This window comes from Pedococcus sp. P2_F6 (assembly GCF_056403675.1).
The window spans coordinates 113,831-1,031,196 of record NZ_JBFUEZ010000001.1 but is presented as its reverse complement, the minus strand read 5'-3'; the positions used below and the strand labels follow the sequence as shown (position 1 = coordinate 1,031,196).

853 protein-coding genes, 10 tRNA genes, 3 rRNA genes, 1 other RNA gene, 7 pseudogenes and 3 riboswitches (2 of these 877 running past the window's edge) are annotated in these 917,366 nt (G+C 70.1%); of the genes and pseudogenes, 392 read left to right on the top strand and 482 right to left on the bottom strand.

Features of this window, described 5'->3' with window-relative positions; all coding sequences use genetic code 11:
- From murG to AC1DWP_RS04805, 17 genes are all read left to right on the top strand, one after another.
- Positions 1-1,066, top strand: partial view of an undecaprenyldiphospho-muramoylpentapeptide beta-N-acetylglucosaminyltransferase gene (murG, locus tag AC1DWP_RS04885; RefSeq protein WP_477613309.1) — the 3' portion only. It extends 53 nt beyond the left edge of the window; 1,066 of the gene's 1,119 nt are visible here — the last part of the coding sequence; its start codon lies beyond the left edge, outside the window; the stop codon is at positions 1,064-1,066.
- On the top strand, positions 1,063-2,499 hold the full coding sequence (gene murC, locus AC1DWP_RS04880) for a UDP-N-acetylmuramate--L-alanine ligase (protein WP_477613308.1): 1,437 nt from the start codon (positions 1,063-1,065) through the stop codon (positions 2,497-2,499). Before murG ends, murC begins: the two co-directional genes overlap by 4 nt.
- On the top strand, positions 2,496-3,257 hold the full coding sequence (locus AC1DWP_RS04875; protein ID WP_477613307.1) for an FtsQ-type POTRA domain-containing protein: 762 nt from the start codon (positions 2,496-2,498) through the stop codon (positions 3,255-3,257). Before murC ends, AC1DWP_RS04875 begins: the two co-directional genes overlap by 4 nt.
- Before the next feature lie 314 nt (positions 3,258-3,571).
- Entirely contained in the window at positions 3,572-4,804 is a 1,233-nt protein-coding gene (ftsZ, locus tag AC1DWP_RS04870; protein ID WP_477613306.1) for a cell division protein FtsZ, read from the top strand.
- A gap of 67 nt (positions 4,805-4,871) precedes the next feature.
- Positions 4,872-5,597, top strand: a complete 726-nt coding sequence (gene pgeF, locus AC1DWP_RS04865; RefSeq protein WP_477613305.1) for a peptidoglycan editing factor PgeF — start codon at positions 4,872-4,874, stop codon at positions 5,595-5,597.
- The gene (locus AC1DWP_RS04860; RefSeq protein ID WP_477613304.1) at positions 5,594-6,301 is read left to right on the top strand and encodes a YggS family pyridoxal phosphate-dependent enzyme; all 708 of its coding nucleotides are present in this window, start codon (positions 5,594-5,596) and stop codon (positions 6,299-6,301) included. Before pgeF ends, AC1DWP_RS04860 begins: the two co-directional genes overlap by 4 nt.
- 83 nt (positions 6,302-6,384) lie before the next feature.
- A complete protein-coding gene (locus AC1DWP_RS04855) occupies positions 6,385-6,864 on the top strand; it encodes a cell division protein SepF (RefSeq protein WP_477613303.1) in 480 nt (159 codons plus the stop codon).
- 42 nt (positions 6,865-6,906) lie between these two features.
- Positions 6,907-7,194 carry a YggT family protein gene (locus tag AC1DWP_RS04850; protein WP_477613302.1) on the top strand — a complete coding sequence of 96 codons (288 nt, stop codon included), beginning with the start codon at positions 6,907-6,909 and terminating at the stop codon, positions 7,192-7,194.
- Positions 7,195-7,312: 118 nt separating this feature from the next.
- A complete protein-coding gene (locus AC1DWP_RS04845) occupies positions 7,313-8,605 on the top strand; it encodes a DivIVA domain-containing protein (protein WP_477613301.1) in 1,293 nt (430 codons plus the stop codon).
- Between the two features lie 211 nt (positions 8,606-8,816).
- Positions 8,817-9,656 carry a TraR/DksA family transcriptional regulator gene (locus tag AC1DWP_RS04840; RefSeq protein WP_477613300.1) on the top strand — a complete coding sequence of 280 codons (840 nt, stop codon included), beginning with the start codon at positions 8,817-8,819 and terminating at the stop codon, positions 9,654-9,656.
- The gene (gene lspA / locus AC1DWP_RS04835) at positions 9,629-10,210 is read left to right on the top strand and encodes a signal peptidase II (RefSeq protein WP_477613299.1); all 582 of its coding nucleotides are present in this window, start codon (positions 9,629-9,631) and stop codon (positions 10,208-10,210) included. Before AC1DWP_RS04840 ends, lspA begins: the two co-directional genes overlap by 28 nt.
- Entirely contained in the window at positions 10,203-11,126 is a 924-nt protein-coding gene (locus AC1DWP_RS04830) for an RluA family pseudouridine synthase (RefSeq protein ID WP_477613298.1), read from the top strand. Before lspA ends, AC1DWP_RS04830 begins: the two co-directional genes overlap by 8 nt.
- A 144-nt stretch (positions 11,127-11,270) precedes the next feature.
- Complete coding sequence (dnaE, locus tag AC1DWP_RS04825) at positions 11,271-14,882, top strand: DNA polymerase III subunit alpha (protein ID WP_477613297.1); 3,612 nt, start codon at positions 11,271-11,273, stop codon at positions 14,880-14,882.
- Positions 14,883-14,943: 61 nt separating this feature from the next.
- Complete coding sequence (locus tag AC1DWP_RS04820) at positions 14,944-17,109, top strand: S9 family peptidase (RefSeq protein WP_477613437.1); 2,166 nt, start codon at positions 14,944-14,946, stop codon at positions 17,107-17,109.
- A 71-nt stretch (positions 17,110-17,180) separates the two neighbouring features.
- Positions 17,181-19,379 carry an ATP-binding SpoIIE family protein phosphatase gene (locus AC1DWP_RS04815; RefSeq protein WP_477613296.1) on the top strand — a complete coding sequence of 733 codons (2,199 nt, stop codon included), beginning with the start codon at positions 17,181-17,183 and terminating at the stop codon, positions 19,377-19,379.
- 243 nt (positions 19,380-19,622) lie between these two features.
- The gene (locus AC1DWP_RS04810; RefSeq protein WP_477613295.1) at positions 19,623-19,820 is read left to right on the top strand and encodes a hypothetical protein; all 198 of its coding nucleotides are present in this window, start codon (positions 19,623-19,625) and stop codon (positions 19,818-19,820) included.
- 134 nt (positions 19,821-19,954) lie between these two features.
- Positions 19,955-20,725 (top strand): alpha/beta hydrolase family protein, encoded by a 771-nt coding sequence (locus AC1DWP_RS04805; protein ID WP_477613294.1) that lies wholly within the window; start codon positions 19,955-19,957, stop codon positions 20,723-20,725.
- A 491-nt stretch (positions 20,726-21,216) separates the two neighbouring features.
- Here AC1DWP_RS04805 and AC1DWP_RS04800 read toward each other — a convergent pair whose 3' ends face one another.
- The 7 genes from AC1DWP_RS04800 to rhaI form a co-directional block, all read right to left on the bottom strand.
- On the bottom strand, positions 21,217-21,849 hold the full coding sequence (locus AC1DWP_RS04800; RefSeq protein ID WP_477613293.1) for a LutC/YkgG family protein: 633 nt from the start codon (positions 21,847-21,849) through the stop codon (positions 21,217-21,219).
- Positions 21,846-23,351 (bottom strand): lactate utilization protein B, encoded by a 1,506-nt coding sequence (locus AC1DWP_RS04795; protein ID WP_477613292.1) that lies wholly within the window; start codon positions 23,349-23,351, stop codon positions 21,846-21,848. Before AC1DWP_RS04795 ends, AC1DWP_RS04800 begins: the two co-directional genes overlap by 4 nt.
- Positions 23,348-24,091: a (Fe-S)-binding protein gene (locus AC1DWP_RS04790; RefSeq protein WP_477613291.1), complete on the bottom strand. Its 744-nt coding sequence runs from the start codon at positions 24,089-24,091 to the stop codon at positions 23,348-23,350. The genes AC1DWP_RS04795 and AC1DWP_RS04790 overlap by 4 nt, the downstream gene beginning before the upstream one ends.
- Positions 24,091-25,122 (bottom strand): LacI family DNA-binding transcriptional regulator, encoded by a 1,032-nt coding sequence (locus AC1DWP_RS04785; protein WP_477613290.1) that lies wholly within the window; start codon positions 25,120-25,122, stop codon positions 24,091-24,093. The genes AC1DWP_RS04790 and AC1DWP_RS04785 overlap by 1 nt, the downstream gene beginning before the upstream one ends.
- 71 nt (positions 25,123-25,193) lie before the next feature.
- Positions 25,194-26,621: a rhamnulokinase gene (locus AC1DWP_RS04780; RefSeq protein ID WP_477613289.1), complete on the bottom strand. Its 1,428-nt coding sequence runs from the start codon at positions 26,619-26,621 to the stop codon at positions 25,194-25,196.
- 3 nt (positions 26,622-26,624) lie between these two features.
- Positions 26,625-28,661: a bifunctional aldolase/short-chain dehydrogenase gene (locus AC1DWP_RS04775; protein ID WP_477613288.1), complete on the bottom strand. Its 2,037-nt coding sequence runs from the start codon at positions 28,659-28,661 to the stop codon at positions 26,625-26,627.
- A 52-nt stretch (positions 28,662-28,713) separates the two neighbouring features.
- Positions 28,714-29,880 (bottom strand): L-rhamnose isomerase, encoded by a 1,167-nt coding sequence (gene rhaI, locus AC1DWP_RS04770; RefSeq protein WP_477613287.1) that lies wholly within the window; start codon positions 29,878-29,880, stop codon positions 28,714-28,716.
- 282 nt (positions 29,881-30,162) lie between these two features.
- Here rhaI and AC1DWP_RS04765 point away from each other — a divergent pair, with 282 nt between their 5' ends.
- From AC1DWP_RS04765 to AC1DWP_RS04740, 6 genes and pseudogenes are all read left to right on the top strand, one after another.
- Positions 30,163-31,677, top strand: a complete 1,515-nt coding sequence (locus AC1DWP_RS04765; protein WP_477613286.1) for a sugar ABC transporter ATP-binding protein — start codon at positions 30,163-30,165, stop codon at positions 31,675-31,677.
- Positions 31,674-32,738: an ABC transporter permease gene (locus tag AC1DWP_RS04760; RefSeq protein WP_477613285.1), complete on the top strand. Its 1,065-nt coding sequence runs from the start codon at positions 31,674-31,676 to the stop codon at positions 32,736-32,738. The genes AC1DWP_RS04765 and AC1DWP_RS04760 overlap by 4 nt, the downstream gene beginning before the upstream one ends.
- On the top strand, positions 32,735-33,775 hold the full coding sequence (locus AC1DWP_RS04755; RefSeq protein ID WP_477613284.1) for an ABC transporter permease: 1,041 nt from the start codon (positions 32,735-32,737) through the stop codon (positions 33,773-33,775). Before AC1DWP_RS04760 ends, AC1DWP_RS04755 begins: the two co-directional genes overlap by 4 nt.
- A gap of 13 nt (positions 33,776-33,788) precedes the next feature.
- Positions 33,789-34,775 (top strand): annotated as a pseudogene (gene rhaS, locus AC1DWP_RS04750) (rhamnose ABC transporter substrate-binding protein); the annotation flags it as partial.
- A 40-nt stretch (positions 34,776-34,815) separates the two neighbouring features.
- Positions 34,816-35,148 carry an L-rhamnose mutarotase gene (locus tag AC1DWP_RS04745; RefSeq protein ID WP_477613283.1) on the top strand — a complete coding sequence of 111 codons (333 nt, stop codon included), beginning with the start codon at positions 34,816-34,818 and terminating at the stop codon, positions 35,146-35,148.
- Between the two features lie 4 nt (positions 35,149-35,152).
- Positions 35,153-37,420, top strand: a complete 2,268-nt coding sequence (locus tag AC1DWP_RS04740) for a family 78 glycoside hydrolase catalytic domain (RefSeq protein WP_477613282.1) — start codon at positions 35,153-35,155, stop codon at positions 37,418-37,420.
- A 48-nt stretch (positions 37,421-37,468) separates the two neighbouring features.
- Here the strand turns inward: AC1DWP_RS04740 and AC1DWP_RS04735 are convergent, their stop codons facing one another.
- Positions 37,469-38,383 carry a L,D-transpeptidase family protein gene (locus AC1DWP_RS04735; protein ID WP_477613281.1) on the bottom strand — a complete coding sequence of 305 codons (915 nt, stop codon included), beginning with the start codon at positions 38,381-38,383 and terminating at the stop codon, positions 37,469-37,471.
- 35 nt (positions 38,384-38,418) lie between these two features.
- Positions 38,419-39,675, bottom strand: a complete 1,257-nt coding sequence (locus AC1DWP_RS04730; RefSeq protein WP_477613280.1) for a YibE/F family protein — start codon at positions 39,673-39,675, stop codon at positions 38,419-38,421.
- Positions 39,676-39,852: 177 nt separating this feature from the next.
- On the opposite strand from AC1DWP_RS04730, the gene AC1DWP_RS04725 reads away from it, so the two are divergent.
- From AC1DWP_RS04725 to AC1DWP_RS04715, 3 genes are read left to right on the top strand one after another with little or no spacing between them, the layout of a single operon-like run.
- Positions 39,853-41,820 (top strand): APC family permease, encoded by a 1,968-nt coding sequence (locus tag AC1DWP_RS04725; protein WP_477613279.1) that lies wholly within the window; start codon positions 39,853-39,855, stop codon positions 41,818-41,820.
- Between the two features lie 4 nt (positions 41,821-41,824).
- Entirely contained in the window at positions 41,825-43,270 is a 1,446-nt protein-coding gene (locus AC1DWP_RS04720; RefSeq protein ID WP_477613278.1) for a sensor histidine kinase, read from the top strand.
- A complete protein-coding gene (locus AC1DWP_RS04715; protein WP_477613277.1) occupies positions 43,267-43,941 on the top strand; it encodes a response regulator in 675 nt (224 codons plus the stop codon). The genes AC1DWP_RS04720 and AC1DWP_RS04715 overlap by 4 nt, the downstream gene beginning before the upstream one ends.
- Positions 43,942-44,042: 101 nt before the next feature.
- On the opposite strand, the gene glnA (AC1DWP_RS04710) is transcribed toward AC1DWP_RS04715, so the two are convergent.
- Entirely contained in the window at positions 44,043-45,467 is a 1,425-nt protein-coding gene (glnA, locus tag AC1DWP_RS04710; RefSeq protein WP_477613276.1) for a type I glutamate--ammonia ligase, read from the bottom strand.
- Between the two features lie 132 nt (positions 45,468-45,599).
- Between glnA (AC1DWP_RS04710) and AC1DWP_RS04705 the strand changes: the two genes are divergently transcribed.
- On the top strand, positions 45,600-46,076 hold the full coding sequence (locus AC1DWP_RS04705) for an RDD family protein (protein ID WP_477613275.1): 477 nt from the start codon (positions 45,600-45,602) through the stop codon (positions 46,074-46,076).
- A gap of 29 nt (positions 46,077-46,105) precedes the next feature.
- Here AC1DWP_RS04705 and AC1DWP_RS04700 read toward each other — a convergent pair whose 3' ends face one another.
- Together AC1DWP_RS04700 and AC1DWP_RS04695 are read right to left on the bottom strand one after the other, a co-directional pair.
- Positions 46,106-46,711, bottom strand: a complete 606-nt coding sequence (locus tag AC1DWP_RS04700) for a PadR family transcriptional regulator (protein WP_477613274.1) — start codon at positions 46,709-46,711, stop codon at positions 46,106-46,108.
- Entirely contained in the window at positions 46,708-47,547 is an 840-nt protein-coding gene (locus AC1DWP_RS04695) for a DUF4097 family beta strand repeat-containing protein (RefSeq protein WP_477613273.1), read from the bottom strand. The genes AC1DWP_RS04700 and AC1DWP_RS04695 overlap by 4 nt, the downstream gene beginning before the upstream one ends.
- A gap of 138 nt (positions 47,548-47,685) precedes the next feature.
- Between AC1DWP_RS04695 and AC1DWP_RS04690 the strand changes: the two genes are divergently transcribed.
- The 6 genes from AC1DWP_RS04690 (at position 47,686) to AC1DWP_RS04665 (ending at position 54,414) form a co-directional block, all read left to right on the top strand.
- Entirely contained in the window at positions 47,686-48,600 is a 915-nt protein-coding gene (locus tag AC1DWP_RS04690) for an ATP-grasp domain-containing protein (RefSeq protein ID WP_477613272.1), read from the top strand.
- A 109-nt stretch (positions 48,601-48,709) separates the two neighbouring features.
- Positions 48,710-49,969, top strand: a complete 1,260-nt coding sequence (locus AC1DWP_RS04685) for an ABC transporter substrate-binding protein (RefSeq protein WP_477613271.1) — start codon at positions 48,710-48,712, stop codon at positions 49,967-49,969.
- Between the two features lie 134 nt (positions 49,970-50,103).
- Positions 50,104-51,063, top strand: coding sequence for a carbohydrate ABC transporter permease (locus tag AC1DWP_RS04680; RefSeq protein WP_477613270.1), 960 nt, complete (start codon positions 50,104-50,106; stop codon positions 51,061-51,063).
- A 7-nt stretch (positions 51,064-51,070) separates the two neighbouring features.
- Positions 51,071-52,003, top strand: coding sequence for a carbohydrate ABC transporter permease (locus AC1DWP_RS04675; RefSeq protein ID WP_477613269.1), 933 nt, complete (start codon positions 51,071-51,073; stop codon positions 52,001-52,003).
- A gap of 2 nt (positions 52,004-52,005) precedes the next feature.
- Positions 52,006-53,373: a GH1 family beta-glucosidase gene (locus AC1DWP_RS04670; RefSeq protein ID WP_477613268.1), complete on the top strand. Its 1,368-nt coding sequence runs from the start codon at positions 52,006-52,008 to the stop codon at positions 53,371-53,373.
- A gap of 18 nt (positions 53,374-53,391) precedes the next feature.
- Positions 53,392-54,414 (top strand): LacI family DNA-binding transcriptional regulator, encoded by a 1,023-nt coding sequence (locus AC1DWP_RS04665; RefSeq protein WP_477613267.1) that lies wholly within the window; start codon positions 53,392-53,394, stop codon positions 54,412-54,414.
- An 18-nt stretch (positions 54,415-54,432) separates the two neighbouring features.
- Here the strand turns inward: AC1DWP_RS04665 and AC1DWP_RS04660 are convergent, their stop codons facing one another.
- From AC1DWP_RS04660 to AC1DWP_RS04640, 5 genes and pseudogenes are all read right to left on the bottom strand, one after another.
- Positions 54,433-55,167: a DUF4191 domain-containing protein gene (locus AC1DWP_RS04660; protein WP_477613266.1), complete on the bottom strand. Its 735-nt coding sequence runs from the start codon at positions 55,165-55,167 to the stop codon at positions 54,433-54,435.
- A 19-nt stretch (positions 55,168-55,186) separates the two neighbouring features.
- Positions 55,187-56,224, bottom strand: coding sequence for a lipoyl synthase (gene lipA, locus AC1DWP_RS04655; protein WP_477613265.1), 1,038 nt, complete (start codon positions 56,222-56,224; stop codon positions 55,187-55,189).
- A gap of 170 nt (positions 56,225-56,394) precedes the next feature.
- Positions 56,395-57,048 carry a DUF6198 family protein gene (locus tag AC1DWP_RS04650; RefSeq protein ID WP_477613264.1) on the bottom strand — a complete coding sequence of 218 codons (654 nt, stop codon included), beginning with the start codon at positions 57,046-57,048 and terminating at the stop codon, positions 56,395-56,397.
- Positions 57,045-57,692 (bottom strand): lipoyl(octanoyl) transferase LipB, encoded by a 648-nt coding sequence (lipB, locus tag AC1DWP_RS04645; RefSeq protein ID WP_477613263.1) that lies wholly within the window; start codon positions 57,690-57,692, stop codon positions 57,045-57,047. The genes AC1DWP_RS04650 and lipB overlap by 4 nt, the downstream gene beginning before the upstream one ends.
- Positions 57,693-57,702: 10 nt before the next feature.
- A pseudogene (locus AC1DWP_RS04640) lies at positions 57,703-58,442 on the bottom strand (Type 1 glutamine amidotransferase-like domain-containing protein).
- Between the two features lie 69 nt (positions 58,443-58,511).
- Between AC1DWP_RS04640 and AC1DWP_RS04635 the strand changes: the two are divergent.
- The gene (locus tag AC1DWP_RS04635) at positions 58,512-60,041 is read left to right on the top strand and encodes a protein kinase domain-containing protein (protein WP_477613262.1); all 1,530 of its coding nucleotides are present in this window, start codon (positions 58,512-58,514) and stop codon (positions 60,039-60,041) included.
- On the opposite strand, the gene AC1DWP_RS04630 is transcribed toward AC1DWP_RS04635, so the two are convergent.
- From AC1DWP_RS04630 to lpdA, 3 genes are read right to left on the bottom strand one after another with little or no spacing between them, the layout of a single operon-like run.
- Complete coding sequence (locus AC1DWP_RS04630) at positions 60,038-60,949, bottom strand: TIGR01777 family oxidoreductase (protein ID WP_477613261.1); 912 nt, start codon at positions 60,947-60,949, stop codon at positions 60,038-60,040. The genes AC1DWP_RS04635 and AC1DWP_RS04630 overlap by 4 nt on opposite strands.
- Positions 60,950-60,975: 26 nt before the next feature.
- Positions 60,976-62,892, bottom strand: a complete 1,917-nt coding sequence (sucB, locus tag AC1DWP_RS04625; protein ID WP_477613260.1) for a 2-oxoglutarate dehydrogenase, E2 component, dihydrolipoamide succinyltransferase — start codon at positions 62,890-62,892, stop codon at positions 60,976-60,978.
- A gap of 15 nt (positions 62,893-62,907) precedes the next feature.
- A complete protein-coding gene (gene lpdA, locus AC1DWP_RS04620) occupies positions 62,908-64,299 on the bottom strand; it encodes a dihydrolipoyl dehydrogenase (protein WP_477613259.1) in 1,392 nt (463 codons plus the stop codon).
- Positions 64,300-64,514: 215 nt separating this feature from the next.
- Between lpdA and AC1DWP_RS04615 the strand changes: the two genes are divergently transcribed.
- Positions 64,515-64,850, top strand: coding sequence for a hypothetical protein (locus tag AC1DWP_RS04615; protein ID WP_477613258.1), 336 nt, complete (start codon positions 64,515-64,517; stop codon positions 64,848-64,850).
- 82 nt (positions 64,851-64,932) lie between these two features.
- The gene (locus AC1DWP_RS04610; RefSeq protein ID WP_477613257.1) at positions 64,933-65,154 is read left to right on the top strand and encodes a DUF5302 domain-containing protein; all 222 of its coding nucleotides are present in this window, start codon (positions 64,933-64,935) and stop codon (positions 65,152-65,154) included.
- Positions 65,155-65,245: 91 nt separating this feature from the next.
- Here the strand turns inward: AC1DWP_RS04610 and AC1DWP_RS04605 are convergent, their stop codons facing one another.
- Positions 65,246-66,748: a leucyl aminopeptidase gene (locus AC1DWP_RS04605; RefSeq protein WP_477613256.1), complete on the bottom strand. Its 1,503-nt coding sequence runs from the start codon at positions 66,746-66,748 to the stop codon at positions 65,246-65,248.
- Between the two features lie 96 nt (positions 66,749-66,844).
- Between AC1DWP_RS04605 and gcvT the strand changes: the two genes are divergently transcribed.
- The 3 genes from gcvT to AC1DWP_RS04590 are packed head-to-tail and all read left to right on the top strand — an operon-like array spanning position 66,845 to position 69,420.
- Complete coding sequence (gene gcvT, locus AC1DWP_RS04600) at positions 66,845-67,951, top strand: glycine cleavage system aminomethyltransferase GcvT (RefSeq protein WP_477613255.1); 1,107 nt, start codon at positions 66,845-66,847, stop codon at positions 67,949-67,951.
- Positions 67,952-67,986: 35 nt separating this feature from the next.
- Entirely contained in the window at positions 67,987-68,502 is a 516-nt protein-coding gene (locus AC1DWP_RS04595; RefSeq protein ID WP_477613254.1) for an OsmC family protein, read from the top strand.
- A gap of 9 nt (positions 68,503-68,511) precedes the next feature.
- Positions 68,512-69,420 carry an LLM class flavin-dependent oxidoreductase gene (locus AC1DWP_RS04590; protein ID WP_477613253.1) on the top strand — a complete coding sequence of 303 codons (909 nt, stop codon included), beginning with the start codon at positions 68,512-68,514 and terminating at the stop codon, positions 69,418-69,420.
- On the opposite strand, the gene AC1DWP_RS04585 is transcribed toward AC1DWP_RS04590, so the two are convergent.
- Entirely contained in the window at positions 69,417-71,039 is a 1,623-nt protein-coding gene (locus AC1DWP_RS04585) for an ABC transporter ATP-binding protein (RefSeq protein WP_477613252.1), read from the bottom strand. The genes AC1DWP_RS04590 and AC1DWP_RS04585 overlap by 4 nt on opposite strands.
- A 23-nt stretch (positions 71,040-71,062) precedes the next feature.
- Here AC1DWP_RS04585 and AC1DWP_RS04580 point away from each other — a divergent pair, with 23 nt between their 5' ends.
- Positions 71,063-71,278 (top strand): hypothetical protein, encoded by a 216-nt coding sequence (locus AC1DWP_RS04580; RefSeq protein ID WP_477613251.1) that lies wholly within the window; start codon positions 71,063-71,065, stop codon positions 71,276-71,278.
- 37 nt (positions 71,279-71,315) lie between these two features.
- On the opposite strand, the gene AC1DWP_RS04575 is transcribed toward AC1DWP_RS04580, so the two are convergent.
- Complete coding sequence (locus AC1DWP_RS04575) at positions 71,316-71,897, bottom strand: DUF3043 domain-containing protein (protein WP_477613250.1); 582 nt, start codon at positions 71,895-71,897, stop codon at positions 71,316-71,318.
- 97 nt (positions 71,898-71,994) lie between these two features.
- Here AC1DWP_RS04575 and AC1DWP_RS04570 point away from each other — a divergent pair, with 97 nt between their 5' ends.
- On the top strand, positions 71,995-73,359 hold the full coding sequence (locus tag AC1DWP_RS04570) for a M20/M25/M40 family metallo-hydrolase (protein WP_477613249.1): 1,365 nt from the start codon (positions 71,995-71,997) through the stop codon (positions 73,357-73,359).
- Positions 73,360-73,391: 32 nt separating this feature from the next.
- Positions 73,392-74,645 (top strand): saccharopine dehydrogenase family protein, encoded by a 1,254-nt coding sequence (locus AC1DWP_RS04565; RefSeq protein WP_477613248.1) that lies wholly within the window; start codon positions 73,392-73,394, stop codon positions 74,643-74,645.
- A gap of 114 nt (positions 74,646-74,759) precedes the next feature.
- Here AC1DWP_RS04565 and nadA read toward each other — a convergent pair whose 3' ends face one another.
- On the bottom strand, positions 74,760-75,965 hold the full coding sequence (gene nadA, locus AC1DWP_RS04560; protein ID WP_477613247.1) for a quinolinate synthase NadA: 1,206 nt from the start codon (positions 75,963-75,965) through the stop codon (positions 74,760-74,762).
- A 64-nt stretch (positions 75,966-76,029) separates the two neighbouring features.
- On the opposite strand from nadA, the gene AC1DWP_RS04555 reads away from it, so the two are divergent.
- Positions 76,030-76,809, top strand: coding sequence for a maleylpyruvate isomerase N-terminal domain-containing protein (locus AC1DWP_RS04555; RefSeq protein WP_477613246.1), 780 nt, complete (start codon positions 76,030-76,032; stop codon positions 76,807-76,809).
- Positions 76,810-76,821: 12 nt separating this feature from the next.
- On the opposite strand, the gene AC1DWP_RS04550 is transcribed toward AC1DWP_RS04555, so the two are convergent.
- The gene (locus tag AC1DWP_RS04550) at positions 76,822-77,043 is read right to left on the bottom strand and encodes a hypothetical protein (RefSeq protein ID WP_477613245.1); all 222 of its coding nucleotides are present in this window, start codon (positions 77,041-77,043) and stop codon (positions 76,822-76,824) included.
- A gap of 139 nt (positions 77,044-77,182) precedes the next feature.
- On the opposite strand from AC1DWP_RS04550, the gene AC1DWP_RS04545 reads away from it, so the two are divergent.
- Both AC1DWP_RS04545 and erpA read left to right on the top strand, forming a co-directional pair.
- Positions 77,183-78,349, top strand: a complete 1,167-nt coding sequence (locus AC1DWP_RS04545; protein ID WP_477613244.1) for a glycerate kinase family protein — start codon at positions 77,183-77,185, stop codon at positions 78,347-78,349.
- A 96-nt stretch (positions 78,350-78,445) separates the two neighbouring features.
- Positions 78,446-78,838, top strand: a complete 393-nt coding sequence (gene erpA / locus AC1DWP_RS04540; RefSeq protein WP_477613243.1) for an iron-sulfur cluster insertion protein ErpA — start codon at positions 78,446-78,448, stop codon at positions 78,836-78,838.
- Positions 78,839-78,923: 85 nt separating this feature from the next.
- Here erpA and AC1DWP_RS04535 read toward each other — a convergent pair whose 3' ends face one another.
- The gene (locus AC1DWP_RS04535) at positions 78,924-79,649 is read right to left on the bottom strand and encodes a flavodoxin family protein (RefSeq protein ID WP_477613242.1); all 726 of its coding nucleotides are present in this window, start codon (positions 79,647-79,649) and stop codon (positions 78,924-78,926) included.
- 72 nt (positions 79,650-79,721) lie between these two features.
- Here AC1DWP_RS04535 and AC1DWP_RS04530 point away from each other — a divergent pair, with 72 nt between their 5' ends.
- The gene (locus AC1DWP_RS04530; RefSeq protein ID WP_477613241.1) at positions 79,722-80,708 is read left to right on the top strand and encodes a carbohydrate kinase family protein; all 987 of its coding nucleotides are present in this window, start codon (positions 79,722-79,724) and stop codon (positions 80,706-80,708) included.
- 10 nt (positions 80,709-80,718) lie between these two features.
- Complete coding sequence (aat, locus tag AC1DWP_RS04525; protein WP_477613240.1) at positions 80,719-81,408, top strand: leucyl/phenylalanyl-tRNA--protein transferase; 690 nt, start codon at positions 80,719-80,721, stop codon at positions 81,406-81,408.
- A gap of 10 nt (positions 81,409-81,418) precedes the next feature.
- Here aat and AC1DWP_RS04520 read toward each other — a convergent pair whose 3' ends face one another.
- Both AC1DWP_RS04520 and AC1DWP_RS04515 read right to left on the bottom strand, forming a co-directional pair.
- Positions 81,419-81,676, bottom strand: a complete 258-nt coding sequence (locus AC1DWP_RS04520) for a sulfurtransferase TusA family protein (RefSeq protein ID WP_477613239.1) — start codon at positions 81,674-81,676, stop codon at positions 81,419-81,421.
- The gene (locus AC1DWP_RS04515) at positions 81,673-82,866 is read right to left on the bottom strand and encodes an aminotransferase class V-fold PLP-dependent enzyme (protein WP_477613238.1); all 1,194 of its coding nucleotides are present in this window, start codon (positions 82,864-82,866) and stop codon (positions 81,673-81,675) included. The genes AC1DWP_RS04520 and AC1DWP_RS04515 overlap by 4 nt, the downstream gene beginning before the upstream one ends.
- A 62-nt stretch (positions 82,867-82,928) precedes the next feature.
- Between AC1DWP_RS04515 and ctaC the strand changes: the two genes are divergently transcribed.
- From ctaC to AC1DWP_RS04490, 5 genes are all read left to right on the top strand, one after another.
- Positions 82,929-83,858, top strand: coding sequence for an aa3-type cytochrome oxidase subunit II (ctaC, locus tag AC1DWP_RS04510; RefSeq protein ID WP_477613237.1), 930 nt, complete (start codon positions 82,929-82,931; stop codon positions 83,856-83,858).
- Positions 83,858-85,654 carry an aa3-type cytochrome oxidase subunit I gene (gene ctaD, locus AC1DWP_RS04505; RefSeq protein WP_477613236.1) on the top strand — a complete coding sequence of 599 codons (1,797 nt, stop codon included), beginning with the start codon at positions 83,858-83,860 and terminating at the stop codon, positions 85,652-85,654. Before ctaC ends, ctaD begins: the two co-directional genes overlap by 1 nt.
- Positions 85,655-85,657: 3 nt before the next feature.
- Entirely contained in the window at positions 85,658-86,059 is a 402-nt protein-coding gene (locus AC1DWP_RS04500; protein WP_477613235.1) for a cytochrome c oxidase subunit 4, read from the top strand.
- Between the two features lie 326 nt (positions 86,060-86,385).
- Entirely contained in the window at positions 86,386-87,618 is a 1,233-nt protein-coding gene (locus AC1DWP_RS04495; RefSeq protein WP_477613234.1) for a L,D-transpeptidase, read from the top strand.
- Between the two features lie 182 nt (positions 87,619-87,800).
- Complete coding sequence (locus AC1DWP_RS04490; protein ID WP_477613233.1) at positions 87,801-88,616, top strand: DUF6299 family protein; 816 nt, start codon at positions 87,801-87,803, stop codon at positions 88,614-88,616.
- A 76-nt stretch (positions 88,617-88,692) separates the two neighbouring features.
- Here AC1DWP_RS04490 and AC1DWP_RS04485 read toward each other — a convergent pair whose 3' ends face one another.
- The 5 genes from AC1DWP_RS04485 to ctaE form a co-directional block, all read right to left on the bottom strand.
- Positions 88,693-89,034, bottom strand: coding sequence for a metallopeptidase family protein (locus tag AC1DWP_RS04485; protein ID WP_477613436.1), 342 nt, complete (start codon positions 89,032-89,034; stop codon positions 88,693-88,695).
- A gap of 171 nt (positions 89,035-89,205) precedes the next feature.
- The gene (gene qcrB / locus AC1DWP_RS04480) at positions 89,206-90,972 is read right to left on the bottom strand and encodes a cytochrome bc1 complex cytochrome b subunit (protein ID WP_477613232.1); all 1,767 of its coding nucleotides are present in this window, start codon (positions 90,970-90,972) and stop codon (positions 89,206-89,208) included.
- Complete coding sequence (gene qcrA / locus AC1DWP_RS04475; protein ID WP_477613435.1) at positions 90,969-92,042, bottom strand: cytochrome bc1 complex Rieske iron-sulfur subunit; 1,074 nt, start codon at positions 92,040-92,042, stop codon at positions 90,969-90,971. Before qcrA ends, qcrB begins: the two co-directional genes overlap by 4 nt.
- A gap of 205 nt (positions 92,043-92,247) precedes the next feature.
- Positions 92,248-93,033 (bottom strand): cytochrome bc1 complex diheme cytochrome c subunit, encoded by a 786-nt coding sequence (gene qcrC, locus AC1DWP_RS04470; RefSeq protein ID WP_477613231.1) that lies wholly within the window; start codon positions 93,031-93,033, stop codon positions 92,248-92,250.
- A 55-nt stretch (positions 93,034-93,088) separates the two neighbouring features.
- On the bottom strand, positions 93,089-93,754 hold the full coding sequence (ctaE, locus tag AC1DWP_RS04465) for an aa3-type cytochrome oxidase subunit III (RefSeq protein WP_477613230.1): 666 nt from the start codon (positions 93,752-93,754) through the stop codon (positions 93,089-93,091).
- 96 nt (positions 93,755-93,850) lie between these two features.
- Here ctaE and AC1DWP_RS04460 point away from each other — a divergent pair, with 96 nt between their 5' ends.
- A complete protein-coding gene (locus AC1DWP_RS04460; RefSeq protein ID WP_477613229.1) occupies positions 93,851-94,303 on the top strand; it encodes a response regulator in 453 nt (150 codons plus the stop codon).
- Positions 94,304-94,308: 5 nt separating this feature from the next.
- Complete coding sequence (trpD, locus tag AC1DWP_RS04455) at positions 94,309-95,424, top strand: anthranilate phosphoribosyltransferase (protein ID WP_477613228.1); 1,116 nt, start codon at positions 94,309-94,311, stop codon at positions 95,422-95,424.
- On the opposite strand, the gene AC1DWP_RS04450 is transcribed toward trpD, so the two are convergent.
- The 4 genes from AC1DWP_RS04450 to AC1DWP_RS04435 form a co-directional block, all read right to left on the bottom strand.
- Entirely contained in the window at positions 95,425-96,846 is a 1,422-nt protein-coding gene (locus AC1DWP_RS04450; RefSeq protein ID WP_477613227.1) for a pyridoxal phosphate-dependent decarboxylase family protein, read from the bottom strand.
- Between the two features lie 86 nt (positions 96,847-96,932).
- Positions 96,933-99,506 carry an SCO7613 C-terminal domain-containing membrane protein gene (locus tag AC1DWP_RS04445; protein ID WP_477613226.1) on the bottom strand — a complete coding sequence of 858 codons (2,574 nt, stop codon included), beginning with the start codon at positions 99,504-99,506 and terminating at the stop codon, positions 96,933-96,935.
- A gap of 156 nt (positions 99,507-99,662) precedes the next feature.
- Positions 99,663-99,947 carry an Lrp/AsnC family transcriptional regulator gene (locus AC1DWP_RS04440; RefSeq protein ID WP_477613225.1) on the bottom strand — a complete coding sequence of 95 codons (285 nt, stop codon included), beginning with the start codon at positions 99,945-99,947 and terminating at the stop codon, positions 99,663-99,665.
- A 53-nt stretch (positions 99,948-100,000) separates the two neighbouring features.
- On the bottom strand, positions 100,001-101,734 hold the full coding sequence (locus AC1DWP_RS04435; RefSeq protein ID WP_477613224.1) for a DEDD exonuclease domain-containing protein: 1,734 nt from the start codon (positions 101,732-101,734) through the stop codon (positions 100,001-100,003).
- Positions 101,735-101,909: 175 nt separating this feature from the next.
- On the opposite strand from AC1DWP_RS04435, the gene AC1DWP_RS04430 reads away from it, so the two are divergent.
- Both AC1DWP_RS04430 and AC1DWP_RS04425 read left to right on the top strand, forming a co-directional pair.
- Positions 101,910-102,131 (top strand): hypothetical protein, encoded by a 222-nt coding sequence (locus AC1DWP_RS04430; RefSeq protein WP_477613223.1) that lies wholly within the window; start codon positions 101,910-101,912, stop codon positions 102,129-102,131.
- A 20-nt stretch (positions 102,132-102,151) separates the two neighbouring features.
- On the top strand, positions 102,152-103,492 hold the full coding sequence (locus AC1DWP_RS04425) for a hypothetical protein (RefSeq protein WP_477613222.1): 1,341 nt from the start codon (positions 102,152-102,154) through the stop codon (positions 103,490-103,492).
- Here AC1DWP_RS04425 and AC1DWP_RS04420 read toward each other — a convergent pair.
- Positions 103,465-104,877: a hypothetical protein gene (locus AC1DWP_RS04420; RefSeq protein ID WP_477613221.1), complete on the bottom strand. Its 1,413-nt coding sequence runs from the start codon at positions 104,875-104,877 to the stop codon at positions 103,465-103,467. The two genes, AC1DWP_RS04425 and AC1DWP_RS04420, sit on opposite strands and share 28 nt — an antisense overlap.
- Positions 104,878-104,901: 24 nt before the next feature.
- On the bottom strand, positions 104,902-106,704 hold the full coding sequence (locus AC1DWP_RS04415; RefSeq protein ID WP_477613220.1) for an AMP-dependent synthetase/ligase: 1,803 nt from the start codon (positions 106,702-106,704) through the stop codon (positions 104,902-104,904).
- 128 nt (positions 106,705-106,832) lie between these two features.
- Between AC1DWP_RS04415 and AC1DWP_RS04410 the strand changes: the two genes are divergently transcribed.
- The 7 genes from AC1DWP_RS04410 (at position 106,833) to AC1DWP_RS04380 (ending at position 112,177) form a co-directional block, all read left to right on the top strand.
- A complete protein-coding gene (locus AC1DWP_RS04410) occupies positions 106,833-107,183 on the top strand; it encodes a hypothetical protein (RefSeq protein WP_477613219.1) in 351 nt (116 codons plus the stop codon).
- 81 nt (positions 107,184-107,264) lie between these two features.
- The gene (locus AC1DWP_RS04405; RefSeq protein WP_477613218.1) at positions 107,265-107,711 is read left to right on the top strand and encodes an SRPBCC family protein; all 447 of its coding nucleotides are present in this window, start codon (positions 107,265-107,267) and stop codon (positions 107,709-107,711) included.
- Positions 107,712-107,742: 31 nt separating this feature from the next.
- Positions 107,743-108,975, top strand: coding sequence for an ArsA family ATPase (locus AC1DWP_RS04400; RefSeq protein ID WP_477613217.1), 1,233 nt, complete (start codon positions 107,743-107,745; stop codon positions 108,973-108,975).
- Positions 108,968-109,477, top strand: coding sequence for a hypothetical protein (locus AC1DWP_RS04395; protein WP_477613216.1), 510 nt, complete (start codon positions 108,968-108,970; stop codon positions 109,475-109,477). The genes AC1DWP_RS04400 and AC1DWP_RS04395 overlap by 8 nt, the downstream gene beginning before the upstream one ends.
- Positions 109,474-110,430, top strand: coding sequence for an ROK family glucokinase (locus AC1DWP_RS04390; RefSeq protein WP_477613215.1), 957 nt, complete (start codon positions 109,474-109,476; stop codon positions 110,428-110,430). Before AC1DWP_RS04395 ends, AC1DWP_RS04390 begins: the two co-directional genes overlap by 4 nt.
- Complete coding sequence (locus tag AC1DWP_RS04385) at positions 110,427-111,419, top strand: ROK family glucokinase (RefSeq protein ID WP_477613214.1); 993 nt, start codon at positions 110,427-110,429, stop codon at positions 111,417-111,419. The genes AC1DWP_RS04390 and AC1DWP_RS04385 overlap by 4 nt, the downstream gene beginning before the upstream one ends.
- A complete protein-coding gene (locus AC1DWP_RS04380) occupies positions 111,416-112,177 on the top strand; it encodes an endonuclease/exonuclease/phosphatase family protein (RefSeq protein ID WP_477613213.1) in 762 nt (253 codons plus the stop codon). The genes AC1DWP_RS04385 and AC1DWP_RS04380 overlap by 4 nt, the downstream gene beginning before the upstream one ends.
- 40 nt (positions 112,178-112,217) lie before the next feature.
- Here the strand turns inward: AC1DWP_RS04380 and AC1DWP_RS04375 are convergent, their stop codons facing one another.
- Positions 112,218-112,820 carry a hypothetical protein gene (locus tag AC1DWP_RS04375; RefSeq protein ID WP_477613212.1) on the bottom strand — a complete coding sequence of 201 codons (603 nt, stop codon included), beginning with the start codon at positions 112,818-112,820 and terminating at the stop codon, positions 112,218-112,220.
- A 48-nt stretch (positions 112,821-112,868) separates the two neighbouring features.
- Positions 112,869-113,612, bottom strand: a complete 744-nt coding sequence (locus AC1DWP_RS04370) for an alpha/beta hydrolase (RefSeq protein WP_477613211.1) — start codon at positions 113,610-113,612, stop codon at positions 112,869-112,871.
- 115 nt (positions 113,613-113,727) lie between these two features.
- Between AC1DWP_RS04370 and AC1DWP_RS04365 the strand changes: the two genes are divergently transcribed.
- The 4 genes from AC1DWP_RS04365 (at position 113,728) to AC1DWP_RS04350 (ending at position 117,337) form a co-directional block, all read left to right on the top strand.
- A complete protein-coding gene (locus AC1DWP_RS04365; protein WP_477613210.1) occupies positions 113,728-114,678 on the top strand; it encodes a lysophospholipid acyltransferase family protein in 951 nt (316 codons plus the stop codon).
- Positions 114,679-114,691: 13 nt separating this feature from the next.
- The gene (gene macS, locus AC1DWP_RS04360) at positions 114,692-115,963 is read left to right on the top strand and encodes a MacS family sensor histidine kinase (RefSeq protein ID WP_477613209.1); all 1,272 of its coding nucleotides are present in this window, start codon (positions 114,692-114,694) and stop codon (positions 115,961-115,963) included.
- Positions 115,960-116,646 (top strand): response regulator, encoded by a 687-nt coding sequence (locus AC1DWP_RS04355; protein ID WP_477613208.1) that lies wholly within the window; start codon positions 115,960-115,962, stop codon positions 116,644-116,646. The genes macS and AC1DWP_RS04355 overlap by 4 nt, the downstream gene beginning before the upstream one ends.
- Before the next feature lie 124 nt (positions 116,647-116,770).
- Entirely contained in the window at positions 116,771-117,337 is a 567-nt protein-coding gene (locus AC1DWP_RS04350) for a glycoside hydrolase family 19 protein (protein WP_477613207.1), read from the top strand.
- Positions 117,338-117,415: 78 nt separating this feature from the next.
- Here AC1DWP_RS04350 and arr read toward each other — a convergent pair whose 3' ends face one another.
- From arr to AC1DWP_RS04330, 4 genes and pseudogenes are all read right to left on the bottom strand, one after another.
- On the bottom strand, positions 117,416-117,868 hold the full coding sequence (gene arr, locus AC1DWP_RS04345; protein WP_477613434.1) for an NAD(+)--rifampin ADP-ribosyltransferase: 453 nt from the start codon (positions 117,866-117,868) through the stop codon (positions 117,416-117,418).
- Between the two features lie 111 nt (positions 117,869-117,979).
- A pseudogene (locus AC1DWP_RS04340) lies at positions 117,980-118,336 on the bottom strand (putative immunity protein); the annotation flags it as partial.
- 53 nt (positions 118,337-118,389) lie between these two features.
- The gene (locus AC1DWP_RS04335; RefSeq protein WP_477613206.1) at positions 118,390-119,022 is read right to left on the bottom strand and encodes a dihydrofolate reductase family protein; all 633 of its coding nucleotides are present in this window, start codon (positions 119,020-119,022) and stop codon (positions 118,390-118,392) included.
- A gap of 21 nt (positions 119,023-119,043) precedes the next feature.
- A complete protein-coding gene (locus AC1DWP_RS04330) occupies positions 119,044-119,490 on the bottom strand; it encodes a phage baseplate assembly protein V (RefSeq protein WP_477613205.1) in 447 nt (148 codons plus the stop codon).
- Positions 119,491-119,749: 259 nt separating this feature from the next.
- On the opposite strand from AC1DWP_RS04330, the gene AC1DWP_RS04325 reads away from it, so the two are divergent.
- Both AC1DWP_RS04325 and AC1DWP_RS04320 read left to right on the top strand, forming a co-directional pair.
- The gene (locus AC1DWP_RS04325; RefSeq protein ID WP_477613204.1) at positions 119,750-120,112 is read left to right on the top strand and encodes a YciI family protein; all 363 of its coding nucleotides are present in this window, start codon (positions 119,750-119,752) and stop codon (positions 120,110-120,112) included.
- A 136-nt stretch (positions 120,113-120,248) separates the two neighbouring features.
- Positions 120,249-120,578: a VOC family protein gene (locus AC1DWP_RS04320; RefSeq protein WP_477613203.1), complete on the top strand. Its 330-nt coding sequence runs from the start codon at positions 120,249-120,251 to the stop codon at positions 120,576-120,578.
- Between the two features lie 35 nt (positions 120,579-120,613).
- On the opposite strand, the gene AC1DWP_RS04315 is transcribed toward AC1DWP_RS04320, so the two are convergent.
- On the bottom strand, positions 120,614-121,129 hold the full coding sequence (locus AC1DWP_RS04315) for a nitroreductase family protein (protein WP_477613202.1): 516 nt from the start codon (positions 121,127-121,129) through the stop codon (positions 120,614-120,616).
- 181 nt (positions 121,130-121,310) lie between these two features.
- Between AC1DWP_RS04315 and AC1DWP_RS04310 the strand changes: the two genes are divergently transcribed.
- Entirely contained in the window at positions 121,311-121,649 is a 339-nt protein-coding gene (locus tag AC1DWP_RS04310; RefSeq protein ID WP_477613201.1) for a DUF4760 domain-containing protein, read from the top strand.
- Positions 121,650-121,711: 62 nt separating this feature from the next.
- On the top strand, positions 121,712-122,107 hold the full coding sequence (locus AC1DWP_RS04305) for a nuclear transport factor 2 family protein (RefSeq protein ID WP_477613200.1): 396 nt from the start codon (positions 121,712-121,714) through the stop codon (positions 122,105-122,107).
- Between the two features lie 40 nt (positions 122,108-122,147).
- Here AC1DWP_RS04305 and AC1DWP_RS04300 read toward each other — a convergent pair whose 3' ends face one another.
- Positions 122,148-123,386, bottom strand: a complete 1,239-nt coding sequence (locus AC1DWP_RS04300; protein WP_477613433.1) for an MFS transporter — start codon at positions 123,384-123,386, stop codon at positions 122,148-122,150.
- A 147-nt stretch (positions 123,387-123,533) separates the two neighbouring features.
- On the opposite strand from AC1DWP_RS04300, the gene AC1DWP_RS04295 reads away from it, so the two are divergent.
- The gene (locus AC1DWP_RS04295) at positions 123,534-124,454 is read left to right on the top strand and encodes a patatin-like phospholipase family protein (RefSeq protein ID WP_477613199.1); all 921 of its coding nucleotides are present in this window, start codon (positions 123,534-123,536) and stop codon (positions 124,452-124,454) included.
- A complete protein-coding gene (locus AC1DWP_RS04290; protein WP_477613198.1) occupies positions 124,451-124,798 on the top strand; it encodes a hypothetical protein in 348 nt (115 codons plus the stop codon). Before AC1DWP_RS04295 ends, AC1DWP_RS04290 begins: the two co-directional genes overlap by 4 nt.
- Positions 124,799-124,881: 83 nt before the next feature.
- Here AC1DWP_RS04290 and AC1DWP_RS04285 read toward each other — a convergent pair whose 3' ends face one another.
- Positions 124,882-125,133, bottom strand: coding sequence for a hypothetical protein (locus AC1DWP_RS04285; RefSeq protein WP_477613197.1), 252 nt, complete (start codon positions 125,131-125,133; stop codon positions 124,882-124,884).
- Positions 125,134-125,224: 91 nt separating this feature from the next.
- Between AC1DWP_RS04285 and AC1DWP_RS04280 the strand changes: the two genes are divergently transcribed.
- Positions 125,225-129,037, top strand: coding sequence for a DUF7379 domain-containing protein (locus AC1DWP_RS04280; protein ID WP_477613196.1), 3,813 nt, complete (start codon positions 125,225-125,227; stop codon positions 129,035-129,037).
- 24 nt (positions 129,038-129,061) lie between these two features.
- Here AC1DWP_RS04280 and AC1DWP_RS04275 read toward each other — a convergent pair whose 3' ends face one another.
- Positions 129,062-129,478 (bottom strand): hypothetical protein, encoded by a 417-nt coding sequence (locus AC1DWP_RS04275; RefSeq protein ID WP_477613195.1) that lies wholly within the window; start codon positions 129,476-129,478, stop codon positions 129,062-129,064.
- An 87-nt stretch (positions 129,479-129,565) separates the two neighbouring features.
- Positions 129,566-131,977, bottom strand: a complete 2,412-nt coding sequence (locus AC1DWP_RS04270; protein ID WP_477613194.1) for a glycoside hydrolase family 31 protein — start codon at positions 131,975-131,977, stop codon at positions 129,566-129,568.
- Positions 131,978-132,057: 80 nt separating this feature from the next.
- Here AC1DWP_RS04270 and AC1DWP_RS04265 point away from each other — a divergent pair, with 80 nt between their 5' ends.
- Both AC1DWP_RS04265 and AC1DWP_RS04260 read left to right on the top strand, forming a co-directional pair.
- On the top strand, positions 132,058-133,410 hold the full coding sequence (locus tag AC1DWP_RS04265; RefSeq protein ID WP_477613193.1) for a class II 3-deoxy-7-phosphoheptulonate synthase: 1,353 nt from the start codon (positions 132,058-132,060) through the stop codon (positions 133,408-133,410).
- Positions 133,411-133,514: 104 nt separating this feature from the next.
- The gene (locus tag AC1DWP_RS04260) at positions 133,515-134,588 is read left to right on the top strand and encodes a threonine aldolase family protein (RefSeq protein WP_477613192.1); all 1,074 of its coding nucleotides are present in this window, start codon (positions 133,515-133,517) and stop codon (positions 134,586-134,588) included.
- On the opposite strand, the gene AC1DWP_RS04255 is transcribed toward AC1DWP_RS04260, so the two are convergent.
- The 3 genes from AC1DWP_RS04255 to AC1DWP_RS04245 all read right to left on the bottom strand — a co-directional run bounded on the left by AC1DWP_RS04255 (position 134,576) and on the right by AC1DWP_RS04245 (position 138,874).
- Positions 134,576-135,445 (bottom strand): DMT family transporter, encoded by an 870-nt coding sequence (locus tag AC1DWP_RS04255; RefSeq protein ID WP_477613191.1) that lies wholly within the window; start codon positions 135,443-135,445, stop codon positions 134,576-134,578. The genes AC1DWP_RS04260 and AC1DWP_RS04255 overlap by 13 nt on opposite strands.
- 35 nt (positions 135,446-135,480) lie before the next feature.
- Positions 135,481-137,472, bottom strand: coding sequence for a Stk1 family PASTA domain-containing Ser/Thr kinase (pknB, locus tag AC1DWP_RS04250; protein ID WP_477613190.1), 1,992 nt, complete (start codon positions 137,470-137,472; stop codon positions 135,481-135,483).
- A gap of 82 nt (positions 137,473-137,554) precedes the next feature.
- Positions 137,555-138,874, bottom strand: a complete 1,320-nt coding sequence (locus AC1DWP_RS04245; protein WP_477613189.1) for a lytic transglycosylase — start codon at positions 138,872-138,874, stop codon at positions 137,555-137,557.
- A 231-nt stretch (positions 138,875-139,105) separates the two neighbouring features.
- On the opposite strand from AC1DWP_RS04245, the gene AC1DWP_RS04240 reads away from it, so the two are divergent.
- The gene (locus AC1DWP_RS04240) at positions 139,106-139,489 is read left to right on the top strand and encodes an Rv2175c family DNA-binding protein (protein WP_477613188.1); all 384 of its coding nucleotides are present in this window, start codon (positions 139,106-139,108) and stop codon (positions 139,487-139,489) included.
- A 34-nt stretch (positions 139,490-139,523) separates the two neighbouring features.
- Here the strand turns inward: AC1DWP_RS04240 and AC1DWP_RS04235 are convergent, their stop codons facing one another.
- Complete coding sequence (locus AC1DWP_RS04235) at positions 139,524-140,609, bottom strand: polyprenyl synthetase family protein (RefSeq protein ID WP_477613187.1); 1,086 nt, start codon at positions 140,607-140,609, stop codon at positions 139,524-139,526.
- A gap of 94 nt (positions 140,610-140,703) precedes the next feature.
- Between AC1DWP_RS04235 and metF the strand changes: the two genes are divergently transcribed.
- A complete protein-coding gene (gene metF / locus AC1DWP_RS04230; RefSeq protein WP_477613186.1) occupies positions 140,704-141,642 on the top strand; it encodes a methylenetetrahydrofolate reductase [NAD(P)H] in 939 nt (312 codons plus the stop codon).
- A 24-nt stretch (positions 141,643-141,666) separates the two neighbouring features.
- Here the strand turns inward: metF and AC1DWP_RS04225 are convergent, their stop codons facing one another.
- Positions 141,667-142,938: an MFS transporter gene (locus AC1DWP_RS04225; protein ID WP_477613185.1), complete on the bottom strand. Its 1,272-nt coding sequence runs from the start codon at positions 142,936-142,938 to the stop codon at positions 141,667-141,669.
- 102 nt (positions 142,939-143,040) lie between these two features.
- Between AC1DWP_RS04225 and AC1DWP_RS04220 the strand changes: the two genes are divergently transcribed.
- Positions 143,041-143,361, top strand: a complete 321-nt coding sequence (locus tag AC1DWP_RS04220) for an ArsR/SmtB family transcription factor (RefSeq protein ID WP_477613184.1) — start codon at positions 143,041-143,043, stop codon at positions 143,359-143,361.
- Between the two features lie 25 nt (positions 143,362-143,386).
- Here AC1DWP_RS04220 and AC1DWP_RS04215 read toward each other — a convergent pair whose 3' ends face one another.
- Entirely contained in the window at positions 143,387-144,211 is an 825-nt protein-coding gene (locus tag AC1DWP_RS04215) for an HAD-IIA family hydrolase (RefSeq protein WP_477613183.1), read from the bottom strand.
- Positions 144,212-144,334: 123 nt separating this feature from the next.
- Complete coding sequence (locus AC1DWP_RS04210) at positions 144,335-144,859, bottom strand: YbaK/EbsC family protein (RefSeq protein ID WP_477613182.1); 525 nt, start codon at positions 144,857-144,859, stop codon at positions 144,335-144,337.
- 327 nt (positions 144,860-145,186) lie between these two features.
- On the opposite strand from AC1DWP_RS04210, the gene AC1DWP_RS04205 reads away from it, so the two are divergent.
- The 6 genes and pseudogenes from AC1DWP_RS04205 (at position 145,187) to AC1DWP_RS04180 (ending at position 152,563) form a co-directional block, all read left to right on the top strand.
- Complete coding sequence (locus AC1DWP_RS04205; RefSeq protein WP_477613181.1) at positions 145,187-145,531, top strand: DUF6504 family protein; 345 nt, start codon at positions 145,187-145,189, stop codon at positions 145,529-145,531.
- Positions 145,531-146,001, top strand: a complete 471-nt coding sequence (locus tag AC1DWP_RS04200; protein ID WP_477613180.1) for an SAV_6107 family HEPN domain-containing protein — start codon at positions 145,531-145,533, stop codon at positions 145,999-146,001. Before AC1DWP_RS04205 ends, AC1DWP_RS04200 begins: the two co-directional genes overlap by 1 nt.
- Positions 145,998-149,885 (top strand): annotated as a pseudogene (locus tag AC1DWP_RS04195) (DNA polymerase III subunit alpha); the annotation flags it as partial. The gene AC1DWP_RS04200 and the pseudogene AC1DWP_RS04195, both read left to right, overlap by 4 nt.
- 47 nt (positions 149,886-149,932) lie before the next feature.
- Positions 149,933-150,715, top strand: coding sequence for a methyltransferase domain-containing protein (locus tag AC1DWP_RS04190; protein WP_477613179.1), 783 nt, complete (start codon positions 149,933-149,935; stop codon positions 150,713-150,715).
- 19 nt (positions 150,716-150,734) lie between these two features.
- Complete coding sequence (dinB, locus tag AC1DWP_RS04185; RefSeq protein ID WP_477613178.1) at positions 150,735-151,985, top strand: DNA polymerase IV; 1,251 nt, start codon at positions 150,735-150,737, stop codon at positions 151,983-151,985.
- Between the two features lie 176 nt (positions 151,986-152,161).
- Complete coding sequence (locus tag AC1DWP_RS04180; protein WP_477613177.1) at positions 152,162-152,563, top strand: DUF3040 domain-containing protein; 402 nt, start codon at positions 152,162-152,164, stop codon at positions 152,561-152,563.
- 110 nt (positions 152,564-152,673) lie between these two features.
- On the opposite strand, the gene AC1DWP_RS04175 is transcribed toward AC1DWP_RS04180, so the two are convergent.
- Both AC1DWP_RS04175 and AC1DWP_RS04170 read right to left on the bottom strand, forming a co-directional pair.
- A complete protein-coding gene (locus AC1DWP_RS04175; protein ID WP_477613176.1) occupies positions 152,674-153,159 on the bottom strand; it encodes a DUF456 domain-containing protein in 486 nt (161 codons plus the stop codon).
- 24 nt (positions 153,160-153,183) lie between these two features.
- Positions 153,184-153,405: a DUF7455 domain-containing protein gene (locus AC1DWP_RS04170; RefSeq protein WP_477613175.1), complete on the bottom strand. Its 222-nt coding sequence runs from the start codon at positions 153,403-153,405 to the stop codon at positions 153,184-153,186.
- A 326-nt stretch (positions 153,406-153,731) separates the two neighbouring features.
- Here AC1DWP_RS04170 and AC1DWP_RS04165 point away from each other — a divergent pair, with 326 nt between their 5' ends.
- The gene (locus AC1DWP_RS04165) at positions 153,732-155,906 is read left to right on the top strand and encodes a DNA gyrase/topoisomerase IV subunit B (protein WP_477613174.1); all 2,175 of its coding nucleotides are present in this window, start codon (positions 153,732-153,734) and stop codon (positions 155,904-155,906) included.
- Positions 155,907-155,961: 55 nt separating this feature from the next.
- Here AC1DWP_RS04165 and AC1DWP_RS04160 read toward each other — a convergent pair whose 3' ends face one another.
- From AC1DWP_RS04160 to AC1DWP_RS04125, 8 genes are all read right to left on the bottom strand, one after another.
- Complete coding sequence (locus AC1DWP_RS04160) at positions 155,962-157,035, bottom strand: LacI family DNA-binding transcriptional regulator (RefSeq protein WP_477613173.1); 1,074 nt, start codon at positions 157,033-157,035, stop codon at positions 155,962-155,964.
- A gap of 20 nt (positions 157,036-157,055) precedes the next feature.
- Complete coding sequence (locus tag AC1DWP_RS04155; RefSeq protein ID WP_477613172.1) at positions 157,056-157,280, bottom strand: hypothetical protein; 225 nt, start codon at positions 157,278-157,280, stop codon at positions 157,056-157,058.
- Between the two features lie 25 nt (positions 157,281-157,305).
- Positions 157,306-158,208: a carbohydrate ABC transporter permease gene (locus AC1DWP_RS04150; RefSeq protein WP_477613171.1), complete on the bottom strand. Its 903-nt coding sequence runs from the start codon at positions 158,206-158,208 to the stop codon at positions 157,306-157,308.
- Position 158,209: 1 nt separating this feature from the next.
- Complete coding sequence (locus AC1DWP_RS04145; RefSeq protein WP_477613170.1) at positions 158,210-159,262, bottom strand: carbohydrate ABC transporter permease; 1,053 nt, start codon at positions 159,260-159,262, stop codon at positions 158,210-158,212.
- Between the two features lie 153 nt (positions 159,263-159,415).
- Positions 159,416-160,699: an ABC transporter substrate-binding protein gene (locus AC1DWP_RS04140; protein ID WP_477613169.1), complete on the bottom strand. Its 1,284-nt coding sequence runs from the start codon at positions 160,697-160,699 to the stop codon at positions 159,416-159,418.
- A 178-nt stretch (positions 160,700-160,877) separates the two neighbouring features.
- Entirely contained in the window at positions 160,878-161,867 is a 990-nt protein-coding gene (locus tag AC1DWP_RS04135; RefSeq protein WP_477613168.1) for a sucrase ferredoxin, read from the bottom strand.
- The gene (locus AC1DWP_RS04130) at positions 161,864-164,311 is read right to left on the bottom strand and encodes a DNA gyrase/topoisomerase IV subunit A (protein WP_477613432.1); all 2,448 of its coding nucleotides are present in this window, start codon (positions 164,309-164,311) and stop codon (positions 161,864-161,866) included. The genes AC1DWP_RS04135 and AC1DWP_RS04130 overlap by 4 nt, the downstream gene beginning before the upstream one ends.
- Positions 164,312-164,377: 66 nt before the next feature.
- Entirely contained in the window at positions 164,378-165,016 is a 639-nt protein-coding gene (locus tag AC1DWP_RS04125; RefSeq protein WP_477613167.1) for a nitroreductase family protein, read from the bottom strand.
- Between the two features lie 127 nt (positions 165,017-165,143).
- Here AC1DWP_RS04125 and AC1DWP_RS04120 point away from each other — a divergent pair, with 127 nt between their 5' ends.
- From AC1DWP_RS04120 to AC1DWP_RS04095, 6 genes are read left to right on the top strand one after another with little or no spacing between them, the layout of a single operon-like run.
- Positions 165,144-165,683 carry an RNA polymerase sigma factor gene (locus tag AC1DWP_RS04120; RefSeq protein WP_477613166.1) on the top strand — a complete coding sequence of 180 codons (540 nt, stop codon included), beginning with the start codon at positions 165,144-165,146 and terminating at the stop codon, positions 165,681-165,683.
- Positions 165,680-167,128, top strand: coding sequence for a beta propeller repeat protein (locus tag AC1DWP_RS04115; RefSeq protein ID WP_477613165.1), 1,449 nt, complete (start codon positions 165,680-165,682; stop codon positions 167,126-167,128). Before AC1DWP_RS04120 ends, AC1DWP_RS04115 begins: the two co-directional genes overlap by 4 nt.
- 55 nt (positions 167,129-167,183) lie before the next feature.
- Complete coding sequence (locus tag AC1DWP_RS04110; protein WP_477613164.1) at positions 167,184-169,850, top strand: bifunctional acetate--CoA ligase family protein/GNAT family N-acetyltransferase; 2,667 nt, start codon at positions 167,184-167,186, stop codon at positions 169,848-169,850.
- 60 nt (positions 169,851-169,910) lie between these two features.
- Positions 169,911-170,576 carry a DUF5998 family protein gene (locus tag AC1DWP_RS04105; protein WP_477613163.1) on the top strand — a complete coding sequence of 222 codons (666 nt, stop codon included), beginning with the start codon at positions 169,911-169,913 and terminating at the stop codon, positions 170,574-170,576.
- A 46-nt stretch (positions 170,577-170,622) separates the two neighbouring features.
- Positions 170,623-171,771, top strand: a complete 1,149-nt coding sequence (locus tag AC1DWP_RS04100) for an alkaline phosphatase family protein (RefSeq protein ID WP_477613162.1) — start codon at positions 170,623-170,625, stop codon at positions 171,769-171,771.
- 11 nt (positions 171,772-171,782) lie between these two features.
- On the top strand, positions 171,783-172,457 hold the full coding sequence (locus AC1DWP_RS04095; RefSeq protein WP_477613161.1) for a thymidine kinase: 675 nt from the start codon (positions 171,783-171,785) through the stop codon (positions 172,455-172,457).
- 43 nt (positions 172,458-172,500) lie between these two features.
- Here AC1DWP_RS04095 and sepH read toward each other — a convergent pair whose 3' ends face one another.
- Positions 172,501-173,742 carry a septation protein SepH gene (sepH, locus tag AC1DWP_RS04090; protein ID WP_477613160.1) on the bottom strand — a complete coding sequence of 414 codons (1,242 nt, stop codon included), beginning with the start codon at positions 173,740-173,742 and terminating at the stop codon, positions 172,501-172,503.
- A 127-nt stretch (positions 173,743-173,869) separates the two neighbouring features.
- Between sepH and AC1DWP_RS04085 the strand changes: the two genes are divergently transcribed.
- Genes AC1DWP_RS04085 through AC1DWP_RS04075 form a run of 3 tightly spaced genes read left to right on the top strand, consistent with a single transcriptional unit; the run spans position 173,870 to position 176,509 of the window.
- Positions 173,870-174,505, top strand: coding sequence for a trimeric intracellular cation channel family protein (locus AC1DWP_RS04085; protein WP_477613159.1), 636 nt, complete (start codon positions 173,870-173,872; stop codon positions 174,503-174,505).
- 4 nt (positions 174,506-174,509) lie between these two features.
- Entirely contained in the window at positions 174,510-175,637 is a 1,128-nt protein-coding gene (locus AC1DWP_RS04080; protein WP_477613431.1) for a ferrochelatase, read from the top strand.
- Entirely contained in the window at positions 175,622-176,509 is an 888-nt protein-coding gene (locus AC1DWP_RS04075) for an inositol monophosphatase family protein (RefSeq protein WP_477613158.1), read from the top strand. Before AC1DWP_RS04080 ends, AC1DWP_RS04075 begins: the two co-directional genes overlap by 16 nt.
- A 33-nt stretch (positions 176,510-176,542) precedes the next feature.
- Here the strand turns inward: AC1DWP_RS04075 and AC1DWP_RS04070 are convergent, their stop codons facing one another.
- A complete protein-coding gene (locus tag AC1DWP_RS04070) occupies positions 176,543-176,728 on the bottom strand; it encodes a hypothetical protein (RefSeq protein ID WP_477613157.1) in 186 nt (61 codons plus the stop codon).
- Between the two features lie 346 nt (positions 176,729-177,074).
- Here AC1DWP_RS04070 and AC1DWP_RS04065 point away from each other — a divergent pair, with 346 nt between their 5' ends.
- From AC1DWP_RS04065 to AC1DWP_RS04045, 5 genes are all read left to right on the top strand, one after another.
- Positions 177,075-177,374 carry a DUF4193 domain-containing protein gene (locus AC1DWP_RS04065; RefSeq protein ID WP_056920802.1) on the top strand — a complete coding sequence of 100 codons (300 nt, stop codon included), beginning with the start codon at positions 177,075-177,077 and terminating at the stop codon, positions 177,372-177,374.
- Positions 177,375-177,458: 84 nt separating this feature from the next.
- Entirely contained in the window at positions 177,459-177,953 is a 495-nt protein-coding gene (gene dut, locus AC1DWP_RS04060) for a dUTP diphosphatase (RefSeq protein WP_477613156.1), read from the top strand.
- 49 nt (positions 177,954-178,002) lie between these two features.
- Positions 178,003-178,764 carry a DUF3710 domain-containing protein gene (locus AC1DWP_RS04055; protein WP_477613155.1) on the top strand — a complete coding sequence of 254 codons (762 nt, stop codon included), beginning with the start codon at positions 178,003-178,005 and terminating at the stop codon, positions 178,762-178,764.
- An 8-nt stretch (positions 178,765-178,772) separates the two neighbouring features.
- Positions 178,773-179,192: an OB-fold nucleic acid binding domain-containing protein gene (locus tag AC1DWP_RS04050; protein ID WP_477613154.1), complete on the top strand. Its 420-nt coding sequence runs from the start codon at positions 178,773-178,775 to the stop codon at positions 179,190-179,192.
- Positions 179,182-179,901, top strand: coding sequence for a DUF3159 domain-containing protein (locus AC1DWP_RS04045; protein WP_477613153.1), 720 nt, complete (start codon positions 179,182-179,184; stop codon positions 179,899-179,901). The genes AC1DWP_RS04050 and AC1DWP_RS04045 overlap by 11 nt, the downstream gene beginning before the upstream one ends.
- Before the next feature lie 40 nt (positions 179,902-179,941).
- Here AC1DWP_RS04045 and AC1DWP_RS04040 read toward each other — a convergent pair whose 3' ends face one another.
- On the bottom strand, positions 179,942-180,625 hold the full coding sequence (locus AC1DWP_RS04040) for a potassium channel family protein (protein ID WP_477613152.1): 684 nt from the start codon (positions 180,623-180,625) through the stop codon (positions 179,942-179,944).
- A 26-nt stretch (positions 180,626-180,651) separates the two neighbouring features.
- Positions 180,652-181,320, bottom strand: coding sequence for a potassium channel family protein (locus AC1DWP_RS04035; protein WP_477613151.1), 669 nt, complete (start codon positions 181,318-181,320; stop codon positions 180,652-180,654).
- A gap of 55 nt (positions 181,321-181,375) precedes the next feature.
- On the opposite strand from AC1DWP_RS04035, the gene AC1DWP_RS04030 reads away from it, so the two are divergent.
- From AC1DWP_RS04030 to acnA, 3 genes are all read left to right on the top strand, one after another.
- Positions 181,376-183,409 carry an APC family permease gene (locus AC1DWP_RS04030; RefSeq protein ID WP_477613150.1) on the top strand — a complete coding sequence of 678 codons (2,034 nt, stop codon included), beginning with the start codon at positions 181,376-181,378 and terminating at the stop codon, positions 183,407-183,409.
- The gene (locus AC1DWP_RS04025; RefSeq protein WP_477613149.1) at positions 183,406-184,704 is read left to right on the top strand and encodes a class I SAM-dependent RNA methyltransferase; all 1,299 of its coding nucleotides are present in this window, start codon (positions 183,406-183,408) and stop codon (positions 184,702-184,704) included. The genes AC1DWP_RS04030 and AC1DWP_RS04025 overlap by 4 nt, the downstream gene beginning before the upstream one ends.
- Positions 184,705-184,878: 174 nt before the next feature.
- Complete coding sequence (gene acnA / locus AC1DWP_RS04020; protein WP_477613148.1) at positions 184,879-187,686, top strand: aconitate hydratase AcnA; 2,808 nt, start codon at positions 184,879-184,881, stop codon at positions 187,684-187,686.
- Between the two features lie 89 nt (positions 187,687-187,775).
- Here acnA and AC1DWP_RS04015 read toward each other — a convergent pair whose 3' ends face one another.
- Both AC1DWP_RS04015 and AC1DWP_RS04010 read right to left on the bottom strand, forming a co-directional pair.
- Complete coding sequence (locus AC1DWP_RS04015; protein WP_477613147.1) at positions 187,776-188,348, bottom strand: DinB family protein; 573 nt, start codon at positions 188,346-188,348, stop codon at positions 187,776-187,778.
- Positions 188,349-188,486: 138 nt separating this feature from the next.
- Positions 188,487-188,774: a hypothetical protein gene (locus AC1DWP_RS04010; RefSeq protein WP_477613146.1), complete on the bottom strand. Its 288-nt coding sequence runs from the start codon at positions 188,772-188,774 to the stop codon at positions 188,487-188,489.
- 578 nt (positions 188,775-189,352) lie between these two features.
- On the opposite strand from AC1DWP_RS04010, the gene AC1DWP_RS04005 reads away from it, so the two are divergent.
- The 3 genes from AC1DWP_RS04005 (at position 189,353) to AC1DWP_RS03995 (ending at position 191,667) form a co-directional block, all read left to right on the top strand.
- On the top strand, positions 189,353-190,732 hold the full coding sequence (locus AC1DWP_RS04005) for a hypothetical protein (protein WP_477613145.1): 1,380 nt from the start codon (positions 189,353-189,355) through the stop codon (positions 190,730-190,732).
- A gap of 84 nt (positions 190,733-190,816) precedes the next feature.
- Positions 190,817-191,101: a TfoX/Sxy family protein gene (locus tag AC1DWP_RS04000; RefSeq protein WP_477613430.1), complete on the top strand. Its 285-nt coding sequence runs from the start codon at positions 190,817-190,819 to the stop codon at positions 191,099-191,101.
- 272 nt (positions 191,102-191,373) lie between these two features.
- Positions 191,374-191,667: a hypothetical protein gene (locus AC1DWP_RS03995; RefSeq protein ID WP_477613144.1), complete on the top strand. Its 294-nt coding sequence runs from the start codon at positions 191,374-191,376 to the stop codon at positions 191,665-191,667.
- A gap of 153 nt (positions 191,668-191,820) precedes the next feature.
- Here the strand turns inward: AC1DWP_RS03995 and AC1DWP_RS03990 are convergent, their stop codons facing one another.
- The 4 genes from AC1DWP_RS03990 to AC1DWP_RS03975 all read right to left on the bottom strand — a co-directional run bounded on the left by AC1DWP_RS03990 (position 191,821) and on the right by AC1DWP_RS03975 (position 196,253).
- Entirely contained in the window at positions 191,821-192,675 is an 855-nt protein-coding gene (locus AC1DWP_RS03990; RefSeq protein WP_477613143.1) for a carbohydrate ABC transporter permease, read from the bottom strand.
- Positions 192,672-193,826 (bottom strand): carbohydrate ABC transporter permease, encoded by a 1,155-nt coding sequence (locus AC1DWP_RS03985; RefSeq protein WP_477613142.1) that lies wholly within the window; start codon positions 193,824-193,826, stop codon positions 192,672-192,674. The genes AC1DWP_RS03990 and AC1DWP_RS03985 overlap by 4 nt, the downstream gene beginning before the upstream one ends.
- A 97-nt stretch (positions 193,827-193,923) precedes the next feature.
- Positions 193,924-195,168: a sugar ABC transporter substrate-binding protein gene (locus tag AC1DWP_RS03980; RefSeq protein ID WP_477613141.1), complete on the bottom strand. Its 1,245-nt coding sequence runs from the start codon at positions 195,166-195,168 to the stop codon at positions 193,924-193,926.
- Positions 195,165-196,253, bottom strand: a complete 1,089-nt coding sequence (locus tag AC1DWP_RS03975; protein WP_477613140.1) for a LacI family DNA-binding transcriptional regulator — start codon at positions 196,251-196,253, stop codon at positions 195,165-195,167. The genes AC1DWP_RS03980 and AC1DWP_RS03975 overlap by 4 nt, the downstream gene beginning before the upstream one ends.
- A 187-nt stretch (positions 196,254-196,440) precedes the next feature.
- Here AC1DWP_RS03975 and AC1DWP_RS03970 point away from each other — a divergent pair, with 187 nt between their 5' ends.
- On the top strand, positions 196,441-198,534 hold the full coding sequence (locus tag AC1DWP_RS03970; RefSeq protein WP_477613139.1) for an amylo-alpha-1,6-glucosidase: 2,094 nt from the start codon (positions 196,441-196,443) through the stop codon (positions 198,532-198,534).
- Between the two features lie 66 nt (positions 198,535-198,600).
- On the top strand, positions 198,601-200,469 hold the full coding sequence (dxs, locus tag AC1DWP_RS03965; protein ID WP_477613138.1) for a 1-deoxy-D-xylulose-5-phosphate synthase: 1,869 nt from the start codon (positions 198,601-198,603) through the stop codon (positions 200,467-200,469).
- On the opposite strand, the gene AC1DWP_RS03960 is transcribed toward dxs, so the two are convergent.
- The 6 genes from AC1DWP_RS03960 to AC1DWP_RS03935 form a co-directional block, all read right to left on the bottom strand.
- Positions 200,441-202,303, bottom strand: a complete 1,863-nt coding sequence (locus AC1DWP_RS03960; protein WP_477613137.1) for a helix-turn-helix domain-containing protein — start codon at positions 202,301-202,303, stop codon at positions 200,441-200,443. The two genes, dxs and AC1DWP_RS03960, sit on opposite strands and share 29 nt — an antisense overlap.
- Before the next feature lie 28 nt (positions 202,304-202,331).
- Entirely contained in the window at positions 202,332-203,096 is a 765-nt protein-coding gene (locus AC1DWP_RS03955) for a 3-hydroxybutyrate dehydrogenase (RefSeq protein WP_477613136.1), read from the bottom strand.
- A gap of 183 nt (positions 203,097-203,279) precedes the next feature.
- Positions 203,280-205,448 (bottom strand): 3-hydroxyacyl-CoA dehydrogenase NAD-binding domain-containing protein, encoded by a 2,169-nt coding sequence (locus AC1DWP_RS03950; RefSeq protein ID WP_477613135.1) that lies wholly within the window; start codon positions 205,446-205,448, stop codon positions 203,280-203,282.
- Positions 205,445-206,662 carry a thiolase family protein gene (locus tag AC1DWP_RS03945; protein ID WP_477613134.1) on the bottom strand — a complete coding sequence of 406 codons (1,218 nt, stop codon included), beginning with the start codon at positions 206,660-206,662 and terminating at the stop codon, positions 205,445-205,447. Before AC1DWP_RS03945 ends, AC1DWP_RS03950 begins: the two co-directional genes overlap by 4 nt.
- A gap of 198 nt (positions 206,663-206,860) precedes the next feature.
- Positions 206,861-208,033 (bottom strand): HRDC domain-containing protein, encoded by a 1,173-nt coding sequence (locus AC1DWP_RS03940; RefSeq protein WP_477613429.1) that lies wholly within the window; start codon positions 208,031-208,033, stop codon positions 206,861-206,863.
- A gap of 190 nt (positions 208,034-208,223) precedes the next feature.
- A complete protein-coding gene (locus AC1DWP_RS03935) occupies positions 208,224-208,811 on the bottom strand; it encodes a DUF3000 domain-containing protein (RefSeq protein WP_477613133.1) in 588 nt (195 codons plus the stop codon).
- A 78-nt stretch (positions 208,812-208,889) separates the two neighbouring features.
- On the opposite strand from AC1DWP_RS03935, the gene AC1DWP_RS03930 reads away from it, so the two are divergent.
- Both AC1DWP_RS03930 and hemE read left to right on the top strand, forming a co-directional pair.
- The gene (locus AC1DWP_RS03930) at positions 208,890-209,714 is read left to right on the top strand and encodes an EamA family transporter (RefSeq protein ID WP_477613132.1); all 825 of its coding nucleotides are present in this window, start codon (positions 208,890-208,892) and stop codon (positions 209,712-209,714) included.
- Between the two features lie 18 nt (positions 209,715-209,732).
- Positions 209,733-210,767: a uroporphyrinogen decarboxylase gene (hemE, locus tag AC1DWP_RS03925; protein WP_477613131.1), complete on the top strand. Its 1,035-nt coding sequence runs from the start codon at positions 209,733-209,735 to the stop codon at positions 210,765-210,767.
- Positions 210,768-210,802: 35 nt separating this feature from the next.
- Here hemE and AC1DWP_RS03920 read toward each other — a convergent pair whose 3' ends face one another.
- Entirely contained in the window at positions 210,803-211,783 is a 981-nt protein-coding gene (locus AC1DWP_RS03920) for a DUF4349 domain-containing protein (RefSeq protein WP_477613130.1), read from the bottom strand.
- A 127-nt stretch (positions 211,784-211,910) separates the two neighbouring features.
- Here AC1DWP_RS03920 and hemG point away from each other — a divergent pair, with 127 nt between their 5' ends.
- The 3 genes from hemG (at position 211,911) to AC1DWP_RS03905 (ending at position 215,278) form a co-directional block, all read left to right on the top strand.
- A complete protein-coding gene (gene hemG, locus AC1DWP_RS03915; RefSeq protein ID WP_477613129.1) occupies positions 211,911-213,392 on the top strand; it encodes a protoporphyrinogen oxidase in 1,482 nt (493 codons plus the stop codon).
- 4 nt (positions 213,393-213,396) lie between these two features.
- Positions 213,397-214,110, top strand: coding sequence for a hydrogen peroxide-dependent heme synthase (hemQ, locus tag AC1DWP_RS03910; RefSeq protein ID WP_477613128.1), 714 nt, complete (start codon positions 213,397-213,399; stop codon positions 214,108-214,110).
- Positions 214,111-214,294: 184 nt separating this feature from the next.
- A complete protein-coding gene (locus tag AC1DWP_RS03905; RefSeq protein WP_477613127.1) occupies positions 214,295-215,278 on the top strand; it encodes a type IV toxin-antitoxin system AbiEi family antitoxin domain-containing protein in 984 nt (327 codons plus the stop codon).
- A gap of 48 nt (positions 215,279-215,326) precedes the next feature.
- Here the strand turns inward: AC1DWP_RS03905 and msrB are convergent, their stop codons facing one another.
- Complete coding sequence (gene msrB, locus AC1DWP_RS03900; RefSeq protein WP_477613428.1) at positions 215,327-215,755, bottom strand: peptide-methionine (R)-S-oxide reductase MsrB; 429 nt, start codon at positions 215,753-215,755, stop codon at positions 215,327-215,329.
- 137 nt (positions 215,756-215,892) lie between these two features.
- Between msrB and AC1DWP_RS03895 the strand changes: the two genes are divergently transcribed.
- Together AC1DWP_RS03895 and AC1DWP_RS03890 are read left to right on the top strand one after the other, a co-directional pair.
- Complete coding sequence (locus AC1DWP_RS03895; RefSeq protein ID WP_477613126.1) at positions 215,893-218,043, top strand: ATP-dependent DNA ligase; 2,151 nt, start codon at positions 215,893-215,895, stop codon at positions 218,041-218,043.
- The gene (locus tag AC1DWP_RS03890; RefSeq protein ID WP_477613125.1) at positions 218,043-219,227 is read left to right on the top strand and encodes an alpha/beta hydrolase family protein; all 1,185 of its coding nucleotides are present in this window, start codon (positions 218,043-218,045) and stop codon (positions 219,225-219,227) included. The genes AC1DWP_RS03895 and AC1DWP_RS03890 overlap by 1 nt, the downstream gene beginning before the upstream one ends.
- Positions 219,228-219,262: 35 nt before the next feature.
- Here the strand turns inward: AC1DWP_RS03890 and AC1DWP_RS03885 are convergent, their stop codons facing one another.
- Positions 219,263-219,979, bottom strand: coding sequence for a dihydrofolate reductase family protein (locus tag AC1DWP_RS03885; RefSeq protein WP_477613124.1), 717 nt, complete (start codon positions 219,977-219,979; stop codon positions 219,263-219,265).
- A 49-nt stretch (positions 219,980-220,028) separates the two neighbouring features.
- Between AC1DWP_RS03885 and zapE the strand changes: the two genes are divergently transcribed.
- The 4 genes from zapE to AC1DWP_RS03865 all read left to right on the top strand — a co-directional run bounded on the left by zapE (position 220,029) and on the right by AC1DWP_RS03865 (position 222,803).
- On the top strand, positions 220,029-221,030 hold the full coding sequence (zapE, locus tag AC1DWP_RS03880; RefSeq protein ID WP_477613123.1) for a cell division protein ZapE: 1,002 nt from the start codon (positions 220,029-220,031) through the stop codon (positions 221,028-221,030).
- A 93-nt stretch (positions 221,031-221,123) separates the two neighbouring features.
- On the top strand, positions 221,124-221,315 hold the full coding sequence (locus AC1DWP_RS03875; RefSeq protein ID WP_477613122.1) for a hypothetical protein: 192 nt from the start codon (positions 221,124-221,126) through the stop codon (positions 221,313-221,315).
- Between the two features lie 64 nt (positions 221,316-221,379).
- Entirely contained in the window at positions 221,380-222,342 is a 963-nt protein-coding gene (locus AC1DWP_RS03870; protein WP_477613121.1) for a polyphosphate kinase 2 family protein, read from the top strand.
- Positions 222,343-222,428: 86 nt separating this feature from the next.
- Positions 222,429-222,803: a VOC family protein gene (locus tag AC1DWP_RS03865; RefSeq protein ID WP_477613120.1), complete on the top strand. Its 375-nt coding sequence runs from the start codon at positions 222,429-222,431 to the stop codon at positions 222,801-222,803.
- Here AC1DWP_RS03865 and AC1DWP_RS03860 read toward each other — a convergent pair.
- Complete coding sequence (locus AC1DWP_RS03860) at positions 222,800-223,138, bottom strand: hypothetical protein (protein ID WP_477613119.1); 339 nt, start codon at positions 223,136-223,138, stop codon at positions 222,800-222,802. The two genes, AC1DWP_RS03865 and AC1DWP_RS03860, sit on opposite strands and share 4 nt — an antisense overlap.
- Entirely contained in the window at positions 223,138-224,784 is a 1,647-nt protein-coding gene (locus tag AC1DWP_RS03855; protein WP_477613118.1) for an acyl-CoA dehydrogenase family protein, read from the bottom strand. Before AC1DWP_RS03855 ends, AC1DWP_RS03860 begins: the two co-directional genes overlap by 1 nt.
- A gap of 32 nt (positions 224,785-224,816) precedes the next feature.
- Between AC1DWP_RS03855 and AC1DWP_RS03850 the strand changes: the two genes are divergently transcribed.
- The 5 genes from AC1DWP_RS03850 to AC1DWP_RS03830 all read left to right on the top strand — a co-directional run bounded on the left by AC1DWP_RS03850 (position 224,817) and on the right by AC1DWP_RS03830 (position 227,040).
- Entirely contained in the window at positions 224,817-225,977 is a 1,161-nt protein-coding gene (locus tag AC1DWP_RS03850; RefSeq protein ID WP_477613117.1) for a YihY/virulence factor BrkB family protein, read from the top strand.
- Between the two features lie 32 nt (positions 225,978-226,009).
- A tRNA-Gly gene (locus tag AC1DWP_RS03845) sits at positions 226,010-226,082 on the top strand.
- A gap of 22 nt (positions 226,083-226,104) precedes the next feature.
- A tRNA-Cys gene (locus tag AC1DWP_RS03840) sits at positions 226,105-226,175 on the top strand.
- 66 nt (positions 226,176-226,241) lie between these two features.
- Positions 226,242-226,313: transfer RNA gene (locus AC1DWP_RS03835), tRNA-Val, on the top strand.
- Positions 226,314-226,662: 349 nt separating this feature from the next.
- Complete coding sequence (locus tag AC1DWP_RS03830) at positions 226,663-227,040, top strand: hypothetical protein (protein WP_477613116.1); 378 nt, start codon at positions 226,663-226,665, stop codon at positions 227,038-227,040.
- A gap of 7 nt (positions 227,041-227,047) precedes the next feature.
- Here the strand turns inward: AC1DWP_RS03830 and AC1DWP_RS03825 are convergent, their stop codons facing one another.
- Positions 227,048-229,438: an FdhF/YdeP family oxidoreductase gene (locus AC1DWP_RS03825; RefSeq protein WP_477613115.1), complete on the bottom strand. Its 2,391-nt coding sequence runs from the start codon at positions 229,436-229,438 to the stop codon at positions 227,048-227,050.
- A 233-nt stretch (positions 229,439-229,671) separates the two neighbouring features.
- Between AC1DWP_RS03825 and AC1DWP_RS03820 the strand changes: the two genes are divergently transcribed.
- Both AC1DWP_RS03820 and AC1DWP_RS03815 read left to right on the top strand, forming a co-directional pair.
- On the top strand, positions 229,672-230,340 hold the full coding sequence (locus tag AC1DWP_RS03820) for a hypothetical protein (protein ID WP_477613114.1): 669 nt from the start codon (positions 229,672-229,674) through the stop codon (positions 230,338-230,340).
- A 117-nt stretch (positions 230,341-230,457) separates the two neighbouring features.
- Positions 230,458-233,100: an ATP-binding protein gene (locus AC1DWP_RS03815; protein ID WP_477613427.1), complete on the top strand. Its 2,643-nt coding sequence runs from the start codon at positions 230,458-230,460 to the stop codon at positions 233,098-233,100.
- Between the two features lie 309 nt (positions 233,101-233,409).
- Here the strand turns inward: AC1DWP_RS03815 and AC1DWP_RS03810 are convergent, their stop codons facing one another.
- The 4 genes from AC1DWP_RS03810 to AC1DWP_RS03795 form a co-directional block, all read right to left on the bottom strand.
- Positions 233,410-234,816: an alkaline phosphatase PhoX gene (locus AC1DWP_RS03810; RefSeq protein ID WP_477613113.1), complete on the bottom strand. Its 1,407-nt coding sequence runs from the start codon at positions 234,814-234,816 to the stop codon at positions 233,410-233,412.
- Between the two features lie 528 nt (positions 234,817-235,344).
- Positions 235,345-235,683, bottom strand: coding sequence for a hypothetical protein (locus AC1DWP_RS03805; protein ID WP_477613112.1), 339 nt, complete (start codon positions 235,681-235,683; stop codon positions 235,345-235,347).
- 96 nt (positions 235,684-235,779) lie between these two features.
- Positions 235,780-236,463, bottom strand: coding sequence for a hypothetical protein (locus AC1DWP_RS03800; RefSeq protein ID WP_477613111.1), 684 nt, complete (start codon positions 236,461-236,463; stop codon positions 235,780-235,782).
- 168 nt (positions 236,464-236,631) lie between these two features.
- On the bottom strand, positions 236,632-237,024 hold the full coding sequence (locus AC1DWP_RS03795) for a hypothetical protein (RefSeq protein WP_477613110.1): 393 nt from the start codon (positions 237,022-237,024) through the stop codon (positions 236,632-236,634).
- 387 nt (positions 237,025-237,411) lie between these two features.
- On the opposite strand from AC1DWP_RS03795, the gene AC1DWP_RS03790 reads away from it, so the two are divergent.
- The 3 genes from AC1DWP_RS03790 (at position 237,412) to AC1DWP_RS03780 (ending at position 239,399) form a co-directional block, all read left to right on the top strand.
- Positions 237,412-238,038: a hypothetical protein gene (locus tag AC1DWP_RS03790; RefSeq protein ID WP_477613109.1), complete on the top strand. Its 627-nt coding sequence runs from the start codon at positions 237,412-237,414 to the stop codon at positions 238,036-238,038.
- A gap of 7 nt (positions 238,039-238,045) precedes the next feature.
- The gene (locus AC1DWP_RS03785) at positions 238,046-238,591 is read left to right on the top strand and encodes an RNA polymerase sigma factor (protein WP_477613108.1); all 546 of its coding nucleotides are present in this window, start codon (positions 238,046-238,048) and stop codon (positions 238,589-238,591) included.
- A 112-nt stretch (positions 238,592-238,703) separates the two neighbouring features.
- Complete coding sequence (locus AC1DWP_RS03780; RefSeq protein ID WP_477613107.1) at positions 238,704-239,399, top strand: hypothetical protein; 696 nt, start codon at positions 238,704-238,706, stop codon at positions 239,397-239,399.
- Here AC1DWP_RS03780 and AC1DWP_RS03775 read toward each other — a convergent pair.
- Complete coding sequence (locus AC1DWP_RS03775; protein ID WP_477613106.1) at positions 239,360-239,500, bottom strand: hypothetical protein; 141 nt, start codon at positions 239,498-239,500, stop codon at positions 239,360-239,362. The two genes, AC1DWP_RS03780 and AC1DWP_RS03775, sit on opposite strands and share 40 nt — an antisense overlap.
- Before the next feature lie 247 nt (positions 239,501-239,747).
- On the opposite strand from AC1DWP_RS03775, the gene AC1DWP_RS03770 reads away from it, so the two are divergent.
- The 3 genes from AC1DWP_RS03770 to AC1DWP_RS03760 all read left to right on the top strand — a co-directional run bounded on the left by AC1DWP_RS03770 (position 239,748) and on the right by AC1DWP_RS03760 (position 246,331).
- On the top strand, positions 239,748-243,377 hold the full coding sequence (locus AC1DWP_RS03770) for a BTAD domain-containing putative transcriptional regulator (RefSeq protein WP_477613105.1): 3,630 nt from the start codon (positions 239,748-239,750) through the stop codon (positions 243,375-243,377).
- Positions 243,378-243,450: 73 nt separating this feature from the next.
- Positions 243,451-244,866, top strand: coding sequence for an FAD-binding oxidoreductase (locus AC1DWP_RS03765; RefSeq protein WP_477613104.1), 1,416 nt, complete (start codon positions 243,451-243,453; stop codon positions 244,864-244,866).
- Positions 244,867-244,957: 91 nt separating this feature from the next.
- Positions 244,958-246,331, top strand: coding sequence for an FAD-binding oxidoreductase (locus AC1DWP_RS03760; protein ID WP_477613103.1), 1,374 nt, complete (start codon positions 244,958-244,960; stop codon positions 246,329-246,331).
- Positions 246,332-246,387: 56 nt separating this feature from the next.
- On the opposite strand, the gene AC1DWP_RS03755 is transcribed toward AC1DWP_RS03760, so the two are convergent.
- Positions 246,388-247,065 carry a DUF4386 family protein gene (locus AC1DWP_RS03755; RefSeq protein WP_477613102.1) on the bottom strand — a complete coding sequence of 226 codons (678 nt, stop codon included), beginning with the start codon at positions 247,063-247,065 and terminating at the stop codon, positions 246,388-246,390.
- A gap of 374 nt (positions 247,066-247,439) precedes the next feature.
- Here AC1DWP_RS03755 and AC1DWP_RS03750 point away from each other — a divergent pair, with 374 nt between their 5' ends.
- Positions 247,440-248,369: an anti-sigma factor RsbA family regulatory protein gene (locus AC1DWP_RS03750; RefSeq protein WP_477613101.1), complete on the top strand. Its 930-nt coding sequence runs from the start codon at positions 247,440-247,442 to the stop codon at positions 248,367-248,369.
- Positions 248,370-248,382: 13 nt separating this feature from the next.
- Here the strand turns inward: AC1DWP_RS03750 and AC1DWP_RS03745 are convergent, their stop codons facing one another.
- Both AC1DWP_RS03745 and AC1DWP_RS03740 read right to left on the bottom strand, forming a co-directional pair.
- Positions 248,383-249,738, bottom strand: a complete 1,356-nt coding sequence (locus AC1DWP_RS03745; RefSeq protein ID WP_477613100.1) for a sensor histidine kinase — start codon at positions 249,736-249,738, stop codon at positions 248,383-248,385.
- A gap of 5 nt (positions 249,739-249,743) precedes the next feature.
- Positions 249,744-250,442 (bottom strand): response regulator transcription factor, encoded by a 699-nt coding sequence (locus AC1DWP_RS03740; protein ID WP_477613099.1) that lies wholly within the window; start codon positions 250,440-250,442, stop codon positions 249,744-249,746.
- 86 nt (positions 250,443-250,528) lie between these two features.
- On the opposite strand from AC1DWP_RS03740, the gene AC1DWP_RS03735 reads away from it, so the two are divergent.
- Entirely contained in the window at positions 250,529-250,840 is a 312-nt protein-coding gene (locus AC1DWP_RS03735; protein ID WP_477613098.1) for a PepSY domain-containing protein, read from the top strand.
- A gap of 223 nt (positions 250,841-251,063) precedes the next feature.
- Positions 251,064-251,714, top strand: coding sequence for a hypothetical protein (locus AC1DWP_RS03730; RefSeq protein WP_477613097.1), 651 nt, complete (start codon positions 251,064-251,066; stop codon positions 251,712-251,714).
- Between the two features lie 54 nt (positions 251,715-251,768).
- On the opposite strand, the gene AC1DWP_RS03725 is transcribed toward AC1DWP_RS03730, so the two are convergent.
- Positions 251,769-252,077, bottom strand: a complete 309-nt coding sequence (locus AC1DWP_RS03725) for a hypothetical protein (RefSeq protein ID WP_477613096.1) — start codon at positions 252,075-252,077, stop codon at positions 251,769-251,771.
- Between the two features lie 197 nt (positions 252,078-252,274).
- On the opposite strand from AC1DWP_RS03725, the gene AC1DWP_RS03720 reads away from it, so the two are divergent.
- The 7 genes from AC1DWP_RS03720 (at position 252,275) to AC1DWP_RS03690 (ending at position 259,650) form a co-directional block, all read left to right on the top strand.
- Entirely contained in the window at positions 252,275-253,096 is an 822-nt protein-coding gene (locus tag AC1DWP_RS03720) for a COG4705 family protein (protein ID WP_477613095.1), read from the top strand.
- Positions 253,097-253,194: 98 nt separating this feature from the next.
- Positions 253,195-253,587 (top strand): hypothetical protein, encoded by a 393-nt coding sequence (locus AC1DWP_RS03715; protein ID WP_477613094.1) that lies wholly within the window; start codon positions 253,195-253,197, stop codon positions 253,585-253,587.
- A gap of 107 nt (positions 253,588-253,694) precedes the next feature.
- A complete protein-coding gene (locus tag AC1DWP_RS03710; protein WP_477613093.1) occupies positions 253,695-255,089 on the top strand; it encodes a glycoside hydrolase family 3 N-terminal domain-containing protein in 1,395 nt (464 codons plus the stop codon).
- A gap of 89 nt (positions 255,090-255,178) precedes the next feature.
- Complete coding sequence (locus tag AC1DWP_RS03705; protein ID WP_477613092.1) at positions 255,179-257,890, top strand: winged helix-turn-helix domain-containing protein; 2,712 nt, start codon at positions 255,179-255,181, stop codon at positions 257,888-257,890.
- A gap of 118 nt (positions 257,891-258,008) precedes the next feature.
- Entirely contained in the window at positions 258,009-258,698 is a 690-nt protein-coding gene (locus tag AC1DWP_RS03700) for a hypothetical protein (protein ID WP_477613091.1), read from the top strand.
- An 8-nt stretch (positions 258,699-258,706) separates the two neighbouring features.
- Complete coding sequence (locus AC1DWP_RS03695; RefSeq protein ID WP_477613090.1) at positions 258,707-259,393, top strand: DUF2306 domain-containing protein; 687 nt, start codon at positions 258,707-258,709, stop codon at positions 259,391-259,393.
- Positions 259,390-259,650 carry a hypothetical protein gene (locus AC1DWP_RS03690; protein ID WP_477613089.1) on the top strand — a complete coding sequence of 87 codons (261 nt, stop codon included), beginning with the start codon at positions 259,390-259,392 and terminating at the stop codon, positions 259,648-259,650. The genes AC1DWP_RS03695 and AC1DWP_RS03690 overlap by 4 nt, the downstream gene beginning before the upstream one ends.
- On the opposite strand, the gene AC1DWP_RS03685 is transcribed toward AC1DWP_RS03690, so the two are convergent.
- Together AC1DWP_RS03685 and AC1DWP_RS03680 are read right to left on the bottom strand one after the other, a co-directional pair.
- Positions 259,641-260,564, bottom strand: coding sequence for an NAD(P)/FAD-dependent oxidoreductase (locus AC1DWP_RS03685; protein WP_477613088.1), 924 nt, complete (start codon positions 260,562-260,564; stop codon positions 259,641-259,643). The genes AC1DWP_RS03690 and AC1DWP_RS03685 overlap by 10 nt on opposite strands.
- Positions 260,561-261,226, bottom strand: coding sequence for a hypothetical protein (locus tag AC1DWP_RS03680; RefSeq protein WP_477613087.1), 666 nt, complete (start codon positions 261,224-261,226; stop codon positions 260,561-260,563). The genes AC1DWP_RS03685 and AC1DWP_RS03680 overlap by 4 nt, the downstream gene beginning before the upstream one ends.
- 128 nt (positions 261,227-261,354) lie before the next feature.
- On the opposite strand from AC1DWP_RS03680, the gene AC1DWP_RS03675 reads away from it, so the two are divergent.
- The 3 genes from AC1DWP_RS03675 (at position 261,355) to AC1DWP_RS03665 (ending at position 263,702) form a co-directional block, all read left to right on the top strand.
- Positions 261,355-261,855, top strand: coding sequence for a hypothetical protein (locus tag AC1DWP_RS03675; protein ID WP_477613086.1), 501 nt, complete (start codon positions 261,355-261,357; stop codon positions 261,853-261,855).
- 230 nt (positions 261,856-262,085) lie between these two features.
- The gene (locus AC1DWP_RS03670) at positions 262,086-262,478 is read left to right on the top strand and encodes an STAS domain-containing protein (protein ID WP_477613085.1); all 393 of its coding nucleotides are present in this window, start codon (positions 262,086-262,088) and stop codon (positions 262,476-262,478) included.
- Positions 262,479-262,676: 198 nt separating this feature from the next.
- Entirely contained in the window at positions 262,677-263,702 is a 1,026-nt protein-coding gene (locus AC1DWP_RS03665) for an ATP-binding protein (protein WP_477613084.1), read from the top strand.
- A gap of 29 nt (positions 263,703-263,731) precedes the next feature.
- On the opposite strand, the gene AC1DWP_RS03660 is transcribed toward AC1DWP_RS03665, so the two are convergent.
- On the bottom strand, positions 263,732-264,814 hold the full coding sequence (locus AC1DWP_RS03660; RefSeq protein WP_477613083.1) for a hypothetical protein: 1,083 nt from the start codon (positions 264,812-264,814) through the stop codon (positions 263,732-263,734).
- A 175-nt stretch (positions 264,815-264,989) separates the two neighbouring features.
- Here AC1DWP_RS03660 and AC1DWP_RS03655 point away from each other — a divergent pair, with 175 nt between their 5' ends.
- The 6 genes from AC1DWP_RS03655 (at position 264,990) to AC1DWP_RS03630 (ending at position 269,556) form a co-directional block, all read left to right on the top strand.
- Positions 264,990-266,135 (top strand): sensor histidine kinase, encoded by a 1,146-nt coding sequence (locus AC1DWP_RS03655; RefSeq protein WP_477613082.1) that lies wholly within the window; start codon positions 264,990-264,992, stop codon positions 266,133-266,135.
- Positions 266,132-266,770 carry a response regulator gene (locus AC1DWP_RS03650; protein ID WP_477613081.1) on the top strand — a complete coding sequence of 213 codons (639 nt, stop codon included), beginning with the start codon at positions 266,132-266,134 and terminating at the stop codon, positions 266,768-266,770. Before AC1DWP_RS03655 ends, AC1DWP_RS03650 begins: the two co-directional genes overlap by 4 nt.
- A 207-nt stretch (positions 266,771-266,977) precedes the next feature.
- Positions 266,978-267,715: a GAF and ANTAR domain-containing protein gene (locus tag AC1DWP_RS03645; RefSeq protein ID WP_477613080.1), complete on the top strand. Its 738-nt coding sequence runs from the start codon at positions 266,978-266,980 to the stop codon at positions 267,713-267,715.
- A 54-nt stretch (positions 267,716-267,769) separates the two neighbouring features.
- Positions 267,770-268,522, top strand: a complete 753-nt coding sequence (locus AC1DWP_RS03640) for an ANTAR domain-containing protein (protein ID WP_477613079.1) — start codon at positions 267,770-267,772, stop codon at positions 268,520-268,522.
- A gap of 25 nt (positions 268,523-268,547) precedes the next feature.
- Positions 268,548-269,129: a 1-acyl-sn-glycerol-3-phosphate acyltransferase gene (locus tag AC1DWP_RS03635; RefSeq protein ID WP_477613078.1), complete on the top strand. Its 582-nt coding sequence runs from the start codon at positions 268,548-268,550 to the stop codon at positions 269,127-269,129.
- A 1-nt stretch (position 269,130) separates the two neighbouring features.
- Positions 269,131-269,556 (top strand): DUF2237 family protein, encoded by a 426-nt coding sequence (locus AC1DWP_RS03630; protein WP_477613077.1) that lies wholly within the window; start codon positions 269,131-269,133, stop codon positions 269,554-269,556.
- Positions 269,557-269,579: 23 nt separating this feature from the next.
- Here the strand turns inward: AC1DWP_RS03630 and AC1DWP_RS03625 are convergent, their stop codons facing one another.
- Together AC1DWP_RS03625 and AC1DWP_RS03620 are read right to left on the bottom strand one after the other, a co-directional pair.
- Complete coding sequence (locus AC1DWP_RS03625; RefSeq protein ID WP_477613076.1) at positions 269,580-269,966, bottom strand: DUF1801 domain-containing protein; 387 nt, start codon at positions 269,964-269,966, stop codon at positions 269,580-269,582.
- A 43-nt stretch (positions 269,967-270,009) separates the two neighbouring features.
- Positions 270,010-272,103: an ATP-binding protein gene (locus tag AC1DWP_RS03620; protein ID WP_477613075.1), complete on the bottom strand. Its 2,094-nt coding sequence runs from the start codon at positions 272,101-272,103 to the stop codon at positions 270,010-270,012.
- A gap of 216 nt (positions 272,104-272,319) precedes the next feature.
- Here AC1DWP_RS03620 and AC1DWP_RS03615 point away from each other — a divergent pair, with 216 nt between their 5' ends.
- From AC1DWP_RS03615 to AC1DWP_RS03595, 5 genes are all read left to right on the top strand, one after another.
- The gene (locus AC1DWP_RS03615) at positions 272,320-272,886 is read left to right on the top strand and encodes a SigE family RNA polymerase sigma factor (RefSeq protein WP_477613074.1); all 567 of its coding nucleotides are present in this window, start codon (positions 272,320-272,322) and stop codon (positions 272,884-272,886) included.
- Positions 272,883-274,169 carry a hypothetical protein gene (locus AC1DWP_RS03610; protein WP_477613073.1) on the top strand — a complete coding sequence of 429 codons (1,287 nt, stop codon included), beginning with the start codon at positions 272,883-272,885 and terminating at the stop codon, positions 274,167-274,169. The genes AC1DWP_RS03615 and AC1DWP_RS03610 overlap by 4 nt, the downstream gene beginning before the upstream one ends.
- Before the next feature lie 67 nt (positions 274,170-274,236).
- The gene (locus tag AC1DWP_RS03605; protein ID WP_477613072.1) at positions 274,237-274,776 is read left to right on the top strand and encodes a 2Fe-2S iron-sulfur cluster-binding protein; all 540 of its coding nucleotides are present in this window, start codon (positions 274,237-274,239) and stop codon (positions 274,774-274,776) included.
- On the top strand, positions 274,773-275,768 hold the full coding sequence (locus AC1DWP_RS03600) for an FAD binding domain-containing protein (RefSeq protein WP_477613071.1): 996 nt from the start codon (positions 274,773-274,775) through the stop codon (positions 275,766-275,768). The genes AC1DWP_RS03605 and AC1DWP_RS03600 overlap by 4 nt, the downstream gene beginning before the upstream one ends.
- Positions 275,765-278,023 (top strand): xanthine dehydrogenase family protein molybdopterin-binding subunit, encoded by a 2,259-nt coding sequence (locus tag AC1DWP_RS03595; RefSeq protein WP_477613070.1) that lies wholly within the window; start codon positions 275,765-275,767, stop codon positions 278,021-278,023. The genes AC1DWP_RS03600 and AC1DWP_RS03595 overlap by 4 nt, the downstream gene beginning before the upstream one ends.
- Before the next feature lie 18 nt (positions 278,024-278,041).
- Here the strand turns inward: AC1DWP_RS03595 and AC1DWP_RS03590 are convergent, their stop codons facing one another.
- Positions 278,042-278,455 carry a nuclear transport factor 2 family protein gene (locus tag AC1DWP_RS03590; RefSeq protein WP_477613069.1) on the bottom strand — a complete coding sequence of 138 codons (414 nt, stop codon included), beginning with the start codon at positions 278,453-278,455 and terminating at the stop codon, positions 278,042-278,044.
- A 188-nt stretch (positions 278,456-278,643) separates the two neighbouring features.
- Here AC1DWP_RS03590 and AC1DWP_RS03585 point away from each other — a divergent pair, with 188 nt between their 5' ends.
- A complete protein-coding gene (locus tag AC1DWP_RS03585) occupies positions 278,644-279,048 on the top strand; it encodes a hypothetical protein (RefSeq protein ID WP_477613068.1) in 405 nt (134 codons plus the stop codon).
- 19 nt (positions 279,049-279,067) lie between these two features.
- Here AC1DWP_RS03585 and AC1DWP_RS03580 read toward each other — a convergent pair whose 3' ends face one another.
- The 4 genes from AC1DWP_RS03580 to AC1DWP_RS03565 form a co-directional block, all read right to left on the bottom strand.
- Positions 279,068-279,505, bottom strand: coding sequence for an SRPBCC family protein (locus tag AC1DWP_RS03580; protein ID WP_477613067.1), 438 nt, complete (start codon positions 279,503-279,505; stop codon positions 279,068-279,070).
- A gap of 140 nt (positions 279,506-279,645) precedes the next feature.
- Complete coding sequence (locus AC1DWP_RS03575; protein WP_477613066.1) at positions 279,646-280,467, bottom strand: ABC transporter permease; 822 nt, start codon at positions 280,465-280,467, stop codon at positions 279,646-279,648.
- Positions 280,464-281,366 (bottom strand): ATP-binding cassette domain-containing protein, encoded by a 903-nt coding sequence (locus AC1DWP_RS03570; RefSeq protein WP_477613065.1) that lies wholly within the window; start codon positions 281,364-281,366, stop codon positions 280,464-280,466. The genes AC1DWP_RS03575 and AC1DWP_RS03570 overlap by 4 nt, the downstream gene beginning before the upstream one ends.
- An 82-nt stretch (positions 281,367-281,448) precedes the next feature.
- Positions 281,449-282,609 carry a DUF4185 domain-containing protein gene (locus tag AC1DWP_RS03565; protein WP_477613064.1) on the bottom strand — a complete coding sequence of 387 codons (1,161 nt, stop codon included), beginning with the start codon at positions 282,607-282,609 and terminating at the stop codon, positions 281,449-281,451.
- Between the two features lie 67 nt (positions 282,610-282,676).
- A riboswitch (cobalamin riboswitch) is annotated at positions 282,677-282,918 on the top strand.
- 139 nt (positions 282,919-283,057) lie between these two features.
- Between AC1DWP_RS03565 and AC1DWP_RS03560 the strand changes: the two genes are divergently transcribed.
- Positions 283,058-285,487 carry a ribonucleoside-diphosphate reductase subunit alpha gene (locus tag AC1DWP_RS03560; protein ID WP_477613063.1) on the top strand — a complete coding sequence of 810 codons (2,430 nt, stop codon included), beginning with the start codon at positions 283,058-283,060 and terminating at the stop codon, positions 285,485-285,487.
- Complete coding sequence (locus AC1DWP_RS03555; RefSeq protein ID WP_477613062.1) at positions 285,484-286,539, top strand: ribonucleotide-diphosphate reductase subunit beta; 1,056 nt, start codon at positions 285,484-285,486, stop codon at positions 286,537-286,539. Before AC1DWP_RS03560 ends, AC1DWP_RS03555 begins: the two co-directional genes overlap by 4 nt.
- A 21-nt stretch (positions 286,540-286,560) precedes the next feature.
- Here the strand turns inward: AC1DWP_RS03555 and AC1DWP_RS03550 are convergent, their stop codons facing one another.
- Together AC1DWP_RS03550 and AC1DWP_RS03545 are read right to left on the bottom strand one after the other, a co-directional pair.
- On the bottom strand, positions 286,561-287,547 hold the full coding sequence (locus tag AC1DWP_RS03550; RefSeq protein ID WP_477613061.1) for a magnesium transporter CorA family protein: 987 nt from the start codon (positions 287,545-287,547) through the stop codon (positions 286,561-286,563).
- Between the two features lie 39 nt (positions 287,548-287,586).
- A complete protein-coding gene (locus tag AC1DWP_RS03545) occupies positions 287,587-288,012 on the bottom strand; it encodes an OsmC family protein (RefSeq protein ID WP_477613060.1) in 426 nt (141 codons plus the stop codon).
- A 164-nt stretch (positions 288,013-288,176) separates the two neighbouring features.
- Between AC1DWP_RS03545 and AC1DWP_RS03540 the strand changes: the two genes are divergently transcribed.
- The 4 genes from AC1DWP_RS03540 (at position 288,177) to AC1DWP_RS03525 (ending at position 292,257) form a co-directional block, all read left to right on the top strand.
- Positions 288,177-288,818 (top strand): CBS domain-containing protein, encoded by a 642-nt coding sequence (locus AC1DWP_RS03540; RefSeq protein ID WP_477613059.1) that lies wholly within the window; start codon positions 288,177-288,179, stop codon positions 288,816-288,818.
- Between the two features lie 25 nt (positions 288,819-288,843).
- The gene (locus AC1DWP_RS03535) at positions 288,844-290,499 is read left to right on the top strand and encodes a GAF domain-containing sensor histidine kinase (protein ID WP_477613058.1); all 1,656 of its coding nucleotides are present in this window, start codon (positions 288,844-288,846) and stop codon (positions 290,497-290,499) included.
- A 58-nt stretch (positions 290,500-290,557) separates the two neighbouring features.
- Positions 290,558-291,505 (top strand): universal stress protein, encoded by a 948-nt coding sequence (locus AC1DWP_RS03530; RefSeq protein ID WP_477613057.1) that lies wholly within the window; start codon positions 290,558-290,560, stop codon positions 291,503-291,505.
- 98 nt (positions 291,506-291,603) lie between these two features.
- Positions 291,604-292,257, top strand: a complete 654-nt coding sequence (locus AC1DWP_RS03525; protein ID WP_477613056.1) for a response regulator — start codon at positions 291,604-291,606, stop codon at positions 292,255-292,257.
- On the opposite strand, the gene AC1DWP_RS03520 is transcribed toward AC1DWP_RS03525, so the two are convergent.
- Entirely contained in the window at positions 292,235-292,690 is a 456-nt protein-coding gene (locus AC1DWP_RS03520) for a pyridoxamine 5'-phosphate oxidase family protein (protein ID WP_477613055.1), read from the bottom strand. The genes AC1DWP_RS03525 and AC1DWP_RS03520 overlap by 23 nt on opposite strands.
- Positions 292,691-292,814: 124 nt before the next feature.
- Between AC1DWP_RS03520 and AC1DWP_RS03515 the strand changes: the two genes are divergently transcribed.
- Positions 292,815-293,324, top strand: a complete 510-nt coding sequence (locus AC1DWP_RS03515; RefSeq protein WP_477613054.1) for a pyridoxamine 5'-phosphate oxidase family protein — start codon at positions 292,815-292,817, stop codon at positions 293,322-293,324.
- 130 nt (positions 293,325-293,454) lie between these two features.
- Positions 293,455-294,045 carry a hypothetical protein gene (locus tag AC1DWP_RS03510; RefSeq protein ID WP_477613053.1) on the top strand — a complete coding sequence of 197 codons (591 nt, stop codon included), beginning with the start codon at positions 293,455-293,457 and terminating at the stop codon, positions 294,043-294,045.
- An 83-nt stretch (positions 294,046-294,128) separates the two neighbouring features.
- On the opposite strand, the gene AC1DWP_RS03505 is transcribed toward AC1DWP_RS03510, so the two are convergent.
- From AC1DWP_RS03505 to AC1DWP_RS03470, 8 genes are all read right to left on the bottom strand, one after another.
- On the bottom strand, positions 294,129-294,896 hold the full coding sequence (locus AC1DWP_RS03505) for an SDR family NAD(P)-dependent oxidoreductase (protein ID WP_477613052.1): 768 nt from the start codon (positions 294,894-294,896) through the stop codon (positions 294,129-294,131).
- Between the two features lie 103 nt (positions 294,897-294,999).
- On the bottom strand, positions 295,000-295,911 hold the full coding sequence (locus AC1DWP_RS03500) for a hypothetical protein (RefSeq protein WP_477613051.1): 912 nt from the start codon (positions 295,909-295,911) through the stop codon (positions 295,000-295,002).
- A gap of 3 nt (positions 295,912-295,914) precedes the next feature.
- Positions 295,915-296,598, bottom strand: coding sequence for a hypothetical protein (locus AC1DWP_RS03495; protein ID WP_477613050.1), 684 nt, complete (start codon positions 296,596-296,598; stop codon positions 295,915-295,917).
- The gene (locus tag AC1DWP_RS03490) at positions 296,595-297,638 is read right to left on the bottom strand and encodes a trypsin-like serine peptidase (RefSeq protein WP_477613049.1); all 1,044 of its coding nucleotides are present in this window, start codon (positions 297,636-297,638) and stop codon (positions 296,595-296,597) included. Before AC1DWP_RS03490 ends, AC1DWP_RS03495 begins: the two co-directional genes overlap by 4 nt.
- Positions 297,639-297,858: 220 nt before the next feature.
- Positions 297,859-299,205: an HNH endonuclease signature motif containing protein gene (locus tag AC1DWP_RS03485; protein WP_477613048.1), complete on the bottom strand. Its 1,347-nt coding sequence runs from the start codon at positions 299,203-299,205 to the stop codon at positions 297,859-297,861.
- 184 nt (positions 299,206-299,389) lie between these two features.
- Positions 299,390-300,037: an FMN reductase gene (locus AC1DWP_RS03480; RefSeq protein ID WP_477613047.1), complete on the bottom strand. Its 648-nt coding sequence runs from the start codon at positions 300,035-300,037 to the stop codon at positions 299,390-299,392.
- Positions 300,034-301,188 (bottom strand): LLM class flavin-dependent oxidoreductase, encoded by a 1,155-nt coding sequence (locus AC1DWP_RS03475; protein WP_477613046.1) that lies wholly within the window; start codon positions 301,186-301,188, stop codon positions 300,034-300,036. The genes AC1DWP_RS03480 and AC1DWP_RS03475 overlap by 4 nt, the downstream gene beginning before the upstream one ends.
- 99 nt (positions 301,189-301,287) lie before the next feature.
- Positions 301,288-302,442: a CapA family protein gene (locus tag AC1DWP_RS03470; RefSeq protein ID WP_477613045.1), complete on the bottom strand. Its 1,155-nt coding sequence runs from the start codon at positions 302,440-302,442 to the stop codon at positions 301,288-301,290.
- 35 nt (positions 302,443-302,477) lie between these two features.
- Between AC1DWP_RS03470 and AC1DWP_RS03465 the strand changes: the two genes are divergently transcribed.
- From AC1DWP_RS03465 to AC1DWP_RS03415, 11 genes are all read left to right on the top strand, one after another.
- A complete protein-coding gene (locus AC1DWP_RS03465; RefSeq protein ID WP_477613044.1) occupies positions 302,478-303,503 on the top strand; it encodes a chorismate-binding protein in 1,026 nt (341 codons plus the stop codon).
- A gap of 7 nt (positions 303,504-303,510) precedes the next feature.
- Positions 303,511-304,353, top strand: a complete 843-nt coding sequence (locus AC1DWP_RS03460; RefSeq protein WP_477613043.1) for an aminotransferase class IV — start codon at positions 303,511-303,513, stop codon at positions 304,351-304,353.
- A complete protein-coding gene (locus AC1DWP_RS03455; RefSeq protein WP_477613042.1) occupies positions 304,350-304,841 on the top strand; it encodes a TIGR02611 family protein in 492 nt (163 codons plus the stop codon). The genes AC1DWP_RS03460 and AC1DWP_RS03455 overlap by 4 nt, the downstream gene beginning before the upstream one ends.
- A 143-nt stretch (positions 304,842-304,984) precedes the next feature.
- Positions 304,985-305,061: transfer RNA gene (locus tag AC1DWP_RS03450), tRNA-Val, on the top strand.
- Positions 305,062-305,224: 163 nt separating this feature from the next.
- Positions 305,225-305,977, top strand: coding sequence for a dienelactone hydrolase family protein (locus AC1DWP_RS03445; RefSeq protein WP_477613041.1), 753 nt, complete (start codon positions 305,225-305,227; stop codon positions 305,975-305,977).
- A 1-nt stretch (position 305,978) separates the two neighbouring features.
- Positions 305,979-306,239 (top strand): DUF6295 family protein, encoded by a 261-nt coding sequence (locus AC1DWP_RS03440; RefSeq protein ID WP_477613040.1) that lies wholly within the window; start codon positions 305,979-305,981, stop codon positions 306,237-306,239.
- 3 nt (positions 306,240-306,242) lie between these two features.
- Complete coding sequence (locus tag AC1DWP_RS03435; protein ID WP_477613039.1) at positions 306,243-306,584, top strand: hypothetical protein; 342 nt, start codon at positions 306,243-306,245, stop codon at positions 306,582-306,584.
- Positions 306,585-306,651: 67 nt separating this feature from the next.
- Positions 306,652-308,031, top strand: a complete 1,380-nt coding sequence (locus AC1DWP_RS03430) for an FAD-binding oxidoreductase (protein ID WP_477613038.1) — start codon at positions 306,652-306,654, stop codon at positions 308,029-308,031.
- Positions 308,032-308,093: 62 nt separating this feature from the next.
- A complete protein-coding gene (locus tag AC1DWP_RS03425) occupies positions 308,094-309,347 on the top strand; it encodes a class I SAM-dependent methyltransferase (RefSeq protein ID WP_477613037.1) in 1,254 nt (417 codons plus the stop codon).
- Entirely contained in the window at positions 309,347-309,766 is a 420-nt protein-coding gene (locus tag AC1DWP_RS03420) for a VOC family protein (protein ID WP_477613036.1), read from the top strand. The genes AC1DWP_RS03425 and AC1DWP_RS03420 overlap by 1 nt, the downstream gene beginning before the upstream one ends.
- 68 nt (positions 309,767-309,834) lie before the next feature.
- Positions 309,835-310,554 (top strand): VOC family protein, encoded by a 720-nt coding sequence (locus tag AC1DWP_RS03415; protein WP_477613035.1) that lies wholly within the window; start codon positions 309,835-309,837, stop codon positions 310,552-310,554.
- A 54-nt stretch (positions 310,555-310,608) separates the two neighbouring features.
- Here AC1DWP_RS03415 and AC1DWP_RS03410 read toward each other — a convergent pair whose 3' ends face one another.
- Both AC1DWP_RS03410 and AC1DWP_RS03405 read right to left on the bottom strand, forming a co-directional pair.
- Entirely contained in the window at positions 310,609-312,597 is a 1,989-nt protein-coding gene (locus AC1DWP_RS03410) for an acyl-CoA dehydrogenase family protein (protein ID WP_477613034.1), read from the bottom strand.
- Positions 312,594-313,298 carry a TetR family transcriptional regulator gene (locus AC1DWP_RS03405; RefSeq protein ID WP_477613033.1) on the bottom strand — a complete coding sequence of 235 codons (705 nt, stop codon included), beginning with the start codon at positions 313,296-313,298 and terminating at the stop codon, positions 312,594-312,596. Before AC1DWP_RS03405 ends, AC1DWP_RS03410 begins: the two co-directional genes overlap by 4 nt.
- Before the next feature lie 88 nt (positions 313,299-313,386).
- On the opposite strand from AC1DWP_RS03405, the gene AC1DWP_RS03400 reads away from it, so the two are divergent.
- The 4 genes from AC1DWP_RS03400 (at position 313,387) to AC1DWP_RS03385 (ending at position 318,195) form a co-directional block, all read left to right on the top strand.
- On the top strand, positions 313,387-314,700 hold the full coding sequence (locus AC1DWP_RS03400; protein ID WP_477613032.1) for an acetyl-CoA C-acetyltransferase: 1,314 nt from the start codon (positions 313,387-313,389) through the stop codon (positions 314,698-314,700).
- Positions 314,700-316,043: a 3-oxoacyl-ACP reductase gene (locus tag AC1DWP_RS03395; RefSeq protein WP_477613031.1), complete on the top strand. Its 1,344-nt coding sequence runs from the start codon at positions 314,700-314,702 to the stop codon at positions 316,041-316,043. Before AC1DWP_RS03400 ends, AC1DWP_RS03395 begins: the two co-directional genes overlap by 1 nt.
- A 16-nt stretch (positions 316,044-316,059) precedes the next feature.
- Positions 316,060-316,908: a MaoC family dehydratase gene (locus tag AC1DWP_RS03390; protein ID WP_477613030.1), complete on the top strand. Its 849-nt coding sequence runs from the start codon at positions 316,060-316,062 to the stop codon at positions 316,906-316,908.
- A 66-nt stretch (positions 316,909-316,974) separates the two neighbouring features.
- A complete protein-coding gene (locus tag AC1DWP_RS03385; RefSeq protein WP_477613029.1) occupies positions 316,975-318,195 on the top strand; it encodes an FUSC family protein in 1,221 nt (406 codons plus the stop codon).
- A 47-nt stretch (positions 318,196-318,242) separates the two neighbouring features.
- On the opposite strand, the gene AC1DWP_RS03380 is transcribed toward AC1DWP_RS03385, so the two are convergent.
- From AC1DWP_RS03380 to AC1DWP_RS03370, 3 genes are all read right to left on the bottom strand, one after another.
- Positions 318,243-318,773 carry a GNAT family N-acetyltransferase gene (locus tag AC1DWP_RS03380; protein WP_477613028.1) on the bottom strand — a complete coding sequence of 177 codons (531 nt, stop codon included), beginning with the start codon at positions 318,771-318,773 and terminating at the stop codon, positions 318,243-318,245.
- Positions 318,774-318,777: 4 nt separating this feature from the next.
- Entirely contained in the window at positions 318,778-320,967 is a 2,190-nt protein-coding gene (gene katG, locus AC1DWP_RS03375) for a catalase/peroxidase HPI (protein WP_477613426.1), read from the bottom strand.
- Positions 320,968-321,091: 124 nt separating this feature from the next.
- Positions 321,092-321,502: a Fur family transcriptional regulator gene (locus AC1DWP_RS03370; RefSeq protein ID WP_477613425.1), complete on the bottom strand. Its 411-nt coding sequence runs from the start codon at positions 321,500-321,502 to the stop codon at positions 321,092-321,094.
- Between the two features lie 212 nt (positions 321,503-321,714).
- Between AC1DWP_RS03370 and thrS the strand changes: the two genes are divergently transcribed.
- Both thrS and AC1DWP_RS03360 read left to right on the top strand, forming a co-directional pair.
- Entirely contained in the window at positions 321,715-323,700 is a 1,986-nt protein-coding gene (gene thrS / locus AC1DWP_RS03365) for a threonine--tRNA ligase (protein WP_477613027.1), read from the top strand.
- A gap of 6 nt (positions 323,701-323,706) precedes the next feature.
- The gene (locus AC1DWP_RS03360; RefSeq protein ID WP_477613026.1) at positions 323,707-324,276 is read left to right on the top strand and encodes an HIT family protein; all 570 of its coding nucleotides are present in this window, start codon (positions 323,707-323,709) and stop codon (positions 324,274-324,276) included.
- On the opposite strand, the gene AC1DWP_RS03355 is transcribed toward AC1DWP_RS03360, so the two are convergent.
- Both AC1DWP_RS03355 and AC1DWP_RS03350 read right to left on the bottom strand, forming a co-directional pair.
- Positions 324,173-325,093: a hypothetical protein gene (locus tag AC1DWP_RS03355; RefSeq protein ID WP_477613025.1), complete on the bottom strand. Its 921-nt coding sequence runs from the start codon at positions 325,091-325,093 to the stop codon at positions 324,173-324,175. The genes AC1DWP_RS03360 and AC1DWP_RS03355 overlap by 104 nt on opposite strands.
- A complete protein-coding gene (locus AC1DWP_RS03350; protein ID WP_477613024.1) occupies positions 325,090-325,578 on the bottom strand; it encodes a hypothetical protein in 489 nt (162 codons plus the stop codon). Before AC1DWP_RS03350 ends, AC1DWP_RS03355 begins: the two co-directional genes overlap by 4 nt.
- A gap of 47 nt (positions 325,579-325,625) precedes the next feature.
- Between AC1DWP_RS03350 and AC1DWP_RS03345 the strand changes: the two genes are divergently transcribed.
- From AC1DWP_RS03345 to pdxS, 6 genes are all read left to right on the top strand, one after another.
- Complete coding sequence (locus tag AC1DWP_RS03345) at positions 325,626-326,060, top strand: thiol-disulfide oxidoreductase DCC family protein (RefSeq protein ID WP_477613023.1); 435 nt, start codon at positions 325,626-325,628, stop codon at positions 326,058-326,060.
- Between the two features lie 12 nt (positions 326,061-326,072).
- Positions 326,073-326,687 (top strand): phosphatidylinositol phosphate synthase, encoded by a 615-nt coding sequence (gene pgsA, locus AC1DWP_RS03340; RefSeq protein WP_477613022.1) that lies wholly within the window; start codon positions 326,073-326,075, stop codon positions 326,685-326,687.
- A 13-nt stretch (positions 326,688-326,700) separates the two neighbouring features.
- Entirely contained in the window at positions 326,701-327,663 is a 963-nt protein-coding gene (locus AC1DWP_RS03335; RefSeq protein WP_477613021.1) for a phosphatidylinositol mannoside acyltransferase, read from the top strand.
- On the top strand, positions 327,660-328,847 hold the full coding sequence (locus tag AC1DWP_RS03330; protein WP_477613020.1) for a glycosyltransferase family 4 protein: 1,188 nt from the start codon (positions 327,660-327,662) through the stop codon (positions 328,845-328,847). Before AC1DWP_RS03335 ends, AC1DWP_RS03330 begins: the two co-directional genes overlap by 4 nt.
- Positions 328,847-329,434 (top strand): hypothetical protein, encoded by a 588-nt coding sequence (locus AC1DWP_RS03325; RefSeq protein WP_477613019.1) that lies wholly within the window; start codon positions 328,847-328,849, stop codon positions 329,432-329,434. The genes AC1DWP_RS03330 and AC1DWP_RS03325 overlap by 1 nt, the downstream gene beginning before the upstream one ends.
- 93 nt (positions 329,435-329,527) lie before the next feature.
- Positions 329,528-330,451, top strand: a complete 924-nt coding sequence (gene pdxS, locus AC1DWP_RS03320) for a pyridoxal 5'-phosphate synthase lyase subunit PdxS (protein ID WP_477613018.1) — start codon at positions 329,528-329,530, stop codon at positions 330,449-330,451.
- A gap of 74 nt (positions 330,452-330,525) precedes the next feature.
- Here pdxS and kynU read toward each other — a convergent pair whose 3' ends face one another.
- Genes kynU through AC1DWP_RS03305 form a run of 3 tightly spaced genes read right to left on the bottom strand, consistent with a single transcriptional unit; the run spans position 330,526 to position 333,090 of the window.
- Positions 330,526-331,761, bottom strand: coding sequence for a kynureninase (kynU, locus tag AC1DWP_RS03315; RefSeq protein ID WP_477613017.1), 1,236 nt, complete (start codon positions 331,759-331,761; stop codon positions 330,526-330,528).
- 56 nt (positions 331,762-331,817) lie between these two features.
- The gene (locus AC1DWP_RS03310) at positions 331,818-332,489 is read right to left on the bottom strand and encodes a GNAT family N-acetyltransferase (protein WP_477613016.1); all 672 of its coding nucleotides are present in this window, start codon (positions 332,487-332,489) and stop codon (positions 331,818-331,820) included.
- 49 nt (positions 332,490-332,538) lie between these two features.
- Positions 332,539-333,090: a GNAT family N-acetyltransferase gene (locus AC1DWP_RS03305; protein WP_477613015.1), complete on the bottom strand. Its 552-nt coding sequence runs from the start codon at positions 333,088-333,090 to the stop codon at positions 332,539-332,541.
- A gap of 66 nt (positions 333,091-333,156) precedes the next feature.
- On the opposite strand from AC1DWP_RS03305, the gene pdxT reads away from it, so the two are divergent.
- The 10 genes from pdxT to AC1DWP_RS03255 all read left to right on the top strand — a co-directional run bounded on the left by pdxT (position 333,157) and on the right by AC1DWP_RS03255 (position 343,309).
- Positions 333,157-333,765, top strand: coding sequence for a pyridoxal 5'-phosphate synthase glutaminase subunit PdxT (pdxT, locus tag AC1DWP_RS03300; RefSeq protein ID WP_477613014.1), 609 nt, complete (start codon positions 333,157-333,159; stop codon positions 333,763-333,765).
- The gene (locus AC1DWP_RS03295) at positions 333,762-334,523 is read left to right on the top strand and encodes a YebC/PmpR family DNA-binding transcriptional regulator (RefSeq protein ID WP_477613013.1); all 762 of its coding nucleotides are present in this window, start codon (positions 333,762-333,764) and stop codon (positions 334,521-334,523) included. Before pdxT ends, AC1DWP_RS03295 begins: the two co-directional genes overlap by 4 nt.
- A gap of 113 nt (positions 334,524-334,636) precedes the next feature.
- Entirely contained in the window at positions 334,637-335,188 is a 552-nt protein-coding gene (ruvC, locus tag AC1DWP_RS03290; RefSeq protein ID WP_477613012.1) for a crossover junction endodeoxyribonuclease RuvC, read from the top strand.
- Positions 335,185-335,787 (top strand): Holliday junction branch migration protein RuvA, encoded by a 603-nt coding sequence (gene ruvA, locus AC1DWP_RS03285; RefSeq protein ID WP_477613011.1) that lies wholly within the window; start codon positions 335,185-335,187, stop codon positions 335,785-335,787. The genes ruvC and ruvA overlap by 4 nt, the downstream gene beginning before the upstream one ends.
- A gap of 3 nt (positions 335,788-335,790) precedes the next feature.
- A complete protein-coding gene (gene ruvB / locus AC1DWP_RS03280) occupies positions 335,791-336,894 on the top strand; it encodes a Holliday junction branch migration DNA helicase RuvB (protein WP_477613010.1) in 1,104 nt (367 codons plus the stop codon).
- 232 nt (positions 336,895-337,126) lie between these two features.
- Positions 337,127-337,426: a preprotein translocase subunit YajC gene (yajC, locus tag AC1DWP_RS03275; protein WP_477613009.1), complete on the top strand. Its 300-nt coding sequence runs from the start codon at positions 337,127-337,129 to the stop codon at positions 337,424-337,426.
- Positions 337,427-337,438: 12 nt separating this feature from the next.
- On the top strand, positions 337,439-339,241 hold the full coding sequence (gene secD, locus AC1DWP_RS03270) for a protein translocase subunit SecD (protein WP_477613008.1): 1,803 nt from the start codon (positions 337,439-337,441) through the stop codon (positions 339,239-339,241).
- A complete protein-coding gene (gene secF, locus AC1DWP_RS03265) occupies positions 339,238-340,413 on the top strand; it encodes a protein translocase subunit SecF (RefSeq protein WP_477613007.1) in 1,176 nt (391 codons plus the stop codon). The genes secD and secF overlap by 4 nt, the downstream gene beginning before the upstream one ends.
- Before the next feature lie 46 nt (positions 340,414-340,459).
- Entirely contained in the window at positions 340,460-340,990 is a 531-nt protein-coding gene (locus AC1DWP_RS03260) for an adenine phosphoribosyltransferase (RefSeq protein ID WP_477613006.1), read from the top strand.
- A gap of 9 nt (positions 340,991-340,999) precedes the next feature.
- Positions 341,000-343,309 carry a RelA/SpoT family protein gene (locus AC1DWP_RS03255; protein WP_477613005.1) on the top strand — a complete coding sequence of 770 codons (2,310 nt, stop codon included), beginning with the start codon at positions 341,000-341,002 and terminating at the stop codon, positions 343,307-343,309.
- Between the two features lie 25 nt (positions 343,310-343,334).
- On the opposite strand, the gene AC1DWP_RS03250 is transcribed toward AC1DWP_RS03255, so the two are convergent.
- A complete protein-coding gene (locus AC1DWP_RS03250; RefSeq protein ID WP_477613004.1) occupies positions 343,335-345,029 on the bottom strand; it encodes a DUF349 domain-containing protein in 1,695 nt (564 codons plus the stop codon).
- A gap of 3 nt (positions 345,030-345,032) precedes the next feature.
- The gene (locus AC1DWP_RS03245) at positions 345,033-345,851 is read right to left on the bottom strand and encodes a peptidylprolyl isomerase (protein ID WP_477613003.1); all 819 of its coding nucleotides are present in this window, start codon (positions 345,849-345,851) and stop codon (positions 345,033-345,035) included.
- A 45-nt stretch (positions 345,852-345,896) separates the two neighbouring features.
- Between AC1DWP_RS03245 and AC1DWP_RS03240 the strand changes: the two genes are divergently transcribed.
- The 3 genes from AC1DWP_RS03240 to AC1DWP_RS03230 are packed head-to-tail and all read left to right on the top strand — an operon-like array spanning position 345,897 to position 349,204.
- Positions 345,897-346,598, top strand: a complete 702-nt coding sequence (locus AC1DWP_RS03240; protein ID WP_477613002.1) for an MBL fold metallo-hydrolase — start codon at positions 345,897-345,899, stop codon at positions 346,596-346,598.
- Positions 346,595-347,950 carry a histidine--tRNA ligase gene (gene hisS, locus AC1DWP_RS03235; RefSeq protein ID WP_477613001.1) on the top strand — a complete coding sequence of 452 codons (1,356 nt, stop codon included), beginning with the start codon at positions 346,595-346,597 and terminating at the stop codon, positions 347,948-347,950. Before AC1DWP_RS03240 ends, hisS begins: the two co-directional genes overlap by 4 nt.
- Positions 347,951-347,956: 6 nt before the next feature.
- Positions 347,957-349,204, top strand: a complete 1,248-nt coding sequence (locus AC1DWP_RS03230) for a 4-alpha-glucanotransferase (RefSeq protein ID WP_477613000.1) — start codon at positions 347,957-347,959, stop codon at positions 349,202-349,204.
- On the opposite strand, the gene AC1DWP_RS03225 is transcribed toward AC1DWP_RS03230, so the two are convergent.
- Complete coding sequence (locus AC1DWP_RS03225) at positions 349,184-349,807, bottom strand: hypothetical protein (protein ID WP_477612999.1); 624 nt, start codon at positions 349,805-349,807, stop codon at positions 349,184-349,186. The two genes, AC1DWP_RS03230 and AC1DWP_RS03225, sit on opposite strands and share 21 nt — an antisense overlap.
- On the opposite strand from AC1DWP_RS03225, the gene xerD reads away from it, so the two are divergent.
- The 10 genes from xerD to AC1DWP_RS03175 all read left to right on the top strand — a co-directional run bounded on the left by xerD (position 349,806) and on the right by AC1DWP_RS03175 (position 359,246).
- Positions 349,806-350,756 (top strand): site-specific tyrosine recombinase XerD, encoded by a 951-nt coding sequence (gene xerD, locus AC1DWP_RS03220; protein WP_477612998.1) that lies wholly within the window; start codon positions 349,806-349,808, stop codon positions 350,754-350,756. The genes AC1DWP_RS03225 and xerD overlap by 2 nt on opposite strands.
- 217 nt (positions 350,757-350,973) lie before the next feature.
- A complete protein-coding gene (locus tag AC1DWP_RS03215) occupies positions 350,974-351,789 on the top strand; it encodes a ParA family protein (protein ID WP_477613424.1) in 816 nt (271 codons plus the stop codon).
- A 118-nt stretch (positions 351,790-351,907) separates the two neighbouring features.
- Positions 351,908-352,786, top strand: coding sequence for a segregation and condensation protein A (locus AC1DWP_RS03210; protein ID WP_477613423.1), 879 nt, complete (start codon positions 351,908-351,910; stop codon positions 352,784-352,786).
- Positions 352,779-353,447, top strand: coding sequence for an SMC-Scp complex subunit ScpB (gene scpB, locus AC1DWP_RS03205; protein ID WP_477612997.1), 669 nt, complete (start codon positions 352,779-352,781; stop codon positions 353,445-353,447). Before AC1DWP_RS03210 ends, scpB begins: the two co-directional genes overlap by 8 nt.
- A complete protein-coding gene (locus AC1DWP_RS03200) occupies positions 353,444-354,430 on the top strand; it encodes a pseudouridine synthase (protein WP_477612996.1) in 987 nt (328 codons plus the stop codon). The genes scpB and AC1DWP_RS03200 overlap by 4 nt, the downstream gene beginning before the upstream one ends.
- Positions 354,431-354,466: 36 nt before the next feature.
- Positions 354,467-355,549, top strand: coding sequence for a prephenate dehydrogenase (locus tag AC1DWP_RS03195; RefSeq protein WP_477612995.1), 1,083 nt, complete (start codon positions 354,467-354,469; stop codon positions 355,547-355,549).
- A gap of 51 nt (positions 355,550-355,600) precedes the next feature.
- The gene (gene cmk / locus AC1DWP_RS03190) at positions 355,601-356,305 is read left to right on the top strand and encodes a (d)CMP kinase (RefSeq protein WP_477612994.1); all 705 of its coding nucleotides are present in this window, start codon (positions 355,601-355,603) and stop codon (positions 356,303-356,305) included.
- Between the two features lie 148 nt (positions 356,306-356,453).
- The gene (der, locus tag AC1DWP_RS03185) at positions 356,454-357,911 is read left to right on the top strand and encodes a ribosome biogenesis GTPase Der (protein ID WP_477612993.1); all 1,458 of its coding nucleotides are present in this window, start codon (positions 356,454-356,456) and stop codon (positions 357,909-357,911) included.
- Between the two features lie 102 nt (positions 357,912-358,013).
- Positions 358,014-358,087 (top strand) — tRNA-Pro (locus AC1DWP_RS03180).
- Positions 358,088-358,265: 178 nt separating this feature from the next.
- Positions 358,266-359,246, top strand: a complete 981-nt coding sequence (locus tag AC1DWP_RS03175; RefSeq protein WP_477612992.1) for an NAD(P)-dependent alcohol dehydrogenase — start codon at positions 358,266-358,268, stop codon at positions 359,244-359,246.
- A 53-nt stretch (positions 359,247-359,299) separates the two neighbouring features.
- Here the strand turns inward: AC1DWP_RS03175 and AC1DWP_RS03170 are convergent, their stop codons facing one another.
- Both AC1DWP_RS03170 and AC1DWP_RS03165 read right to left on the bottom strand, forming a co-directional pair.
- Positions 359,300-360,067, bottom strand: a complete 768-nt coding sequence (locus tag AC1DWP_RS03170) for a class I SAM-dependent methyltransferase (protein WP_477612991.1) — start codon at positions 360,065-360,067, stop codon at positions 359,300-359,302.
- Positions 360,064-360,732, bottom strand: coding sequence for a DUF2461 domain-containing protein (locus tag AC1DWP_RS03165; protein WP_477612990.1), 669 nt, complete (start codon positions 360,730-360,732; stop codon positions 360,064-360,066). Before AC1DWP_RS03165 ends, AC1DWP_RS03170 begins: the two co-directional genes overlap by 4 nt.
- 74 nt (positions 360,733-360,806) lie before the next feature.
- On the opposite strand from AC1DWP_RS03165, the gene AC1DWP_RS03160 reads away from it, so the two are divergent.
- Together AC1DWP_RS03160 and AC1DWP_RS03155 are read left to right on the top strand one after the other, a co-directional pair.
- A complete protein-coding gene (locus tag AC1DWP_RS03160; RefSeq protein WP_477612989.1) occupies positions 360,807-362,372 on the top strand; it encodes a glycosyltransferase family 2 protein in 1,566 nt (521 codons plus the stop codon).
- A gap of 28 nt (positions 362,373-362,400) precedes the next feature.
- The gene (locus AC1DWP_RS03155; protein ID WP_477612988.1) at positions 362,401-362,850 is read left to right on the top strand and encodes a YdeI/OmpD-associated family protein; all 450 of its coding nucleotides are present in this window, start codon (positions 362,401-362,403) and stop codon (positions 362,848-362,850) included.
- Positions 362,851-362,887: 37 nt separating this feature from the next.
- On the opposite strand, the gene AC1DWP_RS03150 is transcribed toward AC1DWP_RS03155, so the two are convergent.
- Positions 362,888-364,045: a MalY/PatB family protein gene (locus tag AC1DWP_RS03150; protein ID WP_477612987.1), complete on the bottom strand. Its 1,158-nt coding sequence runs from the start codon at positions 364,043-364,045 to the stop codon at positions 362,888-362,890.
- A gap of 86 nt (positions 364,046-364,131) precedes the next feature.
- On the opposite strand from AC1DWP_RS03150, the gene clsA reads away from it, so the two are divergent.
- The 10 genes from clsA to gcvP all read left to right on the top strand — a co-directional run bounded on the left by clsA (position 364,132) and on the right by gcvP (position 373,023).
- Positions 364,132-364,716 (top strand): cardiolipin synthase ClsA, encoded by a 585-nt coding sequence (gene clsA / locus AC1DWP_RS03145; protein ID WP_477612986.1) that lies wholly within the window; start codon positions 364,132-364,134, stop codon positions 364,714-364,716.
- The gene (locus AC1DWP_RS03140; RefSeq protein WP_477612985.1) at positions 364,713-365,705 is read left to right on the top strand and encodes a DUF881 domain-containing protein; all 993 of its coding nucleotides are present in this window, start codon (positions 364,713-364,715) and stop codon (positions 365,703-365,705) included. Before clsA ends, AC1DWP_RS03140 begins: the two co-directional genes overlap by 4 nt.
- On the top strand, positions 365,702-366,034 hold the full coding sequence (locus AC1DWP_RS03135) for a small basic family protein (RefSeq protein WP_056920954.1): 333 nt from the start codon (positions 365,702-365,704) through the stop codon (positions 366,032-366,034). The genes AC1DWP_RS03140 and AC1DWP_RS03135 overlap by 4 nt, the downstream gene beginning before the upstream one ends.
- A 50-nt stretch (positions 366,035-366,084) precedes the next feature.
- Entirely contained in the window at positions 366,085-366,780 is a 696-nt protein-coding gene (locus AC1DWP_RS03130) for a DUF881 domain-containing protein (RefSeq protein WP_477612984.1), read from the top strand.
- A gap of 73 nt (positions 366,781-366,853) precedes the next feature.
- Positions 366,854-367,240 (top strand): glycine cleavage system protein GcvH, encoded by a 387-nt coding sequence (gcvH, locus tag AC1DWP_RS03125; protein WP_477612983.1) that lies wholly within the window; start codon positions 366,854-366,856, stop codon positions 367,238-367,240.
- A gap of 110 nt (positions 367,241-367,350) precedes the next feature.
- A complete protein-coding gene (locus AC1DWP_RS03120) occupies positions 367,351-367,806 on the top strand; it encodes an FHA domain-containing protein (protein WP_477612982.1) in 456 nt (151 codons plus the stop codon).
- A 60-nt stretch (positions 367,807-367,866) separates the two neighbouring features.
- The gene (ftsR, locus tag AC1DWP_RS03115) at positions 367,867-368,568 is read left to right on the top strand and encodes a transcriptional regulator FtsR (RefSeq protein WP_477612981.1); all 702 of its coding nucleotides are present in this window, start codon (positions 367,867-367,869) and stop codon (positions 368,566-368,568) included.
- A 19-nt stretch (positions 368,569-368,587) separates the two neighbouring features.
- Positions 368,588-369,085, top strand: coding sequence for a bifunctional nuclease family protein (locus AC1DWP_RS03110; protein ID WP_477612980.1), 498 nt, complete (start codon positions 368,588-368,590; stop codon positions 369,083-369,085).
- A 213-nt stretch (positions 369,086-369,298) separates the two neighbouring features.
- Positions 369,299-369,889, top strand: a complete 591-nt coding sequence (locus tag AC1DWP_RS03105) for a MerR family transcriptional regulator (RefSeq protein WP_477612979.1) — start codon at positions 369,299-369,301, stop codon at positions 369,887-369,889.
- Positions 369,890-369,960: 71 nt separating this feature from the next.
- Positions 369,961-370,068: riboswitch (glycine riboswitch) on the top strand.
- 72 nt (positions 370,069-370,140) lie between these two features.
- On the top strand, positions 370,141-373,023 hold the full coding sequence (gcvP, locus tag AC1DWP_RS03100) for an aminomethyl-transferring glycine dehydrogenase (RefSeq protein ID WP_477612978.1): 2,883 nt from the start codon (positions 370,141-370,143) through the stop codon (positions 373,021-373,023).
- Between the two features lie 37 nt (positions 373,024-373,060).
- On the opposite strand, the gene AC1DWP_RS03095 is transcribed toward gcvP, so the two are convergent.
- Positions 373,061-376,138, bottom strand: coding sequence for an AAA family ATPase (locus AC1DWP_RS03095; protein ID WP_477612977.1), 3,078 nt, complete (start codon positions 376,136-376,138; stop codon positions 373,061-373,063).
- Positions 376,135-377,319: an exonuclease SbcCD subunit D gene (locus AC1DWP_RS03090; RefSeq protein WP_477612976.1), complete on the bottom strand. Its 1,185-nt coding sequence runs from the start codon at positions 377,317-377,319 to the stop codon at positions 376,135-376,137. Before AC1DWP_RS03090 ends, AC1DWP_RS03095 begins: the two co-directional genes overlap by 4 nt.
- A 189-nt stretch (positions 377,320-377,508) precedes the next feature.
- Here AC1DWP_RS03090 and AC1DWP_RS03085 point away from each other — a divergent pair, with 189 nt between their 5' ends.
- The 3 genes from AC1DWP_RS03085 (at position 377,509) to AC1DWP_RS03075 (ending at position 380,346) form a co-directional block, all read left to right on the top strand.
- Entirely contained in the window at positions 377,509-378,990 is a 1,482-nt protein-coding gene (locus tag AC1DWP_RS03085; protein WP_477612975.1) for a glutamate-cysteine ligase family protein, read from the top strand.
- A gap of 178 nt (positions 378,991-379,168) precedes the next feature.
- Complete coding sequence (locus AC1DWP_RS03080; protein ID WP_477612974.1) at positions 379,169-379,714, top strand: hypothetical protein; 546 nt, start codon at positions 379,169-379,171, stop codon at positions 379,712-379,714.
- Positions 379,711-380,346: an RES family NAD+ phosphorylase gene (locus AC1DWP_RS03075; protein WP_477612973.1), complete on the top strand. Its 636-nt coding sequence runs from the start codon at positions 379,711-379,713 to the stop codon at positions 380,344-380,346. Before AC1DWP_RS03080 ends, AC1DWP_RS03075 begins: the two co-directional genes overlap by 4 nt.
- A 69-nt stretch (positions 380,347-380,415) precedes the next feature.
- Here AC1DWP_RS03075 and AC1DWP_RS03070 read toward each other — a convergent pair whose 3' ends face one another.
- Positions 380,416-381,036 (bottom strand): histidine phosphatase family protein, encoded by a 621-nt coding sequence (locus tag AC1DWP_RS03070; RefSeq protein ID WP_477612972.1) that lies wholly within the window; start codon positions 381,034-381,036, stop codon positions 380,416-380,418.
- A gap of 25 nt (positions 381,037-381,061) precedes the next feature.
- Here AC1DWP_RS03070 and AC1DWP_RS03065 point away from each other — a divergent pair, with 25 nt between their 5' ends.
- Genes AC1DWP_RS03065 through AC1DWP_RS03055 form a run of 3 tightly spaced genes read left to right on the top strand, consistent with a single transcriptional unit; the run spans position 381,062 to position 382,893 of the window.
- Positions 381,062-381,907 (top strand): PhzF family phenazine biosynthesis protein, encoded by an 846-nt coding sequence (locus AC1DWP_RS03065; protein WP_477612971.1) that lies wholly within the window; start codon positions 381,062-381,064, stop codon positions 381,905-381,907.
- Complete coding sequence (locus tag AC1DWP_RS03060) at positions 381,907-382,446, top strand: DUF1697 domain-containing protein (protein ID WP_477612970.1); 540 nt, start codon at positions 381,907-381,909, stop codon at positions 382,444-382,446. Before AC1DWP_RS03065 ends, AC1DWP_RS03060 begins: the two co-directional genes overlap by 1 nt.
- Positions 382,447-382,893, top strand: coding sequence for an OsmC family protein (locus tag AC1DWP_RS03055; protein WP_477612969.1), 447 nt, complete (start codon positions 382,447-382,449; stop codon positions 382,891-382,893).
- Here the strand turns inward: AC1DWP_RS03055 and AC1DWP_RS03050 are convergent.
- From AC1DWP_RS03050 to tdh, 3 genes are read right to left on the bottom strand one after another with little or no spacing between them, the layout of a single operon-like run.
- Positions 382,890-383,459: a dihydrofolate reductase family protein gene (locus AC1DWP_RS03050; RefSeq protein ID WP_477612968.1), complete on the bottom strand. Its 570-nt coding sequence runs from the start codon at positions 383,457-383,459 to the stop codon at positions 382,890-382,892. The two genes, AC1DWP_RS03055 and AC1DWP_RS03050, sit on opposite strands and share 4 nt — an antisense overlap.
- Before the next feature lie 9 nt (positions 383,460-383,468).
- Complete coding sequence (locus AC1DWP_RS03045; protein ID WP_477612967.1) at positions 383,469-384,677, bottom strand: glycine C-acetyltransferase; 1,209 nt, start codon at positions 384,675-384,677, stop codon at positions 383,469-383,471.
- 4 nt (positions 384,678-384,681) lie between these two features.
- Positions 384,682-385,719, bottom strand: a complete 1,038-nt coding sequence (gene tdh, locus AC1DWP_RS03040; RefSeq protein WP_477612966.1) for an L-threonine 3-dehydrogenase — start codon at positions 385,717-385,719, stop codon at positions 384,682-384,684.
- A 94-nt stretch (positions 385,720-385,813) separates the two neighbouring features.
- Here tdh and AC1DWP_RS03035 point away from each other — a divergent pair, with 94 nt between their 5' ends.
- Entirely contained in the window at positions 385,814-386,434 is a 621-nt protein-coding gene (locus AC1DWP_RS03035) for an L-threonylcarbamoyladenylate synthase (RefSeq protein WP_477612965.1), read from the top strand.
- Between the two features lie 42 nt (positions 386,435-386,476).
- Here the strand turns inward: AC1DWP_RS03035 and AC1DWP_RS03030 are convergent, their stop codons facing one another.
- Entirely contained in the window at positions 386,477-387,334 is an 858-nt protein-coding gene (locus AC1DWP_RS03030) for an aldo/keto reductase (protein ID WP_477612964.1), read from the bottom strand.
- A gap of 226 nt (positions 387,335-387,560) precedes the next feature.
- Here AC1DWP_RS03030 and helR point away from each other — a divergent pair.
- Positions 387,561-389,733 (top strand): annotated as a pseudogene (helR, locus tag AC1DWP_RS03025) (RNA polymerase recycling motor ATPase HelR).
- Here the strand turns inward: helR and AC1DWP_RS03020 are convergent.
- The 6 genes from AC1DWP_RS03020 to AC1DWP_RS02995 form a co-directional block, all read right to left on the bottom strand.
- Positions 389,720-392,110, bottom strand: coding sequence for an ATP-binding cassette domain-containing protein (locus AC1DWP_RS03020; RefSeq protein WP_477612963.1), 2,391 nt, complete (start codon positions 392,108-392,110; stop codon positions 389,720-389,722). The pseudogene helR and the gene AC1DWP_RS03020 overlap by 14 nt on opposite strands.
- A gap of 78 nt (positions 392,111-392,188) precedes the next feature.
- The gene (locus AC1DWP_RS03015; RefSeq protein ID WP_477612962.1) at positions 392,189-392,596 is read right to left on the bottom strand and encodes a VOC family protein; all 408 of its coding nucleotides are present in this window, start codon (positions 392,594-392,596) and stop codon (positions 392,189-392,191) included.
- Between the two features lie 5 nt (positions 392,597-392,601).
- Positions 392,602-393,051, bottom strand: a complete 450-nt coding sequence (locus AC1DWP_RS03010) for a helix-turn-helix transcriptional regulator (protein ID WP_477612961.1) — start codon at positions 393,049-393,051, stop codon at positions 392,602-392,604.
- A 125-nt stretch (positions 393,052-393,176) separates the two neighbouring features.
- Positions 393,177-393,518 carry a single-stranded DNA-binding protein gene (locus AC1DWP_RS03005; RefSeq protein ID WP_477612960.1) on the bottom strand — a complete coding sequence of 114 codons (342 nt, stop codon included), beginning with the start codon at positions 393,516-393,518 and terminating at the stop codon, positions 393,177-393,179.
- Between the two features lie 140 nt (positions 393,519-393,658).
- Positions 393,659-394,765, bottom strand: a complete 1,107-nt coding sequence (cax, locus tag AC1DWP_RS03000) for a calcium/proton exchanger (RefSeq protein ID WP_477612959.1) — start codon at positions 394,763-394,765, stop codon at positions 393,659-393,661.
- Positions 394,766-394,849: 84 nt separating this feature from the next.
- On the bottom strand, positions 394,850-396,508 hold the full coding sequence (locus AC1DWP_RS02995) for an HAD family acid phosphatase (protein ID WP_477612958.1): 1,659 nt from the start codon (positions 396,506-396,508) through the stop codon (positions 394,850-394,852).
- A gap of 172 nt (positions 396,509-396,680) precedes the next feature.
- Between AC1DWP_RS02995 and AC1DWP_RS02990 the strand changes: the two genes are divergently transcribed.
- The 4 genes from AC1DWP_RS02990 to AC1DWP_RS02975 all read left to right on the top strand — a co-directional run bounded on the left by AC1DWP_RS02990 (position 396,681) and on the right by AC1DWP_RS02975 (position 400,835).
- Complete coding sequence (locus AC1DWP_RS02990; RefSeq protein WP_477612957.1) at positions 396,681-397,175, top strand: GNAT family N-acetyltransferase; 495 nt, start codon at positions 396,681-396,683, stop codon at positions 397,173-397,175.
- Between the two features lie 330 nt (positions 397,176-397,505).
- Positions 397,506-398,690 (top strand): D-alanyl-D-alanine carboxypeptidase family protein, encoded by a 1,185-nt coding sequence (locus AC1DWP_RS02985; protein ID WP_477612956.1) that lies wholly within the window; start codon positions 397,506-397,508, stop codon positions 398,688-398,690.
- An 81-nt stretch (positions 398,691-398,771) separates the two neighbouring features.
- Positions 398,772-400,334 carry an MFS transporter gene (locus AC1DWP_RS02980; RefSeq protein ID WP_477612955.1) on the top strand — a complete coding sequence of 521 codons (1,563 nt, stop codon included), beginning with the start codon at positions 398,772-398,774 and terminating at the stop codon, positions 400,332-400,334.
- 141 nt (positions 400,335-400,475) lie between these two features.
- Complete coding sequence (locus tag AC1DWP_RS02975) at positions 400,476-400,835, top strand: RNA polymerase-binding protein RbpA (protein WP_179423005.1); 360 nt, start codon at positions 400,476-400,478, stop codon at positions 400,833-400,835.
- 77 nt (positions 400,836-400,912) lie between these two features.
- On the opposite strand, the gene AC1DWP_RS02970 is transcribed toward AC1DWP_RS02975, so the two are convergent.
- From AC1DWP_RS02970 to kdd, 11 genes are all read right to left on the bottom strand, one after another.
- Complete coding sequence (locus AC1DWP_RS02970; RefSeq protein ID WP_477612954.1) at positions 400,913-401,446, bottom strand: FxsA family protein; 534 nt, start codon at positions 401,444-401,446, stop codon at positions 400,913-400,915.
- Complete coding sequence (locus AC1DWP_RS02965) at positions 401,431-402,216, bottom strand: polyprenol monophosphomannose synthase (RefSeq protein ID WP_477612953.1); 786 nt, start codon at positions 402,214-402,216, stop codon at positions 401,431-401,433. Before AC1DWP_RS02965 ends, AC1DWP_RS02970 begins: the two co-directional genes overlap by 16 nt.
- Complete coding sequence (gene lnt / locus AC1DWP_RS02960; RefSeq protein WP_477612952.1) at positions 402,209-403,849, bottom strand: apolipoprotein N-acyltransferase; 1,641 nt, start codon at positions 403,847-403,849, stop codon at positions 402,209-402,211. Before lnt ends, AC1DWP_RS02965 begins: the two co-directional genes overlap by 8 nt.
- 417 nt (positions 403,850-404,266) lie before the next feature.
- Entirely contained in the window at positions 404,267-404,677 is a 411-nt protein-coding gene (gene kal / locus AC1DWP_RS02955) for a 3-aminobutyryl-CoA ammonia lyase (RefSeq protein WP_477612951.1), read from the bottom strand.
- Positions 404,674-405,522, bottom strand: a complete 849-nt coding sequence (gene kamE, locus AC1DWP_RS02950) for a lysine 5,6-aminomutase subunit beta (RefSeq protein ID WP_477612950.1) — start codon at positions 405,520-405,522, stop codon at positions 404,674-404,676. Before kamE ends, kal begins: the two co-directional genes overlap by 4 nt.
- Positions 405,519-407,108, bottom strand: a complete 1,590-nt coding sequence (gene kamD, locus AC1DWP_RS02945) for a lysine 5,6-aminomutase subunit alpha (protein WP_477612949.1) — start codon at positions 407,106-407,108, stop codon at positions 405,519-405,521. The genes kamE and kamD overlap by 4 nt, the downstream gene beginning before the upstream one ends.
- A gap of 83 nt (positions 407,109-407,191) precedes the next feature.
- Positions 407,192-408,835 (bottom strand): amidohydrolase, encoded by a 1,644-nt coding sequence (locus tag AC1DWP_RS02940; protein ID WP_477612948.1) that lies wholly within the window; start codon positions 408,833-408,835, stop codon positions 407,192-407,194.
- A gap of 9 nt (positions 408,836-408,844) precedes the next feature.
- Positions 408,845-410,050, bottom strand: coding sequence for an acetate/propionate family kinase (locus tag AC1DWP_RS02935; protein WP_477612947.1), 1,206 nt, complete (start codon positions 410,048-410,050; stop codon positions 408,845-408,847).
- Positions 410,050-412,107 carry a phosphate acetyltransferase gene (pta, locus tag AC1DWP_RS02930; RefSeq protein WP_477612946.1) on the bottom strand — a complete coding sequence of 686 codons (2,058 nt, stop codon included), beginning with the start codon at positions 412,105-412,107 and terminating at the stop codon, positions 410,050-410,052. The genes AC1DWP_RS02935 and pta overlap by 1 nt, the downstream gene beginning before the upstream one ends.
- A gap of 10 nt (positions 412,108-412,117) precedes the next feature.
- Positions 412,118-414,565 (bottom strand): phosphoketolase family protein, encoded by a 2,448-nt coding sequence (locus AC1DWP_RS02925; protein ID WP_477612945.1) that lies wholly within the window; start codon positions 414,563-414,565, stop codon positions 412,118-412,120.
- A gap of 53 nt (positions 414,566-414,618) precedes the next feature.
- Positions 414,619-415,671 carry an L-erythro-3,5-diaminohexanoate dehydrogenase gene (kdd, locus tag AC1DWP_RS02920; RefSeq protein WP_477612944.1) on the bottom strand — a complete coding sequence of 351 codons (1,053 nt, stop codon included), beginning with the start codon at positions 415,669-415,671 and terminating at the stop codon, positions 414,619-414,621.
- Between the two features lie 86 nt (positions 415,672-415,757).
- On the opposite strand from kdd, the gene AC1DWP_RS02915 reads away from it, so the two are divergent.
- The 4 genes from AC1DWP_RS02915 to AC1DWP_RS02900 all read left to right on the top strand — a co-directional run bounded on the left by AC1DWP_RS02915 (position 415,758) and on the right by AC1DWP_RS02900 (position 419,788).
- On the top strand, positions 415,758-417,203 hold the full coding sequence (locus tag AC1DWP_RS02915) for a KamA family radical SAM protein (protein WP_477612943.1): 1,446 nt from the start codon (positions 415,758-415,760) through the stop codon (positions 417,201-417,203).
- A gap of 86 nt (positions 417,204-417,289) precedes the next feature.
- Positions 417,290-417,901 (top strand): biotin transporter BioY, encoded by a 612-nt coding sequence (locus AC1DWP_RS02910; protein ID WP_477612942.1) that lies wholly within the window; start codon positions 417,290-417,292, stop codon positions 417,899-417,901.
- A 34-nt stretch (positions 417,902-417,935) separates the two neighbouring features.
- On the top strand, positions 417,936-418,427 hold the full coding sequence (gene ybaK / locus AC1DWP_RS02905; protein ID WP_477612941.1) for a Cys-tRNA(Pro) deacylase: 492 nt from the start codon (positions 417,936-417,938) through the stop codon (positions 418,425-418,427).
- Between the two features lie 137 nt (positions 418,428-418,564).
- A complete protein-coding gene (locus tag AC1DWP_RS02900) occupies positions 418,565-419,788 on the top strand; it encodes a glycoside hydrolase family 15 (protein ID WP_477612940.1) in 1,224 nt (407 codons plus the stop codon).
- A 5-nt stretch (positions 419,789-419,793) separates the two neighbouring features.
- Here the strand turns inward: AC1DWP_RS02900 and AC1DWP_RS02895 are convergent, their stop codons facing one another.
- On the bottom strand, positions 419,794-420,216 hold the full coding sequence (locus AC1DWP_RS02895; RefSeq protein WP_477612939.1) for an Lrp/AsnC family transcriptional regulator: 423 nt from the start codon (positions 420,214-420,216) through the stop codon (positions 419,794-419,796).
- 48 nt (positions 420,217-420,264) lie between these two features.
- On the opposite strand from AC1DWP_RS02895, the gene AC1DWP_RS02890 reads away from it, so the two are divergent.
- Positions 420,265-421,260, top strand: coding sequence for a 5'-3' exonuclease (locus AC1DWP_RS02890; RefSeq protein WP_477612938.1), 996 nt, complete (start codon positions 420,265-420,267; stop codon positions 421,258-421,260).
- Between the two features lie 145 nt (positions 421,261-421,405).
- Here the strand turns inward: AC1DWP_RS02890 and AC1DWP_RS02885 are convergent, their stop codons facing one another.
- The 7 genes from AC1DWP_RS02885 to AC1DWP_RS02855 form a co-directional block, all read right to left on the bottom strand.
- The gene (locus AC1DWP_RS02885) at positions 421,406-424,237 is read right to left on the bottom strand and encodes a DEAD/DEAH box helicase (protein ID WP_477612937.1); all 2,832 of its coding nucleotides are present in this window, start codon (positions 424,235-424,237) and stop codon (positions 421,406-421,408) included.
- A 10-nt stretch (positions 424,238-424,247) separates the two neighbouring features.
- Positions 424,248-425,168: a diacylglycerol/lipid kinase family protein gene (locus tag AC1DWP_RS02880; protein WP_477612936.1), complete on the bottom strand. Its 921-nt coding sequence runs from the start codon at positions 425,166-425,168 to the stop codon at positions 424,248-424,250.
- 9 nt (positions 425,169-425,177) lie between these two features.
- A complete protein-coding gene (gene tatC / locus AC1DWP_RS02875; protein WP_477612935.1) occupies positions 425,178-425,984 on the bottom strand; it encodes a twin-arginine translocase subunit TatC in 807 nt (268 codons plus the stop codon).
- A 32-nt stretch (positions 425,985-426,016) separates the two neighbouring features.
- Positions 426,017-426,304, bottom strand: a complete 288-nt coding sequence (tatA, locus tag AC1DWP_RS02870; RefSeq protein WP_477612934.1) for a Sec-independent protein translocase subunit TatA — start codon at positions 426,302-426,304, stop codon at positions 426,017-426,019.
- Positions 426,305-426,376: 72 nt separating this feature from the next.
- Positions 426,377-426,688 (bottom strand): hypothetical protein, encoded by a 312-nt coding sequence (locus AC1DWP_RS02865; protein ID WP_477612933.1) that lies wholly within the window; start codon positions 426,686-426,688, stop codon positions 426,377-426,379.
- Positions 426,689-426,698: 10 nt separating this feature from the next.
- Positions 426,699-427,712, bottom strand: a complete 1,014-nt coding sequence (locus AC1DWP_RS02860; protein ID WP_477612932.1) for a helix-turn-helix transcriptional regulator — start codon at positions 427,710-427,712, stop codon at positions 426,699-426,701.
- Positions 427,709-428,698, bottom strand: a complete 990-nt coding sequence (locus AC1DWP_RS02855) for a helix-turn-helix transcriptional regulator (protein ID WP_477612931.1) — start codon at positions 428,696-428,698, stop codon at positions 427,709-427,711. The genes AC1DWP_RS02860 and AC1DWP_RS02855 overlap by 4 nt, the downstream gene beginning before the upstream one ends.
- 34 nt (positions 428,699-428,732) lie before the next feature.
- Between AC1DWP_RS02855 and AC1DWP_RS02850 the strand changes: the two genes are divergently transcribed.
- The gene (locus AC1DWP_RS02850; protein ID WP_477612930.1) at positions 428,733-429,896 is read left to right on the top strand and encodes a DUF3866 family protein; all 1,164 of its coding nucleotides are present in this window, start codon (positions 428,733-428,735) and stop codon (positions 429,894-429,896) included.
- 33 nt (positions 429,897-429,929) lie between these two features.
- On the opposite strand, the gene AC1DWP_RS02845 is transcribed toward AC1DWP_RS02850, so the two are convergent.
- The 3 genes from AC1DWP_RS02845 to pafA form a co-directional block, all read right to left on the bottom strand.
- Positions 429,930-430,316, bottom strand: a complete 387-nt coding sequence (locus AC1DWP_RS02845) for an FKBP-type peptidyl-prolyl cis-trans isomerase (protein WP_477612929.1) — start codon at positions 430,314-430,316, stop codon at positions 429,930-429,932.
- Positions 430,317-430,374: 58 nt separating this feature from the next.
- Positions 430,375-431,325: an FKBP-type peptidyl-prolyl cis-trans isomerase gene (locus AC1DWP_RS02840; RefSeq protein WP_477612928.1), complete on the bottom strand. Its 951-nt coding sequence runs from the start codon at positions 431,323-431,325 to the stop codon at positions 430,375-430,377.
- A 105-nt stretch (positions 431,326-431,430) separates the two neighbouring features.
- Positions 431,431-432,798 carry a Pup--protein ligase gene (gene pafA, locus AC1DWP_RS02835; protein ID WP_477612927.1) on the bottom strand — a complete coding sequence of 456 codons (1,368 nt, stop codon included), beginning with the start codon at positions 432,796-432,798 and terminating at the stop codon, positions 431,431-431,433.
- Positions 432,799-432,862: 64 nt separating this feature from the next.
- Between pafA and AC1DWP_RS02830 the strand changes: the two genes are divergently transcribed.
- From AC1DWP_RS02830 to AC1DWP_RS02810, 5 genes are all read left to right on the top strand, one after another.
- A complete protein-coding gene (locus AC1DWP_RS02830) occupies positions 432,863-434,422 on the top strand; it encodes a coiled-coil domain-containing protein (protein WP_477612926.1) in 1,560 nt (519 codons plus the stop codon).
- Positions 434,415-435,608 (top strand): hypothetical protein, encoded by a 1,194-nt coding sequence (locus tag AC1DWP_RS02825; protein WP_477612925.1) that lies wholly within the window; start codon positions 434,415-434,417, stop codon positions 435,606-435,608. The genes AC1DWP_RS02830 and AC1DWP_RS02825 overlap by 8 nt, the downstream gene beginning before the upstream one ends.
- 76 nt (positions 435,609-435,684) lie before the next feature.
- On the top strand, positions 435,685-436,677 hold the full coding sequence (locus AC1DWP_RS02820) for an NAD-dependent epimerase/dehydratase family protein (protein ID WP_477612924.1): 993 nt from the start codon (positions 435,685-435,687) through the stop codon (positions 436,675-436,677).
- Positions 436,678-436,807: 130 nt separating this feature from the next.
- Entirely contained in the window at positions 436,808-437,743 is a 936-nt protein-coding gene (locus AC1DWP_RS02815; protein ID WP_477612923.1) for an alpha/beta fold hydrolase, read from the top strand.
- Positions 437,744-437,792: 49 nt separating this feature from the next.
- The gene (locus AC1DWP_RS02810) at positions 437,793-438,428 is read left to right on the top strand and encodes a peroxiredoxin (protein ID WP_477612922.1); all 636 of its coding nucleotides are present in this window, start codon (positions 437,793-437,795) and stop codon (positions 438,426-438,428) included.
- Positions 438,429-438,524: 96 nt separating this feature from the next.
- On the opposite strand, the gene prcA is transcribed toward AC1DWP_RS02810, so the two are convergent.
- The 4 genes from prcA to dop form a co-directional block, all read right to left on the bottom strand.
- On the bottom strand, positions 438,525-439,346 hold the full coding sequence (prcA, locus tag AC1DWP_RS02805) for a proteasome subunit alpha (protein ID WP_477612921.1): 822 nt from the start codon (positions 439,344-439,346) through the stop codon (positions 438,525-438,527).
- A complete protein-coding gene (gene prcB / locus AC1DWP_RS02800) occupies positions 439,343-440,170 on the bottom strand; it encodes a proteasome subunit beta (RefSeq protein ID WP_477612920.1) in 828 nt (275 codons plus the stop codon). The genes prcA and prcB overlap by 4 nt, the downstream gene beginning before the upstream one ends.
- Complete coding sequence (locus AC1DWP_RS02795; RefSeq protein WP_056914404.1) at positions 440,167-440,373, bottom strand: ubiquitin-like protein Pup; 207 nt, start codon at positions 440,371-440,373, stop codon at positions 440,167-440,169. The genes prcB and AC1DWP_RS02795 overlap by 4 nt, the downstream gene beginning before the upstream one ends.
- 69 nt (positions 440,374-440,442) lie before the next feature.
- On the bottom strand, positions 440,443-441,960 hold the full coding sequence (gene dop, locus AC1DWP_RS02790) for a depupylase/deamidase Dop (protein WP_477612919.1): 1,518 nt from the start codon (positions 441,958-441,960) through the stop codon (positions 440,443-440,445).
- A gap of 153 nt (positions 441,961-442,113) precedes the next feature.
- Between dop and AC1DWP_RS02785 the strand changes: the two genes are divergently transcribed.
- The 3 genes from AC1DWP_RS02785 to AC1DWP_RS02775 all read left to right on the top strand — a co-directional run bounded on the left by AC1DWP_RS02785 (position 442,114) and on the right by AC1DWP_RS02775 (position 446,288).
- On the top strand, positions 442,114-443,103 hold the full coding sequence (locus AC1DWP_RS02785; protein ID WP_477612918.1) for a ribose-phosphate diphosphokinase: 990 nt from the start codon (positions 442,114-442,116) through the stop codon (positions 443,101-443,103).
- Positions 443,104-443,121: 18 nt separating this feature from the next.
- Positions 443,122-443,529: a DUF3054 domain-containing protein gene (locus AC1DWP_RS02780; protein WP_477612917.1), complete on the top strand. Its 408-nt coding sequence runs from the start codon at positions 443,122-443,124 to the stop codon at positions 443,527-443,529.
- 86 nt (positions 443,530-443,615) lie between these two features.
- Positions 443,616-446,288, top strand: coding sequence for an AMP-binding protein (locus AC1DWP_RS02775; RefSeq protein ID WP_477612916.1), 2,673 nt, complete (start codon positions 443,616-443,618; stop codon positions 446,286-446,288).
- On the opposite strand, the gene AC1DWP_RS02770 is transcribed toward AC1DWP_RS02775, so the two are convergent.
- From AC1DWP_RS02770 to AC1DWP_RS02755, 4 genes are all read right to left on the bottom strand, one after another.
- Complete coding sequence (locus tag AC1DWP_RS02770; RefSeq protein WP_477612915.1) at positions 446,215-447,063, bottom strand: sterol desaturase family protein; 849 nt, start codon at positions 447,061-447,063, stop codon at positions 446,215-446,217. The two genes, AC1DWP_RS02775 and AC1DWP_RS02770, sit on opposite strands and share 74 nt — an antisense overlap.
- A gap of 54 nt (positions 447,064-447,117) precedes the next feature.
- On the bottom strand, positions 447,118-448,857 hold the full coding sequence (arc, locus tag AC1DWP_RS02765; RefSeq protein ID WP_477612914.1) for a proteasome ATPase: 1,740 nt from the start codon (positions 448,855-448,857) through the stop codon (positions 447,118-447,120).
- A 93-nt stretch (positions 448,858-448,950) separates the two neighbouring features.
- Positions 448,951-449,997 carry a tRNA (adenine-N1)-methyltransferase gene (locus AC1DWP_RS02760; RefSeq protein ID WP_477612913.1) on the bottom strand — a complete coding sequence of 349 codons (1,047 nt, stop codon included), beginning with the start codon at positions 449,995-449,997 and terminating at the stop codon, positions 448,951-448,953.
- An 11-nt stretch (positions 449,998-450,008) separates the two neighbouring features.
- Complete coding sequence (locus AC1DWP_RS02755) at positions 450,009-451,121, bottom strand: site-2 protease family protein (RefSeq protein ID WP_477612912.1); 1,113 nt, start codon at positions 451,119-451,121, stop codon at positions 450,009-450,011.
- A 59-nt stretch (positions 451,122-451,180) separates the two neighbouring features.
- On the opposite strand from AC1DWP_RS02755, the gene metH reads away from it, so the two are divergent.
- From metH to AC1DWP_RS02735, 4 genes are all read left to right on the top strand, one after another.
- The gene (gene metH, locus AC1DWP_RS02750; protein WP_477612911.1) at positions 451,181-454,978 is read left to right on the top strand and encodes a methionine synthase; all 3,798 of its coding nucleotides are present in this window, start codon (positions 451,181-451,183) and stop codon (positions 454,976-454,978) included.
- Between the two features lie 495 nt (positions 454,979-455,473).
- Positions 455,474-456,025, top strand: coding sequence for a SigE family RNA polymerase sigma factor (locus AC1DWP_RS02745; protein WP_477612910.1), 552 nt, complete (start codon positions 455,474-455,476; stop codon positions 456,023-456,025).
- Complete coding sequence (locus AC1DWP_RS02740) at positions 456,022-456,954, top strand: hypothetical protein (RefSeq protein ID WP_477612909.1); 933 nt, start codon at positions 456,022-456,024, stop codon at positions 456,952-456,954. Before AC1DWP_RS02745 ends, AC1DWP_RS02740 begins: the two co-directional genes overlap by 4 nt.
- A gap of 114 nt (positions 456,955-457,068) precedes the next feature.
- Positions 457,069-457,914 carry a RecB family exonuclease gene (locus AC1DWP_RS02735; RefSeq protein ID WP_477612908.1) on the top strand — a complete coding sequence of 282 codons (846 nt, stop codon included), beginning with the start codon at positions 457,069-457,071 and terminating at the stop codon, positions 457,912-457,914.
- 15 nt (positions 457,915-457,929) lie between these two features.
- Here AC1DWP_RS02735 and AC1DWP_RS02730 read toward each other — a convergent pair whose 3' ends face one another.
- Entirely contained in the window at positions 457,930-458,655 is a 726-nt protein-coding gene (locus AC1DWP_RS02730) for an HAD family hydrolase (protein WP_477612907.1), read from the bottom strand.
- A gap of 126 nt (positions 458,656-458,781) precedes the next feature.
- On the opposite strand from AC1DWP_RS02730, the gene AC1DWP_RS02725 reads away from it, so the two are divergent.
- Positions 458,782-459,633 carry a PAC2 family protein gene (locus AC1DWP_RS02725; protein ID WP_477612906.1) on the top strand — a complete coding sequence of 284 codons (852 nt, stop codon included), beginning with the start codon at positions 458,782-458,784 and terminating at the stop codon, positions 459,631-459,633.
- A gap of 130 nt (positions 459,634-459,763) precedes the next feature.
- Positions 459,764-460,447, top strand: coding sequence for an alpha/beta fold hydrolase (locus AC1DWP_RS02720; protein WP_477612905.1), 684 nt, complete (start codon positions 459,764-459,766; stop codon positions 460,445-460,447).
- Positions 460,448-460,486: 39 nt separating this feature from the next.
- Here the strand turns inward: AC1DWP_RS02720 and mshC are convergent, their stop codons facing one another.
- Genes mshC through AC1DWP_RS02700 form a run of 4 tightly spaced genes read right to left on the bottom strand, consistent with a single transcriptional unit; the run spans position 460,487 to position 463,813 of the window.
- On the bottom strand, positions 460,487-461,734 hold the full coding sequence (mshC, locus tag AC1DWP_RS02715) for a cysteine--1-D-myo-inosityl 2-amino-2-deoxy-alpha-D-glucopyranoside ligase (protein ID WP_477612904.1): 1,248 nt from the start codon (positions 461,732-461,734) through the stop codon (positions 460,487-460,489).
- 22 nt (positions 461,735-461,756) lie between these two features.
- On the bottom strand, positions 461,757-462,527 hold the full coding sequence (locus AC1DWP_RS02710; RefSeq protein WP_477613422.1) for an SCO1664 family protein: 771 nt from the start codon (positions 462,525-462,527) through the stop codon (positions 461,757-461,759).
- Between the two features lie 38 nt (positions 462,528-462,565).
- Positions 462,566-463,105, bottom strand: a complete 540-nt coding sequence (locus AC1DWP_RS02705) for a DUF3090 domain-containing protein (RefSeq protein ID WP_477612903.1) — start codon at positions 463,103-463,105, stop codon at positions 462,566-462,568.
- A gap of 9 nt (positions 463,106-463,114) precedes the next feature.
- Positions 463,115-463,813, bottom strand: a complete 699-nt coding sequence (locus AC1DWP_RS02700) for an MSMEG_4193 family putative phosphomutase (protein WP_477612902.1) — start codon at positions 463,811-463,813, stop codon at positions 463,115-463,117.
- A gap of 58 nt (positions 463,814-463,871) precedes the next feature.
- Between AC1DWP_RS02700 and corA the strand changes: the two genes are divergently transcribed.
- Positions 463,872-464,852 carry a magnesium/cobalt transporter CorA gene (gene corA / locus AC1DWP_RS02695; RefSeq protein ID WP_477612901.1) on the top strand — a complete coding sequence of 327 codons (981 nt, stop codon included), beginning with the start codon at positions 463,872-463,874 and terminating at the stop codon, positions 464,850-464,852.
- Positions 464,853-464,899: 47 nt separating this feature from the next.
- On the opposite strand, the gene AC1DWP_RS02690 is transcribed toward corA, so the two are convergent.
- Both AC1DWP_RS02690 and AC1DWP_RS02685 read right to left on the bottom strand, forming a co-directional pair.
- Positions 464,900-465,757, bottom strand: a complete 858-nt coding sequence (locus tag AC1DWP_RS02690) for an undecaprenyl-diphosphate phosphatase (protein WP_477612900.1) — start codon at positions 465,755-465,757, stop codon at positions 464,900-464,902.
- A gap of 61 nt (positions 465,758-465,818) precedes the next feature.
- Complete coding sequence (locus AC1DWP_RS02685; RefSeq protein ID WP_477612899.1) at positions 465,819-466,877, bottom strand: LLM class F420-dependent oxidoreductase; 1,059 nt, start codon at positions 466,875-466,877, stop codon at positions 465,819-465,821.
- Between the two features lie 64 nt (positions 466,878-466,941).
- Here AC1DWP_RS02685 and AC1DWP_RS02680 point away from each other — a divergent pair, with 64 nt between their 5' ends.
- The gene (locus AC1DWP_RS02680) at positions 466,942-467,880 is read left to right on the top strand and encodes an aldo/keto reductase (protein WP_477612898.1); all 939 of its coding nucleotides are present in this window, start codon (positions 466,942-466,944) and stop codon (positions 467,878-467,880) included.
- Between the two features lie 4 nt (positions 467,881-467,884).
- On the opposite strand, the gene AC1DWP_RS02675 is transcribed toward AC1DWP_RS02680, so the two are convergent.
- Positions 467,885-468,220 carry a hypothetical protein gene (locus tag AC1DWP_RS02675; RefSeq protein WP_477612897.1) on the bottom strand — a complete coding sequence of 112 codons (336 nt, stop codon included), beginning with the start codon at positions 468,218-468,220 and terminating at the stop codon, positions 467,885-467,887.
- A 39-nt stretch (positions 468,221-468,259) separates the two neighbouring features.
- On the opposite strand from AC1DWP_RS02675, the gene AC1DWP_RS02670 reads away from it, so the two are divergent.
- Positions 468,260-468,445: a DUF5703 family protein gene (locus AC1DWP_RS02670; RefSeq protein ID WP_477612896.1), complete on the top strand. Its 186-nt coding sequence runs from the start codon at positions 468,260-468,262 to the stop codon at positions 468,443-468,445.
- Between the two features lie 33 nt (positions 468,446-468,478).
- Here AC1DWP_RS02670 and AC1DWP_RS02665 read toward each other — a convergent pair whose 3' ends face one another.
- A complete protein-coding gene (locus AC1DWP_RS02665) occupies positions 468,479-469,258 on the bottom strand; it encodes a hypothetical protein (protein WP_477612895.1) in 780 nt (259 codons plus the stop codon).
- Between the two features lie 90 nt (positions 469,259-469,348).
- On the bottom strand, positions 469,349-470,680 hold the full coding sequence (locus AC1DWP_RS02660) for a M20/M25/M40 family metallo-hydrolase (RefSeq protein WP_477612894.1): 1,332 nt from the start codon (positions 470,678-470,680) through the stop codon (positions 469,349-469,351).
- Positions 470,681-470,829: 149 nt separating this feature from the next.
- Between AC1DWP_RS02660 and AC1DWP_RS02655 the strand changes: the two genes are divergently transcribed.
- Positions 470,830-470,916: transfer RNA gene (locus AC1DWP_RS02655), tRNA-Leu, on the top strand.
- 46 nt (positions 470,917-470,962) lie between these two features.
- Here AC1DWP_RS02655 and AC1DWP_RS02650 read toward each other — a convergent pair.
- Both AC1DWP_RS02650 and AC1DWP_RS02645 read right to left on the bottom strand, forming a co-directional pair.
- Positions 470,963-471,733, bottom strand: coding sequence for a hypothetical protein (locus tag AC1DWP_RS02650; RefSeq protein ID WP_477612893.1), 771 nt, complete (start codon positions 471,731-471,733; stop codon positions 470,963-470,965).
- A 116-nt stretch (positions 471,734-471,849) separates the two neighbouring features.
- Entirely contained in the window at positions 471,850-472,251 is a 402-nt protein-coding gene (locus AC1DWP_RS02645) for a hypothetical protein (protein WP_477612892.1), read from the bottom strand.
- A gap of 243 nt (positions 472,252-472,494) precedes the next feature.
- On the opposite strand from AC1DWP_RS02645, the gene AC1DWP_RS02640 reads away from it, so the two are divergent.
- Both AC1DWP_RS02640 and AC1DWP_RS02635 read left to right on the top strand, forming a co-directional pair.
- Entirely contained in the window at positions 472,495-473,598 is a 1,104-nt protein-coding gene (locus AC1DWP_RS02640) for a beta propeller repeat protein (protein WP_477612891.1), read from the top strand.
- Between the two features lie 133 nt (positions 473,599-473,731).
- The gene (locus AC1DWP_RS02635; protein WP_477612890.1) at positions 473,732-473,914 is read left to right on the top strand and encodes a hypothetical protein; all 183 of its coding nucleotides are present in this window, start codon (positions 473,732-473,734) and stop codon (positions 473,912-473,914) included.
- A gap of 57 nt (positions 473,915-473,971) precedes the next feature.
- Here the strand turns inward: AC1DWP_RS02635 and AC1DWP_RS02630 are convergent, their stop codons facing one another.
- The gene (locus AC1DWP_RS02630; RefSeq protein ID WP_477612889.1) at positions 473,972-474,934 is read right to left on the bottom strand and encodes an anti-sigma factor RsbA family regulatory protein; all 963 of its coding nucleotides are present in this window, start codon (positions 474,932-474,934) and stop codon (positions 473,972-473,974) included.
- A 213-nt stretch (positions 474,935-475,147) separates the two neighbouring features.
- Here AC1DWP_RS02630 and ald point away from each other — a divergent pair, with 213 nt between their 5' ends.
- Both ald and AC1DWP_RS02620 read left to right on the top strand, forming a co-directional pair.
- Entirely contained in the window at positions 475,148-476,266 is a 1,119-nt protein-coding gene (gene ald, locus AC1DWP_RS02625; RefSeq protein ID WP_477612888.1) for an alanine dehydrogenase, read from the top strand.
- A 38-nt stretch (positions 476,267-476,304) separates the two neighbouring features.
- Positions 476,305-477,894, top strand: a complete 1,590-nt coding sequence (locus AC1DWP_RS02620) for an ATP-dependent DNA ligase (RefSeq protein WP_477612887.1) — start codon at positions 476,305-476,307, stop codon at positions 477,892-477,894.
- Positions 477,895-478,088: 194 nt separating this feature from the next.
- On the opposite strand, the gene AC1DWP_RS02615 is transcribed toward AC1DWP_RS02620, so the two are convergent.
- The 4 genes from AC1DWP_RS02615 to AC1DWP_RS02600 all read right to left on the bottom strand — a co-directional run bounded on the left by AC1DWP_RS02615 (position 478,089) and on the right by AC1DWP_RS02600 (position 480,551).
- Entirely contained in the window at positions 478,089-478,829 is a 741-nt protein-coding gene (locus tag AC1DWP_RS02615; protein ID WP_477612886.1) for a hypothetical protein, read from the bottom strand.
- Positions 478,826-479,455, bottom strand: coding sequence for a hypothetical protein (locus AC1DWP_RS02610; RefSeq protein WP_477612885.1), 630 nt, complete (start codon positions 479,453-479,455; stop codon positions 478,826-478,828). The genes AC1DWP_RS02615 and AC1DWP_RS02610 overlap by 4 nt, the downstream gene beginning before the upstream one ends.
- Before the next feature lie 227 nt (positions 479,456-479,682).
- Positions 479,683-480,123 (bottom strand): hypothetical protein, encoded by a 441-nt coding sequence (locus AC1DWP_RS02605; RefSeq protein WP_477612884.1) that lies wholly within the window; start codon positions 480,121-480,123, stop codon positions 479,683-479,685.
- Positions 480,124-480,125: 2 nt separating this feature from the next.
- The gene (locus AC1DWP_RS02600; RefSeq protein ID WP_477612883.1) at positions 480,126-480,551 is read right to left on the bottom strand and encodes a hypothetical protein; all 426 of its coding nucleotides are present in this window, start codon (positions 480,549-480,551) and stop codon (positions 480,126-480,128) included.
- Between the two features lie 172 nt (positions 480,552-480,723).
- On the opposite strand from AC1DWP_RS02600, the pseudogene AC1DWP_RS02595 reads away from it, so the two are divergent.
- From AC1DWP_RS02595 to AC1DWP_RS02575, 5 genes and pseudogenes are all read left to right on the top strand, one after another.
- Positions 480,724-480,984, top strand: a pseudogene (locus tag AC1DWP_RS02595) (ATP dependent DNA ligase); the annotation flags it as partial.
- Between the two features lie 28 nt (positions 480,985-481,012).
- Positions 481,013-481,501, top strand: coding sequence for an SMI1/KNR4 family protein (locus AC1DWP_RS02590; protein ID WP_477612882.1), 489 nt, complete (start codon positions 481,013-481,015; stop codon positions 481,499-481,501).
- Between the two features lie 136 nt (positions 481,502-481,637).
- Positions 481,638-481,826, top strand: a complete 189-nt coding sequence (locus AC1DWP_RS02585) for a hypothetical protein (protein WP_477612881.1) — start codon at positions 481,638-481,640, stop codon at positions 481,824-481,826.
- A 45-nt stretch (positions 481,827-481,871) separates the two neighbouring features.
- Positions 481,872-482,639: a HipA family kinase gene (locus AC1DWP_RS02580; RefSeq protein WP_477612880.1), complete on the top strand. Its 768-nt coding sequence runs from the start codon at positions 481,872-481,874 to the stop codon at positions 482,637-482,639.
- A complete protein-coding gene (locus AC1DWP_RS02575) occupies positions 482,636-483,016 on the top strand; it encodes a DUF3037 domain-containing protein (RefSeq protein ID WP_477612879.1) in 381 nt (126 codons plus the stop codon). The genes AC1DWP_RS02580 and AC1DWP_RS02575 overlap by 4 nt, the downstream gene beginning before the upstream one ends.
- Here the strand turns inward: AC1DWP_RS02575 and AC1DWP_RS02570 are convergent.
- The 6 genes from AC1DWP_RS02570 to AC1DWP_RS02545 all read right to left on the bottom strand — a co-directional run bounded on the left by AC1DWP_RS02570 (position 482,998) and on the right by AC1DWP_RS02545 (position 487,931).
- Positions 482,998-483,825, bottom strand: a complete 828-nt coding sequence (locus AC1DWP_RS02570) for a TrmH family RNA methyltransferase (protein ID WP_477612878.1) — start codon at positions 483,823-483,825, stop codon at positions 482,998-483,000. The two genes, AC1DWP_RS02575 and AC1DWP_RS02570, sit on opposite strands and share 19 nt — an antisense overlap.
- A gap of 19 nt (positions 483,826-483,844) precedes the next feature.
- Complete coding sequence (locus tag AC1DWP_RS02565) at positions 483,845-484,564, bottom strand: TSUP family transporter (protein ID WP_477612877.1); 720 nt, start codon at positions 484,562-484,564, stop codon at positions 483,845-483,847.
- Positions 484,564-485,337, bottom strand: coding sequence for a sulfite exporter TauE/SafE family protein (locus AC1DWP_RS02560; RefSeq protein ID WP_477612876.1), 774 nt, complete (start codon positions 485,335-485,337; stop codon positions 484,564-484,566). Before AC1DWP_RS02560 ends, AC1DWP_RS02565 begins: the two co-directional genes overlap by 1 nt.
- Before the next feature lie 92 nt (positions 485,338-485,429).
- Entirely contained in the window at positions 485,430-486,602 is a 1,173-nt protein-coding gene (locus AC1DWP_RS02555; protein WP_477613421.1) for an SPFH domain-containing protein, read from the bottom strand.
- 11 nt (positions 486,603-486,613) lie between these two features.
- Positions 486,614-487,081: an NfeD family protein gene (locus tag AC1DWP_RS02550; RefSeq protein ID WP_477612875.1), complete on the bottom strand. Its 468-nt coding sequence runs from the start codon at positions 487,079-487,081 to the stop codon at positions 486,614-486,616.
- Between the two features lie 31 nt (positions 487,082-487,112).
- A complete protein-coding gene (locus tag AC1DWP_RS02545; protein ID WP_477612874.1) occupies positions 487,113-487,931 on the bottom strand; it encodes an ABC transporter ATP-binding protein in 819 nt (272 codons plus the stop codon).
- 32 nt (positions 487,932-487,963) lie between these two features.
- Between AC1DWP_RS02545 and AC1DWP_RS02540 the strand changes: the two genes are divergently transcribed.
- Both AC1DWP_RS02540 and AC1DWP_RS02535 read left to right on the top strand, forming a co-directional pair.
- The gene (locus AC1DWP_RS02540; protein WP_477612873.1) at positions 487,964-488,731 is read left to right on the top strand and encodes a hypothetical protein; all 768 of its coding nucleotides are present in this window, start codon (positions 487,964-487,966) and stop codon (positions 488,729-488,731) included.
- Between the two features lie 41 nt (positions 488,732-488,772).
- A complete protein-coding gene (locus AC1DWP_RS02535) occupies positions 488,773-490,551 on the top strand; it encodes an NAD(P)/FAD-dependent oxidoreductase (RefSeq protein WP_477612872.1) in 1,779 nt (592 codons plus the stop codon).
- A gap of 22 nt (positions 490,552-490,573) precedes the next feature.
- On the opposite strand, the gene glgA is transcribed toward AC1DWP_RS02535, so the two are convergent.
- A complete protein-coding gene (glgA, locus tag AC1DWP_RS02530) occupies positions 490,574-491,782 on the bottom strand; it encodes a glycogen synthase (protein WP_477612871.1) in 1,209 nt (402 codons plus the stop codon).
- 62 nt (positions 491,783-491,844) lie between these two features.
- Here glgA and glgC point away from each other — a divergent pair, with 62 nt between their 5' ends.
- The gene (glgC, locus tag AC1DWP_RS02525; protein WP_477612870.1) at positions 491,845-493,098 is read left to right on the top strand and encodes a glucose-1-phosphate adenylyltransferase; all 1,254 of its coding nucleotides are present in this window, start codon (positions 491,845-491,847) and stop codon (positions 493,096-493,098) included.
- Entirely contained in the window at positions 493,095-493,913 is an 819-nt protein-coding gene (locus AC1DWP_RS02520; RefSeq protein ID WP_477612869.1) for an LLM class F420-dependent oxidoreductase, read from the top strand. The genes glgC and AC1DWP_RS02520 overlap by 4 nt, the downstream gene beginning before the upstream one ends.
- Positions 493,914-493,956: 43 nt before the next feature.
- Here AC1DWP_RS02520 and AC1DWP_RS02515 read toward each other — a convergent pair whose 3' ends face one another.
- Both AC1DWP_RS02515 and AC1DWP_RS02510 read right to left on the bottom strand, forming a co-directional pair.
- A complete protein-coding gene (locus AC1DWP_RS02515) occupies positions 493,957-494,151 on the bottom strand; it encodes a hypothetical protein (RefSeq protein ID WP_477612868.1) in 195 nt (64 codons plus the stop codon).
- 10 nt (positions 494,152-494,161) lie between these two features.
- The gene (locus tag AC1DWP_RS02510; RefSeq protein ID WP_477612867.1) at positions 494,162-494,959 is read right to left on the bottom strand and encodes a hypothetical protein; all 798 of its coding nucleotides are present in this window, start codon (positions 494,957-494,959) and stop codon (positions 494,162-494,164) included.
- Between the two features lie 204 nt (positions 494,960-495,163).
- Here AC1DWP_RS02510 and serB point away from each other — a divergent pair, with 204 nt between their 5' ends.
- The 3 genes from serB to cphA are packed head-to-tail and all read left to right on the top strand — an operon-like array spanning position 495,164 to position 500,167.
- Positions 495,164-496,387: a phosphoserine phosphatase SerB gene (gene serB / locus AC1DWP_RS02505; RefSeq protein ID WP_477612866.1), complete on the top strand. Its 1,224-nt coding sequence runs from the start codon at positions 495,164-495,166 to the stop codon at positions 496,385-496,387.
- A 16-nt stretch (positions 496,388-496,403) separates the two neighbouring features.
- A complete protein-coding gene (locus AC1DWP_RS02500; protein WP_477612865.1) occupies positions 496,404-497,273 on the top strand; it encodes a cyanophycinase in 870 nt (289 codons plus the stop codon).
- A gap of 38 nt (positions 497,274-497,311) precedes the next feature.
- Positions 497,312-500,167: a cyanophycin synthetase gene (gene cphA / locus AC1DWP_RS02495; protein WP_477612864.1), complete on the top strand. Its 2,856-nt coding sequence runs from the start codon at positions 497,312-497,314 to the stop codon at positions 500,165-500,167.
- A gap of 6 nt (positions 500,168-500,173) precedes the next feature.
- On the opposite strand, the gene AC1DWP_RS02490 is transcribed toward cphA, so the two are convergent.
- The 3 genes from AC1DWP_RS02490 to fabG form a co-directional block, all read right to left on the bottom strand.
- On the bottom strand, positions 500,174-502,432 hold the full coding sequence (locus AC1DWP_RS02490; protein WP_477612863.1) for a tetratricopeptide repeat protein: 2,259 nt from the start codon (positions 502,430-502,432) through the stop codon (positions 500,174-500,176).
- A gap of 45 nt (positions 502,433-502,477) precedes the next feature.
- Positions 502,478-503,236, bottom strand: a complete 759-nt coding sequence (fabI, locus tag AC1DWP_RS02485; RefSeq protein ID WP_477612862.1) for an enoyl-ACP reductase FabI — start codon at positions 503,234-503,236, stop codon at positions 502,478-502,480.
- 62 nt (positions 503,237-503,298) lie between these two features.
- Entirely contained in the window at positions 503,299-504,009 is a 711-nt protein-coding gene (gene fabG, locus AC1DWP_RS02480) for a 3-oxoacyl-[acyl-carrier-protein] reductase (protein ID WP_477612861.1), read from the bottom strand.
- A 122-nt stretch (positions 504,010-504,131) separates the two neighbouring features.
- Here fabG and AC1DWP_RS02475 point away from each other — a divergent pair, with 122 nt between their 5' ends.
- Both AC1DWP_RS02475 and AC1DWP_RS02470 read left to right on the top strand, forming a co-directional pair.
- Positions 504,132-504,452, top strand: coding sequence for a DUF3099 domain-containing protein (locus AC1DWP_RS02475; RefSeq protein ID WP_477612860.1), 321 nt, complete (start codon positions 504,132-504,134; stop codon positions 504,450-504,452).
- Positions 504,452-504,661 carry a hypothetical protein gene (locus tag AC1DWP_RS02470; protein ID WP_477612859.1) on the top strand — a complete coding sequence of 70 codons (210 nt, stop codon included), beginning with the start codon at positions 504,452-504,454 and terminating at the stop codon, positions 504,659-504,661. The genes AC1DWP_RS02475 and AC1DWP_RS02470 overlap by 1 nt, the downstream gene beginning before the upstream one ends.
- Positions 504,662-504,707: 46 nt before the next feature.
- Here AC1DWP_RS02470 and moaA read toward each other — a convergent pair whose 3' ends face one another.
- Complete coding sequence (gene moaA / locus AC1DWP_RS02465; RefSeq protein WP_477612858.1) at positions 504,708-505,754, bottom strand: GTP 3',8-cyclase MoaA; 1,047 nt, start codon at positions 505,752-505,754, stop codon at positions 504,708-504,710.
- A gap of 32 nt (positions 505,755-505,786) precedes the next feature.
- On the opposite strand from moaA, the gene AC1DWP_RS02460 reads away from it, so the two are divergent.
- The gene (locus tag AC1DWP_RS02460; RefSeq protein WP_477612857.1) at positions 505,787-506,581 is read left to right on the top strand and encodes an SURF1 family cytochrome oxidase biogenesis protein; all 795 of its coding nucleotides are present in this window, start codon (positions 505,787-505,789) and stop codon (positions 506,579-506,581) included.
- Positions 506,582-506,600: 19 nt separating this feature from the next.
- On the opposite strand, the gene AC1DWP_RS02455 is transcribed toward AC1DWP_RS02460, so the two are convergent.
- The 10 genes from AC1DWP_RS02455 to AC1DWP_RS02410 all read right to left on the bottom strand — a co-directional run bounded on the left by AC1DWP_RS02455 (position 506,601) and on the right by AC1DWP_RS02410 (position 518,071).
- Positions 506,601-508,469, bottom strand: coding sequence for an ABC transporter ATP-binding protein (locus tag AC1DWP_RS02455; RefSeq protein WP_477613420.1), 1,869 nt, complete (start codon positions 508,467-508,469; stop codon positions 506,601-506,603).
- Between the two features lie 165 nt (positions 508,470-508,634).
- Positions 508,635-509,423 carry an enoyl-CoA hydratase/isomerase family protein gene (locus AC1DWP_RS02450; protein ID WP_477612856.1) on the bottom strand — a complete coding sequence of 263 codons (789 nt, stop codon included), beginning with the start codon at positions 509,421-509,423 and terminating at the stop codon, positions 508,635-508,637.
- Entirely contained in the window at positions 509,420-510,145 is a 726-nt protein-coding gene (locus AC1DWP_RS02445) for a sirohydrochlorin chelatase (RefSeq protein ID WP_477612855.1), read from the bottom strand. Before AC1DWP_RS02445 ends, AC1DWP_RS02450 begins: the two co-directional genes overlap by 4 nt.
- A gap of 10 nt (positions 510,146-510,155) precedes the next feature.
- Positions 510,156-511,442 (bottom strand): uroporphyrinogen-III C-methyltransferase, encoded by a 1,287-nt coding sequence (gene cobA, locus AC1DWP_RS02440; RefSeq protein ID WP_477612854.1) that lies wholly within the window; start codon positions 511,440-511,442, stop codon positions 510,156-510,158.
- Positions 511,442-512,800, bottom strand: coding sequence for a sulfate adenylyltransferase subunit 1 (locus AC1DWP_RS02435; RefSeq protein ID WP_477612853.1), 1,359 nt, complete (start codon positions 512,798-512,800; stop codon positions 511,442-511,444). The genes cobA and AC1DWP_RS02435 overlap by 1 nt, the downstream gene beginning before the upstream one ends.
- Complete coding sequence (gene cysD, locus AC1DWP_RS02430; protein WP_477612852.1) at positions 512,800-513,732, bottom strand: sulfate adenylyltransferase subunit CysD; 933 nt, start codon at positions 513,730-513,732, stop codon at positions 512,800-512,802. Before cysD ends, AC1DWP_RS02435 begins: the two co-directional genes overlap by 1 nt.
- On the bottom strand, positions 513,729-514,496 hold the full coding sequence (locus AC1DWP_RS02425; RefSeq protein WP_477612851.1) for a phosphoadenylyl-sulfate reductase: 768 nt from the start codon (positions 514,494-514,496) through the stop codon (positions 513,729-513,731). The genes cysD and AC1DWP_RS02425 overlap by 4 nt, the downstream gene beginning before the upstream one ends.
- Positions 514,493-514,696, bottom strand: coding sequence for a hypothetical protein (locus tag AC1DWP_RS02420; RefSeq protein ID WP_477612850.1), 204 nt, complete (start codon positions 514,694-514,696; stop codon positions 514,493-514,495). The genes AC1DWP_RS02425 and AC1DWP_RS02420 overlap by 4 nt, the downstream gene beginning before the upstream one ends.
- Positions 514,693-516,369 (bottom strand): nitrite/sulfite reductase, encoded by a 1,677-nt coding sequence (locus AC1DWP_RS02415; protein ID WP_477612849.1) that lies wholly within the window; start codon positions 516,367-516,369, stop codon positions 514,693-514,695. The genes AC1DWP_RS02420 and AC1DWP_RS02415 overlap by 4 nt, the downstream gene beginning before the upstream one ends.
- Before the next feature lie 100 nt (positions 516,370-516,469).
- A complete protein-coding gene (locus tag AC1DWP_RS02410) occupies positions 516,470-518,071 on the bottom strand; it encodes an ABC-F family ATP-binding cassette domain-containing protein (protein ID WP_477612848.1) in 1,602 nt (533 codons plus the stop codon).
- Between the two features lie 151 nt (positions 518,072-518,222).
- On the opposite strand from AC1DWP_RS02410, the gene ypfJ reads away from it, so the two are divergent.
- Positions 518,223-519,149: a KPN_02809 family neutral zinc metallopeptidase gene (gene ypfJ, locus AC1DWP_RS02405; RefSeq protein ID WP_477612847.1), complete on the top strand. Its 927-nt coding sequence runs from the start codon at positions 518,223-518,225 to the stop codon at positions 519,147-519,149.
- A gap of 11 nt (positions 519,150-519,160) precedes the next feature.
- On the opposite strand, the gene AC1DWP_RS02400 is transcribed toward ypfJ, so the two are convergent.
- The 13 genes from AC1DWP_RS02400 to AC1DWP_RS02340 all read right to left on the bottom strand — a co-directional run bounded on the left by AC1DWP_RS02400 (position 519,161) and on the right by AC1DWP_RS02340 (position 530,395).
- Positions 519,161-519,526, bottom strand: a complete 366-nt coding sequence (locus tag AC1DWP_RS02400; RefSeq protein ID WP_477612846.1) for a hypothetical protein — start codon at positions 519,524-519,526, stop codon at positions 519,161-519,163.
- A gap of 19 nt (positions 519,527-519,545) precedes the next feature.
- Complete coding sequence (locus tag AC1DWP_RS02395; protein WP_477612845.1) at positions 519,546-520,145, bottom strand: acVLRF1 family peptidyl-tRNA hydrolase; 600 nt, start codon at positions 520,143-520,145, stop codon at positions 519,546-519,548.
- Positions 520,079-520,408, bottom strand: a complete 330-nt coding sequence (locus AC1DWP_RS02390) for a metal-sulfur cluster assembly factor (RefSeq protein WP_477612844.1) — start codon at positions 520,406-520,408, stop codon at positions 520,079-520,081. Before AC1DWP_RS02390 ends, AC1DWP_RS02395 begins: the two co-directional genes overlap by 67 nt.
- Entirely contained in the window at positions 520,405-520,932 is a 528-nt protein-coding gene (sufU, locus tag AC1DWP_RS02385; RefSeq protein ID WP_477612843.1) for a Fe-S cluster assembly sulfur transfer protein SufU, read from the bottom strand. The genes AC1DWP_RS02390 and sufU overlap by 4 nt, the downstream gene beginning before the upstream one ends.
- Entirely contained in the window at positions 520,932-522,230 is a 1,299-nt protein-coding gene (locus AC1DWP_RS02380; RefSeq protein ID WP_477612842.1) for a SufS family cysteine desulfurase, read from the bottom strand. Before AC1DWP_RS02380 ends, sufU begins: the two co-directional genes overlap by 1 nt.
- Before the next feature lie 29 nt (positions 522,231-522,259).
- Entirely contained in the window at positions 522,260-523,018 is a 759-nt protein-coding gene (sufC, locus tag AC1DWP_RS02375) for a Fe-S cluster assembly ATPase SufC (protein WP_477612841.1), read from the bottom strand.
- A 24-nt stretch (positions 523,019-523,042) separates the two neighbouring features.
- Positions 523,043-523,399: a non-heme iron oxygenase ferredoxin subunit gene (locus tag AC1DWP_RS02370; RefSeq protein WP_477612840.1), complete on the bottom strand. Its 357-nt coding sequence runs from the start codon at positions 523,397-523,399 to the stop codon at positions 523,043-523,045.
- A complete protein-coding gene (gene sufD, locus AC1DWP_RS02365; protein ID WP_477612839.1) occupies positions 523,396-524,598 on the bottom strand; it encodes a Fe-S cluster assembly protein SufD in 1,203 nt (400 codons plus the stop codon). Before sufD ends, AC1DWP_RS02370 begins: the two co-directional genes overlap by 4 nt.
- Positions 524,595-526,016 (bottom strand): Fe-S cluster assembly protein SufB, encoded by a 1,422-nt coding sequence (gene sufB, locus AC1DWP_RS02360; protein WP_477612838.1) that lies wholly within the window; start codon positions 526,014-526,016, stop codon positions 524,595-524,597. Before sufB ends, sufD begins: the two co-directional genes overlap by 4 nt.
- Positions 526,013-526,810, bottom strand: coding sequence for a helix-turn-helix transcriptional regulator (locus AC1DWP_RS02355; RefSeq protein WP_477612837.1), 798 nt, complete (start codon positions 526,808-526,810; stop codon positions 526,013-526,015). Before AC1DWP_RS02355 ends, sufB begins: the two co-directional genes overlap by 4 nt.
- Before the next feature lie 59 nt (positions 526,811-526,869).
- Positions 526,870-529,908: a helix-turn-helix transcriptional regulator gene (locus tag AC1DWP_RS02350; RefSeq protein WP_477612836.1), complete on the bottom strand. Its 3,039-nt coding sequence runs from the start codon at positions 529,906-529,908 to the stop codon at positions 526,870-526,872.
- A 13-nt stretch (positions 529,909-529,921) separates the two neighbouring features.
- Positions 529,922-530,116 (bottom strand): hypothetical protein, encoded by a 195-nt coding sequence (locus AC1DWP_RS02345; protein WP_477612835.1) that lies wholly within the window; start codon positions 530,114-530,116, stop codon positions 529,922-529,924.
- Between the two features lie 105 nt (positions 530,117-530,221).
- Positions 530,222-530,395, bottom strand: a complete 174-nt coding sequence (locus AC1DWP_RS02340; RefSeq protein WP_477612834.1) for a hypothetical protein — start codon at positions 530,393-530,395, stop codon at positions 530,222-530,224.
- A 168-nt stretch (positions 530,396-530,563) separates the two neighbouring features.
- Between AC1DWP_RS02340 and AC1DWP_RS02335 the strand changes: the two genes are divergently transcribed.
- The 6 genes from AC1DWP_RS02335 (at position 530,564) to AC1DWP_RS02310 (ending at position 535,368) form a co-directional block, all read left to right on the top strand.
- Positions 530,564-531,274: an ABC transporter ATP-binding protein gene (locus AC1DWP_RS02335; RefSeq protein ID WP_477612833.1), complete on the top strand. Its 711-nt coding sequence runs from the start codon at positions 530,564-530,566 to the stop codon at positions 531,272-531,274.
- Entirely contained in the window at positions 531,271-532,044 is a 774-nt protein-coding gene (locus AC1DWP_RS02330; protein ID WP_477612832.1) for an ABC transporter permease, read from the top strand. The genes AC1DWP_RS02335 and AC1DWP_RS02330 overlap by 4 nt, the downstream gene beginning before the upstream one ends.
- Before the next feature lie 235 nt (positions 532,045-532,279).
- Positions 532,280-533,203, top strand: coding sequence for a COX15/CtaA family protein (locus tag AC1DWP_RS02325; RefSeq protein WP_477612831.1), 924 nt, complete (start codon positions 532,280-532,282; stop codon positions 533,201-533,203).
- Between the two features lie 39 nt (positions 533,204-533,242).
- Positions 533,243-533,431, top strand: coding sequence for a hypothetical protein (locus AC1DWP_RS02320; RefSeq protein ID WP_477612830.1), 189 nt, complete (start codon positions 533,243-533,245; stop codon positions 533,429-533,431).
- A 54-nt stretch (positions 533,432-533,485) separates the two neighbouring features.
- Positions 533,486-534,067 carry an ArsR/SmtB family transcription factor gene (locus AC1DWP_RS02315; protein WP_477612829.1) on the top strand — a complete coding sequence of 194 codons (582 nt, stop codon included), beginning with the start codon at positions 533,486-533,488 and terminating at the stop codon, positions 534,065-534,067.
- The gene (locus tag AC1DWP_RS02310; protein WP_477612828.1) at positions 534,064-535,368 is read left to right on the top strand and encodes an MFS transporter; all 1,305 of its coding nucleotides are present in this window, start codon (positions 534,064-534,066) and stop codon (positions 535,366-535,368) included. Before AC1DWP_RS02315 ends, AC1DWP_RS02310 begins: the two co-directional genes overlap by 4 nt.
- On the opposite strand, the gene AC1DWP_RS02305 is transcribed toward AC1DWP_RS02310, so the two are convergent.
- Complete coding sequence (locus tag AC1DWP_RS02305) at positions 535,355-536,305, bottom strand: heme o synthase (protein ID WP_477612827.1); 951 nt, start codon at positions 536,303-536,305, stop codon at positions 535,355-535,357. The two genes, AC1DWP_RS02310 and AC1DWP_RS02305, sit on opposite strands and share 14 nt — an antisense overlap.
- A gap of 163 nt (positions 536,306-536,468) precedes the next feature.
- Between AC1DWP_RS02305 and tkt the strand changes: the two genes are divergently transcribed.
- Genes tkt through pgl form a run of 6 tightly spaced genes read left to right on the top strand, consistent with a single transcriptional unit; the run spans position 536,469 to position 545,046 of the window.
- Positions 536,469-538,628, top strand: coding sequence for a transketolase (gene tkt / locus AC1DWP_RS02300; protein WP_477612826.1), 2,160 nt, complete (start codon positions 536,469-536,471; stop codon positions 538,626-538,628).
- Positions 538,629-538,634: 6 nt separating this feature from the next.
- The gene (gene tal, locus AC1DWP_RS02295) at positions 538,635-539,780 is read left to right on the top strand and encodes a transaldolase (RefSeq protein WP_477612825.1); all 1,146 of its coding nucleotides are present in this window, start codon (positions 538,635-538,637) and stop codon (positions 539,778-539,780) included.
- Positions 539,777-541,456, top strand: a complete 1,680-nt coding sequence (locus AC1DWP_RS02290; protein ID WP_477612824.1) for a glucose-6-phosphate isomerase — start codon at positions 539,777-539,779, stop codon at positions 541,454-541,456. The genes tal and AC1DWP_RS02290 overlap by 4 nt, the downstream gene beginning before the upstream one ends.
- Positions 541,453-542,997 carry a glucose-6-phosphate dehydrogenase gene (zwf, locus tag AC1DWP_RS02285; protein ID WP_477612823.1) on the top strand — a complete coding sequence of 515 codons (1,545 nt, stop codon included), beginning with the start codon at positions 541,453-541,455 and terminating at the stop codon, positions 542,995-542,997. The genes AC1DWP_RS02290 and zwf overlap by 4 nt, the downstream gene beginning before the upstream one ends.
- Before the next feature lie 55 nt (positions 542,998-543,052).
- A complete protein-coding gene (gene opcA, locus AC1DWP_RS02280; protein ID WP_477612822.1) occupies positions 543,053-544,315 on the top strand; it encodes a glucose-6-phosphate dehydrogenase assembly protein OpcA in 1,263 nt (420 codons plus the stop codon).
- Positions 544,312-545,046: a 6-phosphogluconolactonase gene (pgl, locus tag AC1DWP_RS02275; RefSeq protein WP_477612821.1), complete on the top strand. Its 735-nt coding sequence runs from the start codon at positions 544,312-544,314 to the stop codon at positions 545,044-545,046. The genes opcA and pgl overlap by 4 nt, the downstream gene beginning before the upstream one ends.
- Before the next feature lie 64 nt (positions 545,047-545,110).
- Here the strand turns inward: pgl and AC1DWP_RS02270 are convergent, their stop codons facing one another.
- The 11 genes from AC1DWP_RS02270 to AC1DWP_RS02220 all read right to left on the bottom strand — a co-directional run bounded on the left by AC1DWP_RS02270 (position 545,111) and on the right by AC1DWP_RS02220 (position 556,033).
- Positions 545,111-545,461, bottom strand: coding sequence for an RNA polymerase-binding protein RbpA (locus AC1DWP_RS02270; RefSeq protein WP_091782702.1), 351 nt, complete (start codon positions 545,459-545,461; stop codon positions 545,111-545,113).
- A 113-nt stretch (positions 545,462-545,574) separates the two neighbouring features.
- On the bottom strand, positions 545,575-545,820 hold the full coding sequence (gene secG / locus AC1DWP_RS02265) for a preprotein translocase subunit SecG (protein ID WP_477612820.1): 246 nt from the start codon (positions 545,818-545,820) through the stop codon (positions 545,575-545,577).
- 74 nt (positions 545,821-545,894) lie between these two features.
- Complete coding sequence (gene tpiA / locus AC1DWP_RS02260; protein ID WP_477612819.1) at positions 545,895-546,701, bottom strand: triose-phosphate isomerase; 807 nt, start codon at positions 546,699-546,701, stop codon at positions 545,895-545,897.
- 76 nt (positions 546,702-546,777) lie between these two features.
- Positions 546,778-547,986: a phosphoglycerate kinase gene (locus AC1DWP_RS02255; RefSeq protein ID WP_477612818.1), complete on the bottom strand. Its 1,209-nt coding sequence runs from the start codon at positions 547,984-547,986 to the stop codon at positions 546,778-546,780.
- Positions 547,987-548,006: 20 nt separating this feature from the next.
- Positions 548,007-549,011 carry a type I glyceraldehyde-3-phosphate dehydrogenase gene (gene gap, locus AC1DWP_RS02250; protein WP_477612817.1) on the bottom strand — a complete coding sequence of 335 codons (1,005 nt, stop codon included), beginning with the start codon at positions 549,009-549,011 and terminating at the stop codon, positions 548,007-548,009.
- Between the two features lie 153 nt (positions 549,012-549,164).
- The gene (locus AC1DWP_RS02245; protein ID WP_477612816.1) at positions 549,165-550,337 is read right to left on the bottom strand and encodes a nucleotide sugar dehydrogenase; all 1,173 of its coding nucleotides are present in this window, start codon (positions 550,335-550,337) and stop codon (positions 549,165-549,167) included.
- 51 nt (positions 550,338-550,388) lie between these two features.
- Positions 550,389-551,369: a DNA-binding protein WhiA gene (gene whiA, locus AC1DWP_RS02240; protein ID WP_179422770.1), complete on the bottom strand. Its 981-nt coding sequence runs from the start codon at positions 551,367-551,369 to the stop codon at positions 550,389-550,391.
- A 127-nt stretch (positions 551,370-551,496) separates the two neighbouring features.
- On the bottom strand, positions 551,497-552,432 hold the full coding sequence (locus AC1DWP_RS02235) for a gluconeogenesis factor YvcK family protein (RefSeq protein ID WP_477612815.1): 936 nt from the start codon (positions 552,430-552,432) through the stop codon (positions 551,497-551,499).
- Between the two features lie 76 nt (positions 552,433-552,508).
- Entirely contained in the window at positions 552,509-553,459 is a 951-nt protein-coding gene (gene rapZ / locus AC1DWP_RS02230) for an RNase adapter RapZ (RefSeq protein WP_477612814.1), read from the bottom strand.
- 28 nt (positions 553,460-553,487) lie between these two features.
- Positions 553,488-555,458, bottom strand: coding sequence for an excinuclease ABC subunit UvrC (uvrC, locus tag AC1DWP_RS02225; protein ID WP_477612813.1), 1,971 nt, complete (start codon positions 555,456-555,458; stop codon positions 553,488-553,490).
- Between the two features lie 122 nt (positions 555,459-555,580).
- Positions 555,581-556,033: a Rieske (2Fe-2S) protein gene (locus AC1DWP_RS02220; RefSeq protein ID WP_477612812.1), complete on the bottom strand. Its 453-nt coding sequence runs from the start codon at positions 556,031-556,033 to the stop codon at positions 555,581-555,583.
- Between the two features lie 300 nt (positions 556,034-556,333).
- On the opposite strand from AC1DWP_RS02220, the gene AC1DWP_RS02215 reads away from it, so the two are divergent.
- The 5 genes from AC1DWP_RS02215 to AC1DWP_RS02195 all read left to right on the top strand — a co-directional run bounded on the left by AC1DWP_RS02215 (position 556,334) and on the right by AC1DWP_RS02195 (position 561,326).
- The gene (locus AC1DWP_RS02215; RefSeq protein ID WP_477612811.1) at positions 556,334-557,461 is read left to right on the top strand and encodes a branched-chain amino acid ABC transporter substrate-binding protein; all 1,128 of its coding nucleotides are present in this window, start codon (positions 556,334-556,336) and stop codon (positions 557,459-557,461) included.
- A gap of 114 nt (positions 557,462-557,575) precedes the next feature.
- Positions 557,576-558,562: a branched-chain amino acid ABC transporter permease gene (locus AC1DWP_RS02210; protein ID WP_477612810.1), complete on the top strand. Its 987-nt coding sequence runs from the start codon at positions 557,576-557,578 to the stop codon at positions 558,560-558,562.
- A complete protein-coding gene (locus tag AC1DWP_RS02205; protein WP_477612809.1) occupies positions 558,559-559,689 on the top strand; it encodes a branched-chain amino acid ABC transporter permease in 1,131 nt (376 codons plus the stop codon). The genes AC1DWP_RS02210 and AC1DWP_RS02205 overlap by 4 nt, the downstream gene beginning before the upstream one ends.
- Positions 559,682-560,617: an ABC transporter ATP-binding protein gene (locus AC1DWP_RS02200; protein ID WP_477612808.1), complete on the top strand. Its 936-nt coding sequence runs from the start codon at positions 559,682-559,684 to the stop codon at positions 560,615-560,617. The genes AC1DWP_RS02205 and AC1DWP_RS02200 overlap by 8 nt, the downstream gene beginning before the upstream one ends.
- Positions 560,607-561,326 carry an ABC transporter ATP-binding protein gene (locus AC1DWP_RS02195; RefSeq protein WP_477613419.1) on the top strand — a complete coding sequence of 240 codons (720 nt, stop codon included), beginning with the start codon at positions 560,607-560,609 and terminating at the stop codon, positions 561,324-561,326. The genes AC1DWP_RS02200 and AC1DWP_RS02195 overlap by 11 nt, the downstream gene beginning before the upstream one ends.
- Before the next feature lie 98 nt (positions 561,327-561,424).
- Here AC1DWP_RS02195 and uvrA read toward each other — a convergent pair whose 3' ends face one another.
- Positions 561,425-564,565: an excinuclease ABC subunit UvrA gene (gene uvrA, locus AC1DWP_RS02190; protein WP_477613418.1), complete on the bottom strand. Its 3,141-nt coding sequence runs from the start codon at positions 564,563-564,565 to the stop codon at positions 561,425-561,427.
- Positions 564,566-564,811: 246 nt separating this feature from the next.
- Here uvrA and AC1DWP_RS02185 point away from each other — a divergent pair, with 246 nt between their 5' ends.
- Together AC1DWP_RS02185 and AC1DWP_RS02180 are read left to right on the top strand one after the other, a co-directional pair.
- Positions 564,812-566,626 carry a glycoside hydrolase family 15 protein gene (locus AC1DWP_RS02185; protein WP_477612807.1) on the top strand — a complete coding sequence of 605 codons (1,815 nt, stop codon included), beginning with the start codon at positions 564,812-564,814 and terminating at the stop codon, positions 566,624-566,626.
- Entirely contained in the window at positions 566,623-567,399 is a 777-nt protein-coding gene (locus AC1DWP_RS02180; protein ID WP_477612806.1) for a maleylpyruvate isomerase family mycothiol-dependent enzyme, read from the top strand. The genes AC1DWP_RS02185 and AC1DWP_RS02180 overlap by 4 nt, the downstream gene beginning before the upstream one ends.
- Here the strand turns inward: AC1DWP_RS02180 and AC1DWP_RS02175 are convergent.
- The 3 genes from AC1DWP_RS02175 to AC1DWP_RS02165 all read right to left on the bottom strand — a co-directional run bounded on the left by AC1DWP_RS02175 (position 567,396) and on the right by AC1DWP_RS02165 (position 569,574).
- Positions 567,396-568,070 carry a response regulator gene (locus AC1DWP_RS02175; protein ID WP_477612805.1) on the bottom strand — a complete coding sequence of 225 codons (675 nt, stop codon included), beginning with the start codon at positions 568,068-568,070 and terminating at the stop codon, positions 567,396-567,398. The genes AC1DWP_RS02180 and AC1DWP_RS02175 overlap by 4 nt on opposite strands.
- A 224-nt stretch (positions 568,071-568,294) precedes the next feature.
- Positions 568,295-568,945, bottom strand: coding sequence for a response regulator (locus tag AC1DWP_RS02170; RefSeq protein ID WP_477612804.1), 651 nt, complete (start codon positions 568,943-568,945; stop codon positions 568,295-568,297).
- Positions 568,942-569,574, bottom strand: a complete 633-nt coding sequence (locus AC1DWP_RS02165; RefSeq protein WP_477612803.1) for a sensor histidine kinase — start codon at positions 569,572-569,574, stop codon at positions 568,942-568,944. Before AC1DWP_RS02165 ends, AC1DWP_RS02170 begins: the two co-directional genes overlap by 4 nt.
- 232 nt (positions 569,575-569,806) lie before the next feature.
- On the opposite strand from AC1DWP_RS02165, the gene AC1DWP_RS02160 reads away from it, so the two are divergent.
- Positions 569,807-570,679 (top strand): EamA family transporter, encoded by an 873-nt coding sequence (locus AC1DWP_RS02160; RefSeq protein ID WP_477612802.1) that lies wholly within the window; start codon positions 569,807-569,809, stop codon positions 570,677-570,679.
- Here the strand turns inward: AC1DWP_RS02160 and AC1DWP_RS02155 are convergent.
- From AC1DWP_RS02155 to AC1DWP_RS02110, 10 genes are all read right to left on the bottom strand, one after another.
- Complete coding sequence (locus AC1DWP_RS02155) at positions 570,668-571,672, bottom strand: TerC/Alx family metal homeostasis membrane protein (protein ID WP_477613417.1); 1,005 nt, start codon at positions 571,670-571,672, stop codon at positions 570,668-570,670. The genes AC1DWP_RS02160 and AC1DWP_RS02155 overlap by 12 nt on opposite strands.
- Positions 571,673-571,942: 270 nt before the next feature.
- Entirely contained in the window at positions 571,943-572,287 is a 345-nt protein-coding gene (locus tag AC1DWP_RS02150) for an MmcQ/YjbR family DNA-binding protein (protein ID WP_477612801.1), read from the bottom strand.
- Positions 572,284-574,392 carry an excinuclease ABC subunit UvrB gene (gene uvrB / locus AC1DWP_RS02145; protein WP_477612800.1) on the bottom strand — a complete coding sequence of 703 codons (2,109 nt, stop codon included), beginning with the start codon at positions 574,390-574,392 and terminating at the stop codon, positions 572,284-572,286. The genes AC1DWP_RS02150 and uvrB overlap by 4 nt, the downstream gene beginning before the upstream one ends.
- A gap of 58 nt (positions 574,393-574,450) precedes the next feature.
- Entirely contained in the window at positions 574,451-575,641 is a 1,191-nt protein-coding gene (coaE, locus tag AC1DWP_RS02140; RefSeq protein WP_477612799.1) for a dephospho-CoA kinase, read from the bottom strand.
- A gap of 32 nt (positions 575,642-575,673) precedes the next feature.
- Positions 575,674-576,030, bottom strand: a complete 357-nt coding sequence (locus AC1DWP_RS02135; protein ID WP_477612798.1) for a hypothetical protein — start codon at positions 576,028-576,030, stop codon at positions 575,674-575,676.
- A gap of 123 nt (positions 576,031-576,153) precedes the next feature.
- A complete protein-coding gene (locus AC1DWP_RS02130) occupies positions 576,154-576,618 on the bottom strand; it encodes a PPOX class F420-dependent oxidoreductase (RefSeq protein WP_477612797.1) in 465 nt (154 codons plus the stop codon).
- Between the two features lie 58 nt (positions 576,619-576,676).
- Positions 576,677-577,459: a DUF4184 family protein gene (locus tag AC1DWP_RS02125; RefSeq protein ID WP_477612796.1), complete on the bottom strand. Its 783-nt coding sequence runs from the start codon at positions 577,457-577,459 to the stop codon at positions 576,677-576,679.
- A 128-nt stretch (positions 577,460-577,587) separates the two neighbouring features.
- Positions 577,588-578,211 (bottom strand): hypothetical protein, encoded by a 624-nt coding sequence (locus AC1DWP_RS02120; RefSeq protein ID WP_477612795.1) that lies wholly within the window; start codon positions 578,209-578,211, stop codon positions 577,588-577,590.
- Positions 578,171-579,529: an ATP-binding protein gene (locus AC1DWP_RS02115; RefSeq protein ID WP_477612794.1), complete on the bottom strand. Its 1,359-nt coding sequence runs from the start codon at positions 579,527-579,529 to the stop codon at positions 578,171-578,173. Before AC1DWP_RS02115 ends, AC1DWP_RS02120 begins: the two co-directional genes overlap by 41 nt.
- A 30-nt stretch (positions 579,530-579,559) precedes the next feature.
- A complete protein-coding gene (locus AC1DWP_RS02110; RefSeq protein ID WP_477612793.1) occupies positions 579,560-580,243 on the bottom strand; it encodes a response regulator in 684 nt (227 codons plus the stop codon).
- Between the two features lie 242 nt (positions 580,244-580,485).
- Here AC1DWP_RS02110 and AC1DWP_RS02105 point away from each other — a divergent pair, with 242 nt between their 5' ends.
- From AC1DWP_RS02105 to AC1DWP_RS02085, 5 genes are read left to right on the top strand one after another with little or no spacing between them, the layout of a single operon-like run.
- Positions 580,486-582,285, top strand: a complete 1,800-nt coding sequence (locus AC1DWP_RS02105; protein WP_477612792.1) for an ABC transporter substrate-binding protein — start codon at positions 580,486-580,488, stop codon at positions 582,283-582,285.
- 9 nt (positions 582,286-582,294) lie between these two features.
- The gene (locus AC1DWP_RS02100; protein WP_477612791.1) at positions 582,295-583,329 is read left to right on the top strand and encodes an ABC transporter ATP-binding protein; all 1,035 of its coding nucleotides are present in this window, start codon (positions 582,295-582,297) and stop codon (positions 583,327-583,329) included.
- The gene (locus AC1DWP_RS02095; RefSeq protein WP_477612790.1) at positions 583,326-584,408 is read left to right on the top strand and encodes an ABC transporter ATP-binding protein; all 1,083 of its coding nucleotides are present in this window, start codon (positions 583,326-583,328) and stop codon (positions 584,406-584,408) included. Before AC1DWP_RS02100 ends, AC1DWP_RS02095 begins: the two co-directional genes overlap by 4 nt.
- A gap of 6 nt (positions 584,409-584,414) precedes the next feature.
- Positions 584,415-585,488 carry an ABC transporter permease gene (locus AC1DWP_RS02090; protein WP_477612789.1) on the top strand — a complete coding sequence of 358 codons (1,074 nt, stop codon included), beginning with the start codon at positions 584,415-584,417 and terminating at the stop codon, positions 585,486-585,488.
- Between the two features lie 10 nt (positions 585,489-585,498).
- Entirely contained in the window at positions 585,499-586,458 is a 960-nt protein-coding gene (locus tag AC1DWP_RS02085) for an ABC transporter permease (protein WP_477612788.1), read from the top strand.
- A gap of 121 nt (positions 586,459-586,579) precedes the next feature.
- Here the strand turns inward: AC1DWP_RS02085 and rpsA are convergent, their stop codons facing one another.
- Complete coding sequence (gene rpsA / locus AC1DWP_RS02080) at positions 586,580-588,088, bottom strand: 30S ribosomal protein S1 (RefSeq protein ID WP_477612787.1); 1,509 nt, start codon at positions 588,086-588,088, stop codon at positions 586,580-586,582.
- Between the two features lie 152 nt (positions 588,089-588,240).
- Between rpsA and AC1DWP_RS02075 the strand changes: the two genes are divergently transcribed.
- Positions 588,241-589,056, top strand: a complete 816-nt coding sequence (locus tag AC1DWP_RS02075; protein WP_477612786.1) for a class I SAM-dependent methyltransferase — start codon at positions 588,241-588,243, stop codon at positions 589,054-589,056.
- A gap of 111 nt (positions 589,057-589,167) precedes the next feature.
- Here the strand turns inward: AC1DWP_RS02075 and pgfA are convergent, their stop codons facing one another.
- A complete protein-coding gene (gene pgfA / locus AC1DWP_RS02070; protein ID WP_477612785.1) occupies positions 589,168-590,166 on the bottom strand; it encodes a cell envelope lipid trafficking protein PgfA in 999 nt (332 codons plus the stop codon).
- A gap of 141 nt (positions 590,167-590,307) precedes the next feature.
- Between pgfA and AC1DWP_RS02065 the strand changes: the two genes are divergently transcribed.
- Together AC1DWP_RS02065 and AC1DWP_RS02060 are read left to right on the top strand one after the other, a co-directional pair.
- Positions 590,308-592,107 (top strand): hypothetical protein, encoded by a 1,800-nt coding sequence (locus AC1DWP_RS02065; RefSeq protein WP_477612784.1) that lies wholly within the window; start codon positions 590,308-590,310, stop codon positions 592,105-592,107.
- Positions 592,104-593,315 (top strand): acyltransferase family protein, encoded by a 1,212-nt coding sequence (locus AC1DWP_RS02060; RefSeq protein WP_477612783.1) that lies wholly within the window; start codon positions 592,104-592,106, stop codon positions 593,313-593,315. Before AC1DWP_RS02065 ends, AC1DWP_RS02060 begins: the two co-directional genes overlap by 4 nt.
- A 6-nt stretch (positions 593,316-593,321) precedes the next feature.
- Here the strand turns inward: AC1DWP_RS02060 and AC1DWP_RS02055 are convergent, their stop codons facing one another.
- On the bottom strand, positions 593,322-597,446 hold the full coding sequence (locus tag AC1DWP_RS02055; protein WP_477612782.1) for an alpha-(1->3)-arabinofuranosyltransferase domain-containing protein: 4,125 nt from the start codon (positions 597,444-597,446) through the stop codon (positions 593,322-593,324).
- Positions 597,443-598,204 (bottom strand): class I SAM-dependent methyltransferase, encoded by a 762-nt coding sequence (locus AC1DWP_RS02050; protein ID WP_477613416.1) that lies wholly within the window; start codon positions 598,202-598,204, stop codon positions 597,443-597,445. Before AC1DWP_RS02050 ends, AC1DWP_RS02055 begins: the two co-directional genes overlap by 4 nt.
- Positions 598,205-598,289: 85 nt before the next feature.
- On the opposite strand from AC1DWP_RS02050, the gene AC1DWP_RS02045 reads away from it, so the two are divergent.
- Positions 598,290-599,468 (top strand): glycosyltransferase family 4 protein, encoded by a 1,179-nt coding sequence (locus AC1DWP_RS02045; RefSeq protein ID WP_477612781.1) that lies wholly within the window; start codon positions 598,290-598,292, stop codon positions 599,466-599,468.
- On the opposite strand, the gene AC1DWP_RS02040 is transcribed toward AC1DWP_RS02045, so the two are convergent.
- From AC1DWP_RS02040 to polA, 3 genes are all read right to left on the bottom strand, one after another.
- Complete coding sequence (locus AC1DWP_RS02040) at positions 599,456-599,659, bottom strand: hypothetical protein (RefSeq protein WP_477612780.1); 204 nt, start codon at positions 599,657-599,659, stop codon at positions 599,456-599,458. The two genes, AC1DWP_RS02045 and AC1DWP_RS02040, sit on opposite strands and share 13 nt — an antisense overlap.
- A gap of 95 nt (positions 599,660-599,754) precedes the next feature.
- Positions 599,755-601,392 (bottom strand): MmpA family trehalose lipid delivery protein, encoded by a 1,638-nt coding sequence (locus AC1DWP_RS02035; protein ID WP_477612779.1) that lies wholly within the window; start codon positions 601,390-601,392, stop codon positions 599,755-599,757.
- Positions 601,393-601,403: 11 nt separating this feature from the next.
- On the bottom strand, positions 601,404-604,076 hold the full coding sequence (gene polA, locus AC1DWP_RS02030) for a DNA polymerase I (protein WP_477612778.1): 2,673 nt from the start codon (positions 604,074-604,076) through the stop codon (positions 601,404-601,406).
- A gap of 103 nt (positions 604,077-604,179) precedes the next feature.
- Here polA and AC1DWP_RS02025 point away from each other — a divergent pair, with 103 nt between their 5' ends.
- Positions 604,180-604,572, top strand: coding sequence for a PaaI family thioesterase (locus AC1DWP_RS02025; protein WP_477613415.1), 393 nt, complete (start codon positions 604,180-604,182; stop codon positions 604,570-604,572).
- Between the two features lie 27 nt (positions 604,573-604,599).
- On the opposite strand, the gene AC1DWP_RS02020 is transcribed toward AC1DWP_RS02025, so the two are convergent.
- The 3 genes from AC1DWP_RS02020 to AC1DWP_RS02010 form a co-directional block, all read right to left on the bottom strand.
- Entirely contained in the window at positions 604,600-605,190 is a 591-nt protein-coding gene (locus AC1DWP_RS02020) for a GNAT family N-acetyltransferase (RefSeq protein WP_477612777.1), read from the bottom strand.
- Between the two features lie 190 nt (positions 605,191-605,380).
- Complete coding sequence (locus AC1DWP_RS02015) at positions 605,381-605,911, bottom strand: N-acetyltransferase family protein (RefSeq protein ID WP_477612776.1); 531 nt, start codon at positions 605,909-605,911, stop codon at positions 605,381-605,383.
- 2 nt (positions 605,912-605,913) lie between these two features.
- Positions 605,914-606,525, bottom strand: a complete 612-nt coding sequence (locus AC1DWP_RS02010) for an ANTAR domain-containing response regulator (RefSeq protein ID WP_477612775.1) — start codon at positions 606,523-606,525, stop codon at positions 605,914-605,916.
- Positions 606,526-606,869: 344 nt separating this feature from the next.
- Between AC1DWP_RS02010 and AC1DWP_RS02005 the strand changes: the two genes are divergently transcribed.
- Positions 606,870-607,685 (top strand): hypothetical protein, encoded by an 816-nt coding sequence (locus AC1DWP_RS02005; protein ID WP_477612774.1) that lies wholly within the window; start codon positions 606,870-606,872, stop codon positions 607,683-607,685.
- 66 nt (positions 607,686-607,751) lie between these two features.
- On the opposite strand, the gene AC1DWP_RS02000 is transcribed toward AC1DWP_RS02005, so the two are convergent.
- On the bottom strand, positions 607,752-608,153 hold the full coding sequence (locus AC1DWP_RS02000) for a hypothetical protein (protein WP_477612773.1): 402 nt from the start codon (positions 608,151-608,153) through the stop codon (positions 607,752-607,754).
- A gap of 322 nt (positions 608,154-608,475) precedes the next feature.
- On the opposite strand from AC1DWP_RS02000, the gene AC1DWP_RS01995 reads away from it, so the two are divergent.
- Entirely contained in the window at positions 608,476-609,435 is a 960-nt protein-coding gene (locus tag AC1DWP_RS01995; RefSeq protein WP_477612772.1) for a sulfotransferase family 2 domain-containing protein, read from the top strand.
- A gap of 37 nt (positions 609,436-609,472) precedes the next feature.
- Here AC1DWP_RS01995 and glfT1 read toward each other — a convergent pair whose 3' ends face one another.
- A complete protein-coding gene (gene glfT1, locus AC1DWP_RS01990) occupies positions 609,473-610,414 on the bottom strand; it encodes a galactofuranosyltransferase GlfT1 (protein ID WP_477612771.1) in 942 nt (313 codons plus the stop codon).
- Positions 610,415-610,581: 167 nt separating this feature from the next.
- Here glfT1 and AC1DWP_RS01985 point away from each other — a divergent pair, with 167 nt between their 5' ends.
- From AC1DWP_RS01985 to AC1DWP_RS01950, 8 genes are all read left to right on the top strand, one after another.
- Entirely contained in the window at positions 610,582-611,481 is a 900-nt protein-coding gene (locus tag AC1DWP_RS01985) for a glycosyltransferase (RefSeq protein ID WP_477612770.1), read from the top strand.
- Positions 611,478-612,671: a UDP-galactopyranose mutase gene (glf, locus tag AC1DWP_RS01980; protein ID WP_477612769.1), complete on the top strand. Its 1,194-nt coding sequence runs from the start codon at positions 611,478-611,480 to the stop codon at positions 612,669-612,671. Before AC1DWP_RS01985 ends, glf begins: the two co-directional genes overlap by 4 nt.
- The gene (locus AC1DWP_RS01975; protein ID WP_477612768.1) at positions 612,668-614,635 is read left to right on the top strand and encodes a glycosyltransferase; all 1,968 of its coding nucleotides are present in this window, start codon (positions 612,668-612,670) and stop codon (positions 614,633-614,635) included. Before glf ends, AC1DWP_RS01975 begins: the two co-directional genes overlap by 4 nt.
- A complete protein-coding gene (locus AC1DWP_RS01970; protein ID WP_477612767.1) occupies positions 614,632-615,507 on the top strand; it encodes an ABC transporter permease in 876 nt (291 codons plus the stop codon). The genes AC1DWP_RS01975 and AC1DWP_RS01970 overlap by 4 nt, the downstream gene beginning before the upstream one ends.
- Positions 615,508-615,509: 2 nt before the next feature.
- A complete protein-coding gene (locus AC1DWP_RS01965; RefSeq protein ID WP_477612766.1) occupies positions 615,510-616,238 on the top strand; it encodes an ABC transporter ATP-binding protein in 729 nt (242 codons plus the stop codon).
- Positions 616,235-618,235 carry a DUF6541 family protein gene (locus tag AC1DWP_RS01960; protein ID WP_477612765.1) on the top strand — a complete coding sequence of 667 codons (2,001 nt, stop codon included), beginning with the start codon at positions 616,235-616,237 and terminating at the stop codon, positions 618,233-618,235. Before AC1DWP_RS01965 ends, AC1DWP_RS01960 begins: the two co-directional genes overlap by 4 nt.
- Positions 618,236-618,286: 51 nt before the next feature.
- On the top strand, positions 618,287-618,586 hold the full coding sequence (locus tag AC1DWP_RS01955) for a three-helix bundle dimerization domain-containing protein (RefSeq protein WP_477612764.1): 300 nt from the start codon (positions 618,287-618,289) through the stop codon (positions 618,584-618,586).
- Positions 618,587-618,778: 192 nt separating this feature from the next.
- Positions 618,779-619,510, top strand: a complete 732-nt coding sequence (locus AC1DWP_RS01950) for an AfsR/SARP family transcriptional regulator (protein ID WP_477612763.1) — start codon at positions 618,779-618,781, stop codon at positions 619,508-619,510.
- On the opposite strand, the gene AC1DWP_RS01945 is transcribed toward AC1DWP_RS01950, so the two are convergent.
- The 21 genes from AC1DWP_RS01945 to AC1DWP_RS01845 form a co-directional block, all read right to left on the bottom strand.
- The gene (locus AC1DWP_RS01945) at positions 619,471-619,830 is read right to left on the bottom strand and encodes a protease inhibitor I42 family protein (protein ID WP_477612762.1); all 360 of its coding nucleotides are present in this window, start codon (positions 619,828-619,830) and stop codon (positions 619,471-619,473) included. The genes AC1DWP_RS01950 and AC1DWP_RS01945 overlap by 40 nt on opposite strands.
- A gap of 5 nt (positions 619,831-619,835) precedes the next feature.
- Positions 619,836-620,267, bottom strand: a complete 432-nt coding sequence (locus AC1DWP_RS01940; RefSeq protein ID WP_477612761.1) for a hypothetical protein — start codon at positions 620,265-620,267, stop codon at positions 619,836-619,838.
- Between the two features lie 31 nt (positions 620,268-620,298).
- On the bottom strand, positions 620,299-620,511 hold the full coding sequence (locus AC1DWP_RS01935; protein WP_477612760.1) for a hypothetical protein: 213 nt from the start codon (positions 620,509-620,511) through the stop codon (positions 620,299-620,301).
- Between the two features lie 39 nt (positions 620,512-620,550).
- Entirely contained in the window at positions 620,551-621,555 is a 1,005-nt protein-coding gene (locus AC1DWP_RS01930; protein ID WP_477612759.1) for a C1 family peptidase, read from the bottom strand.
- Positions 621,556-621,798: 243 nt separating this feature from the next.
- Positions 621,799-621,881 (bottom strand) — tRNA-Leu (locus AC1DWP_RS01925).
- Positions 621,882-621,983: 102 nt separating this feature from the next.
- Positions 621,984-623,435: a pyruvate kinase gene (gene pyk / locus AC1DWP_RS01920; protein WP_477612758.1), complete on the bottom strand. Its 1,452-nt coding sequence runs from the start codon at positions 623,433-623,435 to the stop codon at positions 621,984-621,986.
- A 93-nt stretch (positions 623,436-623,528) separates the two neighbouring features.
- Entirely contained in the window at positions 623,529-624,983 is a 1,455-nt protein-coding gene (locus AC1DWP_RS01915) for a glutamate synthase subunit beta (protein WP_477612757.1), read from the bottom strand.
- Positions 624,976-629,520: a glutamate synthase large subunit gene (gene gltB / locus AC1DWP_RS01910; RefSeq protein ID WP_477612756.1), complete on the bottom strand. Its 4,545-nt coding sequence runs from the start codon at positions 629,518-629,520 to the stop codon at positions 624,976-624,978. The genes AC1DWP_RS01915 and gltB overlap by 8 nt, the downstream gene beginning before the upstream one ends.
- Before the next feature lie 138 nt (positions 629,521-629,658).
- Positions 629,659-630,519, bottom strand: coding sequence for a prolipoprotein diacylglyceryl transferase (lgt, locus tag AC1DWP_RS01905; RefSeq protein WP_477612755.1), 861 nt, complete (start codon positions 630,517-630,519; stop codon positions 629,659-629,661).
- 14 nt (positions 630,520-630,533) lie between these two features.
- Positions 630,534-631,100 (bottom strand): hypothetical protein, encoded by a 567-nt coding sequence (locus AC1DWP_RS01900; RefSeq protein ID WP_477612754.1) that lies wholly within the window; start codon positions 631,098-631,100, stop codon positions 630,534-630,536.
- A gap of 168 nt (positions 631,101-631,268) precedes the next feature.
- Entirely contained in the window at positions 631,269-631,691 is a 423-nt protein-coding gene (locus AC1DWP_RS01895; RefSeq protein WP_477612753.1) for a hypothetical protein, read from the bottom strand.
- 90 nt (positions 631,692-631,781) lie between these two features.
- Positions 631,782-632,561 carry a DsbA family protein gene (locus tag AC1DWP_RS01890; protein ID WP_477612752.1) on the bottom strand — a complete coding sequence of 260 codons (780 nt, stop codon included), beginning with the start codon at positions 632,559-632,561 and terminating at the stop codon, positions 631,782-631,784.
- Positions 632,558-633,148 carry a DoxX family protein gene (locus AC1DWP_RS01885; protein ID WP_477612751.1) on the bottom strand — a complete coding sequence of 197 codons (591 nt, stop codon included), beginning with the start codon at positions 633,146-633,148 and terminating at the stop codon, positions 632,558-632,560. The genes AC1DWP_RS01890 and AC1DWP_RS01885 overlap by 4 nt, the downstream gene beginning before the upstream one ends.
- 2 nt (positions 633,149-633,150) lie before the next feature.
- The gene (gene trpA, locus AC1DWP_RS01880; protein WP_477612750.1) at positions 633,151-633,969 is read right to left on the bottom strand and encodes a tryptophan synthase subunit alpha; all 819 of its coding nucleotides are present in this window, start codon (positions 633,967-633,969) and stop codon (positions 633,151-633,153) included.
- Positions 633,966-635,237 carry a tryptophan synthase subunit beta gene (trpB, locus tag AC1DWP_RS01875; RefSeq protein ID WP_477612749.1) on the bottom strand — a complete coding sequence of 424 codons (1,272 nt, stop codon included), beginning with the start codon at positions 635,235-635,237 and terminating at the stop codon, positions 633,966-633,968. Before trpB ends, trpA begins: the two co-directional genes overlap by 4 nt.
- A complete protein-coding gene (gene trpC / locus AC1DWP_RS01870) occupies positions 635,234-636,025 on the bottom strand; it encodes an indole-3-glycerol phosphate synthase TrpC (protein WP_477612748.1) in 792 nt (263 codons plus the stop codon). The genes trpB and trpC overlap by 4 nt, the downstream gene beginning before the upstream one ends.
- Positions 636,026-636,150: 125 nt before the next feature.
- On the bottom strand, positions 636,151-636,411 hold the full coding sequence (locus AC1DWP_RS01865) for an HGxxPAAW family protein (RefSeq protein ID WP_477612747.1): 261 nt from the start codon (positions 636,409-636,411) through the stop codon (positions 636,151-636,153).
- 64 nt (positions 636,412-636,475) lie between these two features.
- Complete coding sequence (locus tag AC1DWP_RS01860) at positions 636,476-637,072, bottom strand: Trp biosynthesis-associated membrane protein (protein ID WP_477612746.1); 597 nt, start codon at positions 637,070-637,072, stop codon at positions 636,476-636,478.
- Positions 637,069-638,622, bottom strand: coding sequence for an anthranilate synthase component I (locus AC1DWP_RS01855; RefSeq protein WP_477612745.1), 1,554 nt, complete (start codon positions 638,620-638,622; stop codon positions 637,069-637,071). The genes AC1DWP_RS01860 and AC1DWP_RS01855 overlap by 4 nt, the downstream gene beginning before the upstream one ends.
- On the bottom strand, positions 638,619-639,032 hold the full coding sequence (gene hisI, locus AC1DWP_RS01850) for a phosphoribosyl-AMP cyclohydrolase (protein ID WP_477612744.1): 414 nt from the start codon (positions 639,030-639,032) through the stop codon (positions 638,619-638,621). Before hisI ends, AC1DWP_RS01855 begins: the two co-directional genes overlap by 4 nt.
- A 32-nt stretch (positions 639,033-639,064) precedes the next feature.
- Positions 639,065-639,583 carry a hypothetical protein gene (locus AC1DWP_RS01845; protein ID WP_477612743.1) on the bottom strand — a complete coding sequence of 173 codons (519 nt, stop codon included), beginning with the start codon at positions 639,581-639,583 and terminating at the stop codon, positions 639,065-639,067.
- A gap of 376 nt (positions 639,584-639,959) precedes the next feature.
- Between AC1DWP_RS01845 and AC1DWP_RS01840 the strand changes: the two genes are divergently transcribed.
- Both AC1DWP_RS01840 and AC1DWP_RS01835 read left to right on the top strand, forming a co-directional pair.
- A complete protein-coding gene (locus AC1DWP_RS01840) occupies positions 639,960-641,456 on the top strand; it encodes a cobyric acid synthase (protein ID WP_477612742.1) in 1,497 nt (498 codons plus the stop codon).
- A 261-nt stretch (positions 641,457-641,717) separates the two neighbouring features.
- Positions 641,718-644,402 carry a P-loop NTPase fold protein gene (locus AC1DWP_RS01835; RefSeq protein WP_477612741.1) on the top strand — a complete coding sequence of 895 codons (2,685 nt, stop codon included), beginning with the start codon at positions 641,718-641,720 and terminating at the stop codon, positions 644,400-644,402.
- 25 nt (positions 644,403-644,427) lie between these two features.
- Here the strand turns inward: AC1DWP_RS01835 and AC1DWP_RS01830 are convergent, their stop codons facing one another.
- Positions 644,428-646,170: an ABC transporter ATP-binding protein gene (locus AC1DWP_RS01830; RefSeq protein ID WP_477613414.1), complete on the bottom strand. Its 1,743-nt coding sequence runs from the start codon at positions 646,168-646,170 to the stop codon at positions 644,428-644,430.
- A gap of 35 nt (positions 646,171-646,205) precedes the next feature.
- On the bottom strand, positions 646,206-648,035 hold the full coding sequence (locus tag AC1DWP_RS01825; protein ID WP_477612740.1) for an ABC transporter ATP-binding protein: 1,830 nt from the start codon (positions 648,033-648,035) through the stop codon (positions 646,206-646,208).
- A 69-nt stretch (positions 648,036-648,104) separates the two neighbouring features.
- Between AC1DWP_RS01825 and AC1DWP_RS01820 the strand changes: the two genes are divergently transcribed.
- A complete protein-coding gene (locus AC1DWP_RS01820; RefSeq protein WP_477612739.1) occupies positions 648,105-648,749 on the top strand; it encodes a TIGR03085 family metal-binding protein in 645 nt (214 codons plus the stop codon).
- A 22-nt stretch (positions 648,750-648,771) separates the two neighbouring features.
- Here the strand turns inward: AC1DWP_RS01820 and hisF are convergent, their stop codons facing one another.
- Complete coding sequence (gene hisF, locus AC1DWP_RS01815) at positions 648,772-649,545, bottom strand: imidazole glycerol phosphate synthase subunit HisF (protein WP_477612738.1); 774 nt, start codon at positions 649,543-649,545, stop codon at positions 648,772-648,774.
- 31 nt (positions 649,546-649,576) lie between these two features.
- Between hisF and AC1DWP_RS01810 the strand changes: the two genes are divergently transcribed.
- The 4 genes from AC1DWP_RS01810 to AC1DWP_RS01795 all read left to right on the top strand — a co-directional run bounded on the left by AC1DWP_RS01810 (position 649,577) and on the right by AC1DWP_RS01795 (position 653,137).
- Positions 649,577-650,158 (top strand): nucleoside/nucleotide kinase family protein, encoded by a 582-nt coding sequence (locus tag AC1DWP_RS01810; protein WP_477612737.1) that lies wholly within the window; start codon positions 649,577-649,579, stop codon positions 650,156-650,158.
- A 63-nt stretch (positions 650,159-650,221) separates the two neighbouring features.
- Entirely contained in the window at positions 650,222-650,797 is a 576-nt protein-coding gene (locus AC1DWP_RS01805; RefSeq protein WP_477612736.1) for a DUF5655 domain-containing protein, read from the top strand.
- A gap of 1 nt (position 650,798) precedes the next feature.
- Entirely contained in the window at positions 650,799-651,917 is a 1,119-nt protein-coding gene (locus tag AC1DWP_RS01800) for an FUSC family protein (RefSeq protein WP_477612735.1), read from the top strand.
- Positions 651,918-651,940: 23 nt separating this feature from the next.
- Positions 651,941-653,137, top strand: coding sequence for an MFS transporter (locus AC1DWP_RS01795; RefSeq protein ID WP_477612734.1), 1,197 nt, complete (start codon positions 651,941-651,943; stop codon positions 653,135-653,137).
- A gap of 5 nt (positions 653,138-653,142) precedes the next feature.
- On the opposite strand, the gene AC1DWP_RS01790 is transcribed toward AC1DWP_RS01795, so the two are convergent.
- From AC1DWP_RS01790 to ribD, 8 genes are read right to left on the bottom strand one after another with little or no spacing between them, the layout of a single operon-like run.
- Entirely contained in the window at positions 653,143-653,652 is a 510-nt protein-coding gene (locus tag AC1DWP_RS01790; RefSeq protein WP_477612733.1) for a PH domain-containing protein, read from the bottom strand.
- The gene (gene hisG / locus AC1DWP_RS01785; RefSeq protein ID WP_477612732.1) at positions 653,649-654,494 is read right to left on the bottom strand and encodes an ATP phosphoribosyltransferase; all 846 of its coding nucleotides are present in this window, start codon (positions 654,492-654,494) and stop codon (positions 653,649-653,651) included. Before hisG ends, AC1DWP_RS01790 begins: the two co-directional genes overlap by 4 nt.
- A 14-nt stretch (positions 654,495-654,508) precedes the next feature.
- Positions 654,509-654,772 carry a phosphoribosyl-ATP diphosphatase gene (locus tag AC1DWP_RS01780; RefSeq protein WP_477612731.1) on the bottom strand — a complete coding sequence of 88 codons (264 nt, stop codon included), beginning with the start codon at positions 654,770-654,772 and terminating at the stop codon, positions 654,509-654,511.
- The gene (ribH, locus tag AC1DWP_RS01775; RefSeq protein ID WP_477612730.1) at positions 654,769-655,254 is read right to left on the bottom strand and encodes a 6,7-dimethyl-8-ribityllumazine synthase; all 486 of its coding nucleotides are present in this window, start codon (positions 655,252-655,254) and stop codon (positions 654,769-654,771) included. The genes AC1DWP_RS01780 and ribH overlap by 4 nt, the downstream gene beginning before the upstream one ends.
- Complete coding sequence (locus tag AC1DWP_RS01770; RefSeq protein WP_477612729.1) at positions 655,251-656,477, bottom strand: bifunctional 3,4-dihydroxy-2-butanone-4-phosphate synthase/GTP cyclohydrolase II; 1,227 nt, start codon at positions 656,475-656,477, stop codon at positions 655,251-655,253. The genes ribH and AC1DWP_RS01770 overlap by 4 nt, the downstream gene beginning before the upstream one ends.
- Complete coding sequence (locus AC1DWP_RS01765) at positions 656,474-657,178, bottom strand: nicotinamide mononucleotide transporter family protein (protein ID WP_477612728.1); 705 nt, start codon at positions 657,176-657,178, stop codon at positions 656,474-656,476. Before AC1DWP_RS01765 ends, AC1DWP_RS01770 begins: the two co-directional genes overlap by 4 nt.
- A complete protein-coding gene (locus AC1DWP_RS01760; RefSeq protein ID WP_477612727.1) occupies positions 657,175-657,777 on the bottom strand; it encodes a riboflavin synthase in 603 nt (200 codons plus the stop codon). Before AC1DWP_RS01760 ends, AC1DWP_RS01765 begins: the two co-directional genes overlap by 4 nt.
- On the bottom strand, positions 657,777-658,802 hold the full coding sequence (ribD, locus tag AC1DWP_RS01755; RefSeq protein WP_477612726.1) for a bifunctional diaminohydroxyphosphoribosylaminopyrimidine deaminase/5-amino-6-(5-phosphoribosylamino)uracil reductase RibD: 1,026 nt from the start codon (positions 658,800-658,802) through the stop codon (positions 657,777-657,779). The genes AC1DWP_RS01760 and ribD overlap by 1 nt, the downstream gene beginning before the upstream one ends.
- A gap of 121 nt (positions 658,803-658,923) precedes the next feature.
- Positions 658,924-659,052: riboswitch (FMN riboswitch) on the bottom strand.
- Between the two features lie 214 nt (positions 659,053-659,266).
- Here ribD and AC1DWP_RS01750 point away from each other — a divergent pair.
- Complete coding sequence (locus tag AC1DWP_RS01750) at positions 659,267-660,697, top strand: HNH endonuclease signature motif containing protein (RefSeq protein ID WP_477612725.1); 1,431 nt, start codon at positions 659,267-659,269, stop codon at positions 660,695-660,697.
- Between the two features lie 43 nt (positions 660,698-660,740).
- Here AC1DWP_RS01750 and rpe read toward each other — a convergent pair whose 3' ends face one another.
- The 23 genes from rpe to efp all read right to left on the bottom strand — a co-directional run bounded on the left by rpe (position 660,741) and on the right by efp (position 684,447).
- Positions 660,741-661,397, bottom strand: coding sequence for a ribulose-phosphate 3-epimerase (gene rpe, locus AC1DWP_RS01745; RefSeq protein WP_477612724.1), 657 nt, complete (start codon positions 661,395-661,397; stop codon positions 660,741-660,743).
- A gap of 82 nt (positions 661,398-661,479) precedes the next feature.
- Complete coding sequence (locus tag AC1DWP_RS01740) at positions 661,480-662,532, bottom strand: LLM class flavin-dependent oxidoreductase (protein ID WP_477612723.1); 1,053 nt, start codon at positions 662,530-662,532, stop codon at positions 661,480-661,482.
- Between the two features lie 42 nt (positions 662,533-662,574).
- A complete protein-coding gene (locus AC1DWP_RS01735; protein ID WP_477612722.1) occupies positions 662,575-663,135 on the bottom strand; it encodes an N-acetyltransferase family protein in 561 nt (186 codons plus the stop codon).
- 5 nt (positions 663,136-663,140) lie between these two features.
- Positions 663,141-664,679, bottom strand: a complete 1,539-nt coding sequence (locus AC1DWP_RS01730; protein WP_477612721.1) for an RsmB/NOP family class I SAM-dependent RNA methyltransferase — start codon at positions 664,677-664,679, stop codon at positions 663,141-663,143.
- On the bottom strand, positions 664,672-665,610 hold the full coding sequence (gene fmt / locus AC1DWP_RS01725) for a methionyl-tRNA formyltransferase (protein ID WP_477612720.1): 939 nt from the start codon (positions 665,608-665,610) through the stop codon (positions 664,672-664,674). Before fmt ends, AC1DWP_RS01730 begins: the two co-directional genes overlap by 8 nt.
- Entirely contained in the window at positions 665,610-666,155 is a 546-nt protein-coding gene (gene def, locus AC1DWP_RS01720; RefSeq protein ID WP_477612719.1) for a peptide deformylase, read from the bottom strand. Before def (AC1DWP_RS01720) ends, fmt begins: the two co-directional genes overlap by 1 nt.
- Before the next feature lie 89 nt (positions 666,156-666,244).
- Positions 666,245-668,293: a primosomal protein N' gene (locus AC1DWP_RS01715; protein ID WP_477612718.1), complete on the bottom strand. Its 2,049-nt coding sequence runs from the start codon at positions 668,291-668,293 to the stop codon at positions 666,245-666,247.
- A 26-nt stretch (positions 668,294-668,319) separates the two neighbouring features.
- Positions 668,320-669,540, bottom strand: a complete 1,221-nt coding sequence (gene metK, locus AC1DWP_RS01710) for a methionine adenosyltransferase (protein ID WP_477612717.1) — start codon at positions 669,538-669,540, stop codon at positions 668,320-668,322.
- Positions 669,541-669,622: 82 nt separating this feature from the next.
- Complete coding sequence (coaBC, locus tag AC1DWP_RS01705) at positions 669,623-670,882, bottom strand: bifunctional phosphopantothenoylcysteine decarboxylase/phosphopantothenate--cysteine ligase CoaBC (RefSeq protein WP_477612716.1); 1,260 nt, start codon at positions 670,880-670,882, stop codon at positions 669,623-669,625.
- Positions 670,883-670,923: 41 nt separating this feature from the next.
- Entirely contained in the window at positions 670,924-671,187 is a 264-nt protein-coding gene (rpoZ, locus tag AC1DWP_RS01700; RefSeq protein ID WP_140737392.1) for a DNA-directed RNA polymerase subunit omega, read from the bottom strand.
- A gap of 67 nt (positions 671,188-671,254) precedes the next feature.
- Positions 671,255-671,839: a guanylate kinase gene (gmk, locus tag AC1DWP_RS01695; RefSeq protein ID WP_477612715.1), complete on the bottom strand. Its 585-nt coding sequence runs from the start codon at positions 671,837-671,839 to the stop codon at positions 671,255-671,257.
- On the bottom strand, positions 671,836-672,153 hold the full coding sequence (mihF, locus tag AC1DWP_RS01690) for an integration host factor, actinobacterial type (RefSeq protein ID WP_179420118.1): 318 nt from the start codon (positions 672,151-672,153) through the stop codon (positions 671,836-671,838). Before mihF ends, gmk begins: the two co-directional genes overlap by 4 nt.
- A gap of 240 nt (positions 672,154-672,393) precedes the next feature.
- Positions 672,394-673,248 carry an orotidine-5'-phosphate decarboxylase gene (gene pyrF / locus AC1DWP_RS01685; protein ID WP_477612714.1) on the bottom strand — a complete coding sequence of 285 codons (855 nt, stop codon included), beginning with the start codon at positions 673,246-673,248 and terminating at the stop codon, positions 672,394-672,396.
- 2 nt (positions 673,249-673,250) lie between these two features.
- Positions 673,251-674,207: a dihydroorotate dehydrogenase gene (locus AC1DWP_RS01680; protein ID WP_477612713.1), complete on the bottom strand. Its 957-nt coding sequence runs from the start codon at positions 674,205-674,207 to the stop codon at positions 673,251-673,253.
- Positions 674,207-675,112, bottom strand: a complete 906-nt coding sequence (locus AC1DWP_RS01675; protein WP_477612712.1) for a dihydroorotate dehydrogenase electron transfer subunit — start codon at positions 675,110-675,112, stop codon at positions 674,207-674,209. Before AC1DWP_RS01675 ends, AC1DWP_RS01680 begins: the two co-directional genes overlap by 1 nt.
- Positions 675,109-678,474 carry a carbamoyl-phosphate synthase large subunit gene (carB, locus tag AC1DWP_RS01670; protein ID WP_477612711.1) on the bottom strand — a complete coding sequence of 1,122 codons (3,366 nt, stop codon included), beginning with the start codon at positions 678,472-678,474 and terminating at the stop codon, positions 675,109-675,111. The genes AC1DWP_RS01675 and carB overlap by 4 nt, the downstream gene beginning before the upstream one ends.
- Positions 678,474-679,742: a glutamine-hydrolyzing carbamoyl-phosphate synthase small subunit gene (carA, locus tag AC1DWP_RS01665; RefSeq protein WP_477612710.1), complete on the bottom strand. Its 1,269-nt coding sequence runs from the start codon at positions 679,740-679,742 to the stop codon at positions 678,474-678,476. Before carA ends, carB begins: the two co-directional genes overlap by 1 nt.
- Entirely contained in the window at positions 679,739-680,398 is a 660-nt protein-coding gene (locus AC1DWP_RS01660) for a PH-like domain-containing protein (protein ID WP_477612709.1), read from the bottom strand. Before AC1DWP_RS01660 ends, carA begins: the two co-directional genes overlap by 4 nt.
- Positions 680,395-681,684, bottom strand: a complete 1,290-nt coding sequence (locus tag AC1DWP_RS01655) for a dihydroorotase (RefSeq protein ID WP_477612708.1) — start codon at positions 681,682-681,684, stop codon at positions 680,395-680,397. The genes AC1DWP_RS01660 and AC1DWP_RS01655 overlap by 4 nt, the downstream gene beginning before the upstream one ends.
- On the bottom strand, positions 681,684-682,700 hold the full coding sequence (locus tag AC1DWP_RS01650) for an aspartate carbamoyltransferase catalytic subunit (RefSeq protein ID WP_477612707.1): 1,017 nt from the start codon (positions 682,698-682,700) through the stop codon (positions 681,684-681,686). The genes AC1DWP_RS01655 and AC1DWP_RS01650 overlap by 1 nt, the downstream gene beginning before the upstream one ends.
- Positions 682,697-683,341, bottom strand: a complete 645-nt coding sequence (pyrR, locus tag AC1DWP_RS01645) for a bifunctional pyr operon transcriptional regulator/uracil phosphoribosyltransferase PyrR (protein WP_477613413.1) — start codon at positions 683,339-683,341, stop codon at positions 682,697-682,699. Before pyrR ends, AC1DWP_RS01650 begins: the two co-directional genes overlap by 4 nt.
- Before the next feature lie 131 nt (positions 683,342-683,472).
- Positions 683,473-683,886 (bottom strand): transcription antitermination factor NusB, encoded by a 414-nt coding sequence (gene nusB, locus AC1DWP_RS01640; protein ID WP_477612706.1) that lies wholly within the window; start codon positions 683,884-683,886, stop codon positions 683,473-683,475.
- A complete protein-coding gene (efp, locus tag AC1DWP_RS01635; protein WP_477612705.1) occupies positions 683,887-684,447 on the bottom strand; it encodes an elongation factor P in 561 nt (186 codons plus the stop codon).
- 251 nt (positions 684,448-684,698) lie between these two features.
- On the opposite strand from efp, the gene AC1DWP_RS01630 reads away from it, so the two are divergent.
- Positions 684,699-685,667, top strand: coding sequence for an aldo/keto reductase (locus AC1DWP_RS01630; protein WP_477612704.1), 969 nt, complete (start codon positions 684,699-684,701; stop codon positions 685,665-685,667).
- Positions 685,668-685,741: 74 nt separating this feature from the next.
- Here AC1DWP_RS01630 and AC1DWP_RS01625 read toward each other — a convergent pair whose 3' ends face one another.
- The 12 genes from AC1DWP_RS01625 to AC1DWP_RS01570 form a co-directional block, all read right to left on the bottom strand.
- The gene (locus AC1DWP_RS01625; protein ID WP_477612703.1) at positions 685,742-686,614 is read right to left on the bottom strand and encodes a peptidase associated/transthyretin-like domain-containing protein; all 873 of its coding nucleotides are present in this window, start codon (positions 686,612-686,614) and stop codon (positions 685,742-685,744) included.
- Between the two features lie 82 nt (positions 686,615-686,696).
- Positions 686,697-687,770, bottom strand: coding sequence for a 3-dehydroquinate synthase (aroB, locus tag AC1DWP_RS01620; protein WP_477612702.1), 1,074 nt, complete (start codon positions 687,768-687,770; stop codon positions 686,697-686,699).
- The gene (locus AC1DWP_RS01615; protein WP_477612701.1) at positions 687,767-688,300 is read right to left on the bottom strand and encodes a shikimate kinase; all 534 of its coding nucleotides are present in this window, start codon (positions 688,298-688,300) and stop codon (positions 687,767-687,769) included. The genes aroB and AC1DWP_RS01615 overlap by 4 nt, the downstream gene beginning before the upstream one ends.
- The gene (gene aroC / locus AC1DWP_RS01610; RefSeq protein ID WP_477612700.1) at positions 688,297-689,520 is read right to left on the bottom strand and encodes a chorismate synthase; all 1,224 of its coding nucleotides are present in this window, start codon (positions 689,518-689,520) and stop codon (positions 688,297-688,299) included. The genes AC1DWP_RS01615 and aroC overlap by 4 nt, the downstream gene beginning before the upstream one ends.
- Positions 689,521-689,557: 37 nt before the next feature.
- Positions 689,558-690,253, bottom strand: coding sequence for a prepilin peptidase (locus AC1DWP_RS01605; protein ID WP_477612699.1), 696 nt, complete (start codon positions 690,251-690,253; stop codon positions 689,558-689,560).
- Entirely contained in the window at positions 690,250-691,068 is an 819-nt protein-coding gene (locus AC1DWP_RS01600) for a shikimate dehydrogenase (RefSeq protein ID WP_477612698.1), read from the bottom strand. Before AC1DWP_RS01600 ends, AC1DWP_RS01605 begins: the two co-directional genes overlap by 4 nt.
- A complete protein-coding gene (mltG, locus tag AC1DWP_RS01595) occupies positions 691,061-692,242 on the bottom strand; it encodes an endolytic transglycosylase MltG (protein ID WP_477612697.1) in 1,182 nt (393 codons plus the stop codon). Before mltG ends, AC1DWP_RS01600 begins: the two co-directional genes overlap by 8 nt.
- Positions 692,239-692,754, bottom strand: a complete 516-nt coding sequence (gene ruvX, locus AC1DWP_RS01590; protein WP_477613412.1) for a Holliday junction resolvase RuvX — start codon at positions 692,752-692,754, stop codon at positions 692,239-692,241. The genes mltG and ruvX overlap by 4 nt, the downstream gene beginning before the upstream one ends.
- A gap of 20 nt (positions 692,755-692,774) precedes the next feature.
- The gene (gene alaS, locus AC1DWP_RS01585) at positions 692,775-695,519 is read right to left on the bottom strand and encodes an alanine--tRNA ligase (protein ID WP_477612696.1); all 2,745 of its coding nucleotides are present in this window, start codon (positions 695,517-695,519) and stop codon (positions 692,775-692,777) included.
- Positions 695,520-695,631: 112 nt separating this feature from the next.
- Positions 695,632-695,946 carry a DUF6167 family protein gene (locus AC1DWP_RS01580; protein ID WP_477612695.1) on the bottom strand — a complete coding sequence of 105 codons (315 nt, stop codon included), beginning with the start codon at positions 695,944-695,946 and terminating at the stop codon, positions 695,632-695,634.
- 5 nt (positions 695,947-695,951) lie between these two features.
- Positions 695,952-696,335, bottom strand: coding sequence for a DUF948 domain-containing protein (locus AC1DWP_RS01575; protein ID WP_477613411.1), 384 nt, complete (start codon positions 696,333-696,335; stop codon positions 695,952-695,954).
- Positions 696,336-696,373: 38 nt separating this feature from the next.
- Positions 696,374-697,708: a replication-associated recombination protein A gene (locus AC1DWP_RS01570; protein WP_477613410.1), complete on the bottom strand. Its 1,335-nt coding sequence runs from the start codon at positions 697,706-697,708 to the stop codon at positions 696,374-696,376.
- An 82-nt stretch (positions 697,709-697,790) separates the two neighbouring features.
- Here AC1DWP_RS01570 and AC1DWP_RS01565 point away from each other — a divergent pair, with 82 nt between their 5' ends.
- The 3 genes from AC1DWP_RS01565 (at position 697,791) to AC1DWP_RS01555 (ending at position 701,669) form a co-directional block, all read left to right on the top strand.
- Positions 697,791-700,016 carry an MMPL family transporter gene (locus AC1DWP_RS01565; RefSeq protein ID WP_477612694.1) on the top strand — a complete coding sequence of 742 codons (2,226 nt, stop codon included), beginning with the start codon at positions 697,791-697,793 and terminating at the stop codon, positions 700,014-700,016.
- The gene (locus AC1DWP_RS01560) at positions 700,013-700,762 is read left to right on the top strand and encodes a GNAT family N-acetyltransferase (protein WP_477612693.1); all 750 of its coding nucleotides are present in this window, start codon (positions 700,013-700,015) and stop codon (positions 700,760-700,762) included. The genes AC1DWP_RS01565 and AC1DWP_RS01560 overlap by 4 nt, the downstream gene beginning before the upstream one ends.
- Before the next feature lie 82 nt (positions 700,763-700,844).
- A complete protein-coding gene (locus AC1DWP_RS01555; RefSeq protein ID WP_477612692.1) occupies positions 700,845-701,669 on the top strand; it encodes an alpha/beta fold hydrolase in 825 nt (274 codons plus the stop codon).
- A 22-nt stretch (positions 701,670-701,691) separates the two neighbouring features.
- Here the strand turns inward: AC1DWP_RS01555 and AC1DWP_RS01550 are convergent, their stop codons facing one another.
- From AC1DWP_RS01550 to AC1DWP_RS01535, 4 genes are all read right to left on the bottom strand, one after another.
- Positions 701,692-702,120: a VOC family protein gene (locus AC1DWP_RS01550; RefSeq protein ID WP_477612691.1), complete on the bottom strand. Its 429-nt coding sequence runs from the start codon at positions 702,118-702,120 to the stop codon at positions 701,692-701,694.
- Positions 702,117-702,653 carry a helix-turn-helix transcriptional regulator gene (locus AC1DWP_RS01545; RefSeq protein WP_477612690.1) on the bottom strand — a complete coding sequence of 179 codons (537 nt, stop codon included), beginning with the start codon at positions 702,651-702,653 and terminating at the stop codon, positions 702,117-702,119. The genes AC1DWP_RS01550 and AC1DWP_RS01545 overlap by 4 nt, the downstream gene beginning before the upstream one ends.
- Positions 702,654-702,675: 22 nt before the next feature.
- The gene (gene aspS, locus AC1DWP_RS01540; protein ID WP_477612689.1) at positions 702,676-704,505 is read right to left on the bottom strand and encodes an aspartate--tRNA ligase; all 1,830 of its coding nucleotides are present in this window, start codon (positions 704,503-704,505) and stop codon (positions 702,676-702,678) included.
- A gap of 90 nt (positions 704,506-704,595) precedes the next feature.
- Positions 704,596-704,904, bottom strand: a complete 309-nt coding sequence (locus AC1DWP_RS01535) for a YchJ family protein (RefSeq protein WP_477612688.1) — start codon at positions 704,902-704,904, stop codon at positions 704,596-704,598.
- Here AC1DWP_RS01535 and AC1DWP_RS01530 point away from each other — a divergent pair.
- On the top strand, positions 704,903-705,115 hold the full coding sequence (locus tag AC1DWP_RS01530) for a hypothetical protein (protein WP_477612687.1): 213 nt from the start codon (positions 704,903-704,905) through the stop codon (positions 705,113-705,115). The genes AC1DWP_RS01535 and AC1DWP_RS01530 overlap by 2 nt on opposite strands.
- Positions 705,116-705,200: 85 nt before the next feature.
- Here the strand turns inward: AC1DWP_RS01530 and AC1DWP_RS01525 are convergent, their stop codons facing one another.
- From AC1DWP_RS01525 to infC, 39 genes are all read right to left on the bottom strand, one after another.
- Positions 705,201-705,863, bottom strand: coding sequence for an NUDIX domain-containing protein (locus tag AC1DWP_RS01525; protein ID WP_477612686.1), 663 nt, complete (start codon positions 705,861-705,863; stop codon positions 705,201-705,203).
- On the bottom strand, positions 705,860-707,566 hold the full coding sequence (locus AC1DWP_RS01520) for a CTP synthase (protein WP_477612685.1): 1,707 nt from the start codon (positions 707,564-707,566) through the stop codon (positions 705,860-705,862). Before AC1DWP_RS01520 ends, AC1DWP_RS01525 begins: the two co-directional genes overlap by 4 nt.
- An 11-nt stretch (positions 707,567-707,577) precedes the next feature.
- Positions 707,578-708,717 (bottom strand): glycosyltransferase family 4 protein, encoded by a 1,140-nt coding sequence (locus tag AC1DWP_RS01515; protein ID WP_477612684.1) that lies wholly within the window; start codon positions 708,715-708,717, stop codon positions 707,578-707,580.
- The gene (gene murJ / locus AC1DWP_RS01510; RefSeq protein ID WP_477612683.1) at positions 708,714-710,366 is read right to left on the bottom strand and encodes a murein biosynthesis integral membrane protein MurJ; all 1,653 of its coding nucleotides are present in this window, start codon (positions 710,364-710,366) and stop codon (positions 708,714-708,716) included. Before murJ ends, AC1DWP_RS01515 begins: the two co-directional genes overlap by 4 nt.
- Positions 710,367-710,379: 13 nt before the next feature.
- On the bottom strand, positions 710,380-711,207 hold the full coding sequence (locus tag AC1DWP_RS01505) for a hypothetical protein (protein ID WP_477612682.1): 828 nt from the start codon (positions 711,205-711,207) through the stop codon (positions 710,380-710,382).
- 5 nt (positions 711,208-711,212) lie between these two features.
- Positions 711,213-712,154, bottom strand: coding sequence for a copper transporter (locus AC1DWP_RS01500; RefSeq protein WP_477612681.1), 942 nt, complete (start codon positions 712,152-712,154; stop codon positions 711,213-711,215).
- Positions 712,151-713,335 carry a putative cytokinetic ring protein SteA gene (steA, locus tag AC1DWP_RS01495; protein WP_477612680.1) on the bottom strand — a complete coding sequence of 395 codons (1,185 nt, stop codon included), beginning with the start codon at positions 713,333-713,335 and terminating at the stop codon, positions 712,151-712,153. Before steA ends, AC1DWP_RS01500 begins: the two co-directional genes overlap by 4 nt.
- A 111-nt stretch (positions 713,336-713,446) precedes the next feature.
- Positions 713,447-715,180 (bottom strand): DNA repair protein RecN, encoded by a 1,734-nt coding sequence (recN, locus tag AC1DWP_RS01490; RefSeq protein WP_477612679.1) that lies wholly within the window; start codon positions 715,178-715,180, stop codon positions 713,447-713,449.
- A 55-nt stretch (positions 715,181-715,235) separates the two neighbouring features.
- Positions 715,236-716,198 carry an NAD kinase gene (locus tag AC1DWP_RS01485; RefSeq protein ID WP_477612678.1) on the bottom strand — a complete coding sequence of 321 codons (963 nt, stop codon included), beginning with the start codon at positions 716,196-716,198 and terminating at the stop codon, positions 715,236-715,238.
- A 25-nt stretch (positions 716,199-716,223) separates the two neighbouring features.
- The gene (locus tag AC1DWP_RS01480) at positions 716,224-717,030 is read right to left on the bottom strand and encodes a TlyA family RNA methyltransferase (RefSeq protein WP_477612677.1); all 807 of its coding nucleotides are present in this window, start codon (positions 717,028-717,030) and stop codon (positions 716,224-716,226) included.
- A complete protein-coding gene (locus AC1DWP_RS01475; RefSeq protein ID WP_477612676.1) occupies positions 717,027-717,338 on the bottom strand; it encodes a hypothetical protein in 312 nt (103 codons plus the stop codon). The genes AC1DWP_RS01480 and AC1DWP_RS01475 overlap by 4 nt, the downstream gene beginning before the upstream one ends.
- Positions 717,335-718,120, bottom strand: coding sequence for a hypothetical protein (locus AC1DWP_RS01470; protein WP_477612675.1), 786 nt, complete (start codon positions 718,118-718,120; stop codon positions 717,335-717,337). Before AC1DWP_RS01470 ends, AC1DWP_RS01475 begins: the two co-directional genes overlap by 4 nt.
- Before the next feature lie 48 nt (positions 718,121-718,168).
- Entirely contained in the window at positions 718,169-719,182 is a 1,014-nt protein-coding gene (locus tag AC1DWP_RS01465) for an HAD-IIA family hydrolase (protein WP_477612674.1), read from the bottom strand.
- Between the two features lies 1 nt (position 719,183).
- Entirely contained in the window at positions 719,184-719,930 is a 747-nt protein-coding gene (locus tag AC1DWP_RS01460; protein ID WP_477612673.1) for a tetratricopeptide repeat protein, read from the bottom strand.
- A 445-nt stretch (positions 719,931-720,375) separates the two neighbouring features.
- A 5S ribosomal RNA gene (rrf, locus tag AC1DWP_RS01455) occupies positions 720,376-720,492 on the bottom strand.
- 78 nt (positions 720,493-720,570) lie between these two features.
- A 23S ribosomal RNA gene (locus tag AC1DWP_RS01450) occupies positions 720,571-723,683 on the bottom strand.
- 352 nt (positions 723,684-724,035) lie between these two features.
- Positions 724,036-725,561: ribosomal RNA gene (locus AC1DWP_RS01445) — 16S ribosomal RNA — on the bottom strand.
- The 16S, 23S and 5S rRNA genes sit together here, the layout of an rRNA operon.
- A gap of 692 nt (positions 725,562-726,253) precedes the next feature.
- Positions 726,254-727,516 (bottom strand): tyrosine--tRNA ligase, encoded by a 1,263-nt coding sequence (tyrS, locus tag AC1DWP_RS01440; protein ID WP_477613409.1) that lies wholly within the window; start codon positions 727,514-727,516, stop codon positions 726,254-726,256.
- Between the two features lie 63 nt (positions 727,517-727,579).
- Positions 727,580-728,242, bottom strand: coding sequence for a DNA-3-methyladenine glycosylase (locus AC1DWP_RS01435; RefSeq protein WP_477612672.1), 663 nt, complete (start codon positions 728,240-728,242; stop codon positions 727,580-727,582).
- Entirely contained in the window at positions 728,206-728,958 is a 753-nt protein-coding gene (locus AC1DWP_RS01430) for a succinate dehydrogenase/fumarate reductase iron-sulfur subunit (protein WP_477612671.1), read from the bottom strand. Before AC1DWP_RS01430 ends, AC1DWP_RS01435 begins: the two co-directional genes overlap by 37 nt.
- Positions 728,955-730,877 (bottom strand): fumarate reductase/succinate dehydrogenase flavoprotein subunit, encoded by a 1,923-nt coding sequence (locus AC1DWP_RS01425; RefSeq protein ID WP_477612670.1) that lies wholly within the window; start codon positions 730,875-730,877, stop codon positions 728,955-728,957. The genes AC1DWP_RS01430 and AC1DWP_RS01425 overlap by 4 nt, the downstream gene beginning before the upstream one ends.
- A gap of 10 nt (positions 730,878-730,887) precedes the next feature.
- Positions 730,888-731,703: a hypothetical protein gene (locus AC1DWP_RS01420; RefSeq protein ID WP_477612669.1), complete on the bottom strand. Its 816-nt coding sequence runs from the start codon at positions 731,701-731,703 to the stop codon at positions 730,888-730,890.
- A 1-nt stretch (position 731,704) separates the two neighbouring features.
- The gene (locus AC1DWP_RS01415) at positions 731,705-731,995 is read right to left on the bottom strand and encodes a hypothetical protein (RefSeq protein WP_477612668.1); all 291 of its coding nucleotides are present in this window, start codon (positions 731,993-731,995) and stop codon (positions 731,705-731,707) included.
- 104 nt (positions 731,996-732,099) lie between these two features.
- Complete coding sequence (argH, locus tag AC1DWP_RS01410; RefSeq protein ID WP_477612667.1) at positions 732,100-733,527, bottom strand: argininosuccinate lyase; 1,428 nt, start codon at positions 733,525-733,527, stop codon at positions 732,100-732,102.
- The gene (locus tag AC1DWP_RS01405) at positions 733,524-734,036 is read right to left on the bottom strand and encodes an arginine repressor (RefSeq protein ID WP_477612666.1); all 513 of its coding nucleotides are present in this window, start codon (positions 734,034-734,036) and stop codon (positions 733,524-733,526) included. The genes argH and AC1DWP_RS01405 overlap by 4 nt, the downstream gene beginning before the upstream one ends.
- 4 nt (positions 734,037-734,040) lie before the next feature.
- Positions 734,041-734,994 carry an ornithine carbamoyltransferase gene (gene argF, locus AC1DWP_RS01400; protein WP_477612665.1) on the bottom strand — a complete coding sequence of 318 codons (954 nt, stop codon included), beginning with the start codon at positions 734,992-734,994 and terminating at the stop codon, positions 734,041-734,043.
- The gene (locus AC1DWP_RS01395) at positions 734,991-736,196 is read right to left on the bottom strand and encodes an acetylornithine transaminase (RefSeq protein ID WP_477612664.1); all 1,206 of its coding nucleotides are present in this window, start codon (positions 736,194-736,196) and stop codon (positions 734,991-734,993) included. Before AC1DWP_RS01395 ends, argF begins: the two co-directional genes overlap by 4 nt.
- A complete protein-coding gene (gene argB / locus AC1DWP_RS01390) occupies positions 736,196-737,140 on the bottom strand; it encodes an acetylglutamate kinase (protein ID WP_477612663.1) in 945 nt (314 codons plus the stop codon). Before argB ends, AC1DWP_RS01395 begins: the two co-directional genes overlap by 1 nt.
- Entirely contained in the window at positions 737,137-738,288 is a 1,152-nt protein-coding gene (gene argJ, locus AC1DWP_RS01385; protein WP_477612662.1) for a bifunctional glutamate N-acetyltransferase/amino-acid acetyltransferase ArgJ, read from the bottom strand. Before argJ ends, argB begins: the two co-directional genes overlap by 4 nt.
- On the bottom strand, positions 738,285-738,695 hold the full coding sequence (locus AC1DWP_RS01380) for an ACT domain-containing protein (protein WP_477612661.1): 411 nt from the start codon (positions 738,693-738,695) through the stop codon (positions 738,285-738,287). Before AC1DWP_RS01380 ends, argJ begins: the two co-directional genes overlap by 4 nt.
- Positions 738,692-739,750, bottom strand: coding sequence for an N-acetyl-gamma-glutamyl-phosphate reductase (argC, locus tag AC1DWP_RS01375; RefSeq protein WP_477612660.1), 1,059 nt, complete (start codon positions 739,748-739,750; stop codon positions 738,692-738,694). Before argC ends, AC1DWP_RS01380 begins: the two co-directional genes overlap by 4 nt.
- A gap of 780 nt (positions 739,751-740,530) precedes the next feature.
- Positions 740,531-741,268: an SDR family oxidoreductase gene (locus AC1DWP_RS01370; protein ID WP_477612659.1), complete on the bottom strand. Its 738-nt coding sequence runs from the start codon at positions 741,266-741,268 to the stop codon at positions 740,531-740,533.
- A complete protein-coding gene (pheT, locus tag AC1DWP_RS01365; RefSeq protein ID WP_477612658.1) occupies positions 741,265-743,820 on the bottom strand; it encodes a phenylalanine--tRNA ligase subunit beta in 2,556 nt (851 codons plus the stop codon). Before pheT ends, AC1DWP_RS01370 begins: the two co-directional genes overlap by 4 nt.
- Positions 743,820-744,926 carry a phenylalanine--tRNA ligase subunit alpha gene (pheS, locus tag AC1DWP_RS01360; RefSeq protein ID WP_477612657.1) on the bottom strand — a complete coding sequence of 369 codons (1,107 nt, stop codon included), beginning with the start codon at positions 744,924-744,926 and terminating at the stop codon, positions 743,820-743,822. The genes pheT and pheS overlap by 1 nt, the downstream gene beginning before the upstream one ends.
- Before the next feature lie 338 nt (positions 744,927-745,264).
- Positions 745,265-746,380: a sensor histidine kinase gene (locus AC1DWP_RS01355; RefSeq protein WP_477612656.1), complete on the bottom strand. Its 1,116-nt coding sequence runs from the start codon at positions 746,378-746,380 to the stop codon at positions 745,265-745,267.
- Between the two features lie 10 nt (positions 746,381-746,390).
- Positions 746,391-747,179, bottom strand: coding sequence for a TrmH family RNA methyltransferase (locus AC1DWP_RS01350; RefSeq protein ID WP_477612655.1), 789 nt, complete (start codon positions 747,177-747,179; stop codon positions 746,391-746,393).
- Positions 747,180-747,241: 62 nt separating this feature from the next.
- Positions 747,242-747,628 (bottom strand): 50S ribosomal protein L20, encoded by a 387-nt coding sequence (gene rplT / locus AC1DWP_RS01345; RefSeq protein ID WP_140737333.1) that lies wholly within the window; start codon positions 747,626-747,628, stop codon positions 747,242-747,244.
- Between the two features lie 77 nt (positions 747,629-747,705).
- Positions 747,706-747,900, bottom strand: coding sequence for a 50S ribosomal protein L35 (gene rpmI, locus AC1DWP_RS01340; protein WP_179422513.1), 195 nt, complete (start codon positions 747,898-747,900; stop codon positions 747,706-747,708).
- A gap of 72 nt (positions 747,901-747,972) precedes the next feature.
- Positions 747,973-748,833 (bottom strand): translation initiation factor IF-3, encoded by an 861-nt coding sequence (gene infC, locus AC1DWP_RS01335; protein ID WP_477612654.1) that lies wholly within the window; start codon positions 748,831-748,833, stop codon positions 747,973-747,975.
- A gap of 354 nt (positions 748,834-749,187) precedes the next feature.
- On the opposite strand from infC, the gene AC1DWP_RS01330 reads away from it, so the two are divergent.
- Positions 749,188-749,571 (top strand): DUF1844 domain-containing protein, encoded by a 384-nt coding sequence (locus AC1DWP_RS01330; protein WP_477612653.1) that lies wholly within the window; start codon positions 749,188-749,190, stop codon positions 749,569-749,571.
- Positions 749,572-749,620: 49 nt separating this feature from the next.
- On the opposite strand, the gene AC1DWP_RS01325 is transcribed toward AC1DWP_RS01330, so the two are convergent.
- Positions 749,621-750,898: an MFS transporter gene (locus tag AC1DWP_RS01325; protein WP_477612652.1), complete on the bottom strand. Its 1,278-nt coding sequence runs from the start codon at positions 750,896-750,898 to the stop codon at positions 749,621-749,623.
- A 143-nt stretch (positions 750,899-751,041) separates the two neighbouring features.
- Here AC1DWP_RS01325 and AC1DWP_RS01320 point away from each other — a divergent pair, with 143 nt between their 5' ends.
- Positions 751,042-751,371, top strand: coding sequence for a DUF952 domain-containing protein (locus tag AC1DWP_RS01320; protein ID WP_477612651.1), 330 nt, complete (start codon positions 751,042-751,044; stop codon positions 751,369-751,371).
- A 13-nt stretch (positions 751,372-751,384) separates the two neighbouring features.
- On the opposite strand, the gene AC1DWP_RS01315 is transcribed toward AC1DWP_RS01320, so the two are convergent.
- The 12 genes from AC1DWP_RS01315 to AC1DWP_RS01260 all read right to left on the bottom strand — a co-directional run bounded on the left by AC1DWP_RS01315 (position 751,385) and on the right by AC1DWP_RS01260 (position 764,412).
- Positions 751,385-752,104, bottom strand: coding sequence for an SseB family protein (locus AC1DWP_RS01315; RefSeq protein ID WP_477612650.1), 720 nt, complete (start codon positions 752,102-752,104; stop codon positions 751,385-751,387).
- On the bottom strand, positions 752,101-752,838 hold the full coding sequence (priA, locus tag AC1DWP_RS01310) for a bifunctional 1-(5-phosphoribosyl)-5-((5-phosphoribosylamino)methylideneamino)imidazole-4-carboxamide isomerase/phosphoribosylanthranilate isomerase PriA (RefSeq protein ID WP_477612649.1): 738 nt from the start codon (positions 752,836-752,838) through the stop codon (positions 752,101-752,103). Before priA ends, AC1DWP_RS01315 begins: the two co-directional genes overlap by 4 nt.
- Positions 752,835-753,260: a hypothetical protein gene (locus tag AC1DWP_RS01305; protein ID WP_477612648.1), complete on the bottom strand. Its 426-nt coding sequence runs from the start codon at positions 753,258-753,260 to the stop codon at positions 752,835-752,837. Before AC1DWP_RS01305 ends, priA begins: the two co-directional genes overlap by 4 nt.
- Positions 753,257-753,895 (bottom strand): imidazole glycerol phosphate synthase subunit HisH, encoded by a 639-nt coding sequence (gene hisH, locus AC1DWP_RS01300; protein WP_477612647.1) that lies wholly within the window; start codon positions 753,893-753,895, stop codon positions 753,257-753,259. The genes AC1DWP_RS01305 and hisH overlap by 4 nt, the downstream gene beginning before the upstream one ends.
- Positions 753,892-754,518 carry a hypothetical protein gene (locus AC1DWP_RS01295; protein ID WP_477612646.1) on the bottom strand — a complete coding sequence of 209 codons (627 nt, stop codon included), beginning with the start codon at positions 754,516-754,518 and terminating at the stop codon, positions 753,892-753,894. The genes hisH and AC1DWP_RS01295 overlap by 4 nt, the downstream gene beginning before the upstream one ends.
- Positions 754,515-755,156: an imidazoleglycerol-phosphate dehydratase HisB gene (gene hisB / locus AC1DWP_RS01290; RefSeq protein ID WP_477612645.1), complete on the bottom strand. Its 642-nt coding sequence runs from the start codon at positions 755,154-755,156 to the stop codon at positions 754,515-754,517. Before hisB ends, AC1DWP_RS01295 begins: the two co-directional genes overlap by 4 nt.
- On the bottom strand, positions 755,153-756,286 hold the full coding sequence (locus AC1DWP_RS01285) for a histidinol-phosphate transaminase (RefSeq protein ID WP_477612644.1): 1,134 nt from the start codon (positions 756,284-756,286) through the stop codon (positions 755,153-755,155). The genes hisB and AC1DWP_RS01285 overlap by 4 nt, the downstream gene beginning before the upstream one ends.
- 7 nt (positions 756,287-756,293) lie before the next feature.
- Positions 756,294-757,640: a histidinol dehydrogenase gene (gene hisD / locus AC1DWP_RS01280; RefSeq protein ID WP_477612643.1), complete on the bottom strand. Its 1,347-nt coding sequence runs from the start codon at positions 757,638-757,640 to the stop codon at positions 756,294-756,296.
- Positions 757,641-757,683: 43 nt separating this feature from the next.
- Positions 757,684-759,204 carry an MFS transporter gene (locus AC1DWP_RS01275; RefSeq protein WP_477612642.1) on the bottom strand — a complete coding sequence of 507 codons (1,521 nt, stop codon included), beginning with the start codon at positions 759,202-759,204 and terminating at the stop codon, positions 757,684-757,686.
- 17 nt (positions 759,205-759,221) lie between these two features.
- Positions 759,222-762,251, bottom strand: coding sequence for a bifunctional [glutamine synthetase] adenylyltransferase/[glutamine synthetase]-adenylyl-L-tyrosine phosphorylase (locus tag AC1DWP_RS01270; RefSeq protein WP_477612641.1), 3,030 nt, complete (start codon positions 762,249-762,251; stop codon positions 759,222-759,224).
- 81 nt (positions 762,252-762,332) lie between these two features.
- Positions 762,333-763,670, bottom strand: coding sequence for a type I glutamate--ammonia ligase (gene glnA, locus AC1DWP_RS01265; protein WP_477612640.1), 1,338 nt, complete (start codon positions 763,668-763,670; stop codon positions 762,333-762,335).
- 91 nt (positions 763,671-763,761) lie between these two features.
- The gene (locus AC1DWP_RS01260; protein ID WP_477612639.1) at positions 763,762-764,412 is read right to left on the bottom strand and encodes a TetR/AcrR family transcriptional regulator; all 651 of its coding nucleotides are present in this window, start codon (positions 764,410-764,412) and stop codon (positions 763,762-763,764) included.
- A 187-nt stretch (positions 764,413-764,599) separates the two neighbouring features.
- Here AC1DWP_RS01260 and AC1DWP_RS01255 point away from each other — a divergent pair, with 187 nt between their 5' ends.
- A complete protein-coding gene (locus AC1DWP_RS01255; protein ID WP_477612638.1) occupies positions 764,600-765,301 on the top strand; it encodes a hypothetical protein in 702 nt (233 codons plus the stop codon).
- 987 nt (positions 765,302-766,288) lie between these two features.
- Here the strand turns inward: AC1DWP_RS01255 and AC1DWP_RS01250 are convergent.
- The 3 genes from AC1DWP_RS01250 to AC1DWP_RS01240 all read right to left on the bottom strand — a co-directional run bounded on the left by AC1DWP_RS01250 (position 766,289) and on the right by AC1DWP_RS01240 (position 770,657).
- On the bottom strand, positions 766,289-767,839 hold the full coding sequence (locus tag AC1DWP_RS01250) for a phytoene desaturase family protein (RefSeq protein WP_477612637.1): 1,551 nt from the start codon (positions 767,837-767,839) through the stop codon (positions 766,289-766,291).
- A gap of 54 nt (positions 767,840-767,893) precedes the next feature.
- On the bottom strand, positions 767,894-768,172 hold the full coding sequence (locus AC1DWP_RS01245) for a hypothetical protein (RefSeq protein ID WP_477612636.1): 279 nt from the start codon (positions 768,170-768,172) through the stop codon (positions 767,894-767,896).
- Positions 768,173-768,344: 172 nt separating this feature from the next.
- Positions 768,345-770,657 (bottom strand): immune inhibitor A domain-containing protein, encoded by a 2,313-nt coding sequence (locus tag AC1DWP_RS01240; protein ID WP_477612635.1) that lies wholly within the window; start codon positions 770,655-770,657, stop codon positions 768,345-768,347.
- A 253-nt stretch (positions 770,658-770,910) separates the two neighbouring features.
- On the opposite strand from AC1DWP_RS01240, the gene panB reads away from it, so the two are divergent.
- The 4 genes from panB (at position 770,911) to AC1DWP_RS01220 (ending at position 774,807) form a co-directional block, all read left to right on the top strand.
- The gene (panB, locus tag AC1DWP_RS01235; protein ID WP_477612634.1) at positions 770,911-771,789 is read left to right on the top strand and encodes a 3-methyl-2-oxobutanoate hydroxymethyltransferase; all 879 of its coding nucleotides are present in this window, start codon (positions 770,911-770,913) and stop codon (positions 771,787-771,789) included.
- Between the two features lie 152 nt (positions 771,790-771,941).
- Positions 771,942-773,009: a M36 family metallopeptidase gene (locus AC1DWP_RS01230; RefSeq protein ID WP_477612633.1), complete on the top strand. Its 1,068-nt coding sequence runs from the start codon at positions 771,942-771,944 to the stop codon at positions 773,007-773,009.
- Between the two features lie 61 nt (positions 773,010-773,070).
- The gene (gene fgd, locus AC1DWP_RS01225; RefSeq protein WP_477612632.1) at positions 773,071-774,078 is read left to right on the top strand and encodes a glucose-6-phosphate dehydrogenase (coenzyme-F420); all 1,008 of its coding nucleotides are present in this window, start codon (positions 773,071-773,073) and stop codon (positions 774,076-774,078) included.
- Between the two features lie 102 nt (positions 774,079-774,180).
- Complete coding sequence (locus AC1DWP_RS01220; protein WP_477612631.1) at positions 774,181-774,807, top strand: class I SAM-dependent DNA methyltransferase; 627 nt, start codon at positions 774,181-774,183, stop codon at positions 774,805-774,807.
- Positions 774,808-774,892: 85 nt separating this feature from the next.
- Here the strand turns inward: AC1DWP_RS01220 and AC1DWP_RS01215 are convergent, their stop codons facing one another.
- Positions 774,893-775,081 (bottom strand): methionine aminopeptidase, encoded by a 189-nt coding sequence (locus tag AC1DWP_RS01215; RefSeq protein ID WP_477612630.1) that lies wholly within the window; start codon positions 775,079-775,081, stop codon positions 774,893-774,895.
- Between the two features lie 50 nt (positions 775,082-775,131).
- On the opposite strand from AC1DWP_RS01215, the gene map reads away from it, so the two are divergent.
- Both map and ppgK read left to right on the top strand, forming a co-directional pair.
- Positions 775,132-775,995 carry a type I methionyl aminopeptidase gene (gene map / locus AC1DWP_RS01210; RefSeq protein ID WP_477612629.1) on the top strand — a complete coding sequence of 288 codons (864 nt, stop codon included), beginning with the start codon at positions 775,132-775,134 and terminating at the stop codon, positions 775,993-775,995.
- Positions 775,996-776,038: 43 nt separating this feature from the next.
- The gene (gene ppgK / locus AC1DWP_RS01205) at positions 776,039-776,812 is read left to right on the top strand and encodes a polyphosphate--glucose phosphotransferase (RefSeq protein WP_477612628.1); all 774 of its coding nucleotides are present in this window, start codon (positions 776,039-776,041) and stop codon (positions 776,810-776,812) included.
- Positions 776,813-776,934: 122 nt separating this feature from the next.
- On the opposite strand, the gene AC1DWP_RS01200 is transcribed toward ppgK, so the two are convergent.
- From AC1DWP_RS01200 to AC1DWP_RS01175, 6 genes are all read right to left on the bottom strand, one after another.
- Positions 776,935-778,506 (bottom strand): hypothetical protein, encoded by a 1,572-nt coding sequence (locus tag AC1DWP_RS01200; protein WP_477612627.1) that lies wholly within the window; start codon positions 778,504-778,506, stop codon positions 776,935-776,937.
- Positions 778,482-779,306, bottom strand: coding sequence for an ABC transporter ATP-binding protein (locus AC1DWP_RS01195; RefSeq protein WP_477612626.1), 825 nt, complete (start codon positions 779,304-779,306; stop codon positions 778,482-778,484). The genes AC1DWP_RS01200 and AC1DWP_RS01195 overlap by 25 nt, the downstream gene beginning before the upstream one ends.
- An 18-nt stretch (positions 779,307-779,324) precedes the next feature.
- Complete coding sequence (locus tag AC1DWP_RS01190; protein WP_477612625.1) at positions 779,325-779,537, bottom strand: hypothetical protein; 213 nt, start codon at positions 779,535-779,537, stop codon at positions 779,325-779,327.
- Positions 779,538-779,594: 57 nt separating this feature from the next.
- Entirely contained in the window at positions 779,595-780,254 is a 660-nt protein-coding gene (locus AC1DWP_RS01185) for an MBL fold metallo-hydrolase (protein WP_477612624.1), read from the bottom strand.
- A gap of 51 nt (positions 780,255-780,305) precedes the next feature.
- Positions 780,306-780,703: RNase P RNA component class A (rnpB, locus tag AC1DWP_RS01180), an RNA gene on the bottom strand.
- Positions 780,704-780,919: 216 nt separating this feature from the next.
- Positions 780,920-782,368, bottom strand: coding sequence for an RNB domain-containing ribonuclease (locus tag AC1DWP_RS01175; protein WP_477612623.1), 1,449 nt, complete (start codon positions 782,366-782,368; stop codon positions 780,920-780,922).
- Positions 782,369-782,442: 74 nt separating this feature from the next.
- Here AC1DWP_RS01175 and AC1DWP_RS01170 point away from each other — a divergent pair, with 74 nt between their 5' ends.
- The 3 genes from AC1DWP_RS01170 (at position 782,443) to AC1DWP_RS01160 (ending at position 785,210) form a co-directional block, all read left to right on the top strand.
- Complete coding sequence (locus AC1DWP_RS01170; protein ID WP_477612622.1) at positions 782,443-783,192, top strand: YaaA family protein; 750 nt, start codon at positions 782,443-782,445, stop codon at positions 783,190-783,192.
- Positions 783,193-783,208: 16 nt separating this feature from the next.
- Positions 783,209-784,306: an SLC13 family permease gene (locus AC1DWP_RS01165; protein ID WP_477612621.1), complete on the top strand. Its 1,098-nt coding sequence runs from the start codon at positions 783,209-783,211 to the stop codon at positions 784,304-784,306.
- A gap of 70 nt (positions 784,307-784,376) precedes the next feature.
- Complete coding sequence (locus AC1DWP_RS01160; protein WP_477612620.1) at positions 784,377-785,210, top strand: CHAD domain-containing protein; 834 nt, start codon at positions 784,377-784,379, stop codon at positions 785,208-785,210.
- Positions 785,211-785,245: 35 nt separating this feature from the next.
- Here the strand turns inward: AC1DWP_RS01160 and AC1DWP_RS01155 are convergent, their stop codons facing one another.
- The 11 genes from AC1DWP_RS01155 to AC1DWP_RS01105 form a co-directional block, all read right to left on the bottom strand.
- On the bottom strand, positions 785,246-786,436 hold the full coding sequence (locus AC1DWP_RS01155; RefSeq protein ID WP_477613408.1) for an O-succinylhomoserine sulfhydrylase: 1,191 nt from the start codon (positions 786,434-786,436) through the stop codon (positions 785,246-785,248).
- Between the two features lie 5 nt (positions 786,437-786,441).
- Entirely contained in the window at positions 786,442-786,870 is a 429-nt protein-coding gene (locus tag AC1DWP_RS01150; RefSeq protein ID WP_477612619.1) for a rhodanese-like domain-containing protein, read from the bottom strand.
- Between the two features lie 76 nt (positions 786,871-786,946).
- A complete protein-coding gene (locus AC1DWP_RS01145; protein ID WP_477612618.1) occupies positions 786,947-788,119 on the bottom strand; it encodes a bifunctional RNase H/acid phosphatase in 1,173 nt (390 codons plus the stop codon).
- Positions 788,120-788,122: 3 nt separating this feature from the next.
- Positions 788,123-788,914, bottom strand: a complete 792-nt coding sequence (locus AC1DWP_RS01140) for a zinc ribbon domain-containing protein (RefSeq protein ID WP_477612617.1) — start codon at positions 788,912-788,914, stop codon at positions 788,123-788,125.
- Positions 788,860-789,720: a Nif3-like dinuclear metal center hexameric protein gene (locus tag AC1DWP_RS01135; protein WP_477612616.1), complete on the bottom strand. Its 861-nt coding sequence runs from the start codon at positions 789,718-789,720 to the stop codon at positions 788,860-788,862. Before AC1DWP_RS01135 ends, AC1DWP_RS01140 begins: the two co-directional genes overlap by 55 nt.
- A 1-nt stretch (position 789,721) precedes the next feature.
- Positions 789,722-789,794: transfer RNA gene (locus AC1DWP_RS01130), tRNA-Val, on the bottom strand.
- 171 nt (positions 789,795-789,965) lie between these two features.
- Positions 789,966-791,765 carry an ATP-binding protein gene (locus AC1DWP_RS01125; RefSeq protein ID WP_477612615.1) on the bottom strand — a complete coding sequence of 600 codons (1,800 nt, stop codon included), beginning with the start codon at positions 791,763-791,765 and terminating at the stop codon, positions 789,966-789,968.
- Positions 791,766-791,934: 169 nt separating this feature from the next.
- The gene (locus tag AC1DWP_RS01120; RefSeq protein ID WP_477612614.1) at positions 791,935-792,405 is read right to left on the bottom strand and encodes a peroxiredoxin; all 471 of its coding nucleotides are present in this window, start codon (positions 792,403-792,405) and stop codon (positions 791,935-791,937) included.
- A 22-nt stretch (positions 792,406-792,427) separates the two neighbouring features.
- Positions 792,428-792,853, bottom strand: coding sequence for a DUF3052 domain-containing protein (locus tag AC1DWP_RS01115; RefSeq protein WP_477612613.1), 426 nt, complete (start codon positions 792,851-792,853; stop codon positions 792,428-792,430).
- Positions 792,854-793,027: 174 nt separating this feature from the next.
- Complete coding sequence (locus AC1DWP_RS01110; protein ID WP_477612612.1) at positions 793,028-794,488, bottom strand: PH domain-containing protein; 1,461 nt, start codon at positions 794,486-794,488, stop codon at positions 793,028-793,030.
- On the bottom strand, positions 794,485-795,006 hold the full coding sequence (locus tag AC1DWP_RS01105) for a PH domain-containing protein (protein WP_477612611.1): 522 nt from the start codon (positions 795,004-795,006) through the stop codon (positions 794,485-794,487). The genes AC1DWP_RS01110 and AC1DWP_RS01105 overlap by 4 nt, the downstream gene beginning before the upstream one ends.
- Positions 795,007-795,069: 63 nt before the next feature.
- Between AC1DWP_RS01105 and fdhD the strand changes: the two genes are divergently transcribed.
- The 3 genes from fdhD (at position 795,070) to AC1DWP_RS01090 (ending at position 799,803) form a co-directional block, all read left to right on the top strand.
- Positions 795,070-795,897, top strand: a complete 828-nt coding sequence (gene fdhD, locus AC1DWP_RS01100) for a formate dehydrogenase accessory sulfurtransferase FdhD (protein WP_477612610.1) — start codon at positions 795,070-795,072, stop codon at positions 795,895-795,897.
- 148 nt (positions 795,898-796,045) lie between these two features.
- Complete coding sequence (gene aceE / locus AC1DWP_RS01095) at positions 796,046-798,811, top strand: pyruvate dehydrogenase (acetyl-transferring), homodimeric type (RefSeq protein WP_477612609.1); 2,766 nt, start codon at positions 796,046-796,048, stop codon at positions 798,809-798,811.
- A 104-nt stretch (positions 798,812-798,915) separates the two neighbouring features.
- Positions 798,916-799,803 (top strand): NAD-dependent epimerase/dehydratase family protein, encoded by an 888-nt coding sequence (locus AC1DWP_RS01090; protein ID WP_477612608.1) that lies wholly within the window; start codon positions 798,916-798,918, stop codon positions 799,801-799,803.
- 53 nt (positions 799,804-799,856) lie between these two features.
- Here the strand turns inward: AC1DWP_RS01090 and AC1DWP_RS01085 are convergent, their stop codons facing one another.
- Positions 799,857-800,990: a glycerophosphodiester phosphodiesterase gene (locus AC1DWP_RS01085; RefSeq protein WP_477612607.1), complete on the bottom strand. Its 1,134-nt coding sequence runs from the start codon at positions 800,988-800,990 to the stop codon at positions 799,857-799,859.
- 126 nt (positions 800,991-801,116) lie between these two features.
- Here AC1DWP_RS01085 and AC1DWP_RS01080 point away from each other — a divergent pair, with 126 nt between their 5' ends.
- From AC1DWP_RS01080 to fabF, 5 genes are all read left to right on the top strand, one after another.
- Complete coding sequence (locus tag AC1DWP_RS01080; RefSeq protein WP_477612606.1) at positions 801,117-802,313, top strand: PucR family transcriptional regulator; 1,197 nt, start codon at positions 801,117-801,119, stop codon at positions 802,311-802,313.
- A 142-nt stretch (positions 802,314-802,455) separates the two neighbouring features.
- A complete protein-coding gene (locus AC1DWP_RS01075) occupies positions 802,456-803,424 on the top strand; it encodes an ACP S-malonyltransferase (protein WP_477612605.1) in 969 nt (322 codons plus the stop codon).
- Between the two features lies 1 nt (position 803,425).
- Positions 803,426-804,445, top strand: a complete 1,020-nt coding sequence (locus AC1DWP_RS01070; RefSeq protein ID WP_477612604.1) for a beta-ketoacyl-ACP synthase III — start codon at positions 803,426-803,428, stop codon at positions 804,443-804,445.
- Between the two features lie 96 nt (positions 804,446-804,541).
- Positions 804,542-804,790 carry an acyl carrier protein gene (locus AC1DWP_RS01065; RefSeq protein ID WP_056923461.1) on the top strand — a complete coding sequence of 83 codons (249 nt, stop codon included), beginning with the start codon at positions 804,542-804,544 and terminating at the stop codon, positions 804,788-804,790.
- Positions 804,791-804,905: 115 nt separating this feature from the next.
- A complete protein-coding gene (gene fabF / locus AC1DWP_RS01060) occupies positions 804,906-806,150 on the top strand; it encodes a beta-ketoacyl-ACP synthase II (protein WP_477612603.1) in 1,245 nt (414 codons plus the stop codon).
- A 122-nt stretch (positions 806,151-806,272) separates the two neighbouring features.
- Here fabF and AC1DWP_RS01055 read toward each other — a convergent pair whose 3' ends face one another.
- The 3 genes from AC1DWP_RS01055 to AC1DWP_RS01045 form a co-directional block, all read right to left on the bottom strand.
- Complete coding sequence (locus AC1DWP_RS01055) at positions 806,273-806,893, bottom strand: hypothetical protein (RefSeq protein WP_477612602.1); 621 nt, start codon at positions 806,891-806,893, stop codon at positions 806,273-806,275.
- Positions 806,894-806,987: 94 nt separating this feature from the next.
- Entirely contained in the window at positions 806,988-807,503 is a 516-nt protein-coding gene (locus AC1DWP_RS01050) for a DUF3145 domain-containing protein (RefSeq protein ID WP_477612601.1), read from the bottom strand.
- 128 nt (positions 807,504-807,631) lie between these two features.
- Entirely contained in the window at positions 807,632-808,087 is a 456-nt protein-coding gene (locus tag AC1DWP_RS01045; protein WP_477612600.1) for a hypothetical protein, read from the bottom strand.
- Positions 808,088-808,219: 132 nt separating this feature from the next.
- Here AC1DWP_RS01045 and AC1DWP_RS01040 point away from each other — a divergent pair.
- The 3 genes from AC1DWP_RS01040 (at position 808,220) to AC1DWP_RS01030 (ending at position 809,303) form a co-directional block, all read left to right on the top strand.
- A tRNA-Ile gene (locus AC1DWP_RS01040) sits at positions 808,220-808,296 on the top strand.
- A 177-nt stretch (positions 808,297-808,473) separates the two neighbouring features.
- Complete coding sequence (locus AC1DWP_RS01035; protein WP_477612599.1) at positions 808,474-808,917, top strand: helix-turn-helix domain-containing protein; 444 nt, start codon at positions 808,474-808,476, stop codon at positions 808,915-808,917.
- On the top strand, positions 808,866-809,303 hold the full coding sequence (locus AC1DWP_RS01030; RefSeq protein WP_477612598.1) for a GtrA family protein: 438 nt from the start codon (positions 808,866-808,868) through the stop codon (positions 809,301-809,303). The genes AC1DWP_RS01035 and AC1DWP_RS01030 overlap by 52 nt, the downstream gene beginning before the upstream one ends.
- Here the strand turns inward: AC1DWP_RS01030 and AC1DWP_RS01025 are convergent.
- The 3 genes from AC1DWP_RS01025 to AC1DWP_RS01015 form a co-directional block, all read right to left on the bottom strand.
- On the bottom strand, positions 809,222-810,346 hold the full coding sequence (locus tag AC1DWP_RS01025; protein WP_477612597.1) for a hypothetical protein: 1,125 nt from the start codon (positions 810,344-810,346) through the stop codon (positions 809,222-809,224). The two genes, AC1DWP_RS01030 and AC1DWP_RS01025, sit on opposite strands and share 82 nt — an antisense overlap.
- On the bottom strand, positions 810,343-810,789 hold the full coding sequence (locus tag AC1DWP_RS01020; RefSeq protein ID WP_477612596.1) for an acyltransferase: 447 nt from the start codon (positions 810,787-810,789) through the stop codon (positions 810,343-810,345). Before AC1DWP_RS01020 ends, AC1DWP_RS01025 begins: the two co-directional genes overlap by 4 nt.
- A gap of 429 nt (positions 810,790-811,218) precedes the next feature.
- On the bottom strand, positions 811,219-811,341 hold the full coding sequence (locus AC1DWP_RS01015; RefSeq protein WP_477612595.1) for a hypothetical protein: 123 nt from the start codon (positions 811,339-811,341) through the stop codon (positions 811,219-811,221).
- A gap of 330 nt (positions 811,342-811,671) precedes the next feature.
- Here AC1DWP_RS01015 and AC1DWP_RS01010 point away from each other — a divergent pair, with 330 nt between their 5' ends.
- The 4 genes from AC1DWP_RS01010 (at position 811,672) to AC1DWP_RS00995 (ending at position 815,002) form a co-directional block, all read left to right on the top strand.
- Positions 811,672-812,412, top strand: coding sequence for an amino acid ABC transporter ATP-binding protein (locus AC1DWP_RS01010; RefSeq protein WP_477612594.1), 741 nt, complete (start codon positions 811,672-811,674; stop codon positions 812,410-812,412).
- A 104-nt stretch (positions 812,413-812,516) separates the two neighbouring features.
- Positions 812,517-813,359: a glutamate ABC transporter substrate-binding protein gene (locus AC1DWP_RS01005; protein ID WP_477612593.1), complete on the top strand. Its 843-nt coding sequence runs from the start codon at positions 812,517-812,519 to the stop codon at positions 813,357-813,359.
- 99 nt (positions 813,360-813,458) lie between these two features.
- On the top strand, positions 813,459-814,124 hold the full coding sequence (locus AC1DWP_RS01000) for an amino acid ABC transporter permease (RefSeq protein ID WP_477612592.1): 666 nt from the start codon (positions 813,459-813,461) through the stop codon (positions 814,122-814,124).
- Positions 814,121-815,002, top strand: a complete 882-nt coding sequence (locus AC1DWP_RS00995) for an amino acid ABC transporter permease (RefSeq protein WP_477612591.1) — start codon at positions 814,121-814,123, stop codon at positions 815,000-815,002. Before AC1DWP_RS01000 ends, AC1DWP_RS00995 begins: the two co-directional genes overlap by 4 nt.
- A 79-nt stretch (positions 815,003-815,081) precedes the next feature.
- On the opposite strand, the gene AC1DWP_RS00990 is transcribed toward AC1DWP_RS00995, so the two are convergent.
- From AC1DWP_RS00990 to dnaG, 3 genes are all read right to left on the bottom strand, one after another.
- Positions 815,082-815,154, bottom strand: a tRNA-Asn gene (locus AC1DWP_RS00990).
- Between the two features lie 86 nt (positions 815,155-815,240).
- Positions 815,241-815,756 (bottom strand): hypothetical protein, encoded by a 516-nt coding sequence (locus tag AC1DWP_RS00985; RefSeq protein ID WP_477612590.1) that lies wholly within the window; start codon positions 815,754-815,756, stop codon positions 815,241-815,243.
- Positions 815,756-817,702, bottom strand: a complete 1,947-nt coding sequence (gene dnaG / locus AC1DWP_RS00980; protein ID WP_477612589.1) for a DNA primase — start codon at positions 817,700-817,702, stop codon at positions 815,756-815,758. Before dnaG ends, AC1DWP_RS00985 begins: the two co-directional genes overlap by 1 nt.
- Positions 817,703-817,901: 199 nt before the next feature.
- Here dnaG and AC1DWP_RS00975 point away from each other — a divergent pair, with 199 nt between their 5' ends.
- The 3 genes from AC1DWP_RS00975 to AC1DWP_RS00965 are packed head-to-tail and all read left to right on the top strand — an operon-like array spanning position 817,902 to position 821,574.
- Positions 817,902-818,960, top strand: coding sequence for an extracellular solute-binding protein (locus AC1DWP_RS00975; protein ID WP_477612588.1), 1,059 nt, complete (start codon positions 817,902-817,904; stop codon positions 818,958-818,960).
- Between the two features lie 14 nt (positions 818,961-818,974).
- Positions 818,975-820,540: an ABC transporter permease gene (locus tag AC1DWP_RS00970; RefSeq protein WP_477612587.1), complete on the top strand. Its 1,566-nt coding sequence runs from the start codon at positions 818,975-818,977 to the stop codon at positions 820,538-820,540.
- Positions 820,537-821,574, top strand: coding sequence for an ABC transporter ATP-binding protein (locus AC1DWP_RS00965; protein ID WP_477612586.1), 1,038 nt, complete (start codon positions 820,537-820,539; stop codon positions 821,572-821,574). The genes AC1DWP_RS00970 and AC1DWP_RS00965 overlap by 4 nt, the downstream gene beginning before the upstream one ends.
- A 40-nt stretch (positions 821,575-821,614) precedes the next feature.
- Here the strand turns inward: AC1DWP_RS00965 and AC1DWP_RS00960 are convergent, their stop codons facing one another.
- From AC1DWP_RS00960 to AC1DWP_RS00950, 3 genes are read right to left on the bottom strand one after another with little or no spacing between them, the layout of a single operon-like run.
- Positions 821,615-822,844 carry a deoxyguanosinetriphosphate triphosphohydrolase gene (locus AC1DWP_RS00960; protein WP_477612585.1) on the bottom strand — a complete coding sequence of 410 codons (1,230 nt, stop codon included), beginning with the start codon at positions 822,842-822,844 and terminating at the stop codon, positions 821,615-821,617.
- A 9-nt stretch (positions 822,845-822,853) separates the two neighbouring features.
- Positions 822,854-823,537: a YdeI/OmpD-associated family protein gene (locus AC1DWP_RS00955; protein ID WP_477612584.1), complete on the bottom strand. Its 684-nt coding sequence runs from the start codon at positions 823,535-823,537 to the stop codon at positions 822,854-822,856.
- A complete protein-coding gene (locus AC1DWP_RS00950; RefSeq protein ID WP_477612583.1) occupies positions 823,455-824,861 on the bottom strand; it encodes an APC family permease in 1,407 nt (468 codons plus the stop codon). Before AC1DWP_RS00950 ends, AC1DWP_RS00955 begins: the two co-directional genes overlap by 83 nt.
- Before the next feature lie 80 nt (positions 824,862-824,941).
- Here AC1DWP_RS00950 and pdxR point away from each other — a divergent pair, with 80 nt between their 5' ends.
- Positions 824,942-826,378 carry a MocR-like pyridoxine biosynthesis transcription factor PdxR gene (gene pdxR / locus AC1DWP_RS00945; protein ID WP_477612582.1) on the top strand — a complete coding sequence of 479 codons (1,437 nt, stop codon included), beginning with the start codon at positions 824,942-824,944 and terminating at the stop codon, positions 826,376-826,378.
- A 4-nt stretch (positions 826,379-826,382) separates the two neighbouring features.
- Here pdxR and dusB read toward each other — a convergent pair whose 3' ends face one another.
- Positions 826,383-827,612 carry a tRNA dihydrouridine synthase DusB gene (dusB, locus tag AC1DWP_RS00940; protein WP_477612581.1) on the bottom strand — a complete coding sequence of 410 codons (1,230 nt, stop codon included), beginning with the start codon at positions 827,610-827,612 and terminating at the stop codon, positions 826,383-826,385.
- Between the two features lie 38 nt (positions 827,613-827,650).
- Between dusB and AC1DWP_RS00935 the strand changes: the two genes are divergently transcribed.
- Positions 827,651-828,490, top strand: coding sequence for a sulfurtransferase (locus AC1DWP_RS00935; protein ID WP_477612580.1), 840 nt, complete (start codon positions 827,651-827,653; stop codon positions 828,488-828,490).
- A gap of 25 nt (positions 828,491-828,515) precedes the next feature.
- Here the strand turns inward: AC1DWP_RS00935 and AC1DWP_RS00930 are convergent, their stop codons facing one another.
- The 7 genes from AC1DWP_RS00930 to AC1DWP_RS00900 all read right to left on the bottom strand — a co-directional run bounded on the left by AC1DWP_RS00930 (position 828,516) and on the right by AC1DWP_RS00900 (position 835,515).
- Positions 828,516-829,124, bottom strand: coding sequence for a response regulator transcription factor (locus tag AC1DWP_RS00930; RefSeq protein ID WP_477612579.1), 609 nt, complete (start codon positions 829,122-829,124; stop codon positions 828,516-828,518).
- The gene (locus AC1DWP_RS00925) at positions 829,121-830,365 is read right to left on the bottom strand and encodes a sensor histidine kinase (protein ID WP_477612578.1); all 1,245 of its coding nucleotides are present in this window, start codon (positions 830,363-830,365) and stop codon (positions 829,121-829,123) included. The genes AC1DWP_RS00930 and AC1DWP_RS00925 overlap by 4 nt, the downstream gene beginning before the upstream one ends.
- 59 nt (positions 830,366-830,424) lie before the next feature.
- Positions 830,425-831,228 (bottom strand): ABC transporter permease, encoded by an 804-nt coding sequence (locus AC1DWP_RS00920; RefSeq protein WP_477612577.1) that lies wholly within the window; start codon positions 831,226-831,228, stop codon positions 830,425-830,427.
- Positions 831,225-832,160: an ABC transporter ATP-binding protein gene (locus AC1DWP_RS00915; RefSeq protein ID WP_477613407.1), complete on the bottom strand. Its 936-nt coding sequence runs from the start codon at positions 832,158-832,160 to the stop codon at positions 831,225-831,227. The genes AC1DWP_RS00920 and AC1DWP_RS00915 overlap by 4 nt, the downstream gene beginning before the upstream one ends.
- A gap of 108 nt (positions 832,161-832,268) precedes the next feature.
- Positions 832,269-833,534 (bottom strand): hypothetical protein, encoded by a 1,266-nt coding sequence (locus AC1DWP_RS00910; RefSeq protein WP_477612576.1) that lies wholly within the window; start codon positions 833,532-833,534, stop codon positions 832,269-832,271.
- Positions 833,531-834,046 (bottom strand): SigE family RNA polymerase sigma factor, encoded by a 516-nt coding sequence (locus AC1DWP_RS00905; protein ID WP_477612575.1) that lies wholly within the window; start codon positions 834,044-834,046, stop codon positions 833,531-833,533. The genes AC1DWP_RS00910 and AC1DWP_RS00905 overlap by 4 nt, the downstream gene beginning before the upstream one ends.
- Before the next feature lie 65 nt (positions 834,047-834,111).
- The gene (locus tag AC1DWP_RS00900) at positions 834,112-835,515 is read right to left on the bottom strand and encodes a glycine--tRNA ligase (protein ID WP_477612574.1); all 1,404 of its coding nucleotides are present in this window, start codon (positions 835,513-835,515) and stop codon (positions 834,112-834,114) included.
- Positions 835,516-835,628: 113 nt separating this feature from the next.
- Here AC1DWP_RS00900 and AC1DWP_RS00895 point away from each other — a divergent pair, with 113 nt between their 5' ends.
- The 6 genes from AC1DWP_RS00895 to AC1DWP_RS00870 are packed head-to-tail and all read left to right on the top strand — an operon-like array spanning position 835,629 to position 840,451.
- On the top strand, positions 835,629-836,831 hold the full coding sequence (locus tag AC1DWP_RS00895; RefSeq protein ID WP_477612573.1) for an aminotransferase class I/II-fold pyridoxal phosphate-dependent enzyme: 1,203 nt from the start codon (positions 835,629-835,631) through the stop codon (positions 836,829-836,831).
- An 18-nt stretch (positions 836,832-836,849) separates the two neighbouring features.
- On the top strand, positions 836,850-837,134 hold the full coding sequence (locus AC1DWP_RS00890; protein ID WP_477612572.1) for a DUF6703 family protein: 285 nt from the start codon (positions 836,850-836,852) through the stop codon (positions 837,132-837,134).
- Positions 837,135-837,187: 53 nt separating this feature from the next.
- Complete coding sequence (locus AC1DWP_RS00885; RefSeq protein WP_477612571.1) at positions 837,188-838,144, top strand: metal ABC transporter substrate-binding protein; 957 nt, start codon at positions 837,188-837,190, stop codon at positions 838,142-838,144.
- Entirely contained in the window at positions 838,141-838,974 is an 834-nt protein-coding gene (locus AC1DWP_RS00880; RefSeq protein ID WP_477612570.1) for a metal ABC transporter ATP-binding protein, read from the top strand. Before AC1DWP_RS00885 ends, AC1DWP_RS00880 begins: the two co-directional genes overlap by 4 nt.
- Positions 838,971-840,035 carry a metal ABC transporter permease gene (locus tag AC1DWP_RS00875; RefSeq protein ID WP_477612569.1) on the top strand — a complete coding sequence of 355 codons (1,065 nt, stop codon included), beginning with the start codon at positions 838,971-838,973 and terminating at the stop codon, positions 840,033-840,035. Before AC1DWP_RS00880 ends, AC1DWP_RS00875 begins: the two co-directional genes overlap by 4 nt.
- The gene (locus AC1DWP_RS00870; RefSeq protein WP_477612568.1) at positions 840,032-840,451 is read left to right on the top strand and encodes a Fur family transcriptional regulator; all 420 of its coding nucleotides are present in this window, start codon (positions 840,032-840,034) and stop codon (positions 840,449-840,451) included. Before AC1DWP_RS00875 ends, AC1DWP_RS00870 begins: the two co-directional genes overlap by 4 nt.
- A gap of 27 nt (positions 840,452-840,478) precedes the next feature.
- Here the strand turns inward: AC1DWP_RS00870 and AC1DWP_RS00865 are convergent, their stop codons facing one another.
- The 3 genes from AC1DWP_RS00865 to AC1DWP_RS00855 are packed head-to-tail and all read right to left on the bottom strand — an operon-like array spanning position 840,479 to position 842,276.
- Positions 840,479-841,261 carry an isoprenyl transferase gene (locus AC1DWP_RS00865; RefSeq protein WP_477612567.1) on the bottom strand — a complete coding sequence of 261 codons (783 nt, stop codon included), beginning with the start codon at positions 841,259-841,261 and terminating at the stop codon, positions 840,479-840,481.
- Positions 841,258-842,094, bottom strand: coding sequence for a DNA repair protein RecO (gene recO / locus AC1DWP_RS00860; RefSeq protein WP_477612566.1), 837 nt, complete (start codon positions 842,092-842,094; stop codon positions 841,258-841,260). The genes AC1DWP_RS00865 and recO overlap by 4 nt, the downstream gene beginning before the upstream one ends.
- Positions 842,095-842,147: 53 nt before the next feature.
- The gene (locus tag AC1DWP_RS00855) at positions 842,148-842,276 is read right to left on the bottom strand and encodes a hypothetical protein (protein ID WP_477612565.1); all 129 of its coding nucleotides are present in this window, start codon (positions 842,274-842,276) and stop codon (positions 842,148-842,150) included.
- 114 nt (positions 842,277-842,390) lie between these two features.
- Between AC1DWP_RS00855 and AC1DWP_RS00850 the strand changes: the two are divergent.
- Both AC1DWP_RS00850 and AC1DWP_RS00845 read left to right on the top strand, forming a co-directional pair.
- Positions 842,391-843,019: pseudogene (locus AC1DWP_RS00850) on the top strand (alpha-ketoglutarate-dependent dioxygenase AlkB).
- Positions 843,020-843,189: 170 nt separating this feature from the next.
- Positions 843,190-844,677, top strand: a complete 1,488-nt coding sequence (locus tag AC1DWP_RS00845; protein WP_477612564.1) for a hypothetical protein — start codon at positions 843,190-843,192, stop codon at positions 844,675-844,677.
- 63 nt (positions 844,678-844,740) lie between these two features.
- Here the strand turns inward: AC1DWP_RS00845 and leuA are convergent, their stop codons facing one another.
- Entirely contained in the window at positions 844,741-846,486 is a 1,746-nt protein-coding gene (leuA, locus tag AC1DWP_RS00840) for a 2-isopropylmalate synthase (protein WP_477612563.1), read from the bottom strand.
- A gap of 222 nt (positions 846,487-846,708) precedes the next feature.
- Between leuA and AC1DWP_RS00835 the strand changes: the two genes are divergently transcribed.
- On the top strand, positions 846,709-847,521 hold the full coding sequence (locus AC1DWP_RS00835) for a hypothetical protein (protein ID WP_477612562.1): 813 nt from the start codon (positions 846,709-846,711) through the stop codon (positions 847,519-847,521).
- On the opposite strand, the gene AC1DWP_RS00830 is transcribed toward AC1DWP_RS00835, so the two are convergent.
- Genes AC1DWP_RS00830 through AC1DWP_RS00815 form a run of 4 tightly spaced genes read right to left on the bottom strand, consistent with a single transcriptional unit; the run spans position 847,500 to position 851,140 of the window.
- The gene (locus tag AC1DWP_RS00830; protein WP_477612561.1) at positions 847,500-848,519 is read right to left on the bottom strand and encodes a 1-aminocyclopropane-1-carboxylate deaminase; all 1,020 of its coding nucleotides are present in this window, start codon (positions 848,517-848,519) and stop codon (positions 847,500-847,502) included. The two genes, AC1DWP_RS00835 and AC1DWP_RS00830, sit on opposite strands and share 22 nt — an antisense overlap.
- 40 nt (positions 848,520-848,559) lie before the next feature.
- On the bottom strand, positions 848,560-849,213 hold the full coding sequence (locus AC1DWP_RS00825; RefSeq protein ID WP_477612560.1) for a GntR family transcriptional regulator: 654 nt from the start codon (positions 849,211-849,213) through the stop codon (positions 848,560-848,562).
- A gap of 32 nt (positions 849,214-849,245) precedes the next feature.
- Positions 849,246-850,532: an MFS transporter gene (locus tag AC1DWP_RS00820; protein WP_477612559.1), complete on the bottom strand. Its 1,287-nt coding sequence runs from the start codon at positions 850,530-850,532 to the stop codon at positions 849,246-849,248.
- A complete protein-coding gene (locus AC1DWP_RS00815) occupies positions 850,529-851,140 on the bottom strand; it encodes a helix-turn-helix domain-containing protein (RefSeq protein ID WP_477612558.1) in 612 nt (203 codons plus the stop codon). The genes AC1DWP_RS00820 and AC1DWP_RS00815 overlap by 4 nt, the downstream gene beginning before the upstream one ends.
- 121 nt (positions 851,141-851,261) lie before the next feature.
- Here AC1DWP_RS00815 and AC1DWP_RS00810 point away from each other — a divergent pair, with 121 nt between their 5' ends.
- The 3 genes from AC1DWP_RS00810 (at position 851,262) to AC1DWP_RS00800 (ending at position 854,941) form a co-directional block, all read left to right on the top strand.
- A complete protein-coding gene (locus AC1DWP_RS00810) occupies positions 851,262-852,158 on the top strand; it encodes a GNAT family N-acetyltransferase (protein ID WP_477612557.1) in 897 nt (298 codons plus the stop codon).
- Between the two features lie 5 nt (positions 852,159-852,163).
- Entirely contained in the window at positions 852,164-852,808 is a 645-nt protein-coding gene (locus AC1DWP_RS00805; RefSeq protein WP_477612556.1) for a GNAT family N-acetyltransferase, read from the top strand.
- Between the two features lie 141 nt (positions 852,809-852,949).
- Positions 852,950-854,941 carry an acyl-CoA dehydrogenase family protein gene (locus AC1DWP_RS00800; RefSeq protein ID WP_477612555.1) on the top strand — a complete coding sequence of 664 codons (1,992 nt, stop codon included), beginning with the start codon at positions 852,950-852,952 and terminating at the stop codon, positions 854,939-854,941.
- Between the two features lie 72 nt (positions 854,942-855,013).
- On the opposite strand, the gene AC1DWP_RS00795 is transcribed toward AC1DWP_RS00800, so the two are convergent.
- The 7 genes from AC1DWP_RS00795 to AC1DWP_RS00765 form a co-directional block, all read right to left on the bottom strand.
- Positions 855,014-856,048 carry an aspartate-semialdehyde dehydrogenase gene (locus AC1DWP_RS00795; RefSeq protein WP_477612554.1) on the bottom strand — a complete coding sequence of 345 codons (1,035 nt, stop codon included), beginning with the start codon at positions 856,046-856,048 and terminating at the stop codon, positions 855,014-855,016.
- A gap of 44 nt (positions 856,049-856,092) precedes the next feature.
- Positions 856,093-857,793 carry a BCCT family transporter gene (locus AC1DWP_RS00790; RefSeq protein ID WP_477613406.1) on the bottom strand — a complete coding sequence of 567 codons (1,701 nt, stop codon included), beginning with the start codon at positions 857,791-857,793 and terminating at the stop codon, positions 856,093-856,095.
- Positions 857,794-858,146: 353 nt separating this feature from the next.
- Positions 858,147-859,130, bottom strand: a complete 984-nt coding sequence (gene era / locus AC1DWP_RS00785; protein ID WP_477612553.1) for a GTPase Era — start codon at positions 859,128-859,130, stop codon at positions 858,147-858,149.
- Positions 859,127-860,449, bottom strand: a complete 1,323-nt coding sequence (locus AC1DWP_RS00780) for a hemolysin family protein (protein WP_477612552.1) — start codon at positions 860,447-860,449, stop codon at positions 859,127-859,129. The genes era and AC1DWP_RS00780 overlap by 4 nt, the downstream gene beginning before the upstream one ends.
- 10 nt (positions 860,450-860,459) lie before the next feature.
- Positions 860,460-860,927, bottom strand: coding sequence for an rRNA maturation RNase YbeY (gene ybeY / locus AC1DWP_RS00775; protein WP_477612551.1), 468 nt, complete (start codon positions 860,925-860,927; stop codon positions 860,460-860,462).
- Positions 860,905-861,954 (bottom strand): PhoH family protein, encoded by a 1,050-nt coding sequence (locus AC1DWP_RS00770; protein WP_477612550.1) that lies wholly within the window; start codon positions 861,952-861,954, stop codon positions 860,905-860,907. Before AC1DWP_RS00770 ends, ybeY begins: the two co-directional genes overlap by 23 nt.
- Before the next feature lie 81 nt (positions 861,955-862,035).
- Positions 862,036-862,407, bottom strand: coding sequence for a histidine triad nucleotide-binding protein (locus tag AC1DWP_RS00765; protein ID WP_477612549.1), 372 nt, complete (start codon positions 862,405-862,407; stop codon positions 862,036-862,038).
- Positions 862,408-862,558: 151 nt separating this feature from the next.
- Between AC1DWP_RS00765 and AC1DWP_RS00760 the strand changes: the two genes are divergently transcribed.
- Both AC1DWP_RS00760 and AC1DWP_RS00755 read left to right on the top strand, forming a co-directional pair.
- Entirely contained in the window at positions 862,559-863,107 is a 549-nt protein-coding gene (locus tag AC1DWP_RS00760; protein ID WP_477612548.1) for a SigE family RNA polymerase sigma factor, read from the top strand.
- Positions 863,104-864,246 carry a Gmad2 immunoglobulin-like domain-containing protein gene (locus tag AC1DWP_RS00755; RefSeq protein ID WP_477612547.1) on the top strand — a complete coding sequence of 381 codons (1,143 nt, stop codon included), beginning with the start codon at positions 863,104-863,106 and terminating at the stop codon, positions 864,244-864,246. The genes AC1DWP_RS00760 and AC1DWP_RS00755 overlap by 4 nt, the downstream gene beginning before the upstream one ends.
- A 5-nt stretch (positions 864,247-864,251) precedes the next feature.
- On the opposite strand, the gene AC1DWP_RS00750 is transcribed toward AC1DWP_RS00755, so the two are convergent.
- From AC1DWP_RS00750 to hrcA, 3 genes are read right to left on the bottom strand one after another with little or no spacing between them, the layout of a single operon-like run.
- Positions 864,252-864,995: a 16S rRNA (uracil(1498)-N(3))-methyltransferase gene (locus AC1DWP_RS00750; RefSeq protein ID WP_477612546.1), complete on the bottom strand. Its 744-nt coding sequence runs from the start codon at positions 864,993-864,995 to the stop codon at positions 864,252-864,254.
- Between the two features lie 15 nt (positions 864,996-865,010).
- A complete protein-coding gene (gene dnaJ / locus AC1DWP_RS00745) occupies positions 865,011-866,135 on the bottom strand; it encodes a molecular chaperone DnaJ (RefSeq protein ID WP_477612545.1) in 1,125 nt (374 codons plus the stop codon).
- A 55-nt stretch (positions 866,136-866,190) separates the two neighbouring features.
- Complete coding sequence (gene hrcA / locus AC1DWP_RS00740; RefSeq protein WP_477612544.1) at positions 866,191-867,222, bottom strand: heat-inducible transcriptional repressor HrcA; 1,032 nt, start codon at positions 867,220-867,222, stop codon at positions 866,191-866,193.
- A 148-nt stretch (positions 867,223-867,370) separates the two neighbouring features.
- Between hrcA and AC1DWP_RS00735 the strand changes: the two genes are divergently transcribed.
- Positions 867,371-868,255, top strand: coding sequence for a DUF3097 domain-containing protein (locus tag AC1DWP_RS00735; RefSeq protein ID WP_477612543.1), 885 nt, complete (start codon positions 867,371-867,373; stop codon positions 868,253-868,255).
- Positions 868,256-868,441: 186 nt separating this feature from the next.
- Positions 868,442-868,930: a DUF4870 domain-containing protein gene (locus tag AC1DWP_RS00730; protein ID WP_477612542.1), complete on the top strand. Its 489-nt coding sequence runs from the start codon at positions 868,442-868,444 to the stop codon at positions 868,928-868,930.
- 30 nt (positions 868,931-868,960) lie between these two features.
- Here the strand turns inward: AC1DWP_RS00730 and hemW are convergent, their stop codons facing one another.
- Entirely contained in the window at positions 868,961-870,187 is a 1,227-nt protein-coding gene (gene hemW, locus AC1DWP_RS00725; protein ID WP_477612541.1) for a radical SAM family heme chaperone HemW, read from the bottom strand.
- A gap of 268 nt (positions 870,188-870,455) precedes the next feature.
- Between hemW and AC1DWP_RS00720 the strand changes: the two genes are divergently transcribed.
- Positions 870,456-871,250: a tyrosine-protein phosphatase gene (locus AC1DWP_RS00720; protein WP_477612540.1), complete on the top strand. Its 795-nt coding sequence runs from the start codon at positions 870,456-870,458 to the stop codon at positions 871,248-871,250.
- A 45-nt stretch (positions 871,251-871,295) separates the two neighbouring features.
- Here the strand turns inward: AC1DWP_RS00720 and AC1DWP_RS00715 are convergent, their stop codons facing one another.
- The 3 genes from AC1DWP_RS00715 to AC1DWP_RS00705 form a co-directional block, all read right to left on the bottom strand.
- On the bottom strand, positions 871,296-871,766 hold the full coding sequence (locus tag AC1DWP_RS00715) for a hotdog fold domain-containing protein (protein ID WP_477612539.1): 471 nt from the start codon (positions 871,764-871,766) through the stop codon (positions 871,296-871,298).
- Positions 871,767-871,810: 44 nt separating this feature from the next.
- A complete protein-coding gene (lepA, locus tag AC1DWP_RS00710; RefSeq protein ID WP_477613405.1) occupies positions 871,811-873,646 on the bottom strand; it encodes a translation elongation factor 4 in 1,836 nt (611 codons plus the stop codon).
- A gap of 90 nt (positions 873,647-873,736) precedes the next feature.
- Complete coding sequence (locus tag AC1DWP_RS00705) at positions 873,737-875,002, bottom strand: MFS transporter (protein WP_477612538.1); 1,266 nt, start codon at positions 875,000-875,002, stop codon at positions 873,737-873,739.
- Positions 875,003-875,128: 126 nt separating this feature from the next.
- On the opposite strand from AC1DWP_RS00705, the gene AC1DWP_RS00700 reads away from it, so the two are divergent.
- The 5 genes from AC1DWP_RS00700 (at position 875,129) to AC1DWP_RS00680 (ending at position 880,180) form a co-directional block, all read left to right on the top strand.
- Positions 875,129-876,037: a M48 family metallopeptidase gene (locus AC1DWP_RS00700; RefSeq protein ID WP_477612537.1), complete on the top strand. Its 909-nt coding sequence runs from the start codon at positions 875,129-875,131 to the stop codon at positions 876,035-876,037.
- The gene (locus AC1DWP_RS00695) at positions 876,034-877,011 is read left to right on the top strand and encodes a phosphotransferase family protein (RefSeq protein WP_477612536.1); all 978 of its coding nucleotides are present in this window, start codon (positions 876,034-876,036) and stop codon (positions 877,009-877,011) included. Before AC1DWP_RS00700 ends, AC1DWP_RS00695 begins: the two co-directional genes overlap by 4 nt.
- Before the next feature lie 64 nt (positions 877,012-877,075).
- Positions 877,076-877,558 (top strand): type II toxin-antitoxin system PemK/MazF family toxin, encoded by a 483-nt coding sequence (locus AC1DWP_RS00690; protein ID WP_477612535.1) that lies wholly within the window; start codon positions 877,076-877,078, stop codon positions 877,556-877,558.
- Positions 877,559-877,568: 10 nt separating this feature from the next.
- Positions 877,569-879,554, top strand: a complete 1,986-nt coding sequence (locus tag AC1DWP_RS00685; RefSeq protein ID WP_477612534.1) for an HNH endonuclease signature motif containing protein — start codon at positions 877,569-877,571, stop codon at positions 879,552-879,554.
- 20 nt (positions 879,555-879,574) lie between these two features.
- Positions 879,575-880,180 (top strand): type II toxin-antitoxin system PemK/MazF family toxin, encoded by a 606-nt coding sequence (locus AC1DWP_RS00680; protein ID WP_477612533.1) that lies wholly within the window; start codon positions 879,575-879,577, stop codon positions 880,178-880,180.
- A 187-nt stretch (positions 880,181-880,367) separates the two neighbouring features.
- Here the strand turns inward: AC1DWP_RS00680 and rpsT are convergent, their stop codons facing one another.
- The 5 genes from rpsT to AC1DWP_RS00655 form a co-directional block, all read right to left on the bottom strand.
- Entirely contained in the window at positions 880,368-880,628 is a 261-nt protein-coding gene (gene rpsT, locus AC1DWP_RS00675; RefSeq protein ID WP_477612532.1) for a 30S ribosomal protein S20, read from the bottom strand.
- A 222-nt stretch (positions 880,629-880,850) separates the two neighbouring features.
- On the bottom strand, positions 880,851-881,825 hold the full coding sequence (holA, locus tag AC1DWP_RS00670) for a DNA polymerase III subunit delta (protein ID WP_477612531.1): 975 nt from the start codon (positions 881,823-881,825) through the stop codon (positions 880,851-880,853).
- A gap of 31 nt (positions 881,826-881,856) precedes the next feature.
- Positions 881,857-882,333 carry an XdhC family protein gene (locus tag AC1DWP_RS00665; protein WP_477612530.1) on the bottom strand — a complete coding sequence of 159 codons (477 nt, stop codon included), beginning with the start codon at positions 882,331-882,333 and terminating at the stop codon, positions 881,857-881,859.
- 15 nt (positions 882,334-882,348) lie between these two features.
- Entirely contained in the window at positions 882,349-884,607 is a 2,259-nt protein-coding gene (locus AC1DWP_RS00660) for an ATP-dependent DNA helicase (protein ID WP_477612529.1), read from the bottom strand.
- 118 nt (positions 884,608-884,725) lie between these two features.
- Positions 884,726-884,956: a hypothetical protein gene (locus AC1DWP_RS00655; protein ID WP_477612528.1), complete on the bottom strand. Its 231-nt coding sequence runs from the start codon at positions 884,954-884,956 to the stop codon at positions 884,726-884,728.
- Between the two features lie 155 nt (positions 884,957-885,111).
- On the opposite strand from AC1DWP_RS00655, the gene AC1DWP_RS00650 reads away from it, so the two are divergent.
- Positions 885,112-888,009 carry a helix-turn-helix transcriptional regulator gene (locus AC1DWP_RS00650; RefSeq protein ID WP_477612527.1) on the top strand — a complete coding sequence of 966 codons (2,898 nt, stop codon included), beginning with the start codon at positions 885,112-885,114 and terminating at the stop codon, positions 888,007-888,009.
- Between the two features lie 71 nt (positions 888,010-888,080).
- Entirely contained in the window at positions 888,081-890,717 is a 2,637-nt protein-coding gene (locus AC1DWP_RS00645) for a DEAD/DEAH box helicase (protein WP_477612526.1), read from the top strand.
- Positions 890,718-890,729: 12 nt separating this feature from the next.
- Here AC1DWP_RS00645 and AC1DWP_RS00640 read toward each other — a convergent pair whose 3' ends face one another.
- A complete protein-coding gene (locus AC1DWP_RS00640) occupies positions 890,730-891,176 on the bottom strand; it encodes a GNAT family N-acetyltransferase (protein WP_477612525.1) in 447 nt (148 codons plus the stop codon).
- Between the two features lie 44 nt (positions 891,177-891,220).
- A complete protein-coding gene (gene hflX, locus AC1DWP_RS00635; RefSeq protein ID WP_477612524.1) occupies positions 891,221-892,672 on the bottom strand; it encodes a GTPase HflX in 1,452 nt (483 codons plus the stop codon).
- A 73-nt stretch (positions 892,673-892,745) separates the two neighbouring features.
- Between hflX and AC1DWP_RS00630 the strand changes: the two genes are divergently transcribed.
- Positions 892,746-893,381: a class I SAM-dependent methyltransferase gene (locus AC1DWP_RS00630; protein WP_477612523.1), complete on the top strand. Its 636-nt coding sequence runs from the start codon at positions 892,746-892,748 to the stop codon at positions 893,379-893,381.
- Here AC1DWP_RS00630 and ggt read toward each other — a convergent pair.
- The 14 genes from ggt to AC1DWP_RS00560 form a co-directional block, all read right to left on the bottom strand.
- Positions 893,378-895,219, bottom strand: coding sequence for a gamma-glutamyltransferase (gene ggt, locus AC1DWP_RS00625; protein WP_477612522.1), 1,842 nt, complete (start codon positions 895,217-895,219; stop codon positions 893,378-893,380). The two genes, AC1DWP_RS00630 and ggt, sit on opposite strands and share 4 nt — an antisense overlap.
- Before the next feature lie 114 nt (positions 895,220-895,333).
- Positions 895,334-896,197, bottom strand: coding sequence for a diaminopimelate epimerase (gene dapF, locus AC1DWP_RS00620; RefSeq protein ID WP_477612521.1), 864 nt, complete (start codon positions 896,195-896,197; stop codon positions 895,334-895,336).
- Positions 896,190-897,173 (bottom strand): tRNA (adenosine(37)-N6)-dimethylallyltransferase MiaA, encoded by a 984-nt coding sequence (gene miaA / locus AC1DWP_RS00615; RefSeq protein ID WP_477612520.1) that lies wholly within the window; start codon positions 897,171-897,173, stop codon positions 896,190-896,192. The genes dapF and miaA overlap by 8 nt, the downstream gene beginning before the upstream one ends.
- On the bottom strand, positions 897,124-897,753 hold the full coding sequence (gene def, locus AC1DWP_RS00610; RefSeq protein ID WP_477612519.1) for a peptide deformylase: 630 nt from the start codon (positions 897,751-897,753) through the stop codon (positions 897,124-897,126). The genes miaA and def (AC1DWP_RS00610) overlap by 50 nt, the downstream gene beginning before the upstream one ends.
- A 55-nt stretch (positions 897,754-897,808) precedes the next feature.
- Positions 897,809-899,329, bottom strand: a complete 1,521-nt coding sequence (gene miaB, locus AC1DWP_RS00605; RefSeq protein WP_477612518.1) for a tRNA (N6-isopentenyl adenosine(37)-C2)-methylthiotransferase MiaB — start codon at positions 899,327-899,329, stop codon at positions 897,809-897,811.
- A gap of 33 nt (positions 899,330-899,362) precedes the next feature.
- Entirely contained in the window at positions 899,363-900,013 is a 651-nt protein-coding gene (locus AC1DWP_RS00600) for a regulatory protein RecX (protein WP_477612517.1), read from the bottom strand.
- A 61-nt stretch (positions 900,014-900,074) separates the two neighbouring features.
- Entirely contained in the window at positions 900,075-901,136 is a 1,062-nt protein-coding gene (recA, locus tag AC1DWP_RS00595) for a recombinase RecA (RefSeq protein ID WP_477612516.1), read from the bottom strand.
- Positions 901,137-901,372: 236 nt separating this feature from the next.
- Complete coding sequence (locus AC1DWP_RS00590) at positions 901,373-901,843, bottom strand: GNAT family N-acetyltransferase (protein ID WP_477612515.1); 471 nt, start codon at positions 901,841-901,843, stop codon at positions 901,373-901,375.
- A 26-nt stretch (positions 901,844-901,869) separates the two neighbouring features.
- A complete protein-coding gene (locus AC1DWP_RS00585) occupies positions 901,870-902,739 on the bottom strand; it encodes an ABC transporter permease (RefSeq protein ID WP_477612514.1) in 870 nt (289 codons plus the stop codon).
- A complete protein-coding gene (locus AC1DWP_RS00580; protein WP_477612513.1) occupies positions 902,736-903,581 on the bottom strand; it encodes an ABC transporter permease in 846 nt (281 codons plus the stop codon). Before AC1DWP_RS00580 ends, AC1DWP_RS00585 begins: the two co-directional genes overlap by 4 nt.
- Positions 903,581-904,516, bottom strand: coding sequence for an ABC transporter ATP-binding protein (locus tag AC1DWP_RS00575; RefSeq protein ID WP_477612512.1), 936 nt, complete (start codon positions 904,514-904,516; stop codon positions 903,581-903,583). The genes AC1DWP_RS00580 and AC1DWP_RS00575 overlap by 1 nt, the downstream gene beginning before the upstream one ends.
- Before the next feature lie 64 nt (positions 904,517-904,580).
- Positions 904,581-905,612 (bottom strand): nitronate monooxygenase, encoded by a 1,032-nt coding sequence (locus AC1DWP_RS00570; RefSeq protein WP_477612511.1) that lies wholly within the window; start codon positions 905,610-905,612, stop codon positions 904,581-904,583.
- The gene (locus AC1DWP_RS00565; RefSeq protein WP_477612510.1) at positions 905,609-905,830 is read right to left on the bottom strand and encodes a DUF3046 domain-containing protein; all 222 of its coding nucleotides are present in this window, start codon (positions 905,828-905,830) and stop codon (positions 905,609-905,611) included. The genes AC1DWP_RS00570 and AC1DWP_RS00565 overlap by 4 nt, the downstream gene beginning before the upstream one ends.
- A gap of 44 nt (positions 905,831-905,874) precedes the next feature.
- The gene (locus AC1DWP_RS00560; RefSeq protein WP_477612509.1) at positions 905,875-906,267 is read right to left on the bottom strand and encodes an MmcQ/YjbR family DNA-binding protein; all 393 of its coding nucleotides are present in this window, start codon (positions 906,265-906,267) and stop codon (positions 905,875-905,877) included.
- A 373-nt stretch (positions 906,268-906,640) separates the two neighbouring features.
- Here AC1DWP_RS00560 and AC1DWP_RS00555 point away from each other — a divergent pair, with 373 nt between their 5' ends.
- Both AC1DWP_RS00555 and AC1DWP_RS00550 read left to right on the top strand, forming a co-directional pair.
- Positions 906,641-911,452 (top strand): ATP-dependent helicase, encoded by a 4,812-nt coding sequence (locus tag AC1DWP_RS00555; RefSeq protein WP_477612508.1) that lies wholly within the window; start codon positions 906,641-906,643, stop codon positions 911,450-911,452.
- Between the two features lie 30 nt (positions 911,453-911,482).
- Positions 911,483-912,355 carry a DNA-formamidopyrimidine glycosylase family protein gene (locus AC1DWP_RS00550; RefSeq protein ID WP_477612507.1) on the top strand — a complete coding sequence of 291 codons (873 nt, stop codon included), beginning with the start codon at positions 911,483-911,485 and terminating at the stop codon, positions 912,353-912,355.
- 42 nt (positions 912,356-912,397) lie between these two features.
- Here the strand turns inward: AC1DWP_RS00550 and AC1DWP_RS00545 are convergent, their stop codons facing one another.
- The 4 genes from AC1DWP_RS00545 to rimO form a co-directional block, all read right to left on the bottom strand.
- Entirely contained in the window at positions 912,398-912,697 is a 300-nt protein-coding gene (locus tag AC1DWP_RS00545) for a helix-turn-helix domain-containing protein (RefSeq protein WP_477612506.1), read from the bottom strand.
- A gap of 244 nt (positions 912,698-912,941) precedes the next feature.
- Positions 912,942-913,436, bottom strand: coding sequence for a CinA family protein (locus tag AC1DWP_RS00540; protein ID WP_477612505.1), 495 nt, complete (start codon positions 913,434-913,436; stop codon positions 912,942-912,944).
- Positions 913,433-914,098 (bottom strand): CDP-alcohol phosphatidyltransferase family protein, encoded by a 666-nt coding sequence (locus tag AC1DWP_RS00535; RefSeq protein ID WP_477612504.1) that lies wholly within the window; start codon positions 914,096-914,098, stop codon positions 913,433-913,435. Before AC1DWP_RS00535 ends, AC1DWP_RS00540 begins: the two co-directional genes overlap by 4 nt.
- A complete protein-coding gene (rimO, locus tag AC1DWP_RS00530) occupies positions 914,092-915,600 on the bottom strand; it encodes a 30S ribosomal protein S12 methylthiotransferase RimO (RefSeq protein WP_477612503.1) in 1,509 nt (502 codons plus the stop codon). Before rimO ends, AC1DWP_RS00535 begins: the two co-directional genes overlap by 7 nt.
- A gap of 32 nt (positions 915,601-915,632) precedes the next feature.
- Here rimO and AC1DWP_RS00525 point away from each other — a divergent pair, with 32 nt between their 5' ends.
- Positions 915,633-916,841: a dipeptidase gene (locus tag AC1DWP_RS00525; RefSeq protein ID WP_477612502.1), complete on the top strand. Its 1,209-nt coding sequence runs from the start codon at positions 915,633-915,635 to the stop codon at positions 916,839-916,841.
- Between the two features lie 8 nt (positions 916,842-916,849).
- Here AC1DWP_RS00525 and AC1DWP_RS00520 read toward each other — a convergent pair whose 3' ends face one another.
- On the bottom strand, positions 916,850-917,366 hold the 3' portion of the coding sequence (locus AC1DWP_RS00520) for an ion channel (protein WP_477612501.1). The gene runs 146 nt beyond the window's last position; only the last 517 of its 663 coding nucleotides appear in the window; its start codon lies off the right edge, out of view; its stop codon occupies positions 916,850-916,852.

The following is a 917,366-nucleotide window of genomic DNA, read 5'->3' as shown; positions in this document are numbered from 1 at the left end:
TGGTCACGTCTCGCCCCTCCTGGCCCTCGCCGACTGCCTGCGCCGACGTGACCCCGAGGTCGTCATCACCGCTCTGGGCACGGAGACGGGCCTCGAGGCGCGGCTGGTACCCGACCGCGGGTACCCGTTGATGACCGTCCCCAAGGTGCCGCTGCCCCGCAGGCCTTCCGCTGACCTGCTCCGCCTCCCCGGCAACCTGCGCGCGGCGGTCGCGGCCGCCGAACGGGCCATCGAGCAGTCCGGTGCCCAGGTGGTCGTCGGCTTCGGTGGCTACGTCTCGACCCCCGCCTACCTCGCAGCCCGTCGCCGACACGTCCCGATCGTCGTGCACGAGCAGAACGCCCGCGCCGGTCTGGCCAACCGCGTCGGCGCCCGGATGACCCCTTTCGTGGCCACGACCTTCGCGAGCACGAAGCTCGCCCACGCGACCGCGATCGGCATGCCCCTGCGTCGCGAGATCGCCCAGCTCGACCGCGCCGCGGTGCGCCCGGAGGCTCTGGCCCACTTCGGGTTGGAACCACACTGGCCGACGGTGCTCGTCACCGGTGGCTCGCTCGGGGCGCAGCGGCTGAACACGACGTTCGAGGCGCGGTCGGCGACCCTGCGGGCGGCGGGCGTGCAGGTGCTGCACCTCACCGGTGCCGGCAAGGAGTTCGTCGCCGACAACAGCGGAACGGGCGCGCCCTACGTCGTCGCCCCCTATGCCGACCGGATGGACCTCGCCTATGCAGCGGCCGACCTGGTGGTCGCCCGCGCGGGCGCCAACACCGTCTGTGAGCTGACCGCCGTGGGGCTGCCGGCCGTCTACGTCCCGCTGCCCATCGGCAACGGCGAACAGCGGTTCAACGCCGCCGACGTGGTCGCCGCCGGTGGTGGCCTACTGGTCGAGGACGCTGCCTTCACACCCGCCTGGGTCGACAGCACCCTGGTGCCCCTGGTGTCGGACCGCGACCGGATCGACGCCATGGCCGCTGCCTCGGCAGCAACGGGGGAGCGCGGCGCCGACGAGCTCCTGGCTGACCTTGTGGTTGCTGCCTTCACGGATTCCCTTGCGCGGCAACGATGAACGGCTCCAACGAACGCTTCGACTTCACTGAGCCCGTGCCTCCTCTGGGCGACCTCGGCTCGATCCACTTCATCGCCATCGGTGGCGCTGGCATGTCCGGCGTGGCACGCGTGATGCTGGCCCGGGGGTGCGCGGTCAGCGGCTCCGACGCCAAGCAGTCCCCGGTGCTCGCCGCCCTCGCCGCGGAAGGCGCCGAGGTGCACGTCGGCCACGACGCGGCATACGTCGAGGGCAAGGACACCGTGGTCATCTCCTCGGCGATCCGCGAGTCCAACATCGAGCTGGCGGCCGCCCGCGCGGCGGGCCTGCGCGTGCTGCACCGCTCACAGGCCCTCGCGAGCACCATGGCCGACTCGCGGCGCGTGGCCGTCGCGGGGGCCAACGGCAAGACCACGACGACCTCGATGCTGACGGTCGCGCTCCAGCACTGTGGCGTCGACCCGTCCTTCGCGGCCGGCGGTGAGCTCGCCAAGCACGGCACCAACGCGCACTGGGGCACCGGCGAGGTGTTCGTCGCGGAGGCCGACGAGAGCGACGGTTCGTTCCTCGTCTATCGACCCGAGGTGGCGGTCGTCACCAACGTGCAGCCGGACCACCTCGACTTCTACGGAACCTTCGAGCGCGTGCAGGAGGCCTACACCGCGTTCGCGGCGTCGATCCTCGAGGGTGGACTGCTCGTCGCCTGCCAGGACGACCAGGGGTCCCGCGAGCTGGCGCTGGCAGCGCGAGCGGCAGGCAGGCGGGTGCTCACCTACGGATGGTCGAGCGAGGCCGACGTCGTCCTGCGCGACGAGGTGTTCCGCGGGCTGATGGGTCGGGTCACCGTCACCGGACCCGACGGCGTCGCGCGGAACCTGCGGATCAACATCCCCGGTCGCCACAACCTGCTCAACGCCGCTGCCGCCTACACCGTGGCCGTCGACGGCCTCGGCCAGGACCCCACCCGCGTGCTGGACGGGCTGTTCGGCTTCACCGGCACCCGGCGCCGGTTCGAGCCCAAGGGCTCGGCGGCCGGTGTCTCGGTGGTGGACGACTACGCCCACAACCCCGGCAAGGTCGCGGCCGTCGTGGGGACGGGCGCGGACCTGGCCGGCGAGGGGCGGCTCGTCGTCGTCTTCCAGCCCCACCTCTACTCGCGTACGCGTGACTTCGCCCGCGAGTTCGCGGCGGCGCTGCTGCCCGCTGACGTGGTCGTCCTCATGGAGATCTATGCCGCGCGGGAGGACCCCATGCCGGGCGTCTCGTCCCAGCTCGTCGCCGACGCGTTGCGTGAGCTGCGTCCGGACGCGGACGTCATCGTCATCCCGTCCTGGTCGGCCGTGGCCGAGCACGTGGCCGGTCTGGCCCGCGAGGGGGACCTCGTCATCACGGTGGGTGCCGGGGACGTGACGATGATCGGGCCCGAGATCCTGCGCGCCCTCGGCCAGGCATGAGCCGCCATCCCGGGTCCAGCGGTCGCGTGGGTCGCACGGGCCTCGCGTCGTCCCGTGCGCGGTTCCAGCGCCGGGCCCACGAGGTGCGCCAGCGCCCCCTCCGGCTGCTCGGGTATGCCGCCGCCGGCCTCGCGGTCGTGGTGCTCCTCGGGTGGGTGGTCGGGTTCAGCCCGGTCCTCGCCGTCCGCACCGTCGAGGTGGTCGGGGTCCCCGACGCGGAGGTCGCAGCCATCAGGGCCATGGCCAGGGTGCCGCTGGGGGAGCCCTTGGCGCGGGTCGACAGTGCCGCCGTGGCCGCCCGGGTGGCCGAGCGGGCCACCGTGGCGGACGTCTCGATCGAGCGGTCCTGGCCCAGCACGCTGGTCATCCACGCGAGCCCGCGGCAACCGTTCCTCGTCGTCAAGAACCCTCAAGGTCAACTACAGGTTGTAGATGAGACAGGGATGGCCTATGCCCAGGTCAGCACCCCTCCGCGGGGCGTCCCGACCGTCAACGCCGCGACGACAGCCGCCCTGTCCCGGGATGCCCTCGCCGCTGCGGTCAGCGTCCTGAAGGCCCTCCCCGCGGCGACGCAGAAGCGGGTCACCAACATCACCGTCAGCAGCGCGAACCTCGTCACGCTGAGGATCGGCCGGACCTCCGTGGTCTGGGGCGGAGTCGACGAGCCGGAGCGCAAGGTGGCGATCATGACCGCGCTGCTCAGGTCGCGGCCGGCCCTGATCGATGTCAGCGCTCCCAGCACGCCTGTCACCCGCTGAGGGCGACACCCGCAGCTCGTGACAGACTGTGGCCTGTGGGGCTGAAGTGACGGGTGTGACAGACCGTCCGACGACCCTGCGGAAATCTGCTGAATCGGGTGAATCTGTGCTGCGACACGCGGTCGATCAGGTTGCCTGCGACCCATGTGACGCATAGCGTCGGCGACACCGAAACGTAGGCATCTGGACGCGGATGAGGGTAACCCTCAACTTGACGTCGAGGGACAGGCGATCGGTCGACGGGCACCACCACGGACTCGTCTGCACCCAGCGACGACCATCACCAAGCACCGCATTCAGGAAGGCCCACCGCCGTGGCAGCACCACAGAACTACCTGGCCGTCATCAAGGTCGTCGGCATCGGCGGAGGTGGCGTCAACGCCATCAACCGCATGATCGAGGTCGGCCTCAAGGGCGTCGAATTCATCGCCATCAACACTGATGCGCAGGCGCTGCTGATGAGCGACGCGGACGTCAAGCTCGATGTCGGTCGTGAGCTCACCCGCGGCCTCGGTGCCGGCGCGGACCCCGAGGTCGGCAAGAAGGCCGCCGAGGACCACGCCGAGGAGATCGAGGAGGTGCTCAAGGGCGCCGACATGGTCTTCGTCACGGCAGGTGAGGGTGGTGGCACCGGCACCGGTGGTGCACCGGTGGTCGCCAAGATCGCCAGGGGGCTCGGCGCCCTGACGATCGGTGTGGTGACGCGTCCGTTCACCTTCGAGGGACGTCGTCGCGCCAACCAGGCGGAGACCGGCATCGCCAACCTGCGCGAAGAGGTCGACACCCTCATCGTCATCCCCAACGACCGGCTGCTGTCGATCAGCGACCGCACGGTCAGCATGCTCGACGCGTTCCGCTCGGCCGACCAGGTGCTGCTGTCCGGCGTCCAGGGCATCACCGACCTCATCACGACACCCGGACTGATCAACCTCGACTTCGCCGACGTCAAGTCCGTCATGCAGGGTGCCGGTTCGGCCCTCATGGGCATCGGCTCCTCGCGCGGCGACGACCGGGCCGTCCAGGCCGCTGAGCTCGCCATCTCCAGCCCGCTGCTCGAGGCCAGCATCGACGGCGCCCACGGTGTGCTCCTGTCCATCCAGGGTGGCAGCGACCTCGGTCTCTTCGAGATCAACGAGGCAGCGCGACTGGTGCAGGAAGCGGCCCACCCCGAGGCCAACATCATCTTCGGCGCGGTCATCGACGACGCCCTCGGCGACGAGGTGCGGGTCACCGTGATCGCCGCAGGCTTTGACGGCGGCGCCCCCCTCAAGCGCGAGAACGACCGCGCGATCGGACAGATCCAGGGTTCGTCGCGCCCGGCCCAGCAGCCGGCGACCCCTGCGCCCGTCCCGCAGGCCGCTGCCCCGGTCGCCGAGACGCCCAGGTTCGAGCCCGTCGCAGCCCCCGTGTCGCGCGACGCCCCCGTGCAGACGTCGCAGGCAACGCCGGTCGAGCCCGCGGCGCAGCGCGAGCCCGCTGGCCGCCCGCCGCGGACCGTCACCTTCGACGAGGGCGACGACCTGGACGTGCCCGACTTCCTGAAGTGACGACACGCTGAGACCACGCCGACAGGGGCGCCGGACGACTCCGGCGCCTCTGTCGTAGGTTGGGGCGGTGTTCTACTGGCGCGCGCACTCCGGTCCCGTGCAATGGGCCTTCACCGACCGCGAGGGTGGCGTCAGCGGCGGCGACTTCGACTCGCTCAATCTGGGCGGCCACGTTGGGGACGAGGTCGAGGCTGTCGAGGAGAACCGTGCTCGGGTCGCGAAATCCTTTGGGGTGCAACGTGATCGCCTGTTGTTCATGCAACAGTGCCACGGGAACGACGTCATCGTCGTCGACCGGGAGTGGGGCTCGGAGGGACCGCCTCCGGCGGACGGTGTCGTCACCGCCACCCCGGGGTTGGCCATCGCGGTGCTCGTGGCCGACTGCACCCCGGTGCTGCTGGCCGACCCGGTCGCCGGCGTCGTGGGCGCCGTGCATGCCGGTCGGCCGGGGATGATGTCCCGCATCGTCGAGTCCGCGGTGCGGCAGATGCGCGACCTCGGTGCCCGTGACATCAGCGCCGTGGTCGGGCCGTCGGTCTGCGGCCGGTGTTACGAGGTCCCCGCGGGGATGCGCGCCGCGGCCGCGGAGGTCGCACCCGAGTCGTCCGCACGGTCGTGGTCAGGCACGCCCGCCATCGATGTCGCCGCAGGGGTGGTCGCCCAGCTGGTGGCCAATGACGTCGGGGTGCAGTGGGTCCCGGGGTGTGCCCGTGAGGACGCACGGCTGTTCTCCTACCGCCGCGACGGGCGCACCGGTCGCTTCGCGGGGGTCGTCGTGGCCGGGGTGCCGTGAGCAGCGGCGAGGCGCGTCGCGCCGAGCTCGCCGACAACCTCGCCCGGGTACGCGAGCGCATCGATGCGGCGTGCGCCCGGACCGGACGGGACCCGTCGGACGTCGCGCTGGTCGCCGTGACCAAGTTCTTCCCCGCCAGCGACATCGAGCTCCTCGTGGAGCTGGGCGTCACGGCGATCGGGGAGAACCGCGACCAGGAGGCCTCGGCCAAGGTGTCCCAGCTGGCCCGGCGGCACGACGTGGAGGTCCACTTCATCGGTCAGCTGCAGACCAACAAGGCAGCGTCGGTCGTGTCCTATGCCGACGTGGTGCAGTCGGTCGACCGCCCCAAGCTCGTCGCCGCCCTCGATCGCGCGGCAGCCGCCCGTGGTGTCCGTCCCGCCGTCCTGGTCCAGGTCTCCCTCGACGACCCACCCGACAGGGGAGGGGTCGAGCCGCAGGCTGCCGAGGCGCTGGCCGACCAGGTGGCCGGCTGCGACCACCTCGACCTGCGTGGCGTGATGGCGGTCGCGCCGCTCGGGGCCGACCCCGCGCACGCGTTCGCCCGCCTGCGCGCGGTGGCACACGGCATACAACAGGCGCATCCGCAGGCGACCTGGATCTCCGCGGGGATGAGTGGAGACCTCGAGGCTGCGGTGGCGCACGGAGCGACACACCTGCGTGTCGGGAGCGCAATCCTCGGTTCTCGGCAGTCACACCGGTAACTTCTGTTGCGAAGACGGCGATGACGCGGGCAAGGCGTGGTCGTGAACGGACAGTAGGCACTGAACCCAAAGGGAGCTCGCACATGGCTGGGGCGCTGCGCAAGACGATGGTGTACCTCGGGCTCGCCGAGGATGACGAGCGCTACGACGGTTACGACGAGTACGACTACGACGAGCCCGGCCACCAGGAGGCCCCGGCGGAGCGTTCGGCCGCCGTCACCCCGCTGCCGCAGCGCACCCCCGTCGCCCGGGTCGTCCGCGACGTCGAGGTGGGTGCGCTGAACCGCATCACCACGATCCACCCGCGCACCTACAACGAGGCCAAGAACATCGGCGAGAGCTTCCGCGACGGCACGCCGGTCATCATGAACCTGTCCGACATGGACGACTCCGACGCCAAGCGCCTGGTCGACTTCGCGGCCGGACTGGTCTTCGGACTCCACGGGCAGATCGAGCGGGTCACCTCCAAGGTGTTCCTGCTGTCGCCGTCACACGTCGAGGTCTCGGCGGAGGAGGGCCCCGCGGCCCCCACGGCGGCCCGCGGCCTGTTCAACCAGAGCTGACCCACACAGCCAACACCAAACCTCCCATGGCAGGGTGAGCCCATGCTGCTGGGTCAGAACATCGTCGCGAGCACCCTTCGCTTCGTCGTCTTCCTCTTCTTCATCATCCTGCTGGGACGGCTGGTCCTGGACTGGGTGCAGGCCTTCGCACGCGACTGGCGTCCCCGCGGCGCGATCCTCGTCGTGGCGGAGCTCGTGTACACGATCACCGACCCGCCCCTGAAGGCGCTGCGCAAGATCATCCCCCCGCTGACGCTGGGCACCCTGCGCCTCGACCTGGCGTTCCTGGTCCTGATGCTGCTGACCAGCCTGGCGTTGAGCCTGTTGTAGTCGCCCACTTTCCGACGAGCCACATCCTGGTCCGCGCCGCATCCTCTAGGCTGGCGCGTGACCCATTCTCTGGGATGCTTTACCTGCACTGCTCATGCCAGCCAACCGAGGTGACTACATGACGCTCACGCCTGAGGACGTCCTCAACAAGAACTTCACGCCGACGCAGTTTCGGCGTGGCTACGACGAACGCGAGGTGGACGACTTCCTCGACGAGGTGGTCGCCGAGATGCGTCGCATCGTCAAGGAGGGGGATGACCTCCGTGACCAGCTGAACGAGTGCCGGCAGACCAAGGGTATGCCGGTCGTCGCCAAGGCCGACCCCAACGCCGCCGCTGCCAAGGCAGCGGATGCCAAGGCCGCCCAGGAGGCGGAGGCGAAGGCCACCCGCGAGGCCGAGGAGCGCCTGGCGGCCATCACGGCCAAGGCCGACGAGGCAGAGAAGGCAGCCCAGGAGCGGGTGGCTGCAGCCATGGCCCGCGCCGAGGAGGCCGAGAAGACGGCGCAGGCCCGCGCCGAGGAGGCCGAGCAGGCCGCCCAGGGTCGCATCTCGGACACCGAGAAGGGTGCCCAGGAGCGCGCGCAGGCCGTCGAGGCCCGCGCCAAGGAAGCGGAGCAGCGGGCCGCCGAGGCTGAGCAGCGGGCTGCCGAGGCCCAGCAGCAGGTCGAGGAGGCCCAGCGCCAGGCCGAGGAGGCCCAGCGCCAGGCCGAGGAGCTCCAGCGCGCCAACGACGAGCAGACCAAGGCCCTCGAGGCCGCCCGGGTCGAGGCGGCGCAGGCGACGCAGGCAGCCCAGGCGGCGCCCATCGTTGCTGCGGAACAGGGCCACGCCGCGGCCGTGGGTGCCGGGGTCGGTGGTGGCGCCAGCGCTGCCGCCCTGCTCGAGATGGCTCAGCGACTGCACGACGAGCACGTCGGCCAGGGCGAGTCCACCAGGGACCGCTTGATCTCGGAGGCACAGGCACGGCACGACGAGCTCATCGGCGACGGCCAGAGCAAGCACGACGAGCTGATCACGGTCGGCCAGAACAAGCACGACGAGCTGCTGTCCGTGGGTCAGTCCCGCCACGACGAGCTCCTGGCCACGGCGCAGTCCCGGCACGACGAGCTCGTCGGCGAGGCGACGACCAAGCACGAGCAGTTGATCACGGAGGCCCGTGAGCGCTCGACCGGCATGGTCCACGAGGCGCAGCAGAAGAAGGCGCAGATCCTCGAGGAGCTCGGTCGCGAGCGCAGCATGCTCGAGAAGAAGATCGACGAGCTGCGGACCTTCGAGCGCGACTACCGCGCACGGCTCAAGAACTACATCGAGGAGCAGCTCGCCGACCTCGAGCAGATCGGTGTGGAGCCTGCCGAGGCCGGCGACGACGAGGGCCAGACGCAGGACGAGGACGGCTCCGACAACCGGTAGGAGGCCTACCTCCGGCTACAGGCAGCAGTGCACGACAAGAGCGCCCACCGCATCGCGGTGGGCGCTCTCTCGCGTTCTGGGAGCCCCGCGGTCCAACGGTTTTGGCTCCGACCGCGTTTTGCCGTTGAGTACGCAGCGCCAAGCGCTTATCCTCACCGCACCTGTGCGCGCTCGACTGGGAGCGCCATGCGACCGAGGGGCCTGGCACACCATGGTTCAAAAGGCGAGAGCTGCAACGAAGTCCGCATCAGCGAGCAAGGCTTCCAGCGCGACCAAGACCGCCCCCGCGAAGAAGGCCGCGCCGGCCAAGAAGGCCGCGCCCGCCAAGAAGGCCGCGCCCGCGAAGAAGGCCGCGCCGGCCAAGAAGGCCGCGCCCGCGAAGAAGGCCGCGCCCGCGAAGGAGGCCGCGCCCGCGAAGAAGGCCGCGCCCGCGAAGAAGGCCGCGCCCGCGAAGAAGGCCGCGCCCGCGAAGAAGGCCGCGCCCGCGAAGAAGGCCGCGCCCGCCAAGAAGGCCGCGCCCGCCAAGAAGGCCGCACCCGCCAAGAAGACGAGCGCGGCACCTGTCAAGAAGGCCGCACCCGCAAAGAAGGCCGCACCCGCCAAGAAGACGAGCGCGGCACCGGTCAAGAAGACCAGCGCCGCCACCAGGACCGCCCCCCGGTCCCTGCGGGTCCGTGACGACGAGTCTCCGTGGACGGCGAAGGAGCTGCGCGAGATCCGCACCGCGATCGAGGCCGACGTCGCGCACCTGCGCCAGGAGATCACCGTCGCCGAGGCCGATCTGGTCGGGCTGATGCGGGACGCCGGCGACGGCGCCGGGGACGACCAGGCTGATGCAGGAGCCAAGACCTTCGAGCGCGAGCAGGAGATCTCGCTGGCCAACAACGCCCGCGAGATGCTCGACCAGAACCTCCACGCCATCGAGCGGCTCGACAACGGCAGCTACGGAATCTGCGAGTCCTGCGGCAACCCGATCGGCAAACTTCGCCTTCAGGCCGCTCCTCGTGCGACCCTATGCGTGACATGCAAGACGAAGCAGGAGCGCCGCTGATCGCGGCCGACGAGTCCCCCTCCACCACCAGACCCGCACCAGAGCGCCGACGCCTCTTCGGCCTGATGGCCGCAGCGGCCCTCACGGCCTACCTCGCCGACCAGGCGACGAAGGCGTGGGCCCTGGACCACCTCGACCCGGGCGCACCCGTCAACGTCGTCGGGGAGTTCATCCGGCTCAACCTGATCCGCAACGCCGGCGCCGCGTTCTCCATCGGGAACGGCGCCACCTGGGTGCTCACCCTGATCGCGTTCGCCGTGCTGGTCGTCATCATCCGCACGGCCCGCCGGATCGGGAGCCGCGGCTGGGCCTGGGCGCTGGGGCTGCTGCTGGGCGGGTCCCTCGGCAACCTCACCGACCGGATGGTTCGCGAGCCCGGTCCCGGACGCGGACACGTCGTGGACTTCATCGACTACTTCGGCCTGTTCATCGGCAACATCGCCGACATCGCCATCGTCGGCGCCGCCGCAGCCATCGGGCTGCTGGCCCTGCGCGGTATCGGTGTCGACGGCAAACGCCCCCACCACGGACGACATGAGGCCGCAGATGACTGACGCCAGAACCCTTTTCGTCCCGGACGGGCTCGAGGGGGAGCGTGTCGACGCTGCCCTGGCCCGGCTGTTCGGGGTCTCGCGCACCAAGGCCGCCGACCTCGCCTCCGCGGGTGACGTCCAGGTCAACCACAAGCAGGCCGGGAAGTCCGACCGCGTCAGCGCGGGCGACCTGCTCGAGGTGACCCTGCCGGCCAGCGAGCAGAGCCCGACGCTCAAGGTGATCGCCGAGCCGGTACCCGGGATGAGCATCATCCACGATGACGACGACCTGGTCGTGGTCGACAAGCCCGTGGGGGTGGCGGCCCACCCGAGCGTGGGCTGGACCGGCCCGACGGTCGTCGGCGGCCTGGCGGCGGCCGGCTACCGCATCGCCACCAGCGGGGCGAGCGAGCGGCAGGGGATCGTCTCGCGCCTCGATGTCGGCACGAGCGGGCTGATGGTGGTGGCCAAGTCCGAGTACGCCTACAGCGTCCTCAAGCAGGCCTTCCGCAGCCGCAGCGTCGACAAGAAGTACCACGCCCTCGTCCAGGGCCTGCCCGACCCGGTCGTCGGCACGATCGACGCACCGATCGGCCGACACCCGAACCACGACTACAAGTTCGCGGTGATGGAGAAGGGCAAGCCCAGCGTCACCCACTACGAGGTGATCGAGGCATTCCGGGCCGCCTCGCTCCTCGACATCCACCTCGAGACCGGCCGCACCCACCAGATCAGGGTGCATTTCTCCGCGCTGCACCACCCCTGCGCGGGCGACCTCACCTACGGCGCCGATCCCACCCTGGCGTCCCGCCTCGGTCTCGAGCGGCAGTGGCTGCACGCCGTGGGGCTCGGCTTCGACCACCCCGGAACCGGCAAGTACGTCACCTACGAGAGCCCCTACCCGCCTGACCTGGCCCAGGCGCTCGAGCGTCTCTGAGCCGCCCCTGCGGGCGCTGACGTATGCCGCGGGGCCGGCTCGGCGGCATACCTGAGCGTGGTGGGGGAGGCGTCGGGAACCCGCCGCGACACGGGGTCCCGACACGCCGAGGGGCAGTCGGTGGGGAGGCTTAGGATCGTCTCGATGTCCTCCCAGCCCGGCTCCCGCGCCTCTTCCACCACCTCGAGCGGCAACGACTCGTTCGTCCACCTCCACGTGCACACCGAGTACTCCATGCTCGATGGCGCGGCGCGGATCGGTGACCTGTTCACCAAGGCCGCGGAGATGGAGATGCCGGCCCTGGCCACGACGGACCACGGGTACGTCTTCGGGGCCTACGAGTTCTGGAAGAAGGCCCAGGGAACGGGCGTCAAGCCGATCATCGGGGTGGAGGCCTACGTCACGCCGGGCACCCACCGCACCGACAAGACGAGGGTCAAGTGGGGCGAGGACCACCAGGGCGGCGACGACGTCTCCGGGTCGGGTGCCTACACCCACATGACGCTGCTGGCCCGCAACAACAACGGCCTGCACAACCTCTTCCGGCTCGACTCCCAGGCCAGCCTCGACCAGGTCTACGCCAAGTGGCCGCGCATCGACCGCGAGCTGCTGGGCCAGTACGGCCAGGGGCTCATCGCGACGACCGGGTGTCCGTCGGGCGAGGTGCAGACCCGCCTTCGCCTCGGCCAGTACCGCGAGGCGCTGCAGGCGGCGTCTGACTTCCGCGACATCTTCGGCAAGGACTACTACTTCGCCGAGCTGATGGACCACGGCCTCGACATCGAGCGGCGGGTGCAGAAGGACCTGTTGCGCCTGGCCCGCGAGCTCGGTCTGCCCCTGGTCGCGACCAACGACCTGCACTACACGACGCGCGAGGACGCCAAGGCGCACTCCGCCCTGCTCTGCGTCCAGTCCGGCTCGACCCTGATGGACCCCAACCGGTTCAAGTTCGACGCCGACGACTTCTACCTCAAGAGCCCGGCCGAGATGCGCCACACCTGGCGCGAGCTGCCCGAGGCGTGCGACAACACCCTGCTCATCGCAGAGATGTGCGACATCTCGTTCACCGAGGACGAGGGCCGCTACATGCCCCGTTTCCCTTGCCCCCCAGGGGAGAACGAGGAGTCGTGGTTCATCAAGGAGGTCCAGCGAGGGCTGGTCGAGCGGTTCCCGGGCGGGGTCCCCGACTACGCCACCAAGCAGGCCGCTTTCGAGACCGACGTCATCGTCTCCAAGGGCTATGCCGGCTACTTCCTCGTCGTCGCCGACTTCATCAACTGGGCCAAGGAGAACGGCATCCGGGTCGGTCCCGGTCGTGGCTCGGGTGCGGGGTCGATGTGCGCGTACGCCATGAAGATCACCGACCTCGACCCGATCCCGCACGGCCTGATCTTCGAGCGGTTCCTCAACCCCGAGCGACCCTCGCTGCCTGACTTCGACGTCGACTTCGACGAGCGCCGACGCGGTGAGGTCATCAAGTACGTGACGGACAAGTACGGCGCCGACCGCGTCGCCCAGATCGTCACCTACGGCACCATCAAGGCCAAGCAGGCCGTCAAGGACGCCGCCCGGGTGATGGGCCACCCGTTCGTCGTGGGGGAGCAGCTCACCAAGGCGATGCCGCCCGACGTCATGGGCAAGGGCGTGCCACTGGCCGAGATCTACAACAAGGAGCACAAGCGCTACAACGAGGGCGGCGACTTCCGCACGCTCGTCGAGACCGAGCCGCACTTCAAGGAGATCGTCGACACCGCGCTCGGCCTTGAGGGGCTCAAGCGGCAGTGGGGGGTGCACGCCGCCGGCGTGATCATGTCGAGCGAGCCGCTCATCGACGTCATCCCGATCATGCGGCGGCTGCAAGACGGCCAGGTCATCACCCAGTTCGACTACCCGAGCTGTGAGGCGCTCGGGCTGGTCAAGATGGACTTCCTCGGCCTGCGCAACCTCACCATCCTCGACGACGCCATCGACAACGTGGTGGCCAACCGTGGCGAGGAGATCGACCTCGACGCGCTGTCCAAGGACATGACCGACAAGGCCACGTTCGACCTGCTGGCGCGCGGCGACACCCTCGGGGTCTTCCAGCTCGACGGCGGCGGCATGCGCACGCTGCTCAAGCTGATGCAGCCAGACAACTTCGAGGACATCTCCGCGGCCCTCGCGCTCTACCGACCCGGTCCGATGGGGGTCAACGCCCACACCAACTTCGCCCTGCGCAAGAACGGCAAGCAGGAGCTGACGCCGCTCGACCCCCAGCTGGCGGGCAAGCTCCAGCAGGAGATGGTCGACGCCCTCCTCCCGATCCTCGGCACCACCTACGGCCTGGTGATCTACCAGGAGCAGGTCATGGAGATCGCCCAGAAGCTGGCCGGCTACACCCTCGGCAACGCCGACCTGCTGCGTCGCGCGATGGGCAAGAAGAAGAAGGAAGTCCTCGACGCGGAGTACGTCCCGTTCTCCCAGGGCATGAAGGCCAAGGGGTTCAACGAGGCCTCGATCGCGGCACTGTGGGGCGTCCTCGTGCCGTTCTCGGACTACGCGTTCAACAAGGCGCACACCGCCGCCTACGGCCTGGTGTCCTACTGGACCGGGTACCTCAAGGCCAACTACCCGGCCGAGTACATGGCTGCCCTGCTGACCAGCGTGGGCGACGACAAGGACAAGTCCGCCCTTTACCTCGGTGAGTGCCGCCGGATGGGCATCAAGGTGCTGCCCCCGGACGTCAACGACTCGGTGGCTCGCTTTGCCGCGGTCGGCACCGACATCCGCTTCGGCATGCAGGCGATCCGCAACGTCGGCCACAACGTCGTCGAGGCGATCGTGGCCGCGCGCGAGGAGAAGGGCGCCTTCACCTCGTTCAAGGACTTCCTGTCCAAGTGCCCGGCCGTGGTCTGCAACAAGCGCACCATCGAGTCGCTGATCAAGGCCGGCGCCTTCGACGGGCTGCAGGAGTCACGCCAAGGGCTCTACCGCGTGCACGAGGACTTCGTGGACAACTTCGTCGACATCAAGCGCCAGGAGGCGATCGGCCAGGACTCGCTGTTCGGGTCCTTCGGCGACGATGCAGCAGGGGAGTCCGTCGACTTCTCCGTGCTACCCACCATTCCCAGCGTCGAGTGGGACAAGAAGACCCTCCTGCAGTTCGAGCGCGAGATGCTGGGTCTCTACGTGTCCGACCACCCGCTGTTCGGCATCGAGCACGTGCTCAGCTCCCATGCCGACACCTCCATCGCGAGCCTGATGGGGGAGGACGGCAAGCCCGAGGGAGCCAACGTCACGATCGCCGGGCTGATCACCGGCCTGCAGGTCAAGCGCACCAAGAAGGGCGACCTCTGGGCGATCGTCACGGTCGAGGACCTCGAGGGCGCGATCGAGTGCCTCTTCTTCCCGAGCGCCTACCTCACGGTCCAGCATGCGCTCACCCACGACGCCGTCGTCGTCGTCAAGGGCCGGGTGAACCGGCGCGACGACACCCCGACCATCTTCGCGTCCGACCTGACGCTGCCCGACATCTCAGAGGGGCCGCGGGGCCCAGTCGTGGTCACCATCGACACCAACCGGGCGACCCAGACCAAGGTCGAGGAGCTGAAGTCGGTGCTGTCGTCGCACCCCGGCTCCACCGAGGTCCACGTCCGACTGAGCCAACCCGGTCGCTCGGTCCTGATGAAGCTCGAGGACTCCTACCGGGTCAACGCCACGGAGGCGCTCTTCGGCGACCTCAAGGTGATCCTCGGCCCGCGCTGCCTGGCCGGCTGAGGCCACCACGTAGGGTGCGAGCGTGACCACGCCTGAGGCAACCCCACCAACCACCGCGCCCATGGTGAGTGGGACGCCTGTGCCGACGGGACCCGCCCCGGCCCCCCCTCGGGCGGAGCAGCGCGAGAGCACGCGGGAACACCACGGTGACGTCGTCGTCGACCCCTACGAGTGGCTGCGTGACAAGGAGGACCCGGCGGTGCGCGCGCACCTCGAGGCGGAGAACGCCTACGCCGAGGCGGTGACCGCCGACCTGCAGCCACTGCGCGACGCGATCTTCGAGGAGATCCGCTCCCGCACCCAGGAGACCGACCTCTCGGTCCCGGTCGCGAGCGGCCCCTGGTGGTACTACTCCCGCAGCTTCGAGGGCTCGCAGTACACCGTCGAGTGCCGCGCCCCGAGGGTCGAGGGCGCGCCGCGACCGATGCCCGAGCCCGGCTCCGAGGTCGAGGGCGAACAGATCCTGCTCGACGCGAACGCCGAGGCGGCGGGGCACGACTTCTTCGCACTCGGGGCGCTCACGGTGAGCCCGGACCACCAGCGCCTCGCGTATGCCGTGGACACCGAGGGCGACGAGCGGTTCGCCTTGCGGGTCAAGGACCTTCGCACGGGCGACGTCATCGACACTGCGGTCGACGAGGTGGGTTACGGGTGTGTGTTCTCGCTCGACGGCCAGCACCTCTTCTACACGCGGGTCGACGAGACCTGGCGCCCCCACCAGGTCTGGCGACACGAGGTCGGTACTCCCACGGCCGCTGACGTCCTCGTCCACCATGAGGAGGACGAACGCTTCTGGATGGGCGTCGGGTCCTCCCGGGACGACCGCTGGCTGATGATCGGCCTGGGTTCGAAGACGACGTCGGAGGTCCGGATCCTCGACGCAGCCGACCCGACGGGCGAGTTCCGCGTCGTCGCGCCCCGGTGCGAGGGTGTCGAGTACGACGTGGAGCCCGCAGGAGACCGCCTGCTGATCGTGCACAACGCGGACTCGATCGACTCCGACCTGGCCTGGGCCCCGCTCGATGCCACCTCGGCCGACCAGTGGCAGACCCTGATGCGGGCCGAGCGGGGGGAGCGGTTCCAGGGCATCGACGCCTTCGACGACGTGGCAGTGCTGTCGCTGCGCAGGGACGGGCTGACCGCCCTGCGGGTCCTCGACCGCGACCCGGCTCAGGCGTCGGGCTTCGCCGGGCACCACGACCTGCAGTTCGACGAGCCGGTCTACTCGGTCGGGCTCGGCGACAACCCCGAGAGCGCCTCGACGAGGCTGCAGGTCGTCTTCGAGTCGATGGTGACGCCCAAGACGGTCTACGACTACGACGTCGTCAGCCGAGAGTTCGAGCTGCTCAAGCGACAGCCAGTACTCGGCGACTACGACCCGACGCAGTACGAGCAGCGGCGCGAGTGGGCGACCGCGGCGGACGGCACCAAGGTGCCGCTGTCGCTGGTCTACCCCGCCGGCACCCGACCCGACGGAGCCCACCCGGGGCTGCTCACGGCCTACGGCTCGTACGAGATCTCGTCCGACCCCTACTTCTCGGTGGCCCGGCTGTCGCTGCTCGAACGCGGCTTCGTCTATGCCATCGCGCACGTTCGCGGGGGTGGCGAGCTCGGACGGGCGTGGTACGACGAAGGAAAGCTCGCGACCAAGAAGAACACCTTCACCGACTTCGTCAGCTGTGCTGAGCACCTCGTCGAGAGCGGCTGGGTGGCACCGGATCGACTGGTGGCAGAAGGCGGTTCGGCTGGTGGCCTGCTCATCGGTGCAGCGGTGAACCTTGCGCCCGCTCGCTTCCGTGCCGTGCACGCCGCCGTCCCTTTCGTCGACGCCCTCACCACGATCCTCGACCCCTCGCTGCCGCTGACGGTGGTGGAGTGGGAGGAGTGGGGCAACCCGCTGGCCGACCCCGAGGTCTACGGCTACATGAAGTCCTACTCGCCGTACGAGAACGTGCAGCACGCGGCATACCCGGCGGTCCTCGCCACCACGTCGCTCAACGACACGCGGGTGTTCTTCACAGAACCGGCGAAGTGGGTTGCCCGCCTGAGGGAAGCCACGACGAGTGACCCAGCCCAGCGCCCCGTGCTGCTGCGCACCGAGATGGTCGCGGGCCACGGGGGCAAGAGTGGGCGCTATGACGCGTGGCGGCAGGTGGCCTGGGAGTGGGCTTTCCTCATCGACCAGGTGGACGCCGTGACGAGGAACTCCCGATTCAGTCTGAAATGACCGTGTCTCAGCACCGGTGGGGGCCCTACCCTTTCGGATAGAGCGATCCAGGTCGGACAGAGGCGGAATGCGTGGGTGAGGGCCGAACGCGGGAGGCGCGTCGTCTTGCTGCCCACAGCGACTGGGCCGCCACGCCTCTCGGGGCTCGGTCGCTGTGGCCACCGCAGCTCGAGGCCGCCTGGGAGATCGCCCTGGAGTGTCCGCTGCCGGTGGCGCTGCTGTGTGGAGCCGACCTCACCATGCTCTACAACGACGCCTTCCGCGACCTCTTGGGCAGCAAGCACCCGTCGGCGTTCGGACAGTCTGCGCGCACGGTGGTCGCGGAGATCTGGGACGACCCCAGGGTGGGTCCGCTGCTGGAGCGCACCTTTGCCGAGGGCGAGTCGTTCCTCGACGAGGGCAGCGAGCTGCGGCTGGACCGCGGGCGAGGGTCGGTTGCCGGCCACGGCACCGGGTCCCAGGGTGGGTCCCGAGACGGGTCCCAGGAGGGGCCGGACGACGGGACCGACGTCGGCTACTTCCTGCGGAGCGGGTCGCCGGTCCTGGCCGAGGACGGGAGCGTGCTGGCGGTCCTGCACGTCATCGTCGAGACCACCAGTGCCATCGGGCGGGCGCGCGCCGTCGCGAAGCTCGCCGCCCAGCTCGCTGTCGCAGTCACCGTGGACGACGTGTGCAAGGTGGTCCTGCGCCAGGCGATGGTGGCCTTCGACGGGCTGTCCGTCTCGATCTGCCTGCCGTCGCCGGGGCCGGCCTCGTGGCGGATGGCGCGACGCCACCGGATCGAGCAGCTCTCGCCCGACGAGGAGCGCTTGCCGCTGATCTGGTCCGAGCTCGGGGAGGACATGTCGGCGACCATCGCCCAGGCGATCGCGCGCGGCGAGCCCTACCTGTCCGACAACGGCGAGATCGTGGCCGTGCCGACCAAGGCGGGCGGAAGGGACTCGGCGCTCGTCATCCAGCGCGAGGCCGCTCCCGTGCCGCACGACGTCATGGCGGTGCTCGCGCCTTTCCGTGAGCTCGTGGGGGATGCCCTGGGTCGGGCCGTCGTCTATGACGCCGAGCGCACCACGGCAGAGCTCCTCCAACGCACGCTGCTGCCCCCCAACCTGCCGCAGTCCGACGCGATCAGCATCGCCGCTCGCTACGAGCCGGTGTCGGAGGGGACGGTGGCCGGCGGAGACTTCTACGACTCGTTCTTCCTCCCGGATGGCCGGCTGGCCGTGGTCATCGGAGACGTCGTCGGGCGGGGCGTCATGGCAGCCACGGTCATGGGCCAGGTGCGCGCCGCCGTGCGGGGCGCGGCCCTGACCAACAGCGAGCCGGCCTCGGTCATGAACGCCCTCGACCGTGTCGTCTGGGACCTGGACGCCCTGTGGCCGGCGTCGATGCCGCTCGGCTCGCCCCGGGCCAGACCGGGGATGGCCTTCGGTGGCGAGCTGTTCGTGACGATGCTCTACGGCACGGTCGACCCCGAGACGGGCGACGTCGTGCTGGCCAGCGCAGGCCACCCGCTCCCGGCACTGCTCTTCGGCCATGCCTCCCGCGAGGAGGGTCAGTCGCGGGCGATGCTGTTGACGGTGCCCGTCGGTCCGCCGCTGGGGATCGAAGGGGTACGGCCGGCACACCACCTCACCCTCGGCGTCGGCGACATGCTGGTCTGCTTCACGGACGGCCTTCTCGAGCGGCGCGGTGAGGCCTTCGACGAGGGCGAGGCCCGGCTGCTGGAGGTGTTGTCCGACATGCCGCCCGGCAGCCCGCGCAGTGTGGCGCAGCACGTCATGGACTCGATGCTGCAGACGTCCGGCCAGGAGGATGACTGCGCAGTGCTTGCCGTCGGCCGCTCACCGGCGGGGCACCGGCGGGCCGCGATCGTCGTCCCACCCATGCCGGAGTCCGTGCGTGCCGCTCGGGACTGGGCGCGCGAGCAGCTGACCGACTGGAACGTCGGCGACGGGGACCAGCACACCGTCGTCACCGGGATCTCCGAGCTCATCACCAACGCCGTCCTGCATGCCGGGACCGAGTCACACCTCACCATGGACCTCGACACCGGGATCCTGGCCGTGACCGTCGCCGACAGTGGCAACAGGGGCGAGCCGCTGTTGACCGGCGCGGAGCCCATGGCAGTCCGCGGCCGGGGCCTGTCGCTCGTGCGCGCCATCGCCGACGCCTTCGGAGCCCACCGGACCTCGGCCGGATCCACCGTCTGGTTCGAGGTGGCCGTCGAGCTGGTGGGGGCGCAGTCCACCGCCCAGGGTTGGGCCGGCTGATCCGCCCACGCGCGGGCCGGCTCCGGGCCGCGGGTGAGGTTCGTACGACTCCGTGGCCCGGACCAGCCGGACTCGTCCCGATTTGGTCGGGAGTGGCCGATCGTCCGTTCGGACATCGCTCGGTGACCAACGAACGAGACCGCCCGCACCGGCGCGCCGCCAACGCCTTGCCTGCGGCATCGTTCATGCTGCGCGTCAGAAGGATCGCCCGGACGAGTGCTCGTCCTGAACGGTGAAGGGTCGATGGATATGTGGCAACGGCTGCTCGAACGGTTCGTCCCCCTCATGGACGAGGACGTCTCGTCGCTGGACCGACGTGACGGTGTGGGCACCTCGAACGACTCGGCTCCTGCGCTGCCCCGTCGCGTCGGTGCTGCCGCGGCGCCCGTCAGCCACATCCGCACGGCGTACGAGGGACGGATCAGCCCCCTGACCTCCTGAGGTCCCGGTCAGTGCACCGTGGCCGGCGGCTCGCCGAACCGGTTGGTGCCGGGACTCTGACCCTCTCGTTGCTTGGCCCGTCGATGTTCTCACGCCCCGAGCAGCGCGGCGCGGTCCCTCGGGAGTTTGAGAGCATGGGCACCGTGCCCGAGTCGGTGTGGTTCCCCAGTACCAGCGGACCGCGCCTTGCCGGCGTCATCGACCAGCCCGATGGGCCGGTCCGGGGTTGGGGCGTCTTTTCCCACGGCTTCACCTTGGGCAAGAACAGCCCCGCGGCCAGCCGGATCTGCAAGCAGCTGGCCCTCGAGGGCATCGGGATGCTGCGGTTCGACAACCTCGGGCTCGGTGACTCCGAGGGTGACTGGGGCGCCGGGTCGTTCTCGCACAAGGTCGCGGACACCGCCCAGGCGGTGCGGTTCATGAACGAGTCCGGTCGCCAGGTGCGGCTCCTGGTGGGGCACTCCTTCGGGGGCGCGGCGGTGATCGCGGCGGCCCACCACCTCGAGTCCGTGCGCGCGGTGGCGAGCATCGGAGCGCCGTACGAACCAGGGCACGTGGAGCACAACTACGACGCCCTCGTGGAGCGGATCCTGGCCGACGGGGAGGCTCCGTTCCTGATCGGTGGCAAGGCGCTCGTCCTGCGCCGGCACTTCATCGAGGACGTCCGGGCGGTGGACCTGCGCGAGCAGATCAGGACCCTGCGCCGGGCACTCCTGGTGATGCACTCCCCGACCGACAACACCGTGGGCATCGCGAACGCGAGCGAGATCTTCCGGGCCGCTCGGCACCCACGCAGCTTCGTGTCACTCGAAGGCGCCGACCACCTGCTCACCGGCAGGAACCAGGCCAAGCGGGCGGCCCGGATCATCAGCGCGTGGGCCGACCCCTACCTGGTGGAGCGGTGACGACGCCCCGTGACCTCGGCACCCTCGTCCTCGTTGTTCCTGTCACCGAGCCAGCTCGGCCATCGACGGAAAGGACGGACCGGACATGTGGCAGCGACTGATCGAGCGGTTTGTGCCCCTCCGGGAGGACGAGCCCTCGGGCCTCGACCGACTTGACGGCGTGGGCCGCGTCAGGTGCCGAGCGCTTCCGCGCGAACCCCACGCGCTGCTCGGGGCGCAGGAAATCTCGGGCCACACGACCCTGAGGCACGACCCTGAGACGTGGTGAGAGGTGCCTACGCCCCCTGGCCCCCTGTTGCGTAGGCACCTCTCTTCCCCGCACCAAGATTCCTCGCGGTGAGCCCTTCAGACCATAGTCAGTTTGAGCCATTTGCCCACCCATCGGGAGGAGGCATCATGGTTGATTCGGCCCTTTCGGCGATGGTCCCCACCCTGAGGGTCCCCGGCGTGTGGGTCCCCGGTGTGGGCCCGGTGTGGGCCCGGTGGCGGGATCAGCCGGCCAGGACGACGACCAGGGTGCGGGGCCCGTGGACACCTTCGACGCGGTCCAGCTCGATGTCGCTCGTCGCCGAGGGTCCACTGATGAAGGTGAGTGGGGCCCTCGGGTCCACCCGGCCCAATCCCTCGGGAACCGTCTGCACGATGTCGGCCGTCCGGACGACGCAGACGTGGGTATCGGGGACCAGGGTGATGGCGCGGCGCCCGCAGAGGGGCCCGGCGTCGAGGACGATGGTGCCGGTCTCGGAGATCGCGACCACGGACCCGGTGACGACCGCGGGGATGCGGTCGAGCGCTCTGGCGTCCAGGGATCCGTCGTCCACGACGACGTCGGCCAGCCACGAGGTCCACTCGCGCGGTGTGCCGGCAGGAGTGACGGCCTGTCCGATCTCGAGGGAGGCCAACGCGTTCGCGACCGCCTGTCCGATGGAGTCGTCGTCGTCCGCGCCGACGCGGACGACGGTGGCCTTGTAGTCCTCGAGCCGGTCGACGAGCTGGAGGACGAGCTCAGGTGCGCCGGCGGCATACGCGCCCTGCGTGCGGTAGGTGCGAGTCACCGGCGGTGCTGACGGGTCCTCGCCGAGGGCGCCGCGGATGCGGGCCAGCACCTCCTCGCGGGCGGTCACGACGAGCTCCCACGGGTGCGGGTCCACCAGTCGCGGAAGGACTCGGCGGGCGGGCTGGGTGCGTCGCGCGAGGCGGTCCACCCGCTCAGTGGCGGAGGGAGTGGGATGAGGGTCTTTCCTTTTCGTATGCCGTGTCGTGCCAGCGCCGCGGCGCGTCCCGCCTTCGCGAAACGCCGTTCGTCGGCCATCGCCCAGGCGGCGGCCTTCATGACGGCGGCCTCGGGGCTGGGGAGTCGGTGGTTGTCGGCATGGGCCTCGGTGTGCTCGGCGCGCAGCTGGACGAGCATGTCGGGGATGTTGATCTTCACCGGGCACACGTCGTAGCACGCCCCACAGAGCGAGGAGGCGTACGGCAGCGAGTCGTTGGGGTCGTCTCCGCCGGTCAGGCCGGTCAGCAGCGGCGTCAGGATGGCGCCGATCGGGCCGGGGTAGACCGAGCCGTAGGCGTGGCCGCCGGTGCGTTCGTAGACCGGGCACACGTTGAGGCAGGCCGAGCAACGGATGCAGTGCAGAGCGGTACGTCCCAGCTCGTCGGCGAGCGCGCGGGTGCGGCCGTTGTCGAGCAGGACCAGGTGGAACTCCTGGGGTCCGTCGCCGGGGGTGACCCCGGTCCAGGTGGAGGTGTAGGGGTTCATCCGCTCGCCGGTGGAGGAGCGGGGCAGGAGCTGGAGGAAGACCTCGAGGTCGCGCCAGGTCGGGACGACCTTCTCGATCCCCATCACCGTGATCAGGGTTTCGGGCAGCGTGAGGCACATCCGCCCGTTGCCCTCGGACTCGACCACGGTGAGCGTGCCGGTCTCGGCGACCCCGAAGTTCGCGCCGGAGACCGCGACCCGAGCCCTCAGGAACACCTCGCGCAGGTGGGTCCGGGCCGCGGCCGCGAGCACCGCCGGCTCGTCAGTCAGGTCCGGGTCGACGCCGGGCATCTCGCGGGCGAAGATCTCGCGGATCTCGGCCCGCCCGCGGTGGATCGCCGGGACGAGGATGTGCGACGGCTTGTCGTGGCCGAGCTGGACGATCAGCTCGGCCAGGTCGGTCTCGTGGGCGGTGATGCCTGCGGCCTCGAGGGCCTCGTTGAGCCCGATCTCCTGGGTGGCCATCGACTTGACCTTGACGACCTCGTGGGCTCCCGTGGCACGGACGAGGTCGGTCACGATGCGGTTGGCCTCGGCGGCGTCGCGCGCCCAGTGGACGGTGCCGCCCCTTGCGATGACGTTGGCCTCGAGCTGTTCGAGCAGCTCGGGCAACCGGGCCATCGTGTCGGCCTTGATCGCGGAGCCGGCGTCGCGCAGGGCCTCCCAGTCCGGCACCTCGGCCACCACGCTGGCCCGCTTGGCCCGGATGGTGGAGGTGGCGTGGGCGAGGTTGCGCCTCAGCTGAGTGTTGGCCAGCGCGTCTCGGGCCTCGGCGGGAAACGACCGGTCGCCGGTCAGGTGGCCCACGGCGGTGTCGGCGGCGGGGCCGCGCACCCGGCCACCCGGCATGCCGAGGAAGGTGCTCATGCGGTGCTCGCCAGGATCTCGGCGAGGTGCACCGGGCGTACGCCCGTCTTGAGGCGGGAGAGGCCGCCGCCGATGTGCATGAGGCAGGAGGAGTCACCGGCGGTGACGACCTCGGCCTTGGTCGTGAGGACGGAGGACATCTTGTCGGCGAGCATGGCGGTGGAGGTCTCGGCGTTCTTGACCGAGAAGGTGCCCCCGAAGCCACAGCACACGTCGGCGGCGGGCAGCTCGACCAGGTCGATGCCGCGCACCGCGCGCAGCAGGTGCAACGGGGCTTCGCCGACTCCCAGCAGGCGCAGGGAGTGACAGGTGGGGTGGTAGGTCACCCGGTGCGGGTAGGAGGCCCCGACATCGGTCACACCCAGCACGTCGACGAGCAGCTGCGATAGCTCGAAGGTCTTCGCCGCGACCGCCTCCGCTCGCACGGCGAGCGCCTCGTCCCCGCCGCGTCGCGCGATCGCGGCGTGCTGGTGGCGCACCGAGCCGGCGCACGACCCGGAAGGGGCTACGACAGCTTCGCAGCCGTCCGCGAGGGCCTGCTCGAAGACGTCGACGTGGTGGCGGACCAGACCCACCGCGTCACGCTGGTAGCCGGTGTTGGTGTGCATCTGGCCGCAGCAGGTCTGGGCCTGGGGGAAGACGACCTCGTGACCGAGCCTCTCGAGCACCGTGACCGTGGCGCGACCCACGTCCGGGAAGAGAACGTCTCCGAGGCACGTGACGAACAGCGCGATCTTCATCAGGCGCTCCTGCGGGCGGCAGCAGTGGAGGCGCGGGCCACGAGCTCGGGCTGGAAGACCACGTGTTCATGCTGGTGGTCATCGCCCCGCTCGGCCTCATCCAGCAGCAGTCGGGCAGCGGTACGCCCGAGCAGCTGGCGAGGCTGCGCCACCGAGGTCAGTGGCACCGCAGCGGCGGCGGCGTACTCGATGTCGTCGTACCCGACGATCGCAAGGTCGTCGGGAACCCGGACCCCGCTCTGGGTCAGGTGCTGGAGCAACCCCAGTGCCAGCAGGTCGTTGGCGCAGAACACGCCGGTGGGGCGTCGGCTCCCTGACAGCCCGAGGAGCTTTTCGCCCGCCCGACGACCCTCGGCGATGGTCAGACCGTCCGTTCGGATCCAGGTCAGGGTCTTTTCCTCCAGACCCGCGTCGGCGACGGCCTTGAGCGCGCCGCTGTGGCGGTCGGCGACCTGGGGGATCTCGGCCGGACCGCCGACGTAGGCGATCCGTCGGTGACCGGCCTCGAGCAGGTGGCTGACGGCGAGCTCGCCTCCGGCGAGGTCGTCGACGCCGACGGAACACCAGTCGTCCGAGGAGGCCGGTGCCCGGTCGACGAGGACGACGGGAACGCCGGCATCGCGCAGTCGGCGCAGTCTGGGATTGGCGTAGTCCATGGCGGTGATGAGCACTCCGCGCACGCGCAGCTCCGTGAGCTGTTCGAGGTAGTGGTCCTCCCGGTCGGCGTCCTGGTCGCTGTTACAGATGAACAGCGCGAGGCCCTCCGCTTTCGCGACCTCCTCGATCCCCCTGGCGACATCGGTGAAGAAGGGGTTGGACGCGTCAAGGACGAGGTAGGCGAGGGTCCGGCTCCGCCCGGCGGCCAGCTGTCGAGCCGACGCGTTGGGCACGAAACCGAGCTGGGCGATGGCCGACTCGACCTTGGCCCGCGTGGTGGGGCGGACGGAGGATGGGCGGTTCAGCACGTTGGAGACCGTGCCGACGGACACGCCCGCCAGGGTTGCGACGTCCTTGATGCTGACTGATGCCATGTGACCTCCCTTCGGGGTTGCAACGTACCGTGCGGCTCTCCGTCCTTACTGCGTCTGACACACGCTCGAGGTCACGAGGGCCAGTAGTGCTGTATGCCCTCGGTGCGAGCAAGGGTCGCCCGGATCTCTTCCAAGGACCGCGGCGCCGCCCCGTGGGCCCGGGCCTGCACGAGCACGTTGCCCAGCGCCGTCGCCTCGACCGGGCCGCCGGTCACCGGGACGCCGGAGAGGTCGGCCGTGAGCTGGCAGAGGAGCCGGTTCTGGCTGCCGCCGCCGACGATGTGGATGGTGCCGACATCACGGCCCGCGAGGTCAACGGCTTGGTGGACGGTGCGCGCGTATGCCGTGGCGAGCGAGTCGAGGATGCACCGCGCGATGGCAGCGGGCGTCCGGGGCGCCTCGTGGCCGTTGCGCGCCGCTGCGTCGGTGATGCGTGCAGGCATGTCACCGGGCGGGAGGAACTGGTCGTCGTCGACGTTCACGACGGGCCCGTGGGGCGCCAGGGTCTCCGCCTCGGTGAGGAGCGAGTCCAGGTCGACGGCCAGTCCCGAGGACTGCCAGTGACGAATGGACTCCTGCAGCAACCATAGGCCGCCGACGTTGCGCAAGAAGCGGGTTCGACCGTCGACACCGCCCTCGTTGGTGAAGTTCGCGCGTTGGCTCTCCACCGTGAGCACCGGCTTGTCGAGCTCGATCCCCACCAGCGACCACGTCCCACTGGACACGTACGCGAAGCCCTCGTCCGTCGCTGGCACCGCGACGACGGCGGACGCGGTGTCGTGCGAGCCCACTGTGGTGACGACCGTGCTCGCTGAGAGCCCCGTGGCTACGAGCACCTCTGGTCGAAGCCGTCCCCTCGTCAGGCCGGGGTGCTGCAGTGGTGGCAGGGCGGTCGCCGGAAGCCCCAGGAGATCGAGCAGCTCAGTCGACCAGGCGCCAGTACGCACGTCGAGCAGACCCGTGGTGGAGGCGTTGGTCACCTCGGTCGCCAGCTCCCCTGTGAGCCAGTAGGCAATCAGGTCGGGAAGCAGGACGACGTGTGCGGCCCTGTCCCACAGCTGCGAGTGCCGCTCCGCAGCGAGCTGGTAGATGGTGGTGAACGGAAGGTGCTGCAGCCCGTTGATGGCATACAGCTGTTCGGGACTGGCCCGGGCGTGCACCTCGTCCAGAACGGCCTCGGTGCGGCCGTCGCGGTACGAGATGGGTTCGGCGAGCAAGTGCCCATCAGCATCGAGTAGCCCGTAGTCGACGGCCCACGTGTCGATGCCGATGGACTCGACGTCGGGGAACTGGGCAGCCAGCTCGGTCAGCCCGGTGAGGACCTCGTCGAAGAGCCCGGTGAGGTTCCACCGCAGATGACCACCCTGCATCGCCGCTCCGTTGGCAAAGCGATGCAGGGTGTGCAGTTGGGTCCGGCCGCTGGCCGGGTCGACGACGCCGGCCATGACCCGGCCGCCGGAGGCGCCGATGTCGACGGCGCCGAACACCCTGGCTGCCATGGTCTAGCGCAGGAAGGCGTTGGCGACGCCGGAGTCGACGGGGATGTGCAGGCCGGTGGTGTGGCTGAGCTCGTCGGAAGTCAGGACAGCGGCTGCGTTGGCCACGTGCTCGGGAAGCACCTCGCGGCCGAGCAGGGTGCGCTTGGCGTAGTAGGCGCCCAGCTCCTCCTCCGGGACCCCGTAGACCTCGGCGCGCTTGGCGCCCCACCCGCCCGCGAAGATGCCGCTGCCGCGGACCACCCCGTCGGGGTTGATGCCGTTGACCTTGATGCCGTGCTCGCCGAGCTCTGCGGCTAGGAGCCTCACCTGGTGGGCCTGGTCGGCCTTGACCGCGGAGTAGGCGATGTTGTTGGGGCCGGCGAAGACCGAGTTCTTGGAGGAGATGTAGAGGATGTCGCCACCGAGCTTCTGGGCGATCATCGCGGCGGCGGCGGACTTGGAGGCGAGGAAGCTGCCCTTGGCCATGACGTCGTGCTGCAGGTCCCAGTCTGCCTCGGTGGTCTCGAGCAGCGGTTTGGAGATCGACAGGCCGGCGTTGTTGACGAGCAGGTCGATGCCGCCGAAGGCGAGCAGCGTGGCGTCGACGGCGGCCTGGACGGCATCTGCGTCGGTGACGTTCGCCTGGACGCCCACGGCGACGTCGGTGCCGCCGATCTCGGCCGCGGCTGCCTGCGCCTTGTCGAGGTCGAGGTCGGCGATGACGACGCAGGCTCCTTCGGCGGCGAGCCGGGTCGCGATGGCCTTGCCGATGCCGGACGCCGCCCCTGTGACGAGCGCGATGCGCCCGGCGTGGGAGCGGGGCTTGGGCATGCGCTGGAGCTTGGCTTCCTCCAGCGCCCAGTACTCGATGCGGAACTTCTCGGACTCGTCGATGGGGGAGTAGGTGGAGACCGCCTCGGCGCCGCGCATGACGTTGATGGCGTTGGTGTAGAACTCGCCGGCGACGCGGGCGGTCTGCTTGTCCTTGCCGTAGGAGAACATCCCCACCCCGGGCACGAGGACGATGGCGGGGTCGGCGCCGCGGATCGCGGGGGAGTCGGGGGTGGCGTTGCGGTCGTAGTAGCCCTGGTACTCCTCGCGGTATGCCGTGTGCAGCTCGGCCAGGCGGGTGACGATCTCCTCGGTGGTGGCGCTGGAGGGGAGGTCGACGACCAGGGGCTTGACCTTGGTGCGCAGGAAGTGGTCGGGGCAGGAGGTGCCGAGCTCGGCCAGCGGGGCGAGCTTCTCGCTGGCCAGGAACTCCAGGACGACGTCGGTGTCGCTGAAGTGGCCGACCATCGCCTTGTCCTGGGACGCGACCGCGCGCAGGTGGGGGGCGAGGGCTGCGGCCTTGGCGCGGCGCTCGGACTCCGGGAGGGCGGCATACCCGGGCACCTGGGCGCCGAAGGGCTCGGCCTTGCCGTGCGTGCTGAGGTAGGCCTCGGCGGTCTGGATGATCCACAGCGAGTTGGCTTCGGCCGCTTCGCTCGTGTCGCCCCATGCGGTCACGCCGTGGCCACCGAGGATGGTGCCGACCGCCTGAGGGTTCGCCTTCTTGATCGCGGCGATGTCGAGGCCGAGCTGGAAGCCGGGACGGCGCCAGGGCACCCAGACCACCTTGTCGCCGAAGATCTCCTTGGTGAGCTGCTCCCCGTCCTTGGCCGTCGCGATGGCGATGCCACTGTCGGGGTGGAGGTGGTCCACGTGAGCCGCATCGACCAGACCGTGCATGGCCGTGTCGATCGACGGGGCGGCGCCGCCCTTGCCGTGCAGGCAGTAGTCGAAGGCGGCGACCATCTCGTCCTCGCGGTCGACACCCGGGTAGACGTCGGCGAGGGAACGCATGCGGTCGAGCCGTAGCACGGCCAGGCCGGACTCCTTGAGCGTGCCGAGGTCGCCACCGGAGCCCTTGACCCAGAGCAGCTCGACCTGCTCGCCGGTCACTGGGTCGGTCTCGGTGCCCTTGGCGGAGGTGTTGCCACCCGCGTAGTTGGTGTTCCTCGGGTCGGCGCCCAGGCGGTTGGAGCGGGCGATCAGGTCGGAGACGGCGGGGTTGGTCATCGGGGTCCTTGTGGTTCGGTGGTCGGTCGCGGTGTTGTGGGAGGACGAGAGGTCAGGCGCCCCAGCCGGATTGGGTGCCACCGACGCGGTCGGCGGCGATCCGGTCCTGGTAGCCGGTGCCGGCGTAGGCCTTCATGGGGTCTGCCGGAATTCCCCGGCTGGCCCGCCAGTCGGCGAGGTCGGGTCGGACGTCGGTGTAGAAGGCGTCCATGAGGATGCCGTTGGCCCCGAGTACGTCACCCGCACGCTCCGCCTCGCGCAGCGCGTCGCGGTCGACCAGCAGGGCTCGGGCGGTCATCTCCTGCACGTTGAGGACGGAACGGATCTGGCCGGGGATCTTCTCCTCGACGTTGTGGCACTGGTCGAGCATGAAGGCCACCTCGCTGCCCTCGCCGTACCCGCCACCGCGGACCACCTCGTAGATGATCCGGAAGAGCTGGAACGGGTCGGCAGCGCCGACGATGAGGTCGTCGTCGGCGTAGAACCGCGAGTTGAAGTCGAAGGAACCCAGGCGCCCGAGCCGCAGGAGCTGAGCCACGATGAACTCGATGTTCGTGCCGGGGGCGTGGTGGCCGGTGTCCAGACACACGGTGGCGCGCTCGCCCAGGGCAAGGCAGTGGACGAGCGAGGTGCCCCAGTCCGGCACATCCATGGCGTAGAAGGCCGGCTCGAAGAACTTGTACTCCAAGACCAGCCTCTGGTGCTCGCCGAGCCTGTCGTACACCTGCTGAAGGGAGTCGGCGAGGCGGTCCTGACGGTCGCGCAGGTCGCCTTGGCCCGGGTAGTTCGTCCCGTCGGGGAGCCAGATCTTGAGGTCGCGGCTGCCGGTCGCATCCATGACGTCGATGCACTCCAGTTGGTGGGCGATCGCCTTGGCGCGGATGCGCTCGTCGACGTGGGTGAGGCTGCCGAACTTGTAGTCGTCGTCCTGGAACGTGTTGGAGTTGATCGTGCCCAGCCGCAGGCCCAGGTCGCCGGCGTATCGGCCCAGCTTCTCGTAGTCGTCCACCCGGTCCCACGGGATGTGCAGGGCCACCGACGGCGCCAGTCCGGTGAGGGCGTGCACCTGGGCGGCGTCGGCGAGCTTTTCCTCGATGGTGCGTGGCGTCCCTGGGGTGCTGAAGACCTTGAACCGCGTTCCCGAGTTGCCGAACGCCCACGAGGGCAGCTCGATCGCCTGCTGCGCGAGCTGACCCGCGATGTCGCCGAAGTTGACCATGACGCTCTCCGTTGAATGTCGATCGTTGTAGCGCGAATGAAAGGCCGGAATGAAGCGGTTCAGCCAGACCATAGCGACTTCGTGGGCTACGCACAAGCGCCTGGCGGGTGCTGTTGTCCCGGCTCTGGGGCTGCATCTGTCGCATGAGCGACGCGTAAATAGGGGCGTGGGGCGCCGCGGAGCTGGACTGTTCCTTCTCGAGGGCACAAGACCCTTGACGTCGTGATCGAGTAACGCTACCTTCGGCATATTGAAACCTTTCAAAGAGGAGGGGTGGCCGCCGTGGGCGAACATCGTGAGGACCCGGTCCTCGACCTGCGCGACGTATCGAAGTCCTTCGGGCCGGTCGTTGCGCTGCGTTCAGGGAGCCTTCGGGTGAGCGGTGGGTCGATCCACGCGCTGGTGGGGGAGAACGGGGCGGGCAAGTCGACGCTCGTCAAGGTGGTCGCCGGGGTCCACCGGCGGGACGCGGGCGACTTCCTGCTCGGCGGCGAACCGGTGGACTTCGGTTCCACCGCGGAGTCCAAGGCCGCCGGCGTGGCGGTCATCTACCAGGAGCCGACCCTCTTCCCAGACCTCTCCGTGACCGAGAACATCTTCATGGGACGGCAGCCCGTCGGGCGCGGTCGGCGCATCGACCGCGCGGCCATGTTCCAAGAGGCCAAGGAGCTCTTCGCCGGCCTCGGTGTAGAGATCGACCCACGCCGGCCGGCTCGTGGGCTGTCCATCGCGGACCAGCAGATCATCGAGATCGCCAAGGCGATCTCGGTGGATGCGCGGCTCCTCATCATGGACGAGCCGACGGCGGCGCTGAGCGGGGTCGAGGTCAGGCGTCTCTTCACCGTGGCTCGGCGACTGAGGGACGAGGGTCGCGCACTGGTCTTCATCTCCCACCGCTTCGACGAGGTCTTCGACCTGTGTGACCAGGTCACGGTGATGCGGGACGGCGAGTACATCGGGACGCGTGCGATCTCGGAGACGAGTGTCGACGAGATGGTCTCCCTCATGGTCGGTCGCGAGGTGACCGACCTGTTCCCCAAGACGCCCGCGGTGATCGGCGAGCCCGTGCTGAAGGTTTCGGGACTCAACTCGGCCGGGGTCTTCCACGACGTGACCTTCGAGGTCAGGGCCGGCGAGATCGTCGGCCTCGCGGGCCTGGTCGGCGCGGGACGCAGCGAGATCGCACGGGCCGTTTTCGGCGTCGACGGCTACGACTCTGGGACGGTCACGCTCAACGGCCGTGCGCTCCCGGCCAAGGACCCGCGTTCAGCGATCCGTGCCGGCCTGGCCTTCATCCCCGAGGACCGCCGTCAGCAGGGCCTGGTGACCCAGGCATCCGTGACGCACAACGTGGCCGCCGTCATTCGGCACACGCTGACCAAAGGTGGCCTGCTCACCAGGGCCTTGGAGAACCGCGCGGCCACGCCGTGGGCAGACCGGCTCGAGGTCAAGACCGGTGCCCTCGACATGAACGCGAGCACGATGAGCGGCGGGAACCAGCAGAAGGTCGTCATCGCCAAGTGGCTGGCGACCAAGCCGTCGCTGCTCATCATCGACGAGCCGACCCGCGGTATCGACGTCGGCACCAAGGCCGAGGTCCACCGGCTCCTGTCCGAGCTGGCCGGGGAGGGACTGGCCATCCTCATGATCTCCTCCGAGCTGCCCGAGGTGCTCGGGATGGCCGATCGGGTCCTCGTCGTGTGCGAGGGCCGGATCACGGCCGACATCCCCCGCGAGGACGCGACTCCGGAGAACGTCATGCGCGCCGCCACCCACAGCCTGGAGCTCCAGCGATGAGCGAGACCACGTCGACGACGCAGGACCACGTCCTCGAGGCGCTCGTCCAGCCCAGCCACCTCACTCCGCGCCAGCGCGCGGTCAACACGCTCTTCAGGTCCCGCGAGTTCTCGATCTTCCTCGTGCTGCTGGTCGTCATCGCGGCAGCCACCGCCAAGACCCCCAGCTTCTTGTTCAGCGGCAACGGTTGGCGCGACCTGCTCCTCACCCCCGCCATCCTCCTGCTGCTCGCGGCGGGCCAGGCAGTGGTCATCATCACCCGCAACGTGGACCTGTCCGTCGGCTCCGTCCTCGGACTGACCGCCTACCTGACCGGACGACTGTTCGTGGACAACCCCGGACTCTCGATCGTCGCCGTGGTCGCGGCGGGGGTCGTGGTCGGGTGCCTGCTGGGTCTGGTCAACGGCGTCCTTGTCGGGTTCGGCAAGGTGCCCGCCCTCGTCATCACGCTGGGAACGCTCTACATCTACCGAGGCGTTGTGCTGACGTGGGCCGGGGCAACCCGCATCAACGCGTCCGACATGCCGCCACAGTTCCTCAAGCTCGGGACGCAGCAGATCCTCTCCATCCCTGTGCTCTTCATCGTCGCTGTCCTCGTGGTGGCCGCTGCCGGCTATTACCTGCACACGGCGCGCGGCGGCCGGGAGCTCTACGCGATCGGCTCCGACCCGGATGCGGCCGTCCTCTACGGGCTCAACGTGCGACGTCGGGTCATCGGGGCGTTCGCGGTCAGTGGAGCCCTCGCCGGCCTGGCCGGTGTCGTCTTCGCCGCCCGTTACGGCACCGTCAGCTCGGACGCCGGCACCGGCATCGAGCTGCAAGCCGTGGCCGCCGTCGTCATCGGGGGAGTGGCCATCTTCGGTGGCAGTGGATCGGTCTGGGGCGCGGCCATCGGAGCGCTCCTTCTGGTCACGATCAACCGCGCCCTCCCCATCCTCGGGATCCCCGACTTCTGGCAGAGGGCAGTCGTCGGTGGCCTCATCCTCAGCGCCATCGTGCTGGACCGCGTTCTCGCGGCACGGCGAGCCCGTCTCCTGATCGAAGCGAGGGATGAGTCATGACCCGCACCTACAAGGCCTGGTCCAAGCCGCTGTGGCAACGGATCCTGCTCACCCGCGAGATGGCGATCGTCGCCCTCCTGGTGCTCGTCGTGATGTACGCGTACTCCAACGTCCCCTATTTCGGGTCGAAGCTCACCATGACCTACCTGCTGCTCGACGTGGCACCTCTGCTTCTCATCGCCCTCCCGATGACCCTCGTCATCATCACCGGGGAGATCGACCTCTCCGTCGCCAGCGTCGTGGGGTTGAGCAGCGTCCTCGTCGGAGTCCTCTACCAAGCAGGCGTCCCACTGGCTCTGGCAGCCCTCGTCGCATTGGTGGCCGGCGCCGTGTGTGGAGCAGTCAACGGCTTCCTCGTCGCGTACGTCGGCCTCCCGTCCCTGGCGGTGACGATCGGAACGCTGGCGTTGTACCGGGGACTCGCGGTCGGCCTGCTCGGGACCACCGCCGTCACCGACTTCCCCGCGTCCTCGCGTGACCTCGCCACCGCGGAGATCGGCAGCACCGGCGTCCCGCTCATCATCGTTCCGTTCCTCCTCCTGGCCCTCGGGTTTGTGCTCCTGCTGCACTTCTCGCCCTTCGGCCGAGGGGTCTACGACACCGGACTCAACGAGGAGGCCGCCCGGTTCACCGGGGTGAACGTCCCACGGACGAAGTTCCTCCTGTTCGTGCTCGCCGGAGCCGTGTCGGCGTTCACAGGGGTCTACTACACGTTGCGCTTCGGCAGTGCTCGCGGTGACAACGCCACCGGCCTGGAGCTCCAGGTCATCGCCGCAGTCCTCCTGGGTGGCGTCTCCATCTTCGGAGGGAAGGGCAAGCTGCACGGCGTCATCGCCGGCGTCCTGCTCATCGGCGCACTGTCCAGCGCCCTCCGACTTCAGAACGTGACGGTGAACGTCATCAGCATCATCATCGGCGTGCTTCTCGTGGCCTCGGTGATCTCCACAAGTGTCCTGGCGTGGTTCTCCACCGTCGCTGCCAGGCGAAGCAAGACGGGCCTTGGCCCCAGGACAGCCCAACAGTCGTCAGCCCTCTAGAGAAGGAACCTCCATGAAGAACCGTTCAAGGCAGTTCGCGGCCGTCGTCGCGACGATTGCCACCACAGCGCTGGCGCTCACCGCCTGCGGCAAGGCCGATACCCCCGGAGACGCAGGCACGTCTGGGTCGGCCTCATCCACGAAGCTCAGTGTCACCTTCATCCCCAAGAACCTCGGCAACCCCTACTTCGAGACGAGCGACGCCGGCGGCAAGAAGGCCGTCGAGGAGCTCAAGGGCACCTTCCAAGAGGTGGGGCCGCAGGCCGCGAGTCCGGACGCGCAGGTCCAGTACATCAACACGGCTGCCCAGCAGCACGCCAGCGCCATCGTCATCTCGGCCAACGACCCGAAGGCCATCGGTGACGCCCTCGACCAGGCCAAGAAGGCCGGCACGAAGGTCGTGACCTTCGACTCGGACACCGACCCGCAGTACCGGGACATCTTCGTCAACCAGGCGAACGCTGACGGCATCGCGAAGGTGCAGGTCGACATGGTCTCCAAGCTCATCGGTGACACCGGGGAGATCGCGGTCCTCTCGGCGAGTGCGAACGCGACCAACCAGAACGCCTGGATCGCAACCATGAAGAAGGAGCTGGCGGCCAGCCACCCCAACATCAAGCTCGTCGATGTCGTGTACGGCGACGACGAGGACCAGGCCAGCTTCGACAAGACCGCAGCCCTGCTGCAGTCGCACCCCAACCTCAAGGGCATCGTGTCGCCCACGACGGTCGGTATCGCGGCAGCGGCTCGCTACCTGTCCACGTCGGACAAGAAGGGCAAGGTCGCGATCACCGGCCTGGGCACCCCCAACCAGATGCGCGAGTACGTCAAGGACGGCACCGTCAAGGAGTTCGCCCTCTGGAACCCCGAGGACCTCGGATTCCTCGCCGCCTACGCCGCCGCCTCGCTCGCCAAGGGCGAGATCACCGGCAAGGAGGGTGACAAGTTCACCGCTGGCAAGCTCGGCGAATACACCGTCGGCAAGAACGGTGAGGTTCTCGCCTCGCGCCCCCCGSCCGACTGCCCTCCCAGGAGGCACGATGGAGCGTGTGTGCTTCCGGCTCCAGGTGAAGCCGGACCGAATGGACGAGTACGCACAGCGGCATGCCCAGGTTTGGCCGGAGATGCTCCGAGCGCTCTCGCTCAGTGGGTGGAACAACTACTCACTCTTCCTGGGCGAGGATGGGATTCTCATCGGGTACTTCGAGACGCCGTCCATGTCGGAGGCGTTGGCGGGCATGGCTGCCACTGAGGTCAACGCTCGTTGGCAGGCCGAGATGGCTGAGTTCTTCGAGGACCTCGGGGACGCACGTCCTGACACCGGGTTCCTGCGACTCCGCGAAGTCTTCCATCTCGAGGACCGGCGGGGCTGAGCAGATGACCCACGACTGGTCCGCTGAACTGATCGCCCCCGATGAGGACTTCGCCGGAGCCCCGTTGCTGCGCAAGGAGTTTGCGCTCGACGACGGGCACGGCGACGTGGTCGCCGCGACGCTTCACGTCACCGCGCACGGAGTCGTCGAACCGACCATCAACGGAACACCGGTCTCCGACGAGGTACTCACCCCCGGCTGGACCAGCTATGAGTGGCGCCTGCGCTACCGCAGCTACGACGTCCTTCCGCTGGTGTCCCCCACGACCGTGCTGGGGCTCGCGCTGGGCAACGGCTGGTTCCGTGGGCGGTTGGGGTGGAGTGGCAAGGGCGCGTTCTACGGCTCCGAGCTCGCCGGCCTCGCGGAGCTGCACGTCGAGTTCGCGGATGGGCACCAGCAGGTCGTGAGAACGGACGCCACCTGGCAGGCAGGTCCGTCCGCCACGCTGGCCAACGACCTCTACGACGGCCAGACCATCGATGCCCGGCTGGAGTCGTCAGACTGGACACTGCCGGGAGCTGCTCTCGAGGGTTGGTCAGGGGTGCACACGGTCACTCATGACGCTGCCCGACTCGAGCCGTACATCGGGCCTCCCGTCCGCCGTCAGGAGGTCGTGGCACCGGTGAAGGTGTGGACCTCCCCGTCCGGGGCCACGTTGGTCGACTTCGGACAGAACCTCGTCGGATGGCTTCGCTTCACGGTGCAGGGTGAGGCGGGCGGCGAGATCACGGTCCGCCATGCGGAGGTGCTCGAGAACGACGAGCTCGGCACCCGGCCGCTGCGCAGCGCGGAGGCGACCGACCGTTTCATCCTCAGTGGGGGAGTGGACACCTTCGAGCCCACCAAGACCTTCCACGGTTTCCGGTATGCCGAGGTGTCGGGTTGGCCGGGCGAGCTGACCACCGACTCCCTCGAGGCCGTGGTCGTGCATTCGGAGCTGAAGCCGACAGGGACCTTCGAGTGCTCGGACGACCTTCTGAACCAGTTGCACCGCAACGTCATCTGGGGCCTGAAGGGCAACTTCGTCGACGTCCCGACCGACTGTCCCCAGCGCGACGAGCGGCTGGGCTGGACCGGTGACATCGCCGCCTTCGCCCCCACGGCGGCATACCTGTATGACGTGTCGGGCTTCCTCTCGAACTGGCTCGTCGACGTCGACCTGGAGCAGAGCCACGCCGAGGGCATGGTGCCGTTCGTCGTGCCGGACGTGCTCAAGTACATGGAGATCCCGGCGGACTTCCCCGACCCCGACAGCACGGCGATCTGGAGCGACGCAGCCGCGTGGGTTCCGTGGGCGCTGTGGCAGGCGTACGGAGACCGCGATGCGCTCGCCCGCCAGTACCCCGCCATGACGGCGCACGCCCGGCGGGTCGAGGGATTGCTGTCCGACACCGACCTGTGGGACACGGGCTTTCAGTTCGGCGACTGGCTGGACCCGCAGGCGCCGCCGGATGCCCCCTTCGAGGCGCGTGCCGACAAGGGCGTTCTGGCGACCGCGTGCTACTACCGCACCTTGCGCCAGGTGTCCGCGACGGCCGAGATCCTCGGCAATCCCGACGACGCGGGCTACTTCTCGGCACTTGCGGAGCGGGTGCGCAGCGCGTTCCTGAAGCACTATGTCACCGACGGCGGCCGCGTCCTGAGCGACTGTGCCACCGTCTACGCCCTCGCCATCGAGTTCGGTCTGCTCGACGGGGCCGACCGCCAGGGTGCGGGCGACAGACTCGCAGAACTGTTGCGGCAGAACGGTTTCCGCATCTCGACCGGGTTCGCCGGGACGCCCTTCGTGACGGACGCACTGACCAACACGGGGCACCTCGACGACGCCTACAACCTGCTCCTCGAGCAAGAGTGCCCGTCCTGGCTGTACCCGGTCACCATGGGTGCCACGACGGTCTGGGAACGGTGGGACTCCATGCTCCCGGACGGCACCATCAACCCCGGCGAGATGACGAGCTTCAACCACTACGCGCTGGGGGCCGTGGCCGACTGGATGCACCGGACGATCGGTGGCATCGCCCCCCTCGCCCCCGGCTACGACAAGGTCCTTGTGGCGCCGCGGCCCGGCGGTGGCCTGACCTGGGCCAAGGCGGCTCTCGTGACCAGGCACGGAACAATCTCGACCGACTGGCGTCTAGACGACGGACAGCTGCTGCTGCGCCTCACCGTGCCCGAAGGCGTGCAGGCAGAGGTGCACATGCCGGACGGCGCGCGCCAGACGGTCGCCGCCGGCAGACACGAGGTCCCGGCGTCACCTCGCCCGGCGCGATGACGCCCAGCGTGGAGGTTCTCCGGATCGGCCTCCACGTGAGGCTGGACCTCAGAGCTTGAGCTGGGCCGCATGCCCCATGACCACGACGGGATGCGACTCGGGAGCGAGGTGCAGCAGGAGGTAGCGCACACCCTCAGCGGGGAGGGAGACGCAACCGTGCGTGGGACCGTCGTGGTCGACATGTAGCCAGATGCCACCGCCGCGTCGGTCGCCAAGAGGTCGTGACTGGTCGAGGGGCGACCGGCCGGGCACGCGGTTGTAGTCGACGGCGATGACGTAGTCGAACGCGTCCGCCGTCGAGTCCCCGAAGCCCGGCTGCTTGGGAGGAGGCTCGAACGCTGCCGACCGGTGGTAGGGCAGCTGGGATCCGGGATTGGCCTTGCGCCCGCCTGCCGCGCTGAGGGTGAAGGTGCCGACCGGCGTCTTGAGGTCGCCTTCGACGTGGCTGGTGGCCCAGCCCCGTTTGCCGACGTGTCCCTGCCAAGCGGCCACGAGCATCCAGTCCGCTGCCGCGCGCTCGTAGAACTCGACGGTGGCCACACTCGACGTCGCGGTCGCTCCACGAACCACCACCACCTGTCTGGTGCGTCCTGCAATGGTGCTGCGCGTCCGTGCGCCGACAGGGAGGGTACGCGGGGCGGCTGTGGTGGTGGAGGGGGTGGGGGAGGCGGCCGGGTCAGGGACCGCGGAGCCTGCTCCACTCGCCGACGTTCCGGGCGAGGGGGTGTCCTGGGGCCCGTTGGCGGCTGCCGGTTGCTCATGCTGGCCTGCCGGCCCGCTCAACGGGCCGATCCCCATGGTCGCGAGGCCAGCCAGGCCGAGAGCCGTCCCCAGCGCCAGCATGGTCACGGTCGCGGCCAACCGCTCGATGCGCGGTGGGTACCTGCGTGGTGTGCGGTGTGAGCCGGCATGGCTGGCAGCGCGGGCCTGTCGGCCTGCGCTGGAGCGGCTGCCACCCGACATGCCGCGAGTCTACGGCCGCCTCCTCGTGAACTTCGTCAGCCTGCGGATCGCCCCGGGACCACGTTCGCGTGCGGGGTGGTGGCCGCAGTCGCGCCGGCTTGGAGGGAGCGGACGACGAGGGTGGCGAGTGCGGTGGTGACCGGGACGGCAAGGACCAGGCCGATGCCGCCGGCCATCGTGCGTACGATCTCCTCGCTGATGTCGGAGCTGGTCAGGATCCGCGCGACGGGCTGGTTGACCAGGCTGATGAGCAGCAGGACCGGCAGAGCGGCGCCGGCGTAGGCGAACACGACCGTGTACACGGTGGAGGCGATGTGGTCGCGCCCGATGCGCATCGCCTGTTGGTACAGACGCAGCGGCGGCATGTTCGGGGCAGCGTCGTACAGCTCCCAGACGGCGGAGCTCTGCGTGATCGTCACGTCGTTGAGGATGCCCAGACCGGCGAGGATGATGCCGCAGGTCAGCAGGTTGCGCAGGTCGATCTGCTGGGCCACCTGTTGCAGGGCCGCGTTGTCCTCACTGCTCACACCGTTCAGGTGCGCCTGTGCCACTGCCAGCGTGCCGACGCCAGCGGTGATCCCCAGGCCGGCGAAGGTCCCCAGCAGTGCGGTCGTCGTGCGGGCCGAGACGCCGTGAGCCAGGTACAGCACCACGATCATGATGGCTGCGGAGGAGAAGAGGCCGACCGCCACCGGACTGCGCCCATCGAGCAGCGCAGGCATGAGGTACTTGACGACCACGGCGCCGGCGACGGCGAGGCCGACCAACGACCGCAGGCCCCGCCACCGGGCGACGGCGATGACGGTGAGGCCGAAAGCGACCGCCAGCCACGTCAGGGGAGCGCCGCGCTCGATGTCGTAGAAGGTGTAGGGAGATCCCTCTCCTTCGCCGGGGACCTTGAGCACCACGAGGCCGATGCCACTCCCCGCACGTCTCGCATCGGGGGGCAGGTCGACGGTGACCTCGGATCCCTTCTCCGGGCCGGTGCGGATCTCGACCCTGGCCCGTCCACACTTGGCGGTCGCTGGATCCTTGGTGATCGCGGTGTCAGGTGCCCCGAACTGGTCACAGTCCAGGGGGGCGATCGAGGTGACGGTGCCGTGGAGGTACTCGACGCCGGCCACGGCGCTGTCGCGCACGGCCGGACGGCCCTCGCCCGTGGGACGCAGGACCCACATGCCGGCTGCCGTCACGACGGCGATGACCAGGACGGCGGCGCCCAGCGCGACCCGCATCCACACCGGTGTCGGCGGGTGAGCGCTCGTGTTGGTATGCCGGTGGGAGCCTGCCATGGGTACCTCTCTCGTGGATCGCACTGCGCACCTTATGCGCTGAGGCTGGCCCTCGCCGCATGCCCTCCCTGAGCGCACGGGGGGCTGGGCCAAGAGGCCGTCAAGATTGCCGTCGCGCGCGCTAAGGATGCGTCAAGAGCCGGGGCCGCGCGGTCGCACCGGTGTTTCAGTCGGGTCGTGACCGAACTGCTGCGCATGCCCAAGCGCCTCCTGGTGGGCCGACCACTGCTGAGCTCCCAGATGGGGGAGACCCTGCTGCCGAAGAAGCTGGCTCTGCCCGTGTTCTGCAGCGACCCGCTGTCGTCCAACGCGTACGCCACCGAGGAGATCCTCCTGGTTCTGAGCATTGGTGGGCTGACCCTGCTGCACCTCACCCCGCTCATGGCCGCCGGAGTCGTGGTCCTACTCGTCGTCGTGGTCCTGTCCTACCGGCAGACGTGTCACGCCTATCCCAACGGCGGCGGAGCGTATGCCGTCAGCCGGGCCAACCTGGGGCGAGGCGCGGCCCTCGTGGCGGCCAGCGCCCTGCTCGTCGACTACGTGCTCACCGTCGCGGTGTCGGTGGCGGCAGGAGTGGCCAACATCGTCTCCGCGATCCCGGCGCTCGCGCCCCACGCCCTCACACTGTCCGTGGTGCTGGTGGCCCTGCTCGCCCTGGTCAACCTGCGCGGGATCAAGGAGTCCGGAGCCGCGTTCGCCGTCCCCACCTACGGGTTCGTCGCCTGCGTCCTCGTCATGCTCGCCCTCGGGATGTACCGGACCGCGAGCGGGGCGCCACCGGTCGCTGAGTCCGCACCACTCGGCATACACGCCGAGAGCCACGCCTCAGGGTTGCTCGTGCTTGCCCTCGCGCTCCGAGCCTTTGCCTCGGGCTGTACCGCGTTGACCGGCGTCGAGGCCGTGAGCAACGGGGTGCCCAACTTCAAACGACCCCAGAGCCGCAACGCCGCCGACACCCTGGCGATCATGGGGGTCCTGACCATCGTGATGTTCGTCGGCCTGACCGCGATGGCCCTGATCGCGAAGGTCCACGTCGCTCATGACCCCAGCATGCTCACCGGTGCTCCTGACGGGTACATCCAGAAAACAGTGATCGCCCAGATCGCTGGTGCCGTCTTCGGTGGGGGCAGCATCGGCTTCTACGCAGTCCAGTCGTTCACGGCTGCCATCCTCGTCCTGGCTGCGAATACCGCGTTCAACGGTTTCCCGATCCTCGCCTCGCTGTTGGGGGAGGACGGCTACCTGCCGCGACAGTTCGCTCGTCGCGGGGACCGGCTCGTGTTCTCCAACGGAATCGTCATCCTGGCGCTCTTGGCGGTCGGTCTGTTGTGGGCCTTCGACGCGAACACCACTCGCCTGATCCAGCTCTACATCATCGGGGTGTTCGTCTCCTTCACCCTCAGCCAGGCCGGGATGGTTCGGCACTGGCAGCAGCTGTTGGTCGGACCCGGAGCGCCCCGGGACCGGGCACGTACCAGGCGCAAGCTGGTGATCAATGCCGTGGGGGCTGCCGTGACCGGGTTGGTGCTGGTCATCGTCCTGGTCACCAAGTTCACCCACGGTGCCTGGCTGGTCGTGGTCGCCATGCCCTTGCTCATCGCGCTCATGACGCTCATCCGCAGGCACTACCGGACGGTGGCCCGAGCGCTTCGCCCGGCCGCTGGCGGGGTGGTCCTCCCTGCCCACATCCACACCCTGGTGCTCGTGTCGAGGCTGCACGCACCCACGCTGCGCGCGCTGGCGTTCGCCCGCGCGACCAGGCCGGCGAGCCTCCGGGCCGTCACGGTGCGCACCAGCGCTGCCGATACAGAACGACTGACTGCGCAGTGGATCGAGCGCGACATCCCGGTCGAGCTGACCGTCCTGGACTCACCGTTCCGCGACATGACCCGCCCCGTGGTCGAGCACGTCCGCGAGCTCCTGCGCGACCATCCCCGCGACGTCGTGTCGGTGTTCATCCCGGAGTACGTGGTTGGTCGGTGGTGGGAACAGCTGCTGCACAACCAGAGTGCACTGCGGTTGAAGGCTCGCCTCCTGTTCGAGCCCGGGGTCATGGTCACGTCAGTGCCCTGGCAGCTCTCCGCCGACCCCCCGGTCGAAGGGGAGGACCTGTCCCTGTCCCGCGACGCACGTGTGTCACGCTGAGGACATGCAGCGGGCCGCGCGGGACGCAGAGCTCATCGTCCCCCTCCTTCCTGCAACCGTGCCACCGTCGCGGGTCATCGGCCTGTCACGACGGCGGCTGCTCATCGGCCTCGGCCTGTGCCTCGTCGGGCTGCCACTGCTCACATGGGTGATGGTGGGGCTGCGCGGCTCCGGGACCGGTGAGAGCGTGCTGCTGATCTACCTGTTGGCGGTCGTGGTGATCGCCGTCGTCGGCGGGATGCTGCCGGGTCTGCTCGCGGCGGTCGGCGGCTTCCTCCTCGCGAACTGGTTTCTCACCCCACCGTTCCACACGTTCACGGTCGGCGAACCCGCAGCCCTGGCCGACCTCGTGGTGTTCGTCCTGGCCGCCGCGATCGTCAGCGTCACCGTCGAGGTCGGTGCACGGAACCGCGCGAAGGCGGAGCGAAACCGGCTCCAGACCCACATGGTCGCGAACCTGAGCTCGGCCGAGATGCAGGGCGTCAGCGTGGAGCGGGTGCTCGACCAGGTGCGCCAGCTGTACAGCATGAGCACCGTGGTCCTCGCCCCGCACACCGACGTCCAGCGGCCGGTGGCATCCGTTGGTCCCACCCCCCACGGGTCGCCGGTGCTGTCGATCCCAGCGTCTGACTCGTTGAGCCTGCTCGGGTACGGCCGCCCCGTGTTCGCCGAGGACCGTGTCCTGCTCCAGGCCCTGGCCGGGACTGCCGGCCGTGCGTGGGAGACCGCGCGCCTCGCCGAGGAGGCCAGTCGAGCCGAACAGCTCGCGCAGACCGACCGGGTCCGATCCGCGCTGCTGACAGCCGTGGGGCATGACCTGCGCACGCCGCTGGCGGGCATCAAGACCGCCGCGTCGGGGCTGCGGCAGCCCGACGTGGCCTGGGAGCCGGGCGAGCAGGACGAGCTGCTGGCCACCATCGAGGACGGCGCAGACAGGCTCGCCGCCCTCGTGGACAACCTGCTGGCGATGAGCCGCCTCCAGGCTGGCGCGTTGTCCGTGCACGCTCATCCCGTGGATGTCGAGGAGGTTGCCTCCCGCGCACTGATCGGCCACGACCCCCACTGCGTCGCCCTCGACATCGCGGAGGGACTGCCACCCGTCATGGCCGACGGAGGCCTGCTCGAGCGCGTCCTGGCGAACCTCGTCGACAACGCCGTCCGGTACACCCCCGAAGGGGGCCAGGTGACCGTCGCTGCCCTGCCGGCCCCCGACCCCGCAGTCGTCGAGATCCGGGTGAGCGACCAAGGACCCGGCGCCGACCCGACGAGCTGGGACGAGATGTTCGTTCCCTTCCAGCGCCTCGGCGACAACACTCCTGGCGGGGTCGGGCTCGGTCTGGCGATTGTCCGCGGCTTCACCGAGGCGATGAGCGGAACCGTCAGGCCATCTGTGACTCCCGGCGGCGGCCTGACCATGACCCTCCTGCTGCCGGCGGCGGCCACGCCGTGACCACCGTGCTCATCGTCGAGGACGACCCCCAGCTGCGCCGGGCGCTGGCGATCAACCTGCGCGCCCGCCACTACGACGTGCGCGCCGTGGCCGACGGAACCTCGGCCCTGAACGCCGCCGCAGCCGAGGTGCCCGACATCGTCATCCTCGATCTCGGGCTGCCTGACATCGACGGGGTCGACGTGGTCAGCGGCCTGCGTGGCTGGACCGACGTGCCGATCATCGTGCTCTCCGCGCGGGACGGCCAAGGGGACAAGGTCGACGCACTGGACGCGGGCGCGGACGACTACGTCACCAAGCCGTTCGGCATGGACGAGCTCCTGGCCCGGTTGCGCGCGAGTCTGCGACGAGCGGCTCCGGCCGAGGACGCGCCCACCCTTCTGGCTGGCGCCCTGGTCATCGACCGACGGGCCAAACGCGTGACGCGATCAGGACAGGATGTGCGCCTCACGCCGACCGAGTGGCACCTGCTCGAAGCCCTGGTGCGCGACCCGGGCAAGCTCATCCCCGGCCGTCAGCTGTTGCAGGAAGTGTGGGGGCCCTCCTATGGCGACGAGACCAACTACCTGCGCGTCTACATGGCGACGCTCCGGCGCAAGCTCGAGGAGAACCCTTCCGCGCCGCGCCACCTGATCACCGAACCCGGACTGGGCTACCGCTTCGAGCCGTGACCGGTCCCCGCGCCAGTGAGACCGCTGCTCAACGATCTCCTCGGACAAAGCAGAACGGCGGCTKATCTGCTGGTGCAGATCAGCCGCCGTTCCTCGCTCGCTCAGATATCGAAGTACATCTCGAACTCGTGCGGGTGCGGGCGGAAGCGGATCGGGTCGACCTCGTTCTTGCGCTTCCACTCGATCCAGGTCTCGATGAGGTCCTTGGTGAAGACGTCACCCTCGAGCAGGAACTCGTGGTCGGCCTCGAGGGCGGCGAGCACCTCGGGGAGCGAACCGGGCACCTGCGCGATGGCGTCGTGCTCCTCGGGCGGCAGCTCATAGAGGTCCTTGTCCACCGGCTCCGGGGGCTCGATGCGGTTCTTGATGCCGTCCAGGCCGGCCATCAACATCGCGGAGAACGCGAGGTAGGGGTTGGCCGACGGGTCCGGCACGCGGAACTCGACGCGCTTGGCCTTCGGGTTGTCGCCGGTGATCGGGATGCGGATGCACGCCGAGCGGTTACGGGCCGAGTAGACCAGGTTCACGGGCGCCTCGTAGCCGGGCACCAGGCGGTGGTAGGAGTTCACCGTCGGGTTGGTGAACGCCAGCAGCGCCGGAGCGTGCTTGAGCAGTCCGCCGATGTACCAGCGGGCCAGGTCGGACAGGCCGCCGTAGCCGCGCTCGTCGTAGAAGAGCGGCTCGCCGTCCTTCCAGAGCGACTGGTGCGAGTGCATGCCCGAGCCGTTGTCGCCGAAGATCGGCTTCGGCATGAAGGTGACCGTCTTGCCGCCGTCCCACGCGACGTTCTTGACGATGTACTTGAACTTCAGCACGTCGTCCGCGGCCTGCTTCAGCGTGTTGAAGCGGTAGTTGATCTCCTGCTGGCCGGCGGTGCCGACCTCGTGGTGGGCGCGCTCGACCGAGAGGCCGGCGGCTTCGAGGGCCAGGGTCATCTCGTCGCGCATGTCGGCGAAGTGGTCGGTCGGCGGGACGGGGAAGTAGCCACCCTTGTAGCGGGTCTTGTAGCCCTTGTTGCCGCCCTCCTCCTCGCGCCCGGTGTTCCAGGCGGCCTCGACGGAGTTGATGTAGTAGTAGCTGGCGTTCTGCTTGGTCTCGAAGCGCACGTCGTCGAAGACGTAGAACTCGGCCTCGGCGCCGAAGTACGCGGTGTCGGCGATCCCTGTCGACTTGAGGTAGGCCTCGGCCTTTGCCGCGATGTTGCGCGGGTCGCGGGAGTACTCCTCGCCGGTGAACGGGTCGACGATGGAGAAGTTGAGGATGAGCGTCTTTTCCTTGCGGAACGGGTCCAGGTACGCGCTCGTGGGGTCCGGGATGAGCTTCATGTCGGACTCGTGGATGGCCTGGAAGCCGCGGATCGAGGATCCGTCGAACATCTGCCCTTCCTTGAAGAACTCCGCGTCGAGGCTCTTGGCGGGCACGTTGAAGTGCTGCATCACGCCGGGCAGGTCACAGAACCGCACGTCGACGAAAATGACGTCCTCGTCCTTGATGAACTTCAGGACCTCGTCAGCATTGCTGAACAAACCAACCTCCTGTGGTGGGGCGGGCGAATCCGCCCATGGCTCAACTGGTGTCGGCGTCGACCCTAACGGGTGGGGATTTCTCGGCCATGACCCGAATGTTTCGCCGGTGTTACGCGGACATAGGCTTTCCGCGTGGTCGACCGCAAGGACATCGGTTCGTGGCTCCAGGGGCCGGGTTCACGCTCAGGCGCGCCCGCGGCATACCCCGGTGAGCGTCTGGGTATGCCGCGCGAAGGCGCCGGTTCGATGGGCCGGTTCGGGCGCCGCCTGGTGGGCGTCGTCATCGACTGGACCGCCTGCCAGCTGATCGCGGCGGCGCTGTTCCACGTGCCGCTGCCGTTCAGGGGAGTGGCCTCGGGGACCGACACCCTCATCCTGCTGGCGATCTTCGCCCTGGAGAACCTCCTCCTGCTCAGCACGACCGGCTACACCCTCGGCCACCGCATCGTCGGCCTGCGCGTGATGTCCCTCGACGGTCGCACGCCCAGGCCCACCCAGGTGCTGGTGCGCACTGTGCTGTTGTGCATGTTCCTGCCCGCGATGTTCTGGGACAAGGACGGTCGCGGCCTGCACGACAAGGCGGCCGGCACCCTCCTCGTGCGCAGCTGACCGACCGGCAGGCTCAGCCGGCCGGTCGGTCAGCGCCGGGTGATGACGTCGCGGATCCGCCCCGTCGCCTCGGCGAGGATGTCGATGATCTCGCGGCTCTGGTCGCTCGTGAGCCCGTGCCGTTTCCACGCGCCTCGCGCCTCGGACCGCAGCTCGGCAACGGCCTCCTCGAGATCGCGGATCGCCTTGGGGTCGCTGCCCTTCCAGCCTTGCCACGGCTCCGGGCCACCGACCGGTGTCGCCGTGCGGCGGGCCTCCTGTGCCGCGGCCCTGAGCTCGGCGCGCAGGTCCTTGGTCTGGCCACGGACGCGCGAGCGCACCTGTTCGGCGAGCTCGCGCACCGACAGGTCGAGATCGGACTCGAGGCTGGACAGGTCGTCCCGGCGTGCCCGGACCTCCTCACGGCCGGCCTCGGTGATCCGGTAGATCGCCTTGCGACCCTCGTCGGACCGCTGCACAAGGCCCTCCTCCTCGAGCTTGGCCAGCCGCGGGTAGACGGTGCCGGCACTGGGGGAGTACAGCCCGTTGAAACGGTGCTCGAGGTCTTGGATCACCTCGTACCCGTGCCGGGGACCCTCGTTGAGCAGGGCCAGCAGGTAGAGGCGGAGCTGGCCGTGCGCGAAGACGGGGCTCATGCGGACGCCTCGTCCGAGGGCGCCGCCGGGCTCGCCTTGAGGACCACGACATTGCCGGAGACGGCGTTGGCCTTGAGGCGCAGGCTGCCATCGCCGTCGGTGAGCCGGTTGCCGGGTTGGCGTGAGTGCTTGTGGATGGTGTGGCCGTCGATGACGACCTGGCCCGATGCGGTGTTGGCCGTGACGTCGTAGCCACCGTGCGGCGCACGGACGGTCACGTCCCCGGAGACCGAGTTGGACTTGATCGTGGCAGCGCCGTTGACCAGGTCGAGGGCCACGTCGCCGCTGACCGTGCTGATGCTGACCTCGGGCACGTCGCTGTGCTGGGCGGTCACTGCACCGGACACGGAGTGCACCTTGAGCGGGCCGCGCACGTTGCCGCACTCGACCTCGCCGCTCACGGTGTTGACGTCGACGGGGCCGACGATGTCGTCGATCGTGATCGAGCCGGAGACGGTGTTGGCCCTGGCGCCCGCCCGCATGCCGGCGAGCAGCCCGCTGGCGCTCACCGTGCTCACGGAGGTCTCGGCGTCCTCGGGGATCGAGATGCTGATCGCGACCCGGTTGCGCTCGAGGCCGTCGAAGGCCTGACGCACCCGCTCCAGGATCCGGGTGGAGTCCACGCCGTGGGTGATCTTGAGCTTCGTGCCGTCCCAGGTGACCTTCACCGGCATGCCCTCGACCTTGGCGATCTCGACCCGCGCCGTGGGGGAGTCGGCGTGGGTCACGACGTCGACCCTGCCGCCGACGATCGCGACGCTGAGCCGGCGGACCCGCTCGCCCTCGCCGCCGATGTCGAGCACCCTGGCGCTGTCGATCGACCATTCCTCGCTCATGGGATGTCCTTTCGTTGAGGGGTCATCTCGCGCTATATCGCGTTGTTGAGACTCACGTTATATCGCGTATGCCGCGAGGGCAAGTCCCAGTGCAGGGTGATCCTTCGGGCCCTCATCACGCCTGAGACAATCCCTTCCGTGACGAGCCACCGCATCGCCCTGTGCACCTGGTCCGACCCGTCCTACGTCGACCCGGAGCCACCGCAGATCGCTGAGGCGTTGCACGCCCTGGGTGTTGCCGCCGAGGTGGTCGTGTGGCACGACGAGGCTGACTGGGCATCCTTCGACCTCGTGGTGATCCGTTCGACGTGGGACTACTTCGACCGCCTCGACGAGTTCCTCGAGTGGGCCGACCGGGTTGACTCGGTCTCGCGAATCATCAACAGCCCCACCATCATTCGCTGGAACTCGCACAAGGGCTACCTCTCGGAGCTGGGCGAGGCCGGCATGCCCGTGCTGCCCAGCCTCCCCCTCGCGAAGGGGGCCGCCCACCCGGTCGACCGGATGCTCGCCACCGGCTGGGCCGACGTCGTGATCAAGCCGGCGGTCGACGGCGGCGCAAGGGGCGCCCTCAAGGCGCCGGCCGGCTCGGCCGAGGCGGGCGCACACCTGGGGGCGCTGGTCGCCGCCGGCGACACGATCGTCCAGCCGTTCGCCCCGAGCGTCGAGCTGGGGGAGACGTCACTGTTCTTCTTCGGCGGCGAGTTCTCCCATGCCGTGCGCAAGGTGCCCAAGGCGGGCGACTACCGCGTGCAGGCGCTGCACGGTGGCTCCGAGGAGGTGCACGAGCCGAGCCCGGCGGAGCTCGACGTCGCGGCCCGGGCGATGGCCCTGGCCCCGGACGAGCTGGTCTACGCGCGCGTCGACCTCATCGACGTGGATGGTCAGCCGACGCTGATGGAGCTCGAGCTGATCGAACCCGACCTGTTCCTGCGCCTCGCGCCCGGCTCCGTGACGCGCTTCGCGGCGGCCGTTGCGGCAGCGGCGGCGTCGGCTGGTGCGCTAAGGTCACGGAATGATTACGAAATGAGAACGCTCCCACGCAGGTCTTGACCGGGCGGCGCCTGCGGTCCCACGCTGGCCGGGAGCGCTCCCATAAGGGGGCCCGACGAAAGGTGCAACGGTGCACTCACGCTCTCGCTGGCTGGTTACCGCAGCCGCAATGATCGCTACGGCCGCCCTCACCGCCGCCTGCGGTGGCGACGACGGCGGCTCTTCCTCATCCAGCGGCGAGAAGATCACGCTGCGGGTGAGCACGTTCGGCAAGTTCGGCTACACGGACCTCTACAAGCAGTACATGAAGGACCACGCGAACATCACGGTCGTCGAGACCGCCGAGGGCGACCTCGGCAAGTACAACACCCAGCTCATCCAGCGCATCGCGGCCGGCTCGGGTGCCGGGGACGTCGTGGCGATCGAGGAGGGCCAGGTCGTCAACTTCCTCCAGAGCGCCGACAAGTTCGTGAACCTGCAGAAGTACGGCAGCAACGAGCTGAAGGACAACTGGTTGCCGTGGAAGTACTCGAACGCCACGACCGCGGACGGTGCGACGACCATCGGCCTTGGCACCGACGTCGGTGGTTTGGCCATGTGCTACCGCAAGGACCTGTTCGAGAAGGCCGGGCTGCCCACCGACCGCGTCGAGGTCGGCAAGCTCTGGCCCACCTGGGACGAGTACATCGCCACCGGCCAGAAGTACCAGGCCGGGATCAAGGACCCGAAGTCCCACTTCGTCGACAGCGCGACCAACACCTACAACTCGATCCTCATGCAGTCGGGTGACCACACCTACTTCGACCGCAGCGACAAGCTCGTCGTCGACAGCAACCCGGCCGTGAAGTCGGCCTGGGACGAGTCCCTCAAGATGGTCGACACTGGCCTGTCGGCCAAGCTCAAGGCGTTCTCGCCGGAGTGGAACGCCGGGTTCAAGAACGGTTCGTTCGCGACCCTCGCCTGCCCCGCGTGGATGACCGGCTACATCAAGGACCAAGCGGGCGCCGAGAACACCGGGAAATGGGACATCACCACGATCCCCGGCGGTGGCGGCAACTGGGGTGGTTCCTGGCTCGGCGTCCCGACGCAGAGCAAGCACCAGAAGGAGGCAGTCGAGCTTGCCAAGTTCCTCACGACCGGCGAGAGCCAGCTGGCGGCGTTCAAGGCGGCCGGAAACCTGCCCTCCAATCCCAAGCTCTACACCGAGGCAGCCCTCAAGGACGCCAAGAACGACTACTTCAACAACGCGCCAGTGGGAGAGCTGTTCGTGGCCGGCGCCGCCAACCTGAAGCCGGTCTACCTCGGCGCCAAGAACCAGCCTGTCCGTGATGCCGTGGAGAACACCCTGCGCGCCGTCGAGGGCGGTCAGCGCACCGCGGCAGCCGGCTGGACGGAGGCCGTCGCGGCCGCGCAGAAGGCAGCCAAGTAGCCGCGACCCCGCGGCACACCCAGCTGCGGTCGGGTGTCGGCGCTCTCGCGAGCCGGCACCCGACCGCCACCACCCTGCACGACCACACCCAGCACGACCGCACCCCAGCACGACCGCACCCAGGAAGGAGAGCCGTGACCACCACCACCCCCGACCGGGCCGTCGGCACCGCAGCGCCGGTGACCGGTTGGCGGCAGCGGCTCCGGCGAGCGGACACCCGCCTGTCGCCGTATGCGATGGTCTCGCCGTTCTTCATCCTGTTCGGGATCTTCGGCCTCTTCCCGCTGCTCTACACGGCCTGGGTCTCGACCCACGACTGGAGCCTGCTCGCCGGCGACCAGGGCTGGCTCGGCCTCGGCAACTACAGCGAGCTGATGCAGGACAAGGACTTCTGGAACGCCATGCTCAACACCTTCGGGATGTTCGTGGTGGCCACCGTCCCCCAGCTCGTCCTCGCCATGGTCCTGGCCCAGATGCTCAACTCGCGGCTGCGCGGGGCGACCTGGTGGCGGATGGGCATCCTGCTCCCGAACGTCACCTCGGTGGCCGCGGTCGGGATCATCTTCACGATGATGTTCAGCCGGGACTTCGGGCTGTTCAACTGGATCCTCGGCCACGTGGGCGTCGACCCGATCGCGTGGCAGGACCACCGGTGGTCGTCGTGGCTCGCCATCTCGACCATGGTCGACTGGCGCTGGACCGGCTACAACGCCCTGATCCTGCTGGCTGCGCTGCAGTCGGTGCCCACCGAGATCTACGAGGCCGCCCGGATCGACGGGGCGAACGGCTGGCGGACGTTCTGGTCGATCACGGTCCCGATGCTGCGCCCCACCCTCATCTTCGTCTCGGTGGTCGCCACGATCGGTGGCACCCAGCTGTTCACCGAGCCACTGCTGTTCAACCCCGGAGCGAACTCGATCGGGGGCGGCACCACCGGCCAGTTCCAGACGGCCGCGATGTACCTCATCCAGCAGGCCTTCACGGGCCAGCGGTTCGGGTATGCCGCGACCATCGCCTGGGTGCTCTTCCTCTTCATCGCGGTGTTCTCAGCCGTCAACGTGCTGCTGCTGCGGCGCATCCGGTCGGCGGAGTGAGGCGACGATGACCCAGATCCAGCTCCCCGCCGCGTTGCCCCCCGCCGTCCCCGAGGTCGAGGCGCCCAGCGCCCGCAGAAGTCGGTCGCTGGCCCGGCTGGCGGCCCAGAGCACCGGCGCCACTCCGGCGAGCAAGCTCGTCTACCTGTGCCTGGCGATCTCCGTCCTGCTGTCCGCCGGGCCCCTCTACTACATGGTCGTCATGGCCTCCCGGCCGAACAGCGACATCACCTCGGTGCCACCGCCGCTCACGCCAGGCGACCAGCTCGGCACCAACGTCTCCCGCGTCTTCGCCAACCAGGACGTGATGTTCGGCCAGGCGATGGTCAACTCCGTGCTGGTCGCGGGAGTGGCCACCATCTCGGTCGTGGTGCTGTCCGCGCTCGCTGGCTTCGCCTTCGCCAAGCTCCGCTTCCGCGGACGAAATGCGTTGCTGCTCATCGTGATCGGGACCATGATGGTCCCGGTCCAGCTGGGGCTGGTCCCGCTGTACATGTTGATGGGCAAGCTAGGGCTGGCAGGCACCCTGCCGTCGGCACTGCTGCCCTTCCTGGTGAGCGGGTTCGGGGTCTTCATGATGCGCCAGTACGCCGCGCAGGCGATCCCCAACGAGCTCATCGAGGCGGCCAGGGTCGACGGGGCGTCGACGTTCCGGATCTTCTTCTCCGTCGTCTTCCCGATCCTGCGCCCCGCCGCAGCGGTGCTCGGGTTGCTGACCTTCATGGAGCGCTGGAACGACTTCCTCTGGCCCTACCTGACGCTCGACGCCGAGCACCCGACGGTGCAGGTCGCGCTGTCCCGGCTGTCGGGTGGCTACTACACCGACCAGGCGCTGGTCATGGCCGGGACCCTGCTGGGGACCCTGCCGCTCGTCATCGTGTTCATCGTGTTCGGCCGCCAGATCATCGGCGGCATCATGCAGGGCGGAGTCAAGGGATGACCATGCCGATCCACCACAGCCCACTGTCGCGCGGCGACTTCCCCGACGACTTCGCCTGGGGCGTCGCCACCTCGAGCTACCAGATCGAGGGGGCGACGTCCGAGGGCGGCAGGGGACCGTCGATCTGGGACACCTTCGCGGCCACGCCCGGGCGAGTGGTCGGCGGTGACAACGGCGACGTGGCGGTCGAGCACTACCACCGCTACGCCCAGGACGCGGACCTCATGGCCGGTCTGGGCGTCGACGCGTACCGCTTCTCGATCGCGTGGCCACGGGTGCAGCCGCACGGATCGGGTCCGGTGAACCAGGCCGGGGTCGACTTCTACAGCCGCCTCGTCGACAGCCTGCTGGAGCGGGGCATCACGCCGTGGGCCACGCTCTACCACTGGGACCTGCCACAACCACTCGAGGACCTGGGGGGCTGGCCGGCCCGCGACACGGCATACCGCTTCGCGGAGTATGCCGCGCACGTCGCCGACGCCCTCGGCGACCGGGTCAAGCACTTCATCACGCTCAACGAGCCGTGGTGCTCTGCCTTCCTCGGCTACGGCAGCGGGCGGCACGCGCCCGGTCGGGCCGACGGCGCCGACGCCCTGGCCGCCGCGCACCACCTGATGCTCGGGCACGGGCTGGCGGTGCAGGCGCTCCGCGAGCGGGTGCCTGACGCGCAGGTCGGGATCACCCTCAACCTCTACCCGGTCGCCGGTGCCCACGACGGGCACGGCGTGGACGACGCGGTGCGCCGGATCGACGGCCTGTCCAACCGCTGGTTCCTCGACCCGGTGCTGCGGGGCTCCTACCCCAAGGACGTGGTCGAGGACGTGGCCCACGTCAGCGACCTCGCGTTCGTCGCCGAGGGGGACCTGGAGACCATCAGTGCCCCGCTCGACTTCCTCGGGGTGAACTACTACACCCGGCACGTCGTGGCGCCTGGAGGATTCCCCGGGTCGGGCGTCGTCGACTTCACCGACCGCGGGTTGCCCACCACCGCGATGGGCTGGGAAGTGGACGCCGACGGGCTCTTCGACATCCTCACGAGGGTGACCCGCGACTACGGCGACCTCCCGCTCGTGATGACCGAGAACGGTGCCGCCTTCGACGACGAGGTGGCCCCCGACGGCACCGTCCACGACCCGCGCCGGATCGACTTCCTCGCAGCCCACCTCGAGGCGGCCGCGCACGCCGTGGGGGCGGGCGTCCCCCTGAGGGGCTACTTCGCCTGGTCGCTGATGGACAACTTCGAGTGGGCCGAGGGCTACGCCAAGCGCTTCGGCATCGTGCACGTGGACTTCGAGACCCAGGAGCGGACCGTCAAGGACAGCGGACGTTGGTATGCCGCGTTCCTCGCCCGTGACCGCACGCAATACTGACCCCATGAGGCACAGCTCGTGAGCAGCGGCACCGGCCAGCCGACCCTCGAGGAGGTGGCGGCCCGCGCAGGGGTGGGACGCGGCACCGTCTCGCGGGTGGTGAACGGGTCGCCTCAGGTGTCCGAGCGCACCCGCGTCCGGGTGATGCGGGCGGTCGACGAGCTCGGCTACGTGCCCAACATGGCGGCGCGCGCCCTCGTGACCCGCCGGACCGGCGCCATCGCCCTGGTCATCAGCGAGCCGGAGGAGCGGATCTTCGGGGAGCCGTTCTTCGCCGGCGTCGTCCGCGGCATCACCACCGTGGTGGGGGAGGCGTCGCGACAGCTCGTGCTCGCCCTCGTGCAGACCCGCGAGCAGGTCGACCGCCTCGACACCTACCTCACGCCCCAGCACGTCGACGGGGTGCTGATGCTCTCGGCCCACGACGCGGACACCCTCCCGGGCCGGCTCCAGGGGCGGGGCCTGCCCATCGTCTTCTGTGGCCGCCCGGGACAGCCCGGGGAGATGAGCTACGTCGACGTGGACAACACCGGCGGCGCGCGAGACGCGGTGACCCACCTCGTGTCGAGCGGTCGCAGGGTGGTCGCCCTCATCGCGGGACCGCAGGACATGATCGCCGGTCGCGACCGCCTCGACGGTTACCGCCAGGCCCTAACTGAGGCAGGCCGGGAGGTCGACGAGTCGCTGGTCGAGGTCGGCGACTTCAGCGAGGTCAGTGGTGCCGCGGCCATGACCGCACTGCTCGAGCGGCGTCCTGACATCGACGCGGTGTTCGCGGCCAGCGACCTCATGGCGCTGGGCGCCCTGCGGGTCCTGCGCGAGGCCGGTCGTAGGGTGCCCCAGGACGTGGCCATGGTGGGCTTCGACGACGGCCCCCTGGCAGCGGTCGCGAACCCCCCGCTCACGACGGTGCACCAGCCGATGGAGCAGCTCGGCCGTGAGATGGCGACGATGTTGCTTGCGCAGATCAGCGCTGGGGGGGTGTCCACCCCCGAGCAGCGGGTCCTCGACACGTCGCTGGTCGAGCGCGCCTCGGGCTAGAACCAGGGTCGGTGGGGACTACCGGCCGCGCATGGCCTTGCGGTCGACGCGCGCCCGCATCGGGTCCATGCCGGCGGGGATCGGCGGGCGCAGGCCACCGAGGGACTTGAGGCGCTTGTTGACGGCCGACACCTCCTCCTTGGTGAGGACGGGCTTCATCCGGGTGAGCTTGCCGGTGAGCTTGCGGATCGACACCTCGTCGGCGCCGTCACCGACGACGATCGCGGTCACGGGAACGCCGGGTGCGACGCGCTCGACCTTCTTGCGCTCCTGCGTGAGCAGCTTGGTGCGACGGGCATCGGGGCCCTCGCCGATGAGCACGATGCCGGGGCGACCCAGAGCCCGGTAGACGAACGCCGCACCCGCGACGTCCTCGGGTCGAGTGCCACGTGCACCGTCGACGGCGACCGGCTGCTGGTCGAAGTACCAGCCGCGCCGCAGCGAGCCCAGAGCGGCCCCAGCGGCTCCGGGCTGGCCCTCGAGGGAGCGGTAGGCCGCGCGCTCGGCCATCCGGGACAACACGAGGGTGGCCGCGAGCAGAGCCAGCGGGAAGGAGAGGACGAGGGCGTACTTCCAGTGACCGACGAGCACGCCGATGCCCGCGCCGACGGCGAGGACGGCCAGGAACGCGAGCAGCATCCACCACGGGATCGTGGGGTCGGCCTTGCGCGATGCCGTGAAGACCTGGCGGACCTGGGCGAACCGGCCCGGCTTCTTGGGCGTGTCCGACTGCTGCTTTTCCTTGCGGGCCATGAGGGTCAGGATACGGGTGTCAGGCGGGGGCGCCCAACACGCCCGGCTGGCGTGCGGCGAGGAGGGAAGAGGCCTCCTGGCGGGCGGGGTCACCGGCGGCCTCGGCGAGGTGCTGGAGGTGCTCGGGGATCTCGCGACCCCACTTCTTCATGGCCGTCGCCCAGAGGCGTCCGGCGCGGTAGGACGAGCGCACCAGGGGGCCGGCCATGACGCCCTTGAAGCCCATCTCCTGGGCGACGTCGCTCCAGTGCACGAACTCCTCGGGCTTGACCCACCGGTCGATCGGGTGGTGCAGCTTGGAGGGGCGCAGGTACTGCGTGATGGTGAGGATGTCGCAGCCCGCGTCGTGCAGGTCGGCGATCGCCTGCTCCACCTCGTGGTCCTGCTCACCCATGCCGAGGATGAGGTTGGACTTGGTGACGAGCTCGGCGTCGCGGGCCATGGACAGCACCTTGAGCGACTTCTCGTAGGTGAAGGCGGGCCGGATCTGCTTGAAGATGCGCGGCACGGTCTCGAGGTTGTGGGCGAAGACCTCGGGACGCGCGTCGAACACCTGGCCCACGAGCTCGGGCTTGGCGCCGAAGTCGGGGGGCAGGATCTCCACACCGGTGTTGGGGTTCTTGGCGTGGATCTGGCGGATCGTCTCGGCGTAGAGCCAGGCGGCGCCGTCGGGCTGGTCGTCGCGCGCGACGCCGGTCACGGTCGAGTAGCGCAGTCCCATCTGGGCCACCGACTCGGCGACCCGCCGAGGCTCGTCGCGGTCGAGTGACTCGGGCCGGCCGGTGGCGATGTCGCAGAAGTCGCAGCGGCGGGTGCAGACGTCACCGCCGATGAGGAAGGTGGCCTCGCGGTCCTCCCAGCACTCGAAGATGTTGGGGCACCCGGCTTCCTGGCAGACCGTGTGCAGCCCCTCGGTCTTCACCATCGAGTGGAGCTTGGTGTACTCCGGGCCCATCTTCGCGGTCGTGCGGATCCACTCGGGCTTGCGCTCGATCGGCGTCTCGGCGTTGCGCGCCTCGACGCGCAGCAGTCGGCGGCCCTCGGGTGCGATGGTCACGAAGACTCCCTTGCCCTCTCGGTGGTGCGCGTGCCCTGTGCAGCGACCCGGTCGGGTCGTCCGGTATGCCGTGGGGCACGGGTGCGCCCGGAGGTCACCGGGCGTCCCTCAAGGGTACGCCTGCCCTCGGAGGACTTTTCCCGCGCCTCACCTCCGGGAGGGGTGGCGGGTCAGGCCGAGACCTTGCGACTGTGGAACAGCGCCCGGGTGAGCAGGTCCACGGTCGGCCCGACCAGGATCGAGACCAGCAGGGTGCCCGGCCCGACGGCCGCTCCCAGGGACCAGCCGCCCACCGCGCTGACCGCCTGCAGCACGGTGTAGCTCCACTTGAAGGGCAGTGGCGGGTCGAACGAGATCGCAGCCGCCTCCGCCGGGCCGGCACCGGTGTGCGACGCGAGGTAGCCGGCCACCCCCAGCGACAGCAGGGCGAACGCCGCCGCCAGCTCCACGAAGCGGGGTCCCAGCGTCGTCGGGGTCGGTAGGACAGGGAGCAGCACGTTGACGGTGGCCCCGACGACGACCATCTGCACGACCGTGCCCACTCCCGGTCGGGTGCCCCGGCTCCAGGCCACCCCGATGAGCAGGATCCCCGCCCCGACGTTGACGACGACGAAGGGCAGCCCGGAGGCCTTCGTGAGGCCCGAGATCAGGGTCGAGTAGCCGTCGGAGCCGAGGGCCGCGTCGAGGAGACAGGCCACTCCCGCGCCCAGGACCACGCACGAGAGCACCAGCTGCACCAGGCGTCGTGACAGGGCGGCGGGCGTGGAGCCCTCGGGGGCGACCGACGTGTCCGCGGTGGTCGGGTGCCGGTCGGCGGCCCTCACGCGCCCGAGGCGAGGACGTCGAAGAGGTGCTTCTCGGCATACGGGAGGACGTCCTGGACGGTGACCACGCGCCCGGCTTCGCGGCTGATCGAGCTCACCCCGGCGTCCTCGATCCCGCAGGCGACGATGTTGTCGGCCCACGTGAGGTCCGCGTCGCAGTTGAGGGCGAAGCCGTGCATGGTGACCTGTCGGCTGACTCTCACGCCGATGGCGCCGAGCTTGCGGTCCGGACGACCACCAGGGGCGTCGTCGGCCAGGGCCCAGACGCCACTGCGACCCTCCACCCGCGTCACGTCCACGCCGAAGTCGCGGCATGTGCGGATCATGACCTCCTCGAGGCGGCGCACGTGGGCCACGACGTCGATCGGGACACCGTGCAACCGGACGATCGGATAGCCGACCAACTGACCGGGCCCGTGCCAGGTGATCAGCCCGCCCCGGTCGACGTCGATGACCGGGGTGCCGTCGAAGGGCCGTTGGTGTGCCTCGGTGCGCTTGCCCGCGGTGTAGACCGCGGCGTGCTCGAGCAGCAGCACCGTGTCCTCCGCACCCTCGACGACCGCGGCGTGCACCTCACGCTGGTGGGCCCAGGCAGCCTCGTAGTCGACGAAGTCGGGGGCGAAGCCCACGTGCTCGAAACGCATGCGGGTCAGCCTACGCCCGAGGGAGACGGCGGGTTTCCAGACGCTCCTCGACGGCTCCCGCGGCGCTACCAGCGTCGCGACTGACGATGAACGCAGCCTTTCCGTCCCGCTCGGTGACCGCCTCGACGAGCTCGGTGTGGTGGTAGACCAGCCCGACTCCGTCGTCCGTGCAATGGGTCGTCGGCAGCGTGCCGTCAGCCACGAGGCGGTGCACGAGGGGGCGCCGGCGTTCCTCGGAGTCGTAGTGCACGCCGTTGCCGTACGGCAGGAAGCCCAGGCCGTTGGTCACCGCGCGGAGCTCGGGGCCGAACGAGTCGGTCGTGCCCCCGGCATACCAGCAGATCGAGCCGGCGGAGACGCCGGCGAGGACCACTCCCGCCTCCCAGACCCGGCGGAAGACAGCGTCCAGCTCGTGCACCCGCCAGACCGCGAGGAGGTTGGCGACCGACCCGCCGTTGACCCAGACGACGTCCTGGGACAGGAGGTGGCCCTCCACGTCGTCGAGGTTCGGCATGGGGAACAGGTGCAGGTTCGTGACGGCGAACCCGGCCGCCCGTCCCGCCTCGTCGACCTCGGCGGCGAAGCTCCGCTGGTCCCCGCTAGCCGTGCCGAGCACGGTGACCTCGGGGGTGCCCTCGGCGCCGGAGAGCGCGACCGCGTGGTGCACCAGGGCGTCGAACTCGAACGGCTGCGCTGGGCCATGCGGTAGCCCCCCGAGGTGGCAAGGATGGTCGGCTGGTCTGCAGGCATGCCCCGACTCTAGGAGGGGCCTGTGGACAACTCGCAGGGTGGTGTCGCTGGACTGGGCATAGTGGCGCGATGAGCACCGAGAGCGCTGCGACGCGGCCAGACGTGCCCGGCTACCTACTGGGCGAGCTCTTGGGGCGCGGGGGATCCGGCATCGTGTGGGCCGCGACGCGGAACAGTGACGGGGCGGCTGTGGCCGTCAAGGTGGTGCCGGTCGGCCAGTCCGACCAGGCCGACTCGCTGGCCCGCGAGCTGGCCGTGCTGGCCAGGGTCGACGTCGAAGGGCTGGTCGCGTTCCACGAGGCGGTCGGATTGCCGGGTGAGCCTGCCGCGGTCGCGTTGGTGCTCGACCGGGTGCGCGGTGGTTCCCTGGAGGGCCTCGTCCGGGCGCGCGGCCACCTGAGCGTGGGGGAGTCGGTGACGATGCTCGCTCCGGTCGCCCGAGCCCTGGCGGGCCTGCACGGGCTGGGCGTCGTGCACGGCGACGTCACCCCGGCCAACGTCCTGGTCGAACGCACGGGGCGACCGCTGTTGGCCGACCTCGGGGTCGCCTCGTTGGTGGGCGAGCTGCCGGGGGAGCTCTGGGGCACCGAGGGCTTCGTCGCGCCCGAGGTCCTCGATCGCGGCGTGGTCACCGCCGCCTCCGACGTGTATGCCGTGGGTGCGCTCGCCTGGTGGTGCGTCACCGGCTCGCCGCCGGCCCCGGTGGCGCTGCGTCGACCCCTCGAGGAGCTTGCGCCCGGTCTGCCGCCCGCGTGGTCCGAGATCACGTTGCGTGCACTGCACAGCGACCCACACGCCCGCCCCACCGCTGCTGAGCTGGCCCTGACCTACTACGACTCGGCCCCGTGCGAGCCGCTCCGACTCGTGGTGGGCAGCGACGAGACGTCACTGCTGACCCAGCGCCTGCGGCAGTCCGGGGCGGCAACTCCGGTCGATGGCGCGGAGCGGCGCTCTCGTGAGCCGAGTCGGGCTCCTGCGCTCTGCACCCTGCTGGTGCTGGCTGTCGGACTCGGCTGCGGCGGACTGATGGCCGGCGGCCGCCTCGCCACGCCCGACTGGGTCCACCGGTCGCGAGACGCGGCCGCCCCTTCGAGCGCCTCGCGCGACGGGCTGCTGCCCGTCTCCGCTCCTGGCGCGACGGGTGCGCCGACGCAGGCGGGAGGGGGCGGCGTCTCCCGCGCGCGGCGGGACCTCGCGGCGGACCCGACCGCCCCGCAGACCGATCCACGCGGACTGATGTCCGCACTGGCGAGGTTGCGGGCCGAGGTGACGATGTCGAGGTCGGCCGCGGCACTCGCCCGCCTGGACGTCCCCGGCTCCGCCGCCATGGCCCAGGACACCGCGCTGCTGCGGGACCTCGACACCTCGGGCCAGTCCTGGGAGGGCGTGGCGCTGACAGTGACGTCGGCCCGCACCGTGAGGCACACCGCGACCACGGCTGCGGTCGACGCGGTGGTGGGGACGGCGGCATACCGGGTCGTCGACACCGCGGGTCGGGCCCAGACCCGCCCGGCGGTCGCGGGCGAGGAGCTGCGCTACCAGCTGAGGTGGACGTCCGGACGGTGGCTGGTGGACAGCATCACGGGCGACACCCTCTAGGGCCGTTGGGACAACACCCAACGTAAGGCGGACTCGACCGTCGGGTCCTGGTGGACGAAGCCGGACTCGGTGAGCCTCGCGGGAACGGCGCGCTTGCTGGTGAGCACCTCGTCGGAGAAGCCGCCGAGCACCAGCTTGATCCCGAAGGCCGGGGCCGGCAGCAGGGCGGGCCGATGGATCTGGCGGCCCAGCTCCCTCGCGATGTCGAGCTGGTGGTCAGGGTGTGGTCCGACGAGGTTGACCGGCCCCTCGATCTCGGGGCGGTCGACGAGGTGGGCCAGGCCGCCCACGGTGTCGCGCAACGAGATCCACGGCCACCACTGACGCCCGTTGCCCAGGGGGCCGTTGATGCCGAGCCTGGCCAGCGGCAGCATGCGCGAGAGTGCACCGCCATCTGGCGCGAACACCAAGCCGGTGCGGGTCGTGGCCACCGACAGACCGGCCGCACGGGCCGGCTCCGCTGCGGCCTCCCACGCCCGGACCACCTCGCTGAGAAAGCCTTCGCCGGGAGCGGACTCCTCGGTCAGGACCTCGTCCCCGCGGTCGCCGTAGAAGCCCACGGCCGCGCCGCTGACCAGGCGGACTCGCTGACCCTGCGCGGCCAGGGTCGCCAAGGTGGTGGCGATCGTGGTGGTGCCGTCCACGCGGGAGGCCAGGATCTCCTGCTGGTAGGCAGGGGTCCACCGCCTGTCCCCGACACCCGCGCCGGCGAGGTGGACCACGGCCGTCACGCCGCGCAGGGCAGACGGGTCGAGGCGACGGTCGGCCGGGTCCCACTGGACCTCGTCCGGCGCGGAGGGAGCCCGCCGCACCAGGTGGACGACCTCGTCGCCGCGCCCCCGCAGGAACGCCGACAGCGCGCTGCCGATCAGTCCGGAGGCACCGGTGATGGCAACACGCTGCGGCATCTGCTGAACCTGCTCGACCGACTCCGCTACAGACCGAGGTCGGACTCGAAGTTGCCGTCCTCGAGACGCGACTTCATCGTCGTGAGGAAGCGGGCGGCATCGGCACCATCGACGACGCGGTGGTCGTACGACAGCGCGAGGTAGACCATCGAGCGGATCGAGATCGTCTCGCCGCCGTCACCGTCGGACACCACGACCGGGCGCTTGACGACCGCACCCGTGCCGAGGATGGCGACGTTGGGCTGGTTGATGATCGGGGTGTCGAAGAGCGCTCCGCGACTGCCGGTGTTGGTCAGCGTGAAGGTGCCGCCGCCGAGCTCGTCCGGGCCGATCTTGTTGGTGCGGGTGCGCTCCGCGAGGTCGGCGATCTTGCGGGCCAGCCCGGCGATGTTGAGGTCACCGGCGTCCTTGATGACCGGCACGAGCAGGCCGCGCTCGGTGTCGACCGCGACGCCCAGGTTCTCGGTGCCGTGGTAGGTGACCTCGGTGCCCTCGACGCTGGAGTTGACCGCCGGGTGGGCCTTGAGGGCCTCGACGGCCGCGAGTGCGAAGAACGGCAGGAAGCTGAGCTTGGTGCCCTCACGCTGCTCGAACTCGGTCTTGGCCTTGGTCCGGAGTCGGGCGATCTTGGTGACGTCGACCTCGACCACGGTGGTCAGCTGGGCCGACACCTGCAGCGACTCGACCATCCGCTTGGCGATGGTCTGCCGCAGCCGCGACATCTTCTCGGTCGTGCCCCGCTTGGGCGAGACCGAGGCGGCCCCACTGGATGCAGCCGGTGCGGACGTGGCTGCTGCGGCCGGCGCCGGGGTGGAGGCTGCAGCGGGGGCGGGCGCGGCAGCGGCCTCTTCGGCGGCCTTGGCCGCGTCGAGGACGTCCTGCTTGCGGATCCGTCCGCCGACGCCGGTGCCCTTGAGGGAGCCGAGGTCGACGTTGTTCTCGGATGCGAGCTTGCGCACCAACGGGGTGACGTAGGCCGAGGCATCGGTGTCGTCGGATCCCGAAGCAGCAGGGGCCGGCGCCGGGGCCGGCGCCGCGGCGGGGGCAGGAGGGGCCGGGGCCGCGGCGGGAGCCGGGGCTTCCTGGGCAGCGGGGGCCTCCTGGGCGGGGGCTTCCTGCTCCGGGGCCTCCTGCTCCGGGGCCTCCTGGGCGGGGGCTTCCTGGGCCGCGGGCGCCTCCTGGGCGGGGGCTTCCTGTGCAGGAGCCGAGCTGCCACCAGAGCCGCCGATGATGGCCAGGTCGCCACCCACGGGGACGGTGTCGTCCTCCTGGACGAGGATCTTGGTCAGCGTGCCTGCGACCGGCGAGGGGATCTCCGTGTCGACCTTGTCGGTCGAGACCTCGAGCAGTGGCTCGTCGACGTCGACACTGTCGCCCTCGGCCTTGAGCCACCTGGTGACAGTGCCCTCGGTGACGGACTCACCGAGCGCCGGCATCTTCACGGTCTCGCCACCGGACGCCCCGCCCTGGCTGCTGTCGCCCTGGCTGCCTTCACCGGACTGCTCGGGCTCCGAGGTCGAGGCCTGCGGGGCCTGCTCGGTCGACGGAGCCTCGGCCGGCGGCTCGTCCGAGCCGGCGGAGGCCTGCTCCTGCGAGGGCTGCTCCCCAGCGTCCTGCTGCTGGTCCTGCTGGTCCTGCTGCTGGTCCTGCTGCTGGTCCTGCTGGTCCTGCTGCTGGTCCTGGTCGCCGCCACCGGAACCCTCCGAGCCGTCGCCGATGACGGCGAGGTCGGCACCCACCGGGACGGTGTCGTCCTCCTGGGCGAGGATCTCCTGCAGGACGCCAGCCACGGGCGACGGGATCTCGGTGTCGACCTTGTCGGTCGACACCTCGAGCAGTGGCTCGTCAACCGCCACCGTGTCGCCGACATTCTTCAGCCAGCGCGTCACGGTGCCTTCGGTGACGGACTCACCCAGGGCTGGCATGGTCACGCGTTCAGACATCTGCTCGTTCTCCTATTAGTTGTGCGCGTGGAGCGGCTTGCCGGCCAGAGCCAGGTGGGCCTCGCCGAGCGCCTCGTTCTGGGTGGGGTGGGCGTGGATCAGGGAGGCGACGTCGGAGGGCAGGGCTTCCCAGTTGTAGATCAGCTGGGCCTCGCCGATCTGCTCACCCATGCGGGCGCCGATCATGTGCACGCCGACCACCGGGCCGTCCTTCTCACGGACCAGCTTGACGAAGCCCTGGGTCTGGAGGATCTGGGACTTGCCGTTGCCACCGAGGTTGTACTCGTAGGTCTCGATGTCGGCGTACTTCTCGCCGGCCTGTGCCTCGGTGAGCCCGACCGAGGCGATCTCGGGGTCGCAGTAGGTGACCCGCGGGATCCCGAGCTCGTCGATCACTGCCGGTGACAGCCCGGCGATCTCCTCGGCGACGAAGATGCCCTGGGCGAACCCGCGGTGCGCCAGCTGGAGGCCGGGCACGATGTCACCCACGGCATACACACCCTCGACTCCGGTGCGCAGCCGCTCGTCGGTGGTCACGAAGCCGCGGTCCAGGGTCACGCCGGCCTCGGCGTAACCGAGCCCCTCGGTGACTGGTCCCCGGCCGACGGCCACCAGCAGGAGGTCGGCCTCGATGGCGCTGCCGTCCTCGAGCGTCACCGACACGGTGTCACCGGACTGGGTCGCCCCGGCGAACTTCACTCCGGTCCGGAACGCGATCTTGCGCTTGCGGAACGACCGCTCGAGCGTCTTGGAGATGGCTTCGTCCTCAGCGGCGACGAGTCGGGGCAGGGCCTCGACGATGGTCACCTCGGAGCCGAACGACTTGAACACCGACGCGAACTCGACGCCGATGACGCCGCCGCCGAGCACCACGACCCGCGGGGGGACGAAGTCGAGGGTCAGCGCCTGCTCGCTGGTCATGATGCGGCCGCCGATCTCCAGCCCCGGCAGGGACTTGGCGTAGGAGCCGGTGGCGAGCACGACGTTGCGACCGCGGACCTGGCGGCCGTCGACCTCGACGGTGGAGCGGTCGACCAGGCGACCGACGCCCTCGACCAGCTCGATCTTGTGTGCCTTGGCCAGGCCCTGCAGGCCCTTGTAGAGACGGGCGATGACACCGTCCTTGTAGGCGTTGACGCCCGACATGTCGACCGACTCGAAGGTCGACTTCACCCCGAAGTGCTCGCCCTCGCGGGCGGTGTCGGCGACCTCGGCGGCGTGCAGCAGCGCCTTGGTCGGGATGCAGCCGACGTGCAGGCAGGTGCCGCCAAGCTTGCCCTTCTCCACGAGAGCGACCCGCATCCCGAGCTCGGCCGCCCGGAACGCGCAGGCGTAGCCGCCACTTCCGCCTCCGAGGATCACCACGTCGTACGTGGTCTCGTCGATGGCCTCGGCGTCAGCCGGCATGCTCGCTCCCTTGCGTCGTGTGCGTCGGATTGTCGCGTCGCTCACGGGTCGCGGTCAGGTCGTGGCCGGTCCGGGATCGACACAGAGCATCTTGTCACTGATTGCACACCGAGGCGCAAGCAGGTCGACCGATGGTCCGCAGGTCAGGGGGCTGCGGCGGTCCAGTGCCCCGAATGGCGTCGGATCGAAGGACCGCTCCCCGTATCGTTGGCACCATGGCGTGGTGGAAGCGGAGCGGCAAGCGCTCGGACCGGGGACCCTCCGACGGGCCCAACATGGCCGTGGACCAGCAGGCCGTGCGCAAGCACCTCACCGAGTTCGCCACGAGCCGCAGGGGTGTCGAGGCCTATGTCGAGCCGCCGACCAACGTCACTGCCACCACGGTGATCCTGATCGCCTACGACGGCGAGTGGACCCGTCGGGCAGCGGGGTCCCGCGACGCGGCCTTCGCCCTCGCCCGCAGCCTCGAGGTGCCCGTCTACGACGTGCTGCAGACCGGCTACCCCAACAGGATGCGCGAGTGGAACTCGCGCCAGCGCAAGAAGCAGTGACCGTATGCCGCGCGGCTGGCAGAGTGGGCACAGACCTGCGGGCCGGAACCGGCCCGTTCAGCACCGAGAAGCAGGAGGCACCATGGCCAAGTCCGGTGACGCAAGGAAGTCTGGGGAACAGAAGCCCGGGGGGCAGGGACCGAGCGAGGAGATGAAGCGCAAGTTCCGCGAGGCCCTCGACAAGAAGCAGTCGCACGCAGGTCGCGACGTGTCCGACGACACCGAGCACGGCAAGGTCGACCACGCGCAGGCGGCGGCGACGACGGCTACGCAGCAGATGTTCCGCCGCAAGAGCGGCGGCTGACCGCGCCCGGCTCCCGACGCCAGCAGCGCAGTGAACGCCGGAGGGGCCCGTCCGATGTGGACGGGCCCCTCCGGCGTTCCAGCATTTGCTGTCAGCCGGCGTAGTCCTCGACCAGCCGCAGGAGGGTGCCGACGCCGTAGCCGGTGGCGCCCTTCGGCGTGTAGCCCCAAGGCGAGCCCTCGTTGTACGACGGTCCGGCGATGTCGACGTGCGCCCAGGGCGTGCCCTTGGTGACGAACTCCTGGAGGAAGAGACCGGCGGTGAGCATCCCGCCCCACCGTTCGCCCTTGTGGGCGAGGTCCGCCACGCCCGAGTCGAGCTGGCTGCGCAGGTCGGCGGGCAGGGGCATCGCCCAGGCCGCCTCGCCAGCGGCCGCAGCTGCCCCGCCGACCCGGTCGCGGAAGGCGTCGTCGTTGGCCATGATTCCGGCGACGCGGCCACCGAGGGCGACCATCTGCGCCCCGGTGAGGGTCGCGATGTCGACGATGGCGTCCGGCTTGGCCTCGCCGGCCAGGCAGATGCCGTCACCCAGGACCATCCGTCCCTCGGCGTCGGTGTCGAGGATCTCGACAGTGGTGCCGTTGCGCATCGTCACGACGTCGCTGGGGCGCTGAGCGGTGCCGCTCGGCATGTTCTCCGCGAGGCAGAGGTAGCCGGTGACCTTGACCGGCAGGCCGAGCTCGGCCGCGGCCAGGACGGTTGCCGCGACGGCCGCGGCTCCGGCCATGTCGGACTTCATCGTGAGCATCCCCGTGGCGGGCTTGAGGTTGAGGCCGCCGGAGTCGAACGTGATGCCCTTGCCGACGAGCGCCACCGAGGCTGTGGCCTTCGGGGGGTTCCACGTCAGGGTGACCATCCTCGGCGGGTTGACCGAGCCCTGGCCGACGCCGACGATGCCGCCGAAGCCGCCCTTCTCGAGCGCCTTCTCGTCGAGCACCTTGATGGTGACCTTGGCGGTCGCCGCAGCGTTGCGTGCCTTGACGGAGTCTGCGAACGACTGGGGGAAGAGCTGGTTCGGGGGAGTGTTGACCAGGTCTCGGGCGTAGGCCTTGGCATCGGCCAGGATGCCCGCTCGGGTGGCAGCGGCCTTGACCGCCTTGACGCGCGCGTCGGACGTGGCGACGGTGACCGTGGTGATGCCCTTGGTGGGCTTGGCAGCGGGGCCTCGCACGCCGGCATACCGGTAGGCGCCGAGCGCAGCGCCCTCGGCCACGGCGGCGACGGACTCCGCGCCGGTGGTCGGCAGCGCGACGACGACCTTGGCCGCGTTCTTGAGCGACCTCGATGCGGCCCCGGCAGCGCGCCGCAGCACCTCGTGGTCGAACGAGGCCGTGCGGGCGGTGCCCTTGCCCAAGCCGGTGAGGACCACGCGCGGTGCGGCGACGCCCGGCACCGCGGCGATCGTGAGCACCTCGTCGGCGGCACCCGTGGCGTGCAACGCCGCGAGCTGCGCCGCGACATGGGTGGCGGCGGCGCGCGGCAGACCGTGGCCTGCGGCCAGGGCGGCCTTGCCGTCGGAGTCGACCGTGGCAAGGACGAGGGCGTCGGCCTTGAGGTCGTGGGCGGGGCGGTCGGAGACGTTGACGGTCGTCACGTACTCATCCTTCGTATCGGGGCTGGTGGCACCTGCTGCTGCGCAGGATAGCCGTGCCGTGTGAGGTGCAGGTGGAGGGGCGGTAGCGTTCGGAGCATGAGCGACGGAGCCCTGAAGACCTCACCCCTGCACGACCGGCACGTGGCCCTCGGGGCCAAGATGGCCGACTTCGGCGGCTGGGAGATGCCCATCGAGTACCCCGGTGGCGGGGTCGTCCGCGAGCACTCGGCGGTGCGCACCACGGTCGGCATCTTCGACGTCTCCCACCTCGGCAAGGCTCGCGTCTCCGGGCCCGGGGCCAAGGACTTCGTGAACTCCTGCCTGGCCAACGACCTCGACCGCATCCACGAGGGCAAGGCGCAGTACACCTTGTGCTGCAACGACTCCGGGGGGGTCGTCGACGACCTGATCGCCTACCTGCGCAGTGACGACGACGTCTTCCTCATCCCGAACGCGGCCAACACCGGCGCCGTCGTCGAGCTGCTCGCGGCGGCCGCCCCCGAGGGCCTGACGGTGGAGAACCTGCACGAGGGCTACGGCGTCATCGCGGTCCAGGGCACCAAGAGCGACGAGGTGCTCGCGGCGCTCGGCCTCCCCACGGGGCACGAGTACATGTCCTTCGTCGAGACCGACTGGAACGGCCATCCGGTCATCGTCTGCCGCACGGGCTACACCGGTGAGCGCGGTTACGAGCTGGTGCCGGCGTGGGAGGTCTCGGCCCAGCTGTGGGACGCCCTCATCGAGGCGGCGGCGCCGTACGACGGGCTGCCCTGCGGCCTGGGGGCGCGGGACACCTTGCGCACCGAGATGGGGTATGCCTTGCACGGCAACGAGCTGTCCCCGTCGATCACGCCGGTCCAGGCACGGGTCGGCTGGGCGGTCGGCTGGAAGAAGGAGGCGTTCTGGGGTCGTGAGGCACTCGTCGCCGAGAAGGCTGCCGGCCCCGCGCGGGTGGCCTGGGGCCTGCTCGCGACCGGCCGCGGCATACCTCGGGCGCACTGCGAGGTGAAGGTCGACGGTGAGGTCGTCGGCGAGGTGACCTCGGGGACGTTCAGCCCGACGCTGAAGAACGGCATCGCCCTGGCGCTGCTGGCGCCGACCGTCGCCGCGGGCGACGAGGTCGTCATCGACGTCCGTGGCCGCGAGGTGACGGCCACGGTCGTGAAGCCGCCGTTCGTGCAGGTCGACGTCCGCGAGGACTAGGCCTGCGCACGCACGAGACTCACAGGGGATCGGGTATGCCGGACAAGGACTTTCGCGGACACGTGTACTCCGCGCGGGTCGAGTGGAGCGGGTCCACCGCAGGGGGCTACCGCGCCTATCCACGGGCCCACACGGCGTGGACGCCGCCGGCGACCGAGGGGTTCGACCTGAGTGCCGACCCGCACTTTCGTGGTGACCCCGACCTGCCGAACCCCGAGCAGCTGCTCGTCCTCGCAGCCTCGTCGTGCCAGCTGCTGTCGTTCCTCGCCGTCGCTGCCCGTGGCGGCGTGGACGTCATCGGCTACGCGGACGACGCGTTGGGGGAGATGCCGGCCGACCTGGTGCCTCAGCGGATCACGCGGATCGTGCTGCGGCCGGTCGTGACGGTCGCGGCCGGGACCGATCCGGCGCTGGTGCTGCGGATGACCCACGAGGCGCACGACCAGTGCTACATCTCCAACTCGCTGACCACCGAGGTCGTCGTCGAGCCCGAGATCGTCATGGCCGGAAGCACTGCTCGCGCGCATCGGACTGTCGGGGGTCAGGCGTAGCTTCGCAGGATGAGATACGGGTTCGTCGTCCCGTTCGCCGACGCCCGCGAGTTCGCCGAGGTGGCGGCGCTCGGTGAGCAGCACGGCTGGGACGCCGTCTTCACCTGGGAGAGCCTCTACGGCGAGCACGCCTGGGTGACCCTGGCCGCCGCGGCGATGCAGACGTCGACGATCCGGCTGGGCACCTTGCTCACGCCGGCCAGTCGACACCGGCCGTGGGATCTCGCGTCGATGGTCAGCTCCGTCGACCGCCTCAGCGGTGGCCGTGTCGTCATGTCGGTCGGCCTCGGTGCGCTGCACCCCGGCTGGACCCGGTTCGAGCCCGACGAGGGCCGGGCGGTGCGGGCGCAGAAGCTCGACGAGTCGCTCGCCGTCTACCGCGGGCTCCTGTCGGGCGAGCCGTTCACCTACGACGGGGTCCACTATCCGGTTCGGCCCGTACGTCGGGGCGCTCCGCCGCTGCCGCCGCCACCGGTCCAGCGACCGCATCCACCGGTGTGGGTGGTGGGGGCCCACCTGCCGGGCCGACACAGGCAGCCGTCGCTGGAGCGTGCCGCGCGCTGGCAGGGGGTGCTCCCGACCGTCGCGGTGCCCGGCGCCCAGCCGGGCAGCCCACACCTCACCCTGGAGTCGGTGGCCGAGGTGCTCGGTGTCGTGCGCCGGCTGCGAGAGGACCAAGGGCTGCCGTGGGAGGGCTACGACGTGGTCATCGAGGGCGACAGCACGGGCGAGTTCGTCAGGTCGGCGGGGACCCCGCACGAATGGGCCGCGATCGGCGCGACGTGGTGGATCGAGAGCTGGTGGAGCGTCGCCCCCGGTCCGGCCGGGCTGGCCGAGATCCGCCACCGCGTGGAGGCCGGTCCGCCGAACCAGCCGGCGACGGTCCAGCCGACGACGAACCTGCCGACGACGAACTAGCCGACGACGTCGGAGACCCGCAGCAGGGGCAGTGGATGCATCACCTTGGCGACCTGCGGCGCGAACGCCGGTGAGTCACCCAGGATGCGACTCGCGGGACCGTCGGCGACGACCTCTCCTTCGGCGAGGATGACCACCCGGGTGGCGACCTCGGCCGCCAGCTCCACGTCGTGGGTGGCCAGGATGACGGTGTGGCCGCCGAACGCCAGTTCCGTGAGCAAGGAGGTCAAGCGAGCCTTGGCGGGGTAGTCCAGCCCGCGGGTGGGCTCGTCGAGCAGCACCACCTCGGTTCGGCGAGCCAGCACCAGGCTCAGCGCCACGCACATCTTCTGGCCCTCGGAGAGCTGGGCGGGGTGGCGGTCGCGGGCCAGCCCCGGGACGAGACGCTCGAGGACGGCGGCACTCGACCCCGGTGGCAGGGTGAACACCGCGTCGTTGGCGGTGAGCTGGTCGTCGACGGGGGAGTCCGTCAGGAGGGCGCCGGGGTTCTGCGGCGCGAGGGCCGCGTGACCCGAGAGCGTGGCCCGTCCGGACGTCGGCTGCAGGGTGCCGTCGAGCGCGCCGAGCAGGCTCGACTTGCCAGCACCGTTGCGGCCCATCAGGACGACCACCTCACCCGCACCGACCTGCAGGGTCACCGAGCGGAGGGCGACGACCTGCCCGCGGACCAGGCTGAGCCGGCGCACCTCGACGCGCCCCTCGACGCGTCCCGCTACGCGCCCCTCGACGCGCCCCTCGACGCGCCCCTCGACGCGCCCCTCGCCGGCCTGCACTTCGGTCATCGCGGCAGCGTCCTCGAGGGAAGCCCGCAGGCCACGAGCCTGCCGGCGGGCCGACCGCACGGAGAGGGGCACTGGAGTCCAGCCCAGCCGGAGGCCGAGCTCGACCACGGGAGGGCGGATGGACGACCGGGCCATCGCCGTCTCGGGATCGAGCGGGCCGGTCACCCGACCCGCCTCGACGAGCAGCACGGAGTCGGAGTGGTGCACCACCCTCTCGAGGCGGTGCTCGGCGACGACCACGGTGATGCCGACGTCGTGGACCAGGCGGTGCAGGATCGCGAGGACCTCCTCGGCTGCCACGGGATCGAGCGCCGACGTCGGTTCGTCGAGGACCAGGACCCGGGGCCCGGCAGCTAGAGCCACCCCGATGGCCACTCGCTGTTGTTGCCCACCGGACAGGTCGACCACGCGACGGCCTCGGAGGTCCGCGAGGCCGAGCAGGTCGAGCGTCTCCTCGACCTGTCGCTGGCCGCCGTGCGGGTCGTCCGCGCGCGGCCGCACGCCTGCGGCGATGACGCTTTCCACCGTGCCTTCGACCAGCCCGGAGGCGGGGTCCTGTCGAACCAGCCCCACGACGGCGCCGCCTTGGTCGGCGCCCGCGCCGAGCGGGTCCATCCCGTCCACGAGCACCCGGCCGGTCCGGATGGCTTCGGAGCCGCCGCGGGAGTCGAAGCCCTCAGGAGTCGTCGCGTCGCCCAGGCACCGCAGCAGGGAGGTCTTGCCTGATCCGGTCGGGCCGACCACGAGGACCAGCTCACCCTCGGGAATCGTGAAGGAGGCGTCGCGCAGGGCCGGCTCCCCGGCATACGCGATGGTCACTGCCTCGAACACGATCACGGGCCGAACCCTAGAGTGGAACCATGAGCGATGCGTGGACCTGGACCTACCTCGACGGCGAGGGCAACGCCATGACCGGCGACGAGCTGGTGACGACCGCGTTCCCGTCGCAGTCGGACGCCGAGAACTGGTTCGGCGAGTCGTGGCACGAGCTCACCGACCTCGGTGTCGACGCGGTCAAGCTCTTCCACGAAGGCGCCCTCGTCTACGGGCCGATGAGCCTGCGCGCCGCGGAGTAGGTGCAGACCAGCTGCCCAGGGGCAGCCCCACAGCCGCTCAGACGGGGAAGTCGCCGCGCTTGACCAGGGCCTTCGGCATGCGCGAGCGCCGGAGCTGGAAGCCGCGCATCACGGCGTACATCGCCAGGCCGCGACCGACCTTGTCCTCACCGAACTTGGCGACGAGCAGCTTCTTGAGCCTTCGCCACATGAGGAAGCCGTCGATGGCGGCGGCCAGCAGGAGGCCGTAGACGCCGATCGAGACGGCGGCGAACACGGCCGGGATGCGGATGAACGACAGCGCGAGCACCACGATCATGACCGGCAGCATGAACTCGCCGAGGTTCCAGCGGGCGTCGATGTAGTCCCGTATGTAGCGACGCACCGGTCCCTTGTCGCGAGCGGGCAGGTGGGCCTCGTCGCCCGTGGCCATCGCGGCCCGCTGCTTGAGCTGGGCCTCGCGGCGCTTGACCTTGTCGGTGTCGCGTGCGGCCTTGCGGTCGGTGACCACCAGTGGGCGCCGGTTGGCTGCCTCCTGGTCCTTGCGCTTGGGCGTGGGCCGGTTCTTGGCTCCCTCGCGGGGGGCATGAGTGACCGATGCGGTCTGCTGCTCGTTCAGGGTCTTGTTACGTCCAAACACGAGTTCACTGTATGCCGTGTGGTCACCTTCCCCGGAATCGCGGGCCCCGGGGGTGACCCCCGAGGTGGCCCCGCAGCCACGCGTTAGGCTCCCCGTCGTGACCGACGACGTGCTGACGACCGACCAGATCTCCGCCCTCAAGACCACTGTCGCGGGCCTCATGCCGAGCCTGCGCAAGGACCTCGAGGACCTCACCCGCATCCCCAGCGTGAGCCTCGACGCGTTCGACCAGGCCCACGTCGAGGCCAGTGCCCAGGCGACCGCCGCGCTGCTGCGGGCCGAGGGGCTCGACGTCGAGATCGTGCGCGAGGGAGGTCGCCCAGCGGTCATCGGGCACATCGACGGGCCCGAGGGTGCGCCCACGGTCATGCTCTACGCCCACCACGACGTGCAGCCGCCCGGTGACGAGAAGGACTGGGACAGCCCGCCGTTCGAGCCCACGGAGCGTGACGGCCGTCTCTACGGGCGCGGCGCAGCGGACGACAAGGCCGGCATCATGGCCCACCTGGCCGCCCTGCGCGCCCACGCCGGCAACCTGCCCGTCGGAGTCACCGTCTTCGTCGAGGGGGAGGAGGAGATCGGCTCCGACTCGCTGCCGACGTTGCTGGAGAAGCACGGCGAGAAGCTGCGCGCCGACGCCATCGTCCTCGCCGACTCCACCAACTGGGCCATCGGCGAGCCGGCCCTCACCACCACCCTGCGCGGCCTGATCCGCGTGGTCGTCACGGTGACGACCCTGGACCACGGCATCCACTCGGGCATGTTCGGAGGGGCCGTCCCCGACGCGATCACCCCGCTCATCCGCATCCTGGCGACGTTGCACGACGATGCCGGCGACGTCGCGATCGCCGGGCTCAAGTCCGGCAAGGCCAGCGACCTGGAGTTCGACGAGACACGGCTGCGTGAGGAGTCCGGCCTGCTCGACGGGGTCGAGGTCATCGGCACCGGCACCCTGCTCGACCGCATCTGGACGAAGCCCACTGCCACCGTCATCGGCATCGACGCACCCTCGGTCGCCAAGTCCTCCAACACCCTGGTGCCCACTGCGAGCGCCAAGGTGTCGATCCGGCTGGCCCCCGACGAGGTGCCCATGGAGGCGTATGCCGCGGTGCAGCGTCACATCGCCGAGAACACCCCGTGGGGCGCGAAGGTCGAGGTCCACCTCGACGACCAGGGCGCCGGCTTCGACGCCGACGCCAACGGTCCCGTCTATGACCAGGCACGCGCGGCGTTCACCGACGCCTGGGGAGTCGAGCCGGTCGACATCGGCGTGGGCGGCTCGATCCCCTTCGTCGCGTCGTTCGCACAGAAGTTCCCCGACGCAGCGATCCTCGTCACCGGTGTCGAGGACCCCGACACGCGCGCCCACGGCGCCAACGAGTCGCTGCACCTGGGGGAGTTCGAGAAGGTCTGTGTCGCCGAGGCCGTGCTGCTCGCGCGGCTCGGCGCCATGCCCCGCTGAACCCTCCCGACCCTAGCGAACGGAAACTCTTCATGAGCGAAGCATCGAACGCCACCCGGACCCACGACCTCGTCATCTTCGGGGCCACCGGCTTCGTCGGCCGGCTCGTGGCGGAGTACCTGGCCGAGCACGCACCGGAGGGTGTCCGGATCGCCCTGGCGGGCAGGTCGCGCGAGCGCCTGGAGGAGGTCCGAGCCGGGTTGCCGGCTCGCGCCCACGACTGGCCGCTGCTCACCGCTGACGTGGCCGACGCGACGTCCTTGCAGCAGCTGGCCCGGTCCACGACCGCACTGGCCTCCACGGTCGGCCCCTACCTGCGCTACGGCATCCCGGTCGTCCAGGCGTGCGCGGAGGCGGGCACCCACTACGCCGACCTCACCGGCGAGGTCCTGTTCGTGCGCAAGGCCATCGACGCCGTCGACACACGAGCCCGCGAGACCGGCGCGCGCATCGTCACGGCCTGCGGCTACGACTCGATCCCGTCCGACCTCGGTGTGCTGTTGCTGCACGAGCGCGCGGTTGCTGACGCCGCCGGTGGTCTGCTCGACACCACACTGCACGCGAAGTCCAAGGGTGGCCTCAGCGGCGGCACGATCGACTCCTCGCGAGCGCAGCTGGAGGCGGTGGGTGAGAATCGGGCCCTGGGCAAGGTCCTCTTCGACCCCTATGCCCTGAGCCCGGACCGGGCGGCCGAGCCCGACCTGGGCAAGGAGCGCGACCCCAGGTCGGTCTTCGCCGACGCCGAGACCGGCGAGTGGGTCGGGCCGTTCGTCATGGCCGGTTTCAACACGCGAATCGTGAGGCGCAGCAATGCTTTGCGCGACCACGCCTATGGTCGGCGCTTCCGCTACCGCGAGGTGAGCGCCTATGGCAGGGGGCTGAGCGGGCGCCGCCGGGCCACCGTCTTCACCGCCGCGATGGGGCTGGCTTTCGCAGGTCTGGCCAACCCGCGCACCCGTCCGATCTTCGACCACCTGGCACCGTCGCCCGGCGAGGGTCCCAGTGAGCAGAACCGCCGGTCCGGCTGGTTCTCCATGAAGATCCGCACCACCACCGAGACGGGGCGGCGCTACCTCGCGACGGTGTCGGCCCAGGGCGACCCCGGGTATGCCGCGACGGCGGTCATGCTGGGGGAGTCCGCTTTGTGCCTGGCCCTGGACGGCGACCGGCTTCCCCCCGGTGCCGGGGTGCTCACCCCGGCCACGGCGATGGGCGATGCACTGGTCGACCGGCTGCGGTCGCGCGACTTCGTGCTGACCGTGGACGAGCTGACCGACCGCCCCTGAAATCTCAGGTCGGGCTGCCCGTCCACGGAAACCGGTGGTGCTCTGCCGGCTAGCAAATCCCTGCGAACCATCCAGTATGCGCGGGGATGCCTGCGGTCGGCTCCGTCAGGAGGACTAGTCCTTGGAGGTCTCTCCCGGGAGGGCCAGCATCTGGTCCAGGGCCACCCGCGCGAAGTGGGCGACCTCGTCGTCGACCTTGATGGCGTTGACCACCCGACCGGCCACCAGGGACTCGAGTGCCCAGACGAGGTGGGGCAGGTCGATCCGGTTCATGGTCGAGCAGTAGCAGACGTTCTTCTCCAGGAACGAGATCTGCTGTCGCGGGAAGAGCGCGCCCAGCCGCCGCACCAGGTTGAGCTCGGTGCCGACCACCCACTTCGTGCCGTCGGGGGCGGCAGCGATGGTCTGGATGATCTTCTCGGTCGAGCCCACCTCGTCCGCGGCCTCGACCACCTCGTGCTGGCACTCGGGGTGGACGATCACCTTCACGTCAGGGATCTCGCGACGAGCCTGCTCCACGGCGGCGAGGCTGAACCGGCCGTGCACGGAGCAGTGGCCGCGCCACAGGATCATCGTGGCGTCCTGGAGCTCCTGTCGGGTCAGGCCACCCATCGGCTTGTGGGGGTCGAACACCACACAGCCGTCGAGCGAGCCGCCCAGGTCGCGCACGAAGGTGTTGCGACCCAGGTGCTGGTCGGGCAGGAAGAGCACCTTGCCGCCGTCGCCTGCCTGGTCCAGGGCCCAGGTCAGCGCCGTCTTGGCGTTCGACGACGTGCAGATCGTGCCGCCGTGCCGACCGGTGAAGGCCTTGATGGCTGCTGAGGAGTTCATGTAGGTCACCGGGACGGTCGCGTCGGCCACACCGGCCTCGACCAGGTCGTCCCAGCAGTCCTCCACCTGCCGGATGGCTGCCATGTCGGCCATCGAGCACCCGGCGGCGAGGTCGGGGAGGATCACGGTCTGGTTGTCGCCCGTGAGGATGTCGGCGGACTCGGCCATGAAGTGCACGCCGCAGAAGACGATGTAGGGCGCCTCCGGCCGGGCCGCCGCGTCCTTGGCCAGCTTGAACGAGTCACCGGTGACGTCGGCGAACTCGATGACCTCGTCGCGCTGGTAGTGGTGTCCCAGCACGAAGACCTGGTCGCCCAGCGCCGCCTTCGCCGCGCGAGCGCGCTCGACCAGTCCCGGGTCGGACGGGGCCGGCAGGTCGCCCGGGCACTCGACCCCGCGCTCGGTGTGCAGCTCGGTGCCACGTCCGAGGACGAGCAGCGGCAGGGGACTGGTGGGCCGGGAGTCCGACTGCGTCACAGGGGTGCTCACGGCTCGATCGTATGCCGTGAACGACCGGACCTAGGCGGGCGGTCCGTGCCCTAGGGTCGCCGCCATGGACGACGCGGACCTCGTGGAAGCACTGCTGGCAGCCACGACCGCCATGGTCGGCACGATCCGGGCCGCCGACCCGCAGGCCTCCGTGCCCGCTTGTCCGGGCTGGACCGTCACCGACCTCGTCGACCACCTGGGCCGGGTGCACCTGTGGGCGGCGCACTGTGCGCGCACCGGTTCGCAGCCGGACCCCTACCCGCGACGTGACCGCGAGCAGCCGCTGCCCGACTGGTATGCCGCGTGTGCCGAGACGATCGTGACCACTCTGTCCGGGCTGCCGGCCGAGCACCCGGCGTGGAGCTTCTCGGCGGTGCCGGGACACCAGGACGTCCGGTTCTGGCGACGCCGGCAGTTCCACGAGACGACGGTGCACCACGTCGACGCGCTCCAGGCGCACGGTGTGCTGCCGACCGCCGGCCTCGTCGACACCGTCCCCGCACTGACGACCGAGCAGGCAGCCGACGGGGTTGCCGAGGTCTTCGAGGTGATGGCGCCGCGGAGCCTGGTCCGACACGCCGACCGGCCGCCCCTGGAGGTGATCCCGGCCGCCGAGCCCATCGCCTTCTCCTGCACAGACACCAACGCCTCGTGGACCGTGCGCGTCGTCGACGGCGCCGTCCGCGTCCACGACAGCGTGGCGCAGGAGGCGGTCGCCCGGGTCAGTGGACCGGCGTCGCACCTCTACCTTGCGCTGTGGCACCGCGCTGACTCAGCGGTGCTCGTGACCGACGGGGACGAGGCTGCCGCCCGCCGGCTCCTGGGTGCTGCGTTGGTGCCCTAGGGGTGGAAGGGTCTAGAGCGGGTGGATCTTGCTGCTGGACATCGCCACGCTGACGGTGTTCTCACCGAACTTCACGTGGATGCGGTCGCCGGTGATCTTGACGACCGATCCGAGCCCGTGCCGGTCGTGGGTCACCCGGTCGTTCACTGCGAAGTCCGGGATGTCCGGCACCGGAGCTGCCCGGAACGGGCTGTTCGGCAGATGCGGTTTCTTGGCGGGCTGACGGGGGCGCATCCATCCATTGTGGACCTGTTTTGCCCCTCTGGCCTCCACGGCGAACAGGAATCCGCCCCGCTCGTGCTCAGCAGCCCGGAAGAATGGGAGCCAAGAAACCCGCCGTGGCACTCGGCGCCCGGGCTGGAAGGATGGGCGCGTGCACGTCGTCATCGCGCCGGACTGCTTCACCGGCACCCTCACCGCCCAGCAGGCCGCCAGGGCCATCGCCCACGGGTGGGCTGCCACCGCCCCGCACGACCTGCTGACCCTGCGTCCGCTGTCCGACGGGGGTCCGGGCTTCCTCGATGTGCTCGCGTCGGCGCTCCCCGAGGCGCAGACCTTGGCCGTGACGGTCGCCGACCCGCTCGGTCGCGACGTGCCGGCCGCGATCCTGATGACCGGCACGGACGGTGACCGCACGGCATACCTCGAGTCGGCGCAGGCGGCAGGGCTGCACCTGCTCTCAGCCGACGAGCGGAACCCCGCGGTGACCAGCACGTGGGGAGTCGGCCAGCTCGTCGACGCTGCCCTGCGCGAGGGCGCCAACCGGATCGTGGTCGGCCTCGGCGGCAGCGCGACCAACGACGCCGGCGCGGGAATGCTCGCGGCACTCGGCGCGGGCGCACCCCAGGACCTCGCGCGGGGTGGGCTGGCCCTGGCCGATATCTCGGACGCGGCCCTCCCGGCGCTCGCGGCCACCCGCGAACGCTTCCGCGGTGTCGACCTGGTCCTTGCCACCGACGTCGAGTCGCCGCTGCTCGGGCTCCAGGGCGCCAGCGCGGTGTTCAGTCCGCAGAAGGGGGCCTCTCCCGAGATCGCCCAGGCCCTGGAGGGGGCGCTCGGGCGGTTCGTCGAGGTGGTCCGTCGCACGCTACCGGAGCAGACCGACCTGTTGACCGGTGCGGGCCGCCGCCTCGACAAGGCGCCCGGCGCCGGCGCAGCGGGGGGCCTCGGCTACGGACTGTCCCTGCTCGGGGGCACCAGGGTCAGCGGGGTGTCGGAGGTCCTCGAGGCGGTGGGGTTCAGAGACCTCCTGCGGGCGGCCGACCTGGTCGTCACCGGGGAGGGCTGCTTCGACTGGCAGAGCCTGCAGGGCAAGGTCGTGGCCGGGGTAGCCGCCATGGCGCTCGAGACGGCGACGCCGAGCGTCCTCATCGCCGGCCAGACCCTCGTGGGTCGCCGTGAGGCGATGACCCTCGGGCTGTCGGGCAGTTACGCCGTGGCGCAGACCCCCGCACAGATCGAGGCTGCCATGTCCGATCCGGTCGGAACGCTCTCGGCACGCGCTGCCCGGGTGGCGGCCACCTGGTCCCCCCGGAGCTGACCACGACGTACAGTGGGGGGTGCGCGGGGAACATTTCGCGAGAACCGCAGGTTGGCACTGGTGGCCGACCTCCACCGACATGAAGGACTCATCATCATGAGTGTTCAGGACCAGACCGCCCCGGCGACGACCGCCGACGCGACCGAGGCGCCTGCCGAGGCCACGCACGGCGTGCTCCTCACCGACGTTGCTGCCGCCAAGGTCAAGTCCCTGCTCGAGCAGGAGGGCCGCGACGACCTGCGCCTGCGCGTCGGCGTGCAGCCCGGTGGCTGCTCGGGCCTCATCTACCAGCTCTACTTCGACGAGCGCACCCTCGACGGTGACCTCGTGCGCGACTTCGACGGTGTCGAGGTCGTCGTGGACCGGATGAGCGCCCCCTACCTCGTCGACGCGAGCATCGACTTCGCCGACACGATCGAGAAGCAGGGCTTCACGATCGACAACCCCAACGCGGGCAGCTCCTGCGCCTGCGGCGACTCTTTCAGTTGATCGAGCACGGCAGCTGATCACGCACAGCAGCTGAGCAACGCCGAGGGGCCCGTCACCACTGGTGACGGGCCCTCTCGCGTGTGGTCTAGCGGTACTCAGGGTTGGGGTAGTCGAACCGGGCGCCCGCGTCCCACTCGGTGCGCTGGTTGCCGCCCACCGGGAAGCCACCCGCCGCCTTCAACATGGCCGCCAGGTGCATGAGGTTCCACGTCATGAACGTGGTGTTCCGCTGGGTGAACTCGTTCTCGGGGCCGCCGCTGCCCGGGTCGAGGTAGGACGGACCGGGTCCCGCCTCGCCGATCCACCCGGCGTCCGCAGCCGGTGGGATGGAGTAGCCGATGTGCTGGAGGCTGTAGAGGATGTTGGACGAGCAGTGCTTGATGCCGTCCTCGTTGCCGGTGATGATCGCGCCACCGACCTTTCCGTAGTAGACGTACTGACCTGCCGCGTTCGTCATGGATGACCCCGCATAGAGCCGCTCGATGACCTGCTTGGTGATGCTGGAGTTGTCGCCCAGCCAGATCGGGCCCGCCACCACGAGGATGTCCGAGTCGATGATCCGGGCAAACAGGGTCGGCCACTCGTCGCGGTCCCAGCCGTGCTCGGTCATGTCGAGGTAGACGCCGGTCGCGATGTCGTGGTCGACCGCCCGGATCACCTCGACGTCGACTCCGTGCTTGCGCATGATGGCGGCGCTGATGTCGACCAGCCCCTGCGTGTGGCTCCGCTCCGGAGACCGTTTCAGCGTGCAGTTGACGAAGGTCGCGCGCAGGGCGCTGAAGTCGAAGGCACCGATCTCGGGTTCGCTCATGGAGGTGACTGTGCCGTGTCACAGGGCCAGCAGCAACAGTCATTCGGTGGATGGCACGGTAGGTTTCCCAGAGTGCAGATAGCCATCACGGGTTCCATTGCCACCGACCACCTGATGACCTTCAAGGGCAGGTTCCGCGACAGCCTCGTCGTGGAGCAGCTCGACAAGGTCTCTTTGTCATTCCTCGCCGACGACCTCGAGGTGCGCCGCGGGGGCGTGGCCGCCAACATCGCGTTCGGCATGGCCAACCTCGGCCAGCGCCCGATCCTCGTCGGAGCGGTCGGTGAGGACTTCGGCGACTACCGCAGCTGGCTCGAGCGGCACGGGGTGGACTGCGCATCGGTGCACACGTCCGAGTCCAAGCACACCGCACGCTTCGTCTGCACGACGGACGAGGACATGGCCCAGATCGCGACCTTCTACGCCGGCGCGATGAGCGAAGCAAGGGCCATCGAGCTCGGCCCGATCGCCACGCGTGTCGGCGGGCTCGACCTCGTGCTCATCGGTGCCAACGACCCCGAGGCGATGCTGCGCCACACCCGCGAGTGCCGCTCGCGCGGCATACCGTTCGCTGCCGACCCCAGCCAGCAGCTGGCCTTCGCCGACGGCGCGACGATCCGCCAGCTCATCGACGGTGCCGACTTCCTGCTCACCAACGAGTACGAAGCCGCGCTCACCGAGCAGAAGACCGGCTGGAGTGCCGAGGAGGTTGCCGACCGGGTGCACACGCGCGTCATCACGCGGGGCAAGGAGGGCGTCACCATCGAGTGCAAGGGGGAGGACCCCATCGAGGTGTCGGTGGCGCGCGAGGTCCGGCGCGCCGACCCGACCGGAGTGGGCGACGCGTTCCGCGCAGGTTTCCTCACCGGTCTGGCAGCCGACCTGGGGCTGCGGCACGCCGCCGAGCTCGGGTCGATGCTGGCGACCTACGTCATCGAGACGGTGGGCACCCAGGAGTACACCCTCGGCAAGGCGAGCTTCCTCCAGCGGCTGGCGGACGCGTACGGCCAGGAGTCGGCCGACGCCATCGAACCCCACATCGCCTGCATCGCGCCGTAGGACGCCACCGGTGGCGACCGACCCGGTCGAGCCCCTGCCGACCACGTGGGAGTTCGACCTCAGCGAGGTGGAGGACGGCGAGGACATGGTCGCGGTCGGGGGCGACCTGCGGGCTGGGACCCTCGTCGAGGCCTATCGCAGCGGCGTCTTCCCGATGGGCCTGGGCGAGCACGGTGCCAGGCCGCTCGGGTGGTGGTCGCCGGATCCCCGCGGCGTGCTGCTGCCCGGTGGCGTCCACGCCAGTCGGTCGCTGCAGAAGTCGTTGCGGCGCTTCGAGATGCGGGTGGACACCGCCTTCCGGCAGGTCGTCGACGCGTGCGCCGACCCGCGCCGGGACGGGCGATGGATCACCGAGGAGATCGCCGATGCCTACACCGAGCTGCACGCTCTGGGATGGGCCCACAGCATCGAGACGTGGCAGGACGGTGAGCTCGTCGGCGGGCTCTACGGAATCACCGTCGGCGGGCTCTTCGCGGGCGAGTCGATGTTCCACCGCGTGACCGACGCCTCCAAGGCGGCCGTGGTCGCCACCGCGGGCTACGTCTTCGCCGACGGCGACCCGCGACGGCTGATCGACGTGCAGTGGGCCACCGACCACCTGCGCAGCCTCGGGGTGGTGACGGTCTCGCGACGCGACTACCTGCGCCTGCTCGAGGACGCCGTCGCCCTGGCGCCACCGACCTTCGGCGCCGCTTCCTGAGGCCGAGGCCTCAGGACACCAGCCGGACCCGGTATGCCGCGTGGTCACCGTCCGTGGGCACCTCACCGAGGTAGTCCTGGCCGCGCATCCGGCACCACGCGGGGATGTCGGCCCTGGCCGCCGGGTCCGTGGCCCACACCTCCATCACGGCTCCGGGTGCCGCGTCCCGTGCGGCCTGTGCCAGGCGGATGACGGGCAGGGGGCAGCGCAGGCCACGTGCGTCGACGACGAGGGGCGGGGACTCCGCTCCGTCCCGGGGAGGGCTCACAACCGGTGTGCTCCGAGCTCGGCGCGGACCGAGGCGACCGCGTCAGCGATCACCTCGCAGAAGGCGTCGACCTGGGCCGCGCGCTCGGGAGCGACCGCCGCGAGGGGCACCGTGATCCGCACGTTGCCGTGCGTCAGGGCACCCATCGCCGCGAGGACGTGGCTGGGTTCGAGCGTGCTGGCCGTGCACGCCGAACCCGAACCCACCCCGAAGCCGCGCCGGTCGAACTCGCGGACGAGCGCCTCGCCGTCGGCGTAGAGGGCCGAGAACGTCACGACGTGGGGGAGTCGCACGGTCGCGTCGCCCACGACCTCGACGTCGGGAACGGCTGCCGCGGCGGCCCGGATCCGGTCCACGAGCGTGAAGGTCTCGGCCGCGTCGGACTCGCGCGTCGCCTCGGTCTGTTGCCAGGCCTCCGCGGCGGCAAGGGCAAGAGGCACCCACGGGGTGTGTCGGGTCGGGCCGCTGAGCGCCGCGTCGGGGTCCGGCGCGCCGGGGAGCAGCCACCGGGCGCGCTCGGGCAGCACGACCACCCCGAGGCCGCCGGGACCGCCCCAGGACTGGGCATCGCCCGCAAGGGCGTCGTAGGAGGTGGGGCCGGCCATCCGGCCCAGCGAGGCCTGGGCGTCGACGGCGAGCGGCAGCCCGGCCTCCTGGCAGAGCGCCCAGGCGCGGTCGAGCGGCTGCACGGTGCCGACCTCGCCGTTGGCGTGCTGGAGGGCAGCAGCGACGGTGCCGGGGGCTGTGATCGCCCGGGACCACGCCTCGAGGTCCACCCGACCAGCCCCGTCCACCCCGACCGTGGCGAACAACGCCGGGTCGCCGGCGGAGTCCGCGCAGTGGCGGCCCGGGACCAGCACTGCCGAGTGCTCGACCGCGGAGGCGACCACGCGCGCTCCACGACGGCGCGCGGCATACCTGAAGCCCTCGACCATCCAGCGGACGGCGGTCGAGCCGTCGGGGGCGAAGGCCACCTCGGAGGGGCGGACCTGGAGTCCTGCCGCGAGCACTTCACGGGCCTGGTCGAGCAGGCGGCGCGCGGCCCGCGCCTCACGGTGAAGGCGTCGCGGGTCGGCCCACCCTGCATCGATCGCGGCGACGAGGGTCTCCCTGGCGCGGGGGTGCATGGGGCCGGGTGCCGCATCGAGAAACGCGCGGTCGGAACCGTCGTCCGGGGAGGGGTTCGCCACACCCCGACGTTAGTCCCACCCTGACCGGACGACACGCACTCGCTGGAGTAGGGTTTGGCGCGATGGCCCATCACTGTCTCGAAGAAGGTGCACCGTTGCGTCAGCACGACGTCTCTGCGCCGCGCCCACACAGGCGGCGGACTGCAAGCAGGAGATCGACCACGGCTCTCGGGCTGTCGCTCGTGGCCCTCACCCTCTCGGGGTGTGCGGGGCGCGTGCAGGACGGTTTCCTCCCCCGTGCGGTGACCGAGGGCGGCGAACGCGTGACCTCGCTGTGGAACGGCGCGTGGATCGCCGCGCTCCTCGTCGGCGCCCTCGTCTGGGGCCTGATCGGCTGGTGTGTCGTCGCCTACCGCCGGGCCAAGGACGACACGGGTCTGCCGGTGCAGCTGCGCTACAACGTGCCGATGGAGATCCTCTACACGATCGTCCCGGTGTTCATGATCGCGGTGCTCTTCTACTACACCGCGCGTGACGAGGCCGCCCTGCTCGACACCTCCAAGCACCCGGACGTCGTCGTCAACGTGGTGGGCAAGAAGTGGAGCTGGGACTTCAACTACGTCAACGAGCAGACCTACGAGAGCGGCACGCAGGCCGAGCTCACGGGGGAGCCCGGCACCGAGAAGAACCTGCCGACGCTCTACCTGCCGGTCAACAAGCGCACCGAGTTCGTGCTGACGTCGAGGGACGTCATCCACTCCTTCTGGGTCCCGGCATTCCTGCAGAAGCTCGACATGATCCCGGGGCGGGTCAACAAGTTCCAGGTCTTCCCGACCGAGACCGGTGACTTCAAGGGCAAGTGCGCCGAGCTGTGTGGCGCCTACCACTCGCAGATGCTGTTCAACGTCAAGGTCGTCGACCAGGCCGCCTACGAACAGCACATCTCCGAGCTCAAGGCGCAGGGCAACAGCGGTCAGCTCGACAACAGCCTGAACCCCGCCAAGGTCATGGACGAAGACCAACACCTCATCCCGAGTGCAGGGGGCAACTGATGGCAGCGGCAACCGAGTCCACCTCGGCCGGGACGTACTACCGTTCCACCGAGGCGACGGCGACCCGCCGGCTCACCAAGGGTCAGACGGTCGTGAAGTGGGCGTCGACGACCGACCACAAGGTCATCGGCAACCTCTACTTCATCACCTCGTTCCTCTTCTTCATGTTCGGCGGCGTGCTCGCCCTGCTGATCCGTGCGGAGCTGTTCCAGCCCGGACTGCAGGTCGTGGACAACCCCGACCAGTTCAACCAGCTGTTCACGATGCACGGCACGATCATGCTGCTGCTGTTCGCGACGCCGTTGTTCGCCGGGTTCGCCAACGCCCTCATGCCGATCCAGATCGGCGCCCCTGACGTCGCGTTCCCGCGGCTGAACATGTTCGCCTACTGGCTCTACCTGTTCGGTGGCCTGATCGCCTCCGCAGGCTTCCTCACCCCCTCGGGGGCGGCGTCGTTCGGCTGGTTCGCGTACTCGCCGTTGTCGGACGCCTCAAACACCCCCGGCCTCGGTGGTGACCTGTGGGTCTTCGGTCTCGCGCTCGGTGGTTTCGGCACCATCCTCGGTGCCGTCAACTTCATCACCACGATCATCTGCATGCGCGCGCCCGGCATGACGATGTTCCGCATGCCGATCTTCACCTGGACGATCCTGGTCACCAGCCTGCTCGTGCTGATGGCCTTCCCGGTGCTCGCATCGGCCCTGCTGGCGCTGGGTGCAGACCGCAAGTTCGGGGCCCAGATCTTCGAGGCCGACAACGGCGGGCCGATGCTGTGGCAACACCTGTTCTGGTTCTTCGGCCACCCAGAGGTCTACATCATCGCCCTGCCCTTCTTCGGCATCATCTCCGAGATCCTGCCGGTCTTCTCGCGCAAGCCGATCTTCGGCTACAAGACGCTGGTCTTCGCGACCATCGGCATCGCGGCCCTCTCGGTGACCGTGTGGGCCCACCACATGTACGCCACCGGCCAGGTGCTGCTGCCGTTCTTCGCAGTGATGACCATGTTGATCGCGGTGCCCACCGGCGTGAAGTTCTTCAACTGGATCGGCACGATGTGGGGCGGAAAGCTGTCCTTCGAGACACCGATGCTCTGGGCGGTCGGCTTCCTGGTCACCTTCCTCTTCGGCGGCCTGACCGGCATCATCCTGTCCAGCCCGGCGCTGGACTTCCACCTCTCCGACAGCTACTTCGTGGTGGCCCACTTCCACTACGTCGTGTTCGGCACCGTGGTGTTCGCGATGTTCGCCGGCTTCTACTTCTGGTGGCCGAAGTTCACCGGGCGGATGCTCGACGAGACGCTGGGCAAGATCCACTTCTGGATGTTGTTCATCGGCTTCCACACGACGTTCCTGATCCAGCACGTGCTGGGTGTCGACGGTATGCCGCGTCGCTACGCCGACTACCTGCCCGAGGACGGCTTCACCTGGGAGAACCAGGTGTCCACCTTCGGTGCCTTCCTGCTGGCCGCGTCGACGCTGCCGTTCCTCTACAACGTCTGGAAGACCTGGCGCACGGCGCCCTTGGTCGAGACCGACGACCCGTGGGGTTACGGCGCCTCCCTGGAGTGGGCGACGTCCTGCCCGCCGCCGCGTCACAACTTCGACGTGCTCCCGCGGATCCGCTCCGAGCGCCCGGCCTTCGACCTGCACCACCCCGAGGCGGCGCCGCTCGGTGGGGTGCACGCCGACCCGGACACCCTGACTCGGATCATGGCCGAGACCCGCACGTCCGAGCACCACGCGACGGGCGAGTTCGACGAGCACAAGCACCCGCGGTTCCACGAGGAGCGTGACTGACCCGTGAAGATCGAGTACAAGCTCTTCGTCATCCTGGCTGCCTTCTTCGCCCCCTTGGGGCTCATCTACGGCATCTTCACCCACTGGCGGGAGCCGGTCGGCCCGGCAGGGCTGTTCCTGTCCGCCGGTCTCGGCGCCATGATCGCCTTCTACCTGTGGGCCACGGCGCGGCGCCTCCCGGAGCGGCCCGAGGACAACCCCAGCGGCGAGATCTGGGAGCAGGAGGGCGAGTACGGCTTCTTCAGCCCGCACTCCTGGTGGCCCCTGGCCCTCGCCGGAGCGTCCGCCCTGTGCTTCCTCGGCCTGGCCGTCGGCTGGTGGCTGTTCATCATCGGGGCGGGCTTCGGGGTCGTCGCCCTGGTGGGCTGGACCTTCGAGTACTTCAAGGGCCCGCACGCCGTCTGACGGCGCTCCATCGACAGCTCGGCCGGGCGTACCACCCCTCGGGGGGGTACGCCCGGCCCTTCGTCGTGTCAAGGCACCCATCCCGAGCAGGTAGACTGCTGCCAGGTCCGCGCAGGGGCGGACCTCTTCCAGGGGGCTCGGCTCCAGGGGGCTGGGCGCGGGATCGTGATCGCCCGGCCAGACACAGCTGCATAGCCAACCAATGAGGGCTGCCCGGCGTCTGTTCGGGTGACGGGCATCGTCGGGGCACCATCCGACCGGTCCAGCCGCACACGAACAAGTCACGCACAGGGCGCCACGGTGGCGCAGAGCACAGGAGCACACACGTGGTGGGTAGGACACAGGGGTCACGACGACTGGCCACGGCCTTGGCCGTGGCCGCGTTGGCGGGGGTGACCGTGCTGGCCGGGTGCTCAGGCGCCGTGGACAGCCCGAGCACCGACAACGTCGCAGCCAGCTCGAGCAGCAGCTCGTCCTCCTCGTCGGCGACGCCCACTCCCGCGGAGCTCACGATCAGCCCGGCCCAGGACGCGACCGACGTGCTGCCCACCGAGCCCGTCGTGGTCAAGGCCACCACCGGTTCGCTCGGTGAGGTCGCCGTGACCGACGCCAACGGCGCCACGGTCGCAGGCGCCCTCGGTACCGATGGCTCCTGGACCTCCAGCGCGCGACTGGCACCCAGCGCGTCCTACACCGTCACCGCGAAGGCAACGGGTCCGGACGGCACGCCGTCCACGACGACCTCCACGTTCACCACCCTCAAGCCCAAGGTCACGGCCACCTACGGCATCCTCAACTCGGGCGAGACCGTGGGCGTCGGCATGCCGGTGAGCATCCAGTTCGACTCCGCGGTCGCCACCGCGAAGCTGCGCGGCGAGGTGGAGAAGCTCGTCAAGGTCACCACCTCACCCAAGCAGGCCGGCGCCTGGGGCTGGCTCGACAACCGCCAGCTCATGTGGCGGCCCGTGAACTACTGGAAGCCCGGCACCAAGGTCACCATCAGTGCCCCCCTCACCGGCGTCCAGACCGGCGAGGGCAAATGGGTCGGCAACGACGACTCCGCCAGCTTCACCATCGGCTCCTCGATGGTCTCCACCGTGGACATCAAGCGCCACGTCATGACCGTGACCCGCGGCGGCGCCGTGATCAAGACCATCCCGATCAGTGCCGGGCGCCCGGGCCCGCAGACCGAGACCCGTTCCGGCATCAAGGTGATCATCCGCAAGGAGGGCACCGTCGTCATGGACTCGACGACCATCGGGATCAAGAAGGGCGAGCCCGGCTACTACAAGATCACCACGCAGTCCGCCATGCGCGTGACGTGGACGGGGGAGTACCTCCACTCCGCGCCCTGGTCGGTCGGAGCACAGGGCAGCGCCAACGTCAGCCATGGCTGCGTGAACATGTCCCCCGCCAACGCCGCCTGGATGTACGCCAACTCCAAGGCCGGCGACGTCGTGAAGTTCACCGGCTCGTCCCGGCAGTTCCAGCCCTCTGAGGGCATCGGCGTCTGGCAGTACTCGTTCGCCGGCTGGAAGGCGCAGAGCGCGCTCGCCTGAGCGGCGTCCGAGGGCCCCCAGGGCGTCCTCCGGGTGTCGTCGCGCCGCTCGTCGACGGCAAAGGCTTGGTCGACCGCGAGCAATTTCTTGGTCAAGCATGCAACCGCGAGCCGGTCGGGTGGAGTCAATCCGGGTGTGACCATCCACTGGGGCATGGTCCATCACACAGCTGGGGGATCCACATGTTGTTGATGTCTCGCTCCGCCCTGTCCGCCGCCGCCGCACTGCTCCTGGTGCCGGTGCTGGCCTCCGCCGCCACCGCGGCACCCGCTCCGAACGACACCGCTGCCAAGGCAACCGTCGTCTCGGCCCTGCCCAGCACCTTCGAGCAGGACACCACCGGCGCCAAGACCGATGCCACCGATGCCGCGCTGAACGCGCAGTGTGGAGCGCCGTTCACCAACGCCAGCGTCTGGTTCCGCTACACCGCCGCGACTGACGGTGGCGTCATCGCTGACATGTCGGCCTCCAGCTATTCGGGCGGCTTCATGGTGACCGAGGGCGATCCCGCTGCCGGCAACCTCGTGGCGTGCGGCCCGACCACGGTCGGATTCGCAACCACGGCCGGGCAGACCTACTACGTCGTCGCATTCAGCGACACCACCGCCGTCGGCGGGAACCTGGTCGTCACCTTCGACAACGCCCCGCCGCCGCCGGAGGCGACCATCACCGTCAACCCGCGGGGAGTGGCCAACAAGGACGGCTCGGCGACTCTCAGCGGGACATACTCCTGCACGAACGCCGACGACTTCTTCAGCGACATCGAGGGCACCCTCACCCAGCAGGTCGGCCGGGTCAAGATCAACGGCTTCTTCTTCGTCAACCCCATCCAGTGCGACGGGGCGACCCACACCTGGTCCGGCACCGCCTACAGCGACAACGGCCTCTTCAAGGGCGGCAAGGGTGCGAGCGTGACCTTCGCGTTCGCCTGTGGCGTCTTCGAGTGCGCGGTCGGCTACGCCGAGCAGACGGTCCAGCTCAGCGGCGCGCGGAAGTAGCTCCAACGCACCACCGGTGCCGTGTCCTGTGACCGGGGCACGGCACCTGCGCGTCGTGGGGTGCGCGTGGCAGGGCTCACCCCCAGCCGAGGTCGTGCAAGCGAGCGTCGTCGATCCCGAAGTGGTGCGCTATCTCGTGCACCACGGTCACGGCGATCTCGTCGAGGAGGTCCTCGCGGTCCTCGCACATCCGGGTCAACGGGCCGCGGAAGATCGTGATCCGGTCAGGCAGCGCCCCCGCCCAGCCGTCACCACGCTCGGTGATGGGGGTCCCGTCATAGACGCCGAGCAGGTCGGGGTCGTCCGGTGGCGGTTCGTCCTCGACGAAGAAGACGACGTTGTCCAGCAGCCGCATCAGCTCGGGAGGCACGGCGTCGAGGGCGTCGCCCACGGCCACTTCGAACTCGGCTGCCCCCATCTCGACCACGGGGCCAGCCTGTCACGTGAGGGCCGCAACGCCGAAACACCCCCGGCATCGGTATGCCGCCCGCTCGCGGCCGCACGCGAGGCGTGGGTGGTGAGCGGGCGGCATACCCGGGGGTGTTGGCCTGAGAGGCTCAGGGAGCCTCTGGTGGGCTTGTGACGGGCCTCAGGGACGCTTGGGGGGCTCCCTGCGCGAGCTCTCGAGGGCCGGCCGCGACTCGTCGCTGCTCGGAGCGGCCTCGATCGCCTCGTGGCCATGGCCGTCGTGGTGTGCCGCGGCCAGCTCGGCCGGCGTCACCGGGTTGATGCTGTCGGTGAAGTAGAACCGCGACAGGGCCGAGCGGGCCTTGTCCTTGCGGGCCGTCGGTGAGGCGACGCCGTGGGCGTCGGTTCCCGCCTCGAGCAGCAGGACTTCGTGGTCCTCGTGCTGGACGAGGTTCCAGCGGGTGAACTCGTCGAGCGGCTCGTGCTGCTCGAAGAACTTCCCGTCGGCGGTACGCACGATGCGTCCGGTCTCGCGGCCGTGCAGGACCAGGTCGCGGTCCTTGCGCTGCAACGACAGGCAGATGCGCTTGGTGACCCAGAAGACGATCGGTGGCGCGATGAAGAAGGCTGCCCGCAGGGTGTGGGTGATGTCGTTGATCGACAGGTGCAGCTTGATCGCCATGAGGTCGTTGCCCGCGGCGAACATGAGCACGCCGTAGGCCGTCAACGCTGCCATGCCCAGCCCTGTGCGCGTGGGGTTGTTGCGCGGCCGGTCGAGCAGGTGGTGCTCGCGGTGGTCGCCGGTGACCCACTTCTCGAGGAACGGGTAGGCGCCCATCAGGCCGTACATGACCGGGATCAGGAGGATGGCGCCGATCATCACGTTGAACGAGAACGTGAAGCCGAAGGCGGTGAACTCAAGCCAGCCGGGCAACAGACGCAGCGCGCCGTCGGCGAAGCCCATGTACCAGTCGGGTTGGGCTCCTGCCGTGACCGGCGAGGGGTCGTAGGGACCATAGGCCCAGATCGGGTTGATGGTGACCAATCCAGAGATCAGCGAGATGACGCCGAAGACGATGAAGAAGAAGCCACCGGCCTTCGCGGCATACACCGGCATGACCGGGAAGCCGACGACGTTGTCGTTGGTGCGGCCGGGCCCGGGGAACTGGGTGTGCTTGTGCACGAACACCAGCCCGATGTGGGCGGTGAACAGTCCGACCAGGATCGCCGGGAGCAGCAGCACGTGGATCGAGAACAGGCGGGGGATGATCGCCTCGCCGGGGAAGGGGCCGTCGAACAGCGCGAACGACAGGTAGGACCCGAGCACGGGCACCGAGCGCATGAAGCCTTCTGCGGCGCGAAGGCCGGTCCCGGAGAGCAGGTCGTCCGGCAGGGAGTAGCCGGCGAAACCCTCGATCAGGGCCAGCATCGACAGGATGCAGCCGATCACCCAGTTGATCTCACGCGGCTTGCGGAAGGCACCCGTGAAGAACACGCGCAGCATGTGGACCGACAGCGCGACGATGAACATCAGCGCCGCCCAGTGGTGGATCTGGCGGATGAGCAGACCGCCGCGGATGTCGAAGGAGATGTCCACCGTCGACCGGAACGCCTCCGACATCGTGATGCCACGCAGGGGCAGGTAGCTGCCGTCGTAGACGACCTGACCGGCGCTGGGGACGAACCAGAAGGTAAGGAACGTGCCCGAGAGCAGGCAGATGATCAGGGAGTACATGGCGACTTCGCCGAGCATGAAGGACCAGTGCTCGGGGAAGACCTTCTTCATGAGGTAGCCGACCGGCTTGGCCGCTCCCGTGCGGTCGTCCAGCCAGCCCGCCACGCCCCCGACGGCCTTCAGGCCGGGGTTGGTGGGCTCCTCGGGCTGGGGGTCGTCCCTGCGGAGGCGGTCGATCGGGTCGCGGCCGGTCGGGTTGCGGTCGGTGCTCATGCGGAACCACGCTCCCAGAAGCTCGGACCGACGGCCTCGCGGAACGGGGCGTCGGCGATCAGGTAACCCTGCGCGTCAACGGTGATCTTCAGCTGCGGCAACGGACGCTTGGCCGGCCCGAAGATGACCTTGCAGTCCTGCGTCACGTCGAACGTCGACTGGTGGCAGGGACAGAGCAGGTGGTGCGTCTGCTGCTCGTAGAGACCAACCGGGCAACCGACGTGGGTGCAGATCTTGGAGTAGGCGACGATGCCCTCGTGGCCCCAGTCACGCTCCTTCTGGGGCTTGATGTCCTCGGGGTTGAGGCGCATCAGGAGCACGGCGGCCTTGGCCTTGTCCTCGAGCACGTGCTCGGAGTCCTTGATCGACTCGGGGAGCACGTGGAAGACCGAACCGATGGTGACCTGATCCGCCCGGATCGGGGTGCGCTCGGGGTCGCGGACCAGCCGGTCACCCTTCTTCCACATCGTGGTGGAGAGTTGGTTCTTCGGCAGGGGACCGAGCCCGCCCACCAGCGGCAGCAGGATCGCCAGCGGCGGCAGCGCGAGGGCGCCGACCAGCGAGAACTTGATGAGCGGGCGACGGCCGAGCTGGGCCTTGTCGCCGCCGTCCATGAGACCGGTGACCACCCGCGTGCGGTCCTCGTCCTTGGCCCGCAGGGGGTGTCGCTCCTCGACCGACTCGACGTCGGGCATCAGGGTCTTGGCCCAGTGGACCGCCCCGACACCGCAGCCGAGGAGGGCGAGAGCCATCGTCACGCCGAGGACGACGTTGTAGATGCTTGCGTTGCCGATGCCGGGGATGAATCCCGACCGCTCGGGGTCGATCGCGAAGTAGGCGACGATGAACAGCACCGTGCCCAGGCTGGAGAGGCCGAAGAGCGCGGCGACCTGCTTCTCGGCCCGTTTGGCTGACTTCTCGTCGAGGTCCGACATCCGCGCGGCGTGCGGCGGCAGGCCCGGGTTCTGGAAGTGCGCCGGAAGGCCGCCGGTGCCCTCGACATGGCCCTGGTCCAGCCGGACCGCAGTGGAGCCGTAGCCGTCGCCGTGGCCGTCGCTCTGGCCGGCCATGTGGCCAGCGCCGTGGCCGTCGCTCGTGCCGACGACCGCGCCGTGCGGCGTGTCGTGTTCGCTCATCGTGTCGTCGATCCTGTCGAGTCGCGGTGGTCAGTTCCAGTGTCGCCCCGGGCGATGGTCTGGGCCAGAGGGTGTGACCGACCCGTCATGGCCGTGTGTGCCCTCTGTGCCCTCTGTGCCCTCTGTGCCGTCGGAGCCATCAGGCGGCCTTCCGGCCGAGCCAGACGGCGAAGCCGACCATGATGCCGAGCCCGAAGATCCAGGCGAAGAGCCCCTCGGACACGGGGCCGAGGTTGCCCAGCGCCATCCCGCCGACGTTCTCCTGCTCGTCGACCGCGTGGAGGTAGGCCACGATGTCGTTCTTGGACTCCGGGGAGATGTTGTCGTCGCTGAAGACGGGCATCGACTGGGGGCCGGTGACCATGGCCTCGTAGATGTGCTTGCCCTCGACGTTGTGCAGGCTCGGGGCGTACTTGCCGCGGGTCAGGGCGCCGCCGGAACCGGCGAAGTTGTGGCACATCGCGCAGTTGACACGGAATAGCTCGGCGCCGAGGGCGACGTCGCCCCCTTCACCGTTGGTGTACTCGGCCTCGGGGATGGCGGGTCCGGGGGCCAGCGACGCGACGTATGCCGCGACCGCGGAGATCTGGTCCTGCGTGAACCGGACCTGCTCCGCGCGGGGGGCCTGGACGTTCGGCGCAGCCATCGGCATGCGGCCGGTGCCCATCTGGAAGTCCACGGCAGCGGCGCCGACGCCCGGAAGGGCCGGACCGGCCTTGGTCCCCTGGGCCTGCAGCCCGTGGCAGGTCGCACAGTTGGCGAGGAAGAGCTTCTTGCCGTCCTCGACGGTGCTGGCGGCTGCCGTGGCGGCGTCGGCCTTCTTGGGCGCGAAGGCGGAGTAGGCGACCCCGGTGAGGATCAGGCCCAGGAGCAAGAGCAGGGCGATCGCGGCCGGGTGGCGACGGCGGGCGGCCAAGGCGTTCACAGTGCGGTCCTGTCGATGGAGGCGGGCAGGGCGGGCTGGGAGGTCATCGTGCCGGTCACTTCAGCAGGTAGATCGTCGCGAACAGCGCGATCCACACCACGTCGACGAAGTGCCAGTAGTACGAGGTCACGACCGCGCCGGCAGCCTGGGCGTGGCTGTAGTGACGGGTCGTGAAGGTGCGCCCGATGATCAGCAGGAAGGCCAGCAGGCCCCCGGTGACGTGCAGCGCGTGGAAGCCGGTCGTGAGGTAGAAGACCGAGCCGTACGCGGTGGAGGAGAGGGAGATGCCCTCGTGCACCAGCTCGGAGTACTCGAGCACCTGACCGGAGACGAAGATCGCGCCGAAGATGTAGGTGAGGACGTACCACTCGCGCATGCCCCAGCTCGGGACGGCGAGGAGGCTGGCGTCGCCGCGGTGCGGTTTGCCGTGCTCGGCCGCGTGGACGCCGAGCTGGCACCAGACCGACGAGACGACGAGGACGATCGTGTTGATCGTCGCGAAGGGCACGTTGAGCACCCCCGTCGACTCCTTCCACAGCTCCGGCTCCACCGAGCGGATCGTGAAGTACATCGCGAAAAGGCCCGCGAAGAACATCAGCTCGCTGGAGAGCCAGACGATGGTGCCCACCGACACCATGTTGGGTCGGGACACCGGCCCGTGGCCGGGGATGCTGCCGGCTGAGCGGGCGGGTTCAGAGGTCACTGGAGATGCGGTCGCCACGTGCGCCAGATTAGCCACATTCGCAGCGCGGCACACCGTCGACCCCCCGATGGGTGCGTGGGCGTGCCGAAACGCCGCACCGGTAGCATCTGCGACATGACCGCTTCGCACGCGACCGCCGCCGACGCACCGACCTCGTCGGGGTCCTCGGCCCGCCAGATCTCCGTGCTGTTGTACAGCGACGACAAGACCACGCGCGACGCAGTCCGGGTCACGGTGGGACGTCGTCCGGCGCGGGACGTGGAGGTCGTGTCGTGGCGTGAGTGCGCGACCGCGGCAGCGGTGATCGAGGCCGTCGAGAACGCCCGCTTCGACGTCCTCATCCTCGACGGTGAGGCAGCGCCGATGGGTGGGCTGGGCCTGTGTCGCCAGCTCAAGAGCGAGATCTTCGAGTGCCCGCCGGTCCTCGTCCTGACCGGACGACCTCAGGATGGCTGGCTCGCGACGTGGTCCCTCGCCGACCTCGCGGTCCCGCACCCGCTCGACCCGATCGCCTTGGCCTCCGCCGTGGCCGAGCTGGGTCGCGGCGCTCGCCCCAGCGCCTCCTGACCGGCATGAGCGTCCCTGAGCCGGCTGGTCCCACCTGGCCGGACCTGCTCACCCTGCTGATCGCGCGGAACCACCTCTCCACCGACCAAGCGGCGTGGGCGATGGACCAGATCATGAGCGGCGAGGCCTCGCCGGTCCAGGTGGCCGGATTCCTCGTGGCGCTCCGCGCCAAGGGCGAGAGCGTCGAGGAGCTACGTGGCCTCGCCGACGTGATGCTGGCGCACGCCAACCGCATCGAGGTCCCGGGTCCGAGCCTCGACATCGTGGGCACCGGCGCCGACCGGTCCAACACGGTCAACATCTCGACGATGGCCTCGATCGTCATCGCTGCCAGTGGTATCCGAGTGGTCAAGCACGGCAACCGGGCCGCGTCGTCGGCCTCTGGTTCGGCGGACGTGCTCGAAGCCCTGGGCGTCAACCTCACCCTCAGCCCGCAGCGGGTGGCCGAGGTGGCGACGGATGCCGGCATCACGTTCTGCTTCGCCCAGGCCTTCCACCCCGCGATGCGACACGCTGCCGTGGCGCGCAGCGGGTTGGGTGTGGGCACGGCGTTCAACGTCCTCGGGCCCCTCACCAACCCCGCCCAGCCCACGTATGCCGTCGTCGGGGTCGCCGACGCGCGCGTGGCGCCGCTCATGGCCGGCGTGTTCGCCGGGCGGGGCAAGGATGCTGTGGTCTTCCGCGGCGACGACGGCCTCGACGAGCTGACCCTGAGCACCACCTCGACGGTGTGGTGGGTGCATGGCGGTGAGGTCACCCAGCGTGTCTTCGACCCCCTCCACGTCGGCCTCCAGCGCCAGCCGGTCGAGGCCCTGCGCGGGGCCGACGCGACGCACAATGCCCAGGTGGCGCGAGACCTGTTCGCCGGGCAGCGTGGGGCGGTCCGCGACGCGGTCGTGCTCAACGCAGGCATGGCGCTGGCCCTGGCCGCACCAGATCTCGCCGCCACCCCCGACGCGTCGGGTGGGGCGGGCGACAGGATCGAGCACGGCGCCTCGGACGAGACCTTCGCGGCGGCGGTGCGATCGGGCATGGACCGGGCCGAGGCTGCCCTGGACTCCGGGGCGGCCGCCGCCCAGCTGGACCGGTGGGCCGCGGCGACGCAGAGCACACCGGCCTGACTAGACCAGCTGGTCCTCCGCGTCCGGATCCGCCCCGTCCGGCTCCACCTCAGTAGCGGCCACTCGCAGGATCGCTGCGACCGACTGGTCCACGTCGGCTTCTGTCGTGGACCAGTTCGACACCGATACCCGCATCAGTCGACGGCCCCGCCAGGTCGTGCCGCCGAGCCAGCAGGTCCCGTCTCGCTGCACCCCTTCGATGACCTTGTCGGTCCGTGCGTCGCTGCCGAAGCTGACCAGCACCTGGTTGAGGACCACGTCGTTGACCACCACGGCGCCGCCTGCCTCGAGCCCGGCGGCGAACCGCTGGGCCAGTGCGCAGCACCGGTCGACGAGGTCCGCGACACCGTCACGGCCCAGCTCACGCAGGGCGGCCCAGACGGCGAATCCCCTTGCCCTTCGTGACGACTCGGGGACGAGGTCACCCAACGCGGGCGTCGCTCCACCCTGCCCGGTGAGGTATGCCGCGGTGTAGGACAGTGCCGCGGCGTGCACCTGGGGGTGGGCGCAGATGGCGAATCCGCAGTCGTAGGGGACGTTGAGCCACTTGTGGCCGTCACAGGACCACGAGTCGGCGAGGTCGATCCCGTCGACGAGGTGCGCCTTCTCGGGCGAGGCGCCGGCCCAGAGGCCGAAGGCCCCGTCGACGTGCACCCAGGCACCGTGCCGCCGGGCCACGTCACAGGCGGCCCGGAGGTCGTCGCAGGCACCGGTGTTGACGTTCCCCGCCTGGAGGCAGACGATCGTCGGTCCTGGCGCGCCCCGGTCGAGGACCGCCGAGAGGTCGTCGACGTCGATGGCGCCGTTGACCTCGGCGCCCACCGACTCCACCACCGCAGTGCCGAACCCGAGCAGCCGCAGCGCCCGGTCGATCGTCGCGTGCCGCTCGGCGCCGGCGACCACGCGCACGGCCGGGGCGCCACCCAGCCCGTCACGCCCGACGTCCCACCCGACCGCGGCGAGGACGTGCTGACGAGCCGTGGCCAGGCAGACGGTGTTGGCTCCCTGCGCACCGGTGACGAAACCGACCGATGCGTCGACGGGTAGCCCCATCAGCTCCTTCAGCCAGCCACCGGCGACCTCCTCGGCGACGGCGGCTGCGGGGGAGAGGGTGGCGTTGAAGGCGCACTGGTCCCACCCGACCGCCACCATGTCCGCAGCAGTGGCCGAAGGCAGGGCGCCGCCGATCACGAAGCCGAAGAACCGGGGCCCCGGGGTCGCGGCGAGCCCCGGTGTGAAGGCCGTGACCAGCTCGTCGAGGACCTCGACCGCGGGTGTTGCCGCATCGCGCAGCACGGCGTCCACCTCGAGCCGCAGCGTCGCCGCGTCGACTGCCGGGGCCACCCGGGTCACCGGCAGCCCCGACCGGTGGCGTGCCGCCACGTGGGCGGCGCGCTCGAAGAGGAGGGTCAGATCGTCCATGCGGTGAAGGTACGCCGACTCGTGCCACGGCAGCCTCCGCCGTCGGGGTGAGCGGCTCGTGCCGTGCTGGCCGACGACCTGTCGACCTACGACATCCCGGCCAGCCAGCTCACCGCCTGGCGGGCATCGGCCCGGCGCTGCTCGTACCTCGCCCCGACCGCCAAGAGGGCGACACCCAGCGTGCCCAGCGTGAGGTAGCGCGGTAGCTGGACCGCATAGGGGCCGAGCTGGGTGAGCGCGATGACGATGGCTGCTGCGGCACCCAGGACGACAGGTGCCTGCCACCGTCGCAGCGCGCCGGCCACGAGGACGAGCACCGCTGCAGTGACCGTGACCAACGAACGCAGGAGGCCGTCGTCGACCGCGGTGTACAGCGCGGAGGGGAGCAGCGCCACCGCCAGGCCCGGTCCGGCGGTCAACCAGGAGTGGTCGCCGAGCTCGCGATGCGACCACAGCCCGGCGGCGAGCACCAGTGCGGCCAGTGGCAGCGTCCAGGCCTCCAGCGTGGTCACCTGGGCGCGGTCGAGCTCGAGCCAGGCTGCCGCCGTGAGCCCGACCACGGCGAGGGCGACCGTCGCGCGCCGGTGCGGCAGGGCGGCATACGCGACGGCGACGAGCCCGTATGCCGCGGCGACGGCTGCTGCTGCATGCGGCCACGACCGGTCGACGGCGACGGCGACGGTGGTGACGGCGACGAGACAGGCGAGGGTGCCGAGGACGACCTCCTCGGGACGGCCGCGTCGCCACTGGGCCAGGGCCACGAGAACCAGTGCGGCGGCGACGAGCACGGTCCACTGGGTGCGGCCGCCGACGAGCCCACCCGCCAGCCACAGCGCCCAGGCGGCTGCCGCTGCACTGACACCTGCGGCGACGGGACGAAGGACAGGGCGCAGCACGGCGGTCGCCGCCGCGGTCAGGGCGATGGCCACCAGGAGGGTGATCACCACACCGTCACCGAGCCCGACCCCCACCGCGCCCAGCAGAGCGCCGAACAGGGTGAGGTGGCCAACGGCGGCCAACGGCGCCTCTTCGGGTTCCGAGCGCCGTGCCAGGGCTCCGGCGACGAGGGCAGCACCCGCAGCGGAAGCGGCCAGCACCTCGACGTCGAGGGAGACAATGGATCCGCTGATCGTGACGCCCGCCACCGCTGCGACTGTGCCCACAGCGGTCGCCTGCACCCGCCACCCCGGCCGGTGCACAGCCGCCGTCGTGGCAGCCAGGGCCACGCCGGTGAGGGCGACGATCGTCGCAGGACGTGAGTCGTGGACGATCGCAACAAGGACCAGGACCGCGAGGGCCAGGCCGGTCTGGGCCTCGCACCAGGCCGTGCCCAGCGACGTCGTCCGGATGCGGGCGGCCGCCAGGACGGTGGCGAGCACCGCGGTGAGCAGGGCCAGCACCGCGGTCCAGAACGCGCCGACCTGCAGGGCGAGGCACAGGACAGCCGTCGGGACCGCTGCGGAGGCGACCAGGGCGACGATGCCGAGGGCGCGCCAGTCGCCGGACAGCGGTCGGGCGACCCAGTCGGCTCGGACCGCGCCCCGGCCGCCGAGGCGTGTCGCCCGCACGGCGACGACCCGCCTGACCACCAGCGCGCCGGCAGCGGCCAGGGTGGCCAGGAGGACCACGCACGCTGCGCCGTCGAAGGTGATTGCGCCGACCCCGGTACCGGACGGGGTGTCCAGGGCATCGGCCGACGCCGTGGCCGCGCCCACTGAGGCCGCGGCGAACGAGAGCGCCGCCCACCCGGCGGCGGGGCCGGTGGCGGCGCGGCGGGTCAAGCCGAAGGAGGTCGGCACCACGAGGTGCACGGCTCCGAACAGCACAGCTCCGAGGAGGGAGAGCGCCGCACCGCCGGCAGCAGTCGAGGCGTAACCGACGATTCCTGCCCAGCCGATCGAGGCTGCCGTCAGCGACAGCACGGCGAAGCCGGCGACGCGGCGGTCGTGACGGTGCACGGCGGCCAGGGCGAGGGCTGCGACCAGGCCGGTGACGGCGGTGTAGGCGCGGGCGTCCAGGGCGTCGAGGTCAGCCAGGCCGAAGCGTCGCGCGGCACTGACGTCCAGGAGCAACAGTCCGCCCGCCACCAGGGCCAGGGCTTCGGCGCTGCTGGGCAGCCGACGGCGCGATAGCTGGAGCGAGGCCACGGTCGCGGCAGCGGTGAAGCCACCCATGACCAGCATCTGACCGGTTCGGCCGATGACGAACCACGCGATGGCCAGGGCGATCGACGCGGCGACCAGGACGAGCAGGACACCGACTGCGAGGAGGGTCTGCTGGGTGGTCCAGCTCCTCCGCGGGGCCGTGGCAGGTGCCGGCAGGGGTGGGGCGGAGGAACCGGACAGGGCGACGTCCGAAGGTGACTCCGAAGAGAGCTCCCTCAGCTCCCAGGGCAGCTCCGAGGGCGGCTGGGACACCCGTTCCGCCGTCTCGGCCGGGGCGGGCGGGGCGGCCGGCGCTGCCGCGGACGCGGGGGCGTCAGCCGTGGCGCGCAGTGACGCGAGAAGGAGGCTGCGTTCGCGCTGGAGGGCGGCGAGACCCTGGTCGACCTGCCACAGCCGCACCGCGTCCGGGCCGGTGAGGGGCAGGTGGCAGGCGGGGCACGAGGTCGACGCCTCGGGCAGGAGCCGGCCACAGGCGGGGCAGGGGATCGGCGACATCGGTCCTCCGGAGGGTGCGGGCGCGAGTGCACCGTGTCACCCGAGTGTGGGGGTCGGCCGGGGGTCGCGGAAGGGCGTTGCTACTCAGATCGGCCGTGTGGCCGAGCAGGCGCGGAGGAGTGCCGCGCATCGACAGGGAGTCGTGGACGCCGGTGCTCAGTCCCCGTCGAGGCCAAGGCTGAAGGCAGCCTCGAGGTCGTGCTTGGAGTAGGTGCGGAACGCGATGTGCGTGTTGGTCCCGATGACGCCCTGCACCTTGTTGAGCCGGTCGGCTATCACGTCGTTGAGCTGCTCGTGCTCCTTGACCCGGATCATCGCGATCAGGTCGGCGTCGCCGGCGACCGAGTAGACCTCGGACACGCCTTCGAGCTCGGCGATGGCCTGCGCCACCTCGGGGATGCGGTCGACTTCGGCGTTGATGAGCACGATGGCGGAGATCACCTCACCAATGTATCGGTCCGGGCTCGACGAGAGCAGCGCACTCTCGCGGCGCGTCAGGAGGCCGCGACGAAGCCGGCCACCGCGTGCCGCGCCACCACCTGCGGCTCGAGCTCGGCACGGGCGCCACCGGCGCCCCCTACTGGGCAGGTCCACTCGCCATCGAGGTCGACGATGCGCACGCCGGGCGACTCCAGCCAGCGCAGGATCTTCTCGGTCTCCTCGGGGGTGGCCGCAGGGGCCGGCCAGTGGGCCGGGAGCACGACCTCGGCACTGTCACGCACTGCATCGACATAGGGCATCGGGTCAGCCCCTCGTGGCGAGATGGTGCTGGCGGCGAGGCGGCCGTGCCGGACCACCACGATCTCCCAGCCGCCGGACGTGGCCGGACGCGCGGCGATGATCTCGGGGCTGGCGGCCAAGGGTGCGATCCGCTGGGCCCGGGCCATGCCGCGCACCAGTGCGAGCATGCGGTCGCGCAGCGTGCCCGCGTCCTCGAACCGCTCCTGGTCGGCGAGCGAGCCCATCCGGGTGCGCAGTGCCGTCACCACCCCGCGCGAGTCCCCGGCGAGGGCGTGCACGGCGTCCTGCACCACCGCGGCATACTCCTGCACGCTCTGGGCCCCCGTGCACGGAGCGCCGCAGCGGCCCATGTCGGCCAGGGCGCACGAACCGACGGGTCGGGTGGGGGACAGCCGCTGCACGCACTGGCGCAGCGGGATGACCTCGTGGACCGCCGCCACGGCGTCCTCCGCCGAGCTGCGGCTGCCGAACGGGCCGATGTAGCGGGCACCGTCACCGCGGACCTCGCGCACGATGGACAGGCGAGGGAAGGCCTCGACGGTGAGCTTGACCCAGGTGGCTCGCTCGGGGGTCTTGGACCGCCGGTTGTAGCGCGGTTTGTGCTCGGCGATGAGGCGCAGCTCGCGGACCTCGGCCTCGAGGGTGGTGGCGCAGACGATCGGGGTGACCGACTCGGCCAGGCGCACCATCTCGGCCATGCGGGTGCGCTGCTCGGACGCCGTGAAGTAGCTGCGGACCCGGGTGCGGATGTTGACCGACGTCCCGACGTAGAGGACCCGACCGTCGCAGTCCTTGAACAGGTAGACACCCGGCTCGTTGGGCAGGCCGTCGGCCAGCCACCGCTTGCGCCGCTGGGCGGGGCTGACCCGCGAGGTGTAGCTCGCGAGCTCCTCGAAGGTGTGGACACCGAGACTGCCCACCCTGCCGATGAGGGCGTGCAGGACGTCGACGGTGGCCTGCGCGTCGTGCAGGGCGCGGTGGTCTGGGGTGGTCGTGGCACCGAACAGGGCGGCCAGCGTGGACAGCTTGTGGTTGCGCGCCTCGTCGCGACTGACCAGCTGGCGCGCGAGGTGGACCGTGTCGAGCACCGCGTGCCGTGGCCAGTCGATGCCCTGGTCGCGGGCAGCCATCTTGAGGAACCCGATGTCGAACCCGGCGTTGTGGGCGACGAGCACCGCGCCCTGGGCGAACTCGAGGAAGGCCGGTAGAGCGGACTCGATGCGTGGAGCGTCGGCCACCATCGAGGTCGTGATGCCGGTGAGCGACTGGATGAACGGCGGGATCGGCAGGTGCGGGTTGACCAGCGTCTGGAACTCGCCCAGCACCTCGCCGCCACGCACCTTCACGGCGCCGATCTCGGTGATGGCCGAGTCAGCCGGGCTGCCACCGGTCGTCTCGAGGTCGACGACGACGAACGTGACCTCGGCCAGCGACGTGCCCAGGTCGTCGAAGGTGCCCTGCACCATCTGGTCGTCGGCCGTCTGCATGGACCAGACGGTAGGCCGGTGGTGTGACAGCCCGTGGCAGGCGCGCCCTCGGCACGACGTCGGGTGTGCCGGCGTCGCTGGCGTTGTCAGTGCCCTCACCTAGCGTCGTCGACAGGTGACACGACAGCAGTCCCCAGACGGACAGGGTCCCAAGACAGAGAGCGAGGTGGTCGCGATGATCATCGAATGCCAGAGCTGCCCGGTGCGCGACCTGCACTGCGCCGACTGCATGGTGACGGCCATGCTGGTGCCGCAGGGCGCGCACCTGCCCCTCGACGCCGCTGAGCGGGCGGTCGTCGCGAGGTTCGCCGACGCGGGGCTGGTCAGTGCGCACGAGGCCGCCTCGGCCAGCGCTCGCCGTGAGCCCTGGGCCGCCCACGTCCGCGCCGTCGGCTGATCGCTCCCTACGATGGCTGGATGAGCCGGCCCACCCCGTCCCGTGGCGGTCGCCCGGGCCGCGCGGCCGCCGGTGCCGGGCTCATCGCGCTCGTCGTCACCATGCTGGTCGGCTGCTCCTCCGACGAGCCACCGGCCGTCCGCACCTCGACGACGTCGCAAGCCTCCCAGCAGAACGCCCCCGAGCCCTCCGTCGCTCGAGAGGACGCCCTGACCGCCCTGCTCTCCCAGCGCGCCTCGGCGGTCCGCGCCCACGATCGGTCGGCGTTCGCCACCACCCTGGACGACCCGACCTCAGGCTTCGGGCTGCGCCAGCTCGCGCAGTTCGACGCGCTCGCGCAGCTCCCACTGAGCACCTTCAGCTATGGCACGCCCGAGCCAGCTCCCGCGCTGAGCACCGAGCGGGCGGCCCAGGTCGGCCCTGATGCGTGGGTCTCCCGGGTGGCCGGCCGCTACCGCCTCGGGGGCTTCGACACGGCGACGCGCGAGTTCGAGTCCTACTTCACCGTCGTACGACGTGGTGACCACTGGCGGTTGGCCGACGACACCGACGGCGGCACCCAGGTGCAGCTGTGGGACCTGCCGAGGTTCACGGTGGTGCGCAGCGCGACCACCTTGGTCGTCGGATCGGGTCCACGGAGTCGGCTGCGCCCCTACCTCGCCCTCGGCAACCTCGCCGTCAAGCGGGTCGACGCCGTCTGGACGCCGCAGTGGAACAGCCGCCTGGTCCTCGTCGTCCCCGGGACTGCGGCGCAGATGGCCGAGCAGGTCGGACAGGACAAGGATCAGGTGGCGCAGGTCGCCGCTGTCACGGACGGCCCGTTCGACCTCCAGGGCCGGGCTGGCGCCGACCGGGTGGTGGTCAACCCGAGTGCCTTCGCCCGCCTGGTGCCCCGCGGCAGGCAGGTCGTCGTGACCCACGAGGCGACCCACGTCGCCATCCGGGCCTCGACCAACCGTCCAGTGCCGCTCTGGTTGTCCGAGGGCATGGCCGACTTCGTCGGCTACCGCGACAGCGGCGCGACGCGCACCCAGGTGGCCGCAGCCCTGCTCGCCCGGGTCCGCGCCGGCACGGGGCCCAAGGCGCTGCCCTCCGCCGCCGACTTCGACCCCTCACGCACGACCATCGCGCCGAGCTACAACGCCGCGTGGCTGGCGGTCAACCGCATCGTCGACCGGTACGGCACTTCTGCGCTGGTGCGCTTCTACCTCGCGGCGGCCACGAGTCCCGACGCCTCGTCCAGCACCAGCAGCGACCCCGACGCCAACGTCGCCACAGCCTTTGCGGCCGTGCTGCGCACCTCGCAGGCGGCGTTCACCAAGGAGTGGCTGGCCTACCTGCGGACCCTGGCGAAGTCCTGACCGCTGACGCGCCCGTCCTGCGGGGCGGGCGCGCCACCGCGTCCGGCACCCGCCACCCGACCCGACTGGGGGAGGACCAGCGAGACGACGACCAGGGCGCCCACGAACCAGAACTGGTTGTAGAAGGCCTGCTTGTTGACGAGGTTCGCCACCAGCAGGACCAGGGCCAGCCAGCGCAGCACGTCGGCCAGGAGGGGTTGGCGCCGCCAGACCGTCCAGCAGACGGCAGCGAGGGTGCCGAGCACAGCCACCCCCGTGACGGCGAACGGCAGGGTCACACCAAAGGTGTTGAGCGCCAACAGGTAGAGCGTGTTGGCGAACTTGATCGGATGGAAGCCCACCAACAGGCTGATGGTGTCGTGGACGAAGTCCGGCGGGCTCGTGAGGAACCACGGGGCGATCAACAGACCGGTCAGCGCACCCGTCGCGATGGACCTGCGCCAGCCGAATGGACGCCACAGCAGCAGGACGGGCAGCAGCAGGGCCAGGTGCTGCTTGCTGGCACACGCCAACGCCAGCGGGATGACAGCCCACCAGGCCCGGTCGCGCTGCACCAGGACGGCCCACGAGAGGATCCCGGCGAGCAGCAGTGGCTCCGTCCAGGACTGGTCGAGCTGGGTGAGGGTCCCCGGGGCGAACACCAGGAGCGCCGTCACCGCCGCTGCCGTCCAGACCCAGCCGCGCCCGACGCCGGTTCCGGTATGCCGCGGCGCCGTCCCGCGCGCGAGCAGCCAGACCCCGGCCACCGCCACGAGCGTCCAGGACGCGAGCGCCCAGCGGACATCACCGAGGAGCCAGCGTCCGGGCGCGAGCAGCACCGTGGTCCACGGCAGGTAGGGGAAGGCGTCCTTGACGCCGGGGGAGCCGGTCCACGTCATGGAGTAGAAGTTCTCCCCGCGTCCGAGCGCGTCAGTCGCCTGCTGGAGGACGACCCAGACATCGATCCGCGGTCGAGGCGAGGAGATGACGGCGGTGGCAGCGCAGGCGGCATACCCCGTCACGGCGACGAGGCCGGCTGCCCACGGGGCGCGAGGACCGTTGGTGCACAACAGGACCGCCGCCGCGAGCGGCGCGACGACGAGCAGGGTCGTGGCCAGTGCGAGGCCAGTCGGTGCGAGATAGCTGAACAGCGGGACCGCCAGCGTGGCCAGCGCCGAGCCCCCAAGCATGACGGCCACCGCCGGACGGGTCAGCTGGATCCGCCAGCCGGCCCACTGCCACAGGGCGAGCGCCGCCGTGGCCGCCGTCAGGGTCGCCACGATGGGGATGCGGTAGCGCACCACGCTCCACTGCAGGGCAGTGAAGAACAACAGCCAGCCGAGGGCGAACGCCAACGAGGACACCGCCACGGTCCGAGTGGACGATCCGTGGCGGTGTCGGCGCATGGCTAGACCCTAGAGGTCGCCCGGCTACTCCTTGCCGCCGCCGGCGTAGAGGGACTCCACCTCGTCGTGGAAGTCCTTCATGACGATGTTGCGCTTGAGCTTCAGGCTCGGTGTGAGGTAGCCGTTGTCCTCGGTGAAGTCCCCGGGCAGGACCGCGAACTTGCGGATCGACTCGGCCTTGGAGACCGACTTGTTGGCGTCGTCGACGGCCTTCTGGAGCTCGGCGAGCACCGTCTCGTTCGTGAGGGCCTGGTCGAAGGTCACCCCCGTGAGCCCGTTGTTCTTGGCCCAGCCGGGGAACATCTCCTCGTCGAGGGTGAGCAGGGCGCCGATGAACGGCTTCTGGTCTCCGACGACGATGCACTGGGAGATGAGCGGGTGGGCACGCAGCCGGTCCTCCAGGGCGGCCGGTGCGACGTTCTTGCCGCCGGCGGTGACGAGCAGCTCCTTCTTGCGGCCGGTGATCTTGAGGTAACCGTCCTCGTCGAGCTCGCCGATGTCGCCGGTGTGGAACCAGCCGTCGACGACCGCGCCCGACGTCGCCTCGGCGTTGTTGTGGTAGGCCGCGAAGACGTTGTTGCCCTGGATGAGGATCTCGCCGTCGTCGGCGATCCGGATGCCCACGCCGGGCAGCGGGGCGCCGACGGTGCCGATCTTGACCCGGTCCGGCACGTTGACCGTGGCGGGGGCGGTGGTCTCGGTGAGGCCGTAGCCCTCGAGGACGGTGACGCCGATGCCGCGGAAGAAGTGCCCCAGGCGGGTGCCGAGCGGCGCCCCGCCGGACACGGCATACATGACCTGTCCCCCCATGGCGGCGCGCAGCTTGGAGTAGACCAGCTTGTCGAAGATGCCGTGGCGCACCTTGAGACCCAGGCCGGCGCCTCCGGTGTCCTGCGCGGTCGACCAAGAGATCGCGGTGTCGGCGGCGGTCGCGAAGATCTTGCCCTTGCCCTCGGCGGTCGCCTTGGCCTCGGCGGAGTTGTAGATCTTCTCGAAGACCCGGGGGACCGACAGGATGAAGGTCGGCTTGAACTCCGCGAAGTCCGCGAGGAGGTTCTTGATGTCGGCGCTGTGCCCCATCTTGGCCTCGCCGGTGACGCAGAGGACCTGGATGAACCGGGCGAAGACGTGCGCGAGCGGCAGGAAGAGCAGCGTCGACGCGCCGTCGGCCTTGACGACCGACGTGAGCTTGGTGATGGCGTTCTCGGACAGCGCCAGGAAGTTGTCGTGGGTGAGCTGCACGCCCTTGGGCCGCCCGGTCGTGCCCGACGTGTAGATGATGGTCGCGAGGCTGGCGCGGTCGAGGCTGCCCTTGGCGGCCTCGAGATCGGCGTCGGACACCTCGGAGCCGGCGGCCTTGAGCTCGGCGATCGCCCCGGCGTCGACCTGCCAGGCGTGGGCCAGTCCGGGCACCTGGGTGCGGACCTCCTCGAGGGTTGCTGCGTGGGCCGCGGTCTCGAGCATGATGCCCTTGGCGCCCGAGTCGGTGAGGATCCAGCTGACCTGCTCCGCGGAGGAGGTCTCGTAGATCGGGACCGTGACCGCACCGGCTGCCCAGATCGCGAAGTCCGTGAGGGTCCACTCGTAGCGGGTCTTGCACATGATCGCCACGCGGTCGCCGGGGGAGATCCCCGAGGCGATCAGGCCCTTGGCGACCCCCCGGACATCCTCGTCGAACTCGGCCGCAGTCACGTCGATCCAGTGGGTGCCCTCCTTGCGCGAGAACGCGACCCGCGAGGGGTTCGATGCGGCGTTGCGACCCGGAAGATCGGCAAGACTCCCCTCGGTGGTCGGCGGCACGAGGGGCGGTGCGACGTGTTCCTGCACAGAGTCTCCTTTGACGACGGCATCACTGCCTCAGTGCTGCACAGACTACCCGTGGGTAGGTGCACCGGGGGAGGGCGTTCTTTGAAGGCTCCGTCACATCGCGGCGTGAGGTGCGAAAGACTGTCCGGGTGAGGGACCGCAGGATCGACATCGTCGACGAGACCTTCATCCGGGCTGCGCCCCAGGTCGTGCGTGCAAGCCTCGACGAGGAGGCCTGGACCGACCAGATCTGGCCACACGTGACCCGGGCCGTCCTCAGGGACCGCGGGCTGAAGGGCGTGCGCTGGAGCGTGACCGGACAGGTCGTCGGCGAGATGGAGGTCTGGCTCGAGCCGTTCCGCGACGGCGTGGTGGTGCACCACTACGTCAGAGGCACGCGCGGGCCCCGCGCGCCGCGCGATGTGGCCACCCGGCACACCCTGCGGTGGAAGCGCGCCGTGCACGAGCTCAAGGACCGCCTCGAGGGCGCCCCTCAGTGACCGTGTGGCCGTCGGGAACGACGGGTCGCCGTCAGGAGCCGCGGTCGTCGTCGAAAGGCTCGGCGCTGTAACCTTCCGCGCATGGCCGACCGCACCGAATCCAGCATCGACATCGACGCCAAGCCGGGTGAGGTCCTGGACGTCATCGCCGACTTCGAGAGCTATCCGCAGTGGGCGACCGAGGTCAAGAAGGTCACCATCCTCACCGAGGAGGGAGACGGGTGGGCCGACCAGGTGCAGTTCACCCTCGACGCAGGGGCGATCAAGGACACCTACACCCTCGACTACGAGTGGGACGTCGCCAAGAACGGCACCGGCGTCGTGTCCTGGAGCCTGGTCGAGGCGACCGTCCTCAAGGCCATGAACGGCTCGTACACGTTGGCTGCCAAGGGCAAGGACGCCACGACGGTGACCTACCGCCTGGCGGTCGACGTCAAGATCCCGATGCTCGGCATGCTCAAGCGCAAGGCCGAGAAGGTCATCATCGACACCGCGCTGAAGTCGTTGAAGAAGCGGGTGGAGGCTTGAGGCAGGCCGTCGCCCCAGGGCGCCGGTAGCCATGCGGGTCATCCTCTTCACCGGCAAGGGTGGTGTCGGCAAGACCACCACAGCTGCCGCCACTGCGGTCCGCGCGGCTCGCGCCGGCGTCAAGACGCTGGTCATGTCGACCGACGCGGCGCACTCGCTGGGTGACGCGCTGGGTGTCGACCTCGGCGTGGACCCCCGCTCGGGCCGCGACGGCGGCGGGGCGCCGGTGGACGTCGAACCCGGCCTCTCCGCCTTGCAGATCTCCCCACCGCACCTGCTCGGCGAGTCCTGGCGGGTGGTGCAGGACTACCTGCTCTCGGTCCTGGACACGGTCGGCATCGACGCGGTGGTCGCCGAGGAGCTGACCCGTCTGCCAGGTGCCGAGGAGATCGCGGCCCTGCTCGAGCTGCGCGCGCAGGTGGAGTCGGGTCCGTGGGACCTCGTTGTCGTCGACTGCGCGCCGACCGCTGAGACGTTGCGGCTGCTCGCGCTGCCTGAAGCCCTCGCCTGGCACCTCGAACGCCTGCTGCCCGCCCAGCGTGGGCTGATCCGGACGCTGCGCCCGGCCGCGGCGGCTGCCGCCGGGGTGCCCCTGCCCGACGTGGCGGTGGTCGAGGCGGTCACCGGGTGGCACCGCCAGATGCGCGCCGTGCACCGCATCCTGACGGGCGACCAGACCTCGGTGCGCCTGGTCCTCACTCCCGAGCGCGTCGTCATCGCCGAGTCCCGGCGGACCTGGACGTCGCTGTCCCTCTACGGGTTCGTCGTCGACGCGGTCGTGGTCAACCGGGTCTTCCCGGACGCCGCCGCCGAGGCGGGGCGCCACGCACCCGATGCCTGGCGCGCCTCCTGGAACGCGGCGCAGCAGGAGGGCCTGGTCGAGGTCCGTGAGTCCTTCGCCGGGCTGCCGGTCGTCGTGACTCCCTATCTGTCGTCCGAGCCGATCGGGGCCGATGCGCTCGCCGACCTCGCCGAGGCGCAGGAGGGCGCCACCGACGTCCTGTCGCCGGTCACCCATCGCGGCCTGACGGTCGATCGGACGCCGGAGGGTTTCGTGATGACGCTGCCGCTGCCGCTCGCGCACGCAGCCGACCTCGGCCTCCAGCGCCGCGACGACGAGCTGGTGGTGACGGTGGGCGAGCACCGCCGGGTGCTGACCCTCCCCGCGGCTCTGCAACGATGTGTGGTCGAAGGTGCCTCTGTGCGCGATGGTCTGCTGCGGGTGCGCTTCGTCCCCGACGAGGAGGTCTGGCCGCGTGGCTGACGACGAACGCCCTGCCGTGGGCACGGTGGCCCAGGAGGCAGCCCGTCTGCTGGACGCCCTCGGCGGGTGGGCGAGCACCACCCAGGCCGGGTATGCCGCGGCGGCGGGTCGTGGGCGGACGTCACCGGACGATGCCGGTCCTGACCGCGACCACGACGCCGGCGGCGGCCAGGCGCCTCGGTGTGACTCCTGCGGTGCCGCGAACGGCGTGGGGCAGGCCGTCACCTGTCAGCTGTGCCCGGTCTGCCAGGGCATCGGCTTGCTGCGCTCGGTGCGACCGGAGACCGTGGACCGGCTGGCCGACCTCGCGGGGGCGCTCGCAGCCACCCTGCGCGACATGGCGGGACAACGCCGTACGGACGACGCAACCGCGCAGGGCAGGGCCTCGGGAACGGCAGGCGGAAAGGCTGCGGGGAAGTCGTCCGGCGCGGCACGGGGCCGGGTGCAGGACATCGTCGTGGACGACGAGGACGAGCACCACACGGGGAGCGCCAGCTCATGAGCGTCACCATCGGGGTGGACATCGGGGGCACCAAGATCGCGGCCGGGGTCGTCTCCGCGACCGGGGAGATCCTGGCGCGCGCCCGCAGGGACACCCCCGCCCACGACCCGGACCAGATCGCCCACGACGTCGCTGCCGTCGTTGCCGAGCTGGGCGCGGACCGTACGGACGTCCGGGGCGTGGGTGTTGCCTGCGCCGGCTTCATCGACCGGACCGGCTCGACCGTGCTCTTCGCCCCCAACCTCGCGTGGCGCGACGAACCACTCAAGATGCGGCTCGAGGCCCTCGTCGACCAGCCCGTCACGATCGAGAACGATGCCAACGCCGCGGCGTGGGGGGAGTTCCGGTACGGGGCGGCCACCGAGGCCGACGACATGGTGCTCATCACCGTCGGCACCGGCATCGGTGGTGGCGTCGTGGTCGACTCGCGGTTGCTACGCGGCGCCTTCGGCATCGGTGGCGAGCTCGGGCACATGCGGGTCGTCCCCGACGGCATCCGTTGCGGCTGCGGCAACCGTGGCTGCTGGGAGGTCTACGCGTCGGGCAACGCCCTGGTCCGTGAGGCACGCGAGCTCGTGGCGTCGGGCGCCCTGAGCGCCGCGGCGTTGGCGCAGGCCTGTGAAGGCGACCCGAGCCTCCTCAGGGGGCACCACGTCACCAGCGCCGCGCAGGCAGGGGACTCGGCGTCCGTCGAGCTCCTCGCCGACCTGGGCCGCTGGGTGGGGGAGGGCGCCGCTTCGGTCTCCGCCATCCTCGACCCCGAGCTCATCGTCATCGGCGGCGGTGTCGTCGCCGCCGGCGACCTGTTGATCGGGCCTGCCCACGCGGCATACGCACGCAACCTGACGGGGCGCGGCCACCGGCCGGTCGCCGACATGGTGGCCGCTCGCCTCGGCAACGACGCCGGGCTGATCGGCGCGGCAGCGCTTGCCGCCGAGGGCGTCGGGTCGTGAGCTCGGGGCTGGCCGTCGGCATCGACATCGGCGGCACCAAGGTGGCCGGGGGAGTCGTCGACGCCGATGGCTCCGTCGTGGCCAGGGCGAGACGGGACACGCCTCACCGGTCCATGAGTCCGGGCGTGGTCGAGGACACCATCGTCGAGGTGGTCAGGGAGCTCATCGACGTCGCCGGGGACGACGTGGTCGCGGTCGGCATCGGAGCGGCCGGGTTCGTGGCCGCCGACCGGGCCACCGTGGTCTTCGCCCCCCACCTGTCCTGGCGCGACGAACCGCTCGAAGCCAACCTGCAGCGCCGCGTCCCGGTGCCGATCTCGGTCGACAACGACGCCAACGCTGCTGTCTGGGCGGAGTGGAGATTCGGTGCGGCACAAGGGGACTCACACGTCGTCATGGTGAACCTCGGCACCGGCATCGGTGGCGCGCTGATCATGGACGGCCAGATCATGCGCGGCCGTTTCGGGATCGCGGGGGAGTTCGGGCACATGCAGGTGGTGCCGGGCGGTCAGCGTTGCGAGTGCGGCAACAAGGGCTGTTGGGAGCAGTACGCCTCGGGCAACGCCCTCGTCCGTGAGGCCCGCTCCCTGATGACGGCGAACAGCCCCATGGCCAGTGACCTGCTCGCGCGCGCCGGTGGTGACGTCTCAGCGCTCACCGGGCCGATGATCACCGAGGCGGCACGCGAGGGTGACTCGACGGCGACCGAGCTGCTCGGTGAGATCGGGCAGTGGCTGGGCCTGGGCATCGCCAACCTCGCGGCGGCCTTCGATCCCGGCATCTTCGTCGTCGGCGGTGGGGTGAGCGCGGCCGGCGACCTGCTGCTGGAGCCGGCTCGCGCCGCGTTCCGGCGTCACCTCACCGGTCGGGGCTACCGCCCCGAAGCGCGGATCGTGGCCGCGGCCCTGGGCAACGAGGCCGGACTGATCGGCGCCGCGGACCTGGCCCGACGAGACGCCCTGGGACGCGCCGGCGCCGAGGGCGCATGAGCACGATGCGCGTGGCGTCCTACAACGTCAAGGACTTCACGCTCGACCGTCGCGCCGCCGCCCGGGTCGTCCGCGCGATCGATCCCGATGTGCTGTGTCTCCAGGAGGTCCCACGGCGGCTCTTCTCCACGTGGCGGGTCTCGGCCTTCGCCGCGGAGTGCGGGATGTTCTGGTCGGGGCGGCACCGCGGCAGCGGCGGCACGACCATCTTCACGTCATTGCGCGTGCAGGTGCCCGAGTCGCGCCACTACCGGCTGCGCGTCGCAGCCCTCCAACGCACCCGCGGGTATGCCGTGCTGCGCGTCGGGCCCGCCGGTCACCAGCCGCTCGTGGTGGCTTCGGTGCACCTGAGCCTCGATGCCGACGAACGTGAGCGGCACGCGGGACAGATCCTCAGGACGGTCTCCAGCGGCGGGCCGGTGCTGCTCGCAGGCGACCTCAACGAGGGAGAGACGGGCCGGGCCTGGCGGTTGTTCGCCTCCCCGCTGCGCCTGATCTCGCCGACCGCCCCGACCTACCCGGCCACGGCACCACGCAAGCTGCTCGACGTCATCTTCGCCTCGCCCGACCTGGGCGTCCTCCCGCACCAGGAGGTCCCTCTCGAGGTCGCCGACCTGGTGGCAGCCAGTGACCACCGCCCGACGTGGGTCGACGTCGACCTCGACCCTCAGGTGGTCCCGACGGCACAGACCGAGGCCGGACCACCGGTGGCCGAGTCCACGGTCGAGCAGGCGGAAGCGGGCAGCCCCTCCGGGTGACGCCCCGAGAAGGGGCACGGCACCCGCCTGGCCGCAGCTCTCAGACGCGGGCTCCGTTGTCGGGGTCGTCCTCGTCGCGGGCCTGCGGCTGCCGCATCACGAGCAGGACGAACCCCATGACCGTGAGTCCGAGGGCTCCGAGCGTCCACCAGCTGCTGACGTTCGGCCGGAACAGCACCAGCCACAGCAGGAGCAGCGGACCAGCCACGAGACCGACGATGATGCCCCAGAACTGAAGGTCCTCCTGGGGCGGCAGGGGCGCCGTCGGGCCGGGCTCGAAGTGCTCGTCGTCGTCGAGGTCGCGCTGGTCGCGCAGCTCGACCGGATCCGGGGCGTCCTCGGCGGCTCCCGGCTGCTCGGCTCCGCGCCACACGACGAACGGCCTGGTCGGGGGTGGGTTCACGGTCGGCCGCAGCGGCGGGTTGACCCCCGTTGCGGGCTGACCCGAAGCCGGGCCTGAGGCGCCCTCGGTCGACGGGTCGCTGGTGTCGCCATCCTGGGAGCCGGAGCCTCGGTCGGCGGAGTCGGCGGAGGTGGGGGACTCGGCGGAGGCGGGGCTGTCGGGGTTGTCGGGCAGGGACTGGACCTCGTCCCAGCGCGCGATGATGTCCGCGAACTCGGCGTCGACGTCGCGGTCGCTCATGGGATGCCCCTTGGTCTGGATCGAGCCGGATGGCTGGACGAACTCGGCCTAGCTCAGCCGCTCGATGAACTGCACCGACTCCTCAAAGATACGTGGCGCGTCGTTGTCGAGGGTAGCCACGTGGTAGCTGTCGTGGAGGAGGATCTCGGTGGAGTCTTCGCTGGAGATCCGGGCCAGGATCAGTTCCGAGCTCGACGCGGGCACGACGTGGTCCTGCGGCGAGTGCAGCAGGAGCACCGGCTGGGTCACCTCCGGCAGGTCGCGGATGACGTTCTTCCAGGCCGTGAACTGCGAGTGCGCCGCGTGCACCGGCGAGCGGTCGTAGGCCAGCTCGACCACCCCGGGCTTCTTGATGTCGCTGGCGATGGCAGCAGCGCTGGGCATGACGTGCTTGAGGAGTGGGACGAGCCGGATCCGCCAGTCCTCGAACTTCACCGCGGGGTTGACCAGGACCAGCCCCGAGACCCGCGGGCCGTGCTCTGCGGCCAGGGCGAGGGCCAGCGCCCCGCCCATCGACAGCCCGCCGACGAAGACGCGGCCACAGCGTTCGTGGAGCTCGCGGAACGTGGTGTCGACGACGGCATACCAGTCCTCCCACCTGGTGCGGTTCAGCTCCTGCCACGTCGTCCCGTGCCCGGGCAGCCGCGGAACCCGGACCGTGTAGCCGCGTTCGGCGAGGTACTCGCCCCAGGGACGCACGCCTTGTGGGGTCCCCGTGAAGCCGTGGACCAAGAGCACACCGGTGTCGGATCCATCGTGGGAGTAGGGCTCTGCGCCGGGAAGCAGGGACACGGTCACTCCTGGGGCAGGGGCAGAAACGGAGCTGGGGTGGCGCGCATTCTCGCACGGGCCGCGACGACGCCTTGAGTACCGTAGAGTTCACGGCGTCACTTCGGGAGGTGTGCTGGTGTTCTACTGGGTGCTCAAGACGGTCGTTCTTGGCCCGATCCTCAAGTTGCTCTTTCGCCCGTGGGTCGAGGGCGAGGAGAACATTCCCGACGACGGCCCAGCCATCTTCGCGAGCAACCACCTGTCGTTCTCGGACTCCATCTTCCTCCCGCTGGTCATCCCGCGCCGGATGACCTTCCTGGCCAAGTCCGACTACTTCACCGGACGAGGCCTCAAGGGCCGCCTGACCGCCGCGTTCTTCCGCGGCGTCGGTCAGCTGCCCGTGGATCGTTCCGGCGGTCGCGCGGGTGAGGCGGCCCTGCGCTCTGGCTTGAAGGTGCTGCGCCGCGACGAGCTGCTCGGCATCTATCCCGAGGGGACGCGCAGCCCCGACGGCCGGCTCTACCGTGGACGCACCGGTGTCGCCCGGATGGCCCTCGAGGGCAAGGTCAAGGTGCTCCCTGTCGCGATGATCGGCACCGACAAGGCCCAGCCGACCGGCACCAAGATCCCCAAGCTGATCCGCATCGGTGTGAAGATCGGAAAGCCGCTCGACTTCTCGCGCTACGAGGGCATGGAGGACGACCGCTTCGTCCTGCGCTCCATCACCGACGAGATCATGTACGAGCTGATGCTGCTGTCCGGCCAGGAGTACGTCGACATGTACGCCACGTCCATGAAGGACCGCATCCTCGCCGCTGCGAAGACCAAGGCGCGCGAGCTCCAGGAGGCAGCCCTGCCGGGCTCGGCCGCCAAGGAGCTCGAGGAGGCCCTCGACGCCGGGGACGACCAGACCTCGCGCAAGGGGCAGCGCCCGAGCGTCGACGACGCCGTCGGTGACATCGACGAGCGGACCGGCGCTGACGACGACCGCACCGAGGACGAGGCGGCCGCTGACCGCGACGATGTCCCGCGCGACGCCGAGTCGGTCTCGGACGAGGTGCCCCCCGGCGCCCGCGCGGCGAGCTGAGGACCCCTTCGCCGTGGCGCGGCACCTGAGCCTGTCCGCGCGCCGCGCCATCGCGGCCCCGGACTCCCAGCCCGAGGTCGTGTCTGCCTTCTGGAAGGGCATCGACGTCTTCCGGCCCATCGCCCTGGCGTATGCCGCGTACTCCCTGGCGGACCGGCCGCACGACCTCGCGCGGCCAGCCCTGGGCTGGACGGTCCTCGCGGTGCTCGGCCTCTGGACCGTCTTCCTCGTCCTCTACCGTCGCCGTCGGCTGTGGCTGGTCGTCGTCGAGTTGCTGCTCGGGGCTGCCGCGATCATGGCAACCCTGGTGGTCGACACCTCCGCGGCCATCGAGCAGGGCTCGCGCACCCTGCCGACGATCTGGCCTGCGGCCGGCGTCGTGTCGGCGGCCGTGCTGCTGGGCCGCAAGGGCGGCATACCGGCGGCGGTCTTCATCGGCATCGTCGACGTGGTCGAGGTGGGGAAACCCACGCCCAACACCGTCAACAACATCGTCCTGCTGCTCCTCATCGGCGCCCTCATCGGCTATGCCTGCGACCTCGCCCGAGAGGGGCACGCCAAGCTGCGCGAGGCGTTATCCCTCGAGGCCCAGGTGCGCGAGCGGGAGCGGCTCGCCCGCACCGTGCACGACGGGGTCCTGCAGACCTTGGCCTTCATCAACCGACGCGGCACCCAGCTCGGCGGCGAGGCCGCGCAGCTGGGGGGCATGGCCGCCGACCAGGAACGCCTGCTGCGCGCCCTGGTGAGTGGGACCTCGTCGGCCGACACCGAAGCCACCGTGACCGGCGACCTGGACCTGCGCCAGCAGCTCGGACGGTTCGCTGGGGGACAGGTCCACCTCGTCGCGCCGGCCGACCCGGTGCTCGTGCCACCGCGCGTGGCCGGCGAGCTCGTCGCAGCCGTCGGAGCCGCTCTCGACAACGTGCGCGTGCACGCCGGGGACGGGGCCCAGGCCTGGGTCCTCGTCGAGGACGACGGCAGCGAGGTCGCCCTGACCGTGCGTGACAACGGCGTGGGTATGCCGGCTGGTCGCCTCGACGAGGCGGCCGCGGCGGGCCGGATGGGCGCTTCCTCGAGCATCCGCGGGCGGTTGACCGATCTGGGTGGGACGGCGGACTACACGGTGCGAGAGGGTGCCGGGGTGACCGTCCGGATGCGTGCCCCGAAGGATGGCGGACGCGATGCCGGACGCAGCGAGGGAATCAGCAAGCGAATCCGCAAGGGACGCGACAAGGGACGCGACAGCGGACGCGACAGCGGACGCGACAACCAAGGAGTGCGATGACCGACCAGCAACCCGAGCCCGCGGCGGCTGCGCCGGTGAGCGTGGTCGTCGCGGACGACCACCCGATGTGGCGGGACGCGGTCGCGCGCGACCTCGCCGAGGCGGGGATGACCGTGCTGGCCACGGCGGATGATGGACCCGCCGCGGTCAACCGGACCAAGGCGACTCGGCCCGACGTGCTCGTCCTCGACCTCAACCTGCCAGGCATGCGCGGGCACGAGGTGTGCGCGGCGCTGGGCTCGCTGGCCACCCGGGTGCTGGTGCTGTCGGCGTCCGGTGAGCAGCAGGACGTCCTCGAGGCGGTCAAGGCCGGGGCGACCGGCTATCTCGTGAAGTCCGCCTCGCGGGAGGAGATCGTGGCGGCCGTCCGGGCGACTGCCCGCGGCGAGGCCGTGTTCACGCCGGGGCTGGCCGGGTTGGTGCTGGGGGAGTTCCGCAGGATGTCGACCCAGCCGCAGGCCGATCCGTCGCGGCCGATCCCCGAGCTGACCGAACGCGAGACCGAGGTGCTCAAGCTGGTCGCGACGGGGATGTCCTACAAGGAGATCGCGTCCGACCTGTTCATCTCGCACCGCACCGTGCAGAACCACGTGCAGAACACGCTCGGGAAGCTGCAGCTGCACAACCGCATCGAACTGGTCCGGTTCGCCATCGCGAAGGGCCTGGACACCCTCGAGGCGTGAGCGTCCTCCGTCGCCCGGCTGCTGGAGCGCACCCGTGCGCCGTGGGGGTTTGTACGCCATTTGCGCGATGACGCATGTGGTTGTGCCGATGCACCCTCGGTAGCGAAGGGTAGGAGGCACTGAAGTGGGCGACATCAACCGGAAGTTCTTCTTCGACCACGTTCGGGTCGCACTGTTCGACGGACACCTCAGGCAGAGCCAGGTCGACGGGCTCGACGGCTTCCTCGACCGGTGGGAGAAGTTCCACAAGACCGACGACCTGCGCTGGCTGGCCTACATGCTGGGCACCACGCACCACGAGACCGACCACAAGATCCAACCCATCGAGGAGTACGGCAAGGGAAAGGGCCACGCCTACGGCAAGCCCGATCCGGTCACCCACCAGAGGTACTACGGTCGCGGGTTCGTCCAGATCACCCACAAGGGCAACTACCAGCGGATGGGCGACATCCTCCAGGTCGACCTGGTCCACCACCCCGAGCTCGCCCTCAACTTCGACGTCGCCCTGCGGATCATCTTCTTCGGGATGACCAACGGAACCTTCACGGGCAAGCAGCTGTCGGACTACTTCAACCCCCACAAGGCGGACTGGGTGAACGCCCGCAGGATCGTCAACGGCACCGACAAGGCCCAGTCCATCGCCACCCTGTCGCGCAGGTACTACGCAGCGATCTCCTTCACGACGCCCTGACCGTCCACACCCCTGACCGTCGACACCCCTGACCACATTGCCTGGACGCCGGGCTCACGAGGGTCAGGGCAGTCGCCGTCAGTCGTCCATCGCCTCGATCCCGAGCTCGGCCAGTTCGGCCATGCGCGCTCGCATGTGCTGGATCATCTCCGGCGCAGGACGCTCCCAGCCCGTGATCTCCTCGACCACCCGCAGGGGCTCGGTGGTCCGGTAGGACCGGGTCGGGTTTCCCGGGAAGCGCTTGTCGGTGACGTTCGGGTCGTCCTCGATCGTCCCGGTGGGCTCGACCCGGTAGACCCGGCCCGGCCCCGTGCCCCGCGCGAGCTCGGCCGCCAGTGGCGCGCCCTGGCGGGTGGCCGTCAGGTAGATGTGTCTGGACTGACGCCCCGAGCCGTAGTTCGAGCGCCAGCCGGGCGTGAGCAGCTCACCCGGGCGCAGGTCGGCTTTCGTCCCGTGGAAGAAGGGTCCGGGGTCGTCGACCACCCGCGGCGCCGGAGGGGGATCCCGCAGCAGGCTCTCGAGTCGCTTCATGAGTACCGCGACCCGGCTGCGCGCCCCAGGCACCCGCGGGTAGCGCGACAGGACGTCAAGGACGACCGGCGTGGCTCGCTTCGCGGCGGCCGTGACGGCGTACTCGGCGACCACCGGGTCATCGCCGCGTGCGAGCTCGGCCGCCCGGGCGGCGTGGGCGGCCGGCCCGAGGATGTGGCGCACCTGCCTCGCCTTCGCCAGCGGATGCAGGTATGCCGCGGCGGCGGCATCTCCTGCAGCGCTCGCCGCGTGCCGTGCGGCGTCCGTCGTCGCGTCCGCGGCTGCCCGATGGGCGTCGGCCGCGGCAGTCCGTTGGAGTCGTGACCGCGGCGCGCCCTCGGCGAAGACTCGCGCGGCCTGGACAGCTGCGGCCGGTCGGGGGTCGTCCGGACGGGACCTGAGGAAGATGACGAGTGCAGGTTCGGCGCACGCCGCGGCATACCCGGCCACCGCCCGCAGCTCGTCCATCGTCAGCTCGAAGTCGCCCGCCCCTGTCTGCATCTCCGGCCGCTTCGCAGGTCTCACCGTGTCTTGCGCGTGAACGTGAGGTGGGTAACGCCGCTGGGGGACGAGATCGCCTCGATGCCGTAGGTGTCCTCCAGGGAGTCGAGACCGTCCCAGAGACGGACGCCGCGACCGAGCACGATGGGGACCTGGACGACGTGCATGTGGTCGACGAGCCCGGCGGCGAGGAAGTCGCGGATGACGGTGGCGCCACCGCCGATCCGGACGTCCTGCCCGTCGGCTGCGTCGCGAGCACGTTCGAGCGCCTCGGCCGGGGCGACATCGAGGAAGTGGAAGGTGGTGCCGCCCTCCATCTCCATCGAGGGACGCGGCCGATGGGTGAGCACGAAGGTCGGTGTGTGGAACGGCGGGTTCGGACCCCACCAGCCCTTCCAGTCCGGGTCGTCGCGCCATCCGGGCGGGCCGAACTTGTTGGCGCCCATGATCTCGGCGCCGATGCCGGGGGTGTGGCGCTCGGCGAACGCGTTGTCGACGCCGGCGGCCCCGCTCGCGTCCCAGAACCGGGTGGCGAACATCCACTCGTGCAGGCGCTGGCCGGCGTGACCGAAGGGCGCCTCGGCGCTCTGCGGTTCGCCGGTGGCGAAGCCGTCGAGGGAGATGGAGAAGTTGTGGATCCGTGCGAGTGACATCGGCGCCTTTCCTCGGGGCGGTCAATCGGTGATGCGCTGACCCAACCAGATCGGTCGGGACGGGTCGCACGATTCGAGGGCGACCCAGACCCCGTCGCCAGGGGCAGGGACCTGGTGGGTTTCACCGAAGGGCAGGCAGGCCGCGGCCCACACACCGTCGTCTCCGCCGAGGTCCGGGACCCGGACGAACAGGCGCGCCTGCATGAGCGGGTCCGCGTTGTCGAGCACGGTCGCACGGTGGACCCCGCACGTGGCGACGGACGGTCGACGACGGGTGCCGAGATAGCTCTCGCCGGCGAGCTGCTCCGAGTGGAAGCTGAGCAGCTCCGCGACGAAGCCGAACAGCTCCAGCAGGGCCACGCCCGGATCATGGTCGGTCGTGTCCGTCCAGTCCCTCAGCCGAGTGCGCGCCCGCTCGACGAGATCCTCGAGCTGCGGCCGCTCATCGCGGCCACCATCCCCGCTCATGGGCTCAGGTGTCTGCTCATGGGCACCATTATTCGCACGTCGACCGCCACGGGCCATCACGTTGCGTTCTCCGCCAGGTCGGCGGGTCGGTTGCCGCCGCCCACCCCATTGAACGCTCACCACGGCATACCGTCGGGGTGTGGCACTTGCTCGCCCGCCGCGGGACGGTATCGGCGGGCGGTGTCGTATTCGTGGGTTGCCGTTCGTGGTGTGGGTGGAAGGTGGTCACCCGGACCACCGACAACGAAGGAGAACAGTCATGACGCACTACCTGCTGGCCGTGCACGGCCCGGCCGAGATGGACGAGTTCGGCAACTACGGCTCCAAGGAGGAGATGGAGGAGTCGTTCGCTGCGACCGGTGTCTTCAACGACAAGCTGCAGGCCGAGGGCTACTGGGTCTTCGCCGGCGGGCTCGAGCCGGTCTCGACGGCAACGGTCGTCGACGGCCAGGGAGACACACCGGTCCTGACCGACGGCCCCTACCTGGAGTCGAAGGAGGTCCTCGGTGGCTTCTGGGTGATCGACGCGCCGGACCTCGACGTGGCCCTGCGCCTTGCCGCCGAGGGGTCCAAGGCCTGCCGGGGCAAGGTCGAGGTGCGTCCGTTCGCCGGGCTCGCCTGAGCCGCTCGTTGCCGAGGCGGCACTCGCCGGATGGGTCAGGAATCGAGAAGCGTCGGATGCTCACCGACTCGTAGCCTCAACACATCGATGAGAGGCGGTCCGCAAAGGTGACCGTCCTGACCCGGAGGTGACGAAGATGAGTGCCACGATCCGCAGTCTGGTGATCCCGGTGTCCGATCTGGACGCCACCAAGGCCGTGTACACCGCGTTGCTCGGGGCACCGCACACCGACGAGCCCTACTACGTCGGGTACAACGTCGACGGCTTCGAGGTCGCCCTGAACCCGGCCGGCGCGGGTGGGGGACCGGTGGCCTTTGCCGATGTCGATGACCTCGACGCGACCCGCGCGACCCTGCTGGAGGCCGGAGCCACCGAGCGCGATGCGCCGCGTCAGGTCGCACCGGGTGCGAGGGTGTGCGTGATCGTGGACGCGGACGGCAACCCGATCGGCCTGCGCGGGGCGTAGGAGTCGCACGGCGCGGTCACCACGCGGTCAGGCGGTCACCACCGTCCGCGGTGCACGACCTCGTCGAAGGGCCGCCGGTTGAGCTGGCGGATGACGGCCAACGGCTTGTCCGACGGATAGCCGACGGAGAGCAGGTAGGCCAGGAATCGTCCTTCGGGGAAGCCGAGGACGGACCTGGCCCGGTCCTGGTCGGAGGCGGCGGCATGGCCGGTGCCGACGCCCAGGTCGGCCGCGGCAACCGTCATCGCATACGTGGCCTGGCCGAGGTCGTACTGGAGCAGCTCGGACTGCCGGTCGTCCTGTGGTTCGGGCGCGACGATGGCGATCGCGGCCCCCGCTCCGGCGACGTGCCTGGCGCCCTGCCAGACCTTCGCCAGCTCGACCAGCTGTGCCCTGTCGGTGACGAGCACGAAGTCCCACGGCTGCCAGTTGCCCGCCGACGGGGCGCGTCGCCCAGCCTCGAGAATCCGGTCGAGCGCCTCGCCGGGTACCGGCTGATCGGTGAACTGCCGAACATTGCGGCGCGCCCGCATGGCGTCCCACGTCTCCACTGTCCCATCGTGCGCCTCGAAGGCGGGTTGTGGAAGGAAAGGGTGGGGCGTTGACCCGTCCACGACGTCCGGGGACCCGCGCCGCCGGGTCTGTGGCTCGTCCTCAGAGCGTATGGCGTGGGCCGGTGGCTCGGCGTAGCGTCGTTGTCCGAACACGTCACAGTCTGATGGGGTGGATGAGATGGCAGATCGGCAGGACGGCGTAATGCTCGTGCAGCTGGCCCAGTGGGGCTCGACCATGGGCCTCGAAGACGCCATGCAGGCCGTGTTGGCCGACGGTTTCGACCCCGAGACCGCCTCCATCGATGACGTCCTGGTGTCCCGTGTTCTCAACTGGGGCGAGACTATCGGCACGCTCACCAAGAACGGGCTGATCGACACTGACCTCGTGCTCGACTGGTGGTGGGCTGCGGGTGTCTGGACGCGCGTCGGCCCTGCTGCGCTCAGGGCGCGCGACAAGCACGGCGTTCCCCAGCTGTACGAGAACTTCGAGGCGCTGGCGGCGAAGCAGGGCAGCTGAGGTCGGCGTCACGCGAGTCCGAACCTCCGGACGACCGCGACACGCGGAAAGGGGGTGGGTCGATGGATCGGGAGACCGCTCAGGAGTGGCTCGACCGGTACGTCGACGCATGGCTGTCCTACGACCGGGACGCTGTCTCCGGGCTGTTCAGCGAGGACATCGTCTACCGCTACCACCCGTCTGACGAGCCGACGGTCGGTCGAGACCCTGTCGTCGCGTCCTGGCTCGGCGAGGGGGCCTCTGGTGGCGCCTCGACCCGCGACACGCCGGGCACCTACGAGGCGAAGTACTCTCCGGTCGCGGTGGACGGCGACATCGTGGTGGCCACCGGCACATCGTCGTACCGAGAGGTGCCGGGCGGGCCATTCGTCCGCATCTACGACAACTGCTTCGTCATCCGTTTCGACGGCGAAGGACGGTGCCGCGAGTTCACCGAGTACTACAACCGCCGTCCGTGACTGGCGCGGCCCCGAGGGCTCTGGACCGGTGGCCGGGTGGTCAGACGGGGGCCGCGGGACCCACGCCGGGCGCGGTGGGGCTCGAGGTGACCAGATCGGCTGGAGCGTTCTGGCGACGTGAGAGGAGGATCGCGGGCAACGCGAGGGCGGATATCGCGGAACCGACAACGTACGACGGTCCGTACCCCCACAGGTCGGCTGACTTGCCGAGAACCGGCTGGCCCCAGACCCCACCGCTGGAACCCATGAGGGAGTCGAACGACAGGATCGTGGCACGCTGCTTGGAGGGGATGAGGCCGTTCAGGTAGGTCTGGCGGATCGGCATCGACGCCGCAAAGAGCAGACCCCACACGCTCACCAGGGTGATGACGACCCAGAAGCTGTGCACCAGCCCCATCAGGGCGAGCGCCAGCGTCCCCAGGGCCGAGATCGCGGCCAGGGCGCTGGTCCGGCGGTGGACGAAGTGACGGAGCCGGGGGGCGAGCAGCCCTCCGAGGATCTGGGCCCCTGCGACGATCGCCGCTGCGAGACCGGCGATCTGGTACGCGTGGGGGTCGCCGTAGAGCTCCAGGAGGTACGGCTGCAGCGCGTAGAACGCGTAGATGGCGACGCCACCGGTGAAGAGCGACTCGACCATCAACCACTTGACGGCAGGCACCCGCCACCCGAGGTCCACCGAGGTCGCGACGATGTGTCGCATCTCGGCGAGGGGGCGGCCACGCGGGTCGGGTGTGAAGCCGATGTCGTGCATCACGACGGACGCGAACAGGAACATCGCGGCCAGGATCGCCGAGCGCAGGACGAACGGGACACCGACCGACGAATGCTGGGCGATGACACCCCCGCCGAGCGAGCCGACGAGCATCGCGGCTCCGCCCACCACCTGCCCGCGCCCGAACACCGACTCCACGGTGCCGGTGAAGTTGACCGCAGCCAGGGCGTCGATCAGCCAGGCCTCGACGGCGCCCGAGAAGAAGGTGAAGCCGAGTCCGAGTCCGATGGACACCAGGGCCCAGAGCCAGAACGCCGAGTGCCAGTGCCAGAGCCCCACGTAGGCCAGCGTGGCCACGCTGAGCGTGATCGTGCCGAGCAGGTAGGACGCGCGGCGACCGATCGTGTCGGCGACCACCCCGGTGGGCACCTCGAAGATCACCATGCCTGCGGTGAAGAAGGCGTTCGCCGCGAACGCCTCCAGGTTGGACAGGCCGGCGTCGAGCAGGAAGATCGTGTTGATGCCCCAGATGAGGGCCTGGGCAAGGGTGTTGCCGAGGAGCAGCATCAGGTAGGTCCGCACGACCCCGCGTGCCGTGGTGACCGGAGAGGCAGTCGACACGGAACTACCTAACCGCGTCAGGGGGTGGACGTCGATAGCCGTCGGCAGCCTCACTCGGGCAGTCGGCCTCCCGGGTGCATAGAGTGCCCGGTCATGAGCGAGCGAGCGTCGACCTCGGCGGCAGCCCTGAGCAGGGCGTTGGTCTTGGGTGGGGGCGGATCGGCAGGCAATGCGTGGCTCATCGGCGTCAGCGCCGGCCTGGTGGATGCCGGGTTGGATGTGACCGAGGCCGACCTGGTCATCGGGACGTCGGCCGGTGCGACGGCCGCGGCCCAGATCACCAGCGCGAGTCCGACCACCCTGCTTGCCGACATCGTCGGCCCTGCGGCCCCGCCGCGGACTGCTCCGGTGGCAACCAGTGGTCGACGCGTTCGCACCGGGCCGGTGGTCGACCACCTGGAGAGAACGAACCGAATCATCGCCGCCGCTGAGGACGCGGCCGACATGCGCCGCAGAATGGGTGCGGCGGCGCTCGACCTGGAGGCGGCGTCGGATGGGTCCGGGCACACGCGGTGGCGCGCCACCGTCGCCGCCCGGCTGCCCAGCCAGCAATGGCCGGAACGCAGGATGCTGATCACCGCGGTCGATGCCCACACGGGTGAACCGGTCGTGTTCGACCGCCACAGTGCGGTGCCGCTGGCGGACGCCGTCGCCGCCAGCACAGCGAGCGGCGTCGCCTACCGCATCGGCAGCGCTCGATACATCGACGGCGGTTACCGTCGCAACGAGAACGCCGATCTCGCGGCCGGCTACGGGCGGGTGCTGGTGCTTTCTCCACTCGGAGGCCGAACGCGGCACCCGCTGCTCTGGGGGATGCACCTTGCAGCGCAGGTCGACGAGCTGCGCGCGGGCGGCAGCAGGGTCGCGACGATCCTGCCGGATGGCAACTCCCTCAAGGCATTCGGCACGAATCTGATGGACCCGTCGACGCGTCCGCCCGCTGCTCGAGCCGGTTACGAGCAGGGCAGGTCCCTGGCCGAGCAGCTGATCGAGTTCCTAGACTTCGGCGGGTGAGCAGGACGCCCAGCCACCAGGGGAGATCGCTCCCCGCCCTCGCCCTCGCCCTTGCCGTTGCGGCGTTGTCGACGCTGCCAGCCGCCATCGGTTTCGGTTGGCAGGACACTCCGCTGGGCTTCGGCGAAGTGGCCTTCAGCATCGAGGACTTCGGCATCGCGGGAGCTGCCATGGGCGCCTTGGCGATGGCTGTGGCCGTGTCAGCGCTGCGCGCCAACCGGCGCGATCACGAGCCGGTGTGGGTGGCGGGATCGGCGATAGCCGTTTCCGTGGCAGCCATGGTGGCAGGCCTCGTGCTGCCCGTCAGCCTCCTGTGCTATTTCGAGAACACCGGTACCTGCTGATCCGCACCGCACGGTGACACAACGGACGTGACCCGTGCCACGAGCCATCAGCGCATCCATGGGGTATGCCGCGCTGCGCCGCCTCAGCGTGCGAGGTCGGCGCTGCCCCGAGGCACCCGGTGCCGTCCCTGCTCGGGGCGCGGTTGCGGCGGGGCCGTGCGTCCCGACGTGAGCGGCGAGGGCAGGAGGGCGCCGACGGTGAGCCCCGCGAGACCGGCCAGGTACTCGTCCACCTGCTGGCCACTGACGGACAGGTAGATCACCGCGCCCAGGCTCGAGAGGGCTGCTACCACCATCGCCAGGCTCGAGACCCGGGACGTGAATTCGTCACGCATGACGATCCTCCAACCTCGGCTGGGCAGGTTACCCAACCTCTTGTCCTCAAAGAGGGGTCAGGCGCGCTGTTGATACCGAAGCGACGGCGTTATGTGTGGGGCCGCGGGGCCAGGGACAGCTGACGTCATTCTCGTGCAATTGCCGGAGTTGGGTCGCGTCGAATGGTCCTATCGTTCGATTGCGTCACAGGTTCTGGCGGGCAGCCTCGCCCTGCGGTGGAGGGTTGGCCAAGGCGGAAGGAACGACACGATGCCGAGTCGGCAATGGACTTCTGGTGCGCTGACAGTGACCTACCCCGACTCGTACTCAGTCGGGACGGCCACGACCACGACCGGCAGCCCACCGAGTCCCGGTCGACGGCGCCGGAGCCCAACAGCCGGCCGGACCGCAGCCGGCCAGGAGAACGTGACCGGTGCTCTCCTGGACGCCCTCGCCGACCAAGACCTCGAGCTGGTCGAGCCCGTGGAGCTGGTGCCGCCCCGCCCGGCCCCGGGAAGGCGTGCCCCCAGCCGGGCGGCCACCGTCAGCCTGGACCTCGATGTCGCGCCAGAGGAGTCAGCCGTGATCCTGCTGGAGCAGGACGGCTTCTACTCCTGGCAGCTGCCCACCGACAACGGAACCCCGACCGTGAGGGCGCGACGCGGCCGCGGCCCGGCGCGGCGGCAGGTGCACTTCGAGCTCGACGTCCGTGCGTCCGAGCCGGCCACGGCGGCGCCGGCTCCGTCTCGGACGGTCCGGGGCCCCTTGGGCGACTTCGTCGTGGGCCGCGCCAAGGCCTACGTCCTCAAGTTCGTGGCAGGGCTGGTCCCCGGACCGCTCATGGGCTTCCTGGAGCGACACGTGACGCCCGGCCTTGTCATCATGCAGGGCAAGGACGTCAGCAAGTGGTCGCGGGTGAGCACGCTCGGGGACGTGAAGCTGCCCCAGGACCGGCCGGCCCGCATCCTGCTCTTCGTGCACGGGACCTTCTCCTCCACGGTGGGCAGCTACGGCGCACTGACCTCCACCGACCACGGCCGAGCGTTCCTGGATGCTGCGGGCACGGCATACGACGCCATCCTCGGATTCGACCACCCGACGCTGAGCAAGGACCCACTGGAGAACGCCACAGAGCTCCTGGCGCGACTCGAGAAGAACGCGCTGAAGGCGCCGCCGACCATCGACATCGTGTGCTACAGCCGCGGAGGTCTGGTTGCGCGGAGTCTCGTGGAGTACCTGCTGCCGTCCTCGCCCTGGCGCGCCACCGTGCAGCGGATGATCTTCGTGGGGGCCACCAATGCCGGGACGCGGCTGGCCGAGCCGGCGAACTGGAACACCTTCGTCGACCTGTACACGAACCTGGTCGCCGCCTCCGCGCGCGCGATCGGGCTCCTGACGGGCAGCGCCCCCGCGGCGGAGATCGTGCGCGGCGTGGTCAAGAGCGTCGGCGCGTTCGTGAAGTACCTCGTGGCGGCCGCGGTCACCGACCGGAAGGTGCCCGGCCTTGCCGCGATGGAGCCGGACGGGAAGTTCGTGAAGATGCTCAACGAGGTCCAGCCCGGTCAGCCCGGCGCCGGGACACCCTGGTATGCCGTGTCCTCCGACTTCGAGCCGAAGCTCTTCGCTCACGGGGCCGGGACGCCCGAGCTGCCGCGACGACTCCTGGATGCGCTGGCAGACGGTCTGGTGGACCAGTTGATGGGGGTCCAGAACGACCTCGTGGTCCACACGTCCTCCATGGCGGCGATCGACCTCGGATCCGGCGGTGGCTTCGTCATGGAGACGCTCGACTTCGGCGCCAACGGTGTGGTCTACCACCTCAACTACTTCATCCAGCCACAGGTCACCGCCGCCCTCGCCGCCTGGCTGGGGGTCGGGGGACCGGCGCAGCCGGCGGTGGCCCCCGGCTCGATGGTGGGGCCGAGCCTGCCGCACCGCGCGATCCGCAACATCCGGGTGGTCCCCGTCGACGCGACACCACGAGAGGGACGTGCGGCAGCCCGGGACGCCGACTTCGTCGTGGTCACCCGCGAGCACCAGGGGCAGACGCTGCACTACGCCATCGACCCTGCGACGCTCACCCGCGCACTGCGGGGGGCCAAGGCAGACACGGCCATCGGTGACGCGCTGGGTCTACAGGAGGTGATGCGCAGCCCCACCGTCGAGGTCGGGCGGGTGCCGGGCCCGCTGCCGCGCGAGACGGGACCCCAGGGTCGCCCCCTGCCGAGGACGCGGCGGACCCGCGTCGTCCTGGACCGTGGGGCTCCCGTCGGCGTCGTCGAGGAGGTCGCACCCACGGCCGGCGCCCGCCGTGGCACCAGGAGCCCCGAGTTCGAGTCCGCTGCCAAGCCGCCCCAGCCGACGTCCGGGGCACCCTCAAGACGAGCCCGAAGCCGCGATGTTTCGGTGTTCATGGCGGCCGACCTGCCGTCGGACCTCGTGGTCGGCCGCACGGTCAGCCTCAGCTGCCGCCTCTCACGGGAGGAGCTGAAGGCGGCGGCGACCGGCGCGAGTGGCGCGGGTGGTGGCAAGGTCGACTCGACCAGAGAGCTCATCGTGCAGGTCCTGCCGAAGCAGAACGTCGAGACGGTGGGGGATGACCGGGTCACGACCGAGGTCCCGGCCCCGGGTGAGGTCGCCGAGTTCCTCTTCGACGTGCAACCCACGCACGCGGGCGACGGCGAGGTCTGGGTCGTGCTGCGCCAGGGCCCGGCTGCCCTGGTGACCCTGCGGCTCACGGCGACGGTCTCGGGCACGTCGACAGTCGCCCGAGCGGGTCGTGTCTCTGCCGAGGCCCGGGTCCAGACGGATCCCGGGCTGGTCACGGGTGTTGACGGCGTCCAGTGGCTGCGGATCAACGAGCGTCAGAACGGCGGGGACACGTACTACGACTACGACGTCCAGTCGCAGGAGCTCGGGATCCTGCGGCAGTTCACGTCGCCACCCCTGCAGAACCGTGAGGCGTTCGTCAACGGCCTCTACACGAAGATCGAGGAACGCTGGCTGAGCAGCAAGGGCGACGAACAGACCTTCCAGCGGGAGCTGCGGGTCTTCGGGGGTCAGCTGTTCGACCAGCTGTTCCCTGCGGAGCTGCAGGACGTGTTGTGGGAGAACAGGAGTCGGCTGGGCCAGCTCATGGTGATGTCCCAGGAACCCTTCATCCCCTGGGAGCTCGTGCACCTCAAGGAACGCGGGAAGAAGCTCGGCACGGAGACCCTGTTCCTCGGGCAGTTCGGCATGGTCCGGTGGCTGTGGGGGACCTTCCCCCGGCCGGTGAGATTCCGCACCCGCAAGGGCAAGGTGCTTTCCCTGTGCCCGGCCTACGCCAACCCGGACTGGGTGCTCACCGAAGTGACCCAGGAGGAGGAGTTCCTCAAGCGGCGGCTCGGCGCCAAACCAGTCGCGGCGGAGCAGGGCGCAGTCCTCGACATCATCCAGAACGGTGGTTTCGACCTCCTGCACTTCGCCGGCCACGGCGCCGCCTCCAACACCGCTGCGTCCGACGCCAGGATCCTGCTGGCCGGTCGCGCGGAGAACGGCAGCTATGTCGAGGAGTCGCTGAGCGCGAGCGCTGTCGAGCAGCTGGCCGACCTCGCCGATGCCAAGGGCAATGGTCCGCTCGTCGTGCTCAACGCCTGTCAGGCGGGGCGGGTCGCCCGCCAGCTGTCGAGCCTCGGCGGCTTCGCGCAGGCCTTCCTGGGAGGTGGGGCGGGAGCCTTCATCAGCTCCTTGTGGTCGGTCGGCGACGAGCCGGCGCGCACCTTCGTCGAGACCCTCTACACCGAGCTCCTCGGGGGAGCCACCATGGCCAAGGCCGTGGTGACGGCGCGGGACAAGGCTCGTGCCGACGGTGATGCGACGTGGCTGGCCTACGTCGTGTACTCGCACCCCGGGGCGACCCTGCAGCCACCCGGCGGGTCGTGAGCGGAGTCTCTCGGCTCGGCTCCCTCACCACCGCACGTGACGCACGAGCTCGATGAGCGTGAGCAGATAGAGGGTGAACTTGAGGACCGCCACGACCGCCAGGATGCCTGTGCCCGGCGCCGAGCCACGTCGGGTCAAGAGACCGATGAGGAGGTTCTCCATCAGGTCCATCCCTGCGGCACCCAGTGGGAGCCCCCACCTCGCGTCGGCTGCGCGGAGGAGCAGGGTCGCCGAGAGCCCGAATGCCGCGATGAAGATCAGGTCGAGCCACAGACCGGCGCGCACGGACGACGCGCCTCCTGCCCGGTCGACAGCCGCCGCGAATCGTGGGGGAGTTCCCGCCAGGGCCACGCCCGGCTGCTTCGCGAAGCCGCGGTGCAGCAGGCCTGTTACCACCAGGAAGACGACAGCAGCGAGGAGAAGCACCAGCTCTGCCCACATGGCAGCCCCCATCCGTGGGTGTCCGAGGTCTTGGTGCCCGAGGGCTCCGCTGCCATAGTGCCATCGCGGCGGTGAGGCTGCAGCGTGTCAGTACTGGGCCAGGATCAGCTCGAGGACGGCGGCCTCGACCTCACGGTCGAGTTCGAGACCACGCAGGCGCGCAGCCGCGTCTGTGGGCCCGTCCGCCGACTCGACCAGGTCGAAGGCGGTGCTCTTCAGGTTGTAGTCGATCCGCGCCCGGTCGAGCACCTGGCCCACCGCCTCGACGGTCCGCGACCAGTCGAAGGGCCGGACGTCGCCGAGGGTGACCGTCAGGCCGCCCCCGATGGCGACGTCGCCGAGGGCGAACCGCGTGCCGCTGGTCGTGGGTTGGGGGGAGAGAGTCGTCTCGACCCCGCCCTGGCTGGTCATGCTGGCGCCGGCTTCGACGCCGAGGACGAGCAGCGTCCAGCTGCGTGAGGCAGGGAGGACGTCGACGGCTCCCGTCGGCGCCGCGATCACCAGGGTGCCGCTGGACTCGTCCCAGGTGGTCGTCGTGACCGCGGTGTGCGCCGCGGTGCTCCCGTCGTCCGGGCCCCTGCTCCCGTCGTCGGCACCGCTGCTCCCGTCGTCCTCGACGAGGTCGAACCGGCCGTCCGCCCCGACGGCCAGGACGAGCTCGATGTGCTCGGGGACTGCCGTACCCACGGCGGCGTCGTCCGAGCCAGCCAGCGGAAGGAGGCCGCCCGCGCGCACCAACACCGGGAGGGTCTCCAGCGGCCGGTGCAGTCGCACCTGCCTCCCGCCGCGGTACCGCGTGCCGGTGAACAGGTCGGTCCACACGCCGTCGGGCAGCCAGGCCTGCGCGCTGCCCAGCCCGATGACCTCCTGCTGTCGGCTGGTGATCGGGGCCACCACGAGCTCGGTCCCGAAGCGGAACTGGTTCGGCACGGCATACGCCTCGATGGCTCCTGGGTCGGCCCAGTACATCGGCTCGACGAGCGGCGCACCCTCGCGCGCGGCGCGGGCGTTCATGGTGTGCAGGTAGGGGACGAGCCGGTGCCGCAGCCGCAGGAAGGTGTCGATCGTGGTGCGGGCCTGGGCGGGGAAGGTCCACGGCTCCTTGCGGATGAAAGGGTGCAGCGTCGAGTGCAGGCGCATGATCGGTGAGAAGACACCGAGCTGCACCCAGCGGACGGTCAGGTCGTCGTCACGGCTGCCGTACCAGTGGCCACCGATGTCGTGGCTCCACCAGCCGTAGCCGATGTTGGACGAGCTCGCGGTGAAGTAGGGCTGGAAGGCGAGGGAGTCCCACGTGATGTGCGTGTCGCCCGAGAAGCCGACGGGATAGCGATGGCTGCCCGGACCGGCATACCGGGAGAAGGTGATGGGGAGCTGACCTCGTCTGGCTGAGTCGTTGAAGTGCTCGATGTTCAACAGCCACAACGGATCCACGCCGGGTGTGCGGCTGAACGAGCCCTGCTGCCAGTCCAGCCACCAGAAGTCGACGCCCTCGTCCTCGAGCGGGTGGTGGAGCCGCCGGAAGTAGGAGTCCATGAAGCGGGGGTCGGTCGGGTCGAAGGCCACTGAGCGCTCGCTGGCCGGGTCGACGCCCATGTCCTCGGCGACCTGTGGGTAGGCGTCCTCGAACGCGCGGACCCCGTCGGCGGGATGGACGTTGAGCGTCACGGCGAGGCCGCGGCGGTGCAGCTCGGCGAGGAAGGTGGGCGGATCGGGGAAGAGGTCACGGTTCCACGAGTAGCCGGTCCACCCGGTGCCGAACCGTGAGTCGATGTCGACCCAGTGCCAGTCCATGTCGAGGACCGCGACCGACAGCGGCACCCCCTCTGCCTCGAACCTGTCGAGCAGCTCGAGGTACTCGTCCCCGGAGTAGGGGTGGTAGCGGCTCCACCAGTTGCCGAGGGCCCAGCGGGGGAGCATAGGCACGGCCCCGGACACTGCGTAGAGGTCGGCGACGGCGGCGCGATAGTCGTGGCCGCGGACGAAAACGTAGAGGTCCCGGGTGCCCGGGCGACGCACGGCAGGGCGACCGTCCTCGATGAGGAACGAGTCGGAGTCGTCGATGACCGCGATGCCGGTCCGGGAGACCACACCCGGGCCGAGCGGGACGGCGCCGTCGACGTCATCGAGGGTGCGGGCCGTGCCGCCGAGCCCGTCGGCAGGCTGGCCGAAGCGCCACTCGCTGGTGTGGGCATCGGGCATCGCTGACGTCGCCGTGACGACCAGACCACTCGGGCTGAAGGGCTCGCCGTCGTAGTCGAGGTGCAGGCAGTCCGTCGACAGCTCGATCCGCTGACCCTGGCGGTGCACCTGCATGTCCGGCGCCGGCAGCGCGCGGTTGACCGCGAAGGTGCTGGCCCGGTCCTCGAACCCGCCCGACTCCGACCACTCGAGCCGCAGGAGCCCGGGGGTGAGGACGGTGATCCGCCAGCACTCGCCTGCAACCACCGCGTCGGGGTGCGCCACCGGGTTGCCGGGGACCGTCAGTCGAGAGGCCATGGGTACCCTCCTTCGCGTCGAAGGGTATCGGGATCTGGGCCATGGGACGGGGTGCGCGCGGTCCCGCCTATCCTTGAGCGGTGAGCACCACGCAGCACCACGACGCCCTCGCCAGCCTCGCGGCCGGCGCCCACCTCCCGGCTGCCCAGCAGCCGGAGTGGCCCGACGCCGCCCGCCTCTCCAGCGCCGTCGCCGAGCTCGCGTCGTATCCGCCACTGGTGTTCGCGGGGGAGTGCGACGTCCTGAAGTCCCGGATGGCCGCAGCGGCACGTGGCGACGCCTTCGTCCTGCAGGGCGGGGACTGCGCGGAGACGTTCGCGTCCGCGACCGCCGACAACATCCGCGACCGCGTGAAGACCATCCTGCAGATGGCCGCCGTCCTCACCTATGGCGCCTCCGTCCCGGTCGTCAAGGTCGGCCGGATGGCCGGCCAGTACGCCAAGCCGCGCAGCAGCGGCGCCGAGACGCGCGAGGGAGTCACCCTCCCGGCATACCGCGGCGACATGGTCAACGACTTCGACTTCACCCTCGAGTCACGCACGCCCAACCCGCAGCGACTGGTGCAGGCCTACCATGCGAGCACGGCCACCCTGAACCTCGTGCGGGCCTTCACCCAGGGTGGCTTCGCCGACCTGCGCCACGTTCATGACTGGAACCGTGGCTTCGTCGCCAACGCGGCCAACAACCGCTACGAGCGGCTGGCCAAGGACATCGACAAGGCAATGAAGTTCATGCAGGCCTGTGGCGCCGACTTCGACGCCATGCGCACCACAGAGTTCTTCTCGTCCCACGAGGCGCTGCTGCTCGACTACGAGCGACCGCTGACCCGCGTCGACAGCCGCACTGGCGAGCTCTACGACACCAGCGGTCACTTCATCTGGGTCGGCGAGCGCACCCGCGACATCGACGGCGCGCACATCGACTTCGTCTCCAAGGTGCTCAACCCGATCGGCATCAAGCTGTCGGCCAAGGCCGAGATCGACGACGTGCTGCGCCTGATCGACAAGGTCGACCCCGACCGTGAGCCGGGTCGCCTGACCTTCATCACCCGCATGGGGGCCAAGACCGTCCGTGACGCCCTCCCGACCCTGGTCGAGAAGATCACCGGTTCGGGCGCGCAGGTCACCTGGATCTGCGACCCGATGCACGGCAACACCTTCGAGTCGGCCAGCGGATACAAGACACGGGACTTCGAGGACGTCGTCGAGGAGGTGCGCGGCTTCTTCGAGGTGCACCAAGGGCTGGGCACGGTCCCCGGCGGCATCCACGTCGAGCTCACCGGCAACGACGTCACCGAGTGCATCGGCGGTGCGGAGAAGATCCTCGACGCCGACCTCAACAAGCGCTACGAGACGGTCTGCGACCCGCGGCTGAACCACCAGCAGAGCCTCGAGCTGGCCTTCCTCGTCGCCGAGATGCTGGCCAAGGACTGACGTCCGCGACGGGTCCGGCCCGGCCCGCCACCTGGCGAGCTTCGAGCAGGTATGCCGCCGGGTCGCCGGCCGTCCACGGTGGTCCACCTCCTAGGCTGGCTCGCATGCCTGCTGCGCCCCTGGTCGACCTGCTGTCCGACACCCTCACCCAGCCCACGGAGGCGATGCGCCGGGCGATGGCCGACGCCCCCGTCGGCGACGACGTCTTCGGCGAGGACCCGACGGTCCGACGGCTCGAGGAGCGGGTGGCCGAGCTGCTCGGGCACGAGGACGCGTTGTTCGCACCGACCGGCTCGATGGCCAACCAGCTGTGCCTGCGCCTGCACGTCGCCCACGGTGAGGAGCTCATCGCGGACTCGCTGGCCCACGTCCTGCGCGCGGAGATGGGTGCCGCCGCGGTGCTGTCCGGCATCTCGTCGCGGTCCTGGGTCGCCGACCACGGGCTGCTCGACGCCGCGCAGCCGCTCGCGCTGATGATCCCCGACGGCGGCACCTACCAGGTCAACACGCGCCTGGTCGTCGTCGAGAACACCCACAACTTCGGAGGTGGAACGGTCCAGCCGCTCGACCAGATCGAAGCCCTGCGCGCGGGCACGCGGTCGCGGAACGTGGCGATGCACCTCGACGGCGCCCGCCTGTGGAACGCCCACGTCGCCACCGGCGTCCCGCTCGCAACCTATGGCGCGTTGTTCGACACCGTGAGCGTGTGCCTGTCCAAGGGGCTCGGCGCCCCGGTGGGTTCGGTCCTCGTCGGGTCGCGGGACCTCATGGCGCAGGCGCGGATCTGGCGCAAGCGGTTCGGGGGCGGCATGCGACAGGTCGGGATCCTTGCCGCGGCCGGCCTGCATGCGCTCGACCACCACCTGTTGCGGCTCGCCGACGACCACGCGCGCGCCCGGCGTTTCGCCGAGGCAGCGGCAGCAGCGGTCCCCGCCTCGATCGACCCCCGGCGGGTGGAGACCAACATCGTCGTGCTCGACGTGGCGGGGGCGGGGTGGACCCCTGCGGCCTTCGTCGAGGAGGCGGGCAGACGCGGCATACGCCTCTATCCGGTGAGCGCCACGGCGGTGCGCCTCGTCTGGCACCTCGACGTCGACGACGCCGGCACCGAATGCGCCATCGCCGAGCTGGTGCCACTGCTGGAACAAGGCCCCGACGCCAACCCTCAGACCTCGTGATGCAGCAGCTCGGCGGGCCGGTCCTCCTCCGCCGAAGCGCCGGCGCTGCGACCGAGCAGCTCGACGACGTACATCGCGGTGAGCACCAGCGCGCCCCCGAGCAGCATGCGCAGCGTGAGTGACTCGCCCCCGAACAGCACCGCGAAGAACGCCGCGAAGACCGGTTCCATCGTCATCACGATGGCCGCTCGGGTGGCGGGAAGGTGCGACTGCGCCCACGTCTGGGCCCAGAGAGCGACGGCTCCGGCGACCAGGGCCATGTAGAGCAGCGAGGTCCACTGGCCGCCGGTGGAGGGCAGGGTCACGCCTCCGGGGAGCGCGCCGACCAGCGCCACCACCGTGATGACCCCGACCTGCACGGTCGCCAGGCCGGTGGCGGAAGCAGCGGTCGAGAACCGGCCGAGCCCGATGATGTGCAACGCGTAGAGCACCGCCGCGGCCAGCGTGAGGGCCTCGCCGTAGCCCACCGAGATGCCGCGCAGCGAGAGCACCGCGAGCCCGGCGGTGGCGAGCAGGACGGCCAACCACGTCGTCCCCGGGATCCGGTCGCGGAGCAGGATCGCGGCGAGCACCGGTGTCAGCACGATGTAGGTGCCGGTGACGAACCCGGACACCGATGCGTCGGTGTGCTCGAGCCCGACCGTCTGCAGCAGCTGGGCGAGGCCGTAGAGGATCCCGAGGACGACACCGATCAGGACCTCACGCCGGGTCAGGGCGAGCAGCTGGCGCCGGAACAGCACGGCCATGACGACCGCCGCGATGGCGAAGCGCACGGTCAGGAAGTCGGCCGACGGCACGTGCTCGACGAGGTCACGGATGAGGAAGAACGTCGAGCCCCAGACCGCGGTGACCGACACGAGCAGCAGCGTCGCCAGCCGCGACGGGGACAGGGTCAGACGATCACCATCGTGACGACCGAGCCCTTGGGCGCCTCGGTGTTGGCCGCCGGGTTGGTGTGGTGGACAGTGCCGAAGATGCCACCCAAGGCGTTCTCACGCTTGACGTCGAAGCCGGCGGCTCGCAGGATCGCCTCGGCCTCGTCGGCCTGCTTGCCGGAGACGTCGGGCACCTTCACCAGGACCGGGCCCTTGGAGACGACCAGCTTGACCGTCTCGCCCTTGAACAGGGTGCCACCGGCCGGAGACTGCGAGATCACGTTGCCCTTGGCGATGGTGTCGCTGTTGGCCTGCTCGGTCGCGTCGACGGTGAGCCCGGCCTTGGACAGGGCGTCGACCGCCGCTGCGGCCGGCTTGTTGGTGAAGTCGGTGACCGGGATCGGCTGCCTGCCCTTGGACACGACGACGTTGACCTTGGTGCCGCGCTTGAGCGGGGTGCCGACCTTGGGGTCGACGCCCACCACGAGACCCGCGGCGACGGTCTCGTCGAAGGCCTCCTTGCTGGTCCCCACCGTCAGCTTGGCCGCCGTGATCTGGTCGCGCGCCTCGGCCGCGGACTTGTTGAGCACGTTGGGCACGGCATACCGCTCCGGTCCCTTGGAGACGGTGACCTTGACGTCGGTGCCGCGTCGCACCTCGGCGCCGGCGCCGGGGTCGGTGGACATGACCACGCCCTTGGGCACCGACTCGTCGAAGCTGTCGACCCGGTCGGCGCCGAGGTGGGCGACGTCCAGCTTGTCCTGGGCCTGGGCGAAGGTGAGGTTGGTGGTCGCCGGCACGACGGTGGGGGAGCCGGGACCCGCGAGGAACCACCAGGCGGCGATGCCCGCGACGAGGGCGACGCCGAGGGCGATCCAGATCCAGCGCCAGGGCCCTCCGCGACGGTCGTAGTCGTCGTCGCTGTCCATGGTGTCGACGCCCCGCCCGGGCAGCACGGGGGGACTCGTGGGGGTGCGGTCGATGGGCAGCGACAGCCGCGGCACGGGACGACCGGGGACGGCGGCATGGCGTGGTTCGTGACCGGCAGGCTCGTGACCGGTGGACGCCGGGAGCGCGCTGGTCCGCTCGACGGCCACGGTGCTCGCTCCACCGGCCAGGGCAGCGGGGCCCTCGGGTCGGCGGTCCAGCTCGGTCGGGGTCAGCATCGCCCGCGACTTGCGCACCTCGGTGAGGAAGTCCTCGGCGTCGTAGGGCCGGTGGTCGGGGTCGCGCGAAGTCGCCAGCGCCACGAGCGCGTCGAGCTCGGCAGGCACGGAGGTCACCCTCGACGACGGTGCCGGGATGGAACCGTGGACGTGCTGGTAGGCGATGTGGATCGGGGTGTCGCCGGTGAACGCCTTGGTGCCGGTGAGCATCTCGAACAGGATGAGCCCGGCGGCATAGACGTCACTGCGGGCGTCGGCGATGCCGCGCTCGACCTGCTCCGGGGAGAGGTAGGCAACCGTCCCGAGCAGGACACCGGTCTGGGAGGCGGTGGTCTGGGTCGAGACGGCTCGGGCGAGGCCGAAGTCGGCGACCTTCACGGTGCCGTCGTCCTCGCGCAGGATGATGTTCTCGGGCTTGACGTCGCGGTGGATGATGCCGCCGCGGTGGGCCGCGCCGAGTGCTTGCAGTACCGGACCCATGATGTCGAGGGCGGCGCGCGGGGTCAGCGGACCCTCGGCCTTCATCACCTCGCGCAGGGTCTGGCCCGGCACGTACTCCATCGCCAGGAACATGTGGCCGTCGTCCTCGCCCTGGTCGAAGACCGACACGACGTTGGGGTGGGACAGTCGCGCAGCCGAGCGCGCCTCACGCTTGAACCGGCTCACGAAGGCCTCGTCCTGCGCGAGGTCGTGGCGCATCACCTTCAGCGCGACGTCGCGGTCCAGCCGGGTGTCCAGGGCGAGGTAGACGGACGCCATTCCGCCGTCGGCAATGTGCGACAGGACGCGGTAGCGCCCGTCGAACACACGCCCGAGCAACGACTCGGTGACACCGGAAGACACCCGCAAAGTGTAGGAGGTCTCGCTGGTCATCTCGTGCAGGCGGGTCCGTGGGCGCTGTCCCGACCGCATTCGTCAGGCTGGCTCACATCCGGGTGCGGTGCGCCTTGATGGCGGCCACGTAGCCCTTGGTGTCGGCGTACATGCCGTTCTTCTGCACCGAGTAGAGACCTTGGTAGTAGCCGGCGATGGCCTGGTCGACCGTGCTGGCGGACCGCGTCAGTGAGCGCAGGATCACCACCCCCGCCGTGATGTTGTCCTGGGTGTTGAGCAGGTTGAGCTGTCGTCCGGCCATCTCGGAGGCCCACTGCCCGGACGAAGGGATGACCTGCATGACACCGATGGCGTTGGCCACCGACACCTGGCGCTGGTTCCAGCCCGACTCCTGCCAGCCGACGGCCAGGGCCAGCTTGGGGTCCACGCCGTGGCGTCGCGCCGTCGCGACGATCATCGCCTGGGTCTGGCTGCGGCTGGGAACGGCGTGCCGGGCCAGGGCGGCGCGGTTGCGGTTGGCCGCGTTGACGATCGAGCTGGGGTAGGTGCGGCCCGCGAACGAGTTGGCGCTCGCGGCAGACTTGGCCGGCTTGGCCGGCACCTTGAGCCGCTGGCCCGGGTAGATGACCGAGGCCGCGGACAGCCGGTTGGTCTTGAGCAGGGCGGCGAGGGTGACGCTGTGCTTCGTGGCGATACCGCTGAGCGTGTCGCCGACGCGCACCGCGTATGCCGCGGTGCCGGCGGGGCGGGTGGCCGCCGGCGTGGCCCCGTGGACCCTGAGGACCTGGCCGGGGTGGATGACGCTGCGGGCGTTCAGCCGGTTCAGCGAGTACACCGTCGGGAGGGCAGTCTTGGTGCGGGCGGCGACGACGCTGAGCGTGTCGCCGCTGCGCACCCGGTAGGTGGTGATGGACGGCGCTGCGTCCGCCGGGCGGCGGGCGCTCGCGGCTCCGGCGCCGGGGATGCGGACCTTCTGGCCGACCTGCAGCACCGAGCGGGGGGAGAGCCGATTGGCCTTGAGGAGGGCGGCGAGGGACACACCCTTGCGCGCGGCGATGTGGCTCAGCGTGTCACCGGAACGGACGACGTAGGTCGCGCGCTTGATCGCCGCAGCCCTCGCCGCGGCCGCGGCTCGTGCCCTGGCCGCCTCGGCGCGGGCCTGCGCGGCGGTCTTGGGCACCGACAGCCGCTGTCCGATGGACAGGTGGTTCCCCCCGTGACTCAGGTGGTTGCGTGTCGCCAGGGTCCCCGTCGTGGTCCCCGTGCGGGCGGCGATGTCGGCCAGGGTGTCTCCGGTCCGGACCGTGTAGGCCACCCAGCCATAGGGGGCAGGCTTGGCTTTCTGGACGACGGCGACGGCCGCCTGGAGGGTGGCCGAAGGGAGCGCTGCCGGAGCGATCACTGGGGACATCGGGGGCTGCCTTTCGGGCTGTGGTGGAGCACGTGGTGGAGAGCCTCAGGTGGAGCAGGTGGTGGAACAGGTGATGGAACGGGTGGCTGGAGTGAACAGTGGGGCAAGTGTGACGATTGTGAAAGGTACACCATCGAAGGCCCCCATATCGACTTACATCGATGTAATTCACTCCCGGAGGCACTCCGGGACGCAATTTGCTTTGCAAGCGTTCGCTGGCACTCTTGTCCCGTGACCGATCAGCCTGCGGACCCCGCGGAGACCCCCCTCGAAGACCTCGTCGGCTCCTGGCTGACCGTGCCCGACATCGCCGAGCGGCTGGGCATTCCACTGTCGTCGGTGCGCAAGCTGATCGAGGACCGCGAGCTGCTCAGCGCCAGGGTCGGTGAGCGCAACGTCGTCGCGGTACCGGCGCAGTTCCTCGAGGAGGACGTGTTCCGTCACCTGCGGGGCACCTTCACCGTGCTCGCCGACGGAGGCCTGAACGACGCGGAGATCCTCCGCTGGCTGTTCACCCGCGACGAGACGCTGCGCGTCGCCGGGACCCCGGTCGACAACCTGGCGGCCGGGTTCAAGACCGAGGTGCGGCGCCGCGCGATGGAGCAGGCCTTCTAGCGGCGACTGCCCAGAACGGGCGGCCTGAGCACGACTAGTGGGCCCGGGTCGTCGAGCTGTCGATCAGCTGGTCGAGCACCCCTGCCGCCTCGGGTGCGAGCTCACGCGTCGACTTGAGAGCCATCCGTGCCGAGCCGGCGAGGCGGGCGATGTCGGCCTCGACCGCGTCGACCGCACCTGCGGCTGTGATCGCCTCGCGCAGCCGGTGCACCGTCTGGTCGTCGAGCGCGGGGTCGCCCAGTCGAGCCTCGATGAGTTCGACCCCGGCCGGGTCGGCCCCGGCGAGGGCGTGCGCGATCAGCACGGTGCGCTTGCCCTCTCGCAGGTCGTCGCCCGCGGGCTTGCCCGTCGCGGCCGGGTCGCCGAACACGCCCAGCAGGTCGTCGCGCAGCTGGAACGCCTGGCCGAGGTCGAGGCCGTAGCGGGACAGGGCCGAGAGGTCCTCGTCGGACGCGCCACCGGCAGTGGCCCCGATGAGAAGAGGGTGCTCGACGGTGTACTTGGCGCTCTTGAACCGGATGACGTGCTCTGCCCGGTCGATCCGCTCCTGGGTGGACACGCCGTCCCACGACCGCGCGGACTCCACGACGTCGAGGAACTGGCCGCCCATGAGCTGGGTTCGCATCACGTCGAAGACGCCTCGCCCGCGCGAGAGGTGGTCGGGGTCGAGACCGGACGTCGCGTAGATCTCCTCGGTCCAGTTGAGGCACAGGTTGCCGGCGAGGATCGCGCCGGCCACCCCGAACCGGTCGGCGTCGCCGGACCACGACTCACGCTCGTGGCGAGCTGCGAGCGAACGGTGCGCAGCCGGCATACCCCGCCGGGTGTCACTGTCGTCCATGACGTCGTCGTGGATCAGCGCAGCCGCCTGGAAGAACTCCATGGCGGTGGCCACGCGGACGAGGGCGTCCGAGTCGGGCTGTCCGGTGGCGCGGTAGCCCCAGTAGAGGAAGGCGGCCCGCAGCCGCTTGCCGCCGGTGAGGAGGCGGGCGACGGCGCCGAGCAGCTCTTGGGCGTCGGGGCCCACCTCGGCGAGGACCCCGGCCTGGTGGGTGAGGACGTCGTCGACGGTGCGCTGTACGCGCTCACGAAGGGACGCGGCGTCGAGCGGGCTGGTCACCACGCGTTCCTCCCGGCGTCTGTCGATCCGCGGAATGTCTCATCCTGTGCTGGCACTGAGCCTACGGCGTGGGCCCTCGACTAGTCTCACCGCCATGGCTTTGGGGCACACCTCGGGAGTGGATCGACCGACGCAGCAGCCGTTGTCGATCCCCGGAATGCTGGCGGCGCCGCATCCCTCGATCAGCTTCGAGTTCTTCCCGCCCAAGGACGACGCCGGGGAGTCCATGCTCTGGGACGCCATCCGCCGCCTGGAGTCCGTGCGACCCGACTTCGTCTCGGTCACCTACGGCGCGGGCGGCTCCAACCAGGACCGCACGGTGCGCGTCACCGAGCGGATCGCCCGTGAGACGACGTTGACGCCGTTGGCGCACCTGACCTGTGTCGGCGCGTCCGTGGCCGCGCTGCGCCAGGTCGTGGGCCTGTATGCCGCGAGCGGCGTCCGCAACATCCTCGCCCTCCGGGGCGACCCGCCGGGCAACGTCGGCGGCGAGTGGGTGGCTCACCCCGAGGGCCTCAACCACGCGACCGACCTCGTGGCGCTGGTGCGGACCCTGGGCGACTTCACGATCGGGGTCGCGGCGTTCCCTGACGTGCACCCAGCGTCACCGAGCTTCGAGCACGACGTCGAGGTCATGGTCCGCAAGGCCGATGCCGGCGCGAGCTTCGCCATCACCCAGATGGTCTTCGACGCCGACAGCTACCTGCGGCTGCGCGACGCCGTGGCGGCTCGTCGCGACCTGCCGATCACCCCCGGACTGATGCCGGTGACGAACTTCAAGCAGGTGGCGAGGATGTCCGAGCTGATGGGCACCCCGTTGCCGCCGGCCGTCGTGGGCCGGCTCGAGGCGGTCTCGCACGACCCCGCCGCGACCCGTGAGGTGGGCGTGCAGATCGCCACCGAGCTCGCCGACCGGATGCTCCGTGAAGGCGCACCGGGGCTGCACTTCATCACGATGAACCGCTCGACGGCGACCCTCGAGGTCTACCGCAACCTCGACCTCACCACGCGCAGCGCCGCAGGCCTGGCCTGAGCGCTGTCCCCGTGGTCGGTTCGGTCAGTCCCGGGTGGTGAACGCCCTGGCCAGGGCGGCGGCTGCAGACAGCGCGACCACGGTCAGCCCGTAGACGGTTGCCGTCGTCTCGAGGCCGAACCGCGGGACCGCGAACCCGGCGGCGACCGCCGGCAGCCCGAAGGCGAGGTAGCTGACGACGAACACGCTGGAGAAGAGCTCGCCGCGCTGGGCCGGCCCGACGGTCGGGGTGATCGAGCGCATGATCCCGAGGAAGGACGTGCCGAAGCCCGACCCCGCGACCACCGCGGCCAGGAGGAAGGCGACGAGCGACCCCGCGTGCAGCGCGACCAGCGTCAGCACCGTGCCGACGGCGAGCATGGTCGTGCCGTAGAGCGTGATCCGGCGGGGTGTGCGCTGTCGGCCGAGGTAGGAGCTGAGGGCGCCGACCCCGGTGAGCACCGTGACGACCGCACCCTGTTCGACGTGGCTGCGACCCCCGAGCAGCTGGCCGACGATGGGCGCGCCCAGCGAGAGGTAGAGGCCACCGGTGGCCCAGCCGGCGAACAGGGCCGGTGCGCTGCGCCGGAACGCAGGTCGGGCAGCAGCAGGTATGCCGACCCGTGGACGCAGCGAGCGCAGCCACCCCTGGTGACGTGGCGAGGTCTCGGGAAGAGCGAGGACGCCCACCGCCAGTGCGAGGTAGGCCGCGGTGAGCGTCGCGAAGACGAGCGGGAGGGCGTGCGGGCTGGAGTCCAGCACGGCACCGGCCGCGAGCGCGCCTGCGGCGAGACCCAACAGCGGGGTGACGCTGTTGAGCGTCGCGGCGAGTCCTGGGCGGGTGCCTGGCTCGAGGTCCACGACGGCTGCCGACATGGTCGACATCAGCAGGCCTGCGGCGACACCTTGCACTGCGCGCGAGACCAGCAGGGTGCCGACGCCGTCGGCGTGCCAGAAGCCGACCATGCTCACCGCGAGGACCAGGAAGCCGACGGCCAGCACCGGTCGGCGTCCGATGTGGTCGGACAGGGAGCCGGTCACGAGCAGGGTGACCAGGAGCGTGACGGCATACACCCCGAAGATGGTGGTCATCGTCCCCGCCGAGAAGCCGATCTGGGTCTGGAGCACCGGGTAGAAGGGTGATGGTGCGCTCGCGCCGACCATCAGCGCCACGACCGACGCGAGGGCGAGCACGAAGGCGGGGCGACGGGGGAGCCGGCGTCCGCGTCCCTCACCGTCGGCGGTGGAGCTCTTGGTGGTCGAGCTGGTGGTGGTCGAGCTGGTCGTTCCGGTCGGGATGCTGCTGGTCGCACTCATGACGGGCCTCTCGGACGAAAACAACGGTTCGAAACTTATCGAACTGTCAATCTGCCCTGGACATTCCCGATCTTGCCAGATTGGTTCGAGTATTATCGAACCATGCCCGCAAACCAAGAGCTGCCACACCCGGCCATGGCGGACGTGGCGCTCACCGACGTGCTCTTCGCGCTGAGCGACCCGGCCCGGCTGCAGATCGTCCGGGACCTCGCCGCGGGCCCGCTCGAGATGGCCCAGTGCGGTGCGACGAACCCGGCACTGCCCAAGTCGACAAAGTCCCACCTGATGAAGGTGCTCCGCGAGGCGGGCGTCATCCGCAACGAGCCTCGTGGCCGTGAACGGCTGGTGTCGCTGCGCCGCGAGGAGCTCGACGTGGCCTTCCCGGGGCTGCTCGCCAGCGTGCTGGGCGACTCGCGCGGCTGACCCGGCCGGGCGGCATACCTCGGGGTCAGCCGCTCGAGTCGCTCGAGGCTCCTGTCAGCGGACGCAGCTCGGTGACGAGCGGCACGACGTCGGCGATCGAGTCGACGACGCGGGTCGGCTGGTAGGGAAAGCGTTGCACCTGCTCGCGCCTGGTCGACCCGGTCAGCACGAGGATGGTCCGCAGCCCCGCTTCCAGTCCGCTGATGACGTCGGTGTCCATCCGGTCGCCGATCATCACGGTCGACTCGGAGTGGGCGTCGATCCGGTTGAGCGCGCTGCGCATCATCAGGGGGTTGGGCTTGCCGACGAAGTAGGGCCGGTGGCTGGTGGCCGCGCTGATCAGGGCTGCGACGGAGCCGGTGGCCGGCAGCATGCCGTGCGGGCTGGGCCCGCTGACGTCGGGGTTGGTGGCGATGAAGCGGGCTCCGGCCTCGATGAGCCGGATCGCCTTGGTGATCGACTCGAACGAGTAGGTGCGGGTCTCGCCGAGCACGACGTAGTCGGGGTCGCGCTCGGTCATCGTGTAGCCCACCTCGTGGAGCGCCGTCGTCAGGCCTGCCTCGCCGACGACGAACGCGCTCCCGCCCGGCCGCTGGTCGGCGAGGAACTGCGCTGTGGCGAGGGCGGAGGTCCAGATCGACTCCTCCGGCACGTCGAGACCGCTGGCGAGCAGCCGGGCCCGCAGGTCGCGCGGGGTGAAGATCGAGTTGTTGGTCAGGACGAGGAACCGCCGCCCTGACTCCTGCAGTGTGGCAATGAAGTCGGCGGCTCCGGGGATCGCGCTCTCCTCGTGGACGAGGACGCCGTCCATGTCGGTGAGCCAGCACTCGACGGGCTTCGGTGTGGTCATGGGCCCATTGTGTCCGAGTTGCGTGCGGGGTCTGGGGGAGTGCCGGGTGGCGGACGTCGCGGAGGATGGAGTGCCTGAAGGAGGTGGCGCCCTGCCATTGGCCACGAGCGCAGTAGCGGCGCCTCAGGCGACCTCGATCGCGTGGCCTCCGGTGACGCGGAGCAACTCTTCGTAGGTCGTGCGGAAGACGGTGTGGCTGTGGCCGGCAGCCGCCCAGACGTGGCGGTAGCGGCTGAGTGAGACGTCGACGAGAGTGCGGACCTGGCTGCGGTGGCCGACTGGCGCCACGCCCCCGATGGTGAAACCGGTCGCCTCGAGGACGAAGTCGGCGTCTGCCCGGTCGAGGTGGTCGACGTCGTCGACGAGGTCGGCGACCTTGACCAGGTCAACCCTGTGTGCGCCCGAGGTGAGGATGAGCATCGGGCTGATCGTGCCGTCCGGTGCGTGGGCCCGGAAGACGAGCGAGTTGGCGATCTCGGCGGGGGTGATGCCCAGCGCGGCGGCCGCGGCGGCCGCGGTGCGCACGGCGTCCGGGAGGGTGACCACCTCGGGGACGACGTGGTGGATCGCAAGGTTCTCCAGGACCCTGCGGACGGCAGGGTGCCCGGTCAGGTCGGGGGCCGACGTCGGCACGTCGGACGCTGTCATGGCCGAAGACTAGGGCCGTGCGGTCACGCCTGTCACCAGTCGTCTGGAGGGGGTTGACGGACTGTCCGTGGCGGGGTGTACCGTTCTTCTTATCGAACACCTGTTCGAACTCGTGGTTCACGACGACGACCGATCCACCGGTCACGGCCCCACACCGTGGTGGGCGGTCATCCCGCGGACCACTGCGGCTCTGGCCCTGTGAGCAGGCGCCTCGACCCCGCCTCTCACAGGGCCCAGAGCGCATCACCCGGTGACGCGGCAGCGCTGTGTCTGGTGGCGCTGCGCCATGCCCGCAACCCGAAAACCAGATCCCCGAAGGAGCGCCCTGTGGTCCGCCGCTACGAAGAGCCCATCGAGGTCCGCGAGGGCGCTCGCGAGGACCTGACCCCTGGTCTGGGAGAGGTGGCGGGGCGCGGTCCGAACGCCTTCGTCTGGCGTGGCCGGCTCTATGTCGTCCGGGCCGTGCTCGACCGCTGGCAGGAGCGGCGGCCGTGGTGGCGCGACGCCCGCGAGCGCGAGGGCAGCGACGTGCTCACCGATGCGCGGGAACGACAGGTCTGGCGGGTCGAGGCGAGCGCCGGCCGACTCGCCGGGATCGGGGTCTACGACCTGTGCGCCGACCCCGCCAGTCACGCAGGCAGCCAGTGGCGGCTGCTGAGGGTGGCGGACTGATGGGCGCCCGAAGTGCACACGGGACTGCCCAGGGGGCGGCCAGCGGAGCTGCTGCCACGCTCGACCTGCTGGACCGGGCACGGCACTCGCTGCTCGAGGCCTGCCAGAGCGAGGAGGTCGCCCGACGCTATGACCAGGCCCAGCTCGGTGCCCTGCGCGCGGCTGCCGCCGTGGTCGCCACCCGCATCACGTCCACCCACCAGTCCGCGGGCCAGTCCGGTCCTCGCAGCCTGTGGGAGCTGCTGCCCACGGTCGCGCCCGAGCTCTCCGAGTGGGCCGGGTTCTTCGACGTCGTGGGAGCTCGCCGCCACCACGACCACAGTGCGCGCGAGGCCGACGACCTGCTGCGCCAGTCCGAGCTCTTCCTCGACCTCGTCTGCCGGACCCTGGGTCTGCCAGTGCCCAGGTCGCCGTACGACCACCTGCTGGTGCCCACCGCAGTGACCAGCACTCCGGGGGCCGGCCCGTGAGCACCGAGTTCGCCCACCTGCACGTCGCGTCGGGGTTCTCGATGCGCTACGGCACCGCGACGCCCCAGGCGCTGGTCGAACGCGCTGCCCAGCACCGTCAGCCGATCCTCGCGCTCACCGACCGTGATGGTCTCTACGGTGCGGTCCGCTTCGTCCAGGCCGCCACCGCGGCCGGCATCGCACCCGTTCTGGGAGTCGACCTCGCGGTGGGCCCAGATGCGATGGGTTCAGATGCGGTCGGTCCGGGTCCGGTGGGTCTGGATGCGGTCGGTCCAGCGGTGAGGGGGCGGACCCCTGTCCGGGGTGGCGCCGAGCGCGATGCCCGCCATCCACGGGTCACCGTGCTCGCGCGGGGACGAGCGGCTGGGGTGCCCGCAGGGGTGGGGTGGGCGGCACTGTGCCGGCTAGTCACCCAGACCCACCTGCGCGGTGAGCGGGGAGTGCCCGTGAGCTCCGCCGCCGTGGTCGCAGCAGCGTGCGGCGGCGCAGGTGAAGGGGAGCCCAGTCCGCTCGTGGTGCTGCTCGGCCCCGACTCCGACGTGGGACGGGCGCTGCTGGCCAAGCGCACCGACCGGGCCCGTGAGCTGCTGGATTCCTGGCGGCGCCGACTGCCACCTGACGCCGTCGTCATCGAGGTGGTCTGCCACGGGGGACCCGAGGGCACCCCGGCATCGCGCAGTCATGCCCGACGGCTGCTGGGGCTCGCCGACGAGCAGGGCGTCACCGCGGTGCTCACCGCGGCGGTGCGCCACGTCGATCCCGGGGAGTCGGCCGTCGTCGACGTGCTCGACGCCGCGCGGCGGCTGGTCGCCCTCGACACCCGGCACCTCGACCGGGTCACCGACGCCGCCCACCTGGCCACGACCGACACGATGCACGCCATCGCCCGTGAGATCACCGGTGGCGACCTCGGCCGGGCTGACGACCTGGTCGGGCGGACCCTGGCTCTGGGGCTCGGCTGCGCCCAGAGCGCCCGCCATGACCTCGGCATCGGGTCGGTCCACCTGCCCGAACCCGACCGGGTGGGGGTCGATCCCGGCATGAGTGCCCAGGTGGTGCTCGAGCAACGGTGCCGCGCGGCGGTGGCCGGGCGCTACCCCGGGGCCGGCGAGCGCGACCTGATGGCGGTGGAGAGCCGGCTCACCGACGAGCTCAAGGTCATCGCGGAGCTGGGCTACCCGACCTACTTCCTCACCGTCGCCGAGGTCGTCGACCTGATCCACGACATGGGGGTCAGAGTCGCGGCTCGCGGCTCGGGAGCCGGGTCGCTGGTCAACTACCTGCTCGGGATCAGCGGGGTCGACCCGATCCGCTACGGCCTGCTGATGGAGCGGTTCTGCTCGCCGCTGCGGGCCGAGCTGCCCGACATCGACATCGACGTGGAGTCGGCCCGCCGCACCGAGGTCTACGAGCGGGTCCTCGACCGGTTCGGCGGTGAGCGGGTCACCTGCGTGTCGATGATGGACACCTACAAGGTGCGGCACGCCATCCGGGACGTCGGGGCGGCGCTCGGGCTGCCGCCGGTGGAGATCGACGAGATCGCCAAGGCGTTCCCGCACATCCGGGCCCGGGACGCCCGCAACGCCATCGCCGAGCTGCCCGAGCTGCGTTCGCGAGGCCTGGACAGTCCTCGGCTGCGAGCCCTGTTCGACCTCGTCGAGCGGCTCGACGGGTTGCCCCGCCACATCGCGCTGCACCCGTGCGGCGTGATCCTGTCCGACGGCAGCCTGCTCGACCGGACGCCGGTGGAGGCGAGCTGGCTGGGTTTCCCGATGAGCCAGTTCGACAAGGACGACGTCGAGACGCTCGGGCTGCTCAAGCTCGACGTCCTCGGCATCCGGATGCAGTCGGCGATGGCCCACGCCGTGCAGGAGGTCCAGCGGGTCGACGGAGTGCAGGTCGACCTCGACGACCAGGCCCAGGTGCCGCTCGACGACGAGGCGACATTCCGCCTGATCCGCACCAGCCACACCCTCGGCTGCTTCCAGATCGAGAGCCCCGGACAGCGTGAGCTGATCGGCAAGTTCGGTCCGGAGCGGTTCGAGGACCTTGTCATCGACATCTCGCTGTTCCGGCCAGGCCCGGTGAAGTCCGACATGATCACGCCGTTCCTCGAGGCCCGGCACGGCTGGAAGGAGGTCAGCTACCTGCACCCCACGCTCATCGAGGCACTGCAGGAGACCGAGGGAGTCGTCGTCTTCCACGAGCAGGTGCTGATGATCGTCGCCGAGACGACCGGGGTGTCGCTCGCCCAGGCCGACGAGGTGCGCCGTGCCCTCGGCACCCCCAAGGGACAGCTCGAGATCGAGGCCTGGTGGCGACCGGCCGCCTCGGCCCGCGGCTATGCCCCCGCCGATGTCGACCGGATCTGGGAGGTGCTCAAGGCGTTCGCGTCGTTCGGGTTCTGCAAGGCCCACGCCGCGGCCTTCGCCCTGCCGACCTATCACTCCGCGTGGCTCAAGACCCACCACGCCGCAGCGTTCCTCGCCGGCGTGCTCACCCACGACCCGGGCATGTATCCCAAGCGGCTGATCCTCGACGACGCCCGGAGCCTGGGCATCGCGGTGCTCGGCCTCGACGTCAACGTCTCGACCGGCAGCTACCGCATCGAACGCCTGGACTGCGACGACCCGTCCGGGTTCGTCCCGCCGCACCCCGACCTGCCCGATGCCAGCGACTACGGCATCCGGCTGTCGCTGGCCGACGTCCGCGGCATCAACGACGCAGAGGTGGCCCGCATCGTCGCCGGGCAGCCCTACGCCGGGCTGGCCGACTTCTGGCACCGCGCCCACGTCTCGCGTCCGATCGCCGAACGCCTCGTCCTCGCGGGGGGTTTCGACAGTCTCTACGGCATGCGGGTGGCCTCCGCGGGCATCGACGCCGGGGGACTGGGTCGTCGGGGCCGGACCACCCGTCGTGACCTGCTGCTGCACGTCGCCGAGCTCGACCGCTACGGCCGGGCACTGGACCGTTCGGCGCGTCGGGCGGCGCCACGCCGGGCCAGGGGGAGCCGTGCCCTGCCGGTGTCGGACCAGCACCTCGAGGGTGGGCAGGTGCGGGCCCGGGCGGCAGCGCAGTCGCAGGCAGCGCTGCCGGTACGCGCAGCCGACCAGCAGGCGACCCAGCTCGCGCTCGACCTCGGTGACCGACCCGAGCTCACCAGTGGCACCGGCCTGCCCGAGCTGAGCGGTCCCGAACGCGTCCGCGCCGAGCTCGACATCCTCGGCCTCGACGCGAGTGCCCACGTGGTCGACTTCTACGCTCCGATGCTCGATGCGCTCGGAGTCACCCGCAGTCGCGACCTGTTGCGGGCGCGCAGCCGGTCCACCGTGTGGGCGTGCGGGGTCAAGGTCGCCACCCAGACGCCGCCGATCCGGTCAGGGCGACGGGTCGTCTTCCTCACCCTCGACGACTCCACCGGACCGATCGACGCGACCTTCTTCGAGGATGTCCAAGGTCCTTATGCCGCCACGGTCTTCCACTCGTGGATGCTGCTCGTCCGTGGTGTGGTGCGTCGCACCGGTCCGCGGGGCATCTCGCTGCGGGCGACGGGTGCGTGGGAGCTCACCCCGTTGTGGGACGCGTGGCGAGGTGGTGGCCTCGAGGCGGTGTATGCCGCGATGGATGCCAGCGAGCGCGCCGCCACCGAGCAGGCTGAGGCGTTGGAGGCTGCCCACCAGCAGCAGGTGGGCGCAGGACGGCGAGTCCTGGTGCATGCCTCGGGCTTCCGGCAGTCGCCCTATGCCGACACCCGGCCGCCGGGCGAGGACGTGCGGGGGTCCCACCGCCTCGGTCAAGGGGCGGCGGTGCCCGACGCGGGAGGGGCGGATCAGTTCACGCCGCCGCGCAAGCTCTGGCACTCGAGCCCTGGCAGTCCCCGACACCACTGGCCATTAGGCTGGCCACCGCACCCGCAGACCCAGCACAGGAGGTGGCCGTCGTGGCCGAAGAGCAGTGGCGGACCCGACGCGGTGGCGTCGAGACAGCCCTGCGGACCTCGGCGGTGTGGGCCTCGGTGCGCACCCTCATCGAGCGCCAGCAGGCCGAGCTGGGTCGCCCCCTGCGGGTCCTGGACCTCGGGGGCGGCACCGGCGGCCTCGCGGTGCCACTGGCCGAGCTCGGCCACGACGTCACCGTCGTCGACCCGAGTCCGGACGCCCTCGCCTCCCTGTCGAGGCGCAGCGCCGAGCGTGGCGTCGCCGACCGGGTGACCGCACTGCAGGGGGACGCCGACTCCCTGGCCGACTTCGTGGGCGACCAACCGGTCGACCTGGTCTGCTGCCACGGCACCCTCGAGGTCGTCGACGACCCCCAGGCCACCCTCGCGGCGCTGGCCGCAGTGCTGGCTCCCGGTGGTTACCTCAGCCTGGTGGCCGCGGGGCGGCTCGCCGTCGTCCTGGCCCGGGCGCTGGCCGGGCAGTTCGCCCAGGCCCACACCGCCCTGACCTCCGCAGACGGCCGTTGGGGCGGCGCCGATCCGCTGCCGCGCCGGTTCGACGCCGCCGCGCTGCAGGCCCTGGTCGAGCAGACCGGGCTCGTCGTCGAGGACGTCCACGGCGTGCGGTTGTTCAGCGACCTCGTGCCGTCGGCGCTGATCGACTCCGAGGCCGACCGCATGGCCCTGCTCGAGCTCGAACAGGTGGCCAGCCGCCACCCCGACTTCGGGTTCCTCGGACAGTTGGGCGCGGCCGTGCACGTCCTCGCCCGACGCTGAGGGCGAACCGGGGCCACCGATGAGCCGGCGCCAGTACGCGCTCCCGCAGCGCGGGGGGGAGCACCCACCCGATGACACGGGGTGCACCGTCCTGCACGTCGACATGGACGCGTTCTACGCCTCCGCGTCGCTGCTGAGCCGCCCCGAGCTCGTGGGCACTCCCGTCATCATCGGCGGCGGGGGCAACCGCGGCGTCGTCCTCTCGGCGACCTACGAAGCCCGCAAGTTCGGTGTGGCCTCGGCGATGCCGATGTCCCGCGCGCGACGGTTGTGTCCCACGGCGACCGTCGTCGCCCCCGACCACCGCCTCTACAGCCAGATCTCGGCCGCGGTCATGGCGACCTTCGAGACGATCACCCCGGTGGTCGAGCCGCTCTCGCTCGACGAGGCCTTCCTCGACGTGTCCGGCTCACTGCGCCGGCTGGGCAACCCCGCGAGGATCGGCCAGCTCATCCGCGACACCATCCACGACGAACAGGGGATCACCTGCTCGGTTGGAGTCGCCCCCACGAAGTTCGTCGCAAAGCTCGCCTCAGGACTGGCCAAGCCGGACGGCATGGTCGTCGTGCCGCGCGACGAGGTGGTCACCTTCGTCCAGCAGCTCCCGGTCGGGGCGCTCTGGGGAGTGGGGGACAGGACCGAGGAGACGCTGCTGCGCCTCGGCCTGCACACGGTCGCCGACATCGCCCACACCCCCGTCGACACGCTGCGACGGGCCCTGGGAGAGAGTGCCGGGCCGCACCTGCACGACCTGTCCTGGGGGCGCGACTCGCGCCAGGTCGAAACCCAGCGTCGCGAGCGCAGCATCGGCTCGGACGAGACGTTCGAGTTCGACGTCGACGACCCGGCATACATCCACCGTCAGCTGCTCAAGCTGAGCGACCGCACCGCGGCACGCGTTCGTTCGGCCGGGGTGCTCGGGCGCACGGTCTCGATCAAGGTGCGGTTCTCCGACTTCACGACCATCACCCGCAGCAAGACGCTGCGCGACCCCACCGACGTGAGCCGGGAGATCTTCGACACCGCCAAGGGCCTTTACGACGCCCTCGGGCTCCAGCGCGCCCGGATCCGGCTGGTCGGGGTGCGGATGGAGGGCTTGGTCGAGAGTGTCGGGGCTCCCATCCAGGGCACCCTGGACGAGCCCGACCACGGCTGGCGCGACGCCGACCGCGCCGTCGACCGGGCCAGCGCGCGGTTCGGTGCCGGAAGCGTCCGACCGGCCAGCCTGATCCCCGACGGGGATCGCGACAAGCCGCGCGACAGGCCGTGACCAGCATCGAGGTCAGCCCACACCGGGCTCGGAGAACGGGTAGTGCAACCACGCCGGGGGACATATCCTGAAGACGTCAGCGGACGGCCACTGACCGGCAACGATGCTCCCGGCGGGCAACGATTCTGTGGCCTGATGCGTTTAGTGGGTGCACGCCGAACGTCCAGGAGGTCACCGTGCCGCTCTCCGAGCACGAACAGCAGCTGCTTGAGCAGATGGAGCAGGCGCTGTATGCCGAGGACCCCAAGTTCGCCTCGCAGATGCAGGGCGCTGGGGCGCGAGCGTCGGCGCGTCGTCGGATGGCCGTTGGTGTGGTGGGTGTCGTCGCAGGGCTGGCCCTCGTGCTGGTCGGGGTGAACACCACCATGTGGATCGGCGCGATCGGATTCGCCCTGATGGTCGGGGCAGTCGCCTTCGCCGTCACACCGCCGCGGCGCAAGGCCGCCCTGGGCACCGTCCAGCCCGATGGCAGCGTGCGCCGCGCCACCCCCACCAAGTCGAAGGCACCGAGGTCCGGCGGCTCGTTCATGCACCGCATCGAGGAACGCTGGGACCGTCGCCGCGACGACGGTTACTGACCCACAACCACTGACCCCCACAACCACTGACCCCCACGACCACTGAGACCAGACGGGCACTGAGACCAGACGGCTACGGGGACCAGACGGCTACTGGGCCAGGACGGCGCTCAGACCCTGCTGAAGAGCACCCCGACAACCCAGGTCGTGGCGATGGCGAGCGCAGCGAGCAGCTCGATCCCCATCGACAGGAACACCGCCTTCAGCGCGGACCTCGTCGAGGCCCAGGCGGCGGTCCTGTCCTGCGAGTGTCCGAGCTCCACGAGGTAGATCCCGAGCACGAACCCGATGGGCGCACCGACCACGGGGATGACGAAGAAACCGACGGCGGCCAGTAGCACCGCGATGACCAGGGTGGACCGGCGGACGCCGGCTTCGCGCAGCCGCCGCCCGGGCACGGCATACTGCAGCGCCACTCCCGCGAGGTAGAGCAGGGCACAGACCGCGAACACCGACCAGCCGAGCGTGCTCTGGGCGTCCAGGGCCCACACGAACACCGCGGCCAGGCACAGCAGCAGCCCGGGGATGACGGGAATGACGATCCCCACCATCCCGATCAGGATCAGGACGGCGGGGACCCAGAGGGTGGCCTCCACGGTGGGAGGTCCGGTGTGGCTTCCCTACCGCTCCTCGAGGGGAGCGACGGGAGGGGTCTCGTGGAGCCGCTCGGTCTCGTCCTGGATGTCGGCGTGCTCGCGCAGCTTGGGCAGGTGCTCGCGTCCGTGGTGAGCGCAGAACAGCAGCTCGCCACCAGCGTGAAGGCGAGCGCGCACGTAGGCCTGGGCGCCGCAGCGGTCGCAGCGGTCGGCCGCGTTCAATGAGGGTGCCAGTGCAGTGGTCACGTCAGCCTTCCTTTCGTTGCGCCCGGAGGCGCGTTGTCTCCTAGAGACGTCCTACCCCGGACTTTGGTTGCTCCACCGTGGGGATTACTTCCCTGGGTGGCCCATCCGGTGCCGTGGTCAACAGTCAAGCACGCCTGGTTCTTCCCTGCGGGTATTGGGTCTCCATGTGTGTCATCTCATGTCGCAATGGGTGATTCGTAGGTCGGGCGTCCGGTGGATGGGAATTGGGGCTTCGCAGGGCATCGAGGGCGGTATGCCGCGTGCCTGCGCTGGGGGCGTGGGTCACCGAGATACCGTGGGGCCCACCTCCGTGAGCACGGGGGGCCATGACCCACCACAGGAGCACCAGACCGTTGGCCACCGCCACCACTGCCAAGAAGGCTGCGACCACCAAGTCGACGTCGGACTACAGCGCGCACCACCTTCAGGTCCTCGAAGGCCTGGAAGCGGTCCGCAAGCGTCCTGGCATGTACATCGGCTCGACTGACGGCCGCGGACTCATGCACTGCCTCTGGGAGATCATCGACAACGCGGTGGACGAGGCGCTGGCGGGTGTCTGTGACCGGATCGAGGTGATCCTCTACCGCGATGGCTCGGTGGAGGTGCGCGACAACGGCCGCGGCATCCCCGTCGACATCGAGCCGCGGACCGGCCTCACCGGTGTCGAGGTGGTCTTCACGAAGCTGCACGCAGGCGGCAAGTTCGGCGGTGGCTCCTACACCGCCTCCGGTGGCCTGCACGGCGTCGGCGCGTCGGTGGTCAACGCGGTCTCTGCGCGGCTCGACGTCGAGGTCGACCGCGGCGGCAACACCTACGCCATGAGCTTCCGGCGGGGTGAGCCCGGCTACTTCCCGGACGTCGCGACCGACGACAAGGCGCCCGACCACGAGTTCACCCCCTACGAGCGGACCAGCGAGCTGGCGGTCGTCGGCAGGACCAAGCGTGGGGTGACCGGCAGCCGGATCCGTTACTGGGCAGACGAGCAGATCTTCCTCAAGGACGCCGAGTTCGACTACGACGGGCTGATCGCGCGAGCGCGCCAGACGTCCTTCCTCATCCCCGGGCTGACGCTGGTCATCCGGGACGAGCGTCGACGCCCCGGGACAGCCGGGGAGTCGGCGACCCACGTCGAGACGCTCGTGCACGACGGCGGCATCTCCGAGTTCGTGGAGTTCCTGGCTCCGGACGCGGCGGTCACCGACGTGTGGCGGCTCCAGGGCAGCGGCACGTTCACCGAGACGGTGCCGGTCCTCGACTCCAAGGGCCACATGTCGCCCACGGAGGTCGAGCGTGAGTGCGGGGTGGACATCGCGGTGCGCTGGGGCACCGGCTACGACGCCAAGGTCAGCTCCTTCGTCAACATCATCTCCACACCCAAGGGCGGCACCCACCTGGCCGGCTTCGAGCAGTCCCTGCTCAAGGTCTTCCGCAAGCAGCTCGAGGTCAACAGTCGCCGGCTCAAGGTCGGCAGCGACAAGCCGGAGAAGGACGACGTGCTGGCCGGCCTGACGGCGGTCGTGACGGTGCGTCTGGCCGAGCCGCAGTTCGAGGGCCAGACCAAGGAGGTGCTCGGCACCAACGCGGTGCGCGCCATCGTTGCCAAGGTCGTCGAGCAGGAGCTCACCGCCCGGATCACCTCGACCAAGCGGGGTGAGAAGGCCCAGGCGGCGCTGCTGCTCGAGAAGGTCGTCTCGGAGATGAAGTCGCGGATCAGTGCGCGGCTGCACAAGGAGACCCAACGTCGCAAGAACGCCCTGGAGACCAGCAGCCTGCCCGCCAAGCTCGCCGACTGTCGCTCGACCGACGTCGAGAGGTCCGAGCTGTTCATCGTCGAGGGCGACAGCGCCCTGGGCACCGCCAAGCTGGCCCGCTCGAGTGACTACCAGGCGCTGCTGCCGATCCGCGGCAAGATCCTCAACGTCCAGAAGGCCTCGGTCTCGGACATGCTCAAGAACGCCGAGTGCGCCGCCATCATCCAGGTGATCGGTGCGGGTTCTGGCCGCTCGTTCGACCTCGACGTGGCCCGCTACGGCAAGGTCATCATCATGACCGACGCCGACGTCGACGGCGCCCACATCCGCACCCTCCTGCTCACCCTGTTCTTCCGCTACATGCGTCCCCTCGTGGAGGCGGGGAGGGTGTATGCCGCCGTACCCCCGTTGCACCGCATCGAGGTGGTCAACATGGGGTCCAAGAAGAACGAGCTGATCTACACCTACTCCGAGAAGGAGATGCGCACGACGGTGGCGTCCCTGGGCAAGCGGGGCAAGAACATCAAGCAGCCCCTGCAGCGTTACAAGGGACTCGGCGAGATGGATGCCGACCAGCTGGCCGAGACCACGATGGACCCGCGGCACCGCACCCTGCGCAAGGTGACCCTGCGTGACGCCGAGGCGGCCGAGCGGGTCTTCGAGCTGCTCATGGGCAACGACGTGGCGCCCCGCAAGGACTTCATCGTCGACTCTGCCGCGGGGCTGGACCGGGAGCGGATCGACGCCTGAGCCCGGCGGTCGACGCCACGCGAGTCGCCGAGTCGAGGTCAGGCCACTGCCGCAGTCAGCCGGGCTGGGGGAGCGCAGCGGACTTGCGTGACTGCCGGTGTGAAGGGTGGCGTGACGGCTGGTGTGACGGTGCCGCGGTCGAGCCACGGACGACGAGCTCGACCTCGAGCACGTCGTCGATGATCGTGTCGGCTGCCCGCCCGTGCAGCGCGTCGAGCATGAGGCGTCCCGCTCGCCGCCCCTGGGACTCGACGTCCTGGCGCACGGTGGTGAGGTCGAAGATCTCGGCGTGGATGTGGTCGTCGATGCCGATGACGGACACGTCACCCGGCACGTCCAGACCGTGGCGTCGGGCTGCGCTCAGGACCCCGAAAGCCATCTCGTCGGACGCGGCGATCACGCAGGTCGGCACGTGCGGGAGTGAGAACAGCTGGTCGGCGTGCGCCGCGGCCCCCGCGGCGGTCCAGTCGCATTCCAAAGTCCACTCCGGCGGACACACGAGGCCGTGGTCGGACATCACCTTGGCGAAGGCTTCTCGCCGGTCGAAGGGCGTCTGCAGATGGGTGATCGAGGAGGGGACGGTGCCCGCATAGCCGATCTCGCGGTGTCCGAGCTCGATCGCGTAGCGCGTCGCGAGGGCCATCGCGGCACGGTCGTCTATCCGCACCGAAGGCCATCCGGGCTGCTGGTTGCCCACCGTCACCACCGGCATGCCCAGGCGGTCCAGCAGGGACCGTTCAGACGGCATGGGCGGGACGTTGAGGATGATGGCGCCGTCGGCGCGTTTCCAGAGCATGTTCTGGGTGATGGGCAGCCGCGTGTCGAAGGTGTGCCCCTCGAGGTCGCAGAGCAGGACGTGGAAGCCCTCCTCACGCAGCGCCTTCTCGATGCCGCTGACCACGGTCGCGAAGAACCACCGGTTGAAGTAGGGGGTGATGACGCCGACTCCGCGCGTCCGGCCGGAGACCAGGCTGGTCGCGGCGGGCGACGCGACGTAGTGGAGCTCGGTCGCCGCCGCCAGCACCCGGTCTCGGGTGCGGGGGCTCACCCTGTCGACGCCGCGGAGGGCGCGGGACACAGTGGCCACCGACACGCCCGCCGCCTTGGCCACGTCGCCGATGGTGGTCATCTCGCACCTCCAGTCGAGGTCTAGACGCCGGTGTTGCGCCTCAGCCGCCAGACGAACCAGAGAGCCGCCAGGAGGACCGCGAGGAGCGCGGCGGATGCTGCCGCCGGCTCCCCGCGCACCTCGAGCAGGACAGTCTGGATCACAGCCATGAACGCGAAGAACCCGAGGATTCCGAGGAGCATGTCCAGCCGTTGGGCTCTCGCCCGCGCGCCGCCGGTGCCGCTCCCGGGGTTGAAGATTCCCATGGGTGGTGAGGGGTCGGCCTCGTGCCTAGCCCTTCACACCTCCCGCCGTCAGGCCGGACACGATGGCCCGCTGGAAGATCAGGACCATGATGATGAGCGGGACGGTGACGATGGTTCCCGCCGCCATGACCGCCGTGTAGGGCTCCTGGTGTGGTTGTGCACCAGTGAAGTTCGCGATGGCAACCGTGACGGTCTGGGTCGACTTGGTCGAGAACTGGGCTGCCAGCAGGAACTCGTTCCAGCTGGAGATGAAGGCCAGGATCGCCGTGGTGAACAGGCCCGGCGCCGCGAGGGGAAGCATGATCTTGCGGAAGGCCTGGCCGGGCGTGCAGCCGTCGATGCGGGCGGATTCCTCGAGCTCCCAAGGCATCTCGGCCAGGAATGCCGTCAACGTGTAGATGGTGAGCGGCAAGGCGAACGAGATGTTGGGGATGATCAGCGCCTGGTAGTTGGCACCGGTCAGCCAGCCGAAGTTGGAGAACATCTGGAACAACGGCGACACCAGCGCCACGCCGGGGAACATCGACGCTCCGAGGATCACCCCGAGCACCGCGTACTTGAACGGGAAGTCGAGCCGGGCGAGTGCGTACGACGCGAACACCCCGACGAGCAGCGCCACTGCCGTCGTCAGGACCCCGATGATGACTGAGTGCACGAGCGCGGCGCCGAAGTGGTTGCCACGGTCCGTGGAGAACGCGGTCGCGAAGTTGTCCAGCGTCACGTGGGTCGGCCACGGCGTGGTGTCGAAGGTGTAGCCGACATCGCGGAACGCGGTGACGACCATCCAGTAGAAGGGGGCGAGGCCCCAGACGACGAGGGCGGCAAGACCGATGTACATCCGGATCTTGGCGGCGCGATCGCTCTTGAAGTGGATCTCCTGCGCCTCGGTACGTCCCGAGGTGGGGGGCGCGGCGGTCGTGGTGGTCATCTCAGGCTCCCGGGGTTGGTGCGTTGGCGGCGACCGGGTTGCCGACCGCGGCAGCCGGTTCCTTCTTCTTCTTTGGTGGCCGTTGCACGACGTCTGCGCCACCGAACTTGATGAAGAGGAAGGCGGTGAACGCGATGAGCAGGAAGACGATGGTCGAGAGGGCCGAGGCGCTGTGGAAGCCACCACGGATCTGTTTGATGACCAGCATCGACAGAGAGGTCGTGCCACCGCCGCCGTTGGTCAGGATCGCGGGCAGGTCGTAGATGCGCAGCACGTCAAGGGTGCGGAACAGGACGGCCACCATTAGCGGCACCTTGACCAGCGGCAGCGTGATCCGCGTGAACGTCTGCCACTTGGTGGCGCCGTCGATCTGGGCGGCCTCGTAGACGTCGCCGGGGACCAGCTGCAGGCCCGCGAGGATGAGCAGCGCCATGAAGGGCGTCGTCTTCCAGACATCGGCGATGACGATCGCGAACTTGGCGGCCCAGGGGTCGCTGACCCACAGCTGGGGCGCGATCCCTACCGTCTTGATCAACCTGTTGGCGATGCCGTCGTAGGCGAAGATGAAGAGCCACAGCTTGGCGGTGACTGCGGTCGGGATGGCCCACGGGACGAGGATGGCGGCGCGGACCAGACCGCGGCCCTTGAAGTCGCGGTTCATGATCATGGCGAACCACATGCCGAGGAGGATCTCGATGACGACACTGACGACGGTGAAGAACAGCGTCACCCACAGCGCGTCGTAGAACTGGGCGCCGAGGGTGCCGGGCGGGCAGTCGACCTCGCCACATTTCTGGAGCAGCCAGTGCGTGTAGTTGGACAGGCCCGCGCTGCCGCCCTCGACGAACAGTCCGGTGGCGGGGTCAAGCCCGGCGTCCTTCTGGAAGGACAGCTGGATGGCCTTCAACAGTGGGTAGATGATGATGACGGCCAGGAAGACCATGGTGGGGGCAACAAGCATCAGCCCCAAGCGTCCCTGTCCTGCGTTCAGCCCCTTCGACTTCTTCGGCTTCGTGCCGGTCGATCGGGGTGCTGTTGATGTGGCTGCGCTCATGCCTGCTCCTAGCCCGGGAGGTGCGTCTCAGGTGGGTCGAGATGGTTGGTCGAGTCGAGCGTCGACCAGGGGATGCGATAGGCAGGGGTCCTGCAGGTGTGGGGGTGACCCGTGGGGGTCACCCCCACACCTTGGGATGTTGCGTCAGACCGGTCAGCCGCCGGCTGCAGCCATGGCGGCCTGCATGTCCTTCACCGCGGCTTCAGGAGTCTTCTGGCCCTGGATGGCCGCAAAGAAGTTGTCCTGGATGGCCTGGGTGACCTGCGGGTAGAACGGCGTCACCGGACGGGACACCGCGTTGGAGATGGACTCCTTCAGCACCGGCAGGTACGGGTACTTCTTGACCAGTGCCTCGTCGGTGTAGATCGACTCGATGACCGGAGCCAGCGAACCCTTCTCCATGTTGGTCTTCTGCTCCTCAGGGCTGGTGAGGAACTTCAGGAAGTCCAGGGCCGTGGCCTTGTTCTTCGAGTAGGCGCTGATGGCAGCCATGTGGCCACCCAGCGTCGAGGTGCCGGGGCCGGTGACTCCCGGGAGGGGTGCGACCGCGAACTTTCCCTTGACCTTGGACGAGGCGTCCGTGCTGGCCAGGTTGTAGACGTAGGGCCAGTTGCGCAGGAACAGCAGCTTGCCGTCCTGGAACGCTGCTCGGCTCTGCTCCTCCTGGTAGGTGATCGCCTGCTTGGGGATGTCGCCGCTCTTGTAGTGGTCGGCGAGCTCCTTCAGACCCTTGGCCGCCTCGGGGGAGTCGACGGTCGGCTTGCCCGCGTCGTCGACGACCTTGGCGCCGTAGGCGTTCATCCACTCGGTGGCGTTACAGGTGCCACCCTCGTACTTGGCGAACTGGCCGGCGAAGCAGTCCATGCCGTTCTGCTTGGCGATGGAGCACATGCCCCACATCTCGTCGATGGTCTTCGGCGGGGTCTTCACCAGGTCGGACCGGTAGTACAGCATCGCGCCGTCCGAGGACGTCGGAGCGGCGAACAGCGTCTTGTTGTAGGTCGCCGCCTTGATGGTGGGCTCGAGGAAGCCGGTGGTCGGCAGGGCCAACGAGTCCTTGAGCGGGGTCAGCCAGCCCTTGGCCGCGAACTCGGCCGTCCAGACGACGTCGACGGAGACGACGTCGTAGCTGGGGTCCTTGGCCTGGAAGTGCTGGACCAGGTCGTCGTGCTGCTGGTCGGCCTGGTCGGACTGCTCTTTGACCGTGACCTTCTCGGTGGGGTGCTTGGCATTCCAGCGCTCCGCCTGAGGGGCGACCAGGTTGCTGTTGTCCTTGCCCTGGACATAGGTGATCGGGCCTCGCGTGGCAGCGCCGGCCGAGGAACCACCCGTGGTGCCGCCGCCGTCATCGCCGCCGCAGGCCGAGGCGACGAGCGCCACGGCTACAGCTCCGGTCATCACCGTGAGGGTGCGCCGCTTGAGCATTCGAAGGGCCATACGCCCGCCTCCCATATTTCTCGCGTAGCGCCGAGGCGGACTGCCTCTGCGCTGAGGTGAACCGGTCTCATGTAAACGTTTACGCTCCGTCGCCGCAATCCGAAGATGCACGGGTCGCGGTAACGATTGGGTAACTCGCAGGAGACCTTGGTGTGACGCGTCGGACTTGTCCCGATCCTCAGCCGAGCAACCGGCCCACCCAGTCCACGACGTGGACAGGGCCCTTTCCGCACGATTCGGGCAGATCGTCGTGGGGGCGGCGTTCGAGGGCGACCTGCCACGTGCGCCCGTCCCGGTGCCGCACGGCATACACGTCGGCACCCGGGTGCGCGCCGCCCGGCCGGGCGTCCACTCCGAGGTCCGCGGGGGCGGCGCGGGACACCGTGAGAGCGGTGAGGTCGGTGATGCCGGACTCGAGCCTGACGTGCGACTCAGCGGCCTGCTCCGCAGCGGTCAACGCACTGCGTCCCCGGTCGTGCCGGGGCCCCAGGACTCCCTCCGGCAGGTGGTCGGAGGCGGCCAGCTCGAGCAGCTGGCCGCTCAGGTCGCCGTCGAGTCGGGCCAGCGTCGCTCCGTGGGGGAGCAGGACGCCCGTGGGGGCGAATCGGTGGCCACCGGTGTGCGACGCCTCCCACACACGCCCCGGGTGGCCGTCTGCCGCCTCGAGGGCGACGGGGCGCCCTCGGACGGCGCAGCAGACGTCGCGACGTCCGTTGGTGCAGATCAGCAGGATCGGCTCGGCGGGCTCGGCCCCGGGCGCGGTGGCAAGGACGGCGTCACGGTCACCTCTCGCGAGGGCGTCGAGGTCCAGCTCGAGCAGCGCGACGGGGTCGGTGACCGTCACGCGCAACAGCCAGGGCATGCTGCCCGACCAAGCGAGGTATGCCGTGTGCGCGCCGCCGTGCGGGTCGTCGGCGTGCCGTCCGGGGCGCCGGATGAGGGACGGTCGACCACCCCGGTCGGCGCAGGCCTTGGACAGCGAACTGCCCACTCCTGCAGGCAGATGTGACTGTGTTGCGGCATCCCGACCCCAGGGTCCGGGCTGTTCCAGTGCGACGAAGAAGGTCGCCCGGGCTGCCGTGCCGTAGGCGCTGATGTCTGCCTGGTCGAAGCCGACCGAGCAGGCGTCCGGCGCGGGGGTGGCATGGGTGGGGTGGCTGGAGGTCACGACAGTGGCGGCCCGGCGATGCGGGCGATGGCTGTCGTCGCAGGGACGCCGGAGCCGTCTCGTCGACCCGTCGCGTCCGGCAGGTCCAGCGCCACGCCGTTGGCTGCTGCGGCCCGTGCGGGCAGGGCGCCCGCCCAGGCCAGGACGAGCGTGTCCTCACCCTTGAGGAAGCGGTGGCAGCGCACGCCACCGGTGGCGCGGCCCTTGGCCGGGTACTCGGTGTAGGGGGTCACCTTGATGGAACCGGGTTCGGTGCCGGGCAGCGCCCCGGACGAACCCGACGACGTGACCACGATGGCGTCGGTGCCCTCGGGGACGGCGCCGAAGAACGCGACGCGCTGACCGGCGGCGAGCTTGATGCCGGCCATGCCTCCAGCCGGACGCCCCTGGGGTCGCACGACGGCGGCACCGAACCTCAACAGCTGGGCGTCCGAGGTGATGAACACGAGATCCTCTGTCCCGGAGGACAGCTCGACTGCGCCGACGACCTCGTCACCGTCCTTGAGCGAGATCAACTCGAAGTCAGCCCGCGCCGGATAGTCCGTCGTCACCCGCTTGACGACGCCCTGAGCCGTGCCGAGGGCGATCCCGGCGGAGTCGGGCGACACCGAGACGAGGGCGAGGGGCTCCTCGCCTGCCGGGAGGTCGACGTAGGCAGCGAGTGGCGCGCCCCCTGACAGGCTGGGGGCGCCGTTGGTCGGCGGCAGGGTGGGCAGCTCCAGGGCCGAGAGTCGCACGAGCCGGCCACGGGAGGTGACCAGCCCGACCTCGCCGCGGGCCGTCGTGCGGACCGCACCGACGAGCGCGTCGTGCTTGCTGCGCGAGGCGTCGACGGGCAGGGGGTCGGCAGAGCCGGTGCGCGCCAACAGGCCGGTGGACGACAGCAGCACCCAACAGGGGTCGTCAGCGACCTCGAGGGGCGTGCTGGTGGCGGCCGGCACACCCGCCGACTCCAGCAGCACCGTGCGGCGCGGGGTCCCGTGCGTCTTCGCGACGTCCGCGAGCTCGTTCGACACCGTCTTGAGCAGGAGCTTCTCGTCGCCGAGGATCAGCTCGAGCTCCTCGATGAGCCGCTCGAGCTCGGTCTTCTCCTTGTCGAGCTCGAGGCGGCTGAACTTGGTGAGCCGGCGTAGCTGGAGCTCGAGGATGTAGTTGGCCTGGGCCTCCGACAGGTCGAAGACGTCCATCAGCCGGGCGCGCGCGGCCGCCGCGTCGTCCGACGTGCGGATCACCTGGATGACCTCGTCGATGTCGAGGATCGCGATGAGCAGCCCCTCGACGAGGTGCAGCCGGTCCTTGTACTTGTTCAGTCGGTACTCGGTCCGGCGGCGCACGACGTCGGTGCGGAAGTCGACGTAGACCCGCAGCAAGTCCTTGAGCCCCAACGTCTTTGGCTGCCCGTTGACCAGAGCGACGTTGTTGATGGAGAAGGAGTCCTCCATCGGAGTGAGCTTGTAGAGCTGCTCGAGGACCGCGTCGGGGTTGAAGCCGTTCTTGACCTCGATGACCAGCCGCAGGCCGTGCTTGCGGTCGGTGAGGTCCTTGACGTCCGAGATGCCCTGGAGCTTCTTGGACTGGACTGCGTCCTTGATCTTCTCGATGACCTTCTCGGGGCCGACGAGGTAGGGCAGCTCGGTGACGACGATGCCCATCCGGCGCGGCGAGGTCTTCTCGACCCGGGTCGTCGCGCGGGTGCGGAAGCTGCCGCGCCCGCCGAGGTAAGCGTCACGGATGCCGTCGAGCCCGATGATGCGGCCACCCTGCGGCAGGTCCGGACCGGGGACGAACCGCATCAGGTCGTCGAGGGAGCAGGTGGGGTTCGCGATGAGGTGGCGAGCCGCACCGATGACCTCGACGAGGTTGTGCGGCGCCATGTTGGTCGCCATGCCGACGGCGATTCCGCTGGCCCCGTTGACGAGCAGGTTGGGGAACGCGGCGGGGAGCACCTCGGGCTGGAGCAGCTGGTCGTCGTAGTTGGGGATGAACTCGACGGTCTCCTCGTCGAGGCCGGTGGACATCAGCATCGCGGCCGGCGCGAGCCGTGCCTCCGTGTAGCGCGACGCGGCCGGGCCGTCGTCGAGTGAGCCGAAGTTTCCGTGCCCGTCGACCAGCGGGAGGCGCATCGTGAACGGCTGGGCCATCCGGACGAGGGCGTCGTAGATCGCCGTGTCGCCGTGGGGGTGGTACTTGCCCATCACGTCGCCGACGACGCGAGAGGACTTCACGTGGCCGCGCTCGGGGCGCAGCCCCATCTCGGACATGGAGTAGAGGATGCGGCGCTGCACCGGCTTGAGGCCGTCGCGTGCATCGGGCAGGGCGCGGGAGTAGATGACCGAGTAGGCGTACTCGAGGAACGCCCCCTGCATCTCCTCCTCGACGTCGATGTCGACGATCCGCTCGACAAAGCTCTCGTCGGCGGGCGCTGGCGGGGTCTTGCGGGCCATGCGTGTGTGCATCTCCTTGCGATCGTCCCCGCACGGCGCGGGGAACCCCCCAATCTTGTCCCACGCCTAGACGGGGCCTGCCCCCGACTCGCCGCCGAAGTGCCCCCAGTGCACGACCTCGGCCACCTCGCGGCGCGGCCGGGTCCGGCTGGAGCCCTCGGTGCGGCGCAGCTCGTGGCCGAGGGCCACGACGCCCACCAGCCGCCGGTTCTCCGGTATGCCGTGGGCCCGCCGGACCGCTTCGTGCCGCGCCGGAGGGATGCCGAAGAACAGGGCCCCGAGGCCCTGGTCGACGGCGGCGAGCAACATGAGCATGGCCGCCATGCCCGTGTCGACATCCCAGTAGGGCACCGGCCACCTGGTCGGGTCCCGGTCGGTCCAGCCCTTGTCGGGCTCGGCATACCGGTCGAGGTAGGTGTCGGGGTCGGAGAGGCACAGCACGAGGATCGGAGCGGACGACACCCCTGCCAACCAGCCGTCCGGGGGCGCGCCGGGCGGCAGGTCCGGGTCACGGGTGGCGTCCCAGAACCGGCGCCGGTCCTGGTCCTCGGCGAGGACGACGAAGTCCCAGCCCTGGCTGAAACCGGCGCTGGGAGCCCGCTGCGCGGCATACAGGACCGCCTCCAGGGCGGTGGGCGTGACCGGTCGGTCCGGGTCGAACCGCCGGACCATGCGGCGCCGCCGGATCACCTCTGCGAACTCCATGGGCCCATCCTGTCGTGGGGATCCGCCGTGGCGGTCGGGGGACCCGCACAGGCGGCTGCAAGACTGGCCGACGAACCCACCGCCCGAGCACTGCCAACCCGGGGCCGTCCTGCGGCGTCCACGAGGCATGACGACCATGGCCGCGGTGGCACTCACGGGAGGGGTGGCAGTGCCGGCGCGAGACCGCGTGGACGTGGAAGCGTCCGTTCGTGAGATCTACGACGTGCACTACGCACGCCTCGCCGGGTGGACCGCCAAGCTGGTCGGCGACACCGACCTGGCCCACGACCTGGCGACCGAGGCCTTCCTCAAGCTGTTCCGTGAGTTCGACCGGGTGGACGACCCGAGGCCCTGGCTCTACACCGTCACTGCCAACCTGGTGCGCGACCACTGGCGCAAGCGGGGGCGCGAGGCCGTCGCCTACCAACGTCACGAGGCTGGTCGCGACGACTTCACGACCGACGCCGACCACGCCACCAGGCTGACCGTCCGGGATGCCGTCGAGGCACTGCCGGACCGGCTGCGGGTGGCCGTGATGCTGCACTACTTCGCCGACCTGCCCGTGGCCACCGTGGCCCGGCAGCTCGACAAGTCCGAGGGAACGATCAAGCGAGACCTGTTCGACGCGCGCCAGCGGATGGCGAAGATGCTGGGAGAGATTCGATGAGCCCCGACCTGTCCGACCTGCCCGGCGCCGGGGAGCAGCGCGACCCCGTCGCGGACTTCTTCGCACGGGAGCGCGCCGACATCCGGGAGCTGCCTGCGGGGACCGACCGCTGGGAGGCGATCGTCGTCGAGGCCTCCCGGCCCCGCCGTCGCCACCTGATGCCCTACCTCGCGGGTGCCGCCGCAGTCGTCCTGGTCGGTGGTGTCGTCTGGGGCACGGGACGAGGACCGGGCACCGACCAGGCAGCCGACACCGCCAGCAGCACCTCGCCCGTGTCGACCGTCACGGTCTCCGAGACCGTGCGGCCGTCGGTCGTGGTGCCGCCGCCGTCGCAGGGGTCGTCCGGCGCCCCCAGCACGCCGGTCGGCCCGACCTCCCAGCCTGCCCCGAAGTCGTTCGGCATCGTGTCGATGTCCAATGCCGGCGGCAAGCACCTCTACGCCCTGGGATCGGCGACCTGTCCCAAGGGTGAGTGCACCGCCGTCATCGCTTCCGACGACGACGGGGCCACGTGGACGACCCGGGCCTCCTTCGAGACGCTCACGACACCCGGTGCGCGGACCACCCCCGATCGCGCCAACCAGCTGGTCGGGATCCGGTTCGCCAACGACAGGGTGGGCTACGTCTACGGCAGCAAGACCCTGCGCACCGCTGACGGTGGCCGCAGCTGGACCGACGTCGACGTCCGCGGCCGCACTGTCCTCTCGCTGGAGACGGACGGCACGCAGGTCTGGATGGTCACCGCCCGATCCTGTCAGCACGGCGCCGTCACCGACCCGCGTGGCTGCGTGGGCCTCCAGCCGCGCACCGGGTCCATCGGGACGACCGGCACGGTGCCGGTGCAGTTCTCCGGGATGCCGGTGGCCGGGGAGAACGCATGGATCACGATGGACGGGTCCGACGCCTACTACAACGTCACCACGACCACCCCGACGGTGACCGGTCGGGCGATGCGTCTCACCGGGAACCTCGGAGTGCTGCCGTTGCCGAAGGGGTGTGCCGACGCCCAAGGACTGTGGGTCTTCGCAACGGCCAACACCCGGGGCACGCTCCTCGGCGTCTGCCCTTCGGCCATGAAGCCGGCGGAGGAGTATGCCCTCGCTGTCTCCGGCGACCACGGTGCCACCTGGAGCACCCGCCCGGCCCCCGGTCTGGGGCGACCGTCCATGGCCGGCATCTGGCTGACCGCGACCGATGCCACGCACCTCGTGGCGGTTCGCCAGGGACTGCCCTCCAGCGCCGGAGTGGCGGACGAGTCCACCTCCCTGCTCACCAGCGGAGACGGCGGCGTGACCTGGACTCCTGTCAGGCTCGGCACAGTGGGGTCACCCACGTGGGCCGGAGCGGCAGGTGGTGGCCTGGTCTACGCCATCACGGGCGGGCTGGAGTACTGGAAGAGCGGCAACTCGGGCGCGACCTTCGAGACCGTCTCCCTGCGCAGGTAACCGCGAGTTCGGTCCGCCCCGTCATGGCCCATCCACGGCATGACATGCTTTCGCCATGAGTGAGGCCTCGGCGCTTCCAGCCGGCTATCCGGCAGAGTGGGAGGCCGACGTCGTCCTGCGGGACGGGTCCGTGGCCCACCTGCGGCCGATCACCCCGAGCGACGTCGACGCCGTCCACCGGTTCCACGCCGGCCAGTCCGACGAGTCGATCTACATGCGCTTCTTCGCGCCGCTGCGCCAGCTCAGTGACCGCGACGTCACCCGGTTCACCAACGTCGACTACCACGACCGCGTGGCCCTGGTGGCCACCGTCCGTGGCGAGATCATCGGCATCGGCCGCTACGACCGGATCACCCCGACAAGCGCCGAGGTGGCCTTCAACATCTCCGATCTCTACCAGGGCAAGGGGATCGGCTCGGTGCTGCTCGAGCACCTCGCAGTCATCGCCTGGGAGGCAGGGGTTGAGGAGTTCACCGCCGAGGTGCTGCCGCAGAACCGCAAGATGATCTCGGTGTTCTCGGATGCCGGCTACGAGGTCAGCCGCCACTTCGCGGACGGTGTCGTCTCCCTGACCTTCAAGATCCAGCCCACCGAACGCTCCGAGGCCGTCCGGCTCTCGCGCGAGCACCGGGCCGAGTCGGTGAGCATGCGCTCGGCGCTGTTCCCCGACTCCATCGCCGTGGTCGGGGCCAGCCGCCGGTCCGACTCGATCGGTCACCACATCCTCACCAACCTGATGTCGGCCGGCTTCAACGGCGTCGTCCACGCCGTCAACCGCGAGGCGATGGAGGTCCTCGGGCTCCCCGCCCACGCGCGGGTGTCCGACATCCCGGACGAGGTCGACCTCGCGATCGTCGCCGTTCCTGCCGGGGAGGTGCTCGACGTCGTCGCCGACTGCGCCGAGGCGGGGGTCAAGACCCTGCTGGTCGTCAGTGCCGGGTTCGCCGAGTCCGGCCCGCAGGGGGAGGAGCTGCAGTCCCAGCTCCTGGCCGCTGCCCGGGAGTCGGGCATGCGGGTGCTGGGACCCAACTCGTTCGGCGTGATCAACAACGACCCGGCGGTCCGGCTCAACGCCTCGCTGGCTCCCGAGCTGCCGCCATCCGGTCGGTTGGGACTGTTCGCCCAGAGCGGTGCCCTCGGGATCGCGGTCCTCGCCTCCGCCGCCCGCCGAGGGCTCGGCATCTCGGTGTTCGCCTCCGCCGGCAACCGGGTCGACGTCTCGGGCAACGACTTCATGCAGTACTGGATCGACGACCAGAGCACGGACGTGGTGGGCCTGTACCTCGAGTCGATGGGCAACCCGCGCAAGTTCTCCCGCATCGCCCGGCGGCTGGCCTCGACCAAGCCGGTCATCGTGGTGAAGTCCGGCGTCTCGTCCTACGGCGTCCCGCCCGGGCATCGGGCCGGCTCGACGAGGGTCCGCCCCGAGGCCTTCGACGCGATGCTGCGCCAAGCGGGGGTGATCCGGGTGGAGAACGTCCACCAGATGTTCGACGTGGCCCAGCTCGTCGCCCACCAACCGCTGCCGCGAGGCAACCGGGTGGCCATCGTCGGCAACTCCGATGCCCTCGGGGCGCTGACCGCAGAGGCCTGCATCAGCTGGGGGCTCGACGTCGCCCACGGCCCGGTGTCGTTGCCGAGCGAGGCCCGTGGCGAGCAGTTCGCGGAGGCTCTCGCCGATGCGTTCGCCGACCCGGAGGTCGACAGCGTCCTCACCTGCTTCATCCCACCGCTGGTGACTCCCGACGAGGACGTTGCCACGGCGGTTCGCGACGCATCAATGAAGAACGAAAAGCCCTGTCTGGCAACGTTTCTCGGCATGCGCGGTGTTCTCGAGAGACTGTCCGGCAACGCCATTGACGGGCGGCCCACAGTCGTACCCGCCTACGCGATGCCCGAGGACGCCGTCCGCGCCCTCGCCGCCGCGACGAGGTATGCCGAGTGGCGGGCACGCGACCGCGGCGTAGCGGTCAGTCCGGCGGGTATCGACCGCGAGGCCGCAGAGCTCCTCGTCGAACGCATCCTCGAAGAGTCACCCGAAGGCCGACGGCTCACCCTCCAGGAGGTCACCGAGCTCCTGGCCGCCTACGGGATCGAGGTGTGGGGCAGCGTGCCCGCTCGCACGGTCGACGATGCCGTCGCCGCGGCGGGGTTGATCGGCTATCCGGTCGTCATCAAGTCGGTCGCACCGCTCATGCGCCACTCGCCGGGACTGAGCGGTATCCGGGTCGACCTTCGCACCGAGGCGCAGCTGCGCGAGGCCTTCGACGGGCTCAACGAGCGGCTGGCCCCGATGTCGGCCAACTCCTTCGTCGTGCAACGGATGGCCACGCCTGGCGTGTCGTGCGTGGTTCGGACCGACGAGGACCCGTTGTTCGGTCCGGTCGTCTCGTTCAGCATCGCCGGTCCGCCGACCGAGCTGCTAGGGGACATCGGTCATCGCATCCCGCCGCTGACCGACGTGGACGTGTCCGACCTGATCTCGTCGGTCAAGGCCTCACCGATGCTGCACGGCCACCGCGGTGCCGCCCCCGTGCACCGCGCCGCCCTGGCCGACCTCATCGCTCGCGTGTCGGTGCTCGCTGACAACCTGCCCGAGGTGTCCAGCCTCGTCCTGAACCCCGTCAATGCGCAGGTCGGGGGCGTCGACGTGCTCGACGCCGAGGTCACCGTGGCACCGACCCCGCGCCGCAAGGACCCGGGGCGTCGCACCCTCACCTAGACAGGCTGACTCGCGACCTGGCCGGAGCGCGGTGCGCCTCCCTAGGGCAAGATGGCACCCATGGGCTCCACCTCACCCCAGAATGCCGGCTCACAGAGCGCCGCCTCACCGGGTGCCGCTGCACAGGGCGCCGCCTCCAACGGCGCTTCCGTACCGCCGGCACCGCTACCCGTCGACCTCACGCGGGCGATCGAGCGGGCCGGCTACTACCCGGCCCTGGTGGCGGACGTCGTCCACGCTGCCCTGGGTGGCGAGGAGGTGGTGTCCCACCTGGTCCACCAGGAGACGACGTTCGACCACGACGTGGTTCGTCGCCACATCACCGTGCTCGCCCTCACCACCTCGAGGCTGGTGATCGCGCACGCAGACGACCACACCGACGAACGCCCGGGCCACGAGGACGTCGCCACGGCCACGACCGAGAGTGTCCCGTTGTCGGCCGTGCGCGGGGTGATGATCACCCACGTGGTGGCCCGCCCCCAGGAGTACCAGCCCGGATCCCTGGGCCGTGAGATCACGCTCACGCTGGGTTGGGGCGCCGTGAGCCGCATCGACCTGATGCCGGCCACCTGCGCCGACCCGGACTGCGAGGCCGACCACGGCTATGAGGGCAGCGTCGCCTCCGACGACATCTCGCTGCGGATCAGCGCCGACGCCGAGGGCGAGCCGGCCCTGCAGCAGGCCCTCAGCTTCGCCCGGGAGCTGTCGGCGAGCATCGGCAGCTGACGTGCCCCTCCCTCCCGAGGTCCGGCCCAAGGCGATGCCCTAGCCGATGCCACACGCGGGACTGCTCCCACCCCACTACGACGAGTCCGGGCTGGCCGGTGTGCTGCCCGCCGTTGCCGCGAGCCTCGGTGTCCGCAGGTATGCCGACCAGGCCCACCTCGCGCTGCCGGAGGCGCGTCGCGCAATCGTCGTCCTCGTCGACGGCCTCGGCTACGAGCTGATCAGGCGACGCGGCGGACACGCTCCCTTCCTGCGCTCGCTGCTGCCCGCGGCATACCGCATCACGGCCGGCTTCCCGGCCACGACGGCGACGTCGATGGGGACGTTCGGCACCGGCCTGCCCCCGGGGTCGCACGGGCTGCTCGGGTACGAAGTCCTGGTGCCCGGTGAGGACCGGCTGGTCAACGAGCTCTCCTGGGAGGACGGTCCCGACCCGCTCACGTGGCAGCCACAGGAGACCGTGTTCGAGGTCGCCGAGGCGGCCGGGGTGTCGGTCACCCGGGTCGGGCCGGGCTTCTTCGACGGTTCGGGCCTGACGCGAGCGGCGTTGCGCGGCGGGAGGTTTCGAGCGGCTGACACGCTCGCGGACCGTGTGGACGCCTCGCTCGAAGCCGTGCGCTCCAGCGCCCGTGGGCTGGTGTACCTCTACTGGGGCGAGCTCGACAAGGTCGGCCACGTGTTCGGCTGCCAGTCCTGGGAATGGGGTGACGAGCTGGAGGCCATCGACGCCGAGCTCGGTCGGCTGGTGCGATCGGTGCCCAGCGACACGGCCGTGTACATCACCGCGGACCACGGCATGGTGGACGCCCCCCACGCCCTCCGGATCGACCTGGCGCACGACGAAGAGCTGGCCGCCGGCATCCGGCACGTGGGTGGCGAGCCACGCGCCCTCCAGCTCTACTGCGAGGACGGGGCGGCCGCTGACGTCGCCCAGACCTGGGCGGCCCGGGTGGGGGAGCGCGCCTGGATCCGGACGCGCGAGGAGGCAACCCGAGAGGGCTGGTTCGGGCCGGTCAGCGACGTGAACCGGCCACGCATCGGCGACCTGGTCGTGGCGATGCGGGACAACTTCGCCATCGTCGACTCGCGTCGCGCCAGGCCACAGCTCCTGGCGCTGCTCGGGCTGCACGGCTCGCTGACGCCCGAGGAGTCCGCCGTGCCGTTGTTCCATGTCGCAGCGCGCGACAACGCCTAAGGTGTCCTCTCGTGGCTGAGCTCGTCTTCTTCTCCGGGACCATGGACTGCGGCAAGTCGACCCTTGCCCTCCAGATGGACCACAACCACCAGGCCCGCGGCAGGTCCGGCCTGATCTACACCAAGCTCGACCGCGCCGGGACGGACGTGCTGTCCTCGCGGCTCGGGCTGTCCACGGCCGCCCACGAGGTCAGTGACGACCTCGACTTCTGGGATGCGGTGGTCGAGCAGGCCACGAGCGGGCTGCGCGTCGACTACCTCATCTGCGACGAGGTGCAGTTCTACACCCCTGCGCAGGTCGAGCAGCTCGCGAAGCTCGTCGACGAGATGGGCATCGACGTGTTCGCCTTCGGCATCACGGCCGACTTCCGCACCCAGCTGTTCCCGGGGTCGCGCAGGATGATCGAGCTCGCCGACCAGGTCCAGGTGCTCCAGGTGCAGGCCCTGTGCTGGTGCGGCCGTCGTGCCACCCACAACGCCCGCGTGGTGGACGGCGTGATGGTGGTCGAGGGCGAGCAGGTCGTCGTCGGCGACACCAAGCCCGGCAGCGAGACCCTCGTCGAGTACGAGGTGCTCTGCCGCCGCCACTTCATGCGCCGGATGAACTCGGCCGCCGCCCGTGCGGCTGCGGCCTCACCCGACGTCCTGCCGTTCGACCTCGACGTCTGCCCGGTCCCGCAGGGCTGAGTGCCGCTCCCGCAGGGCTGAACGCTGTTCCCGGACCACGCCCTCAGTCGCGCGGCTTGGCCCCGAACATGACGTCGTCCCAGCTGGGGACGCTGCGGCGAGCGGGCCTCTTGGAGGCCCCGGCAGCCCCGGCGGCTGCCTTGCGGGGTGCCCGGTCCTCCCGCGCTTCGTCCTGGTCCTGGTCGTGGTCATGGTCATGGTGTGCCTCGGCGCGCTCACGCGGTGCCTCGACCTCGGGCTCGGCGTCGACGTCCAGGTCGCCGCGCGCGTTCGCTTCGGGCCCCTCGCCCAGCTCGGGCCCCCTGTCCGCCTCCGACGGGACGACAGCCGGCAGCACGTCGTCGCCGATCGCGCTGTCCGGGTCGTCGAGGGGGTGCGGACCCTTGGCTCCCGGCGGCGGCGGCATCGACTCCGGGTCGTAGGCGAGGTCCTCGAGGGGGAGGGCGTCGTGGCGGGGTGCATCGTCGACGGGGGTGTGGGTCGGGGGGTTCTTCCGTCGACGGGGCCGGCCACGGTGCGAGGCACGCTCACGCATGGCCGACATCAGGTCCAGCGGTTCGTCGGTGGAGGAGGACGACCCACCGCGGGGGGCCGGGTGGCGGGCCGACCCGACGCCGCCTTCGGCCTCGACGTCGTAGACGGTCGTCGTGCGGACCGGTGCGGACACGAGGTGGGGAGCCGGGAGCGGGGAGGTGGTCCCGGAGGCGTCCTCCTCGCTGAGCCAACGGGCCTCGTCGTCAACGGCCGCGACGGTACGCGCCGGCACGTCGAAGGACCAGCGGGCCTGCCGCTCGCGGCCACCGGCGGGAAAGGTGAGGATGACGGTCCAGTCGCCTTCGGTGCTGCGAGCCGCGTCCCACTCCGCCGCGCCGGGGTCGACCCCTCGTCCGGACAGCCGCTGGCTCACCCGGGCGGACAGGGTCGGTGCACTGGCACCGCTCGCGCTGCGCCCGCGCAGTCGCACGGCGCGGGCCAAGCCGGCGACGTACTCACGTTCGGCCAGGATCGGGCCCTCGTAGCGGCGCACCTTCTCGACCGGCCAGCCGGACCGTCCCGCGACCTCCTCGGCCGACAGGCCACCTCGGATCAGTGCCTGGACCTCGCGGGGACGCATGCCTCCGTCGATCTCGATCTGCAGCTGACCCAGCCGAGGCCGGTCGCGACGAGCAGCTGCGCGCAGTGGTTCGTCGAGCTGGACACGGAAGTGTTCCCCCTCGGAGTCGGACAGCAACAGGTGCTGGCCGTCATCCTGCACTCCGATCAGCCGCAAATCCCGCATTGCCATCGTCTCCAGTATCGGCGTGGTCTCCCGTATCGCCCTCGCTCGTGGATCGGGCACCGTGCTGCTGACTCTGCCATCCCCGAGGTCGAGGCGAAAGCGCCCACGCCGCAACGGTAGTTTTGACCTCGCGATGCTGACCTTCGACGCACACCTCCAACTGGCACTCGACCTCGTCGGGGTGTTCGCCTTCGCGCTGTCCGGCGGCCTGGTGGCGGTGAAGAAGCGCCTCGACCTCTTCGGCGTGCTCGTCCTGGCCGGTGCCGCAGCCCTCGGGGGCGGCGTCATGCGCGACATCCTCATCGGCGCGCTGCCGCCGGTGGGCATCTCTGACTGGCGACTCCTCACGTCCGCGCTGGTCGCCGGGCTCGTGACGTTCCTCTACCACCCGGGCGTGGAACGGATCTCGCGCTTCGTCCGGGTGCTCGACGCAGCCGGACTGGCGGTGTTCGCCATCGGCGGCTCGCTCAAGGCGCTGGGTGCGGGAATGGACCCGCTCACCTCCGTCTTCGTCGGAGGCATCACCGCGGTGGGCGGGGGCATCGTCCGCGACGTGCTGGCCGGCCAGGTGCCGGAGGTGCTGCGTCGCGAGATGTACGCGCTGCCGGCCCTGCTCGGCTCGGTCCTCATCGTCACGGCCCACCACTTCGACGCCATCAACCCGTTCGTCATCTGGGGGTGTGTCGCCCTCGTCTTCGGTATGCGGATGGTGGCGGTCGTCCTCGACGTCCACGCCCCCAAGCCCCTTCGCACTGGAGACCACACATGAACGGCTGCCTGACGTGACCACTGACCCAGGACCCCTCGAGCCCTACGACGGCATCCTCCTGCTGTCCTTCGGTGGACCGGAGAAGCCCGAGGACGTGCTGCCGTTCCTGCGAACGGTGACCGCAGGCAAGAACATCCCGGACGAGCGGCTCGAGGAGGTCGGGGAGCACTACTACGGCTTCGGCGGCCGCAGCCCCATCAACGACCAGAACCGAGCGCTGCTGGCCGCGTTGCGCGCCGAGCTGGACCGGCGCGAGATCGACACCCCGATCGTCTGGGGCAACCGCAACTTCACCCCCTTCACGGCAGAGGCACTGGCGCAGGCGCACGACCAGGGCCTGCGGCGCCTGGTCACCGTCGTCACCAGTGCCTACTCGTCCTACTCGTCCTGCCGGCAGTACCGCGAGGACCTGGCTGCCGCGCAGCAGACGGTGGCCGACCTAGGCATGACGATCGAGCTGGACAAGGTCCGCCCCTACTCCAACCACCCGGGCTTCGCCCGCGCGAACACCCGGCTGGTCACCGAGGCAGTGCGCGCTGTCCTGCGCGACGGAACGCCGGCTGCCGGGATCCGGTTGCTGTTCGTCACCCACTCGATCCCAACTGCGATGGACGACACCTCCGGACCAGGTGACTCCGAGGGCAACGCCTACAGCCGACAGCACCTCGCCCTCGGGGCCGCCATCGCCGACGAGGTCAACGCGACCCTCGACACCGACCTCACCGGGGAGCTCGTCTTCTGCTCCCGATCAGGCCCCCCGACGCAGCCCTGGCTCGAGCCGGACGTCAACGACCGCCTCGAGGAGCTGGCACAGGACGGGGCCACCGTGGTGGTGGTGGCGCCCATCGGCTTCGTCTCCGACCACATGGAGGTCGTCTACGACCTCGACACCGAGGCTGCCGCCACGGCGCAGCGGCTCGGGCTGCGCCTCGTGCGTGTGCCCACGGTGGGTGTCGATGCGGAGTTCGTGTCAGGACTGGTCGACCTCGTCCTGGAGAGAGCCGCCCAGGCGCGCGGCGAGGAGCCGGCGACACCCGTGTGGCCCGGTCGCGAGGCGATGCCGTCCACCTGTGCCCCGGGGTGCTGCCCCAACCTGCGCGACCCCAGGCCGGCCCTGTGCGGGCGGGACTGACCATGGGCCTCCACGCACCGGACGCCGCGATCCTCGAGGCCCTCGAGCGCCTTGCCGTCGAGGTGTGCCTGGAGGCGGGGCGACTCGTCGTCGACGAACGTCCCGCCAACCTCAGCGTCGCCAAGACCAAGAGCACAGCCACCGACGTCGTCACGATCATGGACCAGCGGGCTCAGGACCTGTTGCGCTCCCGGCTGCACGACGCCCGGCCCCAGGACGGTTTCCTCGGCGAGGAGGAGGGCGGCACCGATGGCCGCTCGGAGATCACCTGGGTGGTCGACCCCATCGACGGCACGGTCAACTACCTCTACGGCATCCCTTCGTATGCCGTGTCCGTGGCCGCCGTCGTCGGTGACCCGACCACGCCGGGGGCGTGGCGACCGGTGGCCGGGGCTGTCGTCAACCCGGTGACCGGTGAGCTGTTCCACGCCCGGGTCGGCGCGGGGTCGTGGCTTCGGGTGGGCGACTCGACGGGGACCCGACTGGAGATCGGTAACCCGCCCCAGCTCGGTCACGCCCTCGTCGGCACGGGTTTCGGCTACGACCCGTTGCGTCGCGACTGGCAGGCCCGCGTGCTGCTCGAGGTCCTGCCGCAGATCCGCGACATCCGCCGGATCGGAAGTGCCGCGCTCGACATCTGCTCGGTCGCCGCGGGGGGCCTGGACGGCTACTACGAGCGGGGGCTCAACCCGTGGGACATGGCCGCGGCGTGGCTGGTGCTCACCGAGGCCGGAGGCGTGTTCTCGGGCCTCGGCTCCGAACCACCCAGCGAGGCGATGGTGGTCGCCGCGGCGGCCACGCTGCATACCGAGCTGCACGAGGTGGTGCTGCGCGCGACCGAGCTGGCCGGCTCCGAGGTCACCGGCGGCTAGCCCCCGGAGTGCCCTGGAGGGCCTGACAGCTGGTCAGGCTGCGCTGTAGTTGGTGAGCTCGGGGATGCGCAGGCCGTGCTCGTCCGCGAGGCGGGCCAGGCTCTCGAGCTCGGCTTCACGGACGGTGGCGAGGTAGTCGTCGCCGGACTCCTGGGCTGTGCGCAGGGACTGTGCTGCGCGGGCGGCGCGCTGGGTGATCTCGGTGTGGAACTCGGTCATCGTGCACCCCTCTCTTCGTCATTTCACGAGTCGGGTCGGCCGGGCCGGAGGTGAGGACTCTACGGGTACACCCGGCATTCGTGGGAGTTGGGGCTGCCCGATCTAGGTGAATCTTGGGTGAACCCAGACCTGCGCTTGGCCGCGGCTTGGCACGTCCCGCAGGGGTCGCGAGAGGCACTGGAGGGCCGAATCTGGACCCGATGGTGACGTGGCGCCCCGGATAGGGCACAATCCCCGCCTGCGGTGGGCACAAAACCGCAGGCACCAGCGTTAACACCGGCGACTCGTCTTTCCGATGCACGGGGAGACACAGATCACCGACACAACAGGGAGAGCGACAGCGACCATGGCGACTGACTACGACGCGCCGCGCAAGACCGACGACGAGCTGTCCGAGGACTCGATCGAGGAGTTGAAGTCCCGCCGCGTCGACAAGAGCGCGTCCAGCGTGGACGTCGACGAGACCGAGCAGGCCGAGGGCTTCGAGCTGCCTGGTGCGGACCTGTCCGGTGAAGAGCTCTCGGTGCGGGTCATTCCGCGCCAGTACGACGAGTTCACCTGCTCACGGTGCTTCCTCGTGCACCACCGCAGCCAGCTCGCTTCCGAGTCCGGCGGCCAGATGGTGTGCCGGGAGTGCGCCGCGTAGGTGAGCGGTGACACCGTGAGCCGCCCCCCGGGTGACACGATCCGTGACACGGGGACGATCGGTGCCGAGATAGGGTCAGTCCACGTGACTGGCCCTTCTCTCGTTCCCCCGTCGACGGTCCCGGTCGGCGTGCGCCGCCTCGACGCCGGGCTGCCACTTCCGTCCTACGCCCACCCCGGCGATGCAGGAGCGGACCTGTGCGCCGCCGCCGACCTCACCCTCGAGCCGGGGGAGCGCAGCCTGGTCCCCACCGGGGTGGCACTGGCGATCCCGGACGGCTGGGTCGGCCTCGTCCACCCCCGCTCCGGCCTGGCGGCCAAGCACGGGATCAGCATCGTGAACGCCCCGGGCACGGTCGATGCGGGCTACCGGGGCGAGATTCTCGTCAACCTGATCAACCTCGACCCGCGTGACGCCTTCACGGTCCGTCGTGGCGACCGCATCGCCCAGCTGGTGGTCCAGCAGGTCGCGCGGGTGGAGTTCCTCGAGGTTGATTCGCTCGAAGCCACCTCACGGGGCGACACTGGACACGGTGCCAGTGGCGGCTTCGGCGACCACACCCAGACAACGAAGGACTGACACACCAGTGGGCATTTTCCGACGAGGCAAGAACACCGACGCGGCTGACGTGGAGGACCTTGACCAGCCCGTCGACGAGACGGTGGAGGAACCGGTCGACGCGACCGTTGACGACTCCGTCGACACGGTCGAGCGGCCCGGGGCCCAGGGGCCGTTCGACTCCACGGAGGTCGACGTCGACGGCGACGGACGGCTGGACCTCGGTGCCCTGCGCATCCAGGGGGTCCCGGGCATGGAACTGCGTCTGGAGGTCGACGAGGCGGCCAACCAGGTGGTCGGCGCCACTGCCGTCATCGGTGACTCCGCGGTCCAGATCCAGGCCTTCGCCGCGCCCAAGACGTTGGGCATCTGGGACGACATCCGCGCCGAGATCGCCGAGTCGATCCTGGCCCAGGGCGGCACCGCAGACGAGGCCCGCGGTCCGTTCGGCACGGAGCTGCGCACCAGAATGCCCTCTGCCGGGCCTGACGGGCGCACCGTCTTCGCCCCAGCCCGTTTCGCCGGGGTGGATGGACCCCGATGGTTCCTGCGGGCGGTCTTCTCCGGCCGTGCCGCCATCGAGGACGAGGCGGCGGCGCCCCTGCTGGAGGTCGTGCGGAGCACCGTCGTCGTCCGTGGCGACGCCGCGATGGCGCCCCGCGAGATGCTGTTGCTCAAGCTTCCTGAGCAGATCGAGGTGCCTGAGGTCGACGGTGCCCAGGCCGGTGGTTCGCCGGCCGACGTCGACAGTGCCGACGCGCAGCGGGCATCCGGACACGTCGACGACCTCAAGCCCTTCGAACGGGGTCCCGAGATCACCGAGGTCAGGTAGGACACATCATGGCCACCAAACAGCCCAGCACCGTCGCGCAGCATCCTGCGCACGGCCGCAAGTCGGCGTTGTCCCGGCTCGGGGAGCGGCTCACCAAGTCGGTCACCCAGATCGAGGCCGACGAGCTCAAGGAGGATGCCGCCCGGATGGGCTGCACCCCCATGTCCGACCTGTTGGACCGCCAGGAGGCGACCGTGTCGGGCACGGTACGTGCGGTGACCCTGCGCCCCCGCGTCAACGTCCCTGCGCTGGTGATCGACCTCTACGACGGCAGCCGCACCATCAACCTCATCTGGCTGGGGCGGCGGACCATCGGAGGCATCCAGCCGGGCACCTACCTGCGCGCCCACGGACGGGTGACCTACAGCCGCGGCATCCCCACGATCTTCAACCCCTCCTACGAGATCGTCCCGCTGCGTGCCCACTGAACTGAGCTCCGGCGCCACCGTCGAGGAGCTCATCCGCCATCGCCTGTCGACCGCCCTGGGTGGTTGGCGCGGCTCCGTGGAGACGGCCCTGCCCACTGTGGCCTTCGTCGTCCTGTGGGTGTGGCGCCAGGACCTGACGACGGCCATCGTCGCCTCGGTGGTGGTGACCGTGGTCCTTGCCGTGGTGCGGATCGTGCAGCGGCAGAGCCTCCAGTACGTCCTCTCGGCCGTGTTCCCCACGGCCATCGCGGCCTTCTTCGCCCTGCGCAGCGGTCGCGCCCAGGATGCCTTCCTGCCCGGCATCATCTGGAATGCCGTGATGCTCGCGGTGGCGACCGTGTCCGTCGCGGTCCGGTGGCCGCTGGTCGGCTTCATGGTCGGCGCCGGTGACCCGCGGATGGCCGACGACCCGGTCGGCTGGCACCGCGACCGCGGGCTGGTCCGGGTCTGTCAGCGGCTGACCCTGGTCCTGGTCGGCCTGTTCGTCCTGCGGTTGCTCATCATGGTGCCGCTCTACCTGGCGGAGCAGGTGGCCCTCCTGGGCGTCGCGAAGGTCGTCCTCGGGTGGCCCCTGTGGCTGGCAGGCGTCGGCGTGATGGGCCTGTTGCTGGTCAAGGGACACACGCCGCCAGAGCTCGACGACGGGACGATGGACGACTCCGAGACGCAGGAGCCCGTCGCGTCGGACGAGTCAGAGCTGCGAGCCTGAGCCGGCCGAGCACCCGGGCGACCGAGCGCGGGGGCTCAGGTCACTCCTCGCCGCGCGGGACCCGCTGACCCGGGCTGAGCATCGCCTCGAGCTCGTCCTCGAACTCGGGCGTCGAGATGAACAGCAGCTCGTCGTGCGGCTCGAGCGAGTCGTCCCTGCTGGGGGCGATGGGGTGGTCCTCGCGGATGATCCCGACCAGCACGGTCTCTCCCGGGAACGCCACGTCACCGACCCGCTTGCCGGCATACGGGCTCTCGGGGGGCAGGGTCAGCTCGACCATCGTGGCCTTGCCCTGCTGGAACTGGAAGATGCGGACGAGGTCACCGACGCTGACGGCCTCCTCGACGAGCGCGGTCATGAGGCGTGGGGTGGACACCGCGACGTCGACACCCCAGGCCTCGTCGAACATCCACTCGTTCTTGGGGTTGTTGACGCGGGCGACCGTGCGCGGCACACCGAACTCGGTCTTGGCCAGCAAGGAGACCACGAGGTTCACCTTGTCGTCACCGGTCGCCGCGACGACCACGTCGCACTCGGCCAGGCCGGCCTCGTGCAGGGCCGTGATCTCACAGGCGTCGGCGAGGAGCCAGTTGGCATCCGGGATCTTGCTTGCCTGGACGTCCTTGCGCTCCCGGTCCATGAGGAGCACCTGGTGGCCGTTGTGGAGGAGCTCGCGGGCGATCGAGCGGCCCACGCTGCCTGCCCCGGCGATGACGACGCGCATGCTTCTTCCTTACGGCTCGGTCTGGCTCAGTGCTCGGTCACGAGGGGCGGTGAGTCAAGGGTGCGCTCGACGGAGGCGAGCTCGCTCGCGAGGCTCGCGAGGTGGAGGAGGTCTCCCTCCTGGAAGACGCTGTCGGTCCCCGGCAGGATCGCGGCACCCAGCCGCGTCAGGTAGGCCGCTCGGCTGCCGGTGGCCTCCTCGAGCTCACTGATGCGGTGGCCCACCCAGGCGGGGTTGACCGTCACCTCTGCGATGACGACGTTGCCGGAGGGGTCGACGAGCTCGGGGACGTGTCCCTGGGGAAGCAGCCGGCGCAGCATCTGGTCCGCCGTCCACTTCACCGTGGCCACGGTGGGTATGCCGAGCCGCTGGTAGACCTCGGCGCGACCGGGGTCGTAGATGCGCGCGACCACGTGCTCGACACCGAAGGTCTCGCGGGCCACGCGGGCCGCGAGGATGTTCGAGTTGTCACCACTCGAGACAGCCGCGAACGCGTAGGCGTCAGCGATCCCGGCTTCGTGGAGGGTGTCCCGGTCGAACCCCACGCCGGTGACCCTGCGACCCTCGAAGGCGGACCCCAGCCGACGAAAGGCCGACTCCTCCTGGTCGATGATCGCGACGTCGTGGCCCTGGCTCTCGAGGCTGAGCGCGAGGGAGGAGCCCACTCGGCCGCAGCCCATGATGACGAAGTGCACGACGCCGACGCTACACCGCGGCCTCCGGCGTCCGCAGGGCGCCGCGCAGCCGTGGATGGCGCGCCCTAGAGTGTTGGCCGTGCCCACCTCTGGACGTGTCGTCAAGCGCGTGCTCGTCGGACGCGCGATGCGCAGTGACCGTCTGGGCGAGACGCTGCTCCCCAAGAGGCTCGCCCTCCCGATCTTCGCGAGCGACGCGCTGTCGTCGGTCGCCTACGCGCCGGACGAGATCTTCCTGACCCTGGGACTCGCAGGCGGCTTCCTCGCCCTGACCCACTCGTGGCAGATCGGGCTGTGCGTGGTCGGCGTCATGCTGGTCGTGGTCGCGTCCTACCGACAGAACGTCCACGCCTACCCCTCGGGTGGTGGCGACTACGAGGTGGCCACCACCAACCTCGGGCCGAAGGCTGGTCTGACGGTGGCCGCGGCGCTGCTGGTCGACTACGTGCTGACGGTGGCGGTGTCGATCTCCTCGGGTGTCCAGAACGCCGCGGCCGCGCTGCCGTTCATCCGCGGCCACGAGGTGATCGTGGCGGTCGGCCTGGTCGCGTTGCTGACGGCCATGAACCTGCGTGGGGTTCGCGAGTCGGGCAAGGCGTTCGCCATCCCGGTCTACGCCTTCATGGCGAGCGTCCTCGGAATGGGCGTCGTCGGGCTGGTCCGGGAGGTCGGCGGGACGCTGCCCCAAGCCGAGAGCGCCAGCCTGACCCTCGCCCCGGAGAAGGGCTTCGCGTCGCTGGGCAGCTTCGCCATGATGTTCCTGCTCCTGAGGGCCTTCTCCTCGGGCTGTGCGGCGCTCACGGGTGTCGAGGCGATCTCCAACGGCGTTCCGGCCTTCAAGAAGCCCAAGTCCCGGAACGCCGCGACCACGCTGCTGCTGATGGGGCTGGTCTCGATCACCATGTTGATGTCGATGCTCGTCCTGGCGAAGTGGACCGGCATCAAGTTCGCCGAGGACCCCCACACGCAGCTGCTGAAGCCGGACGGTCGGCCAGTCCCCGCCGACTACGTCCAGGACACGATCATGGGGCAGGTGTCCAAGGCGGTGTTCTCCGGCTTCCACCCCGGCGTGATCATCGTCTCGATCGTCGCGGGGCTGATCCTCATCCTGGCCGCCAACACGGCCTTCAACGGCTTCCCGGTGCTGGGCTCGATCCTCGCCAAGGACGGCTACCTGCCCCGCCAGCTGCACACCCGCGGCGACCGGCTGGCCTTCTCCAACGGCATCCTCATCCTGGCTGGTGCCGCCGCGCTGCTCATCGTCATCTACCACGCCGAGGTCACCAAGCTCATCCAGCTCTACATCGTCGGTGTCTTCGTGTCGTTCACCCTCAGCCAGACGGGCATGATCCGGCACTGGAACCGGCACCTGCGGCTGGAGCGCGACGGCGCGGAGCGGCGCAAGATGATGCGGAGCAGGGTGATCAACGCGATCGGCGCCACGATGTCCGGGGTGGTCCTCGTCGTGGTGCTGCTCACCAAGTTCGTCCACGGCGCGGGCTACGCCATCGCCGCGATGATCGTGATCTTCTTCATCATGCTGCGCATCCGCAAGCACTACGAGCGGGTTCGCGACGAGCTGCGCCTCAGCGAGGACGACCTCGACGCCCAGCTGCTGCCGAGCCGCGTGCACGCGATCGTCCTCGTCTCCAAGATCCACAAGCCCACCCTGCGCGCGCTCGCCTACGCCCGCGCCACCCGGCCGTCCAAGCTCGAGGCCATCACGGTCAACGTGGAGCCGGATGAGACCAAGGCGCTGCAGGAGGAGTGGGACCGCCGCGACATCCCTGTGCCCCTCAAGGCACTGGACTCGCCCTATCGCGAGATCACCCGTCCTGTCGTCGAGTACGTCAAGTCCCTGCGGTCCGGCCATCCGCGGGACGTGGTCGTCGTCTACATCCCGGAGTACGTCCTGGGCAAGTGGTACGAGCAGGTGCTGCACAACCAGAGCGCCCTGCGGCTCAAGGGCCGGCTGCTCTTCACACCCGGTGTCATGGTGGCCAGCGTCCCGTGGCAGCTGGCCTCCTCCCAGGGGGCAGAGGAGCGGTTCGACGGCCCGACCGCGGGCTCGGTCCGACTCGGCCAGTGAGCGCTCCTCCGACCACACCAGCTGCCCTCGCCGTCGGCGACGTCGTGGTGCTCGACATCGGCCCTGTGGCCCATGGCGGCTTCTGCGTGGCCAGGCACGAGGGCCGGGTCGTGTTCGTCCGTCACGCGTTGCCGGGGGAGCGCGTCCACGCGCAGGTCACCGAGGCGCGCGAGGGTCAGCGCTTCGTGCGGGCCGACTGCGTCGAGGTGCTCGAGGCCAGCCCGCACCGGGTCGTCCCGCCCTGTCGGTATGCCGCGCCGGGACTGTGCGGCGGCTGCGACTTCCAGCACGCAGAGCTTTCCTACCAGCGCGAGCTCAAGACCGCTGTCGTCCGAGAGCAGTTCTCCCGGCTCGCCAAGCGGGACGTCGACGTGGCCGTCGATCCGCTGCCGGGCGACGATGCCGGACTCGGGTGGCGCACCCGGGTGGAGTTCGCCGTCGACGACGCCGGTCGGGCCGGGCTGAGGGGGAGCCGGTCCCACGATGTCATTCCCGTCGAGTCCTGCCTCATCGCGGACCCCCGCGTCCTGGCGACCGGTGTGCTGGCCAAGGACTGGTCCGGCGAGGTGGCCGTCGACGTCGCGGCACCGTCCGAGGGCGAGGCCGTCGTCGTCCCCGTCCCCTCCGGTGAGGCGGATGCTCCAGTCGTCACGGAGCGCGTTGCAGCACAAAGCTTCTCGGGCAGCTTCGAGGTGTCGGCTCGCGGTTTCTGGCAGGTCCACCCAGGGGCGGCCGCGACTTTCGTCGACACCGTGACCGACATGCTCGCCCCCCAGCCGGGTGAGACCGCACTCGACCTGTATGCCGGGGTGGGACTCTTCGCGGCGGCCCTGGCCGAGCGCGTGGGGGAGTCGGGCAAGGTCGTCGCCGTGGAGTCCGACACCGAAGCCGTGGCCTCGGCGGCGGGCAACCTCGCGGCATACCCGTCGGTGGTCGTGGTGCGGGCGCGAGTGGACGACGCGTTCGGTGTGCCACGGGCGCACCGATCGGGCCCCGCGCGCAACCGCGCACAGCGTTCGCGCAAGCTGCGGCGGCACCCCTTGCTGCCTCTGCGCGCAGACCTCGTCGTGCTCGACCCGCCACGCACCGGAGCCGGCCGCGCCGTCGCCGCCCAGGTGGCGGCTCTGGGGCCCCGGGCGATCGCCTACGTCGCCTGCGACCCCTCGGCGCTGGCGCGGGACACAGCATTCCTCGCTGAGGAGGGGTACCGACTGGGCGAGCTCCGGGCCTTCGACGCCTTCCCGATGACCCACCACGTCGAGTGCATCGCCCTGTTCGAGAGGGCCGGTGCGTGATGCCGGGAAGCCGGCCGGCACGGGCTTGCACTTTCGCTGCGCTCGCCCGTGGAGCAGGATCAGGCACAGGCCTGACCGACGTGATATCTTGACGTCAAGATAAATCGGGTGCGCATCGAGCACGACCTGGTGCAGCCTCACAGCAACGATCCCAGAGCATCGAAGGAGCAGGCAGTGGCCAGCACGAACAGCTTCAACGCCCACGGTGAGCTGAAGGTCGGTGACAACTCCTACGAGGTCTACCGACTGAGCGCGGTCGAGGGCAGCGAGACCCTCCCGTACAGCCTGAAGGTGCTGCTGGAGAACCTCCTGCGCACCGAGGACGGTGCCAACATCACCGCGGACCACATCCGGGCCCTCGGCGCCTGGGACGAGAGCGCCGAACCCGACACCGAGATCCAGTTCACCCCCGCCCGCGTCCTCATGCAGGACTTCACGGGGGTGCCCTGCATCGTCGACCTGGCCACCATGCGCGAGGCAGTGGCCGACCTCGGCGGCGACCCGGCCAAGATCAACCCCCTGAGCCCGGCCGAGATGGTCATCGACCACTCGGTCATCATCGACGTCTTCGGCCGCGCCGACGCCTTCGAGCGCAACGTGGAGATCGAGTACCAGCGCAACGGCGAGCGGTACCAGTTCCTGCGCTGGGGCCAGACGGCGTTCGAGGACTTCAAGGTCGTGCCGCCCGGCACCGGCATCGTCCACCAGGTCAACATCGAACACCTCGCGCGCACGGTGATGGTCCGCGACGGTGTGGCCTACCCCGACACCTGCGTCGGCACCGACTCGCACACCACCATGGTCAACGGGCTCGGGGTGCTCGGCTGGGGCGTTGGTGGGATCGAGGCCGAGGCGGCCATGCTCGGCCAGCCCGTCTCGATGCTCATCCCGCGCGTCGTCGGCTTCAAGCTGTCCGGGTCCATCCCCGCCGGTGCGACCGCGACCGACGTGGTCCTGACCATCACCGAGCAGCTGCGCGCCCACGGCGTCGTCGGCAAGTTCGTCGAGTTCTACGGCGAAGGCGTTTCGGCCGTGCCACTGGCCAACCGCGCCACGATCGGCAACATGAGCCCCGAGTTCGGCTCGACGTGTGCGATCTTCCCGATCGACGACGTGACCTTGGAGTACCTGCGCCTCACCGGCCGTTCCGACGAGTCGGTGGCGCTCGTGGAGGCCTACGCCAAGGAGCAGGGCATGTGGCTGCACGCCGGGCCCGACCAGCCCGAGGCGCGCTACTCCGAGCGGCTCGAGCTCGACCTTTCGACGGTGGTCCCCTCGATCGCCGGCCCGAAGCGCCCGCAGGACCGCATCGCGCTCACCGACGCCAAGGACGCCTTCCGCAAGGTGCTTCCCACCTACGTCGCGCACCACGAGGGCGACGCCGGTGCGGCCACCAGCTTCCCCGCGAGCGACCCCTCGCCGCAGGGCAGCACCGACGGCACCAACGGTGGCGACAAGCCGGCCTATGAAGGTGACGGCGCGGGTCGACCCACCAAGAGGGTGAGCGTCACCTCGGCAGAGGGAGCCACGTTCGAGATCGACCACGGCATCGTCTCGATCGCCTCGATCACGAGCTGCACCAACACCTCCAACCCGTCGGTCATGATGGCTGCGGCAATGCTCGCCAAGAACGCCGTGGACCGCGGGCTGACCGTGGCGCCGTGGGTCAAGACGTCGATGGCACCGGGCTCCAAGGTCGTCTCGGACTACTACGAGAAGGCCGGCATGTGGCCCTACCTCGAGAAGCTCGGCTTCCACCTCGTCGGCTACGGCTGCACCACCTGCATCGGAAACTCCGGACCCCTCTCGGACGAGATCTCCGCGGCCATCAACGAGAACGACCTGGCCGTGGTCTCGGTGCTCTCGGGCAACCGCAACTTCGAGGGCCGGATCAACCCGGACGTGAAGATGAACTATCTCGCGTCGCCGCCGCTGGTCATCGCCTACGCCCTCGCCGGGACGATGGACTTCGACTTCGACGCCGAGCCGCTGGGCCAGGACACCGACGGCAACGACGTCTTCCTCAAGGACCTGTGGCCGACACCGGACGACGTGGAGCGGACCATCACCGAGAGCATCAACAAGGAGATGTTCACCAGCGACTACGCCGACGTGTTCGCCGGCGACGAGCGTTGGAGGTCGCTGCCGACGCCCGAGGGCAAGACCTTCGACTGGGCCGACGACTCGACCTACGTGCGCAAGCCCCCGTACTTCGACGGCATGACCATGGAGACCACGCCGGTCTCGGACATCTCGGATGCACGGGTGCTGGCGAAGCTGGGCGACTCGGTCACGACCGACCACATCAGCCCGGCCGGTTCGATCAAGGCCGACAGTCCCGCCGGGACCTACCTCGCCGAGCACGGCGTCGACCGCAAGGACTTCAACTCCTACGGCTCACGACGCGGCAACCACGAGGTGATGATCCGCGGCACGTTCGCCAACATCCGGCTCAAGAACCTCCTGCTGGACGGCGTCGAGGGCGGCTTCACGAAGACCTTCGTCGACACTGCCTCCGCGAAGGCGGGCGAGCAGACGACGATCTACGACGCCTCGGCCGCCTACCAGGCAGCGGGTGTGCCGCTGGTCATCCTGTCGGGGAAGGAGTACGGCTCGGGCTCGTCACGGGACTGGGCTGCCAAGGGCACCCGCCTGCTGGGCGTGCGCGCTGTCATCGCCGAGTCCTACGAGCGCATCCACCGCTCCAACCTGATCGGCATGGGCGTGATCCCGCTGCAGTACCCGGCGGGGCAGTCCGCGGACTCGCTCGGCCTGGACGGCACGGAGACGATCTCGATCTCGGGCATCACCGAGCTCAATGAGGGCCGGACACCCAAGACCGTCAAGGTCTCCGCCGTCCGCGAAGGCGCCGACCCGGTGGAGTTCGACGCGGTCGTTCGCATCGACACCCCCGGTGAGGCCGACTACTACCGCAACGGTGGCATCCTGCAGTACGTCCTGCGGTCGCTCGTCAACAGCTGAGTCCCGCTGCGCTGCAATCGTTTTCGGTATGCCGCGTGAGCGCCGTCGAGGCCCGGTCGCCATCGTGGTGACCGGGGCCTCGTCGTTGGTCAGCCCATCGTCTTCTGGCCGTCGAGGGACTCACGGATGACGTCTGCGTGGCCGGCATGCTGCGACGTCTCGGCCAGGATGTGCAGCACGGTCCGGCGAACCGACCAGGTCGCCCCCGGCTCGAACCACGGGGCCTTGGGCAGCTCGTGGACCGTGTCCAGGTCGAGCGTCAGGACGAGCTCGTCGGTGTGACGGGCAACCTCCTCGTACCGGGCGAGCTCACCGGCGAGCGTCTCACCGTCGAGCATTCGGTGGGAGTCCGCGAAGGCGGCCACCTCGGCCGGCGGGTTCGCCCAGTCGATCGACGCCCAGTCGATCTCCGGCGCCGAGCCGCTGCCCTCGACCATGAAGGTCGCCCACTGCGCCTCGACGTCGGCGACGTGCTTGACGAGCCCGCCCAGGGTGAGCTCGCTGACGGTCGTCCGGGTGCGCGCCTGGTCGTCGGTGAGCTCCTTGACGGCGAAGCGGAGGAAGCCACGATGCTTGCGCAGCGCCTCCAGCAGGTCGGCGCGTTCTCCCGAACCTGCGTTCGACGAGGGGGCGGTGGGAAGGGTCTCTGTTGTCTGGCTCATGAGTTCAGGCTAGGGCGGGATGCGGTCAGTTCCTGACCTCAATTCCGGCGTCACGAGGGTGCCCCTGGTTGCGGAGCCCGGTGAGCCATGATCCACTGAAATCAGGTAGACACCTTGAGCCGGGGAGCTTGGGGACGACTACATGCGGGGGACGGGGCGCATCAGCAGCCTGTTGAGGCTGTTCGTCTGCGCTGCCTTCTTGTGCCTCGCCTGGGTCCTGTTCTCCTCCGTGCGGGCCGACGCTGCTGAGCGTCCCGCACCCGCCTCGGCAGCTGCGCTCATCGCCTCGGTGGAGAAGCCGGTGAGCACGACCTCGGACAGGGTGGACGCCGCCGCACAGTCGCTGAAAGCCGTTGGCGCAGCCGTCCCGGCGCTCGAGGCACCTGTGGTGGTCGTCGCCGACGCTGTGGTGACGGTGTCGGACACGGTTCCCGTCGTGGGGCGAGATCCACTCGTGGACGTGCCACTGCCCGACCTGTCGAAGGCTCCGTTGCCCAAGAAGCTACCTGTGTTTCACGTCCCGGATCCAGAAGTGGCGATCCAGGCTGCGGATTCGCCTGCAACGCAAGGGAATCGACCGTCTCCCACCCGTCCCGCAACCGTTCCTCGCGGGCTGGCCCTGGCTTCGTTCGACTCGAAGACGACAGGCACGGGAGTGCGGTCCGCCATCGTGGCCATAGGCGCGACGCCACTGTCTACCGGTCCCGAACCATCTGAACCGCCCGGGCCATTCCCGGCACCGCAGTCTCCGATGCCCCCGACCAGCTCGGCACCCAACCCGGGTGGCGGAACCTCGTCGGAGGAGCTTGCCTCGATCGACTCAGCCATCGTTCTTCCCGCCTTCACCCCGAGGGGATCCAGCGCGTCCGACTGGCGAGCCCCTCGGGGACTGCCGGCTCAGCCCGGCTCTCGACCTGATTGATGCTGCTCCGGCGCCTCCCAGCAGGCGCTCACGAGCCATGCCCGCCTCGCGGGCGACACAGCACGATCAGGAAGGAATGACCATGCATGCATATCTGCGTCGAGGGCTCGAAGTAGCCCTCGTGGTCGGGGGCGGCATCCTGTTCTTCGCAGGACAAGCCTCGGCCGATGACAGCACCACGGGCGCTGACAGCGCTCTGGGTGGCAACCAAGCGGCAACGTCCGTCTTCGCCCCCGTCACACCGACGGGCAACTCGATCTCGGTGGTCGGCGACTCGGCAAGCTCCGGTTCGGCGTCGTCCGCGACGTCGGCTCCTGCCGGCTCGGGATCTGACACCACGTCGGGTCAGGACGCGACCGGTGGTGGCAACCAGGTGACTGCTCCGGCGGCGGCTCCGGCGTCCGCGAGCGGCAATGCCGTGTCGGTGCTGGGGGACTCCTCGTCCTCGGGCTCGACGGCGTCGGCTCCGGCCGGTTCGTCGGCCGGTTCGTCCGGTGGCACCGCTGCGGGTGACTCGACCTCGGGTCAGGACGCGACCGGTGGTGGTAACCAGGTGACTGCTCCGGCGGCGGCTCCGGTATCCGCGAGCGGCAATGCCGTGTCGGTGCTGGGGGACTCCTCGTCCTCGGGCTCGACGGCGTCGTCCACGACGTCGGCTCCTGCAGGCTCGGGATCTGACACCACGTCGGCTCAGGGCGCGACCGGTGGTGGTAACCAGGTGACTGCTCCGGCGGCGGCTCCGGTATCAGCGAGTGGCAATGCCGTGTCGGTGCTGGGGGACTCCTCGTCCTCGGGCTCGACGGCGTCGGCTCCGGCCGGTTCGTCGGCCGGTTCGTCCGGTGGCACCGCGGCGGGTGACTCGACCTCGGGTCAGGACGCGACCGGTGGTGGTAACCAGGTGACTGCTCCGGCGGCGGCTCCGGTATCCGCGAGCGGCAATGCCGTGTCGGTGCTGGGGGACTCCTCGTCCTCGGGCTCGACGGCGTCGGCTCCGGCCGGTTCGTCGGCCGGTTCCTCCGGTGGCACCGCGGCGGGTGACTCGACCTCGGGTCAGGACGCGACCGGTGGTGGTAACCAGGTCACCGCTCCGGCGGCGGCTCCGGTATCCGCGAGCGGCAATGCCGTGTCGGTGCTGGGTAACGCCAGCACGACCGGGAGCACCAGCACGAGCCCGGTGACTCCCGGTGGGTCGGGTCCCGGCGCCCCGGGCGACCCCGGCACCTCCACCGGTGGTGAGCTCCCGCCCGGTGGTGCCACCGGCGCCGGCGACAGCGGGGGCGCCGCCTCCGTAGACCCTCCGGCCGCGTCGGCGCTGCCCTCGCTGTTCTCGGCCGCGAAGGCGGCGCCCTCCCTGGCTATGACTGGTGGTGACAGCTGGGCACTGCTGTTGCTTGCCCTGCTGCTGCTCCTCGTCGGAACTGCCTCGCGGATCACCAGTCGGCGTCTCGTCGCCCTGACGTGACGTCGGCGGGAACGGACGGACCGCGCGCGCGTCGCGGTCCGTCCCTTCCCCCTGCCGGGGGTCGCGCTCCAGACTGGCGAGGTGATGCCTCAACGCCTGCGCGACCTGCCCAACCTCGGGCCGGCGAGTGAGGCGATGCTGCTCGCGGCGGGCATCGAGACGCCCGACGAGCTCGATCGGCTGGGTCCCGTCGAGGCCTACCTCAGGGCGGTCCACGCGGGCGCTCCGCGGCACACGATGCTGTTGTGGTCGTTGGACGCGGCCCTGCTCGGTGTCGACTGGCGTGATGTCCCGCTCGAGCGGCGCCGTGAGGTCAGCGCGCAGGCTGACCGCGCGTTCGCCGCCCCGCCTCGCGCCGAGCGCGGCTGAGCCGGACCGCGTTGACCAGGTCGGCCAACGGGGCACGTCCCGCGGCGCTGTTCGGTGAGATGCCTGTCTCTCGCCTCGGCCATCGCCTATACTCGAACACATGTTCGAATCATGTGCGGTCGTGGATGCCCACGTCAGCCCGCCGCGCTCCTGACCCGGGCCGCCGCCTCAGCCCGGGTCCGCAGGTCCACAAGGGGCCCAGTGCGGCGGTGCCGCCGGGTTGGCCCCCGCTGGTTCCGCCGCCGGAGTCGACTGGCTGGCAGGTGCCGGCGGTGTCGTGGCTGTTGGACTTCTGCCCGTCCGAGTACCGCCTGTATGCCGGGTGGCGTCGTCAGCCCGTCGCCCTGGCCTGGGTGACGACCCGACACATCGATGCGCAGCTGGTGGCGATGCGTCAGGCCTATCGGGAGGTGCGGGTCGAGCTCGGGGATCACCTGACGACCGATGGTCTGGCGCAGGTGCTGGCCGACCTCGAGGCGGAGGGCGTCCGCCTCCTCGCGGCTCGACGCAGCGCGGGACTGGTCTACGACGCCTTGCAGGGAAAGCGCTACGTGCCGCGGCTGTGAGGTGAGCCGAACGCGACGCCGGGACGCCGGCATACCCGTGCTGGTTCACTCAGGCCGACTGGGCGCGCGGGACGGGGGTGCACGCGCGCCCAGCCGGGGTACTGGGGGAGTGGAGCCCGTCCGGGTCCGTGCGACTGGCTCCACTCGTGGGCCTCAGCCCTTGACGCCCCCCTCGTTCGCGCCACGCACGAAGTAGCGCTGCAAGGAGAAGAACAGGATAGCCACCGGGATGGTGGTGAGCAGGGCTGCCGCCAATTTCAGTGGGTACTGCGTCCCGGCCCCGAGCTGGCCGCTCGTGAGGCTGGCCAGGCCCGTGACCAGAGTCATGTGATCCGGTGTCCCACGGGTGACCACGAGGAAGTGCGAGAACTCGTTCCACGAGCCCTGGAACGACAGGATGGTCAGGGTGATGAGGGCCGGACGCGCCATGGGGAGCACCACCGACCAGAACGTCCGGAAGATGCTGGCGCCATCCATCCGGGCGGCCTCCTCGATCGAGATGGGGACCGAGTCGAAGAACTGCTTCATGATGAAGACGCCGGCGCCATCCACGATGAGGGGCAGGATCATGGCGGTGTAGGTGTCGTAGATGCCCAGGTAGTTCACCATGAGGAACTTGGGGATGAGCAGTGCCACGCCCGGAACCGCCATCACGGCCAGCAGCGCGGCGAAGACGAAGCCGCGACCGCGAAACTGCAGTCGTGACAGGGCATACCCGGCCAAGCTGTCGAGGAAGACGCGGGCGCCCGTCACCACGACCGCGATGAGGACCGAGTTCTTGATCCACGTGGTCGCGGGGACGTGTGCCGCGCCCTGGCCGAAGATGTTCTTCCAGGCATGCAGGTCGAACGGGTTGGGGATGAGGGACAACGGGTTGGCTGCCGCGTCGGGGTCGGACTTGAACGACGTCGCGATCTGGATGAAGAACGGGTAGATGAAGAACACCGCGAACAGCACGACGGCGGCGTACAGGAGCGCCTGCTTGGCGGGGCTGGTGCGGGAGCTCATCGACCGACCTTCTTCCGTCGCCCGAGGAGGGGTCTGCGCTCGTCCTTGTCGGTCAGTGCCCGGCGCTGCAGCGAGGTGAGGACGACGATGATCACGAAGACCACGAACGCCATCGCGGCACCCGAGCCGTACTTGAAGTTCTTGAAGCTCTGCTGGTAGCTCAGGAAGGCCGGCGTCAGGGTCGTGCCGTTGGGTGCGCCGGCGCCCATGACGTAGATCTGGTCGAACACCTGCCAGGTGCCGATGAGACCCAGGGTGAGCACCAGGAACAGTGCCGGCTTGATCATGGGGATGGTGACGTGCCTGAGCTTCTGCCAGCCGGTGGCGCCGTCGAGCGCCGCGGCCTCGTCGACCTCGACCGGCAGGTCCTGCAGGGAGGCGATGAACATCAGCATGAACGTCCCGGACGTGGTCCACACGACCAGGATGATGATCACGGTGAGGGCCACGGACGGCCCGGACACCCAGTCCCAGATGGAGCGGCCGAGGACCTCGTGCTGTCCCCAGCCGGGGTTGTCCACCCCGACCGTGTTGAACAGCAGGCGGACGAGGCCCCGGTCGTCGGTGAACCAGTTCGGCTGGCCCAGGCCCAGCGCGCCAAGGAGCGAGTTGACCGCGCCCGTGCTCGAGAACAGGAAGAGGAAGACCGTCGAGATCGCGATCGAGCTCGTGACTGACGGGAAGTAGAACGCGGTCCGGAAGAAGCTCCTGGCCTTGAGCAGCCGGTTGTTGACCAGCAGCGCCAGCCCGAGGGCGAGCACCGTCTGCAGCGGGACCACGAACAGGACGTACCAGAAGGTGTTGCCGATCGACTGCATGAAGTTGGACCGGGTCAGGCCGTCCTTGGCGATCAGGTCCGTGTAGTTCTTGGCGCCGACGAACTCGGCTCCGGGGCCCGTGTGGAACGGGTCCACCGAGCCGTTCCAGTTGGTGAGGCTGACCCAGAGCGCCATCACGATGGGGATCACCAGGAACAACCCGAGGATGACGATCATCGGGCTGACGAACAACCACCCGGCGATCCCCTCGCGTCCGCGCAGCCCGCTGCTGCCGCGGCGCGTGGGTTTCGGGGGCTTCGTGGTGACCGCAGCCGTTGGGGCGGCCAGGGCCTCCTGGCCGGCCTCAGCGCGTGGTTCGCCGATCAGGGACATGGGTCCTCCTTGTCCGTGGTGCATGGGGCGCGCGTGATGGGCGGAGCGGGTGGCGTGCGAAGACGGGGCTTCGCACACCACCCCTGGACGTGGCTGCTCAGCCTCCGAGCGCCGAGCTGCCGTTCTTCTGGAGGTCGCTCAGCCAGGCCTTCGGGTCGCCGGAGGTACCGGTCATGGTCCCCAGCTGGCTGTTGAACTTCGACATGACGTCATCGAGACCAGCCAGGTTGACCGGGCCCTGACCGTATGCCGCGCCGTCGACGAACGCCTTGCTGTCCGGGTACTTCGTGGCGAACTGCTGCAGGCCCTGCGTCGTCGACGGCATGACGCCGAAGGCGTCCGCGAACTTCATCTGCTGGTCGGGCGTGATGAGGCTCTTGACCAGGTCGACGGCGGCGGTCTGGTTGGGGGACTTGGCTGCGACGCCCCAGCAGTTGGTGAACGTCAGCGTGCCCTTGCCAGCCGGGCCGGCCGGCAGCTCGACGGTCGTGTACTTGATCTTCGGGTAGTCCTTCATGCCACCCGCGATCCAGTTGCCCTCCATCGTCATGGCAGCAAGGCCCTTGCCGAAGGCCTCCCCGCCCCAGCCGGCGGCGGGCTTGGTCTGCGTGTTGAACTTGAGGACGCCCGCCTTCATCATCTTCTGGACCTCCTGGAGGCCCTGGAGGTTGCCAGCCGCGTCGGCGCTCATCTTGCCGTCGGTCACGACCCAGCCCCCGGCCTGCTTCATGAAGGCGCCGGAGCGGTTGATGTCGTTGCCGATGACCAGACCGGTGACGTTGCCCTTGGTCAGCTTCGTGGCAACGGACTCCAGGCCCGCCCAGTCCTTGGGGTAGTCGGCGTCGGTGAGCCCAGCGGCCTTCCACATGTCGGTGTTGATCTCCAGCGCCAGGGTCGAGGAGTCCTTGGGGGCGCAGTAGAACTTGTTGTCGTAGGTGAATGACTTCACCAGCGAGTCGACGAAGCCGGCATCCTTGACCTGGTCGCCGTAGGGGAAGAGGTTGCCGGCCTTGGCGTAGGTGCCGATCTTGGACGCGTCGGTGTAGAAGACGTCGGGCGGACTCGAGCTGGCGAACGCCTGACCGAGCTGCTGTCCGAGGTCGGAGGCGGCGATGACCTCGACGGTGTTGCCGGACTTGGACGCCCACGCTGCTGTCGCCGCCTTGACCGCGGTCGTCTCGGCGTCACCGGAGCTGCCGATCATCACGGTCAGGTGCACCGGGCCCTTCTTGGTGTTCTGCGTGGCCGAGCCGCTGCTGAAGCCGCCGCCTCCGCCGCAGGCGCTCATCGCCAGCATGGTGGTGGCCGTCGCGGCGACGGCAAGAAATGGGGTGCGCCTCATTGCTGCTCCTCAGGGATACGTATGCCGTCCACCCGGGTGGGGGACGGTGTGGGGGGTGGGAAACCGGTGGGGGTGGTGCTCGCCCGGACGGTGAGGGTCGGTGCGAGCAGCGCGGTCAGGGAGAGGTCGGTGCCCTTGGCCTGGACGATCCGCCACGCATGGGCGGCCGCGTCCTGTAGCGGCTGGCGCAGGCTGGTCAGCTGCAGCGCTTCGGCGACGTCGCTGTCGTCGAAGCCGACGACACCGATGTCGCGGCCCGGCTCGAGCCCGTGGTTGCGGACGGCGCGCAGCGCCCCGAGTGCGAGGAGGTCGGAGGCGCAGAGGATGGCGCCGCCCGAGGGCAGGCGGTCGAGGAGCCGCTCCGCTGCGACGGTCGCCGCGGTGAGCTCCTGCACGGCCTCCTCGGCGATGGCGCTGCCCGCGAGCCCGGCGTCGGCCAACCCGGAGAGCCACCCTCGGCGCCGGTCGTCGCCGACCGGGGACCCGTCGGGCCACCCCAGGTAGGCGATGGAGGTGTAGCCCTGGGCGACGAGGTGCTGGACCGCCAGCTCCATCCCGGCTCGGCCGTCGACGTCCACCCAGCGGCCCATCTCGGGGTCGTCCCAGATCCTGCCGAAGGTCACGAAGGGCACGTCGTTCGCGAGGAGCCAGGCCGGCCGTGGGTCACCGTGCCGGGTGTCACCGAGGACGAAGCCGTCGACGAGGCCGGTGGACAGGATCTGGTCGTAGCCGTCCAGGAGGTCCGACAGGTCGGGGGCGAAGGTCACGAGGTGGCTGCTGTGACCCGGCGCCGCGACGGTGAGCTCGACCAGGAAGCCGTCGAGGATGTGCCCCATCCGGCCGACACCCGAGGGGTTGACCTCGAAGCCGTAGGCAGACGCCTTGCGTCGGCGCAGCTGCTGGGCCGCAGCGTTGGGCGAGAACCCGAGTCGCTCGATCTCGCGGTGCACCCTGCGCAACGTGTCGGGGGCCACCCGGTCCGGGTTGTTGAGGGTGTTGCTGACGGTCTGGCGCGAGACCCCGGCGGCAGCGGCGACGTCGATGATCGTCGCTCGCTCGCGGGCCTGCCCGGAACCACCTGCCACATCCGCTCCCTTGCGCGTGTTCGTTCTGCGCCACGTTGTGGTGAGGTGGCCCGATTTGAACGTTCAAACTAGTCTGAGAATGGCCCACGACGGGATCGTCGTCAAGGGACCCCGGCGAAAGGACCAGAGATCATGGCGGCATGATCGTGGCGACCCACGCACGGCTCGTCCGGAGAGTGAGGACCGCTTGAACACCGAGCAGACGCCACGCCAACCGTGGCTGCACGACGTGTCGATCATCGTCCACGGCAACGCGACGGCGCTGTCGGCGGCGGATGGCGACCTGCGTCCCGACTCGGGCCACGGCCTGTTCGTCGACGACGTCCGGGTGCTCTCGCGCCTCGAGCTGACCGTGTCCGGCGAAGCCCCCAGCGCGGTGGCCGCAGGGGCAGGCGGAGCCGTCGCTGAGTTCTTCGGCGCCGCCCGGGGGCTCGGCGACGTGGGCGCGGACCCCACCGTCGAGGTCCGCCGTGTGCGCACCCTCGCCGACGGCGCCATGCGTGAAGACATCACCGTCACTTCGCGTGCCGCCCAGACAGTCCGAGCGGCGCTGCGGCTCGAGCTCGGGTCCGACGGGGTTTCCATCGCCCAGGTGAAGTACGGCGCCGTCGACGCCCCCGCGGTCCGTCCCGTCGCGCCCCCGGGCGCGGGAAACGGTGTCGTCACCTTCACCACCCCGCGTCACCTCACGCAGGTCGACTTCCACCCCGCGCCCGACTCGCTCGAGCTCGCTCCCGACCGGGCTGTCGTCGAACACCAGGTCGTGGTGGAGCCGGGGGAGAGCCAGCTGTTCCGTGTCACCATCACCCCGAGCCGGACGGCTGCCTCGGAGTTCGACGCCGACCCCGGCAGTGATGGGGTGCACTGGGACGCCATCCGTGTCGTTGCCGACGACCCGCGCCTCGGCCCGCTCGTCACACAGTCGGTCGACGACCTCAGGCACCTCCTGCTGCGGGACCCGCTCGACCCGACCGATGTCTTCGCTGCTGCCGGATCGCCCTGGTACCTCACGCTTTTCGGCCGCGACTCGATCTGGACCGCGCGGATGATGCTTCCGTTCGGCACCGAGCTCGCGGCCGGCACCTTGCGTGCCCTGGCCCGCCGTCAGGGGAAGGGCTACGACGCCGACTCCGCCGAGCAGCCCGGCAAGATCGCGCACGAGGTGCGGCGCACGGCATACGTGGGGTCACCGCGCAAGGGCGACCTGTCCCTCCCGCCCCTCTACTACGGCACCGTCGACGCGACCGCGCTCTGGGTGACCCTCCTCGTCGAGGCCTGGCGTTGGGGCCTGCCGGAGACGCAGGTGCGGGCGCTCCTGCCGAACCTCCGAGCAGCCCTGACCTGGCTGACCGGAGACGGACAGCCCGACGACGACGGCTTCCTCAAGTACCTCGACACCACGGGCCACGGCCTGGCCAACCAGGGGTGGAAGGACTCCGGCGACTCGATGCGGATGCGTGACGGTCGCGTGGCCGAGGCCCCGATCGCCCTCGTCGAGGCGCAGGCGTATGCCGTGGAGGCCCTCATCGGCGCCGCCGACCTCCTCGACGCGCTGGCTGAGACGGGTGGCGACCGGGCCCGCGCCGAGGCAGACGCCCTGCGCGACCGGGTCCGGGCTGCCTTCTGGGTGGACGGCGACGCCGGGCGATACCTGGCCATGGCGCTGGACGGCTCGGGAAAACCCGTCGACGGGCTCGGCTCCAACATGGGCCACGCGCTGGGTACCGGTGCGCTCGACCGGGCCGAAGCCACCGCCGTGGGCGCGACCGTCACGGGCCCTGAGCTGCTCGACACCTTCGGGGTGCGCACCCTGGGCACCGCGAACGGCGGGTTCAACCCGATCGGCTACCACACGGGCTCGGTGTGGACCCACGACTCGGCGATCGTCGCGCTCGGACTGGCCCGCGAGGGCCTCCAAACAGAGGCCGCTCGCGTCGTCCACGCACTCGTGGCCTCGGGCGAGGCCTTCGACTACCGCTGGCCCGAGCTCTACTCCGGGCTGCCCATGCTGGGCCGGCCGTCGCCCTACCCTGCTTCATGCCGTCCGCAGGCGTGGTCGGCGGCCTCGGCGGGCGCCGTCCTCACCGTGGCCCTGGGACTTCGCGCAGACCTGCCCGCCGGTGTCCTGCACGTCGACCCGATCCGGCCCACCGCGTTCGGCGCGCTGCACGTCGAGGGACTGCGGCTGGGCGGGGCTGGGTTCACGGTCACGGTGACGCGTGACGGCGAGGTCCAGGTGACCGGGGTGCCGCAGGAGGTCGAGATCAGGCAGGGCGCATAGACTCGGGCGGTTCCCCTGCAGACAGAGGACCCCCTGTGTCGACCGCAAACAGAAAGGACGGTGCGCGTGGGACTGCTCGAGACCATCAACGGCCCGGCCGATCTCAAGGCGTTGAAGCCTGCCCAGCTCCCCGGCCTCGCCCAGGAGATCCGGGACTTCCTGGTCGAGTCGGTCTCGAAGACCGGTGGCCACCTCGGTCCCAACCTCGGTGTCGTCGAGCTGACGATCGCACTGCACCGGGTCTTCGACAGCCCCCGGGACGCCATCGTCTTCGACACGGGCCACCAGTCCTACGTCCACAAGCTGCTCACGGGTCGTCATGACTTCAGCAAGCTCAAGAAGCAGGGCGGTCTGTCCGGCTACCCCAGTCGCGCCGAGTCCGAGCACGATGTCGTCGAGAACTCGCACGCCTCCACCGCACTGTCCTGGGCCGACGGCATCGCGAAGGCGAGGCGGCTGCGCGGCGAGCACGGGCGGCATACCGTCGCGGTGATCGGCGACGGGGCGCTCACGGGAGGGATGGCCTGGGAGGCGATCAACAACATCGCCGCAGACAAGGACCTGCCACTCACCATCGTCGTCAACGACAACGAGCGGTCCTACGCTCCGACGATCGGCGGGCTGGCCGACCACCTCGCCACGCTGCGCACGACCCGCGGCTACGAGCGCTTCCTCGACTGGGGCAAGAACACGCTGAGCCGCACACCGGTCGTCGGGGGAGCGATGTACGAGACGCTCCACGGCGTGAAGAAGGGGATCAAGGACATCGTCGCCCCTCAGGGGATGTTCGAGGACCTCGGCCTCAAGTACCTCGGTCCCGTCGACGGCCACGACGAGCAGGCCGTCGAGTCCGCCCTGCGGAGGGCGCGGGCCTTCGGTGGCCCGGTGCTCGTCCACGTCATCACCGAGAAGGGCCGCGGCTACGACCCGGCGCGGCAGCACGAGGGCGACCAGTGGCACGCCATCGGCAAGTTCAACCCCGAGACGGGACTGCCGTTCGAGGTGAGCGGGAGGATCTGGACCGACGAGTTCAACGACGAGATGGTAGCCATCGGGAGCGAGCGCAAGGACGTCGTCGCGCTCACCGCCGCGATGCTCATCCCCGTCGGCCTCGACGGCTTCGCCGCCGCCTACCCCGATCGCGTCTTCGACGTCGGCATCGCCGAGCAGCACGCCGTCACCATGGCGAGCGGCCTCGCGTATGCCGGCCTGCATCCGGTTGTGGCGGTCTACGCCACCTTCCTCAACCGGGCCTTCGACCAGCTGCTCATGGACTGCGCCCTGCACCGGGCGGGCGTCACGTTCGTCCTCGACCGCGCCGGGATCACCGGCAGCGACGGCGCCTCCCACAACGGCATGTGGGACATGACCATCGCCTCGGTGGTCCCTGGCCTTCGACTGGCTGCTCCTCGTGACGGTGACCAGGTCAAGCGCCAGCTCCGCGAGGCGATCGACGTCACGGATGGTCCGACGGTGATCCGTTTCCCCAAGGGCGACGTGGGCCCCGCCGTGGCGGCCGTGCGTCAGGAAGGGGTGGTCGACGTGCTCCACGAGACCTCGGCCCAGACGTGCGACCTCCTGCTCGTCGGCGTGGGTGCGTTTGCCGCCATGGCGGTCGAGATCGCGGGAAAGCTCGAGGCGCAGGGACATTCGGTCACCGCAGTGGACCCGCGTTGGGTGTTGCCCGTCAGCGACGACCTCGTGGCGATGGCTCGCCGGGCTGGAGCTGTCGCCGTCGTGGAGGACAACCTCGTCAGCGGTGGAGTGGGCGCTGCGGTGACGCTGGCGCTGCGTGACGCGGGCGTCGACGTCCCGGTGCACGTGCACGGCATACCCAAGCGCTTCCTCGACCACGCCTCACGCGGGCAGCTGCTGGAAGAGGTCGGGCTCACCGCGGACGCGGTGGCTACGTCCTTGGCGTCGCGCCTGCGCTGAGCCGCATCAGGCGCAGTGCCAGCTGGAGCTCGAGTGCGTCGTCGGGGCGCTGCCAGTGCGGTCCGAGGAGCGCGGAGATGCGTTCCAGCCGCTGGCTGACGGTATTGACGTGCACGTGCAGGTCGGTGGCTGCGTGTCGAGGGCTGCCGCCGGCGTCGAAGTAGGCCTGCAGGGTCTTCACGAGCTCGGACCCGCGACGGGCGTCGTAGTCGAGCAGCGGCCCCAGGTGCTGGCGGACGTAGCCGCCGATGTCCGGGGCCGAACCCACGACGAGTCCGGCGAAGCCCAGGTGGTCGGCACTGGCACCGGTGCCCGCGAGCCCGAGGGAGACCAGCGCCGAGACGGTGCGGACCGCCTCGCGCCAGATGGCTGGGACATCCTCGGTCAGCGTCGTCGGTCCCGCTGCGCCGACGGTCACGGTCGCCAGGCGGCTGAGCCGGCGGGCGAGCTCGGCGGCGGACTGGTGCGGGTCGTCCGACGGGAGCAGCGCGACCACGTGTCCATCGTGCTCGCCGACCACTGATCCGTGGCCCGCCGCCGCGTGGGCGGCCAGCAGGAGAGTGCGACGGGAGGTGTCTGCGTCCGCGTGTGCCACCAGCACGGCGTGGGCGGCGAACGGGTCGACTCCCTGGGCACGGGCGCGACTCGCCAGCGAGGTGGGATCGCCACGACCACTGAGTAGGTCGGCCACGAGGTCGGTGCGAACTCGTTGCTCGGCCTCGGCAGCGGTGCGCTCGAACAGCAGGACCAGCGCGCTGACGACCGAGGCCCGCTCGACCGTCCGCCGGTCTGCGTCGTCGAGCACCCCGACCCCGCCGAGGACGAGGATGCCCAACGGGGTCTGTGGAGCCTTGACGACGATCGCCCACTGGTCGCTGAGGGCGTCGTGCGCCAGCCGACCCGAGGCCTCCGTCTCACGGACGACCGACGAGCGCGCGAGCGCCGCGCCGGCACCGTCCTCGGGCAACGGGGCAGGGCCATGGCTGCTCAGGGTCTCGCCCTCGGAGTTGAGTAGCACCACCCAGCCGCCGAGCAGGTCGCCCAGCGCCTTCGTGATGTCGTCGACCCCTCCTCCGGCCAGCACCAGCTCGGCGAACCGGTCGTGCGCCGCGGCGGCCCGCTCGACACCTGCGGTGTGCCGGCGGACTTCCTCGGCGCTACGGGTCTGCACGATCGAGACGGCGGCCAGAGCCGCCAAGGACCCGAGGAGGGCGACCTGGTCGGGCGAGAACGGGCGGGGCGAGCGGTTCGCGGCGAACAGCACGCCCACGAACTCGTCCTCCACCACCAGCGGTGTGCCACAGATCGACACCAGGCCCTCGTCGCCGACGGCGCTGTCGATGGTGCCCGTGTGCTGGAACCTGTGGTCGTGGAGGTAGTCCGCGCTCCAGTAGGGCTTGCGCGTCGAGGCGACGAGTCCGCCGAGGCCGTCGCCCAGCGAGAGGCGGACCTCCTGGAACTCCGCGCTCACCGACCCGTCGGTCGCGCGCATGAAGGTGTCACCGGCCTCGGGGTCAAAGAGCGTGAGGTACGCGACGTCGGTGCCCAGCAGGGCACGCGCCCGGCGCACGATCGCCTCGAGGATGCCGCTGGGGTCGCGCAGGGCGGCGAGGTCGCGAGCGGTTTCCACGAGGCCGGTCAGCTCGGCCTCCCGACGACGGCGGGAGTCGAACGCGGCGCGCACTCGAAGGGCCAGCTCACGTGCCTCCCCCGACTCGCCTGACTCTCCGGCCTCGTCCGCGTCCTGGCCGAGGGCCTCGAGCTCCGACGCGGGCGCCCCCTCCGCGAGCAGGCGCAGCAGCCTCATCGCGGGGGAGTGGTCGTGGGCGTCCATCGTCACGGATCCTAGGCGCCGGACCCCCTCAGTGGGCGGTCCAGCCGCCGTCCATCGAGAACGACGAACCGGACACCGAGTCCGCGGCCGGGCCACAGAGGAAGGCGACGAGCTCGGCTACCTCGTCCGCCTCGACGAGCCGCTTGACGGCCACGGGCTCGAGCATCACCCTGCCGATCACGTCGTCTTCGGTGATGCCGTGCGAGCGAGCCTGGTCGGCGATCTGCTTCTCGACCAGCGGGGTCCGCACATAGGCCGGGTTCACGCAGTTGCTCGTGACTCCGTGCTCGGCGCCCTCGAGCGCCGTGACCTTGGAAAGCCCCTCGAGCCCGTGCTTGGCACTCACGTAGGCCGCCTTGTAGGGGCTGGCGCGTAGCCCGTGCACGCTCGACACGTTGACGACCCGGCCCCAGCCCTGCGCGTACATGTGCGGGAGCACGCGCCGGGTCAGCCGGAACGGCGAGGTCAGCATCAGCCGGATGATCAGGTCCCACGTGTCGACGGGGAACTCCTGGATCGGAGCGACATGCTGGATGCCGGCGTTGTTGACGAGGATGTCGATCGTGCCGGGCAGCCCCTCGACCACATCGAGGTCGGCGAGGTCGACGGGAATGGTCTCCACAGCCCCGACACCGGCGAACCTCGTCAGGCCCTCGGCGTCGAGGTCCACGGCATACACGCTCGCCTTGGCGGCAACGAGCCGCTCCACGCAGGCCGCCCCGATACCGCTCGCGGCGCCGGTCACCAACGCGGTGCGTCCGGACAGGTCGAGCAGCGCTGGCGTCGTCGGCATCAGGCGAGACTAGGTCGGCCGTCAGCACGCGAGCATGTGGTGGCAGGCCACAGTTCCGCCTGATCCTGTGTGGGCGAGCACACAGGGACCTGCGCGTTGCACCACCGCCCGTGGTCGGGGACACGAGTGAGGAATGTGAAATGAGCCTGACGAAACCGTCAGGCTCATTTCACATTCCGGAGATCAACCCGCGAGGGTCGGCACGCTCGCAGCGCCCGGTGGCAGGAAGCGCTGGCCGGTCACCTTCTCCGACACGCCCTCACGGTCGAGCAGAGGAGTCAGGCCACCGTTCCAGAACTGGAACCCGGCGCCCGTGATCATGGCCAGGTCGAGGTCCATCGGAGCCGCGACGATGCCCTCGTCGAGCATGCGACGCGACTCGTCCGCGAGCACGCCGAGCACCCGCTCACGGACCTCCTCGGTGGACAGCACGACCGGGTCGGCCGGCTTGTCGAACAGCGCCTCGACCTCGGGGTCGACGACCGGCTTGCCCTCGGGCCAGAGGTAGATGGCCGGCTTCTTGGCCGCGACGACCTTGCGCAGGTTCTCAGAGACGTAGAAGCGGTCGGGGAAGGCCTTGGCCAGGGTCTCGTTGTTGTGCAGGGCGATGGCCGGACCGACCAGGCCGAGCAGGATGAACGGCGGCATCGGGGCAAGCCCGGCGAAGGCTCGATCGGCGACCTCGATGGGGGTGCCCTCGTCGACGACCCTGGCCACCTCGCCCATGAAGCGACCGAGGAGGCGGTTGACGATGAAGGACGGGCTGTCCTTGACCAGGATGGTCGTCTTCCTGAGCGTCTTGCCGGTGGCGAACGCCGTCGCCAGGGTTGCGTCGTCGGTCTGCTCGCCCTTGATGATCTCGAGCAGGGGCATGACGGCGACCGGGTTGAAGAAGTGGAAGCCGACGACCCGCTCGGGGTGGGCCAGCTCCGCGGCCATCTCGGTGATCGAGAGCGACGACGTGTTGGTCGCCAGGACACACTCGGGGGTGACGATCGCCTCCACCTCGGCCCAGACGGTCTTCTTGACGGACATCTCCTCGAACACCGCCTCGATCACGAAGTCGGCGTCGGCGAAGCCGTCCTTGGAGGTCGCGCCGCTGACCAGGCCCTTGAGGCGGTTGGCCTTGTCGGGGCTGACCCGCCGCTTGCCCAGCAGCTTGTCGACCTCGGCGTGGACGTAGCCGACTCCCTTGGCCACCCGCTCCTCGTCGAGGTCGGTCATCACGACCGGCACCTCGAGACGTTGGGCGAACAGCAGGGCCAGCTGGCTGGCCATGAGACCGGCGCCGACGATGCCCACCTTGGTGACCTTGCGGGCCAATGCCTTGTCAGGGGCGCCTGCGGGACGCTTGGCCCGCCGCTGCACCAGGTCGAAGGAGTAGAGCCCCGCGCGCAGTTCGTCACCCATGACGAGGTCGGCGAGCGCCTCGTCCTCGGCAGCGAAGGCCTCGTCGCGGGTGGCGGTGCGAGCTGCTTCGACGAGGGTCAGGGCCCGGTAGGGCGCCGGTGCCTTGCCGCCGGTCTTGAGGTCGACCAGGCCCTTGGCGGCCTTGATGGCGCCTGCCCACTCCGCCTCGTCGCGGGAGATCCCGTTGCCCTCCTTGGTCGTCCGCTCGACGACGGTGTCGCCCGTGAGGACCCCAGCCGCCCACAGCAGCGACTCCTCGAGGAAGTCGGCCGGTGCGAACATCGCGTCGGCGATTCCCAGCTCGAAGGCCTGCGGACCCTTGAGCATGCGGTTGGTGTTCATCGGGTTCTCGATGATGACCTTGAGGGCGTTGGCCGGACCGACCAGGTTGGGCAGCAGGTAGCAGCCACCCCAGCCCGGGACGAGCCCGAGGAAGGTCTCCGGCAGCGCGAGCGCGGGCACCCCTGCGGAGATCGTGCGGTAGTCGGCCGACAGTGCGATCTCCACACCGCCACCCATGGCCGCACCGTTGACGAACGCGAAGGTCGGGACGGGCAGGTCCATGATCGCCGCGAAGGCCGCGTGACCGGCGCGGGCGACCTCGATCGCCTGCGTGCGGTCGCTCGCCTGCGACACGGCCTTGAGGTCCGCGCCGACGGCGAAGATGAACGGCTTGCCGGTGATCCCGACCGCCTGGATCTCACCGGCGTCGGCGCGGGCGCGCAGGGCGTCGATGGTGGCCTTCAGTCCGGCGATGGTCTGCGGGCCGAAGGTGTTCGGCTTGGTGTGGTCGAAGCCGTTGTCCAGCGTGACCAGCGCCAGGGTTCCCGCCTTGCCGGGGAGGACGACGTCGCGCACCGGGGTGTGGGTGACGACCTCCTCGAACCCGGGTGTCTGCGTCACTGTCTGGGTCCCTGTCTGCGTCGGTGTCTGCTCGCTCATGCCGCAACCTCCTGGCCGTAGTCAGCGTGGTGTGGGTTCTCCCAGATGACGCTGGCGCCCATGCCGATCCCGATGCACATGGCGGTCAGCCCGTAGCGCACCTCCGGGTGCTCCTCGAACTGTCGGGCCAGCTGGGTCATCAGCCTCACCCCCGACGAGGCCAGCGGGTGACCGATCGCGATGGCGCCGCCGTACTGGTTGACACGCGGGTCGTCGTCGGCGATGTCGAAGTGCTCGAGGAACGCCAGCACCTGCACGGCGAAGGCCTCGTTGAGCTCGAACAGGCCGATGTCCTCGATCGACAAGCCCGCCTTGGCGAGAGCCTTCTCGGTCGCCGGGACCGGGCCGATGCCCATGACCTCGGGTTCGACCCCCACGAAGGCAAAGTCCACGAGGCGCATCTTGACGGGCAGGCCCAGCTCCTGGGCAGCCTGCTCCGAAGCGAGGATGCACGCGGTGGCACCGTCGTTGAGCCCGGCCGAGTTGCCGGCGCTGACATTGCCGTGCGGGCGGAACGGCGTCTTGAGCGAGGCCAGGTCCTCGACCGTGGTGCCTGGACGCGGCGGCTCGTCCCGGGTGGCCAGGCCGTAGCCCAGCTCCTGGTGGCGCGTGGCGACCGGCACGAGGTCGGGCTGGATCTGCTCGTTCGCGTAGGCCTTGGCGAGCTTGTCCTGGGACCTGACGGCAAAGGCGTCGCTGCGGTCCTTGGTGATCGAGGGGTACCGGTCGTGCAGGTTCTCGGCGGTCGAACCCATGACCAGGGCGGAGGGGTCGACGAGCTTCTCCGCGACGATCCGCGGGTTGGGGTCGACACCCTCACCCATGGGGTGGCGGCCCATGTGTTCGACGCCCCCGGCGATGGCGATGTCGATGGAGCCGAACGCGATCGAGCTCGCCGCAGTCGTCACGGCCGTCATGGCACCGGCGCACATGCGGTCGATCGAGTAGCCGGGCGTGGTGTTGGGCAGGCCGGACAGGAGGGCAGCCATTCGCCCGAGCGTGAGGCCCTGGTCGCCGATCTGCGTGGTGGCGGCGATGGCGACCTCTTCCACGCGCTCCGGAGGGAGCTCGGGATGACGGCGCATCAGCTCGCGGATGCAGCGGATGACGAGGTCGTCGGCGCGCGTCTGGGCATACATGCCCTTGTCGCCGGCCTTGCCGAACGGCGTGCGAACTCCGTCGACGAACACGACCTCATGAAGGGTGCGGGGCACAGGTGGCCTCCCTTGATTGGAGTCTCGGGTGATTGAGTCTTGGGGTGCGGGATCGGTGCGATCCACCGGGTATGCGGTGGGTACAGGACCGATGCTACTTCCCGGTAACAACGAGGTCACCAGAACCCGCGAGTGAGAGCCGTCACCCATGCAGGTTTGCCTCCCATTGGAACGAAACCTGCAGCGCGAGGAGCCGGATCAGGCGTCGGGGTTGGCCTCGAAGGCCGCCTCGATCATCGGCGCGACCACGCCGGCCTGCCAGTGCCTGGCTCCGAGAGCCGTGAGCGCGGCGGCGAACCCGGCGGCGGTCTGGTCGGCCGGGGGAGTCCAGATCACCCGGCGAAGGGGCTCCGGAGACAGGACGTTCTCGATCGGGATCACGTGTTCGGTGGCGAACGCGGTCAGCGCCTCGCGCGTGGCGCTCAGTCGGGCGGCCGCGATGGGGTTGCGTTCGGCCCAGGCACGCTGGGGCGGCGGGCCGTCCGAGCGCAGGGTCATCGGCGGCAGGTCGCCTTCGGGGATCGCGTTCGCCCGGGTGACGGCGTCGAGCCACTGGCGCTGGTAGCGCCGGACGGACCGGTGCCCACCGGGGAGCGTGCCGGGGTTGGTCGGTGACTCCATGGCCACCTCGACCAGCACCGCGTCCGGCAGCACCCGCCCGGGGGCGACATCCCGGTCCTGGGCTATCTGGTCGCGGGTCTCCCACAGCTCTCGCACGACCGCCGCGATCCTGCGGTGTCGGACGCGGTGCATGCCGCTCGTCCGCCGCCACGGGTCGACGCGCTGCGCCGGTCCCATGAAGTCGAGCAGTGCCTCGAACTCCTCGCGCGCCCAGCTGTCCTTGCCCTGCTTGGCGAGGTCGACGCCCATCAGGTTGCGCACGTCGACCAGCACCTCGACGTCGAGGGCGGCGTAGCGCAACCACGGCTCGGGCAGGGGCCTGGTGGACCAGTCGACCGCGGAGTGCTCCTTGGCCAGGGACAGGCCCAGGTAGTGCTCGACCACCGCGGCCAGCCCGACGCGGGGCAGGCCCAGAAGTCGCCCGGCGAGCTCGGTGTCGAACAGCTGCTGAGGCCGCAGTCCCACCTCCGCGAGACAGGCGAGGTCCTGGGTGGCCGCGTGCAGGATCCACTCGGCACTGCCGATGGCGTCGTTGACGGGCGACAGGTCGGGGCACGCGATCGGGTCGATCAACCAGGTGCCCGAGCCCTCGCGTCGCAGCTGCACGAGGTAGGCGCGCTGGCCGTAGCGGTAGCCGCTCGCCCGCTCGGCGTCGAGGGCGACCGGCCCCTCGCCGGCAGCGATGGCGCGGGCGGCCTCCATCAGTGCCCGCTCGGACTCGACGACCGGGGGCACGCCGTCGACAGGCATGTCGAGAGGGGTCAGCTCGACGGCTGGTTGCTGCTCGGGCTGCACCGCCTGAACGGCCTCCGTCTGCCCGGCCTCCGTCCGCCCGGCCTCGGCCTGGTCGGCCGTAGTCTGCTCGGCCTCGGTGTCGGTCACCGGATCAACCTACCCGGCCGATGCCACGGAACACGTCCCGGAAGTCAGCACTCCACTGTTAACGGCGTGGTCCAGGCAGGGCGATGACGCCCTCCGGCAGGGGCGGCAGACCCGCGATGGTGCACAACAGGTCGGACCACGCGACGAGGTGGGCGCCGACGTTGCCGGCCACGGGGGTCCACGAAGCGCGGACCTCCATCTCGACGCTGGCGGGCCGGTCGGACAGACCGGCGAAGCTCTCCGAGACCACTCTCGTGACCGTGCCGGCCTCTGCGGTGTAGCCCAGGTGGTGATGGGCCAGGGCGTCGGTCAGCCAGGACCACCCGACCGCACCCAGCATCGGGTCGTTGGCCAGCTCGGGCTCGAGCTCGGCCCGGGCGAACGTCACCGCACGCCAGGCCCCGTCCCACGGGTCCGGGACCGACGGGTCGTGCAGCAGCACGAAGCGTCCCGACGCCAACTCGTCCTCGTCGTTGGCGGCGCCCACCACCTCGGCGGTGAGGGCCACGGCATACGGCGCGATGCGCTGGGGAGCGGGCACCTCGGTGAGGCGGACCTCGGGGCGCAAGCGCGCTCCGCGCAGGTCACTGAGCGCCTGCGTGAACTCGGGGGATTGGTCGCCAGGGACCGTTCGGCTGCCCACCATCAGAGGGTATGCCGCGATCTCGGATATCACAGGGAGGTTGCCGTCCGCGTCGTGTCGCGCCACCGGTAGCGTGCGGCCATGCTCTCGCTGCTCGCGCTGGCGTCCAGCGCCAGCTGGGGGACCGCGGACTTCTTCGCCGGGCTGTACTCGCGGCGCCGCCCCGCCGTCGCCGTCGTGGGGTGGACGCAGTCACTGGCGTTCCTCGTCCTGTGCGTTGCCGTCGCCCTCCGCTGGGACAGCCTCACGTGGACGGGTTGGCCCCTGTGGTCGGTCGGTGCCGCCGTCTCCGGGGTGGCGGGACTGCTCTGCTTCTACACCGCCCTGGCGAGTGGCACGATCGGCGTCGTCGCCCCGATCGCAGCCCTGGGGGTGGCCGTTCCCGTGCTCCTCGGCGTGGCCACCGGCGACGAGCCGTCCTCCTGGACCTGGGTGGGGATCGTGGTCGCCATCGTCGGCGTGACCCTGGCGTCGGGGCCCGAGCTGAGTGGCGGGGTCTCTCCGAGGCCGGTGGTGCTGGCTGGGGTGGCGGCGGTCGGGTTCGGGTTCGCCCTGTTCTGCATCGACCGCGGCGCCCGGACATCGACCCTCATGACCCTGTGGGGGATGCGCGGGGTGTCCTTCGTCGTGTTCCTCACGCTGGCACTGGCGTTGCGGTCCAGGGGAGGGGTGCAGGCCCGCGAGCTGCCTGCCCTGCTGGCCATCGGCTGCGGTGACATGGGCGCCAACCTCCTGTTCGGGATCGCATCTTCGCGCGGACAGGTGAGCGTGGCGAGCGTGCTCGCCTCGCTCTACCCCGTCGTGACGATCGTGCTGGCACGCGTCCTGCTGCGGGAGCGGCTGCGCAGGATCCAGCAGGTGGGCGCGGTGCTGTCCCTGGCGGGCGCGGCGATCATCGCCCTCTGAGCGACCTAGAATCACCCGGTGACCTCCCCCCACGACTCCGCCCTGGTCCGTGCTGCCCGCCGTCAGCCGGTGAGCCACACGCCTGTCTGGTTCATGCGTCAGGCAGGGCGCTCGCTGCCGGAGTACCGCAAGGTCCGTGAAGGCGTCGGGATGCTCGAGTCGTGCCGTCGCCCCGACCTGGTCACCGAGATCACCCTCCAGCCGGTGCGCCGCCACGGCGTCGACGCCGCGATCTTCTTCTCCGACATCGTCGTGCCCCTGGCTGCCGTCGGCGTCGACCTCGACATCGTCCCCGGCGTCGGGCCGGTCGTCGCCAAGCCGATCCGCACCCGCGGCGACCTCGACCGCCTGCCCGAGCTGACGCCCGACCACGTCCCCTACATCACCGAAGCCGTCCGGCTCCTGACCGCGGAGCTGGGTGACACGCCCCTCATCGGCTTCGCGGGCGCACCGTTCACGCTGGCGAGCTACCTGGTCGAAGGCGGCCCGAGCAAGAACCACGAACACACCAAGGCACTGATGTACGGCGACCCGCAGCTGTGGCACGACCTGTGCGCCCGCCTGGCCCAGATCTCGGGCACCTTCCTCGACGTGCAGGCCGCCGCAGGGGCCTCCGCGGTCCAGCTCTTCGACTCGTGGGTGGGGGCCCTCCCACGAGCCGACTACGAGCGCTTCGTCGCCCCGCACTCGACCGCGGCGCTGGAAGCCGTGTCGGCACGCGGCATCCCGAAGATCCACTTCGGGGTCGGCACCGGTGAGCTGCTGCCGGCCATGGGCGCCGTGGGCGCCGACGTGGTCGGCGTCGACTACCGCGTGTCCCTCACCGATGCCCTCGCCCGTCTCGACGGTTCGTACGCAGTGCAGGGCAACCTCGACCCCGCCCTCCTCTTCGCGCCCTGGGAGGCGCTGGAGGCCAAGGTCCGTTCGATCGTGGAGGAGGGACGGGCCGCACCCGGTCACATCTTCAACCTGGGCCACGGCGTGCTGCCCGACACCGATCCCGATGTGCTGACCCGTGTGGTCGAGCTGGTGCACGAGGTCGGCCAGCGCTGAGTCGCCGACCGACCTCGCCCCTGCCGTAGTGGGGGCTACTGCGGCAGGACGGCGGGGGGCGGCGTCACCGGACGACGGCGTCGCACGTACCACCACACCGGCAGTCCCAGGAGGCCGAGCAGGACGAGGAACGGCAACATCGCTCCGACGACCGTGAGCAGCACGGTCGCGGACCCGGTGAAGGCGTCCCAGCCACCCTTGAGCCCGACGAGGAAGCCGGCCTGGTCGGGCTCCTCCACGATCGCGTTCGGCTCTGTGGTCAGGCTGATCTGGATGGGGGAGCGCGCGACGCTCCCCTTGAGGGAGGCGAGCTGCGCCTCGAGGGACTCGAGGTCGGACTGGCGCCGGGTCAGCTCGGCCTCCATGGCGACGATCTGGTTGAGGTCCTTGGCGTCCTTGAGGAAGGCCCGGACCCGCTCGACGCTGACCCGCATCGTCTCCAGCCGTGAGGCGGTGTCGACGATCTGTCCGCCGACGTTCTCGCTCGAGCTCGTCGAGCGGATCACCGTGCCGACCGACCCGAGCTCGGCGATGACCCGGTCGAGCTCTGCGGAGGGCACCGAGAGGGTGATCTCGGCGTACGTCGTGGCGGTCACCTTCGCGGAGTCCGTGAGGGGGGCGTCGCTGTTCGCCGTCCCGATGTTCTCCGACAGGACGATGCCCTCGGCGGTCGCCGTGGTGGCCCGCACCTTCGCCACTGCCTGGCCGATGTTCTTGACTTGGAGCGCGATGGTCGCGCGACGGGCGAGGGAGTCCTGGTTGGCCGCGAGGTTGGCTGCCGTGACTCCCTTGGGAGCGGTGCCTGATCCCGGCTTGGCCGAGTCACCTCCCGACGCGGAACTGTCGCCGGCGGACGGGGCCACGGCCCGGCCGGACGACTCGTTGGAGCTGCCTCCGGCCACCGAGGCGGCGCTGGAGGTGTCGGAGCCGCCGCCGCCGCAGGCAGCGAGGGCGAGCGTTGCGAGGAGAGCTGCGCCGACGACGGCGATGCTGCGGTGCGGACGAACGCTGAACATGGCGACCCCCTGGTCGAGTCGAGCTGGTCGTATCGGGCGGTGCGGAATACCGGTGCGACTCGCGTCGTGGGCTCGACGTTCCCACCCGGTGGTGTCGAAACAGTCACGATCTTGAAAGGGTGTGGGCATGGTCGGATCACGAATCCTCATCGTCGGGGGAGGTATCGCTGGACTTGCCTGCGCTTGGGAGCTGACGCGTGCGGTTCCTGACGCGACCATCACGATCCTCGACGCGGCAGACCGACCCGGCGGCAAGCTCCGACGCGAACCCGTGGCAGGGGTGGCGCTGGACGTGGGGGCCGAGTCGATGCTGGCCAGACGACCCGAGGCGCTGGACCTGATGTCCGAGCTGGGCCTCGATGGCGAGGTCGTCCACCCCGACACGACGTCGGCGTCCATCTGGTCGCGAGGTGACCTTCACCCCATGCCCAAGGGCACGCTGATGGGGATCCCTTCGCCGGCCGCCTCCGCGCTCGGCGTCCTGTCCCCTGACGAGGTCGCTCGAGCCGAGGGCGAAACACCATGGGACAGAGGCGATTTCGAGGACGTTTCGGTGGGCGACTACGTCGCGGCCCGCTTGGGCGACGCGGTCGTCGACCGTCTCGTCGAGCCGCTCCTCGGGGGCGTGTATGCCGGGCAGGCTCGGTCGTTGTCGCTGCGCGCCTGCCTGCCTTCCGTGTTCGCGGCGGCCCGGCGAGGCGAGTCCCTCACGCAGACAGCAGCTGCGGGCCAGGCCGGTGAGGCGGGCCGGGCGGGCCGGGCCGACCGCGCGGGCCAGGCGGGCCAGACCGACCAGCTGGCCGCGCCGGTCTTCGCCGGGCTGGTGGGTGGGGTGGGCCGGCTCGCCGAGTCGCTGACCGAGTCGCTGCGGGCTCGCGGCGTGACGATTCGCAGCAGCACCATCGTCCGTGAGCTGCACCGGGAGCCGGACACCGCGGGTGGCGGCTGGTCGGTGGTGGTCGGACCGCACCCGCGGCCCGAACGGCTGGTCGCGGAAGCGGTGGTTCTCGCCGTCCCCGCCGCCCCTGCGAGCCGGCTCCTGGCTCGACACCTGCCCGACGCGTCCCGGGCGCTGCGTGAGGTCGAGTACGCCTCGATGGCGATCATCACCCTGGCCGTCGGGGCCGAGGGCCCCGGCACCGTGCCGCTTCCCGGCTCCGGTTTCCTCGTGCCGGCGGTCGAGGGCAGGACCATCAAGGCCAGCACCTTCTCCTCGACCAAGTGGCGATGGACCGCCGAGGCTGCCGGGGACCTTTCCTTCCTGCGAGCCTCTGTGGGGCGGTTCGGCGAGACGACCGACCTGCAGCGCCCGGACGAGGAGCTCGTGGCGATCGCCGTCGCCGAGGTAAGCGAGGCCCTCGGCCACCAGCTGCCCCGGATCGTCGACACCCACGTCCAACGCTGGGGCGGTGCGCTGCCGCAGTACACCGTCGGGCACCTCGACCGGGTGGCCCGCATCCGGGCCGCAGCGGCGGCCGCGCCGGGGCTGGCCCTCGCCGGCGCGGCATACGAAGGTGTGGGGATCCCGGCGTGCATCGCGACTGGGCGGTCGGCGGCACTGGCGGTGACCACCCACCTGCGGACGCGAACGATCGGCGCGGGAGGATAGGGGCATGAGCGAGCCGCACCCCTCCAACCCGAACGCTGCCCGGATCCGCGAGATCAACGACTCGATCCGGTATGCCATGTGGTCGGTGTTCTCCGTCACCGGGCCCTTGGGCGACAACCGGGACGTGATGGCCAAGGAGGTCGAGGACCTCTTCGCGCAGCTCGAGGCAGAGGGTGTGGTGACCCGCGGCGTCTACGACATCGGGGGGCTGCGCGCCGACGCCGACTTCATGGTCTGGTGGCACGCCGAACGGATCGAGGACGTACAGCGGGCCTACCGCTCCCTGCTGCGCACCGAGCTGGGCCACCTGCTCGAGCCGACCTGGTCGGCGGCAGCGCTGCACCGACCGGCGGAGTTCAACAAGAGCCACATCCCGGCGTTCCTCGGCGACGAGCCGCCCAAGGACTTCATCTGCGTCTACCCGTTCGTCCGGTCCTACGAGTGGTACCTGCTGCCGGACGCCGAGCGCCGCGACATGCTGCGCGAGCACGGGCAGCAGGCACGTGACTACCCCGACGTGCGGGCCAACACGATCGCCTCGTTCGCGCTGAACGACTACGAGTGGGTGCTGGCCTTCGAGGCCGACGAGCTGCACCGCATCGTCGACCTGATGCGTGAGCTGCGCGCCTCGCGGGCCCGCATGCACGTCCGCGAGGAGCTGCCGTTCCACACCGGTCGCCGCGTCCAGGTCGACGAGCTCCTCGCCTCCCTGCGCTGACCCCGCCCCACCTTTATCGGGTCTAGGGACTTGGGTCGGCTTCACCCCGAAACCGTTCTCGGGTCATGCCGTCCTTGCCCGGGTGTGGCGACGGCCGTCCACAAGCGACCTGTCCGCACCCAGCCCTCCACAGGTCCACGTCCGTGGGTCGATGGAGCGCCTCGACGGCGGACATCCTCGGGCCATGGACCCTGCGCTTCTCGACATCGCCAACTCGCAGGACGGCGTGTTCATCACCCGTCAGGCGAGATTGCTCGGCCACAGCCGCGAGTCGCTGGCGGCACTGGTTCGCGACGGCGGCGTGGTGCGCCTGACTCGCGGTGTGTATGCCGTGGGCGCGCCGCCCGACGGCCCGACGGCTTCGGCGGAAAGGCATCGCCTGCTCGGCCGCGGCGCGCAGCTGCTCTATCCGGACGGCGCGCTCTCTGGTCACACGGCGCTGGTGGCACTCGGGCTCCCCGTCTGGGGTGCCTCCCTGCAGCGTGCGCACCTCGAGCGACCGATCCACCGTGAGGTGTTGACGCGAGACCTCGTGATCCGGCCGCCGTTCGCTGGGCTGAAGGCGCCCCGTGGTGTGGTCTCCACTCCGGTGGCCGTGGTCCAGCACTGCCTCGAGCACGGCGCCACCCCCGGAGTGGTGGCGGCCGACGCGGCGCTTCACGAGGGCATGATCTCGCGCGACGAGCTCGAGGCCGTCGCCGCGCGCGTGCACGGCTGGCCGCGGTCGAGCCGGGTCAGGACCATGCTGGCCTTCGTCGACCCGAAGTCCGAGTCCGTGGGGGAGTCGCGCCTTCGCGTCGGCCTCGCCGCGGTGGGGATCGAGGTCGAGGCGCAGGTCGCCATCCGCGACGAGCGAGGCAGAGTCGTGGCGAGGGTCGACTTCCTCGTCAAGGGCACCAACGTCGTGATCGAGTTCGACGGCCTCGTGAAGTATCGCGACGGTGGCTCGGAGGCGCTCATCGCTGAGAAACGCCGAGAGGACGAGCTGAGACGGCTGGGATACCGGGTGGTCCGCGTCGTCTGGTCGGATCTCGAGCGCCTTGGACCGCTCATCGCGCGGCTGCGGGCGCTCGGTGTCCTCAGCCACGCGGCATACCCATCCAGCGCTGTGCTCAAGCCGGCCGCGCCCCACAAAGGTCGGCCTCACCCCGAAACCGTTCCGGGGTGAAGCCGACCTTTGTCCCATGACCCGATAAAGGCGGGGCAGGGGGGTCGGTCAGGTGGCGTCGGGCTTGGGGCGCAGGGTCATCGAGATCGAGTTGATGCAGTAGCGCTGGTCCGTGGGGGTGCCGTAGCCCTCGCCCTCGAAGACGTGGCCGAGGTGGCTGCCACAGTTGGCGCACCTGACCTCGACGCGCTTCATGCCCATGTCATAGTCCTCGAGGTACTCGACCGAGTCGCCGGCGAGGGGTGAGTAGAACGACGGCCACCCGCAGTGGCTGTCGAACTTGGTGTCGGAGGTGAACAGCTCGGCACCACAGGCTCGGCAGGCATAGACGCCCTCGTCCTTGGTGTCGGTGTACTCCCCGACGAACGGCCGCTCGGTGCCTGCCTGACGGAGCACCTGGTACTCCGCCGGGCTCAGCTCCTCACGCCACTGCTCGTCCGTCTTGGTGACGGCATAGGTGCGGTCGGTCTGGTCCATGCTCACGTTTCGGCTCCTTCGCCCGGTGATCCCACTTCGTCCAAACAGCTTCACGTCCATCACAACGCAATCAAGGCCCATTCTGGTCCCGCAGATCCTTACGGTCCGCTGACGGGCTCCCCAGATAGGCTCGCGCCATGGCGGCCAAAGCAACCGAGCTGGAAGTCCCCGGGGGACCTGAGGGATCGCGACGTGTTCGGATTTCGAGCCCCGAGCGCCTGATCTGGCCCGACGACGGGATCACCAAGCTCGACCTCGCGCAGTACGCCGTCGACGTCTCTGACGGCTTCATGCGCGCACTGGGCAACCGCCCGGTGACCCTGCAGCGGTTCCCCGAGGGCATCACGGGCGAGGAGTTCTGGACCAAGAACCCGCCCAAGGGCATGCCCGACTTCATCGACCCCGTCATGTGCACCTACCCCTCGGGTCGCAAGCACCTCCAGGTGGTCGTCGACGAGCCGGCAGCCGTGGTGTGGGCGATGCAGATGAACACGGTGACGTTCCACCCCTGGCCGGTGCGCACGAGCAACGTCGACAACCCCGACGAGCTGCGGATCGACCTCGACCCGCAGCCGGGCCGCGACTTCAAGGACTCCGTCGAAGCCGCCCTCGTGCTCCGCGAGCTGCTCACCGAGCTCGGGCTGACCGGCTGGGCCAAGACCTCCGGCAACCGAGGTGTCCACGTCTTCGTCCGGGTCGCGCCGACCCACGAGTTCCTCGACGTGCGGCACGGGGTGATCGGGATCGCGCGCGAGCTCGAGCGTCGCCTGCCCGACCTCGTGACGACCTCGTGGTGGAAGGAGGAGCGCGGCGAGCGCGTCTTCGTCGACTTCAACCAGGCGTGTCGGGACCGCACCATCGCTTCGGCCTACAGCCCGCGCCCGCTCCCCGGAGCGCCGGTGAGTATGTCGGTCAGCTGGGACACGCTGCCCGGCGTCAGTCCCGGCGACTTCACCGTGCTGACGGTGCCGGGGATCGTCGCCGCGGATGGTGACGCATGGGCGGCGATGGACGATGCTGTCGGTGACGTCTCCTCGGCAATTGCTTTGTGGGACAAGGACATCAGCGAGCGTGGCCTCGGCGAGCTGAACTTCCCGCCGGACTACCCCAAGATGCCGGGAGAGCCACCCAGGGTGCAGCCGAGCAAGCGCCGCAAGGACAAGTCCGACGAGGACTACATGCCCCCCAAGGCCGAACGCGATGCGGACCTGCGCTCCGTGTGGGGTCCGGTCGTGCCGCCCGTCGCCCCGATGCTGGCCAAGCCGGTGAAGGGGATCCCCACGGGCGACTACCTGTTCGAGCCCAAGTGGGACGGATTCCGCTCGATCATCTTCCGGTCGGGCGACCAGGTGGAGATCGGCAGCCGCAACGAGAAGCCGATGACTCGCTACTTCCCCGAGGTGGTCGAGGCCGTGCTGGCCAACTTCCCCGAGAAGTGCGTCGTGGACGGCGAGATCGTCCTCATCGGCGCGACCGGCGACGGGCTCGACTTCGACGCGCTGCAGCAACGGATCCACCCCGCCGCCAGCCGGGTGAAGAGGCTCGCCGCCGAGACCCCTGCCAGCTTCGTCGCGTTCGACCTGCTCGCGATCGGCGAGGACGACCTCACCGCGCGCCCGTTCTCGGAGCGCCGTGCCCGGCTCGAGGAGGCCCTCGCCGCGGCGCAGCCGCCCATCCACCTCACCCGGGCCACCCACGACCCGAGCGTTGCGCAGGAGTGGTTCGAGCAGTTCGAGGGGGCCGGGCTCGACGGCGTCATCGCCAAGCCCCTCGACATCGGCTACGTGCCCGACAAGCGGCTGATGCTGAAGATCAAGCACGAGCGGACCGCTGACTGCGTGGTTGCGGGCTATCGGACCCACAAGAGCGGCGACGACCTGATCGGGTCACTCCTGCTGGGCCTCTACACCGACGAGGGGTCCCTGATGAGCGTGGGCGTGATCGGGGCGTTCCCGATGGCGCGACGCAAGGAGCTGTTCGACGAGCTGCAGCCGCTGGTCACCGACTTCGACGACCACCCGTGGGCCTGGGCCAAGGAGGAGATGGGCAACCGCACCCCGACGGGCGGGGCGACGTCGCGCTGGAACGCGGGCAAGGACCTGTCGTTCACGCCGCTTCGGCCCGACCGCGTGGTCGAGGTGAGGTACGACCACATGGAGGGCGCCCGGTTCCGCCACACAGCCCAGTTCGTCCGCTGGCGCCAGGACCGAACCCCGCAGTCGTGCACCTACGACCAGCTCGAGGAGCCGGTCAGCTTCGACCTCGCCGACGTGCTGGGGGAGAGGTAGTGGCCACCGGGGCGACCTCGACCCCGATGTCTGCCGGCCGCAAGGCGGCCATCGCGGGAGCAGTGACCGCAGGGTCGGTGCTGACCGCAGGTGCCCTGACCACCATGGGCGCCGCGACCTACTTCGCACGCCGGGTCCTCACCCCGGACCGCCAGCGACCCGATGACACCCAGATCCTTGCCGTCGCCGACGACTCGGTGACCTTAGGGGTGAGCCCAGAGACGGTCTCGCCCGGACGGTACGGCCTCTGGCTGGACAGCGAGAGCGGTCACGCGCGCGTCGGCGACGTCCTGGAGCTCGACCAGGGATCGGGCCGGGTGCGTCGAGAGCTGCTGGGGGTCGACTTCGGACACCTCACCGGCGGGTTCGGCCGGTGGAACCAGTACTACTTCGCCAGCCCCCCGGACCGCTCACTGGGACTGCGCACCGAGTACGTCGACGTGCTCACCGAGCTGGGCACCATGCCCGCCTGGGTGGTGCCGGCCGCCACGACGTCGCACCGGTGGGCAATCCTCGTCCACGGCCGTGGGGCCAGGCGCCACGAGGGGGTGCGGGCGGTGAAGCCGTTGCACGACAACGGGATCAACGTGATCATCCCCAGCTACCGCAACGACCTCGGAGCACGCAGCGGACCGGACGGGCGCTACAACCTGGGCCTCTCGGAGTGGCGCGACATCGAGGACGCCGGCCTGCACGCGGTGCAGCGTGGGGCGCGGGAGCTACTGCTCGTCGGGTGGTCGATGGGAGGGGCCATCGTCCTGCAGACCCTCAGCCGCTCCTGGCTGGCCGACCACGTCACCCACGTGGTGCTCGACGCGCCGGTCATCGACTGGGGTGACGTGCTGGCCCACCACGCGCGGGCCAACGGCATCCCGGCCCCGATCGGCGGTCTCGGCCGGGCCCTCATGGGTCGCCGCTCGGCGCGCCGACTCGTCGGCGTGCACGACCCGGTGGACGTGGCCAAGACCAACTGGGTGGCGCGTGCGGGCGAGCTGGCGCACCCGATCCTGCTCATCCACTCGGTCGACGACGAGTTCGTCCCCGTGGGCCCGTCCCAGGCGTTGGCGCAGGCGCGGCCAGACCTGGTGACGATGGAGCGGTGGGACACCGCGCGGCACACCAAGGAGTGGAACGTCGACCCGGACCGCTGGGAGCGGTCTGTCGCCGAGTTCGTGGCCACCTGAGCCATCCACACCCGGTGCCGCGCGGACCTGTCAGGTCAGCGGTTGACGAACCAGCGTCCGAGGATGCTGCAGTCCTCCTCGAGCAGGACCGCGGGGGAGGCGGGGACGTTCAGCTCCGGTCCGTTGACGATCGCCGGATGCTGGCCGCCGACGATGACGGGCGACCAGGTGAGGTCGAGCTCGTCGACGACCCCGGCCTTCAACAGGCTGGCGAGCAGGGTGGGGCCGCCCTCACACAGGATCTGCCGGAAGCCCTTGTCCTCCAACATGTTTCTCATCCGCACCAAGTTCACCGAGTCGGTGCCGGACATGAGGACGAACTCCTCACCGATCAGCTCACGCGAGGCGTCCAGGGCGCGTGCGTCGGCTCCGCTGCGGGTGACGAGCAGGACGGATCCGGGAGGTCCGTCGGCCACGCTCACAGGCAGCTGTCCTGAGTGGCTGACGACCACGAGCGTCGGTGCCGCTGCGTTCTCGGCCTTCAGCGAGGGGTAACCCTCGGCCCTGACCGTGCCGGCCCCGACCACGACGACGTCCGTCATCCGGCGCAGCAGGTCGAAGACCACATGGTCGGCCTCGGTGTTGATGCTGCCCGACTTCTGGTCGGGACCATTGGCCGCGCCGTCCAGGGTCGCCACGAAGTTGGCGCGCAGCCAGCGACGGGCGGGCGGGGCGTACAGGTCCGCGAGGTCGGCGGCGTCGACGAGGTCACCGGGGGCATGGGTGCCGGAGGAGTCAAGCAGCAGGCGCATGCGCACAGTCTTGCATTTCCCTCGATCTTGGTTCACTAGGCTCGACATCGTGCCCGGCTCCCTCCTCGACCGCTCTCCTCGGCTGGACCGTGCGCGGTTGGTGCGGGAGCTCGTGCCCCCTCCCCGTTTCGACACCGAGCGGTTCGCGACCTACCGGCCAGATCCGTCCGAACCCTCGCAGGCGGCTGCCGTGGAGCGACTCGAGCGGTATGCCAGGTCGCTGGGCCAGCGCGCGAGTGGCCGATGGTTCGCGCGGCGAAAGGCCGCCGCAGGGGACGGCCGCGGGGTCTATCTCGACGGCGGCTTCGGAGTCGGCAAGACCCACCTGCTGGCGTCCTTGTGGCACGAAGCCACCGGGGCCAAGGCCTTTGGCACCTTCGTCGAGTACACCAATCTCGTCGGAGCGCTGGGCTTCCAACCCACCGTGGAGGCGCTCAGCGGGCACGAGCTGGTCTGCATCGACGAGTTCGAGCTCGACGACCCGGGCGACACCGTGTTGATGGCGACGCTGCTCGGGCGGCTGGCCACAGCGGGGGTCTCGCTGGCCGCCACGTCGAACACCCTGCCCGACGCGCTGGGGGCCGGGCGGTTCGCGGCCGAGGACTTCCTGCGGGAGATCCAGGCGCTGTCGGCACGCTTCGAGGTCCTGACGGTGAACGGCCCCGACTACCGGCACCGCGACAGCGTCGACAGCCCCCCGCCCTCCTCAGAGGACGAGGTGCGCGCTGGCGTGGACGTCGACGGTGGGGTGCTCGACCACTTCGTCGACGTGACGCGTCACCTCGCGACCGTGCACCCGAGCCGCTATCGCGCGATGCTCGACGGGGTCACCGCCGTCGGGTGGACCCACGTGCGCCCCGTGACGGACCAGGCCGTCGCCCTGCGGCTGGTCGTCCTCGCGGACCGGCTCTACGACGCCGACATCCCTGTGTTCGCCAGCGGGCTGCAGCTGGGCGACCTGTTCTCCCAGGAGATGCTGGCGGGCGGCTACCGGAAGAAGTACTTTCGCGCGATCTCGCGACTCACTTCCCTCGCGCGCCACGCCGACTGAGCAACTGCCCCATCTGCTGGGCTGTGGACAGCCATCCTCGACATGAGGACACTCGGGCTGAGGACATTGGAAGTGGCCGCCGCTGGGTGCGGCATGGAGGGAGCGACCATGTGGTGGATCTGGCTTCTGGTCGTTGTCGCGGTGATCGCTGCGCTCTTCCTCGTCCTCAGGCGGCGCGGCTCGACCGGCGACCCGAGCTATCGCCCGGACGACCCGCGGTCCGGGTCGGGTCTGGGTGGGCCTCCGGGACAGTGGGGGCCGGGCGACGGCGGGGGTGCCGGCTGACGCACGGGCACTTGCTCGGCTGGAATCCCTCGCGCGCCGTGCCCCGCGATGACAGGATGCGTCAATGGGCAAGGGGAAGAACGACGCAAAGGCCAGCAAGAAGTCCAAGGGCGACAAGAAGTCCAAGGGGGGGCCGAAGTCCAAGGTCGCAGGCCTGGACGCCACGGCGGCATCCGACAAGGGTGTCCCCGAGCCGACGGCCTTCGCCGACGCGTTGAGGGTCACGGATGGTTTCATCCTCGCCGAGTGCGACCCACGCTCCACCCCGGGCTTCGACGGTGACAAGGCAGCGGGCGAGGAAGCCCTCGCGGCACGCGCAGGGGAGATCAGCCAGCTCCAGGAGCGGCTCTATGCCGAGTCCAAGGGTGACGTGAAGCGCTCTCTCCTGTTGGTGGTGCAGGGCATGGACACCTCCGGCAAGGGGGGCATCATGCGTCACGTCGTCGGGCAGATGGACCCGCAGGGCGTCAAGTACACCGCCTTCAAGGCGCCCACCGCCGAGGAGCGCAAGCACCCCTTCCTCTGGCGCATCCGCAACGCCCTGCCTGGCCCCGGTCAGGTCGGTGTCTTCGACAGGTCGCAGTACGAGGACGTGCTCATCGTCCGCGTCCACGAGCTCGTGCCCCGGGCGACGTGGTCGCGGCGCTACGCCCAGATCAACGACTTCGAGGCCAAGGCCGTCGCTGACGGCACGACGATCGTCAAGGTGATGCTGAACATCTCGGTGGACGAGCAGAAGGCCCGCCTCACCGAGCGGCTCGAGCGCGAGGACAAGCACTGGAAGTACAACCCCGGGGACGTCGACGAGCGCCTGCGGTGGCCGCAGTACCAAGAGGCGTACCAGGCGGTGCTCGAGAAGACCTCGACCGAGGCAGCCCCGTGGTACGTCGTTCCCGCCGACCGCAAGTGGTACGCCCGGCTGGCTGTCCAGAACCTGGTGCTCGAGCACCTGGAGGCGATGGACCCCCAGTGGCCGGCCGCCGACTTCGACGTCGAGGCCGAGAAGCAGCGACTGGCGAAGTCCTGAGCCCGACCGTCCGACCGATGAGTTTGCCGGGCCGTCTGGGTCGGTACCGGTAGCCGACACTGGGTCGTCAACGGAAGGAATCAGCCATGCTCAAGGACTCCCAGGCGTTCAGCGGCTTCTCGGTGCCGGACACCGAAGCCGCCCGCAGGTTCTATGCCGAGACTCTGGGGCTGGAGGTGAGCGAGGCCAACGGCATCCTGCGCATCCAGCTCGGCGGGGGACACCACGCCATCGCCTACCCGAAGCCGAACCACGAGCCGGCAGGTTTCACGATCCTGAACTTCCCGGTGAGCGATATCGAGGCGACGGTTGACGAACTAACGGGTCGGGGAGTGGCCTTCGAGAGGTACGAGGGCACCCCGATGGAGACCGACGCCAAGGGCATCTTCCGCAAGGGCGGCCCGCTCATCGCCTGGTTCACCGACCCCGCAGGCAACGTCCTCTCCGTGATCCAGGACTAGCCGATCCAGAGCACCGGTGTGCTGATCGCCCCAGTGCCCCACAGGAGGAGCCAGACAGCGAGGAGGGCGCCCACGCACAGACACCCGATCCAGACCTGCCGGGCACCCTTGGAGGTGTGCGCCGCTCTGCCAGCCCCGGATCCGCGGGGACTTGCCACGACGACGGCGCCGACGATGGCGCTGAGGACGATGATCGGAACACCCATGACGAGCAGCGCGTCGCCAATCTCGTAGAAGTCGCCCTGGAGGGCCGCCGGGAGCAGGATCAGTGCGCCCGTGACGAGCATGCCGAGGGCGGCGCCGATCAAGAGCCCGCGCGCGCGACCGCCTCGCATCAGCCGGCGAACGCGCGGTCGATGATTGTGCGGGCATGCTGGGTCGACAGACCCGCGTCGAGGGTGCCGAAGGTGGCGCCGTGCTGCCCTCCGAGGCGGCTGGCAACGAACGCGTCGGCGACCACGGTCGGCGCGTAGCGGGCCAGCAGGGACGCCTGCAGGGTCACCGCGAGGCGTTCCACGGCGTGTCGGGCGCCCGCCTGCGCGCCGGGCTCCGCGGCATACGCGATCACGTCGTCGACGCGGGTGATGGCTTCGTCGAGGACGGTGCTGTGGCCGTTGGCGAGGGCGAGCTCCTTGCGGAACGCCTCGACGGACAGGGGCTCGCGGGTGATTGCGCGCAGGACGTCGAGGGCGTTGACGTTGCCCGAGCCCTCCCAGATCGAGTTGAGCGGTGCCTCCCTGTAGAGCCGGGCGAGGCCGTTCTCCTCGACGTAGCCGTTGCCGCCCAGGCACTCGAGCGCCTCCGCGACCATCGGTGAGGTGCGCTTGCAGACCCAGTACTTGCCGACGGCCACACCGAGTCGCGACAGCGCGGTGTCGCCTTCGTCGACCGCGTGCGCCAGACGCAGCGCGAGGGTGGTGGCGGCTTCGACCTCGAGGGCGAGGTCGGCCAGGACGTTCTGCATGAGCGGCTGGTCGACGAGCAGGGCACCGAACGCGGAGCGGTGTCGGGTGTGGTGGATCGCCCGCACGAGGGCGGCTCGCATCGTCGACGCCGAACCGAGGATGCAGTCGAGCCTGGTGGCCGCGACCATGTCGAGGATGGTGCGGATCCCGCGACCGTCATCGCCGACGCGCACGCCCCATGTGCCGTCGAGCTCGACCTCGGAAGAGGCGTTGGACCGGTTGCCCAGCTTGTCCTTGAGTCGTTGCAGCGCAAAGGGGTTGCGTGCGCCGTCGTCGAGCGCGCGCGGCACGAGGAAGCAACCGACGCCGGCATCGGTCTGCGCCAGGACGAGGAACGCATCACTCATCGGGGCCGAGCAGAACCACTTGTGGCCGGTCAGCCGGTAGGTCTCGCCGCCCTCGACCGGACCGTCCGGCGTCGCGACTGCACGCGTCGTGTTGGCACGGACGTCCGAACCGCCCTGCTTCTCGGTCATGCCCATCCCGACCAGCGCCCCGCGCTTGTCGGCCAGGGGCCTCAGCCCGAAGTCGTAGCTGCGCGAGGCGAGCTGGGGCAGCCAACGCGCCGCGAGAGGTGCGTTGGCCGCGAGGGCCGGCGCCGCGGCATACGTCATGGAGATGGGGCACAGGTGACCCTGCTCGTTCTCGGACCACGCGACGAAGCCCGCTGCCCGCCGCACGTGGGCGCCGCTCCCGGCGGGCTGGGTCCACGGCTCGGCTGTGAGCCCGGCGCCGACGGCGACGTCCATCAGGGAGTGCCAGGCTGGATGGAAGGCGACCTCGTCGATGCGCTCGCCGGTGGGGGAGTGGGTGCGCAGCACGGGCTCGTTCTCGTTGGCCTGGACGGCCCATTCGCGCGCCTCGGCGCTGCCCGCACGGGCCCCCAGCGCACTGACTTCGTCGTATGCCGCGGAGCCGGCCCAGCGCCTCAGCCCCTCGTCCAGCGCCGGCTGGGACGTGACCGTGTTGTAGTCGGGCAGTGGGGGCACCTGGTTGGTGACGGCGTGGGTGGGCACGAGGGCACACTATGCCGGGATACCGTGACGGGGTGACACCTAAGGCCCGGGTACGCCGCGCGCTGCTACGCGTGCCCGGCGCCATGCCCGCGGCCAAGCTGACCGTGGAGACGATCCGGGTGTGCCTGCGGTACCGGGTGACCGGCCTGGCGTCGGAGGCAGGCTTCTTCATGCTGCTGTCTCTGCCGCCGTTGGTGCTGGGGCTGTTCGGTGGCGTGGGTTACATCAGCGGGTGGCTCGGCAAGGACATCGTCAACCAGCTGATCAAGGGGATCCAGAACTTCGCGTCCGACTTCCTGGTCGCCAACGTCGTCGAACAGATCATCCTGCCCACGGCGAACGACGTGCTGCAGAACGGTCGCGGAGACCTGATCTCGCTCGGCTTCCTGCTGTCGATCTGGTCGGGGTCGCGAGCGCTCAACGTCTTCGTCGACACGATCTCGATCATGTACGGACAGTCGGGCGAGCGGGGGATCGTCCGGACCCGTGCGCTGTCGTTGACCCTGTACTTCCTGTCTCTGGTCGTCGGGATCGTGGTCGTCCCGCTCGTCGTGATCGGCCCGACGTGGCTCAAGGATCTGTTGCCGCCGGGGGCAGAGTTCCTGGCGTACCTCTACTGGCCCGTGGTGACCATTGCCGCTGTGGCAAGCATCGCGACCCTGTTCCACATCTCCACGCCGCGTCGGTCGCCGTGGCTGAGGGACGTGCCCGGCGCAGTACTCACCTTGCTGATCTGGGTGCTTGCGTCCTTCGTCCTTCGCGGCACGATCACGGCCTCGGTCAGCGGTGGAACTTCGATCTACGGCCCGCTGTCCGCCCCGATCGTGCTGCTGATCTTCCTGTACGCGCTGGCCATCGCCGTCCTCATCGGTGCCGCCCTCAACGCAGCGATCCGCACGATGTGGCCGGTGGCGGATCGGCTTTCCCTGCGGGCACAGATGGTGAAGTGGGTGAAGGCCCGCGTGTCTGCGCGCAGGACTGGCTCGCTGCCCCTCAACGCGCCGGCCAGCGATGATCGGCTGCGTGTCGACGGGGCGCGCGAGGAGCTGACGTCCTCGGTCGAGGGACTGCGGGACGAGGCGCGAAAGCCGCTGACCCCCATGCCTCGTGGGTCGGAAAACGCCGCGGACGACACCCAATTTGGAGACGACGCTGATGATCGGATAATGTCTGCACGCACGCGCAGCGGGTGAAAAACCCCGTTCAACACCAATAGCGCGTGTATGCGGATGTAGCTCAGTTGGTAGAGCGCAACCTTGCCAAGGTTGAGGTCGCCGGTTCGAGCCCGGTCATCCGCTCGGAGGGTTTGACCGCCTTCACGGTGGAGTGGCCGAGAGGCGAGGCAGCGGCCTGCAAAGCCGCGTACACGGGTTCAAATCCCGTCTCCACCTCAGACGACTTGAACCCTGAGTCGAACCCAGCACCACCCAGCACGACCCACCACCCAGCAGGACCCGGGGCGATTGGCGCAGTGGTAGCGCGCTTCCTTGACACGGAAGAGGTCACTGGTTCAAACCCAGTATCGCCCACCCGTTCGGAACAGCCCCTGACAGGCGGAAACGCCAGTCAGGGGCTGCTCTCGTTCGATCGGGAAGGGGCTGATTCTGACCTCTTCCCTGCTGAGTGACTACCTGAGTGACCAAGTCGCCTCCGCTCAGTCAGGAGCCACCAGGCGATGCGTGATGGGCACGCCGGAGCCAAGACCCGGGATGCAGAGTGAAGTCCTCGCACCTAGCCTTGGGGGCAGCTTCGGCTGAGGCGGCTTGGGGTGTTGCGAAGAGGAGCCGTAAGACGCGCCTTCCCGACGCGGCCAGCCCAGCTCGCGAGACCTTTGTCAGTGGCGGGTGTCAAGATGTCAGGGTGGCTTCGGATAGTCGGATGGTCGCCCTGGGCTTCGGCAAGTTCGCGCGTGCAGACCGCATATACGCGCTTGAGCGAATCACTGGCGGGGAGCGCGGAGATGGCCGCCGAACCCGGGTCTGGATCGACGGAGTCGCCGATCCTTTGATCGCGTCCAGGGCCGAGGGCACCATCCTTCGAGACATGGGCCAAGAGGTCGCCGCTGCCGGACCTGAGATCGAAGAGGCGTTGGATCTGGCGGCTCGTCTGGCGGCCGCAGACGAGGCAGGCCGAGTTGATCTGCACGACCTAGGTCGTCGAGCCCGCAAAATTCTCGAATCGACGACGCGGCCTGCGCTTGATCAGGACGCGCGAGAACTCTCATCGGCACTTGCGCCGAAGGGGGAACCGTCTTGAGCCGTCCTCAGGACAGGTGTTCGGGCTCCGGGGTCTTCTTGTGGTCCCAGTCCGAACCCGTGGGGTTCTGGGCCGTGCCTCCGGTCTGCCCCGGCGTGGTGCCGTTCGCCGCGCCGGGGCCGGCGGCCAGCGTCAGCGACACCACCACGGACTTGGAGGTCGGGGTGTTGCTCCCGATGGCGGTCGAGTCCAGCGGCACCAGCGGGTTGGTCTCGGGGTAGTAGGCGGCGGCCGATCCGCGCGGGGTGTCATAGCTGACTACACGGAACCCGTGAACGCGGCGGACGAGGTCGTCGCCGGTCCATCGGGTTGTGATGTCGACGAGGTCGCCGTCCTTGAGCCCGAACGCCGTGATGTCGTCTGGGTGCACAAAGACCACCTTGCGGCCTCCTTCGATGCCGCGGTAGCGGTCGCTGAGGCCGTAGATCGTGGTGTTGTACTGGTCGTGGCTGCGCAGGGTCTGGAGCAGCACGTGACCCTCGGGGACGTGGACGATCTCGATGGGCGAGGCGACGAACTCAGCCTTGCCGGACTTGGTGTCGAAGGTCCGGGTGTCGCGCGGCGGGTGCGGCATGATCATGCCGCCAGGCTTGCGGACGTTGACCTCGTAGTCCTCGCACCCGGGGACGACCTTGGCGATGTGGTGACGGATGACGCGGTAGTCGTCCCGCATCGCCTTCCACTGCAGGCCGTACCGGTCTCCCAGCGTCGCCTCGGCGATGCCGGTGACGATGTCGACCTCGGATCTGAGCTGGGGGCTGGCCGGCTCCAGCGGGCCGCGGGAGGCGTGCACGGAGCACGTGGAGTCCTCGACGGAGATCCACTGGGCACCACTGGCCTGGATGTCCTTCTCGGTGCGGCCCTTGGTCGGCAGGATCAGCGCGGTCTCCCCGCAGACGAGGTGCGAGCGGTTGATCTTGGTGGACACCTGCACCGTCATGCGGACCTTGCGCATCGCCGGGATGGCTATGTCGGTGTCGGACACGGCCTGCACGAAGTTGCCACCGAGCCCCATGAAGAAGTGGACCTTCCCGTCACGCATGGCGCGCAGGGAGTCGACGACGTCCAGGCCGTGCTCACGCGGCGGGTCGAAGCCGAACTCCTTCTGGAGGGCATCGAGGAAGGCGGCGGGCGGTCGCTCCCAGATGCCCATGGTGCGGTCGCCCTGGACGTTCGAGTGACCGCGCACCGGCAGCAGGCCGGCGCCCTCGCGGCCGATGTTGCCCTGCGCCAGGGCGAGGTTGACGACCTCCTTGATGGTCGCGACCCCGTTGCGGTGCTGCGTCAGGCCCATCGCCCAGCAGTAGACGGTGCGCGTGGAGCCGCGCAGCATCTCGGCGGCCTGCGTGATCAGCTCGCGGGACAGCCCGGTCACCTCGACGACCTGTTCCCAGTCGACGGCGCGGACGTGGTCGCGCCACTGCTCGAAGCCCGTGGCGTGGGTGGCGATGAAGTCGTGGTCGAGTGCGTCCCACTCGACGAGGAGTGAGCCGATCGCCTGGAAGAGGGCGAGGTCGCCGTTGACCTTCACGGGGAGGTGCAGGTCGGCCATGGCTGTGCCGTGCCCGATGACGCCCTTGGGCTTCTGCGGGTTCTTGAACCTGACCAGCCCGGCCTCGCGGAGGGGGTTGATCGAGATGATCTTCGCGCCGTTCTGCTTGGCGATCTCGAGGGCCGAGAGCATGCGCGGGTGGTTGGTCCCGGGGTTCTGGCCGGCGATGACGATGACGGAGGCGGTGTGGACGTCATCGAGCGTGACGCTGGCCTTGCCGATGCCAATGGACTCCTGCAGGGCGATGCTCGTGGACTCGTGGCACATGTTCGAGCAGTCCGGCAGGTTGTTGGTGCCGAACGCACGGACGAACAGCTGGTAGGCGAACGCGGACTCGTTGGAGGCCCGCCCGGAGGTGTAGAAGGTCGCCTCGTCGGGGCTGGCCAGCGAGCGCAGCTCGGCGCCGATGAGCTCGAAGGCCTCCTCCCACTCGATCGGCTCGTAGTGCGTGCCGCCGGGCCGCTTGACCATGGGGTGGGTGATGCGGCCCTGCTGGCCGAGCCAGTGCTCCGTGTGGGCGTCGAGCGCGGCGATGCTGTGCTGGGCGAAGAACTCCGGCGTGGCACGGTCGCGGGTCGCCTCCTCCGCGACGGCCTTGGCGCCGTTCTCGCAGAACTCTGCAGTGTGCCGGTGGCCCGGGTCGGGGTCCGGCCACGCACAGCTCATGCAGTCGAAGCCCTCGGCCTGGTTGAGCTTGAGAAGGGTCTGCGCGGTACGCCTCACACCCATGTGGTCGAGGGACCGCTTCATCGACACCGCGACCGCGGTGGGGCCGGCTGCGTGGTCCTCCTGGCCCCTGACCACGAGGTCGGCCTCGGAGTAGTCGCCCTCGTCGTGCTTGGACATCCTGAACCTCGTTCTGCCGGTGCGTGAGCAGCCCCAGGTGGGACGTGCGCAGGTCACCTCGAACCTACCCATCACGTCCGGGTACAAACCACTCGGAGGGCTGGCACGGGTGCCGATCCGTGGCGGCCCCGAGGGAGATCGGGGGATGTGAGTCCCGTGGGTGTCGGGGAGAATCGGTCAGAGCGGCGGAAATCGCTCGGGTCCAGCCTCAATAGGCTGGCTACGCTGGCACGGTGCAGGACGTCATCTATCTGCAGCTGGTCGAACTGGCCAGCGAGTGGGCGGAGCGCGCGCAGATGACGACCGACGAAAATGGCCCGCAGGACACGCCAACGGGCGCCCGGCCCAACAACGAAGAACGCTACGTCGCTCTCTCAGCAGAATTGCGCCGGCGGGGCTTCCTCACCGGACCGGACGGCACTACCCGACTGGAGCTTCCCCGCTTCCACCTTCGCGGAAAGCTGCCAGTCGTTCAGGTTCCCCTCTGTGTGGCGGGAGCTCTCGTCAGCCCGCTCGTCGGACTCGGGGCATTCGAGGACCCCTATACGGCGGGCTGGCTCGGAACCTCATTCCTGGTCCTCAGCGTCGCGATCGCCGGCCTGTTGGGTTGGCTCGCAATCCGGCTCCCATTCTTGGGACTCCGAGTCGACCGCCGTGGAATTCTGGTGAGCAACACATACTCTCGCACTCTGGTCGCGTGGGCAGACCTCCTCGGCATCTCGTACAAGCCGCTCGTCGACGCCAACGACCCGGACGCCGTTCTTGGGTGGATCTATGTCTTCCTTACCTCCGACGGGGAGGTCCTGGCATCGCAGCCAGAAGCTAGAGACACGGGGGCTGACAGCCCCATGGAGCGGCGACGCCGGCTGCTGTTGGCCCTTCGCGACGCCTATACCGTCTGAGCCCGGGCCACGACCCATTGCGAGCTGCGGCCAAGCACCAAACACCCTCCGGACCACGCTGCGCCGCCGCCGCGGTGATGCAACGTGCCACGGATCAGCGTGCGGGATGATGTGGTGATGCACGCGTTGCCGTCTGGGACGGTGTCCTTGGTGTTCACAGACGTCGAGGGTTCGACTGCCCTGCTATCGCGTCTGGGTTCGGGCTACGCGGCATCGTTGGATGAGATGCGCCGGATCCTGCGCGCCGCTTGGGCCGACTTCGGTGGGGTTGAGCTTGGCACGGAGGGGGACAGCTTCTTCGTGGTCTTCGAGACGGCGCGGCAAGCTGTTGGCGCCTTGGTTCAGGCCCAGCGTCGGCTTGGCGTTTCCGCGTGGCCAGGCGGGGAGCCGGTCAGGGTGCGGATGGGTGCGCACACGGGCGCTCCGACGGTCCACAATGGCGCGTACGTCGGGATGGACGTACATCGCGCGGCACGAATAGCCGCTGCCGCGCATGGGGGTCAGCTCGTGCTGTCGGCGGCGACCGCGGCCCTGGTGGCTGAGGAGTTGCCCGAGGGTCTGTTGTTGCGCGATCTGGGCGAGCACCAGCTGAAGGATCTGGGTCGACGCGAACGTCTGTTTCAGGTGACGGGTGTGGGGTTGCAGGCAAAGTTCCCCCCACTGTGGTCGCTGGGTGCGCCATCGCGCCTGCCTGAGCCACCAACACCAACCGTCGGGCGCTCGGGAGAGCTGGATCGGCTGGCCGACACCCTGACGACGCCGCGCGTCCGGCTCCTGACACTGACCGGTGCGGGAGGGTCTGGTAAGACCCGGTTGGCCACAGAGCTTGCTCGTCGCGTCGTCGACGACTTTCCCGACGGCGTGTTCTTCGTTCCTCTGGCGTCGGTGACGACGGCCAACGGTATGTGGAACTCCATCGCCGAGGCGCTCGACGCGCCACCAGAGGCGCGCACCCCCTCAGCAATCAATGCACAGGTCGGTGCGTCGGCTCTGCTCGTGCTGGACAACCTCGAACAGCTGCGTGAAGCAGACACTGTGGTCGCCGCGCTCCTGGCGGGTGTGCCAGCGGTGAGGCTCATCGCCACGTCCAGGCGTCCTTTGCATCTGCCGGGGGAGCACGAGTACCTGGTTCCGCCGTTGGAGCTGCCAATCGGCGACAGCATCGACGAGGCCGCGGGTTCCGGTGCGGTCCAGCTGTTCGTCCAGTGCGCCCGTCAGGTTCGGCCAACCTTCGCCCTTACCGAGCACAACGCTGCCGACATTGCGGCGGTCTGCAGGCGACTGGATGGTTTGCCGCTAGCGCTGGAACTGGGCGCGGCTCGAGTGAGGCTACTCAGCCCGGCTGCCGTTTTGGGGCGGCTGGACTCAGCACTCGACCTCGAGACCACCGGCCGGCGCGTCCCGAGTCGGCAACGAACGCTCCGGGACACGATCGCGTGGTCGTATGACCTGTTGACCCGACGGCAGCAGGGTGTCCTCCGCCGGTTGAGTGTGTTCCGCGGAGGCGCCGACCTGCGTGCGATCGCAGCCGTCGTGGCACCCGCCGGCGAACCCGGCATCGAGGACCCGCTTGACGCGATTGCGGGCCTTGTCGAAGCCAGCCTGGTAGACATCACGGAGGCGCTCGACGGGGAACCCCGAGTGCGCCTACTTGAGATCGTCCGCGACTACGCCCACGCCAAGCTGACCGAGAGTGGCGAGGTCGACGTGGCAAGGGAACGGCACGCGCGCCACTACGTCGACGTTGCCGAGGAAATGAGTACGCAGTTCGTTGGCTCGGGATACTGGGCGGCCCGAGCCTGGTTCGAAGCCGAGGACGCCAACCTCGGCGAGGTGTTCAGCTGGGCGCTGCCTGAGGCCGAACCGTCCCCAGCTGATCAAGAGCGACTCCGCTCGGGTCTCCGCCTGTGTAAGGCGCTCAACGAATGGCTGGTGGCATATCGCCCAGCCGATGGAGGAAAACACCTTGAGAGAGCTCTTGAGCGTGCTGGCGACCGCGACAGCTCTGAGATAGCCGCCTGCCTTCGGGCGCGGGCAGTGCTCCTTGGTCGGTCGGGTCAGCAAGAAGCTGCGCTCGTAGCCGCGCAGGCAAGCGTCGAGATGGCCAAGCGACTCGGAGACGTCACCGCAATCCTCAAGGGCCTCATCGATCTCGGCGGCGTGGAAATCGCACGGCGACGGTTCACGGCGGGACGCCCCTTGCTGCAAGAGGCGGTTCGGCTCGCCCGAGAATCCCAGAACACGAACGAACTCCGCGACGCTCTGCAAGTCCTCGCCATGCTCGAAGCGTCAGACGGCGACCTGCAGTCCGCTCTGGATCTGCAGACCGAGACACTAGCCATCGCCCATCAGCTCGAAGCCCCCGACGCGGCAGTCAACGATCGCCAGAACATGGCATGCAGCCTGCGCCTAATTGGACGCGTAGGCGAGGCGCACGAGCAGATGTACCGACTCGTCCCGGACGCGCTGAAAGTCAACTGGGCCAGCAACCTGATGATCCTGGCCGAGGACTACGCCTGCGTCCTCGCCGAACTCGGGCAGCACCACCGGGCCGCGCACCTTTTCGGCGCCGCAGAAGCGACGTACGAACGGTTCGGGCAAATGCGCGACCCACGACAACAGGCCGAGATTGCTGGTGCGTGGGAAAGGGCTCGCGCTGCGTTGACGGACCAGCAGTGGAATGACGCGTATAACGCGGGACGAGCAATGGAGATCGACGACGCTCTCAGGGATGTGCACGCTCACGACGCGCTGACCTAGGGGTGCGGTGAACGTAGTCCTCGCCACCGCACCTCTTGGTGGCAGCGCGCGTCGTCCGGCGCGCTCTTCCCGATCCCCAGCGATGCTCCCCCGCCAGCAGGAATTCGGACCATGCGCGGGAAGGCCTATCGCCGGGGCGGCGGTCTTGATCAGGAACCCCGCGTCTGTGCTCCGTTCTGCCTGCTGAGCGGGCGCCGAACCAAGGCTGACATCGTGGACGGTGGGGGAGTGGCTCGTGCTAAGGATGACGCTCAGGGACGTGCGCGGACGGAGCGAAAGTCCTTGACCCGTTGGGCCCCCCCGAGGGGCCTAACTGGCGTTTGAAGGCCGGCCCCATGGTCCGGTGATTGCCAGCGTGTAGCCCGGCGCCTGGATGTTCGCGAACAGCGTGCTGCCAGATGCGTTGAACACCGGGCCAGCGAACTCGCTCTCGTTCGCGAGGTTCAGGGCGAGCGGGTAGGCCTTGCCCTGTTCCGTCACGCCGACGAGGTGCGAGCGGCCCTCGCCGTCCTCGGCGAGGATCAGGCCGCCGTGTGGTGAGACGGTGATGTTGTCGGGCCCGTCAAAGCTGGAGTCGCCGGTGGCCGGGTCCGTGTTGACCCCGAAGATCGTCTTGAGCACGATCCGCGACTTAGCGGGGTCGTAGAACCAGACCTGGCCGTCGTGCTCGTTGGTCGAGCCGTCCGAGTGACGGGCGAAGCTGGCGACGAAGTAGGCGCCGCCGTCGCCCCACCACTGGCCCTCGAGCTTGCGCGACCGGGTGATCTGGTTGTTGGTGAACTGCTTGCGGACCGAGGTGCTCCGGGCGTCGCGATCCGGCACAGTCACCCATGTGACGGTGTAGACCGTGTTGACCGTGGTGGCGATCGACAGGTCGGGCACGTGGTTGCCGTCCTCGTCGAAGCACTTCATTGCCTCGAGCGTGCCGACCTCGACGGCGCCGTCTGCGGCGAGGGCGTGAAGGGCGCCCTTCCCTGGCGTGAAGCCGGTGGGTGGGGTCCAGCGGAAGTACAGTCCGTTCGGTCCGCCGGCATCCTCCGTGAGGTAGATGCTGCTTGTCGCTGGGTCGACCGCTGCTGCCTCGTGGGCGAACCTGCCGAGGAACTTCAGGGGGAGCGGGGACCTGTGGATGTTGGCGGCTTGGCTGGTCGGGTCGACTTCGAAGACGTAGCCGTGGTCCTTGGTGAGGGTGCCGCCGGTCCTGGCTTCCGTCTCCTCGCAGGTGAGCCAGGTGCCCCACGGTGTGACGCCGCCAGCACAGTTGTTCCAGGTGCCGGACACGGATGTGTACTGCTCGATCACGTTGTTGTCGGCGTCGAGCACGATCGTGGAGGTTCCACCGATGCCACCGTCGTCGTAGACGAGGCCGTCGACGTGTGGGACCGCGTGCCGGTCCGAGCCGGCCAGTTCGTGGTTCGACACGACTACCGAGCCGCCATCCGGGCGGGCGAAACAGCCCATGGCGTCAGGATCTCCGGGGTGGACGAACCCGCTGGCGCCGGCGACACCAGACTGCCCGATCACCTTGTAGGAGAAGCCCTTGGGGAGGGAGAGCAGGGGGCCTGCCGGGTACAGGGGGCCGTAGCCGGCGCTGGTGCGGGTGGCTGCCGCGGCCGAGCTGAGGAAGGGGTCGAGGCTGCCAGCGCCGGCAAATGCGAAGCCGAGCGTCGCGGCGGAACCGCCGAGGAAGGTACGCCTGGATACGGAGTTGGGCATTGGTGCTCCTCAGGGAGGGATCCTGACGGGTAGATCCTTCCCATCAGACCGCCGGGGAAGGGTGTCTGCAACTGGAACACCGGTGAGTTGAGCCCCTTTCCGAGCCGCGTCGACCTGGGCGGTCATGCGCCGTGCCTGCAGCGCCTTCTCGCGACCGTGACGTAACCGACGGTCTGTCGGCTCGTTGATTGAGCAGTAGCGAAGTCCTAGGGGGAAGGTTGGGGCCCATGGTTGAGCATGAATCGCCAGTACGGCCGGGTGTGGCTGTGTGGAGCTGGGGCGGGGATTCGCTGTCAAACACCCGTAAATGACGGCAACTGTCCGTTCTTTGGGCTCAACGCAGGTGGGACCGCATCTGGGACCCGGTCACGTTTCTGCCCTTTACCGCTTGGGTAGGTACCCGTGGTCGAGGCGCTGGGTCCAGCAGGGGGCCCCACGAGGCGTCGGCGACACCACGGCCCGGACGCAGGGGATGCACGACGCCCGGGTCGTGGTCCATCTCTGGGAGCGGGGTTGAGGCTTGTGACGTCATCCCCCCTGCCCACGGGTGATCAGGAACAGGCCGGCGGAGATCAGGACAGCGAGGCCGACGCAGCGGAGCGCGAACTTCGCTTGCGCCTTCGACGTCGGCGCGAGATCAGACACCTGCAGGGCAATCAGTGCCAAGCCGGAGGCCACTGCCGCCATGCCCACCGTGAGGGCGATCGCCAGTCCCAGGTGGTTGGTGAACAGCCACTCCGAGAATGCGGTGTGAACGTCCATGATGGCGACGGACCAGAACGCAATGGTGGCAACCGTGGCGATCGCGGCTATTGCCGCCGCCGATCGAGCGACACTCGGGCTGAGCGAGAATCCACTTCTGGTCATGAGCTGAACCACCCTCCGACTATCCCGGTGGGTGCGGGTGGTCGCTGGTCTGCGGGCGGGGTCTCCCGCTGTGAGTAGGACATGATGGATCCTTCTTCAGGGCCGCCGGGTGGTAACCGATAGGTAGAGCTTCAGCTCCGCGAACTTGCCGGCGGGATAGGGGCCGTCGATGAAGCCGTAACCGAACGCCTCGTCGGGAAAGTCACTTCCGGCGTCGGCGTACACCAGGCGCCGTGAGGTGAAATCGCGAACTGTGATGGTGCTCTTGGCTGCTCGACCGCCCCAGGTGCCGGACGGATCGTGCCAGGAAGACACCTCGGCCTTCGCTGGTGCAGGGCCCCAGAGCCGCATGGTGACACTGATGTTGGCAGTACTCCGTGCAGCCCCGGCCTGCACGCTCCGCACGCAGGCGACGGTCTGCTGTGGCAGTGGCGGGTTGTCGACCTGAGACATCGGCCCGGTCTGGCGCCACCGCGTGACCATGCCGCGAGGCCACAGCTCGCGGCTCAACAGGCGGTAGCCAGGCGGTGTTCTGGCAATCAGCGACTTCGTCATCGGACGGTCGAGATCAGACCCGAGAGGGCACACATGGACGATGCTGACGATGGCCCCGGACGCCTGCGACACGGCGACCTGTGTGCGGACGACCGATCGGACCCGGACGGTGGTCGCGGCATCTGCTGGCGTGGCGCCAACGCCCATTGCGGCACTGAGGGTCAGTGCTGTGGCGAATGCGCCTTTCGCCGAACGCCGATGGGTCCGACTGCGCACCTGCTTCATGGCATCTCCTACGGGTCTTCACTGTCCTGCAATGGTGTTGGCCTCTCACCATCTCGCCACCCCTCAGCAGGTGTCGTCAGCCTCAGGGCCCGTGGTCGTCGTGCGCTGGGCTACGGCTGTGGACTGGAGGACCACGTCGGCATCCGGGCCATCGCCGCCGCCATGGCCTTAGTTCAGGATGACCAGTCCGACGGCCAGAAGCGCGGTGGCGATGGTGACAAGGACCGACAGGAGAAACGCGACCGACGACATCGGAGAAGCGACGCTTCCGGTCGGGCGAGCATTCATGGCGGCGAGCGAAGAGCGCCACGCGGCAATGGCCAGACCAAGTGTGACGCAGATCCCGAGCAGCATGAAGTCGCTGTCAAACATCCGGCGGGTCACAGGCGACTCGGGGACCAAGCCACGCTCTATGGCTGTTGCCAAGACATACGGAAAGATCGCCAGTGCAAGGAGGAGAGCTGCACGTCGGACGTGACGTGTGGAGTTTCTCGGCGGCGTACCGGTCATGTCACCTTTTCCCGTCCGGGCCGGCAGGTGCGAGTGCAGGAGCCATTCCATCGCCGATGGATCTTGTCCGGCGGCGGACGGGACGGGGTTGGCACCCGGCCCGGGTTCAGCATCGCCACGCCCAGCTAACGCTACGCGCGAGGAGGACCCCGCGCATGTCCCCGACCGACCCGGCAGGGATCATGAGCCAGGCGCCCTCACTTCGAAGTCGGCCCGGTGAATGCTCACCAGGGACGCACTTCCTTTGTCCGCGAGCGGGGTGGGATCGTCGCTGGTGTGAAACCTTTCCGGCCGCTCGTGGGTCGTTTGGTCATGAGAGGCATGATCCAGCGGGGGGTGAATGTCCCGGCACCTCACCGGGTCGTGGCGGCTGGGCTGATGGTGGTGGGGGCTTTGGCAGGGTGCGCGGGGGATGCCACTGACGGGGCCCCGCAGCCCGTGATTCCGACGTGGGCCAGCGACACCACGACGAGCGGCCGGTCCTCCGTTGCGCACCTGGCCATCGAGCCAGGCACCTACCGAATTCCGGCCTCGCCGTGGTCGGTTGCGGACTACACGGTGACGTTCCGGGACGGCTGGGCGGTGCAGTACGGCCACATCTTCAGCAAGCACGCCGACCAGGACAACGAGTTCGGGTTCTATGCCGTCGTGGTCGACGAGATCTTCACCGACCCGTGTCAGGGCGAAGGTGTCCCCATGGCCGTCGGCTCCGGTGTCGGGGACCTCGTCACGGCGCTGATGGAGCAGCCCGGCCCGACCAAGGAGGGCCCTGTGACCGGCACCTTGGCGGGCTACCCCGCCACGCGGATCGAGCTCGAGATCCCACAGAGCCTTGACCTGGCGAAGTGTCGCTTGGCCCAGGACGACGTCATGGGTCTTCAGGTCTGGAAGAGCAGGCGTGCGGACAAGTACTTCGTGCTCCTTCCCGGCCAACGCGTGAGCGTGCACGTCGTCGAGGTGCACGGCAGCCGGCAGGTGTTCCTGGTCGAGACGGGCCCAGGTATGTCCGACACAGACCAGGCCGACCTGAAGGCCGCCCTCGACTCGATCCGCATCGAGGGGTAGATCCACCATGAGTGCGGGGACTGGAGAACCACTCGTGGCCCACGAGGTCCACAGTGAGTCCGACCGCGTGCGCGTGGTGTTCGAGGCGTCGTACCGGCGCCTGGTGGGTCAGCTGTATGGCGTGTGCCGCGACCTCACCGAGGCGGAGGAAGTCGTCGCCGAGGCCTTTGCACGCGCGGTGCAGCACCGACGCACCTTCGCCCGTCTGGACAACCCGGAGGCGTGGCTGCGCACGGTCGCCGTCAACGTCAGCCGCACCCGTGCGCACCGACGCAGGCTGCTCGGCGACCGCGAGCGAGCGCAGGTCGCGCGACACCCAGTGATGGAGGACGACCGGTTGGCGCTCATGGCTGCCCTCCGGACGCTGCCCGCCATCCAGAGGGAGGCCATCGCGCTGCACTACCTGGCCGACCTCCCTGTCCAGGCGGTCGCCGAGGCCACCGGCGTCCCCGTCAGCACCGTGAAGACCCGGCTGCGCCGGGGACGCGCTGCACTCGCCCTGCTGCTCGCCGACCTTCCCGACCCCCGTCAGGAGGAGGCGCCCCATGCCTGACCTCGACCGGCTCCTGCGCTCTGACATGTCCCGCGCTGCGGCCCAGGCTGCACAGCCGCCCGACTTCTCGGCCATCGAGCAGCGCGGGGCCCAGCGACACCGGACCCGCACCGTGATCTCCGCTGCCGCTGCCTGCGCGCTCCTCGTCCTGGCCATGCTCGGAACGTCTTTCGTGGGCGGGCTCGATCGCACCGCTCCGCAGCCGGCCAAGGACCCGATCCCCCGGCCCACCGGGGATGCGCTGGCGAAGCACTGGACCCCGCTTCGCCCGGACACCTCGAGGCGGGTCACTGCGAGGCAGTCCCAGATCGATGAAGCAGATTCCACCTATGGTGGGATTGACATCCGCGAGGTCAACTCGGGAGACCCTTCGCATTCATTGTCCTGGGGGATCAAGCTCCGGGAGACACCGCCCTTGGCGTCAACCCTTGACCCCGCGAGCCGCGTGATCGAACACGGCTTCGTCTTCGACACCGATCGTGATGGAGCCGCTGACTGCCAGATCGGTATCAATACCGACGCCCCGAAACCCGGGCAGCTGCGAGTGTGGGTCAAGAACCTGACGACCGGCGTCACCGACGAGCGGGTCGGCGGGCCCTACGGCTTTCCGTTCGACTTCTTCCATCCCAGCGAGCCGGCGAACGAGTCCCGGCGAGACGTGAGCATCTTCTTCTTGACAGGTGCAGACAAAGCCTGTGTCTTTCCCAACGCAACGGGTTTCTACGCGTACGCGTCCGTGACCGAGAACAGGCTGGTCACGGAGTGGGACTACGCACCGAACGACGCCTGGCTCGAATTGACCGACTGACCGCCCCGTTCCTCGAACACGGTGACCTGCAGGTCGATCATGTCCACCTGCCGGGGGTTGGAGATCTCCAGGGTGGCTCGGCCAACGTCCAGGATGGTCACCTTCTCGCCCTCGTCTCCGTGGACCTGGAGCTCCACCGTGCCGCCCAGTGCGTCGTCGGGGCTTGTTGCCGGGGCCTGGTGTTGGGGCTTGGTGTCGGGGTCTGGTCGGGGTCTGGGCAGATGGGGGTTGCCGAGACCATCCTCCCGCGGGACCCTTGAGCCGGTCCTGAGGTGGCTTGAAGGGTGCGCTGGACCTCGCCCTTTCGGGCGGTCGCCGCCTGCGTGACGGAGCAGACTGGGGAGCGGGGTGGAGCGCGGGACGACGGTGCGACTCCGAGTGCTCGGCGAGCTCGCGGCCACGCGCGACGGCGTGGTCGTGGACCTCGGTGGGCGGCGCCAGCGCGCCGTCCTCGCCGCGCTGGTGATCTGGCGAGACCAGGTCGTCTCAGCCGAGCGACTCACGCGTTGCGTCTGGGGGGACAACCCACCTTCGAACCCGGCTGGAGCACTCCAGTCCTACGTCAGTCACCTCCGGCGCTGCCTCCAGCCCGAGGCCGTGGCCCGGCAGCGCGACGGCGTCATCGCCAGTGAAGCGGCCGGCTACGTCCTGCGGCTCGCGCCCGGCTCCGTCGACGCGTGGTGCTTCGAACGAGCCCTGGACTCCGCGGCAGGGCTCGCGCCGGCCGAGGCGATGCGCTCGCTGGACGACGCCCTCCGGCTGTGGCGCGGTCCGGCGTATGCCGAGTACCTGGGCGAGCCCTGGGTCGAAGCCGAAGCCCTGCGCCTCACCGAGTTGTATGCCGTGGCGCGCGAGCGGCGGCTCGAGACCAGACTGCAGCTGGGAGACGCCGCCGTCGTCATCGGTGAGCTCGAGGCACTGGTCGCCGAGGACCCCCTCAGGGAGGAGCGCTGGCGACTCCTGGCGCTTGCTCTCTACCGCGCCCAGCGGCAGGCGGGGGCCTTGGCGGCGTTGCGCAGGGCACGCCAGACCCTGGCCGAGGAGCTGGGCGTGGACCCGGGGCCCGCGCTTCGAGCGCTCGAGGCCGAGGTGCTCGCCCAGTCTCCGGCCCTTGACGGACCGGTGCCGAGGATCGGGGTCGAGCTCCATGGGGGGGAGCAGCCCCCAGAGGAGCAGCGCCCGGGGGACCGGAGTGTCAGAGAGCAGCCCGCGGGGGAGCTGGGCGTGCGGGAGACGTCCCCTGACACGGGTTCAACGTCCGACCTCGTCGACAGAGCACGGGAGCTCGCGTCCTTGCGGCGGATGGTGGACGAGGTGGCCGACGCCAGACCCGGTTGCGTGCTCGTCGAGGGCCCGGCCGGCATCGGCAAGTCACGGCTCCTCGTCGAGGCAGTGCGTCTCGCGACGTCGGCGGGCCTCCGCGTGCTCTCTGCCCGGGGCAGCCAGCTCGAGCGATCCTTTGGCTTCGGTGCGGTGCGCCAGCTGTTCGATCCCTGCACCGGCGACCCCGGGGCACGCGACCGGCTGCTCGCCGGCGCCGCCTCGGTTGCGAAGCCGGTCTTCGACGAGGTGGCAGGAGACGAGACCGCGAACAACGGCAGCTTCGCCGTCCTCCACGGCCTCTACTGGCTCACCGTGAACCTTGCCAACGAAGGGCCGGTGGTGATCTGCGTCGATGACATCCAGTGGTGCGACAGCGCTTCGCTCCGCTACCTCGCGTACCTCGTCAAGCGGCTCGAAGGGCTCCCTGTCCTCGTCGTCCTGGCCATGCGCACGGGCGAACAGCATCCTGACGACGCGCTCTTGGCGGACCTCGCCCTGGACTCGTCGGTCACCGTGCTCCGGCCCTCACCGCTTTCCCCGGAAGCGGCTGCCACCCTCGTCCGGGCGCGGCTGGGCGAAGGCGCCGACCCCTTCGTCGAGGCATGCCACCGCATGACCTCGGGCAACCCACTGCTGCTGCGCCAGCTGCTGCGCGCCCTGGCGGACGAGGGGGTCCGGCCCGATGTCTCCCACGTCGACACGGTCCGGGCAGTCGGCTCTCGTGCGGTCTCCGCTCTGGTGACCTTGCGGCTGCGCAGGATGCCTCCCACGGTGACGGCCTCTGCGCGTGCCGTTGCCGTGCTGGGCGAGGCCGCTGGCCTGCCGACCGTGGCCGCGTTGGCCCAGCTGCCCGAGGACGAGGTAGCGGCTGCCCTGGACACCCTGAGCCGGAGCGAGATCCTCACCGATGACGGGCACCTGACCTTCGTCCATCCGTTGGTGCGTGACGCGATCTACGACGACCTCCCAGCCGGCGAGCGTGCGTTGCACCACGACCGTGCCGCGCAAGTCCTCCGGACGCTGGGCGCGACACCCGAGCAGGTGGCGGTCCACCTGCTGCGGGCACCGCATCGAGGCAGCGCCGCAACCGTGCAGCTGTTGCGGAGCGCGGCCGGCACGGCGATCTCGCGGGGTGCCGCCGATGCAGCTGTCGGGCTGCTCAGGCGGGCGCTGGAGGAGCCGGTGTCCGGACCCGATCGTGCCGCCGTGCTCGTCGAGCTCGGACGCGTCGAAACCCAGGTCGATGGTCCCGCCGGTGTGTCGCACCTGTGCGATGCGTACACCGCCCTGGACGAGCCGCACGAGCGCGCGCTCCTGGCAATGGACATCGCCCGTACCCACGTGTTCGTCTCCCCACCCGGGGTCGCCACCTCGTTCGCGCGCGCAGCGAGCGCAGCCCTTCCTGACCGGCTCGACGACGAGCGGCAGGGACTGCTCGCGCTGCAGCGCATCACCGGCTTCATGCACGGGCTCCCCGCTGACGCCTACCGAGCAGGACCTGTCCCTGAGGTGTCAGGGGAGGGCGACGGTGCCCGGATGCTTGCCGCGACCCTGTCCTACGAGCTGCTGCGTGAGGGCGAGGACAGGGCGGGTGCGGTCCGGCTGGCCCGCTTCGCCCTCGACGAGGACCGCCTCCTGGCGGTCGACAACGGACTGCTCTGGATCGTGGCCGCCAACGTCCTGATGCTGGCAGACGACGAGCTGGGGGACTTCTGGGACCGTGCCCTCGCCCGAGCTCACGCGACGGGCGGACTGTTCGCCGCACTCTCGGTGAACCTGTGGCGAGGCTTCGCCCAGTGGCGTCGCGGCCAGCTCGACGACGCGGTGCAGTCGCTGACCGATGCCGTCGAGCAGCAGCGCGTCTGGGGGATCTCCGAGGCCACGTCGACGTATGCCGCGGCCTTCACCCTCGGGGTCCTGACCGACCTCGGCGACCTGGACGCGGCCGCGTCGAGTCTGGAAGACGCACGCCGACTCCCCTGGGTAGGTGAGGGCGGAAGGCTGATGCGAGAAGCCACGGCTCGACTGCTCCTCGAGCAGGGCCGACCATCCGATGCCCTCGGCGAGCTGGCCGCCTCGGCCGACAGCCCTCCGGTCGCCAACCCGGCCTGGGGTCCGTGGCGTGGGCTCGCGGCACGGGCCCTCCATGCCCTCGGGCGCCGCGACGAGGCGATGGTCCTGGCTCAGGAGGAGGTCGACCTCCTGCGCCGCTGGGGTGCGCCGACAGCCCTCGGCCCGTCCCTGCGACTCCTGGGTGACCTGCGACGGGCTGACGGGGCCGAGCACCTCCGAGAGGCAGTCGAGGTGCTCTCGGGGACCTCCTCGGTCTTGGAAGAGGCTCGCGCACAGCTCGCTCTCGGACGATGTCAGGCGGTCGCCCACGAGGAGGCGGTGCCCCTCCTGAAGGCCGCACTCGCAACTGCCCGCGCCTGTGGGGCCGCAGGGGTTGTCCGTGACGCTGTCTCGGCTCTCGTCGAGAGGGGAGAGAGCGCCGCCGAGGTGGATGACGTCCCCGTGGGGATCACGAGCCGCCAGCGGCGTGTCACGGACCTGGTCGCGTCGGGGCTCGACGTCAACGAGGTCGCCCAGCGGCTGTTCCTGACACCCGGGACGGTGCGAGCCGTGCTCGAGTCAGTGCAGGGAGCCCGGCGATGATCCGTCGACGAGCCTCAGGGTCCCGGCTCAAGTTGCCCTCAAGTCGTCCTTGTCATGCTGGTACGCCCCGATCGTGAGGAATCCCGTGGTGCCCGAGTCCGCGTCCCCCGCACCGTCCCGCTCTCCGTCCGGAGCGGAGCTCCTGCGAGGCCTGTGCGGTGGCGCGGTGCACCTGCGCGGGGACGCGGCATACGACGAGGCACGTATGCCGTGGAACCTCCAGGCTGACTCCCACCCTGCTGCCGTGGCCTATCCGGCGTTTCCCCAAGAGGTGGCAACGGTGCTGCGCGCGGCCGCGTCGGCGGGCCTCAAGGTCGCACCCCAGGGCACCGGCCATGGCGCACCTCCGCTCGCCGGCCACCTCGGTGACGCCGTCCTCTTGCGAACCACCGCCATGACCGAGCTCCGCGTCGACGCCGGCCGACGCACCGCGCGGGTCGGTGCCGGCGTGCTCTGGGGCGACGTCGTGGAGCGAGCCGGCCGCGTCGACCTCGCAGCACTGCACACGTCGAGCCCCGGCGTCGGTGTCGTCGGGTCGTCGCTCGGGGGCGGCCTGAGCTGGTACGCCCGCCAGCACGGGCTCCAGTGCAGCGCGATCACAGCTGTCGAGCTGGTGACGGCAGACGGCACGTTCGTGCGAGCGACGGACGAGGTCGACAGTGACCTCCTGTGGGCGGCACGCGGCGGAGGTGGCGGCTTCGGTGTCGTTACCGCGCTCGAGTTCGACCTGCTTCCCGTGAGCACGGTGTATGCCGGCCTGCTCGCCTGGGACTGGACCCACGCCCAGCGAGTGCTCACGGCGTGGGGCTCGTGGGCCGCGGAGGCGCCGGACACGGTGACCAGTGTCGCGCGGCTCTTCCAGGCGCCCGACCTGCCGTGGCTTCCCGCCGACGTCCGCGGACGCACGCTCGTGATGATCGACGCCGTCGTCCTTGAGGGGCGCGAAGCGGCCACGCAGGTGCTCGCCCCGCTGCGCGCCCTCGACGCGGAGATCGACACCTTCAGCGAGTGTCCAGCAGCCTCGGTGGCACAGCTCCAGCTCGATCCGCTCGCGCCGACTGCCGTCTACGCCAACAGCGTCCTGCTCGACGCGCTGCCCGAGCGAGCCGTCGAGGCGCTGGTTGCGACGGCGGGCCACGGGTCGGGGTCGGACCTGCTCTTCGTCGAGCTGCGCCAGCTCGGGGGAGCGGTGGGTCGGACGGCGTCGCGTGCGGGGGCGCTGGACCGCATGGACGGCTCGGTCCTGGTCCTCTGTGTCGGCCTCGACCAGGGAGCGGGGTGGGCGGCGGTGCGCGAGGACGCGAGCCGCGTGACGGAGGCCCTCCAGCCGTGGGCGACGGGCTCGGCATACCTGCTGATGGCTGACGCGGACGTCGACGAACAGCGCGGCTGGCCGGCCAACTCGTGGCGGCGACTCGTCGACATCAGGGGGGCGGCGGACCCCGAGGGGCTGTTCGTCTCGCCTCGCCCAGGCTCCCAGCCCGGCTGAGGGACGCCGCCTCAAGCGGACGCCAAGTTCGTCTCAAGGCACCGGGTTCACGGTGGTGCTCCACCACCACACCGAAAGACCCGGAGGAATCATGACCATCGCCGAATCGCCCGCCGCGCTCGAACGCCCTGTGCCCTTCGCAGAGCTGAGCGCACGGACGCAGGGAATCGTCGCCGTCCCCGGAGACGAGGAGTACGACGCCCTCGTCTCGCCGTGGAACGTGGCGGTCCCTGTCAGGCCAGCAGCCGTCCTGGCCGCGGAGACCGACCGGGACGTCGTCGAGGCGGTCCGCTTCGCGGCACGCAACGGCCTGCGCGTGACACCACAGGCCACCGGACACGGCCCGATGGCCGAGCTCGTCACCGAGCTGCTCGTCACGACCAAGCGACTGGACGAGGTCGTCGTCCACCCCGAGGGCTGGGCGCGGGTCGGCGCCGGCGTGAAGTGGCTCCGCGTCGTCGAAGCCGCCGCGCCCCATGGACTTGCGCCGCTGTCCGGCTCCATCACCGACGTGGGCATCGTCGGCTACACCACGGGCGGTGGCCTCGGGCCGATGGCGCGGACCTACGGGCTGGCGATCGACAAGGTTCGCGCCATCGAGGTCGTGACTGGCGACGGCGTCCTGCGCCGGGTCACGCCCACGGACCACCCTGAACTGTTCTTTGCCCTTCGAGGCGGCAAGGGGATGCTGGGCATCGTCACGGCGATCGAGTTCGACCTCGTGCACCAGCCGATGTTCTACGGCGGCTCGCTGTGGTTCGACGGCGGGGATGCTCCGTCAGTGATCGAGCGGTGGCGGGACTGGTCTGACGGCCTCCCTGAGCTGGGCACCACCTCCTTCGCGTTGTTCCAGCTGCCGGACATGCCAGGCGTCCCCCCGCAGCTCGCCGACCGTCTCTCCTTGTCCGTGCGCTACGTGTGGACCGGCGATGCCGAGGAGGGAGAGCGCCGCTTCGCTGCGATGCGTGATGCGGCTCCGGTGATCCTCGACGATGTGGCCCACAAGCCATACACCGCAATCGACTCCGTGCACACGGACCCACTGGACCCCACACCGGCGTACGAGGCGGCGGCCGTCCTCACGGAGTTCCCTCAGGATGCCGTCGACGCTCTGCTTGAACTGACGGGAACTGGTGCGGCCTCGCCGCAGGTGCTCGTCGAGGTGCGCCAGATGGGCGGTGCGATCGCCCGGGGTGGCGAGCACCCCAGTGCCTTCGCGTCGCGTGAGGTTGCCTACTCGCTCCTGATCGTCGGGATCGCTGAGATCCCCGGAGTGCAGGACCACGCGGCGGCGATCCTGGCGGCGATGCGTCCGTGGACCGGCGGCTATCGGCTGCCGAACTTCACCTTCACCCCCGAGGAGTACGCCGACGCCTACGACGAGGTGACGATCGCGCGGCTGCGAAGGGCGATCCGGTCCTACGACCCAGCCGGGGTGATGGCCATCGGTGGTGTGCTGAGCTGACAGGTGTCGTCGTGGCCCCCGAGCCAGGGGGCCACGAGTCTGTCCTGTCGCTGCGCTCAGCTGGAGGCGGTCGACGTAATGGTGGTGCGCTGACGCAGGATGGCGACGCCCATGCTGGCCATGAACACGAAGAATGCGATGAATCCGATGCTGGAGATGCCTTCGAAGACGCTCGACACGGGCGCGAGGAGCCCCAGCCATCCGGCGAGCACCCCGACCAGGATGCCCAGCCATCCGATCCATCGGGGCAGGGCGCGCGTCGTCAGGATCGCCGCGGAGAACAGTGGCACCACCACTCCCCAGCCCAGGAAGTTTCCTGCGCTGTTGGTGACGAGGGCGGTCGCCGCGAAGGTGTCGAAAGTGGCTGCCAGCGTTGCCTGCGACGCCGCGTCGGCGTCGGAGTAGGCCGGAACCAGCTCGTACGCCATCGAGATGGGCAGAAGGTGCGACACGGTGACCAACGTCAGCCCAACGGCTCCGAGGACGGGTCCGAGCAGCATGACCCTGCCGGCGTCCCGCAGGACGTCGTAGAACCCCACCCAGGCAACGATGCCGAGGAAGCCCATGAGGATGATGAGCCAGGCTCCGACGTAGAAGAGTCCGCCGGCCGCGTCGACGTCCGCGATCCACTGGAGGCCAGGCTCTCCGGTCTCGGGAATCAGGACCTCGACCCCGCTGGAGGCCATGGAGACGCCGCCCACGAGGAAGCAGGCCACCAGCGCGAGGGCGCACACGCCCCCGACCCTTGACAGACGCAACACCTTGATCATGACGGTGCCCCCGATCGGCCCCTCAGCTCTGAGGGTCCTCCCGGGCCGGCCGACCGTCAATGACCCCATTGGACCCTCATCATGCGGTGACCACCGCGGTGTCGCCCATGGCCCGCTTGTGGCCGGAACCAGCGCTGCAGCGCACCCGACTACGAATGGGCTGCTCGGGCTGGGTCCCAGGAGGTGATTCGGGCGTAACCTCAGGTGAGACGTTGCATACGCTTGTCTGCTGCGATCAGCGGCGGGCCCTTTCGAAGGGAGCGGCTACGTCGCCGCAGGGAACAGACCAAGTCGACACCCCGGTCGAGGGTGCGGGTGCTGAACGCAGCGCGGATGGCTTGCGTCGGACCCACAACGGGTACCGGCACGAGGCGTTCTTCTGGTCGGGTGACGACCAGTTCCTGGCTGGGACGGTCCCCTTCGTCACGCAGGGCATCGACGCGTGCCAGCCGGTCATGGTCGCGGTCGTCCGCTCTCACATCGAGCTTCTGCGCGACGCCCTCGGTGTCCAGGCGGACCAGGTCGAGTTCTACGACATGGTTCAGCTCGGGGCGAACCCGGCGCGCATCATTCCGGCGTGGCAGCGCTTCACCGACGCGCACCCGGGGCAACCGGTGCGGGGCATCGGTGAGCCGATCTGGCACGGCCGCAGGCTCGCCGAGCTCGCCGAGTGCCAGATGCACGAGGCGCTGCTCAACATGGCCGTCGACACGGACACCCCGTTGTGGCTGATGTGCCCCTATGACATGGGCACGCTTCCGGATGAGGTGCTGGCAGAGGCTCACCGCTCCCACCCGGTCGTCGTCGACATCGAGACGCATCGTGGGAGCACCACCTACGGCGGAGCCCACCACGTCGTGACGATGTTCGAGACCGACCTCCGAGCCGTCGAGGTCGCGGTTTCCCACCGAGTCTTCGGTAGCGATGACCTCGCTGCGGTCCGCGCCGACGTCCGGGCGTGTGCCTCCTCGGTGGGCCTGACCGACGAGCGCATCGACGACCTTGCCCTCGCTGTGCACGAAGTCGCCCTCAACAGTGCCTTGTACGGCCATGGTGCGAGCGAGCTGCGCATCTGGGAGGAGGACGAGGCACTGGTCTGCGAGGTGCGCGGCCCTGGCCACATCGCCGACCCGATGATCGGACGACGCCTGCCGCCGTGGGGGGAGCAGCACGGACGCGGTCTGTGGATCGCCAACCAGCTGTGCGACCTCGTCCAGGTCCGCTCCGGCGAGGGCGGCACGACGGTCCGGATCCACACCTGGCTCTGAGGGCGTTCGTCCGTCAGGAGGGAGCGGTGGGCAGCGTCGCCGTGACGACGGTCCCGGCCCCTTCGGACCGCGGGCTGATGGTGGTCGTGCCCCCGTGTGCCGTGACGATGGCGTCGACGATGGCCAGGCCAAGGCCATGCCCTCGGCCTGGCCGCGACGTGGCGTCCCTGCTGAACGGATCAAAGGCACGCATCCGCAGGTCCTCGGCAATGCCGGGACCACTGTCGCTCACCTTGATGGTCACCCGGTGCGGCTCGCCCGAGGCATCGAGGCACACGTCCGTGCCGCCGTGCCTGAGCGCGTTGTCGACGAGGTTGCCCAATGCCTGCTCGAGTCGGACAGCATCTCCACAGATCGTCAGCGACCCATCGGCATGCACCTCGATGCGTCGTCCCTCTGCGGCTGCCCGCGTCGAGAAGCGTTTTGCCACGTCGCGCACCAGCTCGCCGAGGTCCACGTCGGACAACTCGAGCGACAGCGGCGAGCTGTCTGTCGCGGCTACGGTGAGCAGACCCTCGGAGAGTGCGGTGAGCCGCGACACCTCTTCGTTCGCTGAGATGAGGGCTGTGACGAGCTCGTCGCGAGAGCGTGGCCGCGACAGCGCAAGGTCGAGTTCGACGCGCAGGAGCGACAGTGGTGTGCGCAGTTCGTGGCTGGCCTCCGCGACGAAGTGGCGCTGCTGCCGCACTGCGGCGTCGAGCCGGTCGAGCATGCCGTTCAGGGTCGAGCCGAGTCGGTGGATCTCGTCGTGGGCGGCCGGCAGCGGCAGCCTCGAGCCTGCGGAGGTCGAGGAGATCTCGGCCGCCCTGCGTCGCATGCGCTCGACGGGACGCAGGGCCGAACCCGCCACCAGGTATCCCAGGCCCGACGCGAGGATGAGCGCCAACGGTCCACCGACCAGGAGCTGTGACTGGATCCCGCCCAGGGCGTCCTCGGTCTGGGCCTGCGAGGTGCCGACGACCAGAACCTGGTCCGAGACCCGGCGCACGAGAAGCAGGCTCCCCTCCGGGTCCTCCTCGCCGACGACTCGGACAGGGCGGTCGATTTCCCGGTCGATGCTGGTCGAGTGCGCAGCATCGGCTGCGCTCAACACAGCACCCGATACTTGCGGTGAGGAGGCCACCAACCGTCCTTCCGGCGTCGCGATCTGCGCGAAGAACTCACCCGTCATGGAGGTGGCGGCCTGGGCGCGACCAGGCCACGGGACGCGAGCGAGCGCGTCCAGCTGGGTGGCCATCGCCCCACGGCTCTGCTGCGTCAGGGTGTCGTCCACGCGAACGTAGACGAACGTGCCGAGAGCCGCGAGGGCGAACGCGGTCGCAACGGCGAAGGAGGCCGCCACCCGGATGCGGATGGGCAGGCGGCTCACGGCCTTCATCGTCCCGAGCGGTCCAGCCGGTATCCCACGCCTCGGACCGTCTGCAGGGACGCGTGGCCGAACGGGCGGTCGATCTTCTGGCGCAGGTACCGGACGTAGACATCGACGACGTTGGAGTGACCGTCGTGTGCGACATCCCAGACGAGGTCACGAAGCTGGTCCCGGGTGAGCACGCGCCCCGGTCGGCGCATGAAGGCCTCGAGGAGGGCGAACTCGCGCGAGGAGAGTAGGACGGACTCGCCTCCACGGCATACCTGTCGCGTCGCCGGGTCGAGCGTGAGGTCACCCACGACGAGCTGGGTGGGGCGCGGCACTGGTCCTCGCCGCGCGAGCGCGCGCAAGCGCGCCAGCAGCTCCACCAGGGCGAAAGGCTTGGTCAGGTAGTCGTCGGCTCCCACGTCCAGGCCGCGGATGCGATCACGCACCGCGGTCCGCGCGGTCAGCATCAGGACCGGTGCCCAGTTGTTGGCGCGGCGCAGTCGACGGCACACCTCGAAGCCGTCGATGTCGGGCAGCATCACGTCCAGGAGCACGGCGTCGAACTCACCGGAGACGGCTGCGTCGACCGCCGCCCCGCCCGTCCGCGTCACCTCGACGACGTGGCCGTTCTCGCCCAGCCCCCGCCGGAGCAGCTGGGCCATCTTCGGCTCGTCCTCCACGAGCAGCAGGTGCACTCCTCCATGGTAGGCAGCCACGTGAGACCCCGATGAGAGCTCATCGCCACCTCATCTCGCCGACCTAGCCTGGGAGAACCGGAAGGAGACCCGACATGGATGTTCGGATGACGAAGCGGCGGGCGATTGCCCTCGTCGGAACCCTTGGCCTGGTGGCCGTTCTCGGTGCCGGCGCCGCCGTCGCAACCGGCGGGGACGACAAGGCTGCGGACCGGCCCATCACCGGTGGGGCCCTCCGGCAGGCGAGCCAGGCCGCTCTCACCGAGACCGGTGGTGGCCGCGTGACCGAGACGGAGGTGGGCGATGAGGAGAGCCTGTATGAGGTGGAGGTCACCTTGGGCGATGGCACCCAGGTGGATGTCCAGCTCGACGAGCAGTTCCACGTCGTGGGTAGCAGGACAGACCGCGAGAACGGGTAACCAGCGCACACTCCCGACCATCCGGGCGCGGTCCGTGGCGGCTGCAGTCGCCACCGTCGCTGCATTGTCTCTCGCCGCGGGAGGATGCTCCGGATCCACAGGGTCCGGCCGGTCCACAGGGTCCACGGGATCGACCGGGTCCACGGGTTCCGCCGGGCCCGCGTCGGTCACGCTGCCTCAGGGTGGCCAGATCGTCTCGATGCAGCCGTCAGAATTCACGACGGTGATCGACAACCCCTACTGGCCGATGGAACCAGGCACTCGGTGGACCTACGACGAGGTCGACGACGAGGGTCGCGCCCTCACGGTCGCCGTGACCGTCACCAGCCTCACGCGCACCGTGGCGAACGGTGTCACCGCGCGGGTGGTGCGCGACACGGTCACCGCCAAGGAGGGGCTCGTGGAGGACACGTTCGACTACTACGCACAGCATCGGGACGGCACCATCTGGTACCTGGGCGAGGACACTGCGGAGTTCGAGGACGGCAAGGTCGCCTCCAGAGAGGGGTCCTTCGAAGCAGGGGTCGACGGTGCGCTGGCTGGGGTGGTGATGCCCGGCAGGCCCGAGGTCGGGATGAAGTACCGGCAGGAGTTCTTCAAGGGGCAGGCCGAGGACAACGGCCAGGTCCTCAGCGTCAGCGAGTTCGCCGAGGTGCCGGCGGGCAAGTTCGGTGCCGTGCTGCTGACCCGCGACACCATCACCATTCAACCCGACGTCCTCGAGTACAAGTTCTACGCGAAAGGCGTCGGGCCGGTCATGACGCTGGGGGTTTCCGGTGGGGGAGGTCGGGAAGTACTCAGGCAGAGGTCGACGGTGTCGGCGCAGGTGGCCAAGGCCGCCGGAACCGTCCCGCTCGGACAGGTCTACGGCTGACCGGCAGGAAGGCTGACGCGGGGACCTGCCGTTCGGCCCGCCCCCGCGTCCCGGTCACATGCCGGGGATCTCCATGAACTTCTGCGTCGAGATCGTCCCGCCTGCTGCGGAGTGCGGGTGTCCTTCGAGGAGCCCGTCCAGCTGCTCTTGCGAGTCGGCGTCGATGACCGAGTAGCCCGACACCTGCACGTCGGCGTCGCCCTCGTTCACCAAGGGCGACCCCATGTCGACGAGCTTGTCCCCGACGCGCTCGCCCCAGCTCATCCATTCCTGCATCCCGGCCGCTGCCTGGTCGGGTGGGATGTCAGCCATCTGAGCGCGCATGGCGCTGGTGGTGTTGTAGAAGACCATGTACTTCGACACGACTACTCCTTCGAGGGTTTCAGGTCGGCACCGGTCGGCGCCCGCCCAACCTCGATCCTCCATCGTCGAAGCATCGTCCGCAGCAGAATTCGGCGGGAGTTTCGCCGACGGATGCGCGTCCGAAGGCGTGGTCCTCACCAAGTACGGGCGACTGGGCCTCAGGGTCTGCTCAGGGGGCCACTGGCACGGTTCACCCCATGACGACGCTTGCAACAGACCAACGCCGTGCCATGCTCAACAAGGTCCCCGAGGTCACGGTGTACTTCTGGATCATCAAGATCCTGTGCACCACGGTCGGGGAGAGCTTCGCGGACTACATCAACGAGACCCTCGGCTTCGGCCTGGGCAGGACGACCCTGGTCTTCTCCGTCGCGCTCATCGCCGTACTCGTCGCGCAGTTCCGGCTCCGCCAGTACGTGCCTTCGGTCTACTGGCTGGCAGTGGTGCTCATCAGCGTCGTGGGGACCCTCCTGACGGACAACCTCACCGACGGGGTCGGCGTCCCACTGTGGATCAGCACGACGGTGTTCGCCGTGGTCCTCGGCGTGGTCTTCGCGATCTGGTACGCCCGGGAGCGCACCCTCTCCATCCACTCCATCGTCACGACCCCCCGTGAGGCCTTCTACTGGCTCACCGTTCTCGTGACCTTCGCGCTGGGCACCGCCGCCGGCGACTGGACCCTGGAGCTGACCGGCTGGTCGGCCGGACCCTCGGTCCTGCTGCCGCTGGGGCTGATCGCGGCTGTGTTCGGGGCGTGGAAGCTCGGAGCCGGGCCGGTGCTGTGCTTCTGGCTGGCCTACATCCTGACCCGTCCGTTGGGCGCGAACATCGGTGACTTCCTGGCCTCTGGCCGAGATGAGGGCGGCGCGGGGCTGGGCACCCTGGGCACGAGCGTCCTGTTCCTTGGAACCATCCTCGCCGTCGTGGTCTACCTCAGCGTCACCCACAAGGACCGCATCGAGCGGACGGCCGTTCGCGCCGAGCTCGAAGCCGCCGCGGTGGGCGACCGACGGGGCTGAACCGACGGGGCTGAACCGACAGGGCTGCACCGACAGGCCTGCACCGACAGGGCTGGTTGACAGGAATGACCGTGGAGCGACGGCGGGCGAGGGTCTTGGTGGTCACTGACAGTGCCAAACCCTCGCCCGCGGTGCTGCGCGCCGTTGCCGCGCGGGCGGCCAGGGGCGACGTCCAGTTTCGGCTCGTGGTGCTGAACCCGGCACGCGCGGAGGTCAACCTGCTGCGCCCGGAGCGTCACGACAAGGCGTTCGAGGCCGAGTGCGTCCTGCTGGAGTCGTTGCCGGCGCTCGAGGCTGTCGCGGGCGCCAGGGTCATCGGTTCGGTGTCCGTCCGTCACGATCCGGTCGAGGCCATCGAGGAGACCGTCCTCAGCGAACCCGTCGACGAGATCGTGCTCGCGCTGCCTGCACATGGGTCCAGGTCGTGGCTGCACTCAGACCTGGCACGACGCCTGAGGCGCTTCGGCATTCCGGTGACGGAGCTGTCATGACCGGACTGCCCCCGGGCACAGAACGGCTGCGGTGAGGGCGACAACCCGTTGCCACCGTCGTTCGTCTTCAGGGTATGGAACGCGGGCGACTGACCAGAAGGACTTCGGTGGTGGGCGCGCTGACGCTGGCGCTGGCGAGCGCCCTGACGGCCACGACGACGACAGGGGCCACCGCAGGCGCCGCCGCGACGCCCGCCAGCCTCGCGCAGGCGGCCTTCACCAGGATGACCGAGGCGCAACGGATCGGGCAGCTCTTCATGGTCGGCACCCCGGCGACCGGGTTGTCTGCCGCCGCGGCTTCAGCGATTTCCACACGGCACGTGGGCAACCTCATCCTCACCGGACGCACGTATGCCGGTGCGGCACCGGTGCGGTACCTCGCGGCCAGCGCGGACCGGCTGACGACCGCCGCGGCAACGGCGGGGGTTCCGCTCTACGTGTCCGCAGACCAGGAGGGCGGTCAGGTCCAGGTGCTCCAGGGCCCCGGCTTCACGCGCATCCCGACCGCGCTGACGCAGGGCACTTGGGCAGATTCGACCCTCACGGCTGACGCGAGATCGTGGGGGCGGCAGCTGTCCCGCGCAGGCGTGAACCTGAACCTGGCCCCGGTCATGGACACGGTCCCGGCAAGCCTTGGCACGCGGAACATCCCCATCGGCAGCTACTTCCGCGAATTCGGTTACACACCAGGGGTGGTCGCCGCCAAGGGCAGCGACGTCGTCCGGGGCGAACGGAGTGTCGGCCTGGCCGTCACTGCCAAGCACTTTCCCGGCCTCGGTCACGTGACTGAGAACACCGACACCACAGCCGGGGTGACCGACAGGGTCACCACCCGAACCACGGGCGACCTGGCTCCGTTTCGCTCGGCCATCGCCGCCGGTGCGCGCATGGTCATGGTGTCCCTCGCCGTGTATTCGAGGATCGACTCGGCCCACCCGGCAGCCTTCTCGCCCACGGTCATCGGGGGGATGGTCCGAGGAGACCTCGGCTTCACGGGGGTCGTCATGAGCGACGACCTGGGCAACGCCAAGCAGGTCGCGGGCTGGTCTCCCGGCACGCGCGCCACGAGCTTCATCGCGGCGGGCGGCGACATCGTCCTCACCGTCAACTCCACCGTCCTGCCGGCGATGGTCTCTGCCGTGAGCGCCAAGGCGGCGAGCGACCCGGTGTTCCGTGCCAAGGTCAACGCGGCGGCATACCGGGTCCTGCTGGCGAAGGCCAACGACGGGCTGCTCGGGACGCGCCTCGTCGTGGACGGCAGCCTCAGGCCGGCGACGCTCTCCGCCCTTCAGCGATGGCTCGGAGTGACGGTCACCGGCACGCTCGGCTCCGCGACCGTCAGGGCTCTCCAGGCCCGGATCGGAACGGCGGTCGACGGCCAGTGGGGTCCGAAGTCGATGGCTGCGTTGCAGTCCTACCTCGGGATCGCGCGGGACGGTGCCAGGACCTGGAACGCCCGGACCGTGAACGGCCTGCAGGCGTACCTCAACACCCAGCTCTGACCGCCCGTGGGCACCGCCCGGGGCCCAGCGCGTTAGCGTTGGCCGGGCAACGCCACGGACCTGTGGCGCACCGTTGAACGGGGATGCGTGTGGCACGTCCGCTGATCGGGACCAAGCTGTACGTTCCCAGGCCGCGACAGGGCCTGGTGGGCCGCGCACGGCTGCACGAGCTCCTCGACGCGGGAGGGCAGGCGAGGCTCACCCTGGTCTCCGCCCCGGCCGGCTTCGGCAAGACGACGCTGGTTTCGGAGTGGGTCCGTCAGAGAGGAAGCGCAGGGCACGCAGTCGCGTGGGTCTCCCTCGACAGCGCAGACAACGAGGCCGCCTCGTTCTGGACCTACGTGGTGACGGCGTTGCAGGCGGCGGTGACCGGCGTCGGTGCTGGCGCGCTGGAACGCATCGCGTCCGCGCCCGTGTCGGTGGGAGCCGTGCTGACCCCGCTGGTGAACGAGCTGGCCGCGGCACCCGGGGAGGTGTGGCTGGTCCTGGACGACTACCACGTCGTCGTCGACCCGGACGTGCGCGAGGGGATGAGGTTCTTCCTGGAGCACCTGCCGACTAACGTCCACGTCCTGCTGAGCACCCGCGCCGACCCGGACCTGCCGCTGCCACGCTGGCGGGTGCGGGGAGAGCTGGTCGAGATCCGTGCCGCAGACCTTCGCTTCACGCCGGAGGAGGCCACGGCATACCTCAACTCTTCCGCGGGCCTGGACCTCACGGCAGGGGAAGTCGCAGCGCTCGAGGAGCGGACCGAGGGATGGATCGCCGCCCTCCAGCTCGCGGCCCTGTCTCTGCGGGGCCGGTCCGATGTCGGGGGGTTCATCGCCCGGTTCGCGGGCAATGACCGCTACCTCGTCGACTACCTGGTCGAAGAGGTGTTGGCGCACCAACCCGAGCAGGTCCGCGATTTCCTCCTGCAGACCGCCGTGCTAGACCGGCTCGCCGGCCCGCTGTGCGACGCCCTCACCGGCCGTGACGACGGCAACGGGACCCTGGAGGCGCTCGAGCGGGGGAACCTGTTCCTCGTTCCGCTGGACGACCGGCGGGAGTGGTACCGCTACCACCACCTGTTCGCGGACGTGCTGAGGGCGCGACTGCTTGCCGAGCAACCCCAGCTCGTCCCGATGCTGCACCAGCGCGCCAGCGGCTGGTTCGAGCACCAGGGCCTCATCGAGGACGCGGTCAGGCACGCCCTCGAGGCCCGGGACTTCGACCACGCGGCACACCTCATGGAGCTGTCGGTTCCCTCGATCCGACGCCATCGTCGCGAAGCCGTGCTGCTCGGCTGGCTCAGGGCGCTGCCCGACTCGGCCGTCCGGAGCAGCCCGGTGCTGAGTGTCTTCTATGCCTACATGCTGATGGTCTCCGGTGACCTCGGCGCCGTCGAGGAGCGATTCGACGACGCGGAACGGGCGCTCGCCACCGGTCAGGACGGGTCCACCCGGCCGTGGGCTGACACGGACGAGCTGCGCACCCTGCCGGCCACCATCGCCGTCCACCGGGCCTCCCTGGCGCAGGCGCTGGGCGACGTCACCGGCACGGTGGCCCACGCACGGCGCGCCCTCGAGCTGGCAGGCCCCGACGACCACCTTGCCCGCGGCGGCGCAGCCGGGTTCCTCGGGCTTGCCGCGTGGGCGAACGGTGACGTGGTGGGTGCGTTGGAGACCTTCACCGACGCAGTGGCCAGTCTGCACGCGGCGGGCAACCTGGTCGACGAGCTCAGCAGCACGGTGGTGCTCGCCGACCTGTGTCTCGCCGCCGGTCGACCACATGAGGCGCGACGGCTCTACGAGCAGGCAATGCAGGTCACGGAGGCGCATGGAGAGAACGTGGCGCGGGCAGCCGCGGACCTGCACGTCGGCCTCAGCGAGATCGACTACGAGGCGGGGGACCTCGACGGGGCCGCCCGACACCTCGAGGCCGCCGCCGCCCTCGGCGAACGTGTACCCGTGAACGAGAGCCGCTTCCGGTGGTTCGTGGCCCGGAGCCGGGTTGCCGCGGCCGAGGGGGACTCGCACGAGGCCCTTGCCCTGCTCGACCGGGCCGCGGACCTCTACCGGCCGGGGTTCTTCCCCGAGGTGCGGCCCATCGCGGCGATGAAGGCCCGGGTCTGGGTCAGTCAGGGCACCCTGGCACCGGTGGTCGAGTGGGCGGCTGGACGAGGTGTCACCATCGACGACGAAGCCCGGTACCTGAGCGAGTTCGACCACCTCACGTTGGTGCGCTTGGTGATCGCGCAGCACAGGGAGCATCCGCATGCGGATGCGCTGGAGGGGGCGTTGAGCCTTGTGACGCGACTGGGCGACGCTGCCCAGACCTCTGGTCGGCACGGAAGCCTCCTCGAGATCCGGATGCTGACAGCCCTGGCACAGGACGCCCTGGGGCGCCGCGACGACGCAGTGAAGTCGCTGGCCCAGGCATGGGCCCAAGCCCCCGAACCCGAGGTCTGGGTCAGCCTCTTCCTCGACGAGGGCCCAGCGATGACGGAGCTGCTGCGCGCAGCCGAGCTGGACGTCGACGCGGGTCACCAGGCACGTCGGCTGCTCGCGCACCGGATCTCCCGGGGGGCTGGAGGACTCGAGGACGCAGGGCCGCAGGCGGGTGGGTCGGTCGCGCTGAGCGACCGCGAGCTGCAGGTGCTGCGACTGCTGGACAGCGAGCTGACCGGACCTGAGATCGCCCGCGAGCTCTTCGTGTCCCACAACACGTTGCGCACCCACACGAAGCACATCTTCACCAAGCTCGACGTGACCAGTCGCCGCGCTGCGGTGCGCACCGCCCGCGAGCGCGGCCTGTTGTAGCGCCCGGCAAATCACCCCGTCGGTCACATCGTTGGGTGACGCCCGCTCACCGTCCGGCTACCTACCTTCGAACTACCCCCACGGCGCCTCGCCGAGGACCTCGAACCAGGAGTCGGTCATGACCATCACCACCACCAAGCTCACCCGCGCGGCAGGCCTGTGCGCCGTGGTCGCCGGTCTGCTCTTCATCGCCGTCCAGATCAAGCACCCTCCCTTGGACGTCGCCTTCGTCACCACCACCGAATGGAAGGTCCGGCAGGGGATGAAGGTGGTGATGGCCGTTCTCTCACTGGCCGGCATCACCGGCATGTACCTGCGCCAGGTGAAGCAGACGCGAGTGCTGGGGCTGGTCGGGTACCTCCTCTTCGCCGTCGGCTACCTCATCATGCTGAGCATCGAAGTGGTCGGTCTGGTCGTCTTCCCGTCGATCGCCGTCACCTCACCTGGCTACGTCACCGACGTCCTCGCGGTGGCGACGGCCGGCCACGCGACCGGCGACATCGGCCTCATGCAGCCCCTCAACCTGGTGAACGCCCTGACCTACCTGGGTGGTGGCTTCCTGTTCGGCGTCGCTCTCTTCCGGGCCAACGTCCTCGCCCGATGGGCGGCAGTGGTGCTCGCTGCCGGAGCCGTCGCCACGATCGCCATCCCCCTGGTGCCGGACGTCAACTTCAGGCTCTTCGCCCTTCCGATCGGCGTCGCCATGGTCGGCCTCGGCTACTCCCTGTGGAGCGAGGGACGCACCCGCACCGCGCAGTTCGCGCCCGGCTCTGCCACCGCGCAGCACGACCTGGCCGGCGCCAAGTGAGCGTCCACGTGGCTGCGGCACCCACCCGGTCGGCCAGGTCGACCGGGTGGGTGCCGTTCGCCCTCGTCGCGTTGGTGGTCGTCCCGGCCGTCGCGGGCTCGCTGCGGCTGCTCGAGCTCGCAGGCGGCCCCCACGTCCTGCCCGCGAACCCACGCCTCAGTGCCTCGCCGGTGCCGGTCGTCGTGCACATCACCTGCGCCGTCACGTATGCCGTGCTCGGCGCCTTCCAGTTCTCCGCGGCCCTGCGGCGCCGTCGACCCGGCTGGCACCGCAGGGCTGGACGAGCCCTGGTGGGCTTGGGTTTGGCGGTGGCGGGCTCGGGTCTGTGGATGACGCAGTTCTATCCGCGCCAGCCCGGCACGGGCGAGCTCGCCCATGTGTTCCGGCTGGCGTTCGGGTCAGGGATGGCCGCCTGCATCGTCCTCGGCTTTGCGGCAGTCCGCCGTGGCGACATCGTGCGTCATCGGGCCTGGATGACCCGCGCCTACGCCCTGGCGCTCGGTGCGGGGACCCAGGTCTTCACCCTCGGAATCGGGGAAGGTGTCTTCGGCACCAGCGTCCTCACGAAGGACCTGAGCCTCGGTGCGGGCTGGGTCATCAACCTGGCGGTGGCGGAGTACGTCATCGGGCGCGATGGCCGCCGGAGGCCCCAGCGGCTTGCCACAGGGCTGACCACCCAGGTCGGTGCGCCATGACACGGTCCGGCAGTCGACCCGCACCCACCAGCTACCGGCTCCGGGTCGACGGGCACCTCGAAGAGCACTGGTCGCCCTGGCTGGCCGACCTCACCCTGACGCGCGAGGTCGACGGCACCACCACGCTGACGGGCGAGATCGCGGACCAGGCGCAGCTGCACGGACTACTGGCCAGGATCCGGGACCTCGGTGTCACGCTCCTGGCCGTGCAGGTCGATGACGACGGCCCCGGGGAAGGGACGGCTGTTCAGAGGTAGAAGGCGCGGACGGAGTCGCGGACGTCCTCCTCGACCAGGTCGGCATTCAGGGCGATGGCTGCGGCTGATCCTTCGCCTGCCGCCGTGATGACCTGCGCTCGCGGATTGCTCACGTTGCCCGCCATCCACACGCCTCGAACGCTGGTCGATCCGTGCGCTCCAGTGACGACCCAGCCCTGGCTGTCGAGGTCGGCACCCAGCGTGGTGAGCAGGCTGTGGTTGGGGACGAACCGCGGCGGGACGAACACTGCGTCGCGGGCGATGGTTCGACCGTCGGCCATCTGCACCCCGCTCAGGTGGTCGTCCCGGACGAGGAGCTCCGCCACGTCGCCTTCGACGATGCCGATCGCGCGCGCCACGAGCTGCGGACGATGGGCCTGGGTCAGCGTGTCAGCCGGCACGAACAGGACGACGTCGTCGGCCCACTGCCGCACGATCTGCGTGTAGCCGATCGTCTCCGGACCGTTCCACAGGACCCCGAGCCGTTGGTCGCGTACTTCCCAGCCGTGGCAGTAGGGGCAGTGCAGCACGTCGCGTGCCCAGCGGTCGGCCAGACCCGGGATGTCGGGGAGCTCATCCCTGAGACCGGTGGTGACGAGCAACCGCCGTGCTGACACGCGCGTGCCGTCGTCGACCAGCACCCAGAAGCCCTTGGTGCCGTCCCGCACGGCGTCGGTGACCATGCCGGTGCGGAGCTCTGCGCCGTACCCCATCACTTCGGTGCGCCCGAGGGTCAAGAGGTCAGCGGGCGGCATACCGTCTCGGGAGAGGTAGCCCTGCATGTGGGCGGCAGGGGCGTTGCGTGGTGACCCGGCGTCGACCACGAGGACCCTTCGCCGCGCCCGGGACAGGACAAGGGCGGCTGACAGGCCGGCGGCGCCGCCACCGATCACCACCACGTCGAATTCGCTCATGCCGCAAGGGTGGACCCGTGGAGGGGGTCCTTTGAGGGGAGTGGACGCCGGAGCAGGTGCACGCTGAGCGCGACGACCAGGACCAGGAAGGCAACCGGGGCGACGACCTCGAGAAGGGACCCTCCGAAGGCAATCTCCAGCGAGCGCAGCGCGCACAGGCCAGCCACTGCCAACGACGTCCAACGGAGCCATCCCGGTCCCCGCCAGAGCCGCCAGCACGTCGTGGCGAACCATGCGATGGTCAGGAACAGCAGCACGTCGACCAGGTCGGAGAGGCGAGCGAGGTTGTGCACGAGTGACGACGTCGCAGTGGGCGCGACAACGCACAGCCACAGTGGAGGTACCACCGTCAGCACGGCGGCAGCCGACATCCCACCACCGGCCACCACAACGGGTCTGCTGGCTTCAACGGAGGTCGATCGAGCGAGCCCCACCACGAACACGAGCAAGGGCGCGGTCGCCACCAGCTCGACGAGCTGGGCGACGGCGACGACCCCAGCGTGCTGCTCGTAGTACGTCCGCACTGCGGCCGTTGCGTCGTGCCCGCCAGGGACGCTCGCCATGCCAGCCCCGATGAGGAGCAGGAGCACGAAGGCGAGCCCTGAGGCACCTGCCGTCCGGGCGCCCTTGTCACGACGTTCGGAGCTGCGTGTCGGTCTCATAGGACCATGGTCGCGACGGCTGCCCTGAAGTCCACTGACGAATGGGTGACAAATGGGCCGGGCGGTGTAGCGTTCCCGACGTCCCGGTTCGCCCGTTCCTGCGTGGCCCACGAGGCTGGAGAATGCCGATGGCATCGATCGACGACGTGAATCGCGACACGAACATGTTGTTGGACGCGCTCGTGCGCACCTCGCCCACCGAGATGACCGGCGGCATGGGACAGGTTGGATCGTTCCCGGGACTGGTGCCCCAGACGTATCACGCAGCGTTGAGGGCACGTGACGCCGCGGCGGAGATCCTGACTCTCGTCAGGGAGACCGGTGGACTCCTCAAGGCGGTCAACGTGGAGACACTCGGCAGGATCGAGGCCCTGGGCGCGGGTGGCCAAGCGACACTGGGTCGGGTGGAAACCGCGGTCAACGACGGTCGCGCGGCCAGCGACCAGACCCTGGGTCGCATCGAGGCCGATCTCAAGCAGGTCATGGAGTTCCTGCCCACGGTTCGTGCCGACCTGTCCGACCTGAACGCCAAGCTCGACTCGATCCTCGTGGAGCTCCGCCAGGGCATGTCCGACCTCGCCGACAAGGTCGCTGCGCTCCAGAGCGACGTCAGCGCACCGCCTCACTGACGTCCAGGGAACAGGGCCAAAGGCCCTGAGCGGTGGGGACATTTCGGCTACGTGGGGCATTTGGGATCGTGGCCGTGTCGGTCGAAGAGTTCCCGGCGTAGGGTGGGGCGAGAGGCTACCCCGGACCCGGTGGCGAACCCCGCGACGTCCGGAGCCCTCAGGTGCCACCGTCAGGCCAGCACGGCCACCCCGAACTGCAGCTGGTCCCTGCCCGTGGCGACGAAGCGGCCGTGCCCACGCCGGGGACGACGATGACCGGACTGCGGGACCTCGGCCCCGGAGGACGCACGTGCAGGCCATCGCGCACCCTGGCAGCGGTCCACTACGACTGCGGCGCAGTGTGGGTCGTCGAGCTCTTCGGCGAAGCCGACATCGGCAGCCGGCACACCTTGGAGGGCGCCCTGAGCGCGGGGCTGTCCAAGGGTCGCAGCGCGGTGATCCTGGACGTCTCCAACCTGACCTTCTGCGACTCATCGTGTGTGGAGGCGGTGCTCTCAGCCAATGAGGACGGCCGCCTCGTGGTCGCGGGTGCGAGCGGAGGCGTGAGCCGTGTCTTCGAGATCCTCGACCCAGACCGGACCGTCGCCCGTTACCGCACGCCCCGACCGCCCTTTCCGCCGTGACGCTTCGGAAGAGCGCCTGCCACGGGACGCTGCGCCCGGGAGCACCGCGCGCTGGCTTGTCACGCTTCACGGTGCTTTAGTAGTACTAGCGTCGCGGGGCGTCTGACGTGGGCGCCGTGGCGACGCGGTCACACGGCCGAGGCCGGCGCAGCTCGGCGTCACACGGCCGAGGCCGGCGCAGCTCGGCGAGGAGCGCAGATGCCGAGCGGACCCGCACCACAGGACCCCAGGCATCTCAACGCGCTTCCGCCACAGTCCGACCCCCAACCGCGCGGACGGGGGCGGGGCTTCAGACATGACGCGTCACTGCATCGAGGACGCAGGCGGCTCGTCGCGGCTGCCGCCGACTTCGTACGGAGCGGGCTCGAGGCCGGTGAGCAGGTCATGGTCTGCGCCCTCGACGACGTGCTCGCCCGGCTGTCCGGCGAGCTCGCCACGGGTGGAAGCCAGCCGACGCTCGTGGAACACGGCAGATATCCCTCGAGAAGCGTGGCGCACTGGATCGCCTTCGCCGACCGGTGCGAGGCCACCGGGCAGCCGGCAAGGCTGCTCATCAGTCCCGCCTACGGCCATCGCCCGGTCGCGGTGCGCCGCCAGGAGCAGTTCGCCGACGCCCTGGTCAACATGGCCGTGGGAGCCGACACCGATCTCTGGGTTCGTTGCAGCTTCGACACCGATCATCTGGACGCCGACCGCACGGACGAGATCGAGGCGTGCCACTCGTTGCTCGAGCACGAAGGCGCGTACGAGGGCAGTACGGGCTATGCCGGGCTCGCGCACGTCCGCCACCTGTTTGCCGAACGACTGGTCGACCCTGCCGGGCCGGCCCGGACCTTCGTCGTCTCGCGTCACTCCGACCTGGCCGCGGCTCGGACGACGATTCGCGAGGAGACCGCCAGGGCGAAGCTGCCTGCCGAGGACGCCGAAGCCGTCGTCCTGGCCGTCCACGAGGCAGCCCTCAACGCCCTCAACCACGGTGGTGGGACGTGTCACCTGTGCGTATGGCGGACCGCCGCCCGGCTGGTCTGCGAGGTCCGCAGTGTCCACCGGCTGAGGGACCCGATGGCCGGGCACCGCCTCGCATCGCTGGACGACGACCATGGTCGCGGGCTGTGGCTTGCCAACCAGCTCTGCGACCTCGTCGAGATCAGGTCTGGACGGTGGGGGACAGCCGTGCGCATCAGCACCTGGATCTCGGCGACACGGCGAACGAGGCTCGCCTAGAGGAACCCAGGACCGTGGGCGTCAGCACCTCAGCCCAGCGCACGAGCCCACTCCGTCACCTGGGCATCCGGCATGGATGGTGGGGCGAACCGCACCACGGTGCCGGTCGAGTCCACGAACGCCACGACCCCGGAGTCCCAGGCAGACGCGCCACCGGTGTTGGCGGCGGCGTCGAGGAACCACACCGCTGACAGGGGCACGGCGGCATACCCGACGGGCGCGGGCAGGTCTCCCGCCTCGTGCTCGATCACGGCCACGGGGCGCGGGTTCAACTTGTCCGCCGTCGGGTCGGTGACGAGCCCGAGCAGAGTGGGACGGGAGGGAGTCTTCGCCAGAAGCGGCTGCAACCGCCGCAGCGCGGCCGACACCTGCGGGACGGTCCCCACGGTGATCACGACGGGCTTGCCGCGGTAGTCCGCCCACTTCAGCTCTCCGCCACCGAGGCGTTCAACTGTGAAGTCAGGGACGTGGGAGTTGTCGAGGGGATCCTTCTCGCCCTCGAAGGGGTGTGAGACCTCCAGGCCCGGGGTGCTGCCGCAGACGTCGTCCATCCAGGCAGCCACAGCGGGATCCGGTGCGGGGAGGGTGCCGACCGGCTGTGTTGCCCCCACGGCCCTCAGCTGCGACAGGAGGCGCACGGCCGGCTGGACGTCGTCACTGTCATCTCGGCCACGGAAGTCGGACACCGTGACGACCACGCCGTCCGTCACCAGGGTCAGCTCGCCCATGAGCACCCCAGCCGGAACGCCGAGCTGTGGGTCGAGCCGCCGACAGCTCATGCCAGCGACATCGGGATGCCAGTCGTTGGTCGAGACGACCACCGGAGCGGAGCACCCGCCGTCGGCGGCGATGCAGGTGCCGTAGTCGGCCTGGACCTGGAACGCCGGCGCGTTCTCCTCGACCAGGTCCAGCAACGTCAAGGGGAGATCGCCGACGCTGGAACCCAGGTAGTAGGCCGGCTTGCCCGCTGTCTTGACCTGGGTCTCGACGGCGTGCAACTCGTTGGCGCCCAGGGGTGTTCCCTGCGCAAACGCGCCGGCCCCGCAGGCGGAGACCGTCAGGACGAGCGCGGCGGCGCCGATCGTCGTCGGCAGGAGCTGGGTCGATCGCATCGGCATTTTCCTTGTCGCGGGCGGGGTGCAGGCGGGGTGGTGGACCCCTGGAGGGTGCGCCTCGGGGTGACCCGACCGCGTCCGCGCCGAGGTCCGACCGTGTCGTCCTGCACGCTGATGGCGATGTGGACCTGAGGACGACGTCCCCCCACTCCGACCCGCGTAGCCTTGGGCCATGTCAGGGCTGTCGCACCGTCTGACGTGGCGGGACTGGGCGGTCCCCGGAGCCCTCTGGGCTGTGGGGCAGGTGGAGCTGTGGGTCACGGGTCCCCAGACCGTCGCGGTGCACGGTGCGAGGTGGCCCTTCGCCCTGGCACTGACCGCGAGCGCGCTCGCCCTGTGCCTGAGGCGGACCCATCCGGTTGCGGCGCTCGTGGTGGTGGTCGGCTCGATCGTCGTGACCACCACGGCGCAGCTGCACGCGTTCCTGCTGGCCGGCCTCTATCTGCTGGTGGTCGCCGTCTTTGCCTGCGGACGCTATGGCACCGGGGTGACGAAGTACGCCGCCCTCGTCCTGCCCGAGCTCCCGGTGCTTCTGTGGACGGGCGTCATCCCTGAGATCAACGTCGACAACGCGTGGGCGTGGGGGTTGAACTCGTGGTGGATCTTCGCACTGGGGGCCGCGTTTCGCCACGAGCGCACGCTCCGGGAGCAGGTGGCCCGGGCGGTCGCCGCCCAGGCCCAGGCCCAGGTTGCGGACCAGCGGGTGGGCCTCGCCCGCGAGGTCCACGACGTGGTGTCACACAGCCTCAGCGTTATCGTCGTGCAGTCGGAGCTGGCGCGGTTGTTCATGACATCGGACCCGGCTCGGGCAGATGAGGCGATGCTCCGGGTGCAGGACACGGGGCGCGACGCGCTGGGCGAGACCCGACGCCTGCTGGAGGCGTTGCGGGATCCGACGCAGGGCAACAGCGCCGCCCACCCGCCCACCTGGCCCGACGTCCCCGAGCTGGTCCGGCGGATGCGGGAGTCCGGGCTGCAGATCACCCTTGATGCCCCCGACAGCGAACCCACGCTCACTCCCGAAGCCTCGGCCACGGCATACCGAGTGGTGCAGGAAGCCCTCACCAATGCCCTGCGGCACGCGCACACGTCGCCCACCTCGGTGGCCGTCCGACAGCAGGCCGACCTGCTCGTGATCGACGTGCAGAACGACAGCGAGGCGCCCAGCGGGGTGAACGGCAGTTCGGCCGCACCCGGGTTCGGACTGTCAGGAATGCACGAACGGGTGGCTGCCTGTGGCGGCATGCTGACGACCGGACCGCGGCCCGGCGGCGGCTACCGCGTGCGTGCCGTCCTGCCCCTCGGAGATGCCCCGTGACCACCCTCGTCGTGGTCGATGACCAGTTCCTCATCCGTGACGGCGTCGCGGCCATCCTCGATGCCGAAGAGGACTTCACCGTGCTGGGGACGGCCGCCGACGGAGCGGAGGCGATCGGCCTGATCACGACGCTCGCACCAGACGTCGCCCTGATGGACATCCGGATGCCTGAGGTCGACGGCATCGAGGCCACCCGCAGGATTGTCGAATCAGGTTCTGCCACAAAGATTCTCATCCTCACGACCTTCGGTGCGGACGACTACGTGCTCGCCGCGCTGCGGGCTGGTGCCAGCGGGTACCTCCTCAAGGATGCGCCGCGAGAGTCGCTGGTCGCGGCGATTCGCGCGGTGGCCGCTGGTGACGTCGCCGTCGAGAAGCAGGTGCTCGCTCAGCTGGTGCGGGGCCAACCCCGGCGGGAGCACCCGGAGGCGGTGGCAGCCCTGGGGCGGCTTTCGCCGCGGGAGTCCGAGGTGCTGCACCTCGTGGCCCAGGGAGCCAGCAACCCGGAGATCGCGCGAAGCCTCTTCATCGGCGAGACCACCGTCAAGACCCACGTGTCGCGGATCCAGACCAAGCTCGACGCTCGCGACCGTGTGCAGCTTGTCGTCATCGCGCACCGCGCCGGCGTCGCCTGAGGCGTCACGGCGAGCCATTTCGCGGGCAGGACGGGCATCAGCGCTATCCTCTATGCAGGCCTAGCAGCCAGCCCCCGGACGCCGACGACAGCGCCCAGACCGGGTCGGAGTCGATGACGGGTGAGCACATGAGCGGTTGGACGGTGGGTGCCGTGCGCGCATGTCGCGCCGCCACGGCAACAGTCCCAGCTCGACCCGGGTGCCGTTGTGACTGAGGTCCACGGTCGCCTTGCCCGCGCCAACCGGCTCATCGACGACGAGCCATCGCCTCCGGGTGGAACCCCGGGAACGATCGGTCGGCTCGAACGACTCTGCTCCGCGCTGACCCGCGCGCTCCCGGCCACGGGGGTCGGCGTCAGCCTCCTGACCGACGACAACCGCGGCGGCGGGACCATCGCCGCGTCGAGTGCCGCCAGTCGGGAGCTCGAGGAGCTCCAGTTCACCCTCGGCGAAGGCCCCTGCATCGACGCCTACAGCTCGCGGCGCCCGGTCATGGAACCGGACCTGCCCACGCACGGGATGCGACGCTGGCCGGGCTACGCCCCTGCCGCCCACGGGCGCGGCATCAATGCAGTCTTCGCCTTTCCCCTACAGGTCGGGGCTGCTCGAGCCGGTGCGCTCGACGTCTACCGCGACGAGCGGGGGTCGCTGACCGCCGACGGGCTCACGCAGGCGGTCACGTTCGCCGAGGTGGCGATGGGTCTGCTGGTGGACGGACAGGACGGTGCCCAGGACGGCAAGACCACCGAGGACCTCGATGACGCGCTGGCCTACCGACTCGAGGTCTACCAGGCGCAGGGGATGGTGATGGTGGATCTCGGGGTGGGTATCGACGAGGCGATGGCGCGACTTCGGGCTCACGCGTACGCCCACGGGCGTTACATCAGCGATGTCGCAAGGGACGTCGTCGCCGGTAAACTCAGACTGAACCGAGACACGAAATGACCGGGCAGAGGACGGGCCGCCTGCGCAGGACGCGACGGGGAAGGGGAGCCCACGATGATTGCCGCTGATGTGCTCGCCGAGGTCTTCGTAGAGGTGGCGGACACCCTCGTCGACGACTTCGACGTCATCGAGTTCCTGGAGACCGTGACCAGGCACACCGCTGCGGTGAGCAGCGCGGACTCCGCCGGGTTGCTGCTGGCGGACCCCCACGGCCAGCTGCAGTACATGGCCGCCTCAGCCGAGTCGGTCAAGCTGCTCGAGCTCTTCCAGCTGCAGTACGAGGAGGGGCCTTGCCTGGACTGTTTCCGCACCGGCACCGCGGTCGTCAACACCAACCTGCACGAGGCCACCGAGCGGTGGCCCCTGTTCGCCCCGCGCGCGGTCGCTGCAGGTTTCCGCTCCGTCCACGCCTTCCCCCTGCGCCATCGCCAGAGGGTCATCGGGGCGTTGAACATGTTCAGCAGCCACACCGGTCGGCTCGAGTCGGCGGACGCCCGCATCCTGCAGTCCATGGCCGACATCGCCACCATCGGCCTCCTGCAGGAGCGCAGCATCCGGAGCGCGGAGATCCTCACCGAGCAGCTCCAGGGTGCGCTCAACAGCCGGATCGCGATCGAGCAGGCCAAGGGCGTCCTCGCCAGGACCCACGGCATCGACGTCAACACGGCCTTCGACCGCCTGCGCCAGTACGCTCGCCGGAACCACCACCGGCTGACCGACATCGCCCAGGCGATCGTCGCCGACCCCACCAGCCATCCAGACCTCACCACGGCCAGGACCACCCCCACGCAACCACCTGCCCGGTGACCCGACCTCACCCGAGAGGCACACCATGAGGAGTCGCCTCGCCAGCCTGGTGCTGCGGTCCGCAGGCTGGACCGCCGTGGGCGAGGTGCCCCGCACCGGGGTGCTCGTCGGCGCTCCACACACGTCCAACTGGGACTTCGTGATGATGCTGCTGATCATGTGGCGGGGCGGGGTGACACCGCGCGTGCTCATCAAGAAGGAGCTGTTCCGTGGGCCGGTCGGCTGGCTCCTGCACCGGCTGGGCGGCCTGCCGCTCGACCGTCAGAACCCGGGTGCGGTCGTGCGCGAGCTCGTGCGCGAGGCGCGCAGCGGAGAGCCGTTCCTGCTGATCCTGGCGGCAGAGGGCACCCGGCAGAAGGGCGAGTACTGGAAGTCCGGATTCTGGCGCGTGGCACGATCCGCCAAGCTGCCGATCGCTCTGGCCTTCATCGACGGGCCCACTCGCACAGCGGGTTTCGGTCCGACGATCTCGGCCACGCCGGATGTTGTCGCAGACATGGACAAGGTGCGGGAGTTCTACGCGGACAAGCACGGCATACACCCGGAGCTGCGCACCGAGCCTCGCCTTCGCGAGGAGCTGCGAGCCATCTCACCGGAGGGGGACTGAGGTGGCTGCCACGGGCGACTCGGGGGGCGCCGGGGCGGTGGGGCGAAATGTCCTCGGTGGCGAGCTGGAGGTCTGCGGCACGGAGCCGATGACCGGGTTCTTCCGCGACGGCTGCTGCAGCACGGGCCCTCAGGACCTCGGCAGCCACACCATCTGCGCGGTGGTGACCGCCGAGTTCCTCGAGCACCAGCGCGGAATCGGGAACGACCTGTCGACCCCGATTCCCGAGTACCGCTTCCCCGGACTGGTGCCGGGGGACCGCTGGTGCGTCACGGCGCTCAACTGGGCGCGGGCCCACCGTGACGGGGCAGCCGCCCACGTCGTCCTGGCGGCGACCAACGAGGTGGTGCTGCAGGTTGTCCCGCTGGAGGTCCTGAGGGAGCACTCCGTCGACGTCCCGCCGGACCTCAGCTCGATGGGGGTCTAGGCGAGTGCCTCGCGTGACGGACCTCAGGACTTCTTGAGTCGCCGCCAGCCACCTGCCCGGTTGTTGGCAATGACCTGGCGCAGGAACTCCAGCAGCGCTGCCTCGTTGACGGGGTCGCCCTCCCAGAACGCGATGGTGCGGGCGGTGGCGTTGTCATGGCCGCCGGTCACCAGGCCGTGGGGGTCGTCCACGATGGCCCCGTCGTAGACGAACAGGTTGACGTGGTCCTTCGTGGCAAGCAGCGCACAGACGTTGCCCTCGAGCACGAAGTAGGGCTGCACTCGCCGCTTGATCGTCTCCTCGACCTCGGGGTCGGCGGCGTGCACGACCTCTCGGAGACGTTGGCACAGCTCGTGCTGCCAAGCCGGCAATGACTGGATGTAGGCGTCCACCAGGGGATTGGTGTCCATGCCAGATAGACCGCCGCCGACCCGGCAACTCATCGGCGACTCCTCAGCCGGCCATCCCGTTGGACCTGGCGGCTCGGGCCAACGGCAGCAGGACGGTGAAGGCCGAACCCTCGCCGACGCTGGAGGTCACGTGCACCGTGCCGTCGTGGCCGTCCACGATGGCACGCACGATGGAGAGCCCGAGGCCGGTGCCCTGGACGGCCCGCTCGGTGGCGTCCGAGGAGCGGAAGAAACGGCGGAAGACCTGACCCTGGTCGCTCTCGGAGATGCCGAAGCCCGTGTCGGCCACGATCAGCCTCGCCCTGCCGTCACCGAAGCGGTCATAGGTGGTGTCGAGCCTGAGCACGATGCTGCCGCCGTCGGGCGTGAACTTCACGGCGTTGGACAGGAGGTTCGTGACGACCCGCTCGAGGGCGGCCGGGTCGCCGTGCAACGGGACCGGGCGGTCTGTGACGTCACGCGACAGCTCCAGGTCTCGCCGTTGGGTCAGAGCACCCACCGACTCCCAGGCGTGGTCGACGACCTCCACGAGGTCACAACGCTGGCGGGCGAGGTGGAGCTGCCCTGACTCGATGCGCGAGTTGAGCAGCAGGTCCTCGATGAGGGCGAGCAGCCGCCGTCCGTTGCGGTCGATCCGCGAGATCAGGTCGAGCTGCTTGGGGGCCAGCTCACCCACCGCGCCGTCCTCCAACATCTCGGTGTAGCCGAGCACACTGGCCAGCGGCGTCCGCAGCTCGTGGCTGACGGACGAGAGGAAGTCGTTCTTGGTCCGGTCCAGGGCGGTGAGCTGCTCGACCGCGCGGCGCTCGCGCAGGAGCGCCGCCTGCACCGCGTCGGCCGACACGCGTCGTTCGGTGACGTCCTCGGCCACGCCGAGGTAGCCCGTAGCGGTGCCGGCCTGGTCGACGATGGCACTCGTCGTCAGGTCGACCACGATGCGGCGCCCGTCCTTGGTCACCCAGGTCCAGTCACGCGTCTCCGTGCGGTCCGCATCCTCGAGCGCGTGGACGAGGACGGCCGGACCGGCCGGGAGGCGGAGCTCGGCCGCACGCCTGGCCACTTCTGCCGGGTCGTGCAGGTCGACCCAGTTGAGCGAACCGACGACCTCGTCCGCTTGGTAGCCGAGCAAGTTGGTCGCACCACGGTTGAACAACGTGATGGTGCCCGAGGGGTCGGTCCCGATGATGGCCGTCGCGACGGCGGAGTTGAGGACGGTCTGGGTGAACGTCGCCTCGCTGTGCAGGTCTGCGAGGGCGTCACGGCGCTGGGTCGAGGCCACGGCGAGCGCGAGGCCGGTAATGGCGGCGGTGATCAGGAAGGCCTGCGTCAGGGCGCCCACCGTCTCGGGCTCGACGATCCCGGAACGCGCCGCCGCGGCGAAGGGTCCGCCCCCCTCACTGGTGAGCAGGACGACCAAGACGCCGAGGGCGAACAGCTGGACGGCGAGGCTGCGCAGGTGGAGTCTGGTCGCCCCCCAGACCAGTACCGGGAGTGGGAGGAAGGCGAGCGGAAGCCCGTCCTTGGAGGCGAACACCCACAGGACGACAGCCAGCAGCATGACCGCCTGGAGCAGGTCCTCCAGCCGGCGGGGTTGGGACCTGCTGGTGGAGACGGCCACACCGAGTGGCGCCATGATGAGGACGGCCGCGGAGTGGGAGGCCGCAACGGCGTAGGCCGTGGGCAGGAAGGTGCCGTCGAGCGTGTACGTCACGATGAGGCCGGCCAGGACGCCGAAGAGGACGGCTCCTGTCAGGGTGGCGACCAACAGTCGGCCCAGGTCGTCGAGTGAGGCGAGGCGAGGGCGGCGCCCTCCGCGCGTCATCACCCACCAGACCACCGCGGCCTCGGTGGCGTTGGCCACGCCGAAGCACGTGGCGGCGAGGAGGGGCCGCCCGCCGTAGAGGTTCGCCGCACCGCTGATCACCACCATGCCGCCGACGACGATGCCTGCACGTCGCCAGTTCGGGCCCGTCGCCAGCAGGAAGGCGACGGCGAGCCCGGCCGCCGGCCACCACACGGCGACGGAGGACCCCGGCGGGGCGAACCGGACGGCGCTCGCCGCCAGCACGAAGACGGCGACCGCCATGACGGCAGCCGCGAACGGCCACCGTCGCAGGAACGAGGACGAGGGGATCACCTAGCTCCGCAGAGCTCGGGCGCGGCAGGCCGACGACAGGAGGTGCTCGTGGCGCCGGTCTTCCGGCTGGAGGGCATGGCCCATTGTTGCGCAGTCGGCGTGCTCAGGTGGGGAACCGCGCCCGGCCCGTGACCCGCAACACGTCGGGGGTTCCACCCAGACCTCCCCGCGCGTCCGTCCTCAAGAGTGTGGACTGCGGAGCACAGGCGGGGTCGGGTGGCAGGGTGGACTCGGGCGACGACGGCGGGGGAGGCGGAACAGGTGGACGCGCGTGAGGACTTCGAGGCGTTCGTGCGGGCCCGTTGGGTGCCGCTGCTGCGCACGGCCACGCTGCTCACGGGCGACCCCCACGCGGCTGAGGACCTGGTGCAGGAGACGTTGGCCAGGGCGGCGCAGCGCTGGTCCGTCGTGTCGGCTGCCGGATCGCCGGAGGCCTATGTCCGACGGATCCTGTACACCCGGTCGGTGGACGCCTGGCGGTGGCGGCGCCACCAGCCCGACCCGGTGGAGGCCAGCGAGCGGCTCGCCTCGTCCTCACGCGACTGGGTCGCCGGCGCCGATGCCCGCCTCACGCTCGCGGGGGCGCTGACTCGCCTGACCGCGAGGCAGCGTGCCGTCCTGGTCCTGCGTTTCTACGAAGACCGCACCGAGCGCGAGGCGGCCGACGTGCTCGGCTGTTCGGTCAACACCGTGAAGTCCCAGACCCGCCACGCGCTGGAACGCCTCCGCGTCCTCGCTCCGGAGCTCGCACTCACCTTTGGCAGGACGGAGGTTCGTCGATGAACACCCCACTCGGCACCGCCATGGCGGATCTGGTTCGTGACGTCGGGTCGGCCGGAGGTCCTTCCGTCGACGAGCTCTGGACCCGGGGCGCCCACCGCAGGACCAGGATGCGTGTCGCCAGCGCCGCCGCCTTTGCAGCCCTCGTCGCGCTGCTGACCTTCGTCGCCTGGCCGTCGCTGTCGGTCCCTCCCGTGCCCGCCTCGCCCCGGCCGCTGCAGACCGACGCTCCGGACACCTACCCCTCGATCCTCGCCCACCCCTACTTCGCCCCGAACGTCCTCAGTGCCCATCGTCCGATGACCGCGGTCGTCCTCGACGGGACCACGGCCTTCGGCATCGACTCCCTCGGTGAGGCGTGGAAGGTGCCCGGTGCCGGACCGAGCCGGATGTATGCGGCGTTGTCACCCAGCGGTCGCTGGATGGTCGACGGCCTCGACGTCTACGACTTCGTGGCGGGCTCGAGTCGCCCCGTTCCCCAGCCGGGTGCCCCTGACGACTATCAGCTGTGGGCGGCCTGGTCGCCGGACTCGGGTCACTACGCGCGGGCCTACGGCTCGTCGTCGACCATCGTCGTCGCCACCCCCGAGGGGCCCCAGGTCCCGGTGCCCGCGCACACGCCGCTGGAGCAGGTCACGAGCGGCTTCCCCCTGGCTGGTGGCTGGCTGGACGACCGCACGCTCATGGTGACCTACAGCTCGCAGACCGACTCGACCCTCGACGTGTACACGTGGACCCTCGGCGACTCCTCGTGGCGGGCCGTCGGGCGCCTGACCTACCCGTCCGAGGCGACCCTCGAGCCCCAGGCGATGGCGGTGTCGCCGGACGGCCGCACCCTGGCGATCGGTGCGTCGCTGATGAACGCCTCCTACGACTCCTCGGTCATCACCTGGGACCTCACCGGAGTGCGGGAGACGGGTTTCGCCGCGAGTGGCACTGTCGTGCCGCTGCACTCCCGCTACTCCGTGGACGGGGTCACCTGGCAACGCGGCGTCCTCTTCGTCACCTCGAGCGGGCGCACGGGTCCGGTCGGGGGACCGGCCGCCGCCGAGAGCACGGCGGGCTTTGCCGGGCTGACGAGCTGGAGGGCCGATGCCTTCAGCGGCAAGCCCCACGTCAACCAGGCTGCGGTGTGGCGAGCCAGGCTGGTCGTGTGGATCACGATCCCGCTGGCCCTGCTGGGGGTCTGGCTGCTGTGGCGCCTGGGCCTCTGGACGGCTCGGCGCCTCGGCATCCTCGACGGGCCGCTGCCGCTCCGGTTCGACCCGACGTGGTGGCGCCGCTGAGACCCGGCCGGCCACCGGCGGGACCGCTCGGGCTGGGTTAGTCTCCGGACAAGGAAGGGAGACGCCAGTGCCAGTGCATCCCCGCACCACTCCGCAGTTCCGCTTCACCCTCAACGGAACGCCGACCGAGGTCGAGGTGGATGCGGGGGTCAGCCTGCTGGACCTCCTGCGCGAGCGCCTCGACCTCCCCGGGACCAAGAAGGGCTGCAACCAGGGCGCCTGCGGGGTCTGCACCGTGCTCGTCGACGGCCGCCGCGTGCTGGCCTGCCTCACCCTCGCGGTCCAGGTCGAGGGCCGGGAGGTCACCAGCATCGAGGGCGTCGGGTCACCCGAGACTCCGCACGACCTCCAGCGTGCGTTCGTCGGGGCAGACGGATTCCAGTGTGGCTACTGCACTTCAGGTCAGATCTGCTCGGCTCTGGGCATGCTGCGCGAGCTCGACGAAGGGGTGCCGAGCGCGGTCTCCGAGCACCTCGCCTCACCGCCCGCCCGCTCGAACCTCGAGGTGCGAGAACGCATGAGCGGCAACTTGTGCCGGTGCGGCGCCAACAACGGCATCGTGGAGGCCATCGAGTCCTATGCGAACACGGCGGGTGGTCACCGATGAAGCCGGTCTCGAATGCCGTGCCGGCAAGCATCGACGAGGCGCTGGCGGCCATCGTCGACCTGCCTGGTGCGAAGTTCCTCGGCGGTGGCACCAACCTGGTGGACCTCATGCGTGAGGGCATCGAGACGCCGGACGTCCTCGTCGACGTGTCCCGCCTCCCGTTCGCCGAGATCAAGGAGACCGCGGACGGTGGCCTGCGGATCGGTGCCGGAGTCAGGAACACCGACCTCGCCGCCGACCTGGCTGTGCGCCAACGCTTCCCAGTCCTCGCACAGGCGATTCTCATGGGGGCCTCCGGCCAGATCCGCAACATGGCGACTGTCGGGGGCAACCTCCTGCAACGCACGCGATGCCTCTATTTCTACGACCACGCCGCCGCGTGCAACAAGCGTGAGCGCGGTGCCGGTTGCGATGCTGCCGGGGGTCACAACCGGATGGGTGCGGTCCTCGGGGCCAGCGAGCACTGCGTGGCGGTGCATCCCTCCGACCTGGCTGTGGCTCTCGTGATGCTCGACGCGGAGGTCGAGGTCGCCAGCCGCGCCGGCGTCCGGACGATCCCGATCCAGGACTTCCACCGACTCCCGGGCGAGACGCCGGACGTGGACACCACCCTTGCGGCAGACGAGCTGATCACGGCGGTTACCGTCGCGGCGCAGCCACTGGCGGCCCGCTCCCGCTACCGCAAGGTCCGCGACCGTGCCTCGTACGCGTTCGCGCTGGTCTCCGTGGCCGCCGCCCTCGAGGTCACCGACGGCACGGTCTCGCAGGTGCGCGTCGCGCTCGGGGGAGTGGCCCACAAGCCTTGGCGGGCAACGACTCTCGAGCAGCACCTGACCGGGCAACCCGCCACGGACGAGGACTTCACGGCCGCGGCCCGTGCCGAGCTGGCGCAGGCCGTGGGCACGCCCAGCACCGAGTTCAAGATCGACCTCGCGGTCCGTACGATCACCGCCACCCTCCGGCGACTGCGCGACGAAGGAGGTGCGTCATGACCCTGGCGCCCGAGCGGACGACCCAAGCCGTAGCGCCGACGGAGACCGACGAACGGACCGGTCCAGCCATCGGGAGGCCGGTCGACCGGGTGGACGGGCTCGCGAAAGCAACTGGCACAGCTCGGTTCTCGGCGGAGTACCCCTTGCCGGGCCTGACCCATGCCGTCCTCGTCCACGCGCCCATCGCCCGCGGTCGCATCACGTCACTCGACACTGCCCGGGCCGAGGCCCATCCGGGCGTGGTGCTGGTCCTGACCCACCACAACGCCCCGCGCCTCACCCCGCCACCGAGCCGGATGAACCCGATGGACCTCTCCACCATGGCCGCTGGGAGCTCCATCGCCTTCCTCAACACCGACGAGGTGCACGTCGACGGGCAGCCCGTCGCCGCCGTGGTGGCCGAGACCCTCGAAGCAGCCCAGTACGCCGCGTCCCTCGTCCATGTGGAGTACCAGGCCATCACTCCCACTGCCGACTTCGACGCAGAGCTGCCCACCGCGACGCGGGTCCGCTCGATGCCGGTGATGCCCGCGACGGGAGGCAAGCGCGGTGACGCCCGCGCGGCATACGCGACGTCGCCGGTGAAGGTGGACCTGACCTTCACCACCCCACAGCACAACCACAACGCCCTCGAACCCCACGCGACCACGGCCGTCTGGGACGGCGGACGGCTCACCGTCTACGAGGGCTGCCAGAACATCGACTGGACCCAGAAGTTCCTGGCCAAGCGGTTCGACATTCCGGCCGGCGACGTCCACGTCGTGTCGAAGTACGTCGGCGGGGGTTTCGGCGGCAAGTCCAAGGTGTGGGCCGCGACGTTGATCGCCTGCATGGCCGCCAAGGTCGCGGAACGGCCGGTGCGGCTGGCCCTCACCCGCGAGGGCGTCTATCGCACCGTGGGTGGTCGGACCCCCACCCGTCAGCGCGTGGCGATCGGGGCCTCGCGAGCCGGTCAGATGGAGGCCCTCATCCACTCGGCCACGTCACGCAAGGGTCGTGTCGGCGGTGAAGCAGACCAGATCGTCGCGTGCAGCCTTGACCTCTACGACGCCTCGACGATCCTGGCCGAGCAGAAGGTCGTCGAGCTCGACCTCATGACGAACACAGCCATGCGTGCCCCCGGCGAGGCGCAGGGCAGCTTTGCCGTGGAGTCCGCCGTGGACGAGCTCGCCATCGAGCTCGGAATGGACCCGGTCGACCTGCGCCTGCTCAACCAGCCCGGCGAGAACAGCCCGGTCCACGGAACGCGCTACTCCCACCGCAGGCTCGCCCAGACGCTCGAGCAGGGACGGGACCTGTTCGGGTGGGCCGATCGGCCGGCGCCGGGCACGCGCGACGGCAAGGACCTCGTGGGCTGGGGGGTGGCCGCCGCCATCCACCCGTCCTGGGAGTTCGTGGCCAACGTCCAGCTGACCGTTGATGCGACCGGTAGCGCCACGCTCGCCTGCGCCTTCCACGAGATGGGCATGGGCACGGCCACTGTCGTGGGCCAGATGGTCGCCGACTGCCTGGGGGTGCCGTTGGAGCGGGTGAACGCGCTCTACGGCGACTCTGACCTCCCCATGGGGCCGGGAGCGGGGGGCTCGGGCCAGACCGCGAGCCTGGCCGGCTCCATCGAGAAGGCCTGCCACGCCATGCGCAAGAGGCTGGACGCCCTGGCGTCCAAGGCGGGTATGCCGGACGGTTCCGACCCTGCCGAGGTCCTGACCCGCGCGGGCCAGCGTTCGCTCACGGTGCAGGTGGGTGCTGACTCCGGACCGAAAGCCATGTGGGGCCAGGTGCGGTTCCTCTCCAAGCTGGTGATGGACAGCAGGCGGTGGATGAAGGCCGCCACGGGGGCGCACTTCTGCGAGGTCAGGGTGGACGCCGACACCGGTGAGCTGCGAATCCGTCGGTGGGTCAGCGTCTTCGACGTGGGTCGGGTGGTCAACCCCAAGACGACCCACAGCCAGCTGCGCGGCGGGATCGTCATGGGTCTGGGCCTCGCGATGGGGGAGGAGACACTGATCGACACGCGGAGCGCGCGGATCATGAACCCGAGCCTCGCCGAGTACCACGTGCCTGTGCACGCGGATGTCCCCTTCCTGGACGTGCACACCCTCGACGACCCGGATCCCCAGATGCCCTTGGGCATCCTCGGGGCGGGCGAGGTGGGCATCGTCGGGGTCGGTGCAGCCGTCGCCAACGCGGTCCGCCACGCCACGGGGCGGCGCGTCACCGACCTGCCCCTGACGCTGGATCGCATCGTCGGCTGACTGCCCGTGGCGGGGCGCTCAACGGGACGAGGAGGAGGGCGGCCTGGACAGCTCCTCGACCGCCGCCTCGATGTCCTGGTCAGTGCGGTCCACGGGCTCCATGTACAACCTGGCGCCGGCGATCAGGTCGTCGCGCACCGTCACGATGATGACCCCGCGCATGGCAAAGGGCGAGCCGTCGGAGTGCTGACCCTGCCAGTCGAACTCACCCCACTCGGTGTCCCCGTCCACGCAGGAGGCAAGCAGCTCGGCGTGGAAGTCGGGGACGCCCTCGAACACCGCGGTCCAGTTGGCCAGGACCTGGGCGCTTCCCTTGAAGCCACGGCCGGGGTGGACGGGCTGGGAGCTGTCGTAGTCGGCGGCGAAGTGGGACGCCATGCGCTGCGCGTCGTGGGCGTTCTGTGCCTCCGTGAGGCGCTCCAGGATCCTCATGACGCTGACGTTAGCCCTGTCATCCGCGCACCGACAGCACCTGTCAGCGACGGCGCCCCCTCGCGAGCTGCGGACACACACAGGCATGCCTAGTCCCCGGGCGTGACCCAACCGGGCCATTGCCGTCCACCAGCCCTCGGCGCCAGCATCGACTCACGCACAATTCGCTGCGACGGAAGGGAATCCACATGAATCGTGCAACTCGCTCGATAGCGGCCAGTCTGATCCTCGCGGCCACCTGCGCAGTCCTCACTCCGGTCGCCGCATCGGCCGCGAGTGGACCGCTGGCTGGCAGGTGGACCTCGATCGACACCGACGGCAGCACCCAGACGCTGGACATCAGGGGCTCAGGGCGCACTGTCTACGCGATGACCTACGTCGACGATGCCGCCACCAACGCCTGCGGCGGCAACCCAGCCCGGCTGTCCGGCCCCGGCTACACGGACGGCAGCGATGTGGTGATGGTCGCGGCCCTCGTCTGCCTACCGGGAGGCAACGTGGTGAGGGAACGTCTGACCATCGAGTTCCACTACGACGGAGGCGCGGGCACCCTCACCGACGCCTTCGGGATCGTCTGGCATCGCGCCCCCTGATCAGGGGGTCAGACGGCCTTCAGCGGCTCTCTGCCTTGCGCAGGACCGACTCGAACTGCTTCCCCAGCGCTCGTGGCCCGGCGATGGGGATCAGGGCGGCGACGAGCTTGCCCCTGAACGAGTTGGGCAGCCGAGTGAGCGAGACGTGCAGGTCGGTGCCCCCGGCCGAGGGCACCAGCTCGTACCGCCAACCGCTGCCCGGTCCCCACAGGTTCGACTCCAGGGTGTCGATGGTGACGACGCCGGAGGAGGCGTTCCACGAGTAGCGTTCGCGCTCCCAGCCCATGCCGGTGCCCTCGGTCACCTCAGCCCAGTCCGGACCCTGTGCGTGGACCGTGAAGTGGGCCTCGTCGACGTTCGGCCAACACCGGGACCGGTCGGGGCCGAAGTCGGTGATCACGGCCATGACCGCGGTCGGCGACAAGCTGGTGTGGACGGTGAAACGGGTGGTCGCCATGCGCAGTGCTCTCCATTTCTCGTGGGAAATTGTGGGCCTCGGTGCACCATCATCCGCCATCCGAGCACGAAGCTCCGCCGCCCTACCGACCGGTTGACCCGGTGGTGGGGCGGCGGAGCCCTGCTCCGAAGCGCCTGACGTCACTTGACCTCGGCGCGGCGGACGATCAGCAGCCCGACGACCATGGGCAGGAGCAACCACAGGCCACCGGAGACTGCGAGGTGCTGCCACTGCTGGCTGGAGAGGTTGCCGTCGAAGAGGGGCATCTGCGAGTAGTTGAAGTCGGCCCACGGTTGCAGGTCGGCGAACCACTTCTGGTTCGCCGCCAGGAGACCGAGCAGCGGCGGCAGGACCAGGGTGTAGACGAAGTACGTGACGATCGCGCCAGGGGAGTTGCGGATGAGCAGGCCGAGCATGAAGCCGAAGACCATTCCGAGGACGCTGCCCAGGACGATCGTCGCGAAGTGGCCCACGGAGACGTTCCAGACCGGGTCCACGCCGGCGATGGCACTCCCGACGACCGTGCCGAGCACGCCGACGACGAGGGCGACGAACATCGACGCGACACCCACCGTGATGGCTGCGAGGAACTTGGCGCTGAGCACCCGACCGCGGTGCGGCACGAGGGTGAAGGTCGTCAGCCCGCTGCGCTGGCTCCACTCGCTCGTCACCGCGAGGATCCCGATCATGGGCAGGATCACGGTCATCGGCGCTCCGATGGCTGCCGCGAAGTTGTCGTAGGTGAGCTGGTCGTCGGGAGCGAACACGATGATGGCGGCCGTGGCGAGCACGCTGGTGATGACGATGCTGGCCATCAGCCAGAAGCCCGAGCGGGTGTCGAACATCTTGCGCAGCTCGACCCCGACGATGCGGGTCAGCGGGATCCGCGCGGCTGCTGTGCGCGTGCGGGGGGCGGGGGCGGCCGACTGGGAGGTCGGGGTCCGCAGGACGGTGGTGGTCATGCTGCTGCTCCTTCGCGCTGGGTGTCTGCGGTGAGCTCGAGGAACATCTCCTCGAGCCCGGCCCCGTCGGCGGTACGGAGCTCGGTGAGGACCAGGCGTGCGGCGAGCGCGATCTCGCCGACCTGGTCGGGTGCGGCGTCGGTGTGCACGCTGCCGTCTGGGTGGGGCGTGACGGCCAGGCCGGCATCCGCCATGGCCCGCGCCAGCGCGGCGGCGTCGCGTGCCCGGACCACGGTGCCGGCCGATGCGAGCAGGTCGGACTTGGTGCCCTGGGCCACGATCCGTCCGTTGCCGATGACCACGAGGTCGTCGGCGATGACCTCGATCTCGTGGAGGAGGTGGGAGGAGAGCAGGACGGTGCCGCCCTGGTCGGCGAACCCTCGCAGCAGGTCACGCATCCATCGGATCCCGGCCGGGTCGAGGCCGTTGGCGGGCTCGTCGAGGATGAGGACGTGCGGGTCGCCCAGGAGGGCGGTCCCGATGCCGAGGCGCTGGCGCATCCCCAGGGAGTAGTCGCGGACGCGCCGGTCGGCCTCGTTGTCGGTGAGGCTGACGAGCTCGAGCATCTCCTGGACCCGCGCCCGGGGCAGGCCCATCGTCCGCTGGGCGAGCGTGAGGATCTCGCGTCCGGTGCGGCCGGCGTGCTGTGCGGAGGCGTCCAGCAGGACTCCCACCTCGCGGCCCGGGTTGGGCAGGTCGGTGAACCGCTGTCCGTCGACGGTGGCGGTACCTGAGGTGGCCGGGGTGAGGCCGACGATGATTCGCATGGTGGTCGACTTGCCTGCGCCGTTGGGGCCGAGGAAGCCGGTGACGCGGCCCGTGGCCGCGGAGAACGAGACGTCGTTGACGGCGGTCAGTCCACGTCCGTAGGTCTTCGTGAGTGATTCGACAGTGATCATGCCGAGAATCGTGGCGCTGACAGCCACGTGGACACATCGGGGACAGACCCCATGCTCACCCTGAGGCGACCCTGATTCCTCCTCAGGGGCGGTCGATCTCGGCGAACACCGGCCGTCCGAGGGTCGGGTCCTCGAGCAGCCGGCCGAAGTCGGTGGTGTTGCGCGAGATCGAGATGAGCAGTCGTCCGTCGGCCAGCGCGATCCCGGGGTGGGCGAGCGGAGCGTACTTGAGCTGTCCCGACGGGTCCTGGAACTCCGCCCTCGTCCCTCGCTGAGCCGCCCAGGGGCCGACGGGTGAGTCCGACGACCACGCGTAGACCGTGTTGCCGAGGTCGCCGTCCCGCTTGGAGACGATGACGAAGTGGCCGTCGACGGCGTCGACCGACAAGGTCTGGGAGACCCCGCCCTCGGCCGCGAGGACCACCGCAGCGCGATCCTGTTCCGACACCCAGGCCGCGCCGTCCCAGAACTGCCACGTGGAGCGGTCACGCGCGGCAGCCACCGGTGCGCGGGCGGCATACAGCGCTCGTCCGAAGGAGTGGCGAGTGGGGAGCCGGGTGCCGTAGACGTAGAGCCAGTCACCACTCACGGTCATCGCCGAGCCCCAGTTGACCTGGTCGGGCGCGGGGCTGTCGGGGGTGATGTCCAGCTGGTGCCGCAGCTGCGGGGCCCCACCGGTGGGCACCTCGAAAACCGTTGCGCTGCTGCCGAGGTACGTGAAGTCGAAGCTTCCCGCAACGCCACGACGGATGCGTGCGGTGATGACGACGAGGAAGTCAGCGTCCGGCCTCGACAGCGACACCACCGACATCGGCCAGTGGACGACGCCATCGGCGCGGTCGGGGATCGCCGGTCCCCGCGCTGACGTCTCGACCTGGGACGTGCACAGTCCGCTCGTGACCAGCATGGAGTTGGCCACGATCCGCGGGGAGATCCCTTCGCGGCGCACCGTGTCGCCGAAGACCCACACGATCCGCTCATCCGGGAGTCGGGCGCTGGCGCCGATGTCGCCGGCCTGCCACAACGGCAGGTCGAGGCCCGCGACGATCCGGTTGAGCTGGCCGACCGTCACGGTGGGCGGCCTCCCTGTGGAGGTCGCCACCGGGCAGGTCGGGGTGAGTCGGGGGTATGCCGGGGTGCCGGCAGGCGGTGCCGGCGCACCGCTTGGTGAAGGGGCGGAGCACCCCACCAGGGCAAGGAGGACGATTGCCGCGCTGGCCGCGAAGGGGATGGCGCGCCGCATGCAGGCAATCCTAGGGAAGCGACACGCCGACCCAACATGTGGTGCCGCGCTTTGCGCCAACCACCCGCATATGGTGTCTCTTGCTGGTCCGAAGGCCGCGCAATCGGTCTTCGGGGCAAGAGGGAACCCGGTGAGATTCCGGGACTGCCCCGCAGCGGTAAGCGGAAACGACCGCCGTCATCAAGCACTGCTCGCACACGCGGGTGGGAAGCGACGGCCAGTAGGAACCGAGTCGGCGACCCACCAGATCCGGGTCGCCGGCACGACACGTCCGCGAGTCCGAAGACCTGCCAGCGACCGTGCACACCGTGCGCGGTGAGTCGTGGCCTCGAGGGCGGGTCACACGACATGCGCAGCACCGCACCCCGTCGCCCTCGGCGACGCGCGTGGCTGCGTCGTCGTCTCCTCCTCGCGTCCGCGGCACCGATTCGCTCGCGAGGAGAGAGCAGTGACCGACACCAGCACCGACGTGGTCGACAGTGACGTCGTCCACCCCCCTGAGGCCGCCGAAGCGACGACCACCCGACGCACGACGATGGCCGTGCGCAAGCGCAACGGCGACGCCGAACCCGTCGACGTGATGAAGATCGTCCGCGCCGTGGAGCGGTGGTGCGACGACCTCGCCGAGGTCGACCCCATGGCGATCGCCACCCGGACCATCAGCGGCCTCTACGACGGAGCCACCACCGCCGAGCTCGACCGACTGTCCATCCAGACGGCGGCAGAGATGACCGCGGCCGAGCCGGAGTACTCCCGGCTCGCAGCCCGGTTGTTGTCGAACTACATCGACAAGGAGGTCCGCGGGCAGCAGATCGCGTCGTTCAGCCAGGCCGTCCGCCTCGGGCACCTCGAGGGACTGATCGGTGACGAGACCGCTGCCTTCGTCGAGGCCAACGCGCGCAAGCTCGACCACGCCGTCGACGTGTCCAACGACCGGCGATTCGAGTACTTCGGGCTGCGCACCGTCTACGACCGCTACCTGCTGCGCCACCCCGACACCCGGTTGGTCATCGAGACCCCCCAGTACTTCCTGCTCCGGGTGGCCTGCGGCCTGTCGCACACACCTCAGGAAGCGATCGCCTTCTACCAGCTGATGGCCTCGCTGGCCTACCTGCCCAGCTCTCCCACCCTGTTCAACTCCGGCACGCGGCACACCCAGATGTCGTCCTGCTACCTCGTCGACTCGCCCCAGGACGAGCTGGAGTCGATCTACGACCGTTACACCCAGGTCGCCAAGCTGTCCAAGTTCGCTGGTGGCATTGGGATCTCGTGGTCGCGGGTGCGGTCCCGTGGGGCGCTGATCCGTGGCACCAACGGTCACTCCAACGGCATCGTCCCGTGGCTGCGCACCCTCGACTCGTCGGTCTCCGCGGTCAACCAGGGCGGTCGCCGCAAGGGAGCCGCGTGCGTCTACCTCGAGCCATGGCACCCCGACATCGAGGAGTTCCTCGAGCTGCGCGACAACACCGGCGAGGACGCCCGCCGAGCCCACAACCTCAACCTGGCCAACTGGGTCCCCGACGAGTTCATGCGCCGCGTCGAGGCCGACGAGCAGTGGAGCCTGATCGACCCGAACGAGGTGCCCGAACTCCCGGACCTGTGGGGTCCGGCCTTCGAGGCTGTGTATGCCGCGGCGGAGCGCGACGGACGCTTCGTGCGCCAGGTCAGCGCACGCGAGCTCTACGGCAAGATGATGCGGACCCTGGCCCAGACCGGTAACGGCTGGATGACCTTCAAGGACGCCAGCAACCGGACGTGCAACCAGACCAGCGACGACCAGGTGCCCGGCGCGCCGGTCGTCCACCTCTCCAACCTGTGCACCGAGATCATCGAGGTCTCCAGCAACGACGAGACGGCCGTGTGCAACCTGGGTTCGGTCAACCTGGCCCAGCACCTGACCGGTGGTCGCGACGCAATGGACTGGGACAAGCTGCGGGCGACCGTGCGGACGGCCGTGACCTACCTGGACCGCGTCATCGACATCAACTACTACCCGTCCGCCGAGTCCGCGGCGTCCAACCCGAGATGGCGGCCCGTGGGCCTGGGCGTCATGGGCCTGCAGGACGTGCTGTTCGCGTTGCGGCTGCCGTTCGACTCGTCCGAGGCGCAGGAGCTGTCCACCCGCATAGCGGAGGAGGTCTACCTGTCGGCACTGGAGCAGTCCGCGGAGCTGGCGGGCGAGCACGGCCCGCACCCGGCATACCAGCAGACGCGCGCGGCGCGCGGTGATCTGCAACCCGACCTCTGGGGTGTCACGCCGACTCAGACCCGGCGCTGGGAGTCGGTGCGGAACGCCATCAAGGAGAATGGACTTCGCAACTCGCTGCTCATCGCCATCGCGCCCACGGCAACCATCGCCTCGATCGCGGGCGCCTACGAGTGCATCGAGCCACAGGTGTCCAACCTGTTCAAGCGCGAGACACTCTCGGGGGAGTTCCTCCAGGTCAACACCGCCCTCGTGCGCGAGCTCAAGGCACGCGGGCTCTGGACCCCCGAGGTGCGCGAGGCGATCAAGCGCAGTGACGGCTCGGTCCAGGGCATCACGTCGATCCCTGCAGACGTACGGCTGTTGTTCCGCACCGCGTGGGAGCTGCCTCAGAAGTCCCTCATCGACATCGCGGCTGCCCGCCAGCCCTACATCGACCAGAGCCAGTCGCTCAACCTGTTCCTCGCCTCACCGACGATCGGGAAGCTGAGCTCGATGTACCTCTACGCGTGGAAGGCCGGCCTGAAGACGACCTACTACCTGCGGTCCCGCCCAGCCACCCGCATCCAGCAGGCGACCATCTCCGTCGCCGCGCCCATCCCGACCGTCCCCGACGAGGAAGCCGTCGCGTGCTCCCTCGAGAACCCCGAGAGCTGCGAGGCCTGCCAGTGAGCATCGACCAGACCACCACCGACACGACCGTCGCGACCGACCACTCGGCCACGCGGATGCTCCTCGACCCGGGGATGAACCTGACGTTGCGGCCGATGCGCTACCCGCACTTCTACGAGCGCTACCGCGACGCCATCAAGAACACCTGGACCGTCGAGGAGGTCGACCTGCACACGGACCTCAAGGACCTCCAGCGCCTCACCGACGCCGAGCGACACCTCGTGGGGCGGCTGGTGGCGTTCTTCGCCACCGGCGACACGATCGTGGCCAACAACCTGGTGCTCAACCTCTACCAGCACATCAACTCCCCCGAGGGGCGGCTCTACCTCAGCCGCCAGCTGTTCGAGGAAGCCGTGCACGTGCAGTTCTACCTGACCCTGCTCGACACCTACGTGCCCGACGAGCAGCAGCGCCAAGAGGCCTTCGCCGCGGTCGACAACATCCCGTCCATCAAGGACAAGGCCGACTTCTGCTTCCGCTGGATCGACTCGGTGTTCGACCTCGACAAGCTGGAGACCAGGGAGCACCGACGGGCCTTCCTGCTCAACGTGATCTGCTTCGCCGCCTGCATCGAGGGGCTGTTCTTCTACGGCGCCTTCGCCTACGTCTACTTCCTGCGGTCGCGCGGCCTGCTCAACGGGCTGGCGAGCGGCACCAACTGGGTGTTCCGCGACGAGTCGATGCACATGGCGTTCGCGTTCGACGTCGTCGAGACGGTGCGGCGCGAGGAGCCGGACCTCTTCGACGACGACCTCGCCGCACAGGTGCGGGCGATGATGCGCGACGCCGTCGACGCCGAGGCGCAGTTCGCCGAGGACCTGCTCGGTGGAGGCGTGGCCGGCCTGTCCGTCACCGACATGCGCACCTACCTCGAGTCGGTCGCCGACCGGCGGCTCGAACAGCTCGGGCTCGACCCGGAGTACGGCTCGAAGAACCCGCTGGCGTTCATGGAGCTGCAGGACGTCCAGGAGCTGTCGAACTTCTTCGAGCGTCGCGTCTCGGCCTACCAGGTCGGGGTGTCCGGCTCGGTCGCCTTCAACGAGGAGTTCTAGGAGGGGGCCGCCAGGGCTGGCTCACCACCAGCCCTGGCGGCGGGCCCAGCGCAGCAGCCACAGGCTGATCGAGGCCATCACCACGAGGACGATGATCAGCTGCGTCCAGTGGGTCTGGTTGTTGACGATGACGTTCATGCCGTAGACCGACGCGATGGCGGTGACGGGCAAGGTGATCGCCGCGATGACCGCGAGGCGTTCCATCGCGACGGTCATCTTGGTCGTGACCCGGGTCTGGTAGAGCTCGATCACGCCGAACAGGAACTGGCTCTCACCGTCAGCGAGGCTGCGGACCCGGTCGAACTGCTCGGACAGGTCGCGGGCGTGCCGCCGTGACTCGTCGCTGGCGAACCGCTCGAGCGAGGCCAGCCGCCCGTAGACCTCGTGGGCCTGCCCAGCCTGGGTTCGGGAGATGAGCAGCTCGTGGCGCAGCAGGAACAGCTCCTCGAGCAGCTCCTCGGGCTGGTGGAAGTCCGAACCCATCACCCGCATCTCCAGGGCCGGGAGCCGGCCTGCGACAGACTTGACCGCCGCGCTCTGCCGACGGGCCACCGCAGACCCGATTGCATAGGACAGCTCGCTCGGGGTCCTGGGGCGGAACCGTCCGGCTTCGATGCGTTCCCGGACGGTCCTGGTCTCCTCGGTGGCGTCGAACAGGGAGACCGCGGGATTGCGCGGACCGTGCACGGTCACGAGGTAGCGGGTGCCGACCAGCTGGTCGAGCTCGAGCATGTGGACGTGCCCGCCCTCGCCGGCCAGGGGCGTGTGCACGATGACGAAGGTGTGCTCCTCGTAGCCGTGCACGGAGGGGACGAAGTTCCGCTCACGACAGGCCTTCACGACCATGGGGTGCGCATGGAACCGCTCGCGCAGCACCGCCTCCGCGGCGTCGTCGAACTCGGGGACGTCCACCCAGACGAACCCGTCGTCGCGCTGCAGCAGGGCGTCGACCTGGGCGACGTCGTGCTCCTCGAGCCCGGCCTCCGACACCCAGCAGGTGCCGATCATGGTGGTGTGTCTCGACCCGTGGCTGGCGAGCGTCCGGCCTCAGCCGGTGAAGCTCGTCTCCAGGGTGATCGGGATCTTGAGGGCCTGGCTCACCGGGCAGTTGGCCTTGGCGTCCTGGGCCGCCTCCTCGAACTGCTCGGCGGTGATGCCGGGGACGTTCCCGACGACCGACAGAGCGCTCCCGGTGATGCCGGTGCCCGGCTGGAACGTCACGGTGGCCGTGGTGTCCAGCGACGTCGGGGGGTTGCCCCCCTTGGCGAGCACATTGGACAGGGCCATCGAGAAGCACGTCGAGTGCGCGGCGGCGATGAGCTCCTCGGGGCTCGTCTTGCCGTTCGCCTCCTCGGCGCGGGAGGGCCATGACACGGCATACGTCCCGATCCCGGAGGACTGGAGCTCGACCTGGCCCGAGCCCTCCATGAGTGAGCCTTCCCAGTGGGCGGACGCGGTGCGGGTGGTGGCCATGGGCACTCCTTGCTGAGCGGACGTGGGACGACTACCTGCCCAATCTAGGCGCTCGACCCACAACCGCAACGGGCAGGGACGAAGGACCCTGTGGCGTCGACCGTCCGGGAGCCACTCTGGAGTACCAAGCGGTAGACCCCTGACATCCATCGAAAGAGGCAAACATGCTGGTCCGGGAGCTGGTGACCCGAGACGTGGTCTCGGTGCTGGACGGCTCGGCGCTCGACGCGGCTGTGCGCGTCCTGGCCGAGCACCACGTCTCCGCCCTGCCCGTCGTGGACGCCGAAGGCCGGGTCGTCGGCATCCTCAGCGAGGCCGACATCCTGCGGCTCCACGTCGCGACCGACCCGCGGGCGCACCTCCGGCCCGTCGATGACGGCCGGCCCGAGCCGTGGCCATCCGCCGTCCACGAGGTGATGAGCGCCGACCCCCTGGTTGCCCACGAGGCGAGCGACGTGTCGGAGGTTGCGCGGATCCTGGCAGACACCGGGTGGAAGAGCCTTCCGGTGGTGGGTGAGCACGGCGAGCTCACGGGCATGGTCAGCCGCAGCGATGTCATCCGGGCCCTGGCCACGCGTGACGCCGACATCTGGTTGCGGGTCGTCCGCGACGTGGCGGAGCTGGACCGGCCTGCCTGGGAGGTGTCGGTGGCTCGTGGGGTGGTGACTGTCACCGGGGTGCTGAGCCGGAGCGACGCGCGACTCGCAGCGTCCGTCGTGGCGACAGGTCCGGGGGTCCGGGACGTGGTCGTGGAGGTCGAGACGGGCCCAGGGGATCGACGGGCCGACGAACACCGGTCGGGGTAACGCCTGCCACCCTACGATGGGGCGTGTGGCAGACCAGGAGACGCAACCGGCGCAGGGGCCTGGCACCATCGCGCGGCTCTCCGGGCTCGACCTCGACGACCTGATCGCCGAGCTGAGGTCCCGGGCCGGCAGCGCGCGGACGGCGCAGCAGCGGCTCGAGGCCCTGCTCGATGCCGTGGTGGCGGTGACCTCGGACCTGGAGCTTGCAGCGGTCCTGCGGCGGATCGTGGAGTCTGCCTGCCAGCTGGTCGACGCCACCTATGGCGCCATGGGGGTGCTCGGCCCCAACGGGGAAGAGCTCATCGAGTTCGTCACCCACGGCATCTCGGACGAGGACAGGGCGGCCATCGGTCCACTTCCGCACGGCCGGGGCCTGCTCGGGATGATCATCACGAGCCCCCACCCCCAGCGGGTCGACCGCATCAGCGACCACCCGGACTCCTACGGCTTCCCCGCCAACCATCCCGAGATGACGAGCTTCCTCGGGGCGCCGGTGCGGATCCGCAAGGAGGTCTTCGGCAACCTGTACCTCACCGACAAGCGCAACGCGGAGCGCTTCAGCGAGGACGACGAGACGATCCTCACCGCCCTCGCCGCAGCAGCCGGGGTGGCGATCGACAACGCACGGCTCTACCACCGCAGCGTCACGCAGCAACACTGGGGCGAGGCCACCCGCGACCTCGTGTCAGCCCTGCTGGCAGGCGGGTCGGAGGCCGATGTCCTCGCGGACGCCGTCGATCGCGTCCTCGTCCTCACTGGTGCCGAGGGCGCGCTGATCGCCCAGCCCACCGGTCGCGACCTGGTTGTCGTGGCGTCGGCGGGACCCAAGGCGGCCGGGGTCGGCACGATCCTGGATGACGCGGAGACCCGCGCCACCCTGACCGCGGCGCCCAGCGAACCCGACCCGGCGGCGGACCACGTCGTCGTGCCCCTCTCGACGGGCGGACCGCAGGCCTTGGGGGTGATGGTCGTCCACGGGCTGCCTGTCGAGCTCGGTGGCATCTCGGCACCCCTCCTCGACTTCGCCCAGCGACTGGCAGTGGGCCTCACCGCAGCCAGTGCGCAACGCGAGAAGTCGCGCATCGACCTCCTCGAGGACCGCGACCGGATCGCCCGGGACATGCACGACCACGTCATCCAACGGCTGTTCGCCACAGGCATGTCGTTGCAGTCCGCGAGTCGCCTGACCAGCGAACCGACTGCCCGCGAACGCATCGAGACGGCAGTGGACGAGGTCGACGCCGTCATCAAGGACATCAGGCACACGATCTTTGCGCTCAACCGCGCCCCTGACGCCCGCAGTCTTGCGGCCGAGGTCACCACCATCTGCGAGGGCGCGGCCGTGAGCCTGGGCTTCGCGCCGTCCTTCACCATGCGTGGGAGCGTCGCCGACGTTCCTGAGCACATCGCGGCCGACCTGTTGGCGGTTGTGAGGGAGGGGCTCAGCAACGTCGCGCGGCACGCCCGGGCCAGCCAGGCCGAGGTCGTCATCGAGGTGTCCGACACAGTGCTGGTGCGGGTCCGGGATGACGGCGTCGGGCTGCCGTCGGACGCCAACCGGTCCGGGCTCGACAACCTCGCGCGCCGGGCGCACGGCCGCGGGGGCCGCTTCGAGCTCGCTCCGGTCGCCACCGGCGGCACGGTGCTCGACTGGGAGGTCCCACTCCTGTCGGAGGGCTGAACCGACGCAGGGACCTTCGCCCCTGTCTTCACCGGTGCGCCGGGCGCATTCTCGGTGCATGACGTCTCACCTCGACAGCCCACCCAGGACCGGTCGCGCCCTTCCGTCCACCGGACTCGTCGGTGCCCCGGTCATCGTCGGGTTCGACGAGAGCGCCGCGTCCGTGGCGGCGGTTCAATGGGCTGCGACGGAAGCCGCACGGCTCGGGTCGGAGCTCATCGTCCTCAGCGCCTCCGATCCACCGGTCCAGACGCCAGTGGGCGCCGGTGTGATCCGCCCGGTGCCCGACCTGTGGAGCCTCAGTCGGGCGGCGGCCGCACGGGGCGTGGACCTTGCCCGGTCGTGCAACCCCGACGGTGCCATCGGGGCCGTGGGGGTCGTCGGCGGTCCTGCCGGCGAGCTGGTCGCACGGTCCAGCGAGGCCGGGCTCGTGGTGGTCGGGCGAAACCGGCGAAGCGCCCTCCAGGCAGCCGTCCTCGGGTCCGTCTCCTTCGCCGTGGCCCTGCACGCCCGGTGCCCCGTGGTCGTGGTGGGCGAGGGCGCGGAGAGACACCCGGGCACATCGTGGCCGGTTGTCGTCGGTATCGACGGGTCCCGTCCGGCACTGGCCGCGGTGGCCCTCGCCGTCGAGTTCGCCCGCAGGTGGCAGGCACCGCTGCACGTCGTGAGCGCTTGGCGCGCGCCATCGGTCACGGCGTGGCCCGACGGACCGGACGACGTGTCCTTCTCGTCATCGGCGCAGCCGTGGGTGTCGGTGGCGCACGCAGCCGTCGACGAGGCCATCGCGCAGGTACGCTCCGTCGACCCCGACCTGACGGTCACGGGGTCCGTCATCGAGGGGCGCGCCGACGACGTCCTCGTCGAGCAGTCCCGTCGTGCGGGCCTGGTGGTCATCGGGAGTCGCGGGAAGGGCGGTTTCGCGGGCCTCATGGTGGGCTCGGTGAGCCACGGCGTGATGCGTCGCTCGGCCAGCCCCGTGGTGGTCGTGCGTCGGGGTTCCCTGTGATCCGGCCCGATGGCCTGAGCGCCGCTACCGTGTGGACGTGGCGTCCCCCTCCGTCGACTGCGCGCCTCGGTAGGCTCGTGGACGAGAGGGAGTGATCAGTGGTGGGCATCACCGTGTTCTTGCTCGACGACCACGAAGTCGTGCGACGTGGCCTGCGCGAGCTGATCGAGGTGGAGGACGACCTGGAGATCGTGGGTGAGTCGGGGTCGGCGCACGAGGCCAGCCGCCGCATCCCCGCCCTCCGACCCGATGTCATGGTCCTTGACGGGCGGCTCCCAGACGGCTCGGGGATCGACGTGTGCCGCGACGTCAGGTCCGTCGACCCGAGCATCCGCGCGATCATCCTCACGTCCTACGACGACGAGCAGGCGCTGACCGCCGCAGTGGCGGCCGGAGCGGCCGGCTACGTGCTCAAGGACGTCCGCGGTGCCGACCTGGTCACGTCCATCCGGCGGGTCGCCGCGGGGGAGTCCCTCCTGGCCCCCGACGTCGTTGAGCGGCTCCGTCAGGCCTGGGGACACGAGCAGCCGGCCGATCCGCGGCTGGCGGCCCTCACCCCGCAGGAACGCCGCATCCTCGACTGCATCGCGCAGGGCCTGACCAACCGGCAGATCGGTGACTCGCTGTCACTGGCCGAGAAGACGGTGAAGAACTACGTCACCTCGGTGCTCGCCAAGCTCGGGATGGAGCGCCGCACTCAGGCTGCGGTCTACATCGCCGGGCAGGGAGTCAGACCAGCTCGCGACCAGTGATGCTCTGGGTGCGCACCCTCACCCAGGTGCTGGGTCCCTCGTGGGACGGCACCCACGGCATGCGGGCCACCGAGTCCAGTCGTCGCACGTCCGCTTCGTCTTCGACGAGCATGGCCGTTCCCTGGACCAGGACGCTCCAACCCTTGTGCGTGGCCGCATCGAACCAGTCGACCTCGAAGGCCACGACGTCCCGGTCGATGGCGACCTGGAGCTTGGAGTCACCCGCGGTGCGGAAGCAGACGTCCACCCCGTCCAGGGTGTGCACGACTGGCAGGATGGCCAGCTCTCCGTCGAGGTGGAAGGCGAGGCGACCGACGGGCACCTGCGCCAGTCGTGAGCGGCACTGCTCGAGGTCGAGGACCTCGAGGCCCGTGTGGTCAGTGGGCCTGACGACGTCGGACATCACGGTGCGTCTGGTGGGGGTGGACGACATGGCTCCTCCTCGGCTCGGGCCGGCCGGCCGCTGGCCTCTGCCTTCAGGGTTGTCCGGCGAAGTGGCCGGCGACAGGGACCTTGGACCCTGACCACGGCATACCCGGGCGCGTCACTGTGGACCCATGGACACGCACCGCGACGACACGCACCGCACCTCGCTCCACACGTACGAGCAGCACGAGCAGCCCGGGGAGAGCCCGGCGGAGGTGCTCACGGTGGCCCAGTGCTGGGCCAGGCTCCGGCAGGGGGTGGTCGGGCGCGCGGCGGTCATCCACGACCGACGTCCCGACATCTTCCCGGTCAACTACGCCGTCGACCACGGGTCGCTGGTGTTCCGCACCGGGTCCGGCACTCTCTTCACCTCATCCGACGGCGCCTTCGTCGCCTTCGAGGTGGACGGCTACGACACGAGTGACGCGACGGCGTGGAGCGTCGTCGTGCGTGGAGTCGCCCATGAGGTCTACGACCTCGACGACGCGCTGGACGCGCTCCGCCTGCCGCTGTATCCGTGGCACGACGCCCCCAAGCCGCGCATCATGCGGATCCACCCGGACTCGGTGTCCGGGCGTCGGTTCGCCGTGCGGGGTGGGCACGTCTCCGCCGACCCTCCGCACACGAAGCAAGACGAGTGACCCGCGGCCCACTCGAACCGGCCCCGAGATGACGGGACCTTAGGCCCTGATCCGACGCACTCAGCCACGCGAAAGTTGTTCTGTCAGAACCAATACCACGGTGCAACGCACCACAGGAGGAATCGCCACCATGCGACGACGCACACTCGACGCCCTGCTCACCACCGGCGGCCTCATCGTCGCCGCAGTCCTCCTGGTTGTCGGGGGACTGATGACGTGGGCGAGCAGCTTCGTGGACAACGAGGTCCACTCCCAGCTCTCGGCCCAGCACATCACCTTCCCCGCCCAGGGCAGCGAGCAGCTCAACGACCCGCTGGTCAAGCCCTACCTCGAGCAGTACGCCGGCCAGCAGCTCACCACGGGTGCGCAGGCAAAGGCCTATGCGGACCACTTCATCAAGGTCCACCTCAACGAGTCGACCGGTGGCAAGACCTACTCCGAGCTGAGCGCCGCGGCCCGCGCCAACCCTGACGACCCGAAGGCCAAGGCCATGGTCGACCTGGCCTTCAAGGGCGAGACCCTGCGCGGCCTGCTGCTCAACGCCTACGCCTTCGGCACCATGGGCAAGATCGCGATGTATGCCGCGTGGGCCGCCTTCCTCGGCGCGGCGGCGATGATCGCCCTGGCACTCCTCGGCTTCATGCACCTGCGCCGGGTACCGGTCGAGGAAGAGGTCGGTGTCGGCTCGCGCCGCACCGCGCCGAAGCCCGCGATCGCCTAGCCCGACCGGTCAAGGACCAGAGCCCCCGTTCCCCCGGAACGGGGGCTCTGTCGTGCCCGGCCGTCTGACCCGGCTACACCGAGTCAGAACGCGGTGTAGCCGCCGTCGGCCACGAGTACGGACCCGGTGACGAACGAGGACGCGTCGCTGGCCAGGAAGATCACCGCCGGGGCGAGCTCATCGACGGTGCCATAGCGCTGCATGGGGGCGTCGTCGATCCAGTGCTGACGGAACTGCGGGTCGTCGACGGGGGACATGTCCGTCTTGATGTAGCCGGGGGCCAGGGCGTTCACGCGCACCCCGTGTGGAGCCCACTCGGCGGCCAGGCTGCGCGTGAGGTGGTGCACGGCCGCCTTGGAGGCGTTGTAGGCCGGCTGCCACTGCGGCCGGTTGACGATGAACCCCGACATCGAGCCGATGTTGACGATCGACCCGGAGCGCTGCGAGACGAACTGTCGGCCAAAGATCTGCGAGCACGTCCACACCGCGTCGAGGTTGACGGCCATGACCGCACGCCAGTCCTCCGGCGTCACGTCGAGGGCCGGCGCGTGGACGCAGGCGCCGGCGTTGTTGACCAAGACGTCGACCCGGCCGTGGAGGGACAGGGTCGAGTCCAGGACGCGCTGCACGTCCTCGGCCACAGTCACGTCGGCCGCCACGAAGTCTGCCCGGATGTCGTTGCCTCGCAACGAGTCCAGCACATCTTCAGCCGCGGCGGTGTCTCGTCCGACCAGCATGACGGAGGCACCTGCGTCGCCGAGGGCCTGGGCGAACCCGGCGCCCAGGCCTCGGGTCGCGCCGGTGACGACGGCGACCCGATCAGCCAGGGAGAAGCGGTCGAGTGCATTCATCCGACCAATCTAGATCTCGGGTAACACACGCGACACCGGTGGCCGCGCGGCATACCCGCGCAGCGATCACCGCTGCCGGGGCCTGGCTCACCGGCCTGTCCTGCTAGGGCGCGAGGAACTGCACGCGGGTGTTGTCGGAGAACCGCACGACGAGGGTCGCGCTGCCCTGGTGGTACGGACATGGGGTGACTCGCTCGGTACAGGGCACGAGGAACATCCGGTCGCCGTTCTGCACCAGCAGCCGCAGACCGCGGTACCGGTACCGGAAGGTCTGCCCCTCCTCCGTCTGCAGGGCAGCCTCGGAGACGTCGGCATTGCGCAGGTAGAGCCGTTCGCGGGTGTCGAGGACGACCCTCGGCAGCTCGTTGAGCCGGCCGGCCTGCTCCTGGCCCAGCCCCGTGCCCGACCACTGCGCGAGCGTCGCGTTCGTCCAGAAGACAGCGGCGGCGACTGTGAGCCACAGCGCGACACGCAGGCGGACCGTGCCGTGCCGCTGCCCCATGGCGTATGCCGTGATGCCGGCTCCCAGCGCGAGGAGGACGGGGGCGACGAGCGGGTAGTAGGTCCACCGTCCGGAGACGGGGTACGAGAACAGCACCACCAGCCCGACGCCGAGGATGGTCGTGCCCACGATGAGAGTGGCCCGGGCGTGTCCGGTCAGTCGGGGCCCGAGCCAACGGTTGACGGCGACGCCACCCGCCACGAGGAGGAACAGGACGAGCACCGGCACCAGCAGCGGCTGCGGGCTACGCATGACGAAGGCCTGCGTCGACAGGCCGATGGTGTCGACGTCCAGGCCGAAGTAGAGGTACTGCGCCCGCGTCGAGACGTATCCGAAGTAGAAGAGCAACGCACTGAGCGCGGTCGCGGGAGCCACGATGTTGCCCGCGAAGCTGTAGACCCGGTCCCACGACAGCCTGGAGGTGCTGGCGGAGGTGTCAGGACTGGCGACGGTGCTGGGGCTCCTGGGAGTGTCGTCGTCCTGCGCCCCCGGTCGGCTGGGCTCGGTTGCCATCCGTCAGGTCGTCTCGGGTTCTGGGGATGGTGGCACGGTGAGCTGGACGGAGATCTGCGGCTGGTCGCCGAGCGCTGCCACGAACTGCCGGCACGTGGGGGAGTCGTTGCGCGGACAGTAGACGAGACCCTTGAAGCCCACGGACGGACTGGTGTCCTGGGGGATCGTCCCGACCAGCCGGACGAGCAGGTCGCAGCGTTGGGCGGTCGACCGGAAGATGTAGCCGACGCAGTTGGGTTGCGAGGAACCACATCCTCCCCGTACGACCTTGAAGACGTTCGGGGTGAACAGGGGACTCGTGATCTCCACCGCGGTACCGCGCGGGATCTCTCCGTTGTTGTTGGCGATCCAGGACACCTCGGCGCACTGCAGCGTGGGGTCGTCCTCACGCAGCGCGGATCCGCCGCCGACCGGCAGGCGTGCGACGGAGATCGCCGGGTTGCTGTTGCTGCTCGACGAAGCCGGGGTGGTGGGGTCCGTGTCCTCTGGGGTGGGTGCCGGCTCGGGACCGGGCTCGGAGGTCGACTGGTCCGACGTCGAGCTGTCGGTCGCCAACCCGCCACCGCCGGACCCGGCACAGGCGACCAGGATCGACGCCAGCAGCAGGGCGAGCAGTGCCTGCAGTGGTCGACGCCCGCTGAGGTCGATGCGGCTTCGCCCGTGGACCAACAGCGGTGCCCGGCTCATATGTTCCCGCCCAGTCCGAGCGCGTGGCTGACCAGTTCCGCTGCCTCGGTTCCGTTGCTCGCATCGATGGTTCGTGCGGACAGGTCCCTGACGATCGCGGAGATCCGGATGCCGCGGTTGGCGACCCAGATCCGTTTGTTCTCAGGGGTGTCGGCGTCGGCGAGGTTGCCGTCGAGGTCGACGAACTGGCCTTCGGTGTTGCGCTGCTGCTCGCTGGCGTGATGGAGGCCGATGAGCTCCCAGCTGTCACTGAGCAGGGGAGCCCCGGATGAGCCGGGTTCGGTGTCGGCGTCGTAGAGCAGGTACTTGGGGTTCTCCACCCCTTGGCCGTCGACGAGGGGACCGCTGAAGGTGTTGTTGCGCAGGGTGACTTCGCGGTGCCGCCCCTGGGGGTGCTGGATGACGTTGACCGGCTGGCCCTTCACGATCTTGCCCACCCCGCCGTGCATGGCGATGTAGCCGAACGTCTCGCCCGGGGGCTTGTCCGCGACCGGGGCCACGGCGACCAGGGTGAAGTCCAGGTCGTCGGCGGGGCTGGTGACGAAGCACCGCTCGGGCTGGAGGGCCACCTTCGTGGGCTGGCTCGCGCCGTCCTCGTCCTCGACGTAGCGGAACCAGGCAATGGTGTCCGCCGCGGTCTCGGCCGAGTCGAGGACGTGGTGGTTGGTCATCAAGACCCATGGCGAGACGAGGAAACCGGTGCCCATCTCCATGGCGGTGGTGAGCTTCGCGACGGCTTCGGCACGCTTCGCGCCCGCGCCCAGCCACCACCCCGGCAGGAAGTCGGCGTTCTTGAAGATCCGCTCGAGGGTCTCGTCGACGACGGTCGGCGATGCGTTGCCGGCCACCGGTGCGCCCTGCCGCCTGGCATACGCGACCTTGCGGGCCAACGGCTCGGTCCGCCACGCATCCCGTTTCGCCGACCGCACTGCCTCGATCTGCTCGACCGTGGCCGGCCCGGGCGTGAACGTGGGTTCAGGCAGGGCAGCCGTAGGGTCTGCCCCTTGCGCTGGGTCGGGCAGGGCACTCATGATCGCCATCGCGGCACGCCTCCGTGGTCGTCCTTGCTGCTGGTCGGAGGGGCTTCCCTGCAGATGCCTCAGTATGGGCGCGATGTCGCCCGCTGGGCATCAGCAAGATGACGTAGGGGCGATCGGGCAACGCGCCGCACGAGTCGGACCGCGCGGAGGTCGTCAGCCCGCAGGGACGGCGCGCAGGCGGGTTCGTGGCGGCAGGTCGCGGTCCGGCGGCACCTCGATGTCAGCCCAGCGGGCGCGTTCGCCCGTGGGTGGTTGGTAGGCCGCGTGCCCCAGCCAGGTGCCCGGCGGCTCGCCACCGGCTGGTGTGACCAGTTCTGCGTGGGAGGGGGGGCCGCACCGGGAGCCCGTAGCGGTTGGTCACCGCCAGGCCGTCGGGTCGGGTGGGGTCGCCGCTGATCGTGACGTCGCCACGGTCGATGGCGTCGTGGTGGAACGGGCAGAGACTGACCTGGTTATCGACGTCGGTCGCGCCGCCCGATGCCCACTCCTCGAGGTGGTGGATCTCGACGAACCGGGTGGCCGTGCAGCCCGGGAAGCGGCAGCCGCGGTCGCGGTCCTCGATGAGCCGACGCGACCGACTCGGCAGGATCCGCATGGCGCGGCCCACGCTGACCGGCCGGCCATCGGTCTCCCAGACCGGCTGGACCATGCCGTCGGAGAGGAAGCGGCTCAGGAGTCGCTGCGGGATCGCTCCGCCGCCGTTGATCCAGGCGCCATCGGTCGACAGGTGCAGATAGACCCGGTAGTGACTGGACCGGCTGGTCGACGTCACGGTCGACAGCGCCCGGTGGGCGATCTCTTCGAGGGCATCGGCGTACGTGGGACGGTCCGCCCTGGAATCGTGCACCAGCGGGACGACGGACGCCCCCTCGCCACCACTGGAGCCCTGCCCGCTCTTCGTGTCTTCGGGCGGTGCCGCGCCAGTCTGGGCGATGAACAGCGCGTCCTTGGCTTCCTTGAGTGCCTGCTCGACCAGGGCTCCGATGGGAGCCGGTGCGCTGTAGCGCAGCTGGAACCGGCCGTCGCGGTCGAAGTGCATGGACAGCTCAGGACGCGCGCAGGCTCGACGTTCCGCGTGGCCCTGTGCGACGGAGGCGTCTGTCGGCGAGCTCGGCTCGTTGGGCTCCGCCGGGTCACTGTCGCCAGGAGGAACGGTGAACGCGTGTCGCGAGACTGCTCGCCGCAGCTGCGGCACCGTCATGTGCACCGCCAGCTCACCGACCGACCGCTGGTGCGACGCGGGCACGTGGTGGGCGACGACAGCGGCCTGGTCCAGCGACAGGGCACCTGTCGCGACCGACCTGGCCATCGTCGGGAGCTCAGCTCGCCGCCGCGCCACCGCGACCACGTCTCGCGCGTGCGCCGGCGACAGCCCTGCCCGCACGACCAAGTAGTGCTCGGGGGAGCGGAACCCGCCGTCGCCCCAGTGGTCGCCCTCGATGAGCTCGGCCGCGACGTCGACCAGCTCCGCGTGGGCGCGGTTCAACCGGCCGGCCACGGTCGCGGTGCGCGCCCAGAGGTCGCGCTGGACCTCGTCACGCTGCTCGGCAATCGGGCTGATCGACATGTCGCAATCGTACAGGTGTTCGAGCTCCTTCGCAAGCGCCGTAACTGGGAAATTGGTTGCAGCGCAATGGAATTCATCGCAATGGGACTGTCGGTGCCACGTGCTAGGTGAGGTTGGTGCCGTGGTTCGGGAGTCTGCCGACGGAGGCGGTGATGACGTCAATGCCGTCGGCTCCTAGCGCGTCTCAGCCGGCGAGCAGCTCCTCGAACGGCACCGGATCGGCGAACTCGTCGACCCGAGCGGCCCTTGACGCCGACCCAGGCGCCGCGCCGCCGGTGACGAGGTCGGCGAGCTCGCCCGCGGCGACGGTGATGCGGCTCGACAAGCCGGCATCCACGGTGCCGCCCGTGCCCCAGTCCTCAGAGGCCGCGAAGACGCCTGTCGGCACCGTGACCGCCTTGAGGTAGGAGAACATCGGTCGCATGGCGTGCTCGAGCACCAGGGAGTGGCGGGCCGTGCCGGCGGTCGCCGCCATGAGCACCGGGGTGCCGCGCAGGGCCGAGTCGTCCAGGACATCCACGAACGTCTTGAACAGTCCGCTGTAGGACGCCTGGAACACCGGCGTCACGGCGATCACCGCATCAGCGTCGCGGACGGCGTCCAGGGCCAGGCGTAGGCCGCCGGTGGCGAAGCCGGTCAGCAGGGTGTTGGCGAGGTCGTGGGCGTGCTCGCGCAGGTCGACGAAGGTCACCTCCGCCTCGTCGCCGCGTTCGAGCAAGGCGTCCTGGGTGGCGGTGGCCAGCCGCTCGGCGAGCAGTCTCGTGGTGCTGGGCTGGCCCAGCCCGGCCTGCACGACGACGATCTGCCGGGCACTCGTCTGCTGGGAGCTCATCGGGTGACCTCCAGGTCCTGCGTGGCGGGAGTGGTGGCGGAAGTGGTGGCGTGCGTGGCGGGGCGCTCGGTGGCGTGCCTGGTCGCCGCGGCCAGTCGGCTGGCGTGAGTGGGGGCGTCCGGAACGTGGGCCGGCTTGCGCGCAGCCGCGATCTTCCGCAGCTCGGGCACGACCTGGGTGCCCAGGATCTCCACCTGCTCCATCACCGTCCGGTGCGGCAGCCCTGCGTGGTCGAGCAGGAACAGCTGGCGCTGGTAGTCGCCGACGGAGTCGGCCATCGCGGCATACCGCTCGATCACCTGGTCGGGCGAACCCACGGTGAGGGGCGTCTCCCGGCTGAAGTCCTCCAGGGACGGTCCGTGACCGTAGACGGGTGCGTTGTCGAAGTAGGGGCGGAACTCGCGCACCGCGTCCTGGCTGTTGGCTCGCATGAACACCTGCCCGCCGAGCCCGACGATGGCCTGGTCCGCGGAGCCGTGGCCGTAGTGCTCGAACCTGCGACGGTAGAGCGCCACCATCTGCCGGGTGTGGCTCATCGGCCAGAAGATGTTGTTGTGGAAGAAGCCGTCGCCGTAGTAGGCCGCCTGCTCCGCGATCTCAGTGCTGCGGATCGAGCCGTGCCACACGAACGGGGGTATGCCGTCGAGCGGGCGTGGCGTGGCGGTGAAGGACTGCAGGGGCGTGCGGTGCTTGCCCTCCCACGTCACGACGTCCTCGGTCCAGAGGCGGCGCAGCAACGCGTAGTTCTCGATGGCCAGCGGGATGCCGTCGCGGATGTCCTTGCCGAACCACGGGTAGACGGGGCCGGTGTTGCCGCGGCCCATCATCAGGTCCACGCGGCCGTCGGCGAGGTGCTGGAGGGTCGCGTAGTCCTCCGCGATCTTCACCGGGTCGTTCGTCGTGATGAGAGTCGTCGAGGTGGACAGCAGGAGCTTGTCGGTCTGCGCCGCGATGAAGCCGAGCGTGGTGGTGGGGGAGCTGGGCACGAACGGAGGGTTGTGGTGCTCACCGGTGGCAAAGACGTCCAGCCCGACCTGCTCGACCTGGCGTGCGAGCTCCACGGTGTTCTTGATCCGCTGGTGCTCGCTGATGGTCGTGCCGGTGGTCGGATCCATGGTCACGTCACCGACGGTGAAGATTCCGAACTGCATCGGGCTCGCGCTCCTCGTGAGGTAGGTGGATAAGTAGTTGCGAATTCAACTACATGAACCGCGAGCCGCCGGGTTTCATTCCGGGCGCAGGCGCCTGGGTCACTCCGGCGTGGCATCCAGACGCGCGCACGCGCCGGCCTGCTGCCAGAGCCTGAGCAACCGGGCGCTGCTCGCAGCGTCGGGCTCGCGCGGTATGCCGTCCGCGCCGATCAGCATGGGGGTCCAGACGGCCTTGCGCACCGCACTCGACCTGCCGCGCTCGGTGCCGCGGGCGGCATCGACGTCGATCGACAGCGTCAGCACCCCTGAGCGGGCGTCCGGCTCGCGGCTGCGCCACCAGACGAAGTTCCCGAACCCGTAGTCGACGTACGCGCGCCCCAGCCAGCCCGCCCCGTTGACGCGGTGCGAGTGTCCGCCCACGACGATGTCGGCCCCGGCGCCCTCGAGCGCCTCGGCGGTCTGGACGGACAGCCGGTCGGGGCACGCCTGGTAGTCCAGACCCCAGTGCAGGAAGACGACGACGAGGTCGTACTTCGCGGCCGCGGCCGACACAGCCGACCGGAGCCGGTCCACCGGACTCGCACTGGCGATCCCGCCCTTGCCCGGACCCGCCGAGTAGCGCGCGAGCGTCATCTCGAAGACCTCGGAGGCACCGAACACCGCGACTCGGAGCCCCTTGGCCCGCAGGATCGCGGGGGCGAAGGCCTCCTCCTGGTCCTTGCCGATGCCGACGATCGGGACGGGACTCGACTTCTTGGCCGCCAGGGTGTCCACGAGTCCCACGGGCCCGTAGTCCACTCCGTGGTTGTTGGCCATGCTCACGGCATCGATCCCGGCGCTCTTGATCGTGTCGAGCGCCGACGCCGGAGCGCGGAAGTGGAACTCCTTGCCGATCTTGGTGCCGCGCTCGGTGATCGCCGTCTCGAGGTTGACCATGGCCAGGTCCGCTGCACCGAGCGAGGTCTGCAGCTCGTCCAGTCCGTGGGGGTCGCGGGCGAGCGGGGCCAGGTAGTCCTCGAAGTGGACGTCCCCGGCGAACGCCATCGTCAGGGTGCCCGCGTCCGAGGTGGGGAGCGTGGTCGTCGTGGGCGGGGCCGGTGTCGTCACTGGAGTCCCACCGGCCGTCGTCGAGGTACTCGCGGGCGGCCGGGTGCTCGCAGGACGAGGGGGTGGTGCACCGTCGCAGGCGGTCGCGGCCAGCGCCACGGCCAGGGCCGCGACGGGGGCGGCCACACCTGGGGAGAGAGGGCGCATGATCGGTGAGTCTAGGTCGGCCTAGGATCGCCATCGTGGAGGCGGCGACGGGGCACGCACGGTTCGGCGACCTGTACGCCACCCGCCCCGTCGAGGTGCGTCACGACCTGGCGTCCCTGGAGTCGGGGTTCTGGGCCGTCGTCGCCGAGTTCGAGGGCGACGTCACCGCCGTCCGCTTCGCCGACGTCACCCGGTATGCCGCGCCCCCGACACCCGCGAGCTGGTCGCCTCTCGAAGGGGAGTGGGAGAGCAGCCTGGACCGGGCGGCATACCTCGACGGGGTCGCGGAGATCCGGGAGCGGATCGCTGCGGGCACGGTCTACCAGGTGAACCTCTGCCGGGTGCTGTCCCACGAGCTCCCCGAGGGCGCTGACCTCGACGGCCTGGCGCGGCTGCTGGAACGGGGCAACCCGGCACCCCACGCGGGACGGATCACGGTGCCGTCCGTCGGCCTGGACGTCGTCTGCGCGAGCCCCGAGGCGTTCCTCCTGCGCGGCGGGGACCGGCTCGAGTCCCGTCCGATCAAGGGAACAGCGACGACTCTCGAGGCGATGCTGCCCAAGGACTATGCCGAGAACGTCATGATCGTCGACCTCGTCCGCAACGACCTGTCGCACGTCTGTCGGGAGGGGACGGTGCGCGTCGACCACCTCTGCCGCCCCGAGGAGCACCCTGGCATGGTCCACCTCGTGTCCGCTGTGTCGGGAGAGCTGCGCCCGGGGGTGGGGTGGCCCGAGGTGATGGCGGCGACGTTCCCCCCGGGTTCGGTGTCTGGGGCGCCCAAACACACTGCGTTGCAGGCCATCTCGGATCTGGAGACGGTGGCTCGGGGGCCCTACTGCGGTGCCATCGGCTGGATCGATGCCGACCGGGGCACGGCGGAACTCGCTGTGGGTATCCGCTCGTTCTGGGCAGAGCGGGACGAGGACGGTCGGCGCTGGCTGCGGTTCGGCACCGGCGCGGGCATCACCTGGGGATCGGACCCCGTCGGCGAGTGGGAGGAGACACGGGTGAAAGCCGCGCGACTCATCGGGTTGGCATCTGGGAGGGTGGAGGCGTGAGCGAGTCATGAGCGACGTCAGGGTGTGGGTCAACGGTCGACTGACCGGAGTGGACGAGCCGTCCATCTCCGCCCTCGACCACGGCGTGACGGTCGGCGACGGGGCCTTCGAGACGGCCAAGGTCGACCATGGCCAGGTGTTCGCCGCGACCCGGCACGCACGTCGGCTGGACCGGACGCTGGCCGGCCTGGGCCTGCCTGCCGCCGACCACGACTACATCGCCCAGGGGGCCAAGGCGGTGCTCGAGGCCGGCGACGAGATCGAGTTCGGCCGGTTGCGCTACTCCGTCACCGGGGGAGCCGGGCCGCTCGGTTCGGACCGTGACGACAGCCCCCTCACCTACATCGTGACGGCGGGTCCGCAGCCGCGGCCGCCCGCCAGCGCCTCGGTCGCGGTGGTGCCCTGGACCCGCAACGAGCGCTCCGCCGTGGCCGGGCTCAAGACCACGTCGTATGCCGAGAACGTCGTCGCGCTCGCGTACGCCAAGGAGCGGGGCGGGATCGAGGCCGTCTTCGGCAACACGCGGGGCGAGCTGTGCGAGTGCACGGGCTCGAACATCTTCGTCGTGGTGGACGGGACGATCCTCACCCCACCGCTCGACTCGGGCTGCCTCGCGGGAATCACGCGGGAGGTCACCATCGAGTGGTGCCGCGAGGACGGCCTGGACGTGCGGGAGCAGACCCTGCCCCTGGATGTCCTGCGCGAAGCCGACGAGGTGTTCATCACCAGCAGCACCAAGGACGTGCTGGCGGTTCACGGCGTCGACGACCGTGCGCTCCAACCCGGTCCGGTCACGGCCAGGGCCGCCGCCGTGTTCGCGCGCCTGTGCGCCGAGCGGATGGACCCGTGAACGAGGGCAGCGACCCACCGTCAGCGGGGGAGTCAGGGGCACAGGACGTGGCCGCTCGGGAGGCCGTCGCCGAGGAGCTCGTCGCCGAGGAGGAGTCCGACTGGGAGTGGCGGCGCAAGATCCGGTCCAACCAGCACACGCACCGGATCTACAAGTGGGTCATCGGCATCATCGGCATGCTGATCGTGGTGGGGGGTGTGGTCCTGCTCCCGTTGCCAGGTCCGGGTTGGGTGATCATCTTCGTCGGGCTGGCCGTCTGGGCGTCGGAGTTCGACTGGGCACAGCGCCTGCTGAAGTTCGCCAGGGCCAAGGTGCGGGCGTGGGCGGACTGGCTCGAGCCCAAGCCCCTGTGGGTCAAGGCGCTCGTCGCCCTCGGGACTGCAGCGCTGGTCGGCCTGGTCTTCTACGCCATGTTCCTGGTGTCCGGGGTCCCCAGCCTCCTGCCCGACTTCGCGGAGGACTGGATCAAGGGGCTCCCGGGGCTGTGACCCGGCGGGCGGCCACCCGGCGGGCTGTCGCCGGCCCGAGAAGCGGCCGGTGACTCCCGGGACACCCCCGGATTTCACCTGATCCGCCCGATCCGGCTATTCTTCGGCAGGCCCGACCGTCACCGTGTGTGACGAGGGCACCTGGACGTGTAGCTCAGTTGGTTAGAGCGTTCGCTTCACACGCGAGAGGCCATGGGTTCGAGTCCCTTCACGTCCACCAGCACGAAGTCATGGCAGCACCCCCGCGGTTCTGGACCGGACGGGGGTGCTGCTTCGACGCTAGGGGAACGCAGGACCCGCGCCCACCGACCGGTGCATGAGCGGCCTCTCGGACGCGGGTACTACAGCACTGGATGTAGGCATCCCGGGCATACCATCGCGAGGTGAGTGACTCCCTCAGCGCAACGACCGTCTCCCTGACCGGCGCAGACGGGGCGCAGGTCGAGGCCTACCTCGCCCGTCCGGACGGCCAGCACACCCGGGGCGGCGTGGTGGTCATCCACCACATGCCCGGTTACGACCGGGCCACCAAGGAGATGGTGCGCCGCTTCGCCGAACTCGGCTACGACACCGTCTGTCCCAACCTGTACTCCCGCGAGGCGCCGGGAGCCGACCCAGCCGATGCGGCAGCCACGGCCAGGGCGCAAGGCGGCGTGCCCGACGAGCGGTTGGTCGGCGACGTCGGTGCGGCCGCGGCATACCTGCGCGCACTCTCGACGAGCGACGGCAGGGTGGGCGTCATCGGGCACTGTTCCGGTGGTCGTCAGGCCGTGCTCGCCGCGTGCCACCTCGACGTGGACGCTGCGGTCGACTGCTACGGCGCCTTCGTCACCGGGGAACCGCCGGCGGGCTACGCCCTGAAGATCACCAACCTGGTCGACCTGCTCCCGTCGTTGGAGGCGCCCCTGATGGGGCTGTTCGGTGTCGAGGACAAGACGCCGAGCCCGGCACACGTCTCCGAGCTGGACAGTCGCCTCACCGACCTGGACAAACCGCACGAGTTCCACTCCTACGAGGACGCGGGGCACGGGTTCTTCGCCGTCGACCGCCCGAGCTACCGGGTCGCCGCGGCCAACGACGGGTGGGAGCGGATCGCCCGCTTCTTCGCCACGCACCTGAGCCCACGGGAGAGCTGACATGTGCACGTACGCCACGGTTTCCGAACAGGTCGACGGCAGTGCAAAGGGGCCCGGTGGCGAGTGGTTCCACGTCACTGATGCCACGGTCTACTACGACCACCCGGTGCACGCGATGGCCGAACACACCCTCAACATCGACCTGGCCGACCCGTCGCGTGGCCCCGGGGCGCGCCTTGCGGTCGAGCTCACTCGTGACTCCGCTGGCCGGCTGGTCCGCGCGATCGAGGCTGCCCTTGCCTCCGCACCCCCGGAGGTCTGACGAATGTCCGCGCAGGTCAACGAGATCCACATCTTCCCCGTGCATGGCGAGCCCGGTCAGGACCTGCAGGGAGCGGTCGTCGAACCCGAGGGCCTGGCCGGTGACCGGCGCAAGAAGGCCGCCGTCCAGGTGGTCGCCGCCGAGGACGTCCGGTCCGACACCCGCGCCAACCTCGTCGTGACGCTGGGCTCGGCCGAGCTGGCCGCCAGCATCGGCAGGGTGCTGCGCGTGGGCGCTGTCGAGCTGGACGTCACCGGCACGGCACGCAACTGCCCGGGCGTGTATGCCGCGGTGCGGCGACCCGGCGAGCTCTTGGTGGGCGACGCGGTGGAGGTCGTGTCCTGAGCCTCGCGGGTGAACGCGAACGGGTAGGTACGTGACGCCGGTCGGTGTCGCGGCATAAGGTCGAATCGTGCTGGGGCTGCTGGATACGGGGACACACGAGCGCGCTGTCCAACGACTCGCGGCGAGCTATCGCGCCATCCCGGCGGATGCGCCGGTCAGGCTGGCCAAGAAGACGTCCAACCTGTTCCGGGCGAGGGACGCCTCGCAGGCACCAGGGCTGGACGTGTCGGGACTCGGGGGCGTGATCGCGGTCGACGCGCAGGCCTGCACGGCGGACGTGCAGGGCATGTGCACCTACGAGCACCTGGTCGACGCGACGCTGCCCCACGGTCTCGCGCCACTGGTGGTGCCACAGCTCAAGACGATCACGCTCGGCGGCGCGGTCACCGGGTTGGGCATCGAGTCGACGTCCTTCCGCAGCGGCCTGCCCCACGAGTCGGTGTTGGAGATGGACATCCTCACCGGCTCCGGCGAGATCGTCACCGCGCGGCCCGAGGGGGAGCACGCCGACCTCTTCCACGGGTTCCCCAACTCCTACGGCACCCTCGGCTACGCCACCCGTCTGCGGATCGCCCTCGAGCCCGTGGAGCCCTTCGTGGCCCTGCGGCACCTGCGGTTCCACGACGTGGAGTCCATGGTCAGCGCGTTGGGCACGATCAGCGACACGGCTGAGCACCAAGGGGTTCGGGTGGACTACCTCGACGGCGTCGTGTTCTCCGCCACGGAGTCCTACCTCACGCTGGGGACCAGGACCGCCCAGCCTGGCCCGGTCAGCGACTACACCGGCCAGCAGATCTACTACCGCTCCATCCAGCACGACTCGCCCGAGCCCAAGGTCGACCGGCTGACCATCCACGACTACCTCTGGCGGTGGGACACCGACTGGTTCTGGTGCAGCCGGGCGTTCGGGGCCCAGAACCCCCGCCTGCGCCGACTCTGGCCGCGCCGCTATCGCCGCAGCTCGTTCTACTGGAAGCTCATCGCGCTCGACCACCGCCACGACATCGCGGACCGGCTGGAGGCCCGCAAGGGACAACCGCCACGCGAGCGGGTGGTCCAGGACATCGAAGTGCCCCTGGGCCGCACCGCCGAGTTCGTCCTCTGGTTCCTGCGCGAGATCCCGATCGAGCCGATCTGGCTGTGCCCGGTGCGCAGCAAGGGATCCTGGCCGCTCTACCCCCTCCGGCCGGGCGAGACCTATGTCAACGTCGGCTTCTGGTCCAGCGTCCCACGAGACGCCGACGGGGCGGAGGGTGCCGCCAACCGCCTCATCGAGGAGCAGGTCACCGCCCTCGATGGCCACAAGTCCCTGTATTCCGACGCCTACTACGAGGAGACTCAGTTCTGGAGGCTCTACGGGGGCGACACGTACGCCGCTCTCAAGCGACGCTACGACCCTGACGCACGACTGCTCGATCTCTACTCCAAGGCGGTGCAACGCAAGTGACGATCCTCAGGACGAACCGGTCCGACTCCCACCAGGGGTCTCAGCCTCCCCAGCGACTGTCGATGGCCCAGATCCTCGACGCGGTGTCCGCCGACGGGGTGCCGTTGCGCTTCACGGCCTTCGACGGGTCGGCCACCGGCCCGGCCGACGCGGCATACGGGCTCGACCTCAAGACCCCGCGGGGGGCGAGCTACCTCGCGACCGCGCCTGGCGACCTGGGCATGGCCCGGGCCTACGTCGCGGGCGACCTCGACCTGGTGGGCGTCCACCCGGGCGACCCCTACGAGCTGCTCAACGCGATGGGTGACCTCCACTTCAGGATGCCCCCGCCCAAGACCGCTGCGGCCATTGCCCGCTCGCTCGGCGTCGAGCTGCTCAAGCCTCCGCCGCCGCCCCCGCAGGAGGCGCTGCCACGCTGGCGCCGCGTGGCCGAGGGCCTGCGGCACAGCAAGACCCGCGACGCCGAGGCGATCCACCACCACTACGACGTGTCCAACACCTTCTACGAGTACGTCCTCGGCCCGTCGATGACCTACACGTGCGCCTGTTACCCCCATGACGGGGCCACCCTCGAGGAGGCGCAGGAGAACAAGTACCGCCTCGTCTTCGACAAGCTGCGGCTCGCCGAGGGTGACCGACTCCTCGACATCGGCTGCGGCTGGGGAGGCATGGTCCGGTATGCCGCGCGGCGGGGAGTGCGCGTCATCGGGGCGACCCTGTCGGCAGAGCAGGCGTCCTGGGCGCAGGAGGCGATTCGTCGTGAGGGTCTGCAGGACCTGGCCGAGGTGCGCCACAGCGACTACCGCGACGTGACCGAGACCGGGTTCGACGCCGTGTCGTCCATCGGGCTGACCGAGCACATCGGGGTGCGCAACTACCCGGCCTACTTCGACTTCATCAAGGGTCGGCTGCGCGACGGTGGCCTGCTGCTCAACCACAGCATCACCCGACCCCTGAACCGGCGGATGTCGACGGGAGCCTTCATCGACCGCTATGTCTTCCCCGACGGGGAGCTCACCGGTTCGGGGACCATCATCGCGGCAGCGCAGGACGCCGGTCTGGAGGTGCGCCACGAGGAGAACCTCCGGGAGCACTACGCGCGCACGCTGGCCGGCTGGTGCGCCAACCTCCGCGACAACTGGGACGCCTGCGTCGAGGAGGTCGGGGAGTCCACGGCGCGGGTCTGGGGTCTCTACATGGCTGGGTCGCGGGTGGGATTCGAGCGCAACATCGTCCAGCTCCACCAGGTCCTCGCCGTCAAGCTCGACGACCGTGGGGGAGCGGGACTGCCGCTGCGACCCTGGTGGAACGCCTAGTGGAGCAACGGCTCTCTCTCGTCACCCTCGGAGTCGAAGACCTCGAGCGGGCCGAGCGCTTCTACACAGACCTCGGGTGGGAGCGGGGCAACGACGACACTGAGGTGGTCTTCTTCCAGTGCGGCGGACTGGTCGTGGCCCTCTGGGACCGCGGCGCCCTCGCCGAGGACTCAGCGGTGGAGGACGGCGGTGGATGGGGCGGTGTGACGCTCGCGCTCAACGTCCGCAGCGCGGACGAGGTCGACGAGGTGCTCAGTGACGCAGCCGCGGCAGGCGCGGTCATCGGGCGTCCGGGCGCCGAGACGTTCTGGGGTGGCTACTCGGGAGTCTTCGTGGACCCCGACGGGCACCCGTGGGAGGTCGCGCACAACCCGTTCTGGACGGTCACCGACGACGGCCGCACCCTGCTGCGCGGCTGAAGGTCACGTGCTGCGCGTGACGCCGCACGTGCCGCATCGGCGTCGGCTGCGGGCTCTACGGTAGGAGCATGTACCTGGAGAACCTCGTCTTCGACGCCATCGATCCCCAACGGCTTGGGCAGTTCTGGGAGGCGGTCGTGGGCGGCGAGAGGCTGACCGACGAGCCTGAAGGTTACGAGACGCGACTCACCATCGAGGGTGGCCCGGTGCTCGACCTCTGCTTCCAACGCGTGCCCGAGCAACCCTCCGAACCGCTGAGACTCCACCTGGACCTCCTGGGTGGGACTCGCCAGGCCCAGCAGGTCGAGCGGTTGCTCGGGCTGGGCGCTCGACACCTCGACATCGGTCAGCGCGACGTGCCCTGGGTGGTGCTCGCCGACCCGGAGGGCAATCCCTGCTGCGTCATGGAGGAGCGGGCGGCCTACACCGACACCGGACCCATCGCGGCACTCCCGCTCGACTCCGCCGACCCCGACCGGGACGCGCAGTTCTGGTCCTGGCTGACCGGCTGGACCGAAGTGGTCGGTGTCGCGCCACGGTCCCTGCGCCACCCGTCGCTGCGCGGCCCCCTCCTGGAGCTGTGCCCTGAGGGTGCCCCCAAGGGGACGGCCAAGAACAGGCTTCACCTGGACGTCCGGCTGGAAGCGGGAGAGGACCCCGACGAGGTCGGGGCAGCCATCGCCGAGCGTGGCGGCGGCCTGCTCCACACGAACTGGGGCGAGCTCCCGTGGCGCTCCTACACCGACCCGTCCGGCAACGAGTTCTGCGTGCTTCCAGCGCGGTCGTGAGGACCGGCCACCCGTCAGCGGGGCTGTGGCGTCCTCGGACGGCTGGCCTGAGGATCAGCTGCCGACCTCCGCCGTCTGCACCGCCTCCGTCGCGGAGGGAGCCGTCGTCGGGGTCTGGTTCACGTCCTCGACCAGCGGTGACAGCAGCTCGGTGCCCAGCCACGCGCGCGGGATGCCGAACGCGTCCACGAGCTCCTGCGCGTGCGGTCGCAGGGCTGCGCAGAGGTCGTTGACGGCTGCCGTGACCTGCTTGCTGCGCGCCGGCGTGATGCGCCCGTGCTCGAGGAACCAGCCCTTGTCGGCCTCGATGGTGCTGAGGGCATAGAGGTCGCACACCCGATCCAGCGTCTGGGCGGCCGCGGGGTCGTCACAGGCGTCGATCGCCGCGACGAACGACTCGAGGATGGTCCGCTCGACGTGGGCGCGGGCCGCCTCGATGACGTGGTCCTGGGCCTGGTTGAAGACGTCGAACAGTTGCGCCCCCGGCTTGCCGGCCTTGCGCAGCCGCAGGGCCAGCGTCTCCAGCAGGTGCTTCTCCCGGTCCTCGAACAGGTCGAGCTGCCAGCCGCGGTCGGTCGGCCCCTTCTCGCTGTCGCGGCCGGGTGCGGTGGCGATGAGGCGCTGGATGAGGCCTCGGGCCGACGTCCGCTCGATGACGGCCCCGGCAAACTGCCGGGCGCCGAACCTGACCATGCCGAACGTGTCGAGGTCGCCGAAGGCGTCGCGGTAGTCGGTGAGCAGGCCCTTGGCCACCAGCTGGAGCAGCACCGTGTTGTCACCCTCGAACGTGGTGAACACGTCGGTGTCGGCCTTGAGCGCCGGGAGCCGGTTGACCGCAAGGTAGCCGGCGCCTCCGCACGCCTCTCTGCAGGTCTGGATCGTCGCTGTCGCGTGGGCCGTGGCGACGGCCTTGATGCCGGCCGCCCGGGCCTCGAGCTCGCGTTGCTGGTGCTCGTCGGGGGCCTCACCGGAGGTCAGCACGTCGTGCATGAGCGACACCAGGTCGTTCTGCGCGACAGCCAGGGCGTAGGACTTGGCCAGCGCCGGGAGCAGCTTGCGCTGGTGCACCCGGTAGTCGAGCAGGATCACCTCGCCGTCGCCGCCGGGAGGGGCGAACTGGCGCCGGTGACCGGCATACGTGATCGCCAGGGTGAGCGCACTGCGGGTCGCCGCACCCGCGCCGCCCGCCACGCTGATCCGCCCGCGCACCAGGGTGCCGAGCATCGTGAAGAACCTGCGAGTCTGGTTCTCGATGGGGGAGGTGTAGGTGCCGTGCTCGTCGATGTCGCCATAGCGGTTGAGCAGGTTGGTCCGAGGCACCCGGACCTGGTCGAAGGTGAGCCGGCCGTTGTCGACACCGGGGAGTCCCTCCTTGGCGCCGCAGTCGCCGATGGTCACCCCGGGCATCGCTGCTCCCGAGTCGTCCCGGATGGGCACGAGCACGCAGTGGACGCCGTGGCTCTCGCCACCGGTGACCAGCTGGGCGAAGACTGCGGCCATCCGTCCGTCGCGGGCGGCGCCGCCGATGTAGTCCTTGCGGGAGCGCAGGTCTGGGGTGTGCACCACCAGCTCGTCGGTGTCGGGGTCGTAGGTCGCGGTGGTGCCGAGTGACTGGACATCGGAGCCGTGTCCTGTCTCCGTCATCGCGAAGCAGCCCGGCAGCGTCGCGTCGATGATCGACGGCAGGTAGGCCGTGTGGTGCCGCTGCGTGCCGAGGTTCGCCACCGCGCCGCCGAACAGGCCCCAGTGCACGCCCGCCTTGACCATCAGCGACAGGTCGGCATGCCCCAGCAGCTCGAACGCCGTGACCGATCCGCCGAGGTCGCCGTTGCCGCCCATCGAGGTCGGGAAGCCGCGCTTGGCGTGCCCGGTGGCGGCCAGGGCCTGCACCTGCTCGGCGATCCTGGCGCGGTAGGACTCCAGGTCCAGGGGCTCGGTCGGTGGAGCGAAACGCTCGGGGTCGAGGTCCGTTCGGGCCTCCTCGCGGATCGCCGCCCACCGACCGTCGAGGGTCCTCTGCAGTGCATTGGCGAGCGTGGTCATGAGTCCTCCTGCGTGTCGGGCGCGGGGTCGGCTGGCCAGGCCGCGGACAAGCCGCCCCAGGCCAGGTCGGTGAGGTGTTCGGTGAGCTCCCGGCGGCTCATAGCCGAGTCGGTGAGCCAGCGGTCGGCGGCGGCACGCACCATGCCGACCAACCCGGCGCCCCAGACGGGAGCGGGTGCGCTGCTGCGCCCGGCGCGGTCCAGGGCCTCGCCGATGACCTCGGTCATCTGCGCGGCGATGTGGTCGGTCACCATCGCCGCCGGGTCGCCTGACGGCTTGTCCAGCAGGGGTGCGGTGACGACGAACCGGTAGACCTCGGGATCCTTCTCGACGAGCGTGAGGTAGGCATCGACCGCTCCAGCGACCAGGGCGCGTGGGGAGAGCTCCACGGTGGTGAGATCGCCACCGGTGACGTCGCCCTCGACGTTGCGAGCCAGAGCGAGGTTGCGCAGGATCAGCGCGTCGACGCTCTCGCAGACTGCGGCATACAGGCCCTGCCGGTCCGTGAAGTGGCGGTAGATCACGGTCTTGGAGGTGCCGGCGACAGCTGCGATGTCGTCCATCCCGACCCCGGCGCCGTGCTGGCGGATCGCGCGCAGCGTGGCGTCGACGAGCTCGCGCCGACGGATCGCCCGGTGCTGGTTCCACCGGGTGTTGCGGCCGTCGGGGCTCGGCGTCGAGGCGTCCGTGGTCGTGGTCACAGGTCGTGACAGTAGCAGGTACTGGGCGTACCTGCTACTGTCCGTATCAGTTACCTGTCCCACAGTCGGACCCACCTCAGGAGTACTCGTGGCCCCCTCGTCAAAGCCCGCCCGCTCGGTCGGCCAGCCCCGCCGCGCTGCCGTCATCGGCGGCAACCGCATCCCCTTCGCGCGGCAGAACGCCGCCTACGCCAAGGCCACCAACCAGGACATGCTGACCGCAGCCATCGAGGGTCTGGTGGCCAGGCATGGGCTTGCAGGGGAGCGGGTGGGCGAGGTCGCTGCCGGCGCCGTACTCAAGCACTCGCGCGACTTCAACCTCACCCGCGAGTCCGTCCTCGGGTCCAGCCTGTCGGCCCGGACGCCGGCCTACGACGTGCAGCAGGCCTGTGGCACCGGCCTCGAGGCGGCGATCCTGGTGGCCAACAAGATCGCCCTCGGCCAGATCGACTCGGGCATCGCGGGCGGCACCGACACGGCGTCCGATGCCCCCATCGCCGTCAACGAGGGGCTGCGCGAGACGCTGCTGACCCTCAACCGCGCCAAGACGCCCGGGCAGCGGGTCAAAGCCCTGACAGGCCTGCGCCCCGGCCAGCTGGTCCCCGAGATCCCGCGAAACGTCGAGCCGCGCACCGGGCTGTCCATGGGTGAGCACATGGCACAGACTGCCAAGCAGTGGGGGCTCACCCGCGAGGCGCAGGACGAGATCGCCGCGGCGTCGCACCAGAACCTTGCCGCGGCCTACGAACGCGGCTTCTTCGACGACCTCGTGACGCCGTTCCTCGGGCTGACGCGCGACCAGAACCTGCGCGCCGACTCCACCGTCGAGAAGCTCGCCAAGCTCACCCCGGTCTTCGGCAAGGGCGACGGCGCCACCATGACGGCGGGCAACTCGACGCCGCTCACGGACGGAGCCTCCGCCGTGCTGCTCGGTTCCGACGAGTGGGCTTCAGAGCACGGGCTCCCCGTCCTCGCGCACCTGTTGGACGCACAGACCGCAGCCGTCGACTACGTCACCGGCAACGAGGGACTGTTGATGGCCCCGGCCTACGCCCTGCCGCACCTGCTCGAGCGTCAGGGGATGAAGCTTCAGGACTTCGACCTGGTCGAGATCCATGAGGCCTTCGCCGCGACCGTGCTCACGACCCTGGCGGCCTGGGAGAGCGAGGAGTTCTGCCGCGACCGGCTGGGTCTGGACGCGCCGATCGGTGCACTGGACCGCACGAAGCTCAACGTCAACGGATCCTCGCTGGCCGCGGGTCACCCGTTCGCCGCGACCGGCGGGCGCATCGTCGCCTCGCTCGCGAAGATGTTGCACGAGAAGGGATCTGGGGCACGCGGCCTGATCTCGATCTGCGCCGCTGGTGGCCAGGGCGTCATGGCGATCCTCGAGGCCGCCTGATGGCCGGCACCTACGCCGGCATCGTCAACAGCCGACTTGGCACGAGGCTGGCGGCTCAGCTCGGCCTGCCCCGCCCCGCACGACTGCGCAGGTATGCCGTGGGAGCGCCACTCATCGACGGCCCCGTCCTCGTCGGCGGCCTGGGCGCCGCACCAGTGGCGGCGCGAGTCCGCGACCTGCTCAAGCTCGAGGGGGTCGACGCCGTGGACGAGCTGCCGTCCGGCGGCCGTGTCGCGGCTGTCGTCGCCGACCTGACCGAGGCCCGGGAGCCCGCCGACCTCGAGGTGCTGCGGGCTCTCGTGGGCCCGGCGCTCAAGGGTGTCCAGCCGAGCGGCCGGGTCATCGTCGTGGGTCGGGACCCCCACGGCGCCAGCACTTTCGCCGAGGCCGCCACGCGACGAGCGCTCGAAGGGATCACGCGGTCGATCGGCAAGGAGCTGCGGGCCGGAGCGACCGCCAACCTCGTCCTCGTCGACGAGGGATCGGACGTCAACGTCGACGCAGCGGTGCGGTTCCTGCTGTCCGGCCGCGCGGCATACGTCGACGGTCAGGTCGTTCGAGTCGGTGGCGGCGCGCCGAAGGAACCTGAGGACTGGGCGAAGCCGCTGGCGGGCAAGGTGGCCGTGGTCACCGGTGCGGCCCGGGGGATCGGTGCGTCCATCGCTGACGTGCTCGCGCGGGACGGCGCGACCGTGGTCTGCATCGACATCCCGGGTGCGGGGGACTCGCTGGCCAGGACCGCCAACCGGGTCGGGGGCACCGCCCTCCAGCTCGACGTGACCGCCGCTGACGCGGGGCACCGGATCCTTGACCACGCCACTCGCCGGCACGGCGGCCTCGACATCGTCGTGCACAACGCCGGCATCACCCGTGACAAGCTGCTCGCCAACATGGACGAGGCGCGCTGGGCCTCGGTGCTCGACGTCAACCTCGGTTCGATCCTGCGGATGAACGAGGTCCTCCTCGGGGTCGGCGGCGTACGCGATCGTGGCCATGTCGTGCTGGTGTCGTCCATCGCCGGCATCGCCGGGAACCGCGGGCAGACGAACTACGGAGCCTCGAAGGCAGGAGTGATCGGACTCGTCGACGCGATGTCTGCGGACGAGGCGCTTCGGGCGCGGGGCATCACGGTCAACGCGGTGGCGCCGGGCTTCATCGAGACGGAGATGACGGCCAAGGTGCCGTTCGCGACGCGCGAGGTGGGGCGGCTGCTCAACTCGCTCAGCCAGGGTGGGCTGCCGGTGGACGTCGCCGAGACGATCGCCTGGTTCAGCCAGGACGCCAACGCCGGGGTCACCGGCAACGTCGTCAGGGTCTGTGGCCAGAGCCTGCTGGGCGCCTGACATGACCGTCCGGACATTGACCGAAGCCCCTTCACTGGCACCACTGTTCGCCAAAGCGACGCTCACCCAACGAGGTCGGGGCGGTGAGCTGCCCGACACGGTCTGGCGCCGGGAGGGAGTGGTGGTGGACCGCGACCACCTCCTCGCCTACGACAAGGTGTGCGGGTTCACCGGAGGCGACGTCCTGCCGCACACCTATCCGCACGTGCTGGGCTTCCCGCTCCAGGTCGCGCTGATGGCAGATCGGTCCTTCCCCCTGCCACTGCCGGGTCTGGTGCACCTCGAGAACCAGATCACGCTCCACCGGCGCCTCACGGCAGACGACCCCCTGACCATCTCTGTGCACGCCGAACGCCTGCGACCGCACCCCAAGGGGCGCCTGGTGGACCTGGTCACCGAGGTGGACGTCGAGGGCGTGCGAGTCTGGGACGGTCGAAGCACCTACCTCCGGCGCGGCAGCGGCGACGTGTCCGCGCCGCGGGCACAGGACGCGCCGAGCCTGCCGCAGGGTGGGCCCGCTGGCCTCATCCGCGTCCCCGAGGGACAGGGCCGGGCGTATGCCGCGGTGTCCGGCGACGTGAACCCGATCCACCTGCACGCCTTGAGCGCCAAGGCGATGGGCTTTCCCCGAGCCATCGCGCACGGCATGTGGACAGCGGCCCGCACCCTGGCGGTCCTCGGGCAGCGGTCGACCGAACCCTCGACGACGCACGTCTGGTTCGCCAAGCCGGTGCTGCTGCCGAGCACGGTCGAGGTCGTCGTCGATGATGCGGGCGCCACCGTCGTCGCCGGGCTGCGCTCGACCCGCGACCCGTCGACCACACACCTGACGATGTCGTTCGCGTCGGGCCACCACGCGGGCTGAGGGGCGATCGGGCGGGAGCGGTCGGCCCGCTTCGTCATGCGTTGACGTCCCCTCTAGTGTCGGGGGATGGAGACTCCCGCCGACCGGCGGCCGCCGGCGTCGTGGCTGTACACGGTTCGCGAGGACGCGGCTGGGTGGGTCCGAGCCGGACGCGAGGCCGTGCGGCATGCCGGCCCTGAGCGGGACACGGCCCTGCTGATGGGCAAGGCCGCTCTGGCGACGGTGCTCGCCTGGCAGTTCGCGGTGCGAGTGCTTCACAGCCCGTCACCGTTCTACGCGCCCATGGCGGCGCTGCTCGTCGTCGACCGGACGATCTTCCGGTCCCTGTGGGCGAGTGGTCAGCGAGTCCTGGCGGTCGTCGTGGGGATGAGTGCCGCGTGGCTCGTGGGATCGCTGGTCGGCGTGCACTGGTGGACGATGCTGCCCGTCCTCTACCTGGGGCTGCTCATCGCTCGGTGGCGTCGCCTCGGGGACCACGGGATCCAGGTCCCGACGATGGTGCTGCTGTCCCTGCTGACCGTCGGCGGGACCGATGTGGAGTTCACGTACCTCACGATCGTCGAGACCCTGGCCGGTGGTGTCATCGGCGTGCTCACCAACGCGATCGTCCTGGCCCCCCTGCACATCAGGCAGCCGCGGGAGCAGATCCGCGCGCTCACCGGCCGGGTCTGCCAGCTGCTCAACGACATCGCCGCGGGACTGCGAGACGGCTGGGACAGCGACATGGCGCACCAGTGGTACGACACCAGCACCGACATCATCCAGCTGGCGCCCCGCATCCAGAGCGAGATCGAGACCGGGCGGGAGAGCACGAAGTTCAACCCCCGTGACAACCTGCACGGGCTGGAGGTCGACTGGGTCGGCTACTCCCACACCGTGGAAGCGATCCGGCGCAGTCAGTGGCAGCTGTCCGGGATCGCCCGGACGCTCGTGGACGCCGCGGACGAGGAGGAGAGCCAGCCAGCACCCAGCCAGCGCTTCCTCGAGAGCTATGCCGAGGCCCTGGACGAGATCGCCGGTGCGATCGGCCACTTCGGACTGCCCGAGGACGCGGAGCGGGAGGCTGTCGCCACCTACCTGCGCTCCGCGGAGGAGATCCTCGCCCGACTGGGCAACGAGGTCCGCACCAGCGAGCTCGAGAACCCCGAGGCGTGGCCCGCCTACGGCGCCATGCTCCTCGACGCGCAACGGCTCATCCGCGAGCTCGAGGTACGAAGCCACCAGGCCGTGATGCCGACCGACAGCGGACCCATCCGGAAGCCTCCACGCCGGATCGTCGGGCTGTGACCCAGACGCAGACCCGCCGGTGAGCACACGCTGACCCCAACGGTGACCTAGTCGGCCGGGGCCAGTCGCTTGGCGAAGTACCGGGCCAGGTCCGAGTCGGCGTAGTGCCCGAAGCGCACCGTCGGCTCGTAGCCACTGGCCTCGTAGAGCGCGATGGCGTCAGGCTGCATGGTCCCCGTCTCCAGGACGAGCACGTCCGTCCCGGACTGGCGAGCCGTGTCCTCGAGGAAGGCCAGCACCCGGCGAGCGAAGCCTCGACGCCGACCCGACGGAGCGACGTACATCCGCTTGATCTCCGCCACGGCGGCACCGTCGAACACGGTCGCGAGGTCCGGTCGGCGACGCCAGCCACCCATCGCGACGCCGTTTCCGTCCAGGGTGCCGAGCGCGAACAGCCCCTGTGGCGGTTCGAACTCGGAGGGGTCGACCGGTGAGTCGTCGGGTCCGCCGTAGATGACGATGTAGTGGGCCTGCACCTCGTCGACGAGGCGCTGGACCCGCAGGTCCGCGAACGGCACCGGGCCGACCAGCAGCGCCTCGGAACCAGGCTGTGGCCGAGGCGCTGCTGGCACTGTCATGGCCTCAGGCGACGTCGAACCGGTCGAGGTCCATGACCTTGGCCCAGGCCGCCACGAACTCCTGCACGAAGCGGTCTCCCGCGTCGTTGCTGGCGTAGACCTCGGCGAGGGCACGCAGCTCGGAGTTGGATCCGAACACAAGGTCTGCCCGGGTGCCCGTCCAGCGGACCTCGCCCGACGCGCCCCGACCCTCGAACGTCGAGGCGTCCTCGGACGTCGAGCTCCACTGGGTGCCGAGGTCCAGCAGGTTGACGAAGAAGTCGTTCGTCAGCGTGCCGGGGGCGTCGGTCAGGACGCCGTGCCGCGAGCCGTCGTAGTTCGCCCCGAGGACGCGCAGGCCGCCGACGAGGACGGTCATCTCCGGGGCGCTCAGGGTGAGCAGGTTGGCGCGGTCGACGAGCTGGTACTCGGCGCCCAGCCGTGAGCCCTTGCCGGCGTAGTTGCGGAAGCCGTCGGCCCGGGGCTCGAGGTAGGCGAAGGACTCGACGTCGGTCTGCTCCTGGGTCGCATCGACCCGACCCGGCGTGAACGGCACCTCGACCGTGTGACCCGCTGCCTGCGCAGCGTGCTCGACGCCGACGCCGCCCGCGAGCACGATGAGGTCGGCGAGCGAGACCTGGCGCCCGCCACGCGAGTTGAAAGACTCCTGGACACCCTCGAGCGTGCGCAGCACGGTCGCGAGCTGTGCGGGGTTGTTGACCTCCCAGCCGTTCTGCGGGGCGAGCCGGATGCGGGCACCGTTGGCGCCGCCGCGCTTGTCGCTGCCACGGAAGGATGACGCCGCAGCCCACGCCGTGGACACCAGCTGGGTCACGCTGAGTCCTGTCTCGGCCACGAGCCGCTTGAGCTCGGTCACGTCCTCAGCCGTCACCACCTCACCGGTCGGCGCCGGGAGCGGGTCCTGCCACAGCAGGACCTCGCTGGGCACCTCGGGACCGAGGTAGCGGGCCAGTGGGCCCATGTCGCGGTGCGTCAGCTTGAACCACGCACGGGCGAAGGCGTCGGCGAACTCCTGCGGGTTCTCGAGGAAGCGGCGCGAGATCTGCTCGTAGACGGGGTCGACGCGCAGGGCGAGGTCGGTGGTGAGCATGTTGGGCGCGATGCGCCTGGACGAGTCGTGGGCGTGGGGCGTCGTGCCCTCACCGGCGCCGTCCTTGGGCTTCCACTGGTTGGCGCCCGCGGGACTCTTGGTGAGCTCCCACTCGAAACCGAACAGGTTCTCGAAGAAGTTGTTGTCCCACTGCGTCGGGGTCATCGTCCAGGTGACCTCGATACCACTGGTGATGGCGTCGGGGCCCGCGCCGGTGCCGAAGCTGTTCTTCCAGCCCAGGCCCATCTGCTCGAGTCCTGCGCCCTCCGGCTCGTCGGAGACGTGTGCCTCGGGGTCGGCCGCACCGTGGGTCTTGCCGAAGGTGTGGCCGCCGGCGATGAGGGCGACGGTCTCCTCGTCGTTCATCGCCATCCGCTTGAACGTCTCGCGGATGTCGCGGGCCGACGCGAGGGGGTCGGGGTCCGCGTTCGGGCCCTCCGGGTTGACGTAGATCAGGCCCATCTGGACGGCGGCGAGCGGGCTCTCCAGCTCGCGGTCACCGGTGTAGCGCTCGTCCCCAAGCCACTCGGTCTCCGGACCCCAGTAGACGTCCTCGTCGGGCTCCCAGACGTCAGGGCGACCACCGGCGAAGCCGAAGGTCTGGAAGCCCATGGACTCGAGGCTGACGTTGCCGGCCAGCACCATGAGGTCGGCCCATGACAGGTTGCGGCCGTACTTCTTCTTCACCGGCCACAGCAGGCGGCGGGCCTTGTCGAGGTTGGCGTTGTCCGGCCAGCTGTTGAGGGGCGCGAACCGCTGCTGACCAGCACCGGCGCCGCCGCGGCCGTCCTGCACGCGGTAGGTGCCCGCGCTGTGCCAGGCCATCCGGATCATGAGCGGGCCGTAGTGGCCGAAGTCGGCCGGCCACCAGTCCTGGGAGGTGGTGAGGAGCTCGGCGATGTCGCGCTTGACCTCGGCGAGGTCGAGGGAGCTGAACGCCTGGGCGTAGTCGAAGTCCTCGCCGTAGGGGTTCGCGACGGCGGGGTTCTTGGCCAGGATCCGGAGGTTGAGGCGCTCGGGCCACCACCCCCGGTTGCCGCCGCCCTGGACGGGCTCGGGGGCCCGTCCGTGCACGACAGGGCACTTCTGCTCGCTCTCGTTCATCTCGGCGAGCTGGGTCTCGTGGTCCCCGGTCTGGCTTGCGCCATGGATTTCGTTGTCGGACATTGCTTCCTTCCGGACGTGGTGTCGAGGGTTCAGGCGGTTGGGTGGTCAGGCTGTGGGTTGCTCAGGCGCTGGGATTGCGCGGGCTGGAACAGGTGGCGCACAGGCCCCGGTAGACGACCTCGGCCTCGTCGATGGTGAAGCCGTGGTCGTCCGACGGGGCAAGGCAGGGGGCTGCGCCGACGGCGCAGTCGACGTCGGCGATGGCGCCGCAGGACCGGCAGACGACGTGGTGGTGGTTGTCGCCCACGCGGGACTCGTACCTCGCCACCGAGCCGGGCGGCTGGATGCGGCGCACGAGGCCGGAGCGGGTGAGGGCGTGCAGGCAGTCGTAGACCGCCTGGTGGGAGACCTCCGGCACGTCGCGTCGCGCCGCGGCGATGAGCGAGTCGGTGTCGGAGTGGGGGTGCGCGTGCACCGCACCGAGGACTGCCACCCGGGGCCGCGTCACCCGCAGGCCCACGTCCCGCAGCATCTGCGGGAGGTCGCCTGCGCGGACGACGGACGGTGGGGTCACGTCCCGGAGTCTGGCCCGGTTTCTGGAACGAGTCAAGAATTCTGGGACGGCTGTCCCAGCCTGCGGAACAACTCCCGCGCGGGTGCCCGCGCCCGGCCGATAGCATCGGTATGCCGCGTGCTGACGTCCGCACGCGGCATACCCAGTCATCCACCCCAGGAGTGAGCACCGTGTCTGCCGAGATCACCGTCACCGTCGCCGGAAGCGAGCGATCGGTGCCGGAGCAGACGACTGCCGCTGAGCTCTTCGAGGGTGACCGCGCCGTGCTCGTGGCCCGGGTCAACGGTGAGCTGCGCGACCTCGCCCACGCCCTCGCAGAGGGCGACGTCGTCGAGCCCGTGACCGCGCAGGAGCAGGACGGGCTGGACGTGCTGCGGCACAGCGCCGCCCACGTCCTGGCCCAGGCCGTCCAGGAGCTCAACCCCAAGGCCAGGCTCGGCATCGGACCGCCGGTGCGTGACGGGTTCTACTACGACTTCGACGTGGCCGAGCCGTTCCAGCCCGACGACCTCAAGGCGCTCGAGAAGGTCATGCAGCGCATCGTCAACGAGGGCCAGACCTTCGTGCGCCGCGAGATCAGCGACGCCGACGCTGCCGTCGAGCTCGCCGACGAGCCCTACAAGGTCGAGCTCATCGGTCTCAAGGGTGGCGCGGCCGGCGAGCAGGCAGAGGGTGCGGACGTCGAGGTGGGGGGCGCGCAGCTGACCATCTACGACAACCTCAAGCGCGACGGCTCACGCGCCTGGGGCGACCTGTGCCGCGGCCCGCACGTGCCCTCGACCAAGGTGCTCGGCAACGCCTTCAAGCTGATGCGCAGCGGTGGCGCCTACTGGCGGGGGAGCGAGAAGAACCCCCAGCTGCAGCGCGTCTACGGCACCGCCTGGCCCACCAAGGACGAGCTCAAGGCCTACCTCGACCGGCTCGCCGAGGCCGAGCGCCGTGACCACCGCAAGATCGGGGCGGAGCAGGACCTGTTCAGCTTCCCCGACGAGCTCGGGTCTGGCCTGGCCGTCTTCCACCCCAAGGGCGGGGTGATCAAGCGGGAGATGGAGGACTACGTCCGCCGCAGGCACATCGAGGAGGGTTTCCAGTACGTCGGCACCCCCCACATCAGCAAGGACGGGCTGTTCCACACCTCGGGGCACCTGCCCTACTACGCGGACACCATGTTCCCGCCGATGGAGTTCGAGGGCACCGAGTACCGCCTCAAGGCGATGAACTGCCCCATGCACAACCTCATCTTCCGCTCGCGCGGTCGCTCCTACCGCGAGCTGCCGTTGCGGCTGTTCGAGTTCGGGTCGGTCTACCGGTTCGAGAAGTCCGGCGTCGTGCACGGCCTGACCCGCGTGCGTGGCATGACCCAGGACGACTCGCACTCCTACGTCACCGCCGAGCAGGCACCGGGCGAGATCAAGCACCTGCTGAACTTCGTGCTCTCGCTGCTGCGCGACTTCGGCATGGACGACTACTACCTCGAGCTGTCCACCCGCGAGACCGAGGGCGACAAGAAGGACAAGTTCATCGGCTCGGACGAGCAGTGGGAGCACGCGACCGACGTCCTGCGCGACGTCGCCACCGAGTCCGGCCTCGAGCTCGTCCTCGACCCGGGTGGCGCGGCCTACTACGGCCCGAAGATCTCGGTGCAGGCACGCGACGCGATCGGCCGCACCTGGCAGATGTCGACCATCCAGTACGACTTCAACCAGCCGGAGCGTTTCGGGCTGGAGTACCAGGCGGCCGACGGCTCCCGGCAGCAGCCGGTGATGATCCACTCGGCGAAGTTCGGGTCGATCGAGCGCTTCCTCGGTGTGCTCGTGGAGCACTATGCGGGCGCGTTCCCGCCCTGGCTCTCACCCGTGCAGGTGCTCGGGGTGCCCGTGGCCGACGAGTTCTCGCCCTACCTGCACGACGTGGCGGACCAGCTGCGCCGCAAGGGGATCCGGGTCGAGATCGACGATTCCGACGACCGGTTCCCCAAGAAGATCCGCAACGCGTCGAAGTCCAAGGTCCCCTTCGTGCTGATCGCCGGGGACGAGGACCGCGGTGCCGGCGCGGTGTCGTTCCGCTACCGCAACGGCGAGCAGAAGAACGGGGTGCCCGTCGACGAGGCGATCGCCGAGATCGTCGCCGCGGTCGAGGCCCGCGTCCAGGTCTGACGGACGATGACCGACGCGCTCGAGCCCGACACCGACTTCGCCGGGGTGCAGGACGGCTTCGAACGGCTCTGGACACCGCACCGGCTCGCCTACATCACGGGGGAGCGGCCGAGCGAGGACGCGGGTGACGGCTGCCCGTTCTGTGTCGCCCCGGCCAAGGACGACCAGACCGGCCTCATCGTGCACCGCGGCGTGAGCTGCTACGTCGTCATGAACCTGTTCCCCTACAACCCCGGCCACGTGCTCGTGTGTCCTTACCGCCACGCCTCGCTCTACGTCGACCTGACCGACGAGGAGACCACGGAGTTCGCCTTGCTGACCAAGCAGGTCATTGCCGCCATCGACACTGCCTCCGGCCCGCACGGTTACAACATCGGCATGAACCAGGGGGCGGTCGCCGGTGCGGGTGTGCAGGCCCACCTGCACCAGCACATCGTGCCGAGGTGGGGTGGCGACTCGAACTTCCTGCCGGTCATCGGACAGACGAAGGCGCTGCCGATGCTGCTCGAGGACGTGCGCTCACGGCTCGTCGCAGCGTGGCCGGGTGCGGCAGGCGCTCCAGCGGCAGGAAGCTGAGCAGGCACACCACTAGCGGCAGGAAGTGGATCTTCAGCATGACGTAGGTGCTGAGGTGGAAGCCCGCCCAGAAGAGGAGCGCGGCGTACAGCGCCTTTCCCCTGAGCCACAACAGGACCGGTGAAGTGAACTCGGCCACGAGCACGATCCACTGCAGGGCGTGCGTGAGGGTCGGATGGGCGCCCACCCAGGGACCGATGCCGTTCGGCCGTCGGGTCAGCGCCCAGATCAGGGTGGCTCCGTTGGCCCAGCCCCTGCCGCCGAAACGCATCTTGGCGCTGGCCGACAGGAAGTAGATCGACACGGCCCCGATCTGCACCATGCGGATCGCCCAGCCAGCGGCCTGCGACCTCACGTCGACATCGCGCAGGCGGGCCCGCCCGACCGTCGGCAGCACGAACAGCGCGACGACCAGGGCGAAGTGGTCGTGGTCGACCTTGGAGTAGGAGAAGGCGTTGCTCACCCAGTCGAGCATCCCGACCGCGCAGACCCATCCCGCCAGCCGCGGCAGCCGGCCCGTGAAGGCGACCGCGGAGCTCACCAGGATCACCGCCAGGAGCACCCTGACGTAGGTGTGCGACGGCGCGGGCAGGAGCAGCAGCGAACGCACCTCGAGGCCGCGGTAGAGGCTCGGCGGGACGTCGCCGTGGGGGATGGGGTCGGTCACGATCCACAGCACGTCGGGCCACACGAAGGCGTAGACGGCGAGCCGCAGCCACGCCACGCGCGCGAGCGAGATCTCCGGCGCGAGGAACTTCTCGACGATGGAGCGTTCGACGGCAGGGCGTTCCATCGGGGAGTGTTCCAGGCGGCTCACGGCGCACCACCAGGTATGCCGCTCGGCTGGGGACGCAGCGGGTGGCGGACCTGCCACGTGGCCAGGGTGCGGACGGTGGCAGCCCCCGTGCCGATCTGGGTTGAGGTGTTGCGCAGGTAGAGGACCGCGTAGGCCGCCTCGCGCGGGAGCCGGCGCGCATGCAGCACGGCGATGTCCTGGAGGAGCTCGGGGCGCTCGATGATGCGGGGGGCCTGTCCTTCGATCTCGGCGCGCTCGATGCCGATCTTCTCCTTGGACAGCGGCACCCGCACCACTTCGCCGTCCACGGTCAACGCATCCAACGTCAACGAGTTGATGACCCCGTCGTTCCGCACCGAGAACGCGTACTGCGACATGGGGGCGAAGGGCCACCAGCTGTCGTTGCCCACCCAGGTCCCCAGACAGACCGTCGTCACCACGGCGGCGGTCACGGCCAGCCGCCACAGCACGGCATACGGGCCGAGCCGGGTGGTCGGCCCCCTCATGCTCCCCTCACGCGGTCATGGTCCCATGCGGGTGACAGACTGAGGACATGGACATGGTGACGGGGAGCGAGCGGGGCCTGCTCATCTTCGACGGCGACTGCGGGTTCTGCACGACCAGCGCGCGGTTCGCCACGCGCTGGGTGGACCGCCGCGACCGCTACGACGTCCAGCCGTGGCAGCAGGTGGAACTCGGTCGGTTCGGGCTCACCGAGCAGGACTGCATCGAGGCGGCCCAGTTCGTCCGCCCGGACGGGACCGTCGTGGCCGCCCACCTCGCCATCGCAGAGGGGCTCAAGCAGGGAGCCCCGTTCTGGCGGCCACTCGGCCACCTCGTCACACTGCCGGGCATCAGCCGGCTGGCTGGTCGGGTCTACACGTGGGTGGCCGACCACCGCTACGCGCTGCCGGGAGGCACTCCCGCCTGCGCGCCCACACACGTGTCCGTCAGCGGTTCTGCGGGGACGGCGGCTCGGTCTCAGTAGGCTGACCCCACCATGCTCAACAAGTACGCACGCGCCCTCTTCACGAAGATCTTCACGCCGGTCGCCCGACTGTTCCTCAAGCTGGGGATCAGCCCGGACGTCGTGACGATCGTCGGCACGCTCGGCGTCTGCGTCGGCGCGCTGGCCTTCTACCCCCGGCACGAGTTCTTCTGGGGCACCATCGTCATCACCCTGTTCGTCTTCTCCGACACCGTCGACGGCGTGATGGCGCGGATGTCCGGCCGCTCCGGCAAGTGGGGCGCCTACCTCGACTCCACGCTCGACCGCGTGGGCGACTCGGCCATCTTCGGGGGCCTCGTGCTCTGGTATGCCGGCAGCGGCGACGACTTCCTGATGGCCGGGCTGGCGCTGGCCTGCCTCATCCTCGGCAGCGTGGTGTCCTACGCCAAGGCACGGGCCGAGGGGCTGGGCTTCACCGCGAACGTCGGGATCGCGGAGCGCGCCGACCGGTTGGTCGCCGTCCTCGTGGTGACCGGACTGGTGGGTCTGGGGCTGCCCGAGGTCGTCCTCGCCGTCGTACTCGCCCTGCTCGCCGTCGCCAGCCTCGTCACGGTGTTCCAGCGCATGCTGCTCGTGCGTCGGCAGGCCCTGGTCGAAGCCTCCTGAGCGGCCACGCGACGTGACCGGCTTCGGCGACCTCCTGGCCGTCAGCGGCTACCGCCTCGGGTGGGGCACTGTGCGTCGGCTGCCCGAGCGCACGGCATACACAGTCTTCGAGCAGATCGCCGACCTGACGGTGGCTCGTGGCGGCAAGGGCGTGCAGCGCCTGAGGAGCAACTACGCGCGGGTGCGCCCCGAGCTCGACGGCGCGGAGCTGGACGCACTGGTGCGCGAAGGGATGCGCTCGTACCTGCGGTACTACTGCGAGGCCTTCCGGCTGCCCGACCGCACCCCGGAGCAGATCGCGGCGTCGGTGCGGGTCGAGGGGGACGGGCCCGTGCGGGCCGAGCTCGCCGCGGGCCGACCGGTCGTGTGCTTCCTCGGCCACCTCGGCAACTGGGACCTGGCCGGAGCCTGGGGCACCAAGGAGATCGGTCCCGTCGTCACCGTCGCCGAGCGGCTCGAGCCCGAGGAGGTGTATGCCGAGTTCCTCGCCTTCCGTGAGTCGCTGGGCATGACGATCCTGCCGCTGACGGGCGGGGGCGACGTGTTCGCGCAGCTGCGGGGGCACCTGACGAAGCCGGTGCTCATGCCACTGCTTGCCGACCGCGACCTGACCGACCGGGGCATCGAGGTCGACCTGTGCGGTCACCGTTCGAAGATGGCGGCGGGTCCGGCGGCGCTGTCGCTGGGCACCGGTGCGGCGCTGCACCCGGTCTCGATCCACTACGAGCGAGTCGAGGGGTCGAGCTGGAAGCACCGCATCGTGATCACCTGGCACGACCGGGTCGAGGTGCCGGCGACCGGCACGACACGGGCCAAGGCCGTCGCGATGACGCAGCAGTGCGCCGACGCACTCGGCGCCGCGATCGTGGAGCACACCGCCGACTGGCACATGCTCCAGCGGGTGTTCCTCGAGGACCTCGAGCCGCGACCCGAGCAGTCAGCGCGACCCGGCCAGGCGCAGGGGAGCTGGCCGTGAGGATCGGCATCGTGTGTCCTTACTCCTTCGACGTGCCCGGCGGGGTGCAGTTCCACGTCCGCGACCTGGCCGAGCACTTCCTGGGGCAGGGGCACCACGCCTCGGTCCTCGCCCCGGCCGACGAGGACACCCCGCTGCCCGACTACGTCGAGTCGGTGGGCCGAGCCGTTCCCGTGCGCTACAACGGCTCGGTGGCCCGGCTGAACTTCGGGCCGCTGACCGCCTCGCGGGTCGGGCGCTGGCTCGAGGCGGGCGACTTCGACGTGTTGCACATCCACGAGCCGGTGACGCCCAGCATCGCCCTGCTCGCGCTGTGGTCGGCGGAGGGCCCGGTCGTGGCAACCTTCCACACCTCCAACCTGCGGTCGCGGGCGATGCAGGCTGCTTACCCGCTGCTGCGCCCGAGCCTGGAGAAGATCAACGGGCGGATCGCCGTCTCCGAGGACGCCCGGCGCACGGTCACGACCCACCTGGGTGGTGACGCGGTCGTCATCCCCAACGGCGTCAACGTGGCGCGGTTCGCCGACGCCGTGCCGGCTGCCAGGTGGACCGGCACCGAGTCGGCGCCCACGATCGCCTTTCTCGGGCGGATCGACGAGCCCCGCAAGGGTTTGCCCGTGCTGGCGGCGGCGATGCCCGCGGTGCTGGCGAAGCATCCCGGAGCCCGAGTCCTGGTCGCGGGACCGGGTGACGTCCAAGCCGCTCGCGAACGCCTCGAACCGTCCGTGGCGGCTGCCACCGACTTCCTGGGCATGGTCAGCGACGAGGACAAGGCCGTGCTCCTGTCGTCCGTCGACCTCTACGTCGCCCCGCACACCGGGGGAGAGAGCTTCGGCATCGTGCTCGTCGAGGCGATGAGTGCAGGGGCGCCCGTGGTGGCCAGCAACCTGCCGGCCTTCGTCCGGGTCCTCGACGGAGGACACGCCGGCGCGACCTTCACCAACGAGGACAGTGCCGACCTGGCCCGACAGCTGCTGCGCCTGCTGGGCGATCCGGGGGAGCGCGAGCGGCTGGGGGAGGCCGGGCACCGCCGGGCCTGGGTCTTCGACTGGTCGGTCGTCGCCGAGGACGTCATGGCGGTCTACGACACGGTCACCCATGGCTCCGAGGACGCGCGGTCGGACCCGGCCGCCGACACCCGGTGGACGCGGCTGCTCCGCGGTCGCAGGGGAGGGGAGGCGTGATGGACTCTCTGACGTGGGGCGTCGTGGTCGTCGCAGTGCTGCTCGGCGTCGCCTGGTACCTCTCCTACAGCGCAGCCCGGCTCGACCGGCTGCACACGCGCGCCGAGGGTGCGTTGTCCGCTCTCGACGCCCAGCTGGTCCGCCGAGCCGAGGCGACGCTGGAGCTGGCCAACTCGGGAGCCCTCGACCCGGCCAGCGCGCTGATGCTGGCGGGCGCCGCGTCGGAGTCCCTGGAGGCCCACAACGAGCGTGCCCTCGAGGAGGACCTCCTCGACGGCCAGAGCTTCGGCGCACGGGAGGTGCTGGAGAGCGACCTGACCGAGGCGCTCCAGGCGGCGCTCACGGCCGACGTGGTGGCTGACATCCGGGGGGGTCACGCCGACGCCCTCGGGGCGAGCAGCCTGCAGCGGGTCGAGGCAGCCGGCGTGCGCGTGCAGCTGGCCAGGCGCTTCCTGAACGACGCGGTGACCGACGTGCAGCGGGTCCGCCGCAAGTGGGTGGTCCGCTGGTTCCGGTTGGCCGGCCACGCCGACCTGCCCCGTACCGTCGAGTTCGACGACGAGCTCCCACCCGCCGTGCGGGACTGAGCCGCGGTCGGGACGCCGCGGCATACCAACTAACATTGGTGCCGAAGCGCGTTCCCTGCGCTGCGCCCTGAACAGATCTGGAGTAGGTCCGCCATGTCCGCCGAGAGCAACCCCGTCGAGAGCACAGCCACGCAGCCCACCACCGGCACGTCACGCGTCAAGCGGGGGATGGCCGAGATGCTCAAGGGCGGCGTCATCATGGACGTCGTCAACGTCGAGCAGGCCAAGATCGCCGAGGACGCCGGCGCCGTCGCCGTGATGGCCCTCGAGCGGGTCCCCGCCGACATCCGCGCCCAGGGTGGCGTGTCGCGCATGTCCGACCCCGACATGATCGACGGCATCATCGAGGCCGTGTCGATCCCGGTGATGGCCAAGGCCCGCATCGGTCACTTCGTCGAGGCCCAGGTGCTGCAGTCCCTGGGGGTCGACTACATCGACGAGTCCGAGGTTCTGACCCCGGCCGACTACGCCAACCACATCGACAAGTGGAACTTCACGGTTCCCTTCGTCTGCGGTGCGACCAACCTCGGCGAGGCCCTGCGCCGCATCACCGAGGGCGCGGCGATGATCCGCTCCAAGGGTGAGGCCGGCACCGGCGACGTCTCCAACGCGACCACCCACATGCGCCAGATCCGCCAGCAGATCCGCAGGCTCCAGGGCCTGCCCGAGGACGAGCTGTTCGTCGCGGCCAAGGAGCTCCAGGCGCCGTACGACCTGGTCAAGGAGGTCGCCGAGCTGGGCAAGCTCCCCGTCGTGCTGTTCACCGCGGGCGGCATCGCGACCCCGGCCGACGCCGCGATGATGATGCAGCTCGGCGCCGAGGGCGTGTTCGTCGGCTCCGGCATCTTCAAGTCCGGCAACCCGGCCCAGCGCGCCGAGGCCATCGTGAAGGCGACGACCTTCTTCGACGACCCCGACGTCATCGCCAAGGTCTCGCGCGGCCTCGGTGAGGCGATGGTCGGCCTCAACGTCGACGAGATCCCCGAGCCGCACCGCCTCTCCGAGCGCGGTTGGTGACCGGCCCGTCCCACAGCTGACAGAGCACGGCGCCCGGTGGCCAACCACCGGGCGCCGTCCTGTCCGATGACCTGTCAGGTGACGGTGCTGCGGGCGCGGAACTCCTCGCGCTCGAACTCGCGTCCCTCGAGCACCGCCGCCACGTGCTCCGCCGCCGCCACCACGTCGGCGTGCGAGAGGTAGAGGGGGCTGAACCCGAGCCGCACGATGTCGACCTCACGGAAGTCGCCGATCACGCCGCGCGCGATGAGGGCCTGCACCACGGCATACGCCTCGGGGTGCCGCAGGCTCACCTGCGAGCCGCGCCGCGCCTCCTCGCGTGGCGTCGCGAGCGGCAGGTCGACACCCAGGGCGTCCAGCGCCTCGATGAACAGTCCTGTCAGTGACAGTGAGCGGGCGCGCACCTCCTCGATCGAGAGCCCGTCGTATGCCGTGAGCGCACCTTCCAGCGTCAGCAGGCTGAGCAGGGGAGCCGTGCCGACCCTGGCCCTCGTGATGGTGGCCGCGGGGGCGTAGTCGGTGGACATCCCGAACGGGCTGGCGTGGCCCTGCCAGCCGGACAGGACGTTCTCGAAGTCGCCCAGGTGCTCACGCCGGACGTAGATGAACGCGGGGGCGCCGGGGCCGCCGCTGAGGTACTTGTAGCCGCAGCCCACCGCGAGGTCTGCGCCGCCATCGTCGAGCCCGACCGGCATCGCACCGGCCGAGTGGCAGAGGTCCCAGCACACAAGGGCGCCGACGCCGTGGGCGGCGCGGGTGAGGGCCGGCAGGTCCCACTGCTTACCCGTGCGGTAGTCGACCTGCGAGTAGGCCGCCAGCGCCAGCGAGTCACCCAGCTCCGCGATGCGCGCGGGCGCCTCGGGGGTGGGCACGAGCTCGAGGGTCAGGCCGAGCAGCTCGCAGGCGGACCGGGCGATGTAGACATCCGTGGGAAAGGAGTCGGGGTCGGTCAGCACCGTGCTCCGGCCCGGGCGCAGGCGCGAGGCGGCGACGATGGCCTTGAAGAGGTTGACGGACGTGGAGTCGGTGACGACGACCTGGCCCGGCGCCGCACCGACCAGCGAGCCGATGCGGTCACCGACCCGCTCGGGCGCACCCCACCAGTCCGACTCGTTCCATGCACGGATGAGCTGCTCTCCCCACTGGCGGGCGACCACGTCGGCGGCCGTCTCGGCCGCAGCGACGGACAGGGCGCCGAGGGAGTTGCCGTCGAGGTAGATGACCCCCTCAGGGATCCGGAACGCGCTGCGTCGGTCGGTGGAGGAGTGCTGGGCATCGAGGTCGCGAGCGCGGGTGGTGAGGTCGGTCATGCCCCGAAACCTATAGGTGGGCGGTGCGGTGATGTCAGGGCCTCGACGGCACAGGTTCATGTCCTGGCCAGTCGCGTGGGGGGACGCGATGCCACACCCCGGGCGTGCGGCGCAGGTCCACGACGACCGGCGCTACTCCCCGAGGTCCGGTCGCTCGAGGCCACCTCGCGCACCATGACGCAGTTGCCGAGGCCCTTGGGGCGGTCGTAGCTGAAGCCCTCGCGCTCGTACATCGTGCGGGTGCCGTTGTAGAGGAACGACGAGTTCTTCTTCCGGACGCCACCGGTGTCGTGTGGGTAGCCCTCGACCAGACCACCGCCGGCCCGAGCGATCAGCTCGACCGCTCCACGCAGGGCGATCGACGCCAGGCCCTTGCCGCGGTGGCTGCGCTCGACCTGGATGCAGGTGACCCGGTAGTCGGGGAGTCGCTCGGCCGTGGCGAGGTACTCCTTGCGGTGGTGGATGCTGGGCAGCTCCTCCGGCGTCCCGTACTCCGCCCAGGCGATGGCGAGGTCGCCGTCGTAGACCAGCGCCGCGTGCGCGATCCCCTCATCCACCCGGCGCTTCTTGAACGCGCGGTTGTCCTCGGCGGTGCTGTCCGGCTCCCGGTCCTCCGGATGGAACCAGGTGCACCAGCAGTTGGCGAACATGCCCTTGTTCCGCTCGACGAGCGCGGCGAAGTCGTCGAACGTCTCCGGCGTGAGCGCCCTGATCGTGTAGTCGGACATGCCTGAAAAGTACCCCTGCTCGGGGTCCAGGAACCGCTCGACGCAAGCGTCAGCCCCGCGCTCCCGGCTCCCGGGCAGGGGGCAGCGCCATGAAGAGCACGGGCAGGTGGTCCTCGGGCAGCCACCACGGGCGGCCCTCGCCGACCACCTGCCACCCCGTGCGCCGGTACAGCTCGACGGCCGAGGTGGTCTCCCGCACGACGTCCAGGACAGGTGTCCGGCCCGACTCGCGGATGGCCGCGACCGCGGTCGCGAGAAGGGCCTTCCCGACACCCCTGCCGACGGTCGTGTGATCCACGAAGAGGACCGCGACCGCCGCGAGCTCCTCCCGTGGGCGGCCGGTCCCCGCGATCCAGAGGTCGGCCTCCATCCCCGGCTCGACCCGCGAGACCGCGACGTGGCCGACCACGCGCCCGCCGAGCTCGGCGACCCAGGCTGCGTCCTCGTCGGCCCGCGCGATGAACGACTCCACCGGGAACGGCAGGGGCCAGCTCTGGGGATACCCCGAGTGCGGCTGCTGGGCGGTCAGGACGTCGGCCAGGGCCGGGATGTCGTCACTGGTGCGCTCGCGCACCACCACCTCTTCGAAGGCGTCAGTCATGGCGCCACCCTAGGTCGGGGCAGGGCGGGGCGTTGCGGCGCTCCCGCCGCCCGTAGCATTCCGGGCGTGACCGAGCAGCCCACCATCGGAGTCCTCGCCGTCCAGGGCGACGTGCGCGAGCACCTGTATGCCGTGGAGCAGGCGGGCGCCCGCGCCACCACCGTGCGCCGGACCTCCGAGCTGGACGCGGTGGACGCGCTCATCATCCCGGGCGGTGAGTCCACGACCATGGACAAGCTGGTCCGCGCCTTCGAGCTGCGCGACCCACTCCGGGCGCGGCTGGCGGCCGGCATGCCGGCATACGGCTCCTGCGCGGGGATGATCATGCTCGCCGACCGCATCGCCGACGCCCGACCCGACCAGCAGACGCTCGGCGGCCTGGACATCACGGTGCGTCGCAACGCGTTCGGCCGGCAGGTGGACTCCTTCGAGGAGGACCTGCACATCCGGGCCATCGGCGGCGCGCCGATGCGGGCCGTGTTCATCCGTGCGCCGTGGGTCGAGGAGGTGGGCGAGGGGGTCGAGGTGCTGGCCCGCGTGGAGGACGGACCTGCCGCAGGTAGGATCGTCGCCGTTCGTCAGGGGTCCCTGATGGCCACCTCCTTCCACCCGGAAGTGACCGGTGACCACCGGTTCCACCAGTTGTTCGTCGAGATCGTGAGAGGCAAGGCATGAGCGGCCACAGCAAATGGGCAACCACGAAGCACAAGAAGGCTGCCATCGACGCGAAGCGGGGCAAGCTCTTCGCCAAGCTCATCAAGAACATCGAGGTCGCGGCGCGCACCGGTGGCGGTGACCCCACGGGCAACCCGACGCTCTACGACGCCATCCAGAAGGCCAAGAAGACCTCGGTCCCCAACAACAACATCGACAACGCGGTCAAGCGCGGGTCCGGTGCGACGGCCGGCGGCGCCGACTGGGAGACCATCACCTACGAGGGCTACGCGCCCGGTGGTGTCGCCGTCCTCATCGAGTGCCTGACCGACAACCGCAACCGAGCGGCTGCCGAGGTCCGCACCGCGCTGACCCGCAACGGCGGCCAGCTGGCCGACCCCGGTTCGGTGTCCTACGTCTTCGACCGCAAGGGCGTCGTCGTGGTCCCCAAGGGCGACAAGACCGAGGACGACATCCTCGAGATCGTCCTCGAGGCCGGTGCCGACGAGGTCAACGACCTCGGCGACGCCTTCGAGATCATCTCCGAGGCGACCGACTTCGTCGCCGTCCGCAAGGCCGTCCAGGACGCCGGGATCGACTACGACTCCGCCGAGGCCTCGTGGGTGCCGAACCTCAAGGTGCCGCTCGACGCAGACGGGGCACGCAAGATGATCCGCGTCATCGAGGCCCTCGAGGACTCCGACGACGTGCAGGACGTGTTCGCCAACGGAGACATCAGCGACGACGTGCTCGCCGAGATCGAGGACGACGACGAGTAGAAGGCGTGTTGCTGCGCCCGAAGGTGCGAACCGGTGTGTAGCGTTCAACCGAACATGTGTTCGGAAACGCATGGTTGTTCGAAAACGCAGTCGGACGTGAGGGAGCAGCTGTCGTGCGCGTACTCGGGGTCGATCCCGGCCTGACCCGCTGTGGCATCGGGGTGGTCGAGGGCGGTCGTGGTCGCCAGGTCCGCCTCGTGGCCGTCGGCGTGGTGCGTTCCCCGGCCACCGAGCCGACCGCCGAGCGGCTGCTCTACCTCCAGACCGAGCTCGACGCGTGGCTCGACCGGTTCGAGCCTGACGCGATCGCCGTGGAGCAGGTCTTCGCCGACGTCAACGTCGCCAGCGTCATGAACACCATGCAGGCCTCGGCGATCCCGCTGCTCGCCGCGGCGCGCAGGGGGCTCCCGGTCCAGCTGCACACGCCGACCTCGGTCAAGGCAGCGGTCACCGGCTCGGGCCGGGCCGACAAGGCCCAGGTGACGGCCATGGTGACCCGGATCCTGCGGATGGAGTCCGCGCCGAAGCCCGCCGACGCCGCGGACGCCCTCGCCATCGCCATCTGCCACCTGTGGCAGGGCCCCGCCGCCACCCGGCTCCAGGACGCCGCCAGGGCGGAGCAGGAACGCCTCCGCTCAGCGGGCCGAGCCGCGGTGGCCCGGTGATCGCCTCGGTCCGCGGACCGGTGCGGCACATCGGTCTCGACCGAGTCGTCGTCGAGGTCGGGGGAGTGGGCATGCTGCTGCACACGACACCGGCCACCGCGTCCGCACTGCACCTCGGTCAGGAGGCGCTGCTCGCGACCACCCTCGTCGTCCGCGAGGACTCGCTGACCCTCTACGCCTTCACGTCCGACGACGAGCGTGACATCTTCGAACAGGTGCAGACCGTCTCGGGCGTCGGACCTCGGATCGCCCTCGCGATGCTCTCGGTGCTGGCCCCCGACCGGCTACGGGCAGCGGTCAGCAGCGCGGACCTCGCGACGCTCACCAAGGTGCCCGGGATCGGCCGCAAGGGTGCCGAGCGCATCGTCCTCGAGCTGCGCGACAAGCTCGGTATGCCGTCCGGTGCGGCGGGTGGCGCGACTGCCGTCCCGGCCGTGGGAGCCACGGCCTGGCGTGACCAGGTGGCCGAGGCCCTCGTGGGGCTCGGATACTCCGCCAAGCAGGCCGACGACGCCGTGTCGCGGGCGGCGGAGGCGGCGCCGGCCGGCGCCGACGTCTCCGCGATGCTCCGCGCGGCGCTGCGAGAGCTGGGGCGCTAGGCCATGGCTGACGGCTTCTCCTCCGAGATGTTCGAGGACTCGTCGGTCGATGCCACCGCGCGGGTGGTCGACGCCGAGGGCGATGCCGACGAGCGCACCGTGGAGGCAGCCCTGCGACCACGCAGGCTCAGCGAGTTCACCGGTCAGACGCGGGTGCGCGACCAACTCTCGCTCGTGCTCGAGGCGGCCCGGCGACGGGGGACACCGCCCGACCACGTGCTGCTCTCCGGGCCGCCGGGTCTGGGCAAGACCACGCTGGCCATGCTCATCGGCACCGAGCTGGGGCGGCCGATCCGCATCACCAGCGGCCCCGCCATCCAGCACGCCGGCGACCTGGCGGCGGTGCTCTCCTCGCTCATGGAGGGGGAGGTCCTCTTCCTCGACGAGATCCACCGCATGTCGCGGTCGGCCGAGGAGATGCTCTACCTCGCCATGGAGGACTTCCGGGTCGACGTCATCGTCGGCAAGGGCCCCGGCGCCACAGCCATCCCCCTGGAGCTCCCCGCCTTCACCGTCGTGGGCGCCACCACCCGGGCAGGGCTGCTGCCCGCGCCGCTGCGCGACCGGTTCGGCTTCACCGGGCACCTCGACTTCTACGCAGCCGAGGACCTGGTCACGATCCTCGAACGCTCGGCGCGACTGCTCGAGGTGTCCGCCGACACCGACGGCATCACCGAGATCGCGCGGCGATCGCGCGGCACACCACGCATCGCGAACCGGCTGCTGCGACGGGTCCGCGACTGGGCCCAGGTGCACGGACGCGACGTCGTCGACGAGGAGGCGGCGCATGCCGCGCTGGCCCTGTTCGACGTCGACGACCGCGGGCTGGACCGCCTCGACCGCGCCGTCCTCGACTCCCTCTGCCGGCGCTTCGGAGGCGGACCCGTCGGTCTGTCGACGCTCGCGGTCGCAGTGGGGGAGGAGGCCGACACGGTCGAGACCGTCGCCGAGCCGTTCCTCGTCCGTGAGGGCTTCATCACGCGCACGCCTCGTGGCCGGGCCGCGACGGCCATGGCGTGGGAGCACCTGGGCCTGACGCCACCGCTCGGCCACCAACCCCAGCCCAGCCTGCCCCTCGACACCGGCGAGGGTCGCTTCGGCGGGTGACCCGCTCGGGCGGCGTGCCCACGGCATACCTGCACGTGCTCGCCCGTGCTCGCCCCTTCTCGCCATGGGCGAGCAAAGGTCACAATTGGAACGCAGCCACGGTGGGGCACGTTGGTCGGTATGCCGTGCGTCACCTACACTCGGGCGGTCCCCCGGCTGGAGCCGGGGACTTGCGCGTGCCCTACTGCGTGGCGCCGCACCCTGACTGCCCCAACCGTGAAGGGACTGCTCCATGTCGAATGGCGGCTCGCCCATAGCCAGCCTGCTGATCTTCGCGCTGCCCGTGCTGCTCATCGTCTTCATGGTGTTCAGCCAGCGTCGGCGCCAGCGCGAGGTGCAGTCACTGCAGGCGGCTCTGGCCGTCGGCGACGAGGTCTGCACGACCTCCGGGCTCTACGGCACGATCACGTCCCTCGACGACAGCACCGCCACCCTGGAGATCAGCCCCGGGGTCACCGTCCGCTTCGACCGGCGCGCCATCGGCACCAAGACGGTGTCACCCGGCCCGGCCGCACCCCGCACCACCGAGTAGAGGTCCCTGCACGTGGCAATCAACCCGCACAACCGCAAGCCGCTGAAGATCCTGTCAGCGCTGGCGGCCGTCACCCTCGGCCTCTACGGCCTCCTCTTCGCGGCCACCACCTGGGGTGACGCACAGTGGCAGCCCAAGCTCGGTCTCGACCTCGACGGGGGCACCCAGCTGGTGCTCAAGCCCGTGCTGGTCGGCAACAGCAAGGTCACCAACGAGCAGCTCACCCAGGCGCGGGACATCATCGTCCAACGCGTCGACGCCAACGGCGTCGCGGGCGCCGAGGTGACCACGCGCAACGGCGAGGACATCGTCGTGAGCGTCCCGGGCACCAGCCTGGACAAGACGACCGAGGACGCCATCCGCAAGTCCTCGCAGATGCGCTTCCGACCCGTCCTCGCTGCCGCGCCGGGAGTGAACCAGCCGACCCCCACGGGCACGGACACCGGGACGGCCACCGGCACGGCAACGGGCACCGCCACGCCGAGCAAGGCTCCCAGCCCCTCCGCCACGGCCACCGGTTCGGCGACCCCGGCCGGCTCCGCCCTGCCCGGGGCGTTCGTCAAGGCCACCACGCCGCCCACTCCGACCGGTTCCGCGACGGGCAGTGCCACGGGTACCTCCACGGCCAAGCCCACCGGCTCGACCGCCGCGCCCCAGAACGCCAGCGACCTGGCGTGGATCACGGCCGACGTCGCGGCTGCGTTCCAGGCGCTGGACTGCTCCGACCCCGCCGTGGTCGACAAGATCGTGGACGACCCGGCGAAGCCGCTGGTCACGTGCAGCGACGACGGCGCAGAGAAGTACGTCCTCGGCCCGGTCGTGGTGAACGGCGACCAGATCAAGGACGCCGCAGCCGGCTACCGACCCCTGTCCAACGGCCAGCCGTCCAGCACCGTCGAGATCACGCTGAGCTTCAAGTCCGAGGGCACCAAGGCCTACGCCGAGGCGAGCAAGCGGATGGTCACCCTCGAGACCCCCCGCAACCAGATGGCCGCCACCCTCGACTCGCGTGTCATCGTGGCGCCGTACTTCCAGGCCGCGATCCTCGACGGGCAGGCCAGCATCTCGGGCCAGTTCACGATCACGTCGGCCCGCGACCTGGCCAACCAGCTCAAGTTCGGTGCCCTGCCCCTGTCGTTCACGCTGCAGACCCGCGACCAGATCAGCCCGACCCTGGGCAGCGAGCAGCTCAGGATGGGTCTGATCGCCGGAGTCATCGGCTTCGCGCTGGTCTTCATGTACTCCCTCGCGCAGTACCGCGCCCTGGGCCTGGTCACCGTGCTGTCCATCGTCATCGCGGCGCTGCTGACCTACGTCGCGATCGCCGTGCTCGGCTGGTCACACAACTTCAGACTCGACATGGCGGGCGTGACAGGGCTCATCGTGGCCATCGGTGTCACCGCCGACTCCTTCATCGTCTACTTCGAACGCATTCGCGACGAAGTGCGTGAGGGACGACCCCTGCGTGCCGCCGTCGACACCGGCTGGCGCCGAGCCCGACGAACCATCCTGGCCGCGGACGGCGTGAACTTCCTGGCCGCGTTCGTCCTCTACCTGCTGGCGTCCTCCAACGTGCGCGGGTTCGCCTTCACCCTGGGCCTCACGACCCTGATCGACCTGCTCATCGTCGTGCTGTTCACCCACCCGCTCGTGGCGATCCTGGCCGGCACCAAGTTCTTCGGCGGTGGACACAAGTGGTCGGGTCTCGACCCGGAGCGGCTCGGGGCCAAGGCACACAAGCCCAGGTATGCCGGGCGCGGACGGGTCGCGATGCCGACCACCGCATCTGCTGTGAGCGACGGGAGCGCACTGTGATCAACTTCGCCGCACTGGGCAACGACCTCTACACCGGCAAGCGGTCCATCGACTTCGTCGGTCGCTACAAGCGGTGGTACGCCGTCTCCGGGGTCTTCGTCCTGCTCGCGATCATCGGGCTGGTCTGGCACGGCCTCAACCTCAGCCTCGAGTTCCGCGGCGGCTCGGAGTTCCGGGTGTCGTCGGTCGCGAGCTCGGCGGACTACGAGGCCAGGGCCAAGGACGCCGTCAGCCACATCCCGACGGCTGGTGCCGCCGAGGTGACCAAGGTCGGCACCGGCACCATTCGGGTGCAGACCGAGCAGCTCGGCGAGTCCGAGATCCGGGCCGTGCAGACGGCACTGGCCTCCGAGTTCAAGACCGACGTCGACAACGTCTCCGCATCGTTCGTCGGGCCTTCCTGGGGTGCCTCCGTGAGCCAGCAGGCGCTCAAGGCCCTGGCTGTGTTCCTCGCACTCGTGTCGATCGTGATGGCGATCTACTTCCGCACGTGGAAGATGGCCGTCGCCGGGCTCGTGGCCCTGCTCCACGACCTGTTCATCACGGTGGGCATCTATGCGCTGGCCGGTTTCGAGGTCTCCCCGGCCACGATGATCGGCTTCCTGACGATCCTCGGGTACTCGCTGTACGACACCGTCGTCGTCTTCGACAAGGTGCGTGAGAACACCACCGAGGCGCTCGGCAACGGCCGCCTCACCTACGCCCAGGCGGCGAACCTCGCCGTCAACCAGACCCTGGTGCGGTCGATCAACACCACGATCGTGGCGCTGCTGCCGATCGCATCGATCCTGGTCATCGGGTTCCTCTTCCTCGGCCCCGGCACCCTGCTCGACCTGGCCCTGGCCCTGTTCGTCGGTATCGCCGTCGGCGCCTACTCCTCGATCTTCATCGCCACGCCGCTGTTGGTGCACCTGCGCCTGAAGGAGCCGGCTGTCGTCGATCTCGAGAAGAAGGCCACCCGCTACCAGGCGCGTCATGGCGGCGTCGTCTCCGCCTCCGATGCCGCTCCGGTCCCGCACGAGCCCGACGCCGAAGAGCTCGCTGCAGCCACCTCCGGCCGCGAGTCGGTCTCGGCGGCGGCACGTTCCGGTGGCGTGGTGCGCGAGACCCACAAGTACGCGACCAGTGGTCCGCGCAACCAGCCCAAGCGTCCGCCGAAGTCTCGTCGATGAGGCGCAGCTCGTCGACGAGATGGAGCCGCTGCGCCCGGGTGGGTCAGTGAGCGACACCCTCGCCGAGCGGGTCTCCGCGCGGTTGCGCGACGTCCAGGACTTTCCCAGCCCGGGGATCCTGTTCAAGGACGTGACGCCCGTCCTGGCCGACCCCGAGGTCTTCGGTGCCGTCATCCGCGACATGGCGGACCGACGCAGGGGCAGCATCGACCTGGTCGTCGGTATCGAGGCTCGCGGCTTCATCTTCGGAGCCGCTCTCGCGCACGAGCTGGGGGTCGGCTTCGTCCCGGTGCGCAAGGCGGGCAAGCTGCCGGGCGACACCGTCGGGCTGACCTACGACCTCGAGTACGGCACGGCGACCATCGAGATCCACAGCGATGCCTTCGTGAGCGGTGAGCGCGTCCTGCTCGTCGACGACGTGCTCGCCACGGGAGGCACCGCCGAGGCGGCCTGTCGGCTGCTGGAGCAGGCCGGTGCCACGGTCGTGGCCTTCGAGACGCTGGTCGAGCTCGGGTTCCTGCCCGGCCGTGAGCGGTTGGCTGGGCGTGAGATCCACGCCACCGTGGTGGTCCCGTAGGCTTTCGGCATGACCGAGGACGTCGTCACCGGACCGGTGCCCACCGGTGCCTCCTCGGCGAACCGCGTCCGCGCCCGCCTGGCCCGCTTCGGCAGCCGCGGAGGTCCGATCAACCCGGTCCTGGAGCCCCTGCTCCAGACAGTCCGAGCCACCCACCCCAAGGCTGACCTGACGGTCATCGAGCGCGCGTACGTCGTCGCCGAGGAGGCGCACCGGGGCCAGACGCGCAAGTCCGGCGACGCGTACATCACCCACCCGCTCGCGGTGACCACGATCCTCGCCGAGCTGGGCATGACGCCGGCCACCCTGGCGGCGGCGCTGCTCCACGACACGGTGGAGGACACGGAGTACAGCCTCACGCAGCTGGAGAAGGACTTCGGGCGCGAGGTGGCGATGCTCGTGGACGGTGTCACCAAGCTCGACAAGGTGACCTACGGGGACGCCGCGCAGGCCGAGACCGTGCGCAAGATGGTCGTGGCGATGGCCCGCGACATCCGGGTGCTGGTGATCAAGCTGGCCGACCGCCTGCACAACGCCCGCACCTGGCGCTACGTCTCGGTGGAGTCCGCGCAGCGCAAGGCTCGCGAGACCCTCGAGATCTACGCCCCGCTGGCCCACCGGCTCGGCATGAACACCATCAAGTGGGAGCTCGAGGACCTGTCCTTCGCGACGCTCTACCCCAAGGTCTACGACGAGATCGTGCGCTTGGTGGCCGAGCGGGCCCCCGCACGCGAGGAGTTCCTCTCAGGGGTGCGGGACCAGGTCAGCGAGGACCTCAGGGGCGCCAAGATCAAGGCGACCGTGACCGGTCGGCCGAAGCACTACTACTCCGTCTACCAGAAGATGATCGTCCGGGGTCGCGACTTCGAGGACATCTACGACCTCGTGGCGGTGCGGGTCCTCGTCGACTCGGTGCGCGACTGCTACGCCGCGCTGGGTGCGCTGCACGCGCGCTGGAACCCCCTGCCGGGGCGGTTCAAGGACTACATCGCGATGCCCAAGTTCAACATGTACCAGTCCCTGCACACGACGGTGATAGGCCCTGAGGGCAAGGCCGTCGAGATCCAGATCCGCACGCACACCATGCATCGCCGGGCCGAGTACGGCGTCGCCGCCCACTGGAAGTACAAGGAGGATGGCACCGCCCCCGCCTCCGGCGCCAAGGAAGGCGAGACCGGCCCGATCAACGACATGGCGTGGCTGCGCCAGCTGCTCGACTGGCAGAAGGAGACCGCCGACCCGGGGGAGTTCCTCGACTCGCTGCGCTTCGAGATCAACGCCCGCGAGGTCTACGTCTTCACGCCCAAGGGCGAGGTGGTGGCCCTGCCGGCCGGAGCGACGCCGGTCGACTTCGCCTACGCCGTGCACACCGAGGTGGGCCACCACTGCATCGGCGGCCGCGTCAACGGCCGTCTCGTGCCGCTGGAGTCGACCCTCGAGAACGGTGACGTCGTCGAGGTGCTCACCTCCAAGGCCGACGGCGCCGGACCGTCGCGCGACTGGCTCACCTTCGTCAAGTCGCCTCGGGCGCGCAACAAGATCAAGCAGTGGTTCTCCAAGGAGCGTCGCGAGGAGGCGATCGAGACCGGCAAGGACGCGATCGCCCGCGCCATGCGCAAGGAAGGCCTCCCGCTCCAGCGACTGCTCACCGTCGAGACCCTGACCGGCCTGGCGTCAGAGCTGCGCTACCAGGACATCGACGCCCTGTATGCCGCGGTGGGCGAGGGGCACGTGTCCGCCCAGCACGTGGTGGGCCGGCTGGTGGTCTCGCTGGGGGGCGAGGAGGGCGCATCCGAGGACCTCGCGGAGGCGACGACGCCGACCCGGTCGATGCGGCGACGCACGGGCGACCCCGGCGTCGTGGTGGTCGGCACTGCGGACGTGTGGGTCAAGCTGGCCCGCTGCTGCACCCCGGTGCCGGGTGACCCGATCATGGGATTCATCACCAGGGGCAACGGCGTCTCAGTGCACCGCACCGACTGCACCAACGCTGAATCCCTTCTGTCGCAACCAGATCGGATGATCGAGGTCGAGTGGGCCCCCTCGTCGGCGTCGGTCTTCCTGGTGCAGCTGCAGGTCGAGGCCCTGGACCGCAACCGGTTGTTGTCCGACGTCACCAGGGTGCTGTCCGACCAGCACGTCAACATCCTCTCGGCCTCGGTGCAGACCTCGCGAGACCGGGTGGCGATCAGCAAGTTCACCTTCGAGATGGGTGACCCGAGCCACCTCGAACACGTGATGAAGGCCGTCCGCAAGATCGACGGCGTGTTCGACGTCTACCGGATCACCGGCACCAAGGCCACCGCCGCCAAGGCGTAGCCCCGCGGCATACGAGGGTCGTGGTCTAGGAACCGAACTCGTCGACGTTGCCGCGGGCCTGGGCCAGCCACTGCTCCTGGGCCTCGAGCTTGGCCTGGGCGTCCTTGACCTTCTTCTCGTTGCCGGAGGCCTGCGCCTTGGCCAGGTCGTCCTTGAGCGAGGAGACCGACGCCTCGAGCTGGTCGACCATGCTCTGGGCGCGGGCCGCGACCTCGGGGTTGGACTGCTTCCAGCGCTGGTCGTCGGCGTCGCGTACCGCCTGCTCGATGCGACGCATCCCCTTCTCCATGCGGTCGACGTCGCCCCGGGGGACCTTGCCCGCAGCGTCCCACTTGTCCTGCAGCGTGCGGAGGGCGGCCTTGGCGGTCTCGAGGTCCTTCACCGGGAGGATGTCCTGGGCTTCCGTGAGCAGAGCCTCCTTGACGGCCAGGTTGCCCCGGAACTCCTCGTCCTCCTTGGCCGCGACCTCGTCCTTCGCGGCGAAGAACGCATCCTGGGCGGCCTTGAACCGCTCCCACAACGCGTCGTCGTCGGACCGGGAGGCGCGCCCGGCCTGACGCCAGCGATCCATGAGTCGCTTGAAGGCGCCGGCCGTCTGGCCCCAGTCGGTGCTGGTGGAGAGGGCCTCGGCCTCCTTGACGAGCTCCTGCTTGGCGGCCTTGGCCTCGGCCTGGGTGCCTTCGAGCTGGGCGAAGTGGACCCGACGTGCCTTGTCGAAGGAGTTGCGGGCCTGGCTGAACCGCTGCCAGAGGGCGCCCTCGGTCTCGCGGTCAAGCCGTGCACCCTCGCGCTGGTGCTTCTTCCAGCCGTCGAGCAGCTCGCGCATGCGGGCACCACTGCTCTTCCACTGGATCTTGGCTTCGGGCTGTCCCGCGATCTTCTCGGCTTCGGCCACGATGGCTTCGCGCTCAACCGTCGCCGCGGCTCGGGCTGCGCTGCGTTCGGCGGACTCGGCCGCCTTGCGCGCAGCAACCAGGCCCTCGATCTCGCCCACCTTGGCGTCGAGACCGGCGAGGTCGCCGACGACATTGGCCTCGGCGCAGTGTTCGCGCAGCTTGGCCAGGCCCTCGGCGGCGTCCTTGGCGGACAGGTCAGTGGTGGTCAGCCGCTGGTGCAACAGGTCTGCGGAGGCGTAGAGCTCGTCGTACTTGCGCGCGAAGTAGTGCAGCGCCTCGTCGGGGGTGGCTCCCGGGTAGGCGCCCACCTCCCGCTCGCCATCGGCGGTGCGGACGAACACGGTGCCGTCCTCGGCCGCGCGACCGAACGTCTCCGACGGCGGTCCGGGCGGCGCAGCGACGGTCAGCGCAGCGGGCTGGGCGTGAGCCACCTTGCGCACCGCGGCAGGGGTCGGCACCGGGCCCGGCTTCGGAGCCGGTCGGGGTACCGGCTTCGGTGCGGGAGCGGGAGCGGCTTCGGAGGCAGCGTCGGGCTCGGACGCTGCGGGCTCGGTGGCTCCCTCAGGCTCGGCTGCTGGTTCGGGCTCGGGCTCGGGTGCAGCCTCGGGCTCGGGTGCAGCCTCGGGCTCGGGTGCAGCCTCGGGCTCGGGTGCAGCCTCGGCCTCGGGCTCGGGTGCAGCCTCGGCCTCGGGCTCGGGTGCAGCCTCGGGCTCGGCTGCAGCCTCTGCCTGGGGAGCGGAAGGAGGCGCGTCAGCGACGGTGCTGGGCTCGGAGTCAGGCTTGGAGTCGGGCTCGGTTTCGGCCGGGGGCGTCTGCTCGGTCACGGGTCAGGCCTTCTTCTCTGTCACAGCAACCTTAAGGATGCTGATGGGTGCAGCCGGGGCACCATCGGTGGCGCCTCCGCTCACACCTGCTGCGGCGATCTTGTCGACAATATCCATTCCACCGGTCACCGTGCCGAAGATGGAGTAGCCCGCGGGCACACTGCTCAGGTCGGTGTCCTTGTAGACGATGAAGAACTGGTCAGCGTTGGAGTTCGGGTCGGTCGTGCGTGCCATGGCCAAGCTGCCGCGCGGGTACTTGCCGTCCTTGGGTGCGTTCTCGATGCCGTAGCTGTAGCCGGGGCCACTGCCGGTGCCGCCCAACGGGTCACCGCACTGGAGCACGAACAGGGGTGACGGGTCCGCCACCTTCGTCACGCGGTGGCAGGGGGAGTCGGCGAAGTAGCCGGCCTTGGCGAGCGCGACGAACGAGGCCACGGTCTGGGGCGCCTTGGCACCATCGAGCTGAACGGTGAGGTCGCCGCAGTTGGTCGTGACGACGGCGGTGAAGGTCTTGCCGGCGGCCGTGGCCTTGTCGGGCTTGGCGACCTTCTTCACGGCGGACGGGGGAGCGGGCGGCGCGGTGCAGCCTGCGACTGCCGGACTGGTCGTCGTAGTCGTGGCTGACGGCGCAGTGGCGGCGGGGGTCGTGTCGTCCTTGAGCTGGGTCGCGAGGAACACGAAGGCGGCGACCACGGCGAGCACGGCGAGCACGACCACCACGACCTGGCGGTTGCGCGCGGCCTCACGTTCCTTCTGAACCTGCTTGGCCTCGAGCTTCACGGCACGGCGGCGCGCAGCGGCGCGTTCCTGTTCCCTCGTCACGCGCGCCAGTCTAGGCAGCACGGCGCTGTGGCTAGGCTGCGGGCCGTGCTCACCGTTGCTTTTCCCGCCGCTGCCTTCGACACCAACTGTTACGTCCTCGCCCCTGACGCAGGGGAGGAATGCGTCATCGTCGACCCAGGCATCGGCGTGGAGGAGACCCTGCGCGCGGTGCTCACCGAGCACCGACTGCGCCCAGCCGCGGTGCTGCTCACCCACGGCCACATCGACCACGTGTACTCGGTGACGCCCGTCTGCGGAGCGGACACCGCGGCATACATCCACGCGGACGACCGCTATCGGCTCGTGGACCTGCTCGCCAACGTCAACCCGGGGCTGCTCGGCATGCTCGAGCAGCAGTTCGGCAGCAAGGCGACCTGGACCGAACCCAGCACTGTGGTCGAGGTGAAGGACCGCGCGAGGCTGGACCTGGCGGGGCTCGGGTTCGAGGTGCTGCACGCGCCGGGCCACACCGAGGGTTCGGTGATGTTCAGCGTCGACGCGGTCCCGGACGGGATCGCCGACCAGGTGGAGGTCGACCGCACGCTCCTCAGCGGCGACGTGCTCTTCGCAGGGTCCATCGGTCGCACCGACCTGCCCGGCGGCGACCCGGCGGCGATGAACCGCTCACTGCGCGACGTCGTCCTGCCCCTCCCCGACACCACCCTCGTGCTCCCCGGGCACTACCAGGCCACGACGATGGACCGCGAACGGGCGACCAACCCCTATTTGCAAGGATTGGCCCCGTGAAGATCACCCCGATCAGCGGCTTCCCCGAGTACCTCCCGGCCCAGCGGATCATCGAGCAGCACTTCCTCGACGTCATCCGCGAGACCTTCGAGCTGCACGGGTTCCCCTCGATCGAGACCCGTGCCGTGGAGCCCGTCGACCGGCTGCTCGGCAAGGGTGGCGACGCCGACAAGGAGATCTACGGCGTCACCCGGCTCGCCGACAAGTCCGAGGGGCGCGCCGACTCCGATGCCGAGCTCGGGCTGCACTTCGACCTCACCGTCCCGTTCGCGCGCTACGTGCTGGAGAACGCCGGCCACCTGTCCTTTCCCTTCCGACGGCACCAGATCCAGAAGGTGTGGCGCGGCGAGCGTCCCCAGGAGGGCCGCTACCGCGAGTTCACCCAGGCCGACATCGACGTGGTCGACGTGGGCGAGCTGGCGCCACACTTCGAGGCCGAGATGCCCCTGGTCGTCGCGGAGGTGTTCCGCAAGCTTCCGGTCGGCCAGATGGTCATCCAGGTCAACAACCGCAAGATCCCCGAAGGCTTCTACCTCGGCATCGGCATCGACGACGTCGCGGGCACGCTGCGCATCGTCGACAAGCTCGACAAGATCGGCCCGGCCAAGGTGAAGGACCTCCTGGTCGACGCCGGGCGGACTCCCGAGCAGGCGGACAAGTGCCTCGCCCTGGCCGCGATCCGGACAGCGGACCTCTCCTTCGTCGCGCAGGTGCGCGAGCTGGGAGTCGAGCACCCCACGCTCGACGAGGGACTCGACGCGCTGGCGGCCGTCATCCAGGCGGGCCTCGACAATGCTCCCGGCGCGCTCGTGGCCGAGCTCAAGATCGCGCGGGGCCTGGACTACTACACCGGCACGGTCTACGAGACCCAGCTGGTGGGCTACGAGTCGTGGGGCTCGTTCTGCTCCGGCGGCCGCTACGACTCGCTGGCCTCGGACGGGAAGACGACCTACCCCGGGGTCGGCATCTCGATCGGTGTCTCCCGCCTCCTGGGGCTGCTCATCGGCAAGGGACTGCTCCGGTCCAGCCGGTCCACCCCCGCGTGCGTCCTCGTCGCCGTGAACGACGACGAGAGCCGAGCGAGCTCCACCCGGGTCGCCACGCAGCTGCGGGCACGCGGCATACCGTGCGAAGTGGCGCCGAAGCCCGCCAAGTTCGGCAAGCAGATCCGGTATGCCGAGCGCCGGGGGATTCCGTACGTCTGGTTCCCCGGCTCAGCGGGCGACGAAGGCAGCGGGGGAGGCGACCAGGTCAAGGACATCCGGTCGGGCGACCAGGTCGACGCCGACGCCATCTCGTGGGAGCCTCCGACCCAGGACCTGCGCCCGCAGATCATCCGCGCGGAGAGCTGAGCACCCATGGACTCCACCCGACCGCTGACCGAGACCCGCGCCAGCGGCGTGCAGCTGCACATCACGTCGCTGCCCGGTGGCCGCCTCGGCCAGCCGGCGCGCGACTTCGTGGACTGGCTCGTCGAGGCGGGGCAGTCGGTGTGGCAGGTGCTCCCGGTGTCGATCCCCGACAAGCACCGATCGCCCTACAAGTCCCCGTCCGCCTTCGCCGCGTCACCGGCCCTGCTGGAGCACCCCGAGGCCCCGGTGAGCCAGCAGGAGGTGGAGGACTTCGCTGACCGCGAGGCCTACTGGGTTGACTCGTGGACGTCCTTCGGTGGCGACCTCGCGGACCAGGTGCGCTTCGACCGCGAGTGGTCGGCGCTGCGCGAGTACGCCCACGACCGCGGGATCAGGATCCTCGGCGACGTCCCCATCTACGTCGCCCCCGACGCCGCCGACGAGCGCGCGTGGCCGCAGTTCTTCCGCTCCGACGCCGTCGCCGGCTGCCCGCCCGATGCGTATGCCGCGACCGGCCAGCTCTGGGGCAACCCGCTGTACCGCTGGGACGTGCTGCGCGACGACGGCTATCGCTGGTGGATCGAGCGGCTGCGCCGCACCTTCGCGCTGTTCGACGTCGTGCGCGTCGACCACTTCCGCGGGTTCGCGGCCTACTGGGCGATCCCGGCAGGTGACGACGTCGCCCTCAACGGGAAGTGGGAGCAGGGCCCGGGGCGAGAGGTGTTCGACGCCGCGCTCGGTGCCCTGGGCCCGCTGCCGGTCCTCGCGGAGGACCTCGGCGACATCGACCAGCCTGTCATCGACCTGCGCAGGTCGCTCGGGTTCCCCGGCATGGCAGTGCTGCAGTTCGCCTTCGAGCCGGCCTACGAGTACAACGCCCACGACCCCGAGAACCACGAGCCCAACCAGGTCGTCTACACCGGCACCCACGACAACGACACGGTCAACGGCTGGTGGTGGGACCTCCCCGACCACCGCAGGCAACTTGCCCGCGAAGCCTGTCGACAGGCCGGAGTCGGCGCCGACGTCGACGCCGAACCGTCGTGGGGTTTCATCGAGCTCGCACTGCGAGGGCCGTGCGGGTTGTCGATGATGCCGGCCCAGGACGTGCTCGCCCTCGGCTCAGAGGCGCGCATGAACGCGCCCGGCATCGAGGGCGGCTGGTCCTGGCAGATGGCGCCGGGTGCGCTGACGTCGGAGCACGCCGCCCGGTTGCGCGCCCTGACCGAGTCCTCAGGCCGCGCTGCCCGCTGACGCGGGAGGACGCAGGCCGGTGTCCCGCAGCTCCAGCAGGGCCAGCGACCGGATCGTCGCCTCGTCACCACGCCGCCACGCTCCCGTCGGGTCCGACGAGATGGCGGCGAGCTTGCGCATCGGCTGGCCCGCCATGGCCCGCAGGGCGAACAGGTCGAGGTCGGCCGCGGTGTCGATGAACCGCTGTGCGGCGCTCGCCCGGCGGACGAAACGCCCGCGGAGCACCAGCCACACCAACCCGACGATGAGGATCGGCACGAGCGCAGTGACCCACCCCAGGATGTTGGCGAGCTTCGTGACGGCGTCGACGAGGTCGGTGCCGGCCTGCTCGATCGTGGTGCCCGCACCGCTGACCTGCCGGAACGGCGCGGCGATCTTGTCGCCGACCAGGGGCAGGTCCCGCACCGAGTCGCCGGCGCTGGTCATCTGGTCACGGAACCCCGAACCCGCCGTCTGCAGCTGTCGACCGGGCGCTGCGAGCTCCAGGGTCGTGTCGTGGACGAGCCGTCCCACCCACGCCCAGAGGCACCCCCACGCGAGCATCCCGACGTCGGCGAGGATCTGGACGGTGCGGCGGCCCGGCAGGTCTGCATAGAGCTTCATGCCACCTAGACTCCCATCCGTGCCACCCTCGAGCGCGATCGAGCGCGCTGTCCGCGGTTGGCTCAACCACCTGGACGTCGAGCGCGGCGTCGCCGCCAACACGCTCACGTCCTACCGGCGCGACCTGGCCCGCTACGCGGCATACCTCGCTGGTCGGGGGGTGCACGACCCCGCGGGCATCACGGAGGCGCACGTCAGCGACTTCCTCGCGACGCTGCGAGAGGGGACCACCGACCACCCTCCGCTCGCGGCGTCGTCGGCGGCGCGGACGCTCGTCGCGGTGCGTGGTTTTCACCGGTTTCTCGTCCTCGAGGGCGACCTGCCCACCGACCCGGCGTCGGCCGTCAGCCCGCCACAGCCCCCCGCACGCCTGCCCAAGGCGATCAGCATCGAGGACGTCGAGCGCCTGCTCGAAGCGGCCAGCCTGGGTGACACGCCCGGGTCGCTGCGCGACCGGGCCCTGCTCGAAGTCCTCTATGGCACCGGCGCACGCATCTCAGAGGCCGTCGGCCTCGACGTCGACGACATCGACACCGAGGAGGGAGTGGTGCGGCTCTTCGGGAAGGGCAGCAAGGAGCGCATCGTCCCCCTCGGCTCGTATGCCGCGCAGGCACTGGGCGCGTACCTCGTCCGGGGACGGCCCACCTTCGCGGTCAAGGGGAAGGGGACGCCTGCGGTGTTCCTCAACCAGAGGGGCAGCAGGCTCTCGCGCCAGTCGGCCTGGGCGGTGCTGCGCGCCGCGGCCGAACGCGCGGACCTCGGCGGCCACCTGTCGCCGCACACGTTGCGACACTCGTTCGCGACGCACCTGCTCGACGGCGGCGCCGACGTCCGGGTCGTGCAGGAGCTGCTGGGGCACGCCTCGGTGACCACCACGCAGATCTACACGCTGGTGACGGTGCAGCGTTTGCGTGAGGTGTATGCCCAGAGTCACCCCCGTGCCCGCTGATAGGGTCGTGCCGATCAGCGCGAGGCTGACCGACGAACGCCAACTCACCGGGAGTGAAACGCCTGTGGAATCTGAGGTGACCACGCAGGAGCAGTCGCCGCCCACCCATTCGGGCGACACCTCCGAGTCGGCCCCCAACGGTGCTGAACGCGACCACGTCCACCTGCCCGGGACCGAGTCTGCGGGCGCTGGACAGATCGGTCCGACCGGGCGCCCGATGCCGGTCTTCCCCGACCCGCAGCCCCTCGCAGCCCACGGCCCCGCCCGCATCATCGCCATGTGCAACCAGAAAGGTGGCGTCGGGAAGACGACGACGACCATCAACCTGGGTGCTGCTCTCGCCGAGGTCGGCCGACGCGTGTTGCTGGTCGACTTCGACCCCCAGGGTGCCCTGTCCGTGGGGCTCGGAGTGCGCGCCAACGAGCTCGACGTCACCATCTACAACCTTCTCGTCGAGCGCGGTCACGACGTGCGCGACGTCATCCAGGCCACGGCCACCGAGAACCTCGACGTCATTCCCGCCAACATCGACCTGTCCGCCGCCGAGGTGCAGCTCGTCGGTGAGGTCGCCCGGGAGCAGATCCTCGCGCGGGTGCTCCGGCCGGTCATGGACGACTACGACGTCATCATGATCGACTGCCAGCCCTCGCTCGGCCTGCTCACCGTGAACGCCCTCACCGCGGCGCACGGTGTGGTGATCCCGCTCGAGTGCGAGTTCTTCGCCATGCGTGGGGTCGCGCTGCTCGTGGAGACGATCGACAAGATCACCGACCGCCTCAACCCGCGCCTGCAGGTCGACGGCATCCTGGCGACGATGTACGACTCGCGCACCCTGCACAGCAAGGAGGTCGTGCGCAGCGTCGTCGACCACTTCGGCGACCAGGTGTTCCACACGGTGATCAGCCGCACGGTGAAGTTCCCGGACGCCACGCTCGCTGCTGAGCCGATCACGACCTACGCCTCGACGCACGCCTCCGCAGCGTCCTACCGGCAACTCGCCCGAGAGCTGATCGCCCGTGGTGGGGCGGCCTGACGAGGTGAGCCAGGAGGCCATCGCCACTGCGCCGGGAGGCGCGGTGCAGCTGGAGGACGCCCAGCCCGCGGCCCAGCTCGAGGACCAGCTCGCGGACCAGCTCGCGGACCAGGCGACGATGACGCCGGGTGGCGTGATCACCCGACGCGGCGGGTCCACGCCGTTCCAGGTCCACCTCGACAACTTCTCCGGGCCCTTCGACCTGCTCCTCGGCCTGATCAGCAAGCACAAGCTCGACATCACCGAGATCGCCCTCGCCAAGGTCACCGACGAGTTCATCGCCCACATCAAGGCAGCCCAGTCGTCGCACACGGAGTGGGACCTGGGCCAGGCGTCGGAGTTCCTGCTGATCGCAGCGACCCTGCTCGACATCAAGTCTGCGCGGCTGCTCCCGCAGACCGGGCCGCAGGACGAGGAGGACCTCGCCCTCATCGAGGCCCGCGACCTGCTCTTCGCCCGGCTGCTGCAGTACCGCGCCTTCAAGGACATCGCCTTCACCTTCGGCGAGCGGATGGCCACCGCAGGCAGGATGACACCGCGGCAGGCGGGTCTCGAGCCCCAGTTCGCGAGGCTCCTGCCCGAGCTGGTCATGGGGATCACGCCCGAGCAGCTGGCCATGATCGCGGCCAGGGCGATGGTGCCCAAGGTGGCGCCGAGCGTCGGCCTGGACCACCTGCACGCTCCACAGGTCAGCGTGCGCGAGCAGGCGGGCATCCTGGGCGTCAGGCTCCGAGCCGAACGCGTGTGCTCGTTCCGGGCCCTGGTGGCCGACGCCGACTCGACGCTGGTCATCGTGGCCAGGTTCCTGGCCCTGCTCGAGCTGTTCCGCGAGGCGGCGATCGCGTTCGAGCAGGCCGAGGCGCTCGGCGAGCTGACGGTCCGCTGGACGGGCGACGACGAGGGCGAGATCGAGGTCAGCGACGAGTTCGACGAGCTGGACGAGGAACCACCCGCAGACGAGCCGGACGACGACGACGGAAAGAGCGACGATGAGTGACCTTGAGGTCGTGCCCGACCACGAGCCCGACCACGAGCGTGACGAGGGCGTCGTTGCGCCGAACGAGAGTGCCGCCGACGAGCAGTTCGCGTTCGACGTCAACGACTTCCCCGGCGGCGCGCGCAGTGCCATCGAGGCGGTCCTCATGGTCGTGGACGAGCCGATCACCGAGGTGTCGCTCGCCTCTGCGCTGGAGCTGCCCGTCGACGACGTGCTCATGCACCTCAGGGACCTCGAGGCCGAGTACGCCGCGCAGCAGCGTGGCTTCACCCTCAGGTCGGTGGCAGGCGGCTGGCGGATCTACAGCCGGTCCGACTACGCCCCCGTGGTCGAGAAGTTCCTGCTCGACGGGCAGCAGGCCAAGCTGACCCAGGCCTCTCTGGAGACCCTGGCCGTGATCGCCTACCGCCAGCCGATCTCGCGGTCGCGCGTCAGTGCGGTCCGCGGCGTCAATGTCGACGGCGTGGTCCGGACCCTGCTCAACCGCGGGCTCATCGAGGAGCTGGGGTCCGACGGCGACGGCGGCGCGTTCCTCTACGGCACCACCGACTACTTCCTCCAACGCCTGGGTCTCGGCAGCATCGACGACCTGCCCGCCCTCGCGCCCTACCTCCCCGAAGTCGACGTGCTCGACGAGATCGCAGAACAAGGACGCCGATGACACCCCCACGCAGCAGAGGCCCCGCAGGATCCGGCTCGGACCGACCGGGGGGTGGGCGTGGTCGCGCCGGCGGCCAAGGCTCTTCCCGAGCGGGGCAGGGCGGCAGTGGTCGCACCAGCCCACCGAGGGGCGGAGGCCCGACCGCGTCCGAGGGGGGGCGCCCCGAGCGGCCCCAGCGCGGGAGCTCCGGCACGACCAAGAAGAGCCAGCCGACCCGGGTGCCCCGTGAGCGGGCCACGCCCGAGGTCGACATGCACGACCCCGATGGCATCCGGTTGCAGAAGCTCCTCGCCGCCGCCGGAGTGGGATCGCGCCGGGTGTGCGAGAACCTCATCACCGCCGGCCGGGTCGAGGTGGACGGAAACATCGTCACCGAGCTCGGGGTGCGGATCCGTCCGGACCAGACCGTCCACGTCGACGGGGTCAAGGTCCAGCTCGACGAGACCCGCGTCTACTTCGCCTTCAACAAGCCCCTGGGCGTCGTCACGACGATGAACGACGAGCTCGGCCGGATCAGCATCGGCGACTACGTGGGGGACCGCAACGAGCGGCTGTTCCACGTCGGCCGCCTCGATGCCGACACCGAGGGCCTGTTGATCCTCACCAACGACGGCGAGCTCGCCCACCGCCTCCAGCACCCGCAGTACGGCGTGCTCAAGACCTATCTCGCGCAGATCCGTGGCCCCGTGCCGCGCGACATCGGCAAGCAGCTGCGCGAGGGCGTCCAGCTCGAGGACGGACCTGCGTCGGTCGACTCGTTCAAGGTGGTCGACTCGCAGCCGGGCAAGGCGCTCGTCGAAGTGATCCTGCACGAGGGGCGCAAGCACATCGTGCGTCGTCTGCTCGACGCCGTCGGTCACCCCGTGATCAGCCTCGTGCGGGTGCAGGTCGGGCCCATCTACCTCGGCGACACCAAGCCGGGCAAGATGCGCAAGCTCAACAAGGCAGAGGTCGGGCAGCTCTACTCCGCGGCTGGAATGTGAGCGCACTGCGTCGCGGCCGTCGGTAACCTTCCCGACGTGACCACCAGCGTCCGCATCGTCGGCACCGGCCTCATCGGCACCAGCCTGGGCATCGCCCTGACCCGTGCCGGCTATGCCGTGGTCCTCGCCGACCCCTCGCCGACGGCGGTGGCCCTGGCCCGGGACCTCGGCGCCGGTGCTGTGGCGAGCAACGACGACGCAGCACCCGACCTCGTCGTGGTGGCTGCGCCGCCTGATGTGGCGGGTGCTGTCGTCGCCGACGAGCTCGAGGCGTGGCCCGACTCCGTCGTGACCGACGTGGCGTCGGTCAAGGTCGCCGTGCTCGAGGACGTGCGACGACGAGGCGCAGACCTGTCTCGGTATGCCGGGTCGCACCCGATGGCGGGGCGCGAACGTTCCGGTGCTGTGGCCGCCCGGGGTGACCTGTTCGACGGGCGCGCCTGGGTGGTCGTGCCGAACGACCACTCGTCCGAGGCCGCGATCGCGGCGGTCAAGGAGCTGGCCGTGGCGGCCGGGGGCACCGTCTCGACGATGAGTCCGGAAGAGCACGACGCTGCCGTGGCAGTGGTCTCCCACGTGCCCCAGCTGGCGTCGTCGCTGGTCGCCGGGCGGCTGCGGGAGCTCACCGATCCCGCGGTGGCCTTGTCAGGACAGGGAATTCGTGACGTCACGCGCGTGGCTGCCAGCGACCCTCAGCTCTGGACCCAGATCCTCGCCGGCAACGCCGTGGCCGTGCGCGGGGTCCTCGCCCATGTCCACGCCGAGCTCACGGAGGTCATCGGAGCCCTCGACGTGCTCGCGCACGGTGACGGTGTCGGCGCCCGTGAGGTGCTGGCCCGGATCGTGGCCCAGGGCAACGCTGGCCATGCGCGGATCCCCGGCAAGCACGGTGCTGCCCCCACGGCATACAGCGTGGTCGTGGTGCTGGTGCCCGACCAGCCCGGTGAGCTCGCCCGGCTGTTGCATGACGTCGGGGACGCCGGCGTCAACCTCGAGGACCTGCACCTCGAGCACGGCATGGGGCAGCCCTTCGGCCTCGCGGAGATCTCGGTGCTGCCCGCCGTTGCCGAGCGGCTCGGCGACGAGCTGACCACCAGGGGCTGGCGGCTGCACGGCTGAGGGGTGAACGACTTCGCGGAGGACGGCGGGTGGCCCATAGGCTTGCCCGTCATGAACAGCAAGCACCTCGTCGTTGCCGTCGACGGGCCCTCGGGTTCCGGCAAGTCCAGCGTGTCGCGCGCTGCGGCCGAGGCCCTGGGGGTCGGCTACCTCGACACGGGTGCGATGTACCGCGCCGTCACCTGGTGGTGCCTGGAAGAGGGCGTCGACCTTCTCGACCAGGAGGCCGTGGCACAGGCGACTCGCGAGATCCCCCTGGAGATGGGCACCGATCCGACCAGTCCGAGCGTGCACGTGAGCGGTCGCGAGATCGAGGGCGACATCCGCACGACCCGCGTGAGCGAGGCCGTCTCCACAGTGGCCACCAACACGCTGGTGCGCCCGATCCTGCAGCAGCTCCAGCGCGACCTCATCGACCAGGTCGCTACCCGCACCGGCGGAGTCGTGGCCGAGGGGCGCGACATCACCACCGTGGTGGCACCCGACGCCGACGTGCGCATCCTGCTGACGGCCAGCGTCGAGGCGCGCCTGCGGCGGCGGTCCAAGGAGCTGCACGGCCACGCAGCCGACCACGCCGTCGAGGCGACCCGTGACCAGATCGTGCGCCGTGATGCCGACGACTCCACGGTGTCCGACTTCATGGAGGCCGCCGAGGGCGTGACCCTGGTCGACACCTCTGATCTGGACTTCCAGCAGAGCGTCCAGGCCCTGCTCGACGTGGTGCGCAGCGAGGCGCCGGACAAGGTCCCCGCGTGACCGATGCCGGGCGCCGGACTGGTTCCGGGGCACGGGCTGCGGGGCTGGCCTGGTAGGTCCGACCTCAAATGTGCGCGACAATGGTGGGCGGCCACGCGGCACCCTGCTCGCGGTCCGGCCCCCACGAACAACGCAAGGAACCCCCGAAGTGAGCGAGAACCTGACCGACGACTCCACCGTCGAGCGCGCCCTGCGCGTCGGACTGGACGAGTTCGACCTCAGTGAGGAGGACCGCTCACTCATCGACGGCGAGTACGACGAGGACGGGTATGCCGTCGTCGACGGTCCGCTGCCGGTCGTCGCCGTCGTGGGTCGCCCGAACGTCGGCAAGTCCACCCTGGTCAACCGCATCCTCGGCCGGCGCGAGGCCGTCGTCGAGGACGTCCCCGGCGTGACCCGCGACCGCGTGGCCTATGACGGGGAGTGGACCGGTCGCCGGTTCACGCTCGTCGACACCGGTGGCTGGGAGATCGACGCCACCGGCATCCACCTTCGCGTCGCCGAGCAGGCCGAGGTGGCCGTCGACCTGGCCGACGTGGTGATGTTCGTCGTGGACGCCACCGTCGGTGCGACCGACGACGACGAGGCAGTGGTCAAGCTGCTGCGCCGTTCGGGCAAACCGGTCATCCTCGTGGCCAACAAGGTCGACGACCAGCGCACCGAAGCCGACGCCGCCGCCCTATGGAACCTTGGCCTCGGCCAACCGTGGCCCGTCTCCGCACTGCACGGTCGCGGCAGTGGCGACGTGCTCGACGCCGTCCTCGACGTGCTGCCCTCGATCTCGGCCAACGGCGACGCGTACCAGCGCGGCGGCCCCCGTCGGGTCGCCCTGGTCGGTCGGCCCAACGTCGGCAAGTCCTCCCTGCTCAACAAGCTCGCCGGCGAGGACCGCGTCGTCGTCGACAACGTCGCCGGCACCACGCGCGACCCGGTCGACGAGTTCATCGAGCTCGGTGGCAAGACCTGGCGCTTCGTCGACACGGCCGGCATCCGCCGTCGCGTCCACCAGGCCAGGGGCGCCGACTTCTACGCCTCGTTGCGCACCCAGACCGCGCTCGAGAAGGCCGAGGTGGCCGTCGTCCTCATCGACGCCGAGCAGTCCATCGCGGAGCAGGACGTCCGCGTCGTGCAGCACGTGATCGACGCCGGTCGCGCCCTCGTGGTGGCCTACAACAAGTGGGACCTGCTCGACGAGGAGCGTCGCCACTACCTCGAGCGCGAGATCGAGCGCGAGCTGGTCCAGGTGCCGTGGGCGCCGCGGGTCAACATCTCCGCCAAGACCGGGCGTTCGGTCGAGAAGCTCGTGCCGGCGTTGGAGCGTGCCCTCGAGTCGTGGGACTTCCGCGTCCCCACGGGTCGGCTCAACGCGTTCTTCGGCGAGATCGTGGCCGCCCACCCGCACCCCGTGCGAGGTGGCAAGCAGCCGCGAATCCTGTTCGCGACGCAGGCTTCCACCCGTCCGCCGCGGTTCGTGATCTTCGCCTCCGGCTTCATCGAGGCCGGCTACCGCCGCTTCCTCGAGCGCCGGTTGCGTGAGGAGTTCGGTTTCGAGGGCACCCCCATCGAGGTCTCCGTCCGGGTCCGCGAGAAGCGCAAGCGCCGATAGCTGGCAGCACGGCATACCGATTTCAAGCGGAGGTATGCCGTGCGCTAAGGTTTCGTTCGCTCCCGCGGTCCTGCTTCGGCTGGATTCTGCGTGGGCAAGCCACGGGCTGTGGCGCAGCTTGGTAGCGCACTTGACTGGGGGTCAAGGGGTCGCAGGTTCAAATCCTGTCAGCCCGACTAACGGGGTCCGACTTGTCCACACACTTCGGGCCCCGTTTTCATGCCCCGGCCCAGGTTCCTCGATGTGCTACGACTGCTGGCCGATTCGGGTGGCTCTGAACGGAGCCGCCACGAGCTCGATGTCCTCCGGTCACCGTGGCAGAGGCAATGCGCTCGATGGGGCTACCGTCGGCCCATGAAGGCCGCGGTCTACACCGAGTACGGAGGTCCGGAGGTCGTCCGCGTGGTCGACGTCGAGGCGCCCAGACCTGGACCACATGATCTGCTGGTCCAGGTCCACGCGACGACGGTCAACCGAACCGACTGCGCCTTCCGCGCGGGAACGCCCATGCTGGCCCGGGCCGTCTACGGAATCCGCGGTCCCAAGGCGAAGATCCTCGGGTGCGAGTTCGCGGGGACCGTGGTCCGGACGGGTGGCTCCGTCTCCGCGTTCGCGACGGGAGACAGGGTGTTCGGCTACACGGAAGGCCCGTTCGGCGCCCATGCCGAGCTCCTCGTTGTCGGGGAACGCGCCTCGGTCGCCCCGATGCCACCCGGCCTCCTGTTTGAGCAGGCCGCGGCAGGGACCGAGGGTGCGCACTACGCCATGGGCATGATCAGGGCTGCGCGGGTGCGAGCCGGCGACAGCGTGCTGGTCAACGGCGCGACAGGAGGGATCGGATCAGCCGCGGTCCAGCTGCTTCGCGCCATGGGTGCGGTCGTGACCGCCGTCTGCTTCGGCGAACACGTCGACCTCGTGCGCAGGCTGGGTGCCGACCGGGTCATCAACTGCTCTGCTGACGATTTCACCCGCGACGCGAACCGCTTCGACCTCGTCCTCGACGCGGTGGGCAAGAGCACCTTCACCGCAGCCCGGCGAGTCCTCGGGCCACGCGGCACCTACGTCTCCTCCGAGCTCGGTCCGTGGCTCCAGAACCCCCGCCGCGCCCTTGTCGCGCCGGTGAGCCGTGGCCAACGGGCGCTCTTCCCCATCCCCACCCACAACCAGGCGATGATCGAGGAGCTGGCCGGACTCCTGGGGACCGGCGCCCTCAGACCGCTCGTCGATCGCCGCTATGCGCTGGACGAGATCGTGGAGGCCCACCGGTATGCCGGCAGCGGCCAGAAGGTCGGCAACGTCATCGTCAGCGTCGTGCCCGGCACGACGTCGGAGTGATGCCGGCGCCGTCTCTGCCGGAGGGCAGTGGTTCAGGTGCTCGCGACGGCCGCTCAGGCGGTCGGGACGGTGGCGGCGACGCACCAGGCTGACGCATCGACGGTGAACGCTCCGTCGGGCACCCGGCGTCGGCACTCGTCCCGCAGCGCCTCGCGACGCGAGTCGTCCAGACCCAGGACGTACTGCCCCGCCGGTCCCACGCCCAGGGTGTAGGGCTCCCACCACTGGTTGAAGGAATCGAACGGGACCTGCACCGTGAGGATCGACTCCTCGAGCGCGTCCAGCCCGGCGGCGCCGAACAGCCTCGCGAGGTCGCCCTCCCTCACGCCCGCGAAGTCACCCTCTCCCTCCGCCTGGGGGTCGACGGCGCGGACCGCTTCCCAGAACAGCGACAGGGGACCGGCACTGGCGGCGTGGTTCCACACGGCGGCCGCGACCACGCCTCCCGGCCGCGTCACTCGGGCCATCTCGCGAAGCCCGGCGACCGGGTCGCGCATGAAGTGCACCACGAGCTGGGCCAGCGCCGCGTCGAAGGTGGCGTCCCCGAACGCCAGCGACTCCGCGTGACCGACCGTGACGTCGACACCAGGAAAGCGTTCCTTGGCGGCGGCCACGAAAGGTTCGGAGGGATCGACGGCACTGACGCCGGACTCGCCGACGACGGTGACCAGCCGTGCGGTGAGCGCGCCCGGGCCACACCCCACATCCAGCGCGCGCTGTCCGTGGCCCAGTCGTCCGACCTCGACGAACTGGTCGGCCAGCGGCTCGGAGAACCGCCCCATGAAGCTTCCGTAGGCCTGCGCCGGTACCTGGAAGCTCATCTGCCCCTCCCGCGGGGCTCTTCCATGGGAACGTTGGAAAGGACCCACTCAGCGAGCGGGCGAATCGCCGTCCAGGCCGACCGCACGTGGTCGAGAGCGGCGGGTTTCGACAACCAGTCAGGCGAACCGACGCGGTTCAGGGCCATGATCTCCTTGCGTCGCAACAGCTCCAGCCGCGGATGGTCGGCATCGAATCCCTTGGGTCTGGTCTTGAGAGTGTCGCCTTCCAGGTCGAAACCGGCCCGGGCGAGACCGGTCACGATGCCCTCGAACTCCTCGCCGGTGTCCTGCGCGGCTATCGCGCGTCGAAACGACTGCGTCTGCGCAGGGGAGTGGGTGCGGAAGCCACCGCCGACCGCGAGGCCGTCCCCACTGAGCTGCACGTAGTAGCCCACTCCGGCACCCCGACCCACGATCGCGCCCTGGTGGGTCTTGTAGGGCGACTTGTCCGCGCTGAACCGGACGTCGCGGTTGGGCCGGAAGAGCTTCGCCGGCCCGAACTCGTCCTCCAGAGCATCCACCAGTGCCAGCATCGGCTCCCGCACGTCGCGTTCCCACCGCGCCTTGTTGGCCGCCCAGAACTCCTTCGTGTTGTTGTCCTCGAGCTCCTGGTAGAAGGTCACACCCCAGGCCGGAAAGCCCTCGAAACCCGCACGGTCAGCCATGGCGCCCACTGTGGCACACGCCGGCCGGTTCGGGGCCGGTGAGCACGGCGGTCCGAGGATGGGAGGCTTGGGACATGCCCGTTCGTGTCAGCGTCGTCATTGCCACCTACAACAGCGGGCCGGACCTGGACCGCACCGTGGAGTCCGTCCGGCGCCAGAGCGTGGGCCTGGAGGCCCTCGAGCTCATCCTCGTCGACGACGGGTCGACCGACGCCCAGACCGCTGAGCGGGTCCGGGCGTTTGGCGGCGAGCACTGGATCACGGCCCTGGAGATCCCGAACTCGGGGTGGCCCAGCCGTCCCCGCAACACGGGGCTCGCCGTGGCCCGCGGCGACTACGTCCTCTTCATGGACCACGACGACCTGCTCTACCCCCAGGCGGTCGAACGCATGCTTGCTGCGGCCGACGCCAACGCCGCGGACATGGTGCTGGGAAAGGAGGTTCGGACGGGTGCCCGCACGATGGGACTGGAGTCGTTCCGCGCCAACGTGTCGCACGCGCACGTGATCGACGACCACGTGATCGACATCCTGACGCCCCACAAGATGTTCAGGACCCGGTTCCTGCTCGACCACGACGTGAAGTTCGCCGAGCACCTCAGGCGCCTGGAGGACCACCACCTGCTCGCGGCCGCCTTCGTCCACGACCCGGTGGTGTCCGTGGTCGCCGACTACCCGTGCTACCGCTGGGTCATCCACGACACGAACAACTCGATGCGACACCCGGACCCGGCCGAGTACTTCGCCGCAGTCCGCGAGGTCCTCGACCTCGTCGACAAGTGGCCGTACGGGGAGCGTGTCCGCCAGGACGCCTACCGCTTGTGGGAGCTCTCGGTCGTACTCAACAGGTTCGGCGCCAACGGGCTGCGCACCTGGCCGGCGGAGTACCAGCGCGAGTTCTTCGGGGCGATCACGGCGGTCATGTCGGAGCGGTTCGACCAGTCACTCGATGCGGGACTCGCGGCTGCCGATCGGGTCCGGGCCGCGCTCGTGCGCGCGGGCGACCTGGACGCGGTCCTGCGCTACGTCGATGCCGACAGCGCTGTCACCACGAGGGCGGAGGTCCTCGAGGCCACGCAGACCGGGGCAGTCCTGGCCTTGCGGTTGCGGGTCCGGCTGGAGGGAGCCGCGGGCCCCCAGACCTTCCGCGAGAAGCAGGGACGGGTCCTGATGGAGCCCTCGGCGCCGGTGTCGGACGACGTTGCGCTGGGCGCCCTGGATGTCACCTCGGACGTGGACGACGCGGGTGTCGAGCTGCTCCTGACGCATCGCTCGACGAACGCCGAGTGGTTCCAGCCGACGCAGGTCAGCGGTGGACTGACCGACTCCGGTGACGGGCTGGTCTGGGCGGCGGAGGGGTCGGCCACGATTGCCCCCGCCACCGCACTCCTGGGGAGCCCGATCACTCCCGGCACCTGGGACGTCAAGGCACGCACCACCGCCTTCGGGTACGACTCCCGGGTGGCGGTGCGCATCGACCCCGAACACGTGCCGCAGCCCTTCACCGAGGCGGGGGTCGTCATCAGCCCCTACGTCACCAAAGGTGGCCGCCTGGCGCTCAAGGTCACCAAGGCGCCGTCTCCGGCCCGCAGGAGCCTGGCTCGGAAGCTTGCCGCGCGGGTGCGCAGGACGCTGTCCTGAAGCTGCCCGGCGGCATACCCTCGCGGTCATGAAGTTCACCACGCAGGTGCAGCAGGGAGGCGGGACGGCCACGGGCATCGAGGTGCCGCCGGAGGTCGTCGAGGGACTCGGTGGCGGCAAGCGTCCCAAGGTGAACGTCACCATCAACGGCAAGACCTACCGCAGCAGCGTCGCCGTGATGGGTGGGAGGTTCATGGTCGGCGTCAGCGCGGAGAACCGCGCCCTCACGGGGGTCAGCGGCGGCGATGTCGTCGAGGTGACCCTCGAGCTCGACACGGCGCCTCGCGAGGTCGAGGTGCCGGAGGACTTCGCGGCCGCGCTCGAGGTGGTCCCCGATGCGAAGGCAGCCTTCGCCCGGCAGTCCTACAGCCACCAGCGGGCCCACGTGGACGCGATCAACGGTGCCAAGACACCCGAGACGCGCCGTCGCCGCATCGACAAGGCGGTGGAGATGCTGCAGGCGAAGGCGAACGCCTAGAGCGAGCGGCAACGGCTCGGAGCCAGGTGGCTGATGCTCACAGCGAAGCGGCGATCCGGCGCACGGCCTCGCGAACGATGTCGGGTGAGGTGCCGAAGTTCAGACGCGCACAGCCGGCTCCTCCCTGGCCGAAGCCGGGCCCCGGGTGCAGTGCCACCCGGGCCCGCTCGCGCAGCACCGCAGCCGGGTCGTCGCCGAGTCCGAGCCGACTGAAGTCCAGCCAGGCCAGGAACGTCCCCTCGGGGATGCGGTAACCGACGTCCGGCAGGTGCTCCGCGAGCAGGTCGGCCAACAGGCGGCGGTTCTGGTCGAGCCCGTTCAGCAGAGCGTCCAGCCAGGCCCCGCCCTCCAGGTAGGCGGCGCGGTGCGCGATGACCCCCACGTGGCTGGCTCCGTGCGACACCTCCTCGGGCATGCGCGCCAGGTCGGCGGCCGCTTCGGGTCCCGGCACGGCCATCGCGGCCTTGAGACCGGCGAGGTTGAAGGCCTTCGAGGCCGACATGACCGAGATCGACCGCGACCCCGCCGGCAGGGAGGCCACCGAGGTGAAGCTCGCGCCGGCGGGGACCACCGGGGCGTGGATCTCGTCGGCGACGACCCGCACGTCGAGCGACTCCGCGAGGTCGAGTGCGGCCGTGAGCTCCTCCGGCGTGTGCACCGCGCCCGTCGGGTTCTGCGGGTTGCACAGCAGGTACGCCGCGCGGCCACCGCCGCGCGTCGCCTCCGTGAGCCCCAGCTCCAGGGACGCGAGGTCGATCCGGCCGTTGGCATCCAGGGGCGCCTGCACCACCCGACGGTCCAGGTGCCTCACGAAGTCGAAGAACGGCGGGTAGACGGGGGAGTTGACCACGACCGCGTCACCGGGACCCGTGACCAGCTTGAGGACCTCGACCACGCCGAGCATCACGTCGGGCACGATCTGCATCGTGGTCGGGTCCGGCTTCCAGGCCCACCGCTCCGAGGCGAAGGAGGACAACGCCTCCGCGTAGTCCGCTGCCCACGGGTAGCCGGTGTCGCCGCGATGCATGGCCTCGACCACGGCGCGCTGGATCGGCTCGGCCGGCACGACGTCCATCTCGGCGACCCAGAGGGGGAGGATGTCCGGGTCGTAGAGCCGCCACTTGACGCTGCGCCGCTCGCGGAGACGATCGAGGCCGGGACCGAGCAGTGGGTTGTCGACAAGCGGGTTGCCCATGCCTGCGAACTCTACGACGGGCTGGCAGTTAGGCTGCCTGCGTGCCAGCACAACACGATCGGGGGGAGCGAGATCGGGGGAGGCTCGTGAGTGAGCCCGTCGTCTCCGACCGGGTGCTCACCCTGCCCAACGTGCTGTCCGTCCTGCGACTCGTCGGGGTGCCGATCTTCCTGTGGGCGATCCTGGCCCAGCACGACGTCATCGCCCTCGTCACGCTCATGCTCTCGGGCGTCAGCGACTACCTCGACGGCAAGATCGCGCGTCGCTTCGGGCTCGAGTCCCGGCTGGGCCAGCTGCTCGACCCGTTCGCAGACCGGCTCTACATCGCCACGACGCTGCTCGGCCTGGCGTTGCGCGAGATCATCCCCTGGTGGCTGGTCCTCGCCCTCGTCGGCCGCGAGGTGTTGCTCGCCGCGGTGCTGTGGCGGATCCGTCGCTATGGCCAGACCGGGCTGCCGGTCCACTTCGTCGGCAAGGCGGCCACGTTCAACCTGCTCTACGCCTTCCCGCTGCTCCTCCTGGGCGAGGGCACCAGCACCTTCGCCGAGTGGGCGCTGCCGATCGGCTGGGCGTTCGCGTGGTGGGGCACCGTCCTCTACTGGATCGCAGGGGTCATGTACATCGTGCAGGCCCGGCAGGTGGTCGCCGCACACACGGTGCCGGCGAGATGAACCCCGGACCCACGTCGCACCGCGGCGAGCCGCCACCGGTCACCACACCCGGCAGGCGCCCCGACGAGTCGATGACGCTCCTCATCTCGATGATGGAGCGACCGCTCGATCCCGGGTATGCCGCCGCGGCCGCCGAGCGCGAGGCGGCCGGACTGCCGCCGAGCACCGGCACGCGGACCCCGACCGTCGTCGTCGCCGCGGTGGTGGCCGGACTCCTGCTGACCCTCGGAGCGGTGGCGCTGCGCACCCCGTCGTCGTCCGCCATCAAGGCCAAGGCCAACCTGGTCAACCAGATCGAGGCCCGTCGGGCCGCGGTCGAGAAGCAGGGGACGTCGTTGCGCGCCGTCCAGGCCGAGGTCGACAAGCTCCAGGCCCAGGCTCTCGGGCAGGACGAGTCGTCGCTGCAGACCCGGCTCGCGGCCCTCACCCTGGCTTCGGGTGCCCAGTCCGTCACGGGCACGGGGATCACGGTCCAGCTCGACAACGCGCCGGGCAGTGGCGGCACCAGCGCCGACGGCAACCCGCGCACCGACGGGAAGAAGGACGATGGCGTCGTCTTCTCCAAGGACCTTCAGATCGTCGTCAACGGTCTGTGGGAGGCCGGTGCCGAGGCGATCTCGGTCAACGGCCAGCGGCTGACGTCCACGTCCGCCATCCGCTTCGCGGGTGAGGCGATCCTGGTCAACTACCGCCCGCTGGCCAGGCCGTACACGATCAGCGTGATCGGCGACCCCGGCGACCTCCAGGTGGAGTTCGCGGAGAACGACGGCGGTGCGTACGCGCGCGCCCTCAAGGACAACTACGGCATCCGTGTTTCCATAGACGCGGCGGACAAGCTCACCCTGCCCGCCGCCACGTCCCTCACGGTGCGTGAGGCGACGGTCCCCAAGCCCAAGAGCGGCTCCCCGGCCCCGACCGGGTCCAGCTCGTCCGGCTCCTCCAGCTCCTCCAGCTCGTCCACCCCGTACACGTCGGAGAGTTCACCGTGATACCCCTGCTCGGCCTGATCGGCGGCGTGCTGGTGGGACTCCTCTGGGGTCCCGACGTTCCCGTCGCGCTGCAGCCCTACCTGCCCATCGCGGTGATCGCGGCGCTCGACGCGGTCTTCGGGGCGGTCCGTGCGGTCCTCGACGGCATCTTCAACGACAAGGTGTTCGTCGTGTCGTTCCTGGCCAACGTCGTGGTCGCCGCGTTCATCGTGTTCCTGGGTGACCAGCTGGGTGTGGGTTCGCAGCTCAGCACGGGGGTGGTCGTCGTCCTCGGGGTGCGGATCTTCTCCAACGTCGCCTCGATCCGCAGGCACCTGTTCAAGGCATGAGTGCTGACCGTCCGGAGCCACCGGACTCGTCGTGGAGGACCCTGATCCGGATGGCCCGGCCCCGGGCGACCCGGGCGAACGCCTTCGCGGCGCTCCTGGCGATCGTGCTGGGCTTCGCCATCGCCACCCAGGTGCAGCAGACCAACCAGAGCGGCCTGGAACAGCTGCGCGAGGACGAGCTGGTGCGCATCCTCGACGACGTCAGCCAGGAGCAGGACCGGCTGACGTCGGACTCGCGCGAGCTCGAGGTGAGTCGTGACCGGCTGATCTCGGGCGTCGACTCCAGCGCGGAGGCACTGAAGTCGGCCCAGGAGCGGCTCGACACCCTGGGCATCCTCACCGGCACGTCGCCGGCCACCGGTCCCGGCGTCGTCATCACCATCAACGACCCTGACCACAAGGTCACCGCAGCCAGGCTGCTCGACGCCCTCCAGGAGCTGCGCGACGCCGGAGCCGAGGCGGTCCAGATCGGGGACGTGCGTGTCGTGGCCGACACCTGGTTCGCCGACGTGGACGGTGCGATCGAGATCGGGGGGGAGCGCGTCGCGCCGCCCTACGTCATCAAGGCCATCGGCGACAGCGCGACGATGGCCTCGGCGATGGAGATCCCGGGCGGCGTCAGCGAGTCGGTCCGCGGGGACGGTGCGCTGCCCACCGTGCGCCAGTCCGACGACGTCGCCATCACCGCATTGCACAGTCTGAGCGAGCCTCGTTACGCTCGGCCCGTCCCGGCGCCGTCACCCTGAGCAGCATCAGCGTGGCCCGCCGGCACCGCAGTCGCCGGCGGGTCCGTCCCACCACCATCCACCGAGGAGCATCATGAGCGAGCTGGAGTACCCCCAGGACCTGCGTTACACGGCCGAGCACGAGTGGGTGCGGTCGGGCGACGACGGGACGGTGCGGATCGGGATCACCTCGTTCGCGCAGGACTCCTTGGGTGACGTCGTCTATGTCAGCCTCCCCACGGTGGGTGACACGGTAGCCGCGGGAGACGCGTGCGGCGAGGTCGAGTCGACCAAGTCGGTCAGCGATCTGTACGCGCCGCTCGCCGGCGAGGTGACGGCAGTCAACGCCTCCCTCGACGCCACCCCAGAGCTGGTCAACAGCGACCCCTATGGTGAGGGCTGGATGTACGAGCTGCGCCCGTCGGACGACGCAGCCGTCGCAGCCCTGCTCGACCCAGCGGCATACCAGGCCCTCCTCTGACCCGGGGGGGCGCCCGATCACACATTTCGCTGCAGACGACACCGGCGTCCCTTAGGGTTTGTGCTTTGCTAGAGGGGGCGGACAGAACCACCACGAGGAGTGCGGACCTGATGAACGGCACTGAGAACGACGACCAGACGTCGCGCCCGCACGAGCCGACGACGATGCGGTTGCCCGGCATCCACGACCTCGAGCAGGTCGACACCAGCGCCGAGATCGAGATCGCCCTCAGCAAGGCCGACCAGGCCACGGTGGACGCGCTGCGCCCCGGCACCGCGCTGCTGGTGGTTCTTCGTGGCCCCAACACCGGCGCCCGGTTCCTCCTCGACGACGACGAGGTGAACTCGGGGCGCCACCCCGACAGCGACATCTTCCTCGACGACGTGACGGTGTCGCGCAAGCACGCGAACTTCCGGCGTGAGGGCAACACCTTCGTGGTCCGCGACGTCGGCTCGCTCAACGGCACCTACGTCAACCGCGAGCGGATCGACGAGGCCACCCTGCAGACGGGCGACGAGGTCCAGATCGGCAAGTTCCGTCTCGTCTTCTATGCCGGCAAGGCCTGACCGAGCCTTCCAGAGAAGGAACACAGGCTCCTGGTGAGTGCTCGCACGACGCGACAGACCATGACCATCGGTGCGGTCCTGGCTGCCCTCAAGCAGGACTTTCCCGATGTCACGATCTCCAAGATCCGCTTCCTCGAGGCAGAGGGGCTGGTCACGCCGGCTCGCACCGGGTCGGGCTACCGCACCTACACGGTGGAGGACCTCGACCGGCTGCGCTACATCCTCACCGCCCAGCGCGACCACTTCTGGCCGCTGAAGGTGATCGCCGCGGCGCTGGATGCCCTGGACCGTGGTCTGACACCCGAGCGCACAGACACCGGTATGCCGCGGCCCACCGTCCCGGCGCCGAGCGCGGACCCTGAGGTGCCGAGCGCGGAAGCGCTCACGTCGGTCGGGTCGTTGCGACTCACCCGGGCCGAGCTGGCGACGTCCTCGGGGCTGGATGCCGACACGGTCGACGCGCTCGAGAACTACGGCCTCCTGCACGCTGACGCGCAGGGGCACTTCGGTGATGCGGCACTCGCGGTCGCTCACGCGGCTGCCGAGCTGGCGGCATACGGGCTCGAACCTCGCCATCTGAGGCCGTTCCGCACCGCGGCCGACCGCGAGATCGGTCTGGTCCAGCAGGTCGTGACGCCCCACCGTTCGGCGTCGACGAAGGGGACGCACGGTGGCCCCGCGACCGATCCGACCGGTGACGTCCTACGCCTGTGCATCGCCTTGCACACGGCACTCGTGAGGGACGGGCTCCAGCGCGGCTGAACCGGGTTAAGGTGGAACGGTGAAGGTGCTCGAGGTCCTCGGCGTCCGGGTGGAGATGCCCACCAACCACCCCATCGTGCTGCTGCGCGAGCGTGATGGCGACCGCTACCTGCCCATCTGGATCGGTGCGGCGGAGGCCACGGCGATCGCGTACGCGCAACAGGGCATCGAGCCGCCCCGCCCGCTGACCCACGACCTGATGAAGAACGTCATCGAAGGGCTGGGCCACCGGCTCACCGAGGTGCGCATCGTCGAGCTCCGTGACGGGGTCTTCCACGCAGCCCTGATCCTCGACGGAACCACCGAGATCTCCTCGCGCTCGTCCGACGCCATCGCCCTGGCGCTGCGTACCGGCACCCAGATCGTCGCGGGGGAGTCGCTGCTCGAGGAGGCAGGCGTCGCGATGTCCGGCGAGGAGGACAAGGACGACGAGGTCGAGAAGTTCCGGGAGTTCCTGGACCACGTCTCGGCCGAAGACTTCGAGACCAAACCGGATGAAACCGGGACAACCGGCTAGGTACAAACGTCGTTCTTGTGCTCGCAACCATGACCCTCAACTGAACATCGAGAGTAGGCCGTGCGGCCGCGACACGCCGAAGCACGAAGGTCGAGTGGTTGTTGACCTTTGGTTCCGCGCGGCCGTACCTTCGGCACAGACCCGTAATGCGATCGGTGTAACTACACCGCCTCGACATTGCCCGCAGCGGTATCCAGTAGAAGTTTCCAGGAGGTGAGCGCTGTGAACCCGAGCAACGAGGCTCAGCACGGCCACACGAGCGTGCCGGCTTCGGCACAGGGGCTGTTGTTCACGGACGACCTTCCTGAGCTGAGCGACGACATCGGCTACCGCGGTCCGACCGCGTGCAAGGCAGCCGGCATCACCTACCGCCAGCTCGACTACTGGGCCCGCACCGGCTTGGTCGAGCCGTCCGTGCGTGGCGCCACCGGCTCCGGCACGCAGCGGCTCTACGGCTTCCGCGACATCCTCGTCCTCAAGGTCGTCAAGCGCCTGCTCGACACCGGGGTGTCGCTCCAGCAGATCCGCGTGGCGATCAACCACCTGCGCGAACGCGGTGTGGAGGACCTGGCCCAGATCACCTTGATGAGTGACGGCGCCTCGGTCTACGAGTGCACGTCCGCCGACGAGGTCATCGACCTCGTCCAGGGCGGTCAGGGAGTCTTCGGCATCGCCGTCGGCCGCGTCTGGCGCGAGGTCGAGGGAGAGCTCGCCGCCCTGCCCAGCGAACGCACCGACGATGAGGTGCCCGCCGACCACCCCGGCGACGAGCTGCGCGAGCGCCGCGCGGCCCGCTTGGCCTGACTCGCCCGAACGTCCATCAGTGCCGCCGTTCCCTCGGGAGCGGCGGCAGTGTTGTAGATTGGCTGCGCTGAACATCCCGCGCGGGAGAGTCCCCGCGTGCACCCTCACGGGTCGCACGGCGGGGCGCCGAAGGGGCAAACTCCCCGGAACCTCTCAGGCGCCAGGACCGCGTGGGACAGGCACCTCTGGAGCGGCGTCCGCGCCGTGACAGAAGGGGAGGCGATCCGAGCACCCCGAGCTTCAGGAGCCTCATGTCCGCCCAGTTCACCACCGACCTGCCCGAGTTCGCCGGGCGCCACATCGGCCCGTCCGATGCCGATGTCGACGCCATGCTCGCGGCTGTCCGGCACAGTTCCCTCGATGCGCTGGTCGACCACGCCCTGCCTGCCGCGATCCGCACCGATGGCCCGCTCCGCGTGGAGCCAGCGGCGTCCGAGGCGGCCGTCGTCGATGAGCTGCGCGCCCTGGCTCGGCGCAACCAGGTGATGACCTCGATGATCGGGCTCGGCTACTACGGGACGATCACCCCGGCCGTCATCCAGCGCAACGTCCTGGAGAACCCCGCCTGGTACACGGCCTACACGCCGTACCAGCCCGAGATCTCCCAGGGCAGGCTCGAGGCGTTGCTGAACTTCCAGACGGTCGTCAGCGACCTCACCGGCCTGACCACGTCCGGGGCATCGCTGCTCGACGAGGGGACCGCGGCGGCCGAGGCCATGACGCTGATGCGTCGCTCCAGCAAGGTCGCCGCCGATGCCGTGCTCGTCGTCGACCGGCACGTCTTCCCCCAGACGCTCGCGGTGATGCAGACCCGGGCGAAGCCGCTCGGCCTCCACGTCGTCGTGGCCGACCTCGACGCGGTGGACAGCGCCGACGCGCTGCGCGCGGCAGCCGGCGACCGCGCCGTCTTCGGCGTCCTCGTGCAGTACCCCGGGGCCGACGGCGAGCTGCGCGACTGGCGCGCGCTGGCCTCCGCCGCCCACGACGCCGGCGCACTCGTGACCGCCGCTGCGGACCTGCTCGCGCTCACCCTGGCCACGGCGCCGGGGGAGTGGGGCGCCGACGTCGCCGTCGGCACCAGCCAGCGTTTCGGCGTGCCCATGGGCTTCGGCGGTCCCCACGCGGGCTACATGAGCGTGCGAGCGGGCCTGGAGCGGTCCCTGCCCGGCCGCCTCGTCGGCGTGAGCGTCGACACCGAGGGGGCACCGGCATACCGGCTGGCCCTCCAGACGCGCGAGCAGCACATCCGCCGCGAGAAGGCGACCTCCAACATCTGCACCGCCCAGGTGCTCCTGGCCGTGATGGCCTCGATGTATGCCGTCTACCACGGGCCCGCAGGTCTGGCCGCGATCGCACGGCGAGTCCACGGCCACGCCGAGACCCTGGCCGCCGGGCTGGCGACTGCGGGCATCGACGTGGTGACGACGAACTTCTTCGACACGATCACCGTGTCGGTGCCCGGCCGAGCCGACGAGGTGCTCAGCGAAGCCGCCCAGCGCGGGGTCAACGTCTGGCGCGTCGACGACGACCACGTGTCGGTCAGCATGGACGAGACCACCGACCTGCGCGACCTCGAGGCCGTCTGGAGCGCGTTCGGCGTTCCCGGACCGAACGAGGTCACCATCGCCGAGCTCTCGTGGCCCGATCACCTGGTCCGGACGAGTGACTACCTCACCCACCCGGTCTTCAGCAGCCACCACAGCGAGACCTCCATGCTGCGCTACCTGCGCCGACTGTCCGATCGTGACTTCGCGCTGGACCGCGGCATGATCCCGCTGGGCTCGTGCACGATGAAGCTCAACGCGACCACCGAGATGGTCGCCGTGACGTGGCCCGAGTTCGCGCACCTCCACCCGTTCGCACCGGCTCACCAGACCGAGGGGATCCGCGACCTGATCGCCGAGCTGTCCGACTGGCTCTGCGAGATCACCGGCTACGACGCGGTGTCGCTGCAGCCCAACGCGGGTTCGCAGGGCGAGTTCGCGGGGCTCCTGGCCATCCACGCCTACCACGAGGCGAACGGTCAGTCGCAGCGCGACATCTGCCTGATCCCCGCCAGCGCCCATGGCACCAACGCCGCCAGTGCGGTGATGGCAGGCATGAAGGTCGTGGTCGTCAAGACTGCCGCCGGCGGTGACATCGACATGGACGACCTGCGGACCAAGGTCGACCAGCACCGCGATGACCTCGCGGCCATCATGGTGACCTACCCGTCGACGCACGGCGTCTTCGAGGACACCATCACGGACTTGTGCGCCCTCGTGCACGACGCGGGTGGTCAGGTCTACGTCGACGGGGCGAACCTCAACGCGCTGGTGGGCCTGGCCCGACCCGGCAAGTTCGGCGCCGACGTCTCGCACCTGAACCTGCACAAGACGTTCTGCATCCCCCACGGTGGTGGCGGCCCGGGCGTCGGTCCGGTGGCGGTCCGCGCCCACCTGGCGCCGCACCTGCCCAACCACCCGCTGGCGGCCGAGGCCGGACCGGAGACGGGGGTCGGCCCGATCTCTGCCGCGCCCTACGGCTCGGCGAGCATCCTGCCCATCTCGTGGGCCTACGTGCGCCTCATGGGCGGTGCGGGTCTGACCCGCGCCACGCAGGTGGCCGTGCTCAACGCCAACTACATTGCCGCCCGGCTTCGCGAGCACTACCCGGTCCTTTACTCCGGCCACGACGGCGTCGTCGCCCACGAGTGCATCCTCGACCTGCGCGACCTCACCAAGCGCAGCGGGGTCAGCGTGGACGATGTGGCCAAGCGGCTCATCGACTACGGCTTCCACGCACCGACGATGTCCTTCCCGGTGGCGGGGACCCTGATGGTCGAGCCGACCGAGAGCGAGGACCGCTACGAGATCGACCGCTTCTGTGACGCGATGATCGCGATCCGTCACGAGATCGCCGAGGTCGAGTCCGGTGAGGTGGCCGTCGTCGACAGCATGCTGCGCAACGCTCCGCACACCGCCAAGGCCCTGGCTGGCAAGTGGGAGTACCCGTATGAGCGCTCCGCCGCAGCGTTCCCGGTAGGCGTGGAGGCAGCCGACAAGTACTGGCCTCCGGTGGCTCGGATCGACGGTGCCTACGGGGACCGCAACCTGGTCTGCAGCTGCCCTCCGCCCGAGGCGTTCGAGAGCTGAGAGGCATTCGAGAGCCGAGCGACCTGAGCCTGGCTCGCTAGGCCGCGGGCGCGGCCTCGTCGGTGGTGGTCACCTGCACCGACGAGCCGCGCTCGGTCTTGCGAACCACGATCTGGCTGGGAATGCGGGTGCGCAGCTCGGCGACATGGCTCACGACCCCCACGGCACGGCCGCCCTCGCGAAGGTCGTCGAGCACCGACATGACCTGCTCGAGGCTCTCGTCGTCGAGGGTGCCGAAACCCTCGTCGACGAAGAGGGTCTGCAGGTCGAACCCACCGGACTCCTCGCGGACGGCGTCGGCCAGTCCCAGCGCCAGCGCCAACGACGCCATGAACGACTCACCGCCCGACAGCGACGAGGTGTCCCGCGCCTGCCCGGTCCACAGGTCGAGCACCTCGAGCCCGAGGCCGCTGCGTGCGCCACGGGCCGCGAGGTGGTCCGTGTGCCGCAGCTGGTAGCGGCCCTCTCCCATGCCGGACAACCGCTCGTTGGCGAGGGTGGCGACCTTTTCCAGCCGGGCGGCCAGCACGAACGCCGACAACCGCATCCGGAGAGCATTGTTGGGGCTGGTACCTGCCACGGTGTCGGCGAGCTCCCGAAGCACGTGGTGCCGTGACTCGGCCTCCGTGATCTGGGCACAGCGACGTGTGAGGCTGCCGCGGACGCGTTCCAGACCGGCCAGCGTGCGCCGCACCAACGTGTCAGCCGCCACCGCAGCGGTGTAGGCCGTGTGTGCCGCGTCGCGTGCTGCTGCCAGCGAGGCCACATCGGGAACCGGCGCCTCCAGCGCGCTGAGGACGCCCGGCTCGTCGAGTGTGGTGCGCGCCACCAGGGCAGCCTCGACGTGCGCCGCCACCGCCACTCGCAAACGCGCCACCTCGGCGGCCGGGAGCAGTCCGACTCGTGCCTGGGCGGCATCGGAGAATCCCGCGGCGCGGAACGAATCGCCCGTCACTTCAACGACATCCTCGTGGTCGCGAGTCGCTCGGGACAGTTCGCGAAGGCTGGCTGCGTGGGCCGTTGCGGCGACGACCGCAGCCTCGTGGTGCGTGGTGGTCGCCTCCAACCGGTCCGGGTCAGCCAGGGTCGCGATGAGGTCCTGGTCTGCCGGACCCGGCTCGGCGCACGGGCACGAGTCGCTGTGGGCCGCCACGGCGCTCACCAGCGCCAAGTGCTCCGTCGCCAGCTCGGTGTCGAGCGCGTCGATGCGAGAGGCGGCCGCGGCCGCTTCTGCCCGCAGGCCGGCCAGCTGAGCCGTCAAGGTCTCGACGGCCGCATTGACCGACTCCACGGTCGCCCTCGCGTGGTCAAGCGTCGCGGCCGAGCTGGTCAGCTCGGCGAGGACCTGCCTGGCGTCGACGAGGGCAGCGGCCAGGGCATCCTGGTCACGATCCTCGTCGCCGAGCTGCTCGCGCAGCTGGGCGGCGGTGGCCGCGAGGCCGGCGGCCATGCGCTCCGCGGCGCCGAGCTGCGCTGCTGATGACTGCCAGGCGTCCTCTGCCGCCGCGACGTCCTCGGCGCTGACGAGGTCGCCCGAGGGCGCTGGAGACGGGTGGTCGGGCGATCCACAGACCGGGCACGGCTGGGCCTGCTCGAGCCGGCTGGCCAGCTCGCCCGCCATCGCGTCTAGCCTGGCCTGGCGGCGGTCCTGGTAGACGTCGCGCAGGTCCTGGGTGAGGGTTCGCTGGATGCCGATCGCAGACTCGGCTTCGACCTGCTGGTGGATCGTCGCATCTAGCGCCGTACGGGCTTTGAGGAGGGTGGACCCGTGGGCCACCCGCGCCGTGGCTGCCTCGACCTTGGCCGCGCTCTGCTGGGCCGTCTCCAGCGCCTCGGTCGCCTGAGCTGCCCGCTCCTGGTGGGCTGACAGCGCCGTGGTGGACCGCTCGACTCCCTGCTCGGCTGACCACAGCGTCTTCGCGAGCCGCTCGCGGGTTGCCTCGCGCGCCTTCAGCGAGGTGTGTACCCGCGCTGCGGTGGCGAGGGCGTCGCGAGCGGCGTCGAGACGGTCGACGAGGAGGTCGACGGCTGTCTGCGCGCGTCCTGTCAGTGCCCAGCGCGCAACACCCGGCTCCGTGGAGGTCGCGAGGTCCCGTGCCGACTGCAGGGCCGTCGTGACCCGCCCCAGTGCCTTGAGATCACCCTCGACGGAAGCCGCTCGCTCGCCGAGCTCGAGGCGGGCGATTCTCGCGTCGTGGGCGTCGTGCTCGGCCTCGAGTGCCGCCAAGGCGGACCGCGCGGCCAACCCGCGCCGCCGCCGCGCCGCCGTCTCGCTGGCGGTGGCGTGTGCAGTCGTCGCGGCCGCGTCGGAGAGCCGGGTGGCGTCGACGGCCGCCAGCCGCGCCGTCGACCCGGCATCGAGGGACTTCCTGGCTGCCTCGAGCGCCGACGGGAGCTCGGTGAGCGGCAGGTCGGACCAGTTGCGCGAGCCGCCATCGACCGCCGGAGCATCGGCGAGCACGTCGGCCAGCACGGCGAGATCCGAGTTCAGCGCGGAGCGGTGCTCGGCGACGAGCGTGGCGGACTCCTTGCGCTGCGCGGCGAACCACTCCTCGATGCCGGCGAAGGCCGACACGTCGAACAGCCGCTGGAGCAGCTCGCGGCGCTCCTCAGGCGTGGCACGCAGGAACGCGGCAAAGTCGCCCTGCGGCAGCAGGACGACCTTGCTGAACTGCTCGAGCCCCATGCCGAGCACGTCCTTGACGACGTCGGCGATTTCGTCGTGCCGGGTGCTGAGGGCCACCCACTGACCGCCGCGGTGCTCCCAGAGAACGGCCTTGGCCTGGACCTTGGTCTCGCCACGGCCACGCGACTTGGGCCGGTGGAACTCGGGTGAGCGCTCGATCTTGAGGCGCCGCCCGGTGGCGGTGAACTCCAGGGTGACCGAGGGAACCGTGCCGCGTTCGGCGTGGTCGCTGTGCAGCTGCTTCTTGGAGCGCGCCCCGGGGACGTCGGCATAGAGCGCGAACGCGACCGCGTCCAGCAGGCTGGTCTTCCCAGCGCCGGTGGCGCCCCGGATGAGGAACAAGCCCCCGGCGGAGACGGCGTCGAGATCCACCTCCACCGTGCCGGCGAACGGCCCGAAGGCCGTGACCTCGAGGCGATGCAGCCTCACGCCGCCCCCTCTCGCGCTGATGGCAAGCGCAGCGGCAGCTGCCCCTCGTCCTCGTGACCGGCACGACCGACGCGGACCGCCTCGACAGCCGACGCGAGCACGGCCTGCTCGTCCTGGGTGGGGCCGTGGCCGCCGCGGACGTGGGTCAGGAAGGAGCAGCAGACGTCGAGGTCGGACTCGGCCATGGTCCGCTGGGCATAGCTGCGCACCGACACGGGAGCGCCCTGCGGATCGAACTGCAGGACGAGCGTGTGGGGAAACCGTCGCCGGAGCTGCTCCATCGCGCCCAACGGACGAACCGGGTCGGTCAGGGTGACCTGGCACCAGGCGCGCTCGGCGGTCGTGTGCGCTGGATCGGTGAGCAGGCTGTCGATGTCACCGCGCAGGACGGCCAGCGAACGTTCGACGGGCGCGTCCACCGCCTCGACCTGGACTCCCGACTCGCCGACGTCGACCAACCAGTAACCCTTGGTCTGGGTGGCCTCGCTGAAGGACAGCGCCACGGGGGACCCGCTGTAGCGCACCCTGTCGCCGATCTGCTGTCGCCCGTGCAGGTGGCCGAGGGCGACGTAGTCGGTGCCAGCGAAGATCCTCGGGTGCACCGCGGACACACCACCCACGGAGATGTCACGTTCGGAGTCACTGGTCGCCCCGCCGGTCACGAACGCGTGCGCCATGACTATCGAGCGCCCGCCCCGCAGGGCCCGGTCGGCCTCCACCCTGGCCATCGCAGCCCGCAGCACGCCTGCGTGCGATCGCTCACCGGCGCCCAACGGCTCTGCCGCCACGGCGGGCTCGAGGTAGGGCACGGGGTAGACAGCGACGTCGCCGACGACGACGGGCACGCCGATCGACTGCGCCGCGGTGCGGATGTGCAGCCCGGAGCGCGCCAGCAGGTCGCTGGCGAACCCCAACCGGATGGCCGAGTCGTGATTGCCGCTGGACAGGACCACCGCGGACCCGGCGTCGATCAACCGGGTGACCGCCTGCGAGAGCAGGTCCACGGTGTCGGGCGAGGGCAGGGCGCGGTCGTAGACGTCGCCGGACACCAGCACTGCGTCGATCCCCTCGGCGCGGACCGTCTCCACCAGGTGGTCGACGAAGCTGGCCTGGGCGCCGAGCAGCCCCACCTGGTGGAACGAACGCCCCAGGTGCCAGTCGGAGGTGTGGAGGAACCGCACACCTGCAGGCTAGGAGTGCGCACCGACAGCCGTTGGCAGGCGCGCCCTGCACGTGGTTAGGTCATCACAGAGTTAGGTCATCACAGAGTTAGCTCATCACCGAGTTAGGTCTGACAGCGTCAGGTCATCAGGGCGTTGGGTCCTCCCCGCTCGGGGAGGACATCCCAGCTGCCACACCCAGGAGGTGCCGTGGGCGAAGAGGTCAACGCGCAGAGCTACACGCGCGAGCAGCGCCAGCGTTATCGCGAGAAGGTGCGCCAGAACCTCGACGTCTTCGAACGGATGCTGGCGACCAGCCAGTTCGAGTTCGACCGGCCGATGACCGGGATGGAGATAGAGCTCAACCTCGTCGACGACGCATACCAGCCGAAGTTCGCCAACGCCGAGGTGCTCGAGGCGATCGCCGACCCCGGATACCAGACCGAGCTCGCGCAGTACAACATCGAGCTCAACGTCCCGCCACGTCCGCTGCCGGGCGACTCGGCCATCGAGCTCGAGGACGAGATGCGGGCCTCGCTCAACGCGGCCAGCGCCGCGGCGGAGAAGCGTGGTGCCCACATCGTCGCCGTCGGGATCCTGCCAACGATCATGCCCGAGCACTTCGAGGGTGACTGGATCAGCGCCAACAACCGCTACACCGCGCTCAACGACTCGATCTTCTACGCCCGCGGCGAGGACATCTACCTCGACATCGAGGGCCCGACGGGGGAGCGGATAGCCACCTACTGCGACTCGATCGCCCCAGAGTCGGCCTGCACGAGCGTGCAGCTGCACCTGCAGGTCGCGCCGCAGGACTTCGCCGGACACTGGAACGCCGCCCAGGCCCTCGTCGCGCCCCAGATCGCGCTGGCCGCCAACTCGCCCTACTTCTTCGGCAAGCGGCTGCACGCCGAGACTCGCATCGAGCTGTTCAGCCAGGCCACCGACACGCGCAGCATCGAGCTGAAGAACCAGGCAGTCCGTCCCCGGGTCTTCTTCGGCGAGCGGTGGATCACCTCGATCTTCGACCTCTTCGAGGAGAACGTCCGCTACTTCCCGGCACTCCTGGCGGAGGTCAGCGACGAGGACCCGGTGGCCAAGCTCGCGGCCGGCGAGGCGCCCAACCTGGCCGAGCTGCGGCTGCACAACGGCACCGTCTACCGCTGGAACCGGCCGATCTACGACGTCGTCAACGGCACCCCGCACCTCCGTGTCGAGAACCGCGTCCTGCCGGCCGGCCCCACGCTGGTCGACGTCCTGGCCAACGCCGCCTTCTACTACGGCGTCATCCGCAAGCTCGCCTCCGACGACCGGCCGATCTGGAGCAAGATGAGCTTCGCCGCCGCGGAGCAGAACTTCCACAACGCGGCTCGCGACGGCATCGAGTCACGGCTCTACTGGCCGGGTTTCGGAGAGGTGCGCGCCGAGGAGCTGGTGCTGCGCCACCTGTTGCCGATGGCGCACGAGGGGCTCGCGGACTGGGGCGTCTCCGAGGCGGTGCGCGACCGCTACCTCTCGGTCATCGAGGGCCGCTGCAAGACGAGCACCAACGGCGCCACCTGGCAGACCGATGCCGTCGAGCGCTTCGAGCGAGCGGGAATGGACCGCCAGACGGCCCTGGCCGAGATGCTGCGCCTCTACGCCAAGCACATGCACAGCAACGAGCCGGTGCACACCTGGCCGTTGCCCTGACCATCGGCCCGACCATCGGCCTGCCCACGGCAGGGTCCGGAGCCCATCGGTGAGGTATGCCGCGGGGCCAGCCACGCGGCATACCTGCGCCTCGGGGGCCAGGGCCTCGGGCTGTCGTGCCGGGACGCTATGGTGGTGTCTGAGACCTTGACGCCCTTGACGCACCGGGAGGCACCGGATGGCACCACGCACCCGCACCACGACAGAGGTGGACGCGCTCACTGAGGCGGTGCGCACGAGGATCGAGCTGCGGGCCGCCGAGCTCGCGGCCCAGGGACGCCGCCTCGACCTCGGGGACGTCCAGGACCTGGCCGACCGGATGCTCGCGGCCCTGCCCACCGTGCACCCGCTCGACCAGCCCCTGGGCCCGTTCTACGACACCGCCGGGCTGGTGGCTTGGCTGGGCATCTCGCGCCAGGCCCTGTTCGACAGGATCCGGCGGGGGACGGTGCTCGCCTGCCGCACCGTCGACGGTCACCTCCTCTATCCCTCGCTGCAGTTCGGGCGCAACGGAGCCGTCCGCCCCGGGATCCAGGACGCGGTGGGTGCCTTCAGCCGCAGGGGAGCGGACGGCTGGTCGATCGGCGCGTGGCTCACGACACCGTCAGCAGTTTTCGACGGGCACAGCGCGGTCGACTACCTCGTCGTGCACCGGTCCTCACCGACGGCCGTGTCCAGAGTGGCTTCGGCCGCGGTCGCCGACGCGTCCCAGTGGGCCGCGTGACATCACGCGAGCGCCCCGCGCAAGGACCGCCCCCGGCGGCCTTGGCCGGCTTCCCGGCCCACCGCGTGGACACCGACACCGACCTGTTCCGTGCCCACGGCGTGGACCTGGGGCCGTGGTGGTTCGGCAACGACGGCAGCGGGCGGTTCGACCTGTCCCCACCGCGCGGCACGTGCTACGTCGCCCTCGACCCTCTCAGCGCCCTCCGCGAACGCCTGGGCCCTGTCCTGGGTGGCTCACAGGCGGTGCCCGAGGGCCTGCTGGAGGCGTCCGTCGTGTCGCGGTTGCGGCTCACGGCGGCCCGCGAGGTTGCCGATGTGCAGGATGGTCGAGCAGCGCCGTTCGGCGTCACCCGCGAGCTGGAGTCGATGGTTCCGTATGCCGTGCCACAGGCTTGGGCGCGCGCCTTGGACGAGGCGGGTAGTGGGGGAGTGAAGTACGGGCCGCGCTTCACCCCGGGCGACTCCAGTGCCCTTGCCCTCTTCGACGCCGCCGGGGCGGCGGACTGGCCGGTCGACCCCGACCCCCTTCCGGCGCAACAGGTTCCCGGGGCGCCGACGTCGTTGCCGACTCCGCGACGTGCTGACCTCACCGTCGTGCGGCCACCGCGGACTCGCACCACGCGCGACTGACCCGGCGCCGGTCGTCAACCGTCGTCAAGGCCGTCGCTGCCGTCTGTGCGGTGGGTGCCGTCCGTGTCGTCAGTGGCCGGCGACGGCCGGGCCGTGGTTCCAGACCCGGATGGCGGGCTGCTCGCGGTCGAACTGCAGCACGCTGACCGAACCGGCGTCGAGCAGGAGCTGAGCGCCGAGCCGCGGCTCCTGGCGCAGGAAGACGCTGGCCAGCACCCGCAGGCAGTGGCCGTGCCCGACCAGGGCCACGTCGCCCTCCGCCATCGCGGCCATGGCGCGCTTGACGACGCGTGAGGCGCGGGCGGCGACCTCCTCCACGGTCTCGCCAGGGGTGTCCCCAGTCGGCACGCCGTCGCGGAACACGGTCCAGTCGTAGCCGAGCTGCTCGCGGATCTGGGCCGTCGTCAGCCCTTCGTAGCCGCCGTAGTCCCACTCGAGCAGGTCGTCGTCCACCTCGGGCGTCAGACCGGCGAGCTCGGCGGTGCGCCGCGCTCGCTGCAACGAGGAGCTGAGGGCCAGCACGAAGTCGTAGTCGGCGACGAGCCTCCCCGACTGCCGGGCCAGCTCCTCGCCGTGCGACGTGAGCGGGATGTCGGTCCGTCCGGTGTGCCGCCCGGACTTCGACCACTCGGTCTCGCCGTGCCGCAGCAGGACGAGGCGGCCGGCCGGTGGCGCTGGCGCAGAGGTCACGGAGCAAGCATGACAGAGTGGGCGCATGCGCCTGAGGTACCGGTTGCTCAACGTCTTCGCCCTTGCCTCCGACCCGTTCTCGGGCAACCCGCTGTGCGTCTTCGAGGACGGCTTGGGCCTGTCGGAGGACCAGCTGCAGGGCCTGGCCCGACAGTTCAACCTGTCCGAGACGACGTTCCTCGTCCCACCGCGCGATGGGGCGGACGCTGGGGTGCGCATCTTCACGACGTCCTTCGAGATGCCCTTCGCCGGGCATCCGACCCTCGGCACCGCCCACGTCGCCCGAGACCTCCACGGACGCGGCGACCAGCTCGGTCTGTCCATGCCGGCAGGGGTCATCCCGGTGGAGGCCGACGGTGACCGCTGGACACTGACCGCGAACACCGGCCGGGTCGAGGCCGAGCTCGCCATCGAGGACCTTGCGCAGGCCATCGGACTCGGGGCGGCTGACCTCGTCGGACCGGTGCAGCAGGTGAGTGTCGGGACGTCCCAGGTCATCGCCCAGGCCACCTCGGTCGACGCCGTGCGCCGGGCACGAGTCCGGCCCGAGCTGCTAGCCCGGTATGCCGGGATGGGCGCCAAGGGTGGCGAGACCCTCGTCTACGTGTGGTCGGCGGCGGGGGAGGGGCAGATCGAGGCGCGAGCCCTGATCAGCGACGGCGACGCCGTCTCGGAGGATCCCGCCACGGGCTCGGCCTGCTCCAACCTCGGCGCGTGGTTCGTGGGTCAGGGTCGATCGGGTCGGTGGTCGGTGAGCCAGGGCGCCCAGGTCGGGCGGCCGTCGCTCCTCGAGTTGACCGTGGATGACAACGGCACGGTCCGGGTGGGCGGGCTGGTGCGTCCGGTGGGCTCCGGAGAGGTCGAGCTCTGATGCCCGGCTACGTCGTGTTCCTGCGGGCGGTGAACGTCGGCAAGCGACAGCTGAAAATGGCGGACGCCCGGAAAGTACTGTCCGACAACGGTTTCGGCGACGTCGAGACCTACATCCAGACCGGCAACGTCTTCGTCACGACCCCGATGCGAAGCGTCCCGAAGGTCGAGGCCGAGGTCGGTCGGCTCCTCGGTGAGTCCGCGGGCTTCGACATCGTCGCGATCGCCAGGAAGGCCGCGGAGCTGCCGGTGCTCGTGCAGGCGGTCGACGGCATACCCGATCAGCTGCCGCACGAGGCCAGCCGGTATGTCAGCTTCTGCGTCACGGCGCCCACCGCTGCCGCGACCACGGAGCTGCAGGCGTGGGAGGTCGAGGGAGAGCGCGCCACCGTCATCGGCAAGGATGTCCTCCTGGAGTTGTCCGTGCCGTTCAACGAGTTGAAGCTGACCGGCGCCCGCATCGAGAAGATCCTCGGGATCCCGGGCACGGCCCGGAACCTGACCGTCGTCCGCGCCCTGGCGCAGAAATGGGGAACCTGAATGGCCGAAGAGACTGGTGGCACCGGACTGGGACATCGCTCGGTGAGCATGGAACGGGTCTCCAAGGGTGTCTTCGAGGTGACCAACGTGCGCGGCGGCACGATGCGCATCGGGGGAGGGGACAACGCCGACTTCACGCCCGTCGAGCTGCTGCTCACCGCCATTGCCGGGTGCAGCGCCGTGGACGTCGACTTCATCACCGTCAAGCGGGCCGAGCCCGAGGGCTTCACCGTCACGGCCGAGGGCGACAAGCTCCGGGACGACAACGGCAACCACCTGGGCGACATCAAGGTCCGCTTCTCGGTGACCTTTCCCGAGGGGGAGGCGGGTGACAGCGCGCGCGACATGCTGCCCAAGGCGATTGCCATGTCGCACGACCGGTTGTGCACGGTGAGTCGCACCGTCGTGATCGGCACGCCGATCGACAGCGGAGTCGCAGAGGGCTAAGGACGTCCTGGGACGTCGTAGCGCAGGAAGACCACGCCGTCCCGGAAGGTGTGCTGCTCGGCCAGGACCAGCTCCGCGCGGTGCTGTCGAGGCAGGGCCGGGGTGCCACCACCGACCGAGACCGGATGTAGGTACAGCGCGACTTCGTCGACGAGACCGGCCCTGAGGGCTTCGGCCGCCAGGGTGGGCCCCCCGATGCTGAGGTCCGCGGCAGCCGTCGCCTTGCGGTGCCGGACCGCCTCTGCATCGAACTCGGCGACCAGCTCGGTGCGCGGGGTGTCGACCCCGGCGAGGGACCGTGAGTGGACGACCTTGTCTGCGGCCTGCCAGATCCGCCGGTAGTCGGCGGAGGCCGGCGAGGCGTCGTCGGCGTCGTGGTCCGCGGTTGCCCAGTACCTCATCACGTCCCACATCCGACGGCCGTAGAGGTAGGTCCCGACCGGCCGCTCACGCTCGTTGACGAAGGAGTGCACCTCCTCGCTCGGGGCGGCCCAGTCGAAGCTGCCCGAGACGTCGACGACGTATCCGTCGAGCGAGGCGATGGCCGTGTAACGCAGGCGGGCCATGGCCGACGCTCAGGCGAGGCCGTCGCGCGCCGCCGTGAAGGCCGACACGCACGTACGCACGTCGTCCTCCGAGTGCCCGGCGGACAGCTGCACGCGGATGCGCGCCTTGCCCTGCGGGACCACGGGGTAGGAGAAGGCGATCACGTAGACGCCCTGCTCGAGCATGGCGTCGGCAACCTGCGCGGCCAGCCGGGCGCCGTCCTCACCGGGGAACATGACGGGGGTGATCGGGTGCTCGCCGGGCAGGAGGGTGAACCCTGCCTTGGTCATCAGGGCGCGGAACAGCTCGGTGTTGGAGCGCAACCGGGCGCGCGCCTCCTGGGAACCCGCCGCGATCTCCAGCGCCTTGAGCGAGCCCGCGGCAACGCTCGGGGCCACCGCGTTGGAGAAGAGGTAGGGCCGCGAACGCTGGCGCAGCAGGTCGACGATCTCCTGGTGGGCACTGACGTAGCCGCCGGAGGCGCCTCCGAGGGCCTTGCCCAGCGTCCCGGTGACGATGTCGACGCGGTCCATCACGCCGAACCGCTCCGGGGTGCCCCGACCGCCGTCGCCGACGAACCCGACCGCATGGCTGTCGTCGACCAGGACCATGGCACCGAACTCGTCGGCCAGGTCGCAGATCTGGTCGAGCGGGGCGAGGAACCCGTCCATGGAGAAGACGCCGTCGGTGACGATGACCGTGCGCCGCGCGCCCCCTTCGGCGGCGGCCTCGAGCTGCGTGCGCAGGTCGGTCATGTCGGCGTTCTTGTAGCGGAACCGCTTGGCCTTGGACAGGCGGATGCCGTCGATGATCGAGGCGTGGTTCAGCTCGTCGGAGACGATCGCGTCCTGCGCCCCGAAGAGCACCTCGAACACTCCGCCGTTGGCGTCGAAGCAGGACGAGTAGAGGATGGTGTCCTCCATCTGGAGGAAGTCCGAGATCGCCCGCTCCAGGTGCTTGTGCAGCTCCTGCGTGCCGCAGATGAACCGCACGCTGGCCATGCCGAATCCCCAGTCCTGCAACGCTTTTGCGGCTGCAGCCTCAACATCGGGGTGGTCGGCCAGGCCCAGGTAGTTGTTCGCGCAGAAGTTGAGCGCTGCCGACCGCAGCCCGTCTGCTCGGGCTGTCGTGATGTGGGCGGACTGCGGCGAGCTCAGCTCGCGCTCGTGCTTGTACAGCCCGGCGTCAGCGATCTCCCGCAACGTCGTGGCCAGCTCGTCCTTCACGGTGCCGTACATCCGGTCAGCTCCAATCCATGATGACCTTGCCGCACTGACCCGAACGGGCCGCGGCGAAGGCGTCCTGCCACTGTTCGGCAGGGAGGCGGTGGGTGATCACCGAGGCGATCCGGTCGCGCAGCACCGGTGAGTTGCCGAGCATCGAGCTCATGGCGTACCAGGTGTCGTACATCTCGCGCCCGTAGATCCCCTTGATGGTGATCATGTGGGTGATGACCCGGCCCCAGTCGATGGGGAAGGGATCCTTGGGCAGGCCGAGCATCGCCACGCGGCCGCCGTGGTTCATGTGCGCCAGCATGTCCTCGACGGCACTCGGCACTCCGGACATCTCGAGACCGATGTCGAAGCCCTCCTTCATGCCCAGCGACCTCATGGCCTCGCCCAGGTCGGAGGTGCGGACGTTGACGACGAGGTCGGCTCCGGCGTTCTTGGCCAGGTCCAGCCGGTAGTCGCTCAGGTCGGTGACGACGACGTGTCGGGCTCCCACGTGGCGCGCCAGCGCGGCAGCCATCACGCCGATCGGTCCTGCGCCCGTGATGACGACGTCCTCCCCGGCCATGGGGAACGACAGCGCCGTGTGGGTGGCGTTGCCCAGGGGGTCGAACACCGCACCCAGGTCGGGGTCGAGGTCATCGGGCTGGACCCACACGTTCGGGGCCGGGATCACCACGAAGTCGGCGAAGGCCCCGTCGCGGTTCACGCCGATTCCCTTGGTGTGGATGCACATGTGGCGCCGCCCAGCCCGACAGTTGCGACAGGTCCCGCAGACGATGTGTCCCTCGCCGGAAGCACGCTGCCCGACCCTCACCGAGTCGACGTCCTCACCGACCTCGACGACCTCGCCGTAGAACTCGTGTCCGATGGTCATCGGCGCTGTGACGGTGGATGCCGCCCAGTCGTCCCACTGCTCGAGGTGCAGGTCGGTGCCGCACAGACCCGCCCGCTGGACGCGGATCTTCACGTCCGTGGGTCCGGGCTGTGGTTCCGGCACGTCCTTGAGCTCGAGTCCGGGGCCGGCATGGGTCTTCACGAGTGCTCGCACGCCGAACAACATAGTCGGCTGGCGGAAAGGGGAGGTATGCCGCGTGGCTGCGCCGCGTGCGCGCAGGCGCTACCACGCGGCATACAGTCACCCCATGGCCCGCTATCTCGACGTCCACCCCGTTGACCCGCAGCCACGGGCGATCGGGCAGGCGGTGGCGCTGATCCGGGACGGAGGGCTGGTGGCCTACCCGACGGACTCGGGCTACGCACTCGGGTGCGCCCTGGGCAACCAGGAGGGCAAGGAGCGGATCGTGCGGATCCGGCACCTCGACGACAAGCACCACTTCACCTTGGTGTGCGCCGACTTCGCCCAGCTCGGGCAGCTGGTGCACATCGACAACCGGGTGTTCCGCGCCATCAAGGCCGCGACCCCCGGGCCTTACACGTTCATCCTCCCGGCCACGAAGGAAGTGCCACGGAGGCTGCTGCACCCCAAGAAGAAGACGGTCGGCGTGAGGATCCCGGACAACCGCGTCGTTCAGGCGCTCCTGGCCGAGCTGGGGGAGCCGATGCTGTCGAGCACGCTGATCCTGCCCGAGGAGACGGCGCCGATGACCGAGGGCTGGCTGGTCAAGGAGGAGCTCGACCTCCAGGTCGACGCGGTGATCGACGCGGGGGAGTGTGGCACCGACCCGACGACGGTGATCGACTACTCCGACGGGACCCCCGAGGTGACCCGCGTGGGCGCGGGAGACCCGACGCCGTTCGAGTAGACAGATGTTCGAACGGGGGAGTGCGAGAGGGGTGCTCGCCCCCTACATCTCCTCGTGGGTGTCCGGGTCGCCGCCGAACAGGCGTCCGTCCTCGCGGCCGAGGGCGGTGATCGCAGCCATCTCGGCCTGCGTGAGCTCGAAGCCGAAGACGTCGAGGTTCTGTCGCTGTCGTTCAGGCGTGGCGGACTTGGGCAGGGGTAGCGACCCCAGCTGGACGTGCCAGCGCAGGATCACCTGACCCGGGGCGACCCCGTGCGCAGCTGCCGCATCGGCCACCGGCGGCGCGTCGAAGGGCGCCTGCCGCTTGCCCATCGGGCTCCACGCCTGGGTGCGGATCCCCAGCTCCTCGTGGAGGGTGCGCATCTGTTGCTGGGGGAAGTACGGGTGCAGCTCGATCTGGTTCACCGCCGGCGTCACGCCGGTCTCGTCGATGATCCGGCGCAGGTGCTGCGCCGTGAAGTTGCTGACGCCGACGGTGCGGACCAGGCCCTCGCGTCGGGCGTCGACCAGCGCCTCCCAGGCCTGCGGATACAGGTCCTGGCTGGGGTTCGGCCAGTGGATGAGGGCCACGTCGAGCCGGTCGACACCCAGTCGGTCCGCAGAGTCCCGAAGCGACTCCAGCGCCAGGGACTTCGCGTGGAAGCGGCCGGGGATCTTGGTGGCGATGGCGACGTCCTCACGGGGGACTCCCGATCGACGCAGGGCCTCGCCGACTTCTTCCTCGTTGCCGTAGTTGACCGCCGTGTCGAGCAGTCGGTAACCGGCTTCGAGGGCGCTGACCATCGCGTCGATGCCATCGGCGCCCTTGAGCGGATAGGTGCCGAAGCCGATGGCCGGCAACGACGTGCCGTCGTTGAGGGAGTAGGTGGTGTCGCCGGCGGTCGGTGTGTCAGTGCCCATGGCACCACCGTAGGGGTGGCTTCCAGAATCCCTAGATTGACATAATGTCGATTATCGGCGTTTACCCTTCACACTGGACCAGCCGATCAAGGTGCTCGATGGAGCCCGTGGAACGCACCGCTGGACAACACAGTGGACGAGAGCAACCGCTCCCTTCCACTCCCAACGTATAGCGCACCCAGGGGCTTGCGGCAAGGCCCGGGTCGTGCCGCAGGATCGTCGGCCGATGACTACAACCAGCGCCTTCGACCTGCCCGCCCACCTGACCGCCAAGGCTGACCCGAGCCTGATCGCCGGCGACGAGCAGCACTTCGCTGCCATCGCCGAGAGCCTCGAACAGGCGATCGAAGACCTCTCACGCCGGCTGGAGGTCGCTCGCAGGGCGCCGGGCCGGTTGGGTCAGGAGGCCCTGGAACGTGACGTGGAGGTCCGCAGGCTGAGTGCCCGGCTCCGCGCCCTGCGCCGGTTCGGGCTGGACCTGTGCCTCGGGCACATCGTCCTCAGGGACGACCCCGTGCCCGTCTACGTCGGACGGCTCGGCCTCACGGACACCGACGGCCGTCGGCTGCTGCTCGACTGGCGCTCCCCCGCGGCCGAGCCGTTCTTCGGAGCTACCCACGCCGACCCGATGGGCCTGGACAGCCGGCGCAGGTATCGCTGGAGCCGTGGTCGGGTCAGCGACTACTGGGACGAGGTGTTCACCTCGGACGGGTATGCCGGGCACGCCGCCTCCCTCGACGACCAGTCCGCGTTCATCGCCAGCCTGGGGACCAACAGGTCAGCCCGGATGCGGGACGTGCTCGGCACGATCCAGTCCGACCAGGACGCCATCATCCGCGCAGGGTCCCGCCGGCCACTCGTCGTGGACGGTGGTCCCGGGACGGGGAAGACCGTGGTCGCCCTGCACCGCACGGCATACCTGCTCTATTCGGACCCACGACTCGGGCACCGCCGCGGAGGGGTGCTGTTCGTGGGCCCGCACCAGCCCTACCTGGCCTATGTCTCCGACGTGCTCCCGAGTCTCGGCGAGGAAGGAGTCCAGACGTGCACCGTCCGCGACCTCGTCCCCGGAGGCGCAACTGCCCCGACGGAGAGCGACCCGATCGTGGCCGTCCTCAAGTCGTCGGCTGAAATCGTGGCGGCCATCGAGACCGCCGTCCGGTTCTACGAGGAGCCACCCACGACGGGGATGACGGTCACCACCCCGTGGTCCGACGTCTGGGTGGGTGCCGACGACTGGGCAACCGCGTTCGACGCGCCCGACCCCGGTACTCCGCACAACGAGGCGCGCGACCAGATCTGGGACGAGCTGCTGACCATCCTGGTGGACCGACTGGCCGACGACCCCGAAGGTGATCCTGACGACGGCGAGATCTCCCCCGAGCTGCTCCGCAGGTGGCTGCAGCAGAACCGGCAGCTGTTGACGGTCCTCAACAACGCGTGGCCCCTGATCGAGGCAGCCGACCTCGTCGGTGACCTCTGGACGGTGCCCGCCTACCTGCGGATGTGCGCTCCCTGGCTGAGCACGGAGGACATCCGGGCTCTCCAGCGTGCCGATGCCCAGGCCTGGACGGTCTCCGACCTGCCTCTGCTGGACGCCGCCCGTCAGCGGCTCGGCGACTCGGAAGCCTCCCTCCGCAAACGCCGGCACGACGCCGTGGTGACCGCCGAGCGCGAACGCATGGCCAGGGTCGTCGACGACCTGATCGCCACGGACGACTCGGAGATGCACGTGATGTCGATGCTGCGTGGCGAGGACCTCCAGGCAGCGATGCTGGACGAGGAGGCACTCCCCCACGCCGGCTCCGACCAGCTCGCCGGCCCGTTCGCGCACGTCGTCGTCGACGAAGCCCAGGAGCTCACTGACGCGGAGTGGCAGATGCTGCTGGCGAGGTGCCCGTCGAGGAGTTTCACGATCGTCGGGGACCGCGCCCAGGCCCGGCACGGGTTCACCGAGACATGGCAGGAGCGACTCGAGCGGATCGGGCTCGACCGGGTCGACCTCGCCTCCCTGAGCGTCAACTACCGGACGCCGGTGGAGGTGATGGCCCGGGGCCGAGCCGGTCATCCGGGCAGCGATCCCGGACGCGAACGTGCCCACCTCGATCCGCAGCACCGGTGTCCCTGTGGTCCACGGCGCGACGTCAGACCTGGACGCCACTCTCGACGCCTGGCTGGGCGAGCATGCCGAAGGGGTCGCCTGCGTCATCGGTCGCCCGGCGTTCCGGGCGACCTCCCGCGTCCAGTCCTTGACCCCCGAGCTGTCCAAGGGGCTCGAGTTCGACCTGGTGGTCCTCGTCGACCCCGAGGAGTTCGGTACGGGCATCGAGGGAGCGGTCGACCGCTACGTCGCGATGACCCGAGCGACGGGGCAGCTCGTCATCCTCACGAGCTCCTGACATAGGCGGCCAGGTGCTCTCCCGTGAGGGTGGAACGGTCGGCGACGAGCTCGACCGGAGTGCCCTCGAACACGACCCGGCCACCGTCGTGGCCGGCACCCGGGCCGAGGTCGATGACCCAGTCTGCGTGCGCCATGACGGCCTGGTGGTGCTCGATGACGATGACCGACTTGCCCGAGTCGACCAGCCGGTCGAGCAGCCCGAGCAGGTTTGTCACGTCGGCCAGGTGCAGGCCGGTGGTCGGCTCGTCAAGGACGTAGACGTCGCCCTTCTCGGCCATCTGCGTGGCCAGCTTGACTCGCTGCCGCTCGCCGCCGGACAGGGTGGTCAGGGGCTGGCCGAGGGTGAGGTACCCGAGCCCGACGTCCACGAGCCGGTCGAGGACCTTGTGGGCGGCAGGGGTCTTCGCCTCGCCGTCGCCGAAGAACGCCTCCGCCTCGGTGACCGACATCGCCAGGACCTCGGCGATGTTGCGACCTCCCAGCGTGTACTCCAGCACGGACGCCTGGAAGCGTTTCCCCTCGCACTCCTCGCAGGTGGACTCGACGGTCGCCATGACACCCAGCTCGGTGAAGATCACGCCCGCGCCGTTGCAGGAGGGGCAGGCGCCCTCGGAGTTCGAGCTGAACAGGGCCGGCTTGACGGCGTTGGCCTTGGCGAACGCCTTGCGGATCGGCTCAAGCAGTCCGGTGTAGGTGGCCGGGTTGCTGCGGCGTGAGCCCTTGATGGCACCCTGGTCGACGACCACGACGCCGTCGCGACCGGCGACCGAGCCGTGGATCAGTGAGCTCTTGCCCGACCCTGCGACGCCCGTGACGACGCAGAGGACGCCGAGCGGTACGTCGACGTCCACGTCCTGGAGGTTGTGCGTCGACGCACCACGGACCTCGAGCGCGCCGGCCGAGGGACGGACCGACTCCTTCAGGGCAGCGCGGTCGTCGAGGTGGCGGCCGGTGATGGTGTCACTGCGCCGCAGTCCTTCCACGCTCCCCTCGAAGCAGACGCTGCCGCCCTCGGTGCCGGCGCCGGGACCGAGGTCGACGACGTGGTCGGCGATGGCGATGGTCTCGGGCTTGTGCTCCACCACGAGCACCGTGTTGCCCTTGTCGCGGAGCTGGAGCAGTAGCTGGTTCATCCGCTCGATGTCGTGGGGGTGCAGCCCGATCGTCGGCTCGTCGAAGACGTACGTGACGTCGGTGAGGGACGACCCGAGATGCCGGATCATCTTGGTGCGCTGGGCCTCTCCCCCGGACAGGGTGCCTGCCGGCCGGTCCAGCGACAGATACCCCAACCCGATCTCGGCGAACGAGTCGAGGAGGTGTTGCAGCCCGGTGAGCAGCGGCGCGACCGACGGCTCCTCGAGCGCGCGGACCCACTCGGCCAGGTCGCTGATCTGCATCTCGCACAGCTCGGCGATGTTCTTGCCCGCGACCTTGGAGGACCTTGCCTCAGGGGTCAGCCGGGTGCCGTCGCACTCGGGGCAGGTCTGGAACGTGATCGCGCGCTCGACGAAGGCACGGATGTGCGGCTGCATCGCGTCGACGTCCTTGGAGAGCATCGACTTCTGGATCTTGGGGATGAGGCCCTCGTAGGTGAGGTTGATGCCTTCGACCTTGATCTTGGTCGGCTCCTTGTAGAGCAGGTCGTGCATCTCCTTCTTCGTGAACTTCGCGATCGGCTTGTCCATGTCGAAGCCGGCTCCGGCGAAGATCCGGCCGTACCAGCCGTCCATGCTGAAGCCCGGAACCGTCAGCGCGCCCCCGCTCAGTGACTTGCTCTCGTCGTACAACGCCGTGAGGTCGAAGTCGGAGACCGCGCCCATGCCTTCACAACGTGGGCACATCCCTCCCAGGTAGACGACGTCGCGGACCACGTTCTTCTCGACGCGACCCGAGGCCTTCTCCGTGCTCATGACCCCACTCGCCTTGCGCGTCGGGACGTTGAACGAGAAGGCAGTCGGCGGCCCGACGTGCGGGTGTCCGAGGCGGCTGAACAGGATCCTGAGCATGGCGTTGGCATCGGTGGCCGTGCCGACCGTGGAGCGGGGGTTCGCACCCATCCGCTCCTGGTCCACGATGATGGCCGTCGTGAGTCCCTCGAGCAGGTCGACCTCGGGGCGGGCCAGGCTCGGCATGAAACCCTGCACGAAGGCGCTGTAGGTCTCGTTGATCATCCGCTGCGACTCCGCGGCAATGGTCGCGAACACCAGCGAGCTCTTGCCCGAACCCGACACGCCCGTGAAGACCGTCAACCGGCGCTTGGGGAGCTCGACGTTGACGTCCTTCAGGTTGTTCTCCCGCGCGCCCAGCACGCTGATCGTGTCGTGGCTGTCGGCGGCGTGGACCGCTTGCACCTGGCTGTCCTTCGGTGTGGCCATGCTCGGTCGTGTCTCCGTCCGTGAGGCGATGCGCGGGGTGTGCTGCCGAGTTGGCGTGCAGCAAGGGTGCGGTGCGGTTCAGCCCTGCTGGATGCGCAGGAGGTTGCCGGCGGGGTCGCGGACGGCGCAGTCGCGCACGCCGTACGGCTGTTCGGTCGGCTCCTGCACGATGTCGGCGCCGCTTGCCGCGACCCGCTCGAACGTGGCGTCGAGGTCGGCGGTGGCGAGGAGCATCGTGGCGTAGGTGCCCTTGGCCATCATCTCGACGATGGTGCGACGTTCCTCGTCGGTGATGCCCGGGTCGACTGCCGGCGGGTGCAGCACGATGGACGTGCCGGGCTGGTCGACGGGGCCGACCGTGATCCACCGCAACCCGTTGTAGCCGACATCGCCCCGGACCTCGAAGCCGAGTGTGTCGCGGTAGAAGGACAGTGCGGCGTCCGGGTCGTCCTGTGGCAGGAAGCTGGCGTGAATGGTGATGTCCATGAGGTTCAGGCTAGTTGCGCCTCGGTGGCCCGCGCTTCTCGATTCCTGATCGGTCTGGTCACCTGCTTCGTCACGCACGACGGCATCTCCGGCGTCGGCGTTGCCATCCGCTGCCGGTAGGTGCTCGGTGGGACGCCGACCAGCTCGGTGAACCGGGTGCTGAAGGTGCCCAGCGACGAACACCCCACCGCGAAACAGACCTCGGTGACGCTGAGCTCCCCGCGACGCAACAGCGCCATGGCGCGCTCGATGCGCCGGGTCATGACGTAGCTGTACGGAGACTCACCGTAGGCCTGCTTGAACTCACGGCTCAGGTGCCCGGCCGACATGTGGGCGCCACGGGCCAGCGCCTCGACGTCCAGCGGCAGGGCGTACTCGCGGTCGATCCGGTCGCGGACCCGGCGCAGCCGTGCGAGGTCACGCAGGTGCTGCTCGGCGGCGGGAGTGCTGGTCACCTCGAAAGCGTGCCACGTGGCGCGCGCCCGTGCCAGCGCCTTCGGCACAGGGCAGGCTCGCCACGCGGTGCAGGCTCCCCGGCACCACCACCTCCCCGGCACCACCTCCCCGCGCGACCACTCCCCTACCCCGCTGGAGTCCGCCTCCGGGTCAGCCGGTGCGCCTCGACCTCGTAGCGGCTCGCGGTTGCCGCCCCCGCGCGGAAGAAGCGGCGCCTCAGGGCACCCGCGACCTCGACCTGGTCCCCGGCGGCCAGCCGTCGGGCAGCCTGACGGGTGCGTCCCGTCCAGCAGGCCACGTCGATCGTGTCGACACTGGCGGAGCCCGGACCGCGACCCGGAGGGCGCGGCACCACCAGACGCAGGGCGGCCACCCTGTCCCCGCTGGGCAGCTCGCGCTCGTCGACGGCACCGCTGACCTTGCCCACCAGTCGCACCTCGTTGACCCACTCCACTGTGTCATCCATGCGTTCACGCTGCCGGTGGTGCCGGCTCAGGTCGAGGACCACGAGATCCACGTGTGGACGACGGCGGCGACGACGCCCACGTGGGGACACAGGGAGCCGTCATGGGGCCGTGGCGCGGCCGCCACGGCCGGTGTTGCTGCTCAGCCCCACCAGAACGAGGTGGCGATCACGGCATACACCGCGATCAGCGCGGCCCCCTCGATCCAGGTGGACTCACCGTCGAAGGTGATGAAGGCCGTGATGATCACGGCGATCACGACGGACACCACGAGCATGGGTGGGAACACCAGGGTCAGCGTCGCGAAGCCGAACACCGACGACAGCACGACGAGCAGAGGAGCCAGCACCAGGGCGATCTGGATCGGCGAGTTGATGACGATCGAGAAGGCGTACTCCGACCGGTTGCGGGCGGCCAGCTGCACCCCGACGACGTTCTCGATCGCGTTGCCGGCGATCGCGACGATGACCAGACCGGCGAAGGCGTCGGAGATGCTCAGGGCCTTCATTGCTGGCTCGAGCGCCACGACGAACCAGTCCGACACGAACGCCGAGAGCACCGCGGCCAGCGCCAACAGGACGACTGCGAGCCAGACCGGCCAGCGGGGAGCCTCGTGCTCCATCTCGTCCGCTCCCGATCCCCCGGTCGGCGAGCTCCGGCGTAGCGAGGCAGGCAGGGTCAGCGCGAACAGGACCAGGAGGACCACCGACACGATGAGCGACAAGGTCTTCTCGTGGGCTGCGGCAGGCGTGTGCACGTAGTGTGCGAGTGACGGCACCACCATGGCTGCGACGGACAGCACCATCAGGACGATGATGCTGCGGGCGCGTTCGGAGTTCAGCTGTTGTGTCCCGTGCCTGAGCCCGCCCACGAGGAAGGCCAGGCCGAGCACCAGCAGGAGGTTGGCGAGGATCGACCCGATCAGGGCTGCCTGCACCACCGCCACGAGTCCGGCCTTGAGGGCGAAGAGGGCGATGAACAGCTCGGGGAGGTTGCCCAGTGCCGACTGCAGGACGCCCGTCGCGCCGGGTCCGAACCGGTCTCCCAGCTGCTCCACGGACCGCCCCACCAGCGAGGCGAGCAGGGTGACGGCCACTGCCGAACAGACAAACGGCAGCACGGCACCCGCCCCGACGAAGTGGGTCAGCGCGGCCAGCGCGACCGCGAGCCCACCGCCGGTCAGGACGACGTAGTCGGACCTGACGAGGACGGACTCGACCGGGGTCGCGGGGTGGGGAGCGGTGCTCATGCGGGACATCCTTGCGTCGAGGTGTGCCGATGGCACACCGAAGCGGCGCGGAGCTCACCTCCGCGCCGCTCAGGGGTGGGCGGGCTAGGGCAGGTAGTACGTCGGGTTGGGCAGCTTGATCGCGCGGTCCGCCGACCCACCGATCAGGTCGCTGTACTGGTCACCGAAGTTGGCGATGATGTCGAAGCCCTGGGCCTCCACGTGCGCACGCGTCTGCGACTTGTACTCGATCGTCGTGCACCGGGGTGCCAGGACGCAGGTCGCGTACGACGGGATCGGCTCGGTGGACGTCCACTTCGTGTAGTAGTTGTCGGGGCTGAAGCCGGTGTACCCGACCTTGGCGAGGTTGCCCAGCGTGGCGGCCCGCTGGGTCGTGTTCCGACCGGTCAACCCGACCAGGGTGCAGCCGGCCTCTGCCGCCGCGTTGGCGAAGGAGACCATGCCCGGAGTGGCTGGGAATCGCTGCGGCTGGACCCACTGCTGGTCCTGGACGGTGGGGTTGAAGACGAAGTGCATCGCCGCAACCTCCATGTCGTAGGTCCACAACGTCGTGTCGTCCGCATCGAGCACGATGGCGGGGTTGCGGCCCTGCTTCGTTTCGGTGCGGCACTGCTGGAGCAGCTGGCGACTGTGTCGGTCGACGAGCCGGGTGAGCTCCGAGATGTAGGGCGACGAGACCTTGTTGGAGATGCCGCTGCCGGAGTCGCCGTAGTAGACCGCGATGGTCTTCTTCACGACGTCGATGTTGGGGATCCCTTCGCCGCCCTGGGTCAGCCCGCTGGACCCGTCAGGCTTCATCGTGAAGCGGGTTCGCGGAGCCAGCCACGGCTCGCTGACGCCGGGCAGGTTAGGCGAGGGGAGGTAGTAGGTGGGGTTCGGCAGCTTGAGTGACCGGTCGGCATACCCGCCCTGCAGGTCTGACCACTGGTCACCCACGTTGAGCACGATGTCGTAACCGAGGTCCTGCTCGATGTGCTTGCGGGTCCCCGCCTTGTACTCGACGGTGTTGCAGGTGGGGGCTGCTGCACAGGTGAGGTAGCCGGGCGGAGTCGTGCCCGAGTTGTACTTCGTGAAGAACCGGCTCTCCGGGAAGGCGGTGTAGCCGACCTTGGCGAGGTTGCTGACGGTGTGCGCCTTCTGGCTGTCGCTGCGCCCGGTGAGGCCGAACACCGTGAAGCCCATCGCCTGGGCGTCGTTGACGAAGTCGACCATCCCCGGGACAGCCGGGAACCGCTCCTCGTTGACCCACGGAGCCTGGGCGGCCGGGGTGAACACGAACTTCATGTCCCCGACCTCCATCTGGTAGGTCCACAGGGTCGTGTCGTCGGCATCGAACACGATGGCCGGCTTCTCGTGGTGCCGCTGGGCGTTGGCCAGCAAGCGGGGAAGCGCCTGGCGCTGCCGGTCCAGGATCGACGTCAGCTCGCTGATGTAGGGCGAGCTGGTGGGGTTGGCTGCACCGGTGCCGGCCGGGTCGCCGTAGTAGGCGTAGATGGTCTTCTTGACCGAGTCGATGTTGGGGATGCCCTCTCCCCCAGCGGTCAGCCCGCTGGAACCGTCAGCCTGCATCGTGAAGTGCGTGCGAGGGGCGAGACGGGTGTCCGTGCCGTGGGCGGTGGCCGAGCCGGCGCCCGTGGAGGCTGCAGCGGCGAGGGCCAGGACTGCCGCTCCTGCCGTCACCGCCGCCCGCCGGACCTGGGCGGCGGTGGGGCCACCCCTTCTGCTGTGGACGGGGTTGGCCATGGACGCACGCTCCTGGGTTGGGTTGGTGACAGCGACTCGATGAGGTGACAACGCGTCGGCTAGCGGGGTTGGCGAGTGCCGGTTCCGGCTGTCGGTTGTGGTGACTGGCGGAGGCTACGTAAGCCCTGACCTCACCGGAAGTGACAACTGTCATGGGTGGCAGACTCGGCCCATGGAGGCTCCGGAAGTGCTGCGCCCGATGGTCGACACCGACGTGCTCGACGTGCTCCGGCTCAACGCCGACCACGTCGAGCTGCTCTCCCCCCTCGACGCGGTGCGACTCGGCGACCTCCGGCGATGGGCCTCGCGCGCTGATGTGATCGTGTGCGACGGGCAGACGGCCGGATTCGTCCTCGTGTTCGGGCCGGGCACCGCCTACGACTCGGAGAACTACCGCTGGTTCGGTGATCGCTACGGGAGCGAGTTCGACTACCTCGACCGGATCGTCATCGACGACCGCTTCCGGCGCCGCGGCCTGGCGACGTCGGTCTACGACGCGGTCGAGGATGCGGCCGTGGTGCGGGGTCGACTCGTCCTCGAGGTCAACATCGACCCCCCGAACGTTCCCTCCCTGGAGTTCCACCGACGCCGGGGCTATCGCGAGGTGGCCCAGCTGGGCGATCCCGGTCACCGCGTCAGCCTGATGGCCCAGTCGCTCTCCCACTAAAGGACGAGAGAAAACGTGACCTATCGCGGTTAAGGTGCGTTGAGGAGTTCGGAGCTGCCCAGAGAGGGCAGCAGAGGGAGTTGGCTGACCGTGCTTGGGCTCGCAGGAAGAGCCGGCGTAGCCGCAGGCGTCCTGACCGCCGCGGTGCTGGCAGGGTGGACGCCCGCCTACGCCTCCACGACGGCCCCACCCGCACCATCGGCCACTTCGTCCACACCTGCCCCCTCGTCCACCTCGTCGGCAGCTGGTCCGCAGTCCAGGTCGACCAAGCCCTCCGCCCCGCCAACCGACCCGGCCGATGGTCTGGCCGGGCACCCGACGGACGGTCTCGTGACCGGTGGAGGGACGGTCACCGCCGGGGCTACGGCCACGCCCGGAGCGGGTGGCGAGGCAACGCTCAGCCCCGCAGAGCTGGCCGCGCAGATCGCCGCCGCGGATGCGCTCACGAGGGACCTCACCGCCTCCAACGCCGGGATCGCGGCCGCGGCGACCAAGCTCGACCGACTCGCCCTCGAGGCCAACACCCTCCTGCAGAAGTATGCCGCCGCACGTGACGCGGAGCGGGCCGCACGCGAGGAGGCCAACCGCAACGTGCTGCTGTACCAGCAGCTGAGCACCCGCCTTGGTGAGGACCGTCGGGCCCTCGGCCAGTGGGCCTACCTCGCCTACGCCGGAACCGGCGGCGCCATCAGCGACATGGGCACCCTCTTCGACTCCCTGGCGAAGTCGGCGAGCGAGGCGAGCGACACCGCCGCCCAGCTGTCCTACCTCACCGACCAGCGCACGGGCCAGATCGAACGGGTCCAGAACCAGACCCAGCTGCAGCGCACCATCGCCATCAAGGCCGTCGAGGCCAGCACCAGGGCCACCGAAGCCGCGACCCAGGCCGCCGACGCCAAGAAGAAGCTCGACGTGGTGGTCGAGGAGCAGAAGGCCCAGCTGGATGCGACCAGGCAGCTGCACGCGGAGCAGGTCGCCAAGGCCGGGCCTGTGGCAGGTCTGCTCCTCGGCAGTGGCAACGCGGCCGCGATGGACGCGTCGAAGCGACTGCGCGCTGCCCTCGTCGTGCCGGGAGTGCTGGCCGACGGGTCGGTCAAGGCGTGCAGCACCAACGAGACCGAGTACCCCAATGGCAAGATCCCGGTGGCCGGGCTGTGTCCGCTCTTCGGTGCCCTCGGGCAGAGCCTTCGCCCGGGTGCGGCCGCTGCGTTCAACGCGATGAGCCTCGCGTACGAGAAGGACACGGGCTCCCCCATCTGCGTCACCGACTCCTACCGCTCGTACGCCGAGCAGGTCGCGGTGAAGGTGGTCAAGGGCAAGTGGGCCGCCACCCCCGGGCGCAGCGAGCACGGCATGGGCCGGGCCGTGGACCTCTGTGGAGGCATCAACAGCTTCGGGACGCCTGCGCACCTCTGGATGAAGCAGAACGCGCCGCTCTACGGGTGGTTCCACCCGGACTGGGCCGAACCCACCGGTTCGCTGCCCGAGCCGTGGCACTGGGAGTATGCCGGGTAGTCACCGCGAGGCCCCGACTCGCCATCGCTTTTGGGTAGGAATACCCATCTGTGCGAGTAGTCGTTGTGCCACCCTTCACGCATGACAACAGAGGCGGCCGCGCCACAGTCGACGTGGGCTGAGCACGAGCAGTACAAGAGGCCCTGGTACTGGTACGACTGGGCGAACTCCGCCTTCGTCACGACGGTCGGCACGGTGCTCTTCGCGCCCTACCTCACGACGGTCGCCAAGGAGGCCGCCTGTCCCGGACTCGATGACGACCAGAGCTGCCACGTCGACCTGCACGTCGTCCCGGCTGCCGCCGACCTGCCCAGTGGGGTCTGGCAGGTCGCCCTGGCGCTCACCCTCCTGGGTCTGGCCGCGCTGGTGTTCACGGTCGTCCAGATGGTCCGCAACAAGCCCGCGCTGGTGCCGACGGCCATCCCGCTGTCGTTCGCTGCCCTCGGTGCCCTCGTTCTCGTCCTGACCGCTCCCCTCGACCCGGGGTCCGTCGCGTCCTACACGGTGACCCTGTCGACCATCATCTCGGCGGTCCTGCTGGTCTTCGTGGGAGCCATCGCCGACCGGACGCCGCGCCCGGCGAGACTGCTCGGGGCCTTCGCCTGGGCGGGCGCCGTGGCCGCGTCGCTGCTGTTCTTCCTCCACGGGTCGAACTGGCGGTTCGGTGCGCTGATGATGATCCTGGCCACGATCGCCCTGGGCTCGTCCCTGGTCGTGTACGACGCCATCCTCTGCCGGATCGCCTCCCCCGACGACCGCGACGCCGTGTCGTCGCGAGGCTGGGCCCTGGGCTACCTCGGCGGTGGGCTCCTGCTCGCGATCAACCTGGTCATCGTCTCCAAGCCCGACCTGATCGGCGTGGACAAGGGCATGGCGGTGCGGATCAGCATGCTGTCGGCCGGGCTGTGGTGGGGTCTGTTCACGCTCATCCCCGTGCGCGGCCTGTGGGACCTGCGCGGTGGGGAGATCGCCCGCGTCGACCAGCCGTCCGCAGGCATCGTGCGCGGCAGCTACGCCCAGCTGGGACACACGTTTCGTGACCTGCGGACCTACCCGCACACGCTGATGTTCCTGCTCGCCTACCTGTTCTTCAACGACGGGATCCAGACGGTCATCTCCTCGAGCAGCCTCTATGGCGCCGAGGAGCTCAAGTTCGCCCAGGAACAGCTGATCGCCCTGATCCTGCTCGTCCAGTTCGTGGCGTTCGGAGGGGCGCTGCTCTTCGGCCGGTTCGCCCGCAGCTACGGGGCGTGGCGGACCATCCTCGGGTCGCTGGTGGCCTGGGCTGCCATCGTCATTGCGGCGTTCTTCGTCCCGGAGAAGGCGTTCATCCCCTTCATCGCCCTCGGTGTCCTCATCGGAATCGTGCTGGGAGGCAGCCAGGCCCTGAGCCGGTCGTTGTTCAGCCAGCTCGTGCCCAGGAGCCGCGAGGCCGAGTTCTTCGCCTTCTACCAAGCCATGGAGCGCGGCACGTCGTGGTTCGGCACGCTGCTCTTCGGCCTGGTCCACCAGCTGACCGACTCCTACCGGCCGGCGATCGTCGCGCTGATCATCTTCTTCGTCCTCGGCTTCGTGCTCCTGCGCACGGTGGACGTACGCCAGGGGATCATCGACGCCGGCAACGAGGTGCCCGCGATCGTCTGAATGTGATTTGCGTCACAACTGCCAACGAAACGGGCGTCCCCAACGTCGGAACATTGCACGGGTCTACGGCGTTATGCCGAGTGAATCCCCGAGCCCCCACCCGAGCGGGCAGGGTACCAAGCACGTTGGGAGAACCCCGTCATGGCAGAGCGCACCCTCCGGGGCAGCCGAATGGTTTCGCACAGTCTCGAGACAGACGACCACGTCGTCCCGAGCGAGCGACAGATCACGTCCTACGTGTGCCCACTGGGCCACCGGACCGAGCTGCCCTTCTCGATCGAGGCCGAGATCCCGTCGACCTGGGAGTGCCGTTGCGGCGAGGAGGCCCGTCTCGTCGACGGCCCCGAGCCCGAGGTCAAGCAGGTCAAGCACGTCCGCACCCACTGGGACATGTTGCTCGAGCGTCGGTCCATCCCTGAGCTCGAGGAGCTCCTCGAGGAGCGCCTGGTGCTCCTGCGCGAGTCGCGCGGCGAGAAGCCCCGCCGCAAGCGCACCGCCTGAGCCACAGCAGCACGAAGGCCGCGTCCCGATCAAGGGACGCGGCCTTCGTCATGCGTGGTATGCCGCGTGGTGAGCGGCTAGAGGACCTCGCCCTCGATGACGTCGGGTCCACTGGACGACTGTCCGCCGGCCCCGCCGGATCCACCGGGACCAGCACCGGGACCAGCACCGGTGACCCGGCCACCGAAGAGACCCCCGAGCAGCTTCTTGGCGACGACGGTCTCGAGCAGGGTCCGGGCGATGGGCCGCGTGAAGGGCAGGATGAAGAAGAACCCGACGATGTCGGTGAGGAACCCCGGGGTGAGCAACAGGGTCCCGCCCACGAGGACGAGCGCCGCGTCCGCGAGCTGTCGGCTCGGCATCTGACCCGTGGTCAGAGCCGTGCTGAGCGCCTTCCAGGCGCGGGCCCCCTCACGCCGGACGAGCCAGGCGCCCAGGGCCGACTCGACCAGCAGCAGGACCAAGGTCTGCCAGCCGCCGATGACCTTGCCGACCGCGATGATCGCCGCGATCTCCAGGACCGGGACGACGAGCAGGAGCACGAACGCGACAGCCAGCCAGCGCGGCCGACGTCGCCGCGCATAGGGGGTGCGTCCTACAGCCGGTGCCACGTGGGCTCCCTGCGGCCCAGCCGGCGCACCTGGTCGGATCGGTGCGCCAGTCCCCAGGACGTGATCCGGAGCAGGGACTCCCGCATGATGTCGCCGCTCATCTTGGAGTCACCGACCTCGCGCTCGACGAAGGTGATCGGCACCTCGACGACGCGCAGCCCGAGCCGGACGGCGCGCTGGGTGAGGTCCACCTGGAAGCAGTAGCCCTGGGACGCGACGTGGTCCAGCCCGATGGCCTGCAGGGCGCTGGCGCGGTAGACGCGGTAGCCGGCGGTGGCGTCGTGGACCGGCATGCCGAGCAGCGCGCGGGTGTAGATGTTGGCGCCGACGCTGAGCGCCTTGCGGTGCAGTGGCCAGTTGACCACGCTGCCGCCACGAACCCAGCGCGCGCCGATCACCAGGTCGGCGTCGGAGAGGGCCGCCAGCAGGCCCGGCAGCTGCTCGGGCTGGTGCGAGCCGTCGGCGTCCATCTCCACGATGGCTCCGTAGCCCTGCTCCAAGGCCCAGGTGAAGCCCGCGAGGTAGGCATTGCCGAGGCCCTGTTTGCCAGGTCGGTGCAGCACGTGGACCTGCGGATCGGCCGCGACGATCTCGTCCGCGACCTTGCCGGTGCCATCGGGAGAGTTGTCGTCGAGCACGAGGACGTCCGCAGTCGGCACCGCGGCACGCACCCGCTCGACGATCCTGGGCAGGTTCTCACGTTCGTTGTACGTCGGGATGCACACGAGCACCCGGTCGACCTGGTCAGACAACACGATCTCGTCAGACAACGACAGGATCCCTTCGGGGTTGAGCCGGTGCGGTGGGTCCGTCCGTGGCGCGATCGACCCTAGCGGTCCGACGCCGCAGGCACAGACCGAGCGCCAGGAGTGTGACGAACGCCAGGCCCGCGGCATACTCCGGCAGCGGTCCGAGGCGATCGGACACGGTGACCTCGGTGCGCACCACCGGCGACCCGTAGCGGGCCGCTGCGCTGAACAACGTCGTCTTGTCGACGGACGTTCCGTCGGGGTTGATGAACCCGCTGACGCCGACAGTGGAGACGTGGACGACCGAGCGTCCGTGCTCGATGGCGCGGATCCGGCTGATCGCGAACTGCTGCTCGGACTCGGCGGTGTAGCCGAACGTCGCGTTGTTGGTCTGCACGGCGAGGATGCTCGCGTCCCGCCCGGGCTGCAGGGTCGAGTCGCGCATCAGCCCGTCGTACGCCACCTCGAAGCAGATCGTGGGGATGATCCAGTAGGGCCGCTCCCCCGCCACCGGCACCTCGAACCCGCCGGGCCGGTCACCCTTGGTGAAGTCCCGGGTGACCAGGTCGACCTTGTCGGAGAAGTTCCGGAAGAAGTCGCGGAAGGGGATGTACTCCGCGAACGGCACCGGGTGCTGCTTGACGTACCGCTGCGGGTCGGGGACGCCCGGGCGGTAGAACAGGCTGGCGTTGGAGATGTAGGGGGCGGGGCCGTCGAGGACTGCACCCACGAGGATGGGCGCCTTGACGGTCCCGACGGCGAGCCGGATGTCGGCGGCCGCGTCGGCGTTCTCGAACGGGTCGATGTCCGAGGAGTTCTCCGGCCACACGACCAGGCTCGGCGCCGGATGACCCGTGGCGACCGCCCCGAGGGTGCCCTGGACATGGTTGTCCAGGACCTTGCGACGCTCGGCGTTGAAGTCCAGTCCGGCCTTGGGCACGTTGCCCTGGACGAACAGGACCGACACCTTCCGCCCGTCCGTGGGCGGCGTCGTCGCGACGGCGAGGCCCAGCGGCGCCAGCGCCAGCACTGCGAGGGCCACCGCCAGGGGCCGGTATGCCGCGGCCTGGGCCGGGCGCGGCCGCCCGACCCGGTGGGTGAGCTCGCGGACGACCAGGTGCAGCAGGACGCCCAGGGTGGCCACGGCGAAGGTGAGACCGGGGGCTCCCCCGAAGCGGGCGAACGGCGCCAACGGGCCGTCGGCCTGGCTGAAGGCCAGGCGCGCCCACGGGAAACCGCCGAATGGCGTCGTCCCTCGAGCCCACTCCTGGAGTACCCAGGCCAAGGGGACGGCGGCATACGCGAGGGGGCGCAGCCGGGAGGTGAGGAAGGGGCGTTGGGCCGCAGCCGTCAGCGCGCACATGGCTGCGAGGTAGAGGGCCTCCAGGGTGGCCAGGGCGATCCACGGGAGGTTGCCGACGTAGACGCCGGTCCACGACAGCGTCGGCAGGAAGAACCCCAAGCCATGGGCCAGCCCCAGCAGCAGGGCCAGTCGCCACCGGGCGCCGAGGACCGCCGCGGACAGCAGGCCCACACCGAGCGGGGCGAACCACCAGATGTCGTGTCCGGGAAAGGCGTACGAGGTGACGAGGCCGGATCCCAGGGCGGCGAGGAGTCGCAGCCCCGCTCGGAGGGTGATGGTCGGCTGAGGCACGGGACCACGGTAGGACACGGAACGGCCCGCACTGCCGTTGGGACCAGCAAGGGGCCGGCTGGGTGCCGACATCCTGCTGTTGTCTACTAAGCGCGCGGGCCGAGCCGCCGTCCACCACCGCCGAGAGGCGGAGCACCAGTTCGGTCGTACGTCACTGCTGGCGGGCGGTGGCTGCGCGCGCTAGCCACCGGGCAATGCGTACGTCTCCGGCCTGGATTCCCCCTGGTCAACGGTCTTGCGGTGATACAACCGTGGGCAAACTTACCCCCGAGGCGAGGGCTGTCAACCCCGTGTTCACTGGTGCAGGACCTCATTTGCCCTGGTTGCGTGCTCACGCCAAATCCGTTGTGCTGCAAGGCAACTTCGGGCAATCGGCGAACGGTCGGCGTGTCGCGCGCGACACGCCGGAAGCGGCCCTCAACCAGTCGGTGCCGGCGGGGGAACCACCACGACGCCACGAGCCGTGGTGGCCACCACGGGCGGGTCCAGGACGTCGGCGGCGGACTCACCGCGCTCGGGGGTCCCGCGGCCGACGACCCGCACCTCGAAGTCCATCTCACGGCTCCGGGTCCCGGCCCGAACCAGCCGGGCCTCGATCTCGATGACGTCGCCGGCCCGGACCGGCGCCTTGAACTGGACGTCGGAGTACGACGCGAACAGCCCCTCGTCGCCGTCCGTGCGGATGCACATCTCGGTGGCCACGTCGCCGAACGCCGCCAGCGAGTAGGCGCCGTCGACGAGGTTGCCCGCGTAGTGGGCGTGGCTGTACGGCACATAGCGTCGATGGGTGACGGTGAGTCCGACGGTCGCTCGGGTGGGGGCGGTCATGACTTCTCCTTCGAGACGGGCGAGGCGAGGGCATGGACGAGGTAGCTGGCGACCTCGCCGGGGGTGGTACCGCGGCCGAAGATCCGGTCGACCCCGAGCTTGGGGGCCGAACCCTCCTCGAACCGGGGACCACCGACGACGAGCAGTGGCACCTGCCCGGCAGGGTAGGCCTCTCGGAAGGCTGCGCTCATCGTCGTGGTGTTGTGGATGTGCGCGTCGCGCTGCGTGACGACCTGGCTGACCATGACGGCGTCGGCCTTCTCGGCCCGGGCGCGGGCGACGAGCTCCGGGACGAGCACCTGGGCGCCGAGGTTCACGACCTTGATCTCGCGGTAGTACTCCAGGCCCTTCTCCCCCGCGAACCCCTTGATGTTGAGGATGGCGTCGATCCCGACGGTGTGGGCGTCGGTGCCGATGCACGCGCCGACCACGACGAGCTTGCGACGAAGCCGCGACTTGATCGCCTTGTTGACCTCGGTGGGGCTCAGCAGCGGGAACTCACGCTCCACGACGGTGACGTCGCGCAGGTCGACCAGGTGGGTCGCGCTGCCGTAGACCACGAAGAACGTGAAGTCGGGACCCATCGGCTTGGCGTGGACGAGCAGAGCCGGCTCGAGGCCCATCTTGGCTGCGAGCTGGAGGGCGGCGCCCTCAGCCCGCTTGTCGTGCGGGACCGGCAGCGTGAACGACACCTGCACCATGCCGTCCCCGGTGGTGTCGCCGTAGGGGCGGACGATGTCCGGGGTCTTGCGAGCAGCCTTCGCCCCCTTGGCCACGGCCTTGGCGGGCATCGGGTCGAGCGGCATGGCCTCGTCGGTCGTGCGCGGGTCCTGGGCCGGTGTCATCGGGTCTCCCCGGTCTCGAGGAGGGTCGTGGCCGGGTTGTCGTAGCCGTCGGCGCGGACCACCACTCCGTCGAGCCCCTTGCCGGCGTTCGCGGGACGCTTCATCAGGCCGAAGGTGCCGTCCGCGATCGCCTCGAGCAGGGGTGCCTTCCCGGGCTCCTCGGTGATCGCGGTGAGCAGGTCGATGGCCTCGCCGAGCACGCCTCGAGCCCGGGTCTGGATGAAGCCGTCGCGGGGCGGGCGGAAGTCCTCGGTCAGACCGCCGGCCGCGTTGAGCACGTAGCGGACGTTCTGGAGGGCGAGGTCGCGGTCGGACAGGAACGGGGTGACCACGGCCTCGGTCATCATGCCGACGAGCAGGATGCCCTGACCGGTCATCGCGCCGACGAGGTTGAAGAACCCGTCGAGCAGGTAGCCGCGGAACACGTCGCCGGTCATGTGCTTGGTGGGCGGCATCCACTTCAGGGGTGCGTCGGGGAACAGCTGGCGGGCCAGCAGTGCGTGCGCGAGCTCCATCCGGAACGAGTCGGGGATCTCGGGGTTGATCTCGAACGCGTGCCCCAGGCCGAGCTGCCAGTCCTCGAGCCCCGCCTCCTTGGCGAAGTACTCGTTGAGCAGCTGGCTCACGGTCACCGTGTGCGCGGCCTCGACGGCGTCAGCCGTCGTGAGGTAGTTGTCCTCGCCGGTGTTGATGATGATCCCGGCGCGGGCGTGGATCTGCCGACTGAACCGCTGGTCGACGAACGTCCGGATGGGGTTGATGTCGCGGAAGAGGATCCCGTACATCGAGTCGTTGAGCATCATGTCGAGCCGCTCGAGCCCGGCCAGCGTGGCGATCTCCGGCATGCACAGCCCCGAGGCGTAGTTGGTCAGCCGGATGTAGCGACCGAGCTCCTTGGACGTCTCGTCGAGGGCGGCGCGCATGAGGCGGAAGTTCTCCTGCGTCGCGTACGTGCCGGCATACCCCTCACGGGTGGCGCCCTCGGGCACGTAGTCGAGCAACGACTGGCCCGTCGAGCGGATGACGGCGATGATGTCGGCGCCCTCGCGGGCGGCGTTCTGCGCCTGCGGGATGTCCTCGTAGATGTCGCCGGTGGCGACGATGAGGTAGATCCAGGGGCGCTGCTCGGGGTCGCCGTGGCGCTTGATGAGGCGGTCGCGGTTGGCGCGCTGCTTGTCGATGGTGCGGATGCCGCGGCTCACCTCACGGCGCGCGTCCTTGGCTGCCGTGGTGGCCGCCTTGCCCTCGGGGAGCCGGAACTGCACCGAGCCGCTCGCCGCCTTCTGGGCCAGTGTTAGCAGGTCAGGCGCCTCCCCCCTGCGCAGGGCGTCGAAGACCGGGCTGGTGATGCCGTGCTCGAGCCCGACCTCGCCACGGACCGCATCGACGAGGTGGTTGACCCACGGGACGCGCTCATGGTCGGCGCCGGACAGGCCCGCGAGCCGCAGGGTGGCGCGCTCGACACTGACGGTCGTGTGGCTCTGGGCCAGCTTGACGACAGGTCGCCCGGCCTTGCGAGCCAGGGTGCGGGCCCGGCGGACATCAGTCGGGTCGAGGTCGAGGAGGGGTTTCACGCGCGAAGACACGCGGCAAATCTAGCAGCGAGGGAGAGGATTTCCGGCGCATGGTCCTCTGCGCCGCAAATTCTTCCCCCCACGCCGGTCCAGGGTCACGAGCCGAGCGCGCCGGAGTCGAAGACGGTGCGACCGCGCACGACCGTCCGCTGGCAGGTCGGTGAGGGACTGCCCGGCGAGAGGTCCGGCAGGCCGGGCGTCCCGGAGCGCGGGTCGGTGGACCAGGTCTGGATGCGGTCGTCCGGTGCCTGCACCACGAGGTCGCCCACCTCCCACACGGCGAAGCTCGCCGGAAGTCCCAGGTCGAGGTAGCCCCGGTCGTCGTACCCGGCCGCCCGCCAGCCACCCCGGGTGTGGGCAAGGAAGGCCGAACGCGCGGAGACCCGCTGGCTCTCGTCGTGGTGGTTCACGCAGGCCCGCACGGCCTCCCACGGGGCGAACGGGGTCACCGGCGAGTCCGATCCCAGGGCGACGATCATCCCGGCCGCCATCATCTCTGCGAAGGCGTTCATCGGGGCGCAGTCGCCGCCGCGGCGTCCGTGGACGCGGTCGGCGCCCAGCCGCGCGGCATACATGCCCTGGTCGCCACCCCAGAAGGCGTCGAAGGCGGGCTGGACGCTCGCAGTGACCCCAAGTCGCACGAGGCGCTCGATGCCGTCTCGCGAGATCATCTCGAGGTGCTCGAGGCGGTGCCGGGTCCGCGTCACGACGGGAGCCCCGACGAGGGCAGCGGCAGCCTCGAACCCTTCGATCGCGGTGTCCACCCCGGCGTCGCCGATCACGTGGAACCCGGCCTGGACGCCCGCGAGCGAGCAGGCAGCGACATGGTCGCGAACCTGCTCGACGGTGAGGTAGGCGTTGCCGGCGTGACCGGAGGCGTCGGAGTAGTCCGCCCGGAGGTGGGCGGTGCGTGACCCGATCGAGCCGTCGATGTTGAGGTCGCCGGCGAGCCCGCGGGCGCCGCGCAGGGTGGCGACGTCCCGGGCCTGCGCCTCGTCGGCCACGAGCTGGGCCCAGTAGCCGATCGTCTGGGGCCCGTCACCACGCTCCCCCGCCGCCAGGACCTCCGCGAAGTCGTCGGTGCCCGACAGGGTGCGGCCGCCGTTCTCGTGCAGGAGTCCGATCCCGGCTGCCGCCGCGGCCCGGAGGGCCAGGTCGATGTCGGCCCGTCGCTGCGCTGCGGTGACCGCGCCGTTGAAGGCCTCCCGGGCTGCATGGTGGGCGTCCTTGGTGACCAGGCCGTCGCCCTCCCAGCCTGGCAGGTCTCGGGCACCGGAGGCAGCCGCCAGGGCGGAGGAGATGACCGCCGAGTGACCGTCGACGCGGGGTGAGTAGACGACTCCCCCGTAGGTCGCGCGGTCCAGCTCGGCACCGGTGTGCGGACGGCGCTCGGCCCAGTCGCCCTGGTCCCAGTTGGGGGCGTAGACGGGGCGACCCTGGTTGGCACGGGCGGCGTCCTCGATGCGGCTGAGCGCCTGGACGACCGACTGCGTCGTGCCGAGGTCGACTCCGCGAAGACCCGCCCCGGTCTGCGAGGTGTGGGCGTGGGCATCGACGAACGCCGGGGTCACCAACGCACCGTTGAGCTCCACCACCTCGTCGACGGCGTCGACGTGCACAGCCGCCGCGTCGTCACCGCCGATCCAGGCGATCGTGCCCGTCGCGTCGTCGACCACCATCGCGTTGGCGAAGGGGTCGATGGGGGTGTAGACGAAGCCGCCGCGGTACAGGGTGGTCACGCCAGCACCCTAGACGGGACCGTCCTGCCCCAGGACGTCGAGGCAGGCGCGCGCGATCTCCAGCTCCTCGTTGGTCGGGACGACGTACACAGCGATGTTGCTGCGGGCCGTCGTGACCAGCCGGGTGGGCTCCCCCGCGACGTTCGCCAACGCGTCGACCTCGACTCCGAGGACCTCGAGACCGCTGAGCACAGCGTGTCGCACCTCGGCGCTGTTCTCACCGATGCCACCGGTGAACGCGATGGCGTCGACGTGGCCCAGCGCCACGGCATACGCACCGACGTACTTGCGCAGCCGGTAGGCCATCACGTCGAAGGCCAGAGCGGCGTCCGCGTCGCCATGGGCACGCCGCTGCTCGAGCTCGCGCACGTCGGAGATGCCGGCGAGGCCCAGCAGGCCACTGCCCTTGTTCAGTGCCTCGTCGTATGCGGTGGCGTCGAGGTCCGCGACGCGCGCGAGATAGGCGCCGAGCGCCGGGTCGACGTCACCGGAGCGAGTACCCATCACCAGGCCTTCGAGTGGAGACAGCCCCATCGAGGTGTCGATGCTGCGACCACCCTGCACCGCGCAGGCGCTGGCGCCGTTGCCGAGGTGGAGCACGATGACGTTGCAGTCGGCGGGGCTGCGCCCCAGGAGCTCCGCCGTGCGACGGGAGACGTAGCGGTGCGACGTGCCGTGGAAGCCGTAGCGCCGCACGTGGTGGCGGTCCCGCCAGTCCGCGGGCACGGCATACGTGTGGGCCCGAGCGGGAAGGGTCTGGTGGAAGGCGGTGTCGAAGACGGCAACCTGGGGAACGTCGGGGAAGGACTCCCGGGCGCTGAGGATGCCCTCGAGGTTCGCCGGGTTGTGCAGGGGTGCCAGCGGCACGAGCTCGCGGATGGCTTCGATCACGTCGTCGTCGACAACCACCGGCTCGGTGAACCGTGGGCCGCCGTGCACGACCCTGTGCCCGACGGCGAAGAGCCCCACCTCTCCGAGATCCGGTCCGTGCTCGCGCAGCGCGGCTCGGGCCGCGTCGAGGGCGGCCCGGTGGTCGTTGCAGGTGACGTCACGCTCGTGCGTCTCGTCGCCGGACGTGTGCCTGAGACGTCCAGGGCCCCCGATCCTCTCGACCAGCCCCGAGGCTGCGGTGGCACCTGTGTCGGCATCGATGACCTGGTACTTCAGCGACGACGACCCCGAGTTGACGACCAGGACCGTGCGCGACCTCGGCATCAGGCGCCGGCCTGGATCGCCGTGATGGCGATCGTGTTGACGATGTCGCGCACCAGCGCTCCACGGGACAGGTCGTTGACCGGCCGGTTGAGGCCCTGCAGGATCGGACCGATCGCGACGGCCGACGCGCTGCGCTGGACCGCCTTGTAGGTGTTGTTGCCGGTGTTGAGGTCGGGGAACACCAAGACTGTCGCGCGCCCCGCCACGGGGCTGTCCTTGAGCTTCGTCGCCGCGACGTGGGGGTCGACCGCGGCGTCGTACTGGATCGGACCCTCGACAAGAAGCTCTGGAGCACGCTGGTGGACCAGGGCCGTGGCGGCACGGACCTTGTCGACATCAGCGCCGGTCCCCGACTCGCCTGTCGAGTACGACAGCATCGCCACCTTCGGCTCGATACCGAACCGCTGCGCCGTGCGGGCCGAGGAGATCGCGATGTCAGCGAGCTGCTCGGCGGTCGGGTCGGGGTTGACCGCACAGTCGCCGTAGACCAGGACGCGGTCGGCCAGGCACATCAGGAAGACGCTCGAGACCACCGACACGTCAGGCGAGGTCCGGACGATCTCGAGGGCGGGGCGGATCGTGTGTGCCGTGGTCGTGATGCACCCCGAGACCATGCCGTCAGCGAGGCCCTGGTGCACCATCAGCGTGCCGAAGTAGGACGGGTCGACGACCCGGTCACGGGCCTGGTCGAGTGTGACCCCCTTGTGGGCCCGGAGCCCGGCATAGTCTGCAGCGAATCCTTCGCGCAGGGAGCTGCTGGACGGGTCGATGATCGCCGCCCCGGAGATGTCCGCACCCAGGCGGGCTGCGTTGGCGCGGATCGTCTCCTCGTCGCCGAGCAGGGTGAGCTTCGCGATCTCGCGCGCCAGGACGGTGTCGGCCGCGAGCAGGATCCGGTCCTCGGCACCTTCGGGTAGCACGATGTGAGCGCCTGCCGCTCGAGCGTCGTCGACCAGCTGGTGTTCGAACATCAACGGGGTGACAGCACCCTCCCCCGTCGTCGCGACGGGTCCGAGCAACGCCTCGGCGTCGAGTCCGCGCTCGACCATGGCCACTGCGGCCTCGAGCTTGCGGGTGGACCCGGGGGTCAGGCGCCCACGCGCCGCGCCCAACCTCGTCGCGGTCGTCATCGTGCCGCTGTCGGTCGCGACGATCGGCAGTACGACGTCGAGGCCCTCGATGAGCCGCTGGACCTGCGGCGAGAGCGGGAACCCGCCGTTGAGGACGATCCCCGACAGGGTCGGGAAGGTCTTGGACCGGTGGGCGAGCAGGACGCCAAGGACCACGTCCTCACGGTCGCCGGGCACGATCACGACGCCGCCCTCGATGAGCCGGTCCAGGACGTGGGGCATGGTCATGGCTGCGACCACCAGGCCCATGCACTCGCGGTCGAGCCACCCGGCCTCGCCGTGGACGAGCCGGCCGGAGCACGCGTCGACGAGGTCCTTGACGGTCGGGGCCCGCAGCAGTGGTGTCTCCGGCAGCGACTGCACGGGGAGCCCGACCCGGTCCGACACAGCGGTCGTGGTGGCCGCCAGGAGCTCTCGTGCCACCTGGTTGGCAACCACACCGGTCACGTGCGCATGCGCCTCGCGGGCCGCTGTGACCGCCATCTCGGCCGTCGTCGCCACTTCCCCAGGGTCGTGTCCCTGTGCCGGTACGACCAGGAGCAGCCGGGAGCCGAGGTTGGCGGCCACCGCCGCGTTGACCGAGAACTCCGTCGGTGCCGAGACGTCGGTGAAGTCGGATCCCACGACGAGGACGACGTCGTGGTCACGGGCAACGTCGTGGAAGCGGTCGACGATCACTCCCATGGCCCGCTCGGGCGAGGCGTGCAGGTCGTCGTAGGTCACGCCGCACGCCTGCTCTGCCGAGAGGTCGCCGGGCAGCTGGGACAACAGCGTCAGGACCAGCTCGTCCGGCCCCGAGGCGCGGACGATGGGGCGGAACACGCCCACCCGGCCCGCGCGTCGGCTCAGCTGGTGCACCAGTCCGACCGCCACCGCCGACTTGCCGGACCGGGCTTCGGTGCCGGCGATGTAGATGCTGGTGGTCACGGGGTCGAAACTACCGGCCCGACTCGTCAGGCGCGCTGGGGTGGACAGGTCCCCTCCAGGTCCAGTCCGCGATGTCCGGCATGTCCTCGAGGTGCTCCTCGATGTGGGGCCGGTGCTCGGCGAGCCGCCGCTCGCAGAGCTCGGTGAGCGCGTCCCACCCTGGCACGCGGCGATCAGCGCGGCGGAGCACCTCCTGGGCGAGGTGGAACCTGCTCATCCGGTTGAGCACGACCATGTCGAAGGGTGTCGTGGTCGTGCCCTGCTCGTTGAACCCGCGGACGTGGAAGCGCCCCGGGTCGTTGCGCCCGTGGATGAGCTGGTGCACGGCACGGGGGTAGCCGTGGAACGCGAACACGACGTGTCTGTCGGCGGTGAAGAGGTCGTCGAACTGGCTGTCCGAGTAGCCATGGGGATGGTCGTTCTCGGGAAGCAGGGCCATCAGGTCGACGACGTTGACGAAGCGCACCCTGAGCTCTGGCACGTGCTCGGCGAGCAGCTCGGCGGCGGCGAGCGCCTCCTGGGTCGGCACGTCGCCGGCGCAGGCGAGCACGATGTCGGGCTCGTCGTCCGGTCCGCAGGTGCTGGCCCAGTCCCAGACGCCGGCACCCGCGGCACAGTGTGCGTGGGCTTCCTCGAGCGTGAGGTACTGCAGGTGCTTCTGCTTGTCCACGACGATGAGGTTGACGTAGTTGGTGCTGCGCAGGCAGTGGTCGGTGATGGACAGCGTGGTGTTGGCGTCCGGGGGCAGCCACACCCGCACGACCTGCGGCGACAACGGGATGAGGCAGTCGATCAGTCCGGGACCCTGGTGGGAGAACCCGTTGTGGTCGTTGCGCCAGCACGTCGACGTGAGCAGGACGTTCAGCGACGACACGTCGGCCCGCCAGGGCAGCTCCTGCGCGTGCTGCAGCCACTTCACGTGCTGCACGGCCATCGACGCCGACACCATCGCGAAGGCCTCGTAGGTCGCAAACATCCCGTGCCGACCGCTCAGCACGTATCCCTCGAGCCAGCCCTGGCACAGGTGTTCGCTCAGCACCTCCATCACGCGGCCGTCCGGCGCGAGGTGGTCGTCGGTCTCCCGCAGGGGTCCCATGAAGCAGCGGTCCGTCACCTCGAACACCGGCTGGAGGCGGTTGCTCGCCGTCTCGTCCGGGGAGAACAGTCGGAAGGTGCCGCCTCCGTCGGGTCGGGTCGTCGCGGCGTACAGGTCGCGCATGAGGCGACCGGACGTGATGGTGTTCTCCACCGAGTCCTGTCCGCGTCTGGTGGGCGTGAGGGGGACCTCGTATGCCGTCAGGTCCTGCGTTGGCAGCTCCGTGCGCAGCCGTCCGCCGTTCGCGTAGGGCGTCGCGGACATGCGCTTGTCCCCTGCCGGCGCGAGGTCCCGCAGCTCTGGCGCGAGCCGGCCATCGGCGTCGAACAGCTCGTCGGGGCGGTAGGTGTGCAGCCATTCCTCGAGCAGCCGCAGGTGTCCGGGGTCCTCGGCGAGGCCGGCCAGCGGCACCTGGTGGGACAGGTTGGTCCCCTGCACCTGCACGCCGTCGACGATGTCGGGACCGGTCCAGCCCTTCGGGGTGCGCAGCACGATGGCGGGCCACGGGTGCCGCACCGGCTCGGCCGGACCATAGCCACTGCGCGCCGCTTCCTGGATCGACCGGATCTTGTCGTGAGCTGTCGCCAGCGCCGACCGGAAGGCAGGAAAGACCTGCGCGGGGTCGTCCCCGCTGACCGTGACCGGGTCCCAGCCCTGGCTGCGCAGGTAGTCCTCCACATCCTCGTCGGAGGTGCGTCCCAACACGGTGGGCCCGGCGATCTTGTATCCGTTGAGGTGCAGGATCGGCAGCACCGCACCATCCCGGCGCGGGTTCAGGAAGTTCGGCAGCCGCCACGACGCGGCCAGGGGTCCGGTCTCGGCCTCGCCGTCGCCGACGACGCAGGCGACCACCAGCTCCGGGTGGTCGAACGCCGCCCCCGCCGCGTGCACCAGTGCGTAGCCGAGCTCGCCCCCCTCGTGGATCGAGCCGGGGGTCTGGACGCTGACGTGGCTGGGGATGCCCCCAGGCGAGGAGAACTGGCGGAAGAGCCGCAGCACCCCTTCGGCGTCGTCACCGATGTGGGGGTAGATCTCGCTGTAGGTACCCTCGAGCCAGGCTGCCGCCACGAGGGCGGGGCCGCCGTGCCCCGGGCCCGTGACGTAGAGCCAGTCCGTGTCGGTCTCGCGGATGCGGCGGTTCACCAGGGCGTAGATCATCGACAGGCCGGGGCTGGTGCCCCAGTGGCCGAGCAGGCGGGGCTTGGTGTGCGCCAGGGTCAGCGGCTCCCGGAGCAGGGCGTTGTCCCGCAGGTAGATCTGGCCGACCGTCAGGTAGTTGGCGGCAGCCCACCACCGCAGGTCCAGCGCGAGGTCCTCCGGGGCGTAGGACACGGTCACCGGCACAGCGGACGTCTGCGGCATGCGCCCCACGACACCACGGACCCGCACCCGAGGGGAAGGCCTTTGGCCCGCCGCTACTCCGCGAGGCGACCTTCGAAGAGACTCCGCACCGCGGCGTTGCCCCTGATCAGGTCGAGGGCGTATGCCGCGTGGCCGGGCACGTAGCCGTTGCCCACCAGCATGCGAACGTCGGCGGCGACACCTTCGGCGCCGAGCGCCGCTGCCGCGAAGTGGGTGGCCATGGAGAAGAAGATGATCGTGCCGCCCTGTGCCGTCGAGAGGATGGCCGGCTGCTCGCACCCGGGCACGTCCACGCAGACGACCGTGATGTCCGCTGGTCCCCCCGCAGCGGCAACGGCTTCGGACAGTCCGAGCGGGCTGCGGGCGTCGGCGATGACCACCTCGTCCGCCAGTCCGGTGCCGGACAGCAGGTCGGCCTCGCGCTCGAAGGGCACCACGGCGATGCGACGGCCTGCGCCGGCCCGCGCCGCCGCGGCGAGGGACAGCGAGCCGGACTTGCCGGCCCCGCCGAGCACGCACACGGTGGGGCTGACGCCGCGCGCGGCATACTCCTCCACCACGCGGGCCACCAGCGCCGGTGCGCCGCACACGTCCATCACCATGAGGGCGAGGTCCGGGGCCAGGTCGGGGGGCAGCTGCGCCGCGATCGAGCGGCCGAAGAGGATGGCGTGTCCCCGGGCGGGCACCCGCTCGCTCTTGCCGTCCCACCGAGCCAGCTGGTCGGTGACCACCAGCGGCGTGAGAGACAGCGAGACGAGCGTGGCGACGTGGTCGCCGACCGCCAGGCCGAGGGTGGACTCGGGTCCGACCTCCTCGACCGTGCCGATGAGCATGCCGCCGGAACCGGTGACGGGGTTCTGCATCTTCCCGCGCGTGGCCACGATGTCGAGCACCTCTGCGCGGACGGCATCGCCGTCGCCGCCGTGCTTCTCGGAGAGCTGACGGTAGGACGCCGCGTCGAGGTTGAGCGTCTCGATGCTGATGCGCACCTCGTCCGGCCACAGCTCGGGCGAGGCGTCGAGCCGCTGGGCGGCCTGGGGCAGCGAGGCCCCGGCGGGGTCGAGGACGCGGTGCAAACCCACGGGCGACGAGGGGGTGCGGACCACAGAATCTCCTATCAATTGCGACACAGAGCGCAAATCTTGCGGCCGGATGTCGATTTCATCGGAACCTGTCCCGTATCCTGCCACGTATGAGCACCGCCATCGAGCAGCCCTATGTCTACCGCCACCGCGAGCTGGTGGAGCCCGACTGGACCCGATTCGCGGGGTGGCGCGACGTCACTGCCGAGGACTGGGCCAGCGCTCAGTGGCAGCGGGCGCACTGCGTCAAGAACATCAAGCAGCTGCGCGAGCTGATGGGCGACCTGCTGACCGACGCCTTCTACGCCGACCTCGAGCGCGACCAGGCCGAGCGCGCCACGATGTCGATGCTCGTCCCCCCGCAGATGATGAACACCATGGTCAGTGAGATGACCTGGACCGACGGGCGGATGCCCGCCGCCGGTGCCGAGTTCACCCGGGCGTTCTACGCCGACCCCATCCGGCGCTACATGCTCCCGGTGTTCTCCGACCGACGCACCGACTGGCCGTCCCACCCGCACGCGACCCGCGACAGCCTGCACGAGCACGACATGTGGGTCGCCGAGGGCCTGACCCACCGCTACCCCACCAAGGTGCTCGCCGAGCTGCTCCCGACCTGTCCGCAGTACTGCGGACACTGCACCCGCATGGACCTCGTCGGCAACTCCACGCCGGTGATCGACAAGCTCAAGCTCACCGGCAAGCCGGTCGACCGCTACGCCGCCATGCTCGCCTACCTGCAGCAGACGCCACAGGTGCGTGACGTCGTCGTCTCCGGTGGCGACGTCGCCAACATGCCGTGGAAGAACCTCGAGGGCTTCATCGACAAGCTGCTCGACGTCGAGAACATCCGCGACATCCGGCTGGCGACCAAGGCGCTGATGGGCCTGCCCCAGCACTGGCTGCAGCCCGACGTCGTCGAGGGGGTTGCCCGCGTGTCGGCCAAGGCCCGCTCGCGCGGTGTCTCCCTGGCGATCCACACCCACGTCAACAACGCGCAGTCCGTCACGCCGCTGGTGGCCGACGCCTCCAAGGCGATGTTGGAGGCCGGCGTGCGGGACGTGCGCAACCAGGGCGTCCTGATGCGCGGCATCAACGACTCGGTGGAGCAGCTGCTCGACCTCTGCTTCGCCCTCCAGGACGACGCGATGATCACGCCGTACTACTTCTACATGTGCGACATGATCCCGTTCTCCGAGCACTGGCGGCTCTCGCTCGCCGAGGCGCAGCACCTGCAGCACTCGATGATGGGCTACCTGCCCGGCTTCGCCACGCCGCGCATCGTCTGCGACGTGCCGTTCGTCGGCAAGCGATGGGTGCACCAGGTCGACAGCTACGACACCGAGCGCGGAATGTCGTTCTGGCGCAAGAACTACCGCACCTCGATCGAGAACGCAGACACCGACGCCCTGTCGCGCGACTACGTCTACTACGACCCGATCTACACCCTCCCTGAGGCGGGCCAGCAGTGGTGGCGTGAGGAGGGTGACCACGAGGCTGCCCACGCGATCGCCGTCGAGCGCGCCGCGGCCAGCCGCGAGGCCTCGCTGGTCTGAGTCGGACGGTGCGCGGCCGCGGCGTGTGACGTTCACGACGTGAGGGCCTGTCATGCCGCGCGGTCGGGCTTCGCTAGGTTGCTCCCGTGACTGCTATCGCCATCCCCCGCAAGCGCGTCCTGGCCGACTACGTCCCCGCAGTGGTGGGCGTGCCCGCATGGGTCGGATCGCGCGTTCGTGACGTCCTGCTCATCGCTGCCGGCGCCGGATTCATCGGCCTCTTGTCCCAGTGGCACGTCCCGCTCCCGGGCACCCCGGTGCCCCTCACGCTCGGCACGTTCGCCGTCCTGCTGACGGGAGCCTCACTGGGCGGCCTGCGGGCCCTGCTCAGCGTCGGCACCTACCTGGTCGCCGGCGGACTGGGCGTGAACTGGTTCGCCGACCACAACGACGGCTGGGGCGGCGCCACGTTCGGCTACGTCATCGGCTTCGTCGCTGCGGCGACGCTCGTGGGGTGGCTGGCCCAGCGCGGCGGTGACCGCACCGTGGTGAGGACGGGCGTCACCATGGTGCTCGGCAACCTCGTCATCTACGCCGTCGGCGTGTCGTGGCTGATGGGCTCCACCGGCATGGACCTCGAGGCCGGCCTGGCCGCCGGCTTCACCCCCTTCCTCCTCGGCGACGCCATCAAGATCGCGGCGGCTGCGGGCCTCTTCCCGGCCGCCTGGGCGCTCGTCAAGCGCGTCGACAAGCGCTGACCGACCTACCTCCGTCACGGCATACCGACACCTGATGGGCAAGCGTCGCGAGGCCAGCACCGGCACCCCCGCCAGCACGGCGCTGACCCGGCTCGGACTGGCGTTCGAGGTGCACTCCTACGAGCACGACCCGGCGGCGGCCTCCTATGGACTGGAGGCCGCCGCTGCGCTGTCGGTGCCCCCCGGACAGGTCTTCAAGACCCTCCTGGTCGAGTCCGAGCGCGGCCTGGCCGTCGGGGTGGTGCCGGTCGACCGGCAGCTCGACCTCAAGGCCATCGCGGCCGCACTGGGCCTCAAGAAGGTGGCGATGGCCCAACCCGCCGACGCCGAGCGGTCGAGCGGCTACGTCGTGGGCGGGATCTCCCCCATCGGGCAGAAGAAGGCACTCCCGACCGTCGTGGACGAGTCTGCTCTCGGGTTCGACCGCGTGTACGTCTCGGGAGGCCGTCGTGGCCTCGACCTTTCCCTCACGCCTGACGACCTGGTCACCGCCACGCGGGCACAGGTCGCGCTGATATCGCGGTGACGCCCTGACCGCGCCCTGACGTCGCGGTCGTCGACGCCCTGCTCACCCGCCGTGCCGCCGACTCCCCCAAAGGTGGTGTGCGTCGGCCCCCGGGGCGATCTACCGTGGGCTGACTGGCCCACCATCGGGGGTGACACGTGAGGACCACGCGGACAGGGTCGCTGGGCATCCTGCTGCTCGCGCTCGTCATGGTCGGCGCGACCGCAGGCCCCCGGGCGCACCTCCCCGAGGCCCGACTCCTCACGGCGCCTGGCTACCGCTCACCCGAGGTGTATGCAGCCGGTGGCCAGAGCAGGGCTGACCAGCTCTGGCTGGAGACCGGCACCGTGCCCGGCGACGGCACCCGCTGGGAGGACCTGGCGAGGTGGGCGCTCGTCGACATCCACTCGTTCCTGTCCCCGAACGGGACCGTGGCGGCCGGGCCCGGCGGGCCGTGGGGATACTTCTGGCCGCGGGACGGCTCGTTCGCGGCGGCCGCTCTGAGCATCAGCGGTCACGACAAGGAGGCTGCGTCGATCCTCGACCGCCTGGCGCGACTGGAGTTCGACCCCTTGCAGGGCTTCCAGGCTCGATACCGTCTGGACGGGTCGCCCCTGACCGACCGCCCACGCCAGTCCGACGGGTGTGGCTGGGTGCTCTGGGCCATCGCGCAGGTGCGGACCGCGAGCCCCGCGAGTGTCCCGGCGACGGCGGCCGGCCTCCGAGACCGCTGTGTGCAAGCCCTCACCACGCTCGTCGACTCGGGCAGCCGGCTCCCGCCACCGTCCCCGGACTACTGGGAGCTGCCGGTCGACCGCACCTCCCTGGGGACCGTGGCGCCGATGCTCGCGGGCCTGGAGGCCGCGGCCGGTGACTACCGCGCCACCGGACAGCCGACGGAGGCCGTCACCGTCGGCGTCGTGGCCTCGCGGTTGAGCGAGGTCGTCACCGGCAGCTTCGGTCCGCGGTACGAGCGGTTCGGACGGGACGGTGGAGGCGTCGACGCCGCGGTGGCGATGCTGCTGCCCCCGTTCCACGGTCCACCGGGAGGCCAGGAGGCCGACCACGCCCTGCGTGACGCGTGGTTGCGCTACCAGCGTGAAGCCCTGCGCCCGGCCGGCGGTCTGGCCCCCGGCGCCGACTGGCCCAAGGACGACGGTGCGTCGTGGACGCCGGAGACCGCCCTCGTGGCTCTGACGGCCGCGGCGACGGCCCGTGACGGGACAGCCACACGGTGGTTGAACTGGCTGGATGACCACCGCACGGCCTACGGATCCCTGCCCGAGAAGGTCACGCGCACCGGGCGCCCTGCCGGGCCAGCTCCGCTCGTGTGGACCGCTGCCCTCACGCTGCTGACCCTGCACGAGCTGGACCAACCCTGAGGCGGCTACTCCCAGGGGGTGGAAAGCACCACAGTGGTGCGGGTGGCGACGTTCGCGGCGGACCGCACCCGAGCCAGCAGCACCTCGAGGTCACCGGGCGTGCGGACCCTCGCCTTGAGGATGTAGTTCTCATCGCCCGCCACCGAGTGACAGGCCTCGAGCTCGGTGATGTCGCGCAACCGGTCCGGGATGTCGTCCGGCGCAGCAGGGTCCAGCGGTGAGATCGAGATGAACGCCGTGAGCGGCAGGTCCAACGCGGTGTAGTCGACGAGCGCGGCATACCCCTTGAGGACCCCGCGCTCCTCGAGCCGACGCACCCGCTGGTGGACCGCCGAGGTGGACAGGCCCATGGCCTTGCCCAGGTCGGTGTAGCTCATCCGACCGTCGGCGCGCAGCAGGTCGACGATGCGTCGATCGAGGTCTTCCACGCCCACACCTTACTGAGGACCGGGGTCGGGGGTGGCAGCATGTCCGCCATGACCTCGCCCGACAGCTCCGGCCGTCTCATGCTGCTCGACAGCGCCTCGTTGTACTTCCGCGCCTTCTTCGGGGTGCCGGACCAGCGCAGCGATCCCTCGCAGCCGCCCACCAATGCGATCCGCGGGTTCCTCGACATGATCGCCTCGCTCGTCACGACCCACCAGCCGACCCACCTCGCAGCCTGCTGGGACAACGACTGGCGACCGCAGTGGCGGGTCGACCTGCTGCCCAGCTACAAGGCTCACCGGGTGACCGAGGAGTCCCCCGCCCCAGTGGCCGGCTCCGTGCCCGACCAGGCGCACCCGGCCTCGGACGACACCGTCGCCGAAGAGGTCCCGGACGACCTGGCTCCCCAGGTGCCGGTCATCGTCGATGCGCTGGCAGCGCTGGGTATTGCCCGCCTCGGGGCTGACGGCTTCGAGGCCGACGACGTGATCGGCACGCTGGCCACCCGGTGGGGCGGCACCATGAAGGTCGACATCGTCACGGGAGATCGCGACCTCCTGCAGCTCGTGGACGACGCCCGAGGCGTCCGTGTCCTCTACACCGGCAAGGGCGGGGTGCGTGACCCCGACCTCGCGACCCAGGACTACCTGCGGGAGCGGTATGCCGTGGAGAACGGCGACGCCTACCTGGACATGTCGATCCTGCGCGGTGACACGAGCGACGGCCTGCCCGGCGTCAAGGGCATCGGCGACAAGACCGCGGCCCAGCTGATCGCCGAGTACGGCTCGCTCGCCGGTCTCCGGGCGGCGGTGGACTCTGGAGCTCCGGCCATCAAGGGAGCCCGGCGGGCCAACCTGGAGGCGGCGACGGCGTACCTCGACGTGGCGCCCACGGTGGTGCGAGTGACTCGCGACGCACCGGTCGACGAGGTGGACCTGGCCCTGCCGACCGAGGTAGCGGACCCCGTGCTGATGAGCCGGGTCGCCAGTGAGTTCGGGGTGACCAGCTCGTTCAACCGCGTGCTGTCGGCTCTGCGCATCGAGTAGCCGTGCAGCCACATCGTCAGGCGTGCAGCCTCATCGTCAGGCGTCGACGGTGGACATTCGGCCACTCGCCCGGTCGTTCGGAGGGAGGGGCGCACCTGTGCCCGGGAAATCGGCCACTCGCCCGAAAGTGCCCACCCGAGAGCGCTCAGTCGAGGCGGTCGGCGGCGACCACGCCGCGCATGACGGCGTCGATGGCCCTGCGCGACGTGGCGCGCAGGGTCGGCTCGGGTGCCGCGTCGCCGATCTGACCGAGCAGGTCGACCACCTGCTTGCACCGCCGCACGAAGTCACCAGCGGCCATGTCCGACCCCCGAAGCACCTCCTCCAGCTGACGACCGCTCGCCCACCGGTGCATCATCCAGACCATCCCGGCATCGGGGTCACCGGTGAGCGGGAGCCCGAGCTCGCGTTCGCGGTCCTCCAGCACCGACCAGAGCCGGTTCATCTCACGGACCGCCTCGGCGACGTCCTCGTTGGGCATCCGGGGTGACGGGTCGGTCTCGTCGCGACGCGGCTCGTGGATCAGGGCCGACACGATCGACGCCAGGCCGGCCGGGTCCAGCCGCTTCCACACCCCCAGCCGCAGGCACTCAGCGGCCAGCAGGTCCTTCTCGGTGTACAGCCGGCGCAGGTTCTCCCCCTGCGGCGTCACGAGGTCACCACTGTCGGACAGGTAGCCCATCTCCCCGAGCAGGGTGCAGATCCGGTCGAACGTGCGGGCGACCGAGTTGGTGCGCCCCTCCACCTTGCGCTGCAGCCCGAGCGTCTCGCGCTTGAGCCGCCACCACCGCTCGGCCCACCTGGCGTGGTCCTCGCGGTCCGGACACTGGTGACAGGGATGCGCCTTGAGCTGGCGGCGCAGCTCGGAGATGCGTTCGTCCTCAGCGCTTCCCGCGTATGCCGCGTGGTCGCGCGAGCGGCCGGGCGGGGGGTCGTAGGGGACGGCGATCCGCAGTGAGGTCGCCAGGTCGCGGCGGGCCTTCGGGCTCTTGGAGTTGAAGTGTGGCGGCACCTTGACGTGCGCGATCGCCTCGACCGGCGTCGGGACGTCCACGAGCGTCAGCTTGAGGAGCTGCTTGTCCTCGGTCACCACGGTCGGAGCCGGCACCTCTCCCCGGTAGGACTTGGAGGGATGGACGACGACGGCGTAGCCCGCGCGGCGACCCGACGGGATCTTGATGACGTCCCCGATCTTCAACGCCTCCAGCGACACCGCTGCCTGCGCCCGGTTGCTCGCCGAGCGGACCTTGGCCCCCTCCTTCTCGAGGCGCGCGATCTCGTGGCGCAGCGCGGCATACTCCTTGAAGTCGCCGAGGTGACACGCCATGCCCTCGCCGTAGCCCTCGAGGCCCTCCTCGTTCTTGCGCACGGCCCTGGCCATCCCCACCACGGCGCGGTCGGCCTGGAACTGGGCGAAGGAGGTCTCGAGGATCTCGCGGGCGGTCTCGCGCCCGACCTGGGCGACGAGGTTGACGGCCATGTTGTAGGTGGGCCGGAAGGACGACTTCAGCGGGTAGGTGCGGGTGGACGCCAGTCCGGCCACGGCGAGCGGGTCCATCCCGCGGTTCCACTGGACCAGGGCATGGCCCTCGACGTCGATCCCCCGACGCCCGGCCCGTCCGGTCAGCTGGGTGTACTCGGCGGGGGTGATGTCGGCATGGGTCTCGCCGTTGAACTTCACGAGCTTCTCGATGACGACCGTGCGCGCGGGCATGTTGATGCCGAGTGCGAGGGTCTCGGTGGCGAAGACGGCGCGGATCCGCCCTGCCGTGAAGAGCTCCTCGACGATCTCGCGGAACGTCGGCAACATGCCGGCGTGGTGCGCCGCGAACCCACGCGTCAGGCCGTCCACGAAGTCCCAGTAGCCGAGCACGCCGAGGTCCTCGTCGGCCAGCGCGGAGACGCGCTCCTCGACGGTGCGCCGGATCCGGTCGCCCTCGGCCTCGGTGATCAGCCGGACCCCGTCGCGCAGCAGCTGGCCGACGGCGGCCTCGCACCCCACCCGGCTGAAGATGAAGGTGATGGCCGGCAGCAGCCCCTCGCGCTCGAGCCGCTGGACGACCTCGGAACGGGTCGCTCCCCCACCGGGGCGCCCGCCCGAGCTGCGGGCCATGCCGTGCCCGCCGTAGCCGCCGCCGGGGCCGCGAGGCCCCCGCCCACCGCGGCTGTGCCGGTCCGACTGCGATCCGTGGCGTGCGCCGTCGTCCCAGCGACCGCGTTGCTCGAAAGTGCGAATCGCCTGCAACAGCTCGGGATTCACCCGCGTCGCGTCCGCGCCCGTGACCGGCGCGGACGCCTCGTCGACGAACAGGTCGTACATCGACTGCGAGACCATCATGTGCTGCCACAGCGGCACGGGGCGGTGCTCGGACACGATGATGTCGACGCCGCTGCGCACCTCCGACAGCCAGGCGCCGAACTCCTCGGCGTTGCTCACGGTTGCGGACAGCGACACGACCTGCACGTCCTGCGGCAGGTGGATGATGACCTCCTCCCACACTGCGCCGCGGAACCGGTCGGCGAGGTAGTGCACCTCGTCCATGACCACGAAGCCGAGCCCGTGCAGGGTCGACGACCCGGCATACATCATGTTGCGGAGCACCTCGGTCGTCATGACGACGACGGGAGCCTCGCCGTTGATCGAGGAGTCCCCGGTGAGCAGCCCGACGTTCTTGACACCGTGACGCTTCACGAGGTCGTTGTACTTCTGGTTGGACAGCGCCTTGATGGGGGTCGTGTAGAACGCCTTGCGCCCGGTGGCGAGGGCCAGGAACACCGCGAACTCGCCCACGATGGTCTTGCCTGCCCCGGTGGGCGCCGCGACGAGCACGCCGCGCCCGGCCTCCACGGCCTCGCAGGCCTGCACCTGGAAGTCGTCGAGGGGGAAGTCCACCGTCGCCGCGAAGGCGGCCAACCGAGACTTCTCGTATGCCGCGCGGCTGGCGCTTGCGGCGAATCGCTCAGCGGGCGTCGACATGCTCCCGAGCCTACGTGGCGGCAGGCGCCAGCACCGTCACCGCGCCGGGGACCACCTCGACGGTGATCGGCAGCGGGGCGAACCGCTCCCCGTCGGCGTAGGCCACGATGCCCGCTGCCTCGAGCGTCACCGAGCGCCCCTGGATGATCTCCACCGCGGGGTGGGTGACGTGGGCGCCCTTGAAGACCTTGGGGAAGACCTTGAGGAACTCCAGCGTGCTGATCTGGTGCAGGATCAGCACGTCGAGCAGCCCGTCGTCGAACCTGGCGCCGGGCAGGACCTGCATCCCGCCGCCGTAGCTGGGGCCGTTGCCCACCGCGACCAGCATGGCGCGGGTCTCGTGTCGCACGCCGTCGATCGTCACGACATAGGGAATCGCCTTGAACAGCGGGAGCTCGCGCAGGATCGCCAGGTTGTAGCGCATGTTGCCCTTGGGCCAGGGCCAGGTGTTGGCGCGCTCGTTGACGACCGAGTCGAAGCCGGCCCCGAGGACCCCCACGAACCAGTGTCGGCCCCCATGGGCGTCGACGTGGCGGACGGCGTCGATGGTGCGGGGGATCCCCGTGCTGACCAGGTCGGCCGCGCGCACGGGGTCGTGGACCGGCAGGCCCAGGCCGCGGGCGACGTCGTTGCCGGTCCCGGCCGCGATGATGGCCAAGGTCGTCTTGGTCTCGGCGGCGAGGTCGACACCCAGGTGCACCATGCCGTCACCGCCGACCACGGCCAGCACGTCCAGGCCTTGGGAGATGGCGCCGAGGGCGCGGTCGCGCGCCGCGGCATACGACTCGTCCGAGAGGTCCAGCACCTCGTGGCCGGCCGCCCGCATCCGCTGGGCCACCTCGATGCCGAGTGCCATCCCGCGGTTCTTGCCGGAGGTCGGGTTGACCACCAGGCCGATGCGCTTCTTCACGGTGGATGGGTTCGGACTCACGCGCGGAGGCTACAGGGCCGACGCCTCGTCGTCGGGCACCTCGGTCCACTTCGGCCGGTTCTTGGTCCGGCCACGCTCGATCAGCTTGCTGACCCCGATCGCGGCGGCATAGAGGACGCACAGCGGGATGGCGAGCAGGAACATCGTGAAGGCATCCGGTGTCGGCGTCGCGATGGCGGAGAGGACGAAGATCCCGAAGATGGCGGGGCGCCACGCCTTGATCATCGCCCTGGCCGGCAGGATGCCGATCGCGTTCAGTGCGACCAGGAAGACCGGCAGCAGGAAGGCGAGGCCGAAGACGAGGATGAACCGCGTGACGAAGGAGAAGTACTCGCTGACCTGCTGGATGTTCGACGCCCCAGGAGGCGTGAACCCGTAGAGGACCGCGAGCACCTTGGGCAGGACGTAGTAGGCCATGGAACACCCGGCGAGGAAGAGCGGGACCGTCGCTCCGATGAAGGCCAGCGAGATCCGCCGCTCCTTCTTGGTCAGCCCGGGCACGATGAACGCCCACAGCTGGTAGAGCCACACCGGGCTCGACACGATGATCCCGACGAAGATCGACAGGCTCACCTGCTGGGAGAAGGCAGCGGTGGCGGTCCCGAAGTTCAGGTTGATGACACTCGTGGGGTGGGCAGCCTTGTAGTCGTTGAACGGCGCGGCCAGCCTGCCGTAGACCTGCGGGTAGATGATCCAGCCGAGCACGCCACCGAGCAGGACCGTCACAGCGGAGATCAGGAAGCGTCGGCGGAGCTCACGCAGGTGGTCGCCGAGCGACATGCGCCCGTCGGGATTGCGGGCACGCCGGAACGCCATGGTCGAGGTGACTGGTGCGGTGACGGGTCGGACTAGGAGGCGCCGGAGGAGTTGTCCGTGCGGGGACGGTCCTCACGGATCGGGCTGGCAGCCTCGGGAGCTGCAGGAGCCTCGGGATCCTTGATGGCCTCGCCCTTGACGGTGTCGCTGCTCGCTGCGGACTTGCCGTCGGTCTTCATCTCCTGGACCTCGGACTTGAAGATGCGCATCGACCGGCCGATCGAGCGGGCTGCGTCCGGGAGCCGCTTGAAGCCGAACAGCACGACGAGGAGCACGAGCAGGATGATGATGTGCCAGCCTTCGAACAATCCGCGACCCATGTGACTCATTCCTCTCGACCACGTCGTGGCCAGTGTGACGGTGCTGCCCTGCCTCTGCCGGGCCTTCTGGCCTCAGTCTAGGTGTCTGGCCCAGCTGGGACGCCGCGCGGCCTGACGGGCGCGCCGCTGCTGCTTCAACGACGCGCGGGTGGCGTCTCGTTCCCGGCGCAGCTGGCGGGGGTCCCCGAACACGTCGGGTTGCGGCGCCCGCGGGCTCTCCCCCAGTCTGCTCGTCTCCGCCTGGAGGGCGGCGACGGTCTCCGAGGAACGGCGCACCTCGGCGGTCAGCTCCTTGAACTGCCCCCAGACGCCCCACGCGCGGGTCGCCAGGTAGGCCGCCGCGATGACCACGAGCAGCACCCAGATGAGAACCCACCACCACACGGCGTCGACCCTACCCGCCCGTGGTGGGTGGGTAGGCGTCCGCTCCGTATGCCGCGAGGGCGGCCTGCGCCCCTTCGCTCACCGCCTGCGCCACCTCCGGGGGCGACACCACGACACCGCGTCCCCCCAGCCGCCACAGCAGGCGTCGGAGCCAGAGCGTGTCGGCGGTGCGCAGTGTGACGGTCTGCGACCCGTCGGCGGCAGTCTCGACCGACTCGGTCGGGTAGTAGTCGCTGACCCACGTCGCGCCGGGCTGCAGCAGCAGCGTGACCAGCGTGTCGTCCGGCCGTGGGGTGAAGGCACCCGCGTCGAGATCCCGCAGCTGGGCATCGGCAGGGGGAGTCCCGTCGACGTCCAGGACGTCGAGACGGGCGATCCGGTCCATGCGGAACGTTCGCGTGTCCTGGGCCAGGTGGCACCAGCCCTCGAGGTACCACCGCGAGTCCAGGTTGACCACGCGCATGGGGTCGACGTCGCGTTCGGTGGCCTCGTCCCGGCTGGGCACGAGGTAGCGCAGGTGCACCCGACGGTGCCCCTCGACGGCGCGGCGGGCGTCGGCGAGCAGGTCTGCCTCCACGCCCTCGCTGATCGCGACCTCGACCCGGGCGGCCGCCTCGGCGCTGGCACCAGTGGCCTGCTCGAGCTTGGCCATGGCGCGCTCGATCGCGTCACGCTCCCCCAGTCCCGGCACGGCCGCGAGGGCCCGCAGTCCGACCATCAGGGTGAGTGCCTCGTCGCGCCCGAGCCGCAGCGGCCGGGCGATGGTGTCGGCGTTGGTGACGAACACCCTGCCGCTCTCCCATTGCGCGTCGATCAGCTCGTCGGGCATCTGGCCGTAGCCACAGAGGTAGAGCAACCGGAGGTCGGTCTCGAGCTGGTCGACGGTGATGCCGAGCTCGGCCGCGGCCCGGCCCAGGTCGATCCCCTGTCGGGCGACCAGCCAGGGCACCATCGTGAGGAGTCGCGCGAGTCGGTCGGTGGCGGTCTCGGGCACGGTGCGAGCCCTCTTGGGCGGCGGGGTCATGCTGCGCCCCCGCTGTGGGCGGACAGCGCACCGCGCAGCCGCTCGACCACGAGCTCACGCACCTCGGGCGGCGACAAGACGACGACGTCCGCGCCGTAGCCGCTCACCTCGTCGGCCAACGCGTCGTCGTCGCCGAACGGCACCACCAGCTCGCTCCACTCCCCCAGGTCGGTGGTGCTCGTGGCACGTCGGCGCAGGCTGTTGCCCCGGTCGGCCCGCACCCTGACGACCGCGTCGCGGGTCGGTTGCTCCCCGACGAAGTTGCGGATCATCTCCTGCGCCCGGTGGTCGGCCGGCACGGCATACGCCGGAGCCTTCTTGACCTCGGCGACGTCGCCGTCGATGCGTGACAACCGGAAGACCCGCGGCGCCTCGCGGTCCAGGTCGAAACCGGTGAGGTACCAGCGGCCGTGCCACGAGGCGAGCCCCCACGGCTGGACCGTTCGCGCGTTGACCTCGCCCTGACCACCGGTGCGGTAGCCGAAGGTGATCGTGCGCTGACCGACCACGGCGTTCTTGACCGGGTCGAACGCCGGCTCGCTGGTGCCGAGGCGCGGCTCGATCCCGATGAGGGAGTCGCCGTCGCGTTCGATCCCCGCCGCCTTGAGCTTGCGCAGTGCCTGGGCTGCCGGACCGGCCAGCGAGGCGTGCGCCCAGGTGCGGCTGGCCAGGCCGAGCACGGCGAGCTCGTCTGGTTCGAAGGTGATGTCGGGCAAGGCGTACTCGCGCTGGTCGATCCGGTAGCCGACCTCGTCGTCCCAGGCCCCACCGATGTCTTCCGTCACGAGCGGGATGCCGAGCTCGCGGAGCTCGTCCTTGTCGCGCTCGAACATCCGGTCGAAGGCCTCGTCGCTGACCGCGTCGCCGTACTGCGGGACGACAGCACGGATCCGCGACTTGGGTAGGGGCCGACGGGTGTAGAGCAGGCACAGCACGAGGTTGAGCAGTCGCTCTGTCTTGGCCGCAGGACCGGTGGGTGAACTCACCCGCCCGACGCTACCCGAGTGGCAGGCACGCCCCGTGGCTAGTCTGCGTGTCGTGATGCAGTGGCGCGAGGGAACGGTCGAGCAGGTGCGTGGCCGGTGGCCGGGCGCGGTGGAGTATGCCGTGCGGCTGCGTGGGGCCGGCTCCGACACCTCCGACGACACCGCCGACGACACGCTCGACGACACCCTGGTGCGGGCCCTGGCCTACACCGCGCTCGTGGGTGAGCCGCAGGTCGGCGACCGGGTGCTGCTCAACGCCTCGGCGCTGCTGCGCGGGCTCGGGACCGGCGGGCTCGCCTTCATCGTCGCAGCGCCCGACCGCCTGCCCAGCGACCCCGAGGCCTCCGCAGGGCACATCGTCAAGGCCCGCTACACGCCCCAGCAGCAGATGTTCATGGCCGTCGACGAACAGGACAGCCCGCACCACGCCGTGATGACGGGCGCGCTCGCCGCGGCAGGTGACCTGCTCGGCATGCCGGTCGTCGTGGCCGACCTCCACTCAGCGCTGCCCGCCATCCTCGCGGGGATCAGGGTCGACCGTCCCGAGGCGCGATGCGTCTACCTCATGACCGACGGCGGGGCGTTGCCGATCGCGTTCTCCCGCAACGTCGCGACCCTCACCGAGCACGGCTGGCTGGCCGGAAGCGTGACGGTCGGGCAGGCCTACGGCGGCGAGCACGAGGCAGTCACCCTGCACTCGGGTCTGCTGGCCGCGAAGCATGTGCTCGGCGCGGACATCGCCATCGTCATCCAGGGCCCGGGGAACGTCGGCACGGGCACGACCTGGGGCTACACCGGGGTCGCGGCGGGCGAGGCGCTCAACGCGGTCGGCACCCTGGGGGGCCGCGGCGTGGCCGCGCTCCGCGTCTCGGACGCGGACGCCCGGGAACGGCACCGCGGGATCTCCCACCACAGCACCACGGCATACGGGCGCATCTGCCTGGTCTCCGCGGACCTGCCGGTCCCCGCGACCGGCGACGAGTTCGGCGCCCTGGTCGCCGACCAGGCGCACACCCTCGCGCGCACGGCACAGGGTGCGCTCACGGTCCGCAGTGTCGACCCGGACGGGCTCGACGCAGCCCTGGGAGCGACTCCCGTCAGGCTCTCGACGATGGGCCGTGGCCTCGACGAGGACCACGCGACGTTCCTGTACAGCGCAGCAGCCGGGCGGCATGCCGCCCGGCTGCTGGAGAGCTGACGCGCTGGCTTCAGCGCGTCGTCTGGCTCGGTCTCAGCGGACGTCGACCAGGTCGACGACGAAGATCAGGGTCTCGCCGGGCTTGATCGCGCCGCCGGCACCGCGGTCGCCGTAGGCGAGGTGGGCCGGGATGACCAGCTTGCGACGACCGCCGACCTTCATGCCGACGATGCCCTCGTCCCAGCCGCGGATGACCTGGCCGACGCCGAGGCGGAAGTCCAGGGGTGCGCCACGGTTCCACGAGGCGTCGAACTCCTCGCCGGTGGAGTGGGCCACTCCGACGTAGTGCGCCGAGATGGTGTCACCCGCCCCGGCCTCCTGGCCGTCGCCCTCGGTGAGGTCCTCGATGACCAGCTCGGTCGGGGCCGCGTCGCCGGGGAAGTCGATCTCGGGCTTGGTGGTGTTGGGGTCGAAACCCATGGGTCATGCTCCTTCGCAGGGTGAGAACTGGGGGTGGGTGAAGCGGTGTCAGGTGACTTCAGAAGGCCGCGAGGATGTCGACCACGAAGACGAGGGTGTCGGTGCCGCTGATCTTCGGCGGGCTGCCGGCAGCGCCGTAGCCGTCGGCCGGCGGAACCACCATGAGAACGCGGCTGCCGACGGTCTTGCCGACGAGCTGGGTGTCCCAGGCCTTGATGACCTGCTGGGTGCCGATCGAGGTCTCGAAGTACTTGTTCGGCGTCTTGGAGGAGGAGTCGAAGACCGACCCGTCCTTCCAGAGCGCGCCGGTGTAGGTCACGCGGATCGTCTGGCCTGCCTGCACCTTCGCGCCGGCGCCCTCGATGAGGAGCTGCCCGACGGTCTTGGTCGGCGGCTTGGCGCCCTTGGGGATCGTGATGGTGGCGGGCTTGTCGTTGCCCTCGACCTTCACCGCCGGCAGCCCGGCAGCCGGCTTGACCTCCTTGCCCTCGGCGGAAGCCAGCGGCTTGGTCGCCGACAGGACGTCCATGAGAAAGACCACCGTGTCGGTCCCGCCGACCTTGATCTCGGTGTTGCCCTGGGTGCCGAAGGCGTCCTTGGGCGGCATGGCGACCAGGACGCGGGACCCGATCTTCTGGTTCAGGAGTCCCTTCTTGAGGCCTGGCAGCAGGTCGGCCGCACCGAGGTTCAGGCCGAGGTTCTGCTTGCCGAAGTTCGTGTCGAGCACCGAGGAGTCCTTGCCGTTCAGCAGGACGTACTTGAGGCTGACGATCTCGTCGCCCTTGACCTGTGCACCGGTGCCGGGCTTGACGACCTTGGTGGTGGTCTCGGTCACCGAGAGCGGCTTGGGGTTGACTGTCACCGTGGGGGCCGTGGTGTCGCTGCCGCCAGTCACCGTGATCTTGTCGAGCACGGAGGTCTTGGTGTCCTTGGCGTCACCACAGCCGGTCAGGGCCAGGGTTGCGGCCAGGGCGACCGCCGTGAGGGCGGGAAAACGACGCAGATGCACGATGGAGAACTTTCGCTGGGGGCGGGGAACCAGCGACCACCATAACCGTGGCCGCTGGCAATACCCGATTCGCCGGTATGCCGCCCGCGCGGCATACCCCGCTGCTCACCCGCGCATGCCCTCGATCAGCCGGTCCACGCGGGCGTCCACCGCTGCAAAGGGGTCCTTGCAGAGCACCGTGCGCTGCGCCTGGTCGTTGAGCTTGAGGTGCACCCAGTCGACGGTGAAGTCGCGACGGTGCTCCTGCGCCGCCTTGATGAAGTCGCCGCGCAGCTTGGCCCGGGTGGTCTGCGGAGGCACGGTCTTGGCCTCGAAGACCTCTGGGTCGGTGGTGATCCGGGCCGCGCGACCGTGCTTCTGGAGCACGTAGAAGACCCCCCGGTCACGGTTGACGTCGTGGTAGGCGAGGTCGAGCTGGGCGATCCTGGGGTGCTCCATCGGCAGGTCGTGCTTGGCCATGTAGCCGGCGATCAGCTTGTGCTTGATGACCCAGTCGATCTCGGTGTCGACCAGACCGAGGTTGCCGGTGTCGACCGCCCGGATGGTCCGCTCCCACAGGTCGAGGACCTGCTTGTGGATCGGGTCCTCCAGGCCCTCGCGGTCGGCGAACGCCTGGGCTCGTTCGAGGTACTCGGTCTGGATCTGGAGGGCGGAGAGCTCACGTCCGTTGGAGAGGCGGACCGTCTTGCGCCCCGTCATGTCGTGACTCATCTCACGGATCGCGCGGATCGGGTTCTCCAGGGTGAGGTCGCGCACCACCATCCCGGCCTCGATCATCCGCAGCACGAGGTCGGCCGACCCGACCTTGAGCATGGTCGTGGTCTCGCTCATGTTGGAGTCACCGACGATGACGTGCAGGCGGCGGTAGCGCTCGGCGTCGGCGTGCGGCTCGTCGCGCGTGTTGATGATGGGGCGGCTACGGGTGGTCGCCGAGGACACTCCCTCCCAGATGTGGTCGGCCCGCTGGCTCACGCAGTAGGTCGCGCCCTTCGACGTCGTGACCACCTTGCCGGCGCCACACGTGATCTGACGACTGACGAGGAAGGGGATGAGCACGTCGGAGAGCTGCTGGAACTCCCCCGCCCGGCCCACGAGGAAGTTCTCGTGGCAGCCGTAGGAGTTGCCCGCGGAGTCGGTGTTGTTCTTGAAGACGTAGATCTCGCCCTCGATGCCCTCCTCGGCGAGCCGGTCCTGGGCGTCGGCGACCAGGCCCTCGATGATCCGCTCGCCCGCCTTGTCGTGGACCACGAGCTGGCGGACGTGGTCGCACTCCGGGGTGGCGTACTCAGGGTGCGAGCCGACGTCAAGGTAGAGCCGACTGCCGTTGGAGAGGAAGACGTTCGACGAGCGCCCCCACGAGACGACCTTGCGGAACAGGTAGCGCGCCACCTCGTCGGGGGTGAGGCGGCGCTGACCCTCGAACGTGCACGTGATGCCGTACTCGTTCTCGATGCCGAAGATCCGCCGGTCCATGCCCACACTCTAGGCTTCCGGGGTCTCGGGCTGCGGGTCACGCCACGCGTGGGAAGATGGGCGCATGCCCGACGCCCACGCTACGGACGCGGGGACCCGTGTCGCCGGTACGACCACCACCCAGGTGGGCGACCTGACGCGGCACACCCAGTCCATCCTCGAACGTGCCCAGGCCTACGCCGATGCCATGCGAGCCGAGACCGACCAGGTCCTGGCTGCTGCTCGCGCGGAGGCCGCCAGCATCCGCGATGAGGTCCAACGCCTCCTCGACGACGCCGAGCGGCAGCACGCGGACGCCGTCAGGGACCGCGAGCAGGCCGGTCGCGCGCTCGCCGAGGCGACCCGCGAGGCGGAGTCCCTGGTGGAGGACGCCACCGAGCAGGCGTCCATGCTGACGGAGTCCGCCACCAGGACCAGCGACGAGGCGGTCACCTCCGCTCGCGCCGAGGCCTCCGCTGTCCTCACCGAGGCAAACGCTCGCGCCGAGGCCCTGCGCACCAGGGCGCAGACCGACTACGACACAGCAATGGCCCGGTATGCCGCGCACGAGACCGAGCGCGACGCCGCGTTCGCGGCTGGCGTCGAGAAGATGGACAGCCACTTCGCGGAGCGCGACGAGCAGGAGAAGGCGGCCCGTGCCGCCCTGCTCGAGGAGGCCACGGCTGCGGCCGCGAAGCTCAGGGAGGACGCGCAGGTCGAGTCCGAGCGCATGATCGGTGCCGCGGCGATCCACCAGGAGGAGACCGCGGCGCGTGCGGCCGAGCTCGTCGAGCAGGCCCAGGTCGACGCGGATGCGCGGGTGGACCGCGCCCGTTCCGAGGCGAGCGAGATCATGGCGCAGGCCGAGGAGCACCTGAAGTGGGGGCAGGACACGGTGCGCCGGATCCTCGACGAGGGCGAGGCCGAGGTCAGCCGCATGCGCAAGGAGACCCACCGTGAGCTCGCCGCGCGGATGCGGTCCCGTCGTCAGCTGATCCAGACGTCGCTGGCCCAGACCGCGCACCGCGCCCGGTCCGAGCGGGAGTCTGCGCGCCTCGAGTCCGACAGCCTGCGAGCCCAGGCCGAAGCCGTGATGGCTGCCGCGCAGTCCCAGGCCGAGCGCACCACCGCAGCCGCCGCTGCGGAGGCAGAGCGGGTGAGGGCGAGCGCAGCCGAGACCGAACGGGCTGCCGACGAGCGGGCAGCCCGCCGGCTAGACGAGGCTGACAAGGCGGCGCGCCTGGTCCGGGAACGCACGGCCCAGGAGATCGAGCGTCTCCAGCGGGAGACCCACGAGTCGCACCGTCAGGCACGGGAGGAGCTCGTGACCACCACCGCCGCCGCCCGCGCCGACGCCGACCGGGTGCGTGAGGAGGCCCACGCGATGCTCGAGCGCGCCCGCGCCGAAGTGGCGGCACTGGCCTCGCGCCGGCAGGACATCACCACCCAGCTCGGCCATCTCTCCGGGGTCATCGACGCGCTGTCCGTGCCGGACCGCGTCGCCGAGACCTCCACGACCGACACCTCGCCCTCCACCACGTCCGCCGACACCTCTGCCGACACCTCCGCCCAAACCGACACCTCCACCGACACTCCCACCAGCGAAGACCCCTCCCCCCACCAAGAACGGACCGACCATGAGTGACACCAGTTCCTTCCGCAGCGTCCTGCGCGGCTACGACCCGGCGCAGGTCGACCAGTGGCGCGCCGAACACGCAGGCGCCCTGGACCAGGCTCGACAGGAGGCCGCCGAACGCACTGTCGAGGTCAGCGAGCTGCGCGCAGCGCTGGCCCGCGTCCAGGAGGAGCAGGCCGGCACGGCAACGACGCTGGCCAGCCTCCGGGAGGAGCACAGCAAGGCGGCCGCCCCCACCTACGCCAACCTCGGTGAGCGGATCGGCACCATCCTGAGCCTGGCCGACGAGGAGGCAGCCGAGATCCGCAGCAATGCGAAGACCGACGCCGACACCCTCAAGGGCACGACCACCCTCGAGGCCGACCGCGCTCGGGCCGAGGCAGACCGATACGCCGAGGACGTCCGGACCAAGGCCGAGGCGCAGGCCACCCAGGTCGTGGAGAAGGCCAAGCAGCAGGCGGACAGCATCCTCGACGACGCCGACCGCGAGGCTTCTGCCCGTCGCGAGGAGGCCGAGGCGTTCTACGAGCACCAGCGCGCCCGGGCCGCCTCCGCTGCCGCGGACTTCGAGGCCACCCTCGGCCAGCGCCGCGACAAGGCCGCAGCAGAGTTCTCCGCCCAGATGGCCGCCCACGAGACCGCCCTCACCCAGGCCCAGGAGCGTGCCGAGACGCTGGCTGCCGAGAGCGACCGGGCCCACGCGGACAGCCTCAGTGAGAGCCAGCGCGCCCTGGACGCCGCCAAGGCTGAGGCCGAGCAGCTCGTGAGCGCGGCCCGTGAGCAGGCAGAGCGCATCCGTCGTGACTCCGAGCGCGAGCTCTCCGCCGCGACCGCGCGACGAGACAGCATCACGGCGCAGCTGAGCAACGTCCGCCAGATGCTGGCAACCCTCGGCGGTGGCGCCATCGCCGAGGCGTTCGGGGACCACGACGAGCAGGCGGCTCAGCCCGTCGCCTCTGCCGGAGCCGAGGCTGGAGCAGAAGCCAAGGCCGCCCCGGCCGAGGACGATGTCGACGCCGACCTCGACGCCGACGTCGACACCGCGGGCGACGCAGCCGTCGACCAGTCCGACTCCGCCGACGGCGATGCGGACGACGACGAGGACTCGGCCGATGCCTCCGACGACGACCAAGGCGACGAGGACGACGCCGACGCCGAGGCAGACGTGGACGAACGCGCCAGCACCCGCGCCTGAGTCGGCTGCGGGACGCCCGCTACGCCGTCAGCACAACCGCTCGACATGCCCCCACGCCCGCTGGTTGCGTGGGGGCATGTCGCTGCTCGTCCTCGGTGGGACCGCCTGGCTCGGTCGTGAGGTGGTGGCCGCCGCTCTCGCTCTCGGCCAGGACGTCACTGTCCTCGCCCGAGGGGCCTCCGCTCCGCCGCCACCGGGCGTCGAGGTGGTGCGGGCAGATCGCGGCGACCCCGCGGCATACGACGACGTGTCCGGTCGCGCCTGGGACGTCGTCGTTGACGTCGCCCGCCAGCCGAGCCACGTCGCCGGCGCCCTGGAGGCGCTGGCGGCGCGCACCGCCTCGTGGGTGTTCGTGTCCTCGGCCTCGGTCTACGCCAGCAGTGACGTGGCGGGAGCTGACGAGAGCGCCGAGCTTCTCCCCGCCCACGTGGCCGACGACGAGGGCTGGGAGACCTACGGCGGTCGCAAGGTGGCCTGTGAGCGCAGCATCCTCGCCCAGGTCGGCGACAGGGCGCTCGTCGCCCGGTCAGGGTTGATCGCCGGGCCCGGTGACCACACTGACCGCACTGGATACTGGCCGTTGCGGTTCGCCCATCCCGCCAGCCCCGACGGGGCAGTCCTGGTGCCGGACAGCGAGGTGGCCACCCAGGTCCTCGACGTCCGCGACCTCGCCGGGTGGCTCGTCCGGGCGGGCCTGGACCGCACCACCGGCGTGGTCAACGTGAGTGGCCCGGTGCTGCCCCTGGGTGACCACCTCGAGACGGCGCGGGAGGTCGCGGGTCACCGTGGCGAGACCGTGGGGGTGGACCAGGACTGGCTTGCAGCACACGAGGTGCAGCCCTGGTCCGGCGAACGCAGCCTGCCGCTGTGGTTGCCCGTGCCCGAGCATGCCGGGTTCATGGCCCGGAGCACCGCCGCCGCCGAAGCCCTGGGACTCACCAGCCGCCCCCTGGCCGAGACCCTGAGCGACACCCTCGCCTGGGAGGTCGCGTCCGGTCCCGGTCGTGCCCGCAAGGCCGGCCTGACGGTGGCCGACGAGCTCGACCTGCTCGCCGACCCCCGCGCCTAGGGGACCCGGCCCGTCGCAGGTGGTGCGCCGGCACACCCGCGGCTCGTCGATGTGGTCCGCGTCGCCATGTCACGCCAGTCCCTGTCTGCGTAACGTCGCTGTCCCGACCGATCACCAGACTGGGGGCATCGTGCTGGCGGAGCGCACCGAACGGGTTCCCGTCGACGGTGGCCACCTCATGGTGCACGTCCTGGCCGAGGCTCTGCCCGGAGCGCCCGTCGTCGTGGCCCTGCACAGCATCTCCTCGAACGCGTTGGCCTGGGTGCCCGTGGCTCGCGCGCTGGCCGGACGGGTCACCCTGATCGCACCGGACATGCGCGGCCGTGCCGAGAGCGCGGCGCTGCGTTCGACCGGGCTGGCCGACCACGTCGCCGACGTCATACGGGTGCTCGACCACTTCGGATCCGCATCGGCGACCCTCGCAGGTCATGCCATGGGTGGCTTCGCCGCCGCGCTGACGGCGGCCACGCACCCCGAACGCGTGCGCGGCGTGGTCCTCGTCGACGGCGGCCTGGCCTTTCCCTCCCCCGGCACCTTCGACGTCGACGAGGTGCTGCACGGCATCATCGGGCCGGCGATGGGCCGCCTGTCGATGACCTTCGAGGACCAGTCCGCCTACCTGCGCCACTGGGCTGCCCATCCGGTGATGGGCCCGCTGCTGGACTCGGCGTCCGGCGCTGACCTGACGGCCTACCTGCTGCACGACCTGGACGGGCCCCAGGGAGCCATGCGGTCGACCAGCTCGCTGGAGTGTGTGCGGGCCGACTGGGCCGACCTGATGAGCGACCCCGCGACGCTCAGCGCCGTGCACACCCTCCAGTGCCGGGCCCACCTGCTCTGGGCCTCCCGGGGGCCACTCGGCCAGGACCAGGGGCTCTACTCCCTCGAGCAGATCGCGGGGGCCCGCCTGCCCGACGATGTCGCGGTCACCGGCCTGGCTGGGGACCACTACGGCGTCCTGCTCGAGCCGACCGCAGTGGGCCTCATCGCCGAGGCCGTTGCGGGTCTTGCCGGGGTCGGCGGCGTACCAGCATCCGGACGGGCCATCCACTCCTCGGTCAAGTAACGGCATGTTTGGTCACGACAAACTTCGCGTTACCGTTGAGAGGACCGTCATGGCCACGCTGCGACTGGGCGACGACGCCCCCGACTTCACTGCCGAGACCACCGAGGGCGAGCTGAGCTTCCACGACTGGAAGGGCGACGGCTGGGCAGTGCTGTTCAGCCACCCCGCCGACTTCACCCCCGTGTGCACGACCGAGCTGGGCCGCGTCGCCCAGCTCAAGGACGAGTGGGCAGCCCGCAACACCAAGGTTCTCGCCGTGTCCGTGGACGCACTCGAGGACCACACCGCCTGGAAGGCCGACATCGAGGAGGTCTCCGGTGCTGCCGTCGACTACCCGATCGTCGCTGACAAGGACCGCCAGGTCGCCGAGCTCTACGACATGATCCACCCCGGTGCGGGAGACACGTCCGCGGTCCGCTCGGTCTTCCTGATCGACCCGGTGGGCAAGGTCCGCCTCTCGCTGACCTACCCCAAGAGCGCCGGCCGCAACTTCGACGAGATCCTGCGTGCGCTGGACGCCTTGCAGGTCAACGACTCCGGCCCGTTCTCCACCCCGGCCGACTGGAAGGCCGGCGAGCGGATCATCGTCGCGCCGACCGTCACCACGGAGGACGCCAGGGCGCGGTTCAAGGGCGTCGAGGTCGTCAAGCCCTACCTGCGCTACGCCGAGGCACCGACCGCCTGACGGCGTCCCACCTCGAACGCGTGTGCCGCGTCGGCCCGTTCCCGGGCCGGCGCGGCATCGTCGTTCCCTGGCTCTCCCCTACTCCTGGGCTCTCCCCTACTCCTGGGGGCGCTGGGTCTGCGGGTTGCTGGACTCGTCGCGGGGCGTTCCCTCACCCGTCAGGGTGTCGTGGCGCCCGGGTGTGGGGTCGTCCTCGGCAGGGGCGTCGCTGGTCGGGTCCTCGGTGCTGAGCAGCGCATCGAGGAGCCCGCCGCCGATCCGGCGGAAGGTTCGGCGCGGTCGCTCGCGGTCGAGCACGGCCACCTCGAGCTGGGCGGCAGTCAGGGTCCGCGAGGCACCACCGGCAGGGTCCTGCCCGAGCAGCTCCACCGCGAGGCTGAGGGCGTCCGCGAGCGACAACCCCGGGGTCCAGCGATCCTTCAGCGCGGTCTCGATGGGTTCGGCTGCGCCACCCATGGCGACGAAGCCCAGCTCGTCGGCGACCGAACCGTCGTAGGTGAGCCGGTAGATCTGGTCCTCGTCCGCGGTGCTGCCCACCTCGGCGACGACGATCTCCACTTCGTAGGGCTTGGACTCCTGGGTGAACACCGTCCCCAGCGTCTGGGCGTAGGCGTTGGCCAGACCGCGAGCGGTCACGTCGGTGCGGTCGTACGAGTAGCCGCGCAGGTCGGCATACCGGACTCCCGCGACGCGGAGGTTCTCGAACTCGTTGTACTTGCCGACGGCAGCGAAGGCGATCCGGTCGTAGATCTCGGAGACCTTGTGCAGCGCCCGGGAAGGGTTCTCGGCGACGAACGCGATCCCCTTGTCGTAGCCGAGCACGACGACCGACCGACCGCGCGCAATTCCCTTGCGGGCGTAGTCAGCCCGGTCCTTCATGAGCTGCTCGGGCGAGACGTAGAACGGCATGCTGCTCATCGGGCACCTCCCGGGTTGCCCTGACGGGCGGCGATGACGGCTTCGACGACCGTGCGCAGGTCGTCGTCGCCGACGAACCGCACGCCCTCGGCTCCCACCACGGCGACGGTCGGCCAGATCCGACGGCCGACGTCGGGTCCACCGGTGGCGGAGTCGTCGTCGGCGGCGTCGTAGAGCGCTTCGACGACCACGCTGACGACCTCGTCGGCGGACAGGCCCGGTCGCCAGACCTTCTTGAGTGCGCCGCGGGCGAACAGCGAGCCCGAGCCGACGCTGTGGTGGTCGTGCTCCTCGTAGCAGCCGCCGGTCACGTCGTAGGAGAAGATCCGGCCGAGCTCGCGGTCGAGGTCGTAGCCGGCGAACAGCGGCACCACCGACAGTCCCTGCATGGCCATGCCGAGGTTGGACCGGATCATCGACGCGAGCCGGTTGGCCTTGCCCTCGAGCGACAGCAGCGTGCCCTCGATCTTCTCGTAGTGCTCGAGCTCGACCTGGAAGAGCTTGACCAGCTCGATCGCGATCCCGGCCGTGCCGGCGATGCCGACGGCGGAGTACTCGTCGCCGGCGAAGACCTTCTCCATGTCGCGGTTGGCGATGATGTTGCCCATCGTGGCCCGGCGGTCACCCGCCATCACCACGCCACCGTCGAAGGTCGCCGTGACGATGGTGGTGCCGTGCGGGGCCTCCAGTGTGCTGCCGGGCGGCAGGACGCGTCGTGAGGGCAGCAGCTGGGGGGCGTGGGCGCCGACGAACTCGGTGAACGAGGACGACCCTGCCGAGAGGTATGCCGCGGGGAGCTTCCCCGCGTCGGCGCCAGTGGTCACTGGCCGCCCTTCTGGACGAAGCCGCGGACGAACTCCTCCGCGTTGGACTCCAGGACACCGTCGATCTCGTCGAGGACGCTGTCGATGTCGGAGTCCAGGTTCTCCTTGCGGGCCGTGGCCTCCGGCGCGGCGGGAGTGGGCTCGGGCGCCTCGTCGGGAGCGTCGTCGCGTCGCTGTGGTCGGCTCTGCTCTTGGCTGGGCATTGGCGTGACCTCTCACTCGTGATTCTCGAAGCTCGCGGACGAGCCGCTGCACATGAACCTAGTCCGAACCTATCCCGATGCGGACGCCAACTCACGCAAGAGGGTGGCCGCGTCCGGACTGCGGTCAAGGAGCGGACCGACGGTCGCCTTGGTGCCCCGCAACGGTTCGAGCATCGGGACCCGCTGGAGTGAGGTCTGTCCCGGGATGTCGAAGATGACCGAGTCCCAGGACGCGGCCGCGATCTGGTCGGGGTACTTCTCCAGGCACTTCCCGCGGAAGTAGGCCCGGGTGTCGACCGGCGGCTCGTGGACGGCATCGAGGACGACGTCCTCGGTGACCAGCTCCTCGAACCTTCCGGCGGCCCGGAGCTTGTGGAAGATCCCCTTGTCGGGGCGCACGTCGGACCACTGGATGTCGATGGCTCGCAGTCGGGAGTCGGTCCAGTCGAGGCCGTCGCGGTCGATGTAGCCCTGCAGCACCTGCTGCTTGGCCACCCAGTCCAGCTCGCGAGCGGCCTCACGCGGATCACGCTCGAGTCGGTCCAGCACGAGCGCCCACCACCGCATCACCTCGGCGGTGTCGCTGTCGAGCTCACCGGCATACCTGTCCTTCAGGTAGCGCTCCGCGAGGTCGTGGTAGCGCCAGAGCAGCTGCACCGCGGTGAGCTTGGTGCCGTCCCGCAGCTCGATCATGGCCGTGCAGGTCGGATCGTGGCTCACGGCCTGCAGGGTCGCGACGGGGCGCGCCACCGTGAGGTCGACGTCGATGGCGCGGTCCTCGATCATGGCCAGCACCAGCGACGTCGTGCCGAGCTTGAGCAGGTTGGCGACGTCGCAGTGGTTGGCGTCCCCGATGATCACGTGCAGGCGGCGGTAGAGGTCGGCCACCGCGTGCGGCTCGTCGCGGGTGTTGATGATCGGCCTCTTGAGCGTGGTCTCCAGACCCACCTCGACCTCGAAGAAGTCGCTGCGCTGGCTCAGCTGGTAGCCGGCGGTGCGCGAGTCCTGGCCGATGCCCACCCTGCCGGAGCCGGTGATGACCTGACGTGCCACGAAGAACGGCACGAGGTGCCGGACGATGTCGGTGAACGGGGTCTCGCGACGCATGAGGTAGTTCTCGTGCGTGCCGTAGGACTGGCCCTTGCCGTCGGTGTTGTTCTTGTACAGGTTCACCCCGGGAGGAAACTGGGAGAGCCGGCGGACCGACTCGGCCATGATCGCCTCGCCGGCCCGGTCGAAGGCGACCGCGGCCCGGGGAGAGGTCACCTCGGGCGAGGAGTACTCGGGGTGGGCGTGGTCGACGTAGAGCCGAGCGCCGTTGGTCAGCACCACGTTGGCGAGGGTGGGATCCTCCTCGTCCGTGAGCTGGCTCGCATCGGCGACGCCGCGTCCCATCTCGAACCCCCGTGCGTCCCGCAGCGGCGCCTCGTCGGCGTAGTCCCACGACGCGTGGGCGGCCCTGATCCCCTGGGCCGACGCGTAGGCGTTGACCACCTGTCCCGAGAGGATCATCGGGTTGGCGGCCGGGTCCCCGGGCACCGAGATGCCGTACTCGGTCTCGACCCCCATCACCCTGCGGACCGTCATACCTGGCTCACGCTCATGGACTCACCCTAGGCGAGACCCGCCGGACCAGCCCTGCTGCCACGGGTATGCCGCCTGCGCGCGCCACAGCGCGCCCAGGAGGGTTAGGCTCGCACCAAGACCTCATTGCCGGACACCCAGCCACCAGGAGTGCCATTGCGCGACATCGTGGTCTTCAGCGGGAACGCGCACCGCGCCCTGGCCCAACGCATCTGCGAGGCCCTCGGGGTGCGGCTGTCCCCTGCCGAGATCAAGCGGTTCAGCAACGACTGCCTCCAGGCGCAGCTGCTCGCGAACTGCCGCCAGCGCGACGTCTACATCGTGCAGCCGCTGGTGCCCCCGACGCAGGAGCACCTCATGGAGCTGCTCCTGATGATCGACGCGGCCCGGGGAGCCTCGGCCGCCCAGATCACCGCGGTCATCCCCCACTACGCCTACGCCCGCTCCGACAAGAAGGACGCTTCCCGGATCTCGCTCGGGGGTCGCCTCGTCGCCGACATGCTGGTGGCGGCAGGCGTGGACCGGGTCCTGACGATGACCCTGCACGCACCGCAGGTGCACGGCTTCTTCTCGGTGCCCGTGGACCACCTCACGGCGATCGGCGTGCTGGCCGACCACTTCCGGGGGGCGAACCTCGAGAACTCGGTGGTGGTCTCCCCCGACCTCGGCAACGCCAAGACGGCCACCCAGTTCGCGCGACTCCTGGGACTCCCGGTCGCTGCCGGGTCGAAGCAACGCCTCGCGGACGACCGGGTCATCATCGACTCGATCGTCGGTGACGTCGCCGGCAAGCGCGCCATCATCCTGGACGACGAGATCGCCACCGGAGGCTCGATCGTCGAGCTGCTGGACCGGCTGGCAGACCTCGGCTGCCCGCGTGCCGACGTCGCCTGCACCCACGGCCTGTTCGCCGGCAAGGCGGTTGAGCGCCTCAGGGAGCACCCGATGGTCGGTGAGGTCGTCACGACCGACACCGTCCCCGCTCCCGGTCACTGGCCCGAGCTGCGGGTCCGCTCGGTCTCGCAGCTGTTCGCGGAGGCGATCAAGCGGATCCACGCCGGCGAGTCGGTGAGCAGCCTGTTCGACGGCGTCGACCCCACCCATGCGCCACCTCAGGCCTCCCTGTTCGACAAGGTCCATGTCTGAGATCTCGGTGAGGGCCTCGTGAGGGCACCGGGGTCTGCCCGGCTCGCCCTGCTCGTCGACCTGACCTTCGTCCTCCTCTTCGCCACCGTCGGACGGATCAGCCACGCGGAGGGTGTCACCGTCACTGGCGTCCTCGCCGTCGCCTGGCCGTTCGTGGCGGCCCTGCTCGTGGGGTGGGCCATCGCCCACCGGCGTGGCGGCTGGCCGGTCCGGATGCCCGGCTCCACCACGGTCTGGCTGGTCACGGTCGCCCTGGGCCTGGGGCTGCGCGTCGCCACAGGTGGCGGCTTCGCCTGGAGCTTCGGCGTGGTCACCCTGCTCACGCTGGGCCTGTTCCTGATCGGCTGGCGCTGCGCCGTCGAGGTGTTCCGCTTCGTTCAGGAGGGGCTGAACCGCTGGGCCGACAGGGCGGCGGCGCGCCGCTGACGGTCGCGTGAACGCTCCGCCCCTCTCTGTGACGCCACTGTGAACGCCATTTGAGTTTGGTAAGGCTTACCTAATACCATCCCCGCGTGACCGCCGATCTCCTGTCTGCACCACAGCGCCACCGCGTCGACTTCGTCGCGACGCTGGCGGACCGGGGCGAGGCGACCGCGGTCCTCTCCCCCGGCACGACGCTCACCTACGCGGACCTCGCTGCCCTCGTGGCCGGCGCCGGTGCCCAGTTGGGCACCGGACGGCGTCTGGTCCTCATTGCCGCCGAGAACTCGGTCGAGGCACTGGTCACCTACCTCGGCGCACTCCACGCCGGACACGTCCCACTGCTGGCCCCCGGCGACCGCCTCCAGCACCTGGACGGACTGATCGAGGCCTACGACCCCGACGTCGTCGCCGGGCGCGGGGACTCCGGGTGGCAGGTGGTCTCGCGTCACGCGGGCGTCGCGCACGACCTGCACGCCGACCTTGCCCTGCTGCTCACGACGAGCGGCTCCACCGGCTCCCCCAAGCTGGTGCGCCTCTCCCACGAGAACCTCGACAGCAACGCCACCGCCATCGCCGAGTCGCTCGGCGTGCGGAGCAGCGACCGGGCCATCACCAGCCTCCCGCTGCACTACTGCTACGGGCTGTCCGTCCTTCACAGCCACCTGAGCGCGGGGGCTGCCGTGGTGCTCACCGACCTGTCCGTCGTCGACCCCTGCTTCTGGACCCTGTTCGACGACGTCGGCGCCACGACCCTGGCCGGCGTCCCCCACAGCTTCGACCTGCTGGACCGCAGCGGCTTCGCCCACCGCGCGCACCCCACCCTGAGGGTGGTCACGCAGGCAGGCGGCCGGCTGCCGTCGGACAGGGTGCGGCGGTATGCCGCCCTCGGTCGGGAGCGGGGCTGGGACCTCTTCGTCATGTACGGGCAGACCGAGGCAACCGCGCGCATGGCCGTGCTGCCCCCTGACCTGCTCGAGACCAGGCCCGAGACGGTCGGACTGCCCGTGCCCGGCGGCTCGTTCCGCCTCGACCCGCTCAGCGACCTCGACTGCGGGCTGGGCGAGCTCGTGTACTCCGGACCCAACGTGATGCTGGGCTATGCCGAGTCCGTGCTGGACCTGTCGCGGGGACGCGAGGTGCACGAGCTGCGCACCGGCGACCTCGCCCGCCTCGGCCCTGACGGCCTGGTCGAGATCGTCGGCCGCCGGAGCCGGTTCGCCAAGGTGGTGGGTCTGCGCATCGACCTCGACCAGGTCGAGCGTGACCTCGCCAATGCCGGCCACGAAGCGCATTGCGTCGACCTCGGCGACGCCGTCGGCGTCCTCGCGACGGCGGTGGGCGCCGGGCCCGAGGTGACGGAGACGGTGACCCGGCGGCACGGCATACCCGCGTCCGGAGTCGTCGTCCTCGACGGGCTGGAGGCTCCGCGCCTCCCCACGGGGAAGCCCGACTATCGCGGCATGGCGGAGCTGATCGGAGCTCACCGGGCTGGCGCGGCCGAGGCCGACGGACTCGCTGGTGGTGCCGCGCGCTCCGCCGAGGAACGAACCGACGCGGTGGTGACCCTCTATCGCGAGCTGCTCGCGGCGCCGCGCGCCGACACGACGACGAGCTTCGTCGACCTCGGCGGCGACTCGCTGTCCTACGTCGAGGTGTCGGTTCGGTTGGAGGCGCTGCTGCACACCCTTCCCGACGGCTGGCACCTGCTGTCCCCCGGCGAGCTGGCCGCGTCGGAGCCTGCCCGCAGGCGTCCTGGCCGGCGGCTGCACACCGTCGACACCACCGTCCTGGTGCGAGCCCTCGCCATCCTGCTCATCCTCGCCAACCACACCCACCTGTCGTTCGTGCCCGGTGGCGCCCACACCCTGCTCGCCCTCGTCGGCTACAACGTCGCCCGCTTCCAGCTGACCTCACGCCCGCGCGGCGAACGGGTCCGCGGGATCGCGCGCAGCGTCGCCCGCGTGGTGCTGCCGAGCGCCGCGTGGATCGGGGTCGTCGCGCTCGTGGCCGGGACGTACGACTGGCGCAACGTCCTGATGCTCAACCAGGTGCTCGGCGACTGGGGGCGCTGGTCCGACCACTGGCACTTCTGGTTCATCGAGGCGGTGACGTCGCTGCTCGTCGGCACGGCCGTGCTCATGGCGGTTCCTGCTGTGGACCGGTGGGAGCGGCGGTGGCCCTTCGCCTTCCCCGTCGCGCTCGTGGGCCTGGGCCTGTTGACGAGGTATGCCGTGGTGGTGCCGGACGCCGGGCCCTACCGGGGCGCGAACGCCTACGTGCTCGTCTGGCTGTTCGCGACCGGCTGGGCCGCGGCCCGCGCCTCCACCACCTGGCAGCGGGTCCTCGTGTCCGCCATCCCGGTGCTCACGGTGCCCGGTTTCTGGCCGAGCATGCCCGGGCGCGAGGTGACCATCATCGTCGGGCTGCTCGCGCTCATCTGGTTCCCGACCGCGAGGGTGCCAGGCTTCGTCGGCCGGGCGGCATCGCAGGTCGCGACCGCGTCGTTGTTCGTCTACCTCACCCACTTCGTGGTCTACCCGCGCATCATGGGGACGAGCTCGGTGCTCGCGATGGGCTGCTGCCTCGCGGTCGGGATCGCCTACTGCCGCATGTGGACCTGGCTCGAGGCGAGCGCGCGCCGCGCCCTGCGCTCCCGTCCGGGCCTCAGGACCGGGTTCACGACCGCGTTCACGACCGGGGTGCCCACCCGGGTGGCGCGAACAGGTAGCCCAGCCGGTCGCGCCACCGACCCGCTGCTCTGACCTGGCGGAACATCAGCGCGAACTCGGCGTACTGCAACCTGAACGGGTTGAACGTCGCGACGGGGTGGGTGAGGCCGTAGGTCGGGCGCTGCTGCTCCTCGCGGAACGTCCCGAAGAGCCGGTCCCAGACGATGAGGATGCCACCGTAGTTGCGGTCTAGGTACTCGGCATCGCTGGCGTGGTGGACCCGGTGGTGGGAGGGCGTGTTGAAGACGAGCTCGATGGGACGCCACAGCTTGGGGATCGTCTCGGTGTGCACCCAGAACTGGTAGGTCAGGTTGAGCGAGAAGACGAAGAAGATCATCCACGGGGGCAGCCCCAGCAGCGGGAGCGGCACCCAGAACAGCAGCTCGCCCCACGGGTTCCACTTCTGCCGCAGGGCGGTCGTGTAGTTGAAGTGGACGCTGCTGTGGTGGGCCTGGTGCATCGCCCAGAGCACGCGGACCCGATGGCTGCTGCGGTGGTAGGAGTACCAGAGCAGGTCGACGAGCAGCAGCGCGACGAGCCAGGTCCACCAGTCACGCGGGTCGAGGCGCAGGGGCGTCACGGCATACAGGGCGGCGTAGCCCAGCAGGGCCAGCGCCCGCGCCCCGAGGTTGACGACGACCGAGCCGACGCCCATCGACAGGCTCGCCGCCGAGTCCTGCCTGGCGTACCCCACCCGCGGCGCGTCCTCGTCCGTCTCGAGCACCCGCAGTGCGACCAGCTCCAGCACGATGAACAGAACGAAGAACGGCACGGCGAGCAACGCCGGGTCCTCGAGCAGGTGGTCCATGGACCACGATGTTACCCAGAGTAAGTTAGGTGGGGAAGGCCGCTGTGCGCCGCCTCACAGGTACTGGCCGGTGTTGGCCACGTTGTCGATCGAGCGACCCGGCTCGGTGCCGCTCTTGCCGGTGACGAGCGTGCGGATGTAGACGATCCGCTCGCCCTTCTTGCCGGAGATGCGGGCCCAGTCGTCCGGGTTCGTCGTGTTGGGCAGGTCCTCGTTCTCCTTGAACTCGTCCACGCAGCTGGCCAACAGGTGTTCGACGCGGATGCCCTTGGCCCCGACGGTGAGGAAGTCCTTGATGGCCATCTTCTTGGCCCGGTCGACGATGTTCTGGATCATCGCACCGGAGTTGAAGTCCTTGAAGTAGAGGACCTCCTTGTCGCCATTGGCATACGTCACCTCGAGGAAGCGGTTCTCCTCGATCTCGGAGTACATCCGCTCGACGGCCGCGGTGATCATGGCGTCGACGGTGGCCTGCGGTGACCCACCGTGCTCGGCCAGGTCGTGCTCGTGCAGGGGCAGGTCGGCGACGAGGTACTTGGTGAAGATGTCGCGGGCGCTCTCGGCGTCGGGGCGCTCGATCTTGATCTTCACGTCGAGCCGTCCCGGGCGCAGGATGGCGGGGTCGATCATGTCCTCGCGGTTTGACGCGCCGATCACGATGACGTTCTCGAGCCGCTCGACGCCGTCGATCTCCGACAGCAGCTGCGGCACGATCGTGGTCTCGACGTCCGAGGAGACACCTGACCCACGGGTGCGGAACAGGCTGTCCATCTCGTCGAAGAACACCACCACCGGCGTGCCGTCGGACGCCTTCTCGCGAGCCCGCTGGAAGATGAGCCGGATGTGCCGCTCGGTCTCCCCGACGTACTTGTTGAGGAGCTCGGGGCCCTTGATGTTGAGGAAGAACGACTTGCCGACCGGCTTGCCCTCCTTCTCAGCGACCTTCCGGGCCAGCGACGCGGCGACGGCCTTGGCGATCAGGGTCTTGCCACACCCGGGCGGCCCGTAGAGGAGGACACCCTTGGGGGGCTTGAGCTTGTGCTCGGTGAACAGGTCGGGGTGCAGGTAGGGCAGCTCGACCGCGTCACGGATGGCTTCGATCTGGCCGGCCAGGCCACCGATGTCCTCGTAGGCGATGTCGGGGACCTCTTCGAGGACGAGCTCGGAGACCTCGGCCTTGGGGATCCGCTCGTAGACGAAGCCGGAGCGCGGCTCCAGCATCAGGGCGTCGCCGACCCGGATCGGCTCGCCCTCGAGGGAGTCGGCCATCCGGCAGACCCGCTCCTCGTCGGCGTGCGCCACGACGAGCACCCGGCCCTCGCCGAGCAGCTCCTTGATCATGACGACCTCACCGATGCGCTCGTAGCCGCACGTGGCGACGACGTTCATCGCCTCGTTGAGGCGGACCTCGCGCCCGCTGGACAGCTCGGCCGGGTCGACCGCCGGGCTGACGGCAACGTGCATCTTGCGTCCGCCCGTGAGGATGTCGACGGTGGCGTCGTCGTAGGACTCGAGGATCACGCCGTAGGCCGCGGGCGGCTGGGCCAACCGGTCCACCTCGGACTTCAGGGTGACGATCTGCTCGCGCGCCTCCTTGAGGGTCCGCACCAGCCGTTCGTTCTGCGAGGACACCGTGGCGAGGTTCGACTGCAGCTGCAGCACCTTGGTCTCGAGCTCGCGGGATCGGACTGGGGCGTCGGACAGCCGCTGGCGCAGCGCCGCAACCTCCTCCGCGAGCAGTTCCGCCTGGCGGCGCTCCTCGGAGTGGCCTGCAGGGGTGCTGTGATCGGTCATGTCGGCTCCCTCAAGACAACGCGGTGGCGATCGAGCTACCGACCGTGCCCTGCCCGCGCCTGGCGCGGCCGATGACACAAACCTAACCCCGAACTACTCGGGTGTCGGGGAGGTTTGAGTCACAGAACGGCGAAGCCGCCGGATCTTCTTGTCTGATGGGACGCGCTCGCCGACGTCCTCGGGGGTGAAGTCGCTCTCGGCACCGAACGCGAGTCCACTCTCGAGGGCGCCTTCCTCGTCCGTGGAGCCCTTTGCCGGACGGCGTTTGCGCAGGGGCGGGGTGACCCCGGGCGCCAGCCGACGGCTGGTGATGAGGAAGCCGGTGTGGCCGTGCATCCGGTGCTGGGGGCGCACCGCGAGACCCTCGAGGTGCCAGCCCCGCACCAGGGACTCCCACGCCTCGGGCTCGGTGTAGCCGCCATGGTCGCGCAGCGCCTCGGCGACCCGGGACAGCTGCGTGGCCGTGGCGACGTAGCAGATGAGGACGCCCCCGGGGGCGAGCGCCTGGGCCACGACCTCGAGACACTCCCAGGGGGCCAGCATGTCCAGGACCACGCGGTCGACGGACCCGGGCTCCTCGACGGACGGCAACGTCTCGACGAGGTCACCCACGGTGACCTGCCACGCGGGGTGGTCGAGCCCGAAGAACGCCCGGGCATTGCCCTTGGCGATGTCGGCGAAGTCCTCACGCCGCTCGAAGGAGTGCACGTGGCCGAGCTCGCCCACTGCCCGCAGCAGCGACATCGACAAGGCACCGGACCCCACGCCGGCCTCGACGACCCGCGCCCCCGGGAAGATGTCGGCCATCGTCACGATCTGGCCGGCATCCTTGGGGTAGACGACGGCAGCCCCGCGTGGCATCGACATGACGTAGTCGGACAGCAGTGGCCGCAGGGCGAGGTACTCGACCCCGGCCGTGTTGCGGACGACGGACCCGTCGGGTGCACCGATGAGGTCGTCGTGGGCCAGCCGCCCGCGGTGGGTGTGGAACTCGCGCCCGGGCTCGAGGGTGATCGTGTGCAACCGGCCCTTCGGGTCGGTCAACTGGACCCGCTCCCCCTCGGTGAACGTTCCGCGACGCAGCGCTGCGCCGATCGGCGAGGCCGGTGCGGGACTGGTCGGCTCGGGGGCTGTGCTCATGGGCGGGAAGTCTAATTGCGCGACAGTGCCGCGATGACCAGACGGCCGTGGGCGATGCCGTAGACCTGGCCGTGCCAGGTGAGCACCACGTCCTGGTAGCGGGTCGACTGCATGAGCTCGACCACGGGGAGCGCGTTGGCGTCCGGCGAGACCTCGAGGACGTTCTCCTCGGGGATGCGCATGACCGCGGAGATGAGCGGGGCGGCCGGGTCGAGTCCCACAGGGGTGACGCCGCCCGGCGAGGCGAGGAGCAGGCAAGGAATGCCGCGTGCGTCGGCCGTCACGACGGCGTCAGGATGGTCGATGGCCACCCCCAAGGGGGTCTGCGGGTCGAGGAAGACTGCGTGCTCCATGACCTGCGACACCCGGAGGCCCGCGAACTGGGAGAGAGCTCGCCCGCGGCGGATGGAGTCGGTGGCGCCGGCCCACAGGACCGAGCCCACGACCAGCACCCAGATGGAGTCGAAGCCGACCTGCTGGCCGTCGGTGAGCGGTCGGACGAAGAACCACAGGACGAGCAGGACGGTGAGCACCCTGCCGCACCACCCCGCGACCACGGAACCCTTGCTGCGGTCGCCGGTGGTCTTCCAGACCAGGCTCTCCACGACCTGCCCACCGTCCAGCGGCATACCCGGGAGGAAGTTCAGCACCGCGAGGGAGCCGTTGATGATCACGAGCCCCGTGAGGAGCGCACTCGTGCGGTCGCCCGTCGTCCCCAGCAGGAGCAGCCACGCCACGACGGCGAGGACCGCGTTCGAGGCAGGGCCGGCGGCCGCGATCGCCGCCAACCTCCCGGGAGTGCTTCGCGCCGCCTCGAAGGACGTGTGCCCGCCCCACAGGTTCGCGACGATGCGGATGACCGGCATTCCGAACATGCGGGCGCTCACGGCGTGGGCGGCCTCGTGGACCAGGACGCTGACGAGGAGCAGCAGTGCCTGCGTGATGCCGATGGCGATCCCCGTGCCGACCCGGTCCGGGAAGTAGGGCGTTGCCACGATCGCCACGATCACCAGTGCGATGACGAACCAGCTCGGCGCGAGGTAGACCGGCACACCGCCGACCCTCGCGATCCGCACCCCGTGACCGGACTCCTCTGGTTCCGTCTCGGGAGCCCTGGTCGTCATGGGGTGACCCTACGTGACCGGCCCCGACGTCGATTCCCGCACTGGGCCATACTTGTGCGGTGCCTGACTCCCCCACGCTTCGGCCCGATGCCACCGACCAGCTGACGACCGCGCTCACCGAGCGCATCCTCGTCATGGACGGCGCGATGGGGACGATGATCCAGCGCGAGGGGCTCGGCGAGGCCGACTACCGCGGCGAGCGTTTCGCCGACTGGGACAGCGACCTCAAGGGCAACAACGACCTGCTGAGCCTGACCCAGCCGGAGATCATCCGCGGCATCCACACGGCATACCTCGAAGCTGGTGCCGACCTCATCGAGACCAACACCTTCAACGCGCAGCGGATCTCCCTCGCCGACTACGGCATGGAGGACCTCGGCTACGAGATCAACCTCGCCGCCGCGCGCCTCGCGCGGCAGGCGTGCGACGAGATGACTGCCAGGACGCCGGACCAGCCGCGCTGGGTGCTCGGGGCGCTCGGCCCGACGAACCGCACCGCGTCCATCTCCCCCGACGTCAACGACCCCGGCAAGCGCAACGTCACCTTCGACGAGCTGGTCGCGGCCTACCTCGAACAGGCCCGCGGGCTGGTCGACGGTGGCTCCGACCTGCTGATCGTCGAGACGATCTTCGACACCCTCAACGCCAAGGCCGCCATCTTCGCCCTCGAGACGCTGTTCGAGGAGCACGACCGTCGCTGGCCGGTCATCATCTCCGGCACCATCACCGACGCCTCCGGCCGCACCCTCTCGGGTCAGGTCACCGAGGCCTTCTGGAACTCGGTCCGCCACGCCCGTCCCCTCGCGGTCGGGCTCAACTGCGCCCTGGGCGCCGCCGAGATGCGCCCGTATGCCGCGGAGCTGGCTCGCGTCGCCGACACCTTCGTCTCGTGCTACCCCAACGCAGGGCTGCCCAACGCCTTCGGCGAGTACGACGAGACCCCTGATGCGATGGCGTCGGTGGTCGGCGAGTTCGCGCAGTCCGGGTTGGTCAACCTCCTGGGTGGCTGCTGCGGGACGACCCCCGACCACATCGCCGCCATCGCGAAGGCGGCCAGCGACCAGTCGCCGCGCGTGCCCAGCGAGATCGCCCCCGCCCTGCGCCTGTCCGGGCTCGAGCCCCTGACGGTCACCGAGGAGTCGTTGTTCGTCAACGTCGGGGAGCGGACCAACATCACCGGGTCGGCGCGGTTCCGCAAGCTGATCCAGGCCGAGGACTACGGCACGGCGCTCAACGTGGCGCGACAGCAGGTCGAGTCCGGCGCGCAGGTCATCGACATCAACATGGACGAGGGCATGATCGACGGCGTCGCCGCGATGGACCGCTTCGTCAAGCTCGTCGCGACCGAGCCCGACATCTCGCGGGTGCCCCTGATGGTCGACTCCTCCAAGTGGGAGGTCATCGAGGCCGGGCTCAAGTGCGTGCAGGGCAAGTCGATCGTCAACTCCATCTCGATGAAGGAAGGCGTCGAGCCCTTCATCGAACACGCCCGGCTGTGCCGCAAGTACGGCGCCGCCATCGTCGTGATGGCCTTCGACGAGGACGGCCAGGCAGACTCCCTGCAGCGCCGCAAGGAGATCTGCAAGCGGGCCTACGACATCCTCACGACCGAGGTCGGTTTCCCCGCCGAGGACATCATCTTCGATCCCAACATCTTCGCCGTGGCGACGGGCATCGAGGAGCACGCGGCATACGGCACGGACTTCATCGACGCCACCCGCTGGATCAAGGAGAACCTGCCCGGGGCGCTGGTCTCGGGCGGCGTCTCCAACGTGTCCTTCTCGTTCCGCGGCAACAACGCCGTGCGCGAGGCGATCCACGCCGTGTTCCTCTACCACGCCATCCAGGCGGGCATGGACATGGGAATCGTCAACGCCGGTGCGCTCGTGGTCTACGACCAGGTCGACCCCGAGCTGCGCGAACGCATCGAGGACGTCGTCCTCAACCGGCGGCCCGACTCCACCGAGCGGCTGCTCGAGATCGCCGATCGGTTCAACACCGGCGACACCAAGCAGGAGGCGATCGCCGAGGAGTGGCGTTCCCTGCCCGTCGGCGAACGCATCACCTACGCCCTGGTCAAGGGGATCGACGAGCACGCCGAGACCGACACCGAGGAGCTTCGCCAGGAGATCTCGGCCCGCGGCGGTCGTCCGATCGAGGTCATCGAGGGCCCCCTCATGGACGGGATGAACGTCGTCGGCGACCTGTTCGGGGCCGGCAAGATGTTCCTGCCGCAGGTCGTGAAGTCGGCCCGGGTCATGAAGAAGGCCGTGGCCTACCTCATCCCGTTCATCGAGGCCGAGAAGACCGAGGCCGAGGTGGCCGAGAACAGGGCCAAGGGCAAGGTCGTCATGGCCACTGTCAAGGGCGACGTCCACGACATCGGCAAGAACATCGTCGGCGTGGTCCTGCAGTGCAACAACTACGACGTCGTCGACCTCGGCGTCATGGTGCCGGCGCAGAAGATCCTCGATGCTGCCAAGGCCGAGAAGGCCGACGTCATCGGGCTGTCCGGCCTGATCACCCCGAGCCTCGACGAGATGGTCAACTTCGCCACGGAGATGGAGCGCCAGGGGTTCGACCTGCCGCTGCTCATCGGCGGCGCCACCACGTCACGGGCGCACACGGCCGTGAAGGTCGACCAGAAGTACCACGGCCCCGTGGTCTGGGTGAAGGACGCCTCCCGCTCGGTGCCCGTCGTCGCGCAGCTGCTGTCCGACGAGCTGCGCCCCAAGCTGATGGCCGAGGTGAAGGCGGACTTCGACTCGCTGCGCGCCCGCCACGCGGCCAAGACGACCGAGCGGCCGCTCGTGTCCATCGAGAAGGCCCGGGAACAGGCCACCCCGATCGACTGGAGCGGCTACCGGCCGCCGGTGCCGCACCTCGTCGCGGCTCAGGAGAAGGAGCTGCTGCGTCGCCAGTCCGGCACGCGCAACCGCACCGTCACCCAGTTCGTGCGGACCTTCAAGGACTACCCCATCGCCGAGCTGCGCGACTACATCGACTGGGGACCGTTCTTCCTGGCGTGGGAGATGAAGGGCCGGTTCCCGGACATCCTCAACAACCCGGCGACGGGCGAGGCCGCGACCAGGCTTTACCAGGACGCGCAGAAGATGCTCGACCAGATCATCGACCAGAAGTGGCTGCGGGCCAACGGTGTCATCGGACTGTTCCCCGCGAACTCGGTCGGTGACGACATCGAGGTCTACACCGACGAGTCCCGAGAGACGGTGGCCACGACGCTGCACACCCTGCGCCAGCAGGGGCAGCACCGTGAGGGCATCCCCAACCGCGCCATGTCCGACTTCGTGGCGCCGCGGGACACCGGCAGGTCCGACCACGTCGGGGCGTTCGCCGTCACCGCCGGACTCGGCTCGCACGACAAGGTCAACGAGTTCAAGGCTGCGATGGACGACTACAACGCCATCCTGCTCGAAGCCCTGGCCGACCGCCTTGCCGAGGCCTTCGCGGAGCGCATGCACGAGCGCGTTCGTCACGACTTCTGGGGCTACGCACCCGACGAGCACCTGAAGAACCAGGACCTGATCGCCGAGAAGTACGTCGGCATCCGCCCGGCTCCCGGCTACCCGGCCTGCCCCGACCACACCGAGAAGACCCTGCTCTGGGACCTGCTCCAGGTCGAGCAGAACGCCGGAATGGAGCTCACCGAGTCGATGGCGATGTGGCCGGGCGCGTCGGTGTCGGGCTGGTACTTCTCGCACCCGCAGTCGCAGTACTTCGTCGTGGGTCGGCTGGGCCGGGACCAGGTCGAGGACTACGCCAAGCGCAAGGGCTGGACCCTCGCCGAGGCAGAGCGCTGGCTCTCTCCCAACCTCGGCTACCTGCCGGAGGACTGACCGGCACCAGGCCCCAGCCCCACGGCCACAGGCGACAGTCAGTGCTGCTGGGGAATGCCGAGCGGGGCTGAGACACCGGCGCCCGAGAGGTTGTCGCAGCGGACGATCTGGGACCCAACACGTTCCACCGGACACCGGAACGGGGTGGAGTCCCAGAACACCGTGGTGGCATGGGGCCGTGGCCCTGGGTCCTGCCGCGCAGTGGCGGTCGAGGAAACGCAGAGAATGAGCGCAGCGGCAACAGCTGCTGCGGTGGGCGCCAGGCGACGAATGTGCCTCTGCTGCATAGTGTTTGGTTGCATGTGGGGTAGTCGTCGATGCCGACCAAAAGGTTGACGTCGGCGCCGCGGAAGATTGTTTGACGGTCTCTGGCACCGCCGACCCCGATGCAGACTCCTGCCGTTTCCAGCTTTTTCGAAAATTCCCCGACATCCGTGTCAACCTCCAGCGCGCTGTGACGACTACACCGCAGGAGACTGGTGCCGGGAGGCCGGAGTGAACGGTGGCGAGGAGTCAGCGGTCGTGCTCGCCTTCGAGGCGCCCACATCCCACGACAAGGACGCCGTCGTCGAGGCGTTGTTCCGCGAGCAGTTCGGCAGCATGGTGCGCCTCGCCTACTGCCTGCTCGGCGACCGCAGCGCCGCCGAGGACGTGGCACAAGAGGCGTTCGTCTCCCTGCACCTGCACTGGGGCACCCTGCGAGACCGCGGCGCCCTGCTGCCCTATGTCCGGTCCGTGGTGTTCAACCAGTGCCGATCCAGGCAGCGGTGGCTCATCCGGGGTCGGAGGGCGGTGAGCGAGCTCGGATCGCCGGAGCTGGTGCCCAGCTCGGAGGACTCTGCCGTCCTGCTCGACGAGACGCACCGCCTGGGCAGGGCCATCCGGGCACTCCCACTCCGTCAGCGCGAAGTCATCGTGTGCCGGTTCCTGCTGGGACTCAGCGAGGCCGAGACCTCGGCCGAGCTGGACATCAGTGTGGGCAGCGTCAAACAGCACACCCACCGGGCGCGAGCCGCCCTCCAGGCAGTGATGGGAGCCGGCAGATGACGCTGCAGGATCGAGATCTCGAACGCGCACTCGCGAGCCTCGCGGACGAGGTCGTGCTCGCGTCGCCGGACGTCGACGCGGCGTTCACGGACTTCAAGGACCGCTCGACCCGCGCGTGGCGCCGTCGGCGCGGGCAGCGCTTGGCAGCAGCCGCCGCTGCTGTGGTGTTCCTCGTGGGCGGTGCCAGTGCCTACTGGGCGGTGGCCGAACGCGGCACGGACCGCCGGCCACCTCCCGTGCCTGCCGCAACCCCGTCGGTCATCTCGCCCGAGGAGATGGTCGGCGTCTGGACCGGTCTCGGGCTCTGGACCTTCTACGCGGACGGGACGGGCGGGTACAGCAACAACGCGAACACCCTGGAGACCCCCTTCCACTACACCCTCAAGGGGAACAAGCTCGGGGTGCGCGACGCCACTGGATGCAACTTCTCCTTCCGCCTGACTGGGTACCGCCAGAGCAGGCAGCTCACGGGAGACGTCCTGGAGTTCTGCGGCAACACCGCACCCCCTGTGTCCCTGGTGCGACTGTCCCCGGCAAGTCCCGCGGGGACGGAGATCCCGATGTTCTCGATGACGGGCGCCACACCCGTTCGTCGCGTCGCGCAGGTGGGTGGCGTGTGGATCATGCCGGGCACCGGCATGCTCCTCGCGATCGACGGCAGCCGAGGCACCTACGCGCTGGACGACCGGGGCAACCTGGCCAGGAACCCTCGCGACTCCGGCACCGTGACGGTCTCGTCGGACGGCACCGTCACCCTGACCAGCTCGCAGTCCCCCACCGCCGGGTGCGCCAGCCCCGGACGCCCTCGTACCGTCCTGCGGGATGTGATGGTGGTCGCGGCCCAGAGCGTCGAGGCCAAGGGCGGTGTGACCCCCACCTGTGCCCGGGCCGCCGTCCAGGCCGGCTGGGTCATGGTGAGCACCCGCTGACTCGGGTCACTGCACTGCGCCGGACGAGCGGCACCGGGCATCGAGCGGTATGCCGCCGGGCACCGCCGGTGCGCCGCGGCACCGCTGTCAGCGGCGCGGCATACCGTGTGGTCCATGGTTCCAGCCCTCTCACCGAGCCGAGCATCGGACTTCAAGCAGTGTCCGCTGCTCTACCGGTTCCGCACGATCGACAAGCTGCCGTCCCCGCCGAGCCCGGCAGCCGCACGGGGCACGCTCGTGCACGCCGTCCTGGAGCGGTTGTTCGACCTGCCCGCCGAGGAGCGCACGCCGGCCGCCGCCCAGGCCCTGCTCGGTCCGCAGTGGGAGGCACTCGTCGAGCAGGAACCCGAGCTGGCCGAGATGATCCTGTCGGACGACAAGCTCACCGAGGCGGGCTGGTTCGGTGACGCGCAGGCGCTGATCGAGACCTGGTTCACGTTGGAGGACCCGACCCGGCTGGAGCCCGCCGAGCGCGAGCTCTACGTCGAGACCGACGTGGACGGCCTCGTCCTGCGTGGCTACGTCGACCGTCTCGACGTTGCCCCCGACGGCGCGATGCGGGTCGTGGACTACAAGACCGGCCGGTCGCCGAGCGAGCTCTTCGAGGGCAAGGCGCTCTTCCAGATGAAGTTCTACGCCCTGGTCCTGTGGCGGCTGCGCGGCGAGATCCCGCGCCTGCTCCAGCTGGTCTACCTCGGCAACGGGGAGGTGGTCCGCTACGCGCCTGACGAGCACGACCTGCTCAGCCTCGAGCGCAACCTCAAGGCCGTGTGGACGGCCATCGAGCACGCCGCCACCACCGGCGACTGGCGGCCCAAGACCTCACGGCTGTGCGACTGGTGCGACTACCGCGAGTTCTGCCCCGCCTGGGGTGGCACTCCCCCGCCGCTGCCTGAGAACGCCGCCCAGATCGCGCTGAACCCCGCCGTCTCCGGCCAGGTGACCCAGATCGACGAGTGAGGCCCGTGGCCTGAGCTAGCCGCGAGCCCCGTCCCTTCGCGCACCGACGAACAGGGCCCGAAGGTCCCGGGGCGTCAGCCCACGCAGGCTGGGCGCCTGGACCGCACCCACGATCACGGGCACCGGCACGACGTGCGGCACGGCCAGGGTCGGGACACCGGCGGCCACGGCAGACCGGACCCCGGTGGGCGAGTCCTCGATCGCCACGCAGTCGGTGACCTCGACCCCGAGGGCCCGAGCCGCGGCGAGGTAGGGCTCGGGGTGGGGTTTGCCGTGCTCCACCTCGTCACCGGTGATGACCGCGGTGAAGGTGCCCGGTGGCAGTGCCTCGACGACTGCGTCGGCCAGCGACCGCCAGGACATGGTCACGAGGGCGTTCGGGACGCCGGCCTCGCCCAGGGCTGTCAGCAGCTCGACCGCACCCGGGCGCCAGGGCACGTGCTCGGTGACCTGGGCGATGACCCGCCTGAGCAGCTCCTCGATGATCTCGACCGGGTCGAGCGAGACAGGGCTGTTGTCCCGGATGAACTCCGCCGACACCATGAGGTCGTTGCCGACGAGCTGGTGCGCGTACTCGTCGTTCCAGATCCCGCCGGCCTCCTCGACGATCGCGTGTTCGGCGTTGATCCAGTAGGGCTCGGTGTCCACGAGCGTGCCGTCCATGTCCCAGAAGACCGCGGACGGGAGACCGTCCACGCGAGGCGAGGGGTCCTCGGACTGATCGGACTCGGGAGGCGGCATTGCGGGTGGCCTTCGTGGTGCGGGGATGGCGGCGCGCCCGACTATACGCAGCCGTGCAGAGGGCTCCGGACCACGGACCGTAGGCTGGACCTGGACCGCGCATCGGCAGCAGAGGAAGGAGCGGTGGTGATAGAACTCGAAGACGTCCCCGAGCTCAACAACCCCGTCGTGATTGCCGCCTTCGAGGGCTGGAACGACGCAGGAGAGGCGGCGACCGCAGCCGTCGACCACCTCGTCGACGTGTGGGACGCCGAGGCCATCGCAGCACTCGACCCGGAGGAGTACTACGACTTCCAGGTCAACCGGCCCCGTGTGGTGCTCGAGGACGGCCGGCGCCGGATCCACTGGCGGACCACCCGGATCCTCGTCGCCCGCTCGGCAGGGCTGGACCGCGACGTGATCCTGATCCAGGGCATCGAACCCTCCTTCCGCTGGCGGGCCTTCACCATCGAGCTCATGGAGTTCGCCCAGGAGGTGGGCGCGAGCACGGTGTTCACGCTCGGCGCCCTCATGGCCGACGTGGCCCACACCCGCCCGATCCCGGTGACCGCGACCTCCGACGACGACGACGTGATCCACCGTTTCGACCTCGAGCCGAGCCGCTACGAGGGGCCGACGGGCATCGTCGGGGTGCTGGCCGACGCCGCCACCCAGTCGGGGATGCAGTCGCTGTCCTGCTGGGCCGCGGTGCCGCACTACGCCGGCCACTCTCCCTCGCCGAAGGCCACCCTCGCGCTGATCTCGCGGCTCGAGGAGCTGCTCGACGCGACCATCCCCCACGGCGACCTGGCCGAGGGCGCCAAGGCGTGGGAGCGCGGCATCAACGAGCTCGCCGACACCGACGAGGAGGTCGCCGAGTACGTCCAGTCCCTCGAGGAGGCCCAGGACACCGCGGACCTGCCCGAGGCAAGCGGTGATGCGATCGCGCGCGAGTTCGAGCGCTACCTGCGTCGCCGCGGCCAGGAGGGGCCGGGCTGAGCCGGACGACCAGCCAACTCTGGCCGAGGCACCCGTCGCTCGCTGAACCGGACGCACATCGTCCGGAACCGGACCTAGCCTGCAGGCCTCACCGTCGGGCACCGAGCCCGCGCTGGAAAGGGGCCTGACCATGGACATCCTGCTGATCGCCGGACTGTGGCTCGACGGATCCGCCTGGGACGCCGTCGTGCCGGAGCTCGAGGCCCTCGGCCACCGCCCCGTACCGATCACCCTCCCCGGTCAAGGTGACGGCGCAACGGAGGCCTCTCTGGACGACCAGGTCGCAGCGGTGCTCAGCGCGGTGGACCTTGCCGCCCACCCTCCCATGGTCGTGGGGCACTCCGCCGCCTGCACCCTCGCGTGGCTGGCGGCCGATGCCCGGCCTGACAAGGTGGCCCGGGTTGCCCTGATCGGCGGCTTCCCGTCCGCAGACGGAGAGGCCTACGCGGACTTCTTCGAGACCACGGATGGCGTCATGCCGTTCCCCGGCTGGGGGCCGTTCGAGGGAGCGGACTCGGCCGACCTCGACGAGGAGGCCAGGCGAGCCTTCGAGGCTGCGGCCATCGCGGTCCCCGAGGGGGTGACCAAGGGGGTGGTCCACCTCACCGACGAGCGGCGGTTCGACGTCCCGGTCGTGCTGGTGTGCCCCGAGTTCGACCCTGCGCAGGCCCAGGCGTGGATCGACGACGGTGAGCTTCCTGAGCTCGCCAAGGCAAGGCACCTCGACCTGGTCGACATCGACTCGGGCCACTGGCCCATGGTCACCAAGCCGAAGGCCCTCGCCCAGCTCCTCTCGGACGCCGCGACCGCCTGACGCGGGGTGACCGAGGGCCTCAGTCGGGACTGACCAGCCTCAGACCCTGACTCCGAGGATGGCGTCGAGGGCGCGGGAGAGCACCCCCGCGGCGGAGCTGCTCGTGCCGCCGCGGGTCAGGGTCTGCCGGGCCCACGCGTCAACGGCAGCCAGTGCGCCCGGGGTGTCGAGGTCCTCGGCCACCCGCGCGCGGATCGCCTCGACGGCGTCCGTGGAGTCGGGTGCCGTGTTGACCGAGAGGGCGGCGCGCCAGGTCTCCAGCCGCTCCTGGGCCGCCTCCAGCACGGAGTCGGTCCACGACCACTCCGTGCGGTAGTGCTGGGCAAGCAGCGCCAGACGGATGGCCATCGGGTCGACGCCGTCGGCGCGCAGCGTGGAGACGAGCACGAGGTTGCCCTTGGACTTGCTCATCTTCTGGCCGTCCAGACCCACCATCGCCTGGTGGGTGTAGGTCCGTGCGAAGGGCCGCTCGTCGGTCAGCACCACGGCCTGGGTCGCGCTCATCTCGTGGTGGGGGAAGATCAGGTCCGTCCCCCCACCCTGGATGTCGAAGGCCATGCCCAGGTGCTCCAGCGCGATCGCGGTGCACTCGACGTGCCAGCCGGGCCGACCGTCGGGCAGACCCTCGACCGTCCAGGACGGTTCACCCTCGCGAGCGGCCCGCCACAGAAGGGGGTCGAGCTCGTCGCGCTTGCCGACCCGATCGGGGTCGCCGCCACGGTCGGCAAAGACCGCGAGCATCTCCTCGCGGTTCCAGTTGGACACAGCGCCGAAGCCGGCGTCCGCCGAGATGTCGAGGTAGAGGTCGTCTCCGTCGGACTCCGCGGTGTCGACCGGGTAGGCAGCTCCCCGCTCGAGCAGTGCGCGGACGGCGGCTCCCACGGGTTCGATGCTCTCGACGACACCCACGTAGTGGTCTGGAGGGATGACCGCCAGCGCGGTCATGTCCTCGCGGAACAGCGAGATCTCCAGCGCGGCAAGGTCTTCCCACTTGATCCCGTCGCGCGTCGCTCGCTCGAGAAGCGGGTCGTCGACGTCGGTGATGTTCTGGACGTACTCGACGTCGTGCCCCGCGTCACGCAGTGCGCGACCGAGGATGTCGAACGTGACGTACGTGGCGGCGTGCCCCATGTGGGTGGCGTCGTAGGGCGTGATCCCGCAGACGTACATCCGCGCGGTCGGCCCGGGAGTGATGGCGCGGACCGCGCCGGTCGCGGAGTCGAAGACCTGCACGGGGTGGCCGGTGCCGGGCACGGTGGGGAGGAAGGGCGTGGGCCAGGAGATCACAGCGGAAGCCTACGGGGGCCCTTCACAGCGGCGGCCACGGGATGGCCGGCCACTCGCCGGTGGGCAGTGGGTATGCCGCCTCGGCGAGCAGCGCCGCGCAGCGGGCCTCCAGGGCGGAGAGCTCGGCCGTGGTCAGCAGTCCTGACAGGCCGCCGTGCAGCGACGACGTCGCGTCACCCAGGGCGTCGCGCACGGTCGTGATCCGGGACAGGTCGGCTGAGGACAGCGGCTGACCAGCGAAGCCCCAGAGCACGGTCCGCAGCTTGTCGTCCTGGTGCAGGCTCACGCCGTGGTCGAACCCTCGCAGGCGCTCGCCCTCACGGACGAGGTGCGAGCCCTTGCGGTCGGAGTTGTTGATCACCGCGTCGAAGGCCGCGACTCCCCGGACGTCCGTGCTGTCCTCGTGCACGACCACGACCGGCCGGCCACGCTCGTCCTGTCCGCGGAGCACAGCCAGCCATCCCTTCGGAACGGCGTCGGGCGCCACGACGTCGACGACGTACTCCGGCTGGGTCTGCGGGTCGCCGACCCACCGCTGCACCGATCCGGGACCACGGGGTCCGTCGCGCAGCACGGTCTCTGGCACCACGTCCCACCCACCCTCGGCGCTGACCAGGTGGGCAGCCACCTCGCGGGCCGCCAGCGACCCGTCAGGGAAGTCCCAGAGAGGTCGCTCGCCCTCGATCGGCTTGTAGATGGCCAGCGGTCCCTCGTCGTCGCCGAGTCGCACGAGCAGGGCGAGGTTGGAGGCGTCGGCCAACGCCCCGAGCACCACCAGGTCTGCGCGCGTCAGGAGGTCGAGGGTGACCCGTGCGCCGCCTGCTGGCTGGGTCAGCGCTTGTAGCCGTTCGCGCGGGGGCAGATGTGCCCCTCTGGTTCGAGCGGGCCACCGCAGAACGGGCAGGGCGGGCGACCGGCGGACACGACCGACTGGGCCCGGCGCGCGAACGCCCGAGCCCTCGACGGGGAGAGCACCACCCGCACCTGTCGAGGTTCCTCGGTGAGGACCTCCGGGTCGACGGCAGCCTCGGGGTCGTCGGGGTCTCGGTCGAGGCACTCGATCACCACGACGTGCCGGGTGTCGTCCCAGGCCAGGCTCAGCGCAGTGACACGGAACTCGTCCTCGATCGGGGTGTCGAGCGGTGCGTTGTCGACGACCTCGGCCGCGGCGTGGTCGCCACCCTCCCCCGCTGCATAGCTGTCGAGCAGGTCGTTGATGCGGTCGGCGAGGACCGACACCTGCTGCTTCTCCAGCGAGACGCTGGTCAGTCGACGTCCCTCGCTGGCCTGGAGGAAGAAGGTGCGCTGCCCCGGCGGGCCGACGGTGCCGGCGACGAACCGGTCCGGTGGATCAAACTCGACGAGCCCCATGGCGAAACTCTAACCGGCTCCCCCGCCGACGGTTGCGTCGCCCGCGACCGGCGCATCGGGTGTCGGCTGGAACCGGGTCAGGTCGGGGGTCAGGTCGTTTGCCGTCAGCAGGAACGTGTGTCGACCGCCGTACCGCACCGCCGAGACCGAGGCGGGGTCTGCTGTGTAGCTCTGGAACCGGGCCAGACCGGACCCGGTCGCGTCGGCTAGGACCGCCTTGAGGAGGTCACCGTGGGTCACGGCGACCCACAGCATGGAGCCTCCCGACGCCTCGCCGACCTCCCGGTCGTGGCGCCTGACGGCCGCCACGACGCGGTCACTCATGGCGCGAAGGCTCTCGCCGGCATACCGGTCGTCGTCCGGGAACCGGGCCGTCTCCGGGGCGTCCTGGACGGCTTTCCACAACGCCTCCTTGGCCAGCTCACCGAGCGGCCGGCCTGTCCACGCCCCGTAACCGCACTCCTGGAGGTCGTCGTCGACGGTGACCTCGACGCCCACCGCCGCGGCGATGGGCGTCGCAGTCTCGAGGCAGCGTTCGAGCGGACTGCTCACCACCCGCGCGACGGGCAGCCCGCGGAACCGTTCCGCGAGGAGGCTGGCCTGCTCGCGACCCCGGTCGGTGAGGTGGATGCCGGGCAGCCGGCCGGCGAGGATGCCCTCACCGTTGGCGCTGGAGTGGCCGTGACGGACCAGCAGGACGGTGGGCACCTGCGCACTCTACGGCGCGCTGCTCGCTCGCTCGTCCGCGACGTGGTGAAGTAGGGCCGTGATCGTCGACCAAGCCATCTACCGCCAGGGCCAACGGCTGCCGTGCGGCGACCTCAGCGACGCGCTGGAGGAGCTACGCGGTGGGGACGACCCCCACGCCTTCCTCTGGATCGGGCTCAAGAACCCCACCGACGCGGAGTTCGACCTCGTCAACGACGAGCTCAAGCTGCACCCGCTGGCCGTGGAGGACGCGGTCAAGGGCAACCAGCGACCCAAGGTGGAGCTCTACGACAACACGATCTTCGTGGTGATGAAGACGTTGCGCTACATCGAGGAGACCTCCGACATCGAGACCGGCGAGGTGATGCTCTTCGTCGGCGACAGGTTCGTGGTGACCGTCCGGAGGGGCGAGGCGAACCCGCTGGCGGGGGTGCGGCAGGGGCTCGAGGCCAACACCGAGACGCTGCGCCACGGAGAGATCGCGGTGGTCCACGCGGTGATGGACAGCATCATCGACAACTACGTCTCCATCGACGCCGAGCTGCAGAAGGACCTCGAAGAGATCGAGGCCGCCGTCTTCTCGGGGTCCAGGTCCGCGAGCTCGACGACGATCTACCAGCTCAAGCGTGAGGTGCTGGAGTTCCGTCGCGCGGCGGTCCCCCTGGCCGCGCCGCTGCGGATGCTCCACGACGGGTCGCGGTCACCGTTGCCCCACAAGGAGGTCAGGCTGCTGTTCCGTGACGTCGCGGACCACCTCCTGCGCGTGATCGACCACGTCGAGTCCTACGACCGGCTGCTCACCGACATCCTCAACGCCCACCTCGCGCAGATCAGCGTCCAGCAGAACAGCGACATGCGGAAGATCTCGGCCTGGGTCGCGATCGCGGCCGTGCCCACGATGATCGCGGGCGTCTACGGCATGAACTTCGACAACATGCCCGAACTCCGGTGGCAGTACGGCTACTACCTCGTGCTGGTCGTCATGGCGTCGGCCTGCGTGGGCCTCTACCGCGCGTTCCGCAAGTCGGGCTGGCTCTGACCCCACCGGTGGCGCTGACGGGGCCTTGACCACGACGCCCTCGTGCCTCAGGTGGCGGTCATCCAACCAGCGGCCAGGACGACGAGGAGCACGAGGCCCAGGGCGACGCGGTACCAGACGAAGGCCGTGATCTTGTTGCTGCTGACGAACTTCAGCAACCACGCGATCGAGGCGTAGGCCACGACGAAGGACACCACGACGCCGAGGATGATCGGGCCGATGCCGAGCAGCTTGAGGTGGTCGGTCTCGCTGAGCAGCTCGAAGATGCCCGCAGCCGTCAGGGCCGGGATCGCCATGAAGAACGACAGCCGCGTGGCCGTCAGCCGGTCCAGCCCGCGGAACAACCCGGCGGAGATGGTCGCGCCCGACCGCGAGACGCCGGGGACGAGGGAAGCGCACTGCACCAGGCCGATGACCACACCGTCGACGAGGGTGACCTGTCCCTCGCCGCGCTCGACCCCCTGGCGGGTGAGCATCGTGTGGCGGGTCTCGGCGAGCCACATCACGGCACTCCAGGCAATGAGGGCCACCGCGACCACCCACAGGCTGCGCAGGCCGCCGCTGATCAGGTCCTTGGCCGCGAAGCCGACGATGCCCACGGGGATGGACCCGACGATCACGGCCCAGGCCAGCTGGTAGTCGTGGTGGGCCCGGGCCGGAGCGCTCACCAGGCCGGACACCCACGCCACGAGCAACCGGACGATGTCCTTGCCGAAGTAGAGCAGCGTGGCGACGATCGCCCCGAGCTGGATCACCGCGGTGTAGGCGGTCACCCCCGGGTCGTCGACCGTCAGGCCGAGCAGCTTCTCGGTGATCGTCAGGTGTCCGGTGGAGGAGACCGGGAGGAACTCGGTCAGCCCCTCCACGATGCCGAGGATGAGGGCGTCGAGATAGCTCAGGGTCAACGGTCTGCTTTCGGGGTAGTGAGGCGGTCAGGCCTGAGGAGGAAGCGGTGCGGCGCCGAGGTCACGGGCCAGTCTCCCCCATCAGCTCCGCCATCGTTCGCACGACATGCAGCCGGTCCTCGAGCCCTCCGGCAAAGGGTGCGATCGACAGCGTGCCGACCCCGGCGTCGGCGTAGCGCGCCAGCCGGTCCCGGATGCGGTCGCGGGGGCCGATGAGGGCGGTGGCGTCGATGAACTCGAAGGGCACCGCGGCTGCGGCATCACGGTGCTGCCTGGCCAGAAAGAGGTCCTGCACCCGCGCCGCCGCCTCCTCGAACCCCATCCGCACCGCCAGCTGGTTGTAGAAGTTCTGCTCCCGCGAACCCATCCCACCGATGTAGAGGGCCGCGTAGGGACGGATCGCGTCTGCGGCGGCCTCGACGTCGTCGGCGATCACGACGGGCACCGACGGAGCGATGTCGAAACCCTCGAGGGGGTTGTCGTCGGTCCCCCGGCCGGCACGCCTGCGGCCAGTGACCACGGACTGCACCAGGTCGCCGGAGTGCTCGGGGCTGAAGAAGATCGCGTGCCACCCGTCGGCCACCTCACCTGCGAGCTCCAGGTTCTTGGGCCCCACAGCCGCGAGGTAGATCGGGAGATCTGGACGCGGCGGGTGGATCGTCAGCTTGAGGGCCTTGCCGGGGCCGTCGGCCACCGGGAGCGTGAAGTGCTTCCCGGCATACGCCAGGCTCTCCCGTCGCAGGGCCATCCGCACGATGTCGACGTACTCGCGCGTCCGCCCGAGCGGCGCCCCGAACGGGACACCGTGCCACCCTTCGCTGACCTGGGGACCACTGACGCCCAGGCCCAGGCGGAAGCGGCCCTTGGACAGGGTGTCGAGCGTGGCCGCGGTCATCGCCGTCATGGCCGGCGTCCGCGCCGGGATCTGCATCACTGCCGCACCGAGGTCGATCCGCTCGGTGAGGGCGCCGATCCACGACAACACGGTGGGGACGTCCGAGCCGTACGCCTCGGCAGCCCACGCCACGGCATACCCGAGCCGATCGGCCTCCTGCGCGACCGCCACGTTGTCCTGGTCCACGCCCATGCCGAAGTAGCCGAGGTTCACACCGAGTTCCATGGGTGCGAGGTTAGCGGCGAGTGCGCCGCGTCAGCCGGGCGGCGGCCGACTACCGTACGGGACCATGCGCCAGCGACGAATGGGCACCTCCGGACTGTCGGTGTCCCGCCTTGCCCTCGGGACGATGACGTGGGGCCGGACCACGGACGAGGAAGGCGCACGCGAGCAGCTGCGCACGTTCCTCGATGCCGGGGGGAACCTCGTCGACACCGCACACGGCTACTCCGACGGCGCCTCCGAGGAGATCATCGGCCGCCTCATCGACGACGACGTCCAGCGGGAGGACCTGGTCATCTGCACCAAGTCCGGCATCTCCCGCCGCTCCGGCAACCGCGTCGTGGACACCTCTCGGCACAGCCTGCTCAGCCAGCTGGACACCTCACTCGAACGGCTCGGGACCGACCATGTGGACCTCTGGCTGGTCCACACCTGGTCGGACGAGGCGCCACTGACCGAGACGTTGTCGGCGCTGGAATGGGCCGTCAACACCGGGCGTGCGCGCTATGTCGGTGTGTCGAACTTCAGTGGCTGGCAGGCGGCCCGGGCGATGTCGCTGCTGGAGCAGGCGCGAGTCCCCTTGGTGGCCAACGAGATCGAGTACTCCCTTGCCAACCGCAGCGCCGAGCCCGACCTGCTGGCCGCCGCACAGGCCCTGGGGTTCGGGCTGCTCCCATGGTCGCCGCTGGGCCGGGGCGTGCTGACCGGCAAGTACCGCAACGGGGTGCCCGCAGACTCCAGAGCAGCCTCGCGGGACTTCCCCCGGTTCACGGCCCGCTACCTCGATGACCGCAGCACCGGGATCGTCGAGGCGCTCGCCATCGCCGCCAAGGGGCTGGAGGTCAGCCTGGCCGAGGTCGCCCTGGCCTGGGTGCGAGACCGGCCGGGCGTGGTCAGCCCCGTTGTCGGCGCCCGGACCACGGCACAGCTGCGCACCTCGCTCGCCAGCGAGTCCCTCGAGCTCCCCGACGAGCTGGTGGCCGCGTTGGACGAGATCTCAGCCTGAGGCGTCAGGACTCGTCGTAGTCCGCGTCGTCCAGTCCTGAGTAGACACCGCCGTCGCCGTCCTCGTCGGGATGGTCGTCCAGCTCCTCGTCGTCGTCCTCGTCGTCTTCGGCATCTTCGTCATCGTCGTCGTCGTCGTCGCCGTCATAGATGTCGAGCGGCGTCATCTCGCCGTACGCCTGCAGGAGGGCGTCGTCGTAGGTCGCGAACGCGTCGGCCAGGTCGTCGTAGGCTGCGATGACCGTTGGGTCTTCCTCGCCCCGCTTGGATGCCGATGCCTCGAGGTGCCGCTCGAAGGCGGTCATGAGGTTGGCCAGCGCGCCACGCGGGTCTGCGGTCATGGCTCGACGGTATCGGGTTCTACGGCAAAATGGCGGACGATGGTTGAGTACGAGTACCGCGTGGTGAGCTTCACCCGAACAGATTCGCGATCCGACATTCGCCGGACGCTGACCGAGCACGCCGAGTACGGCCACTGGGAGCTGCACCGCACCCGGATCTACCTCGGTGGTCTGCAACGGACCTGGTTGCGCCGCAAGATCATCCGGGCGCCGCGCCCCATCTGACGAGGGATGGCGGGAGTCGGTGCCGACCTCCGGTCAGGCGTTGTTCGTGCCCGCTGCCCGGTAGTCGACGAGCCCGTGGGCCTTGCGCAGAAAGGCGATCCCGAGGGCGATCAAGCCGCTGGCCAGCAGCACGGTGGGTGCGAGGTCGGCGCCCGTGAACGCGAGCAACCCCGAGACACCAACCCTCGCTGCGCTCCCCGTCGGGTTGGCTGACGTGGCGGCCGCGCTGGTGGTGCCGCCGGTGGATCCCTGGGAGGTGCCGACTGACGCTCCGGCCGGGCAGGGCACGAGCAAGCGTTCCACGGGCAGCCCCACAGCCCTGAGCTCGTCGAGGAGGTTGCGGTCGAGCACGACGATCGTGGTGCGGGCCGGCACACCGGCGCGGGTCAGCCGTACGCACGCCCCCAGCAGGTTCCGCACGGTGACGTCCGCGCCCACGACGGTGTCACCGTCCGCAGCGGGTGCTGCGCCGACGCGCGCGGCCGAGGAGCTGGCCGCCGGTGACGACGTGCTCGTCCCCGGCGCGGTGCGAGCCGGGGTGCTCCGCTGTGGAGCGCTGCCGGACCCCTTCCCCGAAGGACTCTCCAGGGCACCCTTGACGGCGCCGATGACCTGGGTCACCGGCGTGGTCGGGCCGGAAGGTGGCGGCGCCGGCACGAGGCTGGTCGCGGTGCCGACCACCGCGCCAACGGGGTCAGGCACCACCTGGGGGGCAGCATGGGCGCCACCCTCACCGAGGAGAACCACCCCTCCCGCGAGGGCCAGGACCGCGCCGAGCCGAGCAACGCCACTGATCCGTTGACCAGTCCCCATGACCGTCCGCCCTTCGCGTGTGTCCACTACGGACTGCTCAACGACGGGCCGGACCGCGGGGATACGGCTGCAGCAGGGATTTGTGCGCGGTCAGCAGGTGGCGATGAAGCGCTGGAGCACCTTGGTCCCGAACTCGAGCGCCGAGACCGGCACCCGCTCGTCGATGCCGTGGAACATGGGCGCGAAGTCGAGGTCAGCCGGCAGCTGGAGAGGGGCGAACCCGTACCCCGTGATGCCGAGGGTGCTCAGCGCCTTGTTGTCGGTCCCCCCGGACAGGCAGTAGGGCAGCACCTCGGCACCGGGATCCTCGGCGAGCAGGGCCGCCTTCATCGCCTCGACGAGCGGCCCTTCGAAGGGGGCGTCGAGCGCGATGTCACGGTGCACGACCTCGACCTCCACGTGCTCACCCGCGAGTTCCCGGATGGTGTCGAGGAGGTCGTCGTCGTGGCCCGGGAGGAACCGGCAGTCGAGCGAGGCGCAGGCGCTCTGCGGGATGACGTTGTGCTTGTACCCCGCCTCGGCCATGGTGAAGTTGGCGGTGTCCTGCAGCGTCCCCCTCACGAATCCCTGGGCACCCCCGAGGTGGTCGAGCAGGTCGTCGAGGTCCTCGTCGGAGTAGGACGTGCCGGTGACGGCGGAAAGGCCGTCCAGGAGCTCGCGCACCGAGGCGATGTACTCCCGTGGCCACTTGTGCTCGTTGATGCGGGTGATGGCTTCGGCCAGGCGCACCAGGGCGTTCTCGTCGTTGGGCACCGAACCATGACCGGCCCGTCCGCGGGCGGTGAGGCGAAGCCACAGGATGCCCTTCTCTGCGGTCTGGACCAGGTAGGCCCGGGTTTCGCCTCCGGCGGTCGGCACCGTGACGCTGTAGCCACCGACCTCCGAGACCGCTTCCGACACGCCCTCGAAGAGCTCCGGGTGGTGGTCGACCACGTAGTGGCTCCCCTTGACACCTCCGGCCTCCTCGTCGGCGAAGAAGGCGAACACGATGTCCCGCGGCGGTTTGGCACCGCGGCGGGCCAGGTCGCGGATGTTGGCCAGGATCATGGCGTCCATGTCCTTCATGTCGACAGCGCCGCGGCCCCAGATGCAGCCGTCCCTCAGCTCGGCCGCGAGCGGGTCGACCTGCCAGTCGGCGGCGTTGGCGGGTACGACGTCCAGGTGACCGTGGATGCACAGGGCCGGGCGGTCGCGGTCCTCGCCCTCGATCCGGACCACGACGCTGGTGCGTCCGGGGTCGCTCTCGATGACGGTGGGTTCGAGGCCGACCTCGCGGAGCTGGGCCACGACGTACTCGGCGGCCTCGCGCTCGCCGGGTCCGGAGCCATCGCCGTAGTTGGTGCTGTCGATCCGGATCAGGTCACGACACAGCCGCACGACCTCGTCGACGGGAGTGGTGGCGGACTCGGTGACCTCGCTCATGCCGTCCAGACTAAGGGCGTTGGGTATGCAACGCGGCCGGTCGTTCCACGGGATCCGTTGGGGGCTGGGCCGTTTGGGAGATGCGGTGTGCTGCGTGCTATCGTTCCGGGTCGCAGCAGGCGCTCCCCAAAGGGCCTGCTCAGCACCTTGTCCGGGTGGCGGAATGGCAGACGCGCTAGCTTGAGGTGCTAGTGCCCTTAACGGGCGTGGGGGTTCAAGTCCCCCTCCGGACACCACATGGAACGACCCCGACACGCGTCATCGTCGGGGTCGTTCTTCGCGTCAGAAGTCCACGCCGTAAATCGGGAGCATGAGCGGTGCACGCTGCGTGCTCCGCTTGGCCTCTGCCAAGAGGGCCGGGACGTCGCCGTTGAACCGGTTGACGCCCAAGGCCATGCAGACGAGCATCATCTCGACCGACCTCAGCGGCTGTGTCCACTTCAGCAGGACCGCGGCGGGAAGCGTGTGACGCATGGCCTCGATCTGGGAGAAGGTCGCGCGGTCGCCGCGGAACGAGCCCCCTTGGACGAGCACCGCCCCCGCCGCGCCGAGCAGCGCCGTGCACGCGGTCAGCTGGTCCTTGGAGGCGTCCGTCGTGTCGATCAGGGCGCGCACCTTGCCGGCCTGCGGCGTCACGGCCTCCACGACCGCGTCGATCTGCTCGGCAATCAGGTGCAGGCAGTCGTTCTCGCGCCCGGGTGCGACGACCAAGGCGACCTCTGAGGCGCCGAGGGACACCAGTTCCATGGCTTCGGCAGCGAGGTCGACCGGGTCATGGAACTGCGACGGCCTGTCATGAAAGGCAAGAGCCGTCACGGGCGTTGCTCCGCTCCCAGTGAGTCGGCGGGCCGCGGTGGCCAGGTGCTCGGGACGACACAGGACCGCGGCAAGCCCGACCTCGGCGGCATAGTCGCATCCCCGTCGAAGTTCCCCATGGTCGACTTCAGGGCCGTGCAGCCGGTGTTCCAGCGCCCCCGCGAGTGACTCGCGGGTCACCACCTCGCGTTCGAGCTGGATCCGCGTCCGAAGCCACGCTGTGTCCAGTGCGAGCACGCGTCACCCTTCCTCCGGGGGGCCCAGGAACGGTTTCGCCTACCGCCGTTTCACGGGGTTTGTCCCCGAATGTACCGGTCAAGCGGGTGTGGATGCGCGCTGGGCGTCCACCGGGGTCAGCTCGCCTCGCTCAGCAGGGCGGTCTGCATCAGCGCGAGGTGCGTCAGTCGTCGCTGCCGGGCATCGCCGGTGTTCCGACCCCGCACGAGCCGGCGACGCAGCTCGTTGACCAGCTCCTGGTTCGACACGAACCGCAGGACGAACGTGGGCTCACCCTCCTGGTTCTTCGGCAGCCCACACGCGATCCCGGCCGCCACCACCAGCTGACGGTAGGGCAGGTCAAGGGCTTTCGAGAGCCGCGAGAGCGTCGACTCGTCGGGCATGGCGGACAGCTGCTCCGGGCCGACCAGGTTGACGACGACCTCCGGGCTCAGGCCGCTCTCGAACGTGAACTGCGAGACGGACCACCCCTTCTCGCGCAGCCGCTCTTCGATGACGATGCCGAGTTCATTTGCCATGGACGCTCCCCGCGTGAGCCGAATTGGAAGGGTTTCTTCCTTCTGGATGTGAAGAGGAAACCATGATGATTTGGGCTGCGTTCGGTAAACAGCAGAACAACTCATTAAAGGTTTGGTAAAGACGTTTGCATGGGGTTGAAGGCGCGCAAGGCTGGTAGCGGCGCGCCCCCCACCGGGTCGGCCCTGCTGTGTCCGGCGACCTGCCGTGGCAGTGGACCAACGGCACCCATCGTGGGAGTTCGCATGCATCTCCGCAACGCAGCACCTGCCGTCCTCGCCACCGTCGTCGCAGCCGCGGCGATCGTCGCCGCAAGTCCCGCCCAGGCGGCCAAGCCGGTCAAGCCGACACCGGTTCCGTCGCACACGACGACCGTGGTGGGCACCGACCCGTTCGCTGCGGCACAACCCACCGCCTCGGGTCACCTCATCCGCGACCTCGGCCTCGACGGCGGGAGGCTCTACGTCGCCTACGGCGACTACGACGCGAACACCGGACCACAGCAGGTGCACACGTTCGACCCCGCGACCAAGGCGTTCTCGGGGAGCCAGCTCGAGGTGCCGAGCGAGGAGATCAGCGTCTACCGCAAGGTCAGTGGCAAGCTCTACGCGCCGATGACGGACCCGCGCGTTCCGTGGACCTCCAACGTCGGGTACGCGACCAACGCCACCGGTGCGTGGACCAACCAGATGAAGGCCCCCGCAGTTCACGTCTACGACGTCGCCACCCTGACCGGGAACGACCTGTGGATGGTCGGTTCGGTCGGGCAGTACGACCCCGCGGTGGCGGGCGGCGGGGCGGGTGCCTACCGGTCGACCGACGGGGGCCAGACCTGGCAGCTGGTCGCCAAGGACACCTCGGCCGTCGAGAACGGGTACGAGCGCTACTACTGGGCGGCCGCCATCAACGGCACGATGTACCTCCAGGCCAGCGGTGTCACGGGAGGTACGCCCCTGCGCGCCTTCAACGGGGTCACCTGGTCGACCGTCTCCCCCGGGTCCGTCGACCGGCCGTGCGGGACCGTGGCTGCCAACCGGGTCGAGGTCTTCAAGAACAAGATCGTCTGCGCGGGAGGCTCGTCCTACGGCGTCACCACGTTCAACGGGGTGAGCGCGGTGACCGCCGCGATCGGGGGACTCTCCGACCTGGCCGTCCCGGGTGACGGCTACATCTACGCCCTGACCTCCGCCGGCCTGTACCGCAGCCTCGACGGCAGCTCGTGGACCGCGCTCAGCACGGCACCCACCGGCGCCCAGTCCGTGGCCGTGGTCAACGGCAGCGTCTACCTGGGTATGAGCGACTCCACCATCGTGAAGGTCAACAACCTGACGGTCACTCCGGCAAGCTGACCTCGCGCTCAGCACCGCGGGTTCCGAGAGGTTGACCCCCGCCTCGTCCGTTCGGCCCTTCCATGGGGTGAACTCGGCCGATCCGCGGCGCGTCCGTGCACGGCATACCTGACGGGCTTCTACCGTCGAAGACGTGAGCACGCACACCATCCACCGCAGCACCAGCCACCACCCGCGCGTCCTGCGCGGAGCGCGGGGCTGGATCTGGGTCTGCGAGTGCGGTGGCGCATCGTGCCGGACGCCGGCACAGGCCCCGCTGGCCTGGCGTTCGGCCCTCATCGCCGCGTTGCTCCACTCGTCCACCGTCGCCCCCTGACGGGGCCCCGACACGCGGCTCCCCCACACGCGTCCCCACGCGAGGAGGGCTGACGGGCTAGAGCCAGGTGTGCACCCGCACGGTCGTCCCGGTGTCGCACGACCGCAGCTGCACGAGGTCGCAGAGCTGGTTGACCATCCACAGCCCGCGGCCGTCCGGCTCCTCGGTGCTCGGGGCGAGTCGCCCGGTCAGGGGGTCCGCCACGACACCGCGGTCGGTGACCTCGCACACCAAGGCCTCCGGCGTGCGCCACAGTCGCAGGGTGCCGCCGTTGCCGTGCACGACCGAGTTGACACCCAGCTCGTGGAGCGCGAGCCCGAGGTCCTCGGCTCGTTCCTGCGGGACTCCGCAGACGCGAGCCACGTGGAGGGCCAGGTCGCGGACGGACCGCAGGGTCTCGTGCGTGATGGTCCGGACGATGCTCGTGACCGGCGGATCCGGGAGCGGCGTCGCAAAGGCCAACGCACCCTGCTCGCCTCCCGCGTAGGACTCGTTCGCCGTCGGCGTGCCATTCGGCTGCGCCACCCACGGGTGCGAGTGCAGGGCGACGTCGACGACCTCATCAGGCAGCGCCCCGACCTCGTAGGGGCAGCGCAACCACAACGGCGCCGACGCCGGGATGGCGTCGTTGAGCAGGGCCTCGTGCAGCTGGCACTCGCTGACCTCGACACTCGACCGCCCCGCCCAGAGGGGTTCACCAACCCCACGCGAGGGTCGGTCCCCCGACTCGGTCACGAACTGGACCCACGCCGCGATGATCCGTGCAGGGTTGGCGCCGAGGTGTTCCATGGCGGCGAAGTCCACGTGCCTGGCCTCGTCGCCGAGGGCCGCCCGGACCGCCTGCAGGCGAGGTGCGGGGAGCGCCACGAGGACGCGTTCGCCAGCCAGCAGCCCCCCGCGCACGAAGTCGACGGTGTCGTGGACGAACGCATCCGGACGCGACCAGAACATCACGTCATGGACGTAGCCGTTGCTGGCGCGCGCTTCCCCCACGGCGAGGGAGGAAGGTGTCATGCCCATGAGAGCTCCGTGCGCGCGGCCGACCGGGACGCAGCACCCGGACTCACGCAAAGGGTACGCCTCCACGCACGCCGACGGTGCAAGTCCGGAAAACCTGCTGAACAGCGAAAACGTGTCATCGCCATGGCGCATCTGGGAAGGTGGGCGGTGGCGGCCTGACGTCGCCGTCACACGCGATGGACCACTGCGTGAGGGACCAACCAGGAGGACCAGATGAAGATCGGCATTCCGCGCGAGGTCAAGAACAACGAGTACCGCGTGGCCATCACCCCATCGGGTGTGCACGAGCTCGTCGTCAACGGCCACGAGGTCTTCGTCGAGAAGGAGGCGGGGGTCGGTTCCTCCATCCTCGACGAGGACTACATCGCCGCGGGTGCGACGATCCTCGGCACCGCGGACGACGTCTGGGGCACCGGTGACCTGATCCTCAAGGTCAAGGAGCCGATCGAGCCGGAGTACCACCGGATGCGCGAGGGCCAGACCCTCTTCACCTACCTGCACCTCGCCGCCGACCAGCCCCTCACTGAAGAGCTCGTCAAGCGCAAGGTCACCGGTATCGCCTACGAGACCGTGGAGCTTCCGGACCGTTCGCTGCCGCTGCTCGCCCCGATGTCCGAGGTCGCCGGCAGGCTGGCTCCCCAGGTCGGCGCTCAGACCCTGATGCGCGCCCAGGGCGGCCGTGGCGTCCTCATGGGCGGGGTCAGCGGGGTGTATGCCGCAAAGGTGGTTGTCATCGGCGCCGGGGTCTCCGGCATGAACGCCGCCGCGATCGCCCTGGGCATGCAGGCCGAGGTGCTGCTGCTCGACCGCGACATCGCCAAGCTGAGGCACGCGGACGCCATCTACCAGGGGCACTGCCAGACCGTCGCCTCCAACGCCTACGAGGTGGAGCGGGCCATCATCGACGCGGACCTGGTCATCGGCGCGGTGCTGGTCCCCGGTGCCAAGGCACCCAAGCTGGTCACCAACGAGCAGGTCTCCCGGATGAAGCCGGGCTCGGTGCTCGTCGACATCTCGATCGACCAGGGCGGTTGCTTCGAGGACTCGCGGCCGACCACGCACGCCGACCCCACCTACGAGGTGCACAACTCGGTCTTCTACTGCGTGGCGAACATGCCGGGCGCGGTGCCCCACACGAGCACCTATGCCCTCACCAACGTCACCCTCCCGTATGCCGTGCAGCTCGCCAACCAGGGATGGCGCGACGCGCTGAGGGCCAACGGGCCCCTCGCCCTGGGGCTCAACACGCACGACGGAGCAGTGACGTACGCACCCGTTGCCGAGGCCCACGGCTTCGAGTCCGTCGACCTGAAGACCGTGCTGGCCGGCTGATCCCCTCCGCTGTCGGCGGGCGAGACTAGCGTGGGTCCGTGCTCCTCGCTGACGTCGTCGCCGCCTCGCGTGCTGCCACTGAGACGCGGTCCCGGCTGGCCAAGACGGCAGCCGTGGCCGACGCGCTGCGTGCGGCCGGCCCACACGACGCGGCGACGGTCGCGGCATACCTCTCGGGGGTGCTGCCGCAGCGACGCGTGGGGGTGAGCTGGCGCGGGCTGTCCGCCCTCCCCGAGCCGGCGCCTTCGGCCACCATCACGGTGGCGGAGGTCGACGCCGCCCTCACCACGATCGGCGCCATCTCGGGCTCGGGGTCGGGGGCCACCAGGGCAGCCGCGGTGGGGGCCCTGTTCGCCCGGCTGACCGCACCCGAGCAGGACTACCTCCGAGCGCTGGTGACCGGGCAGGTGAGGCAGGGCGCTCTCGACGGCGTGATGCTGGCGGCGATCGCGTCGGCCTCCGCGCTGCCGGAGGCCGACGTCAGGCGCGCGGTGATGCTGGCAGGGCATGCCGGGCCGGTTGCCGCGGCGGCCCTGACCGGGGGCGCCGACGCGCTGGCCGCGATCCACCTCGAGGTCGGTCGACCGCTGCGACCGATGCTCGCGGCGTCGGCCCCGGACATCGACGCCGCGTGGGAGCAGGTGGGTGACACCATCGAGGGGGTCGTGGTCGACGGCAAGCTCGACGGCATCCGGCTCCAGGCACACCGCAACGGCGACGAGGTGCGCCTGTTCACGCGCTCGCTCGACGACATCACCGATCGACTACCTGAGGTGGTCGAGGCAGTCCTCGCACTGGACGTCGAGACCGTCGTCATCGACGGCGAGGCCATCGCGCTCGACGCCGCAGGGCGACCCCGCCCGTTCCAGGAAACAGCGTCCCGCACGATGAGCAGCACCGGTGTACCCGAGCTGAGGGCCCGGGTGCCGGTCACCCCGTACTTCTTCGACCTGCTCCATGTCGACGGCGAGGACCTGCTCGAGCTGCCGGCCTCGGTTCGGTTCGCCCGGCTCGCCGAGCTGGTTCCCGGCCCCTCCCTGGTGCCACGGATCACCGCGGCCACGTCCGCAGAGGCAGGGGACTTCTTCGGGCGCCTGGTGGGCGATGGGCACGAGGGCGTCGTGGTCAAGGCCCCGTCAGCGCCCTATGCCGCCGGCCGACGTGGTGCGGGCTGGGTGAAGGTCAAGCCCCGGCACACGCTCGACCTCGTGGTGCTCGCGGTCGAGTGGGGCAGCGGCCGACGCCGTGGGTGGCTGTCCAACATCCACCTCGGTGCCCGCGACCCAGATACGGGCGGACTCGTGATGTTGGGCAAGACTTTGCAGGATCGTTACGAACCCGGCTGGACCATGGTTGGAAAGACCTTCAAGGGAATGACCGACGAGATGCTGGCGTGGCAGACCGAGCGCTTCCTTGCACTCGAGACTCAGCGCGATCGTCACGTCGTCTACGTGAGGCCGGAGCAGGTCGTCGAGATCGCCTTTGACGGCGTCCAGCGGTCAAGTCGTTACCGGGGTGGCGCTGCGCTCCGCTTCGCCAGAGTCGTCCGTTATCGGGATGACAAGGAACCGGACCAAGCCGACACGATCGACATGGTTCGGTCGCATCTGGAAAAGCCGGTGCCCTAATCGGTCGCCCAAGCGGAGCGAACGGACAGCGCAGGACGGCCCTGGGGAGCCTCCGGATGCCGGATTGACGGCGCTCCTGGATGCCAGAACCGAGAGACGCTGGCCGCGGCCCGCGCTGAAGGCTCCTGTCCCCTGTCCGGACTGCTCGGGCTCTGGGAGTGGATCCCGGTTCCCCCGCCTCGCTCCGGAATGCGCTAGAACACGATGCTGATGACGTCCTCGATGAACGCGGCGACCTTGGCGGCGCCGGGTCGGTAGCGCGTCGGGTGGCCACATCGGTTCCGGAGATCCAAACCCTCCTGGAGGGTCTGCCACTCGCCCTTGTCGAGCAGACCGACTTCCCTGAAGGCGAGCAGTTGGGTGACGTCCTTGACTCCAGAGAAGTCCTCGACCTTGGAAACAGACTTCGATCGCTGGTCGTGCTTCTGGATCGCCTGGTTGATCACGGACGTTCCGTAGGCTAGGGCCGCTTGCTGAAGGTGTCGGATCGCTCCAGACCACAGGAACACGACAGCAGCGCGCCGTGCGTCAACCTGATAGCAAGTCAGAGCTTCCTCGACGTAGCCCTTGATGACCTCGTCGCCGATTCGTCCGAGTAGCGCCGTTAGACCATCGGCGGCGTTGACCGCTTCAGGTTGCGGCGCGTGGAGCCCCAGCAAGTCCGCGACGTGGCTCTCGCCGGACGTCGTGAGCGACCACCGATGTGGGCGTGTGCCAGGCTCCACCTTCACCAGCGCCCCAGCCTTTCCGAGAACGTCTGCGACGTTGAACTGTTTTGCCTTCGGGACTCGTGCGGCAGTGAGCGCCTGCTTCAGCTCCGACGCCGTGATTCCGTCGGGCGCATGCTTGAGATAGAGCATCGCGGCGAGGCAGATGTCACGACGCGATCCAGTCAGCACGGGGCTGAGGAACTCAAGCAGAGTCGGCTGGGTCACTTCTTCGGCTCCGCGGGCAGTTCGTGCTCGACCCGGTTCTCGCCTCCAATGACCACCTTGATGTCGTCGCGCTTACGGCTGTCGAGCCAGCCCTTGGCGCCTGCCTGCTGAGCGGTGTTTGCCAGATCGCTCGGGATGGGCCACTCCATGTGCTTGAAGCAGGTGTACACGCGGTCGAGCGTGGCAGGCTGATCGCCTTCCAGAATCCGAGTGAGCCAGTACACGGAAACGAGCACCTTGTCGAGCACGGTCTTTGGCTGCTTCTCGCCGACGAAATTCTTGAGGCTCTTCGGACCGCCTCGGACCATGTCCAGGTCCTTGTCGAGAGAGAACGATTGCTTCGCTCGCGAACCTGCGGACTTACGCGCTGTGCGCTTCGCGGTGCCCGTGCCGTTCGCGGCCGCGAGACCGGAAGGCTCGGTGACGGTACGCGCGTCCGCCTTGCTATCGCCGGACGCCAATCCGTCGGTCACGCCCTCGTCGTCGTCGGAGCCCGCGCCCACCTGGAACGCGCCGATTAGTGCTTCCAACACCTGACTCTGAATCGCCTCGGAAGTGAACTTCTCGACCGCCTCTGCGATCGCCGGCATCCGCTTCAGCAACTGATCGAGTTCCGCCTCAGCCATGTGTCCCCCTAGTGGATAGGTACAGAACATCTCACAGATTCTGTATTTCCACACGCAGATTGCGGTGCGCTTCCAGAATGAGCCACCTGGTAGTGGGCGGGCGCGTCGCACTCGCACCGACTCCCGATGGGGCCCGAGCGCATCATCCGCGCGGTTCCTGGACGTGCTCGTTCCGCCCGCGAGTACAGCGCGGCGCCAGGCCCTCTCGGTGCGTTCCGAGACGGGAATCAGACGTCGAGACTCTCGTCGAGACCCCCTCCCGTCACATAGGTCTGCTGAAGGTTTTGAGGGGTGAAGGCAGCGGCTCGACGTACCGCAGTGGCCAGCCTCAACGCAAGGAAGTCATCCGGAATACGCTTTACCGATCGACGACTCTCATACGGCTTCTCGACGACGAACCGTTCGTCCGTTGTGGCCGATGCGCGGACCTCGATAGCCACCGCGTCCGTCTGGTCGTCCGGCACAGCCTCGGGATTGGTGATCGCGAGTTCAGCGATTCGAAGCATGTCAGCTTGGTGCCACGCGATGCTCAGGATCCAACTACCGTGCCGCTCACCGAAGGAAACCTCCGAAGGTTCGTTGCCCCGCGCCTCGGAGACCACGCCCGGTAGGCGTGCTTCCCACTCTGCGAGCAGACCTTGCTGTTCCTTGAAGGACTCGGCTGCCATGACTACCTCACTTCAAGAACGCCGACGTGGACGACGGCTTCTCCCGGAAAGCCGTTGGGAAGGTAGTACTCGATTCCCTGACCCAGCCGTATCCAAGCGGGACCCCTAACGATTTCGACTTCGTTAAGGTCGAGTAGAAGAACGTGCTTACGCGGCGTGCCCGGGGTGAAGAGCGCCAGCCAAGACACGACATCGTCGGGACTGATGGCTGTCGGCGTCACCCAATGTGGCCGATCGCTTCCTGCGTTGAAAGAGGTCAACTGAGACGGGGTCAAGTAGCGGAGGGCATAGCGGTTACCGAAGTCCTCGGCTACCTCTGATCCGGTCCTGTCGGGGAGGCCTCTAACATCCTCCGTGCGCGCAGCGATTGCCTGCACCGTTTCGATTCGCTCTTGGTCGAGCAGTGTCGAGAGCCACGAGCTGCTCATGAAGCCCCTCCCGGTTCGGACCTGATCGTTACAGGCCCAGTCAGGTCCGGATCCTCGCAAAGTTCAGGGCTTGATGAAAGTCCCCGAAGGTCCGGCGCTGCCTCGGCGCCACGGCGGGACCGTGCGAGAGCGGTTCTCCAACCTCCAAAGTATCGGTCACGATGGTGGCAGGAAGACGTTCAAGGGCATGACCGACGAGATGCTGGCCTGGCAGACGGAGCGGTTCACCGAGCTGGCCACCGACGGCACCGAGGGCTACGTCGTGCCCGTCCGTCCCGAACAGGTCGTCGAGATCGCCTTCGACGGCATCCAGACCTCGTCGCGCTATCCAGGGGGGATGGCGCTGCGGTTCGCGCGGGTGCTGCGCTACCGCGACGACAAGACGGCCGAGGAGGCCGACACGATCGACGCGGTGCGCAACCACCTCACCTGACGTGCACGCTGACGGATAGGTTGCTCGCATGGGGGGAAGTGCACGGTTGTTCTGCGACGACGCGGCCGCGTTCGAGCCCGCACCGGAAGCGAGCCTCATCCAGTCGTTGGAGGCCGAACTCGGCGTCACACTTCCCGAGGCGTACGTGCGTCTTGCGAGCAAGCACAATGGCGGTCGCCTCGCGCGGGATGCCCATCGGACCGGCTCGCCGACGACGTGGGCAAGGGATCATGTCGGCATCACGAACATCGCTGCGATCGGCCGGACCGCGCCCTTCAGCCTTGGCGGGGAGCTCGGCAGCCGCTTCTGGGTCCGGGAGTGGGGCTATCCCGACATAGGCGTCTACTTCGCAGATTGTCCCTCTGCCGGGCACGACATGATTGCCCTCGACTATCGCGGCTCGGGCGAGCCCACAGTCGTGCACGTCGACCAGGAGGTCGACTACCGGATCACGCTGCTCGCAGCCGACTTCGCCTCGTTCGTCGAAGGTCTCGTACCGGAGGGCGACTTTCGGTAGCCGCTGTCCCGCCGGATGTGACCGCTCACCCGACCGGGTCACGCGACACGCCGTATCCGACGTATCACCGGTCCAGGCCCGGCCTCTTGGGAGTCAGGACGTGCCAAGGGGCGGCGCGGCCAAGGGGGGCAGGATCATGCAGACGCGACACCACACCCGGGCGGACACGGCCCACCACCACCCTCACGTGCACCGGGCAGGGACCGGCACGTGGCGCTGGCAGTGCGACTGCGGTGGCGCCTCCTGCCGGACGGCCACCTCGGGGCTGAGCTGGCGCGAGGCCGTGATCGCGGCGCTGAACCACGCCACCTGCCTGGCCCCCTGAGCAACCTGACTCGGGCACGGCGCGCAGCACCCTAGGCTGGGCGTCGTGCTCGACCAGATCACCGCCACGCGCTACGTCACTCCCCTCAAGGAGGGTGGCTCACTGCCGGGCATCGTCGAGGCCGACGACTTCGGCACCTACGTCGTGAAGTTCCGCGGAGCGGGGCAGGGCGTCAAGGTCCTCGTCGCCGAAGTCATCGTTGGCGAGCTGGCGCGCGCCCTCGACCTCAACGTGCCCCGCATGGTGGTCGTCGACCTCCAGGCACCGATTGCCAAGTATGAAGCGGACGAGGAGGTCCAGGACCTGCTCACGGCCAGCCTCGGCCACAACCTCGGCATCGACTTCCTGCCCGGCTCGTTCGGGTACGACGGCTCACGGCCACCCGCACCCGACACGGCCGCCGACATCCTGTGGCTCGACGCCTTCACCGCCAACGTCGACCGCACCTGGAGCAACCCCAACCTCCTTGTCTGGCACCGCAACCCGTGGCTGATTGACCACGGTGCGGCGCTGTACTTCCATCACGGCTGGCCGAGTCGGGGCGCCGACCCACAGCGATTCGCCGACCAGTCCTTCGATGCCAGCACCCACGTCCTTCGCGATGTCGCCTCCGGCACCGGCGCCGCCCACGAGCGGCTGTCCCCCACCATCACCTCCGAGCTCCTTGCCGGCGTCGTCGACGCGGTGCCCGACGGCTGGCTGGAGCAGGCACCCGGTCTCGACACGCCCCGAGCCGTCCGAGCGGCCTACGTCGAGCACCTCCTGGCCCGCGTCGCGAACCCGACGGCCTGGCTTCCAGGGGACCTGTCATGACCGTCCACGGCTACCAGTACGTCGTGCTTCGCTGCGTGCCCCGCGTGGAGCGCGAGGAGTTCCTCAACGTCGGGCTCGTCCTCTACAGCCAGGGCGCCGACTTCCTCGAAGCGGCCTACCGGGTCGACCCGGTCAGGCTGCACGCCTTCGCACCCCAGGTCGACGTCGACGACGTCGACCAGGCGCTGGAGACCATCTGCCAGGTATGCCGCGGCGTCACCGGTGGTGGGCTGCCCACCCTGGGTGGGCTCGGGCGCAGGTTCGGCTGGCTCAGCGCGCCCCGGAGCACTGTGGTCCAGCCCGGGCCGGTGCACGGAGGCCTCACGGCGGACCCGGCCAGCGAGCTGCGCGACCTCCTTCAGCGCCTCGTCGACTGACCCGTGGGGCGCAGGGCCCACGCGGCCACCGCGCCCGCAGCGGCCACGTTGAGGGAGTCCACACCCCCGGCCATGGGGATGGTCACCGTCAGGTCGGCCGCGTCAAGGGTGTGGTGGGACAGCCCGTCTCCCTCGGTGCCGAGCACGAGTGCCAGTCGTTCTGGCGGGTTGGCGGCCAGCTCGTCGAGGCTCACCGCGTCGTCGGCCAGGGCCAGGGTGGCCACGGTGAACCCAGCGGCCTGGAGGTCGGCGATGCCGCCGGGCCAGGGGTCGATGCGCGTCCACGGCACCTGGAAGACGGTGCCCATCGAGACTCGAATCGACCGGCGGTACAACGGATCTGCGCATCGGGGAGTGACGAGGACCGCGTCGACCCCGAGGGCCGCGGCCGAGCGGAAGACGGCGCCCACGTTGGTGTGGTCGACGATGTCCTCGAGGACCAGCACCCGTCGGGCGCCGGCGACGAGGTCCGCCACGCTCGGCAGCTCGGGCCGTTGCATCGAGGCAAGCGCCCCACGGTGCAGGTGGAACCCCGTGAGCCGTTCGATGACGTCGTGCTCGCCGACGAAGACCGGTACGCCGCCGGCCTCGGCCTGCTCGACCAGGTCAGCCAGGTCGGTCAGCCACCGTTGGGCCATGAGGTAGCTGCGCGGTCGGTGCCCGGCCTGCAGGGCCCGCCGGATGACCTTCTCCGACTCGGCGATGTAGAGCCCGCGCTCGGGCTCGGTCCTGCGCCGCAGCGCGACGTCGGTGAGCGAGACGTAGTCGGTCAGGCGGTCGTCGTCGCTGCTGGTGATCGTGATGGGCACGGCGAGCAGGCTAGATCACTCAGGACAGGAGGGCGCGCACGATGACGCTCACGCTGGCCAGGACGCAGAAGGCGAGCACCGCCCGGCGCAACCGGTCGCGGTCGAGGCGGGCGCGGGCCGGAGCCGCCGCGGCATACCCCAAGGCCATGAACGGGATCCAGGCGAGGCCGGCCACGAGCTGTCCACGGGTGAACTCCCCTGCAAAGCTCAGCCCGGCGACCGCCATGGCGGCTCCAGCCAGGAAGAAGACCGACAGCGTGGCGCGCAGGCGGGTGGGGCGTTCGTGCTGCAGCACGAGCGCCAGGAACGGGCCGCCGATCGAGGCCGCAGTGCCGGAGAACCCTGCGATGGCGCCGGCCACGGCCGAGTTCACCGGAGTGGTTCGCACCTCGAGAGCCGAGACCGACGCGGCGACCGTGAGCAGGATGAGCACACCGGTGACGACGGAGATCGCCCGCACCGACAGCAGTGCCACTGCTGCGACGCCCAACGGCATGACCAGCAGCCGCGCCACGAGGGCCCATGACAGTGGCCGCCAGGCGATGTCGCGAGGCCCGTGGACGAGCTGGACCACCGGCAGCGAGAAGCTGGTCACCAGGAGGGCTCCCGGCATGAGCTCGGGTGCGAACAGCACGAGGAACGGGGCTGCGACCACGGCCATGCCGAAGCCGATCGACGACTGCACGAACGCTCCCGCGAAGAGGGCCAGACCGAGCAGCAGGACCGGAGTCCACTCCATCAGCTGAACCAGACGATCTTAATGATCCCGACGAGTCCCACCACGATGATGACGGCGCGCAGCGCAAGTGGGGGCAGCCGGCGGCCCACCTTCGCGCCGACGAAGCCGCCGGCGAACGCGCCCAGCCCGATGAACAGCGCCACCAGCCAGTCGATCCGGCCCCACGCCACCACCATGAAGGTGATGGCGGCCACGGCGTTGACGATGGTGGCGAGGACGTTCTTGAACCCGTTGAGCCGCTGGATGGGCTCGCTGGACAGGGCGCTCATCAGTCCCATCAGGATGACGCCCTGGGCGGCACCGAAGTAGCCGCCGTAGATGCCGGCGACCAGGACTCCCCCGGTGAGGGCCGCGCCGTGCCACGACGCCGGCGCGACCCCCGCCTCGTGGCGCTCGACGGCCCGAGCCTGCAGGCGGGGACCGACCACCACCAGCAGCAGCCCCAGGCCGATCAGGACCGGCACGATCGCCTGGAACGCCTCCGCGGGCAGCACGAGGAGCAGCACCGCACCGATGACGCCGCCGAGCAGGGACGCGGGTGCGAGCCGCAGGAGGGTGCGCCCGGCGCCCTCGAGCTCGGCCCGGTAGCCATGGACTGCCGTGACTCCCCCGGCCACCAGGCCGACGGTGTTGGACACGTTGGCCACCACTGGCGGGTAGCCGAAGAACAGCAGGGTGGGGAACGTGATGAGGGTGCCCGACCCGACCACGGTGTTGATGGTCCCCGCCGCCAGGCCTGCGAGGAAGATCCCGAGGGCTTCGAAGACGGACACCACGTCACCCTAGCGACGGGTGTCGCCCGTCCAAGACAGAGGTATGCCGCCCGCGCGGGTGCGTGGGCGGCATACCGTGTTGTGAGGTGGGGTCAGGCGGGCGGCGGCTTGGGCGCCTCGTCCGCGTCTGCCGGCGGCGGCTCCACGGGCAGCGAAGCCGGTGGGGCCGGCGGCTCGAAGTCGGGCACGGTGTCAGCCGGCGGCTTCATCGGGGGCTGGACCCGCTTCACCGGCGCCGCATGCTCGGTGGCCTCCTGGCTGGCCTTCCCCGCGAGCCCGCGGGCCTCCGCAAGGGCCTGCATGGGGTCCTCCAGAACGGTCTCGTCGAAGGCGTCGGCGAGCTGGCCGGGGTCGACCCACTCCTCCTCGCCGTCACCGTCCGGGCCAGTGGGCTTGTCCGTGGCACCCAGGGCCCCACCGATGCCGCGCAGGGCGTCCGTCAGCTCGCTGGGGATGATCCACATCTTGTTGGCGTCGCCACGGGCGATCTGCGGGAGCACCTGGAGGTACTGGTAGGCCAGGAGCTTCTGCGTGGGCTTGCCACGGTGGATCGCGTCGAAGACCTGCTGGATGGCGCGGGCCTGGCCCTGGGCCTCGAGGATGCGGGCCTGGGCCGAACCCTCGGCCCGGAGGATCTGGCTCTGCTTCTCACCTTCGGCCGTGAGGATCGCGGACTGCTTGGTGCCCTCGGCGTACAGGATCTGGGCGCGGCGCTCACGCTCTGCCTTCATCTGCTTCTCCATCGACTCCTGCACGGAGTGCGGCGGGTCGATGGCCTTGAGCTCGACGCGGTTGACGCGGATGCCCCACTTGCCCGTCGCCTCGTCGAGGACACCACGCAGCTGGGCGTTGATCTGGTCGCGGCTGGTCAGCGTCTGCTCCAGGTCGAGCGAGCCGATGACGTTGCGCAGGGTGGTGACGGTGAGCTGCTCGATGCCTTGGATGAAGTTGGCGATCTCGTACACGGCCGACTTCGCGTCGATGACCGAGTAGTAGATGACCGTGTCGATGTTGACGACCAGGTTGTCCGAGGTGATCACCGGCTGGGGCGGGAACGACACGACCTGCTCGCGCAGGTCGACGTTCGCGCGCACCTTGTCGACGAACGGCACCAGGAAGTGGATGCCGCCTTCGAGTGTGCGGGCGTAGCGGCCGAGCCGCTCGATGATCAGGGCAGTCTGCTGGGGCACGATGCGCACCGTGCGGAAGAGCACGATCAGCGCAAAGGCAACCAGGATCAGCAGGACGATGAAGCCTGCTCCAATGCCGTCCACGTCTACTCCGTTTTCTGACCCGCCGTGATGCCGGTGACGATCACGGTGGCCCCCTCGATGGATACAACCCGGACCTCTTGGCCGGGCTGGCATGGGTCGCCGCCTTGCGGCGTGCGTGCGGACCAGGTCTCCCCGCCCACCTTGACGCGACCGTCGGTCGCGGTGACGGCCTGCAGCACCCTCCCGCTGCGGCCGACGAGACCGGGCGCGCCGATTCCGTGGCTGGCCTCGGCGACCATGAACTTCCGGGTGATGATCGGGCGCACCAGCAGCAGGAGCAGTCCTGCGACGACGACGGCGACGATCACCTGACCCGGGAAGGCGACCCCGATCGCCGATGTCGCCGCTCCAGCCAGTGCACCACCGGCCAGCATGAGGAACACGAAATCGACCGTGGCGGCCTCGATGGCCGCCAGGATCAGCGCCACCCCCAGCCACGCGAGCCACGGGTTCTCCGCGAACCAGTCCATGACACCCCTCCCTCTCAGTGGTCAGGTAACTCTAGGACGACGGGCGAGGCTCGGACGTTCCTTCGTCGACACGCAGTCGCGCCGTCCACCGGTCGCCTCGACGCTCCAGCTCCAGGGGCATGCCGAAGGTGGCCGAGAGGTTGGCCTCGGTGAGGGTGATCTCGACCGGACCCTGCGCGACGATCCGTCCCTCGCGCAGCAGGAGCAGGTCGGTGAAGTTGGGCGGGATCTCCTCGACGTGGTGGGTGACCAGGATCAGGGCCGGCGCCTCCAGGTCGCCTGCGAGGACGCCCAGTCGCCGGACGAGGTCCTCGCGGCCACCGAGGTCGAGCCCGGCGGCAGGTTCGTCGAGCAGCATCAGCTCGGGGTCGGTCATCAGGGCGCGCGCGATCTGCACCCGCTTGCGCTCCCCCTCTGACAACGTGCCGTAGGTGCGGTCGGCCAGGTGGTCGGCCCCCAGGGCGACCAGCAGCTCGGACGCCCGAGCGTGGTCGAACGTCTCGTAGCTCTCCCGCCACCGGCCGACGACGCCGTAGGACGCGGTCACCACGACGTTGTGCACGATCTCGTCGAACGGGATCCGCTCGGCCAGGGCCGCCGAGGCCAGCCCGATGCGGGGTCGCAGCTCGAACACGTCGACCGCCCCGAGCACCTCGCCCAGCACACCGGCCACGCCGCGGGTCGGGTGCATCCGCGCTGCGGCCAGCTGGAGCAGTGTCGTCTTGCCCGCTCCGTTGGGGCCGAGGATGACCCAGCGCTGCCCTTCCTCGACCTCCCAGGAGACGTCGTCGAGCAGGGTCGCCTGACCCCGGACGACGCTCACTCCTGCGAACTCAAGGACGTCACTCATGGGACGGGACCCTATCGGCTTAGGCTGGCGGGATGCCCGAACTCCCTGCGTGCGTGCGCCTTTCGCTGTGGACGACACACGCGTGGGCCACGGGCACCCCGCTGGAGCGCTCGATCGCCCAGGCCCTTCCCGACATCGACCACGTCGCCGGTGACCTCGACCGCCTGGACCTGTGGCACGACCTCGGTGAGCGGGCCCTGCTCGTCGCCCTGCCGGCCCCCGGCGACCTCGTGGGTATGCCGGGTGCCTCCGTCGAGGCGCAGGGCGCGGCCGCCGCGGGCGGCGAGTGCGTTTTCGTTCCCGGCCTGGGAGGGCTTCTCGTGCCCACGATCTCGACCTATGGCGGCGGCCCCGAAGGAGGTCTGGACGTAGGCACCCGGGTGGACTGGACGGCATACGACGCAGATCCGGTGCCGCGCCACCGGGTGGAGGCGCTCGAGGCCTCGCAACTCGAGCGCCACCTGCGTGAGGAGATCCGCGCGGCAACCGAGGCGATCGACGCGATCGGCGGCCAGCCGTTCGGGGCGGGTGCGGCCCGCACGCTGGCCGACGCGGCCCTCGGAGGTCGCTGGGGCCTGCCACCCGCCCTGCCGGGCCGGGCCGCGCGCGTCATCGCCCTCGCGGGCACCATCGACTCGGTGGTCGACGTCGCGCTCCGCGCTGGCGACGGGGCCCTGACCGCGGCCGAGGCGTCGTCGAGGCACCGCGTCCTGCTGCGCCTGCAACGGGCCTCCGAGCGGGCCCTCGCCGACGCGACCAACGCCGCGTGTGCGGTGCTGGCCGGATGGCGACCAGCCTGACCACTGGGAGGGGTCCGTTCCGGCAACTAGACTCGGACGGCATGGCGGACCCCGCAGTCTTCGACCCCGCAATCATCCTCGTGTCCGAGCACCATGCCGACACCCTGCTCGAGGAGTTCCGGAGCCGGTACCAGCGCGACTACGACCTGCGCACCGCCGGCTCCTGTGGCGAGGCCGAGTCCATCGCCCGCGAGATCCATGACCGGGGTGACCACGTGGCGCTGTTCGTGACGGAATCGCGGCTGCCGGACGTCGAGAGCGTCCACGAGGCCTTCCACCGCTGGCGCCTCGTGGTGCCCACTGCCCGCCGCGTCGTCGCCGCGCCGTGGGAGTACTTCCTGGCGGATGCCCCCGGGCTCCGGGCCGGCATGGCCAAGGGCAAGTACGACGCCTACCTGCTCATGCCGCGTGGCAAGCGCGACGAGGAGTTCCACAACGCGATCACCGACCTGCTGTCCGAGTGGACCTCGACCGTCCCCCAGCCCGAAGTCGTGGCCGCCAAGGTCATCTCGCCGACCCAGGACGCGCTCACCATGGCGATCCGCGACTTCCTCGACCGGATGGGCATGCAGAACCGGGTGTGGCATCCCGACGAGCCGGCGCTCCAGGACTACCTCGCGGGGATCCGCGAGCAGCTCGGCGTGGACGAGCTGCGCTGGCCGGTGGTGACCGCGGCCAACCGGACACCGATCCAGGCCACGAGCGTCCGCGACGTCGCGATCGCGGTCAACGGCCCACCGCGCACCTTCGAGCTCGACGAGGTCGTCGACCTGGCGGTCGTCGGTGGCGGCCCGGCCGGACTCGCCGCCGCCGTGTACGGAGCGTCGGAAGGACTGTCCGTCGTGGTGCTGGAGGCGGAGGCGATCGGCGGGCAGGCCGGCACCAGCTCGATGATCCGCAACTACCTCGGCTTCCCCCGCGGCATCTCAGGCATGAGGTTGGCCCAGCGCGCACGGAACCAGGCCCTGCGCTTCGGGACCGAGTTCCTGACCGGCTGGGAGGTCACTGCTCTGGAGCCCGGGACCGACGGGGCTCCCCACCTCCTGCGCACCGGTGGGGGCGACGTCCGGGCCAGGACCGTAATCATCTCCACCGGGGTGGCGTACCGAAGGCTCGGAGTCCCGCGGCTCGACGCACTGGTGGGCGCCGGCGTCAACTACGGGGCGGCAATGACGGCGGCCCGCGAGATGGAGGGCTACGACGTCGTGGTCGTGGGAGGTGGCAACTCCGCCGGGCAGGCAGCGCTGCACCTGGCTCGGTTCGCGAGGTCGGTGACGATCGTCGTCCGTCGGGTCGGGCTCGAGGAGACGATGTCGCGCTACCTCATCGAGGAGATGGCCTACAACGAGCGCATCACGGTGCTGCCCTGCACCCGCGTGGTGGACGGTGGTGGTGAGGGCCAGCTGGAGTGGCTCTGCCTCGAGGACATCACCACCGGGAAGAGGACGACCAAGCAGGCGCGAGGTCTGTTCCTGCTGCTCGGGGCCGAACCGCGCTGTGACTGGCTGCCGCCCGAGCTTGCTCGCGACAAGCACAGCTTCGTGCTCACCGGGCGTGACGTGCCGCGGAGCAAGTGGGTCGACGACGTGCCGCCGGCCAATCTGGCGACCACGGTGCCCGGCATCTTCGCCGCCGGCGACATCCGGGCGGGCTCGATGAAGCGGGTTGCCTCGGCGAGTGGTGAGGGGGCGTCGGCCGTTCCCCTCGTGCACGCCTACCTCACCCCCACGACCGAGGACACCCCGACGACCGGGGACACCCCGACAGCCGAGGGCACCTCGACGACCGAAGACGAAAGGGTGGCCACCCCGGTCTCCTAGGCGCGGCCGCCGACGGGTGCGGTCAGGACTGGAGCATCCGCTGGCGCAGCACCTCGAGGTAGACCTGGTTGGTCCGCTCCCCGATGGTCGCCCAGGAGAACGAGTCGACTGCCCGCTTGCGCCCGGCCAACCCCATGGCGTCGGCCCTGGCCGGGTCGCTGACGGCGTCGGTCAACGCTGCGGCGAGGTCCGCGACGAACCGGTCCGCATCGAGGGGTATGCCGCTGCCGTCCTGTTTCTGGTCGATGGGCACCAACCAGCCGGTCTCGCCATCCACGACGACCTCGGGGATGCCGCCCGTCGCCGTGGCGACGACCGGGAGCTCGCACGCCATCGCCTCGAGGTTGACGATGCCCAATGGCTCGTAGATCGACGGACAGGCGAAAACCGTTGCAGCAGAAAGGAGTGCGACGACCTCTCCGCGCGGCAGCATCTCGGGGATCCAGACAACGCCCTCACGCGTCGCCTTGAGCTCGTCCATGAGGCTGGTCACCTCGGCCATGATCTCCGGGGTGTCCGGCGCCCCGGCGCACAGCACCACCTGGACGTCGGGTGGCAGCTGGGCGGCTGCCTTGAGCAGGTACGGCAGGCCCTTCTGCCGGGTGATGCGGCCGACGAAGATGACCGACTTCCCGTCGGGGTCGACCCCGTGCCGACGGACCGTGTCGTCGTCACGGTGGCGCTGCCACAGCTGGGAGTCGATGCCGTTGTGGACGACCTTGACGCGTTCGGGGTCGATCGAGGGATAGCTGCGCAGGACGTCCTGTCGCATGCCCTCGCTCACGGCGATGACGGCGTCGGCGCCCTCGTAGGCCGTGCGCTCCATGAAGGAGGACACGCGGTAGCCGCCACCGAGCTGCTCGGCCTTCCACGGGCGCATCGGCTCGAGGCTGTGGGCGCTCACGACGTGGGGCATGCCCCCGAGCAGGGACGCGACGTGCCCGCCGAAGTTGGCGTACCACGTGTGCGAGTGCACGAGGTCGGCACCGACGCAGTCACCGGCCATCGCCAGGTCGACGCCCATCGTCCGGACGGCCGCGTTCGCGGCACCCAGGTCCGGCAGGTCGGCATACCCCGTGGTGCCCTCCTCCGACACGGGTTCGCCGAACGCTCGGACCCGCGCATCGATGTCGCCGCGGTCGCGCAGCGCCCGCACCAGCTCTGCGACGTGCACCCCCGCGCCACCGTAGATGTTGGGCGGGTACTCCTTGGTCAGGATGTCGACTCTCACGGTCGTGAGATTAGTCGTGCAGTGGGGTCGCCGCGAGGGCGCGGATTGCCTAGGGTCGGACCATGCCTTATCGACGCGGGGTTCCCAAGGTTCTTGCCATCGTCCTCGCCGGCGGAGAGGGCAAACGACTGATGCCCCTGACCGCTGACCGGGCAAAACCAGCTGTCCCGTTCGGAGGGATCTATCGGCTCATCGACTTCGCCCTGAGCAACGTCGTGAACTCCGGCTACCTCAAGATCGTCGTGCTGACGCAGTACAAGTCGCACAGCCTCGACCGACACGTCACCAAGACCTGGCGGATGTCCACGATGCTCGGCAACTACGTCGCGCCCGTGCCTGCGCAGCAGCGCGTCGACAAGAACTGGTACCTCGGGTCAGCGAACGCGATCTTCCAGAGCCTCAACCTGATCACGGACGAGAAGCCCGACATCGTCGTGGTGGTCGGCGCCGACCACGTCTACCGCATGGACTTCTCCCAGATGGTGGCCCAGCACATCGAGACCGGTGCGGGTGTGACCGTGGCCGCGATCCGTCAGCCCATCTCGCTGGCGGACCAGTTCGGGGTCATCGAGGTCGACGACGCAGACCGGCGCAAGATCTCGGCCTTCAAGGAGAAGCCCAAGGACGCCAAGGGCCTGCCCGACTCCCCCGACGAGGTGCTGGCCTCCATGGGCAACTACGTCTTCGACGCCGATGTCCTCGTCGACGCCGTCACCCGCGACAACGACCGAGCGGGCAGCAAGCACGACATGGGCGGCGACATCGTGCCGGACTTCGTCGACAATGGCGAGGGCTACGTCTACGACTTCAAGGACAACGTCATCCCGGGTGCAACCCCACGCGACCAGGCCTACTGGCGCGACGTCGGGTCGATGGACTCCTACTGGGAGGCGCACATGGACCTGGTGTCCATCCACCCCGTCTTCAACCTCTACAACTACGACTGGCCGATCTACACCGACTACGGCCCGCTCGCCCCTGCCAAGCTCGTCCAGGGCGCTGCCGGCAAGTTCGGGGAGGCGCACAACTCCGCCGTCTCCCCCGGTGTCGTCATCTCCGGTGCCACCGTGACCAACTCGGTCCTGTCTCCGCGGTGCCACATCCACAGCGGCACGACGATCGACGACAGCGTGCTGCTCGACGGTGTCGAGGTCGGACGCGGCTGCGTCATCAAGCGGGCCATCATCGACAAGGGCGTCGTGGTGCCCGAGGACACCACCATCGGGGTGGACCCCGACAAGGACCGGGAGCGCGGGTTCATGGTCACCGAGTCAGGACTCACCGTCATCGCCAAGTTCCAGGAAGTCACCGGATGACGGACGCCCACCATTCGATCCGGATCGGCATCCAGCTCCAGCCACAGCACGCCGAGTACGCGTCGATCCGCCGGGCCGCGGCGGAGGCCGAGGAGATCGGCGTCGACGTCGTCTTCAACTGGGACCACTTCTACCCGCTCTACGGTGGGCGGGACGGTGAGCACTTCGAGTGCTGGACGATGCTGGGCGCCTGGGCCGAGGCGACGTCCCGCGTCGAGATCGGCGCCCTGGTCACCTGCAACAGCTACCGCAACCCCCAGCTGCTCGCCGACATGGCCCGAACCGTGGACCACATCAGTGGGGGTCGGCTGATCCTCGGCATCGGCTCGGGCTGGTTCGAGAAGGACTACGACGAGTACGGCTACGACTTCGGCACGGCCGGTGGACGGCTGAACAACCTCGCCCGCGACCTGCCGCTCGTCAAGCAGCGGTGGGCCAAGCTGAACCCGGCGCCGACGCGCGACATCCCGGTCCTGATCGGTGGGGGTGGCGAACGCAAGACCCTCAAGATCGTCGCCGAGCACGCGACCATCTGGCACGGCTTCGGCGGGCCCGAGACGATCGCCCACAAGCACGCCGTCCTCGACGAGTGGTGCGCCAGGATCGGGCGCGACCCCAGCGAGATCGAGCGGTCTGCCGGCGTCTCCGCCAGGCCGGGTCGCCACCCCGAGCAGGTCGCCGACTACGCCGCCGGCGCGGAAGCCCTGTATGCCGTGGGCACGCGGCTCTTCACCGTCGGGATCGGTGGTCCGAAGTACGACCTCGGGCCCGTGCGGGACCTGGTCGCATGGCGAGACTCCCGCCTGGGCGGCTGACCGGGGTCGGCGATCAGCCTGACGGGCACCGCCGTTGCCATGCTCATGAGTGTCGCCTGCGACGGATGGCACGAGCGCCAAGCACCGACGACCGCACGAGCACCCACCCGACCGCCAGGGTCAGGACCTCACTGTCCCGGGCTGGCTCGTGCCCTTGGACCAGCGGCGCCAGGACGGCAATAGTCAGGATGATGACGAGCACCAGTGCCTCACGGCGCAGCTCCTTACGGGTTGGCATGCGTCCCCTCTCAGGACCTACAGGTCTTGTAGTACGAATCGTATGCCGGCAGCGACGCGGCTCCACCCGTTGCCGGCATCCTGGCCTTGTAGCACTTCTTGAGTCGGATGGCGGTGTTCACAGTGCTTTTCACGTCGTCCTTGACCAGCAGGTATATAGCGCCGCAGGTGATCTTGGCGGTGGCCGTGGGAACGAAGCCGCACAGTAACCCGGGGATCTGGCTCGAGTTGGTGTCCATGAAGTTCTTGAGCTGCCACGTCTCTGACCAGGACATCTCGACGTAGTAGATCGGCGTGTAGTACCACCAGCCCGCTGTAACCCACGGATCCATGACTATCGGGAACGCCGCCCCCTTGGTGTCCACGACCTGGCGCAACGAGCGGCCCTCGACGACGAAGCGCGTCTTCAGGAAATGACCCTTTGCGTCGACCGCCCACGGACGCTCAACGTGGCCCTCGGTGACCCCGTCTTCGTTCTTGATCTCGAGCGTGCCGTCAATGGCCGGAGCCATCGTCCAAGCCTCCGGGATGACGTTCTCGAACACGCCGTCGGTGCGCCCCTGCGGCAACTCTGCGACCAGCCTCAGCCCGACGCCGTCGGCCTGAGCCCACGTCCGCAGGCCTCTAGCAGGCGCTATTGCCTGGCCGCCCTTGTTCAGCCCGGCGCTTGGCACACCCTCGCCGAGCTGGCCGGTCCGCGCCACGACCATGTCGGCCGCGAGGTCTGGCGCCTCCGCTCCGCTGGCGGGCGCGCTCACGCCGGAGACGAGCCCGACTGACACGATGACGAGACTGATGATGCGCTGCATGCCGCTCCCCTTTTGACGCCCGTCGCTCCGGACGCGTTCGAGGAACATAGATCCTTATGCCGGTCCATGACCATGACTGAGCATGACTGACTAGATCTATATCTCACCGTTATCTATGTGGTGCTTGTACACCGGGGGTGCGGGACCTGGTCGCATGGCGAGACTCCCGCCTGGGCGGCTGACCGGCGTCGATAGTCTGGAGCCGTGCCCGAGCTGACCGCGCAGACGCTGCTCGTGACCATCTCCGGTGAGGACCGGCCGGGCGTCACCAGCACGTTCTTCGACGCCATCGCCGACGTCGGCGCGGAGGTCCTCGACCTCGAGCAGGTGGTGGTCCGTGGGCACCTGACGCTGGCGATGCTGCTGTCGGCGGGGGACGCCGAAGCGCGACTGCGCTCGGTCCTGACGTCGGTGGGCCGCGACCTCGACCTCAAGGTCAAGATCAAGGTCGGCACCGGCGACAGCATGCACCGGCGCAGCGGGCGGGCCGCTGTGGTCGTCCTCGGGGCGCCGCTGCGGGCCAGCGGCGTCGCCGCGATCACGGCACGCATCGCCTCGCACGGTGCCAACATCGACCGCATTCGTCGGCTGTCGCGCTATCCGGTCACCACGGTCGAGTTCGACGTCTCCGGTGCTGACGTCGATCGACTGCGGCGTGAGCTCGCCCTCGAGTCCAGCGTCCACGGCCTCGACATCGCGGTGGCCGCCGGCGGGTTGGCGCGCCGCGGTCGACGTCTGGTGGTGATGGACGTGGACTCGACACTGATCCAGGACGAGGTCATCGAGCTGCTGGCCAGCCACGCAGGCCGCGAGGCCGAGGTGGCGGCAGTGACTGCCGCCGCCATGCGCGGAGAGCTCGACTTCGCCGACAGCCTGCGGGAACGAGTCGCCGCCCTGGAGGGCCTACCCGTGAGCGTGCTGGACGAGGTCCGTGCCGCCGTCCAGTTCACGCCCGGTGCGCGCACCCTCGTCCGGACCCTGAAGCGACTCGGGTTCACGGTGGCCATCGTGTCCGGCGGCTTCATCGAGATCGTCGAGGACCTCGCTCGCGAGCTCGGCATCGACCACGCCCACGCCAACCGGCTCGAGGTGCGCGACGGCATACTCACCGGCCACCTGGTCGGGGACATCGTGGACCGGGCGGGCAAGGCCGCAGCGCTTCGCCGCTTTGCCGCCGAGGCGGGCCTGCCGCTCTCGCGCACCGTGGCGATCGGTGACGGGGCCAACGACCTCGACATGCTGCAGGCGGCCGGCCTCGGCGTCGCCTTCAACGCCAAGCCCGTGGTCCGCGAGCAGGCCGACACCGCCGTCAACGTGCCCTACCTCGACGCGGTGCTCTACCTGCTCGGGATCACGCGTGAGGAGATCGAGGAGGCGGACGAGGCGGACGGCACGCCGACCCCCGCTCCGCCGATCCCCACCCCCTGACTCCTAGGCTGACGCAATGGCAAGTACGCAGGGCCGCACGGTCCGCAAGGTTCCCACCCTGTTCATCATCGGCGGAGCGGAGGACCGGGTCGGAAAGGCAACGGTCCTGCGCCGGTTCGTCCGACTTGCTGGGGGCAGGCGGGCGCGGATCGTGCTGATCCCCACCGCGTCGTCGTTCGAGGACGAGGTCGTCGCCTCCTACCGCGAGGTGTTCACGCGTCTGGGTGCCCCGGACATCGAGGTCGTGAACCCACCCAACCGCGCATCCGCCCAGGACCAGGAACTGGTCGCCCTGCTCGACCAGGCGACCGGTATCTTCATGAGCGGCGGCAGCCAGCTCAAGCTCAGCCAGCGGTTCCCGGGCACGCCGCTGGGGGAGGCCCTGGCCCGCGCCCACGATCGCGGTGCCGTCATCGGCGGGACGTCGGCCGGGGCCTCGATCATGAGCCAGTTCATGATCTCGATGGGCGAGGAGGGCGTGACGCCCCGACAGCGCTACGGGCAGCTGACGGCGGGGCTCGGGCTCATCGACGGTGTCATCATCGACCAGCACTTCGCCCAGCGCTCCCGGTACGGGCGGCTGATGTCCATGGTCGCCGCCTCGCCCAACCTGATCGGCGTGGGCATCGACGAGGACACGGCGATCGAGGTGCGCGACCGGCGCGTCTTCACCGTGCACGGCAGCGGCGTGGCCTTCGTCCTCGACTGCCGCGCCGCCGAGTCCGATGCCCCGGACGCCCGCAGAGGTGCCCCCTTGATGGTCTCGGGCGCTGTGGTGCATTCACTCCCCGCAGGCGCTACGTTCGACCTCTCCGAGGTTCGCCTCGTCGACTTCGTCGAGAAGCACCCCGATGTCGCGGTGGCCCTCGCGACGGCCAAGGCCTGACCCACCGCCTCGCACTGCCCGACCCGCAAGGAGATCCCATGGCAGATCGCCCCACCCCCACCGGCCCCCCGGCACCCGAGCTCTCGATCGTCGAGTCCCGGGTCTACCGCGGCGGGAACATCTGGTCGTACAGCCCGGCGATCCACCTGGTGGTCGACCTGGGGGTGCTCGAGGCCTACCCGACCGACACGCTGACCGGGTTCACCGACCGACTCCTCGAGCTGCTGCCCAACCTGGAGAACCACACCTGCTCCCGGGGCGTGAAGGGCGGCTTCATCGAGCGGTTGCGCGAAGGCACCTGGCTCGGACACGTCGCCGAGCACGTCTCGCTCCAGCTCCAGCAGGAGGCGGGGCACGACCTGCGGCGCGGCAAGACACGCGCGGTCAAGGGTCAGGCCGGGGTCTACAACGTCATCTACGACTACGCCGACGAGGCTGTCGGCCTGGCCGCAGGTGTGCTCGCAGTGCGGCTGGTCAACCACCTCGTGCAGGCCGAGGAAGGGTTCGACTTCGCCGAGGAGCTCGACCTCTTCCTGAGGCGGGCGCAGCGGACGGCCTTCGGCCCGTCCACGGGTGCGATCCTCGAAGAAGCGATCTCGCGCGACATCCCCTACATCCGGCTCAACGCGGCCTCGTTCGTGCAGCTCGGCCAGGGCGTCCACGCCCAGCGGATCCGCGCGACCATGACCTCCAAGACCGGTGCCCTGGCCGTCGACATCGCCGGCGACAAGGACATGACCACCCGGCTGCTGGGCTCTGCCGGGCTCCCGGTGCCCAAGCAGGAGACCGTGCGCACGGCCGACGGCGCAGTGGCCGCCGCCAAGCGGATCGGCTACCCCGTGGTCGTCAAGCCGCTGGACGGCAACCACGGTCGGGGTGTGTGCCTTGACCTGACCACGGAGGAGCAGGTCCGCGCGAGCTTCGTCATCGCCGAGGGCGAGTCGCGGCGTGGTTACGTCATCGTCGAGTCGCTGGTCACGGGTCGCGACTACCGCTGCCTCATCGTCGGCGGCAAGATGCAGGCCATCGCGGAACGCGTGCCCGCCCACGTCATCGGCGACGCCAGCCACACAGTGGCCGAGCTCGTGGAGATCACCAACGCCGATCCGCGCCGTGGAGTGGGCCACGAGAAGGTGCTGACCCGGATCAAGGTCGACGACGCGGCCACAGCACTCGTGCGGGACCAGGGCTTCGAGCTCGACGACGTGCCGCCCAAGGACCAGATGGTCAAGCTGGCCCTCACGGGCAACATGTCGACCGGTGGCATCTCCGTGGACCGGACCTTCGACGCGCACCCGGACAACGTCGAGATCGCCGAGGAGGCGGCCCGCATGATCGGGCTCGACGTCGCGGGCATCGACTTCATCTGTCCCGACATCGCCTCCCCCGTCCGCGAGACGGGGGGCGCGATCTGCGAGGTCAACGCGGCCCCGGGTTTCCGGATGCACACCCACCCGACCGTCGGCGAGCCGCAGTTCATCGCCAAACCGGTCGTGGACCTGCTGTTCCCACCCGGCTCCCCCTCACGGGTGCCGATCGTGGCGGTCACCGGGACCAACGGCAAGACCACAACGTCGCGGATGATCGCCCACATCTTCAAGGGCATCGGACGCAAGGTCGGCATGACCTCGACCGACGGCATCGTCATCGACGAGCGCCTCGTCTACAAGGCGGACGCCTCCGGTCCTCGCTCGGCACGGATGGTCCTGCAGAACCCACGCGTCGACTTCGCGGTGATGGAGGTGGCCCGCGGCGGCATCCTGCGCGAAGGGCTCGGCTACGACCGCAACGACGTCGCGGTGGTGACCAACGTCGCCCCTGACCACCTGGGAATGAAGGGCATCGACACCCTGGCCCAGCTCGCCGACGTCAAGGCCGTCGTCGTGGAAGCGGTGCCCCGCAACGGTTTTGCGGTGCTCAACGCCGACGACGAGCTCGTCCGCAAGATGCGTCGCAAGTGCTCGGGCGGCATCGTGTGGTTCTCGCTGCAGCCGCCCGGCAGCAAGGTCCGCGAGTTCATCGAGGACTACTGCCGCCGTGGCGGTCGCGCCGTCGTCCTCGACCACACCGACCGCGGCGACATGATCGTGATCAAGCACGGACGCCGCTCGATGCAGCTCGCGTGGACCCACCTGCTGCCGTCGACCTTCGGCGGCACGGCGAAGTTCAACGTCGCCAACGCCATGGCTGCGGCTGGCGCGGCGTTTGCCGCGGGCGCCGGGCTGCACGAGATCCGCCAGGGGCTGCGGACCTTCACCACGAGCTACTACCTCTCCCCCGGGCGGATGAACCTCGTCAACGTGCACAACGTGGACGTGTTCGTCGACTACTGCCACAACGCGCCAGGCATGCGGGTGCTCGGCGAGTTCGTGGAGAGCTATGCCGACCAGAAGGCCGGCCAGTCGGATCTCGGCAAGGTGTCGCGCATCGGCATGGTGTCGACAGCCGGTGACCGTCGCGACGACGACATGCGTGAGCTGGGCGCTCTCGCGGCTCGCCACTTCGACGTCGTGGTCGTCCGTGAGGACGAGCGCAAGCGCGGGCGGCCCGCCGGTCAGACGGCAGACCTCATCGCCGAGGGCGCAAAGGGTGAGATCGGCAAGGAGGGCGTGCGCTGCCGTCAGGTGGAGATCGTGCTCAACGAGGTGGACGCGGTGCGACACTGCATGGCGCGAGCCAACCCCGGGGACGTCGTGGTGCTCTGCGTCGACCAGCACGCGGAGGTGCTCGGTGAGCTGGAGTCGATGACCAAGCACGCCCAGGCCGGCGCCCACAACAAGCAGGGCATCGGCGACCCGGACCTCGACCCCGTCGAGATGCAGTCCGAGGCCCAGCAGTCGGGTGACGAGGCGGCCGCCGCCGAGGCTTCCGAGGTCGAGCCAGCCACCACCTGACCGAGGTCAGCGCTCGCGCAGCTCCGCGGCATACCCTGACAGGGCACGCTGGTAGGCGAGGGCGTCGTCGTCGCCAGCATGGTGCAGCAGCACGTCGATGAGGTCGGCGACGGAGGACTCGGCGTGTCCGCTGTCGACCCCCGCGAGGGCGCGGAAGGCCTCGACGGCCACGCTGCCCGGCCGCTCGGCGCTGAGCTCGGTGAGCAGCGAGTAGGCCAGCTCGGGCTGCCCGGCCACCCGCAGGCTCGATGCCAGCTGGATGCGCGCCCGGTGGCGCTGGGGTTCGCGCAGGCCCGAGGCGAGGGACTCGCGGTAGAGCGGGATGGCGTCCTGCTCCTTGCCCGCCGCGTCGAGCGCGCTGGCGTGCTCGAACACCAGCCGCGGGTCGGACGGGCGCTGGCTCCGCAGGAGGGCGATGGCGTCGATGCGTCGCTGGTCGTCGACCAGCTCCCACACGCCGGCGATCTCCGCCTCGAACTCGTGCTCACCCCGAGCCGCGACCACCTTGGCGCGGATGTCGTCGGCCGTGTCCGGGGTGGCGCCCTGCTCGGCGAGCCAGGACGCGACCTGGGCGCGTTCGGCGTGGCACATCAGCGCCACGACGTCGCCGTCCGCGGCACCCGGCACCAGGGCCTGGAGTCCGGCGAGCTCGGTGTCGTACGACTCGATGTCGGACACTCCGGCCCTCGCCAGGCCGTTTCGCAGGTGCGACTCCAGCTCCTCCATGGTGCGCCCGCGCAGGTAGTGCTCCTTGTGCGCCGCGACGATCCGGTCGGCCCGGAGCCCGGCCACCTCACCGATCGACTCGAGCAGGTCGTCAGTGCGGTCCCCGGCCAGGCCCAACCCGAGGTGCACCTGACCTCCGGGGACCTTCAGGCCATGGGCGACGTCCATGAGGGCTTCGAGACCGGCTTCGTTGTGCGCCAGGTCGACGATGACCGTGATGGCGGACTGGTCGCCGCGCCGCAGCGTGTAGGTGTTCATCCGGCCGGGGTTGAGCTTGTCGTCCGGCGCGAAGGTGCGCAGTCCCTCGACCACCGCGTCGCGCGGAAGCCCGAGCCCGAGGGCTGCAGCCGCTCCCGCAAGGGCGTTGGCGATGTTGTGCTCGGAGAGTCCGGACAGCGTTGCCGGGACGTCGAGGATGCTGACCAGCCGGTCGGGGTCCTGGCCGTTCTCCAGCACCGTGATCGACCCGTCGAGGACTGTGATCGCGCGGCCACCGCTGTCGAGCGACTCGCGGATCGCGGGGGCGTCGGAACGCAGCGTGAAGACCCACGGCCTGGCCTTGATGCCGTTGCGCATCGCCCACACGCGGGGGTCCTCGCCGTTGAGCACGACCCAGCCGCGAGGCTTGGTGGCCTTGGTGACGATCGCCTTGACCTCCGCCAGCTGGTCGACGGTGTCGATGCCCTGGAGACCGAGGTGGTCCGCGGAGACGTTCGTGACGACGCTGACGTCGTTGGCGCTCACCCCCATTCCCTTGAGCAGCATGCCGCCCCGCGCCGTCTCGAGGATGCCGAGCTCGACGCCGGCGGCGTTGAGGACGGCCCGTGCGCCGGCGGGACCGGAGTAGTCGCCTGACTCGACCACCTCGCCCTGCACGACGATCCCATCGGTGGACGACCAGGCCGTGCGCAGCCCGGCGGTCATCCCGATGTGGCCGAGTAGTCGGGTGGTCGTGGTCTTGCCGTTCGTGCCGGTGATCGACGCCACCGGGATCCGCGGCTTGAGGAGCGCGGGACGCGCACCCGGCTCGGTCTGCCCGATGACCAGGCCTTCGTGCTCGATGACGTCGCTGCCCTCGAGCCAGGCCTGCAGGACCGGACCCACTCCGAGCCCGAGCGCGCGCGCCCGCGTGCGACGGCGCCATACGAAGGCCATCACGACACTGGCCGGAGAGCTGCCGGGACGGACCCGCACACCCAACCGGGTCGTCCCGCTCGCGGTCGCGAGCAGGCGCACGGCACGCTCGACCAGACGCATCACGAAGCGCTGGCGCTGCTCGGTGCCCGGAGCGCCGGGACGGGCGCTGCGCAGCTCGATGCGGGCCGCCAGGGCGGCGAGGACACTCTCGTCGGCGGAGAGGTAGCCCGGCAGCTCGAGGCTGACCTTGATCGCGGGCTTGGCGAAGTACAGGTTGGGACCCTCGAGTACCCGCACCTCCGTCACGGCGACGGCGGGCGCCGAAACAGGCTCGGAAGCCGACCACGGGGCGTGCTCCGGAACAGGCTCGGAGGCGGGCTCAGCGGCGGGCTCAGACGTCATGCATCCGAGCCTAGTAGCGGCTGGTGGGAGGGCCAGCGGGGGCGGTCACTGCCCCATCGCGTGGACGCCGCCGTCGACGTGGACGATCTCGCCCGTCGTCGCCGGGAACCAGTCCGACAGGAGCGCAGCACAGGCCTGGGCCGCCGGAACCGCGTTGTTCACGTCCCACCCGAGCGGCGCCCGCGTGTTCCAGGTGTCCTCGAAGGTCTGGAATCCCGGGATCGACTTGGCTGCCGTGGTGCGGATCGGGCCGGCCGCGACGAGGTTGCAGCGGATCCCCTTGGGCCCGAGGTCGCGGGCGAGGTAGCGGTTGGTCGACTCGAAAGCCGCCTTGGCGACGCCCATCCAGTCGTAGACCGGCCAGGCGAACTTGGCGTCGAACGTGAGCCCCACGACGCTGCCGCCGTTGCTCATCAGTGGGAGCGCAGCCACCGCAAGGGACTTGAGCGAGTAGGCCGAGGCGTGCATCGCCGTCGAGACGTCCTCAAAGGTGCCCTCCATGAAGTTGAAGGCGCCCTGGGGGGCGAAGCCGATCGAGTGAAGGACCCCGTCGAGGCGGTCGACGTGTTCGCCCAGCCGTCCGGCCAGGCTGTCGAGGTCCTCCGGGTTGGTCACGTCGAGCTCGATGACCGGCGGCGTGGTCGGCAGCCGCTTGGCGATCGTCTGGGTGATCTTGAAGGTGCGACCGAAGGACGTGAGCACCACCTCCGCACCCTGCTCCTGCGCGATCTTCGCGACGTGGAACGCGATCGAGGAGTCCATCAGGACTCCGGTGATCAGGAGCTTCTTGCCCTCGAGCAGCATGTCTGGTGCCTTTCGCTGGGAGTTCGTCGTGGGGTCAGTGTGTGGTGAGAGTGGGACTGGGCTCAGTGGCCCATGCCCAGGCCCCCGTCGACCGGGATCACCGCTCCGGTGATGTATGCCGCGTCGTCACCCGCGAGGAAGCGCACCGCTGCGGCGACCTCCTCCGGCTGTGCGAACCGACCGGCGGGGATCGTGGCCTGGTAGGCCTTCTTGCGGTCCTCCGGGAGCTCGGCCGTCATGTCGGTCTCGATGAAACCGGGGGCGACGACGTTGGCGGTGATGCCGCGGCCACCGAGCTCGCGGGAGATGGACCGGGCCAGTCCCACGAGCCCGGACTTGCTCGCCGAGTAGTTGGTCTGGCCGGGTGAGCCGTAGAGCCCGACGACGCTGGAGATGAAGATGATCCGCCCCTTGCGCTGCTTGATCATCCCCTTCACCGCGCGGCGCGCACACCGGAAGGCTCCGGCGAGGTTGGTGTCGATGACCACGTCGAAGTCCTCGTCGGACATGCGCATCAGCAAGGTGTCACGCGTGACCCCGGCGTTGGCCACCAGGACCTCGATGGGGCCGCCCCAGATCGCTTCCGCCTCGGTGAAGGCCTGGTCGACCGATGCGGAGTCGGTCACCTCGCAGCGCACTCCTTGCAGACCCTCGGGCGGTTCCCCCGAGCGGTGCGTGATCACGACGTTGTCGCCTGCCTCGGCCAGAGCCTTGGCGATGGACAGGCCGATCCCGCGGTTGCCTCCGGTGACCAGCACGTTGCGGCCTGCCATGGATGTCCTCCGTGTGTCTCGGGCGGTGCGTCCGGCGGGCGCGCACCCGCGCTGCGCCTCCGGTCGCGACCTTATCGACTACCCATGGGTACACCGCATCCTGCGGCGCCTATCGTGGACATGTGCCGCGCGCCCACCGCCACCGCCACGACGAGGCCGTCGTGCAGTCGGTGACGTCCGTGCCGGAGTCGCTGGCCGAGGAGCAGGCGGGCCGGATCCGCCGCTACCTGATCACCATGGGCATCCGCACGGCATGCTTCATCGGCGCCGCGGTGACCGCGACGCAGGGCGCTCCGTGGTGGCTCTGGGGCAGCATGGCGGTGGCCGCGATCGTGCTGCCCTACGTCGCGGTGGTCCTCGCCAACGCCGTGCGGCCGCGCCCGCAGGGGTCGTCGGCACCGGTGACGCCGCGCGGCGACGGCCCCGAGCAGATCGGTCGTTGATGGACTCGATGGTCTGTAGTGCCAAGGGATGCCGCAACACCGCGACGTGGGCGCACCTGTGGAACAACCCCACACTCCACACAGTCGATCGCCGCAAGGTCTGGCTGGCCTGCGACGACCACCGGACCTCACTCGGTGAGTTCCTCTCCATCCGCGGGTTCCTCATCGAGACCGTCCCCGCCGACGCGATCCCCGAGACCGCGGGCTGAGCCCGCCGTCCCGCTGGTCGAGACGACGCGGCAGGTTCTGGAGGCCCTAGCCGCCGATGGCGGACATGGGGCGGTCCGGCTGGACGAAGTCGGCCGTGCCGATGCCGTGCCCGGGGGCCTTGCGCCACATCTCGCCCTGGATCAGGGCCGCGAGCTCGTCGTCGCTCGCGCCGCCCCGCATCGGACCGAGCAGGTCCGTCTCCTTCTGGGAGAACAGGCAGTTGCGCACCTGGCCGTCGGCGGTCAACCGGGTGCGGTCGCAGGCTGCGCAGAAGGGCGCGCTGACACTGGCGATGATGCCGACCGTGACGGGGCCCCCGTCGACGAGGAAGCGCTCGGCAGGGGCACTGCCGCGATCGGCAGCCGGCAGCGCAGTGAGCTCGAACCGCTCCCCCAGCCGCTCCCGGATCTCCTCGGAGCTGATCATGGTCGAGGCGTCCCACCCGTGCTGGGCGTCGAGCGGCATCTGCTCGATGAACCGCAGCTCGTAGCCGCGGTCGAGGCACCACTGGAGCAGGTCGGCGACCGAGTGGTCGTTGATCCCCCGCATCGCGACGGCGTTGACCTTCACCGGTGCCAGGCCCGCGGCGGCCGCGGCCTTGAGGCCGAGCTCGACGTCGTGGAGGCGGTCTCGGCGGGTCAGGTCGGCGAACTCCTTCGGGTCGACGGTGTCCAGGCTGACGTTGACCCGGTCCAGTCCCGCATCGGCCAGGGGCTGGGCCAGGCGGTCGAGGCCGATGCCGTTGGTGGTCATGGCGATCCTGGGCCGAGGCTCGAGGGCTGCCACACGCCGCACGACGTCGACGAGTGAACGGCGAAGCAACGGCTCGCCCCCCGTCAGCCGGATCTGCTGGATCCCCAGACCCACGAACACCCCGATCACGCGCACGAGCTCGTCGTCGGTGAGCATGTCGGGCTTGGCCAGCCACGGCAGGCCCTCGGCCGGCATGCAGTACCGACAGCGCAGGTTGCACCGGTCGGTCACGGAGACGCGCAGGTCGCGAGCCACCCGGCCGAGCTGGTCCGGCAGGCCCACGGTCCCCTCGGGGGCGCGGGTCTCACCGCGCACACTGGGGAAAGGAAGGCCCGTCATGGTCCCTAGCCTAAGCCGGGTACCGTGAAGCAGTGGTCAAGGTGCTCACATCGCGTCGGTGGCTGGGTGCCTTTGGGGTCGCCCTGGCCTTTGCGGTCGCCGCGTACTTCCTCGGACAGTGGCAGTGGCACCGATACGAGGCCAAGGCTGCGCGGGCCGACCGCATCCACGCGCACTACGACGCCGAGCCGCGTCCGGTGACCGAGGTGCTGGGCACCAGGCCCATGCCGCTCGCCGAGGACTGGACCCGGATCACCATGCAGGGCCGGTATGCCGCGGACAAGACGTTGCTGGTCCGCAACCGTCCCTTCGACGGCACGTATGGGTACGAGGTGCTGGTCCCCTTCGTCGAAACCACGGGTGCCACCGTGCTCGTCGACCGCGGCTGGGTGATGAACGCCGAGTCCGCGGAGACGCTGCCGGCCGTGGTGCCCTCGCCGACCGGGACGGTCACGGTGACCGGCTGGCTGCGCCGGTCGGAGCCCTCACTCGGCAAGAGCCTGCCCCCCGGCCAGGTCGCGAGCATCAACCTCGCCGAGGCGAGCCGGCAGGTCGGAGCCCAGCTGCTCGGCGCGTACGTCGTCCTGGAGGTGGAGCGGATGCCCGACGGCACGGCACCGGCACGGCCGACGGCCCTGGAGCCACCGGACACGGACCTCGGACCGCACCAGGCCTATGCGTTCCAGTGGTGGTTCGCGATGGTGGCAGGGTTCGTGCTGGTCTGGTTCGGCGCCCGACGCGAGTACCTCGAGGGTGACGACGCGCCGCAGCGGTCCGCCCCCGTCAAACCGAGGAAGGTCCGGATCTGGGACGAGGAGGACGCCTGACAGGCCCGGTCGTCAGGCGTCAGGCGGGGACATCGCTGGCGCGGGTCTCCTGGTCGGCGAACTGCGTGGTGTAGAGGTCGTTGTAGAGACCACCACGTGCAATGAGCTCGCGGTGGGTTCCGCGTTCGACGATGCGACCCTCGTCGACGACGAGGATCTGGTCCGCGCCCCGGACCGTGGACAGCCGGTGCGCGATCACGATCGCGGTCCGGCCGCGCAGGGCCGTGTCGAGCGCCCGCTGGACGGCCGCCTCGGACTCGCTGTCGAGGTGGGCGGTGGCCTCGTCGAGGACGATCAAACCCGGCCCCTTGAGCAGCAGGCGCGCCAGGGCCAGGCGTTGCTTCTCGCCGCCGGACAACCGGTGGCCACGATCGCCCACGACCGTCTCCAGCCCCTCGGGAAGTGAGCCCACCAGGGACCACACCTGAGCTGCCTTCAGAGCCGCCACGAGCTCGTCGTCGGTGGCGTCCGGCGCGGCGTACGTGAGGTTGGCACGGATGGTGTCGTGGAACAGGTGCGCCTCCTGGGTGACCATTCCCACGGTCTGGGCGACCGACTCCAGGGTGGCTTCCCGCAGGTCGACGCCGTTGATCCGCACCGCTCCCGTGGAGGGGTCGTAGAGCCGGGCGATGAGCGAAGTGATCGTCGACTTGCCTGCTCCACTGGGACCGACCAGGGCGACGAGCTGTCCCGGCTGCGCCTCGAACGTGATGTCCCGGAGGACGACCCCACCACCCTTGCGGTCACCGGCGGCAACGCTCTCAAGCGAGGCGAGCGACACCTCGTCGGCCGAGGGGTAGCGGAAAGCCACGCCGTCGACCTCGACCCGGACCGGGACGGGGGGCAGAGGTCGGGCATCCGCACGCTCGGTCACCAACGGCTGCAGGTCGAGCACCTCGAAGACCCGCTCGAACGACACGAGCGCGGTCATCACGTCGACGCGCACGTTGGACAGCGAGGTGAGCGGTCCGTAGAGCCGGGCCAGCAGGGCCGTGAGGGCCAGCAGCGTGCCCACGGTGAGGGTGCCGCTGACGGCCATCAGTCCACCGAAGCCATAGACCATCGCGGTCGCCAGCGAGGCCACGAGCGTCAGCGCGACGAAGAAGATGCTGCGGTTCATCGAGATCCGCACGCCCATGTCGCGGACGCCAGCAGCCTGCGCGGCATACTCACGGTCCTCACGGCGGGGCTCGCCGAACAGCTTGACCAACAGCGCGCCCGCCACGTTGAAACGCTCGGTCATCCGCGAACCCAGGTCGGCGTTGAGGCCCATCTGCGCATGGGCGAGCCCGGCGAGGCGCTTGCCCATGAGCCGTGCCGGCAGGAGGAAGAACGGCACCAGGGCCAGCGACGCCAGGGTCAGCTGCCAGGAGAGCGTGGCCATCGTCGCGATGATGAGGACCAGGGACACGACGTTGCTCACCACGCTCGAGAGCACCGAGGTGAAGGCCTGCTGGGCACCGATGACGTCGCTGTTGAGGCGGCTCACCAGGGCTCCCGTCTGGGCCCGGGTGAAGAACGCGATGGGTTGTCGCAGCACGTGTGAGAAGACCTCGACCCGCAGGGAGTAGATCAGCCCCTCCCCGATGCGGCTGGAGTACCAGCGCTCCAGGAGGGTCAGCCCGCCGCTGACCAGGGCGAGGGCAGCCACGACGAGCGCGAGCTCGATGACGACCCCGCGGTCCCGCGGCGTGATGCCCTTGTCGATCAGCTCCTTGAGCAGGAGCGGCGTGGCCACCACCAGAGCCGAGTCGATGATCACCAGGACGAGGAAGACACCGATCTCGCGCCGGAACGGTCGCGCGTAGGACCCGACCCGCTTCGCGGTGCCGGGTGCCAGCTTGCGGTCCTTGACGGAGTCGTCGCGGGTCAGCGATCGCATGGCCATCCAGCCCGAGTGGCTCAAGAAACGTCTCCTCTGCTCATGGCGATGGAACGCCGTGCTCGCGACGGCGCATTCCCCATCATGCAGCCCGCCACCGACATTGCGCCGAGCGCGCAACCCGGGGACCCACTGCTGGTCACCCGGCGGGGCCCCGGGACGTCGGGGTGGTCAGCGCGACAACAGCCCGGCCAGGCCGTGCAGCAACCGTCCCTGGGCCTCACGTTCGAGGCGCAGCTGGGTCTCGCGATCGGTCGACGCTGCACTGCGCAGCAACGGTTTGAGCTCACGCAGTGCGGCCTCGGGTGCGGCGAGGAGGGCGGCGACCAGGTCGGCCGTCGTGGCCTCGAGCGCATCCACCGGCACGGCGACGTTGGCCAGTCCGCTGGCGACGGCCTCGGCAGCCCCCACGAACCGGCCCGTGGCGCAGATCTCCAGGGCCCGCGCCACGCCGACGAGCGACACCAGGGGCGTCGTGCCGGCCAGGTCGGGAACCAGCCCCAGCGAGGTCTCCCTCATGGCGAACTGCACGTCGTCTGCGACAACCCGCAGGTCCGCCGCGAGGGCCAGCTGGAACCCGGCACCGATCGCGTGCCCCTGGACTGCAGCCACGACCACCGCAGGCACGGCGGCCCAGGCCGAGAACCCGCGCTGGAAGTCCTCGATGACCTCGGCGGCGGCCCCGGCACTCCCGGCAGCCATGGCGATCATGTCGACCTCTCCCGGGACTCCCCCGGGCGCGAGCATGCCCCGGTCCAGTCCGGCCGAGAACGACGGTCCCTCGCCGCGCAGCACGACCACCCGCACGGACGAGTCGACCCCGGTCGCCACGGCGGCGAGGGCTGCCCAGAGACTGGGCGTCTGGGCGTTGCGCCTCGCCGCGTTGTCGAGGGTCACCGTGAGGACGGCACCCTCCCGAGAGACGGTCAGGTGCGGGTGGGACTTGGCTGCATCGCTCACACAGGCAGGCTATCCACCCGCTCGCGGACGTTGTCCGCGCGTTCCAGGACGAGGTGGGCCACCGCCGTGGTCTGGGCCAGTGCCCCAGCCACCATGGACACCCCGGCCCGACCGCAGTGCTGCGCCATGCGGTCACGCAGGATCCCCTCGGCGACCATGAAGGACACCACCACGGTTCGCTCGACCTCGTCGGGGAGCCGCCGCAGCAGCTGTTCGATGGTCGACCCGCCCTCGAGCGCGGCGACGCTCCACGGACCCCACCCCACGCGTGGGTGCTCCGCGAGGGTGCGTCCCACGGTGGCGACGGCGTCGCTGTCACTGGAGCCCGCGGCATACAGGAGCACCGCCGTCGTCGGATCGGGCGAGATCCCTTGCGCAGCAAGGAGCTCCTCGGCAGCGTCGAGCAGCAGCTCGTGCGGCCCGAGGGGAGCGGCCACCGACACCTGCGAACCGGACGCCTGGGTCAGGTCGCCGACGGCTGTCGGCACGTCGACCTTGGCGTGGAAGGCGGGCGTGAGCAGCACGGGCACCACGACGGCGTGGGACCCGAGACTCACCCCGACGTCCCGGGGGCTGGGTGGGTGGTGGTCGAGGTATGCCGTGTGCACCGGGCGGTGCGGAACCAGCTCTCGGACGTGCGTGGCGAGGGCTTCGACGCCCTGGGCGTGCCGTGGGTCCGGCGACCCGTGCGCGAGCAGGACGATGTCGGGTTCGGTGGTCACCCGCGTGACGCTACTCCCCCGACAGGTCGCCGAGCCGGTCCCGCAGGCTGACGACCTGGCCCACCACCACGACCGCGGGGGCCTGCACTCCGGCCGCCACCGCGTCACGGGCGGCATCGGCCAACGTGGTGGTGGTCGTGCGCTGCTCCGGGGTCCAGCCGCGTTCCACCAGCGCCACCGGCGTGTCGGCGGCGCGGCCGGCAGCGATCAGGGCCGCGGCGGTCTCGGCCAGCCGGGTGACGCCCATGAGCAGCACCAGCGTCGCGTCGGGAGCGGCATCGGCAGCTGCGGCCAGCACGTGCTCGGCGCCCTCGTGCGCCGAGGCCACGACGAAGGACGCGGCGATCCCCCGGTGCGTCACGGGGATGCCTGCGGCCGCTGGCACCGACACCGCCGAGGTCACTCCGGGCACTACCTCGACCGGGACGCTGTGCTCGACGCAGTACAGCGCCTCCTCGCCTCCTCGACCGAGGACGAACGGGTCACCGCCCTTGAGCCGCACCACCCGCTTGCCCAGGTGCGCGTGGTGCACCAGGAGCTCGTTGATGCGGGACTGGCTGACGGGGTGGTTGCCCGGGGTCTTGCCGACGTCGATGACCTCGACGTCCGCCGCCACGGTGCTGAGCAGCCCTCGCGGTCCCAGCCGATCGGTCACGATCACGTCGGCCGCCGCCAGGAGCGCGCGGCCACGGACCGTGATGAGGTCGTCGGCGCCGGGCCCACCGCCGACGAGGGCGACCCGTCCCACACCGGCCTGGGGGCCGCTCCCCGGGGCATCCTGGGGGCTGTCGCGCCGCACCCGACGCACTGGCAGGGTGCCGCTGTCGAGAGCGGCCAGGACAGCGTCACGGACCGCGGTCGCGCGACGGGGGTCGCCGCCCGCGCTGACGGCGATGGTGAGGCCGTCGCTCGCCGCGCCCGCGACACCCCTCGCCACGGCGGGGGTCCAGGCGGCGGAGGCCTCCGCGGCATCGGCGCGCACGCACCAGATGCGGCCCGCATCGGCTTCGCGGGCCACCTGGGCGTCGACAAGCGGGTCGCCGGTCGCGGTGTGCACCAACCACGCGGGCTCAGGCTGGAGGAGGTCGCCGGCCACGTAGTCGCGGTCCTGCCACGTGATCCGGTCGGTCCTGACCAGTGCCGCCAGGTCCTCGCAGACGAACGGTGCGATCAGGTCCACCGCTGCCCCGGCCTCGAGGAGCCCGGCCGTGCGGCGCGCCGCCACGGGTCCACCACCGACGACCACCACCCGTCGCCCGGTCAGGTCGAGGGTCAGGGGGTAGCTGGGCGAGGTCATCAGATGCCCTCTCCGGCGTTGCGGTCCGGAGCGTCGGCCATGCCGGCCGCGAGGGTGGAGCCGTCGGCCTCGTCGATAAGCAGAAAGGCGCCAGTGCGGCGCAGCGCGCGGTAGTCGTCGATGGCGACGTCCTCGGCGAGTCGGATGCGGACCCGACCGATGGCGTTGAGGGCGAGGCCGTCAGGCGCTGCGCGGTGCTCCATCGTCGCGATGTCGAGCTGGTCCACGATGTCGTCCACCAGTGCACGCACGGTGCGCGTGCCGACCCTCAGCAGCACACGGTCACGCTGACGCAGCGGGTGCTCCGACAGGACCGCCACGGTGCCTGCGAGGTTGCGGGTCGTCAGGCTGGGTTCGTCAGCAGTCGCCAGCAGGTCGCCGCGGGACACGTCGAGGTCGTCGGTGAGGCGGAGCACCACCGACTGGGGGGCGAAGGCCACGTCGAGCGACTCCAGCGATCCGTCGCCGCGGGCCCGGTCGATGCCGGCCACCGTGGTGCGGCCTCCGCCGGGCAGGACGACGACCTCGTCCCCCGGGCGGACCACACCGGAAGCCAGCCGGCCGGCATACCCGCGGTAGTCAGGGTGCTCGGCGCCCTGGGGACGGATGACGTACTGGACCGGCAGGCGCAGCGGCTGCGCTGAGGGGTCGGTGCCGACCGGCACCGACTCGAGGTGCTCGAGCAGGGTCGGGCCGGTGTACCACGCTGCGCGGTCGGAGCGATCGACGACGTTGTCGCCGAACAGGGCGGAGACAGGCACCGCCGCGACGTCCTCGATCCCGAAACGCGTTGCGTGGCGGCCGAACTCGGCGACGATGTCGTCGAACCGCTGTTGCGACCAGTCGACCAGGTCCATCTTGTTGACGGCCACCGCCACGTGACGGACACCCAGCAGTCCCGTGACTGCGAGGTGGCGTCGTGTCTGCTCGACCACCCCGTGCCGCGCGTCGATCAGGATGAGGGCCAGCTCCGCGGTCGAGGCACCCGTGACCATGTTCCGGGTGTACTGGACGTGGCCGGGGGTGTCGGCGAGGACGTAGGACCGGGTCGCAGTCGAGAAGTAGCGATAGGCCACGTCGATGGTGATGCCCTGCTCTCGTTCCGCCCGCAGGCCGTCGGTGAGAAGCGCGAGGTCTGCGGCATCCAGGCCCCGCTCACGGCTGACCCGCTCGACGGCGTCGAGCTGGTCGGCCAGCACCGACTTGGTGTCGTAGAGCAGCCGCCCGACCAGGGTCGACTTGCCGTCGTCGACCGAGCCGGCCGTCGCCAGCCTGAGCAGGTCGTGGCGTCGCGCGGGGGCGGAGGGGTCCTGGACGGCAGTGGTCACGGGGGTCTGCGCTTCCTGGGTCGAGGGCATCAGAAGTACCCCTGCTTCTTGCGGTCCTCCATGGCGGCCTCGGACATGCGGTCGTCGGCCCGCGTGGCGCCCCGCTCGGTCAGCCGGGAGGCCGCCAGCTCGAGGATCACGCCGGCCACGTCGGTGGCGTCCGAGTCGACGGCGCCGGTGCAGCTCATGTCGCCGACCGTGCGGTACCGGACCGTGCGGCTCTCGACCCGCTCGGAGTCCTTGGGGCCGCCCCACTCACCCGGAGCGAGCCACATGCCGTCGCGAGCAAAGACCTCGCGCTCGTGGGCGTAGTAGAGGTCCGGCAGCGCGATGCCCTCACGCTCGATGTAGCGCCAGACGTCCAGCTCGGTCCAGTTGGACAGCGGGAAGACGCGGACGTGCTCACCGACCGCGTGCTTGCCGTTGTAGAGGTCCCAGAGCTCCGGACGCTGACGACGCGGGTCCCAGGCGCCGAAGGAGTCACGCAGGCTGAACACGCGCTCCTTCGCCCGGGCCTTCTCCTCGTCGCGGCGGCCTCCACCGAAGACCGCGTCGAACTTGCCGGCCTCGATGGCATCGAGCAGCGGGACCGTCTGCAACGGGTTGCGGGTCCCGTCTGCGCGCTCGCGCAGCCGGCCGTCGTCGATGTAGTCCTGCACGTGGGCCACGACGAGCCGCACTCCAAGCCGCTCGACCGTCGCGTCCCGGTAGTCGAGCACCTCGGGGAAGTTGTGGCCGGTGTCGACGTGGAGGAGCGCGAACGGCAGCGCCGCCGGGGCGAAGGCCTTGAGCGCCAGGTGCACCATCACGACCGAGTCCTTGCCACCCGAGAAGAGGATCACCGGGCGCTCGAACTCCCCCGCGACCTCGCGGAAGATGTGGATCGCCTCGGACTCGAGGTGGTCGAGGTGGTCGAGGGTGTACTCGGCGGGCAGCGCCCGCGCGGCGGTGGTCGTCGTCATGTGTGCAGCCCGCATTCGGTCTTGTCCTTGCCGGCCCAGCGGCCGGCCCTGGCGTCCTCGCCCTCGGCGACCGGACGGGTGCACGGGGCGCACCCGATCGAGGTGTAGCCCTCCTGCCGCAACGGGTTGAGGAACACCCCGTGCTCCTCGACGTAGCGGTCCACGTCGTCGTCGGTCCACCCCGCGATGGGGTTGAGCTTGACCATCTCGCGACGCTCGTCCCACCCGACGATGCCGATGTCGGTGCGGGTCGGCGCGTCCACCCGTCGCATGCCCGTCACCCAGGCCTGGTGGGTCGAGAGCGCACGGTTGAGCGGCTCGACCTTGCGCATCGCGCAGCACTGGTCGGGAGCACGGTCGTGCAGCTTCTCGCCGTACTTCGCGTCCTGCTGGGCCACCGTGAGCAGGGGCAGGATGGTGCGGATCGTGATGGGCAGCATGGCTTCGTAGGCGTCGCGGGTGCCCAGCGTCTCGGCAAAGTGGTAACCCGTGTCGAGGAAGAACACGTCGGCGCCCGGGATCGTGGTGCCCACGAGGTGCACCAGCACCTCGTCGCCCATCGACGAGGCGACGGTGAGGTGCTCACCGAACGTCTCCTGCGCCCAGCGCAGGGCCTCACGGGCCAGCTCCACGCGGGCTTCGTATGCCGCGTCGCCGGACGTCTCGGCGCCGCTGGCCTCGAGCGCGGCGAACCTGTCACCGCCCTCGGCGGCGAGAGCGCGCAGCGCGTCGGCCGGACGGGTGTCGCTGGTGACCGCGGTCATGGCTTTCCTCCCTGCAGCTCGGCTTCCTCCCGGAGGCGACCCGGGATGCGGGTGGTGTCGAGGGCCGCCAGCTGGACGGTGAACACCCGCGCGCAGGCGTTGCAACGCCAGCCGCCGCGAGGCTCCTCCACGGGTCGCAGGTCCTCCTCGGCGCAGAACGGGCAGTAGTAGATGACGCTCCCGCGCGGCGCGTCACTCATCGGAGGTCGTCCTCCTCGGCGCGATGGGCCCAGTGCGCGAACGACTCGTCGCCCTCTCGCTGCCCGACGAACCGTCCGGCGAGCCGCTCGACGTACTCGGGCAGGTCCTCGGCGCGGACCTTGAGGGCACGGGTCTTGCGGGCCAGCTGTGGCTCGGTGCCGAGGCCGCCGCCGAGGTGGACCTGGAAGATCTCGACGAGGTGGCCGTCGTCGTCGGTCTGGACCATGCCCTTGAGGCCGACATCGGCGACCTGGGTGCGGGCGCAGGAGTTCGGGCAGCCGTTGATGTGGATCGAGAACGGCACGTCGAAGTCGGGCAGCCGACGCTCCATCTCGGCGATGACCGTGTGGGCACGTGCCTTGGTCTCCACCAGCGCCAGCTTGCAGAACTCGATGCCGGTGCAGGCCATCAGGCCACGTCGCCACTCGCTGGGGGCGGTCGGCAGGCCGAGCTCGTCCAGACCCGCGGTGAGGGCGGCGACCTCGCCCTGCGCAACGTCGAGCACGAGCAGCTTCTGGTGGGCGGTGAGCCGCACGCGACCCGAGCCGTGCTTGGCAGCCAGCTTCGCGACGGCATACAGGGTGGTGCCGCTCACGCGGCCGGCGATGGGAGCGACGCCGACCCAGAACCTGCCGTCCTGCTGGGCGTGCACGCCGACGTGGTCGCGACGGTGTGCCGAAGGCGGGGGTGGTGCAGGTCCGTCGGTGAGGGTGCGCTCGAGGTACTCCGTCTCGAGGACCTCGCGGAACTTCTCCGGTCCCCAGTCGGCCATCAGGAACTTCAGCCGGGCACGGTTGCGCAGCCGGCGGTAGCCGTAGTCGCGGAAGATCGAGACGACGCCCTTCCAGACCTCGGGGACCTCCTCGAGCGGCACCCACGCGCCGAGTCGCTGGGCGAACATCGGGTTGGTGGACAGTCCCCCACCGACCCACAGGTCGAACCCGGGACCGTGTTCGGGGTGCTGGACCCCGACGAACGAGATGTCGTTGACCTCGTGCGCGACGTCCAGGCTCGGGCTGCCGGAGATGGCGGTCTTGAACTTGCGCGGCAGGTTGGAGAACTCGGGGCTGCCGATGTAGCGCTCGAGGATCTCGCGGACCGCCGGGGTCCCGTCGAGCACCTCGTCGGCGGCGATGCCGGCCACCGGGGAGCCCAGAATGACGCGAGGGGTGTCGCCACACGCCTCCGCAGTGGTGAGTCCGACGGCTTCGAGGCGCTTCCAGATCTCGGGGACGTCCTCGACCCGGATCCAGTGCAGCTGGATGTTCTGCCGGTCGGTGATGTCGGCGGTGTCGCGGGCGAACTCGGTGCTGATCTGGGCGATGGTGCGGAGCTGGTCCCCGTCGAGCGCGCCGCCGTCGCTGCGGACCCGGAGCATGAAGAACTCGGCGTCCAGCTCGCTGGGGTCCAGGGTGGCGGTCTTGCCGCCGTCGATGCCGGGACGGCGCTGGGTGTAGAGCCCCCACCAGCGCATCCGCCCGCGCAGGTCCTCGCCCGTGATGGAGGCGAACCCCTCCTTGGAGTAGACCTCCTCGATCCGCGCCCGAACGTTGAGGCCGTCATCGGCCTGCTTGAACTCCTCGTTGGCGTTGAGAGGGGTGCGGTCGCCGTCGGCCCAGGCGCCAGTGGCCTTGCCTGCCTGCCGCTGGGGTCGCGTGGGGGTCTGCGTCACCCAACCATTGTGCCAATCCTGTTATGGATTGCATAACCGTCCATTATTCGACCGCAATCCCCACCAAACCTGTGGGTATGCCGCGCGGTCAGGGGGCCCGTCAGGCCAGCGAGATGAGGTCGAGGTAGTCCTGGCCCCAGTGGTCCTCGACGCCGTCGGGCAGCAGCAGGATGCGCTCTGGCTCGAGCGCCTCGACCGCTCCCTCGTCGTGGGTGACCAGCACCACCGCCCCCTTGTAGGTGCGCAGGGCACCGAGGATCTCCTCGCGCGACGCGGGGTCAAGGTTGTTCGTGGGCTCGTCGAGCAGGAGGACGTTGGCGCTGGACACGACGAGCATCGCCAATGACAGCCGGGTCTTCTCCCCGCCTGACAGGACGCTGGCGGGCTTGTCGACGTCGTCACCGCTGAACAGGAACGACCCGAGGACCTTGCGGACCTCGGTCTCGCCGAACGAGTCGGGCGCGGCGGACTTCATGTTCGAGAGCACGGTGCGGGAGACGTCGAGGTTCTCGTGCTCCTGGGCGTAGTAGCCGAGCTTGAGGCCGTGGCCTGGCTCCACCTGACCCGTGTCGGGGGTGTCGACGCCGGCCAGCATGCGCAGCAGGGTCGTCTTGCCTGCACCGTTGAGGCCCAGGACGACGACGCGTGACCCGCGGTCGATGGCGAGGTCGACGTCGGTGAAGACCTCCTGGCTGCCGTAGGACCGGGACAGGCCCGAGGCTCGCAGAGGCGTGCGCCCGCACGGGGAAGGATCGGGGAAGCGCAGCTTGGCCACCTTGTCGCTGGTCCGCTCCCCCTCGACGCTCGCCATCAGGCGCTCGGCGCGCTTGATCATGTTCTGGGCAGCGACCGCCTTCGTCGCCTTGGCGCGCATCTTCTCGGCCTGCTCCATGAGGGCAGCGGCCTTCTTGGTCGCGTTGGCGTACTCGCGCTTGCGGGCCCGCTCGTCGGTCTCGCGCTGCTGGAGGTAGGGCTTCCAGCCGACGTTGTAGAGGTCGAGCTCGCCGCGGTTGGCGTCGAGGTGGAAGACCCGGTTGACGACGGCGTCGAGCAGCTCGACGTCGTGGCTGATCACCACCAACCCTCCCTGGTAGCCCTTGAGGTAGTCGCGCAGCCAGCCGATGGAGTCGGCGTCGAGGTGGTTGGTCGGCTCGTCGAGCAGGAGGGTCGCGGCGCCCGAGAACAGGATGCGTGACAGCTCAACGCGGCGGCGCTGTCCACCGGACAGGGTGGCGAGCGGCTGGCCCAGCACCCGCTCCTCGAGCGACAGGGCACTGGCGATGGTCGCCGCCTCGGACTCGGCGGCATACCCGCCCTGGGCGGTGAACTCGCCCTCGAGCCGCGAGTAGCGCCGCATGGCCTTGTCGCGCGTCTGGTCGTCGGCGCTGGCCATCGCGCCCTCGGCCTCACGCATCTGGGTGATGATCCGGTCGAGTCCGCGCGCCGACAGGATGCGGTCGCGGGCCAGGACGTGCAGGTCACCGGTGCGCGGGTCCTGCGGCAGGTAGCCCACTTCGCCTGTCGCGGTCACCGAGCCGGCCGCAGGCTGCCCCTGCCCCGCGAGCACCTTGGTCAGGGTCGTCTTGCCCGCACCGTTGCGGCCCACGAGGCCGACCCGGTCACCGGCCGCGATCCGGAACGTCGCGCCGTCGAGCAGGAGCCTGGACCCAGCACGCAGCTCGATCCCACTGGCGGCAATCACGACGGAACTCCAGACATCACAGGTGGGGTGGGGCGCTCCGATGAGTTGCGGATGCGCCGCGCAGGGGTTGAGATCACTAGTCTAACCGGGAGAGTTGACCGACCAGTACAGCTGCACAGGGCAGCCACGCCCTCACGACCGCGGAGGCCAGATGAGCTTCAACGACGATGTCAAGATCGACACCTCGCAGGTCGGGTCGGGCGGCAGCGGGGGCGCCCCGGGGGGCATGGTCGTGGGCGGCGGGATCGGCGGCATCATCCTGCTCATCATCGCCCTCATCTTCGGGATCAACCCGAGCGACCTCCCGACCAACCCCGGCGGGGGCACGTCGGACCAGGGCCAGGTCCAACCCGGGGGCACCGAGGACGGTTCCGCGTTCGCCGAGTGCAAGACCGGTGCCGACGCCAACAAGAACGACACCTGCCGCGTCATCGCCACGGTGAACTCGGTGAACGCCTTCTGGGCGCAGGAGCTGCCCAAGTACAAGCGGGAGTACACGCCTTCCAAGACGATCCTCTACAACGGCTCGACCCAGTCGGCCTGCGGCACCGCAAGCAACCAGGTCGGCCCGTTCTACTGCCCGTTGGACAAACAGGTCTACATCGACGTCAGCTTCTTCGAGATCTTGTCCTCCCAGTTCGGCTCGAGCAGCGGGGCCCTCGCCCAGGAGTACGTCGTGGCCCACGAGTACGGCCACCACATCCAGGACATCCTGGGCCTGCTCGACCAGGCCCAGCAGAACCCCCAGGGCAAGAACAGCGGCAGCGTCCGCATCGAGCTGATGGCTGACTGCCTGGGCGGCGTGTGGGCCAACCACGCGACGCAGACCAAGGGTGAGAGCACGAGCGGCGGCGAGGTGGCCTTCCTCAAGCCACTGACGGACAAGGACATCAAGGACGCGCTCTCCGCGGCCTCGTCGGTCGGTGACGACCGGATCCAGGAGAAGACCCAGGGCCGGGTGAACCCCGAGTCGTGGACACACGGGTCTGCGGCGGCACGCCAGCAGTGGTTCACCACCGGTTACAAGACCGGCGACCTCAACCAGTGCGACACCCTCAGCCCGGCCACGGTCGAGTAGGGAACCTGCGGTCAGTCGTCCTTCGCACCCGGGTGAGCCTTGTCGAGCTCCTGGAGCAGCCGGTGCGCCGCCAGCTCGACGTCCTTGTGGCGCCACTCCGCGGCGCGGTACACACACGCGATGAGCCCGCTGCGGTGCACCGTGCCGAAGTCGCCGTAGGCGAAGGCGTGCCGCGCCTTCGTCTCGTCGTTGGCTCCCTCGGTGAGCCCGAGGAACCACTTCGGGTACTCGTCCCAGCCGTGCTCCTCGAGGAACGCGTTCTCGGTGTCCGCGTCGGGCTGCACGCTGCCCCACTCGCTGTCGAGCACGACCTCGCCGGCCTTGATCAGGTCGCGGCAGTGCCGCACGGCTGCCCGGTTGACCTTGTACTTCGCCATGCAGCCATCATGCGACAGATCAGTCCTGGATCGTGATGCGCACCGCGCGGCCTCGGTAGAGCGCGTCCTCGAGCACCGCCCGCCGGGGGTCCGGCAGGTCGTAGAGCTCACGGCGTGGCAGCGCGTCGAGGTGCGCGAGCCTGGGGTCGTCGAGGACGGCGCGGACCAGCGCCTTGTCGCCGCCGACCACCAGACCGGTTGGTATGCCGCGCGGCAGGATCCGCAGCGTGTGCTCGGCGACCGCACGGACCAGCTCGTCGGCCTGGTTGCCCCGTCGCCGCGCGAAGCGCTGCTGGGACCAGCCACCGGCAGCCGTGCGGGACTGCACGTGTCGTGTGCCCACCTTGGACTCGGTGAAGGTGGCCCCGTGCGCCAAGCCCACGGCATACCCACCGCGTCGGATGAGGAGCACGCCCAACGGGTCGTGCGAGAACTCGTCACGTCCCGTGATGAGCTGCGGCGTCGCCGAGCCCTCGTTGTTGGCGGCGAACCGCTCCAGCCAGCCGTCAAGCCGTTCGGGGGCGACGTCGACGACTCTCGGCCTGGGACCGGTCAGAGGTTGAACCCCAGGGCGCGCAGCTGCTCGCGACCGTCGTCGGTGATCTTGTCGGGGCCCCACGGCGGCATCCAGACCCAGTTGACGCGGTAGGACGCGACCAGGCCCTCGAGGGCCTGCTGCGTCTGGTCCTCGATGACGTCGGTCAGCGGGCAGGCCGCCGAGGTGAGCGTCATGTCGAGGACGGCATGCTTCTGCGCGTCCACCGTGATGCCGTAGACGAGGCCGAGGTCGACGACGTTGATCCCGAGCTCGGGGTCGACGACGTCGCGCATCGCCTCTTCGACGTCCGCGACGTTGGGGGAGGCTGTGCTCGTCTCACTCATGACTTGTCCTTGCTGGTTGCCGTGTCGGTGCTCGTGTCGCTGTTCGTGCTGCCGGTCGTGCTGCCGGCTGTGTCACTGCTCTTGGTGTCATGGCCTGCTCGGTGCAACGCGTCCGTGAACGCCATCCATCCCAGCAGAGCACACTTCACCCGCGCCGGGTACCTGCTGACCCCCGCAAAGGCGACCCCGTCACCGATGACCTCCTCGTCGCCGGGGTCGGCACCCTTGGAGGTGAGCATCGTGCGCATCGCCTCGTGCGTGGTCATCGCCTCGGCGACGGTGTGCCCGATGACCTCGTCGGCCAGCACACTGGTGGAGGCCGTGGAGATGGAGCAGCCCAGCGCGTCGTAGGAGATGTCCTTGACGACGGCGTCGCTGCCGCTGCCCTCGACGTGCACGCGCAGGGTCACCTCGTCGCCGCAGGTCGGGTTGACGTGGTGGACCTCGGCCTCGAAGGGCTCGCGCAAACCGGCGTGCAGCGGGCGCTTGGAGTGCTCGAGGATGAGCTCCTGGTAGAGGTCCATCAGCTCGCCACCCCGAAGATCGCCGGGACGCGGTCGAGCGCGTCGAGCAGCGTGTCGACCTCAGCCGGCGCGTTGTAGGCCGCGAGGGTGGCCCGCGTCGTCGCGGTCACGCCCATCCGGCGGTGCAGCGGCCAGGCGCAGTGGTGTCCGACGCGGACTGCGACTCCCTGGTCGTCCAGCACCTGCCCGACGTCGTGGGCATGCACCCCCTGCACGTCGAAGGCGACGGCACCCACCCGGTCGACCGACTCGGCGGGACCGACGATGCGCACCCACGGCCGCTGCGCGAGGCCCGCCAGGAGTCGCTCGGTCAGCGCGTGCTCGTGGGCCGCGATGCGGTCCAGGCCCAGCTCGTCGAGGTAGTCGATGGCGGCGCCGAGCCCGACGGCTTGCGCCGAGTTGGGCGAACCGGCCTCGAAGCGCTGGGGCGGCGGTGCGTAGGTGGTCGCCTCCATCCGCACGGTCTCGATCATCGAGCCGCCGGTGATGAAGGGCGGCATGGCGTGCAGCAGCTCGCCGCGACCCCACAGCACTCCAACCCCGGTGGGGCCGAACATCTTGTGGCCGGAGAAGGCCGCGAAGTCGACACCGAGGTCGGCCACGTCGAGCGCGAGGTGGGGTGCCGACTGGCAGGCGTCGAGGACCGTCAGGGCACCGACGGTCCGGGCGGCGGCAGCGAGCTCGCGGACCGGGTTGATGGTGCCGAGGACGTTCGAGACGTGCGTGAACGCGAAGACCTTGGTGCGGTCGGTGAGCAGCTCCCCCAGCGCCGGGCCGTGCACCCCGTCGAGGTCGAGGCGGCCCTCGTCGGTCACCCCGACCCAGCGCAGGGTCGCGCCGGTGCGCCGGGCGAGCTCCTGCCAGGGCACGAGGTTGGCGTGGTGCTCCATCTCGGTGACCAGGATCTCGTCACCCTCACCGAGGTCGAGCCGAGGATCCTTGGCTTGTCCCGCAACGGAGTTCGAGAAAGCGTAGGCCACGAGGTTCAGGGACTCGGTGGCGTTCTTGGTGAACACCACCTCGTCGTCCGCTCCCCCGACGAACCGCGCAGCCTTCGCGCGGGCGCCTTCGTAGGCGTCGGTGGCTTCCTCGCTGAGCTGGTGCGCCCCGCGGTGCACCGCGCTGTTGACCTGCTCGCTGAAGGCGCGCTCGACGTCGAGCGCACCGGCATACCGCTGCGACGTGGCACCGGAGTCGAGGTAGACCAGCGGCTTCCCGTCGCGAACGGTGCGCGACAGGATCGGGAAGCCGGCCCGGATGCGGGCCAGCTCCCCGTCGCTGAAGGTCGTTGCACTCATGGGGTATGCCGCGTGGCTGGGTGTGGCGCTCAGGCCTGGGTGGCGAGGTAGCGGTCGTAGCCCTCGGCCTCGAGGCGGTCGGCCAGCTCGGGGCCGCCCTCCTCCACGATCCGGCCGTCGACGAAGACGTGCACGAAGTCGGGCTTGATGTAGCGCAGGATCCGCGTGTAGTGCGTGATGAGCAGGACGCCGACCTCGCTGTTCTGCTTGGCCCGGTTGACACCCTCGGAGACCACGCGCAGGGCGTCGACGTCCAGGCCGGAGTCGGTCTCGTCGAGGATCGCGATGGACGGCTTGAGCAGCTCCATCTGGAGGATCTCGTGGCGCTTCTTCTCGCCACCGGAGAAACCCTCGTTGACGTTGCGCTCGGCGAACGTCGGGTCCATCCGCAGCGCCTCCATGGCGCCCTTCATGTCCTTGACCCAGGTGCGCAGCTTGGGGGCCTGGCCGTCGATGGCGGTCTTGGCTGTGCGCAGGAAGTTGCTGACGGTCACGCCGGGGACCTCGACGGGGTACTGCATGGCGAGGAACAGGCCAGCGCGGGCGCGCTCGTCCACCTTCATGGCCAGCACATCCTCACCGTCGAGGGTGACGGTGCCGCCGGTGACCGTGTACTTGGGGTGGCCGGCGATCGAGTAGGCCAGCGTGGACTTGCCCGAGCCGTTGGGGCCCATGATCGCGTGGGTCTCGCCGGACTTCACGGTCAGGTCGACCCCGCGCAGGATCTCCTTGGTGCCGTCCTCGACGTCGACGGTGACCGTCAGGCCACGAATCTCAAGTGTTGCCATGGTTTTCTCGTTTTCCTTCTGTGGTCAGGCGTTCAAGGGGGTCGGGCTGACGAAGACCTCGTCGTTCTCGACCCGGACGGGGTAGACGTTGATCGGCACGATCGCGGGCGGCCCGGAGGGCTCGCCGGTGCGGATGTCGAACCGGGAGCCGTGCAGCCAGCACTCCAGCGTGCAGCCGTCCAGCTCACCCTCGGACAGGGAGACGTTGGCGTGGCTGCAGGTGTCGTCGACCGCGTGGATCTCGCCGCTCTCGGTGCGGATGATCGCCATGATCGTGCCGTTGATGTCCGCGGCAGCCGCGCCCCGCTCGGGGAGCTCGTCGACGCGGCAGACGCGCACGAACTCGGCCTCGTCGGGCACCAGCTCGGAGACGGCGCTCACGCGACGTCCTCGATCGCCGCGATGCCGGGCACCGCGCCGAGCTCGGCGTCGATGACCTCCATGAGGTGCTCGGAGATCTCGGGGACCCCGATGCGGGCGACGATGCTCGCGAAGAAACCGCGGACCACCAGCCGGCGGGCGACGTCCTCCGGGATGCCGCGTGCCATGAGGTAGAACAGCTGCTCGTCGTCGAAGCGGCCGGTCGCAGAGGCGTGTCCGGCACCGACGATCTCGCCGGTCTCGATCTCGAGGTTCGGGATGGAGTCGGCGCGACCACCCTCGGTGAGCACGAGGTTGCGGTTGAGCTCGTAGGTGTCGGTGCCCTCGGCGCTGGCACGGATGAGCACGTCACCCACCCAGACGGTGTGGGCGGTGTCGCCCTGGAGCGCGCCCTTGTACTCGACGTTGGAGTGGCAGTGCGGCGCCTCGTGGTCGACGAAGAGGCGGTGCTCCTGGTGCTGACCGGCGTCGGCGAAGTAGACGCCGAGCCCCTCGAAGGAGCCACCGGGGCCCGAGTAGCGGGCGTTCGTCGAGACCCGGACGACCTTGCCGCCGAGGGTCACGGCGATGTGGCGCAGGCGGGCGTCGCGACCGATCAGGGCGTCGTTCTGGGTGACGTGGTGGGCGTCGTCGTCCCACTCCTGCACCGTGACGAAGGTCAGGTCCGCGCCGTCGCCGACCTTGAGCTCGACGTTGGCCCCGCACTCGGCCGACCCGCGGTGCGTGAGCACCACGGTGGCCTTGCTGTGGCGCCCGGCGTCGATGACGAGGTGGCCGTTGACGCGGGCGAAGTCCGTCGCGGTGACGGTGATCCGCACCGGCTCGGCGAGCTCCGACTCGGCCGGGATGGACACCTGGGTCGCCTGCGCCTCACCGGCCCACGCGACCGCGGCGGCGCGGTCGGCGGGGACCAGCACGCCGGCAGACCTCGGGTCCACCAGCGAGGTGGTCACCTCGGCTGGCGCCTGGATGTCGACGGTGACCTTGTCGGCCTGGGTGGGCGCGACCTGGAAGAGTGCGGACAGCCGGTCCACCGGGGTGAACCGCCACGCCTCCTCTCGGCCACCGGGGACGGCGAAGTCGTCCACGGCATACGAGGTCTTGCGCTCGGCCCGCGACTGGTCGGGGACGAATGCGGCGGCGGAGTCCTCGTGGGACCCCGCCGGCGCTTCGGGGTTCTTCTGGGCCAGCAGGCTCAACCCACTGCTCCTTCCATCTGGAGCTCGATCAGGCGGTTGAGCTCGAGGGCGTACTCCATGGGCAGCTCACGCGCGATGGGCTCGACGAACCCGCGCACGATCATGGCCATGGCCTCTTCCTCGGTCATCCCGCGGGACATGAGGTAGAACATCTGGTCCTCGGACACCTTGGAGACGGTCGCCTCGTGGCCCATCGTCACGTCGTCCTCGCGGATGTCGACGTAGGGGTAGGTGTCCGAGCGGCTGATCGTGTCGACCAGCAGGGCGTCGCAGACCACGCTCGAGCGGGAGCCATGGGCACCCTCGAGGATCTGCACGAGTCCGCGGTAGGACGTGCGCCCGCCGCCACGGGCCACCGACTTGGAGACGATGGTCGAGGAGGTGTTGGGGGCCGCGTGCACCATCTTGGCGCCGGCGTCCTGGTGCTGGCCCTCACCCGCGAAGGCGATGGACAGCGTCTCACCCTTGGCGTGCTCGCCGAGGAGGAAGACCGCCGGGTACTTCATGGTGACCTTGGAGCCGATGTTGCCGTCGATCCACTCCATCGTCGCGCCCTCGGCCGCGGTCGCCCGCTTGGTGACGAGGTTGTAGACGTTGTTGGACCAGTTCTGGATGGTCGTGTACCGAACGCGGGCGTTCTTCTTCACGATGATCTCGACGACCGCGGAGTGCAGCGAGTCGGACTTGTAGATCGGCGCGGTGCAGCCCTCGACGTAGTGCACGTAGGAGCCCTCGTCGGCGATGATCAGCGTGCGCTCGAACTGGCCCATGTTCTCGGTGTTGATCCGGAAGTAGGCCTGCAGGGGGATGTCGACGTGGACGCCCGGCGGGACGTAGATGAACGAGCCACCCGACCAGACGGCGGTGTTGAGCGCGGCGAACTTGTTGTCACCGGCGGGGATGACCGACGCGAAGTACTCGCGGAACAGGTCCTCGTGCTCGCGCAGGCCGGTGTCGGTGTCGACGAAGATGACACCCTTTTCCTCCAGGTCCTCACGGATCTGGTGGTAGACGACCTCGGACTCGTACTGCGCCGCGACACCGGAGACGAGGCGCTGCTTCTCGGCCTCCGGGATGCCCAGCCGGTCGTAGGTGTTCTTGATGTCCTCGGGGAGCTCGTCCCACGAGGTCGCCTGCTTCTCCGTCGACTTCACGAAGTACTTGATGTTCTGGAAGTCGATGCCGGTGAGGTCGCTGCCCCAGTTGGGCATCGGCTTCTTGCCGAACAGGCGCAGCGACTTCAGCCGCAGGTCGAGCATCCACTGGGGCTCGCTCTTGCGGCCGGAGATGTCGCGCACGACGTCCTCGTTGAGGCCACGCTTGGCCGTGGCGCCAGCGGTGTCGCTGTCGGCCCAGCCGTACTCGTAGCGTCCCAGGTCCTTCAGACCCGGGTTCCGCTCCTCGATGTTGGTGCTCATCGCGTGGCCCCTTCTGTTGGTGTAACAGGTGTTGGTGTGACAGCAGTCGTGGTGGTGGTTGTGGTGGTCGTGGCGGGCTTGGAGGTGACGGGCTTGCTGGTCGGGACGAACGTCGTGCAGACGTGGTCTCCGTGGGCGAGCGTCGCCAGGCGCTGCACGTGCACGCCGAGCAGCCGCGAGAACGCATCAGTCTCAGCGTCACAGAACTGCGGAAATTCCCGAGCCGCGTGCTGGACGGGGCAGTGCCCCTGGCACAGCTGTATGCCGGTGAACGGGCTCGTGGAGCCCGGCTCGCCCACGGGGCGGGCCGAGGCGGCGAAACCGTCGCGCGTGAGGGCGCCGACGAGGGCGTCCACGCGAGCGGCGGTGCCGGGGCCGGCGGCAGCCAGCTCGGCGGCATACCGGCCCTCGAGCTCGGCCACGCGTGACTCGGCGAACCGGCGCACTGCGTCCTGGCCGGACTCCCGCGACAGGAACCGTAGGGCTTCGGTGGCCAGGTGGTCGTAGTCGGACTCGAGGCCCTGGTGGCCCGCGTCGCTCAACACGAACGAGCGTGCCGGGCGGCCGCGACCGCGAACACCGGGGGCCACCTCGTGCGTGGCGATGAGGCCGGCGTCCTCGAGGTTCTCGAGGTGACGACGCACGGCGGGGGCGGTGAGCCCGAGGTCCAGGGCCAGCGTCGCGGCCGTGATGGGACCGCGTTCGCTGATCACCTGGAGGATCCGGTCGCGCGTGCGTGACTCCAGGACCGCAGGGGCCCCGTGGGTCGTCGCGACGGACACCGGGATATTCACAACGCCGATGTTACGTAAATACCCGGCGCAAGGGAAAGCAAGGTGAACCTAACCCTCGCTCAGCCCAGCAGGCCACGCTCTCGCGCGACGGCCACCGCCTCGCCCCGGCCGGCCACCCCGAGCTTGGCGATGATGTTGGACACGTGCACGCTGGCGGTCTTGGCGCTGATGAACAGCTGAGTGCCGATCTGCCGGTTGCTGCGGCCGAGGGCGACCAGCGCGAGGATCTCGGCCTCACGGCTCGTGAGGGCCTCACCGAGCCGTGAGGCCGCCTTCGGCGTGGTCCGGACTCCCCCACCGAGCCGGATCTCGGCCCGGAGCGGTTCGGCTCCGAGCCGCTGGGCCACCTCGAGCGCGGCCTTGAGCTCGTCCGAGCCGCGCGGGTCGCCGGTCGACTTCAGGATGGTGCCGAGGCGGGCCCGTGAGCGCGCTGCCTCGTAGGGATGCCCGTAGGCGTCGAAGGTGTCCACCGCGTCCTGCCAGGCCTCGACGAGGGGCGCGGGGTCGACCTCGGCTCCCCCGAGCCACTCCAGCCGCAGGGCCTCGGCCCGGGCGCGCGCCCTCCAGGCGGTGGACTCGGGTCCGTCGTTGCCGGGCCGCGTCGTCGCGCGGTCCCAGACCTGCGATGCGGACTCGGCCAGCTCGGCGCCCCGTGACAACAGGGCTGCGCGATCCGAGGTCGGCACCCGCTGGATGTGGCTGCCCAGCTGGCCGAGCAGCAGGGCGTCCAGCCGCAGCTGACCCTGGAACAGGGGGTACCAGACACGGTTCAGCACGTCGACCACCTCGTCGTGCACCCTGATGGCAGAGGCGAGGTCGTCGGCGTGACCGTAGAGGTCGATGGCGGCGCTGCCCGCCAGCAGAGGGACCAGGCCCTCCTGTTCCCACCACGGCCGGGACGCCTCGTACCCCGCCACGGCAGAGAAGTCCCCCTGAGCCGCGGCGACGTACATCCGCGCCCCCATGAGCATGGAGCGGGCGGGCTCGGGCGGGACCTCGCTCGAGACGTCGAGGATCTCGAGGGCCTCCGACCACCGGCCCCGTTCGTAGGCGGCGATCCCGGCGAGCAACCGGCCGTCGAAGGCATAGGGGGCCCAGGGCCGCCCCGCACCGCGGGCGCGCTCGACCCCACGCCGGTAGACGTCGACCGCCTCGTCGAGGCGTCCCGCGCGGTGGTGCAGCCAGCCGAGGTGGTGGTAGGCCCGGACCTCGGCAGGGTCGCCGGGAGTCCTGGAGGTCGCGATGATCCGCTCGAGGGTGGCCCGGGAGGTCTCGGGATCGCCGGCGCGTTCGAGGATGCGCGCCTCCACGACCCGCACCTCGTCGGCCACGTCGTGCAACCCGGACGCCTCGGCGGCAGCGACTGCCTCGTCGACGGCGGCGATCGCCTCGCCGTCACGCCCACGGTCGGCGAGGGCCTGCACCTTGGCCGCGAGCAGCCGGGCCCGGATCTGGGGGTGTTCCTCGTCGACACCGTCGAGCAGGCCGAGGCCCTCTTTGGTCGCCGCCAGCGTGTCGAGCGTGCTCTCGGTGATCCGCGCCGTCGTCGCCAGGGCGGCCAACAGCTCGGCACGCCCGGCCGGGTCGGCTCGTGGGCCTCGGCGGGCCAGTCGCTCCTCGAGCAGCTCGAGCGCCTTGAGGACGCGCCCGACCGCGGTGGCGGCCGCGGCCGCTCGCAACGTCACCGCGTCACAGTCGGGGTCGCTCTCGGGCATCAGCGCCAGGGCGTTCTTGAAGTGGCGGAAGGCCTCCTCCGGCCCGGCCATGCGCAAGGCGGAGTCGCCCGCCTGCACGCTGGCCTCGCGCGCCTGCTCGCGCTGGCCCGCAGCGGTGGCATGCCGGGCCAGCTCTGCCCAGGTGCCGAGCGAGCGGTCCTGCGCCAGGGCGGCGGCATACCTCTCGTGGGCACGGACCCGCTCGCCGGGCAACAGGTCGTCGTAGACCGTCTCGCCCAAGAGGGCGTGGCGGAAGGCGTAGCCGCCGGTGTCCGTGGGGACCAGGACGTGGTGCTCGACCGCGTCTCGCAGGCCCGCGTCGAGGTCGGCCTCGCCGAGACCGGCGACGGCCGCCAGCAGCCGGTGCGACACGTGGCGTCCGGCGGCCGAAGCCACCCGGACCACGTGCTGCCCCGAGGTCTCGAGCTGGTCGAAGCGCACGAGCAGCAGTCGGGACAGGTCCTCGGCCAGGCCGGACCCCCCGAGCGCCGTCGCGGCCACCAGTTCCTCGGTGAAGAACGCGTTGCCCTCGGCCCGCTCGACCACCTGACGCACCTGGTCCTCGGGCAGCGGCTGGGACTGCAGCCCTCGGACCAGCGCTCGGACGGCGTCGTCGCCGAGCGGGGCGAGGTCGAGCCGCTCGACCTCGGCCAGCCGGGACCAGTGGGCGAGCGTGGTCCGCAACGGGTGGCGCCGGTGCAGGTCGTCGCTGCGGTATGACGCCACGATGCTCACCCGACGGGCGAAACCCCTCGTGAACAGCAGCGTCAACAGGTCGCGGGAGGACTGGTCGGCCCAGTGGACGTCCTCCACCACGAGCAGGATCGGCGCGTCGGAAGCCAGGTCGTCGAGAGCGGCGTGGACCGCCTCGACGAGGTCGCCGCGGTCGAGCGCCGCATCCGCGGCCTCGTCGGGGTTGGGATCGGTGCGGCGGGCGGGGACCAACCGGGACAGCCCCGGGTGCGCCTTCAGGACGCGGTCGAGAACGTCCGGCGAGGTGCTCTCGAGTCGCCCGAGGACCTCGATGAACGGCAGGTAGGGCAGCGACTGGCCGGCCTCACCCAGACAGTGCCCGACCAGCACCGTCCAGTCCTGGGCCCTGGCGCGCGCCGCGACCTCGGCGAGGATGCGGGTCTTGCCGATCCCGGCATCACCGGACAGCAGCACCAGGCCCGTGCCTGACGGACCGTCGATGCCGAGGAGCGTGGCGAGCCTGGTCGCCTCGTCGTCACGTCCGACGAACAACCCGGCAGCCGAACGCTCGAAACCCACGACACCGATTATGTCGGAGGGCTCCGACAGGGTGTCGTGGGTTTCGGCGTGGTGGGCTTCGGCTGGGTGACGGTCGCCGCGGTGGGTGTCGACGTCGAGCGTGGTCGCCATCGGGCGGCCGCCGTCAGGCGACCCGAGCCGAGCCGGTGCGGGCGGCGCCCTGACCGTGACGGTGCGAGTGCACGACCCGGCCGAGGGCGGTGCGGATGGCGTGGCCGTGGTGCCGTGCGGGGACGGCGCTGGCCAGCCCGGTCGACAGCCTCTCGGTGCGCCAGGCAACCTCGGCGGCGACGAACAGCGGGTCTGCGTTGATGCTCATGCTGTGCTCCTTCTGGTGGTGGTGTGTCCTCAAACCTGACCGTCTGAGGCAGGCGTTCACATGGGGCGGGTGCCTTATCTGTGGCCGCACCTGCCTCAGGGGGCCTCAGACCGGGCGCGGGGTGTGGCGGACCGACTGCCCCAGCGGCCGCGGCAGGTGCCAGTCGCGGCGCCTGCGCGTTGGCCGGGGCTGGCGGCGGGCGAGGTTGGCGCCGGACAGGCTCTCCTGCTTCCACTGCTGCTCGGCGAGGACGATGTACGGGTGGGCGGTGAGACTCATGGCCGTGCTCCTTCGTGCCTTGGTATTCCTCGTGGTTGATGCCTCCACAGTTCGCCTCTGAGGCACCCCTCCACATGGGGAAGTCGCCCATCCCTCGATCGACACGCGACTGTTCTGAGGTGCCCGGCCCCCCTCAGGGGTGCTGCGTCCCGGACCTAGACTCAGGGCGTGCCACCCGCTGTCCTCGTCTCCGGTCTCGCCAAGCGCTACGGCAGCGTGGTCGCCCTGGACGGCGCCTCGTGGCAGGCCGAGCGCGGTGCGGTGACGGCAGTGCTGGGGCCCAACGGCGCCGGCAAGACCACGATGGTGGAGTGCTGCGAGGGGCTGCGCCGGCCGGACGCGGGTCAGGTCCGCGTGCTGGGCACCGACCCGTGGAACGCCGGCCCCGCCCACCGTGCACGAGTCGGCGTGATGCTCCAGGACGGCGGGCTGCCCGCATCCGCCCGTCCACTGCGGCTGCTGCGCCACCTCTCGTCGATGTATGCCGCGCCCGCGCCCCTCGACCCCCTCGTCCAGCGCCTCGGGATCGACGAGTTCGCCGGCACCTCGGTGCGTCGGCTGTCCGGGGGTCAGCGGCAACGCGTGGCGCTGGCGGCAGCCCTGGTCGGTCGTCCCGAGGTGGCGTTCCTCGACGAGCCCAGTGCCGGCCTGGACCCGCACGCACGCCTCGACGTGTGGGAGCTCGTGCGGTCCCTGGCCGACGGGGGCGCGGCAGTCGTGCTCACCACGCACTCCTTCGAGGAGGCCGAGCGGCTGGCCGACCACATCGTCGTCGTCGCCGCCGGTGCCGTCGTCGCCCAGGGGTCGCTCGACGCCGTCACCGGCGGGGACCGGCTCGAGGACCGCTACTTCGCCCTGACGGGGAGGTCGGTCGCATGACCGCCGCCTCCGCCCCCACCGCGCAGGCTGCGCCGGCGGCGCCCGCTGCCCGGGTCCTGGCCCAGGCCCGGTTCGAGGCGGTGACGCTGCTGCGCAACGGAGAGCAGCTGCTCGTGGCCGTCCTCCTCCCGGCGGCCGTACTCGTGGCCCTCGTCCACGCGCAGTCCATCTCGCTCGGGGACGGGCGCCGGGTCGACCTGGCCGTTCCGGGTGTCCTCGCGCTGTGCGTGATCTCCTCGGCCTTCACCGGCCAGGCCATCGCGACCGGCTTCGACCGCCGCTACGGCGTGCTGAGACTGCTCGGCGTCACTCCGCTCGGCCGCACGGGGCTGGTGCTCGCCAAGGCCGCCGCGGTGCTCTGCGTGGTCGCTGTGCAGGTGGTCGTCATCGGAGCGCTGGGGCTGGCGCTCGGCTGGGAGCCGACGCTGCGCGGCATACCCGCGGCACTCCTCTCCCTAGTGCTGGGAACGTGGGCCTTCGTGGCTCTGGCCCTGCTCCTGGGGGGCACGCTGCGCGCCGAAGGCGTGCTGGCCGTCGCCAACCTGCTGTGGGTCGCCCTGCTCGCCCTCGGTGGGGTCGTCATCGCCGGCACCGAGCTCCCGGACAGGTTCGCGAGCGCCGTTGCCCTGCTGCCGTCGGCCGCGCTCGGTGACAGCCTGCGCGCCGCGCTGGTCGAGGGTCGGATGCTGCCGGGCGCCTGGCTCGTGATGACGCTCTGGGCGCTCGCGGCGACGGTGCTGGCACGCCGGTTCTTCCGCTGGAGCGACTGACTGGTGGCGCCGGCCCTGGTCCAGCACACCACCGTCACCAGGGCCAGCAGACCCACGAGCCACCACGGTCGCGCCGTCGCCACCGCCACCACCAGGAGCGTCGCGTACCCCGCCGCGACCCCCGCCCGCCACGTGTTGGTCTCCATGCGTCCAGTCAGCCAGCCCACCGCGGCCAGCACCATGAGGGGACTCCCCCAACCGCGTCAGGGTCCGCCCTGAGCCGTACCCTCGTTGCGTGACCGCAGCACCAGCCTCGACCTCCACCATGGCCGCACCGGTGGCCTCCGCCGGACGGGTGTGGCTGCCCAGGATCCTGCTCGCCAACCTGGTCGTCGAGGTGCTCATCGTCGTCACCGGCGGCCTCGTCCGGCTCACCGGCAGTGGGCTCGGCTGCCCCACGTGGCCGCAGTGCGTGCCCGGCTCCTACACCCCCGTCCCCCACCAGGCGGAGGGGTGGCACCGCTACATCGAGTTCGGCAACCGCACACTCACCAGCGTGGTCAGCATCGCGGCCCTTGCGACCGTGTATGCCGTGTGGCGCTGGGCCGCGCGCCGTCGCGACCTGCTCGTCCCCGCCCTCGGCGTGCTCGCCGGGGTGGGCGTCCAGGCGGTGCTCGGCGGGATCACGGTGCGCACCGGCCTCAACCCGTTCACCGTCTCGGCCCACTTCCTGGTGTCGATGTGCCTCGTCGCCACCTCGGCCTACCTCGTCTTCCGCGCACCGGAGCCGGCCGGGCCACGGCCGCTGGTCGTGCACCCCCTCGTCCAACGGCTGGGCTGGGCCACCTGTGCGGTGGCTGCGGTCGTGCTGATCCTCGGCACCGTCGTCACCGGCTCGGGTCCGCACTCGGGCGACGCCGACGAGCCGGCCCGGTTCGGCCTCGACCCGCGCACCATCTCCTGGCTGCATGCCGATGCCGTGATGCTGTTCGTCGGACTGGTGATCGCGATGTGGATCGCGAGCCGGCTGGGCGACGGGCCCGCGGCTCCCGGCCGCGCCTGGGCCGTGGTGCTCGTCGTGACCCTCGCCCAGGGTGTGGTCGGCTACACGCAGTACCTCACCGGACTGCCGTGGGTCGTCGTCCTGGTGCACATGTTCCTGGCCACCGTGCTGGTGGTGACGCTGACCCGCGCCATGGTGCGACTCCGCGCGCACTGACCCCTACCCAGGACGAGCCCCGAAGAGCACACTCGGGCCATGAGACCTCAAGCGGACGTGCTCCGTGGCCACGCAGGGCAGCTCGTGGCGATCATGCTGCTCCTGGCCACCCTTGCGATGTGGTGGTCGGTGCGCGGCTCTGGTGAGGACTGCGCCGTTTACGGCGCCTCACCCCAGGCGGCCAGCCTCTCCACCGTGGGCCAGACGCCGATCGGCTGCGTGCGCTAGACCATTCCACAAGGACTCTTGTGCAACCTTCGTTGTGCAAATAGTCTTGTGCACATGCCCGCCAAACAACGCCCAGGAGTCAGGACCGTCACCGAGGCCAAGGCCCTCGCGGCGATGGCCAACCCGTTCCGCTCGCGGATGATGGACGCGCTCAAGGTCGACGGCCCGTCAACCGCCTCCGCCCTCGCCGCCCGCACCGGGCAGGCCGTCGGCAGTGCCAGCCACCACCTCAAGGTGCTGCACGAGGCCGGCCTGGTCGAGGAGGCACCCGAGCTCGCCAAGGACCGCCGCGAACGCTGGTGGCGCCTGGTCGACCCCGGCACGCGCTGGTCGCGCGCCGACTTCGCCGACGACACCGCAGCAGTCACGGCCGCCTACGCCGCCGAGGCGCTGGCCCTCCAGCGCCAGTTCGACCGCACCCGTGAGTGGAACGCCAACGCCGCGTCCGTCCCCGAGTGGGACGCCGTCTCCTTCGCCACCCAGAACTGGATGAAGGTCTCCCCCGACGAGCTGCAGCAGGTGGCCGACGAGATGGTCGACGTGCTGATGCGGTGGTCGCAGCGCGAGGTGCCTGACGACGGCGTCGAGCGCGAGTCGGTGTTCGTCTTCGCCCGAGGGTTCCCGGCCCAGCCATGACGACCCACACCACACCGGTTGCCCCGCCTCCCCCACTGGCCCGCAACCGGAACTTCAGCCTGCTCTGGTTCGGCGAGGGCGTCAGCGTCCTCGGCAACGCCACCACCTCGGTCCTGCTCCCGCTCCTGGCCGTCGTCGGCTTCGACGCCGGCCCCGGCTGGATGGGTGCGCTGACGGCGGCGGCCTGGGTGCCGTGGCTGCTCATCGGGCTCCCCGCCGGCGCTTGGGTGGACCGGCTGCCGGCCCGCCGCGTCATGGTCGTGAGCGACCTCGTCGCGGCCCTGACGCTGGCCAGCGTTCCGGTCGCCTGGCTCCTCGACGTCCTCACGCTCCCCCATCTCGCGGTCGCGGCCTTCTGCAACGGCGTGTGCACCGTCTACTTCCGCGCCGCCTACCCGGCGTTGGTGCGGCAGGTCGCCCGGCGCGAACAGCAGGAGGCTGCGTTCGCACGGTTGTTCGGCACCGAGTCGGCCATGCAGGTCGCCGGCCCCGGGGTGGGCGGTCTCCTCGCCCAGGCGATCTCCACGGCCGGGGGCATCCTCGTCGACGCGGTCAGCTTCCTCGTGTCGGCGGTGTGCCTCTGGCGGCTGAAGCTGCCCGCCGCCGAGCCCCACCTGGCGGAGGACGTCGAGGTGGCATCGCTGGCCCGACGCATCCGCGAGGGCATCGACTACATCCGCCACGACCGGATCATGCGCTTCTTCATGGTGATGCGCGGCATGAGCAACTTCGGCCTCACCGGCTACGCGGCGCTCCTCGTCCTGTTCCTGGTCCGGGAGGTCGACCTCGGCTCGGGGGCGGTCGGCCTGGTGATGGCCGTGGGCTCGCTGGGCGGCGTCATCGGGGCGGCCGTCGCGACCCGCGTCTCGCACCGGCTCGGCTCGGCGCGGGCCCTGCTCGCCCTGCAGGTGCTGGCCGGGCCACCCGCCCTGCTGGTGCCGCTCGGCGCTCCGGGCGCCGGTCTGGTCGCCCTGGTCGCGGGAATGCTCCTCGTGGGCGTCGGCGTGGTCGCGGGCAACGTGATCCGCGGTGCCTGGCGCAACCGCTACGTGCCCGAGCACATGGTGGCCAGACAGGTCACGACCATGCAGGTCATCAACTACGGCACCATGCCGCTGGCCGGCATCGCGGCCGGCGCCCTGGGCAGCACCTTGGGGCTGCGCCCGACCATCGCGGTGATGGCGGCCATCCACGTGGTGGCCTGCCTGTCGATGTGGTGGAGCCCGCTGCGCGGACTGCGCGAGATGCCCGGCCCTGTGGCCGAGGTCAGGGATCCGGCCGTCAGCGTCAGCGAGAGATGACCGGCAGGTAGAGCAACGGGTCGACGGCAACACCGAGGAACAGGATGCCCACGTAGGTGATCGAGAAGTGGAACAGCCGCATCGGCTTGAGCGCCTGGGGGTCCGCACCGGTCCTGGCGACGCGCAGCAGGCGGTGCGCCTCGAGCAGGAACAGCAACCCGGTGACCAGTGCCGTGCCGAGGTAGATCCAGCCCATCGGGTTCACCCACACCAGGGCGAGCGACACGGCCACCATCGCCCAGGAGTAGGCCACGATCTGGCGGGCCACGACGACGAACTTCTCGACCACCGGCAGCATCGGCACGTGGGCCGCGGCGTAGTCGTCCTTGAACTTCATCGACAGCGGCCAGTAATGCGGAGGCGTCCAGAAGAAAATGACCAGGAACAGCATCACGGCCGACCACGACACCGAGTTCGCCACTGCCGACCAGCCGATGAGGACGGGCATGCAGCCGGCCGCGCCGCCCCAGACGATGTTCTGCGCGGTGCGGCGCTTGAGGATCATCGTGTAGCCCACGGCATACATGACGATGGCGCCGAGCGAGAGGGCCGCCGAGAGCCAGTTGACGACCACGGCGAACCACACGGTCGAGACGACGGTGAGGACCACCCCGAACACCAGCCCCTCACGCGGGCTGATCTCGCCGGTCACCATCGGACGGTTGCTCGTGCGGTGCATCTCCGCGTCGATGTCGCGGTCGTAGACACAGTTGAACGTATTGGCGGCGCCGGCACTGAGCGCACCACCGACGAGGGTGGCCACGATAAGCCAGAGCGAGGGAATTCCCTTGTGCGCCAAGAACATCACCGGCACCGTCGTCACCAGCAGCAGCTCGATGATGCGGGGCTTGGTGAGCGCGAGGTATGCCGCTGCCTTGCGTCTGCGACCCGGGGCCGAAGACGCGGAGATCCGGGCAGACGGATCGAGTGCGGTCACGGCGTCCTTCGTGGGTGGTGCAGGGGCGGCTGGCCGGGTCAGTCTATCCCCGGCCCGGCGATGTCCTGTGGACGGGACTGGATGCGACGCGGATCACCTCCGGGACTAGTCTCGGATCGTCGTCGTGCGCCGCCTGTGCAGCTCAGTGTGAGGAGAACCATTCGTGCCTACCACCACTCGTTCCGCCAAGTCCCAGCCCGCCCGGAAACGCAGCAGCTCACTGCGTCCGCCGGTCGCGCGCAAGGCCGGCTGGACCGACCTGGACGTCCGTGCCGTCGACACCGTCAGGGTGCTTGCCGCGGACGCCGTCCAGAAGGTCGGCAACGGCCACCCGGGCACGGCGATGAGCCTGGCCCCCGCGGCATACCTGCTCTACCAGAACGTGATGCGCCACGACCCGTCCGATCCGCACTGGCTCGGCCGCGACCGGTTCGTGCTGTCCTGTGGCCACTCGAGCCTCACTCAGTACATCCAGCTCTACCTGTCCGGCTACGGCCTCGAGCTCGACGACCTCAAGGCGCTGCGCACCTGGGGTTCGCTGACGCCCGGCCACCCGGAGGTGCACCACACCAAGGGGGTCGAGATCACCACTGGCCCGCTGGGTTCCGGCCTCGCCTCGGCCGTCGGCATGGCGATGGCACAGCGTCGCCAGCGCGGCCTGTTCGACCCGGACGCAAAGCCCGGGACCAGCCCGTTCGACCACCACATCTGGGTGATGGCGTCCGACGGCGACATCATGGAGGGCGTCAGCCACGAGGCGTCAGCGCTGGCCGGCCACCAGGAGCTCGGCAACCTCACCGTCATCTACGACCAGAACACCATCTCCATCGAGGACAAGACCGAGATCTCCTTCTCCGAGGACGTCGGCAAGCGCTACGAGGCCTACGGCTGGAACGTCGTCACGATCGACTGGCGTGGTGACGGCACCAGCGGTGGTTACGTCGAGAACGTCGACCAGCTGCTCGCCACCCTGGAGAAGAGCCGCACGTCCAGGAAGCCCACGTTCGTGGTGCTCCGCACCATCATCGCCTGGCCCGCACCGACCAAGCAGGACACCGGCAAGTCGCACGGCTCGGCCCTCGGCGACCCCGAGATCGCCGCCACCAAGGAGCTGCTCGGCTTCGACCCGGCCAAGACCTTCGAGGTCCCTCGCCCGCTGATCTCCCACACCCGCAAGGTCGGGGCGCGTGGCAAGGCCGCCCACAAGGCGTGGGACAAGGGGTATGCCGCGTGGCGCAAGGCCCAGCCCGAGCGGGCGGCCCTGCTCGACCGGCTTGTCGCGGGTGACCTGCCCGACGGGTTCGAGAAGGCCGTGCCGACCTTCGCGGCAGACCCCAAGGGCATCGCGACGCGAGCCGCCTCGGGCAAGGTCCTCGGCGCCCTGGCCGACGCGGTCCCCGAGCTCTGGGGTGGGTCGGCGGACCTCGCCGAGTCCAACAACACCACGATGGACGGGCAGCCCTCGTTCATCCCCAAGTCGAAGCAGACCCGCGAGTGGTCCGGCGGTCCCTACGGACGGACCTTGCACTTCGGCATCCGCGAGTTCGGGATGGGGCTGATCCTCAACGGCATCGCCCTCGAGGGCCTGACCCGCCCCTATGGCGGCACCTTCCTCGTCTTCTCCGACTACATGCGCCCCGCCGTGCGGCTCGCCGCGATCCAGCAGGCGCCAGTGACCTTCGTCTGGACCCACGACTCCATCGGGCTCGGCGAGGACGGTCCGACCCACCAGCCGATCGAGCACCTTGCGGCGCTGCGCGCCATCCCGTCCTTCGACGTGGTGCGGCCGGCGGACGCCAACGAGACGGCCGCCGCCTGGGTCGCCGTCCTCAAGAACAAGCGGCCGGCCGGTTTGGCGCTCAGTCGCCAGAACCTGCCGATCGTCGACCGCACGGTGGCCGGCAAGGTCAGTGGGGTGGCCAAGGGCGCCTACATCCTCTTCGAGTCGAGCAAGGCCACCCCCGACGTCATCCTCGTCGCGACCGGCTCCGAGGTGCAGCTGGCTGTCTCCGCTCGCGAGACGCTGGAGGAGTCGGGTGTCGCGACTCGCGTCGTCTCGATGCCCTGCCGTGAGTGGTTCGACGAGCAGACCCCGGCCTACCGCGAGAAGGTCCTGCCCGCAGCCGTCAAGGCCCGGGTCTCCGTCGAGGCGGGCGTGCCGCAGGGCTGGCGCGACATCGTCGGCGACGCCGGCGAGATCATCGGGATCGACCACTTCGGCGCCTCCGCAGATGCGGCGACCCTCTTTCGCGAGTTCGGTTTCACTCCTGCCGCTGTCGTGGCGGCGGCCAAGAAGTCCCTCAAGACCGTCAAGGGAAAGTGAACAGAAATGACTGACAACGCAGCACTCAAGGCCCTTGCCGACAACGGCGTCTCCGTCTGGCTCGACGACCTGTCCCGCGAGCGCCTCGAGACCGGCAACCTCCAGGAGCTCATCGACACCAAGGGCGTCGTGGGGGTCACCACGAACCCCTCGATCTTCCAGGCCGCGCTGGCCAAGGGAGACCGCTACGACGCCGACCTGCGCACGTACGCCGCCCAGGGCAAGACGGTCGACGAGACGGTGTTCGGCCTGACGACCGAGGACGTCCGCAACGCCTGCGACATCCTGCGTCCGCTGTACGACTCGACCAACGGCGTCGACGGCCGCGTGTCGATCGAGGTCGACCCGCGGCTGGCCCACGAGACCGCCAAGACGGTGGACCAGGCCAAGGAGCTCTACGCCGCCGTCGACCGCCCGAACGTCCTCATCAAGATACCGGCCACCGTCGAGGGGCTGCCGGCCATCTCCCAGACCCTGGCCGAGGGCATCAGCGTCAACGTGACCCTGATCTTCTCGCTCGACCGCTACCGCGGGGTGATGAACGCCTTCCTCACCGGGCTCGAGCAGGCTCGTGAGGGCGGCAAGGACCTGTCGCAGATCCACTCGGTCGCGTCCTTCTTCGTGTCGAGGGTGGACACCGAGGTGGACAAGCGGCTCGACGCCATCGGTACCGACGAGGCCAAGGCCCTCAAGGGCAAGGCCGCCGTGGCCAACGCCCGCCTGGCCTACCAGGCCTTCGAGGAGGTCTTCGCGACCCCGCGCTGGAAGAACCTCGCCGACGACGGCGCCAACGCCCAGCGCCCCCTGTGGGCCTCGACCGGCGTGAAGGACCCGGCCTACTCCGACACCCTCTACGTCACCGAGCTGGTGGCCCCCAACACCGTCAACACGATGCCCGAGAAGACCCTGGACGCGGTCATCGACCACGGCGAGGTCACCGGTGACACCGTCACCGGCACCTACCAGGACGCTGGTGGGGTGCTGGACGCCTTGGAGGGCCTCGGGATCTCCTACGCCGACGTGACCGCCCAGCTCGAGCGCGAGGGCGTCGACAAGTTCGAGGTCTCCTGGGGCGAGCTGCTGGACGAGGCACAGTCCGACCTCGACCTCGCTCGTGCCGACGTGGAGCAGTCTGGCAAGGGCGACCAGTGAGCTCACTCGGCGTGGTGGCATCAGGCGCCGCTGCCGATGCCATCGCCACCAAGGTGGCCGACCTCGTCGGGGTCCAGTTCGCGAGCAAGCTCTTCGCCCAGGACGCGACTCTCTGGGGGCCGGAAGCCGAGTCCGAGTCGGCGATCCGCCTGTCCTGGGTCAACCTGCCCCGGTCGTCCCGGCCTCTGCTCGGGGAGATCGCGGCGTTGCGCGAGCAGCTCCGCGGTGAGGGCGTGGACCGGGTGGTCCTGTGTGGCATGGGTGGTTCGTCCCTTGCCCCTGAGGTGATATGTGCGACGGCGGGCGTCGACCTCGTCGTCCTCGACTCCTCCCAGCCCGACATGGTGCGGGCCGCGATCACCGACCTGGAACGGACTGTCGTTGTCGTCTCCAGCAAGTCGGGATCGACCGTGGAGACGGACTCGCAGCGCCGCGTGTTCCAGGCGGCGTTCGCGGAGAAGGGCATCGACCCGACCACGAGGATCGTCATCGTGACGGACCCGGGCAGCCCGCTCGACGAGGAGTCGCGCGCCAGCGGCTACCGGGTCATCAACGCCGACCCCAACGTCGGCGGTCGCTACTCGGCGCTGACGGCCTTCGGCCTGGTTCCCTCCGGCCTCGCCGGAGCTGACATCGAGGCGTTGCTCGACGATGCCGAAGCCGTGGCCGACGTGCTCAGCGCCGACGACGACGCCAACCCCGGCCTGCGCCTGGCCGCCGCCATGGCGGGCACCGATCCCCTGCGCGACAAGTTCGTCATCGTCGACGACGGGTCGGGCATCGTGGGCTTCGCCGACTGGGCCGAGCAGCTCATCGCCGAGAGCACCGGCAAACAGGGCACCGGCATCCTGCCCGTCGTCGTCGGTGGCGACTCCGACCCCGAGGTGGCCTGGCCGGCGCGTGATGTCACCGTCGCCCGGCTGGTCGGTGACTCCGACGACGATCTCACCCTTGGAGCAGATCCCCAGGGCGAGGCCGACGCCAGCCGCTCCGAGGTCGCCGTCAGCGGCCCGCTCGGAGCCCAGCTCCTCCTGTGGGAGGTGGCGACCGCCGCCGCCGGACGGTTGCTCGGCATCAACCCGTTCGACCAGCCCGATGTGGAGAGCGCCAAGAAGGCGGCCCGTGCGCTGCTGGACCAGGGCATCGGCAGCGCCGAGGCTCGCGCCGCCACCGACCGAGCAGTGGAGATCCGCTCCCTCGGCGGCGAATGGCTCGGCGGCGCCAGGACCGTCCCCGAGGCCCTCACCGCACTGTTCGACCAGCTCGACCCCGAGCACGGCTACGTCGCGGTGATGGCCTACCTCGACCGGCTCACGGACGCGGCCCTCGCCGACGTGCGCCCCGGCCTGGCACGGCATACCGGACGTCCCACGACGTTCGGGTGGGGTCCCCGTTTCCTGCACTCGACCGGTCAGTTCCACAAGGGTGGGCCGGCGACGGGCGTCTACCTCCAGATCACGACCGCGCCGCACGAGGACCTGGCGATCCCCGGACGCGAGTTCAGCCTGGGTGACTTCATCGCCTCCCAGGCCGCCGGCGACGCCCAGGTCCTCGCCGAGCACGGTCGTCCGGTGCTGCAGCTGCACCTGACCGAGCACGACGCCGGCTTGGCGCAGGTCACCCAGGCCCTCACGGAACTGGCTCCCTCGCTGGCCCCATCGGAAGGCACCACATGAGCCCAACGCGGGTGACGCAGGACAGCAACCCCCTGCGCGATCCTCGTGACAAGCGACTCCCCCGCATCGCCGGCCCCTGCGGCCTGGTCCTCTTCGGCGTCACCGGGGACCTCGCGCGCAAGAAGCTCATGCCGGCGATCTACGACCTGGCGAATCGTGGGCTGCTTCCTCCGGGCTTCTCGCTCGTCGGTTTCGCCCGTCGCGACTGGGCGGACCAGGACTTCGGCAAGATCGTCTACGACGCGGTCAAGCAGCACGCCCGCACACCGTTCCGCGAGAGCGTGTGGCGCAACCTGGCCGAGGGATTCCGTTTTGTGCCAGGCACTTTCGACGACCCGACGTCCTTCGACCTGCTCGCCCAGACGGTCAAGAACCTCGAGCACGAGCGTGGCACCGGTGGCAACCTCGCGTTCTACCTGTCGATCCCGCCGTCGTCCTTCTCCGTCGTGTGCGAACAGCTCGAGCGGTCCGGGCTGAGCAAGCCCGAGGCGGACGCGTGGCGTCGCGTGGTCATCGAGAAGCCCTTCGGCCACGACCTCACGAGCGCACGCGAGCTCAACGACATCGTCGAGGGTGTCTTCCCGCCTGACGCGGTGTTCCGCATCGACCACTACCTCGGCAAGGAGACCGTCCAGAACCTGCTGGCCCTGCGCTTCGCCAACCAGATGTTCGAACCGGTCTGGAACGCCAACTACGTCGACCACGTGCAGATCACCATGGCCGAGGACATCGGCATCGGTGGACGGGCCGGCTACTACGACGGCATCGGCGCGGCCCGCGACGTGATCCAGAACCACCTGCTCCAGCTCCTCGCCCTGACCGCGATGGAGGAGCCGGTCTCGTTCGCGGCGGAGCACCTCCGCTCCGAGAAGGAGAAGGTGCTCTCGGCGGTGCGGCACCCCAAGGACCTCGGCAAGTCCACCGCCCGCGGCCAGTACGCAGGCGGGTGGCAGGGCGGCGAGCAGGTCATCGGCTACCTCGACGAGGACGGTGTCGCCAAGGAGTCGCGCACCGAGACGTATGCCGCCATGAAGGTCGAGATCGACTCCCGCCGTTGGGCCGGCGTCCCGTTCTACCTGCGCACCGGCAAGCGGCTCGGCAAACGGGTCACGGAGATCGCCGTCGTCTTCAAGAAGGCGCCGCACCTGCCGTTCAACGACACCGCGACCGAGGAGCTCGGCCAGAACGCCATCGTCATCCGCGTCCAGCCCGACGAGGGCATCACGATGCGCTTCGGCGCCAAGGTGCCGGGGGCCCAGATGGAGGTGCGCGACGTGACCATGGACTTCGGCTACGGCCGTGCCTTCACCGAGTCCAGTCCGGAGGCCTATGAGCGCCTCATCCTCGACGTCCTGCTCGGGGACCCGCCGCTGTTCCCTCGGCACGAGGAGGTCGAGCTCTCCTGGGAGATCCTCGACCCGGTCGAGGCCTACTGGGCCAAGCAGCGCAGCACGGTCGAGCCCTACGTCGCCGGTGGTTGGGGTCCGGCCACGGCCGACGAGATGATGCACCGTGACGGCCGTGTCTGGAGAATGCCATGAGCACCCCACACAGTTCTCCCCCGCTGCGCTCTTCCGACACTGATCGGGGACCCCGGTGATCGTCGACCTGCCCAGCACCAGCACCGTCGCGATCAGCAAGAAGCTGGTCGCCCTGCGCCAGGACACCGGGGCGATGGCCCTGGGTCGCGTCCTCACCCTGCTGATCGTCGTCGACGAGCAGGATGCCGAGGAGGCCATCCAGGCCGCCAACGACGCCAGCCGGCAGCACCCGTGCCGGATCATCGCGGTGGTCATCGGCAACAAGCGTGGCCAGTCGCGCATCGACGCCCAGATCCGCGTGGGCGGTGACGCGGGAGCCAGCGAGGTCGTGGTGCTCCGGCTCTACGGTGCCCTGACCGACCATGGGCGCAGCGTCGTCATCCCCCTGCTGCTGCCCGACTCTCCCGTCGTGGCCTGGTGGCCCACCGATGCCCCCACGCACCTGGCGCAGGACCCGATCGGTTCGATGGCCCAGCGGCGCATCACCGATGCCGCAGAGGCCAAGCACCCGCGATCCGCGCTCCAGGCACGGGCTGGCACCTACACCCGGGGCGACACCGACCTGGCCTGGACGCGCGTGACCCTCTGGCGGGGACTGCTCGCCGCCGCGATGGACCAGCCACCGTTCGAGCCGGTGACCGAGGCAACCGTGACCGGCGGCTCGGACTCCCCGTCGACGGACCTGCTGGCCGCCTGGCTCGCCCAGACGCTGCGCTGTCCGGTCCGCCGGGCTCGCTCACGTTCGGGCACCGGCATGGTCAGCGTCCGGCTCGAGCGCCGCAGCGGCGCCATCGACCTGGTCCGACCCGACGGCGCCATCGCCACGCTGAGCCAGCCCGGGCAACCCGTCCGACGCATCTCGCTGGCCCGCCGTGCCACCGCCGAATGCCTGGCCGACGAGCTGCGCCGGCTCGACCCGGACGAGATCTACGAGGAGGCGATCCGCAGCGGGCTCGCACGGATCGGCACCAAGACGGTGACCGCCAGCGAGGCCGTCCGCGAGGGCGAGGCGCCCTCGGTCAAGGAGGCCGAGCGAGAGTCACGCAGGATCGCCCGAGCCAGTGCCAAGACAGCCAGCTCGGAGATGGTCCAGGCAGCGACCCCGGCGTCCACGTCCGACACGGCTGTCGTCAAGAAGGCAGCGGCCCGCAAGCTCGCCAAGGGCACGACTTCCGGCGCCACCACCAAGGCGAAGGCGGCCAAGGCCGTCAAGCCGGCGAAGGCCGTCAAGTCCCCGACGGGCGTCAAGTCCTCGACGGGCGTCAAGGCGGCGAAGACCGTCAAGTCCTCGACGGGCGTCAAGTCAGGCAAGGCATGAGCGCCGCAGTGCTCGTGGTCGTCCATCCCGACAAGCAGGCGGTGGCCGACGCCGGCGCCGCGCGGCTCGTCACGGCCCTGCTCGACCTGCAGGCCGCCGGACGCGCACCCCACGTGTCGCTGACGGGTGGCTCGCTCGGCTCGGCGATCATCGCCTCGATCCTCCAGGTGCCGGCCCACACGGCGGTCGACTGGTCGAGGGTCTCGGTGTGGTGGGGAGACGAGCGCTACCTGCCCGCCGGGGACGCCGACCGCAACGACACCCAGAACGATGCCGCTGGGCTGGACCGCCTCGGGCTCGACCAGGCCAAGGTCCACCGCGTCGCCGGGCCTGACGCCAGCGACTCGGTCGAGGACAGCGCGGAGCGGTACTCGGCAGCGGTGCGTGGCAGTGGTGGGGGCGAGTTCGACATCATGATCCTCGGCGTCGGTCCCGACGGCCACGTCGCATCGCTCTTTCCCGGGCATCCCGCCCAGCTGACCACCGAGGCAATCGCCGTCGCCGTGCACGACTCGCCCAAGCCACCTCCGGACCGTGTGTCGCTCACCTTCGAGTGCCTCAGCCGGTCCGACCGCGTGTGGTTCCTGGTGGCCGGCGCGGACAAGGCCGAGGCGGTGCGCAACGGAGTCGAGGGGGCTGGGCCCGAGCTGTCCAGCGCGGCGCAGGTGCGCGGCCTACGCGAGACGATCTGGCTCGTCGACGCGGACTCTGCGACCGACCTCCCCACCTGAGTTCGACCACATGACGAAGGGCTGCTCCCGATGACCGGGAGCAGCCCTTCGTCTGTGTCTGTTGCTACTGGATGAGCTTGCGCTCCCGCAGCGTGGCGAGGGCCTCGTCGAGGATGGCCTTGCCGTCGGCGTCGGAGCGACGCTCCTTCACGTAGGCCAGGTGCGTCTTGTAGGGCTCGACCTTCGGCGGGGCCGGCGGGTTGGCCTCGTCCTGACCCGCGGGGAACCCGCAGCGCGGGCAGTCCCAGGTCTCGGGGACGGCCAGGCCCGGCTCCTCCGCGAAGCTCGGTCGGGTCTGGTGGCCGTTGGCGCACCAGTAGGACACGAAGACGCGGGGTGCGGCCTCGCCGCGTTCGGCCTCGCCCATCGGGCCGGCGCCGACTCGGCTGCCTCGGATTGCGTTGCCACCTGCCATGTGCGAAAGGTCCTTGTCTGGTCAGGAAGAGTCTGGTCTGGGGAGAGCTGGTCTGTGAGTGCGTCAGTGACGCGCGGTCAGTGCGTGGTCGGGTCGAGCTGCCGGTCGGGAGCTCAGGCGGAGAACCGGTCGATGAGGCCGATCCCCACGATGCAGGCGAACCAGATGACACCCACGGCCACGGTGAACCGGTCGAGGTTGCGCTCGGCCACCGAGGAGGACCCCAGTGAGGTGGACATGCCGCCACCGAACATGTCGGACAGACCGCCGCCCTTGCCCTTGTGGAGCAGGACCAGCAGCGTCAGGAACAGACCACCGATGACCAGCAGTACCTGCAGGCCAATACGTACGGCTTCCACGGAGCACCCATCTCGAGTCGACGTCAGTTGGTGCTGCCGAAAAGGCAGCAAGGTTCAGGATACCTGCTGGCCGCTCAGGCAGTGGCCAGGTGGTCGCGGTAGCGGCAGATCGAGGCGAACTCGGCCGGGTCGATCGACGCGCCACCCACGAGCGCGCCGTCGACGTCCTCCTGGGACATGATCGCCGCGACGTTGTTCGCCTTCACCGATCCGCCGTACAGCACGCGCACCCCATCGGCCAGGTCGCCGGAGTACAGCTCCGCCAGCTTGGTGCGGATCGCGGCGCAGACCTCCTGTGCATCCTGCGGCGTGGCGACCTCACCGGTGCCGATGGCCCACACCGGCTCGTAGGCGATGACGATGGTCTTGGCCTGCTCGGCCGTGACATCGGCCAGGCCCGCCTCGAGCTGCATGAGGACGTGCGCGAGGTGAGTCCCCTCCTGGCGCACCTCGAGGTGCTCGCCGACGCAGAAGATGGGGGTCAGGCCGTGCCGGTAGGCCGCCTTGACCTTGGCGTTGACGACGTCCTCGGACTCCTGGTGGTACTCACGCCGCTCGCTGTGGCCGGCCAGCACGTACGTGCAGCCGAGCTTGGCGAGGAAGGCACCGGAGATCTCGCCCGTGTAGGCCCCGGAGTCGTGCTTCGACAGGTCCTGGGCCCCGAAGACCAGCTGGAGCCGGTCGCCGTCGATCAGGGTCTGAACGGACCGCAGGTCGGTGAACGGTGGCAGCACCGCGACCTCGACCGCGGCGAAGTCGTGCCGGCCGTCGCGCAGGGTCCAGTCGAGCTTCTGCACGAGGTGGGTGGCCTGCAGGTGGTCGAGGTTCATCTTCCAGTTGCCGGCCATGAGGGGCGTGCGTCCGGAGGTCTTCGCTGCCATCAGGTTGTCGTCCTAGGGGTATGCCGGTGGGCCGGGCTGCGAGCCCGGCCCACCGAAGGGTCTTGGTCGGGCTGGGTCAGGCGGTGGTCTCGTCGAGCACGGTGAGCCCCGGGAGCTCCTTGCCCTCGAGGTACTCCAGGCTCGCGCCACCGCCGGTCGAGATGTGCCCGAACTGGTCGTCGTCGAAGCCGAGCTGGCGCACGGCAGCCGCGGAGTCGCCACCACCGATGACGGTGAGGGCCCCCTTCTCGGTCGCCTCGACCAGGGCCGCGGCCACCGCAGCCGTGCCTGCGGCATACGGCTCCATCTCGAACGCACCCATCGGGCCGTTCCAGAAGACCGTCTTGCAGTCCTTGAGCTTCTCGGCGAACAGCACCCCGGACTCGGGCCCGATGTCGAGCCCCATGCGGTCGGCGGGGATCGCGCCGGCGGGCACCACGTCGCGCTCGGCGTCGGCCGAGAACTCGGTGGCGGCGACGATGTCGACCGGGAGGACGATCTCGACGCCACGCTCCTTGGCCTGCTCGAGGTAGCCCTTGACCTGGTCGAGCTGGTCGGCCTCGAGCAGGCTCTTGCCCACCTCGTAGTCCTGGGCGGCGAGGAAGGTGAAGACCATGCCACCGCCGATGAGGAGGCGATCGGCCGTCTGGAGCAGGTTGTCGATGACGCCGAGCTTGTCGGAGACCTTCGCACCACCGAGCACCACGGCATACGGACGCTCCGGGTCCTCGGTGAGGCGCTTCAGGACGCCGACCTCGGTCTCGACGAGCCCGCCCACGGCCGACGGCAGCAGCCGCGCGACGTCGTAGACGCTGGCCTGCTTGCGGTGCACTACACCGAAGCCGTCGGAGACGAAGACGTCGGCCAGCCCGGCGAGCTGGCGCGCGAACTCGGCGCGCTCGTCGTCGGTCTTGGCCGTCTCTCCCGGGTTGAACCGGAGGTTCTCCAGCAGCACGACGTCGCCGTCCCGGGCCGCCTCGACCGCCGCCTTGGCGCTGTCGCCCACCGTGTCGCTGGCGAACGTGACGTCGCGGCCGAGGACCTCGCCGAGGCGAACAGCCACCGGAGCCAGCGAGTACTTGTCCTCGGGCGCGCCCTTGGGCCGACCGAGGTGGGCGCACACGATGACGCGGGCACCCGCCTCGGACAGCGACGCGATGGTGGGCGCCGACGCGCGGATGCGCCCGTCGTCGGTGATCGTCGTCCCGTCCAGGGGCACGTTGAGGTCTGACCGGACGAGGACGCGCTTGCCGCGCAGGTCGCCCAGCTCGGAGATCGAGTGCATCAGCTGTGGCTCGACCCGGGTCAGAGCGTCTGGCCGACGAGGACCACGAGGTCGGCGAGGCGGTTGGAGTAGCCCCACTCGTTGTCGTACCAGCCGATGACCTTCACCTGGTTGCCGATGACCTTGGTCAGGCCTGCGTCGAAGATGCACGAGGCCGGGTCGGTCTCGATGTCCTTGGAGACGATGGCGTCCTCGGTGTAGACGAGGATGCCCTTGAGCGGACCCTCGGCGGCGGCCTTGACTGCGGCGTTCACCTCTTCGGCGGTCGTCTCGCGGCCCGCCTCGAAGGTGAGGTCGGTCGCCGAACCGGTGGCGATCGGGACGCGCAGCGCGAACCCGTCGAGCTTGCCCTTGAGCTCGGGCAGCACGAGGCCGATGGCCTTGGCCGCGCCGGTCGAGGTGGGCACGATGTTGAGCGCTGCGGCCCGGGCGCGACGCAGGTCCTTGTGCGGGGCGTCCTGGAGGTTCTGGTCCTGGGTGTAGGCGTGGATGGTCGTCATCAGGCCCTTGACGATGCCGAACTCGTCGTTGAGGACCTTGGCCATCGGGCCGAGGCAGTTCGTCGTGCAGGACGCGTTGGAGATGATGGTGTGCTTGGCCGCGTCGTACTGGTCGTCGTTGACGCCCATGACGATGGTGATGTCCTCGTTGGACGCCGGCGCGGAGATGATGACCTTCTTGGCGCCGCCGTCGATGTGCGCCTTGGCCTTGGTCGCGTCGGTGAAGAAGCCGGTCGACTCCACGACGATGTCGGCGCCGACAGAGGCCCAGTCGATCTTGGCCGGGTCGCGCTCCTCGAAGACCTTGAACGTCTTACCACCGGCGGTGATCGAGGTGTCGTCGTAGGTCACCTCACCGGGGAAGCGGCCGAGGATCGAGTCGTACTTGAGCAGGTGCGCCAGCGTCTTGTTGTCCATCAGGTCGTTGGTGGCCACGACCTCGATGTCGGCTCCCGACGCCTCGATGGCGCGGAAGAAGTTGCGGCCGATGCGGCCGAAGCCGTTGATACCTACGCGAACAGTCACGATGCCAAGTCCTTCTCAGATGGGGACGGTATGCCGCGTGGCGCGGCGCGGAAATGCTCGGGCCCGAGCCTAGCGAGCGGGGCCGCCGGGAGTCACGGCGGTCCGGCGTACGGGCCGGTAACGTCGCCCCCTCGCCCAGGGCTCAGGAGCAGGTCAGTAGTCGCCGCCGAAGAGGTCTCGGGTGTAGACCTTGTCGGCCACCGGCGTGAGCTCGCCGACCATCCGGTTGGCGACGATGACGTCGGCCACCTCGGTGAACTCGGCGAGGTCGCGGATCACCCGTGAGCCGAAGAAGTGGTCATCGGCCAGCGCGGGCTCGTAGACCACGACCTCCACACCCTTGGCCTTGATCCGCTTCATGATCCCCTGGACGCTGCTCGACCGGAAGTTGTCGGAGCCGGACTTCATGATCAGGCGGTGGATGCCGACGATGCGGGGGTGGCGACGCAGGATGTCGGTCGCCACGAAGTCCTTGCGGGTGGTGTTGGCCGTGACGATCGCCTCGATGAGCGACTGGGGCACGTTCTGGTAGTTGGCCAGCAGCTGCTTGGTGTCCTTGGGCAGGCAGTACCCGCCGTAGCCGAAAGAGGGGTTGTTGTAGCCAGGGCCGATCCTCGGGTCGAGCCCGACCCCCTCGATGATCTGGCGGGGGTCGAGTCCGTGGGTCACTGCGAAGGTGTCGAGCTCGTTGAAGAAGGCGACGCGCATGGCCAGATAGGTGTTGGCGAACAGCTTCACGGCCTCGGCCTCGGTGCTGTCGGTGAGCAGCACGGGGACATCCGGCTCCTCGGACCCCTCCCGCAGCAGGTCGGCGAACGCCTGCCCCCGGTCGCTGCGCTCGCCCACGACGATCCGGGAAGGGTGCAGGCTGTCCCACAGCGCCTTGCCCTCGCGGAGGAACTCTGGACTGAACAGCAGGTTGTCGGTGCCGAGTCGCTGCGAGAGGTCCTCGGTGAAGCCGACCGGGACCGTGGACTTCACGACCATCACGGCGGTCGGGTTGGCAGCCACCACGTCGGCCGCGACCTTCTCCACGGTCGAGGTGTCGAAGTAGTTGGTCACGGGGTCGTAGTCGGTCGGTGTCGCGATGATGACGAACTCGGCGCCGGCGTAGGCCGTGGCCGGGTCGGTCGTGAAGGTCAGCGTCAGCTCGTGGTGGGCGAGGAACGTCTCGATCTCGGGGTCCGCGATGGGGCTGCGGCCCGAGCTCAGCAGGTCGACGCGGGCCGCGTCGATGTCGAGGGCCACGACGTCGTGTCGCTGGCCGAGCAGGACCGCCATGGAGAGTCCGACGTACCCGGTTCCGACGACGGCGATCCTCGTCATGCGTTGTCCCCGCTCCGAGTCAGGCGCTGGCGTGCGTCGGTCATGGGTCGATCAGGCGTCGAGCATGTCGGGCGTGAGGTTGGCCTCGGTACCCGGGATGCCGAGGTCCTGGGCCCGCTTGTCGGCCATCGCCAGCAGGCGCCGGATCCGCCCTGCCACGGCGTCCTTGGTCATCGGTGGCTGGGCAAGCTGGCCGAGCTCCTCGAGCGAGGCCTGCTTGTGCTCCAACCGCAGCGCCCCGGCCTCCTTGAGGTGGTCGGGGATCTCGTCGCCGAGGATCTCCATGGCGCGGTGCACCCTGGCGCCGGCCGCAACGGCGGCGCGCGCCGAGCGGCGCAGGTTGGCGTCGTCGAAGTTGGCCAGCCGGTTGGCCGTGGCCCGGACCTCGCGGCGCATCCGCCGCTCCTCCCACGCCATGACCGCGTCGTGCGCGCCCAGTCGCGTGAGCATTGCCCCGATGGCATCGCCGTCGCGGATGACGACCCGGTCGACGCCGCGCACCTCGCGTGCCTTGGCCTGGATGCCGAGGCGACGAGCCGCTCCGACGAGGGCGAGGGCCGCCTCAGGCCCCGGGCACGTGACCTCGAGAGCAGAGGATCGGCCGGGCTCGGTCAGCGAGCCGTGGGCGATGAAGGCACCGCGCCAGGCTGCTTCGGCGTCGCAGGCCGAGGCGCTGACCACCTTGGGTGGCAGCCCCCGCACCGGACGCCCCCGGGCGTCGATCAGCCCGGTCTGCCGGGCCAGGGCCTCGCCGTCCTGGACCACCCGGACGACGTAGCGGCTGCCCTTGCGCAGACCGCCGGCTGCGAGGACCAGCACCTCCGAGGGGTGGCCGTACAGGTCGCTGATGTTCTTGCGGAGCCGTCGGGCGGCGTTCGCCGTGTCGAGCTCGGCCTCGACGACGATCCGTCCCCCCACGATGTGCAGGCCGCCAGCGAACCGCAGCGTCGCGGCCACCTCCGACTTGCGGCAGCAGGGCTTCGTGACGTCGAGTCTGCTGAGCTCGTCCTTGACCCGCGCCGTCATTGCCATTGGTTCATCCTGCCATCTCGCCGTCGTGCACTGGTGGGCTCTGCTCCCATGCTGTGCTGTCTCCCCTGGTTCGTCGGCGCCCAGAGGCGCTGACGTGGTCTCGCGTCAGACTCAACCATGTCCGCCCTCAGCCGAACAGGTCACGGTATGCCGCCGCCAGCCTGAGCGAGTCATGGTGCCCCGGTGCGCCGCGTTGCGCCACTGGTGCAAGCACCAGCTCTGCACCGAGTCGCGCGGCGGCCGTGCGCAATCCTGCCTCATCGTCGACAGCACTGGGGTCGGCCAGGACGGCGTCCAGCCGCATTCGCGGCGCGTGGTCCACGAGCGCCTCCAGCTGGCGGGCGGCCGTGAAGCCGGCCGTCTCGCCGGAGTGCTCCAGGTTGAGGGTCAGCAACCGCCGGGCGGTCGTGTCATGGAGCGCGTCGCGCAGACCCGGCACCATGAGGTGCGGCATCACCGAGGTGAACCACGACCCCGGCCCGAGGATCACCCAGTCGGCCTCACGCACGGCCGCCACGGTCTCGGGTGCCGAAGGGGGATCAGCCGGCTCGAGGGCGATGCTGAGCACGGTCCCCTTGGTCGTGGCGACCGCCACCTGGCCGCGCAAGGTCGAGAGAGCCCGGGCGTCGGCCGGGTCCAGGCCACGTACCCGGGCGGTGATCTCGAGTGGCACGGCGGCCATGGGCAGCACCCGGCCCCGGGCGTTGAGGAGTCGACCAACGAGGTCGAGCCCGATGACCGGGTCGTGGTGCAGGTCCCACAGGGCGGTGATCAGCAGGTTGCCGAGGGCGTGGCCGCCCAGCTGCCCGTTGCCGCGGAACCGGTGCTGCAGGACGTCTCGCCAGGTGTGGCCCCACTCGGTGTCGTCGCAGAGCGCGGTCAGGGCCATCCGCAGGTCACCCGGCGGCAGCACGTCGAACTCGTCGCGAAGCCGTCCGGAAGACCCACCGTTGTCGGCGACGGTGACCACCGCCGTGATGTCGTCACAGACCAGCTTGAGTGCCTCGAGCGAAGCGGCGAGGCCGTGTCCACCGCCGAGCGCGACCACCGCGGGGCCGGTCATGACAACTGCTCGCTTCCGCGCTTGCTCCGCGCCTCGCTCGTGCCTCGCTCGTGTGCTCGCTGCGCTGTCAGACTCACTATTCCTGCCCCAGGTCGCGGTGCACGACGAACGTCGCGATGTCGTCGCTGCTGAGCCGGGTCCGCAGCGCTTCGGCCACGGCGACGGAGCGGTGCTTGCCGCCGGTGCAGCCCACCGCGACGGTGACGTACCGGCGACCCTCGCGGATGTAGCCCTCGGTCACCGGGTCCATGAGTGCGACGACCCGGTCGACGAACTCGGGAGCCCCCTCCTGGGCCATGACGAACTCGGCCACCGGCGCGTCCTGCCCGGTGAAGTTGCGCAGCTCGGGGATCCAGAACGGGTTCGGCAGGAACCGCATGTCGAAGACGAAGTCGGCGTCGAGCGGCACGCCGTACTTGAAGCCGAACGACATCACCGCGATGCGGACCTTGTGGCCGATGTCGCCGGAGAAGACCGGGTGGACCTTCTTGGCGAGCTGGTGGACGTTCAGGCCGGACGTGTCGATGACGACGTCGGCGCGGGCCCGCAGGTCGGCCAGCATGGCGCGCTCGCGGGTGATGCCGTCCAGCAGCCGGCCCTGGCCCTGGAGAGGGTGTGGTCGGCGCACGGACTCGAAGCGGCGCACGATCGCCTCGTCCGTGGCGTCCAGGAAGACCAGGTTGGGTCGCCACCCGCGGTCGCGCAGCTCGTCGAGCGCGGTCTGGAGGTGGTCGAAGAACCCGCGGGCCCGGACATCCACCACGGCCGCAAGGCGCGGCAGACCTGCCCGACGCGGTGCCTCGTTGGCGAGGTCGGCCAACGAGACGAGCAGGTGTGGCGGCAGGTTGTCGACGACGTACCAGCCGGAGTCCTCGAGCACGTTGGCGGTCGTCGACCGCCCGGCTCCACTCATGCCGGTCACGATGACGAGCTCAGCCTGGTCGCGCTTGTCGCCCGAGTCGGCGGCGTCCGGGGCTCCTGCGTCCGGCACCGCTGCCCCAGATGCTGCGCGGTCCTCGTCGGTCATCCCTGCCCCGTCTCCTTGCTCATCGCGCTCAGTCACCGTCGAGGATCTCTCCGGTCATCAGGTTGACGGCGGGTGCGGCCGTGTCTGCGGTGGCCAACTCTGCCGCAATCGTGGCTGCCAGCGCAGGTCCGATGCCGGAAACTTCCTGCAGCTCCTCGGCCGTCGCCGCGCGAACCTTCTTCACCGAGCCGAAATGACGCAGCAGGGCCTTGCGTCGCGTCTCCCCGAGTCCGGGGACACCGTCCAGGACGCTCGTGGTCATGGCCTTGGACCGGCGCTGGCGGTGGAAGGTGATGGCAAAGCGGTGGGCCTCGTCGCGGACCCGCTGCAGCAGGTAGAGGCCCTCACTGGTCCGCGGCAGGATGACGGGGTAGTCCTGGCCGGGCACCCAGACCTCCTCGAGCCGCTTGGCGAGCCCGACGACGGCGACGTCGTCGATGCCCAGCGCCGTCAGGGCCGCCTGGGCGGCGTTGACCTGGGGCAGGCCGCCGTCGACGACGACGAGGTTGGGCGGGTACGCGAACTTCTTCGGCTTGCCGGTGTCGGGGTCGATCCGCTCGGGACCGTTCTCCGGGTCGGGGCCGAGCTCGACGTCGGTGGCCTGGTCGCGCTCCTCGAGGTAGCGCTGGAACCGCCGGGTCAGCACCTCGTCCATCGCCGCGGTGTCGTCCACCTGCTCGCCACGGATGACGAACCGGCGGTACTCGGACTTGCGGGCCAGCCCGTCCTCGAAGACGACCATCGACCCGACGACCTGGGAGCCCTGGATGTGGCTGATGTCGTAGCACTCGACGCGCAGCGGCGCATCAGCCAGGTCGAGGCTGGTCTGCAGCTCCTGCAGTGCCTGGCTGCGTGCCGTGAGATCCCCGGCGCGGGCGAGCTTGTGCCGGGCCAGCGACTGCTTCGCGTTGCGGTGCACGGTCTCGAGCAGGGTGCGCTTGTCGCCCCTCTGGGGCACGCGCAAGTCGACCCCGGAGCCCCGCAGCGACCCGAGCCAGATCGCGACGGCATCCGGGTCCTCCGGCAGGACCGGCACCAGCACCTCGCGCGGCACGCTGTCGTCCGACTCGCCTCCGTAGACCTGCTGGAGGAGGTGGCCGACGATCTCGGGCACGGTCTCGGCGTCCATCTCGGCGACCCAGCCGCGCTGTCCGCGCACGCGCCCGCCACGCACGTGGAAGACCTGGACGGCGATCTCGAGCCCGTCGTGCTCGAGGGCGAACACGTCGGCGTCGGTGCCGTCGCCCAGGACGATGGCGGACTTCTCCAGCGCCTTGCCCAGCGCCACGAGGTCGTCGCGCATCCGGGCTGCCTGTTCGAACTCCAAGGACTTCGACGCGGCAGCCATGTCGCGCTCGAGCCGCTTGACGAACCGCGTCGTGTTGCCGGCCATGAAGTCGCAGAAGTCCTCGGCGATGGCGCGGTGCTCCTCTGGGCTGACCCTCCCCACGCAGGGCGCCGAGCACTTGTCGATGTAGCCCAGCAGACACGGACGGCCCACCTGCCCGGCCCGCTTGAAGACCCCCGAGGAGCAGGTGCGGACGGGAAACACCCGCAACAACAGGTCGAGCGTCTCGCGGATGGCCCAGGCATGGGCGTAAGGGCCGAAGTAGCGGGTGCCCTTGCGCTTGGCCCCGCGCATCACCTGCGCCCGCGGGAACTCCTCCCCGAGCGTCACCGCGAGGTAGGGGTAGGACTTGTCGTCGCGGTACTTGACGTTGAACCGCGGGTCGTACTCCTTGATCCAGGAGTACTCGAGCTGCAGCGCCTCGACCTCGGTCGAGACCACGGTCCACTCGACGCTCGCAGCCGTGGTGACCATGGTGGCGGTGCGGGGGTGCAGGGCTGAGATGTCCTGGAAGTAGGACGACAGCCGCGGCCGCAGGGACTTGGCCTTGCCGACGTAGATGACGCGCTTGGCGGCGTCCCGGAACCGGTAGACGCCCGGGTCGACCGGGATCTCCCCCGGCGCCGGACGGTAGGTCGACGGGTCAGCCACGACTCCACTCTATGGAGGGCGACCGACGGCCCGTCCCGCGGGAGCCCCGCTTCCCGCGGAGACGAGGTATGCCGCGTCGGGACGGCGCGGCATACCTGGCCCTGCGCTTCTGGCGGGGAAGGTCAGGTGACCGAGATCCCGTCGCCGCTCACGGCCACGGACTTCTCCGGAAGGGCCTTGGTGGCCGGTCCCTTCTTGACCGCGCCGGTGGTGATGTCGTACTCGCTGCCGTGGCAGGCACAGTTGATGGTGCCGTTGGCGACGGTGGTCACCAGGCACGCCTGGTGGGTGCACACGGCGCTGAAGGCCTTGAACTCCCCCGAGGTGGGCTGGGTGACCACCACCTTCTGGTCGGTGAAGATCTTGCCTCCCCCCACGGGGATGGTCGCCTTCGAGATGGCGTCCTTGACGGCGCTGGTCGCGGCGTCCTTGGCCGTGCTGGCCGCGCTGCTCGCAGCGTCCTCGGCGGCTCCACAGCCGGCGAGTGCAGTGACGCCGACTCCGGCGAGGCCGGCGGACGCCAGCACGGTGCGGCGGGAGGGGCCGGTGACGGGGTGGTCTTCTGGGGTGGTCATGCGCGCGCCTTTCGGTGGAGGTGCCCCCTCACGGGCTGACCAGATGGCCCGAGGATGCGGGCCGATGATGGGTGGGACCTGTATGAGACATGCGTGGGACATGGGTATGACGGGTGACGCTGCCACGACGTTCACGGCACCCGCCACCGGGCGGTGATAACGACACGGTCACGCATGGGGTTGATGTGCTGCCCCGCAGGGGGAACAGCGGCATAGTCTGCACACACCCCAACCGGGGTGACCCGTGGGCGCCGTACGGCCCGCGAGCACCCAATGACTTCAGGAGGAGTCTTGCGTTCCGTGTTCAAGATTGGCGCGCCACTCGTGGCCGCTGCCCTCGCGCTGACTGCCTGTGGTGGAACCACTGGCGGCAGCTCCGACGCCGGTTCCAAGGCGTGTGACCTCAAGATCGGCTTCTTCGGCGCCCTCACCGGCGACGCTGCCAACCTCGGCATCAACATCAAGAACGGTGCCGAGCTCGCCGTCAAGCAGTACAACGAGAAGAACGCCGACTGCAAGGTCGCGCTCACCTCGTTCGACAGCCAGGGCGACCCGTCCATTGCCCCCGGACTGGCCCAGAAGGCCGTCACCGACAAGAAGCTGGTCGGCATCGTCGGCCCCGCCTTCTCCGGTGAGTCCAAGGCCGCCGACCCGATCTTCGACAAGGCCGGCCTGAACATCATCACGGCCTCCGCGACGGCGACGAAGCTGTCCGAGAACGGCTGGAAGACCTTCCACCGCATCCTCGGCAACGACAACAGCCAGGGCCCCGCGGCCGCGAAGTACATCAAGGACGTCCTGAAGGCGCAGAAGGTCTTCGTCTCGGACGACACCTCCGAGTACGGCAAGGGCCTGGCCGACATCGTCAAGAGTGATCTCGGAGCGCTCGTCACCGGCACCGACCACACTGCAGCCGACGGCAAGCAGGACGACTTCTCCGCGACCGTGACCAAGGCCAAGGCCTCGGGTGCGACCGCGTTCTTCTACGGCGGCTACTACTCCAACGCCAGCAAGCTGGCCAAGCAGCTGAAGGACGGTGGCTTCACCGGCACCTTCGTCGCCGGCGACGGCGTCAAGGACGACGGCTTCATCAAGGGCGCCGGTGCGGCGGCCGAGGGCGCCATCGTCACCTGCCCGTGCCTCCCGCCGGACCAGGCACCCGAGTTCGCGGCCGCCTACAAGAAGGCCTACAACTCGGACCCGGCCACGTACTCGGCAGAGGCCTACGACGCAGCCAACGTGTTCCTCGCTGCCATCAAGGCTGGGAAGACCACGTCGGCCGACATCAACGCCTTCATCGCCTCCTACGACCAGAAGGGCGTCACCAAGCAGGTCAAGTTCGACGCCAAGGGCGAGCCGGCGGACATCCACGTGTGGGCCTACAAGGTCACCGGCGGCAAGATCGTTCCGGACCAGGAAGTCAAGTAACACCACGTGTAGCGGCCWGGGCTCTCGGCAACGGGGGTCCTGGCCGCTACCGTGTTCCCGTCCGGACCCGGACCCCGCCGCACTGACGCGCAGGTCCCTCACCACGGAGGTCTGATGCAGCTTCTCCTGAACAACTTCTGGGAGTTCACAATCACCGGGTTGGCCAACGGGGCCATCTACGCGCTGATTGCTCTCGGCTACACGCTCGTCTACGGCGTGCTGCGCCTCATCAACTTCGCCCACTCCGAGGTGTTCATGTGGGGCGGCTTCGCGGCCGTCTGGGCCCTGGTGGCGCTCGGCGCCAGCAAGGCGAGCGGCATCGGCGTCGTCGGGTTCCTCATTGCGGGCTTCGCGTCGGCCATGGTGATCTCCGCGCTCGTGGCGCTCGGCCTCGAGTTCGTCGCCTACCGCCCGCTCCGCAAGCGCAACTCGCCACCGCTGATCGCGCTCATCTCCGCGATCGGTGCGTCGTACACGCTGTCGGAAGTGATGGGCCTGCGCGACAAGCCGTTCAAGTGGTTCGGCAAGGACGACGACCTGGTCAACTACGTCGGCCGTCCCCGCGAGGCCGCGCCGTTCCCGCTCAACATCGAGACGAAGCGGCTCTTCTACGTCTTCGACTACCACGTCTCCAACAAGGACCTCATCGTCCTGGGGTCGGCCATCGTCATGATGATCGTGCTCGACCAGTTCATGCAGCGGTCCCGTCTCGGCCGGGGGATCCGCGCCGTTGCCCAGGACCCCGAGTCCGCCGCCCTGATGGGTGTGAACCGCGACAGGGTCATCCGGCTGACCTTCGTCATCGGCGGGGCCATGGCTGGTGCCGCCGCGATGATGTACCTCATCCGGATCGGGCAGATCCGCTACAACTCGGGCTTCCTGCTCGGCGTGAAAGCCTTCACCGCCGCCGTGCTCGGCGGCATCGGCAACCTTCGCGGCGCTCTGCTCGGTGGCTTCATCCTCGGCGTGGCCGAGAACTACGGTCAAGCCATCTTCGGTGGAGAGTGGAAGGACGTCGTGGCCTTCACGCTCCTCGTGGTCATCCTCCTGTTCCGGCCCACCGGCCTGCTCGGTGAGTCCCTCGGAAAGGCACGCGCATGAGCGCCGTCTCGAACGTGTTCCACGGGGTCGGTGACCGTTTCCGTGCCCTGCCCCGCTGGGCCAAGATCGTGCTGATGGTCGCCGCCGTGGTGTTCGTCTACCTCCTGCCGATCCTCAACCCGCCGCTGATCACGACGACCGACTCCGACTTCGGTGCCGTGCTGTTCCTCTGCGCGCTGTACGCCCTGGTCGCGATCGGGCTCAACATCGTCATCGGGTATGCCGGCCTGCTCGACCTCGGGTACATCGGCTTCTTCGCGATCGGCGCGTTCACGGTGGGCGTGCTCGGGTCGGCCCATGGGAAGCTTCCGCTGCTGCTGTGCATCCCGATCGCGATGGCGGTCACGCTGTTCTCGGGCATCGTCCTCGGCGCGCCCACGCTGCGCGTGCGGGGCGACTACCTCGCGATCGTGACCCTCGGCTTCGGCGAGATCGTCCGGCTGATCCTGGTGAACGCCGACGCCCTGACCGGCGGCTCCCGCGGTATCTCGAACATTCCCACGCCACCGAGCTGGGCACTGTTCGAGATCCCCAAGCTCAAGTGGGAGGGGTTCGTCGCCTACGTCGACCAGAGCAACACCACGACGTTCCTGCAGTTCGGGGTCACCGACTCGGTGCCCTACTACTGGCTGGCGCTGACTCTCGTGGGCGTGGTGCTCTTCCTCGACTGGCGGATGCAGAACTCTCGCGTCGGCCGGGCCTGGGAGGCAACCCGCGAGGACGAGGACGCCGCTGAGCTCATGGGTGTCCCGACCTTCCGGTTCAAGCTGCTGGCCTTCGCCACGGGTGCCGCGATCGGCGGACTGTCCGGTGCGCTCTTCGCCACCAAGCAGCAGTTCATCAACCCGGACAACTTCACCATCCTGTACTCCGTGCTCTTCGTCGCCATGGTCGTCGTCGGTGGTCAGGGCAACCGCTGGGGCGTCGTGCTCGCTGCGGCTCTGCTGACCTGGGCGCCGGAGAAGTTCCGGTTCCTGTCCGACGCTCGGTTCCTGCTGTTCGGCCTCGCCCTGATGGCGCTGGCCATCTTCCGACCGCAGGGCCTGATGCCGCCTCGACGATCGGTGCGTGCCAAACAGGCGGACATCGAGACAGAGGTCCTCGAGGAAGGGGCGACCCATGCCTGACACCACGCCTGACAAGACGCCTGACGAGACCGCCGATGCCGCGGCCGCGGCACGCGGACCCCGGGTCGACGACGAGGCCACGACCCGTCCCGAGGTCGACACCACCCCGGACACCTCGGTCGACATCAGTGTCGACGAGATCGCCCACCTCCCCAAGGGCAAGATGCTCGAGGTCGACGACGTGACCCTGCGCTTCGGCGGTGTCACGGCCCTCGACGGTGTCTCGTTCCACATCAACACCGGCGAGATCCTCGGCCTGATCGGGCCCAACGGTGCTGGCAAGACGACCTGCTTCAACGTGATGACCGGTGTCTACCAGCCCACCTCGGGCGGGATCCAGTTCATGGGCGAGCCGCTCGGCAAGCGACAGAAGTTCCAGATCACCAAGCTGGGCATCGCCCGCACCTTCCAGAACATCCGGTTGTTCCACAACATGACGGCACTGGAGAACGTCCTGGTCGGCGCGGATGCGCACCACTCCACGGGTATGGGGTCGGCGCTGCTGCGGCTGCGCAAACACCATGCCGAGGAGGCCGAGGGCATGGAACGTGCCTTCGAGCTGCTCAAGTTCATGGGGTTGGACAAGCGGGCCGACGAGCTCGCCCGCAACCTGCCCTACGGCGACCAACGGCGGCTCGAGATCGCGCGAGCCCTCGCCACGAACCCCAAGCTGCTCTGCCTCGACGAGCCGGCGGCCGGCTTCAACCCGGCGGAGAAGGCTCGGCTGATGGAGCTCATCCGGTCGATCCGCGACCAGGGCTACACCGTGCTGCTCATCGAGCACGACATGAAGCTCGTCATGGGCGTCACCGACAGGATCGTGGTGCTGGAGTTCGGCAAGAAGATCGCCGAGGGACTGCCCGCCGAGATCCAGGACAACCCTGCGGTGATCGCCGCCTATCTGGGAGTTGATGAAGATGCTTCTTGAGGTCGACGACCTCTGCGTCAACTACGGACGCATCGAGGCCATCCGCAACATCTCGTTCACGGTGAACGAGGGCGAGGTGGTCACGCTCATCGGGGCCAACGGTGCCGGAAAGACGACCACCATGAAGACGGTCTCCGGGTTGCGCCCGGTCCGCGCGGGCTCCATCCGGTTCGAGGGTCAGGACATCACCGCGATGCCGCCCCACGAACGTCCGGTGCTGGGGATCGCCCAGTCGCCCGAGGGCCGAGGCTGCTTCGTCGGCATGACCGTGCTCGAGAACCTCGACATGGGTGCCTACGCCCGGAGCGACCGCAAGACGCCGAAGATCAAGGAGGACCGCGACCGGGTCTTCGGGCTCTTCCCGCGGCTGGCGGAGCGGCGCAGCCAGGTGGCCGGCACCATGTCGGGCGGCGAACAGCAGATGCTCGCGATCGGGCGCGCCCTCATGGCCAACCCGAAGCTGCTGCTCCTGGACGAGCCGTCGATGGGACTGGCGCCCAAGCTCATCCAGCAGATCTTCGACATCATCACCGAGATCAACAAGCAGGGCACGACCGTGCTCCTCGTCGAGCAGAACGCTGCGCAGGCGCTCAAGCGCGCCGACCGCGCCTACATCCTCGAGACCGGCGAGATCGTGCGTGAGGGAACCGGCCAGGAACTGGCCAACGACCCTGCGGTCAAGGCGTCCTACCTCGGCGGCGACGTCTAGGCACTCCCTGGTGTGCCGGCTGGCCGGCACACCGCGAACGGCCCCTCGGTGATTTCCGAGGGGCCGTTCGCGCAGGAGCCTTCATCGGCGGGGTGGGCCTACCTCGTGGAGGTCGCTTTCGCGGACTTCGACGTGACCTTGGGGGCGGCGCGCTTCGTGGCCGCTTTCGCGGTCGCCTTCTTCGCCGTCGCCTTCTTCGCGGTCGCCTTCTTCGCAGTCGTCGTCTTCGGAGTCGCGTTGGTTGCCGGCTTCGTGGTCGCGGTCTTCGTGGTGGCGGTCTTCTTCGGCGCGGCCGCAGCTGCGGTGCGCTTGGCCGCCCCGGTGGCTCGCTGCGGCGTGCGCGCGCTGCGCGCCAGGATGGGCGCGAGGAACTGCCCGGTGTAGCTGTCCTCCACCGTGGCGACCTGCTCGGGAGTGCCCTCGGCGATGACGCGACCTCCGCCGTTGCCGCCCTCGGGACCCATGTCGACGATCCAGTCGGCGTTCTTGATGACGTCGAGATTGTGCTCGATCACGATCACGGTGTTGCCCTTGTCGACCAGACCCTGCAGGACGAGGAGCAGTTTGCGGATGTCCTCGAAGTGCAACCCCGTGGTGGGCTCGTCCAGGACGTAGATGGTCCGGCCCGTCGACCGCTTCTGCAGCTCGGCGGCCAGCTTGACGCGTTGCGCCTCACCACCGGACAGCGTGGGTGCGGGCTGCCCGAGTCGGACGTACCCGAGCCCCACCTGGTTGAGCGTCTTCATGTGGCGAGCGATGCCGGGCACCGCGGCGAAGAAGTCGGCGGCCTCCTCGATCGGCATGTCGAGGACGTCAGCGATCGTCTTGCCCTTGAAGTGGACCTCGAGCGTCTCGCGGTTGTAGCGCGCCCCATGGCACACCTCGCACGGGACGTAGACGTCGGGGAGGAAGTTCATCTCGATCTTGATGGTGCCGTCGCCCGAGCAGGCATCACAGCGACCGCCCTTGACGTTGAACGAGAACCGACCGGGCTGGTAGCCACGGATCTTGGCCTCGGTCGTCGTCGCGAAGAGCTTGCGCACGGCGTCGAAGACACCCGTGTAGGTCGCCGGGTTGGACCGCGGAGTGCGGCCGATCGGGCTCTGGTCGACGTGGACGACCTTGTCGAGGTTGTCCAGGCCCGTGACCGTCTTGTGCCGCCCCGGGACGTGGCGGGCACCGTTGAGCTTGTTGGCCAGGACGTTGTAGAGGATGTCGTTGACGAGCGTCGACTTGCCCGAGCCGGAGACTCCGGTGACCGCCACGAGGTTGCCCAGCGGGAACGACACGTCGACCCCGTGCAGGTTGTGCTCGCGAGCCCCGACGACGGTGACCTCGCGCCCGCGCTCCTGGGGTCGGCGCAGAGCGGGCATGGGGATCTCGAGGCGCCCGGAGAGGTACTTGCCGGTGATCGAGTCCTGGTGCTCGAGCAGTCCCTGGACCGTGCCCGAGTGGACGACGACCCCACCGTGCTCGCCGGCTCCCGGGCCGATGTCGACGACCCAGTCCGCAGTGGCGATCGTGTCCTCGTCGTGCTCGACGACGATGAGCGTGTTGCCGAGGTCGCGCAGCCGCGTCAGCGTCTCGATGAGCCGGTGGTTGTCGCGCTGGTGCAGACCGATGCTCGGCTCGTCGAGGACGTAGAGGACTCCGACCAGGCCCGAGCCGATCTGGGTCGCGAGCCGGATCCGCTGGGCCTCGCCGCCGGAGAGCGTGCCCGCCGGGCGGTCGAGCGAGAGGTAGTCGAGCCCCACGTCGAGCAGGAACCCGAGCCGCGCGTCGATCTCCTTGATCACCCGCTCGGCGATCTGCCGTTCACGGACGGTGAAGTCGACCTCCTTGAGGAACTTCGCACAGTCGGCGATGGCCAGCGCACAGATTGCCGAGATGCTGCGGCCCCCGATGTGAACGGCCAGCGACTCGGGCTTGAGGCGGGCGCCACCGCACTCGGGGCACGGCACCTCGCGCATGTACCCCTCGTAGCGCTCCCGGCTCCACTCGGAGTCGGTCTCGGAGTGTCGACGCTTCACGAAGGGGACCACACCCTCGAAGCCAGTCGTGTAGGACCGCTCCCGCCCGTAGCGGTTCTTGTAGCGGACGTGGACCTTGTAGTTCTGACCGTGCAGCAGCGCCTCCTTGGCGCGGTCCGGCAGGGCGTGCCAGGGGGTGTCCATCGTGAACTTGAGGTCCTCACCGAGCGCGGTCATCACGCGCTGGAAGTACTCGGCGGACCCGCTGGTTGACGCCCAGGGGGCGATCGCGCCCTGGGCAAGGGTCAGGTCCTCGTCGGGGACCAGCAGCTCGGGGTCGACCTCCAGCTCGGTGCCCAGACCGGTGCACTTGGGACAGGCGCCGAAGGGGCTGTTGAACGAGAACGAGCGGGGCTCGACCTCGTCCATCGCCAGCGGGTGGTCGTTGGGGCACGCCATCCGCTCGGAGAAGCGTCGCTCACGCTCAGGGTCCTTGGAGTCCTTGTCGACGAAGTCGACGACGAGGACACCCCCGGCCAGCCCGAGGGCGGTCTCGACGGAGTCCGTGAGCCGCCGCTTGGCCCCGGTGTCGTTGCCCTTGGCCACCAAGCGGTCGACCACGACGTCGATGGTGTGCTTGACCTGCTTCTCCAGCTTGGGGGGATCGGTCAGCGACACGACCTCGCCGTCGACCCGGGCTCGCGAGAAGCCCTTGCTCTGGAGCTCGCCGAAGAGGTCGACGTACTCCCCCTTGCGGGCGCGGACGACCGGGGCGAGGACCTGGAACCGGGTCTTCTCGGGCAGCTCCAGGAGGCGGTCGACGATCTGCTGGGGGCTCTGCCGGGTGATCGGCTCGCCACACACCGGGCAGTGCGGACGGCCCGCGCGCGCGAAGAGCAGGCGGAGGTAGTCGTAGACCTCCGTGATCGTGCCGACCGTCGAGCGCGGGTTGCGGTTGGTCGACTTCTGGTCGATCGAGACCGCCGGCGAGAGCCCCTCGATGAAGTCGACGTCGGGCTTGTCCATCTGTCCCAGGAACTGCCGGGCATAGGCGGACAGGGACTCGACGTAGCGACGTTGCCCCTCGGCGAAGATCGTGTCGAAGGCCAAGGACGACTTGCCGGACCCTGACAAACCCGTGAAGACGATCAGCGAGTCACGAGGCAGCTCGACCGACACATCCTTGAGGTTGTGCTCACGGGCACCCCGGACGATGAGCTGGTCGTGCTGGTGGCGGCGGGCGGGCACGGCTGAAGTCACGCGCACCATCGTAGGTGGCCGCACCGACAACCCTCTCCCGGCCACCGGCCCGGCACCTCCCGCGTGGACCCCTGCACGCGGCATACCCTCTCGTCATGACCACGCCCAACCGGCCAGGCTCCTCGCCCCTCCGGGCCTCGCTCGTCCCTCACTCGGGTCCTCGGGGTGTCGTCGCATGACCACGCCCAACCGGCCAGGCTCCTCGCCCCTCCGGGCCTCGCTCGTCCCTCACTCGGGTCCTCGGGGTGTCGTCGCATGACCACCCCCATCGAGGAGTACGCCGTGCTCGGCGACACCGAGACCGCTGCCCTCGTGAGCCGCGCTGGCTCGATCGACTGGCTGTGCCTCCCCCGGTTCGACTCGAGCGCCTGCTTCGCCGCGCTGGTCGGCACCCCCGACAACGGGCGCTGGCTCCTCGGCCCCAAGGGACCCGCCAGCAGCACCCGTCGATACATCGAGAACTCGTTCGTTCTGGAGACTGTCCACGAGACCGACACGGGCGCGGTGAAGGTCACGGACCTGATGCCGCTGGGCGACGGACGGGCCGACATCATCCGCAGTGTCGAGGGCCTGCGCGGCACGGTCACGATGTGTCACGAGTGGGTGGTCCGCTTCGACTACGGCAAGGTCCGCCCGTGGGTGTCGCACAGCGTGGGACACCGCCTCGACGGCGACGTCATCACCGCGGTCGCCGGGCCCGACATGCTCGTGCTGCGCGGCAGCCGGCTCCCCCACGCCCGTGACGGGCACCACGAGGACGAGTTCGACGTCGCCGCCGGAGAGACCCACACGTTCTCGACGACGTGGTTCCCCTCGTTCGAGCAGGTGCCGCCACCCCTGGACATCGACTCGAGGATCGCGGAGACGATCCGGGTGTCCAACGAGTGGGCTGCCCGGTGCGACTACGAGGGCCCCTATCGCGAGCTCGTCGTCAGGTCGCTCCTGACGCTGCGTGGCATGACGCACTCGCGCTACGGGGGCATCGTCGCTGCGCCGACCACGAGCCTGCCCGAGGACTTCGGCGGCGAGCGCAACTGGGACTACCGCTACTGCTGGCTGCGCGACGCCTCCCTCACGCTGGAGGCGCTGCTGGCCTCGGGGTACGTCGACGAGGCCCGCCTGTGGCGCAACTGGCTGCTGCGTGCCGTGGCCGGCGACCCCGAGGACCTGCAGATCATGTACACCATCAACGGATCCCGTCGCCTACCCGAACGCACGCTCGACCACCTCGCCGGGTATGCCGGCTCGACCCCTGTCCGGATCGGGAACGGGGCGGTGGACCAGCGCCAGTCCGACGTCCTCGGCGAGGTCATGATCGCCCTCGACGAGGCCCGCGCGCGGGGGCTGGAGGTGTCGACGCAGTCGTGGGCCATGCAGCGTGCCCTCGTCCAGAACCTCGCGCGCCACTGGCAGGAGCCGGACAACGGGTTGTGGGAGATCCGTGGCCCCCTGCGGCACTTCACCCACTCCCGCGTCATGGTGTGGGCGGCGTTCGACCGGGCGGTCCGGGGAGTCGAGAAGTGGGGGCTCGACGGCCCTGTCGAGCGGTGGCGCGAGCTCCGGGACGAGGTGCGCGACGAGATCCTCACCAAGGGCTTCAACGCCGAGCGCAACACCTTCACCCAGCACTACGACACGACCGAGGTCGATGCGTCGTTGCTGCTCATCCCCCTCGTGGGCTTCCTCCCTCCTGACGACCCGCGCGTCCTCGGCACGGTTGCCGCCATCGAGCAGGACCTGGTGCGTGAAGGCTTCCTGCTGCGCTACCGCACCGAGAGCGGTGTGGACGGCCTCGCCGGCGACGAGCACCCCTTCCTGGCCTGCTCGTGGTGGCTCGTCAGCGCGTATGCCGTGTGCGGACAGGCCGAGAAGGCCCGGGACCTGATGGACCGTCTCGTCGCGCTGTTCAACGACGTGGGCCTGATCTCCGAGGAGTACGACCCCCTCGAGAAGCGGATGGTGGGAAACTTTCCGCAGGCCTTCTCCCACCTCACCTTCATCGGCGCGGCCCACGCCCTCGCCGAGGCCGAGGCGAAGGGGGCCGCCAGCGCGGGAGGACAGCTGCCATGACCGACCCCACCACCGCCGGTACCGGCTCGGGCCGTGGCCCGGGCTCCCCTGCCGACCTCGACACGGACCTCCGGCTCGTGTCACGGCATACCCAGCTGCTCGTGGACCATGCCACCCAGCTCGGTGACGTAGGGGCGAGGTCGCTCTGCGAGGGCTGGAGCCGCGCGCACGTCCTCACCCACGTGGCCCGCAACGCCGACGCGATCCTGCGGCTCACCGAGTGGGCCCTGGACGGACATCCTCGGGAGATGTATCCCGGAGGCACCGCGGCCCGTGACGCCGAGATCGAGGAGGGCGCCCTGCGCGCAGGGCCGGCCTCATCCGACGACCGCCGTCCGGCCGGCGTCTTCGTCGACGACGTCGCCCGCACCGCTTCTGCTCTGGCGCCGCGGCTGGCCGAGCTCACGGGGTCGCTCGCCGTCGACGAGGTCGAGATGCGTGGTGGCCTGAAGATCTCACCGATGGCCCTGCCGTTCGTGCGGCTGCGCGAGGTCGTCTACCACCACGTCGACCTCGACGACGGGTTCGGGTTCGGCGATGTCGAGCCGGACCTGCTGCGCCGGTTCATCGACGATGCGGTGTCGAGGCTGCGCATGGGCGGTCACCCGCCAGCCCTGGACCTGAGAACTTCTGAAGGTGACCAGTGGATGGTCGGCGAGGGTTCCACCGAGATCCACGGCTCGCGGCCCGGGGTGCTCCTCTGGCTGGCCCGGCGCATCGACGCCGGCGTCAGTGCGGAAGGGGGCCTTCCGGAACTCCCTCCCGGGGCCTAGGGGATCGGGAGCGACGCCCCCGAGATGCCGGCCCGCCGGGCGATGGCCACCGCCGCCAGGGCTGAGTGCACCTTGAGCTTGTGGAGGATGCTCTGGACGTGGGTGCGCACGGTGTTGGGGGACACGTGCAGAAGGGTCCCGATCTCGGTTCGGCTCATGCCCTCGACCAGGCAGCCGAGGACCTCGAGCTCGCGCCCGGTGAGCTCACGGATCCCCTGGACGTGCTCGACCGTGGTGCGCTGTCCCCGGGACAGCGCCACCAGGACTCCAGCCAGCAAGCCGGCCGGGATGCGGGTCTCCCCCCGCGCCACGCCGCGGATGGCGTCCACGAGCGCCTCGGCGGTCTCCGTCTTGGAGACCCAGCCACGGACGCCCAGCTGGACGGCCTCCACGATCTGGTCCCCCGCCGCCGCGCCCGTGGCGACGACGATGCCCATCGACGGCCTGGTCACCAACGCCTCCCGGGCGACCAGGAGGCCATCCTCGCCCGCCAGGTCGAGGTCGAGCACGACCACGTCGCACTCGACCTCCTCCAGGCGCCGCAGGGCCTGGGTGACGCTGGTCGCAGAACCCTGCACCACGATGTCCGGGTAGTCCCCCAGACAGATGGCCAGGGCGTCCACGAACACCTGGTGGTCATCCACGAGCAACACGCGCACGGGGGCTGGCATGGCCCCACGGTGACGCACCGGCAGAGCGGACAAAACCGGCCCGTGCCGGAGGTCGTCCTACGTCAAAAGGGTGACCGGACTAGTCCGTTACGTCCATGCGACGCCGTCCGTTCGGACGACGTCGCCGGTTCGGACGACGCCGTCCGTCCACACGATTCCGTCCGTCCGGACGATGCCGTCGGTTCGCACGACGCCGTCCGTCGAGACGACGGCCCGGGTGACGCTCAGCGCAAGTGGGCCGGCCAGGACTCCTGGGAACCGTGCGCCGACATCAGGGCCGCCGCCTGGAGCCTCGAGTGGACCCCCAGCTTGGTGAGCAGGTTCTGGACGTGGGTGCGGGCCGTGCTGCGCTGGACGCCGAGGGACGTCGCCATCTCCTCGGTGGTCTGGCCGTCCATGATGCAACGCATGACCTGCCACTCGCGGTCGGTCAGGAACTGCAGGGCCCACAGCGGGTCGTCGGTGGACTTCGACGGGCGCAGGGCCCGCTGCAGCAGTGACGGCTCGACGGCGAGCTGGCCACGGACGGCGCGGTCCAGCATCTCGACGATCTCGACGATGGGCTTCTCCTTGCCCACGTAGCCCGACGCACCTTCGGCGATGGCCCGGCCCACGATCGAGTGGTCGGCCTCGGCCGACAGCATCACGACCTTGGTCTCGGGCGAGATCTCACGGATCACGTGGATCGCGGAGACCGAGCTCCCGCCGGGGAAGTTGACGTCGAGCAGGCACACGTCGGGACGGTGCATCGCCACGGCGCTGACCGCCTCCTCCGGCGTGCCGGCCAGGGCGACCACCTCGTGTCCGCGGGCACCCAGTGCGAGACCGAGCGCCTCAAGGAGCAGCAGGTGGTCGTCACAGACGACGATCCTCATGACGCCACCAGCCCGAGCTCGGTCTGGGCGAGGCAGATCTCACCCACCGTGCCACCACCGTCCGTCGCGTGCAGCGTGAAGGATCCGTGACAGGCGGCCACCATCGCCCTGGTGGTGGTCAGGCCCAGCGACGTGCGGGCGGTCACCTTGCCGAGGCCGGGGCCGTCGTCGGTCACCATGATGTGAGCGCCATCGCGGTCGGCGTAGGCGTCAACGTGAACGTGGCCCCCGTCGCCAGCGGCACGCACTGCATTGTCGAGCACGCAGGCCAGCGCCCGGCTCAAGGCGACCGGCCGAGCCCACGCCTCGAGCGCTCCGCTCGCATCGATCGTGATCTCGCAGCTCGCCGTGGCGCGAGCCCGGGCCACCGCCCGGGTCGCGACAGCCGCCAGGTCGGTGCTCGTGACCTCGTCGGCCGCGGCCTCACTGAGGCTCGTCTCGACCAGCTCGGCGAGCCAACGCGCCTGTCCGGCGATACCGTCCATCTTGCGACCGACGTCCCCGCCCTCGGTGCCTGCCAGGAGCAGGATCGCGGCCAACGGTTGACGCAGGTCGTGCAGCAGCGCTCGTACGGTGTCGATCTCCCCGCCAGCGACTGGGCGCTGGCGATCTTCAAGAAAAGCAGCCATGTATGTCCCTCACAACCCCGCAGACCGGAGACCAGCACCCCCTGTGAGGTCTCCTTGTGGTTCCGCGACTCGTCAACGGTATGAGTTCAAAAAGACGGGCAGCAATAGTCATTAGGGACTAGGTGACCTCGCCAATACTTGCCGGTTGCCTGCTCTGGCCGTGCAGTGCGTCCCGTGCCCTGCGACGGTCGAGTGGAGGTGCCCCCTCCTCACCTCACTAGAGTCGCCAACCATGGTGGCGACACGGACCCCGGCTCGGCCGTTGCTCCTCGTCCTCGCCGCCATCGTCTCGGTGCAGTTCGGTGGCGCGCTGGCGGCCACCCTGGTCCCCGAGATCGGTGCGGGAGGCTCGGTCACCCTCCGCCTCCTGTTCGCCACGGCCATCCTCTGGGCCATCGCGCGTCCGCGCGTCCGCGGTCACAGCCGCACTGCGTGGTCGACCGTGCTGGCGTTCGGCTTCGCCCTGGGCCTGATGAACCTCGCGTTCTACTCCTCGCTCGCGCACCTGCACATCGGGGTCGCGGTGACGGTCGAGTTCCTCGGCCCGTTGGCCCTCGCGACGGCCTTGTCGCGACGGCTGCGCGACCTCGCCGCCGTGGCCGCAGCCGCCGTCGGCGTGGTGCTCATCTCCCAAGCCCTCGACATCCCCCTCGCGGACATGGAGTGGACCGGGCTGGGGCTGGCCGCCCTCGCGGGGGCCTGCTGGGCGGCATACATCCTCGCCAGTGGTCGCGCGGGGCGGGAGTTTCCCAAGCTCGAAGGGCTTGCCCTCGCCATGGCCGTCGCACTGGTGGTCACGCTGCCGTTCGGCGTGGCGAGCGCGCCCTCCTGGTCCCCCGAGTCGGTGGCCAAGGGGCTGGGCATCGCCGTGCTGTCCTCGGTGCTGCCGTACTCGCTCGAGCTGGCCGCCCTGCGGCACCTGAGTCCGCGGGTCTTCGGCATCCTGCTCAGCCTCGAGCCGGCCGCAGCCGCCCTTGCCGGTCTGGTCGTCCTCGGACAACGGCTGACCCAGCCGCAGCTGGCCGGAATGGCGCTCGTGGTCGTGGCCAGCGCCCTGGTCATGGGCGCCGGCCAGCGCAAGGACCCTGCCGCGTCAGGAGGCTGAGAGCCGCTCCCGCTCGTCCTTGCGGGACTTGCGCAGGCTCGCGACGGTCGTGACGCCGAGGATGACGACGATCGCACCCAGCGAGACCGAGATCGGGATGTCCGGGGCGGCGGTCACGTGCTCACCTCCGTTGATGAAGGGCAGCTCGTTCTCGTGCAGCGCGTGCAGCACGAGCTTGAGCCCGATGAAGGCCAGGAGGACGGCGAGCCCCAGGCTGAGGTAGACGAGCTTCTTGAGCAGGCCACCGATGAGGAAGTACAGCTGGCGCAGGCCCATCAGGGCGAACAGGTTGGCTGTGAGGACCAGGTAGGGCTCCTTGGTCAGGCCGTAGATCGCCGGGATCGAGTCGAGTGCGAACAGCAGGTCCGTGGTGCCCAGCGCCATGATGACGATGAACATGGGGGTGGCCAGCTTCCTGCCGTCGATGCGGGTGAACAGCTTGGCGCCGGCGTACTGGTCGGTCGCCGGGAAGCGGCGCTCGACGAACTTCATGAAGCGGTTCTCCTCGTACTCGTCGTCGTCGGTCTCGCCCTCCTTGGCGAGCTTGACGGCGGTGTAGATGAGGAAGGCACCGAAGATGTAGAAGACCCAGGAGAACCGGTCGATCGCGGCCGCACCGGCGGCGATGAAGATCCCGCGCAGGACGATGGCGATGATGATGCCGATGAGCAGGGCCGACTGCTGGAGCTTCTCGGGGACGCCGAACCTGGCCATGATCAGCAGGAAGATGAACAAGTTGTCGATGGACAGCGAGTACTCGGTCAGCCAGCCCGCGTAGTACTCGGTCATGAACTTGGCGCCGGCCTGGTCGTGGGTGAACCACCACACGCCCAGCCCGAACAGCACCGCTGCGCCGATGTAGAAGACCAGCGAGACGCTGACCTCCTTCGTCGACGGCACGTGCGGGCGCCGCGCGATGATGAAGACGTCGAAGAGGAGGACGGCGGCCATCAGGCCGACGGTGAGGTACCAGACCCAGGTGGGGACTTCCATCCGGGTGGCAGTGGTGGCAACGAACGCGGTCACAGTGGGAACCTTCCGGTCACGACGAGGTGGCCGGAGGTCTCTCCCGCCCCAGACAGGTGCGGACCGGCTCCCCGGGTCGGTATGCCGCGTGGCTGCGTGAGCCGTGCGACGAGCGACCGTGATGACGAGGACACCGCGTGGGGATACTCCCCTCCGATGATCTGGAGCCAGTGTCCCAGACTCCGACCCGCAAACCCAACTCGGGACGCCGCCGTCCCATCCATCGGCTGGGCGCGGTCAGGCCTGCTGGGGCCGTCGTGACTTGGGCAGCTTGGCGACGATCGTGTCGTAGGACGCGTCGACGGCCTCACGGAGCTCGTCGTCGGCGATCGCACCACCCAGGCGCAGCGTGTTCCAGCCGGACCTGCCGATGTAGGCCATCACCGAGGCGTCGTCGGGGTACTGCAGGACCCACTCGTCGGCCTCGGTCCGGTTCGCGCCGCACTTGAGCCCGACCGACTCGTCGCCCATGAAGGCGAAGATCTTGTCGCCGACCTTGGCGACGAAGTCGCCCTCCCACGGTTGGTCCACCCACGCCCCGGGCTTGGCCAGGCAGTGCTCGCGCAGCTGGTCCGGCGTCACTTGGTGGCCTCGGACATCTGCCGCAGCTCCTTCTTCAGGTCGCCGATCTCGTCGCGCAGCCGTGCGGCCAGCTCGAAGTGCAGGTCGGCCGCTGCTTGGTGCATCTGGGTGGACAGCTCCTGGATGAGGTTGGCCAGGTCGTTGGCGGGCAGGTTGCGCAGCCGGTCGGTGGCCACACCCGCGTCGGCCTGGACCGCTCCGCGGCCTCCGCGTCCGCCGCCCTTGCCCCGCGACTGGCTGCGTCCCGAGCCGATCAGGGCCTCGGTGTCGGCGTCCTCGCGCTGGAGCAGGTCGGTGATGTCGGCGATCTTCTTGCGCAGCGGCTGGGGGTCGACGCCGGCCTCGAGGTTGTAGGCGATCTGGATCTCGCGGCGGCGCTGCGTCTCCTCGATGGCCTCCTGCATGGACGGCGTGATCTTGTCGGCGTACATGTGCACCTGACCGGACACGTTGCGCGCGGCGCGCCCGATGGTCTGGATGAGCGACCTGGCCGAGCGCAGGAATCCCTCCTTGTCGGCGTCGAGGATGCTCACCAACGACACCTCCGGCAGGTCAAGGCCCTCGCGCAGCAGGTTGATCCCGACGAGGACGTCGTACTCCCCCATCCGCAGCTCACGGAGCAGCTCGACGCGGCGCAGGGTGTCCACCTCGCTGTGCAGGTAGCGGACCCGAACCCCCTTGTCGAGGAGGTAGTCGGTGAGGTCCTCGGCCATCTTCTTGGTCAGGGTCGTCACGAGGACGCGCTCGTTGACCTTGGTGCGCTCGCCGATCTCGTGGAGCAGGTCGTCGATCTGACCCTTGGTGGGCTTGAGGATGACCTCGGGATCCACCAGGCCGGTCGGCCTGATGATCTGCTGGACGATCCCCTCGCTCTGGGCCAGCTCGTAGGGACCCGGCGTGGCGGACAGGTAGACGGTCTGGTCGATCCGGCCGAGGAACTCCTCCCAGCGCAAGGGACGGTTGTCCATGGCGGACGGGAGCCGGAAGCCGTGGTCGACGAGCTGGCGCTTGCGCGACATGTCGCCTTCGTACATCGCACCGATCTGAGGCACGGTGACGTGGGACTCGTCGATGACGAGGAGGAAGTCCTCGGGGAAGTAGTCGAGCAGGGTGTTGGGCGCCGTCCCGCGACCTCGACCGTCGATGTGCATGGAGTAGTTCTCGATGCCCGAGCACGAGCCGACCTGGCGCATCATCTCGATGTCATAGGTGGTCCGCATGCGCAGCCGCTGGGCCTCGAGCAGCTTGCCCTGCTTCTCGAACGCCGCGAGCTGGTCGGCGAGCTCGAGCTCGATGCCGCGGATCGCCCGCTCCATCCGCTCGGGCCCGGCGACGTAGTGGGTCGCCGGGAAGACGTACATCTCCTGCTCCTCGCGCATGATCTCGCCGCTCACCGGGTGGAGCGTGTAGATGCGCTCGATCTCGTCGCCGAAGAACTCGATGCGGACGGCGAGCTCCTCGTAGACGGGGATGATCTCGACGGTGTCGCCACGGACCCGGAAGGTCCCTCGGGTGAACGCCAGGTCGTTGCGGGTGTACTGCATCTGGACGAAGCGTCGCAGCAGGTCGTCGCGGTTGACCTCCTGGCCGACGCGCAGCCGGGCCATGCGGTCGACGTACTCCTGTGGTGTGCCCAGGCCGTAGATGCAGGACACCGAGGCGACGACGATGACGTCACGACGGGTCAGGAGCGAGTTCGTCGCGCTGTGCCGCAGCCGCTCGACCTCGTCGTTGATCGAGGAGTCCTTCTCGATGTAGGTGTCCGTCTGCGGGATGTAGGCCTCGGGCTGGTAGTAGTCGTAGTAGGACACGAAGTACTCGACCGCGTTGTTGGGCAGCAGCTCGCGGAACTCGTTGGCGAGCTGCGCCGCCAGCGTCTTGTTGGGGGCCATCACCAGGGTCGGCCGCTGCACCTGCTCGATCAGCCAGGCGGTCGTGGCCGACTTGCCGGTGCCGGTGGCACCGAGCAGGACGGTGTTCTTCTCCCCCGCCCTGATCCGGGTCGTGAGCTCGGCAATGGCAGTGGGCTGGTCTCCCGCGGGCGAGAACTCGGAGACGACCTCGAACGGGGCGACCGTGCGCTGCAGGTCAGTCGTGGGACGCATGCGTCCAGCGTAGGCGGACCCGCCGACAGTGCCCTGTCCGGCGGTCCCTCTCCCGCCCTCAGCCGCGTGGGGGCTCCCACCCGGTCTCGCGCGCCCAGGCCTCGACCCGCTCGTGGACGGAGTCGAACCACGGCTCCTTCGCGGCGGCATACTCGCTCGTCCCCAGACCGGTGGCGGCGAGGCGGCGCTTCTCCGCGGCATACTCCTCGCGCGCCTCGGGCACGGCACGCATCCAGTCACGGAACACCAGTGCCCACCGCCATCCCGGGCTCCCGACCTCCCGCACGTGCACGTGGGCCATGCGTCCCGGGTCGGCAGTGCCGTGGAACCGCTTGGGCCAGCTCCTGCCGTCCTTGGCGTTGTCGGCCCAGTCCCCGTCAGGACGTGGGAATCCCGCCCTGGTCAATCGGTCCACCAGGTCCGGGTCGTCGGCGTCGTCGAGCGACCGGACGCCCACCTGGAGGTCGATGACGTCCTTGGCGAGGAGACCCGGGACGGCGGTGCTGCCGATGTGGTCCATCGTCACCTGCGCATCACCGAACGCCAGCCGCAGCCGCGCGAGCAGCCGCCGTGCCTGGGTCGGCCACGTCGGATCGCTCGCTACCAGCGCGAGCCTCTCGACCCTCGCTGCGCGTATGCCGCCGCGGACGTTCTCCTCGAACGGCACCAGGCGCTCGTGCCACAGCACGTCGACCGCTGTGATCAGGTGCTCCCTGGGCCCGTCGTTGTCGAGCCAGACGTCGGCCGCCGCGCGACGCTCCTCGTCGGTGGTCTGGGCCGCGATCCGGCTGCGGGCTTCGGTCTCGGTCATCCCTCGCGTGTGCATGAGCCGCTTGACCCGGGTCTGGATGTCAGCCCCTGTGACCACCACGAGGTGGTACCCGGGCCCGTAGCCCTTCTCCACGAGCAGCGGGACGTCATGGACCACCACTGCACCCTCCGGCGCGGCGGCCACGAGCTCGGCCGTCCGGCGCGCGATCAGGGGATGGGTGATGCCCTCGAGGTCGCGTCGTGCCTGCTCGTCGGCGAACACGATGGCACCGAGGGCGGGACGGTTGAGGGCACCTGCGTCATCGAGGACACCGTCGCCGAAGCGGCCGACAATGGCCTCGAGGCCCGAGCTCTCGGGCGCGACCACCTCGCGGGCGAGGACGTCAGCATCGATGACGACCGCGCCGAGTTCCGAAAGTCGTTGTGCCACAGTGGATTTCCCCGACCCGATGCCTCCGGTGAGGCCCACGCGCAACATGTCACCCACCCTATCCGCACGGCTCCGGGCCGTCAGGCGGCGAACCACCAGTGCGGAGCGTGCGGCTCGAGCAGGGCCGGCACGACGGTGACAGCAGCGCCGCTCAGCACGGCGCAGACGCAGGCGGCGAACCAGCTGCCGCGGGGTCCGAGTGCGGTCAAGGCGTTCAGGACGGCGGTCAGCAGGAGGACGCTGGCCACGCCGACGAGGACCGCCACAATGATGTACTGAGGCATGCCGTTGCCCGGTCTGCACCAGGGCTGACGGACCAGGTCACAGGTCTGACCCAGCTTGGCGCCCGGCCAGAACCACTGCAGGAAGTAGGCACTGAGCACCCAGCTGGGCACGCTGGCGAACGCGACGACGAACTTGCCTGACCACACGAGCACAGACCGCAACCTGCCCACATCCATGGCCCAGAACGGTACTGGCCCCTCGTCAGGCTCCGCGGGCTTTTCGGGAGCTTCGTCGCGCAACCGTGACCGAGCACCTTCCGGTCCGAGCTGCGGCCCTCAGTCGGCCAAGCGGGCGGGGAAGCCTCCGGTCGCGACGGGCCCCCAGCGAGTCGGCGTGATGCGCAGGATCGACTTGTCCTGGTGGACCATGGCCTGACGGTACTCGGCCCAGTCGGGGTGCTCGCCGGAGATGTTGCGGAAGTACTCCACCAGGGGCTCGACCGAGTCGGGGGCGTCGAGCACCTCGCAGTCGCCGTCGACCTGCACCCACGCCCCACCGAAGTCGTCGGACAGCACGACGACACTCACGGCCGGGCGCTTGCGCGCGTTGGCCGTCTTGGCGCGATCGCGATAGCTGGAGATCACGATGCGTCCGCTGTCGTCGACTCCACCCGTCACGGGCGAGGCCTGGGGCCGCCCGTCCGCCCGGCTGGTGATGACCAGCATCTGGTGTCGGGGCCGGACGAAGTCCAGCAGGCCCTCTCGGTCGACCGTCGTGTTTGTGGCAATGGTGCGTCCCATGACCTGCACGCTACCCACCGTGAGACGTTGCGCCTCCCCAGTCAGGTATGCCGGGTGCTCACCTTCGTGCCGCAGCCGAGCTCACCAGCCGTTCCCCCGCCGGACGGCGCGGGCGCCGCAGCCACCAGGCCAGGCAGACCAGGAGCGACACACCGGCCGCCGCGGCGCCACCACGCGTGACGGCCCGGAACAGCGCGACCTCGACGTCGAGGCCCCTCGCGGAGAAGGCGCCACCGGCCGCCCCGAGCACCGCCACGGCCACCACGGTCGCAGCTGCCTGCCGCCTCTGGGCCGGAGACACCCAGCCGCGGTCGGCACCCGGCGTGGCAGCGACGAGCAGCCTCAGGCAGACCACGAGGAGCACGGCTCCCCCGACCAGCCCGCTGGCCAGCTGCGCCCACTGCGCCCCGAGGAGCCCGGCGTGCTCGGTGTGCAGCCAGCCGATTCGGGCCACCGCCCACCGGCCTTCATGGGTGAAGTCGTCCCAGACCAGATGCGTTGTCGCTCCGAGGACGATGCCGAGCAGCGCCCATCCCCATCGGGTCGACCTCAGCGGCTCGGGGGTCGGGAGACGAAGACCGACCACCGGCGGAAGCAGGTCTCGGACCGGCGCGAACAGCGCGCCCCGCCACAGCGTGAGGAGGGCCAGCCCGAGGACGGGGTCGGCCGTGACCAGTCCCGGCCACGAGTGCAGGAAGGCAGCCCCTCTGCCGCCGGTGAAGAACCACGGGATGTCCGGCACCATCGACCCGATGACCCACGCGGCGGGGACGACCCGGGCGGTGTGCCTGCGTCCGACGACGGGGAGCACCGCCGCCACGTGGCTCAGCGTGAACGGCATGCGGGGAACCCTAACCCCCCGGCCACTGCACCGCCGCGCCGCCGCGGGCCAGCCCACCTCGTCAGATCGCGGCGGTCGTCCGCGGTCGTCGGCAGGCGTCAGCAGGCGTCCGCGGTCGTCGGCAGGCGTCAGCCGGGCGGGTTGTAGGCGGCGTAGTCGACTCGGGTCACGGGCCGCGTGACCAGCTGTCCGCTCGGGTCGGGCATGGGCAGGGCCCTGGCCCCCTGGACCAGCTGGACGCTTGTCGCCAGGCTGTTGGCCGTCACCGTGAACACGAGCTGGGCCATGGCCAGCGACTGCTCGTGCACGGAGATGCGCTCGAACCCCGTGGGCAGCTCGATCCGTGCGACCCCGTCTTCCACGGTGCCGCGAAGCGGAGTGCTGGCCAGGGGCAGCGCGCTGCGGATCCCCGCCGCCGACATGGTCGCGGTGATGGGCGTCGCCAACCCCACGAAGGACGGCTCCAGCCCCGCGCCAGGGGGGACGGTTCGCGTCAGCCGAGCCAGGCGGTCCCCCTGCACCAGGTAGACCTGGATGGTCAGTGGGACACCCTGACGGCTCGGACCGGACGAGGATGCGGAGGCCGTGGGGGCCACAGCGGGCACCGGGGCGGACTGGGTACCGATCGAACACGCCGACAGCCCAAGGCCGCAGGTGACCATGACGGCGAAGGCGACGGCGGCACCGCGGATGACACCGCGGCATACCCCGTCACGAGGTGGCGGTCGGTAGCTCGACGACAAAGCGGGCACCTCCCCCGGGGGTCTCCTCGACGAGCACCTGACCGTCGTGCAGCGCCACGTGCCGTTGCACGATCGCCAGCCCGAGCCCGACTCCTGTGCGCTCGTTCGAGCCTCCGCGCGCGAAGCGCTCGAACACCCGCGACCGCCGCTCGGGCGCGATTCCGGGCCCGGCATCCTCGACGACCACACGCAGCCCGTGCGCCCCACGCTCGACGCGCACCCCCGTGCACCCGCCTCCATGCGTCTCCGCATTGCCGACCAGGTTGGCGACGACGCGTTCGAGGCGTCGCTTGTCGACGTCCATCGTCAGCCCGGCCACGGCTTCGTCGACCGACGTGACCTCCCGGCCTGCAGCCGCATCGGCGGCCCGGCGGACGAGGTCGCCCATCCGCACGGTCTCCCGGACCACCTGGTCGCCCGCGTCGTGCCGCGAGATCTCGAGCAGGTCGACGACCAGGGCGCGGAACCGCTCCAGCTCGTCCGCCAGCAGCTCGACCGGCTCGCGGACCGACTCGGGAAGCTGGTCCCGGCGGTTCTGGATCACCTGCATCGAGTTGAGCATGGTGGTCATGGGCGTGCGCAGCTCGTGGCTCACGTCGACGGCGAACCGCGCATCGGCGACGACGTGGCGCTGCAGGTCCTCGACGGTCTGGTTGAACGAACCGGCGAGCTCCTCGAGGTCCGGGTCGCCGTCGGCATCCAGGCGTGTGGAGAGCCGGCCCGCTGCCACGTCCGCGGCCACCCGGTTCAGCTCGGTGAGAGGGCGCAGCGCGAGCCGACTGGCGAACCGCCCCACTCCCAGCCCCATGAGGACGGTGACGATGGCCGCCGCCACGAGGCCGAGTGACAGGACGCGAGCCGTGCGCTGCATCTCACTGAGGGAGTAGACCTCGAAGTAGCTACCCCTCCCTCCCGAGAGCGGCAACCCGACCGCGAGGTGCAGGGTGCCGTCCACCCGGATGCGCTGGGTCGCACCCTGGCCGCCGCTCACCATCGTCACGAGCCCGCCGGGCAGGCTCGCCGGGCCCAGGCTGGGGGACGTCGCGTACCACCGCCCGTCCACCTGGGCGAGCACCGCGGCGGAGTCCGTCCCCGGCACTCCCTCCAGGACGGCAGGGAGGCCGGTGGCTCCGGTCGAGAGCGCGTTCTCCACCTCGCCGCGATCCAGCGCCGTCTCGACCAGTGCGGTCTGCTCGGTCTGCGACACCATGGTGCGGGTCACCAGCGTCCAGGCCAGTCCGGACAGGAGCGCAGACAGACCGAGGGCCAGCACCCCGAACCCGAGCGTGACGCGGCCACGCACCCCGACCCGTCGCGTCGCAAGCACCCGGCGCGACGTGCGCGGACCGCGCCCCACCTAACCGGCCAGCCGGTAGCCCAGGCCGCGGGCAGTCACCACGTGGCGGGGACTCGCAGGGTCGCGCTCGACCTTCGTCCTCAACCGACGAATGTGGACGTCGACGATCCGCGAGTCGCCGAAGTAGCCGTAGCCCCACACCTTGTCGAGCAGGTCCTCGCGGCTGAGGATGCGGCCCTCGGCCACGGCCAGCTCCGCGAGCAGGCGGAACTCGGTGCGGGTCAACGCGACCGGCTCGCCGTCGCGGAGCACCACGCCGTCGTCCAGCCCGATCGACAGGTCGCCCAGGACTGGACGGCGCGGGCGGTGGTCCACCGCGGGCTCCACCCGACGGAGGAGGGCACGGATCCTCGCTGAAAGCTCTTTGGCGACAAGGGGTTTCGTGACGTAGTCGTCGGCACCGGCCTCGAGCCCAGCCACGACGTCGTGGCTGTCCGAGCGGGCGGTCACCATGATCACCGGCACGTTGCTCCGGTGCCGGATCTCGCGACACACGGAGAAGCCATCCATGTCCGGGAGCATCACGTCGAGGAGCACGACGTCGGGTTCCTCGCGCGGCAGGTCGGCCAGACCCTGCTCCCCCGTCGCCGCCTCCGAGACGTGGTACCCCTCGTCCTCCAGGGCGAGGCGCAGGACGCGGCGAACTCGGGCGTCGTCCTCCACGAGCAACACGCGTCGCGTCACCTCGCCAGTATCACACCGGCTCACGAGGTCCGTCCGGAAGTCCTCTCGGACATGGCGTTCCGTCACGTAATCGTCATGAAGGGCCATGGTCCATGACGAGCCCCTTGCAGTCCCGTGACGGTCGAGTCGAAGGCCCGCCGGGCACCCTCCCGAGTGCCTAGGTTCGCAGTCGACCTGTCCGGCGCGACCGGCAGGCCATGCCCCTTCAAACCGGATCCGTCTACCCATCCGAGGAGGATGTGATGATCCCCAGGACACGTCGGCTCGCAGCGGTGGCAACCGTCTGCACTGCGAGTCTCGGACTGGCGGCCTGCGCCAACAACAACGGCACCGCGTCAGGCTCGTCCAGCTCCAGCGGCGCCGTCGCCAAGGGCGGGACGCTCAACATCCTCGGCGCCGGCGACGTCGACTACATGGATCCCAACATCAGCTACTACTCGGCCGGCTACATGGCGCTCAGGCTGTGGAGCCGGCAGCTGTTCACCTACCCGGCCATCGAGGGTCAGGTCACCAAGGCGGCACCCGACCTGGCCACCGCCCTCCCCACCGAGGGCAAAGGCATCAGTGCCGACGGCAAGACCTACACGATCAGCATCCGCCAGGGCGCCAAGTGGAACACCACCCCGGCCCGTCAGGTGACGGCGCAGGACATGGTGCGCGGGGTGAAGCGCACCTGCAACCCGGTGCAGCCCTTCGGCGGCCTGCCCGACTACGCCGACCTCATCGTCGGCTTCCAGTCGTTCTGCGACGGGTTCGCGAAGGTGGGCAAGACGCCCGCTGCCCTCGCGGCATACGTCGACAAGACCCCGGTGGCGGGCGTGACCGCGAAGGACGACGAGACCGTCGTGTTCACCCTCACCCACCCGGCGAGCTACTTCGTCGACATGCTGACCCTTCCTGCGTTCTCCCCGGCCCCCAAGGAGTGGGACGCCTACCTGCCCGCGAGCCCGGAGCTGGCCGCCCACACGATCTCCGACGGGCCGTACAAGATCGACTCCTACACGGCCACGAAGAACATCACGTTCAGCCGCAACACGGCGTGGGACGCGGCCTCCGACCCGATCCGCAAGGCATACGTCGACAAGATCGTGATCAACGAGACCGTCAGCCAGGACTCGATCCAGCAGCAGCTGCAGACCGGCACCCCCAGCGCGGACCTCGAGTTCGACGCGTTCGTCCCGCCGTCCCAGCTGCCCGCTCTCATCGCCAAGAAGGACCCGAACCTCAACCTCGGCGAGGGCTCGTCCAGCAACCCGTACCTGGTCTTCAACACGGTGTCGCCGAACAACAACAAGGCGCTCCAGAAGAAGGAGGTCCGGCAGGCGCTGTCCTACGGGCTGAACCGGGCCAACATCATCCAGGTGCTCGGTGGGCCCAAGATCGCCCCTCCGCTGACCCACGTGCTCCCGTCCAACATCGTCGGAGGTGAGCAGGACTTCGACCTCTACCCCACCGATCCGGCCAAGGCGAAGTCGATGCTGGCCCAGGCCGGCTACCCCAACGGGCTCACCATCAAGATGCTCTACCGCAACGCGTCCGAGGGGCAGAGCAAGTCGTTCCAGACCGTGCAGCAGGACCTGTCCAAGATCGGCGTGAAGGTCGTCGGCGTCCCCTCGCCGAACGCGGACTTCTACACCAAGTACCTCCAGGTGCCGACGGTCGCGCAACGCGGCGTGTGGGACATCGCCCCCTCTGGTTGGGGCGCGGACTGGTACGGCAACGCGGCCCTGTCGTTCTTCAAGCCGCTCTACTTCGGTCAGGCCGCCTACCCGCCGATCGGCAGCAACTTCGGGTTCTACAACAGCCCGGCGACCAACGCCCTCATCGTGCAGGCGTCCAACGCCAAGACCGAGCAGGAGGCCAAGGAGCTGTGGGCCAAGGCCGACCACCAGGTCATGGAGGACGCGGTGTTCTTCCCCATCACCAACTCCCTGAACCCCAACTACCGGGCGAGCCAGGTGCAGAACGCCGTCTACATCCCGGCCTTCCAGAACTTCGACCCTGCGAACGTCTGGCTGACCGCAGGCAAGCAGGGCGGGTAGGCAAACACCATGGCACTGTTGGAGGTTCGTGACCTGAAGGTCGCCTTCACCACCGCCGACGGTGTCGTCCAGGCCGTGCGCGGACTCTCCTTCGACGTCGAACGTGGCAGCACGCTCGCCATCGTCGGAGAGTCCGGCTCGGGCAAGAGCGTCGCGACGCAGACCATCGCCGGACTGACCCGCGGCGCCCAGGTCAGCGGGTCGGCGCGGTTCGACGGCATCGACCTGATCGGCGCCGACCCGGAGGTGCTCCGCCGGGTCCGCGGCGACCAGATCGGCATGATCTTCCAGGACCCGCTCTCGAGCCTGCACCCCTACTACACCGTGGGATGGCAGATCGTGGAGATGATCCGCGCGCATCGTCAGGTCTCCAAGTCGGCGGCCCAGCAACGCGCGGCCGAGCTGCTGACCCTCGTCGGAATCCCCCGTGCCTCCAGTCGGATCCACGACTACCCACACCAGTTCTCCGGCGGGATGCGCCAGCGCGTCATGATCGCCATGGCGATGGCCCTCGACCCTGCGCTGCTCATCGCCGACGAGCCGACCACCGCCCTGGACGTGACCGTCCAGGCTCAGGTGCTCGACGTGATGCGCAGTCTCCAGGAGCGCTTTGGAACGGCGATCATCCTGATCACCCACGACCTCGGCGTGGTCGCCGAGATGGCCGACGAGGTCGTGGTGATGTATGCCGGGTCGGTCATGGAGCGCGCGCCGCGGCGGACGTTGTTCTACCGGAACCACCACCCCTACACCGAGGGCCTCCTCGCGTCGCTGCCGTCACAGGGCGGTCCCGGGGCCAGGCTCACCCCCATCTCGGGGGCACCTCCCTCGCTCATCGGACTCCCTGCGGGGTGCCCCTTCGCCCCCCGCTGCCGCTATGCGTTCGAGCGGTGCTGGGGCGCCACCCCACCGCTCGACACGGTTCACGACGATCCCCTGCACCAGTCGGCGTGCTGGCTGCCGGACGACGCCCAGGGGCGCCGTACCAGCCGACCCCTCGACACCGGTGGTGTCTCGCCCGCTCCGACGGGGGCCCGGCCATGAGGTCCGAGGTGCTCCTTCGGGCCCAGGACGTGACGAAGTCCTTCCCGGTCCGATCGGCGGGCTGGCGGCGGCAGCACGACGTGGTGCAGGCGGTCGCGGGCGTCACCCTGGACGTGCGGCGCGGGGAGACCCTCGGACTCGTCGGTGAGACCGGGTGCGGCAAGTCGACGCTGGCCCGGTGCCTGGCTCGGCTCTACGACCTGACCTCGGGCTCCGTCCTGTTCGAGGACCGCGACATCACCTCGCTCTCGGGACGGGAGATGCGCCCGCTGCGCCAGGACATCCAGATGATCTTCCAGGACCCCTACGGCTCGTTGAACCCTCGCCGTCGCGTCGGGTCGATCATCGGTGACCCGTTCGTCATCCATGGGATCGGGTCTGCCGACGAGCGCAAGCGCAACGTGCAAGAGCTCATGGAGCGCGTCGGGCTCAACCCTGAGCACTACAACCGGTTCCCGGCCGAGTTCTCCGGTGGGCAACGCCAGCGCATCGGAGTGGCGAGGGCGCTTGCCCTGCGGCCCAAGCTGGTGATCTGCGACGAGCCGGTGTCGGCTCTCGACGTGTCGATCCAGGCGCAGATCATCAACCTGCTGATCGACCTCCAGGACGACTTCGGCCTCACCTACGTCTTCATCTCGCACGACCTGTCCGTGATCAGGCACGTGAGCGACCGGATCGCCGTGATGCACTTGGGCAAGATCGCCGAGCTCGCCCCCGCGGAGCAGCTGTTCAACCGCACCCGCCATCCCTACACCCGCTCGCTCCTGTCGGCCCTGCCGCACGCCGACCCCGACGTGGCGGACAGTCGCGAACGCATCGTGCTGGTCGGGGACCTGCCCACTCCGACGAACCCGCCCTCGGGCTGTCGGTTCCACACCCGTTGCCCCAAGGCTCGCGAGGACTGCGCCGTCACCGACCCTCCGCTGGTTCCGGTGCTCGGTGACGGCACCGCGCACCAGACGGCGTGCCTGCACCCGCTGGAGGTCGGCGAGGACCTCTCACTCGCCACCCCCCGCGTCGAGGACACCGAGATCGACACGTCGTCGCACCATCGGGTCGCACCATCCACAGGAGGCTGAGTCGGCATGAGCGACATGAAGGGCACGGCGGCGGTCGGACGTCCCTCCCCTGAGGCCTCCGGTCCTGCCGCCGTGGGTTCCGCCGCCTTCGATCCTGACGCCCTCGGCAGCGGCTCCGGCCGTCCCGCCCGTGGGCCCGGCGACGGCAGCGCAGGCGACCCCGGCGCGGGCCAAGCCCGGGGCGTCGGGAGCATCCAGGGCCGCACTCCGTGGCAGCTCGCCTGGCAGCGCCTGCGGAGAGACCGGGTGGCGATGATCTCGTTGGTCGTCATCGTGGTCATCGTGCTGATGGCGTTCCTCGCGCCGCTGGCCGCGATGATCACCGGGCACCCCGTCAACGAGCAGTACCGCACCACCGGCCTCACGCCGGAGGGCCTCCCGCGGGGGCCGTCCAGCGAGTTCTGGCTCGGCACCGACGACCTCGGCAGGGACATCCTCGTGCGGATCGCCTACGGCTCGCGCATTTCGCTGCTCGTCGGTGTCGCATCGACGGCGCTGACCGTGGTCATCGGCGTGGTCATCGGGCTTGCGGCAGGGTTCCTCGGGGGAATCGTGGACACGGTCCTGGCTCGACTGATCGACGTCGTCCTGTCGGTGCCCTTCCTGCTCGTCGCCATCGCCCTGGTGTCCATCACCGGTCCCAGCCTGATCGTCACCGTCCTGGTCATCGGGTTCTTCAGCTGGGCGTCGGTCGCCCGCATCGTGCGGGGACAGGTGCTGTCGATGCGCGAACGCGAGTTCGTCGAGGCGGCCCGGTCGCTCGGCGCCTCCAACTCGCGGATCATGTTCGTCGACATCCTTCCGAACGTCCTTGCCCCCGTGATCGTCTACGCCTCTCTGCTGATCCCGGTGGTGATCGTCGTCGAGGCGACGCTGTCGTTCCTGGGTCTCGGGCTGGCGCCACCGACTGCCGACTGGGGCGGGATGATCAGCGAGGCCCAGAACTACTACACGACCTCATGGTGGTTCGTGGTCTTCCCGGGCGCCGCCCTGCTGGTCACCACCCTCGCCTTCAACCTGCTGGGCGACGGGATCCGGGACGCCTTCGACCCGCGCGCTGCCCGGCTCATGGCGAAGTGAGGAGACGGTCATGCTGCGCTTCCTGATCCGACGGCTGGTCCTCGGCGTGCTCGTCCTGTGGCTGATCACGGTCGCAGTCTTCGGCCTCTTCTTCGTCGCGCCCAACAACGTGGCGCGCACCCTCGCCGGTCGCCAGGCCACGCCTGAGACGGTTGCCGCGATCTCCCACCGGCTCGGTCTGGACCAACCGCTCTGGAAGCAGTACCTGGACTTCGTGGGCAACGCCGTGCGGGGGGACCTCGGCTACGACTACTACCACCAGGTCCCGGTGACCACGATCCTCGGGGCCGCGCTGCCGATCACGATCTCGCTGGTGCTGGGGGCGGCCCTCATCTGGCTCGGCCTCGGCGTCTTCAACGGCGTCATCTCCGCCACCCACCCGCGGTCGTTCACCGACCGCTCCCTGACGGCCATGAGCCTGTTCTTCTACTCGACCCCGACGTTCCTGCTCGGCATCCTGCTGCTCTACCTCCTGTACTTCCGGCTCACCCTGGCCGGGCACACGGCCTTCCCGGCCGGTGGCTACTCGCCGCTCGCCCTGGGTCTCGGCGGCTGGGCCCAGCACCTGGTCCTGCCGTGGTTCACGCTGGCGCTGGTCTCCGCCGCCACCTACACCCGGCTCACCCGCGCCTCGATGTTGGACGTGCTGGGCGAGGACTACATCCGGACCGCGCGGTCCAAGGGCATCCGCGAACGCCGGGTCGTGCTGCGGCACGGCCTGCGAGCCGCGCTCACGCCCATCGTCACCCAGTTCGGGATCGACGTCGGCTCCCTGCTTGGCGGCGTGGTGGTCACCGAGACGGTGTTCAGCCTGCCCGGGCTCGGCAAGACGGCGATCGACGCCATCAACCAGCAGGACCTGCCGGTCATCATCGGGATCGTCCTCTTCGCAGCGGCGGCCGTCGTCGTGGCCAACATCCTGGTCGACCTCGCGTATGCCGTGCTGGACCCCCGCGTCCGCCTCCACTGAGGGGTCTCCGCACACCGGGAACGCCGAGAGGCCCGGCCCCCCTTCAGGGGACCGGGCCTCTCGTTCAGCCAACAGGCCGTGCCGGCCACGCGGCATACCGAAGTGTGCCGCGTGGAACGGATCAGTTGCCGGTGAGCTTCTCGCGCAGTGCGGCGAGGGCCTCGTCAGAGGCCAGGGTGCCCTCGGACTCCGGGGCGGCCGGGCGGCTGCTGGCGCTGCCCGTGTCGCTGTCGGACGACGAGGACGAACCCGAGTCGCTCGAGTAGGACGTCCCACTGCCAGCGTTGGCGGCAGCCTCGGCGTCGGCCTTGGTGGCCTCCTCGACCTGGGTCTTGTGGGCCTCCCAGCGGGTGTGGGCCTCGGCGTACTGCTTCTCCCACTTCTCACGCTGGGTGTCGAAGCCCTCGAGCCACTCGTTCGTCTCCGGGTCGAAGCCCTCCGGGTACTTGTAGTTGCCCGCCTCGTCGTACTCCGCGGCCATGCCGTAGAGGGTCGGGTCGAACTCGGCGACGGGCGCGCTGTCGTCGTTGGCCTGCTTGAGGCTCAACGAGATCCGGCGACGCTCGAGGTCGATGTCGATGACCTTGACGAAGATGTCGGAACCGACCGTGACGACCTGCTCCGGCAGCTCCACGTGGCGCTCGGCCAGCTCGGAGATGTGGACCAGGCCCTCGATGCCGTCGTCCACGCGGACGAACGCACCGAACGGGACCAGCTTGGTGACCTTGCCCGGGACGACCTGACCGATCGCGTGGGTGCGGGCGAAGTGCTGCCACGGGTCTTCCTGCGTCGCCTTGAGCGACAGGGAGACACGCTCGCGGTCCATGTCGACGTCGAGGACCTCGACGGTGACCTCCTGGCCGACCTCGACAACCTCGGACGGGTGGTCGATGTGCTTCCAGGACAGCTCGGAAACGTGGACGAGACCGTCGACGCCGCCGAGGTCCACGAAGGCACCGAAGTTGACGATGGAGGACACGACGCCGGAGCGGACCTGCCCCTTCTGGAGCTCCTTGAGGAACGTGGTGCGCACCTCGGACTGCGTCTGCTCGAGCCACGCACGGCGCGACAGGACCACGTTGTTGCGGTTCTTGTCGAGCTCGATGATCTTGGCCTCGATCTCCTTGCCCACGTAGGGCTGGAGGTCGCGGACGCGACGCATCTCGACGAGGGACGCGGGAAGGAAGCCGCGCAGGCCGATGTCGAGGATGAGTCCACCCTTGACGACCTCGATGACGGTGCCGGTGACGACGCCGTCCTCTTCCTTGATCTTCTCGATCGTGCCCCAGGCGCGCTCGTACTGCGCACGCTTCTTGGACAGGATCAGCCGACCCTCCTTGTCCTCCTTCTGGAGAACCAGGGCCTCGACCTCGTCGCCGACCTTGACGACCTCAGAGGGGTCGACGTCGTGCTTGATCGAGAGCTCGCGGGAGGGGATGACACCCTCGGTCTTGTAGCCGATGTCGAGCAGGACCTCGTCCCGGTCGACCTTGACGATGACACCCTCGACGATGTCTCCGTCATTGAAATCCTTGATCGTCGCGTCGATCGCGGCGAGCAGTTCTTCCTCGGTGCCGATGTCGTTGATGGCAACCTGAGGGGCGGTCTTTTCGACCGTGCTGGCAGTCATGTAGTAGGAACTCCGATGGTGGACAGTGAATAGAAGGTGGTTGTTGTGCTCACGCTCAGCGGGCCACCGGACGGCGGCACGACGAAGCGCGCACACGGAAGTGCGCCTCCACCTTACCGACGGTGTCCGTGCAGGGTCAAAACGCGAGGGGTATGCCGGTGAGTGAGTATGCGCAGGTGAGCCGTCGGGAGGCGGGGGCCGAGGAAACCGCCGCGGCCAACCGGTCGTGGTGGGACGCCGAGGCCGGCGAGTACTACGCCGAGCACGGCACGTTCCTCGGCGACGCGGACTTCGTGTGGGGCCCCGAGGGCTGGCGCGAGGACGAGCTGGGCCTGCTGGGCGACGTGGCGGGTCGGCGGGTGCTCGAGATCGGCGCCGGCGCGGGGCAGTGCGCCCGCTGGGTGGCCGCGGCCGGCGGCCGGGTGGTGGCCACCGACCTGTCAGCGGGGATGGTCCGACAGGGGCTCGACCTCAACCGGACGGTGACTCCGCCTGCGCAGCCGGTGCCGTTCGCTCAGTGCGACGCCGTGGCCCTGCCGTTCGGCGAGGCCACCTTCGACATCGTCTTCACGGCCTACGGAGCGGTGCCCTTCGTCGCCGACACGGCGCGGCTGATGCGCGAGGTGGCGCGGGTGCTGCGCCCCGGCGGTCGGTTCGTGTTCTCCACGACCCATCCGTTCCGGTGGGCCTTTCCCGACGACCCCGGTTCGCCGGGCCTCACCCTGACCCAGTCCTACTTCGACCGAACCCCGTACGTGGAGGCCGACCCCGACGGTGAGGCGACCTACGTCGAGCACCATCGGACCCTGGGCGACCGGGTGCGCGAGCTGGTGGCCGCCGGTCTGGTCCTCGTCGACCTCGTCGAGCCGGAGTGGCCGGAGCGCAATGACCAGACCTGGGGCGGCTGGTCGCCGTTGCGTGGCCGCGTCTTCCCGGGGACGGCGATCTTCGTCTGCACACGAATGTGAAGGCAGGAGCGGGCACACGACCCGCGCAGGCCGGCACACGAAACGCAAGGCAGGCACCGCGAAGGGCCGCCCGGATTCCGAGCGGCCCTTCGTGGTGTGGTGCGGGTGGCGTCAGGTGGCTTCGCGAGAACCCCGGCGCCTGCCCCCGAAGGTGAGGAACAGGCCGAGGGCGAGGAACACCAGTCCGAGCACGATCGCGATAGCGGTCAACGGACCGTTGATGAGGCCGAGCGTAGAGCCCTTGGAGCCCCAGTCCTCGGCGTTCTTCTTCACCGTCGCCTCGGAGTAGCCGATGGTGCCCTTGGTCGTGAAGAGCTCGGGGTAGGCGTCGGTCGTGAGCGACTTCTCGACCTCTTCCTGGCCCTTGATCAGGACGCCCGTGTTGGGTTCGATCCACAGCGTGCGGATGTTGCCGTAGTTCACCGTGGCAGTGACGTTGCCGGTGGCGGTGTCGCCGAACAGTGCCTTGGGGACATCGCGCTGCGTCACCTCCGCCTTGGGGATGTTCTGGCGGAAGACGTAGGTGCTGACTCCCTCCAGCTTCTCCTCGCGGACGAAGCTGATGTCGGTGGCCTTGCCCAGGTCGCCGTCCCACCACTGGTAGGTCTTCTTCTGCACGTCGAACGGGAACTTGAAGAACAGGCCCTTGTGGTCGAGCGGCGTGACCTTGGCCGGGTCGTCAAGGTCACCGGCGGACTTGAAGTCGCCACAGCAGTTCGTGGCCTCAGCGGTCTTCCGGTTGAAGGAGACACCTTCGTTGGTGAAGCTGAGGTCGGTCCACTTGCCGTCGATCTCGGCCTGTGACTGCACGGTTGTCTGCCAGAAGGCGTCCGTGTCCTGCTTCTTGGCATCCTTGGCCCGGCCAGGGATCCCGATCACGTTCCGTGTGCTCTTGAGATGGGCGTTCTCAAGCTTGTCGTAGTGTGACTTGCCGTCGTCGCCCTTGTAGACGTGCAGCGCAGACATGCCAGTGCCTTCTGAAACAGACACTGAGCGTTGGTTCAGCTTGACGGTCGCAAGCCCGTCGTACAGAACCGGCTTCGCTGAAACACCTACAACCAACAGCAAAACTCCCAAAAGCGTGGCAACACTGCCAAGCACCTTGCGCATCCCGGCTTTCTCCTTGCGTTATGAGGTGGCTGGACACTACCAGCGAGTAGCCTTTGTCACGCGCATATTGGCGCCACTGCGAGAAATGAGCTGATTTTGGTGGGAGTTGTGCAGCAAACTGCGCCGTCCGAGGCCACTCGGGTGCGGCATGCAGCACGTCCGGGGCGACCGTTCGACCGGGGCGCCGGTGCCGTGATCGCTGCCTTCGTGGTCGCCAGCGCCTACCTGATCGTCCCGAGCGGCTACTACATCGACGACTTCCGGGCACAGGCCTACGCCGCGGGTCGAGGGCCGTGGCCGTTCATCGTCGAGAGCAACGCGACCCACCTTGCTCCCGGTGCCCGGACGATGGACTGGCTCCAGGCCCACTACTGGCCGCTCGAACGCCTGCCTGCCGTCCTGTTCACCCTGACGGTGTGCGCGCTGCTGGGCGTGGCGGTGTGGCGGCTGGTCAACCAGCTCGTCACCCGCCGCTCGGTGGCCCTCGTGGGACTCGGCCTGGCCCTCTTCGCTCCGTCGATCATCCCGGCCATCGCGTGGTACCGGCAGGCGCTCACCACCCTCACCGCACTCGTCCTGATCCTCGTGGCCATCGATGCGGGGCTGCGCTACCTTCGCGGCGGCTCGCGCACGTGGGCGTATGCCGCGTGCCTGGCGCACGCCGCAGGGTTGGCCTTCTCCGAGCGAACCCTGGTCGTCCCCGTGGTCCTCGTGACAGCCGGCCTCCTGCTGGTCCCCAGCACGACGTTCCGGCGCGCCCTGCCGCGGCAGGCCGTGGCCGTGGGGCCCATGATCGTCCTGAACCTCGCGTTCCTCGCGTTCTACGGCAGCGGCGACTTCGACCACGCTGGCGTGGGGACACCGAGCCTTGCCGGGTTCGCAGCCGCCATCGGACGGTCCCTCCTTCGCAACTCGATCCCGAGCCTGGTGGGCGGCCCGATCAGCTGGCGGCCCGGCGGTGAGAGCTACTCGTATGCGCAGACACCCCTGTGGCTCGCGATCGTCGGCTGCGCCGCCCTCGCCCTCCTCGTGGTGCTCGCCGTTCGCCGCCGTCGCGAGGGACACGGCGGCACACCTGTGTGGCGACCCCTCCTGGTGGTGGCGGCATACGTCGTGCCGATCTACTGCATGCTCTACGTCGGACGCATCGCGCGCGCCGAGGTCTCGTCCGTGGACGACCTCCGGCTGTTCCCGGACGTGGGCGTGTTCCTTGCCCTTGCGGTGGCAGTGCTGCTCGACGTCGCCGTCCGTCGCCCCCGACGCGCGACAGTCCGAGCCCTCGCGGCCGGCGCGATCGCTGCGACGGTGGCGTGCGGCCTGTCCTGGGTCGGCTTCGCCCACCGTTGGCACCAGAACTCGAGCCCCTCCTACGTGGAGGCGCTTCGCACCGACCTCACCAAGAACCTTTCCCCCGTGGTCGCCTCCCCTGTGCCTGTCACGATCGTGCCCAACTGGGTCCAACCCGACTTCTCGACGGCCGACCTGATCGCCATCCTGCGCCCCACCACGCGCACGGCCGTCTTCGACTCCGCAGCGCGCCTCGTCGGCCCCGACGGGCATCTCACGGACGGCCAGCTGAAACGGATCGCGGTGGCACCGGACGAACGGTCGGACTTCTGCAGGCACGCGTTGCCCGCCGGTCAGGAGAACGCAACGATCGACTTCACCGAGGCTGTCCCCTACTACAGGGGGGCGCTGCTGGAGCTCGGCGTTCTCGTGTCAGACACCACCTCGCTCACGGTGCGCGTCATCGCCGAGGACGGTTCGGTCTCGGCTCCGCGGCCCGGGGTCACGCCCGAGATGCAGCGAGGTCCCCACCGGCTGCTCCTGCCGGTCATGCCGGATGTCCGCGTGAAGAGCGTCCAGATCAGCCGAAGCCGTGCGAGCGCCGACGTGTGCGTCACGACCCTGCAGGTCGTCCAGCCTCCGGAGCCCCAGTGACCGCGACCGACGTTCCCACCGGCGCCGGCACCGGCGCTCCCCCAGAAGCCCCCTCTGACGTCACTGCTGATGGCAGGCGCACACGAGGCGCCGAGCACGCAGTGCACCACGTCCGAGAGCTCGAGGGTTTGCGTGCCCTCGCTGCGTTGGCGGTGGTCGTCACCCACGCGGGCTTCATGGCGGGGACCATCGGGCGGAACGTGCTGCCCGGTTTCGTTGCGCGCATGGACATCGGGGTCGCCCTCTTCTTCGTGCTGAGCGGCTTCCTCCTGTACCGGCCGTACGCCCGGTTCAACGCCGGCCTGGGCGTCTGGCCATCGCTGCGGACCTTCGCGCTGCGCCGGACGGCCCGCTTGGTCCCCGCGTGGCTGTGCGTCCTCGCGGCGACTCCGCTGCTCTGGGCAGAGGCGCGGCAAGCCCGCCTCACGACCTGGTTGGCCAACCTCGCCCAGCTCCAGGGGGTGAAGCAGTCGTGGGTCATGCCCGGACTCGCCCAGCTCTGGAGCCTGTCGACCGAGGTGATGTTCTACCTCGCGCTGCCAGGCCTGGCCTGGCTGGTCGCGCGGATCGTCCGACGACGCTCCCCCGGTCACGAGCTGGCCGCCATCGTCGGGATCATGCTGTTCGCCGAGGCATTCCGCGCCGTCGATGCCTGGGGTGGCCTGCCCGCGGGGTACACCTGGTTGCAGACGCTCCCTGCCACGCTCGACTGGTTCGGCTACGGCATGCTGCTGGCCTGTCTGACGGCTCGTCCCGGGCGCTGGTCGTCGGCCACCTCCACGATCCGCCGTTCGCCCGTCGCTCTCTGGGTGCTGGCGGCCTGCGTGATGTGGGTCCTGACGACCAGGCTCGCCGGACCCTACGACCTGTCGCAGGCCACGGTGTGGGAACAGACCTTCAAGCACCTCGGCTACGGCCTCTTCGCGTTCCTCGTGATCGCCCCGTCCGCGGTGGGTGGTGGAAACCCGTTGAGCGGGTTCCTCGGCAGTCGGGTGATGCGCTACCTCGGGCAGATCAGCTACGCGATCTTCCTGTGGCACATGCCCATCATGTTCGCCCTGCGGGAGGCCCGCGGCCTCACGCTGTTCGCGGGCCACTTCTGGTTCACCCTGATCGGCACCCTCGCGATCACCGTTCCCGTGGCCGCGGCGAGCTGGCACTTCGTCGAGCAACCGGCCCAGCGTTTCGTGCGCGACCGGACGGGCTGAGCCAGCTCAGACGCGGGAGCGGTGGTCGCCGGCGCGGTGGTCGCCAGCGCGGTGGTCCGGTCCCCGGTGCCGTCGCGCTGGCAGCAGCACCACACCCAGCACCACGGCGGTCAGAACCGCTGCAACGAGTCCGCGGTTGGTCGCGGCGGGCTCGGGCCAGGGTGCGGCGGCGCCCCACGTGGCCCACACTCCCAAGACCCCGACCAACGCCACGACCCCACGCCGTGGGCCGAGCCGGCGAACGGCGAAGCCGGCGAGGGCTCCCGCCAGCCCCCAAGGCCCAGCCAGTACCGCGAGGGCAGCGACAAGAGCGAGCGCACCGACGAGACCGGGCAGCCGGAGCTCGGGACCGAGCGCGAGGGAGAACCGTCTCCGACCCGTGACCGCCACGACCAGGACTCCCAGAGCGAGCAGGAGGCCGAGGCCCAGCGTGACCCGGAACGGAGTCTGCGGGCTGAACTCGAGCCGCAGGACGCCACGGTCAGCCGCAGGGACGATCCACCCCTGGGACCAGCCGTCCAGCGTCACCGATGACGCCTGCTTGGTGCCGAAGCGTGCTGTCCACCCGGGGTTGGCGTTCTCGCGCACCCGGACCACGGAGGGCTGGCTCAGGTCGGTCACCGTGATGGCACGGTCGGCGGGCGACCACCGGGAGGCCGTGACGGGCGACTGCGTCGCCGACGTCTCCGAGGCCCACAGCGAGAGGTTGCGCACTCCGAACTCCGCGGAGGCCAGCACCCTCAACCGCGAAACCCCCTGGTCGAGGCGGACCCGCTCGCAGACCCGGAGCCGAAGCGGGAGGCCCTGGATCAGGGCAGCACGTGACCCGGTCACCTCCGTGGGGTACTCGGTGCCGTTGACCTGCAGTCGTGGTCCGAAGCCGCAGGGCATCGCGACGTCGGTGCCCTCGAGGGGTGGCCAGGAGTCTCCGACCAGGTTGACGTCGCCGAGGACGATCGGAGCCGGCGCGTTGCGGCCATCCGAGCGAAGGGCGAGGTTGGTGCTCTTGATGACCCTGACCACCACGCTGGCCGCCTCGGTCTCGGGAATGACCACCGTGCCGCGTGCGGCATCCCCCTCCACGGTGCGGCGATAGGTCTGACCGCCGGCCGTCACGTCGACCTCGGTGATCCGCCGGCCGGTCACCGCGGGGTCGGTCTCGAAGCTTAGGCCACGAACCACCCGCTTGTGCGGGAAGCGCAGGGTGAGGCTGGGGCCGAACTGTGACGGCGACGAGGCCCAGAAGGTGGCGGGGTCGCCATCGATGGCCAGCTGCGGTGCGGTCGACGCACCCGGCACCCATGTGCTCGTGGCCGCGGCCCTGATGCCGTCAGGTCGGTCCAGGAGTCTGGCCGTCGCCGTGGCCGCACGCGGCACGACCGAGCCCGTGCCCTCCATGGTCGTGCCCGAGGGGACACTGAAGATGCGGCGCAGGTCGAGCTCGCCCTCACTCACCCGTGCCTTGTCGGGGCGGCAGTGCAGGACGTCGTGGAACCCCGGCACGCACGCGGGGACCCGGTCCGGCGAGGCCTGAAGGAGGACTCCGTCGATCGTGTCGGACGTCGGCTCGGGCAGGCGCAGCCAGCTCTCGACCCTGGGCAGCACTCCCACGCCGATGTCCCGCACGCGAACGGTCGGCTTGCCAGGACGGGTCTCGACCACGGCCATCCGGAACCTTGTCGTCGCACCGGGCTGCACCGAGAGCCGGACCACCGTACGTGCCGCCGCCGACCCACGCTCGGGCGAGCTGACCGGAGTTCTGACGGTTCCCGTGTCGGTGGTCACGGTCACTGCGGCGATGTCTGCACCGTCCTGCATGTCGAAGACCGCGTCGAGGTGATCCGGCAGCGTCACCGCCTGCTGCAGCTGGAGCTCGACGTACTGACCCGCAGGTTGGTAGCCGCGGCTCTCCCACATCGTGTCGAGGCTGGAGTCGAAGGCGCTGTCCGGTACCCGCGTCAGGTCGCGCACCTGACCCAGGTCGGGATAGGCCAACGATCCGGAGGCAGTGACCGAGCGCGCCCCCACGAGCTCCTTGACGGTCTGCTGGTCGACGAGCGAAGCGTCGTGGTACAGCCACGGCATCAACCAGTCGTGCGCCAGCCGTGGCGCCGGATAGGCCTCGGACGCCGCAAGCGGCGGGCCGTAGTTCCTGCGCACGGCGGCAAAGTTGGCCTCGCGGCGCTGCAACGTGTCGGTGAGGATCTGAGGCGCCTTCTCGAGCCCCGCCGTACGCAGCGACGCTCCGTCCGAGCTCAGGAGCACGGGCTGCTCCGCGTCGGGAAGCAGCACCGTGCCTTCCGGGCCTCCGGCCAGGACAGAGGTGGACTCGACCGGCTGGGTCCGTGTTGGCGCGATGCTGGTGTCGTCGGCGACGTCATAGATGACGATGGCCGGGATCGGCTGGTCCTGGCCTCCGTCGAAGGCCACCTCCGGGTTGAGGCTTCCTCCGAGCTCGGGGCCGAAGAAGGACACCGGTCGCGCCCCCGCCGACGCCAAGGCGGCCTGCACCACCATCGGTGCCGGCGCCCCCGTGACCCGGTAGGCCAGGTCCGAACGCAGCAGCACCCTGCTGATGCCCATGCGGACGAAGGCGTTGCGCAGCTCCACGCCGCCGAAACCCGACGCCACCCGAGCCTCGATGTCGTTGAGCATGCGAGTCGCCCCAGCGGAACCGAGCGGCACGGCGTCGCGCACGATCCAGGGGCTGGATGCGAGTGGCTGCAGCGCCTCGTCCCGGGGGTCACCCCAGTAGCTGGCCGGCGCGTTGGCTCCCGGGAGGACCAGGGTGCGTCCCGCGCTCGGGTGGTCCCCCAGCCAGTCGGCGGCCTGCTTCCAGTACCCCGGCACGGCCAGGAACTGCCCACGCTGGCTCACTCCCTGGAAGACCGGGGCAGCAGCCTGCGCCGCCACCGCCACCAGAACGACCGCGGTCACGACGTGCGGGATCCGGCCTCCGGCCCGACGCAGCATTCCCTCGAGACGCGGGAGCGCGTGCGCGATACCGATGCAGAGGACGACCCGGATGACCGGTTCGAACTTGTGCGTGTTCCGAAAGGGGGCGAGGGCGCCGTCCAGCAGGGTGGACAAGGACCCGGCGAACGGCCCGACCCCCGGGCCCACGTGGCCCAAGGTCACGAGCACCAGCCCGACGACGAGGCCACAACGGACGAAGAGCGACCAGGAGGCGCCGGCGCGCCAGACACCCAGGAGTCCGACCGCCACCAGCACGAGCCCGAGCCAGACGACGGGCTGTTGGGTCAGGATCTGCCATCCTGCCGGCCACTGCGGTCCACGAGCACCTGAGATGGCTGCGATCCACTGCGTCGTGCCACGCAGTGCTTCGGTGGTCGAGGCCCCCGACGTAGTCACAGCGCTCGACTCGATCCAGTCGAGGAAGGGCGGGCTGTAGCGCCCCAGCAGGAGCAGGGGCCCGATCCACCACGCGGACACCAGGACGACGAACAGCGACCACCACCCAGCCAGTCGCAGTCGTGCCCCCTTGGCGCGGGTGAGGATCCACAGCGCTGGCAGCGGGAGCAGCGCCAGGGCCGCCACCGCGTTGACCGCGCCCGCGGCGAGGAATGCCGCCGCCGACCGAGCCGCAACCACGCGTTCGTCCCCCCGGCGTGCACCGACGAGGGGCAGCAGCACCCACGGCGCCACCGCCATCGGCCAGATCTCCGAGCTGATGGCGCCCAGACCCTCCAGCATCCGTGGTGCCAACGCGTAGGCGAAGGCCGCGAGCATCCGGGACGTGCCGGTCCCGATGGCCAGCCTCACCAGCAGCAGGCGCATCCCGTGGAAGGCCACGAGCAGCAGCAGGCACCACCACAGCCTCTGGACCACCCACGGTGGCGCTCCCAGCTGGTGCCACAACCAGAAGAACGGCCCCATGGGGAACAGATAGCCGTACGCCTGGTTCTGCAGCTGTCCGGCGGCGGCCTGGGGGTCCCACAGGGTGAAGGCTCGGGCCAGCAGTGCTCCCGGAGCCTGGGTGAGGTCGAGCTTGGTGTCACCCGCGGTCCACCGCGGCGCCTGGGTGAAGGCGAAGGCGACCAGAACGGCCGACTGGGCGATCAGGTTGAGAGTGTCGCGTCCCCGCTCGACGGCATGTCGGTCGGCCATCATCCGCCCACGCGTTGCACGACGATGACGCTGTTCCAGCACGCCACCTCGCGCAGCCCGGGGACACGGATGACCCACTTCGCCCAGGACGGGTGGTACCGAGGCAGCACTTCGACCACCCGCACGGCCCCCGTCGACTCGACCGCGTTCAGCCAACGCATCATCCGCCCGACCGAGCAGGCGAACAGGGAACGACCGAAGTCGTTCTTGGGGCGCTTGCCGTGCTTCGCGGCATACCGGTCGGCGGCGCGCCGACCCCCCAGGTAGTGCCACGGTGCCGTCTCGTGGCCGCCCCAGGGCGACAGCCACGGGGTCCACGACAGCACCATGAGGCCGCCCGGTTGCAGGATCCGCAGCATCTCGTCCGCCATCGCCTCCGGTTCCGGCACGTGCTCGAGCACGTTGCTCGAGTACGCGACCGTCACCGAGCCATCGGCGAAGGGCAGGGCAAGGCCCGAGCCCCGCACCGCGTTGGCCCCCACCTGGCCCCGGGCCGTCAGCTCGCCCACGTCCGGTTCGACACCGGCATACCCTGCACCGGCCGCGACGAAGGCGTCGGCGAAGTAGCCCGGTCCCCCACCGATGTCGACCACGGTGGCGCCCTCGAGCGTCGTCCACCGGCGCACCTCGGCGACCGAGTCGACGGCGAGGGTCGAGTAGAAGCGGTCGGGATCGGTCTGCTCCACCAGGAAGGCCCGGAACAGCTCCAGCGAGCGCCGCAGGGACCCCCTCGGCAGCTCAGGCGCAGCCGGATTTCCCATCTCGATCACGGGGTGAACCCTAATGCCGCTACGGTTACTCATGAGTCAACTTAGCCAATCTCCGGACGTGTGAGGATCGCAACAGGTGCGTATCGCCCTTCTCAGCTGGCGCGACTTCACGCACCCTGAGGGCGGCGGCGCGGAGCACTACCTCGAAACCGTCGGGCAGCACCTGGCCGCGCGCGGCCACGAAGTCACCATCTACTGCGCCGCCCACGGAGACGCTTCGCCGCGAGAGACCATCCGCGGCGTGACCTACCGCCGCCAGGGCGGCCGACTGAGTGTGTATGCCGCGGCCATGCGGGCGCTGCGCCGCGACGAGCGGGCAGACGGCCCGTACGACGCGGTGGTGGACACCCAGAACGGCATTCCCTTCTTCTCTGCCTGGGGCACCCGCAGCCCGCTCGTCGTGCTGGTCCACCACGTGCACCGGGAGCAGTGGCCGGTGGTCTTCGGTCCGCTCGCGGCCCGGATCGGCTGGTTCATCGAGTCGAGAGTGGCCCCTCGTGCCTATCGCACGAGGCAGTACGTCGCCGTGTCCGGCAAGACGCGGGACGAGCTCGTCGAGCTGAGGGTGGATCGTGAGCGCATCGCCGTCATCCACAACGGCACCGATGCGCCACGTTCGCTCGGTGTCGCGCGCGCCGACCGACCGACGATCGTGGTCCTCGGGCGGCTGGTGCCGCACAAGCGCGTCGAGCATGCCATCGACGTGGTCGCCCGCCTCCGACCGACGCATCCCGGGCTCCAGCTGCGCGTCATCGGCCACGGGTGGTGGCACGACCGTATCGCCGAGCACGCTCACGAGTCCGGCGTCGAGGACGACGTGTCCTTGCTCGGCTTCGTCGACGAGGAGACCAAGCACGCCGAACTGGCGGCGGCGTGGCTCGCCCTCGCCCCCAGCGTCAAGGAGGGCTGGGGGCTGTGTGTCGTGGAGGCGGCCAGCCACGGCGTCCCGACCATCGCCTACGACGATGCCGGCGGCCTGTCGGAGTCCATCGTCGACGGCCGCACCGGAGTGCTGGTCGAGGACCTGGACGCCATGACGCACGAGGTGTCGGAACTGCTTGCCGATCGAGTCCGCCGGGAGCAGATGGGGCAGCACGCCCGCGACTACGCCCAGCAGTTCACCTGGACGGGAACGGCTGAGTACTGGGAGCGACTCCTGACCCACGTGGCACAGAGAAGGGCGCCGATCGCGATGACCGACGCCCGTTCCCAGGCAGTAGAGGGCTGGTCAGCGGTGGCTGATCAGCCGCCGTAGGGAATGATCTGGGCGGGGTCGACGATGTCTTTCTGACCCGACTGGACCGCGGCGCTGTCGCCAGGACCCTGCGTGTTCACCACGGTGATCACAGCGGCGGCGGCGGCGCCCCCACCGAGCACGAGGCTGAGCAGCGTGACGGCAACGGCTGACGAAACCTCGCCACGCTCGTTTGGACGGAAAAACTTCATGCTCCAGGGCCTCCCCGGCTAGTGGTGTCCCGCGAATGTTACCGGCTGGTTGCCTTTTTCGTGCAATCCTCCGAGATTCGCGCCTCGCGGGCGTGTCACCACGCCCAGACTGCGAAGTTCGCCGAGTCCTGCACGACGCGCATTCCGGTAGGCCGCGAGGGTGCCCCACCGGGCGTTCCCTTCCAGATCACCACGGCTGCCACTCCCTGCGCGCGGAGGTCTGCGACGTCGACCCGGCCAGCCTGCCACCCGGCCACCACGGCGGGATCGTCATCCACCGTGATCCGCCTGGCGTCTCGCACCACGGTGAGCTGGTGTGCCGTCAGCACCCGCCCGGGCAAGGCTCTCGGCAGCGGGTCGAGGAACGGCCGCCCGCCGGCCCAGGACACCGCCCTGAACGGCTGCCAGGGCAGGACGGCCACCGTTCCTCTGCCCGCGGCCGCAACTGCCGCGCTCACCATGGGCTGCCAGTCTGCCGGCATCGTGACCGGCCGGTATGCGGTGTGCACGGCCTTGGGCAGGTCCGGCGCCGACAGCACAGCGAGGCTCGCCACCACCACGGCAGCCGTGGCCGAGACCAGCCGGCCCGGTGCCTGACGACCACGGCGCCGGAGCAGGTGGCCCAGCTCAGCCACCGCCATGGCGAGGAGCACCGCTGCGGCCAGCGCGCTGAGCCCCAGCCAGCGATGAGTGTCGCGACCGATGGCCACGCCCGGGACGGCCTGAAGGGAGGTGAACAGGGACAGGCCCGGGCCTGTCGAGAGCAGCCACGCGGTCAGCGGTGGCACCAGCCATCCGAGGGCGAGGCCGAGCGCCAAGCCAGGACGACCCCGACGGTGCAGGGTGAGGACGCCTGCCCCGGCGGCGACCAGGACGAGGCAGGACGCGACCACGGACGTCAGCTCGGTGCGCGAGGCCGGCTGGGCACCTGATGCCCAGACGCCGCCCAGGGTCATGGCCGAGCCGAGGACGCCCAGTGGAGAGTCTGCCGCGAGCGCGAAAGCGCGAGCGCCATCGGGATCGGCGCCACCCGAGCCGTGCGCGAGTGCCGGGACCACCCACGGCAGGCACCAGGCGGTGACCACCAGGACGCACCCGACGAGCCACGCCCCGCTGCGGCGGTGGGCAACCGCGGCCGACGAGCCCAGCACGGTGGCACCGGCCACGAGCGCACCCCACGGCGTCAGGGCCGCAGGCAGTCCGGCCAGGGCGACGAGCAGCAACGACTTCAACGGCGCGGACCTCGAGAGCACCACGGCGACGAGCCACGGCGTCATCGAGTAGGCGAGCAAGGTCGGCGGCTGCCCGATGAGCAGGCGCTCGGCGACGTAGGGGTTCCACATCGCCAGGACTGCGCCCGTCACCATCGCGGCCAGCCCCCACCGTCGCAGCAGGAGGGCCGTCCCGAGCCCCGCCATGAAGACCGCACCCGTCAGCATCGCCTGCTGTTGCACCCCCGTCGGCACCACTCCGGACAGGGCTGTCATCACCGCGTCGAGCGGGACCGCCCGGGGTGCCTGACCCCCGCCCCACGTCGTGGGACTCCACACGGGTCGCGGCACGCTCACGAAGTCGCGGTACAGGTAGAGGCCCTGGCCAAGCGACCGACCGCACACCACGGCCGTGACCACCAGTGATACCAGCGCCGCCACGGCTAGGTCGCGCGCGCCGCTGTGAGAGCCCGCTGCACTGTCGCGCAGCCCGCGGCGGGCAGCCGCGACCGGAGCCGGCATCTCGGAGCCGCTCAGTGGGCGGCGTCGTGCCAGGAGCGGCCGACCCCGACACTGACGTCGAGCGGCACGTCCATGTCGATGGCGCCGCCCATCTCGCGGCGGACCAACGCCTCCACGTCGGCCGCCTCACCGGGCGCGATCTCGAGGACCAGCTCGTCGTGCACCTGGAGCAGCTGACGCGACTGCGCGCCGGACTCCTTGAGCGCGGCCTCGACGCGCAGCATCGCCAGCTTGATGATGTCGGCGGCCGATCCCTGGATGGGCGCGTTGAGCGCCATCCGCTCGGCCATCTCACGGCGCTGCCTGTTGTCGCTGGTCAGGTCGGGCAGGTATCGCCGGCGGCCCAGCATGGTCTCGGTGTAACCCGTCCCGCGCGCCTCGGCGACCACCGAGTCGAGGTAGTCCTTCACCCCCCCGAACCGGGCGAAGTACTCGTCCATCAGACCCTGCGCCTCGCCGGTCGAGATGGTGAGCTGTTTGGACAGGCCGAACGCCGACAACCCGTAGGCCAGGCCGTAGGACATCGCCTTGACCTTGGAGCGCATCGCCGAGGTGACGTCCTCAGGGTCGACGGAGAACACGCGCGACCCGACGAACCGGTGCAGGTCCTCCCCCGACCGGAACGCCTCGATCAGGCCCTCGTCACCGGAGAGGTGGGCCATGATCCGCATCTCGATCTGGCTGTAGTCGGCCGACATGAGGGACTCGTAGCCCTCGCCCACGATGAAGACCTCGCGGATCCGGCGTCCCTCGTCGGTGCGGATCGGGATGTTCTGCAGGTTGGGGTCGGTCGACGAGAGGCGGCCGGTCGCCGCGATCGTCTGCTGGTAGGTCGTGTGGATGCGCCCGTCCTCGGCCACCGACTTGAGCAGGCCCTCGACCGTGACGCGCAGGCGCGAGGCGTCACGATGCCGCAGCAGCGCCTCGAGGAAAGGGTGCTCGGTCTTGGCGAACAGGTCGGTCAGAGCATCGGCATCGGTCGTGTAGCCGGTCTTCGTGCGCCGTGTCTTGGGCAGGCCCAGGGTCTCGAACAGCACCACCTGGAGCTGCTTGGGCGAACCGAGGTTGATCTGGTCTCCACCGATGGCGTCGTAGGCATCGCCCTGCGCCTCGCGCACCTTCACCGCGAAGTCGGCCTCCAGCCCGGTCATCACCTCGACGTCGGCCGCGATGCCGGTGCGCTCCATGCCAGCGAGCACCTGCTCGAGGGGCAGCTCCACGTCCTGCTGGAGCGAGGTGCCGCCGGTGGCCTCGAGCTGCTCGGCCAGCGACCCTGCGAGGTCGAGCACGGCGCGGGCACGGACCATGGCATCCTGCGCGCCGGCGTCGCCCTCGTCACCGAAGTCGAGCAGACCCTGCCCGGAGGTATCCGCCTCGGCCCGCAGCTCACGGCCGAGATGGCGCAGCACGAGGTCGGCCAGGTCGTAGGAGCGCTGGTCGGGTCGCACCAGGTAGGCGGCCAGCGCGGTGTCGGTCGTGATCCCCTCGACGCTCCAACCCCGCGCCCCCAGCGCGAGCAGGGGTCCCTTGGCGTCGTGCAGCACCTTGGGACGCTGCGCGTCGGCGAGCCAGGCACCGACGGCCGCCTCCCCCGCCGAGTCCAGCGCGGTCAGGTCGACGTAGGCCGCGGCGTCGCCGTCGGTGGCCAGCGCCAGGGCGGTCGCGTCCCCGGTGCCACGACCCCACTGGCCGACGAGGTGCACGCCCACTGTGGCGCCGGGCGCGGCATACTCCTGCAGCCACCCCGCCACCTCGTCGGGCGCGAGCAGCGCGCCGTCGAGGTCGAACCCGTGGTCGGCCTCCTCCTGGGGAGCGTCGAGGTACTCGAAGAGGCGGTCGCGCAGGACGCGGAACTCCAGGCTGTCGAACACCGCGTGCACCTGCTCGCGGTCCCAGTTCTGGCGCTCGAGGTCGGCGATGGTCAGGGGCACGTCGAGGTCACGGACGAGCTGGTTGAGGCGCCGGTTGCGCAGCACGCCGTCAAGGTGCTCGCGCAGGGACTCACCCGCCTTGCCCTTGATCTCGTCGACGTGGGCGACCACCCCGGTGAGGTCGCCGTACTGGCTGATCCACTTGGCCGCCGTCTTGGGGCCGACCCCCGGGACGCCCGGCAGGTTGTCGGAGGACTCACCGACGAGCGCCGCGAGGTCGGAGTAGCGCTCGGGCAGCACGCCGTACTTGGTCTCCACCGCGGCCGGGGTCATCCGGGCAAGCTCGGAGACGCCCTTGACGGGGTAGAGCACGGTGCTGGTGTCCGTGACCAGCTGGAACGAGTCGCGGTCGCCCGAGCAGATCAGCACCTCCATCCCCTCGGCCAGCGCCTGGGTGGTGAGGGTGGCGAGCACGTCGTCGGCCTCGTAGCCGTCGACCTCGACGTAGCGGATGCGCAGGGCGTCGAGGACCTCGTGCAGCAGCGAGACCTGACCCTTGAACTCGCTCGGGGTCGCCGAGCGGCCGGCCTTGTAGTCGGCGTACTGCTCGGTGCGGAAGGTCTGCCGGGACACGTCGAACGCCACCGCGAGGTGAGTCGGCTGCTCGTCACGCATGACGTTGATCAGCATCGAGGTGAACCCGTAGACAGCGTTGGTGTGCTGGCCCGTGCTCGTCGAGAAGTTCTCGGCCGGCAGGGCGAAGAACGCCCGGTAGGCGAGGGAATGACCGTCGAGGAGCAGGAGGCGACTCACGCATGGCAGCCTATTGGTTATGAGTGACACCCCCATGACCGACCGCACCGCCGTCGCCGACTCCAGGGCCACGACCGACGACTTCACCGCCGCGCTCGAGGCGATGCAGGCCCTCAACCCGAACTCCCTGCTGCACCGCATGGAGATCGAGGTCCTCGAGGCCACACCGCAGCGCCTCGTCGCGCGAATGCCGGTGGAGGGCAACACCCAGCCCTACGGCCTGCTGCACGGTGGCGCCTCGGTGGTCCTCGCCGAGACGCTGGGCTCGATCGGCGCCGCGCTGCATGCTGGCCCGGACAGGATCGCCGTGGGCCTCGACATCAACGCGACCCACCACCGCGCCGCCCGATCAGGTTTCGTCACGGGGACGGCGACGGCGCTGTCGCTCGGCGGCACCCTCGCGTGCTACGAGGTGGTCGTCACCGACGACCAGGACAAGCGGATCTGCACCTGCCGGATCACCTGCCTGCTGCGCGACGGCGCACCGGGCGCCTGAGCGCCCGAACGCCCGAACTCCTGAGTCTCAGCCCGCGAGGCGGCTGTCGGAGCCGGCGGATGCGGTGGCCCGCGCCCGCAGCGACCGCCGACGGTGCAGCAACGCCTCGATCGAGTGGTGCCTGGGCTCGTCCTGGCCGAGTCGGCGACGCAGTGCGGCGACGCTCGTGACCCGGCGCACCACCTGGGACGAGAAGCCAAGCCGGGCGAAGAAGCGGTTGGCCTCGCGGTGTTGGGCCGGCACGTTGCAGCCGATCTGGTCGCAGCCGCGCGAGTCGGCATACAGGGTGACGGCGGTCATCAGCTGACGAGCCACACCGTGCTTGCGCGCCTCGGGCACGACATAGAGCTGGTCGATGGTGACGCACGGAGTGTCGGTGAGCGACGAGAAGGGGCTCGTGGCGGCGACGGCGAAACCGACCGCGCGACCGTCGGACGTGGCGAGGTAGGCCCGGACGTCCTCACGGTGCAGGGCCGTCGCCACCCGTCCCTCGGAGGCGGCGCGCGCGGCGACCTCAGGGCCGACGCCGGCCTCGACGCGGGACGACAACCACAACTCGGTGAACGTGCGCTCCTCGTCCGCGGAGACACGCCTGACAGAGATCGCTGGACGGCTCACCGGGGTTCCTCCATCGTCGGTCTGGCACTGCTCACCACTGCAGACGGCTCCCCCGACGGCCGCGGTCCCTCGAAAGGCGACCGACTCTGGACTCTAGGCCCATTGGCGGGCCTTCGTGAAGGGTTCAACAACTTTCGTGCGTCAACTCCGTGCGACGCCGGTGTTCCGCGCCGGTCCGGGTGCAGCGTCCTCACAGGGCACGCTCGAAGACGTAGTCGTTCTCGTAGCGGTCCCCCACGAGGAACCGCTTGGTCCCGACCCTGGCGAAGCCGCTCTTGCCGTAGAACTTCTGGGCGCGCTCGTTCTCCTGGTTGACCCCCAGCCACACCCCGACCGCACCCCGTGCCCGCGCGGCGTCCATGGCAGCCTGCATCAACAGCCGGCTCGTGCCGGCACCGTGGTGGTCGGGCAGGACGTAGATCTTGCTCAGCTCCGCCGTCGGTCGCAGCGTGAGGGCGGCTCGCGCGTCCGGATCCGTGGGCTCACCGTTCACCACCATCGCGTACCCCGTCACCCTGTCACCGTCGACGGAGACGAACAGGTCGCGGTGCGGGTCGGCGAGGTAGCCCTCGAAACAGTCCTGCGACAGCACGTTCGCGATGAACGTGTCGATCGCCTGCTGCGTCGTGTGCGGCGGACAGGCCAGCGCAAACGTCGCTGCTGCCACCTCGGCCAGCACCCCGGAGTCGGCCGGATCCGCCCGGCGTACCTCCACGCCCACGGTCAGGCCTTGTCCATCCCGGCAACGACGGCCTCGGCGACCTCGCGCATGCCGAGGCGCCGGTCCATCGCCGTCTTCTGGATCCAGCGGAACGCCTCGGCCTCGGTGATCTTGAGCTTCTTCATGAGCACACCCTTGGCGCGGTCGACCGACTTGCGGGTCTCCAGCCGCTCGCCCAGGTCGGAGATCTCCTGTTCGAGCGCCTTGACCTCGGTCCAGCGGTGCCGCGCGATGTCGATGGCAGGCGAGAGGTCGGAGGCGGTGAACGGCTTCACGATGTAGGCCATCACGCCCGCATCACGGGCCCGTTCGACGAGCTCGGTCTGGCTGAATGCGGTGAGCATGACGACCGGACAGATGCGAGCGGCCCCGATCTGCTCGGCTGCCGTGATGCCGTCCATGACCGGCATCTTGACGTCCATGATGACCAGGTCAGGGGTCAGCTCGGTGGCCATCTCGACGGCCTGCTCACCGTTGCTGGCCTGCCCGACCACCTCGTAGCCGGCCTCGACGAGCATCTCGGCCAGGTCGAGGCGGATGAGGGCTTCGTCCTCCGCCACCAGGATGCGGGTGGGTGCGGAAGGCGGGGGGCTCGCGGTTTCGGTCTGGCTCACGGAGAAAGCCTAGGGGACTCGCGTTAACGGCACGTTGCGGGAGGCGCCGCCGCCGTTCGTCGAGGCTTGGTATGCCGCGTGCCGGCCTGCGCGATGCGGTCCTCGCCCGGACGCTACCCGCTCTGGTTTGAGACGCGGCGAGGGGCGATGATGGAGACGACCCCGGCGGTGCCCGGGTGTCCCCGTCCGCTGCGGTCCGGCTGCCGGAGGCATGGCAGTTGGAGGACGGAGTGGCTGAGACAGCCCGTCCACGTCGCCGTGCCCGGCGCCCTCCCCATCCCCGGCGCCCTCCCCATCCCCGGCGCCGACCGACCTCTGCGTCGATGCGCGTGGTGTGGATGCTCGTGGCATTCCTGGGCGGCGGCCTCCTGGGGCTCTTCCTCGTGCTCCCTCGCACCCGTTCGCTGCGCCCGCGCCGCGTCCTCGCCTGTGACCTGTGCCAGGCCCGGCATCGACGGCTGCTCGGCGTGACCATGGTCCTGGCGCTCCTCGCGGTCGCTGGGTTCGGGCTGCGGGTCTCCCAGCGGGCGCGTGAGCTCCCCGCCTGCGCCGCCGACACCTCGATCGCGGAGGGGCGTCGGGTCATCGACCCGCGCGCTCCGAGGCCGCCGCCACTGTGGTCGACGGTCCGCTCCGCCATGACGGCTCCCGTGAGCGGGCTTGCACTGGGGTTCGCGGAAGTCCGTGGGCAAGGCCTGTGCAGCGTCGGTGACCCGCCCATCACGCTGGCGTTCGTGCCGCAGGCAGGGGAGCACATGGGAAGCATGGTCGGCGAGGTGTTCCTGGCCTCCCCGGTGCCGCGCATCAACGCCGTGCGGGCCCGCGGCGTCGCCGAACACGAGTCACGTCACGTCGACCAGTGGGCCGTGTGCACCATCGTCGGCGGGATCAGCCTGCTGCCGGTGCTCTACCTCGTCGACGAGACCCTGTACCCGGGCTCGGAGAACCACTTCGAACAGGCTGCGGGTCTGTTCGACGGCGCGTATCCCCCACCGCCCGTCCCGCCGCGAGGACCCCAGGGCTGGGCCATCGCTCTCTGGGTCGGGGTCCTCCTGCTCCTGACTCGCCGTCGCATCCGCTGGGCGGTCCGGACGGTCGTCAGGCGAGGCAGCGACCCCGACCCCCGCCGGTGCGCCGTCCACACGACCGGCTGGAGATAGCCGTCGGACGTCATCCCCTCGCTGGGGCGCCGACAGGGGGCGACTCGCGGTGGATGTCCAGCGGGGTCAGCTCGCTTCGCTGACCAGGGCGGTCTGCATCAGCGCGAGGTGGCTCAGCCGCCGCTGACGCCCGTCGCCGGTGTTCCGACCTCGCACGAGTCGGCGACGCAGCTCGTTGACCAGCTCCTGGTTCGACACGAACCGCAGGACGAACGTGGGCTCACCCTCCTGGTTCTTCGGCAGACCACACGCAACGCCGGCAGCAACGACGAGCTGACGGTAGGTCAGGTCAAGGGTCTTGGCGAGCATCGAGAGCGTCGACTCGTCGGGCATGGCAGCCAGCTGCTCCGCCCCCACGAGGTCTGCGACGACCTCCGGGCTCAGTCCGCTCTCGAGCGTGAACTGAGAAAGGGACCATCCCTTCTCTCGCAGCCGCTCTTCGATGACGATGCCGAGCTCGTTCCCCATGGTGCTCCCTGCGTGGACGTGGAAGGGTCTCTTCCACTCTGGATGGGACGTTCGCCCCATCGTGGTGCGTCCTGCCCCCGGTGGAAGCCGGAACAGCGCACTACACGGCAGATCAGGTCGTTTGCGTTGACTGAAGGGACGAGCATCGAGTCGCCCGATCGGGTCCTCTGCGTCCTGCGTCGGCGTTGCCGCTGTGGAACTGGCCCTGGTCCGGTCATCGCCACCTGCTGCCGGGCCCTGGACTCTCAGCGTTCTCCCTCTCGCAACCTCACTCGGCGCCGAGAGTCACCTGGCCCACACCTTCGCCCGCGATCGTGTCACCGTGACCCACGCGACAGGTGCGACCAGGGAAAGCCCGACCTTCACCGAGTGGGTGAGGAAGTACAACGGCCTGGCCTTCCTGCACCCTGGGTGGCGGCTCCTGTACATCTCCGTACCCAAGGCCGCCGGGACCTCGTTGAACGTGGCTCTCACCCGTTCCGCGGGCGTCCCCTTCCCGGGCGCCTTCGTCGACTCGCTCGGCGAGGAGTCGCTCGTGAGCCAGACCATCTGGGACGGGGACGCGGGCGGCCGACCGATGGTCGACTCACTGGACGACGCGGCATACGAACGCCTGATGGGCACCGGCCTCCGCCACGTCTTCACGGTGGTACGCCACCCCGTCGAACGCCTCCTGACCACCTGGTCCAGCAAGTACCTCGTCCGGGCTCCCTACTATCGCGCCAGGCTCGGGTTGCCGGACCCCGGCCTGCGACGGTTCGAGCGCGTGGACGACGTACTCGCAGACCTCGACGAGCTCGTGGCGCACCTCCATGCGAACCCCGCGCTCGTCCACCGTGATGTGCACCTCGTGTCGCAGTACGAGCTGCTGCGCCGCGACCTGACCCGCTTCGACCACGTCGGACGCACCGACCGGTTGGGCGAGACCATCGAGTGGCTTCGCGGTCGCCTTGCCACCGAGGGCGCCGAGCTCTGCGACGTCGGCCACGACAACGACTCCCCCATCGACGTCGACCTCTCGATGGTCGACCCGCGGACCGTGCAACGAATCCATGACCTCTACGCGGAGGACTACGGCTTCCTCGGCCTGGACCCCACTGAGGTGAGGCTGAACGGGACTCTCAGCGACGCCATGCTCGGGATCCTCAACCGGGAGATCGAGCACAACGTCCGCGCCGAGGTCCTCCACCGCGCTGCACACGGGCGTCCGAACCGGGCCGGTCCGCACCGTTCGCTGCGCACTGCGTTGTCGTCGTCGCTCAACAGGGCGATCGGGGCCTGACGGCGCCCCCTAGCTCGACGCACCAGCTGCGTCCGGACTACACGAAGGCGGTGTGTCGCGAGCCGGAGCCGGATGGCGAGGCAAAGAGCTCCCGCCGCCCTGCCCGGCTCGACCGGCGCCAGGCGCGCCAACCGGTCGGGTCGTGCTGTTGCACCAGGAAGTACCAGAGGTACCGCATTTCATCAGGCCAGCGCCGCCAACGCAGACCGGGCTGCGCCGTGAGGTACCCGAGGTTGCGGAACGTGCCTGCCCGCCTGACCGGGTCACGGGGAACCAGGACAGTGAGCCGTCCACCCAGGATGGGCGCCCAGTCATCGTGGCCCTGGGGATGGAGGTAGGTCGCGGGTGGGCAGGTGCCGAAACGGAGCTGACTACGCCTCAGCCGCCGGTGGATCTCGACCTCGTCACCGCGGACGAACAGCCGCGGGTCAGGCACACCCACCGCGTCAACGGCTCGGGCCGAGAACAGGGCGCCGTTGAACAAGTTGGCGACGTTGGGCACGAGGACATCGTCTCCCAGCTCCCCGCGCTGCCGGATCCACCGGAGACCCCTCCGCAGGGGGAACGCGAGTCGGTCCGGGTCGTCCTGGTCGACGACCAGGGGGGAAACCACGTCGAGACGATGATCGGCAGCGCAGGCCAGCAGTCGACCCAACGTCCACCTGGACCCCGGTCGTCCGTCGTCGTCGGCGAGCCACACCCAGTCGGCGCCCAGAGCGCGTGCGGTCAACACGCCGTACGCGTAGCCGCCGGCCCCACCGAGGTTCGTCTCGGACTGGAGCAGGGTGTGCGGGATCCCAGTCGCAGCAAGGGCATCGGCGGCACCGGGCTCCGTGCCGTTGTCCACGACGATGAGGTGGTCGGGTCGTCGTTGCTGCGAGGCAACGGCCTCGAGGCACGCTCGCAGGAGGGCTGCCCTGTCGCGCGTCACGATGACGCAGGCCACCCATGGCTGGCGGGCAGGTACCTCGGTCCTCACCCACCCAACGCTAGAAGTCGCGACGGCCCGGCTGGCGGCTCGCGGGTGAACGCCGGATGCACCCGCGGTGTCGACTCGGCCGCGCGGTAGGGGCCTTGGCCCGGGGTCCATCCGCGCGACGCGTCGAGTTCACCATCTCGTTGGTCTGGCTGCCTACCGTCGTCGTCGTGAGCATCCCCTTCTCCCTGCTCCTGCCCGTCTACCGTGGTGACCGCGCTGACCACCTGGCGAGAGCCTTCCAGAGCACCGTGCAGGAACAGCTGCTGCGACCCTCGGAGGTCGTGGTGGTCCAGGACGGGCACGTCGGCCCCGAGCTGGCCTCTGCGCTGGAACGGCTCGAGTCAACCAGCCCGGTGCCGGTGCGCCGGCTGCGCCTCAAGCACAACGTGGGACTGTCCCAGGCCCTCCAGTGCGGCCTCTCGGCCTGCACCCACGAGGTGGTGGCCCGGATGGACGCCGACGACATCAGCCTGCCGCACCGGTTTGCCGTCCAGATCCCCGTCATCGAGGCGGGCGCAGACCTGGTCGGTAGCGGGATGCGCGAGTTCGGCGAGGCGACACCGACGGACGGCTTGCTCAGGATCCCCCCGACCGACCCGGCGCAGATCGCCACCGAGGCGCGACTGCGCAGCCCGTTCAACCACCCCACGGTGGTCTACCGGCGGTCGGCGGTGCTCCAGGCAGGGGGCTACCGCGAGCTGCCGTTGCTGGAGGACTACTGGTTGTTCACCCGGATGATCGAGTCGGGTTCGGTGGTGGCGAACGTGCCGGAGCCGCTGGTCCTCTACAGAGTGGACGCCGGGTCCTACCGACGTCGTGGGGGGATGCGGCTGCTGCGCTCTGAGCTGGGGCTGCAGCGGCGGCTGCGACGTGAGGGCTTCACAACCCGGGCCGAGATGCTGCGCAACGTCGCGATCCGGGGCGGTTACCGGGTGATCCCCGTAGGACTTCGCAAGTCGTTGTACCGCAACCGGTTCACGACCGAGGCGGGGAGCTCGCCGGAGCTCCTGCTCGGCGAGGTGACGTCGACGGTTCTCCGTCCCCGCGCGACACGGGAGCACGCGTGAGGGCCGACCTCGTCGTCGTCGGGGCGGGTCTGTTCGGTCTCACCGTCGCCGAACAGGCCGCAGAGCGTGGCCTCGACGTCGCGATCGTGGACCGGCGCGACCACCCCGGCGGCAACGCCTGGAGCGAGACCGACCCGGACACGGGGATCGAGGTGCACCGCTACGGTGCCCACCTCTTCCACACGTCCAACGAGCGGGTGTGGGAGTACGTCAACAGGTTCACCGCCTTCACGGCATACCAGCACAGGGTCTGGACCGTGCACCGCGGGGAGGTGTACCCGCTGCCCATCAACCTCGGAACCCTCAACCAGTTCTTCCGCGCCAACCACGGGCCGCAGTCGGCTCGCGCCCTCGTCGCACGGCAGGCGGCCGAGGTGACCGGGCAGCCCGCGAACCTCGAGGAGAAGGCGGTGTCCCTCATCGGCCGCCCCCTCTACGAGGCGTTCATCCGCGACTACACCGCGAAGCAGTGGCAGACCGATCCGCGGGACCTGCCCGCCGAGGTGATCAGCCGCCTCCCCGTCCGCTACACCTACGACAACCGCTACTTCAACGACCGCTACGAGGGACTACCCCTCGACGGGTATGCCGCGTGGCTGAGTCGGATGGCCGACCACCCGCGCATCTCCGTGCACCTCGAGACGGACTTCCTGGCCGAGGGGCATCCGTTGTCCCGCAACGCCGTTCGGGGCCACGTGCCCGTCGTCTACACGGGACCGGTCGACCGCTACTTCGGTGACGTCCACGGGGCGCTGGGCTGGCGCACTCTGGACTTCGAGAGGGAGGTGCTTCCCGTCGGCGACTTCCAAGGAGCACCGGTGGTCAACTACGCCGATGCGGACGTCGACTTCACCCGAATCCTGGAGTTCCGTCACTTCCATCCGGAGCGCGACTACCGCACGGACCGCACCGTCATCGTCCGCGAACGGTCGCGCGGGGCCGGGCCCGGCGACGAGCCCTACTACCCGGTGAACACCCCTGAGGACCGTGACCGGCTGTTGGCCTACCGAGAGCTCGCAGAGCAGGAACGGCGCAGCTCGGTGTGGTTCGGCGGTCGGCTGGGGACCTATCAGTACCTCGACATGCACATGGCGATCGCCTCGGCGTTGCGCCTCGTCGACGACCTCGACGAGCTGGTGCACGGGCGCGGCCGGTCGCCTCGCCGCTCCGTCGTCGAGGTGTCGGTATGACCGCGGGGCCTCCCGCCGGCGACCGGGTGCTCGCCAGGGTGGTGTTTCCCACCGACGGGGACCTCGACGTCCTGCCGCTGTACGTGGACGGTCAGCAGGTGCCGGTCGCGGTCGAGGACGGCGAGACAGTGCTGCCTGTCCCCTTTGACCAGAGCCCGGACCAGGTGCTGGGCCGACGGTCCTATCGCCTCGGCCACGGTACGCGGACCTCTTTCGCCACCTACTTCAACGCCTTCCCGGCGGGGTACTGGCGGCGGTGGAGCGTCCTGCAGTCGGTGCGGCTCGACGTGCGCACCACCGGCAACGGGACTCTGATCGTCTACCGGTCATCGGCGCGAGGCAGCGTCGCCCGCGTCAGCGCGCACACGCTGACAGGACAGTCGACGCTGTCGATCCCGCTGCCACTGAATGCGTTCGGCGACGGTGGCTGGTACTGGTTCGACCTCGTGGCCGGCCGCGAGGACCTCGTGCTCGACGCTGCGGAGTGGCTTGCCGGCCAAACCGAGCCTGGCTCCCGCCAAGCGCCCCGTGGCACGGTCACGGTTGGAATCACCACCTTCAACCGCCCCGCCTACTGCAGCGCGCTCCTCGCCCAGCTCGCCGCCGACCACCAGCTCACCGACGTGGTGGACGAAGTCATCGTGGTGGACCAGGGCTCGGAGCAGGTGCGCCACGACCGGGGCTTTCCGGCGGCAGCGGCGTCCCTGGGCGGCCGACTGCGGGTGCTCGAGCAGCAGAACCTCGGCGGGTCCGGTGGCTTTGCGCGCGCGATGCTCGAGACCCTCGACGTGGGTCGCAGCGACTACGTGCTCCTCCTCGACGACGACGTCGTCTGTGAGCCCGAAGGCATCGCCCGTGCCGCCGTCTTCGCGGACTTCGCGCGTGCGCCCACGGTGGTCGGCGGCCACATGTTCTCGATGTACGAACGGTCGGTCCTGCACGCGTTCGCAGAGCGGGTCTCCCCCTGGCAGTTCCGATGGACTCCAGCCCCCGCGACCGAGCATGACCACGACCTCTCGCACTCCAACCTGCGCTCCACGCCGTGGCTCCACCGTCGTGCCGCGGCGGACTACAACGGCTGGTGGATGTGCCTCATCCCGACCGCGGTACTTCGCGACGTGGGGTTGTCCGTGCCCGTCTTCATCAAGTGGGACGACGCGGAGTTCGGCCTGCGCGCCGCGGAAGCCGGCTACCCGACCGTCTCGCTTCCCGGGACAGCGGTGTGGCACGTCCCCTGGACCGACAAGGACGACTCGGTCGACTGGCAGGCCTACTTCCACGCGCGGAATCGCTTCATCGCAGCGCTGCTCCACTCGCCGTTCGACCATGGTGGCCGGATGGTGCGTGAAAGCCTTGCCATCCAGCTCAAGCACCTCATGGCCATGCAGTACTCGGCAGCGCACCTGCGCGAGCAAGCCCTCCTCGACGTGCTGGCAGGCCCCGAGGACCTCCACCCGAGCCTGCCGTCACGGCTCGGTGAGGTCCGAGAAGCCCGCTCGGGCTTCGACGACGCGCGGGTGGCGCCGGATGCCAAGGCCTTCGCGCAGGTCCGCGCGGCCAAGCCGCGCAAGCGCGACCCCCGGACCGAGAAGCCCACCAGCCAGCTTGCGACCCTGACCACCGCTCTCGTCGGCCTGGCCCGGCAGCTCACAGCAGTGCCGGCGGGCGCACGGCAGCAGCCCGAACGCGAGGTCCCCGCCGCCGATGCCGGCTGGTGGACGCTCTCCCGGCTGGACTCCGCGCTCGTCTCGACGACCGACGGGACCGGCGTCTCGTGGCATCGGCGTGACCGCGCCCGGTCTCTGGCTGCGGCCCGCAGGGCGACTCAGGTGCACCAGCAGCTCCTGCGTGAGTGGCCGCGGCTCGCGGCCGAGTACCGCGCTGCCCTCCCGGACCTCGTGGGCCAGGACGCCTGGCGCAAGACCCTCGACCTGCCTCTGCCCGATCACGAGGCCGACCGGTGACCGCGGTCGCCATCGCCGCCGACACCCCGCTGGTCGTCCAGGGTCGCGGAGGTGGCCTGCGCGAGGTGGCGGGGCGACGATTCCTGCTCGGCCTCCTGGTTCGCAAGGAGCTCCGGGTGCGCTACCGGGCGTCTGTGCTCGGTCTGGGCTGGTCCTACGTCAAGCCCGCCGTGCAGTTCGGCGTGTACTTCGTGGGCCTGGGACTGCTGCTGCGCCAGACCACGATCGGTGACTACGCGGTCTACCTCTTCGGCGGCCTGGTCGTGATCACTGCGTTCGGCGAGGCCGTGGGGAACGCGACCCGGTCGGTCGTCGTCAACGCCGACCTCGTCCGCAAGATCTACCTGCCCCGCGAGCTCTTCCCGGTCTCGAGCCTCTGCGTGGCCGGGGTTCACCTGGGGCCCCAGCTGCTGGTGCTGGTCGTCGGAGCCTTCGTGGCAGGCTGGTCCCCCGACCTTGTCGGGGTGGTCGCACTCGGGGCGGGACTCGCCCTCGCCGCCCTGCTGGCGCTCGGCCTGGGGCTGCTGCTCGGGGCGGTCAACGTGCTCTTTCGTGACGTGGAGAACGTCGTCGACATGGTGCTCATGGTGTTGGTCTGGATGAGTCCGGTTCTCTACCCCTGGCAGCGCGTCGCCGACTTGCTCGGCTCCGACTCCGTGTGGTTCGGCATCTACCAGGCGAACCCGCTCACCGTGGCGGTCGAGCTCGTGCACCGGGGCACCTGGGCCAACGCATCTCCGGGCAACGGCGCGACGTTGCCGCCCGACCTGGCCTCCCGGACCCTCCTCGCGTTTGCTCTATCGGCATCGCTCGTGGTGCTGGGGGCGTGGGTGTTCCGGCGGCTGGCCGGCCGCTTCGCCCAGGAGCTGTGACCGTGACGACCAGCGCCGTCGAGGTCGACGGGATCTCGAAGCACTTCCGGCTCCGGCACACCCACTCACTGAAGGAGAGCGTGGTGTGGGCCCTGCAGGGTCGGGCCCGACGTGATGACTTCACGGCCCTGCACCACCTCGACCTCACCATCAACCAGGGGGAGACGGTGGCCCTCCTGGGCCGCAACGGGTCCGGCAAGTCGACCCTGCTGAAGCTCATGGCTGGTGTCATGGCTCCCGACAGCGGACAGGTCCGCGTGCGGGGTCGGCTGGCCGGTCTGCTCGAGGTCGGAGCCGGCTTCCACCCTGACCTCACTGGTCGGGAGAACGTGTACCTCAACGCCTCCATCCTGGGGGTGGAGCGCGCGCAGATCGCGGCCCGGTTCGACGACATCGTGGACTTCGCCGACATCGGCCCCTTCCTCGACACCCAGGTCCGCTTCTACTCGTCGGGGATGTTCCTCCGGCTCGCTTTTGCGGTGGCTGTGCACACCGAACCCGACGTCTTCCTGGTCGACGAGATCCTCGCCGTGGGTGACGAGGCATTCCGGGCCAAGTGCCTCGATCGCATTGCCCGACTGAGCGCCGAGGGTCGCACCCTCGTCGTGGTCAGCCACGACCTGCCGCTGGTCGAACGGCTGTGCACCAGGGGCGTGGTCCTCGACAGTGGTCGCGTCCTGGCCGATGGCCCGGTGAGCGCCGCGGTCGAGACCATGCGGGTCCGCGGTTGACCGGCTGGGCCGACGCAGCGCCAGCAGTGCTCGCGGCCGCCTGCGTCCTCGTCCTTCCCGGCCTCCTGGTCGCCCTCGCGGCAGGGTTGCGCGGGAACGCGGCTCTCGGGATGGCGTCGCCCCTGTCGGTGACGACTGTGGCGCTCACGGCAGTCGTGTGCGAACTCGTGGGCGTCCCCTTTGGCGTGCCGGCGGTAGCCGTTGCGACGACGGCCGCGGCCGCCGCGGTTCTCCTCGCAGCGCGCCTGCTCCCCGCGGGTAGGACGCGCGCGACCGCGCGGCTCCAGACCGGGCACCTCGGGACCGGGCACCTCGGGACCAGGCACCTCGGGAGCGAGCGCTTCGCGACGGCGTCAGGCATCGCCGGGGCAGCGATCGGGGGGACGTGCGCCGCGGTTGCCGTCGTTCGTGGGATCGGCCGACCTGAGGTCTTCCCGCAGACCTTCGACGCCCTCTTTCACCTGAGCGCGGTCTGGCGGGTGCTGCACACCGGGGACGCATCGTCGTTGACGTTGGGCAGCGTGTCGGCGCCAGGGCATTCGGCCGCCTTCTACCCAGCCGCGTGGCATGACGTCGTGGCCCTGGTGGCCCAGGTCTCGGGAGCCCACGTGGTGGTGGCGGTGAACTGCGTCTCGATCGCGATCGCAACCGTCGTCTGGCCGCTCGGATGCGTGTTCCTCGCACGTCAGCTCGTCGGGGATCGTCCCGGCGTGCTGTTCGCCGCTGGGGTGCTGTCCGCCGCCTTCGGTGCCTCGCCGTACCTTCTTCTGTCCTACGGCACGTTGTGGCCCAACGCCCTCGCGAACGCCCTGTTGCCCTCGGTACTCGCCTGCGGGGTGGCTGTCCTGCTCCCCAGGTCACCGCGGGACCTTGACGGGCTCGACGGCATGCGCGCCCTGGCCCTGGGAGCAGCAACGCTCCCGGGCGTCGCGCTCGCGCATCCCAACGCGGTGCCCAGTGCGATGCTCTACCTCACCGTGATGGCCCTGGCGGCTCTGGGCAGATGGGGCCTCGGCGACGGGGCCGGTCCTCGGAGACGGCTGACGGCCGCGGGTGCGGCCTCGGCCCTGGTCGGGGCGGACCTCTGGTTCGTGGCGTTCTCACCCGTCTTCGCGGCGACGCGCGGCACCAGCTGGCCAGCGCGGCAGACGCTCGCCCAGGCGGCAGGCGAGTGGGCCCTCGCAGCTCCGATGAGGAGTCCGGTCCCGTGGCTCGCCGCCACCCTGGTCCTCCTGGGCTGTGCCGTCGCCTCGCGAAAGCCACGCCTGCGCTGGCTGGTCCTCGCCCATGCCGCGGCCGGAGCGGCGTTCGTCCTCGTGTCCGGCAGCGACGGCAGGCTCGCCCGCGCCCTCAGCGGCCCCTGGTACGACGACTCGTTCCGCTTCGCAGGGCTTCTCGGCATCACCGCTGTGCCACTCGCGGCAGTCGGCCTCGAGTGGTGCGCGACCGCCGGCGTCATTGCGGTCGGCCGGGCCACGCCGCGCGCGCGCCGCTTGACGCCGCAGGCCGTCGTCGGTCCGATGGCCCTGGTCCTGGCCGCGCTCACCATGGGGATGTATGCCGGTGCGAACGGCCGTGTTGTCGGCAACTGGTACCACGGACAGTCCCTGGCGGGACCAGCGGAGAGGTCGATGCTCGTGCGCCTGCCGCAGCTGGTGCCGTCAGACGTGCGGATAGCGGGCAACCCGTGGAACGGTTCGCCCCTGGCGGCCCCTCTCGGCAACCGCGCGACCGTGTTTCCACACGTGGGCGGGGCGTGGGACCCAGACCGGCTGCTGCTGGCCAAGAGCCTGAACGAGGCGGCCGAGAGCCCGGCCGTGTGCGCTGCGGTGCATCGACTCGACGTCAGCTACGTGATCGACGGACCGATCGAGTTCTGGAAGGGCGACCGCCGGCAGACCCGCTATCCAGGGCTGGAGGTCGAGGGCCACCCAGGTTTTGTGCCGGTTGCCTCCGGGGGAAGACTGACGCTCTACCGGGTGACGGCCTGCTCCTGAGCCCGGCGATCAGGTTCGCGAGCCGTCTTCGGGCCAGAGCTGAGGGCTCCGATGGACTGGCTCTTGCGCGCGGGACGAGACCGGAGGAACCTACGCTTCATGTCCGGGGTTGACGAGGCACAAGCCCTCGAGCACGTACGTGAAACGCTCGCCTCTCGGTTTCCCACGGTGGACCCGATGACAGTGAAGTCCGTTGTCATCGAGGTCCATGCCTCGCTCGATGGCCCCGTTCGAGATTACGTGCCGCTCCTCGTCGAGCGGGCGAGTATGGATCGCCTTCGCGCCCTGACGTCCGGCTCCTCGTCCCCTGCGCGAGCACGTCAGGCCCGGGGCGAGCTCACCTCAGCCTGAGCCACCGGGCTGACGCGGAAGTCGCACTGATGCGCCTGGTTGCCCCGATCCAGGATGCCGTGGTCCGGCCCGGTCAGGTCCGTTACGTCATTTGAGCGAGTACGAGACCGCTCTGGCGGAATATCATGCATTTGCCAGCGAACGTGGATGTTGACGTTCACTGGACTTCCGGACCGGCATGAGGGGGTTCCGATGGCCGGGATGCGCCTTCAGCTGCTGCAGGGGTTCGTCCTGCACGATGCCGACGCTCGCATCGGCCTGCCTCAGGGCATGCAGCGGCTCGTGGCGTTCCTCGCGCTCAAGGGTCCGGCACATCGTTGCGTGGTAGCCGGCACCCTGTGGCCCGAGGTTCCCGAATGCCAGGCGCTGGCCAGCCTGCGCACGAGCATCTGGCGGATGAACCGCATCCTGCCAGGGTCGATCGCCCAGGAGGGGATGTCCCTCACGACCGCACAGACCATGACGGTCGACAGTCGGCAACAGGAATGGTTCGTGACTCGGCTGCTGCGCGAGCAGGTCATCGACGAGCAGTGGATCTCAGAGCGACTCGAGATCCTGTGGCCCGGCGAGCTCCTGCCCGGGTGGTACGACGACTGGATCGTGCTCGAGAGGGAACGGCTCAGCCAGCTCCGCCTGCGCGCCCTGGAGCACACGGCCGTGGTGATGGCGCGAAGCCACCGCCGGGCGACGGCGCTCCAGCTCGCCCTCGAAGCCGTGCGTGCAGAACCGTTGCGTGAGACCGCGAACGCTGCCCTGATCGAGGTGTACCTGTTGGAGGGCAACGTCATCGACGCCGTGAACCAGTACGAGTCGTTTCGAGGACGTCTGCAGCGTGAGCTGGGGGTTGAGCCGTCCCCCGCCCTGCGAATCGGGCTGCCGCGCGGTCAAGTCCGCCGTTCAACGACTTCGACGGTCACGCTGTAGCGGGCAATTGCCCCGGTGTCGTCCTCGTCCTCTTCCCATTCGTGTCGGAGGACGAACCTGAGCGTGGCGACGCCCGTCGACAAGGCCGCCAGACGGAACTCCCGCGCTCCACCTCGTCCGAAGACGGGCTCGGCGGGCAACGGCTCCGACAGAGTCCGTGCGTACCCGTCGTCGACCATCCCGACGACGCCGCCCACCCCAGTAACCGTCCAGCGGTACCCGGTCGTCGGGTTCTCCTCCAGCACCACGACGAGCTCGTCGCCGAGCTCGACGACGATGCTGCGCCCGTCGTCAACCGCCCCCAGCTCGATCTGCGCCATCTGCCCTATCGCTTGGACGCTCTCGGCTTGGCCCGGGACCTGGGTGCCGTCTCGTCATCGGCCTCCGTGGCCGCCGACACCGCGGCTTGCAGGTCGTCCACCGACAGCGGTGCGGGAGCGCCGCCCGGTGCGCCGCCGCCGCCGACTCCCGCCAGGGACGGGTCGTCGGAAGGTGGCGGGGCGGCAGCCGCGCTGCCCGCGCTCAGCTGTTCGACGGGCATCGGCGTGGGCAGGGCGTCGCCGGAGGACGTGACCTCGCCACGAGCCCCGGCCAACTCCGCCGGTTCGAGCGGGGACGGGGTCTCGCCGGTCCCGGCCGCTTGGAGATCCTCGAGCGCGGCGGGGGCTGGTCCTGCACCCGTGTCGGCCGTGGCCATCGAGGTCGACTCGACCTGCCCGGCGCCGACGCTGATCGTGATGGTGACTTCGGAGCTCACGACGAATCCTTCCGATGCGTCAGGGCATACCTCACAGGTACGCCTGCACGATGTTGCCGCTACCGTCTCGGACGACGTATGCCTGTCGGTTGTTCGCCTTGGCAGCCGTCAGGATGAGGAACACGTTGGTCACGCCGTCGGCGCTACCCGTGAGGATACGGTGCCAGGCGTTGGTCCCGGCAAGATGCGCCCACGCGTTCTGTGCGTCTCGGCTGGCATAGACCTGATTGATGTTCGTCCACATGAAACCCATTCCTCCTCAGTCTCGTAAGCCTTTCGCGGCCTACAGGTACACCTGGTAGATCTGTGAGCCGTCCACGAGCACGGTCACCGTCAGGTTCTTGGCGGCCGCCTCGGTCAGGACTGCGTGCACGTTCGTGACCCCGTCGGCCGCACCGGGCTGGATACGACGCCACCCGAGCCCCGGGAAGTGTGCCCACGCGTTCTGTGCGTCCCGGCTGGCGTACACCTGGGTCACCTTGGTGCTCTGGTACACCGGGCCGACGCTCACGTCAGCGGAGTAGAAGGACCAGCTCGAGTCGATGAGGAGATCGGTTTGCCCGTATCCAATCCGGCCGAAGCCCTGGGCTCCCCACGTGGTGCCCCAGCTGTTCTTGACGATCCAGCACTGCTGGTTGTCGTCGTAACCCACCACGCAGATGCAGTGGTAGCCAGGAGGGTTCAGCCTCGTGGCGGCGGAGGACTTCACGTACACCGACGTCCCGTTGTAGGCGAAGAAGTCGCTCCACACCTCCAGCCCCGCGAGGACCGGACCTTTGGCTACGGCCTCCTTGCGCGCCGCCATGGTTCCGTAGCCGGTGAAACCGGAGATCTTGGTCAGGCGGTTCTGCCAGTCGCTGCACCGGCTGGCCCCGCAGTTCATGTTCTGCGGTTGGTAGGGCATGCATGCCTCGTCGGTGACCCCGGTGCTCTGCGCGAACGACAAACCTGAGGTCAGACCCCAGCCGTTACAGCTACCACCGCCGCAGAACTGCAGGAACGCCTCGGACAGGTCGATCGCGTAGGCCGGGTTGTTCAGCTTGATGCGGACTCCGGACTCGATCACGGCACAGGTGCAGAACGAGACGCAGGAACCACAGCCGCCCTGGTTCTTCACCGAGGTCACGTACCCCCCGGTTCGCCAGTCGACCGCGGTCGGAGCACCGACTCCTGCCCCGAAAGCCGACATCTCCTGCGCCGCGTAGCCCTGGGTTTCCGCCTCCAAGGCGGCCATCTCCTCGGGAGTGACGATGACCCCAAGGTAACCGCGCCGCTCCTCCGTGGACATCTCTGTCAGGAAGTTCTCCTCAGCCTGCCAGGAGAGACCATCTGCTTTGATCGCGGCCTGAATCTGACTAACAGTTGGTTCGTTCTTCGCCATGTCCCACCTCACACGGGTACGTCGGTCGACTGTCAGTCAACGAGACGGGCCGTCACGGAGGCGTCACTCCTGCGTCAACCCGTTTTCCGAGATCCCGGGCGGGGTTGTCGGCGCAGCCCTCAAGGGTGCGCTGTTGTGCAGGTCAAGGGGTGCCGAAGGCGGGACTTGAACCCGCACGCCCTTTCGAGCAGAGCATTTTGAGTGCTCCGTGTCTGCCATTCCACCACTTCGGCGCGGCCACGTCAGCGGCCTCCGAAAGGATAGCGGTGAGCACGCGGCATACCGAACGTGGCCGTGGCCTGTCGTGGGTCGGCAGGCCGTGCCCCCGCACCACGTCAGTCGGCGAGGTCCTCGTAGGCCGGTGCCACCTTGTTGATGGCGTCACCCATCTTGTGCACGCGCAACGCGTTGGTGGACCCAGGGATGCCGGGAGGCGATCCCGCGACGATGACGACGAGGTCCCCCTCCTTGGCGCGACCGGACGCGAGCAGCGACTTGTCGACCTGCTGGGCCATCTGGTCGGTGTGCCTGGCCATCGGGACGAGGTAGGTCTCGATGCCCCAGGCCAGCGCGAGTCGAGAGCGGGTGTGTGGCTCCGGGGTGAAGGCGAGCATGGGGATCCGCGGGCGGATGCGGGACATCCGCTTGGCCGTGTCGCCGGACTGGCTGAAGGTGATGAGGAACTTGGCGCCGAGCAGCTCACCGATCTCGACGGCAGCCGCAGCCACAGCGCCGCCCATCGTGTGCGGCTTGGTGCCGAGCGGTCGGATCCGCTCGAGGCCGTGCTCCTCGGTGCTCTCGATGATCCGGGCCATGGTCTGCACGGCGATGATCGGGTAGGCGCCGACGCTGGTCTCCCCCGACAGCATCAGGGCGTCCGCGCCGTCGAGGACGGCGTTGGCGGCGTCGGAGGCCTCGGCGCGGGTGGGGCGCGGGTTCTCGATCATCGACTCGAGGACCTGGGTGGCGACGATGACCGGCTTGGCATTGCGCCTCGCGATCTCGATGGCTTCCTTCTGGACGATCGGCACCTCTTCGAGCGGCAGCTCGACGCCGAGGTCGCCACGGGCCACCATCACACCGTCGAAGGCCTCGATGATCTCGACGAGGTTGTCGACGGCCTGCGGCTTCTCGATCTTGGCGATGACCGGCAACCGGACGCCGACCTCGTCCATCACGGCGTGGACGTCGTCGAGGTCGGCAGCCGAGCGCACGAAGGACAGCGCGATCATGTCGGCGCGCAGCCCGAGGGCCCAGCGCAGGTCTTCCTTGTCCTTCTCGGACATCGCCGGCACCGAGACCGCGACGCCAGGCAGGTTGATGCCCTTGTTGTTGGACACCATGCCGCCCACGGTCACCATGCAGCGGACGTCGGTGTCGGTGACCTCAACGGCCTGCAGGGCGACCTTGCCGTCGTCGATCAGCAGCGCGTCGCCAGGACTCACGTCACCCGGAAGACCCTTGTAGGTCGTGCCGACCTCTGCCTGCGACCCGTCGACCTCACGCGTCGTGATGGTGAACTCGGCGCCGTTGACCAGCTCGACCGGACCATCCTTGAACCGCGTGGTGCGGATCTTGGGACCCTGGAGGTCGACCAGGATGCCGACCGCGTGACCAGTCTCGTCGCTGGCCTTGCGGATCTCCTCGTAGATCTTCTCGTGGTCGGCGTACTCGCCGTGGGAGAGGTTGAGCCGGGCCACGTCCATGCCCGCCTCGACGAGCGCGCGGATGCGCTCGGGAGAGGAAACTGCGGGGCCGAGGGTGCAGACAATTTTGGCGCGACGCATGGCAACGACCCTATCGGTCAGCAACCCCCGAACGTGACCCCGGTCACCCTGCGGACACCCCACAGCGGAGGTATGCCGCGTTGCGACCGAGCCTCAGACGACCAGGGGGCGGTCGCTCGGGTTGATGGGACGTGGCAAGGCGGTGCCACCCGTGAGGAATCGGTCGACTCCTGCTGCGGCCGACCGACCTTCGGCGATGGCCCACACGATGAGTGACTGTCCACGACCGGCGTCACCGGCGACGAAGACACCGGGCACCGAAGACATGAAGTCCTTGTCGCGCTTGACGTTCGAGCGCTCGTCGAGCTCGACCTCGAGCTGCTCGACGACACCGGGGCCCTCTGGTCCGAGGAAGCCCATGGCCAGCAGGATCAGCTGGGCAGGAAGGACTCGCTCCGTGCCCTCGACCTCCTCGAAACCCTTGTCGCCCATGCGCACGTCGACGACCCGGATGCCGGACACCTTGCCGTCCTCGCCGAGGACCTCCTTGGTGGACGCGGCATACACGCGGTCGCCGCCCTCCTCGTGCGCGGAGGCGACGCGGAAGATCATCGGGTAGGTAGGCCACGGCTGGCCCGCCACGCGCTCCTCCCCCGGCTGCGGCAAGATCTCGAGGCTGGTGACCGAGCGAGCACCCTGGCGGTGGGAGGTGCCGATGCAGTCGGCCCCGGTGTCGCCGCCGCCGATGACGATGACGTCCTTGCCCTCGGCGGTGACCTGTCCCTCGACGGTTTCACCGAGCGCCACCCGGTTGGCGGGCGGCAGGAAGTCCATCGCCTGCATCACGCCGTCGAGCTCGCGGCCGGGGACCGGCAGGTCACGCGGCACCGTCGCACCGATGGCGAGGACCACGGCGTCGTAGCGGTCGCGCAGCTGCTTGCCGGTGACGTCGCCGCCGACGTCGACCCCGCTGCGGAAGCGGGTGCCCTCGGCCTCCATCTGGGCGATCCGGCGGTCGAGGACGGACTTCTCCATCTTGAACTCGGGGATGCCGTAGCGCAGCAGCCCACCAGGCTTGTCGGCGCGCTCGTAGACCGCGACCGTGTGGCCGGCGCGGGTGAGCTGCTGGGCAGCGGCCAGACCGGCTGGACCCGAGCCGACCACGGCGACCGTCTTGCCCGAGAGGCGTTCGGGGGCCTGGGGCTGGACGTAGCCGGCGTCGAAGGCGCGGTCGATCGTCGTGACCTCGATCTGCTTGATGGTCACGGCAGGCTGGTTGATGCCGAGGACACAGGCCGTCTCACACGGAGCCGGGCAGAGCCGACCGGTGAACTCGGGGAAGTTGTTGGTGGCGTGCAGCCGTTCGATGGCCTCGCGCCAGTCGCCCTTCCAGGCCAGGTCGTTCCACTCGGGGATGAGGTTGCCCAGCGGACATCCGCTGTGGCAGAACGGGATCCCGCAGTCCATGCAGCGACCGGCCTGGCGCTGCAGCTGTCCGAGCTCCTGCTCCTCGTAGACCTCTTTCCAGTCCCGGATGCGCACGGGCACGGGTCGGCGGGCCGGCAGCTCGCGCTCACGTGTCTTGAGAAAGCCCTGGGGGTCAGCCACGGGAAGCCTCCATGATCCGCTCCCAGACCTCGGAGCCGTTGACGTCGAGTCCCTCCGCCTCAGCGGCGGCGCGCACGTCCAGGACGCGCTGGTAGTCGCGCGGAAGGACCAGGGTGAAGCGCGTCCTTGCGCTGTCCCACTCCTCCAGCAGCCTTGCGGCGACGGGCGATTCGGTCCACTCGACGTGCTTGCCCAGCAGCTCGCGCACGACCGTCTCGTCGTCGGGCCGCAGGGCGGACAGGTCGACGAGCTCGGTGTTGACCCGCCCGGGGTCGAGGTCCAGCACGTAGGCAACTCCCCCGGACATTCCGGCGGCGAAGTTGCGACCGGTGGGCCCGAGCACGAGGACCGTGCCGCCCGTCATGTACTCGCAGCCGTGGTCGCCGACACCTTCGACGACAGCGGTGGCTCCGGAGTTGCGCACGCAGAAGCGCTCGCCCACGAGGCCGCGCAGGTAGAGCTCACCGGTGGTGGCGCCGTAGCCGATCACGTTGCCGGCAATGACGTTTGCCTCGGCCTGGAGCGGGGCCGCGCGGTCGGGACGGACCACGATCCGGCCACCGGAGAGGCCCTTGCCGACGTAGTCGTTGGCGTCCCCGACCAGGCGCAGGGTGACCCCGCGCGGGACGAACGCACCGAGCGACTGACCGGCCGAACCCCTGAGGGTGAGGTTGATCGTGTCGTCGGGCAGACCCTCCGGGTAGGCCTTCGTGACCTCGTGACCGAGCAGCGTGCCGATCGTCCGGTTGACGTTGCGGACCGCGACGTCACCCGTGACCCGGGTGCCGTCGTTGAGGGCCTCGCGGGCGATGGTGATGAGGTGGTGGTCGAGCGCCTTCTCGAGCCCGTGGTCCTGGGTCGTGGTGTTGCGCCGGGCCGAGCCGTCAGGACTTTCGACGTCGGTGAAGATCGGCGAGAGGTCGAGGCCGGCTGCCTTCCAGTGGTTGACCGCGCGAGTCGCGTCGATCGCCGAGACCTGGCCGATCGCCTCCTCGATGCTCTTGAAGCCGAGGGCCGCCAGGTGCTCGCGGACCTCCTCGGCGACGTACTCGAAGAAGGTCTCGACGAACTCGGGCTTGCCCGAGAACCGGGACCGCAGCTCGGGGTTCTGGGTCGCGATGCCGACCGGACACGTGTCCAGGTGGCAGACCCGCATCATGATGCAGCCGCTCACGACCAGCGGTGCCGTGGCGAAGCCGAACTCCTCTGCGCCGAGGAGTGCGGCGATGATGACGTCACGACCGGTCTTGAGCTGACCGTCGCACTGGACGACGATGCGGTCGCGCAACCCGTTGAGCACCAGCGTCTGCTGCGTCTCGGCGAGCCCGATCTCCCAGGGCCCACCGGCGTGCTTGAGGGAGGTGAGCGGCGAGGCGCCCGTCCCGCCGTCGTGACCGGAGATGAGCACGACGTCGGAGTGCGCCTTGGAGACGCCGGCCGCGACGGTGCCGACACCGATCTCCGACACGAGCTTGACGTGGATCCGGGCCTCGGGGTTGGCGTTCTTGAGATCGTGGATCAGCTGGGCAAGGTCCTCGATCGAGTAGATGTCGTGGTGCGGCGGCGGACTGATCAGGCCGACACCCGGCGTCGAGTGCCGCGTCGTGGCGATCCACGGGTAGACCTTGTGACCGGGCAGCTGCCCGCCCTCGCCGGGCTTGGCGCCCTGGGCCATCTTGATCTGGATGTCGCCGGACTTCGTGAGGTAGAGCGACGTGACCCCGAAGCGGCCGGAGGCCACCTGCTTGATCGTCGACCGACGCTCCGGGTCCATCAACCGGTCGACGTCCTCGCCGCCCTCGCCCGTGTTGGAACGACCACCGAGCCGGTTCATGGCGATCGCCAGCGTCTCGTGGGCTTCCTGGCTGATCGAGCCGTAGGACATCGCCCCGGTGTTGAACCGCTTGACGATCTCGCTGACCGGCTCGACCTCGTCGATCGAGATGGCGGGGCGCGGCGACGCCCCTCCGAGCGTGAACAGGCCGCGCAGCGTCATCAGCCGCTCGGACTGCTCGTCGATGCGCTCGGTGTACTGCTTGAAGATGTCGTAGCGCCGCTGCCGCGTCGAGTGCTGCAGCCGGAACACGGTGTCGGGGTCGAAGAGGTGCGGCTCACCTTCGCGCCGCCACTGGTACTCGCCGCCGACGCCGAGCTTGCGGTGCGGCAGTCGCACCCCGTCCGGCGGGTATGCCGCGGCGTGCCGGGCCGCGGTCTCCGCGGCGAGGACGTCGAGGCCGACTCCGCCCAGCTGGCTCACGGTGCCCGTGAAGTAGCGGTCGACGAGCTCCTGGGACAGGCCGAGGGCCTCGAAGACCTGGGCGCCGCGGTAGGACGCGACGGTCGAGATGCCCATCTTGGACATCACCTTGAGCACGCCCTTGCCGAGGGCCTTGATGAGGTTCTTGACGGCTTGCTCAGAGGTGACGCCGTCGATTGCGCCGGAGCGGACGAGGTCCTCCACCGACTCCATGGCGAGGTAGGGGTTGACGGCCGCCGCGCCGTACCCGACGAGGAGTGCGACGTGGTGGACCTCGCGGACGTCTCCCGCCTCGACGACCAGGCCCACGAGGGTGCGGGTCTTCTCGCGGATGAGGTGGTGGTGGACTGCGGAGGTCAGCAGCAGCGACGGGATGGGGGCGTAGTCGCGCCCTGAGTCGCGGTCGGAGAGCACGACGAACCGGGCACCCTCGGCGATCGCCGCGGACACCTCACCGAAGATCTCCTCGAGGCGCGCCGTCATCGCGGCCGCGCCACCGGTGACGTCGTAGAGCCCGCGCACCACGTGGGTGGCGTAGCCGGGCAGGTCGCCGTCGGCGTTGACGTGGACGATCTTGGCCAGCTGGTCGTTGTCGATCACGGGGAACGGCAGAACGACCTGGCGGGAGTGGGCCGGCCCGGCCGCCAGGGCGTTGCCCTCGGGCCCGATGACGGTGCCGAGCGAGGTGACCAGCTCCTCGCGGATGGCGTCCAGCGGCGGGTTGGTGACCTGGGCGAAGAGCTGGGTGAAGTAGTCGAAGACCAGGCGGGGGCGGTCCGACAGCACCGCGATCGGGGTGTCGGTGCCCATCGAACCGAGGGCCTCTCCCCCGGTGCGGGCCATCGGGGTGAGCAGGATCTTGAGCTCCTCCTGCGTGTAGCCGAAGGTCTGCTGGCGGCGGGCGACCGACGCCGCCGTGTGCACGATGTGCTCGCGCTCGGGGAGGTCGTCGAGGTGGATCAGGCCCGCGTGCAGCCACTCGTCATAGGGGTGCTGGGCGGCGAGCTGGGACTTCACCTCGTCGTCGGAGACGATGCGGCCGTGCTCGGTGTCGACCAGGAACATACGTCCGGGCTGGAGGCGGCCCTTGCGGACCACCCGGGTCGGGTCGAGGTCCAGGACCCCGGACTCCGAAGCCAGCACGACGAGCCCGTCGTCGGTCACCGAGTAGCGGCCCGGGCGCAGTCCGTTGCGGTCGAGCACTGCGCCGATGAGCGAGCCGTCCGTGAACGTCACGCAGGCGGGACCGTCCCACGGCTCCATGAAGGTCGAGTGGAACTCGTAGAAGGCCCGGCGGGCGGGGTCCATCTCCTCGTTGTTCTCCCACGCCTCCGGGATCATCATGAGGACGGCGTGGGGCAGGGGGCGGCCACCGAGGTGCAGCAGCTCGAGCGCCTCATCGAAGGACGCCGAGTCGGACGCCTCCGGGGTGCAGATGGGGAACAGCCGCTCGAGGTCCCCGGGGATGACGTCGGAGACCAGCTGGCTTTCCCGCGCGCTCATCCAGTTGCGATTGCCCTTAACGGTGTTGATCTCACCGTTGTGCGCGATCAGCCGGTAGGGGTGCGCCAGCGGCCAGCTGGGGAACGTGTTGGTCGAGAAGCGCGAGTGGACCAGCGCGAGCTGGGTCTCGAACCGCCGGTCGGACAGGTCGGGGAAGAACGGCTCGAGCTGGCCGGTGGTGAGCATGCCCTTGTAGACCAGCGTGCGACACGACAGGGACGGGAAGTAGACGTCGGTCTCACGCTCGGCCCTCTTGCGCAGGCAGAACGCCAGGCGGTCCAGGCCGAGGCCGACCATCCGACCCACGGCCGCCGAGACGAACAGCTGGCGGAAGAACGGCATGCAGTCGCGCGCTGCCTGGCCGACCAGCTCCGCGGCCACCGGCACGTCGCGCCAGCCGAGGACGGTCAGCCCCTCCTCAACGGCCAGCTCCTCGATCCGGGCCTCGACCCGGGCACGCTCGGCCTCGTCGCCGGGCAGGAACGCGATGCCCACGGCATACGCACCCTGGACGGGGAGGTCGAAGTCCACCACCGCACGCAGGAAGGCGTCCGGGACCTGCGTGAGGATGCCGGCGCCGTCGCCCACGAGCGGGTCGGCGCCGGTGGCGCCGCGGTGGTCGAGGTTGCGCAGCGCGGTGAGGGCGTGGTCGACGATGTCGTGCCCTGCGCTCCCCCGCATCGTCGCCACGAGGGCGACCCCGCAGGCGTCGTGCTCGAACTCGCGGCGGTAGAGGCCCGTGTCGGCGGGCTGGGCGGAGAAGCGCGCAGAGGTCACGTTCGGGTCACCGTCCTTGGGGGGAGAAGTGCGTTGTGGAACCCAAGTTGGGCACACCAGGTCACGCGCGTGGACGGCCTTGGCCACGGCTGCAGGAAGGATAGCCCGAGTGCCGTTTGTCCCGCCATGTGAGCCGCCTCATTCCGTATGCTGAGACGTCGCCTCACGCGGAACGGCCACCTCGCGGCGCCTCCCGAACCACACGATGGCCACGCCTATCAGGAAGACCAGGATGCTCGTCCACACGTTGACGCGCGCGCCGAGGATTGTGTGCGCGGGGTCGCTGCGCATCAGCTCGAAGACGATCCGGCCCAACGGGTACCCCACCACGTAGAGGCCGAACAGCTGTCCCTTGCGCAGCGCCCAGCGGCGGTCTGCGAACACCAGCACCAGGGCGAGCAGGAGGCACCACAGCGACTCGTAGAGGAACGTGGGCTGGTAGGTGCCGAGCACCACGGCCTTGCCGCTCGCGTCCCGCACCGCGTGACCGGCGGACTGGTCCCACTCGTGGATGGTCAGGCCCCACGGGACGTCGGTCGCGCGGCCGTAGAGCTCGTTGTTGAACCAGTTGCCCCACCGGCCGAGGGCCTGGGCCACGGCCACCCCGGGGGCAGCGGCGTCGATGTAGTCGAGGAACGGGACGCCGTGGCGACGTGCCCCTATCCAGCCCCCCAGTGCTCCGAGGGCGATGGCGCCCCAGATGCCGAGCCCACCCTCCCAGATGTAGAGCGCCTTGAGCGGGTGGCCGCCCTCGCCGAAGTACGGGTCCGGGGTCGTGATGACGTGGTAGAGCCGGCCACCGATGATGCCGAAGGGGACCGCCCAGGCGGAGATGTCGACGGCTTTCTCCGTGGCGTGACCGCGGTCGACGAGCCGCCGACCCGTGATCCAGACGGCCACGACGATCCCCGCGAGGATGCACAGGGCATAGGCCCGGATCGGGAACGGGCCGAGGTGCCACACTCCCGAGGTCGGGCTGGGCAGGTAGTAGGGCACCACTGGAGGCTATCCAGTCAGGGACGCGGGAAGTACGGCAGGTCGGGGTACAGATGAGCCAACGCCGTCGCGAGGCAGTCCCGGCCAGCTTCCACCCGCTCCCCTCGAGCCTGCCCCCGCACTGCCCCGACGATGCCACCGAAGTCGGTGATGCCACGCACGTCGTATCCGCGCCCGACCATGCACGTCTGGACAGCGGACGCCAGAGGCGGGTCCATGTGGGGCGGCGTATCGGCTGCATAGACTGCCGATGCCGGGAACCAGTGGCTCTCCTCGCAGGCGTCGACCCTCTCGGCCTCCCCTTTGCTCAGCACGCCGGTCGTCGGCGCCGAGGTCGCTGTGGTCGTCCCTGTGGCGGTCGCCGCGGCGCCGGTCCGCGCGTACGTGAAGATCCGAGTCGTGGTGGTGACCGGGTCCCAGACCGGCGTCGTCACCCCGAATCCGGCGGCCCGCAGGCACTGGGCATAGTCCTCCCAGGCACCCTCGACCTCGGCCCGCGTGACCCGGCCATCAGCCAGGATGACCCGCTGGGACGAGTCCGGATCCAGCGCGTCGACGAGCCGTCGGAGCTGGGTGGGACCCACGCGGTACACGCTGGGGTCGCTGTAGGTCGCGACGGCACGCGCCTGCCTCGGCGGCGGCTGGTCCGCCTCGGGTCCACACCCGCCCGCCAGCCCTACGGACAGCACACTGACCGCGGCCCAAGGCCACGAAACGCCAGCCACCCTCGCATGACGATGTCCGCGCGCCATCTAGAGGACGTAGTTGTACTCGGAGCCGCTCCACTTCTGCAGCGTGTGAGTGGACTTGATCTGGAACACCGAGTACCCGCCGCGCGCGATGTCCACCCCCGAGGCGCACTGACCGAGGAGTGACGAGTGGGTCGCGAAGCTGCCGTTGGGCAGGCTGATCGTGGTCTTGGCCCGCTTGACGTACAGCAGGCAGCCCGTCCCGGGGACGTTCGTCGTGGCGTACGCGTAGACCCCGTTGGTGCCACCGCTGCCGTAGTAGTAGTACGTCGTGCGCTTGGCGTCGTCGCCGCGCCACGGGAACTTTCCCGACCCCAGCGCCTCGGCCGGCGATGCGTGGCCGCATACGAACAGAACTGCGAGCGTCGCAGCAAGGAGCGCGAGTCGAGATCTGCTGATGCCTGGGTTCCCCATGTTCATGGTCATGGAGCAACCATATACAGCAACTGGCTAGCTATGCATAGGTTTCTGGATAGTTCTGGTCACTACGGCGTCGTTCGACGTGGTGGGGTGCCGCTACTTCGTGGCGGCCTTGATCTCGGCGGCAAGCTTGTCGCGAGTCAGACCCGTCAGCTCGAGGGCCTTGCCGTTGAGCTTGACCGTCGGGGTGCCATTGACATGGTCCTTCTCGGACTGGGTCTGCACGGACTCGACCCACTGGTTGTGCGACTTGGCGGCGTAGCACTGGTCCCAGGTGGCCAGGGCCGTGCTGTTCAGCCCCGCCTGCACGGCGAACTGCTTGAGCTGGGCATCGGTGTAGCCGGCCCCCTCCTTCGCGGGCTGACCCTGGAACGTGGCCGCGTGGTACTGGAGGAACTTGTCGGCGTCAGAGGCACACGCGGCCGCGTTGGCCGCACGGTTGGATGAGTCGTTGCCCAGGTTGTCGTCGAGGAACGACAGCGGGTGGGCGACCAGCTTGATCTGGTTCGCCTTGACCATGTCCACCATCTGCAGCCCGAAGATCTCCTCGAACCGTGCGCAGATCGGGCACTGGAAGTCCTCGTAGAGGTCGAGGGTGGGCACGTTCGCCGGGGCGCCGGGGTTGACGACGATGCCGGCGCCCATGGCGGCCACGTTCTTGGGCAGGGTCGCGCCGCCGGCGGTCGTGGCTGCCTTCTTGTCCTGGCTGCCGAGGATGACAGCCGTGATGACCGCCGCCAGCACCACGACGACCACGACCGTGGCCACGACGATGCGGTTCGCTCCCTGGCCACCGCCGTTGCCACCGCTGCGGATCGGGCCCTTGGGCGCTGCCGCCTGGATCTTCGCCTTGCGGCTGGCGCTGCTGCTGGTCATGCGTGGGGCCTCTCGTCGTGCTGGTCGGGCTCGTGCTGGTCGGGCTCGTACTGGTCGGGCTCGTGCTGGTCGGGCTCGTACTGGTCGGGCTCGTGCTGGTCGGGCTCGTACTGGTCGGGGAACAGGACCGGCTCGAGGCCGAAAGCCGTTCGAGGCCGCACGGCGAGCCAGGCGGCGCACACGAGCAGCCCGAGGTCGCGAGCGATCTCCTGGGGGTACTGCGTCTGGGAGGCCGCAATGGTTCCCCCGTGGCCGAAACACCCGCAGTCGATGGACAGCCCACGCGCCCAGGCCGAGGCGATCCCGGCGATGAACACCACCATCAGGACTCCACCCACGACCGCACTGAACCGGGTGAACAGCCCCAGGACCAGCAGCACCCCGACGGCAACCTCGAGGATCGGCAGGCCGTAACCGAGGTAGCCGGCGACGTCGTAGGGCAGCAGCTGGTACGCGCGCACAGAACGCGCTGACGTCTCGAGGTGGCCGACCTTGAGCAGCCCCGCCACGAGGACGACACCGCCCAGGACCAGCCGGGCCAGCAGCCCCACGACGTCGCGCAACCGCGGGTTGGACAGCAGGCTCAACGTCAGCGCCCGCTCCGGACGCCCTCGGCCAGCTCGCCGACGAGCGCCCGCAGGCTGGCGATCCCAGCCTCGAGGTCGTCCGCCTCGGTAAGGCACCGCACCAGGGCCGAACCCACGATGACGCCGTCGGCATAGGCCGCCACCTCGGCCGCCTGGGAACCACCGGAGACTCCGAGACCCACGCACACGGGCTTGTCGGTGACCGCCTTGGTGCGGCCCACGATCACCGCCGCAGCGTCTCCCATGGACGTCCTCGCGCCGGTCACGCCCATGTGCGACACGGCATACACGAAACCGCGGCACTGCGCGGTCACGGCGGCGATGCGCTGCTCCGTGGAGCTCGGGGCGACGAGGAAGACGCGGTCGAGGCCGGTCTCGTCACTCGCTGCGATCCACTCGGCGCCCTCGTCGGGGATGAGGTCGGGGGTGATGATGCCGGCACCGCCGGCGGCCGCGAGGTCTCGGGCGAAGGCGGTCGGGCCGTGCCGCAGGATGAGGTTCCAGTAGGACATCACCAGCGGCGGCGCCCCAGCGTCTCGCACCGCGCGGGTGGCGGTGAACGCGTCGCTCACCCGGACCCCGTGCTTGAGAGCCTGGTCTGCCGCGTAGGCGATGACGGGGCCGTCCATGAGCGGGTCGCTGTAGGGGATGCCGACCTCGACGATGTCRACGCCTGCCTCGACCATCGCGACCATCGCCTCGATGGAGCCCTGCACCGACGGGAAGCCGACGGGCAGGTAGCCGACGAGGGCGGCACGGTTCTCGGCACGACACTGCTCGAGGACCTGGGCGACCCCGATGCCCGTGGTCGTGGGGGTCACAGCTGGGCCCTTCCGTCACCCTCGGCCCGCGGCTCGTCGGCCGTGCCGCTCGGGGTCGCCTCGCCGTCCAGGAGGCCGAAGTACTCCGCAGCGGTGTGCATGTCCTTGTCACCGCGACCCGACAGGTTGACCAGCAGCAGCGCCTCGGGGCCGAGCTCCCGCCCGACCTCGAGCGCACCCGCGAGGGCGTGGGCGGACTCGAGCGCGGGGATGATGCCCTCGGTGCGGCAGAGCAGCTCGAACGCCTTCATGGTCTGGTCGTCAGTCGCGTAGCGGTACTCGGCCCGACCGGTGTCGCGCAGGTGGGCGTGCTCCGGCCCCACGCTCGGGTAGTCCAGGCCCGCAGAGATCGAGTGCGACTCGAGGGTCTGGCCGTCGTCGTCCTGCATGAGGTAGCTGAAGGTGCCGTGCAGCACCCCCGGCGAGCTCGCCGCGAACCGCGCCGCGTGCCTCCCGGACTCGATGCCCGCTCCCCCGGCCTCGATCCCGATGAGCCGGACGTCCGCGTCGTCGATGAACCGGTGGAAGATGCCCATGGCGTTGGATCCGCCACCGACACAGGCGATCACGGCGTCGGGGAGGCGTCCGGTGAGGTCGAGCACCTGGGCGCGGGCCTCGACCCCGATGACCCGGTGGAAGTCGCGGACCATCTCCGGGAACGGGTGCGGTCCGGTGACGGTGCCGAGGATGTAGTGGGTGTTGCCGACGTTCGTGACCCAGTCGCGCAACGCGTCGTTGATGGCGTCCTTGAGGGTGGCGCTGCCCGTGGGGACGGCGACCACCTCGGCGCCGAGCATCCGCATGCGGGCTACGTTGAGGGCCTGCCGCTCGGTGTCGACCTTGCCCATGTAGATCACGCACTCGAGGCCCATCAGGGCGGCCGCTGTTGCCGTGGCGACCCCGTGCTGGCCGGCGCCGGTCTCGGCGATCACACGGGTCTTGCCCATCCGCTTCGTCAGCAGCGCCTGCGCCAGCACGTTGTTGATCTTGTGGGAGCCAGTGTGGTTGAGGTCCTCGCGCTTGAGGATGATCCGTGCGTTCCCGGCGTGCGCGGCGAACCGCGGCACCTCGGTGATGATGCTCGGACGTCCGGTGTAGGTCCGGTGCAGCCGCTCCAGCTCGCCCATGAACTCGGGGTCGACCATGGCCTTGCGGCGGGCCTCGTCGAGCTCCTCCAGCGCCGGGATCAGCGCCTCCGGGACATAGCGGCCCCCGAACTCGCCGAAGCGGCCCGGGCGGGCCAGGGGTTCAGGCGTCAGGTCGGTCATGGTGTGGCTCCCGCCGCAATGAGTTCGTATGCCGCGCGGCGGGGGTCGCTGCCCCGCACCAGTGCCTCGCCGACGAGGACGGCGTCGGCGCCCTGACCCGCGAACCGGGCCGCGTCGGCGGGGCCGCCGATGCCGGACTCCGCCACCTTGACGCAGGTGTCGGGGATCAACGAGGCCAGTCGCGCGAAGGTGTCGGGGTCGACAGCCAGGGTCTTGAGGTTGCGGGCGTTGACGCCCACCACCGCGGCCCCGGCGTCGACGGCGCGTCGCGTCTCCTCCTCGTCGTGGACCTCCACCAGCGCCGTCATCCCCAGATCGTGGGCGAGGCCCTGCATGCGGACCAGGTCGTCCTGGGCGAGAGCGGCCACGATGAGGAGGATGAGGTCGGCCCCATGGGCCCGTGCCTCGAACAGCTGGTAGTCCTCGACCATGAAGTCCTTGCGCAGCACCGGGATCCGCACGGCTTTGCGCACTGCGTCCAGGTCCTCGAGCGACCCGTTGAACCGGCGGCGTTCGGTGAGCACGCTCACGGCCGTCGCACCACCGGACTCATAATCCGCCGCAAGGCCCGCCGGGTCGGCAATGGTCGCCAGCGCTCCCTTGCTCGGGCTGGATCGCTTGACCTCGGCAATCAGCGCCAGTCCGGGACGGCGCAGCGCGGCCTCCGCGTCGAGCGCAGGGGCGGCGTCAGCCGCCAGCTCCTCGATCCGTGAGCGCGGGACGACGGCCTGCGCGGCCGCGAGGTCTTCGCGGACGCCGGCAACGATGTCGTCGAGCACGGTGGGCATGTCGACAGGCTATCCAGCAGAACTGGGTGGTCCCCGCCCGGGTCAGCCGGTGGACTGGTGGGCCGAATGGGCCGGGGCGGCCGGGTGGTCCCGGTCGACCGGGTTGGCCGCGGCGCCCGCGCCGGTCAGTTGATGCCGACCTCGGGCTTGGTGCTGTCGGGGGCGTCGGGCCCGTCGACCGTGACGGCGCCGTAGCCCGCCATCGACAGGACCTTGCCTGCCACCGCGCCCAGGGCGCAGACGACCAGTCCGATGACGAACAAGGTCGTGTTGGTCAGCACCACGGCCAGGGACGCCACGGCAGACCCGACGAGGATGATGACGACGGCCGTCCAGGCGGCGACGCTGTGGCCGTGGTCTTCTTCGTGGATCTCGTGCTCTGCCATGGGGGTGGCTCCTGCTGGTCGTCGTGGTCTGGTCTGGTCTGGCGTGGGCTCGACGCCCATTCTGTCAGGTGCTTGCGGACTCGTCGCGCACCGTCGGGTCGTCGCCGGCGTCGAGCCGGTCCCAGTCGGTCGCCACCCGTTGTCCCCGAGCCCCCGCCGACGTGGACGGAGCCTCGTACCGCGCTCCGAGTCCGCGCCAGCTGCCCGCTCCGACCCATCCCGCCACGGCTGCCACGACCAGCAGCACCGATGCCACGACGCAGATCCACGGCCAGGCGGTCGCCATGGCGTGGGTCTCGATGGATCCGGTGCGCCCGGCCGCCTTGGCGGCGACGGATCCGAGGGAGTTCTCGGGCACGAGTCCGACGCGGGCTGCCACGAAGCCCTCGGCAGCACCTGCCAGGGCGAGCACGACGAGCGTGACCCGTCGCACGACCGGCCCGCTGGTGGCACTCGCCAGGGCAGCCGCCGCACCCACGAGCGCCAGCGCCACGACGCCGGAGGCGACCTCGCTACCGGTGCCGGTGATGCGGCTGGCTCCGAGGACCGCATCGTTGACGGTGCCTTCCACCCAGACCCGGCCCCCGCTGGACAGCAGGACGCCCGAGCCCAGGAGGGCCAGGAGCACCACGGACAGCTTCGAGGTGAGGCGAGTGCTCACTGAACGGTCCTCAGGGCCGCGGCGGTCGCCACGGCACGGAGGGCAGCCGCCGCCTTGTTGACCGTCTCTTCGAACTCGGCCGTGGGCACCGAGTCGGCGACGATGCCCGCGCCCGCCTGCACGTGCGCCACACCATCCTTGATGACAGCAGTGCGGATCGCGATCGCCATGTCGAGGTCGCCGTGGAAGTCGAGGTAGCCGACCACCCCGCCATAGACCCCTCGCCGACTGGGTTCGTAGTGCTCGATCAGGCTGAGCGCGCGTGGCTTGGGCGCACCCGACAAGGTGCCCGCAGGGAACGTGGCGACGAGCACGTCATAGGCCGACTGGTCCGGACGGATCTCGCCCACGACGGTGGACTCGAGGTGGGTGACGTGGGAGTAGCGACGGATGTTCATGAACTCCACGACGTCCACGGAGCCCGCCTCGCAGACGCGTTGGAGGTCGTTGCGCCCGAGGTCCACGAGCATGACGTGCTCGGACCGCTCCTTGGGGTCGGCGAGCAGGTCCTCGGCGAGCTGGTGGTCGTCCTCGGGAGTCTTGCCCCGCGGCCTCGAGCCGGCGATCGGGTGGGTGATGGCCCGGCGGCCGGAAACCTTGACCAGCGCCTCGGGTGAGGAGCCGACGACGTCGTAGGCCGTGCCGTCGCCGGCGGGCAGCCGCAGGAGGTACATGTAGGGACTCGGGTTGGACGAGCGCAACGACCGGTAGACGTCGAGGGCGTCAGCGCGACACGGTGTCGAGAACCGTTGCGACAACACGACCTGGAAGACCTCGCCTGCCCGGATGTCCTCCTTGGCCTGCTCGACCATCTCCTCGAAGGCCGCCTGGGTGAGGTTGCTGCGCACCTCGCCCCGTGCCCGCTGGAAGGCCTCGCGGTCGACCGTCGCCACCGTGCTCGGCGCGGGAGCAGCGAGATCTGCGGTCATCACGTCGAGCCGTGCCACGGCGTCAGCCCAGGCGTCCTCGACCCGCTCGTCGGTCGCGTCGTAGTTGACGGCGTTGGCCACGAGCAGCACGGAGCCGTCGGCGTGGTCGAGCACCGCGAGGTCGGTCGCCAGCATCATCGAGATCTCGGGCAGGCCCAGCTCGTCGGGAAGGCTGTCCGGCACCCGCTCCCAGCGCCGCACCGCGTCATACGTGATGGCACCGACCATCCCTCCCGTGAGCGGCGGCAGGCCCTCGATGGGCTCTGTCGCCAAGGCGGCGACCGTGTCACGCAAGGCGTCCAGCGGGTTGCCGTCGGTGGGCACGCCGACCGGCGGCTCCCCCACCCAGTGGGCCTGACCGTCCTGCTCCGTCAACGTCGCCCGGCTCGCCGCCCCGACGATGGAGTAGCGCGACCAGACGCCGCCGTGCTCGGCGGACTCGAGCAGGAAGGTGCCGGGGGCGTCCTTGGCGAGCTTGCGGTACAGGCCCACGGGCGTCTCGGCATCGGCCATCAACCGGCGCACGACCGGGATGACGCGGCGGTCCTTCGCCAGGATCTGGAACGTCTCGAGGCGAGGCCAGGTCGTGCCGAATGACAGGTCGGGGCTGACGTCGCTCACCGTTCCCCCACCCGGGCATCGAGGTCGCCGGCGTCGAAACAGGTCCGGTCGCCCGTGTGGCAGGCGGCGCCCACCTGGTCGACCCGCACCAGCAGCGCGTCGCCGTCACAGTCGAGCGCCACGGAGCGGACGTGCTGCACGTGCCCGCTCGTGTCGCCCTTGCGCCAGTACTCACCCCGGCTCCGGGACCAGAACGTCACGCGACCCTCGCCCAGGGTTCGGCGCAGCGCCTCGTCGTCCATCCAGCCGAGCATGAGCACCTCACCGGTGTCGTGCTGCTGGACGATGGCCGCCACGAGCCCTTGCGCGTCCCGCTTGAGACGCGCGGCGATGGCGGGGTCGAGCACTGCAGACGAAGTCACCCGGCCATTCTGCCGTGTGCGTCCCGAAGCGGTCGGCTCGCCCACCATCCGTCAGGTATGCCGCGGGGCCGGGAGTCTCGCTACAGCGGGCTGACCGTGAAGCCGCCGCCGTCCTCCACGAGCAGCACCCCGGCCCCCCTGGCGAGCGGCCCGACGAGCTGGCCGGCCAGGCCGGCCACGGCGGCCTCGTTCGTGGGACTGTGACCGACGACCAGGGCGCGGCCGCCCTCGGGAAGTGACTCGACGATCCCCCGCAGCGCTTCGCCGAGGAGCCGCTCCTCGTGGTCGACCAGCTCTGGGTCGACCCCTCGGATCTGTTCGAGCGTTGCGCCCTTGCCCGCCGCCTTCGACGCGGCCCGCCAGCGATCCTCGACTGTCGAGCGCAGCCCAGTCACCTCGGAGACGGCCAGGTCGTCCTGCCCGGCGGCGTGACGCAGGATGGTGACCATCTGGGTGGCGCGGGCCGCGCCCGAGGAGACGAACGCGGCATACGGTGGCTGCAGTCCGTCGCGGCCGATCGCCTGCGCGTCGGCCACCCCCTGTGCAGTCAGCTCGTCGCCGTCGCTGTCCGTGTGTCGACGGAGCTCTATGTAGCGCATCCTCCATCGTCGGCACCGGGCCACGAAGAGCGCAACTCCGTCAGTTGGATGAAGCGCACCACCCACCGAGGGCTGGGCCGGAGCCCGCGTCGGAATGCCAAGGTGAGGGCAATCAACTCGCAGGGTGTTGATCGACAGGAGTCCCCCACATGAGCAGCTACATTGCGCGGCATCGTCGTCCTCGCCTTGCGTGGCGCCGGCGCCGCTCGCCGCGGTTGACCGCGATGTCCCCACAGGTGACGCAAGAGGCCCCAGTGACCGCAAGCCTGTTCGCGCCCGTCGTGCGACCGGGATCCGCGTAGCCCTGCTGCTCCCGGCCCGTTGCGGGTGCTGGGCGCCGGGATGAGCCTCACCGATCCTTCGTAGGCTACGCAGTGTGAAGGGGTCACTGCTGGTCGCCGGGACGACTTCGGATGCTGGCAAGAGCGTCGTGACCACTGGGCTCTGCAGGCTGTTGGCCCGCCGCGGGGTTCGCGTTGCCCCGTTCAAGGCCCAGAACATGTCGAACAACTCGATGGTCGTGGCCGGCCCCGACGGCCAGGGCGCCGAGATCGGGCGCGCCCAGTGGATCCAGGCCGTTGCTGCCGGAGCCGCACCCGAAGTGGCGATGAACCCCGTCCTGCTCAAACCGGGGAGCGATCGGCGCAGCCATGTCATCCTCAACGGACTCCCTGCGGGCTCCATCTCCTCGGCCGAGTTCGCAGGGTCGCGAGGAGCGCTCGCGAAGGCGGCCTTCGCGGCATACGACGACTTGGTCAGCCGTTTCGACGTGGTCATCTGCGAAGGCGCCGGAAGCCCCACCGAGATCAACCTGCGCGAGCACGACTACATCAACCTCGGGCTGGCACGGCACGCCGACATACCTGTGATCGTCGTCGGGGACATCGACCGCGGCGGGCTGTATGCCGCCCTCCATGGCACCGTGGCGCTGCTGCAGCCAGCCGACCAGCGACTTGTGGCCGGGTTCGTGGCGAACAAGTTCCGGGGGGACCAGACCCTCCTCGAACCGGCCAACCGCGAGATCGAGCGCATCACCGGTCGAGCGGTACTGGGGGTGATCCCCTGGAGCCCAGCCGTGTGGCTGGACTCTGAGGACGGCCTCGACCTCGCCGGACGAGCGGCCGAGGCCGAGCACCCGTTGGTCGTCGCGGTGGTGAGGTTCCCGCGGATCAGCAACTTCACCGACCTGGACGCCCTCGGGCTGGAGCCCGACGTCGACGTGAGGTTCGCCTCCCGTCCCCAGGACCTCGCCGACGCCGACCTCGTCGTGCTCCCCGGGACCCGATCGACCATCGCGGACCTTTCCTGGCTGCGGCATCGCGGCCTGGACCGAGCTGTCGTCACCCATGCCGCCGCCGGACGCCCCGTGCTCGGCATCTGCGGCGGGTTCCAGATGCTCGGACGCACCATCACCGACCCGGAGGGAGTCGAGGGCCCGGCCGGGATGGTGACCGAGGGGCTGGGACTGCTCGACACCACGACCACGTTCGCCCCCCGGAAGGTCCTGCGCCTCGCGCAAGGAACGGCGTTGGGCGCTCCGGTGTCCGGCTACGAGATCCACCACGGGGTGACCACCACCGGCGCGGAGGAGGAGTTCTTCGGCGGAGCCCGCCGGCGGCACGTGCTCGGGACCATGGTGCACGGGAGCCTGGAGTCCGACGAGTTCCGGCACTCGCTCCTGCGCGAGGTCGCCGCGTGGGTGGGACGCCCCCACACCGCCAGTGGGGTCAGCTTCGAGGCGGCTCGGCAGGCCAGGCTCGATCTCCTGGCCGACCTGGTTGAGGAGTGCCTCGACATGGACGCGATCGACACGCTGATCAACGAAGGAGCACCGTCGGGCCTGCCTGTGCTGCCGCCCGGAGATGCGAGGTGACCGCCCGAGCTCGCAGGTAGCAGCGCAACAGCGCCGACCTGCCTCTGTTCGCGTTGCCCATGCAGGCTCAGGTCCTTGCGTTGCAGCGCGAACTACGGCACTTGCATGAGATATGCCCTGTCTGTGAGTGAGAACATCCCTATGGGTCCAGTTGTTGTCAGGCTCCCGCCTCGGCGCTCCTCGAGCTCGCACGGTCAAGGCCGAGGTGGACCCGTCCAGGACCGGCAGCACAGGGTGCCGAGCACATGAAGCGGGGCACAGATGAGTGAGGCTCCGGCCGCCGGCTTGTCGCCATCCGTCCAGAGAGCGCTGGACTGGGCAAGCGCTGTTGCCCGGGTCCGGGAACGGACTCCTGCGGCCGACCCCGATCCGCTCCCGACGCCGAGCGACCTGTTCGTCGGCACGATGCTGGCTCACGCGGACAGTGACGGAGAGGTCCGGGTACTGCTGACACATTTCGGTCTGACGGCGCGCGACATCGTCGGCGAGCAGTACGCGCGCGTGACCCCGGTGAACCTCGCCGCCGTGGCTCCGTCGGTGAGCGTGGGTCGGCCGGTGCCGAGCGGTCCGATCGACGGCATCGTCGACTGGGCACAGCGGCAGAGCGGCGGTGACGTCCAGCTGCTCCATCTCCTCGGTGCGATGCTGGCCATCCAGACAGAGCTGATGACCAGCTTCGAGTCGGCTTTCACGTACATCGGGGAGAGCCGACAGGCCGTCGCCTCGTCGTACGAGTCGTGGCTCTCCACTCGACCTCAGGACGAGCCGCGCACCGCCGGGGCGTCCCTGCGGGAATGGCTGCAGAGAAACAACCCGCGTGCTCCGGTCAACGTCGCGGGGTTCTCGACCGATGACATCTCGAGCCCGGACCTGCCACAACAGGACCTGGTGGGAATCTCGCCGGAGGCGAATGCCCTGGCCTATCTCGTCGCCTCGCGTGACCTCGCGCCACCGCTCGCCGTTGGCCTGTTCGGGGACTGGGGAAGCGGAAAGAGCTTCTTGATGCGAGACGTGCGCAATCGCGTCCGCGGTCTGGTGGCCTTGAGCGACGGACAACCACAGCACGAATCCGCCATCTGGCAGAACATCCAGCACATCGAGTTCAACGCCTGGGAGTACGTGCAGGGCGACCTCTGGGCTGGGTTGCTCGAGAAGATCTTCCAGAAGCTGGGCACGGCCATCAAGACGCGCACCCTCGTCGAGGAAAGGCAGGCCCCCGTCCGGACGCGATGGACCGAGCAGCTCGTCGTGGTCGAGAGCGCCGAGCTCGCCAAGGAGGAGCTCGGAGTTCGGGTTGAGGCCGCGGCGAACGACGTGACCAACGCCAGTGCCGCTCTCACTCAGCGAAAGCACGAGGCGGGCCAGCTGGAGGGGACCGTTCCGGAGGCCACGAGGATCGCCGCCAGAAAGGTGCTCAGCGAAGTCTGGTCCGAGGAGCGGGTCAAGGCGCTCGGAGCCGACGCGGACGGGCTGCTCACTGCTCTCGAGGAGGCCTGGGAGGAGATGCGTCAGGGCAAGGCACTCCTGGGCCCGTACTGGAAGGACTGGCGCCGGTTCGCCGTGCTGTGCGCAGCGGTCGCCGTGGTCCCGTTGGTGACCTGGCTGGTCGGGTGGCTGACGGGTGTGGGAGACGTCGGCTCGGCGCTCGCCGGTCTGGCCGCGGGGGTGCCCGTGCTCATCGCCTGGCTGCGGCTCTTCACGAGCTGGAGCCAGAAGCAGCGACACTCGATCGCCATGGCCCAGCAGCAGGTGCGGGCGACTCATCAGGCACCTGTCGCCCAGGCGCAGCGCGACCTGGACCGGGCGCAGGCCCGACATGCCGAGATGCTGAAGGCGCTGTCGGACCAGAGCGCCACCGTGGCACAGGAGAAGCAGCGAGCACTCGAGCTCGAGGCAGAGCTCAAGACCCTCACCGCCGGGCGGGTGTTCACCGAGTTCGCAGACAAACGAAGCACCGACTACCGGGCGCAGCTCGGCTTCCTCGGGACTGTTCGGGCTGATCTGAGGACGATCGAGGCCGAGGTCACCAAGAACAACCAGATGGCCGTTGCCCCGGAGTCCGATGGGCAGCCGTCGCACAATGTGCAGATCCCCAACCGGATCGTGCTGTATATCGACGATCTCGACCGATGCCCACCCGCGAAGGTCGTCCAAGTCCTTGAGGCCGTGCACTTGTTGCTCGCCTTCCCGTTGTTCGTCGTCTTCGTTGCGGTCGACTCGCGATGGCTCACCTCGGCGCTGCTCCAGCAACTTCATGCCCTGCGGGCTCAGGACGACGACAAGACCTCTGCGGATGGACTCCCCACGGCCCGCGACTACCTGGAGAAGATCTTCCAGCTCCCGTTCTGGGTGCAGCCCCTGTCAGGGGATGACCGCCGAAACATCGTGTCCGGCCTCCTCGGGCCAACCGTGCGCGGGGACACCGCCGAAGCCGGAAACGTGGCACCCGGAGCGCTGAGCATGGACGAGTCACGCTCTGAAGCCCTTGACGCGATGCTCGGCCAGAGCGGAAGCGGGCTCAGGCTCGAGACCAGCTCGTTGGCCCTGACTCCTACCGAGCTGGAGTTCGTCGCGAGTCTCGGCCCCCTCGTCGGTGAGACACCGCGGCGCATCAAGCGGTTCGTCAACACCGTCCAGTTCGTGCTCTCGGTGCGGCCGCCCCTCGTCGGCGACGGCCCCCACTCACCTCGACTGGCCGCCGCTCTGTTCGCCGCCATTCATGAGGGCACGCCAAGCGTTGCGCGTGAGTTCTTCAAGGAATCCAAGGAGAACGAGCCGTTGGACCTCGCTCTCATGGCGCTGGGCACCGAGGATGCCGAACGGGTCCGGCTGTCGGCGTGGTTGGACCAACCCGCCAACCAGCACTGGAGGCAAGTGACGCCGCGCATCATCGGTGAGCGATGCCAGATGGTGCAGCGGCTCAGCTTCGACCGGCCCACACGTTGACCCTGCCGAAGCGCCTTCAGCGGGGCTAGCCGCGTTGTTGGGCCGCCCACGAGGCGTGCAGCGCGGCATACACGCCGTCCTGCTCGACCAGGTCTCGGTGCGGGCCGCGCTCGACGATGCGCCCACGGTCGACGACGATGACCTCGTCGGCGGCCTCGGCCGTCGAGAGCCGGTGGGCGATGGCGATCGAGGTGCGGCCGCGGGTGAGGCCCTCGAGCGCCCGCTGGAGGCGCACCTCCGTGGAGGGATCGACGGCGGAGGTCGCCTCGTCGAGCACGAGCAGGTCGGGGTCGGCGAGGTAGGCACGGGCCAGGGCCACGAGCTGCCGCTCGCCGGCGGACAGCGACTCGCCCCGCTGCCCCACCTCGGTGGCCAGGCCCTGCGGCAGGCCGGCCAGCCAGGCGTCGAGGCCGAGCTCGGTGAGGGCCAGCTTCACGTCCTCGTCGGTCGCGTCGGGTCGCCCGAACCGGACGTTCTCACGCAGCGTGGCGTCGAAGAGGAAGCCTTCCTGCGGCACCAGCACGACGCGCTCGCGCAGCGAGGAGAAGCGCACGTCTCGCAGGTCGACGCCGTCGATGCGGACGGTGCCCTCGGTGGGGTCCATCAGGCGGGTGAGCAGCTTGGCGAGGGTCGACTTCCCCGAGCCGGTCTCCCCCACGATGGCCACGCGGCTGCGCGGCCCGATGGCGAGGTTGACGTCGTGCAGGACGGTGTCGGCCCCGGGATAGGCGAAGGACACGGCGTCGAAGTCGACCGCGATCGGTCCCCGCGGCAGCACCTGCCCGTCGTCACCGGGATCGGCGACGTCGGCGGGGGTGTCGATCACGCCGATGACGCGGCGCCACCCGGCCACAGCGTTCTGGAGCTCGTTGAGGATCTCGGTGGCCTGCTGCACCGGCTGGGTGAACAGGTTGACGAGGAAGAGGAAGGCGAGCAGCTGTCCGAGCGTGAGGTGGCCGCCGACAGCCTGGATGGTGCCGACGACGAGCACGACGGCAAGGGTCAGGCCAGCGACGAGCTGCCCCGAGGAGAAGGCCACGACCGAACGCACCTGGGCCCGGATCGACGCGCTGCGGTGCGCCTCGATGGCGCCGTCGATGCGGTGCGCCGTGCGCTCCTCGACGCCGTAGGCCCGGATGGTCGCCGCCCCGACGACGGACTCCGAGACCGCAGCGAGCAGGTCGCCGACCCGCTCGCGCACGACCGTGTAGGCCCGCCCCACGATCTTCTGGAACCGTCGGATGACGAACAGCAGCGGCACGAAGCACAGCCACACGACCCCCGTCAGGAGGGGGCTGTAGAAGAACATCAACCCGGTCGCGACGGCGATCTGTCCCAGGCTGAGCACGAGGATGATGCCGCCGAACTGGACGAACTGGCTGATGGTGTCGACGTCGGAGGTCACGCGGCTGACCATCGACCCCCGGCGCTCGGTGTTCTGCGTGAGCATCGACAGGTCGTGGATGTGGCGGAAAGCCTTGAGCCGCAACGACGCCAGCCCGGCCTCGGAGGCCTTGAAGAGGCGCACGTTCACGGCATACGCGCTCAGGGCGGTGGCCGCGACGGCGATCAGGGCGAGCAGCACGTAACGGGTGACCAGCCCCGGGTCGGGACCGTCCTTGCCGAGCAGCCCGTGGTCGGTCGTCTGCTGGACCACGAACGGCACGACGATCCGCCCGACGGTCGTGATCGCGGCGAGCCCGAGAGTCACCCCGAGCCCGCGCCGGAGCTCGGGCGAGAGGTCGAGCCCGCGACGCAGGGTCGCCATGGTCCCCAAGGACGAGGTCGTGTCGATGGAGGTGCTCACGCGGACGCCCCCTCCTCGTCGGCGGCGAGGGCAGCGCGCTCGGCAGCCTCGCGAGCGTAGGCCGTGACGAGCCGCTGGTAGCCGACGCACCGCTCCTCGAGCTCGCGATGCGTGCCGTGGTCGACCACCCGCCCACCTTCGACGTAGACGATCTGGTCGGCGAGCGTGATCGTCGACATCCGGTAGGCGACGACGAGCACCGAGGTGCCGGCACTGGACCGTCGCAGGCCGGCCAGGATCGCCTGTTCGACCGCCGGGTCCACGGCACTGGTGGCGTCGTCGAGGACGAGCAGCTGAGGCCGGCGGATCACGGCCCGGGCCAACGCGATCCGCTGGCGCTGACCGCCCGACAGGGAGGTGCCACGCTCGCCCACCCGGGTCTCGATGCCGAGGGGTAGGTCCTTCACGAACCCGGTCGCCTGCGCGATCTCCAGCGCCTCCCACACCTCGGCGTCGGCGTAGTCGCCGCCCAGCGCGACGTTGCCGCTGACCGTGTCGTCGAACATGAACGTCTGCTGTGGCACCAGCGCCGCCGCCGCGGAGACCCCTCCGCGGGCGATCTCCCGAAGGTCGAAACCGTCAATGGTCACGTGCCCGCGATGCGGGTCGACCAGGCGCAGCGTGAGGTTGGTCAGCGTGGTCTTGCCCGAGCCGGTGGGCCCGACCAGGGCGACCGTCGACCCCGCGGGGACGTCGAGCGAGACACCGTGGATGGCCTGGAAGGTGCCCTCCTCGCCTGCCTCGTCGACGATGTCATAGGAGTAGTCGACCCCCCTCAGCTCGGCGTGCGAGGAGCCTCGACGCGGCAGCTGCGTCTCACCGAAGGCCAGCTCACCACGGGCCTTGAGGACCGCATCGACCCGGTCCCAGCCGACGACCGTGCGCGGGAGCTCTCCGAGCACCCAGCCGAGGGCGCGCACGGGGAAGGCGAGCACCGAGATGAGGTAGGCCACCTGGACGACCGCCGCGGGAGTGAGGGCACCGGAGGCGACCTGGTGGGCGCCCACGGCGAGGACGGCGAGCGTGCCGAGCGTCGGGATGGACTCGATGACCGGGTCGAAGGTCCCCCGGGTGCGGCCGACCTCGACGTTGGCCCGCTGCAGCCGTCGGGTGACCTCCTCGAACCGGTCGGACTCCTGCTGCTCGCGCCCCATCGACTTGACGATGAGCGCTGCCTCGAAGCTCTCGTGGGCGACTTCGCTGACCTCGGCGCGGAGCTGCTGCGCCCGGGAGACCCGCGGTGACATGGCCCGCTGGAACACGATGTTCGCCAGGAACAGCAACGGGAAGACGGTCAGGCCGATGATGGCCATCACCGGGTCGACGAGCACCATCTGCACGATGCCGGCCACCAGCATGACGATCACGCCGATCGCCATCGGCAGTGGGGCGAAGACGTTCCACGTCGCCTCGACATCGGCGTTGGCGTTGGACAAGAGCTGCCCGGAGGGGTGCCGGTGGTGCCAGGCGAGCGGGAGCCGGAGGTACTGCCGCGTCACCTCGCGGCGGAACCCGGCAGCGACGTTGTACATCGTGTAGCCGGCGGCGATCCGTCGGATCACGACCCCCACCACGTTGATGACCACGACCCCGGCGATCCATCCGAAGATGGTCCACAGCTGGGTCGCGGTGGCGTGCCCTGCGGCGACAGCCGGCTGGACCTGCTCACGCGTCACCTTGCCGATGGCCCAGGCCGTCAGCACGGTCATCACGCCGTAGAGCGTGCTCCCGGCCACCGCCAGCGCGAACCAGCGTGGCTCGCGCCGGATCCCGACGCCCACGATGCCGAGGCTGCGGCGCAGCGACGGCGCGGCGTCGACGGACACAACGAACCTCCGGATCAGGCACAGGGGTGGGAAGAGCAACCTTCTCATGTGCCGGGCATGATGGCCTCCATGACCCACCTCGCCCGGCTCGAGCGCGACGCCCTGTGTGACACCTTTCTGACAACCGGGCCGGACGCGCCCACCCTGTGCTCCCCGTGGACGACGGCCGACCTCGCGGCCCACCTGGTGGTGCGTGAGCGCCGACCGGACCTGGCGCCGGGCATCTGGGTCCCCGCCCTGGCCTCACGGCTCGAGGACGGCATGGCCGAGTACGCCGCCAAGCCGTGGGACGAGCTCGTCGACCTCGTGCGTTCGGGGCCGCCGGCCTGGTCCCCGACCCAGAACAGCCGGGTCGACAACGCGGTCAACCTCGTGGAGTTCTTCGTCCACCACGAGGACGTCCTGCGTGGTGACGAGCAGGTGGGACCTCGCAGGGAGCTGACCGAGCGAGAGAGCCGCGCCCTCTGGAAGACGTTGTCCCGCATGGGCAAGCTCTTCTTCCGCCGCAGTCCGGTGGGTGTCGTCCTCAGCACCCCGGAGGGCAAGACCCTCCATGCCAAGGACACGACCGACCTCGGCACGGTCGTGATCGAGGGCCACCCGTCCGAGCTGCTCCTGGCTGCCTACGGCCGCCGCCGCGTGGCCGCGCTCGAGGTGACGGGCAGCGACGCCGCCATCGAAGCGCTGTGGGACGCCCCGCTCGGCCTGACCTGACCCGCTGCGGAAACGACCGCGGTCAACGCACTGGTATGCCGCCCTCCCGCAGGGCCTCCTTGACCTCACCGATGGTGAGCTCGCCGAAGTGGAAGACACTGGCGGCCAGCACGGCGTCCGCCCCAGCACGCACGGCAGGGGCGAAGTGGTCGACTCGTCCGGCTCCCCCACTGGCGATCAGGGGGATCCGCACCGCTCGGCGGACCTGCTCGATGAGCTCGAGGTCGAAACCGTCCTTGGTACCGTCGGCATCCATCGAGTTGAGCAGGATCTCACCGGCGCCGAGCTCGGCCGCGCGGGCGCACCACTCGATCGCGTCCAGCCCCGCACTCTGGCGACCACCATGCGTCGTGACCTCGAACCCCGTGGTCGGCGAGCCGGAGTCGTCGCGGCGACGCCGGACGTCGGCAGACAGCACCAGCACCTGCGAGCCGAACCTGTCGGCCACCTCGGAGATGAGCTCGGGGCGGGCAATCGCGGCCGTGTTCACGCCCACCTTGTCCGCACCGGCCCGCAGCAGCCGGTCGACGTCGTCGACGGTGCGCACTCCCCCTCCGACGGTCAGCGGGATGAAGACCTGCTCCGCGGTGCGACGCACGATGTCGTAGGTCGTCTCGCGGTTGGCACTGCTGGCGGTCACGTCGAGGAAGGTGAGCTCGTCGGCGCCCTGCTCGCCGTAGGCCTTGGCGAGCTCGACGGGGTCGCCCGCATCCCGCAGGTTGGCGAAGTTGACTCCCTTCACCACCCTGCCGGCGTCCACGTCGAGGCACGGGATGACACGCGTCGCAACACTCACTACGCGAGCCTAGCGATCTAGTCTGGAACACATGCCCAGCGACCAGATAACGGAAGCAGTCGCGGTCATCGTCACGCTGGTCGATGCCAGCGAAGCACTCTGTGGCACAACACACCTCATCTGCATCGACGGACCCAGCGGCGCCGGCAAGACGACCCTGGCGAGCGCTGTGGCGGCCGCCCTCGCAGCGCCCACCCTGCACATGGACGACCTCTACCCCGGCTGGGGCGGGCTGCGTGCCGGCACGCAGCGGGTCCAGGAGTGGATCGTCGGGCCGCTCACGCTCGGCCACCCGGCCCGTTACCGGCGGTGGGACTGGGCCACCGACCGGTATGCCGAGTGGGTGCAGCTGCCGTCGTCGGAGGTGGTGGTCCTCGAGGGGTGCGGGGCGGGCGCCCTCCCGGCCGGGAAGGCGGCATCCGTCCTGGTGTGGGTCGAGGCCGAGGAGTCCGTGCGCAAGGCGAGAGGCATCGCCCGCGACGCCGTCTTCGCCCAGTTCTGGGACGGCTGGGCCGTCCAGGAACGCCGCCTCTACGAGGCGGACCGCACCTGGGAGCGGGCCGACCTCTATCTCGACACGACCCTGGACCGGCGGCAGCAGCTCAGTCGCTGACCGTCCCAGCTCCGTCGACCGTCCTCGACGCCGCGGTGAGCACGCGGCATACATAATCGGGGCATGGAACCGGCAGACATGATGGCGGCCGTCACGACCTCCATGGAGGAACGCACTGGTCGTTCGCTGGACGAGTGGGTGGCGTTGGTGCGTGAGTCCGGCCCCGACCCCCTGGACCAGCGGGCCGTCCGCGCCTGGCTCAAGGAGGTGCACGGCGTCCCGCAGAACTCGCAGTGGGCCATCGCGGATGCCGCTGCCACCGGTGCGGGCTGGCAGCGTCCGGACGTCGACGCCTACACGGATGCGCTCTACAGCGGGTCGAAGGCGCACCTGCGTGCGATCCACGACGCTGTCATGACCTTGGCCGAAGCCCTCGGCGAGGACGCCAGGCGCGAGGGGCGAGGCACCTACATCCCGGTCATCCGCAAGACCCAGTTCGTCGCCGTCGCCCCAGGTCCGCGCGGGACCGTGCGTGTGGGGTTCCGCTTCCGCGGGAGCCCCCCTGAGGACGAACGCCTGTCTCCCGCGAGGGGTTTCGCGCAGGCAACCCACTGGCTCCACCTGGCCGCCGATGCCGACGAGGACGACCTCCGCTCGCTGGAGCCCCTGCTCGAGGCGGCCTACCGCCAGAACGGCTGACGTGCCCAGCGCCGACCTCGCCCGCGCCGCCGCCCGCTCCCGAAGGGAGGCGCGCGCCCGCACCGACCGGCTGCTCAGCCGGATGTTCTTCATCGTCCAGTGCGGCCTCGGCGCGGCCACCGCCTGGTGGGTGGCCAGCTCGGTCCTGCACCACACCCGGCCTTTCTTCGCCCCGGTGACGGCAATGATCTCCCTGGGGATGTCGTTCGGCCAGCGACTGCGCCGAGTGACCGAGGTGATGATCGGCGTGGCGGTCGGCGTCTTCGTCGGCGACGTCTTCGTCCACTTCTTCGGGTCCGGGTTCTGGCAGATCGTGGTCGTCGTCGTGCTCGCGATGAGTGTCGCCGCCCTCCTCGGCGCCGGGATGCTGCTCATCACCCAGGCCGGGGTGCAGTCCGTCATCGTCACCACCTTGGTGGCCGGGTCCGGGCAGGCGTTCACCCGCTGGCTCGACGCCGTCGTCGGAGGGGTCGTGGCCCTGCTCTTCACCCTGGTCGCCCCGGCTGCCCCGCTGCGCAAACCGCGACAGCAGGCCGCGCTGGTGGTCCACGAGATCGGCGAGATCCTCGCCGACACGGCGCGTTCGCTGAGGGAGCACGACGCCGACCTCGCCTCGGCCACGCTCGCCCGCGCCCGCGACTCAGAGTCGATGCTCGACGAGGCCAGGACGTTGTCCGCCGAGGGGGTGGCGGTCGTCCGGCTCTCACCGTTCAGGCGGCGCCACCTCCCCGGCGTGCAGGCCATCGCCGACCTGCTCGAACCCCTCGACCGCGCCATCCGCAACCTGCGAGTCCTGGTCCGCCGGGCCGCGATCGCGACCTGGCGTGGGGAAGAGGTCCCCACGGCATACCTGCGGCTGTTGGATGCCCTCGCCGAGACGAGCGAGGACATCGCCCATGAGCTCGGCGAACGTCGACTCCCCACCAACGCGCGGGTCGGGCTGCAACGGATCGGTGAGGCCAGCGCCGTCATCGACGCGTCGGCGGGGCTGTCCGGCGAGGTGATGCGCGCTCAGATCCGGTCGATGGTGGTCGACCTGCTGATGCTCACCGGCATGCCGCTCACGCAGGCTCGTGACCTGGTGCCCGAGTCGATGTCGACCGGACGGCAGGAGGACTGAGCGGGGCTGCGAGACTGACGGCGATGTCTTCCCGTCCCAGCCCCCACCTGCCCCCCGTCTGGCTGATGGCCCTGGCCCTGGTCGCGGTGGCTGCCAACCTGCGCACCGCCATGGCCAGCGTCCCGCCACTCACCGAGTCCATCGCGGGCGACCTCGGCCTGTCCAACACAGCCCTCGGCGCGCTCACCACCCTGCCGGTCCTGTGCATGGGGCTGTTCGCGCCCTTCGCACAACGGATCGCCGCCCGCCTCGGCGCAGCGGCCTCCATCGAGCTGTCCATCGCATCCGTGGCCGTGGGGCTGGCGCTGCGCTTCGCAGGCGGCGCCACGTGGCCACTGTATGCCGGGACCTTCCTCGCGGGCGTAGGCATCGCCATCGGCGGCACCCTCCTCCCGGGCCTGGTCAAGGAGCTGTTCCCCCCTGAGCGGGCCGGGCTCGTCACTGGTCTCTACATGCTGGCGATGATGGGTGGCGCCGGTTCGTCCTCCGCGTTGTCGGTGCCGCTCGAGGGGTGGCTGGGATCGTGGCAGGCCGCGCTGGGATCGTGGTCAGTCCTCGCCCTCGTGGGGGTCCTGGCGTGGGTGCCGGTCCTGACGGGGCACGCCCGGCACCGTGCGGCGAACCCGTCGGTGCTGGCCCCCGTCGGGCTGCCCTGGCGACACGTCACCGCTTGGCTCGTGGCGGGCTACCTCGCGGTGCAGTCCGTCGAGTTCTACTCCACGCTGGCCTGGCTCGCCCCGTCGTACACCGCGCGCGGCTGGGACCCGACCCACGCGGGCTACCTTCTCTCGGTCTTCACAGCCGCCCAGCTCGTGTCCGGGCTCGCGGCACCGGCGCTGACCGACAAGATCACCGACCGCCGGGTGCTGCTCTTGTCGGCGGCCGTGCTCGGGCTCCTGGGACAGTCCGGGCTGTGGCTCGCACCTACGGCAGCCCCGTGGGTCTGGGCCACGGTGTTGGGATTCGGCCAAGGCGCGTCCTTCGCGCTCGGGCTGGTGCTCATGGTCGACTACGCAGGCACTCCTGCTGCCAGCGGGCGGCTGGCGGGGATGGCCTTCTTCGTCAGCTACACGGTCGCCTCGTTCGGGCCGGCGATGATGGGAACGGTCCGGGACGTGTCGGGGTCCTTCACGGCCGTCTGGGGTGCGCTGACCGTCCTCATGCTCGGCCAGGTCGCGTTCTCCTCGCTGCTCCGGCCAGGGCTGCGCAAGGTCGACTGACCGAGTCAGTCCAGGGTCACGTCGGGACTGGTGGCCGAGGGGCCGAGGGCCTGGACGAGGGCGGCGAGGCGGCCGGCCTCGGCGCGCCCGAAGCCCGAGTCCGCCTTCTGGATCGCCATGACGGCCACCGTGTCGGTGTCGGACAGGGCGATGGTCACCCACGGGTCGCCACCCGAGAACCTCACGTCGACGATCTCGCGCCAGGCCACGGTGCGGGTGGTGAAGAGGTTGCGGACGGTCAGGGAGTCGCGCGTCGGGACCGCCCTGATCGAGGCGAACCGCCACAGCAGCACTGCGATCGCGACCCCGACCGCGGCGAAGAAGATCCTGTCACCGGTGCGCCACGTCCCACCCTGCGCCGGCCCGGGCAGCAGCAGCGCGATCACGCCGAAGACCACGAGGGTGGCAGCGGCGAACGCATAGGCGACGGACCGTCCCCGTCGCGCCCGGAAGACCGCAAAGGCTGCCTGCTCGTCCGCGCTGGCGGCCCGACCCGACGGGGTCACGGTGGTCACAACCGGCAGGCAGCGATGTCGGTCACCAGGATCGCCCGCGCCCCGAGGTCGTAGAGCTCGTCCATGATGGCGTTGGTCCGCACTCGCGGGACCATCGCCCGCACGGCGGCCCACTCCTTGTTCTGGAGGGCTGAGACGGTGGGCGACTCCAGTCCGGGGGTGATGGCACAGGCTGCCTCGACGAGGTCGACGGGGACGTCGTAGTCGAGCATCACGTAGTGACGCGCCGTGACCACCCCGGTGAGGCGACGACGCAGCACGTCCACCGCGGCTGTCTCGTGAGAGCCCTCGCGACGGATGAGGACGGCCTCGCTGCGCAGGATCTCCTCACCGAAGACCTCGAGCCCCTGCTGCCGCAACGTCGTGCCGGTCTCGACGACATCCGCGATCACGTCGGCGACGCCCAGGGTGATGGCGGTCTCGACCGCGCCGTCGAGACGGACCACCTCAGCGCTGACTCCCTGGTCGGCGAGGTGCTTCCCCACGAGCCCCGGATAGCTCGTCGCGACCCGGTGACCGGAGATCTCGGCGACGCTCGCGCAGGTGCCGGGCTTCGCGGCATACCGGAAGGTCGAACCCCCGAAGCCGAGCGTCATGACCTCGATCGCCGCACTGCCGGCGTCGAGCAGCAGGTCGCGGCCGGTGACACCGCAGTCCACGGTGCCGGACCCGACGTAGACAGCGATGTCACGGGGACGCAGGTAGAAGAACTCGACCTCGTTGTCCGCGTCGGTGAGGACGAGCTCCTTGGTGTCACGACGGGTGCGGTAACCCGCCTCGCGCAGCATCTCGACCGCGGGCTCGGACAGGGAACCCTTGTTGGGCACAGCAATTCGCAGCATGTCCGTGAAGTCCTTTAGAGGTGTGCGTAGACGTCGTCGAGGGTGATGTCGGAAGCGACCATGAGCACCTGGAGGTGGTAGAGCAGCTGGCTGATCTCCTCCGCCGCGCGGTCCTTGCCCTCGTGCTCGGCAGCCATCCAGACCTCGGCGGCTTCCTCCACGATCTTCTTGCCGATCTCGTGCACGCCGGCGTCCAGCGCGCGCACGGTGCCCGAGCCCTCGGGTCGGCTCACCGCCTTCTCGGCCAGCTCGGCATACAGATCGTCGAAAGTCTTCACGGGCCAAGGGTACGGGGAGCAAGGGTGCCGAGGGTGACCGCGGTCGCCACCGCGGCCATCGCCGCCTCGTGCCCCTTGTCCTCACTGGATCCGGACAGCCCGGCACGGTCGAGTGCCTGGGCGTCGTCATCGCACGTGAGCACCCCGAACCCGACGGGGACCCCGGTGCGGACACTGACCTGCGCCAGCCCGTGCGTGACCCCCGAGCAGACGTAGTCGAAGTGCGGTGTGCCGCCGCGGATCACGACGCCGAGGGCCACGAGTGCGTCGTGTGCGGGCGCGAGACGCGCGCAGGCCACGGTCAGCTCGACCGTGCCCGGCACCCGGACGAGCAGGACGTCCTCGACCCCCGCCTCGGCGAGGGCACGCTGGGCGCCTGCGACCAAGCCGTCCATGACCTCGGTGTGCCACGAGGCCGCCACGATGGCGACTCGCAGGCCTGACCCGTCGGCGGTGAGGGCAGGCGCGCCGTGACCGCTCACGCGCTGGCTCCCTGGTCGCTCGCGTCAACGACGAGGTCGTGCCCCATCCGATCGCGCTTGGTCCGCAGGTACGCACGGTTGGCGGGGTTGGGCGCGATCGAGAGGCGCTCGACGGCCGCGACCTCGATCCCGTATCCCTGCAACGCCGCGACCTTGGCCGGGTTGTTGGTCAGCAACCGGACCGCACCGAGACCGAGCGCGCTGAGGATGGCCGCGCCGGCGGCATACTCCCTGCCGTCGATCGGCAGGTCGAGCTCGAGCTGGGCGTCGACGGTGTCGAGGCCGGCGTCCTGCAGGGCGTAGGCCTGAAGCTTCGAGACGAGCCCCACACCACGGCCCTCGTGTCCACGCAGGTAGACGAGCACACCGCCCTCGGCGGCGATCCGCTCCATGGATCGCTCGAGCTGTGGCCCGCAGTCGCACCTCAGGGAGCCGAAGGCGTCACCGGTGAGGCATTCGGAGTGCAGTCGCACCAGCGGGTTCGGCCCGGTGGCACCGCGCGGGCTGATCAGCGCCACGTGCTCGTCACCGGTGAGCTTGTCGCGGAACCCGATCGCCGAGAAGTCGCCGTGCCGGGTGGGCAGGGTCGTCTCAGCGAGGGTCTCGACGCGGTCGTGCAGCTGCCGCCACGCGATCAGCTGCTCGATGGTGATGACGGGGAGGTTGGTGACCGCCCCGGTCGCCAGCACCTCGGGCAGGCGCATCATCGTGCCGTCGTCGTTGACGAGCTCGCCGATCGCGCCGACGGGCGCGAGCCCAGCGAGCCGGCAGAGGTCGACGGCTGCCTCGGTGTGACCGGGCCGCTCCAGCACCCCGCCAGGCTTGGCACGCAACGGGATCACGTGACCGGGACGCACGAACGACTCGGTCGTCGACGACGGGTCTGCCAGCAGCCGGATGGTCTGCGCCCGATCGGCGGCACTGATGCCCGTGGTCACGCCCGCCGCGGCGTCGATGGTCACGGTGTACGCAGTCCGCAGCGGGTCACGGTTGTCGGCGACCATCAGCGGAAGCCCGAGCCGGTCCGCTGCCTCGCTGGTGATCGGGGCGCAGACGTAGCCACTGGTGTGGCGGATCGTCCAGGCCAGCCACTCGTCCGTCAGGGTCTGGGCGGCGAGGATGACGTCGCCCTCGTTCTCGCGGTCCTCGCTGTCGGTGACCAGCACCGGACGCCCTTCGCGCAGCGCCGCGAGGGCCGCCTCGACGGTGGCCAGACCGATCATGCCGACACCTCACTCAGCTCGGGAGCGGGGTCGCGCTCCTCACGGGAAGCCTTGAGCCAGACGAAGAAGCCGTAGACGACCAAGCCTCCGTAGACGACGAACAGGATGGCTGTCGGGTAGTACCTCGAGTGCCAGAGCAGGGGCACACCGACGAGGTCGACGGCGATCCACGCCAGCCAGAAGTCGTTCCAGCCGCGGGCCATCGCGTAGGTCGCGACCATCGAACCGACGAAGATCCAGGCGTCGCACCAGAAGTACCAGCGTGGCGCCGGCCAGCCGGCTCCGATCACGGAGAAGACCCACTGGAAGACCAGCACGCCCGCGGCGGCCGCGACCAGGTATGCCACCCGCTCCTGGAGCGTGGCCCAGCGCGGCGTGATCGCGGCGGCGGAGAGGTCATGACGTGCCTTGCGCTGCTCGGTCCACCGCCACCACCCGTAGACGCTGGTCAGGATGAAGAAGACCTGCCTGCCGGCCTGGCCGAACAACGGCTGCTGCGCCTGTGCGTCGAAGGTCGCACCGATGAAGACGGTGAACAGGAGCACGTTGCCGACGATGCCGATCGGCCAGGCCCAGACTCGTCGTCGCAACCCGCCGATGGCGGAGGCGAAGCCGAAGGCGTTGCCGACGATCTCGCGCCACGTGATGGGGTGGCCGGCGATCGTCAGGTGCGCCTCGTAGAGCCGACTGAAGATGTTCATGCGGAGGTCTCCTTGGAGGTGAGCAGGCGTTCGACGTACTTGGCGAGGACATCGACCTCGAGGTTGACGGTGTCGCCAACTTCCTTGTGTCCCAACGTGGTGAGGGTGAGGGTGGTGGGGATCAGCGAGACGCTGAACGTCGCGTCGTCGACGGAGGAGACCGTGAGACTGACGCCGTCGACGGTGATCGACCCCTTTTGGACGACGTAGCGGGCCAGGGCGTTCGGCAGGCCGAACTGCACGACCTCCCACCGCTCCCCCGGCGTTCGCGCGAGGATCCGGGTCGTGCCATCGACGTGGCCCTGGACGATGTGGCCGCCGAACCTGCTCGAGGCTGCCATGGCGCGCTCGAGGTTGACGGGGTCGCCGGCGCTGAGGGTGCCGAGGCTGCTGCGGTCGAGGGTCTCGGCCATGACGTCGACGGTGAACTGCTCGGAGTCGTGCTCCACGACGGTCAGGCAGACGCCGTTGACGGCGATGGAGGCGCCGTGCTCGGCGTCGGACGTGACGAGTGGTCCGGCCACCGTCAGTCGGGCCGAGTCGGCACCCGCGTCGAGGGCAACGACCCGGCCGAGCTCCTCGACAATTCCCGTGAACATCAGCGAGCCCCCTTCAGTGATGCCGTGATCCGCACGTCGTCGCCGATCAGGGTGATGTCGGTCGGCTGCAGGCGGAGCGCATGGTCGATCGACGTGATCCCCAGGTCGCTGACCGACGGGCGGCCGCGCCCCAACAGGACGGGCGCGACGTAGGCCACGAGCTCGTCGACCAGGTCGGCCGCCATGAACGCAGCCGCGACGGTGGGACCCCCCTCGAGCCAGAGGTGGTGCACCTCGGCCTCGGCGAGCGCCGACAGGACGTCCTTGGGGTCGCGCGTCCGCAGCTGCCAGGTGGGAGCCGCGTCGTCGAGCACACGGGCGTCCGGCGGGAGGTCACGCTCGCCCATGACCACCCGGATCGGCTGCTCGGGGTAGAGCGAGCCGTCGAGACGTCGCGCGGTCAACTGTGGGTTGTCGAGCAGCGCCGTGCCGGTCCCCACGAGGATCGCCCCACTGCGGGAGCGCTGCTCGTGGACGTCGGCCCGGGCGGCCTCGCCGGTGATCCACTGGCTGGTCCCGTCAGCCGCCGCACTGCGACCGTCGAGCGTGGTCGCGAGCTTCCAGGTCACCCACGGGCGCCCGGTGGTGACCAGATGGGTCCACGTCGCGTTCAGGGCCTGTGCCTCGTCGGCCAGCAGGCCGCCTTCGACCTTGACACCCCTCCTGCGCAGCCACTTGGCCCCACCCGCGGCGGCCGGGTTGGGGTCGGTCTGGGCATAGACCACCCGAGCCACGCCCGCGGCATGCAGGGCCGCCGCGCAGGGTTGGGTCCGCCCGCTGTGGTTGCACGGCTCCAGGGTGACGTAGGCCGTGCACCCCGCCGCGCGGTCCCCCGCGGCGCTCAGGGCGTCGGCCTCGGCGTGGGGCGTCCCCGCGCCGCGGTGCCAGCCGGCGGCCACGACGTCGCCGGCGGCGTCCGCGAGGACGCACCCGACGCGTGGGTTGGGGTTGGCCCGGGGGCCATGGGCAGCCAGCCCCAGGGCACGACGCATCATCGCCGTGTCTGTCGCGGAGTGCTCTGCCACTGTCCTGCCCTTGCTCGAAACCGTGTCGGCTGAGCTCCGGGGGTGTGCAGGCGGGCCTGCTGGCGAGGGTCGGAACGCAGGGTCGGCAACTGCCGCACTGCGAACCCACTGGTCCCGCTGTCGCGTGCTGCCTACCATCCGGACTTTCACCGTCGGTCTGGGAGTTCCACCCAGTCAACCGGCCGCTGGCTGCGGTCGGGTCGCGGACTGTCACCGCCGGTTCGGAATTACACCGACCCCGGAGCACGTCACTGTCCAGTATGCCTCAGCACGGGTGGGTGCGCGCCGTCCCGTCCGCGTGACGGTCCTCACGAAGGGGGCAGCCAGGAGAACACTTGCCAGCTCTGCCTGAGCCTCTACCACTTACCTCTGACATGGGTAGGGCCGCGAAATGGATTGCGCCACAACAGAATTGGTTGTGGATGGTCTTGTCGTTGCCATTCGAACAGGTGTACGATTGAGCCATGTCGGTCAGCGCTATCGCCACGCAGCGGGAGGAGGTCCAGCAGGACCTCTGGACCCGCACGGCAATGGTGGCTGGGCGGCTCAACCGGGCCCACGCCGAGCTGGTCGACATCGTCGCGAAGCTGATTGAGGGTGGGCACTGGGGCGACGGCGGTTTCCGCTCCCCCGAGCACTACCTGATCGTCCGAGCCGGCCTGTCCCCCGCGCACGCCCGCGACGTCGTCGCGGTGGCCCGACGCCGCGCGGAGCTGCCGGATGCAGCCGCGGCGGTGAGCGCTGGTGAGCTGTCGCTCGATGCGGCTGCCGTCGTGGCTCACCACGTGCCCGCCAGCCACCAGGCGTCGATGACCCACCTGGCTCGGCACGCCACGGTGCCGCAGCTGCGCCGCGCCGTGAGCCGACACGCGTTCCGCGACCCTGCGACCGAGGTGGAGTCCGCGTCCCCCGGGGTGTCTGCGGATCCTGTCGCGCTCGACCATCCGAGCGGCCCGCAAGGCGAGTCTGAGCGTCGTGCGTGTGCCAAGCCAGAGCTGTCCATGCACTACGACCGAGATGGCCGGTTCCAGCTCCGCTACAGCGCGCCCGCGACGATCGGGGCGCTCGTCGAACAGGCCGTCAAGGAGGCCAAGGACGCCTTGTTCCTCCAGCAGCGGGACGGCGACCCGCCTGCAGCCCCTCAACCCACCTACGCGGATGGCCTCGCGGAGGTCGCGCAGCGGTCCTTGGCCGGCGTTGCCTCCACGAGCCGCGCCAGCCACTACAGGGTCTACCTCCACCTGGACACGGACGGCGCCTGGATCAACGGCGGGGGCGCCATCCCGACGCGGCTCGTCAAGCGGTTCCTCACGGACGGCGCGCTCCAGCCAGTGTGGGAGACGCAGGGGCGACCGATCAGCGTCGGCCGCACGATGCGCATCCTCCCCCGGCGCTCACGCAGGCTGATCGAGGACCGCGACCGCGGATGCCGGTTTCCAGGATGCACCGCAACCCGGTTCGTCGAGATCCACCACCTCGACGACTGGGCCCACGGTGGCGCCACAGACGACGACAACCAGATCAGCCTCTGTCCGTTCCACCACGACGCCATCGATCGCGGGGACTTCAGCGTCACAGGAGACCCGACTCGCCACGATGGGCTCGTCGTAGTGAATCGCTACGGGCACCAGTTGCGACCGCCAGGGCCTGACGAGCTCGCCCCACCGGACGAGGGTTCGCGCGAGTGCGACGACAGGGTCACGACCTACCGACCACCGTCGGGGGAACGAGCTCGCTGGGCTGAGATCGAGATTCCCTCCGATCGCGAGCTCGAGGACACCTTCACGCCGCGACTGCGTGTTGTCTCAGGCGCAGCCGAGAGGTCCCCCGCCGGGCCAGCAGTGATCGAGCGCGACCCCTTCGACGCGATCCGCCGCTGGGACGAGTCCGGCTGACGGCCCCAGGACACGGCCGGGACCGACGAGTATGCCGGTCTGCTCAGTGGGCGTGCGTCGCCGCCAGGGCGCGCAGCTCGTCCACCGCGGCAGCTGCGTCCTCGGCGCCGTAGACGGCCGATCCCGCGACGAACACGTCGGCACCTGCCTCGGCACACTGCTCGATGGTCTTGGCCGACACTCCCCCGTCGACCTGCACCCAGACCTCGCCACCGAGGCGCCGCACCGCCTCGCGCACCTGGGCCACCTTCGGCATCTGGTCGGCCATGAACGACTGCCCGCCGAAACCGGGCTCCACCGTCATGACGAGCACCATGTCCAGGTCGGGCAGGAGGTCCTCGTAGGGCGCGAAGGGGGTGCCCGGCTTGATGGCCATGCCCGCCCTGACATCCAGGGCGCGGAGGTTCTTCGCCAGGGCGCGCGGGTCGCGAGCGGCCTCGATGTGGAACGTGACGGACGCGCCGCCCGCCTCGGCATACATGGGGGCCCAGCGGTCGGGGTCGTCGATCATCAGGTGGCAGTCCAGCGGGATCGGGCTCACCTTCGCGAGGGCCTCGACGACAGGGAGCCCCAGGGTGAGGTTCGGCACGAAGTGGCCGTCCATCACGTCGACGTGCGCCCAGTCGGCGTTGGCGATGCGGCCCAGTTCGCTCTCGAGGTTCGCGAAGTCGGCGGAAAGGATGCTCGGCGAGATCTGCACGGCCGACACTGTATCCGCCCGCGAACGCGGCGACGGGGCGGGCGTCGTCGGGGGCGGCGGAGGTGGGGGACGCGGATGCGACCTACTGGCCGAACGCGTCTGCCAGCAGCGCCAACGTCGCCTCGCGAGCCGGTGCGAGGGCCGCGGGGGTGCCGCTCATGGCTCCGGCGACAGGGTGGACCATCACCTCGTCGACGTCGTACTCGGCAGCGAGGGCGGTGAGCTGCTCGGCGACGACGTCGGGAGTGCCGACGACCCAACGCCCACGCATCTCGGTGGCGAGATCGCGGTGCCCGTCCGCGATCCCGGCCTCCTCCGCCTGTTCGACGAGCAGTTGCGGGGCAAGTCGACCGCCGGTCCGCAGCGCCACCATCGACGCCAGGTTCGGCAGCGTGAGTCGCTCGGCCTCGACCTGGCTGGGCGCCACCACGACGTTGACCGTGAGGAAGGTGCGTGGCTCCGGATGCGCGGCGGAGGGCCTGAAGCCCCCGCGGTAGAGGTCGAGGGCTGCTGCCGTGCCGCGCCCCGAGAAGTGGTGGGCGAAGACGTACGGCAGGCCGCGCTCCGCCGCCAGGCGCGCCGAGTAGTCGGAAGACCCGAGCAGCCAGACGTCGGGTGCCGAGGCGGCCCGGGGAGTGGCGTGCAAGGGGTGGACGTCGCCGCCGACCCTGATGCCGACGCCCTCGGGGGACATCAGGGCCATGACGTCGTCGACGTACTGAGGGAACCGCTGGACCGCGTCCTGGTCGACCCCGCCTGCGCCGTGTCGCAAGGCGTAGCTGGTCACCGGGTCGGTGCCGGGGGCACGTCCGATCCCGAGGTCGATGCGCCCCGGGTGCGCTGCTTCCAGCAGGGCGAACTGCTCGGCCACGACCAGTGGTGCGTGGTTGGGCAGCATGACGCCGCCCGAGCCGACGCGAATCCGCTCCGTGGCGGCGGCCACCATCGCGATGAGGACCGGCGGGTTCGTCGCCGCCACCGCGGGCATGTTGTGGTGCTCGGCCAGCCAGTAGCGGCGGTAGCCGTGGCTGTCCGCAACCCGCGCCAGCGACCGGGTCGCGGCCAGCGCGTCCCCCGTGGTCTGGTCGCTGCGGACGGGGACGAGGTCGAGGACGGACAGCGCAGGTGTGCTCACCTGTGGGCCAACCGGCTGCCACCGTGCGCTATTCCGGTGGGGTCAGCGGACCATCCTGATCTCGGGGAGGTCGGGGAAGCGGTCGTCGACGAACGTCGCACCGTCCGGCGCGAAGCCGTTCCGGACGTAGAAGGCGCGCGCTCGCGGGTTGTCGCGGAAGACCCAGAGCTCCGCGGGATCCTGCCGCTCGAGCACCGCGTCGAGGAGCCGCTGGCCCAAACCGGTGCCGTGTCGCGAAGCCTTGACATAGAGCGCCCACAGCTCCGCCGGACGGACGTGGTCGGGTCGCCCGGCCGGGTCTCGGGAGGGCCCGGCTGCGACCAGCCCGCAGATCGCCTCGCCCTTGGCGTGTTGCTCGACCGCCACGAGGCGTCTGGTGCCGGTCGGCGTCGGGGCAGCCAAGAGGCCGCGCCAGCGTTCGACGGCGGCGTCGACGGTCCACGTGGAGAAGTAGTCCTCCGGCAGAACGGCGGCATAGGTGTCGACCCATGCCTGGTGGTGCATGGCCCCCACACCCGGCGCGTCCTCGACGAGCATCGGGCGCAGCGTCACCGGCACATGGGCGACCGTGGCTCTGCCGCCGCGGTCCGCGGGACCGGTCACCCGGCTCACCCCTTCTTGCGCAACAGCGCCAGGAACATGCCGTCCGTGCCGTGCAGGTGTGGCCACAGCTGCACCGTGGCACCCGTGCCTGGGATGTCCACGACGGCGCCGTCGCTGTCGCGGACGAAGTCACGCGTGTCGAGCAGCTCGACATCCGACCGGCGCTTGGTCACGTCTCCCACGACGAACGACGTCTCGGCCAGGTGGGGGCTGCACGTGGCGTACGCGATGACTCCCCCGGGCGCCGTCGCGTCGATGGCGGAGGCAAGCAGCTCGCGCTGGAGCTTGCCGAGGTCGGCGAGGTCGGCCGTGGTGCGCCGCCACCGCGCCTCGGGGCGTCGACGCAGGGCACCCAGACCGGTGCACGGAGCGTCGACCAGCACGCGGTCGTAGTGGTCCGGCTCGTCCTCGCCGATCGTCCGACCATCTCCCGTCCGCACCGTGACGGTGCGGCCCGCCTCCGTCGCGCGCGCGATCGCGGGACGCAGCGTCTGGCGCACCAGCTCGGTGCGGTGCTCGCTGACCTCGTTGGCGGTGAGGTCGGCGCCCGCCTCGATGGCCAGACCCGCGAGCAGCCCCGCCTTGCCCCCGGGGCCGGCGCACAGGTCGAGCCACTGCTCGGTCCCCTCGGTCTCGACGGGCACCGCCGCCAGTGCCAGGGCGACGAGCTGCGAACCTTCGTCCTGGACCGCTGCACGCCCCTCACGCACCGCGGGTATGCCGCCCGGGTCACCTCCGTCGAGGACCGCACCGCAGGGTGAGAGCCGCGAGGCAGAGGCGCCGGCGCCCACGAGCTCGGCCACGGTGGCCAGTCCCGGTCGGGCCACGAGAGACACCTTCGCGGCAGCGTTGTCCGCCGTCACCAAGGCGGTCAGCTCCGCGTCCACGGTGTCGGCGGTCGCGGCGCCATGACCGAGCAGGGCGGCACGCAGCGCCTTGACGATCCACTCCGGATGCGACTGCTCGACGGCCAACCGGGCAGTCAGGTCGTCGGCCGGCACCACCTCCGCGAGCCAGGCCTCGAGGTCACGTTCGCTGATCCTGCGCATGACTGCGTTGACGAAACCTGCCGCTCCGGCGCCGTTGACCTTGCGCGCCAGCGCCACCGTCTCGTCGACCGCCGCGTGGGTCGGCACCCGCATGCCCAGCAGCTGGTGGGCGCCGAGCCGGAGGGTGTCCAGGACATTGGGGTCGATCTTGGTCACGGGTCGTCCTGCCGCAACGCTGATGATGGGGTCGTAGAGCCCGTGCATCCGCACCGCGCCATAGACGAGCTCGGTCGTGAACGCGGCATCCCGGCCGTTGATCCCCCTGTCGCGCAACACCTTCGGGAGCTCGAGGTTGGCGTAGGCGCCCTCGGCGACGGCTCGCAGGACTGTGTAGGCCGCGAGGCGTTGGGGGTCGCTGCTGCGGTTGCGCTCGCTGGGCCGCTGCGCCGATCGCTGGCTGTCGCCGTGCGTCCGCTCGGGGCGTTGACGACCCTTCGCGTTGCGGCGACCACCATCGTCGTCCCGACGAGGTCCGCGTGGTGCTTGGTCACTCATGGTCGAACCGTTCTCCTGCGTCGATGCGGACCCCTCGCGCCCAGTCGGCCGCGGCCATCTGCTTCTTGCCGTGCGGTCGCACCTCACCGAGGCAGACCGGCCCGCTGGCGGTGCCCACGTGGACCTCGCGCTTCCCGGCGGCGACTTCTCCCGGGGCAAGCTGTGGCCCGACATGACCCTCGTCGGGGTGGACGGGCAGCAGCCTGACCCGTTCGCCACGGAAGGTGGACCACGCGCCCGGCGCGGGGGTGCACCCACGCACCTGGCGATCCACCGCGACGGCCGGTCGGTCCCAGCGCACCCGTGCGTCCTCGACCTCGATCTTGGGCGCGAGCGAGACCCCGTCGACCGCCTGCGGCACGGGAGTCAGGGCACCGTCGGCGATGCCGTCCAACGTCGCGACGAGCAGGCCCGCACCCCCCTCCGCAAGCCTGCCGAGCAGGTCCCCGGCGGTGTCACGCGGGCGGATCCGCTCCGTCATCAGCCCGAAGACCGGCCCGGTGTCGAGGCCGGTCTCGATGAGGAAGGTCGAGGCCCCGGTCACCTCGTCGCCGGCCATCACGGCGTGCTGCACTGGTGCGGCCCCCCGCCACGCGGGCAGCAGGGAGAAGTGCAGGTTGACCCAGCCGTGCAGCGGGATCTCCAGGGCCGCTTGCGGGATCAGGGCGCCGTAGGCCACCACCGGGCACGCATCCGGCGCCAGTGCGCGCAGTCGCTCGAGGAAGTCTGGGTCGCGCGGACGGTGCGGGGTCAGCACCTCGATGCCGAGCTCCTCGGCTCGCTGGCGCACCGGCGACCTCACCACACCTCGGCCGCGGCCGGCTCGGGCGTCGGGCCGGGTCACCACGGCGACGACCTCGTGGGGGGAGGCGATCAGGGCGTCGAGCGACGGCACCGCGGGCTCGGGCGTGCCGGCGAAGACCAGCCGCATCACATCCCCCGGCCGAAGGTGGCATGCGGACTGACCTTGACGACGGGGGTGTCGCCACCGGCCCACTCCGCCTCACGGATCGCCTTCATGGCCGCCTTGCGCTGCTCGCGGTCCATCCGGTCGATGAACAGGATCCCGTCGAGGTGGTCGGTCTCGTGCTGCAGACACCGAGCCAGCAGCTCAGAGCCGTCGATCACCACGGGCTCACCGAACTGGTTGAAGCCCTTGGCGACGGTCCGCAGCGCCCGCGGTGTCTCGAACCTCAGGCCGGGGAACGACAGGCAGCCCTCTTCGCCCTCCTGGAGCTCGCTCGAGAGGTCGAGGTCAGGGTTGACCAGGTGGCCCAGCTCGCCGTCGACCCAGTACGTGAACACGCGCAGCCCCACCCCGATCTGGGGTGCGGCGAGTCCCGCTCCGGGGGCGTCGATCATCGTCTCGGTCAGGTCCTTGACCAGCTGACGCAGCTCGCGGTCGAAGTCGACGACGGGCTCGGCCGGCGTGCGCAGGACGGGGTCACCGAAGAGGCGGATGTTCTGGATCGACAACGCTGTTCCTGTGGTTGGACGAGCATGGCTGGGCGGGCGAAAAGGGGCTGTCAGTGTATGCCGCGTCCGCAGGGCCGTTGGAACGCGGATCAGGTGGCGGGGTCGCGCGGGTCCATCCGGACCTGGATGCTGGCCTTCTCCTTGCGGGCGCTGCGCACCGCCTTCATCGCCACCAGAGCTGCGGCCAGGGCGGGGCGCTGCTCGAGCGGGGCTCGCAGCAGGATCCGCACCGCGTCGTCAGCCACCGGCAGCGGACCGAGCTGGTCCACCTCGGCCGGCAGGTGAGCAAGCCGCAGGGCGGCCTCGAGAGCGCGACGGTCCCCGGTCAGGGCCGCCATCGCCACCGTGGGGGGCAGGGAGAGCTCCTGGCGTTCGGCGAGCTCACGGGCTGCGAACCAGGCGGGGTCCCAACGCACCAGGGCCTCGACGACGGGCAGCGTCGTGTGGGTGGGTGCCCCACAGAGCACGACCTGGCCTCCTGCCGCCGCACCGCGTGTGAGGGCACCAGCGGCCACCCAGCGACGCAACGCCTCCTCCCCCGCGTCCAGGGTGGGGCGGTCGAGACTGGCCCACGCGTCGAGGAGCAGGCACGCGGCATACCCCCCCTCGGCCACGGGTTCGGCACCCGGTGTGGCGATGACGAGGGCAGGGACCGCAGCGACGCGGTCGAGCACGGCACCGGCTCCAGAGGTGTGCACGGGCACGCCGGGGAAGGCTCTGCCCAGCTCCTCGGCCGTCCGCCGTGCTCCGACCACCGACGAGCGCAGCTCGCGGCCGCCGCAGTGCCGACACTCGAACCGTCCCACTCCTCGCCCACACCAGCGGCAGGCCGGCTCGGCCTGCCTGGAGCGCAGGGCGACGGGGCCGGCGCAGTGGGCGCAACGGACGGCAGTGCGACAGGTCTGGCAGGACAGCGAGGGGACGTAGCCGCGGCGGGGCACCTGCACGAGGACCGGGCCGGACTCGAGGGCAGCCTTGGCGGTTCGCCAGGCGATGGAAGGCAGGTGTGCCGAAGCCGCCGCGGCGTCCCGCTCGATCTCGACGCCTTCGCCGGCCACCTGCACGCGGGGGGCAGCTCCGCGGAGGCCACCTCCCGTGATGGTCCGCAGCTCGCCGGTGTCGACGAGTCGCTGGACGGCCACGGTGCGCGTGAACCCTCCCGAGAGGACCGCGGCTCCCTCGACGTCGGCGCGCGTGAGGAGCACGTCACGGACGTGGGGGTAGGGCGACCTGGGCTCGTCCAACAGGTCGTCGCCGTCGTCCCACCACGCGACGAGCCCGAGGTCGCGCACCGGCGCGAAGGCGGCGGCCCGGGTGCCCACGACCACGGACACGTGCCCACGCAGCACCTTGAGCCACGCGGTGTAGCGCGCCTGTGGTCCCTGGTCGGCCGTCAGCCGCACGTGTCGCCCCGGGCCGAGCGCCTGGGTGAGGGCGGCGTCCACGCGCCCGACATCGCGGTGGTCCGGCACCACGAGGACACTTCCCCGCCCGCCCGCCAGCGTCGCCGCCGCAGCGGCCGCCAGGGCGGACGGCCAGTCCTGCGTCGGGTCGGTGGTGGGCACTGCCAGCCACGACGCCGCCGGCGACTCCCCCGCGGCCAGCCGCGACAGGTATGCCGGCCCCGCGGCATACCTGCCCCACGCGCCTCCCGGACCGCTCACGTGGGGAAGGGGGTCAGGGGTGGGGGGCTCCAGCGCAAGGGCCTTCTCGGCTGCTGCGTGCCGTGGGGGCACCGCGAGCCGGAGCACGTCACCGAGCGAGCCCGCACAGCGTGTCGCGACGGCAGTGGCGACTCGGAGCTGGGTGGGGCGTAGCACGGGCTCCGGCGACACGACGCGCCGGATGGGCGCGAGCCGGCCCTCGTGCTCGGCGGCAGCCGCCCGCGCGACGACGAAACCGTCGAGGTCCTGACCGGCGAAGCGCACCTTGACGCGGGTGCCGGGCAGTGCCGTGTCGGCCATCGCCTCGGGCACGAGGTACTCGAAGGGCCGGTCGAGGTGGGCCAGACCCGTGTCGACGACGACCGAAGCCACCGGGTCGGTGGACGCGGTGGCTTCGGTGCGAGGCGTGCGGGTCCGTGGCAGCGCGGAGCGGATCAGCTCCAGCTGCTCGGTCTCGCCCTCCTGTCCGCTCACGGGAGCGAACCTAGCGGAGGGTGCCGTCAGTCCTTGACGGCCTTCTGCAGGGCGTCGATGCGGTCGGTGCGCTCCCACGTGAAGGGGTTCTCCACGTGCCCTGCCTGCGTGCGGCCGAAGTGGCCGTAGGCAGCCGTCGGCTTGTAGATCGGGCGCAGCAGGTCGAGGTCCTGGACGATCGCGGCCGGGCGCAGGTCGAAGACCTTGGAGATCGCGGCCTGGATCGTGTCGACCGGCACGCTCTCGGTGCCGAACGTCTCGACGTAGAGGCCGACAGGCTGGGCCTTGCCGATGGCGTAGGCGACCTGAACCTCGCAGCGACGGGCCAGCCCTGCGGCGACGACGTTCTTGGCGACCCAGCGCATGGCGTAGGCGGCTGAGCGGTCGACCTTCGACGGGTCCTTGCCGGAGAACGCGCCGCCACCGTGGCGGGACATGCCGCCATAGGTGTCGACGATGATCTTGCGACCGGTGAGGCCGGCGTCACCCATCGGGCCGCCGATGACGAAGTTGCCGGTCGGGTTGATCAAGGTGCGGTAGTCGGAGAGGTCGAGCTCGGTGCCCTCGTCGGCCAGCTCGGCCAGGACGGGCTTGATGACGTGCTCGATGATGTCGGGCTGGAGCAGTCCGTCGAGCGAGATGTCCTCGGCGTGCTGCGTGGACAGGACGACGGTGTCGAGCCGGACGGCCTTGTCGCCGTCGTACCCAATGGTGACCTGGGTCTTGCCGTCCGGGCGCAGGTAGGCGACCTCGCCGCTCTTGCGCACGGTGGTGAGGCGCTCGGCCAGCCGGTGCGCGAGGTGGATGGGCAGCGGCATCAGCTCGGCGGTGTCCTCGCAGGCGTAGCCGAACATCAGGCCCTGGTCGCCCGCGCCCTGCTTGTCGAGGGGGTCGACGCCACCGGTGCGGTTCTCGTACGCCGTGTCGACGCCCTGGGCGATGTCGGGGCTCTGCTGGCCGATCGAGACCTCGACACCGCAGGAAGCGCCGTCGAAACCCTTGGTGGAGGAGTCGTAGCCGATGCCGAGCACCGTGTCGCGCACGATCTTGGGGATCTCGACGTAGGCCTCGGTGGTGACCTCGCCGGCGACGTGGACCAGCCCGGTGGTCACCATCGTCTCGACCGCGACTCGGCTGCCCGGGTCCTGGTCGAGCATGGCGTCGAGGATCGCGTCGGAGATCTGGTCACAGATCTTGTCCGGGTGGCCCTCGGTGACGGACTCGGACGTGAACAGGCGAGCGGACACTCATTTCTCCTTTGGAGCAGCGAATGCTGACGATGCTGGGCGCGGCGGCAACTGGCCGCGCGACCCCGAGAGTCTACCTAGGTCAGAGGATCTCCTGGACGGCGTCCCACACTACGGCGGCGACCAGCTCCTTGGAGGCCGGTCCCGCCTCGGTGACGTGGCTGGAGCCTTGCCTCAGGATGTGGACGGTGTTGTCGTCCTGGCCGAAGGTCTTGTCGGCGCCCACCTCGTTCACGACGAGCAGGTCGCACCCCTTGCGGGCCAGCTTGTCGCGGCCGTGCTCGAGGACCCCGGCCTGGTCGTCGCCGGTCTCGGCGGCGAACCCGACGATGACAGGGCTGGCCTCCTCGCCTCGCGACTCCACCAGACCGGCGAGGATGTCGGGGTTGCGAACCAGCTCGATGGTCGGCGCCGACTCCGGCTCGGGAGCGCCCGGCGCACCGAACGTCTTCTTGATCTTGGCGTCCACGTAGTGCGCCGGTCGGAAGTCGGCCACCGCTGCGGCCATCACCACGACGTCGGCGTCCTTGGCAGCCACCTCCACCGCCGCCTGGAGCTCGAGCGCGGTGGACACCGGCACGATGGTCACTCCCGACGGTGCCGGCAAGGACGTGTTCGCGGCGAGCAGGGTCACCGTGGCTCCGCGGCGGGCCGCCACGGCGGCGAGGGCGTAGCCCTGCTTGCCCGAGCTGCGGTTCCCGAGGAACCGCACCGGGTCGATCGGCTCTCGCGTGCCTCCGGCCGTGATGACGACCCTGCGACCGGCGAGCTCGGAGGTCGTAGCGGGAGTCCCACGATGGGTGTGGGGTTCGGGGTGGGCGAGGATCCGCTCGCACACGGCATACAAGGTCTCGGGTTCGGGGAGGCGGCCCGGGCCCGTGTCGGCGCCGGTGAGGCGCCCCGACGCGGGCGGGATGATGTGTATGCCGCGTTCGGCCAAGGTGGAGACGTTGGCCTGGGTGGCTGCGTGGTCCCACATCTCGGTGTGCATCGCCGGCGCCATGACCACGGGACAGCGCGCGGTCAGCAGGACGTTCGTGAGCAGGTCGCCGGCCAGACCGTGCGCGGCCTTCGCGAGCAGGTCGGCGGTGGCGGGCGCGACGACGACCAGGTCGGCCGTCTGCCCCAGGCGGACGTGGGGCACCTCGTGCACCGAGTCCCACACCCCGGTGTGCACGGGTTTGCCCGACAGGGCCTCCCACGTGGGGGCTCCGACGAACTGCAGGGCCGACTCGGTCGGCACGACGGTGACGTCGTGCCCCGCCTCCGTGAACAGGCGCAGCAGCGAGCAGGCCTTGTAGGCCGCTATCCCGCCGCTGACCCCCAGGACGATGCGCGCCATGGCGCCCCTGTCCCCTGCTCTCGTCCGGCCCGCGTCCGGGCTCAGCTCTCGATCGGCGTGGAGATGACCAGGCCCTCGTTGATCTCGCGCAGGGCGATCGACATCGGCTTCTCGTGGACCTGGCTGTCGACGAGCGGGCCGACGTTCTCGAGCAGGCCCTCCTGCAGCTGGCTGTAGTACGCGTTGATCTGGCGGGCGCGCTTGGCCGAGTAGATCACCAGGGCGTACTTGGAGTCGGCCTTGGTGAGCAGGTCGTCGATCGGCGGGTTGGTGATGCCGATCGGGTTGGCGACGGTTCCAGACACGGGGGTACTCAATTCTGTTGGACTGACTCAGCTTCTGGACGGTTGGCTCAGCTTCTGACGCCGGGCGTCAGTGCGATCGCATCAATGATACGAGTTCTTCCGCCGCACGACGAACGTCGTCGTTGACGATGGTCACGTCGAACTCGTCCTCGGCGGCCATTTCGACCTTCGCGGTGTCCAGCCGACGGCCCCGCTCCTCCGCGTCCTCGGTGCCGCGACCGACCAGCCGGCGCACGAGCTCGTCCCAGCTGGGTGGGGCGAGGAAGACGAACAAGGCCTCGGGCATGGTGTCCCGGACCTGGCGGGCGCCCTGGAGGTCGATCTCGAGCAATGCCATCCTGTGCTCGCGCAGCGCCCGCTCCACCGGAGCGCGCGGCGTCCCGTAGTGGTTGCGACCGTGCACGACCGCCGACTCCAGCAGCTCTCCGGCCTGCTCCATCCGCGAGAACTCGGCCTCGTCGACGAAGTGGTAGTGGACGCCCTCGACCTCCCCCGGGCGCGGGCTGCGGGTAGTGGCACTGACCGAGAGCCAGACCTCGGGGAAGTTGTCGCGGACGTGGGCGGACAGGGTGCCCTTGCCCACGGCGGTGGGACCCGCGAGGACGACGAGCCGCCGGGGGCGGTCCTCGCCGACGGAAGCGCGTCGGCTCACGCCTCGTCGAAGCGGGTGAGCAGCGCGGAGATCTGGTTGGCACCCAGGCCACGGACGCGGCGGCTCTCGGAGATGCCGACCTCCTCCATGATCTGGCGCGCACGGACCCGGCCCACCCCGGGCATCGACTCGAGCAGCGCGGAGACCTTCATCTTGCCGACGACCTCGTTGGCCTTGCCGTCGGCGATGACCTCCTTGAGCGAACCCTGGGCGTACTTCAGCCGGTTCTTCACCGCAGCTCGCTCGCGGCGGGCCACGGCAGCCTTCTCGAGGGCCGCCGCACGCTGCTCCGGGGTCAACGGGGGAAGGGCCACGGTGGTACTCCTTGCGCAAGCGGGTCGGCACGGGTTCGTGTCTGGGTGATGTCTTCCGACTCTAGCAACCGCGAGGCCGGGTTTCCCCTCGAGGCTCCATGGCGCCGGTCACAGGGCCTGACCTCAGCGTTCTCGGCGAAGCTCGGTGCGTCCAGCGCCGTGCTCAGCGCGGGCAGCTCAGTGCGGGACTCGGTGCGGGACGCAGTGCGGAAAAGCTCGGAGCGGTGCTCGCGGGAAAGCTCACTGCAGGAGGGCGGCCAAGGAGTCGTTCGTGCCCATGGCGCGGTCACGCAGGGCTGCCACGTCCGGTCCGGCGTTGAGGACGTCGCGGCTGCTGGCGGGCAGCACGTTGGGCAGGGCGTCCCCGAACACGCGCCGCAGGTCCTCGCTCGTGCCGCCCTGGGCGCCGACCCCGGGCGCGAGGAGCGGTGCCGTGGCCCCGGCTAGGTCGAGACCGAGCTCCTGGACGGCAGAGCCGACCGTCGCCCCGACCACGAGCCCCACACTGCCCAGCTCGCCGCGCTCGCGGGCGGCGGCGTTCTCACCGGCCGCACCAGCCACCATCGACTCGGCGACGCTGACGTCCCGCAGCCGGGCGTGCTGCACGGAGCGACCCTCGGGGTTGGACGTCAGGCCCAGGACGAAGACGCCCCTGCCGGTCTGGGCCGCCAGGTCCAGGGCGGGCCGCAGGGACTCGAACCCCAGGTAGGGGCTCACCGTGACGGCATCGGCGGGCGCGACGGCGTCCTTGCCGAGATAGGCCTCGGCGTAGGCCGCCATGGTCGAGCCGATGTCGCCTCGCTTGGCGTCGAGGATCACGAGGGTGCCCGCCTCACGCAGCGCGAGGATGGCGCGCTCCAGGATGGCGACCCCTCGCGACCCGAACACCTCGAAGAAGGCCGACTGCGGCTTCACCACCCCGACGTGTCCGGCAAAGGCCTCGACGCACGTGTCCGTGAAGGCGGCCAGTCCGTCGACGTCGTATCCGAGCCCCCACGACTCGACCAGGGCGCGGTGGGGATCGATCCCGGCACACAGGGGGCCACGGGAGTCCATCGCCCCGCGCAGCCTTTGTCCGAACGTCAGCTCCGTCATGGTCACGCCAACCTCCCGTGGGCGACACCGACTGCATCGGTGAGTCGCTCGAATCCCTTGTCCTGCAACAGTTCTGCCAGCTCGCGACCCACTCGCACCGGTGCGCTGGGGTCGTTGAACGTCGCTGTGCCCACCTGCACCGCGCTCGCGCCTGCCGCCACCAGCTCCAGCGCGTCCCGTCCGGTGCGCACCCCGCCGACCCCGATGATCGGCACTGTCGGCAGTCGCCCCTCGAGCATCGCGGCCCGTGTCTGCCAGATGGCGCGGACCGCCACCGGCCGGATCGCCGGCCCAGACAGGCCGCCTGTCACCCCTGCCACCTGCGGCCGCAGCCGGTCGGTGTCGATGACCATGCCCAGCAACGTGTTGATCATGGTCAGCCCGTCGGCACCCGCCTTCACACAGGCCTGGGCCACACCGACGATGTCTGTCACGTCGGGAGTGAGCTTGGCGAAGATGGGGATGTCCCGCGGCAGCTGCTCGCGCACCAGTGCGACGACCTTGGCACTGGCCATCGGGTCGCAGGCGAAGACGAGGCCGCGGTTGGCGACGTTGGGACAGGAGATGTTGACCTCCACGCCCACGACCGCGTCGAAGGCGTCACTCGCGCGCAGGGTCGCGGCAACGTCGGCGAACTCGCCGCTGGTGTTGCCGGCGATGGAGACCAGGGTGCGGGCCCCGGCCTGCTTGAGCCAGGCGAGGTCCTTGTCGACGAACGCGGAGATGCCGGGCCCCTGGAGGCCGATCGAGTTGAGCATGCCGGCGGGGGTCTCGGCCATCCGCGGTGTGCCACGTCCCGACCGCGGGTCGGCCATCACCGACTTGGTGACGAAGGCGCCCAGCTCGCGGATGTCGAAGAACCGCGCCAGCTCGCGACCGTTCGCCGCGCAGCCCGAGGCCGTCATCATCGGGCTCGGCAGCGTCACCGACCCGAGCCGCACCGACATGTCGACCGCCATCAGTGACCGCCCACCCGGGGCGCGCCGACCGTGTCGGCGGGCACCCGGCATACCCCGTCGGCGAAGGCGTCCCACCGCACGCGGTCCCCGCGGAACACCGGCCCCTCGACGCAGGACCTCACCATCCGCGTGGCCCCGTCGTTCCCCGTGACGGGCATGACGCAGGTCATGCACACACCCACGCCGCACGCCATCGACTCCTCGACGGCCACCTGGGCGACCGCGCCCTCGGCGGCAGCGACGTCCGTGATCGACTTGAGCATGCCCATGGGTCCGCAGCCGTAGACGACCGAGGCACCGGTGCGCCGGATGACCTCCGGCAGCACGTCGGAGACCCAGCCCTTGGTCCCGGCCGAACCGTCGTCGGTCGTGACCGAGACACCGTCGGCGTAGCGCCGTGCCTCGACGACGCCGAACAGCTTGGACTCGGTGGCGGCCCCCAGGACCATCTCGACGTGGCAGCCCCGAGCGCGCAGCGCCTCGGCCAGCCAGAACAGCGGGGCGCTGCCGTAGCCGCCGCCGACGAGCACGCAGGCCACCGGCTCCTTGGGCAGCGGGAAGGGGCGCCCGAGCGGCCCGACGATGTCGACCTCGTCGTGGGCGCGCAGCGTGCTGAGCCATCGGGTGCCCGGCCCCACGGCCGAGATCACGACGTCGACGGTGCCGCCGTAGGTGCCCGACGGGCTCACCTTGTGGATGGAGAAGCACCGGCGCAACAGGGTGGCGCTCGTGTCACCACCCACGGCGAGGGCCACGAACTGACCCGGATGGGCCAGCTCGGCCAGCCCGGGGGCCACGAAGGTGAGGTGGTGGTAGGCGCCGACCCGTCGGGTCGCGATCAGCTCGCCGGTCACCTGCACCACGCCAGAGCCCTGCGAGGTATGCCGCGTGGTCGCCGCGCTCACGCGACCCCGCCCGCCCCGACGCCGGACGCGGAAGCCGAGCTGCCCGGCCGGACCGCTCCCTTGCCGGTGCCGGTGCCGTAGAGGTCGAGGTCGCGGGCGTGCTCCTGCAACGGCTTCACGGTGAACACGCCGTGCATCTGCGCCTCGATGCCCTGCACCGCCGCCGCCAGCTCCTGGACCGTGGTGACGATCGGCTTGTCCATCGACGTCGTGGCAGCGCGGATGGCGTAACCGTCTGCGCGCGCGTTGGGGCCGCTGGGGGTGTTGACCACCATGGCGATCTCGCCGGCAAGGATCAGGTCGACGATGCTCTCGTCGCCCTCCGATCGCTCGCTGTGCTTGTGGACGACCTGGGACGGGATCCCGTTGCGCCGCAGGACATCCGCGGTGCCCGTCGTGGCCACGATCGTGAAACCGAGATCGGCGAGCCGCTTGACCGGGAAGATCATCGCGCGCTTGTCGCGGTTGGCGACCGAGACGAAGATCCTGCCTTCGCGCGGCAGCCCGGAGCCGGCCGCGAGCATTCCCTTGGCGAACGCCGTCCCGAAGTCCTGGTCGATGCCCATGACCTCACCGGTCGAGCGCATCTCGGGGCCGAGCAGGCTGTCGACGACCTGGCCGTCGCGCGTGCGGAACCGTTTGAAGGGCAGCACGGCCTCCTTGACAGCCACCGGGGCGTGGGCGGGCATCGAGCCCCCGTCGCCGTGCGGCGGCAGCAGCCCCTCCGCGCGGAGCTCCTTGATGGTGGCCCCGAGCATGACCCTGGCCGCTGCCTTGGCGACGGGGACCCCGGTCGCCTTCGCCACGAACGGGACGGTGCGCGACGCGCGGGGATTGGCCTCCAGGACGTAGAGGATGTCCTGGGCCAGCGCGAACTGGACGTTCATCAGGCCGCGCACGCCGATGCCCTCGGCGAGCTTGAGGGTCGCCTCGCGGACGCGTTCCAGCTCGGCCACACCGAGCGTCACCGGCGGCAGGGTGCAGGCCGAGTCGCCGGAGTGGATGCCGGCCTCCTCGATGTGCTCCATGATCCCGCCGAGGTACATCTCCGTGCCGTCGTAGAGCGCGTCCACGTCGATCTCGATCGCGTCGTCGAGGAACCGGTCCACGAGGACGGGGTGCTCGGGGCTCGCAACGGTGGCCCGGGTGACGTAGGTGGCCAGGGTCTCGTCGTCGTAGACGATCTCCATGCCGCGTCCGCCGAGGACGTAGGAGGGGCGCACGAGGACGGGGTAGCCGATCTCGCGGGCGACCTCCACCGCCTCGGCGGCACTGTAGGCAGTGCCGTGCTTGGGTGCCGGCAGCTGCGCCTCGGCCAGGACGCGGCCGAAGGCACCGCGGTCCTCGGCGAGGTCGATGGCCTCCGGGCTGGTGCCGACGATGGGGACGCCGGCCTCCTTGAGAGCCTTGGCCAGACCCAGCGGCGTCTGGCCGCCGAGCTGGACGATGACCCCGGCGACCGGGCCGGCCTGCTGCTCGGCGTGCACGACCTCGAGGACGTCCTCGAGGGTCAGCGGTTCGAAGTAGAGCCGGCTGCTCGTGTCGTAGTCCGTGGAAACGGTCTCGGGGTTGCAGTTGACCATCACGGTGTCGTAGCCCGCCTCGCGCAGGGCGAAGCTGGCGTGGACACACGAGTAGTCGAACTCGACGCCCTGCCCGATCCGGTTGGGACCACTGCCGAGGATGAGGACAGCGGGCTTCTCCCGCGGCGCCACCTCGGTCTCCTCGTCGTAGGTGCTGTAGTGGTACGGCGTCGTGGCAGCGAACTCCGCCGCACACGTGTCGACGGTCTTGTAGACCGGGCGCACGCCGAGGGCGTGCCGCACGCCGCGGACGACCGCCTCCGGCATACCCCGCAACGAGGCGAGCTGCACGTCGCTGAAGCCGTGCCGCTTGGCCAGCCGCAGGAGGGTCGGCGTGAGCTCGGGCGCGGCGACGACCCGGTCGGCGATGGCGTTGACCAGCGCCATCTGGTCGAGGAACCACGGGTCGATGCCGGTGGCCTCGTGGACCTCCTCGACGGACAGGCCGCCGCGCATCGCCTGCTGGACGGTGACGATGCGCCCGTCCGTGGGCGTCCTGGCGGAGTGCAGGAAGGTGCGGGCCTGCTCCTCGCTGGGGGTCGGGCCGTCCCAGTGGAAGGTGCTGTCCTTGCGCTCCATCGACCGCAGCGCCTTCTGCAGCGCCTCGGTGAAGTTGCGGCCGATCGACATCGCCTCACCCACCGACTTCATCGTGGTGGTCAGGGTCGGATCGGCGGCCGGGAACTTCTCGAACGCGAACCGCGGCACCTTGACGACGACGTAGTCGAGGCTGGGCTCGAACGACGCCGGCGTCTCGCGGGTGATGTCGTTGGGCACCTCGTCGAGGGTGTAGCCGATGGCCATCTTCGCGGCGATCTTGGCGATCGGGAACCCGGTCGCCTTGGAGGCCAGCGCGGACGACCGTGACACCCGCGGGTTCATCTCGATGACGATGATCCGGCCGTCGACCGGGTTGACCGCGAACTGGATGTTGCAGCCACCGGTGTCGACACCGACCTCGCGGATGATCGCGATGCCGATGTCGCGCAGCCGCTGGTACTCGCGGTCGGTCAGGGTCAGCGCAGGCGCCACGGTGATCGAGTCACCGGTGTGCACACCCATCGGGTCGAGGTTCTCGATCGAGCAGACCACCACGACGTTGTCGACGTGGTCGCGCATCACCTCGAGCTCGTACTCCTTCCAGCCGGTGATCGACTCCTCGAGGAGCACCTCGGTGACCGGTGAGTACTGCAGGCCGTCTCCGGCGATGCGGCGAAGATCCTTCTCGTCGTAGGCGAAGCCTGAGCCGAGGCCACCCATGGTGAACGACGGGCGGACAACGACCGGATAGCCGAGTTCGGTTGCGGCAGTGAGGCATTCGTCCATCGTGTGGCAGATCAGAGACTTTGCCGACTCCGCGCCGCAGCGCTCTACGACCCCCTTGAACTTCTCGCGGTCCTCGCCGAGCTGGATCGCCTCGACGTTGGCGCCGATGAGGGGGCAGTCGTACTTCTCCAGGACGCCGGACTCGTGCAGGGCGATCGCGCAGTTGAGGGCGGTCTGCCCACCGAGGGTCGCGAGCACCGCGTCCGGGCGCTCGCGGGCGATGATCGCCTCGACGATGTCAGGGGTGATCGGCTCGACGTAGGTCGCGTCCGCGAACTCCGGGTCGGTCATGATGGTGGCCGGGTTGGAGTTGACCAGGATCACCCTGATGCCCTCCTCGCGCAGGACCCGACAGGCCTGCGTGCCGGAGTAGTCGAACTCGCAGGCCTGGCCGATGACGATCGGGCCGGAGCCGATGACGAGAACGCTCTTGATGTCGTCGCGCTTGGGCATCAATTCACCCCACGAAGTTCTGCGCTCGTGCCTCGCTCCGATACTTCACGGGGGCCCCGAATGTCTGGCGAGCTCATACTCCTGCTTTCCATCAGTGTCACGAAACGGTCGAAGAGGTAGCCGGCGTCGTGCGGCCCCGCGGCCGCCTCCGGGTGGTACTGGACCGAGTAGGCAGGCACGTCGAGGCATTCCAGCCCCTCGACGACGTCGTCGTTGAGGCACACGTGCGACACCCGGACCCGTCCGTATGCCGTGCCGTCGGCTTCGTCGGCGGGCGCGGGCACCTCACGGTCGGTCGGGGCGTCGACGGCGAAGCCGTGGTTGTGGGCCGTGACCTCGACCTTGCCGGTGCTGCGGTCCAGCACCGGTTGGTTGATGCCCCGGTGGCCGTACTTCAGCTTGTACGTGCCGAAACCCAGGGCCCGCCCGAGCAGCTGGTTGCCGAAGCAGATGCCGAAGAACGGGATGCGCGAGTCGAGCACCTGGCGAAGCACAGCCACCTCGGCATCGGCGGTCGCCGGGTCACCGGGCCCGTTGGAGAAGAACACCCCGTCGGGGCCGTCCTCCCCCACCGCACGGATGTCCTCGATCGTCGAGGAGGCGGGCAGGACGTGGACCTCGATGCCCTGCTGCGCCATCAGGGTCGGGGTCATCGCCTTGATCCCGAGGTCGAGTGCGGCCACGGTGAACCGTCGTTCCCCGACGGCCGGCACGACGTAGGTCTCCTTGGTGCTCACCTCGGCCGCCAGCGCGGCCCCCTTCATCAGCGGAGCCCGCTGGACGGCGTTGACCAGCTCGGTCACCGGCAGCCCTGCCCGCTCCCCCGAGAAGATGCCGACCCGCATCGCACCCCGCTCGCGCAGGTGCCGGGTCAGGGCACGGGTGTCGATCCCGCTGATGCCCACCACTCCCTGCTCGACCAGTGCGTCCTCGAGCGACCGCTGGGAGCGCCAGCTGGACGGGCGCAGCGCGGGGTCGCGCACGACGTAGCCCGCCACCCAGAACCTGCCCGACTCGTTGTCCTCGTCGTTGACGCCGGTGTTACCGACGTGGGGGGCCGTCATGACGACCACCTGCCGGTGGTAGCTCGGGTCGGTCAGGGTCTCCTGGTAGCCGGTCATCCCCGTGGAGAAGACCGCCTCGCCGACCGTCTGGCCCGTGGCGCCGTAGGTGTCCCCCCGGAAGGTGCGACCGTCCTCGAGGACGAGGAGGGCGGGGGCCCTGTCAAGAGCAGTGGCCAGGTCGAACCCGTGTGCAGCGGCGCTCATGGTGTCGTCTTTCGTTCGGTCTCGGGATCGGTGGGCGCCTCGTCGGCCTGGGTCGTCTCGGCGCCGCCGGCACTCACGGCACTCTCGGTGCTCTCGGTACTGTCGGGGCCGTCTGGCGAGTCACCCGTGTGCCACCACAGGGCCGACTCGACCCGTTCGACGTCCGCCTTGAAACGGGGCAGGAAGCCGGTCTCGTAGACGTCCCCGTTCTCGGCCCGCCACTGCAGCGCCACGAGGCGGTTGGCGCCGACGAACTTGCCGACCATGCCGCGCTCCCGGCGGGCGGAGATGAGTCGGGCGGCCGGGATGATGATGGTGGCCTCGCCCTGCCTGTCGATGCGGACCAGCTCGTCGACGTCTCCGCGACTGACGATGAGGGTCGCCTTGGCACGGTTGCCGAGGCCATCCACCGTCACCCGCTCGAGCCTGCTCTCGGCCGTCGTGGTGCTCACGTAGGTTCCCTCCGCGATGACCTGCGGGGGCTTCTCCTTGAGGGCGGGAGCCTCCAGGGCGTGGTCGCGCGTGGTGCGGTTGCGCTCCAGCGCGATGGCCGCGGACTCGTGCTCGCGCCGCTTGCGCAACCACGCGGCATACAGCAGGGCATAGATCAGGCCGAGGGCCACGAGCATCACGCCCACGGCTTGCAGTCGGGTCACGCGATGGCTCCCTTCTGGGCCGTCACTCGACCGGCGAAGACCGTGGCGTGCACAGCACCCCGCAGGGTGCGCCCGTGCCAGGGGTTGTTGCGGGACAACGACAGCGACGAGCTGCGGTCGACCGTCACGGTGGCCGTCGGGTCGACCAGCGTCAGGTGCGCCGGCGAGCCCTCGACGAGCGCCTGGCCGTGGGAGGTCAGCCCTGCGATGCGGGCCGGCGCCTGCGACATCACGCGCGCCACACCCGCCCAGTCGAGCAGGCCACCGCCCACCATCACGTCGCTCACCACCGACAGCGCCGTCTCGAGCCCGAGCATGCCGAACGCCGCGTCGACGAAAGCGTGCTCCTTGTCGTGCCGGGCATGTGGTGCGTGGTCGGTGGCCACCGCGTCGATGGTGCCGTCGGCGAGCGCGGCGCGCAGGGCGTCGACGTCCTCCTGCGGGCGCAGTGGCGGGTTCACCTTGTAGGTGGGGTCGTAGCCCGCGAGCAGGTCGGTGGTGAGGACCAGGTGGTGGGGCGTGACCTCCGCGGTGACGGCGATCCCCTGGGCTTTGGCCCACCGGATGACCTCCACGGTGCCGGCAGTCGACACGTGCGCGACGTGCACCCGCGAACCCGTGTGCCGGGCCAGCATGACGTCGCGGGCCACGATCGACTCCTCGGCGATGCCGGGCCACCCGGGCAGACCGAGGCGGCCCGAGAGCTCGCCCTCGTGCGCGCAGGCGTGCGGACCGGCGAGGTGGGGGTCCTGGGCGTGCTGGGAGACGACGCCACCGAAGGCGCGGACGTACTCCAGGGCGCGGCGCATGACTCGAGCGTCATGGACGCAGTGGCCGTCGTCGGAGAAGACCGTCACCCGTGCACGGGAGCGGTGCATGAGCCCGAGCTCGGCGAGCTCCTCGCCGTCGAGCCCCTTGGTGACGGCGCCGACGGGCACGACGTCGACCAGCCCGGCCGCGCGCCCCAGGTCGAGGATGCGCTCGGCCGCCTCGGCAGTGTCGGTCACGGGACTGGTGTTGGCCATCGCGAGGATCGCCGTGAAGCCGCCGACAGCCGCCGCGGCCGAACCCGAGCCGATCGTCTCGGCGTCCTCGCGGCCGGGCTCGCGCAGGTGGGTGTGCAGGTCGACCAGACCCGGGAGCGCGACCAGTCCGTCGGCGTCCAGGACATCGGCGCCCTTGGCCGAGCGGATCGACCCCACCTCGGTGATGAGCCCGTCCTCGATCAGCAGGTCCTGGGCGCCCGACCCGAGAAGGTCCGCCCCCGTGACGAGCAGCGTGGCCATCAGCTGTCCTCTCCCTCGTTGCCGGCAAGCAAGTGGTACAGCACCGACATCCGCACCGCGACGCCCGCGCTGACCTGGTCGAGGATCAGCGACTGGGCCCCGTCGGCGGCGTCGGCCGCGATCTCGAGGCCGCGGTTCATCGGGCCCGGGTGGCAGATGACCGCGTCGGGGTTGGCCGCCATGAGGGCATCGAGCCGCGCGCGCGTGAGGCCGTAGCCGACGGTGTACTCGCGGGCCGTCGGGAAGAACCCGCCGCTCATCCGTTCGCGCTGGACCCGCAGCATCATCACCGCGTCGGCGGTGGGCAGGACCGCGTCGAAGTCGTGCGACAGCGCGAAGCCGTCAGCCTGCGCCCACGTCGTGATGCCGCTGGGCATCAGGGTCGGCGGGGCGACGAGCGTGACCCGTGCGCCGAGCGTCTTGAGCGTGATCAGGTTGGAGCGCACCACCCGTGAGTGGGTCAGGTCGCCGACGATGACGACGTGTCGGCCCTCGAGGTCACCGAGGCGGCGCTCCATCGTGTAGGCGTCGAGCAGGGCCTGGGTCGGGTGCTCGTGCATCCCGTCCCCGGCGTTGATGACGTGCGCGTCGACCCACTGGCTGACCTGGTGGGCGGCGCCGCTCGCGTGGTGGCGGATCACGAGGGCATCGACTCCCATCGCCGCCACCGTCAGGACGGTGTCGCGCAGCGACTCCCCCTTGGACGTCGACGAACCCTTGCCACTGATGTTGATGACGTCGGCCGACAGCCACTTTCCGGCGATCTCGAAGGAGCTGCGCGTGCGGGTCGAGTCCTCGAAGAACAGGTTCACGACCGTGCGTCCGCGCAGCGTCGGGAGCTTCTTGACCTCACGCTGCTGGACGCCGTGCATCTCGGACGCGGTGTCGAGGATGGCCCGGACCTGCTCGCGGGACAGGTCAGCGGACGACAGGAGGTGCCGCTTGGTGTGCCGGGGGCCCACCTGCTGCTCGCGCGTCGTGGGGGTGGCGCTGGCGGTGGAGGTGGTGGCGGTCATCGGGCGTCCCCTCCGGCGATGGTGACCTGGTCCTGGACGTGGTCGGGTTCGCTCAGGCGGACTCGCACCTTCTCGGTGCTCGAGGTGGGCAGGTTCTTGCCCACGTGGTCGGCGCGGATCGGCAGCTCACGGTGACCCCGGTCGACGAGAACGGCGAGGCGCACGATGCGCGGACGACCGAGGTCGGACAGCGCGTCCAGTGCGGCGCGGACCGTGCGCCCGGAGTAGAGCACGTCGTCGACGAGCACCACGACCTTGTCGTCGATCCCGCTCGCGGGGATGTCGGTGTGCATCGGGCTGCGGGTCGGCTGCCTGCGCAGGTCGTCACGGTGCATCGTGACGTCGAGGGCACCGACCGCCACCGGGACTCCCTCGACCTCCTCGATAAGGGCGGCCAGCCGGCGCGCCAGCGCGACCCCCCGGGTCGGGATGCCCAGCACGACCAGGTCGGCGGCGCCCTTGTTGTGCTCGAGGATCTCGTGCGCGATCCGCCGCAGCACACGGGCCACGTCGGCCTCGGTCATGACCGTACGGGAGTCGCTGTCCGAGTCATTGCCGGCGCTGCCGGAAGCGTCGACGGAGAGGGAGGCGGGAACGGTGGGTTCAACCGCCGCAGGTGCAGCAAAGTCAGGACGCATCAGCGTCAGGACCTCCTTCCCTGCCTCACAGGACAGGTCGTTAAAGGATGTCTTTCGCGGGTGACTCTACCCGGTGCCGGGACCACGCGGCATACCGGCCCGCCGAGGCGCACCACGCGTTCGGTGCGCAGAGCTCAGGCGAGGGTGGGTTTGACCTCGGCGAGGCGACCGAGCAGGCCGTTGACGAACTTCGGCGAGTCGTCGGTGGACAGGCTCTTGGCCAGCTCGACGGCTTCGGCGATCGCGACGTTCTCGGGGACCTCGGTTGCGTACAGCACCTCGTACGCCCCGAGGCGCAGGATCGCGCGGTCGACGCTGGGCATCCGCTCGAGGGTCCAGCCCTGCGAGTAGGTCGAGAGCAGCTCGTTGATGTCGGTCCAGTGGGCGACCACGCCCTCGACCAGGTCGGAGGTGTACTGGCTGAGCGGTGCCTCGGTGACCGGCTTCGCGAGTCGTTCGGCGAGCAGGTCGCGGGCGTTCAGCCCTCGGTTCTCGGCCTCGAACAGGAGGTCGATCGCGCGCTTGCGTGCCTTCGTCCGTGCGCCCACTTAGTTGACGCGCCCCAGATAGGAGCCGTCGCGGGTGTCGACCTTGACCTTGGCGCCCTGCTCGAGGAACAGCGGGACGTTGATCGTCGCGCCGGTCTCGAGGGTGGCGGGCTTGGTGCCACCGGTGGAGCGGTCGCCCTGCAGGCCCGGCTCGGTGTACGTGATCTCGAGGACGACCGAGGTGGGCAGCTCGACGTAGAGGACGGTGCCCTCGTGCGTCGCGACCTGGGCGCTCTGGTTCTCCAGGAGGTAGTTGGCGACGTCGCCGACGACGCTCTCCGGGATGTGGATCTGGTCGTAGGTCGACCCGTCCATGAAGACGTAGTCGGTACCGTCCTTGTAGAGGTACTGCATGTCACGCCGGTCGACGTTGGCGGTCTCGACCTTCAGCCCCGCGTTGAACGTCTTGTCGACGACCTTGCCGGACAGGACGTGCTTGAGCTTGGTGCGCACGAAGGCCGGGCCCTTGCCGGGCTTGACGTGCTGGAACTCCACGACGGCCCACAGCTGGCCCTCGAGGTTGAGGACCATGCCGTTCTTGAGGTCGTTGGTCGATGCCATGCGGGTGTCACTCTCTGTTTGGGTGCGCAGACTGGTCAGGACTCAGTCCACGAGCCGGTATGCCGCATGGCTGAGCGCGCGCGGCAGTCCCGGAAAGGTTCGGGGTGGGAATCGCCGGACAGTCTAGCCGTCGGCCGCACGCTCCCCCGAATCGCTGCGCAGCCCCACCCGACCCCACAGCCCACCCCACGCAGCCAGCCCGGGTCGGTAACCGCCCGAGGTCGGCTGGACCGCACGCCTAGGCTGGGTGGATGACAGCCACCGACACCGCCCAGGACATGAGCTACCGCGCGCTCGGGTCGAGCGGCCTCATGGTCAGTGCCCTCGGCGTGGGCTGCAACGCCTTCGGCCGCAGAGTGGACCAGGTCGGGGTGGGCTCGATCCTGGCCGCCGCCCGCGACGCCGGCGTGACGCTGCTCGACACCGCCGACATCTACGGAGGCGAGCCCGGGCAGAGCGAGTCGATGCTGGGCGAGGCACTGCGGGGTCAGCGGGACGAGTTCGTGCTGGCGACCAAGTTCGGGATGGACATGCAGGGGGCCAACGGCGAGGACTTCGGAGCGCTGGGTTCGCGCCGCTACGTCCGTCGCGCGGTCGAGGCCAGCCTGCGCCGGCTGCAGACCGACCACATCGACCTGTACCAGCTGCACCGGCCCGACCCGCTGACTCCGCTCGAGGAGACCCTAGAAGCGCTCACCGACCTGGTCCGCGAGGGCAAGGTGCTCTACCTCGGGTGCTCGAACTTCGACGGTTGGCAGGTCGCCGACGCCTCGTGGACGTCGTCGACGGCGGGTCTGGCCTCCTTCGTGTCCGTCCAGAACGAGTACTCGCTCCTCGACCGCTCGGTCGAGGACGAGGTGACGCCTGCCTGCGAACGCTTCGGGCTCGGCATCCTGCCGTTCTTCCCCCTGGCCCGTGGCCTGCTCACGGGAAAGTACCGGCGAGGTGCAGTCGCGCCTGAGGGTTCGCGCGCGGCGCTGGAGTCAGACCGGGCCGGGTGGCTCGCGGAAGCGGACTGGGACCGGGTCGAGGCGCTGCAGGGCTTTGCCGCCGAGCGCGACGTCGAGCTGCTGGACGTCGCCATCGGCGGTCTCGCCGCGCAGCCGGCCGTCACGTCGGTCATCGCCGGGGCGACGACCGCGGAGCAGGTGACCCGCAACGCCCGCGCCGCGGGCTGGCAGCCCACCGCCGCTGACCTCGTCGCGCTCGACGAGCTCTGAGCGGCGACGCCTCAGCGAGGTGCACCGGGTGACGACACGGCATACCCCCGGCGTGCTGAGGTGCGACGGCGGGGTCAGACACCGATCGTCAGGTTGGCCACGTAGCCGTCGGTGATGTTTCCGGTGACGGTGGCGAGCTGGTAGATCCCGCCGTCGTTGCCGAACACCATGTCCTGGGTCACGGAGGTCCGGGCGAGGTTCTGGACGCTGGCCTCGTAGCCCGTGGTCGCGTAGACCTCCTTGCAGGCCGCCTCCGGAAGGGCGATCTGCGAGGTCTTGACGATCTGGCCGCTGCTCGTCGCGTCGTCCACCGACGAGTAGACCTCGAAGTGGATGTGGGGCCAACGCCCGTCGTAGGCCGCGGGGAAGATGCTGGTGTACGTCGCCATCCCCGCCGCGTTCGTCGCCTGTACGCCGCGCAGGTAGTTCTCATCCTCGACGCCCTGGGAGTACAGCGAGTACTGACCGTCGCGGTTGCAGTGCCACAGGTAGACCGCCGCGCCCTGCATGGCTGCGTAGCCGTTGCCGCCGTCGGTCACCGTGAGGTTGATCGTGAGCGGGATGCCCTCGGCCCTGGTCGTCGACGAACCGAAGCTGGTGGTGATGTCGGAGCGCACGATGCCGGAGTCGTCGAGGACATTGGGGCCGTTCGAGCCGTCGCCCGGGTAGGGCCCTCCGGTCTCGTCGGGCACCTCGGCCTTCGGCGTCGCGCCTGAGGCGCTGGAACCCGAAGCGCTGCTCGTGGGGGAGCCGGAGGTGCCCGAGCCGGCGGACGTCCCACACGCGGCCAGCGCCGCTCCGGCGCCGAGCCCGCCGAGCAGGCCCAGGACTCGCCGACGGCCCAGCAGCGTAGCCACGTCGAACTCCAGGCCACGGTCGTGTCGGTCGTCGTGGGCGTTGCCGAAGTGGTCGACGCCGTGATCCTCTGAATTCTGGTTCGCGCTCATGCCCCCACTGTGGGCGATCCGGCCATCCACCTCTTGTGTGGCTGCTGTGCGCTGTCTGTGAGCCCCGAGGTTGGGCTGCTGGTCAGTCGCGGCTTATCTCGGCGTACGCAGCCTGGAGCAGGGCAGGATCCGGCCCCTCCAGCCGGACCGGTCTGGCCAGCCCGGACAGGATGACGAACCGGAGCAGCGACCCGCGCGACTTCTTGTCGCGCCTCATCGCGTCCAGCAACTGCGGCCACTTGTCGCCCCGGTAGGACACCGGCAGACCCAGCGAGCCCAGGATCGACCGGTGCCGCTCCACCAGGGCGTCGTCCATCTTCCCCGCGAGGCGGGCGAGCTCGGCGACGTAGACCATGCCGATCGACACCGCGGCCCCGTGCCGGAACGCATAGCGCTCGACCTGCTCGACCGCGTGCCCGAAGGTGTGGCCGTAGTTCAGGATCTCTCGCAGGTCGGCCTCCTTGAGATCCTGCGAGACCACGTCCGCCTTGACCTGGACGGCGCGCTCGATGAGGTCGCGGACGTGCGGACCGTCGGCCCGCTTCACTGCGTCGGGGTCGGCCTCGACCAGGTCGAGGATGACGGGGTCGGCGATGAAACCGCACTTGACGACCTCTGCCAGCCCGGCCACGAAGTCATGGGTCGGCAAGGTCTCCAGCGTCGCGAGGTCGCACAGCACCCCGGCCGGGGGGTGGAACGACCCGACGAGGTTCTTGCCCTCGGGTGTGTTGATCCCGGTCTTGCCGCCCACGGCCGCATCGACCATGGCGAGCAGGGTCGTGGGGACGTGCACGACCTTGATGCCGCGCAGCCAGGTCGCCGCGACGAACCCCGCGAGATCGGTGGTCGCCCCTCCCCCGACGCTCACGATGGCGTCGGAGCGGGTGAACCCGGCTTGTCCCAGGACACCCCACAGGAAGGCGGCGACCTGCGCGGTCTTGGCTTCCTCGGCGTCAGGCACTTCCGCGGCATACGCCTCGAAACCCTTGGCCACCAACGCTTCGCGCACGCCCTCGCCCGTGGCCGCGAGTGCCCGCGGGTGCACCACGAGCACTCGCTGGACTCCCTCGCCGACCAGTCCGGGCAGCTCGTCGAGGAGGCCGGTGCCGATGACGACGTCGTAGTCCCCTCCGACGCTGATGCGGGTGGTGCTCATGCCTGCCCTCCAGTGGGTGCGCCGAGGAACGCCAGGATCTCCTCGACCACGGCGGCGGGCTTGCGGCCCGCCGTGTCGACCCTCAGGGTGGCCAGCCGCTGGTAGGTCGGTCGGCGCTCGTTCATCATCTTGGTCCAGCTCGCCCGGGGGTTGACCATGAGCAGCGGGCGACTGGCGTCGAACCCGATCCGTCGCGCGGCGTCCGCGATGCCCACGTCGAGGAAGACCACGGTGTGCCCGGCCAGGGCGGCCTGCACCTCGGGGTCCATCGGCGCTCCGCCTCCGACCGACAGGATCCCGGGCTCCTGCGCCAGGGAGCGCAGCACCTCGGCGCGCTCGAGCTCGCGGAAGTGGGCTTCGCCGTGGTCGACGAACACGTCTGCGATCGACTGCCCCGCGGCTGCCTCGACGGCGCGGTCGGTGTCGTGCCAGGCAAGGTCGAGAGCTTTGCCGAGACGGCGGCCGATCGTGCTCTTGCCCACCCCGGGCGGCCCGATCAGGACCACGCGGGGTCCGGCTGTGCCGCTCACCACGTGCGCATCGCCTCGGGGATGGAGGCGAGGTATGCCGCGTGGTTGCGAGCCGTCTCGGTCACCGAGTCCCCACCGAACTTCTCGAGGCAGGCCTGCGCGAGCACGAGGGCCACCATCGCCTCGGCCACCACTCCGGCCGCCGGCACCGCGCACACGTCTGAGCGCTGGTGGATCGCCTTGGCCGCCTCGGCGCCCGTGGTGTCGACGGTGTCGAGGGCGCGGGGCACTGTCGAGATGGGCTTCATCGCGGCACGCACGCGCAGGACGTCACCGGTCGACATGCCACCCTCGGTGCCCCCGGCGCGTCCGGTGCGCCGCTGGATGACTCCGGATGCGTCGCGCTCCATCTCGTCGTGGGCAGCAGACCCACGACGGGCTGCGGTGCGGAAGCCGTCGCCGACCTCCACACCCTTGATGGCCTGGATGCCCATGAGGGCCGCGGCGAGCTGGGCATCGAGCCGCCGGTCCCAGTGGACGTGCGAACCCAGGCCCGGCGGCAGCCCGTAGGCCACGACCTCCACGACGCCGCCGAGGGTGTCGCCGTCCTTCTTGGCCGCCTCGACCTCGGCCACCATCGCCGCGGAGCCAGCAGGGTCGAGGGTGCGCACGGGGTCGGCGTCGATCTGCTCGACCTGGTCGGGGGTCGGCAGCGGTGCGTCCTCGGACACGCCCGCAGCGCCGATGGCGACCGTGTGCGAGACGAGCCGGATGCCATAGGCCTGGTCGAGGAAGCGGGACGCCACCTCACCCAGGGCGACCCGGGCGGCCGTCTCGCGGGCGGAGGCCCGCTCGAGCACCGGCCGCGCGTCGTCGAAGCCGTACTTCTGCATGCCGACGAGGTCGGCGTGGCCCGGGCGCGGTCGGGTCAGGGGTCGGTTGCGGGCGACCTCCTTCTCGGCGTTCACGTCGTCGGACGCGGCGTAGGCCTCTTCGGACACGGGGTCGGGAGACATCACCGTCTCCCACTTCGGCCACTCGGTGTTGCCGATCCGGATGGCGACGGGGGACCCCATGGTCACGCCGTGGCGCAGACCTCCGAGGAACTCGACGTCGTCCTGCTCGAACTTCATCCGAGCGCCACGGCCGAAGCCGAGTCGGCGGCGGGCCAGTGCGGCGGCAACGTCCTTGGTCGTCACCTCGACCCCGGCCGGGAGACCCTCGATCGTCGCGAGGAGGGCCGGGCCGTGGGACTCACCTGCGGTCAACCAGCGAAGCATGTCCCGATCCTCCCATGCAGGGCACGGGCCGGTTCGGCTAGGCCAGCACGTGGTACTCGACCGCCAGCGCCACGAAGGCGCCGGCGAGCATCGACGGCCCGAACGCGATGTGCGAGCGCAGCCCGACCCGTTGCCCGACGAGCATGACGAGCGCGACCACCCCGCCCACGATGAAGCCCGCCAGCAGCGCCACGACGGCGTGCCCCACCCCGAGCCACCCCAGCAGGAGCCCGATGAGCCCGGACAGCTTGACGTCGCCGAAACCCAGCGAGCTCGGGGAGACGAACGCGAGGACGAAGTACAGGACGTACAGGGCGGCCATGCACACGAGCGCCCGCACCAGGGCCCGCCAGTCGCCCAGGCCGGCGGTGGCGACGACCACCAGCACCAGCAGGGCCGGGTAGGCGGGCAGGACCAGTCCGTCCGGCAGGCGGTGCACGTCCGCGTCGATCCACACCAGCCCGACGGCCAACCACGCGAACAGCAGGTATGCCGGGGCGGCGGCCCAGCCCGCGAGGTCACCGATCCGCCAGCCCACCAGTGCCCAGAGCAGGGCCAGCGCGACCGCGGGCCACCACCAGTGCCGTGGCGGGGCTCCGGCCTCGTCGGACTCGATGCGGTAGCCCGCCTCGGCCAGCGACCGTCCCGTCACCGCTCCGAGGCCTGCCCCCGCCACGGCCAGCAGGACGACCACCCAGGCCGCGACGCCCGAGCCGTTGGCGAGCTCGATCATCGGCCGAGCGCCTGTCGCCCGGCGGCGTACATCGCCTGGACGGGCGCCTGCTCACCGGTGAACAGGCGGAACTGCTCGGCAGCCTGGTAGACCAGCATGTCGAGGCCGGACACCACGTCCATGCCCACGGCGGCGGCGGCGCGGGCCAACGGGGTCGGCCAGTCGGCGTACACGACGTCCATGAGGGTGCCATGTCGTCTGCCGACGCCCAGTGCCTGGGCAGCCACCTCACCCGCTGCCGGCGGAAGGGTGCTGATCACGAGTCCGCCGCGGTGGCCCCTGCCCCACGACGCCAGTGGGACGACCTCCACCGCGATCCCGGCATGCACCGCGAGCCTCAGGGTCTCGGGCCGGGGTTCAGCGCGCACAGCGAGCCTCATCCGCTCCACCCCCAGCGCACCGAGGGCGATGACGGCCGAGCGCGCGGTGGCGCCCCCGCCGAGCATGGTCGCCACACCACCGTGGTCGATGTCCGCCAGCGACGCCTCGATCCCCCGGACGTCGGTGTTGTGGGCGTCCCACCCGCCGTCCTGGCGGCGCACCAGCGTGTTGACCGCACCAGTGACGCGAGCGGTCTCGGTCACGGTCGTGGCCACGGTGAAGGCGACCTCCTTGAGCGGCATGGTGAGGCTGAGCCCCCGCCACGAGTCGTCGAGACCAGCCACCCACTCGGAGAGCTCAAGCTCGCGGACCTCGTGCGCGGCATACGTCCAGTCGGCGAGGCCCAACGTGCGGTAGCCGGCACGGTGCAACACCGGTGACAGGGAGTGCGCCACCGGTGATCCGAGGACCGCCGCGCGGCGCGGGTCAGCCACCGCCCTCGCACTTCGGCTTGTTGGCGTCGCACCACTCCTGGCGCTGGGCGTTGTTGCGGTCGTGCTCGGCCTGGGTCACGGCGAAGAGCGTCTCGCCGGTGTCGTAGTTGACGGTCACGAAGTAGAACCACGGCCCCGGGGTGGGGTGGGCGGCTGCTTCGATGGCCTTGGCGCCCGGGCTGCTGATCGGGCCCGGGGGCAGGCCCTTGAAGGCGTAGGTGTCGTAGCGGCTGGACTTCGCGGAGTCGTACTCGGTCTTGGTCAGGTTGCCCCGCTTCTGCAGGGCGAAGTTGACCGTCGAGTCCATCTGCAGCAGCCCGACCGTCGGGCCGTTCGGGTTGTCGAGGCGGTTCTCGACGACGCGGGCGACCTTGCCGCGGTCGGCGACCCCGGCCTCGCCCTCGACGATCGAGGCCACGATGAGGGTCTTCTGGAAGTCGGCTTCGCTGACCCCGGCCTTCTCGAGCTGGGCGACCGCCTGGGCCACCATGATCTTGAGCTGCTGCGTGGCCGTCGCCTTGACGGGGAACTCGTACGTCGCGGGGTACAGGTAGCCCTCGACGTTGCCCTTGGCGCCCGCCGGGAGCCCAAGGGCCTGGGGGTTCTTCGCCGCCGCCGTGTACTCCGCGACGGGTACGCCCGTGCCCTTGGACAAGGCCGCGAACACCTCGCTCTTCCACAGTCCCTCACGCACCGTGACCCGGGGGACGCTGCGGTTCTTGGAGTCCACGAGGATCGCGAGCGCCGCCTTGGCGGACATCTGCTTCTTCATCGTGTAGCTGCCCGGCTGGATCGCGGCCGCCCGTGTGTCGGCCGCAGCGGCGTCGAGGTACGCCTTGGCCGTCTTGACCACGTCGGCCTTCTGCAGGGTCGCGCCGATGGCGCGCCCCGTGTCGCCGTCGTTGACGACGATCTGCACCTCGCCGGTGCCCGGCCCCGGGTAGTCGTTGCTCTCGAGGAACCCCTCGACCATCGGACGCAACACCGTGTATGCCGCGAACGCGGCCACCGCGACGATCACCAGCGCCACGAACAGGCATCCGGTGCGACGCCCCCTGCGGCGCGGTCGGCGCGTGGCGCGACGACGGTCCGCTCGGCTGCGGACCTCGGGCTGGCTGCCGTGCGCGTCCTCGTGCCCCCCGAAGATCGAGTGCTCCAAGTGGGGGTCGGTCATCGCCGCCTGTCCTTCGTCCTGGGCTTGCGCCCACCTGTCCTGACCAGCTCCCCGGGCGGTCGCCCGGAGTTGCGCTCCGTGTCGAGGGCGGCCTGCAGGATGAGGACTGCAGCAGCCTGGTCGACGACCGAGCGCTGCCGCCGACCGTCGACCCCACTCTCGCGGAGGTTGCGGTGGGCATCGACCGTCGTGAGTCGCTCGTCGACCAGACGGACGGGCACGGGGGCGATGCGCACCGACAGCCGCCCAGCATACGTGCGGGCGGTCTCTGCGGCGGCCCCTTCCCCGCCTGCGAGGGTGCGGGGCAGCCCGACCACGACCTCGACGGCCTCCAGCTCGGTCACGATGCCGGCCACTTCCTCGAGGTCGGTCGGTGCGTCAGCGGTGTCGTCGGGATCGCGCGCCACGGTCCGCACCGGCGTCGCCAGCAGGGCGGACGGGTCACTCGCCGCGACGCCGACACGCACGCTGCCGACGTCGATGCCCACCCGCCGGCCGGGGCGGGTGGGCATCGAGGTCGAGGTGGACTGGTTCACCCAGGTCCCTGGGTCGCCGCCTGCACGGCACGGTCGATCTGCCCGAGCGCCTCGCCGGTGCGGCTGGGGTCGGTGCCACCGCCCTGCGCCAGGTCGTCCTTGCCGCCTCCGCCGCCGCCGAGGGTCTGGGCCGCCAGGCGCACGAGCGCTCCCGCCTTGACTCCCCGGTCGCGAGCGCCTGCGTTGGTGGCCACCACGATGGCCGGGCGACCACTGGCCACTCCCGTCAGGGCCACGACTGCCGGGGCTGCGTCGCCGAGGCGGCCCCGCAGGTCCAGCACCATCGTGCGCAGGTCGTCGGCGGTCGTCCCGTCGCCGGCATCGTGCGTCAGCACCCGGACGCCGTCGACGTCGTGGGCGTACCCGACCAGCTTGCCGGTCGCCGCCTGGACCTGTTCCCGGCGCAGCTTCTCCAGCTCGCGCTCGGCGTCGCGGACGCGCGCCACGAGCGCGGCAACCCGCTCCTTGAGCTCGCCCGGCTGCACCTTGACGATGTCCGTGAGCTCGGCGACCAGGGCTCGCTCCTTGGCGAGGTAGTGCAGCGCGTCCATGCCGACGAAGGCCTCGAGACGTCGCACACCCGATCCCACCGACGACTCGCCGGTGACTGTCAGCGCGCCGATCTGGCTCGAGTGCCCGACATGCGTGCCACCGCAGAGCTCGCGCGACCAGGGGCCGCCGATCTCGATCACACGGACCTGCTCGTCGTACGTCTCGCCGAACAACGCGAGCGCGCCGAACTTCCGCGCCTCCGGCAGGGTCATGTACTGGGCGGAGACGGGGAGGTCCTGGCGGACGGCGAGGTTCGCGACCTCCTCGATCTCGCTGCGGGTCTCGGGCGACAGGCCCTGCCCCCACGCGAAGTCGAGCCGCAGGTAGCCGGGCTTGTTGTAGGAGCCGGACTGGAGGGCCGTGGGGCCGAGCACCTGACGCAGGGCCGCGTGCACGACGTGGGTGCCCGAGTGGGCCTGGCAGGCCGAGATGCGCCAGTCGGCGTCCACCTCGGCAGACACGTCCTGACCGGTCCGCAGCGGACCGGTGAGCACCTCGACGGTGTGCGCCACCAGGCCCTTGACGGGGCGCTGGACGTCGACGACCTTGAGGTGCGCGCCGTCGGCGGTGATGACACCCTCGTCCGCGATCTGGCCACCGGACTCGGCATAGAACGGGGTGCGGTCGAGCACGACCTGGCCCCGCTGGCCCGGCTCGAGCTCCTCGACGCGCTCGCCGTCCACGACGATCCCGAGCACCCTCGCGTCGCTGGTCAGCTCCTGGTAGGCACGCCAGTCGGTCGCGCCGAGCGCTCGCAGGTCCTTCCAGACCTCGGTGTTGGCGTGGCCGCCCTTCTTGGCCTTGGCGTCGTCCTTGGCTCGGTTGCGCTGCTCCTCCATCAGCCGGGTGAAGCCCGCACGGTCCACCGTGAGGCCCTGCTCGGAGGCCATCTCCAGAGTCAGGTCGATGGGGAAGCCGTAGGTGTCGTGAAGTCGGAACGCCTGGTCCGCGGGCAGCTCGTCCGTCTTCACAATCGAGGCGGTCTCTTCGACGGAGAGGGTGCCGGTGTCGCCGGCCTTGATCTTCGCGATCGCGGTGTCGAGGATGGTCGTGCCGGAGGCGAGGGTGCGACGGAAGGCCTCCTCCTCGGCATACGCGATCTGGGAGATGCGGTCGAAGCCCGCCTCGAGCTCGGGGTAGGAGTTCTTCATCCGCTCGACGGAGACCGGCAGCAGCAGCGGCAGGCTGGGCTCGTCATACCCGAGCAGGCGCATCGAACGCACCGCTCGGCGCAGCATGCGGCGCAGCACGTAGCCGCGGCCCTCGTTGCCGGGGGTCACGCCGTCACCGATGAGCATCAGCGACGACCGCACGTGGTCGGCGACGACCCGCAGCCGGACGTCGTCGGGGTGCGACTCGCTGGCCGCGTGGCCGGAGTGCGCGCCGTACTTCTTGCCGGTGAGCTCGGCCGCGCGGTCGAGGACGGGGTAGACCTCGTCGATCTCGTAGAGGTTGTCGACCCCCTGGAGCAGGGTCGCCATCCGCTCGAGACCCATGCCGGTGTCGATGTTCTTCTTCGGCAGCTCACCGGAGATGTCGAAGTCGTCCTTGGCGCGGACCGCGGACAGCTCGTACTGCATGAAGACGAGGTTCCAGAACTCGAGGTAGCGGTCCTCGTCGACGGCCGGGCCACCCTCGCGCCCGTACTCCGGCCCGCGGTCGAGGTAGAGCTCACTGCACGGGCCACCAGGGCCGGGCACACCCATGTGCCAGTAGTTGTCGAGCTTGCCGCGCCGGGTGATCCGCTCCGCGGGGATGCCGATCATCCGGTGCCACAGGTCGTAGGCCTCGTCGTCGTCCTCGTAGACGGTGGGCCAGATCTTGTCGGGGTCCAGGCCGTAGCCACCCTGCCCCTGGGGCGTCGTGATGAGGTCCCACGCGAACTGGATGGCGCCTTCCTTGAAGTAGTCGCCGAACGAGAAGTTGCCGTTCATCTGGAAGAACGTGCCGTGGCGGGAGGTCTTGCCGACCTCTTCGATGTCCCCCGTGCGGACACACTTCTGCACCGACGTGGCGCGGTCCCACTGCGGAGCCTGCTGTCCCAGGAAGTACGGCTTGAACGGCACCATGCCGGCGTTGACGAACAACAGGTTGGGGTCGTCATAGACGAGCGGCGACGAGGGGACGATCGTGTGGCCCTTGCTCTCGTAGAACGAGAGAAAGCGGCGCCTGATCTCGGCGGTTTCCATGAAAGTACTCAGTCCTTAGGCGCATGCGGGGCCACCGACGGGCCGGCATGACGAATCGTACGGGCAAACAACAGGGGTGTGCCGGGGCGACGGCGCGGGTGCGCCAACGCCCCTATGAAGCTCGTCCGCCCCGGGGGCCCGTGGGGTCGTCCAGCAGGGCCCGCGCCGAGGCAGCGTCGAGGCGTGCCGCGCTCGCCTCGGGGTCGTCGGCGGTGCCGGCATCGATGCCCAGCGCCAGACGCAGCTCGCCCTCGCGCTCGGCCATGCCCTCGCGGACGGCGGCTGCGAGCTCGCGCAGGCCGTCGCCGAAGTCGGCCAGCCCGTGCGCGACCCCGGTCGGCGTGTAGGCCTCGGCGGCCTTGCTGACCTTGCGCACGGCATACACACCGGCTGCGGCGCCCAGCGCCACCCAGAACAGACGTGCCACGGTGATCAGCCCCTGCGGCGGCGACGGCCGCCAGCGCTGCGGGTGTTCTTGGCACCCAAGGCCGATCGGACCCCGTACGTGAAGGCTGCGACCTTCACGACCGGCGAGCCGAGCGTGGCCGCGAACAGGGCGGTGAGCGCGCTGGCGTTCGTGGTGATCGCCGAGACGTTGGTCGTGATGCCGTCGACCCGGGCCAGCTGCTCGTTGGTCAGGCTGACGGTGTCGGTGAGCTTGAGCAGGGTCGGCTGGACGTTCTCCGTGGTGCTGCGCAGGCTGACCCTCGTCTCGTCGAGGATCTTGCCGGCCTTGCCGATGACGCTGCCCAGTCGGAAGACGAGGAACGCAAAGGCCAGCGCCGCGATGGTGCCCGCGATGTCGCCCAAACTCACTGAATCCATGCGGGCACCCTACCCCGCACCCGACGGCGTCACGAGCGGCGGATGCGGGACTTCAGCCACTCCCACCGGGGGCCGAGGCGCTCCTCGAAACCGCGGTCGGTCGGCCGGTAGTAGTCGGTCCCGCCCTGCAGGTCGTCGGGCAGGTAGTCCTGACGCGCGACCCCGTCGGGCTCGGTGTGGGCGTAGACGTAGCCGTCGCCGTGCCCCAACCGGGTCGCACCGGCATACCCGCTGCCGCGCAGCGAGGGCGGCACCGCCCCACCTCGGCCGGCGCGGATGTCGGCGATGGCCTCGTTGATGCCGGTGTACGCCGCGTTGCTCTTGGGTGCGAGGGCGTTGTGGACCACGGCCTGGGCGAGGATGATCCGCGCCTCCGGCATCCCGATCTGCGCGACAGCGTGCATGGCGGCAACGGCGGTCTGCAGCGCGGTGGGGTCGGCCATCCCGACGTCCTCCGACGCTGCGATGACGATGCGGCGCGCGATGAACCGCGGGTCCTCCCCTGCTTCGAGCATGCGGGCGAGGTAGTGCAGCGCGGCATCCACGTCTGAGCCCCGCATGGACTTGATCAGGGCCGAGGCGACGTCGTAGTGCTGGTCGCCGGTGCGGTCGTACCGCACGCTCGCGAACGCCACCGCCTGCTCGGTGTGCGCGAGCGTGATCTCGACAGGGCCGTCCACCTCGGCGCCAGCGGGTATGCCGTCCTGCGCCACTCCCGCAGCCGCCTCCAGCGCCGTGAGGGCTCGTCGGGCGTCACCGCCGGAGATCCGCACGAGGTGAGCCGTCGCGTCGTCGGCCAGGGCGTACTCCCCCGCCAACCCACGCTCGTCGGCGATCGCGGCCGCGAGGACGTCGGCCACCTCCTCGTCGGACAGGGACGTCAGGGTGATGAGCATCGAGCGGGACAGCAGCGGCGCGATGATCGAGAAGGACGGGTTCTCCGTGGTGGCCGCGACGAGGATGACCTGCCTGGTCTCGACGCCGGGCAGCAAGGCGTCCTGCTGGGCCTTGGTGAACCGGTGGATCTCGTCGAGGAAGAGCACCGTCTGGCGGTCGTACAGGTCGCGCTCCCGCGCGGCCTGGTCCATGACGGCACGGACGTCCTTGACGCCGGCGGTCACGGCCGACAGCTCGACGAACCGGCGGTCTGCGGCCGTCGCGACGAGGTGCGCGAGGGTCGTCTTGCCCGTGCCGGGCGGGCCCCAGATGATCGCGCTGAGCGCCCCCGCCGATCCGCCGGACCCCTCGATCAGCCGACGCAACGGGCTCCCGGGCCGAAGCACGTCGGACTGACCGCGGACCTCATCCAGCGATCGCGGCCGCATGCGGACGGCCAGGGGTGGCAGGGAGGCACCCGACGGCATGCCGTCGCCGTCCCGAACGGACGCGGCCACACCGAACAGGTCGTCGTCGGCACCAGTTCCCACGGGTGGCAGGCTATCCCCCGTGACCGACGCGCCCGACCACGCCAACCCGGCCACCAGTCACCCCGACCGATCCGCGTCCGCCCTCTCCCACCTCGGCGGCCTCGTGGGGCGCCACCCGAAGACCGTCATCGTGGTCTGGCTGGTGGCCGTCGTCGCGGCCTTCGCGGGGGCCACCGGTGCTTTCGGGAACCAGTCGTTGTTCGACCGCCTGCAGTCCGGCGAGCCGTCCGTCGCCGGGGAGAACCTCCAGGGTCGCGACCAGCTCGTGGCCGCGGGCCGGTCGGCCACGTCGACCTACATCCTCCAGGTGACCGGGGCCGATGCCGCCGCGCCCTCGGCAGTCGCGGCCGTCCGCTCCGCAGCCGAGGCGATCGGTCGCATCGACGGGGTGGCCTCGGTCGCCGCGCCGCAGCTCGTGCCCACAGGGCTGGACAGCCCCGCCTCCAAGGCGCTGCTGCCGACCTCCGGGGACGGGTTCGCAGTGGTGGTGAGTTTCGAGCGCGGGCTCACGGGCGAGGAGCGCGACCGGACTCAGACCCAGGTCGACAAGCAGTTCCACTCCCTCGTCGCCTCCGTGCCCGGCGCCAAGGGCACGACGGGTGGGCTGTCCGACCTCATCGAGGCGATCACGTCCCAGGTGGAGGTCGACCTGCGGGCCGGCGAGGGGATCGCGCTACCGATCAGCTTCCTGGTGATGGTGCTCGTCTTCGGTGGTTTCGTGGCAGCCGGGATGCCGATCATCGGGGCGATCGCCTCCATCGCCGGCGCGCTCGGGTCGCTGCTCGGGTTCTCGCACGTCATCGACCTCGACGCCACCGTCGTCAACGTCGTCACGGTCCTCGGGCTGGGCCTGTGCATCGACTACGGGCTCCTCACGGTCAGCCGCTTCCGCGAGGAGCTGCGCAGCCGGGTGCAGGGTCGCCCTGCGGCCGAGATCACGCGCGACGAGGTTCTCGCGTCGGTGGCCCGCACCGTGGACTCGGCCGGCCGGACCGTCGTCTTCTCCGGCCTGACCGTCGCGATCTCCCTCGGCGGCCTGCTCGTGTTCGAGGCGTCGATCCTCAAGGCCATCGGCTCCGCCGGCCTCTCGGTGGTCCTCGTGGCCATGCTCGTGGCCCTCACCCTGGTCCCTGCGCTCTGCGTCGTCGGGGCGCGACGACTGCTGAGGCGCGGCACCGAGCAGGCCCCCGACGAGGGCGTCTTCTCCCGCCTCGCCACCCGCGTGTTCCGTCATCCGCTGCTCGTCATCGTCGCCGTGCTCGCCGTCCTCGGAACCCTTGCCGCCCCCGCCCTCCACCTCCGCCTGACCTCCTCCGGCAAGGAGCTGCTGCCGGTCAGCGCACCGCAGCGTGAGTTCTTCACGGCGCTCGAACGCCACTACCCCCAGCTGTCCGGTCCCGACGTCGAGGTGGTCGCCCAGGCGGGGCTCCAGCAGACCCAGTCGTATGCCGCCTCGCTCCCCGTCGTCGACGGGCAGCGCCTCACCGGCCGGGTCGAGAGCGTCAACGCCGGTCTGACCGTCGTCGAGATCGACACCCCGGGCGGCGCGCTCGACGACGGCGCGCGTGACGCCGTGACCGCGCTGCGGGCCGACCGCCCGGACTTCCCCACCACGGTGATCGGTGAGGCCTCGGGCCTGCGGGACTTCACCGACTCACTGCGCGAACGCGCGCCCATCGCCTTCGCGCTGGTGGCCCTCGCCACCCTCGTCCTGCTGTTCCTCATGACCGGGTCGGTCGTCATCCCGATCAAGGCCCTGCTCATGAACGTCGTGTCACTCGGCGCCAGCCTGGGTGTCGTCGTGTGGATCTTCCAGCAGGCTCACCTCGAGGGGCTCTTGCACTTCGACTCGGTCGGGGCGATCGAGTCGACGATCCCGATGCTCGTGCTGGCCTTCGGATTCGGGCTGTCGATGGACTACGAGGTCTTCCTGCTGTCCCGCATCGTCGAGCTGCACGAGCGAGGCGTCGGCAACGACCAGGCCGTCATCGCGGGTCTGCAGCGGTCGGGACGGATCATCACGTCCGCGGCGGTGCTCGTCGTCATTGTCTTCTCCGGGTTCGTCGCCGGGCAGCTGCTCGTCATCAAGGAGACCGGCGTCGGCCTCGCCGTGGCGGTGCTGCTCGACGCGACCCTCGTCCGGATGCTGCTCGTGCCCGCCACGATGGCGCTGCTCGGAGACTGGAACTGGTGGGCGCCCCGGGGGCTGCGGCGCTGGCACGCCCGCTTCGGGATCACCGAATGACGTTGCGGCAGATCACGTCCCACGATGCCCTCCTCGACGCCACCGGTGGCAGCGCGTTCATCCGCTACGACATCCCGTCGCCGTTGGAAGGGACCGGCTACTCGCTCGGTGACGCCGTGGCCCTCCCCCGGCGCACCCACACCCGCCGGCTCGGGATGCTGGTCCTGGGACCCACCTCGCACGTCGGGCGACTCGTCGGCGAGATGCTCACCGAGGGCGTCCTTCCCCCAGAGCTGCGGTCCGTCACGGTCCAGAGGGGGTCCCTGGCGGCCGTTGCCGCACACCTGCGGCTCACCGAGGGCAACGAGTGGGAGTGGCTGTGTGCCGCAAGCGCACCGCTGGAGGTCCCCGCCGAGTCCGGTCTGGTCACCCTGGAGGACACAGACCTCGGCGAGATCCGCGACCTCCTCGACGTGGCCAACCCGGGCACCGACGCGCGGCCCTTCGAGTTCCCCGACCAGCACTGGGTCGGGGCCCGCAACGGGTCGGGTCGCCTCGTCGCGTGCGGCGTCAGCGAACCCAACGTCGCGGGCTGGCCCGTCCTCTCCGGCATCACCGTCCACCCCGACCACCGCGGGACCGGGCTGGGACTAGCCGTCACGGCATACCTCACCCGGGAGGCGGTCCGCGAGCGCGGAGTCTGCACCCTCGGGATGTACTCCGACAACGCCGTGGCGCGCCGGCTCTACACCGGGCTCGGCTACGGCGACGTGCACGAGTGGTCGAGCCGCCGGCTGGCCGACTGACCACACCGGGCCTCGACCTGCGCGAACGCTGCTGATGTGCCTACATTCGTCCTGACCCAGCAGCGCTGACGAGAGGACTGACATGGCCACCGTGTCCAACGGCGACGTCGAGATCCACTACGAGGACAGCGGCGGCTCCGGCCGTCCGGTCGTCCTGATCCACGGTTGGCCACTCAGCGGTGCCTCGTGGTCCACGCTGACGCCGGCTCTCAGTGACGAGGGCTACCGCGTGATCACCTACGACCGCCGCGGTTTCGGCCAGTCCGGCAAGCCAGGACCCGCCTCCTCCTACGACTACGACACCCTCACCGGCGACCTCGACGTCCTGATGACCGAGCTCGACCTGCAGGACGCCAGCCTCGTGGGGTTCTCGATGGGCGGCGGCGAGGTGGCGCGGTACGTCGGGACCAACGGCGAGGACCGCGTCCACAGCGTCGTGTTCGCGGCGGCCATCCCCCCGTGCCTGCTGAAGGACGACGACCACCCTGACGGCGCCCTCGACCTCGACACGGTCAGCGGCATGCAGGGCCAGCTCCGCGAAGACCCCAGCGGGTTCCTCGACGGGTTCCTGACGAACTTCTTCAGCGCCGACGGCGACCTCAAGGTCACCGAGGAACAGCGCCAGGAGGCGCTCGCCCTCGCCGCCCAGGCCGACGTCCATGCCGCGGCCGAGTGCATCCGCTCATGGGTCACCGACTTCTCGCCCGACCTGTCCAGGGTCAGCGTCCCCACCCTCGTCCTCCACGGCGACAGCGACGCCATCGTGCCGTTCGAGGTCTCGGGTCACCGCACCCACGAGGCCGTGACGGGCAGCGAGCTCGTCGTCCTCGAGGGTGGGCCCCACGGGATCTTCGCCAGCCACACGCAGGAGTTCAACGCGGCCGTCGTCGCCTTCCTCGCGAAGTAGCCCACCACCACTCGCGTCCAGGTCAGGTGACGTTGGCGGGGTCGTACATCTTCTGCTCGACCAGGACCATCCAGTTGCCAGAGTTGTCGCGGCACACGGCCTCGACACCGTAGGGGCGGTCGGTCGGCGGCTGGATGAACTCGACCCCCTTGGCGACCAGCTCCTCGTGGGTCTTGCGGCAGTCGTCGACGTTGAGCCCGAGGCCGTTGAGGCCACCGGCGTCCTGGGCCCGCTTCATCGCCTCGACCAGGTCGGCATCCATCGGCGGGCCGGGGATGGCGAGGTTGACGAGCAGCTCGGGCTGCGACGGGTGGATGACTGTGCACCAGCGGTAGCCGTCGCCGAGGGTGATGTCGTCCTTCTCCTCGAATCCGAGGACATCGGTGTAGAACTTCTTTGCGTCGTCCTGGTTCTTGACGAAGACACTGACGATGGCGATGTTGTTGATCATGCTCGGAGCCTAGGAGCCGTCGGGTCGGGGTGCTTCTCCTCGATTGCGGACTGCTCTGCCACCGTGACGGTCGACCGCTCCGCGAGGCCCCACATGAAGACGTAGCAGCCCGGGATGTGCGGCGCGCCGGCGACGGCATACCGCGCCTGGAACTGCGACGGCGTCTCCCCCACAACCGCCTTGAACCGGCTCGAGAACGAGCCGAGGGACGCAAACCCGACCGCGAAGCAGACCTCGGTCACCGACAGGCCGGTCGCCCGCAGCAGGTCCTGGGCGCGCTCGATACGACGCTGGGAGACGTACTCCCCCGGCGTGAGCCCGTAGGTCGCCTTGAACAGCCTCAGGAAGTGGTACTTGCTCAGCCCCGCCACGGCGGCAAGGGACTCGACATCGACCGGGTCGGCGTAGCAGCGGTCCGCGTGGTCCCGCGCCCGGCGCAGGTGCACGAGCACGTCGCCGGGGGCCCGCAGTGCCTTGTCGCCCACGCGGCCATTGTGCTGGTATGCCGCCCGCTCGAGGTGAGCGGGCGGCATCCGGATAGTGCGTGGTGAGACCTCAGGACCCCGTGCCGACCTTGTCCGTGTCGACCTTCGCGTCGACCGCCTTGGCCTCGGGCGAGGCGTCGACCCCGGCCTCCTTGCGCTGTTCGGGCGTGATCGGCGCGGGAGCCGCCGTCAGCGGGTCGTAGCCGCCACCGGACTTGGGGAAGGCGATGACGTCGCGGATCGAGTCGGTGCCGGCCAGCAGCGAGACGATGCGGTCCCAGCCGAAGGCGATGCCACCGTGCGGCGGGGCGCCGAAGGCGAACGCGTCGAGCAGGAAGCCGAACTTCTCCTGCGCCTCCTCCTGCGACAGACCCATGACCTTGAACACCCGCTCCTGCACGTCGCGGCGGTGGATACGGATGGACCCGCCGCCGATCTCGTTGCCGTTGCAGACCATGTCGTAGGCGTACGCCAGCGCGGGGCCGGGGTCGGTGTCGAAGGTGTCGAGGAACTCGGCCTTGGGCGAGGTGAACGCGTGGTGCACCGCGGTCCAGGCGCCGGCGCCCACTGCGACGTCGCCGGCGGCGACCGCCTCGGACGACGGCTCGAACAGCGGGGCGTCGAGCACCCACAGGAACGACCAGGCGTCCTCGTCGATGAGGTCGCAGCGCCGGCCGATCTCGAGGCGCGCGGCACCGAGCAGGGCGCGGGAGGACTTGGTCGCACCCGCGGCGAAGAAGATGCAGTCGCCGGGCTGGGCACCCACGTGGGCGGCGAGGCCGGCACGCTCGGAGTCGGACAGGTTCTTGGCGACCGGCCCGCCGAGCTCCCCGTCCTCCTGGACGAGGACGTAGGCCAGACCCTTGGCGCCGCGGCTCTTGGCCCAGTCCTGCCAGGCGTCGAGCTGCTTGCGCGGCTGGGAGGCTCCGCCGGGCATGACGACGGCGCCGACGTACTCCGACTGGAACACCCGGAAGGGGGTGTCCTTGAAGTAGTCGGTGCACTCGACGAGCTCGGTGCCGAACCGCAGGTCGGGCTTGTCGGATCCGAACCGACGCATCGCCTCGCCGTAGGTCATCTGAAGGAACGGCGTCTGGAGCTCCACCCCGATGAGCTTCCAGACCTCGCGGACGACCTCCTCGCCGAGCTCGAGCACGTCCGCCTGCTCGACGAACGACATCTCGATGTCGAGCTGGGTGAACTCGGGCTGGCGGTCGGCGCGGAAGTCCTCGTCGCGGTAGCAGCGCGCGATCTGGTAGTACCGCTCCATCCCCGCGACCATGAGCAGCTGCTTGAACAGCTGGGGGCTCTGCGGCAGGGCGTACCAGGACCCCGGTGCGAGGCGCGCGGGGACCAGGAAGTCGCGGGCGCCCTCGGGCGTGGAGCGCGTCAGGGTCGGCGTCTCGATCTCGATGAAGTCGCGAGCGCCGAGCACGGAGCGGGCGGCGGCGTTGACGCGCGACCGCAGCCGGATGGCGCTGCCGGCCGAGGAGGCACCGGGGCGACGCAGGTCGAGGTAGCGGTGCTTGAGGCGGGCCTCTTCGCCCACCGTGACGCGCTCGTCGATCTGGAACGGCAGAGGGGCCGAGGCGTTGAGCACCTCGATCTCACCGGCGATGACCTCGATCTCACCTGTCGGCAGGTCGGGGTTGGCGTTGCCCTCCGGGCGTGCCTTGACCTCACCCACGACGCGCACGCAGTACTCGTTGCGCAGGTCGTGGGCTCCCCCCTCGTCGAGAACCTCGTCGCGGACGACCACCTGGGCCACGCCGCTGGCGTCGCGCAGATCGAGGAACGCCACTCCACCGTGATCGCGCCGACGGGCAACCCAGCCCGTGAGCGTGACGGTCTGGCCGGAGTGGTCGGCACGCAGGGTGCCGGCCTCATGGGTGCGGAGCACGAGAGATCCTTCGATTCGAGCGGGTGGTGAACCCGGCCATCCTACGGACCGGGCCACGCGGCATACGAATCGGTTTGCTGCGTCGGCAGCTCAGCCCGCGACGTCCCTCTCGACGTCCCTCTCGACGTCTCCCACGATGTCCCCGTCGACATAGACCCAGCGGCCAGCCCGCCGCACGAAGTGGCTGCGTTCGCGCAGCACCCCCTCGGAGTGGGCCGCCTCGAACTCCACCTCGCCGCTCTGATCCCCTTCGCGGCCGTCGGCAGTTGCCAGCACGGTCAGCCCGAGCCACTGCGGTCCCCGGTCGAGCTCGAGGGCCGCAGGACGCGTTCGGGGGTGCCAGGTGCGCGTGAGGTAGGCCTCGTCCCGCACCACGAAGGCACAGTAGCGGCTGCGCATGAGCTCGACCGCGGTCGTGGCCGCCCGCTGGCCGTCGTGCAGTGGCCCGCAGCAGCCGGCATACGGCCGGCCGCTCCCGCAGGGGCACCCGGTCGTGGCGCCCGTCCCGAAGACGCCCACTCAGGCCACCGGCTGTGCGCAGGCGCGGCTGGTCGCGAACGGTCGCTTGCGGCAGGGAGCCGGGATCGGGTGGGTCATGGGGTCACGCTAACGCAGCGCGATCCCGCTGGCCTCTTGCCGCCGGGCCACGTCACGAGGCCCTGCACCGGACCGCTCACCACACCCGGCCGATCCGACTACCCCCGGAATGCCGGGTGGCTCGGCCACGGGGCGTCGTGCGCCCGGAGCGTGGCCCAGTCCAGGTCCCGTGCCGCGAGGGCAGCGAGGACCGCGATCGCGATCGTGGCGTTGGTGACGCGGCCGGCGAGGACCGCGTCGCGCACCTCTTCGAGCGGGGCCCAGCGCACCGGCATACCGAGCTCCTCGCCATCTCTGGCATGGCGCTCGGACTCGGGAACGCGGGTGAGGTCGCGCGCGAGGTAGATCCGCAGGGCCTCGTCGAGGCCGCCTGGTGAGCTGACGTAGTCGGCGAGCACGTGCCAGGTCGCGGCGGTCAGGTCGGCTTCCTCGTGCAGCTCGCGAGCGGCACCCACGTGGGGCGGTTCCCCCGCGACGTCGAGGAGCCCGGCCGGGATCTCCCATTCGAAGGACCGCACCGGGTGCCGGTACTGCTGGATGAGGCAGAGCCGACCCTCGTCGTCGAGGGCGGCCACGGCCACTGCGCCGGGGTGACGGACGTACTCGCGGGTCACCTCGCCGGCCTCACCGAGGTCGACGCGGTCGCGCACGACGTCCCAGACCAGCCCGTGCATGACCACCTCGGAGTGGCGCACCGGCAGGGCCTCGTGGCGGTCGGCGAGCTCTCCCGGGGCGCCGGACCCCCCGTGTCCCTCGCTCACGCGGAGGCGTCGACCGTGCTGCGCGGTCGCTCGACCTCGACCAGCCGCGCCGCACGCTGGGCGTTGATGGCGGCCTCGACCAGTCCCGCGAACAACGGATGGGCCCGGTGCGGTCGGGACTTGAACTCGGGGTGCGCCTGCGTGGAGACGTAGTAGGGGTGCACCTCGCGGGGCAGCTCCACGAACTCGACGAGGTTGTCGTCCGGCGACAGGCCGGAGAAGACCAGCCCGGCCTCTTCGAGCTGAGCTCGGTAGCCGTTGTTGACCTCGTAGCGGTGCCGGTGCCGCTCGTCGACCGCCACGGCGCCGTAGGCCTCCGCGATGACTGATCCCTCGGCGAGCTTGGCCGGGTAGGAACCGAGGCGCATGGTGCCGCCGAGGTCTCCCGCGCCCTCGACGAAAGCCTTCTGCTCCTCCATCGTCGCAATGACCGGAGCAGGCGTCTGGGGGTCGAACTCGGTCGAGCTGGCGCCGGCGATGCCGGCGACGTTCCGGGCGTACTCGATGACCATGCACTGCAGCCCGAGGCAGATGCCCAGCGTCGGGACCTGGCGCTCGCGGGCCCACCGGAGGGCACCGAGCTTGCCCTCGATGCCGCGAACTCCGAAGCCGCCCGGCACGAGGACGGCGTCGACCCCGCCGAGGGCCTTCTGGGCGCCGGACTCGGTCTGGCACTCGTCGCTGGCGACCCAGCGGATCGAGACCTTGGCGTCGTGGTGGAACCCGCCGGCCCGCATGGCCTCGGTGACCGACAGGTAGGCGTCCGGCAGGTCGATGTACTTGCCGACGAGGGCGATCTCGACGGTGTGCTCGGGGCTGTGCACCCGCCGCAGCAGCTCGTCCCAGTCGTGCCAGTCGACGTCACGGAAGTTCAGGCCGAGGCGACGGATGACGTAGGCGTCGAGCCCCTCCTTGTGCAGGACCTTCGGGATGTCGTAGATGCTCGGGGCGTCGACGGCCGCGGCGCAGGCCTCGGTGTCGACGTCGCACATCAGCGAGATCTTGCGCTTGATGCCGTCCGGGATCTCGCGGTCCGCACGCAGCACGAGCCCGTCAGGCTGGATGCCGACCTGCCGCAGCGCGGCAACGGAGTGCTGGGTGGGCTTGGTCTTGAGCTCGCCGCTCGGGGCGAGGTAGGGCACCAGCGAGACGTGCAGGAAGAAGACGTTGTCGCGGCCCACGTCATGGCGGACCTGGCGAGCGGCCTCGAGGAAGGGCAGCGACTCGATGTCGCCGACCGTGCCGCCGATCTCGGTGATGATGATGTCGGGAGCCTCGGACCGCGAGACCCCGGGGCTGCCGGCCGCCTGGGCCCGCATGCGCTCCTTGATCTCGTTGGTGATGTGCGGGATCACCTGGACGGTGTCGCCGAGGTACTCCCCGCGCCGCTCCTTGGCGATCACCTGGTTGTAGATCTGCCCCGTCGTGACGTTCGCCCTGCCCACGAGGTTGCTGTCGAGGAAGCGCTCGTAGTGACCGATGTCGAGGTCCGTCTCGGCGCCGTCGTCGGTCACGAAGACCTCACCGTGCTGGAACGGGTTCATCGTGCCCGGATCCACGTTGAGATAGGGATCGAGCTTCTGCATCGTCACCCGCAGACCGCGAGCACGGAGCAGATGTCCGAGGCTGGAGGCGGTCAGTCCCTTGCCCAGAGAAGAGGCAACGCCGCCGGTTACGAAGATGTGTTTCGTCTGTTCCACCACGGGGTTCAAGCCTACGTCATCCCGGGCAGGGCTGAGTACCAGTCGTGCCAGCGACTCGCCGTGGCTTTGCCGTCGTCCCACGATGTGGCGCGCTCCCGGCCGGCCCTGGAGGCGGTATGCCGTGCGGCTGGGTCCGTGAGATAGCGCTCCACGGCGCCTGCGAGGGCCGAGGGGTCGCCCACGGGCACGAGGGTGCCCACGCCCGCCACGAGGTCCCTGAGGCCGCCGGTGTCGGTGGCCACGACCGGCACGCCCGCCGCCATGGCCTCCTGCACGACCAGGGCGCGTGCCTCCCAGCGGCTCGGGAGCACGAAGACCTCAGCCGCACGCAGCCAGCGCTCGGGCTCGGCCTGCGACCCGACGAAGTGGACCGGCGCACCGACGGCTTCGGCCCTCAGCCGCAGCCCGCGGAGCAGGCCGTCCTCACCATCACCCACGACCACCCACACCGCAGGTGGCGCAGGTTTCTCACCCATTCGGACCGATACCGAGGCCGCGGCGTCGACCAGGGTCTCGAGGTCCTTCTGCGGGGCGATCCTGGCGATGGTCACCATCAGCGGGACGCCAGCCGCGGTCTCGATTCCGTTGTCCCGCAGCAGATCCACCGCCAACGCTCCGCGTTCGTCATCGCCCGGCGGCTCGTGGGTGAGCAGCCCGGGCACCCGCGGCGACGGCACCGGCGCGAGGCGTGGCTGGTGCGCGCCATGGCGTCGAGCCTCGTCGACGAGGTCGCCGCTGGCGCCGGTGACCAGGGTGGCACGACGAGCGACGAAGCGCTGGACCGTCGTCGAGACGCGACCACGCAGACCGCCCGTGGTCAGGACGGCGTTGTGCTGGCTCACCACCACCGGGGTGCGCGTCCCGACGGCGACCAGGGTCGCCACCAGACCAGCCTGGTGCCCGTGGGCGTGCACGACCTCGGCACCCCGGATGAGGCGGCGCAGCCGCCACAGGTGGCGCAGTGAGCCGATCACCCCGGCTGCCCGGCCAGGCCACCACAGCCGTGCCTGCGCGATGCCGAACCTGTCGGCGGTCAGCTGGTCGGTGACGAGGCTGACATCGTCGCCCAGCTGGCGCAGCCCCTGCGCAAGGTCGACAGCATGGGTCCCGATGCCGCCGGTGCTGCGCCCGATGAGCATCACGACCTTCACAGCTCGCTCCCTCGGCGCCGACTGCGGCCACGCTCGCGCAGTGCCTGCATGGCCTTGCGGTCGGCCACCATCATCACGCCCAGGTAGGCCACCAGCGTCACCAGCCCGGTCAGCAGACCGCTGCCCAGGGCCGACCACAGGGAGTCCGGCGACAGGCCTCTCGCCACGGTGTCGCCCACTGCGAGGCCGACCGCCACCGCCACGACGGCAGCCCCGAGCGTCCGGCCCGAGCCCTGGACGGCCTCGGCGCCCCAGGCCCTGCGGACCAGCAGGGCCAGCAGGACGGCCGAGACGGTCATGCCGAGGGTCGAGCCGACGCCGAGCAGGCCCAACGTGGTGCCGGCACCCGAGCTCTCAGGGATGAGCGCGATGGGGATGAGTGCGGCCAGGGCCCACCCGGCCGCCACGGCCAGGGCCGCATGGAGCGGGCGGCCTCGGACATAGAGAGCGCGGGTCAGCAGCGCGGCCACCGAGAAGCCCACGAGTCCGGGTGCGTAGGCCGACAGGGCACCGGGCAACGCTGCCAGGGCGGCGGCCCCACCGGCGTTGGCCGCGCTGTCGAACGAACCGAAGAACACCCCGACCGGGCGGGCGACGGCCATCAGCACGGTGACCGCGCCGGCCGTGAGCAGCAGGATCCCCCTGAGGGCGCCTGCCAGGGTGTCGCGCGCGGAGGTCCCGACCTGCTCCTGCAGCTCCTCGGCGGCGCTGGTGTGGGCCAGCGCGGGAAAGGCAGACGTCGCGATCGGGACGGCCAGCACGGCATACGGGAGCAGGTAGACCGCCTGGACGTAGGTGTAGACGTTGACGACACCGGTGTCGATGGTGCGCGGCGCGTGGGTGAGCCACAACGTCGCCGCGACCGCGGTCTGCTGTGCGACGAGGGCGAGGACGCCCGCAGCGGCGAGCGAGCCGGCGCGGCGGGCCACGCCGGCGGGAAAGGTGAACGTGGGTCTGAGGCGTACCCCGGCCCGCACGGCGGGCACGAGCAGCGGCAGGCTCAGCACGACTACGCCGAGCGTGGTGCCACCCGCCAGCACCCACATCGCACCGGTGGACAGGTCCGCGGGGGTGGTCCCGGGCGCGGCCGCGAACCGGTAGGCGACGTAGGCGCTGATGACCACGAGGCTGGACAGCAGGGGCGCCAGTGCTGCGGCGAGGAACCTGCGGTGGGCCTGCAGCACCCCCGCCAGCACGACGCCGACACCGTAGAGCGCCACCTGAGGCGCGAACACCACGAGCATCGTGGTGCCGAGCTCGGCGGCGCCGGCCACCCTGCTCTTGCGGAACAGGAGGTCGCTGATCCACGGTGCCGACAGCGCCAGCAGGGCCGACAGGGGCACCAGCACGGAGACCGCCCAGGTCAGGAGGGCCGACGCGGTGCGGTCGGCGTCCTCGCTGCGACCGGAGGCGAGCTGTCCGGCGATGAGGGGCACGGCGACGGCCGCCAGGGCCCCACCGGCGGCGACCTCGTAGACGACGTTCGGGAGCATGTTGACGGTCTGGTAGGTGTCGCCCACCCCACCGGCGCCGACGGTGCGCGAGAACACGATGGTGCGCCCGAAACCAGCCAGCCGGGCGAGCAGCGTCACGACCGCGATCACTGCCGCGGCCCTGGCGACCGAGGTGCCGACCGACCTCGCCGTCATCGGCGGCACCGCATCATCGACGACCCAGGGCGTCCAGCTGGCGCAGCACCGGGGTGGACTCGATGACCTGGGTGAAGGACACCTTCTCGGAGGCCAGGGTCAGGGCGGTCAGGGCGCCGAGTGCGACCCATCGCCCCCGCCTGCCGGTGCGCTGGACGAGTGCGGTGCCGAGCAGTGCTCCGGCGCTGTTGGCCCCGGTGTCACCCAGCATCGCCTCACCGGAGAGATCGGGACCCAGAAGCCCCACGGCGGCGCCGGCCGCGGCGCCCGCGGCAGCCCCTGAAAGCCGTGACGTCGCGGTGAGCGCGCCGAGCAGGATCGTGGCCTTGAGGGCGCGGCCGGGGCGCAGGTCGAGCAGGTTGAGCAGGTTCGCCGTGCCCGCGATCACGGCGCCGCCCACGAGCGTGTCGACAGCCCCGGGTATGCCGCGTGCCCCGTTGGCGTCGGCAGCGCGCGAGGCCCGGTCGATGAGCGCGGCCGACACCAGGCCGGTGATGCCGAGGCCCACGATCTTCACTGCGCCGGTGGTGACCTCACCGCGGGCCAGGGCGCTCAAGTGACCCTTGAGACCCTTGCTGCTGGAGTCGCCGGCCAGGTCGTCGAGGCCGCCGAGTCCAGCCGAGGCCACGGCGGCCACCACGGGGCCTGGGCCGGCACCCAGCAGGGCTGACGCGCCCGCGGCTCCGACGGCATACGCAGGACCCTCGAGGAGGGTGACCGTGCGCCCTGCGTGGTTGGTGCGGTCCCAGGTGACTGACCCGCCCGGCGGGCGCTCGCGCAGCAGACGCAGGGCGGCGGCCGCGAGGGCGCCTGCCACGGCGCCGGACACCAGTGCACGCACGGCGGCTACTTGGTCGCCAGCTGGGGGAACGCGGCCGCGGCGTCGGACGCGAGGCCGTACTGTCCCGACTTGCCGGCCTCCTGCTCGAGCAGTCCGAAGACAAGGCTGGCCTGACCCATGGGGAGCTCGGCGTTGTCGACGGTGGACAGCACCTTGGCCTGGTCGCCGTCCTCACGGGCGGTGCTGATCACGGAGGTGGCGTTGGTCCCTCCCGACGCTGCGCTCTGGGCGATGAGGACCGCTCCGGCCCCCGCCCCGTCGAGCGCACCCGCCAGTCGGCTCAGGCCCGTCGCGCGCTGTTCGCGGGCCGTGGCGTCGGAACCGGTCACCGGTCCCGCCACGATGACGGCGATGGAGGACACCCCCACCTGGTCGGGGGTGTAGCGGATGAGGTCGCCCGTGCGCAGACCCTCGAGGGCTGCGGCGGCGCCCGCCGACGTCGAGCCCGCCTTGGCCAGCACCGACCGCGCGAGCACGTCGTTGACGACGTCCCCGCCGGACTGGTCCACAGGCACCCCGACCTGGCTGGCCAGCTGCTGGCCGAGGGTCGCCCGGAACGCGGCCTTGTCGGGGTCGATCCAGTTGTCCTGCACCGAGATCGTCGAGCCGACCACGGCACCTGCAATGGCCAGCGTGCCCTGCGTCGTCTTGACGAGGTTCGCGTCCGCACCGGGCAGCACGACGACAGTCACCGTCGTGCCCTTGAGCCGCTCCGCGAGCAGGCTGCGGTTGCTCGCGGAAGTGAACTCGTCACGGGCCTTGGTGCCCTTCTCGGCCACGTCGAGCTCACCCCGCAGCGCAGCCTTGTCGGCTCGCAGGTTCTTCACCTCTGAGGTGAGCGTGTTGCCGATGTCCTCCTTGAGCGGGCCGGCGCCGAGCACGATGCCCACAGCCAGGGCCATGAAGATCGAGACGATCGAGACGAGGTGGTAGCGAAAGTCGATCACGTGAGGATTCCTACGACGAAGGACCAGAAGTCGTCCCAGCGGGCGCCGAGCACCTGGAGGAACGCGCGCCCACCCGTCGTGGACCACAGCGCGGCGAGCAGGGCGCTGAGACCCACGAGCAACATGAGCGTGAGGGCAAGATTGGAGATGCGCGAGCGGTAGAGTCGGCTGACCCCCTTGGCGTCGATGAGCTTGCCACCCACGCGCAGCCTGGTGAGGAAGGTGCTGGCCATCCCGCTGCGACCCTTGTCGAGGAACTCGACCAGGGTGGCGTGGGTGCCGACGGCCACGATCAGCTCGGCACCCTTGTCATCGGCGAGCAGCATGGCGACGTCCTCGCTGGTCCCGGTGGCGGGGAAGACGACAGGTTCGACGCCCAGCCGCCGAACCCTCTCCAGCCCGGGGGCATTGCCGTCGCGGTAGGCGTGGACGACGATCTCGGCGCCGCAGCGCAATGTCGAGTCGGACACCGAGTCCATGTCGCCGACGACCAGGTCCGGCTTGAGCCCGACCTCGAGGAGCGCGTCGGCACCCCCGTCCACGCCGATGAGGACCGGACGGTACTCGCGGATGTAGCTGCGCAACATGCGCAGGTCTTCCTTGTAGTGGTAGCCGCGCACGACGATCAACGCGTGCCGACCGTCGATCTTGGTCGTGATGTCGGGGACACCGACACCGTCGAGCAGGAGGTCGCGCTCCCGGCGGAGGTACTCCATCGTGTTGGCTGCGAACGCCTCGAGCTGGACGGCCAGCCCAGCCCTGGCCTCGACCATGGACGACGCGACCAGCTCGTGGTCGAAGGCCTGGCCCTTGGCGACGACCTCGTCGCCCACCCAGATCTGGTCGCCCTCGATGCGGACCTGCTGACCTTCGTGCAGGTCGTGCATGACGTCCTTGCCGACGTTGTCGATCAGCGGGACGCCCGCGTCCACGAGAATCTCGGGCCCCAGGTTGGGGTAGCGCCCGGAGATCGACGGTGCCGCGTTGATCACCGCGGCCGGCCGACAGGCGAGCAACGCCTCGGCACTGACCTTGTCGATGTCCTGGTGGTCGATCACCGCGATCTCACCAGGTCGCAGGCGCTTGGTGAGGTTCTTGGTGCGGGCGTCCACGCGGACCAGCCCGCGTACCCCCGGGGTCTCGGGGTCGCGGGCGCGTTGGCGGGGGAACTTCAAAGGCATGGTGTTCCATCCTCCCATGGGCCCTTGCGTCTGCCGCGAGCCCCCACGCGGGAGCCCGAGGGCGACTTCGATCACGCCGACGGTCAGCCCGCTGCTGCGCGGGCCCGGTGGTCAGACGCGGACAGTGGAGGTGGGGGCGGCAGCCGCCCGCCGGGAGGCGGTCTCCTCGACGAGCTCGCGGGCGTGGTCGAGAGCCGTGCCGGTGTCGACCCCGGCCATCATCCGCGCCAGCTCGCGGAGCCGCTCGTCGCCGTCGAGCGCGTGCACGCCACTGGACGTGATGTGCCCGTCGCTGGACTTGCGGACCACGAGGTGCCGGTCGGCGTAGGCAGCCACCTGTGGCAGGTGGGTCACCACCACGACCTGGGCGTGCTGGGCGAGCGCGGCCAGCCGCGCGCCGACGTCGAGCGCGGCAGCCCCTCCGACCCCGGCATCGACCTCGTCGAACACGAAGGTGGGGACGTCGGTCCCCCCGGCAGCGCCGGTGACCACCTCGAGGGCCAGCATCACCCGCGACAGCTCACCGCCGGAGGCCGCCTTGGCCACAGTCCGGGCGGGACTGCCGGGGTTGGCCGCCAGCAGGATCTCGACGTCGTCGCCGCCGTGGCCGGCCAGGCCGGCGGACCGGGGGCGCACGGCGACGTCGACCGTCGCCTGACCCATCGCCAGGTGGGCGAGCTCTCCGGTCACTGCGCCAGCGAGGCGCTTGGCCGCGGCACCCCGTGCCTTGGTCAGAGCTCGTGCCGCGTCTGCGCGCTCCTGGGTCAGCCGGACCACCTCGGGCTCCAGGGCCTCGATCCGGCTGTCCGAGCCCATGAGGGTGTCCAGCCGCTGCGCCGAGAGGCGGCCCCACTCCAGGACGTCGTCGATCGTCTCGCCGTACTTGCGGGTCAGCGCCGTGAGGTCGGCGCGGCGCTGCTGCACCCACGCCATCCGGGCGGGGTCGACCTCCACGTCGGTGAGGTACGCGCTCAGGTCGGCCGCCAAATCGGCCGCCAGGTAGCCCAGATCGGCCAGCCGACGGTCCAGCTCACGCAGGGCTGGGTCGTGCTCGACCTCGCCCGTGAGGGCCTGACGCGCCGCGGCGATCCTCTCGACCGCGCTGGGGGCCGGCTCCGCGGCATACTCCTCGCCCGCGAGGTGGTCGTGGGCGAGGGACGCGGCCCGGCGAAGGCCCTCGGCGTGGCCGAGGCGCTCGTCCTCGACGCGCAGATCGCCATCCTCGCCAGACTGCGGGTCGACCTGCTCGAGCTGCTCGAGCCCGTGTTGAAGCACCTCGATCTCGCGAGCCCGGTCGCGGGCCTGCTCGCGCAGTCCGGCTAGCTCGGCCGCCGCCGCCTGATGCGCGTCATAGACGTCGGTGTAGCGCTGCAGGACCTTGTGCAGGGGCGCTCCCCCGAACTGGTCGAGGACGGCGCGGTGCTGGTCGCTCTGCCGGAGCCGCCACTGGTCGGCCTGGCCATGGACGGCCACGAGGTGCTCGCCGATCTCGCTGAGCACACCCACGGGAGCCGTCCGCCCACCGACGTGGGCCCTCGACCGGCCCTCAGCTGACACCGAACGCACCAGCACCAGGCCGTCTGTCACGTCGGCTCCTGCCTCGGCAGCCCGCACCGCCGCGGGATGGTCGGACGCCACGTCCACGACACCCTCGACCACGGCGGTGCCTGCACCGGCGCGCACGAGCCCGGCGTCCGCGCGGGCGCCGAGGAGCAGTCCCAGACCGGTCACCACCATGGTCTTGCCGGCGCCGGTCTCACCCGTGACGACGTTGAGCCCGGGGTGCAGCTCGAGGACGGCGTCGTCGATGACGCCGAGTCCCTGGATCCTCAGTTCGGACAGCACGGTGCACAGCCTCTCACGCACGACCGACGCCGACGGTCAGGCTGGCGGTGGGGCTTCACCCCTGCTGGGGAAGGTGGCCTGCTCGGGCGGCATCCTCGCGCCGTGCCTCGCCGCGCCAGCCGTGGATGGACAGGTCGAACTTGGCCACCAACCGGTCGGTGAACGGTGAGGTGGTGAGCCGGGCCAGCCGGACAGGTGTCTGCGACCGCACCACCTCGATGCGGGCGCCCGGTGGCAGGTCGACGGCGCGTCGGCCGTCGCACCAGAGCGCCCCGGTGCCGAGGGTGTCGGGGACGACCTCGAGGGCGAGGTGCGAGTTGGGTCCGAGCACCATGGGCCGGGCAAACAGGGCGTGCGCGCTGATCGGGACCAGCAGGAGGGCTTCGACGTCGGGCCAGACCACCGGCCCTCCGGCGGAGAACGCGTAGGCCGTCGACCCGGTGGGCGTCGCGACGACCACACCGTCGCACCCCCAGGTGGTGAGGGGACGACCGTCGATCTCGGCGACGACCTCCAACATGCGTTCGCGGTTGGCCTTCTCGACGGTGACCTCGTTGAGCGCCCAGCTCGTGTAGACGGGATCGCCGTTGACGTGCGCCGTCACCTCGAGGGTCATGCGTTCCTCGACGGAGTACGTCCTGGCGACGATGTGCTCCACCGTGGCGTCGATGTCCTCGCGCTCGGCCTCGGCGAGGAAGCCCACGTGGCCGAGGTTGACGCCGAGCAGCGGCGCCCCGGTCCCCCGCGACACCTCGGCCCCGCGCAGGATGGTGCCGTCCCCACCGAGCACGCAGACCAGCTCGCACCCCACTGCCGCGGCGTTGCCGTCGTCGACCAGGGTGACGCCCGGGTGCTGGGACAGCTTCACGGCGGTGGCTTCGTCACGTTGGACGACCACCTCGATGCCGGCGGCGTAGAGGCGCTTGACGACCTCCGCCGCGACGTCCTGGGCCTCCTGGCGACGCGGGTGGGCCACGAGCAGGACCTTGCGGCGCTGCGTGGTACTCCCTGGGCTCACGGTGCTCTCCCCACGATGTCGTCGGTCACGGTGCGGTCACCTCGTCGGCTCTGCTCACCAGAGCCTCCCACCCCATCGACTCGGCGTCGCGGGGGGTCAGCCACAACAGGTACTCCGCGTTGCCCTCGCTGCCCTCGATCGGGCTCCTGGCCAGGGCTCGCGGATGCAGCCCGGCCGCCACGGCTGCGCGGGCGACTTCGGTGACGGCCCAGGCCCGATCACCCTGGGTGCGGACGATGCCACCCTTGCCGAGCCGGGTGCGACCCACCTCGAACTGGGGCTTGACCAGCACCATCGCGTCGCCGGTGTCGAGGAGCAGCCCGCGAAAAGTGTCGAGGACCAGGGTGAGCGAGATGAAGCTCAGGTCGGCGACGAGCAGCTCGACCGCTCCCCCGACCTCGTCAGCGGAGAGGCCGCGGACGGTCGTGCGCGACCGGTCGGTGACCCTCGCGTCGGCGGCCAGCTCGGGCACCAGCTGACCGTGCCCGACATCGAGCGCCGTCACATGGGCGGCGCCGTGGTGCAACAGCACCTGGGTGAACCCGCCGGTCGACGCGCCCACGTCGAGGCATCGCTTGCCTGCCACCGTGAGCCCTGCGGGTCCGAAGGCCTCCAACGCACCCACGAGCTTGTATGCCGCGCGACTCACCCACCGCGGTCCCTCCTCGCGCACCTCGATGTGCTGGTCGGCGCCGACCGGGGTGGCAGGTTTGGCAGCGGGCTTGCCCCCGATGCTCACGTCACCAGCGTCGATCAGGGCACGGGCGTGCCCCCTGGACCGCGCCAGTCCACGCCGGACGAGCTCGAGGTCGAGCCGGGCCGGGTCGCTCACTCGCCGCCGAGGTCGGACAGCCGCGACTGGAGGGTCTGCTGCACCCGCTGGCCTGCCTCGATCTGGGCGTCGAGGTCGTCGCTGGGTGCGTCCTTGAGGTCCTGCAAGGACGCGTCGATCACGATGTCGCCGGTGGCCTGGTCGCCCAAACCGGTGCCGAGTGACTCGGCGCGGTCGGTCGGGTTCTCGTGCCGGGAGGCGCGGGCAACCTCGGCACGATGGCTGGTGTCCGGTGCTTCAGCCTGGACGTCACTCGGTGCATCGGGCTCGACGGCCGCGACGGTCTCGTCAGGGTTCTGGTCGGTCACTCTGAGGCCTTCTTGGCAGTCGTGGAAGTCTTCGCGGTCGTGGACTTCTTGGTGGCGGCCTTCGTCGCCGTGCTCTTCGTGGCCGTGCTCTTCGTGGCGGTGGCCTTCTTCGCGGTCGCCTTCCTCGCCGTGGCCTTCGTGGCTGTGGCCTTCTTCGCGGTGGCCTTCTTCACGGCCGGCGCAGTCGTGGTCGCGGTGGTCTTCTTCGCCGCAGCCTTCTTCACGGTCCGCGCACTGGCGCTGCGCGCAGCCCCCGTGGCGGCGGTCTTCTTGGCTGCGGACTTCCTGGGGGCGGGAGTAGCGGGAGGTGCGGGCGCGGCGGACGTCGACACAGATGCCGGCTCAGCGGCGGGTGCCGGTGCCCGGTGGGCCGTCGTCACCGCTCCCGACACGCCGACCGAGCGAGCGAGCGGACTGCGCGAGGCTCCGGCGACCGCAGCCGCACCGGTGGCGGTGAGCATCGCCCGCAGCTCGGCCAGCTCCTTGGTGACCAGCGTCAACGCCGCCCTGGCAGCATCCACGTCGGCAACGCGGGCTACGTCTGCCCTCTTCAGGGCAGATTCCACCTCACCCTGCACGAGGGTGAGCAGGTTCGCCCGGTTGGCGCGCGCAGCCTCGAGCAGCTGGTCGGCGAGTGTCGAGGCCTGGACTGCCCGGCGGGTGACCTCGTCGGCTCCGGGGAGCGCCAGCAGCCCCTGGGCTGCCTCCATCGCCCTGGCCTTGGTCATCTCGCCCAGCCCACTGGCGAGCTGCACATAGTTGCGCACTGATTCGAAAGCCACGATGGTCCTCCTCGACGGAGCGGCGGGATGCCGCTCGCGCCCCTCACGCTACTGCCACGCGTCGATCTCGGGAACGAGTCTGCGCACCGCGTCGAGATCGAGCTCCTCGTGGTCGAGCGCCTCGTGCAGGCAGGCCGTTCCCGCTCGAGCGGACTCGATGGGACTCCCGACGCTGGCAACGTCCCACGCACCGTCGATGATGCGACGGCGGTCCGCGCCACACACCCACCAGACGTAGTCGGTCTCCGCCGACTGGTAGGGCTCCGTGAGTGCGCGCAGGTCCTCGAGAAGATACGTGGGACGCAACGCGGCCGGCGCCACGGCCAGGCTGGACACCGTGTCGACCCCGGTCAGCACCAGTGCCGAGTCCATTCCTGCCTCCACGGCCCCGGCGACATCCGTGTCCAGGCGATCACCGACGGCCAGCACCTGGGCCGGCGACCGGTCGAGGCGTTGCGCGCAGAGCTGGTACAACGGCGCATGCGGCTTGCCGACCACGAGCGGGTCGCGGCCCGTAGCACGTTGCACCGCCGAGACGAGGGTGCCGTTCCCCGGAGCAGTCCCGCGGTGGGTTGGCAGGGTGCCGTCGGTGTTGGTCGCCACCCAGACAGCGCCCGCAGACACGGCATAGGCAGCCTCCGCGAGGTCCGCCGCGGTGACGGACGGCCCGTAGCCCTGGAGCACGCCGGCCACCGCGAGGTCCGGCTCGTCGCGCGTCTGCTGGGGCGTCGCCACCGTGAAGCCTTGGTTCTGGAGTGCTTCGCGGACACCCACACCGCCGATCGCCAGGACTCTCGATCCTGCGGGCAGCAGCCCTGACAAGGCGACGGCACCGGCCTGCGAACTGGTCGCGACGTCGCGTCCGGTCACGTGGAGGCCGAGGTCGGTGAGGTGCGCCGCGACCTCCTCGGGCGGGCGCGAGGCGTTGTTGGTGGCGTACACGATGGGCACGGTCAACGCGGTCAACGCGGTGACAGCGTGGTCCACCGCCTCGGGTCCGCGGTAGACCACCCCGTCGAGGTCACAGACCACCGCGGCATACCGCTCCACCAACCCGGGCACGCTAGCGGGCGTCCTCGCGGGGAGCCCTTCCGCCAGCGGACGGGGTGTCTGCGGCGCTCTCGCCCTCGTCCGCGTCGTCCTCTTCACCCTCGAGCAGGTCGGTCAGGATGACGCCGTCCAGCTCGGCGAGACGCTCGGCGGCGTCGGTCTCCAGGTCGTCGTCAGCGTCGGCCGCCCGCGCGAACCACTCTCGGGCGTCGTCCTCACGGCCGAGGGCCAGGAGTGTCTCGGCGTAGGCATAGGACAACCGCGCCGTCCAGGGCTTGCGCCCCGCCTTGAGCTGGGGAATCTCCAGCGCCAGCTGGGCAGCCTCCAGCTGACCGAGGTCGCGACGGATGCCGGAGATCACGATGGCCAGCTCGACCCGGTCCTCCACGGCCAGGGTCTTCGCCTCCGGAGACATGGCGAGCTCGAGGGCGCGCTCCTGCCGGCCGAGACCGCGTTCGCAGTCGACCATGAGCGCGAGCAGGTGCGAGGAGCCGCTGAGTCGGCGCGCGGTGCGGAACTCGCTGAGGGCCCGTGCCCACTCCCCCTTGCGGTACGCCACCAGGCCGAGCGCCTCGCGGGCGGCCGGGACTCGTCCAGCCCGACGAACCGCTGTCTCGGCGTGGGCCTCAGCGCTCTCGAGGTCGTCCACCTCGAGCAGGGCCGCGGCCATCACCAGGTGTTGCGCGACCCCCTCGGCATTCTCCTTGCTCAGGGTGCGCAGCTGCTGGTGCACCGAACGATCCAGCTCCTTGCCCGTCACACCATCGGCGATGCGAGGTTCCGGCAGCTTGGGCTTCTTCGGGGCCAGACGTGGACCGCCGCGCTCGCCATTGTCGAACGCACTGGCATCCCGTGACCCACCGCGAGGTGCCGAACCGCCGCGGGACGCGGACGCGCCACGCGGGCTCGATCCACCTCGACCACCGCGGTCGCTGCCAGGGCGTCCGTTGGAGGGGCCACCACCGGTGGGACGACCACCACCCGATGAGGGACGACGGTCCTGGCCACCTCGGCCTGGCTGGTTCTCGGGCACGATCTGCTCCTCGCTATGCACGTAATCGGTCGCAGTCTACGGACTGCGGTCATCCCGGGGCACCACCGCCCACGGGCTGCGGGCCCTGGGCCGGGGCTCATGCCCCGGGAATCAAAGGCAAAAGGGAATGCAAAAGGGCCATCCCCGATGGGGATGGCCCTTTTGAAAGTATGTCCGGCTGCGTCCTACTCTCCCACACCGTAACCAGTGCAGTACCATCGGCGCTGAAGGGCTTAGCTTCCGGGTTCGGAATGGAGCCGGGCGTTTCCCCTTCGCTATGACAGCCGAAACTCTATGGAGATATCAATCAGTGGTTCAGTTTCCCGACCGTATCTCGGGAACCACACAGTGGACGCGTAGCATCTTTGTAATCAAGTTATCGGCTTATTAGTACCAGTCAGCTACATGCATTACTGCACTTCCACGTCTGGCCTATCAACCCAGTAGTCTAGCTGGGAGCCTCTCGGACCTAAGTCCATGGAAACCTCATCTTGAAGCACGCTTCCCGCTTAGATGCTTTCAGCGGTTATCGTTTCCGAACGTAGCTAATCAGCCGTGCTCTTGGCAGAACAACTGACACACCAGAGGTTCGTCCATCCCGGTCCTCTCGTACTAGGGATAGCCCTTCTCAAGTTTCCTACGCGCACAGCGGATAGGGACCGAACTGTCTCACGACGTTCTAAACCCAGCTCGCGTACCGCTTTAATGGGCGAACAGCCCAACCCTTGGGACCTACTCCAGCCCCAGGATGCGACGAGCCGACATCGAGGTGCCAAACCATGCCGTCGATATGGACTCTTGGGCAAGATCAGCCTGTTATCCCCGGGGTACCTTTTATCCGTTGAGCGACGGCGCTTCCACAAGCCACCGCCGGATCACTAGTCCCGACTTTCGTCCCTGCTCGACATGCCTGTCTCACAGTCAAGCTCCCTTGTGCACTTACACTCAAAACCTGATTGCCAACCAGGCTGAGGGAACCTTTGGGCGCCTCCGTTACCTTTTAGGAGGCAACCGCCCCAGTTAAACTACCCACCAGGCACTGTCCCTGATCCGGATCACGGACCGAGGTTAGATATCCAGAACGACCAGAGTGGTATTTCAACGTTGACTCCACCGACACTGGCGTGCCGGCTTCAAAGTCTCCCACCTATCCTACACAAGCCGTACCGAACACCAATACCAAGCTGTAGTAAAGGTCCCGGGGTCTTTCCGTCCTGCTGCGCGTAACGAGCATCTTTACTCGTAGTGCAATTTCGCCGAGTTCGTGGTTGAGACAGTGGAGAAGTCGTTACGCCATTCGTGCAGGTCGGAACTTACCCGACAAGGAATTTCGCTACCTTAGGATGGTTATAGTTACCACCGCCGTTTACTGGGGCTTAAATTCTGAGCTTCGTCCCGAAGAACTAACCCGTCCTCTTAACCTTCCAGCACCGGGCAGGCGTCAGTCCGTATACATCGTCTTGCGACTTCGCACGGACCTGTGTTTTTAGTAAACAGTCGCTTCTCCCTGGTCTCTGCGGCCGATCACGCTCGGGCAGCAAGTGCCGTCACGATCAGGGCCCCCCTTCTCCCGAAGTTACGGGGGTATTTTGCCGAGTTCCTTAACCACGATTCACTCGATCGCCTTGGTATTCTCTACCTATCCACCTGAGTCGGTTTGGGGTACGGGCGGCTCGAACCTCGCTAGAAGATTTTCTTGGCAGCATAGGATCACTGATTTCACCCATACGGGTTACCCATCAGGTCTCAGGATATGTGTGAGACGGATTTGCCTATCTCACTCCCTACACCCTTAGACGTGGACTACCATCGCCACGCTCAGCTACCTTCCTGCGTCTCTCCATCGCTTGACTAGTACTAGATCGGGTCGCGCGCTCCACTCGAATCAGTCCGAAGACGTCATCGAGCTTCAGGCGCTTAGCATCACTAGGTTCGTCATGGGCGGTTCTTCGCCGGTTCCGGAATATCAACCGGATGTCCATCGACTACGCCTGTCGGCCTCGCCTTAGGTCCCGACTTACCCAGGGCAGATTAGCTTGACCCTGGAACCCTTGGATATTCGGCGGACGGGTTTCTCGCCCGTCATTCGCTACTCATGCCTGCATTCTCACTCGTGTGGCCTCCACGGCTGGATCACTCCGCCGCTTCCCTGGCCACACGACGCTCCCCTACCCATCAACACGCTTGGACCGTGGATCCTCAGATGTCACGGCCGGGCAAAGTGTCAATGCCACAGCTTCGGTGGTGTGCTTGAGCCCCGCTACATTGTCGGCGCGGAATCACTTGACCAGTGAGCTATTACGCACTCTTTAAAGGGTGGCTGCTTCTAAGCCAACCTCCTGGTTGTCAATGCAACTCCACATCCTTTCCCACTTAGCACACGCTTAGGGACCTTAGATGGTGGTCTGGGCTGTTTCCCTCTCGACTACGGAGCTTATCCCCCGCAGTCTCACTGCCACGCTCTCACTTACCGGCATTCGGAGTTTGGCTAACGTCAGTAACCTGGTGAGGCCCATTAGCTATCCAGTAGCTCTACCTCCGGTAAGAAACACGTGACGCTGCACCTAAATGCATTTCGGGGAGAACCAGCTATCACGGAGTTTGATTGGCCTTTCACCCCTACCCACAGCTCATCCCCTCAGTTTTCAACCTAAGTGGGTTCGGTCCTCCACGACGTCTTACCGTCGCTTCAACCTGGCCATGGGTAGATCACTCCGCTTCGGGTCTAGACCCAGCGACTAAATCGCCCTATTCGGACTCGCTTTCGCTACGGCTTCCCCACACGGGTTAACCTCGCCACTGAGCACTAACTCGCAGGCTCATTCTTCAAAAGGCACGCTGTCACCCCACAAGGAGGCTCCAACGGATTGTAGGCAAACGGTTTCAGGATCTATTTCACTCCCCTCCCGGGGTACTTTTCACCTTTCCCTCACGGTACTTGTCCGCTATCGGTCACCAGGGAATATTTAGGCTTAGCGGGTGGTCCCGCCAGATTCACACGGGATTTCTCGGGCCCCGTGCTACTTGGGATACTTCTCTGGAGTGCACATCATTTCGTCTACGGGGGTCGCACCCTCTGTGCCGGGCCTTTCAATGCCCTTCGACTATAACGCGCATTTTTGACTCCATGTCAGAATGTCAGTACTGACTGAAAAGTCCCACGACCCCGACCATGCAACGCCTGACAGCTATCACACATGATCGGTTTAGCCTGTTCCGCTTTCGCTCGCCACTACTCACGGAATCGCGGTTGCTTTCTCTTCCTGTGGGTACTGAGATGTTTCACTTCCCCACGTTCCCTCTACCCGCCCTATGTGTTCAGGCGGGAGTGACTGGACTTGCCTCCAGCCGGGTTTCCCCATTCGGAAATCCTCGGATCACAGTCTGGTTATCGACTCCCCGAGGCTTATCGCAGATTCCTACGTCCTTCTTCGGTTCCTGGTGCCAAGGCATCCACCGTTTGCCCTTATAAACTTGAGTTTACAAAGATGCTCGCGTCCACTGTGTAGTTCTCAAGGTACGGGCGGCCCCTTCCCCGTGTCGGTGCCTACCGCAGTGTGTCTGTTCAACAGCACCGTGCGGTGGTTCATCCGTGGGAAGGGTCCTGGCCGATCTACCGGCCTGAGGTTCAAGCTTTCGCCCGAAGCCCTCAGGACCCAACAACGTGTCAGGCGCCGGCACCCTCTCGGTCGCGTTCCCAGTCCGAAGACCTGTACTTGCTTGCGAGTTGATGTCAGCGCCAAATAATCGATGTTCCACCCTTGAGCTCCTGGTGTAGGACGTACGCCTACAGACCAGGCTCTGGATCGCTTTCGCGACCAGTGCTCCTTAGAAAGGAGGTGATCCAGCCGCACCTTCCGGTACGGCTACCTTGTTACGACTTAGTCCCAATCGCCAGTCCCACCTTCGACGGCTCCCCCTCAAAGAGTTGGGCCACCGGCTTCGGGTGTTACCGACTTTCGTGACTTGACGGGCGGTGTGTACAAGGCCCGGGAACGTATTCACCGCAGCGTTGCTGATCTGCGATTACTAGCGACTCCGACTTCATGGGGTCGAGTTGCAGACCCCAATCCGAACTGAGACCGGTTTTTTGGGATTCGCTCCACCTCGCGGTTTCGCAGCCCTTTGTACCGGCCATTGTAGCATGCGTGAAGCCCAAGACATAAGGGGCATGATGATTTGACGTCATCCCCACCTTCCTCCGAGTTGACCCCGGCAGTCTCCTATGAGTCCCCACCATTACGTGCTGGCAACATAGAACGAGGGTTGCGCTCGTTGCGGGACTTAACCCAACATCTCACGACACGAGCTGACGACAACCATGCACCACCTGTATGCGAGTGTCCAAAGAGTTCTGCATCTCTGCAGCGTTCTCGCATATGTCAAGCCTTGGTAAGGTTCTTCGCGTTGCATCGAATTAATCCGCATGCTCCGCCGCTTGTGCGGGCCCCCGTCAATTCCTTTGAGTTTTAGCCTTGCGGCCGTACTCCCCAGGCGGGGAACTTAATGCGTTAGCTGCGGCACGGATCTCGTGGAATGAGACCCACACCTAGTTCCCAACGTTTACGGCATGGACTACCAGGGTATCTAATCCTGTTCGCTCCCCATGCTTTCGCTTCTCAGCGTCAGTAGTGGCCCAGAGACCTGCCTTCGCCATCGGTGTTCCTCCTGATATCTGCGCATTTCACCGCTACACCAGGAATTCCAGTCTCCCCTACCACACTCTAGTCTGCCCGTACCCACTGCAAGTCCGGGGTTGAGCCCCGGATTTTCACAGCAGACGCGACAAACCGCCTACAAGCTCTTTACGCCCAATAATTCCGGACAACGCTCGCACCCTACGTATTACCGCGGCTGCTGGCACGTAGTTAGCCGGTGCTTCTTCTGCAGGTACCGTCACTTTCGCTTCTTCCCTGCTGAAAGAGGTTTACAACCCGAAGGCCGTCATCCCTCACGCGGCGTCGCTGCATCAGGCTTTCGCCCATTGTGCAATATTCCCCACTGCTGCCTCCCGTAGGAGTCTGGGCCGTGTCTCAGTCCCAGTGTGGCCGGTCGCCCTCTCAGGCCGGCTACCCGTCGTCGCCTTGGTGAGCCATTACCTCACCAACAAGCTGATAGGCCGCGAGTCCATCCCAGACCGAAAAACTTTCCAGACGATAGCCATGCAGCTTCGTCTCGTATCCGGTATTAGCTCCGGTTTCCCGGGGTTATTCCAGAGTCTGGGGCAGGTTACTCACGTGTTACTCACCCGTTCGCCACTGATCAGGTAGGAGCAAGCTCCCACCGTCACCGTTCGACTTGCATGTGTTAAGCACGCCGCCAGCGTTCGTCCTGAGCCAGGATCAAACTCTCCATTGATGTTTAGCTCGTGGTCCGAAGACCACGAAACTGCTACCCAAGAAGGGTTGTTTCACTGACTGAGCAAGAACAACTAGCTATTGCTAGAAATTCATTGTCAACCAAAGGATTTTCGTTCGACGTGACTGCATCCCCAAGGCGTAGGCCTGGTTCGCTGCCACCTCGAGACGAGGTAATTGGCATCGATTTTTGACACGCTGTTGAGTTCTCAAGGTTCGGACGCGCACCATCGACTGACCTTTCGGTCTGTCTCCGGGGCAACCCTTCAAAGTTACTCGCATCGCTCTTGGGCGTCAAATCCTTGCGCTTCCAGCAGGAAGCGGTGGATCGAGCGCGCTTGGCTCTCCGCGAGGTGTCCCACTCTAGCAGGCTGTCTCTGTTTCCAGAAACTCGCTGTCCGGCGTCCGACTGCCCTTTCGGGCGGTGCGGATGCCCTCCGGCGAAGCGCTTGCTTTGCGGCGGGGCGCCCACTGTAGCAGTCTCTCGACCCGCTCCTGACCACCCTTGCGGGCGCTCCGAAGCGTCCTGGTTTCCCAGTTGCTGTTCGGTGGGGTCTGCCCCGGGACCGGCCTACTTCGCGTGAACTTTCGTTCACCGCGGTGGTGTCCGTTCCTCCCTGTCGGGCTGACGTCGAGAACAGTAGACGGCGCCTGCTGCAAAACACAAATCCGCTGGTCAGCGGCCTGTGGGCCTCAGGAACGCCGTCGCCCTGCGGCCAGGGACTTGCGGCCCCGGCGGAGCAGCGCCACCCGCCCGTGCAGGAAGTCGGACTCCTGCAGCACCTGCTCCGGGTCAACCAGCTTGACGTTGTTCAGCGAGGCGCCGCCGTCACCGATCGCCCGGCGGGCTGCGTTGCGGGAGTCCACCAGTCCCACCGCCACGAGGGCGTCGGTGACCGACGTCCCCACGGCCACCTCTCCGCCGGGCAGCTCGCCGGTCGCGTCGACGAGGGTCTGCTCATCGAGCGCCGACACGTCCCCCTTGCCGAACAGCGCCTCGGAGGCAGCCTGCACAGCGGCCGTCGCCGCCGCTCCGTGGACGAGCGTCGTCACATCGGCCGCCAGGGCCTTCTGCGCCTCACGCAGGAACGGCTTCTCCGCCAGCGACTTCTCGAGCTCCGCGATCTGAGGGGCCGACCTGTCGGTGAAGACCTTGAGCAGCGTGACCACCGAGGCGTCCTCGGTGTTGATCCAGTACTGGTAGAAGGCGTAGGGGCTGGTCATCTCGGGGGACAGCCAGATGGCGTTGCCCTCGCTCTTGCCGAACTTGTTGCCGGCGGCATCCGTGAGCAGGGGCGTCGTCAGCAGGTGCACCGACTCGCCCTCCACCCGGTGGATCAGGTCTGACCCCGCGGTGAGGTTGCCCCACTGGTCCTGCCCACCGGTCTGCAGCGTGCAGCCGTAGTCGCGGAACAGCTGGAGGTAGTCCAGGCCCTGCAGCAACTGGTAGCTGAACTCGGTGTAGGAGATCCCCTCCTCGGAGTTCAGCCGGGCCGCCACCGCGTCCTTCTTCACCATCTGGTTGACCCGGAAGTGCTTCCCGATGTCACGCAGGAAGTCCAGGGCCGACATCGGGGCGGTCCAGTCGAGGTTGTTGACGAAGATCGCGGGGTTGTCGCCCTCGACGGACAGGAAGGGACGCACCTGCCGCTCGATGTTCGCCACCCACTCGGCGGTCTGCTCCTTCGTCTTGAGGACACGTTCGGACGAGGGTCGGGGGTCCCCGATCAGCCCGGTCGACCCACCGACGAGACAGATGACCCGGTGGCCTGCTCGCTGCAGGTGTCGCATCACCACCAGCTGGACGAGGTTCCCGAAGTGCAGTGACGGTGCGGTGGGGTCGAAGCCGCAGTACGCCGTGATCGGCCCGTCGGCGAGGGCGTCGCGCAGCGCGGACTCGTCGGTGGTCTGGGCCACCAGTCCCCGCCACTGCAGCTCGTCGAGGATGTTGCTCACGGTGGGTCGCTCCTTCGCGTCGCACGACGTGCCGCGCTGTCGCGGCACGTCGCACAGCCTGCCCTATGCCGGTGGCCGGCGTGCACGGGACGTGGTTGGTCGATCCCGTGCCGGTCGGTACGCCGAGACGGTGGGGTCACCGTCCAGCCAGAACCGCCAGGGGTATGCCGCGTCGTCACCCCCTGCACCCGACACCCCGACGCGGGGACCGGACCGGACGGGGTAGTCACACTCGCCGCGGGCCGGACCCTCCAGCGTGACGGGGCCACGCGGCATACAGGCGTCGAGGCCGGACTGCTCGCCGCGCAGCGCGAGGGTCGTCGCGAGGCGGGCCGGACCCCTCGCCCAGTCGCGACGCGCCACCCCGACGCGTCGGGAAGCCGCGAGGTCCTCGCCTGCCACCACCTCACCGGCGCGCAGGAGGACTGCGCTGGCCTCACCGCGCGGGCCGCACACGATGTTCGCGCACCAGTGCATGCCGTAGGTGAAGTAGACGTACAGGTGGCCGGCCGGGCCGAACATCACCTCCGTGCGCGGCGTCGGCCCACGAAAGGCGTGCGACCCGGGGTCGGCCGTCCCGGCATACGCCTCCACCTCGGTAAGCCGCACCGTGACGCCCGCGTGCGTGATGGTGGCCCCGAGCAGCGCCGGGGCGACGTCGAGCACGTCGCCGGCGAAGAAGGACCTCGTCAGGCGCCGCGTCGACGGATCTTGTTGCCGAGCCACACGACGGGATCGTAGTGACGGTCGACGACGCGCTCCTTGAGCGGGATGAGCGCGTTGTCGGTGATCTTGATGTGTTCGGGGCAGACCTCGGTGCAGCACTTGGTGATGTTGCAGTAGCCGAGCCCGTGCTCCTCCTTGGCCGCCGGACGGCGGTCTGCCGTGTCAAGCGGGTGCATGTCGAGCTCCGCGACCCGCATCAGGAAGCGCGGGCCCGCGAAGTTCGTCTTGTTGTCCTCGTGGTCGCGCACCACGTGGCAGACGTCCTGGCAGAGGAAGCACTCGATGCACTTGCGGAACTCCTGGCTGCGCTCCACGTCGACCTGCTGCATGCGGTACTCGCCGGGCTGCAGGTCCGCGGGTGGGGAGAACGCCTGCACCTCACGCGCCTTCTGGTAGTTGAAGGACACGTCGGTCACCAGGTCGCGCATCACCGGGAAGGTCCGCAGCGGCGTCACCGTGATGGTCTGGTCCTCCGTGAACGTGCTCATCCGGGTCATGCACAGCAGTCGCGGCATGCCGTTGATCTCGGCGCTGCACGACCCGCACTTGCCGGCCTTGCAGTTCCAGCGCACCGCGAGGTCTGGCGTCTGGGTCGCCTGGAGCCGGTGGATGATGTCGAGGACGACCTCACCCTCGTTCACCTCGACCGCGTAGTCCTCGAGGCCACCGCCGCCGGCATCGCCCCGCCACACCCTGAACTTGGCCTCGTAGCTCATGACTGGTCACTCCCCTGCGCACTGTGGGCACCGCCCGCGTCGAGGCGGGACAGTTCGGGTTCGGTGAGGTACTTGGACAGCTCGGTGCGCTCGAAGAGCTCGAGCAGGTCCTGGCGGATCTCGGGCACCGGCTGCCGCTTGAGCTGCACGCCGCCGGACTCGTCGAGCGTGCAGATCAGGTTGACCCCTCGCCACTGCGGGTCCATGGCCGGGAAGTCCTCGCGGGTGTGTCCACCGCGGGACTCGGTGCGCTCCAGTGCCGCGAGGGCGACGCAGCGGCACACCGCGAGCATGTTGCGGAGGTCGAGTGCGAGGTGCCATCCGGGGTTGAACTGCCGATGGCCTTCCACCCCAACGGATTTGGCGCGCTCGTCAAGGTCGTCAAGCATGTCGAGGGCCTCGCGGACCTCACCCTCACGCCGGATGATCCCGACGAGGTCGTTCATCTTCTGCTGGAGCTCCTGGTGGAGCGTGTAGGGATTCTCCGAGGCCTCCCGGAACGGCGCCAGTGCCGTCTCGGCGGCCTGGTCGACGTCAGTGTCGCTGATGGCGGGACGTGAGTCCCCCAGTGCACCAACGTATTCCGCCGCGCCAACACCCGCCCGGCGGCCGAAGACGAGCAGGTCCGACAGGCTGTTTCCGCCGAGGCGGTTGGAACCGTGCATGCCTCCAGCAACCTCGCCCGCGGCATACAGTCCGGGCACGCTGGTGGCCGCGGTGTCGGCGTCGACCTCGACGCCGCCCATGACGTAGTGGCACGTGGGGCCGACCTCCATGGGCTCGGCCGTGATGTCGACGTCGGCCAGCTCCTTGAACTGGTGGTGCATCGACGGGAGCCGGCGGCGGATCTCCTCGGCGGGCAGGCGCGTGGACACGTCCAGGAAGACGCCACCATGGGGTGAGCTGCGCCCCTCCTTGACCTCGTTGTTGATGGCGCGGGCCACCTCGTCACGCGGCAGCAGCTCTGGGGGTCGCTTGTTGTTCTCGGGGTCCTTGTACCAGCGGTCCGCCTCCTCCTCCGTGTCGGCGTACTGGCCACGGAAGACGTCGGGGACGTAGTCGAACATGAAGCGCTTTCCCTCGGAGTTGCGCAGCACTCCGCCGTCGCCGCGCACCGACTCGGTGACGAGGATGCCCTTGACCGACGGAGGCCAGACCATGCCCGTGGGGTGGAACTGGATGAACTCCATGTTGACGAGCGAGGCGCCGGCGCGCAGGGCCAGCGCGTGGCCGTCGCCGGTGTACTCCCACGAGTTGCTGGTGACCTTGAAGGACTTGCCGATACCCCCCGTGGCGAGGATGACGGCCGGCGCAGAGAACAGCACGAAGCGGCCTGACTCGCGCCAGTAGCCGAACGCACCCGACACCGCGCCGTCCTCGCCCTTGAGGATGTCGCTGATGGTGAGCTCGGCAAAGACCCGGAGCCGGCTCTCGTAGTCGCCGGTCTCGCGGTGGTCCTCCTGCTGGAGGCTGACGATCTTCTGCTGGAGGGTGCGGATCAGCTCCAGGCCGGTGCGGTCGCCGACGTGCGCGAGCCGGGGGTACTCGTGGCCCCCGAAGTTGCGCTGGCTGATCTTGCCGTCGGGAGTGCGGTCGAAGAGCGCGCCGTAGGTCTCGAGCTCCCACACCCTCATGGGGGCTTCCTTGGCGTGGAGCTCGGCCATCCGCGGGTTGTTGAGGAACTTGCCGCCACGCATCGTGTCGCGGAAGTGGGTCTCCCAGTTGTCCTTCGCGTTGGCGTTGCCCATCGACGCCGCGATGCCGCCCTCGGCCATGACCGTGTGCGCCTTGCCGAACAGGCTCTTGCAGATCACAGCGGTCCGCAGCCCCTGCTCGCGAGCCTCGATCGCCGCCCGCAGCCCGGCACCGCCGGCTCCGATGACGATGACGTCGTACTCGTGGCGTTCGAGGTCGGTCACAGGCGGTCCCTTAGTTGATGAGGCGGAGGTCGGAGATCGAGCCGGAAGCCACCAGCGCGATGTAGGCGTCGGTCACCACGAGGCTGCCGAGGGTCACCCACGCGAAGGTCATGTGGCGGGCGTTGAGCTTGCCCACGAGGCCCCAGGCCTTGTAGCGGAGCGGGTGCTTGCTGAAGTGGTTGAGCCGCCCTCCGACGATGTTGCGGCACGAGTGGCAGCCAAGGGTGTAGCACCACAGCAGCACGACGTTGGCCAGCAGGATCAGCGTGCCCAGACCCAGCCCGAAGCCGCCGTCCCTGCCCCGGAACGCGTGCAGCACGTCGTAGGTGTTGATGAGCGAGATCACCACGGCGGCGTAGAAGAAGTAGCGGTGCAGGTTCTGCATGATGAGCGGGAACCGGGTCTCCCCGGAGTAGGCCTGGTGCGCCTCGGGAACCGCACACGCGGGCGGGCTGACCCAGAACGAGCGGTAGTAGGCCTTGCGGTAGTAGTAGCAGGTCAGCCGGAAGAGCAGCAGGAACGGCAGTGTCAGCGCGGCGAACGGGATGAGCGCGGGCCACTCGCCGAAGGGCGTGCCGAAGTGCGTCGACCCGGGGACGCACGAGGTGGACAGGCAGGGCGAGTAGAAGGGCGTGAGGTAGCCGTAGTCGGCGACGAAGTAGTCCTTCTGGAGGCTCGCGCGAACCAGGCCATAGAGGAGCCAGGCCGTGAAGCAGACGAAGGTGACGAACGGCTGGAGCCACCAGCGGTCCTCGCGCAGCGTGCGAGCCGCGATGCGGGCCCGGCCTGGTGCATGAACGCCTCCGCTGAAGGGGACGTAGGCCACCTCAGTGGTCCCTGGAGGGGCCGACGCCCTCGTCCTCGGCGTCGGACCACAGTGAGGGGTCGTACTCCTCGTCCGTGATGAAGACGATCTCGCCCGGGCCTCCGGCGCGGTCCTGGGAGCCCACTCCGGCACCTCGGGCCACGAGGTCGACGTCGTCGGCAAGGCGCACGACGTCGTCGCGCAGCCGCTGGATGTCGATGGTGTTGCCGAGCTCCTTGGAGAGCGCGGTCACCGCCCGTCGGAGCCCGGCCACGTGTCCCGCAGCCGCCGTGAGGTCGTCGCTGACGCCCATGACACCTTCCCTTCGCAAGGAGGATGCGGATCGCCTGTGACCCGCGTCACGAACCTATCGCGTGGCTCCCGAGATTTCTCGGAAGCCGGCCGACGGGTATGCCGTCAGCGCACCGCGATGGGCTCACTGGCCCACGCACGGGCAGCGTTGACTGCCTCCACGACCCGGTTCTGCTGCTCCGCGACCCGCTCCGGTGCGGTGCCTCCCTTGGCGTTGCGGGAGGCCAGCGAGCCCTCGACGGACAGGACGCTGCGAACTCCCGGCGTCAGGTGCTCCGAGACCTCCGCCAGGTCGGCGTCGGTCAGGTCCCACAGCTCGATCCCCCGGTCCTCGCAGACCCGGACGCACGCGCCGGCGACCTCGTGGGCCACCCGGAACGGCACTCCCTCACGGACCAGCCACTCGGCGATGTCAGTGGCCAGCGAGAAGCCCTGCGGCGCCAGCGAGGCGAGCCGGTCGGTGTCGAACACCATCGTCGCCACCATCCCGCTGAACGCCGGCAGGAGGACCTCGAGGGTGTCGACGGCGTCGAACACCGGCTCCTTGTCCTCCTGGAGGTCGCGGTTGTAGGCCAGCGGCAACGCCTTGAGGGTGGTCATCAGGCCGGTCAGGTCGCCGACGAGGCGACCAGCCTTGCCGCGCGCCAGCTCGGCGACATCGGGGTTCTTCTTCTGCGGCATGATGCTCGACCCGGTCGAGTAGGCGTCGTCGAGCCTGACGAAGGAGAACTCCTTGGTCGCCCAGATCACCACCTCCTCGGCGAGCCGCGAGATGTCGACCGCGGTCATCGCGGCGACGAAGGCGAACTCGGCGACGAAGTCCCTGGAGGCGGTGCCGTCGATCGAGTTCTCGACCGATGTGGTGAACCCCAGGTCTGCGGCGACCGCCTCGGGGTCGAGGCCGAGCGAGGACCCAGCGAGGGCACCGGAGCCGTATGGCGAGACCGCCGCCCGCGCGTCCCAGTCCTGGAGCCGCTGGACATCACGCAACAGGGCCCAGGCGTGGGCGAGCAGGTGGTGTGCGAGCAGCACCGGCTGGGCGTGCTGCAGGTGGGTGCGCCCCGGCATCGGCACGTCGGCGTTCCTGGTGGACTGGTCGACGAGGGCGTCGACGACGTCGAGCACCAACGCCGCCACCGACCGGGCGTGGTCGCGCAGGTACATCCGGAACAGGGTGGCCACCTGGTCGTTGCGGGACCGGCCGGCGCGCAGCCGCCCACCGACGTCGGCTCCCGCCCGGTCGAGCAGGCCGCGTTCGAGGGCGGTGTGCACGTCCTCGTCGTCCTCGGCCGGCAGGAACGCCCCGGAGCGCACGTCGTCGGCCAGCTGGGCCAGCCCCGCAAGCATGGCGTCGAGGCCGTCATCGTCGAGCAGGCCCGCGGAGTGCAGCACCCGGGCGTGGGCTCGTGACCCGGCGATGTCGTACTGAGCGAGCCGCCAGTCGAAGTGGGTGGACTTGCTGAGCGCGGCCAGCGCATCGGCCGGCCCTCCCGCAAAGCGTCCGCCCCAGAGGCTGACCTTCTGCTCGCTCACTCGTTCTCCTCCGTGTGGGGGGTGGCCTGGCCGAGCAGGTCGTTGGCAACCTTGCGGCTGGCCGCGGTCCCGGTGGTGATGACCATGATGGTGTCGTCGCCAGCGATCGTGCCCAGCACCCCCGCCAGTGCCGCGTGGTCGATGGCCGAGGCGAGGTAGTTCGCCGCCCCCGGAGGAGTGCGCAGCACGACGAGGTTGTGCGACGGCTCGGCCGTCACGAGCAGCTCCTCGCACACGCGCCGTAGTCGGGCGGTGAGCTGGGTGCGGTCGGGCGCCGGACGAGCGGTGCGGTCGCCACCCTCCCCCGGCACGGCATAGACGAGCGTGCGTCCGGAGCGGACCTTGACGGCCCCGAGCTCCAGCAGGTCACGCGACAAGGTGGCCTGGGTGACGTCGATCCCGTCGTCGGCGAGCAGGTCGAGCAGCTCGTTCTGCGACCGGACCTCGGTGCGCCCGAGGATGGTCACGATCCGTTGCTGGCGACCGGTCCGGGTGGCAGCGAGGCTCATCGGCTCAGGCCTCCTCTGTGCCGTCGGCGCCCTCGAGGAGGAACGACAGGAGGGCCTTCTGTGCGTGGAGGCGGTTCTCGGCCTCGTCCCAGACCACGGACTGGGGTCCGTCGATGACCGCCGCTTCGACTTCGAAGCCCCGGTAGGCCGGCAGGCAGTGGAGGAAGATGGCGTCGGCCGCTGCATGGGCCATGAGCTCCTGGGTCACGGCGTACGGCGTGAACGGGCTGGCCGCCCCCTGACGCTCGCCCTTCTCCCCCTCCATCCCCATCGAGACCCAGGTGTCGGTGACCACGACGTCGACACCCTTGACCGCTGCCGCGGCGTCGTCGGTGACCACCACCGAGCCACCCTGCGCGGCGGCGATCTCGGTCGCCCGCGCGAGGATGGCTGGGTCGGGCTGGTGACTGGTGGGCGTCCCGATGCGGACGTGCATGCCGGCCAGGGCGCAGCCGAGGAGGTAGGAGTGGGCCATGTTGTTGGCGCCGTCCCCGACATAACCGAGTGTGAGGCCGGGCAGGGCGCCCTTGTGCTCGAGGACGGTGACGAGGTCGGCGAGGATCTGGCACGGGTGGAACTCGTCGGTGAGCGCATTGACGACCGGGACGCCGGCGTGGGCAGCGAGCTCCTCGATGCGGTCCTGGCCGAAGGTGCGCCACACGATGGTTGCGGATTGCCTGCCCAGCACCCTCGCGGTGTCGGCGATGGACTCGCGGACCCCGATCTGGGCGAGGTTGCCGTCCACCACGAGGGGGTAGCCGCCCAACCCCGTGATGGCGCCGGCGAAGGACACCTGGGTGCGCAGCGTCGGCTTGTCGAACACCACGGCCACGGTGCGCGGGCCCTCGAGCGGACGTCGGGAGAACGGCGCAGCCTTCAGCTCGACCGCCCGCTGGAGGACCAGTGCCTGTTCCTCGGCGGTCAGGTCGTCGTCGCGCAGGAAGTGACGAAGGCTCATGCGGTGTCCTCGGAGTTGGTGGCTGCGTCGAGCAGCGCGGGCAGGGCGTTGACGAAGGAGTCCAGCTCCTCGGTGCTGATGACCAAGGGTGGCGCAAGCCGGATCGCCTGCGGCGCAACGGGATTGACGATGAACCCCGCGACGCGCGCCAGGGACGCCACCTGCGCCGCCACGGGCCGGGACAGCACGATGGCGCGCAGGAGTCCGGCCCCGCGCACCTCCGTGATGAGCGGATGACCAAGGGCGAGAACGGAATCCGCGAGGTGCTGTCCAGCCTGCGCGGCGTGGGCGAGTAGCCCCTGGTCCTCGATGGTCTCCAGGACCGCCAGCCCGGCGGCCGCCGCGAGCGGGTTCCCGCCGAAGGTGCTGCCGTGCTGACCGGCCGTGAGCAGCCCTGCCACCTCGGGACCGAAGGCGACGAGCGCGCCGATGGGCACTCCCCCGCCGAGCCCCTTGGCGAGGGTGATGGCGTCGGGGACGATGCCCGCCTGCTGGAAGGCGAACCACGTCCCGGTGCGGCCGATGCCCGTCTGGATCTCGTCCAGGACGAGCAGGGCGCCATGCTCCCGGGTCAGCTCACGGGCCAGCTGGAGGTATGCCGTGCCGGGGCTCAGCACGCCGGCCTCACCTTGCACCGGCTCGAGGACGACGGCGGCGGTCTCGGACGTGACGGCGGCACGGAGGGCGGCTTCATCGCCGAACGGGACGTGGCTGACGCCGGCGATGAGTGGCTCGAAGGGCTCGCGGTACGCGGGCTTGTGGGTCAGCGCCAGGGCACCCGTCGTGCGTCCGTGGAAGGCTCCCTCGGCGGCGACGATGCCCGACCGGCCGGTGCGGCGGCTCAGCTTGATCGCGGCCTCGATCGCCTCGGCCCCCGAGTTCGCGAAGAAGACGGCGGAGCCCTCTGGGGCGCCGGCGAGCTCGATCAGCCGCTCCGCCAGGGCGATCTGCCCCTCGGAGGTGAAGAGGTTGGAGACGTGGATCGCCTCGCCAGCCTGCTTGCTGATCGCACTCACCAGCGCCGGGTGGCCGTGGCCCAGCGCGTTGACGGCGATGCCGCCGACGAGGTCGAGGTAGCGGTTGCCGTCGACGTCCCAGACGTGGCACCCGCTGCCGTGCGACAGCACCAGAGGCGGAAGTCCGAAGACACCCATGACCGAGCGCTGGTAGCGGGCCAACAGCTCCTCGTTGCGCGCCCCCATCAGGACTCCTCGTCCGGGACGATCATCGTGCCGATCCCCTCGGAGGTGAAGACCTCCAGGAGGAGGGAATGGGGTTGGCGTCCGTCGATGACGTGCGCCTGGGGGACGCCACCCTCAACCGCCCGGATGCACGCCTCGAGCTTGGGGATCATGCCCGCGTCCACGTTGGCGAGCAGCTCCTGCGCCCCTCTCACGGTCAGCGACGACAGCAGCGAGTCGCGGTCCGGCCAGTCGGCGTACACGCCCTCCACGTCAGTCAGCATGACGAGCTTGTGGGCCTTGAGCGCGACGGCCAGTGCTGCGGCGGCCGTGTCGGCGTTGATGTTGAGGACCTGGCCTTCGACGTCGAGGTCGGGAGCCACGGTGGACACGACGGGGATGCGCCCGGCGTCCAGGATGTCCTGCACCGCCCCGGGGTTGACCGTCTCGACGTCCCCGACCAGTCCGAGGTCGACCTCTTCACCGTCGACGCGGGTGCCGCGGCGGCGGGCGCCGAAGAGGGCGGCGTCCTCGCCGGACAGCCCCACGGCCACGGGACCGTGCTGGTTGAGCAGCCCGACGAGCTCGCGACCGACCTGACCCGTGAGGACCATCCGCACGACGTCCATCACCTCGGGCGTCGTGACGCGCAGGCCGCCCCGGAACTCGCTCTGCAGACCCAGCCGGTCGAGCATGGTCGCGATCTGGGGACCGCCGCCGTGGACGACCACGGGGCGCAGTCCGGCATACCGCAGGAAGGCCACGTCCTGCGCGAACGCGGCCTTGAGGTTGTCGTCCACCATCGCGTTGCCGCCGTACTTGACGACGACGAGGGCACCCCGGAACTGCTCGAGCCAGGGCAGCGCTTCGACGAGCGTCTGGGCCTTGCCCTGGGCGACGCGCAGGGCGGCGGCCCCGATGTGGCCGCGAACGGTGTTGGTCGGACGGCTGGGCGGTGGAGTCATGAGGAGTAGGCCGAGTTCTCGTGGACGTAGTCGTGGGTGAGGTCGTTGGTCCAGACCGTGACCGAGCGGTCTCCGGCGTGGAGGTCGACGACCACGTGGACCTCGCGGGGGGTGAGGTCCACGAGGGTGCGGTCCTCGCCCACGCCGCCCGCGCGGCATACCTCGACGCCGTTGATCGACACGTCGAGCTGGTGGGGGGCGAAGGCAGCCTTGGTGGTGCCCACGGCGGCGAGCACGCGCCCCCAGTTGGGGTCGTTGCCGAAGACCGCACACTTGAACAGGTTGTTGCGGGCGATCGAGCGGGCCACCTCGAGCGCGTCGTCCACGGAGGCAGCGGTCCGCACCTCGATGGCGATGTCGTGGCGGGCGCCCTCGGCGTCGGCGATGAGCTGCCTGGCGAGGCTCGCGCAGACCTCGGTGACGGCCGCAGTGAGGTCGGCTGCGTCGACCGTGACGCCGGAGGCGCCCGACGCGAGCAGCAGGACCGTGTCGTTGGTGGACTGGCAGCCGTCGGAGTCGATGCGGTCAAAGGTCACGGCCGTGGCGGCGCGCAGGACGCCATTCAGCTCCGCGGGCGCGACGACGGCATCGGTCGTCACGACGACGAGCATCGTGGCGAGCGCCGGAGCGAGCATGCCGGCGCCCTTGGCCATCCCGCCCACGACCCAGCCGTCGCGCTGTGCCTGCGCCACCTTGTGGACCGTGTCCGTGGTCTTGATGGCGATCGCGGCGTCCACCCCACCTTCTGGTGCGAGCGCGCCACCTGCCCGCTCGACTCCTTCGAGCAGTGACGGCATGGGCAGCAGCTCGCCGATCAGACCGGTCGAGCAGACGACGACGTCACCAGCGGAGACGCCGAGGACCTCGGCGACCTTCTCGGCCGTGGCGTGGGTGTCGGCGAAGCCCTGGGCACCCGTGCACGCGTTGGCACCACCGGAGTTGAGCACCACCGCATCGACCCGGCCGTCACCGACGACCTGGCGCGACCAGGTGACCGGGGCGGCCTCGACCCTGTTGCTGGTGAACACTGCCGCGCCGTGGTGGTCCGGGCCGTCGTTGACGACGAGTGCGAGGTCAGGGTTTCCGCTGGCCTTGAGGCCGGCGACGACGCCGGACGCCCGGAAACCTTGCGCTGCGGTCACGCTCATGAGGTGCCTCCCGAGAGCCTGGCCGGTGCCGCGGTGTTGCCCCCACGCTTCCAGGTGGCCATCGCCTCGTCGGCGTGCTCGGAACCGATGAGGATCCAGTCGGTGTCGTAAGTCGAGAGCGCGAGGATGCTGATGCCCTGCTTGGCCAGCGGCTCGAGCAAGCCCGACAGGACACCGACCGTCGAGAAGTCCAGCGGCCCGGCGATCTCGAACGCGGTCAGCGGTCCTTGCACCCGAGCGTCCTTGGGCACCGAGTCGAACGCGCAGACCACCGAGGTCTCGCTGTCGGTGTAGGTGATCGAGGCCAGCGGGCCGGTCCGCCAGTCCCACGCGGGCTCCTGGCCGGCCGGCAGCCGGACGAAGGCGACCGGCTCGGCGTGCCGCATCAGGTGCAACGGCAGGCTCATGGCGACACCCCTGCGATCGGCAGGCCGGTTGTCTCGGGCAGCCCGAGGGCGAGGTTCATGCACTGCACAGCGGCACCTGCCGTTCCCTTGGTGAGGTTGTCCACCGCCGCGACGGCGATGACCCGCCCGGTCCTGTCGTCGAACGTGACCTGGATGTGCACGCAGTTGCTGCCCAGGACGCTCGCGGTGGACGGCCACTGCCCTTCGGGCAGGAGGTGGACGAACGGCTCGTCGGCATAGGCCTTCGCCCACGTCTCCCGTATGCCGCGTGCGTCGGTGTCGCTCACGCCGTCGGCCAGGCGGGCGGTGCAGGTCGCGAGGATCCCCCGTGGCATCGGCGCGAGCGTTGGCGTGAAGGACACGCGGACGTCGGTGCTGTCCACTCCCCCGGCCGCCGTGAGGTTCTGCTCGATCTCGGGGGTGTGCCGGTGGACCCCACCGACGCCGTAGGGGGACATCGCCCCCATCACCTCGGCGCCGAGCAGGTGCGGCTTCAGGGACTTGCCGGCGCCCGAGGTGCCGGATGCCGCCACGACGACCACGTCCTCCCCCGACAGCAACCCGGCGGCATACCCGGGGGCGAGGGCCAGCGAGACGGCAGTCGGGTAGCAGCCTGGTACTGCGATGTGGCTGGTCCCCACGAGCGCCTCGCGCTGGCTGCCACCGCCCACGGGCAGCTCGGGCAGCCCGTAGGCCCACGACCCGGCATAGGGGGTGTCGTAGAAGGTCGTCCACGCCGACTCGTCGCGCAACCGGAAGTCCGCGCCGCAGTCGATCACCGTGACCGAGTCGGGCAGCTGCGCGGCGAGCGCGGCCGAGTGGCCGTGAGGCAGGGCGAGGAACACCACGTCATGCCCGGCGAGCACCTCGAGCGTGGTGTCCTCGATGACCCGGTCGGCGAGCGGGGTGAGGTGGGGGTGGACGTCCCCCAGACGCTGACCGGCACTGGAACCCGCGGTCAGCGCGCCGATCTCGACCTCGGGGTGCCCGAGCAGCAACCGGAGGATCTCGCCTCCGGCATACCCGCTCGCCCCTGCCACTGCCGCTCTCACCATGTGCATAAACATACACGAGCGTGCACACTCATGCACAACTCGTGGGCGGCGAATGACGGGTAAAGGTCTGACCAGTCTTCTGGCTTGTCTAGCCACCTTCTCGTACGGTGCTGTCTCGAGTCGCCCAAGGGGGGAGGCTGACGAACGGAGGGGTGCGCATGAGTGCCCACTGCCAACAGCACCTACTGCGTTGCCCGCGATGACTCGCCCGCGTTCAGCGGCTGGGGGTCAACGTGCGGCATCACGTAGCGGGGCTCGCACTCCTGGCGGTCCTCATGGCGGGCGGGTGCGGCGCCGATACCAGACCTCCGCAGGCAACACCATGCCGCGGACTCCTCGACGTTTCCGACTCCGCTGCGTTCGTGCAGTACAGCGTCAGGAAGGACCGGTTCTGGGACGTCACCCTGGGGATGCTCCAGAACCCCTGCGCCCACGCCATCGACGTCGTGGGGGTGGAGCTCGGCGCAGCGATGGGAGTTGCGGGACAGGGGCGTCTGTCGCCCTTCGTCCCGATCAGGTATTCGCCGCCGTGGCCTGGTCGCCTCGGGCCTTGCCCCCGTTCGAGCCGTTCCGCGTCGCTGCTGGCAGCACGGTCCAGGTCGTCGGGCGGTTTGCGGTGACCGGTGACGAACCCGTCAAGGTTCCGACTGCGACCCTCGCGCTCCGAGATGGCGAGCAGTCCGGCACTCTCACCCTGACGCCGAGGGTGTCACTCTGCACGTGCGGCCCTCCCGGCTAGGGGCTCGGGTCTACCGCGAAGCATGCACGACCCCGGCTCGTTCAGGTCAGCGGGTCGTCGTCGCCCCAGCGCAGCAACCCCAGGGTGCGGTCGGCCTCGCCCAGCCCCCGACCGGCTCGGGCGCGCAGGGACTCAGGGGTGTCGACGCCGGCGCGGACCATGCGACCGTTCCAGTCGTCAAGCTCGCCAGCAGCGATGGCGAGCAGCAGCTCCGCCACGACAGCGGGCGCGGTCCACTCAGTGCGCTCGCGATGGGCGTCCATCGCCTCGGTCATGTCGGTGCGGACCACGCCTGGGGCCAGGTCGAAGGCGCGCACGCCGTGGACGGAGTTCAGGCCCGTCGCGGCGGTGAGGCGGGCGAGGGCGCCCTTGCTGACGTTGTACGCGGTGGCGCTGTCGCCGTTGCGGTAGGCCGCCCCCGAGTTGATGTTGACGATCCGGCCCGACCCAGCCGCCACCATGTGCGGGAGCACCGCGTGGGTCGTGAGGTAGGGACCGCGCAGGTTCACCTCGACGGTCTGCCACCACTCGTCGGGGTCGCTGTGGGGCAGCGACACCTCGGCGTCGATGACACCCGCGTTGTTGACCAGCAGGTCGATCCGCGCACGGCGAGCGATGATGTCAGCCACCCAGCGCTCGACAGCCGCCCGGTCGGTGACCGGCGCGACGGAGCGCGAGCCGCGCTCCACGGCATACCCGGCCTGCTCGAGGGTGGTGGCGAGGTGCTGACCGATGCCGCGGGAGGCGCCGGTCACCACGGCGACGGGGGCTGCGCTCACCGCTGGATCGCGCCGGTGCGGGCCGCGGCCGCGGCGACGGCCTTGTCGCGCAGCGCACTCACCTCGTCGGTGGTCAGCGTCCGGTCGGTGGCACGGAAGGTCAGGCGGTAGGCCAACGACTTCTTGCCCGCCTCGACCTGCTCGCCGCGGTAGACATCGAACAACGCCACGGACTCGAGGCTCTCCCCCGCGCCCTCGCGCAGGGCTGCCTCCACGGCGGCTGCCGGCACAGTCTCGTCGACCACGAGGGCGACGTCCGTGTGGGCCAACGGATAGGTCGACAGGGCACTCGCCTGCAGGGGCGTGCCCGTCGCCGCGACGAGCACGTCGACGTCGAGCTCGCCGGCGACGGTGCGCGCGGGCAGCTCGAGGGCGGCCGTCACCTTGGGGTGCAGCTCACCCGCGTAGCCCACCACTGTGCCGTCGGCCAGGGCCAGCTCGGCGCAGCGCCCGGGGTGCCACGGGGCACGGACGACGGACGCGACCACGAGGTCCAGGCCCACGGACCGGCCCACCGCCAGCGCCCACGCCACGGCGTCCGAGGTGTCGGCCTTGCGACCCGGCCCCCAGGGCCCTCCGTGCTCGACCTCACCAGCAGCCGCGTATGCCGCGTGGCGGGGCTGCGCCGGTACGGCACCGAGGATGGCGGCGAGAGTCTCGTCGTCGGGACGCGACTCGATGCCGGGGACGGGCGCGCTCGTGGGGTCCTGCTGGGCGCGCGTGACGAGGCCGATCTCGTAGACGGCGATGTCGCGCGCACCACGAGCGACGTTGCGGCGCAGGGTGTCGAGCAGTGTGTCGAGCACCGACGTGCGCATGACGGGCGCCTCCTCGGACAGCGGGTTGACCAGCGAGACCACGTGCCTGCGCTCGTCGTCAGCGGGCAGGCCGAGCCGGTCGAACAGCGACCGGGAGACGAACGGATAGCTCAGCACCTCGGTGAGTCCCTGGTGGGCCAAGGTCGTGGCGACGACCCGACGGATTCGCTGGCCATGGGTGAGGCCGCGGCCGGCTGCCTTGGGCTGGGGCAGGACCGACGGGATCTGGTCGTAGCCACGCACCCGCGCGACCTCCTCGACCAGCTCGGGTCCGTTGGTGAGGTCGGGCCGCCAGGAGGGCGGCAGCACGCTGACGAGGTCTGCGCCGGCGCCGGCGCCGGATTCGGTTGCCGTCACCACGCAGCCGATGGCGCGAAGCGTCGCGAGCACCTCCTCACGGGGGTAGTCGAGCCCGATGTAGCGGGTCGGCAGGGTGGTGTCGAAGTCGAACGGCTGGGCCGGCGCGCGGTGGTCGACGTCGGTGACGCCGGCGTCAGCCGTGCCACCTCCGTGCTCGACCAGCAGGTCGACCGCCAGCTCCGCGGCAGCTGCGGCGACGGCGTGGTCGACGCCGCGCTCGAACCGCTTGGACGCCTCGGTGGTGAGGCGGTGCCGACGCGAGGACCGGGCCACGGTGATCGGGTCGAAGTGGGCCGCCTCGATCAGGACGTTGGTGGTCCTCTCGGTGACCTCCGAGGCAGCGCCACCCATGACCCCCGCGATGGCCAGCGGGGTGTCGGCCCCGTCGACGATGAGGAGGTCCTCGGGGTCGAGCGCGCGCGCGACGTCGTCGAGCGTGGTGAGCTTCTCCCCCGGCCGGGCGCGACGGGTCCCGATCGAACCCGACAGGGTGTCGAGGTCGAAGGCGTGCAGCGGCTGGCCCAGCAGCATCATCACGTAGTTGGTGACGTCGACCGCCAGCGAGATCGGTCGCATCCCGACCTGCGTGAGCCGCTTCTGCATCCAGCGGGGGCTCGACGCCGTGACGTCGACGCCGCGCACGACGCGAGCGACGTAGCGGTCGCAGCCCGGCACGCCTTCGAGCGGCGAGGCATCGGCGAGCTCCACGGCATACCCGGCGTCGGTGGGCTCCGGGGACGTGATCTCGGCGGGGTCGCGGAACGTCGCGCCGGTCGACAACGCGTACTCGCGCGCGATGCCACGCATCGAGAAGCAGTAGCCGCGGTCGGGGGTGACGTTGACCTCCACGACCTCGTCGGCCAGGCCGAGCAACGCGATGGCGTCGTCACCAGGGGTGAGGGTGGCGGCAGCCTCGGCACCCAACAGCTCCGACAGCACGATGATGCCGTCGTGGTCCTCACCGAGCCCGAGCTCGCGGGCCGAGCAGATCATGCCGTTGGACACGTGGCCGTAGGTCTTCCGTGCGGAGATCTCGAACCCGCCCGGCAGCACCCCCCCGGGGAGCACGCAGACGACGAGGTCACCGACGGTGAAGTTGTGCGCCCCGCAGACGATCTCCTGGGCCTTGCCCTCGGAGACGCGCTGGCCGTGCTCGCCGACGTCGACGGTGCACCAGTTGATCGTCTTGCCGTTCTTCTGCGGCTCGGGCTCGACCGACAGCACCCGGCCGACGACGAGGGGACCGGCGATGTCGCCACCGTGCAGGCCCTCCTCCTCGAGGCCGACGCGCACGAGCGCAGCAGCGATGTCCTCACCGGTGGCGTCCGCGGGGACGTCGGCGAGCTCGCGCAGCCAGGACACGGGCGCGTGCATCAGATCTCCATTCCGAACTGCTGGGAGAAGCGGACGTCTCCCTCGACGATGTCGTGCATGTCGGCGACGTTGTGGCGCTGCATGAGCGAGCGCTCGATGCCGAGCCCGAACGCGAAGCCGGTGTAGCGGTCGGTGTCGACCCCCGCCGCCCGCAGCACGCGCTGGTTGACCATCCCCGATCCGCCGAGCTCGATCCAGCCGGTGCCACCACAGGTGCGGCACTTGTCGCCGTCCAGCGAGCCCGACCCGCCGCAGATCCAGCAACGGCAGTCGATCTCGGCGCTCGGCTCGGTGAACGGGAAGTAGTTGGGACGCAGCCGGGTCACGATGCCCTCGCCGAACAGCCGCTGGACGAACGCGTCCAGGGTGCCCTTGAGGTGGGCCATCGTGATGCCTTCGTCGACCACCAGTCCCTCGAACTGGTGGAACACCGGCGTGTGGGTCGCGTCGAGGTCGTCGGTGCGGAACACCTTGCCGGGACACAGGACGTAGATGGGCGGCTCGCGGTCGAGCATCGTGCGGACCTGCACCGGCGAGGTGTGGGTGCGCAGGACGAGCCCGGAGCCGGCCGGCTCGACGAAGAAGGTGTCCTGCTCCTGACGGGCAGGGTGGTCGGCCGGGATGTTCAAGGCGTCGAAGGTCAGCCACTCGGACTCGACCTCGGGTCCCTCGGCGATCTCCCAGCCCATGGAGACGAAGATGTCCTCGACGCGCTCGGAGACGAGGCTGATCGGGTGGCGGGCCCCCATCGGCCTGCGCGGCACCCGCACCGTCACGTCGACGGTCTCGTCCACCAGGATGCGCTCGTCGCGCTCGGCCTCGAGCTCCGCCTGCCGTGCGGCGAGCGCCTGGGCCACCTGGCCGCGGGCCTGGCCAACGCGCTTGCCGGCCTCGGCCTTGGCACTGGGTGGCAGCGCACCGATCTCGCGGTTGGCCAGCGCCAGGGCACTCTTCTCGCCCTGGTGCGCCAGTCGAGCGGCCTTCAGCTCGTCGAGGTCCGCGGCGGCGGCGATGGCCTGCCGGGCATCGGCGACGGCCTGCTCCACCACGGCGGGATCGAGCGCTGCGACCTCGACGGGGTCGTACTGCTTGTTCGGTCCTGACATGTCTTCCACTCTGCTCATCGGCTGGTCAGCACGGCGCACCGGAGGCGGCGCACCGAAGTCTAGGGGCCGCATGGCTGCGCCCTCGGGGCTGGGTTCGGCCTTCGGGACGGAGCGGCAACTGCGATGAGGTATGCCGGTCGGCCGGCGTGGTGACGCACCGGGACGGCTGCGTCGGTGGCCCTCAGTGCAGCGGTGCGACCGCGCCCGAAGGCACGGTAAATCGCTGCACGAGGTGGCTCACGGGTCCAGCCTGACCTGCGGCACACGGTCCGCGCAACCTGGTTTCGGCGACCGAGCACTGCTGACGGTCGCGGCCCAGGCTGGTTCTCGGAACACCCTCAAGCGAGGTAGTCGGGCGGCTCGGATGGCAGGCTGAGACGGAACTGCGCGCCACCACTCGGCGCCGACTCCACCTGGACCCGCCCGCCGTGCGCCTCGACCAGACCCTTGACGACATAGAGGCCGAGCCCCGTGCTCCCCCTGCCCGAACCGTGCCAGAACCTGCTGAACACCAGGTCCCGGTGGTCGGCCGCGATGCCCTTTCCCTCGTCGCTGACGACCAGGTCGACACCGGTGGCACTGTGCCCCTTGGACTCCAGCGCCTCCTGGCCGTTTCCGGTCGTGGGCTGCGCCCCGAGGGTCACCATGCCGTCGCCGTGTCGGAACGCGTTCTCGATCAGGTTGGAGAGGATCTGGTCGAGCCGGTCTGGGTCCGCCCACACCTCGGGCAGGGTCTCGGGTACCTCGATGGAGAAGCGGTCCCGTTCCTGGCCGCTGGCCACGGCTCGCTCCACGTGGCGGCCGTAGACAGCGGCGACGTCGATCGGCAGGGGCCGGATCTGCAGTCGTCCCGAGTCGATGCGGGACACGTCGAGCAGCTCGGTGATCAGGCGGGTCACCCGGTCGGCATCGGCCTCGATGGTCTCGAGCATGAGTCGCTTCTGGTCGTCGGTGAAGCGGTCCCACCGACGCAGCAGCGTCGAGGAGAATCCCTTGACCGAGGTGAGCGGCGAGCGCAGCTCGTGGGCGACGGTGGAGATGAGCGCTGCGTGGTCGGCCTCGAGCCGTCGGCGTGCCTCCGCATCACGCAGCATGAGGATGACGCGGTTGACCGGCTTGTTGCGCCCCGGCCTGAGGTACTTCGCGGTGACGAGCACCTCGGCGCCACCGTCGACCATGAGGTACTTCTCGCGATGGCCGGTCCGGATGTCCAGGCCGTTCCAGGGGTCGGTGACGTCCCACCAGTCGGTGCCGTCGTTGTCGCGCAGCACCAGCGCGGTGCGGATGTCGCGGCCCACGAGCTCGCTGCGGGCGATGCCGAGGATCTGGACGGCTCGACGGTTGACGAAGCTCACCTTCGCATCCGCCTCGGCTGCGACCATGCCGTCAGGCAGGAGCTCACTGGCCAATGCAGCCTGCTCGGGCGGCAGGATGGAACCGGGCCGGAAGTCCATGCCGCCGACCCTAGTGGTTCTGGGCGCCCGCGGACGCGTAGAGACAGACCGTGGCGGCCATCGCGAGGTTGAGCGACTCGGCCTTGCCGTAGATCGGCACGCGCACGACCTCGTCACACAGGTCGCGGATCTCGGGTTCGAGCCCCCAGGCCTCGTTGCCCATCACCCAGGCGTGGGCAGGCAGGAGGTCGACGTCCGGCAGCATCGTCGTGCCGACGCCGTCGGCTGCCAGCACAAGGATGCCGGCCGCGCGAAGCCTGGCCAGCGTCTCCTCCACCGGCAGCCCGGTCACCAGGGGCAGGTGGAACAGTGAGCCGGCGGTCGACCGCACCACCTTGGGCGCGTGCACGTCGACCGACGCGTCACTCACGAGGACGGCGTCGGCACCAGCCGCGTCCGCGCCGCGGATCACCGTCCCCGCGTTGCCCGGATCCCGGACATTCGTCAGCAGGACGAGTAGTCGGGGCCTCCGAGCGAGGACCTCGTCAAGGCTGGCGGTGACCACGCGGCATACCGCGGCAATCCCCTGGGGGGCAGGGGTGTCGCACATCGCTGCGAGGACGTCCTCGGTCACCTCGTGGAGGTAGAGGTCCGCCTCCTCGGCTCCGGCCACGATGTCGGCGTGTCGCGCGCGGGCCTCGGCGGTGAGGTACAGGTCCACCACCCGCTCGGGGTGGTGGACGACCACCTCGCGGACCGACTGCGGCCCCTCGACGAGGAACCGGCCGGTCTTGTCACGCACGGAGCGCCGGGACAGTGCCCGCACCGACTTCACCCGGTCGGCTCCCGGATTGGTCATCACGGGAGGTTCACGGTGGGTCGGCGGGGGCATGTCCCGGCGCTCGGAGGGTGCTTGGTCGATCAGGCCGACGCGGCCGCGGTCTCCGTGGTCGCCGGCACGTTGGCGCGGGCGATCTCGACGAGGGCGGTGAACGCCGCCTCGTCGTTGACGGCGAGCTCGGCCAGCATGCGACGGTCGACCTCGATCTCCGCGGCCTTGAGGCCCTGGATGAACCGGTTGTAGGTCATGCCGTTCGCGCGGGCGCCGGCGTTGATGCGCTGGATCCACAGGCGACGGAAGTCACCCTTGCGGGCGCGACGGTCACGGTAGGCGTACCCGAGGGAGTGGGTGACCTGTTCCTTGGCCTTGCGGTAGAGCCGCGAGCGCTGTCCGCGGTAACCGCTGGCGCGCTCGAGGACGACCCGGCGCTTCTTCTGGGCGTTGACTGCCCGCTTCACGCGTGCCACGTGAGTTCTCCTTGCTGTCTAACTGCTTGCGAGGCTGCTTGCTGAGCCCGGCCAAACAATGGGATGGGTGGGCTCGGCTACTTGCCGAGGAGCTTCTTGACCTTCTTGGCGTCCGGCTTGGACACCTCGACGTCGTTCGCGATCGAGCGGGTGTACCGCGAGGACTTGTGCTCGAGCAGGTGACGGCCATTGGCCTGCTCACGCATGACCTTGCCGGTGCCGGTGAGGCGGAAGCGCTTCTTCGCGCCAGAGTGCGTCTTCATCTTCGGCATGGGGCCGATCTCCTTGTGTTGGTGTGTAGCCGTGTGTCGTTCGTGCGTTGTGGATCAGGGGTGGAACGGGCCTCAGCCGGTCGGCTCGGTGGCCTTTGGCTTGGCCGCGGGCTTGGCCACCGGCTTGGCCGTGGCGGCCGGCTTCGCAGCGGGCTTCGCCGTGGCGGCCGGCTTCGCAGCGGGCTTTGCCTCAGGGGCCGGGACCTCAGCCTCGGGGGCGGCGGGGGCCTCAGCCTCGGGGGCGGCGGGGGCCTCAGCCTCGGGGGCGGCGGGGGCCTCTGCATCGGAGGCGGGGACCTCAGCCTCAGGGGCGGTGGGCTCCGCGGCTGTCTCGACCGAGACGTCCTGTACCTGGTCTACCGGCGGGGCGTCGTGCACCTGGTCGGCGTCGTGCACCTGGGCGGCGTCATCCGCGTGAGCGGGGGTGGCCGACCGGGCGCGGCGCTGCTCGGCCATCGCCTCCGACTTCTTCTTGGTCGGGCCGAGCACCATGATCATGTTGCGGCCGTCCTGCTTGGGGGCCGACTCGACCGTGCCCAGCTCGATGACGTCCTCAGCGAGGCGCTGCAGCAGCCGGAAACCCAGCTCGGGGCGCGACTGCTCGCGTCCGCGGAACATGATCGTCACCTTGACCTTGTCGCCGCCCTTGAGGAACCGCTCGACGTGGCCCTTCTTGGTGCCGTAGTCGTGCGGGTCGATCTTCGGGCGGAGCTTGATCTCCTTGATGACCGTGTTGACCTGGTTCTTGCGCGCTTCGCGAGCCTTCAGTGCCGCTTCGTACTTGAACTTGCCGAAGTCCATGAGCTTGGCGACGGGAGGCTTGGCCATCGGGGCAACCTCGACGAGGTCGAGGTCAGCCTCGGCGGCCAGACGCAGCGCGTCTTCGACGCGCACGATGCCGACCTGTTCTCCGTTGGGGCCAACCAACCGCACTTCGGGAACCCGAATGCGGTCGTTGATGCGAGGTTCGCTGATGTTGGTGCTCCTCTGTTGGAAGTTCACTGCCCGTGAAAGTTCACTGTCCGGCCGCTGCAACGAAGAAAGGCTCCCCGTCGCCGTTGCGCGGGAAGCCTCACCTGATCCGGTTCACGAGTTCACCAAGGGCAGGTATGCCGCGTGGCTCGCGCCCACGGCATACGCCCTGCGTGACCTCGTTGACCCGGCAACCGTGAGGTTGACGCGGGTGGAAGCAGGTGCTGCTTCACTTGCACACCGGGCCCGGTGCTGGGTCACCCTCTCAGGTCACCCGACGATGGACACGGCCGGTCGATCTGCAAGGCTACCAGCGTGAGCACCGAATCTCCCAATTCCCCCGAAGGCCCCGACCTCGCCGCCACCAGTCACGAGCAGGCCACCCGCGACATCGCCGAGGTGCCGGCTGTCGAGGTCATCACCACCGCGGCCATCCACCTGATGAGCGCAGCTGCGGTCAAGTGCGGGCTGGCCGAGGGTCCGGACGCGGGCGAGCACCTCGACCTGGACGAGGCGCGGCGACTGATCAGCGCCCTGGCCGGACTCATCACCGCGGCGGCCCCCGACCTGGGCAGCCAGCACGCCGCCCCGCTGCGGGACGGGCTGAAGTCGCTGCAGCTGGCTTTCCGCGAGGCCTCGGTGATCCAGGACCCGCCGGGCCAGGGGCCGGGCGAGAAGCTGACCGGTTCGGTCGTGTGACCCGGGCCGGCCCTCCCCGACGAAGGGCCGGGACCGCCAGCCCGAGCGCTCAGGCGTCGGCGGTGGCGCTCAGCCGCTGAGCGGCGCGGCGCTGCGAGGCTCGCCCTGAGGTGGCCACGGCGCCGACGAGGGCGACCAGCAGCCCGATCACCGCGACGACGAGGAAGCCCGCCTGCCAGCCCTGGTGGTCGATGGCGACGCCCGCCATCGGTGCGCCGAGCGCCATGCCTCCGGTCATGAACGAGCCGTGCCAGCCCATCGCCTCGCCGCGCGCGGCCCCCGGGACCACCCGGCTGACCTGGTCCACGGTCGCCGTGATGGTCGGGGCGCAGAACAACCCGGCCACGAAGGACAGGACCGCCAGCGAGGGCACGCCGTGGGCCAGCGCCATCGGTGCGCTGACCAGCGCGAGCCCGCCGAGCAGCCAGAAGGCTGAGACCGACTTCTGCAGCCCGCCGTAGACCAGGCCGCCCAGGAGGGAGCCGAAGCCCCAGACGGCCAGCACCCAGCCGATCGAGGACTGGGCGTCGAAGTCTCGCAGCGCGGCCACGATGGCGATGTCGGTGCCGCCGAGCACGACGGTCGTGGCCGCGGCTGCCAGGCAGATGACGATGAAGGGTGCACGGAACCAGTCCGATCGCGCCACGCGTGGCACCGCAGCGCCGACGCCCTCGTCGTTCACGAGCCCAGCGTCCACCAGCCCGGCGTCCACCAGTCCCTCGTCGATTGGCTCGGCCGCCTCGTCGTGCATGACGGGGTTGGCGAACCAGAGCAGCACACCGGCCAGCACCCCGAGCATCTCGATGGCGAAGAGCACCCACTGGGTCGGCCAGAGCGTGGCGGCCCAGACCCCGGCAGCCGGGCCGACCATGAAGGACAGCTCGACGGCCACGGAGTCCAGGGAGATCGCCGTGCGCCGGTCGTCCTCGGGCACTGCGGCGATCACCGCCTGGCGGATGATCGAGAACGAGGGGATGACGAACAGCCCGGCCAGTGCCGCGAGCCCCAGGAGCCACCAGTACGAGACGAAGGGCGCGATGGACCAGCAGACGGCCGCGACGACGATGGAGGGCAGGACCACGCGGCGCAGGCCTCTGCGGTCGAGGAGGCGGCCACGCCACGGCCCGCTGATGGCGATGGCGATGGTCGCCGCGGCCGACACCAGACCGGCTGCTGCGTAGGACCGCCCGAGGTGGGAGACGACGTGCAGGGTCAGCACCACTCCGCCGGCGAAGATGGGCATGCGCACCAGGAAGCCCAGCACCAGCGCCCGCCGCAGGGCGGCACTGGCGAGGACGCGGCGGTAACGGGCGTTGGCGAGCTGCACCCACCCACTGTGCCAGCCCGCACTGACAGTGGCCAAACCCTTTTTGCTCCTGTCATGAAGCTGTCGCCCAGCGGCGGGAGTCCGCAGGCGGCAGACCCGCGCAGCGCGCCCCCGGGCCACTGCCGACGACTAGGTTGCCGACCATGACGATCTACCACCTTGCCGAGCCGGAGAAGTGGGAGCAGGCCCGCAGGTCGGGGAGCTACACCGAGTCGACGCGAGGTCGGACCCTGGCGCAGGAAGGCTTCATCCACTGCTCCTCCGAGCAGCAGTGGCCCGTCGTGCGCCGCTCGTTCTATGCGGACTACGAGGGCACCTTGCTCCTGCTCGAGATCGACCCGTCCCGACTCACCGAGCCCCCGGTCGAGGAGATCGGCGACCCGGACACGGGCGAGACCTTCCCCCACCTGTATGCCGCCCTGCCGGCCGACGCCGTCGTGGCCGTCACCGAGCTCGCGCCGCCGCACGCCTGAACTGCGGGCGCCCTCAGGAGATCGAGAACGAGAGCCCGTCGATCCGGGCGCGGATCTCACCGTCGGTGGCGAGCCGTTCGCCGACCGCCGTGGCGACCGCCTGCACGGCGTCCGCGTCCAGACCCGGCACCAGCTGCAGCGTCACTCGGAGCACGCCTTCGCCCGGGGAGCCCGGGCCGATCTCGTGGGCGAGCACGGCGTCCTGCTCCCGGACCGCGTTGGCCACTGCTCGACGGACCGTCTCATCCTCGTGGGCCGGCAGCCAGTGGCGCTGCTGGGCCAGCGCCCAGACCATGCTGGGTCGCAGGGCGACCGTGAGAGGGCCTGCCAGGTCGACCACCATCACATCGCACCGCTCGCTGACCGCGGCCTGCGCGGCCCTGGCTGCAGTCACCGGAACCGGCCTGGCTCCGGCGTCCCAGGCCGCGATGGCTGCCATCGAGGAGAACACCGGGAGGGCCCGCGTGCCGTCGGGCGCGACGAGGGTCACCGCAGCCATGTCGGTCTGCTTCTCGACGGCGTGCTCGCCCGACGTGTCGACGGAGACGGGTTCGGCGACGATGGGCACGAGCAGACGCGCGGCTGCGACGGCGGTCATCAGGGCCACCTCGTCGAGCGGCTCCGCGAGTGCCCTCACCAGGGCCGCATCGGCCTCGCCCGTGTCGCCGTCGAAACCGGTGCCGGTGAGCTCACGACCGCCGAACGGGACCCCCGCGGAGTCGTGGGAGGTCACGGGCGACCCGCAACGTCGAGCGCGTCGGGCAGGGTGAACGCGCCACGGTAGAGCGCCGACCCGACGATGGCGCCCTCCACGCCAACGGGCACCAGGCCCCGGATCGCCTCGATGTCCTCCAAGGTCGACACGCCGCCCGACGCCACGACGGGGCGGTCGGTGCGCGCGCAGACGTCGCGGAGCAGGTCGAGGTTCGGGCCCTTGAGCATGCCGTCCTTGTTGACGTCGGTGACGACGTAGCGGGCACACCCCTCGGTGTCGAGTCGGGCCAGGGTCTCCCAGAGGTCGCCACCGTCCTTCGTCCAGCCGCGCGCAGCCAACGTGGTACCACGCACGTCGAGGCCCACCGCGACGCGGTCGCCATGTTCGGCGATCGCCCGCGCGGTCCACTCGGGATCCTCCAGCGCCGCTGTCCCGAGGTTGACCCGGCGACACCCCGTGGCCAGTGCCGCCTCGAGTGACTCGGCGTCGCGGATCCCGCCACTCATCTCGACCTTGAGGTCCAGCCGGCCGACGATGCCCGCGAGCAGCTCGCGGTTGGAACCGCGCCCGAAGGCGGCGTCGAGGTCGACGAGGTGCAGCCACTCGGCGCCCTGCTCCTGCCACGCCAGCGCGGCCTCCCAGGGATCACCGAACTCTCCCCCGCTGCCGGCCACCCCCTGGACGAGCTGGACGGCACGGCCGCCCTGGACGTCGACGGCGGGCAGCAGCTCGAGTCGGGGTGCGTCGTTCATGCGGGATCCTCGGGTCGGGGTTCGGTCGGCGGCGTGGTGTCGGTCAACGGTGTCGTGTGGTTCGACGGCGTGGTTTCGGGCGGCGGCGGGGTGTCGTCCGCGGCTGTGGCGGCGTCGTGTCGCCGGCCCTGCACCAGCAGGTAGCCGCCGACGATCACGAGGGCCGCCACCGCCAGCGCGATCCGCACCGGCCAGGACGCCCCGGCGAAGGCCGTCACCGCCAGCGTCGCCAGGCCCGCGCCGATCGTCGTGGCGACCTTGGGCTGGGCCCGCCGTCGCGTGGCGGTGCGCCGCGTCGTCCGACGCCGGGTCGTGGTGCGACGGGAGGTGCCGGCCGTGCTCGTCCTCTTGCGGGTCGTGGCCGTGCGAGCCGTGCTGCCCGCCGACCTGGCCGACTTGGCCGTCTTCTTGGTTGCGCTCACAGTGACTTCACCCAGTTCTCGAGGAGGGACAGACCTGCGTCGCCGGACTTCTCCGGGTGGAACTGGGTCGCGGCCAGCGGTCCGTTCTCCACGGCCGCGACGAACCGTCCACCGTGGTCGGCCCAGGTGACCTTGGGGGCGACGGCGGCGAAGGCGCCGCTGGGCTCCAGCAGCGTCCAGGACTGCACGGCATACGAGTGGACGAAGTAGAACCGCTCGGACTCGACGCCGGCGAAGAGCCGGCTCCCGGTGGCGACCTCCACGTCGGACCAGCCCATGTGCGGCACCACTTCTGCCTGGAGGCGGGACACCGATCCGGGCCACTCCCCCAGGCCGTCCTGGGGTGCACCGCTGGGTTCGTCGGACCCGTCGAACAGCACCTGCATGCCCACGCAGACCCCGAGCACCGGGCGTCCTCCAGCCAGGCGCAGGTCGATGACGACCGGACCGTCGGCGGCACGCAGGCCCGCCATGCAGGCGTGGAAGTTTCCCACCCCGGGCACGAACAGCCCGTCCGCGGCGAGCGCTGCCGCCCGGTCACCAGTCAGCTCCACCTCCGCACCGACGTGCTCCAGGGCGCGCACCGCCGACCGGACGTTGCCACTGCCGTAGTCGAAGACGACCACCCGGCTCATGAGTTCTCCTCGAGTTCGGTGCGGTGCCGGGCCTGCTCGGCCATCCGCGCGTCGAAACGGGCCACCGCCTGTGCCGTCGGTGCCACCACCTGGCCGCGCAGGCCCACCCCCGGTCCGACCAGGTCCGAGCCCGGCAGGCCCAGGACGGACAACAGGTCGGTGATGACGCGGTCTGCGGTGCCGTTGCGCTCGGCCACGACCCGCATCACCGCACGCGGGTCCCCTGTCCGACCAGCCGCAGCCAGGAGGTCCGCCGGCCGGGCCAGCTCGAGCTGGGGGGCGCGCACCACTCCGGCGCCGGGCTCCCACACCAGCCACCGGGCGACGTCGCGCCACCCGGGCGCGTGGGAGGTCACCACGGCCCGGCTGTCAACGGTGAAGAACCCGAGGGCGCCTCGCAGCCGGCGTGGGACCGGGCGCGCGGCGAGGACGGCGAGGGCGTCGTCATACGGTGGTTCGGCGCGTGACCGGCGCTCGGTGGGCAGCACCGCGGTCCAGTCCCCGAGGGGGACCACCTGGCAGGCCACCAGCCCCCGGCGCAGCCAGGACGACACCGGCGCGGGGCCGCCGCTCACCAGGAGCAGTCCGCGCGCCTCCTGCGCGGGCTGCCACGGCACGCTCACGTGGAGAGGCTGCCCTTCGCGCTGGGTATGCCGCTGACCCGGGGGTCGCGGGCGACCGCGGCACGCAGGGCGCGGGCGACCGCCTTGAACTGGGCCTCGACGATGTGGTGCGGGTCGCGGCCCGACACCACGCGCACGTGCAGCGCGATCCCGGCGCGTCCGGCGAAGGACTCCCACACGTGGCGGGTCAGCGAGCCGACGTAGGTGCCGCCGATGACGACGTAGGCCTGGCCCTCGGGCTCACCGGTGTGCACGACATAGGGGCGTCCCGCCACGTCGACGACGGCCTGGACGAGCGCCTCGTCGAGCGGGACCGTCGCGTCGCCGAAGCGCGAGATGCCGCGCTTGTCGCCAAGTGCCTCGCGCAGCGCGTCGCCGAGCACGATCGCGACATCCTCGACGGTGTGGTGCGCGTCGACGTCGACGTCGCCGGTGGCCTTGATGCGGAGGTCGATCAGCGAGTGCTTGGCCAGGGACGCGAGCATGTGGTCGTAGAAGCGCACGCCAGTCGAGATCTCGGACTGGCCGGAGCCGTCGAGGTTGAGCTCGACCTCGACGCTGGACTCCGACGTCGAGCGGCTCAGCGATGCCGTGCGGTCACCGGGCTGGTTCCCCTGCGTCACGGTCTCCTGCGTCACGGTGCGCTCCTGTCCTGCTCAGGTCGGGCGATCTGCGCCACGGCGGCGAGGAACGCACCTGTCTCGTCCGGGGTCCCGGCCGTGACACGAAGATAGTGGGGAATGCCGACGTCGCGGACGAGGACGCCCCGGTCCAGCAGCGCACGCCAGGTCTGGGCGGCGTCCGCGAGGCCGCCGAAGAGCACGAAGTTGGCGTCGCTGGGCACCGGCGCCAGACCGAGCTCGGTGAGTCCGGTGACCATCCGGTCACGCTGCTCCTTGATCGCCTCGACGGTGCCGAGCATCTCCGGCGCGTGCCGCAGGGCCGCCAGGGCGATCGCCTGCGTGGGCGCCGACAGGTGGTAGGGCAACCGCACCAACCGCAGGGCGTCGATGAGCGCAGGGTCCGCGGCGAGGTAGCCCAGCCGGCCCCCGGCGAACGCGAACGCCTTGCTCATCGTGCGGGTGACCACGAGCCGGGGGCGCCCGTCCAGCAGCGTCAGCGCGCTGGGGGTGCCGGGGCGGGCGAACTCGGCGTAGGCCTCGTCCACCACGACCACGGCACGCTCGGCCGCGGCATACACGGCCTCCACCACGTCGAGGCCGAGCGCGGTGCCCGTCGGGTTGTTGGGTGAGCAGAGGAAGACGACGTGGGGATCGTGCTCGCGCACCTGCGCGACCGCGGACTCGACAGTCAGGTCGAAGGGGGTGCCGCCCTGTCCGCGCAGGCCGTCCACCCAGGCGGTGCCCACCGAGGTGCTGATGATCGGGTGCATCGAGTAGGCCGGCGTGAAACCCAGGGCCGTGCGCCCCGGCCCGCCGAATGCCAGGACGACGTGCTGGAGCACCTCGTTGGAGCCGTTGCCCGCCCACACCTGGGCCGGATCCACGGCAGTCCCCGACGACGACAGGTATGCCGCGAGCCCAGTCCGGAGGTCGGTGAACTCGCGGTCGGGGTACCTGTTCAGGCCAGCCGCGACCTCGGCAACGGCGGCCGTGATCTCGGCCACCACCGACGGCGGGACGGGGTAGGAGCTCTCGTTGGTGTTGAGGCGCACGGGCACGTCGAGCTGGGGTGCGCCGTAGGGGGTCCCACCGCGCAGGTCCTCGCGCAGCAGGCCCTCGATGCGGGAGCCGCCGAAGTCGGTCATCGTCCGGTCACGACCCGTCGAAGCGGACCTGGACCGCCTCGCCGTGGGCGGGCAGGTCCTCGGCCTGAGCGAGGGCGACAACGTGGTGGGCGACCTCCTGGAGGGCGGCCTCGGTGTAGCTGACCACGTGCACGCCGCGCAGGAACGACTGCACCGAGAGCCCGCTGCTGTGACACGCGCATCCACCGGTCGGAAGGACGTGGTTGGACCCGGCGACGTAGTCACCCAGGCTCACCGGTGAGTGTGGCCCGACGAAGATCGCGCCGGCGTTGCGCACGCGCTCGCTGACCGCGGCGGCATCGGCGACCTGCAGCTCGAGGTGCTCGGCGGCGTAGGCGTTGACGACGGCCAGACCGGCGTCGAGGTCGTCCACGAGGACCACTCCCGACTGGGGTCCGGTGAGCGCCTCGCGGACGCGCTCTGAGTGCTTGGTGGTGGCGACGCGGTCCTCGAGGTCGGCCTGCACCGCCTCGACCAGGGCCACCGAGGCAGTCACCAGGACGGAGGCAGCCTGCGGGTCGTGCTCGGCCTGCGAGACCAGGTCGGCGCTGACGTGGGCAGGCAGTGCGGTGTCGTCGGCGAGGATCGCGATCTCGGTCGGGCCCGCCTCGGAGTCGATGCCGATGACGCCCTTGAGGTAGCGCTTGGCAGCCGCGACGTAGATGTTGCCCGGCCCGGTCACGAGGCTGACCGGCTCGCAGACCACCGGCGTCTCCTCGGCGCCGGTGGCGTCCTCGAAGCCGAAGGCAAACGCGGCCACCGCCTGGGCGCCGCCCACGGCATACACCTCGTCGACGCCGAGCAGCGCGCACGCGGCGAGCACCGTGGGGTGGGGGTAGCCGGTGAAGGCGCCGGAGTTGTCGCGCTGCGGTGGGCTGGCGACGGCCAGCGAGCCGACACCGGCGATCTGGGCCGGGACGACGTTCATGACGACGCTGGAGGGGTACACGGCGCGTCCACCCGGGACATAGAGACCGACCCGGTCGACCGGGATCCACCGCTCGCTGACCTCGCCGCCGGGGACGACGGTGGTCGTGGTGGTGGTGCGGCGCTGGTCCTCGTGGACGATGCGAACTCTGCGGATGGCCTCGTCGAGGGCGGCCCGCACCTGCGGGTCGAGGGACTCCAGAGCCGCCTCGAGCACGGCCACGGGGACGCGCAAGGTCGTCGGGCGGACGCCGTCGAACCGCTCGCCCAGCTCGTAGAGCGCAGCAGCACCACGGTGACGAACGTCCTCGCAGATCGGCCGGACCGTCTCGACCGCGGCGGCGACGTCGAACTCCGCCCTCGGCAGCAGGTGACGCAGCTCGCGCACGCCGAGCGGCCGGCCGCGCAGGTCGATCGTGGAGAGCATGGGTCAAGTCTAGGTCGGGCCCACTGGGCGACCCGGTGCGGTCTCAGCCCCCGGTCTGTGCGGAGGACCGTTCGACTGCGGAGGCCTCCCCGGCCGCCCCAGCGTCCCCGGCCTCCTCCTCGCCTGCATCACCAGGGCCTACCGCGCCCTGACTCGCGACGGCCCGACTCCCTGCACCCTGACTCACTGCGCCGTGGCTCGCGGCGGCGTGGCCCACTGCGTCCTGGCCCACACCGGCCTGGCCCACCCCGGCCTGACGGGCTGCGGCCAGTCGGGCCACCGCCTGGGCAGCCCCGCCCTGCCGGACGGTGAAGGTGGCCTCGACGCTGCCTGCGAGCTCCTCCTTGGGCCAGCGGGCCGCGAGCAGCACGAGCACCCCCAGCGTCACGACGGCACAGATGCCGACCGACGCCGCGGGTGAGGTGCGCTCGGAGACCCAGCCGGCGGCAAGGAAGCAGGCGCCCGTGACGCCCACGGACAGCGCCCCTGCGAGCCCGAAGACCCGACCTCGCATGGCGGTCGGGACCAGCAGGGTGAAGGCAGCCTGCAACGGCAGCATGTAGCACTGCAGGGCCCCGCAGAGGAACCACGCGGCGCCCACCACGACGAGCGGCGGCTCGAAGATCGTCGCGAGCAGCGGCAGTGGAGTGAGCAGAGCAAGGCGCATGACCAGCGCAGACTGGCGCTCGGCGGGCAGCCGCCCGATGATCAGGAGGCCGACGACGGCCCCGAGGATCGGCGCAGCCATCAGCAGGCCGCCCCAGTTCGGCGACGGGCTGTGCTGGGCGGCGTAGGGCAAGGCCACCGCTTCGGGCGCCGCAATGGCCAGTGCGCTCGCGAGCGACAGCATGAGCATGTAGGTCAGCACCCGGCTGGATCGGATCTGGCGCCAGGCCTGGCCGACGTCGCCGACCAGGCCGGAGAGTGGTGCGTCGTCGACCTTGACGATCGACTTCGGCGGCCTGACCGCCATCAGGATGACAGCGCCGACGAGGAACGTGGCCAGGTCCAGCACCAACGTCTTGGTGTCGCCCACGAGGCCCACGATGGCGCCGCCGATCGCCAGGCCGATCGCCTGGTTGACCTGGGCGGCGAGGGTGGTCAGCCCGAATGCCCGCGCATAGAGCCGACGGTCCGGGAAGATGTCGGTCAGCAGCATCTGGCTGGCGGTCACGGCAGGGCCGCCGACGAACTCCAGGACGCCGACGAGCACGAGCACGAGCCACAGGGACTTGGTGACCGACACCGCCACGATGAGCACGCCGACCAGGGCCGCTCGGATCAGGTGGGTCCCGACGAGGCAGACGCGCGGCGGCATCCGGTCGCACAGGGGCGAGAGGAGCGCCCGGCCCAGGATGCTCGGCACCAGGGAGACCGCGAACGTCGCGGCCGTCGCCAACGCCGAACCCGTCCACGAGTAGACCACTGCAGCCACGGTGATGCGGGCGATGTAGTCGCCCCACGTCGAGAGCGTCGCGACCACGAAGACAGGCAGGAACACCGGGGTGCGGAGGACCTCGGAGAACGAGGGGACCGTGACGGAGTCGTCCCTGCCCGTGGCCATGCGCCGACCGTACCTTCCTAGGTTGAACCGTAAAAGTTGAACTCCGTCACGCTACGCGCATGTCGGGCGATTCGGAGGTAGTCCTCCGCAAGATGTGCACCACTTCCCGGCTCGCGGCCGAGGATTCTGCTGACCCCGTCGGCAACCCGCAGGTCGGAGGGCACGCTGTCGACCGCCTTGCCGCGGTAGAGGACGGAGGCGTTGCGCAAGCGGGAGGCGAAGGACCAGGCGTCCCTGAGGGCGGCGGCGTGGTCGGCGGCGATCAGGCCGGCCGTCTCTGCAGCGTCGAGGGCAGGCAGCGTGCTGGTGGTCCGCAACGTCGGCACGGCATGGGCGTGGCGCATCTGAACCAGCTGCACGGTCCACTCCACGTCGGAGAGCCCACCTCGGCCCAGCTTGAAGTGGCTCTTCGGGTCGGCACCGCGAGGCAGTCGTTCTGCCTCCATCCGCGCCTTCAGGGTCCGGATCTCCCGGACCTGCTGGTCGGTGAGACCGTCCCGGGGCCACCGCAACGGGTCGATGAGCTCGACGAAACGCGCGCCCAGCTCGAGGTCGCCGGCCAAGGGAGCGGCCCGCAGCAGGGCCTGGGACTCCCACGTGAGCGACCACCGGCTGTAGTAGGCGCGATAGCTGGCCAGGCTGCGCACGAGCGGCCCACTCTTGCCCTCGGGACGCAGGTCGGCATCGAGACCGAGCTGTGGGTCGGGACCGGCAGCGGCCAGCAGTCGTCGGAGCTCCTGCACGGTCTCGAGGGCCTGCTCCTGGGCCGTTGCCTCATCCGCCCCGTCGACGGGGTCGTGGACGAACAGGACGTCCGCGTCCGAGCCATAGGCGACCTCGCCACCTCCGAGCCGGCCCATCCCGACGACCAGCAGCCGGGTCGACAGCGGCCCGTGCCGCTCCTCGACGGTGCGTTGGGCCACCTGGAGCGCCGTCTCGACCAGCGCAGCGGTGACGTCGGTGAGGGCCTCGCCCACCCCGGCCAGGTCGAGGCTCCCCGAGAGGTCCGCCACGGCGATCCGGAACAGCTCCTGGCGCCTGATGCTCCGCGCCGCCCGCACCGCCTTGTCGGCGTCGTCCTGCCGACCCGCCGCCGCCGTCATCCGGCGAACCAGGTCCTCGCGCGACGACGGAGTCAGCCCGCCCGAGTCGCCGAGCATCGCGACCGAGTCGGGCGCGCCGACCAGCAGGTCTGCCGCGTAGCGGCTCCGAGCGAGCGTGTGCGCGAGGCGTTCGGCCGCGGACCCCTCGTCGCGCAGCAGCCGCAGGTACCAGTGCGTCGAGCCCAGCTCCTCGCTCACCTTGCGGAACGCGAGCAGACCTCCGTCAGGGTCCGCCTCGTCGGCGAACCAGCCGAGCATCACGGGAAGCAGAGTGCGCTGGATGGCCGCCCGTCGGCTCACCCCGGCCGTGAGCGCCTCGAGGTGGCGCATCGCACCGCCGGGGTCGCGGAACCCCAGCGCCGCCAGTCGCTCCTTGGCGGCTTCGGGTGCGAGTCGGGCGTCCGTCGAGCTGAGCCGGGCCACCGCAGCCAGCAGCGGCCGGTAGAAGAGTCGTTCGTGGATGCGGCGGACCTCTCGCGCCTGCTGCTGCCACTGGGCGACCACTGCCTTGGCGGCGTCCGAGCGGTGTCCGAGGGCACGGCCGAGGCGGCGCAGGTCGGTGTCGGTCGTCGGCATGAGGTGGGTGCGACGCAACCGGAACAGCTGGATGCGGTGCTCGAGGGTGCGCAGGAGGCGATAGGACGCGTCGAGGGTCGCGGCGTCCTCGCGGCCGACGTAGCCACCGCGCGCCAGGGCGTCGAGGGCTTCGAGTGTCGTGCCCGAGCGCAGCGCGTCGTCGGAGCGGCCGTGGACGAGCTGCAGCAGCTGGACGCTGAACTCCACGTCGCGAAGCCCTCCAGGGCCGAGCTTCAGCTGGCGCTCGGCCTCCCCCGCCGGCACGTGCTGCTCGACCCGCCGGCGCATCGCCTGCACGTCCTCGACGAAGTTGTCGCGCGAGGCGGCACCCCACACCAGGGGGTTGACGGCGGCGATGTAGGCGTCGCCGAGGGCCCGGTCCCCGGCAACGGGGCGTGCCTTGAGCAGGGCTTGGAACTCCCACGTCTTGGCCCACCGCTCGTAGTACGCACGGTGGCTGTCGATGGTACGCACCAGCGGTCCGTTCTTGCCCTCCGGACGCAGCGCCGCGTCGACCGGCCACAGCGTCCCCTGCCCCGTGGAGGTGGAGCACGCCCGCATGAGGTGGGTGGCCAGCCCGGTGGCAGCCGCGATGGCGCTGGCCTCTCCCACTCCCTCGCGCGGCTCGGCCACGAAGATGACGTCGACGTCGCTGACGTAGTTGAGCTCGCGCCCGCCCGTCTTGCCCATGCCGATGACAGCGAAGTCGCACAGCTCGGCCTGTTCCCCCATCTCGGCCCGCGCGATGACCAGGGCCGCCTCGAGGGCTGCCTCGGCCAGGTCGGCCAGCGCCGCCGCCGCCTCGGGCAGGGCAAGCTCGGGGTCGCCCGAGGTGAGGTCGAGCGCCGCGATCCCCAGCAGCTGGCGCCGGTACCCGATCCGCAGAGCGTCGTATGCCGTGTGCTCACCGGCCGCGCGAACCGCCTCGACGAGCTCGTGGATGCGTTCGTGCGGCGTCCGAGGCCGAGCCTCCGCCACGCTGCGCCAGTGTTCGGGGTGGGCCACCAGGTGGTCGCCGAGGGCCGTGGAGGCGCCGAGGACGGCCAGCAACCGGTCGCGCGCGGGCCCGCGGTGGCGGAGCGCAGCCACGAGGCCGGACACCTGCGCCTCCGCCCCGGACTCGATGTCGCGGCGCCGTGGCGCAGAGGCACGCAGCGACTCCATGAGCCGCACCAGGCTGAGCAGGGCGAGGTCGGGGTCGGCGACCGCGCCGAGGGCGTCGGGCAGTCCGTCACTGAACAGGTCGTCGAGGGGGTCGATGAGCCCGGCGAGCGCCGGGTCCGCGAGTAGGTGCTCCGCGCGGGGTGGATCGGCAAAACCGAGTCGGGCCAGGGTCGCAGTCTGGGAGACAACGCGGCCTGAGGTCACCGCGACAGCCTACGCACTGGTGGGTGGCACCCGCCCGCTCCGGTCAGCAGGCGGCATACCGGAGCGGGTTGCCGGGGCCGGTCACAGACCGGGCAGGTAGCGCTCGAGCTCGAACCGGGTGATCTCGCCGCGGTAGTCGTCCCACTCGGCCCGCTTGTTGCGCAGGAAGAAGTCGAAGACGTGCTCGCCGAGGGTGTCTGCGACCAGCTCGCTCCTCTCCATCACGCGGATGGCCTCGTAGAGCGAGGTGGGCAGCGGCTCGATCCCCATCGCCTGGCGCTCGGCGGAGGTCAGGCCCCACACGTCGTCCTCGGTCTCGGCGGGGAGCTCGTAGTCCTCCTCGATGCCCTTGAGGCCCGCGGACAGCATCAGGGCGAAGGCGAGGTAGGGGTTGCAGGCGGCGTCGAGGGTACGGACCTCGACCCGGCTGCTCTGGCCCTTGGTCGGCTTGTACATCGGCACGCGAACCATCGCGGACCGGTTGTTGTGGCCCCAGGTCAGGTGGGCCGGGGCCTCGCCCCCGCCCCAGAGCCGCTTGTAGGAGTTGACCCACTGGTTGGTCACGGCGGTGATCTCGGCGCCGTGGCGCAGGAGGCCCGCGATGAACTGCCGCCCGACCTTGCTCAGCTGGTAGGGCGCGCCCGCCTCGTAGAACGCGTTGCTGTCGCCGTCGAAGAGCGACATGTGGGTGTGCATGCCGGACCCCGGGTGCTCGGAGAAGGGCTTGGGCATGAAGGAGGCGAAGATGCCCTGCTCGAGCGCGACCTCCTTGATGACGGTGCGGAAGGTCATGATGTTGTCGGCGGTGGACAGCGCGTCGGCGTAGCGCAGGTCGATCTCGTTCTGGCCGGGCCCGCCCTCGTGGTGGCTGAACTCGACCGAGATCCCCATCGACTCGAGCATGGTGATCGCCGCGCGCCGGAAGTCGTGGCCGGTGCCGTGCGGGACGTGGTCGAAGTAGCCCGCCTGGTCGATCGGCTCCGGGTTGTCGCCCGGCTTGAAGCCGGCCTTGAGCAGGTAGAACTCGATCTCGGGGTGGGTGTAGAAGGTGAAGCCGAGGTCGGCGGCCCGGGCGAGGGCGCGCTGCAGGACGTGGCGCGGGTCGGCGTGGCTCGGGGAGCCGTCGGGCAGGGTGATGTCGCAGAACATGCGGGCGGTCCCCGGGTTGTCGCCACGCCACGGAAGCACCTGGAAGGTCGCCGGGTCCGGCTTGGCGAGCATGTCGGCCTCGTAGACGCGCGCGAAGCCCTCGATGGCCGAGCCGTCGAAACCGATGCCCTCGGCGAACGCCCCCTCCAGCTCGGCGGGGGCGACGGCCACGGACTTGAGGGTCCCGAGCACATCGGTGAACCACAGCCGCACGAAGCGGATGTCGCGTTCCTCGATGGTGCGGAGGACGAACTCCTGCTGACGATCCATGTGTCGAATCCTGCCCTAGTTGTGTTTCCCCAGCGTTACGTGCCACGCGGGTCGGCTGCGTCAAGGGCGGTGGGACGGTGCTTGGGCGTTGCTACGCCGAGGTTCTCAGGCGCTCGAGGCCGGCCAGGACGAGGTCGAGGCCGAAGGCGAACTCGTCTGCCGGGTCATAGCCGGCGGCGACGAGCGCGGCGGCACTCTCGTTGAGGTAGGGGAACTCGTCGGGAGGAAGCTGGGGCAGGAACACGTCCTCGGCCATGTCCGCGAACTCGTCGGCTGTGTCGAACGGCAGGTTGACCGCCTGCAGGGCGAAGCCGTAGACGTAGCCGTCGAGCAACCAGTGGGCGTGCGTCGCCATCGACACCGAGAAGCCGGCCTTGCGCAAGCAGGCGGTGACCGCTTCGCGGTGGCGGAGGTGGGCGAGCCCCGGCGAGGTCCGCGACTCCATCAGGCCGATCGCCCAAGGGTGGCGTGCCAGGACCTCTCGGGCGGACACCGACCTCTTCCGCATCGCCGCCTGCCAGTCGGTCCCCTCCGGCGCGAGCTCGATCTCCCCGAACACGACGTCGATCATGGCGTCGAGCAGCTCTTCCTTGCCCGCCACGTAGTGGTAGAGCGACATGGCGCCGGCGCCGAGCTCGCCAGCCAGGCGGCGCATGCTCAGGCCCTCGACCCCCTCGCCGTCGGCGAGCCGGACTGCCTCGTCCACCACCCGCTGCTTGCTCAGCCCCGCCTCTGACGCCACTTGGCGTTGCTTCCCTGGGGCCACGGGTTCTTGCTCCTCTCGACGGATTGACAACAGTACGTCGTACGAGGATAGTACGGTGTACGACGTACGGTGTACGACAGGTGAATCGGTGAGAGGCCACCGGCCATCCGGACGACGTCGAACCCGCTGCACACCCACCGCCAACCGACTGGAGCCAAGGAGCATGAGAACTAGATCGCAGCAGGACACCGGCACCACGCATGGCCACAGTGGATTCGGTCGAGGGCGGCTCGTCGGCCTCGCGGCGATGGCGCTGGCGGTGATGGTGGTCGTGGAGAACGCCGTGCTGGCGGCAACGGGCGCGCCGTCCTACGGCGCTCCGATCGGCGAGGTGCTCGACTACTACGCGGCCAACCGCGCCTCGGTGGCGATCGCGTCCGGGCTGGTGGCCGTTTACCTGCCGCTGCTACTCGTGTTCGTGACGGGCCTGCACGGGCTCGTGGAACGGGGCGGCGGAGCGGGCTCCGACTGGTCGCGCCTCGCCGTCGCCGCTGGTGCAACGCTGTCGGCCACCTTCGTGCTGGTCAATGTGCTGCAGGTCGGGCTCGCACTGTCCGCCGGCGGCGTCGCGGAGCCGACGCCCCTGTTCGAGCTCGTGTGGCAGGTTCACGCGGCGGCCTTCGCGCTGGCGATGCCCATGCTCGGCGCCACCCTCGTCGGAACGGCCCTCGCTGCGCACGCGAGCAGGCTGACTCCGGCGTGGCAGCGGTCGCTGGGCCTGGGGGGCGGGGGCCTGCTGCTCGTCGCGGGGGTCGGCAACCTGGCGATCGCCGACGGCTCGGCGCTGATCTTCGTCGGGCTCCTGGGTTTCGCCGCCTGGCTCGTATGGCTGCTCGCAACCGGCGTGCGTCTCGTCCGGACGTGACCAAACCACGATGCGGCGCTGAGGTCGCGCACCAGAAGAACGCGAGCGACGAGCTCGATGGTGGTGCTGATCGTCGCGTTGGCCGCGATGAGGTCGGCCAGGGCATCGACCCGCGCGGCGCCCATCCGCAGGCCCGGCTGGGCACGGGCGTACTCGGCCGCGAGACCGTCTACCGCACTCCAGACCTGCATGGCCACGGGCGTCGGCAGGTCGGCCACGAGCCGGGTCATGCCCTCGCACTCACCCGGGCGAACTCGCACGTCGCTGCGGCTCCGCGCCAGCACAGCCAGACGATCGGCGTCGTCAGGGGCGCAACGGTCGGCCGCACGCCGTGCCCGGCGGCGTAGGGCCGCGCAGGACATCTGGGTGACGCCGCCCTCCAGCAAGCGAGCCTCGAACTCGTGCAACCGTGCCCAAGGTGCGGCCGCCGACTCGGCGACGACCGCGTCGACACGGTAGGGCTCGAGGTCCCCGGACCAGGCCAGCGCCTGCACCTGGGGCAGCGCGCAGACGACGCGGCGGGCGTGGTCGATGCGGGTCGACATGGTGCGGGGTGACACGTGCAACACAGCCGCGAGCGAACCGGCCGCGATGGCGTGGCCGGACAGGTGCTGGCGACGTCCGCCGGCCCGGGCCACGTCAGCCGCGTCGAGATCGGTGCGCTCATCGCACCGCCTGGCCACCGTCTCCATGGCCGAGCGCTGCCGCGCAGTCGCCGCGCTGACCACCCGCTGGGAGGCGAGGACGAGGGCCTCGGCCTCCTCGACCGACAGGTCGGCGATCTGCTCGTCCGTCATGGTGAAGAGCGCACCTGCGAGGGCGGCCGGGTCGGTCGCCTGCACTGCTTCCACACTGTCGAGCATGTTTCCCACACTAGCGACCACCACTGACAGTCCAAGGTGAGCAGCTCGGGAAAACCGTTGGGATGGAATGGGATTGAGCCCCTGTTCCCCGCGTTCGTGGGGACGGCTGTCTACGCGGGCAGCCTCAGCCCTTGAGCACCGACATGGCGGCGTTGTGACCCGGTATGCCGCTGACTCCCCCACCGCGTCGGGCGCCGGCTCCCGCGATGCGCACCTTCTCGTGCGGTGTCTCGACGCCCCAGGTGCCGACCTCGTCCTCCCTCTCGGCCCACGGCCACTGGAGGGAGCGGTGGAAGATGTTGCCGCCCGGGAGGCCGAGGTCGGCCTCGAGCTCGACCGGGGTCCGCGCCTCGATGCACAGGGCTCCGTCGGGGTCCCGCAGCAGGACGTCCTGGATGGGCTCGGCCAACACCGAGTTCAGTGACTCGAGGGTCCGCGCGAGGGCCAGGTCCTTGACCAGGTCGTGCTCGGCGGTCGTCCCCTCGAAGAGTCGGGCCGGCAGGTGCAGTCCGAACAACGTGAGCGTCTGGGCACCCGTCTCCGCCAGCGAAGGCCCCAGGATCGAACGATCCGACAGGCTGTGGCAGTAGATCTCGCACGGCGGCACCTGCGGCACCCGGCCGGCGGCAGCGGCGGCATACGCCTCCTGCAGCTGGTCGTAGCCCTCGTTGACGTGGAAGGTGCCCGCGAACGCGGCCGTCGGGTCGACGTCCTGGTCGCGCAGCCGCGGCAGGCGCGACAGGAGCATGTTGACCTTGAGCTGGGCGCCCTCGGGCGCCTCCTCCGTCGGGACGGGGTCGGCGCCGGTCTCGGCGAGCAGGGTGTTGAGGACGGTGGGCGCGCAGGCCGCATGGATCGTCGAGCCCCGCGCCTCGCCACCGTCCCAGCTGACCAGACCGTCGGGGTCGACCGCGAGCACCCTCGTCCCCGTGCGGATCTCGGCCCCTGCCTTGACCGCGGCACGAGCGAGTCCGTCGGTCACGGCACCCATGCCACCGACCGGCACGTCCCAGTCGCCGGTCCCCCCTCCGATGAGGTGGTAGAGGAAGCAGACGTTCTGCCGCAGGTCGGTCGAGCCCATCTCGGCGAAGGTGCCGATGAGCGCGTCGGTCGCGACGATGCCCCGCACGGTGTCGTCGCCGAACTCGGCCTCGAGCACCTCACCCAACGGTCGTCGGACCAGGGCTTCCCAGAGCGGGTCGTCCCCGACGAGGGCAGCCACCTGCGCCTCGGTGCGCAGCGGTTCGAGCACCGTCGGGAAGACCTGCTGTGCAAGGTGGTGGACGCGCCCGTAGAAGTCCTGCCACGCGGCATACTCCTTCGCCCCTCCGGTGAGGGCAGCGAAGCCGGCCGCGGTCGAGGCGGCGTCACCGTGGTCCACGAGCAGCCCGCGCTCCGGTCGGTCGGGGACGGGCGTGAAGGAGGAGTAGCGCCGCCGGATGAGCTGGACGTCGAGGTCGAGGTCGCTGATCACCTGACGGGGCATCAGCGACACCAGGTAGGAGTAGCGCGACAGGCGCGCGTCGACGCCAGCGAACGCCTGGGCCGAGACAGCCGCACCACCCACGTGATCGCCGGCCTCCAGAACCAGCACCCGGCGCCCCGCCCGGGCAAGGTATGCCGCGGCGGTCAGCCCGTTGTGACCGGCACCGATGACGACGTCGTCGTAGTCCACGGCGCAGAGCCTACGGTGCCGTGTCGAGCCGTTCTGACCTCGGTGGCCGGGTCGCTACTGCGGTGCCGCGTCGTCGCTCTCCGATGCCTCGTCCGCGTCCGCCAGGACGGGCAGGTCGGGGTCGATCTCCTCGTACCGCCGGTGCAGCTCTTCGGGGTTCGGTTCCAGGCCGAGCGACTCCAGCTCGGCGCTCACCGCTGCCACCACCGCCTCCGGACCCTGTCCCGCCGCCTTGGCCTCACCGCGCAGCTGCGCCGCCACGACCTCGTGCCGCTTCTCCTCGGACAGCTCGCCCTCGGAGCTGCTCGTGGCGACCTCGAAGTTGTCTGACATCAGTCCTCCATCACCGGTGTCACCGCTGGTCGGCGACCTCTCCCGAGTCTGTCGCCGGGGCGCTGGACGCACCACTCGAGCCGAGGTCGGGCACACGAAACGGGGCCCCGGGATTGCTCCCGGAGCCCCGCCCCGTCTTACACCCGGCGTACCCCTGCCAGCCGGGCGCAGGTCACTTGAAGCTGACCTGGACCTGCAGCAGGTTGCCGCCGTCCTCGGACTTGTTGACCTTCATGACCGTGCCGGAGCCCGCGACCTGGACCGAGGACCAGGGGTTCTTCGCGCTCCAGTAGCGCATCGGGTCGCTGTCGTCGAAGACCGGCATGGCCGGCTGCGAGGCGACGTCGAGCGCGGTGCCGTTGCGGTGGAACGTCACCGCGTCGGTCCGCTCCAGCCCGAACGTCGCGTCCCACGGCTGGCGCCGGTTGCCCAGCTTGACGCCGTCGGCGAAGGTCACAGGTGCCGGACGCGCGTCGACCGGCAGAGACTGGCCGCCACCCGGGTGGCCCGAGGTGTTGTTGTCGGTGAACTCACCGTCGACGTACCAGACGAGCAGGCCGTTCTGGTAGGGGAACCGCTCCACCCAGTCGGGCTTGGTCTTCGCCCAGCCGAAGTTGTACGGACCCGTCTTGAGGGTCTGGTCGTAACCGGTGTAGGTGCGGTTCTCGGCCAGGTAGTAGTGGCTGACGACCTCGGAGGTCTTGCCCGTCATGCGGGTGAACCCGTTGGCGGTCCAGCCGTTGGTGCCGCCCTCGACGTCGTCGGACACCGTGGTGCCGCCGATGGTGACGGCCAGGTCGTCGAGGAACGGGCCCTCGAAGTGCAGCCCGCCGTCGGTGGCGTAGCGGAAGCGGAACTGGACGCTCTTGCCGGCGTATGGCGTGAGGTCCCAGGTCTTCTGGGCCCAGGGGGTCAGACCGGCGTTGTCGGACGGGCCGGAGATCGGCGCCGCCGCGTCCTTCCAGGTCGCGCCACCGTCGGTGCTGACCTCGGCGTACAGGTAGTCGTAGTCCTGCTCGATGTTGTACTGCAGCCAGGCCGAGACCGAACCGCTGGTCGCCCCGGTGAGGTCCACCGTGCGGGTCAGGGTGTTGTTGAGGCTGTCGTTCGCGCCGCCCCACCACTCGTAGGACCCCGAACGGGGGGTGTTGTAGTCGTTCTTGACCGTCTTGTCGGGCAGGGTCACTGCCAGCGCCTGGTAGGACGACGTGGTCTTGGGCTGGTCGGCCGGGTTGAGCTTGACCGTCATGGCCTGGCCGTAGGGCACCGCCTTGTAGTCGAGCCAGCCGAGCTGGAGCTTCTCGAGCGGACCCATGTAGCCGGGCGTGGTGCCGATCGAGTCGCCCCCGTGGTTCAGCCACGAGCCACCGGACATCAGCGTCCAGAAGCCGGTGCCGTTGTCGCCTCCTGCGGTGTCGTAGTAGTCCGGCAGACCGAGGTCGTGGCCGAACTCGTGGGTGAAGACACCCAGGCCACCGTTCTCGGGCTCGGTGGTGTAGTCACCGATCCAGATCCCGGAGTTGCCCAGCGGCACTCCGCCGAGCTTGGCCCCCTCCGGGCCGGTCTTGCCGGCGTCGGTGGAGTAGGCGTACCAACGGTGCGACCAGATGGCGTTGGTGCCCTGGGCGCCGCCGCCGGCCTCTTCGCCCTCACCGGCGTGGATGGCCTGGAAGTGGTCGATGTAGCCGTCCGGCTCGTTGAAGTTGCCGTCGTGGTCGGCGTCGTAGCGGTCGACCTTGTCGAACTGCTTGAGGTAGGTCGTGATCTCGGCGTCGCTCTTCCCGGCCGCCTTCTGGGCGTTGTACCAGGACGTGGCGGTGTCCTTGACGTAGTTCCAGTAGCCGTCGGCGTTGTTGCTCCGGCCATAGCGGGCTTCGTTGTACGGCACGGTGACCCAGTCGGAGACGTCACCCTTGGCCACGAAACGACCGTTCGACTGCTTCAGGTAGAAGTCCTTGAACGACTCGCCCCCGCCGAACATCATGTCCTGGTAGTGGGCGCGGTTGAAGTCCGCGGTCCAGGCGGTCGAGTTGTCGTCGGTTGCGTTGCCGTCCCAGACGCGGTCCGGTGCCGGGATCTGGTTGTGCACCGGTCCCGGGGTGGCGTCGAAGCCGGTCTCGGTCTTGGTCCCGAAGTCGGTGAGGATGGTGAAGATGTCCTCCTCGCGCTCCACCGGGTAGGACACGTATCGGTCCTGGGCAGCCTTGCTCCCCTTGGGTGCCTTGGCGTTGCCCGCGAGCTTGATGACGCGCTGGCCGCCCCGCATCTCGGTGGTCGCCTCGCCCTTCACGAGCTTGTCGACGGCCTCCTTGCGCAGGGCGCGGGCGGCGTCGCCGAGCGGGTTCGGCAGGTCGTGCTCACGGTTGTTCGCCGTGGGCTCCTTGTCGCCCTGCACAGGGGTTGCCTGCGCAGGAGCGGAAGCCAGGCTCAGGGCGACGGCGGTAACCGCTACTCCCGAGACCAGGCTCAGATGACGTCTGTTCACGAATCCTCCAGTGTCTGTGCGCGACCCCTCTCGGCACACGCAAGGGCGAGCCAAACACGCGGCAGACGGCATACCAAGACTTCGCCGGGTATGGACTTCGTAAATTTCTGACCGATCGGTCGCTATCCCATTCGTCCGTTTTGGCGACGGAGCCGGCCCGGCGCCCCTGAGTCCCACTGGCCCCAGTGAGCACTTCAGCAGCCCTGGGCGGTCACCCGGAAGCCCTGCCGCCGCCCCCTCCTAGGATGGCGCCATGAGCGATCAGCCAACGACGCCTCCCACCACCGCCGAGGTCGCGGCCCCCTATGGCACGGGCGCCCAGGCCGCGCCGCAGCGCCGGGTACGCATCCCGCACCTGCAGGCGATGAAGGAGAAGGGCGAGAAGTGGGCCATGCTCACCGCCTACGACATGTACTCCGCCGAGATCTTCGACGAGGCGGGCATTCCCGTGCTGCTCGTCGGGGACTCCGCCGGCAACAACGTCTACGGCTTCGAGACGACCGTCCCGGTGACGGTCGACCACCTCGTGCCGCTGGTCCGGGCGGTCACCTCGGCGGCCAAGCACGCCATGGTCGTCGCCGACCTGCCGTTCGGTTCCTACCAGGCCAGCCCGCAGCAGGCCCTGGCGACCGCCACCCGGATGATGAAGGAGGGCCTGGCCCACGCCGTCAAGCTCGAGGGCGGCAAGCTGATGGTCCCCGAGGTCGAGCTGCTGGTCCGGGCGGGCATCCCCGTCATGGGACACATCGGCTTCACCCCCCAGAGCGAGCACGTCCTCGGCGGCTACCGGGTCCAGGGCCGCGGCGACTCCGGCGACCGGCTCGTCGAGGACGCGGTGGCTCTGGAGAAGGCAGGCTGCTTCGCCGTCGTCATGGAGATGGTCCCTGCTCCCCTGGCCGCGCGGGTCACCGAGGTGCTGTCGATCCCGACCATCGGCATCGGCGCCGGCCCGGACTGCGACGCCCAGGTGCTCGTCTGGCAGGACATGGCCGGCCTGCGCGGTGGCAAGGCACCCCGCTTCGTCAAGAAGTACGCCGACCTCCGCACGGAGCTGGGTCAGGCGGCTGCCGCGTATGCCGCCGACGTCGCCTCGGGCTCGTTCCCCGCGGCCGAGAACTCCTTCCTCGAATAGCCCACGGGGGGCTCCCCCTTCCCCGGCACGACACTTTCCCGGTACGGCGTGCAAGCTCATCCACCTGTAGGACCCCAACGGTTGCGGATCACGACTACCGTGCACCGGTGGACCACAGATCGTGGTCGCCCGTCGTGATCGGAGGACCTTCCGTGCCCCAGCGCCACCACCGTCCCGCGCTCCTGCCATTCGTCGCCACCGCGGCGGCCTGCGGCCTGCTGTTCGCCGCAGCTCCGGCCCAGGCCACGAAGCCGACTCCGGGCACGTCGACCGGCACTGGCGCAGTGTTCATGGTCAACCCGGTGCAGTCCTCGGGCAACCAGGGCCTGACCGACCAGAAGGACTCCGACGCTGCCGTTCCCTCCAGCGCCTACGCCAACGTCCCGCTGCGCAACCTCGACGGCTCGGGCTACCTGCGCGGATCGTGGGCCACTGTCCAGTCCTCCACGGGCACACCGGCATTCAGTCCCTCGAACACCTTCGTCTACACGCGCCACCAAGACCAGTTCGAGCAGGTGATGGGGTACTTCTGGGTCAACCAGGCGCAGGAGTACCTCCAGTCCCTCGGCTTCGGTTCGACGCTGCGCGGGATCCTCAAGCAGCAGTTCCCGGTCAAGATCGACCAGTACGGCGGGGACAACTCCTACGAGACCAGCAAGCCCTTCCGGATCCGGCTGGGCAAGGGCGGCGTCGACGACGCGGAGGACGCCGAGGTCATCGTCCACGAGTACGGCCACGCCGTGCACCAGTCCCAGGTCCCGGGCTTCGGCTCCACCCTGGACTCGGGCTCGATCGGTGAGTCGTTCGGCGACTACCTGGCGGTCTCGGTCGGCCTGGCCGCCGCCAAGCAGTACCACTGGCCGGTGAAGGCCGAGCAGGCCTGCCCCATGGACTGGGACGCCACCTCCTACACCGATGCGCCCCACTGCATCCGGCGCTTCGACACCGGCATGACCGTGGCGACCCGCAAGGGAGAGGTCCACGCCGACGGCCAGATCTGGAGCCAGGCCCTGTGGGAGATCCGCCTCGGCTACGTCAAGATGGGCTCGACCACGGAGGCCTGGGACACGACCCTGATCGACGCACAGTTCCGGTTCGCCCCGGACACCTCGTTCTCGGCAGCCGCCAAGGCGACCTACGACACCGCGCTGGCCCGCGACGGCGCCGCCGCTGCAGCCCTCGTCAAGGACCGGTTCGAGGCCCGGGGCATCAGCTTCTGACCGCCCTGCCGCGGCGGTGACCCAGCGCCGCCGCGGCGCGAGCACGGCATACGGTGGGCGCATGACGCTGCGCATCGGGTACAAGGCCTCCGCCGAGCAGTTCGCTCCCCGGGAGCTGTTGGAGTTCGGCGTGCTGGCCGAGCAGGTCGGGCTGGACAGCGTGCTGATCTCCGACCACTTCCAGCCGTGGCGCCACGACGGTGGCCACGCCCCCTTCTCGCTCGCCTGGCTGGCGGCGCTGGGCGAGCGGACCGAGCGGGTGCAGATCGGCACCTCGGTCATGACGCCGACGTTCCGCTACAACCCGGCCGTGGTGGCGCAGGCGTTCGGCACACTGGGCGCCCTCTACCCCGGTCGGGTCATGCTCGGCATCGGGACCGGCGAGGCGCTGAACGAGGTCGTCGTCGGGTCGGTGCAGGAGTGGCCGGAGTTCAAGGAGCGGTTCGCGCGCCTGCGCGAGGCCGTCACCCTGATGCGCCGGCTGTGGAGCGAGGAGCGCGTCAGCTTCGAGGGTGACTACTACCGCGCCGTCGACGCGACCGTCTACGACCGGCCGGAGCAGCCGGTCCCCGTCTACGTGGCCGCCGGCGGCCCGCTCGTCGCTCGGTATGCCGGCCGGTCCGGTGACGGGTTCATCTGCACCTCCGGCAAGGGCGAGGAGCTCTACCGCGACAAGCTGCTGCCGGCCGTGGACGAGGGCCTGGGCAAGTCCGGCCGCACCCGCGCGGACATCGACCGGATGATCGAGATCAAGCTGTCGTGGGACCCCGACCGCGCACAGGCGGTGACCAACTGCCGCTTCTGGGCGCCGTTGTCGCTGACGGCGGAGCAGAAGCACGGCACGAGCGACCCCCTGGAGATGCAGCGGCTGGGCGACGCCCTCCCCGACGAGCAGGTCGCCTCGCGGTGGATCGTCTCGGACGACCCCGAAGAGGTCGTGGCCGCGGTGCAGCCCTACGTCGACTGGGGCTTCAACCACCTGGTCTTCCACGGTCCCGGTCACGACCAAGCGCGGTTCCTGCGCACGTTCGCCGATCGCGTCCTGCCCGGCCTTCGCAACCTCGGCTGACCCGCGTCGACCGACTCGTCGGCGCCCCTGACTCTTTCCCCTGCGACCCCACCGAACCTAGGCTGGAGTGCACCGCACGACCATGGACGAGGGTGAGTGAGCATGACCGAGATGGAGCCCCGCACACGGTGGTCCGAGGTCTCGGGTGGACCGGGCGCGGCAACCGCCTACCAACAGCGCTTCGACGACCTCGCCGCCCAGGGGATGGACATCCACGGTGAAGCCGCCCTGGTCGCCTCCCTCTTGTCTCCACCGGCTCGCGTCCTGGACGCAGGCTGCGGCACCGGCCGCGTCGCGACCCAGCTGACCGCCCTGGGCTACCACTGCGTGGGCGTCGACGCGGACGCCGCGATGATCGAGGTGGCCGAGCAGCGTGACCCAGCCACGACCTGGGTGCGCCAGGACCTGAGCCGACTCCAGCTGCGGTCCCAGGCGTTCGAGCTCGCCGTGCTCGCCGGCAACGTGATCCCGCTCCTCGCACCCGGCACCCTGCTCGTCGCCCTCCAGCGGTTGGCAGCGCACCTGCAACCCGGCGGACTGCTCGTCGCGGGCTTCGGCCTGGACTCCTCGCACCTTCCGCAGGGGTGCCCGGCGACTCCACTGGAGGACTACGACCGGGCCTGCGAGGTCGCCGGCCTGACGCTGACGCGCCGGTTCAGCACGTGGGGTCGCGAGACCTGGCGGCCGGAGTCCGGGTACGCGGTCTCGGTGCACCGCTTCGGCGGCTGAGGTCCACCGCCGCAGCTGGGCTCGTTTCCCGGGTGGGCTCGTCGCCGGGGTGGGCTCGTCGCGGGTGGGCTCGTCGCGGGTGGGCTCAGTCCTCCGAGCCGCCCTCTTCCCACGCCCTGTCCTCGGCGTCCCACTGCTCCGTGCGCTCACGGGCGGTCTGGAGCGCGTTCGCAGCCTCCGCCTCGGTGCCGTACGGGCCCATGAGGTCCTCGCCCTGGCTCTTGTTGTCGTCGCTCTCGACCTGACCGCTGCTCACGTTGTACCAGTAAGCCATGGGGTGCCCTCCAACTCGACGGATCTGCGTACGTCCCTAGACTCCACCGTATGCCGTTGACCTACGCAAGCGTGGCCCCGGGCGTGGTGTCGCCACGTCTCCCGGTGCCCGCGTCGATCGAGCGGCCGGAGTACGTCGACCGACCGGCCCCCACCCTCGACAACGCCCCCGAGGTCAAGGACGCCGAGACGATCGAGCTGATGCGGGTCGCCGGGCGCATCGCCGCCCAAGCCATGGCAGCGGCGGCGGCCATCATCGCGCCGGGTGTCACCACCGACGAGATCGACCGGGTCGGCCACGAGTTCCTGATGGACCACGGCGCCTATCCTTCGACGTTGGGCTACAAGGGATTTCCCAAGTCGCTGTGCACCTCCGTCAACGAGGTGATCTGCCACGGCATCCCCGACGACCGCCCCCTCGAGGACGGCGACATCGTCAACATCGACATCACCGCCTTCATCGGAGGCGTCCACGGCGACACCGACGCGACCTATCTGTGCGGAGACGTCGACGAGGAGTCACGGCTGCTCGTCGAGCGCACTCACGAAGCCATGATGCGGGGCATCAAGGCCGCCATCCCGGGCCGCGAGATCAACGTCATCGGCCGAGTGATCCAAAGCTATGCGCGCCGTTTCGGGTACGGCGTCGTCCGCGACTTCACCGGGCACGGCATCGGGCGGTCGTTCCACAGCGGTCTGATCGTCCCCCACTACGACGCCGCACCCTCCTACAACACGATCATCGAGCCGGGCATGACCTTCACGATCGAGCCCATGCTCAACCTGGGCACGCCGGAATGGGAGATGTGGGACGACAAGTGGACCGTCGTCACCGAAGACCGGCGCCGGTCGGCGCAGTTCGAGCACACCATCCTCATCACCGACACGGGCAACGAGATCCTGACGCTGGCCTGATGGTGGGCAACCCAGGGCAGGGCAACCGCAAGGAGGCGGACCGATGGCGAAGGAAGCCAAGCAGGCCAAGCACGGGCTCCCGTTGGGGATCGACGTGGGCGGCAGCGGCATCAAGGGGGCGCCCGTCGACCTGTCCAAGGGGGCCTTCGCGGCCAAGCGGATGCGGATCGACACTCCCCTGGCGTCGACACCGGAGGCGGTGGCCCTGGTCATCGACCAGATCGTCGACCACTTCGACGCCGTCCGCGGCGACTCCCCCATCGGAGTCACCATCCCCGGTGTCGTGACCCATGGCGTGGTCCGTTCGGCCGCCAACATCGACAAGGGGTGGCTCGACTTCGACGCGGAGCCGATGCTCGAGAAGGTGCTCGGCCACGACATCATCCTGGTGAACGACGCGGACGCAGCCGGGGTCGCCGAGCTCCACTACGGCGCCGCCAAGGGCCAGAAGGGCCTCGTCGTGATGACGACCCTGGGCACCGGCATCGGAACCGCACTGATCCACGACGGGGTCCTCATCCCCAACTCCGAGCTGGGCCACCTCGAGATCGACGGCTACGACGCGGAGACGCGCGCCGCCTCCTCGATCAAGGACCGGGAAGGGCTGAGCTATCCGGAGTGGGCCAAGCGGCTGCAGCGCTACTACAGCCACCTCGAGGCGCTCCTGTGGCCGGACCTCATCGTCGTAGGGGGCGGCGTGTCCAAGGACGCCGCGCAGTTCCTTCCCCTGCTCACGCTGAAGACCCCGATCGTGCCCGCCACGCTCGAGAACAAGGCCGGCATCATCGGGGCGGCCCACCTCGCGGCCAACAAATAGCGCAGACCCCTCGCAGCCCACAAGTAGCGCCGACCCCTCGCAGCCCACAAGTAGCGCCGACCCCACGCAGCCCACAAGGTGCGCGGCCGCCCGGGCCGGGCCCACGTCTCGCCGGCCGCCGGTCAGCGCATCGAGATGAGGTCCTGGAGCAGGATGGCCTGACGTCGGCGGAACAGGTCCGCACCCATCCGGGTCCCCACGGCCAGCGCCACCACCCCCAGCGCCGGTCCGACCACCAGCACCGTCCATGCCGCCCACTGCCAGCCGACCAGGGCCAGCACACCCAGGACCAGCGCGGGGATGGAGAGCGCGAACACGGCGGCGCCGCAGACCGCCTGCACCCCGAGGGTGACGCCCGTCGACCCCGGACGGCTCGTGAACGGGTTCTCCCCGGGCGCAGGTACGCCGTACTGCTTCACCGCGCTGGTCACGCAGGCCACCGCAAAGCCGTTGAGCGCCAAGGCACATCCCACGCCGAAGGTGGCGGGCAACAACCTCCAGGGCGCGCCGAACACCGGTCCCAGCACGGCATACGTGGGGACGCAGACGACCGCCATCAACCCTGACGGAAGCAGCCGTCCCAGCCGGTCGCTGACCCCATCGACGCCGGAGGCGACGTGCATCCAGAAGGCCGAGGAGTCGTAGCCCACGTCGTTGTGCTGTCCCCAGCCGATGAGGTAGGCCGAGGCGAGCGGCATGGCGAGCAGGGCCAGTTTGGAACCCGACCCGATGCCGGGGATGAGCAACCCCGCAGGGAGCAGGATCGTCATGACGGCCGGCATGTTGAAGCGCGGGTCGCGGAGCCAGTAGGTGCCGGCTCGCGCCGCGATGGCACCCATCGGCGTGCCGGGCAGTCGAGCGAACAACCCCAGTCCTCCGGACACCGCGCCGCCGTCGCCGGAGGTCGCCCGGGGGTTGCGCAGGACCGAGATGAGCAGCCGTTCCCACACCACCAGCAGCCCGAGGCACAGGACGGCCGCCAGCGCGAGGCGGGTCAACCCAGTACCCCAGAGCCCGAGGGCGAGGTCACCAGCGGGCGCCCACGCCCAGCCCAGCGGCGTCCAGGCGAGCACGTCGGCGAGTCTGTCGACGGTGGCTCGGTCGAGGCCACCGTCGCTGAGCCCACCAACGATCGGGCCGACGCTGAGCAGGAAGAGCAGGCCGGCCACGCCGGCCATATCCCGGCCGCGCCGTGTGCCGAGCACCGCTGACGAGGCAGCAGTGACGATCCGGCTGAGCAGGACGCAAGTGGCCAGACCGAGGACACCTCCGATGAGCGCCGCCAGGGTGGCCGCGACCGACCAAGAACCCGCCACCACGCTGCCCAGCACCAGGACGGTGGTGGCGATGCCCGGCAGCCCGGCCAGTGCGGTGAGCGCGAGACCGAGGGCCAGGGTGCGTTCGCGCACGGCGAAGGTGGCGAAACGAGTGGGGTCCAGCGTGGGGTCGATCCCGAACAGCAGGACCGGGAGGAGGGCCCAGCCGGCCACCACTGCCGATCCGGCAACCACCACCGCCGTGCGCGCCAGGTCGACGTCTCCTTGGGCACGCAGCGTGACCGTCCCGGCGAGCCCGGCCACCACGAGGCCGCCGCCGTAGAGCACTCCGACGACCATCCCCACGATGGCGGCCGTGCTTCGGCGCAGCCCGTTGCGAAGGAGGTCGAGCTTCAGTCGGAGGAGGTGCGCAACCACGCCAGTCCCTCCACGTCGGTGTTGCCGCCGACCAGGTCGAGGAAGCGGTCCTCCAGGCTCGCGTCGCCTCGCACCTCGTCGAGGGTGCCCGAGGCGCGGACGACACCGACGGCGATTATCGCCACGTCGGTGCAGATCCGCTCGACGAGGTCCATCACGTGGCTCGACAGGACGACCGTGCCGCCGTTGGCGGCGAAGTCTTCGAGGATGCGACGGATCGTGCGAGCGGACACCGGGTCCACGGCCTCGAAGGGCTCGTCCAGGACGAGCAGCCGGGGAGCGTGGACCAGCGCGCAGGCGAGGGTGATCTTCTTGGTCATGCCCGCGGAGTAGTCGATGACCAGCTTCCCGGCCGCCTCGGTCAGCCCCAGCGCGGCCAGCAGCTCCCCGGTCCGCTCGACGACGAGGTCACGGTCCATGCCGCGCAACAGGCCGGCATACGTCACGAGCTGAAGGCCGGTCAGGCGGTCGAAAAGGCGAAGGCCGTCCGGGAGGATGCCGATCTGGGACTTGGCGCCGACGGGATCGGCCCACACGTCGGTGCCGAGGACGTGCGCACTCCCCGCATCGGGACGCAACAGCCCGGTGGCCATCGACAGCGTCGTGGTCTTGCCGGCGCCGTTGGGACCGACCAGCCCGTAGAAGGACCCGCGCGGCACGTCGAGGTCCAGACCGTCGACGGCGGTGGTCGCGCCGAAGCGCTTGGTCAGGCCACGCAGGGCCAGAGCGACCTCGGGCGCACGGGTCGTCACCGTGGAGGACCCCACGGCGGGCTCGGGGGTGGTCTGCGGGTCCGACATGGTGTCGACGCTAACCTTTCACCGCTGTCGCGCGACGAGCATTGCCTTCTTTGGGACCGATTTGTCGACCATGTAGCGGCGCGGTTTGTCGGCGTCGCGCTCGGCGTAGCCCATCTTCTCCAGGCGCATGAGCACCACCGGACACTCCGCACAGCGCGGCTTGTCCTTGCAGCACTTCTTCTTCGCCTTGGCGACCTTCGTCCCCTTGGCGGCCTTGGAGTTCTTGGGCACGGAAGGAGAGTAGGTGAGGCTAACCTAACATCCAAATCGGACTCGCAGGCTGGAACCTCACCCGGCGTCGAACTCCCGGGGCTCTCCCCCGGCGAGGTCGTGGATCCTGGTGTCCTTCGACCCGAGGTTCCCCGCCTGGCCGAGGTAGAGGGCCCGTCCGACACGGCTGAGCAGGGCGTCGTGGATCGGGATCGCGTGGGGAGCCGCCATCCGCCGCAGGAAGGCCGTCATCTCCCGGCTGCGCTGCCAGGGGGCGTTGAGGGGGAAGGCGAGGACCTCGACGCCAGCCGGCTCCGCGTCGAGCGCGTCGCCGGGGTGGAAGAACGTCGGCTCACCGTCGGCGCTGATCCGCATGCCGGTGTTGCGGATCCGAGGGATGTCCTCGTGGATCAGGGCGTGCAGCTCCCCCACGCCCGCCACGGTGGCCGAACCGACTCCAGCACGGTCGCCGGGACCGAAGGCGACGACGTCGAAGCCGCTGTCCTGCAACAGCTTCGCGGTGTCCGGGTCGGCAAGGACCTGGGCGCGAGGATTGGCCTTCAGGAGCTCGGGGAAGCGCTCTTGGTCGAGGTGGTCCGGGTGCTGGTGGGTCACGAGCACGGCGTCGACGTCGCGCTGCTCGTGGGCGCCGAGCGACCAGCCCCCGGGGTCGAGCAGGATGCGCGCGTCGGCGATCTCGACGAGCAGGCTGGCGTGGCCGAGGTGGGTGATCCGCATGGCTCCCACGGTAGGACGTGACGCCTCGGACCCTCTCGTGAGCAGATGGGGTGGATGAGTCGGTCGATACGCCGGGTTCTGTCACCGCTGGCCGTTACCGGCCAGCAGGAGACGGTCATCCATCTAGGACAGCCGTTGCCGACTGCCTCCAGCGCCCTACCCGTGCACTCGGGCGGGCCGCCCTCGAACGCGCACTGTCTGAGCTTGCTCCAGGTGGGGTTTACCTAGCCGAACCAGTCACCTGGCCCGCTGGTGGTCTCTTACACCACCGTTTCACCCTTACCGCGGTGCCTGTCCGGCCGGAGCCGGATGGTTCACCGTGGCGGTCTGTTCTCTGTGGCACTGTCCCGCGGGTCACCCCGGGTGGCCGTTAGCCACCACCTTGCCCTGTGGAGCCCGGACGTTCCTCGGCGGTGATTGCTCACCGACGCGACCGCCTGACCGACTCATCCGTCGCCAAGGATAGGGCAGGTATGCCGCGTGGCCCGCCACGTGGCATACCTCGAACGTCCCTCGCCCGAGTGGGGCGTCGGCGGACGACCACGGTTTGCGCTGCAGCGAGCAGCACCTGACCCGTCCTGCTCGAACTGGACAACACACCCCTCACGCCACCGGACCGTGGTCGTCGGGCGACGGGCGGGTGGGGCGGTGGGGCGGGGCGGGTCCTAGCGGACGATCTCGAACCGGACGGTGCCGGTCGCGACGGTGGCCTCGGTCAGCTTGACCTTCACCCACGTGCCGAGCTGGTTCTGACCGTCGGCGTTCGCGAGCACGGCGGGGTCCTGGACCTGCACGACCGCGCCACCCTTCTCGCGCTTGTCGACCACCATCGCGTCGAACACCTCACCCACGCGGTCCTCCAGGGCGGCTGCCTCGACGGCGTCGGCACACGCCCGCTCGACACCGTGGGCGACCTTGTCCGAGGCGGCCATGACCTCGGGCAGCGACGGCAGCGCCTCGCGTGCCCACTGGGGCACCTCCTCACCGGCGCTCAGCGCCTCGCAGATGGCCAGTCCGAACCGGTCCACCAGACGACGAAGCGGAGCCGTGACGTGCGCATAGGGGGCGGCGACTGCGGCGTGCCCGGACTGCTCCGGCACGTCGCCGTCGAACGGCGTGTAGCCGGCCCCGCGGAACAGGGAGGTCGCCTCGTGGATCAGCGCCAGGTGCTTGGGGTTGGTGCGGTCGAGGGTGCGCAGGAACTCGCCGTAGGCCGTCCCCTCCTGCCACTCGACGCCCAGGGCCCGGCTCGCGTGACGGAACCGACCCACGGCGTTCTGGTCCGGCGCGGGCATGGTGCGCAGGATGCCGACCTTCGCCTTCGTCATCAGCTCCGCGGCCGCCATGCCGGTCATCAGCGAGATCTGGGCGTTCCAGTCCTCGACCTCCAGTGGCGGACGGAAGCCGATCCGGTAGTGCCCCTGGTCGTCCTCCTCGACCTCCTGCTCGGGCATGGGCAGGCTCGCGCCCCCACGACGACGCTCGAGCTCGATGCGCTTGCCTCCGACCTCCTTGAGGAGCACCAGGCGCTCGTCGGCCGAGCCGTCGTCGATGGCCTTCTGAACTCCTTCGTAGTCGAGCCGGTCGGTGCTCCTCACCATGGCCCGGTAGACCTCGACGGCGACACCCTCGGCAGCGGCATCGAGCCGCATGTCCCAGACGAAGGCCGGACGCGTCTGCCCTGCCAGCAGGCTGGCTGCGCCCTCGCTCAACACGGTGGGGTGCAACGGAGTTCGCTTGTCCGGCGCATAGACCGTCTGGCCACGCCTACGGGTCTCCGCATCGACGGCACCCCCCGACCTCACGAAGGCCGGCACGTCGGCGATGGCATACCTCACGCGGTAGCCGTCACCGTCGCGCTCGATGTGCAACGCCTGGTCGAGGTCCATCGACCCGGGCGGGTCGATGGTGAGGAAGGCGACCGCCGTCTCGTCCCGCGGCGGCAGCTCCGGCGAAGCCGCGGCTGCGGCCGCCTCGGCCTCCACCTCCGGCGGGAACGCCTCGGGCACGTCGAGCTCGGCCCGGATCGCGGTGAACCGGGCGACCAGCTCCGCGGACTGTGCGACGGCCTTGTCGGCGTGGGGCTGCTGAACGTGAATGCGGCGCATGGGCATGGAGCCAACCTATCCAGACGCCTGCGCGGGTGACCCTCACCGGACCGACGCACGTCGACACCTAGGCTGGGCCCGTGCTGATCCTGCTGCCTCCGTCGGAGTCGAAGACGGGCCGCGCCCGCGGACGGTCGGTCGTCGCCGAGCACCTGTCGTTCCCCGAGCTCGCCGCCACCCGCCAGTCCGTCGCCGAGGCCGTCGCCAAGGTCAGCGCACACGCCGACGCGGCCGCCACGCTCGGCGTCAGCCCCAACCTCACGACCGAGATCGCCCGCAACCTCGTGCTGCACACGGCACCGGCGATGCCGGCCTCGCGGGTCTACTCCGGGGTGCTCTACGACGCGCTCGACTACGCCTCCCTCGACGGCGCCGCGAAACGCCGGGCCAACCGCTGGCTCGTGGTCGTCTCGGCGCTCTACGGCGCAGTGCGCCCCACCGACGCGATCGCCCCCTACCGGCTTTCGATGGCCGTGAACCTGCCCGGTGTGGGTCCCCTCGCCAGCGCGTGGAAGCCGGAGCTGGGCCGCGTGCTCCCGGAGGCAGCCGGCCGTGGCGTCGTGGTCGACTGCCGCTCCAGCACGTATGCCGCGGCGTGGACTCCCCAGGGCGACCTCGCCGAGCGCTGGGTGCAGGTACGGGTGCCCGGCGCCACCCACATGGCCAAGCACACTCGCGGGCTGGTGGCTCGCGAGCTGTGCCGCGTCGGTCGTGACGTCCGTCGGGTGCCTCAGCTCGCCGACGTGCTCGGCGACGCCTTCGCCGTGACCGTCGAGGAGCCGACGAAGCCAGGGCGCCCCTGGGTCATCGACGCCACCGCGCGCACGTGACCGCGGTGCACCGCCAGTGAACGTCGCCGAGCTCGGCGACGTCCTCGCGCGGGTGCTGCCCGTGCTCATCTTCTTCGTCGCGATCACGGTGGTGGCCGAGATAGCTGATGCAGCAGGGGTTTTCGATGTTGCTGGTCACTGGGCCTCGCGTGCCGGACGCCATCGGACGCCGGTGCTGTGGCTGCTGTTCGTGCTCGTCGCGGTCGGGTGCACCGTCGTGCTGAGCCTCGACACGACAGCGGTGCTGCTCACCCCCGTGGGCCTGGCCATTGCCGCGCAGCTGAAGATCTCCCCGGTCCCGTTCGCGCTGACGACGTTGTGGATCGCCAACACCGCCAGCCTGCTGCTGCCCGTCTCCAACCTCACCAACCTGTTGGCCCTGCACCACTTCGCACTGCTGGGGGTAGGCCACGTGGGATATGTGCGACTGGCGGCCCTGCCCGCCGTAGCGGCCGTGCTGGGCACCGTCGCGGTGCTCTACGCCCTTCATCGCCGCGAGCTGAGCGGGCGCTACCTGCCCGATGCCCCTCCCGATCCGCACGACCAGGTGCTGCTGCGCGTCGCGGCCGCCGTCTGTGTGGCGGTCGGTCCCCTCTTCGCCGTCGGCCTGTCCCCGGCCTGGGTGGCGTCGACCGCCGCGCTGGTGCTCGTGGTCGCCGCCTGGGGTCGCAACCGCGACCTCGTTCGCCGGCTCGCGGTCCCGTGGCGGATGGCCCTGGCCGTCGCGGCACTGTTCGTCGTCATCGACGCAGCCCTCCAGCTCGGGCTCCAGCCCGCACTGGCGGCCCTGGCGGGCGAGGGCACGTCCGCCGGCGACCTAGCACGGGTGGCGGGTGTGGGCGCTCTGGCCGCCAACGCGGTCAACAACCTGCCCGCCTACATCGCGCTCGAGTCGGTGACCTCCGACGCGCGGGCACGCTTGATGGCGCTCCTGATCGGCGTCAACGTCGCACCGCTGGTCACCCCCTGGGCCTCTCTCGCGACGCTGCTGTGGGCGCAGCGGTGCCGGGCGCGCGGCGTGCACCCCTCGATGAAGTCACTTGCGGCCCAAGGCCTGCTCTGCGCCGTCGTCTCCGCCGGACTGGCCTTCGCTGCGCTCGTGATCGCGGCCTGACCCAGCAGTCGCGGGTGGCCTGTCACGGGGGTCAACCGGAGTCCAGCGGCTCGTCCGGTAGAACTGGCGCATGAACCCGCATGCAGGTCGCGACGTCGGACGGTACCTGCGCGACCTGGCGGCTCGGTTGGACGAGCTGGCCCCGACGGTCGTCGCCGGGACGCCTGACGCCGCGCACCAGATGCGGACCACCGCCCGCCGGGCCTCGGCCTGCCTGACGTCCTTCGGCGACGCACTGGCCATCCCCGATGGCGTCGGCATGGGGCGTGAGCTGTCCTGGCTCAGCGCCGAGCTCGGGGCGTTCCGGGACGCCGAGGTCCTCGCGACGAGGTTGCCGGCAGAGCACGAGGTGCCCGCTCCCGTCGAGCAGGCGCTGACCGAGGCGCTGGCGCGGGCGACGACCGACCTGCGCACGGCCCTGGACTCACCTCGGTTCGCCGCCCTCTCGCCGGCCCTCGCGGCGGCCGGCGCGATAGCCACCCCGCGACCCCGGCGGCGGGAGCTGCGCCGGGCCGTCCGGCAGGTGTGGCACCGCACGCAACGGCGCCACGCGGCATACCTGGCCGCTCGGGATGAGCACCTGCGCGACGAGGCACTGCACGAGGTGCGCAAGTCGCTCCGCCGGCTGCGCTACGCCTGCGACGCGCTCGGCACCTCGTGCGGGTCGCGCATCGTGGCGGGCGCCGCAGAAGCCAAGACGGTGCAGGAGGTCCTGGGCGAGCACCACGACGCGGTGGTCAGCATCGGGCTGCTCCGCGGGCTGGCTGCCGACGAGCGCGACCCGGGCAGGATCGCGGCCTACGTGCTGCTGTTCGACGTGGAGAACTCTGCGCGGGACCGAGCGCTGGCGAGGTTCGCCGCGACCTGGCCGCAGCTCGAACCACACTTCCGCCGCCGTCACTGACCACCGAGCCCGGACCGGCTCCGGTCAGTGGTCGCTCAGCCCAGTCCGCGGATGAGGTCCTCGATGACGTCCTGCACGTCCTCGAGCCCGACCGAGATGCGCACCGTGCCGTCGGTGATCCCGACGGCGGCGCGCGCCTCGGGCGTGAGCCGGCGGTGGGTGGTGGTGGCCGGATGCGTGACCATCGACTTGGCGTCACCCAGGTTGTTGCTGATGTCGACCACCCGCAGTGCGTTGAGCAGGGCGAACGCCTCGGCCTTGCCCCCATCGAGCTCGAAGGTCACCACGGTCCCTCCACCGAGCATCTGCCGACGGGCCAGCTCGTGCTGCGGGAACGACGGCAGCCACGGATAGAGCACCTTCGACACCCTGGGGTGGGTCTCGAGCGCCTCCGCGACGGCCAGGGCGTTGGCAGCCTGCTTCTCGACCCGCAGGGACAGTGTCTCCAGCCCCTTGACGAGGACCCAGGCGTTGAACGGCGACATCGAGGGACCCGTGTGCCGCATCAGGTTCTTGACGGGACCGTCGACGAACTCGGCGGTCCCGAGCACTGCCCCACCGAGCGTGCGGCCCTGGCCGTCGATGTGCTTGGTGGCCGAGTAGACGACGATGTCGGCACCGTGCTCGAGCGGCTTGGAGAACACCGGGGTGCCGAAGACGTTGTCGACGACGACCTGGGCGCCGGCTGCGTGAGCGAGGTCCGACACCGCTCGCATGTCCACCAGCTCCTGCATCGGGTTGCTGGGGGTCTCGAAGAAGACGGCCTGCGTCGGCTCGGACAGGGCCGCACGCCACTGGTCGAGGTCCGGTCCGTCGACGAAGACGGTCTCGACGCCCCAGCGCGGCAGGATCTCGTCGAGGATGACGAAGCACGACCCGAACAGCCCGCGCGACGACACGACCCGGTCGCCACTGCCGAGCAGGGCGGCCAGCGCCACGAACACTGCCGACATCCCGGACGCCGTGGCGAAACACGCCTCCGCCCCCTCGAGCTCGCGCAGCCGCTGCTCGAACATCGTGACCGTGGGATTGCCGTAGCGCGAGTAGATGAAGTGGTCGACCTCGTCCTTGAAGGCCGCCTCGGCCTGCTCCGCGCTCTCGTAGACGAAGCCGGACGTCAGGTAGAGCGCCTCGGCGGTCTCGTCGAAGTTGCTCCGGTTGAGACCGCCGCGCACCGCGATGGTGTCAGGGCGGAATCCGCTCTGCGACAACGGGTTCGGCGTCACGTTGCTCACCCCTGCCGCCACGGCAGACCAGCATTCTTCCAGCCCGCAACCACGCGGTGGCCGTGCTCGTCGTGCGGTCCCTCAAAGCCCTCGAGCACGTTGTACGCCGGCCCGAGGCCAGCCTTGGTCGCGGCCTCCGCCGCGGCGATGGATCGCACGCCGGAGCGGCAGATGAAGTAGATCGGCGCCCCGTCGGGCAGACCTGCGTCCTGCAGCTGCTCGACGAAGTCACCGTTGAGGGCACCGTCGGGATAGCGCTGCCACTCGACGCAGACCACCCGTTTGCCGATCGGCGAAAGGTCCGGCAGCCCGACATAGCTCCACTCCGCGGTGGTTCGCACGTCGACGAGGACGGCGTCCTCCTCCGCCGCCAACGCGGCATACGCATCCTCGGGGGCGACGTCACCGGCGTAGGTGATGGACTCAGCGCTCATGGCGCCAGCCTAGAACTCACGCCACATGGCGAGACGGGCGGCCCACGTCGTGGACCGCCCCGGGGCGGGGATGTCCTCAGGTGCGGTTGGTGAACGCGACCGAGACGTTGCCGTCGGGCCAGACCTCCAGCGCGGTCAGCGACCCCGGGGCGGCAGCGAGACGCCACACCTTGTCGTGCGGGATGCCCAGGACGTGGGCGAGCACGCACATGATCGGCTTGCGGTGGCAGACCACCACCGTGGTGCCGCCCGCGGCGACCACCCGGTCGAAGGCGGCGACGACTCGCGCGGCCAGCTGGTCGTGCGACTCCCCGCCCGGACGGGCGTATGCCGGGTCCTCGCGCATGGCAGCCAGCTCACCCGGGTGGTCGCGGACCAGGTCGGGGATGCCGGCGCCGTCCCAGTCACCGAAGTCCTGCTCGTCCCAGTCCGCGTCGACCAGCGTCGTGACCCCGATCGCCTCGGCCACGGCGGCACCCGTCTCGCGCGCCCGCGCCAGCGATGACGTGACCAGGCGTGCCGGTGCGCCGCCAAGGAGGTGTGCGGTGGCCCGTCCTGCGGCTGCCGCCTGGGCCTGGCCGACGGTGTTGAGCGAGGGATCGGCTCCGCCCCGGCCGTCGAGGCGTGAGGCGACCGTGAACTCGGTGACGCCGTGGCGCACCAGCACGATCCGGGTCGGGGTGCCCTGCCAGGGCCCGGTGGCTGCCGGACTGGGTTCGGGGTCGATCAGCTCGTCGACCACCTCGTCGACCACCTCGTCGACAGGGTCGCCCCCGGTCTCGCCGCCGGCACCGCCCTCCCCCAGCATGCGGTCGATGGTCCGCCCGTCCATGCCGTCGTTGGACAGGGCGTCCGCGTCCTTGTTCTGCTCGCGTGGGATCCACGTGAACGACACCGACCCACCCGCCGCGCTGATCTGGGCGGCCAGGTCACGGGCCTCGAGCGCGAGCATGCGCATGTCCGGGTGCTTGATCTTCCAGCGTCCGGCCATCTGCTCGACGACGAGCTTGGAGTCCATCCGCGCCTCGACGTCGGCGCCCGCGTCGATCCGCAGGACCGCCTTCAAGCCGGCGATGAGGCCGGAGTACTCCGCGACGTTGTTGGACTCCTTGCCCAGTGGCGCGGCGCCCTCCCACAGCACCCGCCCTGTGACAGGGTCGCGCACGAGGGCGCCGTACCCGGCGACCCCGGGGTTGCCCCTGGAGCCACCGTCAGCCTCGATGACGAGCGCACGTCGGGTCGACGGCACGGTTCAGATGCCGGACTCGGCCGTGCGCACGAGGATGCGCCGGCACTCCTCGCAGCGCAGCAGCTCGTCCGCGGGCGCCGCCTTGATGCGGTTCATGTCCACGTTGTTGAGCTCGAGCTGGCACCCGCCGCACCGACGCTGCCGCAGCGGCGCCGCCGCGAGGCCGCCGCTCTGGACGCGGATCTTCTCGTACAGCGCGACGAGGTCGTCGCCCACGCCGGCCACGATGTCGGCGCGTGGGGCGGCCACCTTGATGGCCTCGTGCTCGAGGTCGGCCAGAGCGGCATCCCTCGCCTCGGTGGCCGCGGTGATCTGCGCGGCCAGCGTGGCGTGCTCGACGTCGAGCTGCGAGACGGCGGACTCGGCGTCCTCGGCGCGCTCCATGACCTCGATCTCGACATCCTCGAGCTCGGACTGTCGACGAACCAGGGACTCGAGCTCGTGCTGGATCGCCTGCAGGTCCTTGGCCGAGCCGGTGCCGGAGTCCAGCCGGGCTCGGTCGCGGGCCGCCCGGTCTCGGACGAGCTGCACGTCGGCTTCCGCCTTGGCGATCTCGCGCTGGATGTCGCCGAGCTCGGTCCGAGCCCGCACCAGCAGCGAGTCGAGGCCCGCGGCCTTGGTCTGGAGGTCGGCCAGCACCGCGTGCTCGGGCAGGCTCTTGCGGGCGTGCGCGATCTGGTCGAGACGGGTGTCGATCGCCTGCAGGTCGAGCAGTCGCCATTGACGGGACGGGTCGGCTTTCAGGACGTACCTCCAGGCCCAGCGGGCGATTCGGCTCCGACCACGAAGTCCCACGGGTCGGTGCGCAGTGTTGAGATGTGGGTCTCCACCTTAGGGGCCTCCGGGCCGGCCTCCGCAACCGCCGTCCGGACGCGCTCGGCAGCACGCGCGAGCCAGAGCGACTCGGTGGCCCAGTGACCTGCGTCGACGAGGTAGGGCGGACCTCCCCTGGACTCCTCGCGGGCCTCGAGGACCGGGTGGTGGCGCAGGTCGGCCGTGACGTAGACGTCGGCACCGCTGGCCCTCACGTGGTCGAACAGGTCGTCGCCGGCGCCGCCCATCACGGCGACCCGCTGGACCGTGGCATCGGCCGGGCCGGCCACCCGAAGCCCGCCCGCGGCGGGCGGCAGGGCGGCATACAGGGACCTGGTGAACTCGGCCAGCGACACCGGCGCGGTGAGCCGTCCGACCCGCCCCAGTGGCTGTCCCTCGACGACGGCGAGCGGCTCGACGTCGCTGAGGCCGCACGCCTGGGCGAGGGCGTCGTTGACGCCCGGCGAGGCGACGTCGGCGTTGGTGTGTGCGACGTACAACGCGATGTCGTGGACCACGAGCGCCGTGACACTGGCGCCCTTGGCGCCCGACGTGGCCACACTGTGTATGCCGCGCAGCAGCAGCGGGTGGTGCGTCACCAGGAGGTCCGCGCCGAGGGCGCGCGCCTCCTCGATGACGGCCAGCGTGGGGTCGACGGCGAAGTGGATCCGCCGCACCGGCTGGGTGAGGTCGCCGGCCACCAGCCCGACCTGGTCCCACGACTGCGCCGTCGACGGCGGGTAGAGGTCATCAAGCACACGGACGACGTCAGCCAGGGTGGTGTGCATGTGGGCCCGGCCGGGCTCGAACCGACGACATCCACGGTGTAAACGTGGCGCTCTACCAACTGAGCTACAGGCCCGCGTCGTCACGGCCGGCGCAGGGCGCCGCGTTCGGACTGCGGTCGACATTCTGTCAGGTTGTGGCGCCACCCCACGCCACCGCAACACAACGTCCTGTTCGGAGGGGGTCAGACGAAGAATTTACCTGCCGGAACCGAGAAATCATGCCGGTGCTTCTTCCCCAAGGGGTGTCACGCGGCCGGGAGGGCCACCTCGAAGGTCGTGCCGCTGCCCAGTTCGGACTCCACGCTGATGGAGCCGCCGTGGCGCGCGATGATCCGGGCGACGATGCTCAGGCCCAGACCGGTGCCGGGGACCTGGAGGGCGACGGGGTTGGTGCTCCGGAAGAACTCGGTGAACAGGGACTGCTGGTCCTCGGTGGAGATGCCCAGCCCGTCGTCGGTGCAGAGCAGGACGACATTGTCGCTGTCTCGCCGGGTGCTCAGCCGCACCTCTCCGTGGTCAGGGCTGAACTTCACCGCGTTGCTCACGAGGTTGTCGACCACCCGCGCCAGCTCGTCGGCGCTGCCGGTGACCACCGCGACCCCGTCGGACAGGTCGCTGGTCAGGCGGATGCCGCGCTGTTCGGCGCCCGGCAGGAACATGTCCATCGCATCGCGGGTCAGCCCGGCCAGGTCCACCTGGCTGCTGACGAGAGGGCGATCCGGGTCACTGACTTTCGACAGGGTGAGCAGGTCGTTGACCAGGGCCTGCAGCCGGTGGGTGTTGCGCTCCATGACCCCCAGCGACCAGTCGCTGTCCGTCGTCGGGTCGTCATGCAGCAGCTCCAGGTGGCCGACGATGGAGGTGAGGGGGTTCTTCAGCTCGTGCGCCACCGTGGCGAACAGGTCCGTCTTCGCGCGGTCGGACTGGCGCAACCGGTCAACCAGGCGGCGCTCCAGCTCGAGCAGCCGCGCGTTGACGATGGCCCGTCCGATGTCGCGGCCCATCTCCAGCGCCGAGGCGGCCTCCGCGTCGCTCCAGGTCGGTTCCTGGGCCGAGCGGGTGACGACGAGGTGGCCCAGGCACTCACGGCCCGCCCCGATGGGTGCGAGCATCCAGGCCCCGCCGCCGAAGGGCGCCGTGAAGGCGAGCATCGTGGCAACTTCCTCCTCGGTCAGCAGTCCCTGGGGGTGAGTCGAACCCGCACGCACCAGCGCGGCAGTCCGCCGTCGCCAGCACTGCTGGGCCACCCTCCGCACCAGGTTGAGGACCTCCGCGGGGGCGCTGTCGGAGCCGTGTCCGAAGTGGGCGACGACGCTGCCGTCGGCCGGGTCGTTCTCGCGGCCGAACGTGCGCACCCAGATCGCGGACCCCTTCAGACCCTCCAACACGGGTTCGACGACGGCTTCCACGGCGCGAGCCGGGTCCAGGACTTCCTGGGAGATCCGGGCGACGGTGTGCACCGCGGCGGCGAGGCGCGCCTGCTCGGTCAGCGCGAGTCGCTGTCGAGCTCCGTTGATGGCGATGCCTGCCTGGTTGGCGAAGACCTCGAGCAGCGCCTGCTGCACCTCGTCGGGGCGCTTGCCACTGAGCGGAAGGTCGACGGTGATCATGCCCAGCCACGTGCCGGCGACGTCGTAGAAGGGCGCGAGCAGCGTGTCGAGGGGGTCCCAGGAGTCCGGCTCCCCGATCGCGGAGACATCCCACCCCTCTGCCACCCAGCCGGGCTGCGAGGTCGTCGGCAAACGGTCCGCCGGTACGAACCGCAGGGTGCCCCACTTCTCGGCGATCTCGAACTCGGCCTCCACCAGGCCGCGGGGGGTGCGTCGGCCCATCAGCTCGCGGCGCGCACCCGGGTCACCGCCCACGGCAACGACCTCGAGGTCGCCGTCGGGCTGCACCAGACTGACGGCGGCCACACGAAAGCCCACGACGTCGGCCGCGCCCTCGACGATCAGGTCGAGCACGTCCTGAAGGCTCTCCTGGCCGCTGGCGCGGTTCATCAGCTCCGACAGGCCCCGCAACGCCTGCATCCCGGTCGTGGTCAAGACCACCGACTGCTCACCCCTGACTGACTGTCGTGACTCCCCAGCACCGACGCAGGGTAACCGCAAAGGGGGCTCGTCCAACCGCTATCGCCCGGTATGTCCGCCCTCTTCATCCGTTGGGACTAGCGCAGGGGGGCGAAACAGCCACCCGCCGCCCGGGAGGGGATGGTCAGCCGCGCAGCTCGGCCAGCGCCGAGTGGTAACCGGTGAAGTCGCGGGCCTGGCCGATCTCGTTGACCAGCGACCACCGGACCACCCCACCGGTGTCGACCAGGAACGTGCCGCGCACCGCCGCACCGGCCTGCTCGTTGAAGACGCCGTAGCTCTGCGCCACGCCGCCGTGCGGCCAGAAGTCCGACAGGAGGGGGAAGAAGTAGCCCTCCTTGTCGGCCCAGGCGCGCTGGCTGAACATGTGGTCGCAGGAGACGGCGAGCACCTGCACGTCGTCGGCGACGAAGCCGCCGAGGTCGTCACGGATCTCGCACAGCTCACCGGTGCAGATGCCGGAGAACGCGAAGGGGTAGAACACCAGGACGACGTTCTTGGCGCCGCGGAACTGCGCGAGGGAGAACTCCTGGCCGTTCTGGTCCCTGAGGGTGAAGTCCGGGGCCGCAGCCCCGACAGCCAAGGGTGAGGTCATGCCCGGCAGTCTGCCAGCGACGTCAACGCCGACCGGTCTTGGGGGCGACCAGCCTGGTGGCCGTCCAGTCGTCGCAGGCGTTGACGGTGCCCGAGGTGTGCAGACCCGCGGTGGTCGCGGCTTCCTCGATGTCGCTCGCCTCGACGTGGCCGGGACGACCCGACTTCAGCGTGAGGACGACGACCGAGCCGCCCTCTCCCAGGTTGGTCAGGGCGTCGACGACGGCATCGACGAGGTCTCCGTCGTCCTGCCGCCACCAGATGAGCGAGGCGTCGGCGACGTCCTGGTACTCCTCGTCCTCGAGCTCGGTGCCGGTGTGATCCTCGATGGCGAAGCGGAAGTCGTCATCGACGTCGGAGTCGTAGCCGAACTCCTGGATCACCTGTCCTGCGGTGAGGCCGAGTCGGCCCACCGATGCTTGCAGCGCGGAGCGCGCTGGCGTGGTCACACCCTTCTCCATCCCTCGAGGCGGTCAGTTGCGGGTAAGTCCATCGGGTTGAGCCGGGATTTTCAACCGAGTCGGCGGAAAACGCACACATTCCCACCGCGTGGACAAGGTTGGGGTCGGGCATATGGCCGATCAGCACTCCCCCACGCGACCGGTTAGGACCGGCTAGACCGGCTAGACCTGCTGGGCCCGCTGGCGGGCTCGGCCCGAGCGGACCACCTGCTCGGCAAGCAGACGGACCGCCTCCACCTCGTCGAGGTGGGCGACGACCGGTGAGACCGGGCCCACGGTCGAGAGCAGCTTGACCGTCGCCACGCCGCGACGGCGTTGCACCGGCCCCTGCTCCACCTTCAGCGACTGGATGCGCGCGTGCGGCACGAACTGGGCCGCGCGGTACCACGCGCCGCGGCGGGTGAGGAGGCCTCCGGGCACCACGGCATACCCCTGGCGTCGCCAGCTCAGGGGATCGAGTGGCATCGCTCGCCTGCTCGCGGTGACGAACCCCTCTGCCGTGCCCTCCCCTTCCAGCGCGGCGAGGGCCGCAGCCGGAGGTATGCCGGGGTGCACGAGAGCGAGGACGTGGAGGGCTTCCTGTCGGTTGCCGACCGGCATCAGCACCGTCTGGGTGACGTCGTCGCCGGTGCCCGCCCCGGCGACGTTGACCTTGATCCGCCACCAGCCGGTCAGCCGCCATGGCAGCGACTGGCTCACCTCGACCGCCTGGATGCGGTGCAGCGGCACCGTGGTGGTCCGCAGGTCGGTGAGGCCGTGCCGGATCCGGAGCCGGTCGCCCTGCTGGAGCAGCTCGAAGTTGCACTCCTGGATGAGTCGCTTGAGGTGGGACGTGCCCACCGCAAAGGTCATCGGGCCGAGCCAGGCCACCATCTCCGGCACGCCGAGCGCCACCGAGACCACGAGCGCGGGTACCGCGAGCAGGATGACCGCCCCGGGGCCGGTGTAGAGGATGGACTGCAGGATGCGGGAGTTCGGGATCGCGAGGATGCGCTGGCCGACGGGCGCCGGCGCCGGCAGGTCGGCGTAGTCCTCGTCAGACAGGTGGGCTCCGCCCCACTCGCGCGTTCCGCTCGGCGGTGCGACCGAGGGTGCGCCGACCTCGTCGCTGCGTCCCGCGAGGGCCATCAGCTGCTCTCGCACCTGTTGGGCCTGGGCGTCGGTGAGGAAGGACAGCGTGAGGTGCGAGTCCTTGCCACCCGCGGACTGGACCACGACCTCGGACAGTCCCGTCAGGCGAGCCAGTAACGGCCGCCCCAGGTCGACGGCCTGGATCCGGTCGAACCGCACCTGCCGGTGCTGGCGGTAGACCACGCCGGTCCGCAGCTCGATGAGGGTGTCGGCGACCCGGAATCGGGAGAACCGCCAGGACACCCAGGCGCCCGCGATGATCCCGAGCAGGACGACGAGGACGCCGATCGCGGCCCAGCCCAGGTGGCCTTGCGTGGGGTCGTCCCGCTGCGCGCCGAAGAACGAGTCCGCCTGCTGCGACACGACGTAGGCCAGCACGGCGACGAACGCGATACCGCCCTTGAGCAATGGTGAGAGGGGGTGCAGGTGCCGCCATCCGGTCTCGGGAGCCGGCTCCGACGCCGGGACCGGCGTCGGCTCGACAGCGCTCACAGGCCAGCCCGCTGGGACTCGCCCCGGGCCGCGAGCCGCTCCCTGAGGGCCTCGGCCTCGGCCGTGGGCAGCCCCGGGATCTGGCCGCCGCTCTGGGGCGAGGCGGTGTGCAGCTCGACGGTGGCCATGCCGAACCGCCGCCCCAGCGGACCGGACTGCACGTCGACGAACTGCAGCCGGCCGTAGGGCACGCTCACCAGGGTCCGGAACATCCGACCGCGGCGGACCACCAGCTCCTCCGCACCTTCGGCCCACGTGATCGCAGGGACCTGCCGACTGATCAGCCAGGCACCGAAGGCGAGGGCGACTGCGAGGACCACGGCTCCCACCCAGAACCACGTCCACACGAACACCGCGAGCGCCAGCAGGGCCAGCAGTGGCGGAACGAGGAACACCGACAGGACGAGCAGCCGCGCGGTGGCGAGCTTCGGCGAGACGGGCCGCCACGGCATACCGGTGTCGCCGAAGAGGCGGACCTCATCGGGGGACGGGGACTGTTCGATGGGGGCGTCGCTCACGTTCCCAACCTATCCGCCGGTGAGAGGCTCGGGTCCGCGACATACATTGCTCGCGTGGGACGGGTGACGAGACGGACGCCGGCGCTCCGGGTCGAGGTGACCTCGGACGGGGTCCGGTCGACGGCGCGACCGGACACCCTCGCCGTCGAGGAACCCCTCGAGATCCGCGTGGCCGGCACCTCGGTCACCGTCACGATGCGCACGCCGGGTGACGACTTCGACCTGGCACTGGGCAACCTGCTCACCGAAGGGGTGCTGCGCCGGGCCGACCAGGTCCTCCGCCTCATGCACTGCCTCGACGAGGACGAGTCCGGCTCCCCCACCTACAACGTGGTCGACGTGACGCTGGCACCCGGCGTCGTGCCCGACCTCGGACGCGTCGCCCGCTCGGGCTACCAGAGCAGCGCCTGCGGCGTGTGCGGCAAGACCAGCATCGACGCCATCACCGCGAGCAGCCCGTATGCCGTCGGCGACGACCCGCTGCGGCTGTCACCCGTCGTCGTGGCTGGCCTCCCCGAAACGCTGCGGACCCGGCAGAAGGTCTTCGACAGGACGGGCGGGCTGCACGCGGCGGGGATCTTCACCGCCGATGGCGAACCCCTCGTCGTGCGTGAGGACGTCGGGCGCCACAACGCCGTCGACAAGGTGGTCGGCTGGGCCGGTCGTGAGGGGCTGCTGCCCTTGACCGGGCACGTCCTCGTCGTGAGCGGGCGGGCGAGCTTCGAGCTGGTCCAGAAGGCCGTGATGGCCGGGCTGCCCGCCCTGGTAGCGGTGTCCGCACCCTCGTCGCTGGCCGCAGAGCTGGCCACGGAGTCCGGGCTGACGCTCGTGGGTTTCGCCCGCCCGCCGCGCCTGACGGTCTATGCGGGCGGCCACCGCCTCGGTCTGTGAGCCGAGGCAGTTCGTCCACGCTTCGCATACTGGCCAGTAGCCACCTCCGGTTGTGACCTGCGCCTCTTTGGGGTGGAAGATGGACGAGGAGGTCGCAGGCAACCCCGCGACCCCTCGTCAACTCTGGCGCGAGAAAGGACTCACGACCGTGGCCGCACGCGAGGAAGCCGGACCCATTCTCAACGGCATCCCCAGCCAGCTCCCGGACATCGACCCCGAGGAGACCAAGGAGTGGCTCGACTCCCTCGACGGGGTCATCGAGGAGGGCGGTCGGCAGCGGGCTCGCTACGTCATGCTCAAGCTGCTCGAGCGCGCTCGTGAGATGCAGGTCGGGGTCCCGTCGCTGACGGCGACCGACTACATCAACACCATCTCGCCCGAGCAGGAGCCGTGGTTCCCCGGCGACGAGGAGGTGGAGCGTCGTTACCGCGCCTACCTGCGCTGGAACGCCGCGGTCATGGTGCACCGCGCGCAGCGTCCCGGCATCGGGGTCGGCGGGCACATCTCCACGTACGCCTCTGCCGCGACCCTCTACGAGGTCGGCTTCAACCACTTCTGGCGCGGGCCCGACCACCCCGGCGGTGGCGACCAGGTCTTCTTCCAGGGGCACGCCTCCCCCGGCATGTACGCCCGCGCCTTCCTCGAGGGCCGGCTCACCGAGGACCAGCTCGACGGGTTCCGCCAGGAGAAGAGCCACATCGTCGGCGGTCAGCCGGTGGCGCTGCCGTCCTACCCCCACCCGCGGTTGATGCCTGACTTCTGGCAGTTCCCGACGGTGTCGATGGGCATCGGCCCGATGAACGCCATCTACCAGGCGCAGTTCAACAAGTACCTCCACAACCGCGGCGTCAAGGACACCAGCCAGCAGCACGTGTGGGCGTTCCTGGGCGACGGCGAGATGGACGAGCCCGAGTCGCGCGGCCTGCTGCAGCTGGCAGCCGGCGAGGAGCTCGACAACCTCACCTTCGTCGTCAACTGCAACCTGCAGCGCCTCGACGGCCCCGTCCGTGGCAACGGAAAGATCGTCCAGGAGCTCGAGGCGTTCTTCCGTGGCGCCGGCTGGAACGTCATCAAGGTGGTCTGGGGTCGCGGCTGGGACCCGCTGCTGGCCCAGGACCGCGACGGCGCCCTCGTGCACCTCATGAACACGACGAGCGACGGCGACTACCAGACCTTCCGCGCCAACGACGGCAAGTACGTCCGGGACTTCTTCTTCGCCCGCGACCCCCGCACCCGCGAGATGGTCAAGGACTGGTCGGACGAGGACATCTGGTGGCGGCTCAAGCGCGGTGGCCACGACTACCGCAAGGTCTTCGCGGCCTACCAGGCGGCGATGAACCACACCGGACAGCCGACCGTGATCCTGGCCAAGACGATCAAGGGCTACGGCCTCGGCAGCCACTTCGCCGGCCGCAACGCGACGCACCAGATGAAGAAGCTCACCCTCGACGACCTCAAGGGCCTGCGCGACAGCCTCAAGCTGCCGATCTCCGACGAGGTGCTGGAGAAGGACCCCTACTCCCCTCCCTACTTCCACCCCGGCCCCGACGACCCGAGCATCAAGTACCTGCTCGAGCGCCGCGAGAAGCTCGGAGGCCCGCTGCCCGTGCGTCGCGTGCAGCACGAGCCGCTCAAGCTGCCCGACCACTCGGCCTACGACGTCGTCAAGAAGGGCACCGGCAAGCAGCAGATCGCCACGACGATGGCGTTCGTCCGACTGCTCAAGGAGCTGATGCGCGACAAGGAGTTCGGCAAGCGCGTGGTGCCGATCATCCCGGACGAGGCACGCACCTTCGGCATGGACTCGTTCTTCCCGACGATCAAGATCTACAACCCGCACGGCCAGAAGTACACCTCGGTCGACGCGGAGCTGATGCTCGCCTACAAGGAGGCCAAGGACGGCCAGATCCTGCACCTCGGCATCAACGAGGCGGGCTCGATGGCAGCGTTCACCGCGGCCGGCACGTCCTACGCCACGCACGGCGAGCCGATGGTCCCGATCTACGTCTTCTACTCGATGTTCGGCTTCCAGCGCACAGCTGACTCGATCTGGGCGGCCGCCGACCAGATGGCTCGCGGGTTCCTGATCGGCGCCACCGCCGGCCGCACCACCCTCACCGGTGAGGGCCTGCAGCACGCCGACGGCCACAGCCCGATCCTGGCTGCGACCAACCCGGCCGTGGTGTCCTACGACCCGGCGTTCGGGTTCGAGATCGGGCACATCATGGAGGACGGGCTGCGCCGGATGTACGGCGACGACCCGGAGAACGTCATCTACTACATCACCGTCTACAACGAGCCGATGAGCCAGCCGCAGGAGCCCGAGAACGTCGACCACGAGGGGATCCTGCGGGGCATGCACCTGTTCGCTCCCGGCATCCCCGACGGGCTGCCCGACGACGCGCCGCGTGTGCAGCTCCTGGCCTCGGGTGTCGGTGTTCCGTGGGCCCTCGAGGCGCAGGACCTGCTGCGCAACGACTGGGGCGTCGTCGCCGACGTGTGGTCCGTGACGTCATGGAGCGAGCTGCGCCGGGACGGGATGGCCTGCGACGAGCAGCGCTTCCTGCACCCCGAGGGCGAGGCCCGGACCCCCTACGTCACCGAGCGGCTGCGTGACACGCGCGGTCCGGTCGTCGCCGTCTCCGACTACATGCGCCAGGTGCAGGACCAGATCCAGCAGTGGGTGCCCGGAGACTTCGCCTCGCTCGGCGCCGACGGGTTCGGGTTCTCCGACACCCGGCCGGCGGCACGTCGGTACTTCCACATCGACGGCCCGTCCGTCGCCGTGCGGGCGTTGCAGATGCTCGTCCAGGGCGGCGAGGTCGACGGTGGGGTGGCCCGTGAGGCTGCGGCCCGCTACCGCCTGCTCGACGTCACCGCCGGCACGTCCGGCAACGCAGGTGGCGACAGCTGACCCTGGCCCCGCCATGCCCATGAGATGAAACCTGTTGCACGACAAGGTATGCCGCCCGCTCACCTGAGCGGGCGGCATACCTGTCCCTGGGGCAGGATGACAGGGTGACCTCCCAGCCCGCACTGACCCCACGGCGCCGCGTCGCCGTCACCGGCTCCACCGGCAAGCTCGGCCGCACGGTCGTCGCCCACCTTGCCGAGCACGGGTACGACGTGCTCGCGCTCGACCGGACCCGACCCCCCTCGCCGGCGACGCCGTTCATCACCGTCGACCTCACCGACTACGGCCAGGTGCTCGAGGCGCTCTCCGGCGGGGTGGACGAGCACTCGACACCCGTGGACGCGGTCGTGCACCTCGCGGCCATCCCCGCGTCCGGGCTGACGACCAATGCGGCGACGTTTGCGAACAACTCGGCCGCGACCTACAACGTCTTCGCCGCCGCCCGCGCCCTGAAGGTCCGCAGCATCGTCTGGGCGTCGAGCGAGACGGTTCTCGGCCTGCCCTTCGACACTCCCCCGCCGTACGTCCCTGTCGACGAGGAGTACGACCCGCGGCCGGAGTCGACCTACTCGCTGAACAAGGCGCTCGAGGAGGAGATGGCCCGGCACTTCTGCCGGTGGGATCCCGAGCTGGCCATGGTGGGGCTGCGGTTCTCCAATGTCATGGACCCGGAGGACTACGCGGCCTTCCCGTCGTTCGACGCCGACCCGTCCCTGCGCAGATGGAACCTCTGGGGCTACATCGACGGTCGCGACGGCGCGCAGGCGGTGCGGCTCGGCCTCGAGCGGACCGAGCCAGGGTGCGAGGTCTTCGTCATCGCCAACGCGGACACGGTGATGAGCCGCTCGAGCGCGGACCTCGTGGCCGAGGTGTTCCCCGGCGTCGAGGTGCGCAAGGACCTCGGAGAGCACGAGACCCTGCTGGGCATCGACAAGGCCCGACGGCTGCTGGGCTACGAGCCGGCGCACTCCTGGCGGGAGCACGCCGGCTGACTGCGCGCAGTCAGCCCGACGTCAGCCGACGTCAGCTCAAGGTCAGCCCGACGTCAGCGCCCGAGCAGCTCCTTGCGAGCCGTGACGCAGATGTCCGGCTGGTCGCAGAAGACCCCGTCCACACCCGCCCGCAGGAACGCCACGACCTCGTCCACCGCCCTGCCGTAGTCCGCAGGGTTGGGGCCGACCCGGTAGTCGGTGGGCAGGAAGGTGTTCTCGGCACGGAACGTGTAGGGGGTGACCTTGAGGCCGGCCGCATGGGCGGCAGCAACCAGTCCGGTGGGGCTGCCCAGGGTGCCGTCGCTCCTGCGGGGCACCACGAGGTTCTTGTCCGGGCCGATCCCGTCGATCGTGCCTGACAGCGACCTGAGGCTCGCGGGCGCGAGCAGGTCCGCGTACGTGCGGGGGTCGCCGCTGCTGGCCAGGTCGTAGGGCGCGCCCGTCCCGCTGGCGAGGAAGACCTCGTTCGCCTTGTAGCCGTAGGTCCTGCGGAGCGCGACCAGGTTGCCGAGCTCGAAGCTCTGCACCCACACCGGTGCGTTGGGGCGGTTGAGGTGGTGCTTGTCCAAGAGCTTCATGAGCGCGGCCTCGGGGTTGAGGCCCTTGGTGTGGAAGTAGGTCGAGTGCTTGATCTCGGGGATGATGCCGACCTGGCGGCCGTACTCCTTGGAGAGCCTGTCGCGCAGCTCGAGCACCTCCTCGAAGGTCGGGACTGCGTAGCGCCCGTCGTAGAGGGTGTTCTCCTGGCGGATCTGGGGCAGCCGCTCCTTGGCACGCAGGGTCCGCAGCTCCGCGAGCGTGAAGTCCTCCGTGAACCACCCCGTCGTCGAGACGCCGTCGAGCAGCTTGGTGGTCTTGCGGGCGGCGAACTCGGGGTGGTCGGCGACGTCCGTGGTCCCCGAGATCTCGGGCTCGTGGCGGTCGACGAGCACGCCGTCCTTGGTCATGACGAGGTCGGGCTCGATGTAGTCGGCATGCATGGCGGCAGCCAGCTCGTAGGCGGCCACGGTGTGTTCGGGTCGGTACCCGGAGGCGCCCCGATGGGCCAGCACGAGCGGGAGGGTCGCAGCACGTCCGGTGTCCGGGGTGGCGCGTGCGGCCGTGGTGCTGGCGCTGGCGCTGGCGGCCACGGTGGAGCCGAGGACGAGGGCCCCGGTGGCGAGGAGGACAGGGAGGGTTCTGGTCATGGCCACGACGCTAGGAACTGCCGGGCGGCAGCGGGCGACCGCGCGGTGTCGAGCGGGTGAAGCCGAGCCGAACCGTCGGAGGCCGCGGTGCCATGGTTGTGGGCGGCATACAAATAGACTGGGGGTATGCCGGCCACTCGCGTGAGCACGTCGACCGCCACCCTGCAACGGGTCGAGCGTTCCGCAGGCGAGCTCTCGTCGGCCGCGACGAAGCGGATGGAGGCGGCCCACGACTGGTACCGGGTGCTGTCCGCCGAGGACCGATCGTGGGTGGGGCTGGTGGCCCAGGCCGGCATTGCCGCGTTCATCGCGTGGCTCCGGGCCGGCGGCGACCAGACCCCCGTGACCGCCGACGTCTTCGGCACGGCGCCACGCGAGCTGACCAGGTCGATCACCCTGCGCCAGACCCTGGACCTCGTGCGGTCCGTCGTGGACGTCGTCGAGCAGGACGCTACGGCCCTCGCCGAGCCCGGCGAGGAACAGGCGCTGCGCGAGTCGGTGTTGCGCTACTCGCGCGAGATCGCCTTCGCCGCCGCCGAGGTCTACGCCCACGCCGCAGAGGCGCGCGGCGCCTGGGATGCGCGGCTCGAGGGCCTCGTGGTCGACGCGGTCCTGCGCGGTGAGGCCGACGACTCGATGCAGTCTCGCGCCGCAGCCCTGGGCTGGGGGTCCACGACCCGGGTCGCGGTCATCGCCGGCAGCACCCCTCCGGGAGGCTCAGCCGGCATCGTGGACGGGCTCCGTCGTGCGGCCGAACGCGTCGGTGTGGACACGCTCATCGCGGTGCAGGGACGCCGACTCGTCTGCATCCTCGGCAACGTCGACGACCCCATGACCGCAGCCCTTGCCGTCGCCGACCACTTCGGCGACGGACCGCTCGTCGTGGGCCCCACGGTGCCGCACCTGTTCGCGGCCGGCCGGTCGGCGCGGGCTGCCCTGGCCGGCCAGTCCTGCGCTCATGCCTGGCCGGGCGCACCCCGGCCGGTGACCGCCGACGACCTGCTCGCCGAGCGCGTCCTCGTGGGCGACGCTCCGGCCAGGGCACTGCTCCTCGACCGCATCTGGCACCCGTTGTCGTCCAGCCGCGGTGGTCTCCTGGAGACCGCGTCGGCCTACCTCGAGACCGGTGGCGGCCTGGAGGGCACGGCGCGGGTGCTGTTCGTCCACCCCAACACGGTGCGCTACCGCCTGGGCAAGATCGCCGACCTGACGGGCTACCAGCTCACCGACCCGCATGACGCGCACACGGTGCGGATCGCCCTCGCCCTCGGAAGGCTGAGTCGACCCGTCATCTCCGCGTCCAGACCCGTCAACGGCACCTAGAGAGGGCTTCACCCACGCTCGGAGGGGACTGCACAGACCCGCTCCCACGCCACGCCATTTGTAGACATCCTCCAAATGTCGTGCCGGATGTTCGTGCCAAACGGTCACGCTGAGGTCACGACCGGACCGCAAGGCTGGGAGCGTGCTAGCAATCGTCTGCCCGGGACAGGGCTCCCAGACCCCCGGCTTCCTCGCCCCGTGGCTCGAGCTGCCGGCGTTCCGCGAGCGGCTCGAGTCGCTCTCCGACGTCGCGGGGCTCGACCTGGTGGCGCACGGCACCACCTCGGACGCCGAGACCATCAAGGACACCGCAGTCGCCCAGCCGCTCATCGTCGCCGCGGGCCTGGCCGCCGCCGCCGTCCTGTTCCCCGACGGCCCCCAGCCCGTGGTCGCGGTCACCGCCGGGCACTCGGTCGGCGAGATCACGGCCGCCGCCTTCGCGGGCGCGCTGTCCGACCACGACGCCATGGTGTTCGTCCGCGAGCGCGGGGCCGGGATGGCCGCCGCCAGCGCCCTCGCCCCGACCGGCATGAGCGCCGTCCTGGGGGGAGACCCCGTCGAGGTCGCCGAGGCGCTCAGCCGCTACGGCCTCACCGCCGCCAACGCCAACGGCGCCGGCCAGACCGTCGCCGCAGGCACCCTCGACCAGCTCGCGGCCCTGGCCGCCGATCCCCCCGCCAAGACGCGAGTCATCGCGCTCCAGGTGGCCGGCGCGTTCCACACCGCCCACATGTCGCCTGCCGTCGACGCCCTCGAGCAGCTCTCCGCCGACTTCGACGTCAGCGACCCCGGCGTCACCCTCCTGTCCAACGCCGACGGCCGACCGGTGGCTGGCGGGTCCGACACGCTGGCCCGGCTCGTGCGACAGGTCAGCAGCCCGGTGCGTTGGGACCAGTGCATGCAGACCCTCGTCGACCTCGGCGTCACGGCGCTGATCGAGCTCCCCCCAGCAGGCACCCTCGTGGGCCTCGCCAAGCGCGCGATGCCCGGAGTTGCCACACTGGCAGTCAAGACGCCCGACGACCTCGAGGCGGCCCAGCAGCTGGTTCGCGACCACGGCGGAGACCCCGCCCCCACCCGTTCCCTCCCGACCGACTCGCAAGAGGCCTGACATGACCGCACCAGCCCCCAAGGGCACCGGCTTCATCACCCCTGCGGAGGGAGCGACGTACGCACGCATCATGGGCGTCGGTGGCTACCGACCCGAACGCGTCGTCATGAACTCCGAGCTCGTCGAGGCGATCAACTCCTCCGACGAGTGGATCCAGGAGCGCTCCGGCATCAAGAGCCGCCGGTTCGCGGCCAAGGACGAGAGTGTCGTCGACATGTCCGAGGCAGCCACCCGTGAGGCGCTCACCGCCGCCGGGCTCGAGGCGTCCGACGTCGATGCGGTGGTCGTGGCCACGGTCACCCACCCCTACCAGACGCCCGCAGCCGCACCGATCCTTGCCGACCGCCTCGGCATCCGTGGCGCAGCCTTCGACATCTCCGCCGCCTGTGCGGGCTACTGCCACGCCGTGAGCCTGGCCAGCGACATGGTTCGCGGCGGCAGCGCACGCCACGTCCTCGTCGTCGGGGTCGAGAAGCTCTCCGACTTCACCGACATGTCGGACCGCGGATCCGCCTTCATCTTCGGCGACGGCGCGGGAGCCGCGATCGTCGGCCCGTCGGACATCCCCGCCATCGGCCCGACCGTGTGGGGCTCGGACGGGTCGCAGTGGAAGACCATCTCGCAGCGCGACTCGTGGGTCGAGGTCCGCGACGGCGACCTGGGGTGGCCCGCCATCGGCATGGCCGGCCAGTCGGTCTTCCGCTGGGCGGTCTGGGGCATGGCACCTGTCGCCCAGAAGGCTCTCGACGCCGCCGGGGTGCGCGCCGAGGACCTCGACGCCTTCATCCCGCACCAGGCCAACATGCGGATCATCGACGCGATGATCAAGCAGCTCAAGCTGCCCTCCGACATCCCCGTCGCCCGCGACATCGCCGAGACCGCCAACACGTCCGCCGCCTCGATCCCCCTCGCCACCGAGCGGATGCTCCGCGAGGGCGAGGTGGCCCATGGCGGGCTGGCCCTGCAGATCGGGTTCGGTGCCGGGCTCGTGTATGCCGCGCAGGTCGTTGTCCTCCCCTGACCAGACTCCCGCCGGCCCGCGGGTGATCCGGGCCACCGCAGTGACCACACGTGACGACCACCTGTCACACCAACAGAAATGAAGGAGCTGAGCCGGATGGCGCAGAGCGAGCAGGAGATCCTCGAGGGTCTGGCCGAGATCGTCAACGAGGAGACCGGGCTGGACACCGAGTCGGTGCAGTCCGAGAAGTCCTTCACCGACGACCTCGACATCGACTCGCTGTCGATGATGACCATCGTCGTCAACGCCGAGGAGAAGTTCGGCGTGCGGATCCCGGACGACGAGGTCAAGAACCTCAAGACTGTCGGCGACGCCGTCAGTTTCATCGCCAAGAACCAGGGCTGAGCCGGTCTGAACCCAGCGTGGGTGGCGGCCACGCGGCATCCCGATGTCGCTCGGCCGCCACCCCGCAACCGGCGCCCCGCCACCGCACCACCTCGACGAAGGAGCAGACCCAGCCATGACCGCCGAACGACGCGTCGTCGTCACAGGCCTCGGAGCCACCACCCCGGTGGGCGGCAACGTCCCCGACACGTGGGACGCCATCCTGGCCGGACGGTCAGGCGCGAAGACCATGCCCTTCGACTGGGTCGAGAAGTACGAGCTCCCGGTGAAGTTCGCCGCCACGATCCACACCCAGCCACTGGACGTGCTGACCAAGGTCGAGGTGCGCCGGCTCGACCCCAGCGCCCAGTACGCCCTCATCGCCTCCCGCGAGGCCTGGGCGGACGCCGGCTCCCCGGAGGTCGACCCCGAACGTCTCGCCGCGTGCATCGGCACGGGGATCGGCGGCGTCTGGACGCTCCTCGACCAGTGGGACAACCTGCGGGAGAAGGGACCACGCCGGGTCTTCCCCCTGGCCGTGCCCATGCTCATGCCCAACGCCTCGTCGGCAGCCGTCTCACTGGAGATCGGCGCGCGAGCCGGCGCCCACACGCCCGTCTCCGCCTGCGCCTCCGGGCTCGAGGCGATGGGGTATGCCTACGAGATGATCCGCAACGGCCGTGCCGACATCGCCGTCGCCGGTGGCACCGAGGGCGCTGTCCACGCGCTCCCGATCGCCGGCTTCGCCGCCATGCAGGCGCTCTCGACCCGCAACGACGACCCCGAGCGCGCCTCACGCCCCTACGACACCGGCCGTGACGGCTTCGTCCTCGGCGAGGGCGCGGCCGTGATCGTGCTCGAGGAGTACGAAGCGGCCAAGGCTCGTGGCGCCAAGATCTATGCCGAGATCGGTGGCGTGGGCATGTCCGCCGACTCCCACCACATCGCCGCCCCGGAGCCCGAGGGCGCCGGCGCTTCGCGTGCCATGGTCGAGGCCGTCCAGCGGGCCGGCTTGTCCCCCAAGGACATCGTCCACGTCAACGCCCACGCCACCTCGACCCCGGTGGGTGACGTGGCGGAGTCCAACGCCATCCGGCGCGCCTTCGGTGACGACGCCGACGGTATGCCGGTCAGCGCCACCAAGTCGATGACCGGTCACCTTCTGGGTGCTGCCGGGGCCCTCGAGGGCGTCCTCACGATCCTGGCCCTGCACCACCGGCTCGCACCCGCGACGATCAACCTGGACGACTTCGATCCAGCGATCAAGCTCGACGTCGTGCACGGCGAGGCGCGCACGCTGCCGGACGGCGACATCGCCGCGCTCAACAACTCGTTCGGCTTCGGTGGCCACAACGTCGCGGTGGTCTTCACCAGCGTCTAGGCACTGCTCCAGCCGAGGCGATCACACGGCCGCGAGCCAACAACTGGCGCCCGCCCCCATCCGGGGCGGGCGCCTGTCGTCTCAGGCCGCACGGCGAGGCGTGTCCCCTCGCCGACCGCCAGCTAGTGACGCGGCGGCTTCGTCCGCTGGGACTGTGTCGGGAAGATGTGGATGTCGATCAGGGGTGACGTGGTGGAGGACGGTGTCGGGGTCGTGGTCGTGGACCGCGGAGCCGGCGCGACACCCGTGGAGCTGCGCTGCGCCGTCGTCGCGGCGGGGGCAGGCGGGACGGTCCGGGACGACTTGGACCGCGACGAGGTCGAGGACGTCACCGGCCGAGTCACGTCCGATGCCGCGGTAGGGGTCGACGAGGGTGGCGTCATGGTCTGGGCGGACAAGGAGGTGCCCGCCTTGGCCGGTGCTGAGGCGCCATCCGACGAGTCCTTGTGGGGCAGGATGAAGGCGAAGGACAGCAGGGCCGTGAGCCCGCCGATCCAGAGCAGCACCAACGACGGCAGGGGCTTCCAGCTGGCCTCACGCCCGGCCTGCTGCCGGTGTCGCAGGAACTCGCGAACATAGGCGATGAGCGTCAGGACAGCCACCGCTGCCACCACCCACAGGCCCCACGATGCGATGTGCGCCCCGCGGGGTAGGTCGGCGGCCAGGATGAGCTGGGCGCACCACAGCAGCGTCCCCCCACAGACTGCGGCCAGCGCCCCCAGGAGCAGGTTGGGGCGGGTCACACGTTCCTCCAGAGTCGTCGGTCAGCGCGACAGGTTACCGAAGGTGGGAACGAATCCTCGAAACGTGCAGGTCAGCGCGGCCCGTCGGACGAGCTCAGCCCACCTTGTGCAACCAGCGCACCGGAGCCCCGTCCCCGGCATACCGGAACGGCTCGAGCTCGGCGTCCCAGTCGGTGCCGAGCAGCTCCTCCACCATCTCGGCCATCGCCTCGGGGGAGCCCTGGGACAGCCGCAGGACCTCGCGCAGCCGGTCCTCGTTGATCACCGCGTCGCCGGAGGCCGAGGTCCACGTGTGGTGGATCCCGAGGGCGGGGGTGTGGGACCAGCGTGAGCCGTCCGACCCGGCGCTGGGCTCTTCGGTCACCTCGTAGCGCAGGTTGTCCCAGCCACGCAGGGTCGAGGCGAGCTTGGCGCCGGTGCCTTGCACCCCTGCCCACGCGAGCTCCGCGCGGACGAGTGCGGCACCGGCAGGTTGGGGCGTCCAGTCGATGGCCACCCGGCCGTCGAGCGCGGCCTCCAGAGCCCAGGTGATGTGCGGGCACAGCGCTTTGGGGGTGGAGTGAATGAACACCACCCCGCGAGTCATGACACGCGGCATCGCGACAGACATCCGGGCCTCCTTTGGTGTGCGAGGGACGTCTTCCCCACGAACCTCGTCACCTGCTGGCCTGGCTGCTCGCGGCATACCGGCACCTCTGGTGGTTGGTCCCTGGTTGGAGTGACCAGGGGCGTTCCCACTCAGGTGGTCGAGCTGGACTCCGCGGACTGTGCGGTCGGCGCCGTTCCACCGCCACCCGGTCCCCCGGCGCCGCCGACCTGGACGTTGGTCACCGCGTAGCTCTTGTCGATCTGCACGATGATGTGGGTGCCGTCGGTGCGGACCATGTGTGCCTCGTAGACCCCGTCGGAGTCGGTCTCGACGCGCTCGATCGTTGCGGTGGGCTCCTTGGCCTTGGCCGCGGCCGTGACCTTGGCCGCCACGTCGCCGGTGAGCAACGTCTCGTCGGAGCGCATCGGCTTGCTGGGGTCGGTGTTGCCGTTGCCCTGGGGCGCCTCCCCTGGCGCTACCTGGCCGTAGGCGGCAACGGTCGACGTCGGTGAGGTCGCGTCGGCACTGGCCAGGGACGCTCCGGTGAGGGCGATGCCGGCGGCGGCAGCGAGACCGGCGGCCACGGGGACGATTCGGATCTTCATGAGGTGCTCCTTCGGTGGTGGAGCTCCACCGTGCAACCGCGCTCTGTGACAGGGACCTCCCCAGACCGTGGGTTGCCTGTGCGCCGGGCGGTAGGCTCACGGCGCCCAGCCGGTGAACGCCGAGCTGGTGCCGGGGCAGTAGCTCAGTCGGTCAGAGCAGCGGACTCATAATCCGTCGGTCGTCGGTTCAAGCCCGACCTGCCCCACCAGTGTCGAAATGACTTCGGCTGATGCTTGACCGTTGTGGCTTCGGTTGATGCCTGACAGTGTTTCGGTTGATGGTTGACACCTACTTCGGCTGATCCTTGACACTCCCTTGATGAGGGAGATGAGCGTGGCTGAGCAGCGGTACAGGCTGTTCTGGCGTCATCAGTGACGGCCGCCCGGTGAAGGAGGTCGGGGCCGCCTGGTCGGTCTCGTGGCAAACCCTTCACGAGTGGTTGGCCAAGTACGAGTTGGGCGGTTTGGAGGAGCTGGCCGACCGCTCCCACCGGCCTGGAAGCTGTTCGCATCAGATAGACCCGGCGGTGGAAGTGCTGCTGCTTGAGATGCGGCGTGCCCACCCTCAGTGGGGCCCGCGGCGGATCGTGTACGAGCTGGCCCGGGCCGGAATCGTCGCGGTCCCCAGCGAGTCCGGGGTGTACCAGGCGCTGCACCGCGCCGATCTGATCGACCCGGGCGCACGACGCCGACGCGGGACAAAACCGGCTCCTCTCACCTTCGGGTGGGAGGAGCGGTTTCGTCATGCCCGGACTGCCGAGGCTGGCACACTCAGCCTGTGCGTCGCACCATCGCCCAGCACGGTCCTCGACTCATCCGCTTCGGCCTGACAGGCTGCGCCGGCTTCGCCGTCGACTTCGGCATCCTCATCCTCCTCAAGACGGCTGGCATACCGCTCGGGGCAGCCACCGCGGCGGCGTACATCATCGGGGGCGTCGTCCACTACACCCTCACCCGCGTCTGGGTGTTCCCCCAGGACGACAACGCCGGCGAGACAGGCCGTGTCGTTCGCTACCTACTCCTCGGCTGCGTGAACATCGCAGCCACCCTCGCGATCGTCCTCGGCCTCACCAGCACAGGCCTCGACTACCGGGTCGCGAAGATCATCGCCGTCGTCACGTTGTTCTTCAGCAACTACCTTCTGACGCCGAGGCTGGTCATGACGTCCCCGGGAAGGCGCACCTCGGCTCCACGGTCGAGCACGACCTCGAGGTAGTCCCGGTATGCCGCCAGCAGCTGCGGGCGCCGACGCACGTTGTCCGGGTGGACCAGGTGAACGGCCACACCGCCAGCGTCCCAGACGGCCTGCGTCGACTCGACCCAGAGCGCGGTGATCTGCGCCGGCGTCATCCGGTCGATGAACTGGAGGAAGTAGTCCTGGACGATCGACAGGGGCAGGTGTGGCAGCCCGTGGTCGTCGACGAACGGCACGGTCGTGGCGCATCCGGTGCGCCACCCGTGGGCGCCGCCAACCTCGGTCGTCGGTGGCGTCATGTCGTAGTCGAAGAACTCGCCCACGTGCTTGAACATGTGCTGGCTGCGGACGAGCTGGCCGGCGCGGAAGCCCCGCACGACCCCACGCATCGACGGGTACGCCTCGAAGAAGTGACCGAGGCGCCGCCGCAGCTCGTCAGCCGGGAGGAAGGCCAGCGTTCCGTCGTGCAGGTAGCCGTGGGAGAAGACCTCACACCCGTCGTCGACGAGCCCCTGCAGTGCCGACTCGGGCAGGGTGTAGCGCTGCGACAGGACCCCGGTGGCCGACACGACCCCCAGGTCACGCTCGACCTGGCGGATCTGGCCAACCCCTGGCCACCCGTACTCCTCGTCGAGGTCGTGGGTCAGCACGAGCTGCCGCTGCGGGGCCTCGTGGACCGTGGCGCCGGCGAGCTCGGCCGCGGCGGCCCACAGGTCGCGGCGGAACAGGTCGACGCTGGTCTCGACAGGGTCGGCTGGGAAGCCGTCGTCTTCGGCGCGCGCTCGCAGGAGCGCGATCCTCACCCGGTTTAGGTGAACCCGCAGCTCGAAGGGGATCTTGGTGTAGGGGATCAGCGAGGACTTGGAGTAGGTCGGCTGCTGCGCCGGCAGCGCCTCCTCGAGCAGTGCCCACCGCTCGTATGCCCACCAGTCGCAGGCGACGTGCACGCGGCCGCCCTCAACCCAGAACCGTCGCTCGTCACCCTCGTAGGTCACGATGAGCGACTTCACCAGGTCACGCTCGGCCGGGTCTGGGGTCCACTGCTGGTAGGCGAGGCTGTTCACGCGAAGTCCTTGGGGTCCATGGTCTTCGCGATCCGGAACCCGGAGCCGACGACGACCGAGTAGGGCGGCACGTCCTTGTGGACCACGACCCCGGTGGCGATGACGGAGTGGTGCCCGATCGTGACGCCGGGTGTGATCGTGACGCCGGGCATCAGCCAGCAGTCGTGCTCGATGGTCGTGGTGAACTGCTTGTCCGGGTACAGCACGGACAGGTCGCGGGCGGTGACGGTCGTCTGGTGCGCAGTGATGATGCACCTGGCGCCGATCGCGACCCGGTCACCGATGACGACGTTCGCGGGGTAGAGCTTGTCGAAGAGGACCCCTTCGCCGATGAACACGTCGGTGCCCATCGTGAGCCCGGATGCCCGGTAGACCTTGGAGCGCATGGTGTCGTCGGGGACCCAGTCGGCGACACGGTGGAGCAGGGCTGCTTTCAGAGACATGGGTGCCAACCTAGATGGGTATGTACCGGTTCGCAGGAGTTCGGGCGACACCATCGCCGCATACCCTCAGCAGCATGTGGCGCTACCGGCTCTTCGACTACCCGCTCGACGGCTCCGAAGGCGACCTCGAGACCTGGTGCCAGCAGCTGGCCGCAGATGGATGGCAACTCTGGACGGCCGCGTCGGCGGGGTCATCGAGCACAATGGACGGATGGTTCGGCGCACCAGCCTGCCCCGGTAGGTGCCGCTCGGGCGTCCGCAACGCGTGCCGAGAGCGCATAACTGCAGGTCACGACACCCTCATAATCCGTCGGTCGTCGGTTCAAGCCCGACCTGCCCCACCAGTGTCGAAATGACTTCGGCTGATGCTTGACAGTTGTTTCGGCTGATCCTTGACGCTCCCGGTTGTCCTGGTCGCGTGCAACGGGCCTACTCGCCCTGCGGGCCGCCGAACGGACGCCAGGCACCGTGGCGGAGCAAGCGCACCAGGTCGGCACGCTCCTCGGCGGACAGTGTCCTGGCGTCGCTGACGGGGGGACTCGACTCACTCATGCGGAAAGGCTACAAACCCGTTCCGCCTTTGCGCGCCACATCGAGCGCGCCGACGGGAGGTCTCACCGAACGGATGAGGCGGACCCCATGACGAACGGCCCGACTTGGGCTGCTGGGCCTCGATGTCCGTCACACCGGCGAAGTGGCTACGTCACCTCGTGGCTTGTGCCGCAACGTTCCTCGGCATCACGCTGCGTGACTACCGTCGCGCCACCGGCGGCTACCCGCCAGCATTTCCCGCCTGAGGGCCAGTTCACGTCGGGTTGCTATTGCATGACGGTGGCTGCCTGAGGGATCCGTTGATCGCGACAAACCGGTAGGTTGCCGGACATGACGGAGCCACTGGTCGTTCTCAAGGGCGTCAACAAGCACTTCGGCGAGCTGCACGTCCTCCAGGACATCAACCTGTCCATCGGCAAGGGCGAGGTCGTCGTCGTGATCGGCCCCTCGGGGTCGGGCAAGTCGACGCTGTGCCGCACCATCAACCGGCTCGAGACCTTCGAGACCGGTTCGATCACCATCGACGGAGTTCCCCTGCCCGAGGAGGGCAAGGAGCTGGCCAAGCTGCGTGCCGACGTCGGGATGGTGTTCCAGTCGTTCAACCTCTTCGCTCACAAGACGATCCTCGACAACGTCACGCTGGGGCCGATCAAGGCGCGCAAGGTCCCGAAGGCGGAGGCCGAGAAGCGCGCGATGGAGCTGCTCGAGCGGGTGGGCGTCGCCCACCAGGCGCAGAAGTTCCCGGCCCAGCTCTCCGGCGGCCAGCAGCAGCGGGTGGCCATCGCACGGTCGCTCGCCATGGACCCCAAGGTGATGCTCTTCGACGAGCCCACCTCGGCCCTGGATCCCGAGATGATCACCGAGGTCCTCGACGTCATGGTGGCCCTGGCCAAGGACGGGATGACCATGGTCGTCGTCACCCACGAGATGGGCTTCGCCCGCAAGGCAGCGAACCGGGTGGTCTTCATGGCCGACGGGCAGATCGTCGAGGAGAACACCCCAGAGGGCTTCTTCACCACGCCCAAGTCGGATCGCGCCAAGGACTTCCTCGGGAAGATCCTGACGCACTGACCATTTGACCCACTGACAACAAGGACCCACTGACAATCCAGACCCGCACTGCACTGCACACCGGGGCGCACCAGCGCAGCGGCAACACATCAGGAGGAAACGGAATGAAGATTCGTCGGATTGGCGCAGTGACCGCCGTATCGGTCCTCGCGCTCGGCCTGACCGCCTGCGGCGACAGCGCCAAGGACACCGGCTCGGGTGGCGGTGGTGGCGGCAGCAAGTTCAAGGTCGGCATCAAGTTCGACCAGCCCGGACTCGGGCTCAAGGAGGGCTCGAAGTACACCGGCCTCGACGTCGATGTCGCGACCTACGTCGCCAAGGAGCTCGGCCACGACGCGGCCGACATCCAGTTCGTCCAGGCACCTTCGGCCCAGCGCGAGACGCTGATCTCCACCGGCCAGGTGGACATGGTGGTCGCGACCTACTCGATCACCGACGCGCGCAAGGAGAAGATCTCCTTCGCCGGCCCGTACTTCATCGCCGGTCAGGACCTCCTCGTCCGCGCCGACGACTCCACCATCACCGGACCGGAAGCACTCACCGGCAAGAAGCTCTGCTCGGTGACCGGGTCGACGTCCGCCCAGAAGGTGAAGGACAAGTACCCCGGCGTCCAGCTCCAGGAGTTCGGGACCTATTCCGAGTGCGTCACCGCCCTCGTGTCCAAGGGGGTCGACGCCCTCACGACCGACAACACGATCCTGGCCGGCTACGCCTCGCAGGCGCAGTACAAGGGCAAGCTCAAGGTCGTCGGCAAGACCTTCTCCGAGGAGCGCTACGGCATCGGCCTCAAGAAGGGTGACAAGGCCACCTGCGAGAAGATCAACACGGCCATCGGCAAGATGATCAGCTCCAACGCGTGGCAGGCAGCCGTCGACAAGAACCTCGGCCCGGCCGGGTTCAAGGTCGACGCGGCCACCAACCCGCCCAAGCAGGACGCCTGCTCCTGACCGGTTCCACACCGCTGTCGGTATGCCGCCCGCTCGCCCGAGCGGGCGGCATACCGAAGCGTTCGGACTGCACCCCCACAGCAACGGAAGGTTTCCTGCATGGGTGACATCCTGAGCAAGTACGACGTTCTCGGTGCCTTCGGCATGACGGTCTATCTCGCCTTCTTCTCGGCGATCGGGTCACTCGTGCTCGGCACCATCGTCGGCATCATGCGGTTGTCTCCCGTGCGCGTCCTGCGACTGCTTGGCACGGGGTACGTGAACATCTTCCGCAACACACCACTGACGCTGCTCGTGGTCCTCAGCGTCCTGGGCCTGACCTACATCCTGGGGCTCAACCTCGACCCGTCGTCGATCACCGGCAACGCGAGTCGTTGGGCCATCGTGATGCTCTCGATCTACCACGCGTCCTTCGTGTGCGAAGCGCTGCGGTCGGGCGTCAACACCATCCCCGCAGGTCAGGCCGAGGCTGCCCGCGCCATCGGCCTGACCTTTGGCCAGAGCATGCGAGAAGTGTTGCTGCCACAGGCCTTCCGCGGATCGATCGCTCCTTTGGGGTCCACCCTCATCGCCCTCATCAAGAACACCACCGTGGCCGCTGTCGTCGGGGTCGCCGAGGCGGCCAACCTGATGGCGGTCATCATCGAGAACGAGACCGGTGGCCTCATCGTGTTCCTCATCTTCGCCATCGGGTTCGTCATCCTGACCCTCCCCCTCGGCCTGCTCTTCACGACGATGTCCCGTCGGCTGGCGGTGAAGCGATGAGCGCCAACGTCCTGTTCGACGCGCCGGGTCCCCGGGCCCGCAGACGCCACGCCATCCTCTCGGTGTTCGGCGTCCTCCTCGTCATCGCGATCGCCTTCCTAGTCGTCCGCAAGCTCAAGGACGCGGGTCAGCTCGAGGCCGACCAGTGGAAGCCGTTCCTGACAGACCGCTCGGTGTGGCGCGACTACCTGCTGAAGGGGCTCTGGGGCACCTTCAAGGCGGCCTTCATCTCGATCCTGCTCGCCGGCGCCTTCGGGCTCCTCTTCGGGATCGGCCGGCTGTCGCAGATCGCCCCCGTCCGCTGGGTCAGCAGCATCGTCGTCGAGTTCTTCCGCGCTGTCCCCGTCCTGATCATGATGATCGCGAGCTACGGGCTCTACTCCCGGAGCGGGCTGTTCCCGCCAGAGACCGCTCCCCTGGCGGGTGTCGTCACGGGCCTCACGCTCTACAACGGGTCGGTCATTGCCGAGCTGGTTCGTTCTGGTGTCTTCTCGCTGCCCAAAGGCCAGTCGGAGGCGGGCCTGTCGATCGGGCTGACCGCGTCGCAGACCCTCCGGTCGATCCAGCTACCGCAGGCGCTCACCGCCATGCTGCCCGCCCTGATCGGCCAGTTCGTCGTGATCCTCAAGGACTCGGCGCTGGGCTACGCGATCACCTACCTCGAGCTGCTCAACTGGTCCAAGACCCTGGGTTCGGCCTTCGCCAACGTGCTGCAGGCCTACCTCGTGGCGGCGGTGCTGTTCATCCTCATCAACTACGCGCTGACGGTGGTGGCGGGCCGCATCGAGAAGCGCCTGTCCAAGCGTGGCCGCACGACCCTCCACGAGGCGACAGCCGTCCCCGCGCCGGCTGACGCCGGCCAGGGCGCTGCCACCTGACCACGCGCGACCTCCCTGACTCGAGAGTGCACGACGAAGGCCCCGGACCTGATGGTCTGGGGCCTCGTGGTGTGGCGGGCTCCCCCGGTTGGACTCGAACCAACAACCTGCCGATTAACAGTCGGCTGCTCTGCCAATTGAGCTACAGGGGAATGTCCGTCTGCGGTCCCCCGCGTTCGGCGCTGCGCAACCATAGCAAAGGATGCGCGCAGTTCTGAAAACGGCCGGGCCCGTGCTGTCAGCGTCCGACTTGCTCGCGCAGGTAGGCCAGCGCGGCCTCGGTGCGGGCAGTCATCTCGGCGTCGTCGGCGCGCACCCCGCGGCCCAGCACCACCTGCTCGACAAGGTCGCCCGTGGCCAGGTCCTGACGCAGGACCGCCTTGGCCCACCGCTGCGGGCCGAGCTCGATCCGCTGAGCCAGGACGACGCTCGCCTGGACGCGCTCGCGCAGCGTCTCAGGGAGAAGGCTGGTGGCTCCGAGGACCCACTGCGACGGCTTCAAACCATCCACCCAGGTCACGGTCAGCTGGGTGAGCTCGGGCGACCAGGTGCCCCCGTCCACCTCGTGCCACGGGCGGGCGAGCGTGCGCGCGCCCGCTGCGTCCACGGCATACAGGGCACGGTTGGTGGCCACCACGATGGCGCCGGTGGCCACCTCCCGACCCCAGCTGAGCACGCGTTCGCCCCCGGACAGCCCGACCGCCTCGCTGACCGGGGCGGGCAGCTTTTCGGGGCGTCTCAGCGAGAGCGCCATCAGGAGGCCCTGTCGCGCAGCGTCGCGAGCTCGCGCTGGAGGTCCTGGAGCTCGCTGCTGAGCGTGCGCGCGGCGGCGGGGTCGGAGTGCGAGTCGGTCGCCATGCGCCGCATCGCCGACATCGCGTCGGCGATCCGGCGGGTCAGCGAGACCTCCTGGACGCGGGTGAGGAGGGCGTCGATGTAGCGACGCTCGGGCAGGCCGGTCGCCCTGTCCATGCGGGTGGGCAAGGGCGCCACGGCGAGCTCGGCGACGAGGCCGTGAACCGCCAGGGGCGCGGCCTCGATGACCCGGTTGGCCCACGCCTGCACCGAGAGCCCGCGCTGTGGCCCACCCGCACCGCGCACCCCGTCGAAGACCGCTCGGTGAGCCGGGGCGGTGAACGCGTCGGCCGACACCTTGTCGACGTCGTCGGTGGTGAAGCTGTCGGGGTACTGCAGCAGCGTCTGGAGCAGCTGGCGCTCGGCGAAGACGATCGGGTCACGCAGGTCCGGCGTCGGCAGGGCCGCCCGGGCCTCCTCGATCGAGGGCTCAGGCACGGTGTCGGCGTCGGGACGTCGCTCGCGGCCGGCGGGCGCGTCAGCAGCCTCCTTGGCGTCCCGTGCAGCCATCCGCTGGGCGCGGGAGACCTCGGCCTGCACCTGCTCGACCTCGACCCCGATCCAGCCCGCGACCGTACGGATGTACTCGGGACGCATCGAGCTGTCGCGGATCGAGTTGACGATCGGCGCGGCCGCGCGCATGGCCTGCACCCGCCCCTCGGCCGTCACCATGTCGAACCGGTCGATCGTCGTGCGCACCGCGAACTCGAACATCGGCACCGCGTCGTCGATGAGGTGGCGCACGGCATCGTCACCCTTGGCGATCCGCAGCTCGCAGGGGTCCATGCCCCCGTCGGCCACTGCGACGAACGACTGGGACGCCCAGCGCTGGTCCTCGGCGAACGACCGCATCGCGGCCTTCTGCCCCGCCGCATCTCCGTCGAAGGTGAACACGACCCGGGCCGGCGCGAGGTCGACCTCGTCGCGCATGATGCGGCGCAGCATCTTGATGTGGTCGACGCCGAAGGCCGTGCCACACGTCGCCACGGCACCCTCGATGCCGGCCAGCTGGCAGGCCATGACGTCGGTGTAGCCCTCGACGATGACCGCTTTGCGTTCTCCTGCAATGGATTTCTTCGCAAGGTCCAGACCGTAGAGCACGGTCGACTTCTTGTAGATCGGGGTCTCGGACGTGTTGAGGTACTTGGCCGCTATCCGGTCGTCGTCATAGAGCCGCCGCGCGCCGAACCCGACCGTGTCACCGGTGATGTCGCGGATCGGCCAGACCAGCCGCCCTCGGAACCGGTCGTAGAGCCCGCGACTCCCGCGCCCGGACAACCCGCCCAGGACGAGCTCCTCGTCGGTGAAACCCTTGGACCGCAGGTGGCGCGACAGGTCCTCGCCGCCGCGTGGGGCAAACCCGACGCCGAACCGTTTCGCGGCCTCGCTGTCGAACCCGCGCTCACGCAGGAAGTCGCGGCCGGCCCTGGCCTCGGGGGCGTTGAGCAACGCGTGGTGGTAGAACTCCTGCGCCACGCGGTGCGCCTCGACCAGCCGCGAGCGCCGTCCGAGGGACTCCCCGCCGCCCGGCTTGCCGCCTTCCTCGTAGTGCAGCTCCATGCCGAGCTTCTGCGCGAGCCGCTCGATCGCCTCGGTGAAGGTCAGGTGCTCGACCTTCTGCACGAACGAGATGACGTCGCCGCCCTCGCCGCAGCCGAAACAGTGCCAGGCACCCACGGTCGGACGGACGTTGAACGACGGGGACTTCTCGTCGTGGAACGGGCACAGCCCCTTCATCGAGCCCGGTCCGGCAGGTCGAAGGGTCACGTGCTCGCGCACGACGTCCTCGATCGACGAGCGCTCCTTCACGAGCGCGACGTCGTCGGCCTTGATCCGACCCGGCACTGGCCCTCCTTGTCGGGGCCGAGTCTAGGCTGTGCGGCCCGCCCCGCGTGGCCCACCTCCACAGGTCAGGTATGCCGCGTGGCCGGGTCCATGGCCCCCGGCCAGAACGGCAGCCAGACGGCAGCCAGCCACGCGGCATACCCGGACTTGGGCGGTCCACGACGTCAAAGGTAAGGTAAGCCTTGCCTTCTCGTCCCCCATGTTGTTCAGGAGAACCACCACCGTGATCCGTCGACGGACCGCCCTGCTCGCCCTGGCGACCACAGCCACCCTGGCCCTGGCGGCCTGCGGCGGCGACGGCAGCCTCGAGGCAGGCAAGAACCTCGATCCGGACAAGCTGACGATCTACAGCGCACAGCACGAGAACCTCACCCAGGCGTGGGCGAAGAAGTTCCAGGAAGACACCGGGGTCAAGGTGCAGATCCGCTACGGGTCGGACTCCTCGATGGGGGCGCAGATCGTCCAGGAGGGCGCCAAGAGCCCCGCCGACGTGTTCCTCACCGAGAACTCCCCCGCCATGACGACGGTGCAGAACGCCGGGCTCCTCGCGAAGGTCGACGACGCCACCATCAGCCAGGTCGGCGCCGAGTACGCGCCGTCGACGCACGAGTGGGTCGGCATCGCCGCCCGCTCCACGGTGCTGGTCTACAACCCCAGCAAGATCACCGAGGCCGAGCTGCCGACGTCGATCATGGATCTGCAGGACCCGAAGTGGAAGGGCAAGTGGGGCGCGGCCGCCGGGGGTGCCGACTTCCAGGCCATCGTCTCGGCGATCCTCGAGACCCAGGGCGAGGCCAAGACCGCCGCCTGGCTCAAGGGCCTCAAGGACGGTGCGCAGATCTACCAGAACAACATCGCCGTCATGAAGGCCGTCAACGCCGGACAGGTGCCGGTCGGGATCATGTACCACTACTACTGGTACCGCGACCAGGCGCTCACCAAGGCCGGCAGCAAGAACACCAAGCTGCTCTACTTCCGCCACCAGGACCCGGGTGCGTTCGTCAGCATCTCCGGCGGCGCGGTGCTCAAGTCCACCAAGCAGGCCGCGAACGCGCAGAAGTTCCTTGCCTTCGTGACGTCCAAGGAGGGCCAGGGCATCCTCGCCACGAGCGACGCCAAGGAGTATGCCGTGGGCAACGCAGTGGCCTCCGACAAGGCCTTGGAGCCCCTTGACACCCTCGAGGCGCCGCGCGTGGACCCGTTCAAGCTCAACGGCCCCAAGGTCATCGAGCTGATGACGACCGCCGGCATCCTCTAGGTGCCGTACTCCCGATGAGTCCACTGCACACACCACGACGGGGTCGTTCGAACCCCACCCCCGCAGCGGTCGTCGCGGCCAGCCTGCTCGTCGCGGCTGTGTGCGTACTGCCGCTCGTGGTCGTGGCCGTGAAGGCGTTCGACATCGGCTGGGGACCGGCCTGGGACCTCCTGTGGCGGCCGCGGGTCGGTGAGCTGCTGCGCAACACCGGGTCGCTGGTGGTGCTCACGGTCTCGCTGACGACAGCGATCGGCATCGCTGCCGCCTGGCTGGTGGAGCGGACCTCGCTGCCCGGTGCGAGGTTCTGGCGGGTGCTGATGGTCTGCCCACTGGCCGTGCCGGCGTTCGTGAACTCCTATGCGTGGGTGACGGTGCGTCCCGAGCTGCAGGGCCTGAGTGGGGCCGTGCTGGTGACGACGTTGTCGTACTTCCCGTTCGTCTTCCTGCCCGTGGCGGCGGTGTTGCGGGGGCTCGACCAGAGCCTCGAGGACTCTGCCCGGTCGCTGGGTCTGGGTCCCTGGCGGTCCTTCTTCCGCGCCGTCCTGCCCCAGCTGCGGCCCGCCGCCCTCGGCGGCATGCTCCTCGTCTCGCTCCACCTGCTGTCCGAGTTCGGCGTGCTCGCGATGCTGCGGTTCCCCACGTTCACGACGGCGATCCTCGAACAGTTCCAGGTGGCTTTCAGCAACAGTGCCGGCAGCCTGCTCGCCGTGGTGCTGATCGCCCTGTGCCTCGGGCTGCTGACGGTCGAGCTGTTGCTGCGCGGCACGGTGCGGCATGCGCGACTTGGCCGCGGCGCCGCCCGTCGAGCCCTCCCCGCGAGGCTCGGCAGGTGGACGGCTCCGGCCCTGCTGGGCATGGGCGCCCTGACGGTGCTGGCCCTCGGGGTGCCGCTCGGGAGCCTCGTCTACTGGTTCCGCGCCGGGAGTGGGGGCCTCACGGAGAGCGCCTTCGACCCGGCAGAGCTCGTGACGACCCTGTGGGGCACGCTGCGCCTGGCCCTCCTCGCGGGCGTGGTCACGGTGGTCGCCGCCTTCCCCGTGGCCTGGCTCATCGCCCGGCGTCGCACGTGGCTGTCCGTCCTGGTCGAGCGCGCCACCTACGTGGCCTCGTCCCTGCCCGGGGTGGTGATCGCCCTCGCACTGGTCACCCTGTCGGTCCGCTACGCCCGCCCGGTCTACCAGACCAGCGTCGTCCTCGTCGCGGCATACGCCATCCTGTTCATCCCCCGCGCCATGGTGAGCATCCGGGCGGCCATGGCCCACGCGCCCGAGGAGCTCACGGAAGCCGCACGGGCCCTGGGTGACGGACCGTTCCGGGCCTTCGTGCGCGTCCTGGTGCCCCTCACGGCGCCCGGGGCGCTGGCCGGCTTCGCCATGGTGTTCATCGCGACGTCGACCGAGCTGACCGCCACGCTGCTGCTCGCCCCGACCGGCACGCAAACACTGGCGACGGCGTTCTGGAGCGCGAGTGAGAGCATCGACTACGCGGGTGCGGCGCCCTACGCCGCTGCGCTCGTGCTGGTGTCCGCCCCCCTGACCTACCTCCTGCTACGCCGACCCGACGAGGAGCCCGCACTGTGACCACGCTGCGCATCTCGGGCGTCGCCGCGTCCTACGACGGACGACCCGTCCTGCACGGGCTCGACCTCGTCGTGCCGTCCGGCACCACGTCAGCGATCCTCGGCGCCTCGGGCTGCGGCAAGACGACGCTGCTCCGCGTGGTGGCCGGGTTCCAGCCTGCCGACGAAGGAGTGGTTCAGCTCGGCGACCGGACGGTGGCCGGCCCGGGCGTGTGGGTGGCGCCGGAGAGGCGAGGCATCGGCTACGTCGCCCAGGAGGGCAACCTGTTCCCCCACCTGAGCGTCGGGGCCAACGTCTCCTACGGACTCCCCCGACACGCTCGGCGGGCGGGCGAGCGCGTCGGTGAGCTGCTCGAGCTCGTGGGTCTCTCCCCCGACCTGGCGACCCGCCGCCCCGACCAGCTCTCGGGTGGCCAGCAGCAGCGGGTGGCGCTGGCGCGGGCCCTCGCCAGGCGCCCCACGGTCGTGCTGCTCGACGAGCCGTTCTCCTCCCTCGATGCCGGGCTGCGGTCCTCGACCCGCGAGGCCGTCGCGCAGGCGCTGGCCCACGAGGACGTCACGGTCGTGCTCGTCACCCACGACCAGGCCGAGGCGCTGTCCTTCGCCGACCAGGTCGCGATCATGCACGACGGCCGGTTCTCCCAGGTCGGGACACCTGCTGAGGTCTACGGCACCCCTGCGGACCGACACGCGGCCGCCTTCCTCGGAGACGCGGTGTTCCTTCGCGGTAGCGCGGACGGCACAGATGTCAGCACCGCGCTCGGGCGGCTCGCTGTCCACCAGCCGGCTCCCGCGGGCACGGTCGACGTGCTCATCCGTCCCGAGCAGATCGTGCTGCGCGACATGGCGCCCGGCATCCCCTGCGCCGAGGTCCTGTCGACGACCTACTTCGGGCACGACGCCCTCGTGGCGCTGCGGCTGCAGGCCGACCACACGGTGGTAACAGCCCGCGTCAACGGCTCGGACGTACCCCACACCGGTTCGATCGTCGGGCTCTCGGTGGTCGGCGAGGCGCGGGCCTTCGAGGCACCCTGACGGGTCGTCGCGGCGCCATCCCGGGGGGGGACGGCTCGGGTCAGCTCCAGGCGCGGTGCAGGTACTCCGCACGCACGTCGGTGAGTGAGGCCACCTGGTCGACGACGACGCGCAGCGCAGCAGCATCGGACTCGGCGTTCTTCCAGTCACCGAGCAGGTCGGGGTCCAGACGCGAGACCGGGTCCTGCTGGTAGGCCGCCACGAGGTCGGCCACGACCTCCCGCTGCCTCGTGAGCACGTCGACCCGCTCCAGGGCGTTCATGACGAAGTGGGCGGCCACGGCCTTCAGGACGGCGCACTCCGCACGGGTCTGGTCGGGCACCACCAGGTCGGCGGCATACCGGGTGAGGGGCCCGTCGCCGTGCCGCTCGCGCGTGGCCACCTCGACCCCGTGGACGAACCGCCCGATGAGCCGTGAGGTCATGTCCTTGAGCGCCGCCCGGTCCACCCGCGAGCCGTCGTATGCCGTGGGGACGGCGCCGCTGGCCAGCACGCGTTCCAGCGCCGCACCGAGGGCGTCGACGCCCAGGTCGGCGGCGTAGAGCCCGGTGGCCACGGCCAGCACCGAGTCCACGTCGGTCGTGTCACGCAGCCGTCGCACGTCCAGGCGGCCCGAGGCGATCGCGTCCTCCACGTCGTGCACCGAGTAGGCGACGTCGTCGGACCAGTCCATGACGTCGGCCTCGATGCAGCGCTCCCCAGGGGCCCTGCCATCGCGGAACCAGTCGAACACCGGCACGTCATCGGCATAGACGCCGAACTTCGTTGTGGGAGTGGTGCTCTCGCCACGCACCCAGGGGTACTTGGTGGCCGCATCCAAGGTGGCGCGGGTGAGGTTGAGACCTGCAGGACGGCCGTCGGGATGGACTCGCTTGGGCTCCAGACGGGTCAACAGGCGCAGCGTCTGTGCGTTGCCCTCGAAGCCCCCGATGTCGCGGGCGACGTCATCCAGGGCGCGCTCGCCGTTGTGACCGAAGGGTGGGTGGCCGAGGTCGTGGGCGAGGCAGGCCGAGTCGACGACGTCGGCACTGCACCCCAGCGCCTGGCCGAACTCGCGGCCGATCTGGGCGACCTCGAGACTGTGCGTGAGCCGGTTGCGGACGAAGTCGTCGTCGCCGGGCTGCACCACCTGGGTCTTGGCCGAGAGCCTGCGCAGCGACGCGGAGTGAACGAGCCGGGCCCGGTCACGGGCGAAGTCGTCGCGGTCGGCCCGCTTGGTGGCAGGGTCCTCCCGCACCCAGCGCTCACGGTCGACCGAGCTGTATGCCACGCCGCGAGCCTACGGCTGGGCGGCCCGCGCGGCCTCGGCGGCTCGCTCCACCCACTTCGGCTGGGTGCCGTAGCGCTGGCTCGGAATCAGCCGGCCGGCCGCGCAGTCCTCCACCAGCTGGACCATCCGCTTGTCGCGGGTGGCCGCCTGCTTGGCCGTCAGCACCCAGTACACGACGTGCTTCCGGTAGGTCTCCGTGGCGACCTCCCAGAAGGCGCTGGCGGCCGCGTCGCCGGCCAGCTGCGCGGCATACTCCGGCGGCAGCTCGAGGTCGCCTCGGTTCTCGTAGGAGTAGATGCTGGAGCGGTCGTCGCGGCGCCGCTCGTAGGCGGCCAACCCGGGCGGCTGCATCCGCCCCTCCGCCTTGAGCCGCTCGACCGAGGCGATGTTGATCGAGCTCCAGTTGCTCGTGCGCTTGCGCGGGGTCCAGCGCTGCCGCGTCGTGTCCTCGTCGACGCGCTGCGCGACCGAGTCGATCCAACCCCAGCACAGCGCCTCGATGACGGCCTGTTCCCAGGTGAGCCCGCGGTCTGGGACGTGCCTCTTGTACAGGCCCATCCAGAGCTCCGTGGCGGTGTCGTGGTTGGCCGCCAGCCAGGCCGCGAACTCCTCAGGCCCCGAGAAGAACGTCGCAGGCCTCTCCGGTGTCCCGCCCGGTGTGCCGATCTGGCTGGGCGTGCCTTTCCTCGTCATGGGCGAAGCCTGCCACGACGGTCCGACGCCCGCGCCAGGTCTGGTACCCCACCGCTGCCGCGGCGATGCCGAGTGCCCACAGCACGTGCCAGCCGTTCATGACCAGCAGCCCGAGCACTGACGTCAGTGCGGCCAGTGCGGTCCACCACACCTTGGTGCCCCGCGGGAGCAGGCGCACCGCCGCTGCCGTGCCGAGCACGTACACGAGCGTGAAGCAGCCGGTGGCCAGCAGCATCAACGGCGTCATGCCCAGGTGCAGCACCTCGCCGGCGGTCAGCCAGAGCACCGACTGCCCCGCGATGAGGGCCAGGCTCCGTCGTGGCACCTCACCGGCGCCGGCGCCCACGGCGAGGTATGCGGGAAGCGCACCATCGCGGGCCAGCGCGGCCCCCAGCCGGGACCCGCCGGCGTAGTACGCGTTCATGGCACCGACCGTGAGGAGGACGGCCACCACGGCGGTGACGACGCGCACCCGTCCACCGACGCCCGCCGCGAGGAGGTCGGACAGCGGCGCCTCGCTGGAACCGGTGGCAGGCCCGAGCACCATCAGGCTGGTGGCAGCGAGGGCGAGGTAGAGAGTGCCCACGACCACCACGGCAACAGCGGTGGCCCTGGGCACGTCGCGGGACGGGCGCCGGTAGTCCCCGGCGAGGGACGCAACAGCCTCCCAGCCTGCGAACCCCCAGACCAGCAGTGCAGCTGCCGACCCCACGGCGGCCCAGCCGTGGGGGGCGAAGGGCTGGAGGTGGTCCACTCGCGCATGCGGCAGGGCGGCGGCGATCGTGACCACCATCAGCGTGGCGAGGACTGCGGTGAGGCCCAGCTGGATGCGCCCCGACAGGCGCAGCCCGGCGGCGTTCATCAGCCCGACGCCGACGATGAGGCCAGCCGCGACAGCGACCGCCACCGCGCGCCCACCGCCCACCGCATCGGAAACGTAGCCACCTGCCATCAGCGACGCCGGCGGCGCCCCGACCGGCACCGCGAAGTAGAAGCACCAGCCGACGGCTGCGGAGGCCTTGGGCCCGAAGGCACCCCGCACATAGGTCGAGACCCCACCGCTGTCGGGGAACCGCGCACCCATCGCGGCGAAGGTCGACGCGAGCGGGACGCTGAGCAGCACCAGGGCCGCCCAGGCGACGAGCGAGGCCGGTCCGGCAATGCCCGCAGCGAGGGCCGGAAGCGTGATGACGCCCGTGCCGAGCACCGCGCCGATCGACAGGGCCGCCCCCTGTGGCACGGACAGCCCGAACGGCCGGGTGCCCCTGCCCTTGGTCGCGGCGGAGTCGGGGGTGGCGTCGGGGGTCGTGCTGGTCTTGGCCATGCCTCCAGCGTGCCGGTCGATTGGACCCGTGCGAAGAGCCAGTTCTGGCCATCCTGATTGGACCAATCTAGGCTGGCGGAGTGAACCCGCACCTGCGCCCGCAGCTGGGCCTGTCGCTCGACGGCGTGGTCGTCGGCGACCGGGCCTCGACCCTCTACCAGCACCTGCTCGAGGCCATTGTCGACGGACGGCTGGTCGCGGGTTCGAGGGTGCCGCCCACTCGCGAGCTCGCTGCCGAGCTGGGCCTGTCGCGCGGCACGGTCACCACGGTCTACGACCGCCTCACCGCCGAGGGCTTCCTGGCGACACGAGTGGGCTCGGGCACCTTCGTGAGCAGGGAGGCCCGACCGCACCGCACCCGTAGCGCACCGGTGGGCGACGTGCGTCCACGCGCCGTCTGGTCGACCCTGCCTCCCCCGGTGCTCGACTCGCCGGCGGCCGAGTTCGACCTGTCCGTCGGCGGTCCCGACACCTCGTTGTTCCCCCTCGCGGTCTGGCGGCGGCTCGTCTCGGCCACCCTCCGTCCTTCCCTGCTGGCCGCCTCTGCGTACGAGGGCCAAGGGGACGCCGCACTGCGGCGGGAGATCGCACGGTATGCCGGCCTGTCCCGTTCCGTCGTCGCCGGCCCGGAGGACGTGCTGCTCACCAACGGCGCCCAACAGGGGCTGGACGTCGTCGCGCGGTCAGTGCTCGACCCCGGTGACGTCGTCGTCGTCGAGGACCCGGGGTACACCGCCGCGACGCGGCTGTTCGTCTCGCACGGCGCCCGGGTCCAGGGGGTGCGCGTGGATGCCGAGGGTCTCGTCGTCGACGAGCTCCCGCGCACGGCCCGGATGGTCTACGTCACCCCGTCCCACCAGTTCCCGACCGGGGCGGTGATGTCACTGCGGCGGCGGATCGCGTTGTTGGAGTGGGCCTCTCGACGGAACGCGGTGATCGTCGAGGACGACTACGACTCCGAGTTCAGGTTCGAGGACAGGCCGCTCGCGCCACTGCAGAGCCTCGACCGGGACGGGCGTGTCGTCTATGTCGGGTCGTTCTCCAAGACCCTGATGCCGTCGCTGCGGGTGGGCTACCTCATCGCACCCCAGTCCCTCCAGCACACCCTGCGACAGGCCAAGCTGCTGACGGACTGGCAGGGAGATGCCGTCACCCAGGGCGCCCTCGCGCGGTTCATGGCCGAAGGTCTGCTCGCCGCGCACGTCCGCCGGGTCACCCGGATCTACACCGAGCGCCGCGCCGCCCTCGTGAACGGTCTGCAGAGCCTTCCGGCGGGTGTCCTCGAGCTGCTCCCGTCGGCAGCTGGGCTGCACCTGTGCGCCTACTTCGTCGACCGGACCGTGGACGACGTGGCGGTGGCATCGGCCGCGTGGGAGGCCGGTGTGTCGCTCGAGCCGGTGTCCGTACGGTTCCTCGACACCCCGCCGAGGCCGGGCCTCGCGATGGGGTTCCGTCGAGTCACGGTCGAGCAGGTCCCGGAAGCCATCCGCCGTCTCGCGACCGTCCTCCCGCTGTAGCCCCTCAGCCGCCGGAGACGGACAGCTCGGCCTCGGACACCGCCAGGCGATGGGCCTCGCTGAGCTCCTGGCTGTCGAGCCAGCCCTCGGGCAGGGCGACGTGTCGGGGTGATCCAGCGCGCCCGCGCTGCCCCTCGGCAGGATCACCGGGCCAGGGGGCCGAGGCGTCCATCGTGGCGATCAGCCGGTCCAGCGCGGCCAGCGAGTCGACGAGCGCCAGCTGGTGGCGCACTGTGGAACCTGCCGGGAATCCCTTGAGGTACCAGGCGATGTGCTTGCGGATGTCTCGACAGGCCTTGTACTCGTCGCCGTAGAAGTCGATGAGGTACTCGGTGTGACGGCGCATGGTGGCCGTCACCTCGCCGAGGGTGGGCTCGACACGAGCCGGCGTCCCGGCGAAGGCCGCCGCCAGGTCGGTGAACAGCCAGGGACGACCCAGGCAGCCGCGCCCGACGACCACGCCGTCGCAGCCCGTCTCGTGGGCCATCCGGACGGCGTCCTCGGCCGACCAGATGTCGCCGTTGCCGAGGACCGGGATGCTCCGCACGGTCTCCTTGAGTCGCGCGATGGCGCTCCAGTCGGCTTCGCCCGAGTAGGCCTGCGAGGCGGTGCGACCGTGCAGGGCCACGGCTGCGACCCCGGCGCGCTCGGCGATGAGCCCGGCCTCCAGGTAGGTCAGGTGCTCGTCGTCGATGCCCTTGCGCATCTTCACGGTGACGGGCACGGCATACGGGCTGGCCTCCCGGACCGCGCCGGTGACGATGGCCTGGAAGAGGTCGCGCTTCCAGGGCAGGGCGGCGCCGCCGCCCTTGCGGGTCACCTTGGGGACGGGGCAGCCGAAGTTGAGGTCGATGTGGTCGGCGCGGTCCTCGGTGACGAGCATCCGCACCGCCGCGGCGACGGTGGCTGGGTCGACGCCGTAGAGCTGGATCGACCGCGGGTTCTCCTGGGGGTCGTGCTCGATGAGCCGCATCGACTCGGGCGTCCGCTCGACAAGGGCGCGCGAGGTGATCATCTCGCTGACGTAGAGCGAGGTCGCGCCACTGGCGCCGCCCTGGTCGAGCCCCTGGTCGCCGTACTCGCGGCACAGCTTGCGGAATGCCCGGTTGGTGATGCCGGCCATCGGGGCGAGCACGACCGGGGACTCGATGGTGTGCCGGCCGATCTGCAGCGGAGGCAGGACGGCGGTCGACGCCTGCTGCTGCGGGGCGGAGCGCGTTGAGGTCGTGGTCATGGCGGCACCAGTGTCCCATCTGGTGCTTGACTGGCCGAATGCGTGCCCTGATCAGCGCCGCCGAGCTCCTCGCAGACCTCACCCGGGATCCGGGTGCAGTCGTCCTCGTGGACGTCCAGTGGAACCTCACCAGTGCAGCCGGCCCGCCCGGGCGAGAGCTGTATGCCGCCGAGCACCTCCCGGGTGCCCACCACGTCGACCTGGACGCCGAGCTCGCCGGGCCGCCCGGGCGCGGAGGTCGTCACCCGCTCCCCCAGGCACACGCCGTCGCCGCGGCGGCGCAGCGGTGCGGTGCCGCGAACGACTCGCGCATCGTCGTCTACGACCAGGGCCCGTCGTATGCCGCGGCCCGGGCGTGGTGGGTGCTGCGCCACTTCGGGGCTCGCGACGTGCGGGTTCTCGACGGCGGTCTCGCGGCCTGGCGGTCCGCAGGTGGTCCGGTGACGTCGGAGCTGCCCGCACCCGGCGCGGGCGCGTTCGAGGCACACGCCGGCGGCATGCCCGTGATCGATGCGGTCGGAGCAGCCACGGCAGCCAGGGACGGCGTGCTCCTCGACGTCCGGACGCCCGAGCGCTTCCGTGGCGAGACCGAGCCGATCGACCCCGTGGCAGGTCGGGTGCCGGGTGCCGTCAACGCCCCCGCGACCGACAGCGTCGGCCCGGACGGACGGTTCCTGGGTGCCGACGACCTGCGAGAGCTGTTCTCACGCAAGGGACTTCCGACGTCGGGACCGGTGGTGGCCTACTGCGGGTCGGGGGTCACCGCCGCGCACACCGTGCTCGCCCTCCACGAAGTGGGCATCGAGGCGGCTCTCTACGCAGGGTCGTGGAGCGAGTGGATCACCGACCCGAGCCGTCCGGTCGCGACGGGCGACTGAGCCCGCTGCGCTACACAACCACCGCTCAGAGCCAGCCGTACTCGTCGGCGATCCGCACGGCGTCCGCGCGGTTGCGTGCCATGGTCTTGCCGATCGCTGACGAGAGGTGGTTGCGCACGGTGCCCTCGGAGAGGCTCACGTGCCGGGCGATGTCCGCCACCGACCCGCCCTCGCGGGCAGCGATCAGCACCTCGGTCTCGCGCGCCGTGAGCGGCGACTCACCACCGGCCAGCGAGTCTGCGGCCAGGGCCGGGTCGACCACCCTCAGCCCCGAGTGCACGCGGCGCACGGCTTCGGCGAGCTGGCGGGCGGGAGTGTCCTTGACGACGAAGCCACTGGCGCCGGCCTGCAGCGCGCGACGCAGGAAGCCGGGGCGGCCGAACGTCGTGACGATCAGCACCCGCACGCCGGGCATTGCCTCGTGGAGTGCCGCGGTGGCAGCGATCCCGTCCAGCCCCGGCATCTCGACGTCGATCAGCGCAACGTCCGGCTTGCTGCTGCGAGCCGCGGCGACCACGGCATCACCGCTGCCGACCTCCGCCACGACCTCCATGTCGGGTTCGAGCCCGAGGAGGGTGGCGATGGCACCGCGGACCATGGCCTGGTCGTCGGCCAGCAGCAGGCGGATCGTCATGCCTGAACCCTCTCGTGCCAGTCCGGATCCACGGAGCGCGGGGGCGGCGAGGAGGTGACCGACAGCTCGAAGCCGTGTGGTGAGACGGGCCCCGTGACGAGCCGGGCGCCGGCGCCCTCAGCGCGTTCCTTGAGTCCGAGCAGTCCGGTGCCGGGCGTGCCCGGCCGGGCGCCGGCACCGTTGTCGACGACGGTGATCCCCCGCTCGTCGAGAGTCACTCGACAGCTGGTGGCACCGCTGTGCCGGATGACGTTCGTGACGCCTTCGCGCAGCGTCCAGGCGCACAGCTCGCGCAGGTGGCTGGGCACGGCGTCGGCCGCGGTGGGCAGGTCTGCCTCGATCCCGGCGGATGCCAGCGAGGACCGGGCACGGGCCAGCTCGGCCGGCAACGACGTCTCGCGGAAACCCGCGACCGCCTGGCGCACGTCGGCGAGGGCGTCCCGGGCGAGCCGCTCGAGGTCCCCGACCTCCACCTTGGCCCGCTCGGGGCTGACGTCCATCAACCGCGCGGCCAGCTCGGCCTTGACGGTGATGACCGTGAGGCTGTGGCCGAGGATGTCGTGGACGTCGCGGGCCATCCGGTTGCGCTCGTCCTGGATGGCCAGGCGTGCGTTCTCCTCACGCGCCTCGGCCAGGGCACGCTGCCGCTGCGACGCGATCATCCCTCCGGTGACGGCGGCCATGGCGAGCACCATCGACATGCTGATGCTCGCGTCGTGACGCCAGCCGTCGACGTGGAAGGTGAGGAACTCGTAGAGCGCCACCAGCGCCCCACCGATGGCCAACCCGATGCGGACCTGGAAGGTCCACAACCCCGACACCGCGAGGAACACCCACGTGGCTGCACCTTCCTGGCCGATGGTGAGGGGGGCGAGGGCAGCCAGGACCGCCAGGGCGGCCCAGTAGAGGAGCCCCACCGACGTGACGTACCAACGCGAGGCGATCGACCCGCGGGTCCCCCAGACCGCCGCTCGCAGGTGGGAGAAGTGCACGAGGTAGAGCACGACGAACAGCGCGAGCACCACCAGACCACCATCGGCGCGCAGGGTCTCTCGCTGCTCCCAGGCCGCACCGACAGCGTCCCAGAGGAACACCAGCCAGATGCTGGCGAAGAAGAAGCCGAGGACTCGTTCGCCCCAGGTGTTCTCGCCCGTGCCCGCGAAGAACTGCGGGCGCGGCTCGGGAGCCCCCACGCGCCCGGGGGTTCCCGGGACCACGTCCTCGGTGCTGTGCTCGCTCACAGGCCCCAGCCTCGCAGAGACGGGGTCGGTGGTGAATGGGCGCAACGCCCGCAGCAGGCTCAGACGCGCGCCGTGTCGCGTCGGAAGCGCCATGCCGCCCCTCCCGCAAAGACCACGAGCCACAGCGCCACGTTGACGACCGCCGCCCACCCAGGACTTGTCCCCTTCAGCGGCGCATGGGCCAGCTCGCTGAGGCCGTACATCGGGGTGAGCTTCGCGATCGTCTGGAACGTCGACCCCATCTGGTCGAGCGGCGTGAACAAGCCACCCAGGAAGGCCAACAGGGCCAGGCCCGGACCGAGGATCTGCATGACGTTCTCGCTCGGCAGCAGGTAGCCCATGAACACCCCGAACGCCGCGAAGACGAGCGACCCCACCCACGCGATCAGGGCTGTCTCGACCCACAGGGGGCCGTCCAGCTGCGCCTGGGTGAAGCCCCCCGCGGCATACGTCACAGCAACCGAGACCGCACCGAGGAGCATTGCGACGAGCACCTTCACGACGATGTATGCCGCGGGCGTGAGCGGGGTGAGCCGCAGCTGGCGGCTCCATCCCTGGCTGCGTTCCGTGGCGACCATGGCGCCACCCGCCGTCGTGGAGAGCATCGCGCCGTACAACGCCATCGAGATCATGATCGAGGCCGCCCAGTTGCCGTGCGCCCCGGCGCTCTTCAGCGAGTAGTCCTTCCCGGTCCCGAACAGGAGGAAGAAGACGACGGGGAGCACAACCGAGAAGATCACGGTCCTCCGGTTGCGGAGCATGCGGCGCAGCTCGAGCCGCAGCAGGGTGCTGTTGAAACCGCCGAGAGGTGGGACGTCCCGCTGCGGGACCGCGGACGCGGTGGTGGACGTGGTGGTGCTCATGGCTGTCCTTCGTCGGTGGTGAGCGAGATGAAGGCGTCCTCCAGCCCGCGCGAGGTGATCTCGAGGTCGCGAGCGTCGGTGGACACGAGCAGGTGACGGGCGACGGCATCGCTGTCGGTGGACGCGATGAGGATGGAGTCACCCCTCACCTCCACGGTTTCGACCCCGGGAAGTTCTTGCAGCGCAACGACATCCGCGCCTGGCCACGTCGCGCGGACCGTCCTGCCTGACACCAGTGCCTTGACCTGCGCCGCCGTGCCGTCGGCGACCACCTGGCCGTGGCTGACCAGGACGATCCGGTCCGCGTAGGCATCGGCCTCCTCGAGGTAGTGCGTGGCGAACAGCACCGTGCGCCCCTGCTCGGCGTCCTCACGGATCGCCCCCCAGAAGTCGCGACGCCCCGTGACGTCCATGCCGGTCGTGGGCTCGTCGAGGACGAGGAGCTCAGGGTCCGGCAGCAACGCCATGGCGAACCGCAGCCGCTGCTGCTGGCCGCCGGAGCACTTCACGACCCGCCGTCCGGCGATGTCCGAGATGCCGGCGCGACCCAGCACCTCGGCCACCGGTCGCGTGTTGCTGAACAGGCTCGCGGTGAGCCGCAGGGTCTCCTCGACCGTGAGGTCCTTGAGGAGTCCGCCGGTCTGCATCACGGCCGAGACCAGCCCACGTCGGACTGCCGCCGAGGGCTCCATGCCGTAGACCTGCGCGCTCCCCTGGTCCGGGCGGGACAGCCCGAGCACCAGGTCGATGGTGGTGGTCTTGCCTGCCCCGTTGGGACCGAGGAACGCGACGATCTCGCCGGGTCGCACCGTCAGGTCGATCCCCCGGACGGCGCGCACGCTGCCGAAGCTCTTGGTGAGCCCGCGGAGCTCGATGGCAGGCAGCTCCTCCGCGGCTCGTGGCACCCCGAGCGTCTTCGCGGGGGTCTGCATCTGTGGCATGGCGCCACGATGCCGCGAGGGACCGCCCCTGGTCTCGGACAGTCGTCACGACGTCCCCATGACGTCTGTCAGGTGGGCCCCCATCGGACAGGTGCCGGGTCAGTTGCGCACGCCAACGTTGAGCGCGATGGCGGTCGGCGGGTCGTCGGCAGCGCCAGTGGTCAGACGGGACACGTCGTAGACCGCTCCGGTGTCGACGTTCCAGGCCAAGATCCACCGGCCGTGGCTGCCGACCGACTCGTACAGGACGGTCGTGGCGTCGGCCCAGCCGAGCACCGTGCAGCACCCCTTGAACCGGCCGGTCTGTCCGTCCGGGTTCTCCGGTGCCAGCAGGACACGGGCCGAGGCAGACCCCGCGTCGACGACCAACAGTCCCTGGTAGATCGGGCCGTTGCCGCGCCGAATCACCTCTGCCGTCACGTTCTGGTCGAAGAACACACCCGTCGCCGCCAACACACCCGTGCTGACCGTGTCCTTAAACACTGAGGCCACCGGGGCCCGCACGGGGGACTCAGCCCCTGGGTGCCCCAGCTCGTCGAACCTCGTGACCATCAGCCCGTCCGAGTTCATGTCGACAGACGTGACCCGGAAAGTTCCGTCGTACCCAGCATCGACCCGCACGGCCTTCGCGCCCGGTTTCCCGGGGTCGATGACCCAGGCCTGATGATCGGCATCCCGAGCCACAATCGCACTGCCCGAGGCATTCCATCCGGCCCACTCCACGACCAGGGACGGCACCGGATAGGAGACCGTTTCACCGGTCTGGGTGTCGAGGCGGACCACGTGGTCCCGTTGGGGGAACACGACGTACCGCCCTCCCCCGCCGAAGGCACGGGGACCCAGCGGCGTCGCGGCGTTCCCGTTGGCCTCGTCCGTGCTCACCAGGTCGACCTTGTCGACGACGGTCTGCGTCCCGTCCCTCGCCACGAGCACGGGATGGAAGACGTCCCCGTCCGCGCGCAGGTAGACCGCGACCACTGACGCGGGCGGGCCGGCAAACGGGTGGGCGGCGCTCCTGGCGCGGACGTCGATGACCGAGGGCAGCCCGGCATCGAAGTCGGGCAGCTGCGCCTCGGCGCCCTCCAGGGGCATGACCGCGTATGCCGTTCCGTCCGACAGGGTGCCGGTGCGGGCCGGCGTCGTGGAGGTGATGGCGGGCGTCGGCCGGGGCTTGGTGGAGCCCCCCAGCTGGACGGCGGCGACAGCCAGCCCCACCGCCGCGACGACACCGACGGCGCCCACCGCCAACCGGCGGCGACGTGCTCGCTCGGCCTTGGCAGCAGCCCACGCGCCCTGGGCGAAGTCCACCTCCGGCAGCTGCTCGCTGGCCCGCTCGAGGAGGCTGCCGAGATCCCGTTCGGTCATGGCTGGTCCTTTCCGGACAGGTGTGGCGCGAAGTCCGGCAGCAGCGTGCGCAGCCGACCCAGCGCCGCGTGCGTCTGGCTCTTCACCGTGCCGACCGAGACGCCGAGCACCTCCGCGGTCTCTGCTTCGCTGCGGTCCTCGAAGAAGCGCAGCACGACCATCGCGCGCTGCTTGGGCGTGAGCTCTGCCAGGGCTCGTTCGAGGTCGACCCGCTGCCCGGTCTGTTCCGATCGGTCGTGGACCGGGACCTCGATGAGCGGCAGGGACGACAGCGACTCGCGCCGAGTCCTGCGCCACGAGGACACGGCGTCGCGGTAGAGGATCCGCCGCACGTAGGCGTCAGGGTTCTCGTGCCGGAGCCTGTCCCAACGGGCTGCGACCTTGGTCAGCGCTCCCTGGAGGAGGTCCTCGGCCAGGTGGGCGTCACCGCAGACGAGGTACGCCGCGCGAAGCAACCGGTGCTGGCGCGCCCGCACGTAGCGGGCGAACTCCTCGTCCACCTCGTGCCGCATGCCACCTCCCACCTCGGCGAGTCATCTCACCTCAGTAACGCACGAGACCACGCAAAAGGTTGGCGTCAGCAGCCGAGCAGGCGCCCTCCGAGGTACTCCTCGACCTTGTCGAGCGAGACGCGCTCCTGCGCCATGGTGTCGCGCTCACGGATCGTGACCGCCTGGTCCTCGAGGGTGTCGAAGTCCACGGTGATGCAGAACGGCGTGCCGATCTCGTCCTGACGACGGTAGCGACGACCGATCGCCCCCGCGTCGTCGAAGTCGATGTTCCAGTGCTGGCGCAGGGTGGCCGCGAGGTCGCGGGCCTTCGGCGACAGGTCGGCGTTGCGCGACAGCGGGAGCACGGCGGCCTTGACCGGGGCGAGGCGCTTGTCGAGCTTGAGCACGACGCGCTTGTCGACACCGCCCTTGGTGTTGGGCGCCTCGTCCTCGGTGTAGGCGTCGACGAGGAAGGTCATCAGGCTCCGCGACAGGCCCGCCGCGGGCTCGATGACGTAGGGCGTGTACTTCTCGCCGCTCGCCTGGTCGAAGTAGACGAGGTCGGTGCCCGAGTGCTTGCTGTGCGTCGTGAGGTCGAAGTCGGTGCGGTTGGCGATGCCCTCGAGCTCGCCCCACTCGCTGCCGGTGAAGCCGAAGCGGTACTCGATGTCGACGGTGCGCTTGGAGTAGTGGCTGAGCTTCTCCTGGGCGTGCTCGAAGTGGCGCAGGTTGTCGGGGTTGATCCCGAGGTCGGTGTACCAGCGGGTGCGCTCGTCGATCCAGTACTGGTGCCAGTCCTCGTCCTCGCCGGGCTTGACGAAGAACTCCATCTCCATCTGCTCGAACTCGCGCGTGCGGAAGATGAAGTTGCCCGGGGTGATCTCGTTGCGGAAGCTCTTGCCGGTCTGGGCGATGCCGAACGGCGGCTTCTTGCGGGCCGTGTTCATCACGTTGAGGAAGTTGAGGAAGATGCCCTGAGCGGTCTCGGGCCGCAGGTAGTGCAGGCCCGACTCGTCCTCGACGACACCGAGGTAGGTCTTCAGCAGCCCGGAGAACTGGCGCGGCTCGGTCCACTGGCCACGGGTGCCGCAGTTGGTGCAGGCGACGTCGGCGAGCTTGACCTCGTCGGGCGAAGTCAGCCCGTGCTTGGCCCCCGACTTCTCGAACACCGCTTCCTGGAGGTGGTCGGCGCGGAACCGCTTGTGGCAGGACAGGCACTCGACGAGCGGGTCGGAGAACGTCGCGACGTGGCCGGAGGCCTCCCAGGTCTGGAGCGGAAGGATCACCGAGGAGTCCAGACCCACGACGTCGTCGCGGCTGGTGACCATGCTCTTCCACCACTGGCGCTTGATGTTCTCCTTCAGCTCGACGCCGAGCGGGCCGTAGTCCCAGGCCGACCTCGTACCTCCGTAGATCTCCCCGCAGGGAAAGACGAAGCCTCGGCGCTTGCAGAGGGAGACGACGGTGTCGACGGTGGAAGGTGCAGCCATGCGCAGAAGGTTACTGTGCGTGCGTCGGCTCGGCTCTCGACGGGTATGCCGCGTGGCCGCCTCCGTCGAATGGTGGTCCCGACCACCACGGGCCCCGTCTAGCCTTGGTGGCCATGAGTGACCACCCCGTCTCCACACGGGCGGTGCGGATCCAGCAGGCCGAGTCCTTCCGGATGCTCTTCGACTTCGCCCGCAAGTCCGGCTACCAGGAGCGCCGGCTCGAGCCCGGCGTGCTCGACTTCACCTTCGGCGACCCGCACGAGCTGCCCCAGCCGGCCTACGTCGAGGCGCTGCGAGAGGCCGCCCTGCCCAAGGACGAGCTCTGGTTCGCCTACAAGTTCAGCCAGGAGCCGGCCCAGGAGGCGGCCGCCGCCTCGCTGTCGCGGCACCTCGGGATCGCGTGGCCGGCCGACCGCGTCCGCATGACCACCGGCGGCTTCGGTGCCATCGCCACCGCGCTCAAGACCGTGGCGGACCCCGGCGACGAGGTCATCTTCAGCCTGCCACCGTGGTTCCTGTACGAGTCCCTGGTCCTCGAGGCCAGCCTGGTGCCGATCAAGGTGCGGATCGACCCCGCGACGTTCGACCTCGACCTCGCCGCCATCGAGGCCGCGATCACCCCGAGGACTCGGGTGGTCATCGTGAACACCCCGAACAACCCCACCGGTCGGATCTACCCGGAGTCGACCCTGCAAGCCCTGGGCGCGCTGCTCGAGGAGGCGTCCGCCAGGAACGGCCGGCGGATCTACCTCGTGTCCGACGAGGCGTACAACCGGCTGGTCTTCGACGGGGCACGCTTCGTCAGCCCGGGCCAGCACTACCCCTACACCCTGCTCTGCTACTCCTACGGCAAGGTCCTGGTGTCACCGGGGCAGCGGCTGGGCTACCTCGCGCTGCCCCCGTCGATGCCCGCCGACGTGGTGGACGCCATCATCGAGGCCGTGGAGAGCGTCCAGATCGCTGCGGGGTGGCTCTTCCCGAACAACGTGATGCAGTACGCCACCCCGCGCCTCGAGGAGCTCAGCCTCGATGTGGCTCACTTGCAGGTCAAGCGTGACTTCATGGTCGAGGGACTTCGTCGGATCGGCTACGACCTCAGGGTGCCCGAGGCGACCTTCTACCTCTTTCCCCGCTCGCCGGTGCCCGACGACGAGGCGTTCGTGCGACTGCTCTCAGACCTGGGCGTGATCGTGATGCCCGGCAGGATCTTCGAGACGCCGGGCTTCTTCCGGATCTCCCTGACCCAGACCCTCCCGGTGATGGAGCAGAGCCTGCCGCGGTTCGCGACGGCGCTGGCGCAGGTCCGAGGCACCTGACGACATAGGGTTTCGCCCGTGCCCTCCCTGCGTGAACGCGTCGCCGACGTCAGCCTGCCCGTCATCAACGCCCTGAACCGGATGCCTCGTGCGGTCCCCTTCCTGCTGGTCCTGGGCCTGATGGTCGCCGGCGTCCTCGTCCCGACGTGGGGCTGGCTGTTCCTCGCGGTCGTCGTGGCCTTCCTCGGCTGGACCCTCTACCTGGCGTGGCCGGCGCTGGACCGAACCGCACGACTGGGCAGGTTCGCGGTCCTCCTGATCGCCGTGGCCATCACCATCACGCGAGCAATCCCGCGCACCTGAGCGTCGCCAGGCGATTTTGACAATCGTTCTCACTTCAGATGAGAATGATTGTCATGACGCTTCGCCCCCTCGGTCTGGTCGCAGGCCTCTTGTCCATCGCCATGGTCTCCGCCTGCGGTGGGGCCGGGGGGCGCGGCGCCGACGACGGTCGACTGGGTGTCGTGGCCGCCTTCTACCCCCTGGAGTACGCCGTGTCCCAGATCGGGGGCAGCCACGTGGTCGTCACAGGCCTGACCAAGCCCGGCGCCGAGCCGCACGACCTCGAGCTCAGCCCGCGGCAGGTCGCGAAGGTCGCGGAGGCGGACGTCGTGGTCTACGAGAAGCACTTCCAGCCCGCTGTCGACGCCGCCGTCGAGGGGCAGGCACGCGACACGGCTCTCGACGTCTCCCCTGCCGCCCGGCTCGACCTGGTCGCGGTCGAGGACGGTCACGACCACGGTGGCGAGACGCAGGAGGAACACGCCGGGCACGCAGCCGACGCGTCAAGCCCTCGCGACCCGCACTTCTGGCTCGACCCCATGCGCTACGCCGACGTCGGCGACGCGATCGCCGCGGAGCTGGCGGCACGAGACAAGGCCAACGCCGCGGCATACCAGGCGAATGCGAAGGCGTTCCGAGCGGCGATGACCACCCTGGACGCCGAGTTCCGGACCGGCTTGAAAAGCTGCGCCAACCACGAGCTCGTCACCTCGCACGCTGCCTTCGGCTACCTCTCCGAGTCCTACGGCTTCCACCAGGAGTCGATCACGGGCCTGACCCCCGACGCCGAACCGAGCCCAGCTGCCATGGCGGTGCTGACCAGGCACATCCGCGAGACCGGCGCGAGCACCGTATATGCCGAGACGCTCGTGAGCGAGGACGTCGCCAAGACACTGGCCCGGGAGACCGGTGCGAGACTGGCCGTGCTCGACCCGATCGAGGGCATCACCAGCGCCTCGGCCGGTCGCGACTACCCCGCGGTGATGCGGGCCAACCTCGGGATCCTGCGCGCGGGACAGGAGTGTTCATGACCACCACGGACGTGCCACCGATCATCGAGCTGCGGCGCGCGAGCTTCGGCTACGCCGACCAGCCGGTCGTCACCGGCGCCACCCTGACGGTCCGTCCCGGAGAGGTGGTGGCAGTCCTCGGGCCGAACGGGTCCGGCAAGTCGACCCTGGTCCGCGGTCTGCTCGGCCTCAACGACCACCTCGGTGGCGACGTGGAGCTGTTCGGCCAGCCGCGTGAGTCCTTCTCGGACTTCGCCCGGCTCGGTTACGTGCCCCAACGGCACACCCTCTCGGCGTCCGTGCGAGCCACCGTCACCGAGATCGTCGCGGTCGGACGACTGCCCCACCACCGCTGGTGGCGACCGGTCATCAGGACGGCGCAGGACGCCGCCATCATCGACCGCGCCCTCGACGTCGTCGGGCTGAACGACCGTGCGCACGCCGACGTGGCAACCCTGTCGGGCGGCCAGCAGCGCCGCGTCCTCATCGCCCGGGCGCTGGCGTCCAACCCCGACGTCCTGCTGATGGACGAGCCGACTGCCGGGGTGGACGCCGCCAACCAGCAGGTGCTGTCGGCGGTGCTGGCCCGGCTCGCCGGACGCGGCACCACGATGGTCATCGTCACCCACGAGCTCGCCGCCCTCGCCGACATCGTCACCCGGATCGTGGTCGTGCAAGCCGGGCGGATCGCCTTCGACGGGTCGCGTGACGAGTTCGCTGCCCGGACAGGCGAGTTCGCGTCGTCCGCCGACAACCACCACCACGAGGACGAGGACCGCATGACCACCTCGAGACTGCCCGGCGCCCCATCAGCCGGCCCCCTCGACCCGCGCGGAGGTGTGCGTTCATGAGTGAGCTGCTGTCCCTCGACTTCATGCGGCAGGCCCTCATCGCCGCCGTCCTGGTCGGTGTCGCCGCGCCCCTCGTCGGGGTCTTCCTCGTCCAGCGCCGGCTGTCCCTCATCGGTGACGGCATGGGTCACGTCGCCCTCGCCGGTGTCGCGGTCGGCGTGCTCACCGGCCAGGCCCCGGTCGTCACTGCCCTGGTGGCTGCCGTTGCCGCGGCGGTCGCGATCGAGGTGATCCGCGGGCGGGGCCGGACCAGTGGCGACATCGCCCTCGCCGTGATGTTCTACGGCGGTATCGCCGCCGGTGTGGTGATCATCGCGAAGTCGCCGAGCAGCAGCCCGGCCAACCTCACGGCCTACCTGTTCGGTGCGATCACCACGGCCGACCAGCGCGACCTGTGGGTGTTCGCCGGACTCGCCCTCGTGGTGCTCTTCGCGACCTGGCTGCTCCGGCCGTGGCTGTTCGCCGTCGCCAACGACGAGGAGTACGCCCGGGCCAGCGGGCTTCCCGTCACCGGCCTCAACATCGCCCTGGCCGTGCTCACAGCGGTGACGGTCGTGGTGTCGATGCGCGTGGTCGGGCTGCTGCTCATCAGCGCCCTCATGATCATCCCCAACGCGACCGCCCAGCTGCTGGGGCGCAGCTTCCGCGCATCCACGCGATGGGCGGTGCTCGTGGGCGTCGTGTCCAGTGTCGGCGGGGTGATCATGTCGTTCTACGCCGAAACCCCTTCCGGCGGAACGATCGTGCTGCTGGCCATCGGGTTCTTCGTGGTGGCCGCCACCGGCACGGCGGCAGTCGCCAGGGCGCGGGCCCACCAGCACCGAAGAGCCGAGCGCCACGACCACGAGCACGGTCCCGAGTGCGGCCACCCCGCAGTCGCCCACGGCGACCACGTCGACTACGTCCACGACGGGCACCGGCACGCTCCGCACGAGGGTCACTACGACGAGCACGACCCCGCCAGGCACGAGGCGATCAGCCACCACCACGACGGCAGCTCACCCGACGGCAGTCCGCACGACGGCAGTCATGAGGCCGAGAAGGAGAAGGCACCACAATGACCGGAGTCCAGGAACGGCATACCACCGAGGGCGCCCGGCGCCCCACCCGCCAGCGAGCCGCTGTCACTGCCGTCCTGGCCGAGACCGGCGAGTTCCGCTCTGCGCAGGAGCTGCACGCCCTGCTGCGCGAGGGCGGGGACAAGGTCGGGCTCGCCACCGTCTACCGCAACCTCCAGGCGATGGCCGCCGAGGGCGAGATCGACATGTTGCGCACCGACGAGGGCGAAGCCGTCTACCGCGCCTGCTCGACCGGCCACCACCACCACCTGGTCTGCCGCGAGTGCGGCCGGACCGTCGAGGTCGAGGGTGCGGCCGTCGAGGCATGGGCGGCTCGGGTCAGTGCGGAGCACGGGTTCACCGAGGTGCGCCACACGCTGGAGATCTTCGGCACCTGCGCCACCTGCGCCTCGTCCTGACCGCTGCTGGCGGTGGGAGGCCCCTCCTCAGGTCGTGGAAAGGTCGACTGCCCCGCCGTAGCGTCGATCACGCTCGGCGTAGGTCTGGATGGCCGCCCACAGGTGGCGCCGGTCGTAGTCGGGCCACAGCGTGTCCTGGAAGACCATCTCGGCGTAGGCGCTCTGCCACAGCAGGAAGTTGCTGGTCCGCTGCTCCCCCGAGCTGCGCACGAACAGGTCGACGTCCGGCATGTCGGCCTCGGGCAGGTGCCGCGCGATCGTCTTCTCGTCGATCGATCCCGGCTTGAGCTTGCCGCGCTGCACCTGCTCGGCGATCCGCTGCACCGCGTCGGCGATCTCCGCACGCCCGCCGTAGTTGACGCAGAAGTACAGGGTCAGCCCGGTGTTGTGCCTGGTCAGCTCCTGGGCGATCTCGAGCTCCTTGATGACCGAGCCCCACAGGCGCGGCCGCCGACCGACCCACCGCATGCGGACGCCCCACTCGTGCAGCTGGTCGCGACGGCGCCGGATCACGTCGCGGTTGAAGCCCATGAGGAAACGCACCTCGTCGGGGCTGCGCTTCCAGTTCTCGGTGGAGAAGGCGTACGCCGACAGGTGGGTCACACCGGCCTCGATCGCACCGGCCGTCACGTCGAGCAGGGCCGCCTCTCCGGCTTCGTGGCCCTTGGTGCGGGGCAGGCCTCGCTGGTTGGCCCAGCGTCCGTTGCCGTCCATGACGATCGCGACGTGGCGTGGCACGAGCTCGGCGGGCAGCGACGGTGGCTGGGCGCCGCTCGGGTGGGCGAACGGCCGGGGGTATGCCGTGCTCACGCCTTGGCCACCTGGGCGGCGGCGTGTGCCGCCTCGACCTTCTCCACCACGCTGAGCGGTGCGGGCGACCACGTCACGCGGGAGTCGAGCCGGGGCTGGTCGGGGTCACGTCGGTCCACGAGGCGCAACGATCGCACACCCCGCTCGAGGTGCCACTGGAGGAAGGCGCTGGCCAGGGTGCTGCCCTCCCGGCGGTGCCGCCCCTGCGACGCGTCGGCGATGACCCAGTCCCCGGCCAGCAGGGCGGCCAAGAGTGCGAGCGTCTCGGGCGCGGGCGCAGCAGACCCGACCGGACGGCATACGGGGCAGACAGTGCCACCCGAGGCGAGGTTGAACGCGCGGTGCGGCCCCTCGGCGCCACAGCGTGCACAGTCGTGGAAGCTCGGCGCCCAGCCGGCCACGGCGAGCGCGCGAAGCAGGTAGGCGTCGAGGACCAGGCCGGGGTCGTGCAGTCCCTCGGCCATCGAGCGCAGCGCGCCCTGGAGCAGGAGGTACTGCTGGAGGTTGGGTTCGCGCTCCTCGGTGAGCCGGTCGGCGGTCTCGAGCATCGCGGCCGCGGCGGTGTAGGTCGTGTAGTCCCGCGCCAGCACGTCACCCCAGGAGGCCAGCGTCTCGGCCTGGGTCACGGTGTCGAGGTTGCGGCCCTCGTAGCACTGGACGTCCACCATCATCGCCGGTTCGAGCCGCGCCCCGAAGCGGCTCTTGGTGCGACGGACGCCCTTGCCGACGACGCGGACCTTGCCCAGGGTGCGCGTGAGCAGGGTGACGATGCGGTCGGCCTCACCCAGCTTCTGGGTGCGCAGGACGATCCCTTCGTCGCGGTAGAGCGGCATGCCTCCATTGTCGCAAGTCCCGGGCCCGAAGCTCGTCTGCCGTGCCGCGCGGCTCAGAGACCGAAGCCGTAAACCGCCACGACGACGATCAGGACCAGCAGCACCACTGCGACCAGCCCCACCCACAAACCACACGCCAGTCCGCTGGCCAGCTTGTCGTCGCCAGTGTCCCTCTCCGCCATGGGACGACGGTAGCGCCACCCGGCAGCACCACTTGGAGAACCGCTTGGAGTTACCGAGCCCGACAGACGCGCAAAGGCTAGAACACCTGTTCGAAGATGGGTTATCGTGGGGGCATGTCCATGGCCTTCCAGGGCTCGCTCCTCGACACCGCTGACGAGATCGAGCTGCACCCGTTGTCGGGGGGCCTGACGCGCACGGAGCTGTCGCGCGGCGCGTGGGTCGACTACCGACCGGGCTGGCTCGCCGGCGCCGACACGCTGTTCGAGTCCCTGCACCGCGAGGTGCCGTGGCACGCGGAGCGCCGCGAGATGTACGAGCGGATGGTGGATGTTCCCCGACTGCTGAAGTTCTACGACGAGGACGAGGCTCTCCCCCACCCGGTCCTCACGCAGGCCCGCGACGCCCTGTCCCGGTGGTATGCCGCGGAGCTCGGCGAGCCCTTCGTGACCGCCGGGATGTGTCTCTACCGCGACGGCCGCGACTCCGTCGCGTGGCACGGCGACCGGATAGGCCGCGCCAAGGACCTGACACCATGGTCGCGATCCTGTCGATCGGCTCGGCCCGCACCCTGGCCCTGCGGCCACGGGGTGGCGGGGAGTCGAGGGGCTTCTCCCTCGGCCACGGCGACCTGGTGGTCATGGGTGGCTCGTGCCAGCGCACGTGGGACCACGCGATCCCCAAGACCACCAAGGCGGTCGGTCCGCGCATCTCGATCCAGTTCCGCCCCCGCGGCGTCCGCTGACCCGCCGATCCCGCGGCACGCGACGACCGAGCCGGTCCGCCGGCGCCAAGCGGCCGCCCCTCGGCGTTTGTGCAGGTCAGGGCAGATTGGGGGTTGCCAAACTTGGTGGGGATGGGTCATCCTTCCGGGCACGAGTCAGTGTCGACTTGTCCGCTATGGGGGGATTCCACATGCGCCTGCACCTCACCCGTCGCCCGCTCTGCGTCCTCGCCGCCCTGGTGGCCGCCCTGGTCGCTTTCGTCGGCGGCGCCGTGCCGGCCGGTGCGGCCAAACCCGTACGCGCCAGCGTCTCGATCACGAGTCCGGCGGACGGGACGTCGGGCACGGCGGTCCTCGTGCCGGTCTCGGGCAAGGCGAGCTCGCCGAACGGCACCGTGACCATGGTCGTCGACGGCGTCGAGACCGGTCAGACGCCCACCGTCGACAGCCGCGGCGCCTGGTCGACCACCGTGGGTTCCCTCCAGGTCGGCGACCACAGCATCTGCGCGCTGGTCCGGGTCGACGACGTGACGCTCGCCACCGCGTGCGTGAACCGCACCGTCCGACCTGACCCGAACGCGTTCGCCGTCGCCTGGCCCGAGCAGGGCGCGTCGGTGGCGACCCGCTTCTCCGTGAGCGGTCCATGCCAGAACGGCACCCAGGTCGCCCTCGCACTGGACGGCGGCTCCACGGCCACGGTCGACTGCAGCAACGACTTCTTCTACCAGGAGTACTACGGGGTGGCCGCCGGGTCGCACTCGCTGAGGGTGGAGGCTCGGTATGCGGGGACGAGCTTCGCCTCGGCCGACCGTTCGTTCACCGTCGTGGCGCCCCCACCGGTCGTCGTGGAGGTCACCTCCCCCGCCGACGGGTCGACCGTCGACACCGAGGCGGTCTACATCCGGGGCACGAGCAACCGTCCGGGCCAGACCGTCATCGTGTCCATCAACGGCCACGACGTCCGTGAGGCGTTCTCCGACGGCGACGGCAACTGGAACGCCTACGCCTACCTGACCTACGGGGACAACACGATCTGCGCTCGCCTCACCGACGGCGAGGGATTCACCGGTGAGGGTTGCGCCGCCGTCCGCTTCGCGATCGACCCGTCCCGCCTCACCATCGACACCCCGCAGGAGGGCAGCCTCCACAACGCGTTCGTCGACTTCTCCGGCCAGTGTGCCGAGGGCACGACCGTGCGCATCAGCGTCGACTCCGACCCGTGGGTCGCCGAGCAGAACTGCTACTACGGCAGTTACAGCGGCGGCCTGGCCTACGTCGCCGACGGCGAGCGCACCCTGACCGTGAGCATGGTCGCCTCGCAGCAGGTCGTCGCGACGAAGACCCGCACCTTCACGGTCGACACGCTCGCCCCGGCACCGCCCACCATCGTCTCGCCCACACCGGGCTCGACGATCAAGACCCGCACGGTCACCCTCTCCGGCACGACCGCCGAAGGCGGGCTCACCATCGGCGTCCTGCACTCCGACGGGGCGCCCTACACGACCACCACGTCGAGCTCCTCCGGCACGTGGTCGGTCGTCCTGGGAGAGGACTACTTCGCCCGAGCCGGTGTCCTCACCGGCAAGGCCGGCTCCGTCACCGTCCGGGCGACGGCCACCGACCCCGTGGGTAACGAGTCGGCGCCGACGAGCGCCACCTACACAACCCGCATCCGCTGACGGAGACGGCGACGGAGACGGCGACGGCATGCCGCGTGGCCCAGCCACGCGGCATACCTCAGGTCACTCGCCCGGGGCCATCCGCTCCGCACGGTTGACGGCGGACAGCACCGCGGTGAGTGACGCCTTGACGATCGAGGAGTGCAGGCCGACACCCCAGAGCACGCGGTCGCCGACAGCGCACTCGACGTAGGCGGCAGCCTTCGCGTCGCCACCTGCGGACAGCGCGTGCTCGGCGTAGTCGAGGACGCGGACGTCGACCCCGAGGGTCGACAACGCGTCGATGAACGCGGCGATCGGTCCGTTGCCGGTGCCCTCGATGGTGACCTCCACGCCGCGGTCGAGCATGGTCGCGCTGATCCGGTCGACGCCGCCCTGCTCGCTGATGAGCGAGTGGCTGACCGGCGTAAAGCGGCCCCACGTGTTGACGGCACCGTCGACCGCGGGCAGGTACTCGTCCTGGAAGATCTCCCACAGCTGGGCCGCGCTGACCTCGCCACCCTCGCTGTCGGTCTTGGCCTGGACGACCCCGCTGAACTCGATCTGGAGACGACGCGGCAGGTCGAGCTGGTGCTCGGTCTTGAGCAGGTAGGCAACCCCGCCCTTGCCCGACTGGCTGTTGACGCGGACCACGGCCTCGTAGGAACGGCCCACGTCGTGCGGGTCGATCGGCAGGTAGGGCACGCCCCACACGAGCTCGTTGATGGACTTGCCGGACGCCTTGACCTGGCGGTCCATGTCCTCGAAGCCCTTCTTGATCGCATCCTGGTGAGACCCGGAGAATGCGGTGAAGACGAGGTCCCCGCCCCAGGGATGGCGCTCGCCGACGGGCAGCTGGTTGCAGTGCTCGACGGTGCGACGGATGTCGTCGAGGTTGGAGAAGTCGATCTGCGGGTCGATGCCCTGGCTGAAGAGGTTCATGCCGAGGGTGACGAGGTCGACGTTGCCGGTGCGCTCCCCGTTGCCGAACAGGCAGCCCTCGATGCGGTCGGCGCCGGCGAGGTAGGCCAGCTCGGCCGCGGCCACGCCGGTCCCCCGGTCGTTGTGGGGGTGCAGGCTCACGACGATCGACTCGCGCCGCTCGAGGTGGCGGATCATCCACTCGATCGAGTCGGCGTAGACGTTGGGCGTGGCCATCTCGACCGTGGCCGGGAGGTTGATGATCATCTTGTGGTCCGGGGTGGGGTCGATGACGTCGGCCACCTCGTTGCAGATGCGCACCGCGAACTCGAGCTCGGTGCCGGTGTAGGACTCCGGGCTGTACTCGTAGTAGACGATCGTGTCGGGGATGGTCTCCTCGAGCTTGCGGCACAGTCGCGCTGCCTGGAGGGCGATGTCGACGATGCCGTCCTGGTCGAGCCCGAAGACCACGCGACGCTGCAGGATCGACGTCGAGTTGTAGAAGTGCACGATCGCCTGCTTGGCCCCGCGGATGGAGTCGAAGGTCCGCTCGACCAGGTGGTCGCGGCACTGGGTCAGAACCTGGATCGTCACGTCGTCGGGGATCATGTCGTCCTCGATGAGCATCCGCACGAAGTCGAAGTCGGTCTGGCTCGCCGAGGGGAAGCCGACCTCGATCTCCTTGTAGCCCATTCGCACGAGGAGCTCGAACATCCGCTTCTTGCGGTCCGGGCTCATCGGGTCGATGAGCGCCTGGTTGCCGTCGCGCAGGTCGACCGCGCACCAGCGCGGGGCACGCTCGATGACGCGCGTCGGCCACGTGCGGTCCGGCAGCTCGAAGGGGATCTGGTCCTTGAACGGCACGTACTTCGCGACCGGCATACCCGACGGCTGCTGGGGGTGGATCATGTTCTCTCGCCTCACGATTCGCTGCAGGTGGCTGTACTCAGGGTCTCAGCCGGCAACGCGAACTCCGCGACGAGGGGCGGCTGATCGGTCAGGCCCCGCCGCGGCGGCGAAGGAGGAGGCGCAAGGAACGCACGGGACGAGGGTATGCCGCGTGCCCGGCCCACGTCCAACGTCCGAACCACGTCGCCCACCATCCGGACGTTGGCCCGGTAGGTTGCCGCCATGATGATCCGACCGGACACCCTCGCGGCCATCAAGGCGGGCGACGTCGATCTGGCGTTCCGGCGCTGGGACCGTCCGCGGGTCGTCGTGGGCACCCGGCTGCGCACCCGCGTGGGCCTGCTGGAGGTGACCTCCGTCGACAAGGTGGCCCCCTCGCGCATCACTGCAGAGGAGGCCCGGCGGGCCGGCGCGAAGTCCCTCCTCGAGCTGCGCCGGATGCTGGAGGCCAAGGCCGACCGCCCGGTGTGGCGGGTCGGGCTGCGCCACGCGGGAGCCGACCCGAGGGAGCAGCTGCGCGCCACCCTGCCTGAGGCCGACGAGGTGGCCACGATCCGCGAGCGACTCGACCGGCTCGACCGCGCCTCGGGGATCGGCCCCTGGACGAGGGCGACGCTGGCGATCATCGACCGCTTCCCCACGGTCCGCGCGCCGGAGCTTGCCGCCGAGCTGGGCCGGGACACCCCCAGCTTCAAGCGTGACGTCCGCAAGCTCAAGGAGCTCGGCCTCACGGAGTCGCTCGACATCGGCTACCGGCTCTCACCCCGCGGCGCGGCCGTGGTCGACGCCGAGTCGGGTGCTCCTCGGTTGGACCGGGCCACAGCCCCCGACGGCACTCCCCTGCCTCGCATCGGCGCCCCGGCGACGCGGGCTCTGCGGGCCGAGGGGATCTGGACCCTGGAGCAGGTCAGGGACCGCAGCGAGGAAGGGCTGGCGGCGCTCCACGGCGTGGGGCCGATCGCCCTGCGCTTCCTGCGAGAGGCGCTGGCCGAACGCGGCTGGACCTTCGCCGGTCAGTCGAAGATCCCTGAGTAGGCGTTGAGGGCGGGCTGCCCGCCGAGATGTGCGTAGAGCACCGTCGAGTCCTCGGGGATCTCGCGGGACGTCACGAGGTCGACGAGGCCGGCCATCGACTTTCCCTCGTAGACGGGGTCGATGATCATGCCTTCCAGCCGGCCACTCAGCCTGATGGCGTCGACCGTTGACTCCACCGGGATGCCGTAGAGGTCGCCGGCCCAGCCTTCGAGCACCGTCACCTCGTCGTCACGGAGCGGCCGGCCGACCCCGATGAGGTCTGCGGTGTGCTGCGCTATGCGCTGCACTTGGTCGCGCGTCTTGTCGATCGTCGCCGAGGCATCGATCCCCAGCACCCGGCGAGGCCGACCGCCCCCATCCTCGAGCGCCGCGAACCCGGCGATCATGCCGGCGTGGGTCGACCCGGTCACCGTGCAGACGACGATCGTGTCGAAGAAGACCCCGAGCTCCTTCTCCTGCTCGACCACCTCGTAGGCCCAGTTGGCGAAGCCGAGCCCGCCGAGCCGGTGCTCCGACGCGCCGGCCGGGATGCCGTAGGGCTTGCCGCCCGCCTCCTCGACCTCGCGGAGGGCGTCCTCCCAGGACGAGCGGATGCCGATGTCGAAGCCGTGCGGGTCCAGGCGGGCGTCGGCGCCCATGATCCGTGACAGCAGGATGTTGCCCACCTTGTCGTTGACCGGGTCGTCCCAGTCCACCCACTTCTCCTGCACGAGGCGGCACCTGAGACCGAGGTGCGCCGCGACCGCCGCCACCTGACGCGTGTGGTTCGACTGGTACCCACCGATGGACACGAGCGTGTCTGCACCCTGGGCGAGCGCGTCCGGCACGATGTACTCGAGCTTGCGGGTCTTGTTGCCACCAAAGGCCAGTCCGCTGTTGCAGTCCTCGCGCTTGGCCCACACCTGGGCGCCACCGAGGTGCTCGGTGAGGCGCGCGAGGCGGTGCACCGGGCTCGGGCCGAAGGTGAGCGGGTAGCGCTCGAAGTCGTGGATCGACATGGCGTCTCCTGGGCTGAGAGGGCTGGCTGGGCTGAAGCGGTCAGGTGTCGAGCAGGGGTGCGAGGGTCTGCCACGTCTCGTGGGAGACCTCGGCGGCGGCCTCGCGGTCCCCCGCCTCGCACAGGTCGATGAGCCGGGCGTGCAGGGCGACCGACCCGCGGCCTGAGAGCGAACTGAAGCGCAGTCGCTCGACCCGCCGAAGGACAGGGGTGAACTGGTCGAGGACGGCCGCCAGCGCCGCATTGCCCGCTGCCGAGACCGGTATGCCGTGGAGCTCGTCATCGGCGGCGAGCGCCGCCTCGGCGTCACCAGCCTCCAGAGCCGCACGGAAGCGCGCGTTGGCGTCGCGCATGCGGTCGAGGTCGTCGGCGGTCAGCTGTCCGACGGCGTCGTGGACGGCCAACCGATGCATCTGGGCAACGACTGCCTGGGCGTCACGGGCCGCGCGGTGGTCGAGCGAAGCCACCGTGGTCGAGCGGCCGGGGAGGGAGGCGACGAGCCCGGCCTGCTGGAGGCGGAGCAGGGCCTCCCGCACCGGTGTCCGGCTCACGCCGAGCCAGACCGCCAGCTCCTGGTCGCGGAGCTGCTCGCCGGGGGCGAGGGTGCCGTCGACGATCGCGTCCCTCACCCGCCGGTAGACGTCGTCGCGGAGCAGGGCACGGGACACGGGGGTCTGGGAGGACGGTATCGGCACCCGATATATTGCATATCAAGAGGTGGTTCGCGTCAAGCCCCACTCACCTCGTGGACCGCGTCCAGCTCTTCGATGGAGGCGGTCGAGAAGACCGGAGACCACAGCAGGAACAGCACCGACAGGGAGCCACCGACCGCTGCGACCACCATGGTGGGCGCCAGCCCGATCCACTCCCCGACCAGCCCGCCGAGGACTGCGCCGAGCGGGCGGATGCCGTAGTTCACCGTGGAGAACGCACCGCTGACGCGACTGCGGACGCCGTCCGGGGTCACCGCCGTCATCAGGGCGTTGAGTGGGATGTCGAGGCACATCACCCCCAGAGCCGAGATGAACTCGACGAGCGCCAGGACGCCAGCCCTCGACCACGTCGGACCGTGGGCCAGAGGCAGCAGTGCGAAAGGCGCGGAGAACACGACCGCGCCGAACGCGATCGTGCGCCCGAGCCCGATCCGCCGGGCCATCGGTCCGGCGAGCACCGTGCCGAGCAGTCCTCCCGTCGCCCCGGTGCCGAGCGCGAGGCCGATCACCCCGGCCGAGAGTCCGAGCTCGCGGCTGGCGAAGAGGATCAGCAGCGCGCCGGCCATCAGGTTGAACAGGTTGATGGTCGTGGCGCACGCCAGGGACGCCCGCAGGTACGGATCTTTGAGGACCAGGCCCATGCCGTCGCGGGATCGACGCAACAGGCGGGCCTCGTTGGAGGTGTCGACCGGCAGGTCGGGCACGCGAACCCTCCCGATCAGCAACGCCGATACGGCGAAGGTGACCGCGTCGACCAGCATGGCCACCGGCGCCGTCACCGCTTGGATGAGGCCACCAGCCACCGCTGGACCCGCCACGAACGACGCCGACCGGGTGCCGCTGAGCAGGCTGTTGGCCTCGACGAACTGGTCACGCCGCACCAGTCCGACGAAGAAGCTCGGATAGGAGGTCTGGTAGAGCACCTGCCCGGCTCCTGCGAGCAGCGCCACGGCGAAGAGCTGACCCATCGTGATCACCCCGAGGAAGTGCGCGACGGGCAGGGTCAGCAGCACGACACAGCGCAGGAGGTCGGCGACGATGAGTAACCGGCGCTTGCGCGCCTGGTGGTCGACCCACGTGCCGACGAACAGCGACAGCAGGTTGGGCGTCCACACCGCCGCCGTCAGCAGGCCGACCGTGGGGGCGGTGGCGTGCAGGGCCGTGACCGCGATGAGTGGCAGCGCCAGCTCGGTGATCCGGTCGCCGAACTGCGAGATGCCCTGACCCGCCCAGTAGGTGGCGAACCGTCGGTCCCGCCACAGTGGGGCCTTGACCGCTGGGCCTGCCGTCGTCTCCTTCACGAGGTCCGCTCCGCTTCGGTGCGGCCAGCTTCGGGAAGGTCCGCTTCGGGAAGCAGGTAGCGCAGCATCCGCACGTTGCGCCCGTCCGGCACCGGCTCCCGGTCGGCCTTGCGCAGGACGAAGGGAGCGAGCAGCTGCTCGATCGCGGCCTCCACGTCAGCCAGCTCCTGCACCGTCACCACGAAGGTCGTGTTGGACAGGCCGGACGACTGGCGCCAGTCGTCCTCGAGCAGGGGCTCGACGTCCCTGGCCCACCGGCCGGGGAGGTCCTCGGCCTGCTCGAACATGACTCGGGAGAGCAGGGTCGCCGCGTCGCGCCCGGCGTCGTCGGTGGTGGGAGTGAAGCGGAAGCCTCGACCCACGGCCTCCCACCACCGCTGGCGGCCGTCGGACTCGACTGCCGCATCCTTCACCAAGCCGTGTTCGGCGAGGTGGCGAAGGTGCCAGCTCGTCACCGACGGGGTCGCGCCGACCTGAGGGGCAAGCGCGGTGGCCGTGCTCGGGCCGTCCACCTGGAGGCGGCTGAGGATCGCCAGCCGAACAGGGTGGGCGAGCGCGCGCATTCCCCGAGGGGTCAGCTCGACGTCGCCGTACGGGTTGGTGGACACCGTGGCCCCCTGACCAGAGATTGTGAGAGAGTTGTTTCGAGAGAACTCTCTCACAATCTCCTGGCACTGTCGTCCCGAAATACAGGTGCACCGGGTCCCCTCAGCCCGGCACGATTCCGCCATGGAGCTTCCCGTCGGGCTGGTGGCCCGCCCCCTCTCCCCTGCGGACGCGCACGCCGTCTTCGAGATCGTCACCGCGGCGGAGACCCATGACGTCGGTGAGGCCGCCATCGAGGTGGAGGACATCGAGGGCGACTGGGCCCGCGGCAGCTTCGACCTCGCCACGGAAGCCATCGGCATCTGGGACGGTGACCGGCTCGTGGCCTCGGGCGAGGTGTTCAAGGGGCGTCGGGCCGACGCCTCGGTGCACCCCGAGTTCCGGGGTCGCGGCATCGGCACCTGGCTCGCCGACTGGCTCGAGGACTGTGCCCGAGCCCGTGGCTCGAAGCTCGTCGGGCAGACGGTGCCCGGCGACACCAACCCTGAGGCGTTCCTCAAGGCCCGCGACTACCGGCTGGGGTGGACCTCGTGGGTGCTCCAGGTGCCTGCGGAGCGGACCATCGAGCCACAGCCACTGCCCGAGGGCTACGCCCTTCGGGAGTTCGCGGGGCCGGCCGACGGCCGCGTCGCCTTCCAGCTCATCGAGGACGCCTTCAACGAGTGGCCCGACCGCGACCCGTCGACGTTCGAGGACTGGGCGCCCCGTGGCCCGCTCCGCCCCGGGTTCGAGCCGTGGCAGATCCGGTTCGTCGTCGACCCGCAGGGCAGCGAGGTCGGGGTGTGCTACACGATTCTCGCGGGCAGCACTGGCTACGTCGACGCGATCGCGGTGCGGCGCGACCAGCGCGGCCTGGGTCTGGCGAGGGCGCTGCTCGTGGATGCTTTCGGACGCGCGAGGGACCACGGCGCCACGGTGAGCGAGCTGTCCACCGATTCGCGTACCGGCGCCCTCGGCCTGTACGAGCACGTGGGCATGCAAGTCACCCAGACCTGGCGCCACTGGATGACTGACCTCTGAGTGCCGTGCTTGCTGACCTGTGGCCCACGTTCGGCCTGACCCTGACCACTCCCCGGCTCACCCTGCACCTCCCGTCCGAGGACGAGCTCACCGCCTTGGCTGAGCTCGCTGGCGAGGGAGTGCACCGTCCGGACGAACGCCCCTTCCTCACGCCCTGGACCGAAGGCACCACTGAAGAACGAGCGAAAGCCGTTCTGAGCGGGCACTGGTACAGGTTGTCCTGCTGGGAGCAGGACAGCTGGAGCCTTGGCATGGCGATCATCGACCGAGCCGGGACAACCATGGGCATCGCGACGTTGAGGGCGCGCGACTTCCGCGTCAACCGCGAGGTCACCACGTCGTCCTGGCTCGGCCTGCGATTTCACGGGCAGGGTTTCGGCACGGAGGCTCGCACAGCCCTCTTGACCCTGGCTTTCGACCACCTGGGGGCCACCGACGCGACAACGGAGGTCTTCCAGGACAACCACGCCTCCCAAGGGGTGTCTCGCAAGCTCGGCTACCAACCCGATGGCATCTCGCGCGACCGCCGCGGCGACGAGGTGGTGGTGTCCGATCGGCTCCGGCTGACCAGCGACCGCTGGGCCGCGGTCACCAACCGAGTCCCCGTGCACGTCACCGGCCTGGACGCAGCGCGGTCGATGTTCGCGTGAGCCCGACACCCGTGTGCGGACCGGAGTGAAGCCGAGGGTTCACGTCACAGCGTGCGGTCAGGCGGACTGGCTCGGGCCTGCCTCAGCACTCGCGCGGAGGGCTACCCGCGGGTAGCGTGAGAGGCCCCCAGGAGGCGAGCCATGAGCAGTGACGTCGAGCAGGAGCGGCCGACCACGAGCGGCGCCGGCAGCAGCCAGCAACCAGTGGTGCAGGCCACCGAGCGGGAGTCGCGAGCGGTCGCCGAGGCGGCCCGGGAGTCGGACTGGGACCGCCCCAGCTTCGCCAAGGGCCTCTACCTCGGCCACTTCGACCTCGACCTCGTCCATCCGCACCCGCGTGCCACCCCCGAGGACGAGGAACGCGGCGAGGAGTTCCTGACCAGGCTGCGGGAGGTCTGCGCCGACATCGACGGGGCCCGGATCGAGCGCGAGGCGAAGATCCCCGACGACGACCTCGCCCGGCTCGCCGCCATCGGTGCCTTCGGCATGAAGATCCCCCGCGAGTACGGCGGGCTCGGCCTGACCATGTCGTCCTACGGCAAGGCCTTGATGCTGGTCGGCTCGGCGCACCCGAGCCTTGGCGCCCTCCTGTCCGCCCACCAGTCCATCGGCGTCCCCGAGCCGGTCAAGCTGGTCGGCACGCCCGAGCAGAAGCAGGCGTTCCTGCCCCGGTGCGCCGCAGGCGCCATCTCCGCGTTCCTGCTGACCGAGCCGGACGTCGGCTCGGACCCGGCCCGGATGGGCAGCACCGCCACCCCGACCGAGGACGGCACGGCATACCTGCTCGACGGGGTGAAGCTGTGGACCACCAACGGCGTCGTCGCTGAGCTGCTCGTCGTCATGGCCCGGGTGCCGGCCCACGAGGGTCACGGTGACGACCAACAGAAGGGCGGCATCACCGCCTTCGTGGTCGAGGGCAGCGCCGAAGGGATCACCGTCGAGCGACGCAACTCCTTCATGGGGCTCAAGGGCATCGAGAACGGCCTCACGCGTTTCCACCAGGTGCGCGTGCCGGCGGAGAACCGGCTCGGCAAGGAGGGCGAGGGGCTCAAGATCGCGCTCACCACCCTCAATGCCGGACGCCTGTCGATCCCGGCGATGTGCGCCGCCGCGGGCAAGTGGGCGCTGAAGATCGCGCGCGAGTGGTCGGCCGAGCGGGTCCAGTGGGGCCGTCCGGTCGGCGAGCACGGGGCCGTGGCGGAGAAGATCGCCTTCATCGCCGCGACCACCTACGGCCTCGAGTCGGTCCTGGAGCTGTCGGCCCAGCTCGCCGATGCCGGCAGCAAGGACATCCGGATCGAGGCGGCGCTGGCCAAGCTGTGGTCGAGCGAGATGGCTTGGCAGATCGCCGACGAGCTCGTCCAGGTGCGAGGCGGTCGCGGCTACGAGACGGCGGAGTCGCTGAGGGCCCGTGGCGAACGCGCCGTCCCGGCGGAGCAGATGATGCGCGACCTGCGGATCAACCGGATCTTCGAGGGGTCGACCGAGATCATGCACCTCATCGTCGCCCGCGAGGCCGTCGACGCCCACCTCAAGGCCGCGGGCGCCCTCGCCGACAAGGACGCCTCGCTCGAGGACAAGGCCCGTGCAGCCGCGGGCGCCAGCGGCTTCTACGCGAAGTGGCTGCCGCAGCTCGTGATCGGCAAGGGCGCAACCCCCACCTCGTATGCCGAGTTCGGACCGTTGGCGACCCACCTGCGGTTCGTCGAGCGGTCCAGTCGCAAGCTGGCCCGGCAGACCTTCTACGGCATGTCGCGGTGGCAGGCGAGGATGGAGTACCGGCAGGTGTTCCTGGGCCGGGTCGTCGACATCGGTGCCGAGCTGTTCGCCATCGCGGCAGCTTGCAGCCGGGCAGAGATGTTGCGCGTGGACGACGAGGCCCGAGGACGCTCGGCCTACCAGCTGGCCGACGTGTTCTGCCAGCAGAGCCGACACCGGGTGGAGGCTCTGTTCACCGACCTGTGGTCCAACTGCGACGACGCCGACACGCGTCTGGCCAAGGGCGTGCTGGCGGGCGACTACACCTGGCTGGAGGAAGGTGTGCTCGACCAGAGCGAGGGCACTGGGCCGTGGATCGCGCCCTGGTCCCCGGGTGCCAGCGAGACCGAGTCGCTCTGGCGCGGCGTCCGCTGACAGCGTCGAAAGTGCAGGACACGCTGGGCTTACCCGCAGTCCGTCAGCGTGTCGTGCGCTCTCGACAGCGGGTCAGCGGCGCTTGAGCAGCTCCTCGGCGATCTGGACGGCGTTCAGGGCCGCACCCTTGCGCAGGTTGTCGCCGACGACGAACAGCACCAGTCCCTTGCCGGCGGGGGCGGCCTGGTCGACGCGCACGCGCCCGACGTAGACCTCGTCACGCCCGGCGGCCTCGAGCGGGTTGGGCACGTCCGTCACGACGACACCCGGCGCCTTGGCCAGCAGCTCGAGAGCGCGCTCCGGCGTGATGTCGTCGGCGAACTCGGCGTGGATGGCCAGCGAGTGACCCGTGAAGACCGGCACGCGCACGCAGGTGCCGGAGACAAGGAGGTCGGGGATGTGCAGGATCTTGCGGGACTCGTTGCGGAGCTTCTGCTCCTCGTCGGTCTCCAGCGAGCCGTCGTCCACGATCGACCCGGCGAGCGGGATGACGTTGAAGCCCACCGGCACGGCGTAGACGTTCGGTGCCGGCACCTCCACCGCGCGCCCGTCGAGGGCGAGGTCGGCAGGTGCGCCCGCGGCATACCCACCGCGCAGCTGGCCGTCGAGCTCCTGGACGCCCTTGCCACCGGATCCGGACACGGCCTGGTAGGACGCCACGGTGAGGCGAACCAGACCTGCCTCGTCGTGCAGCGGCTTGAGCACCGGCATCGCGGCCATCGTCGTGCAGTTGGGGTTGGCGACGATGCCCTTGGGGATGGTGTCGAGGTCGTCGGCGTTGACCTCGCTCACGACCAGCGGGACCTCCGGGTCCTTGCGCCAGGCCGACGAGTTGTCGACCACGATCGCCCCCGCTGCGGCGACCTTGGGGGCGAGCTCCTTGGAGGCCGCTCCCCCGTTGGAGAAGAGCGCGATGTCGATCCCGGAGAAGTCGGCCGTGGCCGAGTCCTCGACGGTGACCTCGCCGCCGGCCCACGGCAGCGTGGTGCCGGCAGACCGCGCCGACGCGAAGTAGCGGATCTCGTCGACCGGGAAGCCCCGCTCGGCGAGGAGTGCGCGCATGACCGAGCCGACCTGCCCGGTGGCCCCGAAGACACCAATTCTCATGGGACCAAGGATAGGTCGGCTCGGTCGTGCAGCGGTTCAGCGGCTCACGATGTGGCAGAACCTGTGTGCTCGTTGTCGGAAGTCGACCCCACGGTCACGAGATCGCCGACACCTTCGCCCGGAGCGGACTCCTCGAACGTCAGGGTGAAGTCGTCACCGTGCTCGGTCACGCCCGCCACGACAGCCTGCTCGATCGCAGCCACGGCATACGCGCGGCGGACGATGAGCGGGTCGCTGCTGAGGTCCTTGACCAGCGCGATGGCCAGCCCGATCATCACGACGAGGAACGGCAGCGCTGCCACGATGGTGATGTTCTGCAGCCCTGACAACGCGTCCTCACCGCCGACCAGCAGCATGACCGCGGCGACCGCACCAGTGGCGGCGCCCCAGAAGATGACCGTCTTGCGGCTGGGTGCGAGGGTGCCTCGCTCGGACAGCGTGCCCATGACGATGGACGCGGCATCCGCACCGGAGACGAAGAAGATCGCGACGAGCGCCATGACGACGATCGAGGTGATCGTCGACAAGGGCATGTGCGAGAGCATCGCGAACAGCGTCCCCTCGGAGGACCCTGCACCCGCCAGGTCGGTGCCACCACGCTGCATGTCGATGCCGGCGCCACCGAAGATGGCGAACCACACCAGGGACACCAGGCTCGGGACCAGCAGGACGCCGGTCACGAACTGGCGGATGGTGCGACCCCGCGAGATGCGCGCGATGAACATGCCCACGAACGGGGTCCAGCTGACCCACCAGGCCCAGTAGAAGATCGTCCAGCCCGACAGCCACTCCTTCATGGCGGAACCGCCGGCGGCGTCGGTGCGCGCCGACATCATCGCGAGGTCCTGGAAGTAGGAGCCCACGGCCGTGGGCACGAGGTCCAGGATGAAGACGGTCGGGCCGACGACGAAGACGAAGACCGCGAGCCCGAGGGCCAGCACCATGTTGATGTTGGACAGCCACTGGATGCCCTTCGCGACGCCGGAGACGGCCGACAGGATGAAGCAGACGGTGAGGACCGCGATGATGGCGACGAGGAGCATGTTGCCCGCCTTGCCGATGCCCGCGACGATCTGGAAGCCCGAACCGATCTGGAGCGCGCCGAGGCCGAGCGAGGCGGCCGAGCCGAACAGCGTCGCGAAGATCGCGAGCATGTCGATGACGCGACCGGCAGGACCGTTGGTGTGCTTCTCCCCCAGCAGCGGTGCGAATGCCGAGCTGATGAGCAGCGAGCGCCCCTTGCGGAACACGCCGTAGGCGATGGCCAGTCCGACGACCGCGTAGATGGCCCACGGGTGCAGGGTCCAGTGGAACAGCGTGGTGGCCATGGCGTTCTGCACGGCCTCGGGGTTGCCGGCCGCCCCGGTGCCGGGCGGCGGCGTCACGAAGTGCGAGAGCGGCTCGGATACGCCGTAGAACATCAGGCCGATCCCCATGCCCGCGGAGAACATCATCGCGATCCAGGAGACCGTCTTGAACTCGGGCTCCTCGTCGTCACGGCCGAGGGTGATGCGCCCGTACTTGCTGGCCGCGATCCAGATGACGAAGAGCACGAAGCCCGACGCCACCAGCGAGAAGAGCCAGCCCATGTTGTGCACGACCCAGCCGAGACCAGCGCCTGAGGCCGAGCTGAGGGTGTCGGTGCTGAGGAAGCCCCACAGGACGAAGGCGACCGCGATGGCGGCGGTGACACCGAAGACGATGGTGTCGACCTTCTGTGGTTCGTCGGCCTGGTGCTCCACCACGACGGGGTCGAGGGCGGGGTGCTGGTTGTCCGGTAGGTGCTCGAGGGCGTTGTGCTCGCCGGCAGCTTCTGCCGGGGCAACGGGGCCCGTCTTGGTCAGTGTCGTGTCCACGTGGCGTAGGCGCCCTCGTTGGGGAGGGCGCCGCTCCTTCGGTTCTCGTCGGTGACGTATCAGTTGCGGTTCAAAACCATTGCGGCCGACCGCCAACCCTGTCGAGAACGACCAACGATCTCAAGTCGCCGACACCACACGGGGCAAGTGCCTGAGCCAGATCCGTTGCCCTGCAACGGTTCCCAGGTATGCCGTGAGCCTCACCACACGCGGTCGAGGGGATGGTCCAGAACCGGGAGCGACTAGAAGCCGAGGCGCTGGAGCTGCTTGGGGTCGCGCTGCCAGTCCTTGGCGATCTTGACGTGCAGGTCGAGGTAGACCCGCTGGCCCAGCAGCTTCTCGATGCCGATCCGGGCAGTGGTGCCGACCTCACGCAGTCGCGACCCACCGCGGCCGATGATGATGGCCTTCTGGGACGACCGTTCGACGAAGACGTTGACGCGGATGTCGAGCAACGGCTTGTCCTCCGGGCGGTCGGGGCGCAGCAACATCTCCTCGACGACCACGGCCAGCGAGTGCGGCAGCTCGTCGCGGACTCCCTCGAGGGCGGCCTCGCGGACCAGCTCGGCGATCATGACGACGTCCGGTTCGTCGGTCAGCTGTCCCACGGGGTAGAGGGGGCCCGGCGACGGCGGCAGGTAGCTCGACAGCACCTGCGCCACGTCCTCGACCTGGCGACCGTCGACGGCGGAGCAGGGCACGATCGCCGCCCAGTCCCCCAGCTGGTCGATCGCGATGAGGTGCTCGGCCAGCCGCTGTCGGTCGACCGCGTCGATCTTGGTCGCGATCGCGACGACGGGCCGGCGCCGGTCCTGCTGGATCTCCTTGAGCTCGCGGGCGATGAACCCGTCGCCAGGACCGATCTTCTGGTCGGCCGGGAGGCAGAACCCGATGACGTCGACCTCGAGCAGGGTCTCGCGCACGACGTCGTTGAGCCGCTCCCCCAGCAGGGTCCGCGGCTTGTGCAGCCCCGGGGTGTCGACCAGGACGAGCTGCGACGCCGGCGTCGAGACGATCCCTCGGATCGTGTGCCGGGTGGTCTGGGGCTTCGAGGAGGTGATCGCCACCTTCTCCCCCACGAGGGCGTTGGTCAGCGTCGACTTCCCGGCATTGGGCCGCCCGACCAGGCAGGCGAAGCCGGCGGTGTATTCCGATGGCGTGGCGTTCGATGGCGTGGCGATCGAAGTTGAAGCACCCTCGGTCGGTCCGGAACCACTCGCAGTCATGACACTCCCTCGCGCTCGGGTTCCACCGTAGTGCGCTCGCGCCCACCGTCGGCGTCCGCCTCGTCGTCGACGACCAGGGGCTGCACGATGACGCTGGCGATGCGGTGCCGACGACCGGCCATCCGCTCGGCGGTGAGGGCGAGCCCGCCCACCTCGCAGCGGGAGCCGACGATCGGGACCCGTCCGATGGACTTGCCGATGAGGCCTCCGACGGTGTCGACCTCGTCCTCCTCGATGTCGACGCCGAAGAGGTCCGCGAGGTCGTCGATGTCCATGGTGGCGGGGACGCGGAAGGTGCCGTCGCCGAGGTCCTCGACCCCGGGTGCCTCGCGGTCGTACTCGTCGGCGATCTCGCCCACGATCTCCTCGATGATGTCCTCGATCGTCACGAGGCCGGCCGTGCCGCCGTACTCGTCGACGACGAGCGCGAAGTGGCTCTGGTCGCGCTGCATCTCGCGCAGGAGGTCGTCGACCGGCTTGCTCTCGGGGACGTAGTGCATGGGTCGCATCTGCGCGGTGACCGGCAGGGTGCCCGACTCGTGGTCGGCGTTGACCCGGCGGACGACGTCCTTGAAGTAGAGCAGCCCGAGGACGTCGTCGGAACCGTCGCCCACCACGGGGATGCGGGAGAACCCGGACCTCAGGAACAGCGACATCGCCGAGCGCAGCGTCTTCTCGCCGTCGATGGTCACCATGTCGGTGCGAGGCACCATCACCTCGCGCGCCACGGTGTCACCGAGCTCGAAGACGGAGTGGATCATCTCGCGCTCTCCGGCTTCGATGACCGAGCTCTCACCCGCCAGGTCGACGAGGTCGCGCAGCTCGGACTCGCTCTGGAACGGGCCGTCGCGGTAGCCGCGCCCCGGTGTCACGGCGTTGCCGAGGGCGACCAGCACCCTCGCCACCGGCCCGAGGAAGGTGCGCAGCCCCACGATGATCGGGGAGGCAAGCAGGGCAACGGAATCCGAGTGTTGACGCCCGAGGGTGCGCGGTGAGACCCCCACCACGACGAAGGACACGAGGGCCATCATCCCGATGGCGATGAGCAGCCTGCGCCAGAACCCGTCGACCAGGTCGATGGTCCCGAGCGTGATCAGGACGGCGGTGGTCGACTCCGCCACGATGCGCAGGAACGCGGTCACGGACAGGTATGCCGCGCTGTCGGCGACGATGCGCGACAGGGCCACCGCGCCGGTGCGCTTCTCCTCGAGCAGCTCCTGGGCCCGCACCCGGGACATCCGCCACAGGGCCGCCTCGGCCGCTGAGAGGAGGAAGGCTGCAGCGATGCTGAGCAGGGCCGCGAAGACGAGTGCGGTCATCGGCGCCCCATCAGGTGGCGGGCCGCCCGCGGCCCGCGAGGAAGGTGAGCAGCAGCTGCCGCTGGAGCTCGAACATCTCGCGCTCCTCCTCGGGTTCCGCGTGGTCGTACCCGAGCAGGTGCAGGATCCCGTGCGTGGTCAGCAGCAGGAGCTCCTCCTCGGTCGCATGTCCCGCGTCGGCGGCCTGCTTGGCCGCGACCGACGGGCAGAGGACGATGTCGCCGAGGACGCCTTCCTCGGGCTCGTCGCCCTCCCGGGCCGGCCGCAGCTCGTCCATCGGGAAGCTCATCACGTCAGTCGGGCCGGGCAGGTCCATCCACTGGACGTGGAGCACCTCCATCGCGGCCTCGTCCACCAGTCGCAGGCACAGGTCGGCGCCCGGATGGACCCGCATCTCCCCCATGACGTAGCGGCTCAGCGCCACCAGCTCGAGCTCGTCGAGCTCGAAGTCGGTCTCATTGAGAACGTCGACGCTCACGCCCTCGCCCTCCCTGACCGTGCTGCTCGCCCTGCCCGTTCTGTCCTCGGAGGCGCTCGCCCTGCACGGGCTGGCCCTGATCGTCCCAGCGGCCGTAGGCGTCGACGATGGCGCCCACCAGGCGGTGCCGGACGACGTCCTGGGCGGTGAGCAGGGAGAAGTGGATGTCCTCGACGTCACCGAGGATGTCCCGGACCACCCGCAGCCCCGACCGGGTGCCCTCGGGGAGGTCGATCTGGGTCACGTCACCGGTCACGACCATCTTGGACCCGAAGCCGAGGCGCGTCAGGAACATCTTCATCTGCTCGGGTGAGGTGTTCTGGGCCTCGTCCAGGATGATGAACGCGTCGTTGAGGGAACGCCCACGCATGTAGGCGAGCGGCGCGACCTCGATGGTGCCGGCAGCCATCAGCCGCGGGATCGACTCGGGGTCGACCATGTCGTGGAGCGCGTCGTAGAGCGGCCGCAGGTAGGGGTCGATCTTGTCGTTGAGCGTGCCGGGCAGGAAGCCCAGCCGCTCGCCCGCCTCCACTGCTGGCCGGGTCAGGATGATCCGGTTGACCTGCTTGGCCTGGAGCGCGGCGACAGCCTTGGCCATCGCGAGGTAGGTCTTGCCCGTGCCCGCCGGGCCGATGCCGAAGACGATGGTGTGCTCGTCGATCGCGTCGACGTAGTGCTTCTGGTTCAGCGTCTTGGGCCGGATGGTGCGGCCGCGGTTGCTCACGATGTTCATCGTCAGCACGTCGGCGGGCCGCTCCGTCGTCTGGGCACGCAGCATGCTGATGGAGCGTTCGACGGCGTCGCGGTTGAGCGGCTGACCGCCGTCGATGACCAGGAGCAGCTCGTCGATGGTGCGCTCGGCGAGCGCGACCTCGGCACTCGGGCCGGACAGGTGGAACTCGTTGCCCCTGACGTGGATCTGCAGCTGCGGAAAGGCCCGTTCCATGGTGCGGAGCAGCTCGTCGCGCGGACCGAGGAGGGTCACCATCTGCACCTGGGCAGGAATCTCGACGGTGTGGGTGGGCATCGGAAGGGCACCCTCGGGCGCGCCCCCCAGCGTGGTCGGATGATCAGGATCTGGCATGGTCCGACCAGTCTACGGTGCCGCTCAGCCGGGTGGCCACGTCATGGACCGGCCGCCGAGCACGTGGACGTGGGCGTGGAACACGGTCTGATGTGCCTCCGCGCCCGTGTTGAAGACCGAGCGGTAGCCACGGTCGGCGATGCCCTCCTGCGCGGCGACGGCAGCCACGGCGCGGATCAGGGCCGTGACGTCGTCGGGTGCCTCCTGCGCAAGCGCTGCGACATCGGGCACGTGGTGGCGCGGAACCACCAGCACATGGGTCGGAGCCTGGGGTTCGAGGTCGCGGAACGCGAAGGTCGCGTCGTCCTCGTAGACCACGGTGGCCGGGATGTCCCCCGCCACGAGCTTGCAGAACAGGCAGTCGGGGTCGGTGTGCCGCGTCGCCGAAGTCTCCATGAATCGAGCCTACCCATGCAGGTATCCCTCCAATCGGAAGGAAACCTGCAGGCGCCCGCGTGAAGGTCGCTCCACCTGGGTGAGAAACCTGCGCCCGGCGCGTCAACCGGTTGACAGGGCTGCGCGTCATCAGGTCGTGAGACTGTTGAGCGTGGCAGAGCATGACCACCGTGGCGAGGTCCGGCCGGCGGCCGACGAGGCCATCGCCGAGCTGTATGCCGCGCACTGGACCGGGCTGGTCCGGCTGGCGTGGCTCTTGCTGCGCGACGACCTCGCGGCCGAGGAGGTCGTCCAGGACGCGTTCATCGCCGTGCACCGACGGTGGGACACGATCCGCGACCACCAGGCGGCGTCTGCCTACCTGCGTCGGTCCGTCGTCAACGGAGCGCGCTCGGGCCTGCGACACCGCGGGGTCGAGGAGCGCTACGTCGCGCGCGAGCAGGGTGAGCCCACGGCCTACACACGGCACACCGAGGCGAGCGCCGAGGACCGCGCCCTCCAGTCCGAGAGCACCAGTTCGATGATCAGCGCGCTGGGGCGACTGCCCCAGCGCCAGAGAGAGGTCCTGACGATGCGCTACTACCTCGACCTGAGCGAGGCCGAGATCGCCGACGCCCTCGGCATCTCCGCGGGCTCGGTCAAGGCCCATGCCCACCGCGGACTCGCCACGCTGCGCGACCGGATGGAGGCAGCGTCATGAGTGATCGCATCGACTTCCTGCACCCCGACTACGAGCCGGGAGAGTTCGACCAGGTCGAGCGGCGACTGCGCCAGGCCCTGGCCCAGGACGTCCAGCAGGTGCACCCGTCGAACCGCCTGGACACGATCCTGCACGAGGCCCACGAGGCGGGCCCGCTGACCGGTGCCGGTGGCACGGGCACCCGGCGCTGGGTGATGCCGCTGGCGGCCGCTGCGGCCGTGGCGGCGATCATCGGCGGCGTGTGGTGGTCCGCCCAGGACGACGGGCCCACGATCACGCCCCCGCAGACCTCCGGGCCGTCGCAGTCCGCCAGAGGGTCCGCTAGCACGAGTCCCACCACGTCGCCATCCTCGTCGCCGTCGACCAGTGGCCCGGCCGCGACGCAGTCGGTGTCACTGCCCGTCTACTTCGTCGGGCCGATCGGGGACGACAAGCCCACCTACCGGCTGTTCCGGGACTTCATCCGCAGCGAGCTCCCGACGAGTGCGACCCCGGCGGAGCGGGCCAAGGCCGCGCTCGTGCTGGCCATCAACGCCCAGCCCTACAGCAACACCGACGGCTACCTCCAGCCGTGGTCGGGCCAGACCATCGGCGACGTGACCGTCACCGACAGGCTGATCACGGTCCACCTGGCCAACGGCGGCTCCAAGGACGCCGTCGTCGGTGACGAGAACAAGCGGCTCGCCGTTCAGGAGCTCGTGTGGACCGCGCAGGCCGCGATCCAGCAGACCTTCCCCGTGCGGTTCGAGGTCGCCGACGGTTCGACCACGCTGTTCGGGTCGATCTCCACCGCCCAGACCTTCACCAGGCCGCCGTCCGACCGGCTCTATGAGGACGTCGCTCCCATCTGGGTCACCACGCCCGGCCGCGACCAGGTGCTTTCGGCAGCCAAGCCGGTGGTCGTGGAGGGCCTGGCGATCGTGTTCGAGGCCAACGTCACCTACGAGCTCAGGCGCGGCAGCACCAAGGTCAAGGCCGGGCACACCACGGCCTCCATCGGAGCCCCGATGCAGGGCACCTACTCCATCGACCTCGGCAAGCTCAGCGCCGGGGACTACTCGATCCGGGTCTTCGAGCCGAGCATGGAGGGTGGCAACAAGCTGGCGGCAGAGAAGGTCGTGTCCTTCTCGGTCCGCTAGCGTCCTCAGCGCCAGCGGCCGGCCGCGCTCAGCACCGCGAGCGCGGCAGGCCCGGCGCTCGAGGACCGCAGCACGGTGTCGCCGAGGCGGACGGTCAGCGCTCCTGCTGCCTCGAAGGCACCAACCTCTTCAGCAGTGATCCCGCCTTCCGGGCCCACGATGACGAGGACGTCGCCGTCGGTCGGGAGCGCCTGCGCCGCAAGGCTCTGTGTCGCGTCCTCGTGCAGCACGTATGCCGCCGCGGCGCCGGCGATGCGCGCCGCCAGGGTCTTGGTCGTGACCAGCTCTGCGACGACCGGCACTCGCGCGCGGCGGGACTGCTTGGCCGCCGCGGTGACGGTCGACTCCCACTTGCGGCGGGCCTTGTCGCCACGCTCACCACGCCACTGGACGATGCTGCGCGACGCCTGCCAGGGGACCACCTCGTCGACCCCGAACTCGGTCGCCGCCTCGATGGCCTGGTCGTCACGGTCGCCCTTCGCCAGGGCCTGCACGAGGACGAACCGGGGCACGACCTCCGGCTCGCGGCACACCTCCAGGACGACCAGCTCGAGCTCTGCCTTGCCGGCCGCCTCGACCGTGCAGGTGACGCGCAGGCCGGCGCCGTCGGCAAGCATCACCCGCTCTCCGGGGGCGATCCGGCGGACGGTGGCTGCGTGCCGGCCCTCGGGACCATCGAGGACCACGCGCGTGCCCGCGGCAGCCTCGGCGAGGACGGCTGGTTCGACGAGGAACAGCGGCAGGGTCACGTCGGGCGGACCTGGCTACTTGGCCTTGAAGGCGTCGCGGAGCTTGCCGAACAGCCCAGGGTGGGCCGGGGACAACCGCCCTGCCGGGTGCTCCTCACCGCGTAGCGTGGCCAGCTGGCGAAGGAGCTCCTCCTGCTGCTCGTCCAAGCGGGTCGGGGTCTGCACGTTGGCGTGGATGATGAGGTCGCCGCGGCCGGTGCCGCGCAGGTGCGTGACCCCGAGGCCACGCAGCGTCATGGCGTCGCCGGGCTGCGTGCCGGCCTTGATCTCGAGCTCGTTGCTGCCGTCGAACGTGTCGAGCTTGACGGTGGTGCCGAGAGCGGCGGCGGTCATGGGCAGCTCGACGGTGCAGTGCAGGTCGTCCCCACGCCGCTGGAAGGTCTGGTGGGGGCGCACCGCCACCTCGACGTAGAGGTCGCCGGCGGGGCCCCCGCCCTGGCCGACCTCACCCTCGCCTGCGAGCTGGATGCGGGTGCCGGTGTCCACTCCGGCAGGCACCTTGATCTTGAGGGTTCGGCGGGTGCGGACCCGGCCGTCACCGGAGCACTCGAAGCACGGGCTGACGAGCACCTCGCCGTAGCCCTGGCAGGTGACGCAGGGACGGGTCGTCATCACCTGGCCGAGGAAGGAGCGCTGGACCTGCTGGATCTCACCGCGACCGCCGCACACGTCACACGTGCGGCGAGCGGTGCCCGGCTGGGCACCGTCACCGTGACAGGTGGAGCAGACCACGGCCGTCTCGATGGCGAGCTCCTTCTCGGCACCGAACACGGCGTCGCCGAGGTCGATGTCGAGCCGGATGAGGGCGTCCTGGCCACGTCGCTGCCGCGACCGCGGACCCCGCTGTGCCTGACCTGCCCCGGCGCCGAAGAAGGCGTCCATGATGTCGCTGAAGGAGAACCCCTGCCCGAACCCGGCAGCGCCGCCGGCATAGGGGTCCGACCCCATGTCGTAGGACCGGCGCTTGTCGGCGTCGGAGAGCACGTCATAGGCCTGCGACACCTTCTTGAACTGCTCCTCCGCCTCCGGGCTCGGGTTGACGTCCGGGTGCAGCGTGCGGGCCTTCTTGCGGTAGGCGCGCTTGATGTCGTCGGGGCTGGCGTCCCGGGACACACCCAGGTCCTGGTAGTAGTCGTTCAACGAATGTCCTTGGTGTCACCGGGGTGACGGTCGGTGGTACGAGGTCGGACGCGCGTCACTGCGCGAGGATTCGGGAGACGTAGGTCGCCACGGCCCGCACCGACGCCATCGTCGTGGGGTAGTCCATCCGGGTGGGGCCGAGGACGCCGAGACCGGCGACGAGCTCTGAGCCCGAGCCGTACTCGGTCGAGACGACCGAGGTCGACTGGAGCCCGGCGAACGGGTTCTCGTGGCCGATGCGCACCGAGACCGTGTCGGAGGTCTCGCGCGCGGTGCCCAGCAGCTTGAGCAGCACGACGTGCTGTTCGAGGGCCTCGAGGACCGGGCCGATGCTGAGCGGGAAGTCTGTGCCGACGCGCGCGAGGTTCGCCGTACCCGCGAGGACGACACGCTCCTCGCGCTCCTCGACGAGGGCGTCGTCGAGGGACCGCACGACGGCCCGCACCAGGTCACGGTCGCCCGGCTCGAACTCGTCGGCGAGGCTGGCCAGGGACGCCGCGGCGTCGACCAGCCGCTGCCCGACGGCGCGCGCGTTGACCTTGACCCGGACGAGCCCGAGGGTCGCCTCGCCGTCCTTGCTGGACAGGTCGTGGCTCGTCTCGATGATGCGTTGCTCGACGCGGCCGGTGTTGACGATGAGCACGACCATCAGGCGGGTCGGGCCCATCGCGACGAACTCGATGTGCCGCACTGTCGACCGGGTCAGCGACGGGTACTGCATGACGGCGACCTGCCGCGTCAGTGAGGCAAGCAGTCGGACCGTCCGGTCCACCACGTCGTCGAGGTCGACGGCGCCCTCGAGGAACTGGGCGATGGCGGCCCGCTCGGCCGCCGTCATGGGCTTGACCGAGCTCAACCGGTCGACGAACAGGCGGTAGCCGGCGTCGGTCGGCACCCGCCCGGCGCTGGTGTGCGGAGCCGCGATCAGGCCCTCTTCCTCCAGCGCCGCCATGTCGTTGCGCACGGTCGCGGCCGAGACCCCCAGCTGGTGCCGGTCCAGCAGGGCCTTGGAACCCACCGGCTCAGAGGTCTGGACGTAGTCCTGCACGATCGCGCGCAACACTGCGAGTCGACGTTCTTCACTCATCAGGCACCTCCTTCGACCGATCTGGCCCCGCTACGGACAGGCTGGCACTCAGGCTCAGCGAGTGCCAAGTCTACGTTGTTCCCGTGTCCTGACCGCACGGGCGGCGCGCCCGCGCAGCCAAGGCCCCGGGGCGGCATACCCTGCGTCGGTGTCCGACCGCTATGGCTCCGATGTCCTGTCCGGTGACTGGAAGGTCCCCCCGCGGGGCCGTTCCCGCGAGGTGGAGGCCGAGACCGGCCTGGTCGTCGAGGACGTCGAGACCGGCTGGTGCGGTGCGGTGGTCCGGGTCGAGAAGGCCGGCGGGATGCGCGTCGTGCACCTCGAGGACCGACGTGGCCGCACGAAGGGTTTCCCGATGGGTCCGGGTTTCCTGCTCGACGGCTCCCCCGTCATCCTGACGCCGCCCACTGCCGCGGCCCGTGCCCTGCTGGCCGACGCACGCGCCCTCGCCTCGCGCACCGCCTCCGGCTCACGGGCCGTCCACGGAGCGACCGCCCGGGTGGCCAGCGGCTCGCGGATCTTCGTCGAGGGCCGGCACGACGCCGAGCTGGTCGAGAAGGTCTGGGGCGCCGACCTGCGGGTCGAGGGCGTCGTCGTGGAGCTGCTCGACGGCGTGGACGACCTGGTCGCGGCGATCGCGGACTTCCAACCCGGCCCCGGCCGCCGGATGGGAGTCCTCGTCGACCACCTGCTGCCGGGCACCAAGGAGCACCGGGTGGTGCAGGACGCCGCGCGGGGACCGTATGCCGCGCACGTGCGTGTGCTGGGGCACCCGTACGTCGACGTGTGGCAGAGCGTGCGCCCGGAGCGGCTCGGGCTGTCGCAGTGGCCCGTCATCCCCCGTGGCCAGTCCTGGAAGCACGGCATCTGCGCGCACCTGGGCTGGGCGCACCACGACCAGGCCGACATCGCGCGGGCGTGGAAGCAGATCCTCGGGACCGTGCGCTCCTACGCCGACCTCGAGCCGACCCTGCTGGCCAGCGTCGAGGAGCTCATCGACTTCGTGACGGAGTCACGAGATGTCACAGGGTGACGGAGTCACGAGATGTCACAGGGTGAGCGAGCCGGGACACTGACGTCCTCGGCGACCCTTCCTCGGGGTCGACCCTGACCTGTCCCTGAACCTCCCCTGTCTACACCCCGAAAGGTGGACTTTCGGAGGTCGTCGTGCGTTTCACTGGGTGCAGACACCACGCAGACCCTCACCACGGAGAGACCCATGACCGACCAACCAGAGCAGCCGCAGTCGCAGGTGCCCCCACAGGCGCCCCCCGGCTACCAGCCGACGCCGCACCAGCCACAGGACCAGCCACAGGACCGGCCGCCGACCCAGCCCCCGCCGGCGGCCTACGGCGTGGCTCCCCGGCCGATGTCGCCCCAGGACGAGAAGACCTGGGCGACCCTCGTCCACATCGCCCCGTTCGTCGCGGCCATGGTGGGCTTCCCGTTCCTCGGCCCGCTCATCGTCTTCCTCGTGTTCAAGGACCGCGGGCCGTTCATCCGGTTCCACGCCGCGCAGGCGCTCAACTTCCAGATCGTCATCACGATCGCGCTGTGGGTCTTCGGGCTCCTCTCGTTCGTGCTGATCGGGATCCCCTTCTTCATCGCCACGGGCATCGCCTGGGTGGTCTTCTCGATCATCGCCGCGGTCAAGGCCAACCACGGCGAGTGGTACCGCTACCCCCTCACGCCCGAGCTGGTGAGGTGACCGAATAGCGGTCCGCGCAGTCCCAGGAAGTCAGCGCAGTCCCAGGAGCCGTCGCACGACGGTGTCCGCCAGCAAGCGGCCCTGCCTCGTCAGCACCACCCGCTGACGGCGCAGGGCCGCCTGCGCGTCCACGAGGCCGTCGGCGATCAGGCCGGCGACGGCGAGGCGCCCGTCGTCACGCAGGTCCGCGATCGGCAGACCGTCCACGAGCCGCACGCCGAGCAGCACTCGCTCGTCGTACCGCTGCTCGTCGGTCAGCGTCTCCCGCCCGTGAGCCGGGCTGAGCCCCTCGGCGACGCGGGCGGCATACGCGTTGGGGTGCTTGACGTTCCACCACCGCACTCCGCCCACATGGCTGTGGGCGCCCGGCCCGATCCCCCACCAGTTGCCGTCGGCCCAGTAGCCCTCGTTGTGGCGGCACCGCGCCTCCTCGCGCCGGGCCCAGTTGCTCACCTCGTACCAGGTGTAGCCCGCCGCGGCGAGGTGCTCGTCGGCGATCTCGTACTTGGCCGCCTCGTCGTCGTCTTCAGGAGCGGGCACCTGTCCGCGCCGTACCTGGGCCGCCAGCTTGGTGCCCTCCTCGACCACCAGGGCGTAGGCCGAGATGTGGTCGGGCTCCAGCGAGCTCGCCACAGCCAGGCTGGTCCGCCAGTCGTCGAGGGACTCGCCCGGGGTGCCGTAGATGAGGTCGAGGCTGACCTGGAGCCCGGCGGCGCGGGCGGCGTCGACCGCGCGTTCGACGTTGGCCGGGTCGTGGGTGCGCTCGAGGGTCTGCAGGACGTGCGGCACCGCCGACTGCATTCCGAGCGACACCCGGGTGAACCCTGCTTCGGCGAGGACGGCGAGCCCCGCGGGAGTCACCGAGTCGGGGTTGGCCTCGGTGGTCACCTCGGCGCCAGGAGCCAGCCCGAAACGGTCCCGTATGCCGTGCAGCATCCGGGCGAGGTCCTCCGCGGCCAGCATCGTCGGGGTCCCGCCGCCGACGAACACCGTGTCGACGGTCGGCACCTCGCCGAGCACGTCGACCGCGAACACCAGCTCACGCAGTGCGGCGTCCGCGAACGTGCCGATGCTGGCTCCGTCGACGCCGAGCTCGGTCAGCGTGTAGGTGTTGAAGTCGCAGTAGCCGCAGCGCACCGAGCAGAACGGTACGTGCAGGTAGATGCCGAACGGACGGTCCCCGAGAGCCTGGAGCGATGCCTCTGGGAGGAGCCCGTCCGACGGCGCGGGGTCACCGTCGGGCAGGGCGCTGGGCATGGCTCCATCCTCGCAGGCGACTCCCGCAGCCCGGACACGGCGTGTCTTGGGGACACGCCGGAGTGGACTCGAAATGGCCCCCGAAAGTCCCAGAAATTTCCGCTGAACCACTTGTGGCGCAGTCGTCCCTGGATTAGAAATAACCCACGCAATCGCTTCGGCGAGAGCGTCGATCAGGACCTCGGTCCTGACCGTCGAAGGCCTCGGAAACTCATACTTTCCGAGGCCTTCACCTATGTCCGGGATGCTCACGCGTAGGGTCGAGCAGGTGACCACCCCTCTCTGGATCGACCTCGACGGCGTCGTCAACATGCGTGATGTCGGAGGCCTTCCGACCACCGACGGTGGCCACGTCGCCACCGGACGACTGCTGCGGTCGGACAACCTCCAGGACCTCACCGACGCCGACATCGACGACCTCGTGGAGCGCATCGGCGTCACCGACATCGTCGACCTGCGCAGCAACGTCGAGGTGCAGATCGAGGGCCCGGGGCCGTTGCGTGCCCGGGACCTCACGCACCACCACCACTCACTCTTCCGCGACGACGTCCGGGAGGTGACGGCGGCGGAGGCGCTGGTCCTCCCCTGGTCCAAGGCTGCCCAAGCCGCTGCCGACGCCGAGCCGCGCCTCGACGACGACTACTGGGCCAGCCACTACCTCGGCTACCTCGCCCACCGGCCGGACTCGGTCAGCGCTGCCCTCCAGGTCGTCTCGCGCAGCCGCGGCGCGACGATCGTGCACTGCGCCGCAGGCAAGGACCGTACGGGCACCGTCGTCGGGCTGGCCCTGTCCGTGGCCGGCGTGAGCGACGAGGACGTCGTCGCCGACTACGTCGCCACGGGTGAGCGGATCGAGCGCGTCGTGGCCAGGTTGATGGCTCGCCCTGCCTACGGCGAGGTCCTGGCGGGACAGCCGATGGACCACCACCGTCCCAAGCCGGAGACGATGGAGCGGATCCTCAGCGTGCTGGCCGAGCGCTACGGCGGCGCCAGCGGCTGGCTGCGCACGCAGGGCTGGAGCGAGCACGAGGTGGACGCCCTGCGGGCGAGCCTGCGGGCCTGACCCGGCCCCGCGGCATACCGGGTCGTGGCGCTCGCCTGCGGCGGCTCAGCGAGCCGGCTTGTCGGTGACCCAGAGGCGGATGGTGCCCTGCACGACGGGGGTGCCGTCCCCGCGGACTCCCTTGACCCGCACGGGGATCTCCACATCGCCGTCGCGCGCCCAGTCGGCCGGGTCCGTCTCGGCGACGCAGGTGATGTCGGTGGTCGCCTTGGCGGTGTACTCCACCTCCATGCCCTTGGGGATCCACCGGCGCGTCGGCGGGATGGTCGCCTCCGCGAGGGCGCCCATGGCCGCCTCGAGGCCGTTGCAGATCGCGATGACGTGGACGGTGCCGATGTGGTTCTGCACGCGGTGACGCTTCTTGATGGTCAGCTCGGCACGGTTGGGTCCCAGCTCGACGAACCGGGGACGTGCGGTGCGGAAGTAGGGCGCAGCCTGTTCGAAGACGAGCGAGAAGAGACGCTTGCCCTGCGGGTATGCCGTGAGGCGCCGGTACATCGCGTAGGTGTCGACCATGCGCCGATGTTACCCGACGGTAACCCCGCGAAACGGCGAAGCGGCTACTTCTTCGTGACGGCGTCGTTGGACAACGCGGCGATGAAGGCCTCGGGCGGCACCTCGACGCTGCCGATGTTCTTCATCCGCTTCTTGCCGGCCTTCTGCTTCTCGAGCAGCTTGCGCTTGCGGCTGATGTCGCCGCCGTAGCACTTGGCGAGGACGTCCTTGCGGATCGCGCGGATGTTCTCGCGGGCGATGATGCGTGAGCCGATCGCAGCCTGGATGGGCACCTCGAACTGCTGGCGCGGGATGAGGTCCTTGAGCTTGCCGGCCATCATCACGCCGTAGGCGTAGGCCTTGTCCTTGTGGACGATCGAGCTGAAGGCGTCGACCGTCTCCCCCTGGAGCATGATGTCGACCTTGACCAGGTCGGCCACCTGGTCACCGTCGGGTTCGTAGTCGAGCGAGGCGTAGCCACGGGTGCGCGACTTGAGCTGGTCGAAGAAGTCGAAGACGATCTCGGCGAGCGGGAGCGTGTAGCGCATCTCGACGCGCTCCTCGGAGAGGTAGTCCATGCCGCGCAGGGTGCCGCGCTTCTGCTGGCACAGCTCCATGATCGCCCCGATGAACTCGCTCGGTGCCAGCACCGTGGCGCGCACGATCGGCTCGGTGACCGAGCTGACCTTGCCGTAGGGGAACTCGCTCGGGTTGGTGACCGTGAGCACCTTGCCGTCGTCCATCGTCACGTCGTAGACGACGTTGGGCAGGGTCGAGATGAGGTCGAGGTCGAACTCGCGCTCGAGCCGCTCGCGCACGATCTCGAGGTGCAGCATGCCGAGGAAGCCGATGCGGAAGCCGAAGCCCAGTGCGGCGGATGTCTCGGGCTCGTAGACCAGCGCGGCGTCGTTGAGCTTGAGCTTGTCGAGGGCGTCGCGCAGGTCGGGGTAGTCCGACCCGTCGATCGGGTAGAGACCCGAGAACACCATCGGCTTGGGGTCGCGGTAGCCGCCGAGCGCCTCCTTGGCGGGCTTGGCCGCGTTGGTGACGGTGTCGCCGACCTTGGACTGGCGCACGTCCTTCACGCCGGTGATGAGGTAGCCGACCTCTCCCACGCCGAGCCCCTTGGCCGGAGTGGGCTCGGGCGAGCTGACCCCGATCTCGAGCAGCTCGTGGGTGGCCTTGGTCGACATCATCGCGATCTTCTCGCGGGGGTTGAGGTTGCCGTCGATGACCCGGACGTAGGTGACCACACCGCGGTAGGTGTCGTAGACCGAGTCGAAGATCATCGCGCGGGCTGGCGCATCCGCGTCACCGGTGGGCGGCGGCAGCTGCCTGACGATCTCGTTGAGCAGCGGTTCGACGCCGACGCCGGTCTTGCCAGAGACGAGCAGGCAGTCCTCCGGCTCGCAGCCGATCAGGCCGGCCAGCTCCTCGGCGAACTTCTCCGGCTGGGCCGCGGGCAGGTCGATCTTGTTGAGCACCGGGATGATCGCGAGGTCGTTCTCCATGGCGAGGTAGAGGTTCGCGAGCGTCTGGGCCTCGATGCCCTGGGCAGCGTCGACGAGCAGGACCGCGCCCTCGCACGCGGCGAGCGACCGCGACACCTCGTAGGTGAAGTCGACGTGCCCGGGGGTGTCGATCATGTTGAGCGCGTAGGTCGTCCCGTCGAGCTCCCACGGCATGCGGACGGCCTGCGACTTGATCGTGATGCCGCGCTCGCGCTCGATGTCCATCTTGTCGAGGTACTGCGCGCGCATGTCGCGGCCGTCGACGACGCCGGTGACCTGGAGCATCCGGTCGGCCAGCGTCGACTTGCCGTGGTCGATGTGGGCGATGATGCTGAAGTTCCGGATCAGGTCCGGCGGCGTTGCGTGCGGCTGCAGCGCGGTGCGGGCCATCGGGGACACGGGTGCTTCAAACCTCACGGGGCATCGGGAGAACGGAACGGCCCATCCTCCCATGCAACGGGGTATGCCGGTGACGCGCCGTCAGCTCGTGGCTGCCGGCGCGCCTGTCCTCGCCGCCTGGCTCGACTGGCGCCGGTTGGTCGATCGCTGCAGGAGGGCCGACCACAGGGCGATGCCGATCCCGGCCACGGCCAGCATGCCGCCGACCCTGGACGGCCATTCGTAGCCCAGACCCGCCGAGAGCACGATCGACCCGAGCCAGGCCCCGAGGGCGTTGGCGATGTTGAGGGTCGAGTGGTTGAGGGCGGCCGCGAGGGCCTGGCCCTCGTGGGCGACGTCCATCAGCCGGGTCTGCAGCATCGGGACGAGGATGCTGGGCAGCAGCCCGAGCACGAAGACGGCGATCAGGCCGGACCACTTCGCCGCCTGAACGGCCGGGCCGAACAGGAACAGCATGACGGCGATCGCCACCAGGAGGACGGTGATCCCCCGGAGCAGGCCGAGGCGGGACACCGGACCCGAGAGGAGCGCTCCGACCGTCATGCCCACGCCGTAGAGCGCGAGGATCAGCGGGATGGTCGCGCGGCCGAAGCCGCCGAGCTCGGTCATCGTCGGTGAGATGTAGGAGAACGTGGAGAACATGCCGCCGAAGCCGACGGTGCCGATCCCCAGCGCCAGCCACACCTGTGGCCGCTTCAGGGCAGACAGCTCCGAACGCATGCTCACCCCGCCGTCGGGCGGGCAGAACGGCACCCAGCGCCACACCGCGAGGACGGTGACCAGGGCGATCACTCCCACCGCGGCATACGGCCACTGCCAGCCATAGCTCTGGCCGATCCGTGTCGTGACGGGCACACCCACGATGTTGGCCACCGTGAGTCCCGTGATCATCATCGACACCGCCCAGGTGCGACGGTGGGCTGGCACCATCGACGCCGCGACCAGCGACCCGACCCCGAAGTACGCGCCGTGCGGCAGTCCCGACAGGAACCGCGCCGCCATGAGCAGCCCGTAGCTGCTCGCGAAGGCGGACATCACGTTCGCCACGGCGAAGGCCCCCATCAGCCAGAGCAGCAGCTGTTTGCGGGGCATCTTCGTGCCCAGGGTCGCCAGGACCGGAGCGCCCACGACCACGCCCGCGGCATAGGCGGACACGATGTGGCCAGCCGTCGGGATGTCGACATCGACCCCGGCCGCCACCTCGGGGAGCAACCCCATCGTCACGAACTCGGTGGTACCGATGGCGAACCCACCGACGGCCAGCGCCAGCAGGGCGAGGTTCACGTGCGCGGGGCGGACCGTGGGCTCGTCGAGCTCTGTCTGCGCGGAGAGGGTGGCGTCGGTCACGGGAATGCAACGACAGCAGGTCGGCCGGTCATTCCTCCATGGTGCGCCCCTGTGGCGGGTTGGGTGCGGATCGCCCAGCCGTCGAGACATAGCATCGGACGCGACCGACACAGCATCGAGGGGACCATGGCCGAACAGATCCGGTACGCCCACCCGCCAGGGGCACCGCAGCCCGCCGGCGAGGCGCCGCTGCTCCCCCCTGCCCCACCCGGGTACCGCCAGCACGTGCGGTCCCACCTGCGACACCCCCTCGAGAACCTTTGCCTGGTGGTCGTGATCCTCGGGTCGTTGCTCGTGTGGGCCGTGTCGGGCTACGAGGTGGCCTCGGCCATCATCGACCGTCGGGAGCCCGATCCCTATGCCGTGTTCTTCCTGGCGGCACCGCTGCTCATCTACTTCCTGCGTGGCCAGCTCTACGCGAGCCTGCGCCTGTCCGGCGTGAAGATCTCGCCGACGCAGTACCCCGAGGCACACCAGATGCTGCTCGACGCCTGCGCGCACTACGGTCTGCCGAAGGTGCCCGACGCGTACGTCGTCCTGGGCAACGGCATGATCAACGCCGCCGCCTCCGGGCACGGGTACCGCCGGTTCATCTTCGTCTACAGCGACCTGTTCGAGATCGGCGGGCAGGCACGGAACCCGGACGCGCTGCGGTTCATCATCGGGCACGAGGTGGGCCACATCGCCGCGGGCCACACGAGCTACTGGCGGATCCTGGCCATCAGCGGGGCACAGTGGATCCCGTTCGTCGGGTCGACGCTGAGCCGCAGTCAGGAGTACACCGCCGACAACTTCGGGTACTCCCTCGTCCCCCACGGCAGCGCCGGGGCGATGGCGACGCTCGCCGCCGGCAAGTACCTCAACCGCACGGTCGACGTGAACGCGCTGGCCGACCGGGCCACCACGGAGAAGGGCTTCTTCGTCTGGGTGGTCAACGCGTTGGCGTCGCACCCGGTCCTGGTCTGGCGCTCCCACGCCCTGCGCGACCGCCGCCGTCCGGGCCGGCTGCTGTGGAGGCCCAAGGACCGCCCGTGACCGATGAGGTCGACTACCGGCACACCTCCGTGCGACCGGCCTTCGCAGCGCTGCCACCGGAGGTGCGCGACGGCATCGCGACCGTGGCCGGGTCGCCGGTCGAGGTCGCCTCCCCACCAGTGACCACGGGTTTCACCGGCGCGTATGCCGGGTTGCTGGGCCTGCGCGACGGTCGCCGAGTCTTTGCCAAGGCTGCCGGGCCCTCGGCGCCCTTCGCCCTGCAGGCCATTCCGCGCGAGGCGCGCATCCTGCGGCTCCTCGCGGGCCGGGTGACCGCGCCGCAGCTGGTAGGGGCTACTTCGACCGGGGACTGGGAACTGGTCGTCCTCGAAGCCATCGACGGTGACATGCCCGGGACGCCGTGGACCCAGCGCGATGCCGAGGCGGCGCACGCCGCGTGCATCGAGCTCGCCCAGATGGACCCTTCGGTCGTGGCCGGGCTGACCGACGCCTCCCTGGCGCTCGACGTCGGCGGCGACGCCGCGTCGTTGGCGTGCCTGGACGACCTGGCGAACGGCGCGCGGTCGTGGCCGGACGGCATACCGCCACTGCCATCCGAGCGGGCGGCCGAGGTGGCCGGCCTCGGACGGCTGGCCAGCGAGGCCCTCGTCGGAGATCGCTTGGTGCACAGTGACCTGAGGCCGGACAACATGCTCATCACCCCGCAGGGCCGGGCGCGTCTGCTCGACTGGAACTGGGTCGCGCGTGGGCCTGCGTGGTGCGACTTCGTCGGGCTCCTGCCGTTGATGGCGCACCACGGTCTCGACGTCGACGGGATGGTCCAGCGGTCGCCGCTTCTCGACGATGTCGACCCGGAGGCCGTCGATGCCTTCCTCGCGGTCATCGTGGGCTACATGGTCGACGCGTGCGTGAAGCCGACGTTTCCCGGCTCGCTCAGCGCCGTCCGCGACCACCAACGTCAGATGGCGCGAACCTTTCTCGCCCTGCTGGGAGCGCGCCGAGGCTGGTCCTGACCGGCGCCTTCGGACCTGGCCGAACCAGCCGTGGTGTCGGGCGATCGTCAGTACCCTCGGGCCGATGGGGAACTCGACGCAGACCACGGCCAGGACCAACCAGGGGTGGCTCGGGCGACTGTGGCGATGGGTCACCGGCGCCTACCCGGGAGACTTCGTCGGCACCCCCGCGATGGAGTACTCCCCCGTCCCCGATGGGAGGCCGGATCCGGGTGAGATCGTGTGGACCTGGGTGCCGTTCGAGGACAACCACCGCGAGGGCAAGGACCGTCCCGTCCTGCTGATCGGGCGGGACGGGCGCTGGCTGCTCGGCGTCATGCTGACCACCAAGCTGCGCGGCGACTCAGAGCGAAGTCGGCGTGCGGCGCCGAACCGCGTGAGCATCGGTGTGGGTGCCTGGGACCGGCAACGGCGGCCCAGTGAGGTGAAGGTGGACCGGATCATCCGCGTGAAACCCAGCGGCATCCGGCGCGAGGGCGCAGCCATCGACGCGGCACGCTTCGCCCTGGTCGCCGAGGCGATTCGCGCTGTCGGAGGGTCCCGGTAGAGTCGAACGCATGTTCGATGCGTCCGTGACTTCCAGCGAGCTCCAAGGGGAGCTGGCCCGGTTGCGCGCGGATGGGCGTGACCGGTCCTTGGGTGAGCTGGTGGACCTGGCGGGTGAGTGCCAGTCGGTGATCAACCAGGCTGCGGCGTTGCAGATGCTGGCGATGGCGCACGTGGCGGCGATCGAGGACGTGGTCCTGGAGGACGGGACGATGGTGGAGCAGCACCGCGGGTTGGGGCACGAGCGCTTGGACGCGCCGGCCCTGGTCAGTGACCAGCTGGGGGTCAGCGACGCGGTCGCCGGCAGCCGCCTCGGCGCGGCCGTGGACCTGGTGACACGGGTGCCGGGGGTGTTCGCGGCCATGGGTGAGGGCCGCCTCGACGAGTACCGCGCCCGGGTCGTGGGTGAGGAGCTGCGGGACGCTGCGCCCGAGACCTGTGCCCTGGTGGTCGCGCGGATCGCCGACGGCCTCGGTTCGGAGCCGGCGGCGGCGCTGCGGCGGCGGGTGCGCCGCGTCCTGGGGGCGGTGGACCCGGACCTGGTGCGGGCCAAGGCGTCTCGGGCGCGGTCCGAGCGGAGCCTGCGCCGCTGGCCCGGGGACGAGCCCGGGGTGGACACCTGGATGGGCAGCTTCCCGGCCGAGATGTCGCGCAGTGGGTGGGCGGTGGTAGACGGGCTTGCGCGCGAGTACGTCCGCGGCGGCAGGGCGACAGGGGTGGAGCAGGCCCGCGCGGATGCGTTGATGGACCTGATCCATTCCCGCGCCACCGGCACGTTCGTCGTGCAGCTCGCCGTCCCCGCCGACCAGCTCGCCGGGCCGGACCAGCTGACCGCGCAGGACCAGCTGACCGCGCCGGACCAGCTGACCGCGCCGGACCAGCGCACGGCGACGCCTCACGAGTCCGTTGGCGACACGGCGCCCACCACGATCAGGCAGATGGCGGAGCCCCGCGGCAAGACGGTGCCGACCGAAGCAGGACCGGCGGTGGAGGCAGTTGCCGGGAGCGCAGCAGGTGCACGTGACGCCGACACGCTGGTGACGGTGGCTGGGTTGGGGATGCCGGGCACCACCCAGGTGCTGAGGTCGTGGCTCGACACCCTCGGGGACGCTGCTGACTCCCATCTCGACACCACGAGCCACACCACGAGCGACTCCACCAGCGACACCACGAGCCACACCACGAGCGACTCCACGAGCGACTCCACGAGCGACTGCGCTAGCGACTCCACCAGCGACACCACGAGCGACACATCGAGCGACGGGGCGGCAGGCATCGCACCGACCGTGCGCCACGAGGTGGTCGCCTGCGACGCCACGACCGGTGCCCTGTTGGCCGCGGCCACCGACCCCGACAGGACTGGTCGACAGCGTCTCACCGAGTCCAAGGCCTACCGTCCACCAGCGGCGCTGGTCGACCTGGTCAGAGCCCGGGATGGGCAGTGCCGCTTCCCCGGCTGCTCGGTCAACGCCCGCTTCTGCGACCTCGACCACGTCCGACCCTGGCCACTGGGGCCGACCGATGCGGCCAACCTGATGTGCCTGTGCCGCCGACACCACCGCATCAAGCAGACCGTCCGATGGCGGGTCCGCATCGAGCCCAACGCCACCGTCACCTGGACCGACCCGACCGGCAGGGTGCGCTCGACCCTCCCCACCGACTTCCTGCAACGCCTCGACGGCGAGCCACCGGCGCGAGTCACCCTGCCCAAGGGAGTCGGAGGGCCCGAGCGACGAGGGCCCGAAGCCGAGGCCGTGGGGCCGGTCGACGCGCCCGGAGTGCTCTGGTCGGTGTGGGAGGAAGAACTCGCCCACGAGCTGAGCCGGGCCGAACGCCACGGCAACAGACGGCGGGTCGTGCCCGACCGTGCCGAGGGGCTCGCCACCCAGCTGACCACTGGACGGGTCGGCTTCACCCTCGACCGCGCCTACGCGCCCGGCTGCCCGGGTCGGTGGTTGCGCCGACCGGCGAGTCTCGGAGGCGACCCACCGTTCTGAGCCGGGATAGCGTGACGCCCATGGCATCGGAACCGGCCTCCCTGCGATCACGCCTGGCCCGTCTCTGGCGACGAGCATCAACATCCGCCCGCGACGCGGCCTCGCCGACCCGCGACGCGGCCTCGCCGACCCGCGACGCGGCCATGTCGACCCGCGACACACAGCGTCCCGCGCGAGGCACCACGACTTCCCCGGCCAGTGCCGCGCATCAACGAGCAGCCACCGGCTATCCCGGCGACTTCACCGGCACGCCGACCCTCGACTACGCGCCCAAGCCTGACGGCGAGCCCGACCCGGGCGAGATCGTCTGGACCTGGGTGCCCTACGAGGAGGACCACCGCCAGGGCAAGGACCGACCGGTGCTGGTCATCGGTCGCGACGGCGCGTGGCTGCTGGCTCTCATGCTGACCAGCAAGGACCACGACCGTGACCACGAGCAGGAAGCCCGACATGGTCGGTACTGGCAGGACATCGGCTCGGGCGACTGGGACCGCCAGGGCCGTCCCAGCGAGGTCCGGGTGGATCGCATCCTGCGCGTGGACTCCTCCGCTGTGCGACGCGAGGGCGCGGTGCTCGACCGCGACCGGTTCGACCAGGTCGCGGCGGCCGTCCGCGCCGCGAGCTGACCGAGCCGCGAGCTGACCGAGCCGCGAGCTGAGCTCAGCCCCGCGGCATACCCGCTGCGGTGCCGCTGCCGGAGGGGCATGGCCGGAGGGGCATGGCCGGAGGGGCATGGCCCGAGGACAACGCGAAGGGCCGGTCACCCGTAGGTGACCGGCCCTTCGTGAGGTGTGCCGTGGAAGGCGACTCGCGTCAGAGCGAGGCGGCCTTCTTCGCCATGGCCGACTTCTTGTTGGCGGCCTGGTTGGCGTGGATGACACCCTTGCTCGCGGCCTTGTCGAGCTTCTTGCTCGCGGTCGCGAGAGCGTCATTCGCCGCAGAGGCGTCGCCGGAGTCGACGGCTGCCTGGAACTTGCGGATCCAGGTCTTGAGCTCGCTCTTGACGGCCTTGTTGCGCTCGGTCGCCGTGCGGTTCGTCTTGATCCGCTTGAGCTGGGACTTGATGTTTGCCACAGGTGTGTCTCTCTTGGTTGGTCGGTGGTTGCCGTTAGAGGGCGGCAGAAGTCTCTCGGGACCAGGCTGGTGGGGCGCCTGTGGTTGAGAGGCTCTGGATGGTGCTGCATGCGCGCACGACCATGCGCGCACGCGAGGGGCAAATCTACCAGCGAGGAGCCCACTCCCCCAAAACGTGGGTATGCCGCGTGCTCCCGACGCGGTCAGGTCGCGCCTGGGTGCTCACCGGCCGCTGCGGGCCTGCGTGATCGTGAGGACGGCGCGTTCGACGGCGTAGACCGGGTCGCGGCCACCGCCCTTGACCTCGAAGTCGGCGTTTGCGACTGCCTGGATCGCGTCGGCGAGCCCCTCGGGCCCCCACCCGGACAACCCGCGCCGGGCCTTGTCCACCTGCCACGGGGCCATGCCGAGGTCGCGCGCCACATCCGCCGATCGCCCACGACCAGCTGCGCCCACCTTGACGAGCTGGCGCAGCTGTTGGGCGAGCACGGCCACGATCGGCACCGGGTCGACCCCCGTGGCGATGGCGTGGCGCAGCAGCCGGAGCGCCTCGCCGGCGTTGCCCGCGACAGCGGCGTCGGCCACCTTGAAGCCGGTCGCCTCGACCTTGCCTCCGTGGTACCTGGCGACCAGGTCCTCGTCGATGGTGCCGGTGGTGTCGGCGACGAGCTGCTGGCACGCGGAGGCGAGCTCGCGCACGTCCTTGCCGATGGCCTCGATCAGTGCGCGCACGGCATCGGGGGTGACGCGGCGCCCCGCCCGACGGAACTCGTGCATGGCGAAGTCGGTCTTGTCACGGTCGGTCTTGATGGCAGGAGCCTCGAGCACGCGCGCCTGCGACTTCTTGAGGAGGTCCAGGACCTTCTTGCCACGCTGCCCCGACTTGTGGGTGACCACCAGGGTCACCTCGGCGTCGGGGGCGGCGAGGAAGGCGAGCAGGTCTTCCTGGAGCTCGTCCGGCGCCTCGTCGAGGTCCTGGACGACGATGCACTTCTCGCCCCCGAACAGCGACGGGCTGGCATGCATGCCGAGCGCGCCCGCCTCGTAGGTCTCGGCGGCCAACCGGATGACCTCGAGCTCGGGAGCAGAGGCCCGGAGCTCGTCGAGGGTGGTGCTGAGCGCACGGTCGGCGATGACGGCCTCGGGTCCGCTGATGAGGACGAGAGGGGGCACGGTGCGCGTCGCGGTGGCGGTCACGGGGACAGCCTCCCATGCGCCGGGGACAGCCTCAGCCGCCCGGACAGTAGGCCTCACCCGCGGGGAGCCCCGGGTGGACCGGACCCTCACGGTCGCTCACCGAGCCCCCACCACTGCGTCCCGCGCGGACAGCGATCACCTCGGCCAGGATCGCCACCGCAATCTCCCCCGGTGCGTTGGCCCCGATGTCGAGCCCGATGGGCGCATGCACCGTGGCGAGCTCGTCAGGCGTCACGCCGTGGTCCAGCAACCAGCCGCGCCGCCGCTCCTGCGTCCGGCGCGAACCCATGCCCCCGATGTATGCGGTGCCGGCCCCCAGACCCGCCGCGATGGCGGGGCCGTCCACGTCGTCGTGATGGCTCGTCACGACGAGCGCGTCCACTCCCTCGGGGACGGAGGGATCGTCGCTCGACAGGGTCACCGACCAGCCGAGCGGGGTGGCGAGGGCGACGAGTGCCTCGGCCACGGGCCCGGCTCCGACGATGTGCAGGGTGCAGGAATCCGCCATCCCGTCAGTATCGCCCTACTCGAAGGCGAGGGTGGCGGCTCCGGAAGCCTCCAGGCCGAGGCCCTTGAGGCGGGATGCGACGACATCGGCGGGCAGCTCCAGGCTCTCGGCGAGCTCGTCGACGGACAACCCGAGCTCGATCCCGTCGCGCAGCTCCTCGTCGGACTCGGCCGTCCAGGCGTGGCCGCCGGTCACCGCGGTGCGCGTCGACTCTGCGGGTGGCGGCGAGTCGGCCACCGGTCGAGGATGCTCCGCCACGTCCTCCCCCGTGGCCCCCATGGACGGGCCGACCAGCGCGCCGGTGATGCCGCGGAGGGCCGGCTCGTGCACCTGCACCGGAGGCGCCGCCGTCTCGTCGAGCCGCCTCAGCGCCGCCAACACCCGCTCGCGGTCGGTGGTCGGCCAGAACGGAGGCAGCGAACGCTGGAGGAACCCGGCATACCGAGCAGTCATCATGCGGGAGTCCAGGAAGGCGACGACGCCACGGTCGTCGGCGCGGCGGATGAGGCGCCCCGCCCCCTGCGAGAGGCGTAGCGCGGCGTGGGTCGCCGACACGGCCATGAAGCCGTTGCCCCCCATCCGGGCGATGGCCTGTGAACGCGCCGACGAGAGGGGGTCGTCGGGGCGCGGGAAAGGGATGCGGTCGATGATGACGAGCTGGCAGGCCGAGCCGGGCACGTCGACGCCCTGCCAGAGGGTAAGGGTGCCGAACAGGCAGGTCTGCGGGTCTCGTGCGAACTGTCGCACGAGGGTCGTGATCTGGTCCTCGCCCTGGCACAGGAAGCCGATGTCGCCGTCGAACCTCTCCCGCATCGCCTCGGTGGCCTCCTTGGCCGCGCGCATCGAGGAGAACAGGCCGAGGGTCCGCCCACCGGCCGCCCTGACCAGCGCCTCGATCTCGTCGAGCGTCTGCTCGCTCAGGCCGTCGCGTCCCGGTGCAGGAAGGTGTTGCGCCACATAGGCAATCGCCTGCTGGGGGTAGTCGAAGGGGCTGCCGACATCGAGTCCGCGCCATTCCGGCGCGCCCTCGCCCCGCAGGCCCATCGTGCCGGCAACGGCGTCGAACGTCCCGCCCAGCTCGAGCGTCGCCGACGTCATCACGACAGTGCGGTCGCCAAAAACCTTGTCGCGCAACAGCATCGCCACACTCATGGGCGCCACACGCAACACCGAGCCGCGTCGCTGGTCGCGACTCACCCACACGACGTCGAGGTCGCGCTGCTCGAGGACGCGCGATGAGTTCTCGAACATCTCGTCGATGGCGGCCTGCGCCACCTTGCGGGCACCGTCCGGCTCGACGCCCTTCTCCGGCTTGAGCTCGGACTGCACCTGCCTCGTCGTGTCCCTCACCCTCGCGAGCGCGAGCGACAGCGAGTCGGGTATGCCGTTCAGCTTGCCTTCGGGGAGCTGGTCGAGGACCCCCTGGAGGAAGACCGAGGCGTCGTCGACGGCGTCGGTGGACTCGGCGAGGCGTGCGGCTCGCTTGGCCGCGGCCGCGACCATCGAGGGCGTGATCTCGTCGGTGATCGTGGACGTGACCCGGTCGACCAGCTCGTGCGCCTCGTCCACGATGAGCAGGTCGTGCTCGGGCAGCATCTGGCGCCCTTCGAAGGAGTCGATCGCCATGAACGAGTGGTTGGTGACGATGACGTCGCAGTCCTTGGCCGCGTCGCGCGAGCGCTCGACGAAGCAGTCGGCGAACGCCGGGCACTTGCTGCCCATGCACTCGTGGGCGCTGACCGAGACCTGTCGCCACGCCCGCTCACTCACCCCGGGCACCAGCTCGTCGCGGTCGCCGGACTCGGTGGTGTCGGCCCACTCGCGCAGCCGCACCACTTCCTGGCCCAGGCGCGAGGCCGCGCGGTCGACCTCGGCGACCTCGAACAGCCCTTCCTCGTCGTCAGGGAAGCCACCCTCGAGCTTGTGGGCGCACAGGTAGTTGCGACGGCCCTTGACCAGCCCGTAGGTGGGTCGCTTCCCGAGCAGGGGTGCGATGGACTCGGCCAGCCGCGGCATGTCGCGGTCGACGATCTGCGCCTGCAGCGCGAGCGTCGCGGTGGCGACGACAGCGGGCTTGCCGGTCTTCTGGGCATGCATGACGGCCGGGATGAGGTAGGCGAGCGACTTGCCCGTGCCGGTGCCCGCCTGCACGAGGAGGTGCTCGTCCCTGGCCACGGCGTCCTCGACGGCGTGCGCCATCTCGACCTGGCCAGGACGCTCGACCCCACCGACTCCCTGGACGGCGGCGTGCAGGAGGTCGTCGAGACTGGCCATTGGGTCAGCGTATGCCGTGCGCCGGCTCGATCCGTCGCCTGTCCCCACCCCTCGCAGCTGACAGCCGTGACCCCGGCGCCGCGGGCGCCGGGGTCACAGTGGTCGGTTCCGGGTCAGGTCACCTCTCGTCCACCCAGGCGGGTGCCGGAACCCCGTTGCCCGTCAGGTTGTCGCACCCGACGAACTGGCTGTCCACGCGCTGGATGGCGCAGAAGTAGGTGACCGTCGGCTCCAGAGGCGCGGGGCCGGCGTCCTGGCGGGCGGCGGCCGGGAGCGTGCCCAGTGCGACGAGGAGTGCTGTGGCGGTGATCATGGGGAGAATCCGCCGGGTCTGCTGGATGGTGTTCACGGTGTGCTCCTGGTGCTGAGAGGTGTGTGGTGCTGACCCCTCCACGGTCCGGCCGGGAGGCCCTGACCCACATCGGGTGCACCCCCTCAGAAGCACCGCCGAAACCCCTCAAATAACGGGTGTCGGCCCGACGGGCACAGGAACACACTGGGGACGTGCCCCCTGCGGACCCGCTCTCGAGCGACGGCTTCGTCGGCCGCTCCGGCGAGCTCGACGAGCTCGCCGCGGCCCTGGCATCGGCACGGGCGGGCCACGGGCGTGCCGTGCTCGTTCTGGGCGAAGCGGGGGTCGGCAAGACCAGGCTGGCGCAGCAGGCCTGCGCGCTGGCCCGGGACTTCCTCGTCCTCACCGGCGCCTGCCTGCCGCTGTCCTCGATGAGCGTTCCCCTCCTGCCGCTGCGCGCAGCGGTGGGTGGGCTCCCTGCCGAGCAGCGACCCGCCCTGCGGCGTGCTGCCGGTGTCGAGGCCGCTGAGGAGTTCGACCGGTGGCTCGAGGACCGCTGCACCCAGGGTCCGGTCGCCCTCGTGGTCGACGACCTGCAGTGGGCCGATCCCGCCACGCTCGACGTGCTGATGTGGGTGCTGGCCGGGCTGACCACCCGCCGCCTGGCCTTGCTGGTGACGGTGCGCCGCGGGGAGGCGGGTCCCGGCCATCCGCTGCAGCGCTGGTTGGCCGACGTGCGGCGCCTCCCGGGGTTCGTCGAGATGTCCCTCGGACCGCTCGACCTCGAGGAGACCCGCGCCCAGCTCACGGGTGTGCTGGGTGAGGTGCCGCACGACACCCTCGTGCGAGAGGTGTACCGCCGCACTGGAGGCAACTCCTACCTGAACCGACTGCTCGTCCAGGGCCTCTCCCCCACCGCGTCTGCGCTCGGGCCCAGCCTCCCGGAGGACCTCTCCTCAGCGGTCCTGCGTGCCTGGCACCGGCTGGACACCCCGGCTCGCGAGCTCGCCCGGGTTCTCGCCGTCCAGGGCCGGGTCGCGGGCGACGGTGCACTGGACCGCGTGGCCGCCCTGGCCGGCGTGACCGACCTGCGCTCCGCACTGCGCGACTGCGTGGACGGCAACCTTCTCGAAGCCGACGGGAGAGGCGGTTACTGGTTCCACCACCCCCTCCAGGCAGAGGCCTTGGCGGGCAGTCTTGGCCGGTTGGAACGCGAACACCTCCATGCCGCCTTTGCCGGGGCCCTCGAGCAGGATCTTGCCTCGGCTGTGGCCGGCGCAGTGTCGGCGGACGAGTCGACCCTCGAGACCCTCAGCCTCATCGCCGACCACCACCGCCAGGCAGGTCATGCCAGCGAGTCGTACGCCGTGGGGCTCCGCGCGGCCGAGCTGGCCCAGGACCTGGGCGCCACGACCATGCAGGTGAGGCTGCTGCGGCGCGCCCTCGAGGTCAGTGAGCAGCTCGACGGCAGTGCCCCGCAACCGGCTACCGCCCTGTGGGAGCGGCTGCGTCTGGCGGCCGAGTCCGTCGGTGACTTCGAGGAGGAGCTCCACGCGGTCGAGGCCCTGCTGAGCAGGCTCGACGAGGGACAGGAACCGCTCGCCGTGGCCGAGCTCCTGGTGCGCCGACAGCACCTGCGGTTCATGACCGGCCGCGGCTTCCTCGACCCCGCCGAGATGCGACGGGCCGTCGAGCTCGCGGGACACGAGCCCGAGTCATGGCAGCACGCGCTCGCCCTCGCCGAGCTGGCGCACGCCGCTCTGTGGCAGGACGACGCCTCCTCCCCTCAGCTCGCCACGGCTGCGCTGGAGCGTGCCCGAGCCTGCGGCAACCCCCGCGCGCTGACCTATGCCCTGACAGCCAACGCCATGCTGGCGGTGCACGAAGATCGTCCGGACGACGGGCAGCGGCTGGGACGCGACGCCGTCCAGGCGGCCGTCGAGGCCCGGGACGGGTTTGCGTTCGTGCACGCGACGCTGTGGGAGGCGAACTCCGTCGAGGGACCGATCAGCCCCGAGTGGATTGCCATGGTCGGTCGGCGCCGGGCCGAGCTCGCCGACCTGGGGATGCCGCACCCGGTGATGGCGTGGCTGGCGTGCAACGAGGCTTTCGGCCAACTCCACGCCGGCAACCTGGAGGCCTGCTCACAGCTGCTCCGGATGGCCCTGGGGTCCACACCGGGAACGCTCGCCGACGTCCAGACCCGCCTGAGCGCCGCCTGGATGGCAGCAATCCAGGGCCAGACGCACGAGGCAGAGGGTCACCTGGCCCGCGCGGACGAGTTGTTCGCCGAGACGTCGACCTTCCTGGCCTTCGAGTTCGACGCCGTCCGAGCCATGGTGCTGCTCTCGGGCGGGCACCTCCGCGCCGCGCTCGATGCGGCCTTGACGAGCGCGATGAACCAGGGGGCACCCGCCACCATGTGTGAGTGGCTGCTACCCCTCGCCGCACGGGCTCTCGCCGACCTGGTGCAGCAGGAGCGCGACACCGGTTCCGACCCTGCGGGTCTCCTTGCCGAGCTCGATGCACTCACAGCCAGGTTCCCGGAGACCCTCGCCGAGATGGGCGGGATGAGTCGCTTCTACGAGCGGCAGCTGGCCGGTCTCGGGGCGATGTACCACGCGGAGGTTGCCCGCGCCCGTCAGGCCGCTGACGAGCCCTTCCTGTGGGAGCAGGCGTCGAACGCCCTTCACCAGCTGCTGCCCTGGGAGGAGTGCTACTCGCTGTGGCGGCAGGCGGGATCGCTGTTGCTCGCAAGCCATGGCAGTCGCGACGACGGTGTCGACGCGCTGCGCCGCTCGTACGCCCTGGCCCGGACGCTGGGCGCGCAGCCCATCATCGCGGAGCTCGAGGCGCTGGCCCGGGGCACCCACGTCCGCCTCGCCGACCCGGTCACCAGCGGTCCAGCCACCGGGGACGCACGCCAGGTCGGCCTCACGGCGCGCGAGACGGAGATCCTCGGACACATCGTGGCCGGTCGCACCTACGGCGAGATCGCCAGGTCCCTCGTGGTCAGCGAGAAGACCGTCAGTTCGCACGTCAGCCACCTGCTGAGCAAGACGGGGTGCGCCAACCGCGTCGACCTCGCGCGCTGGGCCACGCGCACGTAAGCCACCGGCATACTCGATGGTGGAGCCGGGCGTGGCCGCGGACCGGACCACGCCCTGCGAGGATGGCGGCGATGACTGTTGACCACGCGAGCCCCGAGGCCGCGAGCCCACCACTGCTCACCGACCTCCTCCCGGCCGGGGTCGCGGAGCCGGACGACGTGTATGCCGCGTTCGACGGTTGGGCGCGCGACCGTGGGCTGCCGCTGTATCCGCACCAGGACGAGGCCCTGCTCGCCGTCCTGGCCGGGGAGAACGTCGTCCTGTCCACGCCGACGGGCTCGGGCAAGTCGCTCGTCGCCACGGGAGCACACCTGGCCGCGCTGGCCACCGATCGGGTGAGCTTCTACACCGCCCCCATCAAGGCGCTGGTGAGCGAGAAGTTCTTCGCGTTGTGCGAGATCTTCGGCGCGTCAGAGGTCGGCATGCTCACGGGCGATGCCTCCGTGAACCCCGACGCGCCGATCATCTGCTGTACCGCCGAGATCCTGGCCAACCTCGCCCTGCGCGAGGGAGCCGACGCCGACGTGGGTCTGGTCATCATGGACGAGTTCCACTTCTACGCCGAGCCCGACCGGGGCTGGGCCTGGCAGGTGCCCCTGCTCGAGCTGCCGCAGGCGCAGTTCGTCCTGATGTCCGCGACCCTGGGCGACCTCACCGACCTCGCCGAGGACCTGACCCGCCGCAACGGCCGGGCGACGACCATGGTCACCGGCACCGAACGACCCGTGCCCCTGAGCTTCACCTGGGCCCTGACTCCGCTCTCCGAGACGATCGAGGAGCTGCTCACCACCCACCAGTCCCCCGTCTACATCGTCCACTTCACCCAGGCAGCGGCGCTCGAGCAGGCCCAGGCACTGCTGTCGCTCAGGGGCACCGTCAAGGCGGACAAGGCCGCGATTGCCGAGCGCATCGGCGGGTTCCGGTTCACCGCCGGCTTCGGACGGACCCTGTCCAAGCTGGTCCGCTCCGGGATCGGGGTGCACCACGCGGGGATGCTGCCGCGCTACCGGCGGCTGGTCGAGCAGCTCGCCCAGGACGGCCTGCTCAAGGTCATCTGCGGGACCGACACCCTCGGCGTCGGCATCAACGTGCCGATCCGCACCGTCCTGTTCACCGGGTTGGTCAAGTTCGACGGGTCCCGGCAACGGGTTCTGAAGGCCCGCGAGTTCCACCAGATCGCCGGACGGGCCGGACGCGCGGGGTTCGACACCAGCGGTTCGGTGGTCGTCCAGGCCCCTGAGCACGTCATCGACAACGCGCGGGCCATCGCCAAGGCCGGCGACGACCCCAAGAAGCTCAAGAAGGTCCAGCGTCGCAAGCCGGCCGACGGAGAGGTGTCGTGGACCGAGCAGACCTACGACAAGCTCGTCGCCGCGGAACCCGAGCCGCTGGTCTCCCGGATGCGGGTGGACCACTCGATGATCCTCAACGTCGTCCAGCGGCCGGGCGACCCGGTGCGCGCCCTCAGCCATCTCCTGCGGGACAACCACGAGACGCCGCGCGGGCAGGCCAGGCTGTCCCGTCGCGCCATCACGCTGGGCAGGAGCCTGCTCGACACCGGCGTGCTCCGCCGCATCTCGCCGCCCGACCCTGACGGGCGCACCATCGAGGTGCGTGGTGAGCTCCAGCACGACTTCGCCCTCAACCAGCCGTTGGCACCGCTGGCCCTGGCCGCGCTCGACGTGCTGGACCCGCGGTCCCCCACGTACGCCCTCGACGTCGTCTCGGTCATCGAGGCGATCCTCGACGACCCCCGCCAGGTCCTCATGGCGCAGCAGTTCAAGGCCCGTGGCGAGGCAGTGGGCGAGATGAAGGCGGAGGGAGTCGAGTACGACGAGCGGATGGCTCTGCTGGAGGACGTGACGTGGCCGCGGCCGCTCGCCGACCTGCTCGAGGCGACGTTCGAGATCTTTCGGCAGAGTCACCCGTGGGTGTCGGAGTCGGCGCTGTCACCCAAGTCGGTGGTCCGCGACATGTACGAGCGCGCCATGACCTTCACCGAGTTCGTCTCGACCTACCAGCTGGCCCGGTCCGAGGGCCTGGTCCTGCGCTACCTCACCGATGCCTACCGGACGCTGCGTCAGACGGTGCCTGACGCCCACCACAGCGAGCAGTTCGACGACCTCTTCGAGTGGCTCGGCGAGACGGTTCGCCAGACCGACTCCTCCCTCCTCGACGAGTGGGAGGCGCTGACCGACCCCGACGCCAACGAACGCCTGGAGGAGCTCGAAGGACTGGCAGCACACGGCGGCACCCGACCCACCCGCCCGATCACGTCGAACGAGCGTGCCTTCCGGGTGATGGTCCGCAACGCGATGTTCCGTCGCATCGAGCTCGCCAGCCGTGACCGGTTCGGCGACCTCGCGGCTCTCGACGCCTCCCAGGCAGCACTCCCCGAGCCGCCACGCCACCCCCTGATGGACGGGGAAGCGTGGGACGAGGCGCTCGGGGCCTACTACGCCGACCACGACACGATCGGCACCGACGCCGAGGCCCGCGGACCCCAGCTCCTGAGAATCACCCCGTCGCAGGGGCCCCCGCCGGGGGCGCTGGAACCGGAGACCGAGCACCGCCTCTGGAACGCACGACAGACCATCCACGACCCCGAGGGCGACCACGACTGGGTGATCGAGGCGGTGGTCGACCTCGAAGCCTCCGACGAGGCCGGCGAGCCCGTGGTCCTCACGACGGCGATGCGCCGCCTCTGACCTACTGCCGAATCACGGGGTGGTCGTGAGGTCCAGGGTCATGAACACGCTGAACTCGTCGGCGAGGTAGGGCCCGAACGGGCCGCAGGCCGTGAAGCCGTACGCGGCATACATCGTCCGCGCGGGGGCGAACTCCTCGGGCGAGCCTGTCTCGAGACTCAGCCTGGTGTAACCGCGCCGCCGGGCCTCGACCACGACGTGGTCGAGCAGCGTTGCCGCCACCCCACGCCGACGGTATGCCGGTGCGGTGCGCATCGACTTCAGCTCGCCGTGGGTGGAGTCGAGCTCGCGCAGGGCCGCGCAGCCGAGCACGTCTTCGCCGTCCCACAGGCTCCAGAAGCTCAGGTCCGGCGTCCGCAGCCGGTCGAGGTCGAGCGCGTGCACGCTCTCCGGTGGCGAGTAGCGCCGCATGTCTTCGACGTGCTCGGCCAGCAGGGCCTGGACCTGGGCCGTGTCCAAGCCGCCCAACCGGATGTCCAAGGCGCGTGACCGGGTTGAGCGCCTCAGGCCGCGAAGCCCGCGAGCTCGCTGGCGAGCTCCGGGTGGACACGAGCCTTGAGCAGGGTGCCGGTTCCGGTGTGCTCGCTCGAGAGCACCTCTGCCTCCTGGTGCAACCGGCTGACCAGGTCGCCGCGGTCATACGGCACCAGCACCTCGACGTCGATCGTGGGGCGAGGAAGCTCGTCGGCGATCAGCGCGCGGAGCTCGTCCAGCCCGGCGCCCGTGCGGGCCGAGACGACGATCGAGTGCTTCTCGTGACGCCGGATCCGGTCGAGCACCTCCGGGTCGGCCGCGTCGGCCTTGTTGACGACGATGACCTCGCGGACGTTGGCGGCCTCGACGTCGGCCAAGACCGCCCGGACCGCGCTGATCTGTCCCTCGGGGTCGGGGTGGGAGCCGTCGACGACGTGCAGTAGCAGGTCGGCGTCGGCCACCTCCTCCAGCGTCGACCGGAAGGCCTCGACCAGCTGGGTGGGGAGCTGCCGAACGAAACCGACCGTGTCGGCAAGGGTGTACAGGCGACCGTCCTCGGTCTCGGCACGACGGACGGTCGGGTCGAGGGTCGCGAACAGCTGGTTCTCGACCAGCACCCCGGCGCCCGTGAGGCGGTTGAGGAGAGAGGACTTGCCCGCGTTGGTGTAGCCGGCGATGGCGACGCTCGGCACCTCGTGGGCCTTGCGGCTGAGGCGGCGGGTGTCGCGGCTGGTCTTCATCTCCTTGATCTCGCGCCGGAGCTTGGCCATCCGGGTGTTGATGCGGCGCCGGTCGAGCTCGATCTTGGTCTCACCGGGACCACGCGACCCCATGCCCTGGCCGCCGGCAGCCTGGCCACCGGCCTGGCGGGACATCGACTCACCCCAACCACGCAGGCGCGGCAGGAGGTACTGCAGCTGGGCCAGCTCGACCTGGGCCTTGCCCTCCTTGGACTTCGCGTGCTGGGCGAAGATGTCGAGGATCAGGGCGGTCCGGTCGATGACCTTGACCTTGACGACGTCCTCGAGCGCGCGCCGCTGGCTGGGCGTGAGCTCGGTGTCGCAGATGACCGTGTCGGCGCCTTCGGCGATGACGATGTCACGCAGCTCGATGGCCTTGCCCGAGCCGAGGTAGGTGCCGGTGTCCGGCTTGGCGCGGCGCTGGACGAGCCCGGCCAGCACGGTCGAACCCGCGGTCTCGGCCAGTGCGGCGAGCTCACGCATCGAGTTGTCGGCGTCCTCGGCGGTGCCCTCGGTCCAGACCGCCGCGAGGACCACTCGCTCGAGCCGCAGCTGGCGGTACTCGACCTCGGTGATGTCCTCGAGCTCGGTGGACAGCCCCGCGACACGGCGCAGGGCAGCGCGGTCCTCGCGGTCGTACTGGTCGCCGTCGTAGCCGGGCCCGTCGCTGTCGAGGAATCCGTCCTCGGTCGCCAGCGCGGTGGCCTTCAGGTCAAAGATGTCTGATCGCTTCAGTGTCATGTCCCCTCAAGAATCTCATCTTTTCAACGGGCGCAGCGACCGGTTTATGTCCTTCCGTCTACCGTTGGCCCCGATGAGCACGCCAGACCACTACTTCACGGCCGCACCGGCGAGCCCCGCACAGCAGCGCACCATCACGGTGCGACTGGCCGGGAAGACCGTCGACGTTCGCTCGGCCGCGGGCATCTTCAGCCCCGGCGGGGTGGACCAGGGCACCGCCGTCCTGCTCCGGCACGCCCCCGCACCACCCACGCAGGGCGCCCTGCTGGACCTCGGCTGCGGCTGGGGCCCGATCGCCCTCACCTTGGCGCTCCGATCGCCCCAGGCGACCGTGTATGCCGTGGACGTCAACGAGCGTGCGCTGGACCTCCTGCGCACGACCGCGGCGTCGCTGGGACTGGACAGCGTGCACGCGAGCCAGCCGGACGGCATACCCGAAGAAGTGCGGTTCGACGCGATCTGGTCGAACCCGCCCATCCGGGTCGGCAAGGCGGTCCTGCACGACCTGATGCTCACCTGGCTCCCCCGGCTGGCGCCGGGCGGCGTCGCCTACCTCGTCGTGCAGAAGAACCTCGGCTCGGACTCGTTGCAGCGCTGGCTGGTCGAGAACCTCGACCCCCACGTGCATGCCGTGTCGCGGTTCACCTCGGAGAAGGGCTTCCGGATCCTCGAGGTGCGTCGTTCGCCTGCCGACGCGGCAGGCGCCTAGCGACTCGGCCGCACCACCATCGCCGACCCACCGCCACGCCGCGTCGTCTCGGCCGCCGCCTCGGCCTTGCCGTGGCCGAGGAGCCGGATCGCCACAGCGTTGCCGATCGGGTCCTGGAGGGCGAGCACGTGGCCCTGGGCGCGGAGCGCCGCGGCCTCGGGCGAGTCAAGCAGGGCCTGCTCGGCGTTCTCGGTGCCGTTGCGCGAGGACAACCGTGGTGCCGCGATGGCGTCGACGAGGGACAGGTCACGATCGAGGTACTCCGTGATGATCTGGGCGACGGTCGTGATGATCGTGGCGCCGCCGGGGCTGCCCACGCTCAGGAACGGCTTGCCGTCCGCGAGGATGATCGTCGGGCTCATCGACGAGCGCGGGCGCTTGCCGGGACCAGGCAGGTTCGGGTCCGGGACCCCTTCCTTGAGCGGCGCGAAGTTGAAGTCGGTGAGCTCGTTGTTGAGCAGGAACCCGTAGCCCGGAACGGTCAGGCCTGAGCCGCCGTACTGCTCGATCGTCGTCGTGAACGAGACGACGTTGCCCCAGCGGTCGGTCACCGAGAGGCTGGTCGTCGAGCGGCCGTCCGGCGCGGCCGGCGTGCGACCCGCGCCCGGGGCGCACGAGGCATACGAGCCGTCCGGCGACCCGAACGGGACGGGGCGCGTCATCGCCGTCGCCTCGGAGAACAGGCAGGCGCGCTCGTTGGCGAAGCCCTGGCTGAGCAGCTCCCGGGTGGGGACGTCCGAGACGTCACCGACCCAGCGGTTACGGTCAGCGAAGGCGGTGGCGGAGGCCTCGCTGAAGCGGTGCAGGTACTCGGCGTTGCTCACCTGCGACAGGTCACGCCCGGTCTGCCGGTCGTAGGCCTCAAGCAGGTTGAGGATCTCGCCCACGGCGATGCCACCGGAGCTCGGAACGCCCATGCCGTAGACGTCGAGCCCGCGGTAGCTGGCATGGGTGGGCTTGCGGTCGAGGGCCCGGTAGGCAGCGAGGTCGCGCAGCGTGATCTGCCCCTTCAGGACGGTGTCGCCCGGTGCGGTGCTGGGGTTGCGCGCCTCGTCGACGATGGCCCGCCCGAGCGTGCCGCGATAGATCGACTCGACCCCGTGCAGCCGGATCTCGCGGTAGGCCTTGGCGATGTCGGGGTTGTTCCATCGGCTGCCCACCGCCGGCGCCTTGCCACCGCGCAGGAAGACTCGGGAAGTCTCGGGGAAGCGCGCGAAGCGGGCCTCGTTCTCAGCGGTCAGGTCGTGGAAGGACTGGTCGACGACGATGCCGTCGACGGCCTTGCGTTCGGCTGGTTCGAGGAGCCGTCCCAGCCGCATGGTGGCGTGCAGGTCGAGGGCGCGCTGCCACAGCGCCGGGGTCCCCGGCACCCCCACGGACAGGCCGGAGTTGACCGCCGTGGCGAACGGCAGTGGAGCTCCCGTGGCGGGGTCGATGAACGACTCCTCGGTGAAGGTCGCGGGCGCGGCCTCCCGGCCGTCGATCGTCGAGACCTTGCCGCTACGCCCGTCGTGCCACACGAAGAAGCCACCTCCACCGATGCCGGAGGTGTAGGGCTCGACGACGCCGAGCATCGCCGCCACGGCGATCGCGGCGTCAGCGGCGTTGCCCCCGCGTCGGAGCACGTCGATCCCGGCCTGGCTGGCGTCGCGGTCCACCGACGAGACTGCACCGCCGTAGCCGGTCATCTGCGGCACCTTGGGCAGCTGGGCAGCACCTCGACCAGCGTGGTGTTCCGGCCCGGCCGACGCCGCCACGGGGGCGACCAGGGCGACGGCTGCGGTGAGGGCTCCGACGAGCGCGGTGGAGAGCAGGGTACGGGGACGCTGAGGGCTCATGAAACGACCGTATTCCGGCATTTCGGGCTTCGCACCTCGGGGCGAACGTGGGGCACCAGGACCAGCCAGAGCCGTCAGGCCGGCCAGAGCAGCCGGACGGGCCAGAGCAGCGGGTCAGACCAGGTCAGTGGTGCCGTCGGCGACGAGGGCAGCGGGGCCGGCCAGCTCGACGTCGTGGCCAGGGAGGGCCCGCACCCTGAGTCGGCCACCGGGGACGTCCACGGTCCACGTGTCCGTCACGTCGCCGGCCCAGAAGCGGGTGGCCAGGGCTGCGGCGGCGGCRCCGGTGCCGCACGACCGGGTCTCCCCCACGCCACGCTCGTGCACCCGCATGCGGATGTGCCCGACGCCCATGGGCCGGACGAACTCCACGTTGCTGCCGTGCGGAGGAAGCGGGTTCACCAGCGGAAGCCGGTGCAGGTCGAGGGAATCCAGGTCGATCTGCTCAGGCAGCGCGACCACGGTGTGGGGATTGCCGAGGTCGAGGCTGAGCGCAGAGAGGGGCTCGTGCCCGTCGAGGTGGACGAGTGCGTCGAACCCCTCCTCGTCGGCGATCACCTGCTGGGCCAGGCGCCACGGCCCGAGGTTGACCGCGATGAGGTCGGGCGACTCGAACCGGACCAGCTTGGTGCCGGCCCTGGTCGCAATGGAGAACTCGTCCGCCGTCTCGAGGCCCTCACGGCGCAGGTACGCCGCGAAGACCCGCGTCCCGTTGCCACACATCTCGGCGACGCTGCCATCGGCATTGCGGTAGTCCATGAACCACCTGGCAGCCTGAGCCTGCGCCAGGATGCCGCCCTCGGTCGCCAGGGCAGTCGGCACCACCCGGATGACGCCATCACCACCGATCCCCGCGCGCCGGTCGGCCAGCCGGGCCGCCTGCTGCGCGGTCAGGTCGCGGACACCCTCGAGGTCGGGCACGAGCACGAAGTCGTTCTCGGTCCCGTGGCCCTTGGTGAAGGGGGTCTGGTCAGCCATGGGCCCCATTGTCCCTGATTGCCGCCCGGACCAGGGCAGCTGCCTGGTCGGTCACGTCGGGGGCGAGCGCATCGAGCCACGTGATGCGCGGGTCGGGGTTGAACCACGACTCCTGACGGCGGGCGAAGCGTCGGGTCAGCGCGGTCGTCTGCTCCTGCGCCCGCTCGGTGGTGAGGATCCCGTCGAGCTCAGCCAGCGCCTGCGCGTAGCCGAGCGCGCGTGAGGCCGTCCGGCCCTCGCGCAACCCCAGCGACTCGAGGTGACGCACCTCCCCCAGCAGCCCCTGCTCCCACATGTGCCGCACCCTGGTGGCGATGCGTTCGTCCAGTCGGGCGCGCGGCATTCGCAGGCCGACCATGACGGCGGGCTGCACGAAGGTGCGCGTGGGCATCGTGGCCGAGAACGGCCGCCCGGTCAGCTCGATGACCTCCAGGGCGCGCACGATCCGTCGCAGGTTGCCTGGCTCCATCGCCTGTGCCGCAACGGGATCCAGCTCTTCGAGGCGAGCATGGCTCGCGGCAGCACCGACCGCGTCGGCTTCGGCTTCGAGCCTCGCGCGCACTGCGGCGTCTGTCGGGGGGATGTCCAGGACGTCGAGGGCAGCCCGGACATAGAGTCCCGAGCCGCCTGCCAGAACCGGGTGGTGCCCGCGGCCCTGGATGGCGGCGAAGTCGGCTCGAGCCGCCGCTTGGTAGGCGGCAACGCTCGCCTCCTGCGTCACCTCGAGCACGTCGAGCTGGTGATGGGGTATGCCGCGGCGCTCGGCGAGCGGGACCTTGGCCGTCCCGATGTCCATCCCGCGGTAGAGCTGGCTGGCGTCCGCACTGACCACCTCGCCACCAAGGGCTTCGGCCAGGTCCAGCGCGAGGTCTGACTTGCCGGTCGCGGTGGGCCCGACGACGCCGACGACCATGGGGGTCATCGGGTCACAGGTCGTGCTCGTGGTCGTGCCAGTGCGCGCTATCGGGGTCGTCATGGTCGTGGTCGTGGCCGAACGGATCCGGGTCGACACCGGGGTGCCATGCGAACCCGGGCTTGCCCCATCCCTGCTTCTTGACCGCCTTGCGCGCCTTCCTGGCCCACCGCTCGCTCAGTCGGTCGACGTAGAGGAACCCGTTGAGGTGGTCGTACTCGTGCTGCATGCAGCGGGCGAACCAGCCGGTGGCCGAGAACGAGAGCTCCGCACCATCGACGTCGAAACCGGTCACCGTCGCCGACTCGCCGCGCTTGAGCGGGAAGCTCTCCCCTGGCACCGAGAGGCATCCCTCGGCCTCGTCGTGCGGGTCCGGCTCGTCGAGTGAGGGCTTGGTGGACGTGAGGTAGGGGTTGACGATGGCCCCCCGCGCGGGGACGCCGTCCTCGTTGTCCATCTGCCAGGTGAACACGCGAAGGCCGACGCCGATCTGGGGAGCGGCCAGGCCAACTCCGTGGGCAGCGTCCATGGTGTCGAACATGTCCGCGACGAGGTCGCGCAGGTCGTCGTCGAACTTCGCCACGGGTTCGGCCCGGCGGTGGAGCACGGGCTCGCCGGTGATGACGATGGGGCGGACGGTCATGCCGGGAAGTCTTCCAGACGGTGCCGGCCGCACCGGATTCCGGGTGGCGCCGCGCTCAGCCGCACGACGGCGCCGGGACCGCGGCCGGTCGACCCACACCCGGCATACCCAGGGACACACCCGGCTTGCCCGGGACCGGCGCGTCCTGCAGGGCGGCCCAGGCGTCGCCACCCGCGGTGCGCCGCACCGAGTAGGCGCCACCCTCAAGGGCGGCGTCAGCAACGAGGTGGTGGGGCGCGCCGTAGGTGACACCGACAGTGACCATGTCGCCGGGGCGAGGGCGTTCGGCACCCTCCGGCACGGCGAAGTGGACCAGACGGTTGTCGCGGGCGCGGCCCGAGAGGCGGTGCGTCGCGGTGTCCTTGCGACCTTCACCGGTGGCGACGAGGACCTCGACGTCCCGACCCTCGACGGTGCGGTTCTCGGCCCAGGAGATCTCCTCCTGTGCCGCGATGAGCCGTTCGTACCGCTCCTGGACCACGGCCTTCGGCACCTGGTCCGCCATCGTCGCAGCCGGGGTGCCCGCGCGGATCGAGTACTGGAACGTGAACGCGCTCGCGAACCTGGACTCTCGCACCACCCGCAGCGTCTCCTCGAAGTCCGCCTCGGTCTCGCCCGGGAAGCCCACGATGATGTCTGTCGTGATCGCGGCGTCGGGGATCTGCTCCCGCACGCGGTCGATGATCCCGAGGAACTTCTCGCTCCGGTAGGACCGGCGCATCTGCTTCAGGACGCTGTCCGACCCCGACTGCAACGGCATGTGCAGGCTCGGCATGACGTTGGGGGTCTGCGCCATCGCGGCGATGACGTCGTCGGTGAAGGCCGCCGGGTGCGGGCTCGTGAAGCGCACCCGCTCGAGTCCGTCGACCTCGCCGCAGGCCCGCAGGAGCTTGCCGAACGCGAACCGGTCGCCGAACTCGACGCCGTAGGTGTTGACGTTCTGCCCCAGCAGGGTGATCTCGACGACCCCCTGTTCGACCAGGGCCTGCACCTCGGCGAGCACGTCACCGGGGCGCCGGTCGGCCTCCTTGCCGCGCAGGCTCGGAACGATGCAGAACGTGCAGGTGTTGTTGCAGCCCACCGAGATCGACACCCAGCCTGCGTAGGCAGAGTCGCGTCGGGTGGGCAGGGTGCTGGGGAACACCTCGAGGCTCTCGAGGATCTCGACCTCCGCCCGTTTGTTGTGGCGGGCCCGGTCGAGCAGGGCGGGCAGGCTGCCGATGTTGTTGGTGCCGAACACGACATCGACCCAGGGGGCCCGCTGCACGATGGTCGAGCGGTCCTTCTGAGCCATGCAGCCGCCGACCGCGATCTGCATGTCGGGGTTCCTGGTCTTCGCGGGACGCAGCTGACCGAGGTTGCCGTAGAGCTTGTTGTCGGCGTTCTCACGCACCGCGCAGGTGTTGAAGACGACGACGTCGGCCGCCTCCGGCCGCGTGGTCGCGGGCAGGCTGTTGACGTCGACGTAGCCCGCGGTCTCGAGCAGGCCCGCGAGCCGCTCCGAGTCGTGCACGTTCATCTGGCAGCCGTGCGTGCGGACGTCGTAGGTCCTGGGTGCAGTGGTGGTGGTACTCATCGCACGCCAAGGGTACGTGGTGAAGGCGCCAGCTCAGTCTCGCTGGTGCTCGGGGGTGGCGGCGATCGCCTCGCGGATGACCGCCATCGCCAGGTCTGCGGGGTAGCCCTTGCGCGCCAGCATCCCCGCGAGCCGGCGTTTCTGGACGACGGGGTCGAGCCCGTGCATCGACCTCAGCCGCTTGGTCACGAGCTGTGCGGCACGGTCCCGCTCGTCCTCGGGGTTGATCGACTCCAGCGTCGCCCGGGCCGTCTCGTCGTCGACGCCCTTGGTCCGCAGCTCGCGGGCCAGCGCGCGCCGGGCCAGTCCCCGACCGGCTTGCTGCGACCGGACAAGCATCCCCGCGTAGGCCTCGTCGTCGACCAGCCCGACCGAGGCCATCCGGTCGAGCACTGCTTCGGCGACGTCGTCGGGGCAGTTGCGCTGGCGCAGCTTGTCACGCAGCTGCTGGCGACTCTTGGGCGACAACGCGAGCTGTCTCAGCACGATCTGGCGCGCGACGTCGTAGGCATCCGGCTCGCCGTCACGGGTCTGCAGGTCTGCCTCAGGGTCACCGGGAATGGGCTGCCAGGCCCGTGGGCGTGCCGATCTCGGCTGCCGCTCGTCGGCCGGAGCGGGCGTCGCGGACGTCGCGGCCAGGGCCGCCTCGAAGGCTGCCCTGGCCGCGTCGTGTCGTTCAGTCATTCGGGATCACTCAGTCGGGATCAGTCTGGATCGCTCAGTGGTGGGTCGCCCGAGCCGTGGCTCAGAACTCGACCGGCACCTCGGGGATCGAGTCGGCCGGCTTGTCGACCTGCGGGCCGATCCCGAGCTTTTCCTTGATCTTCTTCTCGATCTCGTTGCCGAGGTCGGGGTTGTCCTTGAGAAACTGACGAGCGTTCTCCTTGCCCTGGCCGAGCTGGTCACCCTCGTAGGTGTACCAAGCTCCGGCCTTGCGGACGAAGCCCTGCTCGACGCCCATGTCGATGAGCCCACCCTCACGGGAGATGCCCTGGCCGTAGAGGATGTCGAACTCGGCCTGCTTGAACGGCGGCGCCACCTTGTTCTTGACGACCTTGACCCGGGTGCGGTTGCCGACCGGCTCGCTGCCGTCCTTGAGGGTCTCGATGCGACGCACGTCCAGGCGCACGGAGGCGTAGAACTTCAGCGCCTTGCCACCCGTCGTCGTCTCGGGCGAGCCGAACATGACACCGATCTTCTCGCGCAGCTGGTTGATGAAGATGGCCGTCGTGCCGGTGTTGTTGAGGGCACCGGTGAGCTTGCGCAGGGCCTGGGACATCAGCCGGGCCTGCAGACCGACGTGGCTGTCACCCATCTCGCCCTCGATCTCGGCACGTGGCACGAGCGCGGCGACGGAGTCGATGACGATGATGTCGATGGCGCCCGAGCGGATCAGCATGTCGGCGATCTCGAGCGCCTGCTCCCCCGTGTCGGGCTGGCTGACGAGGAGCGCGTCGGTGTCGACCCCGAGCTTCTTGGCGTAGTCAGGGTCGAGGGCGTGCTCGGCGTCGATGAACGCCGCGATGCCGCCGGCCTTCTGCGCACTGGCCACCGCGTGCAGCGCGACCGTCGTCTTGCCCGAGGACTCCGGGCCGTAGATCTCCACGACGCGACCGCGCGGGAGGCCACCGATGCCGAGCGCGACATCGAGCGCGATCGAGCCGGTGGGGATCACGTCGATGGGGGGCCGGACGTCGTCGCCGAGGCGCATGACCGCGCCCTTGCCGAACGACTTCTCGATCTGCCCCATCACGCTGTCGAGGGACTTTGCCTTCTGGTCCACAGTGGGAGTGTTCGCTCCAGCCATTCTGGCCACCATTCCTTCTTTCGCTTCGAGTCGGGCGCGCCTGCCTTCGACCCTGGGGCAGCTGATCTGCTTGTCGGGTCAGACGCTAGGTGTCGGCACCGACAGCCGTCCGGGGCCGCTCGCACGGCCTGTGGACGGTGGGTCTGTCGTGGTTCCACCTGTGGACGAACATACCGAACACCTGTTCGAAATACGGCATCCGGCACGCGACACGCCGCGGCGAGTCCGATCAGCCTTCAGGGCGAGGCAGGGCGGCGCATCGGCGTGTGCGGAATGCCGTCCTCCACGAAGCCGCGCCCGCTGGGTGCGAAGCCGAACCCGGCATACCAGTCGACGAGGTGCGACTGGGCGTCGAGCACCACAGGCCGCTCCCCTGCCGCCTCGAGCGCGGCGCGCATGAGCAGTGCGGCCCGGCCCTGGCCGCGCGCGTGCGGCGCGGTCGCCACCCGGCCGATGCGCAGCGCCTCCCCGTCGTCCAGGACTCGCAGCGTGGCCACCGGTGCGCCGTCCTGCTCGACCCACAGGTGACGAGTCGCCGGTTCGAGGTCACGGCCGTCGAGATCCAGGTAGGGGCAGTCCTGCTCGACGACGAACACCTGGGCGCGCAGGGCCCACAGCCGGTAGCCCGTCAGCGGGTCGAGGTCGGCGAAGCCGGCCGATCGCACCGCGCCAGCGCCCACCACGACCCCGTCCGCAGGCTCCACCATGATCCCGATGCTAGGCGCCCGAGGGACTACGAGAGCAGGAGCTTCTCGAGGCGACGTGCCGTTCCCACGACGCCGATCCCACCCAGCACCACGAGGTAGCCCACGTGCACGAGCACCCCCCAGCCGACATCTCCAAGCATCAGCGCGCGTTCGAGGGCGACCCCGTGGTAGAGCGGCGTGACCCGCACCAGCCACTGGAGCGCCTCGGGATAGGTCGACAGCGGGAAGAAGGTCGCCGAGAAGAGGAACATCGGCTGGATTGCCAAGGTGATGTAGTCGAAGTGCACCCAGGACTTCATGAAGGTGGTCGCGAACATCCCCAGCGCGGCGAAGGCGAACCCGATGAAGATCGCCGCCGGCAGGGCCAGCAGGGCCCACCACGACCCGACGGCCCCTGCGAGCAGCGCGACGACGAGGAAGGCAGCGGAGTAGAGACCACCACGGATGAGGGACCACGCGATCTCGCCGACGGCGATGTCACGCGGACCCATCGGTGTCGCAAGCACCGCGTCGTAGAGCTTGGCGTAGCGCAGCTTGAAGAACACGTTGAAGGTCGAGTCGAACACTGCGCCGTTCATCGCCGAGGCGGCCAGCAGCGCGGGCGCCACGAACTGGGGGTAGGACACCACTGCCCCCGAGTCGGTGGTGACGGTCTTCACGAGCGCACCGATGCCGATGCCGAGGGAGAACAGGTAGAACACCGGCTCGGCGAACCCGGTCACCAGCGCGATCCAGCCGTGGCGGAACGACGTGACGTTGCGTTCGATGAGCATCCTGGCCAGCCCGGCCCCGGCAGGCATCGGCACCAGCCTGGCCAGCCGCGCCGACGCCTGCCCGCGAACGGGCCCCGACGCGGGACCGGACGCGGGCCGGGGGTTGGAGGTCGAGGTGCTCACGGGACCAGCCGCCTCGCGAAGGACTTCTCCGCGAGCCACCAGCCCACGGCGGCATACACGGCCAGCACGAGCAGGTGACCGAAGAACGGCGCCCCGACCGCGGCACCCGTCGCCACTGCACGACACGCCTCGACCCCGTGCCACAGCGGAGTGACCCACGCGATGGGCTGCATCCACCCGGGCAGCTGCTCGATGGGGAAGAACGTGCCGGAGAACAGCATCAACGGCGTCACGATCCAGCGGAACAGGATGTTGAAGCCGTCATCGCCCTCCTGCCTGGCGGTGAAGGCGAAGATCGGGGTGGTGAACGCCATCCCCGTGAGGATCGCGATCGGCAGGCAGAGGACTGCGAACACGGACCCGAAGCCGCCGAACAGGGACGCCACCGCCATGAAGATCGCCGTGGCCGTCGTGAGGTGGGCAGCCACCGCGAGGAAGTGGCCCCGCAGCACGTCGCGTACGGACATCGGGGACGCGAGCATGGCGTGGTAGCCCATGTTCCACTTGATGTAGCCGAGGACCTGGTAGGTCGACTCCCCCATCGCGACCCACATCGTCTGGGTGGCGACGATGGCCGGGACGACGAACTGCAGGTAAGGCAGGCCCCCGACTCCGCCCACCCGGTCGTCGACGAGCGAGCCCAACCCGATGCCCATCGCCAGCAGGAAGAACAGCGGCGACAGGAACCGACCGATGATGCTCCCCCGCCACGTGCGTCGGTAGACCGTGAGGAAGTACGTGAAGACGGCCAGGACCCGCTCGGCGGCAGACAGCGGCTGGCGGATGCCATGGTCCGCCCGGGACTGGTGATGAAGCTGCGGGTGCGGCTGCTGGAGCGCCATCAGTCCACCAGCGTCCGGCCGGTGAGGTGCAGGAACACGTCCTCGAGCGTGGCTCGGCGCACGAGCGAGGACAGGGGTGCGATCCCGCGCGAGTGCACCACCGCCGCGGCCTGGTCACCGTCGTCGGCGTAGACGAGGAGCCGGTCGGGCAGCACCTCGACCCGCTCGCCGATCCCGGTGACCTGCTCGGCGAAGTCCTTGTGGTCCTCGGCGTCAAAGCGCAGCTCGAGGACCTCTCGCGTGGAGAACTCGTCGATGAGCGAGCGCGGCGACCCCTCGGCGACGATCCGTCCGTGGTCCATGACGACGAGCCGGTCGCAGAGCTGCTCCGCCTCGTCCATGTAGTGGGTGGTCAGCACGAGCGTCACGCCCGACCGCTTGAGCCGGAACAGCCTGTCCCACAACACATGTCGGGCCTGTGGGTCCAGACCGGTGGTCGGCTCGTCGAGCAGGAGGATCTCGGGTGAGTTGATGAGGGAGCGCGCGATCGTGAGACGTCGCTTCATCCCGCCCGACAGCGGCTCGACCTTGTCCTTGGCGCGGTCGGTGAGCTGGGCGAAGTCGAGCAGCTCAGCCGCCCGCGAGCGCACCTCCTTGCGGGAGAGTCCGAAGTAGCGCCCGTAGATCCGGAGGTTTTCCTCGACGGTGAGCTCCTCGTCGAGCGTGTCGCGCTGCGGACAGTTGCCCAGCCGGGCCCGGATGGCGGGGCCGTTGCCGGCCGGGTCGAGCCCGAAGAGGCGCAGCTCGCCGCTCGTCACCGGGGACACGCAGCCGACCATTCGCATCGTGGAGGACTTGCCGGCGCCGTTGGGCCCGAGGAACCCGAAGCACTCGCCCTTGCGGACGGCGAAGTCGATCCCGTCCACCGCCGTGAACTCCCCGAACTTCTTGGTCAGTCCGGTCGCGCTCAGCAGGATCTCGTCGTCACCACTCACTCGCCCCAACCTAGCGAGGTCCACCGACAGACTCACGCGCATTTCTGTCAGGTGGTCCAGGCCGTCAGGTGGTCTGGGTGGCCTCGAGCTCGGCGACGAGGGTCCGGGCAAGCTCGGCCGCCGGCAGCCGGCGCAGCCGGCCGTGGCCCGTGCCGGCCCACAGGTTGACGAGCTCGGCCTCCCCAGTGGCCTTCCCGTGCGCCCGCAAGGGCGCAGTGAGGTGGTGGACGTGCGGGTATGCCGCGGGCGCGGCCTCGGTGAACAGCTCGGTCCACGTCGTGGTCAGGGCACGGGCACTGCGTCCGGTGAAGGCGCGGGTCACGGTGGTGCCGGTCCGATGGGTCAGGGCATGCCGGTGCACTGGTGCGGTCCCGGCCTCTGGGCAGTCCAGGAACGCCGTGCCCAGGGCCACCGCAGTCGCGCCGGCGCGCAGGACGGCGGCTGCGTCGGCCCCGGTCATGACCCCTCCAGCGCCCATCACCGGCAGTGAGGTGTGGCGGACCATCTCCTCGACCAGGGGCAGCAGCCCGGACTGGATGGCGCAGGTGTCGACCGGGCCGCCGCGGTGACCTCCCGCCTCCCAACCCTGCACGACGAGGCCGTCCACGCCGAGCTCCTGCGCCCACTCGACCTCCGTGGCCTCGTTCACGGTGACCCACACCGCGACCCCGGCGGCCTGCAGCCGCGTGACCACGTCCGCAGGCGGCCACCCGAAGGCAAAGCTCACCAGGGCGGGCGACAGCTCCACGAGGAGGTCGACCTTGGCCTCGAACGCGTCGTCGTCGTAGCGCGGTGTCCCCAGCTCGACGCCCGCCGACGCCGCCCACGGTGCGAGCAGCTCGGCATACTCGAGGGTTTCCTGCTGCATGGACGGGCTGTCCGGTGACGGCGCAAAGATGTTGACCCCAAAGGGATCTGACGTCATTGCCCGCAGGGCGACGACGTCGTCGCGAAGGCGTTCCGGGGTGAGGTAGGCGCCCGCGAGGAAGGGGAACACTCCGCCCTCGCCGGCTGCTGCGGCGAGGGCGACGGTCGACGGCCCGCCGGCCATCGGTGCAAGGACCAACGGGTGGGCGGACCAGTCGACGGAAGTCACTTCGCCGGTCTCCGCTCGATGCCGAGCCGACGGGACTCGGGCACGTCCATCGCGTCGCAGAGCGCGAGCCAGACCCGACGAGGGCTCTCCCCCGCCTCGAGCGCCTGGACCACCGTGCGCTCGCCGAGGACCCCGAGCACGAGGTGCTGCGCGAGCGAGGAGGCGTAGCCCTCCCCGAACTCGTCGTTCATCAACACCCAGAAATGGCTCAGCCGCACGCAGTGAGTGTAGGCGGCGTCGGCCCAGCCCAGGCGACGCAGGCTCAGCCGGGGTTGGTGGCGGAGTCGCTGTCCAGGGGGAGGTCGGTGACGAGGTCGTCGGGTGCGCGCATCAGCCAGGCGTCGGTCACGAGCTCGCGGAGGCGTTCGACCCCCACCTGCGCCAGTCGCAGCATCACCAGGGGCGCGTTCTCGTATCCGGGGGCGGTGAAGAACACATCGGGCTCACCGAGGAGCAGTGCCTGCTTCTCACCCTCGTCGCCGACGAAGAGCACCGCGATGTCGGTGCGGATCAGCCGCGGCCTGCCGGGCCGACGCTCCGGATAGGACCAGATGAAACCCTTGTCGCCCACCCGGAAGTCGAATCCTGAGCTGGGGACCTCCACCACGTGGGGCAGCGAGGTGGCCAGTCTGCGGACGTCCTCGGCGTCAGCCAACGCAGCCGCCGTCCGACCACACCGTGCCCATGCCGTAGAGGTTACGGGGCGGGAGCCCTCGCCGGTCGACGAGCCCCCCGCCCCGATTGAACGAGCGCAGACCTTCACCTCAGGCAAGGGCCGGAGTACAGTGGTGGCGCTGCCCCGGACCATGGTTGCGAATGAGTGACTGTCCGGGGCTCGTGCGCATCCCCAGACTCTCATCGCGACCCGAGGCAGGTCACCGCGCGCCCCTCCCTTCCGCCCCCGAGGGTCGAGGGGCGCGCGAATCAACGCCGACGCTCGATGCGCTCCTCTCACATCGGGCGTCGCGCACGCCTGCGCGACGCTCTACCGGGGACCTGTCGGTGCGGGGTGAGAGGCTGTAGCACTCATGGCAACGGACGTCCTCGACCGCTTCTCCCCAGCCACTGCCGAGTGGTTCAGGGGCTCGTTCAGCGCGCCCACGGCCGCACAGGCGGGGGCTTGGGATGCCATCAGCTCCGGCCACCACGCCCTGGTCGTGGCGCCGACCGGATCAGGCAAGACGCTGTCGGCGTTCCTGTGGGCCCTCGACCGACTCTCGGCCGAGCCTCCCCCGGTCGACAAGATCAAGCGCTGCCGGGTCCTCTACGTCTCGCCCATGAAGGCACTGGCCGTCGACGTCGAGCGCAACCTGCGCTCGCCACTGGTCGGGATCGGGCACGCGGCGACCCGGCTCGGGCTGACGCCGCCGGCCATCACCGTCTCGGTGCGGTCCGGCGACACCCCTGCCAGCGAGCGGCGGGCCTTCGCCCGCACCCCCACCGACGTGCTCATCACCACACCCGAGTCGCTGTTCCTCATCCTCACCTCGCAGGCGCGAGAAGCGCTGGCCGGTGTCGAGACCGTCATCCTCGACGAGGTCCACGCCGTGGCCGGCACCAAGCGGGGCGCCCACCTCGCGCTGTCCCTCGAGCGCCTCGACGCCCTGCTGGACAAGCCGGTCCAGCGGATCGGCCTGTCCGCGACGGTCGAGCCCGTGGCCGAGGTCGCGCGCTACCTCGCCGGAGGCCGACCCGTCGAGATCGTGCGGCCTCCGTCCACCAAGGAGTGGGACCTCGAGGTCGTGGTCCCCATCGCGGACATGTCGGCGCTCGGGGAGGTCATCGAGGACGACCTGTCAGGACCCGCGTCGGGAGCCGAGCGCCGGGCCTCGATCTGGCCGCACGTGGAGGAACGCATCGTCGACCTCATCGCCTCCCACCGGTCCACGCTCGTCTTCGCCAACTCGCGTCGCCTCGCCGAGCGGCTCACGGCTCGGCTCAACGAGATCTGGGACGAACGTCTGGAGACCATGCGACAGGCCCGAGGCGACGAGCCGCCCGAGCCGGCCACGCGGCATACCGGCAACCGCACCCCGGCCCAGCTCATGGCGCAGTCGGGGGCGTCGTCCGGCGCGCCCGCGGTGCTGGCCCGCGCCCACCACGGTTCGGTGAGCAAGGAACACCGTCAGCTCATCGAGGAGGACCTCAAGGCCGGGCGGCTGCCCGCCGTGGTCGCCACGAGCTCGCTCGAGCTCGGCATCGACATGGGCGCGGTCGACCTCGTCATCCAGGTCGAGTCACCACCGTCGGTGGCGTCTGGACTGCAGCGGGTCGGTCGGGCCGGCCACCAGGTCGGAGCGGTGTCGAGGGGCGTGTTGTTCCCCAAGTTCCGTGGTGACCTGGTCCAGACCGCAGTCGTCGTCGAACGCATGAGAGCCGGCGCGATCGAGTCGCTGCGCGTCCCCGCCAACCCGGTCGACGTGCTCGCCCAGCAGGTCGTGGCGATGTGCGCCCTCGACGAGTGGTCCGTCGACGACCTCGAGTCGGTGGTCCGCAAGGCGACGCCGTTCGCCTCACTGCCGCGATCGATCCTCGAGTCGGTGCTCGACATGTTGTCGGGGCGCTACCCCAGTGACGAGTTCGCCGAGCTCCGCCCGCGCATCGTGTGGGACCGCGTGACAGGGGTTCTGACGGGGCGTCCGGGCGCCCAACGCCTCGCCGTCACCTCGGGGGGCACCATCCCCGACCGCGGTCTGTATGCCGTGTTCCTCGCCTCCAGCGAGGGTGCCGGGCGCCGGGTCGGCGAGCTCGACGAGGAGATGGTCTACGAGTCGCGGGTGGGCGACGTGTTCACGCTGGGCACCTCGACCTGGCGGATCGAGGACATCACCCACGACCAGGTGCTCGTGACTCCGGCGCCGGGCCTTCCGGGGCGTCTGCCCTTCTGGAAGGGTGACCAGCAGGGCCGGCCCGCCGAGCTGGGGCGAGCCGTGGGGGCCTTCGTTCGCGAGGTGGTCGGACTCTCGCCCGCCAAGGCGAGGGACCGGGTCACCGCCGCAGGGCTCGACGAGTGGGCGGCGGACAACCTGCTCGGCTACCTCGCCGAGCAGCAGGAGGCGACCCGCCACGTCCCCGACGACCGCACCATCGTGGTCGAGAGGTTCCGCGACGAGATCGGTGACTGGCGGGTGGCGGTGCACTCGCCCTTCGGGGGGCAGGTGCACGCCCCTTGGGCGCTGTGCGTGTCGGCCCGGATGCGCGAGCGCTACGGCGTCGACGTCCAGGCGATGCACGGCGACGACGGGATCGTGTTCCGGCTTCCCGACCTCGAGTTCGAGGACGACGGCGGTTCGGGTCGCGGCGTGGGCGCCGAGCTGCTCGAGCTCGTCCGCCTCGAGGCCGACGACGTCCATGACCTCGTCACGTCCGAGATAGGCGGATCGGCGCTGTTCGCCGCGCGGTTCAGGGAGTGCGCGTCGCGTGCCCTGCTGCTGCCCCGCCGGCGTCCCGACCGTCGCCAACCCCTGTGGCAGCAACGGCAGCGGGCGGCTCAGCTGCTCGAGGTCGCCAGCCAGTACGCGTCGTTCCCGATCGTCCTGGAGACGGTCCGCGAGTGTGTCCAGGACGTGTTCGACGTGCCCGGACTGACCGCCCTGATGCGCTCGATCGAGTCACGCGAAGTCACCCTGGTCGACGTCGAGTCGGCCCAGCCGTCCCCCTTCGCCCGGTCCTTGATGTTCGGCTACGTCGCCCAGTTCCTCTACGAGGGCGACTCCCCGCTGGCAGAAAAACGCGCCGCCGCCCTGGCGCTGGACCCGACCCTGTTGGCCGAGCTGCTGGGCCGTGGCGAGGGCCTGTCCCTGCGCGACCTGCTCGACCCGGCGCAGGTGACCCGCACCGAGTCCGAGCTGCAGCGCCTGGTCCCCGAACGCGCCTGCCGCGACGCCGAGGACGTGGCCGACCTGCTGCGGGTCCTGGGGCCGCTCCCCCTCGACGAGATCGTCCGACGGTCGCAGGAGTCCTTGGCACGCAACGAGATCGGCGCGTGGTTGGTGGACCTCGAGGGGGCCCGACGCCTCATCCGCGTGCGTGTCGCCGGCCAGGAGCGCTGGGCTGCGATCGAGGATGCCGGACGCCTGCGTGATGCCCTGGGCAGCTCCCTGCCGGTCGGCATACCGCAGACCTTCCTCGAGTCCGTGCCGGACCCGCTGGGCGACCTGGTCCGCCGCTACGCCCGCACCCGCGGCCCCTTCCCCGCCGCGGCGGTGGCCGCCTGGTGGGGCATCGGTCCGGCGGTTGCCCTCGACGCCCTCCGCCGACTCGTCTCCTCAGGTCGCGTCGTCGAGGGCGAGCTGCTCCCCACCGAGAACGGTGGTGGGCTGCACGGCCTCGACTACTGCGATGCAGAGGTGCTGCGCCTGCTACGCCGTCGCTCCCTGGCCGCGCTGCGCGCCGAGGTCGAGCCGGTCCCCGCCGTCGAGCTGGCCAGGTTCCTCCCCCAGTGGCAGTCGGTGGGTGGAGGCCTGCGCGGTCGCGAAGGTCTGGTCCGCGCCGTCGAGCAGCTGGCGGGAGCCGTGCTCCCGGCAAGTGCCCTCGAGAGCCTGGTCCTCCCGAGCAGGATCGTGGACTACTCCCCCACGCTGCTCGACGACCTCACGACCAGCGGCGAGGTCCTCTGGCGCGGCCACGGGGCACTACCCGGCGACGACGGCTGGGTGTCGCTGCACCTCGCCGACACCGCCCACCTGACCATGGCACCTCCCCCTGACCGGACGCTCACCGACGGTGAGCAGGCGATCGCCGAGGCCCTCGCGGGTGGCGGGGCATACTTCTTCCGCACCCTCGCCGAGGCCGTGGGCAGCAGCGACGACGAGTCCCTGCTCGCCGACCTGTGGGCACTCGTCTGGGACGGCCGAGCCACCAACGACACCCTCATCCCCCTTCGCGCCCTGCTCGCCGGCGGCCGCACCAGCCACAAGCGCAGCCGTCCCGGCCCACGCACCACCAGGTATGCCGGACGACGTGGCTCGCTCGGTGCCCTCTCGGGACAGCGTGGGCTGGGTCGTCCCACCGTGCCGACCCGCAGCGGGCCGCCCGCTGGGGCCGGACGCTGGTCCTTGCTTCCTGAGGTCGAGCTGGACGCCACCGTCCGCGCCTACGCCACGGCCGAGGTCCTGCTCGACCGCTACGGCGTGGTCACGCGCGGCTCGGTCGTCGCAGAGGACGTTCCGGGCGGGTTCGCCGGCGTCTACCGCGTCCTGGCGGCTGCCGAGGAGTCGGGGCGGGTCCGCCGCGGCTACTTCGTCGAGTCCCTGGGCGCCTCCCAGTTCTCCACCACCGGATCGGTCGACCGGCTCCGGGCCGGCGCCCGACCAGTGGGCGACGATGCCGACCGAGCCGTCCCGGCGATGGTGCTCGCCGCCACCGACCCGGCCAACGCGTACGGTGCGGCCCTCCCGTGGCCTGACCGGGCGACGGGTGCGGACGACCCGGGCGACGGCGCGTCGGCCGGAGGGCCCTCGGTGGCTGGTTCCTCGGGCATCGCATCACCAGCCGGCAAGACCCCAGCCGGCACGTCTGCCGCCGGCACGTCTCCCGCCGGCAAGCGTGGACACCAGCCGGCCCGCAAGGCTGGGGCCCTGGTGGTCCTGGTCGACGGCGAGCTCGTCCTGTACGTCGAGCGTGGCGGCAAGACGCTTCTCTCGTGGACGGACGACGAGCAGTCCCTCCAGGGCGCGGCCGATGCCCTGGCACTCGCCGTCCGCGAGGGTGCACTGGGCCGGCTCACCGTCGAGAAGGCCGACGGCGGCGCCGTGCTGGGGTCTGCCCACCCGCTCGCAGCCGCCCTGGCCAGGGCAGGCTTCCACGCCACCCCGCGCGGCCTGAGACTGCGGCGGTGAGGTCCACAGCCGCTGCCATCGGGGTCCCTGGTGCCTGAGGGCGACACGGTCTGGCGCACCGCCCAACGACTGCACAAGGCGCTCGCCGGCGCAGTGGTCGTGCTGAGTGACCTGCGGTTCCCCGGCGTGGCCACGGCCGACCTGCGCGGAGCCAGCACCCTCGAGGTCGTCAGTCGTGGCAAGCACCTCCTCCACCGTTTCGACAGCGGGCTGACCCTGCACTCACACCTGCGGATGGAGGGTCAGTGGCGGGTCGCGGCACCGGATGACACCGCCGGCTGGCTGCGTCGCGACGACCTGCGCGCGGCGGTCGGCACCTCTTCGTGGACCGCCCTGGGACTGCGGCTCGGGCTGCTCGAGCTGCTCCCGACCGGCCATGAGGCGACGGTCGTGGGCCACCTCGGACCCGATCTGCTCGGGAGCGACTGGGACCTCTCGCGGGCACTGGCCAACCTGCGGAGGTCGCAGACCTCGATCGGGGCCGCGCTCCTCGACCAGCGCAATCTTGCGGGCATCGGCACCCTGTGGGCGAGCGAGTCGCTCTTCGTGGCGCGGCTCGGGCCCTGGACTCCTGTCTCGGAGCTCGCGGACGAGGAGCTGGAGCGAGTCGTCACCCGCGCTCAGCGGCTGCTCGACCAGGCTCGACACGATGGGATCCAGTCCAGCACCGGGATCCGGCGACGTGGGGAGGAGTCGTATGTGCATGCCCGCTCGGGTCGGCCCTGTCGACGGTGCGGCACGACTGTGCGTGTCGCGATGATCGGCCCCCCGATGCGGGAACGGACGATGTTCTACTGCCCTGGCTGCCAGGACGGCCTGGCGCCCACCGACGACGGTCGGCCCCAACGCCCGCTCGGCTCGGCACGGGGGACCAGCCGGACCACGGGAAAGCGTCGCACCTGACCGGGCTCCTACCAGGGCAGAGGCTGCCAGCCGTCCGGGCGGTCAGGCAGCCGAGGCGGAAACCATGGCCGTCGCCGGAAGCGGCAGCGAGACCGGCGCGGTGAGCGCCTCCGTCTCGGCGACCCGCTCGGACACCTGGCCGAGGACCTCGGACAACGGCAGACGCAGCGCCCCGCAGATCGAGGCGAGCAGCTCGGAGGATGCTTCCTTCTCGCCGCGCTCGACCTCACTGAGGTAGCCGAGCGACACGGATGCGGCTGCGGAAACTTCGCGCAAGGTGCGTCCCTGCGACTGGCGTTGCTCACGGAGCACGTCACCAAGTTCACGACGAAGCAGAATCATGACGCCCTCCTTCACTGCTCGACTTGCCGGTTGCAGGGCACCAACGTTACCCCGAGCCCCTGACGCTGCGCGCGCGGGAACGCAGAACACGCGGTACGACGTGGTCAACGGTCCACGGCGTGAGAATCTTCCGCCCCACCGATCACAGCAGCCACGACGGCAGTCGCCGCGGGGCGTCCGTGAGGCGTGCGTGGTCGGTGCAGGGGGCGTCCGTTGGTCTGCGCAGGTCAGCGCCCTGCCGTGGTCAGGCCCTGAGATGCGGATCGTTGGCGGCCGCGCGCAACACCTCGGTCACGAGCGAGAGGGCATGTGCCACTGTCTCCCGCCGGATCGACTGACGGTCGCCGGTCAGCGCCAGCTCCCGGACCGCCACCTCGCCGTCGAACGCCACCGCGACGAACACGGTCCCGACCGGGCGGTCGTCCTGCGGGTCCGGCCCGGCCACACCGGTGGTGGCGACGCCGACGTCGGAGCCGAGCACGCGGCATACCCCGGTGGCCATCTGGCGGGCCACCTCGGCCTGGACCGCACCACCGGTCGCGAGCAGGCCGGCGTCGACCCCGAGGACCCGGGCCTTGAGCTCGGTCGCATAGGCCACCACGCAGCCCCGCACCACGGCTGAGGCGCCGGGCACGTCGGTGAGCGCCGCGCAGACCAGGCCACCGGTGAGCGACTCGGCGGTCGCGATGCTGCGCGAGACCGCAGCCAGGGCAGCCACCACCTCGGGAGCGGTGCTCATCCGTGTCGGGCGGCTCGGCGCGCGCGCTTCATCGCCGAACGTTCGCTGGTCTGCCGCAGGCGCAACGCCTTCAGCGCGATGTCCAGTCCGGTCACGACGGTCACGACGACCGCGAGCCCCAGCACCACGTCCGCGACGAGGTTCCAGGCGTCCGCTCCGGCAAAGGACGACAGCGGCAGCGTGAACAACAGCAGGCCGAAGAACTGAAGGGCCGTCTTGACCTTGCCGCCCCGACCCGCGGGCATCACGCCGTGGCGGATCACGAAGAACCGCAGCACCGTCACTCCCCATTCGCGCACCAGGACGACGACGGTGACCCACCACGGCAGCTCACCGAGGACCGAGAGCCCGACGAAGGCCATCCCCATCAGGGTCTTGTCGGCGATGGGGTCGGCGATCTTGCCGAAGTTGGTGATCAGGCCGCGACGCCGGGCGATGTCGCCGTCGATGCGGTCGGTGAGGGTCGCGAAGATGAACACCACAGCCGCCGCCCAGCGCATCACCGGACGGTCCCCACCGTCGACCAGCAGCAGCCAGCCGTAGACCGGCACGAGCAGGATCCGGGTGACCGTGAGGGCGTTGGCGATGTTCCAGGAGCTCGGGGGCGGGACCGCCACCGGCGCCGCGGCCGGGTCGGGGGCCGGCGCCGACTCGCTCAGCATGGCACGGCCAGCAGGTCGATCCCCTCGGTCCCGGTCACGACGGCCCGCACGATGTCGCCGACCACGACGTCGGGGAACTGGGAGGGATCGAGCATGGTCACGCCGTCGACGTCGGGTCCCTGGTGGGCCGCCCGACCCACGACGGACGTCTCCTCGTCCTCGTCATCGCCCGTGGGCACCGACTCGACGAGGACGTCCACGATCTCGCCGATGCGCTCCTCGGCACGCTGGAGGTTAAGTTCCTCGATAAGCGCTGTGAATCGCGAAACACGTTCTGCGACAACATCATCGGGCAGCTTGTTGCCATAGGTCTCGGCCTCGGTGCCGTCCTCGTCCGAGTACCCGAACACACCGACGACGTCGAGTCGGGCAGCCAGCAGGAACGCCTCGAGCTCGGCGAGGTCTTCCTCGGTCTCACCCGGGAACCCCACGATGACATTGCTCCGGATGCCGGCCAGCGGCACCCGGGCGCGTACCTCGTCGAGGAGTCCGAGGAAGGCCTCGCGACCGCCGAAGCGCCGCATCGAGCGGAGCAGTCCGGCCGAGGCGTGCTGGAAGGAGATGTCGAAGTAGGGCACGACGCCCGGCACGGAGGCCATCGCGTCGAGCAGTGCGGGACGGATCTCGGCGGGCTGCAGGTAGCTCACCCGGACGCGCTCGATCCCCGGGACCGCAGCGAGGTCGGGCAGGATCTTCTCGAGCAGCCCGATGTCCCCGAGGTCCTTGCCGTAGGACGTCGAGTTCTCACTGACGAGGAACAGCTCCTTGACGCCGCGCTCCCCCAACCAGCGAGCTTCGGCCACGATGTCGTGCGGCCTGCGCGACACGAACGCACCGCGGAACATCGGGATGGCGCAGAACGCGCACCGTCGGTCGCAGCCACTGGCGATCTTGAGGGGAGCCCAGGGGCGACCGTCGAGACGGGCGCGGATCACCCGCGGGCCGGACGGCGGGACCGGTCCGTCCACGGTGACGTCGACGGGCTCGGTCGAGACCTGCTCCGGTGAGGTGGGGTCAGTGGGGATGCCGTGTCCGGGCAGTGCCACACCGACCGACCCGTCCTGCCGCTGGACCGGGGACAACGGGAGCAGCTGGCGTCGGTCGGACGGGACGTGCGAGGCCGGCGCGTGGCCGTCGAGGACGGCCCGCAGGTGGCTCGACATGTCCGCGTAGGAGTCGAACCCCAAGACGGCGTCGGCCTCGGGCAGCTCGTCTGCCAGCTGCTGGCCGTAGCGCTCGGCGAGGCATCCCACCGCGACGACCTTCTGGGTCTTCGAGTGCCCCTTGCGCGCCGACGCCTCGAGGAGCACGTCGATCGAGTCCTTCTTGGCCTGCTCGACGAACCCGCAGGTGTTGACCACCGCGACGTCCGCGTCGTCGGCGTCGTCCACGAGCAACCAGCCCTCGGCGGCCAGGCGGCCGGCGAGCTCCTCGGAGTCGACTTCGTTGCGGGTGCACCCCAGCGTGACCAGGGCGACGCTGCGCTGCGTTGTCGAACTCATGTCCCCACTCTAGAGGTGGGTAGCGTGGCGTCATGACCGCGACAGCCGATGCGACCACCGCCCGGATCAGCGCCCTGCTGGCGCGCCATCCGGTCATCGACGGGCACAACGACCTCTTGTGGGAGGCGCGCGAGAAGGTCGGCTACGACTTCGACCGGCTCGACATCGAGGCAGGGGGGACCCCGACGCACACCGACCTGCCCCGCCTCGCCCAGGGTGGCGTCGGCGGCCAGTTCTGGTCGGTCTTCGTGCCTGCCTCGCTCCAGGGTGACGACGCCGTGAGCGCCACCCTGGAGCAGATCGACGCGGGCCACCAGATGGTGGCGAGGTATGCCGGCCGGCTGGCTTTCGCCCGCACCGCGGACGAGGTGGCGGCCGCCTGGGAGTCGGGGCGGATCGCCTCCCTGCTGGGGGCCGAGGGCGGGCACTCGATCAACAACTCGCTCGCGACCCTGCGCATGCTCCACGTCCTGGGCGTCCGCTACCTGACCCTGACCCACAACAGCAACGTCGACTGGGCTGACTCGGCCACCGACGTGACGGTGCACGGAGGGCTGTCGGCGTTCGGCGTCGAGGTGGTGCGCGAGATGAACCGGATCGGCATGCTCGTCGACCTCAGCCACGTCTCGGCCGACACGATGCGCGACGCCCTGCGGGTGGCAGAGGTGCCGGCGATCTTCAGCCACTCCTCGGCGCGGGCGGTCTGTGACAGCCCGCGCAACGCGCCCGACGACGTCCTGGAGTCGTTGCGGGACAACAACGGCGTCTGCATGGTGACCTTCGTGCCGACATTCGTGAACCCCGAGGCGGCAGCCTGGCGCGAGCAGCTGAACGCGGCCGCGGCGGCAGAGGGGATCACGCCGGCCGACGCCGCGGCATACAGCCCGTTCTACGACGAGTACTGCCTCAGCCGTCCCACACCGAAGGCCACGCTCGCCGACGTCGTCCAGCACGTCGAGCACGTCCGCGAGGTGGCCGGAGTCGACCACGTGGGGCTGGGTGGCGACTACGACGGGGTGGCCACGCTGCCCGAGGGGCTCGAGGACGTCACCGGCTACCCCCGGTTGCTGGCGGCGCTGGCTGACCGCGGATGGTCCGACGACGACCTCGGCAAGCTCACGAGCGGCAACATCCTGCGCGTGATGAGGGACGCCGAGGCAGGCGCGAGATCGCTGCAGGAGCAGCGCGGGCCCAGCCTGGCCACCATCAAGGACCTCGACGGCGATCCGGTCTCCGGGTAGTCGTCCTGCTAGTTGCGCCAGCGGGAGATGGTCAGGCCGACGACGCGGGCGATGATCAGCGCGACGTACATGACGCCGGCCACCTGCTCGATGATCACGACCGAGCGCGCGAAGGGCAGAACGGCGGTCACGTCGGAGAGCCCGACGCTGGTCAGGTTGGCGAAGGACAGGTAGAGCAGCTCGAGGAAGGTCCGGTGTCCTTCACCCTGGTAGGCCGTGAACGACCCCGGATAGACCACCTGCACGGCCATGAACAGGTGGGCGAACATCCACGACACGACCGTGAAGTTAGCTCCCACCGCGAAGATCTCGTCGCGGGTCACCCAGGAGTCGTCGAACAGGTAGCGGATCAGGCCGTACCCGGTGTAGCCGTAGAAGGCCGCGTGCAGGATGGCTGACCAGAAGACCACCTGGTGGTTCGCCGGGGCCAGCCCCTCGGCGACGGTCAGGGCCACGACTGGCACGCCCAGCACCACCGCGACCCACGTCAGGGCCGGCGTAGCCCTGACGGCATAGACCGCGATC

Coding starts and splice junctions, on each gene's coding strand:
- AC1DWP_RS00555 (WP_477612508.1), top strand. CDS start 906,641: ATGGCAACGGACGTCCTCGACCGCTTCTCCCCAGCCACTGCCGAGTGG.
- AC1DWP_RS02195 (WP_477613419.1), top strand. CDS start 560,607: ATGCTTCTTGAGGTCGACGACCTCTGCGTCAACTACGGACGCATCGAG.
- coaBC (WP_477612716.1), bottom strand. CDS start 670,882: ATGGCGCGCATCGTCCTGGGGGTCAGCGGCGGGATAGCGGCCTACAAG.
- steA (WP_477612680.1), bottom strand. CDS start 713,335: ATGCCTTTGAAGTTCCCCCGCCAACGCGCCCGCGACCCCGAGACCCCG.
- AC1DWP_RS01285 (WP_477612644.1), bottom strand. CDS start 756,286: ATGACCGACTTCGGCGGCTCCCGCATCGAGGGCCTGCTGCGCGAGGAC.
- AC1DWP_RS03435 (WP_477613039.1), top strand. CDS start 306,243: ATGTCCGCGCAGGTCAACGAGATCCACATCTTCCCCGTGCATGGCGAG.
- AC1DWP_RS02500 (WP_477612865.1), top strand. CDS start 496,404: ATGGCAAGTACGCAGGGCCGCACGGTCCGCAAGGTTCCCACCCTGTTC.
- AC1DWP_RS03140 (WP_477612985.1), top strand. CDS start 364,713: ATGAACCCCGGACCCACGTCGCACCGCGGCGAGCCGCCACCGGTCACC.
- AC1DWP_RS01175 (WP_477612623.1), bottom strand. CDS start 782,368: ATGCCCATGCGCCGCATTCACGTTCAGCAGCCCCACGCCGACAAGGCC.
- AC1DWP_RS00935 (WP_477612580.1), top strand. CDS start 827,651: ATGCGTGCCCTGATCAGCGCCGCCGAGCTCCTCGCAGACCTCACCCGG.
- AC1DWP_RS02040 (WP_477612780.1), bottom strand. CDS start 599,659: ATGAAGTTTTTCCGTCCAAACGAGCGTGGCGAGGTTTCGTCAGCCGTT.
- AC1DWP_RS04535 (WP_477613242.1), bottom strand. CDS start 79,649: ATGAGCGAACCCGAGATCGGTGCCTTCGACTTCAGCGCCCTGCGCGCG.
- hisD (WP_477612643.1), bottom strand. CDS start 757,640: ATGCTCTCCACGATCGACCTGCGCGGCCGGCCGCTCGGCGTGCGCGAG.
- AC1DWP_RS04015 (WP_477613147.1), bottom strand. CDS start 188,348: ATGAGCCAGACAACAGAGACCCTTCCCACCGCCCCCTCGTCGAACGCA.
- AC1DWP_RS03875 (WP_477613122.1), top strand. CDS start 221,124: ATGGAGGGAGCGACCATGTGGTGGATCTGGCTTCTGGTCGTTGTCGCG.
- AC1DWP_RS03570 (WP_477613065.1), bottom strand. CDS start 281,366: ATGATCACTGTCGAATCACTCACGAAGACCTACGGACGTGGACTGACC.
- trpD (WP_477613228.1), top strand. CDS start 94,309: ATGAGCGTCCCTGAGCCGGCTGGTCCCACCTGGCCGGACCTGCTCACC.
- AC1DWP_RS02180 (WP_477612806.1), top strand. CDS start 566,623: ATGACCGACCCCACCACCGCCGGTACCGGCTCGGGCCGTGGCCCGGGC.
- AC1DWP_RS01760 (WP_477612727.1), bottom strand. CDS start 657,777: ATGTTCACGGGAATTGTCGAGGAGCTCGGCCGGGTCGTTGCCCTCGAC.
- AC1DWP_RS02330 (WP_477612832.1), top strand. CDS start 531,271: ATGACCGCCGCCTCCGCCCCCACCGCGCAGGCTGCGCCGGCGGCGCCC.
- dnaE (WP_477613297.1), top strand. CDS start 11,271: ATGTCCTCCCAGCCCGGCTCCCGCGCCTCTTCCACCACCTCGAGCGGC.
- AC1DWP_RS03595 (WP_477613070.1), top strand. CDS start 275,765: ATGACCCTGGCGCCCGAGCGGACGACCCAAGCCGTAGCGCCGACGGAG.
- AC1DWP_RS02490 (WP_477612863.1), bottom strand. CDS start 502,432: ATGACGTCTGAGCCCGCCGCTGAGCCCGCCTCCGAGCCTGTTCCGGAG.
- AC1DWP_RS02685 (WP_477612899.1), bottom strand. CDS start 466,877: ATGGAACTCGGTGTGAACCTCGGCTACTTCGGCATGGGCGTGGACCAG.
- AC1DWP_RS02100 (WP_477612791.1), top strand. CDS start 582,295: ATGGCACTGTTGGAGGTTCGTGACCTGAAGGTCGCCTTCACCACCGCC.
- AC1DWP_RS01550 (WP_477612691.1), bottom strand. CDS start 702,120: ATGATCAACAACATCGCCATCGTCAGTGTCTTCGTCAAGAACCAGGAC.
- hflX (WP_477612524.1), bottom strand. CDS start 892,672: ATGACACTGAAGCGATCAGACATCTTTGACCTGAAGGCCACCGCGCTG.
- AC1DWP_RS04330 (WP_477613205.1), bottom strand. CDS start 119,490: ATGAGCGGGGATGGTGGCCGCGATGAGCGGCCGCAGCTCGAGGATCTC.
- AC1DWP_RS04685 (WP_477613271.1), top strand. CDS start 48,710: ATGATCGCTACGGCCGCCCTCACCGCCGCCTGCGGTGGCGACGACGGC.
- AC1DWP_RS03825 (WP_477613115.1), bottom strand. CDS start 229,438: ATGTCCAAGCACGACGAGGGCGACTACTCCGAGGCCGACCTCGTGGTC.
- AC1DWP_RS02515 (WP_477612868.1), bottom strand. CDS start 494,151: ATGCCAACCCGTAAGGAGCTGCGCCGTGAGGCACTGGTGCTCGTCATC.
- hisG (WP_477612732.1), bottom strand. CDS start 654,494: ATGCTGCGAATTGCTGTGCCCAACAAGGGTTCCCTGTCCGAGCCCGCG.
- metF (WP_477613186.1), top strand. CDS start 140,704: ATGGCTTTGGGGCACACCTCGGGAGTGGATCGACCGACGCAGCAGCCG.
- AC1DWP_RS01625 (WP_477612703.1), bottom strand. CDS start 686,614: ATGAGCGCGAACCAGAATTCAGAGGATCACGGCGTCGACCACTTCGGC.
- AC1DWP_RS01160 (WP_477612620.1), top strand. CDS start 784,377: ATGAACCCGCATGCAGGTCGCGACGTCGGACGGTACCTGCGCGACCTG.
- cysD (WP_477612852.1), bottom strand. CDS start 513,732: ATGACGACGACCACCGCCGCGCGGGCGCTGCCCGCCGAGTACACCCTC.
- AC1DWP_RS04735 (WP_477613281.1), bottom strand. CDS start 38,383: ATGTCGGGTGGCAGCCGCTCCAGCGCAGGCCGACAGGCCCGCGCTGCC.
- arr (WP_477613434.1), bottom strand. CDS start 117,868: ATGAAGCGACTCGAGAGCCTGCTGCGGGATCCCCCTCCGGCGCCGCGG.
- AC1DWP_RS02245 (WP_477612816.1), bottom strand. CDS start 550,337: ATGACGAGGATCGCCGTCGTCGGAACCGGGTACGTCGGACTCTCCATG.
- AC1DWP_RS01320 (WP_477612651.1), top strand. CDS start 751,042: ATGACGATCTACCACCTTGCCGAGCCGGAGAAGTGGGAGCAGGCCCGC.
- AC1DWP_RS04040 (WP_477613152.1), bottom strand. CDS start 180,625: ATGCGCGTCGTCATCGCCGGGGCAGGCAGCGTGGGCCGCTCGATCGCC.
- AC1DWP_RS03800 (WP_477613111.1), bottom strand. CDS start 236,463: ATGAAGCAGGTGCGCAGTCGGACCCATCGGCGTTCGGCGAAAGGCGCA.
- AC1DWP_RS03065 (WP_477612971.1), top strand. CDS start 381,062: ATGCGCCTGAGGTACCGGTTGCTCAACGTCTTCGCCCTTGCCTCCGAC.
- AC1DWP_RS04150 (WP_477613171.1), bottom strand. CDS start 158,208: ATGACCACCACGACCGCCGCGCCCCCCACCTCGGGACGTACCGAGGCG.
- AC1DWP_RS03690 (WP_477613089.1), top strand. CDS start 259,390: ATGACACGGTCCGGCAGTCGACCCGCACCCACCAGCTACCGGCTCCGG.
- AC1DWP_RS01015 (WP_477612595.1), bottom strand. CDS start 811,341: ATGAGTGAGTCGAGTCCCCCCGTCAGCGACGCCAGGACACTGTCCGCC.
- carA (WP_477612710.1), bottom strand. CDS start 679,742: ATGAGCGCCGCTGCACACGGGTTCGACCTGGCCACTGCTCTTGACAGG.
- AC1DWP_RS01065 (WP_056923461.1), top strand. CDS start 804,542: ATGGCGCAGAGCGAGCAGGAGATCCTCGAGGGTCTGGCCGAGATCGTC.
- AC1DWP_RS01630 (WP_477612704.1), top strand. CDS start 684,699: ATGACAGCCACCGACACCGCCCAGGACATGAGCTACCGCGCGCTCGGG.
- AC1DWP_RS00645 (WP_477612526.1), top strand. CDS start 888,081: ATGACTGTTGACCACGCGAGCCCCGAGGCCGCGAGCCCACCACTGCTC.
- AC1DWP_RS04450 (WP_477613227.1), bottom strand. CDS start 96,846: ATGGACGATCTGACCCTCCTCTTCGAGCGCGCCGCCCACGTGGCGGCA.
- sufB (WP_477612838.1), bottom strand. CDS start 526,016: ATGAGCACCAACATCGAGGAGCGGAACCCGGGTCTGAAGGACCTGGGA.
- AC1DWP_RS00690 (WP_477612535.1), top strand. CDS start 877,076: ATGGGGAACTCGACGCAGACCACGGCCAGGACCAACCAGGGGTGGCTC.
- AC1DWP_RS02630 (WP_477612889.1), bottom strand. CDS start 474,934: ATGGGCATGACACCTTCCTCCCTCGCCGTGGGGGAAGCGCGCGCCAGC.
- AC1DWP_RS01185 (WP_477612624.1), bottom strand. CDS start 780,254: ATGCGGATCACCCACCTCGGCCACGCCAGCCTGCTCGTCGAGATCGCC.
- AC1DWP_RS02340 (WP_477612834.1), bottom strand. CDS start 530,395: ATGAGTCTCACCGCCCACCCGTACATCGTCCTCGCCGAGCAGCAGTGG.
- AC1DWP_RS04565 (WP_477613248.1), top strand. CDS start 73,392: ATGAGCGAAGCATCGAACGCCACCCGGACCCACGACCTCGTCATCTTC.
- AC1DWP_RS03495 (WP_477613050.1), bottom strand. CDS start 296,598: ATGAGCCGGGCACCGCTGTTGGTCCACGGGCGAAGCCGCATCGACCTC.
- AC1DWP_RS01890 (WP_477612752.1), bottom strand. CDS start 632,561: ATGACCAGCAGCAGCGCCAGCCGCAAGGCGAAGATCCAGGCGGCAGCG.
- AC1DWP_RS02235 (WP_477612815.1), bottom strand. CDS start 552,432: ATGACCGGCCCCGCGGTGGTCGCGCTCGGCGGTGGACACGGCCTCGCC.
- AC1DWP_RS00660 (WP_477612529.1), bottom strand. CDS start 884,607: ATGGCCAGTCTCGACGACCTCCTGCACGCCGCCGTCCAGGGAGTCGGT.
- AC1DWP_RS03215 (WP_477613424.1), top strand. CDS start 350,974: ATGCCGGTCTTCCCCGACCCGCAGCCCCTCGCAGCCCACGGCCCCGCC.
- AC1DWP_RS00685 (WP_477612534.1), top strand. CDS start 877,569: ATGTTCGATGCGTCCGTGACTTCCAGCGAGCTCCAAGGGGAGCTGGCC.
- AC1DWP_RS00810 (WP_477612557.1), top strand. CDS start 851,262: ATGGAGCTTCCCGTCGGGCTGGTGGCCCGCCCCCTCTCCCCTGCGGAC.
- AC1DWP_RS03795 (WP_477613110.1), bottom strand. CDS start 237,024: ATGGAATGGCTCCTGCACTCGCACCTGCCGGCCCGGACGGGAAAAGGT.
- AC1DWP_RS03590 (WP_477613069.1), bottom strand. CDS start 278,455: ATGAGGATCCTGGAGCGCCTCACGGAGGCACAGAACGCCCACGACGCG.
- AC1DWP_RS02075 (WP_477612786.1), top strand. CDS start 588,241: ATGCCGGTGAGTGAGTATGCGCAGGTGAGCCGTCGGGAGGCGGGGGCC.
- AC1DWP_RS03830 (WP_477613116.1), top strand. CDS start 226,663: ATGGTCGCCCTGGGCTTCGGCAAGTTCGCGCGTGCAGACCGCATATAC.
- AC1DWP_RS01045 (WP_477612600.1), bottom strand. CDS start 808,087: ATGAAGATCCGAATCGTCCCCGTGGCCGCCGGTCTCGCTGCCGCCGCC.
- AC1DWP_RS03530 (WP_477613057.1), top strand. CDS start 290,558: ATGACGTCTCACCTCGACAGCCCACCCAGGACCGGTCGCGCCCTTCCG.
- erpA (WP_477613243.1), top strand. CDS start 78,446: ATGAGTGTTCAGGACCAGACCGCCCCGGCGACGACCGCCGACGCGACC.
- recA (WP_477612516.1), bottom strand. CDS start 901,136: ATGGCTGGAGCGAACACTCCCACTGTGGACCAGAAGGCAAAGTCCCTC.
- AC1DWP_RS03505 (WP_477613052.1), bottom strand. CDS start 294,896: ATGAATGCACTCGACCGCTTCTCCCTGGCTGATCGGGTCGCCGTCGTC.
- AC1DWP_RS04270 (WP_477613194.1), bottom strand. CDS start 131,977: ATGGCCTCTCGACTGACGGTCCCCGGCAACCCGGTGGCGCACCCCGAC.
- AC1DWP_RS03360 (WP_477613026.1), top strand. CDS start 323,707: ATGACCGACGCGCTCGAGCCCGACACCGACTTCGCCGGGGTGCAGGAC.
- AC1DWP_RS04115 (WP_477613165.1), top strand. CDS start 165,680: ATGAGCCCCGACCTGTCCGACCTGCCCGGCGCCGGGGAGCAGCGCGAC.
- AC1DWP_RS04215 (WP_477613183.1), bottom strand. CDS start 144,211: ATGACCACACCGAAGCCCGTCGAGTGCTGGCTCACCGACATGGACGGC.
- AC1DWP_RS03935 (WP_477613133.1), bottom strand. CDS start 208,811: ATGGTGGGCAGCCGAACGGTCCCTGGCGACCAATCCCCCGAGTTCACG.
- AC1DWP_RS00905 (WP_477612575.1), bottom strand. CDS start 834,046: ATGCGGCACGAGGTGGACGAGGAGTTCGCCCGCTACGTGCGGGCGCGC.
- AC1DWP_RS04670 (WP_477613268.1), top strand. CDS start 52,006: ATGCCGATCCACCACAGCCCACTGTCGCGCGGCGACTTCCCCGACGAC.
- AC1DWP_RS03305 (WP_477613015.1), bottom strand. CDS start 333,090: ATGACTGACGCCTTCGAAGAGGTGGTGGTGCGCGAGCGCACCAGTGAC.
- AC1DWP_RS02155 (WP_477613417.1), bottom strand. CDS start 571,672: ATGGAAGTCCCCACCTGGGTCTGGTACCTCACCGTCGGCCTGATGGCC.
- AC1DWP_RS02160 (WP_477612802.1), top strand. CDS start 569,807: ATGGTGGCGACACGGACCCCGGCTCGGCCGTTGCTCCTCGTCCTCGCC.
- AC1DWP_RS02455 (WP_477613420.1), bottom strand. CDS start 508,469: ATGGCCATGCGATCGCTGACCCGCGACGACTCCGTCAAGGACCGCAAG.
- qcrB (WP_477613232.1), bottom strand. CDS start 90,972: ATGAGCACCGACCGCAACCCGACCGGCCGCGACCCGATCGACCGCCTC.
- AC1DWP_RS02315 (WP_477612829.1), top strand. CDS start 533,486: ATGCCCGCCAAACAACGCCCAGGAGTCAGGACCGTCACCGAGGCCAAG.
- leuA (WP_477612563.1), bottom strand. CDS start 846,486: ATGATCCACCCCCAGCAGCCGTCGGGTATGCCGGTCGCGAAGTACGTG.
- lepA (WP_477613405.1), bottom strand. CDS start 873,646: ATGGCCCGCACCGCGCTGCAGCCGCACGCAACGCCGCCGGACCTGATC.
- AC1DWP_RS02605 (WP_477612884.1), bottom strand. CDS start 480,123: ATGGCAGCCGAGTCCTTCAAGGAACAGCAAGGTCTGCTCGCAGAGTGG.
- AC1DWP_RS03980 (WP_477613141.1), bottom strand. CDS start 195,168: ATGAGGCGCACCCCATTTCTTGCCGTCGCCGCGACGGCCACCACCATG.
- hisH (WP_477612647.1), bottom strand. CDS start 753,895: ATGAGCCGGGTGGTCGTCTTCGACTACGGCAGTGGCAACGTCCGGTCG.
- argF (WP_477612665.1), bottom strand. CDS start 734,994: ATGAGCCTTCGTCACTTCCTGCGCGACGACGACCTGACCGCCGAGGAA.
- AC1DWP_RS03940 (WP_477613429.1), bottom strand. CDS start 208,033: ATGCCTGTCGACGGCGTGCCCCCGGTCGTCGAGTCCGAGCGGGCACTG.
- AC1DWP_RS00855 (WP_477612565.1), bottom strand. CDS start 842,276: ATGGCGGAGAGGGACACTGGCGACGACAAGCTGGCCAGCGGACTGGCG.
- AC1DWP_RS02915 (WP_477612943.1), top strand. CDS start 415,758: ATGAGCACCGCCATCGAGCAGCCCTATGTCTACCGCCACCGCGAGCTG.
- AC1DWP_RS02520 (WP_477612869.1), top strand. CDS start 493,095: ATGACGGACGCCCACCATTCGATCCGGATCGGCATCCAGCTCCAGCCA.
- AC1DWP_RS01955 (WP_477612764.1), top strand. CDS start 618,287: ATGGACTGGCTCTTGCGCGCGGGACGAGACCGGAGGAACCTACGCTTC.
- AC1DWP_RS02755 (WP_477612912.1), bottom strand. CDS start 451,121: ATGACGACCAGGGCTCCCGAGACGGAACCAGAGGAGTCCGGTCACGGG.
- AC1DWP_RS04675 (WP_477613269.1), top strand. CDS start 51,071: ATGACCCAGATCCAGCTCCCCGCCGCGTTGCCCCCCGCCGTCCCCGAG.
- AC1DWP_RS03155 (WP_477612988.1), top strand. CDS start 362,401: ATGAAGTTCACCACGCAGGTGCAGCAGGGAGGCGGGACGGCCACGGGC.
- AC1DWP_RS03015 (WP_477612962.1), bottom strand. CDS start 392,596: ATGGACATCACCATTCACGCCAGCTTCCTGCCACAGGACGACCCGGAC.
- AC1DWP_RS04295 (WP_477613199.1), top strand. CDS start 123,534: ATGAGCGAGCGAGCGTCGACCTCGGCGGCAGCCCTGAGCAGGGCGTTG.
- AC1DWP_RS04275 (WP_477613195.1), bottom strand. CDS start 129,478: ATGTGGGCAGAGCTGGTGCTTCTCCTCGCTGCTGTCGTCTTCCTGGTG.
- murC (WP_477613308.1), top strand. CDS start 1,063: ATGAACGGCTCCAACGAACGCTTCGACTTCACTGAGCCCGTGCCTCCT.
- AC1DWP_RS00885 (WP_477612571.1), top strand. CDS start 837,188: ATGACGCTTCGCCCCCTCGGTCTGGTCGCAGGCCTCTTGTCCATCGCC.
- AC1DWP_RS03515 (WP_477613054.1), top strand. CDS start 292,815: ATGGACACGCACCGCGACGACACGCACCGCACCTCGCTCCACACGTAC.
- whiA (WP_179422770.1), bottom strand. CDS start 551,369: ATGGCAATGACGGCGCGGGTCAAGGACGAGCTCAGCAGACTCGACGTC.
- AC1DWP_RS01535 (WP_477612688.1), bottom strand. CDS start 704,904: ATGCGCAGCCGCTACTGTGCCTTCGTGGTGCGGGACGAGGCCTACCTC.
- AC1DWP_RS03210 (WP_477613423.1), top strand. CDS start 351,908: ATGACGCCGGGTGGCGTGATCACCCGACGCGGCGGGTCCACGCCGTTC.
- AC1DWP_RS00910 (WP_477612576.1), bottom strand. CDS start 833,534: ATGACCGAACGGGATCTCGGCAGCCTCCTCGAGCGGGCCAGCGAGCAG.
- cphA (WP_477612864.1), top strand. CDS start 497,312: ATGGCAGATCGCCCCACCCCCACCGGCCCCCCGGCACCCGAGCTCTCG.
- def (WP_477612519.1), bottom strand. CDS start 897,753: ATGACCGTCCGCCCCATCGTCATCACCGGCGAGCCCGTGCTCCACCGC.
- AC1DWP_RS01005 (WP_477612593.1), top strand. CDS start 812,517: ATGAAGATTCGTCGGATTGGCGCAGTGACCGCCGTATCGGTCCTCGCG.
- AC1DWP_RS03625 (WP_477613076.1), bottom strand. CDS start 269,966: ATGGACACCAATCCCCTGGTGGACGCCTACATCCAGTCATTGCCGGCT.
- trpC (WP_477612748.1), bottom strand. CDS start 636,025: ATGCCCACCGTGCTCGACGACATCGTTGCCGGCGTCCGCGAAGACCTC.
- AC1DWP_RS03490 (WP_477613049.1), bottom strand. CDS start 297,638: ATGGCGATCATGAGTGCCCTGCCCGACCCAGCGCAAGGGGCAGACCCT.
- AC1DWP_RS04610 (WP_477613257.1), top strand. CDS start 64,933: ATGGCCAAGTCCGGTGACGCAAGGAAGTCTGGGGAACAGAAGCCCGGG.
- AC1DWP_RS03120 (WP_477612982.1), top strand. CDS start 367,351: ATGAACGGCACTGAGAACGACGACCAGACGTCGCGCCCGCACGAGCCG.
- AC1DWP_RS02210 (WP_477612810.1), top strand. CDS start 557,576: ATGCAGCTTCTCCTGAACAACTTCTGGGAGTTCACAATCACCGGGTTG.
- AC1DWP_RS03665 (WP_477613084.1), top strand. CDS start 262,677: ATGCCGAGCGGACCCGCACCACAGGACCCCAGGCATCTCAACGCGCTT.
- AC1DWP_RS03885 (WP_477613124.1), bottom strand. CDS start 219,979: ATGCGCCTGCTGCTTGACTCCTCCGGCACCCATGCCCCCGGTGACCTC.
- AC1DWP_RS04805 (WP_477613294.1), top strand. CDS start 19,955: ATGGGCACCGTGCCCGAGTCGGTGTGGTTCCCCAGTACCAGCGGACCG.
- AC1DWP_RS02760 (WP_477612913.1), bottom strand. CDS start 449,997: ATGAGCACAGCCCCCGAGCCGACCAGTCCCGCACCGGCCTCGCCGATC.
- sufC (WP_477612841.1), bottom strand. CDS start 523,018: ATGGCAACACTTGAGATTCGTGGCCTGACGGTCACCGTCGACGTCGAG.
- AC1DWP_RS02585 (WP_477612881.1), top strand. CDS start 481,638: ATGCAGACGCGACACCACACCCGGGCGGACACGGCCCACCACCACCCT.
- AC1DWP_RS03895 (WP_477613126.1), top strand. CDS start 215,893: ATGGCGGCCAAAGCAACCGAGCTGGAAGTCCCCGGGGGACCTGAGGGA.
- AC1DWP_RS01150 (WP_477612619.1), bottom strand. CDS start 786,870: ATGAGCGCTGAGTCCATCACCTACGCCGGTGACGTCGCCCCCGAGGAT.
- AC1DWP_RS01605 (WP_477612699.1), bottom strand. CDS start 690,253: ATGATCGAGCTCGCCAACGGCTCGGGCGTCGCGGCCTGGGTGGTCGTC.
- AC1DWP_RS04550 (WP_477613245.1), bottom strand. CDS start 77,043: ATGCGCCCCCGTCAGCCCGCCAAGAAACCGCATCTGCCGAACAGCCCG.
- cmk (WP_477612994.1), top strand. CDS start 355,601: ATGAACAGCAAGCACCTCGTCGTTGCCGTCGACGGGCCCTCGGGTTCC.
- coaE (WP_477612799.1), bottom strand. CDS start 575,641: ATGTTGCGCGTGGGCCTCACCGGAGGCATCGGGTCGGGGAAATCCACT.
- AC1DWP_RS02550 (WP_477612875.1), bottom strand. CDS start 487,081: ATGGACTGGTTCGCGGAGAACCCGTGGCTCGCGTGGCTGGGGGTGGCG.
- AC1DWP_RS00715 (WP_477612539.1), bottom strand. CDS start 871,766: ATGGTCGACACCTACGCGATGTACCGGCGCCTCACGGCATACCCGCAG.
- AC1DWP_RS04280 (WP_477613196.1), top strand. CDS start 125,225: ATGTGTGGGGCCGCGGGGCCAGGGACAGCTGACGTCATTCTCGTGCAA.
- fabG (WP_477612861.1), bottom strand. CDS start 504,009: ATGGCAGGCCGCAACGTGCTGGTCACCGGAGGCAACCGCGGGATCGGC.
- AC1DWP_RS02665 (WP_477612895.1), bottom strand. CDS start 469,258: ATGGGGACTGGTCAACGGATCAGTGGCGTTGCTCGGCTCGGCGCGGTC.
- AC1DWP_RS01380 (WP_477612661.1), bottom strand. CDS start 738,695: ATGAGCCTGCCGTTGCACCTGATGCGGCACGCCGAGCCGGTCGCCTTC.
- AC1DWP_RS04820 (WP_477613437.1), top strand. CDS start 14,944: ATGGTGAGTGGGACGCCTGTGCCGACGGGACCCGCCCCGGCCCCCCCT.
- AC1DWP_RS02175 (WP_477612805.1), bottom strand. CDS start 568,070: ATGCCAGCCCCCGTGCGCGTGTTGCTCGTGGATGACCACCAGGTGTTC.
- AC1DWP_RS04840 (WP_477613300.1), top strand. CDS start 8,817: ATGGTTCAAAAGGCGAGAGCTGCAACGAAGTCCGCATCAGCGAGCAAG.
- fmt (WP_477612720.1), bottom strand. CDS start 665,610: ATGCGGCTGGTCTTCGCCGGCACGCCCGAGCCCGCGGTGCCGTCGCTC.
- AC1DWP_RS03660 (WP_477613083.1), bottom strand. CDS start 264,814: ATGCGATCGACCCAGCTCCTGCCGACGACGATCGGCGCCGCCGCGCTC.
- zwf (WP_477612823.1), top strand. CDS start 541,453: ATGAGCCCAACGCGGGTGACGCAGGACAGCAACCCCCTGCGCGATCCT.
- AC1DWP_RS04325 (WP_477613204.1), top strand. CDS start 119,750: ATGACGCACTACCTGCTGGCCGTGCACGGCCCGGCCGAGATGGACGAG.
- AC1DWP_RS03635 (WP_477613078.1), top strand. CDS start 268,548: ATGAGGAGTCGCCTCGCCAGCCTGGTGCTGCGGTCCGCAGGCTGGACC.
- AC1DWP_RS02565 (WP_477612877.1), bottom strand. CDS start 484,564: ATGGAGTGGACTCCGGTCCTGCTGCTCGGTCTGGCCCTCTTCGCGGGA.
- tal (WP_477612825.1), top strand. CDS start 538,635: ATGACTGACAACGCAGCACTCAAGGCCCTTGCCGACAACGGCGTCTCC.
- AC1DWP_RS02095 (WP_477612790.1), top strand. CDS start 583,326: ATGAGGTCCGAGGTGCTCCTTCGGGCCCAGGACGTGACGAAGTCCTTC.
- AC1DWP_RS04320 (WP_477613203.1), top strand. CDS start 120,249: ATGAGTGCCACGATCCGCAGTCTGGTGATCCCGGTGTCCGATCTGGAC.
- AC1DWP_RS03905 (WP_477613127.1), top strand. CDS start 214,295: ATGGACCCTGCGCTTCTCGACATCGCCAACTCGCAGGACGGCGTGTTC.
- AC1DWP_RS02535 (WP_477612872.1), top strand. CDS start 488,773: ATGGCGGACCCCGCAGTCTTCGACCCCGCAATCATCCTCGTGTCCGAG.
- AC1DWP_RS01405 (WP_477612666.1), bottom strand. CDS start 734,036: ATGAGCCTCGCTGCCACCCGGACCGGTCGCCAGCAACGGATCGTGACC.
- AC1DWP_RS04630 (WP_477613261.1), bottom strand. CDS start 60,949: ATGCCGCAGCGTGTTGCCATCACCGGTGCCTCCGGACTGATCGGCAGC.
- AC1DWP_RS02090 (WP_477612789.1), top strand. CDS start 584,415: ATGAGCGACATGAAGGGCACGGCGGCGGTCGGACGTCCCTCCCCTGAG.
- AC1DWP_RS02820 (WP_477612924.1), top strand. CDS start 435,685: ATGTCGCTGCTCGTCCTCGGTGGGACCGCCTGGCTCGGTCGTGAGGTG.
- AC1DWP_RS04755 (WP_477613284.1), top strand. CDS start 32,735: ATGACCCGCACCTACAAGGCCTGGTCCAAGCCGCTGTGGCAACGGATC.
- AC1DWP_RS02925 (WP_477612945.1), bottom strand. CDS start 414,565: ATGCCGCAGACGTCCGCTGTGCCGGTGACCGTGTCCTACGCCCCGGAG.
- AC1DWP_RS03600 (WP_477613071.1), top strand. CDS start 274,773: ATGAAGCCGGTCTCGAATGCCGTGCCGGCAAGCATCGACGAGGCGCTG.
- AC1DWP_RS04380 (WP_477613213.1), top strand. CDS start 111,416: ATGAGCACGATGCGCGTGGCGTCCTACAACGTCAAGGACTTCACGCTC.
- AC1DWP_RS03170 (WP_477612991.1), bottom strand. CDS start 360,067: ATGAGCTTCCAGGTACCGGCGCAGGCCTACGGAAGCTTCATGGGGCGG.
- AC1DWP_RS02345 (WP_477612835.1), bottom strand. CDS start 530,116: ATGAGCATCAACGCAGACCCGCTGTTCGTCGCCGCCGAGGTTGCCTGG.
- AC1DWP_RS04720 (WP_477613278.1), top strand. CDS start 41,825: ATGCAGCGGGCCGCGCGGGACGCAGAGCTCATCGTCCCCCTCCTTCCT.
- AC1DWP_RS01545 (WP_477612690.1), bottom strand. CDS start 702,653: ATGCCGCCCGCTCACCTCGAGCGGGCGGCATACCAGCACAATGGCCGC.
- AC1DWP_RS02310 (WP_477612828.1), top strand. CDS start 534,064: ATGACGACCCACACCACACCGGTTGCCCCGCCTCCCCCACTGGCCCGC.
- AC1DWP_RS02390 (WP_477612844.1), bottom strand. CDS start 520,408: ATGAGTGAGACGAGCACAGCCTCCCCCAACGTCGCGGACGTCGAAGAG.
- AC1DWP_RS04490 (WP_477613233.1), top strand. CDS start 87,801: ATGTTGTTGATGTCTCGCTCCGCCCTGTCCGCCGCCGCCGCACTGCTC.
- AC1DWP_RS02035 (WP_477612779.1), bottom strand. CDS start 601,392: ATGCCGGCTCCGGTCGCGGCTGCCCGCCGCGGGCTGCGCGACAGTGCA.
- moaA (WP_477612858.1), bottom strand. CDS start 505,754: ATGACGGGCCTTCCTTTCCCCAGTGTGCGCGGTGAGACCCGCGCCCCC.
- AC1DWP_RS03470 (WP_477613045.1), bottom strand. CDS start 302,442: ATGCGCCCTCTCTCCCCAGGTGTGGCCGCCCCCGTCGCGGCCCTGGCC.
- AC1DWP_RS04435 (WP_477613224.1), bottom strand. CDS start 101,734: ATGCAGACGGCCGACGACCAGATGGTGCAGGGCACCTTCGACGACCTG.
- AC1DWP_RS04405 (WP_477613218.1), top strand. CDS start 107,265: ATGGCCGACCGCACCGAATCCAGCATCGACATCGACGCCAAGCCGGGT.
- AC1DWP_RS01135 (WP_477612616.1), bottom strand. CDS start 789,720: ATGCACACCACCCTGGCTGACGTCGTCCGTGTGCTTGATGACCTCTAC.
- AC1DWP_RS00920 (WP_477612577.1), bottom strand. CDS start 831,228: ATGAGCACCACCACGTCCACCACCGCGTCCGCGGTCCCGCAGCGGGAC.
- sepH (WP_477613160.1), bottom strand. CDS start 173,742: ATGGCAATGCGGGATTTGCGGCTGATCGGAGTGCAGGATGACGGCCAG.
- AC1DWP_RS03295 (WP_477613013.1), top strand. CDS start 333,762: ATGAGCGGCCACAGCAAATGGGCAACCACGAAGCACAAGAAGGCTGCC.
- AC1DWP_RS01080 (WP_477612606.1), top strand. CDS start 801,117: ATGCCGGCCACTCGCGTGAGCACGTCGACCGCCACCCTGCAACGGGTC.
- AC1DWP_RS02995 (WP_477612958.1), bottom strand. CDS start 396,508: ATGGCCAACCCCGTCCACAGCAGAAGGGGTGGCCCCACCGCCGCCCAG.
- AC1DWP_RS02730 (WP_477612907.1), bottom strand. CDS start 458,655: ATGCCGCCTCCCGAGTCCGATCAGTCCGAGGACCCCTCGCCTCGCGTG.
- AC1DWP_RS02255 (WP_477612818.1), bottom strand. CDS start 547,986: ATGCACTCGATCTCCGAGCTGGGCGACCTGCGCGGCAAGCGCGTCCTC.
- fabI (WP_477612862.1), bottom strand. CDS start 503,236: ATGCTGCTCGAGGGCAAGAAGCTCCTGATCACCGGAGTCCTGATGGAC.
- AC1DWP_RS03020 (WP_477612963.1), bottom strand. CDS start 392,110: ATGGCCACACCGAAGGACAGCCAGGTGCAAGCGGTCCACGCCGCCGAC.
- AC1DWP_RS04165 (WP_477613174.1), top strand. CDS start 153,732: ATGACCCACCACAGGAGCACCAGACCGTTGGCCACCGCCACCACTGCC.
- AC1DWP_RS03005 (WP_477612960.1), bottom strand. CDS start 393,518: ATGGATGACACAGTGGAGTGGGTCAACGAGGTGCGACTGGTGGGCAAG.
- rapZ (WP_477612814.1), bottom strand. CDS start 553,459: ATGACCGACGAGGACCGCGCAGCATCTGGGGCAGCGGTGCCGGACGCA.
- AC1DWP_RS03255 (WP_477613005.1), top strand. CDS start 341,000: ATGACCGAGGACGTCGTCACCGGACCGGTGCCCACCGGTGCCTCCTCG.
- AC1DWP_RS03350 (WP_477613024.1), bottom strand. CDS start 325,578: ATGAGGGGGCCGACCACCCGGCTCGGCCCGTATGCCGTGCTGTGGCGG.
- AC1DWP_RS01845 (WP_477612743.1), bottom strand. CDS start 639,583: ATGCGCTACATAGAGCTCCGTCGACACACGGACAGCGACGGCGACGAG.
- AC1DWP_RS00830 (WP_477612561.1), bottom strand. CDS start 848,519: ATGTCGATCCACGACTTCGAGCGCTACCCGCTCACCTTCGGCCCGAGC.
- AC1DWP_RS04845 (WP_477613301.1), top strand. CDS start 7,313: ATGACGCTCACGCCTGAGGACGTCCTCAACAAGAACTTCACGCCGACG.
- hrcA (WP_477612544.1), bottom strand. CDS start 867,222: ATGAGTGAAGAACGTCGACTCGCAGTGTTGCGCGCGATCGTGCAGGAC.
- AC1DWP_RS04485 (WP_477613436.1), bottom strand. CDS start 89,034: ATGGGGGCAGCCGAGTTCGAAGTGGCCGTGGGCGACGCCCTCGACGCC.
- fabF (WP_477612603.1), top strand. CDS start 804,906: ATGACCGCCGAACGACGCGTCGTCGTCACAGGCCTCGGAGCCACCACC.
- kamE (WP_477612950.1), bottom strand. CDS start 405,522: ATGACACCGGCCCAGGACCCGCGCACGACCGACGAGGCCATGCCGCTC.
- AC1DWP_RS01120 (WP_477612614.1), bottom strand. CDS start 792,405: ATGACCTCACCCTTGGCTGTCGGGGCTGCGGCCCCGGACTTCACCCTC.
- AC1DWP_RS03225 (WP_477612999.1), bottom strand. CDS start 349,807: ATGAAGCTCTATGCAGACCTGCCGGGCCGCCGCACCGTCCAGATCCTC.
- AC1DWP_RS00765 (WP_477612549.1), bottom strand. CDS start 862,407: ATGGAGACTTCGGCGACGCGGCACACCGACCCCGACTGCCTGTTCTGC.
- dop (WP_477612919.1), bottom strand. CDS start 441,960: ATGACGGTCCGCAGGGTGATGGGGGTCGAGACCGAGTACGGCATCTCG.
- AC1DWP_RS02885 (WP_477612937.1), bottom strand. CDS start 424,237: ATGTCGACGCCCGCTGAGCGATTCGCCGCAAGCGCCAGCCGCGCGGCA.
- AC1DWP_RS04615 (WP_477613258.1), top strand. CDS start 64,515: ATGGCGTGGTGGAAGCGGAGCGGCAAGCGCTCGGACCGGGGACCCTCC.
- AC1DWP_RS04220 (WP_477613184.1), top strand. CDS start 143,041: ATGCCCGCAAACCAAGAGCTGCCACACCCGGCCATGGCGGACGTGGCG.
- pyk (WP_477612758.1), bottom strand. CDS start 623,435: ATGCGTCGCGCCAAAATTGTCTGCACCCTCGGCCCCGCAGTTTCCTCT.
- ruvB (WP_477613010.1), top strand. CDS start 335,791: ATGGCTGACGGCTTCTCCTCCGAGATGTTCGAGGACTCGTCGGTCGAT.
- AC1DWP_RS01415 (WP_477612668.1), bottom strand. CDS start 731,995: ATGGGCGTCAGCGACGACCTCACGGCGGCTGCGGGACACGTGGCCGGG.
- AC1DWP_RS02130 (WP_477612797.1), bottom strand. CDS start 576,618: ATGGGACGCACCATTGCCACAAACACGACGGTCGACCGAGAGGGCCTG.
- AC1DWP_RS01865 (WP_477612747.1), bottom strand. CDS start 636,411: ATGGCAGAGCACGAGATCCACGAAGAAGACCACGGCCACAGCGTCGCC.
- AC1DWP_RS01215 (WP_477612630.1), bottom strand. CDS start 775,081: ATGGCTTACTGGTACAACGTGAGCAGCGGTCAGGTCGAGAGCGACGAC.
- AC1DWP_RS03700 (WP_477613091.1), top strand. CDS start 258,009: ATGACCATCACCACCACCAAGCTCACCCGCGCGGCAGGCCTGTGCGCC.
- AC1DWP_RS01245 (WP_477612636.1), bottom strand. CDS start 768,172: ATGTCAGACAACTTCGAGGTCGCCACGAGCAGCTCCGAGGGCGAGCTG.
- AC1DWP_RS02380 (WP_477612842.1), bottom strand. CDS start 522,230: ATGAGTGCAACGACCTTCAGCGACGGGGAGCTGGCCCGCATCCGGGCC.
- AC1DWP_RS02025 (WP_477613415.1), top strand. CDS start 604,180: ATGCAGGCCCTCAACCCGAACTCCCTGCTGCACCGCATGGAGATCGAG.
- AC1DWP_RS03955 (WP_477613136.1), bottom strand. CDS start 203,096: ATGCCGACGACGCCAGCGCTGCTCGACCTGTCCGGACGCACCGCGTTG.
- AC1DWP_RS04125 (WP_477613167.1), bottom strand. CDS start 165,016: ATGGAGTTCGCAGAGGTGATCCGGCGGCGCCGCATGGTCCGGCGGTTC.
- AC1DWP_RS00770 (WP_477612550.1), bottom strand. CDS start 861,954: ATGCCCACCCACACCGTCGAGATTCCTGCCCAGGTGCAGATGGTGACC.
- AC1DWP_RS03735 (WP_477613098.1), top strand. CDS start 250,529: ATGACGAAGCGGCGGGCGATTGCCCTCGTCGGAACCCTTGGCCTGGTG.
- AC1DWP_RS00930 (WP_477612579.1), bottom strand. CDS start 829,124: ATGACGATCCGCCTGCTGCTGGCCGACGACCAGGCCATGGTCCGCGGT.
- AC1DWP_RS04780 (WP_477613289.1), bottom strand. CDS start 26,621: ATGGCAGCCAGGGTGTTCGGCGCCGTCGACATCGGCGCCTCCGGCGGC.
- ctaD (WP_477613236.1), top strand. CDS start 83,858: ATGGCAGCGGCAACCGAGTCCACCTCGGCCGGGACGTACTACCGTTCC.
- AC1DWP_RS01770 (WP_477612729.1), bottom strand. CDS start 656,477: ATGATCGGTCTGGCCACCGTCGAGGCGGCCCTCGCGGCGCTGCGCGAA.
- rpmI (WP_179422513.1), bottom strand. CDS start 747,900: ATGCCGAAGATGAAGACGCACTCTGGCGCGAAGAAGCGCTTCCGCCTC.
- AC1DWP_RS02935 (WP_477612947.1), bottom strand. CDS start 410,050: ATGCCGAGGTCGCGCACGGTCCTGGTCGTCAACTCGGGGTCGTCGTCG.
- AC1DWP_RS04795 (WP_477613292.1), bottom strand. CDS start 23,351: ATGAGCACCTTCCTCGGCATGCCGGGTGGCCGGGTGCGCGGCCCCGCC.
- AC1DWP_RS00870 (WP_477612568.1), top strand. CDS start 840,032: ATGACCGGAGTCCAGGAACGGCATACCACCGAGGGCGCCCGGCGCCCC.
- AC1DWP_RS04445 (WP_477613226.1), bottom strand. CDS start 99,506: ATGTCGCCGATCCCCTGCCCCGCCTGTGGCCGGCTCCTGCCCGAGGCG.
- glgC (WP_477612870.1), top strand. CDS start 491,845: ATGCCTTATCGACGCGGGGTTCCCAAGGTTCTTGCCATCGTCCTCGCC.
- AC1DWP_RS02510 (WP_477612867.1), bottom strand. CDS start 494,959: ATGCAGCGCATCATCAGTCTCGTCATCGTGTCAGTCGGGCTCGTCTCC.
- AC1DWP_RS01820 (WP_477612739.1), top strand. CDS start 648,105: ATGACCCACCTCGCCCGGCTCGAGCGCGACGCCCTGTGTGACACCTTT.
- map (WP_477612629.1), top strand. CDS start 775,132: ATGCCGTTGACCTACGCAAGCGTGGCCCCGGGCGTGGTGTCGCCACGT.
- AC1DWP_RS04285 (WP_477613197.1), bottom strand. CDS start 125,133: ATGCGTGACGAATTCACGTCCCGGGTCTCGAGCCTGGCGATGGTGGTA.
- AC1DWP_RS02975 (WP_179423005.1), top strand. CDS start 400,476: ATGGCAGAGCGCACCCTCCGGGGCAGCCGAATGGTTTCGCACAGTCTC.
- AC1DWP_RS02085 (WP_477612788.1), top strand. CDS start 585,499: ATGCTGCGCTTCCTGATCCGACGGCTGGTCCTCGGCGTGCTCGTCCTG.
- AC1DWP_RS04355 (WP_477613208.1), top strand. CDS start 115,960: ATGACCGACCAGCAACCCGAGCCCGCGGCGGCTGCGCCGGTGAGCGTG.
- AC1DWP_RS02470 (WP_477612859.1), top strand. CDS start 504,452: ATGGACTCGATGGTCTGTAGTGCCAAGGGATGCCGCAACACCGCGACG.
- AC1DWP_RS02670 (WP_477612896.1), top strand. CDS start 468,260: ATGGTTGAGTACGAGTACCGCGTGGTGAGCTTCACCCGAACAGATTCG.
- AC1DWP_RS01070 (WP_477612604.1), top strand. CDS start 803,426: ATGACCGCACCAGCCCCCAAGGGCACCGGCTTCATCACCCCTGCGGAG.
- AC1DWP_RS01050 (WP_477612601.1), bottom strand. CDS start 807,503: ATGTCTGTCGCGATGCCGCGTGTCATGACTCGCGGGGTGGTGTTCATT.
- AC1DWP_RS01555 (WP_477612692.1), top strand. CDS start 700,845: ATGGCCACCGTGTCCAACGGCGACGTCGAGATCCACTACGAGGACAGC.
- AC1DWP_RS01810 (WP_477612737.1), top strand. CDS start 649,577: ATGCCCAGCGACCAGATAACGGAAGCAGTCGCGGTCATCGTCACGCTG.
- pgfA (WP_477612785.1), bottom strand. CDS start 590,166: ATGCGCAAGGTGCTTGGCAGTGTTGCCACGCTTTTGGGAGTTTTGCTG.
- AC1DWP_RS03485 (WP_477613048.1), bottom strand. CDS start 299,205: ATGTCGATCAGCCCGATTGCCGAGCAGCGTGACGAGGTCCAGCGCGAC.
- AC1DWP_RS02350 (WP_477612836.1), bottom strand. CDS start 529,908: ATGGCGACCACGCTCGACGTCGACACCCACCGCGGCGACCGTCACCCA.
- AC1DWP_RS04590 (WP_477613253.1), top strand. CDS start 68,512: ATGAGATACGGGTTCGTCGTCCCGTTCGCCGACGCCCGCGAGTTCGCC.
- alaS (WP_477612696.1), bottom strand. CDS start 695,519: ATGGAAACCGCCGAGATCAGGCGCCGCTTTCTCTCGTTCTACGAGAGC.
- AC1DWP_RS04000 (WP_477613430.1), top strand. CDS start 190,817: ATGCCTCAACGCCTGCGCGACCTGCCCAACCTCGGGCCGGCGAGTGAG.
- AC1DWP_RS03440 (WP_477613040.1), top strand. CDS start 305,979: ATGTGCACGTACGCCACGGTTTCCGAACAGGTCGACGGCAGTGCAAAG.
- AC1DWP_RS04420 (WP_477613221.1), bottom strand. CDS start 104,877: ATGCGCCGACACCGCCACGGATCGTCCACTCGGACCGTGGCGGTGTCC.
- recO (WP_477612566.1), bottom strand. CDS start 842,094: ATGCCGCTCTACCGCGACGAAGGGATCGTCCTGCGCACCCAGAAGCTG.
- ybaK (WP_477612941.1), top strand. CDS start 417,936: ATGGGCAAGCGTCGCGAGGCCAGCACCGGCACCCCCGCCAGCACGGCG.
- AC1DWP_RS04555 (WP_477613246.1), top strand. CDS start 76,030: ATGGACGACGCGGACCTCGTGGAAGCACTGCTGGCAGCCACGACCGCC.
- AC1DWP_RS03960 (WP_477613137.1), bottom strand. CDS start 202,303: ATGGACGCCCACGACCACTCCCCCGCGATGAGGCTGCTGCGCCTGCTC.
- yajC (WP_477613009.1), top strand. CDS start 337,127: ATGTCGAATGGCGGCTCGCCCATAGCCAGCCTGCTGATCTTCGCGCTG.
- AC1DWP_RS02675 (WP_477612897.1), bottom strand. CDS start 468,220: ATGACCGCAGACCCGCGTGGCGCGCTGGCCAACCTCATGACCGCCTTC.
- AC1DWP_RS04580 (WP_477613251.1), top strand. CDS start 71,063: ATGAGCGATGCGTGGACCTGGACCTACCTCGACGGCGAGGGCAACGCC.
- AC1DWP_RS04810 (WP_477613295.1), top strand. CDS start 19,623: ATGGATATGTGGCAACGGCTGCTCGAACGGTTCGTCCCCCTCATGGAC.
- AC1DWP_RS03655 (WP_477613082.1), top strand. CDS start 264,990: ATGTCAGGGCTGTCGCACCGTCTGACGTGGCGGGACTGGGCGGTCCCC.
- msrB (WP_477613428.1), bottom strand. CDS start 215,755: ATGGACCAGACCGACCGCACCTATGCCGTCACCAAGACGGACGAGCAG.
- AC1DWP_RS00950 (WP_477612583.1), bottom strand. CDS start 824,861: ATGGCCAAGACCAGCACGACCCCCGACGCCACCCCCGACTCCGCCGCG.
- AC1DWP_RS04830 (WP_477613298.1), top strand. CDS start 10,203: ATGACTGACGCCAGAACCCTTTTCGTCCCGGACGGGCTCGAGGGGGAG.
- AC1DWP_RS03860 (WP_477613119.1), bottom strand. CDS start 223,138: ATGCGAGGCGGTCGCGCGCGCGGGCTCTTGATCGGCGCCGCCCTCGGC.
- AC1DWP_RS01430 (WP_477612671.1), bottom strand. CDS start 728,958: ATGAGCTACGAGGCCAAGTTCAGGGTGTGGCGGGGCGATGCCGGCGGC.
- uvrB (WP_477612800.1), bottom strand. CDS start 574,392: ATGCGTCCCACGACTGACCTGCAGCGCACGGTCGCCCCGTTCGAGGTC.
- AC1DWP_RS04245 (WP_477613189.1), bottom strand. CDS start 138,874: ATGTCCCCAGTGATCGCTCCGGCAGCGCTCCCTTCGGCCACCCTCCAG.
- AC1DWP_RS04850 (WP_477613302.1), top strand. CDS start 6,907: ATGCTGCTGGGTCAGAACATCGTCGCGAGCACCCTTCGCTTCGTCGTC.
- AC1DWP_RS04460 (WP_477613229.1), top strand. CDS start 93,851: ATGACCGCTTCGCACGCGACCGCCGCCGACGCACCGACCTCGTCGGGG.
- rhaI (WP_477613287.1), bottom strand. CDS start 29,880: ATGGTCAACTTCGGCGACATCGCGGGTCAGCTCGCGCAGCAGGCGATC.
- AC1DWP_RS01950 (WP_477612763.1), top strand. CDS start 618,779: ATGGCCGGGATGCGCCTTCAGCTGCTGCAGGGGTTCGTCCTGCACGAT.
- AC1DWP_RS04160 (WP_477613173.1), bottom strand. CDS start 157,035: ATGACCACCATCGGCGACGTGGCCAAGGCGGCGGGCGTGTCGGTGGCC.
- AC1DWP_RS03510 (WP_477613053.1), top strand. CDS start 293,455: ATGCGACGACGCACACTCGACGCCCTGCTCACCACCGGCGGCCTCATC.
- AC1DWP_RS04300 (WP_477613433.1), bottom strand. CDS start 123,386: ATGCTGCTCCTCGGCAACACCCTTGCCCAGGCCCTCATCTGGGGCATC.
- AC1DWP_RS00845 (WP_477612564.1), top strand. CDS start 843,190: ATGCGCCTGCACCTCACCCGTCGCCCGCTCTGCGTCCTCGCCGCCCTG.
- AC1DWP_RS03230 (WP_477613000.1), top strand. CDS start 347,957: ATGGACTCCACCCGACCGCTGACCGAGACCCGCGCCAGCGGCGTGCAG.
- AC1DWP_RS01000 (WP_477612592.1), top strand. CDS start 813,459: ATGGGTGACATCCTGAGCAAGTACGACGTTCTCGGTGCCTTCGGCATG.
- AC1DWP_RS01020 (WP_477612596.1), bottom strand. CDS start 810,789: ATGTCTCTGAAAGCAGCCCTGCTCCACCGTGTCGCCGACTGGGTCCCC.
- pyrF (WP_477612714.1), bottom strand. CDS start 673,248: ATGACGGAGCTGACGTTCGGACAAAGGCTGCGCGGGGCGATGGACTCC.
- AC1DWP_RS03585 (WP_477613068.1), top strand. CDS start 278,644: ATGAATCGTGCAACTCGCTCGATAGCGGCCAGTCTGATCCTCGCGGCC.
- AC1DWP_RS02990 (WP_477612957.1), top strand. CDS start 396,681: ATGGAGGCTCCGGAAGTGCTGCGCCCGATGGTCGACACCGACGTGCTC.
- dusB (WP_477612581.1), bottom strand. CDS start 827,612: ATGACCACGACCTCAACGCGCTCCGCCCCGCAGCAGCAGGCGTCGACC.
- kynU (WP_477613017.1), bottom strand. CDS start 331,761: ATGACCGACCTCACCACCCGCGCTCGCGACCTCGATGCCCAGCACTCC.
- argJ (WP_477612662.1), bottom strand. CDS start 738,288: ATGAGCGTGACCGCAGCGCAAGGTTTCCGGGCGTCCGGCGTCGTCGCC.
- AC1DWP_RS04310 (WP_477613201.1), top strand. CDS start 121,311: ATGGCAGATCGGCAGGACGGCGTAATGCTCGTGCAGCTGGCCCAGTGG.
- cobA (WP_477612854.1), bottom strand. CDS start 511,442: ATGACCTCGCCCAGCTACCCCCTGACCCTCGACCTGACCGGGCGACGG.
- AC1DWP_RS00995 (WP_477612591.1), top strand. CDS start 814,121: ATGAGCGCCAACGTCCTGTTCGACGCGCCGGGTCCCCGGGCCCGCAGA.
- AC1DWP_RS03380 (WP_477613028.1), bottom strand. CDS start 318,773: ATGACAGTGCCAGCAGCGCCTCGGCCACAGCCTGGTTCCGAGGCGCTG.
- AC1DWP_RS03685 (WP_477613088.1), bottom strand. CDS start 260,564: ATGAGCGAATTCGACGTGGTGGTGATCGGTGGCGGCGCCGCCGGCCTG.
- AC1DWP_RS03160 (WP_477612989.1), top strand. CDS start 360,807: ATGCCCGTTCGTGTCAGCGTCGTCATTGCCACCTACAACAGCGGGCCG.
- AC1DWP_RS04595 (WP_477613254.1), top strand. CDS start 67,987: ATGCCGGACAAGGACTTTCGCGGACACGTGTACTCCGCGCGGGTCGAG.
- AC1DWP_RS00970 (WP_477612587.1), top strand. CDS start 818,975: ATGAGTCCACTGCACACACCACGACGGGGTCGTTCGAACCCCACCCCC.
- AC1DWP_RS04695 (WP_477613273.1), bottom strand. CDS start 47,547: ATGAGCGAGGAATGGTCGATCGACAGCGCCAGGGTGCTCGACATCGGC.
- AC1DWP_RS02270 (WP_091782702.1), bottom strand. CDS start 545,461: ATGGCAGGTGGCAACGCAATCCGAGGCAGCCGAGTCGGCGCCGGCCCG.
- AC1DWP_RS02165 (WP_477612803.1), bottom strand. CDS start 569,574: ATGGCTGCTTTTCTTGAAGATCGCCAGCGCCCAGTCGCTGGCGGGGAG.
- AC1DWP_RS00875 (WP_477612569.1), top strand. CDS start 838,971: ATGAGTGAGCTGCTGTCCCTCGACTTCATGCGGCAGGCCCTCATCGCC.
- AC1DWP_RS03565 (WP_477613064.1), bottom strand. CDS start 282,609: ATGCGGCGCGCCATCCCCTTCGCGGCCAGCGCGGCAATCGTCCTCCTT.
- qcrA (WP_477613435.1), bottom strand. CDS start 92,042: ATGGCCGGCCAGAGCGACGGCCACGGCGACGGCTACGGCTCCACTGCG.
- ggt (WP_477612522.1), bottom strand. CDS start 895,219: ATGAGCCCTCAGCGTCCCCGTACCCTGCTCTCCACCGCGCTCGTCGGA.
- pgsA (WP_477613022.1), top strand. CDS start 326,073: ATGCTCAACAAGTACGCACGCGCCCTCTTCACGAAGATCTTCACGCCG.
- AC1DWP_RS00665 (WP_477612530.1), bottom strand. CDS start 882,333: ATGGCGGATTCCTGCACCCTGCACATCGTCGGAGCCGGGCCCGTGGCC.
- uvrA (WP_477613418.1), bottom strand. CDS start 564,565: ATGGTGCGCGTGACTTCAGCCGTGCCCGCCCGCCGCCACCAGCACGAC.
- gcvH (WP_477612983.1), top strand. CDS start 366,854: ATGAGCGAGCTGGAGTACCCCCAGGACCTGCGTTACACGGCCGAGCAC.
- AC1DWP_RS02660 (WP_477612894.1), bottom strand. CDS start 470,680: ATGAGCGAGGTCACCGAGTCCGCCACCACTCCCGTCGACGAGGTCGTG.
- AC1DWP_RS04260 (WP_477613192.1), top strand. CDS start 133,515: ATGCCTGCTGCGCCCCTGGTCGACCTGCTGTCCGACACCCTCACCCAG.
- AC1DWP_RS01655 (WP_477612708.1), bottom strand. CDS start 681,684: ATGGCCACGCTGCTCGTCACGGGGGCGGACCTTCTCGGGTCGGGCGCC.
- xerD (WP_477612998.1), top strand. CDS start 349,806: ATGCCACCTAGACTCCCATCCGTGCCACCCTCGAGCGCGATCGAGCGC.
- AC1DWP_RS03640 (WP_477613079.1), top strand. CDS start 267,770: ATGATTGCCGCTGATGTGCTCGCCGAGGTCTTCGTAGAGGTGGCGGAC.
- AC1DWP_RS00800 (WP_477612555.1), top strand. CDS start 852,950: ATGAGCAGTGACGTCGAGCAGGAGCGGCCGACCACGAGCGGCGCCGGC.
- priA (WP_477612649.1), bottom strand. CDS start 752,838: ATGAACGACGCACCCCGACTCGAGCTGCTGCCCGCCGTCGACGTCCAG.
- AC1DWP_RS04065 (WP_056920802.1), top strand. CDS start 177,075: ATGGCGACTGACTACGACGCGCCGCGCAAGACCGACGACGAGCTGTCC.
- AC1DWP_RS02640 (WP_477612891.1), top strand. CDS start 472,495: ATGCATCTCCGCAACGCAGCACCTGCCGTCCTCGCCACCGTCGTCGCA.
- kal (WP_477612951.1), bottom strand. CDS start 404,677: ATGACCGCCCCCACCCGAGCGACCGTCGGACTCACCGTCACCCATCGA.
- AC1DWP_RS04200 (WP_477613180.1), top strand. CDS start 145,531: ATGGGCGCCCGAAGTGCACACGGGACTGCCCAGGGGGCGGCCAGCGGA.
- ald (WP_477612888.1), top strand. CDS start 475,148: ATGAAGATCGGCATTCCGCGCGAGGTCAAGAACAACGAGTACCGCGTG.
- AC1DWP_RS01795 (WP_477612734.1), top strand. CDS start 651,941: ATGTCTTCCCGTCCCAGCCCCCACCTGCCCCCCGTCTGGCTGATGGCC.
- AC1DWP_RS01085 (WP_477612607.1), bottom strand. CDS start 800,990: ATGACCAGAACCCTCCCTGTCCTCCTCGCCACCGGGGCCCTCGTCCTC.
- trpB (WP_477612749.1), bottom strand. CDS start 635,237: ATGACCGACCTGACGCCTGAACCCCTGGCCCGCCCGGGCCGCTTCGGC.
- AC1DWP_RS01195 (WP_477612626.1), bottom strand. CDS start 779,306: ATGTCGGACCCGCAGACCACCCCCGAGCCCGCCGTGGGGTCCTCCACG.
- AC1DWP_RS01930 (WP_477612759.1), bottom strand. CDS start 621,555: ATGTCCACGGAGGAGCGGCGCGGTTACCTTGGGGTCATCGTCACTCCC.
- sufU (WP_477612843.1), bottom strand. CDS start 520,932: ATGGACCTCTACCAGGAGCTCATCCTCGAGCACTCCAAGCGCCCGCTG.
- AC1DWP_RS00900 (WP_477612574.1), bottom strand. CDS start 835,515: ATGGCTGCACCTTCCACCGTCGACACCGTCGTCTCCCTCTGCAAGCGC.
- AC1DWP_RS04140 (WP_477613169.1), bottom strand. CDS start 160,699: ATGGCCCTTCGAATGCTCAAGCGGCGCACCCTCACGGTGATGACCGGA.
- AC1DWP_RS01680 (WP_477612713.1), bottom strand. CDS start 674,207: ATGGCGGTCGACATGTCGGTGCGGCTCGGGTCGGTGACGCTGCCGAGC.
- AC1DWP_RS03540 (WP_477613059.1), top strand. CDS start 288,177: ATGCTGGTCCGGGAGCTGGTGACCCGAGACGTGGTCTCGGTGCTGGAC.
- AC1DWP_RS02645 (WP_477612892.1), bottom strand. CDS start 472,251: ATGGCAAATGAACTCGGCATCGTCATCGAAGAGCGGCTGCGCGAGAAG.
- AC1DWP_RS00630 (WP_477612523.1), top strand. CDS start 892,746: ATGAGCACGCCAGACCACTACTTCACGGCCGCACCGGCGAGCCCCGCA.
- AC1DWP_RS03410 (WP_477613034.1), bottom strand. CDS start 312,597: ATGACCACGCTCGCCAATGCACTGCAGAGGACCCTCGACGGTCGGTGG.
- tatC (WP_477612935.1), bottom strand. CDS start 425,984: ATGGCGTTCCGGCGTGCCCGCAATCCCGACGGGCGCATGTCGCTCGGC.
- AC1DWP_RS04730 (WP_477613280.1), bottom strand. CDS start 39,675: ATGGCAGGCTCCCACCGGCATACCAACACGAGCGCTCACCCGCCGACA.
- dinB (WP_477613178.1), top strand. CDS start 150,735: ATGAGCCGGCGCCAGTACGCGCTCCCGCAGCGCGGGGGGGAGCACCCA.
- AC1DWP_RS03550 (WP_477613061.1), bottom strand. CDS start 287,547: ATGATCGGCACCTGCTGGGTGTCGGAGGCCGGGCTCGAGGAGCACGAC.
- AC1DWP_RS04120 (WP_477613166.1), top strand. CDS start 165,144: ATGACGACCATGGCCGCGGTGGCACTCACGGGAGGGGTGGCAGTGCCG.
- AC1DWP_RS02795 (WP_056914404.1), bottom strand. CDS start 440,373: ATGCCCAGCCAAGAGCAGAGCCGACCACAGCGACGCGACGACGCTCCC.
- AC1DWP_RS04155 (WP_477613172.1), bottom strand. CDS start 157,280: ATGGGAATCTTCAACCCCGGGAGCGGCACCGGCGGCGCGCGGGCGAGA.
- AC1DWP_RS03060 (WP_477612970.1), top strand. CDS start 381,907: ATGCCCGGCTACGTCGTGTTCCTGCGGGCGGTGAACGTCGGCAAGCGA.
- ftsR (WP_477612981.1), top strand. CDS start 367,867: ATGACCATCGGTGCGGTCCTGGCTGCCCTCAAGCAGGACTTTCCCGAT.
- AC1DWP_RS01945 (WP_477612762.1), bottom strand. CDS start 619,830: ATGGCGCAGATCGAGCTGGGGGCGGTTGACGACGGGCGCAGCATCGTC.
- AC1DWP_RS00795 (WP_477612554.1), bottom strand. CDS start 856,048: ATGAGAATTGGTGTCTTCGGGGCCACCGGGCAGGTCGGCTCGGTCATG.
- AC1DWP_RS04375 (WP_477613212.1), bottom strand. CDS start 112,820: ATGAGCGACCGCGACGTCGACGCCGAGTTCGCGGACATCATCGCGCGC.
- AC1DWP_RS02055 (WP_477612782.1), bottom strand. CDS start 597,446: ATGATGGCCGACCGACATGCCGTCGAGCGGGGACGCGACACTCTCAAC.
- AC1DWP_RS03345 (WP_477613023.1), top strand. CDS start 325,626: ATGGACATGGTGACGGGGAGCGAGCGGGGCCTGCTCATCTTCGACGGC.
- AC1DWP_RS04210 (WP_477613182.1), bottom strand. CDS start 144,859: ATGACAGCGTCCGACGTGCCGACGTCGGCCCCCGACCTGACCGGGCAC.
- AC1DWP_RS02735 (WP_477612908.1), top strand. CDS start 457,069: ATGGTTCCAGCCCTCTCACCGAGCCGAGCATCGGACTTCAAGCAGTGT.
- AC1DWP_RS01010 (WP_477612594.1), top strand. CDS start 811,672: ATGACGGAGCCACTGGTCGTTCTCAAGGGCGTCAACAAGCACTTCGGC.
- prcA (WP_477612921.1), bottom strand. CDS start 439,346: ATGAGCAGCATGCCGTTCTACGTCTCGCCCGAGCAGCTCATGAAGGAC.
- AC1DWP_RS01275 (WP_477612642.1), bottom strand. CDS start 759,204: ATGGCCACGGGCAGGGACGACTCCGTCACGGTCCCCTCGTTCTCCGAG.
- AC1DWP_RS00755 (WP_477612547.1), top strand. CDS start 863,104: ATGAGTGATCGCATCGACTTCCTGCACCCCGACTACGAGCCGGGAGAG.
- AC1DWP_RS04785 (WP_477613290.1), bottom strand. CDS start 25,122: ATGGCATCAGTCAGCATCAAGGACGTCGCAACCCTGGCGGGCGTGTCC.
- AC1DWP_RS02860 (WP_477612932.1), bottom strand. CDS start 427,712: ATGACCCCGCCGCCCAAGAGGGCTCGCACCGTGCCCGAGACCGCCACC.
- AC1DWP_RS00545 (WP_477612506.1), bottom strand. CDS start 912,697: ATGATTCTGCTTCGTCGTGAACTTGGTGACGTGCTCCGTGAGCAACGC.
- hemQ (WP_477613128.1), top strand. CDS start 213,397: ATGAGCGAGCCGCACCCCTCCAACCCGAACGCTGCCCGGATCCGCGAG.
- ctaC (WP_477613237.1), top strand. CDS start 82,929: ATGGCCCATCACTGTCTCGAAGAAGGTGCACCGTTGCGTCAGCACGAC.
- AC1DWP_RS02980 (WP_477612955.1), top strand. CDS start 398,772: ATGACAACAGAGGCGGCCGCGCCACAGTCGACGTGGGCTGAGCACGAG.
- AC1DWP_RS00700 (WP_477612537.1), top strand. CDS start 875,129: ATGGCCGAACAGATCCGGTACGCCCACCCGCCAGGGGCACCGCAGCCC.
- AC1DWP_RS00680 (WP_477612533.1), top strand. CDS start 879,575: ATGGCATCGGAACCGGCCTCCCTGCGATCACGCCTGGCCCGTCTCTGG.
- AC1DWP_RS01560 (WP_477612693.1), top strand. CDS start 700,013: ATGACGTTGCGGCAGATCACGTCCCACGATGCCCTCCTCGACGCCACC.
- AC1DWP_RS03675 (WP_477613086.1), top strand. CDS start 261,355: ATGGCATCGATCGACGACGTGAATCGCGACACGAACATGTTGTTGGAC.
- AC1DWP_RS00540 (WP_477612505.1), bottom strand. CDS start 913,436: ATGAGCACCGCTCCCGAGGTGGTGGCTGCCCTGGCTGCGGTCTCGCGC.
- AC1DWP_RS01220 (WP_477612631.1), top strand. CDS start 774,181: ATGACCGAGATGGAGCCCCGCACACGGTGGTCCGAGGTCTCGGGTGGA.
- AC1DWP_RS01935 (WP_477612760.1), bottom strand. CDS start 620,511: ATGTGGACGAACATCAATCAGGTCTATGCCAGCCGAGACGCACAGAAC.
- mltG (WP_477612697.1), bottom strand. CDS start 692,242: ATGACCGACCCCCACTTGGAGCACTCGATCTTCGGGGGGCACGAGGAC.
- AC1DWP_RS04085 (WP_477613159.1), top strand. CDS start 173,870: ATGCTGACCTTCGACGCACACCTCCAACTGGCACTCGACCTCGTCGGG.
- AC1DWP_RS04430 (WP_477613223.1), top strand. CDS start 101,910: ATGATCATCGAATGCCAGAGCTGCCCGGTGCGCGACCTGCACTGCGCC.
- AC1DWP_RS04335 (WP_477613206.1), bottom strand. CDS start 119,022: ATGTCACTCGCACGGATCCACAACTTCTCCATCTCCCTCGACGGCTTC.
- AC1DWP_RS03500 (WP_477613051.1), bottom strand. CDS start 295,911: ATGGCAACCGAGCCCAGCCGACCGGGGGCGCAGGACGACGACACTCCC.
- gcvT (WP_477613255.1), top strand. CDS start 66,845: ATGAGCGACGGAGCCCTGAAGACCTCACCCCTGCACGACCGGCACGTG.
- AC1DWP_RS03415 (WP_477613035.1), top strand. CDS start 309,835: ATGTACCTGGAGAACCTCGTCTTCGACGCCATCGATCCCCAACGGCTT.
- AC1DWP_RS02680 (WP_477612898.1), top strand. CDS start 466,942: ATGCGCCAGCGACGAATGGGCACCTCCGGACTGTCGGTGTCCCGCCTT.
- AC1DWP_RS00525 (WP_477612502.1), top strand. CDS start 915,633: ATGACCGCGACAGCCGATGCGACCACCGCCCGGATCAGCGCCCTGCTG.
- gcvP (WP_477612978.1), top strand. CDS start 370,141: ATGTCCGCCCAGTTCACCACCGACCTGCCCGAGTTCGCCGGGCGCCAC.
- panB (WP_477612634.1), top strand. CDS start 770,911: ATGAGCGATCAGCCAACGACGCCTCCCACCACCGCCGAGGTCGCGGCC.
- AC1DWP_RS03545 (WP_477613060.1), bottom strand. CDS start 288,012: ATGGCCACCACCCGCACCGCGTCCGCCCACTGGGAAGGCTCACTCATG.
- AC1DWP_RS03865 (WP_477613120.1), top strand. CDS start 222,429: ATGCTCAAGGACTCCCAGGCGTTCAGCGGCTTCTCGGTGCCGGACACC.
- AC1DWP_RS00915 (WP_477613407.1), bottom strand. CDS start 832,160: ATGCAGACCCCCGCGAAGACGCTCGGGGTGCCACGAGCCGCGGAGGAG.
- AC1DWP_RS00895 (WP_477612573.1), top strand. CDS start 835,629: ATGAGTGACCACCCCGTCTCCACACGGGCGGTGCGGATCCAGCAGGCC.
- AC1DWP_RS02420 (WP_477612850.1), bottom strand. CDS start 514,696: ATGAGTGACGCGCCGCGCGGGAGCGTCATCTACTACTGCCCGTTCTGC.
- AC1DWP_RS03460 (WP_477613043.1), top strand. CDS start 303,511: ATGAGCGACGTCAGGGTGTGGGTCAACGGTCGACTGACCGGAGTGGAC.
- AC1DWP_RS02610 (WP_477612885.1), bottom strand. CDS start 479,455: ATGGCTGAGGCGGAACTCGATCAGTTGCTGAAGCGGATGCCGGCGATC.
- AC1DWP_RS02830 (WP_477612926.1), top strand. CDS start 432,863: ATGCCCGACGCCCACGCTACGGACGCGGGGACCCGTGTCGCCGGTACG.
- AC1DWP_RS00975 (WP_477612588.1), top strand. CDS start 817,902: ATGTTGTTCAGGAGAACCACCACCGTGATCCGTCGACGGACCGCCCTG.
- AC1DWP_RS03175 (WP_477612992.1), top strand. CDS start 358,266: ATGAAGGCCGCGGTCTACACCGAGTACGGAGGTCCGGAGGTCGTCCGC.
- tatA (WP_477612934.1), bottom strand. CDS start 426,304: ATGGGTCGCGGATTGTTCGAAGGCTGGCACATCATCATCCTGCTCGTG.
- aroB (WP_477612702.1), bottom strand. CDS start 687,770: ATGAGCACCACCCGCATCAGCGTCGGAGGGGACTACGACGTCGTCATC.
- AC1DWP_RS02105 (WP_477612792.1), top strand. CDS start 580,486: ATGATCCCCAGGACACGTCGGCTCGCAGCGGTGGCAACCGTCTGCACT.
- AC1DWP_RS02575 (WP_477612879.1), top strand. CDS start 482,636: ATGACCGTCCACGGCTACCAGTACGTCGTGCTTCGCTGCGTGCCCCGC.
- pdxS (WP_477613018.1), top strand. CDS start 329,528: ATGTCCGCCGAGAGCAACCCCGTCGAGAGCACAGCCACGCAGCCCACC.
- AC1DWP_RS02540 (WP_477612873.1), top strand. CDS start 487,964: ATGCCCGAACTCCCTGCGTGCGTGCGCCTTTCGCTGTGGACGACACAC.
- AC1DWP_RS02590 (WP_477612882.1), top strand. CDS start 481,013: ATGGGGGGAAGTGCACGGTTGTTCTGCGACGACGCGGCCGCGTTCGAG.
- AC1DWP_RS03575 (WP_477613066.1), bottom strand. CDS start 280,467: ATGACCACCACCGTCCTGCGGACCCCGACCTCCCAGTCGGCCGCCCCC.
- AC1DWP_RS02170 (WP_477612804.1), bottom strand. CDS start 568,945: ATGAGGATCGTCGTCTGTGACGACCACCTGCTGCTCCTTGAGGCGCTC.
- AC1DWP_RS01730 (WP_477612721.1), bottom strand. CDS start 664,679: ATGAGTGACCAAGCACCACGCGGACCTCGTCGGGACGACGATGGTGGT.
- AC1DWP_RS04100 (WP_477613162.1), top strand. CDS start 170,623: ATGCCACACGCGGGACTGCTCCCACCCCACTACGACGAGTCCGGGCTG.
- AC1DWP_RS04225 (WP_477613185.1), bottom strand. CDS start 142,938: ATGAGTGCGACCAGCAGCATCCCGACCGGAACGACCAGCTCGACCACC.
- AC1DWP_RS03870 (WP_477613121.1), top strand. CDS start 221,380: ATGGGCAAGGGGAAGAACGACGCAAAGGCCAGCAAGAAGTCCAAGGGC.
- AC1DWP_RS04700 (WP_477613274.1), bottom strand. CDS start 46,711: ATGAGCCCCGTCTTCGCGCACGGCCAGCTCCGCCTCTACCTGCTGGCC.
- AC1DWP_RS03760 (WP_477613103.1), top strand. CDS start 244,958: ATGACCATCGCCGAATCGCCCGCCGCGCTCGAACGCCCTGTGCCCTTC.
- AC1DWP_RS02810 (WP_477612922.1), top strand. CDS start 437,793: ATGGCCACGCTGCGACTGGGCGACGACGCCCCCGACTTCACTGCCGAG.
- hemG (WP_477613129.1), top strand. CDS start 211,911: ATGGTCGGATCACGAATCCTCATCGTCGGGGGAGGTATCGCTGGACTT.
- argC (WP_477612660.1), bottom strand. CDS start 739,750: ATGGTGAGAGCGGCAGTGGCAGGGGCGAGCGGGTATGCCGGAGGCGAG.
- AC1DWP_RS04400 (WP_477613217.1), top strand. CDS start 107,743: ATGCGGGTCATCCTCTTCACCGGCAAGGGTGGTGTCGGCAAGACCACC.
- AC1DWP_RS02740 (WP_477612909.1), top strand. CDS start 456,022: ATGACGCTGCAGGATCGAGATCTCGAACGCGCACTCGCGAGCCTCGCG.
- AC1DWP_RS00880 (WP_477612570.1), top strand. CDS start 838,141: ATGACCACCACGGACGTGCCACCGATCATCGAGCTGCGGCGCGCGAGC.
- AC1DWP_RS03425 (WP_477613037.1), top strand. CDS start 308,094: ATGGCCCAGATCCTCGACGCGGTGTCCGCCGACGGGGTGCCGTTGCGC.
- era (WP_477612553.1), bottom strand. CDS start 859,130: ATGACTGCGAGTGGTTCCGGACCGACCGAGGGTGCTTCAACTTCGATC.
- glnA (WP_477612640.1), bottom strand. CDS start 763,670: ATGGATCGTCAGCAGGAGTTCGTCCTCCGCACCATCGAGGAACGCGAC.
- AC1DWP_RS03475 (WP_477613046.1), bottom strand. CDS start 301,188: ATGCAGTTCGGAATCTTCACCGTCGGTGACGTGACCATGGATCCGACC.
- AC1DWP_RS03720 (WP_477613095.1), top strand. CDS start 252,275: ATGACGACGCTTGCAACAGACCAACGCCGTGCCATGCTCAACAAGGTC.
- ppgK (WP_477612628.1), top strand. CDS start 776,039: ATGGCGAAGGAAGCCAAGCAGGCCAAGCACGGGCTCCCGTTGGGGATC.
- AC1DWP_RS02220 (WP_477612812.1), bottom strand. CDS start 556,033: ATGACCACCCCAGAAGACCACCCCGTCACCGGCCCCTCCCGCCGCACC.
- AC1DWP_RS03920 (WP_477613130.1), bottom strand. CDS start 211,783: ATGTTCAGCGTTCGTCCGCACCGCAGCATCGCCGTCGTCGGCGCAGCT.
- AC1DWP_RS00600 (WP_477612517.1), bottom strand. CDS start 900,013: ATGACTGAACGACACGACGCGGCCAGGGCAGCCTTCGAGGCGGCCCTG.
- arc (WP_477612914.1), bottom strand. CDS start 448,857: ATGACCGATCACAGCACCCCTGCAGGCCACTCCGAGGAGCGCCGCCAG.
- AC1DWP_RS01255 (WP_477612638.1), top strand. CDS start 764,600: ATGAGAACTAGATCGCAGCAGGACACCGGCACCACGCATGGCCACAGT.
- AC1DWP_RS04745 (WP_477613283.1), top strand. CDS start 34,816: ATGGAGCGTGTGTGCTTCCGGCTCCAGGTGAAGCCGGACCGAATGGAC.
- AC1DWP_RS03325 (WP_477613019.1), top strand. CDS start 328,847: ATGGACTCTCTGACGTGGGGCGTCGTGGTCGTCGCAGTGCTGCTCGGC.
- AC1DWP_RS03045 (WP_477612967.1), bottom strand. CDS start 384,677: ATGTACGGCACCGTGAAGGACGAGCTGGCCACGACGTTGCGGGAGATC.
- AC1DWP_RS01830 (WP_477613414.1), bottom strand. CDS start 646,170: ATGGCGACCCTGCGTCGCGGGCTCGACCTCTCGCCCGAGCTCCGGCGC.
- AC1DWP_RS01650 (WP_477612707.1), bottom strand. CDS start 682,700: ATGACCGCCACCACCTCCACCGCCAGCGCCACCCCCACGACGCGCGAG.
- AC1DWP_RS04005 (WP_477613145.1), top strand. CDS start 189,353: ATGCATGCATATCTGCGTCGAGGGCTCGAAGTAGCCCTCGTGGTCGGG.
- AC1DWP_RS04875 (WP_477613307.1), top strand. CDS start 2,496: ATGAGCCGCCATCCCGGGTCCAGCGGTCGCGTGGGTCGCACGGGCCTC.
- AC1DWP_RS00730 (WP_477612542.1), top strand. CDS start 868,442: ATGACCGACCAACCAGAGCAGCCGCAGTCGCAGGTGCCCCCACAGGCG.
- AC1DWP_RS04030 (WP_477613150.1), top strand. CDS start 181,376: ATGGCGCGCCCTAGAGTGTTGGCCGTGCCCACCTCTGGACGTGTCGTC.
- AC1DWP_RS02320 (WP_477612830.1), top strand. CDS start 533,243: ATGAGACCTCAAGCGGACGTGCTCCGTGGCCACGCAGGGCAGCTCGTG.
- AC1DWP_RS03610 (WP_477613073.1), top strand. CDS start 272,883: ATGAACACCCCACTCGGCACCGCCATGGCGGATCTGGTTCGTGACGTC.
- AC1DWP_RS02845 (WP_477612929.1), bottom strand. CDS start 430,316: ATGGGTTTCGACCCCAACACCACCAAGCCCGAGATCGACTTCCCCGGC.
- AC1DWP_RS02705 (WP_477612903.1), bottom strand. CDS start 463,105: ATGGGGCTCGTCGAGTTTGATCCACCGGACCGGTTCGTCGCCGGCACC.
- AC1DWP_RS01350 (WP_477612655.1), bottom strand. CDS start 747,179: ATGACCAATCCGGGAGCCGACCGGGTGAAGTCGGTGCGGGCACTGTCC.
- tpiA (WP_477612819.1), bottom strand. CDS start 546,701: ATGGCAGCGAAGACCTCCGGACGCACGCCCCTCATGGCCGGCAACTGG.
- AC1DWP_RS00590 (WP_477612515.1), bottom strand. CDS start 901,843: ATGGTGGAGCCTGCGGACGGGGTCGTGGTGGGCGCTGGCGCGGTGCGA.
- rpsA (WP_477612787.1), bottom strand. CDS start 588,088: ATGACTGCCAGCACGGTCGAAAAGACCGCCCCTCAGGTTGCCATCAAC.
- hisI (WP_477612744.1), bottom strand. CDS start 639,032: ATGGTGGGCGAGCCGACCGCTTCGGGACGCACACGGCAGAATGGCCGG.
- AC1DWP_RS01765 (WP_477612728.1), bottom strand. CDS start 657,178: ATGAACATCTTCAGTCGGCTCTACGAGGCGCACCTGACGATCGCCGGC.
- ypfJ (WP_477612847.1), top strand. CDS start 518,223: ATGAGCTTCAACGACGATGTCAAGATCGACACCTCGCAGGTCGGGTCG.
- AC1DWP_RS01805 (WP_477612736.1), top strand. CDS start 650,222: ATGGAACCGGCAGACATGATGGCGGCCGTCACGACCTCCATGGAGGAA.
- AC1DWP_RS03035 (WP_477612965.1), top strand. CDS start 385,814: ATGGCCCGCTATCTCGACGTCCACCCCGTTGACCCGCAGCCACGGGCG.
- AC1DWP_RS02825 (WP_477612925.1), top strand. CDS start 434,415: ATGAGTGACACCAGTTCCTTCCGCAGCGTCCTGCGCGGCTACGACCCG.
- AC1DWP_RS02720 (WP_477612905.1), top strand. CDS start 459,764: ATGGACATCCTGCTGATCGCCGGACTGTGGCTCGACGGATCCGCCTGG.
- AC1DWP_RS04130 (WP_477613432.1), bottom strand. CDS start 164,311: ATGGCCCGCAAGACCCCGCCAGCGCCCGCCGACGAGAGCTTTGTCGAG.
- AC1DWP_RS04635 (WP_477613262.1), top strand. CDS start 58,512: ATGAGCACCGAGAGCGCTGCGACGCGGCCAGACGTGCCCGGCTACCTA.
- AC1DWP_RS04740 (WP_477613282.1), top strand. CDS start 35,153: ATGACCCACGACTGGTCCGCTGAACTGATCGCCCCCGATGAGGACTTC.
- AC1DWP_RS02600 (WP_477612883.1), bottom strand. CDS start 480,551: ATGAGCAGCTCGTGGCTCTCGACACTGCTCGACCAAGAGCGAATCGAA.
- AC1DWP_RS04070 (WP_477613157.1), bottom strand. CDS start 176,728: ATGACCGAGTTCCACACCGAGATCACCCAGCGCGCCGCCCGCGCAGCA.
- argB (WP_477612663.1), bottom strand. CDS start 737,140: ATGACTCCACCGCCCAGCCGTCCGACCAACACCGTTCGCGGCCACATC.
- ruvX (WP_477613412.1), bottom strand. CDS start 692,754: ATGCCCACCCGCCCCGGCCGGCGGGTGGGCATCGACGTCGGCAGCGTG.
- AC1DWP_RS03985 (WP_477613142.1), bottom strand. CDS start 193,826: ATGTCCCTGATCGGCGAACCACGCGCTGAGGCCGGCCAGGAGGCCCTG.
- AC1DWP_RS03815 (WP_477613427.1), top strand. CDS start 230,458: ATGCACGCGTTGCCGTCTGGGACGGTGTCCTTGGTGTTCACAGACGTC.
- miaA (WP_477612520.1), bottom strand. CDS start 897,173: ATGACGACCCCGATAGCGCGCACTGGCACGACCACGAGCACGACCTGT.
- AC1DWP_RS02050 (WP_477613416.1), bottom strand. CDS start 598,204: ATGGGAAATCCGGCTGCGCCTGAGCTGCCGAGGGGGTCCCTGCGGCGC.
- AC1DWP_RS03030 (WP_477612964.1), bottom strand. CDS start 387,334: ATGGGCACTGACACACCGACCGCCGGCGACACCACCTACTCCCTCAAC.
- AC1DWP_RS00985 (WP_477612590.1), bottom strand. CDS start 815,756: ATGGCGCTCTCGCTGAGACGCCCCGAAAAGCTGCCCGCCCCGGTCAGC.
- hemW (WP_477612541.1), bottom strand. CDS start 870,187: ATGCCCAGCGCCCTGCCCGACGGTGACCCCGCGCCGTCGGACGGGCTC.
- AC1DWP_RS04660 (WP_477613266.1), bottom strand. CDS start 55,167: ATGGCCCGCAAGGAAAAGCAGCAGTCGGACACGCCCAAGAAGCCGGGC.
- AC1DWP_RS04110 (WP_477613164.1), top strand. CDS start 167,184: ATGAGTGAGGCCTCGGCGCTTCCAGCCGGCTATCCGGCAGAGTGGGAG.
- AC1DWP_RS03990 (WP_477613143.1), bottom strand. CDS start 192,675: ATGAGCTCCCGCACCAGCCCCGCCAAGCAGGCGCTCCTGTACGCCGCC.
- AC1DWP_RS00580 (WP_477612513.1), bottom strand. CDS start 903,581: ATGGCGCTCCAGCAGCCGCACCCGCAGCTTCATCACCAGTCCCGGGCG.
- fgd (WP_477612632.1), top strand. CDS start 773,071: ATGACGCTGCGCATCGGGTACAAGGCCTCCGCCGAGCAGTTCGCTCCC.
- pheT (WP_477612658.1), bottom strand. CDS start 743,820: ATGCACGCGCCCGTGTCCTGGCTGCGCGAGCTCGCCGACGTCCCCGCG.
- AC1DWP_RS01570 (WP_477613410.1), bottom strand. CDS start 697,708: ATGCCGTCGGGTGCCTCCCTGCCACCCCTGGCCGTCCGCATGCGGCCG.
- AC1DWP_RS03810 (WP_477613113.1), bottom strand. CDS start 234,816: ATGCCCAACTCCGTATCCAGGCGTACCTTCCTCGGCGGTTCCGCCGCG.
- AC1DWP_RS01355 (WP_477612656.1), bottom strand. CDS start 746,380: ATGGACTTCCGGCCCGGTTCCATCCTGCCGCCCGAGCAGGCTGCATTG.
- AC1DWP_RS02890 (WP_477612938.1), top strand. CDS start 420,265: ATGACCTCGCCCGACAGCTCCGGCCGTCTCATGCTGCTCGACAGCGCC.
- AC1DWP_RS04105 (WP_477613163.1), top strand. CDS start 169,911: ATGGGCTCCACCTCACCCCAGAATGCCGGCTCACAGAGCGCCGCCTCA.
- AC1DWP_RS04855 (WP_477613303.1), top strand. CDS start 6,385: ATGGCTGGGGCGCTGCGCAAGACGATGGTGTACCTCGGGCTCGCCGAG.
- murJ (WP_477612683.1), bottom strand. CDS start 710,366: ATGACGGCGAGGTCGGTCGGCACCTCGGTCGCCAGGGCCGCGGCAGTG.
- pafA (WP_477612927.1), bottom strand. CDS start 432,798: ATGGACCGGCGGATCTTCGGCATCGAGAACGAGTACGGCATCACGTGC.
- AC1DWP_RS03165 (WP_477612990.1), bottom strand. CDS start 360,732: ATGGCTGACCGTGCGGGTTTCGAGGGCTTTCCGGCCTGGGGTGTGACC.
- pheS (WP_477612657.1), bottom strand. CDS start 744,926: ATGTCAGGACCGAACAAGCAGTACGACCCCGTCGAGGTCGCAGCGCTC.
- rimO (WP_477612503.1), bottom strand. CDS start 915,600: ATGAGTTCGACAACGCAGCGCAGCGTCGCCCTGGTCACGCTGGGGTGC.
- lipB (WP_477613263.1), bottom strand. CDS start 57,692: ATGCGTTTCGAGCACGTGGGCTTCGCCCCCGACTTCGTCGACTACGAG.
- AC1DWP_RS00780 (WP_477612552.1), bottom strand. CDS start 860,449: ATGACCGCACTCGTCTTCGCGGCCCTGCTCAGCATCGCTGCAGCCTTC.
- AC1DWP_RS03930 (WP_477613132.1), top strand. CDS start 208,890: ATGCTCTCGCTGCTCGCGCTGGCGTCCAGCGCCAGCTGGGGGACCGCG.
- AC1DWP_RS02435 (WP_477612853.1), bottom strand. CDS start 512,800: ATGCCCTCGACCCAGGAAGCGCAGACCCCCGTGACCACTGCCGTCCAG.
- AC1DWP_RS04145 (WP_477613170.1), bottom strand. CDS start 159,262: ATGAGCGCAGCCACATCAACAGCACCCCGATCGACCGGCACGAAGCCG.
- AC1DWP_RS03950 (WP_477613135.1), bottom strand. CDS start 205,448: ATGAGCGAGCAGACACCGACGCAGACAGGGACCCAGACAGTGACGCAG.
- AC1DWP_RS03150 (WP_477612987.1), bottom strand. CDS start 364,045: ATGGGCAACCCGCTTGTCGACAACCCACTGCTCGGTCCCGGCCTCGAT.
- AC1DWP_RS03130 (WP_477612984.1), top strand. CDS start 366,085: ATGGCCCGGCCCCGGGCGACCCGGGCGAACGCCTTCGCGGCGCTCCTG.
- scpB (WP_477612997.1), top strand. CDS start 352,779: ATGAGTGACCTTGAGGTCGTGCCCGACCACGAGCCCGACCACGAGCGT.
- AC1DWP_RS00535 (WP_477612504.1), bottom strand. CDS start 914,098: ATGCTGAGCGAGTCGGCGCCGGCCCCCGACCCGGCCGCGGCGCCGGTG.
- AC1DWP_RS02400 (WP_477612846.1), bottom strand. CDS start 519,526: ATGGCGAAGTACAAGGTCAACCGGGCAGCCGTGCGGCACTGCCGCGAC.
- AC1DWP_RS03785 (WP_477613108.1), top strand. CDS start 238,046: ATGAGTGCGGGGACTGGAGAACCACTCGTGGCCCACGAGGTCCACAGT.
- katG (WP_477613426.1), bottom strand. CDS start 320,967: ATGAACGAGAGCGAGCAGAAGTGCCCTGTCGTGCACGGACGGGCCCCC.
- lspA (WP_477613299.1), top strand. CDS start 9,629: ATGCAAGACGAAGCAGGAGCGCCGCTGATCGCGGCCGACGAGTCCCCC.
- AC1DWP_RS03200 (WP_477612996.1), top strand. CDS start 353,444: ATGACACCCCCACGCAGCAGAGGCCCCGCAGGATCCGGCTCGGACCGA.
- AC1DWP_RS03055 (WP_477612969.1), top strand. CDS start 382,447: ATGGCCGAAGAGACTGGTGGCACCGGACTGGGACATCGCTCGGTGAGC.
- pgl (WP_477612821.1), top strand. CDS start 544,312: ATGAGCGCCGCAGTGCTCGTGGTCGTCCATCCCGACAAGCAGGCGGTG.
- AC1DWP_RS03370 (WP_477613425.1), bottom strand. CDS start 321,502: ATGCTGCGGGACGTGGGCCTGCGGGTGACGCGGCCCCGGGTGGCAGTC.
- AC1DWP_RS01975 (WP_477612768.1), top strand. CDS start 612,668: ATGACCGCGGGGCCTCCCGCCGGCGACCGGGTGCTCGCCAGGGTGGTG.
- AC1DWP_RS03310 (WP_477613016.1), bottom strand. CDS start 332,489: ATGTCCGACTACACGATCAGGGCGCTCACGCCGGAGACGTTCGACGAC.
- AC1DWP_RS04760 (WP_477613285.1), top strand. CDS start 31,674: ATGAGCGAGACCACGTCGACGACGCAGGACCACGTCCTCGAGGCGCTC.
- AC1DWP_RS01835 (WP_477612741.1), top strand. CDS start 641,718: ATGAGTGAGGCTCCGGCCGCCGGCTTGTCGCCATCCGTCCAGAGAGCG.
- AC1DWP_RS02185 (WP_477612807.1), top strand. CDS start 564,812: ATGACCACCCCCATCGAGGAGTACGCCGTGCTCGGCGACACCGAGACC.
- AC1DWP_RS04050 (WP_477613154.1), top strand. CDS start 178,773: ATGGCCACCAAACAGCCCAGCACCGTCGCGCAGCATCCTGCGCACGGC.
- AC1DWP_RS03520 (WP_477613055.1), bottom strand. CDS start 292,690: ATGTCGTCCACCCCCACCAGACGCACCGTGATGTCCGACGTCGTCAGG.
- cax (WP_477612959.1), bottom strand. CDS start 394,765: ATGAGCACCGCTCCCCACCCCGCGACCCCGGTCGAGTCCGTCCTCGTC.
- AC1DWP_RS02000 (WP_477612773.1), bottom strand. CDS start 608,153: ATGGGGAACGAGCTCGGCATCGTCATCGAAGAGCGGCTGCGAGAGAAG.
- AC1DWP_RS02425 (WP_477612851.1), bottom strand. CDS start 514,496: ATGACCGCGGTCACCAGCGACACCCGTCCGGCCGACGCGCTGCGCGCT.
- carB (WP_477612711.1), bottom strand. CDS start 678,474: ATGCCCAAGCGCGACGACATCAAGAGCGTTCTCGTCATCGGCTCCGGC.
- miaB (WP_477612518.1), bottom strand. CDS start 899,329: ATGAGTACCACCACCACTGCACCCAGGACCTACGACGTCCGCACGCAC.
- AC1DWP_RS01750 (WP_477612725.1), top strand. CDS start 659,267: ATGTCGGTCAGCGCTATCGCCACGCAGCGGGAGGAGGTCCAGCAGGAC.
- AC1DWP_RS01395 (WP_477612664.1), bottom strand. CDS start 736,196: ATGGGGGCGCGCAACGAGGAGCTGTTGGCCCGCTACCAGCGCTCGGTC.
- AC1DWP_RS04390 (WP_477613215.1), top strand. CDS start 109,474: ATGAGCGTCACCATCGGGGTGGACATCGGGGGCACCAAGATCGCGGCC.
- AC1DWP_RS03580 (WP_477613067.1), bottom strand. CDS start 279,505: ATGGCGACCACCCGTTTCACCGTCCACACCAGCTTGTCGCCGACCGCG.
- AC1DWP_RS03680 (WP_477613087.1), bottom strand. CDS start 261,226: ATGAGACCGACACGCAGCTCCGAACGTCGTGACAAGGGCGCCCGGACG.
- AC1DWP_RS02200 (WP_477612808.1), top strand. CDS start 559,682: ATGCCTGACACCACGCCTGACAAGACGCCTGACGAGACCGCCGATGCC.
- AC1DWP_RS04775 (WP_477613288.1), bottom strand. CDS start 28,661: ATGACCAACCCCGCCGTCTCCGACCTGATCGCCCGCTCCAACCGCCTG.
- AC1DWP_RS04425 (WP_477613222.1), top strand. CDS start 102,152: ATGAGCCGGCCCACCCCGTCCCGTGGCGGTCGCCCGGGCCGCGCGGCC.
- AC1DWP_RS04305 (WP_477613200.1), top strand. CDS start 121,712: ATGGATCGGGAGACCGCTCAGGAGTGGCTCGACCGGTACGTCGACGCA.
- AC1DWP_RS00835 (WP_477612562.1), top strand. CDS start 846,709: ATGATGATCCGACCGGACACCCTCGCGGCCATCAAGGCGGGCGACGTC.
- AC1DWP_RS03805 (WP_477613112.1), bottom strand. CDS start 235,683: ATGACCAGAAGTGGATTCTCGCTCAGCCCGAGTGTCGCTCGATCGGCG.
- AC1DWP_RS03050 (WP_477612968.1), bottom strand. CDS start 383,459: ATGGCCCGCCTGCGTTACACGGCCATCGCCTCGCTCGACGGATACGTC.
- AC1DWP_RS00955 (WP_477612584.1), bottom strand. CDS start 823,537: ATGACGAGGAAAGGCACGCCCAGCCAGATCGGCACACCGGGCGGGACA.
- AC1DWP_RS03480 (WP_477613047.1), bottom strand. CDS start 300,037: ATGAGCTCCCAGCAGACGAGTGCCCGGCAGATCGTCGTCGTGCAGGCC.
- aroC (WP_477612700.1), bottom strand. CDS start 689,520: ATGCTTCGCTGGTTGACCGCAGGTGAGTCCCACGGCCCGGCCCTCCTC.
- AC1DWP_RS04790 (WP_477613291.1), bottom strand. CDS start 24,091: ATGAAGATCGCGCTGTTCGTCACGTGCCTCGGAGACGTTCTCTTCCCG.
- AC1DWP_RS01895 (WP_477612753.1), bottom strand. CDS start 631,691: ATGACCATGAACATGGGGAACCCAGGCATCAGCAGATCTCGACTCGCG.
- AC1DWP_RS03395 (WP_477613031.1), top strand. CDS start 314,700: ATGGCCGGCACCTACGCCGGCATCGTCAACAGCCGACTTGGCACGAGG.
- AC1DWP_RS02205 (WP_477612809.1), top strand. CDS start 558,559: ATGAGCGCCGTCTCGAACGTGTTCCACGGGGTCGGTGACCGTTTCCGT.
- AC1DWP_RS03385 (WP_477613029.1), top strand. CDS start 316,975: ATGGAGACTCCCGCCGACCGGCGGCCGCCGGCGTCGTGGCTGTACACG.
- AC1DWP_RS02545 (WP_477612874.1), bottom strand. CDS start 487,931: ATGAGTGACGTCCTTGAGTTCGCAGGAGTGAGCGTCGTCCGGGGTCAG.
- AC1DWP_RS02770 (WP_477612915.1), bottom strand. CDS start 447,063: ATGGACCACCTGCTCGAGGACCCGGCGTTGCTCGCCGTGCCGTTCTTC.
- lpdA (WP_477613259.1), bottom strand. CDS start 64,299: ATGCCGGCTGACGCCGAGGCCATCGACGAGACCACGTACGACGTGGTG.
- AC1DWP_RS02125 (WP_477612796.1), bottom strand. CDS start 577,459: ATGCCGTTCACGCTGAGCCACGTGGCGGCGGTGCTCCCCGTCGTCGGA.
- AC1DWP_RS03080 (WP_477612974.1), top strand. CDS start 379,169: ATGGCACCACGCACCCGCACCACGACAGAGGTGGACGCGCTCACTGAG.
- sucB (WP_477613260.1), bottom strand. CDS start 62,892: ATGTCTGAACGCGTGACCATGCCAGCCCTGGGTGAGTCCGTCACCGAA.
- AC1DWP_RS01530 (WP_477612687.1), top strand. CDS start 704,903: ATGAGCTCGACCGCGGTCGTGGCCGCCCGCTGGCCGTCGTGCAGTGGC.
- efp (WP_477612705.1), bottom strand. CDS start 684,447: ATGGCATCGACCAACGACCTCAAGAACGGCATGGTCCTCAACCTCGAG.